Annotated in this window: 814 protein-coding genes, 4 tRNA genes, 5 pseudogenes and 1 riboswitch (2 of these 824 running past the window's edge); of the genes and pseudogenes, 426 read left to right on the top strand and 397 right to left on the bottom strand. The window is 64.1% G+C overall.

Features of this window, described 5'->3' with window-relative positions; genetic code table 11:
• Positions 1–1,436, top strand: the final stretch of a protein-coding gene (locus tag VPH40_RS05755; protein ID WP_328572946.1) for a YDG domain-containing protein. The gene continues 4,651 nt to the left of window position 1, outside the view; 1,436 of the gene's 6,087 nt are visible here — the last part of the coding sequence; the start codon falls outside the window, past its left edge; its stop codon occupies positions 1,434–1,436.
• Positions 1,437–1,460: 24 nt separating this feature from the next.
• Here VPH40_RS05755 and VPH40_RS05750 read toward each other — a convergent pair whose 3' ends face one another.
• Positions 1,461–2,402, bottom strand: coding sequence for a LysR family transcriptional regulator (locus VPH40_RS05750; RefSeq protein ID WP_328572945.1), 942 nt, complete (start codon positions 2,400–2,402; stop codon positions 1,461–1,463).
• Between the two features lie 120 nt (positions 2,403–2,522).
• Here VPH40_RS05750 and VPH40_RS05745 point away from each other — a divergent pair, with 120 nt between their 5' ends.
• Positions 2,523–3,737 (top strand): MFS transporter, encoded by a 1,215-nt coding sequence (locus VPH40_RS05745; RefSeq protein WP_251348267.1) that lies wholly within the window; start codon positions 2,523–2,525, stop codon positions 3,735–3,737.
• A 163-nt stretch (positions 3,738–3,900) separates the two neighbouring features.
• Here the strand turns inward: VPH40_RS05745 and VPH40_RS05740 are convergent, their stop codons facing one another.
• On the bottom strand, positions 3,901–4,584 hold the full coding sequence (locus VPH40_RS05740; RefSeq protein ID WP_257218975.1) for a pentapeptide repeat-containing protein: 684 nt from the start codon (positions 4,582–4,584) through the stop codon (positions 3,901–3,903).
• A 308-nt stretch (positions 4,585–4,892) separates the two neighbouring features.
• Between VPH40_RS05740 and alaC the strand changes: the two genes are divergently transcribed.
• Entirely contained in the window at positions 4,893–6,110 is a 1,218-nt protein-coding gene (alaC, locus tag VPH40_RS05735; RefSeq protein WP_289897497.1) for an alanine transaminase, read from the top strand.
• A 184-nt stretch (positions 6,111–6,294) separates the two neighbouring features.
• Here alaC and glpK read toward each other — a convergent pair whose 3' ends face one another.
• The 15 genes from glpK to araD form a co-directional block, all read right to left on the bottom strand.
• Positions 6,295–7,785, bottom strand: coding sequence for a glycerol kinase GlpK (gene glpK, locus VPH40_RS05730; RefSeq protein WP_328572944.1), 1,491 nt, complete (start codon positions 7,783–7,785; stop codon positions 6,295–6,297).
• Positions 7,782–9,341 carry a glycerol-3-phosphate dehydrogenase gene (glpD, locus tag VPH40_RS05725; RefSeq protein ID WP_328572943.1) on the bottom strand — a complete coding sequence of 520 codons (1,560 nt, stop codon included), beginning with the start codon at positions 9,339–9,341 and terminating at the stop codon, positions 7,782–7,784. The genes glpK and glpD overlap by 4 nt, the downstream gene beginning before the upstream one ends.
• Before the next feature lie 47 nt (positions 9,342–9,388).
• The gene (locus VPH40_RS05720) at positions 9,389–10,150 is read right to left on the bottom strand and encodes a TSUP family transporter (RefSeq protein WP_328572942.1); all 762 of its coding nucleotides are present in this window, start codon (positions 10,148–10,150) and stop codon (positions 9,389–9,391) included.
• 7 nt (positions 10,151–10,157) lie between these two features.
• The gene (locus VPH40_RS05715) at positions 10,158–12,179 is read right to left on the bottom strand and encodes an alpha-glucosidase (protein WP_328572941.1); all 2,022 of its coding nucleotides are present in this window, start codon (positions 12,177–12,179) and stop codon (positions 10,158–10,160) included.
• An 81-nt stretch (positions 12,180–12,260) separates the two neighbouring features.
• Positions 12,261–13,658, bottom strand: a complete 1,398-nt coding sequence (locus VPH40_RS05710) for a porin (RefSeq protein WP_305059094.1) — start codon at positions 13,656–13,658, stop codon at positions 12,261–12,263.
• Between the two features lie 65 nt (positions 13,659–13,723).
• Positions 13,724–15,178 carry an NAD-dependent succinate-semialdehyde dehydrogenase gene (locus VPH40_RS05705; protein WP_328572940.1) on the bottom strand — a complete coding sequence of 485 codons (1,455 nt, stop codon included), beginning with the start codon at positions 15,176–15,178 and terminating at the stop codon, positions 13,724–13,726.
• 151 nt (positions 15,179–15,329) lie between these two features.
• Positions 15,330–16,118: an SDR family NAD(P)-dependent oxidoreductase gene (locus VPH40_RS05700; RefSeq protein ID WP_289914293.1), complete on the bottom strand. Its 789-nt coding sequence runs from the start codon at positions 16,116–16,118 to the stop codon at positions 15,330–15,332.
• A gap of 27 nt (positions 16,119–16,145) precedes the next feature.
• Entirely contained in the window at positions 16,146–17,054 is a 909-nt protein-coding gene (locus tag VPH40_RS05695) for an SMP-30/gluconolactonase/LRE family protein (protein ID WP_328572939.1), read from the bottom strand.
• Positions 17,047–17,943 carry an aldose 1-epimerase gene (locus VPH40_RS05690; RefSeq protein ID WP_328572938.1) on the bottom strand — a complete coding sequence of 299 codons (897 nt, stop codon included), beginning with the start codon at positions 17,941–17,943 and terminating at the stop codon, positions 17,047–17,049. The genes VPH40_RS05695 and VPH40_RS05690 overlap by 8 nt, the downstream gene beginning before the upstream one ends.
• Positions 17,944–17,945: 2 nt before the next feature.
• Entirely contained in the window at positions 17,946–18,776 is an 831-nt protein-coding gene (locus tag VPH40_RS05685) for a carbohydrate ABC transporter permease (protein ID WP_034755232.1), read from the bottom strand.
• A complete protein-coding gene (locus VPH40_RS05680; RefSeq protein ID WP_289910511.1) occupies positions 18,773–19,687 on the bottom strand; it encodes a carbohydrate ABC transporter permease in 915 nt (304 codons plus the stop codon). Before VPH40_RS05680 ends, VPH40_RS05685 begins: the two co-directional genes overlap by 4 nt.
• Before the next feature lie 76 nt (positions 19,688–19,763).
• Positions 19,764–21,026 (bottom strand): ABC transporter substrate-binding protein, encoded by a 1,263-nt coding sequence (locus VPH40_RS05675; RefSeq protein WP_289910510.1) that lies wholly within the window; start codon positions 21,024–21,026, stop codon positions 19,764–19,766.
• A gap of 48 nt (positions 21,027–21,074) precedes the next feature.
• Entirely contained in the window at positions 21,075–22,178 is a 1,104-nt protein-coding gene (locus VPH40_RS05670; protein ID WP_099667489.1) for an ABC transporter ATP-binding protein, read from the bottom strand.
• A gap of 75 nt (positions 22,179–22,253) precedes the next feature.
• The gene (locus VPH40_RS05665; protein WP_328572937.1) at positions 22,254–23,066 is read right to left on the bottom strand and encodes an HpcH/HpaI aldolase family protein; all 813 of its coding nucleotides are present in this window, start codon (positions 23,064–23,066) and stop codon (positions 22,254–22,256) included.
• 37 nt (positions 23,067–23,103) lie between these two features.
• Positions 23,104–24,771, bottom strand: a complete 1,668-nt coding sequence (araD, locus tag VPH40_RS05660) for an L-arabinonate dehydratase (RefSeq protein WP_442906634.1) — start codon at positions 24,769–24,771, stop codon at positions 23,104–23,106.
• Between the two features lie 418 nt (positions 24,772–25,189).
• On the opposite strand from araD, the gene VPH40_RS05655 reads away from it, so the two are divergent.
• From VPH40_RS05655 to VPH40_RS05640, 4 genes are all read left to right on the top strand, one after another.
• Positions 25,190–26,224, top strand: coding sequence for a LacI family DNA-binding transcriptional regulator (locus VPH40_RS05655; RefSeq protein ID WP_328572935.1), 1,035 nt, complete (start codon positions 25,190–25,192; stop codon positions 26,222–26,224).
• 279 nt (positions 26,225–26,503) lie between these two features.
• Entirely contained in the window at positions 26,504–28,789 is a 2,286-nt protein-coding gene (gene metE, locus VPH40_RS05650; RefSeq protein WP_328572934.1) for a 5-methyltetrahydropteroyltriglutamate--homocysteine S-methyltransferase, read from the top strand.
• Between the two features lie 61 nt (positions 28,790–28,850).
• On the top strand, positions 28,851–29,528 hold the full coding sequence (locus VPH40_RS05645) for a hypothetical protein (protein WP_328572933.1): 678 nt from the start codon (positions 28,851–28,853) through the stop codon (positions 29,526–29,528).
• A 232-nt stretch (positions 29,529–29,760) separates the two neighbouring features.
• Positions 29,761–31,350 (top strand): aspartate:alanine exchanger family transporter, encoded by a 1,590-nt coding sequence (locus VPH40_RS05640; protein WP_328572932.1) that lies wholly within the window; start codon positions 29,761–29,763, stop codon positions 31,348–31,350.
• A gap of 12 nt (positions 31,351–31,362) precedes the next feature.
• Here the strand turns inward: VPH40_RS05640 and VPH40_RS05635 are convergent, their stop codons facing one another.
• A complete protein-coding gene (locus tag VPH40_RS05635) occupies positions 31,363–32,571 on the bottom strand; it encodes an MFS transporter (protein ID WP_328572931.1) in 1,209 nt (402 codons plus the stop codon).
• Between the two features lie 152 nt (positions 32,572–32,723).
• Here VPH40_RS05635 and VPH40_RS05630 point away from each other — a divergent pair, with 152 nt between their 5' ends.
• From VPH40_RS05630 to VPH40_RS05605, 6 genes are all read left to right on the top strand, one after another.
• The gene (locus tag VPH40_RS05630; RefSeq protein ID WP_289910504.1) at positions 32,724–33,311 is read left to right on the top strand and encodes a TetR/AcrR family transcriptional regulator; all 588 of its coding nucleotides are present in this window, start codon (positions 32,724–32,726) and stop codon (positions 33,309–33,311) included.
• A 97-nt stretch (positions 33,312–33,408) separates the two neighbouring features.
• Positions 33,409–33,759 (top strand): VOC family protein, encoded by a 351-nt coding sequence (locus VPH40_RS05625; RefSeq protein WP_099667498.1) that lies wholly within the window; start codon positions 33,409–33,411, stop codon positions 33,757–33,759.
• Between the two features lie 182 nt (positions 33,760–33,941).
• Positions 33,942–35,132, top strand: coding sequence for an acyl-CoA dehydrogenase family protein (locus VPH40_RS05620; protein WP_289904648.1), 1,191 nt, complete (start codon positions 33,942–33,944; stop codon positions 35,130–35,132).
• A gap of 16 nt (positions 35,133–35,148) precedes the next feature.
• Positions 35,149–36,294 carry an acyl-CoA dehydrogenase family protein gene (locus VPH40_RS05615; RefSeq protein WP_328572930.1) on the top strand — a complete coding sequence of 382 codons (1,146 nt, stop codon included), beginning with the start codon at positions 35,149–35,151 and terminating at the stop codon, positions 36,292–36,294.
• Complete coding sequence (locus VPH40_RS05610) at positions 36,291–36,788, top strand: MaoC family dehydratase (protein WP_099667501.1); 498 nt, start codon at positions 36,291–36,293, stop codon at positions 36,786–36,788. Before VPH40_RS05615 ends, VPH40_RS05610 begins: the two co-directional genes overlap by 4 nt.
• A complete protein-coding gene (locus VPH40_RS05605) occupies positions 36,781–37,236 on the top strand; it encodes a MaoC family dehydratase (RefSeq protein ID WP_099667502.1) in 456 nt (151 codons plus the stop codon). Before VPH40_RS05610 ends, VPH40_RS05605 begins: the two co-directional genes overlap by 8 nt.
• On the opposite strand, the gene VPH40_RS05600 is transcribed toward VPH40_RS05605, so the two are convergent.
• The 18 genes from VPH40_RS05600 to VPH40_RS05515 all read right to left on the bottom strand — a co-directional run bounded on the left by VPH40_RS05600 (position 37,227) and on the right by VPH40_RS05515 (position 58,421).
• Positions 37,227–37,511 (bottom strand): hypothetical protein, encoded by a 285-nt coding sequence (locus tag VPH40_RS05600; RefSeq protein ID WP_328572929.1) that lies wholly within the window; start codon positions 37,509–37,511, stop codon positions 37,227–37,229. The two genes, VPH40_RS05605 and VPH40_RS05600, sit on opposite strands and share 10 nt — an antisense overlap.
• Before the next feature lie 34 nt (positions 37,512–37,545).
• Complete coding sequence (locus VPH40_RS05595; RefSeq protein WP_099667505.1) at positions 37,546–38,469, bottom strand: diguanylate cyclase domain-containing protein; 924 nt, start codon at positions 38,467–38,469, stop codon at positions 37,546–37,548.
• On the bottom strand, positions 38,466–42,935 hold the full coding sequence (locus VPH40_RS05590; protein WP_328572928.1) for a PAS domain-containing protein: 4,470 nt from the start codon (positions 42,933–42,935) through the stop codon (positions 38,466–38,468). The genes VPH40_RS05595 and VPH40_RS05590 overlap by 4 nt, the downstream gene beginning before the upstream one ends.
• 234 nt (positions 42,936–43,169) lie before the next feature.
• Positions 43,170–43,532, bottom strand: coding sequence for a YgiW/YdeI family stress tolerance OB fold protein (locus VPH40_RS05585; RefSeq protein ID WP_099667507.1), 363 nt, complete (start codon positions 43,530–43,532; stop codon positions 43,170–43,172).
• Between the two features lie 27 nt (positions 43,533–43,559).
• The gene (locus VPH40_RS05580) at positions 43,560–44,132 is read right to left on the bottom strand and encodes a prepilin-type N-terminal cleavage/methylation domain-containing protein (protein ID WP_289897521.1); all 573 of its coding nucleotides are present in this window, start codon (positions 44,130–44,132) and stop codon (positions 43,560–43,562) included.
• Between the two features lie 77 nt (positions 44,133–44,209).
• The gene (locus VPH40_RS05575; protein WP_289910497.1) at positions 44,210–44,932 is read right to left on the bottom strand and encodes a hypothetical protein; all 723 of its coding nucleotides are present in this window, start codon (positions 44,930–44,932) and stop codon (positions 44,210–44,212) included.
• Positions 44,932–45,705 (bottom strand): ABC transporter permease subunit, encoded by a 774-nt coding sequence (locus tag VPH40_RS05570; RefSeq protein WP_328572927.1) that lies wholly within the window; start codon positions 45,703–45,705, stop codon positions 44,932–44,934. The genes VPH40_RS05575 and VPH40_RS05570 overlap by 1 nt, the downstream gene beginning before the upstream one ends.
• Entirely contained in the window at positions 45,705–46,421 is a 717-nt protein-coding gene (locus tag VPH40_RS05565; protein WP_289910495.1) for a type II secretion system protein, read from the bottom strand. The genes VPH40_RS05570 and VPH40_RS05565 overlap by 1 nt, the downstream gene beginning before the upstream one ends.
• On the bottom strand, positions 46,418–47,140 hold the full coding sequence (locus tag VPH40_RS05560; protein ID WP_328572926.1) for a hypothetical protein: 723 nt from the start codon (positions 47,138–47,140) through the stop codon (positions 46,418–46,420). Before VPH40_RS05560 ends, VPH40_RS05565 begins: the two co-directional genes overlap by 4 nt.
• Entirely contained in the window at positions 47,137–47,550 is a 414-nt protein-coding gene (locus VPH40_RS05555; RefSeq protein WP_328572925.1) for a hypothetical protein, read from the bottom strand. Before VPH40_RS05555 ends, VPH40_RS05560 begins: the two co-directional genes overlap by 4 nt.
• The gene (locus tag VPH40_RS05550; protein ID WP_305055799.1) at positions 47,547–48,218 is read right to left on the bottom strand and encodes a hypothetical protein; all 672 of its coding nucleotides are present in this window, start codon (positions 48,216–48,218) and stop codon (positions 47,547–47,549) included. The genes VPH40_RS05555 and VPH40_RS05550 overlap by 4 nt, the downstream gene beginning before the upstream one ends.
• The gene (locus tag VPH40_RS05545) at positions 48,215–49,771 is read right to left on the bottom strand and encodes a hypothetical protein (RefSeq protein WP_328572924.1); all 1,557 of its coding nucleotides are present in this window, start codon (positions 49,769–49,771) and stop codon (positions 48,215–48,217) included. Before VPH40_RS05545 ends, VPH40_RS05550 begins: the two co-directional genes overlap by 4 nt.
• A 7-nt stretch (positions 49,772–49,778) precedes the next feature.
• A complete protein-coding gene (locus VPH40_RS05540) occupies positions 49,779–50,984 on the bottom strand; it encodes a type II secretion system F family protein (RefSeq protein WP_099667515.1) in 1,206 nt (401 codons plus the stop codon).
• Positions 50,984–52,687, bottom strand: coding sequence for a GspE/PulE family protein (locus VPH40_RS05535; RefSeq protein WP_328572923.1), 1,704 nt, complete (start codon positions 52,685–52,687; stop codon positions 50,984–50,986). The genes VPH40_RS05540 and VPH40_RS05535 overlap by 1 nt, the downstream gene beginning before the upstream one ends.
• A gap of 7 nt (positions 52,688–52,694) precedes the next feature.
• The gene (locus VPH40_RS05530; RefSeq protein WP_328572922.1) at positions 52,695–54,110 is read right to left on the bottom strand and encodes a tetratricopeptide repeat protein; all 1,416 of its coding nucleotides are present in this window, start codon (positions 54,108–54,110) and stop codon (positions 52,695–52,697) included.
• A complete protein-coding gene (gene mshL, locus VPH40_RS05525) occupies positions 54,107–56,065 on the bottom strand; it encodes a pilus (MSHA type) biogenesis protein MshL (RefSeq protein WP_251348306.1) in 1,959 nt (652 codons plus the stop codon). Before mshL (VPH40_RS05525) ends, VPH40_RS05530 begins: the two co-directional genes overlap by 4 nt.
• A gap of 107 nt (positions 56,066–56,172) precedes the next feature.
• The gene (locus VPH40_RS05520; protein WP_251348307.1) at positions 56,173–57,696 is read right to left on the bottom strand and encodes an ExeA family protein; all 1,524 of its coding nucleotides are present in this window, start codon (positions 57,694–57,696) and stop codon (positions 56,173–56,175) included.
• Positions 57,693–58,421: an ABC transporter ATP-binding protein gene (locus VPH40_RS05515; protein WP_251348308.1), complete on the bottom strand. Its 729-nt coding sequence runs from the start codon at positions 58,419–58,421 to the stop codon at positions 57,693–57,695. The genes VPH40_RS05520 and VPH40_RS05515 overlap by 4 nt, the downstream gene beginning before the upstream one ends.
• 208 nt (positions 58,422–58,629) lie before the next feature.
• Here VPH40_RS05515 and VPH40_RS05510 point away from each other — a divergent pair, with 208 nt between their 5' ends.
• The 16 genes from VPH40_RS05510 to VPH40_RS05435 all read left to right on the top strand — a co-directional run bounded on the left by VPH40_RS05510 (position 58,630) and on the right by VPH40_RS05435 (position 72,793).
• Complete coding sequence (locus VPH40_RS05510; protein WP_034781098.1) at positions 58,630–60,333, top strand: GspE/PulE family protein; 1,704 nt, start codon at positions 58,630–58,632, stop codon at positions 60,331–60,333.
• A gap of 1 nt (position 60,334) precedes the next feature.
• A complete protein-coding gene (locus tag VPH40_RS05505) occupies positions 60,335–61,570 on the top strand; it encodes a type II secretion system F family protein (protein ID WP_099667520.1) in 1,236 nt (411 codons plus the stop codon).
• Complete coding sequence (locus VPH40_RS05500) at positions 61,570–62,076, top strand: type II secretion system protein (RefSeq protein WP_328572921.1); 507 nt, start codon at positions 61,570–61,572, stop codon at positions 62,074–62,076. The genes VPH40_RS05505 and VPH40_RS05500 overlap by 1 nt, the downstream gene beginning before the upstream one ends.
• On the top strand, positions 62,046–62,621 hold the full coding sequence (locus VPH40_RS05495) for a pilin (RefSeq protein WP_328572920.1): 576 nt from the start codon (positions 62,046–62,048) through the stop codon (positions 62,619–62,621). The genes VPH40_RS05500 and VPH40_RS05495 overlap by 31 nt, the downstream gene beginning before the upstream one ends.
• A gap of 159 nt (positions 62,622–62,780) precedes the next feature.
• Complete coding sequence (locus tag VPH40_RS05490; protein ID WP_370385300.1) at positions 62,781–63,320, top strand: Tfp pilus assembly protein FimT/FimU; 540 nt, start codon at positions 62,781–62,783, stop codon at positions 63,318–63,320.
• Positions 63,310–63,867 (top strand): type IV pilus modification PilV family protein, encoded by a 558-nt coding sequence (locus VPH40_RS05485; protein WP_305062177.1) that lies wholly within the window; start codon positions 63,310–63,312, stop codon positions 63,865–63,867. The genes VPH40_RS05490 and VPH40_RS05485 overlap by 11 nt, the downstream gene beginning before the upstream one ends.
• Before the next feature lie 7 nt (positions 63,868–63,874).
• Entirely contained in the window at positions 63,875–64,768 is an 894-nt protein-coding gene (locus VPH40_RS05480; RefSeq protein WP_328572919.1) for a prepilin-type N-terminal cleavage/methylation domain-containing protein, read from the top strand.
• Complete coding sequence (locus VPH40_RS05475) at positions 64,765–65,223, top strand: agglutinin biogenesis protein MshP (RefSeq protein ID WP_099667525.1); 459 nt, start codon at positions 64,765–64,767, stop codon at positions 65,221–65,223. Before VPH40_RS05480 ends, VPH40_RS05475 begins: the two co-directional genes overlap by 4 nt.
• 131 nt (positions 65,224–65,354) lie before the next feature.
• Positions 65,355–66,314, top strand: coding sequence for an agglutinin biogenesis protein MshI (locus tag VPH40_RS05470; RefSeq protein ID WP_328572918.1), 960 nt, complete (start codon positions 65,355–65,357; stop codon positions 66,312–66,314).
• Positions 66,311–66,991, top strand: a complete 681-nt coding sequence (locus tag VPH40_RS05465; RefSeq protein WP_328572917.1) for an MSHA biogenesis protein MshA — start codon at positions 66,311–66,313, stop codon at positions 66,989–66,991. The genes VPH40_RS05470 and VPH40_RS05465 overlap by 4 nt, the downstream gene beginning before the upstream one ends.
• The gene (gene gspM / locus VPH40_RS05460) at positions 66,991–67,668 is read left to right on the top strand and encodes a type II secretion system protein GspM (protein WP_099667527.1); all 678 of its coding nucleotides are present in this window, start codon (positions 66,991–66,993) and stop codon (positions 67,666–67,668) included. The genes VPH40_RS05465 and gspM overlap by 1 nt, the downstream gene beginning before the upstream one ends.
• Positions 67,653–68,054 carry an MSHA biogenesis protein MshK gene (locus tag VPH40_RS05455; protein ID WP_257218982.1) on the top strand — a complete coding sequence of 134 codons (402 nt, stop codon included), beginning with the start codon at positions 67,653–67,655 and terminating at the stop codon, positions 68,052–68,054. Before gspM ends, VPH40_RS05455 begins: the two co-directional genes overlap by 16 nt.
• A 38-nt stretch (positions 68,055–68,092) precedes the next feature.
• Positions 68,093–69,880 (top strand): pilus (MSHA type) biogenesis protein MshL, encoded by a 1,788-nt coding sequence (mshL, locus tag VPH40_RS05450; RefSeq protein WP_328572916.1) that lies wholly within the window; start codon positions 68,093–68,095, stop codon positions 69,878–69,880.
• Positions 69,881–70,786, top strand: a complete 906-nt coding sequence (locus VPH40_RS05445; RefSeq protein ID WP_328572915.1) for an ExeA family protein — start codon at positions 69,881–69,883, stop codon at positions 70,784–70,786.
• 17 nt (positions 70,787–70,803) lie between these two features.
• The gene (locus VPH40_RS05440; protein WP_328572914.1) at positions 70,804–71,865 is read left to right on the top strand and encodes a tetratricopeptide repeat protein; all 1,062 of its coding nucleotides are present in this window, start codon (positions 70,804–70,806) and stop codon (positions 71,863–71,865) included.
• 25 nt (positions 71,866–71,890) lie between these two features.
• A complete protein-coding gene (locus tag VPH40_RS05435; RefSeq protein WP_328572913.1) occupies positions 71,891–72,793 on the top strand; it encodes an alpha/beta hydrolase in 903 nt (300 codons plus the stop codon).
• A 7-nt stretch (positions 72,794–72,800) separates the two neighbouring features.
• Here the strand turns inward: VPH40_RS05435 and VPH40_RS05430 are convergent, their stop codons facing one another.
• Positions 72,801–73,835: a serine hydrolase domain-containing protein gene (locus tag VPH40_RS05430; RefSeq protein WP_328572912.1), complete on the bottom strand. Its 1,035-nt coding sequence runs from the start codon at positions 73,833–73,835 to the stop codon at positions 72,801–72,803.
• A gap of 29 nt (positions 73,836–73,864) precedes the next feature.
• Positions 73,865–74,716, bottom strand: a complete 852-nt coding sequence (locus tag VPH40_RS05425; protein ID WP_328572911.1) for a helix-turn-helix transcriptional regulator — start codon at positions 74,714–74,716, stop codon at positions 73,865–73,867.
• A gap of 319 nt (positions 74,717–75,035) precedes the next feature.
• On the opposite strand from VPH40_RS05425, the gene VPH40_RS05420 reads away from it, so the two are divergent.
• Together VPH40_RS05420 and VPH40_RS05415 are read left to right on the top strand one after the other, a co-directional pair.
• Positions 75,036–75,707, top strand: a complete 672-nt coding sequence (locus tag VPH40_RS05420; protein WP_328572910.1) for a DUF2625 family protein — start codon at positions 75,036–75,038, stop codon at positions 75,705–75,707.
• 229 nt (positions 75,708–75,936) lie between these two features.
• Positions 75,937–76,395 (top strand): nuclear transport factor 2 family protein, encoded by a 459-nt coding sequence (locus VPH40_RS05415; protein ID WP_328572909.1) that lies wholly within the window; start codon positions 75,937–75,939, stop codon positions 76,393–76,395.
• A gap of 28 nt (positions 76,396–76,423) precedes the next feature.
• Here VPH40_RS05415 and VPH40_RS05410 read toward each other — a convergent pair whose 3' ends face one another.
• The 3 genes from VPH40_RS05410 to VPH40_RS05400 all read right to left on the bottom strand — a co-directional run bounded on the left by VPH40_RS05410 (position 76,424) and on the right by VPH40_RS05400 (position 79,269).
• Positions 76,424–77,527 (bottom strand): HD-GYP domain-containing protein, encoded by a 1,104-nt coding sequence (locus VPH40_RS05410; protein WP_099667534.1) that lies wholly within the window; start codon positions 77,525–77,527, stop codon positions 76,424–76,426.
• 46 nt (positions 77,528–77,573) lie between these two features.
• Positions 77,574–78,752 (bottom strand): pyridoxal phosphate-dependent aminotransferase, encoded by a 1,179-nt coding sequence (locus VPH40_RS05405; protein ID WP_328572908.1) that lies wholly within the window; start codon positions 78,750–78,752, stop codon positions 77,574–77,576.
• A gap of 82 nt (positions 78,753–78,834) precedes the next feature.
• A complete protein-coding gene (locus tag VPH40_RS05400; protein WP_328572907.1) occupies positions 78,835–79,269 on the bottom strand; it encodes a putative toxin-antitoxin system toxin component, PIN family in 435 nt (144 codons plus the stop codon).
• Positions 79,270–79,299: 30 nt separating this feature from the next.
• Here VPH40_RS05400 and yaaA point away from each other — a divergent pair, with 30 nt between their 5' ends.
• Positions 79,300–80,070, top strand: coding sequence for a peroxide stress protein YaaA (gene yaaA / locus VPH40_RS05395; protein ID WP_328572906.1), 771 nt, complete (start codon positions 79,300–79,302; stop codon positions 80,068–80,070).
• A 35-nt stretch (positions 80,071–80,105) separates the two neighbouring features.
• Here yaaA and VPH40_RS05390 read toward each other — a convergent pair whose 3' ends face one another.
• Complete coding sequence (locus VPH40_RS05390; protein ID WP_077405789.1) at positions 80,106–80,909, bottom strand: outer membrane protein assembly factor BamD; 804 nt, start codon at positions 80,907–80,909, stop codon at positions 80,106–80,108.
• Positions 80,910–80,998: 89 nt separating this feature from the next.
• On the opposite strand from VPH40_RS05390, the gene VPH40_RS05385 reads away from it, so the two are divergent.
• Together VPH40_RS05385 and pgeF are read left to right on the top strand one after the other, a co-directional pair.
• Positions 80,999–82,024, top strand: coding sequence for an RluA family pseudouridine synthase (locus VPH40_RS05385; protein ID WP_099667537.1), 1,026 nt, complete (start codon positions 80,999–81,001; stop codon positions 82,022–82,024).
• Entirely contained in the window at positions 82,024–82,809 is a 786-nt protein-coding gene (gene pgeF, locus VPH40_RS05380; protein WP_328572905.1) for a peptidoglycan editing factor PgeF, read from the top strand. The genes VPH40_RS05385 and pgeF overlap by 1 nt, the downstream gene beginning before the upstream one ends.
• Before the next feature lie 16 nt (positions 82,810–82,825).
• Here pgeF and VPH40_RS05375 read toward each other — a convergent pair whose 3' ends face one another.
• Positions 82,826–83,050, bottom strand: coding sequence for a hypothetical protein (locus VPH40_RS05375; RefSeq protein ID WP_306508607.1), 225 nt, complete (start codon positions 83,048–83,050; stop codon positions 82,826–82,828).
• Positions 83,051–83,141: 91 nt separating this feature from the next.
• Between VPH40_RS05375 and phaC the strand changes: the two genes are divergently transcribed.
• On the top strand, positions 83,142–84,887 hold the full coding sequence (gene phaC, locus VPH40_RS05370; protein WP_305055777.1) for a class I poly(R)-hydroxyalkanoic acid synthase: 1,746 nt from the start codon (positions 83,142–83,144) through the stop codon (positions 84,885–84,887).
• A gap of 225 nt (positions 84,888–85,112) precedes the next feature.
• Positions 85,113–85,676 (top strand): polyhydroxyalkanoate synthesis repressor PhaR, encoded by a 564-nt coding sequence (gene phaR / locus VPH40_RS05365; RefSeq protein ID WP_010399000.1) that lies wholly within the window; start codon positions 85,113–85,115, stop codon positions 85,674–85,676.
• 91 nt (positions 85,677–85,767) lie between these two features.
• Here phaR and VPH40_RS05360 read toward each other — a convergent pair whose 3' ends face one another.
• Positions 85,768–87,363 (bottom strand): hypothetical protein, encoded by a 1,596-nt coding sequence (locus VPH40_RS05360; RefSeq protein ID WP_328572904.1) that lies wholly within the window; start codon positions 87,361–87,363, stop codon positions 85,768–85,770.
• Positions 87,364–87,671: 308 nt separating this feature from the next.
• Here VPH40_RS05360 and rimO point away from each other — a divergent pair, with 308 nt between their 5' ends.
• Together rimO and VPH40_RS05350 are read left to right on the top strand one after the other, a co-directional pair.
• Positions 87,672–89,027: a 30S ribosomal protein S12 methylthiotransferase RimO gene (rimO, locus tag VPH40_RS05355; RefSeq protein ID WP_176389289.1), complete on the top strand. Its 1,356-nt coding sequence runs from the start codon at positions 87,672–87,674 to the stop codon at positions 89,025–89,027.
• A gap of 209 nt (positions 89,028–89,236) precedes the next feature.
• The gene (locus VPH40_RS05350) at positions 89,237–90,403 is read left to right on the top strand and encodes a cystathionine beta-lyase (protein ID WP_305052308.1); all 1,167 of its coding nucleotides are present in this window, start codon (positions 89,237–89,239) and stop codon (positions 90,401–90,403) included.
• Positions 90,404–90,442: 39 nt separating this feature from the next.
• Here VPH40_RS05350 and VPH40_RS05345 read toward each other — a convergent pair whose 3' ends face one another.
• Positions 90,443–90,805 (bottom strand): DUF4870 family protein, encoded by a 363-nt coding sequence (locus VPH40_RS05345; protein ID WP_289897546.1) that lies wholly within the window; start codon positions 90,803–90,805, stop codon positions 90,443–90,445.
• Between the two features lie 86 nt (positions 90,806–90,891).
• Between VPH40_RS05345 and VPH40_RS05340 the strand changes: the two genes are divergently transcribed.
• Positions 90,892–92,805: a serine hydrolase domain-containing protein gene (locus tag VPH40_RS05340; protein ID WP_328572903.1), complete on the top strand. Its 1,914-nt coding sequence runs from the start codon at positions 90,892–90,894 to the stop codon at positions 92,803–92,805.
• A 7-nt stretch (positions 92,806–92,812) separates the two neighbouring features.
• Here VPH40_RS05340 and VPH40_RS05335 read toward each other — a convergent pair whose 3' ends face one another.
• The 7 genes from VPH40_RS05335 to VPH40_RS05305 all read right to left on the bottom strand — a co-directional run bounded on the left by VPH40_RS05335 (position 92,813) and on the right by VPH40_RS05305 (position 101,162).
• Entirely contained in the window at positions 92,813–93,079 is a 267-nt protein-coding gene (locus tag VPH40_RS05335; RefSeq protein ID WP_328572902.1) for a hypothetical protein, read from the bottom strand.
• Positions 93,076–93,930: a DUF692 domain-containing protein gene (locus VPH40_RS05330; protein WP_328572901.1), complete on the bottom strand. Its 855-nt coding sequence runs from the start codon at positions 93,928–93,930 to the stop codon at positions 93,076–93,078. The genes VPH40_RS05335 and VPH40_RS05330 overlap by 4 nt, the downstream gene beginning before the upstream one ends.
• The gene (locus VPH40_RS05325; protein WP_328572900.1) at positions 93,920–94,843 is read right to left on the bottom strand and encodes a TIGR04222 domain-containing membrane protein; all 924 of its coding nucleotides are present in this window, start codon (positions 94,841–94,843) and stop codon (positions 93,920–93,922) included. Before VPH40_RS05325 ends, VPH40_RS05330 begins: the two co-directional genes overlap by 11 nt.
• On the bottom strand, positions 94,840–95,568 hold the full coding sequence (locus tag VPH40_RS05320) for a nucleotidyltransferase domain-containing protein (protein ID WP_305062157.1): 729 nt from the start codon (positions 95,566–95,568) through the stop codon (positions 94,840–94,842). Before VPH40_RS05320 ends, VPH40_RS05325 begins: the two co-directional genes overlap by 4 nt.
• Before the next feature lie 98 nt (positions 95,569–95,666).
• The gene (gene serB / locus VPH40_RS05315) at positions 95,667–96,509 is read right to left on the bottom strand and encodes a phosphoserine phosphatase SerB (protein ID WP_099668478.1); all 843 of its coding nucleotides are present in this window, start codon (positions 96,507–96,509) and stop codon (positions 95,667–95,669) included.
• Positions 96,510–96,564: 55 nt separating this feature from the next.
• Positions 96,565–100,008 (bottom strand): transcription-repair coupling factor, encoded by a 3,444-nt coding sequence (gene mfd, locus VPH40_RS05310; protein ID WP_305052302.1) that lies wholly within the window; start codon positions 100,006–100,008, stop codon positions 96,565–96,567.
• Positions 100,009–100,226: 218 nt separating this feature from the next.
• Positions 100,227–101,162: a 5'-nucleotidase gene (locus VPH40_RS05305; RefSeq protein WP_328572899.1), complete on the bottom strand. Its 936-nt coding sequence runs from the start codon at positions 101,160–101,162 to the stop codon at positions 100,227–100,229.
• A 339-nt stretch (positions 101,163–101,501) separates the two neighbouring features.
• Between VPH40_RS05305 and VPH40_RS05300 the strand changes: the two genes are divergently transcribed.
• From VPH40_RS05300 to VPH40_RS05285, 4 genes are all read left to right on the top strand, one after another.
• On the top strand, positions 101,502–103,277 hold the full coding sequence (locus VPH40_RS05300; RefSeq protein WP_289897552.1) for a methyl-accepting chemotaxis protein: 1,776 nt from the start codon (positions 101,502–101,504) through the stop codon (positions 103,275–103,277).
• A gap of 356 nt (positions 103,278–103,633) precedes the next feature.
• Positions 103,634–105,232, top strand: a complete 1,599-nt coding sequence (locus VPH40_RS05295; protein ID WP_328572898.1) for a methyl-accepting chemotaxis protein — start codon at positions 103,634–103,636, stop codon at positions 105,230–105,232.
• Entirely contained in the window at positions 105,232–106,149 is a 918-nt protein-coding gene (locus tag VPH40_RS05290; RefSeq protein WP_328572897.1) for a putative bifunctional diguanylate cyclase/phosphodiesterase, read from the top strand. The genes VPH40_RS05295 and VPH40_RS05290 overlap by 1 nt, the downstream gene beginning before the upstream one ends.
• Before the next feature lie 99 nt (positions 106,150–106,248).
• Positions 106,249–108,978: an ATP-binding protein gene (locus VPH40_RS05285; RefSeq protein ID WP_328572896.1), complete on the top strand. Its 2,730-nt coding sequence runs from the start codon at positions 106,249–106,251 to the stop codon at positions 108,976–108,978.
• 3 nt (positions 108,979–108,981) lie between these two features.
• On the opposite strand, the gene VPH40_RS05280 is transcribed toward VPH40_RS05285, so the two are convergent.
• Together VPH40_RS05280 and VPH40_RS05275 are read right to left on the bottom strand one after the other, a co-directional pair.
• A complete protein-coding gene (locus VPH40_RS05280) occupies positions 108,982–109,893 on the bottom strand; it encodes a lipase secretion chaperone (protein ID WP_328572895.1) in 912 nt (303 codons plus the stop codon).
• Positions 109,894–109,903: 10 nt separating this feature from the next.
• Positions 109,904–110,818 carry a lipase family alpha/beta hydrolase gene (locus tag VPH40_RS05275; RefSeq protein WP_328572894.1) on the bottom strand — a complete coding sequence of 305 codons (915 nt, stop codon included), beginning with the start codon at positions 110,816–110,818 and terminating at the stop codon, positions 109,904–109,906.
• A gap of 375 nt (positions 110,819–111,193) precedes the next feature.
• On the opposite strand from VPH40_RS05275, the gene VPH40_RS05270 reads away from it, so the two are divergent.
• Entirely contained in the window at positions 111,194–111,850 is a 657-nt protein-coding gene (locus VPH40_RS05270) for a TetR/AcrR family transcriptional regulator (RefSeq protein ID WP_052140174.1), read from the top strand.
• A 44-nt stretch (positions 111,851–111,894) separates the two neighbouring features.
• Here VPH40_RS05270 and VPH40_RS05265 read toward each other — a convergent pair whose 3' ends face one another.
• Positions 111,895–114,219, bottom strand: coding sequence for a penicillin-binding protein 1A (locus VPH40_RS05265; RefSeq protein ID WP_328572893.1), 2,325 nt, complete (start codon positions 114,217–114,219; stop codon positions 111,895–111,897).
• Positions 114,220–114,430: 211 nt separating this feature from the next.
• Here VPH40_RS05265 and VPH40_RS05260 point away from each other — a divergent pair, with 211 nt between their 5' ends.
• Entirely contained in the window at positions 114,431–116,698 is a 2,268-nt protein-coding gene (locus VPH40_RS05260; protein ID WP_328572892.1) for an OPT family oligopeptide transporter, read from the top strand.
• Positions 116,699–116,754: 56 nt separating this feature from the next.
• On the opposite strand, the gene VPH40_RS05255 is transcribed toward VPH40_RS05260, so the two are convergent.
• Both VPH40_RS05255 and VPH40_RS05250 read right to left on the bottom strand, forming a co-directional pair.
• Positions 116,755–117,702, bottom strand: a complete 948-nt coding sequence (locus tag VPH40_RS05255) for an AAC(3) family N-acetyltransferase (RefSeq protein WP_328572891.1) — start codon at positions 117,700–117,702, stop codon at positions 116,755–116,757.
• A complete protein-coding gene (locus VPH40_RS05250) occupies positions 117,695–118,888 on the bottom strand; it encodes a hypothetical protein (protein ID WP_328572890.1) in 1,194 nt (397 codons plus the stop codon). Before VPH40_RS05250 ends, VPH40_RS05255 begins: the two co-directional genes overlap by 8 nt.
• A 173-nt stretch (positions 118,889–119,061) precedes the next feature.
• On the opposite strand from VPH40_RS05250, the gene VPH40_RS05245 reads away from it, so the two are divergent.
• The 4 genes from VPH40_RS05245 (at position 119,062) to VPH40_RS05230 (ending at position 123,610) form a co-directional block, all read left to right on the top strand.
• Complete coding sequence (locus tag VPH40_RS05245) at positions 119,062–119,289, top strand: hypothetical protein (RefSeq protein WP_077405728.1); 228 nt, start codon at positions 119,062–119,064, stop codon at positions 119,287–119,289.
• Positions 119,290–119,504: 215 nt separating this feature from the next.
• On the top strand, positions 119,505–120,026 hold the full coding sequence (locus VPH40_RS05240; RefSeq protein WP_328572889.1) for a sigma-70 family RNA polymerase sigma factor: 522 nt from the start codon (positions 119,505–119,507) through the stop codon (positions 120,024–120,026).
• Positions 120,016–121,020, top strand: a complete 1,005-nt coding sequence (locus VPH40_RS05235) for a FecR domain-containing protein (protein WP_328572888.1) — start codon at positions 120,016–120,018, stop codon at positions 121,018–121,020. The genes VPH40_RS05240 and VPH40_RS05235 overlap by 11 nt, the downstream gene beginning before the upstream one ends.
• Before the next feature lie 100 nt (positions 121,021–121,120).
• The gene (locus VPH40_RS05230) at positions 121,121–123,610 is read left to right on the top strand and encodes a TonB-dependent siderophore receptor (RefSeq protein ID WP_328572887.1); all 2,490 of its coding nucleotides are present in this window, start codon (positions 121,121–121,123) and stop codon (positions 123,608–123,610) included.
• 9 nt (positions 123,611–123,619) lie between these two features.
• On the opposite strand, the gene VPH40_RS05225 is transcribed toward VPH40_RS05230, so the two are convergent.
• The 4 genes from VPH40_RS05225 to VPH40_RS05210 form a co-directional block, all read right to left on the bottom strand.
• Entirely contained in the window at positions 123,620–124,000 is a 381-nt protein-coding gene (locus VPH40_RS05225) for a hypothetical protein (RefSeq protein ID WP_328572886.1), read from the bottom strand.
• 13 nt (positions 124,001–124,013) lie between these two features.
• Positions 124,014–125,708 carry a hypothetical protein gene (locus tag VPH40_RS05220; protein WP_328572885.1) on the bottom strand — a complete coding sequence of 565 codons (1,695 nt, stop codon included), beginning with the start codon at positions 125,706–125,708 and terminating at the stop codon, positions 124,014–124,016.
• A 12-nt stretch (positions 125,709–125,720) separates the two neighbouring features.
• Entirely contained in the window at positions 125,721–126,407 is a 687-nt protein-coding gene (locus VPH40_RS05215) for a UPF0149 family protein (RefSeq protein WP_328572884.1), read from the bottom strand.
• Between the two features lie 130 nt (positions 126,408–126,537).
• A complete protein-coding gene (locus tag VPH40_RS05210) occupies positions 126,538–127,986 on the bottom strand; it encodes a peptide MFS transporter (protein WP_442906633.1) in 1,449 nt (482 codons plus the stop codon).
• Positions 127,987–128,354: 368 nt separating this feature from the next.
• Between VPH40_RS05210 and ppnN the strand changes: the two genes are divergently transcribed.
• The 11 genes from ppnN to VPH40_RS05155 all read left to right on the top strand — a co-directional run bounded on the left by ppnN (position 128,355) and on the right by VPH40_RS05155 (position 138,929).
• The gene (gene ppnN / locus VPH40_RS05205) at positions 128,355–129,725 is read left to right on the top strand and encodes a nucleotide 5'-monophosphate nucleosidase PpnN (protein ID WP_070254173.1); all 1,371 of its coding nucleotides are present in this window, start codon (positions 128,355–128,357) and stop codon (positions 129,723–129,725) included.
• A 203-nt stretch (positions 129,726–129,928) separates the two neighbouring features.
• Positions 129,929–130,996 (top strand): LacI family DNA-binding transcriptional regulator, encoded by a 1,068-nt coding sequence (locus tag VPH40_RS05200; protein WP_328572883.1) that lies wholly within the window; start codon positions 129,929–129,931, stop codon positions 130,994–130,996.
• A 209-nt stretch (positions 130,997–131,205) separates the two neighbouring features.
• Positions 131,206–132,012: a transporter substrate-binding domain-containing protein gene (locus VPH40_RS05195; protein WP_289897570.1), complete on the top strand. Its 807-nt coding sequence runs from the start codon at positions 131,206–131,208 to the stop codon at positions 132,010–132,012.
• A gap of 91 nt (positions 132,013–132,103) precedes the next feature.
• The gene (locus VPH40_RS05190) at positions 132,104–132,796 is read left to right on the top strand and encodes an amino acid ABC transporter permease (RefSeq protein ID WP_099667567.1); all 693 of its coding nucleotides are present in this window, start codon (positions 132,104–132,106) and stop codon (positions 132,794–132,796) included.
• 1 nt (position 132,797) lies between these two features.
• Positions 132,798–133,448, top strand: a complete 651-nt coding sequence (locus tag VPH40_RS05185) for an amino acid ABC transporter permease (protein ID WP_099667568.1) — start codon at positions 132,798–132,800, stop codon at positions 133,446–133,448.
• Positions 133,435–134,169 carry an amino acid ABC transporter ATP-binding protein gene (locus VPH40_RS05180; protein WP_328572882.1) on the top strand — a complete coding sequence of 245 codons (735 nt, stop codon included), beginning with the start codon at positions 133,435–133,437 and terminating at the stop codon, positions 134,167–134,169. The genes VPH40_RS05185 and VPH40_RS05180 overlap by 14 nt, the downstream gene beginning before the upstream one ends.
• On the top strand, positions 134,166–134,912 hold the full coding sequence (locus tag VPH40_RS05175) for a sugar phosphate isomerase/epimerase family protein (protein WP_328572881.1): 747 nt from the start codon (positions 134,166–134,168) through the stop codon (positions 134,910–134,912). The genes VPH40_RS05180 and VPH40_RS05175 overlap by 4 nt, the downstream gene beginning before the upstream one ends.
• Positions 134,909–135,883, top strand: coding sequence for a sugar kinase (locus VPH40_RS05170; RefSeq protein ID WP_328572880.1), 975 nt, complete (start codon positions 134,909–134,911; stop codon positions 135,881–135,883). Before VPH40_RS05175 ends, VPH40_RS05170 begins: the two co-directional genes overlap by 4 nt.
• Before the next feature lie 20 nt (positions 135,884–135,903).
• The gene (locus tag VPH40_RS05165) at positions 135,904–136,902 is read left to right on the top strand and encodes a 2-hydroxyacid dehydrogenase (RefSeq protein ID WP_328572879.1); all 999 of its coding nucleotides are present in this window, start codon (positions 135,904–135,906) and stop codon (positions 136,900–136,902) included.
• Positions 136,899–137,915 carry a porin gene (locus VPH40_RS05160; RefSeq protein WP_328572878.1) on the top strand — a complete coding sequence of 339 codons (1,017 nt, stop codon included), beginning with the start codon at positions 136,899–136,901 and terminating at the stop codon, positions 137,913–137,915. Before VPH40_RS05165 ends, VPH40_RS05160 begins: the two co-directional genes overlap by 4 nt.
• A gap of 12 nt (positions 137,916–137,927) precedes the next feature.
• Positions 137,928–138,929: a Gfo/Idh/MocA family protein gene (locus VPH40_RS05155; protein ID WP_328572877.1), complete on the top strand. Its 1,002-nt coding sequence runs from the start codon at positions 137,928–137,930 to the stop codon at positions 138,927–138,929.
• Between the two features lie 190 nt (positions 138,930–139,119).
• Here VPH40_RS05155 and lysS read toward each other — a convergent pair whose 3' ends face one another.
• From lysS to VPH40_RS05135, 4 genes are all read right to left on the bottom strand, one after another.
• A complete protein-coding gene (lysS, locus tag VPH40_RS05150) occupies positions 139,120–140,649 on the bottom strand; it encodes a lysine--tRNA ligase (RefSeq protein ID WP_099667574.1) in 1,530 nt (509 codons plus the stop codon).
• An 18-nt stretch (positions 140,650–140,667) separates the two neighbouring features.
• Complete coding sequence (locus tag VPH40_RS05145) at positions 140,668–141,363, bottom strand: HAD family hydrolase (protein ID WP_099667575.1); 696 nt, start codon at positions 141,361–141,363, stop codon at positions 140,668–140,670.
• Between the two features lie 2 nt (positions 141,364–141,365).
• Positions 141,366–142,470 (bottom strand): peptide chain release factor 2 gene (gene prfB / locus VPH40_RS05140; RefSeq protein ID WP_139143151.1). Its coding sequence is split into 2 segments (ribosomal slippage): positions 141,366–142,388 and positions 142,390–142,470, totalling 1,104 coding nucleotides; the frame shifts between segments, so codons are not numbered across the junction.
• On the bottom strand, positions 142,387–142,674 hold the full coding sequence (locus VPH40_RS05135; protein ID WP_171984906.1) for a hypothetical protein: 288 nt from the start codon (positions 142,672–142,674) through the stop codon (positions 142,387–142,389). The genes prfB and VPH40_RS05135 overlap by 84 nt, the downstream gene beginning before the upstream one ends.
• Between VPH40_RS05135 and VPH40_RS05130 the strand changes: the two genes are divergently transcribed.
• Complete coding sequence (locus VPH40_RS05130; protein WP_328572876.1) at positions 142,673–144,706, top strand: bifunctional 2',3'-cyclic-nucleotide 2'-phosphodiesterase/3'-nucleotidase; 2,034 nt, start codon at positions 142,673–142,675, stop codon at positions 144,704–144,706. The two genes, VPH40_RS05135 and VPH40_RS05130, sit on opposite strands and share 2 nt — an antisense overlap.
• Positions 144,703–145,191: a tetratricopeptide repeat protein gene (locus VPH40_RS05125; RefSeq protein ID WP_328572875.1), complete on the top strand. Its 489-nt coding sequence runs from the start codon at positions 144,703–144,705 to the stop codon at positions 145,189–145,191. The genes VPH40_RS05130 and VPH40_RS05125 overlap by 4 nt, the downstream gene beginning before the upstream one ends.
• A gap of 12 nt (positions 145,192–145,203) precedes the next feature.
• Here VPH40_RS05125 and VPH40_RS05120 read toward each other — a convergent pair whose 3' ends face one another.
• Positions 145,204–145,602, bottom strand: a complete 399-nt coding sequence (locus VPH40_RS05120) for a hypothetical protein (protein ID WP_251348366.1) — start codon at positions 145,600–145,602, stop codon at positions 145,204–145,206.
• A 9-nt stretch (positions 145,603–145,611) separates the two neighbouring features.
• Positions 145,612–146,487: a hypothetical protein gene (locus VPH40_RS05115; RefSeq protein ID WP_305062134.1), complete on the bottom strand. Its 876-nt coding sequence runs from the start codon at positions 146,485–146,487 to the stop codon at positions 145,612–145,614.
• A 345-nt stretch (positions 146,488–146,832) separates the two neighbouring features.
• On the opposite strand from VPH40_RS05115, the gene VPH40_RS05110 reads away from it, so the two are divergent.
• From VPH40_RS05110 to VPH40_RS05090, 5 genes are all read left to right on the top strand, one after another.
• Positions 146,833–147,990: an ABC transporter substrate-binding protein gene (locus tag VPH40_RS05110; protein ID WP_046682990.1), complete on the top strand. Its 1,158-nt coding sequence runs from the start codon at positions 146,833–146,835 to the stop codon at positions 147,988–147,990.
• Between the two features lie 85 nt (positions 147,991–148,075).
• The gene (locus VPH40_RS05105; RefSeq protein ID WP_034782923.1) at positions 148,076–148,966 is read left to right on the top strand and encodes a branched-chain amino acid ABC transporter permease; all 891 of its coding nucleotides are present in this window, start codon (positions 148,076–148,078) and stop codon (positions 148,964–148,966) included.
• A 7-nt stretch (positions 148,967–148,973) separates the two neighbouring features.
• Entirely contained in the window at positions 148,974–150,917 is a 1,944-nt protein-coding gene (locus VPH40_RS05100; protein WP_328572874.1) for a branched-chain amino acid ABC transporter ATP-binding protein/permease, read from the top strand.
• Between the two features lie 10 nt (positions 150,918–150,927).
• Positions 150,928–151,650 (top strand): ABC transporter ATP-binding protein, encoded by a 723-nt coding sequence (locus VPH40_RS05095; protein ID WP_099667581.1) that lies wholly within the window; start codon positions 150,928–150,930, stop codon positions 151,648–151,650.
• Between the two features lie 148 nt (positions 151,651–151,798).
• Complete coding sequence (locus VPH40_RS05090; protein ID WP_328572873.1) at positions 151,799–153,886, top strand: TonB-dependent receptor plug domain-containing protein; 2,088 nt, start codon at positions 151,799–151,801, stop codon at positions 153,884–153,886.
• Positions 153,887–153,889: 3 nt separating this feature from the next.
• Here the strand turns inward: VPH40_RS05090 and VPH40_RS05085 are convergent, their stop codons facing one another.
• The 8 genes from VPH40_RS05085 to VPH40_RS05050 all read right to left on the bottom strand — a co-directional run bounded on the left by VPH40_RS05085 (position 153,890) and on the right by VPH40_RS05050 (position 162,470).
• Entirely contained in the window at positions 153,890–154,210 is a 321-nt protein-coding gene (locus VPH40_RS05085; protein ID WP_251348370.1) for a DUF2288 domain-containing protein, read from the bottom strand.
• Between the two features lie 44 nt (positions 154,211–154,254).
• Positions 154,255–154,962 carry an RES family NAD+ phosphorylase gene (locus tag VPH40_RS05080; protein ID WP_328572872.1) on the bottom strand — a complete coding sequence of 236 codons (708 nt, stop codon included), beginning with the start codon at positions 154,960–154,962 and terminating at the stop codon, positions 154,255–154,257.
• Positions 154,963–154,964: 2 nt separating this feature from the next.
• Positions 154,965–155,402: an MbcA/ParS/Xre antitoxin family protein gene (locus VPH40_RS05075; protein WP_071076812.1), complete on the bottom strand. Its 438-nt coding sequence runs from the start codon at positions 155,400–155,402 to the stop codon at positions 154,965–154,967.
• Between the two features lie 137 nt (positions 155,403–155,539).
• Positions 155,540–158,158: a S53 family peptidase gene (locus tag VPH40_RS05070; RefSeq protein ID WP_328572871.1), complete on the bottom strand. Its 2,619-nt coding sequence runs from the start codon at positions 158,156–158,158 to the stop codon at positions 155,540–155,542.
• 83 nt (positions 158,159–158,241) lie between these two features.
• Positions 158,242–158,328: riboswitch (cyclic di-GMP riboswitch) on the bottom strand.
• A gap of 275 nt (positions 158,329–158,603) precedes the next feature.
• The gene (fos, locus tag VPH40_RS05065; protein WP_328572870.1) at positions 158,604–159,017 is read right to left on the bottom strand and encodes a fosfomycin resistance glutathione transferase; all 414 of its coding nucleotides are present in this window, start codon (positions 159,015–159,017) and stop codon (positions 158,604–158,606) included.
• Positions 159,018–159,034: 17 nt separating this feature from the next.
• Positions 159,035–159,604: an RDD family protein gene (locus VPH40_RS05060; RefSeq protein ID WP_328572869.1), complete on the bottom strand. Its 570-nt coding sequence runs from the start codon at positions 159,602–159,604 to the stop codon at positions 159,035–159,037.
• A gap of 122 nt (positions 159,605–159,726) precedes the next feature.
• Positions 159,727–161,427: a single-stranded-DNA-specific exonuclease RecJ gene (gene recJ, locus VPH40_RS05055; protein ID WP_328572868.1), complete on the bottom strand. Its 1,701-nt coding sequence runs from the start codon at positions 161,425–161,427 to the stop codon at positions 159,727–159,729.
• The gene (locus VPH40_RS05050; RefSeq protein WP_328572867.1) at positions 161,424–162,470 is read right to left on the bottom strand and encodes a hypothetical protein; all 1,047 of its coding nucleotides are present in this window, start codon (positions 162,468–162,470) and stop codon (positions 161,424–161,426) included. The genes recJ and VPH40_RS05050 overlap by 4 nt, the downstream gene beginning before the upstream one ends.
• Positions 162,471–162,630: 160 nt before the next feature.
• On the opposite strand from VPH40_RS05050, the gene VPH40_RS05045 reads away from it, so the two are divergent.
• The 6 genes from VPH40_RS05045 to VPH40_RS05020 all read left to right on the top strand — a co-directional run bounded on the left by VPH40_RS05045 (position 162,631) and on the right by VPH40_RS05020 (position 168,665).
• Positions 162,631–163,908, top strand: a complete 1,278-nt coding sequence (locus VPH40_RS05045; RefSeq protein WP_251348375.1) for a lipoprotein-releasing ABC transporter permease subunit — start codon at positions 162,631–162,633, stop codon at positions 163,906–163,908.
• A gap of 130 nt (positions 163,909–164,038) precedes the next feature.
• On the top strand, positions 164,039–165,304 hold the full coding sequence (locus VPH40_RS05040) for a lipoprotein-releasing ABC transporter permease subunit (protein WP_289897586.1): 1,266 nt from the start codon (positions 164,039–164,041) through the stop codon (positions 165,302–165,304).
• 16 nt (positions 165,305–165,320) lie between these two features.
• Positions 165,321–166,046 carry a lipoprotein-releasing ABC transporter ATP-binding protein LolD gene (gene lolD, locus VPH40_RS05035; protein ID WP_034788536.1) on the top strand — a complete coding sequence of 242 codons (726 nt, stop codon included), beginning with the start codon at positions 165,321–165,323 and terminating at the stop codon, positions 166,044–166,046.
• 9 nt (positions 166,047–166,055) lie between these two features.
• Complete coding sequence (locus tag VPH40_RS05030) at positions 166,056–166,853, top strand: TatD family hydrolase (RefSeq protein ID WP_328572866.1); 798 nt, start codon at positions 166,056–166,058, stop codon at positions 166,851–166,853.
• A 43-nt stretch (positions 166,854–166,896) separates the two neighbouring features.
• Positions 166,897–168,096 carry a PQQ-dependent sugar dehydrogenase gene (locus tag VPH40_RS05025; RefSeq protein WP_328572865.1) on the top strand — a complete coding sequence of 400 codons (1,200 nt, stop codon included), beginning with the start codon at positions 166,897–166,899 and terminating at the stop codon, positions 168,094–168,096.
• 95 nt (positions 168,097–168,191) lie between these two features.
• Positions 168,192–168,665: a T6SS effector amidase Tae4 family protein gene (locus VPH40_RS05020; protein ID WP_180278765.1), complete on the top strand. Its 474-nt coding sequence runs from the start codon at positions 168,192–168,194 to the stop codon at positions 168,663–168,665.
• A gap of 6 nt (positions 168,666–168,671) precedes the next feature.
• Here the strand turns inward: VPH40_RS05020 and VPH40_RS05015 are convergent, their stop codons facing one another.
• Both VPH40_RS05015 and VPH40_RS05010 read right to left on the bottom strand, forming a co-directional pair.
• Positions 168,672–170,663: a helicase-related protein gene (locus VPH40_RS05015; protein WP_328572864.1), complete on the bottom strand. Its 1,992-nt coding sequence runs from the start codon at positions 170,661–170,663 to the stop codon at positions 168,672–168,674.
• A 350-nt stretch (positions 170,664–171,013) separates the two neighbouring features.
• Complete coding sequence (locus VPH40_RS05010; protein WP_328572863.1) at positions 171,014–171,295, bottom strand: hypothetical protein; 282 nt, start codon at positions 171,293–171,295, stop codon at positions 171,014–171,016.
• Between the two features lie 24 nt (positions 171,296–171,319).
• On the opposite strand from VPH40_RS05010, the gene VPH40_RS05005 reads away from it, so the two are divergent.
• A complete protein-coding gene (locus VPH40_RS05005; RefSeq protein WP_328572862.1) occupies positions 171,320–171,670 on the top strand; it encodes a glutaredoxin family protein in 351 nt (116 codons plus the stop codon).
• Positions 171,667–171,849, top strand: a complete 183-nt coding sequence (locus VPH40_RS05000) for a hypothetical protein (RefSeq protein WP_143451532.1) — start codon at positions 171,667–171,669, stop codon at positions 171,847–171,849. Before VPH40_RS05005 ends, VPH40_RS05000 begins: the two co-directional genes overlap by 4 nt.
• Before the next feature lie 69 nt (positions 171,850–171,918).
• On the opposite strand, the gene VPH40_RS04995 is transcribed toward VPH40_RS05000, so the two are convergent.
• Positions 171,919–172,752: a class I SAM-dependent methyltransferase gene (locus VPH40_RS04995; protein ID WP_328572861.1), complete on the bottom strand. Its 834-nt coding sequence runs from the start codon at positions 172,750–172,752 to the stop codon at positions 171,919–171,921.
• Positions 172,753–172,935: 183 nt separating this feature from the next.
• Between VPH40_RS04995 and VPH40_RS04990 the strand changes: the two genes are divergently transcribed.
• From VPH40_RS04990 to VPH40_RS04980, 3 genes are read left to right on the top strand one after another with little or no spacing between them, the layout of a single operon-like run.
• Positions 172,936–175,353 (top strand): DNA internalization-related competence protein ComEC/Rec2, encoded by a 2,418-nt coding sequence (locus VPH40_RS04990; RefSeq protein WP_328572860.1) that lies wholly within the window; start codon positions 172,936–172,938, stop codon positions 175,351–175,353.
• A 39-nt stretch (positions 175,354–175,392) separates the two neighbouring features.
• Positions 175,393–176,157, top strand: coding sequence for a hypothetical protein (locus VPH40_RS04985; RefSeq protein WP_328572859.1), 765 nt, complete (start codon positions 175,393–175,395; stop codon positions 176,155–176,157).
• Entirely contained in the window at positions 176,154–176,303 is a 150-nt protein-coding gene (locus VPH40_RS04980; RefSeq protein WP_328572858.1) for a hypothetical protein, read from the top strand. Before VPH40_RS04985 ends, VPH40_RS04980 begins: the two co-directional genes overlap by 4 nt.
• Positions 176,304–176,306: 3 nt before the next feature.
• Here VPH40_RS04980 and VPH40_RS04975 read toward each other — a convergent pair whose 3' ends face one another.
• A complete protein-coding gene (locus tag VPH40_RS04975; protein WP_328572857.1) occupies positions 176,307–177,230 on the bottom strand; it encodes a LysR family transcriptional regulator in 924 nt (307 codons plus the stop codon).
• Between the two features lie 151 nt (positions 177,231–177,381).
• Here VPH40_RS04975 and VPH40_RS04970 point away from each other — a divergent pair, with 151 nt between their 5' ends.
• The 5 genes from VPH40_RS04970 (at position 177,382) to VPH40_RS04950 (ending at position 180,885) form a co-directional block, all read left to right on the top strand.
• Positions 177,382–178,143 (top strand): sulfite exporter TauE/SafE family protein, encoded by a 762-nt coding sequence (locus VPH40_RS04970; RefSeq protein ID WP_034756294.1) that lies wholly within the window; start codon positions 177,382–177,384, stop codon positions 178,141–178,143.
• Between the two features lie 21 nt (positions 178,144–178,164).
• A complete protein-coding gene (locus VPH40_RS04965; protein WP_328572856.1) occupies positions 178,165–178,860 on the top strand; it encodes an HAD family hydrolase in 696 nt (231 codons plus the stop codon).
• A 58-nt stretch (positions 178,861–178,918) separates the two neighbouring features.
• Positions 178,919–179,719 (top strand): alpha/beta fold hydrolase, encoded by an 801-nt coding sequence (locus VPH40_RS04960; protein ID WP_305055727.1) that lies wholly within the window; start codon positions 178,919–178,921, stop codon positions 179,717–179,719.
• Positions 179,720–179,852: 133 nt separating this feature from the next.
• Positions 179,853–180,422, top strand: coding sequence for a dCTP deaminase (gene dcd, locus VPH40_RS04955; RefSeq protein ID WP_034755486.1), 570 nt, complete (start codon positions 179,853–179,855; stop codon positions 180,420–180,422).
• Positions 180,423–180,543: 121 nt separating this feature from the next.
• On the top strand, positions 180,544–180,885 hold the full coding sequence (locus VPH40_RS04950) for a FlxA-like family protein (RefSeq protein ID WP_289904749.1): 342 nt from the start codon (positions 180,544–180,546) through the stop codon (positions 180,883–180,885).
• A 41-nt stretch (positions 180,886–180,926) separates the two neighbouring features.
• On the opposite strand, the gene VPH40_RS04945 is transcribed toward VPH40_RS04950, so the two are convergent.
• Positions 180,927–182,420, bottom strand: coding sequence for a sensor histidine kinase (locus VPH40_RS04945; RefSeq protein ID WP_328572855.1), 1,494 nt, complete (start codon positions 182,418–182,420; stop codon positions 180,927–180,929).
• 2 nt (positions 182,421–182,422) lie between these two features.
• A complete protein-coding gene (locus VPH40_RS04940; RefSeq protein WP_251348393.1) occupies positions 182,423–183,112 on the bottom strand; it encodes a response regulator transcription factor in 690 nt (229 codons plus the stop codon).
• A gap of 193 nt (positions 183,113–183,305) precedes the next feature.
• Here VPH40_RS04940 and VPH40_RS04935 point away from each other — a divergent pair, with 193 nt between their 5' ends.
• From VPH40_RS04935 to VPH40_RS04920, 4 genes are read left to right on the top strand one after another with little or no spacing between them, the layout of a single operon-like run.
• Entirely contained in the window at positions 183,306–183,779 is a 474-nt protein-coding gene (locus VPH40_RS04935; RefSeq protein WP_328572854.1) for a Spy/CpxP family protein refolding chaperone, read from the top strand.
• Positions 183,780–183,794: 15 nt separating this feature from the next.
• Entirely contained in the window at positions 183,795–184,445 is a 651-nt protein-coding gene (locus VPH40_RS04930) for a hypothetical protein (protein WP_328572853.1), read from the top strand.
• A 3-nt stretch (positions 184,446–184,448) separates the two neighbouring features.
• Positions 184,449–184,613 (top strand): hypothetical protein, encoded by a 165-nt coding sequence (locus VPH40_RS04925; RefSeq protein ID WP_171985041.1) that lies wholly within the window; start codon positions 184,449–184,451, stop codon positions 184,611–184,613.
• Positions 184,571–185,434, top strand: a complete 864-nt coding sequence (locus VPH40_RS04920; RefSeq protein WP_328572852.1) for a dioxygenase family protein — start codon at positions 184,571–184,573, stop codon at positions 185,432–185,434. Before VPH40_RS04925 ends, VPH40_RS04920 begins: the two co-directional genes overlap by 43 nt.
• Here the strand turns inward: VPH40_RS04920 and VPH40_RS04915 are convergent.
• Together VPH40_RS04915 and VPH40_RS04910 are read right to left on the bottom strand one after the other, a co-directional pair.
• On the bottom strand, positions 185,431–186,876 hold the full coding sequence (locus VPH40_RS04915) for a DUF1501 domain-containing protein (RefSeq protein WP_328572851.1): 1,446 nt from the start codon (positions 186,874–186,876) through the stop codon (positions 185,431–185,433). The genes VPH40_RS04920 and VPH40_RS04915 overlap by 4 nt on opposite strands.
• Before the next feature lie 9 nt (positions 186,877–186,885).
• Positions 186,886–188,688: a DUF1800 domain-containing protein gene (locus VPH40_RS04910; protein ID WP_328572850.1), complete on the bottom strand. Its 1,803-nt coding sequence runs from the start codon at positions 188,686–188,688 to the stop codon at positions 186,886–186,888.
• Between the two features lie 412 nt (positions 188,689–189,100).
• Here VPH40_RS04910 and VPH40_RS04905 point away from each other — a divergent pair, with 412 nt between their 5' ends.
• The 8 genes from VPH40_RS04905 (at position 189,101) to VPH40_RS04870 (ending at position 197,327) form a co-directional block, all read left to right on the top strand.
• Positions 189,101–189,667, top strand: a complete 567-nt coding sequence (locus VPH40_RS04905) for a hypothetical protein (protein ID WP_328572849.1) — start codon at positions 189,101–189,103, stop codon at positions 189,665–189,667.
• A gap of 63 nt (positions 189,668–189,730) precedes the next feature.
• On the top strand, positions 189,731–190,453 hold the full coding sequence (locus VPH40_RS04900) for a hypothetical protein (protein WP_328572848.1): 723 nt from the start codon (positions 189,731–189,733) through the stop codon (positions 190,451–190,453).
• Positions 190,454–190,457: 4 nt separating this feature from the next.
• A complete protein-coding gene (locus VPH40_RS04895; protein WP_328572847.1) occupies positions 190,458–191,807 on the top strand; it encodes a hypothetical protein in 1,350 nt (449 codons plus the stop codon).
• Entirely contained in the window at positions 191,804–193,978 is a 2,175-nt protein-coding gene (locus VPH40_RS04890; protein WP_328572846.1) for a hypothetical protein, read from the top strand. Before VPH40_RS04895 ends, VPH40_RS04890 begins: the two co-directional genes overlap by 4 nt.
• 20 nt (positions 193,979–193,998) lie before the next feature.
• Positions 193,999–195,045, top strand: a complete 1,047-nt coding sequence (locus VPH40_RS04885) for an aminotransferase class I/II-fold pyridoxal phosphate-dependent enzyme (RefSeq protein WP_328572845.1) — start codon at positions 193,999–194,001, stop codon at positions 195,043–195,045.
• Positions 195,029–195,892, top strand: coding sequence for a hypothetical protein (locus VPH40_RS04880; RefSeq protein ID WP_328572844.1), 864 nt, complete (start codon positions 195,029–195,031; stop codon positions 195,890–195,892). Before VPH40_RS04885 ends, VPH40_RS04880 begins: the two co-directional genes overlap by 17 nt.
• A 34-nt stretch (positions 195,893–195,926) precedes the next feature.
• Positions 195,927–196,589, top strand: coding sequence for a hypothetical protein (locus VPH40_RS04875; RefSeq protein ID WP_328572843.1), 663 nt, complete (start codon positions 195,927–195,929; stop codon positions 196,587–196,589).
• A gap of 9 nt (positions 196,590–196,598) precedes the next feature.
• A complete protein-coding gene (locus VPH40_RS04870; RefSeq protein ID WP_328572842.1) occupies positions 196,599–197,327 on the top strand; it encodes an amidohydrolase family protein in 729 nt (242 codons plus the stop codon).
• A 6-nt stretch (positions 197,328–197,333) separates the two neighbouring features.
• Here the strand turns inward: VPH40_RS04870 and VPH40_RS04865 are convergent, their stop codons facing one another.
• The 4 genes from VPH40_RS04865 to VPH40_RS04850 form a co-directional block, all read right to left on the bottom strand.
• Entirely contained in the window at positions 197,334–198,671 is a 1,338-nt protein-coding gene (locus VPH40_RS04865) for a sigma-54-dependent transcriptional regulator (protein ID WP_328572841.1), read from the bottom strand.
• A 281-nt stretch (positions 198,672–198,952) separates the two neighbouring features.
• Positions 198,953–201,211, bottom strand: a complete 2,259-nt coding sequence (locus tag VPH40_RS04860) for an arginine/lysine/ornithine decarboxylase (protein ID WP_034784421.1) — start codon at positions 201,209–201,211, stop codon at positions 198,953–198,955.
• A gap of 239 nt (positions 201,212–201,450) precedes the next feature.
• On the bottom strand, positions 201,451–201,936 hold the full coding sequence (locus VPH40_RS04855; RefSeq protein ID WP_328572840.1) for a dihydrofolate reductase: 486 nt from the start codon (positions 201,934–201,936) through the stop codon (positions 201,451–201,453).
• Positions 201,933–202,697 (bottom strand): alpha/beta fold hydrolase, encoded by a 765-nt coding sequence (locus VPH40_RS04850; protein ID WP_328572839.1) that lies wholly within the window; start codon positions 202,695–202,697, stop codon positions 201,933–201,935. The genes VPH40_RS04855 and VPH40_RS04850 overlap by 4 nt, the downstream gene beginning before the upstream one ends.
• Before the next feature lie 213 nt (positions 202,698–202,910).
• Here VPH40_RS04850 and VPH40_RS04845 point away from each other — a divergent pair, with 213 nt between their 5' ends.
• The 4 genes from VPH40_RS04845 (at position 202,911) to VPH40_RS04830 (ending at position 208,624) form a co-directional block, all read left to right on the top strand.
• On the top strand, positions 202,911–203,486 hold the full coding sequence (locus tag VPH40_RS04845; RefSeq protein ID WP_099667617.1) for a TerD family protein: 576 nt from the start codon (positions 202,911–202,913) through the stop codon (positions 203,484–203,486).
• Between the two features lie 76 nt (positions 203,487–203,562).
• Positions 203,563–204,816, top strand: coding sequence for a TerD family protein (locus tag VPH40_RS04840; RefSeq protein WP_328572838.1), 1,254 nt, complete (start codon positions 203,563–203,565; stop codon positions 204,814–204,816).
• A 9-nt stretch (positions 204,817–204,825) separates the two neighbouring features.
• The gene (locus tag VPH40_RS04835; protein ID WP_251348409.1) at positions 204,826–206,160 is read left to right on the top strand and encodes a VWA domain-containing protein; all 1,335 of its coding nucleotides are present in this window, start codon (positions 204,826–204,828) and stop codon (positions 206,158–206,160) included.
• A 187-nt stretch (positions 206,161–206,347) separates the two neighbouring features.
• Positions 206,348–208,624, top strand: coding sequence for an outer membrane beta-barrel family protein (locus tag VPH40_RS04830; RefSeq protein WP_328572837.1), 2,277 nt, complete (start codon positions 206,348–206,350; stop codon positions 208,622–208,624).
• Here the strand turns inward: VPH40_RS04830 and VPH40_RS04825 are convergent.
• Both VPH40_RS04825 and VPH40_RS04820 read right to left on the bottom strand, forming a co-directional pair.
• The gene (locus tag VPH40_RS04825; protein ID WP_328572836.1) at positions 208,621–209,664 is read right to left on the bottom strand and encodes an SMI1/KNR4 family protein; all 1,044 of its coding nucleotides are present in this window, start codon (positions 209,662–209,664) and stop codon (positions 208,621–208,623) included. The genes VPH40_RS04830 and VPH40_RS04825 overlap by 4 nt on opposite strands.
• The gene (locus tag VPH40_RS04820; RefSeq protein ID WP_289904772.1) at positions 209,664–210,638 is read right to left on the bottom strand and encodes a thymidylate synthase; all 975 of its coding nucleotides are present in this window, start codon (positions 210,636–210,638) and stop codon (positions 209,664–209,666) included. Before VPH40_RS04820 ends, VPH40_RS04825 begins: the two co-directional genes overlap by 1 nt.
• A 205-nt stretch (positions 210,639–210,843) precedes the next feature.
• Here VPH40_RS04820 and VPH40_RS04815 point away from each other — a divergent pair, with 205 nt between their 5' ends.
• Together VPH40_RS04815 and VPH40_RS04810 are read left to right on the top strand one after the other, a co-directional pair.
• On the top strand, positions 210,844–213,546 hold the full coding sequence (locus tag VPH40_RS04815; protein ID WP_328572835.1) for a bifunctional diguanylate cyclase/phosphodiesterase: 2,703 nt from the start codon (positions 210,844–210,846) through the stop codon (positions 213,544–213,546).
• A 198-nt stretch (positions 213,547–213,744) separates the two neighbouring features.
• A complete protein-coding gene (locus tag VPH40_RS04810) occupies positions 213,745–215,187 on the top strand; it encodes an OmpP1/FadL family transporter (protein ID WP_251348414.1) in 1,443 nt (480 codons plus the stop codon).
• A gap of 99 nt (positions 215,188–215,286) precedes the next feature.
• Here the strand turns inward: VPH40_RS04810 and VPH40_RS04805 are convergent, their stop codons facing one another.
• From VPH40_RS04805 to wrbA, 9 genes are read right to left on the bottom strand one after another with little or no spacing between them, the layout of a single operon-like run.
• A complete protein-coding gene (locus VPH40_RS04805; RefSeq protein WP_328572834.1) occupies positions 215,287–216,378 on the bottom strand; it encodes a threonine aldolase family protein in 1,092 nt (363 codons plus the stop codon).
• A 10-nt stretch (positions 216,379–216,388) separates the two neighbouring features.
• Positions 216,389–217,063, bottom strand: a complete 675-nt coding sequence (gene leuE, locus VPH40_RS04800) for a leucine efflux protein LeuE (protein ID WP_328572833.1) — start codon at positions 217,061–217,063, stop codon at positions 216,389–216,391.
• Positions 217,064–217,075: 12 nt separating this feature from the next.
• Positions 217,076–218,929: an ABC transporter transmembrane domain-containing protein gene (locus VPH40_RS04795; RefSeq protein ID WP_251348417.1), complete on the bottom strand. Its 1,854-nt coding sequence runs from the start codon at positions 218,927–218,929 to the stop codon at positions 217,076–217,078.
• A gap of 34 nt (positions 218,930–218,963) precedes the next feature.
• Entirely contained in the window at positions 218,964–220,040 is a 1,077-nt protein-coding gene (locus VPH40_RS04790; RefSeq protein ID WP_289904777.1) for a lipocalin-like domain-containing protein, read from the bottom strand.
• A complete protein-coding gene (locus tag VPH40_RS04785) occupies positions 220,040–222,631 on the bottom strand; it encodes an FtsX-like permease family protein (RefSeq protein ID WP_328572832.1) in 2,592 nt (863 codons plus the stop codon). Before VPH40_RS04785 ends, VPH40_RS04790 begins: the two co-directional genes overlap by 1 nt.
• The gene (locus VPH40_RS04780) at positions 222,619–223,047 is read right to left on the bottom strand and encodes a DUF4124 domain-containing protein (RefSeq protein ID WP_328572831.1); all 429 of its coding nucleotides are present in this window, start codon (positions 223,045–223,047) and stop codon (positions 222,619–222,621) included. The genes VPH40_RS04785 and VPH40_RS04780 overlap by 13 nt, the downstream gene beginning before the upstream one ends.
• Entirely contained in the window at positions 223,044–224,459 is a 1,416-nt protein-coding gene (locus VPH40_RS04775) for an FAD-binding oxidoreductase (protein ID WP_328572830.1), read from the bottom strand. The genes VPH40_RS04780 and VPH40_RS04775 overlap by 4 nt, the downstream gene beginning before the upstream one ends.
• An 11-nt stretch (positions 224,460–224,470) precedes the next feature.
• Positions 224,471–224,881, bottom strand: coding sequence for a DUF2069 domain-containing protein (locus VPH40_RS04770; protein WP_099667632.1), 411 nt, complete (start codon positions 224,879–224,881; stop codon positions 224,471–224,473).
• A complete protein-coding gene (gene wrbA, locus VPH40_RS04765; protein ID WP_099410250.1) occupies positions 224,881–225,489 on the bottom strand; it encodes an NAD(P)H:quinone oxidoreductase in 609 nt (202 codons plus the stop codon). The genes VPH40_RS04770 and wrbA overlap by 1 nt, the downstream gene beginning before the upstream one ends.
• Positions 225,490–225,556: 67 nt before the next feature.
• Here wrbA and VPH40_RS04760 point away from each other — a divergent pair, with 67 nt between their 5' ends.
• Positions 225,557–226,933, top strand: a complete 1,377-nt coding sequence (locus tag VPH40_RS04760; protein ID WP_305052227.1) for a YihY family inner membrane protein — start codon at positions 225,557–225,559, stop codon at positions 226,931–226,933.
• A gap of 20 nt (positions 226,934–226,953) precedes the next feature.
• Here VPH40_RS04760 and VPH40_RS04755 read toward each other — a convergent pair whose 3' ends face one another.
• The 4 genes from VPH40_RS04755 to VPH40_RS04740 are packed head-to-tail and all read right to left on the bottom strand — an operon-like array spanning position 226,954 to position 232,542.
• A complete protein-coding gene (locus tag VPH40_RS04755) occupies positions 226,954–228,945 on the bottom strand; it encodes a DUF6630 family protein (RefSeq protein ID WP_328572829.1) in 1,992 nt (663 codons plus the stop codon).
• A 29-nt stretch (positions 228,946–228,974) separates the two neighbouring features.
• Positions 228,975–230,378 (bottom strand): PoNe immunity protein domain-containing protein, encoded by a 1,404-nt coding sequence (locus VPH40_RS04750; protein WP_328572828.1) that lies wholly within the window; start codon positions 230,376–230,378, stop codon positions 228,975–228,977.
• 39 nt (positions 230,379–230,417) lie between these two features.
• Positions 230,418–231,230 (bottom strand): alpha/beta fold hydrolase, encoded by an 813-nt coding sequence (locus VPH40_RS04745; RefSeq protein ID WP_328572827.1) that lies wholly within the window; start codon positions 231,228–231,230, stop codon positions 230,418–230,420.
• Between the two features lies 1 nt (position 231,231).
• The gene (locus tag VPH40_RS04740) at positions 231,232–232,542 is read right to left on the bottom strand and encodes an O-acetylhomoserine aminocarboxypropyltransferase (protein ID WP_328572826.1); all 1,311 of its coding nucleotides are present in this window, start codon (positions 232,540–232,542) and stop codon (positions 231,232–231,234) included.
• Between the two features lie 284 nt (positions 232,543–232,826).
• On the opposite strand from VPH40_RS04740, the gene VPH40_RS04735 reads away from it, so the two are divergent.
• The gene (locus VPH40_RS04735) at positions 232,827–233,450 is read left to right on the top strand and encodes a 2OG-Fe(II) oxygenase (RefSeq protein WP_328572825.1); all 624 of its coding nucleotides are present in this window, start codon (positions 232,827–232,829) and stop codon (positions 233,448–233,450) included.
• Between the two features lie 224 nt (positions 233,451–233,674).
• A complete protein-coding gene (locus tag VPH40_RS04730) occupies positions 233,675–234,121 on the top strand; it encodes a CBS domain-containing protein (protein WP_010398828.1) in 447 nt (148 codons plus the stop codon).
• A gap of 69 nt (positions 234,122–234,190) precedes the next feature.
• On the opposite strand, the gene VPH40_RS04725 is transcribed toward VPH40_RS04730, so the two are convergent.
• Positions 234,191–236,452: a putative bifunctional diguanylate cyclase/phosphodiesterase gene (locus VPH40_RS04725; RefSeq protein ID WP_251348430.1), complete on the bottom strand. Its 2,262-nt coding sequence runs from the start codon at positions 236,450–236,452 to the stop codon at positions 234,191–234,193.
• 423 nt (positions 236,453–236,875) lie between these two features.
• On the opposite strand from VPH40_RS04725, the gene aroC reads away from it, so the two are divergent.
• Positions 236,876–237,970, top strand: a complete 1,095-nt coding sequence (aroC, locus tag VPH40_RS04720) for a chorismate synthase (protein ID WP_070302728.1) — start codon at positions 236,876–236,878, stop codon at positions 237,968–237,970.
• A gap of 86 nt (positions 237,971–238,056) precedes the next feature.
• Here aroC and VPH40_RS04715 read toward each other — a convergent pair whose 3' ends face one another.
• Together VPH40_RS04715 and VPH40_RS04710 are read right to left on the bottom strand one after the other, a co-directional pair.
• On the bottom strand, positions 238,057–239,553 hold the full coding sequence (locus VPH40_RS04715) for an HDOD domain-containing protein (RefSeq protein ID WP_251348431.1): 1,497 nt from the start codon (positions 239,551–239,553) through the stop codon (positions 238,057–238,059).
• Entirely contained in the window at positions 239,550–241,229 is a 1,680-nt protein-coding gene (locus tag VPH40_RS04710; RefSeq protein WP_251348432.1) for a putative bifunctional diguanylate cyclase/phosphodiesterase, read from the bottom strand. The genes VPH40_RS04715 and VPH40_RS04710 overlap by 4 nt, the downstream gene beginning before the upstream one ends.
• Positions 241,230–241,684: 455 nt before the next feature.
• Here VPH40_RS04710 and VPH40_RS04705 point away from each other — a divergent pair, with 455 nt between their 5' ends.
• The 4 genes from VPH40_RS04705 (at position 241,685) to VPH40_RS04690 (ending at position 245,061) form a co-directional block, all read left to right on the top strand.
• A complete protein-coding gene (locus VPH40_RS04705; protein ID WP_328572824.1) occupies positions 241,685–243,367 on the top strand; it encodes an isovaleryl-CoA dehydrogenase in 1,683 nt (560 codons plus the stop codon).
• A gap of 155 nt (positions 243,368–243,522) precedes the next feature.
• On the top strand, positions 243,523–244,173 hold the full coding sequence (gene upp / locus VPH40_RS04700) for a uracil phosphoribosyltransferase (protein ID WP_010398816.1): 651 nt from the start codon (positions 243,523–243,525) through the stop codon (positions 244,171–244,173).
• 22 nt (positions 244,174–244,195) lie between these two features.
• Entirely contained in the window at positions 244,196–244,558 is a 363-nt protein-coding gene (locus VPH40_RS04695) for an Hpt domain-containing protein (protein ID WP_251348434.1), read from the top strand.
• A gap of 299 nt (positions 244,559–244,857) precedes the next feature.
• Complete coding sequence (locus VPH40_RS04690; RefSeq protein WP_010398811.1) at positions 244,858–245,061, top strand: cold-shock protein; 204 nt, start codon at positions 244,858–244,860, stop codon at positions 245,059–245,061.
• A gap of 257 nt (positions 245,062–245,318) precedes the next feature.
• On the opposite strand, the gene VPH40_RS04685 is transcribed toward VPH40_RS04690, so the two are convergent.
• Positions 245,319–246,230, bottom strand: coding sequence for a LysR family transcriptional regulator (locus VPH40_RS04685; RefSeq protein WP_035819455.1), 912 nt, complete (start codon positions 246,228–246,230; stop codon positions 245,319–245,321).
• Between the two features lie 216 nt (positions 246,231–246,446).
• Here VPH40_RS04685 and aceB point away from each other — a divergent pair, with 216 nt between their 5' ends.
• Positions 246,447–248,045, top strand: a complete 1,599-nt coding sequence (aceB, locus tag VPH40_RS04680; protein ID WP_328572823.1) for a malate synthase A — start codon at positions 246,447–246,449, stop codon at positions 248,043–248,045.
• Between the two features lie 81 nt (positions 248,046–248,126).
• Here the strand turns inward: aceB and gloB are convergent, their stop codons facing one another.
• Positions 248,127–248,936, bottom strand: coding sequence for a hydroxyacylglutathione hydrolase (gene gloB, locus VPH40_RS04675; protein WP_289904792.1), 810 nt, complete (start codon positions 248,934–248,936; stop codon positions 248,127–248,129).
• Between the two features lie 19 nt (positions 248,937–248,955).
• Here gloB and VPH40_RS04670 point away from each other — a divergent pair, with 19 nt between their 5' ends.
• The 4 genes from VPH40_RS04670 (at position 248,956) to VPH40_RS04655 (ending at position 251,139) form a co-directional block, all read left to right on the top strand.
• Positions 248,956–249,732, top strand: coding sequence for a class I SAM-dependent methyltransferase (locus VPH40_RS04670; protein WP_289897638.1), 777 nt, complete (start codon positions 248,956–248,958; stop codon positions 249,730–249,732).
• Entirely contained in the window at positions 249,725–250,162 is a 438-nt protein-coding gene (rnhA, locus tag VPH40_RS04665) for a ribonuclease HI (protein ID WP_034784447.1), read from the top strand. Before VPH40_RS04670 ends, rnhA begins: the two co-directional genes overlap by 8 nt.
• Before the next feature lie 103 nt (positions 250,163–250,265).
• Complete coding sequence (gene dnaQ / locus VPH40_RS04660) at positions 250,266–250,982, top strand: DNA polymerase III subunit epsilon (protein WP_099667648.1); 717 nt, start codon at positions 250,266–250,268, stop codon at positions 250,980–250,982.
• A gap of 82 nt (positions 250,983–251,064) precedes the next feature.
• Positions 251,065–251,139 (top strand) — tRNA-Val (locus VPH40_RS04655).
• A gap of 90 nt (positions 251,140–251,229) precedes the next feature.
• Here the strand turns inward: VPH40_RS04655 and VPH40_RS04650 are convergent.
• Positions 251,230–251,427, bottom strand: coding sequence for a tyrosine-type recombinase/integrase (locus VPH40_RS04650; protein WP_354004575.1), 198 nt, complete (start codon positions 251,425–251,427; stop codon positions 251,230–251,232).
• A 32-nt stretch (positions 251,428–251,459) separates the two neighbouring features.
• Between VPH40_RS04650 and VPH40_RS04645 the strand changes: the two genes are divergently transcribed.
• The 6 genes from VPH40_RS04645 (at position 251,460) to VPH40_RS27910 (ending at position 256,052) form a co-directional block, all read left to right on the top strand.
• Positions 251,460–251,687, top strand: a complete 228-nt coding sequence (locus VPH40_RS04645) for a hypothetical protein (protein WP_328572822.1) — start codon at positions 251,460–251,462, stop codon at positions 251,685–251,687.
• Positions 251,688–251,817: 130 nt separating this feature from the next.
• Positions 251,818–252,039, top strand: a complete 222-nt coding sequence (locus VPH40_RS04640) for a glycoside hydrolase family 19 protein (protein ID WP_328572821.1) — start codon at positions 251,818–251,820, stop codon at positions 252,037–252,039.
• Positions 252,040–252,283: 244 nt separating this feature from the next.
• The gene (locus VPH40_RS04635; protein ID WP_328572820.1) at positions 252,284–252,724 is read left to right on the top strand and encodes a hypothetical protein; all 441 of its coding nucleotides are present in this window, start codon (positions 252,284–252,286) and stop codon (positions 252,722–252,724) included.
• A 1,755-nt stretch (positions 252,725–254,479) separates the two neighbouring features.
• A complete protein-coding gene (locus VPH40_RS04630; RefSeq protein ID WP_328572819.1) occupies positions 254,480–254,818 on the top strand; it encodes a hypothetical protein in 339 nt (112 codons plus the stop codon).
• 497 nt (positions 254,819–255,315) lie between these two features.
• A complete protein-coding gene (locus tag VPH40_RS04625; RefSeq protein WP_328572818.1) occupies positions 255,316–255,708 on the top strand; it encodes an SOS response-associated peptidase family protein in 393 nt (130 codons plus the stop codon).
• 131 nt (positions 255,709–255,839) lie between these two features.
• Entirely contained in the window at positions 255,840–256,052 is a 213-nt protein-coding gene (locus VPH40_RS27910) for a DUF4113 domain-containing protein (protein WP_442906614.1), read from the top strand.
• A gap of 930 nt (positions 256,053–256,982) precedes the next feature.
• On the opposite strand, the pseudogene VPH40_RS04620 reads toward VPH40_RS27910, so the two are convergent.
• Positions 256,983–257,147 (bottom strand): annotated as a pseudogene (locus tag VPH40_RS04620) (transposase); the annotation flags it as partial.
• 31 nt (positions 257,148–257,178) lie between these two features.
• Positions 257,179–258,837, bottom strand: coding sequence for a glycoside hydrolase family 13 protein (locus VPH40_RS04615; RefSeq protein WP_328572817.1), 1,659 nt, complete (start codon positions 258,835–258,837; stop codon positions 257,179–257,181).
• 394 nt (positions 258,838–259,231) lie between these two features.
• Here VPH40_RS04615 and VPH40_RS04610 point away from each other — a divergent pair, with 394 nt between their 5' ends.
• The 6 genes and pseudogenes from VPH40_RS04610 to VPH40_RS04585 form a co-directional block, all read left to right on the top strand.
• Positions 259,232–259,993 carry a TonB C-terminal domain-containing protein gene (locus tag VPH40_RS04610; protein ID WP_328572816.1) on the top strand — a complete coding sequence of 254 codons (762 nt, stop codon included), beginning with the start codon at positions 259,232–259,234 and terminating at the stop codon, positions 259,991–259,993.
• Between the two features lie 2 nt (positions 259,994–259,995).
• A complete protein-coding gene (locus VPH40_RS04605; RefSeq protein ID WP_328572815.1) occupies positions 259,996–260,511 on the top strand; it encodes an RNA polymerase sigma factor in 516 nt (171 codons plus the stop codon).
• 123 nt (positions 260,512–260,634) lie between these two features.
• Positions 260,635–261,633: a FecR family protein gene (locus VPH40_RS04600; RefSeq protein ID WP_328572814.1), complete on the top strand. Its 999-nt coding sequence runs from the start codon at positions 260,635–260,637 to the stop codon at positions 261,631–261,633.
• Positions 261,634–261,909: 276 nt separating this feature from the next.
• A complete protein-coding gene (locus VPH40_RS04595) occupies positions 261,910–274,710 on the top strand; it encodes a filamentous haemagglutinin family protein (RefSeq protein ID WP_328572813.1) in 12,801 nt (4,266 codons plus the stop codon).
• An 85-nt stretch (positions 274,711–274,795) separates the two neighbouring features.
• Entirely contained in the window at positions 274,796–275,566 is a 771-nt protein-coding gene (locus tag VPH40_RS04590) for an RNA polymerase sigma factor (protein WP_328572812.1), read from the top strand.
• A gap of 291 nt (positions 275,567–275,857) precedes the next feature.
• Positions 275,858–276,135: pseudogene (locus tag VPH40_RS04585) on the top strand (IS21 family transposase); the annotation flags it as partial.
• A 131-nt stretch (positions 276,136–276,266) separates the two neighbouring features.
• On the opposite strand, the gene VPH40_RS04580 reads toward VPH40_RS04585, so the two are convergent.
• The 7 genes from VPH40_RS04580 to VPH40_RS04550 form a co-directional block, all read right to left on the bottom strand.
• Positions 276,267–277,475, bottom strand: a complete 1,209-nt coding sequence (locus VPH40_RS04580; protein ID WP_328572811.1) for a hypothetical protein — start codon at positions 277,473–277,475, stop codon at positions 276,267–276,269.
• Positions 277,476–277,806: 331 nt separating this feature from the next.
• The gene (locus VPH40_RS04575) at positions 277,807–278,970 is read right to left on the bottom strand and encodes an MFS transporter (protein ID WP_328572810.1); all 1,164 of its coding nucleotides are present in this window, start codon (positions 278,968–278,970) and stop codon (positions 277,807–277,809) included.
• A gap of 91 nt (positions 278,971–279,061) precedes the next feature.
• Positions 279,062–279,643, bottom strand: a complete 582-nt coding sequence (gene vioE, locus VPH40_RS04570) for a violacein biosynthesis enzyme VioE (protein ID WP_328572809.1) — start codon at positions 279,641–279,643, stop codon at positions 279,062–279,064.
• Between the two features lie 10 nt (positions 279,644–279,653).
• On the bottom strand, positions 279,654–280,772 hold the full coding sequence (locus tag VPH40_RS04565; RefSeq protein ID WP_328572808.1) for a tryptophan hydroxylase: 1,119 nt from the start codon (positions 280,770–280,772) through the stop codon (positions 279,654–279,656).
• On the bottom strand, positions 280,772–282,061 hold the full coding sequence (locus VPH40_RS04560; RefSeq protein WP_099667718.1) for an FAD-dependent oxidoreductase: 1,290 nt from the start codon (positions 282,059–282,061) through the stop codon (positions 280,772–280,774). Before VPH40_RS04560 ends, VPH40_RS04565 begins: the two co-directional genes overlap by 1 nt.
• 1 nt (position 282,062) lies before the next feature.
• Positions 282,063–285,074, bottom strand: a complete 3,012-nt coding sequence (gene vioB, locus VPH40_RS04555) for an iminophenyl-pyruvate dimer synthase VioB (protein WP_328572807.1) — start codon at positions 285,072–285,074, stop codon at positions 282,063–282,065.
• Positions 285,071–286,378 carry an FAD-dependent oxidoreductase gene (locus VPH40_RS04550; protein WP_099667720.1) on the bottom strand — a complete coding sequence of 436 codons (1,308 nt, stop codon included), beginning with the start codon at positions 286,376–286,378 and terminating at the stop codon, positions 285,071–285,073. Before VPH40_RS04550 ends, vioB begins: the two co-directional genes overlap by 4 nt.
• Here VPH40_RS04550 and VPH40_RS04545 point away from each other — a divergent pair.
• Positions 286,353–286,628 carry a hypothetical protein gene (locus VPH40_RS04545; protein ID WP_150130958.1) on the top strand — a complete coding sequence of 92 codons (276 nt, stop codon included), beginning with the start codon at positions 286,353–286,355 and terminating at the stop codon, positions 286,626–286,628. The two genes, VPH40_RS04550 and VPH40_RS04545, sit on opposite strands and share 26 nt — an antisense overlap.
• A gap of 312 nt (positions 286,629–286,940) precedes the next feature.
• Here VPH40_RS04545 and VPH40_RS04540 read toward each other — a convergent pair whose 3' ends face one another.
• Complete coding sequence (locus VPH40_RS04540) at positions 286,941–289,094, bottom strand: TonB-dependent receptor (RefSeq protein WP_328572806.1); 2,154 nt, start codon at positions 289,092–289,094, stop codon at positions 286,941–286,943.
• A gap of 75 nt (positions 289,095–289,169) precedes the next feature.
• Between VPH40_RS04540 and VPH40_RS04535 the strand changes: the two genes are divergently transcribed.
• Entirely contained in the window at positions 289,170–289,457 is a 288-nt protein-coding gene (locus VPH40_RS04535; protein WP_289914508.1) for a hypothetical protein, read from the top strand.
• Positions 289,458–289,459: 2 nt separating this feature from the next.
• Positions 289,460–291,691, top strand: coding sequence for an NADP-dependent isocitrate dehydrogenase (locus VPH40_RS04530; protein WP_251348460.1), 2,232 nt, complete (start codon positions 289,460–289,462; stop codon positions 291,689–291,691).
• 97 nt (positions 291,692–291,788) lie between these two features.
• Here the strand turns inward: VPH40_RS04530 and VPH40_RS04525 are convergent, their stop codons facing one another.
• The 3 genes from VPH40_RS04525 to VPH40_RS04515 are packed head-to-tail and all read right to left on the bottom strand — an operon-like array spanning position 291,789 to position 294,067.
• Complete coding sequence (locus VPH40_RS04525) at positions 291,789–292,232, bottom strand: DUF411 domain-containing protein (RefSeq protein ID WP_099667723.1); 444 nt, start codon at positions 292,230–292,232, stop codon at positions 291,789–291,791.
• Positions 292,233–292,290: 58 nt separating this feature from the next.
• Positions 292,291–292,674, bottom strand: a complete 384-nt coding sequence (locus VPH40_RS04520; protein ID WP_328572805.1) for a hypothetical protein — start codon at positions 292,672–292,674, stop codon at positions 292,291–292,293.
• Between the two features lie 49 nt (positions 292,675–292,723).
• Positions 292,724–294,067 carry a sensor domain-containing protein gene (locus tag VPH40_RS04515; RefSeq protein WP_305052196.1) on the bottom strand — a complete coding sequence of 448 codons (1,344 nt, stop codon included), beginning with the start codon at positions 294,065–294,067 and terminating at the stop codon, positions 292,724–292,726.
• Between the two features lie 257 nt (positions 294,068–294,324).
• Here VPH40_RS04515 and VPH40_RS04510 point away from each other — a divergent pair, with 257 nt between their 5' ends.
• Positions 294,325–295,938: a hypothetical protein gene (locus tag VPH40_RS04510; protein ID WP_328572804.1), complete on the top strand. Its 1,614-nt coding sequence runs from the start codon at positions 294,325–294,327 to the stop codon at positions 295,936–295,938.
• A 76-nt stretch (positions 295,939–296,014) separates the two neighbouring features.
• On the opposite strand, the gene VPH40_RS04505 is transcribed toward VPH40_RS04510, so the two are convergent.
• Both VPH40_RS04505 and VPH40_RS04500 read right to left on the bottom strand, forming a co-directional pair.
• Positions 296,015–297,379 (bottom strand): amino acid permease, encoded by a 1,365-nt coding sequence (locus VPH40_RS04505; protein WP_251348465.1) that lies wholly within the window; start codon positions 297,377–297,379, stop codon positions 296,015–296,017.
• Between the two features lie 153 nt (positions 297,380–297,532).
• Positions 297,533–297,973, bottom strand: a complete 441-nt coding sequence (locus VPH40_RS04500) for an acyl-CoA thioesterase (protein ID WP_328572803.1) — start codon at positions 297,971–297,973, stop codon at positions 297,533–297,535.
• A 136-nt stretch (positions 297,974–298,109) separates the two neighbouring features.
• Here VPH40_RS04500 and VPH40_RS04495 point away from each other — a divergent pair, with 136 nt between their 5' ends.
• The 3 genes from VPH40_RS04495 to VPH40_RS04485 are packed head-to-tail and all read left to right on the top strand — an operon-like array spanning position 298,110 to position 300,290.
• Entirely contained in the window at positions 298,110–298,826 is a 717-nt protein-coding gene (locus tag VPH40_RS04495) for a GntR family transcriptional regulator (RefSeq protein ID WP_328572802.1), read from the top strand.
• A complete protein-coding gene (locus tag VPH40_RS04490; RefSeq protein ID WP_305062075.1) occupies positions 298,813–299,580 on the top strand; it encodes an SDR family NAD(P)-dependent oxidoreductase in 768 nt (255 codons plus the stop codon). Before VPH40_RS04495 ends, VPH40_RS04490 begins: the two co-directional genes overlap by 14 nt.
• 17 nt (positions 299,581–299,597) lie before the next feature.
• A complete protein-coding gene (locus tag VPH40_RS04485; RefSeq protein WP_328572801.1) occupies positions 299,598–300,290 on the top strand; it encodes an aspartate/glutamate racemase family protein in 693 nt (230 codons plus the stop codon).
• On the opposite strand, the gene VPH40_RS04480 is transcribed toward VPH40_RS04485, so the two are convergent.
• The gene (locus VPH40_RS04480) at positions 300,287–300,757 is read right to left on the bottom strand and encodes a heme-degrading domain-containing protein (RefSeq protein ID WP_328572800.1); all 471 of its coding nucleotides are present in this window, start codon (positions 300,755–300,757) and stop codon (positions 300,287–300,289) included. The two genes, VPH40_RS04485 and VPH40_RS04480, sit on opposite strands and share 4 nt — an antisense overlap.
• 94 nt (positions 300,758–300,851) lie before the next feature.
• On the opposite strand from VPH40_RS04480, the gene alkB reads away from it, so the two are divergent.
• The 8 genes from alkB to VPH40_RS04440 all read left to right on the top strand — a co-directional run bounded on the left by alkB (position 300,852) and on the right by VPH40_RS04440 (position 307,361).
• Complete coding sequence (alkB, locus tag VPH40_RS04475) at positions 300,852–301,514, top strand: DNA oxidative demethylase AlkB (RefSeq protein WP_251348470.1); 663 nt, start codon at positions 300,852–300,854, stop codon at positions 301,512–301,514.
• Between the two features lie 91 nt (positions 301,515–301,605).
• Positions 301,606–302,535: a GTP cyclohydrolase FolE2 gene (gene folE2, locus VPH40_RS04470; RefSeq protein ID WP_328572799.1), complete on the top strand. Its 930-nt coding sequence runs from the start codon at positions 301,606–301,608 to the stop codon at positions 302,533–302,535.
• A gap of 24 nt (positions 302,536–302,559) precedes the next feature.
• Positions 302,560–302,727 carry a hypothetical protein gene (locus VPH40_RS04465; protein ID WP_180278775.1) on the top strand — a complete coding sequence of 56 codons (168 nt, stop codon included), beginning with the start codon at positions 302,560–302,562 and terminating at the stop codon, positions 302,725–302,727.
• A 100-nt stretch (positions 302,728–302,827) separates the two neighbouring features.
• On the top strand, positions 302,828–303,646 hold the full coding sequence (gene blaOXA / locus VPH40_RS04460) for a class D beta-lactamase (protein ID WP_328572798.1): 819 nt from the start codon (positions 302,828–302,830) through the stop codon (positions 303,644–303,646).
• On the top strand, positions 303,643–304,038 hold the full coding sequence (locus VPH40_RS04455; protein ID WP_328572797.1) for a hypothetical protein: 396 nt from the start codon (positions 303,643–303,645) through the stop codon (positions 304,036–304,038). Before blaOXA ends, VPH40_RS04455 begins: the two co-directional genes overlap by 4 nt.
• A gap of 74 nt (positions 304,039–304,112) precedes the next feature.
• A complete protein-coding gene (locus VPH40_RS04450) occupies positions 304,113–306,572 on the top strand; it encodes a penicillin-binding protein 1A (RefSeq protein WP_328572796.1) in 2,460 nt (819 codons plus the stop codon).
• A 53-nt stretch (positions 306,573–306,625) separates the two neighbouring features.
• A complete protein-coding gene (locus VPH40_RS04445) occupies positions 306,626–306,925 on the top strand; it encodes a hypothetical protein (protein WP_328572795.1) in 300 nt (99 codons plus the stop codon).
• Positions 306,926–306,995: 70 nt separating this feature from the next.
• Positions 306,996–307,361, top strand: a complete 366-nt coding sequence (locus VPH40_RS04440) for a hypothetical protein (protein WP_328572794.1) — start codon at positions 306,996–306,998, stop codon at positions 307,359–307,361.
• A gap of 56 nt (positions 307,362–307,417) precedes the next feature.
• Here the strand turns inward: VPH40_RS04440 and VPH40_RS04435 are convergent, their stop codons facing one another.
• The 4 genes from VPH40_RS04435 to VPH40_RS04420 all read right to left on the bottom strand — a co-directional run bounded on the left by VPH40_RS04435 (position 307,418) and on the right by VPH40_RS04420 (position 309,776).
• The gene (locus VPH40_RS04435) at positions 307,418–308,149 is read right to left on the bottom strand and encodes a hypothetical protein (protein ID WP_328572793.1); all 732 of its coding nucleotides are present in this window, start codon (positions 308,147–308,149) and stop codon (positions 307,418–307,420) included.
• Entirely contained in the window at positions 308,149–308,715 is a 567-nt protein-coding gene (locus VPH40_RS04430) for a hypothetical protein (protein WP_328572792.1), read from the bottom strand. The genes VPH40_RS04435 and VPH40_RS04430 overlap by 1 nt, the downstream gene beginning before the upstream one ends.
• Before the next feature lie 79 nt (positions 308,716–308,794).
• Positions 308,795–309,082 carry a putative quinol monooxygenase gene (locus VPH40_RS04425; RefSeq protein ID WP_328572791.1) on the bottom strand — a complete coding sequence of 96 codons (288 nt, stop codon included), beginning with the start codon at positions 309,080–309,082 and terminating at the stop codon, positions 308,795–308,797.
• Between the two features lie 121 nt (positions 309,083–309,203).
• A complete protein-coding gene (locus tag VPH40_RS04420) occupies positions 309,204–309,776 on the bottom strand; it encodes an FMN-dependent NADH-azoreductase (protein ID WP_328572790.1) in 573 nt (190 codons plus the stop codon).
• A 162-nt stretch (positions 309,777–309,938) separates the two neighbouring features.
• Between VPH40_RS04420 and VPH40_RS04415 the strand changes: the two genes are divergently transcribed.
• Entirely contained in the window at positions 309,939–310,361 is a 423-nt protein-coding gene (locus tag VPH40_RS04415; protein ID WP_328573336.1) for a winged helix-turn-helix transcriptional regulator, read from the top strand.
• Here VPH40_RS04415 and VPH40_RS04410 read toward each other — a convergent pair.
• Both VPH40_RS04410 and VPH40_RS04405 read right to left on the bottom strand, forming a co-directional pair.
• Complete coding sequence (locus tag VPH40_RS04410) at positions 310,358–310,855, bottom strand: hypothetical protein (RefSeq protein ID WP_328572789.1); 498 nt, start codon at positions 310,853–310,855, stop codon at positions 310,358–310,360. The genes VPH40_RS04415 and VPH40_RS04410 overlap by 4 nt on opposite strands.
• Before the next feature lie 392 nt (positions 310,856–311,247).
• Positions 311,248–312,279, bottom strand: a complete 1,032-nt coding sequence (locus tag VPH40_RS04405; RefSeq protein ID WP_099667740.1) for a helix-turn-helix transcriptional regulator — start codon at positions 312,277–312,279, stop codon at positions 311,248–311,250.
• A 222-nt stretch (positions 312,280–312,501) separates the two neighbouring features.
• On the opposite strand from VPH40_RS04405, the gene VPH40_RS04400 reads away from it, so the two are divergent.
• Entirely contained in the window at positions 312,502–314,496 is a 1,995-nt protein-coding gene (locus VPH40_RS04400) for a glycoside hydrolase family 3 protein (protein ID WP_328572788.1), read from the top strand.
• Between the two features lie 14 nt (positions 314,497–314,510).
• Here VPH40_RS04400 and VPH40_RS04395 read toward each other — a convergent pair whose 3' ends face one another.
• Both VPH40_RS04395 and VPH40_RS04390 read right to left on the bottom strand, forming a co-directional pair.
• Positions 314,511–315,629, bottom strand: a complete 1,119-nt coding sequence (locus VPH40_RS04395) for a Gfo/Idh/MocA family protein (protein ID WP_328572787.1) — start codon at positions 315,627–315,629, stop codon at positions 314,511–314,513.
• Between the two features lie 27 nt (positions 315,630–315,656).
• Positions 315,657–316,850 carry a phytanoyl-CoA dioxygenase family protein gene (locus tag VPH40_RS04390; protein WP_328572786.1) on the bottom strand — a complete coding sequence of 398 codons (1,194 nt, stop codon included), beginning with the start codon at positions 316,848–316,850 and terminating at the stop codon, positions 315,657–315,659.
• A 106-nt stretch (positions 316,851–316,956) separates the two neighbouring features.
• Between VPH40_RS04390 and VPH40_RS04385 the strand changes: the two genes are divergently transcribed.
• From VPH40_RS04385 to VPH40_RS04340, 10 genes are all read left to right on the top strand, one after another.
• Positions 316,957–318,000 (top strand): LacI family DNA-binding transcriptional regulator, encoded by a 1,044-nt coding sequence (locus tag VPH40_RS04385; RefSeq protein ID WP_328572785.1) that lies wholly within the window; start codon positions 316,957–316,959, stop codon positions 317,998–318,000.
• Positions 318,001–318,065: 65 nt separating this feature from the next.
• Positions 318,066–319,856: a DUF885 domain-containing protein gene (locus VPH40_RS04380; RefSeq protein WP_328572784.1), complete on the top strand. Its 1,791-nt coding sequence runs from the start codon at positions 318,066–318,068 to the stop codon at positions 319,854–319,856.
• 60 nt (positions 319,857–319,916) lie between these two features.
• Positions 319,917–320,876: a DMT family transporter gene (locus VPH40_RS04375; protein WP_328572783.1), complete on the top strand. Its 960-nt coding sequence runs from the start codon at positions 319,917–319,919 to the stop codon at positions 320,874–320,876.
• 86 nt (positions 320,877–320,962) lie between these two features.
• Complete coding sequence (gene hpaR, locus VPH40_RS04370; protein ID WP_251348489.1) at positions 320,963–321,418, top strand: homoprotocatechuate degradation operon regulator HpaR; 456 nt, start codon at positions 320,963–320,965, stop codon at positions 321,416–321,418.
• 366 nt (positions 321,419–321,784) lie between these two features.
• Positions 321,785–322,978 carry a porin gene (locus VPH40_RS04365; RefSeq protein ID WP_328572782.1) on the top strand — a complete coding sequence of 398 codons (1,194 nt, stop codon included), beginning with the start codon at positions 321,785–321,787 and terminating at the stop codon, positions 322,976–322,978.
• A gap of 28 nt (positions 322,979–323,006) precedes the next feature.
• Positions 323,007–323,531, top strand: coding sequence for a sorbitol dehydrogenase family protein (locus VPH40_RS04360; protein ID WP_251348491.1), 525 nt, complete (start codon positions 323,007–323,009; stop codon positions 323,529–323,531).
• A 9-nt stretch (positions 323,532–323,540) separates the two neighbouring features.
• Positions 323,541–325,151: a GMC family oxidoreductase gene (locus VPH40_RS04355; RefSeq protein ID WP_099667748.1), complete on the top strand. Its 1,611-nt coding sequence runs from the start codon at positions 323,541–323,543 to the stop codon at positions 325,149–325,151.
• A complete protein-coding gene (locus tag VPH40_RS04350; protein WP_251348493.1) occupies positions 325,148–326,548 on the top strand; it encodes a cytochrome c in 1,401 nt (466 codons plus the stop codon). The genes VPH40_RS04355 and VPH40_RS04350 overlap by 4 nt, the downstream gene beginning before the upstream one ends.
• Positions 326,549–326,687: 139 nt before the next feature.
• A complete protein-coding gene (locus VPH40_RS04345; protein WP_251348494.1) occupies positions 326,688–327,140 on the top strand; it encodes an RrF2 family transcriptional regulator in 453 nt (150 codons plus the stop codon).
• Complete coding sequence (locus tag VPH40_RS04340) at positions 327,127–328,089, top strand: NAD(P)/FAD-dependent oxidoreductase (protein WP_328572781.1); 963 nt, start codon at positions 327,127–327,129, stop codon at positions 328,087–328,089. The genes VPH40_RS04345 and VPH40_RS04340 overlap by 14 nt, the downstream gene beginning before the upstream one ends.
• Before the next feature lie 27 nt (positions 328,090–328,116).
• Here the strand turns inward: VPH40_RS04340 and VPH40_RS04335 are convergent, their stop codons facing one another.
• A complete protein-coding gene (locus VPH40_RS04335; protein ID WP_305052172.1) occupies positions 328,117–328,878 on the bottom strand; it encodes an SDR family oxidoreductase in 762 nt (253 codons plus the stop codon).
• 123 nt (positions 328,879–329,001) lie between these two features.
• On the opposite strand from VPH40_RS04335, the gene VPH40_RS04330 reads away from it, so the two are divergent.
• Together VPH40_RS04330 and VPH40_RS04325 are read left to right on the top strand one after the other, a co-directional pair.
• On the top strand, positions 329,002–329,925 hold the full coding sequence (locus tag VPH40_RS04330; protein ID WP_328572780.1) for a LysR family transcriptional regulator: 924 nt from the start codon (positions 329,002–329,004) through the stop codon (positions 329,923–329,925).
• A 16-nt stretch (positions 329,926–329,941) separates the two neighbouring features.
• Entirely contained in the window at positions 329,942–330,694 is a 753-nt protein-coding gene (locus tag VPH40_RS04325; RefSeq protein ID WP_328572779.1) for a DUF4303 domain-containing protein, read from the top strand.
• 3 nt (positions 330,695–330,697) lie between these two features.
• Here VPH40_RS04325 and VPH40_RS04320 read toward each other — a convergent pair whose 3' ends face one another.
• The 7 genes from VPH40_RS04320 to VPH40_RS04290 all read right to left on the bottom strand — a co-directional run bounded on the left by VPH40_RS04320 (position 330,698) and on the right by VPH40_RS04290 (position 338,005).
• Positions 330,698–331,819 (bottom strand): metallophosphoesterase, encoded by a 1,122-nt coding sequence (locus tag VPH40_RS04320; protein WP_328572778.1) that lies wholly within the window; start codon positions 331,817–331,819, stop codon positions 330,698–330,700.
• A 71-nt stretch (positions 331,820–331,890) separates the two neighbouring features.
• A complete protein-coding gene (locus tag VPH40_RS04315) occupies positions 331,891–333,405 on the bottom strand; it encodes an ATP-binding response regulator (protein WP_328572777.1) in 1,515 nt (504 codons plus the stop codon).
• Positions 333,392–335,215: an ATP-binding protein gene (locus VPH40_RS04310; protein WP_328572776.1), complete on the bottom strand. Its 1,824-nt coding sequence runs from the start codon at positions 335,213–335,215 to the stop codon at positions 333,392–333,394. The genes VPH40_RS04315 and VPH40_RS04310 overlap by 14 nt, the downstream gene beginning before the upstream one ends.
• Positions 335,212–336,297, bottom strand: coding sequence for an ATP-binding SpoIIE family protein phosphatase (locus VPH40_RS04305; protein ID WP_328572775.1), 1,086 nt, complete (start codon positions 336,295–336,297; stop codon positions 335,212–335,214). The genes VPH40_RS04310 and VPH40_RS04305 overlap by 4 nt, the downstream gene beginning before the upstream one ends.
• On the bottom strand, positions 336,294–336,731 hold the full coding sequence (locus VPH40_RS04300) for an ATP-binding protein (protein WP_328572774.1): 438 nt from the start codon (positions 336,729–336,731) through the stop codon (positions 336,294–336,296). Before VPH40_RS04300 ends, VPH40_RS04305 begins: the two co-directional genes overlap by 4 nt.
• A 10-nt stretch (positions 336,732–336,741) precedes the next feature.
• The gene (locus VPH40_RS04295) at positions 336,742–337,104 is read right to left on the bottom strand and encodes an STAS domain-containing protein (protein ID WP_099667758.1); all 363 of its coding nucleotides are present in this window, start codon (positions 337,102–337,104) and stop codon (positions 336,742–336,744) included.
• Between the two features lie 7 nt (positions 337,105–337,111).
• Positions 337,112–338,005 (bottom strand): STAS domain-containing protein, encoded by an 894-nt coding sequence (locus VPH40_RS04290; protein ID WP_328572773.1) that lies wholly within the window; start codon positions 338,003–338,005, stop codon positions 337,112–337,114.
• Positions 338,006–338,232: 227 nt separating this feature from the next.
• On the opposite strand from VPH40_RS04290, the gene VPH40_RS04285 reads away from it, so the two are divergent.
• The 4 genes from VPH40_RS04285 (at position 338,233) to VPH40_RS04270 (ending at position 342,008) form a co-directional block, all read left to right on the top strand.
• Positions 338,233–338,646 carry a hemerythrin domain-containing protein gene (locus VPH40_RS04285; RefSeq protein WP_289910226.1) on the top strand — a complete coding sequence of 138 codons (414 nt, stop codon included), beginning with the start codon at positions 338,233–338,235 and terminating at the stop codon, positions 338,644–338,646.
• Between the two features lie 45 nt (positions 338,647–338,691).
• Entirely contained in the window at positions 338,692–339,888 is a 1,197-nt protein-coding gene (gene hmpA / locus VPH40_RS04280) for an NO-inducible flavohemoprotein (RefSeq protein ID WP_328572772.1), read from the top strand.
• A 129-nt stretch (positions 339,889–340,017) separates the two neighbouring features.
• The gene (locus VPH40_RS04275; protein WP_099667762.1) at positions 340,018–340,326 is read left to right on the top strand and encodes a DUF485 domain-containing protein; all 309 of its coding nucleotides are present in this window, start codon (positions 340,018–340,020) and stop codon (positions 340,324–340,326) included.
• A complete protein-coding gene (locus tag VPH40_RS04270; RefSeq protein ID WP_289897696.1) occupies positions 340,323–342,008 on the top strand; it encodes a cation acetate symporter in 1,686 nt (561 codons plus the stop codon). The genes VPH40_RS04275 and VPH40_RS04270 overlap by 4 nt, the downstream gene beginning before the upstream one ends.
• Before the next feature lie 64 nt (positions 342,009–342,072).
• Here VPH40_RS04270 and VPH40_RS04265 read toward each other — a convergent pair whose 3' ends face one another.
• Positions 342,073–342,528: an RrF2 family transcriptional regulator gene (locus VPH40_RS04265; RefSeq protein ID WP_251348507.1), complete on the bottom strand. Its 456-nt coding sequence runs from the start codon at positions 342,526–342,528 to the stop codon at positions 342,073–342,075.
• 342 nt (positions 342,529–342,870) lie between these two features.
• Between VPH40_RS04265 and ppc the strand changes: the two genes are divergently transcribed.
• The 11 genes from ppc to VPH40_RS04210 all read left to right on the top strand — a co-directional run bounded on the left by ppc (position 342,871) and on the right by VPH40_RS04210 (position 359,001).
• Positions 342,871–345,624, top strand: coding sequence for a phosphoenolpyruvate carboxylase (gene ppc / locus VPH40_RS04260; RefSeq protein WP_328572771.1), 2,754 nt, complete (start codon positions 342,871–342,873; stop codon positions 345,622–345,624).
• Positions 345,625–345,656: 32 nt separating this feature from the next.
• Positions 345,657–346,667 carry a type I glyceraldehyde-3-phosphate dehydrogenase gene (gene gap / locus VPH40_RS04255; RefSeq protein WP_328572770.1) on the top strand — a complete coding sequence of 337 codons (1,011 nt, stop codon included), beginning with the start codon at positions 345,657–345,659 and terminating at the stop codon, positions 346,665–346,667.
• Between the two features lie 91 nt (positions 346,668–346,758).
• Positions 346,759–348,219, top strand: coding sequence for a pyruvate kinase (pyk, locus tag VPH40_RS04250; RefSeq protein WP_083292642.1), 1,461 nt, complete (start codon positions 346,759–346,761; stop codon positions 348,217–348,219).
• Positions 348,220–348,378: 159 nt separating this feature from the next.
• Positions 348,379–348,555 (top strand): hypothetical protein, encoded by a 177-nt coding sequence (locus VPH40_RS04245; RefSeq protein ID WP_328572769.1) that lies wholly within the window; start codon positions 348,379–348,381, stop codon positions 348,553–348,555.
• 198 nt (positions 348,556–348,753) lie between these two features.
• On the top strand, positions 348,754–349,260 hold the full coding sequence (locus tag VPH40_RS04240; RefSeq protein WP_305052159.1) for a sigma-70 family RNA polymerase sigma factor: 507 nt from the start codon (positions 348,754–348,756) through the stop codon (positions 349,258–349,260).
• A complete protein-coding gene (locus VPH40_RS04235; protein WP_328572768.1) occupies positions 349,257–350,237 on the top strand; it encodes a FecR family protein in 981 nt (326 codons plus the stop codon). Before VPH40_RS04240 ends, VPH40_RS04235 begins: the two co-directional genes overlap by 4 nt.
• A gap of 93 nt (positions 350,238–350,330) precedes the next feature.
• Complete coding sequence (locus VPH40_RS04230) at positions 350,331–352,829, top strand: TonB-dependent siderophore receptor (RefSeq protein ID WP_328572767.1); 2,499 nt, start codon at positions 350,331–350,333, stop codon at positions 352,827–352,829.
• A gap of 74 nt (positions 352,830–352,903) precedes the next feature.
• Entirely contained in the window at positions 352,904–353,272 is a 369-nt protein-coding gene (locus VPH40_RS04225) for a hypothetical protein (protein WP_099667770.1), read from the top strand.
• The gene (locus VPH40_RS04220) at positions 353,269–353,925 is read left to right on the top strand and encodes a hypothetical protein (RefSeq protein WP_328572766.1); all 657 of its coding nucleotides are present in this window, start codon (positions 353,269–353,271) and stop codon (positions 353,923–353,925) included. The genes VPH40_RS04225 and VPH40_RS04220 overlap by 4 nt, the downstream gene beginning before the upstream one ends.
• Before the next feature lie 359 nt (positions 353,926–354,284).
• On the top strand, positions 354,285–357,992 hold the full coding sequence (locus VPH40_RS04215; RefSeq protein WP_328572765.1) for a PAS domain S-box protein: 3,708 nt from the start codon (positions 354,285–354,287) through the stop codon (positions 357,990–357,992).
• A 13-nt stretch (positions 357,993–358,005) separates the two neighbouring features.
• Positions 358,006–359,001, top strand: a complete 996-nt coding sequence (locus tag VPH40_RS04210) for a response regulator (protein WP_251348514.1) — start codon at positions 358,006–358,008, stop codon at positions 358,999–359,001.
• Positions 359,002–359,013: 12 nt separating this feature from the next.
• Here the strand turns inward: VPH40_RS04210 and VPH40_RS04205 are convergent, their stop codons facing one another.
• From VPH40_RS04205 to VPH40_RS04190, 4 genes are all read right to left on the bottom strand, one after another.
• Positions 359,014–359,694: an RES family NAD+ phosphorylase gene (locus tag VPH40_RS04205; protein ID WP_328572764.1), complete on the bottom strand. Its 681-nt coding sequence runs from the start codon at positions 359,692–359,694 to the stop codon at positions 359,014–359,016.
• A gap of 6 nt (positions 359,695–359,700) precedes the next feature.
• Positions 359,701–360,474 carry a hypothetical protein gene (locus tag VPH40_RS04200; protein ID WP_328572763.1) on the bottom strand — a complete coding sequence of 258 codons (774 nt, stop codon included), beginning with the start codon at positions 360,472–360,474 and terminating at the stop codon, positions 359,701–359,703.
• Positions 360,475–360,592: 118 nt separating this feature from the next.
• Positions 360,593–362,467 (bottom strand): esterase/lipase family protein, encoded by a 1,875-nt coding sequence (locus tag VPH40_RS04195; RefSeq protein ID WP_328572762.1) that lies wholly within the window; start codon positions 362,465–362,467, stop codon positions 360,593–360,595.
• A gap of 13 nt (positions 362,468–362,480) precedes the next feature.
• Positions 362,481–363,251: a DUF481 domain-containing protein gene (locus VPH40_RS04190; protein WP_289897710.1), complete on the bottom strand. Its 771-nt coding sequence runs from the start codon at positions 363,249–363,251 to the stop codon at positions 362,481–362,483.
• A gap of 245 nt (positions 363,252–363,496) precedes the next feature.
• On the opposite strand from VPH40_RS04190, the gene VPH40_RS04185 reads away from it, so the two are divergent.
• The 18 genes from VPH40_RS04185 (at position 363,497) to VPH40_RS04100 (ending at position 385,180) form a co-directional block, all read left to right on the top strand.
• On the top strand, positions 363,497–363,886 hold the full coding sequence (locus VPH40_RS04185) for a hypothetical protein (RefSeq protein WP_328572761.1): 390 nt from the start codon (positions 363,497–363,499) through the stop codon (positions 363,884–363,886).
• A 107-nt stretch (positions 363,887–363,993) separates the two neighbouring features.
• Positions 363,994–364,680 (top strand): winged helix-turn-helix domain-containing protein, encoded by a 687-nt coding sequence (locus VPH40_RS04180; protein ID WP_034785794.1) that lies wholly within the window; start codon positions 363,994–363,996, stop codon positions 364,678–364,680.
• The gene (locus VPH40_RS04175) at positions 364,673–366,025 is read left to right on the top strand and encodes a sensor histidine kinase (protein ID WP_328572760.1); all 1,353 of its coding nucleotides are present in this window, start codon (positions 364,673–364,675) and stop codon (positions 366,023–366,025) included. The genes VPH40_RS04180 and VPH40_RS04175 overlap by 8 nt, the downstream gene beginning before the upstream one ends.
• 166 nt (positions 366,026–366,191) lie before the next feature.
• Positions 366,192–367,094, top strand: coding sequence for a VirK/YbjX family protein (locus tag VPH40_RS04170; protein WP_328572759.1), 903 nt, complete (start codon positions 366,192–366,194; stop codon positions 367,092–367,094).
• A 112-nt stretch (positions 367,095–367,206) separates the two neighbouring features.
• The gene (hemB, locus tag VPH40_RS04165) at positions 367,207–368,181 is read left to right on the top strand and encodes a porphobilinogen synthase (RefSeq protein WP_099667779.1); all 975 of its coding nucleotides are present in this window, start codon (positions 367,207–367,209) and stop codon (positions 368,179–368,181) included.
• Between the two features lie 66 nt (positions 368,182–368,247).
• Positions 368,248–369,591 carry an MBL fold metallo-hydrolase gene (locus VPH40_RS04160; RefSeq protein WP_328572758.1) on the top strand — a complete coding sequence of 448 codons (1,344 nt, stop codon included), beginning with the start codon at positions 368,248–368,250 and terminating at the stop codon, positions 369,589–369,591.
• A gap of 66 nt (positions 369,592–369,657) precedes the next feature.
• Positions 369,658–370,167 (top strand): peptide-methionine (S)-S-oxide reductase MsrA, encoded by a 510-nt coding sequence (gene msrA, locus VPH40_RS04155; protein WP_289897715.1) that lies wholly within the window; start codon positions 369,658–369,660, stop codon positions 370,165–370,167.
• 10 nt (positions 370,168–370,177) lie between these two features.
• Positions 370,178–370,993, top strand: a complete 816-nt coding sequence (locus VPH40_RS04150; RefSeq protein ID WP_328572757.1) for a helix-turn-helix domain-containing protein — start codon at positions 370,178–370,180, stop codon at positions 370,991–370,993.
• Between the two features lie 175 nt (positions 370,994–371,168).
• A complete protein-coding gene (locus VPH40_RS04145; RefSeq protein WP_328572756.1) occupies positions 371,169–372,506 on the top strand; it encodes an MFS transporter in 1,338 nt (445 codons plus the stop codon).
• Between the two features lie 16 nt (positions 372,507–372,522).
• Positions 372,523–374,202 carry an FAD-dependent oxidoreductase gene (locus VPH40_RS04140; protein ID WP_328572755.1) on the top strand — a complete coding sequence of 560 codons (1,680 nt, stop codon included), beginning with the start codon at positions 372,523–372,525 and terminating at the stop codon, positions 374,200–374,202.
• A gap of 12 nt (positions 374,203–374,214) precedes the next feature.
• Positions 374,215–374,400: a DUF2783 domain-containing protein gene (locus tag VPH40_RS04135; RefSeq protein ID WP_092708909.1), complete on the top strand. Its 186-nt coding sequence runs from the start codon at positions 374,215–374,217 to the stop codon at positions 374,398–374,400.
• A complete protein-coding gene (gene hmgA / locus VPH40_RS04130; protein WP_328572754.1) occupies positions 374,397–375,701 on the top strand; it encodes a homogentisate 1,2-dioxygenase in 1,305 nt (434 codons plus the stop codon). Before VPH40_RS04135 ends, hmgA begins: the two co-directional genes overlap by 4 nt.
• A 441-nt stretch (positions 375,702–376,142) precedes the next feature.
• Complete coding sequence (locus VPH40_RS04125) at positions 376,143–377,762, top strand: amidohydrolase family protein (RefSeq protein WP_328572753.1); 1,620 nt, start codon at positions 376,143–376,145, stop codon at positions 377,760–377,762.
• Positions 377,763–377,820: 58 nt separating this feature from the next.
• Entirely contained in the window at positions 377,821–378,684 is an 864-nt protein-coding gene (locus VPH40_RS04120; RefSeq protein ID WP_328572752.1) for an HET-C-related protein, read from the top strand.
• A gap of 183 nt (positions 378,685–378,867) precedes the next feature.
• Positions 378,868–380,073, top strand: a complete 1,206-nt coding sequence (locus VPH40_RS04115; RefSeq protein WP_442906608.1) for a sigma-54 interaction domain-containing protein — start codon at positions 378,868–378,870, stop codon at positions 380,071–380,073.
• A gap of 233 nt (positions 380,074–380,306) precedes the next feature.
• The gene (locus VPH40_RS04110; RefSeq protein WP_328572751.1) at positions 380,307–381,398 is read left to right on the top strand and encodes an LLM class flavin-dependent oxidoreductase; all 1,092 of its coding nucleotides are present in this window, start codon (positions 380,307–380,309) and stop codon (positions 381,396–381,398) included.
• A 34-nt stretch (positions 381,399–381,432) separates the two neighbouring features.
• Positions 381,433–382,587: an LLM class flavin-dependent oxidoreductase gene (locus tag VPH40_RS04105; protein ID WP_099667790.1), complete on the top strand. Its 1,155-nt coding sequence runs from the start codon at positions 381,433–381,435 to the stop codon at positions 382,585–382,587.
• A gap of 220 nt (positions 382,588–382,807) precedes the next feature.
• The gene (locus tag VPH40_RS04100; protein WP_328572750.1) at positions 382,808–385,180 is read left to right on the top strand and encodes a TonB-dependent receptor; all 2,373 of its coding nucleotides are present in this window, start codon (positions 382,808–382,810) and stop codon (positions 385,178–385,180) included.
• 62 nt (positions 385,181–385,242) lie between these two features.
• On the opposite strand, the gene VPH40_RS04095 is transcribed toward VPH40_RS04100, so the two are convergent.
• Positions 385,243–386,295 (bottom strand): ABC transporter substrate-binding protein, encoded by a 1,053-nt coding sequence (locus tag VPH40_RS04095; protein ID WP_328572749.1) that lies wholly within the window; start codon positions 386,293–386,295, stop codon positions 385,243–385,245.
• Positions 386,296–386,520: 225 nt separating this feature from the next.
• On the opposite strand from VPH40_RS04095, the gene VPH40_RS04090 reads away from it, so the two are divergent.
• The 8 genes from VPH40_RS04090 to VPH40_RS04055 are packed head-to-tail and all read left to right on the top strand — an operon-like array spanning position 386,521 to position 394,310.
• Positions 386,521–387,270 (top strand): class II aldolase/adducin family protein, encoded by a 750-nt coding sequence (locus VPH40_RS04090; protein ID WP_305052138.1) that lies wholly within the window; start codon positions 386,521–386,523, stop codon positions 387,268–387,270.
• 22 nt (positions 387,271–387,292) lie between these two features.
• On the top strand, positions 387,293–388,366 hold the full coding sequence (locus tag VPH40_RS04085; protein WP_328572748.1) for an ABC transporter substrate-binding protein: 1,074 nt from the start codon (positions 387,293–387,295) through the stop codon (positions 388,364–388,366).
• Entirely contained in the window at positions 388,363–389,217 is an 855-nt protein-coding gene (locus tag VPH40_RS04080; protein WP_328572747.1) for an ABC transporter permease, read from the top strand. The genes VPH40_RS04085 and VPH40_RS04080 overlap by 4 nt, the downstream gene beginning before the upstream one ends.
• Positions 389,214–389,978: an ABC transporter permease gene (locus VPH40_RS04075; RefSeq protein ID WP_328572746.1), complete on the top strand. Its 765-nt coding sequence runs from the start codon at positions 389,214–389,216 to the stop codon at positions 389,976–389,978. Before VPH40_RS04080 ends, VPH40_RS04075 begins: the two co-directional genes overlap by 4 nt.
• The gene (locus tag VPH40_RS04070; RefSeq protein WP_328572745.1) at positions 389,971–391,236 is read left to right on the top strand and encodes an MFS transporter; all 1,266 of its coding nucleotides are present in this window, start codon (positions 389,971–389,973) and stop codon (positions 391,234–391,236) included. Before VPH40_RS04075 ends, VPH40_RS04070 begins: the two co-directional genes overlap by 8 nt.
• Complete coding sequence (locus VPH40_RS04065) at positions 391,233–392,114, top strand: ABC transporter ATP-binding protein (protein WP_328572744.1); 882 nt, start codon at positions 391,233–391,235, stop codon at positions 392,112–392,114. The genes VPH40_RS04070 and VPH40_RS04065 overlap by 4 nt, the downstream gene beginning before the upstream one ends.
• A 33-nt stretch (positions 392,115–392,147) precedes the next feature.
• Positions 392,148–393,206 (top strand): ABC transporter substrate-binding protein, encoded by a 1,059-nt coding sequence (locus tag VPH40_RS04060; protein WP_328572743.1) that lies wholly within the window; start codon positions 392,148–392,150, stop codon positions 393,204–393,206.
• Positions 393,207–393,254: 48 nt separating this feature from the next.
• Positions 393,255–394,310: an ABC transporter substrate-binding protein gene (locus tag VPH40_RS04055; protein ID WP_289914576.1), complete on the top strand. Its 1,056-nt coding sequence runs from the start codon at positions 393,255–393,257 to the stop codon at positions 394,308–394,310.
• 19 nt (positions 394,311–394,329) lie between these two features.
• Here the strand turns inward: VPH40_RS04055 and VPH40_RS04050 are convergent, their stop codons facing one another.
• Positions 394,330–394,452, bottom strand: coding sequence for a hypothetical protein (locus VPH40_RS04050; RefSeq protein ID WP_255206395.1), 123 nt, complete (start codon positions 394,450–394,452; stop codon positions 394,330–394,332).
• 173 nt (positions 394,453–394,625) lie between these two features.
• Here VPH40_RS04050 and VPH40_RS04045 point away from each other — a divergent pair, with 173 nt between their 5' ends.
• Both VPH40_RS04045 and VPH40_RS04040 read left to right on the top strand, forming a co-directional pair.
• Positions 394,626–397,319 (top strand): polysaccharide deacetylase family protein, encoded by a 2,694-nt coding sequence (locus tag VPH40_RS04045; RefSeq protein WP_328572742.1) that lies wholly within the window; start codon positions 394,626–394,628, stop codon positions 397,317–397,319.
• 2 nt (positions 397,320–397,321) lie between these two features.
• Positions 397,322–397,699: an immunity 22 family protein gene (locus VPH40_RS04040; RefSeq protein WP_328572741.1), complete on the top strand. Its 378-nt coding sequence runs from the start codon at positions 397,322–397,324 to the stop codon at positions 397,697–397,699.
• On the opposite strand, the gene VPH40_RS04035 is transcribed toward VPH40_RS04040, so the two are convergent.
• Positions 397,681–398,904: a response regulator gene (locus VPH40_RS04035; protein ID WP_328572740.1), complete on the bottom strand. Its 1,224-nt coding sequence runs from the start codon at positions 398,902–398,904 to the stop codon at positions 397,681–397,683. The genes VPH40_RS04040 and VPH40_RS04035 overlap by 19 nt on opposite strands.
• A gap of 93 nt (positions 398,905–398,997) precedes the next feature.
• On the opposite strand from VPH40_RS04035, the gene VPH40_RS04030 reads away from it, so the two are divergent.
• Together VPH40_RS04030 and VPH40_RS04025 are read left to right on the top strand one after the other, a co-directional pair.
• The gene (locus tag VPH40_RS04030) at positions 398,998–401,076 is read left to right on the top strand and encodes a TonB-dependent receptor (protein WP_328572739.1); all 2,079 of its coding nucleotides are present in this window, start codon (positions 398,998–399,000) and stop codon (positions 401,074–401,076) included.
• 17 nt (positions 401,077–401,093) lie between these two features.
• Positions 401,094–401,639: an RNA 2'-phosphotransferase gene (locus VPH40_RS04025; RefSeq protein ID WP_328572738.1), complete on the top strand. Its 546-nt coding sequence runs from the start codon at positions 401,094–401,096 to the stop codon at positions 401,637–401,639.
• Here the strand turns inward: VPH40_RS04025 and VPH40_RS04020 are convergent.
• The 12 genes from VPH40_RS04020 to VPH40_RS03965 all read right to left on the bottom strand — a co-directional run bounded on the left by VPH40_RS04020 (position 401,626) and on the right by VPH40_RS03965 (position 414,689).
• The gene (locus tag VPH40_RS04020) at positions 401,626–402,768 is read right to left on the bottom strand and encodes an aldo/keto reductase (RefSeq protein ID WP_328572737.1); all 1,143 of its coding nucleotides are present in this window, start codon (positions 402,766–402,768) and stop codon (positions 401,626–401,628) included. The two genes, VPH40_RS04025 and VPH40_RS04020, sit on opposite strands and share 14 nt — an antisense overlap.
• A 12-nt stretch (positions 402,769–402,780) precedes the next feature.
• Positions 402,781–403,632, bottom strand: coding sequence for an aldo/keto reductase (locus VPH40_RS04015; protein WP_328572736.1), 852 nt, complete (start codon positions 403,630–403,632; stop codon positions 402,781–402,783).
• 92 nt (positions 403,633–403,724) lie between these two features.
• The gene (locus tag VPH40_RS04010) at positions 403,725–404,939 is read right to left on the bottom strand and encodes a PepSY-associated TM helix domain-containing protein (RefSeq protein ID WP_328572735.1); all 1,215 of its coding nucleotides are present in this window, start codon (positions 404,937–404,939) and stop codon (positions 403,725–403,727) included.
• Positions 404,939–407,416 carry a TonB-dependent siderophore receptor gene (locus VPH40_RS04005; protein ID WP_328572734.1) on the bottom strand — a complete coding sequence of 826 codons (2,478 nt, stop codon included), beginning with the start codon at positions 407,414–407,416 and terminating at the stop codon, positions 404,939–404,941. The genes VPH40_RS04010 and VPH40_RS04005 overlap by 1 nt, the downstream gene beginning before the upstream one ends.
• A 103-nt stretch (positions 407,417–407,519) precedes the next feature.
• A complete protein-coding gene (locus VPH40_RS04000; protein WP_328572733.1) occupies positions 407,520–408,506 on the bottom strand; it encodes a FecR domain-containing protein in 987 nt (328 codons plus the stop codon).
• The gene (locus tag VPH40_RS03995) at positions 408,503–409,012 is read right to left on the bottom strand and encodes a sigma-70 family RNA polymerase sigma factor (protein ID WP_289907194.1); all 510 of its coding nucleotides are present in this window, start codon (positions 409,010–409,012) and stop codon (positions 408,503–408,505) included. The genes VPH40_RS04000 and VPH40_RS03995 overlap by 4 nt, the downstream gene beginning before the upstream one ends.
• Before the next feature lie 129 nt (positions 409,013–409,141).
• Positions 409,142–410,257: a HupE/UreJ family protein gene (locus tag VPH40_RS03990; protein ID WP_328572732.1), complete on the bottom strand. Its 1,116-nt coding sequence runs from the start codon at positions 410,255–410,257 to the stop codon at positions 409,142–409,144.
• Between the two features lie 8 nt (positions 410,258–410,265).
• Entirely contained in the window at positions 410,266–411,477 is a 1,212-nt protein-coding gene (locus VPH40_RS03985; RefSeq protein ID WP_328572731.1) for a hypothetical protein, read from the bottom strand.
• 86 nt (positions 411,478–411,563) lie between these two features.
• Positions 411,564–411,812 (bottom strand): hypothetical protein, encoded by a 249-nt coding sequence (locus tag VPH40_RS03980; RefSeq protein WP_328572730.1) that lies wholly within the window; start codon positions 411,810–411,812, stop codon positions 411,564–411,566.
• Between the two features lie 18 nt (positions 411,813–411,830).
• Positions 411,831–413,342, bottom strand: coding sequence for a DUF4331 domain-containing protein (locus VPH40_RS03975; RefSeq protein ID WP_328572729.1), 1,512 nt, complete (start codon positions 413,340–413,342; stop codon positions 411,831–411,833).
• A gap of 118 nt (positions 413,343–413,460) precedes the next feature.
• Entirely contained in the window at positions 413,461–414,108 is a 648-nt protein-coding gene (locus VPH40_RS03970) for a DUF1109 domain-containing protein (RefSeq protein ID WP_328572728.1), read from the bottom strand.
• Positions 414,105–414,689: a sigma-70 family RNA polymerase sigma factor gene (locus VPH40_RS03965; RefSeq protein WP_251348553.1), complete on the bottom strand. Its 585-nt coding sequence runs from the start codon at positions 414,687–414,689 to the stop codon at positions 414,105–414,107. Before VPH40_RS03965 ends, VPH40_RS03970 begins: the two co-directional genes overlap by 4 nt.
• A gap of 130 nt (positions 414,690–414,819) precedes the next feature.
• Between VPH40_RS03965 and VPH40_RS03960 the strand changes: the two genes are divergently transcribed.
• The 10 genes from VPH40_RS03960 (at position 414,820) to VPH40_RS03915 (ending at position 422,056) form a co-directional block, all read left to right on the top strand.
• Entirely contained in the window at positions 414,820–415,626 is an 807-nt protein-coding gene (locus VPH40_RS03960; RefSeq protein ID WP_328572727.1) for a DUF1223 domain-containing protein, read from the top strand.
• A complete protein-coding gene (locus VPH40_RS03955) occupies positions 415,626–416,222 on the top strand; it encodes a cytochrome b/b6 domain-containing protein (RefSeq protein WP_251348555.1) in 597 nt (198 codons plus the stop codon). The genes VPH40_RS03960 and VPH40_RS03955 overlap by 1 nt, the downstream gene beginning before the upstream one ends.
• Positions 416,223–416,271: 49 nt before the next feature.
• Entirely contained in the window at positions 416,272–417,003 is a 732-nt protein-coding gene (locus VPH40_RS03950) for a molybdopterin-dependent oxidoreductase (RefSeq protein ID WP_442906632.1), read from the top strand.
• 166 nt (positions 417,004–417,169) lie between these two features.
• On the top strand, positions 417,170–417,466 hold the full coding sequence (locus VPH40_RS03945) for a pentapeptide MXKDX repeat protein (RefSeq protein WP_328572725.1): 297 nt from the start codon (positions 417,170–417,172) through the stop codon (positions 417,464–417,466).
• 142 nt (positions 417,467–417,608) lie between these two features.
• Positions 417,609–418,235 carry an energy transducer TonB gene (locus tag VPH40_RS03940; RefSeq protein WP_328572724.1) on the top strand — a complete coding sequence of 209 codons (627 nt, stop codon included), beginning with the start codon at positions 417,609–417,611 and terminating at the stop codon, positions 418,233–418,235.
• A 38-nt stretch (positions 418,236–418,273) separates the two neighbouring features.
• On the top strand, positions 418,274–419,488 hold the full coding sequence (locus VPH40_RS03935; RefSeq protein WP_328572723.1) for an MFS transporter: 1,215 nt from the start codon (positions 418,274–418,276) through the stop codon (positions 419,486–419,488).
• Between the two features lie 13 nt (positions 419,489–419,501).
• On the top strand, positions 419,502–419,915 hold the full coding sequence (locus tag VPH40_RS03930; RefSeq protein WP_328572722.1) for a DUF5071 domain-containing protein: 414 nt from the start codon (positions 419,502–419,504) through the stop codon (positions 419,913–419,915).
• A 164-nt stretch (positions 419,916–420,079) separates the two neighbouring features.
• The gene (locus tag VPH40_RS03925) at positions 420,080–420,910 is read left to right on the top strand and encodes a hypothetical protein (RefSeq protein WP_328572721.1); all 831 of its coding nucleotides are present in this window, start codon (positions 420,080–420,082) and stop codon (positions 420,908–420,910) included.
• Between the two features lie 79 nt (positions 420,911–420,989).
• Positions 420,990–421,316, top strand: coding sequence for a hypothetical protein (locus VPH40_RS03920; RefSeq protein ID WP_328572720.1), 327 nt, complete (start codon positions 420,990–420,992; stop codon positions 421,314–421,316).
• Positions 421,317–421,414: 98 nt separating this feature from the next.
• Positions 421,415–422,056: a CatA-like O-acetyltransferase gene (locus VPH40_RS03915; RefSeq protein ID WP_328572719.1), complete on the top strand. Its 642-nt coding sequence runs from the start codon at positions 421,415–421,417 to the stop codon at positions 422,054–422,056.
• Here the strand turns inward: VPH40_RS03915 and VPH40_RS03910 are convergent.
• Positions 422,053–422,811: an AraC family transcriptional regulator gene (locus VPH40_RS03910; RefSeq protein ID WP_328572718.1), complete on the bottom strand. Its 759-nt coding sequence runs from the start codon at positions 422,809–422,811 to the stop codon at positions 422,053–422,055. The genes VPH40_RS03915 and VPH40_RS03910 overlap by 4 nt on opposite strands.
• A gap of 85 nt (positions 422,812–422,896) precedes the next feature.
• Here VPH40_RS03910 and VPH40_RS03905 point away from each other — a divergent pair, with 85 nt between their 5' ends.
• Positions 422,897–423,664 (top strand): alpha/beta fold hydrolase, encoded by a 768-nt coding sequence (locus tag VPH40_RS03905; protein ID WP_328572717.1) that lies wholly within the window; start codon positions 422,897–422,899, stop codon positions 423,662–423,664.
• On the opposite strand, the gene VPH40_RS03900 is transcribed toward VPH40_RS03905, so the two are convergent.
• Both VPH40_RS03900 and VPH40_RS03895 read right to left on the bottom strand, forming a co-directional pair.
• Positions 423,665–424,306, bottom strand: a complete 642-nt coding sequence (locus tag VPH40_RS03900) for a LysE family translocator (RefSeq protein WP_328572716.1) — start codon at positions 424,304–424,306, stop codon at positions 423,665–423,667.
• 105 nt (positions 424,307–424,411) lie between these two features.
• Positions 424,412–425,494 (bottom strand): YeiH family protein, encoded by a 1,083-nt coding sequence (locus VPH40_RS03895; protein WP_289907213.1) that lies wholly within the window; start codon positions 425,492–425,494, stop codon positions 424,412–424,414.
• 105 nt (positions 425,495–425,599) lie between these two features.
• Here VPH40_RS03895 and VPH40_RS03890 point away from each other — a divergent pair, with 105 nt between their 5' ends.
• The 3 genes from VPH40_RS03890 to VPH40_RS03880 are packed head-to-tail and all read left to right on the top strand — an operon-like array spanning position 425,600 to position 427,657.
• Positions 425,600–426,502 (top strand): LysR family transcriptional regulator, encoded by a 903-nt coding sequence (locus tag VPH40_RS03890; protein WP_289910136.1) that lies wholly within the window; start codon positions 425,600–425,602, stop codon positions 426,500–426,502.
• A gap of 50 nt (positions 426,503–426,552) precedes the next feature.
• Positions 426,553–427,125 (top strand): helix-turn-helix domain-containing protein, encoded by a 573-nt coding sequence (locus tag VPH40_RS03885; protein WP_328572715.1) that lies wholly within the window; start codon positions 426,553–426,555, stop codon positions 427,123–427,125.
• Positions 427,126–427,132: 7 nt separating this feature from the next.
• Entirely contained in the window at positions 427,133–427,657 is a 525-nt protein-coding gene (locus VPH40_RS03880; RefSeq protein ID WP_328572714.1) for a GNAT family N-acetyltransferase, read from the top strand.
• A gap of 35 nt (positions 427,658–427,692) precedes the next feature.
• On the opposite strand, the gene VPH40_RS03875 is transcribed toward VPH40_RS03880, so the two are convergent.
• The gene (locus VPH40_RS03875; RefSeq protein ID WP_328572713.1) at positions 427,693–429,081 is read right to left on the bottom strand and encodes a methyl-accepting chemotaxis protein; all 1,389 of its coding nucleotides are present in this window, start codon (positions 429,079–429,081) and stop codon (positions 427,693–427,695) included.
• Positions 429,082–429,402: 321 nt separating this feature from the next.
• On the opposite strand from VPH40_RS03875, the gene VPH40_RS03870 reads away from it, so the two are divergent.
• Positions 429,403–429,666 carry a DUF378 domain-containing protein gene (locus VPH40_RS03870; RefSeq protein WP_218965320.1) on the top strand — a complete coding sequence of 88 codons (264 nt, stop codon included), beginning with the start codon at positions 429,403–429,405 and terminating at the stop codon, positions 429,664–429,666.
• 185 nt (positions 429,667–429,851) lie between these two features.
• On the opposite strand, the gene VPH40_RS03865 is transcribed toward VPH40_RS03870, so the two are convergent.
• Positions 429,852–430,259, bottom strand: coding sequence for a c-type cytochrome (locus VPH40_RS03865; RefSeq protein ID WP_180278783.1), 408 nt, complete (start codon positions 430,257–430,259; stop codon positions 429,852–429,854).
• 167 nt (positions 430,260–430,426) lie between these two features.
• Positions 430,427–431,305: an EamA family transporter gene (locus VPH40_RS03860; RefSeq protein WP_328572712.1), complete on the bottom strand. Its 879-nt coding sequence runs from the start codon at positions 431,303–431,305 to the stop codon at positions 430,427–430,429.
• Positions 431,306–431,525: 220 nt separating this feature from the next.
• On the opposite strand from VPH40_RS03860, the gene VPH40_RS03855 reads away from it, so the two are divergent.
• The 6 genes from VPH40_RS03855 (at position 431,526) to VPH40_RS03830 (ending at position 434,744) form a co-directional block, all read left to right on the top strand.
• Positions 431,526–431,693, top strand: a complete 168-nt coding sequence (locus tag VPH40_RS03855) for a hypothetical protein (RefSeq protein ID WP_328572711.1) — start codon at positions 431,526–431,528, stop codon at positions 431,691–431,693.
• Entirely contained in the window at positions 431,690–432,124 is a 435-nt protein-coding gene (locus VPH40_RS03850) for a hypothetical protein (protein WP_143451556.1), read from the top strand. The genes VPH40_RS03855 and VPH40_RS03850 overlap by 4 nt, the downstream gene beginning before the upstream one ends.
• Positions 432,125–432,217: 93 nt before the next feature.
• Positions 432,218–432,649 (top strand): hypothetical protein, encoded by a 432-nt coding sequence (locus VPH40_RS03845; protein ID WP_328572710.1) that lies wholly within the window; start codon positions 432,218–432,220, stop codon positions 432,647–432,649.
• An 85-nt stretch (positions 432,650–432,734) separates the two neighbouring features.
• Positions 432,735–433,037, top strand: coding sequence for a hypothetical protein (locus tag VPH40_RS03840; RefSeq protein ID WP_328572709.1), 303 nt, complete (start codon positions 432,735–432,737; stop codon positions 433,035–433,037).
• Positions 433,038–433,534: 497 nt separating this feature from the next.
• Positions 433,535–434,035: a hypothetical protein gene (locus VPH40_RS03835; RefSeq protein ID WP_143451558.1), complete on the top strand. Its 501-nt coding sequence runs from the start codon at positions 433,535–433,537 to the stop codon at positions 434,033–434,035.
• A 295-nt stretch (positions 434,036–434,330) separates the two neighbouring features.
• Entirely contained in the window at positions 434,331–434,744 is a 414-nt protein-coding gene (locus VPH40_RS03830; protein ID WP_328572708.1) for a hypothetical protein, read from the top strand.
• Between the two features lie 81 nt (positions 434,745–434,825).
• Here the strand turns inward: VPH40_RS03830 and VPH40_RS03825 are convergent, their stop codons facing one another.
• Together VPH40_RS03825 and VPH40_RS03820 are read right to left on the bottom strand one after the other, a co-directional pair.
• Positions 434,826–436,685, bottom strand: a complete 1,860-nt coding sequence (locus tag VPH40_RS03825) for a phytase (RefSeq protein WP_328572707.1) — start codon at positions 436,683–436,685, stop codon at positions 434,826–434,828.
• A 17-nt stretch (positions 436,686–436,702) separates the two neighbouring features.
• Positions 436,703–439,234: a TonB-dependent receptor gene (locus VPH40_RS03820; RefSeq protein WP_328572706.1), complete on the bottom strand. Its 2,532-nt coding sequence runs from the start codon at positions 439,232–439,234 to the stop codon at positions 436,703–436,705.
• Between the two features lie 305 nt (positions 439,235–439,539).
• Between VPH40_RS03820 and VPH40_RS03815 the strand changes: the two genes are divergently transcribed.
• The 6 genes from VPH40_RS03815 to VPH40_RS03790 all read left to right on the top strand — a co-directional run bounded on the left by VPH40_RS03815 (position 439,540) and on the right by VPH40_RS03790 (position 446,580).
• Entirely contained in the window at positions 439,540–440,448 is a 909-nt protein-coding gene (locus VPH40_RS03815; protein ID WP_077404925.1) for a GGDEF domain-containing protein, read from the top strand.
• Complete coding sequence (locus tag VPH40_RS03810; protein WP_328572705.1) at positions 440,448–441,473, top strand: AraC family transcriptional regulator; 1,026 nt, start codon at positions 440,448–440,450, stop codon at positions 441,471–441,473. The genes VPH40_RS03815 and VPH40_RS03810 overlap by 1 nt, the downstream gene beginning before the upstream one ends.
• 264 nt (positions 441,474–441,737) lie before the next feature.
• On the top strand, positions 441,738–443,132 hold the full coding sequence (locus tag VPH40_RS03805; RefSeq protein ID WP_099667840.1) for a class I SAM-dependent methyltransferase: 1,395 nt from the start codon (positions 441,738–441,740) through the stop codon (positions 443,130–443,132).
• Positions 443,132–444,475 (top strand): sensor histidine kinase, encoded by a 1,344-nt coding sequence (locus tag VPH40_RS03800; protein ID WP_289904845.1) that lies wholly within the window; start codon positions 443,132–443,134, stop codon positions 444,473–444,475. Before VPH40_RS03805 ends, VPH40_RS03800 begins: the two co-directional genes overlap by 1 nt.
• Position 444,476: 1 nt before the next feature.
• Entirely contained in the window at positions 444,477–445,574 is a 1,098-nt protein-coding gene (locus VPH40_RS03795; RefSeq protein WP_099667842.1) for a hybrid sensor histidine kinase/response regulator, read from the top strand.
• Entirely contained in the window at positions 445,567–446,580 is a 1,014-nt protein-coding gene (locus VPH40_RS03790; RefSeq protein ID WP_251348576.1) for a response regulator, read from the top strand. Before VPH40_RS03795 ends, VPH40_RS03790 begins: the two co-directional genes overlap by 8 nt.
• A gap of 76 nt (positions 446,581–446,656) precedes the next feature.
• Here VPH40_RS03790 and VPH40_RS03785 read toward each other — a convergent pair whose 3' ends face one another.
• Complete coding sequence (locus VPH40_RS03785; RefSeq protein WP_077404908.1) at positions 446,657–447,184, bottom strand: SRPBCC family protein; 528 nt, start codon at positions 447,182–447,184, stop codon at positions 446,657–446,659.
• Between the two features lie 227 nt (positions 447,185–447,411).
• Here VPH40_RS03785 and VPH40_RS03780 point away from each other — a divergent pair, with 227 nt between their 5' ends.
• Together VPH40_RS03780 and VPH40_RS03775 are read left to right on the top strand one after the other, a co-directional pair.
• Entirely contained in the window at positions 447,412–448,197 is a 786-nt protein-coding gene (locus tag VPH40_RS03780) for a DNA/RNA non-specific endonuclease (protein WP_099667845.1), read from the top strand.
• A 20-nt stretch (positions 448,198–448,217) separates the two neighbouring features.
• Positions 448,218–448,472: a hypothetical protein gene (locus VPH40_RS03775; RefSeq protein WP_328572704.1), complete on the top strand. Its 255-nt coding sequence runs from the start codon at positions 448,218–448,220 to the stop codon at positions 448,470–448,472.
• Positions 448,473–448,487: 15 nt separating this feature from the next.
• On the opposite strand, the gene VPH40_RS03770 is transcribed toward VPH40_RS03775, so the two are convergent.
• The 4 genes from VPH40_RS03770 to VPH40_RS03755 all read right to left on the bottom strand — a co-directional run bounded on the left by VPH40_RS03770 (position 448,488) and on the right by VPH40_RS03755 (position 456,129).
• Positions 448,488–450,845 (bottom strand): M28 family metallopeptidase, encoded by a 2,358-nt coding sequence (locus tag VPH40_RS03770; RefSeq protein ID WP_328572703.1) that lies wholly within the window; start codon positions 450,843–450,845, stop codon positions 448,488–448,490.
• 170 nt (positions 450,846–451,015) lie between these two features.
• Entirely contained in the window at positions 451,016–453,880 is a 2,865-nt protein-coding gene (locus VPH40_RS03765; protein ID WP_328572702.1) for a M16 family metallopeptidase, read from the bottom strand.
• Positions 453,881–454,141: 261 nt separating this feature from the next.
• Positions 454,142–455,128 carry a sensor domain-containing diguanylate cyclase gene (locus VPH40_RS03760; RefSeq protein ID WP_328572701.1) on the bottom strand — a complete coding sequence of 329 codons (987 nt, stop codon included), beginning with the start codon at positions 455,126–455,128 and terminating at the stop codon, positions 454,142–454,144.
• 101 nt (positions 455,129–455,229) lie between these two features.
• The gene (locus VPH40_RS03755; protein ID WP_328572700.1) at positions 455,230–456,129 is read right to left on the bottom strand and encodes a sensor histidine kinase; all 900 of its coding nucleotides are present in this window, start codon (positions 456,127–456,129) and stop codon (positions 455,230–455,232) included.
• Between the two features lie 288 nt (positions 456,130–456,417).
• Between VPH40_RS03755 and queE the strand changes: the two genes are divergently transcribed.
• From queE to VPH40_RS03715, 8 genes are all read left to right on the top strand, one after another.
• The gene (gene queE, locus VPH40_RS03750) at positions 456,418–457,053 is read left to right on the top strand and encodes a 7-carboxy-7-deazaguanine synthase (protein ID WP_328572699.1); all 636 of its coding nucleotides are present in this window, start codon (positions 456,418–456,420) and stop codon (positions 457,051–457,053) included.
• Between the two features lie 10 nt (positions 457,054–457,063).
• The gene (queD, locus tag VPH40_RS03745) at positions 457,064–457,510 is read left to right on the top strand and encodes a 6-carboxytetrahydropterin synthase QueD (protein ID WP_035819191.1); all 447 of its coding nucleotides are present in this window, start codon (positions 457,064–457,066) and stop codon (positions 457,508–457,510) included.
• A complete protein-coding gene (gene tadA, locus VPH40_RS03740) occupies positions 457,503–458,012 on the top strand; it encodes a tRNA adenosine(34) deaminase TadA (RefSeq protein WP_328572698.1) in 510 nt (169 codons plus the stop codon). Before queD ends, tadA begins: the two co-directional genes overlap by 8 nt.
• 245 nt (positions 458,013–458,257) lie before the next feature.
• A complete protein-coding gene (locus VPH40_RS03735; protein WP_328572697.1) occupies positions 458,258–460,621 on the top strand; it encodes a TonB-dependent hemoglobin/transferrin/lactoferrin family receptor in 2,364 nt (787 codons plus the stop codon).
• 61 nt (positions 460,622–460,682) lie between these two features.
• Positions 460,683–461,837, top strand: coding sequence for a hemin-degrading factor (locus VPH40_RS03730; protein WP_328572696.1), 1,155 nt, complete (start codon positions 460,683–460,685; stop codon positions 461,835–461,837).
• Positions 461,838–462,000: 163 nt separating this feature from the next.
• Entirely contained in the window at positions 462,001–462,918 is a 918-nt protein-coding gene (locus VPH40_RS03725) for an alpha/beta fold hydrolase (protein ID WP_099667853.1), read from the top strand.
• A 37-nt stretch (positions 462,919–462,955) separates the two neighbouring features.
• Positions 462,956–463,873, top strand: coding sequence for a muramoyltetrapeptide carboxypeptidase (gene ldcA / locus VPH40_RS03720; RefSeq protein WP_328572695.1), 918 nt, complete (start codon positions 462,956–462,958; stop codon positions 463,871–463,873).
• 14 nt (positions 463,874–463,887) lie between these two features.
• Positions 463,888–465,066, top strand: a complete 1,179-nt coding sequence (locus VPH40_RS03715; RefSeq protein ID WP_328572694.1) for a DUF418 domain-containing protein — start codon at positions 463,888–463,890, stop codon at positions 465,064–465,066.
• Here VPH40_RS03715 and VPH40_RS03710 read toward each other — a convergent pair.
• On the bottom strand, positions 465,063–465,779 hold the full coding sequence (locus VPH40_RS03710) for an SOS response-associated peptidase (protein WP_328572693.1): 717 nt from the start codon (positions 465,777–465,779) through the stop codon (positions 465,063–465,065). The genes VPH40_RS03715 and VPH40_RS03710 overlap by 4 nt on opposite strands.
• A gap of 144 nt (positions 465,780–465,923) precedes the next feature.
• On the opposite strand from VPH40_RS03710, the gene VPH40_RS03705 reads away from it, so the two are divergent.
• Positions 465,924–466,145, top strand: coding sequence for a hypothetical protein (locus VPH40_RS03705; protein WP_099667857.1), 222 nt, complete (start codon positions 465,924–465,926; stop codon positions 466,143–466,145).
• Between the two features lie 13 nt (positions 466,146–466,158).
• On the opposite strand, the gene VPH40_RS03700 is transcribed toward VPH40_RS03705, so the two are convergent.
• The 6 genes from VPH40_RS03700 to VPH40_RS03675 form a co-directional block, all read right to left on the bottom strand.
• The gene (locus tag VPH40_RS03700) at positions 466,159–466,404 is read right to left on the bottom strand and encodes a hypothetical protein (protein ID WP_328572692.1); all 246 of its coding nucleotides are present in this window, start codon (positions 466,402–466,404) and stop codon (positions 466,159–466,161) included.
• Positions 466,405–466,475: 71 nt separating this feature from the next.
• On the bottom strand, positions 466,476–466,805 hold the full coding sequence (locus tag VPH40_RS03695; RefSeq protein ID WP_289914654.1) for a hypothetical protein: 330 nt from the start codon (positions 466,803–466,805) through the stop codon (positions 466,476–466,478).
• A gap of 227 nt (positions 466,806–467,032) precedes the next feature.
• Entirely contained in the window at positions 467,033–467,239 is a 207-nt protein-coding gene (locus tag VPH40_RS03690) for a hypothetical protein (protein ID WP_289904861.1), read from the bottom strand.
• A 101-nt stretch (positions 467,240–467,340) separates the two neighbouring features.
• Complete coding sequence (mntP, locus tag VPH40_RS03685; RefSeq protein WP_070218395.1) at positions 467,341–467,910, bottom strand: manganese efflux pump MntP; 570 nt, start codon at positions 467,908–467,910, stop codon at positions 467,341–467,343.
• A 179-nt stretch (positions 467,911–468,089) separates the two neighbouring features.
• Entirely contained in the window at positions 468,090–468,944 is an 855-nt protein-coding gene (locus VPH40_RS03680) for an undecaprenyl-diphosphate phosphatase (RefSeq protein ID WP_099667861.1), read from the bottom strand.
• Positions 468,945–469,021: 77 nt separating this feature from the next.
• Complete coding sequence (locus VPH40_RS03675; protein ID WP_328572691.1) at positions 469,022–469,642, bottom strand: LysE family translocator; 621 nt, start codon at positions 469,640–469,642, stop codon at positions 469,022–469,024.
• Positions 469,643–469,814: 172 nt separating this feature from the next.
• Here VPH40_RS03675 and VPH40_RS03670 point away from each other — a divergent pair, with 172 nt between their 5' ends.
• A complete protein-coding gene (locus VPH40_RS03670) occupies positions 469,815–470,702 on the top strand; it encodes a LysR substrate-binding domain-containing protein (RefSeq protein ID WP_328572690.1) in 888 nt (295 codons plus the stop codon).
• Positions 470,703–470,723: 21 nt separating this feature from the next.
• Here the strand turns inward: VPH40_RS03670 and VPH40_RS03665 are convergent, their stop codons facing one another.
• On the bottom strand, positions 470,724–471,587 hold the full coding sequence (locus VPH40_RS03665; RefSeq protein WP_328572689.1) for an alpha/beta hydrolase: 864 nt from the start codon (positions 471,585–471,587) through the stop codon (positions 470,724–470,726).
• 97 nt (positions 471,588–471,684) lie between these two features.
• Positions 471,685–472,326 carry a hypothetical protein gene (locus VPH40_RS03660; RefSeq protein WP_289914667.1) on the bottom strand — a complete coding sequence of 214 codons (642 nt, stop codon included), beginning with the start codon at positions 472,324–472,326 and terminating at the stop codon, positions 471,685–471,687.
• A 162-nt stretch (positions 472,327–472,488) separates the two neighbouring features.
• Here VPH40_RS03660 and VPH40_RS03655 point away from each other — a divergent pair, with 162 nt between their 5' ends.
• The gene (locus tag VPH40_RS03655) at positions 472,489–472,917 is read left to right on the top strand and encodes an SMI1/KNR4 family protein (protein WP_289914669.1); all 429 of its coding nucleotides are present in this window, start codon (positions 472,489–472,491) and stop codon (positions 472,915–472,917) included.
• On the opposite strand, the gene VPH40_RS03650 is transcribed toward VPH40_RS03655, so the two are convergent.
• The 3 genes from VPH40_RS03650 to VPH40_RS03640 form a co-directional block, all read right to left on the bottom strand.
• A complete protein-coding gene (locus VPH40_RS03650; protein WP_328572688.1) occupies positions 472,914–473,246 on the bottom strand; it encodes a hypothetical protein in 333 nt (110 codons plus the stop codon). The genes VPH40_RS03655 and VPH40_RS03650 overlap by 4 nt on opposite strands.
• Before the next feature lie 26 nt (positions 473,247–473,272).
• A complete protein-coding gene (locus VPH40_RS03645) occupies positions 473,273–473,959 on the bottom strand; it encodes a hypothetical protein (RefSeq protein WP_328572687.1) in 687 nt (228 codons plus the stop codon).
• Positions 473,960–474,057: 98 nt separating this feature from the next.
• Complete coding sequence (locus tag VPH40_RS03640) at positions 474,058–475,728, bottom strand: DUF6138 family protein (protein WP_328572686.1); 1,671 nt, start codon at positions 475,726–475,728, stop codon at positions 474,058–474,060.
• A 397-nt stretch (positions 475,729–476,125) separates the two neighbouring features.
• On the opposite strand from VPH40_RS03640, the gene VPH40_RS03635 reads away from it, so the two are divergent.
• On the top strand, positions 476,126–476,818 hold the full coding sequence (locus VPH40_RS03635; protein ID WP_289897809.1) for a DUF3334 family protein: 693 nt from the start codon (positions 476,126–476,128) through the stop codon (positions 476,816–476,818).
• 59 nt (positions 476,819–476,877) lie between these two features.
• On the opposite strand, the gene VPH40_RS03630 is transcribed toward VPH40_RS03635, so the two are convergent.
• The 3 genes from VPH40_RS03630 to VPH40_RS03620 form a co-directional block, all read right to left on the bottom strand.
• On the bottom strand, positions 476,878–477,324 hold the full coding sequence (locus VPH40_RS03630) for a GNAT family N-acetyltransferase (RefSeq protein ID WP_442906598.1): 447 nt from the start codon (positions 477,322–477,324) through the stop codon (positions 476,878–476,880).
• Positions 477,325–477,387: 63 nt separating this feature from the next.
• A complete protein-coding gene (locus VPH40_RS03625; protein WP_328572684.1) occupies positions 477,388–478,050 on the bottom strand; it encodes a hypothetical protein in 663 nt (220 codons plus the stop codon).
• Positions 478,051–478,119: 69 nt separating this feature from the next.
• Positions 478,120–478,662: a DUF2939 domain-containing protein gene (locus VPH40_RS03620; protein WP_328572683.1), complete on the bottom strand. Its 543-nt coding sequence runs from the start codon at positions 478,660–478,662 to the stop codon at positions 478,120–478,122.
• 223 nt (positions 478,663–478,885) lie between these two features.
• Between VPH40_RS03620 and VPH40_RS03615 the strand changes: the two genes are divergently transcribed.
• The 5 genes from VPH40_RS03615 (at position 478,886) to VPH40_RS03595 (ending at position 484,574) form a co-directional block, all read left to right on the top strand.
• Positions 478,886–480,484, top strand: a complete 1,599-nt coding sequence (locus VPH40_RS03615) for an ABC-F family ATPase (RefSeq protein ID WP_034756044.1) — start codon at positions 478,886–478,888, stop codon at positions 480,482–480,484.
• Between the two features lie 137 nt (positions 480,485–480,621).
• Positions 480,622–481,755 (top strand): quinolinate synthase NadA, encoded by a 1,134-nt coding sequence (gene nadA, locus VPH40_RS03610; protein ID WP_328572682.1) that lies wholly within the window; start codon positions 480,622–480,624, stop codon positions 481,753–481,755.
• The gene (gene nadC, locus VPH40_RS03605) at positions 481,752–482,618 is read left to right on the top strand and encodes a carboxylating nicotinate-nucleotide diphosphorylase (RefSeq protein WP_289897813.1); all 867 of its coding nucleotides are present in this window, start codon (positions 481,752–481,754) and stop codon (positions 482,616–482,618) included. Before nadA ends, nadC begins: the two co-directional genes overlap by 4 nt.
• Positions 482,618–483,376, top strand: coding sequence for a substrate-binding periplasmic protein (locus VPH40_RS03600; protein ID WP_328572681.1), 759 nt, complete (start codon positions 482,618–482,620; stop codon positions 483,374–483,376). The genes nadC and VPH40_RS03600 overlap by 1 nt, the downstream gene beginning before the upstream one ends.
• 115 nt (positions 483,377–483,491) lie before the next feature.
• Positions 483,492–484,574 (top strand): TIGR03118 family protein, encoded by a 1,083-nt coding sequence (locus tag VPH40_RS03595; protein ID WP_328572680.1) that lies wholly within the window; start codon positions 483,492–483,494, stop codon positions 484,572–484,574.
• Positions 484,575–484,629: 55 nt separating this feature from the next.
• Here the strand turns inward: VPH40_RS03595 and ypfJ are convergent, their stop codons facing one another.
• Positions 484,630–485,523: a KPN_02809 family neutral zinc metallopeptidase gene (gene ypfJ, locus VPH40_RS03590; protein WP_328572679.1), complete on the bottom strand. Its 894-nt coding sequence runs from the start codon at positions 485,521–485,523 to the stop codon at positions 484,630–484,632.
• 165 nt (positions 485,524–485,688) lie between these two features.
• Here ypfJ and VPH40_RS03585 point away from each other — a divergent pair, with 165 nt between their 5' ends.
• Positions 485,689–486,582, top strand: coding sequence for a GNAT family N-acetyltransferase (locus VPH40_RS03585; RefSeq protein WP_328572678.1), 894 nt, complete (start codon positions 485,689–485,691; stop codon positions 486,580–486,582).
• Between the two features lie 4 nt (positions 486,583–486,586).
• Here the strand turns inward: VPH40_RS03585 and VPH40_RS03580 are convergent, their stop codons facing one another.
• On the bottom strand, positions 486,587–487,285 hold the full coding sequence (locus VPH40_RS03580; protein WP_180278785.1) for a DAPG hydrolase family protein: 699 nt from the start codon (positions 487,283–487,285) through the stop codon (positions 486,587–486,589).
• 107 nt (positions 487,286–487,392) lie between these two features.
• Between VPH40_RS03580 and VPH40_RS03575 the strand changes: the two genes are divergently transcribed.
• On the top strand, positions 487,393–488,067 hold the full coding sequence (locus tag VPH40_RS03575; protein WP_099667878.1) for a TetR/AcrR family transcriptional regulator: 675 nt from the start codon (positions 487,393–487,395) through the stop codon (positions 488,065–488,067).
• On the opposite strand, the gene VPH40_RS03570 is transcribed toward VPH40_RS03575, so the two are convergent.
• The 7 genes from VPH40_RS03570 to VPH40_RS03540 form a co-directional block, all read right to left on the bottom strand.
• Complete coding sequence (locus VPH40_RS03570; protein WP_328572677.1) at positions 488,030–488,710, bottom strand: DNA alkylation repair protein; 681 nt, start codon at positions 488,708–488,710, stop codon at positions 488,030–488,032. The two genes, VPH40_RS03575 and VPH40_RS03570, sit on opposite strands and share 38 nt — an antisense overlap.
• Positions 488,711–488,894: 184 nt before the next feature.
• Positions 488,895–489,671 (bottom strand): peptidylprolyl isomerase, encoded by a 777-nt coding sequence (locus VPH40_RS03565; protein ID WP_034756072.1) that lies wholly within the window; start codon positions 489,669–489,671, stop codon positions 488,895–488,897.
• Positions 489,672–489,787: 116 nt separating this feature from the next.
• Positions 489,788–490,567 carry a peptidylprolyl isomerase gene (locus VPH40_RS03560; protein WP_077404793.1) on the bottom strand — a complete coding sequence of 260 codons (780 nt, stop codon included), beginning with the start codon at positions 490,565–490,567 and terminating at the stop codon, positions 489,788–489,790.
• 112 nt (positions 490,568–490,679) lie between these two features.
• Entirely contained in the window at positions 490,680–490,982 is a 303-nt protein-coding gene (locus tag VPH40_RS03555) for a BolA family protein (protein WP_257219016.1), read from the bottom strand.
• The gene (locus VPH40_RS03550; protein WP_230503023.1) at positions 490,979–491,608 is read right to left on the bottom strand and encodes a septation protein A; all 630 of its coding nucleotides are present in this window, start codon (positions 491,606–491,608) and stop codon (positions 490,979–490,981) included. The genes VPH40_RS03555 and VPH40_RS03550 overlap by 4 nt, the downstream gene beginning before the upstream one ends.
• A 75-nt stretch (positions 491,609–491,683) precedes the next feature.
• A complete protein-coding gene (msrB, locus tag VPH40_RS03545) occupies positions 491,684–492,085 on the bottom strand; it encodes a peptide-methionine (R)-S-oxide reductase MsrB (RefSeq protein ID WP_034756083.1) in 402 nt (133 codons plus the stop codon).
• Positions 492,086–492,094: 9 nt separating this feature from the next.
• Entirely contained in the window at positions 492,095–493,573 is a 1,479-nt protein-coding gene (locus VPH40_RS03540; protein ID WP_442906631.1) for a protein adenylyltransferase SelO, read from the bottom strand.
• A gap of 226 nt (positions 493,574–493,799) precedes the next feature.
• On the opposite strand from VPH40_RS03540, the gene VPH40_RS03535 reads away from it, so the two are divergent.
• Entirely contained in the window at positions 493,800–495,452 is a 1,653-nt protein-coding gene (locus VPH40_RS03535; protein ID WP_328572676.1) for a 3-(methylthio)propionyl-CoA ligase, read from the top strand.
• A gap of 6 nt (positions 495,453–495,458) precedes the next feature.
• Here the strand turns inward: VPH40_RS03535 and VPH40_RS03530 are convergent, their stop codons facing one another.
• Genes VPH40_RS03530 through VPH40_RS03515 form a run of 4 tightly spaced genes read right to left on the bottom strand, consistent with a single transcriptional unit; the run spans position 495,459 to position 500,393 of the window.
• On the bottom strand, positions 495,459–496,985 hold the full coding sequence (locus VPH40_RS03530) for a chemotaxis protein CheW (protein WP_328572675.1): 1,527 nt from the start codon (positions 496,983–496,985) through the stop codon (positions 495,459–495,461).
• Complete coding sequence (locus VPH40_RS03525) at positions 496,972–497,505, bottom strand: chemotaxis protein CheD (protein ID WP_328572674.1); 534 nt, start codon at positions 497,503–497,505, stop codon at positions 496,972–496,974. Before VPH40_RS03525 ends, VPH40_RS03530 begins: the two co-directional genes overlap by 14 nt.
• A complete protein-coding gene (locus tag VPH40_RS03520; RefSeq protein WP_099667882.1) occupies positions 497,502–498,326 on the bottom strand; it encodes a CheR family methyltransferase in 825 nt (274 codons plus the stop codon). Before VPH40_RS03520 ends, VPH40_RS03525 begins: the two co-directional genes overlap by 4 nt.
• A gap of 3 nt (positions 498,327–498,329) precedes the next feature.
• Positions 498,330–500,393: a methyl-accepting chemotaxis protein gene (locus VPH40_RS03515; RefSeq protein ID WP_442906594.1), complete on the bottom strand. Its 2,064-nt coding sequence runs from the start codon at positions 500,391–500,393 to the stop codon at positions 498,330–498,332.
• Positions 500,394–500,957: 564 nt separating this feature from the next.
• Here VPH40_RS03515 and VPH40_RS03510 point away from each other — a divergent pair.
• Positions 500,958–503,045: a 3-hydroxyacyl-CoA dehydrogenase NAD-binding domain-containing protein gene (locus tag VPH40_RS03510; protein WP_328572672.1), complete on the top strand. Its 2,088-nt coding sequence runs from the start codon at positions 500,958–500,960 to the stop codon at positions 503,043–503,045.
• A 45-nt stretch (positions 503,046–503,090) separates the two neighbouring features.
• Here the strand turns inward: VPH40_RS03510 and VPH40_RS03505 are convergent, their stop codons facing one another.
• From VPH40_RS03505 to VPH40_RS03495, 3 genes are all read right to left on the bottom strand, one after another.
• Positions 503,091–503,939: an alpha/beta fold hydrolase gene (locus tag VPH40_RS03505; RefSeq protein WP_328572671.1), complete on the bottom strand. Its 849-nt coding sequence runs from the start codon at positions 503,937–503,939 to the stop codon at positions 503,091–503,093.
• A 107-nt stretch (positions 503,940–504,046) separates the two neighbouring features.
• Positions 504,047–504,445 (bottom strand): VOC family protein, encoded by a 399-nt coding sequence (locus VPH40_RS03500; protein ID WP_099667886.1) that lies wholly within the window; start codon positions 504,443–504,445, stop codon positions 504,047–504,049.
• Positions 504,446–504,546: 101 nt separating this feature from the next.
• Positions 504,547–504,840, bottom strand: coding sequence for a DUF2798 domain-containing protein (locus tag VPH40_RS03495; protein ID WP_328572670.1), 294 nt, complete (start codon positions 504,838–504,840; stop codon positions 504,547–504,549).
• A 96-nt stretch (positions 504,841–504,936) separates the two neighbouring features.
• Between VPH40_RS03495 and VPH40_RS03490 the strand changes: the two genes are divergently transcribed.
• Positions 504,937–505,842 (top strand): LysR family transcriptional regulator, encoded by a 906-nt coding sequence (locus VPH40_RS03490; protein ID WP_328572669.1) that lies wholly within the window; start codon positions 504,937–504,939, stop codon positions 505,840–505,842.
• On the opposite strand, the gene VPH40_RS03485 is transcribed toward VPH40_RS03490, so the two are convergent.
• Positions 505,839–506,588, bottom strand: a complete 750-nt coding sequence (locus tag VPH40_RS03485; protein WP_328572668.1) for a nucleotidyltransferase domain-containing protein — start codon at positions 506,586–506,588, stop codon at positions 505,839–505,841. The two genes, VPH40_RS03490 and VPH40_RS03485, sit on opposite strands and share 4 nt — an antisense overlap.
• A gap of 193 nt (positions 506,589–506,781) precedes the next feature.
• Between VPH40_RS03485 and VPH40_RS03480 the strand changes: the two genes are divergently transcribed.
• On the top strand, positions 506,782–506,982 hold the full coding sequence (locus VPH40_RS03480; RefSeq protein WP_077404762.1) for a hypothetical protein: 201 nt from the start codon (positions 506,782–506,784) through the stop codon (positions 506,980–506,982).
• A gap of 97 nt (positions 506,983–507,079) precedes the next feature.
• Here the strand turns inward: VPH40_RS03480 and VPH40_RS03475 are convergent, their stop codons facing one another.
• The gene (locus VPH40_RS03475; RefSeq protein ID WP_099667890.1) at positions 507,080–508,780 is read right to left on the bottom strand and encodes an MFS transporter; all 1,701 of its coding nucleotides are present in this window, start codon (positions 508,778–508,780) and stop codon (positions 507,080–507,082) included.
• 233 nt (positions 508,781–509,013) lie between these two features.
• On the opposite strand from VPH40_RS03475, the gene VPH40_RS03470 reads away from it, so the two are divergent.
• The 4 genes from VPH40_RS03470 to VPH40_RS03455 all read left to right on the top strand — a co-directional run bounded on the left by VPH40_RS03470 (position 509,014) and on the right by VPH40_RS03455 (position 512,175).
• Positions 509,014–510,192 (top strand): acetyl-CoA C-acyltransferase, encoded by a 1,179-nt coding sequence (locus VPH40_RS03470; RefSeq protein ID WP_289904892.1) that lies wholly within the window; start codon positions 509,014–509,016, stop codon positions 510,190–510,192.
• A 125-nt stretch (positions 510,193–510,317) separates the two neighbouring features.
• Positions 510,318–510,620: a Dabb family protein gene (locus tag VPH40_RS03465; protein ID WP_289897829.1), complete on the top strand. Its 303-nt coding sequence runs from the start codon at positions 510,318–510,320 to the stop codon at positions 510,618–510,620.
• A 64-nt stretch (positions 510,621–510,684) separates the two neighbouring features.
• Positions 510,685–511,686, top strand: coding sequence for an NADP-dependent oxidoreductase (locus VPH40_RS03460; protein WP_442906591.1), 1,002 nt, complete (start codon positions 510,685–510,687; stop codon positions 511,684–511,686).
• A gap of 60 nt (positions 511,687–511,746) precedes the next feature.
• Positions 511,747–512,175, top strand: coding sequence for a GNAT family N-acetyltransferase (locus VPH40_RS03455; protein WP_099667893.1), 429 nt, complete (start codon positions 511,747–511,749; stop codon positions 512,173–512,175).
• 59 nt (positions 512,176–512,234) lie between these two features.
• Here VPH40_RS03455 and VPH40_RS03450 read toward each other — a convergent pair whose 3' ends face one another.
• From VPH40_RS03450 to ygfZ, 9 genes are all read right to left on the bottom strand, one after another.
• A complete protein-coding gene (locus tag VPH40_RS03450; protein ID WP_328573332.1) occupies positions 512,235–513,245 on the bottom strand; it encodes an ABC transporter permease subunit in 1,011 nt (336 codons plus the stop codon).
• Positions 513,246–513,405: 160 nt separating this feature from the next.
• A complete protein-coding gene (locus tag VPH40_RS03445; protein WP_289904894.1) occupies positions 513,406–514,905 on the bottom strand; it encodes a sugar ABC transporter ATP-binding protein in 1,500 nt (499 codons plus the stop codon).
• A gap of 82 nt (positions 514,906–514,987) precedes the next feature.
• Positions 514,988–515,923, bottom strand: a complete 936-nt coding sequence (locus VPH40_RS03440) for an ABC transporter substrate-binding protein (RefSeq protein WP_077404737.1) — start codon at positions 515,921–515,923, stop codon at positions 514,988–514,990.
• 64 nt (positions 515,924–515,987) lie between these two features.
• Positions 515,988–516,938, bottom strand: a complete 951-nt coding sequence (gene tal, locus VPH40_RS03435; protein ID WP_328572667.1) for a transaldolase — start codon at positions 516,936–516,938, stop codon at positions 515,988–515,990.
• Positions 516,939–516,940: 2 nt separating this feature from the next.
• Positions 516,941–518,425 (bottom strand): xylulokinase, encoded by a 1,485-nt coding sequence (xylB, locus tag VPH40_RS03430; RefSeq protein WP_328573331.1) that lies wholly within the window; start codon positions 518,423–518,425, stop codon positions 516,941–516,943.
• Positions 518,426–518,457: 32 nt separating this feature from the next.
• Positions 518,458–519,465 (bottom strand): LacI family DNA-binding transcriptional regulator, encoded by a 1,008-nt coding sequence (locus VPH40_RS03425; RefSeq protein ID WP_328572666.1) that lies wholly within the window; start codon positions 519,463–519,465, stop codon positions 518,458–518,460.
• A gap of 209 nt (positions 519,466–519,674) precedes the next feature.
• Positions 519,675–520,412, bottom strand: coding sequence for an NRDE family protein (locus VPH40_RS03420; protein ID WP_070253757.1), 738 nt, complete (start codon positions 520,410–520,412; stop codon positions 519,675–519,677).
• Positions 520,403–520,693, bottom strand: coding sequence for a DUF4936 family protein (locus tag VPH40_RS03415; RefSeq protein ID WP_289897836.1), 291 nt, complete (start codon positions 520,691–520,693; stop codon positions 520,403–520,405). The genes VPH40_RS03420 and VPH40_RS03415 overlap by 10 nt, the downstream gene beginning before the upstream one ends.
• Positions 520,694–520,700: 7 nt before the next feature.
• A complete protein-coding gene (gene ygfZ, locus VPH40_RS03410) occupies positions 520,701–521,816 on the bottom strand; it encodes a CAF17-like 4Fe-4S cluster assembly/insertion protein YgfZ (RefSeq protein WP_328572665.1) in 1,116 nt (371 codons plus the stop codon).
• Positions 521,817–521,992: 176 nt separating this feature from the next.
• Here ygfZ and mltG point away from each other — a divergent pair, with 176 nt between their 5' ends.
• The 3 genes from mltG to VPH40_RS03395 are packed head-to-tail and all read left to right on the top strand — an operon-like array spanning position 521,993 to position 524,686.
• Complete coding sequence (gene mltG, locus VPH40_RS03405; RefSeq protein WP_289914717.1) at positions 521,993–522,979, top strand: endolytic transglycosylase MltG; 987 nt, start codon at positions 521,993–521,995, stop codon at positions 522,977–522,979.
• Positions 522,980–523,000: 21 nt separating this feature from the next.
• Positions 523,001–523,642: a dTMP kinase gene (tmk, locus tag VPH40_RS03400; RefSeq protein WP_251348633.1), complete on the top strand. Its 642-nt coding sequence runs from the start codon at positions 523,001–523,003 to the stop codon at positions 523,640–523,642.
• Positions 523,643–523,657: 15 nt separating this feature from the next.
• Positions 523,658–524,686, top strand: a complete 1,029-nt coding sequence (locus VPH40_RS03395; protein ID WP_289897840.1) for a DNA polymerase III subunit delta' — start codon at positions 523,658–523,660, stop codon at positions 524,684–524,686.
• 63 nt (positions 524,687–524,749) lie between these two features.
• On the opposite strand, the gene VPH40_RS03390 is transcribed toward VPH40_RS03395, so the two are convergent.
• Positions 524,750–525,103: a hypothetical protein gene (locus tag VPH40_RS03390; RefSeq protein ID WP_328572664.1), complete on the bottom strand. Its 354-nt coding sequence runs from the start codon at positions 525,101–525,103 to the stop codon at positions 524,750–524,752.
• A 199-nt stretch (positions 525,104–525,302) separates the two neighbouring features.
• Between VPH40_RS03390 and VPH40_RS03385 the strand changes: the two genes are divergently transcribed.
• The 6 genes from VPH40_RS03385 (at position 525,303) to VPH40_RS03360 (ending at position 529,101) form a co-directional block, all read left to right on the top strand.
• Positions 525,303–525,689, top strand: coding sequence for a VOC family protein (locus tag VPH40_RS03385; protein ID WP_251348635.1), 387 nt, complete (start codon positions 525,303–525,305; stop codon positions 525,687–525,689).
• Between the two features lie 86 nt (positions 525,690–525,775).
• On the top strand, positions 525,776–526,555 hold the full coding sequence (locus tag VPH40_RS03380; protein ID WP_328572663.1) for a TatD family hydrolase: 780 nt from the start codon (positions 525,776–525,778) through the stop codon (positions 526,553–526,555).
• Positions 526,556–526,571: 16 nt separating this feature from the next.
• The gene (locus VPH40_RS03375; RefSeq protein ID WP_289897843.1) at positions 526,572–527,222 is read left to right on the top strand and encodes an ankyrin repeat domain-containing protein; all 651 of its coding nucleotides are present in this window, start codon (positions 526,572–526,574) and stop codon (positions 527,220–527,222) included.
• A gap of 256 nt (positions 527,223–527,478) precedes the next feature.
• Positions 527,479–528,402, top strand: coding sequence for a methyltransferase domain-containing protein (locus VPH40_RS03370; protein ID WP_099667907.1), 924 nt, complete (start codon positions 527,479–527,481; stop codon positions 528,400–528,402).
• 100 nt (positions 528,403–528,502) lie between these two features.
• On the top strand, positions 528,503–528,751 hold the full coding sequence (locus VPH40_RS03365) for a hypothetical protein (protein WP_092708370.1): 249 nt from the start codon (positions 528,503–528,505) through the stop codon (positions 528,749–528,751).
• 152 nt (positions 528,752–528,903) lie between these two features.
• Complete coding sequence (locus VPH40_RS03360) at positions 528,904–529,101, top strand: hypothetical protein (RefSeq protein ID WP_034784591.1); 198 nt, start codon at positions 528,904–528,906, stop codon at positions 529,099–529,101.
• A 56-nt stretch (positions 529,102–529,157) separates the two neighbouring features.
• Here VPH40_RS03360 and VPH40_RS03355 read toward each other — a convergent pair whose 3' ends face one another.
• Entirely contained in the window at positions 529,158–530,276 is a 1,119-nt protein-coding gene (locus VPH40_RS03355; RefSeq protein ID WP_251348638.1) for a phospholipase A, read from the bottom strand.
• 284 nt (positions 530,277–530,560) lie between these two features.
• Here VPH40_RS03355 and fusA point away from each other — a divergent pair, with 284 nt between their 5' ends.
• Positions 530,561–532,669, top strand: coding sequence for an elongation factor G (fusA, locus tag VPH40_RS03350; protein WP_328572662.1), 2,109 nt, complete (start codon positions 530,561–530,563; stop codon positions 532,667–532,669).
• Positions 532,670–532,752: 83 nt separating this feature from the next.
• Here the strand turns inward: fusA and VPH40_RS03345 are convergent, their stop codons facing one another.
• Genes VPH40_RS03345 through VPH40_RS03330 form a run of 4 tightly spaced genes read right to left on the bottom strand, consistent with a single transcriptional unit; the run spans position 532,753 to position 537,412 of the window.
• Positions 532,753–533,922: an HlyD family secretion protein gene (locus VPH40_RS03345; RefSeq protein WP_328572661.1), complete on the bottom strand. Its 1,170-nt coding sequence runs from the start codon at positions 533,920–533,922 to the stop codon at positions 532,753–532,755.
• A gap of 21 nt (positions 533,923–533,943) precedes the next feature.
• A complete protein-coding gene (locus VPH40_RS03340) occupies positions 533,944–535,389 on the bottom strand; it encodes an efflux transporter outer membrane subunit (protein ID WP_328572660.1) in 1,446 nt (481 codons plus the stop codon).
• 17 nt (positions 535,390–535,406) lie between these two features.
• Positions 535,407–536,981, bottom strand: a complete 1,575-nt coding sequence (locus VPH40_RS03335) for a DHA2 family efflux MFS transporter permease subunit (protein WP_328572659.1) — start codon at positions 536,979–536,981, stop codon at positions 535,407–535,409.
• Entirely contained in the window at positions 536,978–537,412 is a 435-nt protein-coding gene (locus tag VPH40_RS03330) for a MarR family winged helix-turn-helix transcriptional regulator (RefSeq protein WP_152280889.1), read from the bottom strand. Before VPH40_RS03330 ends, VPH40_RS03335 begins: the two co-directional genes overlap by 4 nt.
• A 130-nt stretch (positions 537,413–537,542) precedes the next feature.
• Between VPH40_RS03330 and VPH40_RS03325 the strand changes: the two genes are divergently transcribed.
• The gene (locus tag VPH40_RS03325; protein ID WP_289914731.1) at positions 537,543–538,073 is read left to right on the top strand and encodes an SRPBCC family protein; all 531 of its coding nucleotides are present in this window, start codon (positions 537,543–537,545) and stop codon (positions 538,071–538,073) included.
• 259 nt (positions 538,074–538,332) lie between these two features.
• Here the strand turns inward: VPH40_RS03325 and VPH40_RS03320 are convergent, their stop codons facing one another.
• The 5 genes from VPH40_RS03320 to VPH40_RS03300 all read right to left on the bottom strand — a co-directional run bounded on the left by VPH40_RS03320 (position 538,333) and on the right by VPH40_RS03300 (position 541,623).
• Entirely contained in the window at positions 538,333–538,755 is a 423-nt protein-coding gene (locus VPH40_RS03320) for a hypothetical protein (RefSeq protein ID WP_099667459.1), read from the bottom strand.
• Positions 538,756–538,865: 110 nt separating this feature from the next.
• Positions 538,866–539,342: a hypothetical protein gene (locus VPH40_RS03315; protein ID WP_328572658.1), complete on the bottom strand. Its 477-nt coding sequence runs from the start codon at positions 539,340–539,342 to the stop codon at positions 538,866–538,868.
• Positions 539,343–539,440: 98 nt separating this feature from the next.
• Positions 539,441–540,133, bottom strand: coding sequence for a hypothetical protein (locus VPH40_RS03310; RefSeq protein ID WP_328572657.1), 693 nt, complete (start codon positions 540,131–540,133; stop codon positions 539,441–539,443).
• A gap of 138 nt (positions 540,134–540,271) precedes the next feature.
• Positions 540,272–540,694, bottom strand: coding sequence for a hypothetical protein (locus VPH40_RS03305; protein WP_328572656.1), 423 nt, complete (start codon positions 540,692–540,694; stop codon positions 540,272–540,274).
• Between the two features lie 26 nt (positions 540,695–540,720).
• A complete protein-coding gene (locus VPH40_RS03300) occupies positions 540,721–541,623 on the bottom strand; it encodes an alpha/beta hydrolase (RefSeq protein WP_328572655.1) in 903 nt (300 codons plus the stop codon).
• 140 nt (positions 541,624–541,763) lie between these two features.
• On the opposite strand from VPH40_RS03300, the gene VPH40_RS03295 reads away from it, so the two are divergent.
• Positions 541,764–544,964 (top strand): PAS domain-containing protein, encoded by a 3,201-nt coding sequence (locus VPH40_RS03295; protein WP_257219020.1) that lies wholly within the window; start codon positions 541,764–541,766, stop codon positions 544,962–544,964.
• On the opposite strand, the gene VPH40_RS03290 is transcribed toward VPH40_RS03295, so the two are convergent.
• From VPH40_RS03290 to VPH40_RS03275, 4 genes are read right to left on the bottom strand one after another with little or no spacing between them, the layout of a single operon-like run.
• Entirely contained in the window at positions 544,961–547,843 is a 2,883-nt protein-coding gene (locus tag VPH40_RS03290; protein WP_328572654.1) for a hybrid sensor histidine kinase/response regulator, read from the bottom strand. The genes VPH40_RS03295 and VPH40_RS03290 overlap by 4 nt on opposite strands.
• Positions 547,844–547,850: 7 nt before the next feature.
• Positions 547,851–549,041, bottom strand: a complete 1,191-nt coding sequence (locus tag VPH40_RS03285; protein WP_328572653.1) for a hybrid sensor histidine kinase/response regulator — start codon at positions 549,039–549,041, stop codon at positions 547,851–547,853.
• Positions 549,038–549,916, bottom strand: coding sequence for a CheR family methyltransferase (locus tag VPH40_RS03280; RefSeq protein WP_328572652.1), 879 nt, complete (start codon positions 549,914–549,916; stop codon positions 549,038–549,040). Before VPH40_RS03280 ends, VPH40_RS03285 begins: the two co-directional genes overlap by 4 nt.
• A gap of 28 nt (positions 549,917–549,944) precedes the next feature.
• The gene (locus VPH40_RS03275; protein ID WP_328572651.1) at positions 549,945–553,427 is read right to left on the bottom strand and encodes a response regulator; all 3,483 of its coding nucleotides are present in this window, start codon (positions 553,425–553,427) and stop codon (positions 549,945–549,947) included.
• A gap of 282 nt (positions 553,428–553,709) precedes the next feature.
• On the opposite strand from VPH40_RS03275, the gene VPH40_RS03270 reads away from it, so the two are divergent.
• Positions 553,710–554,162 carry an Hsp20/alpha crystallin family protein gene (locus VPH40_RS03270; RefSeq protein WP_289904919.1) on the top strand — a complete coding sequence of 151 codons (453 nt, stop codon included), beginning with the start codon at positions 553,710–553,712 and terminating at the stop codon, positions 554,160–554,162.
• 104 nt (positions 554,163–554,266) lie between these two features.
• Here the strand turns inward: VPH40_RS03270 and VPH40_RS03265 are convergent, their stop codons facing one another.
• Positions 554,267–555,613 (bottom strand): MFS transporter, encoded by a 1,347-nt coding sequence (locus tag VPH40_RS03265; protein ID WP_099667920.1) that lies wholly within the window; start codon positions 555,611–555,613, stop codon positions 554,267–554,269.
• 217 nt (positions 555,614–555,830) lie between these two features.
• Here VPH40_RS03265 and cyoA point away from each other — a divergent pair, with 217 nt between their 5' ends.
• From cyoA to VPH40_RS03230, 7 genes are all read left to right on the top strand, one after another.
• Complete coding sequence (cyoA, locus tag VPH40_RS03260; RefSeq protein ID WP_251348654.1) at positions 555,831–556,814, top strand: ubiquinol oxidase subunit II; 984 nt, start codon at positions 555,831–555,833, stop codon at positions 556,812–556,814.
• Positions 556,815–556,898: 84 nt separating this feature from the next.
• Positions 556,899–558,902 carry a cytochrome o ubiquinol oxidase subunit I gene (cyoB, locus tag VPH40_RS03255; protein ID WP_289897856.1) on the top strand — a complete coding sequence of 668 codons (2,004 nt, stop codon included), beginning with the start codon at positions 556,899–556,901 and terminating at the stop codon, positions 558,900–558,902.
• A complete protein-coding gene (gene cyoC / locus VPH40_RS03250; protein ID WP_086144570.1) occupies positions 558,895–559,533 on the top strand; it encodes a cytochrome o ubiquinol oxidase subunit III in 639 nt (212 codons plus the stop codon). The genes cyoB and cyoC overlap by 8 nt, the downstream gene beginning before the upstream one ends.
• Complete coding sequence (gene cyoD, locus VPH40_RS03245; protein ID WP_099667923.1) at positions 559,530–559,916, top strand: cytochrome o ubiquinol oxidase subunit IV; 387 nt, start codon at positions 559,530–559,532, stop codon at positions 559,914–559,916. The genes cyoC and cyoD overlap by 4 nt, the downstream gene beginning before the upstream one ends.
• The gene (locus VPH40_RS03240; protein ID WP_442906588.1) at positions 559,913–560,770 is read left to right on the top strand and encodes an SURF1 family protein; all 858 of its coding nucleotides are present in this window, start codon (positions 559,913–559,915) and stop codon (positions 560,768–560,770) included. Before cyoD ends, VPH40_RS03240 begins: the two co-directional genes overlap by 4 nt.
• Positions 560,754–562,103, top strand: coding sequence for an ATP-binding protein (locus VPH40_RS03235; protein WP_099667925.1), 1,350 nt, complete (start codon positions 560,754–560,756; stop codon positions 562,101–562,103). The genes VPH40_RS03240 and VPH40_RS03235 overlap by 17 nt, the downstream gene beginning before the upstream one ends.
• A complete protein-coding gene (locus tag VPH40_RS03230) occupies positions 562,093–562,629 on the top strand; it encodes a response regulator transcription factor (protein ID WP_034788474.1) in 537 nt (178 codons plus the stop codon). Before VPH40_RS03235 ends, VPH40_RS03230 begins: the two co-directional genes overlap by 11 nt.
• Positions 562,630–562,642: 13 nt before the next feature.
• Here VPH40_RS03230 and VPH40_RS03225 read toward each other — a convergent pair whose 3' ends face one another.
• The 14 genes from VPH40_RS03225 to VPH40_RS03160 form a co-directional block, all read right to left on the bottom strand.
• Positions 562,643–563,389 (bottom strand): hypothetical protein, encoded by a 747-nt coding sequence (locus VPH40_RS03225; RefSeq protein ID WP_328572650.1) that lies wholly within the window; start codon positions 563,387–563,389, stop codon positions 562,643–562,645.
• Positions 563,390–563,648: 259 nt separating this feature from the next.
• On the bottom strand, positions 563,649–563,876 hold the full coding sequence (locus tag VPH40_RS03220) for a hypothetical protein (protein WP_289904924.1): 228 nt from the start codon (positions 563,874–563,876) through the stop codon (positions 563,649–563,651).
• 51 nt (positions 563,877–563,927) lie between these two features.
• Complete coding sequence (locus tag VPH40_RS03215; RefSeq protein ID WP_305061941.1) at positions 563,928–564,422, bottom strand: GNAT family N-acetyltransferase; 495 nt, start codon at positions 564,420–564,422, stop codon at positions 563,928–563,930.
• Entirely contained in the window at positions 564,419–564,793 is a 375-nt protein-coding gene (locus VPH40_RS03210; protein ID WP_328572649.1) for a hypothetical protein, read from the bottom strand. Before VPH40_RS03210 ends, VPH40_RS03215 begins: the two co-directional genes overlap by 4 nt.
• A gap of 181 nt (positions 564,794–564,974) precedes the next feature.
• A complete protein-coding gene (locus VPH40_RS03205) occupies positions 564,975–565,487 on the bottom strand; it encodes a GNAT family N-acetyltransferase (RefSeq protein ID WP_328572648.1) in 513 nt (170 codons plus the stop codon).
• Positions 565,484–565,849, bottom strand: a complete 366-nt coding sequence (locus tag VPH40_RS03200; RefSeq protein ID WP_328572647.1) for a hypothetical protein — start codon at positions 565,847–565,849, stop codon at positions 565,484–565,486. The genes VPH40_RS03205 and VPH40_RS03200 overlap by 4 nt, the downstream gene beginning before the upstream one ends.
• Positions 565,850–565,874: 25 nt before the next feature.
• Positions 565,875–566,678 (bottom strand): phosphonate ABC transporter, permease protein PhnE, encoded by an 804-nt coding sequence (gene phnE / locus VPH40_RS03195; protein ID WP_328572646.1) that lies wholly within the window; start codon positions 566,676–566,678, stop codon positions 565,875–565,877.
• A complete protein-coding gene (locus tag VPH40_RS03190) occupies positions 566,675–567,487 on the bottom strand; it encodes a PhnE/PtxC family ABC transporter permease (protein ID WP_251349215.1) in 813 nt (270 codons plus the stop codon). Before VPH40_RS03190 ends, phnE begins: the two co-directional genes overlap by 4 nt.
• Positions 567,488–567,504: 17 nt before the next feature.
• Positions 567,505–568,317, bottom strand: coding sequence for a phosphonate ABC transporter ATP-binding protein (locus VPH40_RS03185; protein WP_099667935.1), 813 nt, complete (start codon positions 568,315–568,317; stop codon positions 567,505–567,507).
• Between the two features lie 67 nt (positions 568,318–568,384).
• Complete coding sequence (locus VPH40_RS03180) at positions 568,385–569,263, bottom strand: putative selenate ABC transporter substrate-binding protein (RefSeq protein WP_180278788.1); 879 nt, start codon at positions 569,261–569,263, stop codon at positions 568,385–568,387.
• A 26-nt stretch (positions 569,264–569,289) separates the two neighbouring features.
• Positions 569,290–570,354: a selenide, water dikinase SelD gene (selD, locus tag VPH40_RS03175; RefSeq protein WP_328572645.1), complete on the bottom strand. Its 1,065-nt coding sequence runs from the start codon at positions 570,352–570,354 to the stop codon at positions 569,290–569,292.
• Positions 570,355–570,399: 45 nt separating this feature from the next.
• Entirely contained in the window at positions 570,400–571,491 is a 1,092-nt protein-coding gene (gene mnmH / locus VPH40_RS03170; protein WP_099667936.1) for a tRNA 2-selenouridine(34) synthase MnmH, read from the bottom strand.
• Between the two features lie 191 nt (positions 571,492–571,682).
• Positions 571,683–572,372: an LrgB family protein gene (locus VPH40_RS03165; RefSeq protein ID WP_099667937.1), complete on the bottom strand. Its 690-nt coding sequence runs from the start codon at positions 572,370–572,372 to the stop codon at positions 571,683–571,685.
• Positions 572,369–572,827, bottom strand: coding sequence for a CidA/LrgA family protein (locus VPH40_RS03160; RefSeq protein WP_328572644.1), 459 nt, complete (start codon positions 572,825–572,827; stop codon positions 572,369–572,371). The genes VPH40_RS03165 and VPH40_RS03160 overlap by 4 nt, the downstream gene beginning before the upstream one ends.
• A gap of 103 nt (positions 572,828–572,930) precedes the next feature.
• Between VPH40_RS03160 and VPH40_RS03155 the strand changes: the two genes are divergently transcribed.
• The 7 genes from VPH40_RS03155 to VPH40_RS03125 all read left to right on the top strand — a co-directional run bounded on the left by VPH40_RS03155 (position 572,931) and on the right by VPH40_RS03125 (position 580,370).
• Positions 572,931–573,839 carry a LysR family transcriptional regulator gene (locus tag VPH40_RS03155; protein ID WP_289914778.1) on the top strand — a complete coding sequence of 303 codons (909 nt, stop codon included), beginning with the start codon at positions 572,931–572,933 and terminating at the stop codon, positions 573,837–573,839.
• 26 nt (positions 573,840–573,865) lie between these two features.
• Complete coding sequence (locus VPH40_RS03150) at positions 573,866–574,690, top strand: glutaminyl-peptide cyclotransferase (protein WP_328572643.1); 825 nt, start codon at positions 573,866–573,868, stop codon at positions 574,688–574,690.
• A 39-nt stretch (positions 574,691–574,729) separates the two neighbouring features.
• Positions 574,730–575,626 (top strand): hypothetical protein, encoded by an 897-nt coding sequence (locus VPH40_RS03145; protein ID WP_251348670.1) that lies wholly within the window; start codon positions 574,730–574,732, stop codon positions 575,624–575,626.
• Positions 575,623–576,270, top strand: a complete 648-nt coding sequence (locus VPH40_RS03140) for a hypothetical protein (protein WP_328572642.1) — start codon at positions 575,623–575,625, stop codon at positions 576,268–576,270. The genes VPH40_RS03145 and VPH40_RS03140 overlap by 4 nt, the downstream gene beginning before the upstream one ends.
• Positions 576,271–576,551: 281 nt before the next feature.
• Positions 576,552–578,576, top strand: a complete 2,025-nt coding sequence (locus VPH40_RS03135) for a ferritin-like protein (protein WP_251348672.1) — start codon at positions 576,552–576,554, stop codon at positions 578,574–578,576.
• Positions 578,576–579,502, top strand: coding sequence for an MNIO family bufferin maturase (bufB, locus tag VPH40_RS03130; RefSeq protein WP_328572641.1), 927 nt, complete (start codon positions 578,576–578,578; stop codon positions 579,500–579,502). The genes VPH40_RS03135 and bufB overlap by 1 nt, the downstream gene beginning before the upstream one ends.
• Positions 579,492–580,370, top strand: coding sequence for a DNA-binding domain-containing protein (locus VPH40_RS03125; RefSeq protein ID WP_328572640.1), 879 nt, complete (start codon positions 579,492–579,494; stop codon positions 580,368–580,370). The genes bufB and VPH40_RS03125 overlap by 11 nt, the downstream gene beginning before the upstream one ends.
• A 65-nt stretch (positions 580,371–580,435) precedes the next feature.
• Here VPH40_RS03125 and VPH40_RS03120 read toward each other — a convergent pair whose 3' ends face one another.
• The 9 genes from VPH40_RS03120 to VPH40_RS03080 form a co-directional block, all read right to left on the bottom strand.
• Positions 580,436–580,684 (bottom strand): DUF3297 family protein, encoded by a 249-nt coding sequence (locus VPH40_RS03120; RefSeq protein WP_010398340.1) that lies wholly within the window; start codon positions 580,682–580,684, stop codon positions 580,436–580,438.
• Between the two features lie 109 nt (positions 580,685–580,793).
• On the bottom strand, positions 580,794–581,195 hold the full coding sequence (locus VPH40_RS03115; RefSeq protein ID WP_328572639.1) for a GFA family protein: 402 nt from the start codon (positions 581,193–581,195) through the stop codon (positions 580,794–580,796).
• Between the two features lie 11 nt (positions 581,196–581,206).
• Positions 581,207–582,979 (bottom strand): ABC transporter ATP-binding protein, encoded by a 1,773-nt coding sequence (locus VPH40_RS03110; RefSeq protein WP_328572638.1) that lies wholly within the window; start codon positions 582,977–582,979, stop codon positions 581,207–581,209.
• Entirely contained in the window at positions 582,976–583,530 is a 555-nt protein-coding gene (locus VPH40_RS03105; protein WP_305055516.1) for a hypothetical protein, read from the bottom strand. Before VPH40_RS03105 ends, VPH40_RS03110 begins: the two co-directional genes overlap by 4 nt.
• Positions 583,530–584,051, bottom strand: a complete 522-nt coding sequence (locus VPH40_RS03100) for a MauE/DoxX family redox-associated membrane protein (protein ID WP_328572637.1) — start codon at positions 584,049–584,051, stop codon at positions 583,530–583,532. Before VPH40_RS03100 ends, VPH40_RS03105 begins: the two co-directional genes overlap by 1 nt.
• Entirely contained in the window at positions 584,045–584,911 is an 867-nt protein-coding gene (locus VPH40_RS03095; RefSeq protein WP_328572636.1) for an SDH family Clp fold serine proteinase, read from the bottom strand. The genes VPH40_RS03100 and VPH40_RS03095 overlap by 7 nt, the downstream gene beginning before the upstream one ends.
• On the bottom strand, positions 584,893–585,906 hold the full coding sequence (locus VPH40_RS03090; RefSeq protein ID WP_328572635.1) for an ATP-grasp domain-containing protein: 1,014 nt from the start codon (positions 585,904–585,906) through the stop codon (positions 584,893–584,895). Before VPH40_RS03090 ends, VPH40_RS03095 begins: the two co-directional genes overlap by 19 nt.
• A gap of 65 nt (positions 585,907–585,971) precedes the next feature.
• Positions 585,972–586,157 (bottom strand): hypothetical protein, encoded by a 186-nt coding sequence (locus VPH40_RS03085; protein ID WP_328572634.1) that lies wholly within the window; start codon positions 586,155–586,157, stop codon positions 585,972–585,974.
• A gap of 205 nt (positions 586,158–586,362) precedes the next feature.
• The gene (locus tag VPH40_RS03080) at positions 586,363–586,548 is read right to left on the bottom strand and encodes a hypothetical protein (RefSeq protein ID WP_099667950.1); all 186 of its coding nucleotides are present in this window, start codon (positions 586,546–586,548) and stop codon (positions 586,363–586,365) included.
• 307 nt (positions 586,549–586,855) lie between these two features.
• Between VPH40_RS03080 and VPH40_RS03075 the strand changes: the two genes are divergently transcribed.
• The 3 genes from VPH40_RS03075 (at position 586,856) to VPH40_RS03065 (ending at position 589,125) form a co-directional block, all read left to right on the top strand.
• Complete coding sequence (locus VPH40_RS03075) at positions 586,856–587,230, top strand: hypothetical protein (protein ID WP_289909988.1); 375 nt, start codon at positions 586,856–586,858, stop codon at positions 587,228–587,230.
• Positions 587,231–587,237: 7 nt separating this feature from the next.
• Positions 587,238–587,567, top strand: a complete 330-nt coding sequence (locus tag VPH40_RS03070) for an immunity protein Imm33 domain-containing protein (protein ID WP_328572633.1) — start codon at positions 587,238–587,240, stop codon at positions 587,565–587,567.
• An 85-nt stretch (positions 587,568–587,652) separates the two neighbouring features.
• The gene (locus VPH40_RS03065; RefSeq protein ID WP_328572632.1) at positions 587,653–589,125 is read left to right on the top strand and encodes a serine hydrolase; all 1,473 of its coding nucleotides are present in this window, start codon (positions 587,653–587,655) and stop codon (positions 589,123–589,125) included.
• Positions 589,126–589,130: 5 nt separating this feature from the next.
• Here VPH40_RS03065 and VPH40_RS03060 read toward each other — a convergent pair whose 3' ends face one another.
• Positions 589,131–590,477 carry a S41 family peptidase gene (locus tag VPH40_RS03060; RefSeq protein ID WP_328572631.1) on the bottom strand — a complete coding sequence of 449 codons (1,347 nt, stop codon included), beginning with the start codon at positions 590,475–590,477 and terminating at the stop codon, positions 589,131–589,133.
• 105 nt (positions 590,478–590,582) lie between these two features.
• Entirely contained in the window at positions 590,583–591,173 is a 591-nt protein-coding gene (locus VPH40_RS03055) for a type 1 glutamine amidotransferase family protein (RefSeq protein ID WP_328572630.1), read from the bottom strand.
• 217 nt (positions 591,174–591,390) lie between these two features.
• Between VPH40_RS03055 and VPH40_RS03050 the strand changes: the two genes are divergently transcribed.
• Positions 591,391–593,043, top strand: a complete 1,653-nt coding sequence (locus tag VPH40_RS03050; protein ID WP_328572629.1) for a phosphoethanolamine transferase — start codon at positions 591,391–591,393, stop codon at positions 593,041–593,043.
• 67 nt (positions 593,044–593,110) lie between these two features.
• On the opposite strand, the gene VPH40_RS03045 is transcribed toward VPH40_RS03050, so the two are convergent.
• Positions 593,111–593,884, bottom strand: a complete 774-nt coding sequence (locus tag VPH40_RS03045; protein WP_035818959.1) for a ferredoxin--NADP reductase — start codon at positions 593,882–593,884, stop codon at positions 593,111–593,113.
• A gap of 233 nt (positions 593,885–594,117) precedes the next feature.
• Entirely contained in the window at positions 594,118–595,257 is a 1,140-nt protein-coding gene (locus VPH40_RS03040; protein WP_328573330.1) for an acyltransferase family protein, read from the bottom strand.
• Positions 595,258–595,527: 270 nt separating this feature from the next.
• On the opposite strand from VPH40_RS03040, the gene VPH40_RS03035 reads away from it, so the two are divergent.
• Positions 595,528–597,033, top strand: coding sequence for an anion permease (locus tag VPH40_RS03035; protein ID WP_328572628.1), 1,506 nt, complete (start codon positions 595,528–595,530; stop codon positions 597,031–597,033).
• A gap of 18 nt (positions 597,034–597,051) precedes the next feature.
• Here VPH40_RS03035 and VPH40_RS03030 read toward each other — a convergent pair whose 3' ends face one another.
• The gene (locus VPH40_RS03030) at positions 597,052–597,699 is read right to left on the bottom strand and encodes a hypothetical protein (protein ID WP_328572627.1); all 648 of its coding nucleotides are present in this window, start codon (positions 597,697–597,699) and stop codon (positions 597,052–597,054) included.
• A 244-nt stretch (positions 597,700–597,943) separates the two neighbouring features.
• Complete coding sequence (locus VPH40_RS03025) at positions 597,944–598,348, bottom strand: ribonuclease domain-containing protein (RefSeq protein ID WP_077404535.1); 405 nt, start codon at positions 598,346–598,348, stop codon at positions 597,944–597,946.
• A 418-nt stretch (positions 598,349–598,766) separates the two neighbouring features.
• Between VPH40_RS03025 and VPH40_RS03020 the strand changes: the two genes are divergently transcribed.
• Complete coding sequence (locus tag VPH40_RS03020) at positions 598,767–600,629, top strand: amidohydrolase (RefSeq protein WP_328572626.1); 1,863 nt, start codon at positions 598,767–598,769, stop codon at positions 600,627–600,629.
• Between the two features lie 77 nt (positions 600,630–600,706).
• Here the strand turns inward: VPH40_RS03020 and VPH40_RS03015 are convergent, their stop codons facing one another.
• The 5 genes from VPH40_RS03015 to VPH40_RS02995 all read right to left on the bottom strand — a co-directional run bounded on the left by VPH40_RS03015 (position 600,707) and on the right by VPH40_RS02995 (position 607,132).
• Complete coding sequence (locus tag VPH40_RS03015) at positions 600,707–602,656, bottom strand: cytochrome c/FTR1 family iron permease (RefSeq protein ID WP_328572625.1); 1,950 nt, start codon at positions 602,654–602,656, stop codon at positions 600,707–600,709.
• A gap of 162 nt (positions 602,657–602,818) precedes the next feature.
• Positions 602,819–603,523 carry a hypothetical protein gene (locus VPH40_RS03010; protein WP_328572624.1) on the bottom strand — a complete coding sequence of 235 codons (705 nt, stop codon included), beginning with the start codon at positions 603,521–603,523 and terminating at the stop codon, positions 602,819–602,821.
• Between the two features lie 100 nt (positions 603,524–603,623).
• On the bottom strand, positions 603,624–604,658 hold the full coding sequence (locus tag VPH40_RS03005) for a zinc-dependent alcohol dehydrogenase (protein ID WP_251349216.1): 1,035 nt from the start codon (positions 604,656–604,658) through the stop codon (positions 603,624–603,626).
• 195 nt (positions 604,659–604,853) lie between these two features.
• Positions 604,854–605,864 (bottom strand): acetoacetate decarboxylase (ADC), encoded by a 1,011-nt coding sequence (locus tag VPH40_RS03000; RefSeq protein WP_328572623.1) that lies wholly within the window; start codon positions 605,862–605,864, stop codon positions 604,854–604,856.
• Between the two features lie 38 nt (positions 605,865–605,902).
• On the bottom strand, positions 605,903–607,132 hold the full coding sequence (locus tag VPH40_RS02995; protein ID WP_328572622.1) for an NADH:flavin oxidoreductase/NADH oxidase family protein: 1,230 nt from the start codon (positions 607,130–607,132) through the stop codon (positions 605,903–605,905).
• A 253-nt stretch (positions 607,133–607,385) separates the two neighbouring features.
• Here VPH40_RS02995 and VPH40_RS02990 point away from each other — a divergent pair, with 253 nt between their 5' ends.
• From VPH40_RS02990 to VPH40_RS02980, 3 genes are all read left to right on the top strand, one after another.
• The gene (locus tag VPH40_RS02990) at positions 607,386–608,195 is read left to right on the top strand and encodes a type 1 glutamine amidotransferase domain-containing protein (protein WP_328572621.1); all 810 of its coding nucleotides are present in this window, start codon (positions 607,386–607,388) and stop codon (positions 608,193–608,195) included.
• Positions 608,195–608,608 carry a MerR family transcriptional regulator gene (locus VPH40_RS02985; protein WP_289897896.1) on the top strand — a complete coding sequence of 138 codons (414 nt, stop codon included), beginning with the start codon at positions 608,195–608,197 and terminating at the stop codon, positions 608,606–608,608. The genes VPH40_RS02990 and VPH40_RS02985 overlap by 1 nt, the downstream gene beginning before the upstream one ends.
• A 404-nt stretch (positions 608,609–609,012) precedes the next feature.
• Entirely contained in the window at positions 609,013–609,309 is a 297-nt protein-coding gene (locus VPH40_RS02980) for a hypothetical protein (RefSeq protein ID WP_328572619.1), read from the top strand.
• A 257-nt stretch (positions 609,310–609,566) separates the two neighbouring features.
• Here VPH40_RS02980 and VPH40_RS02975 read toward each other — a convergent pair whose 3' ends face one another.
• A complete protein-coding gene (locus tag VPH40_RS02975) occupies positions 609,567–609,866 on the bottom strand; it encodes a hypothetical protein (protein ID WP_328572618.1) in 300 nt (99 codons plus the stop codon).
• A 99-nt stretch (positions 609,867–609,965) separates the two neighbouring features.
• Positions 609,966–610,235 carry an NAD(P)H-binding protein gene (locus VPH40_RS02970; RefSeq protein WP_328572617.1) on the bottom strand — a complete coding sequence of 90 codons (270 nt, stop codon included), beginning with the start codon at positions 610,233–610,235 and terminating at the stop codon, positions 609,966–609,968.
• 19 nt (positions 610,236–610,254) lie between these two features.
• Here VPH40_RS02970 and VPH40_RS02965 point away from each other — a divergent pair, with 19 nt between their 5' ends.
• Together VPH40_RS02965 and VPH40_RS02960 are read left to right on the top strand one after the other, a co-directional pair.
• Entirely contained in the window at positions 610,255–611,832 is a 1,578-nt protein-coding gene (locus VPH40_RS02965; protein ID WP_328572616.1) for a PA domain protein, read from the top strand.
• 263 nt (positions 611,833–612,095) lie between these two features.
• On the top strand, positions 612,096–613,478 hold the full coding sequence (locus VPH40_RS02960; RefSeq protein WP_328572615.1) for a chitinase: 1,383 nt from the start codon (positions 612,096–612,098) through the stop codon (positions 613,476–613,478).
• Between the two features lie 36 nt (positions 613,479–613,514).
• On the opposite strand, the gene VPH40_RS02955 is transcribed toward VPH40_RS02960, so the two are convergent.
• Positions 613,515–614,099, bottom strand: a complete 585-nt coding sequence (locus VPH40_RS02955) for a TetR family transcriptional regulator (RefSeq protein WP_328572614.1) — start codon at positions 614,097–614,099, stop codon at positions 613,515–613,517.
• A gap of 93 nt (positions 614,100–614,192) precedes the next feature.
• Between VPH40_RS02955 and VPH40_RS02950 the strand changes: the two genes are divergently transcribed.
• Positions 614,193–614,591 carry a nuclear transport factor 2 family protein gene (locus VPH40_RS02950; protein WP_328572613.1) on the top strand — a complete coding sequence of 133 codons (399 nt, stop codon included), beginning with the start codon at positions 614,193–614,195 and terminating at the stop codon, positions 614,589–614,591.
• 164 nt (positions 614,592–614,755) lie between these two features.
• Complete coding sequence (locus VPH40_RS02945) at positions 614,756–615,178, top strand: DUF2061 domain-containing protein (RefSeq protein ID WP_328572612.1); 423 nt, start codon at positions 614,756–614,758, stop codon at positions 615,176–615,178.
• 19 nt (positions 615,179–615,197) lie between these two features.
• On the opposite strand, the gene VPH40_RS02940 is transcribed toward VPH40_RS02945, so the two are convergent.
• A complete protein-coding gene (locus VPH40_RS02940; protein WP_328572611.1) occupies positions 615,198–616,643 on the bottom strand; it encodes an amidase in 1,446 nt (481 codons plus the stop codon).
• Between the two features lie 101 nt (positions 616,644–616,744).
• Here VPH40_RS02940 and VPH40_RS02935 point away from each other — a divergent pair, with 101 nt between their 5' ends.
• From VPH40_RS02935 to VPH40_RS02905, 7 genes are all read left to right on the top strand, one after another.
• On the top strand, positions 616,745–617,653 hold the full coding sequence (locus tag VPH40_RS02935) for a LysR family transcriptional regulator (RefSeq protein ID WP_328572610.1): 909 nt from the start codon (positions 616,745–616,747) through the stop codon (positions 617,651–617,653).
• 130 nt (positions 617,654–617,783) lie between these two features.
• Positions 617,784–619,133: an MFS transporter gene (locus VPH40_RS02930; RefSeq protein ID WP_328572609.1), complete on the top strand. Its 1,350-nt coding sequence runs from the start codon at positions 617,784–617,786 to the stop codon at positions 619,131–619,133.
• Positions 619,126–619,638 carry a MarR family winged helix-turn-helix transcriptional regulator gene (locus VPH40_RS02925; RefSeq protein WP_099667977.1) on the top strand — a complete coding sequence of 171 codons (513 nt, stop codon included), beginning with the start codon at positions 619,126–619,128 and terminating at the stop codon, positions 619,636–619,638. Before VPH40_RS02930 ends, VPH40_RS02925 begins: the two co-directional genes overlap by 8 nt.
• Entirely contained in the window at positions 619,635–620,834 is a 1,200-nt protein-coding gene (locus tag VPH40_RS02920) for an FAD-dependent monooxygenase (RefSeq protein WP_328572608.1), read from the top strand. Before VPH40_RS02925 ends, VPH40_RS02920 begins: the two co-directional genes overlap by 4 nt.
• 222 nt (positions 620,835–621,056) lie before the next feature.
• The gene (locus tag VPH40_RS02915; RefSeq protein ID WP_442906630.1) at positions 621,057–623,066 is read left to right on the top strand and encodes a c-type cytochrome; all 2,010 of its coding nucleotides are present in this window, start codon (positions 621,057–621,059) and stop codon (positions 623,064–623,066) included.
• Between the two features lie 59 nt (positions 623,067–623,125).
• Entirely contained in the window at positions 623,126–623,896 is a 771-nt protein-coding gene (locus VPH40_RS02910; RefSeq protein WP_328572607.1) for a class I SAM-dependent methyltransferase, read from the top strand.
• Positions 623,897–625,204, top strand: a complete 1,308-nt coding sequence (locus tag VPH40_RS02905; RefSeq protein WP_328572606.1) for an NRAMP family divalent metal transporter — start codon at positions 623,897–623,899, stop codon at positions 625,202–625,204. It abuts the gene before it with no gap.
• A gap of 3 nt (positions 625,205–625,207) precedes the next feature.
• Here VPH40_RS02905 and VPH40_RS02900 read toward each other — a convergent pair whose 3' ends face one another.
• Entirely contained in the window at positions 625,208–626,002 is a 795-nt protein-coding gene (locus VPH40_RS02900) for an SDR family NAD(P)-dependent oxidoreductase (RefSeq protein ID WP_328572605.1), read from the bottom strand.
• A 190-nt stretch (positions 626,003–626,192) separates the two neighbouring features.
• Here VPH40_RS02900 and VPH40_RS02895 point away from each other — a divergent pair, with 190 nt between their 5' ends.
• From VPH40_RS02895 to VPH40_RS02865, 7 genes are all read left to right on the top strand, one after another.
• Positions 626,193–626,600, top strand: a complete 408-nt coding sequence (locus VPH40_RS02895; protein WP_328572604.1) for a MerR family transcriptional regulator — start codon at positions 626,193–626,195, stop codon at positions 626,598–626,600.
• A complete protein-coding gene (locus tag VPH40_RS02890) occupies positions 626,597–627,250 on the top strand; it encodes an SMI1/KNR4 family protein (RefSeq protein ID WP_099667982.1) in 654 nt (217 codons plus the stop codon). The genes VPH40_RS02895 and VPH40_RS02890 overlap by 4 nt, the downstream gene beginning before the upstream one ends.
• A gap of 100 nt (positions 627,251–627,350) precedes the next feature.
• Positions 627,351–627,902 carry a DUF4142 domain-containing protein gene (locus VPH40_RS02885; RefSeq protein ID WP_328572603.1) on the top strand — a complete coding sequence of 184 codons (552 nt, stop codon included), beginning with the start codon at positions 627,351–627,353 and terminating at the stop codon, positions 627,900–627,902.
• A 103-nt stretch (positions 627,903–628,005) separates the two neighbouring features.
• The gene (locus VPH40_RS02880; protein ID WP_099667984.1) at positions 628,006–628,386 is read left to right on the top strand and encodes a hypothetical protein; all 381 of its coding nucleotides are present in this window, start codon (positions 628,006–628,008) and stop codon (positions 628,384–628,386) included.
• Positions 628,387–628,399: 13 nt separating this feature from the next.
• Entirely contained in the window at positions 628,400–628,837 is a 438-nt protein-coding gene (locus VPH40_RS02875) for a hypothetical protein (RefSeq protein ID WP_328572602.1), read from the top strand.
• Between the two features lie 240 nt (positions 628,838–629,077).
• Positions 629,078–629,545: a cache domain-containing protein gene (locus VPH40_RS02870; RefSeq protein WP_328572601.1), complete on the top strand. Its 468-nt coding sequence runs from the start codon at positions 629,078–629,080 to the stop codon at positions 629,543–629,545.
• A 79-nt stretch (positions 629,546–629,624) separates the two neighbouring features.
• Positions 629,625–631,157 (top strand): methyl-accepting chemotaxis protein, encoded by a 1,533-nt coding sequence (locus tag VPH40_RS02865; RefSeq protein ID WP_328573328.1) that lies wholly within the window; start codon positions 629,625–629,627, stop codon positions 631,155–631,157.
• Here the strand turns inward: VPH40_RS02865 and VPH40_RS02860 are convergent.
• Positions 631,154–632,236 (bottom strand): hypothetical protein, encoded by a 1,083-nt coding sequence (locus VPH40_RS02860; protein WP_328572600.1) that lies wholly within the window; start codon positions 632,234–632,236, stop codon positions 631,154–631,156. The genes VPH40_RS02865 and VPH40_RS02860 overlap by 4 nt on opposite strands.
• Before the next feature lie 10 nt (positions 632,237–632,246).
• Entirely contained in the window at positions 632,247–632,678 is a 432-nt protein-coding gene (cadR, locus tag VPH40_RS02855; protein WP_034787498.1) for a Cd(II)/Pb(II)-responsive transcriptional regulator, read from the bottom strand.
• Positions 632,679–632,777: 99 nt separating this feature from the next.
• Between cadR and VPH40_RS02850 the strand changes: the two genes are divergently transcribed.
• The 3 genes from VPH40_RS02850 to VPH40_RS02840 all read left to right on the top strand — a co-directional run bounded on the left by VPH40_RS02850 (position 632,778) and on the right by VPH40_RS02840 (position 637,671).
• Positions 632,778–635,063, top strand: coding sequence for a heavy metal translocating P-type ATPase (locus VPH40_RS02850; RefSeq protein WP_328572599.1), 2,286 nt, complete (start codon positions 632,778–632,780; stop codon positions 635,061–635,063).
• Between the two features lie 85 nt (positions 635,064–635,148).
• Entirely contained in the window at positions 635,149–636,612 is a 1,464-nt protein-coding gene (locus VPH40_RS02845; RefSeq protein ID WP_328572598.1) for an alpha/beta fold hydrolase, read from the top strand.
• A gap of 9 nt (positions 636,613–636,621) precedes the next feature.
• Positions 636,622–637,671, top strand: a complete 1,050-nt coding sequence (locus tag VPH40_RS02840; RefSeq protein ID WP_328572597.1) for an alpha/beta hydrolase — start codon at positions 636,622–636,624, stop codon at positions 637,669–637,671.
• A 19-nt stretch (positions 637,672–637,690) separates the two neighbouring features.
• On the opposite strand, the gene VPH40_RS02835 is transcribed toward VPH40_RS02840, so the two are convergent.
• Together VPH40_RS02835 and VPH40_RS02830 are read right to left on the bottom strand one after the other, a co-directional pair.
• Entirely contained in the window at positions 637,691–638,500 is an 810-nt protein-coding gene (locus tag VPH40_RS02835) for an anti-sigma factor family protein (RefSeq protein WP_328572596.1), read from the bottom strand.
• Positions 638,487–638,978, bottom strand: coding sequence for a sigma-70 family RNA polymerase sigma factor (locus VPH40_RS02830; RefSeq protein ID WP_305051955.1), 492 nt, complete (start codon positions 638,976–638,978; stop codon positions 638,487–638,489). The genes VPH40_RS02835 and VPH40_RS02830 overlap by 14 nt, the downstream gene beginning before the upstream one ends.
• 234 nt (positions 638,979–639,212) lie before the next feature.
• Here VPH40_RS02830 and VPH40_RS02825 point away from each other — a divergent pair, with 234 nt between their 5' ends.
• The 3 genes from VPH40_RS02825 to VPH40_RS02815 are packed head-to-tail and all read left to right on the top strand — an operon-like array spanning position 639,213 to position 640,950.
• Positions 639,213–639,611 carry a c-type cytochrome gene (locus VPH40_RS02825; protein ID WP_289909918.1) on the top strand — a complete coding sequence of 133 codons (399 nt, stop codon included), beginning with the start codon at positions 639,213–639,215 and terminating at the stop codon, positions 639,609–639,611.
• A 58-nt stretch (positions 639,612–639,669) separates the two neighbouring features.
• Positions 639,670–640,563 carry a metallophosphoesterase family protein gene (locus VPH40_RS02820; RefSeq protein WP_328573327.1) on the top strand — a complete coding sequence of 298 codons (894 nt, stop codon included), beginning with the start codon at positions 639,670–639,672 and terminating at the stop codon, positions 640,561–640,563.
• 3 nt (positions 640,564–640,566) lie between these two features.
• On the top strand, positions 640,567–640,950 hold the full coding sequence (locus VPH40_RS02815; RefSeq protein WP_328572595.1) for a cupredoxin domain-containing protein: 384 nt from the start codon (positions 640,567–640,569) through the stop codon (positions 640,948–640,950).
• Between the two features lie 764 nt (positions 640,951–641,714).
• On the opposite strand, the gene VPH40_RS02810 is transcribed toward VPH40_RS02815, so the two are convergent.
• The 4 genes from VPH40_RS02810 to VPH40_RS02795 all read right to left on the bottom strand — a co-directional run bounded on the left by VPH40_RS02810 (position 641,715) and on the right by VPH40_RS02795 (position 645,195).
• Positions 641,715–642,116: a hypothetical protein gene (locus VPH40_RS02810; protein WP_328572594.1), complete on the bottom strand. Its 402-nt coding sequence runs from the start codon at positions 642,114–642,116 to the stop codon at positions 641,715–641,717.
• Positions 642,117–642,352: 236 nt separating this feature from the next.
• On the bottom strand, positions 642,353–642,754 hold the full coding sequence (locus tag VPH40_RS02805; RefSeq protein WP_099667997.1) for a ribonuclease E inhibitor RraB: 402 nt from the start codon (positions 642,752–642,754) through the stop codon (positions 642,353–642,355).
• A gap of 249 nt (positions 642,755–643,003) precedes the next feature.
• A complete protein-coding gene (locus VPH40_RS02800; protein WP_289911438.1) occupies positions 643,004–644,482 on the bottom strand; it encodes an MFS transporter in 1,479 nt (492 codons plus the stop codon).
• Positions 644,483–644,610: 128 nt separating this feature from the next.
• On the bottom strand, positions 644,611–645,195 hold the full coding sequence (locus VPH40_RS02795) for a GNAT family N-acetyltransferase (protein WP_328572593.1): 585 nt from the start codon (positions 645,193–645,195) through the stop codon (positions 644,611–644,613).
• A gap of 97 nt (positions 645,196–645,292) precedes the next feature.
• On the opposite strand from VPH40_RS02795, the gene VPH40_RS02790 reads away from it, so the two are divergent.
• From VPH40_RS02790 to VPH40_RS02775, 4 genes are all read left to right on the top strand, one after another.
• Positions 645,293–646,174, top strand: a complete 882-nt coding sequence (locus tag VPH40_RS02790; protein ID WP_251348762.1) for a LysR family transcriptional regulator — start codon at positions 645,293–645,295, stop codon at positions 646,172–646,174.
• Between the two features lie 213 nt (positions 646,175–646,387).
• Positions 646,388–646,807: an NTF2 fold immunity protein gene (locus VPH40_RS02785; protein ID WP_328572592.1), complete on the top strand. Its 420-nt coding sequence runs from the start codon at positions 646,388–646,390 to the stop codon at positions 646,805–646,807.
• Positions 646,808–646,924: 117 nt separating this feature from the next.
• On the top strand, positions 646,925–647,542 hold the full coding sequence (locus VPH40_RS02780) for a hypothetical protein (protein ID WP_305055466.1): 618 nt from the start codon (positions 646,925–646,927) through the stop codon (positions 647,540–647,542).
• Positions 647,543–647,546: 4 nt separating this feature from the next.
• Positions 647,547–648,005 (top strand): hypothetical protein, encoded by a 459-nt coding sequence (locus VPH40_RS02775; RefSeq protein ID WP_328572591.1) that lies wholly within the window; start codon positions 647,547–647,549, stop codon positions 648,003–648,005.
• 31 nt (positions 648,006–648,036) lie between these two features.
• On the opposite strand, the gene VPH40_RS02770 is transcribed toward VPH40_RS02775, so the two are convergent.
• Together VPH40_RS02770 and VPH40_RS02765 are read right to left on the bottom strand one after the other, a co-directional pair.
• A complete protein-coding gene (locus tag VPH40_RS02770) occupies positions 648,037–649,089 on the bottom strand; it encodes an NAD(P)/FAD-dependent oxidoreductase (protein ID WP_328572590.1) in 1,053 nt (350 codons plus the stop codon).
• A 22-nt stretch (positions 649,090–649,111) separates the two neighbouring features.
• Positions 649,112–649,654, bottom strand: a complete 543-nt coding sequence (locus tag VPH40_RS02765) for a GNAT family N-acetyltransferase (RefSeq protein WP_328572589.1) — start codon at positions 649,652–649,654, stop codon at positions 649,112–649,114.
• Positions 649,655–649,730: 76 nt separating this feature from the next.
• Here VPH40_RS02765 and VPH40_RS02760 point away from each other — a divergent pair, with 76 nt between their 5' ends.
• From VPH40_RS02760 to VPH40_RS02740, 5 genes are all read left to right on the top strand, one after another.
• The gene (locus VPH40_RS02760) at positions 649,731–650,927 is read left to right on the top strand and encodes a citrate synthase (RefSeq protein WP_328572588.1); all 1,197 of its coding nucleotides are present in this window, start codon (positions 649,731–649,733) and stop codon (positions 650,925–650,927) included.
• Between the two features lie 45 nt (positions 650,928–650,972).
• Positions 650,973–651,464, top strand: coding sequence for a MarR family winged helix-turn-helix transcriptional regulator (locus VPH40_RS02755; RefSeq protein ID WP_305051942.1), 492 nt, complete (start codon positions 650,973–650,975; stop codon positions 651,462–651,464).
• Between the two features lie 44 nt (positions 651,465–651,508).
• Positions 651,509–651,961, top strand: a complete 453-nt coding sequence (locus VPH40_RS02750) for a PaaI family thioesterase (protein ID WP_152255738.1) — start codon at positions 651,509–651,511, stop codon at positions 651,959–651,961.
• A complete protein-coding gene (locus tag VPH40_RS02745; protein WP_328572587.1) occupies positions 651,958–652,383 on the top strand; it encodes a GNAT family N-acetyltransferase in 426 nt (141 codons plus the stop codon). The genes VPH40_RS02750 and VPH40_RS02745 overlap by 4 nt, the downstream gene beginning before the upstream one ends.
• Positions 652,384–652,730: 347 nt before the next feature.
• Positions 652,731–653,621, top strand: a complete 891-nt coding sequence (locus VPH40_RS02740) for a hypothetical protein (protein ID WP_328572586.1) — start codon at positions 652,731–652,733, stop codon at positions 653,619–653,621.
• A 379-nt stretch (positions 653,622–654,000) separates the two neighbouring features.
• On the opposite strand, the gene VPH40_RS02735 is transcribed toward VPH40_RS02740, so the two are convergent.
• On the bottom strand, positions 654,001–655,062 hold the full coding sequence (locus VPH40_RS02735) for a tyrosine-type recombinase/integrase (RefSeq protein WP_328572585.1): 1,062 nt from the start codon (positions 655,060–655,062) through the stop codon (positions 654,001–654,003).
• Positions 655,063–655,283: 221 nt separating this feature from the next.
• Here VPH40_RS02735 and VPH40_RS02730 point away from each other — a divergent pair, with 221 nt between their 5' ends.
• Positions 655,284–656,306: a DNA-binding protein gene (locus VPH40_RS02730; RefSeq protein ID WP_328572584.1), complete on the top strand. Its 1,023-nt coding sequence runs from the start codon at positions 655,284–655,286 to the stop codon at positions 656,304–656,306.
• Positions 656,307–656,466: 160 nt separating this feature from the next.
• On the opposite strand, the gene VPH40_RS02725 is transcribed toward VPH40_RS02730, so the two are convergent.
• The 5 genes from VPH40_RS02725 to VPH40_RS02705 all read right to left on the bottom strand — a co-directional run bounded on the left by VPH40_RS02725 (position 656,467) and on the right by VPH40_RS02705 (position 659,181).
• Complete coding sequence (locus tag VPH40_RS02725; protein WP_328572583.1) at positions 656,467–657,000, bottom strand: DUF3592 domain-containing protein; 534 nt, start codon at positions 656,998–657,000, stop codon at positions 656,467–656,469.
• The gene (locus VPH40_RS02720; protein WP_328572582.1) at positions 656,997–657,446 is read right to left on the bottom strand and encodes a GNAT family N-acetyltransferase; all 450 of its coding nucleotides are present in this window, start codon (positions 657,444–657,446) and stop codon (positions 656,997–656,999) included. Before VPH40_RS02720 ends, VPH40_RS02725 begins: the two co-directional genes overlap by 4 nt.
• 87 nt (positions 657,447–657,533) lie before the next feature.
• Positions 657,534–658,094 (bottom strand): hypothetical protein, encoded by a 561-nt coding sequence (locus tag VPH40_RS02715; RefSeq protein WP_328572581.1) that lies wholly within the window; start codon positions 658,092–658,094, stop codon positions 657,534–657,536.
• A complete protein-coding gene (locus VPH40_RS02710) occupies positions 658,091–658,525 on the bottom strand; it encodes a DUF1801 domain-containing protein (protein ID WP_328572580.1) in 435 nt (144 codons plus the stop codon). Before VPH40_RS02710 ends, VPH40_RS02715 begins: the two co-directional genes overlap by 4 nt.
• 47 nt (positions 658,526–658,572) lie before the next feature.
• Positions 658,573–659,181, bottom strand: coding sequence for a hypothetical protein (locus VPH40_RS02705; RefSeq protein ID WP_328572579.1), 609 nt, complete (start codon positions 659,179–659,181; stop codon positions 658,573–658,575).
• 188 nt (positions 659,182–659,369) lie between these two features.
• Here VPH40_RS02705 and VPH40_RS02700 point away from each other — a divergent pair, with 188 nt between their 5' ends.
• The gene (locus VPH40_RS02700; protein WP_289905011.1) at positions 659,370–660,278 is read left to right on the top strand and encodes a VirK/YbjX family protein; all 909 of its coding nucleotides are present in this window, start codon (positions 659,370–659,372) and stop codon (positions 660,276–660,278) included.
• Between the two features lie 137 nt (positions 660,279–660,415).
• On the top strand, positions 660,416–661,768 hold the full coding sequence (locus VPH40_RS02695; RefSeq protein ID WP_328572578.1) for a serine hydrolase: 1,353 nt from the start codon (positions 660,416–660,418) through the stop codon (positions 661,766–661,768).
• Between the two features lie 3 nt (positions 661,769–661,771).
• Here VPH40_RS02695 and VPH40_RS02690 read toward each other — a convergent pair whose 3' ends face one another.
• From VPH40_RS02690 to VPH40_RS02680, 3 genes and pseudogenes are all read right to left on the bottom strand, one after another.
• Positions 661,772–662,125, bottom strand: coding sequence for a hypothetical protein (locus VPH40_RS02690; protein WP_289914959.1), 354 nt, complete (start codon positions 662,123–662,125; stop codon positions 661,772–661,774).
• Positions 662,122–663,690 carry an EAL domain-containing protein gene (locus tag VPH40_RS02685; RefSeq protein ID WP_328572577.1) on the bottom strand — a complete coding sequence of 523 codons (1,569 nt, stop codon included), beginning with the start codon at positions 663,688–663,690 and terminating at the stop codon, positions 662,122–662,124. The genes VPH40_RS02690 and VPH40_RS02685 overlap by 4 nt, the downstream gene beginning before the upstream one ends.
• A 91-nt stretch (positions 663,691–663,781) precedes the next feature.
• Positions 663,782–665,281 (bottom strand): annotated as a pseudogene (locus VPH40_RS02680) (MFS transporter); the annotation flags it as partial.
• Between the two features lie 60 nt (positions 665,282–665,341).
• Here VPH40_RS02680 and VPH40_RS02675 point away from each other — a divergent pair.
• Complete coding sequence (locus VPH40_RS02675) at positions 665,342–666,238, top strand: LysR family transcriptional regulator (protein WP_328572576.1); 897 nt, start codon at positions 665,342–665,344, stop codon at positions 666,236–666,238.
• 2 nt (positions 666,239–666,240) lie between these two features.
• Here VPH40_RS02675 and VPH40_RS02670 read toward each other — a convergent pair whose 3' ends face one another.
• On the bottom strand, positions 666,241–666,810 hold the full coding sequence (locus VPH40_RS02670) for a helix-turn-helix domain-containing protein (protein ID WP_305061862.1): 570 nt from the start codon (positions 666,808–666,810) through the stop codon (positions 666,241–666,243).
• An 80-nt stretch (positions 666,811–666,890) separates the two neighbouring features.
• On the opposite strand from VPH40_RS02670, the gene VPH40_RS02665 reads away from it, so the two are divergent.
• Entirely contained in the window at positions 666,891–667,421 is a 531-nt protein-coding gene (locus VPH40_RS02665) for a GNAT family N-acetyltransferase (protein WP_099668026.1), read from the top strand.
• A 27-nt stretch (positions 667,422–667,448) separates the two neighbouring features.
• On the opposite strand, the gene VPH40_RS02660 is transcribed toward VPH40_RS02665, so the two are convergent.
• Positions 667,449–668,639, bottom strand: a complete 1,191-nt coding sequence (locus tag VPH40_RS02660) for a low temperature requirement protein A (RefSeq protein WP_099668027.1) — start codon at positions 668,637–668,639, stop codon at positions 667,449–667,451.
• 168 nt (positions 668,640–668,807) lie between these two features.
• On the opposite strand from VPH40_RS02660, the gene VPH40_RS02655 reads away from it, so the two are divergent.
• The 5 genes from VPH40_RS02655 to VPH40_RS02635 all read left to right on the top strand — a co-directional run bounded on the left by VPH40_RS02655 (position 668,808) and on the right by VPH40_RS02635 (position 686,046).
• Positions 668,808–669,266, top strand: coding sequence for a hypothetical protein (locus VPH40_RS02655; RefSeq protein ID WP_328572575.1), 459 nt, complete (start codon positions 668,808–668,810; stop codon positions 669,264–669,266).
• Between the two features lie 460 nt (positions 669,267–669,726).
• Positions 669,727–670,104, top strand: a complete 378-nt coding sequence (locus tag VPH40_RS02650) for a hypothetical protein (RefSeq protein ID WP_099668029.1) — start codon at positions 669,727–669,729, stop codon at positions 670,102–670,104.
• Positions 670,105–670,284: 180 nt separating this feature from the next.
• Complete coding sequence (locus VPH40_RS02645; protein ID WP_328572574.1) at positions 670,285–673,953, top strand: hypothetical protein; 3,669 nt, start codon at positions 670,285–670,287, stop codon at positions 673,951–673,953.
• On the top strand, positions 673,950–675,449 hold the full coding sequence (locus tag VPH40_RS02640) for an endonuclease/exonuclease/phosphatase family protein (protein WP_328572573.1): 1,500 nt from the start codon (positions 673,950–673,952) through the stop codon (positions 675,447–675,449). The genes VPH40_RS02645 and VPH40_RS02640 overlap by 4 nt, the downstream gene beginning before the upstream one ends.
• Positions 675,450–675,516: 67 nt before the next feature.
• On the top strand, positions 675,517–686,046 hold the full coding sequence (locus tag VPH40_RS02635) for a LysM peptidoglycan-binding domain-containing protein (protein ID WP_328572572.1): 10,530 nt from the start codon (positions 675,517–675,519) through the stop codon (positions 686,044–686,046).
• Between the two features lie 15 nt (positions 686,047–686,061).
• On the opposite strand, the gene VPH40_RS02630 is transcribed toward VPH40_RS02635, so the two are convergent.
• The gene (locus VPH40_RS02630; protein ID WP_328572571.1) at positions 686,062–687,012 is read right to left on the bottom strand and encodes a 2-hydroxyacid dehydrogenase; all 951 of its coding nucleotides are present in this window, start codon (positions 687,010–687,012) and stop codon (positions 686,062–686,064) included.
• 111 nt (positions 687,013–687,123) lie between these two features.
• Positions 687,124–687,813, bottom strand: coding sequence for a hypothetical protein (locus VPH40_RS02625; RefSeq protein ID WP_328572570.1), 690 nt, complete (start codon positions 687,811–687,813; stop codon positions 687,124–687,126).
• Between the two features lie 234 nt (positions 687,814–688,047).
• Here VPH40_RS02625 and VPH40_RS02620 point away from each other — a divergent pair, with 234 nt between their 5' ends.
• From VPH40_RS02620 to VPH40_RS02580, 9 genes are all read left to right on the top strand, one after another.
• Positions 688,048–690,255: a TonB-dependent receptor gene (locus VPH40_RS02620; protein ID WP_328572569.1), complete on the top strand. Its 2,208-nt coding sequence runs from the start codon at positions 688,048–688,050 to the stop codon at positions 690,253–690,255.
• 99 nt (positions 690,256–690,354) lie between these two features.
• Positions 690,355–691,230, top strand: a complete 876-nt coding sequence (locus VPH40_RS02615) for a hypothetical protein (protein ID WP_328572568.1) — start codon at positions 690,355–690,357, stop codon at positions 691,228–691,230.
• 68 nt (positions 691,231–691,298) lie between these two features.
• Complete coding sequence (locus tag VPH40_RS02610; RefSeq protein ID WP_328572567.1) at positions 691,299–692,456, top strand: sensor histidine kinase; 1,158 nt, start codon at positions 691,299–691,301, stop codon at positions 692,454–692,456.
• 128 nt (positions 692,457–692,584) lie between these two features.
• The gene (locus tag VPH40_RS02605; RefSeq protein ID WP_099668036.1) at positions 692,585–694,039 is read left to right on the top strand and encodes a circularly permuted type 2 ATP-grasp protein; all 1,455 of its coding nucleotides are present in this window, start codon (positions 692,585–692,587) and stop codon (positions 694,037–694,039) included.
• Entirely contained in the window at positions 694,033–694,977 is a 945-nt protein-coding gene (locus VPH40_RS02600; protein ID WP_034787425.1) for an alpha-E domain-containing protein, read from the top strand. Before VPH40_RS02605 ends, VPH40_RS02600 begins: the two co-directional genes overlap by 7 nt.
• Complete coding sequence (locus VPH40_RS02595; RefSeq protein WP_328572566.1) at positions 694,977–695,786, top strand: transglutaminase family protein; 810 nt, start codon at positions 694,977–694,979, stop codon at positions 695,784–695,786. Before VPH40_RS02600 ends, VPH40_RS02595 begins: the two co-directional genes overlap by 1 nt.
• A gap of 91 nt (positions 695,787–695,877) precedes the next feature.
• On the top strand, positions 695,878–696,756 hold the full coding sequence (locus VPH40_RS02590) for a peptidase (RefSeq protein ID WP_077404313.1): 879 nt from the start codon (positions 695,878–695,880) through the stop codon (positions 696,754–696,756).
• A 108-nt stretch (positions 696,757–696,864) separates the two neighbouring features.
• Positions 696,865–698,196 (top strand): alpha/beta hydrolase, encoded by a 1,332-nt coding sequence (locus VPH40_RS02585; protein ID WP_328572565.1) that lies wholly within the window; start codon positions 696,865–696,867, stop codon positions 698,194–698,196.
• A gap of 103 nt (positions 698,197–698,299) precedes the next feature.
• On the top strand, positions 698,300–698,725 hold the full coding sequence (locus VPH40_RS02580) for a Fur family transcriptional regulator (RefSeq protein ID WP_034787417.1): 426 nt from the start codon (positions 698,300–698,302) through the stop codon (positions 698,723–698,725).
• 12 nt (positions 698,726–698,737) lie between these two features.
• On the opposite strand, the gene VPH40_RS02575 is transcribed toward VPH40_RS02580, so the two are convergent.
• Genes VPH40_RS02575 through zigA form a run of 4 tightly spaced genes read right to left on the bottom strand, consistent with a single transcriptional unit; the run spans position 698,738 to position 702,336 of the window.
• Positions 698,738–699,256, bottom strand: a complete 519-nt coding sequence (locus VPH40_RS02575) for a GNAT family N-acetyltransferase (RefSeq protein WP_099668040.1) — start codon at positions 699,254–699,256, stop codon at positions 698,738–698,740.
• Between the two features lie 44 nt (positions 699,257–699,300).
• Positions 699,301–700,089, bottom strand: a complete 789-nt coding sequence (locus VPH40_RS02570; protein ID WP_099668041.1) for a HoxN/HupN/NixA family nickel/cobalt transporter — start codon at positions 700,087–700,089, stop codon at positions 699,301–699,303.
• Positions 700,086–701,090: a CobW family GTP-binding protein gene (locus tag VPH40_RS02565; RefSeq protein WP_099668042.1), complete on the bottom strand. Its 1,005-nt coding sequence runs from the start codon at positions 701,088–701,090 to the stop codon at positions 700,086–700,088. Before VPH40_RS02565 ends, VPH40_RS02570 begins: the two co-directional genes overlap by 4 nt.
• Positions 701,091–701,109: 19 nt before the next feature.
• A complete protein-coding gene (gene zigA, locus VPH40_RS02560) occupies positions 701,110–702,336 on the bottom strand; it encodes a zinc metallochaperone GTPase ZigA (RefSeq protein ID WP_328572564.1) in 1,227 nt (408 codons plus the stop codon).
• A 154-nt stretch (positions 702,337–702,490) separates the two neighbouring features.
• On the opposite strand from zigA, the gene VPH40_RS02555 reads away from it, so the two are divergent.
• The 8 genes from VPH40_RS02555 (at position 702,491) to VPH40_RS02520 (ending at position 710,311) form a co-directional block, all read left to right on the top strand.
• Positions 702,491–703,147, top strand: coding sequence for an ABC transporter ATP-binding protein (locus VPH40_RS02555; protein WP_328572563.1), 657 nt, complete (start codon positions 702,491–702,493; stop codon positions 703,145–703,147).
• Positions 703,144–704,340, top strand: a complete 1,197-nt coding sequence (locus VPH40_RS02550) for an ABC transporter permease (protein WP_328572562.1) — start codon at positions 703,144–703,146, stop codon at positions 704,338–704,340. Before VPH40_RS02555 ends, VPH40_RS02550 begins: the two co-directional genes overlap by 4 nt.
• Before the next feature lie 10 nt (positions 704,341–704,350).
• The gene (locus VPH40_RS02545) at positions 704,351–704,818 is read left to right on the top strand and encodes a DUF3299 domain-containing protein (protein ID WP_328572561.1); all 468 of its coding nucleotides are present in this window, start codon (positions 704,351–704,353) and stop codon (positions 704,816–704,818) included.
• Positions 704,815–705,270, top strand: a complete 456-nt coding sequence (locus VPH40_RS02540) for a TlpA family protein disulfide reductase (protein ID WP_328572560.1) — start codon at positions 704,815–704,817, stop codon at positions 705,268–705,270. The genes VPH40_RS02545 and VPH40_RS02540 overlap by 4 nt, the downstream gene beginning before the upstream one ends.
• 83 nt (positions 705,271–705,353) lie before the next feature.
• Positions 705,354–707,450 carry a bifunctional 2',3'-cyclic-nucleotide 2'-phosphodiesterase/3'-nucleotidase gene (locus VPH40_RS02535; RefSeq protein WP_328572559.1) on the top strand — a complete coding sequence of 699 codons (2,097 nt, stop codon included), beginning with the start codon at positions 705,354–705,356 and terminating at the stop codon, positions 707,448–707,450.
• A 56-nt stretch (positions 707,451–707,506) separates the two neighbouring features.
• On the top strand, positions 707,507–708,199 hold the full coding sequence (locus VPH40_RS02530) for a tetratricopeptide repeat protein (RefSeq protein ID WP_305051903.1): 693 nt from the start codon (positions 707,507–707,509) through the stop codon (positions 708,197–708,199).
• A 128-nt stretch (positions 708,200–708,327) separates the two neighbouring features.
• Complete coding sequence (locus VPH40_RS02525) at positions 708,328–708,591, top strand: hypothetical protein (RefSeq protein ID WP_328572558.1); 264 nt, start codon at positions 708,328–708,330, stop codon at positions 708,589–708,591.
• 280 nt (positions 708,592–708,871) lie between these two features.
• Positions 708,872–710,311, top strand: coding sequence for a catalase (locus VPH40_RS02520; protein ID WP_289897978.1), 1,440 nt, complete (start codon positions 708,872–708,874; stop codon positions 710,309–710,311).
• Between the two features lie 78 nt (positions 710,312–710,389).
• On the opposite strand, the gene VPH40_RS02515 is transcribed toward VPH40_RS02520, so the two are convergent.
• Positions 710,390–710,722, bottom strand: coding sequence for a hypothetical protein (locus VPH40_RS02515; RefSeq protein ID WP_305055429.1), 333 nt, complete (start codon positions 710,720–710,722; stop codon positions 710,390–710,392).
• A gap of 209 nt (positions 710,723–710,931) precedes the next feature.
• The gene (locus tag VPH40_RS02510; RefSeq protein ID WP_289905039.1) at positions 710,932–712,110 is read right to left on the bottom strand and encodes a hypothetical protein; all 1,179 of its coding nucleotides are present in this window, start codon (positions 712,108–712,110) and stop codon (positions 710,932–710,934) included.
• Between the two features lie 284 nt (positions 712,111–712,394).
• On the opposite strand from VPH40_RS02510, the gene VPH40_RS02505 reads away from it, so the two are divergent.
• From VPH40_RS02505 to VPH40_RS02495, 3 genes are read left to right on the top strand one after another with little or no spacing between them, the layout of a single operon-like run.
• Positions 712,395–714,410, top strand: coding sequence for a serine protein kinase (locus tag VPH40_RS02505; RefSeq protein WP_328572557.1), 2,016 nt, complete (start codon positions 712,395–712,397; stop codon positions 714,408–714,410).
• A 2-nt stretch (positions 714,411–714,412) separates the two neighbouring features.
• Positions 714,413–715,717: a DUF444 family protein gene (locus tag VPH40_RS02500; protein ID WP_328572556.1), complete on the top strand. Its 1,305-nt coding sequence runs from the start codon at positions 714,413–714,415 to the stop codon at positions 715,715–715,717.
• Positions 715,714–717,273, top strand: a complete 1,560-nt coding sequence (locus tag VPH40_RS02495) for a SpoVR family protein (RefSeq protein ID WP_328572555.1) — start codon at positions 715,714–715,716, stop codon at positions 717,271–717,273. Before VPH40_RS02500 ends, VPH40_RS02495 begins: the two co-directional genes overlap by 4 nt.
• A 259-nt stretch (positions 717,274–717,532) precedes the next feature.
• On the opposite strand, the gene VPH40_RS02490 is transcribed toward VPH40_RS02495, so the two are convergent.
• Both VPH40_RS02490 and VPH40_RS02485 read right to left on the bottom strand, forming a co-directional pair.
• Entirely contained in the window at positions 717,533–718,876 is a 1,344-nt protein-coding gene (locus VPH40_RS02490; RefSeq protein ID WP_328572554.1) for an SDR family oxidoreductase, read from the bottom strand.
• The gene (locus tag VPH40_RS02485) at positions 718,876–720,198 is read right to left on the bottom strand and encodes a nucleotide sugar dehydrogenase (RefSeq protein ID WP_289905044.1); all 1,323 of its coding nucleotides are present in this window, start codon (positions 720,196–720,198) and stop codon (positions 718,876–718,878) included. Before VPH40_RS02485 ends, VPH40_RS02490 begins: the two co-directional genes overlap by 1 nt.
• Positions 720,199–720,411: 213 nt before the next feature.
• On the opposite strand from VPH40_RS02485, the gene prsT reads away from it, so the two are divergent.
• The 3 genes from prsT to VPH40_RS02470 are packed head-to-tail and all read left to right on the top strand — an operon-like array spanning position 720,412 to position 726,440.
• Positions 720,412–723,195, top strand: a complete 2,784-nt coding sequence (prsT, locus tag VPH40_RS02480) for an XrtA/PEP-CTERM system TPR-repeat protein PrsT (RefSeq protein WP_305061836.1) — start codon at positions 720,412–720,414, stop codon at positions 723,193–723,195.
• Positions 723,196–723,198: 3 nt separating this feature from the next.
• Positions 723,199–725,679 (top strand): hypothetical protein, encoded by a 2,481-nt coding sequence (locus VPH40_RS02475; protein WP_328572553.1) that lies wholly within the window; start codon positions 723,199–723,201, stop codon positions 725,677–725,679.
• A complete protein-coding gene (locus VPH40_RS02470) occupies positions 725,676–726,440 on the top strand; it encodes a S1 family peptidase (protein WP_328572552.1) in 765 nt (254 codons plus the stop codon). Before VPH40_RS02475 ends, VPH40_RS02470 begins: the two co-directional genes overlap by 4 nt.
• A gap of 4 nt (positions 726,441–726,444) precedes the next feature.
• Here VPH40_RS02470 and VPH40_RS02465 read toward each other — a convergent pair whose 3' ends face one another.
• Both VPH40_RS02465 and VPH40_RS02460 read right to left on the bottom strand, forming a co-directional pair.
• On the bottom strand, positions 726,445–727,191 hold the full coding sequence (locus tag VPH40_RS02465) for an N-acyl amino acid synthase FeeM domain-containing protein (protein WP_328572551.1): 747 nt from the start codon (positions 727,189–727,191) through the stop codon (positions 726,445–726,447).
• Between the two features lie 200 nt (positions 727,192–727,391).
• Complete coding sequence (locus VPH40_RS02460) at positions 727,392–728,015, bottom strand: XrtA/PEP-CTERM system exopolysaccharide export protein (RefSeq protein WP_099668060.1); 624 nt, start codon at positions 728,013–728,015, stop codon at positions 727,392–727,394.
• 243 nt (positions 728,016–728,258) lie between these two features.
• On the opposite strand from VPH40_RS02460, the gene VPH40_RS02455 reads away from it, so the two are divergent.
• The 12 genes from VPH40_RS02455 to VPH40_RS02400 are packed head-to-tail and all read left to right on the top strand — an operon-like array spanning position 728,259 to position 744,987.
• Positions 728,259–729,788 carry an XrtA system polysaccharide chain length determinant gene (locus VPH40_RS02455; protein WP_328572550.1) on the top strand — a complete coding sequence of 510 codons (1,530 nt, stop codon included), beginning with the start codon at positions 728,259–728,261 and terminating at the stop codon, positions 729,786–729,788.
• Positions 729,789–729,804: 16 nt separating this feature from the next.
• Positions 729,805–730,647 (top strand): XrtA-associated tyrosine autokinase, encoded by an 843-nt coding sequence (locus tag VPH40_RS02450; protein WP_099668062.1) that lies wholly within the window; start codon positions 729,805–729,807, stop codon positions 730,645–730,647.
• Positions 730,631–732,160, top strand: coding sequence for a TIGR03016 family PEP-CTERM system-associated outer membrane protein (locus VPH40_RS02445; protein WP_328572549.1), 1,530 nt, complete (start codon positions 730,631–730,633; stop codon positions 732,158–732,160). Before VPH40_RS02450 ends, VPH40_RS02445 begins: the two co-directional genes overlap by 17 nt.
• Positions 732,161–732,172: 12 nt before the next feature.
• A complete protein-coding gene (gene wecB, locus VPH40_RS02440; RefSeq protein WP_328572548.1) occupies positions 732,173–733,333 on the top strand; it encodes a non-hydrolyzing UDP-N-acetylglucosamine 2-epimerase in 1,161 nt (386 codons plus the stop codon).
• Positions 733,330–734,181 carry an XrtA system polysaccharide deacetylase gene (locus VPH40_RS02435; RefSeq protein WP_328572547.1) on the top strand — a complete coding sequence of 284 codons (852 nt, stop codon included), beginning with the start codon at positions 733,330–733,332 and terminating at the stop codon, positions 734,179–734,181. Before wecB ends, VPH40_RS02435 begins: the two co-directional genes overlap by 4 nt.
• Entirely contained in the window at positions 734,181–735,260 is a 1,080-nt protein-coding gene (locus VPH40_RS02430; RefSeq protein ID WP_328573326.1) for a FemAB family XrtA/PEP-CTERM system-associated protein, read from the top strand. Before VPH40_RS02435 ends, VPH40_RS02430 begins: the two co-directional genes overlap by 1 nt.
• 15 nt (positions 735,261–735,275) lie before the next feature.
• Positions 735,276–736,571 carry a TIGR03087 family PEP-CTERM/XrtA system glycosyltransferase gene (locus VPH40_RS02425; protein ID WP_328572546.1) on the top strand — a complete coding sequence of 432 codons (1,296 nt, stop codon included), beginning with the start codon at positions 735,276–735,278 and terminating at the stop codon, positions 736,569–736,571.
• Complete coding sequence (gene xrtA, locus VPH40_RS02420; RefSeq protein ID WP_328572545.1) at positions 736,568–738,163, top strand: exosortase A; 1,596 nt, start codon at positions 736,568–736,570, stop codon at positions 738,161–738,163. Before VPH40_RS02425 ends, xrtA begins: the two co-directional genes overlap by 4 nt.
• Positions 738,153–739,355 carry a TIGR03088 family PEP-CTERM/XrtA system glycosyltransferase gene (locus tag VPH40_RS02415; protein WP_251348830.1) on the top strand — a complete coding sequence of 401 codons (1,203 nt, stop codon included), beginning with the start codon at positions 738,153–738,155 and terminating at the stop codon, positions 739,353–739,355. The genes xrtA and VPH40_RS02415 overlap by 11 nt, the downstream gene beginning before the upstream one ends.
• A 10-nt stretch (positions 739,356–739,365) precedes the next feature.
• A complete protein-coding gene (locus tag VPH40_RS02410; RefSeq protein ID WP_328572544.1) occupies positions 739,366–741,318 on the top strand; it encodes an XrtA/PEP-CTERM system amidotransferase in 1,953 nt (650 codons plus the stop codon).
• Between the two features lie 4 nt (positions 741,319–741,322).
• Positions 741,323–742,552 (top strand): TIGR04063 family PEP-CTERM/XrtA system glycosyltransferase, encoded by a 1,230-nt coding sequence (locus VPH40_RS02405; protein WP_328572543.1) that lies wholly within the window; start codon positions 741,323–741,325, stop codon positions 742,550–742,552.
• Positions 742,549–744,987 (top strand): glycosyltransferase, encoded by a 2,439-nt coding sequence (locus VPH40_RS02400; RefSeq protein WP_328572542.1) that lies wholly within the window; start codon positions 742,549–742,551, stop codon positions 744,985–744,987. The genes VPH40_RS02405 and VPH40_RS02400 overlap by 4 nt, the downstream gene beginning before the upstream one ends.
• A gap of 9 nt (positions 744,988–744,996) precedes the next feature.
• Here VPH40_RS02400 and VPH40_RS02395 read toward each other — a convergent pair whose 3' ends face one another.
• The 8 genes from VPH40_RS02395 to VPH40_RS02360 form a co-directional block, all read right to left on the bottom strand.
• Positions 744,997–745,341 carry a hypothetical protein gene (locus VPH40_RS02395; protein WP_099668072.1) on the bottom strand — a complete coding sequence of 115 codons (345 nt, stop codon included), beginning with the start codon at positions 745,339–745,341 and terminating at the stop codon, positions 744,997–744,999.
• Between the two features lie 158 nt (positions 745,342–745,499).
• Entirely contained in the window at positions 745,500–746,597 is a 1,098-nt protein-coding gene (locus VPH40_RS02390) for a serine hydrolase domain-containing protein (protein WP_328572541.1), read from the bottom strand.
• 57 nt (positions 746,598–746,654) lie between these two features.
• Positions 746,655–748,394, bottom strand: a complete 1,740-nt coding sequence (locus VPH40_RS02385; protein WP_328572540.1) for a serine hydrolase — start codon at positions 748,392–748,394, stop codon at positions 746,655–746,657.
• Positions 748,395–748,603: 209 nt separating this feature from the next.
• Entirely contained in the window at positions 748,604–749,248 is a 645-nt protein-coding gene (locus VPH40_RS02380; protein ID WP_328572539.1) for a hypothetical protein, read from the bottom strand.
• Positions 749,249–749,545 (bottom strand): hypothetical protein, encoded by a 297-nt coding sequence (locus tag VPH40_RS02375; RefSeq protein WP_328572538.1) that lies wholly within the window; start codon positions 749,543–749,545, stop codon positions 749,249–749,251.
• A gap of 89 nt (positions 749,546–749,634) precedes the next feature.
• Complete coding sequence (locus tag VPH40_RS02370) at positions 749,635–750,060, bottom strand: GNAT family N-acetyltransferase (protein ID WP_328572537.1); 426 nt, start codon at positions 750,058–750,060, stop codon at positions 749,635–749,637.
• A 243-nt stretch (positions 750,061–750,303) separates the two neighbouring features.
• Complete coding sequence (locus VPH40_RS02365) at positions 750,304–750,777, bottom strand: MepB family protein (RefSeq protein WP_328572536.1); 474 nt, start codon at positions 750,775–750,777, stop codon at positions 750,304–750,306.
• Positions 750,774–751,007, bottom strand: coding sequence for a hypothetical protein (locus tag VPH40_RS02360; protein WP_328572535.1), 234 nt, complete (start codon positions 751,005–751,007; stop codon positions 750,774–750,776). The genes VPH40_RS02365 and VPH40_RS02360 overlap by 4 nt, the downstream gene beginning before the upstream one ends.
• A gap of 98 nt (positions 751,008–751,105) precedes the next feature.
• On the opposite strand from VPH40_RS02360, the gene VPH40_RS02355 reads away from it, so the two are divergent.
• Positions 751,106–751,468, top strand: a complete 363-nt coding sequence (locus VPH40_RS02355; RefSeq protein WP_328572534.1) for a TfoX/Sxy family protein — start codon at positions 751,106–751,108, stop codon at positions 751,466–751,468.
• Here VPH40_RS02355 and VPH40_RS02350 read toward each other — a convergent pair.
• From VPH40_RS02350 to VPH40_RS02320, 7 genes are all read right to left on the bottom strand, one after another.
• Positions 751,457–752,461: a 2-hydroxyacid dehydrogenase gene (locus VPH40_RS02350; protein ID WP_289898010.1), complete on the bottom strand. Its 1,005-nt coding sequence runs from the start codon at positions 752,459–752,461 to the stop codon at positions 751,457–751,459. The two genes, VPH40_RS02355 and VPH40_RS02350, sit on opposite strands and share 12 nt — an antisense overlap.
• Before the next feature lie 87 nt (positions 752,462–752,548).
• The gene (locus tag VPH40_RS02345) at positions 752,549–753,742 is read right to left on the bottom strand and encodes a hypothetical protein (RefSeq protein ID WP_328572533.1); all 1,194 of its coding nucleotides are present in this window, start codon (positions 753,740–753,742) and stop codon (positions 752,549–752,551) included.
• A 41-nt stretch (positions 753,743–753,783) separates the two neighbouring features.
• Positions 753,784–754,974, bottom strand: a complete 1,191-nt coding sequence (locus VPH40_RS02340; RefSeq protein ID WP_328572532.1) for a hypothetical protein — start codon at positions 754,972–754,974, stop codon at positions 753,784–753,786.
• A 2-nt stretch (positions 754,975–754,976) separates the two neighbouring features.
• Entirely contained in the window at positions 754,977–756,560 is a 1,584-nt protein-coding gene (locus VPH40_RS02335) for an MBOAT family O-acyltransferase (protein WP_328572531.1), read from the bottom strand.
• A complete protein-coding gene (locus tag VPH40_RS02330; RefSeq protein WP_257219038.1) occupies positions 756,550–757,623 on the bottom strand; it encodes a glycosyltransferase family 4 protein in 1,074 nt (357 codons plus the stop codon). The genes VPH40_RS02335 and VPH40_RS02330 overlap by 11 nt, the downstream gene beginning before the upstream one ends.
• A 2-nt stretch (positions 757,624–757,625) precedes the next feature.
• Entirely contained in the window at positions 757,626–759,098 is a 1,473-nt protein-coding gene (locus tag VPH40_RS02325; RefSeq protein WP_328572530.1) for a lipopolysaccharide biosynthesis protein, read from the bottom strand.
• A 15-nt stretch (positions 759,099–759,113) separates the two neighbouring features.
• Entirely contained in the window at positions 759,114–761,198 is a 2,085-nt protein-coding gene (locus tag VPH40_RS02320; protein WP_328572529.1) for a glycosyltransferase, read from the bottom strand.
• Between the two features lie 153 nt (positions 761,199–761,351).
• Here VPH40_RS02320 and VPH40_RS02315 point away from each other — a divergent pair, with 153 nt between their 5' ends.
• Positions 761,352–762,638: a putative O-glycosylation ligase, exosortase A system-associated gene (locus tag VPH40_RS02315; protein WP_328572528.1), complete on the top strand. Its 1,287-nt coding sequence runs from the start codon at positions 761,352–761,354 to the stop codon at positions 762,636–762,638.
• Positions 762,635–763,570 (top strand): polysaccharide deacetylase family protein, encoded by a 936-nt coding sequence (locus tag VPH40_RS02310; protein ID WP_328572527.1) that lies wholly within the window; start codon positions 762,635–762,637, stop codon positions 763,568–763,570. The genes VPH40_RS02315 and VPH40_RS02310 overlap by 4 nt, the downstream gene beginning before the upstream one ends.
• On the opposite strand, the gene VPH40_RS02305 is transcribed toward VPH40_RS02310, so the two are convergent.
• From VPH40_RS02305 to VPH40_RS02295, 3 genes are read right to left on the bottom strand one after another with little or no spacing between them, the layout of a single operon-like run.
• Positions 763,479–765,455: an asparagine synthetase B family protein gene (locus VPH40_RS02305; RefSeq protein WP_328572526.1), complete on the bottom strand. Its 1,977-nt coding sequence runs from the start codon at positions 765,453–765,455 to the stop codon at positions 763,479–763,481. The genes VPH40_RS02310 and VPH40_RS02305 overlap by 92 nt on opposite strands.
• Entirely contained in the window at positions 765,452–766,708 is a 1,257-nt protein-coding gene (locus tag VPH40_RS02300) for a pyridoxal-dependent decarboxylase, exosortase A system-associated (RefSeq protein ID WP_328572525.1), read from the bottom strand. Before VPH40_RS02300 ends, VPH40_RS02305 begins: the two co-directional genes overlap by 4 nt.
• Positions 766,705–768,312, bottom strand: coding sequence for an acyl-CoA ligase (AMP-forming), exosortase A system-associated (locus VPH40_RS02295; RefSeq protein ID WP_328572524.1), 1,608 nt, complete (start codon positions 768,310–768,312; stop codon positions 766,705–766,707). The genes VPH40_RS02300 and VPH40_RS02295 overlap by 4 nt, the downstream gene beginning before the upstream one ends.
• A 186-nt stretch (positions 768,313–768,498) precedes the next feature.
• On the opposite strand from VPH40_RS02295, the gene VPH40_RS02290 reads away from it, so the two are divergent.
• Genes VPH40_RS02290 through VPH40_RS02265 form a run of 6 tightly spaced genes read left to right on the top strand, consistent with a single transcriptional unit; the run spans position 768,499 to position 773,191 of the window.
• Positions 768,499–769,254, top strand: a complete 756-nt coding sequence (locus VPH40_RS02290) for a GNAT family N-acetyltransferase (RefSeq protein WP_328572523.1) — start codon at positions 768,499–768,501, stop codon at positions 769,252–769,254.
• Positions 769,233–769,478: an acyl carrier protein gene (locus tag VPH40_RS02285; protein WP_328572522.1), complete on the top strand. Its 246-nt coding sequence runs from the start codon at positions 769,233–769,235 to the stop codon at positions 769,476–769,478. The genes VPH40_RS02290 and VPH40_RS02285 overlap by 22 nt, the downstream gene beginning before the upstream one ends.
• On the top strand, positions 769,475–770,335 hold the full coding sequence (locus VPH40_RS02280; RefSeq protein WP_289898024.1) for a hydrolase 2, exosortase A system-associated: 861 nt from the start codon (positions 769,475–769,477) through the stop codon (positions 770,333–770,335). The genes VPH40_RS02285 and VPH40_RS02280 overlap by 4 nt, the downstream gene beginning before the upstream one ends.
• Positions 770,332–771,225, top strand: a complete 894-nt coding sequence (locus tag VPH40_RS02275; RefSeq protein WP_328572521.1) for a hydrolase 1, exosortase A system-associated — start codon at positions 770,332–770,334, stop codon at positions 771,223–771,225. Before VPH40_RS02280 ends, VPH40_RS02275 begins: the two co-directional genes overlap by 4 nt.
• Positions 771,219–772,496 (top strand): glycosyltransferase, encoded by a 1,278-nt coding sequence (locus VPH40_RS02270; protein ID WP_328572520.1) that lies wholly within the window; start codon positions 771,219–771,221, stop codon positions 772,494–772,496. The genes VPH40_RS02275 and VPH40_RS02270 overlap by 7 nt, the downstream gene beginning before the upstream one ends.
• The gene (locus VPH40_RS02265) at positions 772,493–773,191 is read left to right on the top strand and encodes a tetratricopeptide repeat protein (RefSeq protein ID WP_328572519.1); all 699 of its coding nucleotides are present in this window, start codon (positions 772,493–772,495) and stop codon (positions 773,189–773,191) included. The genes VPH40_RS02270 and VPH40_RS02265 overlap by 4 nt, the downstream gene beginning before the upstream one ends.
• Here VPH40_RS02265 and VPH40_RS02260 read toward each other — a convergent pair.
• The 4 genes from VPH40_RS02260 to purT are packed head-to-tail and all read right to left on the bottom strand — an operon-like array spanning position 773,178 to position 776,364.
• Entirely contained in the window at positions 773,178–773,915 is a 738-nt protein-coding gene (locus VPH40_RS02260; protein WP_328572518.1) for a hypothetical protein, read from the bottom strand. The genes VPH40_RS02265 and VPH40_RS02260 overlap by 14 nt on opposite strands.
• A 16-nt stretch (positions 773,916–773,931) precedes the next feature.
• A complete protein-coding gene (locus VPH40_RS02255) occupies positions 773,932–774,378 on the bottom strand; it encodes a DUF6678 family protein (protein WP_099664086.1) in 447 nt (148 codons plus the stop codon).
• Positions 774,375–775,088: a DUF6058 family natural product biosynthesis protein gene (locus VPH40_RS02250; RefSeq protein WP_328572517.1), complete on the bottom strand. Its 714-nt coding sequence runs from the start codon at positions 775,086–775,088 to the stop codon at positions 774,375–774,377. Before VPH40_RS02250 ends, VPH40_RS02255 begins: the two co-directional genes overlap by 4 nt.
• Before the next feature lie 43 nt (positions 775,089–775,131).
• Positions 775,132–776,364, bottom strand: coding sequence for a formate-dependent phosphoribosylglycinamide formyltransferase (purT, locus tag VPH40_RS02245; protein WP_305051857.1), 1,233 nt, complete (start codon positions 776,362–776,364; stop codon positions 775,132–775,134).
• Positions 776,365–776,539: 175 nt separating this feature from the next.
• On the opposite strand from purT, the gene VPH40_RS02240 reads away from it, so the two are divergent.
• The 3 genes from VPH40_RS02240 (at position 776,540) to VPH40_RS02230 (ending at position 780,570) form a co-directional block, all read left to right on the top strand.
• Positions 776,540–777,046, top strand: a complete 507-nt coding sequence (locus tag VPH40_RS02240; protein WP_099664089.1) for a sigma-70 family RNA polymerase sigma factor — start codon at positions 776,540–776,542, stop codon at positions 777,044–777,046.
• Positions 777,043–777,996 (top strand): FecR domain-containing protein, encoded by a 954-nt coding sequence (locus VPH40_RS02235; protein ID WP_328572516.1) that lies wholly within the window; start codon positions 777,043–777,045, stop codon positions 777,994–777,996. The genes VPH40_RS02240 and VPH40_RS02235 overlap by 4 nt, the downstream gene beginning before the upstream one ends.
• Before the next feature lie 66 nt (positions 777,997–778,062).
• Entirely contained in the window at positions 778,063–780,570 is a 2,508-nt protein-coding gene (locus VPH40_RS02230) for a TonB-dependent siderophore receptor (RefSeq protein ID WP_328572515.1), read from the top strand.
• Here VPH40_RS02230 and VPH40_RS02225 read toward each other — a convergent pair.
• From VPH40_RS02225 to VPH40_RS02200, 6 genes are all read right to left on the bottom strand, one after another.
• Positions 780,567–781,064, bottom strand: coding sequence for a VOC family protein (locus VPH40_RS02225; RefSeq protein WP_369812256.1), 498 nt, complete (start codon positions 781,062–781,064; stop codon positions 780,567–780,569). The genes VPH40_RS02230 and VPH40_RS02225 overlap by 4 nt on opposite strands.
• Before the next feature lie 67 nt (positions 781,065–781,131).
• Complete coding sequence (locus VPH40_RS02220; RefSeq protein WP_328572514.1) at positions 781,132–782,571, bottom strand: TolC family protein; 1,440 nt, start codon at positions 782,569–782,571, stop codon at positions 781,132–781,134.
• Positions 782,561–783,904 (bottom strand): HlyD family type I secretion periplasmic adaptor subunit, encoded by a 1,344-nt coding sequence (locus tag VPH40_RS02215; protein ID WP_328572513.1) that lies wholly within the window; start codon positions 783,902–783,904, stop codon positions 782,561–782,563. Before VPH40_RS02215 ends, VPH40_RS02220 begins: the two co-directional genes overlap by 11 nt.
• The gene (locus tag VPH40_RS02210) at positions 783,901–786,090 is read right to left on the bottom strand and encodes a type I secretion system permease/ATPase (protein WP_328572512.1); all 2,190 of its coding nucleotides are present in this window, start codon (positions 786,088–786,090) and stop codon (positions 783,901–783,903) included. The genes VPH40_RS02215 and VPH40_RS02210 overlap by 4 nt, the downstream gene beginning before the upstream one ends.
• A gap of 90 nt (positions 786,091–786,180) precedes the next feature.
• Positions 786,181–789,219 carry a calcium-binding protein gene (locus VPH40_RS02205; RefSeq protein ID WP_328572511.1) on the bottom strand — a complete coding sequence of 1,013 codons (3,039 nt, stop codon included), beginning with the start codon at positions 789,217–789,219 and terminating at the stop codon, positions 786,181–786,183.
• 291 nt (positions 789,220–789,510) lie between these two features.
• Positions 789,511–790,431: a LysR family transcriptional regulator gene (locus VPH40_RS02200; RefSeq protein WP_328572510.1), complete on the bottom strand. Its 921-nt coding sequence runs from the start codon at positions 790,429–790,431 to the stop codon at positions 789,511–789,513.
• A 109-nt stretch (positions 790,432–790,540) separates the two neighbouring features.
• Here VPH40_RS02200 and VPH40_RS02195 point away from each other — a divergent pair, with 109 nt between their 5' ends.
• Entirely contained in the window at positions 790,541–792,034 is a 1,494-nt protein-coding gene (locus tag VPH40_RS02195) for an MFS transporter (protein ID WP_328572509.1), read from the top strand.
• A 111-nt stretch (positions 792,035–792,145) separates the two neighbouring features.
• On the opposite strand, the gene VPH40_RS02190 is transcribed toward VPH40_RS02195, so the two are convergent.
• From VPH40_RS02190 to VPH40_RS02180, 3 genes are all read right to left on the bottom strand, one after another.
• Positions 792,146–792,682 carry a hypothetical protein gene (locus tag VPH40_RS02190; RefSeq protein ID WP_305061790.1) on the bottom strand — a complete coding sequence of 179 codons (537 nt, stop codon included), beginning with the start codon at positions 792,680–792,682 and terminating at the stop codon, positions 792,146–792,148.
• A gap of 107 nt (positions 792,683–792,789) precedes the next feature.
• Entirely contained in the window at positions 792,790–794,370 is a 1,581-nt protein-coding gene (locus VPH40_RS02185; RefSeq protein WP_328572508.1) for a methyl-accepting chemotaxis protein, read from the bottom strand.
• Positions 794,371–794,636: 266 nt separating this feature from the next.
• A complete protein-coding gene (locus VPH40_RS02180) occupies positions 794,637–795,071 on the bottom strand; it encodes a hotdog fold thioesterase (protein ID WP_305051849.1) in 435 nt (144 codons plus the stop codon).
• A 143-nt stretch (positions 795,072–795,214) separates the two neighbouring features.
• On the opposite strand from VPH40_RS02180, the gene lpxO reads away from it, so the two are divergent.
• The 4 genes from lpxO to fdx all read left to right on the top strand — a co-directional run bounded on the left by lpxO (position 795,215) and on the right by fdx (position 797,708).
• A complete protein-coding gene (lpxO, locus tag VPH40_RS02175; protein WP_328572507.1) occupies positions 795,215–796,114 on the top strand; it encodes a lipid A hydroxylase LpxO in 900 nt (299 codons plus the stop codon).
• Between the two features lie 82 nt (positions 796,115–796,196).
• Positions 796,197–796,610 carry a DUF6331 family protein gene (locus VPH40_RS02170; protein WP_328572506.1) on the top strand — a complete coding sequence of 138 codons (414 nt, stop codon included), beginning with the start codon at positions 796,197–796,199 and terminating at the stop codon, positions 796,608–796,610.
• A gap of 43 nt (positions 796,611–796,653) precedes the next feature.
• Entirely contained in the window at positions 796,654–797,286 is a 633-nt protein-coding gene (locus tag VPH40_RS02165; protein ID WP_099664103.1) for a carbonic anhydrase, read from the top strand.
• A gap of 89 nt (positions 797,287–797,375) precedes the next feature.
• Positions 797,376–797,708: an ISC system 2Fe-2S type ferredoxin gene (gene fdx / locus VPH40_RS02160; RefSeq protein WP_328572505.1), complete on the top strand. Its 333-nt coding sequence runs from the start codon at positions 797,376–797,378 to the stop codon at positions 797,706–797,708.
• A 33-nt stretch (positions 797,709–797,741) separates the two neighbouring features.
• Here fdx and VPH40_RS02155 read toward each other — a convergent pair whose 3' ends face one another.
• The gene (locus tag VPH40_RS02155) at positions 797,742–799,790 is read right to left on the bottom strand and encodes a M13 family metallopeptidase (protein WP_328572504.1); all 2,049 of its coding nucleotides are present in this window, start codon (positions 799,788–799,790) and stop codon (positions 797,742–797,744) included.
• A 241-nt stretch (positions 799,791–800,031) separates the two neighbouring features.
• Between VPH40_RS02155 and VPH40_RS02150 the strand changes: the two genes are divergently transcribed.
• A complete protein-coding gene (locus VPH40_RS02150) occupies positions 800,032–800,268 on the top strand; it encodes a DUF7661 family protein (RefSeq protein WP_289905587.1) in 237 nt (78 codons plus the stop codon).
• Between the two features lie 4 nt (positions 800,269–800,272).
• On the opposite strand, the gene VPH40_RS02145 is transcribed toward VPH40_RS02150, so the two are convergent.
• The 6 genes from VPH40_RS02145 to VPH40_RS02120 all read right to left on the bottom strand — a co-directional run bounded on the left by VPH40_RS02145 (position 800,273) and on the right by VPH40_RS02120 (position 807,350).
• Entirely contained in the window at positions 800,273–800,842 is a 570-nt protein-coding gene (locus tag VPH40_RS02145; RefSeq protein ID WP_289915100.1) for a DUF1439 domain-containing protein, read from the bottom strand.
• 218 nt (positions 800,843–801,060) lie between these two features.
• Positions 801,061–801,972 carry a hypothetical protein gene (locus VPH40_RS02140; RefSeq protein ID WP_328572503.1) on the bottom strand — a complete coding sequence of 304 codons (912 nt, stop codon included), beginning with the start codon at positions 801,970–801,972 and terminating at the stop codon, positions 801,061–801,063.
• A gap of 35 nt (positions 801,973–802,007) precedes the next feature.
• The gene (locus VPH40_RS02135; protein ID WP_289898046.1) at positions 802,008–802,451 is read right to left on the bottom strand and encodes a hemerythrin domain-containing protein; all 444 of its coding nucleotides are present in this window, start codon (positions 802,449–802,451) and stop codon (positions 802,008–802,010) included.
• 94 nt (positions 802,452–802,545) lie between these two features.
• A complete protein-coding gene (gene prsR, locus VPH40_RS02130) occupies positions 802,546–803,901 on the bottom strand; it encodes a PEP-CTERM-box response regulator transcription factor (RefSeq protein ID WP_305061783.1) in 1,356 nt (451 codons plus the stop codon).
• A gap of 12 nt (positions 803,902–803,913) precedes the next feature.
• The gene (gene prsK, locus VPH40_RS02125) at positions 803,914–805,965 is read right to left on the bottom strand and encodes an XrtA/PEP-CTERM system histidine kinase PrsK (protein WP_328572502.1); all 2,052 of its coding nucleotides are present in this window, start codon (positions 805,963–805,965) and stop codon (positions 803,914–803,916) included.
• The gene (locus tag VPH40_RS02120) at positions 805,962–807,350 is read right to left on the bottom strand and encodes a TIGR03013 family XrtA/PEP-CTERM system glycosyltransferase (RefSeq protein ID WP_305051842.1); all 1,389 of its coding nucleotides are present in this window, start codon (positions 807,348–807,350) and stop codon (positions 805,962–805,964) included. Before VPH40_RS02120 ends, prsK begins: the two co-directional genes overlap by 4 nt.
• A gap of 203 nt (positions 807,351–807,553) precedes the next feature.
• On the opposite strand from VPH40_RS02120, the gene nadB reads away from it, so the two are divergent.
• Entirely contained in the window at positions 807,554–809,167 is a 1,614-nt protein-coding gene (nadB, locus tag VPH40_RS02115; protein WP_328572501.1) for an L-aspartate oxidase, read from the top strand.
• Between the two features lie 39 nt (positions 809,168–809,206).
• Here nadB and VPH40_RS02110 read toward each other — a convergent pair whose 3' ends face one another.
• From VPH40_RS02110 to VPH40_RS02085, 6 genes are all read right to left on the bottom strand, one after another.
• The gene (locus tag VPH40_RS02110) at positions 809,207–810,571 is read right to left on the bottom strand and encodes a toxin-antitoxin system YwqK family antitoxin (RefSeq protein ID WP_328572500.1); all 1,365 of its coding nucleotides are present in this window, start codon (positions 810,569–810,571) and stop codon (positions 809,207–809,209) included.
• Positions 810,572–810,582: 11 nt separating this feature from the next.
• Entirely contained in the window at positions 810,583–811,836 is a 1,254-nt protein-coding gene (locus VPH40_RS02105; RefSeq protein WP_328572499.1) for a toxin-antitoxin system YwqK family antitoxin, read from the bottom strand.
• Positions 811,821–813,167, bottom strand: a complete 1,347-nt coding sequence (locus VPH40_RS02100) for a toxin-antitoxin system YwqK family antitoxin (RefSeq protein ID WP_328572498.1) — start codon at positions 813,165–813,167, stop codon at positions 811,821–811,823. Before VPH40_RS02100 ends, VPH40_RS02105 begins: the two co-directional genes overlap by 16 nt.
• Positions 813,168–813,176: 9 nt before the next feature.
• A complete protein-coding gene (locus VPH40_RS02095) occupies positions 813,177–815,465 on the bottom strand; it encodes a hypothetical protein (RefSeq protein ID WP_328572497.1) in 2,289 nt (762 codons plus the stop codon).
• Between the two features lie 74 nt (positions 815,466–815,539).
• Complete coding sequence (locus tag VPH40_RS02090; protein WP_328572496.1) at positions 815,540–816,298, bottom strand: PP2C family serine/threonine-protein phosphatase; 759 nt, start codon at positions 816,296–816,298, stop codon at positions 815,540–815,542.
• A gap of 14 nt (positions 816,299–816,312) precedes the next feature.
• Complete coding sequence (locus VPH40_RS02085; protein ID WP_077404035.1) at positions 816,313–816,996, bottom strand: vWA domain-containing protein; 684 nt, start codon at positions 816,994–816,996, stop codon at positions 816,313–816,315.
• A 227-nt stretch (positions 816,997–817,223) separates the two neighbouring features.
• Between VPH40_RS02085 and VPH40_RS02080 the strand changes: the two genes are divergently transcribed.
• On the top strand, positions 817,224–817,706 hold the full coding sequence (locus VPH40_RS02080; RefSeq protein ID WP_328572495.1) for a hypothetical protein: 483 nt from the start codon (positions 817,224–817,226) through the stop codon (positions 817,704–817,706).
• Positions 817,707–817,711: 5 nt separating this feature from the next.
• On the opposite strand, the gene VPH40_RS02075 is transcribed toward VPH40_RS02080, so the two are convergent.
• The 3 genes from VPH40_RS02075 to VPH40_RS02065 all read right to left on the bottom strand — a co-directional run bounded on the left by VPH40_RS02075 (position 817,712) and on the right by VPH40_RS02065 (position 819,324).
• Positions 817,712–818,209 (bottom strand): DUF3304 domain-containing protein, encoded by a 498-nt coding sequence (locus VPH40_RS02075; protein WP_328572494.1) that lies wholly within the window; start codon positions 818,207–818,209, stop codon positions 817,712–817,714.
• Positions 818,210–818,277: 68 nt separating this feature from the next.
• On the bottom strand, positions 818,278–818,781 hold the full coding sequence (locus tag VPH40_RS02070; RefSeq protein ID WP_328572493.1) for a DUF3304 domain-containing protein: 504 nt from the start codon (positions 818,779–818,781) through the stop codon (positions 818,278–818,280).
• A 69-nt stretch (positions 818,782–818,850) separates the two neighbouring features.
• Positions 818,851–819,324 (bottom strand): hypothetical protein, encoded by a 474-nt coding sequence (locus VPH40_RS02065; RefSeq protein WP_328572492.1) that lies wholly within the window; start codon positions 819,322–819,324, stop codon positions 818,851–818,853.
• Positions 819,325–819,615: 291 nt separating this feature from the next.
• On the opposite strand from VPH40_RS02065, the gene VPH40_RS02060 reads away from it, so the two are divergent.
• The 4 genes from VPH40_RS02060 (at position 819,616) to VPH40_RS02045 (ending at position 822,004) form a co-directional block, all read left to right on the top strand.
• Positions 819,616–820,350 carry a helix-turn-helix transcriptional regulator gene (locus tag VPH40_RS02060; protein ID WP_171985020.1) on the top strand — a complete coding sequence of 245 codons (735 nt, stop codon included), beginning with the start codon at positions 819,616–819,618 and terminating at the stop codon, positions 820,348–820,350.
• Between the two features lie 187 nt (positions 820,351–820,537).
• Complete coding sequence (locus tag VPH40_RS02055) at positions 820,538–820,987, top strand: hypothetical protein (RefSeq protein ID WP_143451315.1); 450 nt, start codon at positions 820,538–820,540, stop codon at positions 820,985–820,987.
• 33 nt (positions 820,988–821,020) lie between these two features.
• Positions 821,021–821,413 carry a hypothetical protein gene (locus VPH40_RS02050; protein WP_328572491.1) on the top strand — a complete coding sequence of 131 codons (393 nt, stop codon included), beginning with the start codon at positions 821,021–821,023 and terminating at the stop codon, positions 821,411–821,413.
• Between the two features lie 63 nt (positions 821,414–821,476).
• Complete coding sequence (locus VPH40_RS02045) at positions 821,477–822,004, top strand: hypothetical protein (RefSeq protein WP_328572490.1); 528 nt, start codon at positions 821,477–821,479, stop codon at positions 822,002–822,004.
• Between the two features lie 13 nt (positions 822,005–822,017).
• Here the strand turns inward: VPH40_RS02045 and VPH40_RS02040 are convergent, their stop codons facing one another.
• Positions 822,018–822,473, bottom strand: a complete 456-nt coding sequence (locus VPH40_RS02040; RefSeq protein ID WP_328572489.1) for a tellurite resistance TerB family protein — start codon at positions 822,471–822,473, stop codon at positions 822,018–822,020.
• A gap of 269 nt (positions 822,474–822,742) precedes the next feature.
• Between VPH40_RS02040 and VPH40_RS02035 the strand changes: the two are divergent.
• Together VPH40_RS02035 and VPH40_RS02030 are read left to right on the top strand one after the other, a co-directional pair.
• Positions 822,743–823,033, top strand: a pseudogene (locus tag VPH40_RS02035) (lipid II flippase family protein); the annotation flags it as partial.
• A gap of 311 nt (positions 823,034–823,344) precedes the next feature.
• Positions 823,345–825,108: an NACHT domain-containing protein gene (locus VPH40_RS02030; RefSeq protein WP_328572487.1), complete on the top strand. Its 1,764-nt coding sequence runs from the start codon at positions 823,345–823,347 to the stop codon at positions 825,106–825,108.
• 174 nt (positions 825,109–825,282) lie between these two features.
• On the opposite strand, the gene purL is transcribed toward VPH40_RS02030, so the two are convergent.
• From purL to VPH40_RS02015, 3 genes are all read right to left on the bottom strand, one after another.
• The gene (gene purL / locus VPH40_RS02025) at positions 825,283–829,320 is read right to left on the bottom strand and encodes a phosphoribosylformylglycinamidine synthase (protein ID WP_328572486.1); all 4,038 of its coding nucleotides are present in this window, start codon (positions 829,318–829,320) and stop codon (positions 825,283–825,285) included.
• Between the two features lie 193 nt (positions 829,321–829,513).
• Positions 829,514–830,578 carry a GGDEF domain-containing protein gene (locus VPH40_RS02020; RefSeq protein ID WP_328572485.1) on the bottom strand — a complete coding sequence of 355 codons (1,065 nt, stop codon included), beginning with the start codon at positions 830,576–830,578 and terminating at the stop codon, positions 829,514–829,516.
• Positions 830,579–830,736: 158 nt separating this feature from the next.
• Positions 830,737–831,789: a GGDEF domain-containing protein gene (locus tag VPH40_RS02015; protein WP_328572484.1), complete on the bottom strand. Its 1,053-nt coding sequence runs from the start codon at positions 831,787–831,789 to the stop codon at positions 830,737–830,739.
• 234 nt (positions 831,790–832,023) lie between these two features.
• Here VPH40_RS02015 and VPH40_RS02010 point away from each other — a divergent pair, with 234 nt between their 5' ends.
• The gene (locus VPH40_RS02010; protein WP_328572483.1) at positions 832,024–833,649 is read left to right on the top strand and encodes a tetratricopeptide repeat protein; all 1,626 of its coding nucleotides are present in this window, start codon (positions 832,024–832,026) and stop codon (positions 833,647–833,649) included.
• Positions 833,650–833,856: 207 nt separating this feature from the next.
• On the opposite strand, the gene VPH40_RS02005 is transcribed toward VPH40_RS02010, so the two are convergent.
• The 7 genes from VPH40_RS02005 to VPH40_RS01975 form a co-directional block, all read right to left on the bottom strand.
• Complete coding sequence (locus tag VPH40_RS02005) at positions 833,857–834,951, bottom strand: S41 family peptidase (protein ID WP_328572482.1); 1,095 nt, start codon at positions 834,949–834,951, stop codon at positions 833,857–833,859.
• Positions 834,952–835,058: 107 nt separating this feature from the next.
• Positions 835,059–835,592: a MarR family winged helix-turn-helix transcriptional regulator gene (locus VPH40_RS02000; protein WP_328572481.1), complete on the bottom strand. Its 534-nt coding sequence runs from the start codon at positions 835,590–835,592 to the stop codon at positions 835,059–835,061.
• A 294-nt stretch (positions 835,593–835,886) separates the two neighbouring features.
• Positions 835,887–836,189 (bottom strand): HNH endonuclease, encoded by a 303-nt coding sequence (locus VPH40_RS01995; RefSeq protein ID WP_289909750.1) that lies wholly within the window; start codon positions 836,187–836,189, stop codon positions 835,887–835,889.
• Positions 836,190–836,361: 172 nt separating this feature from the next.
• Entirely contained in the window at positions 836,362–837,006 is a 645-nt protein-coding gene (locus VPH40_RS01990; protein WP_328572480.1) for a hypothetical protein, read from the bottom strand.
• Positions 837,007–837,336: 330 nt separating this feature from the next.
• Complete coding sequence (locus VPH40_RS01985; RefSeq protein WP_328572479.1) at positions 837,337–837,984, bottom strand: TetR/AcrR family transcriptional regulator; 648 nt, start codon at positions 837,982–837,984, stop codon at positions 837,337–837,339.
• Between the two features lie 11 nt (positions 837,985–837,995).
• On the bottom strand, positions 837,996–840,422 hold the full coding sequence (locus VPH40_RS01980; RefSeq protein WP_328572478.1) for a membrane-bound PQQ-dependent dehydrogenase, glucose/quinate/shikimate family: 2,427 nt from the start codon (positions 840,420–840,422) through the stop codon (positions 837,996–837,998).
• Between the two features lie 307 nt (positions 840,423–840,729).
• Positions 840,730–841,782: an NAD(P)-dependent alcohol dehydrogenase gene (locus tag VPH40_RS01975; RefSeq protein WP_152257736.1), complete on the bottom strand. Its 1,053-nt coding sequence runs from the start codon at positions 841,780–841,782 to the stop codon at positions 840,730–840,732.
• 179 nt (positions 841,783–841,961) lie between these two features.
• Here VPH40_RS01975 and VPH40_RS01970 point away from each other — a divergent pair, with 179 nt between their 5' ends.
• A complete protein-coding gene (locus tag VPH40_RS01970) occupies positions 841,962–842,924 on the top strand; it encodes an AraC family transcriptional regulator (RefSeq protein WP_289905131.1) in 963 nt (320 codons plus the stop codon).
• On the opposite strand, the gene VPH40_RS01965 is transcribed toward VPH40_RS01970, so the two are convergent.
• A complete protein-coding gene (locus VPH40_RS01965) occupies positions 842,906–846,478 on the bottom strand; it encodes a hydantoinase B/oxoprolinase family protein (RefSeq protein WP_328572477.1) in 3,573 nt (1,190 codons plus the stop codon). The genes VPH40_RS01970 and VPH40_RS01965 overlap by 19 nt on opposite strands.
• A gap of 133 nt (positions 846,479–846,611) precedes the next feature.
• Between VPH40_RS01965 and VPH40_RS01960 the strand changes: the two genes are divergently transcribed.
• A complete protein-coding gene (locus VPH40_RS01960) occupies positions 846,612–848,156 on the top strand; it encodes an NAD(P)H-hydrate dehydratase (protein ID WP_328572476.1) in 1,545 nt (514 codons plus the stop codon).
• Positions 848,157–848,274: 118 nt separating this feature from the next.
• Here the strand turns inward: VPH40_RS01960 and VPH40_RS01955 are convergent, their stop codons facing one another.
• On the bottom strand, positions 848,275–849,036 hold the full coding sequence (locus VPH40_RS01955; RefSeq protein ID WP_435526470.1) for an ABC transporter ATP-binding protein: 762 nt from the start codon (positions 849,034–849,036) through the stop codon (positions 848,275–848,277).
• Here VPH40_RS01955 and VPH40_RS01950 point away from each other — a divergent pair.
• Positions 849,035–849,724, top strand: a complete 690-nt coding sequence (locus VPH40_RS01950; RefSeq protein WP_285817016.1) for an arylesterase — start codon at positions 849,035–849,037, stop codon at positions 849,722–849,724. The two genes, VPH40_RS01955 and VPH40_RS01950, sit on opposite strands and share 2 nt — an antisense overlap.
• A 170-nt stretch (positions 849,725–849,894) precedes the next feature.
• Here VPH40_RS01950 and VPH40_RS01945 read toward each other — a convergent pair whose 3' ends face one another.
• The 11 genes from VPH40_RS01945 to VPH40_RS01895 all read right to left on the bottom strand — a co-directional run bounded on the left by VPH40_RS01945 (position 849,895) and on the right by VPH40_RS01895 (position 864,581).
• Entirely contained in the window at positions 849,895–851,820 is a 1,926-nt protein-coding gene (locus VPH40_RS01945) for a SurA N-terminal domain-containing protein (RefSeq protein ID WP_328572475.1), read from the bottom strand.
• A gap of 411 nt (positions 851,821–852,231) precedes the next feature.
• Positions 852,232–852,308: transfer RNA gene (locus tag VPH40_RS01940), tRNA-Asp, on the bottom strand.
• A 17-nt stretch (positions 852,309–852,325) separates the two neighbouring features.
• Positions 852,326–852,402: transfer RNA gene (locus tag VPH40_RS01935), tRNA-Asp, on the bottom strand.
• Positions 852,403–852,526: 124 nt separating this feature from the next.
• Positions 852,527–852,799: an HU family DNA-binding protein gene (locus tag VPH40_RS01930; protein WP_010398442.1), complete on the bottom strand. Its 273-nt coding sequence runs from the start codon at positions 852,797–852,799 to the stop codon at positions 852,527–852,529.
• A 204-nt stretch (positions 852,800–853,003) separates the two neighbouring features.
• Positions 853,004–855,415, bottom strand: a complete 2,412-nt coding sequence (gene lon / locus VPH40_RS01925; RefSeq protein WP_152253936.1) for an endopeptidase La — start codon at positions 855,413–855,415, stop codon at positions 853,004–853,006.
• A 276-nt stretch (positions 855,416–855,691) separates the two neighbouring features.
• Positions 855,692–856,960 carry an ATP-dependent Clp protease ATP-binding subunit ClpX gene (gene clpX, locus VPH40_RS01920; RefSeq protein ID WP_010398446.1) on the bottom strand — a complete coding sequence of 423 codons (1,269 nt, stop codon included), beginning with the start codon at positions 856,958–856,960 and terminating at the stop codon, positions 855,692–855,694.
• 200 nt (positions 856,961–857,160) lie between these two features.
• Positions 857,161–857,778, bottom strand: a complete 618-nt coding sequence (gene clpP / locus VPH40_RS01915) for an ATP-dependent Clp endopeptidase proteolytic subunit ClpP (protein WP_369811567.1) — start codon at positions 857,776–857,778, stop codon at positions 857,161–857,163.
• 207 nt (positions 857,779–857,985) lie between these two features.
• Positions 857,986–859,326: a trigger factor gene (gene tig / locus VPH40_RS01910; protein WP_251349226.1), complete on the bottom strand. Its 1,341-nt coding sequence runs from the start codon at positions 859,324–859,326 to the stop codon at positions 857,986–857,988.
• Positions 859,327–860,050: 724 nt separating this feature from the next.
• Positions 860,051–860,133 (bottom strand) — tRNA-Leu (locus tag VPH40_RS01905).
• Between the two features lie 189 nt (positions 860,134–860,322).
• Entirely contained in the window at positions 860,323–863,421 is a 3,099-nt protein-coding gene (locus tag VPH40_RS01900; RefSeq protein ID WP_328572474.1) for an efflux RND transporter permease subunit, read from the bottom strand.
• A complete protein-coding gene (locus VPH40_RS01895) occupies positions 863,418–864,581 on the bottom strand; it encodes an efflux RND transporter periplasmic adaptor subunit (RefSeq protein WP_099664144.1) in 1,164 nt (387 codons plus the stop codon). The genes VPH40_RS01900 and VPH40_RS01895 overlap by 4 nt, the downstream gene beginning before the upstream one ends.
• Positions 864,582–864,870: 289 nt before the next feature.
• Between VPH40_RS01895 and hpnC the strand changes: the two genes are divergently transcribed.
• The 6 genes from hpnC (at position 864,871) to VPH40_RS01865 (ending at position 869,903) form a co-directional block, all read left to right on the top strand.
• Positions 864,871–865,752, top strand: coding sequence for a squalene synthase HpnC (gene hpnC, locus VPH40_RS01890; RefSeq protein ID WP_328572473.1), 882 nt, complete (start codon positions 864,871–864,873; stop codon positions 865,750–865,752).
• Positions 865,753–865,798: 46 nt separating this feature from the next.
• Positions 865,799–866,632, top strand: coding sequence for a presqualene diphosphate synthase HpnD (gene hpnD / locus VPH40_RS01885; RefSeq protein ID WP_077403957.1), 834 nt, complete (start codon positions 865,799–865,801; stop codon positions 866,630–866,632).
• The gene (hpnE, locus tag VPH40_RS01880) at positions 866,625–867,992 is read left to right on the top strand and encodes a hydroxysqualene dehydroxylase HpnE (protein ID WP_328572472.1); all 1,368 of its coding nucleotides are present in this window, start codon (positions 866,625–866,627) and stop codon (positions 867,990–867,992) included. The genes hpnD and hpnE overlap by 8 nt, the downstream gene beginning before the upstream one ends.
• A 130-nt stretch (positions 867,993–868,122) precedes the next feature.
• Positions 868,123–868,278: a hypothetical protein gene (locus VPH40_RS01875; protein WP_180278542.1), complete on the top strand. Its 156-nt coding sequence runs from the start codon at positions 868,123–868,125 to the stop codon at positions 868,276–868,278.
• Between the two features lie 19 nt (positions 868,279–868,297).
• Complete coding sequence (locus tag VPH40_RS01870; protein WP_257218618.1) at positions 868,298–869,086, top strand: DUF1700 domain-containing protein; 789 nt, start codon at positions 868,298–868,300, stop codon at positions 869,084–869,086.
• 10 nt (positions 869,087–869,096) lie between these two features.
• Positions 869,097–869,903 carry a head GIN domain-containing protein gene (locus VPH40_RS01865; RefSeq protein WP_328572471.1) on the top strand — a complete coding sequence of 269 codons (807 nt, stop codon included), beginning with the start codon at positions 869,097–869,099 and terminating at the stop codon, positions 869,901–869,903.
• On the opposite strand, the gene VPH40_RS01860 is transcribed toward VPH40_RS01865, so the two are convergent.
• A complete protein-coding gene (locus VPH40_RS01860) occupies positions 869,890–871,140 on the bottom strand; it encodes a TIGR03862 family flavoprotein (RefSeq protein WP_328572470.1) in 1,251 nt (416 codons plus the stop codon). The two genes, VPH40_RS01865 and VPH40_RS01860, sit on opposite strands and share 14 nt — an antisense overlap.
• A 155-nt stretch (positions 871,141–871,295) precedes the next feature.
• Between VPH40_RS01860 and VPH40_RS01855 the strand changes: the two genes are divergently transcribed.
• Positions 871,296–871,538: a hypothetical protein gene (locus VPH40_RS01855; RefSeq protein WP_328572469.1), complete on the top strand. Its 243-nt coding sequence runs from the start codon at positions 871,296–871,298 to the stop codon at positions 871,536–871,538.
• A gap of 47 nt (positions 871,539–871,585) precedes the next feature.
• Here VPH40_RS01855 and moaD read toward each other — a convergent pair whose 3' ends face one another.
• From moaD to thrC, 3 genes are read right to left on the bottom strand one after another with little or no spacing between them, the layout of a single operon-like run.
• Positions 871,586–871,840 carry a molybdopterin converting factor subunit 1 gene (gene moaD, locus VPH40_RS01850; RefSeq protein ID WP_077403939.1) on the bottom strand — a complete coding sequence of 85 codons (255 nt, stop codon included), beginning with the start codon at positions 871,838–871,840 and terminating at the stop codon, positions 871,586–871,588.
• 10 nt (positions 871,841–871,850) lie between these two features.
• Positions 871,851–873,077 carry a molybdopterin molybdotransferase MoeA gene (locus VPH40_RS01845; RefSeq protein WP_328572468.1) on the bottom strand — a complete coding sequence of 409 codons (1,227 nt, stop codon included), beginning with the start codon at positions 873,075–873,077 and terminating at the stop codon, positions 871,851–871,853.
• On the bottom strand, positions 873,077–874,558 hold the full coding sequence (gene thrC, locus VPH40_RS01840) for a threonine synthase (RefSeq protein ID WP_328572467.1): 1,482 nt from the start codon (positions 874,556–874,558) through the stop codon (positions 873,077–873,079). The genes VPH40_RS01845 and thrC overlap by 1 nt, the downstream gene beginning before the upstream one ends.
• A gap of 268 nt (positions 874,559–874,826) precedes the next feature.
• Between thrC and VPH40_RS01835 the strand changes: the two genes are divergently transcribed.
• Positions 874,827–875,567 (top strand): AAA family ATPase, encoded by a 741-nt coding sequence (locus VPH40_RS01835; protein ID WP_305061748.1) that lies wholly within the window; start codon positions 874,827–874,829, stop codon positions 875,565–875,567.
• A gap of 112 nt (positions 875,568–875,679) precedes the next feature.
• On the opposite strand, the gene VPH40_RS01830 is transcribed toward VPH40_RS01835, so the two are convergent.
• From VPH40_RS01830 to kbl, 3 genes are read right to left on the bottom strand one after another with little or no spacing between them, the layout of a single operon-like run.
• The gene (locus VPH40_RS01830) at positions 875,680–877,080 is read right to left on the bottom strand and encodes an L-serine ammonia-lyase (protein WP_328572466.1); all 1,401 of its coding nucleotides are present in this window, start codon (positions 877,078–877,080) and stop codon (positions 875,680–875,682) included.
• Between the two features lie 48 nt (positions 877,081–877,128).
• Positions 877,129–878,094 carry an NAD-dependent epimerase/dehydratase family protein gene (locus tag VPH40_RS01825; RefSeq protein ID WP_099664155.1) on the bottom strand — a complete coding sequence of 322 codons (966 nt, stop codon included), beginning with the start codon at positions 878,092–878,094 and terminating at the stop codon, positions 877,129–877,131.
• A gap of 20 nt (positions 878,095–878,114) precedes the next feature.
• A complete protein-coding gene (kbl, locus tag VPH40_RS01820) occupies positions 878,115–879,341 on the bottom strand; it encodes a glycine C-acetyltransferase (protein WP_305051811.1) in 1,227 nt (408 codons plus the stop codon).
• Between the two features lie 221 nt (positions 879,342–879,562).
• Here kbl and VPH40_RS01815 point away from each other — a divergent pair, with 221 nt between their 5' ends.
• Positions 879,563–880,138: a helix-turn-helix domain-containing protein gene (locus tag VPH40_RS01815; protein ID WP_077403922.1), complete on the top strand. Its 576-nt coding sequence runs from the start codon at positions 879,563–879,565 to the stop codon at positions 880,136–880,138.
• 33 nt (positions 880,139–880,171) lie between these two features.
• On the opposite strand, the gene VPH40_RS01810 is transcribed toward VPH40_RS01815, so the two are convergent.
• Positions 880,172–881,278, bottom strand: a complete 1,107-nt coding sequence (locus VPH40_RS01810; RefSeq protein WP_328572465.1) for a PEP-CTERM sorting domain-containing protein — start codon at positions 881,276–881,278, stop codon at positions 880,172–880,174.
• Between the two features lie 190 nt (positions 881,279–881,468).
• Here VPH40_RS01810 and VPH40_RS01805 point away from each other — a divergent pair, with 190 nt between their 5' ends.
• The 5 genes from VPH40_RS01805 to VPH40_RS01785 are packed head-to-tail and all read left to right on the top strand — an operon-like array spanning position 881,469 to position 886,600.
• A complete protein-coding gene (locus VPH40_RS01805) occupies positions 881,469–882,395 on the top strand; it encodes an STM4015 family protein (protein ID WP_251348924.1) in 927 nt (308 codons plus the stop codon).
• Between the two features lie 15 nt (positions 882,396–882,410).
• Positions 882,411–883,508, top strand: a complete 1,098-nt coding sequence (locus VPH40_RS01800; protein WP_328572464.1) for an STM4014 family protein — start codon at positions 882,411–882,413, stop codon at positions 883,506–883,508.
• Positions 883,501–884,352, top strand: coding sequence for an STM4013/SEN3800 family hydrolase (locus VPH40_RS01795; protein WP_328572463.1), 852 nt, complete (start codon positions 883,501–883,503; stop codon positions 884,350–884,352). The genes VPH40_RS01800 and VPH40_RS01795 overlap by 8 nt, the downstream gene beginning before the upstream one ends.
• The gene (locus tag VPH40_RS01790; RefSeq protein WP_328572462.1) at positions 884,349–885,728 is read left to right on the top strand and encodes an STM4012 family radical SAM protein; all 1,380 of its coding nucleotides are present in this window, start codon (positions 884,349–884,351) and stop codon (positions 885,726–885,728) included. Before VPH40_RS01795 ends, VPH40_RS01790 begins: the two co-directional genes overlap by 4 nt.
• Positions 885,722–886,600 carry an STM4011 family radical SAM protein gene (locus VPH40_RS01785; protein ID WP_328572461.1) on the top strand — a complete coding sequence of 293 codons (879 nt, stop codon included), beginning with the start codon at positions 885,722–885,724 and terminating at the stop codon, positions 886,598–886,600. Before VPH40_RS01790 ends, VPH40_RS01785 begins: the two co-directional genes overlap by 7 nt.
• Before the next feature lie 49 nt (positions 886,601–886,649).
• Here VPH40_RS01785 and VPH40_RS01780 read toward each other — a convergent pair whose 3' ends face one another.
• Positions 886,650–888,845, bottom strand: a complete 2,196-nt coding sequence (locus VPH40_RS01780; RefSeq protein WP_328572460.1) for a prolyl oligopeptidase family serine peptidase — start codon at positions 888,843–888,845, stop codon at positions 886,650–886,652.
• 412 nt (positions 888,846–889,257) lie between these two features.
• On the opposite strand from VPH40_RS01780, the gene VPH40_RS01775 reads away from it, so the two are divergent.
• Positions 889,258–891,045, top strand: a complete 1,788-nt coding sequence (locus VPH40_RS01775) for a GGDEF domain-containing protein (RefSeq protein ID WP_328573325.1) — start codon at positions 889,258–889,260, stop codon at positions 891,043–891,045.
• A gap of 45 nt (positions 891,046–891,090) precedes the next feature.
• Here VPH40_RS01775 and VPH40_RS01770 read toward each other — a convergent pair whose 3' ends face one another.
• The 5 genes from VPH40_RS01770 to VPH40_RS01750 form a co-directional block, all read right to left on the bottom strand.
• Positions 891,091–891,519 (bottom strand): DUF6386 family protein, encoded by a 429-nt coding sequence (locus VPH40_RS01770; protein ID WP_099664163.1) that lies wholly within the window; start codon positions 891,517–891,519, stop codon positions 891,091–891,093.
• The gene (locus VPH40_RS01765; protein WP_328572459.1) at positions 891,516–891,992 is read right to left on the bottom strand and encodes a DUF4262 domain-containing protein; all 477 of its coding nucleotides are present in this window, start codon (positions 891,990–891,992) and stop codon (positions 891,516–891,518) included. Before VPH40_RS01765 ends, VPH40_RS01770 begins: the two co-directional genes overlap by 4 nt.
• A 90-nt stretch (positions 891,993–892,082) precedes the next feature.
• Positions 892,083–893,480 (bottom strand): tetratricopeptide repeat protein, encoded by a 1,398-nt coding sequence (locus tag VPH40_RS01760; RefSeq protein ID WP_328572458.1) that lies wholly within the window; start codon positions 893,478–893,480, stop codon positions 892,083–892,085.
• 175 nt (positions 893,481–893,655) lie between these two features.
• Positions 893,656–894,285 (bottom strand): 3'-5' exonuclease, encoded by a 630-nt coding sequence (locus tag VPH40_RS01755; RefSeq protein WP_328572457.1) that lies wholly within the window; start codon positions 894,283–894,285, stop codon positions 893,656–893,658.
• 119 nt (positions 894,286–894,404) lie between these two features.
• The gene (locus tag VPH40_RS01750) at positions 894,405–895,655 is read right to left on the bottom strand and encodes an Hsp70 family protein (protein ID WP_034781446.1); all 1,251 of its coding nucleotides are present in this window, start codon (positions 895,653–895,655) and stop codon (positions 894,405–894,407) included.
• A 179-nt stretch (positions 895,656–895,834) separates the two neighbouring features.
• Between VPH40_RS01750 and VPH40_RS01745 the strand changes: the two genes are divergently transcribed.
• Together VPH40_RS01745 and VPH40_RS01740 are read left to right on the top strand one after the other, a co-directional pair.
• Entirely contained in the window at positions 895,835–897,937 is a 2,103-nt protein-coding gene (locus VPH40_RS01745; RefSeq protein ID WP_328572456.1) for an Ig-like domain-containing protein, read from the top strand.
• A gap of 239 nt (positions 897,938–898,176) precedes the next feature.
• Positions 898,177–899,214, top strand: a complete 1,038-nt coding sequence (locus VPH40_RS01740) for a LacI family DNA-binding transcriptional regulator (RefSeq protein ID WP_257218619.1) — start codon at positions 898,177–898,179, stop codon at positions 899,212–899,214.
• A gap of 178 nt (positions 899,215–899,392) precedes the next feature.
• Here VPH40_RS01740 and VPH40_RS01735 read toward each other — a convergent pair whose 3' ends face one another.
• Positions 899,393–899,812 carry a YidB family protein gene (locus VPH40_RS01735; protein WP_034751100.1) on the bottom strand — a complete coding sequence of 140 codons (420 nt, stop codon included), beginning with the start codon at positions 899,810–899,812 and terminating at the stop codon, positions 899,393–899,395.
• Between the two features lie 260 nt (positions 899,813–900,072).
• Here VPH40_RS01735 and VPH40_RS01730 point away from each other — a divergent pair, with 260 nt between their 5' ends.
• The 4 genes and pseudogenes from VPH40_RS01730 (at position 900,073) to VPH40_RS01715 (ending at position 901,662) form a co-directional block, all read left to right on the top strand.
• A complete protein-coding gene (locus VPH40_RS01730; RefSeq protein WP_034751103.1) occupies positions 900,073–900,285 on the top strand; it encodes a hypothetical protein in 213 nt (70 codons plus the stop codon).
• A 109-nt stretch (positions 900,286–900,394) separates the two neighbouring features.
• Positions 900,395–901,102 (top strand): hypothetical protein, encoded by a 708-nt coding sequence (locus VPH40_RS01725; protein WP_328572455.1) that lies wholly within the window; start codon positions 900,395–900,397, stop codon positions 901,100–901,102.
• Between the two features lie 88 nt (positions 901,103–901,190).
• Positions 901,191–901,388, top strand: a pseudogene (locus tag VPH40_RS01720) (DUF6328 family protein); the annotation flags it as partial.
• A 100-nt stretch (positions 901,389–901,488) separates the two neighbouring features.
• The gene (locus tag VPH40_RS01715) at positions 901,489–901,662 is read left to right on the top strand and encodes a hypothetical protein (RefSeq protein ID WP_328572454.1); all 174 of its coding nucleotides are present in this window, start codon (positions 901,489–901,491) and stop codon (positions 901,660–901,662) included.
• Here VPH40_RS01715 and VPH40_RS01710 read toward each other — a convergent pair.
• Positions 901,659–902,561 carry a LysR family transcriptional regulator gene (locus VPH40_RS01710; RefSeq protein WP_328572453.1) on the bottom strand — a complete coding sequence of 301 codons (903 nt, stop codon included), beginning with the start codon at positions 902,559–902,561 and terminating at the stop codon, positions 901,659–901,661. The genes VPH40_RS01715 and VPH40_RS01710 overlap by 4 nt on opposite strands.
• Before the next feature lie 102 nt (positions 902,562–902,663).
• On the opposite strand from VPH40_RS01710, the gene VPH40_RS01705 reads away from it, so the two are divergent.
• The 3 genes from VPH40_RS01705 to VPH40_RS01695 all read left to right on the top strand — a co-directional run bounded on the left by VPH40_RS01705 (position 902,664) and on the right by VPH40_RS01695 (position 905,625).
• Positions 902,664–903,680 (top strand): aldo/keto reductase, encoded by a 1,017-nt coding sequence (locus tag VPH40_RS01705; RefSeq protein WP_289898103.1) that lies wholly within the window; start codon positions 902,664–902,666, stop codon positions 903,678–903,680.
• A 16-nt stretch (positions 903,681–903,696) separates the two neighbouring features.
• Positions 903,697–904,113 (top strand): SRPBCC family protein, encoded by a 417-nt coding sequence (locus VPH40_RS01700; protein WP_099664170.1) that lies wholly within the window; start codon positions 903,697–903,699, stop codon positions 904,111–904,113.
• 294 nt (positions 904,114–904,407) lie between these two features.
• Positions 904,408–905,625 carry an MFS transporter gene (locus tag VPH40_RS01695; protein ID WP_083299622.1) on the top strand — a complete coding sequence of 406 codons (1,218 nt, stop codon included), beginning with the start codon at positions 904,408–904,410 and terminating at the stop codon, positions 905,623–905,625.
• 49 nt (positions 905,626–905,674) lie between these two features.
• Here VPH40_RS01695 and VPH40_RS01690 read toward each other — a convergent pair whose 3' ends face one another.
• From VPH40_RS01690 to VPH40_RS01665, 6 genes are all read right to left on the bottom strand, one after another.
• Positions 905,675–906,373: an aspartate/glutamate racemase family protein gene (locus VPH40_RS01690; RefSeq protein ID WP_328572452.1), complete on the bottom strand. Its 699-nt coding sequence runs from the start codon at positions 906,371–906,373 to the stop codon at positions 905,675–905,677.
• A gap of 67 nt (positions 906,374–906,440) precedes the next feature.
• Positions 906,441–906,845 carry a hypothetical protein gene (locus tag VPH40_RS01685; protein ID WP_328572451.1) on the bottom strand — a complete coding sequence of 135 codons (405 nt, stop codon included), beginning with the start codon at positions 906,843–906,845 and terminating at the stop codon, positions 906,441–906,443.
• 20 nt (positions 906,846–906,865) lie between these two features.
• Positions 906,866–907,387, bottom strand: a complete 522-nt coding sequence (locus tag VPH40_RS01680) for a hypothetical protein (RefSeq protein WP_328572450.1) — start codon at positions 907,385–907,387, stop codon at positions 906,866–906,868.
• 361 nt (positions 907,388–907,748) lie between these two features.
• Positions 907,749–908,102, bottom strand: a complete 354-nt coding sequence (locus VPH40_RS01675; RefSeq protein WP_251348942.1) for a hypothetical protein — start codon at positions 908,100–908,102, stop codon at positions 907,749–907,751.
• 524 nt (positions 908,103–908,626) lie between these two features.
• Positions 908,627–910,162: an ATP-binding protein gene (locus VPH40_RS01670; RefSeq protein ID WP_328572449.1), complete on the bottom strand. Its 1,536-nt coding sequence runs from the start codon at positions 910,160–910,162 to the stop codon at positions 908,627–908,629.
• An 11-nt stretch (positions 910,163–910,173) separates the two neighbouring features.
• Entirely contained in the window at positions 910,174–911,004 is an 831-nt protein-coding gene (locus VPH40_RS01665; protein WP_251348944.1) for an alpha/beta fold hydrolase, read from the bottom strand.
• A gap of 238 nt (positions 911,005–911,242) precedes the next feature.
• Between VPH40_RS01665 and VPH40_RS01660 the strand changes: the two genes are divergently transcribed.
• Together VPH40_RS01660 and VPH40_RS01655 are read left to right on the top strand one after the other, a co-directional pair.
• Positions 911,243–912,502, top strand: a complete 1,260-nt coding sequence (locus tag VPH40_RS01660) for a PepSY-associated TM helix domain-containing protein (RefSeq protein WP_328572448.1) — start codon at positions 911,243–911,245, stop codon at positions 912,500–912,502.
• Positions 912,503–912,824: 322 nt separating this feature from the next.
• Complete coding sequence (locus tag VPH40_RS01655) at positions 912,825–915,128, top strand: TonB-dependent receptor (RefSeq protein ID WP_328572447.1); 2,304 nt, start codon at positions 912,825–912,827, stop codon at positions 915,126–915,128.
• Here VPH40_RS01655 and mdcH read toward each other — a convergent pair.
• Positions 915,125–915,687, bottom strand: the 3' portion of a protein-coding gene (mdcH, locus tag VPH40_RS01650) for a malonate decarboxylase subunit epsilon (RefSeq protein ID WP_328572446.1). It continues 376 nt past the right edge of the window; 563 of the gene's 939 nt are visible here — the last part of the coding sequence; its start codon lies off the right edge, out of view; it ends in the stop codon at positions 915,125–915,127. The genes VPH40_RS01655 and mdcH overlap by 4 nt on opposite strands.

Genomic DNA, 915,687 nt, shown 5'->3' with positions numbered 1-915,687 from the left:
GCCTGGACATCGCCGGGATGGCGGCCAGCTTCGGCGACCAGAACGCGGGCAAGGCCAAGGCGGTGACGGTGACGGGCACGACCCTGGCCGATACGGCCAGCGGTTTGGCCAGCAACTACACGGTGGCCAACCCGGACGGCTTGACGGCCAGCATCACGCCCAAGGCCCTGACGGTGACGGGCGCGGTGGCGCTCGACAAGGTCTACGATGGCACGCGCCAGGCCAGCATCAGCGGCGGCGTACTGTCCGGCCTGGTTGAAGGCGAGCACCTGGACATCGCCGGGATGACGGCCAGCTTCGGCGACAAGAACGCGGGCAAGGCCAAGGCGGTGACGGTGACGGGCACGGCCCTGGTCGACACGGCCAGCGGCTTGGCCGGCAATTACACGGTGACCGATCCGAACGGCTTGACGGCCAGCATCACGCCCAAAGCCTTGACGGTGACGGGGGCGGCGGCGCTCGACAAGGTCTACGACGGCACGCGCCAGGCCAGCGTCAGCGGCGGTGTGCTGTCCGGCCTGGTCGAAGGCGAACGCCTGGGCGTGACCGGGATGACGGCCAGCTTCGGTGACAAGAACGCGGGCAAGGCCAAGGCGGTGACGGTGACGGGCACGACCCTGGCCGACACGGCCAGCGGTTCAGCCAGCAACTACACGGTGGCGAACCCGGGCGGCTTGACGGCCAGCATCACGCCGGCGGCGCTGACGGTGGGTATCACGGGTATCAACAAGGTTTACGATGCGAGCGTCGCTGCCAGCGTGAACTGGCGCGACGACCGTCTTGCCGGCGACCAGCTGAGCATCAGCAGCAATGCTGCCCAGTTTGCCGACAAGAATGCGGGACAGGGCAAGACGGTACGCGTGGATGGCATACGCCTGAGTGGCCTGGACGCCGGCAATTATGTGGTCAACACGGCGGCGGCGGCGCGGGCCGATATTACGCAGGCGAAATTGACCGTGACGGTGAACAATGCCGAGAAAGACCAGGGGCGCCCTAATCCTGTCTTTGACGTCGGCTATGCGGGCTTGCTGGCAGGCGACAGCGTGGCATCGGAACTGCGCGGCGAACTGCTGTTCAGTACGGAGGCTGGCGCGGGTTCGCCGGCCGGCAACTATAAGGTTGCCGCCGCAGGGCAGACGTCGAACAACTATGCGATCGGCTATGTCGCCGGCAGCTTGAAGGTGAAGCCGGCGGAAGCCTTGCGCAATGCGCTGACGGCAGCGGCCGCTTCCGTCGCCGCCGTGCCGTTGGCGGGCAATATGGTGGTCGCGGAGCATGCCCATGGCGGCAAAGCGGCGGCTGGCCCTGCCGCGCCTGTCGTGGCCAGCGTGGCCGGCCAGGCATCCCGCCAGGTGCTGCCGGGCTTGCAATTGAGCGTGCTCGACGGCGGTATCCTGTTGCCGGCCGGCATGACCAGCGGCCCGGCCATGCCGTAACAGCCAGGGCCGTGCTTGTCCCGGCTAGCCGGCCCGTGCGGCAGCCGCCCTGCCAGGAGGCTGCAGATCCGTATTGGCTTCGAACAGGGCCGTGATCCAGCCCGCAAACGCCTGCAGCTTGGGCGTGGCCAGCCGGCCTTGCGGCGTCAGCAGGGACATGGGCATCGGCGTCGGCGGGTGAGCCGCCAGCACGGCCACCAGGGCGCCGCTGTCGAGGTGCGCGCGCACCTGGTACACGGCCGCCTGCGCCAGTCCCAGTCCTTGCAGCGCGCAAGCGACGCTGGCGTCGGCGTCGTTGACGGCGATGGGGCCGGCCATCGGCACGCGCACCACCTCCTTGCCTTGCAGGAAATCCCAGTCGAAGGCGCGTCCCGTGCGGCCCGAGTAATGCATGATGCCCCGGTGCGCGGCCAGGTCGGTCAGGGTGTGCGGCGTGCCGTGCCGCGCCAGGTAGGCGGGTGAGGCGCACGTGACGAAGCGCATCAGGCCGACCTGTTTGCCGATGAAGGCGGAATCCTGCAAGGTGCCCACGCGCAAGGCGCAATCGATGCCTTCCTGCGTCAGGTCGACCAGGCGGTCAGTCAGGCTCAGCTGCAGTTGCACGTCCGGCCAGGCGGCGTGGAATTGCGCGATATGGGGCATGACGAGGCGCCGGCCCACCGTGTTGGGCAGGTTGATGCGCAGCAAGCCACGGGGTTTTTTCGCGTCCGGACCGCGGAACGCCAGTTCCGCCGTGTCGACGGCTTTTAAAATATCGAGGCAATGGCGGAAGTACTCGGCCCCTTCCGGCGTCAGGGACAAACGGCGCGTAGTGCGCTGCAGCAGTTGCGTGCCCAGGTAGGCTTCCAGCTTTTGCAGGGTGGCCGTCAGCGCGGCGCGCGGCAAATTCAAGGTTTCGGCCGCCTTGGAAAAACTGTTGGCCTCGACGATGCGCACGAAGGTCTGCATGGCCTTGATCTTGTCCATGGGATAGCCTGTCCTTGTATTGTTCATCTTATGTGAAAAGTGTAGGGCGATTATGCCCTAATTATCTTTGCCCCGGTTTTGCCTAGAATGGCGACATCCCTATCGAACCGAGGAAACAACATGAACAAGGCCTCACCTTCTGCTCCCCACGACATTGCGCCCGCCATGGTGCTGCTGCTGGCCATCGCTTCCGGCCTGATCGTCGCTAACCTGTACTACGCGCAAACCCTGGTCGGGCCCATCAGCGCCTCCACGGGCCTGTCGGCCAAGGCGGCCGGGCTGATCGTTACCCTGACGCAAGTCGGCTATACCCTGGGCCTGCTGTTTGTCGTGCCCCTGGGCGACTTGCTGGAAAACCGCCGCCTGATCGTCACTGCCTTGCTGGTGACGGCCACGGCCCTGGTGGCGGCGGCCCTCTCCACGGGCGCCATCGTGTTCCTGGCAGCCGCGCTGGCCATCGGCCTCGGGTCCGTGGCGGCGCAAGTGATCGTGCCGTTTGCCGCCCACCTGTCGCAGGAAGCGACGCGGGGCCAGACGGTGGGCAAGGTGGTCAGCGGCCTGTTGCTGGGCATCATGCTGGCCCGTCCCGTCGCTTCGCTGGTGGCGGCCCATGCGAGCTGGCACGTGGTGTTTGGCGGCGCCGCCGTGCTGATGGTCTTGCTGGCGCTGGTGCTGCGCCGCGCCTTGCCCGTGCGCCAGCCCGTGTCGAGCATGCGCTATCCGGCCTTGATGGCTTCGCTGTGGCATTTGCTGCTGGGCACGCCCGTGCTGCGCCGCCGCGCCGCCTATCATGCGGGCCTGTTCGGCGCCTTCAGCCTGTTCTGGACCGTCACGCCGCTGGTGCTGTCCAGCCCCGCGTTCGGCCTGTCGCAAACGGGCATCGCCATCTTCGCCCTGGTGGGCATGGCGGGCGCCGTCGCTTCGCCCATCGCCGGCCGCCTGGCCGATGCGGGCCACACCTTGCCCGCCACGGCCGCCGCGCTGGCGCTGGGCGTCGTCGCCTTTGCCTTGCCGATGCTGGCGCCCGAGTCGAAACATGTGGCGCTGGGGCTGCTGGTGGTCGCTTCCATCGTGCTCGACATGGGCGTGGCGGCGAATCTGGTGCTGGGCCAGCGCGCCATCTTCAGCCTGGGCGCGGAAGTGCGCGGCCGCCTGAACGGCCTGTATTTCGCCCTGTTCTTCGCCGGCGGCGCGGCCGGCTCGGCCATCGGCGCCTGGGTGTATGCCAGCTATGGCTGGCAAGCAACTTTGCTGACCGGCATGGCGTTTCCGGGCCTGGCCCTGCTGGTATGGCTGGGAGAATTTCTGCCGCTGGCCGCGCGCCGCACGGCTTGAAACCCTGATGGCGGCTCGTTATCACTAGCGGCTATTTCTATCATCATGAAGATAAAGTGGCGTGATATGCCGCGATGCCGCAAGATGCACTTGTCTCCTCTATCTCCTCCAAGGAAATAGATTCAGCCCGCTTCCGTAGCGGGCTTTTTTTTGTCTTTGCAGATTAAATCACTACCAGATCGAGCGCGCGCATGAAGTTCGCCGCCTGCGCATGCGTGATGACGGCGCCTTTCAGCAAGGACGCTTCGCTCAATTTGAACCCGTCGATATCGGCGCCGCGCAAGTCCGCGCCCTGGAACTTCGCCAGTTTGATCGTGGCGTTGCGCAGGCTGCCACCCTCAAAGACGGCGTCGCGGAAGTCGCAGCCGGCCAGGTAGGCGTCGGAAAAGTCCAGCTGTTTTAATATTGCCTTGCGGAACGAGAAGCCGCGCAGGTCGGCGCCCACCAGCAGGCTGTCTTCGAAGGTGAGGCCCAGGTGGGCCACTTCCTCGAACGAGGCGCCCGTCAGCTTGCAGCCGCGGTAGGTGGCCGAGGCCAGCTTGGCGCGCCGCCATTTTGTGTTGTTCAGGTCGCAGCCTTCGAAGCTGGCGTCGACGGCGTCGACGGATTCGAAATCGGCGCTGCCCGCGCGGCAGCGGCGCCAGGTGCTGCGCGCCAGTTTGCTGGCGAACAGATTGGTGTCGGCAAAGGTGCAGCGCTCGAAGGTACAGCCCTGCAGATCGAGGCGCGACAAGTCTTCGCCGTCGAACGCACAATCGATGAAGTGGCGCACGGGCAGGGCCAGCTGCTGCTCGATGCCGGCGCGGTCCAGGGTCATGTTGCTTACTGCGGTGTCGTGTGTTGCCATCCGTTTTTATTCCTAATCAAAGCAGGGGAGGGATGGCGCGGCGGGAAAATGCACGAACCAGAACACCTCCCCGGCTGGTGTAACAGCCAAGGGTCAGCGCCGTGGGTCCGCGTGGGCGGGAGCATGCCGGACGGTGCCGGGCACTTACCGGGTTACCAACCGGTGCGCTCATTTTCGATCAGCGCGTATTGTAGCTTGTCCGAATCGGCCTTGCCAGTTCTTGCGAAGCCGGGTTAGTATCGTTGCAGGCGCAGCCACTGCGCCAACGTCGCTCGGACGGATCCGGGCGCTTACGTACAGAGATAACCATGACCGACAGCCAAGCTCCGCGCAGCTTTTCGCGCATCAATCGCCTTCCCCCCTACGTTTTCAATATCACCGCCGAACTCAAGATGGCCGCGCGCCGCCGTGGCGAGGATATCATCGACATGTCGATGGGCAATCCCGATGGCGCCACGCCGGCCCACATCGTGGACAAGCTGGTCGAGACGGTGAAACGCCCCGACACGCACGGCTATTCCGCCTCCAAGGGCATTCCGCGGCTGCGCCGCGCGATTGCCCACTGGTACAAGAAGCGCTACGAGGTCGACATCGACCCGGACAGCGAAGCCATCGTCACCATCGGCTCGAAAGAGGGCCTGGCGCACCTGATGCTGGCGACCTTGGACCGTGGCGACACGGTGCTGGTGCCCAATCCCAGCTACCCGATCCACATCTGGGGCGCCGTCATCGCGGGCGCCGATATCCGCTCCGTGCGCATGGGGCCTGGCGTGGATTTCTTTGCCGAGCTGGAACGGGCGATCCGCGAAAGCTACCCGAAGCCGAAGATGATGGTGCTGGGCTTCCCGTCCAACCCCACGGCGCAATGCGTGGAGCTGGAATTTTTCGAACGGGTCGTCGCGCTGGCGAAACAGCACAATATCCTGGTGGTGCATGACCTGGCGTATGCCGACATCACCTTCGATGGCTGGAAGGCGCCGTCCATCATGCAGGTGCCGGGCGCGCGCGACGTGGCCGTCGAATTCTTCACCATGTCGAAAAGCTACAACATGGCGGGCTGGCGCATCGGCTTCATGGTGGGCAATGCAGAACTGGTGGCCGCTTTGGCGCGCATCAAGAGCTACCACGACTACGGCAGTTTTACGCCCGTGCAAGTGGCGGCCATTGCCGCGCTGGAAGGCGATCAAAGTTGCGTCACGGAAATCTGCGCCCAGTACCAGCGCCGCCGCGACGTGCTGGTGAAAGGCTTGCATGAGGCGGGCTGGATGGTGGAAAAACCGAAGGCCTCGATGTATATCTGGGCGCATATCCCGCAAGCGTATCGCCACCTGGGGTCGCTGGAGTTTGCCAAGCTGCTGCTGCAAAAAGCGAAGGTGAGCGTGTCGCCCGGCATCGGTTTCGGCGAATACGGCGATGAATACGTGCGCTTCGCCCTGATCGAAAACGAGGCGCGCGTCCGGCAAGCCTTGCGCGGCATCAAGAATATGTTGCGTTCCGGCGACGCAAAAACGGAAACGGCAACGTAAAAGTTGCCGTATGGAATTGTCTGTTGCCCCTAATATCACTGCTGCGTATTTCTGACATCACGAATATAAAGTGGTTTTATATGCTGCAACGCGGCATCATTCATTTGTCTCCTCTATCTCCTCCAAGGAAATAGATTCAGCCCGCTCCCGCAGCGGGCTTTTTTTTGCCTGTCATTCCGCGCGGCTATGCGTCGCCGGCACCTGTAAACCGCCGTACCGCCACCTCCCACTGCTGCATCAGGCTGGCCGCCTGGTCGCGGCCGATGGCGGGCAGGAACGTCCTGTCGGCGCGCCAGTGCGATGCCAGCTCGTCCACGCCACGGTACTGGCCGATGGCCAGGCCCGCCAGGTAGGCCGCGCCAAGGGCCGTCGTTTCGATCACTTGCGGGCGCACGACGGGGATGCCCAGCAAGTCGGCCTGGAATTGCAGCAGCAGGTTGTTGGCGCAGGCGCCGCCGTCCACGCGCAGCTCCGTGATGGGCGCTTGCGCGTCGCGCGTCATGGCGCCCAGCAGGGCGGCGCTCTGGAAGGCGATCGCTTCGAGCGCGGCGCGGGCAATATGGCCCACCGTGCTGCCCCGGCTCAGGCCCAGGATGGCGCCTTTCGCCGAGGGCACCCAGTACGGCGCGCCCAGGCCTGTAAACGAGGGCACGAAGACCACGCCGCCGGAATCGGGCACGGAGGCGGCCAGGCCTTCCGCTTCGCCCGCGTGGCCGATGGCGCCCAGGCCATCGCGCAGCCACTGCACCACGGCGCCGCCGATGAAGACGCTGCCTTCGAGCGCATACGCGGGCTGCGCGCCCACCTGGCAGGCGGCCGTGCTGATCAGGCCATGCTGCGATTGCGCACATTGCTCGCCCGTGTTGAGCAGCAAGAAGCAGCCCGTGCCATAGGTATTCTTGGCCATGCCCGGCGTGAAACAGGTCTGGCCGAACAGCGCCGCCTGCTGGTCGCCGGCGATGCCGCCGATGATGACGGGGCTGCCCAGCACCGCCGCATCCGTTTCGCCATACACGTGGCTCGAAGGGTGGACGGTCGGCAGCAGGCTGGCGGGAATGCCCAGCCAGTCGAGCAGCTGGGCATCCCAGCAGCCTTCATGCAGGTTCCACAGCATGGTGCGCGAAGCGTTGGTGACGTCGCTCACGTGCAGCCGGCCGCCCGTCATCTGCCATGCCAGCCAGGTATCGATGGTGCCGAAGGCCAGTTCGCCGCGCATGGCCCGCGCGCGGACGCCGGGCACGGCGTCGAGTATCCAGCGCAGCTTGGTGCCGGAAAAATACGGGTCGAGCACCAGGCCCGTCTTCGCATGGATGGCGCCGGCCAGGCCCCGCGCGCGCAGGTCCTCGCACAGCGCTTCCGTGCGGCGGTCTTGCCAGACGATGGCGTTGTAGACGGGTTCGCCCGTGGCGCGATCCCATACCACCGTCGTTTCGCGCTGGTTGGTGATGCCCAGCGCACCGAGGGCGTCGGCCTGCAAGCCCGTCTTGGCCAGCACTTCGCGGCAGGTCGCCAGCTGGCTGTGCCAGATTTCCATCGGGTCGTGCTCGATCCAGCCCGGCTGCGGGAAGAGCTGGCGAAACTCGCGCTGCGCCATGGCGACGATGGCGCCGGCTTCGTCGAAGACCATGCTGCGCGAGCTGGAGGTGCCCTGGTCGAGGGCCAGCAAATACGTCATGCCGCCACCTCTTGCGCCAGATGGGCGGCCAGCCATTGCTGCAGGCGCGCCACGTCGGCCGGCGCGCAGCGCAAACCCAGTTTGCTGCGGCGCCACAGGATGTCGTCGCAACTCCTGGCCCATTCCACCTCGACCAGATAGCACGCTTCGGCTTCGTACAGGCCGGGCGCCAGTTGCGCGCCCAGGTCGGCCATCGACGTGGCGCCCGTCAGCAGGCGCGCGGCGCGGCTGCCATAGGCGCGCGCATAGCGGTGCGCCAGCGCAGGCGGCAGCCAGGCGTGATCGCGCTGGAAGCGCGCGAGGAAAGCGTCGAAATCATGGCTGTCCACGAGTTGATTCACCTGCTGCAGGTCGCCGCCGGGCAGGGGCGCGTGGGCCGTCCAGGCCGGAGAAGCATTGTCCAGCAGGGGCGCCAGCAGGCCCAGCGCCTCCTCGGCCAGCTTGCGGTAGGTGGTGATCTTGCCGCCCCAGATATTGAGCAGGGGCGCGCCCTTTGCTGCTGCGCCGCGCGCCACTTCCAGCAGGTAGTCGCGCGTGACGGCCGACGCGTTTTGCGCGCTGTCGTCGAGCAGGGGGCGCACGCCGGAATACGTCCACACGACGTCGGCGGGGCCGATTTCGCGCTTGAAATAGCGGTTCGCCGCCTGGCACAGGTAATCGATCTCCGCCTGGCTGATCTTCATCTGGCTCACGTCCCCCTTGTATTCCTCGTCGGTGGTGCCGATCAGGGTAAAGTCATCCTGGTAGGGGATGGCGAAGATGATGCGCTGGTCCGGGTTCTGGAAGATGTAGGCGTTCGGGTGCTCGAACAGGCGCGGCACGATGATGTGGCTGCCCTTGATCAGGCGCAACCCCTGCGTCTTGCCGCCGCCGGCCGCGCCGGCAAATTGCGCCGTCCACGGTCCCGCCGCGTTGACGATGGCGCGCGCGCGCAAGGTCTTGCGCTGGCCATTCTCGGCTTGCAGGGTGGCGTGCCAGGCGTCGCCGTCGCGGCGCGCGTCGACGCAGGCCGTGCGCGTGAGGATGTGCGCGCCGTGTTCCTGCGCGTCGAGCGCGTTGAGCACCACCAGGCGCGCATCGTCGACCCAGCCGTCGGAATACACGAAGCCCTTGCGGTAGCCGGCCTTCAGCGGCGCGCCCGCCGCATGGCGGTCCAGCGCGATGCCTTGCGAGGCGGGTAAAAAGGCCCGTTTGGCCAGGTGGTCGTACAGGAACAGGCCCGCGCGTATCATCCAGGCGGGGCGCTGGGCGGCGTCGTGCGGCATGACGAAGCGCATCGGCCACATGATGTGGGGCGCGGCGCGCAGCAGCACTTCGCGTTCCTGCAGCGCCTTGCGCACCAGCTTGAATTCATAGTATTCGAGGTAGCGCAGGCCGCCGTGTATCAGCTTGGTGGAGGTGGACGAGGTGTGCTGCGCCAGGTCGTGCTGTTCGCACAGCACCACGCGCAAGCCGCGGCCGGCCGCGTCGCGCGCGATGCCGGCGCCATTGATGCCGCCGCCGACGACCAGCAGGTCGCAGTCGGCGGGCAGGGAGGAAAAGCGGGAAGCGGACATGGAAGGTTCGTCTCGTAAAAAAGGGTAAACAGTGAAAAGGCGCCGCCTCAGGCGGACAGGGCCAGCACGGGCGGCAGCACCAGGGCCAGGCCGGCGATCAGCAGCAGCACGAAGACGGCGCGGCGCACGTGTTCGATGGGCAGGCGCGAAGGGTGGCGGCGCGCCAGCCACGTCAGCCCCGTCACCAGCGGCAAGGCTTCCAGGGTCAGCCACAGTGCCGTCAGGCTGAACTGGCCGTGCGCCAGCACGAGGGCCAGGCGCAGCACGGCATTCGCGGCAAACAGCACGATCAGCGAATGGCGGATCATGTCGGCCGGCCATGGCTGGCGGTACAGGTGGTACACCATGGGCGGGCCGGCGCTGGCGAACAGGCCGCCCATCACGCCGGACACGCTGCTGAAGAACAGGAAGGCGGGCAGGCCGGATTGCCGCGCACGCGCGCTGGCGCGCAGCACCAGCATGCACGCGCAGACGACGATGGCGCAACCGAGCAGGAAGCGCAGCAGGGTCACCTGTTGCGCGCTGAACCAGCCCAGCAGGGCCACGCCCGCGCCCACGCCGAGCAGGCTGACGGCCAGCGAAGGGCCGAACACGGGCCAGGCCAGCTGCGGGCGCGTGCGGCCAAAGGTGATGGCGGCATTCACCAGCACCAGCACGCTGACCACGTTGGCCACGTCGCCCAGGCTGGCCAGGTGCAGCACGGCCGTCAGGCCCAGCAGGATCAGGCCGAAAGCAAAGCCCGTCAGGTTCTGCGCGGCGCTGGCCAGCGCCACGCAGGCCAGGAACAGCAAGTGCGACGCCACGCTCATGCCATGCTCATTTCGCCAGCGACAGGAAGAAATCCTGCTGTGCGCAACCGCGCCGCACGAAGACGGGCGGCTGGCCCAGGGGAGCGTCGACTTCCATGCGCTGGCCGCCTTCGAAGACGGCGCCGCTCCACAGGTGGATCCAGGCGTCGCCCTGCGGCAGGTAGGCGCTCCAGCGCGCAGCGCCCGCCGCATGCACGGGCGCCACCAGCAGGTCGGGACCGAACAGGTACTGGTCCTGGATGGCGTAGGTGGCGCGGTCGTGTTCATAGTGCAGGAACAGGGGGCGCTGCAGCGGCAAGCCGCGCGCCACGGCATCTTCGGCCAGGGCGCGGATGGTGGGCGCCAGCGCCACGTGCAGCCGCGTCATGCGGGCGAAGTGCTGGAACACCTGCTCATCCTGGTAAAACTGGAAGTTTTCGTCCGGGCGATTGCCTTCGTGCGTGCGCATCATCGACGTGAAGACGGCCATCTCCGTCCAGCGCTGGAACAGTTCCGCCGTGCGCAGGTTGCCGAACAGGCTCGTATAGCCGCCGATGTCGCTGTGGTGGTAGGCGTTGCCCAGAAGGCCGGACGACAGGGCGCCGCAGATCACCGTCTGCAAGCCGTCGTGGCGGCTGAAGTCGACCGACTGGTCGCCCGCCCACAGCAGCGGGCAGTGCGTTTGCACGCCCGTGTAGCCGGCGCGCATGAAGAAGGTGGCCTCGCCCGTCTTGCCAGCTGCTTCGATGGCGCGCGCATTGACTTCGGCCCACAGGGTCGGCCAGGCGTTGTGCATCAGGCGCGCATCGACGCCATTGTGCAGGCGCAGGTCGATCGGCAGGTATTCGCCGAAATCGGCCATCCAGCCGGACAGGCCGAAATCGAGCATTTCCTGGCGCAGGATGCGTTCCTCGAACCATTGCGCGGCGGCCGGGTTGGTGAAGTCGACGACGCCGCAATCGAATTCGCCGAAGTCCACCAGGTAGGCGCCGCCATCGATGGCCGTGGCCAGGAAACCCTGCTGCAGCGCTTCCTGGTACAGGGTGCCGTCGTTGCACAAATACGGATTGACGTAGCCGAGGAAGCGGATGTCCTGCCTGGCCAGGTCGGCGATCCAGTTTTTCAGGTCGGGATAGCGCTGCGGCTGCCAGCGCCAGTCCCAGAACAAACGCTTGCCGAACGACGTCTGGCGCAAGCCCACCCAGTCTTCGCACCACAGGGCGCTGACGGGCAAGCCGTGTTCCTGCGCCTGCGCGAGGATGGCGCGGGCATGCTCTTCGCCGCCTTTCAGGCCCAGCATGGCGCCATTTTGCAGCCAGGCTGGCAGCTGCGGCTGGCGGCCGAAGCGTTGCGAGACCACGCCCACCAGGTCGACGAAGGAGTCGGCCAGCATGAATTCCAGGCGCTCGGGCATGGCCCAGAATTGCAGCTCGTGGAAGTCCGGCTGGCGGAAATCGAAGTCCGCATACGCCGTCGTCTCCGCATGCAGGCAGTAGCGCTGCGACGAGATGAAGCTCGGTTGCGGATAATTCGTGTGATAGTAGTCGCCGCCCGATTTGGACGTCACGTCGGCCTGCCACGTCAAATGGGTCGACTTGTCGCGGCCCACGCCCGGCTCCGACGTCCACAGGGGGAAGTGGCGGCCGCGCAGGTCGAAGTACGACATCTGCTCGCCGCAGCCCCATACATGCTCGTCCTGCTCCGCGGGCAGGCGCAGCCACAGCCGGTTCCAGCCCGGCGCCGCGTAGCGCACCACCAGGTGCACGCCATGCGGCGCCGCTTGCACGGCCAGCACCAGCTGCGGCGTGTCGCCCGCATGGCGCGCAAAGCTCAGGGTGGCGCCGTCGCCGTCCTGCGTGACGGCCAGCGCGCGCAGGGCGCTGCGCTCTTCGACGTAATCTTCGATGGCAAAGTTACCGCGGTACATTTCCATGCTTTCGCGGCCCTGGCCGACGAACACGCATGGCGCATCGGCGCCGTGGCGCAGCAGCAAGCGGCCGGCGCAGCGCAGGGCGACGCTGTCATTTTCCTGGTGTAGTGTGTACTGCATGACGATCAACTCCTGTGAAAACCGGCCGCCCGCATGGTGGCGTGGGGCGGGCCGGCGGTGCATCAACAAATAGGCACTGAATTAAAAGACGAGGAACATGCCGGCGGTCAGCTCGACGGGGCTGTAGCCGAAGTAGTTATTGTCCCCCCGGAACTGCAATACGCCCAGCTTGGCATGGCTGTTGTTGGCGATGCGCGTGGCGTAGGCGTAGAACGACAGGGTCGGCTGGAAGTTGTACAGGTAGCCCAGCGAGTAGGCCGTCGACGTGGGTTTGCCCACGCCATCGCCCGTGTTGGTGCCGAAAGCGCCTTTGGCGTTGGCGCCGTCATAGCTGATGTGCGCCAGGCTGCCCTCGATGCGGTGCTTGCCGAGGTCGTAGGCGCCCGAGACGCCGAAGGCATCGGCCGCATAGCCGCCCGCGTTCGACACGCGGTAGGAGGTGTAGGAGCCGCCCAAGGTGAAATCGTTCCACTTGTAGCGCGCGCCGACGATGTCCGTGACCTGGTTGCGCTTGAGGAAGTTCGGCGTGCCCCCCGTGCTGATGTCGTTGCTCTGCTGGTAATCCATGTGCGCATAGCCGAGGAACAGGTCGCCCTTCTTGTACAGCACGTTGGCGGCCCAGCTGCGGCCATCGTTTTCCAGGTCGGTGGCGGAAGACGCTTGCTGGCCGGCCGAATATGACACTTCCGCAGAAATGTTGTTCCAAGTGGGGCTGCGGTAGCGCAACGCATTGCCGTAGAACAAGGCCGTGCCCGAGTTGTTGCCGGCCAAACTCGTCGTCTTGCTGGCGTTGTTTGTCACGGGGTCCTTCAGGTAGCGGCCCAGGGATTCGGGGCGCGTGAGCGAGAACAGGGCGCTGAAGTCGTTGGCGCCGTAATTGTGCGCCGAGGCCAGGTCGGCGCCCAGCGAGACCCAGAACGGCGCCATGTACATGGTGCCGCCTTCGATCGAGCCCCAGGTGGTCGAGGCAAAGCCGACGGTGGAGCCCCGGTTGAACAGCACGGATGAGGTGGTGTTGTTTTGCGTGCCGCCGCCCGCATTGCCGTTGAACAAGTTCAAGCCCGTCTCGACGCCGAAGATGGCCTTGTACTCGTCGCTGAAGACCCAGGCGCCCGTGAGGCCCAGGCGGCTGGCCATCTCGCCCTGGTTCAGGCGGTGGTTGGTCAGCTGGCGCCCGCTGGCATCCTTGCCGCGCGACACCGTATAGCCGATGTCGCCACGGCCGTACAGTTTCCAGTTGAAGCCGGTGGCGGGCTGCATGGGGGCCGCCGCCGACGTTGCCGGTGCGGCCGCCATCGTCGCTGGTGCGGGCTGGGCCGCTTTCGCTTCCATCTGCGCCACCCTGTCCTGCAACTGCGCCAGCATGGCCTTCATGTCGCTGAGTTCATCAGCGCGTGCGTTAGCGCTAACAAATGGCGCCGCGAGAAGCACGCCGGTGATGGCCGCGGCCAGGGTGGTCTTGCGGAATGTCGTTTGCATGATCTTGTCTCCTGTGTTTTTTATGAGTATGGTTGCTGATCCCTGCCTTGCTTACATTGAAATAATCAAATTCCTCCCATGCACAAGTATTTGATATCGAGGAAGTCGTCCATGCCGTAATGCGAGCCTTCGCGGCCCATGCCCGAATGCTTGACGCCGCCGAACGGCGCCATTTCATTGGCGATCATGCCCGTGTTGATGCCGACCATGCCCACTTCCAGTTCTTCCGCCACGCGCCAGACTCTGCCCAGGTCGCGGCTGTAGAAATAGCCGGCCAGGCCGAACTGCGTGGCGTTGGCCATGGCGACGACTTCCTCTTCGCTGCCGAAGCGGAACAGCGGCGCCAGCGGGGCGAAGGTTTCCTCGGTGGCCACCAGCATGTCGCTGTTTGCCTCGAGTACCACGCTGGGCTCGAAAAAGCTGCCGCCCAGCGCGTGGCGCTTGCCGCCGATGGCCAGCTTGCCGCCCTTGGCCAGCGCGTCGGCGATGTGCTGCTCGATCTTGCGCACGGCGTTTTCATCGATCAGCGGGCCTTGCGTGACGCCCGCGTCCAGGCCATTGCCGAGTTTCAGCTCGGCTACCTTGGCCACCAGGCGGGCGGCGAAGTCGTCGTAGATGCTGTCCTGCACGTAGATGCGGTTGGCGCAGACGCAGGTCTGGCCGCTGTTGCGGTATTTCGACATCAGTACGCCTTCGACGGCCGCGTCGATGTCGGCATCCTCGAAGACGATGAAGGGCGCGTTGCCGCCCAGTTCCAGCGACAGCTTCTTGATCGTGCCGGCCGCCTCGCGCGACAGCCAGGCGCCCACTTCCGTCGACCCCGTAAACGTGATCTTGCGCACCAGGTCGTTGTGGCACAGTTCCGTGCCGATGGCCTGCGCCGCGCCCGTCACCACATTGAAGACGCCGGGCGGCACGCCGGCCCGCAGCGCCAGTTCGCCCAGGGCCAGGGCCGACAGCGGCGTTTGCGACGCCGGTTTCAGGACCATGCTGCAGCCGGCAGCCAGGGCCGGGCCGGCCTTGCGCGTGATCATGCCGTTCGGGAAATTCCACGGCGTGATGGCCGCACACACGCCGATCGGCTGCTTGATGACGACGATGCGCTTGTCGTTCGACGGCGGCGCGATCACGTCGCCATATGCGCGCTTGCCTTCCTCGGCAAACCATTCCAGGTAGGCCGCGTTCGAGACGATCTCGCCCTTGGCTTCGGCCAGCGACTTGCCCTGTTCCGTGGTGAGTATCAGCGCCAGGTCGTCCGCGTGCTGCAAAATCAAGGCATGCCAGGCGCGCAGCACCGTGGCGCGCGCCTTGACGGTCTGCTTGCGCCACAGCCGGAAGGCCGCATGCGAGGCGGCGATGGCGCGCCGCGTCTCGGCCGCGCCCATGCGCGGCACGGTGGCGATGACGGCGCCGGTAGCCGGGTTGGTGACGGCGATGGTGGCGCCGTCATCGGCGTCGCACCAGGCGCCGTCGATCAGGCATTGTTGTTTCAACAGGCTTGCGTCTTGCAGGTTCAACATGAGGGTTCTCCTTGAAGATGAATATGTTTTAGAACGCATAACAAAACCGTAGCGAGCGGCAGCGAGTTGTGGCCGAGAAGCGGAGCTGTGCGAATGCACAGTGAGCATCGGAAGCCGCAAATCGCGACGCGCAGTAGGTTTTTTCGCGTTCTTAACCAGCGACTGAGACTTGGGCGAGTCCCGCATCGACGATGATGTTCTGTCCCGTGATGCCGTCCGAATCATCGGCCGCCAGGAACAGGGCCGTGCGCGCCACGTGGCCCGCGTCGAGCCGGTATTTCAGGCATTGCAGTTCGATGAAGCGGCGGTCTTCTTCCGGGTCGCGCCACAGCGCGGCCTGGCGGTCCGTGGCGATGGCGCCCGGCGCGATGGCGTTGACGCGGATATTCTGTTCGCCCAGCTCGCGCGCCAGGGTGCGCGACAGGCCCGCGATGCCCGCCTTGGACGTGGTGTAGCCGACCAGGTTGGGGCGTCCGCGCATCCACGAGATCGAGCCCAGGTTGATGATGGAACCGCCGCCGGCGGCCGCCATGCCGGGCGCTACCTGCTGGATGGCGAACACGTGGTGCTTGAGGTTCAGTGCCAGGCAGTTGTCCCAGTATTCGGGCGTCAGTTCGGCCAGCGAATGGCGGTCGTCGCGGCCCGCGTTATTGAGCAGCACGCGGATGGCGCCGAAGCGCGCCTCGACGTCGGCCAGGCTGGCCTGGTAGGCGGCGATGTCGCGGATGTCGCTGTACACGAAACAGGGCGCATGGCGGCATAGGGGCGCCAGGCGTGCGGCCAGGGCGGCGCTGGCGTCGCGGTCGATGTCGCAAAAAGCCACTTGCGCGCCTTGCAGGGCGAAGTGCTCGACCAGGGCGGCGCCGATGCCGGAGCCGCCGCCGGAAACGAAGACCACGCGGTCCTGCAGGCTGGGGTAGAGAGTGATGTTGGCGTTCATGCTGTCCTCAGGGTGAAGATCCGGGTATCAATCCCGGTACAGGGGTTCGGGGCGGCCGGCCACGTCCAGGCGCACGGCAAAGAGGCCGCCGGCCTGCGGCTGGCGCGCCAGTTCGTCGTCGCTGGCGCCTTCGCGCGCGCTGGTGATGTACAGGGTGCGCAGGTCGGCGTCGCCAAAGGCGATCATGGTGGGGCGCGTGACGGGCACGCGCACGATGCCGATGATTTCGCCCTGCGGCGAAAAGCGCAGCACCCGGCCGCCTTCGTATTGCGCGCTCCAGTAGCAGCCTTCCGCATCGAGCGCCGCGCCATCGGGGCGGCCGCCGTACACGGCGTCCTCTCCCTTGGCGGGCAGGCGGGCAAACACCTTGCGTTCGCCCACCTGGCCGCTGGCCGCGTCAAAGGCGTAACGGTAGATCACGTGGTTCGGCGTGTCGGACTGGAACAGGGCTTGGCCATCCGCGGCGAACGCCAGGCCGTTGCTGACTTTGACGCCAAGGCCCTGCTGCGGCCCCCAGCCCAGGCGGGTGGCGCCCCGTTCCAGGCAAAACATGGCAGCCAGTTCCGCCGTGCGCGGCTCATACATGGCGCCGGCCCAGAAGCGCCCGGCGCTGTCGCAGCGGCCATCGTTGAAACGCATGTCGGCGCTGTCGTAGGGCGCATCGGCCAGCTTGTCGAGCAAGCCTTCCTGCGGGTAGAAACGGTAGAAACCGTCGCGCAGGGCCGCCACCAGGCCGCCTTTTTCAGCCAGGGCAATGCAGCCCGGTTCGCACGGCACCCACCAGACGCGGTCGAGGCCGGTCGCCGGATCGTAGCGGTGCAGGCGGCGTCCGGCGATATCGATCCAGTACAAACACTGTTCGGCCACGCTCCACAGCGGGCATTCGCCCAGCTGGGCGCGCGCGTCGAGGGCCAGTTCGGCTTGCCATTCACGCATGGGCCTCCTCCGCATTTTCCTGCATGGCCAGGCGCATGGCGATGTGCAGCGTCTCGCCGGGCGCCAGCAGGCGCATGCCCGTGTCGTGCGCGCCGCGCGCGGCCAGCGCAAACGCGTTATTGGCGTGCGTGACGGGTTCGATGGCGATAAAGCTGCGTTCGTCGTTGGGCGCGAAGCATACGAGGTGGCGGCAATTGTCGCTGGCCGACAGCTGCACGCTGTAGTCGCCGTAATCGAGGCTGGCGCGGCCCGTCCAGCCGCTGTAGCAATGGTCGCTGCGCCAGCCGGCCACCGGCTGCGGCGTGGCGAATGGCGACGCTTGCGCCACGGGCGCCAAGCCGGCCGGCAGGTGGTCGGCGCCCATGCTCCACACGCCATCCCATTGCGCCTGCAGGCGCAGGCCGGGCGCCAGCGGAAAGTAGGGGTGAAAACCCAGGCCGGCGGGCATGGCGCGCGTGTCGTCATTGCGCACCGATAAGGTCAGGCGCAGGCCGGCAGCGTCGAGCAGCACGGTTTGCCGCGCCTCGCAGGCGAACGGCCAGTCGGCGTCGCCGCCGTGCACCAGCAGCAGTTCGGCGCTGTCGTCCGCACGCGCCGCAACGTGCCAGGCGCGCTGCCAGCCGAAGCCGTGGATGCTGTGCGGCTCGGGCGGGAAGTTGGCGCGCAGCGCATGTGTCTGCTCCTGCGCCTGCAGCACGGCGTCGCCGATACGGTTCGAATACGGCACCAAAGGGTAGCAGGCCATCTGCCGCACGTTGGCAGCGGCTGGCGCGGCGCGCAGGATGTCGCGCCCGCGCCAGCGGAAAGCCGCCAGCGCGCCACCCGTGGCCGGGTGGACGTCGGCGCGGCAGTCGCCGTGCGCCAGGGTGAAGGGAGACTGGTGGTCCATTTTCAGCCCTTCAAGCCGCCCGAGGTCAGGCCGCTGACGACCTTTTCCTGGAAGATCACGATCAGCACGACGATGGGGACGATGGCCACCACCAGCGCCGCCGAAATGATCGGCCACGGGAAGGCGAACTCGCCCTGGTACAGCTGGATGCCGACGGGCAGGGTGCGGTAAGCCACGGCCGAATTCATCGACAGCGCCAGCAGGAACTCGTCCCAGGAATTCACAAACGCGAGGATGGCGGCCGTCGCCACGCCCGGCGCGGCCAGCGGCAGCACGATGCGCCACAGGGCGCTCAGGCGGGTGCAGCCGTCGAGCATGGCCGCGTTTTCGATGTCGCGCGGGATATCCTGGAAAAAGCTCACCATCATCAGGGTGCAGATGGGCAGGTTCAGCACCGTGTACGGCAGCACCAGCGCCCAGTAGGAGTTCAGCAAGCCCAGGCTGCGCATGATCTCGAACAGCGGCACCATCAGGGTCACCAGCGGGAACATCGACACGCCGATGATGGCCGTCAGGATCAGGCCGCGGAAGCGCAGGCGCAAGCGGGCGATCGCATACGCGGCCAGCGCGCTGATGAACAGGCTGAGCAGGGTCGACAGGCCGGCCACGATCAGGCTATTCGTCAGGAACGTCAGCAGCGGCTGGTCCTGGAAGGCGGAGATGAAATTGCCGATGGTCGGTTCGTGCGGCCAGTAGGTGATCGGCTTTTGCGTCAGCTCGCTCTCGGTCTTGAGCGAGGTAAACAGGATCCACAAGGCGGGAAAGACGCCGTTGAGGATAACGATCGCGGCGGCGAACCAGCGCAGGCGCTTCGATGAAAACAGGCCGCTCATTCTTTGTCTCCTCTTACATATTTCAGATACACAAACGTGGTGGCCATCGACAGCAGGAACATGAATACCGCCAGGGTCGAGCCGTAGCCCACGTCGAGGTAATCGACGGTATTGGACTGGATGTACATGGCCAGGGTCTTGGTTTCGTCGCCAGGGCCGGGCATGTTGTACGGAATATCGAAGGACTGGATGGCCGTCAGGGTGCGGAAGATCAGCGCCACCAGCATCGATGGCACCAGCAGCGGCAGGGTCACTTCCGTAAATTGCTTCCATTTGCTGGCGCCGTCCACTTCGGCCGCCTCATACAGCGAGGCGGGGATGGTTTGCAGGCCGGCGAGTAAAATGAGGGCCATGAACGACGAGGTTTTCCAGATGGTCGTGATGCAGATGGCGGCCATGGTCAGCGCGGGCGAATTGAACCAGATTTGCGGCTCCCAGCCCAGGCCGGGGATCAAGAGGTCGATGCGGCGGATGATGTCGTTCACCAGGCCGTATTCGCTGTGGAAGAACCAGGCGAAGATCAGGCCGACGAAGGCCAGCGGCAGTGCCCACGGCAGCAGCAGCGCCAGGCGCACGGGCCAGCGGTACTTGAACGGCATGTTGGCCAGCATGGCCAGGCCCAGGCCGGCTACCAGCGCGCCCGGCACGGTGACGACGGTGATGATGACGGTGTTTTTCAGCGACTTCCAGAACAGCGCGTCTTCCAGCGCCATCTTGTAGTTGTCCAGGCCCACGAAACTGGGCAGGCTGCCGCCGGACAGGCGGATGTCGAAAAAGCTGTTGTAGATCAATTTGCTGACCGGGTAGGCCACGATCAGCAGTAAAAAAAGAATCGCCGGCGTCAGCAGGACCCAGGCCAGCGTTGTTTCGCTGGGGTCCGTGATGCGGCTTTTCAGGGTGCGTTGCCTCATGATTTCCTCGTCTGTTGCGGTGTGCGTATGCGTGTGCCGCCCGCGCCGCCGTCGTGGCGGCACGGGCGTGATCCCCTTAGCGCAGGATGCGCTTGACGCGGTTTTCGATCTCGCCCACGGCCGCCGCCGGCGTCTTCACGCCCGCCATCACGGCATTCGTGTTGACGCGCACGGCTTCGGACACTTCGCTGTAGCGCGGCGTGACGGGGCGCGAGCGGGCGCTTTGCACCACCGGCAGGGCATCGGCGAACCAGCCATTGGCGGCCAGCACTTCCTTGTCCTGGTAGACGGATGGGTAGACGGGCAGGTTGGACGCCTTGAGGGCCAGCTGCTTCGACACTTCCGGGCTCGACAGCCAGCGCACCAGCTTGGCGGACGCCTCCTTGTTCTTCGAGAACGAGGACACGGCCCATTGCCAGCCGCCGATGCACGAGGCAGGTTTGCCGCCCGCCATGGCCGGCAGGCTGACGACGCCGACTTTATCTTTCACGCTGCTGTCGGCGCCATCCTGGAAGTGATTCCAGGCATAGCCCCAGTTGACGGCGAACAAGACATTGCCTGCCTGGAACTCCTTGCGCGTATCGTCGGTGGCCACTTCGGCGATGTTCTTTTTCGCCACGCCCTGGTCGACGAGCTTGCGCCACATGGCCAGGCCCGCTTCCGCCTTGGGCTTGTCCAGGGTCAGCTTGCCGTTTGTGACCAGTTCGCCGCCCTGGCTCCAGTACGGCAGCAAAAAGGTGCAGACGGCGCCTTCGATGGCCTTGCCCTGGAAGCTGATGCCTTGCAATTCCGGATTCTTTTCGCCGGCCTGGATGGTGCGCGCCACGGTGGCCAGCTCATCCCAGGTTTTCGGCGCCGCCAGCTTGTACTTGGCCAGCAAGTCCTTGCGGTAATAGAGGAACATGGCGTCGGCAAAGGCGGGCAGGGCCACGACCTTGTTGTCGACCATATTCGCTTGCTTGTAGGCGGGCAGGTACTGGCCCATGATCTTGTCGCGGTCGGCGCCCAGGTATTTGTCCAGGCTTTCGATCCAGCCGGCCGACGCGTACTGGGCCGGACGGATGATGTCGATCAGGAATACGTCCAGGGTGGTGTCGCCGGCCGACAGCACCGTGTTCAGGTATTTCTGCTGCAATTCCGACGTGGCGCCGCCCGTTTCCAGGTCGATCTTGACGCCGGGATTGGCTGCCATGAATTTGGCGAACAGTTCGCGCATGACTTCGGGGCGTTCCTGGCCGCCGACGAACACCTTGACCGTTTGCGCGTGGGCGCTGGTGGCCAAGCCGGTGGCAAGGACGAAAGTGGCGCCGAGCGCCAGGACGAGGGATTTGATACGCATGATGTTGTCTCCTGTTTTTTTGGAATGGGTATGCCGGTCGTTCGCGGCTTATCGGGAGGGCAGTACCGCGCCCCCTTGCGGATCGAACAGATGGAATTTCTCCATGTCCAGCTGTACCGTTACTTGCTGTCCCGGCGCCAGGGCGAAGGTGGGCGGCAGGCGCGCCGTCAATTCGCCGCCTTCGCACTGGAAGATGACCAGGGTTTCCGCGCCCAGCGGCTCGACCACCACGACTGTCGCGGCCAGGGCGGCGCTGGCGGGACTGGCCGCTTCCAGCGTGATGTCTTCCGGGCGGATGCCGAACTCCACTGCGCGGCCGTCGAGCTTGCCGCATGCGGCCTGGCGCTCCGGCGGCAGGGCCAGGCGCGCCGCGCCCAGCACGACCTCGGCCTGGCCGGCGCCGTTGCGCGCCACCTTGGCGCCGAGGAAGTTCATCGGCGGTGAGCCCGTGAAACCGGCGACGAATTTCGACACGGGTTCGTTGTAGATCTGGTCCGGCGTGCCGACCTGCATGATGTTGCCGCCGGACAGCACGACGATGCGCTCGGCCAGGGTCATCGCCTCGACCTGGTCATGCGTGACGTAAATGGTGGTGGCGCCTATGCGCTGGTGCAATTTCTTGATTTCCGTGCGCATTTCCGAGCGCAGCAGGGCGTCCAGGTTCGACAGCGGTTCATCGAACAGGAACAGCTTGGCCTGGCGCACGATGGCGCGGCCCATGGCCACGCGCTGGCGCTGGCCGCCGGACAGGGCGCGCGGCTTGCGGTCGAGTAAATGGTCGATTTTCAGGATGGTGGCGGCGGCGCGCACGCGCTGTTCGATTTCCGCCTTCGGGAACTTGCGCAGTTTCAAGCCAAAGCCCAGGTTGTCGAACACGGACTTGTGCGGATACAGCGCATAGTCCTGGAACACCATGGCGATATCGCGCTCGCGCGGCGGCAAGTCGTTGACGACCTGTCCCTCGATGGAGATGGTGCCGCCCGTGATCGATTCCAGGCCCGCGACCATGCGCATCAGTGTTGATTTTCCGCAACCCGAAGGGCCCACGAAGACGACGAATTCGCCTTGCTTGATTTCCAGGTCGATGCCATGAATGACTTCGACGCCGTTGTCGTACTTCTTGACAACCTTTTCCAGTTTTACACCTGACATGCTTGTCTCCAAAAGATGCGAATGACGCGTCTGAGCGCGTTACGTGCGTTGCAACAGTGTGTTGCAACAGAACAATTAGTAGGCGCCCGTGTCGAGGGCTTTCGCCAGCGACGGTTTCAGGGCCGTGATAAAGGCGTTGGCCTGGCGCATCATCATGCCCATGTCCGAGGCGATGGCCACGTAGTCATAGCCGTAATGGATGAAAGTGTGCACCATTTCCGGCGAGGGGCCGACAATGCCGATGGGTTTGCCGATGGCGCGGGCGCGGCGGGCCGCGTCGGCAATGGCCGCCTGCACGTCCGGGTGGCCGATATTGCCGATATGGCCCATCGCGGCCGACAGGTCGCCCGGTCCCACGAACAGGGCGTCGACGCCATCTACGGCGGCGATCTCTTCCAGCTGCGCCAGCGCTGCCGGGGTTTCCAGCTGGATAATCGAGAAGACGGCGCCGTTGGCGCGCGTGGCGTAGTCGGGCACGGTGCCGTAGCGGCTGGCGCGGTGCATGGCGGCAAAACCGCGCGTGCCGGGTACGGCCTGGCCCGGCTGCGGATAGCGGGTGGCGGCCACGGCGCTGCGCGCTTCGGCCGCGTTTTCAACGAACGGGAACATCAGGGTTTGCGCGCCGATGTCGAGCGCGCGCTTGATCTGCACCAGGTCGTTCCATGCCAGGCGCACGACGGGGCAGGCCGGCGTGCCGCCGACTGCCTGCAGGATCTGGTAGGCGTCCTGATAGTCGATGGGCACGTGTTCCATGTCCAGCACCAGCCAGTCGAAGCCGGCGCAGCCCATGGCTTCGGCCGTGACGGGCGTGCCGGCCATCAGCCAGCTGCCCAGCGGTACTGCGTTGTCCGCCAGCAAGGCGCGGAAAGGGTTGTCCAGGATATCCATAGTTGTGCTCTCTATATAGGTAGGGAAGGCGGCGGCGTCAGAAAATCGGCGGCTCCGGCGTGGCGGCGTTGCCCAGCAAGAAGTCCAGGTCGCAGCCCTGGTCCGCCTGCGTCACGTGCTCCATGTACAGCTTGGTGTAGCCGCGCGCATATTTCTGCGCCGGCGCCTGCCACTCGGCGCGGCGGCGCGCCAGTTCCTCGTCCGTCACATCCATGTTCAGGCTGCGCGCGGCGATGTCCAGTTCGATCATGTCGCCGTTGCGCACGAGGGCCAGCGGGCCGCCGACGGCCGCTTCCGGTGTGACGTGCAGCACGCAGGTGCCGTAATGGGTGCCGCTCATGCGCGCGTCGGAGATGCGCACCATGTCGCGTATGCCTTGCTGCAGCAGCTTTTTCGGCACGGGCAGATTGCCCCATTCCGGCATGCCGGGCGCGCCGATGGGGCCGCCATTGCGCAGGATCAAGACCGTGTTTTCATCGATATCCAGGTCGGGCGCGTGGATTTGCGCCAGCATTTCCGCGTTCGAGTCGAACACGAGGGCGCGTCCCCGGTGTTTGGCGAACTTCGGGTTGGCGGCCGACGGCTTGATGACGGCGCCGCCGGGACACAGGTTGCCGCGCAGCACGGCCAGCGCCGCGCCGTCGGCCACCGGCTGCGACACCTTGCGGATGACGCTGTCGTCGAGGCAGACGGCGTCGGCGATGTTCTCGCCCAAGGTACGGCCCGTCACCGTCAAGGCCGTCAAGTCCAGCTGCGGCATGATTTCCTTGAGCAGGGCCGGCATGCCGCCCGCATAGAAGAAATCTTCCATCAGCTTGTCGCCGGATGGGAACAGGTTGGCGATGACGGGCACTTTTTGCGCCATCGCATCCATTTCATCGAGCGACAGGTCCAGGCCGGCGCGCCCGGCAATGGCCACCAGGTGGATGGCCGCGTTGGTCGAGCCGCCGAGCGCCATGTAGGCCGCCACGCCATTCGACAGCGCGGCGCGGGTGAAGAAGCGCGACGGCTTCAAGTCTTCCCACACCATGCCGACGATGCGCTCGCCGCACTGCGAAGCCATGCGCACGTGATTGGCATCCATGGCGGGAATGCTGGTGGCGCCCGGCAAGGTAAAGCCCATGGCTTCGACGATGGACGTCATGGTGGACGCCGTGCCCATGGTGTTGCAGGTGCCGGGCGAGCGCGTCATCTTCGCTTCCAGCTTGATCCACTCGGGCTTGGCGATGTCGCCGGCCACGTAGTCGTCCCAGAATTTCTTGGTATGCGTGCCCGCGCCCACGCTCTGGCCACGATAGCGGTCGTTGAGCATGGGGCCGGCAGGACAGAAGATGGCGGGGATGTCCATGCTGATGGCGCCCATCAGCATGCCGGGCGTCGTTTTGTCGCAGCCGCCGAGCAGCACGGCGCCATCGATGGGCAGCGAGCGCAGCAGTTCTTCCGTTTCCATGGCGAGGAAGTTGCGGTAGATCATGGTGGTGGGCTTGACCATCACTTCGCCCAGCGACAGGGCCGGCAGTTCGACGGGGAAGCCGCCGGCCAGCAGGATGCCCCGTTTGACGGCTTCGGCCCGTTCGCGCAGGTGCGAGTGGCACGGCGACAGGTCGCTCCAGGTATTGATGATGGCGATGACGGGGCGGTCGAGGAATTCCTCGCGGCGCAGGCCCATCTGCTGCAGGCGCTGGCGGTGGGCGAACGAGCGCATGTCGTCTGGGGCCAGCCAGCGCTGGCTGCGCAGGGATTCCAGCGTGCGGCGGGAGGTAGCGGAGCTCAATGTGTGTCCTTTTTGGTTGCCTGGCGCGCTGCGTATGGCGTTCCAGTGCGGCTGTCTCGGGTCTTGCCTGCTGCCTTTGTTAGCGCTAACATTGCAAGTACAGCGAAATATAATTTGAATCGCAGGGGGCTGTCAACAGATTTAATGCAGGGAGATTGCGCGCCGGCTGGCATCTTGCCGCGCGCAGCCATTACACTATCGGCATGATTTCAATGGCACCAATTTCCACAGTGGAATTTCTGCGGCCCGGCCGGTACGCCGCGGCGCAGTGGCGCCACGCTGGCATCCCCTGTGCCGCCGGCCATGGCATGATGCAAGGTGATCACCGATTTTTGAGAAGGCAGTACCCATGAACGACCCAGTACGCAAGCGGCGTGGCCTTGGCCGCAGCACCGTGTTCGATGTGGCCAAATTGGCACAGACCTCGGCCATTTCCGTGTCGCGCTATTTCAAGGAGCCGGACCGCGTGTCGCAGGAAACACGCGAGCGCATCAAGAGCGCCATCGACCAGCTCGGCTATATCCGCAACGAGGCGGCCGGCGGCCTCGCGTCGACCCAGGGCCGCATCGTGGGCGCCATCGTGCCCAGCGTGTCGAACTCCATCTTTGCGGAAACCATCCAGGGCTTGTCGACCACCTTGTCGCAGCACAATTACCAGTTGCTGCTGGCCACCCACGATTACTCGATTGAGACGGAAGAGAAGGTGGTGCGCGCCTTTCTCGGCTGGTCGCCACGCGCGCTGGTGCTGACGGGCGCCGACCACAGTGCCGCCACGGAAACCTTGCTGGCGGGCTTGCAGATTCCCGTCATCGAAACGTGGGATATCCGCCCCGAGCGGCCGTATCCGCAAATCGGTTTTTCGCACATCGCCACTGGGCGCGACATGACCTTGTATTTGCACGCGCAAGGCTACCGGCGCATCGTCTACGTCGACAGCGGCATCGGCAGCGATTTCCGCGCGCGCAAGCGGGTCCAGGGCTATGAGGAAACCATGCAGCAGCTGGGTTTGCGTGCGGAAATCGTGCAAGCGTCGGTGACGGCGCCGCTCGATGCGGGCGGACAAGTATTCAGCGAGCAAATGGCGCGCGCCGAGCGTCCCGACGCCCTGTTTTTTGCCAACGACAACATGGCTGCCGGGGCCATCTATGAAGCGGCGCGCCTGGGCATCCGCATTCCCGAGCAATGCGCGGTGGCGGGCTTTGGCGACTTCCCGTTCTCGGAAAAACTCATGCCGGCGCTGACGACGATCCGCGTGCCCCGCTATGACATCGGCCGGTTGGCCGCGCAAGCCATCCTGCAGCGCCTGGGCGAAGTGGACGAGGGCGCCGCGCCGCCAGCCCTGGCGCCGCTGGCCTACCAGCTGATCGCGCGGGCCAGCGCCTGAGATGCCCTGGCTGCGACAGATATTGATGAATCATATTTCCATCATCACAACATGCAATTGGCTTGATATGCTGCGATGCGGCATCATTCATCTGTCTCCTCTACTTCCTCACAGGAATTAGATTCAGCCCGCTCCCGCAGCGGGCTTTTTTTTGCCCCGCCGGTGTTCGAGCATGTATTCGCATGAGTGGAAATAATGGATGTATGAAGTTTTACCATTATTTTTCATGGATGAAAGCCACTATGATGCATTCATACTTCACTAGGAGGCACTACCGCCATGACCGTCACGACACACAATCTGGGCTACCCGCGCATCGGCGCCAAACGCGAACTGAAATTCGCCCTGGAAGATTACTGGAAGGGCGGCAGCACCTTGGCTGCGCTGGAAGGGCAGGGGGCCGAATTGCGCCAGCGCCACTGGCAAGACCAGGACGCGCTGGACCTGGCGCCTGTCGGCGACTTTTCCTTCTACGACCAGGTGCTGGACTTGAGCTTTACCCTCGGCAACCTGCCGCAGCGCGTGCGCCACCTGACTGGCGCGGCGCTCGATAACTATTTCCGCGTGGCCCGCGGCCGCTCGGCCAGCGACAGCGATTGCAGCTGCGTCCACGCCGGCGAAATGACGAAATGGTTCGACACCAATTATCACTACATCGTGCCGGAATTTTCGGCCGGCACACAATTCAAGCTCGACAGCAGCCGCCTGTTGCAGCAACTGGCGCAGGCGCGCCAGCTGAATGTAAGGGCCAAGCCCGTGCTGATCGGGCCCGTCACCTATTTGTGGCTGGGCAAGGCCAAGGACGATTCCGACAAGCTGGCGCTGCTGCAAGGCTTGCTGCCCGTCTACGTGCAACTGCTGCAGGAACTGGCCGCGCAGGGCGTGGAGTGGGTGCAGATCGACGAGCCGATCCTCGTCACGGAACTGGGCGGCGCCTGGCAGCAGGCGCTCGTCACGGCCTACGACGCCTTGAGCAAGGTCAATCATGTCAAACTGCTGCTGGCCACGTACTTCGGCAAGCTGCAAGACAACCTGGCGCTGGCGTGCACGCTGCCCGTGCAGGGCTTGCACCTGGACGCCGTCAATGCCCGCGAGGAAGTCGAACAAGTGATCGCGCAATTGCCAAGTTCCAGCGTCCTGTCGCTGGGCGTGGTAAATGGCCGCAATATCTGGAAGACGGATTTGAACGAGGTGCTGGCGTGGCTGGAACCCGTGCACGCCAGGCTGCAGTCGCGCCTGTGGATCGCGCCGTCGTGCTCCCTGCTGCACGTGCCCGTCGACCTGGACAGCGAACAAAAGCTCGATGCGGAGATCAAATCCTGGCTGGCCTTTGCCCGTCAAAAGCTCGATGAAGTACACACCATCGCAGGCGCCCTGAACCAGGGCCGCGCCTCCGTGCAAGCGGCGCTGGACGCGAATTTCGCCGCCGTGCAAGCGCGCCGCCAGTCGCCGCGCGTGCATAATCCTCAAGTCAAGGCGGCCGTGGCCCGCATCGATGCCAGCCTGGGCCAGCGCGCCAGCGGCTATGCCGAGCGCGCCGCCAAGCAAGCCGCGCTGCTGCAACTGCCGCTGTACCCGACGACGACCATCGGCTCGTTTCCGCAGACGGCGCCAATCCGCCAGGCCCGCAGCCAGTTCCGCAGCGGGCAGCTGGATGAAGCCGGCTATAAAAAGCTGATGCAGGCGGAAATCGCCCATTGCGTGCAGGAACAGGAAAGCCTGGGCCTGGACGTCTTCGTGCATGGTGAAGCGGAACGCAACGACATGGTGGAATACTTCGGCGAACAGCTTGACGGCTACACCTTCAGCCAGTTCGGCTGGGTGCAATCCTACGGTTCGCGCTGCGTGAAACCGCCCATTTTGTTTGGCGACATCAGCCGCCCGCGCGCCATGACGGTGGAGTGGAGCACCTATGCCCAGTCGCTGACGGACAAGCCGATGAAAGGCATGCTGACGGGCCCCGTCACCATCCTGAACTGGTCCTTCGTGCGCGACGACCAGCCCCGTTCCGTGTCGTGCCACCAGTTGGCGCTGGCCATGCGCGCCGAAGTGCAGGACCTGGAACAGGCCGGCATCCGCGTGATACAGATCGACGAAGCGGCGCTGCGCGAAGGCTTGCCGCTGCGCAAATCGCAATGGGCCGAGTACCTGCGCTGGGCCGTCGAATCGTTCCGCATCACGGCCAATGGCGTGGCCGATGAAACGCAGATCCACACGCACATGTGCTATTCGGAATTCAACGACATCATCGCGCAGATCGCCGACATGGATGCGGACGTCATCACGATCGAAACGTCGCGTTCCGACATGGAATTGCTGGACGCCTTCGATGATTTTAATTACCCGAACGAAATCGGCCCCGGCGTCTACGATATCCACTCGCCCAATATTCCGAGCCAGGAACAGATGGTCAAGCTGATGCGCAAGGCGGCCGAACGCATCCCCGCGCACCGCCTGTGGGTCAACCCCGATTGCGGCCTCAAGACGCGCGGCTGGAAAGAAGTCATTCCCGCGCTGGCCAATATGGTGGCGGCGGCGAAAACCTTGCGCGGCGACAAGGTCTGAGGATGGCGGGGCAGGGGAGGCCTGTAGAGATATAGCGGGATCGTATTTCTATCATCACAACATGCAATTGGATAATGATGCTGCGATGCGGCATCATTCACCTGTCTCCTCTATCTCCTCCAAGGAAATAGATTCAGCCCGCTTCCGTAGCGGGCTTTTTTTTGCCCGTTTCCATCGGCTTATCGCTTACCATACCTTCACGTCATCCTGCCTTCCAGAAGGAAACCATCCGATGATGCCTCTGTTACGCGCCGCCGGCATGCTCGCGCTGATGGCGCTCGGCGCCTGCTCGGCGGAAAAGCACCCGCTCGACCGCCATCTGGCCCAGTTGCGTCCGGTCTCTGTCGCAGCGTTGCCCGACATGGGGTGGCCGGCCGGCACGGCGCTGTGCCCGCTGGGTCTTTATCAGAGCGAGCTGAGCGAATCGGCGCCCCATGCAGGTCGCGTCAACGCCTTCCTGAAGCAAAAGCAATTTCTGGGGGATGAAGGCCATTGGTCGCTCATCGTCGTCAAGCCGTTGCCGGCGGGAGACGCCGGTATCGAGCAACTGTTTTTCAAGCGTGCAGACTATGACGTGCTCAATGATCCGCAAGTCATCGCGCGAGATGCGCAGACCGTGCCAGCGGGGTTTGCGCCGCAGACTTGCGTAAGCGTGGAGCAAGCCCGCGTGCTGGTGACGCGCGAACAACGATCGCATCGAAAACTCCTCATTTTTGGAACGTCCCAGGTCAGATATTGATGAAGCATATTTCCATCATCACAACATGCAATTGGATTTATATGTTGCGATGCGGCATCATTGCACCTGTCTCCTCTACTTCCTCACAGGAATTAGATTCAGCCCGCTCCCGCAGCGGGCTTTTTTTTGCCCGTTTTACATGCACAAAGCTGCGCACGCTTGCTTGCCATCATCGCCATCGTGTTGCTTTTGTGCATGCTAAACTGGGCCTTCCCCAGACCAAGGTTGCCTGATGCTTCAATTATTTCGCCACACGCTGGAGTCCACGCCCATCCTCGCCCTGTTTCTCGTCATCGGCGCCGGTTATGCGCTGGGGCGCATCAGCGTGTTCGGCTTTTCGCTGGGCGTGGGCGGCGTGCTGTTCGCGGGGCTGGCGCTGGGCGCGTTTGCTCCCGGTGCCGTGCCGCCGCCGATGGTCGGCTCCATCGGCTTGCTGCTGTTTCTGTATGGCATAGGCGTGCAGTATGGCGTGCAGTTTTTCGCCGGCTTGCGCGGTGCGGGGCAGAAACATAACCTGATCGCCTTTGCCGCCGTCATGGGCGGCCTGGCCGTGTCCGTCTGGGGCGGGCAGTGGATCGATATCTCGCTGCGCATGGCCAGCGGCGTGTTTGCCGGCGCCATGACCAGCACGGCCGCCCTGCAGGCGGCGCTGGAAGCGTCGCACGGCAATGGCGACGCGGCCGTCGGCTATGCCGTCGCGTACCCGTTCGGCGTCGTCGGCCCCATGCTGGGCCTGTACCTGGCGGGGCGCATATTAAAACCCGTGCTGACGCCGCCGCCGGCGCCCATCGTCGTGTCGGAAATTACCATCGATGAAGCGAAATTGGCGGGTGCCGCCCTGTCCGAACTGGCCGATGGCCCCCTGGCGGGCGTGCAGGTGATCGGCGTGCGCCAGGGGCACCAGAACCGCTTGCCCGATCCAGGCCTCGTGCTCGGCGTGGGCGATGCGCTGATGGTGTCGGGCACGGTGGCGGGCGTGGAAGCGGCGCGCACGGCGCTGGGCCACCTGGACCCGGGCCGCCTGATGAAGGACCGCAGCGCGTTCGATGGCACGGAAGTGTTCGTGTCGGATGCGGAAATCGTCGGCGTGCCGCTGGGCGAGCTGAATCTTGGGAAAGATTTTCCCCTGCAGATCGCCTTCATACGCCGCGGCGATGCGATGATCCTGCCGCACCCGTTCCTGACCCTGGAATTCGGCGACAGGGTGATGGCCATTGCACCGGCGAAACATGCAGCCGACGTGCGCAAGCTGTTCGGCAATTCCATCACGGCCACGGCCGAGTTCAGCTATGTGTCGCTGGGCATGGGCATGGTATTGGGTGTATTGCTGGGCCTGGTGCCCATCCCCTTGCCGTGGATAGGTTCGTTCAGCCTGGGCCTGGCGGGCGGTCCGCTGGTGATGGCGCTGATCCTGGGGCGCCTGGGCAGGGTCGGCAAGATCAGCTGGCGCTTGCCGCTGTCGGCCAACCTGGTGGTGCGCAACTATGGCTTGACGATTTTCCTCGCCTCCGTCGGCATGGCGTCCGGTTTGCCCTTCGTGCAGCAGGTGGGCGCCGATGGCTTGCCCATGCTGGCGCTGGGGGCCGTGACGGTGCTGGTGGTGGTGGCCCTCGTCGTGATCCTGGGCAAGGTCTTCCTGCGCCTGCCGTTTCCCGAGCTGCTGGGCATCGCGGCCGGCGCCACGGGCAACCCGGCCGTGCTGGTGTTCGCCAACCGCCTGGCCAAGTCCGACCGCCCGAACCTGGGCTATGCCATGATTTTCCCCAGCATGACCATCGTCAAGATCGTGGCCGTGCAGGTGTTGCTGCATCTGTACGGGTGATGGCGGCCAGCGTCAATCGCTTGCAGGGCGAAGTTGCTTGTTGGCTTCAATAAAACGGATGCCAAAAGACAACAGCAAGGCGGCCGCGGCGCATCCTGCGGCAAGCCACAGGTTGGCTGAGAGGCCCAGCCTGTCCACGGCCTGGCCACCGGTCCACGCCCCGAGCGCAATGCCGATATTGAAGACGCCCACATACAGCGCGGCGACGATCTCCACGGCCCGGGGCGCCGCCTTCAGCATCAAGGTCATCAGGCCGACCGATACGCCGCCGTAGGCCAGTCCCCAGGCCAGCAATACCATGCCGCCGCCGATGCCGGAATCGCCGATAGCCAGGAACAGCAGTGGCGTGAGCAGCAGTCCGCCCGAGATGGCGATGATGGTAGTCGCCGTGCGCCGCACGGCAACCACGCCCACCAGGAAGTTTCCAATGATGCCCGCGCAGCCATAGGCAAACAGCAGCGCACCCAGCCATTGCGCACCAAACCCCGAAATCGACAGCAGTAGCGGGCGCACGAAGGTAAAGGCCATGAAATGGCTACTCACCAGCAACAGAGTCAGAAGCAGCCCCGCCTGCAACTGCCTGCTGCGCAGCTGTTTGCCGAATTGGCGCCAGGTCGCCGCACCGGCAGCGGGCAGTGCGGGAATGACCGCCAGATGCAGCGCCAGTACCAGGCTGCTGAACAGCGCCATGACGCCGAAGGCCCAGCGCCATCCCGCAACGTCGCCGATTTGTGCGCCTAGCGGCACGCCCAGCACGGAAGCTGCCGCCACGCCACCGAAGATGATCGACGTTGCCAGGCCGGTCGAGCGGGCAGGAACCAGGCGGGAAGCGAGGCCGCCGGCGATGGCCCAGATGCCGCCCATGCAAAAACCGACGAGCACACGGGCAGCCAGCATCCACGCCATGTTTTGCGCCAGGGCCGAGGCAATGTTCGCGATCACCAATAGTGTCAGCAAACCACAGAGAATCTTGCGCCGGTCCAGGCTGCCCGATGCGACCACGACCAGCGGCGCGAACATGGCCGCCAGCAATGCTGGCAGCGAGATCATCAGGCCGGCGGTTCCCGTGGAGGTGTGCAGCGTGTCTGCAATCGGCGTCAACAGGCCGACCGGGAGCATTTCCGTCGTCACGACCGAAAAGGTGGCCATGCCGACCGCGCCGACCGCCAGCCATGGGTGGCGGACAGTGGTTTCTGTGGCAACGTGGGGAGACGTACTCATGGTTCATATCCTTCATGTGATCATGCGATATACGGCGCCCTGCTTGCAACGGAGGGGCATCAAAGTGATAATACATACAGCGCGTATGAATAGTATATATACATACGTAATGAATGTAAATAATCATACGCTGCGTATGTAAGGAGAGAGCAATGGTTCGCCGCACCCGTGTGGAAATGGAAGAAACCCGTGCATCGTTGCTGGCCACGGCCCGCAAAGTGTTCAGCGAGCGCGGCTATGCCGACACATCGATGGACGACCTGACCGCGCAGGCAGGCCTGACGCGTGGCGCCCTGTATCATCACTTCGGCGACAAGAAGGGCTTGCTGCTGGCCGTGGTGGAGCAGATCGATGCGGAAATGGATGGCCGCCTGCAAGCCATCTCCGATAGCGCCGCAGACTCGTGGGAAGGCTTTCGCCAGCGCTGCCGTGCCTATCTGGAGATGGCCCTGGAGCCGGAAATTCAGCGCATCGTCTTGCGCGATGCCAGGGCGGTTTTAGGCGGCGCCTCACCGGATTCGCAGCGCCATTGCCTCGAATCGATGCAAGGGCTGATCCAGCAGCTGATTCAGCAAGGCATCGTGGTCGACGCTTGCCCACAGGCATTGGCTTCGTTGATCTACGGCAGCCTGGCAGAAGCGGCGTTCTGGATCGCAGACGGTGACGAAGGCAATGCGCGCCTGATAAAAGCAATCGCGGCTTTGGAATTGCTGCTGCGGGGGATGTTGCTTCAAAGGTAATTGTGTACAGTGGCAATCTCGCCAGAAGCGGACACGTCTGGAGACGTGGATGACGATATTGAGCAGGGTTGGACTTATATAGACATGGAGGAAAAATATGCAAGTCAAGCGTATCGTTGCAAATTTCCCGGCGTCGGATCCGGGCCTGGCGCGGACTTTTTACGAGGACGTGCTGGGTTTGAGCCTGTTGATGGACCATGGCTGGATCATGACGTATGGTTCGCAAAGCGAGATGAGCGTGCAAGTGAGCTTCGCGACGCAAGGCGGCTCGAACACCGCTGTGCCCGACCTTTCCATAGAAGTCGATGACGTGGATGCCGCATTGGCACGCATGCGTGTGGCGGGGTTTCCCATTGAATATGGTCCTGTCGATGAACCTTGGGGTGTCAGGCGGTTTTTCGTGCGCGACCCTTTCGGCAAGCTCATTAATATCCTGTCGCACATATAGGCGAAGTGCCTGCGGCAGCAGGCAATCAATTCCGCCCGCTTCCCTTGCGCGCCAGCCTTTGTAAAACCCCTGGCGCCGCTCCCAATCTGTTGTACAATCCTTGAGAACGGTCGTGCTTTTTTGTGCGCTGAGCTTCCTTGCGTGCAGTCATCACGGCAACCGATAAGAACAAGGACACAGACATGGACCTGCATTACACGGCCGGGGAGACGGCGTTCCGCGACACGGTGCGCGCCTTCCTCGACACCCATTTGCCGGCGGACTTGCAGCGCAAGGTGCGCCAGCATCTGCGCCTGAACCGCGACGATTATGTGCGCTGGCACAAGATTGTTGCAAAGCAAGGCTGGGCCGCGCCGGCCTGGCCTGTCGAACATGGCGGCACGGGCTGGACGGCCGTGCAGCGCCACATCTGGGAAGACGAGTGCGCGCGCGCCGCCACGCCGCCCATCCTGCCATTCGGCGTCAACATGGTGGCGCCCGTCATCATGGCCTTCGCCAACGCCGAACAGAAAGCCTATTATCTGCCGCGCATCCTCAACTGCGACGACTGGTGGTGCCAGGGTTATTCCGAGCCGGGCGCCGGTTCCGACCTCGCTTCCCTGAAAACCACGGCCCAGCGCGACGGCGACCATTACATCGTCAACGGCCAGAAAACCTGGACGACGCTGGGCCAGCACGCGGACATGATCTTTTGCCTGGTGCGCACGGATAGCACGGTGCGCAAGCAGGAAGGCATCAGTTTCCTGTTGATCGACATGAAAACGCCGGGCATCACCGTGCGTCCCATCATCATGCTCGATGAAGAACATGAAGTGAACGAAGTCTTTTTCGACAACGTGCGCGTGCCCGTCAGCAACCTGGTCGGCCAGGAAAACAAGGGCTGGACATACGCCAAGTATCTGCTGGGACACGAGCGCACGGGCATCGCCGCCGTGGGCCGCTCCAAGCGCGAATTGACTTTCCTCAAGCAGCTTGCCATGCAGCAAACCAAGCGCGGCGCGCCGCTGCTGCACGATCCCGCCTTCGCGGCCAAGGTCGCTACCCTGGAAATCGAATTGATGGCGCTGGAAATGACGGTCTTGCGCGTCATCAGCGACGAAGGCAAGGGGCCGGGACCGCAGGCGTCGATGCTGAAGGTGCGCGGTTCGGAATTGCAGCAGCAGTTGACGGAATTGATGGTGGAAGCCATCGGCCCGCAAGCCTTGCCGTTCGATCCCGCTTTCCTCGATGGCGGCGCGCCGCACAGTGCCGCCGGCGACGACCTGGCCGCGCCCTTGGCCGCGTATTACTTTAATTACCGCAAGACATCGATCTATGGCGGCTCGAATGAAATCCAGAAAAACATCATCACGCAGATGATCCTGGGCCTGTAAGCCAGAAGGAGACGACATGGACTTCCATTTTAATCAGGAACAGCAGCAATTCGCCGATGCGCTCCGGCGCTGGGTCGACAAGGATTACTCGTTTGAAACACGCAAGCAGATCGTCCACTCGGCCACGGGCGTCTCAAGCGCTGCCTGGGCCACCCTGGCCGAGCTGGGCATGACGGCCTTGCCGCTGCCGGCCGCGGCGGGCGGCTTCGACGGCACGGCCGTGGACATGCTGCTGGTGATGCAGGAACTGGGGCGCGGCCTCGTGGTCGAACCGTATTTCGCCACCGTGCTGGGGGCGCGCTTCCTGACCCTGGCGGGCGGCCACGACGCCGTGCTGGAGCAGGTTGCCGGCGGCAGCCTGAAGCTCGCCTGCGCGCTGGGCGAACGCCAGTCGCGCCACGATTTACATGACATCGCCACCACCGCCACGGCCAGCGGCGACGGTTTCGTGCTGGACGGCGAAAAAACCGTCGTCATCCACGGCGCGCAGGCGGATTCCCTGATCGTTTCCGCGCGCAGCGGCGGCGGCCAGGACGGCACGGATGGCATTTCGCTATTCCTCGTGCCTGTGGATGCGCCGGGCGTGACCGTGCGCGACTGCCGCACCATCGACGGCCAGCGTGCCGCCACCGTCACCCTCGTGCAAGTGGTGCTGGGGCATGACGCGCTGATCGGTCAGGCGGGGCAGGGCTGGGCCGTGCTGGACGCGGCCGTCGATTACGGCGTGGCCCTGCTGTGCGCGGAAGCCGTGGGCGCCATGGACGCCATCTTCGCCGCCACGCTCGAGTATCTGAAAACGCGCCAGCAGTTCGGCGCGCCGATCGGCAAGTTCCAGGCCTTGCAGCACCGCATGGCCGACATGTTCATCCACCTGGAGCAGGCGCGCTCGATGGCCATGCTGGCCGCCGCCAAGGTCGATAGTGCCGACGCGGCCGAGCGGCGCCGCACGGTGTCCGCCGCCAAGGCGAGGGTGGGCCTGGCCGCCACCTTTGTCGGCCAGCAAGCCGTGCAGTTGCATGGCGGCATGGGCGTGACGGACGAATTGCCTGCCGCCCACCATTTCAAGCGCCTCTCCATGATCGCCCTGACCCTGGGCGACGTGGAGCACCATATCGAGCGCTTTATCGCCCAGCCGGGCTTTTTGCCGACGGAGACCGCATGACCGCATTGACCGGAATCAAACCCAAGCACTGGTATTTTGAAGATTTTACGCAAGGCCTGGAAATCGACCTGGGCCAGCGCCACGTGACGGAACGGGAAATCATCGCCTTCGCCACGGATTTCGATCCGCAGCCGTTCCACGTCGACCATGCGGCCGCCGAAAAAACCATCTTCAAGGGCGTCATCGCCAGCGGCTGGCACACGTGCGGCATGATGATGCGCCTGGTGGTGGATAACCTGCTCAAGCATTCGTCCAGCATGGGTTCGCCCGGCCTGGACAGCATCCGCTGGCTCAAGCCCGTGCGCGCGGGCGACACCTTGCAGCTGACCTACCAGGTCAAGGAAGTGCGCCCATCCACGTCGAAACCGGACCGCGGCATCGTCATTTCCGTGTGGAGCGTGCGCAACCAGCATGGCGAAGTGGTGACGACGGTGGAGGGCATGGGCATGTTCGGCCGCCGCCCGGCGGAGCCAGCGGAGCAACACCATGCGTGATATCGCCGGCATCGCCGGTTTCCAGGCCCTGGCGGGACAGCACGTGGCCGTTTCCGACTGGCTCACCATCACCCAGCAGCGCATCGATACCTTTGCCGACGCGACGGACGACCATCAGTGGATCCACGTCGACGCGGAGCGCTGCGCGCGCGAGTCGCCGTATGGCTGCACCGTGGCGCACGGCTTCTTGACGCTATCGTTGCTGCCCGCCATGCTGCAGGGGGCCTTGCACATGGCCGGCATCCGCATGGCCATCAACTATGGCTTGAACAAGGTGCGCTTCCCCGCACCCGTGCCCGTGAACAGCCGCCTGCGCGCGCGCCTCGACATCGTCTCCGTCGACGACTTGCCGGAAGGAGCACAAGTCAACTGGGCCGTCACCATGGAGCGGGAAGGCGACACGAAACCCGTGTGCGTGGCGGAGTTTTTGATGCGGTGTTATCCCTGAGCGGCAAGTTGAACCCGCTTCGCCGGCCGGCAGGCAGTCGTGCGCTCCTGCGCGTGCGCCAGGTGTACGCTGGTGGCGCGCCGGCGTTTTCCGGCGAAGGAGGCGATGATGTCCAACAAGGCAAACAGTGGAAATAGCGGCGCTGGCAAGGGCGCCACGGGCAGCGGCAAGGCGGCCGCCGGGGGCAGCGGCGCTACGGGCAGAGGTCCTGGCCCGGGCAATGCGGGCGGCTGGCCCAGCACGACGGGACGGCCATCGGGGACCAATCGTTCCAATGCCGCGCCGGCAAGGAGCCGCTAGCCTGCCCGCTCACTCCTCTTCCGACGCGCAATACCTGTCCCGCCCCGTATGCTTGGCGCGGTACAGCAGGGCGTCGGCGGCGCGGATCAGGGTGCTGGGGTCCATGCCTTCCGTGGGCATGACGCTGGCCATGCCCAGGCTGACGGTGACGTGCGGGCCGACGCTCGATTTGGCGTGCGGAATGTCCAGCGCGCGCACTTCGTCGAGGATGCGCTGGGCCACCACTTCGGCGCCGTCGCGCGTTTCCTGCGGCAGCAGGATGATGAATTCCTCGCCGCCATAGCGCGCCAGCAGGTCGGGCGGGCGCACGGCGCAGCGGCGCAGGGCGGCGCTCACTTGCTGCAGGCACAGGTCGCCCGCCTGATGGCCATACGTATCGTTGTAATCCTTGAAATGGTCGATATCGGCCATGATGATGGCCATCGGCACGCCGTCGCGCGCGCAGCGCCGCCATTCGCTGTCCATCGTGTCGTTGAAGCTGCGCCGGTTGGCCACGCCCGTGAGCGAATCCGTCAGCGACAGTTCGCGCATGGCGTCGGCCTGCCGCTTGATGGTCAGCTGGCTGCGCACGCGGGCGCGCACGACGGCCGCGTTGAACGGTTTCGTGATGAAATCGACGGCGCCCGCTTCCAGCGCCCGCGTCTCGTCCTCGGGCTGGTTCAGGGCCGTGACGAAGATGACGGGGATGGCGCTCAGCAGGGCCGATTCGCGCAGCGCGCTGCACACGGCGTAGCCATCCATGCCGGGCATGACGGCGTCGAGCAGGATCAGGTCCGGCAGTTGATTATGCGCAATTTCCAGCGCCTTCACACCGCTGAGGGCGAACAGCACGTCGTGCTCTTCGCGCAGCAGCTGGTGCAGGATCTGGATGTTTTCCATGGCGTCATCGACGATGAGGATGCGCCCGTTCATGGCAAGGTTGGTCCAGCTCACTTGTTTTCCTCTCGTTTCAGCTGATCGAGCACGAGTTTTTCCGCCTCGGCAAAATTCAGCGTTTCAATCGCATGTGCCATCGCCAGCGCCGCTTCCCGGTCTGACTGTTGCAGGGCGGGGTGCAGCGCGTGAAATTGCGCCAGCGCTTTCAGGTTGTTGTTGCGGATCAAGACCAGCAATTCGGCCAGGCCGGCGTGCAGGTCGACGGGCCCGCTGCCGGGCGCGGCTGCCGCCGGCTGGCTGCGCCGCAGGGGCGAAGGCAGGGTGCGCGTCGCTTCGATGACTTCGGCCATCGCCTGTTCCAGGCGGCCCAGCATGGCGGACGTGGCGTGCGATTGCCCCGTTTTCAGCGTTTTCTCCGTCTCGGCGGCCAGGCTGGCGATGTGCGTGGCGCCCAGGTTGGCCGCCACGCCGCACACGCGGTGCAGCAGCTGCGCCGCCTGCTGCGCCTGGCCGGCGGCCAGCAGGCGGCGCGTTTCCTCGACGGCGTCGCCTTGCGAATTCTCAAAGCGCTTGAGCAGGGCCAGGAAGGCGCCATAGTCGCCGCCGAAGCGGTGCAGGGCCGCCGCCAGGTCGATGCCGGGCACCGTGGCGGGCAAGTCCAGCGTCCGCGCGACGGCATCGGCTGCCTGCACGGCGCTGTCGCCACCCAAGGGCGCCGGCACCAGCCGGGTCAGCGTCTGTATCATCTCGTCGACGTCGATGGGCTTGGCCACATGCGCATTCATGCCGCTGGCGATGGCGCGCAGGCGGTCTTCGTCCATGGCATTGGCCGTCATGGCGATGATGGGCAAGTCCGGCAAGCCCAGGGCGCGGATGGCCAGGGTGGCGTCGTAGCCGTTCATGACGGGCATCTGCAAATCCATCAGCAGCACGTCCCAGGCGTCCGGCGTGCTGGTGAGCAAGTCGACGGCCAGCCGGCCGTTGGCGGCCACGGTCACGCGCGCGCCCGAGTGCAGCAGGATGTATTGCGCCACTTCCTGGTTGATTTCATTGTCTTCCACCAGCAGCACGCGCATGCCGGTGAGCAAACCCGACAAGGGCGTGGACGCGGGCAGCGCCGAAGGGGTGCTGCGGCCTTCGCGCACGGCCGTCACGGCCGCCAGCAGGCGCGCCGGGGTGGCCGGCTTTGAAACGATGCCTGCCAGCATCAGGCTGTCGGCCAGGCGTTCGAGGTTTTCGCTATCCTGGTCGGCCACCAGCATGATCACGGGCGGCAGTACCAGGCGTTCGTCGGCGCGCGCCTCGGTGAGCATGGAAATGCCATCCATGCCGGGCATGGCTGCGTCGAGCAGCACCAGGTCCGCCGGCGGCCCGCCGCTGCTGTGGGCGCGCAGCAGGGCCAGGCCGGCCGCGCCGCTGTCGGCGCTGCGGCTGTGCCAGCCCTGCGCCGCGCACCAGTCTTCCAGCATGGCGCGCACGCTGGCATTGTCGTCGATGATCAGCAGCGACTGGACCCTGGGCGCGCTCTTGCCGGGCGGCTCGGGCGGCGGCGCCACCTTGTCGAAGCGGCAGCCGAAGCGGAAGTCGGAGCCCTTGCCCAGCGTGCTTTTGACGCTGAGGGTGCCGCCCATCAATTCCACCATGCGCCGGCAGATGGCCAGCCCCAGTCCCGTGCCCCCATATTTGCGGCTGGTGCCGCTGTCGCCCTGGGAAAACGCGTCGAAGATGCGTTCCTGCTCGGCCGCACCGATGCCGATGCCCGTGTCGCGCACGGAAAATTCGAGGGTGGCGCTGTCCGCATCCTCGGCCACCTTGTCGATCGACAACACCACTTCGCCATGCGAGGTGAACTTGACGGCGTTGCCCATCAGGTTGATGAGGATTTGCTCCACGCGCAGGGCGTCGCCGATCAGTTCGTCCGGCACGCCGGGGGCGAGCACGAACACGGGTTCCACGCCGCGCGCCCAGGCGCTGCTGGCCAGCAACACGCCCACGCTGCCCAACATGCGTTCGAGCTGGAAGCGGCGCTGTTCCAGCACCATCTGTCCCGCCTCGATCTTGGAAAAATCGAGCACGTCATTGACGATATTGAGCAGCGACTGCGTCGCCATCTGGATCTTGCCGACATAGCTGCGCTCGCGCCGTTCCAGCGGCGACTCTTCCAGCAGGCGCGCCAGGCCGATGATGGCGTTCATCGGCGTGCGGATTTCATGGCTCATGTTGGCGACGAATTCGCTTTTCGCGACGCTGGCGGCCTCGGCCTTGTCGCGCGCGCGCACCATCTGCTCGTTGAGTTCATGCAGGCGCAATTCCGTGCGCTTGAGTTCGGAAACGTCCGAGGCCAGCACGAAGAAGCCGCGCACGCCGCCGCCGTCGTCGAAATCGGGGATGTAATTGGTCCACGTGTGGCACACCTGGCCGCCGGGATCGAGCAGGTCGCGCTCGAAGCTTTGCGGCCGGCCCGCCAGCACGCCCTCGACGTGGGGCGCATACACGTCGAACAGTTCCTGCCCCAGCAATTCGCTCATGTGGATGCCGGCCAGTTCGGCGCTGCTGCGGCCAAACCATTCGTTATAGAATTTATTTGCAAATCGGCAACGCAAATCGGCGCCCCAGTACGACACCATGCCGGGCAGGTTGTCGGTGACGGTGCGGATGAAGCGTTCGTTCTGTTCCAGGCGCCACGTGGTGGCGTGCAGCACCTCGGTGGCGCGCTTGCGTTCCGTGATGTCGATCGATACCCCCAGCACATGGCTGGCGCGCCCCGCATCGTCGCGCAAGACCACCTTGCGCGTGGTGAAGTGGCGCGTGGTGCCGTCGGCCGTATTGATCGCTTCCTGTTCGATTTCCACCATCTGCCCCGTGGCCAGCAGCTTGCGGTCGGCGCTGACGAAGGCGGACGCCTGCTGCGGCGGGAAGAAATCGTGGTCCGTCTTGCCCAGCAACTGTTCGCGCGAGCGTCCCAGGGTCAGTTCCGCGTGGCGGTTGACCATTTCAAAGCTCAGCTTATCGGCGCGCTTGACGAAGACCATGGCCGGGATGTTTTCGATGATGGTGCCAAACAAGTGTTTCGAGCGGCGAAATTCCGCTTCGCTGCGCTTGCGCTCGCTAATATCCAGCCACAGGCCCGATACGCCCAGCAATTGCTGTTCCGGGCCGAAGATCGGGTGGTACGAGACGATCCAGTGGCTCAGCTGCTCGCGCTGCTGGCCGCTATGGCCCTTCAATTCGATGTCGACGATGGGCTGTCCCGTCCCGAGCACCTGGCGCACGCAGCGTTCCACCTCCGCCCGCACGGCGTCGTCGAACAGCATGGCGCCCACGGGACGGCCCAGGTGCTGCGCCACGCTGGCCCCATTGATGGCGGCCAGGTAGTGGTTGATCATGACAATGCGCAAGTCCAGGTCCACGAACAGCATGCCGATCGGCGCCGTCGCGTACACGGTTTCCAGCAGGCGCGTGGATTTCCCCAGGGCCAGCGTGCGCTCGGCCACCAGGCTTTCGAGCTGCGTGCGGTGACGCCGCAGGTCGCGTTCCAGCGCGCCCAGGGCGCTGGCCATGTCGGCCGATTCGCGGTCCGCATGCCGGTTCGAGAGCAGGGGTTTGCCTTGCGCCAGCGCATGGATCTGCTGCGTCAGTTCCTGCAGGGTGCTGGCCAGGCGGCCGCCCACGCGCCAGGCCAGGGCGAAGCCGGCGCCCAGCAGCAGCGCCAGGATGAGGGAACCCGTGACTACCGAGCGCAGCAGGGCTTGCGCCACCGTGCTGGTGCGCATGGTGACGGCCACCGTCCAGGCGGCGTCCGGGGCGCGGCGAAAGCCCGTATACACGTCGATGCCTTCCAGCGTGGCATGGCGCAGCACGCCTTCGCGCGCCTGGCGTATCTGTTCCAGCAGGGGCGCCGCGCTGCGCTGGCCCACATAGCGCTGCGGCGCCAGCGTGCGCGCCACGTTGATGCCGTCGGCATTGATGATGGCCGCGCCCAGGTAGGCTGGCAGGTGCAGCTCGCGCAGCAGCACGGCCAGGTAGTCGGGCGGGTACAGGGCCGTCAGCACGTAGGCGCTACCCTGGTTGCGCGGCAAGGGCAGGTTCAGGGCCAGCTGCGGCAGGCTGTCGGGCGCCTTGGTCAGGCTGGTCAGCCGCGGCTTGCCGGAGTCGCGCGTGCGCTCCATGCTGGCGGCCCATTTTTGCGGCAGGGGAGGCGGCGCCTGGCTGGCGGGCAGGGTCGTATTGATCAGCTGGCGGCCCTTGGCGTCGGAGACGATGAAGGCGCTGACGGCCAGGCCAGGCTGCAGCAGGCCGGCGGCCAGGGCCCGCAGGGCGCCGATGTCGTCCGCTTGCAGGGCGGGCGAGCCGGCCAGGATGCGCGCGGCCATCTGGGCGCCGTTCAAGTCGCGTTCGACGGCGGCTGCCACCGCGCGCGCCGCCTGCGCCGTTTCGCTGACGACATGGTCGCGTTCGCGCGTGTAACTTTGCGCCACGAGCAGGAGAAACACGAGCGCCGTCGGAATGACCCAGGCAAGCACCAGCCATGAAATTCTTGAGCGTATCGAAGGCAAATCTTGCACCCGGAAAGCTCCCAGAATGGATGAGTCGACAGGCAGGCTCACGCTGGCGCTGGCTGACCTTGAATGAAAAGATGCTAGACGAAATTGATTCTTCTGACAAGCCTAGTTTCTGGAATGGAAAAAAGGTTGCGCAAGGCATACAGAGGAGGGGGAACGCCCATCCCGCCGTGGCGGCGGGATGGCAAGGCGGGTTTACGGCACCACGGTCAGTACGTCGACATCGATTTCCGGGCTTTCCATGAAATCCTTCTCCACTTCGCCGCGGATTTCCACTTGGGTCTTGGCGTCGATCTTGCGGTTCATGAAGACCTTGTCGTCGATGTCCACGCGGATTTCCGCCGTGCCGTCGGAGAACGTGTATTTCTCCTTGCCCACTTTGCGCAGCAAATGGCCGCGCAGCACGACGGCCTGGTCATCGACGGGATTTTTCAGGATGGCGGCCACGCTGCTGGGTGCGGCCGGGCCGGCCGTCGGGCCCACGTATTGGGCGTGCGCGCTGCCGGCCAGCAAGGCGCAGGCGGCCAGGGAGACGATGAGTTTGCGGTGCAGTGGCATGGTATTCCTTTGATAGTGACTGACGGCTCAGAAGAAGACGGCGGTGCGGGGGATGATAGCACCGGCATTGCCATAGGGCATGTTCGCCCGGACGCTGCCCGTGCTGGCCACGCCATCGTCGAGTTTGCTGTCGATCTGTTCCGCGTAGCTCTCGGGCAAGTTGTCGAAACGGATGCCGTTGCCGGCGCGGCCGCCCACTTCGTCGTTGTACAGGTAGACGGCGCCGCCCTGGGCGCTGGTCATGAATTGCGAGGTGCCGTTGAACGAGCCGGTGATGAAGCCGCCCAGGGCCAGGTGCTGCGGCGCCAGGGTGAATTCGCGCGGCTGGCCGTCGCCGATCTGGCCGTCGCCATTGCCGTTGCCGGCCGAATTGGGCACGTGCAGGGTGCCCTGCAGGTCGTCGCCGGGCAGGGCGCGGAATTTGTCCTGGTAGGCGTTGACGGCGGCCGTCAGCGCATTCGATTGCTGGATGATGTTTTTCACCTTGGCGCTGTCGATCAAGCCTTGTCCCTTGAGCACGCCACCGAGCAGCAAGCCGATGATGACCAGGACGATGGCGATTTCTACGAGCGTAAAGCCGTGCTGGCGGCGTGGGAGCATGGGATTTCCTTGGAAAAAAAGTGCGACAGCTTGGGTTGGCAGTTTACTGCATTTGATGCCGGGCGCGCATGGCAGGGTCATGGCGTGGCCTTTGCTTTCTTCTTGGCAAGTTCGTCGAGCCGGCGCGCGAGGAAGGCCAGTTCGTGCGGATCGCTGATCTGGCCGCTGGCGAGCAGGCCGCCGATCACCAGGCGGGCGCTGTCGAGCTGGTCCATGTCTTCCAGGATGAACGCTTCCATCTCGCGCACCCAGGATGGCACTTGCGGCCCCGTCGCCAGCCGCCGCAGTTCACGCGCATACGACAGGGCCAGCGGCAGGTCGTGCAGCTGGTGCTTCGCCACCAGCGCCGCCTGCGCCATGGCGGGCCAGCGGCGCTGCGGGTCGGCCGCGAAGCTGGCGGCGACAAAGGCCAGCATGCGCCGCACGCGCTGCGGGTCGGCCACGCCCGCGTACACTTCGCTGGCGGCCACCAGCGCATACTGGCTGCGCGGATCGAGCGTTTGCGCCGTTTCCAGCCAGCCGGCCAGGCGGTCATAGTCGAGTTCGCGCCACGGCAGGCTGACGCCGGCCTGGTCTTCGAACGACTGCAGGTACAGCAGCATGGCTTTCGACATGGCCAGCGGCTCGCCCAGGCTGGCCAGGCGCGCCACGCCCGCCGGCGGCGCGGCGGGCAGGGGCCGCGCCTGCGCCGGCGCTTGCTGCTGCGCCAGGCGCCAGCCCAGCTGCAGCAGCAGGCATGCCGCCAGCAGCCAGCACAGGGGGCGCGGCACGCTGCTCCAGGGGCGCTGGGCGGCGGCCATCAGATGTTCCTGCGGTAAAAGTCGCACAGCGCGCAGCTGGCCAGCAAGGCCACGTAGATGCCGGTTTGCGCCGCCACATTGGCCAGGGCTGGCCAGTTCCCGGTGGCGTACAGCAGCCATTCCGTGCGCGCAAAGGCGTCCAGGCGGGGCAGCAACAGGGCCAGCACGTCGATGGCGCCGGCCGTGGCCCGCTGCGCCAGCGAGTCGCCCGCCTGCGGGCCGTGCGCCAGCAGTTGCAGGCTGCCCAGCATGCGCGCCAGCACATAGAAACCGCCAGTCGCGGCCAGCGCCGGCAGGGCCTGCTGCAGGCTGGCCGCGCACAGCAGGCTGAAGGCGGCGACGATCCACAATTCGCCCAGCAGCGACAGCGCCCACAGCGCGCTTTGCGCGGGCGCGGCGAACAGGGCCATCAGCAGGCCGAACAGCACGGCGGGCACGGCCGCCAGCGCCCCGTAGCCCAGCAGTTTTCCCAGCAGGTAGGCGGCGCGCGGCATGGGCAGCGCCAGCAGCAGTTCCAGGCCCCGGTCGGCCGCTTCGCGCGCCATGCTGGTGATGATGAAGGTGGCCAGCAGGAAGACGCCGGCCAGGCGCAAGGCGGCCGCCAGTAGCGCCGCCTGCACGGCGCCGCTTTCCGTCAGCGCCAGTTGCTGCAGGAAGCCGGCCAGGGCGGCGGCGCCGCAGGCGGCCAGCAGGAACAGCCACGGCAGGCGGCTGCGCAGCGCTTCGAGCAAGGTGTAGCGGGCGATGGCGGCGGCGGGCGAGAGCATGGGCATCAGCGGGGCAGCCTTTGCGCGGCCACCATGCGGTTGAACAGGATGTTCGGCGACAGCCAGGCGACGATATCGTCGAACTCGCCGCCGGGCTGCTGCGGGCCGCTGGCGGCGCGGCTGATGACGGTGGTGGCGTTCGTAGCATTGTTGCGCTCGTCGACATTGTTGCCGAAAGGCACAGCCTGGCGCTGGCCCTGCACGCCCGTGGCGCCGAAACCGTTCTTGCCGTGCGACATGATCATGGCGGGGATGTCGTTCAAGGCCGTCGCCTGCAGCAGCGCGCCGCCATTGCGCGTGACGATGCTGATGTCGCGCGGCGTCGACAGGCTGAAAAGCTGGCCGCTGTCGCTGAAGGCCGGCGTCACGCTGTAGCGGAACAGATTGTTCCAGCTGTCGCCCTGACGCAACCCCAGGGTGGCCCACGGCAGGAAACCGGCGCGCTTTTCGCCCGTGCAGCGGGTGCCGCGCCGGTCTTCCAGGCCGCTCATGGCGGAGATGGCGGGACAGGGCAGGTAGCCGTAGCGCAGCGCGTAGCCCGTCAGCGCTTCCTTCGCTTCATTCAGCGCCTGTTGCGTCTCGGCCACCTTGCGCTGTTCCAGCTGCACCGTCAAGGGCGTGACCAGGCCGCCTATCATCAAGCCCACGATGACGAGCACGATGGCGATCTCGATCAGGGAAAAGCCGCCCTGGCGGCGAGATGGATGCGGGCGGGGGCTCATGGCAGGTTGCGCGCGGCGCGCATGCGTTGGTACAGGGTGGGCAAGGTAATCCAGGTGAGCATGTCGTCGAAGGCGCCGCCGGGCAGCGCGGCATTGTCGGTGGCGGGGCGGGCGATGAAACTGCGGCTGGCGCGGTCGTTGGCGGCTTCGTCGAGATTGCCGCGTGCCGTATTGATCTGCGTCACGCCGCTGGCGGCCGTGCCGTAGTGATTCTTGCCTTGCGAGAACAGCACGACGGGCAGGCATTCGACGCTGACGTCGCACAGTGCCTGGCCCGCGACGAAGGCGAAATCGCCGCGCGCGTCGCGCTCGAGCACGACCCGGTTGGCGACGGCGGAAAACGAGACGATGGGCGCGCGCGCCATTTCCGGCGTGACGCTGTAGCGCAGCAGCTTGCCCCAGGCGTCGCTGCCCGCCACGCCCAGCGCCACCCATGGCAGGAAGCCGCTGCAGGCGGCATCGTCGGCGCAGTCGGCGGCCCGTTCGCGCCCGTCGAGGGCGGAGGCGGCCGGACGGGGCAGGCGGCCATTGACCGCCGCAAAGCCCAGCAAGGCTTCGCGCGCCTGCGCCAGGGTGTCCAGCGTGCGCTGCTGGCGTTCGGCCTCGCCCGTCTTGCGGCCAAAGGCGCTGATCAGCAGGCTGGCCGCGCCCAGGCTCAGCACGGCCACCAGCAGCAACAGGGCCGCGCCGCGCTGGCGACGAGCTTGCCGTAGCGTCATGGCGGTGTCTCCTGCACTTCGGTGACCGTGCCGCTGGCCGGGTCGTAGCGCTGGCCAGGTTTCAGCAGCACCGCCTGGCCATTCGACAGGCGCAGGGTCAGGGTGCCGGGCTTGTCGCGGGCAAGGCGGTTGTGCGGCTCGTTCTGCGCTTCCTGGTTCAGCCAGACGGTGGAGCGGCCGCTGCTGCGCTGCACCACGCCATTCAATTCCACGGGCGGCGCGGGCGGCGGCGGTGGCGGTGGCGTGGGGGCAGCCAGGGCGGGATCGGGTGGCGGCGGCCCGTAGCGCTGCGCGTCGAGCTGGGCGCGCTGCTGGGGCGACAGGAACAAACGTCCCAGCGGCTGCGCCTGCCCCTGCGCCGTGAGTGCGGCGCCGGCCAGCAGCGCGCACAGGATGCGGGCGGACTTCATGGCCGCCCCGGCACGGGCACGCTGTTGACGGTCAGCCACAGCAGTTCGCATTCGGCGCCCAGGGTCGGCACCGCCTCGCCGCCGGCCGCGCCATGGCGCTTGAGCGTGCAATCCTGCACGGCGAAATAGCCGGCCTGGCGCAAATCGTCAAACAGATTCAGCAAGTCCATTTCGTGCAGCAAATCCATCTGCAGGCGCATGCGGCTGCCGCGCAGGTGATATTGCCCCATCACCATGGGCAACGGCACGGGCAGCGCTTGCTGCGGGCTGATGTCATAGCTGATCGGCAGCAATTTGCGCTGTTCCTGGCTGCGGCGGATGGCGTCGATCCAGGCCAGGCGGTTTTCCTCGCCGATCAGGCCGCGCTGGCGCAGGGCCAAAAATTGCGGTTCGTAGGCGCGGATTTCCTGCTTTTCCGCTTCCGCGTGGTTGAACAGGGTGGCCGCCGCCGCGCGCGTGTGCTGGGCCAGGTACAGCTGTTGCGCTTCGCGCATGCGATAGGCGGCGGTCAGGCTCAGCAGCAGCAGGCTGGCCAGCAAGGTCAGCGCAAAGCACAGCAGGGCGGCGCGTACCAGGTGCAGTTCGCCCAGCCAGGCGGGCAGGGTGCGCGTGGGCGTGCCTGCCCGCTGCATGCCGGGCAGGGGCGGCTGCTTCACGGGGCCGCTCATGGCTGCCACTCCAGCAAGAGGGTAAAGCGGGCCTGGCTGTCCTGCGCCGGCGCGGCGCTCTTGCCGGACAGGGCCGCGCTGGGACGCAGGTCGAGCGGCGTTTCCTCGATCGTCACCTGCATGCGCGGCTGGCGCGCCAGGGTTTGCGCGAAGGCCGTGATGGCGGCCAGCGCGGCGCGGTAGTCATTATTTGGCATGGCCACATCCGCTTCCAGGCGCAGCGCCTGCGGCGGCGCGACAGGGATGCCGGCCAGGGCGCTGTGGGGCGGCGCAGTCTGCTGCTGCGGCGGCTGGCCCGCGCCCGTGCGCGCGGGCGCCTGGCCCGCATGCCAGTGCAGCTGGCCCAGCGCGACCTGCGGCGCCTGGTCCAGCGCGGCGCTCAGCATGCCCAGCAGGCGGCCCGGCTCCGGCGCCTGGCTGGCGATCATCTGGCCCAGGGTGACGGCCACTTTCATGTTCTGCGTCTTGGCCGGCGCCGGCGGCTGGGTCGACATGACGCTGCGGTAACGCTCCTGGTAGGACGCCGTTTCCTGCGCCAGCCGCTGCGTGCTGGCCCCGTCGGCGATGCCGCCAAGCAAATTGATCACGCACCACAGGGCGGCCGACGCGCCGATCAGGGCGCTGGCGCCGTACAGCGTCTTGCGCGCGCGCTGGAAGTGGTAATAGCGGGCCAGCGCGCCGGGCGGATAGTGGCTGGACGGCGGATGCTTGCCCAGCAAGGTCAGCAGCAATTCGTCGGCCAGCGCCGGCGTCTGGCGCAAGCCCACCCGTTCGCCGGCCAGCTGCAGGTCGATGAAGTGGTAAGCCACTTCGACGCCGTTATCGCACAGCAGCTCGAGCTTGGCGATCTGCACGGCCGGCGCCAGGATGACGGTATTCAAGACGTCGCCGCGCGCCAGCATGCGCGTACTGGTGAGAAATTGTCGTGTCTTTTCCGTTTCCAGCGCGATATTCACGGCCACGCCGTCGAGCGCGATGGTCGCCGTCTGGCGCGAAAAGCGCAGCTGGCCCTTTTCATAGTAACTTTGCCGCAAGCCGCCTGATTGCTGCGTCACCAGCAGCAAGTGTTCATGCGCGATCGACAACTTTTTGACCAGCGCGATACTGAGCAGGCTGGTCGAATAGATGCCAGCCACGGGCACGCGCAAGTGTTCGAGCGCCTCCGTCCACGGCTGCAGCAAGGTGGGATTGGTGAGGGCGAAAAACAGTACCTGGTCGTCATGGCGTCCCGTGCTTTCGCGCCCCAGCAGGGTGCTGCCCCGGTAGGGCGTGTCGCGGTGTAACTGCTGCTTGCGCCGCTCCAGCAGGGCGCGGCCCGCCTTGCCGCGCACGTGGGGTACGAGCTGATGCTGGAAATCTTCCTCGATCAAGTCCGTCAGCAGGTAGGCGGGCACGTCGAGCCTGCGCTCCTGCGGGTCTTCCAGCCACGCGGCGAAGCCGTCCAGCCCGGCCGCGCTGGCGGGGAAGGCCTGGCCGGGGCCCAGCACGCCGTGGTTCCAGTCGTAAGCGCACAGGGCGTCGCTGGTGAGGTAGAGTAATTGTTTGCGGAACACGGCGGCCTCAGGTTTTGATGGTGCTGATGGTGTCGTAGATCGGCCCCAGCACCGACAGCATGATCCAGCCCAGCAGCAGGCCCAGGATGACCGTCATGGCCGGCTCGATCATGGCTTGCACTTTCTCAATCAATTCCTTCACTTCGCGGTTGTAAAAGTAACTGACATTGCGCAAGGCCGTGTCCAGCGAACCCGTGGACTCGCCCACTTTCAGCATGCGGATCACCAGCGGCGGGAAGATGCCCGTGTGCTGGAAAGCGGCGGTGACGCCGTAACCTTCGCTGATCAGCTGGGCGGCGCGGCGCAGGCCGGCCGCCACCACCTGGTTGCCGGCGATGCCCTCGGACAGGCGGATGCATTCGAGGATGGTGATGCCGGAGGCATACATCAGGGCAAAAAACGTGGCGAAGCGGGCCAGGATGATCTTGTGCAGCACAGGACCGACCAGCCACAGCCGCAGTTTCAAGCCATCCCAGGCGTAGCGGGCCGCCTCGCTGCGGCGGATGAGCGCGCGCAAGCCGAAAAACAGCAGCACGGGCAAGGCCAGCAGCAGATACCAGTAATCGATGAAGACATTCGACACGGCAATGAGCACGCGCGTGTGCAGCGGCAGTTCGCCGCCCATGTTGCGGATGAACGCCGTCAGCTGCGGTACCAGGTAGATCATCAGGAAAAACGTCACGGCCGCCACGACGATGGCGACGACGACGGGGTACATGACGATCTTGCGCGTCTGCGAGGCCAGCTCATCCTGCCATTTCAGGCTTTCCGACAGGTTCTTGAAGACGTCGGCGATCCGGCCGCTCTGTTCTCCCGCCAGTATCAGGCTGGTGAACGTGGCGTCGAAGATGTCGCCATGCTGGGCCAGCGCGCCCGAGAGGGGCAGGCCGCCCTCGATGCTTTCGATCAGGTCCGTGACGACTTCGCGCAGGCGCGGATGGTCCGTGCTTTCGCGCAAGTCGTTCAAGCCTTCCAGGATGGGCACGCCCGCGCCCGTCAATTGCTCCATGTGGAAGCAGAAATTGATGAGGTCGCGGCGGTGGATGATGCGCTTGCCCAGCAGCACCAGGTACTGGCCCGTGATCTTGCAGTCGATCAAGTCGAGCTGCATGCGGTGCAGGCGCGCTTCCAGGTCCGGCACGTTGGCCGCCTCCATGCTGCCGGGAATCAGGGCGCCGGCCGCATCCATTGCGCGATAGACATATTGCGCCATCAGGCCAGCCTTTCCGTCAGGTCGACCACGCGGCCCACTTCTTCCAAGGTGGTGACGCCTTCCAGCACGCGGCGCATGCCGTCGTCGACGATGCCCTTGAAACCGGCCGCGCGCGCCGCGGCCTTGAGCTCGCGCAAACTGGCGCGGCGCGCCGTCAATTCATCGAGTTCGGCCGTCATCTTGAGGATTTCCATGATGGCCAGGCGGCCCTTGTAGCCCTGGTGCGCGCAGCGTTCGCAGCCTGCGGCGCGGCAGATGCTGACGGCGGGCGCCTCGGACGCAAGGCCCAGCAGGCGGCGCTCGATGGTATCGGCGATGACGGTTTCCTTGCAATGCGGACACAAACGCCGCACCAGGCGCTGCGCCACGATGCCGATGATGTTGCCGGCCATGATGTCGGGCAAGATGCCGATGTCGAGCAGGCGCGCCACGGAACCGATGGCCGAGCTCGTATGCAGGGTGGAATACACCTGGTGGCCCGTCATGGCGGCGGCAAACGCCATTTCCGCCGTTTCGCGGTCGCGGATCTCGCCCACGAGGATGATGTCGGGGTCTTGCCGCATCATCGAGCGGATGCCGTCGGCAAAGCCCAGCTTGACGGATTCGTTGACGGAGGTCTGGCGTATCATGTTCATCGGATACTCGACCGGGTCCTCCAGGGTCATGATGTTGACGCTTTCCGTATTGATATGGTTGAGTATCGAATACAGGGTGGTGGTCTTGCCGCTGCCCGTCGGGCCCGTCACGAGGATCACGCCGTCGGGGCGCGCGATCATGAGTTTCAACAAGTTCAATTCCGCCTCGGCCAGGCCCAGGGCGTCCAGCGGCACGATGCCCTTTTGCCGGTCCAGCACGCGCAGCACGACGTTTTCGCCATGCGTGGTGGGCTGCGCCGACGCGCGGAAGTCGATTTGCCGCCCGGAAAACTTGATGCTGATGCGCCCATCCTGCGGCGCGCGCGCCTCGGCGATATTCATGTTCGACATCACCTTCAGGCGCACGGCCATGGCCGGCCAGTACGATTTGTGCAGGCTGCGGATTTGCCGCAGGATGCCGTCGATGCGGTAGCGGATGCGCAGGAACGACTGTTCCGGCTCGAAATGGATGTCCGAGGCGCCGTTCTGCACGGCGTCGGCCAGCAGCGCATCGATCAGGCGCACCATGGGCTGGCTGTATTCGTCCGACGGCGAGGCCATGCTTTGATAGCTGACTTCGCCCGTTTCGATTTCGTGCAGGATGCCGTCGATCGACAGCTCGAAGCCATAGTACTGGTCGATGGCGCGCGAAATGTCCGATTCGTTGACGAGCACGGTGGAAATCGTGATGCCCTTGACCAGCATGGCGCTGATTTGATCGAGCGCAACGATGTTGCTCGTGTCGGCCATGGCCAGGATCAGGTTATCCGCCTGCCGCTCGTAGACGATGGGAAAGACGCGGTAGCGCTTGGCCACGTCCTTCGGGATCAGTTTCAGGGCGATGGCGTCGACCACCAGGCTGGACAGGTCCGCGCTGACCTGTTTCAGGTTTTCGCTGAGCGCCTCGCGCACGGTCGCTTCCGTGACAAAACCCAGGGTGATCAGCAGCTTGCCCAGCGGTTCGCTGCTGCGCCGCTGTTCGATCAGGGCGATGCGCAGCTGGTCTTCGCTGATCACGCCTTTCTGGATCAGCAGCTTGCCGAGGGGAAGTTTTGCCTGTTCTGCCATGTGATGCTTATTCCTGACGGGGTGTGATGACGGCCGGCTCGGCCGGGGCTGCAGGGGCCGCCAGTTCGCGCAAGCGCGTTTGCACGACGGCCTGGTCGAAGGCGGCGGGCGTCGTTTGCGCCAGGGTCAAGGCGCGCTGGTAATACGTGGCGGCCAGCCGGGGCTGGTTCAGCCGGTCCAGGCCCACGGCCAGGTTGAAGGCATAGTCGGGGTTGCCCGGCGCGGCGCCGTAGGCGCGGAAGAATTGCTGCTGCGCTTCGTTCCAGCGGCGCTGCTTGGCGTACACATTTCCCAGTGCAAACAGCACGGGGGCACTGTCGGGGTTGCGCGCCAGGATGGCTTTCAATTTTGCCTCGCTCTGCGCCACGTCGCCCTGGCGCAGCCCGATCAGGCCGGCCAGCGCCTCGCCATCGTCGGGATTGATTTCCAGCAAACGCACGTACAGGGCCGCCGCCTGCGCGCCCTGGTTTTCGCGCAGGGCCACGGCCGCCAGGCCCAGCAGCGCGTCGCGGTTGGTCGCATCCTGCCGCAGCACCGTTTCATATTGCTGACGAGCAAGACCCAACTGGCCCCCGTTGAAGGCTTGATAGGCTTGCTGCACGTCGGGGTTGATTTGCGGCGCTGCCACGCTGCGCTGCACCTGGATCTGGCTGTTGTCGGGCGCGGCCACCGGTGGCAGGCTGGGCGGTGCGGCCGGCGCCATGTGCGCCAGCTGCGCCGCTACGGCGGCCTGGGCCGCCGCCTGTATCATCGCCTGCTGGTCCTGTGCTGACTCTGGCTGGCGCGCGTCGCGCGGGTTGTCGGGCGGCAGCGCCGCGGGCGTCATGGCGTCCGGCGGCGCGGCACCCGTCGCCGGCACCACCACGACGGGGCCGGCGACGCCGGCCGTGCCCGGGGCATCCGTCAGCGGCATGGGCACGCCGGGCAGGTTGGCGCCCGCACCGGGGCTGGTGCTGGCGCGCCAGTACCAGTACGCCATGGAGCCGACCACCAGCAGCAGGATCGCCAGCAGCACGGCCAGGCGCACGGTGACCGGGTCGACGCTGATGGGGCCAGTAGGACCTTTCGGCGGCGGATTGCTGCGGCTGGCGCGTGGCCGGGTGGGCGGCGCTTCCGGACGGGCGCGCGGCGGCTCGGGCGGCGGGCCTGATTGCGCGCCTTGCTGCGACCCAGGCTGTGGCTCCGGCTGGGCGCCACTGGACGCGGGCTGCGGCGCGGGCGCGTCCGCCAGCGGTTCCAGGCGCAAGGTGCTTGCCGACTGCACGGGCGCTGGCGCTGGTGCGGGACGGGGCGGCAGGGCGTCGGCCGGCGCCAGTTCCAGCACCTGGTCGTAGGCTTCGGACGGCTTTTCCAGTTCTTCGTCGGAAAGGCTGTTCTGCTTGGCGCGCTCGGCTTTCTTGAGCGCCTGCATCAGCAAGCTCATGGGAAGTCTCCCTGCAAGCGCGCCTGCGGCCGGACGGGCGCCGCTGGCGGGCCATCCGTGTAGGGCTGGGTGTTGAGCGGCGCCTGGCCGGGCAGCAGGTAGCGGTAATCGCGGTAATCGCCCTCGACGCTGGCATCCTTGACGACGACGGGGCGCATGAAGATCACCAGCTCCGTCTTGCTGCTTGCCTCATTGCGGTAGGTAAACAGATTGCCCACCAAGGGCAGGCTGGACAGGCCCGGCACGCCATCCTTGGCATTGTCGATGGAGTCTTGCATCAGGCCGCCCATCACGGCGATCTGGCCATTGCCCACTTTCATGATCGATTCCAGCTCGCGCGCCTGGATCACGGGCACGCGGCTTTGCACGTTGGCCGTGGCCAGGGCCGGATTCGGGTCTTGCACGTAGCCGACGATGCGCGTGATGGTGGGGCGCACGTTGAGGGTCACTTCATCGCTGTCGGAAATCTGCGGCGTGACGCTCATGACGAAGCCGACGGGCACCGTTTCCAGCTTCGATTCATAGGTGGCCGGCGTGGTGATGGTGCCCGTCGAGCTGATCACGGCGGGCGTCACCTTGATGGTAAAGAAGACATTGTTGTCGACCACCTTCAGCATGGCCGTCTGGTTGTTCAGCACGCTGATCTTCGGACTGGACAGCACTTTCACCTTGCCGAACGATTCGAGCAGCTGGATGGTGGTGGAAAAGCTGTCTTTCAGATAATTGAGCAGGAAGATGCCGGGCGTGGCGTTCGGCGTGACGCCGCTGGACAGGCCCGCCGTGCCCACTTGTCCCTGGCGCAATTGCAGGCTGCCCGTCAGGCGCGACCAGTTGATGCCTTGCTGGTATTCATTGCTCAGGCGCACTTCGATGATGGTCGCCTCGATCAGCACTTGCCGCTTGGCGCTGTGCAATACCGCGTCGAGGAATTCGGCGATCTTTTCATGCTGGCGCCCTGTGGCGCGCACGGCGATCAGGCCGCCCTCGACGTTGACGACGACGGACGAGGGGCTGCCCTTGTTGGCCAGTTTGAGCAGCGGCATGCCGTTCGCGTCCAGCGGCTGGCCGGGAGCCGCGTTCTGGCCGGGCGCCTGCTGTCCCGGCGCATTCTGGCTCCCGTTCGGGTTGCCATACTGCATCGGCGGCTGGGCGCCGTACTGGCCCGCCGCACCGGCGGCAGGGTAGGCGCCGGCCTGGTTCTGCTGCTGGCCTTGCTGTCCCTGCTGGCCGGGCATGCTCGTCAATTGCTGGTTCAGCTGCGCCAGCGGGTCCACCTGCACGTCGTTGAGCGTGGTCTCGCGCAGCAGGTCGCGGATATTCTTTTCCAGGCTGTACCAGAAATTATTTTCCGAACGATTCACGACGAGGGTGGTCGAATTGTTATTGCCGTTGCCGCCGCTGCCTTGCGTGCTGCCCACGGGGTTGCTGGCGTTGTTCGACCCGCCGCCCGCCGTGGAGATTTGCGTGGCGATATTCACGCTGCTGTTGGTGCTGCGCGCCATGTTGACGTAATCGACCTTGTAAGTGCGCCAGACGGGCGCGTCGGGCAGCACCGTCAGGTTCTTGCCATCGATTTCGTAGCGCATATCGACTTGCTTGCCGATACGCGCCAGCAATTGCGGCAGGGTCTGGTTCAGCGCATTCAGGGTGACGCTGCCTTCGATCTGCGGGTGGATGTCGATATTCATGCCCGCGTCGCGCGCCAGCGCAAACAGCAGCGATTGCACGGGCACCTTGTGCACGGTGACGCTGTAGGTTTCCACCTTGGGCGCGGGCAGGGGCGCGGCTAGCGCGCTGCTTTGCTGCACCGGTTCGGGAATGACGCCGGCGGCGACGGGCGCGGCATTGAGGTGGGCCGGCGACAGCGGCGTTTGATGCGTGGCGCAGCCGGCCAGCATGGTGCTGCAGGCGAGGGCGACCCAAGAGGTCAGCACAGGAATAGGGTGTTGAGTCATGAAAAGTTCGCCCTTGAAGTCGTGTTGTGCTTTTGTAATTTTACCCAGCATGATCGCTTAAAAGCAATCGGCTGTGCAGGCTTGGGAGGCAATATGCTGAAATAAAGTCAGGGGGCGCCACGCCCCGGTTTTTCCGGTGCCAGGGCTTTTATTTCTGTGCGGATACTGTCTATGTCGCTCAGCAATATTTTCTGCGGCGACGCCGGGGCCAGCCTGGCCCACACGGCTTCGGCGCTGGCCTGGTCGGCAAAGCTGCCATAGACGATGAGCAGGCGCGCGGTGGAGGTCGCGGGCGGCGTATTTGCGGGCGCGGACGCGGTTGCGGGCATGGTGCCAGGCAGGCGAAACACGTGGAGGTCGTGCAGGCCGGTGGCTTGCTGTGCCTGCCGCAGGAAAGTTTCCGCCGCAACTGTCTCGGTGGCGGGCAAGCTGGCGATGTGCAGCACCAGTTGCTTCGGCCCTTGTCGCGCCAGCCAGTCGCGCGATTCGGCCAGTTTGCTGTCGAGCAGCGTCGACGGGGCGGGCTGCGGTGCGCGCACAAGCGCTTCCTTGAGTGTGCCTGGGGCCGCGTCGGCGGGCGCGGCGGAGCGTGCCTGGGATGCGTGGGATGCCTGGCTTGCCGGCGTCGCCATGCTGGCTGTCGCCGCTGTCCGATCCTCGCTGCCTGCCTGCCATTGCCACAGCAGAGCAAAGGCCAGCAACAGCATCAGCGCGCTCAAGGCGCCTGCCAGCAGCTTGCCCGCATGCCAGGGCGGGCGGTAAAAGGGGCTGTCGGCGATGGCCAGGCGCACGTGGCGCGCGCTAATTTCCTGCGCATCGTCCGCAAACGCGGCCAGCAAGGCTTTGTCGGCCAGGATATTGATCCTGCGCACGATACCCTGCGCCGCGCGCGCCAGCCGGCGCTGTGCGGCCGGCGTGAAAACGAGCGGGGCCGTGCGGCCGGCGGCGGCCAGGCGGCATGCCAGATAGTCGTCCAGCAAGGCTGGCGGCAGGCGCGGCACGCTGAAACTGTGGGTGATGCGTTCCTTCAACTGGCGGAACTGGGGCAAGTCCAGGGTGTTCTGCAATTCCGGCTGGCCAAACAGGACGATCTGCAGCAGCTTGTGGCTGGCCGTCTCCAGGTTCGTCAGCAGGCGCAGCGCTTCCAGGGTGGCGCCCGGCATGGCTTGCGCTTCTTCGGCCAGCAACACCACCTGGCGTCCCGCCGCATGCCTGGCGATCAGCTCGCCGTGCAGGGCGCGCAGGACGGCGTCGGCGCGGCAGCCGTCCAGTTCCAGACCCAGTTCGGCGGCGATGGCGTGCAGGACGTCGTCCGGTTCCAGGCGGGGATTGAGCAGGTACAGCACGTCGACTTGGGGCGGCAGGCGGTCGGCCAGCATGCGGCACAGCATGGTCTTGCCGCTGCCCACTTCGCCCGTCAGCTTGATGATGCCTTCGCCTTGCGTGACGGCATACAGCAGCGCAGCGAGCAGCTCGCCCCGCGTATTGCCCGTATAAAAGAAGGCCGGGTCCGGCGTGATGCCGAACGGCGCCGTGCGCAAGCCGAAATGGCGCAGATACATGCCGTGCGGCGAGGGCGCATACGGCCGTCCGGGCGGCGTGGAGGGCGGGGCGTGCGTGTCGGCGTTCATGCTGCGATGCAATTGAGGAAAGCCTGCTCCAGGCTGGCGTCTTGCGCGCCGCCGTGACGCGCGCGGCATTCGCCGGGCGTGCCCGTAAACACGATGCGGCCCCCATGCAGGATGGCCATGCGGTCGCACAATTCTTCCACGTCGGCCAGCGCATGCGAAGTGAGCAGGGCGCCGCGGCCTTGCGTGCGCGCTTGCCGCAAGACTTGCTTGAATTGCGCGCGCGCCTTCGGGTCGAGTCCGCTCATCGGTTCATCGAGCACCAGGTGCGGCTTGCCCGATAGCAAGCATGCGGCCAGCCCCAGTTTTTGCATCATGCCTTTCGAATACTCGCGCGCGGGGCGCAGCAGGGCGTCCGGCGCCAGGTCCAGCGCGTCCAGGGTTTGCTGCAGCGCTTGCGCATCGGGGCGCACCTTGTGCAGGCGCGCCAGGTAGCGCAGGAAGTCGCCGCCCGTCAGGTAATACGGCGCCTGGAAGCGTTCCGGCAGAAACGACAGGGGCTGGCGCGCCGCGCCATGCCGGTGCGGCTGGCCGAAGATGGCGATCTCGCCCCGTTCGGGCGTACAGAAGTCCAGCAGGCATTTCAGCAGGGAAGTCTTGCCTGCGCCATTCACGCCAACCAGGCCGAACAGTTCTCCCGCGCGCACCTGCAGGTCGACGCCGCGCAGCACGGCGCTGCCCGCCAGCTGCAGATGCACGTTGTGGAACTCGATGGCGCAGGCGTTCATAGTGGCAATGGTCGGCAGGCAAGACGGGGGACGAGCGCCATTATTGTCATGGGTGCCGGCGGGCGGCAAGTGTTTCCTTGCCGAGTGTTGAAATGCGCAAAAATCAAATGATGGAATGTATTTTCTTTAAGAAACAACAGGTTCTGGAATAAAATACCCCCGCGCGCCGCTGGCGTGCATCGTCTGATGAATCTGTCGAGGAGCAAGCATGGCAAGGCCAGAGAAAGTCCGGCTCGGTGAAATTTTGGTGCAGCAGAAATTGCTGACGGAAGAACAGTTGGGCCAGGCCTTGACGGAACAGAAACGTTCGGGACGCAAGCTGGGCCGCGTTTTTGTCGAGCACGGCTTCGTCACGGAAGAGCAGATTTCGGGCGCCCTGGCGCGCCAGCTCGACATTCCCTACATCAACCTGAAGTTTTTCAACATCAACCCCGAACTGGTGCGGCTGCTGCCGGAAACCCAGGCGCGGCGCTTCCGCGCGCTGGTGCTGGAAGACCGCCGCGAGGGTTTGCTGGTCGGCATGTCCGATCCCACGGACCTGTTCGCGTACGATGAAATCTCGCGCCTGGTCAAGCGCCATATCGAGCTGGCCGTCGTCAATGAGACGGAAGTGCTGGCCGCCATCGACCGCATCTACCGCCGCACGGAAGACATTTCCACCCTGACGCGCGAGCTGGAGCAAGACCTGGGCGACGTTTCCGTCGACTTCGGCGCGCTGGCCGCCAATCCTGGCCTGGAAGAGGCGCCCATCGTCAAGCTGCTGCAATCCGTGTTCGAGGATGCCACGCAGGTGCGCGCCTCGGACATCCACATCGAGCCGCAGGAAGGCCGGCTGCAGATCCGCTTCCGCATCGACGGCGTGCTGCACCTGCAGACGGAAGCGGACAGCAAGATCGCCAGTTCGCTGGCGCTGCGCCTGAAACTGATGTCGGACCTCGATATTTCCGAGAAACGCCTGCCGCAGGATGGCCGCTTCGCCATCCGCGTGAAAAACCAGCGCATCGACGTGCGTATTTCCACCATGCCGACGCAATACGGCGAATCGGTGGTGATGCGGCTCCTGAACCAGGGCGGCACGACCTTGCGCCTGGACGCCATCGGCATGCCGCCTGCGCTGGTGGCGCAATTCCGCGCCATCGTCAGCCGCCCGAACGGCCTCGTGCTGGTGACGGGGCCGACCGGCAGCGGCAAGACGACGACCTTGTACTGCGCCTTGTCCGAACTCAATTCCGTGGAAAAAAAGCTCATCACGGTGGAAGACCCCGTCGAGTACCGCTTGCCGGGCATTAACCAGGTGCAAGTCAACGACAAGATCGAGTTGAATTTCGCCAGGGTGCTGCGCTCGGCCCTGCGGCAAGATCCCGACATCGTGCTGGTGGGCGAGATGCGCGACCAGGAAACGGCGCAAATCGGCTTGCGCGCCGCCATGACGGGGCACTTGGTGCTGTCGACCCTGCATACGAACGACGCCATCAGCACGCCGCTGCGCCTGATGGACATGGGCGTGCCCCGCTACATGGTGGGCAGCTCGCTGCAAGCCGTGTTGGCGCAGCGCCTGGTGCGCGTGATCTGCGAAAGCTGCAGCACGCCGTATGCGCCCACGCCGAACGAATACGAATGGCTGCGCCTGGAACTGGGCGAACTGGTCGAGCGCAACCAGTATTTCCACGGCAAGGGCTGTTCGCATTGCAACGGCATGGGTTACCGGGGCCGCACGGGCGTGTACGAATTGCTGGAAATCACGCGCGCCGTGGCCGATGCCGCCAACCATGCCGATCCTTCCCACTTCATGAAGGTGGCGACGGCGCAGATGGCGGGCGAAACGCTGCGCCGCCACGCCGTGCAGCTGGTGGTCCAGGGCCGCACGACGGTGATGGAAGCGATGCGCATCAGCAACCAGAGCGAGGATTGAGGTGCCGTTTTTCTCCTACAAGGCGCGCAGCGCCAGCGGCGAACTGTTGACCGGCGTCATGGAAGGCGCCGATAGCGGCGCCGTGGCCGACCAATTGATGGCGGGCGGCAGCACGCCCGTCGATATCAGCGCCACGAAACAGACGGTGACGAAGGCGGGCGCCAACCAACTGGGCTGGTGGGACAAGCTGACCGAGAAAAAGGTCACGCCCATGGACGTGCAACTGTTCAGCCGCCAGCTGTACACGCTGCTCAAGGCGGGCGTGCCCATCATGCGCGGCCTGGCCGGCTTGCAGGAGTCGGCCATCAGCCCCGCATTCGGGCGCATCATCAAGGATGTGCGCGAATCGCTCGACGCGGGCCGCGAACTGTCGGCCGCCATGGCGCGCCATCCCGCCATCTTCACGCCGTTCTACCTGTCGATGGTGCGCGTGGGCGAAATGACGGGGCGCCTCGATGAAGTGTTTTTGCGCCTGTTCAACCACCTGGAATTCGACCGCGACATGCGCGCGCGCGTGAAAACGGCGACGCGCTACCCGACCTTCGTCGTCTTCGCCATGCTGGCCGCCATGATCGTGGTCAATATCTTCGTCATTCCCCAGTTCGAGAAGGTGTTTGCCAGTTTCCATGCGGAACTGCCCTTGATGACGCGCATCCTGATCGGCACCTCGCGCTTTACGGTGGCGTACTGGCCCATCCTGCTGATGCTGGGCGTGGGCGGCTTTTTCGGCTGGCGCGCCTGGCTGCGCACGAAAGAGGGCTTGTATAAGTGGGACCGCGCCAAGCTGCGCCTGCCGATCGCCGGCAAGATCATCCTGAAGGGCACGATGGCCCGCTTCGCGCGCAGCTTCGCCCTGTCCAGCACGAGCGGCGTGCCCATCGTGCAGGCCCTGACGGTGGTGTCGCAAACGGTCGACAACACGTATCTGAGCGCGCGCGTGGAGCAGATGCGCGACGGCGTCGAGCGGGGCGAGAGCATCTTGCGCACTTCGGTCGCGGCCAACGTGTTTACGCCTGTGGTGCTGCAGATGATCGCCGTGGGCGAGGAATCCGGTTCGCTCGACGACCTGATGGACGAGATCGCGGACATGTACGAGCGCGAAGTCGATTACGAGCTGAAAACCCTGTCGGCGCAGATCGAGCCGATTTTGATCGTCTTCCTCGGCGCCATGGTGTTGGTGCTGGCGCTGGGCATCTTCCTGCCGATCTGGGACCTGGGCCGGGCGGCCCTGCACTGATGGCAAAACCGTTCCGCCAGCGCGGTTTCACCCTGTTCGAGCTGGCGGTGGTGGCGGGCGTGTTCGCCATCCTGACGGCCGTGTTCCTGAACCGCGTCGGCTATTACCAGCGACAGGCGCAGCAGGCGGCCGTGGCGCAGATGCTGGGCGTGCTGCGCACCAGCTTGCGGGTGCAGGTGCTGCATTTATATCTGGCGGACCGGCGCGACCGGTTGCCGGCGCTGGCGCGGCAAAACCCGTTCGACTGGCTGATGGATAAGCCGGCCAACTATCTGGGCGAGTTCGCGCAGCCGGAGCTTGAAAAATTGCCAGCGGGGAATTGGCTGTACGATAAAAAAGAACAAAAAATCATCTATTTGTTTAGTAATGGCAATATTTTTCCCAGTAAAAGGGTTGATTTAGTGAAATTTAAGGTAACCTTGCCACGTGCGGATGCCGATCTTGACAAGCTCGCCCAGGAACCCGATATCGTGGTGTGGAAATCGCCGGACCCGGCGGCAAACTGACGCGCTTCCTGGTCCGGTGCAGCGACAGTTTCATGGCGTTGGTTTTGAAGTTTTTTTATTTGATTTTGGAGAAAGCAAGAATGAACAAGTCTTTACGTAGTATGAAAAGCGGCGCCCAGGCAGGTTTTACCCTGATCGAATTGATCGTCGTCATCGTGATCCTCGGCATCCTGGCCGCCACGGCGATTCCTAAATTCATCGACATGTCGACCGATGCGCGCGTGGCCAAGATGCACGCGGCCGCTGGCGCCGTCAAGGCGGGCGCTGCCCTGTACCATGCGCAGTGGCTGGTCAATGCTGACGCGACCAAGACCGTAACAATGGAAGGCCAGCCGATTACGGGGGCCAATGGTTACCCTACGGCCGATGCCGCCGGGATTGGACTTGCCGCAGGCATCGCCACACCTGACTATGTGATCTCCGCTACCGGTTTCTCCGTGTCCCCTGATGCATCGCGCTCGGGCTGCTCGGTGACGTATACCGCTGCCACCGCTACCGCCGGCCCAGGCATCAAGGATCTGGCAGACCCGACTTCGTGTAAGTAATCTTTGAGCACACTGCAAGGAAAGTCAGGCAACATCCGGCCTTCCTTGCGCACCACCAGCCCAACCTCAGGCGCCAGCCCGTTGGGCTTTTTTACGGGCCATCCATTGCAGCAGTCACCGACAGTCTTTTCGCATCGCCAAGCAGGGCCGCCAGGCCGCCTGCGGCGTACGGCTGCACGCGGCTTCACCTTGATCGAGCTGGTGGCCGTGCTGGTGCTGGCGGGTTTGCTGGCGACCTTTGCCGTCAACCGGTTTTTCCAGCGCGACACTTTTGACGCGCGCGGTTTTGCCGACCAGGTGACGAATATCGTGCGCTACGGGCAAAAACTTGCGGTGGCGCAAAACCGTGCCGTGTTTGTACGCATCGATGCCGACAGGGTGGCCCTGTGCTTCGATGCCGTTTGCAGCGCTGACCAGAAAGTGGTGCCGCCCGCGGGCAAGAACAGCGGCAGCAAGGAGACGCTGCAGTATTGCCTGGGAAGCAATTGGCTGTGCGAAGGCCGGCCGTCCGGCGTTACCCTGTCCACCGATGTGAAAGGCGAGCCCAGCTTTTATTTCGACGCGCTGGGCCAGCCGTATGCGCAGAACGATGTGTTCCCGGCGCTATCGGGTTTCCCTGCGCGGCTGAACATCAGCATCCTGGGTGACGGCACGGAGCGCGTCGTCACGGTCGAGGGGGAGACGGGTTATGTCCATTAGCCAGCGGCGCCGGCGTGAACGCGGCGTGACCCTGATCGAACTGGTGCTGTTCATCGTCATCGTCGGCCTGGCCTCGGCCGCCATCCTGGGCGTGATGAGCCTGACGACAAAGCGCAGCGCCGATCCGCAGCTGCGCAAGCAGGCGCTGGCGATTGCCGAAAGCATGCTGGAAGAAATCCAGCTGGCGCGGTTTACCTATTGCGATCCGCAAGACCCGGCCGCGGAAACGGCGACCAGCCCGGCCGGCTGCGCCATCCCGGAAGGGCCGGGGGAAGAGGCGAACGGCGCGGGGAGGCCGTTCGACAACGTCAACGATTACGTGAGTGCGTATGGCACAGCCACGGAGTACAAGACGGATGCCCAGGGTAATGCCTGGGCTGCCAGCCCCACCCAGAATTACACTGCCTTGGTGACGATCACCGAGCAAGCCCTGAACGGCTTGCCTGCGACGGAAAGCCTGCATATCCAGGTGGTCGTGCCGTATGCCGACCAGCAGATCGTGCTCGACGGCTATCGCGTGCGCTATGCGCCGAATAGTATCCCATGAGTATCCCATGAGAAATTTCTATAACGCCAGGCGCCGCCCGCGCGGCTTTACCCTCGTCGAGATGGTCATCGTGATCGTCATCACGGGCATCATCGGCGCCATGGTCGCCGTCTTCATCCGCGTGCCCGTGCAAGGCTATATCGACACCACCGCGCGCGCCGCGCTGGCCGACACGGCCGACACGGCAGCGCGCCGCCTGACGCGCGACGTGCGCCTGGCCCTGCCCAACAGCGTGCGCGTGTCGAACGACGGCCTGTTCCTGGAATTGCTGCTGACCAAGACGGGCGGACGCTACCTGAGCGACAGCGATCCGTCGGGACCGGGCAGTGTGCTGAGCTTTGAGACCACCCCCGCCTCACCAGCTTTTAGCGTCGTCGGCGCCATGCCCGCAGATGCGCTGGGCGCGCGCCAGGCGATCAGCGTGGGCGACCAGATCGTCGTCTACAACCTGGGCGGGGCGGGCGCGCCGAACAATGCGTATGCCTGCAGCGCTGCCACCGGCTGCAATCGCGCGCCAGTCACGGGCGTAGCCGGCACTGTCGTCACCTTGGGCAGCTATCCTTTCACGACGGCGCCCGCGCCGCTGCCGTCGCCGTCGAACCGTTTCCAGGTGGTATCGACGCCCGTCACCTATGCGTGCGATCTGAAGAGCGGCACCTTGACCCGTTACGCGGGCTATGTCATCCAGGCTACCCAGCCGGTTGTGGAAAACACGGTCCCGCTGGAGGCGAAGAAGGGAGCACTGCTGGCGCGCCAGGTGGCGGCTTGCCGTTTCAGCTATGGCATTTTGGCCAACGTGCAGCGTGGTCTGGTGAATATCGACCTGAGTCTGGGGGCAGCGAACAGCAATACGGGCGTGCTGCGTCTGGTGCAACAGGTACAGGCGAGGAATACGCCATGAGGCGCTTGCTGCGCCATCGCGCCGGCCGCATGCGCGGTTTCAGCCTTGTCACGGCCATTTTCCTGCTGGTGGTGCTGGCCGCGCTGGCGGCCGTGATGGTGAATATCTCCACTTTCCAGCAGACGGAGTCGGCCATGGACGTGCAGGGCGTGCGCGCCGAACAGGCCGCGCGCGCCGGTCTCGAATGGGGGCTGCAGCGGCAGATCAGCGCCGGCCTGACCGCTGGTGCGGCGTGCATCGGTCCGGCCAGTTTCAGCTTGCCAGCGGGCACGACGCTGTCGTCGTTCAGCGTCAGCGTGCAATGCAGCACGGCCACGGGGCCCGGCACCTTGACCAGCTGGACCATCACGGCCACGGCGTGCAACCAGCCGGGCACTGTCGAGCCGTTCTGTCCGAACGCGGGCAACAACGCGGACTATGTTCAGCGCCGCCTGCAAGCCGTGCTGTCGCAGTAAGATCAACTGCGTGCAAAAAAGATCGCTAATTTATTGTTTTTACACAATAAAGTTGGCTTCATGAATTAAAATTGGCTGGATGCATTAACTGCGCGACAAGATCGGGCAGGCACTTACACTGGATAGGTCGCATGGGTTTATTCGCAAGAGCAAGGAAGTATGAGGGTTGGCTGGCCACGGCGTTTGGCCGGGAAGGCGTCAGCGCTGTCGTTGTCGAACGTCCCGCCGACGGCATGCCGCGCGTGCTGGGCGCCAGTTACCAGGCGGCCGCGCGGCCGGCGCCGGCCGAGGTGCTGGAAAAACTGGGCAAGGACGTGCAGGCGGCAGCGCGCCACTGCACCACCGTGCTGGCCGGCGGCGAGTACCAGTTGCTGTCGCTGGAAGCGCCGTCCGTGCCGCGCGAGGAACTGAAGACGGCCGTGGGCTGGCGCCTGAAGGACATGCTGGACTTTCCCTTGGCCGAAGCCACCATCGACGTGTTCGACATCCCCGGCGACCCGAACGGCACCCAGCGCGGCAGCAGCGTGTTTGCCGTCGCCGCGCGCAACAGCGCCGTATCGCGGCGCCAGGCGCTGTACGCCGAATGCAAGATCGGCCTGTCCGTGATCGATATCCCCGAGATGGCGCAGCGCAATATCGCTACCTTGCTGGAAACGCCGGGACGCGGCATCGCCGTGCTGTATTTCGATGGCGACGGCGGCTTGCTGACCATGAGTTTCAGTGGCGAGCTGTACCAGGCGCGCCGCATCGACGTGACCCTGACGCAATTGCAGTCGCCCGACGCCAGCCAGTATTACGACCGCGTCACGCTGGAACTGCAGCGCTCGTTCGACCACTTCGACCGCCAGTTTCATTTCATTTCGCTGGCCCGCTTGATGCTGATGACGGGCGCGGCCGACGGCTTGCACGCCTATCTGGCCGACAATCTCTACATGCCGGTCGAGCAGCTGGACCTGGCCACGGTGCTGGACTTGTCGCAGGCCGCCGAATTGCGCGACCCCGCCATGCAGGCGCGCTACTTCCTGGCCATCGGCGCCGGCTTGCGCGAGGTTGGCTTGCATCCGGGCAAGCATGAAGGGAAGGGCGCATGAGCCAGCAGATCAATCTGTTCAATCCCCAGTTTGAACTGCAAAAACACCATATGTCGGCGCGCACGGCCGGCCTGGCCTTGGGCGGCCTGGCGCTGGCCCTGCTGGCCGTGGGCGTGTTGGCCCAGCAAGCCTTGACCGGCCTAGAACGGCGCGAAGCGGGCGTCAAGGCGGCGCTGGCGCAAGGCGAGGCGAAGCGCGACCAGGCTTTGCGCGATTTTCCTCCACGCAAGAAAGATCCGGCCCTGGCGCAGGAACTGGCGGCCGTCGAGGCGCAGCGCCAGTTGCTGCAGGATGCGTCGAACGTGCTGGACAGCGGCAAGCTGGGCAATACCCTCGGCTATGCCGGCTATTTCCGCGCGCTGGCGCAGGCCAGGGTCGAGGGTGTATGGCTGACGGGCGTGGATATCGCTGGCGCCGGCAATGACTTCGGTTTGCAGGGCCGCGCCTTGCACGCGTCGCTGTTGCCCGCGTACATCACGCGCCTGGGCCAGCAGGAGGTACTGCGAGGCAAGACCTTCGCCAGCCTCGACATTAACCAGTCCGGGCAGCCGGCCGTGGCCGAGGGCAAGGCGCCTGGCCTGCCGTATGTCGCGTTCAGCCTGCAGTCGGCCGACCGCGCCGCCGGCCCGGCCGGGCCTGCCACGCCGCCGAAACCTGTTACGGAAGGAACACGCTGATGCTGCCCTTGCTGAAGAAATGGGCCGCCGCCTTCGACGCCCTCAGCCTGCGCGAGCGGCTGATGGTGTTCGGCGCCGGTGCGGCCGCCGTCCTGTTCGTGTTCTATTTCATGAGCTTCAATCCCCTGCTGGCGAAACGCGCGGCGCTGGAGGCGAGCATTGCGCAAAAACAAAGCCTCCTGAGCGCCACCGACAAGGAAGTCGAGCTGACCATGCTGGCCCATGCCACCGATCCCGACCAGGAAGCGCGCACGCGCCTGGCGGCCTTGCAGGCGGAAACGGCGTCCCTGGCGCAGGCGCTGCGCGAGAAGCAGCATGGCCTGGTGGCGCCGGAGCGCATGGTCACCTTGCTCGAACACTTGCTGCGCCGGCACGCGGGACTGCGCGTGGTGTCGCTGAAAACCTTGCCGGCCAGCGCCGTGGGCGCGCGCCAGGCCGACAGCGCGAACGGCGATGCGGCGGCCAGGGCGCCGGCTCCCCTGCTGCACCAGCATGGCGTGGAAGTGGTGCTGCAAGGCAGTTATGCCGACATGGTGCAATACATGCAGGCGCTGCAAGCGATGCCGACGCGCGTCTTCTGGGGCGCCGCCCACCTCGACGCCGCCAGTTACCCGGGCGCCACCCTGACCCTGACCTTACATACCCTCAGCATGGACGATACATGGATCGCACTCTGACCCTGGGTTCCGCGCTGCTGGCGCCCTTCCTGATCCTGAGCCTGGCATCGCCGGGCGCGCAGGCACAGGCGCTCGACGATCCGACGCGCCCGCCCGCGGCCCTGTGGGCGCCCGCCGACGCCGCGCCCGTCGTCGCGGCCCGGCCGCAGCTGCAATCGGTGCTCGTTTCCACCCAGCCGGGCGGACGCCGCCTGGCCGTCATCGATGGCCAGACGGTCAAGGTGGGCGGCAAGGTGGGCGACGCCGTGGTGGTGGAAATCCGCGACACGGCCGTATTGTTGCGGCGTGGCAAATCACTGGAAACCTTCAAGCTGTATCCCAGCAGCAAGACCAATAACAAGGCCGATCGTAAGACCGATAGCAAGACCGACCGCAAGCAGGAGTAGAAGAAGTGGCCAAGCAACTCAATCAACACAAGGCGAGCATGTTCAAGATCAGTACGATGGCGGCTGTCATCAGCGTCAGCCTGGGCCTGGGCGGCTGCAACGTCGCGCCCGTCAAGCGCGACACCTATAATGCGATCACCGATGCCGTCAAGGGTGCGGCAGCCACCACGGCGCCAGCGGCCCAGCCGGACGCCGTGGAAGCGGCGCTGCTGCCGCCCGTGGCGGCCCTGGCCCAGCAATTGCCGAAGGCCCGCGCCGCGCTCGACGAGCGCTTCAACGTGGCGTTCAACAATGTGCCGGCACGCCAGTTCTTCACTTCCATCGTGGCCGGCACGCGCTACAACATGCTGGTCCATCCCGACATCGGCGGCACGATTTCCGCCAATTTGAAGGACGTGACCCTGTTCCAGGCGCTCGACGCCGTGCGCGAACTGTATGGCTACGATTACAAGGTCGAGGGCACGCAGATCTACATCAAACCCCTGACCATGCAGACGCGTTTGTTCCATGTCAATTACCTGACGGGCGCGCGCCGCGGCAGTTCCAACCTGCGCGTGTCGTCGACGTCGGTGGGGTCGGTCGGTTCGACCAATTCCGGCGGCTCGGGCAACAGCGGGAATGGCGGCAATAACAATCAGGGCAACAACAACGAGCAGAGCCAGCAAACGAATGGCGGCCAGGGCGGCCGTACCCTGGACAGCAGCAACCTGACCACCTCGTCGACGGCCGATTTCTGGCCGGAACTGAAGGCGGCGCTGGAAGCCATCGTCGGCAGCAGCGACGGCGGCCGGCAAGTGGTGCTGAGCCCGCAATCGGGCGTGATCGTCATCCGCGCCATGCCGGAAGAGTTGCGCAATGTCGACATGTATTTGAAGGCCACGCAATTGTCCGTCGACCGCCAGGTGATCCTGGAAGCGAAAATCCTCGAAGTCGAACTCAACGACAACACGCAGACGGGCATCAACTGGGCCTCGTTCGCCTCGATCAAGAGCGGCCACACGAACCGCATCTCGACGGGCTTCATCCAGCCGGGCGGCACCCTGGCGCCGCTGCCCTTCAATGGCGGCCAGCCGCCCAACATGACGAATGGCAGCGGCTTGACGGCCAGCAGCGGCTTCGGCCTCAGCTCGGCGGCGAACTCGGCCGGTTCCATGTTCGGCCTGGCCTTCCAGACGGCCAATTTCGCGGCCATGATTTCCTTCCTGGAATCGCAAGGCTCCGTGCACGTGCTGTCGAGCCCGCGCATCGCCACCATGAACAACCAGAAGGCCGTGCTGAAGATCGGCACGGACGAGTTTTACGTGACGGGCGTGTCGACCACGACGAATACGACGGCCAGCGGCGCGACGACCAGCCCCAACGTGACCTTGCAGCCGTTCTTTTCCGGCGTGGTGCTGGACGTGACGCCGCAGATCGATGCGGATGGCAACATCATCCTGCACGTGCACCCGTCCGTCAGCCAGGTGTCGACCATCAGCAAGGAAATCGACCTGGGCAGCGCCGGGTCCCTGAAACTGCCGCTGGCCGCCTCCAGCACGTCGGAGATGGACAGCATGGTGCGCAGCCAGGATGGCCGTATCGTCGCCATCGGCGGCCTGATGCGCCAGGCCACGACGTCGGACCGCTCGCAGGTGCCGGGCGCGGGCGATATCCCCGTGCTGGGCGCGCTGTTCCGTAACACGGGGCAGGTGATCCAGAAGCGCGAACTGGTGGTGCTGATCAAGCCGACCATCGTCGACGGCGCCAATAGCTGGAACGAGGACTTGCTCGATTCGGGCAAGCGCATCGAGGCGCTCGACCCGCGCCGTCCGTCGGAGCGGCGCTAAATGTACCAGGCCCATTTCGGCTTGCGCGAGGCGCCGTTCGGCCTCACGCCCGATACCAGTTTCTTCTTCAACGGCCCGCAGTCGCAAAAGGCGCTCAACACCTTGCTGGTGGCGGCGCGCAATGGCGAGGGCTTCATCAAGATCACTGGCGAAGTGGGCACCGGCAAGACTTTTCTTTGCCGCAAGTTCATGCAGTCCTTGGGGCCGGACTTCGTCACGGCCTACATCCCGAATCCGAACTTGTCGCCCCGTTCGCTGATCCTGGCGCTGGCCGAAGACCTCGATGTCTTGCTGGAAAAGGATATTGAGCAGCATCAGTTGCTGCGCGTACTCAACTTGCGCCTGCTCAACCTGGCGGCGCAAGGCAAGCGCGTGCTGCTGTGCCTGGACGAAGCGCAGGCGATTCCCGTCGACAGCCTGGAAGCGCTGCGCCTGCTGACGAATCTGGAAACGGAAAAGCGCAAGCTGCTGCAGATCGTGCTGTTCGGCCAGCCGGAACTGGACGTCAAGCTGGCCTTGCCGGAAATCCGCCAGCTGGCGCAGCGCATCACCTTTCACTATCACCTGGGGCCCTTGTCGCGCGACGACGTGGATTTTTACGTGGCGCACCGCCTGCGCGTGGCCGGTTTCGATGGCGCGCGTCTGTTCAGCCGTGGCGGCGTGGCCAAGCTGTACCAGGCGTCCGGCGGCATCCCGCGCCTGATCAATATCATGGCGCACAAGGCGCTGATGGTGGCGTATGGCGAAGGGCGGCAGCAGGTGAGCGGGCGCCACGTGGCGCTGGCCGCCAGCGACACCCTGGCCAGCAAGCCGCACCGCTTTTGGCGCAGGCCGTGGCCATGGCTGGCAGGCGCCGGCGTGCTGGCCGCCGCCTGCGGCGCGAGCTGGACTTTATTGAACCGATGACGAAGATGAGCCTGTAGATGAGCCTGATTAACAAGATGTTGCAAGACCTCGATGCCCGCGGCACCCCCGATGGACGCGGCGACGCGGCCGGTATCCGCTCCGTGCCCGAACGCGAGCGGGGCGTCTCGCGCGCGCTGGTCTTCGGCGGCGCCGCGGGCTTGACGGCCGCCGCCATCGCCCTGGGCTGGGTCTACCTGAAGCGCCCGGCCGTGCCGCCCGTGCTGGTCAGCGTGGCCGGTACGCCGGTTCCAGTATCGGCACCGGCGCCTGCCGTCGTTGTATCCGCACCCGCACCCGCGCCCGTACCTGCTGTGGCGGCGGAACCCGAACCCGTATTTCAGGCCGAGGAAGCCACACCCGCGCCGGCCAAGCTGCGTGCCGCCGACATGCGCCGCATCACGCAACAAGCCGCCAAGCCTGCCGCTGCGCCCGTGGTGAAGACGGCTGCGTCCGCTGTGAGTGAACGTATCATTGACGGAAAACAAGTCACGCCGCAGCAGCGCGTGGAGAATGAATACCGGCGCGCGCTGGCCCAGTTGCAGGATGGCCGCGTCTCCGACGCCATGCTGGCCTTGCAGCAGACCCTGCAGCTGGATCCGCGCCACCAGGGCGCGCGCGAAACGCTGGTGCGGCTGCTGCTGGAAGCGCAGCGTCCCGACGAGGCGGCGCGCCAGTTACAGCTGAGTTTGGCGCTGGACCCGAAACAGCCGGCGCAGGCGATGATGCTGGCCCGTTTGCAGCTGGACAAGGCCAATGGCGGCGCGGCGGCCCTCGATACCCTCATGCGCAGCTTGCCGTACGCCGCCGACAACGGCGAATACCACGCCTTCCTGGCCGGCGTGCTGCAGCGCGAGCAGCGCTACCGCGAAGCGGCCGAACACTATCAGCTGGCCCTGCAGGCGGCGCCCGACAACAGCGTCTGGTGGATGGGCCTCGGCATCGCCTTGCAAGCCGACAACCACCCGGCCCAGGCGCGCCAGGCGTTCGAGCGCGCCAAGGGCTTGCAAACCCTGTCGCCCCAGCTGCAGGCGTTTGTCGAGCGCAAGCTGGTGCAGCTGACGGCGGCTGCGGCGAAGTAACTATTACCTCAATGAAAGAAACAGCTTGAAGCCTCTGCATCTGCTCATCGTTCTTTGCTGCCTGGCCGGCAGCGCCCAAGCCGCCCCCGCCAGCGCGCCCGCCAGCTACGTTCTTGAGAATACGGAAGTGCGCGATATCCGTGCGCAAGCTCTGAAGCGCGATTACCAGCTGTATGTCGCCTTGCCCGATTCCTATCGGCAGGGCAATAAGCGCTATCCGGTGCTGTTCGTCGTCGACGCCAATTATGCGTTTCCCGTCGTGCGCAATATCGCGCAGCGCCTGAACAAGCATGCGGGGATGGAAGAAGTCATCGTGGTCGGCTTGTCGTACGCCAACGGCGATGGCGGGGTGTACAGCCGGCGCCGCGACTACACGCCCACCACGCCGCGCAAGCACGATTACCGCTCGGACATGCCGGGACGGCAACCCGCGTTCGGCGAAGCGAAGGCGTATGGCCAGTTCATCTCGGGCGAGGTGTTTCCCTTTATTGCGCAGCACTATCGCGCGAACATGCAGCGCAAGGTGTTTATCGGCCATTCCTACGGCAGCTTGCTGGGCCTGCAATTCCTGCTGACGGAACCGCGCACCTTCGAGCACTACATCCTCGGCAGCCCGTCGCTGTGGTACGACGCCGGCGTCATGTTCGACCGCGAACAGGCGTATGCCGCCAGCCACAAGGATTTGCCGGCGTCCGTGTTCTTCGGCATCGGCGGCCTGGAAAAGTTGGCAGCGGGCAAGAAGCGTTCGCGTTCGGAAGAGGACGCCGACATGGTGGCCGACTTGCGCGAATTCGATGGGAAGTTGACATCGCGCAAGTTCCCCGGCCTGAAGACGCGCTTGCGCGTCTTCGCGGATGAAGATCACGCGAGCGTGTTTCCTTTTGTGCTCACGCATGGCTTGCGGGCGTACTTGACGTCCGCAAAATGAAGGGCGCTTACGGGCGCATCAATGTCGGCAGGATCAGCTTGGTCAGCAATTTTTCGCTGATGCCATGGGCGTCGCGCACCTGGAAGTTGGTCGTGGTGATGACGACCACGGCATCGAGTTCCGGCAGGACGAGCACTTTATTGCCGCCGGAACCCGCCATGCCATAGCTTTGCACCGTACGGCCATTGGCCGTGAACGGTTGCAGCCACCACAGATAACCGTAGTCCATGCCTTCGCGCGCGTTGGCGTGGGGCGCGATCGAGCGCTTGACCCATTCGGCCGGCATCACCTGCTTGCCATGCCAGCGCCCGCCGTCGAGGTAGAGCTGGCCAAGCTTCATCAGATCCACGCTGCGCAGCTGCAAGCCGCCGCCCGTCATGGCGCTGCCCTTGGGCTGGAATTGCCATTTCACCTTGTCGATGCCAAGCGGCTTGAACAGATTGGCAGCGGCGAAGTCCGGCACGCCCTGGCCACTCACCTTTTCAAGCAGCGGTCCCAGCAGGGTTACGCCGGCCGTGCAATAGCTCCAGGCGCGGCCATACGGCGATTGCTCGGGGCGGGGCTGCCATTCGGGAAAGCCGCGGATCGGCAGGTCCGCCACGAAGCGGCTCCAGTCTTCCACCAGATACATGCGTTCTTCATTGCCGCGCGAATGCTGGTTGTCGTCGTCGCACTCGAGCAGTGAGCTCATGGTCAGGAAATCCTCGACCGTGATCTTGTCCTTGCGCGGGTCGGCATGGGCCAGCGGGCGCAGTTCCGGAAAGTAGGGCAGGACGGGGGTGTCGGTGCGCAAGAGCTTGCGCTCGATGGCCAGGCCGACCAGCATGCCGGCCACCGTCTTGCCCACCGAGCGCGTGTTGCGCAGGCTTTCGGCGCCATCCTTGTCGAAGTAGTGTTCGTAAAGCAGCTTGCCATGCTGCGCCACCACGACGCTGGTGATCTGCTTGAAGTCGCCCGCTTCGATGGCGGTGGTGACGCCGTCCAGTTCGCCTGCGTGGACGCTGCTGCCGAAGGCGAGAAGAAGGGGTAGGTATCGCAACATGGTGTACTCCTGAGTTGGAAAATTGCAGTCTAGTCTTGTAAATTGGGCATTGTCTTGGACGTTTGAAACATTTGGCGGCGATAGTTGCTGGGCGTCATGCCGTAGCGGGCCTGGAAGGCGCGCGTCATGTGGCTCTGGTCGGCAAAGCCCACGCTCAGCGCCACGTCGGCCATGCTCAGTTCCGGGCGGCGCAGCAAGCCGCTGGCCTGGTCGACGCGGCGCCAGCGCAGCAGGTCGCCCGGCGAGCAGCCCCAGGCCTGGCGGAACACGCGGGCCAGGTGCACGGGATGCACATCCAGGGCGGCGGCCACGTCGGCGATGCGCAGATGCGTGTCATTGGCCAGGTCCATCACGGCTTCATACGCCTGGTGGGCCCAGCCGGGCAGGGCGGGGCGCGCCTGCCGGGGCGCCTTGTGCAGGCTGGCCAGCATTTCCCACGCGCCCGCTTCGAGCAAGGCGCCGTCGCCGCCGCGGCCCACTTCGCGCGCGAGCCGGAACGCGGCCGCCGCGCTGGCCGTATCGCGCAACACGGTGGCGCACTCCTGGGCCGCATGCAATTCCTCGGCGTCCGACAGCAGGGCAGGGTCGAGCGATACCGTCATGAAACTGCCCTTGCCATCGACGAAGCGGTCGCGGTGCGTCGTGCCGGCAGGATTGAAAACGAGGGTGGGCGAAGGCGCGCGCGGCGGGGCGTGCAGGGCGCTGGAAATATACGTGCCGGACAGAACGAAGACGAAGTGGGCATCGTCATGCCGGTGCGTTTCGACTTCATCTTCGCCACGCGTGGCCTTCAGGCGGCGGATGTCGAAAATGCTGCCGCGCGCGCCGTGATGCACGTCGCCATAGAATTGTCCGGACTTGAACTGGAGTGGAGTGGTCATATCGACATGGTATGTGCGGCCGCCCTGACGGGCGAGCGCGGGACGACGAATGGCGCCAGGCGCAGGATGAACGGTCGATTCGGGGGAATGCACGGGATGTGGGACGGCGGCTCCGGCCGGTTTTGCGTGGCCGCTGGCAGGCGTGCAGGGGTGCCGGGGCGGGTATGTGTAAAATTTGCGCAGCGTCCAGATGTCGCCATCGATACTGGATCGCGCCAGGGGCGAGCCGCTGGAATGCCGGGCGCCGCCCGCCTGGCAGTGCCAGCGTCGTCATGAACTCTCCGGCCGCCGGAAGCGGTCATCGATAAGGTCAGGTGCAATGCGTACATTGAATGAATTACTGGATAGTGAAGACCCGGCGTTTCCGCTGATCCGGCAATGGGCCAGCGAGGCTGACATCCCGGTGGAATTGCTGCCGCCCTCGGCCGGCAGGGAAGATGTGCTGCTGAGCTTGCAGGTCACCACGCGCTCTCCCCTTGGCGCGATCGCCTATGAAACGGGCGGCATCCTGGTGGATGACGGCTGGCTGCGGATATTGGGCTCGGGACATGGCAAACTGGAGCGGAACATTGCTACGTGGAACGAAGGAAAGGCCGAGGGCTTTCTGTTGGTGGCCGACGACGTGCTCGGCGGCTTTTTTGCCATCAACGGCGGCGCACTCGGGGCCGACCAGGGCAAGATGTATTACCTGGCGCCCGAGACGCTGGCATGGGAAGCGCTGGAGATCGGCTACACGGCGTTCGTCGAGTGGGCTTTTACTCGCCAGTTGCGGCAGTTTTATGGCCGGCAGCCCGGCGATGCGCAGGAGTTTGACGAATTGCCCGAATTGCCCTTGTCCGGCGACCTCTGCCTGAATTTTTATCCATTCCTGTGGACGCAAGAAGGTTCCCTCAAGACCAGTTCGCGGCGCGCCATTCCCGTGGAAGAGCAGTGGGCGCTCAACCTTGATCTGCAACAAAAGTTGCTCGATGCTCCTGCGGGCGCGAACTGAGGCATGGCTTGCGGGCGTCTTTGACGGCATCGCCCTGCGCATCCCGGGCCGGCGAAATGTCATTTCAACCCCCGATTCAAGCGCTTTGTCGCAATGGCAGGCGCGAGAAAAGGGGGAGGGGATAGCATACGATGGGCTTTCTCGCGATGCGCCGCCCGCCAGCGAGTGTCCGATACTGCCGCGGCAGGCATCGGACGCTTCTCAATGACCTCGATCAGGATGAATACGCATGAAATTGACCCTTCCACATGTCCTTGCCACTTGTCTGCTGGGCGCCTTGGGCGTTATCGGCAGCGCGCACGCGGCTCCCGCCGATGTCGAACTGGTCGCCTTGGTGCAGCGCCATGCGCAGGCGCAGAGCAACTTTGATCAAGTGGCCTTGAACGCCATCACGGCGGAGAATTATGTGGAAATATCGCCGGTCGGCGAGGTGGACGGGCGTGCAAAAATGCTCGCCTTCTATGCGCCGGAGCAGAAGCGGCCGAGTCCCCAGCTGCAGGTCGATGAACCGGTGGTGCGCCTGTTTGGCGATACGGCGCTCATCTCGGCGCGGCTGTCCTACCGTCTCAACCAGGATGGGGTCGCCCGCAATTTCGCCCTGCGCGCCGGCTATGTCGCTCGGCTTGTCGACAAGCAATGGCTGCTGGTCAGCGCACAGTACACGGGCATCCGCCCGCCGAAACCGTGAAGTGAGCCGTGCCTGGTGCCCGGCCAGCCTACAGCCGCGCCTCGTCGCCCCACACGTGCCGCATGCTGAAATGCATGCCGGCATCGTCTTCGTGCAGCGACGAGACGATGGCGAACTGGCTGTCGCCCGTGTCGCGCGGCGTCATCTGCGATAGCTCGGCGGCGGCCAGCGGCGCGCCCAACGGGTCGCTGAGCGGATGCACGTGGCCGGCGCCCCGTTGCGTCACCACTCCCAGTTCGCCGCTGCGCAGGCGTACCAGGGTGCCGGGCGGATACTTGCCCAGCAGATTGACGAACTGCTCGCCCAGCAGCGGGTCGATGGGCACGCCCTGGTCGAGGAAGATGTGCTGCAGCGCCTGGTCGGGGACGATGGAGCGGCGGTAGTTGCGCGCCGAGACGCGGGCGCAATAGCGGTCGGCCAGGCCGATCAGCTTGGCATTTTGCAGGATTTCATCGGCCGTGCGCCCCTGCGGGTAGCCGCTGCCGTCGTCGTTTTCATGGTGCAGCAGCACGCAGCTCAGCCATTCCTCGTCATCGACGCCGGCGCAGCGCAGCAATTCCGTGCTTTCCTGCGGATGCTGGCGCACGATGCGCATTTCATCGTCGTTCAGGGGGCCGCGCCGGTCCTGGAAGCTGTCGTGGTGGCGCAGCATGCCCACGTTCATCGTCAGCGCGGCCGCGCCGATCAGCAGCAGTTCATCGTGCGACTTGTGCATGCCGCGGCCCACCAGCATGGCCAGCAAGGCTGTTTCGATGCAGTGGCGCACGGCGTAGCTGCCGGCGATCTGGTTGAGCAGGATGCTGGCCAGGGCGATATCGGCATCGTGTTCGAGCGCGCGCAGCAATTCGCGGGCGATGTCGCGCACGTCGCGCTCGGCATTGCTTTCGCTGCGCAAGTCCAGCAGCAGCCGTTCCAGGCGCTGCGCCGCCTCATTGAGCAAGCGCAAGACGGATGGCTGGTCCGGCGCGCCCACGTACAGGCCCAGCTGCAGCAAACGGCCCAGCTGCGTGCCATCCGTGATGATTTGCCCCTTGCGCAGTTGCGGGCCGGCACTATGGTCAGCCAAAAACAGATCCCAGGGCAGGGGTTCGCCGGGAACCAGGTCGGCCGGGCCGATGCGACGCTGTACCATCTGTCATCCTTTGCCCCGCCGCAGCGAAGCCATGTTCAGTGCTCGGTTATATGCTGCGCAGGCGCTCCAGCGCCAGGCGCAAGGTCTCGTCTTTCTTGGCAAAGCAGAAGCGCACGATGCCCGACTCCTTGCCCTGCACGTAAAACGCGGAGACGGGAATGGCCGCCACCTTGATTTCCGTCGTCAGCCATTCGGCGAACTGCGCTTCGGTCTCTTGCGAAATGGCATCGTAGCGCACGCACTGGAAATACGTGCCGTCGGCCGGCAGCAGGGTAAAGCGGCTGCCCGCCAGGCCGTCGCGGAACAGGTCGCGCTTGCGCTGGTAAAACGCGGGCAAGTCCAGGTAGGGCTGCGGGTCTGCCATGTAGCCGGCGATGCCGTGCTGCATCGGCGTGTTGACGGTAAACACGTTGTACTGGTGCACCTTGCGAAATTCCGCCGTCAGGGCTGCTGGCGCCGCCACGTAGCCGACTTTCCAGCCCGTCACGTGATACGTCTTGCCGAAGCTGGAGACGATGAAGCTGCGCGCCGCCAGTTCCGGGTTGCGCGAAAGCGACGCGTGCGGCACGCCGTCGTACACCATGTGCTCGTACACTTCGTCGGACAGGATCAATATTTGCGTGCCGCGCACGATGTCGGCCAGCGCGGCGATATCGGCCGGGCGCAAGATCGTGCCCGTCGGGTTGTGCGGCGTGTTGATGATGATCAAACGCGTCTTGCTGCTGACGGCGGCGGCCAGCTGGTCCCACGGCACGCTGTAGCCTTGTTCACCTACTTGCATGGACACCAGCACGGGCACGCCGCCGGCCAGCGCGATGGCGGGTAAATAACTGTCGTAGGCCGGTTCGATGACGATGACTTCGTCGCCCGGGTGCACGCAGCACAGGATGGCCGTGGTGAGCGCCTGCGTGGCGCCGGCCGTGACGGTGATTTCCGTGCCGGCATCATAGCCGTGGCCGTACAAGCTGGCGATTTTCGCGGCGATGGCCTCGCGCAGGGGCGCGGCGCCCGTCATCATCGGATACTGGTTGTGGCCGGCGCGCATGGCATCGCTGACCAGGTCGACCAGGGCCGGGTCGCAATCGAAGTCGGGAAAGCCCTGTCCCAGGTTGACGGCGCCATGCTGGGCCGCCAGGCTGGACATGCGGGTAAACACGGTGGTGCCCACGAGAGGCAAGCGGGTGGTCAGGGTGGGAGTCGTGCAGGGCAGGGACGGGCTGTTCATGAGCGGTAGGGGCGCGGTGCGGAAAGTGGAATCGTTTCCCATTCTAGCGCAGCGCGTGGCGTTCCGTGCAGCCCTCGATGGCTCAGCCTGGCAAGGCCCAGCCTTCCGGCACCATGATCTTGAACATGCCGGCCTTGGCCGTCTTGCGGGCCAGTTTCAGCAGGGCCTTGTCCTTGGTGATGAGGATGTCGGCGTTGGCGTCGCGCGCCAGTTCGAGGAATTTCTGGTCATCCTTGTCCGTGCAGACGGGCAGGCGCACGCCGGAGACGGGCGGCGCCACCACGCTGATATGCGCGTCGAAGCGGACGGCGGCGACGGCGCGGCTGGCTTCGTCGAGCGGCAAATGTTTGTAATGCAACACGACCAGATATTCCGCACGGCAATCTTCGCGCGTGATGGCGTGCACGGCGCCGCTTTCCATGGCCGCCAGCAGGGGCGCCCAGCGCGGGTCGTTGAAGACGAACAGGTCGAGGCAAACGTTGGTGTCGAGGACGAGTTTTTGTGGAGCAGGTATCATGTCGGCAATTCTATTCTGTAGTGATAATTTATGTTGATCGTGCTTTCGCCCGCCAAGAGTCTCGACCTGGAGACGCCGCCAACAACCTCGTTGCACAGCACCCCCGATTTTCTCGACCATTCCGCCCAGCTGATCGACCGCATGCGCCAGTTTTCGCCCGCCGAAGTGGGCAGCCTGATGGGCATTTCCGATGCCTTGTCGGCCCTCAACGTGGCCCGCTACGCTTCCTGGACGCCCAAGCTGGCGGAAGCGCGCCAGGCCATCATGGCCTTCAATGGCGACGTGTATGCCGGTTTCGAGGCGCGCAGCCTGCAGCCGGCCCAACTCGACTATGCCCAGTCGCGCGTGCGCATCCTGTCGGGCCTGTACGGCTTGCTGCGCCCGCTGGACCTGATCCACCCGCACCGCCTAGAAATGGGCACGCGGCTGTCGACCACGCGCGGCAAGGATTTGTACGCATTCTGGGGCGACACCATCACCAACGGCTTGAACCGCACGGCAAAAGAGCAGGGCGCCAAGGTGCTGGTCAATCTTGCTTCCGAGGAATATTTTAAATCCGTCAAGCCGCGCCAGCTGGACGTGCCCGTCATCGCGCCCGTGTTCGAGGACTGGAAGAACGGCAAATATAAAATCATCTCGTTCTACGCCAAGCGCGCGCGCGGCATGCTGGCCCGCTATGCGGCTGTCAATGCCATCCGCGACCCGCAGCAGCTGAAAGAGTTCGACGTCGACGGCTACGGTTTCGTGCCGGAAGCCTCGAACGATACCAGCTGGGTGTTTCGTCGCAAAGTGGGTGTATAAGTAAAAAAACCGGGCTAGCCCGGTTTTTTCTTATCTTACTGCCAGAATTTCCACCACTTGCGTTCCTTGTTCACCCCTTCCGGGCTGAGGAATGCCGTGTTCGGGTAGTTCTTGGTCAGCACGCGCAAGGCGTCGTCGCGCAAGTCGGTCAAGCCCAGCTTGTCATACGAGCGGTACATGATGAACAGCGCTTCTTCGATGGCCGGCGAAGCGGCAAAGTCGCTGACCGTCGTTTGCGCGCGGTTGGCGGCGGCCAGGTAGGCGCCGCGGCGGTAGTAATAGCGCGCCACGTGCACTTCGTATTTCGCCATGGCATCGACCAAATAGTTCATGCGGGCCAGCGAATCGGGCGCGTATTTGCTATTTGGAAACTTGTCGACCAGTTGCTTGAAGGCGGCAAACGCTTCGCGCGTGGCTTTCGGATCGCGCTCGGTCGGATCTTGCTCGTACAGGAAGTTCAGGAAGCTGATCTGGTCGTTAAAGCTGATCAGGCCCCGCAAGTAGTACATATAGTCCACATTGGCGTGGTTCGGATGCAACTTGATGAAGCGTTCGACGGCAGCCAGTGCCTGAGCCTGGTCTCCCGACTTATAATACGCGTAAGCGATCTCCATCTGCGCTTGCAGAGCATAGTTGCCGAAAGGATAGTTAGCCTCCAGCTTCTGGAACAGGCCGATTGCAGCTTCATAGTGCTGCCCGGCCATTTCTTCACGCGCCTCCGAGTATAATTTCGTAACGGACCAGTTTTTGGTCTCATCCACTTTTTCAGGCAACAAGCTGCAAGCGGACATGCCGAGCAGAACGACTGAAGCGACTACCAACGATAATTTTTTTTGCATGACGTTTTGCAAGAAGGTTTTAACCAAGATTTTACAATAGGCTGATTATAGCCGATGGGAATGCTGTGATATTAACTCCGAAGCCTAATTTGGCTGACCCCGCGTTTGACTCCCTTTCTGACCATGTTGCCGAAGAGGCGTTTGACGGCGATTTTGCCGCCGACGACGTCTTCGAGGAAATGGCCCCGATTACATTGGAACTGACGCCGGACGCCTGCGGCCACCGCCTCGATAAAGTCATCGCCCAGCTGGTGCCGCAATACTCGCGCAGCCGCTTGCAATTGTGGCTGGAAGCCGGTTTCGTGACCGTCGATGGAAAAGTTGCCAAACGCAACATGACCGCCTATGGCGACGAGAAGATCGTCATTCTGCCGCAAAGCGCGCCGGAAGACGAGGCTTTTAAGCCGGAAGCGATGGAATTGAACATCGTGCACGAAGATGAGCATATCATCGTCATCAACAAACCGGCCGGACTGGTCGTGCATCCGGGCCCCGGCAACTGGTCGGGTACCCTGCTCAACGGCCTGCTGCACCACTGCCCGCAACTGGCGGGCGTGCCGCGCGCCGGCATCGTGCACCGCCTGGACAAGGATACGAGCGGTTTGATGGTGGTCGGCAAGACCCTCGCTTCGCAAACGGACCTGGTGCGCCAATTGCAGGCGCGCACCGTCAAGCGCGAATACTTCGCACTCGTGTGGGGCACGCCGAAGGCGGCGGGCACCATCGATGCGTCCATCGCGCGCCACCCGCGCGACCGCGTCAAGATGGCCGTCTCGGAAAACTTTACGGCCAAGCCCGCCATCACGCACTATGAATTGATCGGCAGCGGCGAACTCGACCGCCGTCCCGTGAGCCTGATGCAATGCCGCCTGGAAACAGGCCGCACGCACCAGATCCGCGTGCACATGCAGCATCTGGGCTTTGCGCTGGTCGGTGATTATGTGTACGGCAAGCAGCACCTGGTGTCCGTCTTCTCGCGCCAGGCACTGCAGGCGCGCCGCCTGGGCCTCGTGCATCCGGGCACCCTGGAAGCGTGCGAGTGGATCGTGCCGCTGGCCGACGATTTCGCCCAACTGATCGCCACGGCCGGCATTCCCGAGCCGGAACAGGTCTGATGACGGCTGCCTTGCCTTATATCACTCCCCATTGGCCCGGCCTGCCCGCGAACGTGGGCGCGCTGGCGACCGTGCGCGCGGGCGGCGTCAGCCAGGGCCCGTATGGTGACGGGCAGGGCGGCGGTGGCTTGAACCTGGGCACGCACGTGGGCGACGAGGCCGCGCACGTGGCGGCCAACCGCGCGCGGCTGGCTGGCGCCTTGCCATCCGAGCCGGCCTGGCTGTCGCAGGTGCACGGCGTGGCCGTCGCCGATGCTGCCAGCCTGGACGGTTGCGTGCCCGATGCCGACGCCAGCATCGCCACGCAGGCGGGCGCCGTGTGCGTGGTGATGACGGCCGATTGCCTGCCGGTATTGTTTTGTTCGACGGATGGCCTCGTCGTCGGCGCGGCCCACGCGGGCTGGCGCGGCCTGGCCAACGGCGTCTTGCAGCGCACGGTGGACAGCATGCGCGCGCAGGGCGCGACGGATATCCTCGCCTGGCTGGGGCCGGCCATCGGTCCACAGCAATTCGAAGTGGGACACGATGTATTGCAAGCGTTCCGCGACGGCGCGCGCGATGATGCTGAACGGCAAGTATTGAGCGCTTCCTTCGTCGCCATCGCTGGCAAGCCGGGCAAGTACCTGGCGGACATCTATGCGCTGGCGCGCACCATGCTGCTGCGCGATGGCGTGGCGCAAGTGGCGGGCGGGGAGTATTGCACCGTCAGCGATGCGGCGCAGTTTTACTCGTACCGGCGCGATGGCGTCACGGGAAGACAGGCCAGCTTGATCTGGCGCAAATAATCTGCACGGCAGACACTTATGTGTCTGCCGTTTTTGTTTTATCGTCTGCTGAGGCAAGCGCGCGGGCCTGCAGTTCCGCGATGCGCGCCGCCTTGCGTTTGCGTCTCCTTGAGCCCGTCAGATAGAATAGGATGGACAGCGGGATGACGCAGTACAGCACGAAGGTCATCACCCCGGCGACGATGGACGGTTCCGTCAGCGCCATGAGGCCGACGACATAGATCCAGGCAACAGCGGTCATGAGCATCATTGGTATTGGCAGTCAGTAAGAGTTTGCATGCAGGTGGCCCGGAAGTAATTATTTATCAATTCTTGAATGGATTTATATAGCTATGAACATGCCCGATCCTCAAATGATGACCAAGGAATGGATGGCGCAGATCAGCAATCCTGAACAGTGGAAGACGTGGTTCAACATGGTACCGCAGCCCGCCGGCAATCCGATTGCCGGCATTTTGCAGGACGCGGGCGCCAGCATCAAGCCGGAAGCGATCGAGCAACTGAAAAATGCCTACGTGGCCAAGCTGACGGGCTTGTGGGCAGACTTTATGGCCGGCAAGGCGCCGGAATTGAAAGACCGCCGTTTCTCCGCGCCCGCCTGGCACGCCAGCCCCCTGTCGGCCTTCAATGCGGCGGCCTACCTGCTGAACGCCGAGTTTCTCAGCGCCATGGCCGACGCCGTGGAAGCGACGCCGCACCAGAAGCAAAAGATTGCGTTTGCCGTGCAGCAAATCGTCGACGCCATGTCGCCCGCCAATTTTCTTGCCACCAATCCCGACGCGCAGCAAACCCTGATCGAGACCAAGGGTGAAAGCCTGGCCAAGGGCTTGAGCAACATGCTGGCCGACATGGGCAAGGGGCGCATTTCGCAGTCCGACGAATCGGCCTTCGAAGTGGGGCGCAACGTGGCCACCACGCCGGGCACGGTGGTGTTCGAGAACGCGCTGTTCCAGCTGATCCAGTACACGCCGACGACGGCCACGGTACACCAGCGGCCGCTGCTGATGGTGCCGCCGTGCATCAATAAATTCTATATCCTTGACTTGCAGCCAGAAAACTCGCTCGTGCGCTATGCGGTGGAGCAGGGCAATACCGTGTTCCTGATGTCCTGGCGCAATCCGGACCTGAGCATGCAGCACCTGACGTGGGATGATTACGTGGAGCAAGGCGTGATCGAAGCCATTCGGGTCACGCAGGATATTTCCGGCCAGGACAAGCTCAATATGTTCGGCTTTTGCGTGGGCGGCACCATCGTCTCGACGGCGCTGGCCGTGCTCAAGGCGCGGGGCGAGAATCCGGCCGCCAGCCTGACCTTGCTGACCACCTTCCTCGATTTCTGCGACACGGGCGCGCTCGACGTCTTTATCGACGAGCCGCAAGTGGCGCTGCGCGAGCAGACGCTGGCCAAGGGCGGTCTGATGTCGGGCCGCGACCTGGGCAGCACTTTTTCGAGCCTGCGACCGAACGACCTCGTGTGGAACTACGTGCAGTCGAATTACCTGAAGGGCAAGGAACCGCCCGCGTTCGACTTGCTGTACTGGAATGGCGACGGCACGGGCTTGCCGGGCCCCATGTTCTGCTGGTATCTGCGCAACACCTACCTGGAAAACAGCCTGAAAGTGCCGGGCAAGCTGACGGTGGCCGGTGAAAAGGTCGACTTGAGCAGCATCGACGCGCCCGCCTTCATCTACGGTTCGCGCGAAGACCATATCGTGCCCTGGGGCGCGGCGTACGCCAGCACGGCCGTGCTGAATCCGAAAAAGCCGAAAGCCAACCGCTTCATCCTCGGCGCCTCGGGCCATATCGCCGGCGTGATCAATCCTGCCTCGAAGAAAAAGCGCAGCTACTGGAGCAATGACGCGGGCAAAGGCGCACGCACGGCGAAAGCCAAGCCCTTGACGGCCGAACAGTGGATGGAGGGCGCGACCGAGCACGTGGGCAGCTGGTGGCCCGAATGGGCGGCTTTCCTGGCCGAACACGGCGGCGCGCAGGTGAAGGCGCCGGGCAAGCCGGGCAACAAACGCCACGCGGCAATCGAGCCGGCGCCGGGGCGGTATGTTAAAGTCAGGGCGGACTAGTTTACAAAAGCTTCTGGCCCGGCAAGACCGGCGTAATCTCCGGTCTTGTCAGGAATCTACTTTTAGTTGCGTTGCAATAAATGCGGGAATCTACTACCCTGATGTGCAATGGAGCCGTTTTCCACTCTATAATGGAAAACGTAGGCAGGTGCGAAAGCGGACCCACGTTCGCTTTTTTTTCGGATTAACTCAGTATGCGCTGCGGCGCAATAAGTGGAACTTGTGATGAGTAGTGCAAAAAAAAGTATAGACCGCCTGATTAAAAAATATCCCAACCGCCGTCTGTATGACACGCAAACCAGTTCCTACATCACCTTGACGGACGTCAAGCAGCTGGTGTTGGACAATGAGGTGTTTACCGTCGTCGATGCCAAATCCAATGAAGATTTGACGCGCAGCATCTTGCTGCAAATCATTTTGGAAGAGGAAGCGAATGGCGCGCCCATGTTCTCGAGCAGCGTGTTGTCGCAGATCATCCGCTACTATGGCCACGCCATGCAGGGCATGATGGGATCCTACCTGGAAAAGAACGTGCAAGCGTTCACCGATATCCAGCACAAATTCACGGGCACGTCGGCCGGCAGTTTCGAAGGCAAGCCCTTCAGCCCAGAAATGTGGACCCAGTTCATGAACGTCCAGGGCCCGATGATGCAAGGCATGATGAACAACTACATCGACCAGAGCAAGAGCCTGTTCGTGCAGATGCAGGAACAGATGCAGAGCCAGAGCAAGAATCTGTTCGGCACGTTCCCGTTCGTGCCGCCGGTGCCGCCGACGGACAAAAAGTAAGCCGCATCCGATGCGCGCCACACAACGGCACAGGAACTCCTGTGCCGTTGTGCTTTGCGGATGTCATGCCGGCGGCTGCCGATGCTGAATGCTATTGCTTCAGTTGTTGCAGCGTGGAGAGCAGGTCCTGGTTTGAATGCTCGAGCTTCCATGTTTTGGCATTGTCCATGGAACTGTAAATGCTGACGCGACCCTTGAAGTCTTCCTGGATATTGAGCGCAAGGCCGGAAGGGAAAATCATTGGCGTCTGACGCAATGTATATGGTGCATACGGCCCCCAGGTTTGACCATCGTCGCTGCTGACCAGCAGTGCGCCCTCGTTATACATGCCCGCTTCCATCAGCAATCTGCCGTCATTGAGCGGCGCCACGGGCGACATCAGGACTTTGAACGGCGAAACGATCGTTTTCCAGTTCTGGCCGCGATCCCGTGAAATATAGGCGTCGGGAAATCTTCCTGCCAAGCCAGCCGCTACCAGGACGCTTTCCGTCCCATCGGGTTGATGGGTAAATTGCGTCAGGTTTTTCTTGTGCGGACTAAAGCGTTCGGTCAACTTGCCCGTGCTGTAATCGAGTTCGCCGATCAAGCCGCTTTCCAGCGCATAGCCGATGCGGCCCGCGTCTTGCCACGTCCAGAGTAAGCCCGGGCCATGTAGCCAGGATCCGGGCAAGGTGGCGTGGTACACGGATCGCCAGTCACCAGCGTCCAGCTGGTGCGCATGGAAAATGTTCAACTCGTCACCCTTGCGATGCATCAGGTACCAGCCAACCGTGGGGTTGCCCCCGATGCGCAGCAGATTGCCGGGCGGCAGGTTGCCTGTATCGACAGGCGACAGCTGCTCACTGTCACGCGCCTTGCGGAGCAGAGAACCGGATTCGCCTACCGCAATCAACTCGGCATTGGGCAGGTCGACAGGAAACACGCAGGACAGCGACTCCACCGATGGCGCATTGAGGATGCTCCATAGCCCTTGCGTCGAGCGCATCAGGACGGCACCCATGCGGCTGGCGGCAGCCACCCGGCCATCGGGCATTTCGGTGGTGCACTCGGCCCCAGCCGGGTGGGCGCGGGCAAATTGCTCGACATCGTCCTGGGCGTGGCGTGGCGTGCTCCAGCCAGGAGCGGCAGCAGCGCCGAACATGGCGTTGTAGTCAGGGGCAAAGCGCTGGATCAATTCCGCATTCGATGTCACCTGGGCGCTACGGCCGTATTGCACGCCGAAATTGCCGCGTGTCACAATCAGCCGGCCCAGATCCGTCGATTTACCCGCTTCGATCTTGACGCTTCCCACGATGGTCGAGTACACATGCAATAGCTTGTTGGCACGGGTATCGATCAATTCGACAAACTCATACTCTCCAGGCGGCAGGGCGCCAATGAACAGGGACGTATCGCCTGCCATCGCGCTCTCGACCTTTTTCATCACCAGGTTTTCGGAGACCAGCTTGAAATCACTGCGCTGCTCCCCCGACACGACACGGCGTAACTTGATCATATTGAAACCGTAAATATCTTTGGTATTCGATGTGATGCTGACCGCCACCGGGGTTTCTCCCGATTGTGCATGCATTTTCAGTGGATCAACCACCGAGGTGTTGACGGCGCAGCCGCTCAGCAGCAATGCGCTCAAACCGCAAGCCGCGACAGCCAGGCGCCGCGCTTTCAGATTGGAAATGGAAAAAGACATGGGACTCATTTAGTTTTTTAAAAAACAATTATATGTCAGTCATTAGTTTCTTTGTGGCATTATTTTTTAATTTCTTGATACCGGTGATGCGTGGCGGAACCTGCTTCAAGCACTGACCCGATGGCAGTGGCCGGAACAAAGTTGCGATTGAAGCGTTGCAGATACGGCGGCAAAAGGACTCAGCGCTGACAGCAAGGGGCGGCTCGGGGTACAATAGCCGATTCGCCTCACCATTTTACTAGCTGCCAACTATGTCTGAAATTCACCGTATTCCCGTTCCTTCCGCCCAGCCCGAGGCCATGCTGGCCATGCCAGGTGCGGCGCCGAAAGTGGGCTTTGTCTCGCTCGGCTGCCCGAAAGCGCTGGTCGACTCCGAACAAATCCTGACCCAACTGCGCGCCGAAGGCTACGAAACGGCGAAATCCTACGCTGGCGCCGATCTGGTGATCGTCAATACCTGCGGTTTTATCGATGCTGCCGTGCAAGAGTCGCTCGACGCCATCGGCGAAGCGCTGGCTGAAAACGGTAAAGTCATCGTGACCGGCTGCCTGGGCGCCAAGAAAGATGCTGCCGGCGACGACATCATCATGAAGGTGCACCCGAAAGTGCTGTCCGTCACGGGCCCGCACGCGCTGGCCGAAGTGATGGATTCCGTCCACTTCCACCTGCCGAAACCGCATGCGCCTTTCCTCGACCTGGTGCCGCCGCAAGGCGTCAAGCTGACGCCGAAGCATTACGCCTACCTGAAAATTTCCGAAGGCTGCAACCACCGCTGCAGCTTCTGCATCATCCCGTCCATGCGCGGCGACCTCGTCTCGCGCCCGATCGGCGAATTGATGATCGAGGCGGAAAACCTGTTCAAGGCCGGCGTCAAGGAATTGCTGGTCATTTCGCAAGACACCTCGGCGTATGGCGTGGACGTGAAATTCCGCTCCGGCTTCTGGAATGGCCGTCCCGTGAAGACCCACATGACGCAGCTGACGGAAGCGCTGGGCGAACTGGCCAAGTCCTACGGCGCCTGGGTGCGCTTGCACTACGTGTATCCATACCCGCACGTGGACCAGATCATCCCGATGATGAGCGGCGGCCACATCCTGCCGTATCTCGACATTCCGATGCAGCATGCGCACCCTGACGTGCTCAAACGCATGAAGCGTCCGGCCAGCGGCGAGAAAAACCTGGACCGCATCCAGGCCTGGCGCGCCATCAACCCGGACCTGACCATCCGCTCGACCTTCATCGCCGGTTTCCCTGGCGAAACGGAAGCGGAATTCGAGTACTTGCTGGACTTCCTCAAGGAAGCACAGATCGACCGCCTCGGTTGCTTCGCGTATTCGCCTGTCGAAGGCGCGACCGCCAACGAAATCGCCAATCCCGTGCCGGAAGAGCTGCGCGAAGAGCGCCGCGGCCGCGTCATGCTGCTGCAGGAAGAAATTTCCAAGAAACGCCTGCAAGCCAAGGTCGGCAAGACCGTGCGCGTGCTGATCGATGAAGTCACCCGCTCCGGCGGCGTGGGCCGCTCGTCCGCCGACGCGCCGGAAATCGACGGCGTCGTGTATGTGAAGCCGCCATTCGAACCGCACCGCAAGCTGGCCGTCGGCCAATTCGTCGATGTGACCATCACCTCGGCCGACGCGCACGACCTGTGGGGCGCCGCCGAGTAAAAAACGTCCATGCCGGCGTTGCGCTGCCTTGCCGTACAGCAAGGTATTGCCTGCGGCAGCGCGCCTTGGCCTGAACGTTTTTACGCGGTGAAGATGATATTTGACAAGGTGTAACACTCTGTCATACGTACGGCGTACAGGGCGTAAAGCCCTTACAATCAAGGCGGACCAGTAATTGCTGGCCCGCCTTTTTATTTGCCGACGACGCCATGACCACACCCAAATCCCCCCAGACGGCGCTGATCCACAGCGATTACCAGGCGCCGCAAGGCTTTGCCGCGTTTCCCAACGCCATCCATCATGCTTCGACCGTGCTGTTCAAGGACGTGGCGGCCATGCGCTCGGGCGACTGGAAAGAAAAGAACGCCTACACTTACGGCTTGCACGGCACGCCCACCACCTTCACCCTGGAAGCGCGCCTGGCCGAGATCGAAGGGGGCAAATACTGCCTGCTGGCGCCGTCGGGCCTGGCGGCCATCGCCATGGCGGACTTTGCCCTGCTGAAAACGGGCGATGACGTTTTATTGCCGGAAAACATCTACAACCCGAACCGCGAACTGGGACGCTGGCTGGCGCAGGATTTCGGCATCACGGCCCGCTATTACGATCCGCTCATCGGCGCCGGCATCGCGGGCTTGATCCAGCACAATACCAAGCTGATCTGGACGGAAGCGCCAGGCTCCGTGACGATGGAAGTGCCGGACTTGCCTGCCATTTGCGCGGCCGCCCATGCGCGCGGCGTGCTCGTCGCCCTGGACAACACCTGGTCGGCGGGCCTGGCCTTGCGCGGCTTTGACCTGGGCGTGGACATCATCATGCAGGCGCTGACGAAATACCAGTCGGGCGGCTCGGACGTGCTGATGGGCGCCCTGATCACGCGCGAGCGGGCCCTGCACGACCGCCTGGCGCAGGCGCACATGCGTCTGGGCATGGGCGTGGGGGCGGACGACGCCTACCTGGTGCTGCGCGGCTTGCCCACGATGAAATTGCGCTTCGACGCCCACGACCAGGGCGCGCGCACGGTGGCCGCCTGGCTCAAGGGGCGCAGCGAGATCTCCACTGTGCTGCATCCGGCCTTTGAAGATTGTCCGGGCCACGCCATCTGGCAGCGCGATTTCATAGGTGCGGGCGGCCTGTTTTCCGTGCTGTTCGATGCCCGCTACACGGAGGCGCAGACGGACCGCTTCGTCGATGCCTTGCAGTTGTTCAAGATTGGCTACAGCTGGGGTGGCGCGAACAGCCTGGTGATGCCGTACCGCATCGCCGCCATGCGCAAGGGCTGGCAATTGCCGGGCCAGCTGGTGCGTCTGAACGTGGGACTGGAAGATCCGCAGGATCTGATCGCCGATATCGAACGGGCGTTCGCGGCGATGTAGCTGCAAGCGGGCAAGCACGATGGCTTGCCCAGAAGTAATTTACAGGGGCACGGGCTTGTTGTTGTTCAAGTCGAGGAAGCCGCGCAGCAAGCGGTAGGCTTTCCACAGCCAGGCCACGCCCCACACGAGGAAGGCCAGCGGGATGCCGATCAGCGTGATCCACAGGATGGCGCCGACGACGATCCAGGCCACGTACCACCAGAAGGAACGGATCATCCAGCTGTGATGGCTGTACACGAAGGTCCCGGCCGCCTCGTCCCGCTTCACATAATTGATGATGAGCGGAATGAAGGAAAACGCGCCCAGCGAAAACACGAAGCTGGCGCCATGTATCAGGTACAACCACCAGGCCAGGTTCTTGGTCTGCTGGAGTTGGGTATCCAAAATAATATCTTGTGACATGAAGGCTCCCGTCGTTGCTCAATTTTTAATTGTAACAAGCAAAGCGGCGCAGGAGCGCAGTCCATGGAAAAAGGCAGAATACATTGTTGAAACGAAATCGCTATCCCACCCTGGCCGCGCGCGCCAGGTCATGGCTGCGCCAGGCTTTGCCGGCCTTGCTGCTGTACGCCTCGGCGGCCCATGCCGCCGGCGCCCCGCTGGAGGCGGAGTTTGCCGCCGGCTTGAAGGACGAGGGCCTGGCGGGCGCCGTCTGGAGCGCAGTCTTGCCTGACGGAACAGTCAAAGTCGGCGCGTCCGGCCTGCGCGATACCGCCAGGCGCCTGCCCATGCAGGCGGACACGCGCATGCAGGTGGGTTCCGTGGGCAAGGTGGCGCTGGCGCTGGGCGTCTTGCGCCTGGTCAGCGAAGACCGGCTCACGCTCGACACGCCCCTGCAGCAGGTGCTGCCGGAACTGGCGCTGAAAAACCCTTGGCAAGCAAGCGACCCCGTGCGCATCCGCCACTTGCTGGCGCATACGTCCGGCCTCGACAATGTGCGCTTCTGGCAGGCGTTCAGCCTGAACCCGGCGGCGCCGACGCCGCTGGCCGACGCTTTTGACGGCGACCGCAACCTGCTGCGCGTGCGCGCCCGGCCCGGCAGCCGCTATGCATATTCGAACATGGGCTATGGCTTGCTGGGCATGGTGATCGAGAAAATCACGGGCCAGCCGTATGAGCGCTATCTCGACGCGCAGCTGCTGCAGCCGCTGGGCATGGCGGACAGCACGTTCGCCTTTGTTACGCAAGTGAGCACGCAAATGAGTACGCAAATGAGTACGCAAATGAGTACGCAGGCGGGTGCGCAGGCTGATCCGCGCCTGGCCATGGGCTACTTCGAGCATGGCGTGGCGCAGCCGGCCGTGCCCCAGTATTTGCGTCCGGCCGCGCAATTTACCACCACGGCGGCCGACATGGGCAAGCTGGCGCAATTCCTGATGGGCGACGGCAAGCTGCAGGGCAAGCGCTTCATCGACCTGGCGCTGATGGGCGCCTTGTCCGAGCCGGCCGGCACGGATGCGGCGCAGGCGGGCCTGGCGACGGGCCACGGCCTGGCGCTGGCCGTGCGCGACCGCCACAACGTGGTGGGCGCTTGCCACCCTGGCACGGCCGTGGGTTTCCGCGCCATGCTGTGCCTGTATCCGGAGCAGGACAGCGCCTTTTTTGTTGCCTTCAATACGGATGCGGAGCAGGCCGACTATGAACGCTTCAACCGCCTGCTGCTGCGCGACCTGGAACTGCCGTTGCGCGCCCCGGCACCGCGCGGCACGCCCGCGCCCACGGTGGAAAACTGGCAGGGCGTCTATTTGCCGTCGCCCAGCCCCATGGCCAGCATGGCCTGGGTCGACGCCGTCTTCGGCTTTACGCGTGTGAAATGGGATGGCGAATCGCTGTTCCTGATCCCGTTCCAGGGCGAGCCGAAGGAGCTGGAACCGGTGGGCGGCTTGCTGTTCCGCGCGAGCGACCGCAGCACGCCGTCGCACGTGCTGATGCAGGAGGATGGCAAGCATGTGCTCAGCGACGGCTTGCGCAGCTATGAGCGCGCGTCGATGCTGCGCATGCTGGTGCTGTGGGGCAGCCTGGCCCTAGGCGCGGCGGGCATGCTGTACGTGCTGGTGGTGGGCGTCTGGCGCGCCGCGCTGCGCAGCCTGGGGCGGGGCGACCACCTGTTCGCGCCCTTGCTGTCGCTGCTGGCGCTGCTCCTGCCGCTGCCGTTTTTCTATTTCCAGTCCTACCTGCGCCTGGGCGACGTCACCATCGCCAGCGTGCTGCTGGCGCTGACGACGGGCGCGCTGCCGCTGGCGACGGCGTTCGGCCTGGCGCGCTGCTGGCGCAGCCGCGGCACGGCGGCCGAGGCGGGTTCGTGGGCAAAATGGGATTGGGTGGCCTTGCTGGCGGCCTTGCAACTGCTGCTAGTGCTGGCCTGGTGGGGATTGCTGCCGCTGCGCCTGTGGCACCTGTAGCCGGCGCTCAGCGCCAGGCGTGCAGCAGCCGGCGCCACCAGCGTTGCGCTGGCCTGGGCTGGCTGCCATGGCCGGCGCGCCCGGCCCGCTTGGCGCGATAGCTGGCCGCCGCCATGTGCAGGCCGATGCGGTCCATCGCCGCCATCGCGTCCGCCTCCTGCGGCGACAAGCCATGCCGCAACGCGTGTGCACGGGGTTCCAGCAGGAAGGCGGCACGCAGTGCGTCGTCCGTGTACAGCCTCGCCAGATAGGTTTCCAGTGCGGGGGAACTCATGCGTTTCGCCCCGCGCGCAAGGCCGCGCGCGCCAGCTCCAGCTGGTCCAGCACATGCTCGAACGACGGGTAATTGCCGTCGCGTTCGACGATCACCGTCAAGGGCTGCGGCGCCTGGCGCGCCAGCACGGTCAACAGGGCGAAGACGGCGGGAGGCACGTCGTGCAGATGGTCGTCCAGCAGGCGCTGGCCGCCGCCAGGCGCGTCGATCCAGTGGCCGCCGCTCAGGTGCACGGCGCCGACCCTGTTCAGGGGCAGGCGCAGCAGCAGTTGCTCCGGGTCATGCCCGAAATTGACGGCGTTCGCATACAGATTATGCAGGTCCAGCAGCAGCGGCACTTGCGCGCCGTCAAGGATGTGCGTCAGCCACCCGGCTTCGTCCAGCGTGCTGGCGGGCGGCTGGACCAGGGTGGCGATGTTTTCCATCAGCGGCGCGCTGCCGACGATGCGCGTGGCCAGCGCGATATTGGCGATGGCGCCGGCGGCGCTGTGCGGCGTGCGCGGCGGCGCCGCCAGGTGGCCGATTTCCACGCCGCCGGCGCGCACGAAACTCAGGTGCTCGGACCACGATTCCGCTTGCACTTCCTTCATCAGGCGCGCCATCGCATGCAGGCGGCGCGGGTCGGCGGGAATCGTCGACGCCAAGCCCATGCCCACACCGTGCAGGCTGACGGGCACTTGGCGCGCCAGGCTGCGCAAGGCGGCGATGCCGGCGCGCGCGGCGTGGTAATAGTCGTCGGCGATTACTTCCAGCACGTCGATGTGCGCCAGGTTGGACAGGATGCCGGCTGCCAGTTCGCCGCGCCAGCCCAGGCCGACGCGGTCGCGCGCGGTCCCCTGGCTAGCTGCCACAGCCGCCGCCACCGCCGCAACCGCCACAGCCGCTGCCGCAGGAAGAACCGTCGCCGCCGCCCGACGAGCCGCCGCCGGAGTCGCCCGAGCTGCCGGACGAGGAATCGCCGCCGCCGTTTTGCCGCGGCACCGGGTACAGCTGGGTGACATACGCGTACACCGACGGCGGCAGGGCGCCGAGGCCGAAGATGGCCGCCAGCAGGGCCATGTCGGCGCTGCTGCTGCCCGCCTGCAGGCGCGATGAACGCATGTTCAGCCGGCCAAACAGCATGCGCAGGTCGGTCAGCAGCCGCTGCGCGCTCCAGCTGGTCGCCTGGGTGCGCAAGCCGCGCAGCATGAGCAGGAATATCGCCAGCAGCAGTGCCAGGAACAGCAGGTTGTAGTGCTGGCGGCTGATGGCGATGACGGCCTTGACGGCGGCCACCGTCAGCAGCAGCCAGTGCGCCGTCCAGGTGATGCGCTCGCGCCGGCGCAGCAGCGGCGGGCCGACCAGCAATTGCTGCTGCGTCAAGGTTTCCAGGTAGGCGCGGCACGACGGCAGCATCTCGGCTTGCACGGCCAGTTCCTTGCTGTGGCCCTGGCGGCCCAGGTACAGTCGCAGCACGTCGCGTTCGATATCATGGCTGGCGAAACGCAGGCTGTCGGCGCTGGCCGTTTCCAGCAGCGGGCCGTCGGCGCGCAGCAAGCCGCGGTCGACCAGCACGATGGCGGCGACTTTCACGGCTTCGAGGGCGCCGCCGCGCAGGAAGGCGATGCGGTAGGGGTCATCGGCCAGCGACAGCTGGGCATGCGGATTGCGCAATTCCATGCGTATCAGCAGCTCGCGCGCCAGGTAGTACACGAGCATGCCAAAGACCAGGTAGGCGAGCAGGAACCAGGGCCCGCTCCAGTCGAACGGATTGGCGCCGTTCACCGCATCTGCTCCGCGTGTTCGCGCAAGTGTCCGGTAATCGTCATCAAGCCCGCAAAGGCGGGCAAGGCCTGCCCCGGCGCCAGGCGCGCCGTTTCGCGCGCCGCCGACATGGCTTGCAGGGCCGCGTGCAGGGCAGGCTCGCCCAGCTGGTCGACAAACGCTTCGAGCGCCTGCTTGCCGGACAGCCCGGACTTGCCCTCCAGCTGCGCCAGCGACGCCGCGGACGAGCGCAGGGGGCCGGCTGCGTCGGCGATGGCGCCGGCCAGCTGTTCTTCATTCAGGCTCAATAGCAGATACCGTTCGCGCATGCGCACCTGCTGGTTCAGCAGCACTTGCCGCAAGCGCCGCAGCACGGCGTCGCGGTTCGTGCGCAGGCTGGCGAAAGGGTCGGCGCCATGCAGCACCTGGTGGCGCGCGATGATGTCGGCGAACTTGACGGCGAAGGCGTCGGCGGCCTGCGTCAATTCGCCCTCGAGCAGGAACATCACCTGCAAATCGATGGCGGCGTGCGCCAGGCGCAAGGGCCCGCGCAGCGCATCGGCCGCCTGCGGCGCAAAGCGCTTGAGCAGCAACAGCAGGTTGACGTCGGAGGTGGCGCGCACCTGGCCATCGGCGGCCGAGCCAAACAGCACGGCGGCGGCAAGGTCGTCACCAAAGGTGTTTTGCGCGGCGGCGACAAACACGTCCAGGTGGCGTTGTATCTCTTCTGGCAACGGTGGCGGCATGCGGTGTTCTTTCACGATGGGTTGGCAGGATGCGCATAAGTTTGCAATATAGCAAACTTATGCCATCGTGCGCGCACCGTCCGCCAGATGGCGCCGACTCAGGTCAATACGTTGAGCAAGCCATCGAGTCCCACGAAGTTCAGCGCCACGTCGGCCTGCGAGCGCACCACGGGCTTGGCGCGGAAGGCCACGGACAGGCCGGCGATGCCCATCATTTTCAAGTCGTTGGCGCCGTCGCCCATGACGATGGCTTCGGACGGGGAAATGCCCAGCTCCGCGCAGACTCTTTCCACCGTGCGCTGTTTTTCCTCGGCGTCGACGATGCCGCCTAACACCTTGCCCGTCAGCTTGCCGTCGACGATTTCCAGTTCGTTCGCATGCGTGTAATCGAGGCCCAGGCGCTCCTTCAGGCGTTCCGTGAAGAAGGTGAAGCCGCCCGACACCAGCAGGGTTTTCAGGCCCGCCTTCTGCACGGCCGCCAGCATGGCTTCCGCGCCCGGCGACAGTTTTAAGCGTTCATCGTAGACGCGCTGCAGGGCCGACGCATCGAGACCTTCCAGCAGGGCCACCCGCTGTTTCAGGCTGGAGCCAAAATCGAGTTCGCCCCGCATGGCCGCTTCCGTGATGGCCGCCACCTGCGGTTTCAAGCCCTGCATGTCGGCGATTTCATCGATGCACTCGATGGTGATCAGGGTCGAATCCATGTCCATCGCCACCAGCTTGAATTCGCCGAGCTCGCGCTGGCCCATCATGTAGGTGGCGTCCAGCTGCGCCGCCTGGGCCGCCACTTCGATGGTGGGACGCAGCGCGGGCGAATAGGCGATCTGTTCGCAGCGCACGGCGTTCGGGCCCAGGCGCGTGATGGAGGTCGGTGCGGCCAGCGCGGCAATGCGCTCGAGGCGGGCGCTATCGCCGTCCAGGCCCTGCAGGATCAGATTCATGGTGATGGTCTTGGTATTGGTCATGGGTCAGCCCTGCATAAATGATAGGAATAGTCTAAACCGTCAATTGCTTGATGGTGGTCTTGATCTGCGTCACGCGCGCGGCCAGGTCCGGCATGGCGGCCGTGATTTTCAGCTTGTCCTGGCCATGCAGCTTGATATGGCGGTTCTTCTGGATCAAGTCGATGATGCGCATCGGGTCGATGGGCGGCTTGGCCATGAATTGCAGGGTGGCCGCCTCGCCATGCACGTCGATCTTGACGATGCCCACGGTTTTCGCGGCGATGCGCAGGCGGTGCGTCTCGACCAGGGCCTTGACGGCGTCGGGCAGCTTGCCGAAGCGGTCGATCAGCTCTTCCTGGATATCGTCGATCTTGTCCTGCGTGGCGCAGTTGGCCAGGCGTTTATAAATCGACAGGCGCTCGTGCACGTCGCCGCAGAAATCGGCCGGCAGCAGGGCCGGCACGTGCAGGTTGATCTCCGTCGTCGACGCCAGCGGCGCGGCCAGGTCCGGCTCCTTGCCCGCTTTCAGCGAGCGCACGGCTTCGTTGAGCATGTCCGAATACAGCTGGAAGCCGATTTCCGTCATCTCGCCGGACTGGCTCTCGCCCAGCACCTCGCCGGCGCCGCGGATTTCCAGGTCGTGCATGGCCAGGTAAAAGCCGCTGCCCAGTTCTTCCATCTGCTGGATGGCGTCCAGGCGGCGCTGCGCCAGCTTGGTGAGACCCTGCACGTCGTGCACCAGCAGGTAGGCGTAGGCCTGGTGGTGCGAGCGTCCGACCCGGCCGCGCAGCTGGTGCAGCTGCGCCAGGCCGAACTTGTCGGCGCGGTGCATGATGATGGTGTTCGCCGTCGGCACGTCGATGCCCGTTTCGATGATCGTCGTGCACAGCAGGATGTTGAAACGTTGGGCGACGAAGTCGCGCATGACCTTTTCCAGGTCGCGCTCGTGCATCTGGCCATGCGCCACGGCGATGCGCGCCTCGGGCAGCAATTCCGTCAGCATGGCCAGGCGGTTCTGGATGGTTTCCACCTCGTTGTGCAGGAAGTAGATCTGGCCGCCCCGTTTGAGTTCGCGCAAACACGCTTCGCGGATGATGGCTTCGCCTTCGCTGCGCACGAACGTCTTGATGGCCAGGCGCTTTTGCGGCGCCGTGGCGATGATGGAAAAGTCGCGCAAGCCTTCCAGCGCCATGCCCAAGGTGCGCGGGATCGGCGTGGCCGTCAGGGTCAGCACGTCCACTTCCGCGCGCAGGGCTTTCAAGGCTTCCTTCTGGCGCACGCCGAACCTGTGTTCTTCGTCAATGATGACCAGGCCCAAACGGGTAAACTTCACGTCGTCGGACAACAGCTTGTGCGTGCCGATGACGATGTCGATGGTGCCGTCGGCCATGCCCTTGAACGCTTGCGTGATCTCCTTGCCGCTGCGGAAGCGCGACAATTCCGCGATGCGCACGGGCCAGTCGGCGAAGCGGTCGGCGAAGGTTTGCGCATGCTGCTCGGCCAGCAGGGTGGTGGGCGCCAGGATGGCCACCTGCTTGCCGCCCATGACGGCGATGAAGGCGGCGCGCAGCGCCACTTCCGTCTTGCCGAAGCCGACGTCGCCGCACACGAGGCGGTCCATCGGTTTGCCGGAAGTCATGTCCTTGATGACGTTGTGGATGGCTTCGGCCTGGTCCGGCGTTTCGTCGAAGCCGAAGCTGTCGGCGAAGCGCTGGTAGTCGTGCGACGAGAATTCGAACGAGTGGCCCTGGCGCAGCGCGCGCCGGGCGTACAGGTTGAGCAGCTCGGCGGCCGTGTCGCGCACCTGTTCGGCCGCGCGTTTTTTCGCTTTTTCCCACTGGCCCGAACCGAGCGAGTGCAAGGGCGCGTCTTCCGGCGAGGCGCCCGAATAGCGGGAAATGACGTGCAGCTGCGATACGGGCACGTACAGCTTGGTGTCCTTCGCGTATTCGAGGTGCAGGAATTCCGTCTCGCCTTCGCCCAGGTCCATGCTGGTCAGGCCCATGTAGCGCCCGATGCCGTGGTTGATGTGCACGACGGGGTCGCCGATCTTCAGCTCCGACAGGTCGCGCACCATCGATTCGACCTGCGTCACGCCTTCCTGCTTCTTGGTGCCGACGCGGCGGCCGGAACCGGCATACAGTTCCGTCTCCGTGATGAAGGATAAATGACCTTCCGGCGTAAACAGTTCGAAGCCCGCGTGCAGCGGCGCCACGCCCAGCATCAGCTTGGCGTCGGACTGCAGGAAGCCGTCGCTGCCTTCCACGGGCGTCAGGTGCAGGTCGTATTCGGTGAAGTACTGCTGCAGGGTTTCGCGGCGGCCGTTCGATTCGGCGCAGATCATCACGCGGCGGCCCGCTTGCAGCAGATAGCTGCGCAGGTTCGCCAGCGGGTCGTCGGCGCGGCGGTTGACGGCGATGTTCGGCACGGGGGCCGACAGTTCGGACGCCAGCGCATCGTTCGATTTGGCGATCGCCAGGCGCGGATACGGCTTGGCCAGGCCGAAGAACTGTTCGTCCGACAGGAACAGCGATTCGGGCGGCAAAATCGGCCGTTCGCGGTCGGCTTTTAAGAAGCGGTAGCGCGACTGCGTATCGGTCCAGAAGCGGCCGATGGCAGAGTCGATTTCGCCCACCAGGGCCAGCGAGGCGTCGGGCGGCAGGTAATCGAACAGGGTGGCCGTCTGTTCGAAGAACAGGGGCAGGTAGTATTCGATACCGGCCGAGGCGATGCCGCTGCTGATGTCCTTGTAGACGACCGAGCGCGATGGGTCGCCCTCGAACTGTTCGCGCCAGCGGTTGCGGAAGGTGGTGCGCGCCGCTTCATCCATGGGAAATTCGCGCCCCGGCAGCAGCCGCACTTCGTGCACGGGGTACAGCGAGCGCTGGGTGTCGGCGTCAAACGTGCGGATGGTTTCGATGGTGTCGCCGAACAGGTCCAGTCGGTAGGGCAGGGCGGAACCCATGGGGAACAGGTCGAGCAGGCCGCCGCGCACCGAGTATTCGCCGGGCGACATCACTTGCGACACATGGCTGTAGCCGGCCAGGGTCAGCTGCGACTTCAATCGCGCTTCGTCGAGCTTTTCGCCCTTCTTGAAGAAGAAGGTGTAGGCGGCCAGGAAGGACGGCGGCGCCAGGCGCACCAGCGCCGTGGTGGCAGGCACGATCAGCACGTCGCACTGGCGCGTCTGGATTTCGTGCAGGGTGGCCAGGCGCTCGGAGACCAGGTCCTGGTGCGGCGAAAAGGCGTCGTAGGGCAGGGTTTCCCAGTCCGGCAGCAGGTGGCAGCGCAGTTCCTTGCCGCCAAACCACGGGATTTCATCGAGCAGGCGCTGGCCGTCGCTGGCCTGCGCCACCACCACGGCCAGCATCTGGCCCCGCGCTTTTAATTCCAGCGCGGCCAGCGCCAGGGCATAGGCGTCGGATGAACCATACAGGGCGGGCAGCGCGTAGCGGTTGCCGGGCTTGGGGAGGGCTTTTGTTAAGTCTAAGGACATGCAGGCGATGACACTAGTGGCAGAGGCAGTTGAGTGGGACAGCTGTGGTGCGCGCAGCGCCGCCAGTGACGGCGCTGACAGGCGAGATTATAGACCATCACTTATATCTCCGCGCTTGAGAAAACCGTCGCGAGCGGCAGTGATTTGTGGCTAAGAAGCGCAACCGTACTTTAGTACGGTGAGCATCGCAGGCCGCAAAGCACGACGCGCAGCAGGTTTTATCCTGCGCGGACATTCGCGATGCCGAACGGGACATGCACCATCGGGATGGTGCCGCCCGCCGATTTGAGGTGGCTCAATTGATCGTCGAAGAAGATATGCGGCTTGAACACGGCCAGCACGCGCGATTTGTCCATGCCGCCGAGGAAAAATGTCTCGTCGGCTGCCACACCCCAGCTTTTCAGGGTCGTCACGACGCGCTCGTGCGAGGGCGCGTTGCGCGCCGTGATGATGGCGATGCGCAGGATCTTTTTATAGCCGGGGTCGCGCCGCTGGGCCCTTTCTTCCAGGCGCTGCATGGTGGCCAGCTTCTGGAACAGGCCGGCCAGCGGGCCGGGACGGTGCGGCGTGCCCACGTTCAGGGTTTCATGGGCGTGGAATTCATCGACGTCATTGTTGCGCTTGAAGACGGTTTCCGCCTCGTCGTCGGCGATCACGCCGTCGAAATCGAAGGCCACGCGCAATTCTTCGTCGTTTTCGTCGTCTTCCTTGCGCGACGGCAGCACCAGGCCGGCCGGATAGTCGCAGGCCAGGGCGCTGCGCACGTCGCCTTCGTTCGCGCTGAGGAACAGCGAGGCATTGAAGGCGGGCAGGTAGGGATACGGCGACTTGCCCGTCATGAAGGCGGCGCGCGAGATGTCCAGGCCGTAGTGGGCGATCGAATGCATCACGCGCAAGCCTGTTTCCGGCGAATTGCGCGAAAACAGCACCACTTCCACGGGCGACTGGCGCGGGTAATGCTTGTTGATGTTCAGGAAGCGGCGGATGAAGGGGAAGGCCACGCCGCGCGGCAGAACCGTGTCGATGTGCGTCTCCTGGTACTTGCGGTATTCCTCGGGGCCGTTGTCGAGGTAGATCTGGTGCGATTCGGCCAGGTCGAACAGGGCGCTGGAAGCGACCCCGATCACCAGTTTGTGTTCGATAGGATAAGCCATGCTGTGCCTGTGGTGTGCGTGTTGACCATCTTATACGACTATTAACTGCGTAGCCAATAGCGGCGCGTGGGGATTTTTTGCACCAAAGCAGGGCATCGGATGGCTTTTCGATGCCACTGTGCAAGGCGCGCCACAGTCAGGAAATAAATATTGATTTGTATTAAGTATGTAGCAGTCAGCGTCCCCGTTTTCCACTATGCTCCTATTATCAAATCTCGCCAATTGTAACGAAGCGTACGCCCCATCCCCGCCACCTTTATACAAGTGTCAGCTGTTTTACTCGAACATGCCAGCCTCAACCTCGCCAGCAAAAATCGTGATTATATAAAGGGCCTAGCCATGTTTAAGAATTTACTGATCAAATGGAAGTTGGCGACGCTCGTCGCCGTGATGATGGCGGCCTTGCTGGTGGTGGGCATCAGCGGTTACACGGGCATCGCCACCGTCGGCCGCGCCGTCAATGAAATCGGCGTCGTGCGCCTGCCGTCGATCCAGGGTTTGATGATGATCAGCGAAGGCCAGACGGCCGTCGCCGCCGCCACCCTGACGGCCGCCATCTATGAAAACAATTATCAGGCACAGGACAAGTTCGCGGAAGCGCTGCAGCTGCGCACGCGCGCCTGGAACAATATCGAGGCGGGCCGCAAGCTGTACGAACCGCTGCCGCAAACGCCCGAGGAAGCCGTGCTGTGGCAGCGCTTCCAGGGCGAGTGGACGGCCTGGAAGGCGGACGACGACAAGGTGCGCGCCATCCTGCGCCAGCTGGCCGACAACCGCGACGAAGCGCGCCAGAAAGAGCTGTTCGTGGGCTTTTACAAGCAGTACCAGGATTCGCGCGCGCTGTTCGGCAAGGCCGAAGGCACGCTCAACGACATCATCAAGCTCAATAACGGCGTGGCCGATGCCAGCGTCAAGGACGGCAGCGCGGCCGTGATCCGCTCGGAAAGCCTGATGGTCATCCTCGGCTTGCTGGCCTCCGCACTGGGCATCGGCTGCGCCGCCTACATCACGCGCGCCATCACGCAGCCGATCAATTCGGCCGTGAAAGTGGCGCAGACGGTGGCCTCGGGCGACCTGACGAGTCAGATCGAAGTGCACACGACGGAAGAAACGGGCCAGCTGCTGCAGGCGCTGAAGGACATGAATTCCAGCCTGGTCAGCATCGTCGGCCAGGTGCGCAGCGGCACGGAGACCATCGCCACGGCGTCGTCGCAGATTGCCAGCGGCAACCTGGACCTGTCCTCGCGCACGGAAGAGCAAGCCAGTTCGCTGGAAGAGACGGCGTCGTCGATGGAAGAGCTGACGTCGACCGTGCGGCAGAACGCCGACAATGCCCAGCAAGCCAACCAGCTGGCGCTGAGCGCCTCGGGCGTGGCCGTGAAGGGCGGCGCCGTGGTGGGCAAGGTGGTCGAGACCATGGACGCCATCAACGATTCGTCGCGCAAGATCGTCGACATCATTTCCGTCATCGACGGCATCGCCTTCCAGACGAATATCCTGGCGCTGAACGCGGCCGTGGAGGCGGCGCGCGCGGGCGAGCAGGGACGCGGTTTCGCCGTGGTGGCGACGGAAGTGCGTAATCTGGCCCAACGATCGGCTGGCGCGGCGAAAGAAATCAAGACCCTGATCGGCGACTCCGTGGTGGCCGTCGACGCGGGCAGCAAGCTGGTGGCCGAGGCGGGCAGCACGATGGCCGAAATCGTCTCCAGCGTGCAGCGCGTGACGGACATCATGGCGGAAATCAGCCTGGCCACGCAGGAGCAAAGCTCGGGCATCGACCAGATCAACCAGGCCATCGGCCAGATGGACCAGGTGACGCAGCAAAACGCGGCCCTGGTGGAAGAGGCGGCCGCCGCGGCCGAATCGCTGCAGGAGCAATCGGGCCAGCTGGCCGAGGTGGTCAGCGTCTTCAAGCTCGATGGCGTCCAGGCGCCTGCCGCGCGCGCAAACGCGAACGCAAAGCCAGCCGCGCCGCGCGCCGCGGTGGCCAGCGCGGCGCTGAAGCGTCCCGCATCGCGTCCGGCTTCCCGTCCCGCCGCAGGCCGCCCGGCCTTGCACGCCGTGCCATCCCAGCGCCAGAGCGCGCCGCGCGACGACGAGTGGGAAGTGTTCTGACGGCTTGACGGCGCCAGCATGCGCTAACGGACGGCCGCCTTGTGCGGCCGTTTTTACAGGCGCGCACCGGCGCACGCTGCAATTCGAACTGCGGTTACTACTTACTAAAAAAACAGCGTTATAAAAATAGCTGTTTTGCCATCTAAGCAAATCTTTTCAAAACTTAACGCGACATTGCTTGTGAGATAACTCACACTGCCTGCCGTACCACCCTTGTTCCCGCCTCGGCCACATCCCGGCTGACCCCTCCGCCTGCTGCGTCCAGCCATTCGTGGCAGGCGGCAGCCATTGCCGTCAGCCTTGCATGCGAGCCCGGCGCAATGACCGATGCACCACACTGAAGGATGCGAATGAAGATGGCAAATATGAAAATCGGCACGCGCCTGCGCTGCTCCTTTGCGTTGTTGACCTTGCTGCTGCTGGCGACCGCCATGCTGGGCATGCTGCGCCTGTCCAGCCTGGAACTGCGCATGCGCGACGTGATCGACGACAAATATCCGAAAACCGTGCTGGCCAACGACATCATCAAGAATGTCAACATCATCGCGCGCTCCTCGCGCAACCTGCTGCTGATGACGGAGCCGCAGCAGCTGGCGCAGGAACGGGCCACCATCGCCAGGGCGGGCGGCGAAACGGAAAAGGGCCTGGCGCAGCTGGACAAGGTGGTGCTGTCGCCGCAGGGGCGCCAGCAGATGGCGGCCGTGACGCAGGCGCGCGCCACCTTCAACGGCGGGCGCGACAAGGTGCTGGCCCTGCTGGAACAGGGGGCGCGCGAGGAAGCGACGAGTTTGCTGCTCGGCACGGTGCGCGGCGACCAGCTGCGCTACATGGCGGCGCTGGAAAGCCTGATCGCGCTCCAGCATGACCTGATGGAGGAGGCGGGCGCCCAGGTCAGCCACGAATACGCGACGGCGCGCAACATGATGCTGGCGCTGAGCGCGCTGGCCGTGCTGTTTTCGCTCGTCACCGCCTGGCTGGTCACGCGCAGCATCGTCAACCCGCTGCGCCATGCCTTGACGGTGGCGCAGACCGTGGCCGCCGGCGACCTGACGTCGACCTTCGGCCGCCATGCGGGCGATGAAACGGGCAAGCTGCTCGATGCGCTGTGCATCATGAACGGCAACCTGCTCGACATCGTGCAGCGGGTGCGCAGCGGCACCGACACCATCGCCACGGCGTCGTCGCAGATCGCGGCCGGCAATATCGACCTGTCGTCGCGCACCGAGGAGCAGGCCAGCTCGCTCGAACAGACTGCATCGGCCATGGAGGAACTCAGTTCGACGGTGCAGCAGAACGCGGACAATGCCCGCCATGCCAGCGTGCTGGCCGTCGAGGCGGCGAACATCGCCGGCGCCGGCGGGCAAGCCGTGGGACAGGTGATCCATACGATGGATGCCATCAGCGCGTCGTCGGCGCAGATCGCCGACATCATCGGCGTGATCGACATGCTGGCATTCCAGACGAATATCCTGGCCCTGAACGCGGCCGTGGAAGCGGCGCGCGCGGGCGAGCAGGGGCGCGGCTTTGCCGTCGTGGCGACGGAAGTGCGCAATCTGGCGCAGCGCAGCGCGGCGGCGGCGCGCGATATCCGCGCCCTGATCGCCAATTCCACGCAGCAGGTGGACGCGGGCGCGGCCCTCGTCGCGCAGGCCGGCGCCACGATGCGGGACGTGGTGGCGGCCGTGGGACGCGTGAGCCAGATGGTGGCCGACATCACGGCCGCCAGCGCCGAGCAAAGCACGGGCATCGGCCAGGTCAGCCAGGCCGTCGTGCAGATGGATGAAGTGACGCAGCAGAACGCCGCCCTGGTGGAAGAGGCGGCGGCCGCCTCGCAATCGCTGGAAGGCGAGGCGGCGAAGCTGCTGCAGGTGGTCAGCGTGTTCCGCCTGCAGCAGGGGCCGGCGCACACCTTGCCGCGCCGCAGCGCGCCGGCCGTGCCGCGCCTGCTGGCCTAGTGGCGCGCCTGGCAAGGTTCTGGCGCGGCTGCGTCGTGCTGTGGCGGGCGCGGCGCCAGGCGCGGGAGGGGCAGGGCGGCAGGCCGACGGCGTCGGCGCGCAGCCGGGAGTTGCAGGCGCGCCTGGACGGCGCCATCGTCGACGGCGAATTCCGCTTTCACTACCAGGGCAAGTTCGACACGGCGCAGCTGCGCCTGGTCGGCCTGGAAGCGTTGCTGCGCTGGGACCATCCGCGCCACGGACTGGTCTACCCGAACGAATTCATCGGCCTGGCCGAGCAGACGCAGGCCATCGCCGCGCTGGGCAACTGGGGCATCGATGCGGCTTGCCGCCAGCTGGCGCAGTGGCGCGCGGCGGGCCTGCCTCTGGTGCCGGTCGCGGTGAATGTCTCGGCGCGCCAGCTGTGCCAGCCGCAGTTGCCCGACTTCGTGCTGGACTGCCTGCGGCGCCACGCCATTCCTGCCCGCCTGCTGGAGCTGGAAGTGACGGAAAGCTGCCGCATCGACGACATGGCGCAGGCGGCGCAGGGCTTGCGCCGCCTGCGCGCGCTGGGGCTGGCCCTTTCGCTCGACGATTACGGCACCGGTTATTCAGGCTTGAGCCATGTCCGGATGCTGCCGATTCACACCATCAAGATCGACCGTTCCTTCATCCGCGACGTGGATAGCTGCGGTAGCGACGCCGTCATCGTCGCCTCGACCCTTGCGCTGGCGCGCGGCCTGGGCTTGCAGGCGCTGGCCGAGGGCGTGGAAAACGGTGCACAGCTGGCGCAGTTGCGGCGGCTGGGCTGCCCGCAGGTACAGGGCTTCTATCTGCACCGCCCGGCGCCCGCGGCCGAGGTGGCCGCGCTGCTGTCCGCCGGCCTTGTAACGGTGCCGCAACATGGCACCATGCGGCATGGCGCGGATGCTCAGTAGAATATGGCCACTGCAAGCCGCGTGCTTTAACACCTACACCCCCACGCAAGAATGATAAACAGTCCCGTCCCGGCCTATGTCTTCGGCCCGTTTCGCCTTTTGCCGCTAGAACGCCTGCTGTTCGAGGGCGACCGCGCGCTGCGCCTGGGCAGCAGGGCCATGGACTTGCTGCTGGCACTGCTGGAGCGCGCCGGCGACATCGTCGACAAGCATGAACTGGTGGCCATCGTCTGGCCCAATGCGGTGGTCGACGACGCGACCTTGCGCGTCCACCTGGCGGCGTTGCGCAAGGCGCTCGGCGACGGCCGCGATGGCCAGCGCTACATCACCACCATTCCCGGGCGCGGCTACGGCTTCCTGGCGCCGCTGGCGCACACGGGCCGGCCGGCGTCCGGTGCGGCGGGCGCCGAGCCGCGGCATAACCTGCCCGTCATGCTGACGCGCATGCTGGGCCGCGCCGAGGTGCTGCAAACGATGGCCAACCAGCTGCTGCAATTGCGCCTGCTGTGCATTGCCGGCCCGGGCGGCATCGGCAAGACCACCCTGGCCGTCGGCCTGGCCACGCGCGTGCTGCGCCGCTATGCCGACGGCGTGTGTTTCGTCGACCTGTCGCCGCTGGACGAGGGCCGCCTAGTGCCGCTGGCGCTGGCCACGGCGCTGGGGGTGGCGGTGCCGGCCGGCGACGCCATGCCGGTCCTGCTGGCCTACCTGCGCCCGCGCCACATGCTGCTCGTGCTCGATAACTGCGAGCACGTGATCGGCGCGGCCGCCACGCTGGCCGACGCCTTGCTCAAGGGCGCGCCACTGCTGCACGTGCTGGCCACCAGCCGCGAGCCGCTGCGCCTCACCAGCGAACAGCTGCAGCGCCTGCCCGCGCTGGAATTGCCGCCTGCCGATGCCGTGCCCGATGCGGCGGCGGCCCGGCATTTCTCCGCGGTGCAGCTGTTTTGCGAACGCTGCGCGGCCGTCGACGATGCCTTCGTGCTGGCCGACGCCGACGTGCCCGTGGTGGTGGACATCTGCCGGCGCCTCGACGGCATCCCGCTGGCGCTGGAGCTGGCGGCCGGACGCATCGGCCATTTCGGTCTGCACGAATTGCGCCGCCAGCTCGACGACCGCTTTCGCCTGCTCACGCGCGGCGCGCGCAACATGCCCTTGCGCCACCAGACCCTGCGCGCCACGCTGGACTGGAGCTACGGCTTGCTCGACGCGCGCGAGCGCCAGGCGCTGCAGGCGCTGAGCGTGTTCAGGAGCCGCTTCCGCCTGGAGTCGGCCAGCGCCGTGGCGGGATGCGACGTGTTCGACACGCTGGCCGACCTGGCGGCCAAGTCCCTCGTCAGCATCGAGTTTTGCCGCCAGCACGTGTATTACCGGCTGCTCGACACCACGCGCGCCTATGCTGGCGCGCAGCTGTCGGCGGGCGGTGGCGCGGGCGCCGTGCTGCTGCGCCATGCGCGCCATTGCCTGGGACTGGCCGCACGCATCGCCGCCGACTGGGGCAGCATGCCGCCGGCCCACTGGAGCGCGCGCTACGGCCGCCATGTCGACGACTTGCGGGCCGCCATCGACTGGGCTTTCGGCGAGGAGGGCGACGTGGCGCTGGGCGTGGCGCTGACCCTGGCCGCGCAAACCCTGTTCTATCAGCTGTCGCTGATGGATGAATACCGCGTGCGCGTCGAGCGGGCGCTCGAGCGCATGGCTACGCATGCGGTGGACGACCCCGACAGCGAAATGCAGCTGCATGCTTCGCAGGCGCACCTGCTGCTGCATACGCAGGGCATCACCGGCACCATGCTGCGTTCCTTCCAGCGCGGCTATGCGCTGGCCATGCGCACGGACGATGGCAGCCGCCGGGCCGAGGCGATTTGCGGCATGTGGATCTGCTGCCTGAAGCTGGCCGATTTCCAGCGCGCCGACAGTTACGTCATAGAGCTTGCCGTCCTGTGCGCAACGCGCGACGACACGGCGATGCACCTGGTGCTGGCGCGCATGCGTTCCGTGGGCGAGTATGTGCAGGGACGCTACGCGCAGTCGGCGGCGCTGGCGCGCATGGTGCTCGCGCACCCCGGGGGCGCGGCGCAGCTGGGCTTCAACAATGCCTTGCTGGCCGATCACCAGGTGTGCCTGCGCGGCACGCTGGCGCGCTGCCTGTGGATGCAGGGCCGCCCCGACGACGCCCTGGCGCTGGCGCGCGAGGCGGTGACGGTGGGCTTCGAGCACAATGGCGTCACGCTGTGCGTGGCGCTGGCCATCCATGCCATTCCCGTCGCCCTGTGGTGCGGGCGGCGGGAACTGGCGCAGGCGTGGACTTGCCTGCTGTGCGAGCACGCGGCCCGCTATGGCTTGCTGTACTGGAGCGCCTGGGGCGCCGCCTACCAGCGCCTGCTCGACGGGGGCGAAGCGATGACGCCATTCCCCTGGCCTTCGGTGCGCAGCTGGCCGATACAGGTCGATTTGATGGCCACCCTGCACGACGCGGCCGCCGATAGCCAGGCGCTGCGGCGCGCGCGCACGGGCCTGGCGCCGTGGAGCGCGCCGGAAGTGCTGCGCCGCGACGCGCACCACCGCTGGCGGGCGCTGGCGCAAGACGATGCGGCCGGCCTGGACGCGGTGCGGGCGCAGCTGGAAGAAGCGCTGCAGCTGGCCAGGGGCCAGCAGGCGCCGGGCTGGGAACTGCGCTGCGCCACCAGCCTGGCGGCCGTGCTGCTGGTGCAAGGCCGCGGCGCCGCCGCGCACGCCGTGCTGGCCCCTGTGCATGCGCTCTATAGCCAGGGGCGCGACACGACGGACGTGATGGCGGCGGCAGCGTTGCTGGCGCAGCTGGCTTGAGCGCTATTCGTAGGCGCCCAGCCGGCGCTGTTCCTCCGGCGTGAAACTGGCGTCGCGCAGCTGCTGCAGGGCCGCCGCATCCTGCGCGCCGCCGGGCAGACTGTTTTTTTGCGCCTGGTAGGCGATGATGCGTTGCTGCCATTGCGATTCCTCGCGGTCCAGTTCCGCCAGGCGGGCCGCCGCCGCCGGCGTGAAGGTGCTGGCGCGCAGGCGGTAGACTTCATTCTCGCCGCCGCCCTGTGCCCGCAGGGCCTTGACCGATTCATCCAGCCTGGCCACCTGCAGCGGCGCATCGCGTGCGGCGCGCTGGGCCGGTGACATCTTCTGGTCCAGCGCCGTCAGCTGCGCCTGGCGCTGGGCTTCATCGAGCGTCGTGTTGCCGAGGATCTCCATGCGCGCCACGGCGTCGTCGTCATACGCGTCGCTGGCGCCGAACAGGCCCGCGCTTTCCTCCGGCGTAAAATAATTGCCGCGCAGGGCACGCATGGCTTGCAGGCGCGCGCGCGCCGCCACGGCGGGATCGGCTTGCGCCGGCAAGGCCTGTTCCGCGCCGGCCAGCGCCTGCTTGTAGGCCAGATACGCGCCCAGCAGGCGCTTCGCTTCGCGGGCGGGCACGGGCGCCAGGCGCTTGTCCAGCTCCGCCTCGATCTGGCTGCGGATGGCGGCCAGCGGCTTTTCGCCGAGGCCCGCCAGGTAGTAGTCGAACAGGTGGCCCAGTTCCGCGTCGACCACCAGCTTGTCGCCGGCGGCCACCGTCACGTCGCCGTCGGGCCGCGTGCCTTGCATTGAGCGCACGAACGCGAACAGGTCCGGTTCCGCCTTTTCCTGCGGCGGGGCGGGCGGCTCGCCTGGGCGCAGCACCAGGTACAGGGCCAGGGCTGCCAGGCTGCCGCCGATGATCCATTTCGCGTGCATGCGCTTCTCCTTACAGTCCCAGGCCTTGCAGGCGGTTGGCTTGCTGGCGGAAGACGGTGACGGGGTTCGTCTCGAACAGGTTGACGATGCCGACGAACTGGTTGACTTCATCGAGGTGGTTCATGGCGTAATCGTCGCGGATCACCTTGCCCAGGTGGCTGGAGCAGCTGCTCACCAGTCCATCGTTCTTGACGCCGCCGAAGGCCAGGCTGATGGCCGCCAGGGCAGGGTCGCCCACGTCGAGCACGTTCGTGTACGGTTGCGCGCCGCTCCACGAAAAGTAGTACACGCCTTGCACCTGGTAGGCGCCTTCGCCGCAGGCGGAGGTGGGCACGCCCTGTGGGTGGCGGCTGTTGAAGGCCAGCGACCCGGCCGTGGACAGAGAGGTGAGCGACGCACCCGCGTTTTGCGGCAAGCCCTTGTTGCCCGACAAAATGCCGATCAGGGAGGCGAGCGCGTTGCCCAGCGCGCCGCTGGTGTTGGGAATGGCGCCGCTGAGGATATCGGCCACTTTTGAGCCCTTGTTGACGCCGGCCACGCTGGTGACGGATGCCACCAGGTCGGGCCGCACGGAAGCGACATAGCGGGCCGTGGGGCCGCCATGGCTATGGCCGATCAAATTGACCTTGGCGGCCCCCGTGGCGGCGAGGATTTGCCGCACCTGCGACAGCAGCTGCTCGCCGCGCACTTCCGTGCTGTTGGCGGCCGACACGGTGGTCACATACACTTGCGCGCCGCCGCTGCGCAGGGCGGCGGGGACGCCATAAAAATATTCGACGGGACCGAGCTTGTCGAAGCCGAACAGGCCGTGCACGAGCACGATCGGGTACTTGGTTTGCGTGTAGCCGGCGGCGCTGGCGCTGCCGGGCAGGATGGCGAGGGAAAACAGCAGGGTGGAAAGCAGTTGCCAGAAGCGAGTCTTCATTTTGTCTCCGTTATGTATTATTAATAGTGGAAATGAGTGGAAATGTCGATGCTGTAGCGATGAACCGTGCACTCCTGTACATTTTCGATGCATTAAAAATAGCGAGCGCTCGGTTTTTTGAATGTAGCACCGCTGGATTTAAATTGCATTTGAATTGCATGATGCAGCGCAATAACTGTGGGAATTTGGCGTTGCTTATGTGCCCATTGCATAGTTGAAAAGTCAAATAGTTGTTTTCCTGAGCTATAATCGGCCCGGCATCAGCCGTCCCGCCATCTTGCAATGCCGCGTACCGGCATGGCATGGATATCGCTCCTACACCGTTACTTGGGAATGCACTTGTCGACCCATTTTAATTTTGAACAGTTTCAGCAGATGACGCCTTTAAATGGCGAAAACATCTGGGAATATATTCTTGACCGCCACGCGGAGCGCATCGGCGTCAAGCGCCGCAAGCCGGCGCTGGAAAATCTTGAACGCATCTTCGTCGCCACCTTCCGCCTGGCCAATGACGTGGGTTTCCGCGCCATGAGCTTGCGCGATTTATGCCGCGAGACCGGCTTGTCGATGGGCGGCCTGTATGGCTACATCACCAGCAAGGATCAACTGGCCGAAATGATCGAGGACGTGGTGCGCCACGCCACGCAAGCCTTGCCCTTGCTGTTTGCCGACGTGAAGTCGCCGCTGGACCGCCTGGAAGCGATGATACGTTCGTCGATCTACCTGTCCGAAGTGCTGCAGCCGTGGTTTTATTTTGTCTTCATGGATTCGCGCGTGCTGCAGGTGGAGCAGCGCAGCATGGCGAAGAATTCGGAACTGTACGTGCAGACCCTGATCGCCGCCACCATCGGGGAAATCGAACCGAAGCCGCAGGGCGATCCCACCTTGCTGGCCGCGCACTGCCTGGCCCTGTTTCAGGACTGGTACGTGAAACGCTGGAAGTACCGCGCAGCGAAGGTCAACGTCGACGATTTCGCCGATAGCGTCGTCAGTACGGTGCGCGGCTACCTGAGCATGGTCAAGGCGCCGTAAGAAGGCCGCCGAAAAAAAAGCCAGGATCGCTCCTGGCTTTTTCACTAGTTCGTTTCCACCGGCACCGTCTCCGGCACTGCCGCCGGATCCGTCGGCGTCTCCGCCTCCATATCCAGCGTCTTGATCCCGTTCATGTCGATGAATTCGTCGTACAGCCACTCGCCGTCGACCTGGCTCAGGCCCGCCGGCACGGCGCGCGTGACTTGCGGGCGCGTCGACAGGGCCGTGCGCATGTAGTCGATCCAGATCGGCATGGCCAGCGAGGAACCGAATTCGCGTCCGCCCAGGGACTTGGGTTCGTCATAGCCCATCCACGCCACCGCCACGATGCCGCCGCCATAACCGGCGAACCAGCCGTCGACGGCGTCGCTGGTAGTGCCCGTCTTGCCGGCGATGTCGCTGCGGCCCAGTTTTTTCGTCGCCGCCGCGCCCGTGCCGGTGCGCGTGACTTCGCGCAGCATGCTGTCCATCACGAAGGCGTTGCGCGGGTCCAGCGCCAGGGTCTTCTCGTCGTTCGGCGCGGGCGGCTTGGTCTGCATCAGCACCGCGCCCTTGGCGTCGACGATGCGGTCGATCAAATACGGTGCCACCTGGTGGCCGCCATTGGCGAACAGGGCGTAGGCGCCCGCCATCTGCACGGGCGTGACGGAACCCGTGCCCAGCGCCATCGTCAGGTTGCTGGGCTGGCGGGCCGGGTCGAAGCCGAATTTTTCCATGAAGTCGTGCGTGTACGACACGCCCAGCGCGCGCAGGATGCGCACCGAGGCCACGTTCTTCGATTGCGCCAGCGCGTAGCGCATGGTGATCGGGCCGTCGAACTTGAAGTCGTCATTCTGCGGCGCCCATACCTTGCCGCCCGCCTGCATTTCCAGGGGCACGTCGTTGATCAGGGTGGCCGGCGAAAAGCCTTTTTCCAGCGCCGCCGAATACACGAAGGGCTTCATGGCCGAACCGGGCTGGCGCCAGGCTTGCGTCACGTGGTTGAACTTTTGCAGGTTGTAGTCGAAGCCGCCCACCATGGCGTGGTAGGCGCCCGTTTCCGCGTCCAGCGAGACGAAGGCGGCGGCCACCAGCGGCACTTGCGTGATGGCCCAGTTGCCCTTGGCGTCCTGGGTGATGCGGATCACGGCGCCCGGGCGCAGCTTGATGCCGGCGCCTGCCTTGGCGGACAAGGCGGGGGCGGCAAAGCGCAAGCCTTCGCCCGTGATGGCCTTGGCGTCGCCGTCGCCGATGTCGGCCACCACCTTGCCGCTAGAGACCTCCGTGACGACGGCGGCGATCAGGCCGTCGCTGTCCGGGCGTTTTTGCAGTGCAGCATCGATGGCGTCGTCGCGCTGCTCGGGGTCGACCGGCATGTCGATGAAGGTTTCCGGGCCGCGGTAGCCGTGGCGCTGGTCGTAGGCGATGACGTTGCGGCGCGTCGAGGCGTAGGCCGCATCCTGGTCCGCCTTCAAGATCGTCGTGTAGACGCTGATGCCCCTGGTATAGCTGTCTTCCTTGTACTGCGCATACACGGCCTGGCGCGCCAGTTCGGCCACGTATTCGGCGTGCGTGTCGAAACCCTGCTTGCCGCGGCTGTTGATATGCAGCGGCTGCGTCAGCGCCTGCTGGTACTGGCCTTCGCTGATGTAATCGAGGTCGCGCATGCGCTTCAACACCAGTTGCTGGCGCGCGTGCGCCTTTTTCGGATTGCTGATCGGGTTGTGGCGCGAGGGGTTTTGCGGCAGGCCCGCCAGCATGGCCATTTCCGCGATCGACAGTTCGGACAAGGGCTTGCCGAAATACGTCTGCGCCGCGCTGCCGAAGCCGAACGAGCGCTGGCCCAGGTACATCTGGTTCATGTACAGCTCGAGAATCTGGTCTTTCGACAGGGCCGACTCGATTTTCAGGGCCAGCATGATCTCATTGAGCTTGCGCGAAGCGACTTTTTCGCGCGTCAGGAAGAAATTGCGCGCCACCTGCATGGTGATGGTGGAGCCGCCGCCGTGGCCGAAGCCGTGGCGCAGATTCGACAGCACGGCGCCGCCGGCGCGCACGAAGTCGATGCCGTGGTGTTCGTAGAAGCGGCCATCCTCGATGGCCAGCAGGGCCTTTTTCATCATTTCCGGCACTTGCGCAATCGGTACGAAGTCGCGGTGTTCTTCGCCGAATTCGCCGATCAGCACATTGTCGGCCGTGTACACGCGCAGCGGGATCTTCGGCTGGTAGTCCGTAATGACGTCCAGCTCGGGCAGGCGCGGGCGCACATACAGGAACAGGTAGGCGGCCAGCAGCAGGGCGGCGGTCAGCGCGGCGCAGCCGGCGATGATGAAGCCGCGCACGGTGGCGCGGCGGGAAGGCCAGGGGAATCCGGTTCGTTTGGCAGTCAAGGCAGTCTCACGTGAGCGTGCAAGGCACGGTGGCAGCGATTATAGACCAATGCGCCGGCGCTTCCCGCGCGGGCAGGGCGGCGGGCGGGCCTCGGGGACCGGGAGCAAAAAACCTTTTCATCGAAACGCGGCTGTGCGATAGTCTCGGCTTCAAGAAAATAGCCCGGGCGTCAATCCGGGCTGTTTATTTTTAAAAATTAAGGAAATATCCATGGCAAAAGATGCAACACCGAGCGTCGTGAGGCCCTACATCCCGGCCGATGCGAAGCTGCCCGAGATGACCTTCCGCGCCCTGTTCATGGGCGTCATCCTGGGGATGGTCTTCGGCGCTTCCTCGCTCTACCTGGTGCTGAAAGTGGGCCTGACCGTCAGCGCCTCGATTCCCGTCGCCGTGATCGCCATCACCCTGTTCGGCCTGGCCAAGAAGGTGGGCGGCAAGGATTCGTCGATCCTGGAAAACAGCATCACGCAAACGGCCGGTTCGGCCGGCGAATCGCTGGCCTTCGGCCTGGGCGTCACCATGCCCGCCATCCTGATTCTCGGCTTCGACCTGGAAATCTCTAGAGTCATGCTGGTCGGCGTCCTCGGCGGCCTGCTGGGCATACTGATGATGATCCCCATGCGCCGCACCATGATCGTCGACCAGCACAAGGAACTCAAATTCCCCGAAGGCACGGCGTGCGCCGAAGTGCTCAAGGCGGCCGCCACGGAAGAATCGCGCATCGCTGCGGGCGAAAGCATCGAGAAGGATTCGGCTGCCGCGCTGGACGCCAAGCGCCGCGCGAAGATCATCTTCGGCGGTTTCGCCGTCGGCTTGCTGTATAAAGTGTTCAATATCTCGTTCAAGGGCTGGAAGGATACGCCGGGCGTGGAATTTGCCGCGCCGCTCAAGGGCGGCTCCATCGGCGCCGAGATTTCGCCTGAATTGCTGGGCGTGGGCTACATCATCGGCCCGCGCATCGCCGCCACCATGGCGGCCGGCGGCGTGCTGTCGTACCTGCTCCTGATCCCGATGATCAAGTTCTTCGGCGACAGCCTGACCACCGTGCTTTCGCCTGGCACCAAGTTGATCAGCGAAATGGGCGCCGACGACGTGCGCAGCGCCTACGTGCTGTACATCGGCGCGGGCGCCGTGGCCGCCGGCGGCCTGATTTCCCTGGTGCGCGCCATGCCCATGATCTGGCGCAGCCTGTCGGCCGGCCTGAAAGGCATCGGCAAGGGCGTCAAGAGCGACTCCACCCTGCGCACGGACCAAGACATCCCCCTGAAATGGGTCGTCATCGGCTGCCTGTCCATCATCGCCGTGATCACCTTTGCCACGCCGCTGCACATGAATTTCCTCGGCGCGCTGCTGATCCTCGTCTTCGGCTTCCTGTTCGCCACCGTGTCGTCGCGCCTGACGGGCGAAATCGGCTCGTCGTCGAACCCGATCTCCGGCATGGCCGTGGCCACCTTGCTGTTCACTTGCCTGATCTTCCTCATCATGGGCTGGACGGGTGGACGTTACTATGTGACGGCCCTGTCGGTGGGCGCCATCGTCTGCATCGCCGCCAGCAATGCGGGCACCACGTCGCAAGACTTGAAAACCGGCTACCTGGTGGGCGCCACGCCGCGCCTGCAGCAGTATGCGATCCTGGCGGGCGCCTTGTCGTCCGCCCTGATCCTCGGTCCGATTCTGCTGAAACTGAACGAGGCGAGCACCGTCTATGTGCCGGCCGCGCAAGTGGCGCCTGGCCTGACGGTCGATGCGTCGAAGCTGACGGTGACGGGCGAGCTGCATGGCCCGCAAGCCGAGACGGACCACAATACGTATAAAGTCTGGCAAAAGACGGATACCGTGGGCGGCCCGGCCGGCAAGTATTTTGTGAAGGACGATGGCCAGCTGGCTTACCTGGTCGATCCGGGCATCAATGGCCATTACAGCAAGCGTCCCGACGGTTCGGAAGTCAAAAAATACGATGCGCCGAAGGCCGTGCTGATGTCCTACATCATCAAGGGCATCCTCGACCAGCAGCTGCCGTGGACCCTGGTGCTGTTCGGCGTGATGATCGCCGTGGTGCTGGAAATGGCCGGCATTCCATCGCTGGCGTTCTCCGTGGGCGTGTATTTGCCCCTGTCGTCCACCTTGCCGATCTTCGTCGGCGGCCTGGTGCGCTGGCTGGCGGACCGCCGCAACAACAAGCTGGAACACAACGCCAAGCTCAATGAAGAAGAGCGCCAACTGGCGGGCGACCGCAGCTCGGGCGTACTGCTGGCGTCCGGCTACATCGCCGGCGGTGCGCTGGCCGGCATCATCATCGCGATCACGGCCGGCGTGCTGACGCACTTCGACCAGATGATGGCCGACTGGGCTGAGCATGGCAACCCGTTCTACGCGGGCCTGCACTCGGATGCGTTGTCGCTGCTGCCGTATGCGCTCATCATCGTGCTGCTGTATATCGTGGCGCGCGAGAAGAAAGCGGGCAGTTCGCAGGTTTGATGTCATAGCCAACCCCATGAAAACCGCCCGGTGTCGTAACGATCCGGGCGGTTTTTTTATGCGCGCGCATGAGGCGATGGCTGCGATACGGGCCGCGCCGCCAGTTGCGCCGCGCTCGCGTAGATCGTTACGTGCTCGGACGCCAGTTGGCGCAGGTGGTCATAAAAGGCCTGCGCGGGTATGCACCACGACGCCGCATCGCCCACTTGCCCGTTGACGCGCAGGCCGGCGGCATCGAATTCCCGGTGAAAGTACGCGCGCAGATCCTCCCGGCCGGGATGGTCGATGCGGCGCCGTGCGATGGCCGGATCGAAAGGGCGCACGGGCACGTCCCAGCGCCGGCCGGCGTGGTCCAGGCAAGCGAGCAGCCTTGTCTCTTCCTCCCACACGGGTACGGGAAAGGTCTCGCCCATGGCGTCTTCCAGCGCGTGATAGAACGTCACCGGCCCCATGGAAATACCCAGACCCAGCACCTTCGCCTGCTCGCAACCGATGAAGCGCTGCCAGGGCGAGCCCATGCCGAAGATCGAGGGCGCGCGGTGATGCGCTTCGGTGAGGTCGGCGGCATGGCGGCCCCACGCGGAAACGGAATGGGTGGGATGGAGGCTGCGCCGGACATCGGCGCTGGCGAGGAGCGCTTCCGGCAGGCGGCCCATGTGCGTGCCGTGGCGGCGCGGGTCGAACACATAGTCCGGCATGGCGCAGGCGGCGCGCACGGTGCCGCCGGGCAGGTAGTAGGCGGGCAGCAGCAGGGTGCCTTGCGGGCCGACGGCATCCTGCAGGGCATGGACCACGGCCAGCGCGCCGCCTTCCACGTAGCCCAGGCTTTTCAGTGAAGAATGCACGAATAGCGTATCTCCCGGCGCGATGCCCAGCCGCGCAAGATCGGCGGCCAATCCGGCGCGCGTCACGTGGGGCGCGTTGTGACGCACGTGACGCGCGCCGGCGGCGCGGCGCCACGCTTCCAGCGCGGCCCTGGCGGCGCGTCTGGCCCCGTCAAGCATGACCTAACTCCAATTCCAGCAGATTGGCATCGATGCAGAACTTGGCGGCCCAGTTCAGGTAAGCCCAGGTACCGTAGTCGCCATCGACGGGAAACGAGCCCTTGACGCCGCCGCGCGCGTGCGCGGGACCGTCGATGCTGACCGCGCGCCGCACGTAGCGGTTCAGGCGGCGCCCCGCGTCGAGGTAGGGCCGCTCACCCGTGAGCCGATACAGCAGGAACAGACAATGCGCGTTTTGCGCGGAACCCGTGAGGCAGGCGTAGTTCGCTCCCGGCTGGAAGTCCGGACCGAGGCGGCCGGCCAGGTAGCCGTCGGCCGCCACGGCCCTGGCGACGCTCGTTCCCGTGCGCGCGGCGGCGTCGAGCAGGTCGGCGCGGGCCGAAAAGCGGTGCGCTTCGAGCAGGCCGCGCAAGGCGTAGCCGATGGTATGGGTCAGGGGCAGGAGCGGGTTGTCCAGGCAGTTCGACGCGAACCAGCCATTGGAGCGCTGTTTGGTCAGCGCCCAGTCGACCTGGCGCAAGCCGGCCGCGCCATAGCCGTGGCCCGGTGCGACGCGGTCCGCTTCGAACAGGCCCCACGCGACATGCGTTTCGTAAGCCTTGTCGCCGGCGCTGGCGAACGGCGTCGGATGGCGGCGCCAGCAGCCGTCCGCATCCTGGCTGTCGCGCAGCCAGCTTGCCGCGCGATGCATGGCGTCTGCGTAGGCTGCGCCGTACGCCGCTACGCCGGCGGCCAGGCCGAGCAGGATCTGGCCCGTATTGAAGGTGACGGGCACGCGCGGCGTCGAATCGATCTTCCCGCCCTGGAATCCGCCTTGCGCGAACTGGATGGCCAGGCACCAGTCGAGCATGCGCCGCGCGCGTCCGTGCAGCGCCTCATCCCCACCCTCATCGCCCGTGCGCTGCGCCAGGGCGATGAGGGTGGGGATGATGTAGCCGGTGGTCTCCGGGTAGGAGCTCGACCACCCTGTGACCAGGCTGTAGTCGCGCGCGACGCCGCCGTCGTTTGAGCTGGAATGGTCCTGCGCCGCGCATAGCCAGGCCGTGCAGGCCTTGACGACGGCTTGCGGGCCGGGGTCGAAGGCGGGCAGGCCGCGGCGGTCCGACAGCCGCTCCATGCGCGCCGCCGCCGGCAGGCTCGCCTGCGGCGACAGCGTGTTCCTGATCTTCCTGAGCAAGGTGCGCATGGCAGTAATGGCAGTAATGGTCGTAATGGCAGCGATGGCGTGCTGGTTGGCACAGGCTACTGTAGCGCCGGCAGGCGGCAGGGTTATTGACTTGCCGCAAGGATTGGCCGTCGCATCGCTGCCGCCGGAATTGACGCATAATGGACACTTCACCGTTGTCGACGAGGCCCGCCATGAACAGCGTCACGCTTGAATACACAGTCGTCACCAATCCCGACGCGTTCGTCGGCTTCAAGTATTACGTGAAGGCGGGGCAGGCATTCGATGCCGATGATTTCGCCTATTCCTACAAGCTGAAACGCTCCGACCTGGACCCGGACAGCGTGCTGGCCACGCGCGAGGCGGCGGCGAATTTGCAGCCGGGCGAGTGGCTGAGCGTGTCGCATTCGATTGCGGCGTAGCGCGCAGGTTGCGGGCTTCCTCCCGTCGTACTTTGGCGGCCCGGCAAGCGAGAGATATCGGCGCTGCGGACCGCAAGACCGGAACCGGCTGTTACGTCGGAAGCCAGTGCCAGGGCCGGGTATCGTCGGCACGGATCTTGTCGAGATGCCCACTTCTGCCTATAATTGAGAATAATTCTCATTAAGTTTGCGCTGCCCGCCAGACCCGCCGCTCCATGTCCGCCGACCACGTCTCCCTGCATGATTTCGATGACATCGCCATTCTGTATCGCCAGCACCATGGCTGGCTGCGCGGCTGGCTGCAGCGCAAGGTGGGCAACGCCTTCGACGCGGCCGACCTGGCGCAGGCCACCTTCCTGCGCGTGCTCGCGCCGCAGGGCATGCAGGGCGTGCAGGAGCCGCGCGCCTACCTGACGACGATCGCCCGCAACCTGCTGATCAACCATGTGCGCCGGCGCGCCATCGAGCAAGCCTACCTCGACGCCCTTGCCCTGATGCCGGAGCCGGTGGCGCCGTCGCCCGAAGTGCGCCTGATGTTCCTCGAACGGCTGGTGGAGCTGGACCGGCGCCTGGCCGGGCTGCCGGCGCAGGCGCGGCAAGCCTTTTTGCTGGTGCAGCTCGACGGCATGGGGCAGCAGGAGGTCGCCGCCGAATTGGGCATTTCCCTGTCCACCGTCAAGCGCCATCTGGCCAGGGCGGCCCTGCGCTGCTTTTTCCCGGAGCAGCATGATGGATGAAGAGGCAAGCCTCGCCCTGGACGGAACGGGTGTCGCCGCAAGCGTGGCGCCCGCCGTGGCGCGGCGGGCCGTGCAGTGGTGGCTGGCGCTGCAGGGCGGTGACGCCACTGCCGCACAGCTGCAGGCGTGGCAGCGCTGGCGCGCCGAGGAAGCCGAACATGAGCGGGCCTGGCAGCGCATCGAAGCGGTCAGCGGCCAGCTGGCCGGCATTCCGCCGCCGCTGGCCAGCGCCGCCCTGGCCGCGCCCGCAGGCGCGCAGCGGCGCCGCGCGGTGCGCCTGCTCACGGCGCTGGTGGTGGCGGGCGGCAGCGCCGCCATGCTGCGCCAGACACCGGCGTGGCAGTCGTGGAACGCCGATGCCAGCACGGCCACGGGCGAGCGGCGCACGGTGCGCCTGCCGGACGGCGGCACGCTGGTGCTCAATACCGACAGCGCCATCCAGCTGCGCTATGACGCCAGCGAGCGCGCGGTGCAGCTGCTGCGCGGCGAGGTGCTGCTGCAGACGGCGCCCGATGCGCAGCAGCGGCCCTTCCGCGTGCACACGGCCGACGGCACGGCGCGCGCGCTGGGCACGCGATTCATCGTGCGCCAGCACGCGGGCTTCGTGCAGGTGGGCGTGCTGGAGGGGGCCGTCGAGTTGCGGCCTGCGGCGGCCGACGGCCAGCCATGCGTGCTGCGGGCGGGCGAGGAGGGCAGTTTTACGCGCGACGGCGTGGGCGCGGCGCATGCGCTCGATGCCGGCGCCGGTGCCTGGGCCGACGGCATGCTGGTCGCCGCGCACATGCGCCTGGACGATTTCCTGCTGGAGTTGTCGCGCCACCGGCGCGGCCACCTGGGATGCGATCCGGCGCTCGCGCACCTGCTGGTGTCGGGCGCCTATCCGCTGGCCGATACCGACAGGGTGCTATTGGCGCTGGTGGAAGCCTTGCCCGTCGAGCTGCATTACCTGACGCGCTACTGGGTCACCTTGCGGCCGCGCGCGGCGAAAAAATAAACTGAAAATACATGGACTGTTTTTGCACGCTGCCTTGTCAAGGGAAGTGAGGGCGCAGGTATTGGCCCGTTCCACCCATCCCATGATACGAAGGCATGCCATGAACAACCGCAGTACATTCCCCCCATCCACGCGCTTGCTGGCCATGACACCGCTGGCCCGCCTGGTGCACGCCCTGTGCCTGGGCGCACTGGCCGGCCTGGCCGGCGCGCCGGCGCAGGCGCAAACGGCCGGACAGCCCGCGTCCTTGCGCCATTACGCCATCCCGGCCGGGCCGCTGGAAGCGACATTGAACCGCCTGGGACGTGAAGCGGGCTTGCTGATCGCCTTTGGCTCGGCCGCGACGGAAGGGCTGCGCAGCGGCGGCGTCACTGGCAGCTACACGGTGGACGACGCGCTGGCGCGGGCGCTGGCCGGCACCGGGCTCGCTGCCATGCGCACGGCAGGCGGCGGCTATGCGCTGCGTGCCGCCGCCGCATCCGCTGCCGGCGCGGCGGCGGATGGCGTGCAGATGATGGCGCCCGTGACCATCAGCGCGCAGGCGGAAGGAGAAAACCCGTGGGGCAAGGCCAGCGGCTATGTGGCGCGGCGGGCCAGCACGGCCACCAAGACCGACGCTTCCCTGCTGGAAGTGCCGCAATCGGTCTCCGTCATCACGCGCGACCGCATGGATGACCAGGGCGTGCGCACCCTGAACGACGCCATCCAGTACACGGCCGGCTTGCGCAGCAACACGGCAGGCGCCAATCCTGCCGACGATAGCCTGTCGGTACGGGGCTTCAGCCAGTTTTCGGGCGCGTTCTACCTGGACGGCATGCGCCTGATGCCGATGGGGACGCTGGGCTTTTTCGGCGTGGAGCCGTACGGCGCCGAGCGCGTGGAAGTGCTGAAGGGGCCTTCGTCCGTGTTGTACGGCCAGAATGCGCCGGGCGGCATCGTCAATTTCGTCGCCAAGCGCCCCGCGGCGGACCAGGTAAACCAGGTCGAACTGTCGCTCGGCAGCTATGCGCGCAAGCAGCTGGCCCTCGACGTGGGCGGCAAGCTGGCCGACGACGGCAGCCTGCAGTACCGGCTGGTGGGGCTGGCGCGCCAGGCGGACCAGCAGATCGACTACATGCAGGACGACCGCTACTATCTGGCGCCCAGCCTGACGTGGGCGCCGAGCGCCCGCACCAGCATCACCTTATTGGGCTTTTTCCAGCAGAATCGCGCCATGCAATCGTCGAACGTGCAGTGGGAAGCCTTGAACGGCAGCAATCCCAACGGCCGCCTGCCGCTGACGCGATTCCTGGGCGAGCCCGGCTTCGACCACGAGGAAACGCGCGTCGCGTCGGCGGGCTACGCGGCGCGCCACACGTTCGACAGCGGGTGGACGCTCCGGCAGAACTTCCGCTTCCTGCACGCGAATAACCATGAACAGTACATGTTTCGTTACGGCAACTTAATCGACCATGCAGTCACCAACCGCGAGATCGATACGCGCGACGGCAAGGGCAGCGTGTACTCGCTCGATACCAGCGTGACGGGTCAGGTGGCGACGGGCGCGCTGCGCCATGAGGTGGTTGCCGGCATCGATTACAGCCGCAGCAGTACTTCGTTCAGCTCGTATATCGCCGACGGTCCGCAGATCGATATCTACCGCCCCGTCTACGGCGGCGCGCTGGACCTGGCGGCGCTGGCGCCCGATGCCCTGCGCCGCGAGCACAACCGGCAGCTGGGCGCCTACCTGCAAGACCGCATGCAGTACCGTCAATGGGTCTTCACCGTGGGCGGGCGCCAGGACTGGACGCGCCAGGAACAGCGCAATCTGCTGGTATCGCCGTCGACCACGACGGTGCGCAAACGCACGGCATTCACGGGCCGCGCCGGCATCACCTACCTGGCGGCGAACGGCCTGGCGCCTTACGCCAGCTACAGCGAATCGTTTTCGCCCGTTTCCGGCGCCGACCGCCTTGAGCGGCCGTTCGAGCCGGAAACGGCGCGGCAAGTGGAGGTCGGCGTGAAGTACGCGCCCGGCGCGCACCTGTCCGTGACGGCCGCCGCATTCGAACTGCGCCGCCAGAACGTGCTGACGACGGACCCGGACGACCCGAATTTCTCCATCCAGCAGGGGGAGGTGCGCTCGCGCGGCATCGAACTGGAAGTGGCGGCGCAGCCGGGCAGCCAGCTGAAACTGCTGGCGTCCCTCACTTACAACCCCCTGAAGGTGACGAGGGCGAATCCGGACATGTGGGGCACGAACGTGCAAGGCAAGTCGCCGTATGAAGTGCCCCGGCAGATGGCTTCCGCGTGGGCCGATTACGCCTTCGTTGGCGGCTTGCGCGGCCTGTCGGCCGGCGCCGGCGTGCGCCACGTGGGCGCCAGTTGGGGCGACGCGGAAAACACCTTCCAGGTGCCGGCGTTCACCCTGGCCGACCTGTCGCTGCGCTATGACCTGGGGCAGGCGCGCAGCGACTGGCGCGGCCTGAGCGTGAGCATGACGGTCAAGAACCTGTTCGACAAATACCATGTCGCCTCGTGTTTCTCGGCGCGGGCCTGCAATTACGGCGAACAGCGCAATGTCGGCGTGCGCGTGGCCTACCTCTGGTAGCGCGCAGCCTTACGCAGGCGCGAACCAGGCGCGCAATTCCGCTTCGGCCCTCTGCGCCGTTGCCTGCGTCAGGGTCAGCACGATGATTTTTTCCCGTGCCGGGCGGTGCCCGTCGTCGCCGGCCAGCTTGATGGCCTGTTCGAAGCTTGTGTAGCCGTGGCCGCATTCATGCGGGCATTGCTGCACGATGCGTGCCGCCTTGCCGGCGTGCCGGTCCGCCATGTTGACGATGGGATTGCCGTCATAAAACGGCTGGCCATTGGCGAACGCGGTGCGCAGATACGGCGTGCATTGGCCGTCGAGGAAGGCCAGGCGCGCCTGCCACCAGGCCTCTGCCGCCGCATACGCTGCATGGTCCTCGAGGAAATCGGCAAACAGGAAATCGTCCATCGTATTTTCGCGGCTAGATGCCGAACACTTTCAATATGGCATCGGTGAAACCCTCGAACCAGCTGCCCACCTTGCCCGGCTGCTTGCCGTGGCGCGGAGTTTCTTCGTACAGGTAGACGCCGTGCTCGCCGTCGAAGCGGTCGTTGAGCAAGGCTTGCTGGCCGCGCAGATACGGGACGAAGGTTTCGCTGCGCAGGGTCGAGTACAGCACGTCGGTGGTGAAACCCAGGGTGGCGGACTGGCTGATGGAGCGCCCCTGGCCGGCCCGCTCCAGGCGCACGCCGCGGCAGCCGCGCACGAGCAGGGTGACGGGGCCGCGAAGGACGATGAAGCGCAGCTGCAGGGTGAGCCAGGCATGCAGGCTGCCCAGGCGCCAGTGGCTCGATATCGCCAGCGGCTGATTCGAGTCGCAGACCAGGCCCACGAGTCCCCGCGGCTGGAAGACCAATGCGCTGCCGGCCGGCAGGTGGACGACGGCCACTTCCAGCAGCGGGTCGTCGCTGGCGGATATCGTCACGCACGCTTCCTCGTCGCTGTGCAAGCGGGTCAGCGCCACCATGCCGGCGGCCAGGCTGGTGAACGGGAAGCGCCAGTCCAGCAGCCATTGCGTGCGCTTGGTGCTGCTGACGGGCGACGATTGCAGGTATTCGGGATGGATCAGCATCTGCTGGCCGGGCTGCAGCAGCAAACCTTGCGAGACGGCGGAAATGCGCGATTCGCCCTGTGGCGGCGGTGGCAGGGAGCTGCCCGCGACCTGCAGTTCGCGCGCGATCGACAGCGGCGGCAAACGGGAAGCGACGGGCGCCAGCACGAAGTAAAAGAAGGCCTTGATGGCGGCGGGCAGCAGGATGGCCGACAGCACCAGCAGGGCGGCCGTGGGCGCCACGTCCATGACGGGCGCGCGCCAGCGCCCGATCCAGTTGCGCGCCAGTTGTCCTTCGCCCGCCGCGATGGCCTTTTGCACGGGCGCCAGGGCGGCGCTCAAGGCTTGCTCGTCGATGGCAAATGGGGCGGGGCGGGCGGCGTTGCCGGTGCGGGCGCGCTGCGCCGCCCAGGCCTGGTACGCTTGCAGGTTGATCTCGCGCAAACGCTGGCCTTGCGCTTCCAGCTGCGACAGCTGCGCGTAGGCGTCGCTGCCGGGCAGGCGCGCCGCCAGCGGGTGCTGTGCTTCCAGTTGCCGGCGCTGGCGCAGATTATTTTGCAGCGCAGCATACGCGCCCACATGTTCCGCGTGCAGGCGCGCCAGCGTATGCCGCGCATCTTCGCCGCTGACCGCCGCTTGCAGGGCCGTCAGATAGCGGGCTTCCTGCGCCAGCACTTCGATCTCCACGCGGCGCGCCGCTTCCTCCTGCGCATGCCGGGCCAGGGTGTTCGCGTCGGGCAGGGGAAGGGTGAACAGCGACGCTTGCTGCCGCGCACGCAAGGCCGCCAATTGCGCCTGCACTTGCGCCAGGCGCGCGGCGATGGCCGTGTGCGAGGCCGTTTGCAGGGCGTTGACCCGCGCCGTGGCGGCAGCGGCCAGGCCGGCGCCATGGCTGTCGGCGCCGTCGGCGGCCAGCTTGAGCGCGGCCACGGCTTCGCTGCCGGCGCTGTAGGCGCGCCATTCGGCCAGCAGCAGGCGTCCGGCCAGCAGGATGGCGATGAACAGCGCGAACTGCAGCGCGTGGCGCAGCAGGAAGCGCAGGATGGCCGTCAGCAGCTGGCGCAAGGAGGAGTCGCCTTAGGTGGCCGCGCTATCGGCGTCGGCGCAGCATTTTTTGTATTTCTTGCCGCTGCCGCAGTGGCACGGGTCGTTGCGGCCCGTCTTCGGCACTTCGCGCAGGACGGTGGCGCCGGGCTGGCTTTGGGCCTGGCTTTTCAGGTGGCGCTGGCGCGCCCAGGCCGCGTTGATGGCGATCACGGACGGAATCACGCCATCCATGGCCGTTTCGGCCGCATCGTCGTCGAGTTCGCTGGCCGTGGCCAGGTACTGGAACGGCGCCAGGTACTCCGGGTGGCTGACGGCCAGGGCCGCCCACTGGGGCTTGTCCAGGCTCGTGCCAAGGACAAAACCGGCGCACCAGGCGGGCACGCTCCATTCGGGGCCGCAGACGTAGATGGGCTCGAAGCTGTCCGGGTCCTTCGCCAGCCATTCGACCATGTAGGCGTGGTGGCGCTGCGCCAGGCTGGCCGCCCGTTCGCTGGCCTCGTCCTGTGCTGGCGAGGCGCTGCCGGCCGCCTTGTCCCAGACCCAGGGCAGCCATTGTTCCGGCGCGATCTGTTTCGGACTCAGGGCGACGGCCGTGAGAAAACCTTCCAGCATCGACACGTCCATGGCACGGCTGGCCAGGACGGGCGCGGCCAGCAGGGTGTCGAGTTCGGCGTATTCGTCGTCGGAGAGGGGCGTGGTGGTGGAGATGCTGGACATGGGATTTTTCAGTAATGTGGGTGGATGGCCGCTGGCCCTGGCGGTATTGTACCGTCCGGCACGGGGAAAACGGCTGCTGGAATGAAAAACGGCGGCCCGCAGGCCGCCGTTTTGATCTACAACAAGACGCTTACTTCACGCCGTGCATCAGTTTGTTGATCAGCGGTGCGATCAGGAACAGGATCACGCCGGCGCCCAGCAGGGACCAGAAGCCGAAGGTGTAGCCGGACAGGGCCGACTGTACCGACATGCCGCTTTCGCCGCTGACGTGGCTGGCGAAGATGCCGGACAGGTTGTTGCCGATACCGGTCGACAGGAACCAGCCGCCCATGCCCAGGCCGACCAGGCGTACTGGCGCCAGCTTGGTGACCATCGACAGGCCGATAGGCGACAGGCACAGCTCGCCGATCGATTGCAGCATGTACACGGTCGCCAGGGTCCAGAACGGGATCTTGTTGTCGGCGCCAACCAGGCTCGACAGTGCGAAGATCAGCAGGCCGAAGGCCAGCGCATTGCCCAGCAAGCCCAGGCCGAATTTGCGCGGGATCGATGGATTGACGTTGTGGCGCGCCAGGAAGACCCAGACGGCGGCGATGATCGGCGCGAAGACGATGATGGCGACCGAATTGACGGTCTGGAAGTAGGCGGTCGGGAAGATGGCGAAGCCCAGGTCGCGGTTGACGATCTTGTCGGCCAGGAAGGTAAACGAGCTGCCTGCCTGTTCGAAGAACATCCAGAACAGGATGTTGAAGACGAAGATCAGCAGCATGGCGATGACGCGGTCGCGCGCCACTTTACCGTTGCGTATGCCTTCGATCATCAGCATCACGGCCAGGCCGACGAACAGCACGGTCAGGACGATTTGCAGCTTTTCAGCGCCGACGGTCAGCAGGAAGTACATCAGCGGGATCACGCACAGGGAGCCGACGGCCACCCAGACGACGCGCATCGGGCTGCCGGCACCGGCTTCCGGTGCGCCGATGCCCTTCAGGGCGCGGCGGCCGATGGCGAACCATACCAGGCTGATCAGCATGCCGAAACCGGACGCCATGAAGACCATCTTGTACGCAGGCATGTCGCTGGTGCCGAAGATCGACCCGGCCAGCCATTGCGTAAAGACAGGGGCGACCATGGCGCCCATGTTGATACCCATGTAGAAGATCGTGAAACCGCTGTCGCGGCGCGGATCGGCCGTCGTGTACAGCTTGCCGACCATGGTCGAGATGTTCGGCTTGAACATGCCGTTACCGACGATCATGGTGGCCAGGCCCAGGTTGAAGATGTCCTGGTTCGGTACCGAGATGCAGAACAGGCCGGCAGCCATGAAGACGGCGCCCAGCAGGATGGAGCGCTGGTAACCGATGACCCGGTCGGCGATGTAACCGCCGAACAGGGCGCCGGCGTACACCAGCGCGAGGAAGGAACCGTAGGTAAGGTTGGCCGCTGCCTGTCCCGAACCGTCGCCGCCGTGGAACTGGGCCACGATGTACAGTACCAGCGCCCAGCGAACTCCGTAGAACGCGAAGCGTTCCCAGAATTCAGTCATGAACAACATCCACAATGGGCTTGGATGGCCCATAATCTGCTTGAACTCGGGAATAACGGCTTCCTTGTTGGGCGTAGTCGCACCGCTCATGCGGTTCCTCCTGAAAAATTATTATAGTCAATCGATACAACGAACTTATGGAAGCCTGCGGGCGGCGGGGACTCTCATGAAGAACCTCACGCACGGGAATTCCAATAGGCTGGCATTCTAATCTACAAATTGCGCTGAGCGAAGATTTCGATTCGCATTAGCAAGAATGACTGTTTCATATTGGTCAAACCGGTTTGCAGGCAAGGGCGGCCCCGGCGATTTTGCGGCGGCACAGCACAACTTGCCTGACTTGTCGTATATTGAGGCTGCAAGACCTTCGAGCATCGATTTTTAAAGGGATTTTTCGCATTATGGAACACGACGTTATCGATACTCTGGTTTCACCGGAAGGCCGCCTGGACGTGCTCTCCAAGACTGAAGTCAACAAACTGCTCGACACCAGCCAGGGCGGCCTGTACAACACTTTCCGCCGCTGCGCGCTGGCGGTCCTGAATTGCGGCAGCACCATCGACGATGGCCGCGCCCTGCTGGAGCGCTACCAGTCGTTTGAAATCTCCATCATCCAGCGCGAGCGCGGCATCAAGCTCGACATCAAGGGCGCGCCGGCCATCGCCTTTGTCGACGGCAAGATGATCAAGGGCATCCACGAGCACCTGTTTGCCGTGCTGCGCGACATCATCTTCGTCAGCGACGAAGTCACGGGCAACCCGAAATTCGACTTGCAGAGCACGGAAGGCGTGACGGACGCCGTCTTCCACATCCTGCGCAACGCCAACGTGCTGCAAACCCAGCTCAACCCGAACCTGGTCGTGTGCTGGGGCGGCCACTCGATCAACCGCGCCGAATACAATTATTCGAAGGAAGTGGGCTACCAGCTGGGCTTGCGTGGCCTCGACATCTGCACCGGTTGCGGCCCTGGCGCCATGAAGGGCCCCATGAAGGGCGCCACCATCGGCCACGCCAAGCAGCGCCTGCACAATGGACGGTATCTCGGCATCACCGAGCCGGGCATCATCGCGGCCGAGTCGCCGAACCCCATCGTCAACGACCTCGTCATCATGCCGGACATCGAAAAGCGCCTGGAAGCGTTCGTGCGCGCGGGCCACGGCATCGTCGTCTTCCCCGGCGGCGCCGGCACGGCCGAGGAAATCCTGTACATCCTCGGTATTTTGTTGCACCCGGACAATGCCGAGATTCCATTCCCGCTGATCTTCACGGGTCCGGAAACGTCGCGCGAGTACTTCGTGCAGATCAACCAGTTCATCAGCGATACCCTGGGCCCGGAAGCGCAGCAGCGCTATAAAATCATCATCGACGACCCGGAACTGGTGGCGCGCGAAATGCTCGAAGGCATACGCCAGGTGCGCGAATTCCGCAAGGCGCACAGCGACGCGTATTACTTCAATTGGCTGCTGAAGATCGATCACGAGTTCCAGAAGCCGTTCCAGCCCACGCATGAAAACATGCGCAACCTGAGCCTGCACAAGAACCAGCCCACGCACTTGCTGGCGGCCCAGCTGCGCCGCGCGTTCTCGGGCGTGGTGGCGGGCAACGTCAAGGATGACGGCATCCGCTCGATCGAAAAGCACGGCAATTTCGAGATCCACGGCGACAAATCCATCGCCGGCCCGATGGATGCGCTGCTCGCTTCCTTCGTGGCGCAGCACCGCATGAAATTGGCGGGCACGGCGTACGTGCCTTGCTATACCGTGGTCCAGTAAGTCGTTTTTCGAGCAGCGCCGCCCGCCCCTGCGTTTGCCGGGGGAGGGCGGCGCCTTTTCATCCGCGTTCCCAGCCATGCCCCCATCGTGTTCCTTCGCCGCCACAGGCAATCAAATCGCTTGCGTCATCGATTCGTGGGTGCTATCTTTGGAACCGGTTCCAAAATAAAAATATGCATATCAACAGGTAGTGGAGAGCAACCTTGGATTCAGTACGCGGCAATAAAAAGACAGTCTCCGGCGAGCCGGCACGACCGGTGACCATCGCCCAGGTGGCGCGCGAGGCGGGCGTGTCGAAGACGAGCGTGTCGCGCTTTCTCGGCGGCGAACTGGACGCCCTGTCCGAAAACATCCGCCAGCAGATCACCAGCACCATCGCGCGCCTCGGCTACCAGCCGAACCAGATGGCGCGCGGCCTCAAGCGCGGCCGCACGCGCCTGATCGGCATGGTCGTGGCGGACATGCTGAACCCCTACACGGTGGCTGTGCTGCAAGGCGTGGAAGCGGCTTGCCAGCAACATGGCTATACCTTGATCTTGTGTAATACCGGCAATGACGAACAGCGGGAACGCCAGTCGCTTGCCGCGCTGCGCTCGTACAGCGTGGAAGGGCTGATCGTCAACACGCAGGGGCGCAACATCGAGTCGTCCGACTTGCAGCAGGCGGGCATGCCCATCGTGCTGGTCGACCGCCGCATCGAGGGCGTCGATTTCGACCTGGTGGGCCTGGACAATGTGCAGGCGGGCCGGCTGGCCACCGCGCATCTGATCGAACAGGGTTTCGACGCCATCGCCTTCGTCGCGCCGCCCTTGACGGGCGTCAGTTCGCGCCTGATGCGCGCCGAGGGTTTCCAGGCCGTGATGGCCGAGCATCCGGAATGCGTGGGCGAAGTGCTGGCGGTGGACCTGGACGACCGGCCCTCCATCGACGCGCAGGTGCGTCTATGCCTGGCGCAGTGGCGCGGCCGCCGCGTGGCGCTGCTGGCGTCGAACGGCATGGTGGCGCTGGAACTGGCGCTGATGCTGCAGCGCCTGGCCTTGCGCATGCCGCAGGACGTGGGCTTGCTGGGCTTTGACGAATTGCCGTGGTCGCCGCTGGCGGGCCTGAGCACGATCGAGCAGCAGACGTACGAGATCGGCTTTTCGGCGATGACGTGCATGCTGTCGCGCCTGCAGGGCGATCAGTGCCCGCCGCGCGAGGTGCTGTTGCCAGGCAAGTTGATTGTGCGCAATTCCACCCGGAGCGGGGAGGTGCGCAAGGACGGCGATTGACGGAAAGAGGGCGTACGCCCTTTTTTTTGGGAAGGTAATGGAACCGGTTTCATGAATTGTATTCACACTGGAAAGGGGCGTGGATAGTCAGGCAGGGCAATGGCAGGAGGTTGGTACGACACGGCAAGAGACGATCTGAATCGTCCATTTGACAATATTCCCGGAAGCGCCTCGACGAGGCCGGTACCGGGATCACAGGAGACGGAAACATGAAGATGACCACACTGTTCTATTCGAAAATACTGGCTTGCGCACTGGCAGCCACGTGCGCCCTGGGCGCGGCGGCCGACGCCGGCGCCCAGACGCTTGGCGACTTGATCAAGAAAGGCAAGCTGACCATCGGCGTGGTCAGCGGCACGCCGCCGTTTGGCAGCATCGACGCCAAGGGCGCGCCCGTCGGCTATGACGTCGACGTCGCCAACCTGATCGGCAAATACCTGAACCTGCCCGTGGAAGTGGTGCCCTTGACGGCGCCGTCGCGCGTGCCGTCGCTGGAATCGGGCAAGGTCGACTTCCTCGTGGCAACTTTGGCACCCACGCCGGAACGGGCCAAGACCCTGATGTTCACCATGCCCTACAGCGCGTTCGAACTGGCCATCGTCGCGCCGGTCGGCGGCAAGCTCAAGGCCCTGGCCGACTTGAAGGGCAAGAAGGTGGGCGTGACGCGCGGCACCACGAATGACACGGCGCTGAGCCGCATGGCTCCGGCCGGCACCAGCATCGTGCGTTTCGAAGATGACGCCACCGTCACCCAGGCCTTGCTCAGCAAGCAGGTCGACGCCGTTTCGATCCCCAGCACGATGGCGCTCGACATCATCAAGACGCGCGGCGCGGGCAAGATCGAGGTCCGCTTCGCCTACTCGCTGCAGCCCAACTCGATGGCCGTGCGCCGCGGCGACTTCGAGCTGCACCAGTGGCTCAACAACTTCATCTACTACGTCAAGCTGAATGGCGAACTCGATGCCATCGCGCGCAAGTGGAGCGGCGCGCCGCTGCCGGCGCTGCCGACCTTCTGATACCGCGACCCGCACAGGGAGAGTGTTCGTCCGCACGGCGCGCCGCCATGGTGGCGCGGCCGGGGATGTGCACGTAGACAAGGAGTTGAGTATGCCGTATGAATTTCATTTCGAACTCGTCATGCAATCGCTGGACCGCCTGCTGTGGGGCGCGGCGCTGACGATACGCCTGAGCGCTCTGTCCATGGTGCTGGGGCTGGCGGTGGGCGTGTGCGCCGCCGTCATCCTGAAGAACGGTCCCGCCTATGCCCGCGCGGCCGTGCGCGCGTATGTCGAGGTGATCCGCAGCACGCCGTTCCTGGTGCAGCTGTTCATCATCTACTTCGGCTTGCCGTCGCTGGGCCTGCAGCTCGACGCGAACGGCGCCGCCCTGGTCGCCATGACGGTCAACCTGGGCGCCTACGCGGCGGAAATCGTGCGCGCCGGCATCGGCGCCGTGCATCCGTCGCAGCTGGAAGCGGCCCAGGCGCTGGGCATGACGCGCTGGCAGGTGATGCGCCACGTGGTACTGCTGCCGGCGTTGGAAAAGGTGTATCCGGCGCTGGCCAGCCAGTTCACGCTGATGATGCTCGCCTCGAGCGTCGTGTCGGCCATTTCCGCCGAAGAGCTGACCGCCGCCGCCCACCTGCTCGACGCGGAAACCTTCCGCAGCTTCGAGATCTACATCGTCGTGATGGTGCTGTACATCCTGCTGGCCCTGCTGTTCCGCTTCGGCTTCTGGGTGCTGGGCCAGATCGTCTTCAAACGCCGCCGCCGTCTGGGCGCGGTGCGCATGGGAGCATGACATGATCAGTGACTTTTCCTGGGATAACCTGCAATTCCTGCTCGAGGCCACGCGCTGGACCATCGGCCTGTCGCTGATCGTCTTCATCACGGGCGGCATCGCCGGCTTCGCGGTGGCGCTGCTGCGCACGGCGCGCAGCCGATTCCTGCGCTGCATCAGCGCCCTGTATATCCAGCTGGTCCAGGGCACGCCCGTGCTGATCGTGCTGTTTTTGACCTATTACGGGCTGGCCCTGTTCGGCTACAAGCTGTCGCCGGTCATCGCGGCGGGCGCGGCGATGACGATCTTTGCCAGCGCCTACCTGGGCGAGATCTGGCGCGGCTGCATCGAAGGCGTGCAGCGGCAGCAGTGGGAAGCGTCCGCCGCGCTGGCGCTGAACCGCTACCAGCAGCTGCGCTACGTCATCCTGCCGCAGGCGCTGCGCCATTCGCTGCCGCCCACGGTGGGCTTCATGGTGCAGATCATCAAGAACACCTCGATCACCTCGATCATCGGCGTGGTGGAACTGACGCGGGCAGGGCAACTGGTCAGCAATGCGACCTTCCTGCCTTTCATCGTCTTCCCCATCGTCGCCCTGATCTACTTCGCGCTGTGCTATCCGCTGTCGCGCTACAGCCATTCACTGGAAAGGAAATTCCATGCCCATCGTTGAAATCGACCATATCAGCAAGAGCTTCGGCGCCAACCACGTGCTCAAGGGCGTGTCGTTCGCCGTCGAGCGGGGCCAGGTGATCGCCGTGATCGGCCGCAGCGGCTCCGGCAAGAGCACCATGTTGCGCTGTATCAATGGCCTGGAAACCATCGACAGCGGCAGCATCGTCGTGGCCGGCCACACGCTGACGGCGCGCCAGGAACATCTGCTCGACTTGCGCAAGGATGTCGGCATGGTCTTCCAGAGCTACAACCTGTTCCCCCACCTGACCGTGGAAGAAAACGTCATGCTGGCGCCGCGCATCGTCAAGAAGGTGTCCGACGCCCAGGGCCGCGCCACGGCGCTGCGCGTGCTCAAGCAGGTGGGCCTGGACCACAAGCGCGAAGCCTATCCCGAGCAGCTGTCGGGCGGCCAGCAGCAGCGCGTGGCGATCGCCCGTTCGCTGGCGATGGAGCCGCAGGTGATGCTGTTCGACGAAGTGACGTCGGCGCTCGATCCGGAACTGACACAGGAAGTGCTGAAGGTGATGGAAGAGCTGGCGCAGGCGGGCATGACGATGCTGCTGGTGACGCACGAGATGGAGTTCGCGCGGCGCATGGCCGACGTGACCGTCTTCATGCACCAGGGATTGGTGTGGGAGAGCGGGCCGTCGGAAGCCTTTTTCAGCAACCCGCAAACGCCCGAAGCGCGCCAGTTCGTCGGCGCGGGAGCGATCAAGTGAGCCCCGTCCTGGTGGCCGCGTCGGCCTACGGCGCAAGCAGGGTAAGGCAGCTGGGGCAAAGCCAGTTCATCGACGTGGTGGCCGATGCGGGCGGCGCCGGCATCGAGATCCGCCGCGAATTGTTTACTTCCGACTTGCCGGACCTGGCGCGCATGGGCGCGGCGGTGGCCGCGCGCGGCCTGTACTGCGTGTATTCCACGCCCATCGAATTGTGGGGTGCGGACGGCTTGCCGCAGCACGCGCTGCTGCAGCAGATGCTGGACGAGGCGGCGCGGCTGGGCGCGCGCTACCTGAAGGTGTCGCTCGGCCATTACCCGGCCGCGCCGGAGCTGGCGGCCTTGCACGCCCAACTGGCGGCGGCGCCCGTGGCGCTGCTGGTGGAAAACGACCAGACGGCCCATGGCGGCAAGCTGGCGCCGATGGCGCGCTTCCTGGCGGCGGCGGACGAAGCGGGGCTGCCGGTGGGGCTGACCTTCGACATCGGCAACTGGCGCTGGGTGGGCGAGGATGCGCAGCAGGCGGCGCGCCTGCTGGCGCCGTACGTGCGCTATGTGCATTGCAAGGCTGTCCTTGACGACGGCGGAAGGCTGTCCGCCTGCGCCGTTTCCGACGCCGATCCGGCCTGGCGCGCCGTCTTCGCGCATTTCGCGCCGGGCGTGCAGCGGGCCATCGAATTCCCGCTCGAGGGCGCCGACCTGGTGGCCGAAACGGGCCGCTACATTCAGATGCTGGAGGCCGCATGATGGTGCAGGAAGCGAATCGAGGGGCGCGTGCGCTCGATGTCGTCACGTATGGCGAGGCGATGGCGATGTTCGTTGCCGAGCAAACGGGCGACCTGGCGGCCGTGGCGCACTTCACGCGCCGCCTGGCCGGCGCCGAGACGAATGTCGCCATCGGCCTGGCGCGCCTGGGCTTGAAGGTCGGCTGGCTGAGCCGGGTGGGTGACGATTCCTTCGGCCGCTTCATCCGCGCCAGCGTGCAGGCCGAGGGCGTCGATTGCAGCCGGGTCGTCACCGTCGCCGGCCAGTCCAGCGCCTTCCTGCTCAAGGAAAAGGCCGAGAATGGCGCCGATCCGCTGGTCGAATACTTCCGCAAGGGGTCCGCCGCCAGCCGGCTGGCGCCCGAGCACTTCGATCCCGCCTATTTCCTGTCCGCGCGCCACCTGCACGCCACGGGCGTGGCCGCGGCGCTGTCCGAGACCAGCCTGGCGTTCGCCGGCCAGGCGCTCGACTTCATGCGCGCCAACGGCCGGAGCGTGTCGTTCGACCCGAACCTGCGGCCCTCGCTGTGGCCGTCGCAAGCCGTCATGGTCGAACAGATCAACCGCCTCGCCGCCAAGGCTGACTGGGTGCTGCCGGGCCTGGGGGAGGGAAAAATCCTCACCGGCCACGACCTGCCGCACGACGTCGCCGGCTTTTACCTGCGGCGCGGCGCGCGGCTGGTGGTCGTCAAGCTGGGCGCCGACGGCGCCTATTACCGCACGGCCGAGGGCGACAGCGGCATGGTGCCGGGCGAGCGCGTGGCCAACGTGGTCGACACGGTGGGCGCCGGCGACGGCTTCGCGGCCGGCCTGGTCAGCGCCTTGCTGGAAGGCTTGCCGCTGGCGCAGGCGGTGGGGCGCGGCAACCGGGTCGGCGCCTTCGCCATCCAGGTGGCCGGCGACATGGAAGGCTTGCCGACCCGCGCCCAGCTCGACGCGCCGGTCCCATCTTGAACCGAACAGGGGAAATAATCGTGAAAAAACATGTGGTTGTGTATAAAAAGCTGGCCGAACCGCTGCTGGCGCGCCTGCGCGCCGAATGCGAGGTGACGTATTTCGAAGCGATCGATGCGGGCAACCGCGCCGCCTTCGCCGCCGCCATCCGCGGCGCGCACGGCTTGCTGGGCGCCAGCGTGCGCCTGGATCGCGAATTGCTGGACCCGGCCGCCGGACTGCGCATCATTTCCACCATTTCGGTGGGTGTCGACCAGTTCGACGTCGATTATTTGCGGGAACGGGGCATCCTGCTGGCCAATACGCCGGACGTGCTGACGGAAACGACGGCCGACACGATCTTCGCGCTGATCCTCGCCAGCGCGCGGCGCGTCGTCGAACTGGCCGAATTCGTCAAGGCGGGACGCTGGACGCGTAGCGTGGGCGAAAGCCAGTACGGCATCAACGTGCACGGCAAGACCATCGGCATGCTGGGCATGGGCCGCATCGGCCGCGCCGTCGCCCGCCGCGCCGCGCTGGGCTTCGGCATGCAGGTGCTGTACGTGAACGGCGAAGCCGTGCCCGAGGTGGAGGCGGCGCTGGGCGCGCGCCAGGTGGCGCTCGACGACTTGCTGGCAGGGTCCGATTTCGTCTGCGTGGTGCTGCCGCTGACGGCGCAGACGGAACGCATGATGGGCCGGCGCGAGTTCGCGCTGATGCGCCCCGGCGCCATCTTCATCAATGGTTCGCGCGGGCGCATCGTCGACGAGGCGGCGCTGATCGAGGCGCTGCAGCAGGGCACCATCCACGGCGCCGGTCTCGACGTGTTCGAGCGCGAACCGCTGGCGCCGGACAATCCGCTGCCGCGCATGGCGAACGTGGTGGCGCTGCCGCACATCGGTTCGGCCACGCACGAAACGCGCTACGCCATGGCGCAGCAGGCCGTGGACAACCTGCTGGCAGGCCTGCGCGGCGAGCGTCCGCGCCACCTGGTGAGCCAGGGACAGTTTTCACAAGAAGATAGACAGGGCAAGACATGAAGAAGAAGGTAGTAGGGGCAATGATCATCGGCGCCGGCAGCGGCTTGTGCTGCGCGCAGTCGAACGTGGCCGTGTACGGCATCATGGACATGGGCGTGGTGTCCGAGAGCGGCGGCGCCGGCGGCAGGGTGCTCAAGGTGACGAGCGGCATCGCCAACGGCTCGCGGCTCGGTTTCAAGGGCAGCGAAGACCTGGGCGGCGGCATGACGGCGCTGTTTACGATGGATGCGGGCATCCTGGCCGACACGGGCGCTTCGGCCCAGGGCGGCCTGCTGTTCGGGCGGCAGGCCTTCGTCGGCCTGGGCGGCGCGGCGGGCACGCTGCGCCTGGGCCGCCAGTACACGTTCATCGACAGCAGCCTGGGGGCGCTGGACCCGTTCTACCTGGGTTTTGCGGGCAGGATGAGCAACGTCTTCACGGCCGGCTACATCAGCCGCGTCGACAACAGCATCACCTACAGCTCGCCCGTGCGCGGCGGCCTTTCCGGCGAACTGGCGTACGGTTTCGGCGAAGTGCCCGGTGATGCTTCGGCCAGGCGCTACACGGGCGCGGCGGCCACTTATGCCAGCGGGCCGCTGTATGTGCGCCTGGCGCACCAGGACGCCAACACCCTGTCAAGCGCGCTGGTGGCGGGCAGGGCGCGCAACACGGTGCTGGGCGCCACCTGGGACTTCGGCGTGGTCAAGGCGCATGGCGCCGTCGCCGTCAGCAAGAGCACGGCGGGTGCGGCCACCACGGTCGACAGCGCGGACCTGATGCTGGGCGCCACCGTGCCTTTTGGCCCGCACCGCGTCCTGTTCTCGTACGTGCGGCGCGACGACCGGCGCGCCGCCAACGGCGACGCTTCCCAGGTCGGCATCGGCTACACCTACGCGCTGTCGAAGCGCAGCACCTTGTACGCGGCTTACGCGCATATCGACAACCGCAACGGCGCCGCCTACGTGGTGGGCAACGCCACCGACAACGGCACCGGCAACCAGGCCTGGAACCTCGGCCTGCGCCACACTTTTTAACGGGAGAATCGAATGAAGAAAATCGGATGGATACTGGTCGGCGCCAGCACCGTGGCGCGCGAATGGATGGTCGACGCGATCCGCCAGCAGGGCGACGCGGAAGTGCTGGCCGTGGTCAGCAAGGACGCCGCGCGCGGCGCCGCTTTTGCCGCGCAGTTCGGCATCGCCGCCAGCTATACGGACCTTGAAGCGGCGCTGGCGCATCCGGGCGCGGACGCCGTGTACATCAGCACCACCAACGAATGGCACATGGCGCAGACCTTGCAGGCGGCGCGCGCCGGCAAGCACGTGCTGTGCGAAAAACCGCTGGCGCTGAACCTGGACGACGCCCGCCGCATGGTCGACGGTTGCGCCGAAGCGGGCGTGGTGCTGGGAATTAACCACCACCTGCGCAATGCCGCCAGCCACGGCAAGGTGCGCGAGCTGATACGCGCCGGCGAGATCGGCCAGCCCCTGTATTGCCGTGTGCTGCACGCGAATAACCTGCCGCAGCACCTGCGCGGCTGGCGCCTGGACGCGCCGGAATCGGGCGGCGTCACGCTCGACATGTTCGTGCACGACGTCGACACCCTGCGCTTCCTGCTGGATGCGGAGCCGCGCCACGTCACTGCCTGCGCCACCAGCGGCGGCATGACGGTGGCCGGGCTGGAAGAGGGCCTGATGGCCGTCATCGAGTTCGACAACGGCACCCTGGTGCAGGTGCACGATGCGTTCAATGCGCCGCATTCGCTGTCCGGCGTGGAAATCATCGGCACCAAGGGCACCATCTTCGCCACCGGCGTGATGACGCAGCGCCCCGTCGGCAGCATTACCCTGACGCGCGACGGCGGCAGCATCGACATCCCCGTCGGGCATGAAAACCTGTACGTGCGCTCGGTGCGCGCCTTCCAGCACGCCATGCGCGGCGAAGGGCAGCCTGCCGCCACCGGCGACGACGGCATGCGCGCGCTGGCCACCGCATTGGCGGCGCAGCAGGCCAGCCGCAGCCACCAGCGCGTGACCCTGGACGCCTGACGGCTGGCCGTAGAAGTAAAAAAGCCGCCTGATCGCAAGACCAGGCGGCTTTTTTTGCCTTGAAGCATCGAACGCCTGAAAAATCGTAGCGAGCGGATGGGAGTTGCGGCTAAGAAGCGCAACTGTGCTATAGCACAGTGAGCATCGCAGGCCGCAAATCGCGACGCGCAGTAGATTTTTCAGGTGTTCATCACTCTTCGCGGCGCAGGTGAGGGAACAGCAGCACGTCGCGGATGTTCGGCGAATCCGTGATGATCATCATCAGGCGGTCGATGCCGATGCCGCAGCCGCCGGCTGGCGGCATGCCGTATTCCAGCGCGCGGATGTAGTCGGCGTCGTAGAACATCGCCTCTTCATCGCCGGCGTCCTTGGCGGCCACTTGCGCCAGGAAGCGGGCCGACTGGTCTTCCGCATCGTTCAACTCGGAGAAGCCGTTGGCGATTTCGCGGCCCACCATGAACAGCTCGAAGCGTTCCGTGATGCCAGCCACCGTGTCGGAAGCGCGCGCCAGTGGCGACACTTCGACCGGGTAGTCGATGATATAGGTCGGTTCCCACAGTTGCGCTTCAGCCGTTTCTTCGAACAGCGCCAGTTGCAGCGCGCCCAGGCCGGCCGTGGCGAACGGCTTGACGCCGAATTTTTTCAGCTCTTCCTTGATGAATTCGGCATCGTTCAACTGCTCGGCGGTGTAGCCTGGAGCATATTTGTTGATCGCTTCGACGATGGTCAGGCGGTGGAACGGTTTTGCCAGATCCAGTTCGCGGCCGCCGTAGGTCAGGGTGGCGGTACCGTGCGCGTCGATGGCGGCCTGGCGGATGACGGCTTCCGTGAAGTCCATCAGCCATTTGTAGTCGGTGTAGGCCGCGTAGAATTCCATCATCGTGAATTCAGGGTTGTGACGGATCGACACGCCTTCGTTGCGGAAGTTGCGGTTGATCTCGAACACGCGGTCGAAGCCGCCCACGACCAGGCGTTTCAGGTACAACTCGGGCGCGATGCGCAGGAACATCTGCATGTCCAGCGCATTGTGGTGCGTGATGAACGGTTTTGCCGCGGCGCCGCCCGGGATCGTGTGCAGCATCGGCGTTTCCACTTCCATGAACTCGTTCTTTTCCATGAAGCGGCGGATCGACGAGATGGCGGCGGTACGCGCCTTGAAGGTGCGGCGCGTCTCTTCGTTCATGATCAGGTCGACGTAGCGCTGGCGGTACTTCGTTTCCTGGTCGGCCAGGCCGTGGAATTTGTCCGGCAGCGGGCGCAGCGACTTGGTGATCAGGCGCAGTTCCGTGACCTTGATGGTCAGTTCGTCCGTCTTGGTCTTGAACAGGGTGCCCGTCACGCCCAGGATATCGCCCAGGTCATAGTGGTGCAGGGCGGCCATGGCCGCTTCGCCGGTCAGGTCCAGGGTGGCGTAGATCTGGATGCGGCCGTCGGCCTTCGGGCCGGAGGCGTCTTGCAGGGTGGCGAAAGCGGCTTTCTTGCCGGCTTCGCGCTTGAGCATCATGCGGCCGGCCAGCACCACGGTGACAGGTTCGGCTTCCAGCTCTTCGCGCGTCTTGCCGCCGTATTGCGCGTGCAGGTCGGCCGCCTTGTGCTCGGGGCGGAAATCGTTCGGGAAGGCGACGCCTTGTTCGCGCAGTGCTGCCAGCTTGACGCGGCGCTCGGCGATGATCTTGTTTTCATCGGGGGCGGCGGCTTGTTCTTGGATATCCGTAGTCATGGTGTTCTTCGTTGGTGATTATTGATGATGTGGCGCCAGCGCTGGCGCCACGCTGGCAAACAGTGCGTCGACGTCGAGTGCGGAGAAATCCGGTACGATGGCAATGACGTTGTCGAAGGCGGCAAACGCCTCGGCCGGCAGGGTGGTGGTGAGCACCACGACGCGCATGCCGGCGCGGCGCGCCGCTTCCACGCCCAGGGGCGCGTCTTCGAAGACGATGCAGTCTTGCGGCAGCGCGTCGGCCAGCAGCGCGCCTTTCAGGAAAACGTCCGGGTGCGGCTTGCCCCGTTCCACGTCGGCAGCGCCGACGATGGCGTCGAAGCGGTGGCGCAGGTCCAGGCCATCGAGCGTGAACGCGATGTTCTCGTCCGGCGCGGCCGTGCCCACCACCAGCCCGACGCCAGCCTGGCGCGCGCTGGCGATCAGCCGGTCGAAGCCAGGCACCGTGGCCAGGTGCGGGCCATACAGTTCGCGGTAGACGACTTCCTTTTCCGCCAGCAGGGTGACATGGTCGGCATCCGCGCCCAGGTACTTGGCAATGATTTCGTGTCCCTGCCGTCCCGCCGTGTCGCGGAAGAAGGCATCCGCGTCCAGCGCATGGCCGTGGCGTTCAAAGAACGCCAGCCACGACGTCGTGTGGAAGGCCATGTTATCGACGATCGTGCCATCCATGTCGAACAGGAAGGCGCGCTGCGCCGGAGCGGATGCGTTCATCCTTATACGCCTTGCTTGAGCGAGGCGGAGATGAAGTCGTCGATGTCGCCATCGAGCACGCCCTTGGTATTGCCCGTCTCGAAACCGGTGCGCAAGTCCTTGATGCGGGACTGGTCCAGCACGTAGGAGCGGATCTGGTGACCCCAGCCCACGTCCGTCTTCGAGTCTTCCAGCTTCTGCTGCTCGCTCATGCGCTTGCGCAGTTCATGCTCGTACAGCTTCGCTTTCAGCATTTCCATCGCTTCGGCGCGGTTGCGGTGCTGCGAACGGTCGTTCTGGCACTGCACCACGATGCCGGTCGGCGCGTGGGTCATGCGGACGGCGGAGTCGGTCTTGTTGATGTGCTGACCGCCGGCGCCCGACGCGCGGTAGGTATCGACGCGGATATCGGCCGGGTTGACGTCGATCTCGATCGAATCGTCGACTTCCGGATACACGAACAGCGACGTAAACGAGGTGTGGCGGCCGTTGGCCGAGTCGAATGGCGACTTGCGCACCAGGCGGTGCACGCCCGTTTCCGTGCGCAGGAAGCCGTAGGCGTGATCGCCCTCGACCTTCAGAGTGGCCGTCTTGATGCCGGCGACCTCGCCGTCCGACTGCTCCAGGATTTCGACCTTGAAGCCCTTGCGTTCGCAATAGCGCAGGTACTGGCGCAGCAGCATCGAGGCCCAGTCCTGGGCTTCCGTACCGCCGGCGCCGGCCTGGATGTCGATGAAGCAGTTGTTCGGGTCCATCGGATTGTTGAACATCCGGCGGAATTCCATGCTTTCGATGACCTTGCGGATTTCCTGCACGTCCTGCTCGATCGCTTCGAGCGTCTCGTCGTCGCCTTCTTCGCGGGCCATGTCGAACAGGTCGCGGGTGTCGCGCAGGTCGGCATCGGCCTTGGCGAGCGTGAAGACGATGGCTTCCAGCGCCTTCTTCTCTTTACCGAGGTCCTGGGCGCGCTTGGGATCGTTCCAGACGGTCGGATCTTCCAGCTCTTCGTTGACTTGCTCTAGTTTCTCCGACTTGACAGTGAAGTCAAAGATACCTCCGAAGTTCGGCTTCGCGGACCGTCAGGTCGTTGAGCAGGGCGGAGATGATATTGATGCGTTCGGCTTCCATAATGTTCTGGTCTTCTATGGTGAAATCAAACCCTGAATTATACGCGAGCGCGGCGCGTTTCCGCTGCCGCCGCGGCGCAATTGCTGCCGCACGGGGCAATAAAATGACGATTTTGCTGTATTTACGACAATATTTTTGCCTTGATAGGGGCTGCCGTGCTGCGTATGATGCTGGCGATATTGTCTTTCCACAGGAATACATCATGCTTCAACTTCCCCGTCTCGCCCTGTTACCGCTGCTGCTGGCCGGCTGCGGCGCCTTGCCGCCCGCCGCCACGGGACCCGCCCGGTCGCCATCGGCCGCGCCGGCCGGCAGCAGCGCCACCCTGGCCCTGCTGGAGACGACGGACTTGCACGCGAATGTGCTTAGTTATGATTACTACAAGCTGCAGGCGGAACCGTCGATCGGCCTGGAACGCACGGCGGCCTTGATCGCCCAGGCGCGCGCGCAGTTCCCGAACAATCTCTTGCTCGACAACGGCGACACCATCCAGGGCACGGCCCTGGCCGACTACCAGGCATTGGTCAAACCGCTGGCTTGCGACCAGACCCTGGCCATCTACAAGGCCATGAATCTGCTGAAGGTCGATGGCGGCGGCATCGGCAACCACGAATTCAACTACGGCCTGGCGTTTTTGAGCCAGGTGACGGGCAACCGCTTCGACGTCGACAGCGTCAACGCCAGCAAACCGCGCTGCGCCGGTCCCGCATTCCCGCAAGTGCTGGCCAATGTCTACAGCGTCAAGACGGGCCAGCCCCTGTTTGCGCCATATCACATCATCGACAAGCAGATCACGGCCACCGGCCCCGATGGCAAGGCCATTACCGCCACCGTGAAGGTGGGCATCATCAGCTTTGCGCCGCCCACCATCATGGCCTGGGACAAGCGCTGGCTGGAAGGCCGCGTCTACACGCAGGGCGTGCGCGAGACGGCGGAAAAATTCATCCCCGAGATGCGCGCCAGGGGCGCCGAGCTGGTGGTGGCCATTTCGCATGGCGGCCTCGATGACAGCCCGTACTCGCCGACCATGGAAAACGGTAATTACTACCTGTCGCAAGTGCCGGGCGTGGACGCCATGCTGATCGGCCATTCGCACCAGCTGTTCCCGAACGCGGCCAGCACGGTGCCGCAGTTTAATTTGCCCGGCGTCGACAAGGTCAAAGGGCTGGTCAATGGCGTGCCCACGGTGATGGCCAATTTGTGGGGCAAGCACCTGGGCGTGATCGGTTTGCGCCTGCGCCACGACGGCAAGCAGTGGGTGGTCGACAAGAGCGCCACGACGGTGGAAGCGCGCGGCATCCAGAATGCGGACAAGAGTTACGTCCAGCCCGACGCAGCCATCGCCGCACTGGTGGCCGAGGAGCACGCGGCGACGATCGCCTACGTGCAGACGCCGGTCGGCGCCACGGATTTCCGCATGTCGACGTATTTTGCCGACGTGGGCGACGTCAGCGCCATCGAAGTGGTGAACCAGGCGCAAGCGGGCTACCTGGCCGCCTACGTGAAGGCGAACCTGCCGCAATATGCCAGTCTGCCCGTACTGTCGATGTCGTCGCCGTTCAAGAGCGGCTCGGCGGGCGTGTCCGACTACACGGACGTCAAGGCGGGCAATGTGGCGCTGAACAACGCGGCCGATTTGTATCTGTATCCGAACGCGCTGTACGGCGTGAAGATGAACGGCGTCGAATTGAAGGCGTGGCTGGAACAGTCGGCGCGGCGCTTCAATACCATCGATCCGCACAAGGCGGAGCCGCAGGAACTGGTCAACACGGCCCATCCGAGCTACAACTTCGATACGCTCACCAGCGCCGACGTGCGCTACCAGATCGACGTCACGCAGCCGCCGGGCCGCCGCATCCAGGGCCTGACGTTCAAGGGCAAGCCGGTGGACGCGGGCCAGGAATTTCTCATCGCGACAAATAACTACCGCGCCAGCGGCGGCGGCAATTTCCCTGGCCTGGACGGCAGCAAGACGGTGGTGGCCTCGCCCGACAACAACCGCGAACTGCTGATCGCCTACGTCACGCAAGAGAAAAACCTGACGCGCGCGAAAAACGGCTCGGCGCGCAGCTGGCGCTTCGCCAGGGTTGCCACCAAAGGCCCCGTGGTCTTCCATTCCGCGCCGAACGTGATCGAGCTGGCGAAAGCGGCCGGCATCGATAACGTCACGCAGTTGAAGCTTGATGACGGTGCCGGCAAGGGCTTTGCGCTGTATCAGCTCGACCTGTCGAAATGAAGGCATGGGTGTTTGTCGTCGCCCTGGCCGTATCGCCGCTGGCATCGGCAGGGTCGGACCTCACGGCCCAGGCCAAGGTCTTGATGCGCGCGGGCGAGGCGAGCCAGCCGCAGGCGCGCGCTCTGTTCGAGCACGCGGCGGGGCAGGGCGGCGGTCCTGCCGCGTACTACCTGGGCTTGATGCACAAGAACGGCATGGGTGGGCCGCAGGACAGCGCCGCCGCGTTGCGCTGGCTGGAACTGGCCGCGCAACGCGGCGTGGCGCCAGCCATGTTCATCGTGGCAAACATGCTGCAGGAGACTGATCAGGAACAGGCACGTCACTGGCTGGATGCCGCCTGCGACCTGGATTACCCGGAAGCGCTGCAGCAGAAATCCGTCGCCCTGGCCGAAGGGCGCATGGGCTATGCGCACAGCGAGGAACAGGCAAACCTGTACCTGAAAATGGCCACGCATGCGATGGGGCACAGGGCCGAAGAGCCGTGATTGTCCGCCAGGTCAGGTTCGCAGGCTATTTGCAGCCTCGGCAATGGCCAGCGGGTTGCGCGACAGCAGGGCGGCGGCCAGGTCCAGCAGGCCGGCCGCTGCCTTGATGGCCGCGTGCGTGTGCCCGATGTCGGCCACGGTTTTCCTGCCTTGGTCGATGGCCGTGTTCACATTGGCCAATGCCTGCTGCGCACTCTGGTTGATCAGGTAGATGCCGTGGGCGCGGAAAAAGGACACCATCTGATCCAGGTGGCTTTCATATTGCTTGAGATCATGCAGCACGGCTGACGGCGTCGGCGGCGTGCGGTCGGTCAGCGCGATGCGCAGCTCCAGTACCTGGTTCGAGGCCTGTGCCAGCTTGTCGGCGATTTCCGTGGTTTGTTTTTCATCGAGTGCGATAACGTTGCCCATGTCCGACTCCTACCAGGGGGATGGTGAATAATTGGCGGCCTGTTTTTGCAGGGTATCGACTTGCTTGGCAAAAGTGTCCAGTTGACGCTCTAATGCCGGGTCTTGCATGGACTTGGCGCGCAAGGTGCTGAGACTGTTTTGCAATTCCGTCATGGCGGCAAGATAGGCGTCGATGACCTTGCCACGCTCCTGCAGTTGCCGCCCGTCAAGGTAGAGCTTGGCCTTCAGATAGTTGCTGGTCACGGGTTCCCTGGCGGCAGCGTTGTCGAGCGAGCGATTCAGGGATGCCAGCGTCAGGCTCTCGTCGTGCAGATTGGCCTGGTAGTTTTGCTGCGCATATTTTTTCAGTGCATTGCTGATGATATAAATATCGTCTTCGCGCGCCAGCAATTCGTTGATTCCCGACTGCTGTCTTTGCTGCGTGACAATCTGGCTGATCAGCGCGCTCAGGCGCGTGACTTTGTCCAGCTGGTCGGCGTCGAGCACCGGCGCCATGCCGCCGGACTGCTGCAAGGCGCCCAGCGAACCGCCAAGGGCGCCGATCTCCTCCTTGTAGTTCGCCAGCTTGTCGTTGGCCAGCGCGGCAAGTACTTCCGCGTAGCGTTTCAATACATCGTTCAGTTCGGCTGTGCCCGCCAATTGCGCCGCATAGTCCTTGCAGCGCCGGAGCAGGTCCTGTTCCGTTTCCTGCGCAACGTAGGGGCGGTCGGTGATGATGCTGTTGCGCCGTACATTATTGGTGCAACTGCTCATGGAGTGGGTCAGCATGGGTTTGAATACTTCCGTTATCGCCACCGTCTGTCCCGCGAACTTGTCGACCGGCGTGAAGTTCTTGCAGGCGCTACTCATGCCGGCGATCAGCAGGCAGGCGCAGATGCTTGTCATGGGCTGGCGCATAGGGTCTCCATGGTAGGGAAGGGATTGCCGCCATGGCCGGTTGACCCTGGTTCAATGACCATATCACCATTGCATCGCCATACTTTTGACGCAGATCAGACATATGCATCGTGTGTCATGGTGTAGCACCTGTGTCAATTTGCGCCATATTTTCCTTACAAAAGACTGACAACAGGGCTGCAATTGCGGCTTTTCCGCATGTTGCGACGCGTCATATGTAGTTGTTGCTGGTGCATGTTTACTCACCTACAATGATTTATCGATGGGGCGGTTATCCAGCGTACGACTATAAAAATAAGTGGCATTAAAAACGTTGTATCAGAGGAGATGACAATGAATTTGAAACAGAAATTGCTCGTGGCAAGTTTGGTTTTGGGTTTCTCGCAGGCGGCAGTCGCAGCCGACCCCATCAAGATTGGCGTGTCCGGACCGTTTACGGGCGGTTCCGCGCCGATGGGCGTGTCGATGCGCGACGGCGTCAAGCTGGCCGTCGCTGAAATCAATGCCAAAGGCGGCGTACTGGGCCGTTCCCTGCTGCTCATCGAGCGCGATGACGAAGCGAAGAACGAACGCGGCGTGCAGATCGCCCAGGAGCTGATCAACAAGGAAAAGGTCGCCGCCACCGTCGGCTACATCAACACGGGCGTGGCCCTCGCTTCGCAGCGCTTCTACCAGGAAGCGAAGATTCCCGTCATGAACAATGTGGCGACGGGTTCCATCGTCACCAAGCAATTCGCCGACCAGCCGGAAAACTACATCTTCCGCAATGCTGCCAATGACACCATCCAGTCCGGCATGATCGTGCATGAGGCGATCGAAAACCGCAAGTTCAAGAAAGTGGCGATCCTGGCCGACTCCACCAACTATGGCCAGCTGGGCCGTGAAGACCTGGAAAAGGCGCTCGACAAGAAGGGCATCAAGCCCGTTGTCGTGGAAAAATACAACATCAAGGACGTCGACATGACGGCCCAGCTGCTGAAAGCCAAGCAGGCGGGGGCGGAAGTCGTGCTGACCTACGGCATCGGCCCGGAACTGGCGCAGATCGCCAACGGCATGGAAAAACTGGGCTGGAAAGTGCCGCTGATCGGCAGCTGGACCCTGGCCATGGGTAACTTCATCGACAACGCGGGCAAGAACGGCAACGGCACGCGCATGCCGCAAACCTTCATCCAGGACGCCAGCACGCCGAAGCGCAAGGCCTTCATCGACGCCTACGTGGCCGCCTACAAGCCATCGGGCGGACGCATGCCGTCGGCCGTCTCGGCCGCGCAAGGCTACGATTCCATCTACCTGCTGGCCGCGGCCATCACGCAGGCGGGCGGCACGGACGGCCCGAAAGTGCGCGCCGCGCTGGAAAACCTGAACGAGAAGGTGGAAGGCGCCGTCACCACCTACAACAAACCGTTCAGCAAGACCAACCATGAAGCGATCACGGCCGACCTGACCGTGTTTGGCGAAGTCAAGGACGGCAAGGTCGTCCTCGCGAAATAAGCCTGGCGGACAGTCGCCGCGCAGTGGCCAGCCTTGAGGAATCAGGACTGGCCATTTTTTCATCTTTCGTCTTCCGGGGAATACCATGGAAATCTTCCTGCAGCTCGTCTTCAGCGGCATCGCGCTGGGCATGATCTATGCCGTCATCGCTTTCGGCTACCAGCTGACCTTTGCCACTTCCGGCACCCTCAATTTCGGCCAGGGCGAATCCCTGATGCTGGGCGCGCTCGTGGGCCTCTCCCTGGTGGGCACCATCCATGGCGGGCCGTACATGAGCTATCTGCTGATGATCCCCATCGTCATCGTCTTCGGCGCCTTGCAGGGCGTGTTCGTCGAATGGATAGGCGTGCGGCCCGCCATCAAGATCAAGTCCGAATTCGGCTGGATCATGTCGACCATCGCGCTGGCCATCATCTTCAAGAATGTGGCGGAAAATATCTGGGGCAAGGATGACCTGATGTTCCCGTCGCCGCTGTCGGCCGCGCCGTTCCAGGTATTCGGCGCCAACGTGCAGCAGATGCAGGTGGCCGTCATCGTCGGCGCACTGGCCATCATGCTGGCCGTGGAAGTATTCAACCGCAAATCGATCTATGGCAAGGCCGTCGTGGCGACGGCCAACGACCGCGACGCGGCCGGTTTGATGGGTATCAATACGGGTATGGTCATCACCTTTTCCTACGCGCTGTCATCGGCCACGGCCGCCTTTGCGGGCGTGCTGGTGGCGCCGCTGACCCTGACGGGAGCGACCATGGGTGCTTCGCTGGGCTTGAAGGCGTTTGCCGTGGCCATCATCGGCGGCCTGACCTCGGGCGTGGGCGCCATCGTCGGCGGGCTGATCCTGGGCATCGCCGAGACGACCACCGGCTACTACATCTCCACCGGCTACAAGGAAGTGCCTGGCCTGCTGCTCCTGCTGCTGGTGCTGGCCATCAAGCCGTCCGGCCTGTTCGGCAAAGCCGCGATCAAGAAAGTCTGAGGACGACATGAACAAGAAAATCACCATGCTGGCGTTGAGCGCGGCGGGACTGGCCGTGCTCGCGCTGTTCCCCATCGTCATCCCGAACCCATATTACATCCACCTGGCCGAGACCATATTGATCTATGCCATCCTGCTGTTCGGTCTGGATATCGTCGTCGGCTACACGGGGCAGGTGTCGCTGGGCCACGCGGGCCTGTTCGGCATCGGCTCGTACGCCACGGGCGTGCTGGTGTTCAAGCTGGGCGCGCCGTTCTGGCTGGCCATCCCCGCCAGCATCCTGGGCGCGGCCGTCTTCGGTGCCATCCTGGCCTTGCCGGCCCTGCGCGTGACGGGACCCTACCTGGCGATGGTGACCCTGGCCTTCGGCACCATCGTGCAAATCCTGATCAATGAAATGAGCTTCCTGACGGAAGGGCCGATGGGCATCAAGATCCACAAGCCCGTCCTGTTCGGCCACAAGCTTTCCGAGGTCGAGTACTACTACATGGTCGCCGCGCTGCTGGTGATCTCGCTGGTGGTGGTGCACCGCATTCTGAAATCGAACCTGGGCCGGGCGTTCGAAGCCTTGCGCGACAGCCCCATCGCCTCGGATTGCATGGGCGTGTCCGTGTACCGCTACAAGGTCTACGCCTTCGTCATCAGCGCCGGCTTCGCGGGACTGGCCGGCAGCCTGTATGCGTATTCGGAAGAATACATCTCGCCCAATACCTACAACTTCGAACTGACGATATTGTTCCTGCTGGCCGTCATCATGGGCGGACGCAAGACGCGTTCCGGCGCCCTGATCGGCGCCCTGATCGTCGTCATGCTACCCAGCCTGCTGTCGGACATCGAATTGTTCCGCAAGATCGCCGTCGGCGCCGCCGTGCTGGGCGTGATCGGTTCCATCATCATGCTGGCGAAGAAGCGCTCCACCGTGCGCGGCGTGCTCGTGCCCCTGGTGGCCACCATCGGCCTGGCCGCGTATTCGTACAAGCTGGAAAACATGGTCGACTGGCGCCTGACCATCTTCGGCCTGATGACCTTATTTGTCGTGTACTACCTGCAGGACGGCATCGTCGGCTTCCTGATGAGCTTTATCGGCAAGGGCCGGCGCCATGTGGAAGCCGTCGCTTCGCACGGCGTGGCGCCGTTTGACCACGCCCAAGGCGGGCAGCAGGGCGCGACCTTGCTACGCGTGGAGCAGGCCCTGATGCAGTTCGGCGGCCTGAAAGCGCTGAACCAGGTGGACTTGAACGTCACGCAAGGTTCCGTGCACGGCTTGATCGGGCCGAACGGCTCGGGCAAGAGCACGATGATGAACGTGCTGACTGGGATCTACAAGCCGACAGCGGGCAAGGTGGAATTTGCCGGCGTGGTGATCTCCGGCCGCACGCCGTCCGAAATCGCCCTGGGCGGCGTGGCGCGCACCTTCCAGAACGTGCAACTGTTCGGCGAGATGACGGCGACGGAAAACGTGCTGGTGGGCTTGCACAACACGTTCAAATCGAACGTGCTGGACGTGATGCTGCATACGCCCCGCTACAAGCGCGAAGAGAAGGCGGCGCGCGAGCGGGCCGCCAGCATCCTCGAATTCGTCGGCCTGGCCGACCTGGCCAACGAAGAGGCGCGCAATTTGCCGTACGGCAAGCAGCGGCTGCTGGAAATCGGCCGCGCGCTGGGCCTGAACCCGCGCCTGCTGCTGCTCGACGAGCCGGCGGCGGGCCTGACGGCGCCCGACATCAAGGAATTGATGGCCATCATCCGCAAGATCCGCGAGCACGGCATCACCATCATCCTGATCGAGCACCACATGGACGTGGTGATGGCCCTGTCGGACGTGGTGACGGTGCTGGACTTCGGCCAGAAGATCGCCGAAGGCGTGCCCGCGCTTGTCCAGAGCGACCCGAAAGTGATCGAGGCCTACCTGGGCGGCAGCGCCGAAACCCTGGCGCCAGCGGCGCATTGAGAGGAAGACCATGCTGACCATTAACAATCTGCACGCCGCCTACGGCAAAGTCGAAGTCTTGCACGGCATTTCGCTCGACGTCCCGAAGGGCAAACTGGTGACTCTGATCGGCTCGAACGGGGCCGGCAAGACCACCACCATGCGCGCCATTTCCGGCATGCTGAAACCGAAATCCGGCACTGTCACCCTGGGCGGCAAGGATGTCACGGGGCTCGATTCGCACCGTATCGCCCGCGCGGGACTGGCCCATTCGCCGGAAGGCAGGAGGGTGTTCGCCTCGATGTCGGTGACGGACAACCTGCTGCTGGGCGCCTTCCCCCGTTTTACGCGGGCGCGCCCGAAAGGCGACATCAAGGGCGACCTGGACAAGGCGTTGGAACTGTTCCCCCGCCTGAAGGAGCGGCGCGACCAGCTGGCCGGCACCTTGTCGGGCGGCGAGCAGCAAATGCTGGCCATGGCCCGCGCCGTGATGCTGAACCCGGAAGTGATCCTGCTGGACGAGCCGTCGATGGGCCTGGCGCCGATTTTGGTGGAAGAAGTCTTCCGCATCATCACGCGCTTGAAGGCGGAAGGCGTGACCATGCTGCTGGTCGAGCAATTCGCCGCCGCCGCCCTGAACGTGGCCGATTACGGCTACGTGCTGGAAAACGGCAGCATTTCCGTGCACGGGCCGGCGGAAAGCCTGAAAAATGATCCGAAGGTGATCGCGGCCTACCTGGGCGGCGGGCATTGAACATGGCTGGACAATGCGCTTGTTGCGCATTGTCAAATCCTCTACACTGCGCTTCCCAATCCGCAGTGTAGAAAAAGGCATCATGCGCAGCGCCAGCCCGTTTCCCCCGCTTTTCCCTCCACTTTTATCCCCGCTTTTTTGCCTGCTCTTGCCCGCCGCGGCCTGCGCCGACGATGCGCCGCTGCAAAAGGTTGAAATTACCGCCGCCAGCGGCGTGCAGCAGCGGCGCGACGACACGGCTGCGAAGATCATCGTCAGCCGCGACGACCTGGCCCAATATGGCGACAGCAGCCTGGCCGCGACGTTGAAACGCCAGCCCGGCGTCTCCATCGTCGGCGGCGAGGTGCGCATGCGGGGCCTGGGGGCCGGCTACACGCAGATGCTGATCAACGGCGACCCCGCGCCACCGGGTTTTTCCATCGAATCGATCGCACCCGAGATGATCGAGCGCATCGAGATTTTGCGCAGCGCGACGGCCGAATACAGCATGCAAGCCGTCGCCGGCAGCATCAACGTGGTCTTGCGCAAGGGCGCCAGCGGCGCCGAGCGCGAAGGGAAGTTGGGCACGGGCCGGCAGGATGGCCGCTGGCAGCCTGCCGCGTCGCTGCGCGTGGCGGACAAGCTGTCCGGTTTCGCCTATGCGCTGACGGGCGCTCTGGAGCGCACGGCCGACGATGTGGCGGGAAGGATGACTGAAACAAGCGCAGATGCCACCGGCACGCTGCTGGCGCAGCGTACAACGCGCACGCGCAATGCTTCGTCCGTCAACAAGGCCAGCCTGACGCCGCGCCTGCACTGGACCCTGGACAAGGGCGACACCATCACCTGGCAAAGCCTGCTGGACTGGTACCGCACGGGGTTTGACGGCGTGGCGCGCGAAACGACCTTGCTGGGGGCGGCCTCCAGTTATCCGCGCAATGGCGCCACCTCGCAAGCCAGCGTGTTTTCAGCGCGCAGCGATGTGAGCTGGGCGCATGCGCTGGGGGCGGTGGGCAAGCTGACGGCCAGGCTGGGCGTCAACCACAACCGGCGCGACACGGATTATGTTTTCCATGGCGAGGCGGCCGCTGGCGCGCCCCTGCTGCTGCGCGGCGTGGTTTCCGACGCCATCGACGACAGCGTCAACAGCAGCGGCAAGTACCTGGGCCGGCTCGGTGGCGGCCACGCCCTGAGCCTGGGCTGGGATGGCAGCCTGATACGCCGCAGCGAGTCGCGCCGCCAGCGCGACACGTACCTTGCCGGCGGCGCGCCGTATGCGCTCGATGAAGACTACACGGCCGACGTGCGGCGCCTGGCCCTGTATGCGCAGGATGAATGGGAGGTGACGCCGCGCCTGCAAATGTATGCGGGCGTGCGCTGGGAAGGCTTGCAGACGGCGACCGAGGGCCGTACCTTGAGCGAAGTGCGCACGCGGGCCAGCGTCTGGAGCCCCGTGGCGCAGCTGCTGTGGAAGCTGCCGCAGCAGGAGCGTGACCAGCTGCGGCTGGCGCTGGCGCGCACCTACAAGGCGCCCACCGCGCGCAACCTGGTGCCGCGCCGCTATACCGTCAACAATGGCAACAGCGCCAACAATCCCGATTTCCAGGGCAATCCCGACCTGCGCCCGGAACTGGCGTGGGGGCTGGACGCGGCGTATGAAAGCTATTTTGGCAAGAGCGGCGTGGCCAGCCTGTCGGCATTCACGCGGCGCATCAGCGACGTCACCGTGCAGCGCCTGATCCTGTACGACGGCGTCTGGACGGCCAGCCCGTTCAACAATGGCGCGGCCACGGTGCGCGGCATCGAGCTGGATGTGAAATTTCCCGTGCGGACCTGGTGGGCGCAGGCGCCCGACGTCGACGTGCGCGCCAATGCGGGGCGCAACTGGTCCAAGGTCGCCGCCGTGCCGGGTCCCGGCAACCGCCTGGCCAGCCAGGTGCCGGCCACGCTCAACCTGGGACTCGATTACCGGCGCTCGCCGGGGATGAGCATGGGCGGCAATCTGAACGTGCAGACGGGCGGCCTGGCGCGGCTCGATGCGCACGCCGGCAGCCATGCGGGCGTGCGGCGCACCCTCGACGCGTATGCGTTGTGGCAGCCGGACGCGAAAACGCGCGTGCGCCTGTCGGCCGCCAACCTGCTGCACCAGCAGCAGGTGCAGGGGCAATCCTGGGTCGATGATGCAGGCCGCAGCGAAAGCGTGACGACCCTCGATGGCAGCGTTGCGCTGCGCCTGATGCTCGAGCGCAGCCTGTAGGCATCAGTGTTTGGTGGGCTTTTCCTGCTGCACCAGAATGAACGGGCTGACGACGACGGCCCACAGCGCGGCGTCGGCCGCCTGCCAGTCCAGCGCCTGCTGGTCCGACACCTTGGCGACCTTGCCATCGACCATCCATTGCGTGATGGTGGCCTTGTCGTCGTGCGAGATGCGCACGGCCACTTCGACCAGGTCCAGTTCATTGGCGACCCAGACGACGTTGCCTTGGGCGAAGTGCTTTTCCAGCTCGCTCCAGGCCAGGCGGGCCGTTTCGCTGTTCACTTTGAGGCGCAGTTCGGTGTCTTTTTCAGGATTGGTTTGCATGCGAAATATCAGGTTGCGGTGAGTCGGGTGCCGGTGCGCGCGGTTTATTTGCCTGGCAAGGCTTCCACCTGCGGCGTCGGCGTACCCCGCCATGTTAACCGATAGGCGGCGCCTTTGCGAACATTGCCCACCAGGGCAGGACGGAAGCAGGCCAGGTTGGTGCCGCTGGCGTGACGCACGCTGGGGAAGATGACGCCCATGGACCCCGCTTCGAGCAGGATGGCGGCCAGGTCTTGCGAGGCGATGTAGCTGGCCGGGTCCAGGCAAGCCTGGTAGCGCTGCTGGCCGCGCAAGTCGTGGAAACTGGCGGAAAAATCGGCCAGCAGCGACTGGTAGTTGACGCTGTCGTCGAAATAGTCGATTTCCTGGTATTCCACGGTCTTGTGGAAAATGATCTCGGCCAGCGCCGTTTGCATGTCGAAGGCGCAATACCAGGCACCCCGTTCGCCATCGTTGAAACGCGCCCCTTCCGGGCGGGCATACGTGTAGGCGGCGTTGATGATGCGAAAGTGCGGCACGCCAAAAACCAGCTCGTCCACGCCAATTCCTGGCGCGCCGCCGTACTCGGCCACCAGGCGCGCGTTGGTCGCGTTATCGAGCTCGAACAGCTCGCGCAGGTGATCGTCGTTCTCGGCCAGGGGCGCCAGCACGGAGTCTTCCATGTCGGCGAAGCGCGAGGGAATCAGGCGGCAAGTGTCGATCTGGCGCAAGGCGGCCAGCGGCGGCAGGTGCTCATTCGGGGCGGCAGGCACGATCACAGCCCTCCGCGGCGCGCGTCGAGCAGCTTGCGCACCGTCTGCATGGCCAGCAAGCCGCCGGCCAGCATCTGCGACAGGGGCGTGCGGCCGCCGAAGATGGGATTCTTGTTGGGCAAACTCACCCATTCGTCGGCCAATTTGTCGCCATACAGGATGTGCAAGGCCTTGTAGATGCCCAGCAAATAGGAAATACGCGTGATGCGGTCCACCTCCAGCACGCGGTCCGGGTGCTTCTTCCACTCGTACCAGGCGCTGCTGGACAGGCCGCCCAGCAATTCGCGCGCATCGTCGTCGCGCAGCTTCCAGGCGGCGGCCAGCTTGAAAAACCCTTTCAAGGCCGCTTGCGACAATCGCTCGCGCTCGGCTTTGGCATTCAGGTCGACGAGCACGGCCGGCTCGAAGCGGCTCTTGGGGTAGGCGTAGGCGAGGTTCATGGCATGTCCTTCGTTAAAACTCTGTATATGGACTATTTATACTCCTTTTCTGGATTCGTTGCAATGGCCGCGCGCATGCAAAACGGGGCGCGCCAGGACGGGAGTCCCGGAGCGCCCCGTTGGCGGGCCCCGTTCGTTTATCTTGCCGTGACGGTGACGGGCACGGTGAGCTGCGCCGTCAAGCCGTTACTGTCCAGCGCCACGATCTTCAGCGCATAGCTGCCGGCCACCGGTTGCGGCCAGCTGGCCGTGATGGTCATGCCGCTCATGGAAAACTGCATGCCCAGCGGCGCGCCGAGGATGGAGATCCACAGGGCGTTCGCGCCGGGCGCCGTCAGCACGATGCTGCCGCTCATGGCCTTGCCGGCCACGCCCGTCATGGCGGCGGCGCTGATTGTGGGACCGGCGGCGGCGATTTTCACCGTGGCCACGGCCTGGCCCGTCAAGCCCGTCTTGCTGTCCCTGGCGATGACGGTCACGCTGTAGCTGCCCAGCACGGGGTTGGCCCAGCTGACGACGCCGGCGGCGCTGACGGCCATGCCGGACGGCGCGCCCGACAGGCTGTAGGTGACGGGGTTGGGCGCCACCGTCGTGGCGGCGAACGACAGGGCCACGCCCGGCTTGCCGCTCACGCTGGCCACCGTGACGACGGGGGGCAGCGGGGCGGCGATGGCCACCGTATAGATACCTTTGCCGCTCAGGCCAGTCTTGCTGTCCGTGGCCGTCACGGTGACGGCGTAGGTGCCGGCCACGGGCGCGGCCCAGCTCACCAGTCCGGCGCTGCTGATGGTCATGCCGGCCGGTGCGCCGGCGAGCGTGTAGCTGACGGGATTGGGGGCGGAGACGCTGACATTGAACGCCAGGGCCGTGCCAACCTTGCCCGTGATGGCGCCGGCGCCGACGACGGGTGGCGCGACGGGGGTAATGACGATGGCGTACACGCCCTGGCCACTGAGGCCGCTGACGGTATCCTTGGCCACCATGGTCACGGCATACGTGCCCGCGACGGGGGCTGCCCAGCTGACCACGCCCGTGGCGGCGATGCTCATGCCGGCCGGCGCGCCCAGCATGCTGTAGCTGAGGGGATTGGCAGCGGTGGCCGAGACGGTGAACGACAGCGGCTTGCCGGCCGCGCCGCTGATGCTGGCCGGCGCCACCACGGGCGCGGCGGGGGCGATCTGCGTGCCCGACAGGCCGGCCAGCAGGCTTTTCACGTTCGGCGTGCCCAGGCCGCCCAGCGGGTCATAGCCGACCCTGGCCGTGCACACGCCGCACGTGCCGTTGCTGCCGCGCGTGATGTCGGCAAAGCTGCTGGCAAAGGTGCCGGGCACGCTGGCGATCTGGCCGTACAAGATGTTGTGCGGCAGGCCGAGCGCCGCCTTCGCTTGCAGCGCGCGGCTGGCGTTGGCGATGGCGACCAGGCCGGCCCATTGCGGCGTGGACAGGCTGGTGCCGCCGATGCTGAGCCAGCTGGCGGTGCTGCTGCCTGGCGTCATCACTGCCGTGTACTGGCCCGTGGCGGGGTCGGCATTGAAGGCCACGTCGGCCACGTTGCGGCGCAGCAAGTTGGTCAGGCCGGGCACGCTGGCCGTCTGGTAGGCGGGCAGTGCCGTATAGGCGCTGATGCCGCCGCCCGTGCCGGACCAGGCCGTTTCGCTGCGCACGCCGCTGCCGCTGTAGCTGAGCGTGGTGCCGCCCACGGCCAGCACGTTGGACGACACGGACGGCCAGGACACGCCGCTGCCCGAATCGCCCGTGGCGGCCAGGTAGCTCATGTTCTTGCCCGTGAAGGCGCTGTCGACGGATGCTGTCCAGTTGCCTTCGGCGGCGCCAAAGCTCATCGACACGACGCCAGGCCCCATCTGGTTGGCCAGGCGCACGGCGCCCAGCAGGCTGTTGATGGAAGCGTCGGGCGCCTCGATCAGCACGATGCGCGCCAGCGGCGCCGTGGCATGCGCCCACTGCACGTCGAGCGCGATTTCCATGGCCCAGCCCGAGTTATAGGCGGGCGCCGTGGCCGTCATGGTGCTCGATGGCGTGTTGTAGACAACAGAAAATTCACAGCCGCTGGCCGGGGCGGGCGGCAGGGGCAGGGTGGCATTCGTGGCGATAGCCTTGGTGGTGCAGCCGGGCAAGCCGAATTTCTGGTTGAAGATGGCCAGTTCGGCCGCCGCGTTCGGGTTGTGCATGGCGTCGACGATGTAGATCGTCTGTCCCGCGCCCAGCTGGGCCGCCTGGGCTGGCGTCAGCGCCGTGCCGGCCGCCGGCAGGGCGGGCAAGTCGTAGGCGGCGCGGATTTGCGCGGGAGAATAGGTCGCCACCACGCTGCTGCCGGCCATGGGTGCGGCGATGTCGCCCGCGCCGCCGTCCAGCAAGGGGGCGATATCCTGTGCCGCCTGTTCCGAGGCGGCGATTTTTTGTGCCGTCAGGCGGCGCGTGGTCATTTCCCGCATGGCGCCGGGCACGTTTTGCAAATGCGGCCGCCAGTGGGCCGAGCCGCTGCTGTTGGTGCTGTCGCGCCCGTCGGGCGCATCGAGCAGGGCCGGGGCTGCATGGAACATCGGTTGCACCACCAGCGCGCCGACGGCGGCGGGGACGACGGGCACCTCGACGGCGAACTGTGTCGCGGCCGTGGCGATGGCGGCGGGCGGCGTCGATGTCTCCTGGCCGGGGCCGCAAGCGGCCAGCAGGAGGACGGTTGTGGCGCCCAGCAGCAGGCGCCCGTGACGGTGATGCGGGGGAATGATTTTTTTCATGGCGAAAACCTCCGAGTTGGGCGAGGGCCACATCTCGACAATGCTTCCAGGCTGGCGCCGCGCGCTGGCGGTCCCGGCCCTGCATTGGCAGCCCCGCTGCCGTGGCGCTTGCGCGCGGTAGGCCGGTGGCTTTGCGTCCCCGCCTTTCGACGGGTTTGCCCTCAAAACTGATCATGCATCATTGGGAATTTCCTGATGCGTCATCGATTTTAGTGAATTTGCCAAATAAGTGTTAACTATTTTCAATCAATATTTTTATTTATGCAATAAAATGTGGCAAATTTGCCTATTGATGGATGGAATCTTGTCAGCCTGATTAAGTCTTAAAAGCAAGGTTATCAAGGGTATACCGAGGCGTGACAGTGTTTTTTCCCGGCAACGGCGCTTGCACTTTTTGTTTTCTAATGAATTTAACGAATTTACTGAATATGCGATCTTGCCGGACTCAATCCTCGAACACCATGCCCGGATACGGCGCTGCGCGGCAGGCCGCCAGCCGCTGCGCCAAGCTGCCAGCATGGGCTTCCAACCGGTGGCCGTCCGGGTCGAGAAAATACAGGGAATCGCCGGCGCTGCGGTTTTGCTGCCATTCGGGCACGCCGGCGGCGCGCAGGCGGGCGGCAAAGGCGGCGAAGTCTTCCGGGGCAATGGAAAACGCATAGTGCGTATAGGCGGGGCTGGCCAGCGCGGCCGTGCCCTGTCCATCCAGCGACAGGCACAGCCACAAATCCCCGGCCGACAGATACGCGCCCCTGTCCCAGCGCGCATGCAGGCGCAGACCCAAGGTGTCGCGGTAAAAGGCCACGCTGCGCGCCAAGTCGCGCACGGACAGGGTGAGGTGGTTCAGGCCGGTCAACACGACGGTTTGGCTTTCTTTCAGGTGGAGGGGGAGGGCAGCGGCTGCGCGGCGCGGGCAGGCAGCTTGACGACGACCGTGCCGGCCATGAAATCCTGCAGGGCGCGGCGTTTCTTGTTAAATAATAGCACCACGAATTCGCTGTAGATCCATAGTTGCGTCAGCGTATCGAGCGTCACAGACCAGCCGGGTTTAAGACGGGCTATGTGGGCGGATATTTGCGTGAAGGTCATGGCAGCGTAGGCGCCTTCATCGATGCGCAAGGTAATAATAATGCCAGCGATGGCAGCCAGTGTTGTCAGCGTGAGCATTACGGAATAGCGCAGCAGCGCCGCCTGACGCGTCACTGGCGCACCGTCGAGCATGCGCACCCGCAATTTGCACAGCAACTGTCCGGGTGTACCGCCAAAACGGCTGACGAGGTAAACATTGTAGGCAAGGTTGAGCGCCAGACCGGGCAAAAACCAGTACAGCAGGAATGACTGGCTCCAGGGCAGCCCCAGATAAATGATCGGCAGGACCAGCGGTAGCATGATGGCCGTATCGATAAAAAACGCGCCCACGCGGCGCCAGAATCCCCCGTATTCCATGCGATTTCCTCCCAGTCATGGCAACCGGCGGCTGCCTGTATGACTAGATACGCTATTACTTAGGGGGAATGTTGACTATCTGGCGCATGTTTGAGGCAGGGCAACAGCTGCATGCCGCGTGCTCAGGCAGGTTCAGCATGCTCCACCATCAACTGCACTTTCGTCGTGCCATTGTATTCATTCGCATCGAGCCGGAAGGCGACCCGCGTGCGTTCGCCCAGGGCGTCCGTGTGGCCGAACCAGATGGCGTCGAAGCGCACGCCGTTCTTTTCCAGCAACAGTTTCAAATGGCGCTCTTTTAATATGCGCTGGCTGACGACGCGGAATTCGTCGCAAAAGACGGGCGGGGCGAAGCCCTGGCCCCACACCTGCTCATCCATCAGCTCGATGAAGGCCGTCGTGTAATACGCGTCTTCCAGCGGGCCGTCCGTTTCCACCACCCGTTCCAGCTGTTGCTGGCTGAGCCAGGCCTGGCCCACGGCTTCGAAGGCCTGGGAAAAGGCGTCGAAGGCGTCGGCGCGGATGGTCAAGCCGGCCGCCATGGCGTGGCCGCCGAACTTGTCGATCAGGCTGGGCGCCCGTTTCGACACGAGGTCGAGCGCGTCGCGCAAGTGAAAACCGGGGATCGAGCGGCCGGAACCTTTGATCCAGCCGTCGGCGCCCGGTGCGAACGTGATGGTCGGACGATAAAACTTTTCCTTCAGGCGCGAGGCCACGATGCCGATCACGCCCTGGTGCCAGGATTCATCGAAGACACTGATGGTGCTGCTGTTGGCCGGCTCGAAAGCATCGAGGTGCAGCAAGGCCGTATCCTGCATTTCCGCTTCGATTTCGCGGCGCTTCAGGTTGATGTCGTTGAGTTGCTGGGCCAGCGCCCAGGCGCGGCCTTCGTCGTCCGTGACCAGGCATTCGATGCCCAGGGACATGTCCTGCAGGCGGCCGGCCGCATTCAGGCGCGGTCCCAGGGCAAAACCGAGGTCGAACGGCGTGGCGCTGCGCGCTTCGCGGCCGGCCACGCGAAAGAGCGCCGCCACGCCCGCGTGCATATTGCCCTTGCGCATGCGCTTGAGGCCTTGCGCGACGAGGATGCGGTTGTTCGTATCGAGGCGCACCACGTCGGCCACCGTGCCCAGGGCCACCAGGTCGAGCAGGTTGTCGAGCTTGGGCTGCGTTTGCGCATCGAAGATGCCGCGCCGGCGCATTTCGGCGCGCAGGGCCAGCAAGACGTAGAACACGACGCCCACGCCCGCCAGGTGTTTACTAGGGAAACCGCAGGCGGGCTGGTTCGGGTTGACGATGACGGCTGCGTCGGGCAGGGTGTCGGCAGGCAAATGGTGATCGGTGACAACCACCTGGATGCCGCGCCGGTTCGCCTCGGCCACGCCGTCGATGCTGGCGATGCCGTTGTCGACGGTGATGATGATGTCGGGCGACTTTTCGCGCGCGGTCAGTTCGACGATTTCCGGCGTCAGGCCGTAGCCGTATTCAAAACGGTTGGGCACGATGAAGTCGACGTCGGCGCCCATGGCGCGCAAGCCGCGGATGGCGACGGCGCAGGCGGTGGCGCCGTCGCAGTCGTAGTCGGCCACGATGACCATGCGTTTCTTGGCGGCAATTGCGTCGGCCAGGAAGACGCCGGCCGCGCCGATGTGCAGCAAGCCGGACGGCGGTATCAAGTCCTTCGGCTCGATCGAGAGCTCTTTCGCGTCGGATAGGCCGCGCGACGCGTACAAGCGGGCCAGCACGGGGTGGATGCCGCCCTGGCGCAGCAATTCGGATTCGCGGTAAGGGCAGGGACGGGTGGCGATGCGGGTACGGGTCATGATGCTTTCAACTTGTTCAGGGTAATCGCGCGCCAGAATTTGCGCTGCGCATGCTTGCTGGTGGTGCAGTCCAGCCAGGCGTCGCGGTGGCTCAGCACCAGGCGCAACTGGCCCAGGCGGCCATCCTTGACGGCCGCCAGCAGGGGCGCGAACCAGTCCGCCTCCAGCGCTTGCAACTGTTGCAGCCACATGCCCCATTCCTGCGCCTGCGCCGCTTCGGTCAATCCGCCCAGCACGACGATGGCGTCGCTCTGGTCCGCCAGCACACTGCTTGGACTGGCATCGCGCCGCGCCGGTTCCGCCAGCGCGGCCAGCCAGCCGGGCGCGTCCTTCGTATGCAGGCTGGCCGCGCAGCGCGCAGATGCAGCCAGGCTGCCGCCCCAGATCCAGAAGGAATTGATGGCTTTCAAGCCCCGCTCTTCGCGTGCCGCGTTGACGGGATGTTCATGCCACAGCATCTGCACTTCATTCTGCAGGCGGCGCGCGGCGCGCGCATGCTCGCCTTCCGGCATCCACACGGACAGGTCTTGCGTGGTGGCGGCGTCCGGCGTGGCGCACTGCAAGTCGCTCCAGCCATCGGCGCGCATGAACCAGGTGCCCGCGTCGCCATACGCCAGGGGCTGGCCGATCTCGTCGAAATACGGACGCGCCGTCTCGAACAGCGTGCGGCCATCGGCCTCGCTCAGCTTGAGCTGGCGCAAGTCTTCCAGGCTGATATGGCTGCGGGCGATGGCCAGGTGGGCCGGATGCAGCAGGAAGTAGCGCGCGCCCGCTTCCGGCGCCAGGCCGTAGCCGCGCATGGCCTGGGCCGCAAAGGCCGCCTGCGCCGCCTCGCCGTTGGGCGCGGGCGACAGGGTCAAGGCATGCGCCAGCCACGCTTCGTGCGGCAGCAGGCGGTTGGCGTTGTCAAAAGTTTCCAAATTGCAATCGGAGGTGCGCGACAGCAGGGCCGCCAGGGCGGGTGCCTGCAAGACCTTGAGCAGGTCGGCAGCCAGTTCGGCATTGGGCAAGGCGAAGGGCAGGACGAGGGTAAGTTGATTCATCCCGAGATTGTAGGCGATTGTGGCGGTGGGGGAGTAGTTCCCGCGCTTTTTCCCTTGACGGCGGGCGCGGGAAAAGTCGCGCCACGGTGATGTGTTTCACGCATGAGTGTCATTTGTGTGGCACACTGCGCGCTCGCATATTACGTTGTCGCGGGAGCGCATGAGCATCATCAAACAATTTCCTTTTGAGTGGCAGGTTGGCGTGCGCTATACGCGTGCCGGGAAGCGCAGCGGTCGCAACAGCTTCATTTCCTTCATCTCCCTCATTTCCGTGGCCGGCATCGGCCTGGGCGTGGCCGCCCTGATCGTCGTCCTCTCCGTCATGAACGGCTTCCAGAAGGAAGTCACCGACCGGCTGATGTCGGTGCTGGCCCATGTCGAGGTGTTCGATACCAGCGGCTCGATGCCGAATTGGCAGGCGCAGGAGCGCGCCGCCTACGCCAACCCGCAAGTGAAAGCCGTGTCGCCGTTCGTGGAAACCCAGGGCATGCTGCTCAATGACGAAACCATGCGCCCGTCCGTCGTGCGCGGCGTGCTGCCGCAGCAGGAAGCCACCGTCTCCAGCGTGGCTTCCCAGATGAAGCAGGGCAGTTTCAAGGATCTCACGCCAGGTTCGTACAACATCGTGCTGGGCATCGACCTGGCCAAGGCGCTGGGCGTGCAGGTGGGGCAGAACGTCACCCTGATGCTGGAACGCGAGCCGAAGGCGGGCGACCCGGCCACAGGCATCGTCATGCCGCGCATGCGCGCGCTGAAAGTCGCCGGCATCTTCGAGGCCGGCCACAATGAACTCGATGGCAGCCTGGCGTTTGTGAACATGCAGGATGCGGAGCAGTTGCTGCAGCTCGACGGCCCGTCCGGCCTGCGTTTGCGCCTGCACGACATGAACCAGGCGCCGCAGGTGGCGCGCGAATTGAAAGCGTCGATGCCGGGCCAGCTGTGGATGCGCGACTGGTCGCGCGCCAGTGCCAGCTGGTATGCGCTGGTGCAAAGCCAGAAGAACATGATGTTCATCATCCTCAGCATGATCATCGCCGTGGCCGCGTTCAACCTCGTCTCGACCCTGGTCATGTCGGTCACCGACAAGCAGGCCGACATCGCCATTTTGCGCACCCTGGGCGCCTCGCCGTTCTCGATCATGAAGATCTTCATGATCCAGGGCGCGCTGGTCGGCTTGCTGGGGAGTGCTTTGGGCGTGATCGGCGGCGTCGTGCTGGCGCTGAACGTGGGCGTCATCGTGCCCTTCATCGAAGGCATCTTCGGCCTGCACTTCATCTCGAAGGAAATCTACCAGATCAGCGCCGTGCCGTCGGACGTGCACTGGCTGGACGTGGCGCAGATCGGCCTGATCGCCTTCGGCCTGGCGCTGGTGGCGACCATCTACCCGAGCTGGCGCGCCGCGCGCGTCAAGCCGGCCGAGGCGCTGCGCTACGAATAATTGGCTTGTGTACCGGGGTCGGACCCGTCGGGTCTGACCCCAGCCTTTTGCTGCGGTATGAGTCATTGGCTGATCAACAAACTGCTGGGGTCAGACCCATCGGGTCTGACCCCAGAGAATTAATGAATTAATGAGCATGTTAAAAAATATTCCCTTCGAATGGCTGGTTGGCCTGCGCTACACGCGGGCCGGCAAGCGCAGTGGCCGTAACAGTTTTATCTCCTTCATCTCGCTCATTTCCATGGCCGGCATCGGCCTGGGCGTGGCGGCGCTGATCGTCGTGCTGTCCGTGATGAACGGCTTCCAGAAGGAAGTGACGGACCGCATGCTGTCCGTGCTGGCCCACGTGGAAGTGTTCGACAACAGCGGCAGCATGCCCGACTGGCGCGCCGAAGCGGCGCAGGCGTTCAAGAATCCCGCCGTGAAAGGCGCCGCGCCGTTTGTGGAAACGCAAGGCATGCTGCTGCGCGACGATGCGCTGCGCCCGGCCATCGTGCGCGGCGTGCTGCCCGAGGAAGAGCCGAACGTCTCCGACGTGGCCGGCCAGACGCGCATGGGCAGCTTCAAGGCCCTGCAGCCGGGCACCTTCAATATCGTGCTGGGCATCGAGCTGGCGCGCGCCTTGCGCGTCAACCTGGGCGAAAAAGTCACGCTGATGCTGGCGCAGGGCCAGGTCACGCCGGCCGGCGTGCTGCCGCGCATGCGCAGCTTTACCGTCAGCGGCATCTTCCAGGCGGGCCACAATGAATTCGACGCGGGTTTGGCCTTCATCAATATCGAAGACGGCCAGCGTTTGCTGCGCCTGGACGGCCCATCTGGCCTGCGTTTGCGCCTGGCCGACATGAACCAGGCGCCGCAAGTGGCGGCGGAGCTGAAAAAATCCATGCCGGGCGACCTGTGGCTGCGCGACTGGTCCAAGCTGAACGCCAACTGGTTCGCCGCCGTGCAGACGGAAAAGCGCATGATGTTCATCATCCTGACCCTGATCATCGCGGTGGCCGCCTTCAACCTCGTCTCGACCCTGGTGATGACGGTGACGGACAAGCAGGCCGATATCGCGATTTTGCGCACCCTGGGCGCGTCCCCCCGTTCCATCATGAAGATTTTCATGATTCAGGGCGCGCTGGTGGGCATCCTGGGCACCATCCTGGGCGTGGGCGGCGGCGTGCTGGTCGCCATGAACATCGACGTCATCGTGCCCTTCATCGAGCACCTGCTGGGCGTGCAGTTCCTCTCCAAGGACATTTACTTCATCAGCACCGTGCCGTCCGACCTGCGCTGGCCCGACGTCACCAAGATCGGCGTGCTGGCCGTGATCCTCGCCTTCCTGGCGACCCTGTACCCAAGCTGGTGGGCCGCCCGCGTGAAACCTGCGGAAGCCCTGCGCTATGAATAAACCACTGACTATGACCATGACCGATCTGAACAAACCTGCCTCCAACGGCGCTTCCGCCGATTCCGCCGTCCTCAGCTGCCGCGGCCTGGGCAAGACTTTTACGCAGGGCAGCTACAAGGTGCAGGTGCTGGCCGGCATCGACATCGACGTCCATCGCGGCGAGCGGGTCGCCATCGTCGGCGCCTCGGGTTCCGGCAAATCGACCCTGCTGCACCTGCTGGGCGGCCTCGATACGCCCACCAGCGGCAAGGTGACCCTGCTGGGCAAGGACTTCGCTAACCTCAGCGAAAAGGCACGCGGCGACTTGCGCAACGCCTCGCTGGGTTTCGTCTACCAGTTCCACCACCTGCTGCCCGAGTTTTCCGCGCTGGACAACGTCGCCATGCCTTTGATGATACGGCGCATGAAGCGCGCGCCGGCCACCGAGCTGGCGCAGCAGATCCTCACGCGCGTGAACCTGGCCAAGCGCGTCACGCACACGCCGGGCGAGTTGTCGGGCGGCGAGCGCCAGCGCGTGGCCCTGGCCCGCGCCCTCGTCACGCAGCCGGCCTGCGTGCTGGCAGATGAACCGACGGGCAACCTCGATCACGCCACGGCCGAACAGATTTTCGACCTGATGCTGGAATTGTCGCGCACCCTGGGCACGGCCTTCGTCATCGTCACGCACGATATCGAGCTGGCCAAGCGCTGCGACCGCGTGCTGCGCCTGACGGACGAAGGGCTGCAGCCGTACCAATACTAGGAATTCGCCATGTGGATCGACACGCACTGCCACCTCGACGCGCATGAATTCGGCAGCGAATCGCTGCAGGTGGCGGCGCGCGCGCAGCAGCAGGGCGTGGGCATGATCGTCATTCCCGCCGTCGAACGGGCCAATTTCAGCATCGTGCGCGATCTGGCGGCAACGGCGCCCAACGCCTGCTATGCCCTTGGTATACACCCGATCTACGTGCCGCACGCCACGGACGACGATTTGATCGCCCTGCGCGAAGCCGTGCAAGCCGCCATGGCCGACCCGAATTTCGTCGCCATCGGCGAAATCGGCCTCGATTTCTTCATTCCCATGCTGTGCGAACCGGCCATGAGAGTCAAACAGGAGCATTTCCTGTGCGAGCAGCTGAAGATTGCCCGCGACTTCGACCTGCCCGTGCTGACCCACGTGCGCCGCTCGCAGGATATCGTCCTCAAGCACGCGCGCCAGATCCGCCCGAACGGCGGCATCGCGCATGCCTTCAACGGCAGCTTCCAGCAGGCGCAGGGCTATATCGACCTGGGTTTCAAGTTGGGGTTTGGCGGCGCCATGACGTTTACGCGCGCGCTGCAGATACGCCGCATGGCCGCCGACCTGCCTTTGGAAGCCATCGTGCTGGAGACGGACGCGCCCGACATTTCCCCCAGCTGGATCCACCCTGGCCGCAACAGCCCCGAAGAATTGCCGCGCATCGGCGCCGTGCTGGCCGAGCTGCGCGGCCTTAATATCGCGCAAGTGGCGCTTGCCACCAGCGCCAACGCGCGCGCCGTGATGCCCCGATTACCCCTGATGGAGTGAGACCATGAACAAGAAAATGCTTGCGGGCGCTCTGGCAGCCTGTATGTCCACCGTGTTGGCGCCCGTCCAGGCGGCGACCGGCGCCCAGTGCGACGGCATGCCGCGCCTCGACGTCACCACGCCGGCCGGCTTTTGCGTGGCCGTGCTGGCCGACGGCCTGAAATTCCCGCGCGGCGTGCTGCCGCTGACGAATGGCGACATCGTCGTCACGGACATGGCGGGATGGGCGCCGAAGCAGGGTAAATTGTGGCTGTTGCAGCCCAAGGCGGCCGGTGGCGGCTACGAGCGCAAGCTGCTGCTCGACAAGCTCGATCGCCCGAACGGCATCGTGCAGGGGCCGGACGGCATGGTCTACGTGGGCGAGGTGGGGCGCATCTTCCGCTTCGACTTGCGCGATCCGGCCCGCGCCATCACCGACGTGATCGGCGGCACGGCCAAGACGCCGCGCCTGCCGGGCCTCGGTTTGCACCTGCTGACGAACATGCGTTTCAGCCCCAAGGGCGACCTGTATGTGAACGTGGGGTCGAGCACCGACCATTGCGAGAACGACGGCAAGGCGCCAGATCCGGCCAAGGCTTGCCCCTCGGCGGAAGGCCTTGACGCGCTGGGCGCCATCCGCGAATACACGATGGCCTGGCCGGCCGGCACGGTGACGAGCTGGCGCACGCATGCGCGCGGCTTGCGCAATTCGATGGCGCTGGCCTTCCATCCGGCCACGGGCGAGCTGTGGCAGGCGGAAAACTCGCGCGATGCCATCCAGGCCGCCATGCCGCAGCTGAAAAGCGACGAAAACCTGCCGCATGAAGAACTCAACTTGATCAAGGCCGACCGGCACTATGGCTGGCCGTACTGCTACGACGACAATGTGGCCAGTCCCGAGTATCCGAAGACGGCTTGCGACGCCCAGTATGCGGCGCCGCAGCGCCTGCTGCCCGGCCACGCCGCGCCGCTGGGCATGACCTTTTACACGGCCAGCCGCTACCCGGCACTGTACAAGAATAGCCTGATCATCGGCTACCACGGCTACCGCAGCAATGGCCACCGCCTGGTGGCCCTGCTGCCCGACAAGGCCGGCGCGCCGCTGGGCAAGTCCGTCGAGTTGATCGGCAACTGGGAGCGCAAGGGCAAGCAGGGCAGGGGCGCACCCGTCGACGTGAAGCAGGGGCAGGATGGCGATATCTATATGGCCGATGACCATAATGGGCTGGTGTTGAAACTGCATTACGAGGCGGGCAAACCGTAATGCATATCGCTTGACCTCGCTCAGTGCGGGGGCTGCCGCATCCTCCTACAATCGGCCTGAGGTTCCCTATCGTCCAGGGACAACGGGAGGCCGGCGTGAAACCCGCATTCATCAATCTGCGTGAAAATTACTCGAGCGTGGCGGCCGTCGACCAGGCGGCCTTGTTCGGCGAAATCGGCTGGGAAGACTTGATCGGCAAGGACAGCTTTGCCAATACCTGCGCCATCCGCGTCAGCCTGGCCCTGATCAAGGCCGGCGTCCAGGTCAGGGGCCGCATGGCCATCCGCAAGGGGCCGTTCAAGGGCGCGCTGATCGAACCGGGACAGGCCAAGCTGGCGCACATGCTGGCCAGCCCGTCGATGTTCGGCGCGCCCGAAAAATTCGCCAGGAATGCCGCCATCGCCGGCATCGGCCAGCGCCAGGGCCTCGTCGCCTTCTTCCGCATCCCCGGCTACCTGGGCGGCGCGGGCGGGCATATCGATATCCTGCTGCCATCCATCGGCGTCAAGGAGTGCGGCACCGAATGCTACTGGGAGTGTGGCGAGGTCTGGTTCTGGCCACTCCATTGACGCTTTTTACGCTTGTTTGAACTTCTTCGAGCGTCCGCGCGAAGCCGCATTGTGCGCGCGCAGGATGGAATCGACCCGCTCGGACGCATCGCGCGACAGGTTTTGCGCCACGGCGATATCGGGGAAGAATTCGGGCAGGCGGTAGCTGAGCCACGCATACGCGGAATAGTAGCGGCACGTGTCTTCCACCTGCTGCAGATTCTGCGTGCCGCCGCCGTAGGCGTGCTGGCGCAAGGTAGACGTCTTGCCCTGCGACAGATTCTTCGCCCAGTGTTCCCACGCCGTTTGCAGGGATGGCACCTTGCTCGATATCGGCACCAGCGACAGGGTGAACTTGTCGGCCACGGACAGGGGCAGGGTGTCGAGCCAGATGGCGCGCTCTTTCTGGTCTTCCGTGATGCGGGGGAAGAAAAAGCCATCCGGCACGTCGATATTGTGGATGAAGCGGCGCAGCAGTTTCGACAGCGACAGCTCGCCCGTCACCGACGAAATGCGGTGCAGGTGTTCCAGCGACGGCGCCACGGCAAAGCCGCTCGTGTTCAGCGGATGCAGTTTTTCCTTCAGCAGGGCGCGCATCACTTCATGCGTCTCGTTGTCGTAGCCGGCCACCAGTCCCTCTTCATGCACGCCGTAGCGGCCTGCGCGTCCGGCGATCTGGCGCGCCAGCGCGGCCGAAATCTCTTCCTCCTCGCGGCCATTGTATTTGACGCAGGTGGTCATGACGATGCGCGCGATCGGCATGTTCAGGCCCATCGCCAGCGCGTCCGTGCCGACGACGATATCGGCCGTGCCGTCGCGGAAGCGCTGCGCCTGCGCGCGCCGCACTTCCGGCGACAGGTTGCCGTACACAGTCGCCACCGACAACCCCGTTTCCGTGATCATGTCGCGCCACATCAGCACTTCGCGGCGCGAAAAGGCGATGACGGCGTCGCCGCGGCGCAGGTTGCGCACCTTGCGCACGGCCGTCGGCTCCATCGACAGGGGCGCCATGCGTTTCAAAACATGTACTTCCAGCGGGCAGTCCAGGCGCTCGGCCAGCGCTTCGATGGCGTGCCGCGCTTCCGGCGCCCCTACCAGGTAGACGGTGTGGGCGGGCGCGCCGCAGACGGCCGCCGTCCATGCGGCGCCCCGGTCCGGGTCGGCCAGCATCTGGATTTCATCGATGACGGCCACTTCGACGACGGTTTTCGTGTCCAGCATTTCCACCGTGCTGGCCACGTGCGTGGCGCCGTCGACGACCCGGCGCTCCTCGCCAGTGATCAGGCTCACGGCCAGCGGCTTGCCATGCGGCGCGGCTTCCTGCAGGCGTTCGTAGTTTTCCAGGGCCAGCAGGCGCAAGGGCGCCAGGTAGATGCCGCTCTTGGCCTTGACCAGCGCTTCCATGGCGCGGTGCGTCTTGCCGGAATTCGTGGGCCCGAGCAGGGCGACGAAGCGGCGCGGCAGGCGGCGCGCCATCTCGAACGAAGCGGGATACTCGGCCAGGTTGATGCTCTGGCGCGTGCGCGCCGCGTGCTGTTCTTCCTGCTGGCGCTCGATGGCGTGATTGAAACGCTGGCGGATGCGGTCGAACACCATGCCGGCCGGCTCCGACGTCTGCATGTCGGCCAGCGTGTGCAGGAAGACCATCGGGTCCGTGTCCACGTCCTCGCTCAAGCCCGCGATATCGGCGACGAAATCGATCACGTGCTGGCGCAGCTCCTCGAAGACGGCCGCGCTGGCCCGTTCGCGCACCAGGGCCAGCTTGGTCTCGCGGTCCATCTTGCGCCACTTGGCCGGCCGCGCCAGCACGCCCTGGCTTGGTACCAGCGCATACGGCACCACCAGGTGACCCGCCTTGACGACGCCGGAAAAGCGCACGAAGACGCGGCCTTCCATCTTGACGAGGCGGATATGCTCGGCCAGTTCCCCTAGTTCCGCGACCAGGGTGGCGTCGTTATTGTCTTCAGTGCTGTCGGAAATGTCGGTGGAAGTGTCGGGAGGAAGTGCGGAGGAAGTCATGTCGTGCCTGGGTGTTGAAGTAAGCGAGGCCGATTATACCGTGCGCAGGGTAAAGATTTTGTCCGGCGCGCGGTGCGGCCGCTGCAGCAGCGCTGATCTTGAAAGCGGTGATACCTGGGCTGGATAAGCTTCCGGCAAGCGTGGAAAACAGCGCTTCCACGGTATCGCGAATCAGGTTGCCTGGATGCGAAATGGGCAGGCGATATCTGACGGTTTGCGCTTGCCGGTTTTTGCCTGTTGCGCTTATATCTGGCTGAAAAATTATCAAATATATTTTTATTAATAATGTTTAATTTAATTGTGGAATCTAAATTATCTTAACATTGATGGTGACAGAGAGTCTGTTTCTATCAGCGCATGGCGACGATATTTACATGGTGTGCAGATTGTTTTTTGCGGGGCAGGCTTGCACATATTCGCTTGCGTGCATCGGTAATAAATAAATGCCGCGTTGTTCCAATGGCGCCAGCGGCAGCCGGCGCGCCGATGGCGGCCACCGAGACTGCAGATTTGAAATTCAACCTGGCGCACAGTGAGCGAATCGCGCCTGCAATGGTGATTGCATGAGCAATTGTGCAGCGGGGTGGAATGAATTGAATTATCTTGACAATTAATAATGGTGAGCTGATCATGGCCTCAGATTTTTCGAGGAAGTTTTGGCATGTTTTCAAAAACATCTGAAATCGACGGCGATATGCGGCATTATTTTCGCTGGCGGTCTTGCTATCGGCTGGGGCGTGCCGAATTTATGTGAACGGCTGCAGCGTGCGTATGGCGAAAGGAATCGCAGCGCGTATTTTGCCGGCACCGCCACCAAGGTTGTTGTGTATGGCACGCAGACCTGTCCTTACTGCGCGAAAGGGCGCGCCTATCTCCAGGATTTCCACTTCGCGCTGACGCACAGCCAGCTAGCGATGAACCAGGACATACCTGTGTATGTGGCCCTGCGCCGGAGGATGGCGCGCGCAGGGATTCATCAGCCATCCGACTTGAGGAAAACACCATGAATAAAAAGCTCGCTGCGTTTCTTTTTGCGACCGGTCTCGGTTTAGCCGTGACTGCGACGCCAGCCTTTGCCAGCTGCTATAGCGCCTGCGCCGCCGAATGGCGGGCTTGCATTGCCAGCGGTACGTCTCAAGCCGAGTGCGGCGCCGAGCGGTCCGCCTGCCAGCAAGGCTGCAATTGACAGGAGAGCGCAGCCCGCTAGCGTAGCCTGTTGCCATCGACGCCAGCAAGCCATGGCGCCGATGCCAGTTCAGGCGGCACGCGCGCATACCAGGCGCAGGCCCCAGCCGGTGGAGATCTTGCCATCGCCGTCTTGCAGCGGCGCCATGGCCTCCATGAGCGCGCTGCGCAGGCGCCGCCTGGCGCCGTCGTCCAGGCGGTCGATATCGTAGGTGTCCAGCAGGGCGGTCCACAATTCGCCCGGCGTGGGCGTCCATGGCACGTCGATATCGTCAAACGCGACGTCTGCGAAACCGGCATCGAGCAGTTCGCGCCAGCCCGCTTCCGATCCAGCGCGCCGGTCGCCGAAGCGCATGCTTGGCAGCGCGTCACTGGCGATCGGCTTGAACACGCGCATGAAAACGTCGTTGACTTCGCCCAGCAAGAATGTCCGGCCGACGATGGCCGCAAACTGGCCAGCGGGACGCAGCACGCGGCGCATTTCGCGCACGACTTGTTCTATGTCGTCCATCAGCATCAGCGCCATGTGCGAGACGAGATAATCGACGCTGGCCGATGGCAGGTCCAGCGCCTGGGCGCGTCCCAGCAGCAGCCGCACGGAAGCGGGCAGGGCTGCGCGCGCGGCAGCCAGTTCCGTTTCGCTCATGTCGGCGCCGAGCAATTGTAGCCGGGGCTGCCGCCTGGCTGCCAGCAAACCCAGCAGATGGCCATCGCCGCAGGCCAGGTCGAGCACGCTCAATGGCATGTCCGCGGTTGGTATCAGGCTGGTCAGCACGTCGTAGGACGAGGCCCAGCCGCCGGTGCGGGAACTGGCCGGCAGATGGGCAAACGCGGCGCTGGTGACGCCCACTTGCCTTTGATGAAAGTCCTGCAAATAGGTTTCGGCCGCAGTCAGTGGTGTCATGCAAGGTTCGCAAGTCATGGCGCCTGAACGCCGGATGGTCATCTTAGCATGCGGAAAGTGTCGCCAGCGGTGGCGGCGGATGGCGTGCAGGGCCGCGTTTATCCGCGCCACCATTGCGCCAGATCAGAGGGGAAATAGTGGGAAAGGGGCACAGTAGCTGAATCCCTTTCGCGTCGAGTTCCCATGCGCACCCTGATACTCGGCTTTGCCGCTGGCGCCGCCTGGTTGCAGACGCAGGCAAGCTTGCCGCCGCATGCGGGCGTGCTGCTGTGGGGGATCGCGGGCGCAGGGTGGGCGGCGAGTGTGACGCTGCGCCGTCACGTGCGTTGGCGTTCTGCTGTTGCGCTCGCCGCTGGCGTAGGACTGGGCTTTTATTGGGCGGCCTGGCTGGCCCAGGCCGCCATGGCGCCGCAACTGGCGCTGGCCGATGAAGGGCAGGATATTGTTGTCACGGGCACCGTCGCCAGCTTGCCGTACCGCTTCGAGCAGGGCGTACGTTTCAATTTTGCCGTGGAAAAGGTGGTTGGCGCGAAGGTTCCTCCCTTGATCGCCTTGTCCTGGTACGCGGGTTTTCGCGATGAAGTGACGAACGAGGTGGGCGACGTGCAGCCGGGCGAACGCTGGCGCCTCACCATGCGGCTGCAGCGTCCGCACGGCAATGCGAACCCCATGGGCTTCGACTATGAGGCGTGGCTGCTGGAGCAGGGCGTGCGCGCCACGGGCTATGTGCGTCCGCAGCCGCGCGCCGATACGCCGAACGTCCGCCTGGCTGCCTTCGTGCCCGGCTTTGGCAACGTGGTGGAAGCGAGCCGCGCGGCCTTGCGCGCACGCATACTGCGCAGCCTGGAAGATAGGCAGTATGCGGGCGTGATCGTGGCGCTGGTGGTGGGCGACCAGCGCGCCATCCCCCAGTCGGACTGGCAAGTATTCAACCGCACGGGTGTGAGCCACTTGATCTCCATCTCGGGTTTACACATCACGATGATCGCGGGACTGTTCGCCCTGGGCGCGGGCACGCTGTGGCGGCGCTCGTTTTTTACCGACTGGCAACTGCCCTTGCGGCTGCCGGCGCAAAAGGTGGCGGCGCTGGCCGGCGCGCTGGCAGCGTTCCTGTATGTGCTGCTCGCTGGCTTCGGCGTGCCTGCGCAGCGCACCTTGTATATGTTGCTGGTGGTGGCGCTGGCCTTGTGGCTGGGGCGCATCACCAGCATAGGCCATGTGCTGTGCCTGGCGCTGGGCGTCGTCGTGCTGCTCGACCCGTGGGCCGTGCTGTGGCCTGGTTTCTGGCTGTCGTTCGGCGCCGTCGCCACCATGTTGTACGCGACGGCAGGCCGCACCACGGTGCCCTTGCAGGCGGGACGCTGGCGCCGCCTGCGCGCGGCCGTGGCGCTGGGCGCCCACACGCAGTATGTGGTGACGGTGGGGCTGGTACCGTTGACGATGCTGCTGTTCTCGCAGGTGTCGCTGGTGTCTCCCGTCGCCAATGCGCTGGCCATTCCCGTCATCAGCCTGGTCGTCACGCCCCTGTCTCTGCTTGGCAGCCTGCTGCCGGCGCCCCTGTCCGATGGACTGTTGCTGCTGGCGCACGCCATCGTGCAGATGCTGGCACAGGTGCTGGACTGGCTGGGTGCGCGCCGCTTTGCCGTGTGGACGGCGCCCGCACCGCCGTGGTGGAGTTTTTGCTGGGCATTGTTCGGCACGGCATGGCTGCTGGCGCCACGGGGATGGCCCCATCGCTGGGCAGGCATGCTGAGCTGGCTGCCGCTGCTGACAGCTTTGCCGTCCAGCCCGCCGCCGGGCCAGCTATGGGTGACTGCCTTTGACGTGGGACAAGGCATGGCCGTGCTGGTGGAAACGCACGGCCACCGCCTGCTGTATGACACGGGGCCCGCCTACAGTCTCGATTCCGATGGCGCCAGCCGGGTCATCGTGCCTTACCTGCGCGCGCGCGGCATCGCCAGGCTGGACGGCGTGATCATTTCCCACAGCGACCTCGATCACGCGGGCGGCGCCGTATCCTTGCTGGAAAACGTGCAAGTGGGATGGCTGGCCTCGTCCCTGTTCGACGGCCACCCGGCCGTCGAGGCCCGGCGCCAAGCCCGGCTTCCATATCTGCATTGCGTGGCGGGCCAAAGCTGGACCTGGGAAGGCGTGCATTTCGCCATGCTGCACCCCTTGCCCGCCAGCCATACGGACATCAGCCTGACGCCGAACGCCCGCAGCTGCACCGTGAAAATCACGGCAGGCAAGCACTCGATCTTGCTGGCCGGCGACATCGAAGCGGCGCAGGAAGCGCAATTGCTGGCGCGCTCGATGGAGGGCGACTTGGCGGCCGACGTGCTGCTGGCGCCGCACCACGGCAGCGGCACGTCTTCCACGCCGGCGTTTTTGAGCGCCGTGCATCCGACCCTGGCCATTTTCCAGGTGGGGCACCGCAACCGCTATAAACATCCGAAGGCGCAGGTGTATGCGCGCTATGGCGACATGGGCATTACCCGCTTGCGCACGGATGTGGAGGGGGCGGTGGTGCTGGCGTTTGGGGGCAATATCGAGGTGACGCGGTATCGGGCCAGCCGGCCGCGCTACTGGCATGGCCGATAAAGTAATACACCTCATCGGATACGGGACAGGAGGCCGATCATGTGCGATGAATGCAATCGTTTCGAGCGTTTGCTGACGAAAGTCGACGACCTTTACCGGCGCTTGCGTTCGATTCAGTCGAATCAATGGTTATGTCAAGTGGAGATGATTTCACCAGCGTTGGCGCAGGCGATACAGCATACGGGTATTGGTATTGCGAGTGGCTTGTTTACTGGTTTGGTCTTATTTGGATTGCAATTCACGAGCGATCAGCTTGTCAGTGACATGGCCAAATCGTTACAAGGGGAATTTATTGCGCATTACATGGCCATTCCCTCGCCGCTGTCCAGTCTTGTCCTATTCCTGGTGTCATGCACCATGTTGTTGGCTGCAGAGTGGGGGCATTTTTTAAGGCAGAAAGTACTAGTGCCTGTCATACATGGCATCTCGCATACAGTGTCAATGACCACCGGGATGTTATTGTCGCTCGTCTTTTCGGAAGTGCTGACCAAGAGTCTTCTATCGAATGTTAGGCAATGGTTGGGCAGCCTCCTTGTTATTTTGATAGTGTGGCTACTCGCAGTGACGATGAACGCAGTTATTTATTTGTGTCGCTACGGCGTGGCGGGGCTATGGCGAAATAAGCGTTGCGCTGGCGAAGACTGTCCTGTTTTGCAAAAAAAGTATGAGGTCCTGCACTTTATTTTTCCGCTGGTGGGCATTTTTCTAATATTGTATTTGTGGGGAGATGTCAGGCGGAGTGCCTTACAGGTGGCGGATGCTGCCAGGGCCAATAAGATGGCGAGTTGTGCAGTTGTGCATTGACGTTCAGCGCGGCGACCGTGACCGCGCAGGCGTCCGTGGTGCAGGCATTGCTGGCGCTGCTGCACGCTGCCATGCGCGAGGTGGCCGTCTTTGCCTTCGACGGCGCGCAGTTCGCCGTGTATGGCGATGCCATCGTGGCGCAATAGACCCTAACTTTCTCTTTCATCCGGTATCTCCATCCCCCTTTTGCGCACATACTCCAGAAACAGCCTTGCCCCCTTGGCCATCCTCGACGTGCCGTACACGGCATGAATGCTGGGGTCCAGCTCCTTCGATGACGTCAGCCGGTACGCCGGGCAGACCCTGCGCAGGGTGCCGTTGGCCACGGCCGGTTCCGCCAGCCAGCTGGCCAGGCGCACGATGCCGGCGCCTTCCAGGGCCGCCTGGAAGGTGGCGATGCCGGAAGTGAAGCGGAAGCGGGGCTGCACCTGGTAGCGCACGTTGCGTTCGCCGGAAACGAAATGCCAGTCGCGCAGGATACGGGGGGCCGAGTGCATGATGATGTCGTGGCCGGCCAGCTCTTCCGGTTCCCCGGGCGCGCCCATGCGTTCTATATAGTCGGGCGAGGCGTACATGTAGCGCCGGTAATTCCACAGGGGATAGCCGATCAGCTCGCTGGACTGGGGAAAGGCGCCACGGATGGCGAAATCCAGCTTTTCCTGGATGGGGTCGATGGATTTATCGGAGAAATGGATGTCCACCGAGACGTTCGGGTAGTCGCGCGAGAATTGCGCCACCACTTTCGGCAGAAAGCCCAGCGAGAGGATTTCCGGCGCCGACAGTCGTACCCAGCCTTGCGGCGAATTGCTCAATTCCGCCAATTGGTCTTCCGCCTCGGCCTGCGTTTCCAGCAAGTGCTTGGCCGACGCGTAATACGTTTCGCCAGCCGTCGTCAGGGTGAACTGCTTTTGCGTGCGTAGGATCAGCTCGGCGCCGATGGCGTCTTCGAGGAACTGGATGGCGCGCGTGACGGCCGACGGCGAGCGCCCCAGCATGCGCGCCGCGTGGATGAAGCTGCGCTTTTCCACCACGGTGCAAAAGGCGCGGATCTCCCACATCAGTTTCATCGACATCGCGTGACTCCCGGCAAAAGAGGCCAGTAGACCGTACGGGGCGCATTCCGTCAAGCGTTACGCCTGATTGCGTTTTCCGCAATATGAAGTTGCATCCGGAAAAATCCACGGCGCCTATACTGCCGCTGTCGCCCATTCCTTACTGCCTATCATGCTGACCATCTCGCTGCTGTGTTTATTTGCCTTCTTTGCCGGCCTGATCGATGCCGCCGTGGGCGGGGGCGGGCTGATACAGCTGCCGGCCCTGTTCAACCTGATGCCGAACATGGCCTCGACCTCCTTGCTGGGCACGAACAAGCTGGCGTCCGCCTGCGGTACCACGTTTGCCGCCCGCTCGTTTGTCGGCAAGGTACATATTCCGTGGCTGCTGGTGCTGCCGGCCGTGGCCAGCGCCTTTGTCATGTCCTTCATCGGCGCGGCCGCCGTGTCGTATGTGCCGCAGCAGGTGGTGCGCCCCATGGTGCTCGTGTTGATCATCATCATGGCCATCTACACCTTCATCAAGAAGGATTTCGGCACGACGCGCGAGGCGCGCCCCATCGGTCCGCGCGAACGCATCCTCGCCATCGTCATCGGCGGCGCTATCGGCTTTTATGACGGCCTGTTCGGGCCGGGCACGGGCAGTTTCCTGATTTTCCTGTTCATCCGCGTTTTCGGCTTCGATTTCATCCTCGCTTCGGCCTGCTCGAAACTGGTGAATATCGCCACCAACGTGGCTGCGCTGGCCTTTTTCATTCCCGCCGGTCACGTGGTGTATGCCGTGGCTGCACCGATGGCTGTGTGCAATATCCTGGGCGCCCTGACGGGCACCTGGATCGCCGTGCGCCGCGGCGCCGCCTTCGTGCGCATTCTGTTCCTCGTGCTGCTGGTGTTGCTGATCGTCAAGTTGTCCTACGACATTTTCTTCAAGTAAGTTTCCGAACGACAACAAGCCATGAAAACCATCCAGGGCGTGCTGTGGGACAACGATGGCGTGCTGGTCAACACCGAGCAGCTGTTTTATGAAAGCAACCGCGACTTGCTCTTGCCCTACGGCATAGACCTGACGCCGAAGCAATTCTTTGACTGGTTCCTGGACAATAACTACGGCGCCTGGCATGTGCTGCTGGGGCAGGGCCATGAGATCGAACTGGTCGAGCGCTTGCGGGCCGAGCGCACCGCGCTGTTCGCGCAACGCTTGCGCCAGGCGCGCCAGCTGGCCATGCCCGGCATCGGGCAAGTGCTGGCGGCGCTGCGCCCGCACGTGGCCATGGGCGTGGTTACCAGTGCCTACGAACAGCATTTCCGGATCAGCCATGCGGCCACGGGCTTGTTGTGCCACTTCGATTTCGTGCTGACGCGTGAAATGTATGGGGAAAGCAAGCCGGCGCCCGACGGCTACCAGCTGGGCTTGCAGCGCCTGGGCCTGGCCGCCGCCGACTGCGTGGCCGTGGAAGACTCGCCGCGCGGCTTGCGCGCCGCCAATGCGGCCGGGCTGGAATGCATTATCGTGCGCAATCCCATGAACCGTCATCACGCGTTCGACGACGCTTTTTGCGTCGTGGATTCCAACGCCGAGCTGGGCGAAGTGCTGGCGGCGTTCGTGCCCGGCATGGCCCATGCGCCCCGGCAATTAGAGTCCTTCCTCTGATACGTCTTACCTGCATGCCATTACAATTGTTTATCGCATTCACCGGCACCGACCCACGATGACCCTCCCGCAACTGCACTTTGCCCATGCCAACAGTTATCCAGCCGGCACTTACCGCAAGCTGTTCGGCTTGCTGGGACAGCATTACACCGTGCAGGCGCTCGACATGCATGCGCACGATCCCGAATACCCCGTCAGCACGGGCTGGCCCGAGCTGGTGCGCGAGTATATCGACGACCTGGAGCGCCGCTACAGCGCGCCCGTGATCCTCGTCGGCCATTCGCTGGGCGGCATGCTCAGCGTTATGGTGGCCAAGCAGCGGCCCGACCTGGTGCGTTGCGTGGTCTTGCTCGATTCGCCCGTGGTGGCGGGCTGGCGCGCCTTGCTGGTGCGGCTGGCGCGCAACACGGCACTGGGCGAGCGTTACTCTCCCGCCCGTTTTTCCGCCCGGCGGCGCAAGCTGTGGCCCGATGCGCAAGCTGCGTATGCGCATTTTGCCGCCAAGGACATGTTCGCCATCTGGGCGCCGCAAGTCTTGCGCGATTACATCGACAGCGGCCTGGCGCCACATCCGGACGGGGTGCAGTTGCGCTTTACGCGCGAAGTGGAAACGCAGGTCTACCGCAGCTTGCCGCACCACATCGGCGGCCTCGTCAAGGATGGTTTTCCAGTGCCCATCGGTTTTATCGGCGGCACGGAGTCGGTGGAATGCCGCCAGGCGGGCTTGACGGCCACGCGCAAGCTGGTCGGCAAATTTTTCCGCCAGGTGCCGGGCGGGCATCTGTTTCCCATGGAAAACCCGGAACTGACGGCGCAAGTGGTGCGCGAGATGATCACCTCGTTGTTGGCTAAACACTAGCCGACTGGCAAGGATTTTCAGCGGGCAAGGGCCAAAAGTGGCGGTTTTTCGCGTAAAATCCTGCCATCCGGGCCACGCCTGCAGCAGGCGTGCGGCCCCAGCCATTCCGATATTCTAGAAAGATACCCCTGCGATGACGATTAAAAGCGATAAATGGATACGCCGCATGGCGGAAACAACGGGCATGATCGAGCCGTTCGAACCGGGCCAGGTCAAGGAACGCGACGGCAACCGCATCGTTTCCTACGGCACCTCCAGCTATGGCTATGACATCCGTTGCGCCGACGAGTTCAAGTTGTTCACCAACATCAACACCACCATCGTCGACCCGAAGGATTTCGACGCGAACAACTTCGTCGACGTGTCGGGCAAGGGTTATTGCATCATCCCGCCAAATTCGTTCGCGCTGGCCCGTACCGTCGAGTATTTCCGCATTCCCCGCAACGTGCTGACGATTTGCCTGGGCAAGAGCACGTATGCGCGCTGCGGCATCATCGTCAACGTCACCCCGTTCGAACCGGAATGGGAAGGCTATGTGACCCTGGAGTTTTCCAACACGACACCGCTGCCGGCGAAAATCTACGCCAACGAAGGCGTGGCGCAAGTGCTGTTCTTCGAGTCCGATGAAGTGTGCGAAACGTCGTACAAGGACCGCGGCGGCAAATACCAGGGCCAGGTCGGCGTAACGTTACCCAAGACCTGATCGCGGTGAAGGGAGGGGCGCCAGCCGTCTTTCTCTGTCTTTACCTGCCTTTACACCTGCGGCACTACATCCGCGCCCATGCTTGCCGTTAACCTTGGTATCGAAACACTGAGGAGGCATCATGGTAGCGGCAATCGGTTCAGGCGGCGCGGTCAGCGCGGCCAGTAGCGCCAGTTCGGGCAGCAGTTCGCAGATCGCGGCGCTGCAAAAGCAGATCACGGCGGCGCAAAAGCAGTTGACGGAGTCGCAGAAGGGCGAGCAGACGGAGGCGTCGCAAAAGCTGCAGCAGCAGCTGGCGCAGCAAATCCAGGCCTTGCAGGCGCAAATTGCCCAGTTGCAAGCTGCCGCCGCGCAGAAGGCGGCGCAGCAAGATGCTCAGCCGGCCAGCAGCGCCGATACGGCGACGAGCCCGGCCAAATCGACTTCGTCCACCCTGGGCAGCATCATCGATACGCAAGCGTAACAGCAACTCCGCGCATAAAAGACGCCAGGCTCGCCGACAGGTCAGCCTGGCGTTTTGACGGGCAACAACATTTCCACGCACAGTCCGCCACCGCTGCGCAAGCTGGCCCCGATGCGGCCGCCATGGGCGTTGATGACGTGCTGGGCGATGGCCAGGCCCAGGCCATGGCCGTCCGTGCTGTGCTGGGTATTGCTGGCGCGGAAGAAAGGTTCAAAAATGCGGGCCAGGTCGGCGCTGGCCACGCCGGGTCCCCGGTCCAGCACGGCGATGCGCAAGCAATCATGCTGGCGCGACAGTTCGACATCCACCGTGCCGCCGTCGGGGCTGTGCTTGATAGCATTGCGCACCACGTTTTCCACGGCGCGCGCCAGCAGTTCGGGCTGGCCCGTGACGCTGGCGTCGGCCATGGCCGCGTCGACCGCCAGGTCGATGCCCATCAGGCGCGCCCTGGCTTCATAGCGGGCGTCGTCCACGATGTCGTGCACAAGGTCGGCGATGCCGACGTCTTCGCTGTGCGCGTGCCCCGCGCCCGCTTGCACGGCGCCCGCTTCCAGCCGCGACAGGGTCAGCAGTTCACCGATCAGCTTATCCATGCGCTCGCTTTCGCGTTCGATGCGCTGCATCGAGGCGGCCATCTTTTCCGGCTGCTGGTGCGCCAGGCCGATGGCGGCCTGCAAGCGCGCCAGCGGCGAGCGCAGCTCATGCGAGACATCATGCAGCAAGCGCCTCTGGCTGTCCATGAGGCTGCGCAAACGGCCCGTCATGCGGTCGAAATCGCGTCCCAGGTCCGTCAATTCATCGCCGCGCTTGCCGCTGGCGTGGAAGCGCGGCGCCAGGTTGCCGTGCGAGGCGGCCTCGAACGCCTGCCGCAGGTCGCGGATGGGGCGCGCAAAATACCAGGCCAGCAAAAAGGCGAACAGCAGGCTGGCGGCGATGGCGGCGGCCAGGGGAATGAAGGTGCGATAGGGACTGTCCATGCGCGGGCCGGGCGGCATGCCGCGGCCGAATTCGCCGCGTGGCGGCGGGGCGCCCGCGTCGCTGGGGCGTGGACCGGGTCCCATGGCGCGCGGGCCGCTCAGGGTGACGGCGTTGAGCGTGTCGCGCGCGGCGCCCGCCTCGGCATTGCGGAAGCGTTCGGACGAGGGCAGGAACAGCAGGTAGCGCTTGCCGTCGCTGCCGGCCACGTCGCGCACGACGGGATGGGCCTGGCTTTGTTGCAGCATGGCGCGTGCCTTGGCCAGCATGGCGGGATGCACCATGCGGCCCATCAATTCTTGCCCTTTGGCATCGACAGCAAACACGCGCATGCGTTCGAGCTTGCCCAGGAATTGCCGCAAGGCCTGGCTGCCGCCCGCTTCCACGGTGGCGCTGGCGGCCTCGATGATCATTTGCGCGGGCGGACTGGTGTCGATGTCGAGGGCCCGTTCCTGCTGCGCGGCCCGGTTTTTCAGCCAGAAGGTGCCGCCGATGCCGATGGTGGCCGTCACTTGCGCCAGCATGATGCACAGAAAAAACTTCCAGAACAGACGGCCCACGCTTACTCCTTGATCAGCTGGTAGCCGAGACGGTACACGGTTTGCAAACAGGAACGGCCATCGGCCAGGCTGCCCAGCTTGCGGCGCAGACTGCTCAAGTGTACGTCGATATTGCGGTCGAAGCGGGCCATGGGCCGGCCCAGGCCCAGTTCGGACAGCTGATTCTTGCTCACGGGCTTGCCCGCATGGCGCACCAGCACTTCCAGCAGGTTGAATTCCGTGCTCGTCAGCTCCAGGTGCGCGCCGGCCCAGGCAACGCGGCGCTGTTCCGGCCACATCGTCAACTGGCCCACGGTCAGCGGCGCCAGGCCCGACGTGTCCTGCGGCGCCGCTTGCGCACGGCGCAGGATGGCGCGGATGCGCGCCGTCAACTCGCGCGGCGTGCACGGTTTTGTCACGTAATCGTCGGCGCCCAGCTCCAGTCCCACGATGCGGTCCGTATCGTCGCCGCGCGCCGTCAGCATCAGGATGGGCAGGTTGCTGCCGGCGCGGATGCGGCGCAGGGTTTCCAGTCCATTCATGCGCGGCATCATGACGTCGAGGATGGCGATGGCGTACAGGCCCGTCAGCGCCTCGGCCGCGCCGCTTTCGCCGTCATGCACGGCGCGCGCGTCAAAACCTTCCTGCGTCAGGTATTCCTGGAACATGCCGACCAGTTCCACGTCGTCATCGATTAACAAAACCTTGCTCATGCCTGTGCTTTTTTCGGGTGAATATCGCCCGATGATAGCAGTCAAAGGGGGCCGTTCAGGGCGGTTTTACCCGCTTTTACATACGTCCGCTTACATTTGCGCACCTTCCTTTACACGCTTTTACGCCGCCCTAACGTTGCTTTACATGCCAGACGCCCACAATCAGGGCTGATCGCCACGAAAGGAAAGCCCGATGAAATACCTGAGTATTGCCATATCCCTGTTGCTGCTGTCCGCCTGCAGCATGCCGCTGCTGGCGCTGGCCCAGCAAGAAGCTGCACCCATGGAAGGGCCGCCGCCCGGCCTGCTTCACGGACCCGGCGGACCCGGTGCGCCAGGCTTGCCGCCATTCCTGCGCGGCATCGACTTGAGCGAAGCGCAGCAGGACAAGATTTTCGCCGCCACCTATGCCCAGGCGCCCTTGCTGCGGGAACAGGAAAAGATCGCCTTCAAGGCCCATGCGCAACTGCGCGCGCTGGCCGCCTCCAGCGCCTACGACGAGGCGAAGGCCAGTGCGCTGGCCAGCACGGCGGCGCAAGCCATGGCGCAGATCAGCTTGCAGCAGGCGCGGCTGGAACAGCAATTGCTGGCCGTGCTGACGCCGGAACAGCGCAAGCAGGCGCAGCAGCGGGGCGACAGCCGCCCCGGCCCGCGCCGTCCCCAATAAGCACAGGAGAGTGAGATGAGCATCAGTGCCTTGAGTTCGACCAGCGCCGCCAGCCAGCTGAGCGCGTTCAGCCGCCTGGGCGGCGGCAGCAATACCGGCAGTACCAGCGGCGCGGGCGGCACGCGGCCGTCAAAACCCGACGATGGCGCATTTCTCGACGCTATTTCCAGCGCCTTGTCATCGATCGGCGTGACGGTCGATGCCAGCGATGGCGATAGCGCGACGGACGGCGCCAGCGCCGCCGGCAGCGGCGACGCGGGCCAGGCGCTGGGCGCCTTCCTGCACCAGCTGATGGGCAGCCTGCATGCGCAGAGCGGTGGCGGTGCCGGCGGGCAAGAAGAGGGGGGCGAGCCGCCTTCGGGGCCGCCACCCGGCGGTGGCGCGCGCGGCGGTCCCGGCAATATCGAGTCGGATTTGCAAAGCCTGCTGCAAAAACTCTCGTCGTCCGGCAGCGATGGCAGCGACAGCGCGCAGAGCGCGGACAGCAGCGTGACGGACTTGCAGTCCAGCTTTGCCAGCCTGCTCAGCGCGCTGGGCGGCGATGAGGGCGGCGCGAGCAGCAGCAAACTGAGCAGTTTCCTGCAGGCACTGTCGGGCAGCCTGGGCGCGGCGAGTGCGGGCGGCAGCCTGTCCGCCAGCGGCAACCTGGTCGATACAACGGCTTGAGCCATGGAACGCAAGCTCGCCATTGCCGCCAGGAAGGCGCTCGCGCAACGGGCCACGCAGGCGCTGTTCCTGTGCGCCAGCCTGAGTCCTGCCCTGGCGAGCTTGCCCTATTTGATGGAATACATATGGACTTACATGATCACGGTCTGGCATCCGACCTCGAAATGATGCGGCAACAGGCGGCCGAACGGCGCCAAGTCCTGCGCTGGCTGCTGGCGGGCGCCGCCACCTTGCCGTTGATGAGCTGCGGCGGCGGGTCGGACGCCAGCGGCACGGCCGCGAGCGGCGGCGTCACAGGCACGTCCGGCGGCGCCGGCAGCGTCACGATACCGACCGCGGGCGCCTGCACGGTGATTCCCGAGGAAACGGGCGGGCCGTATCCGGCCGATGGCACGAACACGAATGGCGGCAGCATCATCAACGTGCTGAACCAGTCGGGCGTCGTGCGCAGCGATATCCGCGCCAGTTTCAACGGCGCCACGGGCGTGGCGGCAGGCGTGCCCCTGACCATCAATTTGCAGTTGCTCAACGCCAGCGGCGGCTGCGCCAGCCTGGCCGGCTACGCCGTGTATTTATGGCATTGCGACCGCGACGGCCTGTATTCGCTGTATTCGAGTGGCGTCACGGCGCAAAATTATTTGCGCGGTGTGCAGGAAACGGACAGCGCGGGCAAGCTGGCGTTCACGACCATCTTTCCCGGCTGCTACGCGGGACGCATGCCGCACGTGCATTTCGAGGTGTATCCCAGCCTGGCCAAGGCGGCCAGCGCCGTGAACCGCATCAAGACGTCGCAGTTCACGTTCCCGATGGCAACGCTGAACGAGGCTTACACGGCCAGCGGCTACACGGCCAGCGTGCGCAACCTGGCGCAGATCAGCTATGCCACCGACAATGTCTTTGCCGACGGCACCAGCTTGCAGATGGCGACGGTGACGGGCAATGCCACCGATGGTTATGTCGTCACCCTGACGGTGGCCGTGAACGGTTAAGTTGCCGTCATGAAACCGAGGTCGCGCCGGCTGAAGTTGCCGATGTTCGGGAACACGTCGGCCAGCTGGCCGTCTGCCACGCCGAACCACTTGGCCAGGGTGGCGCCATACTGGTCGACGGAGGTGGTCGGCAGCAGGGAGCCGGAACCCACGTCCAGCTCATGGCCCAGGCCCGTGGCGGGGAAGGCGCCGTAGATGTCGCGGCCCTTCACGGCGCCGCCCACGACAAAGTGGTGCGCGCCCCAGCCGTGATCCGTGCCGTCGCCGTTGCTGCTGAAGGTGCGGCCGAAGTCCGACGCCGTAAACGTCGTCACCTGGCGCCGCACGTCGGCGCCCTGCAGGGTGGTCAGGGTCGCGTCGAAATACGCGAGCGCGTGCGCCAGGCGCGCCATCAGGTCGCCGTGCAATTCCTTTTGGCGGTCATGCGTGTCGAAACTGCCCAGTGTCACATAGAACACTTGCCGTTTCGCCCCCAGGGGACCGCGCCCGCCGATGATGCGCGCCACCGTCTGCAATTGCACGGCCAGCTGGTTGACGCTGGACGCGCCCGTGTTCGGGTTGATGTAGGGCGGCGGATTGGGCACGCCGCCCGAGCCGGCCGCCAGCATGGCGCCGCTCAGCACGCTCTGGCTGGAAATGGCGCGCTGCACCGTCGCCACGTGTTCCTGCTCCATCATGTCGTCGCCCGCCGTGCTGATGATGTCGCGCAAGGCCGTCTCGCCCTCGGTGGTGCCGAACAGGTAGCCGCCGCCGATATTGCGGATCGGCACGGCGCCCGCCTGGCCCACCTGGAACTGGCGCACCTGGCGCCCGCTGAGGAACAGCGCGTTTGATGCGGCCGAGATGGCCGTAAACGTCGCATTCGCGTTGCCCGTGCCGAGCAGGTCGCCCAGGCGTCCGCCCCAGCCGATGCTGGCGCCTTCCGGCAAGCCCGATTGCCAGGTCGATTGCTGGTCGTTATGCGAAAACAGTTTCGGCGGCAGCGCCACATTGCCCGCTTTGTATTGCGCCAGGGTCAGGGGTTGGATCAGGGTGCCCACGTTGGCAACGATGGCGGCGCGGCCGCCGTCGAACAGGTCTTTCACGGGAGCGAGGGCGGGGTGCAGGGCAAAGCTGCGGCCCGTTTGCGCCGTGGCGGGCGTGATCGGCAGCACGCCGCCCGTTTCGCCGACGCCGGGCAGGTGGATCGAATCGTTGCTGCCCGTGTTGCGCAGGCGCAGGTATTCGCTCCACGATGGCGTGTCCGTGGCCAGCACCGTGTTGAAGGAATCGTTGCCGCCGGTCATGAACAGGCAGACGAGGGCCTTGTAGTCGTCGGCGGACTGGGCTGCGGCCTGGCCCATGGCGGCCAGGTTGAGGGCGAATGGCGTGGCCGCGCTGCCGGCCAGGCCCAGCATGGAGCCGAGGAAGCGGCGACGCGAGAAATGAGAGGTGATGGTCATGCTGCTTCCTTATTTTTGAACCAGGTATTCAGGCGAGGCCATGGCCAGGAAAATGGCCAGGTGCACGCGGTAGGTTTTTGCCGTCGTCACTTGCGCGGCATTGCTGCCGCTGGCAGGGGGAATCGCGATGCTCGTGACAGCCGCCAGGATCTTGCCGCGCAGCCGGGACGACATATTGCCGGACATTAACAGCAAGTTGACCCGGTCCAGCAAGGCGGCGGGCTGGTCGGCCAGGGCCACTTCGGCCGAGTAGTCGGCTTGCACGGCGCTGTTTTCCGCCACGCCGCCGCGGATGGCGTCCTGCATGAAGTTCAGGTAACCGGTGACGGATGGCTCCGATGTGATCTGCATTTCCGGCGCCACCAGGCCCGCCGTCGCCAGCGCCGAATTGGGCGGCACGTACGAGGGACGGAAGTAGTTGAAGACGGATGGCGCGTTCATGGGATTCTGCCCCAGTCCCGACAGTGGATCGCTCAGGTAATAGATGCGGTACTGCAAGGCCGCATCTTTGGCGTGAAAGGCGCGCATCCAGTTGCCCAGGCGCACAAGCGGTTCGCGCAATTTGCCCGTGCGCAGGCTGCTGCCGGCTGGCGCCAGCGCGTCGGGGTCGAGCAGCACGGCGCGGATCACGGCCTGCATGTCGCCGCGCACGCCCGAACCATTGTTGGCGAAGGCGGCCGCAACCCTGCCCACATAGGCCGGGCTGGGGTTGCTGGTCACCAGGCGCTGGATCAGCTGGCGGCCGAAGAAGGGCCCGGCATTCGGATGGTTGAACAGGGTGTCGAGGGCCAGCGCCATGTCCGCTTCGCCGCCGGCGGCGCCCGCCGCGCTCACGCCCAGAAAGCGCTTTTCGCTGGTGGAGTGGTACGCCGCATAGTTCTGCATCGGTTTCCAGTCGCGATCCGGATCGGCCACGCTGCCAAAGAAACGGTTCGCACCCTGGTCCGGGCCGGCCCAGCTCCAGCCCGTAAACACTTTCGCCAGGCCGCCCACATCGTCGCGCGTGTAGGTGTCGATGGGCTTGCCGCCGGACATTTTCAATGAACCATCCGCATTCAGCTGGTACAGGCCGATGGTAAACAGCTGCATCACTTCGCGCGCGAAATTCTCATCGGGCGTACGCGTGGCCGATTCCTTCTGGTTGCGCAGGTGCGACAGGTACAGCCCCATCATCGGATGGGTGGCCACGCCCTGCAGCAGGGTGCGGAAGTTGCCGAACGCATGTTGCCCCAGCATGTCGTAATAGCTGGCGACGCCCCGCGTTTGCGTCCATACGCTCTCGTTTTGCGTGGACACGACGAAGATTTCCGACAGGGCAAAGGCCACGCGCTGGCGCAACTGGTCGTCGCCGCGCACGGCTTGCTGCCAGAACGACTCGTAAAAGTCGTTCGGCACGGCCTTGGTGGCCGCTGCGCCCGCAACGGGATACTTGGCGTCGATATATTTGCGGTGCAAGGTTTGCGGCTTGGAAAACTGCGCGCGGAACCAGGCGTCGCTGTCGCTGGCGGCGAGGGCGTCGATGGCCGCCATGTCCGGCCCGAACGTGGCGCGGCCCAGGAAGCGCGACGCTTCCGCGCGCGTGAAGGTGGCTGTCTGGTTGGCCGGCGGCGTGGTCAGGGGCGGCGGCGGGATCGTGTCGCCCGGCTTGGTACCGGGGGTGGCCGGATCGCCGGGGGCGGTGGTCGCGGGCGGCACGACCGATATGTCCGGGTTCTGGGTGGCGCCGGTCTTGCTGTCGCCGCCACCGCCGCAGGCGGCAAGCAGGCTGAGTAATGTGATGGCCAATAAACGGCGCAAGGTAGGGTCTATCATTTAGTTTCTTTCAGGCAATCAAATTCTGGCCCATTAATTGTAGGGCTTGCCTACCAAAATCCTGTTTCCAATTAACTATTTACGTGTTGGCCACGTTTACTTTTATCGTCCGTTGATGTGGTGTTGATGGTCTTTTTGGCGGTGTAGCGCGAAGTTTGCTTTTTAAAAATGAAAAATATTTTTTGCCGATAGCGAGCACTGTGGCGGATAGGCGACGTAATCATTCCTGTCAATTAAGCTTGTTTGAAAGCTCATCTTGACAACGAAACCCGCTTCGCCGGAAACCATGGTTTTTACGCTATCGGCGAAACGCCGTTCGCCATCCTGTCCCATTCTTCCCCTGCGCCGGACTGGCATGCCCCTTGCGTCAGTGAGGCATGGGCCACCCGCCCGCCTTCCACCGGAGCCTGTCATGACCAGCCGCCTGCTCGCCTATCGTCCCGAAATGGAATTGCCTGACGCGTCGGGCATGCTGCCGCTGCAGCAGGAAGATGCGCTGGCGCTGGCGGCGCAGTTGCTGGAATTGCAGGGGCCGGCCCAATTCGATGCTTTCCTGGCGCGCCAGCTGGGTGCCACTGCGGCGGGCCAGCAAGTGCGCGGCACGCCGCTGGAAGGGCCGCTGCGCCAGTTGCTGGGCAAGGTGGTGGCGCCCTTGCTGCCCCTGCATGGTGGCTCGCCGCAGGCGCTCAAGCGGCGCGCTGCGGCCATCTTCGGCATGGAACTGGAAGGATTGAGCCCGGAAGACAAGGAATTCGAACTGGCGCGCCAGGTCGTGCAGCTGATCGATGCCGTCAACACGGCGCTGGTGCAGGACGGCGTCCTGGGCGCACGCGACCCCAGGACGCGGGTGGACACTGCCCTGCTGCAAGTGGCACGCCGCGTGGCGCCAGGCTTGCTCAGGCAGGCGGCGCAAGCGCCGGGACGGGACGGTGGCCATTGGCGCCGCGAGGGCGGGCACATCGTCGTGCTCGATTGTTAGCCGGACGGCTGCTGCGTCCGGCACTGTTATGTCAACCGAGGTGCTAACTTTGAGGAGTTCATCATGCATGACTTGGATCGTACGACCCTGGAATACGGACAGGAAATGTCCGGCTTTGAAGCGGAACAGTTCGAGTTTGGCCAGGGCGAGTGGAGCGGCGAGGGCGGCGCGAGCGCCATGTTTTCCGAGGCCGAGGAGATGGAACTGGCGAATGAATTGTTGTCGGTCAGCAATGAAGCCGAACTGGAACAGTTTCTCGGCAATTTCCTGCGCAAGGCCGCCTCCGTGGCGGGCGGCATCATCAAGTCGCCCGTGGGACAAGCGATCGGCGGCGTGCTCAAGGGCGTGGCGAAGAAGGCCATTCCCCTGGCGGGCGGCGCCATCGGCGGCTATTTCGGCGGCCCGCTGGGCGCCAAGATCGGCAGCGGCCTGGCCTCGGCCGCCGGCAGCGCCCTGGGGCTGGAAGCGGAAGCGTCGTCGAACGAGGACCGCGAATTCGAGGGCGCCAAGCAGTTCGTGCGCCTGGCGGCCGATACCGTCAACCGCGCCGCGCAAGCGCGCGGCAATGGCGACCCGCGCGCCATCGCCCAGGCGGCGGCCAGCGCGGCGGCGCGCCAGTTCGCGCCAGGCCTGCTGGGCCGCCCGGGCGGCCAGATCGCCACGCAGAACGGCGGCGCGGGTGCGGGGAGCGTGGCGCCAGCCGGGGTGCGCAGCGGCGCCGGCATGCGCCCATCCAGCGGCCGCTGGGCGCGCCAGGGCCACAAGATCGTCCTGTACGGCGTCTGACATCATGGCCATCGGCGCTTATGCAGCCTGGATGCTGGAGCAGGAGGCGCGCTCGCTGCTGACGCGGCTGGCGCGGCTGGAACCGTTTGCGCTGATCGAGCCGACGGTGCTGGCGGCGTCCCTGATGCCCAGCGCCCAGTCGGCCATCGAAAGCCAGCTGGTGCAGGGCCGGCGCGCCTTGCGGCGCATGGTGGCCCAGTTCCAGTGGTGGCTGCGGCGCGAGCACGCCGACGGCGCCAGCATGGCCACGGCCGCCGAGGCCCAGCGCCGCTTCACTTTCCTGCGCCTGAAGTTCAATGCCGCGCTGACCCAGTTCGACCTGTTCAACGAAGTCATCACCCAGCGCAGCGAGCACAAGACGGGCGTGTGGCTGGCCGGCCTCGACATCGTTGCCGCCGATGCGCTGGCGCTGCCCGGCGATGTCTACCAGGCGCCGCCCGTGATCTGCTACCTGGACCGGGGGCCGGGCGCGGCCATCCGCCGCGCGCGCACGCGCCTGCCTGGCGGCGGCGACAATCCCGTCGCCATCATCCGCCTGCCGCGCGAGCGCATGATCGGCAGCGGCATCGCCTCGTCGCTGGTGCACGAAATCGGCCACCAGGGCGCGGCGCTGCTGGACCTGGTGGCGTCCTTGCGGCCCGTGCTGCAAGCCATGCAGCACGGCGGCAGCGGCCTGGTGCACGTGTGGCAGTTGTGGGAGCGGTGGATTTCCGAGATCGTGGCCGACTTCTGGTCGCTGGCGCGGGTCGGCGTGGCCGCCACCCTGGGCCTGATCGGCGTGGTGAGCCTGCCGCGCGTGTTTGTCTTCCGCCTCAATATCGACGATCCCCACCCGGTGCCATGGCTGCGGGTGCGCCTGAGCTGTGCCATGGGACGGGCCTTGTATCCGCATCCGCAGTGGGACCGCCTGGAGCAGCTGTGGCTGTCGTACTACCCGCTGGCCGGCCTGCCGCCCGTCCGGCAGCGGCTGCTGGAACAGTTGCAGGCCAGCATGGACGCCCTGGTGGGCTTGCTGGTGCAGCACCGGCCGCCGGCCTTGCGCGGCGGCTCGCTGGTCGAAGCCATGGCCGTGCACACGCGCCAGCCGGCCATGCTGGCGCAGCTGTTTCGCAGCTGGACCCTGGCGCCGGCGCAGATGTACCAGGCGACGCCGACCCTGGTGTTCGCCGTGCTGGGCCAGGCGCGCGCCAGCGGCACCTTGAGCCCGGAAGACGAAAGCGAGCTGCTGGGGCGTTTGCTGACCCACTGGGCCCTGCGCAGCACCCTGGACACGTCGGAGCTGTGCGCGGATGTCGTGCGGCATGGCCGCCGGTCCGGCAAGCCGTTTGATTATCCATTGAGGAGAATGACATGAGCAGCAAGATGAGCAGCAATATGGGTGGCAAGATGGGCAGCAGGAGCGGGGCGGCGGGCCAGGCGGGCCCGAAACAGCAGGGCGGCAGCATCGTCGTCACCGTGCACGAGCAGGACAGCGGGGCCATGGTCGTCAATGCCGCGATCAGCCTGTACCGGGGCGCCGACGCCGACTGCCATGATTTCAATGCCGCCGCCTGGCAAGCCGACCCCGCCATGCTGGTCGGCGTGCGCTGGACGGATGGCCGTGGCGGCACCGTGTTTGCCGACCTGGCGACGGGCAGCTACGTGGGCGTGTATGGCAATTTCCCCGCCACGGCGCCCCAGTGCGTGACGGTGCAGGCCGGCTGCAGTGCCGTGCTGTGCTTCAAGCCGCAGCTCAACCCGCAGGTGGGGCTGGCCTTCGAAACGCCGGACTGCCATCCCAGCGACTGCAATTTTGGCAGGGTGGGCGACCGCGCCGTGGCCACCGTGTCGTTTGACGGCGATCAAAGCGCCGACGGGCGCGACCAGGTGCAGGTGCTGGCCGCCGCGCCATGGGTGCCCCTGCGCGGCACGCCGAACGCCTTTTCCACGCCCGTGCGGCGCGCCGGCATGCACCGTTTCATGGCGCAGATGATGCTGTCGCAGCGGCCCGACCTGCGCAGCGCCTTGCCCGTGCCGGAAGGACTGAGTCCGAACGCCATGCTGGCCGTGGATGCGGAATACGAGACGGAAGAGCGCCAGCCGCAGCCCATCTCGGGCAATGTGGGCGTGTCGCTGACGCGCACGGAAACGGAGCCGACGGAAGACTTGCCCCTGTGGACCTTGATACGCAACAGCACCGAGGCGATGTCGTTTACAAATTACCTGCATTTCATGGACAGCCTGTTTTGCGGCGACCTGGCCGCCGTGCGCGGCTTCGAGCAGGAGCGCTTCGTCAAGAAGGCCGACATGTTCCAGCAGCTCAAGCAGCGCCGCGCGCTGCCGTTCTCCGATTCGGACTCCTACCGCGTGCTGAAAGTGGCGACGGAAGCGTTCGTGATGGTCAATTGCGGCGTGCTGAACCAGCCGCTGGCCTTCAATCCGGCCGAAGACAACGCCTATCTGGACCGGCGCGACATCCCCCAGGGGCGCGACCTGGAAACCGTGCTGCGCAACGATTACCTGGAAAACATCGACGGCTTCCAGACCTTGCCCTACCTGGCCGTGATCCGGCGCAAATTGCCCGACATCCCCATCAGCATCCCGCGCGGCCAGGAGGGGGAAGTGGACCTGTGCTTTGGCATCATCCAGGAAAAGCTGGCCAATCCCTGCCTGCTGGAACTGATCTGGTCGTACTGGCACGAAGAGGGTATGCTGGTGCAGACCATGAACGCCATCGCGCAACGCTTCCAGAACCTGCGCGCCCCCGGCGGCGGCCTCGACCCCTTGTCGAACACGGAAATCGACATGCTGCGTCCCCTGAATAACTTGCTCTGGGGCTACACCCAGGATGAGCAGCACCGGCTCACCGTGGTGCGCCGCAACTATGAGTATGACCATCACTACGGCGTGCGCCTGGACGGCAAGGCAGTGCAGCACTTCCGGCCAGCCGACAGCCGCTCCAAATTCCTGGAAGCATTCCACCACCTGCTGCGCCTGCTCACTTCCTTCTACAAGCAGGATGACGACACTACCGTGAAGGCGGACGCCTTCCCCGTGCTGAATGCCTTGAAGGAAATCCATTTGATCCTGTCGCAGGGCGCGCACAACCAGTTCGGCGACTTGCCGTCGACGGCGCGCATCGAGATGCTGATGCAGCAATGGATGCTGGCGCGGCCCGAATTCCGCGAATTCTTGCCGACGCGCGTGATGGTGGCGTATCCGGAGCCGTGGATGGACCGGGTCGATGCCATGAAGAAACTGCAGGGTTGGACGGATACGAGCGTGATGCATTTCCGTAACCTGGCCATCTTTGGCGAGCAATTGCTGCTTTCCGTGCGCTATGGCAACTGGAGCGACATCTACGAACCCACGCAGGCGTTCAACTGGGCGCGCTTCTGGCGTCCGCAAGTGCAGGGCTATATCCACGGCTACCGCGCCGCCACCGGGGTCGACCTGTCCGTCGACAGCAGCGACCCGGCGATCGAAGCGACGATGCCCTCGGTATTGCTGCGCCAGCGCCTGAGCCAGCAGCTGCGCAGCGTCTAGGACGGGAGCGGGGCGCGTGCATGCTCGACTTTACCAGTGCGCTGTACCTGGGCATGCGCCATCCCGCGGCTTCGCTGGCGCCATGGAGCAGCCTGACCCTGGGCCAGCCGGCCGCGCTGCAGGAGCCGCCCGGCGCGCAAACCCTGGCAGCAAGCCTGGCTGCGCTGCAAGGTTGCGAGGCCGCTTGCGTGCTGCCGTCGACCCTGCACCTGTTCTGGGACCTGTTCGGCATGCTCGCTGCCGAGCGGCTGGTGATCCTCGTTGATGGCGGCAGCTACGCCATCGCGCGCTGGGGCGCCGAGCGGGCCCAGGCGCTGGGCTTGCCCCTGCGCATGTTTCCCAGCGGCGAGATGGCGGTGCTGCGGCGCCTGGCGGCGGACTGGGGCCGGCAGGGGCGGCGCCCGCTGATCCTGGCCGATGGCTATGTGCCGGGCAGCGAACAGGTCTTGCCTCTGGCCAGCTACGCGGCCCTGGCGCGCCAGGGGGGCGGCTATCTGCTGCTGGACGACACGCAGGTGCTGGGCGTGGCGGGCACGGCTGGTGGCGGCTCGGCGCGGCTGCATGGCTTGCCGGGCGGCTACGACAAGGGGGGCGGCCACCTGATCGTCGGCGCCTCGCTGGCCAAGGGCTTTGGCGTGCCGCTGGCCGTGCTGGCCGGCAGCGGCAACTTGCTGCGGCGCTTCGCGGCGCGCAGCCAGACGCGCGTGCATGCCAGTCCGCCTTCGGCAGCCGTGCTGGCGGCGGCGCGGCGCGCGCTGGCGCTCAATGCGCGCCATGGCGACGCCCTGCGCGCCAGGCTGGCGGAGCGGGTGGCGCAATGGAGGGCGGGGATGGCGGCGGCCGGCATCGCCTGCCAGGGTGGCAGCTTTCCCGTGCAGCGCCTGCCCGGCCGCGCCCATTTGCAACAGGTCTTGCGCGCAGCGGGCGTGCTGTCGCTGGCGCAAGCGGGGGACGGTCCCGGCGCGCTGACTTTTCTGCTGCGGGCCGACCAGACGCCACGGCAACTGGAGCAGGCGATGGGCTTGCTAGAACATCACATCAGGAGGCGATATGAACGAAGCGTTTGAAATGCTGCCCTTTGCGGGGCAGCCGGGAGCGGCCGGCGAGCAGGAATGGCAGGGGGAGTGGTCGCCAGAGTGGTCGCAGGAGTGGCAGGGGGAGGAAGAGGGCGAGGCCGAATGGGAGGGCGAGCGCTGGCCCCCCGGTGGCGCGCGCGGGGGCATGCGCGGCGGCGGGCTGCGCGCGCGGCCGCCCCTGCGCGGACAGCGCCGTCCCGTGCCGCCGCGCTACCAGGCGAATCCGGCGCGCAGGCCGCCGCGTCCCGCATCGCCGCCTTTGCCCTATCTGCCGCCGCGCTACCGGGGCTGGGGCGGCTACGTGCCCATCTACCCGACCCTCTATCCGCAGGCCTATCCCGTGGCGGAACCGGCGTTTGGCGACCAGCTGGAGCCGGCCATGGATGCGGGCCAGGGACAGGATCAAGGGCAGGGCCAGGACGATGACGGGCAACAAGGTGAAATCCCGCCCACCCTGGCCGGCACCATGGGCCGGGTGCCGGAAGCGGCCGCCTTGACCTACCAGGCGCTGGGGCCGCTGGCCAATGCCTTGCGCGACCCGAATGGCCGCGGCCCGGGCCTGTATGTGGTCGAATTCGATGCGGGCGGACGGCGCCGCGCCTACAGCGGCCAGACGGACGATCTGCACCGCCGTTTGCTGCAGCACCGGCTGTGCGGCCAGATGATGGGCGTCGACTTGAGCGGTCACCAGGTGTACGTGGCGGCCCTGTCCTCGGCGGCGCAGCGGCGCCGCATCGAGCAGCGCATCCACGACGATATGTTCGCCAACCAGCGCGGCGTGCTGACCAACCAGCGGCGCGAACTGGAACTGGCCGTGCTGGGCGAAATGTGGAATTGACGACAGCGCTTTGACGACTGCGAAGGAGTACATCATGCATCAATTCGAATGTGAATGCGCGCAATGCCGCCAGCGGGCTGGCGCCGCGTTTGAAGTGCTGGAGTTTGGCGAAACCTGGTCCGGCAAGGGGAGCGCCCCGGCCCTGTTCAGCGAAGAGGAAGAGTTGCAGCTGGCCATGGAATTGCTGGAAGTGTCCAGCGAGGAGGAACTGGAACAGTTTCTCGGCAACGTGTTCAAGAGCGTGTGGAAGGGCGTCAAGAAGGCGGGTGCTACCATCGCCAAGGTGGCCAAGCCCCTGGGCGGCGCCTTGAAGGCCGTGGCCAAGACGGCCTTGCCCTTTGTCGGCGGCGCCCTCGGTTCGATGATCCCGATACCGGGCGTGGGCACGGCGCTCGGTTCGGCCCTGGGGCGCGCCGCCAGCAATGCGCTGGAACTGGAGCTGGAGGGCGAAGCGGAGGGCGAGGCGCCGGCCGACCGCGAACTGGAGCTGGCGCGCCGCTTCGTGCGCATCGCCGGGCAGGCGGCGCGCCTGGCGGCCGACGGCGACGGCAGCGCGCGCGCCGTGGAAAGCGCGCTGACGCGGGCCCTGCACCAGCAACTGCCGCACTTCCGTTCGGCCGCGCCGCAGGGCGAGGAGGAGAGCGGGCGCTGGCGCCGGCGCGGCAACCGCATCGTCGTCATGGGCGACTGGCAATAGCGCGGCAAGATGATCATCGACTGCCATTGCCATGCGGGACCGGGCGACGGCTTGAGCGGGCCGTGGGACAGCGATGCGCCGCTGCAAGCCTATCTGCGCCGCGCGCAGGCGGCCGGCATCGCCCGCAGCGTGCTGTTCGCCACCTTCCACTCCGATTACGCCATCGCCAACCATGGCGTGGCGCGCCTGGTCGCCTCCGATCCGCAGCGTTTCTACGGCTTTGCCTTCGTGCATGCGCGGCGCGACCGGGGCCGCATCCAGGATCTGGTGCGCACGGCCGTCGAGCGCTATGGCTTTGTCGGCATCAAGGCGCACCGCCTGGATGCGCGCATCAGCGGCGAAGTGTGCGACGCGGCCCGCTTCTTCGGCTTGCCCGTGCTGTACGACCCGGCCGGCGAGGTGGCCGTGGCCGAGCTGCTGGCGCAGCAGTATCCGGACGTCGATTTCATCCTGCCCCATCTGGGCAGCTTCGGCGACGACTGGGCGGTGCAGCTGGCACTGGTCGACCATCTGGCGCGCCACCGCAACATCCATGCGGACAGCTCGGGAGTGCGCCGCTTTGACCTGTTGCAACAGGCGGTGCAGCGCGCGGGGCCGCACAAGATTCTGTTCGGCTCGGATGGCCCCTGGCTGCATCCGGGGCTGGAATTGCACAAGATTCAGCTGCTGGGCTTGCCGCCGGCCGATGCGGCTTTGATTACGGGTGGCAATTTCTTGCGGCTGGCGCGGCTGGCTTGAGGCAGATCAAGGCGCGGCCGCCTTGCGGCGTATCTGCAGGGCGCGGTCCGTCACGCCCAGGCGGGCGGCGGCGCGCTGGTTGTTGCCGTGTTCCTCGGCCAGCACGAGGCGGATGGCCATGTCGGTGGCGCAGCGCGCGATGTGCGACAGCTTGCAGCCCTGAGCCAGGGCCCGCCGCACGGCCGCTTCGAAGTGCTGGTCGGGCCAGGGCGGCGCCAGCAGCCGTTCTTCGGGGGGCAGGGCGCCGATGGTGATGGGACCGGGGCCGCAATGGCGGTGCCAGATGCGCGTGACGGTCTGGCGCAGCTCGCGCACATTGCCAGGATAGTCGCGCAGCAGCAGGTATTCGCGCACGGCGGCGTCCAGCGGGGGCGGCTGCTGCTGGGCCAGTTCGGCGAGGAAATGCCGGGCCAGCGGCAAGATGTCGTCCTGGCGTTCGCGCAACGGCGGCGTCTGGCAACGCCAGCCGGCGATGCGGTAATACAGGTCGGCGCGGAAGGCGCCGCGCGCCACCTCGTCTTCCAGTGCACGGTTGGTGGCGCAGACGAGGCGAAATTGCGTCGGTTGCCAGGTATTGCCGCCCACGCGCTTGTATTTGCGTTCCTGGATGGCGCGCAGCAGCTGCGCCTGCAGGGGCAGTTGCAGTTCGCCCACTTCGTCGAGGAAGAGCACGCCGCCGTCTGCCAGGGCGAAAGCGCCGTCGCGCGGCGCCGCCGCCCCCGTAAACGCGCCCCGTTCATGGCCGAACAGTTCGCTGCCAGCCAGTTCCGGCGACAGGGTGGTGCAGTCGAGGATGGTGAAGTCGCCACGGCAGTTGCCGAGGCGGTGGACCAGTTGCGCCAGTAAATCCTTGCCCGTGCCCGTCTCGCCCGTGATCAGCATCGGGGCCTGGCTGAAGGCGGCCATTTCCACCACCTGGTGCAGCAAGGCGGTCCAGGCAGCGCTGCCGCCCACCAGTTGCTGGCGCACGGCGCTGGACGCCAGCAGCTGCGCCACGGCTTGCCAGCGCTGCAGGCGCGCCAGCACCTGGCCCGCATCGACGGCGCCGCCAGGCCACAGCAGCACATCGAGCGCGCCGGCCGCCAGCAGGGCCCGCTGTTGCGCGCAGCTGAGGGCCTGGCCGCAGGCGGCGATGGCCAGCACGCGGGCATGGCTGCACAGCGCCGGCAGCGCTTGCAGCAGCGCCGTATTGGCTTCGGCGAACAGCACGATGCCCGTTCCATCTGCTTCGCCATCGTGCCGCCGGGCTATAGTTACCTGAGCCTGCTTCAAGGCCGCCGCCAGCAAGGCGCCACTGCCAGCCGCCGCCTGCTGCATGATTTCCAGCCACACCTTGAGCGTCATAGGCCTGCCGTCACGAGGGCACGAGTCGCCCATCTTAGAAGCCCGATACCCCAGCCGTTTGATCTGGCGCAAGCGTGCGCGCTGGCCCACAATGAAAAACGCCGCCTGATTTGCATCAGGCGGCGCCATGTAAGCAGCAGCGCTCTTTAACGAACGTCACGACGGTTCATCCAATCGTAGCGAGCGGCAGTGATTTGTGGCCGAGAAGCGCAACCGTACTCAAGTACGGTGAGCATCGCCGGCCGCAAAGCGCGCCGCGCAGTAGATTGGATGAGCCGTCACTAATCGTCCAGTTTGACGCAGTCGACGAAGTAGCCGCGCTTGCCATCGACTTCGCGTTTCACGAGGCCATGCACATCCGTCTCGAAGCCGGGGAAGCGCTCGTTGAAGTCGCGTGCGAAGCGCAGGTAGTCGACGATGGTCTTGTTGAAGCGCTCGCCCGGGATCAAGAGCGGGATGCCTGGTGGGTACGGCGTCAGCAGGATGGACGTGATGCGGCCTTCCAGTTCGTCGATGGCCACGCGTTCGATTTCGCGGTGCGCCATCTTGGCGAACGCGTCCGACGGCTTCATGGCCGGGATCATGTCCGACAGATACATTTCCGTCGTCAGACGGGCCACGTCGTAAGCCTTGTAGAAATCGTGGATTTGCTGGCACAGGTCGCGCAAGCCCATTTTTTCGTAGCGTGGGTTGGCCGCCGCAAATTCCGGCAGGATGCGCCACATCGGCTGGTTCTTGTCGTAGTCGTCCTTGAATTGTTGCAAGGCCGTCAACAGGGTATTCCAGCGGCCCTTGGTGATGCCGATGGTAAACATGATGAAGAACGAGTACAGGCCGCATTTTTCAATGATGACGCCGTGCTCGGCCAGGTATTTGGTGACGATGGACGCGGGGATGCCCGTGTCGCCGAACTGGCCATCCAGCGACAGGCCCGGGTTGACGATGGTTGCCTTGATCGGGTCGAGCATGTTGAAGCCGGGAGCGAGGTCGCCGAAACCGTGCCAGTCATCTTCGGCGCGTATCATCCAGTCTTCCTGCTGGCCCATGCCTTCGTCGTTGAAGCTGGCCGGACCCCACACCTGGAACCACCAGTCCTGGCCCCATTCCTGGTCGATCTTTTTCATGGCGCGGCGGAAATCGAGCGCTTCCATGATCGATTCTTCCACCAGGGCCGTGCCGCCCGGCGCTTCCATCATGGCCGCGGCCACGTCGCACGAGGCGATGATGGAATACTGCGGCGAGGTCGAGGTGTGCATCAGGTAAGCCTCGTTGAAGGCGTCCTGGTCCAGCTTGACCGTGTCCGATTCGCGCACGAGGATTTGCGAGGCCTGCGACAGGCCGGCCAGCAATTTGTGCGTGGACTGGGTCGAGAAGATCATCGATTCCTTGGCGCGCGGACGGTCCTTGCCGATGGCGTGCATATTCTTGTAGAAATCGTGGAAGGTGGCGTGCGGCAGCCACGCTTCATCGAAGTGCAGGGTGTCGATCTTGCCGTCCAGCATTTCGCGCAGGGTTTCCACGTTGTAGATCACGCCATCGTAGGTCGATTGCGTGATGGTCAGGATGCGCGGCTTCTTGTTTTTCGCTTCGCGCGCGAACGGATTCGCCTCGATCTTGCGGGCAATGCTTTCCGGCGTGAATTCATGCAGCGGGATAGGGCCGATGATGCCCAGGTGATTGCGCGTTGGCATCAGGAACACGGGAATGGCGCCGCACATGATGATCGAATGCAAGATTGACTTGTGGCAATTGCGGTCGACGACGACGATGTCGCCTGGCGCCACGGTCGAATGCCACACCATCTTGTTCGAGGTCGAGGTGCCGTTCGTGACGAAATAGCAATGGTCGGCATTGAAGATGCGCGCCGCATTGCGTTCGGACGCGGCGACGGGGCCCGTATGGTCGAGCAGCTGGCCCAGTTCCTCGACGGCGTTGCAGACGTCGGCGCGCAGCATGTTTTCACCGAAGAACTGGTGGAACATCTGGCCGATCGGCGACTTCAGGAAGGCCACGCCGCCCGAGTGGCCAGGGCAGTGCCACGAGTAGGAACCGTCGTTGGCGTAGTGCACCAGCGCGCGGAAGAACGGCGGCGACAGGCCGTCCAGGTAGGATTTCGCTTCGCGGATGATGTGGCGCGCGACGAATTCCGGCGTATCTTCGAACATGTGGATGAAACCATGCAGTTCGCGCAGGATATCGTTGGGAATATGGCGCGAAGTGCGCGTTTCGCCGTACAGGTAAATAGGGATGTCGGCGTTCTTGTAGCGGATTTCCTCGACGAAGGCGCGCAGCGACTTCAAGGCGTGATCGGTTTCCTCGATGGAACCGGCGCCGAATTCTTCATCGTCGATCGACAGCACGAAGGCTGACGCGCGCGATTGCTGCTGGGCAAATTGCGACAAATCGCCGTAGCTGGTCACGCCCAGCACTTCCATGCCTTCTTTTTCCATTGCGGCGGCAAGGGCGCGAATGCCCAGGCCGGACGTATTTTCAGAACGGAAATCCTCGTCAATGATGACGATGGGGAAACGAAATTTCATGCATGTCTCCAAAAAAGCAAGCCGCCCCTGACAGATGTGAAGGGGCGGACTAGGGCGCGACGGTCAGGCGGTAGTGCAACCCGGCAGCCGCATAAAAAAAATAAGAACGGGATTCTCGCAGAAATGCGGCCTCTGCGGGAAAAAAATATCGCCCCAAAGCGCCACAAGCTTGCGCTAGCGTGACGCAACGGTGTGACAGGGGTATTACAGCAACATTCTGTTAATCAACATCAACCTTATCAGGCTTTGCGTTGCAGCGTGACAAAGGCGTAAGGCAGGCCGGATTTCTCCGAAACATGCGCTTCGCGCGCGGTTTCTTGCCACACGGCATGATCCACGGCGGGGAAAAACGCGTCGCAATCGAACGTCTGGCCGATTTCCGTGACGATCAGGCGCTGCGCCAGGGCCAGCGACTGTCTATAGATGTCGGCGCCGCCGATGATATAGCCTTCGGCGCCGTCCAGCAGGGCGATGGCCGCTTCCAGCGACGGCGCCGTTTCCACGCCTTCGTGGCGCCAGTCCGGATTGCGCGTGATGACGATGTTGCGGCGGTTCGGCAGCGGGCGGCCGATGGAATCGAAGGTCTTGCGGCCCATGAGGATGGGGTGGCCCGTCGTCAAGCGCTTGAAATGCGCCAGGTCTTCCGGCAATTTCCACGGCAGGGTGTTGTCGATGCCGATGCCGCCTTGCTGGTCGGTGGCAACGATGATGGTCAGTAAGCTCATTGGTTCTGTGAAAAAGGTGGGGGCGAGGCCCGATGCCCGTCATTATCGTTGAAATTGCCGGCAGCCTCCAGATGCGCACGCATGGCTTGCGCCAGCGCGCCTGGCGCTTCCAGCGGAATCATGTGGCCGGTGTCGTCTTTGAGTATGTGCAAGGTGGCTTGCGGCAAGCGGGCGGCCATGGCGCGCAGGTCGTCGGGATCGACGAGCTTGTCGTCTTCGGCACCCACGATCAGCACGGGGAAATCGAGCTCCGGCAAGCGCGCCATCAGGTCGGGGCGGTCTATCGTGGTGAGAAATTGCGCCAGCAGCACCTCCTTGCCCAGGTCCAGCCCCATCTGCTGGATCAGGCCCGTGATGCCGTCGTCCTGCAAGTGCGACGGGTGCAGCAATTCGCGCAGGCGCTGACGCGTGATGCCCGTATAGGCATTGCGCTCGAGCATGGCGACGATGCGCTGGCGCGCTTCGATTTCCGCCGGCAGCAAACCTTTGGCCGAATTGGCGATCAAAGTGAGGGATTTCACACGCTGCGGGTGCGCCAGCGCGTGTTCGAGCGCCAAGTAGGCGCCCAGCGAAAAGCCCACCAGATGGGCTTGCGGAGCGCTGTGGCTGGCGATCATCTGCTGCATCTGCGGGCGCGTGCGCGCCTGGTGCAGGGGGATGTGCTGCAGCTCAAAGGCGTCGCCCAGGGCAGGCGCCAGGCGCGACCACAGGCGTGCGTCGCACAGGGTGCCAGGAATGCAGTCGAGTCGTATATTGATCAAGGACAAACCTAGTGTGAAAAATTTTTGTCGAGCGGCATTATCCGTCATTTTGCGCATCGGGACAGCGGCACGATTTTTCCGTATGGCATTATTTTCAATAGTGCGCGGCTGGCAAGCCGGAACTTTATGGTAGGCTCATGGCTCATCAAGCCGGTGTGCCGGCGACGTGACCTGAAACACCGAATGCAACCCCCACATTAAAGAGGAATTACCATGGCGATCAGTTTGCAAAAAGGCGGCAATGTCAACCTGAGCAAGGAAGCTCCCGGCTTGAAGAAAATCGTGATTGGCTTGGGCTGGGACCCGCGCGCCACCGATGGCGCCGCTTTTGACCTGGACGGCAGCGCCTTCCTGCTGAAAACGGATGGCAAGGCCCGTTCCGATGCCGATTTCATTTTTTATAACAACCTGAAGTCGGCTGACGGCTCCATCGTCCACGCGGGCGACAACACCACGGGCGGCGGCGACGGCGACGACGAGAAAGTGGCCGTCGACCTGGCCAGCGTGCCCGCCGACATCGACAAGATCGCCATTGCCGTCACGATCCACGACGCGGAAAACCGCAAGCAGAACTTCGGCATGGTGGGCAAGGCCTACATCCGCTGCCTGAACGGCGACAACGGCGCGGAAATCGCCCGCTACGACCTGTCGGAAGACGGCTCGACGGAAGCGGCCATGATCTTCGGCGAAATCTACCGTGCCGGCAGCGAATGGAAATTCAAGGCCATCGGCCAAGGTTTCAAAGGCGGCCTGGGACCACTGGCACGCTCGTTCGGCATTAATGCGTAAAAAGCAATTGTTTGCGTAACTGTACCGGGTGGCACCGCTGCCCGGTTCTGTCTCTCTCTTCTTTCTCCCCGACTCCATGGAAAACCTGATCAAGGGGCAGCGCCTGGCGCTGTCCGGCCTCGTCACGGGCAACGTCGTGCAACTGGGACTCGCCAGCGCTGGCGTGTCGCTGGACTTTGCCTGTTTCGGCCTCGATGCCAACGGCAAGCTGTCCGACGACCGCTACATGACTTTCTTTAACCAGCCGCGCACGCCGTGCGGCGGCGTGGAAGCGGCGGCGCCGTCCGGCGATGCGGCCGGTTTCAGCTACCAGCTGGACCGCTTGCCTGCCACCATCGAGCGCCTGGTCGTCACGGCCGCCATCGATGGCGCAGCTACCATGGCGCAGCTGGGCAGCGGCTACCTGCGCTTGCAGGACGGCGGGCGCGAGCTGGCCCGCTACACGTATGCGGGATCTGATTTTGCGCAAGAAAAAGCCGTCATGCTGGGCGAGTTCTACCGCAAGGACGGCGGCTGGCGCTTCATGGCCGTGGGCCAGGGTTTCAATGGCGGCCTGGACTCTCTGGTCGCCCATTTCGGCGGCGAAGTGGCGCAGGCGGCAGCGGAGCCGGCGCCGCCGCCCAAAATTTCCCTGTCGAAAATCTCGCTGACCAAGGCGGGCCAGACGCACAAGGTGTCGCTGCAAAAGGGCGCGGGCGCGCCGGGCAAGCTCACCGTCAAGGCCACCTGGGTCGACAACGGCGATGGCGACGACGATAACGACGACCTCGATTTAAGAGTCGGCATCCTCTTGCCGAACGGCCAGATGCGCTTCATCCAGGCGCCCGATACGCCGGGCAGCTTCGACGTCATGCCGTATGTGCGCCACCTGGGCGACGTGGCGGGCGCATCGGGCAAGGAACCGGCCACGGAAACGGTGGAAGTCAATCCCGCGCTGGCGCAACAGTACGGCGGCACGGTGGGCCTCGTCTTCAGCGTGTATTCGGCGCTGGCCAATGGCGCCGTGTCGGTCGCTTCCATGCGGCCGAAGATGGTCATGCAATATGGCGAGCAGATCGTCGAGTGCGCGTTCGACTTCCGCCTGTCCAAGGCGGCCGAGGACGATTCCGTCTACACCTATGTGATCGGCATGGCGCGCATCACGCCCGACAGCATCATCCTCGAACCGTCCGGCAAGACGTCGGAACCGGGCAGCGAAGCGACGCCGTGGCTGAGCTGGCAGGGCGAGAATCTGCAACTGGCCTTCAACGGTCCCGTCGTCTTCAAGGGCGAGGACAAGGAAGACGAAGATGATTTCAACGCGGACAATCCGCGCCGCTATATCGCCTAGGAGGCACTGATGGAAACCTTGTCCAAGGGACAGCGCTTGCCGCTGGCCAATCTCGTTCCCGACGGCGTGCTGCAGGTGGGCGTCGCCGCGCAGGGGCTGGCGCTCGACGTGGCCTGTTTCGGCCTCGACGCCAGCGGCAAACTGGCCGACGAGCGCTACATGACCTTTTTCAACCAGCCGCGCACGCCGTGCGGCGGCGTGGAAGCGCGGGCCGGCAGCGGCGGCGACATGGCCGAGTTTGCCTTGCAACTGGCGCGCTTGCCGGCCGGCATAGACCGCCTCGTCGTGACGGCGTCCATCGATGGCGGGGGCGTGATGTCGCAGTTGCAAGCCGGCCACGTGCGCCTGCAGGCGGGCGGACGCGAGCTGGCCCGCTTCGCCTTCGCGGGTAGTGATTTCGCACAAGAAAAAGCCGTCATGCTGGCAGAAATCTACCGCAAGGATGGCGGCTGGCGCTGCATGGCCGTGGGACAGGGCTTCAATGGCGGACTGGACGCGCTGGTGCGCCACTTCGGCGGCGAAGTCGACCAGGCCGCCTCTGCTGCCCCTGCGGCGGTTTCGGCCGTCATGCAGGCAAAGATCAACCTGGAAAAACGGGTCGAACGGGAAGCGCCGCAACTGGTCAGCCTCGTCAAGCAGGCGGGCGTGTCGCTGCAGAAAGTGGGTTTGCTTGACCACCGCGCCAAGGTGTGTTTGTGCCTGGATATTTCCGGCTCCATGGGCCGACTATATAAAGAAGGGCTGGTGCAGCGCTTTGCCGAACGCATCCTGGCCCTGGGCTGCAAGTTCGACGACGATGGCGAGATCGATGTTTTCCTGTTCGGCAAGAATGTCCACCATCCGGCGCCCATGGCCTTGAGCAATTGCAATACCTACGTGGGCCAGGCCATACAGCGCCATCCGCTGGAAGGCGACACGCGCTATGGCGCCGCCATGCAGGCGATACGCGCATTTTATTTCCCCGATGGCGCCGGCGGCGAGCGCACGCGGCCCGTCGCCGCGGAATTGCCCGTGTACGTGATGTTCGTCACCGATGGCGGCACGAGCGACCAGGCGACGACGGAGAAACAATTGCGCTGGGCTAGCCATGAGCCGATCTTTTGGCAATTCATGGGCATCGGCAAGGGGCGCAAATCGAAAAGCAAGTTCCTCGCCGCCTTTGCCGATTCCGACTTCCCCTTCCTGGAAAAGCTCGACGAATTGCAGGGTCGCCTGGTCGACAATGCCAATTACTTTTCCGTCAGCTCGCCCGACGAGCACAGCGATGCGGAACTGTATGACTTATTGATGACGGAATATCCGGGCTGGCTGAAACTGGCGCGCGGCAAGGGCTTGCTGAGGTAGCGCAAAGGTAGCGCAAAGGTCATCGGATGAGGCTATGCGACCACAAGTGCGAGAGATTTGTAAATTGAAGTAAATAACAATGGTTCGCATTTGCTTTGCTCCTTGCAATCGTGGCATGCTTTGAGAATGTGCTCTCACGCTGCGGCGTAGTGCCTCATCCGTAGCGTCTCGATTATTTTTTAAGCAAATGCATAAAATCCTCTTTCACTGTCTGGCGGGCGGCAGTCTGCTCGTGTCCGGCGCCGCTGTCCAGGCGCAAACCGTCACCGGCGATACCGTCGTCAAGCCCGCACCGGCCAAGGCGCCCGCCGCCGATGCTCCCGCTACCGTCAGCGTGACGGCCGAACGCCCCACGGGCCGCATCGACCGGCAAGTCTACGACGTCAAGTCCGACGTGGGCAGCACCAACGGCACGGCGGCCGATGCCTTGAACAATGTGCCTTCGGTGGCCGTCGACCCCGACGGTTCCGTATCCTTGCGCGGCAGCAGCAATGTGCAGATATTGATCGATGGCAAACCGTCGGCCATGCTGCAGGGCGACTCGCGCGGCGCCACGTTGAACGCCATGGCGGCCGACGATATCGAATCCGTGGAAGTGATCAACAATCCCGGCGCCCAGTTCGGCAACGAAGCCGGTGGCGGCCCGATTTTGAACCTGGTGATGCGGCGCAACCGCAAGCCGGGCGGCTTTGCCACCGTCAACGCGAATGCGGGCATCGCCGGGCGCTACAACAGCTCCGTCTCCGGCACCTACAATGAAGGTCCGTGGGGCTACCAGGGCGGCATCAATGTGCGCCATGACGGCCGCAATTCCGTGGGCGAAGTCAGCCGCGAGCGCCTGGACCGCGGCACGGGCGCCTTCGCCCCCAGCAGCCAGAGCTCCACGAACAATGGCTTGAACGATTCGCTGGGCTTGCACGGCACCGTCAATTACAACCTGAACGCGAACGATACCCTGGCCGCCAGCGTGTCGTACAACGGGCGCAGCAACGACCAGCGCTCGCTGGACCGGTACATCAACGGCGACAGCACGGGCAACACCATCGGCGACTATGTGCGCAGCACCGTGCGCAACGGCGACAGCCGCAACTACAGCTGGGGCGGGCGCTACGACCACAAGGGCGAGTTGCCTGGGGAAACCCTGAAAATCGACTTGCGCGTGTCGTCGTCGACCAACGAGAGCGACAGCGATTACGCGAATGCCTATGCGATCGCGCCCGTCAACGCATTTGACAGCCGCGCACGCCAGCACAGCGAGACGGGCAACCGCATCGTCGACTTCAGCGGCGACTACGAGCGTCCGCTGGCGGGCGGCACGGCCAAGCTGGGCTACAAGGTGGCCGACAACAAGAGCAGTTTCGACACTTTATATACGGACATCAATCCGGCCAGCCTGGCCGAGACCGTCAATCCCATGCGCAGCAACCGTTTCGAGCTCGACGAGCGCACCATCGCGCTGTACGGCTCTTACCAGATGCGCCTGAGCGAACGCTGGGGCGCGCTGGCCGGCTTGCGCGCCGAATACACGGACTTGAACGTGCGCCAGATCACCAGTGGCGTTGAGGCTGGCAACAATTACGTCAACTATATTCCCAGCCTGTTCGCCACCTATAAAGTCAGCGACGAGAGCAATTTGCGCTTCAGCTACGCGCACCGCATCCGCCGCCCGAATGCGGGCGATTTGAACCCCTACGTGGTCTACCGCGACGAGTTCAATGTGTCGGCCGGCAACCCCAAGCTGAAACCGACGCAGACGGACTCGTTCGAAATCGGCTATGAAACGAAGATCGCGGGCCTGGAAAGCAGCTTGCGCGCCTACCACCGGCGCGACACGGACGCCATCGTCGATTACCGCTATTTTATTAGCGACAATGTGCTGCTGACCACGCGGGAAAACGGCGAAGGCAGCCATTCGAGCGGCCTGGAATTCAGCGTCAGCGGCAAGCTGACGCCGTCCCTGACCCTGAACACGAGCGGCAATCTGGCGCGCAGCCAGCAGACGAGTTCCGACGACCTGGGCAACCGCAGCACGCGCACGGCCAACGCACTGAGCGGCCGCGCGCGCCTCAATTACCAGATCAATGCGGATAACCAGCTGCAACTTGCCCTGCAAATGCAGGGCAAGATGCTGTCGGGACAGGGCTACCGCTCGCCGAACAACACGCTGAACCTCAGTTTACGCCACACGGTGACACCGCAATTGAGCTTGGTCATGAATGTGACCGATGTGTTCAGCAGCAACAAGATGGAAACCGTCATCAACAGCGCCTCGCTGCGCGAAACGAGCACGCGCCGTTTTGACGGCCGCATGATTTATGTGGGCTTGTCGTACCGCCTGGGCGGCGCCACGTCGGCGGCCAAGGAGGGCGAACGGGAGCCGCGCTTCGGTCCGCCGGGCGGACGGGGGCCAGGCGGACCCGGACCCGGTCCCGGTCCCGGCGGACCGGGCGGCGAAGCAGGCTAGGCCGCCCCCGCGATTTCGTGCAGGAAGTCGATGAAATCGTCCATATGGAGCTCGAAGCGCCATTCGCCTGCGCCATGTCTGGCGCGGTACACGGGCAAGTCGCCGTCGATGCTTCTTTCTTCCAGGTGTACGCAGTACGGGTCGCCGCCCGCATCGGCGATCACCACGAGCTTCGACTGCCAGCTCGCGATGTTGTGATTTTGCACGGCATGGACGGCGTAGCCGTGCTGGGCCTTCACCAGCTCCGCCGCGCCGTACAGATGCAGGCCCTGCGGGAAGCGCTTGCCGTCGACATGCACGCGCAGCGGCGAATAGAATTGCAGGAAATGGCGGTAGATTTCCGGCAAGACCCATTGCGCGTCGATCTCGGCCATGTCCTTGGCGCTGGCCATGGTCAGCCAGTTCGACGGTTGCGCCAGGTCTTGCTCGCGCTGGCGCCGCAGCGCCAGTTTCCGCTCCAGGAAGGCGGCTGCTACTTGCAGGCGCGACCGCGGCTTGGCCAGCGTCTCATGCTTGGCGGGCGCCTTGTAGCCTGCACCGTCAGGGTAGCCGTCCGCTTGCCAGTCCAGCACGGCGTTTAGTCGCAGCTGCTCTGCCTTCCAGTGGCCGGGATCGGACGGCAAGTCCTGGTCAAACGGCTGGCGGCTGAACACGGCCAGGCTCTTGATCGCCTTGGCGCGCACTTCCAGTCTGGTGGCGCCGGACGCTGCCAGCGCCACCAGGGGCGCATACGCGTCCACGCCTATACTTTTCAGCAGGCCATCGACGCCCCAGTACGCCAGTGCGGGCTGCTCCAGTGCCCAGGCGAAAAAGGCCGCATGTTGACTGCCTTCCACCAGATGTACGATATCCGTCATCAAAAAGGTGCGCCAGTGCAGCAGTTGCCCATCGCGCGCATACGCCGTCAGGATGTCGAGCACGGCCAGCCTGTCGTCCGCGGCATGCTTTTTCAGCAGCCGCTCTTTCAGCCTGGCGAACTTGCTGCCATCCGTTTCGTCAAACAGCTTGCGGTGCAGGGCGGCGAGTGCTGTGACCGCCATCAGACGGCCATCGCCGCCTTGATGGGCGCGTGGTGTTCATAGCCTTCCAGCGAGAAATCCGACGGCTCGATCTTTTCCAGCCATTCCGGCTCGTACTTGCCCGTCTTCGCGTAGTCGGGCACGCGCTCGGAAATGACGAAACGGGGCGCCGGGAACGGCGTGCGCTTCAATTGTTCTTCCACCATGTCGAGGTGGTTTTCATAGATGTGCGCGTCGCCGATGAAGTAGGTGAACCAGCGCGGCGTGTAGCCCGTCAGGCGCGCCACCAGGTGCAGCAGGGCGGCGCCTTCGGCGATGTTGAACGGCGTGCCCAGGCCGATATCGTTGCTGCGTACATATAAACACAGCGAGATTTCGCGCGTGCTGGCGTTCGGGATGAACTGGTACAGCAAATGGCAGGCGGGCAGGGCAACGGCGTCCAGCACGGCCGGGTTCCAGCCGTGGAACAGGATACGCCGGCTGCCCGGGTTGCTCATGATGGTGTCCAGGCATTCGCGCAACTGGTCGACGGCCTTGTACAGCAGCACTTTTTGCACGCCGCCCTCGACGATGGGGGCGACCAAGGTAAAGCCGTTCGCTTGCGCATCGGCGATCTGTGCGGGCTGGTCGGCGTCGAGCAGCTTATATGCGGGCCATTGGCGCCATTGCACGCCGTACACGGGGCCCAGGTCATCCTCGCCTTCGCGGTAGGGGTTGGCCAGCCATTGCGCGTTTTCATTGGCGTTCTGGTCCCAGACCTTGCAGCCCAGGGCGCGGAACTCGGCCGCGTTGCGCGAGGCGCGCAGGAAGGCGCACAATTCGCCGATCACGGATTTGAAAGCCAGTTTCTTGGTTGTCACGGCAGGGAAGTTGCCGTTGGCCAAGTCGAAACGCATCATGGCGCCCGGCACGCTCAGGGTGCGGATGCCCGTGCGGTTGTCTTGCCAGCTGCCCGTTTCGAGCACGGTCTTGATCAAATCTTGATATTGCTGCATGTATTTCTCCAACGGTAAGGATGGTGATTGTAACGCAGGCGCGACAGGCGGGCCGCGGCCCACGCACATAATTACGCTGCCGTCTTACCTGCAAACATGACTCTGTGGTAATTTGTGTGTCCTTGAAGAAATACATAGAAACGGCAGATGCTGCACCATGTTCTTGCGACAATTTGTAAATAATAATAACGCCGCCGTGGTGGAGATGAGCAGGGCCGATTTTCTCAAGGCTAACCTGCGCCTGATCCTCGCCTGGCCCTTGCTGGGCCTGATCCTGTGCGCCGTGCTGTGGACGGCCACCTTGCTGCAGTTGGAAGCGGAAAAGAAGGTGGCGCAGCAGCAGGCGCTCGACAGCGTGTCTTCCTTGTCGAAAGCATATGGCCAGTATCTGCTGCGCACGCTGGAGCAGATGGACCAGCTGACCTTGCAGCTCAAGTATGAATGGGAAAACTCGCGCGGCCAGCTGCGTCTCGATCAATTGAAGACGCAGGGCATGTATGCCTTGCCGCAATTTGCCATCGTCGCCATCCTCGACCGCAAGGGCCATCCCGTGACGGCCACGGCGCCGCTGCAGCGCCTGCGCGTCAACGAGCGCAGCGATTTCCTGTTGCGCCACTGGCGCAGCAATTCCAGCGCGCTGCGCATCGCGCTGGGGAGGGCCAGCGAGGCGGCCCCGTCAGCGCCGGGCGCCGGCGAAAGCCTCGTGCATTTCACGCGCCGGCTGGAAGACGAGGATGGCAACTTCGACGGCGTGCTGCTCATTTCCATCCATTCCAGCTATTTTTCCGAATTCTATAACAGTGTCAATTTTGGCAAGTTCGGCATGTCGGCCATGGTGGGCGAAGAGGGCGAGCTGTTCAGCACGCGCCTCGGTTCGCGCGTGCTGCCGACGCAGAGCGGCCAGGGCACGCCGTTTCTCGACACCAGCTTCCTGGAAACGGAAAGCGGCGCCCTGCATTCGGGCGGCAGGATAGCTTTTTCCGACAAGCAAAATCGCTATGTGGGCTGGCAGGCGCTGAAAGCCTATCCGTTTACGGCCGTGGTCGGACTGTCGGACGGCGAAATGCTGCACCCCTACGAGGAAACGCGCACCATTTATATCGGCATCGCCCTGGCCGTCACCGTGCTGCTGCTGGCCTTTGCCGCCGTCGCCACAGTGCTGTCGCTGCGCCTGGCGTGGCGCCACCACCAGTCCGAAGGCGTGCGCAACGCCTACCGCATGGCCACCGAGGGCACGAGCGACGGCTTTTATATCATCGCCGCCCTGCGCGGCGCGGATGGCAGCATCCTCGACTTCGAGATCGTCGACTGCAACGAGCCGGGCGCCGGCTATTTCGGCGTGCGCCGCGAACAGTTGCTGGGCATGCGCCTGCAGTCGCGCGCCCACGAGCCGTATTTCCGCGACTTGATCCATAATTACCGGGCCGCCATGGTCTCCGGCTTTTCCGAGGAAGAGATCGAGTTGCCGGAAGGCAACCCCTTCAAGCTGCGCTGGATACGCCGGCGCCTGGTGCGCAGCGGCGACCGCCTGGCCGTCACCCTGCAAGACATCAGCACGGCCAAGGAGCACGAGCGCGACTTGCGCCGCCTGGCCAATGAAGACGGTTTGACGGGCTTGCCCAACCGCTACTGGCTGCAGCAATTCCTGCCCGGCGCCCTGGGCCGCGCCGCCATCGCGCGGCACATGCTGGCGCTGCTGTTCATCGACCTGGACGGCTTCAAGGATATCAACGACACGCAGGGCCACGCGGAGGGCGACAAGGTGCTGCGCGCCGCCTCCTTGCGCCTGAAGGCCGTGCTGCGGCCGGGCGACCACGTGGTGCGCCTGGGCGGCGACGAATTCGTCGTCGTGCTCGACCCGGTGGAGGACGACAGCCGCGCCGAGCAGGTGGCGCAGCGCATCGCCATCGCCTTCGACGAACCGTTTTACCTGGGCAGCGAACGCCACAAGATGGGCGCCTCGATCGGCATCAGCCTGTATCCGCGCGATGGGGCCGAGACGGAAGTGCTGCTGAAGAACGCCGACATCGCCATGTATGCCGTGAAAGTGGCAGGCAAGGGCCATCACCGTTTCTTCCAGCCGGAATTGTTCGAAACCATCCGCAACCGCCGCGAACTGGAGCAAAGCCTGGTGGCGGCGCTGGAGCAGGATCAGTTCCTCGTCGTCTACCAGCCGAGGGTCGACGCCATGAGCGGGCAGCTGTGCAGCATGGAGGCGCTGGTGCGCTGGCACCATCCGCAGCACGGCATGGTGCCGCCGCTGGAATTTATCCCCGTGGCCGAGAGCAGCGGCCTGATTTCCCAGCTGGGCGAAGTCGTCATCGAAAAGGTGTGCCTGCAGATGGCGCGCTGGCAAGCCAGCGGACTGGAACTGGTGCCCGTGTCCATCAACGTCTCGGCGCGCCAGTTCGGCCGCGGCGACGTGCACCAGGTGCTGGCGTCCGCGCTGACGCGCCACCGCATCGATGCGCGCCTGATCGAGGTGGAAATCACGGAATCGGCCATGATGGATGAACAGAACCGCGCCGTGGAGCAGCTGTCCGCCATCCGCGCGCTGGGCGTGCGCCTGCTGGTCGACGATTTCGGCACCGGCTATTCCTCGCTGTCGCAGCTGCAGAAGTTCGCCATGGATGGCTTGAAGATCGACCGCGCCTTCACCATGGAGCTGGGCCGCTCGGAGCAGGGTGAAGTGTTCGTGCGCGCCATCCTGTCGATGGCGCATGCGCTGGGCATGAGCGTGGTGGCCGAAGGGGTGGAGACGCGCGAGCAGCTCGACATCCTGCGCACCCTGCAATGCAATGAGGTGCAGGGCTATTTCATCTCGCGCCCCGTGCCGGCGGAACAGATGCTGTCGCTGATGCATCAGCGCTTTCTGATACCGCTTCCAGCCCCTGCATTGGTACTGTAGAAGGTCGTATGCGCAGGAAAAACAACGCCGTTTCATAAAAAGAGCGAACGTTCGCTTTTTTCTAAAAAATATTATATGCTTCGCTCATGCCGTCAGTGAATTGGAGTTCACGGCGGCAAGAAAAGTGCAAGACGGGGCAGCTGGATATGCCCGCGATAGTGTGCCGAAGACAATTTCATATAATAAAGAGAGACCAACTTGAAACATAAATATCTGCCCCTCCTGATCGTTGCCGCATTCGCCGGCATTTCCTCCACCGCACAAGCATCGGGCTACCGTTTCGGCTCGCAAAGCGTTTCCGCCCAGGGCACGGCCGATGCCAGCGGCGCCGAAGCGGCCGACGCATCGACCATTTTCTACAACCCGGCCGGCCTGTCGCGCCTGGAAGGCACGCAGTTCGTTGGCGGCGGTACCTTGGTGGTACCGCATTCGACCTACACGGATGCGGGTTCGAAGCCTTTCTTCCCTGGTAATCGCACGCCGTACGCGGCCACCAAGGACTATGCGCCGGACGCCGTATTCGCGCCTGCGCTGTACGCCAGCAAGAAAATCAATGACCAGTGGACCGTCGGTGCCGGCCTGTTCGTGCCGTATGGCGCCAAGCTCGACTACGGCAATGACTGGTATGGCCGCTACGCGATCACCAATATCAAGCTCGAAGCCATCGCCCTGAATCCTTCCGTGTCGTTCAAGCTGGACCAGCACCACTCGTTCGGTTTCGGCATCACGGCTGAATACATGAAGGCGGAACTGGGCCAGGGCGTGGACGTGCCGGGTTCGGTTGCCTTCCTGGGCAAGTTCGCGCCTAGCGCATCGCAGGCATTCCTGGCCAATATCGCCAAGACCCAGGGCCTGGCCGCCGCGCAAGCTGCGGGCGCGGCGTTGCAGGGCCAGATCAAGGATGGCCATGCGTCGATGGATGGTCATGACTGGGGCTTTGGCTTCAATCTCGGCTATCTGTACCAGCTGAACGAAGGCACGCGCTTCGGTATCGCCTACCGCTCGTCGATTTCGCACAAGCTCAAAGGCAGCACCATCTGGGACTTCTCGCAAGTGACGAGCAATCCTGCCGTGAACGGCTTCATCGCCAAGGCCTCGAACAAGGTCAATTCCGAGGCGCTGGTGGAACTGCGCACGCCGGAAACCCTGTCGATCAATGCCTTCCACCAGATGGATGATCGTTGGGCTTTGATGGGCGACGTCACCTGGACCCGCACTTCGCGCCTGCAGAACCTGGACATCCAGTTCCCGCCGACGGCCGAAGGCGCCGAGCGCATCCGCCAGAACTGGAAAGATACCTATCGCGTCTCGCTGGGCACCAACTATAAATATAGCGAAAGCCTGATGTTGCGCGCCGGTATCGCGCACGACCAGGCGCCAGTGCGCAGTGCCGAACTGCGCCACCCGGCCTTGCCGGACAGCGACCGCATGCAGTACTCGATCGGCGCGAACTGGAAGCTGAACGCCAATTCCTCGATCGACCTGGCGTACAGCTATATCGACTTCAAGGACGCCAGTGTCAACTACACGAATGACTGCTCGCCTGTCAAAACTGGCTGCACCGGCAACGGTGAAACCACCAAGGGCCTGTTCAAGACCCGCATGCAGTTGATCGGTCTCGCTTATAACTACAAGTTCTAAGCAGGTAGTGGCGGCCAACCCGGCCGCCATGAAATGAAAAAAGCGCCTCCGGGCGCTTTTTTTTGGTGTCGCGACGGTGGCGCTGCCGGCTTGCGCCGATCATGCCGTGCCGCGCATCGCCTGATCCAGCAGGGTCAATGCCTGCCGCACGCTGTCGTCGGGCAGTTCCAGCAACTGGTCTCCCACATACCATTCCACCACGCTGTGCCCGGGGAGGGCTGCGTGGCTGGCGCGGCTGAACAGCCAGATGCCGTGGTCGGCGGCCACCTGGTTGCGGATGGCGATGGCCCGTTCGCGACTTACGGGCAAGTGCAGGTGCAGCATGTTCGCTTGCGGACTGGCAGGATTGACGGCAATGGCCGGGAAGTCGCGCAGCAGCGCGTACAGCCACTGCGTGCGCGCAAAATACCGCGGCATGGCGGCGAGGCGCGCGTCGAACTGCATGGCGGCGGCCACCACGTAGGGCGTGCGGTGCACGATATTGCCGCCCTGGCGGCGGAACCATTCGCGCGCCCGTTCGACGAACGGCCGGCTGCCGGCCAGCATGGCGCCGCCGAGGCCGCCGATGCCTTTGTACAGCGACACATACACGGAATCGAATCCGTCGCAGATGGCGGGCAGGGACTGGCCGAAACCCGCTTGCGCCTCCCACAGGCGCGCGCCATCCATGTGCAGGTGAATATTGTGCTCGCGGCAGTGCTGCTTGATCTGGCTCAAGTCTTCCCAGGAAGGGCACTGGCCGCCGATCTCTCGCATCGGCAGTTCCAGCTGCGCGGCGCCCAGATGATCGGGCACGGCGCGCAACTCGTCCACCGTCCACGGGCGGTGCGGGTCGCCGATCATCAAACCCTTGAAGTGATCGAGCAATTCATGGTTGCCCCGCTCGTGGCGCAGGATGTGCGAGGTGGGATGCAGCGCCACCAGGCGCGAGCCCCGGTCCTGGCACGCCAGGCGCAGGGCCGTGACCTGCGTCATGGTGCCCGTGATGCAGAACACGGCGGCTTCGAAACCGAGCAGGCCGGCGACCTTGTTCTCGAACTGTTCGATCAGCGCGCCTTCGCCATAGGTATCGTGCGCCACATCGTTGGCGTCGCACCAGGCGGCCATGGCGGCGAAGGTGGCGCTTGGGGCGGGCTGGCGGTGGCCCGGCAGGACGGTGTGGCAGCGCTGGCGCAGTTCGAGTTCGGTCACGGTGGTTTCCTTACAGGGTGGCCGTGGCCAGTTTCGCGCCGAAGCCGATGAACATGGCGCCCACGCCGCCGCCCATGCCGGCCGACAGGCGGCGACGGCGGCGGAAGGTCTCGGCCAGGCGCGCGCCGACAAAAATGATGGCCGTCAGGTAGGTAAAGCTGATCACCTGGCAGATCAGGCCCAGGCCGATGAAGGACAGTACGGGATTCGGGAAGGCCGGGTCGACGAACTGGATGAAGAAGGAAATGAAGAACAAAATGGCCTTCGGGTTCATCAGGCTGATGATCAGGGCCTTGCGGAATGGGTCGCTTTCCTTGACGGGGGCAGGGACGGCCGCCGCTTCGCCTTCGGCAGCGCCTGGCGCGCGCAGCTTGCGCCAGCAGCCGATCAGCATCTGCAGGCCGATCCAGCCCAGGTAGGCCGCGCCGATGTATTTCACCACGTAGAACAGGGCCGGGCTGGCTTTCAGCAGGGAGGCCACGCCGCAGGCCGACAGCACCATCAGTATCAGGTCGCCCGCAAAGATGCCGAAGGCGCCCTGGTAGGCGGGTCGCACGCCGCGCTGGGCGGCCACCGACAGCACATACATGGAATTGGGACCGGGCAGGATGACGATGAAGATGGTCCCCAATAAAAAGGTCCAGAAATCGGTGATGCCCAGGTTGGCGTGGAAAAGTGCGTTCATGGCTGTTTTTGCTTAGTTGATCTGTACGTTGTGAAATTGCAGTGCGGCAAGGTTCGCATAGATGCCTTTCATTGCGACCAGCGACGCATGCGTGCCCGTCTCGACGATCTTGCCGTCTTCCATGACGATGATGCGGTCGGCGCGCTGCACGGTGGCCAGGCGGTGGGCGATGATGACCGTGGTGCGGCCTACCATGGCCGCTTCCAGCGCCTTTTGCACCAGGCGTTCCGATTCCGCGTCCAGCGCGCTGGTGGCTTCATCGAGCAGCAGCAGCGGCGGGTTTTTCAGCAGGGCGCGGGCGATGGCGATGCGCTGGCGCTGGCCGCCGGACAGGCGCACGCCCCGTTCGCCGAGGAAGGATTTGTAGCCGTTCGGCAGGCGCTCGATGAATTCGTGGGCGGCCGCCATTTTCGCGGCGGCGATCACTTCCTCGTCGCTGGCGCCGGCGCGGCCGTAGCGGATGTTTTCCATGGCGTCGGCCGAGAAAATCACGGTATCCTGCGGCACGATGCCGATGGCGTCGCGCAGGGTGTGCAAGTCCAGCTGCTTGATATCGACGCCATCGAGGCGGATGCTGCCGCTTTGCGGGTCATAGAAGCGCAGGAACAGCTGGAACAGGGTGGTCTTGCCGGCGCCGGAAGGGCCGACGACGGCCACCGTTTCGCCGGCGCGGATGTCGAGGCTGACGTGGTCCAGCGCATGGGTGTCCGGGCGCGACGGGTAGGAGAACATGACATTGTCCAATGTCAAGGCGGCGCCGGTCGCGGCGCGCGCGGGCAGCGGCAGCGGCGTGGCCGGCGAGGCGATTTCCGATTTGACGGCCATCAATTCCAGCAGGCGTTCGGTGGCGCCGGCGGCGCGCTGCGCTTCGCCCATGACTTCGGACAGGGCGCCGATGGCGCCGGCCACGATGGAGGCGTACAGGATGAACTGGCCCAGGTCGCCGCCCGTCATCGAGCCTTCCAGCACGGCGCGCGCGCCCAGCCACAGCACGAAGACGATGGTGCCGAACACCAGCAGGATGGCGATCATGGTCAAGAGGGCGCGGGCGCGGATGCGGCGCATGGCCGTCATGAAGGCGCCTTCGACGGAGTCGCCAAAGCGTTTCGATTCGATTTTCTCGTGCGTGAACGCTTGCACGGTAGGCATGGCGTTGAGGATTTCGCCGGCCATGGCCGATGCGTCGGCGATGCGGTCCTGCGAGTCGCGCGACAGCTTGCGCACCTTGCGGCCAAACACGATGATGGGCACGACGACGAGTATCAGGAGGCCGATGATGATGCCCGCCAGCTTGGCGCTGGTGACGAACAGCATCACCAGGCCGCCCAGGAACAGTAGCACATTGCGCAGCGCCATGGAGATGCTGGTGCCGACGACGGCCTGGATCAGGGTCGTGTCGGTGGTGATGCGCGACAGGACTTCGCCCGTCTGCGTGGTTTCAAAGAATTCGGGGCTTTGCGTGACGACGTGGCGGTACACGGCGCTGCGGATATCGGCCGTGACGCGCTCGCCCAGCCACGACACCGTGTAAAACCGCGCGGCCGTGGCCAGCGCCAGGATGGACGCCACGCCGAACAGGGCGAGGAAGACCAGGTCGACGTGCTGGATGCTCTTCGAGCCGGCCGCGCCGCCGAAGCCGAGGTCGATCATCTGCTTGAACGCGGCGGGAATGGCCAGGGTGGAGGCGGCGGCCACCACCAGCGCGATACCGGCCAGGAAGAACTGCTTGCGGTACGGCGTCAAAAAGGGCATCAAGCCCTTGAAGGCGGCCAGGCTGCCTTTTTTCAGTTCGCGGCTGGTGCCGGTGTCGGGAGTCGATGCGGTGCTTGCTGTACTGGTACTGCCTGTTTCTGTGCTGGTTGTCATTGTTTTTCGCTTTGATTTACATATTCGGTAGTGCTTACAACTTCATCGGCTGGACATAGCCCGTCATTTCCAGGTAGGCGCGGCCCACCGGCTGGCCGTCGCGCTCCACCGTCACGGCGCCTTCCCAGTACACGGCGCCCGTCGAGCGGCGCGAATCGAGTTCCTGGTCCGCTTGCAGCGGCTTGATCTGCCAGCGCGTCGCGCCCGTGCGGATCTCGGTGGCGACCGGGTATTCGGCCTGCGTGCGGGGCGAACGCCACAGCTGCGTGGGTGTGAAATCGACGTCGCCGGGCGCGAACTGCGTCATCTTACCGGACGCGTCGCGCCATGTCGCGTGCGCCCATAGTTTAGCACCTGTCTTGCTGCGGATCTGGAAGGCCATCAGGGCGCCGCCGTCGTCGAGGTTGGCGCCTATCCAGTTCCAGCCGCTGGCGTCCGCATCGAGCACCTGGCTGGACCACTCGTGATCGAGCCAGGTGGCGCCCGTCACGGCTTCCGGCTTGCCGCCCGCGCGCGCGATGGTGCCCGTCGTGCGCAGCTGCGGCTTGCTGTAGTAGTAACTCGATTGCGCGGGCCGGGCGCCCTTGCGCGAGTAGCCGCCAACGCCTTGCAGCAGCACGGGCTGGGTGGGCGCGAGGGTCAGCTGCAGGTTGAATTCGCGCGCGGCCAGGCTGACCCGGTAGCTGCCATCCGCCTGCCGCTGCATGCGCCAGTCGTCGAGTTTGACGTCCGTGTCGCCCACCTTGGCGTAGGCCAGGCCGAAACCCTCGCGCGCGCTTTTCTCGTCGTGCAGCAGCTTGCCGACCTTGGGATCGGACAGGGCCGCATGGCCGATGATCAGCTGTTTCGGCGCAAACGCGCTGGGATTGTCCGTATCGGTGGCCGTGGCGCTGCGAAAGAAGGTCACCTGGTAGCCCAGCTGCTCGCCGCCGGCCGTTTTGACCCAGCCCGTGGCGTACCACCATTCCGTTTTATACGCGGGATGGGCGCCGAAGTCGTGCGGCAGGCGCAGGGTCTGGCCGGCCGGCAGCGGCGTGACGGGGGCAAAGGCGGGCGGCGCGGCCAGCGCAGGTAGCGCCAGCGCCAATGACAAGATGAAAACACGGCGCATTACCAGTCCTCCCTGACGGCGCGGATGGGGCCAGCGGACAAGGCTTGTCTGCCCGCGATCAGCGCCGTGGCGGCGGCCGCCGTCAGCAGGGCGCCGGCCACGGTGGCGATCAAGGGCCACGGCAGGTGCAGTTGCATGGTCCAGTGGAACGATTGCGGATTGACGATGAAGACCAGCACAAAGCTGATCAGCAGGCCCAGGATGAAACCGGTGGCGATGCCCAGCGCCGTCAGCGCGCCTCCTTCGAGCGCCAGGATGGACAAAATCTGCCCGCGCGTCACGCCCACGTGGCGCAGCATGCCGAATTCGCGGGCGCGCGCCAGCGTTTGCGCGGAAAACGTGGCGGCCACGCCGAACAGGCCGATGACGATGGCGATGGCTTCCAGCAGATAGGTGACGGCGAAGCTGCGGTCGAAAATCTGCAGGCTCAGGGCGCGGATGGCCGACGGATTCGACACTTCCAGGCTGGCGCCGAACGGCAGCGCTTTCAGGCGCTGTTGCAGCGCGTCGCCCGTGGCGTCCTTGGCCAGCCACAGGGCGGCGTCGCTGACATCGAGGTCGCCCGTCAGCGCGCGGTAGTCGTCCAGCGGCATCTGGATGGCGCCGGAAGAGCGCGCATAGTCGCGCCAGATGCCGGCGATGAAGAACTTGTGCAAGCCGCCTGCCAGCGGCAGGGCTATCTGCTGGCCCGGTTTGACGTTGTACAGGTCGGCCGCCGCCTCCGACAGCCAGACGGGTTTCTCCCCTGCCGGCACGGGCAGGGTGTCACCCACCAGCACCATGCTCTTGCCCGGATCGGACAGCAGGATCGGGCGCGCCAGCAGCACCACATTCGGACGGTCGGGCGCCAGTGACAGCGAGCGCAGGCGCTGGAAATCCACCCTGGCCACCTCGGGCAGGGCGGTGATGCTGGCCTGTTCGCGTGGATTCAAGCCTGCCGTGCCGCCGCTGGCGGCCGTGCGCGCGTACACGTCGGCCGGCAAGATCTGCAGCAGCCAGTCGTCGACGGAAACGCGGAAACTCGACACCATGATGGCCATCGCCACCATCAGGCTGAAACTCGACAGCACGCCGCCGAGGGCGATGCCGGCCTGGCCCGAGGCGTTCGCCAGGCGGGCCAGGGTCAGGCTGCGCACGGGCGCATGCTGGCTGGTGTCCGTGCGCAGCCAGGCGCGCTGCAGGAAGCGGAAGACGACGGCGGCCAGCTGCGGCATCAGGGCGATGGCGCCGATCAGCAGCAGCGCGATGGACAGATAGCCGAACAGGGGCAGCTCGAACACGGGCGGCAGGAAGGTCAGGGCGCCGGCCAGCAGCAGGCAGACCAGCGCGGGCCAGGTTTTCGCCAGGCGCGTCGTCACGACTTCCTCGCTGCCCGATTTCAGGGCGATGGCGGGTGCCGCGCGCGCCGCTTCCAGCGCGGGCGCGGCGCAGCCCAGCAAGGCGACGCCGAGGCCGAGGATAAAGTAGACGAAGGCGGCGACGGGTGTGAACTGCACCTGCGGCTGCACGCCCGCGAAATAGCCGGCGCCCAGGTCGCCGCCGAAGAAGCGCAGGGCCACGGCCGCCATGGCGTAGCCGCCCGCGATGCCCAGGCCGGCGCCGACGATGCCGAGGCTGGCGCCTTCCAGCAGCACCTGGCGCAGCAACCGGCCCCGTTCCATGCCCAGCACGCGCAGCAGCGCGAACTGGCCGCGGCGGCGGATGACGGACAGCGCCTGCGTGGAAAACACGAGGAAGGCCCCCGTGAACAGGGCGACGAGGGCCAGCACCGTCAGGTTGACCCGGTAGGCGCGGCTGAGGTTATTGTTGCGGCTATTCTGGTTCTCGTCATTCGGCTGGCCCACCTGGAAACGCCCCGGGTACTGCGCTTCCAGCGCCCGCGCCAACTCGGCCTGGAAGGCGTCGCGGTTGACGCCCTGGCGCAGTTTCAAGTCGATGCGCGACAGCTTGCCCAGCTTGTTGAAGCGCCATTGCGCCGCGCCGATATCCATTACGGCGATGCGCTGGCCGGCGCGCGCGCGCTGCAGCGAACCGGCCACGCGCAGCGGCACCGTGCCCGTGCCCGATTGCAGGGCGACCTGGCCGCCTTGGGCTACATTGAGCCATCGCAAGGCGGCCGGCGATAAAAAGACGGCGTCGTCGGCCAGGGTGTCGAAAGGCTGGCCTTCGGCCGGTGCGCCGATCAGGTCGGGCGAGATGAAGCCGGCGCGGAAGACGTCGAGCGCCAGGATGTGCAGCGGGCCGCCGTCCTTCTTGCCCGCCACCGTGGCCTGCAGTTCCAGCACGGGCGAAGCGACAGCCACGCCGTCGTGCTGCGCCAGCCATGGGTAGATGGCTTCGTCGAACAGCGCTTCGCGCCCGGCCACCTGCACGTCGGCCTGGCCGGACAGGCTTTTGACGGCCGTGGAAAATTCATTGAAGGCGGCCGCGTTGATCAGGTGGATGGCAAAGCCCAGCGATACGCCGATGGCGATGGCCAGGATGGCGACGAGGGCGCGCACGGGATGCGCGCGCCATTCGCCCAGCAGCAGCCAGCGCGACAGCAGGCGCGTGCCCGCAGGATCGGCTGCCGGCGCACTCAATGCAGGCATTCGACGGCCAGGCGTTCGCCGGCGCGCCGTGCTTTCAATTGCGCCGCATCGCGGTTCTTGTCGCCCGCGCCGACGGCGTCCTGCGCCGCCCATTTCTGCTCCAGGCGCAGCTGCGCGCAGTGCTTCTCGTGGACTTCCTGCTGCCTGGCGCCCCGTTCACGCGCCTGGTCTTCCAGTTGCTCCTGCTTCTTGCGCGCCGCTTCCATCTGGCTGGCCACCCGTTCCTGGCGCGTGGCCGCGCCCTTGTCGACGGCGGGCGGCGGCGCGGGGATTTCCAGGATTTGCAATTGGCCGGCCGTGCATGGCGTGGCGCTATAGCTGCTCTGGCCATCCTTCACGCATTTGTAGACGTCCTGCGCACTGGCGGAACCGGCCAGCAAGGCCATGGCGCAGAGCAGGAGGGACGGCGTTTTCACAGGATTTTCCCCGGATTCATGATGTTCTGCGGGTCCAGCGCCTGCTTCACGGCGCGCATCAGCTGCAATTCCAGCGGCGACTTGTAGCGGGCGAGATCGGCCTTTTTCAGCGCGCCGATGCCGTGTTCGGCCGAAATCGAACCCCCAAAAGCGAGGACCTGGTCGTGCACGATGCGGTTGATCGCATCCTGGTTGGCGAGGAAATCCCGGTCCGTCATGCCGGCTGGCGGCGCCACGTTGTAATGCAGGTTGCCGTCGCCCAGGTGGCCAAAGCACACGAGCTGGCAGCCGGGGAAGGCTGACTCGAGGGCCGCATCCGTGATGGCGATGAAATCGGCGATGCGGGAAATCGGCAGCGAGATGTCGTGCTTGATGTTCTTGCCCGCCTGCGCCTGCGCCAGCGGGATGTGCTCGCGCAGCTGCCACAGTCCCTCGGACTGCGCCACGGAACTGGCGACGACGGCGTCTTCGATCAATTCGTCTTCCAGCGCCGCACCGATGCTCGCTTCCAGCAATTCCACGGCGTGCGCCTCGGACTGGCTGCTGGATAATTCGAGCAGCACATATTGGCCGTGCGCGTCGGCGAATGGGCGCGGCAGCTGCGGGAACTGCTCCGCCACCAGTTGCAAACAGTACTGCGACATCAGTTCAAAACCCGTCAGGCTGGCGCCGCAATGGTCCTGCATCAGCGACAGCAAACGCAGCGCGTGGGCGGGCGAGGGCATGGCGGCCAGCGCCGTGATGCAGGCTTTCGGCTGCGGGTACAGCTTCATCACGGCGCCCGTGATCACACCCAGGGTGCCTTCGGCGCCGATGTACAGGTCGCGCAAATCGTAGCCCGTGTTGTCCTTGCGCAAGCCGCGCAAGCCGCTCCAGATCTCGCCCTGCGGCGTGACCACTTCCAGGCCCAGGCACAGCTCGCGCGTGTTGCCGTAGCGCAGCACGGCCGTGCCGCCCGCGTTGGTCGCCAGGTTGCCGCCGATGGTGCAACTGCCTTCGGCCGCCAGCGACAGGGGGAACAGGCAACCGGCGGCGCTGGCCGCTTCCTGGATGGTTTGCAGGATGCAGCCCGCGTCCACCGTGATGGTGCGGTTGACGGGATCGAGCGCGCGGATGCCGTTCAGGCGTGCCAGCGACAGCACGATGGCCGTGCCGGCGGCGTCCGGGATGCTGCCCAGGACCAGGCCCGTGTTGCCGCCTTGCGGCACGACGGGGACGTGCCATTGCGCGCAGGCGCGCAGCACGCCGGCGACTTGCTCCACGGTGGCGGGGCGCAGCACGGCCAGGGCCTTGCCCGTGAAACGGTCGCGCCAGTCGGTGAGGAAGGGCGCCGTGTCGGCGTCCAGGGTGAGGACGTAGGCGTCGCCCAGCAGGTCGCGACAGGCGGCGAGGAAGTCGGCTTGGTCAGTCATGGGCTTGTCGTTCATTTCTTGATGCTCACTTTAGTCACTTTTTCCAGCAATTCCCTGGCCATGCGCTTGGCCGCCTTTTTATATGGGCGCAGATACAGCACGGCGCAGGCAAAATAGATGCAGACGATGGCCGCCTCGCCCCAGGCCATCCGGGCCGAGACGGGGTTCGTGTCGCTGTAGCCGCGCACCACGCCTTCCGTGAAGTACAGCAGGATCACCATCGACGACCATTGCAGGGTGTACACGTCGCGCTTGATGACGCCATACAGGGGAATGAGCAGGGGCGCCGCCTTCAGGACGACCCAGGAGCCACCCGGCTGCAGCGGCGCGACGACGGTTTCCCACAGCACGCACCAGACGATCAGGGTGACGAGGCTGGCGATGGCGCCCCAGTGAAAATACTTGTGCAGTGCGCCGTGCATCACGCGCCCGCCAGTTTCGCGGCGTTTTCCGCCAGGCGCCGGCCCAGGGCGATGGCCAGGCGCTTTTCATCGTCGCTCAGGGCCTTGTCGCCGTCTATGCCCGACCAGTGCGTGGCGCCATACGGCGAGCCGCCCGTGGACGTCGTCATCAGTTCCGGATGCGTGTAGGGCAAGCCCATGACCAGCATGCCGTGGTGGAAGAGGGGGATCATCATCGACAGCAGGGTCGATTCCTGGCCGCCGTGCAGGCTGCCCGTGGACGTGAACACGCAGGCGGGCTTGCCGGACAGGCTGCCGGCCAGCCAGTCGCTGGCCGTGCCGTCCCAGAAGTACTTCATGGCGGCGGCCATGTTGCCGAAGCGCGTGGGCGAACCCAGGGCCAGGCCCGCGCACTCCTGCAGGTCGTCCAGTTCCACGTAGGGCGCGCCGTCAAGGGGCACTTCGGGCGCCGTCGCTTCCGTCACCGTCGAGACGGCGGGCACGGTGCGCAGGCGGGCGTCGCAACCGGGCACGCTTTCCACTCCCTGGGCTATCAACTCGGCCAACTGGCGCGTGGCGCCATGGCGTGAATAAAACAATACGAGAATAATCAGATTGGTTGGCTTCATCATTGGTATTATAGGGCGCTTTACAGCCTGATACGACTGCTGTCATGGCGCCGTTCTGATTTTGCACATGTTTTCAAAATATATATTCCCGTTCTTTCAATACCTGTGGCGCGCCCTGAGCATCGGGCTGGCCGTCGTGCGCGGCCTGACCTGGTCCGAAACGCGCGACTTGCTGCAATTCGCGCGCCGCCGCGTGCGCGAGGAAAGCCTGCCGCAGGTGGCCGGCAGCCTGACGTTCGCCACCGTGTTTGCGCTGGTGCCGCTGCTGACCCTGGCCCTGGCGATCTTCACCACTTTCCCGCTATTCAATACCTTCCGCCATGCGCTGGAAGATTATTTCGTGCAAAGCGTGATGCCCAAGGGCATATCGAACACCATCCTCGATTATCTGACCACGTTCGCCTCGAAGGCCACGCGATTGTCGGCCATCGGCGCGGGCGCCCTGATCGTCACGTCGGTGGGCATGATGGGTTTGATCGAGCGCGTCTTCAACCGCATCTGGCGCGTGCGCCAGGAACGCCGCTGGACCAAACGCTTGCTTGTCTACTGGGCCATCGTCACCCTGGGGCCGCTGCTGGTGGGCGTGTCGCTGACGGTGACGTCGCGCCTCTTCATGGCCACCAGCGGGGTGGTGGGCGCCGTGCCTTTCCTGGGCGCCGTGTTTTATACGCTGGTGTCGATCGGCCTGACCATGCTGGCGTTTACATTGCTGTACATTGCCGTGCCGAACCGCGACGTGGATTGGCGCGACGCGGCCTGGGGCGGCTTGCTGGCGGCGCTGGCGTTCGAAGTGGCCAAGCGGGGCTTCGGTGAATTCATCCAGGAATTTCCCACCTATTCGCGCATCTACGGCGCACTGGCCGCCTTGCCGCTGTTCCTCGTGTGGATTTACCTGAGCTGGATGATCACCCTCGTGGGCGCCTTGCTGGTGGCCGCCTTGCCCGTCGTGAAATACGAACGCTGGTGGTACGAGGCGGCGCCGGGCAGCGAATTCGTTGACGCCGTCGCCATCTTGAAAGTGCTGCACCAGGCTTGCCACTGCGGCGATTCGGCCCTGGTGGGCGCCGCCGAGATCCGCCGCAGCACGCGCCTGGGCTTCGAAGAGATGGAAACCCTGCTCGACAAGATGGTGCAGCAGGGCTGGGTGGGAAGAGTCAACGTGGAGGGCGCCGTGCGGGTGCAGTGGGGCAAGCGCGTGGCCGACAGTTCCGACCACTGGGTCTTGCTGGGCAATGTCAACCGCATCAGCCTGGCCGACGTCTACCGCTTGTTCGTCTTCGGCGGCATGCGCGTGAACTCCGGCTATCCGGCCGGCTCCACCAATGAACGCGATATCCAGGCGGCCGAAGAAGCGGCAGCCCTGGCGGCGCAGGTGGAAAACGCCGTGGAGCAGGGACTGGGCCTGACTTTGGCGCAGCATTTCGGCACCGTCAAATGCAACTGAGCGGTCTTAACTGAGCGGTCTTAGTACACCACGGGCCGCAAGGCCGCCAGCAGCGCCGCTGCCTTGAACGCGGCCGCATCCTGCGCCCGCACCACCCCCAGATAATACGTGTCTTCGCCGCCGTGCATGTTGATCAGGCGGAGCTGATGCGGCGCCAGGTGGGCGGCGATGGCGGCCAGGCCCTCGGCCATCGCGTCGCCATCCTCGCGCTCTGACCACGAAAAATCGCGCAGCGCGGGCAGGCCGATATGCTGGATCAGGCGCGGTACTTCATCGACGGCTTTCCAGTCCAGGGTGGTGCCGTAGCCCAGCGTGTGGGCGGCCGTGGACCACAGCAGGAAGAAACAGGCCGCTGCGGGCGTGTCGCCTTCATATTCTTCTTCCGGGTCGTCCTCCGCCAGCTCGTCGAGCGTGATGTCCACGCAGCGCGCGGCCAGGTCCGCATCGCCCTGCAAGAACAGGGCGGCCATGGTGCGCAACTGCGCGCGGTCGGCCTTTGCCAGGATTTGCGCGGGCATAAAGCTGCGGCGCCGGACGGGCTTTTTCTTGCTCAGGCCCATGGCCTCGCTCAACTGGGCCGTGATGGCCGCCTTGAAGTTTTCCACGGTGTCGAACTGTTCCAGCAGCTGGCCCGTGAAATCCATGCTCCAGGCCATGCCATCCTTGACGACATATAAAAAGTCGCTTTGCACGGCCACGCCGCGCAGATGGTGGGCGGGCGGATATAAAGGCACAAACGCCTGCTTGCCGTCCAGGGTCAGCATGCAGGCCAGCCCTTGCGCATCGATGGCGAAGATCAGGTTCTTGCGCAGCCTGGGCGGCGACGACGTCGTGGCGCAATCGATGGCTTCGTACCGGCAGGGCGCCAGCAGCTCGCCCTGGCTATTAATCATGCCAAACAGGAAGCGGCCGGCTATGCGCTGGCTGACGATGGCGATCTTTTTCTTGGTGCCGAAATCCTGCACGGAGCTGTAGGCGGGCGGCACCACCATCGCGCCCGTGGCGTCCAGCACGCCGTGGACATTGCGCTCGTCCTGTTCGCCCGTCAGGCGCATGAAGTCGATATACCCATCGTCGCGCTGGCACAGGCTGTCCACGCCTTCGAGGAGCCGTGCGCCGTCCGGCAAGCGGCGGAGGCAGGTGGCGCCGTCCGGCGCGACTTGGTGGAGCAGGTGGGGACTGATTACGTACAGGTCGCCGGGCGCGGGCGCCAGCACCACCGTGCCATTCAGGTCCATGACGCCGTGCGCGTCGGGCTTGTCCGCCCTGGCAAAGGTGATCCAGCCATCGTCCGCGTCGCTGGCGTCCAGGTGAACGAGGCCCCGCGACAGCGGCGCGATCCAGCGGCCGTACGGCGTGACGAGGCCCCGAATGTCCGGCTGCCCCGCCGCTGCCACCGCGTAGCACAGCGCGTCTTCCACCCATTCCCGCACTTCCAGGCCTTGCAGGAACGGCAGCGCATTCGCATCCAGTTCCTCGACATCGGCCAGCTGCGCGTCGGCCGTGGCCGACCAGTAGCCAATGGCGGGCGATGCGGCGCCGGCGTCCAGCAGGGGCGTCAGCGCTTCCTTGTCGCCGCGCTGCAGGGCAGAGTGCAGGGCTTGCGCCTCGGCGCGCAGGGCTTCGAGCCCGGCCGCGTATTGCGGCGTGTCGATATCGTGCGGGATCAGCTGCACGCAGTCAAACACCAGCCACGCCTGGCCCCCCGCCAGCAGGGCGCTGATGCCGGCGCGCGCGACGATGGCGGCCGCGTCGCGCGGCCTGTCCATCAGGGCGGACAAGGCTTGCCAGCTGGCCTGCGCCTGCGCCATCGGCGCGGCCAGCACGCAGGGGCAGTCCTCGCCATCGCCGTAGATGGGCCAGGCGACGGCTTGCGTGCCGGCGCCGATGAGCAGCTTGAACAGCATGGGGGTAGCGAGCCGCCATTCGGCCAGGCCCGTGATCGTATCGGTGTCGAAGCCGGCCTGGCCGGGCAGGAAGGCGGTGCTGAACAGGGCTGCGGTATTGATCATTGATATTTATCTAAAAGTGTACGGGGTATTCAGGGCGCTGGCGGCATGACCCAGTGCGCCAGGGCGCCGCGCTCCAGCCCCAGGCGTTGCGCCACGGCGGCCGCTTCGAAGGCCCACAGGCCGTAGTAGCCGCCCAGTCCCTGCGCGCGCAAATGGCCGTTGAACCAGTCTTCGCGCACCAGCGCGCCGTGCCAGCCGGCCAGGTAGTGTTGCAGGTGCTCGAGCTGCTGCGCGCGGTCGTCCGCGTCGAGGCAGTCGTACAGGGCCGTATAGGGTTCGGCGAAATACCATTCGTCGACGGCGGGACGCTGCGGATCGATGGCGGACAGCAGCGCCTCGTACACGCCATCTTCGCCATCGAAAGCCGTCTGCAGGGCGGCGAGGCGCCTGGCCAGGTCGTGGCGGCCGAACAGCAGGCTTGCGCCCAGCAGCTGCAAGGTGCGCGCGTAATCCGTCAATTGTTCGAAATCAAAGGCGGGCAAGCCATCGTCAGCGTAGGCGGCGGCCAGGGCCGCGCGCGCCGTTTCGCAGGCGGCGATGGCCGCTTCCAGCGCCGTTTCCACGTCAGGCAAGGGCAAGCCTGCCGTGTAGCGCAGCGAGAAGACCTGGTAAGCCGTGCTGGCGGCCGCGCAAGCCCAGTAGGCGTCGTCGCCGCCATCGTTTTGTGCCTGTGCCTGCGCGCGGACATAGGCAGCCAGCAGGGCGTCGAGGTAGGCGAGGTTGCGGGCGAAATCGAACGCAGTGTCGTACGTCTCGGGCGGCGCCTGGCGCGGTGCATGGTGCCAGGGTGCGGATGCCGGCGGACAGGCATCGGCGCAATCGCGCTGGATGGCCCAGTCGGCGAAGACTTGCTGCAGATATTCCGCCGTCTCGTCGTCGTGCGCGATGGCGCCCGCGCCCACCAGGGTCGTGCCCAGCAGGGTGTAGCCGGGAAAGCGGCTGCTCTCGTAGGCGATGGTGGTCACGCTCTGGATGGCCTTGCCGTCGCTCAGGTCGCGCACGCGGAAGTACACGTCGTCCCAGCCGGCCAGCGGCGGCGCCGGCTGGCCCGCCGCCACGGTGCTCCAGCTGCCGTCGGCCTGTTCTTCATAGGCGTCGAGCAGTTCGTCGATGCCGCCGGGGCGGTCGATGCGGTTGTTGGCGTCGTATTGCAGGCCCAGTTCGGCCGCGAAAGCCGCCGCGTGGCGGCCCGCGAACACCAGATACTGGGCGTTCAGGGTGCCGACCAGCAGGTCGGATTCTTGTCCGGCCACGCCGAGCGCCTGCGGCAGCCGGTACCAGTGGTGGCCCGGGATGCCGGCCATGGGGCCGCCTCCGGCCGCTTGCGGGTTGGTGCAGCGCAGCTGTTCCAGCCATTCATAGCGTTCGCGCCGCGCCGCTTCCGTGCCGCTGCCGCGGCCTGTCAATTCGTCAAACAGGGTATTCAACAACATGGTGCATCTATCCTAAAAAAACACGTGCGTGGCGTGGCGTCATGCCGGCGTGCTTTGCGCAAACGCAAACAGCGCGTCAAGCACGGCGTCCGGTTGTTCGGCCATCAATTCGTGCCCGCTGTCGACCTGCACCACGGTGCCATGCGCGATGCTTGAAGTCAGCAAGCGGGTCGATTTGGGCGGCGTCATCATGTCGCGCGCGCCGAAAATGAATAAAGTGGGGCAGTGTACCGAAGCGGCGGCGATTTCGCCGTTCGCGTAGGCATTGCAGGCGAAAAAATCCGTGTGAAACACGTGATCGGGGTTGAGGGCGGCGATGCGCTGCTTCAGGCGCCGTGCGCCGCCCATGGCGTAAAAGCCCGGGCCGGGAAACGACGGCTTTTGCGCGATCGACGAGTGCGACCAGATATTGACCATGTCGATGGCCGCCTGTTCATCGCTCAGCGACGTTTCCAGCAGCGCGGGCGAAACCTTCATCGGGTAGGTGGACCCCAGCATGGCCAGGTGGCTGATCCGCCCGGGCGCCAGGAATGCCGCTTCCAGCGCGATCAATGAACCCATGCTGTGGCCGACCAGCATGGCCCTGGGCGCGCCGGCCGCGTCCAGTACGGCCAGGATCCAGCGGGCCAGGTCGGCCACATTGTCCCTGGCCTTGCCCCCGCTGCGGCCGTGTCCCGGCAAGTCGACGGCCAGCACGTTCCAGCCGTGGTGGGCAAAGTAGCGCGTTTGCAGGGCCCACACGGAATGGTCGTTCTGCGCGCCGTGGATGAAGACGGCCGTGGGTTGATTCGGGTCAAAAGCTTTGCCACCCGTGTAGCAGTAGGCGGTGGTATTGTCGATGGTGAACAGCATCTCAGGCGCCTTTCTGCGACAGTTTCAGGCCACGGGCCAGGTCTTCGATCAAATCGTCCGCGTCTTCCAGGCCCACCGATAAACGCATGGTGCCTTGCGTGATGCCCGCCTGCGCCAGCTGATCGTCGGGCACGCGGAAATGCGTGGTGGAAGCGGGGTGGATGACGAGCGACTTGGCGTCGCCCACGTTGGCCAGGTGCGAAAAGATCTTCAGGCTGTCGACAAAGCGCTGGCCGGCCGCGCGGTCGCCGCGCAGACGGAAGGTGAACACGCCGCCCGCGCCTTTCGGCAGCAGGGTTTTCGCCAGTGCGTAATCGGGATGCGACGGCAGTTCGGGGTAGGACACGGATTCCACGGCCGGATTGGCCAGCAGGAAGTCGATGATCTTGCGCGTATTGGCCACGTGGCGGTCCATGCGTAAACCCAGGGTTTCGACGCCTTGCAGGATGGCGAAGGCATTGTGCGGGCTCATGACGGCGCCGAAATCGCGCAAGCCTTCGCGCCGCGCGCGCAGGGCGAACGGCGCCACCGTCGATTCCTCGGCGAAGACCATGCCGTGGAAACCGTCATACGGTTCGCACAGTTCGGCGAAACGCCCCGTCTTGTCGTACGCCGCCTGCCAGTCGAAGGTGCCGCCATCGACGAGCAAGCCGCCGATGGCCGTGCCATGGCCGCACAGGAACTTGGTGGCCGAGTGGAACACCAGGTCGGCGCCATGCTCGAAGGGCCGCAGCAGATACGGCGTGGTGAAGGTCGAATCGAGCATCAGCGGCAGGTGGTGCTCGTGCGCCAGGGCGGCAATCCGGGGGATGTCGAGCACGTCGAGGCCGGGATTGCCCAGGGTTTCGGCGAACAGCACCTTGGTATTCGGGCGGATGGCGGCGCGCCAGGCGTCCACGTCGCGCGGGTCGACGAACGTCGTGGCTATGCCGAAGCGTTTCAATGTGTAGGCCAGCAGGTTCTGCGAGCCGCCGTACAGGGCGCGCGACGCGACGATGTGCGAGCCGGCGCCCGCGATGGTGCATAAACCCAGGTGCATGGCGGCCTGGCCGCTGGCCGTGGCGATGCCGGCCACGCCCCCTTCAAGGGCGGCGATGCGCTCTTCCAGCACGGCGTTGGTGGGATTCGAGATGCGCGAGTACACGTGGCCGGCCCGCTCCATATTGAACAGCGAAGCCGCATGTTCCGAACTCTTGAAGGCAAACGAGGACGTGAAATGGATGGGCGTGGCGCGCGCGCCCGTGGCCGGGTCGGGCGCTGCGCCCGCATGCAGGGATAAAGTGTCGAAACCGGGGTATTTCGGGCCGCTCATGGTGTCTCCGCCAAGTTTTATAGTGGCAAGATCGTAACCTGATTTGCATCTGAGCAAAAGGGCTCCTGTGCAGGGCGCATGGCGCCGTGCTGGCGGGTGTTGTGTGTAACCTGCAGTGTAAAAAAAGTGACCGCTGCGGTGCGGCGGTGGTAGGATACCGGATCAGCGATATTCGGGCTGTTTGACTTGTGCGCGTGCGCCGCGCCGCAGGGAAGGCTGCTACGTGCCAGCGAAATCCTGGGCTTCAGGCGAACTCTCATCGCATGTCCACCAGGAAAGATTTTATGCCCGCAATATCGTTCGACGGCGCCCTTGCCGTACCCGGACCTTCTATCGTCGACGGCCTGTGCCACGCAGGCTGGCTCATGCAAGAGCATTTTATCTCCCCTGAACTGAGCCGCCAGCTGGCCGCCGAATGCGTGCAATCCATGCTCAGCGGCAAGATGAAGGGCGCCGGCGTGGGCAGCGGCCATGCGCCGCTGTTGCAGCCGGACATCCGCGGCGACCATATCGAATGGCTGGAAACGGGCAGGTCAAGCGCTTGCGACCGCTACCTGGAACACATGGAAGCGCTGCGCTGCATGCTCAACCGCGAGCTCTTCCTGGGACTGGACGAGTACGAAAGCCACTTCGCCCTGTACGCGCCGGGCGCCTTTTACCGGGCCCATCTGGACCGTTTCCGCGACGACGACAAGCGCACGGTGTCCGTCGTGCTGTACCTCAACGATGACTGGCTGCCGGAGCACGGCGGCGCGCTGCGCCTGCACCCGCAGGGCGGCGAGCACATCGATATCGCGCCGCAGGCGGGCCGCATGGCCATGTTCATGTCGGGCGAGATGCTGCACGAAGTGTTGCCGACGGCGCGGGAGCGCCTGTCGATCGCCGGCTGGTTCCGCCGCAGGGCGTGAGAAAAACTACTGCGCGTCGCGTGGCACGGCCGGCGATGCTCACGGTACTCGCGTACCGCTGCGCTTCTCGGCCGCGCCGCGCATCCGCTCGCTACGTTTTTCTTGCCCGGCAATCCCCCTCGATTTGATTGCGCGCAAGGCTGGATTTTTCCGCAGGCATAGGCTACAGTCGCAGTAAGGGCTAGAATAACTAAAATACCAATCACGCGGACAGGACGGCCAATATGAAAGTATCTGAAATTCTCCAAGTCAAGGGCAATATCCTCTACACGGTCACGCCTGACCAGCCCCTGCTTGACGCGGCCAATACCATGGCTGAAAAGGACATCGGTTCGCTGGTGGTCATGGAATTTGGCGACCTGGTCGGCATGCTGACCTTCCGCGAAGTGTTGAACGCGCTGCATGAAAACGCGGGCCAGATCGGCGGCGGCACCGTGCGCAAGCACATGGACGACCACCCGATCACCGTCACGCCTGACACGGAAGTCAATGAAGTGCGCCGCATCATGCTGGAAAAGCATGCGCGCTACCTGCCCGTCATGAATGCCAAGACCTTGCTGGGCGTCATTTCCTTCTACGACGTGGCGCGCGCCGTGCTCGAAGCGCAAAGCTTTGAAAACCAGATGCTCAAGGCCTACATCCGCGACTGGCCGGCCGAAACCACCGACTAAGCTTCACTCATGCAGTAAAAACAACGCCGGCAACTGCCGGCGTTTTGCATTGTCTATCCAGGGTGGCGCCTATGCGGCGCCCTGCAGCGCTTCATTGTTGAGCCAGCTGCCCAGCGCCGTGGCCGTCATGGGGCGGGCGAACAGGAAACCTTGCGCCATGGGGCAGCCCAGCGCCTGCAGGATCTGCGCCTGGCGCTCGTCTTCCACGCCTTCCGCGATCACGGCCAGGCCCAGGTTGCGGCCCAGCTGGATGACCATTTCGGCGATGCTGCTGCCGCGCGCGGAACCCGTGATTTCCGTCACGAAGGCGCGGTCGATCTTCAGGCGATCCACTTGCAGGCGCTGCAAATAGGATAGGGAGGAAAAACCCGTGCCGAAGTCGTCGATGGCGATGCTCACGCCCGTTTGCTTGATCTGCCACAACATCTTGATCAATAAATCAGGCTCTTCCATTGCCATCGATTCCGTGATTTCCAGTTCGATGAACTCAGGCGGCGCCTGCGTCTCTTCCAGCGCGGCGCGCAGCATTTCCAAAAACAGGGGGTGGCGGAATTGCACTTGCGACACGTTGACGGACATGACGAAGTTGCGGTGGCCCTGCTCGCGCAGCAGCACCAGTTCGCGGCATGCCGTGCGCAGCACCCATTCGCCCAGGTCGATGATGATGCCGGAATACTCGGCAATGGGAATAAATCGGTCGGGCGAGATGAACTTGCCGTCCGGCGTCTGCCAGCGCAGCAGCGCTTCGGCGCCCACGGGGCGGCGCGTGGTCAGGTCGATCTGCGGCTGGTAGACGACAAACAGCTGGCCCTGGCTGAAAGCCGTGCGCAGCGCATGCATCATGCGCACCCGTTCGCGGATTTCGATGCCCATGCTGCGCGAGAAATAGAAATGCCCGGCGCGCTGCTGGCTTTTCGCCCGTTTCAGGGCGATATCGGCATCTTTCAGCGCATCGGCGCCCGTGCCCGCATGTTCGCCCAGCCGCACCAGGCCCAGGGTGGCGGACAATTGCACGTCCTGGCCATCGATGCTGAACGGCGCCTGGAACAGGGCCAGGATCTTGGTCGGATTGACTTGCGACGAGTCGCCCAGCACGCAAAAGATGTCGCCGCCCAGGCGCGCCACGGTCAGCTGCGGGCCCAGCTGGGTTTGCAGGCGTCCCGCCACGGCCACGAGCAGCATGTCGCCGAACTGGTGGCCCAGCGCGTCGTTGGTCTCGGCAAAATGGTCGAGGTCCACCAGCGACAGGGTGGCGTCGTCGCGCGCGGGACCGGCCAGGGTGGCGTCGAGGATTTCCACCAGGCGCGTGCGGTTGGGCAGCTTCGACAATTGGTCGTAGAAGGCGGCATTGTGCAGGTGCGACACCAGTTCGACGTTGTCGAGACCCACGGCGACGTTGCTGCAGAATACTTCCAGCAGGCTTTCATCGATGGCCGAAAGGGGGCGCGGCAGCACCAGGTAGGCGGCCGCGTCGCGGCTGGCCTTGCCCGCGAAGTACAGGGTGGCGTAGTCGTGCGCATACACATTGCGCCGCTGCGCCAGCGTGTGCTCGACGGCGGCCATCACGCGGGGGTTTTGCAGGCCGCACAGGGCGCTGTGCGGCAAGCTGGAAAAGCTGCCCGTGCAGGCCGAGACGAGCAGCTCCCGCGAACCATTGTCCTGCAAGTCTTGCACGCACAGCACGCCGTCGGCGCGGATGCCCAGCAGGTCGGCGATCTGCGCCAGCACGCCGGCCGAGAAGTTTTGCACGCCGTGCAGCGCCATCAGCTGCGTGCTGGCGTGGACGATGCGGTCCAGGCCGCGCCGGCTGCTGCTGATCGAACGGATCTGCTCGTACGAGCGGATGGCTGCCGTCACCGTGGTAAACAGCTTGATGCGCGTCAATTCGGACTTGGTCTTGTAGTCGTTGATGTCGAAATCGCGGATGGCGTCGATTTCCGGCGCATAGCCGGGCTGGCCCGTGCGCAGGATGATGCGCACATCCGTCATCTTGAGGGTTTCGCGGATATAGCGCACCAGGTGCAGGCCCGCGTCATCCTGTTCCATCACCACGTCGAGCAGGATGACGGCGATGTCGTCTTCATGCTTGAGCAGTTCGCGCGCCTGGCCGGCCGAATACGCATGCACGAATTCCAGCGGGCGGTGCTGCATTTCCAGGTTGCCCAGGGCGAAAGTGGTGGTGGAGTGGACGTCTTCATCGTCATCGATGATCATCACCCGCCAGACGCTGCGCGGTGCGACGGCCAGCGGCGCCGCTGGTTGCTCATCGAGGAATACCAGGTCGTCGTGATCGTCCTTGTTGGCGTCAAGGGGGATGATCGGTGCGGGCATGTATAGCTTCTCCAGGATGACTCGATATTTTTACGAGCGCGTCACAAAAAGCCCATGGCGTTGTTGCGTTGCCTCGCCGTACTTGCGTACTGTCTTCGGCAACGACGCCTAGCCCTGGGCATTTTGTGACGTGCTCTCGGCGCAGCCCAAATCCGGTTTGGCTACCAGTATTGTGTAGCGCGCTTTGATCCAAGTATATAGCTATTTAATAAGCAAAATGTTTTTTTAAGTCTATTCTGTGGGGCAATATTTCTTGAATTGCATGATTGCAACTCATATTTGGTGTTTTTTATATGAAAAAAAAACACGGTATTTGAAAATGGCGATTTTGGCGGGGCAATATCGGCCTTGCTGCGGCATTAGCGGCATGGCATGCCCCGCAGGCTGGTAGAATTGAGTTTTCCAGTCCTCACACTTCCTACTATGTCCGGCAATTCTTTTGGCAAGCTGTTTACTGTTACCACTTTCGGCGAATCGCATGGCCCGGCCATCGGCTGCGTGATCGATGGCTGTCCTCCGGGATTGATCCTGTCGGAAGCCGATATTCAGCCCGAGCTGGACCGCCGCAAGCCTGGCACGTCGCGCCATGTGACGCAGCGCCAGGAATCGGATACGGTGGAAATCCTCTCCGGCGTGTACCAGGGCGTCACGACGGGCACGCCGATTGCCCTGCTGATCCGCAACGAAGACCAGCGCAGCAAGGATTATGGCAATATCGCGGAAAGTTTCCGCCCCGGCCACGCCGACTACACCTACTGGCACAAGTATGGCGTGCGCGATCCGCGCGGCGGCGGACGCTCGTCGGCGCGCCTGACGGCGCCCGTCGTGGGCGCGGCGGCGATCGCCAAGAAATGGCTGCTGCAGCAGTACGGCACCACGTTCAAGGGTTGCATGAGCCAGCTGGGCGACATTCCCGTGCCGTTCCAGTCGTGGGAGCACGTGCATGCGAACCCGTTCTTTGCCGCCAGCGGCGACGCGGATCTGATCGCGCGCATGGAAGAGGCCATGGACCAGTTGCGCCGCGACGGCGATTCCATCGGCGCGCGCATCGACGTGATTGCGCAAAACGTGCCGGTGGGACTGGGCCAGCCCATCTACGACAAGCTTGACGCCGACATCGCCTACGCCATGATGGGCATCAATGCCGTCAAGGGTGTGGAAATCGGCGCCGGTTTCGATTCGGTGGCGCAAAAGGGTTCCGAGCACGGCGACGAACTGACGCCGGAAGGTTTTATCGGCAATAACGCCGGCGGCGTCCTGGGCGGCATCTCGACGGGGCAGGATGTCAAAGTCTCGATCGCCATCAAGCCGACCTCGTCGATCCGCACGCCGCGCCGCTCGATCGACAAGGAGGGCAATCCCGTGATGGTGGAAACGTTCGGCCGCCACGACCCCTGCGTGGGCATCCGCGCCACGCCGATCGCCGAAGCCATGCTGGCGCTGGTGCTGATCGACCACGCCCTGATGCACCGCGCGCAATGCGGCGATGTGTCGGTATCGACGCCGAAGTTGAAGTAAGTTTTAGCAGCTCGCGGCGGAAGAGCAGGGGTCAGACCCGCCGGGTCCGACCCCAGATTTTGCATTTGTGGCGAGAGCTGACAGTATTAAGCCACCTTATTCGCCACCAATTCCAATTGGTGGCGCATCTCCACCGACTGCACCAACAACGCCCGGATATCGTTGATCAGGTTGAACTCCGTCTGATTCAACTGGATCGGCGGGAAGCTGTCGTCCCAGTCGCCGTATAAAAATCCCGTGGGGTGGCCGTTGGCCGACAGGGGCAGCACGACGAAGCTGCGCGCTTCCGACAGCGTCGCTTTCCACCATTGCGGCAGCTTGGCGGCAAATTTCGGGTCGCGCGCGTTGTCGATGAAGATCACGCGGTCGCTGTTGAGGGCCGCGTGGAAGACGTTCGGTTCATACGCGTCGCCAAACACCATCAGGTCCTGCAGGTCGGCCATGCCTTCGCCCATGCTGATGCGCGCCGAATACAGATGGTCCCTGTGGTTGCGCACGAACGCCACCGAGCGCGAAAAATCGAAGCCCTGGTGCAGCGTTTCGAGCGCCATCGAGACCATCTGGCCCGGGCTGGCGCTGCCGATGGCGCCGCGCAGGTCGGCCAGGCCGCCGATCAGCACGCGGTTGCCTTCGGCGCGCATGCGCGTCGACGCCAGCTGGCGCGCGCGCCGCTCGGCCGGTTTCGACAGGGGCGCGATCGACAGGTCGGCCGCCGCCATCGCCTTGGCCTTGTCCACCGCCACCACCAGGTCCGTCGCGGTGATGCCCAGGGTGCCCGCATAATCGTCGATCAGCGCGTGCACCTGCGCCGCGCCGGCCGCGTCGTCATGCCACAGCGAGTCGGCGCAGCGCGCCGCCATCGTCGACAGGCCCGCCATCCAGTCGGCGCCGCTGACGGGCGCATTGTCCGGCGACGGATCCATCGGACGCATGCCGTTGATCAGGTGTTGCGGCAAGCCCCAGTGGGCGGCCGTGGCATAGCCCACTTCCGGCAGCGACAGACCGAGGATTTCGCGCGCGGCGGCCGCCTCGTTGCCGGGACCCGCATGCGCCTGCATGCGTGCCCAGAAGTCCGTCATGTAGAACGTCACCATCATGCGGCCCAGGGTGTGCAGCATCGAGCAGACGACGGCTTGCTCCGCCTGCAGGCTGCCGGCGCTGGTGGCTACTTGCTGCGCCACCATCCCGGCCAGCACGGCCTTTTCCATTTCCACGTGGGCGCTGACGGAATCGGGCGACGCCTGCGACAGTTCCTCGATCAGTTTCAGTCCCAGCGCCAGGTGGCCGATGGCGTCGATGCCCAGCACCAGCACGGCCTTCGAGACCGTGTTGACGCGCTGGCCGAAGGCGGAATACATGCCGCTGTTGGCCAGACGCAGCACCTTGTGCGTGAGGACAGGGTCGGACAGCACCGTTTGCGTGATGTCGAATTCGTGGTCATCCTCGCCGCGCATGGCGCCGAGGATGGCGCTGATGGCCTTCGCGAAGCCGGGCATGTCTCCTTGCTGGCGCGTGCGCGCCCACAGCAGGTCCAGGGTGTTTTTGCCGAGCTGTGTCGGCGCCGTGAAATGACCTGGATTCATTGCACCCCTCCGCGCGGTTCATTGGCAGACGGCGCAGGCACCAGCGCCGCATAGGTTTTGTCGCTCAAGGCCGATAGCGCGGCGTGGGCCGGCATCGGTTTGCCCGTCAGGTAGCCTTGCACATACTGGCAGCCGCGCGATTCCATGAAGTGCATCTGCTCTTCGGTTTCCACGCCCTCGGCCACCACGGACAGGTTCAAATGCTTGGCCAGGTCGAGAATGGTGTTGCAGATGGCCGCATCCTTGCTCGATTCGGGCAAATCCTTGATGAAGGTGCGGTCGATCTTCAGCACGGAAATGGGGAAGCGCTTCAGATACGCGAGCGAGGAATAGCCGGTGCCGAAATCGTCGATGGCGATGCGCGCGCGGCGCTCCGTCATCTTGACGAGGATGGTTTCCGCATGCACGGGGTCGATCATCAGGGTGCCTTCCGTAATTTCCAGCACCAGGTGTTCGCCGGACAGCCCCGAAAACGCGATGGCGTCGTCGAGGATATCGAGGAATTTGTCGTTGCGGAACTGGCGCGGGCTGATGTTGACGGAGATGTACAGCGGCCTTTTGGCCACTTCCTGGAACTGCTTGAGCTGCACGCAGGCCGCCTTCAGCGCCCAGGCGCCCAGCAGGTTGATCAGCCCATTGGCTTCGGCAATCGGAATGAAGCGCACGGGCGGCACCAGGCCCAGGGTCGGGTGCTTCCAGCGCATCAGGGTTTCGAATCCCTGGATCTGCCGCGTGTGCGCATCGACGATGGGCTGGTAGAAGAGTAAAAACTCGCCTTCGCGCACGGCGTGGAACATGGCCGCTTCCAGCGAAATATCGTGTTCCGACGGGCCGTTCAGGCGCGGGCTGTAGACCAGGCAGCGGGCCTTGCCCGTTTCCTTGGCGCGCGACATGGCCGCATCGGCCAGCGCCACCAGGCGCACTTCATCTTCCGCATGCAGCGGATAGATCGATACGCCGACCGAGGCGCCCACGTAGATCGTGTGGCCATCGACTTCGAACGGCGCCTGCAGGGTCGCCAGCAGGCGGCCCGTCACCAGCTTGATCTGCGCGTCCGTGGCGCTGCCGGGCAGTACGGCGACGAATTCATCGCCGCCCACGCGCGCCAGGGTGTCGCTGTCGCGCAGCGTCTTGCGCAGGCGCGCCGCGGCCAGGCGCAGCACGGCGTCGCCGACGGGGTGGCCCAGGCCATCGTTGACCTTTTTAAAGCCATCGAGGCCGATCGTGGCGACGGAAAAGCCCTGGCCCGAACGGGCGGCCTGGGCGATCACCATGCGGATGCGGTCCGACAGCAGCAAGCGGTTCGGCAAGCCCGTGAGCGCATCGTGCGTGGCCATGTGGCGCAGCCGTTCTTCCGTATTGTGCTGGGCCGACGTGTCGCGCCCGACCACCAGCAATTCGGCCACGCCGGCCGCGTTCATATATGACGACAGGCGCAGCTCGAACCAGATTTCCTGGTCCGGCGTTTGCAGCCGCACTTCCAGGCGGCCCGGTTCTTCCAGGGCGTCTTCCAGCGCCGCTTGCAGCGCCGCGCGCGACGCTTCGGCGGCCAGCGGCAGCAGCAAATGACCGGACAGGCCCGCGGGTGCGCCAAACAGGGTGGCCGCGCGCTTGCTGGCGAACAGGATCAGGCCGTCCGTATCGAGCCGGAACACGACGTCGCCTGCCTCTTCCATGAGGTTGTCCAACTCGTGGCGAGCCTCGCGGTGGGCGGCGGATGGGGTACTGGAAAACATCGTGCTGGCTTTTACCTTTTTGTTATCAGTGCCGGCGCTCGCTGCAGGGCAGGGCGCCAACGGAAAGAATGCATCGTGCGTGACGCGTGCCATAGTGGCCGGAAGGCGGCTATCGGAACGCGATCCACACGAAATGTATCATTGAAAAGCACCCGATTACATGAAATAGAGCAACATTGCTTCAGGTTTTGTAAATATTCCTGCCTTCCATGAAAAAAATCATGCTGCGCGACACACGCAGGCATTTTCGTTCCACATGGAAACATTTATCTGCGCTTGCTTCCACTGGCGCGCTTGCCCCGCCATGCGCTTTGCGCTAGTCTGGCTGGCAGACGGTGTTGACGGTGCGCCAGCGACGGCAAGGGCGCCATGATAACAAATCGCGGGAGACCTCCATGAATGCCTTTGACACGCATGAAGTTTTCAACCAGGCTACGCCCTTTGAAAATGTCAATCTGTTCGCCTGCGACCCGGCGCTGATAGAAGCGCTGCTGCGCGAGGGCGGCGGCGCGGCGTTGCAGGAGCTCGACGCGCTGGGCGACAGGCTGGGGCGTGCCGAGACCTATGCGCTGGCGCGCCTGGCCAATATCCACACGCCCGAGCTGCAGCAGTTCGACCGGGCCGGGCGCCGCATCGACGAGGTGCTGTTCCATCCGGCCTGGCATGAACTGATGGCCATCCTCGTGGGCGCCGGCGCGCACGCTTCGCCGTGGGCGTCGCCCGGTCCCGGCGCCCAGGTGGCGCGCGCGGCGGCCTATCTATTAGTGGGGCAGGTGGAAAACGGCACGCAATGCCCCGTGACGATGACGTATGCCTCGGTGCCGGCCTTGCGCCAGGCGCTTGATCTGCCGCAAATCGCGCAGCGCTGGCTGCCGAAAATCCTGTCGCGCGACTACGATCCCCGCTCCCTGCCCGTGGAGCAGAAGCGCGGCGCCCTGGTCGGCATGGGCATGACGGAAAAGCAGGGCGGCTCCGACGTGCGCAGCAACACCACGCGCGCTACGCAGGTGCCGCCGGCCGAGGCGCAAGCGCTGTTCGGCGACGAGGCCGCCGGCGCCTGGCGCATCGTCGGCCACAAGTGGTTTTTCTCGGCGCCCCAGTGCGACGCGCATCTGATCCTGGCGCAGGCGGACGAGGGCGGATTGTCGTGCTTTTTCCTGCCCCGCTACCTGCCCGACGGCAGCCGCAACGCCATCCGCGTGCAGCGCCTGAAGGATAAGCTGGGCAACCGCTCGAATGCCTCGTCGGAAGTGGAGTTCACGAATGCCTACGGCTGGCTCGTGGGGCAGCCGGGGCGGGGCATCCCCACCATCCTGGAAATGGCCAGCCACACGCGCCTCGACTGCGTGCTGGGCAGCGCAGGCATCATGCGCGCCGCCCTGACGCAGGCGCTGCACTATGCGCGCCAGCGGGCCGTGTTCGGCAAGCCGCTGGCCGAACAGCCGCTGATGCAAAACGTGCTGGCCGACCTGGCGCTGGAATCGGAAGCCGCCATGGCGTTTGCGCTGCGCCTGGCCCGCTGTTTCGATGAAAAGGATGATGCAGGGCAAGCCATGCTGGCGCGCGTGCTCACGCCGGCCGGCAAGTACTGGATTTGCAAGCGGGGTCCCGGTTTCGGCTTCGAAGCGATGGAAGTGCTGGGCGGCACCGGTTATGTGGAAGAGGCGCCGCTGGCGCGCCTGTATCGCGAACTGCCCGTCAATTCGATCTGGGAAGGCTCGGGCAACGTCATGTGCCTCGACGTCTTGCGCGCCTTCGGCAAGTCGCCGGCCGCGCGCGACGCGCTGGCGGCCGAGCTGGCGCTGGCCGGCGATGACGATGCTATTTTCACCGGCTACCGCGCGCGGCTGCTGGCCGACCTGGACGGGCCGCAAACGGACGAATTTGGCGCCCGGCAACTATCCGAGCGCATCGTGCTGGCCGTGCAGGCGGGATTGCTGCTGCGCCATGCGCCGCTGTTCGTCGCGCAAGCGTTCCTGCAGTCGCGGCTGGCGCAGGCGCCGGGCGGGGCGTATGGCCGCTTGCCGGCAGGCACCGATTGCGCAGCCATCCTGGCGCGCGCGCTGCGCGAGTACTGAGTTTGCCTCCGCTTGGGTACGCAATTATTTCGAAAATTCCGGCCACAGGCGGGCTGGGGGCTGGGATAATGCTGCAATCCATCATTTTATCGATACACAGCGCGCTTGCGGCCCAGGCTTGCCGCCGCGCCAGCTAGCATAGAAAGAAAAACAATATGAAACAAGATCCACGCTTCCCGAATTTGTTCATTACCGATCACCCTTTGATCCAGCACAAACTGAGTCACATGCGCGAGCACGACACGTCGACGCGCACCTTCCGCGAATTGCTCAAGGAAATCACCTTGCTGATGGGCTATGAAATCACGCGCGACCTGCCGCTGACCACGCGCGAAATCAAGACGCCGCTGGTGACCATCGACGCGCCTGTCATCGCCGGCAAGAAACTGGCCATCGTGCCCATCCTGCGCGCCGGCATCGGCATGAGCGATGGCTTGCTGAACCTGGTGCCATCGGCGCGCGTGGGCCACATCGGCGTGTACCGCGACCCGGCCACGCACATGCCGGTGGAGTACCTGGTACGTCTGCCGGACTTGAACGAGCGCACCTTCATCTTGTGCGACCCGATGGTGGCGACCGGCAATTCTGCCGTGTATGCCGTCGACGTGCTGAAAAAGCGGGGCGTGACGGACGAACAGATCATCTTCCTGGCCCTGGTTGCCGCGCCGGAAGGCGTGACCGTGTTCCAGAATGCGCATCCGAACGTCAAGATGTTCTGCGCCTCGCTCGATTCGCACCTCGACGACCACGCCTACATCGTGCCGGGCCTGGGCGACGCCGGCGACCGCATCTTCGGCACCAAGTAAACCGGTTCAGGCGAGTATTGCGATGGCAACCTTGATCGACCCGGATTTTCGCGCGCGTTTGCGCGCCCTGAATGAAAAATATGCGGCTGGCGTGCCGGCCCTGATGCAGGCGATCACGCAGGCAAGCGGCCGCTGCGACAGCGAAGGCCCCCGTCTGGAGCCGTTGACGGAGCTGCACCGCGCGCTGCACGCGGTGGCCGGCTCGGCCGCCACCTTCGGTTTTGCCGCGCTGGGGCAGGAGTGCCGGCGCCTGGAACAGCTGGTGCGCGCCATGCTCAATGCCCCTGCGCAAGCGGTGGCGGATTGGCCTGGCGTGCGGGCGCAGGTGGTGGCGCTACTGGACTGGGCGGGACGCGACGCGGCGGCCACCCATTTCACCGCCTAGGTGACCTCGCGCATAGTCATGTGGTTGCAATGATTCATTTGATACAACGCAAAGCACCCGCGTCGCAGATTAGGATATAGTGTGTCCATGCCGCTGGTACAGGGCGCCGCAAGACGGGGATTTGGCTATTAAAGTAGTGTTCGCAAGTTTATTTTGCGAAAGAATGGTTTTTCTCAGTTTTGTTGGTATAATTGGGCATCGTTGGATTCGAGGTAGTAGTGCAGTTTGTCTGTCATTTCTTTCTTGCTTCAAACGATATAACGGGCGCAAGCCCAACTTAACTGAAATAGGAAATTGTAATGGCAACTGGCATCGTAAAATGGTTCAATGATTCGAAGGGTTTCGGCTTTATTACCCCTGACGAAGGCGGCGAAGATCTGTTCGCTCACTTCTCGGCTATCCAGTCGAACGGCTTCAAGTCCCTGCAAGAGAACCAACGCGTTTCTTTTGAAGTGACCGCTGGCCCTAAAGGCAAGCAAGCTTCGAACATTCAGCCAATCTAATACGCTGGATCAAACGAAATAAAGAAATCCTCGGTCTCCGAGGATTTTTTTTCGCCTGAATTTCCGTGAGGCATGGGTTTTGCGTGCGTTTGATGGGCTACGCGGCCTCTGCGCGGCTGTCTTTCGGCTACTTTGCCTCATTGTCGGCGGGAAGGCCTGCCTGGTCAGCGCAAGTCTCTAAGCCGAGCTCTGCGGTGTTCCCATTGATGTCACGAAGCGGGACAAAACCGACGCGTAGCAGGTTTGGTCCCGCGTCCTCAGATAGCCCGTTCGCGCCAGTAGTCTGGCTGTGAGTAGGAGTGCCTTAAAAAATCCACGAACGCCCGTATGCGCAGCGGCAAGTGGCGGCGCTGGGCGAATACGGCGTAGATATCGTTGCCCGGGGCGGCGAACTGGTCCAGCACCGTCACCAGCTGGCCCGAGGCGATTTCGGCACCCACTTCCCACATCGAGCGCCACGCCAGGCCCTTGCCGGCCAGCGCCCAGTCGTGCAGCACTTCGCCATCGTTACAGACCATATTTCCTGCCACCTTTAAAATCACATTCTTGCCGTTTTCGCGGAAAGTCCAGCCCCGCTGGCTGCCTTCGCTGCTGATCGCCAGGCAATTGTGCTTCGCCAGGTCGGCCGGGATGCGCGGCGTGCCCGCCCGTTTCAAATAGGCGGGCGAGCCGACGAGCACGCGCTGGTTGTCCGCCAGTTTGGTGCTCACAAGCGAGGAATCGGACAGGCTGGCGATGCGGATGGCCACGTCGATGCCTTCGCCGATCAGGTCGACGAGGCGGTCGTTCAGGTTCAGCGACACCGTCACGTCGCGGTGCTCGGCGACAAACGAGGGGATCAGGGGCGCCACATGCTGGCGCCCGAAGCCGGCCGGCGCGGAAATGAGCAGGTGGCCGCTGGCCTTCACGCTGCGCTCGGCCACGGCCGCTTCCGCCTCTTCCAGTTCGCCCAGGATGCGCTGGCAATCTTCCAGGAAGGCGGCGCCTTCATTCGTCAAGGCCAGCTTGCGTGTCGTGCGCTGGAGCAATTTGACGCCCAGGCGCTGCTCCAGCGCATCGAGGCGCCGGCCTATCATGGCTGGCGCGATGCCTTCCGCGCGCGCGGCGGCCGATAGGCTGCCCTTGGCCACTACTTCCACGAAGGTTGATATTTGTCTGAACTGGCCCATGTTGTGCTCCCGTCATGCCATCACTTGTGATAAAAACGCATAGATGAAGTGATTTTTAATCTCGTTTCCATGCCTTATAGTGCAATACTATAGAACAAACGCGCCGCCCGGCAGAGTGTTTTTGCGCCTCTGTCCAGCTTGCCCGCGCAGTCGTTCGGCTTATACTTGGATCACCAGATTACCTTTGCTTATATTTACTAAAAACCGGAGAACTTCATGACGCAGAACACGATCGCACTTCCCGAAGGCATGCAAATCACGGGTGCCATTGCACCCGGCTACGAACAGATCCTGACTCCCGCGGCATTTGCGCTGGTGGCCAAGCTGACGCGCGCCTTCGAGCCGCGCCGTCAGGAATTGCTGGCCGTGCGCGTGGAGCGGGCCAAGCGCCTCGACGCGGGCGAGCGTCCTGATTTCTTGCCAGAAACCGCACACATCCGCGACGGCGATTGGAAGATCGCGCCGATTCCGAAGGCGCTGGAATGCCGCCGCGTGGAAATCACCGGACCCGTCGAGCGCAAGATGGTCATCAATGCCTTCAATTCCGGCGCGGACAGCTACATGACGGACTTCGAAGATTCGAACACGCCGAACTGGGATAACCAGCTGACGGGCCAGATCAATATGTTCGACGCCGTGCGCAAGACGATTTCGCTGGAGCAAAATGGCAAGTCCTACAAGCTGAACGACAAGATCGCGACGCTCGTTGTGCGTCCGCGCGGCTGGCACCTCGATGAAAAGCACGTGCTGGTCGACGGCAAGCGCATTTCCGGCGGCATTTTCGATTTCGCGCTGTTCATGTTCCATAACGCCAAGGAACAACTGGCGCGCGGCGCCGGCCCGTACTTCTACCTGCCGAAGATGGAATCGCACCTGGAAGCGCGCCTGTGGAACGATATCTTCGTCATGACGCAAAACGAATTGGGCTTGCCACAAGGAACGATCAAGGCGACAGTGCTGATCGAAACCATTTTGGCCGCCTTCGAGATGGATGAAATCCTGTACGAGCTGAAAGAGCACAGCTCGGGCTTGAACGCGGGCCGCTGGGATTACATCTTCTCGTGCATCAAGAAATTCAAGCTGGACAAGGATTTCTGCCTGGCCGACCGCGCGAAAGTCACGATGACGGCGCCGTTCATGCGCGCCTACGCCTTGCTGCTGCTGAAAACCTGTCATAAACGTGGCGCACCGGCCATCGGCGGTATGGCAGCCTTGATCCCGATCAAGAACGATCCGGAAAAGAACGACATCGCCATGGGTGGCGTGCGCAACGACAAGGCGCGCGACGCCACCGACGGCTACGACGGCGGCTGGGTTGCCCATCCGGGCCTGGTGGAACTGGCCATGGGCGAGTTCACGAAAGTGCTGGGCGACAAGCCGAACCAGATCGAGAAACAGCGTCCCGACATCGACGTGAAAGCGTCGGACTTGCTGAACTTCCAGCCGGAAGCGCCGATCACGGAAGCGGGCTTGCGCTACAACATCAACGTGGGCATCCATTACCTGGGCAGCTGGCTGGCCGGAAACGGTTGCGTGCCTATCCACAACCTGATGGAAGATGCGGCCACGGCCGAGATCAGCCGTTCGCAAGTGTGGCAATGGATTCGTTCGAGCAAGGGCGTGCTGGAAGATGGCCGCAAGGTGACGGCCGAGATGGTGCGCGCCATGATTCCGGAAGAGCTGGCCAAGGTGCAGCGCGATGCGCCGGGCGGCAACGGCCCGACCTATGTGCGCGCCGGCCAGATTTTCGAGGAAATGTCGACGTCGGAATCGTTCGCCGAATTCCTGACCTTGCCGCTGTACGAAGAAATCTGATCCTGATCAACTAGATCGATAAAAAAATCCCGGCGATGCCACAAAGCATCTGCCGGGATTTTTTATGGCGGAAGGGTGGACTTAAAAGCTGTTTTTCCACATCCGCAAGGCGGCAAATGCTTCCACGGGCGAGGCATCGGTGGCCAGCTTGCCTTCCACCTTCAGGCTGGTCAGGATCGCCGGTTCGCGGTAGCGCAGGAAGGGATTCGTGGCCTTCTCCAGGGCAATGGTCGACGGCACGGTGGACAAGCCTTGCTGGCGCTTTTCCGTGTCGATGGCGATGCGTTCCTGCAAGGCCACATTGCCCGGCTCGACGGCGTTGGCGAAGCGCAGATTGGACAAGGTGTACTCATGCGCGCAAAATACCTCGGTATCGTCGGGCAGGGCTGCCAGCTTGCCCAGCGAGTCGGCCATCTGGCCCGGCGTGCCTTCGAACAGGCGGCCGCAGCCGCCCGCAAACAGGGTGTCGCCGGAAAACAGCCAGGGTGCGCCGCTGCGCTCGTCGCGCTGGCGCACGTAGGCGATATGGCCCTTCGTATGGCCGGGCACGTCGATGACGGTCAGTTGCAGGCCCAGTTCGGGCACGTGGGCGACATCGCCTTCGGCAAGCGGTTCCGTGATGGCTGTGATAGCCTCATTGCGCGGGCCGAAGACGGGGACGGCGAAATGCTGCAACAATTCAGGTACGCCGCCCGTGTGGTCGGCGTGGTGATGCGTGAGTAAAATGGCGGACAAGGTCAACTGATGGGCTTGCAGCGCATCGAGGATGGCCGTTGCATCGCCGGGGTCGACCACGGCGGCATGGCTGCCGTCATGGATCAGCCACAGGTAATTGTCGGCAAAGGCGGGCACGGCAAGTACCGATAAAGCGTGTTCAGGGGAGTGTGTCATGAGCAAAAGAGAAAACTGAATGGACAGTGTGGCATCCGAAAAATCCATTATAGCGCTTGACGGCTGGCTGCAGACACCGGCCGGTCTGTACGTGCGTGCCTGGGAGCAGCAATGCCTCGACAGCCTGACTGTCGATATCTTCGGTTTTAATGCCGTGCAGATCGGCTTGCCCCAGCTTGATGCGCTGGCGGCCAACCGCATGCCGAACAAATGGCTGCTCGATGCGCGCCTGCCGTCGCGTCCGCCGCAGGAAAGCCGTTTGACCCTCGTGTCGGCCTTCGACGAGCTGCCGTTCGACTCGCAAAGCCTGGACCTAGTGGTCTTGCCGCACGTCCTCGAATTTGCCGCCGAGCCGCACCAGGTCTTGCGCGAAGTGGAGCGCGTGCTGATCCCGGAAGGGCGCGTGATCGTGTGCGGCTTCAATCCGGCCAGCCTGTGGGGCATGCGCCAGGGACTGGGGCGGGTCACGGGCCGGCATTACTTGCCGCAGGCGGGCGAGCTGATCTCTATGCCGCGCATGAAAGACTGGTTAAAATTGCTGAACATGGGCGTGAGCCAAAGCCACTTCGGCTGCTACGCGCCTGCCTGCAGGACAGAAAAATGGCTGCGCCGCAACGCCTTCATGGACAAGGCCGGTGCGCGCTGGTGGCCATATCTGGGCGCAGTGTATATAGTGCAGGCGATCAAGCGCGTCAAAGGGATGCGTTTGATCGGTCCGGCGTGGACCAAAAAACCGGCGACGGCGCCCGCAGGCGCACCGGTCACGAATAAAAGGCGGGAACAGCAAGATGGATAAGGTTGAGATTTACGCCGATGGCGCATGCAAGGGCAATCCCGGCACGGGCGGCTGGGGCGCGCTGATGGTGGCCGATGGCGCCAAGAAAGAAATTTACGGCGGAGAACTGAATACGACGAATAACCGCATGGAATTGAAGGCCGTGATCGAAGCCTTGACGGCGCTCAAACGTCCCTGCCAGGTAGTGTTGTATACCGATAGCCAGTACGTGCAAAAGGGCATCAGCGAATGGATCCACGGCTGGAAAGCGCGCGGCTGGAAAACGGCCGCCAAGGCACCCGTGAAAAACGTGGACTTGTGGCAGGCGCTCGATACGGCCCAGGCCGTGCACGAGGTGGAATGGCGCTGGGTGCGCGGCCATAACGGCCATCCGGGCAATGAGCGGGCCGATCAGCTGGCCAACCTGGGTGTGGAAACCGTGCGCGCCTGAGAACTGAAATTTCCTGCCATGCAGCTGCGGGCAGGGCGTAACCGGAGGGCACAGGTTTGCTATACTGTGCCCTTCGCTTTTTGCTTTTAAGACTGAATCTGCCATGCGTCAAATTGTCCTCGATACTGAAACCACCGGCCTGAACCCGCGCACGGGCGACCGCATCCTGGAGATCGGGGCGGTCGAACTGAACAACCGCATGTTGACGGGGAATAATTTCCACCATTACATCAATCCCGAGCGCGACTCGGAAGAGGGCGCGCTGGCCGTCCACGGATTGACGACGGAATTCCTTAGCGACAAGCCGAAATTCGCGGAAATTGCCGACGAATTTCGCGCCTACATCGCCGACGCTGAACTGATCATCCACAACGCCCCGTTCGATATCGGCTTCCTGAACGCGGAATTCAAGCGCTTGAACTTGCCGCCAGTCCACGAGCAAGTGCATGGCGTGATCGACACCCTGGTGCAGGCGAAGGAAATGCATCCGGGCAAGCGCAACTCGCTCGACGCCTTGTGCGACCGTTACGGCGTCTCGAACGCCCACCGCAAGCTGCACGGCGCGCTGCTTGACTCCGAATTGCTGGCTGACGTCTACCTGGCCATGACGCGCGGGCAAAACAGCCTCAGCATGGAAGAAGAGGTGGAAGTGGCCGCCGACGGCGCCGCCCTGGAAATCGTGCCCTTGGCCGAAGTCATCTTCCAGAGCGCCAGCGCCGACGAACTGGCCGCCCACGAAGCCACCATCGCCGGCCTCGACAAGGCCGCCAAAGGCCAGTGCATCTGGACCGCCGTCACGTCGCCGCCAGCGGCCGCCTGAGGAAAAAACGGGGGCGTGGCAAATTTCCTCTCGCCAGCCCTTGCAGATGCCGCAACACCTATGCGATAATTCGCCTCGCTTCGGGAGGTTAGCTCAGGGGTAGAGCACTGCATTCACACTGCAGGGGTCGCAAGTTCGAAACTTGCACTTCCCACCAAGAATTCGCTGTAAAATCAAGTACTTACATTAAAGCCGACACGTTACGTGATCGGCTTTTTTTGTGCCTGTGTAATTAGCCTGTGTAATTTTATTTTTTGTTTTGTACTAGCACCGATAGCTTATCCAACGCAGCACGCTGCGCATCGACCTGGAGGTGCGCATAGCGCTGGGTCGTCTGCACATTGCTGTGACCGAGAATCTTGCTAATAGTATAAAGATCGCCCCCCAAGCCAAGCATGATGCTGGCACAAGAATGCCGTAGGTCATGAAAGTTCACATGCTCCATACGCGCCTTCACGCGCGCTCGGCGCCAAGCGGATGCCAGGCCTGTTCGACAGCGCGCGCGCCGTCGCCGTGCTTTACGGCAGCGACCCGGCCCTGGGCTTCCTGTTCATCGCCGCGCCGCTGATGGTGGCCGCCGGCTTGCCTGCTTGGTGGGTACTGGGCGCCACGGTGCGCTGGCTCGACAAGCGCCGCGACAAGGACATTGGCGAGCTGGCGCGCGATGCGGCCGCCACCGTCAAGGATGTGCGGGGTGGCCTGTGAGCGCCGTTACGCTGGTCCAGCTGCTGGCGATCATGCCGCGGCGCGTACGCGCGCGGTTGCCTTCCTGGCGCCGCTGAACGCGGCCATGCTGGAGTTTGGTATTACGACCCCGGTGCGCCAAGCATCGTTCTTGTCCCAGGTCGGGCACGAGTCCGGCCAGCTGCGCTATGTGCGTGAGCTGGCCAGCGGCCAAGCCTACGAAGGGCGCGCCGGCCTGGGCAACACGCAACGCGGCGACGGCGTGCGCTTTCGTGGGCGCGGCCTGCTGCAGGTGACCGGCCGCGTCAACTACGCCGCCTGCGGCAAGGCGCTGGGCCTTGATCTGCTGGGCCAGCCCGAGCTGATCGAGTAGGCCGTCAACGCATGCCGCTCGGCCGGCTGGTTCTGGCAGGCGAGGGGTCTGAACGCCCTGGCTGATGCCGGCGACCAGGAACGGGTGACGCGGCGCATCAACGGTGGCGTGAACGGCCTGGCTGAGCGCCTGGCCTTGTACCAGGCAGCGCGCAAGGTGTTGGTGTGAGCGCGCTGGTTAAGCTGGCGGGCAGGCTGGCTGGCTGTACGGCGCCGTGCTGGCATGCGTGCTGGTCGGCGCCGGTATGCTGTACCAGCGAGCGCAGGGCGTCGCCCAAGGCCGCGCAGCCGTGCAGGCGCTGTGGAATACCGACAAGAAGACCCGCGCGGCAGCGGAAACGAAGGCGGTGGCGCAGCGCGCCGCCGAGAACCTGGCGCAAGCCAGGCAACAGGCCGTCAAAGCGGCGGCCATCAATAAAGTCTACGATGACGAAATCAACGATGTGCGCGCTCGGCTTGCTGTTGTTGAGCGCATGCGCAAGCCCGCCTTCTGTGCAAGTACTGGACCTGCCGCCCCGGCCGGTGCCGGTGGCGCCGAAGGAGGCGCTGCAGCCGATCCCGCCGGTGGGCTACTTCCTGACGCGGTGGCGCGAGATATTCAAGCTTTGATCCTGCAGACGGAGGAAGTGGCCGCGACGGGACGCGCGTGCCAGGCGTTTGTGCGGGGTAGTAGCATAGGGCTGTAGCGCTGATTCGGAGTGTTTGCGCAGGTAGACAGTAGGGGAGTGAGCTAGTCGATTGAGTCTTGAGACCTTCAGATCAACGCAAGTTTAGTGCCGCAGGTGTCTTTGTGCAGTCGCGCGTCCATCTCTCCAGCACGGCGGGGCCGGATAGAGTAAATGCTGTCTAAGTTGATAACTTCCGCTCTTGGTATACACTCAATAGAAGGAAATTGGACGTTAGAAGAGGAGTCTTACCATGAGGCATATCTCTACACTGGCCGTGATCGGTACTGTTCTGTTTATCACGGGAACAGTTGCATCTGCAGGGAATGGCGGCGTTAAGGCCGGTCCGCATTTAGGAGCCCCGATCGCAACAACAATGCACACGACGACAACGCACACAACGACAACTGCACCAGCTTCACCTACCCCATCGCATTCGGGGCAACCAAATCAAAGCTGCGGCAGTGCCACTGCTCCCAATACTCCTGGTAATTCAGCTTCTGCACCTGGGTCAGCTTTCAATCCAGATGGCCAGGCTGGAACAGTATATGCTGGACAGCAGCCACAAAATTCGCGCAATCCTATGAGTGTGTCACAGTATGATGTTGCTTGCGCGAAACAGCCATCTAAGTAAGGTGCAAGCGTAAAGCCGATGCCGCACCGGCCAACCTACGAGTTCGACCAGCCGGCGCCAGCGGCAACGGACGGCGAGATCGTCTTGGCGCTGGCGCGAGACTGGCCGCGTGGGCGTGCCTATGAGGCGCAGCTGGAGGCAGTTATTGTGGGGTGTCGTTAAGGCTAAATGAGCGTGTCTTGAGTTGCGTAGAGGTTGCTTACGCAAATTCCACATACTTCGCGACCAAGAGATGCGCACTTGTCGCGCGCAACCTGCTCATTTTCACACTCGAACACCACTTCCATAGCGAGATCCCGAATGGCATTTGTATGCATTTTTTCGCAAATCGAATGCTTTCCCCGGGTACATCTTTCTGTCACGGGGTCCCATTTGCCCGTGAACAAATGACATTCGTCACTAGTAGGACTCCTCAATAAGAAGTATCGCTCCTCTGACCGAAGGCGTTCGAAAGCTTTGTTAAACAGGGTAACTCTTGTCATGACTCACTCCGAGTGTGTATGTGGTTGATTGCCATCGTGGCATTAACTTTGCACTGAGGTACTATTTATGGCTTGTGAAGCTTTAGATGCCTGCGCTCTATTTCAGCATAATGCCAGCACGTCAGGAATTGGTGTCACCTTTGCCGCTGCCGACACTGTGGCGCCGAAGTTCGCCCATAATATCTGCATTAGAAATATCCGCTTCTCCAGCAAGTCTCCACGCGGATAGGCAGCTTCGACCTTGCCCGGCAAGCTGTGCGCCAGTGCATGCTCGCAAACCTCTTGCGGAAGGAACCGGCCACCAACTCGGCTCATTAGTCGCCTAACGCTGACCGGAACCTGTGCACAGTGATATCAGACCGGTTCCGGTGGCGCCGGAGGAGGCGCTGCAACCGATCCCGCCGGCGAGCTACTTCATAACGAAGTGGCGCGAGATATTCAAGCTCTGATTCTAAGGATGGAAGAGGTGGCCGCGTCTGGGCGAGCGTGCCAGGTATTCATTCCAGCCAATAATATGGAGCTATAGTGTTGACTTGGAGTGATCTAGAGCCTGACGATATGAATTGATATTTTGGAGGATGCAATCGGCGACTATAAATTTCGCTGGCAAGAAGATGGGCGCGCTATACTATATTGACTTTATAGTTTAGGGGGTGTGATATGAGATTGACGATAAAAGGTTGCAATTTTAACCGAAATGGTACTGGCATTTCAGTGCCTCATGACACTGTATTAGATTTGGAAAATATATCATTTGATGACAACGGAACCGCGCTGATACAGCGAGAGGCACCCACGTTACTGCAGCAGCTCGGACTTCCATCGAATACAGATCCTGAGATTGTAATCGAGGCTTTAGCAATACTTCAGAGAGTAAAAACATTGGATCAGCCCATGCAAATAGAGGCATTGCGAGAGTCCAAAATGGTTAAGATGCTAGGAGTGGGGGCTGATATTGTGACTATTGCGGGAATCCTTCTTCCATTCTTACCTAAATAGTATTTGGCTGGTGGGAGATTTATCAAAAATGATGATTGGAAATAAAAATGCTTCCGTAAAGCGGAAGCATTTTGAAAATGGTGCGGGTTGGGGCAATTAAACCCCCGGCGGTACTATTGGGCGACAGTGAATTTGGGAGAAGCTTTCGAGTATTTTTGGCTAAGACAAACCCGCAGGACCGCTCCGCACCATAATACAAATAGAAACTGTGGCATATTTGCTCCTAGCACCTGTTGATAAATCCACAAAAGAACCGTGACCAGGCCTGAAATAACCGACAATACACTACTAAACTTCGACCAACTAGACACTGCCATTGGTGCCAATTTGGTTAGATAAATAATTCAACTTATGCATGAATTATTTCACGAAAAGCAACTTTTGTCAAGTGATCTGCGGATCGCCAATGTTAGATTCGGCGGAATTTGTAAGGCACCTTTGGCCGAGGTGGGGACGGTTATTTCGCGAAGATATCGGAAATGAATTAAAGTAAGTGCATGTGCGCTGACTACACCCCAAGCCGTAAGGAAGAGATCGAAGAAAGCTTTTGGGCTGGATACCCTCTGCTCGACCTACCTTCGGAGGCATGGCCTGGCTACATGGCGCCCATCCTGCGGGGCTCTCATGATGCACTTGGCCAACTGGAAGTCGCCCCGGCCATGTTCGGCATGGTGCCCCACTGGGCAGACCACAAGCTGGCCCGCCAGACCTACAACGCGCGCACGGAGACGGCGGCCAGTAAGCCATCCTTCCGCAGCACCTGGAAGCGCAAGCAGTTTTGCATCATCCCAGCTGCCAACTTCTTCGAACCCAACTACGAAACTGGCAAGCCTGTGCGCTGGCGCATCGAGCGCGCGGACGGCGGCCCGGTGGCCATTGCCGGGATATAGGAGCACCGACCAGCTGATCATTTGCTGTCGTTCTCGATGCTGACGATCAACGCTGACGGGCACACGCTGATGCAGCGCTTCCACAACCCCGATGACGAAAAGCGCATGGCGATGAGCCTTGATCCTGATCAGTGCCTAAGTTGGTTGGACGGTTCTCTGGTGGCGGAGACGAGTGGGGAAGAGTGCGCTCCGGTTTGGCAATTGCCGCGCTGGATATCACAAGCAAACGTAATTGCCGTAATACGGTGCGTCTGGGTTCGGCAGACCTGACGCGGCGGTGGGCTATGCTTTCAGAAAATAGAGCGCCTCGCTACGCAGCGAGCTGGAGTTGCCGAGAGTTATAACCAAGTAGCTGCACTAGATTTTGATGTCTCGGTGCAACTTTTAACGAGCATGGTACTGTCGACGTCCGTGCCCTCTTAGATCGTGCCCTGTCTACCGCCTGTCTTGCCTGGAATGACAACATCCTCCAAATCATTGTTCAGGTGCTCGAACAAGGCTTTGGAGGTTTGGGTGATGGCCTTTTGACGTTGGCATCCCGGTACTGTGCAATACTTACCGTCGGCCAATTCAATATAAGCGGGACAATTCTTGTATTCATGATCAATGCAAGGCATATATCCTCCCAGATTGTGGATGTTTGCATACTGCCTATATGTACAGATTACACCGCAGCCAGCGGTTTGTTGGAAATATTACATTTATCTCGCGGCATATCGGGGATGGAGGGGCATGCTTGGGGGAGGCTGTTCATTTGGTTTTTTCGGCAATTAAGGCAGGATCTCCCGCACCCCCATCCTCGTGTCGGTATAGTCGTGGTGCCAGCCAGTGCTGGCATACCCTTCCTTGTTTCGCCCAATAGTCATATCTGGAATTGCAGGTCGATGTAACTCCCTTGCTTTTGAGCATTTCAGCCCTGTGTAATTTCCTGTGTAATTTGGTGCAATTTAGCGACTTCTCTTGATAGTCATGACGAAACACTCCCTGTGAGAACCCTGCAAAATGGCGCTTTCAATGGCATTCACACTGCAGGGGTCGCAAGTTCGAAACTTGCACTTCCCACCAAAATTTTCGTTTGTATTCAATGATTTAGGATGTTACATCTTGTCTGAATACGAGCTTGGGGCAAACTTGGGGCAATGGGATTTCTAATCCACTGCCCAGCCTCAACGTTACGGCCGCTTCCTGCGGCCGTTTTCACATCAAGCTGGCTTAGAACGCCTGACAATCCTCTTCCTTGCTTTCAAAGCAACAAGTTCGTACACTAAGGACGCCTAACAAAACCGCTGAATGTATCTCCAGCAGATGAGTATGCAGGCAAGCGAGAGAAGCGCCTGGCGGATATCGGCACGGCGTTCGTAGCGGACGCGTAATCGGCGGAAGCGGTGCAATCAGCCCAGTGTACGCTCAACCACCCAGCGCCATTTACCCAGGCGTTCGGGCGACTCGACGTGATTGCACAACAACGCTTTACTCGCGCCCCGCCTCACACACGTAAGCGATAGCAAACGATTCGTATGGCTGCAGGCTGAGGTGGTCGGTCCAGCTGTCACGCTGGGCATAGTTGCTGATCAAGCCTTGCCCGGCAATGCCGTGCAGCGTTGCCGGCAGATCCAGTTCGACGTGTTCGCCGGAGAAATTGTTGACGACAACCAGATGTTGGCTTCCCAAGCTGCGCCGGTAGGCGAATACCTGCGGGTGCTGCTCCAGTAACGGCAGGTATTTTCCGTAAACCATGACGTCCCAGTGCTTGCGCAGTTCGATCAGCTTCTGGTAGTGGAAGAAGACCGAATCGGGTTGTTCCAGTGCGGCCGCGACGTTGATCTCTGGGTAGTTGGGATTCAGCTTGAGCCATGGCGTGCCAGTACTGAAGCCGGCGTTGTGTGTGCTGTTCCACTGCATTGGGGTGCGTGCATTGTCCCGCCCGTTGGCGTGGATACCGGCCATCATCGTCTCCGGTGGCACACCGGCGGCCGTGCGTTCGTGGTAGAGGTTGAGCGATTCGATGTCGCGATAGTCGTCGATGGAATCGAAACGTACATTCGTCATGCCTATTTCCTCGCCTTGATAGACGTAGGGGGTACCCTTGAGAAAATGTAGCGCGGTGGCCAGCATCTTGGCCGACTCGACCCGGTAACGGCCGGGGTCGCCGTATTTGGATACGGCGCGCGGCAGGTCGTGGTTATTCCAGAACAGCGAATTCCAGCCGGCATCGGCCAGCTCGGTCTGCCACTTACCGATGATCTGCTTGAATTCGATCAGATCGAACGGCCGCGGCTTCCATTTCCCCTCCTTGGTATCGTGGGTCATGGTGATGTGCTCAAACTGGAAGACCATCGACAGCTCCTGACGCGCCGGGTCGGAATACAGCTTGGCGGTCTCCGGGGTGGTGCTCCACGTCTCGCCCACCGACAATACATCGCGTGCCGCCAAGGTCGCTTGGTGCATTTGCAGCAGCAGCGGGTGCAGTTGTGCGCCGTTGGCGATGATCTGCTGGTCGACCTGTTTGCCGATGAGATCGATCACATCCATGCGGAAGCCGCCGATGCCCTTGTCCAACCACCAGTTCATCATGCGATGCACCGCTTCCTGCACCTGGGGATTTTCCCAGTTCAGGTCCGGCTGTCGTTTCGAGAACAGATGGAAGTAATATTCACCGCTGGCGGCGTCGTATTCCCATGCACTCCCGCCAAAATACGAACGTTGCTGGTCGGGCGGGGAGCCATCGGCGCCTGCATTGCGCCAGATGTAGTAGTCACGGTAGGGGCTATCCTTGGATTTCTTCGCCTCGACGAACCAAGCATGCTCGTCAGAGGTGTGGTTGACCACAAGATCCATCAAAATACGGATGTCGCGCCTGGCCGCCTCTGCGATCAACTGCTCCATCTCGGCCAATGTGCCGAATTCGGCGGCGATATCCTGATAGTCGGAGATGTCATAGCCGTTATCGTCCATCGGCGACCGGTACACTGGCGACAGCCAGATCAGGTTGATTCCCAGATGTTGCAGGTAGTCCAGTCTGCCAATGATGCCGGCCAGATCACCGACCCCATCGTGATTGCTGTCTTGAAAACTACGTGGGTAGATCTGATACACGACGGCGTTATGCCACCATTTCTTATCCAACATGATTATCTTTCTCGCTTATTGATTGACGGCACTGTCTTGCAACGTGCCAAGGGATCGCCAGGGGTAGGGCAGATCCGATCTCGTCTTTGAACCAGGCAGCTATGAGATCGTACACCTGGCGTCTGTCAGGACACTCAGGCTACCAACACGATCCACCGGTTTTTCCTCTTTCAAGACCTGTGGATCAGAATAGTCTAAGCTACCGATAGCAACTCATGGCGATTCAGTGTTGATGTAACAACACCGTCACATTTGAATGCCACTATGCACCATTTCAGAATGGTGCAGCTACCTTGCCGACTCGATCCGTCATCCTGCCATGCCCCATGCAGCACTGCTGCTGGCTTGACGACGCTCGCGGCAATGCGCGGTGGCGGGATCGACAGGGGTGCGTATGTACGTCGGCGGCTTGAGCTGCAACGGGCTGGCGCTCTTTTGGGTACTGAGTGGGTTTATCGGATTAACAGGGAACGCCCATGGTGCGCCTCCCGATTTGCCGCCTACAGGTGCTGCACGTGTCAATCCCGTTTCGGATGCGGCTATTTCTCTCCTTGCTTTCAGTATCCCGGCGCAGCCGCTCAATGCGGCGCTGAACCAATATGCGGACATCACCGGACAGCCTGCATTGTTTTCCAGTGATATCGTGCATGCCCGTATCTCCACGGCAGTATATGGCCATTATTCGGCCGAAGCGGCATTGCGCATCCTGCTCGAAGGTACCGGACTGGTTGCTGACAGGCGCAGTTCTGGCCTGGGCCAGACCTTCATTCTGAAAGAGGCCGCCGTGGCATCCGCAGCACCGGCATCCACCTTGCCGCGCAATGGCATGGCGGAGTTTTTCAGCGAGGATGGCTATGCCGGACTGGTGCAGATGCGTATCTGGCACGCGCTGTGCTCGGATGCGCGTACCCGGCCGGGCAACTACACGTCCTTGCTGCGGTTTTACCTGGAAACGGATGGCCGCATCGGCGGCGCACGCCTGCTCGGCAGCAGTGGCGATCCCCGTCGCGATGCCGCGTTGCTGCACGCGGTGCGTGGCGTGCGCGTCGGCCGCCTGCCACCTGCGGCAATCGCGCGCCAGCCTCTGACCATGATGGTTGCGCCCAGCGCCCCTGGAGTGGGGCCGCAGTGCGGCCAGCAGCAGGGGGAGGGCTAGCCATGTCCGAAGGCACGCAGCTTTTCCTGCTGAACTACCTGGGCAAGCACTACGCCACCATCAAGCAGCGCCTGACGCGCAAGCTGGGCAATGCTGAAGATGCCGGCGATGCGCTGCACGACACCTGGCTGCGCCTCAAGGGCGGCGAAGACCTTGGGCCCGTCCAGAACCCCGGTGCCTACCTGTCCCGGATGGCGGTCAATATCGCGGTGGACGTGCAGCGCCGGCATAGCCGCCTGCTGTCCGGAGATAATATCGATGCATTGCTGGAGGAACTGGTGGACCCGGCCCCCGGACCGGCGCGCACGGCCGAGATACGCTCGGACCTGGATGCCCTGTTGCAGCTGCTCGACCGCATGCCCGAGCGCCGCCGGGCCGTCGCGCTGCTCGTGCATGCGGAAGGCGTGACGCAAAAAGAGGCGGCCCAGCGGCTGGGCGTGTCGTTGCGGACGGTCGAATACGAATTGAAGCGCGTCCATGAGCGCCTGGACACTTATCTGGTGGCGGAGCATAAATAATGCGGGTTTTCCGGGGCACCATTCGTCATCAAGTATGAGAGAGCAAAAAACATATGCATGCAGCACGCAGCAGCCCGCAGGTTTCCTGCTTTGCGGCCCGGCCTGGCCGCTGGACCTGACACGATGAAGATGCCGTCGCCCAAGGACAGCCGCGCCGCTTCGTCCGCCGACCTGGAAGCCCAGGCGTGGAACTGGTTGCGCCTGCTCACCTCGGGAGACGCGCGCGAAGTGGATGCGCAACGGTTCCGGCGCTGGGTCAAGTCCAGTCCCTCGCACCAGGCCGCGTACAACGACGTGAAGCGGCGCTGGGATGCGCTAGAGACTCCGGCCCGCGAGTTGCTGCGCGCCAGGCCGGAGGCCGTGCCGGCACGCGCGCGCCGTCCCCTGCTTGCGCCCGGCGGCCGGCGGGCTTTTCTCGGCGCTGCCATCGGCGCGGCGGCCGTGGCCTGCGTGGCCGTGGTCCATCCGCCCCTGGGCTTGTGGCCGGGGCCGGACGAGTGGGCTGCAGACGAGCGCACCGCCCCCGGCGAACAGCGCACGCTGGCGCTGTCCCAGAGTGTCGACGTCATCCTCAATACGCGCACCAGCATACGCCGCCAGACCGATGGCGGCAGGCTGGTTGGCCTGGACTTGCTCACGGGCGAGGCGTCCATCGATTTGAGGGAGGCGGGGCCGGCCTTTGCCGTCGTGGCCGGCGTTGGCCGCAGCCTGCTCGAATCCGGACGGGTCGAAGTGCGCCACCTCGATGGCAAGGTTTGCGTCACCTGTATCGAGGGCGCCGTCCGCGTGGAGCATCCGGCCGGCGCGCGTCAGCTGCATGCGCGCCAGCAATTGGTTTATGGCGCCAGTTCGCTGGGCGACATCGCCGGCATCGACCCGAAAACAGTGTCTGCCTGGCGCCAGGGGATGCTGGTGTTTAACCAGGCCCCTCTGGCCGACGTGCTCGACGAAATCAATCGTTACCGCGCCGGCCGCGTGGTGCTGATGAACGATGCCGTGCGCAACAAGCCCGTCAGCGGGCGTTTCTTCACGGCCTCGCTGGACCTGGCGCTGTGGCAGTTGCAGGAATCGTTTCAGCTGCAGGCACGGTCGCTGCCGGCGGGATTGCTGCTCTTGAGCTGAACGGCGCGCTCCATCGTGTTGCACGGCAAGTCCCGGCACGTTGGCGCGCGTGTCGCCCGGCGTTGTGCGCCGTATTTTGCTCTTTATGCAGAGGTTTCAAAAAAGTTTCAAAAAAGTTTGCGGTATTTGCGTGGTGCGGTTCGTCACCCTTGCATAGGGGCTCTTCCTGTCGCCGGCGCTACTCGGCTGCGATGGGGAAGGCCTTCATGAATGTGGCTGGCCGGGGCGAGACGGGCAGCCGGACGGCATCGACTCAATGACCAGGCGGATACTTACATGAACACACGCGGGCGCAGTGGCAGGGAAAATCAAACGATACGCAAACAGGATCGGGTATTCAGGCTGGCGCCGCTGGCGCGGGCCATCGCGCTGACGCTGGCCGCCGGCGCGGTGACGGTGCCGGCCCATGCGCAGCGCGCGTTCAGTCCGGCATGGTTTGCCGACAAGGGCGCGGTCCGGGACACGGCGTCGCAAACGGGCCGGCTACCCAACGGCTTGCCCGCATCCAACCTGACGAGCCCGCTTGGACAGCAGCAGAAGGCCAACGAGCAACTGCAGCGCTCCATCAGCAACCTGAATCTGGCCGCGCGCGGCATCGCGGCGCAGCAGTCGGCCCAGGCCGCCGCCCGCCTGGCGGCAGCGAACGGGGCATCCATTCCCGACGGCATGACCGTGGGTGGCTTGAAAATCGATACCGATTCGCTGAGCGCAGGCTGGCACAACGCCAATGCCCCGACGCTTACCCAGGTCGACGGCCGCAGCAACGTCGCCATCGAACAGACGGCCGACAAGGCTATCCTGAACTGGGAGACGTTCAATGTCGGTCGCAATACGACGGTCGAATTCAGGCAGCAAAAGGAGTGGGCCGTCCTCAACCGCGTCAACGATCCGAATGCGCGCCCCTCGCAAATCCAGGGCCAGATCAAGGCCGATGGCACGGTGCTCATTGTCAACCGCAACGGCATCGTCTTCCATGGCAGCAGCCAGGTCAATACGCGCAACCTCGTCGTCGCCGCCGCCCAGATCGACGACGGCCAGTTCAAGACCAGCGGCATCTACACGGCCAATGCCAGCCAGCCCAGCTTTAGCAATGCCCAGGGCAAGGTAGAGATCCAGGCCGGCGCCCGGATCGCCACGCTGGCCCCGAAGACTTCCACCGAAGGGGGCGGCTATGTCTTGCTGCTCGGCAAGGAGGTGTACAACGGGGGAGACATCGTCACGCAAAAAGGCCAGACCGCGCTTGCGGCCGGCGACAACTTCATCATCAAGAAGGGTGTCGGCACCGATGGCAACCAGGCGTCGACCACGCGCGGCAACGAGATCACGCCGCAGTTCAACACCGACAGCCTGTCGGGCAAGGTGAGCAACACCGGCCTGATCCAGGCCCGCGAGGGCGACGTGACCATGGTTGGGCGTGACGTCCAGCAAAACGGTGTCGTACTCGCCACCACCAGCGTCAACACCCGCGGCACCGTGCACCTCAACGCTATCGGCGCGGATGGCAAGGTCGCCCTCGGCCAGGGTGCCGCCACTGCCGTGGTGATCGAGGACGACGGCAAGACGGCCCTGGACAGCCAGCGCGACAGCCTGCGAGGACCTGCAATCAGCACTCCCGAGAACATCGTGGCCATCACTGATCGCCGCGACCAGTCCCGCATCGAGATCAGCAGCAGCGGCACGGCCGACTTCCAGAGCGACTCCCTGACCTTGGCCACCGGCGGTCAGATCGTCATCGATGCAGCCCAGCGCAGCCTGGTGCGTGAGCGCGCGCGGATCGACGTTTCCGGCGCCGTGGGCGTGAACCTGGCCATGGAATCGAACAACGTCAAGGTCAACGTCCAGGGCAATGAACAGCGCGATGCGCCGGTCAACCGGGATGGCAAGACCCTCAACAGCAACGACATGTGGATCGACCGCCGCAGCCTGGTGTTCGTACCCAAGGGCACGAACGGCTACGCCACCGAGCGCTGGTACACGGCGGGCGGCCTGCTGGAGGTCGGCGGCTATCTTGGCACCGCGGGCCACACCGTGGGCGAATGGATGGCGCAGGGCGGCACGGTGAGCTTCGGCGGCAACGATGTGGTCACGCAGGCCGGCTCCAGCATCAACCTCTCGGGCGGCACGGTCAATGTGCAGAGCGGTTTCATCAATCAGACCTGGCTCAAAGGGGCCGATGGGCGGCTGTACGAAGTGAACAAGGCCCCGGGCGACCAGCGCTACACGGGCGTCTACAAGGGCTACGAAGACAAGCACGAACGCTGGGGCGAGAAGGCGACCGGCTATTACTACAACCCGCTGATCGGACAGCAGCGCAGGCTGGAAAGCGGCTACACGGTGGGCCGCGATGCGGGCGTGCTGGTGGTCGGGACGAAGAACGCGGTGCTCGAGGGCGACATCGCGGGGGACACCTTCCGGGGAAGCGGCCAGACGCAGGCGGCGCAGGCCGGACTTGACGGGTATGGCCAGTCGCAGATGGCGGTGGCGCGCGGCGGGCAGCTGGTGGTCGGCACCTACGGCACCCTCTACGACAAGAATACCGGCCTGATGCACCGCCGGCTCGACACCGCTGGCGTGAAGAACGTGGTGCTGAGCGACACGGCCGAACGCATCGCAGCCGGGCTCGACCTCACGGCGGCGTTGCCAGCCGCGCGCCAGGACACGTTGACCCTCGACACCACGTTGCTCAACGGCTTCTCGCTGGGTGCAGTGCGCATTGCGGCCGAGAACTCGATCACGGTGGACTCGGCGCTGACGCTGGGCAATGGCGGCGACATCGCGCTCTACGGCCCGAAAGTCGGTGTGAACGCGGACCTCACGACGCACGGCGGCAGCATCCGCCTGGGCGACACGCTCGCGCAAGCCAGCACCAACCGCCTCGATGACACCACGCAGACCACCACGCCCGAAGGCGTGCGCGCGGGCGTGGCGGTGGCCCGGGGCGTGGCACTGGACACGCGCGGCCTGTGGAGCAATCTGTGGCTCGATCCTGCCGATACCGGCAGCATGGCGTGGCGCAACGGCGGCAGCGTATCGATCCGCAGCAGCGGAGACGTGCTGCTGGCCCAGGGCAGCGTCATCGACGTGTCCTCGGGTGCGGCCTTGCTGGCCAACGGCACCTCGCAGCGAGGCGGCAAGGGCGGCGACGTCCGGCTGCAGGCGAATGCGCAGACCGGCGGTGGCGAGGGCGTGCTGGCGACCGATGGCGCGCTGCGCGGCTGGGGCACCTCGGGTGGCGGCACGCTGAGCTTGCAGACCGGGCGCATGCTCGTCACGGACGGTCGAGGGGGGGCAGACACTTCGGCCGAGCCAGGCACATTGCTCCTCTCAGGCAACTTCTTCGACAAGGGCTTCAGCCGCTATGCACTCATCGGCGACCGCGGCGTCACGGTGACCGACGGCACGCAGGTTGAGGTGACGATGCCGGTGCTGCGCGTAACGCCCGAAGCCAGGAATGTCGCGAGCACCGCCGTTTTGGGCAAAGCACTGCAAGCCTGGACGCCGCTGCTCTACACCGAGGATGCCGCCAAGGGCGTGCTCACGCAGCGTGCCGGTGCGAGCCTGAGCCTGCAGGCGGGCACGGTGCAGACCCTGGCAGCCGACCTGCCGACGGTGGCTGCGGTCATCGGTCGGGATGCGCAGATCACGGTCGATCCCGGCCAGGCCATCGACGTGCGCAGCGTCGGCCAGCTCACGCTGCAAGGCCGGCTGCAGGCGCACGGCGGCAGCATTTCGTTGAAGAACCTCGACCTCACGCGCATGGAGCAGGAGCATGCCGTGGATGGGGCGCACAGCCGCTCGATCTGGCTCGGCGAGCAGGCGGTGATCGACGTGTCCGCCACGCCCGCGACCGCGCTCGATGCGCACGGCCGGCGCTACGGCATCGTGCGCGACGGTGGCAGCATCGTGATCGGCGGCGAGATCAAGGAAAGCGACGGTTCGGCCACGGCCGCCAACGGTTTCATCGTCGTGCGCGAGGGGGCCGTGCTCGATGCCTCGGGTACCGCCGCCGTGCTCGACATGGGCGCTGCCGGCCCGGTCGCGGTGGCGAGCCGCGGCGGGCATATCGCGCTGGCCTCGAACAACGGCTTCTACCTGGACGGCGAACTGCGGGCCCGCTCGGGCGGCGCGGGCGCCGCCGGCGGCACGCTGCAAGTCGCGCTGGAATCGCCCGAAGTGCGCACGAGTTCCGGCCCGGCGCAGTACACGCTGGCCGAGAACGCGGTGCGCAACTACCGCGACCTGGTGATCGGCGGGCTGCAGGGGCCGTCGGACCTGCCGGCCGGACTGGCCCCCGGTGCGGCCGATGCGGCGCTGGTCTATGGCCACGGCCGGCTGGGCGTCGACACCGTCACACGGGGCGGCTTCGATAAGCTCGCGCTGCTCAGCGCGGGCGGCATCAGCCTGGAAGACAACGCCAGCCTGCGGCTCGGCGAGAGCCTGTCGACCTACGGCGCGCTGATGCTGGCCGACAACGCGCGCAACGACGCGCACATTACGCTGGAAGCACCCTACGTGCGGCTGGCCGGCATCACGCAGAGCTTGGGGGTGGACGTGACCCGAGGTCGCTTCGGCGTCATCGGCACAGGCGACTGGCTACCCTCCGAGGCGCATCTGGCGGTGCATGCCGGCCTCATCGACGTGCGCTCGTCGGTTCGAATGTCTGGTGTCAACGGCGATATACCGATATCGTCCGACAGCGACACGCCAGAGAACCCGGGCAGCATCAGGGTGGAGCGGCGCGGCTTCGGCCAGACCACGCTGCAAAGCGACGGCGACTTGCGCTTTCTGTCCGACGTGCCGGCCTTGACCAACGGCGTGCCGACGACCAGCCTGGCCACCCCAGGCGACCTCACACTGCGGGCTGCGCAAATCTACCCGGCCATCGGCGTCTCGGCCTCGATCCAGGCGGGTGTGTTGCCCGACGGCACTTATGCACCGGATCGCGTGCTGCGCATCGAAGGCAAGGGGCAAGCCGCGCCGGCGGTGCCCTATGCGGCCTTTGGCGGCCTGACGCTCGGCGCCGCGACCATCGAGCAGGGCGGCGTGCTGCGCGTGCCGCTGGGCAGCCTGCGCATCGGCGACGCAAACACCACGCGGGTCGACTTCCTGCCTGGGAGCCTGACCTCGGTCAGTGGCAACGGCCTGCTGATGCCTTATGGCGGCACGGTTGACGGCATCAACTACCTCTACGACGGCACGAAGGTGGAGTTGATCGGCGTGGGCGGCGCCGACTCGCGCGGACAGGCGCTGACGGTCGGCCTCACGCTGGGCGGGGTGAGCGTCAATGTGCAGCCCGGCGCGGTACTGGATCTCTCGGGCGGCGGCGAACTCAAGGGCTTTGGCTTTATCGGTGGCCGCGGCGGCTCGACCGATGCGCGCTACCACCCGCTGGTGCGCACTGCGGTCGATGGCAGCTTCAGCCTGCCCGGTCTCGCGGGCAACCCGGTGTATGCCGTCGTGCCCGGCGTGCAAGCCCCGGTCGCCCCGGCGGGCGGCGAACGTGGCGCGGTCGACCCGCTGATCGGCCAGCAGATCACGCTGGGTGCCGGCGTGCCGGGCTTGCCTGCGGGCACTTACACGCTGATGCCTTCCACTTATGCCCTGATGCCTGGTGCCTTTCGCGTCGAGCTCAACGACAGCACCGGCCAGGGCGCGGCGCAGCCCGGCAGCGCGATGCGCAACGGCTCGTGGTCGGCCGCCGCGCGGCTCGGCATCGCCAATACCGCCATCGGCGATACGCTGTTCCGCCAGGCGATCCTTACACCGGCCGAGGTGCTGCGTACCTACTCGCAGTACAACGAGACCTCGTTCAACCAGTTCATCGTCAGCGACGCCGCGCGCATCGGCGTGCCGCGCGCGATGGCACCCGCGGACGCGCGCACGCTGCTGCTGGCCCTCATGCCGAACACCGGCGCCGACGCCGACGCTTTCCATTTCGAGGGTATCGGCCGCTTCGACGCGGCCAAGGGCGGCTACGGCGGCGCGGTGGCTGTTTTTGCGGGATATGGGGGGCCTGAAAGCCAGATCGAGGTCGTGCGCGGCGGTGCGAAGGCTACCGCCGGCTTCGAGGGCGTGACGCTGAACGCTGATGCGCTCAATGCGATGGGCGCATCGCGGCTCATGCTCGGCGGTCTGCAGTATGTGGAATACGGCTCGGGCGGCAATATTGTGAGGTTCAACCCAGGGACGAACGGACTCACCTTGCGCCAGGGCGCGGTGCTGTCGGCTCCCGAGGTGTTCCTGCTGGCCGATGCCACCAACACCGATAACGCGAGCCACCTCGTGATCGAGCAGGGCGCGGGAGTCAACACACTGGGCAAGGGCCGCGCGGCCTATGACTCGGCCGATGGATTTTTCTACGCGGGTACGGCCGGCAATCTGGTGGCCGTGTCCAACGGCGTGCTCAGCATGCTGCCGGGTCTGCCGAGCGTGGACTTGCTGGGGAACCGCAGCCTGCAGATCGGCACATGCACCGTCTCGCCCTGCGCGGGCCAGACCGAGCTGTATTCCCAGGGCACCATTGCGCTGTCCACGCCCGACCGTTTCGTACTCGACGACACGGTGCGCTACGGCACGCGCAACCTCACGCTGGCGGTGCAGGGCATCAACGTCGGCGACAGCGTGGCGCTGGCCGACGCGGCCGCGCGCAACACGTTACCGTCCGGCCTGGTGTTGAACCAGAGCTTGCTCGACCGCCTGCTGCGCGGCGACACGCGGTACGGCGCCCCGGCGCTCGAGACGTTGCAACTCAACGCCAGCGGCGGCCTGCGATTCTTCGGCAGCGCCTCGCTCGACACCATCGACCCGGCCACCGGCAAATCCACGCTCGCGCGCCTGGTGCTGGGCACGCCCGCCATCTACGGCGCGGGTGCGGCCGGCGATGTGGCGACCATCCGCACCGGCCACCTGATCTGGACCGGATCGACCGTGGCGCCCGGCGCCGTAGTCACGGGCGGCGCCGGCACCGGCAGCGGCACGCTGGCCATCGAGGCCGGGACCATCGAATTTGGCTATGGCCCAGGCACGCAAGCCGCGGGCACCAGCGATGACGCGCGTCTGGCGCTGGGCTTCGCTGACGTGCGGCTCAAGGCCGGCGAGCGGATCACCGCCAACAACAAGGGCAGCCTCTCGGTCTACCAGTCGCAAGGCGCGTATGAAGCCGGCAAGGGTTATGCCTACAGCGGCGGCAACCTCAGCATCGACGCGCCGCTGGTGACAGGCGCGGCGGGCTCGGTCAACCGCATCACAGCGGGCGGCGACCTGCGCGTGAGCGCTTCCGTGCCTCTGACCACACCGGTCGCCGATGCCGCACTCGGCGCGGAACTGCGCCTTGCGGGCGGCGACGTGATCATCGACACCATGCTGGCACTACCCACTGGCAAGCTGGTGATCACCGCCGACAAGGACCTCACGCTGACCGGGCGCGCGCAGCTCGACCTGGCCGGCCGCAAGATCGAGTTCAACGACGTGTCCAAGTACAGCTGGGGTGGCGACGTCACGTTCGAAAGCCTGGCCGGCAATGTGCGCCAGGCCGCTGGCTCGGTGATCGACGTGTCGGCGCGGAACAACCGCGCCGGCACGCTCAAGGCGCTGGCGCTGGGCGACCAGGCCGGCGTGGTCGACCTGCAGGGCGCGATCCGCGGCGGCAGCACGGGGCGCTACGACGCGGGTGGCACGCTCGTGCCCTACCTGGCTGGCGGCGTGGAAGTGCGCGCACAGCATCTCGGTGATGGCGCAGCGCCCGACAGCCAGTTCGCAGCCCTCAACCAGCGGCTCAACGAAGGCGGCGTGTCCGGCACGCGCACCTTCCAGCTCAAGCAGGGCGACCTCGCCATCGGCGACGGCTTGAAGGCCGGCGAGGTCAACGTGTCGGTCGACAACGGCAGCCTGACGGTCAACGGCACCGTCGACGCCAGCGGCGAGCGCGCGGGCCGCATCTACCTCGCGGCGAAGAACGCCCTGACGGTGGCGGGCTCGGCCGTGCTCGATGCGCACGGCACGCTGCTGCGCGTGGATAGCTACGGCAAGATCATCGATTCGCCCAACCGCGCTATCGTCGACCTGAGTACGCAGGCTGGCGTGCTGACGCTGGCCGACGGCGCACGCGTCGACCTGCGCCACGGCACAGCCGCGACCCTGGGCACGCAGCCGGGGCAGAACGACGGCCGCGCACGCGGCACGCTCGAACTCTCGGCGCCGCGCATCGGCGCCAACGGCTTGCCGGGCATCAACGGGGCGGCCGGTGCGGCGGTCCACGGCGACATCGCCATCGACGCGCGCGGTGCGCTCGACATCCGCGGCGCTCGCTCCATCGCGGTCAACGCCATGCAACGCTACGACGACGCCCCGCTGGTCAGCACGCCGGCTGCCAGCGGACGACCTTACCAGGAGATCACCCAGACCTGGCTGAAGGACAAGCACGACGACAACAACGATTTCATCAATGCCGCACTGGCGCGCGCCAGCCTCATGACCGGCAAGCTTGCCGGCCTGCGCAACCCGGCCTATGCCGACGCCTTCCATCTGCGTCCCGGCATCGAGATCGCAAGCAATGCGCTGATCAACCCGGGTGGCGACATCGTCGTGTCGGGCGACCTGGACCTGTCAGGCTACCGCTACGCCAGCGTCAACCCGCACACGCCAAAGACCGGCGTCTATGGCTCGGGCGAAGTCGGCACCTTGCGCATTCGCGCGGCCGGCAACCTCGATATCTATGGCAGCATCAACGACGGCTTCGCGCCTCCGCCCGCCACGCAGGACGACAAAGGCTGGTTATTGCTTTCGGGAAATAATTTCTTCGGCGCCGACACGGTGATCCCGCGTGCCGGCGTCGTGCTGGCCGATGGCACGGCGTTCGAAGGCGGCAACGCGCTCAATTTTGACTTGCCGATCCAGTCGAGTGACTTTGCCGCCGGCACGCTGATCCCCGTGTCCAGCGAATTGACGGCTGAGATGCTGCTGCCCGCCGGGACCGTGCTCGCTGCCAACGTGCGCGATGCCTCGGGCCAGATTATTCACGCGGCCGGCAGCATCGCCGGCGAAACCGTAACGCTGCCACAAGGCACGCGCCTGGACGCGGGCACGCGCCTGCCGGGCGCCACCATGCTGGACGCGCTGGTCTGGCCCAAGGGCGTCGCGCTGCCGGCCGTGGGCGTGAAGTACCTGATGCATGGCGACACGACCTTGCCCGTGGGGGCGCTGCTGCCTTCTTCGACCGACATCAGGTTGCCGGGCGACGCCAAGTCGGTCGAGCTTCGTCCTGGCGGCGCGGGCCGGCTGTGGGGCGTGGCCGCGATGCTGCCGGAAGGCTCGCAGTCGTGGTCGCTGCAACTGGCGGGCGGCGCCGACCTCGGTGCGGCCGACCCGCGCACGCTGCAGCAGAACCCCGCAGCGGGCGGCCTGCGCATGGCCGACACCCACTACGGCCTGTTCGCCAAGGCGCTGCCGTTCAAAGGCGCGTTTGCATGGACATCGCTCGCGGCTGCCGATCTGGGTTTGAAGGCAGGCGTAGAAATCACCGACGAGGTCGCCCGCCAACTCATGGGCGGCAGATACCAGACCGCTGCGGCGCTGTGCGGGGCGAACGGGTCCTATTGCACGCCCGTCTACGCGTTCAATTGGTCGGCGTCCGCAGCTCGGAGATTCAAGGATCCTGCGCTTGCGGATACGCCGATACTCGATGCCGATGTCGCGCGGTTGACCGGAGGCTCGTTCAAGACGGCTGAGGCGCTATGTAAGGGAAGTTCCAGTTATTGCGTCTCGCTGCCCGTGAACATCTACTACGAATACCTGCCCGGCAGCACCCGCTTCAGCGTGCTGCGCACCGGCGCCGCCGACCTTGACCTGCGCGCGGCCGGCAACCTGGGCATGAACTCGCTCTACGGCGTCTATACGGCCGGCGCCTCGTCGCAGGCCACGCAGGCCGGCGACCCGTATAACCTGCCGCGCGTGGTGGGCAGCAGCGGCACGGTGCTGAGCGACAAGAACAAGGGCTACGAGAAGTTCGTCGATGGCGGGGCCGAGAGCCTGGCGCGCGCCTGGTACCCGGCCGGCGGCGGCAACCTCACGCTGCAGGCCGGCGGCAACCTGACCGGCGAGGCGGGGCAGGCCATCGCCTCGACCGGCATCGGCCGCCCCAACCCGGCAGATAAGGGCGTGACGACCAACGACACCGCCAACTGGCTGTGGCGCCAGGGCAGCGGCAGCACGCTCGGGGGAGGCAATGATCAGGCTGCGGCCTGGTGGATCAACTTTGGCAGCTACGCCACGCGCGGCACGATCGACACGCTGCTGGGTTTCACCGGTTACGGCACGCTGGGCGGCGGCGACCTGCGCGTGGACGTGGGCGGCGACGCAGGCCTTGTGTCCCAGCGGGGTGCGGCCGTGCGCACCGGCACGGACAACCTGCGCAGCGACGGCCTTGTGCTGGCCGTGGGCGGCACCGGCCGCGTGCTGGCCGATGGCAGCCTGGCGCTCACCGGCGGGGGCGATCTGAGCCTGCGCGTCGGCGGCGCACTCAATCCCTTGGCGCTCGATCCCTTGAACGACATCCAGACCAACGCCGTGCTGAATGGCGCCGTCGTCAACCTGCGCGGCGACGTGCAGATGCAAGCCGGCGCGATGGGCACCCAGTCGCTGCGCTACGCGCAGTACACCGGCCAGCTGTCCGAACGCGACCCGCAGGCCATTGATCCGTTCTCGGCCGGGCGCGCGGTGGCGCAGGGCGGCATGCTGCTGGTGCCGGGCGATGCGAGCTATCAGCTGAACACGCGCGGCGACCTGGTCGTGACGGACGCCAACGACGCGGGCCGTGCCGTGCTGCCGAAGGCCACGCCCTTCAACGTCGGCGCGGCCAAGGGCAGCGGCGACAGCTGGTTCACGCTGTGGACGCCGAACACCGCCATCCGCCTGTTCTCGGCCGGCGGCGACCTGACGCCGCAGATGGCCAACCTTGGCGCACTCCCGACCGACATGGCGAACGTCTACCCGTCGATCCTGAGCGCGGTTGCGGCCAGCGGCAGCCTCTACTATGGCAGCATGGCCACGGACAGGACGACAGAGGCGACCGGCGCGCTGGTGCTGGCGCCATCGGCCAACAGCCTGCTGGAGTTTCTTGCCAGCGATTCGATCCATGGCGGCGGCTACACCGTGAGCCCCTCGGGCGCAGCCGAGAGTGCCATGGCCACGCCCTTCCATCCGGCTTTCCGGGGCACGCTGGCGAACGGCACAGTTGTGAGCAATCTCGCCGAGGCCGGCAACCTCATCGAAAATGGCAGGCCATTGTTCGCACTGGGCGCCAACACTGTTTCGGCAGGCGGCAAACATGGCAGCGAACCGGCGCGCTTCTATGCCCTGCACGGCGACCTCGTGGGTGTGGCCACGGGCCGCATCAACGTCTTTTCGTCCAACGACCCGACACGCGCTGGCCAGACTTATTACGAGGCCGGGCAGCCGGTGTGGATGATGGCCGGGCGCGACATCGTCGGCAGCGGCACGCCTATCGGTCAGGCCCTGCCCACTGACGCAGGCCTGGGTGCGCGCTATGAAAGCTCGGGCAACCTGTTCGCGCACAGCGCCCCGACCGACGTGTCGGTAGTCTCGGCCGGTCGCGACATCGTCTACAGCAGTTTTAACGTGGCGGGTCCCGGCACGCTGGAGATCACCGCAGGGCGCCACATCCAGATGGAAGACCGCGCGGGCGTGACCAGCCTGGGGCCTGTGGTGCCGGGCGACAGCCGGCCCGGCGCGAGCATCTCGATGCTGGCCGGCGTAGGCGTGAACGGCCCCGACTACAAGGGCTTCCTGGCGCGTTACCTCGGCGAAGGCAAGCGCGCCCAGGCTGGCATGCCGCTGGCTGAGCAGCCGGGCAAGGTCGTCAAGACCTACGAAGCCGAGCTGGCCACCTGGCTGGCCGAACCGGCCCACGGCCTGGGCTTCACCGGCACGGCCGGCGAGGCGCAGGCTTTCTTCGACGCGCTGCCGGCGACGCAGCAACGCATCTTTGCGCGCCAGGTGTATTTCGCCGAACTCAAGGCAGGCGGGCGCGAGTACAACGACGCGGACGGCGCGCGCTTCGGCAGCTACCTGCGCGGGCGCAATGCCATCGCGGCGCTGTTTCCAAAGGGGAGGGCGGACGGAACGCCGATCAACTACAGCGGCGACATCACGATGTTCCGCGGGAGGGCCGGCGCCACGCCGCGCAGCGGCTTCGTACGTACCTTGTTCGGTGGCAATATCGAGCTCATGACGCCGGGCGGCCGCCAGGTCTACGGCATCGAGGGCGAGGCGCCGCCGTCCGAGTCGGGCGTATTGACCCAGGGCGCGGGCGACATCGCGATCTACTCGCTCGGCAGCATCCTGCTGGGCCAGAGCCGCATCATGACCACGTTCGGCGGCGGCATCATGAGCTGGTCGGCCGAGGGCGACATCAATGCCGGCCGGGGTTCGAAGACCACCGTGGTCTACACGCCTCCCAAGCGTGTGTATGACCAGTGGGGCAACGTCACGCTGTCATCGGACGTGCCGAGCACCGGTGCGGGGATTGCGACGCTGGCGCCGATTCCCGAAGTGCCGGCCGGCGATATCGACCTGATCGCGCCCCTGGGCACCATCGACGCGGGCGAAGCGGGCATCCGGGTGTCGGGCAATGTGAACCTGGCGGCCCTGCAAGTGGTCAACGCGGCCAATATCGCCGTCAAGGGCGAGTCGACGGGCATGCCGGCCCTTGCGGCGGTAAATGTCGGCGCATTGAGCAATGCCAGTGCGGCAGCGTCGCAAGCGACGGCCGCCGCGCAGGACGTGCTGCAGCGCGAACGCGCGACGACGCGCCAGAACCTGCCGTCGATTTTCACGGTGCGCCTGCTCGGCTTTGGCAACGAGCCGATGGAGGGGGAGGCGGAAGCACCGCCGCCGCCACCGCGGGCCGGCTTGCAGTCCGCTCGCGGCGTTCCCTACGATCCTGCCAATCCCGTGCAGTTCCTTGGCGTGGGGCGGGATTTTGACGCCAAGCAGCTTGCGCGCCTGAGCCCGGAGCAACTGCGCCAGCTGCAGCAGGAGCGCCAGTCCAGCGGCATGTAGCGCGTGCCCGCCTGTTTCCTGCCCTGTGCAGGGAACAGGCGGGGCCGCTCCCCCATTCTTGCAGCCGAACACCGAGGTAGATGTCATGAACCCGAGTACCCTGGATGGCCTGGAGGCCTCCAATATTGCCGATGCGCTCGCAGCAGAGTCCTTCGGCGAGCATGCCCCAGGCATCGTGCTGCGCGATTTCCTGGCGGCGAACTATGCCCGCCTGCACCGCCGGTTGCTGCGCAATCTCGGTTGTCCCGATTTGGCCAGCGATTGCCTGCATGACGCCTGGCTGCGGCTGGCGGAAGCCAGCGCCCCTGTCTTCGTGCAAAACCCGAACGCCTATGTCTACCGGGTGGCGTGCAATGTCGCGATGGACGAGCTGCGTGGCAGGCGGTCCGCGCAATACGACGATGCCGCGGCAATCGAGCATCTGACGGATCCAGCGCCCGGCCCGGACCTGATTGCGCTGGCCCGCTCCGACCTGGCCGAGGTCGAGCGCGCGATGCAGCGCATGCCGTACCGGCACCGTTCCGTGCTGGTCGCCCTGAGGATCGAAGAAAAAACACGCCAGGAGGTTGCGGACGAGTATCAGGTTTCCCTGACCAATATCGATACGATGCTGCGCCAGGCCCTGGATCATTGCGCCCGGGAAACCGGGCAGAATGTGCTCGGCGGCATTAACCAGTCCCGGCGAGGTTTCTCGCGCCGCTGGCAGGCCAAGGTGCTCGCCGCCGAGTCCACTGCGCTGGCGCGGCAACGCCCAGCTGCCGACCTGTTCCGTTTTGTCCAACAAACCCAGTCCCTTGGCGAAATCCCTTGCATGACACGGATTGATCACCGTCACAGGAGCAGCAGTAGCCAGTAACGCAGCGGCTTCAAAGGTGTCATCACGATGGTTCTGTCACGTTGTTGATCGGTGGGTGATATTTTCCCGGCATGGCATTTCAGCTTTTAAACTGGATGGACCTGTCCTGCCAGCGCATAAAATTGGTCGGCGAACGGCATCATCACCGTGCGATCCGTTGCGAATTGGTATTTGCTGGTCATCCCCCTAAGTTCGATGCGGAGGAGATCTCGGGCGGCGAGCGAAGTGATTTAATGTTGAACATCGGCCTGCTCAGTTGCTTGATGGCTAGGGAACGACGCTCAGATCGGAGTGATTGACGTGGCATTACTAGGAATTATTAGGCGCTGGCATCTTCGCGACCAGGTCTCATTGAGGGAAATGGCGAAGCGCCTCGGCATTTCGCGCAATACCGTCCGGCGCTATCTGCGCCCGGAGATAACCGGGCCCGCCTATGCGGAGCGCTAATCGGCCAGCGCCATCGACCCGTATGCTTTTCACCTCGCAGCCTGGTTCAAGACCGAGGCGGTCAAATCACGCGAGCAACGGCGCAGCCTAAACAGCTTCACGAGGATCCAATGGAATTGGGCATGCCTATCCCTGTTGTCTTTCCCATTGGCGCGAGTGACCTGGATCGCCTTTGGTGGGGTCGTCTTGGTTCAGACCGAACCATGATGATGAAAGATCGGCAGCGCTTGCCCGATGACCGATGGCGACATTATCACAGGTCCGACGTTGCGCTCCCATCGGGAATGACCAGTACAAAATCGTAGCCCTGAATCATGCCTTGGACACTGCTGTTTCCATTCGCTAGGGTTTTCGCCGATCCCAGCAAGGGGCGCACATCGAACAATGACCATTCCTTATGCTCGTTCGCTGCGGCGAAGAAGGGCAATACGCCCGCCATGGCGGACTTGATATCGGTTTTTTCGATTTCTGTCGAGACCGATGCGCGTCCAATTCCAGCAAATTGCGCCTGCTGGCCTTTGGACGCCAGCACCAAGACGTGCAGCGATTTTTGCCCGCGGCCTTCCGCATATTCAGCCAAATAATTGCCGATCTCCCGGCTGCCGGCACTCAGCGGGTTATAACCTCGGAATACATGAACTGCACCGGCTTTCAACAACATTCGCTGTGCAGGCGCAAGCGTCAAATGGCTGGCCACATTCCGCTTCATTAGTTTGGCACGCTGTGTATTGGATGCATATCCCTGTCCCGGAGTGATGTTTTTGCTATAAATGCTGCGGCTTTCGATCAACGAATTTAACATCGCCAAGGCGGGCATGTCCTTGGGGGCCGTGAGCAGCTTCTGTAAGGCGAATAATTCCTCTTCTTTGACTTTCAACATGAAAAGATCACGCGGGTCTCCGCTCGCCGACGCCCGGCTATAGTCATCGTTTTCAAGCTTGCGGAAGGCCTCGATTTTTGATTTCGCCAAAGGACCAAGCGGTTGCCCGGCCATTTGGTCGAGCAAATATTTCGAAGCGCCCATGAGTTCCTGATCCATTCCCACTAATTGGAACGATGGTCCTGCAGCTTTAGCGAAACGGGCCAGGAATTGCGCCTCAGCTTGCCAATTGTAGAAAGCAGTAGCGACCGGATAGGCCTTATTAAATGCTGCTATGCCAGCAACGCCAGTATTGGCCTTCAACGTCTTTGCCAAAGCATCAGCAACAGCCGGCCCATTTTCGACAATCAGTGTCGTAAATCCTTGACTTGCCAATTCTTCAAAATACGCCGCCGAAAAATTCGCAATTTCTGCAATGCCATGGTCCTCGCCGATGAGTACGAATTGGCTCTCCCGACCTGCATCTATCAATGTTGCCGCGCCGGAACCAACCATCTTTCCATGATCGATTGCGATCGTCGTGCGAAGGGCGGCCAAGCGGTCTGGCAGGGATAGTGGCTGATCCGCCGACAATGCAGGCATGGCCAAGCCGGCCAAAATGATAGAAAGAATTATGGAATGAGTTTTTCGCATTATTTTTCGCAAGAATTGTGTTCTGGTCGGCGATTTCAGTCGCGGGGTATCAGCATGCTACGCGTAATCAGGGTCGGCTGACCTTGAAGGACATTTTCCTTTTATGGATTTTCCATATTGGCTGGAAGGAAGAATTTGCCAATGCTACGGTAAATCAGGTGACGCGACAACTATCCTGACGCAGGAGGAAGTTAATAATTTTTTGTAAATGGTCATTGGACAGGACCCTGCCGCCATTAAGGTAGCGGGCGGTTGGCAATGCCAACCGCGCCGCCAGCCGCTAATGCGACAGCACCGAATCGCGCGACCTGTGCCCGAGGTAAGGCAGCAAGCTGAGGAGGCCAAGCACGGCCAGCGCGACGCCGACCCACAGCGGGGAGCGCAGGCCGTAGCCGGCGGCGATGCCGAGGCCGCCGAGCCAGGAACCGGCGCCCAGGCCAATGTTGATGACGGAAGTGTGCACCGTGTTGACCAGCGGCCCAGGGTGGGCGGTCTTCATCACGCGGGCGATGATGGCGGGATTCATCGACATGCCGACCAGGCCTGTGACGACCAGCAAGGCGACGCTGATGGTCTTGTCGTGCGCAAAGACGGCGAACAGCGCCAGGCTGATGCCCAGGATGACCATGCCCCAGACCATGATGACGGTGGTGTAGCGGTCCGCATAGCGGCCGACCACGGCATTGCCCACCACGTTGGCGACGCCGTAGACGCCCAGCAGCCAGGGGATAGCGGAGGCTGGAAAGCCGGTAATTTCCGTCAGGATGGCCGCGAAGTAGCTGAACGCCGCGAAAATCGCTCCGATGATGAGGCCGCTGCTGGCATACGCTGCCCACAGGTGGCGGTTGCGAAATTCCCCCAGTTCATTGCCGAGGCTGACGACCTCGGACGGCTTGGCGCGCGGCACCAGCACGGTGATGAGCGCCAGGCACAAGAGCGCCAGCACCACCACCAGCCAGAAGCTGGCGCGCCATCCCAGGTGCTGGTCGATGAGCGTGGCGACGGGCACGCCCACCACGGAAGCGAGCATGAGGCCGCCGATCACGACGGCGGCGGCTCGTCCGCGCGCGTTGGGCGCGACGATGTCGGCACAGATCGCCAGGGACAGGCCAAAGCAGGTGGCGGCGGCCACGCCCGTGACTACCCGCGCGATGGCCAGGATGTCATAGCTGGTGGCGGACGCGGCGACGGATTGGGCAAGGACATAAAAGCACAGCAGCCACAGCAGTCCCTTCTTGTTCGGCACGCGCAGCTTGAGCAGGACGATGGTGCTCAGCGGTCCGCCGATGACCATGCCCATGGCATAGAGCGAGATCAGATAGCCGATCCGCGTCACCGGTTCGTCCATGGCCAGGGCCAGCGACGGCATCATGCCCGCCACCATGAATTCGGATGTCGTCAACGAAAAGATCGTCAACCCCAGAATGTAAACAACCAGCGGCATAGCAATATCCTTCGAAAGTAATAACTAAAACACTCGCCAGGCGTGGCGCGCCTCCCGACCGCATGCGGCCCTTGCGCGCGCCACGCCGTGGTCAGGTGTTGCAAGACGTAAAGACGCTGTCCGGAATATCGCCGACAAACAGGTTTGGGAAGTCGCGTACCGAAAGGTGCTGCGGGTCGTTGCCCGTGACCATGCGCAGCAGGCGGTTGCCGCCGGCCTCCAGGTAAAAGACCGATGACGGCTTGCCTGTTCGCTCCACTACCCAGGCGTCCGCCTCCCGGCCCAGCACGGTGTGGCGGCCGTCGTGACGGGCGCCGCCGTCCAGCAGCACCGCCTGCGGCAGGAACAGCTCATGGAACGGGGTCACCTCATCGGCCAGCGCCGTGCCCTGCAGCTGTTCGCCAGCCGCCTCCGCCTGCCTTGCGTAGGCCACTTTCTGCTTGCGGCTTTGTTCGCGCCTGGCGTCGCCGATTTCCGACATCCACAGCAGGTGTCCATGTTCCTTTTCCGACCAGGGGTTGAACAGGCCGTCGATGCGGCAGATATTGCGCGCATAGTCGAACCAGCAATAGCCGGACGTGACCTGGTCATCCGCCTGCATCGGCGTCCAGTAGGAAACATAGGCGCTGCTCCATTGCATCGGCAGCAGCGGCGGGGAGACGTGTGTCGGCATGGTATCTCCCTTAGCGGCCCAGCGCGTAGCCAAGGCTGGCCATCAGCGCCTCTTGTAGCGACGGCAAGTCCTTGCGGCGGGCGTCGAAGCTGGCGGTCAGCTCTGCATTGCTCAGTTCGATACGCTCGCCCACGCTTTCAAACCACAGGCGGCTGCTGTTGGCGTGCTCCTTGAACAATTGCATCAGGGGCACGGCGCGGGCATTGAAACTGTCCAGGGCGGCAGCCGTGCTGGCTTCGGTATCGAGGATTTTCACCAGCAGCAGGGCTGCCACCACCGCCATGGTGGTGCCGTGGCCGATGGAAAAATGCCCCGATTGCAGCGCATCGCCCAGCAGCACGAACTTGCCGTCGCAGGCCCGGTCACGGCTGAGAGTCATGAAGTTGCGCCAGCCCTGGCCCGGCTGGCTCTGCAGTCCGTGCTCGCCGAGTTCGGCTTTGAACGTCCTAGCGATATATGCGGCGGCATCGCGCTCGGACAGCGCTTCCAGCCCGGCCTTGGCATACGTTTCTTCGCTGCATTCGACGATGAAGGTGCTCATCGTGTCCGAATATTTGTAGGCATGGCCGATGAAAATTCCTTGTTCATTGCTGCGGAATACCAGGTTCATCTGGTCGAACAGCTGGGTGGTGCCGTACCAGATGTATTTGTTGTGGCCGAAATCGATGTGCGGCGCCAGTGCTGGCGGCAAGTCCAGCGATTTGTAATTGACGCCATTCGAGACCACCACCAGGTCGTACTCGGCTTCCAGCTGCGCCTTGTCGGCCGGCGGCGTTTCGTAGCGGATGGCGATGCCGGCCGCCACGCACTTGGCGCGCAGGGCTTGCACCAGGGCCTGGCGTCCGACGCCGCACAGGGTAACACCCGTGCTCATCAGGTTGGGCTGGTCGTGATGCACGAGCTTGAATTCTTCCAGGAACTGCGGATTGAGCCGTTCCGGCTGCTCCAGGTAAGAGAGCGGATTGGCGGGATGGCGCGGCGGCCGTCCCGGCAGCACCACGCCCCAGCCCAGCACTTCCTCTGGGGTATTTTTTTCCGTAATGCTGATATTCCAGCCGGGCTGGGCCTGTTTCATCTGGCTGGCGAAGAGCAGGCCTGCGGGACCTGCGCCGATGACGAGAATGTTCATTAATTTACCCTTCCAAGTTTGTACCAAACGTTTTGTTTCTTCTGGATTTGCTGCAATTCATCGTAGGGAACCGATGTGAAGTACAGTTTCTCCGCCATGTCCGGCGGATAAACACGGGGGAATTTCTTGTGCATGTAGCGCGTGTAGCGCGTCTGCAGGAAGAAAATCAGATTCGGATTGCTCAGCGCTTCATAGTTGGCGATCGCCATGTCCTGCATGGCGTCCGCCTGTACCTTGCGCTGCAGCGTGAACTCGGACAGGGCAGGGCCCAGGGCATTGCCGTGCTTTTCCAGCAGGGAAACGAAGACGTGGACGTCTTCCAGCGCCATGTTCATGCCTTGTCCGAGGAACGGGGCGGTGGCATGCGCCGCATCGCCGATCAGCAGGATATTGGCCTTGTAGTGAAAGGTGCTGGAGCGGACATTGATGAGGTCGTTGCTGGGCAGCGCCATGAACTGGTCGAGCATCTCCTTGCGGCGCTCCGGCGGCAGGCTGCCGAAGTAGCGGTTGAAGAAGTCGGCCATGGCTTCGCGGTTGAGCGTGCCCAGGCTGGGCGTGCCGGTGTAGGGCAGGCACAGGGCAAAGCTGATGCTGCCGTCCGGGATGGTGGCGGCGCGGCCGGCAAACAGGCCCTTGGAATCCATGCCGAAAAAATACAGCAAATCCTTGCGGAAACCGAGATCTGCCGCGTGCGGCAACACGAGAGTCTTGTAGCCGTGGCGGAAGTAGCTCTGCCTGAACTCGAAACGGCGCATGCCGCTTTGCATGGCGCGCCGCACGGCCGAGTGGGCGCCGTCGGCACCAATGACCAGGTCGCCATACAGCTGCTGCACGGCGCCGTCCGGGCCCTGAACCAGCACGATCTTTCTTTCCAGATCGACATCCAGGCATTTATGCTCAAAGTAATACTTCACCTCGTGCTTGACGGCATGCCGGTTCAGCAGGCGCTGGAAGGCCGTGCGGTCCAGTGACAGGGGAAACAGGCCTTCGAGCGGCGTCAGTTCGCGTATCCGGTGCCGGCCGCCCACACTGAATGCCATGCCGACGATGGGTTCGCCGCACTGGTCGAGCTCCTGTTTGCTGATGCCAGCTCCCAGGACGGCCTTGATGCCGCGCACCGTCATGCTCACGCCGATGGCGCGCGAGTTGACCGGGTCGGCGTTGGCGGCATTCTCCAGCAGCGGATCGCCGCGTTTTTCGATGACGTGGACATCGTGCCCCCGTTGCGCCAGATAAATGGCGCTGAGGCTACCTGCCAGGCCTCCGCCGACGATAATGATTTTATGCATTTCAGGCCTCTCTTGACATCTTTCCCCGAGATAAATCGGTAAGTTGCTGATTAAAAAACTCCAACATTTCTATCGGCGCCATGCCGATGACATCGCTCTCCAGGCTGCGCGCGTACTGCGCCAGCGCCAGGCACTTCTGCGCCAGCATGTCGCAGCCCAGGCTGTAGTCGCTGCTGATCTGGCTGCTGACCGATTCGGGCACGGGTGGTCCCGCATGGCGGCCGGGCACGCCCGATGGCATGTTCATCAGGGCTGCCGACAGGGGGCGCAACAGGCCGGTCATGATGTCGATGGAGGCGTTCATCAGGCGCGAGCGGCGCAGGCTGCCCAGCGGCCGCTGCGCGAAATGGTGCGCCATCAGCAGGAAGGTCAGTTCGTAGCAGCCTTGATACAGCTGCATCAGCGCCCGCGCCGTTTGATCCGTCACCACGCTGCAGTCCGCCCGCGCTTCCAGCACCGGATTTTTCAGCGCCGGCAGCGCCGGTTCGAACGGCTTGCCGCAGGCGGAGAACTTGCCGGCGACGGTGCGCAGCCGCTGGAAGTGCGACGAGGCGAAATGCGGCGAATCGACGGCCACGCCTTCGCCCTGCTCGGTGACGAAGTCGATGGCGAACAGCGCGCTGTCGCGGTCGGACACTTCCAGCTGGTAGCCGGGATAGGCGCGGTTGGTCAGTTCTTTCAGGAACAAATGGTGTTCTCCGCCGCGCTTGCCGCCGCCGCTCTCGAACAGGCCGGGCAGCTCAGCCAGAGCTCGGCGGATCGCGATATAGAAGGTGGCAATCGATTTGCCGGGCGTGGGAATGTAGTCGGGCCATTCGAAACGCACGAAACGGGCCAGTACGTGTTCGGAAAATGGCTCGAATGCAAATTCCGTGTCCAGGCCGAAACGCTGGCGCGCCTGCTGGCCCAGCACCGGGGCGCCTCTATGGAACGGTTCGCCGAGCGCCATCAGCACATTGTTGACTAATAAATAGTGAATCATTTCTTCGTGGGCGATTTCCAGCAACATGCCGCGTGTGCCGCTGTTGCGGCGCCGGTCTTCGGCACCGCAGGCCAGCTCCAGCTCGGCCGGCAGCCAGCGGCCCGCCTGCACCAGCGCCGCCCCTTGCGCATAATTGGGAATGGAATACGCGGCATACAGGTATTGCAGCATGAGCGACAGTTCCAGGTCGATGGCCTTTTTCAGCTCGTCGATCAATTCCGCCTTGCTGCCGATGGCGTGCGGCGTGGCCGGTGCCGGCAGCGCCGCCCTGGCCTTTGCCTCGACCTGCGTCAGGTATTTCAGGAACAGGCGCGATTTTGGCAGCGACAGTTCGCGCGTGCTGGGCATGTAGTAGCTCTTGTCGCGGTTTTGCGGATCGCACATCTGCCACATCAGGCGTGCATACGTTTCGCACTTGCACTGGTCCGCCAGACTGAAGACCTTGTCCGACATGAAGGGATACACGAGCTCGTAGTAACTCATCACATGCCGGTAGAGGAAGGCGTAGTCGACCTGTTCCGCCGGTACGTCGTCCAGATGCCAGTCGTCGGGCAGTACCCGCACGCCAAGGTATTGTTTGTGCTTGCCTGTCCCCAGCACGATGCTGGTCGCGCCCGGCTGGCGCCCCGTCAGGGTCAGCGCCGTGTAGCCGTGGCCGAGCGGCGACGGCTGCTGCTCCACGGCCAGCAGCGCGCCGTCTTCCGCCTGCGCCAGGGACGGGGGCGTCGCCAGCTCGCCGCGGAAGCGGCTTTGCACGGTGATGGCCTGCGGAAATTGCTTGTGCTTGTTGCGGTTCGGCGCTTCCAGGTACAGCTGGTTGCTGTCCGATTGCGATACCCAGTCGGCCTCGTCCCACTGCGCTTGCGCGCTGCCCAGGCTGAGCGAACCTGCGGCGGGGGCATGTTGCAGCGGCACGTCGAAGACGCCGTGATGGCGCCAGTGGTCGCGGTACAACTGCTCGGGAATCCGCGCCAGCAAGGTGCCGGAGTCATCCTGCAGCAGCAGGTCGCCGAGCGCCTGCTTGCCGCCCAGGGCATGCGTGGGATGCTGTTCCGAGACGGCGTCCGCGTCGCGCGTGGTGAAGGGGATGGCGGTCGGCATGTTGAACGAGACGCGGTCCGCATGCAGTTTCACCAGCACCGGTCCCAGGCTGGCCTGGCGCGGCTGCAGCAGGCGGCCGGCCGGATAGGTGGCCAGCTCGTCGCGCCGCCACAGGCCGATGCTGCCGGCCAGGTCGTAGAACACGGGCGAGTCCGGTTTTGGCGGCGTCGACATATTGAACAGGCAATATTGCACCGTCAGGCCCAGCACCTCGTCGTCGGCCAGGGCTTGCTGCAAGGCATGCATACTGGCCGGCAACGGCAGCTCCGCATTGAACAGGAAATGCGGGTCTTGCTTGGACACGGAGAACTGGAACAGCCTGGAGCGGCCGATTTCCTCATCGAGGAAATGCCCGCTGCGTTCCGTGATATGGCCGCTGCCGAGCCAGCGCACCGAGTGCGCCTGCGCGATGTCGGCGGTAAACAGCGTGGGCGTGCTGGGTGTGGCCAGCTTGTCGCTCAAGGTGAACTGGCCCGCGTAGATCAGCGTGGTGTCCGGCTGGGCCGGGTTGTTGTCGATCCACCTGGCGCGGTTGAAGGTCGTGCGCAGGTACTCGTTGTAGTGGCCCCACAGGCCCAGCTTGGCGCCCACCAGCGGGTCTTGCGTATCGATCTCGCCATCGCGCAGCTGGACGCCCGTGATCCTCGCGTTTTCCCACGAAAAATGATTATTCCCGCAAAAATTGTGGCCTGCCGCCAGGCTGAAGATGCCGTCCGGATCGGGCTTGCCCTTGGCGTCGAAGCGGGGGGCAAGCTGTTTCAGGTGCGCATGGAATTCAGCCGGCGGCCGGCACAGGTCGACAGGCTCGCCCGCCATCGATACCGTATTCGTGGCGATATCGATGTTGCCGTGCGTATTGCGATTCCCCGTCGGCACATTGGCGCGGGCAAAACCCCGAAAATGCAGACGGGGGAAGTCAAGTAGGCTCATGCGCGCTCGGTCGAGGAAGTGATGAAGGTATCGTTGGCGGCGGCGACGTCTTCCCGTTGATCTAGCCGCTGCAGCAACAGGCCGCTGGCGTGCTGGGCACTGATCAGGCTGCCTTCCATCCAGCCGCAATGCGCGGTATAGGCATCCGAGCAAGAGATGATTCCGTCCCGGTGCAGCAGGACGGCCGGGTGCTCGGCTTCCGGTTCCACGCAAAACTCGACGCCATGCGGCCAGAACTTGTGGAAGTGCGCCTTGATGGGCGGCAGCGGCTGGCCATCGAGCGGCAGGACGTCTTCCAGGTGGCGGCGGACGCGCTCCAGGTACACGTCTTCACCGAGTTCCAGGCTGTCCCGCCAGTAGGTGGCGCTTTTGCTGTCGGTGTAGAACAGCACATACTTGTCGCTCTTGAAGTAGACCTTGCGCAGGGGATTGGCCGCCATCAGCACCTTGTCGGTCAGCCCCAGCGCTTCCCACCAGGCCGTGTCGAACGTGAGGAAGCCCTTGAACAGGGGCAGCGAGTCGTACTGGAACGGGCTCCAGGCGTTCGGGAAATCCAGGTTCAGGCGCGGCATGGCGGATGGCGGGATGGCCATCACCAGGTGGCGCGTGCGGTGCATCTGCGTGTCGCCCTGGTGGCTGAAGGCGAGCACATGGTCGGCGCCGGATTTTTCGACGGACAGCAAGCGGTGTTCCAGGCGGAATTCCACCCCGGCGGCCTGGGCCTGGTACTGCAGTTGGCACAGCAACGCGTGGTAGCCGTCGGTGGCATAGCGCCACTGGTTGGCGGCGTTTTCCGTAAAGTGCTGCGTTTCCGGGTGTTTCTTGATGATGTCGTAGGCCATGGCCGCCGACACCATCGGCAGCAGCAGGGCGTCATAGCCGGTCGCCTTGATGATGTGGGTGGCCTTGGCGGCGCCCAGGTAATGGCTGAAGAATTCGAGGAAGGAGTCGTTCGGATGCTCCTTGAGCATCGGGCTCAGGCCATGCAGCGTTGCCTTCAGCTCTTCCAGCACGCTGTCGTGGGAAATGACCTCGGTGAACGGGTAGACGGCATGCGGCAGTCCGCTGCCCTGCATCAGCTGCTGGAAATGCGGATGCAGCTGCGGCGAGTAGCGGGCGGCGCCGAGTTCGGCGATTTCCTCGCCATCTATTTTCCGCGACTGGATGCGGCCGCCGACGGTGGCATTCAGGTCGAAGACCCGGATGCGCAGTTTCCTGCTTGCGGCGGTGTCGATCAGGCGGTTGGCGCAAGTCAAGCCGCCTATGCCGGCGCCTACGATGCAAATGTCAGAATACGTGCTCATACGAAATTCCTTTTTAACGTTCATTAATCAAAAAGCTGCAAAATCGCTAGCAAAAGTTTCCCCTGCACGTGTAGGCAAGGGAGGTGGGACGCTGGGTGTTACCGCACTTGGCGAGCGTTATCGGCTGGGGAATGAAGAGCCTGGCGAGAACTGGCGTTGTTTCTGGAATGGTCGATTCTTGGCTGCAGAGTTTCTGTTTCAAATCAAAGATGGCACCGACAGTAGCCCAGGCATCGGGCAGTCAATTTGATAAATATCAATGTAGTTGTCGTTCGGTGTTGCGTCCTTGTCGACGCAGCGAGGCAGGCGGGATGGCGGCGGCAGTGCGCCGGGCAGTGGCAGGGAGGTATGGAATGCGGTGCGGGGCGGCGTATCGAGCCGCTGCGGGAGTGTCGCCGTTTGCCGATGGCGGCGGGACCAGCGGTGGGTCCTGGCGCCATCGGCGGTGGCTTGGTCTGCTTCTTGCTATTTTTACTGTGTTTCTACTGTTTCGGCTGTTTCTTGCTTTGCGGCTGGCGCGCAGTGCATGCGCCAGCCGGGCGATGCCCGATGCCGGGGCCCGTCAAAAATCCACGGCGGCCGACAGTTGCACGCTGCGGGGCGCCGATTGCGAGACGGTGCCATACGAAGCCACGCCGGCCCAGTAATGGCGGTCGAACGCGTTCATCAGGCCGCCGCGCAAGGTCGTCGCCTTGCCGGCGATGGCCGTGCGGTAGCGCAAGCCCAGGTCCACCTTGGTCCATGACGGCACCGACTGCAGATTCGTCTGGTCGACAAACTGCTTGCCTGTGTAGCTGACGGCGCCCGTGGCCGTCAGGCCGGGCCAGTACGGCACATCCCATTCGCCACCCAGGTTGGCCATGGACGTAGGCACGCCCACGGGGCGCTTGCCCATGGTGGCGGCGTTGTTGGTCTTCACCAAGCGCCCGTCGAGCAAGGTGATGCCGGCCAGCAGGCGTACGGCCTTGCTGGCGGCGCCCGACAGGTTCAGTTCCAGGCCCCGGTTGCGCTGCTCGCTGTCCATGCTGTAGACCTTGCCATACAGCTGGCCGCTGGGTTTCGTCACCTGGAACACGGCCAGGGTCGCCAGCACCACGCCGAAATCGGCCTTGGTGCCCACCTCATACTGCTTGCTCTTGTAGGGCGCGAAGACCTGGCCCGCGTTGTCGGCGATGTTCGGCGCAATATCGCCCTTGCTCAAGCCCTCGATATAGTTCGCGTACAGCGACACGTGGCGCAATGGCTTGACGACGATGCCGGCCAGCGGCGTCAGGGCGCCCTGCTTGTAGTGCGTGGTCAGCGCGCCCGTCGTCGCATGGTAGTTTTTCGCTTCGACCAGCTGGCGGCGCACGCCCAGGGTCAGTTGCACGCGCTGGTCCAGCATGTCCAGGGTGTCGGCCACGGCCAGGCTGGACAGCGTGGAGGCGGACAGCTTCGGCGCGCGGGCCGGTGCGGCAATGCCGGGGTCGGCCACGGCGACAGGGTGGTAGATATTCGAGGTGATGAGCTTGCCGGAATTGCTCACGCTGCCAAATTCGTCCTGATAGACATTGCCCATCACGACCAGCGCATGCTCGACGCCGCCCGTGCGAAAGCGCGCGCGCACGCCCGTGTCCGCACTGGCGCGCCGCACGCGGAATTTCCAGTTCATGGGCGTGACCGTCATGTCGCCGGCCGCGCTGGTGATCGTCGGCGTCTGGTCCGAATAGCGCGACACATCGGAGCGCGTGCCGCCCACGTCGGCAAACACGGTGATGTTGTCGTTCAAGTCGTATTCGACCTTGCCCAGGGTGGCCAGGTCGTTGGACTTCCACCAGCCCCAGGATTGGGCAATGTTGCGGCGGCCATCGGGCGCTGCCGGCACGGGCAGGCGCGCGGCCACGAGGAAGGGGCGCGTGGGGGCGTCGATCCACTGGTATTGCTCGATCACGTCGAGCGAGGCGCGCAGGCGCTGGCCCTGGTAATCGAGGGCGACGGCCGCCACTTCCGCGCGCGACGTCTGGTGGTCGAGCGGCGTGTGGCCCTGGCGGTGCAAGCCATTGAAGCGGATGCCGAAGCGTCGTTCCTCGCCGAAGCGGCGGCTGACGTCGATGGCCGCGCCAGCCTGCGAGCCCGCGCCGTAATCGACGGTCAGGCGCGTCAGGTCGCGCGGCAAGGAACGTTTCGGCACGGCGTTGACGACGCCGCCCACGCCGCCGTTCGGCGACATGCCGTACAGCAAGGCGGCCGGCCCCTTGAGCACTTCCACGCTCTGCAGATACTCCGTAAATAAATGGTAGTTGGGCGAGACGCCATACACGCCGTCGAACGCCACTTCGCTCAGATTGCCCTCGTTGAGGGGAAAGCCGCGGATGAAAAAGGAATCCGTGACGCCGCCGATCTGGCCCGTGAAGCGGGTGGACGGGTCGCCGCCCAGCACTTCGGCCAGGGTCAGCGCCTGCTGGTCCAGCATGCGCTGGCTGGTGTAGCTGTTGACGCTAAAGGGCGTATCGAGCAAGTCTTTTTCGCCAAGCATGCCGGCGCGCGCGCTCTTGGCGATCTGTCCGCCGGCGTCCGCTTCGGCTTGTCCGTTGACCAGCACGGTGGCGAGCGGGGCGGATGCATCGGCCGTCGCCTGGGCGATCGCCTGCGGCGTCACGCTGGCGACGAGCAGGCCGGCGAGGATCAATCGGGTGGTGAGGTGGGGGGGGGCGAGTCGGGAATGTGGAATGGGCATCAGGGGCAAGCGTATAAAGTTGATAGGGAGGAATTGCACATAGGATATTATAAATGAGAATCATTACGATTTATAATGATTAATATATTCATTGCCGCCACGGCCGCATACATGCCGCGCGCATGCCTGGAGGGCATTTCAGCGCGGAAAATGGCCATCCTGGGCCTTCAGATCCGGATATTTGCTGTCTTATATAAGATTCGTCGCCATCTGATACACAAACAGCGGCAGGACAGTCTAAAATACGTGGTGGGCAAGCACGGCGTCACCGCCGGCACACTAGCCGTCCAAAGCAAGGCTAACCGTCCTGTGTTTGGAATGAAGAAAGTTAACCACCAGGCATCACCGCATACAAGGGAATGAACATGGCAACACAAAAATCCAAAATCATCTACACGCTGACTGACGAGGCGCCGCTGCTCGCGACGTATTCCCTGCTGCCAATTATCAAAAAATTCACCGCGCCGGCTGGCGTGGACGTGGTCGCCAGCGATATTTCGGTGGCGGCCCGTGTACTGGCTGAATTTCCCGAATTCCTGACGGACGCGCAAAAAGTCCCGAACACCCTGGCTGAACTGGGCAAATTGACCCAGAATCCGGACACCAACATCATCAAATTGCCGAACATCAGCGCTTCGCAAGGCCAGCTGATCGCCTGCGTGCGCGAATTGCAAGGCCGTGGCTACAAGCTGCCGGATTACCCGGAAGATGCGAAGACGGACGAAGAAAAAGCACTGAAAGCCCGCTACGGCAAGTGCATCGGCAGCTCGGTCAATCCGGTCTTGCGCGAAGGCAATTCCGACCGCCGCGCACCGAAGGCCGTCAAAGAGTACGCACGCAAGCACCCGCATTCGATGGGCGAGTGGAGCCAGTCGTCGCAAACGCACGTGTCGCACATGCACCATGGCGACTTCTACCACGGCGAAAAATCGCTGACCCTGGAAAAGGCGCGCGACGTCAAGATGGAACTGGTCACGGCCTCGGGCAAGACCATCGTGCTGAAACCGAAGGTTTCCCTGCAAGCGGGCGAAATCATCGACAGCATGTTCATGAGCAAGAAAGCGCTGCTGGAGTTCTACGAGAAGGAAATCGACGACGCCTTCAAGACGGGCGTGATGTTCTCGCTGCACGTCAAGGCCACCATGATGAAGGTTTCGCACCCTATCGTTTTCGGCCATTGCGTGCGCATCTTCTACAAGGACGCGTTCGCCAAGCACGCCGCGCTGTTCGACAAGCTGGGCGTGAATGTCAACAATGGCATGAGCAACCTGTACGACAAGATCGAAACCCTGCCAGCGTCGCAAAAAGATGAAGTGCTGAAAGATTTGCACGCTTGCCACGCCAACCGTCCGGAACTGGCCATGGTCGATTCGGCCAAGGGCATCACCAACTTCCATTCGCCGAACGACATCATCGTCGACGCGTCGATGCCAGCCATGATCCGTATCGGCGGCAAGATGTGGGGTGCCGATGGCCGTCCGAAGGACGTCAAGGCCGTCATGCCGGAATCGACTTTCGCGCGTATCTACCAGGAAATGATCGGCTTCTGCAAATGGCATGGCAACTTCGATCCGAAGACCATGGGCACCGTGCCGAACGTGGGCCTGATGGCGCAGCAAGCGGAAGAATACGGTTCGCACGACAAGACGTTTGAAGTGCCGGAAGGCGGCATCGCCAACATCACCGACCTGGAAACGGGCGAAGTGCTGCTGACGCAAACGGTGGAAGAGGGCGATATCTGGCGCATGTGCCAGGTCAAGGACGCGCCGATCCGCGACTGGGTCAAGCTGGCCGTCACGCGCGCGCGCAATTCGGGCATGCCTGCCGTGTTCTGGCTCGATTCCTACCGTCCGCACGAGAACGAAGTCATCAAGAAGGTACAGGTTTACCTGAAGGAGCACGACACCAAGGGCCTGGACATCCAGATCATGTCGCAAACGCGCGCCATGCGTTACACCCTGGAACGCGCCTTCCGCGGCCTGGACACCATCTCGGTGACCGGCAACATCCTGCGCGATTACCTGACCGACCTGTTCCCGATCCTGGAACTGGGCACGTCCGCCAAGATGTTGTCGATCGTACCATTGATGGCCGGTGGCGGCATGTATGAAACGGGCGCCGGCGGTTCGGCACCGAAACACGTCAAGCAACTGGTGGAAGAAAACCATTTGCGCTGGGATTCGCTGGGCGAGTTCCTGGCCCTGGCCGTGTCGCTGGAAGACATGGGCATCAAGACGGGCAATGCGAAGGCCAAAATCCTCGCAAAAACCCTGGATGAAGCCACCGGCAAGCTGCTGGACAACAACAAGTCGCCATCGCCACGTACCGGCGAGCTGGACAACCGCGGCAGCCATTTCTACCTGGCCATGTACTGGGCGCAAGCCCTGGCTGCGCAGAAGGACGATGCGGAACTGGCAGCGCATTTTGCGCCGGTGGCCAAGGCCCTGGCCGACAACGAAGAAAAGATTGTTGCCGAGCTGAAAGCAGTACAAGGCAAGGAAACGGATATCGGCGGCTACTACCTGCCAGATCCGGCGAAGACGGAAGCCGTCATGCGTCCTAGCGCCAGCCTGAATGCGGTGCTGGACAGCATCTGATGCAGTCTTGACAGGCACTAAGTTCTTGCTTGCTGCCTGATAAAAAAACGCCGCCGGAAGCGATTCCGGCGGCGTTTTTTATTTCCGTGCAGGTTTTTTACTTGTAATGCTTGTAGACCTCGGTGCTGCCATTGTTCTTGACCAGCAAGACGTCATACGCATCCTTGCGCGGTCCTTCCATGCCTGGCGAGCCCATCGGCATTGCCGGCACGGCCAGGCCTTTCGCCTTGGGTTTGTCGCGCAGCAACTGCTTGATCTCGCTGGCCGGCACATGACCTTCGATGGCGTAGCCGTTGACGAGGCCAGTGTGGCAGGAGCCGAGCGCGTCGGGAATGCCGGCCAGCTTGCGGTATTGCGCCGGCATCTCGACATTTTTCGCGCGGACCGTAAAGCCGTTCGCTTCCAGGTGCTTGATCCAGTCGGCACAGCAGCCGCACGAGGCGCTCTTGTAGACTTCGATGACGGGCAGGGCCGCCATGGCGAACGTGGGCAGGCCCAGCATGGCGGCGAAGGCGCCGCGCAATAAGAAATGTTTGATCATGGTGTTGCTTTCAGACGAAATAGGGCTATCGTGGCCACCTTGGTGGCTTGCTTGGAATCTAGGCGGAAAGCGGCCGCGGCGGCCGGCGCGGGCCGTCGGGAATGAATCCCGTCAGCAAGGTGGCCGTAGCGATGGTGTGTTGCGCGCCGCTGCAGGCGGCGGCAGGCAGGGCGAGGCCAGGCGGCATCAGCGCGCCCAGACAAAAGCTGGCGCAGGCGCCGCACGCGGGGTGCTTGGCTGTGGTCTTGTCGTCTTCCGGCGTGCCGGCGCTGTCCGCGACAGCGGATGAGCGCGCAGCGTGATGCTGGCAAGCCGCTGTCATCGCGACGGCAGGCTCGTCAGCGAGCGGCGCGCATAGCCGCGTGGCGCCCGCAACGGCCGCTTGCAGCGGCACCGCCGCGATCAGCAGCAGGATCAGCCATGTTTTGAAGAGTCTTAGCATCGCCGGAAAGTATAGCATAGGGGCAACTGCCGCCAGGCGCGGGCGTCCGCTAGCGCGAGGCGGCGGCCAGCATTTTCGACGCGTACATGGCCCGGTCCGCATGGCGCAGCAGCAGTTGCATGGTATCGCCGTCTTCCGGATAGTGGGCCACGCCGATGCTGACGGCGATCTGCAAATGCTGTCCGTTGCCCAGGTGCAGAGGCGCAGCCAGGGCCGCGTGGATCTTTTGCTCGATCAGGCTGACGTCGGCCGGCGCGGCATTGCTTTCCAAAAGCACGACGAATTCATCGCCGCCCATCCTGGCCAGGGTGTCGGTTTCGCGCATGCAATCGCGCAGGCGGCTCGCCACCGTCTGCAGCAGCAGGTCGCCACAGGCATGGCCGTGGTCGTCGTTGACCCGCTTGAAGTTGTCGAGGTCGAGGAACAGCAGCGACAGCCGGCCTTCCTGGCGGTGCGCGCGCGCGAAGGCCGTGTGCAGGCGGTCGTGGAACAGGCGGCGGTTCGGCAGGCGGGTCAGTTCGTCGTGCATGGCCATGAATTGCATCTGCGTCTGCAACTGCCGGCGCTCGATGGCGGTGGCAAGTTGCTTGGCGACAAATTGCAGCAAATCCTGGTCCTGCTCCGTGCCGATGACGGCATCCTGGCCGCCTTGCAAGGCCAGCGCGCCGATGCTGCCCAGGGAAGAATACAGCGGCACGGCCAGCCAGCACGAGGACAGGGCGCAGGCCGCCGTTTGCAGCGCCGCCGGCAGGCCGGCCAGTTGTCCCGCCTGCAGCAGCAGGGGGCGGCCGCTGCGCAGGACTTCGTCGCACAGCAGGCTGGCCAGCGATGACGTGGGCTGCGGTGCGCTGTCGTCGGCATGCGAGGTCATGGGAGGCTGGGCGCCGTGTTCGTCATGCAGCAGCAAGGTCAGGCTGCGCGTGGGCAAGTGTTCGCCGATGATGTGCTGGATGCGGTGCAGCAAGGAGGACAAGTCTTGCGTCGCCTGCATGGCTTCGGAAATGGCGTACAGGGCGGCCTGCTTTGCCTGCGCCTGTTTCAGCAGGGTGACGTCGCGCGCCACGGCCACGCGCAGCTGGTCGGCGGCGGACCAGCGGGCCGACCACATGATGTGCGCCAGGCTGCCATCCTTGCGCAGGTAGCGGTTCTCGAAGTGTGTCTGCGCATGGCCATCCATGATGGCGCGCGCGGCGGCCAGGGTGCGCGCGCGGTCGGCCGGGGCAACCATGTCGAGCATGAGCTTGCCGATCATTTCCTGCTGCGTATAGCCGAAGATGCGTTCGCAGGCGGCGCTGACGAAGACGAAGCGCCCCTCCACGTCGACCATGCACACGGCATCGAGCAACAAGTCGGTAAAGCTGGCCAGCGGCGCGCGCAGAATCTTGTGTTCCATGGTGGCATTTTAATGGACATTCCCGGCGGTGATTCAACTTGTTGGGGGTAGGCGAGGTCGGCGGCATGAAAATGTTTCATTTCCCCGACGCTCATGCTTTTCCGTTTCTTGCCGTTAATGCAGTATTGCCATGCAGTACTTGCCATCACGCCAGATAACGTGACGCAAGGTTTGCCTGGCGCCAGGTAATTGCAAAATACTTAACCATATCGAACTTTTATGATGCATCTTCTCTCTATTTGCAAGGTGACAGCGCCATGACCTCCATTTCTCCACTGTCAAGCTGGAACAGCGCCCCGTCGCGGGCTGCCGCCGCCACGTCGAACCGCGCGGAGGCGCCAGCGCCGTCGCCCGTATCGACGCCATCGTCCATCGTTGCTCTCAGCCCGGAAAGCGTGAACGACGGCAAGCCGGCGGCGTTCGTCAAACCGCCGATGGTGTGGGAAAGCGCGACGCGCGACAAGGTGAGCGAGGCGATGACGAAGAGTTTTTCTTCGTACGCGTTTGGCGGCCGCTTCAGCGGCCTGGGCGCGGCCATGCTGGGACAGGCCAAGCTGGGAAACTACAATTTCTCGCAGGCGATGCGGCAGCCGCCGCCGAGCACCACGCCGAACATCTATGCGGCGTCCGGCATCGCGCCCGGCAGCCTGCATGGCAATGGCGAAGACCGGGTTTCCCTCAGCATCACGACGAAGAGCGGCGTGGAAGTCAAGCTGTCGCTCGACAGCCAGGGCGACGGCCTGGCCGTGAACATGACGACCAGCGGCGACCTCAGTGACGCTGAAGCGAGCGCCCTGGGCGAGCTGGCAAAAGGTTTTCAGGAAGCCATCGACGGCATGGGACAAAGCACGCCGAAAATCAAGCTGGAAGGCTTGATGCAGTTCGATCAGCAAGTGCTCGAGTCGGTGAAGCTGCATGCGGAAGTCAAGGTGCGCGGCGAAACGGAAAGTACCCAAACCCTGGATTTCCAGGCCGATGGCGCGCAGCGCAAGGTCAGCTTCAGCGGCGAGGCCGGCAGCCTGGACCTGAAGGTCGATACCAGCGCGCTCAATACCCTGGGCAGCCCCGAGCGGCAAGCCAAGGCGCTGGGCAGTTATATGAAGCAATTCGACCAGGCGGCGTCGCGCGGCCATGGCGACGCGGGCCTGGTGGCCATGCTCAAGGATAGCTTCACTGCCTTGCACAGCAATACCGCCGCGCCGCAGGTGGCCACGGACAATCCCGCGACGGGCAAGTGGCGCCTGGCGGCCGAGGACAAGTCCATCCTGACGGGGCTGGCCGATTTCAGCGCCTCCGTGTCGCAGACCGTGAAATTCAGCAATCCCATGCGCAGCGCGGAAAAGGATGGCTTCAACTATGAAGTGTCGCAGAAGACGGAGCAGGCCGGCGCCAGCCAGGACGAGCGGTCGATCAGGCAGCAGCAGCAATCGAAGCTGAGCGCCAGCTACCACCAGACGCTGGTCCCCGGCGTGCCGCTGCGCCTGCTGGACAATACGGAGTCGCAGAACTATACCTACCACCAGATCGAGGATGCGGCCAGCAGCGAGGCGCAAGTGGCTTATAAGGATGGCAAGATGGTGAAGGCGAGCTTGCGGCAGGAGGGCAGCCAGTCCGAACACGTCATGAAGTATTTCCTGGGCAAGCTGCAATCGGACAAGACCACGCCGGGCAATTTCTCCGTGCTGCGCGACTTGCTGCCCGTGCTGGGGCCGTACAAGTCGGGCGAGAAGGAGATGACGCCCGAAGCGCGCCTGGAACAGCGCAAGCAGGCGTTGCTGACCTTGAGCGACGACGTGCTGCTGCAGTCGTATGCGGGCCAGACCATCAGCCTGTGGCAAGCCGATGTGCCGCCCGAGGAGGCGGTCCGTTAATTGCCCCTTGCCTCATATTAAAAAAAGCCCGTCTTCCTGCGAAGACGGGCTTTTTGTTTGATGCGGCGCAAACAGCTTACGCTTTGGCCTTGCTTTGCTTGATCCAGTAACCGACGCCCAGCGCGGCGAGCCACACGGGGATCAGGTAGACGGAGATGCGCAGGCCCGGCGTCAGGTACATGATCACCAGGATGCCGGCCAGGAAGGCCAGGCACAGGTAGTTGGTGAACGGGTAGCCCAGGCTCTGGAACAGGGTCGTCTTGCCTTCGATTTTTTTCTGCGCGCGGAAGCGCAGGTGGATCCAGCTGATCATGGCCCAGTTGATGATCAGCGCCGACACCACGAGTCCCATCAGCACTTCAAACGCTTCGCCCGGCATGAAGTAATTGACCACCACGCAGGCGCCTGTCGCCAGGGCCGACACGCCCAGGGCGACCAGCGGCACGCCGCGGCGGTTCAGGTGCAGTAGCGCGCGCGGCGCATTGCCTTGCTTGGCCAGGCCGAACAGCATGCGCGTGTTGCAGTACACGCCGCTGTTGTAGACGGACAGGGCGGCCGTCAGCACCACCACGTTCAGGGCCGTGGCCACCAGATTGCTGTCGAGCGCATGGAAGATCAGCACGAAGGGGCTGCCGCCGGTGACGACGTTTTGCCACGGGTACAGCGACAGCAGGATGCCGAGTGCGCCGATATAAAAGATCAGGATGCGGTAGATGGCCTGGTTGGTGGCGCGCGGGATCGTCGTGCTCGGGTCATCCGCCTCGGCCGCCGTGATGCCGACCAGTTCCAGGCCGCCGAACGAGAACATGATGACGGCCATGGCCATCACCAGTCCCTGCCAGCCATTCGGGAAGAAGCCGCCGTGCTGCCACAGGTTGGCCACCGACGCCTGCGGGCCCGCGTCGCCGGAAGCCAGCAGGTACGCGCCGAAGACGATCATGCCGATGATGGCGACAACCTTGATGAGGGCAAACCAGAACTCCATCTCGCCGAATGCTTTGACATTCAACAAGCTGATGGCGTTAATCACGCAAAAGAAGACGAGCGCCGACACCCAGGTGGGCACGCCCGGCCACCAGTACTGCACGTAGATGCCGACGGCCGTCAGTTCGGCCATGCTGACGAGCACATACAGCACCCAGTAATTCCAGCCCGACAGGAAGCCGGGCAGGTGGCCGCAATATTTGTCGGCAAAGTAGCTGAAGGAGCCGGCGACGGGTTCGTCGACCACCATCTCGCCCAGCTGGCGCATGATCAGGAAGGCGATGACGCCGGCGATGCCATAACCCAGCAGCACTGAAGGGCCGGCCATCTTGATGGTTTGCGCGATGCCCAGAAACAGGCCGGTGCCGATGGCGCCGCCCAGGGCGATGAGCTGGATGTGGCGGCTTTTCAGGCCGCGCTTGAGCTCTTGTGGTTCGGTAATCCCGACTGCCGTCATATGTTTTATCCTGTTTTTACGGGGCTGAGGTCGCTGATTCTAAAGCATGAATGGGCAAATCAGGAGCGAAATGCATGTTGCACTGCGGAGGCGCAAGAAAAGCCCCGCATCTTCGCCGAACGGCGCGCAAAACGGCGGCCCAGGCGTCCGCCTTTACGCGCCGGCCGCGACGATGGCCGGTTCGTACGCGGCCAGGAACTCGGGCGGCAGGCGGCGCGCACGGCCGCTGCTCAATTCGATGCAGATCAAGTTCCAGCGTCCGCGCACGACGGTGGCGCCGTCGCTGTCGCGGACCAGCTGGAAGCGCCGCTCCATGCTGGAACGGCCATCGCTGGCGCACAGCCAGGTGGCCAGGGTCAGCGCTTCGCCGGCCCGCGTCGGCAGCAAATAGTCGTATTCTCCGCGGCGTATCGCCATGGCCCGGTCCAGGCGCCGGTAGTCGTCCAGGTCCAGCCCCAGAGTGGCCGAATGGTGCCAGGCGATATGCTCGCACCAGCGCACGTAGACGGCGTTATTCGTGTGCTGCAAGCCGTCGATGTCGCCCGGTTCTGGCGTGACGGGCAGGGTATGGGCGTGCGGATAATCCCAGTTCAAGAGCATTCCTTTCGATACGGTGGCCGCTGATTGTACGGTCTCGCGGCGCTTCCTGTCTGCGGCGCACGCGTGGAAAAACACTGTTTTTCGCATTGATGTATGATGCATCATAATTTATCAGCGATCAAAAACACGCATGAACCATCCATTGGACAGTCTGCTGCACGTCAATCTGGGCAAGTCCGTGTACGCCATGCTGCGCGAAGCGCTGGCGGCCGGGCGCTTCCAGCCGAATGACCGGCTGCGCATCCGCGAACTGGCGCAGCAGCTGGGCACCAGCGTCACGCCCGTGCGCGACGCCATGCTGCAGCTGGTGCAGGAAGAGGCGCTGGTGCTGCGCTCGCCGCGCGACTTCCGCGTGCCCGTGCTGAGCGTGGCGCGCTACCTGGAAATCCGCGCGCTGCGCCTGGAACTGGAAGGACTGGGCGCGGCGGAGGCGGCGCAGCGCATCGACGCCGCGACCCTGGCCGACCTGGAACGCCTGCTGCAGGCGAATGAAGAGGCCATCGCACGGCACGACCTGGCCGCGGCGCTGCAATGCAACCAGGCGTTTCACCTGGGCCTGGCGCAGGCGGCCGGCATGCCGACCTTGAAACGCTTCGTCGACCATCTGTGGATGCAGACGGCGCCCCTGATCGCCGCCGGCTATGCCCGCTTTTCGCCCGACATGCGGGTGGGCCACCACCACGCCATCATCAGCGCGCTGCGCCAGCGCGACAGCGGGGCCGCGCGGCGCGCCATCGAGCAGGACATCCTCGACGGCGGCACGCAAATGCTGGCCTACGTGATGCGCCAGGAGCGCATCCACGCCGGCACAACCGAAGAGGACAAGGAAGAACATGACGCACATTAAGCACAAGATTGAACAGAACATGGAACAGAAAACCGCCATCGTCACGGGCGCCAGCCGCGGCATCGGCCATGCCGTGGCCGAGCGCTTCCGCAGCCTGGGCTGGAGGGTCATCACCGTCTCGCGCAGCCCGATTCCCGGCGGCTGCCCGCGCAGCCAGGAGCACAACACGCATGTGTGCATGGATTTGTCGGACCTGAGCCAGATCGGGCAGATGGTCGAGACGCTGCGCCCCATGCTGGGCGACGCCAAACTGCATGCGCTGGTCAACAATGCGGGTGTGTCGCCGAAGGGGCCGGGCGGTTCGCGCGTCAATTCGCTGACGACGGACATGCAGACCTGGCAGGAAATGTACAACACAAACTTTTTTGCGCCGCTGGCGCTGACGCGCGGCTTCGCGCAGGAATTGTCGAACGCGCGCGGCGCCGTGGTGAACCTGTGCTCGATCGCCGGCTACCGCGTGCATCCGTTTGCCGGTTCGGCCTACGCCAGTTCGAAGGCGGCGCTGGCGTCGCTGACGCGCGAAATGGCCAACGACATGGCGCCGCTGAACGTGCGCGTGAACGCCATCGCGCCGGGCGAGATCGACACGGCCATCCTGTCGCCGGGCACCTCGCACATCGTCGACACGCAAATCCCCCTGCGCCGCCTGGGCACGACGGCCGAAGTGGCGGACCTGGTGGAGTTCCTGTGCAGCGAGCGTGCCTCGTACATCACGGGCGCGGAAATCCCCATCGACGGCGGCCAGCGTATTTAATTGAAAAGGAAGATCGCATGACACAACATATCGGCATCGTCGGCTGCTCGGCCGAAGGCGCGGCCCTGTGCTACCGCACGATCTGCGAAGAGGGCGCGCATGCGCTGGGGCCATATGAACACCCGGAAGTATCGATGCACACGCCGTCGCTGGCCCGTTACGTGGATTGCCTGAACAGGGGCGACCTGGCAGGCGTGGCCGAACTGATGCTGGCGTCGGCGCGCAAGCTGGCCGCCGCCGGCGCCGATTTCCTGATCTGCCCCGACAATACCATCCACCAGGCATTCGAGCTGATGGCGCCCCGTTCGCCGCTGCCATGGCTGCATATCGCCGACGTCGTGGCCAGCGAAGCGGCGGCGCGCGGTGTCCAACGGGTGGGCTTGACGGGAACGCGCTGGCTGGTCGACAGTGCCGTCTATCCGGACAGGCTGGCCGCGCGCGGCATCGCTTGCGTGCGGCCCGGCGAGGACGAACGCAGCGAGATCAATCGCATCATCATGGAAGAGCTGGTTCCGGGCGTGGTCAAGGGGGACAGCGTGGCGCGCTTCCAGGCCATCATCGCCGGCTTGCGGGAGCAGGGCTGCGATGCCGTCATCCTCGGCTGCACGGAGATCCCGCTGATCATCAGCGACGCCAATTCGCCGCTGCCGACGCTCGATTCCACGCGCTTGCTGGCGCGCGCCGCCTTGCGCCAGGCGCTGGAAACCTAGCGTTCCAGCTGCGCCTGCAGCGCGGCCACCACCAGCGCGTGGTCGTCCGCCTGCGCCAGGCCGGAAACGGTCACTGTGCCGACCAGTCCCACGCCGCGTATCAGCAGGGGGAACGCGCCGCCATGGCCCGCGTACTCGATGTCATCGAGGTATTTCACGTCTTCGAAGGTGCTGCCGCGGCTCTTGTACGAAATGCCCATGTAATAGGAGCTGCGGCAAAAGCGCTGCACCGTGTTGTTCTTGCGGCGTATCCAGTCCGCCTGGTCCGCCGTGGCGCCCGTCATGGCGTGGTGGAACAGGATATGACCGTTGCGCGTGATGTCGACGGTGACGGCCTTGCCCCGCTTGCGCACTTCCTCGACGATCCACAGGCCTACGGCCAGCGCGGCGTCGTTGTCGAAGCGTTCGAATTGCAGGGATTCTTCCTGTTGCGCCAGGGTTTGCAGCAAATCGGCGTAATGATCCATCGTGGAGGAGGGCGGTAGTGGCTGGAAGCGCTACTGTAGCGCACCATGGGCCGGCCGCGCGCGCTTTTTCCGTGGCGCGGCTAAAATAAGCGGCATGAACCTGTCCCTGTTTGCCGATGAAGACCAGATCCCGGCCGGCCCGGCACCGCTCGTGCCAGGCTCGCGCGCGTCGGTCCTGCTGCGCGGTTTTGCGTTGCCGTATCTGCACGAGATGCTGCCGGCGCTGGACGCCGTCGTGCTGGCGGCGCCCCTGCGCCACATGGCCACGCCGGGCGGCTTGCGCATGTCGGTTGCCATGAGCAATTGCGGCCCCCTGGGCTGGGTCACGGATGGGCGCGGCTACCGCTACGCGCGGCACGATCCGGCCAGCGGCCTTCCCTGGCCGCCCATGCCGCCCGTGTTCCTGCGCTTGGCGCGGCAGGCGGCGCTGGCGGCCGGCTATCCGGACTTCACGCCCGACGCCTGCCTCGTCAACCGTTATGCCCCCGGCGCGCGCATGGCCCTGCACCAGGACCGCGACGAATGCGATTTCACCGCGCCCATCGTTTCCGTCTCGCTGGGGCTGCCCGCTACTTTCCTGTTCGGCGGCGCGGAGCGGGCCGACAAGGCGGCGCGCATCGGCTTGCTGCATGGCGACGTGGTGGTGTGGGGCGGCGCCGACCGCCTGCGCTTCCACGGCGTGGCGCCGCTGAAGGAAGGCGAACACGCGCTGCTGGGCGCGCAGCGCATCAATTTGACCTTTCGCAAGGCCAGTTGATTGGTCAATACGCTCCATTAATGCAAGGCACTTGCAAATGCGGCCGTTTTTCTCCATGATATGCAACTTGTTTGCATATGGAGTGTCCAGCATGAAGCGCGATCCGATTTCCTCGCCCCTGCCCGACGTGGCGGCCGGCCCCCATCTGGGCAATCCCTTGCCGCTCGAGTGGGTCGGCATGCAGGGCATCGCCTTGCCCCTGTGGCTGGAGGAAGGCGGGCAGGCGCAGCAAGTGCATGCCTGGGCCGACGTGCAGGTCGACTTGCCCGACCCGCACGTGAAGGGCATCCACATGTCGCGCCTGTATCTGCTGCTCGACGCGTTCGCCGCCGCGCAGCCGCTCGATGCGGGCGCGCTGGCCGCCGTGCTGCGGCGCATGGTGGACAGTCACGCCGATTGCGGCAGCACGCAGGCGCGCCTGGCGCTGGCGTTTCCCCTGCTGCGGCGCCAGCCGGCGCTGCTGACGGCAGGGCTGTCCGGCTGGAAATCGTATCCCGTGCGCCTGCAGGCCACTGTTTCGCCGCAGGGCTTTGCCTTGTCCTTGACGGTGGAGGTCGGCTACTCGTCGACCTGCCCGTGCTCGGCGGCGCTGGCGCGGCAATTGCTCGCCGACGCCTTCGCGGCGCGGTTCGGCGCGGGCCCCATCGATGGCGCGGCTGCGCGTGAATGGCTGCGGGAACACGCGAGCCTGGCCACGCCGCACAGCCAGCGCAGCACGGCGACGGTCACCGTGCCATTGACGGAACAGGCAGAACTGGACCTGTTTCCCCTGATCGACGTGGTGGAAGCGGCGCTGGCGACACCGCTGCAGACGGCCGTGAAACGGCCCGACGAGCAGGCGTTCGCGCGCCTCAATGGTGCTAACCTGATGTATGTGGAAGATGCGGCCCGCCGCGTGCAGGCGGCGCTGGCGCCATTGGTGTCACCGTATGCGCAGGCGCGTGTTACCGTACGGCATATGGAAAGCCTGCATCCGCACGATGCCGTGGCGCAGGCGGGCAAGCTTGCCGGAGATTGGTAGTCAACCACCGTGGAGGAGGGCAACATGCCGGAGAACATCGAGCGGGACGTCAACGATGACAGCCTGGAAGAGGAACTGGAGCGCGAACGGCGCGAGCATGCGCTGATCGACGAGGAAAAGCTGGGCATGGACGAGCTGGAAGAGGAGCACCTGAAGCGGGAACGCCAGCCCGGCGGGCCGGCGGGGCGCTAGCGTCAGGCGCGGGAGTCAAGGCGGCGCGATCATCGCTGGCATCGCGCGGCGCTGCCCGGTACAATTTCGCTTTGTCCTGCTCCCCCAACCCCGGAGGCCCATGAAATATCGCGCATTTTTCTCGTTCATCCTCGGCCTGACAGGCGCCGTCCTGGCCGCCTCGCAAGCCCAGGCCGCCACCATCTGCACCGCCATGGCGGACGCCAAAACGGGCGCCGTCTTGCTGCAAGAGGGTAATTGCCTCGACCGCGTCACCCCCGCATCCACGTTCAAGATCGCGCTCAGCCTGATGGGCTATGACGCCGGCTTCCTCAAGGACGAGCACAAGCCGACCCTGCCGTTCCGCCAGGGCTATGTGGACTGGGGCGGCGAAGCATGGCGCCAGGAAACGGACCCGTCGCGCTGGATGCAGTATTCCGTCGTCTGGTATTCGCAGCAGGTCACGCAGGCGCTGGGCGCCGAGCGCTTCCAGAAATATGCGAAGGCTTTGCGCTACGGCAATGCGGACGTGTCGGGCGATCCGGGCAAGGACAATAGCCTGGAGCGCTCGTGGATCAGTTCTTCGCTGAAGATCTCTCCGCTGGAACAGCTGGGCTTTTTGCGCAAGCTGGTCAACGATCAGTTGCCCGTCACCAAGCAGGCGATGGAGCAGACGCGCCGCCTGACCCGCCTGGCGGACGTGGGCGGCTGGCAAGTGCATGGCAAGACGGGCGCGGCCTTCCCGCGCAAGGCCGACGGCAGCTTTGACGAAGCGCATGGCTACGGCTGGTTCGTGGGCTGGGCCAGCAAGGGCGAGCGCAGCATCGTGTTTGCGCGCCTGGTGCAGGACGAACAGAAGGGACAGCAATCCGCCGGCTTGCGCACGCGCGACGCCATGCTGAAGGAATTGCCGGCCCTGCTGGAGCAGGCGCAGAAGTGACGGCCAGCATCGTCGCCGCCACCTTCATCGCTTCCGACGGCGAGTACCTGGAAGCCGTCATCGAGGTGGAGGGCCAGCGCCTGCACGTGATGGACGAGTTCGGCGGTGGGCAACTGGCCGCCGGTACGCAAGTCCGGCTCGAATTGTGGCCCATGGCCAGCGAGCTGGACGACTGGGACGCCATCTTCGGCGCCAACCCCGGCTGTGTAAAGGGCGTGCGCAGGCTCGATGGCTGGCGCTACCTGGCGCTGGGCGTCGTGACCCAGGTCGACCCCGTCATCTGCGATTGCGGCTTGCTGCAGCTGGAAAACCCGTTTACGACGCATGATGCGCGCTGCGTGGGCGCGTATGTCGGCGTTACGCTGGCGCGCCTGGATGCTTGCCTGGCGTAAAATCCGGCCCGCTTTGTTGCCCGCCCTATATACTTGCTGAAACGGATCATCCGGCATCAGACAAGGTTACAAGCATGGCATCAGGCATGGAGCAGTTTCAGGAAAAAGCACGGCAGGCATGGACATGGACGCGCGCGCAAGCCGTGCGCGTGGCGGGAGTGGCGTGGACAAAGGCGGAGGCGCTGTACCGGCGCGGCCACGCGCACCTGATGACCTTGCCGCCCGTGCGGCGCGCGCTGGTGCTGGGGCTATGGTCGTTCCTGGCCGTGCTGGCGCTGGTGATCCTGTACATGCTGCTGCTGATCCCCCTGACGCCGAGCATCCACGATTTGCGCCAGGCGCGCGCGGCCGCGCCGAGCACCATGGTCAGCGCGGACGGCGAGGAACTGGCCCGCTTCGACCAGGGCTTGCAGGAGCGGGTCACCTTAAAACAGATTTCGCCGAACGTGATCAGCGCGCTGATTTCGACGGAAGACCACCGTTTCTATGAACACCACGGCATCGATTTCACGCGCACGGCGGGCGCCGTCCTGCATACGGCGGGAGGCAACCCCCAGGGCGGCTCCACCATCACGCAGCAGTTGGCGCGCAATATGTTCCCTGAGGAAATCGGCCGCTCGCGCAACCTGAACCGCAAGCTGAAGGAACTCATCACGGCCCTCAAAATCGAGGCCACCTACAGCAAGACGGAAATCCTGGAAGCCTACCTGAACACGGTCCCCTTCCTGTACAACACCTACGGCATCGAAATGGCGGCGCGCACCTATTTCGACAAGCCCGCCTCGCGCCTCGACATCCTGGAAAGCGCCACCCTGGTCGGCATGCTCAAGGGCACGAATTACTACAATCCCGTCGGTAATCCCGAACGATCCTTGCAGCGGCGCAATGTGGTGCTGGGGCAAATGCGCAAACATGACGTCATCGACGAGGCGCGTTACAGGCAGTTGATCAAGCGTCCCTTGCGCCTGCATTTCGAGCGCCAGAGCGAGCGGGCGCAATCGGACAGCCATTTCACGGCGTATGTGCGCAAGTGGCTGATCGACTGGGCCGACGAGAACGACTACAACCTGGAGCGCGACGGCTTGATCGTGCACACCACGCTGGACCAGGATTTGCAGCAGGCGGCCGAGCGCGCCGTCGAGCGCCAGGCGAATGCCTTGCAGGCGATCGCCGACGTGGAATGGAGCCGCGCCGGCGTGCCGTCGTCCACGTCGACAGGCATGTATGCGGGCATGCAGGGCGGCAGCGTGCCATTCGATTATTTCTGGAAATCGCATCCGGCCCTGCTCGACGCCTTCGTGCGCGAGTCGGGCGACTACCGCAAGCTGACGGCGGCCGGCGCCACGCCGGACGACGCGCTGGCGCAACTGAAGGGCGACCGCGCCTTCATGGCGGCCCTGCGCAAGTCGAAGACGCGCCTGGAAGCGGGCTTCGCGGCCATGGACCCGGCCACGGGTGCCGTGCGCGCCTGGGTGGGCAGCCGCGACTTTGCGCGCGAACAATTCGACCACGTGTCGCAGGCGGCGCGCCAGCCCGGTTCCACCTTCAAGCCCATCGTGTATGGCGCGGCGCTGGAAAAGGGCCTGAGCCCCGAGCACGTCTACCGCGACGCCGTGATGGATATCAAGGCGTCCGACGGCACGATATGGCGCCCGACGGACATGAGCGGCACGACGGGGCGCGACATGACCATGCGCGACGGCCTCGTGTACTCGAAAAACACCATCACGGCGCAAGTGATGCAGGACGTCGGCTTGTCGCCGATCATCAAGCTGGCGCGCGCGCTGGGCATCCGCGACAGCAAGCTGGAAAAAGTGCCGTCGCTGGCGCTGGGCACCAGTCCCGTGACCCTGCTGGAAATGGTCAACGCCTACGCCAGCATCGCGGCCCAGGGCGAGGCGCGCCTGCCGTTCGTCGTCACGCACATCACGGACCGCGAAGGCAAGGTCATCGCCCGCTTCGGCGAAGACAAGCCGCAGCGCGCGATGAAAGCGGAATCGGCGGCCACCCTGACGGACATGATGCGCGGCGTCATCGACCGCGGTACGGGCACGGCCATCCGCAGCCGCTTCGGCATCCGCTCCGACGTGGCCGGCAAGAGCGGCACCACGCAAAACAATGCGGATGGCTGGTTCATCCTGATGCATCCGGAACTGGTGGGCGGCGCCTGGGTCGGTTTCAATGACGCCAGGGTCACCATGCGCAGCAATTACTGGGGCCAGGGCGGTCACAATGCCGTGCTGGTGGTGGGCGACTTCTTCAAGACGGCGCTCGACACGGGAAAACTGTCGCGCGACGTCATCTTCCCTGGCGGCAAGCCGCCGCCACCGCTGCGCCACGTGGAACCGGTCGACGAGCCCGCGGACGAACCCGTGGAAGAGCCGGGCGATTTGCTGCAGGAAGGCGCGCCGGCCGCGCCGCTGGCCATGCCGGCCGAAGGCGAGGGCGGACAGGAATCGCATGGGAAGGCCGTGCCGGAACCTATGCCGCAGCCAGCACCGGCACCGCAGCCGGCGCTTGCACCGCAAGGTTAATCCGCTGTGTCGATGGGGTTGGAAACGCAATACTTCTGGAAAGCCGCTAACGCGTGAAACCATATATTCAACTTACCATACGCACGAAGGCGTCCACGGCATCATGGGCGCTTGGCGAACAGTTCATCGACACGCTGGAGGAGCACGCCGGATTGCTCTTGCCTGAGCAGATATCGCATAATCCGGATAAATTTACCGAGTCTTACGCCGGAAAAATGGCGCTGGAACAGCGCTGGGCAGCGCCTTGTACTTTGCGTTATGGCGGCGGCATGTTTGAAGTGGCGGAAGAATTCGCATGGCGACGAAAAAAAAACCATCAAATCCAGCGGCTATGTGAGCCACACAAAGCGTAATATTCGTGGCCAGATCGTGCCCGGTGGCTTGAGTTTCACGTCAGCGTATAGCCGGAACATCGATTTTCATATGCTTTTCAAGCAGTGGTGCCATATCTTTCCGCCTCAGATCGCGATGCTGCATCCCTTTCTTCCCCTTGAATTGGCCAACCTTGAACGCTACGATAGTTTTCGCCTGGGATCGTTCAATGCGTCCCTCAGGCCGGATATTCCGGATGTAGCGTGGGCCATGTTCTATGGGCCGGATTTTTGCCAGCGCATCGATGTGGAGCGGCTGCTGGCCGCTGGATTTTTCGTGGAAAAGATGGGTGAGGGTATCCTGGTCAGGGTAACGGAACATATTGACGATGTTGAAAATGATTTCCCAATGTTTTTACGACGGCGCGCGGAACTCAAGGGCCTGTTTCCTGTCGGATTTTTCCTGGATAAGGAGTGAGCTGCAAGAGCCTGGAGCGATAGCTGCGATGCCTATGGCTTTGATGCCCGCCGCCTTCACACCGTATTGCGCCTCAATCCCGCCTGCCGCACAAACACTTGCAGCGCGGCCATGGTTTGCTCGTGCAGCGCTTCCAGTTCCGCTTCCAGTGCTGGCGTGACGGCCAGGCTGCCATCCGCCTGCCGGCGCACGGGCAGGCCCAGCGCCTGCGCCATTTCTACTGGGTAATTCGTAAAATTGCCGTAAGGCCGCTTGCCGTCGACGGACGGGGTGGGCCAATAGCCTTCGGCCAGGTAGTCTTCCGCTCCCATGCCCAGCATTTCCAGCGACATCCACGACTGCTGGCGCAGCAGCGTCAGGTGCCGCGCAGTCAGGGTGAACAGCGTTTTGCCGTTGGCATAGCTGCCCGGCTTCAGGTCGGCCATCTGCACGAAGTGGGGCAGCAGCAGCGCCGCTTCCATCAGGCGCTGCGCGGCCAGGGGCGCATCCTTGCCGGCGATCGCTTGCATGGCCAGTTGCAGGGTATCGCCATTGCCCAGCGGGTGCTCCGGATTGAGCATGGGCGCGCCGCTTTCCACGGGCGACCAGCCGATGTTGAAACGCCGTATCAGCGCCAGATGGGGCACATTGAGCACCTTGGGCAGCGGAGCGTCGAGGGTGGCCAGGATGCGCTGGCGCACGTCGCGCGCCAGGCCGCCGTCGGCCGCGCGCGCGAGCATGGGCGAGCACAGCAGGGCGCCGGCGAGGCGCAGCAGCTGGCGCCGCAGGGGCTGGACCAGGTCCGGCATCACGGCGCCGTCAAGTCCTGGCGCTGGAATTCGATGCGGTTTTCTTGATAAGCCCACTTGGTGTAGGGCCCGAACACGCGCCGGTTTTCCTTGCTGTCGGCATTCGACAGTTCGCGCTTCATGCGCCGCACGAGGGCGGGGTCCGTGAGCGGCGCCGTCGTGGCGGCGAACACGTCGTGCCGCACGCTCTGTTTCGCATCGGCGCCGCGCGAGATAATGGTGAGCTTGCGCGAGGCGGGATCGAAGTACAGGCGCATGGCGAAGGTATTCATGTCCTGCAGATACAGGCCGTCGTCGCGCTGCTGGGCATAGAAATAGTCGCCGCAGACGGCTTTCGGCTCGCGTTTCCACTCGCAGGACAGGACGATCATCAGGTGCTGGTCATCGAGTTGCTTGACCGAAATGCGTCCCTTGGAATAGCCCCATGTACTGGCCGGCACGGTCGCCGACGAGGCCAGGTTGTATTCACCCACGAGCTTGGTCAGGGGCGCTTGCGCCGAGGCGCAAGCGCAGAAAGTAAAGGCGGCGGCCGCAAGGGCGCCTTGTATCTTGGAAAAGGATGTCATGATGGCCATAAAGAAAAGTTGCCATATTATAGATGGCAACTTGCCAAGATGGCCGCGCGCTTGAACGCGCTGCTGGCCGTTACTTCAGCTTGCTTAATTCCGCCACGTCGATCTTGACGGTCTTGCCGTCAGTGGCGGCCACCAGGGTCAGGAAATGGGGCGTCGCGTAGTGCGCCGTCAGGGCCGCCTTGTCGGTCCATTCTTCCAGCATGATGAAGCGCGTGGGAATCTTGTTGTCGAGGTGCAATTCGTAGCGCAGGCAGCCGCTTTCGGCGCGGCTGGGCGTCACGACGGCTTCCAGGGCGGCGCGCACGGCGTCGGTATGGTCGGCTTGGGCATCGATGGTGGCGACGACGGTCAGGGTCATGGTGGTCCTTGTGTAGTGGTGGGGCGGATGCAGCTTAGCGCATCCGGGACTTTCATGCCTGCCATGTCCAGTCTGGCTGCGCCGAAACAGTTTCCGTCGCAGCCAGAAAATCCGCCGCCGCTTACGCTGCCTGCAGTGCGCCGATCTGTTCAAACGCGGCCGTCAACGCCTGCGCCCTGGCGTCGTCGCTGACCTTGACGCCTTCGGCGCGCACGATGTCGATCTGCGTGACGCCGAGGAAGCCGAAGAAGGCGCGCAGGTGGCTTTCCTGGTGTTCCAGGGCGGCCATCGGCGTGTCGGCGCCGTAATAGCCGCCGCGCGTCGAGGCGATGATCACGCGCTTGCTGCCGAGCAAGCCTTCCGGGCCGTTGGCGCCATACTGGAACGTTTTGCCGGGCACGGCCAGCGCATCGAGCCACGATTTGAGCTGGCTGGGGATGGCGAAGTTGTACATGGGCGCGCCGATGACGATGACGTCGGCCGCCAGTACTTGCTCCAGCGCGCCAGACAAGGCGGCAGCGTCGGCGGCGCCGGGCGCGGCCGTAAATTGCGGCAACGGTTGCGCGGCCAGGTCGCGGTACTGGGCGACGGCGCCCGGCGCGGCCGCTTGCAGGCGGGCGACGATGGCGGCGGACAATTGGCGGCTGAGGGATTGCTCGCCGAGGATGCTCGAATCGATGTGCAGGATGTTCATGTGGGCCTTCTTGGGTGGTATGATCGGGTGGTATGTTTTTGTAACCGAGTTAAATATAGTGACTATCAAATGAACGCACAAGAAGGCACTTTTTCCACACTGGGGCACACGGATGTGACTATTGGCGACGCCGCCGCGCAAGGAGCGGAGCTGGAACGGCGCATGCGCGACGAGGGCGGCCATGCGGGCGTGGCCGCTTCCTGCCGCCCGATCACGGATATCCTGACCCGCGTGGGCGACAAATGGAGCGTGATGGTGGTGATATTGCTGGGCAATGGCACCAAGCGCTTCAACGAGATGCGCCGCCTGATCGGCGGCATCTCGCAGCGCATGCTGACCCTGACCCTGCGCGGGCTGGAACGCGACGGCCTAGTGACGCGCACCGTGTTTCCCACCGTGCCGCCGCGCGTCGACTACGCCCTGACGGACCTGGGCCGCTCGCTGTTGATCCCCATCAGCGCGCTGGGCGCCTGGGCCCATGGCCACCGCGACGCCATCGATGCGGCGCGGCTGGCGTTTGATGCCCAGTTGCCGCCGGTCGATGATGCAGGGAAACTGTCCTCACCGCAGGAATTGAGGCGTTAAGGCAGTTCGATATCGACGGCTTGCTGGCTTTTTTTCAGGCTATCCTGCCACCAGCCATTGGCATAGGGGTTAGTCTGGCCGTTGGCATTGGCTTGGGCATAGATGTAGCGTATCCATTTGCTTTGCAACACATCTTTTTCTTCGCGCTGCTTGCGGTCCTCCGCCAGCCTGGCGCCTATCATGGGCGCCTTGCTCGCTTCCAGGGCAGCGTAGACGGCCGAGGAAACTTGCTTCATGGCTTGTTCGCGCTGTTCGCTGATGTCCTTGCCGGCCTGTGCCTTGGCCAGCTCCAGATCCCGCGTGCCCGCGACCAGTTCCCGTTTCGTCTTTTCCAGCTCTGTCATGGCATTGAACAGGAAGGTTGCCAACACAATGCCGAGCGCGGCCAGTACGGCGGCGACCGTGAGGGTGATGTACCACTTGTTTTGCAGTGCATGTACGGCTGTGTGCAGCGCGCTGTGTTGCTGTTGCAAGGCGACGATGTCTGGATCCAATTGTCCTCTCTGCGTGGATGGCCTTGGCAAGCGGAGGCAGGGCTGTGCGTGCCTGCCTGACGCCACCAAACCATTGGATCCGTGTCGAAGCCTGTGGTTCCTGCAAAGGACGGCTCGCTGGCGGCAATATGGCGCAGTATTGGCCCGCATCAACGGTGCTCCCTGTCGCCGTTGACGCGGATCAGGTTATCGCTTGCCTGATCGCCGCCAGCATGTCGGGCCGGTCGCCAGGCTGGTCGCCCAAAACGCACCAGCGACGCCACCTTGCTCGACGTGCGCCTGACGTGTCACCTGTCCAAGGGCGCGGCCGCTGTGGCGCAGGGTGCCGGCGGCGCGGTGGCCGCAGTCCAAATGGCGTGATGGCGTATCCGCGCCAGCCCTTTCCCGTTCTTTTAACTGCTTTGCATGTCTTGCCGGTAGCGCGCCGGCGGCAGTTCGAACTGGGTCTTGAAGAAGCGGGTGAACGCGCTTTGCGAGGAAAAGCCCAGGCGCTCGCTGATTTCCACCACGCTCAGGCTCGTTTCGCGCAGCAAACGGCGCGATTCGCGGCTCTTGGCGCGCAGTTCCAGCGCGCGGAACGACGTTTTCTCCTGCTGCAGCTGGCGCTGCAGGGTCCAGCGGTTCATCGCCAGGCCGTCGCACAGGGCCGGCAGCAGCGCGGCGCCATCGGCGTCGGCTTGCTGGCCCAGCAAATCGATGATGGCTTGCTCCACGCGGGCCGAAAACAGCTGCGCGCCCTGCAACTGCTGCAATTGTCCCTGCGCGTGCCGCAGCGCGTGCGGCGCCAGCATGGCGTTGAACTGGGCGAAAGGCCGGTCCAGCGCCGGCGCGTCAAACGTCAGCGTGTTGCGCGCCTGGCCGAAGGTGGCGGCGGCGCCGAAGCACTCGCCAATGGCTGGCGCGAACCACGGCGCCTTGCCCTGGAAGCCGGCATGGAAGGCCGTGGCTGCGCCATCGTCGTAGGCGCGCGCCACCAGCGACAGCATGCGGAAATTGGCCAGCGCCTGCATGGCGCCCCCCAGCGGGCAAAACTCGGACAGGTATTCGATCTCGATGCGCGTCCCATTCTCACTCATCAGCATGAAGTCGAATTCGCCGATCAGGCCCCGCAAGTGCAGCAGCTCGTGCAGGGCGCTGCGCAGGGTGGGGCGGTTGAAGCAGACGTGGGCGATGCCCGAGTAATGCGCGAACCAGTGCGTCACGTCGAGGTCGAGCAAGCCGCGGTGCTGCGGCAGTTGCTGGGCGTAGGCCGTCATGCGGCGGTGCCGCTCGGCGTTGATGCGTCCGCCCGGCTCCTCGAGCTGCGCCGGCGTGATGCCCGTCTGCCGGAAAAAGTCGGCGGGGTCGTGGCCATCGGCTTGCATGGCGCGCGCGCATTGCTGCGCGATCCGGTTCGAAACCGTGCGCGTATCGGGTTTGTGCAAGGGTGTCTCCTGCTTGTTGTAGTAATTTTTCACAAATATTAGCACTTTGTAGGAGATTGTTGGTTGTCGTGCCGTCTAACCAAAAATTGTTCTCGCGGGTATAAAACGCGTGCTGTGCGGTCAAGAAACTCACGCATTCTCACGCTATATTGATTTCGGGCTGGCCCTGATGCCACCCGGATACCTACAAAAACAGTCTTGGAGATAATGATGAATTGCACTATGAAACCGATGGCCCGCATGGTCGCCGGCTGCGTCGCCACGCTTGCCCTGGCCGCCTGCGGCAACGACACCGTCAGCGAGGAATACACGCAGCCCGTGTTCGGCGCCACCACCTATAGCCAGCTCAAGGTCGACGGCTATACCTTCAAGGACATGAACCGCAACGGCAAGATCGACCCGTACGAAGACTGGCGCCTGTCCGCCGAGGCGCGCGCCGACGACCTGCTGTCGCGCATGAGCCTCGACGAAAAGGCCGGCCTGATGATGCACGGCACGGCGCCCACCGTGTCCGACCCTTCCGGCATCGGCCTCGGTGGCGCGTATGACTTGACGGCCCTGCAAGACCTGATCGTCAAGCAGTACGTCAACACCTTCATCACGCGCATGGCGGGCGATACGGCCAACATGGCGTCCCAGTACAACAAGGTGCAGGAAATCAGCGAAACGTCGCGCCACGGCATTCCCGTATCGATCAGCACGGACCCGCGCCACCATTTCCAGTACACGGTGGGCGCCAGCGCCGGCACCAAGGGATTTTCCCAGTGGCCGGAAACCCTGGGCCTGGCCGCCATCGGCGACGATGCGCTGGTGCGCCGCTTCGGCGATATCGCGCGCCAGGAATACCTGGCCGTCGGCATCACGCAAGCGCTGTCGCCGCAGGCGGACCTGGCCACCGAGCCGCGCTGGTCGCGCATCAACGGCACCTTCGGCGAAGATGCGGATCTGGCCAAGCGCATGGTGCAGCACTATATCGAAGGCTTCCAGGATGGAAACACGGGCTTGCACGACGGCAGCGTGGTGGCCGTCGTCAAGCACTGGGTCGGCTATGGCGCCACGAAAGAGGGTTTTGACGGCCACAATTACTATGGCCGCTACATGACTTATCCGGGCAACAACTTCGCCTACCACGTGAAGTCGTTCGAGGGCGCCTTCACGGCCAAGGCGGCTTCCGTCATGCCCACCTACGCGCTGCCGGATGGCAACATCACCATCGACGGCATCACCCTGGAGCAGGTGGCGGCCGGTTTCAGCAAGACCATGCTGACGGACTTGCTGCGCGGTAAATACGGCTTCGAAGGCGTGATCCTGTCCGACTGGGGCATCACTTCCGACTGCGACGCCAACTGCCGCAACGGCACGCCGGCCGGCGTGGCGCCTTCCTTCATCGGCTTCGGCACGCCGTGGGGCATGGAAAACGCCACCAAGGCCGAGCGTTACGTGAAAGCCGTCACGGCCGGAATGGACCAGTTTGGCGGCGTGACGGAAGCGCCGTACCTGACGCAAGCCGTGCAGCGGGGCCAGTTGACGGAAGCGCGCATCAATGCGTCGGCGCGGCGCATCCTGATCCAGAAATTCAAGCAAGGCCTGTTCGAACACCCGTTCGTCGATGCGGCCAAGGCGGCGACCACGGTGGGCAAGGCGGACTTCATCGAGGCGGGCCTGGAAGCCCAGCGCCGCTCGCTGGTCTTGCTGGAAAACAAGGACAAGGTCTTGCCGCTGGCAACCACCGTCAAGAAGGTTTACCTGTACGGCATCGATGCGGCCGTGGCGAAGCAGTATGGCTACACGGTGGTCGCCACGCCGCAGGAAGCGGACGTGGCCCTGCTGCGCGTGGCCGCGCCGTATGAAATCCTGCACCCGAACTACATCTTCGGCAGCATGCAGCACGAAGGGCGTTTGAACTATGTCGATGGCGACGCCGACTACGAAGCCATCAAGAACGCGGCGAAATACGCGCCGAAGACGGTGGTCACCGTCTACCTGGACCGCCCGGCCATCCTCGGCAACGTGCAGGACAAGGCCAGCGCCATCCTCGCCAACTTCGGCGTCAGCGACGGCGCGCTGTTCGATGTCTTGACGGGCAAGGCCAAGCCGCAAGGCAAGCTGCCGTTCGAACTGCCATCGTCGATGGCCGAAGTGCAGGTGCAGAAATCGGACGTGCCGTATGACACGGCCCATCCGCTGTACAAGTTCGGTTACGGGCTGGGGTACTGATAACGTCCCTGTCGTCAGCGCAGCGTGATCCAGCTGCGCTCCTGCACGGAGCGCAGCGCGGCGGCTATCAGCCGGTCCACTTCGTAGCCGTCGCGGAAGGTGGGCCAGACCGGCTCGCCGCCGGCGATCGCCTGCAGAAAATCGCGCGCCTCGATGACGATTTGCTCGTTGTAGCCCGTGCCGTGTCCGGCTCCCTGGCTGAACGCCAGGTAGTCGGGGTGGGCGGGGCCCATCAGCAGGCGCTGGAAACCCTGGCGCTGCGCCGGACGGCTGGCGTCGTACAGCCACAGCGCATTCTGGTTTTCCTGATCAAACGCAATGGCGCCTTTCGTCCCCGTGATACGGTAGGTGTAGCCCATCTTGCGCCCGGCCGCCACGCGGCTGAAGGTCAGCGCGCCCAGCGCGCCGCTGGCAAAGCGCAGCATCAGATTCCCCTGGTCGTCGTTGTCCACCGCTTCCATGCCATGCGGGCCGTCGCGCCGTGCATGCACGGTATTCATGTCGGCCACCAGCGAGTCGACGGGGCCGCCCAGGCGCAGGGCCAGGTTGAGCAGGTGCGAACCCACGTCGGCCAGCGCGCCGGCGCGCGTTGCCGTGGCTTCCCGCGTGCGCCAGGACGCGGGCGCGCGCGGGTCGTGCAGGTAGTCTTCCACGTGCTCGGCGGCGACGTGGATGATGTCGCCGATTTCCCCCGATTCGATGATGTGCCGCGCCAGCTGGCTGGCGGGCGTGCGGATGTAGTTGTAGCCGACCATGTTGGCCACGCCCGCGCTTTCCGCCGCCTGCGCCAGCAGCAAGGATTCGGCGGCCGTCATGCCCAGCGGCTTTTCGCAAAACACGGGTTTGCCCAGGGCCAGCGCCGCCAGCACGATGTCCTTGTGCGTGGCGGGCGGCGTGGCGACGACGATGGCGTCGATGGCGGGGTCATTGACCAGTGCGCGCCAGTCGCCGGTGGACCTGTTCCAGCCCAGTTCCCGCGCGCTGCGCGCCGCGCCTTCTTCGCTGCTGGTGGCGATGCAGGCGCAGACGGGGTTGCGGGCCGTGGGAAAGATGCTGCGCACGGTCTTGTAGGCGATGGTGTGGGCCTTGCCCATGTAGCCGGCGCCGATCAGGCCGATGTGGATGTCTTGCATAGGGAGTCTCCGAGACGCGTAGGGGATTCAGGCTTGCTGGCGCCAGGCGTGGCTGTCCAGGGCGTAGAGGAAGCGGGCCGCGGGCCAGTCCTGCGCCAGCGCTTCGCGCATGAGCTGCTGCTGCGTGGGCGGCGCCATGCCATCGATGGGCTGGTCGCGGTCCAGGTTGCTGGGGAAGGCATAGCCTTCGGCGCAGGCGGCGATCGCGTGGCCGACGCCAGCGTCATCCAGGGCACCCTGCGCGCGCAGCGCCTGCAAGGCGGGATATAGCGCGGCGCTCATGGCGCGGCGGTCCAGCGTTTCCATGGCACGCCCGAATGGCGACGACACTTGCAGCAGGTTGGCCATGCGGCGGATGTCGGGCGAACGGTTATGCCCGGCCGCGTGGAACAGGGCGGGATTGAAGAACACGGCGTCGCCCTTCGACAGCGGCAGCTGCACGCAATGCCGGGCAAAATAGTCGCGGAACGGCCGCTGCTGCCAGGCGAGAAAACCGGCCCGGTAGCGCTGGGAATAAGGCAGGTACAGGGTGGGACCGGATTCCAGCGGCATGTCGCAATGGGCGACGGCGCCCTGCAAGGTCAAGAGGGCAGACATCTGGTGCACGGGCGCGGGATAGGCGGCGCAGGCGGCGGCGCTCTGGAAGCCCAGGTGATAGTCGCGGTGCGGCGCCTGGGCGGCCCCGCCGGGATTGACGACGTTCACTTGCGCCGTCATCTGGTAGGCGGGACCCAGCCAGGCCTCGGATATCCAGGCGAAGACGGGATTGGCGTAGTAGCGCGCGAACGTTACGGGCGCGCGCAGGCAAAGCTTTTGCTGGGCGTTCCAGATGCGGTCATTCGCGCCCGGCCTGGCGAAATGGTCGCCTGCCGTCTGGCCGCTGGCATGCTGCCCGGCGATCAGGTCGCGGAACACGCGATTCGCCTGTTCCAGCGTCTCCATGTCGGTGACGGCCCGTTTGAGCACGATGACGCCGGGGCCGACCATCAGCGCCTTGCCCCATTCGGCCTGCAGCGCGCGCAGCGAGGCCGGATTGGCAGCCAGTTCGCGCACGGCGTCGCAGTCGTAGACGAGGATATTTTCCTGCACCGCGGCGGCGTGGGGATAGTCGGCCAGCGTCGTGCGGCAACTGACGGTGCCGATGAAGTCTTGCAGGTCGCAGCTTTCCGGCGTCAGCCAATACGGGACGGGCGGCTGGGCGCCGGCGTTGGTGATGTGCATGCGGTGTCTCCTGATTATTTAAGTTGTAGAATCAGTATAGGGATGAAAATCCGCATTTTTCATCAGAAAATCCATCAAAAAACCATCAATCCGAAATGGAGAGCACGTGACGCATCCTTTCCCCGTCAAGGTCGTGGCGCTGCAGGCCGGCGTCAGCGTGGCCACGGTCGACCGCGTGATCAAGCAGCGCGGCGGCGTGCACGCCAATACGGTGCGCCGCGTGATGCAGGCGCTCGACGAGCTGGCGCGGCAAAGCACGCAGGTGGGCCTGTCCGGCAGAAAATTCATGCTCGACGTGCTGATGGTGGCGCCGCGCCGCTTTACGGATGCCGTGCGCGCCGCGCTGGAGGCGGAGCTGCCGTCGCTGCATCCGGCCGTGCTGCGTTCGCGCTTTCACCTGCATGAAACCCTGGAAGTGGACGGCATCGTCGACCTGCTGGAGCGCATCCGCAGGAACGGCAGCCACGGCGTGCTGCTCAAGGCGCCCGACTTGCCGCCAGTGGCCGAGGCGGTGAACCGGCTGGCGGCGGCCGGCATCCCCGTGGTGACCCTGGTGACGGACTTGCCGGCTTCCGCGCGCCGCAGCTATGTGGGCATGGATAACCGGGCGGCGGGCGAGACGGCCGCTTACCTGGTCGGCCAGTGGCTGGGCAGCGTGAAAAAGAAACGGCAGGTGCTGGTGACCCTGAGCAGCAACCGTTTTCACGGGGAGGAAGAGCGCGAGATCGGTTTCCGCCGCGCGCTGCGCGAACGGCACCGGCATTTATCCATCGTCGAAGTGAGCGAAGGCCACGGCATTGACGGCGCCACGGGTGCGCTGGTGCGGCAAGCGCTGGCCGGGCATCCCGATATCGCCGCCGTGTATTCCATCGGCGGCGGGAATGCCGCCATCGTGCAGGCGTTCGCAAAAGCGGGCCGGCCTTGCCAGGTCTTCATCGGCCATGACCTCGATGCGGACAACCTGGCGCTGCTCAAGTCGGGCGCCATCCACGCCGTGCTGCACCACGACCTTGGCCAGGACATGCGCCGCGCCTGCCAGGAAATCCTGCGGGCGCAGGGCGCGCTGCCGGCATTGGCGCAGCCGGCCTGCCTGTCCGCCATTCAGATCGTCACGCCGTGGAACCTGCCCGCCCTGAATGGCCTGAATTGACAGGCATGCGAGGCTGGCCGATACTCGCCGCTTCGCTCATCGCTCACCTTCGAAGGAATCCCCCGATGTCCGTCATCCCGAAATTGCATCAGACCGTGCTTGCCGCCTTGCTCTCCACCGCGTTTGCCATGCCGGCCATGGCTGCCGCCCCATCGGCCTGGGTCGAGGCCAGCAACCGCAACGCGGCCATCGTGCTGGCTGCGCAGGCGCAGTTCTCGCCTGAAAACGCTTCCGACACGGGCCTGGTGCAGTACGACGGCCTGGCTGCCGACCTGGGACCCAATATTGTCGAACGCCAGGTGGCGGCCATGCAGCAGGCGCGCGCGCAATTGCAGCACAAGCTGGCGGCGGAAAAGGATGAGCGCATCCGCCAGGATCTGCAAATCCTGACGCAGGCCGTCGACCAGGAAATCGCCGGCGCCCTGCTGGAAGCCAAGTACGCCTTGCCGTGGGTTGATGTGCCGCAAATGGTTTTTGGCAGCATGCAAAGCCTGCTGCAGGAACAGCGCCCGGCCGCGCGCCGCGCCAAGGCGCTGGAACGTCTGCAGCGCTATGTGGGGCAATACCCGGGCAGCACGCCGATCACGCAGCAGGCCAAGGCCCGCTTCACGGAAAAAATCGGCAAGCCCGGCCTGGCGGGACCCGTGCGCCTGCAGGTGGAGCAGTCGCTGGAAAACGTGCCGACGTATGTCGCCGGCATCCGCAAGCTGTTCGCCGACATGCAGATCGCGGGCGCGGAGAGTGCGCTGGCGGCCATGGAACAGCAGCTGACCGAGTATGCGGCGTGGGAAAAGCAGGTGGTGTTGCCCCTGTCGCGCACGGATTTCCGCATGGCGCCCGAGCTGTACGCATTCCGCCTGAAGCAGGTGGGCATCGATATCGAGCCGCGCGTGCTGGTTGAACGGGCGCAGGTGGCTTACCTGGAAACGCGCGCCGCCATGCAGGCGCTGGCGCCCGTGGTGGCGGAGAGAATGTCGCTCAAAGATGTCGACGGCAGCGATTACCGCCAGGTGCTGCGCAAGCTGAAAAGCGATTCCATCCCGAACGCGCAGCTCGAAGCGCACTACCAGGGCGTCAATACGCAGCTCGAGGAGCGCATCGCCCGGCAGCGCGTGGTCGATATTCCAGCGCGCGCCATGACCATGCGCCTGGCGTCCGCCGCCGAATCGGCGGCCCAGCCGGCGCCGCATATGCGTCCGCCTCCGCTGATCGGCAATACGGGAGAACACGGCCAGTTCGTCCTCCCCGTCAGCAATCCGGCCGCCAGCGGCAAGGGCGAGGCGTATGACGATTTCAATTTCGCCGGCGCCGCCTGGACCCTGAGCGCGCACGAGGGCCGTCCTGGCCACGAGCTGCAGTTCAGCGCCATGGTGGAGCGGGGCGTGTCGCAGGCGCGCAGCCTGTACGCGTTCAACAGCGTCAACGTGGAAGGCTGGGCGCTGTACGCGGAAGCGGAGATGATTCCCTACGAGCCGGCCGAAGGCCAGTTCATCGCGCTGCAGTTCCGCATGCTGCGCGCGGCGCGCGCCATGCTCGACCCGATGCTGAACCTGGGGCAGGTCACGCGCGAAGAGGCGGGCCGCATCCTGACGGACGAAGTGATGCTGTCGAAACCGATGGCGCGCCAGGAACTGGACCGCTACACCTTCAATATGCCGGGCCAGGCGGGCAGCTATTTCTATGGCTACACGCGCATCCTGCAGCTGCGCGCGGAAACGGAGCTGGCGCTGGGAGACAGATTCGACCGCCTGGCCTTCAATAACTTCCTGCTGGGCCAGGGATTGCTGCCGCCGGACTTGCTGGCCAGGGCCGTGCGCGAACATTTCATCCCCGCACAGAGAAAAGCCGGGGGCTGACGGCGGTCTCCTGCGCATGCCATACTGGCGCCCTTGAATGAAAACGTGAGAGTGGCAGGCATGTGGCGTGGGATCGTATGTGGTGTGCTGGCCGGCGCCTTTTGGGGCGCCGTTTTCATTGTGCCCGTCTTGCTGCCGGATTTTTCCCCGGTCGAGCTGATGGTGGGTCGCTACATCTGCTATGGCGCGCTGGCGGCCGGCCTGATGCTGCCGCGTCTCTTGCCCCTGCTGCGGCGCTTGCGGCGCAGCGACTGGCTGGCCATGCTGCGCCAGGCGCTGGCCGGCAATGTCGTGTATTACCTGCTGCTGGCCTACGGCGTCAAGCTGGCCGGCGTGGCACCCACTTCCCTGATCATCGGCTTGCTGCCCCTGAGCGTCACCATCCTGGGCCGCAAGGACCACGGCGCGCTGCCGCTGCGCCAGCTGGCCTGGCCGCTGCTGGTGGTAGCGTTGGGCATCGCCTGTATCAATGTCGATATCTTCAGCCATGCAGGCGGCGCGGGCGGCGCCGGTCTGGCGCACAAGCTGGCCGGCGTGCTGTGCGCCGTTGGCGCGCTCGCCTGCTGGACCTGGTATGCGCTCGACAATGCCCGTTTCCTCAAGCGCCACGCGCATTTCAGTTCCGTGGAATGGGCCATGCTGTATGGCCTGGCCAGCGGCGTCATCGCCCTGGCCGTCGGCGCCGCGATGCTGGCGCTGCAGCAGGCAGGCGGCGCCGACGACGCGCCGGCGCGCGACTGGCACCGCTACTGGCTCGTGTGTTTGCTGCTGGCGCTGGGCGCTTCCGTGATCGGCAATTACCTGTGGAACCTGGCGTCGCGCCTGGTGCCGGTCACCTTGTCGGGCCAGCTGATCCTGTCGGAGACCCTGTTCGCGCTGCTGTACGGCTTCGTCTACGCGCAGCGCATGCCGCGCCCCCTGGAATGGGCCGCCATGGTCTTGCTGACGGCGGGCGTGCTGTGGTCCGTGCGGCGGCATGCGCAGGAGGAGGGAGCAGGGCAGGAGGCAGGGCGGACGTAGCGAAAAATACATCGTTGCCGGCCTGCCGTTTGCACTGAGCGGGCCGTATAATTACGCTAATTTTCCGCCCACCCAGGGAGTTCCGCTTGCAGCTACCGATCCGTTATCCGAACATGCCGCAACTGCTGCTGAAGGCCCGCGACAGCCTGCTGCAGCATTTCCGCCCCATCCTCAATCACTTCGGCGTGACGGAGCAGCAGTGGCGCATCATGCGCGCGCTGAACGAAAGCCCGACCCTGGAACCGCGCGAACTGTGCGAGATCTGCCAGATTTCCAGCCCCAGCATGAGCGGCATCCTGGCGCGCATGGAAGAAATCGGCTTGATCGGGCGCAGCAAGTTCGAAGGCGACCAGCGCCGCCGCAAGGTGCACCTGTCGGAAGCGGGCGCCAGCCTGCTGCTGCAGATGGGCAAGCTGATCGACCTGCAATATGAACACCTGGAAGCGGCCTACGGCAAGCAAGTGTTCGAAGACATGCGCCGCACCCTGGAAGCCTTCATTGCCCTCGAGACCCTGCCGGTGGCGCCCGCCATCCTGCGCTGACCGTCCCGCTTTCCCCGTTTTCCCGCCTGCCTGATTAGCCACCGGGCGCGTGTTTTTCGACACGCGCCGCCGCCGCTTTTCCCATGCCTGTTCCGCGTATTTCCCCATCCTGCCGGGCGTGCGCCCGCATACCTGCCGGTTTTGCTATAAGACACAAGAAAGTTTTGCTATAAGACTACGCCTTACAGTCAATCACTTACATGTGAGTAAATAAGCGTATAATTTGCTCCACTTGATCCAAATCAAGAAGAAAAGCGGACGCCCCACGCGCTGTATGGGGCCGCAACGCGGCGCCACAGCCGGTATGTCGCCATCACGGCGGTAATGCCGGCCGGGCGTACTATAAAACAGGAAAGTCAGGAAAAAATGAACACTACATGCATGCGCGCTGCGGCGCTGGCCGTCTCCACGCTCATCGGCGCAAACGTTTGCGCCCAAAGCAATATCAGCATTTATGGCGTGGTCGATGCGGCCATGGCGTACACCAGCAACCAGGGCGGCAATTCGAACACCTACATGCGCAGCGGCAACTTGTCCGCCAGCAAGATCGGTTTCCAGGGCGTGGAAGACCTGGGCGGCGACCTGAAGGCGCTGTTCCTGCTGGAGAACGGCTTTGAAAGCGACACGGGCGCGCAAAGTTCGGCCAGCTCCCTGTTCAACCGCCAGGCTTACGTGGGCTTGCAATCGGCAGCCTACGGCACCGTCACGGCCGGCCGCCAGTACACGCCGTACTACCTGCTGGTGGGTTCGCTGGCGTCGAGCAACGTGTTGACGGGCGCCACCGGCGCCCATCCTGGCGATATCGACGGCCTCGATACGACCGTGCGCATCAGCAATTCCGTCACCTACAGCATGCCGGCCTGGCGCGGCCTGCAGGCCAGCGCGCAGTACGGCTTTGGCGAAGCGGCAGACGGCAACGCCGTGGGCAGCAGCTTCAGTGCCGCCGTCAAGTACAGTACCTCGCCAGCCGAATTCGCGCTCGGCTACCTGAAACTGAAAAACGGCCAGAACAATGCCAGCGCCATGGCCATGAGCACCCAGGGCGGCTGGAACGGCAATGCTTCGGGCAGCTTCGGCATTTCCGCCATCAACCAGGGCTACGCCTCGGCTGAAAGCGTGCAATTCATCGCCGCCAGCGCGCGTTACACCATGGGCAAGTGGATGGTGGGCGCCAACGCCAGCAACGTGCAATACGAGGCGGGCAGCCGCTCGGCCTTCCGCGACACGGCCATCTTCAACACGGCCGGCCTGATCTCCAGCTACCAGTTGACGCCGCAGTGGTTCCTGGCCGCCGGCTACAGCGACACCTTCGCCAGCCACGCCAACGGCATCGCCGACCGCGCGCGCTACCGCCAGCTGTCGTTCGAACAGACGTATGCGCTGTCGAAGCGCACCGCGATCTACCTGATCGAGGCGCGCCAGCTGGCGCGCGGCCAGACCCTGGGCCAGGACGGCGCCATCGTCAACGCCGTCGCCTCGGTCGGCGATTCGCAAAACGGCACGCCATCGTCGACCGGCGGCCAGTCGGTGGTCATGGTCGGTCTCAAACATTCTTTCTGAACGGTTGCTGAACTCACGGGAGCTTCAAGTGGACGCTACACATCACAAGGAGGGCCGCGGCCCTCTCAATCCCGGCCGCCGCATGGTGCTGGCCGGCTTGCTGTCGGCTTCGGCCGCGGCGCTGATTCCCTGGGCGCTGGCCGAACCGGTCGCCAATGCGGAGCAGGGCGCCTTCCTGGGCGTGTCGGCCATGCTGGTGGGGCGGCAAGTGCTCGACCCCGTGCTGGCCAGGCGCCTGTATGACGCGCTGGTGGCGCAGGATACGGCCTTCCCGGCGAAGGTGCGCGCGCTGCTGGCGCTGATCAATGCGCAGGGCTTGCAGGCGGCCGGCCTGCAGGAAGCGCTCGACGGGCTGGACCCGGCCCAGTCGCCGCTGGCCGCCTTGCCGCGCCAGATCGCCAGCGCCTGGTACCTGGGCATCGTCGGCACGGGCGAGGCGGCCGTCTGCGTCGCCTACGAGCAGGCGTTGAACGCGGCCGTCGTGGCCGACGTGCTGAAACCTCCCACGTATTCCTACGGCGCCTACGGCAGCTGGGCCAGAAAACCAATTTAAGGAGCCATCATGGCTGAAGAACTCTCTGCCGATTACCTCGTGATCGGTTCCGGCATCATCGGCTCCCTGGCTGCGCGCAAGCTTGCGCTGGCCGGCGCCTCGGTGCTGATCCTGGAAGCGGGACCGCGCGTGTCGCGCGGCGAAATCGTCGCCCGTTTCCGCAACACGACGCGCCGCAGCGACTGGATGTCGCCGTATCCGTCCGTCGCCACGGCGCCGCACCCGATCTACCAGCCGACCGATAACGGCTACCTGGTGCAGGCCGGCCCGTATCCATACCCGGCCGAATACATTCGCCAGTTCGGCGGCACGTCGTGGCACTGGGCCGCGCAGGCGTGGCGCAATGTGCCGAACGATTTCCGCATCCATACCCTGTATGGCGTGGGCGTCGACTGGCCGATCAGCTACGAAGACCTGGAGCCGTTTTACCAGGAAGCGGAAGAGATCATGGGCGTCTCGGGCGCCGAGAACACGGGTTCGCCGCGCAAGCAGGCGTTCCCGATGGACCCCGTGACGGAGCCGTACGCCATGCGCCGCATCCGCGAGCGCCTCGACCCCACGTTCAAGGTCGTCGGCAACACGGTGGCGCGCAACAGCGTCAGCTACGATGGCCGCCCGGCCTGCTGCGGCAATAACAGCTGCCAGCCGATCTGCCCCATCGATGCGCAATACCACGGCGGCATCGCCGCGCAGCAGGCGGAGGACGCGGGCGTGAAGATCGTCTGCAATGCCAACGTCTACAAGCTGGAACACGACGCGCAGGGCCGCATCACGGCCGCGCTGTACTACGACGTCGACAAGAAAAGCCACCGGGTCACGGCCAAGACTTTCATCCTCGCCGCCAACGGCATCGAAAGCCCGCGTCTGCTGCTCGTTTCCGCCTCGGACAAATACCCGAACGGCCTGGCCAACAGCAGCGACATGGTGGGCCGCAACCTGATGGACCATCCGAGCACCTCGATCACCTTCGACGCCGATGAAGACTTGTGGCTGGGCCGGGGCCCGCAAAGCCCCAATTCCATCAACACCATGCGCGATGGCGACTTCCGCAGCGAGCACTCGCCGTACCGCCTGGATTTCACGAACATTTCTCGCGTCGACGGCGCAACCAGGGAATTGATCGGCAAGGGCGTGTTTGGCGAGGCATTCGAGCAGCAGCTGCGTTTCCGCTCGGCCCGCGAAATGAGCCTGAAAAACGTGCTGGAAGTGCTGCCGAACCCGGAAAACCGCATTGCCTTGAGCAGCGAAAAGGATGCCATGGGCATCCCCAAGCCGCAGGCGCACTATTCGATCGACGAGTACACGAAGCGGGGCCACGAGCGTTCGAAGCAGGATTTCGAACAGATCGCCAAGCTGATGGGCGGCACCAATCTGCGCCACAGCAAGGAAGGCGTGTTTGCCAACAACCAGCACATCTGCGGCACCCTGTCGATGGGTTCCGACCCCGCCAAGGCCGTGTGCGACCAGTGGGGCCGCACCTTCGACCACGCCAACCTGTTCCTGTGCAGTACCGGCGTGCTGCCCACGTCCGGCACCTGCAACTCGACGGAAAACGGCCTGGCCGTGGCGCTGCGCACCGTCAAGCACATCCTCGACGAACAACAGGGAGGCACAGCATGATGGCGGCCTTCAGACTGACGGCGGGCGCCGTCTTGCTGTCTCTCGCGGCCATGCCCGTGCTGGCGGCCGACAAGGGCGTGCCCGATGCGGCGGCGATCGAACGCGGCCGCTACCTGGCGACGGCCGGCGACTGCATCGCCTGCCATAGCGTGCCTGGCGGCAAACCGATGGCGGGCGGGCTGTCCCTGGCGACGCCATTGGGCGCCATTGTCGCCACCAATATCACGCCGTCGAAAACGCACGGCATCGGCAATTACACGCTCAAGCAGTTTTCCGACGCCGTGCGCCATGGCGTGCGGGCCGACGGCGCCAACCTGTACCCGGCCATGCCCTACACGGCCTACGCCAAGGTGACGGACGAGGATACGGCGGCCCTGTATGACTACTTCATGCACGGCGTGGCGGCCGTGGATGCGGCGCCGGCACAGACGACGGACTTGCCGTTCCCGTTCAACATCCGCCTGTCGATGGCGGGCTGGAACATGCTTTTCCTCGACAAGAAGCCCTTCGTCGCCGATACGGCGAAAAGCATGGAGTGGAACCGGGGCGCTTACCTGGCGCAAGGCCTGGCCCACTGCACCACCTGCCACACGCCGCGCAATGCGCTGATGGCCGAGCAGCTGTCGAAGGAGCTGGGCGGCGCCGACCTGGGTACGTGGCATGCGCCGAACATCACGTCGGACATCAACAGCGGCGTGGGCGGCTGGAGCCAGCAGGAACTGGTCGATTACCTGCGCACGGGCCGCACCGCCAACAAGGCGCAGGCCGCGGGACCGATGGCCGAAGCCATCGACCATAGCCTGAAGCACCTGAGCGACGCGGACTTGCACGCCATCGCGCACTACGTCAAGAGCGTGCCGGCCATTCGCGACAAGGCCGACACGCAGTCGGTGACGCAATGGGGCAAGGCGGGCGACGAGCTGGCCAGCATCCGCGGCGTGCCGCTGCCGCAAAACCTGAACAAAATGTCGGGTGCGCAGTTGTACGATGCGCAGTGCGCCAGCTGCCACCAGGCCAGGGGCGAGGGCAGTTTCGACGGCAGCCTGCCGCCGCTGTTCCACAACTCGGTGACGGGCCGCAGCAACAGCAACAACCTAGTGATGGCGATACTCGACGGCGTGGAGCGGCAGGATGGCAGGGGTGCCCATGCAGGTCACCTGATGCCCGCCTTCCGCCAGACCCTGTCGGACGAGCAGATCGTCACCCTCGGCAATTACGTGCAGAAGATGTACGGCAATCCCGCCATCAAGGTGACGGCGGAGCAGGTGACGACCCTGCGCAACGGCGGTGCGCCGTCCAACCTGATCGGCCTGGCCCGCGCGGGCATCATCGTCGGCGTGCTGGTGCTGCTGGCATTGCTGCTGTGGTGGCGGGGACGCCGGCGCAAGCAGGCATAGAAGCAGCCGCGAACAACAGGCGCTGAAGTACAGACGCTGAAGTACAGGCAGGGGCCGGGCTGAATACTCCGGCCCTTTTTTACGTCCTGATATTGCAACTGGTTTGCATCTGTGGAAATTATGTACTATTATTAGTTACATGAGACGCGACAGCAAACTATCATCGATCCTCCATGTGCTGCTGCACATGGCCCACGCGGGACGCCCGATGACGTCCGAGGAACTCTCCGCTTACCTGGATACCAATCCCGTGCTGGTGCGGCGCGTGATGGCCGGCTTGCGCGAGCGCGGTTACGTGGCTTCGGTCAAGGGGCACGGCGGCGGCTGGCGCATCGTCTGCGACCTGCACCGCGTCACGCTGCACGACATTTACGTGGCCGTGGGTTCGCCCACCGTCTTCGCCATGGGCAACCGCGTCGATCAGCCGGGCTGCCTGGTCGAGCAGGTGGTCAACCAGTCGCTGGCCGGCGCCTTCGACGAAGCCGAGGCGCTGCTGATCCGGCGCTTTGGCGCCGTCACCCTGGCCGACCTGGCCGAACGTTTCAGCCAACAATACGCCACACACCAAGGAGCACCGCATGACCATTCCTGAATCCCAGGGCGGAGGCGATGCCACGCCTGCCGCCGCATTCGATGTCCCGTTCGACGCCATCATCGTCGGCGGCAGCTACGCGGGCCTGTCGGCCGCCACGCAGCTGGCGCGCGCCCGCCGCCGCGTACTGGTGGTCGACGGCGGCCAGCGCCGCAACCGCTACGCCAGCCATTCCCACGGCTTCCTGACCCAGGACGGCAGCGGGACGGCTGCCATCGCGGCCGAGGGCAAGGCGCAGCTGCTGGCGTATGCCACCGTCACCTGGCTGGACGGGATGGCCGTGCAGGCAGCGGTCAGCAGCGCCGGCGAAGGCTACGACGTGACCCTGGCGGATGGCATGCGCGTGCGGGGCCGCCGGCTGGTGCTGGCCACCGGGGTGATCGACGAATTGCCGCCCGTCGATGGCCTGGCCGAGCGCTGGGGCCGCAGCGTCTTTCACTGCCCGTATTGCCACGGCTATGAGCTGGAGCAAGGCGCCATCGGCGTGCTGGCCACCGGCCCCCTCTCCATGCACCATGCGCTGATGCTGCCCGACTGGGGCACGGTCACTTTCTTTCTCAACGGCGCGTTCGAGCCCGATGGCGCGCAGCTGGAGCAGCTGGCCGCGCGCGGCGTCACGGTAGTGCGCGCGCCCGTGGCGCGGATCGCCGGCGTGGCCGACGTGGTCATGCAGGATGGCAGCCGCCATGCGATGGCCGGCCTGTTCGTGGCGACCCGCACCCGCCTGGCCAGTTCCCTGGCTGCTGAGCTGGGCTGCGCGCAGGAAGAGGGCGCCATGGGCCCGTTCGTGCGCACCGACGAGCAAAAGGCCAGCAGCGTGCCTGGCGTCTTTTGCTGCGGCGACGCGGGCCGCATGGCCGGCAGCGTGGCGTTCGCGGTGGCCGATGGCGCCATGGCTGGCGTGGCAGCGCACCGCTCGCTGATGTTCGGACTGGCCCCGGCGGCGTGATGCCGGGGCCGTGGCGCGTGCCGGCGCTCAGGCGGCAAAACCGCCATCGATCTTCAGTCCTGCGCCCGTGACGAACGCCGCTTCCGGGCTGGCCAGGTAGGCCACCATGCCGGCGATTTCATCGGCCGTGCCGTGGCGGGGCAGGGCCATCAGGCCGTGCATCAGGTCGGCGAAGTCGCCCGTCGGCGGGTTCATGTCCGTGGCGACGGGGCCCGGTTCCACGTTGTTGATGGTGATGCCGCGCGGACCCAGGTCGCGCGACAGGCCTTGCGTCAGGCCGCTCAGCGCCGATTTGCTCATGGCGTAGGCGGCCGCGCCGCCGAACGGCATGCGGTGCGCATTCGTGCTGCCGATGTTGATGATGCGCCCGCCCGTCTGCATGTGCGCCACGGCTGCCTTGATGGCGACGAACACGGCGCGCACGTTGACGGCCACGGTTTTGTCGAAGTCTGCCAGCGAAAAGTCGTCGATGGCGCCGGGCAGGAATACGCCGGCGTTGTTGACGAGGATATCGATGCGGCCAAATTGCGCCGCCACCTTGTCGATGGCCGCCGTCAGGGCGGTGGCGTCAGCCGCATCGGCTTGCACGCCCAGGGCCTTGCCACCGCTTGCCTCCACCGTGGCGGCCAGCGCCTGCGCTTCGGCGGCCGAGCTTTGATACGTGAAGACGACGTTGGCGCCCTGGCTGGCCAGGCGGCGCACGATGGCGGCGCCGATGCCGCGCGAGCCGCCCGTCACAAACGCGATCTTGTCTTGCAGTGGCAGGGAGGTGGTGGTTTGGGTTTGCATGATGTGCTTTCTAAGTGAGGAATCGAGGAGTTCAGTATCTGCCTTTCATTCCTGCCGCGCTAGCCATGAATCGCTACAATCACTTTCAACCATTGGTATCAGCTGAGCGGGTAGAATAGGCGCATGGACGCCCTCAATCACTTGCAATCCTTCGTGCTGTCTGCTGAGCTGGGCAGCTTTTCCGCCGCCGCGCGTCGCCTGGGACTGACGCCGGCAGCCGTCAGCAAGAACGTGGCGCGCCTGGAAGCGAGCCTGGGATTGCGGCTGTTCCAGCGCAGCACGCGCCGCCTGACCCTGACGGAAGGGGGCGAGCGTTTCCTGCAGCAGATAGGCGGCGCCCTGACCACCCTGCGCGAAGCGATCGCCGGCGTGGCGGAAGAGGGCGGCCAGCCGGCCGGCATTCTGAAAATCAGCATGGCGCCGTCGTTCGGGCGCAGTTACGTGGTGCCACTGCTGGGCGACTTCATCGCGCGCCACCCGGGCGTGGTGCCCGACTGCCATTTCGACAACCGGCAAGTCGACTTGATCGGCGAAGGCTTCGATGTCGCCATCGGCGGCGGCATCGAGCTGACGCCGGGCGTGGTGGCGCGCGAGCTGGGGCACGCGCATATCGTCGCCACGGCGTCGCCCGCCTTCATGCAGGGCAAGGCCATGCCCAGGCATCCGTCGGACCTGGCGCAATTCGATGGCGTGGCGCGCCGTTCTGCGGGCAGCGGCAGGCTGCGCAGCTGGATATTGCGCGACGGCGCGGGCGGCGAAGGCGTGGCCGAATGCCGGCCGCGCGCCATCTTCGACGACCCGGAAGCGATGGCGCAGGCAGCCATCCTGGGCGTCGGCGTGGCGCTGCTGCCCATGCCGCATGCGCTGGCCCACTTGCGCAGCGGCGCGCTGGTACGCCTGCTGCCAGGCTGGCACGCCGATTCCGGCCCCCTGTCCGTGTACTATCCCAGCAAGAAACTCTTGCCCGCGAAGACGCGCGTGTTCGTCGATTTCCTGCTGGAGCAGTTCCGCCAGCGCGATTTCGCTGCGCAGATGCGGCCCGATTAACCGATAAAGAATTCCGATGCATAGCAATTACAGCCTGTTTTACACCTTCGACGGCGACCGGCCGGCCCGTTTCCGGGAAGCGCGCGTCTTCGGCACGACCGTCTGGACGGCCAGCGGCGCAGCCATGACCTGGGGCGAGGAGACGCGCAACGACTACGCCAGCGAAGCCGAAGCGCACGCCGTCTACCTGGCGCATGGCCGGGCCGCGCTGGCCGATGGCTACGTGCTGGCGCGCGAAAGCGTCATCGATCCGGCCGTCTTCGATTTCGCGCTGCTGCAAACCCTGGTGGCAGACGCCGCGCGCCTGGCTGTCGAAGCCGCGCGCCGCGCGCATCCCGACCAGCACATCGACGCTTTCGCGCTGGTGAGCGACGACAGCGCCATGACCATCGGCCCCATGGCGAACAGCCGCGAAGCGCTGGCCGCCTCGGAGTACGGCGAGGAAATGCTGTGGAATCCCGCCGAATGGGCGTTCGAGGACGGCGGCGAATATTTTGACAGCGCCTACCGTTTGCTGCTGCAGGCGCACCGCGACTTGCCGTTCGACGTGGACTTCGCCACCTTGCGCAGCGGCGTGTTCGACGCCTGCATCGGGGCGCTGGCGCAGCTTGACGCCGAGGGGGTATTCGGTACGGGCGCCGGGCGCGACGAGAGCGTGCTGCTGTTCGAGGTCAGCGACAGCGAAGCGGTGGAAGGCGCGATGGCGCGTTTGAATCCGCCGGCGGTGGTGGCGCGGTTCGAGGCGTGGATGGCCAGCTGGGCCGATTAGGTTCTACGCCGCCACCAGCCTGAGCCTCGTAATCTCCGCCGGCGCGCCGATGCGTTTCGGCGGCCCCCAGTACCCCGTGCCGCGGCTCACGTAGATCCACAGGCGGCCTTGCCGGTGCAGTCCGGCCACGTAGGGCTGCTGCAGCGGCACGAACAGATTCCACGGCCAGAATTGGCCGCCGTGCGTGTGGCCGGACAATTGCAGGTCGTAGCCGGCCGCTTCCGCCTCGGGCGCGCTGCGCGGCTGGTGCGCCAGCAGGATGCGGGGGATATCGGCCGGCGCGCCGGCGATGGCCGTTTGCGGGTCGCTTTTCTGCGCCGGATCGAAGGCGGCCGCGTTGAAGTCGGTGACGCCGGCCAGCGCCAGGCGCGCGCCGTCGCGGTCGAGGACGACATGTTCATTCATCAGCACGCGCAAGCCCAGGCGGCGAAATTCCGCCACCCACGGTGCGGCGCCCGAATAGTATTCGTGGTTGCCCGTGACGAGGAAGACGCCGTGGCGCGCGCGCAGCTCGCCCAGCGGCGCCGTGTGGCTGCCCAGTTGCGCCACCGTGCCGTCGACCACGTCGCCCGTGATGGCGACGAGGTCCGCCTGCAGGCCATTGGCGCGCGCGACGATGGCTTCCACGTAGGCGCGCTTGATGGTGGCGCCCACGTGGATGTCGCTCAGTTGCACGATGGTGTAGCCCTGCAAGGCGGCCGGCAGGCCGGCGATGGGCACGTCGACCTCGCGCACGCGCGCCACCCGGCGGGCGTTGATGAAGCCGACGACGGTGGCCAGCAGCGCCAGGAGCAGCACAAGCACGGCGGATGCCTGCGCGTGCGGGCGGGTGGCAGGAATCAGCATCAGCAGTGCGCGCAGCGCGGTCAGCACGAACAGCGAGGAAAAAAAGCCCATGCACAGCGAACCGGCCCAGCTCAGACGGTCGGCCAGGCGCGCATCGTTGGTGACGGCGCGGGCGAAAATCGTCATCGGCATGAGCATGGTCGACGCCAGCAGGACCAGGCCGCCTAGCAGCCAGCCGGCCAGGCCGACGGGGAGCGACGGCAGCAGCAGCCAGCCCAGGAGGGCGTGCAGGGCGCCCAGTATCATGGTGATGCGCAGCAGCGGCGTGCGGGTTGTCATGTCATGCTTCCAGAGGTGAGGCGGCCGCCGATTATAGCCGACGCCTTGGCCGCAGGCAGCCGCCACCCCGCTCAGGGGGCGATATGCAATCCCAGCATGGCCAGCTTGCCGAAATCGACGGGTTTGGCGAAGTGTTCGTTGAAACCGGCCTGCAGGGCCGCCTGGCGGTCGTGTTCCTGGCCGTAGCCGGTCAGCGCGACGAGCAGGAATTGCTGCGGTATCGGCAACTGGCGCATTTTGACGGCCACGTCGTAGCCGCTCATGTCGGGCAGGCCGATGTCGAGAAAGACGATGTCGGGCTTGAATTCCAGCGTGCGCTCGGTGGCTTGCGCGCCCGTGTAGGCCGTGCGCACCGTGTGGCCGTACATTTCCAGCAGTTCGGCCAGGGTATCGGCCGCATCGCGGTTATCGTCGACGACGAGGATGCGCTGGCTGCCGCCGGTGGCGGCCTGCGGCGCTGGCGCGGCCGGCACCGGCACGTTGGCGTCGAGCGGCAGCAGGACTTCGAAGGTGCTGCCCAGCCCTACGCCGGGGCTGCGCACGCTGACCTGGCCGCCGTGCAGGGTCACCAGGTTGCGCACCAGCGACAGGCCGATGCCCAGGCCATCCTGCACCCGGTCGGGCGAGTGGCCGCTTTGCTCGAACAGGCCGAAGATGCTGTCGATGCTGGCGGCGGCGATGCCGATGCCGTTGTCCCTGAGGCGGATGCGCACATTGTCGCCTTCGCGTTCGGCGGTAATGGCGATGCGCCCGCCCGGCGCCGTGAACTTGGCCGCGTTGAGCAGCAGGTTGGCGACGATCTGCGACAGGCGCACGGCGTCGCCGCTGACCCACAGTTCTTCCCGGGGCAGGTTCACGTCCAGCGCATGGCCGCGCGCCTCGATGCTGTGCGAACTCGTTTCCAATGCGCTGCGGATGACGCTGGCCAGGCTTACGCTTTCCCATTGCAGCGAGATTTTGCCCTGCGAAATGCGCGACACGTCGAGCAGGTCGTCCACCAGGCGCACCAGGTGATCGGTATGGCGGGCGATGGTGCGGCGCGCATTGTCCTGCACGGCCGGCACGACGGGGTCGAGCTTGCACAGCAGGGCCAGCGCCGTGCGGATGGGGCCCAGCGGGTTGCGCAATTCGTGCGCCAGGGTGGCCAGGAATTCATCCTTGCGGCGGTCCACGTCGCGCAGCGCGCGCTCGACGCGGCCCAGGCGCAGCAGCGCCTTGACGTTGGCGATCAGTTCATCGGCCTCGATCGGCTCGACCAGGTAATTGTCGGCGCCGCCGTCCAGGGCGCGGATCTTGTCGGCCGTGCCGATGCAGGAAGCCGACGTTTGCAGCACCAGGATGGTGTTCGTCTCGGCGCCGCCCTTCAACTGGCGGCACACTTCCAGGCCGTTGATGTCGGGCAGCTTGACGTCGAGCAGGATCAGGTTGGGGCGGTCGTGGCGGGCGCGCAGCAGCGCGTCGCCACCGTTCGACGCTTCGATGACCTTGAAACCGGCGCGTTGGAGGATGCGCGACTTGGCGTAGCGTGCGCCATCGCTGTCATCGACGTTCAGGATCAGAGCATCGCTGTTGTTATCCGGTAGCATGCGCATTGTCCCAGGTGGTTGTGCCTTGCGGCGGGACCGGCTCTTGCCGGTGGTGTGGATTGCCGATCAGCGCGCGCAGGGTCGCCAGCAATTGCTGGCGCGGCAGCGGCTTGACGTAGTAGGCGTCGGCGCCCAGGGCCAGGCCCTTGCGCACGTCGTCGATCTCGGTGGCGACGATGACGGGCACCTGGCGCCGCAGCGGGTCGTTTTTCAGCTCGGCCAGCCAGTGCCAGGCCGTTTCGCCGTGCAGCAGGATATCGAGGATGACGGCGGCGGGGCGCTGCTGTTCCCAGCGCTCCTGCGCCTCGCGCACGCTGCGCGCGGGGACGACGCGAAATTCGCTGCCGGCCAGGAATTTTTCATACAGCAGGCGCACGGGCGGATTGTCTTCCACCACCAGCACGGCGATGCGCTGGTCGTTGCCATTGTCGTTCGCCGGCGCGCACGGGGGCAGGCTGCCTTCGGGCGCGTGGTAGCTGGCGGGCAGGACGACGGAAAACAGCGAACCGTGGCCCGGCGTGCTTTCCACGCTCACCGTGCCATTGAGCAGGGTGGCCAGGTTGCGGCACAGGGGCAAGCCCAGACCCGTGCCCTTGACCTTGCGCTGCATGTGGTTTTCCACCTGGCTGAATTCCTCGAAGATCATCTGCACGTCTTCGGCGGCGATGCCCAGGCCCGTGTCGGAGACGGAAAAGCGGATCGCGTCCTGCTCCGGCAAGGGCGTGGCGCTGACGATGATGGCCCCGGCCTCGGTGAACTTCAGGGCGTTGGAGATGAAATTGCGCAGGATTTGCGACAGCTTGCCTTCATCCGTGTGGATGTGCAGCGCCGGATCGGGGTCGATGAAGGTCAAGGTGAGCGTATCGGACACCAGCAGCGGGCGCAGCATGCCGCGCAGGGCGCTGAACAGGTCCGCCACCTGGAAACTGTTGGCGTGCACGTCGACCTTGCCCGCCTCGATCTTGGCCAGGTCCAGCAGGTCGTTCACCAGGTCGCTCAGGCTGACGGCGCTTTGCAGGATGAACAGCACCTGTTTTTCCTGTTCCTCCGACAGATCTCCGTCGATGCGGTCGAGCAGCAGCTTGGACAGGGCGCGGATGGAGCTGAGCGGCGTGCGGAATTCATGGCTCATGTTCGACAGGAAGCGCGATTTCATCTGGTCGGCGCGGCGCAGGTGGTCCGCCTTTTCGTCCAGTTCCGCGAACAGCGCCACCACGCCGCGGTTGGTGTCTTCCAGTTCGCGCGTCAGCTGCAGCAGGTCGTCCTGCCGTGTCTTCAGTTCGGCCAGGGTGCTCAGCAGCTCGCGGTTCTGCTGCTGCACTTCGGAGAGCGTGATGTCCGGCGGCAGCGCCTGCAGGCTGCCGGACAGCGTGCCGATCTTGCCGCCGTCGAGCAGGGGCGCGTCGCGCGGGAACAGCTTGTGCAGGGTGATCTGCGTGCCGTCGCCCGGCGCGCTGCGGATATGGCAGCGGTCCATCAGGCGCTGGGCGCCCAGGATGCCCAGGCCCATGCCCGTCGGCGAGCGGTAGGTGCCGGCCAGTATGTGGTCGAGCTGCGCGATGCCGGGGCCCTGGTCCTCGATGCGGATGCTGAGCACCTGCGGCGCCGTCTGGCCATCGATGGCGAAATGCACCTTGCCGCTGCCGGCGTAGTTGTAGACGTTGCGCGCCAGTTCCGATACGGCCGTGGCGATGCGCACCTGGTCCTGCACGCCGAAGCCGCACAGGGCGGCGATCTGCCGCGCGCGCTGGCGCGCGCCCACCACATCGAGTTCGCTGCCGATATGGGCCGTCAATATGCGTCGTGTCATGTCGTTTCGCTCCTTTCCCCCGTCACGGCCTGCTGTTCCTCGTGTTCGCGCAGCACCACCACCGTGACGTCGTCGCGCCCGCGCGCAAAGTCGCGGTACAGCACGGCGGCGACGAGGCTGGGGTGGCAGTGCGCCAGGCCCGGATACTGTTCCAGGTCCCAGCGCGTGTGCAGGCCGTCGCTATGCATGATCAGTGTTGCGCCAGGCTGCCACGGATAGCAGAATTCCTGCACCTTGCGCAGGTTGCTTCCGACGATGCCGTTGTGTGACAGCAAATGCCGGCGCTGCCGCGCATCGAAGGCGCAGGCGGCGATATTGCCCACGCCCGCGTAGCGCAACTGGCGGCGCGCGCTGTCGATATGCGCCAGGGCCAGGGCCGCGCCGCGCGTGGCGCGCAGGGCGCCGTTGGCCAGCTCGATGAAGGGGGCGGGCAGCGGCGGCAGTCCCGGCGTGTCGTGTTCCAGCAGGGCGCTGGCGCGTTCCGAGGCGTGCGCCGCCAGCGGGCCGTGGCCCAGGCCATCGGCCACCATCAGGCTCAGTTCATGGCCTTCGCAGACCACGTTCCAGGCGTCGCCGCATACCTGTTCCGAAGCCAGCGGCAGGCACACTGCGCCGATCTGCCAGTTCGGGCTGGCCGGGATGGCGCTGCTGGCGTTCGGCCCCCAGACCACCATCATCAGCACCGTGCCCTTGCCGGGCGCCGTGTACAGGTCGAATTCCTGGCTCAGCCGGCGTATCGCGCCCAGTCCCACGCCGTAGGTTCCCGTGGTGGAATGGCCATCCTGCATGTGCTGGCGTACATTCGCCATGCCGGGGCCGTTGTCGATGGCCAGCACTTCGATGCCGCTGGTGCCGCCGCGCAGCACCTTGCGCAGCAGGATTTCGCCGCGCTGCGCGTGCTTGACGATGTTGGTCGCCGCTTCGCTGATGATGATGGCCAACTGGCCCGTGCGCACGTCGTCGAAGCCGATGTGGCGCGCCAGTTCGTTGCCGGCGCGGCGGGCCGTGGCGATTTCGCTCGGTTCGCCGACGGAAAAACGGCGTTGCCTGGCAATGTCAGGGGCTTGCTCGAGGTGGTTCAAAACAGCTTCCATTTCGCGATGGTGACAGTGGTGCCCGCGCCGGGCGCCGTGTCGATGTGAAAGGCGTCGGCCAGGCGCTTGGCGCCACCCAGCCCCAGTCCCAGCCCGCCGCCGCTGGTATAGCCATCGGTCAGCGCCAGGGGAATATCGTCGATGCCCGGTCCCGCATCGACAAAGCGCAGTTCCAGTCCCTGGCGCGCGCCATCGCAGACGCGCGCGATGCGCGCTTCGCCGCCACCGCCGTAGCGCAGGGTGTTGCGCGCCAGTTCGCTGGCCGCCGTGATGATCTTGGTCTGCTCGATCAGGCCAAAACCCATGGCGACCATGCTGTCGCGTACCTGCTTGCGCAGCCGCACGACGTCTTCGTCGCTGTGCAGGGGCAGAATCTGCTGCGCCCCGGCCTGCACCCGCTCCTGTGCCTGCGCGCCTAGCACGGCGCCCCCGTCATGCGCATGCGCCGCCCCGTTCCAGCAGCTTGATCCCCCGTTCCACGTTCAGGGCCGTGCTGACGCCTTCCAGGGTCAGGCCCAGTTCCACCAGGGTGATGGCGACGGCCGGCTGCATGCCGACGACGACGGTGCGCGCGTCGAGGATTTTCGCCATCGCCGCCGTGTTGCTGATCATGCGGCCGATGAAGGAATCGACGATGTCGAGCGCGGAAATGTCGATCAGCACGCCCGTGGCGCGGTCTGTCACGATGCGGGTGGTCAGGTCGTCCTGCAAGGTCATCGCCAGGCGGTCGTGCATGTCCACCTGGATCGTCACCAGCAGCAGCCGGCCCATGCGTAAAATGGGGATTCTTTCCATAGGCGCCTCAGTGTGTTTGCTGCTGGTAGGTGATGCTGGAGCCCGTGCGCTTCAGGGCCACGACGAAGGCGTCGGCCAGGGTAGCCTTGGTCATCACGTCTTCCAGGTTCACGCCCAGGTGCACGATGGTTTGCGCGATCTGCGGGCGGATGCCGCTGATGATGCAGTCGGCACCCATCAGGCGCGCGGCGGCGATGGTTTTCAGCAGATGCTGCGCCACCAGGGTGTCGACCGTGGGCACGCCCGTGATGTCGATGATGGCGATCAGCGCGCCCGTGTCGACGATCTTTTGCAGCAGGCTTTCCATCACCACCTGCGTGCGCGCGCTGTCGAGGGTGCCGATCAGGGGCAGGGCCAGCACGTTTTGCCACAGCTGCACCACGGGTGTGGACAGTTCCAGCAATTCCTGCTGCTGGCGCAATATCACCTGTTCGCGCGCCTTCTGGTAGATGGCGATGGTGAGCAAACCCAGCTCGTCGAACAATTTGCTGGCGCTGACGATGGCGTCGCCCAGTTCCTGCGGCTGCGCCGTGATTTCCTGGCGCAGGTAGGCGAACAGCGGTTCCTTGAGCGAGAACATGAAGCTGGCCGTGTCGATCGGCGAATAGCCCTGGCGCACGCGCGACTGCGATATTTCCGCGAGCAGCTGGCGCGTGTCGTCCCAGGCGCCGCCTTCGATGTCGAACGAGTCGCCGTTTTCCAGCGCGCCCGCCAGCAGCGGCAGGAATTGCGATGCCTGCTGGCGCAGCTCGTTTTCGGCGATCTTGTCGCGCCGCACCAGGCGGGCGATCAGGCCGGCCATCCAGCCGTCCAGCAATGCCGTGTGGTGCGCGTTGATGATGCAGGCCAGTTGCTGCGCCTGGCCCGTGCCCGTCTTGACCGTGTCCGTCTTCATACTCATGCTCATCCTTGGCTGGAGTGGAGGGTGCGGCGCGGCCGCAAGCGGGCACGCGCTGTGATGAATAAATTATAGGCAGGCGTGGCCATAGCTTGTGTTCTGTGCCGCACATAGTGGCGCATGTCGCTATACATTCTTGTGGGAAACATTGGCGCATTTAAAGATGCATGTAGTTTGCATGTTTAGGAGAATTCCGCTACACTGGGAACACTCAACAAGAGAAAAACATCATGAATATCGACAAATTCAAACAGCAGCACCTGGCCATCCTGGCCGCCATCGATGACTTGCGCCAGCTGGCGCGCGGCGGTGTCGGCGCGCAGGCGCAGGCCATTGCCGACCAGATCATCGCCATGAGCGGCTTGATCAAGCTGCACCTGGCCGTCGAGCAGCGCTACCTGTATCCGGCCGCGCAAGCGTGCGGCGTGGCCGAGGTGGCCCGGCTGGGACGCCAGTACGAAAACGAGATGCACGGCATCGCCGGCGCCTACCTGGATTTCGCCGGCCGCTGGAATACGCCCGTGCGCCTGGAAGCCGAACCGGACGCCTTCCGCAGCGAAGCCAACACCGTGCTGCACGCGCTGTTCCAGCGCATGCGGCGCGAAGACCACGATCTGTATCCGGCCATTGAATCGCTGGCCTGAAACCGCTTATTAATAGATACACTAATAGATACACAGGAGTTTTACATGCTGACCCAAGAACAACACGCCATCATCACGGCCACCGTCCCCATCCTCGAGCAGGGCGGCGAAGCGCTGACCCGCCATTTCTACAAGAATCTGTTCCGCGACCATCCCGAAGTGCTGCCGTACTTTAACCAGGCGCACCAGCACAGCGGCGACCAGCAGCGCGCGCTGGCCAATGGCGTATTGATGTATGCCAAGAATATCGACAAGCTTGCCGCGCTGGGCGACCTGGTGGCCACCATCGTCAACAAGCACGTGGCTCTGCAGATTCGCGCCGAGCACTATCCGCTGGTGGGCGCCAGCCTGCTGCAAGCCATCCGCGAAGTGCTGGGCGAAGAAGTGGCCAGCGACGCCGTCATCGATGCCTGGGGCGCGGCCTACGGCCAGCTGGCCGACATCCTGGCCGGCGAGGAAGGGCGCATCTACAAGGCGCAAGCGGCCGCGCCAGGCGGCTGGAGCGGCGCGCGCGATTTTTTAGTGCGCAGCAAGAGCGTGGAAAGCGCCGAGATCACGTCATTCCTGCTGGCGCCGGCCGATGGTCAGTCCGTGCTCGACTTTGCGCCAGGTCAATACATTGGCGTGCTGGCCACCGTCGATGGCGTGCCCATGCGCCGGCAGTACTCCCTGTCCGCCGCCAGCAATGGCCAGACTTACCGCATCAGCGTCAAGCGCGAAGAGGGCGGCAAGGTATCGAATTTCTTCCACGACCACGTGCAGGCGGGCGACACCGTGCAGCTGACGCCGCCATCGGGCGACTTCGTGCTGACGGAGAGCGACAAGCCGCTGGTGCTGATCAGCGGCGGCGTCGGCATTACGCCCACCCTGGCCATGCTGACGGCGGCCCTGCGCGGCAAGCGTCCCGTGCATTTCATCCACGCGGCGCGCAACCACGGCGTGCATGCATTCCGTGCGCAGATCGATGCACTGGCCGCGCAGCACCCGCAGCTGCAGCGCTATTACTGCTATGCGGAACATGGCGGAGAACACGATGCGCCGGGCGCCGCCGCGCCGGACGCCGTCGGCTTGCTGAATAAAGAGCAGTTGAACAGCTGGCTGCCGGTCTCGCGCGACGTCGACGCCTACTTCCTGGGGCCGCAGCCATTCATGCGGGCCGTCAAGCAATACTTGCGCGAACTGGGCGTGCCGGAACAGCAGACGCACCACGAGTTCTTCGGACCGGCTGCCGCCTTGAATTGATTTTTTGCCTGCCTTGTGTTGTCCCGGCGAGAAAAAACGCTGCCGTAAGGGGCGGGTAAGCCTCGCACTGTACTGTGAATCCAAGCTCGAAAACAACAGAGCAGCTTTTACATAACAGGAGGCAACACAATGCATGACGATCTCGTTCAAAAAATCAAGAGCGACCCCAACTATCACCAACTGGTCAAGGTGCGTTCCCGCTTCGGCTGGGCGCTGACGGGCCTGATGATGCTGGTGTACTACGGCTACATCCTGCTCATTGCCTTCAACAAGGAATTTCTTGCCACTAAGACGGGCACCGGCGTGATGACCTGGGGCATGCCGATCGGCCTGTTCGTCATCGTGTTTACCGTGCTGGTCACGGGCATCTATGTGCGCCGCGCCAACAAGCAATTCGACGACCTGAGCAACGCCATCCAGGCACGGGTGCAAGCATGAGCGGCACCACATTGACGCAACGCAAACTCTCCTGCCTGGCAAGCCTGGCCTTGCTGGCGGGCGCCAGCAGCAGCGTGCTGGCGGCCGGCGCCGACCTGGGCCAGGCGGTCAAGCAGCCGACCAACTGGACGGCGATCATCATGTTCGCCGCCTTCGTCATCTTCACGCTGTTCGTCACCAAGTGGGCGGCCGCGAAGACCAAGTCGGCTTCCGATTTCTACACGGCCGGCGGCGGCATCACGGGCTTCCAGAACGGCCTGGCCATCGCGGGCGACTATATGTCGGCCGCTTCCTTCCTCGGCATTTCCGCCGCCGTCTTTTTGAACGGCTACGATGGCCTGATCTACGCCATCGGCTTTCTCGTCGGCTGGCCCGTCATCACCTTCCTGATGGCCGAGCGCCTGCGCAACCTGGGCCGCTTCACCTTTGCCGACGTGGCCGCCTACCGCTTCAAGCAGGCGCCGATCCGCATTTTCTCCGCGTCCGGTACCCTGGTCGTCGTGGCCTTTTATCTGATTGCGCAGATGGTGGGCGCGGGCCAGCTGATCAAGCTGCTGTTCGGCCTCGAATACTGGATCGCCGTCGTCCTGGTCGGCACCCTGATGATGATTTACGTGCTGTTTGGCGGCATGACGGCCACCACCTGGGTACAGATCATCAAGGCTGTGATGCTGCTGGGTGGCGCCACCTTCATGGCCGTGGCCGTGCTGGCGCAGTTCAACTTCAGCCCGGAAGCGCTGTTCGCCAAGTCGGTGGACGTGCACGCCACCAAGGAAGCCATCATGGGCCCCGGTTCCTTCATCAAGGATCCTATTTCCGCCATTTCGTTCGGCATGGCGCTGATGTTCGGCACGGCCGGCTTGCCGCACATCCTGATGCGTTTCTTCACGGTGCCCAGCGCCAAGGAAGCGCGCAAATCCGTGTTCTGGGCCACCACCTGGATCGCCTACTTCTACATTCTGACCTTTATCATCGGCTTTGGCGCCATCGTGCTGGTGAGCACCAATCCCGAGTTCAAGGATGCTGCAGGTAAATTGCTGGGTGGTAACAACATGGCGGCCGTGCACCTAGCCAAGGCCGTGGGCGGCAACGTCTTCCTCGGCTTCATGTCGGCGGTCGCGTTTGCCACCATCCTGGCCGTCGTGGCGGGCTTGACCCTGTCGGGCGCGTCGGCCGTGTCGCACGATCTGTATGCCACCGTCATCAAGAAGGGCAAGGCCACGGGCGCCAATGAATTGAAAGTGTCGCGCGTGACGACGATCGTGCTGGGCATTATCGCCGTGGTGCTGGGCATCGCCTTTGAAAAGCAGAACATCGCCTTCATGGTTTCGCTGGCTTTTGCGATTGCCGCTTCGGCCAACTTCCCCGTGCTGTTCATGTCGGTGCTGTGGAAGGATTGCACCACGCGGGGCGCCACCATCGGCGGCTTCCTGGGCTTGATCACGGCCGTCGCGCTGACGGTGGTGTCGAAGTCCGTGTGGGTCGACGTGCTGGGCCATGGCGAAGCGCTGTTCCCGTATGCCTCGCCGGCGCTGTTCTCGATGACGGCTGGCTTCGTCGGCATCTGGCTGTTCTCGGTGCTCGACAAGAGCCCCCGCGCGCGCATCGACCGCGCCGGTTACGAAGCGCAACAAATGCGTTCGGAAACGGGCATCGGCGCGGCGGGCGCCAGCGCGCATTGATGTAAACAGGAGTTGCTGAAGGAAACAATGCCCGGTTCGCCGGGCATTGTTGTTTCTGGCGCGCTTACTTTGCCACGCGCAGGGGGATGACGCCCGCCGCCAGCGCCGGCGCGCCCGGCGTTGCGTCGAGTATCGATGCCAGCGTCACCGTGTCGAGCACGGCCAGGAAAGCGGCCGTGGCCTGGCCCAGCTTGGCCTTCAGCAGGCAATCGGGCGTGAGCGGGCAGGTATTGTTTTCCTTGTTAAAACATTCGGCCATGAAAAAATCGTTTTCCGTTTCGCGCACGACGGTGCCGATATTGATCTCGGCCGGGTCGCGCGCCAGGCGCAGGCCGCCATTTCTCCCACGCACCGTTTCCACGATGCCCGACAGGCCCAGCTGGTGCACCACCTTCATCAAATGATTTTTCGAGATGGAGTGCAGGTCGGCAATGTCCTGGATGGTCACAAGGCGGTCGCGGTGCACGCCCAGGTACATCAGGGTGCGCAGGGTGTAATCAGTGTAGGCAGTCAGTCGCATGGGATATCGTTCATAAGATGTGGATTACATCCTTGTTTCAGCCGCCAGCATACAGGAGAGCGCCGGCCATGTGTGTTGCGCCGTCACTTTTCAGCCTTGAAAGACAAAAGTTGATTGCCTTTCGCTTAAATGCGTAGTAAATTTTCATATTGTTGCCCTGGCAAACAGCTCGTAAGCCCTTGTCGGCCCTTTGGATATGATTTTTATTGATGGAAATCAAGAGGATGGTGAAGCAATAAGGTAAATTTACTACAAATTCGACGATGGGCGTTTCCCGGGCCGGGAAGCGCGTACTACGCAATCTGTGCGGTGCCGCCGTGGCCGCCCCAGGAAATGAATACCATGCAAATGAATGAAGTGAAAGACGAGCTGCTGAGCAGCGATATCCGCCAGCTGGGCCGTCTGCTGGGCGACGCCATCCGCAACCACCTGGGCGACCCCGCCTTCGAACGCATCGAACATGTGCGCCAGCTGGCCATCCGTTTCCGCCGCGACAATGATGAAGCGGCGCGCGCGCAGCTGTCGGACGCGCTGCAAGCGCTGTCGCAGGAAGAAACCACGCAATTGACGCGCGCTTTCAGCTATTTCTCGCTGCTGGCCAATATTGCGGAAGATCAACATCACATCCGCCGCACGCGCGCCCATCTGATCGCCGGCTCGCCGCCGCGCCAGGGTAGCCTCAGCCATGCCGTCGGCAATGTGTTTGACGCTGGCAAGGCCGATGCGCTGGAAACCTTCTTCGACGATGCGTTCGTCAGCCCCGTCTTCACGGCGCACCCGACGGAAGTGCAGCGCAAGAGCATCCAGAATTGCCAGATGGCCATCGCGCGCCTGTTGAGCGAGCGCGACCGCGTGCAAATGACGCCGGAAGAGGCGGAACAGAACGAAGAGGCGCTGGGCCGCGGCATCGTCACTTTGTGGCAGACGCGTCTGTTGCGCACGAGCAAGCTGTCTGTCATGGATGAAGTGGCCAATGGCCTGTCGTTCTACGACCACACGATCTTGCGCGAATTGCCTAAATTGTATTCTTCGCTGGAAACCATGCTGGCCCAGCGCGATGCTCGCTGGGAAGATGCGGAGTTGCCCAATTTTATGAAGGTCGGCAGCTGGATCGGCGGCGACCGCGACGGCAATCCTTTCGTTACGGCCGACATCCTGCGCAGCACCCTGCAGACGCAGGCAGACAAGGTACTCGATTTTTATCTGGGCGAATTGCGCAAGCTCGCTTCGCAACTGTCGCTGGCGCAAATACTCAATGCCTGCAGCGAGCCGCTGCGCGCGCTGGCGGAACGCTCGGCCGACGCCTCGCCGCACCGGGTCGACGAGCCGTACCGCCGCGCCTTGCACGGCATCCATGCGCGCCTGGACGCCACGCGCGTCGTGCTGTCCGGCAAGGGCAAGCAGGCAGACGGCGTGCAGCCTTACGCCGCGGCATCTGACCTGCTGGCCGACCTGGACGTGGTCCAGCATTCGCTCGTCAGCAATGGCTTGCGCGCGCTGGCCCGTGGCCGGCTGCGCCAGCTGCGCCGCGCCGTGAAGGTGTTCGGTTTTTCGCTTGCACCGCTCGATTTGCGCCAGAATTCCGACGTGCACGAGCGTGTCGTGGGCGAACTGTTCGCGGGCGCCCAGCCGGGCCTCGTCTATCTGGACCTCGATGAAGAGCAGCGCATCGGCTTGCTGTTGGCCGAACTGGAGTCGCCACGCCTGCTGACCTCGCCGTATGCGCAGTACTCGGAGGAAACGACGTCCGAACTCGACATCTTCCGCGCCGTGCGCGCAGCCCACGTCAAATATGGCAAGGAATCGGTGCCGAACTGCATCATTTCCAAGGCGGCCAGCGTCTCGGACTTGCTGGAAGTGGCCTTGCTGCTGAAGGAAGTGGGCTTGCTGCGCCAGGACAGCCGCGAAGTGGACGTCAACATCATCCCCCTGTTCGAAACCATAGCCGACTTGCGCGCCGGTCCCGCCATCATGGCGCGCGCGTTCGGCTTGCCGTTCTACCGTGGCTTGCTGGCATCGCGCGCGGACCAGCAGGAAGTCATGCTCGGCTACTCGGACAGCAACAAGGACGGCGGTTTCCTCACGTCCGGCTGGGAACTCTACAAGGCCGAGATCGAGCTGGTAACGGTCTTCAAGCAAGAACAGATCAAGCTGCGGTTGTTCCACGGCCGCGGCGGTTCCGTGGGACGTGGCGGCGGACCCAGCTACGAAGCGATCCTGGCCCAGCCGGCCGGCGCCGTGCAGGGACAGATCCGATTGACGGAGCAGGGCGAAGTCATCACGGCCAAGTATGCGAACCCGGAAGTAGGGCGCCGCAACCTGGAAGTGCTGGTGGCCGCCACCATCCAGTCGACCCTGCTGCCGCAGGCGCAATTGCAGCCGAAAGCCTCGGCCGGCGCGGGCCATTTGGCTGCCATGGAAGAGCTGTCCGGCACGGCCCTGAACGCCTATCGCGACCTCGTCTACGGCACGGATGGCTTCGAGCAGTATTTCTGGGAATCGACGGTGATCGCGGAGATTGCCGCGCTGAATATCGGCAGCCGCCCCGCCTCGCGCAAGAAATCCACGTCCATCGAGGATTTGCGCGCCATTCCCTGGGTCTTGAGCTGGGCGCAATGCCGTTTGATGCTGCCGGGCTGGTTCGGTTTCGGTTCCGCCGTGCAAGCCTACCTGGCCGCCCATCCGGCCGACGGGGCGGACGTGCTGCGCGGCATGTACACGGATTGGCCATTCTTCACGTCCCTGCTGTCGAACATGGATATGGTGCTGGCCAAGAGCGATATCGCCATCGCCGGCAAGTATGCGGAACTGGTCAAGGACAAGGCCTTGCGCGACGCCATCTTTACGCGCATCCGCGCCGAATACGCGGCCACCCTGGACGCCTTGAAACTGATCACGGGCCAGGAAGAGTTGCAGCAAGCCAATCCGCTGATGCAGCGCTCGATACGCAACCGTTTCCCGTATATCGATCCGCTCAACCACGTGCAGGTGGAATTGCTGAAACGCTTCCGCGAGGGCAAGCAGGACGCAGCGGCGCGCACGGGCATTCATTTGTCGATCAACGGCATCGCGGCGGGACTGAGAAATAGTGGTTAAGTAAGTCATTCAAACAATATCAAGGAGACAGCATGACCATCAAAGTTGCCATCAATGGCTATGGCCGCATCGGCCGCAATGTCTTGCGCGCGTTTTATGAAGGCGGCAAGCAGCAGGATATCGAAATCGTTGCCATCAACGACCTGGGCGACGCCAAGTCGAATGCGCATTTGACGCGCTACGACACGGTGCACGGCAAGTTTCCCGGCGTCGTCACCATCGACGGCGACAATATGCTCGTCAATGGCGACAGCATCCGCGTCTTCGCGCAGCGCGACCCGGCCCTGATCCCCTGGGGCGAACTCGGTGTCGACGTGGTGCTCGAATGCACGGGTTTCTTCACCACCAAGGAAAAAGCGTCGGCCCACTTGAAGGGTGGCGCAAAGAAAGTCATCATTTCCGCGCCGGGCGGCAAGGATGTGGACGCCACCATCGTGTTCGGCGTCAACCAGCACGTTTTGAAAGCCTCGGATACGGTCATTTCGAATGCTTCGTGCACGACGAACTGCCTCGCGCCCTTGGTGAAACCACTGAACGACGCCATCGGCATCGAATCGGGCCTGATGACCACCGTGCACGCCTACACGAATGACCAGGTATTGAGCGACGTGATGCATGAAGACTTGCGCCGCGCCCGTTCGGCCACGCATTCGATGATCCCCACCAAGACGGGCGCGGCGGCCGCTGTCGGCCTCGTCTTGCCGGAACTGAATGGCAAGCTGGACGGCTTTGCCGTGCGCGTGCCGACGATCAACGTGTCGCTGGTCGACCTGTCCTTCATCGCCAAACGCGATACGACGGTCGAGGAAGTCAACGCCTTGCTGAAAACGGCGTCGGAAGGCGCCTTGAAGGGCATTCTCACGTACCAGACGGAACCGCTTGTTTCCATCGATTTCAACCATAACCCGGCCTCGTCGAACTTCGATTCGACCCTGACCAAGGTCTCGGGCCGCCTCGTGAAGGTGTCGTCGTGGTACGACAACGAGTGGGGCTTCTCGAACCGCATGTTGGACACCACGGTCGCCCTGATGGCGGCCAAGTAAGAACGTAGTACCGCTGATCCAGCGCACCAGGACGGCCGGCCCACAAGGCCGGCCCTTGTAGCAGCACGAACTTTATAGAAAGCAGCACACCATGACCATGCAAGTACAGCAACGCGCCACCAAGATCGTTTCCACCATCGGCCCCGCTTCGAACGATATCGATACCCTGGTCCGCATGTTCAAGGCCGGCGTCGACGTCGTGCGCCTGAACTTTTCGCATGGCAAGGCGCAAGACCATATCGACCGCGCCCGCATGGTGCGCGAAGCGGCAGCCCTGTGCGGCCGCGAAGTGGCCATCATGGCCGACTTGCAAGGCCCGAAGATTCGCGTCGGCAAGTTTGAAGAAGGCAAGATTTTCCTGGAAAACGGCGCCAAGTTCATCCTCGACGCGAAATGGGGCGAAAACGGCGAACTGGGCAACATCGAGCGCTGCGGCCTCGATTACAAGGAATTGCCGCGCGACTTGCGCGCCGCTGACGTATTGTTGCTCAACGATGGCCTCATCGTCTTGACGGTGGACAAGGTCGTCGGCAGCGAAATCCACACGACGGTGAAAATCGGCGGCGAATTGTCGAACAACAAGGGCATCAACCGCCAGGGCGGCGGCTTGTCTGCCCCGGCCCTGACGGCGAAAGACATGGAAGACGTCAAGACGGCGATGAGCTTCCAGGCCGATTACGTGGCCGTGTCCTTCCCGAAAAACGCCACCGACATGGTCATGGCGCGCCAGCTGGCCAATATCGCCGGCGAAGCGTGGGACCACAAGCCGATGATGATCGCCAAGATCGAGCGCGCGGAAGCTATTCCTGCGCTGCAAGAAATTCTCGACGCGTCCGACGGCATCATGGTGGCCCGCGGCGACCTGGCGGTCGAGGTGGGCAATGCGGCCGTGCCGGCCCTGCAAAAGCGCATGATCAAGATGGCGCGCGCGTCGAACAAGCTGGCGATCACGGCCACGCAGATGATGGAATCGATGATCGTCAACGCCGTGCCGACCCGCGCGGAAGTGTCCGACGTGGCCAATGCCGTGCTGGACGGCACGGATGCCGTCATGACGTCGGCGGAAACGGCCTCGGGCCGCTATCCGATCGAAACGGTGGAAGCGATGGCCGCCATCTGCCTGGACGCGGAGAAATGGGATACCTGCAAGCTGGATGCCGATTTCCTCAACGCCACGTTCTCGCGCATCGACCAGTCGATCGCCTACGGCGCCCTGTTTACGGCCCATCATCTGCGCGTAAAAGCCATCGCCACCTTGACGGAATCGGGTTCCACGGCGCTGTGGATGAGCCGTTGCAACATCGACATCCCTATCGTCGCGCTGACCCCGAGCGTGGGCACGCGCCGCAAGCTGGCCCTGTACCGCAACGTCAGCACCCTGGAATTGACGTCCGGCACGGACCGCGACAAGGTCTTGCAACAGGCGGAAGATTTGCTGGTGGAACATAAAGTCGTGGCCAAGGGCGATACTGTCGTGCTGACCTGGGGCGAGCCGATGGGCAAGGTCGGCGGCACGAATGCGCTGAAAATCATGAAGATCGGCCAGCACTGAGCGCATCGCCGGCCGGACGCCGCCTGCAGTCTTAAGAATGACTGAAAGCGGGGTGCCTGGCCGCCCATCGCAATGGCAGATGCCTGATTTGCCATTGCGATGGCCACATTTCCGTGTCAGCATGGTTTCCTGCCTTCCAAGGCGCTTCCGGAGTTCATGATGACTACCTACCTGCCGGCACTGATCTGGTCCCTGTCGGCCTTCGCTTGTCTCTTCATCGCCAAACGCCGTTCCTTGAAAACAACTGCTCTCAGGGCCATCCTGGTGGTATTTCTGGGGCCGTTTGCCATTCCCTTCGTGCTGGCGGCCAAGTCCGGGAAACCCCGTCTGGCGTAATCGCCCGCCACGGCAAGCGATACGCGCTGAACGGCCAGCCGCCGCGCTGAAACAACAGTTTGCCGGACGGGACGGGCGCCGGCATTGACGCCGCGGGCAATGATTTGTGATAATGAGAATTATTATCAATTGAGTCGCTTGCCTTGCGGCCGGCCATGGTCCTGGCCGCGCCTTGCCTTGAGCGCATCGGAGTCCCTAGTGAACATTGCGCAATCCGGCGAATCGATCGCAGTCATTTACAGCAATCACCACGGCTGGCTGATGCGCTGGCTGCGCGCCAAGCTGCAGTGCGCCGACCATGCGGCCGACCTGGCGCAGGATACCTTCGTGCGCCTGCTGACGGCGCCGCCGGAAGGCCGGCAGACCATGCGCGAGCCGCGCGCCTATTTGACCACCGTGGCGCAGCGCCTGCTGATCGACCATTACCGGCGTCTGTCGCTGGAGCAGGCGTGGCTGGAAACCCTGGCGCAGCAGCCCGATCTGCTGATGCAGTCGCCCGAGGAGCGTTTGCTGGTGCGCGAAGCCCTGCAGCGCATCGATGCCATGCTCGACGGCTTGCCGCCGCTGGTGCGCAATGCCTTCCTGCTGGCGCATGTCGACGGCCTCGGCTACGGGGAAATCGCCCGGCGCCTGGCCGTGAGCGAGCGCAGCATCAAGCGCTACATGGTGCAGGCGTTCGAGCGCTGCATCCTGCTGATCCTGTGAGCACCACCGGCACGGCGGCCATCGATCCCCGCGCCGCGCGGGCTGCGGCGCAATGGCTGGTGCGCCTGCACGCGGGCCCCTTGACTGCAGGCGAGCAGCAGGCGTTCCAGTCCTGGCGCGCCAGCGATCCTGGGCACGAAGCGGCCTGGCAGCGGGCCGAACTGGTGTGCAGCACCCTGGCCGGCGTGCCGCCCGCGCTGCGCCAGGCGGCGGACGCGGCGCCGCAATCGCCGCGGCGGCGTGCCGTCCTCTACGGCCTGGCCGGGCTGATCGCGGCCGCCCCCGCGCTGTGGCTGGCCAGCCAGTCGGCGCCCTGGCAAGCGTGGCGCGCCGCGATCCGCACGGCGCGCGGTGAAATCCGGCATATGGCATTACCGGACGGCACGCAACTGGTGCTCAATACGGATACGGCCATCGACGTGCGTTTTGACGACGCGGCCCGGCTGGTGGCCTTGCATGCGGGCGAAATCCACGTTGCCACGGCACACGATGCGGCCGTGCCGGCGCGACCGTTCCTCGTGCGCAGCAGCAATGGCACCGTGCGCGCGCTGGGCACGCACTTCAGCGTGCGCCACCTTGGCAGCGTGCTGGCGCCGCGCACCGAGGTGGGCGTCAGCGAGGGCGCCGTCGAGATCGAACCATCGCAGGCGCCCGACGGCTTGCGCACGATCGATGCGGGCCGGCAGGGCAGTTTCGACGATGTGGCCGTTTCCGCCCTGACGCCGTCGTCACCCCATGCGGACGCCTGGCTGCGGGGCGTGCTGATCGCAGAACGCATGCCACTGGGGGAGGTGCTGGAACAGGTGGCGCGCTATCGCTATGGCGTGCTGCGCTGCGATCCGGCGCTGGCGGCCTTGCCCGTGGACGGTATTTTCCAGTTGAACGACCCGGACAACATCCTGCTCTTGCTGCAACGTTCCCTGCCGATCCGGCTGGCGCGCCGCACGCGCTACTGGATCAGTGTCGAGGCAGCCTGAAGAAATTATTTGCCGCTTGCCTGTCCCTTTTTTGAGATTGCTTCGTCATACAAGGTAGAGAACGAACAATCCGAACCATCGAAAGGGTTTTACATGGCTGTGCAGCACCGCTTCTTTTCCCCGTGGACGCCACTCGCGCTCCATCCCACCACGGGCGCCGTGCGCGCCGCGCTGGTCTTGCTGCTGGCCGTGGGCGCGGCTGGCGCCGGCTTGCCGCAGACTGCGCTGGCCGCTGAAGCCGGCCCGTCCGCAAGCGTGCGCGATTACAGCATTCCCGCCGGCAGCCTGCGCAGCGCATTGGCATCGTTCGCCATCGCCGCCGGCGTGAACCTGTCCACCCAGGGCGTGGCGCTCGACGGCCTGGCGACGCCGGGCTTGCAGGGGCGCCATGGCGTTGCCGCCGGCCTGCAACAATTGCTGCAAGGCAGCGGCCTCGAAGTGACGGACGGTGGCAACGGCAATTATCTGTTGCGCAAGATCAATACCAATACGGCCGATGGCGGCCTGGCCAGCATGCCCGCCGTGGTCGTCAGCGCCGAGGCGGACCGCGCCACGGAAGGCACGGGCTTGTATACCTCGCGCAATCTGTCGACGGCCACGGGCTTGAACCTGTCGCAGCGCCACACGCCGCAAACGGTCAGCGTCATTTCGCGCCAGCAAATGGAAGATTTCGATCTGACCACCCTGCAGGACGTGGCGCGCGCCACGCCCGGCCTGTATGGCAAGACGCAGGGCGTGTCCGACCAGGAAACCACGTATTTCGCGCGCGGCTTCGCCTTGAGCCACATCAATGTCGATGGCTTGCCGCTGGACGTCACGGGTTTCAATGAGCGCAACGTCTCCGCCGACATGCTGATGTACGACCGCGTGGAAGTGGTGCGCGGCGCCACCGGCCTGATGGAAGGGGCGGGCGCGCCGTCGGGCAGCATCAACATGATACGCAAGCGCCCCACGGCCACGCCCTTGCTGGACGCATCCATTCACCTGGGCAGCTGGAAGGACCGGCAATTGACGGTGGACGCCAGCAATGCCCTGAACGCGTCGGGCAGCGTGCGCGGGCGCGTGGCGGCCAGTCTGCGTGACAGCGACAGCTTTGTCGACGTGGTCAACAACAAGAACAGCACCGTGTATGCGATCGTCGAGGCGGACCTGACGCCGTCGACCACGGCCGGCATCGGCTTTTCGCGCCAGCACAGCCGCACCGACGGCGTGTTCGTCGGCTTGCCGACCTTGCCCGACGGCCGCCACATGGACTTGCCCCGCTCGACTTTCCTGAATAATGCCGATTCCTTCCAGAAGCGCGACAACAACGTCGTCTTTGCCGACCTGGAAACGAAGCTGGCGCAGGGCTGGCGCAGCCACTTCGCCATCACGCATATCGACGCCTCGTCGAGCACGCGCAATACCACCAACGGCCGCGTCGCTGGCGAAACGTTTTTGCTGGAACAGTCGGAAACGGGCTGGAAGTACAACACGCAGCAAGTGGTGGCGGACTGGCGCCTGAGCGGCCCTGTCACCTGGCTCGGCCGCCAGCATGACGTCATCGTCGGCGCCAGCTACCGCCATGACGATTCGGACGCGGCCCAGAGCTGGGAAGGCGCGCAAACGCGTGAGTTCGATATCCGCAGCTGGAATCCCCGCGCCTACCGCATGAACGGCGCGCCGTTCGAGCCCTACAACTGGGGCCGCAAGACGGACGAGAAGGGGCTGTATGCGGCCGGCAACTTCAGCCTGGCCGATCCGCTGCGCCTGGTGCTGGGCGGGCGCTTCGGCTGGTATGCGCAGGATGTCACGGGCTGGTATGCCGCCAATCCGACGTGGCGCCGCGACCTGACGGAAAACGCGAAATTCACCCCGTACGCGGGCCTCGTCTACGACCTGGACCCGCATCACTCCGTGTATGCGAGCGGCACGCAGATCTTCCAGCCGCAAAGCGTGCTCGATATCAAAGGCAATGGCTTGCCGCCGTTGAGCGGCACCAACCTGGAAGTGGGCGTCAAGGGCGAATATTTTGGCGGCAGGCTCAACGCCAGCGGCGCCTTGTTCCGCATCAAGCAAAACAACCGCGCCATGACCGATGAAGTCAATTGCCCCACGGGCGGTCCCATCTATTGCGCCCGCGCGGCGGGGCAGGTGCAGAGCGAAGGCGTCGACTTGCAATTGTCGGGCTCGCCATTGCCTGGCTGGCAGATTTCGGGTGGCTATACCCATGTGCTGGCCAAGTACACGAAGGACAGCGTGGCCGCCAACGTCGGCCAGCGCATTGCCACGGACGAGCCGAAGCAATTGTTCAAGCTGTACACGAACGTGCAGCTGAGCGGCAGCCTGGCGCGCTGGAACCTGGGCGCCTCCGTGTATGCGCAGGACAAGATCGACCGCCGCGACAAGGCTTACCTGACGCAGCAGGGCGGTTACGCCATCGTCGGGCTGACGGCCGGCTATCGCATCAGCGAGCAGCTGCAGCTGCGCGTGAACATCGACAACGTGCTCGACCGCCGCTACTACCAGGCGCTCGGCTATTCCTGGTCCGGCGGGCTGGCGCGCTACGGCGCGCCGCGCAGCGTACTTGTCTCGCTGGACTACAAGATGTAGCCGTTGCGCCAGCGGAGCGCGCCCGTCCGGGCGCCTCTGCTACACTGCCGCCGTCTTTATCTTTCCACTTTGCCATGACCGCCATTCCTCTCCTCACGCCCCTGAAAAGCGCTTTCCAGCAATCGCGCGCCGAGAATAACATCGAGCTGATCCTGCCCGAACTGCTGGCCGCGCAATTGCACGTCGTCATCGGCGGGCAAAGCGAGCAGATCGACCTGTTCCTCGTGCCGTCGCCGAATCCCGAGCGCCGCTGCGTGACGGTGGCGGAAGATCCCGCCTTCCTGGCCGGCATCAATTTTCCCAAGATTCCCGTTACGGGCGCGCAACTGCTCGCCTCGATTCCCCCCGAGATCGAGATCGTCCTGCTGCATGGCGATGGCGCCAATTACCTGACGCGCGAGCAACTGGCATGGTTCCGCGGCATGCTGGCGCAGAACGCTTGAGCGGCAGTCCCGCCCGGCCTTGCAAGCCGGCGCGCGCCGAATGGATACGCTTTGCGCCGGCCGACGATGCCAGCTGCCATGCGGCGATGATGGCCAATATGCGCCCCGTGCTGTGGCGCAGCGTGCTGCTGGGGGGCTGCGTCCTGATCCTTGCCTTCATCGTGCAAGCCGTCTGGCGCGACGTGCCGTATGCGGGCGAGGCGGTGCTGCTGGGCCTGCCGGCGCTGACCGCCTGGATCGTCGGCGTGCTTTTTCTGCCGGGCCCCGATCTGAATTTTCATGTCGAGATCAATGATGCGGGCGTGTTGCTGCGCCGGCTGGCGCGGGGCTTGCCCGGCCATGACAAGGTACTGCAGCTGACGCCGCAGCAGATACGCGCGCTGGAGGTGGTCACTTACGCGGGCGCGGTGGATGTCTACCGCGGCGGACCGCCGATGGCGCGCGTGGAGCTGCTGCTGCACACGACCCTCGACGATTGCCCGCTGATCCGCGTGGTGGGCATGGATCTGCCCGTGCCGCAGCGCTGGTCGTTGCGGCAGATCAAGGACGAGCTGGGCCGCCGCTGTACACTGGCCGGTATCCCTGTGACCGAGCGCGCCGGTGCGACCTATCAGGCCTCTTCCGCCATACGCGCGCTGTGGCCGCCAGCCTGAACGGGCGAGCGCTGTCGCATCGCGACCTCAGAATATTGCCTTTCTTGCTATAGTATTGCTGAAGTCCTATGAATATGTTCGCAAAGCAACTATACTCATGGCTCTTTAAAAAATCATCGTCACGCTGGCGGCCAGCCATCCGCGCCAGAGTTCGTACGCATTCCGCTTTTTCACTCTGTAAAAAGCACCTTTCCCCCGCGCGGCAGGCGCGGGCGTGATGACCGAGCCTTGCCCTGGTCGACTGCTACCGTTGTCATTTCCGCTGTGTTGCCGCTTTAGCAAAAAGCGTGGCGCCGGCGCGCGCGGTGCGCCGTCATGTTTTGCGACGTCACGTTTCACTCACCTTATGCCACGACAGTATGTTTAGTTCCATCTTTGCCGTATCGACCGATACCATGCAGTACATCTACGGCACGCACAACGCCTGGCTGGTGCTGTTTTCCATCGGCATCGCCATCTTTGCCTCGTTCATGGCCTTGCAGATCGCCGGCATGGCGCGCAGCAGCGAGCGCGGCTTCCAGCGCCAGACGGCCATCATCACGGGCGCCATCGCGCTCGGCGGCGGCATCTGGTCGATGCACTTCATCGGCATGCTGGCTTTCGACATCTGCACGCGCGTCTCCTTCGACCCCAGCCTGACCCTGCTCTCCATGCTGCCCGGCGTGGCCGCTTCGTGGGTGGCGCTGCACATGCTGGCGCGCCCGAGCATCAACTGGCGCCAGCTGGTGGTGGGCGGCGTGCTCGTCGGCGTGGGCATCGGTTCCATGCATTACAGCGGCATGGCCGCCATGCAGACGTCGCTGACCCTGCATTACCAGCCCTGGCTGTTTGCCCTGTCGCTGGTGGTGGCCGTCGTCATGGCCATGCTGGCGCTGTGGATACGCTTCGGCCTGAGCGCCATGCGTTTGCGCATGAGTCCCCTGGCCTCCTTGCTGGTCAGCAGTGCCGTCATGGGCTTGGCCATTTCCGGCATGCATTACACGGGCATGCTGGCGGCGCGCTTTTCCGGCACCCCCACGGCAGGCGACAACACGATCACGGTGCAAGCTTCGTTCGTGGCCCTGGCCGTGGCGCTGATCACCGTCACCCTGACGGTGTTTGTCGCCGCCGCGAACGGCTTGCTGCGCTACCGCCAGCTGCTGCGCCATGCCAGCGCCAGCGAATCGCGCCTGCGCGCCATCGTCGATACGGCGGCCGACGGCTTGATCACCATCGATGGCCAGGGCAAGGTGCGCTCCTTCAATCCCGCCGCGGAAAGCCTGTTCGGCTGGCGCGAAGCGGAGATCGTGGGGCGCGACGCCAGCGTGCTGCTGCAGCCGTCCGACGCGGCCGAGTACGAGGGCTATCTGCGCGACTACCTGGAAACGGGCGCCTCGCGCATCCTCGACAGCGGACGCGAACTCGATGGCTGCCACAAGGATGGCGCCGTGCTGCCCATGCGCGTGGCGATCGGCAAGATCGACACGCCGGGCCAGCCCCTGTTCGTGGCGTTTGTCACGGACATGCGCTCGTCGCGCAGCATGGAGCAGGCGCTCAAGGACAGCGAGCGCCAGTACCGCACCCTGATCCGCAACATTCCCGGCGTCTCGTTCCACTGCAGCTTCGCGCCCGAATGGAAGATGATCTTCATCAGCGACGCCGTCTTCAACCTGACGGGCTGGATGCCGCAGGACTTCGTCGAGGGCCGCGTCAGGCTGTTCGACCTCGTACACCCGGACGACCGCCAGCGCGTCAACGACACCTGCGTGCAGGCGGCCGGCGAAAAGCGCGACTTCGAGAACGTCTACCGCCTGATCCACCGCGACGGGCGCGAGCGCTGGGTGCGCGAAAGCAGCGGCCCCGTGCTCGACAACGACGGCGTGGTGCGCTGGATCGACGGTGTCATCCTCGACATCACGGAAAGCGAATTGCGCAACGCCGAGTACGAAGGCAAGGTGACGGCCATCTCGCGCGCGACGGCCGTCGCGGAATTCGACCTGCAGGGGCGCATCCTGGCGGCCAACGAGAACTTCCTCGACCTGATCGGCTACCGGTCCGACGACGTGCTGGGCTTGCACCACAGCATCTTCTGCGAGCCGGGCTATGTGACCTCGCCCGACTACATCGCGTTCTGGCAGCACCTGGCGCAGGGTGAATTCAACACGGGCGAGTACAAGCGCATCGGCAAGGATGGCCGGGAAGTGTGGATACAGGCTTCCTACAACCCGATCTTCAATACGGACGGCAAGCCGTTCAAGGTGGTCAAACTGGCCACCGACGTGAGCGAACGGCGCGCCATGCAGGAAAACCTGCGCGCGGCCAAAGACCGCGCCGAGCTGGCCGCCGAATCGAAGACCAGCTTCCTGGCCAACATGAGCCATGAAATCCGCACGCCGATGAACGCCATCATCGGCTTCACGGAAGTGCTGCTGGGGACCGCCCTGGACAGCCTGCAGCGCCGCCACCTGGGTACGGTGCGCCAGTCGGCCCGTTCCCTGCTCGAACTGCTCAACGACATCCTCGACACGGCCAAGCTGGAAAAAGGCGCCACCGAGCTGGAACTGGTGGACTTTTCGCTGCCCGACCTGGTCGACCACGTGGCCGCGTCCCTGCGCATCACGGCCCATGCGCGCGACCTGGTGCTGCATGTCGACATCGACCCGGGCATGGGCCAGTTCTTCCTGGGCGACGCGCGCCGGGTGCAGCAGGTGCTGACGAATTTGATCGGCAACGCCGTCAAGTTCACGGAAGTGGGCCATGTGCGGGTGGCTGTCGGCATGCAGGGCGAGCAAGTGCATATCGCCGTGCACGACACGGGCATCGGCATTCCCGCCGACCGCCTGGACAAGATCTTCGCGCCGTTCACGCAGGCCGATTCCTCGATGAGCCGGCGTTTTGGCGGCACGGGCCTGGGCACGACGATTTCGCTGCAATTGGTTGAACTGATGGGGGGCACCATCACGGTGGAAAGCACCCTGGGCGTGGGCAGCGTGTTCCACGTGCTGTTGCCGCTGGCGCCGGGCAAGGCCGTGGCGCGCCGCAGCGAGCAGCCCGTGGTGGCCTTGCCGCCGCTGCGCATCCTGGCGGCCGACGACGTGCCGCAGAACGTGGAGCTGCTCCTGATCAGCCTGGGCGCGGCCGGCCACCAGGTGATCGCCGCCAGCGACGGCGAGAGCGCCGTGCGCGAATTCGGCAAGGGCAGCTTCGACATCGTCCTGATGGACGTGCAGATGCCGCGCATGGATGGCCTGGAAGCGACGCGCCTGATCCGCGTGCACGAGCGCGAGCAGGGCTTGAAGGCGACGCCCATCATCGCCCTGACGGCCAGCGTGCTGGAACAGGACCGGCGCGCCGCGCAGACGGCCGGCATGAATGGTTTCGCTTCGAAGCCGCTGGAAATGCACAAGCTGACGGCGGAGATCGCCCGCCTGCTCGATATCGCCGTGGCCATGCCGCCGCCGGCGGCCGGTGCGGCGGCACGCGCCGCCGCCGGCCAGGTGGACTGGCAGCGCGGCATCGCCCTGTGGGGCGGCCGCGAAGCCCTGCAGCGCGCCATCGCGCGCTTCGTGCAGGCCAATGGCGACTGCGCCGCCATGCTGGCGGCGGAACTGGAACGCGGCGGCAGCAGTGTGGCCGGCCACCTGCTGCACCGTATCAAGGGCGCGGCGGGCAACCTGTGCCTGGTGCAGGTCGAAAGCCTGCTGGGGCGCATCGAGCAAGCGATTGCGCGCCAGTTGCCGGTGACCGAATTGCTGGTGCAGCTGGCGGCCGCCTTCATGGCGCTGGCCGGCGAGCTGGAAGAGGCGGGCATGCCGGCCGTGGCCATGCAGGCGCCGGCCGCCAGCGCGCCCCTCGATGCAGCCGCCGCTGGCGCCTTGCTGCGGCAAGCTATCGCCAGCCTGGAAGGCGGGCAGCTGGACGACGCCTTGATGGCGCAGATCTCCGCCATGCTGGCGCCGCACGGCCAGCAGCCGCGCCTGCAGGCGCTGGCCAGCGCCATCGACGACTTTGAATTTGCGCGCGCCGCGGGCGTGCTGCGCCAGCTGCTGGCGTGGCTGGAAGCGCCAACGCCTGCCGACCTTTCCTGATATTGGGCTAACGATGACCTTACACGAAGACAAACCGATCCTGTTGCTGGTCGACGATGAAGCGACGAATCTGCAGGTGCTGCGCCAGATTTTGCAGGACGATTACCGCCTGCTGTATGCGAAGGATGGCGAGAAGGCGCTGGAACTGGCGCAGAACAACCCCGTCGAACTGATCCTGCTCGACATCATGATGCCCGCCATGACGGGCTATGAAGTGTGCCGCCAGCTGAAGGCCATGCCGGTCACCGCATCCATCCCCGTCATTTTTGTGACGGCCCTGTGCGACGTGAAGGACGAGGCGGACGGTTTTGACGCGGGCGCCGTCGACTACATCACGAAACCCGTCAGCCCGCCCATCGTGCGCGCCCGCGTGCGCACGCATCTGTCGCTGGTCGACGCCGAGGAATTGCGCCGCTCGCGCCTGCAGGTGATCCAGACCCTGGGCCAGGCGGCCGAGTACAAGGACAACGAGACGGGCATGCACGTCATCCGCATGAGCTATTACGCGCGCCAGCTGGCGCTGGCGGCCGGCTACAGCGCGGGCAGGGCGGAAGACTTGCTCAACGCGGCGCCCATGCACGACGTGGGCAAGATCGGCATCCCCGACGCCATCCTGCAAAAACCGGGCAAGCTCGATGCGGACGAATGGAAAGTCATGCGCAGCCACGCGGAAATCGGCGCGGCCATCATCGGCGAGCACGCGGGCGGCCTCTTGAAAATGGCGCGCACCATCGCCCTGACGCACCATGAAAAATGGGACGGCAGCGGCTATCCGCAAGGCTTGAAGGGCGAGGAAATCCCCCACGAAGGCCGCATCGTCGCCATCGCCGACGTCTTCGACGCCCTCACCAGCGAACGCCCGTACAAGCGCGCCTGGACGGTCGACGAAGCCATCGCCACCATGCAGCGCGACAGCGGCACGCACTTCGACCCGCAACTGCTGGCGCTGTTCATCGAGCAGCTGCCGGCCATGCTGGAAATCAAGGACAAGTGGCGCGAGCCTGCGTAAGGGAGTCGCAGGTCAGGGCGGGTCCACGCGCAGGCGGTCGGCAAGCAGGCGTGCGCAGGCAGCGGCGTCGCCGAATCGCACGTGTTGGCACGCCATGTCGCTGCCCAGCTTGCTCATGTGGCGCGATGAAATGGCATAGGCCAGTTTGCCGGGCTGGCGGCGCGATGGATACATGAAACCGTGAATCGCGCCGGCTTCCTGCGCAATGATCCGATCCAGCTGCCAGCCCAGCCATTGGCACCAGCCGTGATCGGGGCTGCGCAATTGCTCATAGATGCCCAGCCGGCTGGCGGCCAGACCCGTCAGGTCGAGCAGCCGCAGTGGCACGCTGAATGACAGCGTCGCGATCAGCGCTTGTTGCGCGTTGTGCGCGATGTAAAAGGTGCCTGGGCGCGTGAAGTCATTACGGCACAGCTGGGCTTCCCAGGCTGCCGTGTAGGCATCGTCCGCAATATATACCCAGTGATAGGGGAAACCGTCCTGGTCGGCCAGCTCGGCGGGCGGACCGAAGCGGTAGGTACGTTCAATCTTCGCCGGCCAGATGGACGCCTCGTTCCACGCCGCGCGCACGAGGGCCTGGCCGGCCTGAAGGATGATGATATTGCTCAATAATTCAGTGCGCAGCGATGCCAATGCCGGCAGGCGTGCGGCCATGTCTGGCGGAATTGGTGTTTCTTGCAGTTCAGGCGTCATGCGGGACTAGCCTATGATGTCAGCCATGCCCCTATGCTGCCACTTTGCCGATGCCATGACCTTGCGTAATCTCTCGCTGGCCGGCAGATCCAGCAGCGCCTGCTGGCTGGGATGCACTGCGGGCCGCGTTTCAAACGATTTGCCTGCGAGCATCTCTGCTGGCGAAAGTTCGTTGAGTTCGTCTGCACTGCTGATCCAGAAGGCATGGATTTCACTGCTCGGCTGGCCGGCCAGGATGGCCAGCACGGGCGCGATCAGTTCCGGCACGGGCTGTACAAATTGCCATGCCGGAAACTCCTTGCCGATACTGCGTCCCTTGGGCGTCACACAGTAAAACCGCAGGCTTTCCACGGCGCGATACAGCGACGCTTGCGACAGTTTCACCCATCCCTGGTCAATGACTTCTGAAACCTTGAGTTTTGATGCAGGAAGTTGCAGCAGGATCGATGGCGGCGTGGCGACCAGCGAGGCGCGCGCCGCATTGAGCGCGCGCGTGGCCAGGTCGATCAGGCGCTCGCGCTCGGGACCGTGCGCCAGTATGTCGAGTTGCGCACCCACCAACTGCGAGAATTGTTCCACTGCCCGCAAGTCCCTATCTGTCCATTCCTGTAGGTCGGGCGCCAGGGTGCTGTGAGTCAGATGTGCTGTCATGTTCACTCCTCGGATAAATGCGGCTGACATCTCACTCACAAGATTATCATGTTTCGCAACTTTATCAAGCGAGCAGCGCACTTTTCCCGCATCAGGCAGCTGGATATGCGGCCGCGCGGTCATGGTCATTGCTTTCTTGCCTCTTGATCGGCGCCGTGGCGATGCTGATGAGCAAGGGCCAGAGGCAGGCAGGCCGGGCAGGTGGGATTGCGCAGGGCGTTGCTCCGCGCATCCGACCTGCGATGCCTTATGGCAAGCTGTCCGGCAGCCGCAAAATCCGCCGTATCTCCAGAATCGCCTGCGGGCTTTCCTGCACGCTGTGCCAGGACGGGATGACTTTTTCCGATTGCGCGCCGTCGAGGTGGGCGCTGGCATAGGGCACCACGCCGTCGCTCGATTCGGCCAGCGGCAGGTCCGGCGTGTCGTTGCCCATGATGGAGTAGTAGCGCACTTTCGGGCTGATGGGCAGGTCGGCCACCAGGCGCACGAACGGGTCCTTGTCGCTGAGGTTATCGATGCTGTTGGGGATGCGCAGCGGTTCGCTGCTGCCCGTGTCGAGCTGCGCCAGGCTGCCGGCCGCGTCCGACAACTGGTCGAGCATGGTGATCGGCAAGGTGACGAGGTTGGCGATCCAGCGCGCCACCTTGTGGTTGGCGAACGAGGTGCCGCGGTGCGGCGCGGCGATGAAGATGGCGCGGTTCACCTGCGGCATGGCCGTGAAATTCAGGTAGGGCGCCAGGCCCGCGCGCACTTTTTCCGCCTTCTTGCCCTTCAAATTGTATTCTTCCGTGATGGCGTCGAGCAGGGTGTTGCTGGCGTCGGACACCATCAGGCGCGCCAGCACGCCGCCCATGCTGTGGCCGATCAAGACCATGTCGTTCGCGGCATCCGCCTTGCCAGCCGGGTCGAACTGCGCCAAGGTGGCGGCAAGCGCCTGGCGGATGGCGGCGTTGTTGGCCGCCAGCGGTGCATTGCTCGGGTAGTACACTTGCCAGATCTGGTAGCGGCGGCGCAGCTGTTCGTCGCCCATCAGTTCATTCGCCACGTTGATCCACGCTTCCGGGCTGCTGGCCAGGCCGTGCAGCATGACGATGGTGCGCTTGTTCGGGTCGTAGGGCTGCATCAGGTGCACCTGCGGGCGCGAAATGCCGTCGGCGCGGCCGAACAGGGTGCGCAGCGCCTGCACGCCGAAGCCGGAACGGGCCAGCCACAAGCCATAGCCGGCCGTGAAATTGGCGGCCACCGGCAATTCCTGGCCCGCCATGCGCGTCGATTCGCTGCGCGTCGGGTCGACCAGCATCACCAGCAGCTGCTGCGTCGCCAGCACTTCCTGCAGGCTGTTGCCGTCGAAGCGGATCAGCGCCGTGACGACGGGGAAGCGGGTTTCCTGGTACGGCACATACTCGCCTTTTTGCGCGCCGGGCTTGGGCATGACGGCCACCAGGTCGGCGCCGAAGCCGTCGCGCCGGTACACATTGCGCAGGCCGGAAAACGACAGCGAGGTGGCCGGCAGCAGCTCTTCGGGCAGGGTGCCGTCCTCGGGCAGGCGCAGGGCCGACAATTCGCTGTCGATCTGCCAGCCGGCGACGCGGATCACATGGCCGTCGGGACGGTATTCGCCGCGGTGGCGGAACAGGTTGCCGACAGCCTTTTGCACGGCATAGTTATAGTAGTCGCGGATCTGCGTCTGGCGTTCCTCGAAGGCGCGCTGGCCCGGCGTGCGCGTAGTGTAGAACAGGTAGGCATACGCGTAGCGGGCCGATTCCAGCCAGGCGGCCAGCAGTTCGGCGCTGGCGTGGCCGCCCTGTTTTTCTTCCGCCAGCGCGCTTTCCAGCCACAATTCGGACAGGGTGGCCAGGCGCTGCTCGTCGCTGAGCAGCTCGGAGCGGGCCAGGTCGGCGCGGCAGCTGCCCGTATTGGCTTCGCAGGCGGCGATGTCGCTGCCGATGATGCGCAGCACCTCGCTGGCCGCAGCGCTCAATTTCCCCGTGGTGAGGATGTCGCCGCGCCGCTGCTGCAGGTAGTCGGCCGGCGAGATCGCGCTGACGGTGACGGCGGCGCAGCCGCTCAGGAGCGCCGCGGCGCACAGGAGGGCGCATACGCGCAGACGCCGCATCAGCATGGCCGGTCCGCGCCTAGAACGAGTAGACCAGGGTCAGCGACGTTTGCGTATCCGTGTTCTTCTTGTCGTCCGGTACGCGCGTGTCGTTGCGGGCGCTGAAGGCGGCCTTCATCTGCATGGTGCCGTTGATTTTCGTGCTGAGCGCCGTCTCGGCGATCGAGTGGGTGTTCGAGGTGCCCCGTTCCACGCTGATCGTTTGCGTAAACATGGCCGACTGGCTGATCTTCCACTTCATGGCGGCCGCGCCGCGCACCGTCAGGCCGTGCTCCGATTCGCCCGCGTCGTTGGTGCCGCTGAAATAGCCGGGACCGATTTCCACGTCGACGCTTTTGTCGCTCGACTGGTACCAGCGCGAGCCATGACCGACGGCCAGGGTCGAGTACTTGGTGTAGGCGCCGAACTTGTCGTTCACGTGCGAGGCCAGCACGAACAGTTTTTCATGGTCGGCCATCAGCTTGTAGGCGGCCTTGGCGGAGGCGGAAAAGCGTTCCGCCGAGCGTTCGCGCACTTTCTCGCCGTCGTCGTTCGTCGTTTCGTCTTCCTTGAAATAGCCGCTGAAGATGTACTGGTTGCTCCAGTCATCGAGCTCCTGGCGCGCGTCGATCTTGCCCGTGACGGAGGTGCCGACCGTGTTGCCCGAGGTGGTGATGGCGCCCAGTTCGGCGGAAGTGCTCCAGCTGCCGATGGGGATTTCATCGAACAGCATGCTTTGCTTGGTGTCGGCGGCGGCGGCGCTGCCGCAGGTGATGGCCAGCGCCAGTGCGAGAGAGTGGGTCGGTTTCATGGCTGTATTTGTCTGTGGCGCGCGCCGGGCGTGCCTGCTGTTCGTTAATGGCAGTGGTGGCTATGCAGGCCGCGGCAAGCCGGGAGGCGCCGATAAACCTGCGCACATGCGCGCGCGGGCGCGGCCAAAAAATGTCGAGGCTGTATTGTACCCGACCCTGCCATCGTTCGCCGCACGCGGCGGCGCGCATGAATGCTGCTATATGATGAGAAATATTGCAAACCTGGCATGCATGGATGATGACGATGAAAATGGCACGCAAGCTTGTTACCCTGATATGGCTGTGCGGTGCGGCGCCAGCGGGCGCGCAGGCGCCCGAAGCGGCGCCGGTACAGGGTCCTGGGCCGGCACCGCAACTGACGCAAACGATGATACGCGATGCCGTGCGCGCCGTGCTGGAGGAAGAGGCGCAGGTGCGCGACTCTCTGCCGCAGCCGGCCATGCAGCAGGTGACGATACGCGCCGACCGAAAATATGAGCAGTTTGCCGCCGCCTTTGCCGAAGCGAAGGTGCCCGACTGCCTGCACGCCGATGGCTTGAAGCGCCAGCCCACCGGCATCGGCCCGCTCGCCATCGGCGGCGTGTATGCCTTGCCCTTCATGGCGATCGCCAAGCTGCGCGGAAAATGTAACTAGCCGGGGAACGCCGCCCGGCGGCGCGGCCGCGCGGCGGGGCTGGCAAGTGGCGCGCGCCTGGCGTATGCTGCGCATGTTTGCTGTCCCGCTCTTTACAAGGAATTCCCGTGCGCTGCCTGGTCATCGAAGACGAAGCTGAAACTTCCCGCTATATCTGTGCCGGCCTGCGCGAGGCTGGCCACGACGTCACCGCCTGCGACAATGGCATCGACGGCATGCGCCTGGCCTGCGGCGAAGACTGGGATGCGCTGGTGCTCGACCGCCTGCTGCCCGGCGAGATCGACGGCCTGGCCATCGTCGCGCGCCTGCGCGGCATGGGCCGCAACACGCCCGTGCTGGTGCTGTCGGCCCTGTCCAGCGTCGACGAGCGCGTGCGCGGCTTGCGCAGCGGCGGCGACGATTATTTGTCGAAACCGTTCGCCATCGCCGAACTGCTGGCGCGCATCGAGGCGCTGCTGCGGCGCGCCGCGCCCGTGCCCGAATCGACGCAGCTGCAGGTGGCCGACCTGGTGCTCGACATGCGCACCATGCGCGTGACGCGCGCCAACCGGCAAATCGCCCTGCAGCCGCGCGAATTCCGTTTGCTGGAATACCTGATGCGCCACCAGGGCCAGTCCGTCACGCGCGCCATGCTGCTCGAAGCCGTGTGGGACTACCATTTCGACCCGCAGACCAACGTCATCGACGTGCAGGTGAGCCGCTTGCGCACCAAGGTGGACAAGGAATTTTCGCCGCCGCTGATCCACACGGTGCGCGGCGTCGGCTACACCCTGGGCGTGATCGACAGTGCGTAACTGGCACCGCTCGATCGCGGCCCGCCTGGCGCTCGGCTATGGCGTGCTGGTGGTCGTCTCGATCAGCATCGTCTGCGCCGTCTTCTATTTCGGCACCATCGGCGTGCTCGATCGCAGCGTGGACCGCAAGCTGACCCTGCTCTCGGAGCGCCTCGCCGCCCTGTACCGGCAGGACGACGCCAGCCGCACGACGGCGGAAATCGCCCATTTGCTGACCGACCGCACCGACAGCGATACGGAAATCTTCCTGCTGGTGGGCGCCGACGGCCGCCGCGTGGCGGGCAATCTGTCGTCCTGGCCCGACGTCGGCAGCCCCGTGGGCCGCTTGCTGCACCGCGACGTCACGCGCGAAGGACGCCGGGTGCCCGCGCGCATGCTGATCCGCGACCTGGAGGGCGGCGCGCGCCTGTTCGTCGGGCGCGACATGGAAGAGGGCAAGTCGATCCGCACCCTGGTGCTGCGCTCGCTGGCCTATGGCGGCGGGGTGGCCATCCTGCTGGTGGTGGCGGGCGCGTGGCTGTTCCGCCGCCAGCTCGAGGCGCGCATTGGGCAGATCCGCCGCACGGCGGGGGAAATCGAGGCGGGCGACCTGAGCCGGCGCATTCCCGTCTCCAGCGAGGATGAATTCGGCTTGCTGAGCCGCGACATCAACCGCATGCTCGACCGCATCGAACACTTGATGGAAGGCGTGCGCCACGTGTCGAACGCCATCGCGCACGACTTGCGCACGCCGCTGGCGCGCATCCGCAACAAGCTCGATGGCGCCTTGCGCCAGCAGCAGGACGTGGCCGGCTACGAGAGCGCGGCGCAGGCGGCCATCGACGACATCGACGACCTGACGCGCGTGTTCGACAAGCTGCTGCAGATCGCGGCGGCCGAATCGGGCATGCGCCCGGAGAATTTCGACGACATCGACTTGCAGCAGATCGGCGCCGACATCGTGGAAATGTACGAAGCGACGGCCGACGAGCAGGGCGTGCTGCTGGTGCAGATGTATGGCGAAGGCGTGCCGGCGCGCGGCGACCGCAATCTGCTGGGCAGCGCCCTGGCCAGCCTGGTCGACAACGCCATCAAGTACGCGGGCCCGGGCGCCACGGTGGAAGTGTCGGCCGGCAGCGATGAACGGGGCAGCTGGCTGGCCGTGCGCGACAACGGCCCCGGCGTGCCGACGGAAGAATTGCCGAAGCTGACGCAGCGCTTCTACCGGCTCGACAAGAGCCGCCACTTGCCCGGCAATGGCCTGGGCCTGTCCATCGTGGCGGCCATCGCGGCCCTGCACGGCGGCAGCCTGGATATCGAGGATGCGGCGCCGGGCCTGCGCCTGCGCTTGCGGCTGCTGCGCTAGCTTGCCAGTGTCCGTGGCATATCCGCACATTACCAACTTGTAACCCCCTTCATTTTCGCCTCCCCCTATCATCCGCTTTACCCCGCGTAGAGCGGCTGCGTGCGCGCAGCGGCCCGTGCCGGGCTGCCTGCGGCCGTCGCCGCGTCCCGTTCAGTAGAGCCGTTTCATGCATACATTTACCGCCACCGGCGACAACGCCGCGCCGCAACCGGCGCCACTGCGCCAGCATGGCCACCGGATCAAGGCGGCGCTGGGCGCGCTCGTCTTCCCCCTGCAGCGCGCGCGCTGGCAAGCGGTCATCGCCGCGACGCCGGGCCTGGCGGCGCTGGCGCAAGCCCATCCCAGCCTGCGCTACAAGATCTATCGCCCCTACGCCAGCCGCCAGCTGGGCTGCGCGGCGAGGGTGGACCTGCTGTGCGGGCATTACCGTTTCCTGTGGCAGGCGGGCGCGCGGCCGCTGGTGGAATACGCGGCGCGGCGCGCGCTGGTGCTGGCCACCATCGAAGGCAAGGACGGCGCCAGCTACCGCTTGCAGCTGACGGCCGTCCACGACAGCCACCGCGAAGGGGAGCTGTGCCTGCGCCTGACGCGCGACGGCGTGCCGCTGTACCTGGCCAGTTTCCTGTTCCGGCCCCAGCCTGGCGGCGCCGTCATCCAGCTGGGCGCCTTGCAGGGCTTGCGCTCGCCCGCCGGCGCGCAGGCGGTGAAGGAGGCCACGCGGGCGCTGCACGGCTGCCGGCCGAAAAACCTGATGGTGGCCGCCTTGCGCGACCTGGGCGACTTTTTCGGCTGCGGCCACCTGGACCTGGTCAGCAACGCCAACCGCATCGCGCTGAACTGGCGCCGGCGCCGCCATATCTCCTGCGATTACGACCTGGCGTGGCGGGAATTGCATGCGCTGCCCACCAGCGACGGCAATTACCGCCTGCCTTGCGGCCCTTGCCGGATGCCGGAGCTGGAGCTGGTGCCGTCGAAAAAGCGCGCCGATGCGCGCCGCCGCGGCGCCATGCTGGTGCAGCTGGCGGCCGACATGCGCTGGCAAGTGGCGGCCCTGCTGCACGCGCAATGACGGCGCAGGGCGGGATTTCTTGACCTGCGCGGCTTTTTTGCCGGGCAGCCCGGCGCAATCGGCGCGATCGGCGTATACTTGCTGGCGTTGTTAACCTGAAGCCAGTCATCCCATGCCAGCACAATTTCCCACTTCGCGCATGCGCCGCCTGCGCGCGACCCCGCAACTGCGCGAGTTGTTCCGCGAAACCGAGATCAATCCGCGCGACCTGGTCCTGCCGATCTTCGTCGACGAAGGCAGCAGCGAATTCATCGACATCAAGTCCATGCCCGGCGTGCGCCGCATTCCCGAAGCGAAGCTGGCGCAGGAAGTCGAGCGCTATGCGCGCGCCGGCCTGCGCTCCGTCATGACCTTCGGCATTTCGCACCACAAGGACAGCCACGGCACGGACACCCTGAACCCGGACGGCCTGGTGGCGCGCATGTCGCGCATCATCAAGGACGCCGTGCCGGAAATGGTGGTCATGTCCGACACCTGCTTCTGCGAATACACGGACCACGGCCATTGCGGCATCCTGCATGGCGACACGGTCGACAATGACAGTACAGTGCTCAACCTGGGCAAGCAGGCCGTCATCGCCGCCCAGGCGGGCGCCGACATCATCGCCCCGTCGGCCGCCATGGATGGCCAGGTGGCGGCGATCCGCGGCGCGCTCGATGCGGCCGGTTTCCACGACACGCCCGTGATGGCGTATTCCACCAAGTTCGCCTCCGGCCTGTACGGCCCGTTCCGCGACGCGGCCGGCAGCACCCTGAAGGGTGACCGCAAGACCTACCAGATGGACCCGATGAACCGCCGCGAAGCGGTGCGCGAGTCCTTGATCGACGAAGCCGAAGGCGCCGACGCGCTGATGGTGAAACCGGCCGGCGCCTACCTGGACATCATCCGCGACCTGCGCGAAGTGACGCGTTTGCCGATCGGCGCCTACCAGGTCAGCGGCGAGTACGCGATGATCAAGTTCGCCGCGCAGGCGGGCGCCATCGACGAGCGCCGCGTGGTGCAGGAAACCCTGGGCGCCATCAAGCGCGCGGGCGCGGACATGATCTTTACGTACTTCGCGATGGATGTGCTGAATAATCCGTACTAAGTAAACACGGGGCAGGGCGGCCGTCTTTTCAGCTATCATGGCGCGCTGCCCAACCTGAATTTGCTTATGCCCCTGAAAATCTCCCGCATCCTGCACGCCGGCTATGTCTTTGAATGCGAAGGCACGGCCATCGCCTTCGATCCCATTGTCGAAAACCCGTTCAGCCGCAACTGCCACGCGTTTCCGCCCGTGCGCTTCGACCTGGACGCCGTGCGCCGGCTGCGCTGGGATGCCGTCTTCATCTCGCACTTCCACGACGACCACTGCTCGCTCGACAGCCTCGATGCGCTCGACCGCGCCACGCCCATCTACCTGTACTGCGTCTTCGACGAACTGTTCGCGATGCTGCGCGCGCTCGGTTTCACGCGGGTGGAGAAGCTGCACGTGGACGTGCCCGTGCAAGTGGGCAGCATCGAGGTGATCCCGCGCCGCGCGCTGGACGACGACGTCGACTCGCTGTTCCAGGTGCGCGCAGCGGGCTTGAATGTGCTCAACGTCGTCGATTCCTGGATCGGCCCCGAGACACTGGCGCAGCTGGCCGCCTTTGCGCCCTGGGACATGGTGCTGTGGCCATTCCAGACCATGCGCGAGATCGCCGTCATCGCGCCGTCGCAAGCGGCGCGGGGCCCGGTGGAACTTCCCGACGACTGGGTGCCGCAGCTGCGCGCGCTGGCGCCCCGTTACCTCGTGCCCAGCTCTTGCCAGTTCGTGCAGGAAGACTGGTCCTGGTACAACCATGCGATGTTCCCGATTACCTACCGCCGCTTTGCCGATGAAATGGGCGCCGCGCTGCCCGAGACGCACATCTTCCGCCTCGATCCATCGACGGCCGTGCTGCTCGATGCGCACGGCATGGCGCCGGCCGCGCCGCTGCCCTGGGTGATTCCCGTGGGGCCGCAGGACGTGGATTTCGACTACCGCCCCGAGGCGCTTGCGCCCGCCACGGCGGACATCGCCCGGCGTTTCGCGCCCTTGAACGATGCCGACACGGCGCTGGTGCTGGACTTCTGCCATCGCGGCTTGCTCGAACGCTACCGCGACATGGAGCTGCCCGAGGACAGTTATTTCCAGGCCCCGCGCGTGTGGCGCCTGGCGCTGTACGGCCATGACGGCGCGGCCACCATCCTGCATTACCGCACGCATGGCGACTTGATCGACCTCGTGCCGGACACGGGCGAGGCGCCGGGCTGGACGACGCAAGTGCCGCTGGTGAAATGCCACGCGGCGCTGGTGCTCGGTGAATCGCTGACGTCGATGTACATGCGCATCAACGATGGTCCTTTCGACGAAGCTACGCGCGCCGAACTGGTGGAAGCCGACATCGTCGACGATCCCTTGATCCGTTGCCTGTTCAACGACGCCATCGGCGCCTATCAGGCGGCGCAGCTCAAGCGCTTGCTGGCCCGCTGAAGAAAATCGCGCGACAGGGTAAGATAAACGATTAATCCCAGTATCTCAGATCAAGGAATGATCAACATGACACAAAACAAGGAAACCGCGATCCTGGCCGGCGGCTGCTTCTGGGGCGTGCAGGACTTGCTGCGCCGCTATCCGGGCGTGATCGCCACGCGCGTGGGCTACAGCGGCGGCGACGTGGCCAACGCCACCTACCGCAACCATGGCACGCATGCGGAAGCGATCGAGATCATCTTCGACCCGCACACCATCAGCTACCGCAAGATCCTGGAATTTTTCTTCCAGATCCACGACCCCAGCACGGAAAACCGCCAGGGCAATGACCGCGGCACCAGCTACCGCTCGGCCATCTTTTATACGAGCGATGAGCAAAAACGGGTGGCCGAGGACACGATCCGCGACGTCGACGCCTCCGGCCTGTGGCCCGGCAAGGTGGTGACGGAAGTGGCGCCGGCCGGCCCGTTCTGGGAAGCGGAACCGGAGCACCAGGATTATCTGCAGCGCTTGCCGCACGGCTACACTTGCCATTACATCCGGCCGGACTGGGTCTTGCCGCAACGCGGGCAGTAAGGAGCCGGGCATGCGTTACTGGCGCGTCGAGCGGCCGCCGGCGGAAGGGCAGCTGGACTTCGGGCGTACCCTGGAGCTGATGGCGGCCATCGGCCATGCCGACGTGAACGCCGTCGCCGGGGCCATCCTGAAGACGGTCAGCACGGTCGCGCCCATTGCCCAGTGCACGATCTTTGCCTATGAATTCGGCAACCGCCCCCGCACCGTTGCCGTGGCCGACCGGCGCGGCGGGCGCTTTTTGCAGGATATCGCCGACAGCTACGCCCGCCATTACTATGCGCTCGATGGCAACCAGCGCGTGATCGCCCCGGCGCTGGGGCGGAAGATCGATCCCGCCATCGTGCTGCACCAGCAGGCCAGCGACGAAATCGACCATCCCGGCTACCGCGCTGTCTGCTACCAGAAACCGAATGTGTCGGACCGCCTGTCCCTGCTGATGCAGCCGGCCAGCGATATCTGGCTGTCCGTCAATTTCTACCGCGACAGCAGCCAGGGCCAGTTCCAGCCCGGCGAAGTGGCGGGCATCGAAACCCTGTCACCACTGTTTGCCCATGCCGTCAAGCATCACTACAGCTTGAAGGGCCAGGCCACGCAAGGCGTCGCGCCGCTGATGCTGGCAAGGCTGCGCCAGCATTGCCCCGCCCTGAGCAAGCGCGAACTGGACGTGCTGCGCTGCGTGCTCGAAGGCCTCACGGCCGTGGAAATCGCTGAAACCATGGGCGTGCAGCCATCGAGCGTCATCACCTACCAGAAGCGCGCCTATAAACGCCTGGGCATTTCCAGCCAGCGGCAACTGTTTGCGCTGTGCATGGCGCCAGCCCCTTAGTCCTTTTGGCGTAGGGCTGGCTTCGCCTTTTTGACTGTTTTAGCCGCGAAACGTCCCCAAAATGGGGACAAGGTTTGCGGCGCGCGTCTGCATACTGTGTTGCAAGCCGGGATCACCCGGCCGCTCTCACCCAATAACAATAGCAAGGGGAGGGCGACACCTTATGGAGACCAGCATGACCATCGCCCCCGCGGCCACCCCCGCCACGCCCGTCCTCGACGCGGCCACCAATCAACTGGAACAGCAAGTGATGCGCAAGGTGTCGCGCCATTTGCTGGGCTTTCTGTTCCTGCTGTTCGTGTTTTCCTTTCTTGACCGCATCAACATCGGCTTCGCCGGCTTGACCATGATGCAAGACCTGGGCCTGTCCGGCACCCAGTTCGGTTTTGCCACCACCCTGTTCTACATCGCCTACATCGCTTGCAGCATTCCCAGCAACATCGTGCTGGCCCGCATCGGCGCCCGTCAATGGATAGGTTCCATGATGATCGCCTGGGGCCTGGCCTCGACGGCGACCCTGTTCGCCAGCGGCCCGGCCAGCCTGTATGCGCTGCGCTTTTTGGTGGGCGTGACGGAGGCGGGCTTCCTGCCCGGCATGCTGCTGTACCTGACCTACTGGTTTCCCAGCGCCTACCGGGCGCGGGCGAACGCCCTGTTCATGATCGCCATGCCCGTCACGGCCGCCATCGGCTCGGCCCTGTCGGGCCTGATCCTGGGGCTCGATGGCCACTGGGGCTTGACGGGTTGGCAATGGCTGTTCTTGCTCGAAGGCATGCCGTCCGTGCTGCTGGGCCTGGCCGTGTACGGCTACCTGGACGACTCGCCCGCCAAGGCGAACTGGCTGGGCAAGCTGGAGCAGCAAGTGCTGGCGCGCATGCTGGCGGCCGAGCAGAAGCCTGTTGCGTCGCAGCAAAAAACCTCGGTGCTGGCGGAAATGCTGTCGCCGACCGTGCTGAAATTCGGCATCGCCTATTTCTGCCTGGTCAATACCCTGGCGATGGTGGCCGTGTGGACCCCGCTGATCGTGAAAAGTTTCAATAGCAATGCCAGCAACACGCAAATCGGCTTGCTGGCAGCCATTCCGCAAGTGTGCACCGTGATCGGCATGATCGCCTGGGGCCGCCGCTCGGACCGCTTGCAGGAACGCCGCTGGCACATCGTCTGGCCCATGCTGCTGTCGGCCGCCGGCTGGCTGTGCACGGCGTACTCGGCCAACCCCGTGCTGCAACTGCTGGGCGTGTGCATGGCCTCGACGGGCGCATATACGGCCATGTCCGTCTTCTGGACGACGCCGGACCGGGCCCTGAGTCTGGGCGCGCGCGCCATCGGCATCGCCGTCATCAATGCCACAGGCAATATCGGCTCGGCCCTGAATCCCGTCGTCGTGGGCTGGCTGAAGGATATCACGCACAGCTTTGCCACCGGCTTGCTGTACGCCAGCGTCCTGCTGGTGGCGGGCGCGGCCATCGTGCTGACCCTGCCCATCGCGCGCGGCGGCAAAGACCATACTTGATCGAAGAGGACCCATCATGAGCGACACGTTTCACCCTTACCCCCATGTGCCGAAGGTGTATCCGCCCGGTAAACCGGCCGGTGCCGCCACGCAGCATGTCCCGGTCCTGATCGTCGGCGGCGGCCCCGTGGGCCTGGCCACGGCCCTGGGCCTGGCCCGCCACGGCGTGCGCTCGGTGCTGATCGAGGCGGACGACGGCGTGTGCACGGGCAGCCGCGCCATCTGCATCTCGCGGCGCAGCCTGGAAATCATCGAACGCCTGGGCGCGCTCGACGGTTTTATCAGCAAGGGCTTGCCGTGGGCGGGCGGACGCAGCTTTTACCGCGAGGAAGAGGTGCTGCACTTCACGATGCCGCAAGACGCGAACCAGAAGTTGCCGCCGATGGTCAACCTGGCGCAATACCATATCGAGCAATTCCTGCTCGATGCGGCCGAGCGCCAGCCGGAATTGATCGATATCCGCTGGCAAACGCGGGTGACTGGCGTGGACAAGCGCGCCGACGGCGCCAGCGTCACCGTGGCGACGCCCGACGAATCCTACAAAATCGAGGCGGACTGGCTGGTGGCGGCCGACGGCGGGCGCAGCGTGGTGCGCGAGGCGCTGGGGCTCAAATTGCAGGGCACCAGCTATGAAGGGCGCTATGTGATCGTCGATATCCACCTGAAGAGCGAGCGCCCGACGGAGCGCCTCGCGTATTTCGACCCGCCGTCGAATCCCGGTTCGACCGTGCTGGTGCACAAGCAGCCCGACGATATCTGGCGCATCGACTACCAGTTGCGCGACGACGAGGATGCGCAGGCGGCCGTGCTGCTGGAAAACGTGGCGCCCCGCGTGGACAGCCTGCTGGCCATGATGGGCGAAACGGCGCCGTGGCATCCCGTGTGGATCACCATCTACAAGGCCAATGCGCTGACCCTGGAAAAATACCGGCATGGCCCCGTGCTGTTCGCGGGCGATGCGGCCCACCTCGTGCCCATCTTCGGCGTGCGGGGGGCCAATTCCGGCATCGACGATGCGGACAACCTGGCCTGGAAGCTGGCCTACGTGGTCAAGGGCCAGGCGTCGCATGCCTTGCTGGACAGCTATTCGGACGAGCGCGTGTTCGCCGCCCATGAAAACTTGCGCCACGGCACCAAAAGCACGGAATTCATGGCGCCGCCCACCTTTGCCTTCGAGCTGATGCGCACGGCCGTGCTGGGCCTGGCGGGCAGGCATGCGCATGTGCGCTCGCTGATCAACCCGCGCCAGACGAGCGCCATCGCGTATGCGCAGTCGGCCCTGAATGCGCCGGACCGCGACACGTTTGCCGCCGGCCCCGCTCCGGGCACGGTCTTGCCGGAATGCCCGCTGGCGCTGCCGTACGACGGCGGGCAAAAAGCGGGGTATATTACCGATTTGCTCAAGCGCGCAGATGGCCATTTCACGGGGCTGTACTTCAGCGAGGACGGGGCCATTCCCGCTGAATTGCTGGCGCTGGGCGACACCTTGCCGCTGACGGGCGTGGCGATTTCCCGCAGCGGAGCGCAAGAGTGCGCCTGGGACCACACGGCGCAGGTATTCTCGCTGTTCGACGCGCAGCCTGGCACGTTTTACCTCGTGCGCCCCGATGGGCACGTGCTGGGACGCTGGCGGCAAGTGCAGGCGGGGCAGGTGGCGGCAGCGCTGGCGGCGGCCGGCATCGCCCGATCACAGTAACAAGGAGACAATATGACCGACATCGAACTGGATAATTTGTACACGGAGCTGTGCCACACCATGGGCGGCCTGGGCGAACAGCGTTCGCCCCTGTTCCTGGCCCGTTTCGCCTTGCTGGCGATGGGCGCCATCGGCAAGGCCGACGTGGTGCAGGGCTTGCTGCGCGACGCGGCCGACGGCTTGGCGGAGCCGGCATGATAGGCGCCGGCTACCAAAGCGGCTTCGGCAACGAATTTGCCACGGAAGCCGTGCCCGGCGCCTTGCCGCAGGGGCAGAATTCGCCGCAGCAGGCGCCCCTGGGCCTGTACGCGGAACAATTGTCGGGCACGGCCTTCACGGCGCCGCGCGCGCAGAACCGGCGCTCGTGGCTGTACCGCATCCGCCCCGCCAGCCAGCATCCGCCGTTTACCTTGCTGGAAAACACCCGCATCGTCAGCGACTTCCACGCCATGCCGCCGACGCCGCCGAACCAGTTGCGCTGGGACCCGTTGCCGCTGCCCGACAGCGCCACGGCGGTGGATTTCATCGACGGCTGGCAGACCATGGCTGGCAACGGCAGCGCCGAAACCATGAGCGGTTGCGCCATCCACGTGTATGCGGCCAACCGCTCCATGCAGCGCTTCTTCTACTCTGCCGATGGCGAATTGCTGGTCGTGCCGCAGCAAGGCCGGCTGGCCATTGCCACGGAACTGGGCTTGATCGAGCTGGAACCGCAGGAAATCGCCGTCATCCCCCGTGGCGTGCGTTTCCGCGTGACCTTGCCCGATGGCGCGGCGCGCGGTTATGTGTGCGAAAACTTCGGCACGGCCTTCCGCCTGCCCGACATGGGCCCCATCGGTTCGAACGGCCTGGCCAACAGCCGCGATTTCTTCACGCCGCACGCGGCGTACGAAGACATCGACGCCGCATGCGAACTGCTGGCCAAGTTCGGCGGCCATTTGTGGCGCACGACCCTGGACCATTCGCCGCTGGACGTGGTGGCCTGGCATGGCAATTACGCGCCGTACAAATATGACCTGCGCCGCTTCAACACCATCGGCTCGATCAGCTACGACCACCCGGACCCGTCGATTTTCCTCGTGCTGCAGGCGCCCAGCGAAAATCCCCTGTTCGGCGCCATCGACTTCGCCATCTTCCCGCCGCGCTGGCTGGCGGCCGAGCATACCTTCCGCCCGCCGTGGTTCCACCGCAACGTGGCCAGCGAATTCATGGGACTGATCCACGGCGTGTACGACGCCAAGGCGGCCGGTTTCGTGCCGGGCGGCGCCAGCCTGCACAACTGCATGTCCGGCCACGGCCCCGATGCGCAGACCTTCGAGAAGGCGTCGCACAGCGACACGTCCGCGCCCGTGAAGGTGGGCGACACGATGGCCTTCATGTTCGAGACGCGCACCATCCTCAAGCCCACGCCATTCGCGCTGGACGGCGGCCTGCTGCAAAACGACTATTTCGCGTGCTGGCAAGGCTTGCGCAAGCATTTCGATCCGGAGCAGGCGTAGACAGCCTATCAAAACCTGCTGCGCATCGTAATTTTTACTGCCTCGGCGGCCCCGTACTCCGTACAGTTGCGCTTCTCGAGCCGACACGGGCGCCGAGTCTTTCTTTCGCTCATTACGGTTGTGTCAGGCGTTGTTAGTCAAACATTAGTCGCACAGTCCGCGCCCGCGCCTGTGCGATAAATCTTGCCAAGTTGAAATTATCAATATACCATCCACCTTGCATCGAGCACGCGATTTTTTCTGTACCCGCTAGTCGAAGAAATGAACTGCTGAAAGGGCTGTATGGACCACTTTCCGGAGAACTTCGCCCGTCGTCGTGCCCTTCGAGGCATCGGTGCTCTCGCGGTTGGCACAACCGTCGGCTTGTCAGGCTGTTGCTTGCTCAAACCATGTCCCATAGATTGCGTAAACAGTCCTGACATTAACTTGCCGACGGGACCTTTGACCATCGATGCCCACTGCCACATTTTCAATGGCACGGATATCCCTGTCATGGACTTTGTGGGAAAGGTGCTGGTTGGGGAGGCCAGCCCGCTGGGACCTGCGGCAATGGCTGTCGGTGCGCTGCTACAAGGCCTTGCGTGGTCATTGGCGCCTTCGGGTAATGTGGAACTGCAGACGCTCCGGGAGTTGTCCCCCCAACTGGCTGCTTGTACAACCGAGCAGGCCAAGATTGAGGTCATTTCACAGCTGCGACGAAACGCATATGCAGCCGGTACGGCTTCCTTGAAGACCGCTGCCGCTACCTCCCCCCTGTACCTGCCATTCATTGTGGAAAAACAAAGCAAGTTCCTTGTTCCCGATATGCAGACCCGTTTGCAAGTCGAGGCCCTGGAAATTATTGACAAGCTTCCTGCCACGATTCCCGATTTGGACAAGGACGCTCCAGAGCCATTGGACATGCTGAGTGGAGACAGGTCGGTGATGGGTGTAATTAAATTCATCCTTCAAAATTTCCAATACCGGTATGTAAATATTCAGCAATATCTGCGCACATTTAATGTTCCCGGGGTTCGAACGGTGGACCTCCTTATGCCCAGCATGGTCGATTATTCGTGGTGGATATCAAAGGGGAAAACAACAGGGACGACGCTCGAAACGCAGGTCAAGGTCATGGAGCAGTTGTCCATTATGACGGGAGGGAGAATGCACGGATTCGTGCCATTCTGTCCGTTGCGAGAAGTGGCGTTCGGCAAGGGGGAATCAGCTACCAGTTCTTTTGCTCTTGTCCAGGGCGCGCTTGATGAACATGGATTTATCGGCGTCAAGTTATACCCACCAATGGGCTTTGCCGCGCTGGGAAATCAGCATATTCAAGATGCGGAGCCCGATTTCTGGAAGCGTTGTTGGTTGCCGGAGTGGGTACAAAATACCCCTGATTTGGGAAGGTTGCTTGATGACGCCTTGCGCCGGCTTTATGGCTACTGTGAAGAGCATGGTGTACCTGTCATGGCGCACACGGGTCTTTCTAACGGGCCCAGCATGGCCTTCAAGAATCTGGCCGGCTCCAGATACTGGGCGTGCGTCTTGAAGGAGTTTCCACGCCTGCGTATCAACTTCGGACATTTTGGCGACACGTCAATCGTGAAAGACCAGCGTGCAGGATTCTCCCTTGCCGAAGCATTTGCAAAGGAAATGAATCCAAGCGGACCTGGGGAATTCGCGTACGCCGATGCTGGATTCTTTACCGAGGTGATATCGGACCAGCCTGAACTCAAGGCCGATCTGCAAAAGCTCTATAACCTTACCGCCCAAAAGGGTTCTGCATCGTTGGCGAATCGCTTTTTATATGGCACAGACTGGGAAATGAGCCTGACAGCCAGCTCAATTGGAAGCTATTTGAGCGATTTTATGAAACTTTTCAAAGAGCTTGAAGAACTGCCATCTCTCAGAGACGAAACCGCGACGACGCTCTCGAATAAATTCTTTGGCGATAACGCCGTACGTTACGCAGGCTTGTCCCGAGGCGGGAAAACGCGTTTGAGGTTGCAGACATTCTATGACAAACATGGCGTAAAGCCGCCTGCCTGGTTGTTGAAAGTTGATGATCGATTCGGTTAGCGGAAAAGAGCATGGTGCGGGTGTCCGAAATTTCACTTTCAAAATTTGGAGATTATCGATGTCTAACAGCCTCCGGCAGTCGGTTGCTATCATTTTCTCGCTCATGGCTATGGGAGCCTCGGCAGCGGATATCGATATGGAAAAAATCCAGCAAGAAATTCCTGCGGCAAAAGATGAATCCATATCCGTTATTTGTGAGAGATGCAATTCTGATTTCAAGATAAGCGAGCATAAAATACTGCTGGATGGCCTGAGCAGCCGGAGGTATGTGCGCCAAATGCAAATTGCACTTTACATGCAAGATATCGTTCATCAGACTGCATCAAAAGCCCACTTCGACAACTGTGATTTTTCCGGAGCTATCGCTTATATTGCACAACTTAAAGCCGAACTGGACGAGCACGCTGAAGCGGCCACGGTTCTTCTCATGGCAAAAAAACCATTGTTGGTGAATCTGGAACTGAATCTGGCCTTCCTGTCCCTGGGACAGGCACTGCATGGAATTCAGGACTTCTATGCTCACACGAATTATGTCGAAATCAATATCGATCATGCCAGCGCTTTATCGGACTTCAAGGTTGTCAAAACCTGGGGAGACCAGGCAGAAGAGAATATTCAAAAATGGCAAGAGGTGGGTCTAAAATCTGGATACGTGAGTTGGGGGGCACCAAAGAAATGTGCTGTTCCATATGAAACGCATGGAGAGATGGCTAAAGACTCAAAGGAAACTGATCGAGGGAAAAAAACTATTTCAAAGTTTGGTAATGTTACCCATTTTGAAGTGGCTCAGGGACTTGCCAAAGATGCTTCAAAGAAATTTATTCTTGACGTATTCGCAGAGTGGCCGATTTTAAACGCAGTAAGTCAGGGAACGATTACACTCGATGTGTTGGTGGACAGCCGGGCGACCGTTTTGAAGTAGCGACGAATCAAATCCCGCAAGGTCAGTGTTGAAGTCGGGGAGGGATGACGCCATCGCCAGCCAAAGTGCGCCGTTTGCGACAAAACAGCGTTCACTCCCGGCTCTTCGCATATGCAAATTCCGGATAAGCTAGCGCGGCACCATTCGTTCACGCCTGGAGATGGAGCGCGGTATAGTCGGCCCATGGAACTCTTAGCCCACAACTTCAGCAGCGATTTCGCGCGCAGCGCCCACCTGGCCCGCGGCGCGGGCGATGACGGCGACAGCGAGGCGCTGGTCGCCTTCCGCGACCCGCAGCAAATGAGCTTGCTGGTACGCGCCACGGCCTTTGTCTTTGCCGACCCCCGTTCGCGCCAGTTGCACGAGCTGATCGAACGCATTGCCCCCAGCGAGGCGACGGTGCTGATCACGGGCGAAACGGGGACGGGAAAAGAACTGATTGCGCGCCACGTGCATGGCTTGAGCGGCCGCGCCGAACAGACCTTCGTGGCGATCAACTGCGGCGCGTTTTCCGAAACCCTCGTCGAGAGCGAACTGTTTGGCTATGAAAAAGGCGCGTTTACGGGCGCGCAGCAGGGCAAGCCTGGCTGGTTCGAGACGGCCAGCGGCGGCACCCTGTTCCTCGATGAGATCGGCGACTTGCCGCTGGCGATGCAGGTCAAGCTGCTGCGCGTGCTGCAGGAGCGCGAAGTGGTGCGCCTGGGCGCGCGGCGCGCCATCCCCATCGACGTGCGCCTGATCGCCGCCACCAATGTGGACCTGGCCGAAGCCGTGCGGGCAGGGCGCTTCCGCGAAGACCTGTATTACCGGCTGCAGGTGATCGGCCTGCCGCTGCGTCCCCTGCGCGAGCGCCCGGGCGACATCATGCCGCTGACGCGCCACTTCATGGCCATCTATGCGCAGCGCCTGCACCTGGGCGAGGTGGAACTGGGCCTCGATGCGCAAGAGGCCTTGCTGGCCTACCCATGGCCGGGCAACATCCGCGAACTGGAAAACGTCATCCACCGCGCGCTGCTCGTGTGCCGCAGCGGCGTCGTGCGGGCCGAGGATTTGAGTTTGTCGGGCTGGCACAGGGCGCCCGCTGCCGCACCTGTCCCCGCATCTGTTTCCGTGGCTGTCCCAGACGCCTGGGCGGGCGGCGCCGATATCGCCTATGCGGCCCACGGCGCGTCCGGCCAGGACGATCTGTTGGCGGCCGAGCGCTTTGCCCGCGCCTGGCAAGCCTTGCTCGACTCGGGCGAAGCCGTGGAATTCGAGGCGATGCAGCAGGAACTGGTGCGCGCCGCGTGGGAGCGCAATGAGCGCAACCAGGTGCGCACGGCCAGGCACTTGAATTTGAGCCGCAACATCCTGCGTACTTTCCTGAAAAAGGCGGGCGCCATCGACTAGGCGCATGCGCGACCTCCCGGAGCCGGACCCGCAGCGATGCGGCTCCGGCTTTTTTCATGGCTGCTGCGCGCGCAGCACATTGCTGCCATGGGGGCAGCGGATTGCTGCCAAATCAACAGCGGCGGGCCGCGGCGGGCATCCTGGGCATGGCATGTTTTCTGCGAGGAGGGTAGGGCAGGCCGCTGCGCGATGCGCGTACGGTCTTTTCTTCGACCCACGACAGGAGTCCACGCATGACCATAGAATTCATCTGGCAATTGCCCACCAGCGGCGATGGCCGTTACGCGGCGCCCGGCATCACGCGCCGCGGCGAACGGGCCGCCGGCGCGCCCAGCCCCCTGCAGGCGGGCGTGAGCGACCCGCGCGGCGCGCGTCCGCCATTCAATTATTTCGATTATTTGCACCAGATCGCCCGCGCGGCCGATCTTTCCGGCTTCGACGGTATCCAGGTGCGCCACGATACGCAGGGCGATGAAAGCTGGATCGTCGCCGGCTACCTGGCCCGCAGCACGCGCCACCTGAAACTGATCGCGGAATTCGACGCGGCCTGGGGTTCGGCCGTGTATGCGGCAAAGAACGCCGTCAGCTTCCAGCGCTTCACGGGGGGACGCTTCGCCTGGCAGATCGGCCCTGGCGGCGACGCGGCAGCGCGCCGGCGCCAGGGCGATGCGGCGCCGGAGGCCGACATCCTGCCCCGCATCGATGAATTCATCACGGTGGCGCGCGGCGTGCAGAATACGTCGCCGTTCAGCTTCAAGGGCAAGTTCTTCGAAGTGCAGGACGGGGGCTTCAAAGGGCCGCTGGCGAACCATCCCGTGAACGGCATCTATCTGACGGGCGAGTCGCCTGAAGCGCTGGCCCTGTCGGCGCGCCAGGCCGACGTGCACGTCTTTGACGCGGCGCCCGTGAAGGATTTGCAGCCCGCCATCGCCAGCCTGCATGCGCAGGCGCGCCAGCTGGGCCGCGCCGTGGCGGCGGGCTTGCGCATCGACGTGCTGGCCCGCGAAACGTTCGACGAAGCCTTGCGCGACGCGCGCCGCTACCGCAGCGGGGCGGGCCTGCCTGACGATGCTCCGTCGGCTGATGGCACGGCGGGCGGTGCAGCCTTGTTCTGGCCCGGCTTTGCGCAAGCGCAAACGGGCGCCCGCGGGGCCCTGGTCGGCAGCCATGCACAGGTCGCCGCAGCGCTCGAAGCCTACGCGCAAGCCGGTGTGTCCAGCTTCGTGCTGGCGGCCATTCCCCATTTCGAGGAAGCCTACCGCATCGGCGAGCACGTGCTGCCCCGCGTGCGGGCAGCGTTGCGCGCCCAGCTGCAAGCGGCTTGAGTCCCCGTATCCAACCTATTCAAGGAGTACCCATATGGCTATCGATTTTTTCTGGCGCATCCCCACGCATGGCGAACCGAGTTCGCACCGCGCCCGCACGCCGTTTCGCGGCGACTGGTTTCCCGGCAATGACAACCTGCGCCAGGCCGGCCTCGGTGGCGGCGGCGCCGACGGTTTCACTTATATCGACTACCTGGCGGAAATCGCCCGCGCGGCGGAATTGTCCGGCTTCCAGGGCGGTCTGATTCCATCTTTCCCCATGACGGACGAACCGTGGGCCATTTCCGCGCTGCTGGCGCGTGAAACGAGCACTTTCCGCTTCATGATCCCGTTCCAGCCCGGCTTCCTGAACCCCGTGGTGGCCGCGCGCATGACGGCCAGCCTGCAGCGGGCCACGGGCGGGCGCGCGCTGTACAACGTGATCACGGGCGGCGGCGGTCCGGCGCAGCTGTGGTGGGGCGATTCGGCCGGCCACGACGACCGCTACACGCGCACGACGGAATTTCTCGACGTGGTGCGCGGCGTGTGGCGCGGCGGGCCGTTTTCCTACCAGGGCAAGTTCTACCAGGTGGAGGATGCGGGCCTGGCCACGCCGCTGTCGGAGCAGGATTTCCCCGAGATTTACTTTTCCGGCTCGTCCGACGCGGCCCTCGGTTCTGCGTCCAAGCATGCCGATTACTACCTGACGTGGCTGGAGCCGTTCGAGCAGCTGCGCGAGAAATTCGCCCGCGTGCATGAAAAGACGGCGCTGCTGGGCCGCAAGATCAAGTGCGCCGTGCGCGTCGACATCGTCGCCCGCGCCACGGAAGAGGAGGCGTGGGACGAAGTGCGCAAGGGTTTCGAGGCCGTCGATGCGGCCACCCTGCGCCAGTTCCTGGGCGCGGATGGCGGCGATTCCGTGGGCGCGGCGCGCCAGCGGGGCAACCGCCCGACGACCCTGAACAGCTACAAGGACTTGATCACGGCGCCGAATATCTGGTCCGGCTTCAACCTGCTGCGCGGCGGCCAGACGCAGGGCATCGTCGGCAGCTACCAGCAAGTGGCCGAACGCCTCGACGAACTGGTGCAGCTGGGCGCCGACGCCTTCATCCTGGCCAGCACGCCGCACCTGGAAGAAGCGTACCGCGTGGGCGAGGAAGTGCTGCCCCTCGTGCGTGGCCACACGGCGGCACTGCTGCGCGCTGCCTGAGTATCCCCTGTTGCCGCGACAGCAGCGCCACCGCCTGCTGTCGCGCAGGCAGCACGCGGCGGCGCCGCTGCTGCCAAATCAACAGCACTATCATGACGATAGTCTTCCTTTGAAATCAATCACTTAACGACGATTTTGCTGCGCTGCGGCAGCGGGCATGCCCCTTGCAATACAGGTCATCACCATCTCGCGTTTTGACTTTACTCAAGGATAATCACCCATGCGCCGTTCGACTGCCCCCGCCGCCTTTTCCTCTTTCCCCTTTCATTTGACGCCAGTGCGCCGCGCGCTGCGCTCGGCCTTCGCCATCGGCGGCCTGATGCTCGTCCATGGCATGGCCCATGCCGAAGCGCCCGGTGCAGAGGTCATCGCCGCAGCCGACGCGAACGGCGCCGGCGAGGGCGCCGCGCTGCAATCGGTGACGGTGACGGCGCAAAAACGCGAAGAATCCGCGCAGAAGGTGCCGAGCGCGATCACGGTCCTGGGCGGCAAGGAGCTGCTCGACACGGGCATCGGCCGCTCGGCCAGCGAAATCCTCAATTACGTGCCGAACGCCTCGGCCGGCACGCAGCAGCATGGCCGCCCGCGCTGGTGGATACGCGGCGTGGGTGCGGGCCAACAGCAGATCGACTTCCCGAATCCCGTCGGCTTTTACCTCGACGACGTCTACATCAGCAATTCCAGCGCCACGGGTTTTCCCTTGTTCGACCTGGACCGGGTGGAAGTGCTGCGCGGCCCGCAAGGCACCCTGTGGGGCAAGAACACGACGGGCGGCGCCATCAACGTGATTTCGCGCAAACCGTCGTTCAAGTCCAGCGGCTACGCCAAGGTCGATTACAGCAGCTACGACACCAAGCTGGCCGAAGGGGCCATCGGCGGCGCGCTGGTCGACGAGGTGCTGGCGGGGCGCTTGTCCTTCCACACGGAGCAGCAGGACAAGGGCCGCTTCCACAACCAGTTTACAGGCGAACGCGATGGAAAGCTCAAGGACAGCGCCATCCGCGGCCAGCTCAAGGCCCTGATCGGACGTGATTTGACGGCCAATCTGAACCTGCATTATCGCGACTACACGACCAAGGGCGCCACCACCACCGTGGCCAGCTATGGCGCGAATGGCGTGTACCGCAATGGCTACATCCCCAGCACGAATCCCGATGACGTGAGCACGAATGCGCCGGCCGACAGCGACGTGAAACAGGGCGGCGCGCAGCTGAACCTGGAATATGCACTGGGCGAGCTGACCCTGACGTCGATCACCGGCTATGAAAACTTCCGCAACGAGGCGACGGGCGACAGCGACAACACGCCGCTGGAAGTGGGCCGCAGCCGCTCGAAGGCCAGCAGCCGCCAGGTATCGCAGGAGCTGCGCCTGACGTCGCCGCAAAACGGCGCCGTGAGCTGGGTGGCGGGCCTGTTCTACTTCAATGAAAAGATCGATTCCGATTCGGCTGGCGCGCGCCTGCCCAACGGCACCGTGCCGGCGCTGGCGGGCAGCACACAGCCCGTCGGCTACAACCGCACCGTCTACCAGCACAAGGCGCGCAGCGCGGCCATCTTCGGCAGCACGACCGTCAACTTCAGCGAGCAGTTCCTGTCCACCTTCGGCTTGCGCTGGACGACGGAAACCAAGGACCTCGATTTGCGCCGCGTGCAGGCCGCATCGAACACGGTGACGTTTGGCGATGCGTCGAACTGGTGGAACACGGTCAAGGGCGGCAATTACGCGGCCGCTTCCGTGGCCAACAACAATTTCACGTCGAACCCGTCGACCACGTGGAACGCGCTGACGTATGACGTGACGCCCGAATACCGCTTCAGCCGCACCCTGCGCGGCTACCTGAAATACGCGCACGGCATCAAGTCGGGCGGCTACAACACGAGCGCCACGGACGTGCGCGCCCTGAACACGGTCAAGCCGGAAACCCTGAATTCCTTCGAGGCGGGCATCAAGTCGGAATGGCTGGACGGGCGCCTGAATTTCAACGCCAACGTCTTCCACTATGACTACAAGAACGTGCAGGTGAATATCACGGGCGTGTACAACGGCGACCCCACGCAAAGCGTCAATTACCTGCAAAACGTGCGCAAGGCCCACGTGAACGGTGCGGAATTCGAGCTCGAGGCGCAGCCGACGGACAACCTGCACCTCAACGCCAATATCGGCCTGCTGCGCACGGAATTCGACGATTTCGCCATCCAGAACAATGGCGGCGACCGCTCCGGCAATGAATTCGTGCGCTCGCCCCACGTGACGGCCTTGCTGGCGGCCGACTACCGCTACCCGCTGGGCAATGGCGCGCAGCTGGTGTTCAGCGGCGACGTGCGCTACACGTCGAAGCAGTACTACTATGTCGACCCGCAAAATGCCGCGCGCGACTTGCTGAACCAGGGCGGCTTCGCGCTGGCCAATGCACGCCTGTCGTACGTGCTCCCTGGCGGCAAGCAGCGCATCACGGCATATGCGAACAACCTGGCCGACAAGGTCTACCGCAACCACACGCTCACCAGCTTCGTGCCGGGCGCCGTGAATGGCGACACCGTCATCATCGGCCAGGGCCGCACGGTGGGGGCATCGTACACGCTGCAGTTCTGAGCCTGACCGCCTGATGTAGAAAGGCCGGCGATTGCGCCGGCCTTGTCGTTTATGGCGCCAGCTTAGGCCGCCACGTGCAGCAACGCGTCGAGGCGCCGCTGCGCCTCTTCCAAAGGCCGGCGGTCGATCCACGCCCCGATATCCACGTCGCGGTCGAGGAAACCGTGCTGCAGCTGGAAATCCTTCTGCTGGCGGAACAGCGCCACTTTTTCCTCTGACAGGTCGGGCGCCAGGGTCAGGTGAAAACCGTCACGGTAGGCTTCGGCCACGGCGTCGGCGCCGGCCCGCGTCTCGCCCTGCAGGATGGCCAGCACGTCTTCCTTGTGGCTGCGGGCCCAGTGCGCGGCGCGCAGGGTTTGCGTCAGGAAGCGCACGACCAGCTCGAAATGCTGCTCCAGCATGGTCTCATGCACGGTGATCGGCCGCGGCGTGCCGTTATTCACGCGGAAGCGCCGGTCGGGCAGGGCGTCGATGTCTATGCCCACTTCCAGCCCCGCCGCGCGGGCCGCCTCGGCCGCCGCCGCGCCTTTTACGTAGACGGCATCGACTTCGCCGCGCAGCAGCGGCGCGATGCCTTGCCACAGTCCCGCGCCGAGATTGGCTTGCGCCGGCGCCTCGCCGCCCACTTCCACCAGCTGCACGTCGTCGAGCGTGAGGCCGGCCGACGCCAGCACGCCCTTGTAGCCGGCCAGGCTCATGCCGCGCGCGATGCTGCGTCCGCGCCGGTTGTCGCGCAAGTCCTCGGCGCGGAAGACGGGCAGCGCCAGACGCTTGCCCTGCAGCTGCGCGGGCGTCGCGATGCCGGAGCCGGGGCGCACGAGGATGGCTTGCCACTCGTCGATCCAGGTCAGACCGATCAAGCGCGTGGGCGCCCCTTGCGCGCGCGCGGGCAGGGCCAGCAGGTTGCCGCCTTCGCGCACGAGCGTGGACAAGCCATGGTCGTAGTGGTGGCGCGCCAGCTCGCCGCCCACTTCCTGCAGGGTCTTTAACGCGATGCCGTCGCGGGCGAATTCCTCGTCCAGCCAGCCCAGTTTGTAGGCCAGGCCCGTGGCTGTGGGCACGGGGCAGCGGGTGAACCAGACGGTATCGACGGCGGGGACAGTTACGGTAGTCATGGAATTCCTTCGTGGTGGTGGAAGCCTGTAACCGTGCAGGAAACGTGCCCGCGCCGCTTGCTGGCTGGCCGACAGCGTGTGTGGACGGTGCTGCTGCCATGCCAGCAGCCGCTGTTGCGCAGGCAGCAGCCATGCACCAATTTCCTGGCGCTGGCGCTGGCACGCGTCTTGCGAAAGTAGAGGCAGGACTGACCCGTATTCCAACCCCAACGAATGGAGCATGACATGACGGACGTGGCACAAGCGGAAGCACAACAAGTACAGGTGCAGGAGTTGACGGCGGCCGAACTGGCCTTCGTGGAACAGGTGCGCCGCGATGCGCAGACCGCCTTCGACGGCTTGCGCGAGACGGGCAGCCTGACGGCCAACGGCACGGTGGGCTTCGTCGAGCGCACGCCGGGCGGCGACAAGGTGGTGGTGGTCAACGATCCGGGCCCGTTCCGCCGCGGCCAGGCCCTGAAGGCGGCCGTGCTGGCGCTCGACGGCACGGTGCTCGCGGGCGACGCGAACAACGGCGGCGCGCGCTACTTAAAACTGTTCCGCGAGCGGCCGGAGGTCACGTCGATCTCGCACGTGCACTCGCCGTCGCTGGGCGCATGGGCGCAGACGCACCGCACCCTGCCGATCCGCTACGTGCCCGTGCAGCGCTACCAGCTGGTGCGCGAAATTCCCATCTATATCGACCGCCGCCAGCCGGAAGTCGATTTCATCCTCGGTGAAATCGCCCGCAACACGCATGCGACGGCCATCCTGGAAGCGAATGGCGGCGCCACCGTGTGGGGCAAACAGGGCTTGCTGAAGCTGGCCGAATTCATCCTGCTGCTGGAAGAGGGCGCGAAGATCCAGATCGCGGCCGAAGCCATCGGCGGTTCGCGCGATTTCGGTCCCGGCGTGCTGCTGCAGCAATGGAAGATGAGCAAGCTGATCGACACGGCGCGCGCCTTGTCGCTGCTGCCCGCCACCGACCTGGTGTAACCCTTTCACGAACAGGCCCGCAATGTCATTGAAATTCTTACGTTTGATCTGGCGCAAGGCAGTCGCCGCCGCCGTGGCGGTCAGCCTGCTGGCGCCAGCCATCGCTGTGGCGGCCGAGCCGCTGCCGGCCGCCGTGCGCATCGCCGTCGTGGCCCGCACGGCGCCGTCCGGCAAGACCGTGTTTGCCGGTTCCGCCGCCCAGGTGGCATCGACGGGCTGGCTGTCGGCCGAACTGGGCAAGCTGGGCGTGAAGCTGGAATGGGTGCCCGTCACCACCAATTCCGTGGCGACGCAGGTCAACGAAGCGTTTGCCAACCATTCGATCGACCTGGCCCAGTATGGCGACTTGCCGTCGATTATCGCCAATGCCTCGGGCTTGCAGACGCGGCTGATCTTGCCCGGCGGCAGCGCCAACAACACCTATCTGGTGGTGCCGAACGGTTCCACGGCCAAATCCATCCAGGACTTGAAGGGCAAGAAGATCGCCCTGCACCGGGGGCGGCCGTGGGAGTACCCGTTTGCCCGCCTGCTGGAAGCGAACGGCATGACCTTGCGCGACGTCAAGATACTCAACCTGAATCCGCAGGCGGGCGCGGCGGCCGTGGCGACGGGCGGCGCGGATGCCTTCTTTACCCTCAGCGACGCCTTCTTGCTGGAAGATAAAAAGGTCGGCAAGATCATCTGGTCGAGCAAGGCGCCGCCGCAGGATTGGAAGATGCGCGCCGAGCTGTGGGCCGACAGCGGCTTCCTGCAACGCTGGCCGCAGCTGGCCCAGCTGGTGGTGACGGCCTATGTGCGCGAACACCACCGGGCCGCCGGCGCGGGCGGCGAAGACGAATACGTACGCACGGAGGCGGCTGCGGGCCAGGTGGAAAGCGTGGTGCGGCGCGAACTGGCGGGCGACCACACGCCGTGGCAGGCGCGCTGGTCGCCCTTGTTTACGGCCAGCCTGCGCCAGCATTATGTGGGCGAGGCCGCATATGCGAAGAGCGCGGGCTTGATCGGGCGGCCCCTGCAAGTCGACAGCCTGTTTGCGCCCCAGTTCGTCAACACGGCGCTGGCGCAGCTGAAACTGCAAACGTACTGGGCGCCATGACTTCCATCGCCCGCGCCATCGCCTTGCCGCGCACCCCCGCGCCAGCGCGTGCAGCCTCAGTCTCCTTGCTGCAGCGCTTTATCCGTTCACCCTGGTCCGTGTGGGCGTCGCCGCTGGCCTTGCTGCTGCTGTGGACGGCCGCCACCACCTTCGAGTGGATGCCTGCGCATATTTTGATGTCGCCATGGCAAGTACTGCTGACGGCGCGCGACCTGGCCGAAAGCGGCGAACTGGGCCAGCACCTGGGCATCAGCCTGTTCCGCCTGCTGGCCGGCTTCGGCCTGGGCGCCAGCTGCGGCCTGGCCTTTGGCGTCGTGCTGGGGCTGTCTCCTGGCTTGCGCGCCTATGTCGACCCCACCTTCAATGTCTTGCGCCAGTTGCCGACCGTCGCCTTGATCCCCTTGTTCATCTTGCTGTTCGGCATAGGCGAGAGTTTTAAAGCGTTTATTGTTGCCAAGGCCAGTTTCTTCATCGTTGCGTTGGCCGTGCATGACGCCATCCGCAACCTGTCGCTGCGCTACTTTGAGGTAGCGCAAGTGTATTGCTTCTCGCGCTGGCAGCGCATCCGCCTGATCGTCCTGCCGGCCATCGTGCCGGCCGCGCTGACGGGCATGCGCATCGCCCTGTCGCGCTCGTGGATGGTGCTGGTGGGCGCGGAATTGCTGGCCGCGGACAGCGGCTTGGGCCAGATGATGGAAATGGGCCGGCAAATGTTCCGCCTCGACGTGGTGATGGTGGGCGTGGTGCTGACGGGCGTGATCGGCTTCGGCCTGGACCGGGCTTGCCACGCGCTGGAAGCACGGCTGATGCGCTGGAAGCGTAGTGGCGATGGTAAGGGAGGCGCCGCATGAAACAACGTTTGATCCAGATCATCAAAGGCGCGCTGTTGCCGCTGGCCTTGCTGGGCGCCTGGCAATGGGCGTCCGGCCAGGGCGCGGCGGCCGCGTATATCTTTGTCTCCCTGGGCGACCTGGCGCACAGCTTGCGCGACCTGGTGATCACGGGCGAGCTGTGGGTGCACCTGCGCGCCAGCCTGGGCCGTAGCCTGTCCGGCTTGTTGCTGGGCGGCAGCGCCGGCATCGTCACGGGCGCGCTGATGGCGCAGTCGCCGCTGGCGGACCGATTGATCGGCCCCCTGTTCCACAGCATCCGGCAAGTACCGTTGCTGGGCCTGATTCCCTTGCTGGGCTTGTGGGTGGGCAATGGCGACGGCGCCAAGCTGCTGGTGATCGCCATCGCCGCCTTCTATCCTACCGTGCTCAACACCTATGCGGGCATGCGCCAGGTGGAAGGGCGCTTGCGCGAAGTGGGGCAGGTGCTGACCCTGACGCGCTGGCAGACCTTGCGCCAGATCTTGTTGCCGGGCGCCATGCCGGCCATCGTCACGGGTGTCACGCATGCACTGGCGTTCGCCTGGCTCGCTTGCCTGGGCGGCGAGCTGCTGTTTTCAGCCGGTCCCGGCATGGGTTCATTGCTGCTCAATGGCGAAGTGTCGGGCCGCATGGATGTCGTCTTGCTGGCCGTGCTCGTGATCGCCTTGCTGGCGCAGGCGATGAACGTGGCGTTTGCGCGCCTCGCGCGCCTGCTGGTGAAGGGGCGCAGCAGTGAGTGAATCCCTGCCATTCCAACCGGACGCGGCCGTCAGCGCCCGCGAAGGGGAGTTACGCGCCTTCTTGCTGCGCTTTATCGGCCTGACCCTGCTGTCGGGCGTGACCATCGGCATGAACAAGGTGCTGGCCACCTTGCTGGGACTGCATTTGCACGTGAGCAACTTTCAGCTGGCCGCGATCAGCAGCGCGGAAACCCTGGCCATGGCGCTGGGCACCATTCCTGCCGGCTACATCTTGTCGCGCGGCAATCCGAAGCATTTGTACGCGGGCGTCAGCCTGAGCCTGGCGCTGGCCTTTTGCGTGCTGCCGTGGCTGCCCGGCTGGCAATGGGTGGCCTTGCTGATGTTTTTGGTGGGCTTGTGCATTTCCCTGCGCATCGTGGCCATGAGTACCGTGTTTCTCGTGCGCTTGCCGGAACTGGGGCAGGGCAAGGCGGGCTGGTACAAGGGGACGTTGATACTCGGCATGCAGTTCCTCGGGCCCCTGTGCGGCAATTACCTGATCGCGCAACTGGGGCTGAAGGCGGGATTTTTGATTTCGGCCCTGATGTTCGCCATCCTGGCCGTGCTGGGCTGGCAAGTGTTGCCTGACAATACGGCGCCGCGCAAGCAGGCCGGTCACCCCACGCTGCCGGGCGCGGCCAGCCTGCGCGAACTGCTGCGCCTGCCCATCGTGCGCGTGACTTATCTGTTTGAAATCCTCGCCAGCTTCACGGCGTCCAGCGTGGGCGTGTTTTCCATCTTGCTGGCCATCCGCGTGCTGCACTGGCCTGCCCACCACTCCGTCTGGCTGATGGCCGTGCAGGGACTCAGTTGCGTGCTGGTGCTGCTGTTACTGGGCCGTTTCGTGCTGGCCAGCCGCTATCGCGAGCAACTGTATGGCGGCGCCCACCTGGCCATCATGGCGGCCTTGCTGATCCTCGGCCTGTGGCCTTCCAGCATCGCCTACCTGGGTGCCTCCGTGCTGCTGGGGCTTGGCCTGGGCGTAAATAACCTCGTCAATACGGACAATATCGCCCGCGCCCCCGTCGACAAGGCCCGCGTTTCCGCCCATCTGACCCTGTTCGGCATGGTGGGCGGCACGGCCGGCGCGCTGGCGGCGGGCCGCCTAGCCGACTTGACGGGCTTGCGCAATGTGTTCCTGATCTGGCTATTTCCCTGGCTGGCCGCCTGGCTGGTTTTCCACGGCAGCCGCTGGCTGCGCCGCTCGCCGCCCGCCGCCATTCCTTCCCTCGCCCCCACCGCAGAGAGTGCGCCATGAATGATTTTGTTTCCCCATCGGCCTTGTCGCCGCAACAGCAGCACCTGAGCGGCGGCTTGCAAGTGCAGCACGTGAGCAAGTCGTTTTCCCTGAAAGGCGCGCCGCTGCCCGTGCTCGACGATATTTCGCTGACCATCGCGCCGGGCGAATTCGTCGCCATCGTGGGCGCCTCAGGTTGCGGTAAATCAACCCTGCTGCGCCTGCTGGCAGGCCTGGACACGGATTACACGGGCTTGCTGCTGCACGATGGCGTGCCCATCCGTGGCACGGATCTGCGTCGGGGCCTCGTGTTCCAGGATCACCGCCTGTTCCCCTGGCTGACGGTGCAGCAAAACGTGGCCGTGGCTTTCAGCAATACCAAGGTGCGGCTGGCCGAGCGCGACGCGCGCGTGGCGGCGGAAATCACGCGCGTGGGCCTCGATGGCTATGCGGATGCCTATCCGCATCAGTTGTCTGGAGGCATGTCACAGCGGGCGGCCATTGCCCGCGCCCTCGTGGGACGGCCCGACGTGCTGCTGCTGGACGAACCGTTGGGCGCGCTCGACGCGCTGACCCGCTTGCGCTTGCAGCAGGAGCTGCGCCGCCTGTGGCAGGACGAGGGCATCACCATGGTGATGGTCACGCATGACATCGATGAAGCCGTCTACCTGGCCGACCGCATCGTCGTGCTCGACGCGCGTCCCGGCAAGGTGCGCCGCGTGCAGGACGTGCCGCTGGCCCATCCGCGCCAGCGGGGTTCGGCCGGCTTTGTCGCCATCCGCGACGGCTTGCATGCGGATTTCAGCGACCTCGACGAATCGCACGCGCCCGTGGCGCGGGAAGAACACCCCAGCAGCTTGTGGGATGGCAATGAATGGGCGCGCAGGATGGCGCTGTAGTTTTTTTGATATCTATCAACCTGGAGATACAAGATGAGCAATAGCAACGCACTCGACACCCTGTGGTACACGCGCTGCCCCGTCCCCACGGGCCTGGGGATAGCTTTGCAGCAAGGCTGGCTGGAAGAAGCCTTGCGCGCCGACGGCACCGGCTTGCGCTCGCTGCGCGAATCGGACCAGGAAGCCGTGCGCGAATCGCATTTCGACCATACCCTGCAAAATTCCGTGCGTCACGGCGGCAATATCCCCGCCCTGTGGGCGCGCGCGGCGGGACGCGACACGCGCGTGATCGGCCTGTCGTGGTCGGACGAGACGCAGCTGATATTGACCTTGCCCGGCAGCGGCATCCAGACGGTGCGCGACTTGAAGGGCCGGCGTTTCGGCTTGCCCCTGTGGGCCAGGGCGCAGATTGACTTTGCGCGCGCGCAAGCCTTGCGGGGGCTGGAAAATGCGCTGAGCCTGGAAGGGCTGGCCGTGGCGGACGTGGAACTGGTCGATTATGTGGTCAACACAGGCCAGAGCGAGGCGCCGCCGGAAAAGGGCGCGGCGACGAATCTGTTCAGCGGCGCGCGGCGCGGCGGGCAAAGCCCTGAATTGCTGGGCCTCTTGCGGGGCGAGGTGGACGCCATCTTCCTGAAAGGCGCGTCGGCCGCCCAGCTGGCGCAGCAGTTCGGCTTGCATACGGTGATCGACACGGGCAGCCACCCGGAACCCTTGATCCGCGCCAACAACGGCACGCCGCGCACCCTGAGCGTGGATGCGCACTTGCTGGACAACCATTTTGCTTCCGCCGTCACCCTGGTCGACCAGGTGCTGCGGGCAGAAGCGTGGGCGCGCGGCCATGCGGACGAGACGCGCCGTTTCCTCGCGCGCGAATCGAATGCCAGCGAGCACTGGGTGCAGGTGGCCTACGGCAAGGATGCGCATCTGCGCCTGGACACGGACCTGGCGGAAACGTCGATCGCGGGCTTGCAGGATTTCAGCGATTTCCTGTTCCGTTGGAACTTTCTGCCCAGCAAGGTCGACGTGCGCGCGTGGATCGACCCCCGTCCTTTCGAAGCGGCGCTGGCGCACGCGCGCCGGGCGGCTTGAGCGGGAAGTACGTCAACAGTGGTCATGCTTGATGATGAGGAGAATGCGATGCGGCGACGCACGGTGATGGGCGGGCTGGCGCTGCTGCCCCTGGCGGGACAGGCAGTGTCGGCAGCGAAAGGGGCGGGGGCGCCGCCGGCGGCCCTGCGCATCGCCTCGACGGGCTTTGCGGAAAACGGCAAGGCGGAACTGGGCGGCATCGCTTACCGGGTGCAGCAGGAAGGCTGGCTGGCGCGCGAACTGAAGCAGCGGGGCGTGCGGCTGGAATGGCTGCCCGTCACGGGCGACACGGGCGCCACGATGAATGAAGCGTTCGCCAGCGGACGCATCGACATGGCCGCGTATGGCGACTTGCCGTCCGTCATACTCAACGCGGGCGGCGTGCGCACGCAGGTGATCGTGCCGGCGGGGAGGGGTACGGACCAGTTCCTGCTGGTGCCCACCGGTTCGCGCGCCACGTCGCTGGCCGAGCTGAAAGGCAAGCGCATCAGCGTGCACCGGGGCCGGCCGTGGGAACTGGGCTTGCGCCAGCTGATCGCCGACCAGCGCATGTCGCCCACGGATTTTCGGCTGATTAATATGGACCTCAAACCGGGCACGGCCGCGCTGGCCACGGGCGCCGTCGACGCCTTGTTCATGATCAATGGCTATCCGCTGGAAGACAAGGGCATCGGCCGCATCATCTGGTCCAGCAAGGGCTTACCCGAGCGTAAAATGCGCGCGGAACTGTGGGCGCGGCGCGACTTTACGCAAGCCCATCCCGACATCGCGGAACTGGTAGCCACGGCCTGGCTGCGGGCCCAGCATTGGGCGGCGCTCGACGGCAACCGCGAAGCCGTCATCAAGGATGGCACGCGCAACGGCACGCCCGACAGCGTGGTGCGCCGCAGTTACGACGATCCGGGCTTGCAGTGGAAGGAGCGCTGGTCGCCCCTGTACGACGACGCCGTGTACCGCCATTACCGCCGGGTGCTGGCGTTTGCGCAGGAACAAAAGCTGATCCGGCAACCGTTGACGGCGGAAGAATTGCTGGAACCGCGTTTCGTCGCGGCCGGCTTGAAAAAGCTGGGACTGGCCAATTACTGGGAGCCGGCCAAGGTGTAGCGTCAGCGCGGGACGCGGCTCAATGGGGCAGGCATACGCGTCCCGCCACGTTGATCACGTCGTCGCCCGCATGCGCGCGCAGTTGCAGCAACATCAGGGCCACGCCCAGCATCAGCGCGGCTGCGCAGAGTTTCTTGTGCATCGTCTTTTCCGTTTTTATGCTCGATGGAGCTTGGTTGCCATATTTACAGCCATATTATTGCCGAAATTCACCGTGCGGGCTGAGCTTGTGCCAGGCGTGCTTTACAATTATGCATCTTGCGCATCCGCGCCATCTGAATGCTATGCATAGTATGTGAAGGGAATGACAAGCCTGTGACTTCCAAGCCGATCAAGATCGCCGCCACCGTTGTCGTGGCACTCGCCGCTGGGGCCGGCATTTATACGTACACCCGTCCCGCCGCCACCGCCGCGCCGGGCGCTCCCGCCGCGGGCAATCCGGCCGTCGCTCCCCAATCGACCGTCGAAACGGCCGCCGTGGCCGCCCAATTCCGCGACTTGCTGGGCAATTTCCGCAAGATTATCGTGCTGCTGGCCGACGAGCAAAGTCTGCCCGAAGGCGCGCGCGACGAAGCCCGCAAAGTGGGGCAGGCGCTGTTCCATGAAAACCAGGAGCGCATCGCCAGGCTCGATGCGGCGCTCGACCAACTGACGGCGCCCACCAATCCGGGCCGCTTCGAGGCGCTCGACAGTTTATTGACCTATATCGAATCCGATCCCGGCCTGTACGACGCGGACCGCCTGGCGTTCCGCGAACTGCTGCAAAGCATGCTGGCCGACGTGGCCAAGGATTCGTCCTTGCCGGCGATCAAGCTGCACAAGCGCATTTCCGAAGACCTCGACGCGCTGGGCGAGATCGAGCGCAACTACGAGAAGGAAATCCGGCAAATCTTCGGCAACCTGGGCCAGCGCGCCATCGAACTCAAGCGTGAACGGTGGGACGATTACGTGGCGCAGCTGAAGAAACTCTACAGCCGCGAACAGATTCTCAAGGAAAACGGCATCGTCGTGCCCTATGCAACACCGCCGGCTGGCTCCGTACCCGAAGCCAAGCCCGCATCCAAGAAGGACGAAGCGGAAATCTTCGGCCTCGGCTTGCCGAAGAAAACCATCGTGCTGACCTTTGACGACGGCCCGCACCGCCGCTACACGGAAGAAATCAGCGCCATCCTGAAACAGTATGGCGTGCCGGCCGTGTTCTTCAACGTGGGCCGCAACCTGGGCAGTCTGGACGCGGAAGGCCATGCCAAGCTGGGCGCGGGCGCGGAAGTGAGCCGCAAGCTGATGAAAGAAGGCTATGCCGTGGGCAACCACAGTTTCAGCCACGCACAATTGTCGAAACAGACGGGCGACAAGCTGAAAGGCGAAATCCTCGGCACCGATACGCTGTTGAAGGCCATCAGCCCCGAGCGGGCCGCGCTGTTCCGCTTTCCGTATGGCGCGCGCAACAGCGAAGGCATGGCCGCGCTGGCCGATGCGCACTTGAAATCCGTGATGTGGAATATCGATTCGCTGGACTGGGCCGACCCCGTGCCCAGCTCGATCACCAATCGCGTGCTGGCGTCCGTCGACAAGGCGGGACGGGGTATCGTCCTGTTCCACGACATCCATGAACGTACGGTGAAAGCCTTGCCGGCCGTGCTCGACAAGCTGATCGCCGAAGGCTATCAATTCGCGGGTTGGGATGGCACGAGCTTCCAGGTCGCGAAAAGCACGGCCCCGGCGCCGGAAAAGGTGCCCGTCACCACCGGTTACGCCAATTCCTGGGCCGTGGTGATCGGCATCGACGATTATGCGAAATGGCCGAAATTGCAATATGCGGTGCGCGACGCGCAAGGCATCCGCGAGACGCTGATCGAGAAATTCGCGTTCGCGCCCGAGCGCGTCGTGACCCTGAAAAATGGCGAAGCGACGCGCAACAATATCCTGGCCGCCTTCCACGACAAGCTGGCGCATGGCGGCGTGCAAAAGAATGACCGCATCTTCGTCTTCTTCGCCGGCCACGGCGCCACGCGCAAGCTCAGTTCCGGACGCGACCTCGGCTACATCGTGCCCGTCGATTCCGACCCGGCGCAGTTCGCCACGGATGCGATTCCGATGACGGAAATCCAGAATATCGCGGAATCGCTGACGGCCAAGCACGCGTTCTTCGTCATGGATGCCTGCTACAGCGGCCTGGGCCTGACGCGCGGCGCCGGTTCCAGTTCCTTCCTGCGCGACAACGCCAAGCGCATCGGCCGGCAAATGCTGACGGCGGGCGGCGGCGACCAGCTGGTGGCCGACGGCGGACCGAACGGCCACTCCGTGTTCACGTGGACCCTGCTGCAAGGCTTGGCGGGCAAGGGCGACCTGAATGGCGACGGCCTCATCACGGCGACGGAACTGGCGGCCTATGTGGCGCCGGCCGTGTCCAGCGTCTCGAACCAGACGCCCGCATTCGGCAGCCTGCCTGGCTCGGAAGGGGGCGATTTCGTCTTTGAATTGCCGGGCGAGACGGAATTCCTCAGCCCGAACACGACACAGCTGTCGACGGAAGCCATCGCCCTGAATAGCAAGCTCGACGCCAAACCGGCAGCGGCCAGCGTGACGGTGAAGGATTTGCAGGGCGGCGAACAGAAGATCGTCACGCCGGGCGCCGTGCCGTCGTCCACGCGCCAGCTGGCGCAACGGGCCAACGACCGGGGCTTGCAGCTGTACAAGGAGAAACAGTATGCGGCGGCGGAAGCGCAATTTACGGAAGCGCTGAAATTGCGCCCCGACTTTGCGCTGGCGGCGAACAACCTGGGCTTTGTCTTCTACAAGCAGGAAAAATACCGCGAAGCGGCCCGCTGGTTTGAAAACACGGTCAAGATGGACCCGTCGCGCGCCATTGCCTACCTGAACCTGGGCGACGCGTATGCCAAGGCCGGCGATGCGGCCAAGGCGAAAGCGGCCTATAAAACCTATCTGGAACTGGCGCCGACGGCTTCGACGGCGCCGGCCGTGCGGCAAAAGATGGAGAAGCTGTAAGCGTGTCCGACAGCGTGCCCATCGTCCACGTATTTGCCTGCAACGGGCGCTTTCCCAGCTGGGAAGCGCTGCAGGCTTATCTGGCGCCCACGTACACGGAAGACGGCGATGCCGTGCCGTCGCCATTCTTTCTGGAAACGGGCCTCACGTCCTATGAGCCGGCCTGTTTCGAGAGCGCCATGCTGGCGTCGGCCGCGCCGCTGGCGCAGCTGCTCGATGGCGCGTCGTATGGCGACAGCTGGCTGGCGCAGGCATGCGCGGACGCGCAGTGCGTGCTGGCCGATGCCAGCGTGTGCGTGTTTGCGCCGAATCAACTGGCGCACCCGCAGCGCAGTTCGCTGCATTACGTGGGCAGTTACCGTTACTGCGTGGAAGATTGAGCGCCATCCCCCCGTTCCTCATGCAATAGCTTGTTGACGCTGGCCAGCAGGCTGGTGCCCGAGGTGGTGATGAAGCGTGCGCCGGCCGCCTCCGCTTCCGTGCCGTAGCTGGCGATCGTATTTTTGCTGCAATACACGATGATGGGCAGTCCGGGCTGGGCTTGCTGCACTTCGCGCACCGTGCGTATGCCCGCATCCTTGATGCGCCGGCGGTTTTCCACCCGCGCCATGTCCGTGATGAGCAGCGCATAGGGCTTTTGTTGCAGCATGGCCAGCGCCTGCCGCGTCGAAACCGCCTGGTCCACCTTGATGTTTTCCCGTTCCAGCTGTTCCACCAGCAAGGTATTGTTGCGCGGATGGTCGTCCAGCCACAGCACCAGGCTGGCGGGTTTTTTCTCCGCCGGCATGCCGGCCAGGGCCGTGACGGCCGCGCCCTCGCACGGCGGATGGGCCAGCAACAGCTGCGTCACGGCTTCCTGCATGTCCTCCAGCGATTTTTGCTGCAAACGGCTCAGTTCCGCCACTTCGATTTCCTTGCCGCTTTGCAGGCGCACGGATTCGTTCTTGACCATGCTGTCGGCGCGCTTGATCATGATCGACAGGTAAATACGCGTGAGCAGGTAGCCGATCAGAAAACCATGCACGGAAAAGAACAGCATGATGCCACCCACGACGGCCATGGCTGTGGGCGTGTCCGTGTCCAGGCTTGGTGCGATGAAGGCGGCCATGTTGCGCGCGCTGCCGGGCAGGCTTTTGAGCTCGATCAAGCCCACGCCGACGATGATTTTCGTCAGCCAGTCCGACACTTCCACCAGATTCGAATTGATTTCCATGGGCGTGGGCGTGCCCAGGAACAGGGTATTGCTGGCGTTGCCCGTCGCCGCATCGGCCCCGGCGGCCGGCGGCTCGTCCGTGGCGCGGTCCTTGCCATTGCTGCGCTCGTCGTGCGGCGCCATGTTGACGGTGCCCGAGGGCAGGGTGCGCGGTATGCCGAACAGGAATCCCAGCAGCATGCCGCTGACGCAAAAGCCCAGGCTCCACAGCAGGGCAGGCACGGCATGGTAGTAGGGCGGCAACAGGGCGCCCGCCAGCACGGCCAGCAGCCCCGCCAGCAGGATGAACAGCAGGATATACGGCAGCACGTCGCGTTTGCGCACGTCGGAAGGGGGACTGCCTGCCTTGCCGGTGCTGTCGTTCAGGTTCACGCTCGCTCCTTGAAAAGGCTGAATCCAGGCGCCCATCCGCCGCGTATATAGCCAGCAGGAGCCCGTACTGACATCATAAAAAGGGGAGACGCGATGCTATTGAGAAAACGCAAACTGGTGGCAGCTTGTGCACTGGCATTGTTGGGCATGGGGCGCCAAGTGGCGGCGCAAGTTCCGGCCGACGGGGCCACAGGGGCCGAAGAGTCGCGCACCGTGCGCGTGACGGGCCACTATGACAACGCCGTCGGCACGTCGGACGCGGCCAGCCAGGGCGTCATCACGAATGAACTGATCGTCAACCGGCCCGCCTTGCGCACGGGCGAGTTGCTGGAATTCGTGCCGGGACTGATCGTCACCCAGCACAGCGGCGACGGCAAGGCCAACCAATATTTCCTGCGCGGCTTTAACCTCGACCATGGCACGGATTTTGCCACCTACGTCGACGGCATGCCTGTCAACATGCGCACGCATGCGCATGGGCAAGGCTATTCCGACCTCAATTTCCTCATTCCCGAACTGGTGCAGCGCATCGATTACAAGAAGGGGCCGTATTTCGCCGGCGAAGGCGATTTTTCCTCGGCAGGCAGCGCCCGCATCCGCCTGGCCGACAAATTGCCGCAAGGCCAGGCCAGCGTATCCGTCGGCCAGCACGGCTATGTGCGCGGCGTCGTCGCCGATTCGGCCGCTGCCGGGCCTGGCACCTTGCTGTACGGCCTGGAAGTGAACCGCAACAACGGTCCCTGGGACGTGCCGGAAAACGTGCGTAAATATAGCGGCGTGCTGCGCTACAGCCAGGGTACGCCGGATGACGGCTTCAGCGTGACGGGCATGGCGTACAAGAACAGCTGGAACGCCACGGACCAGGTGCCGCTGCGCGCCGTGGCGTCGGGCCAGATCGGCCGTTTCGGCTCGCTGGCGCCCAGCGACGGCGGCGACACGTCGCGCTACAGCCTGTCGTACGCCATGCGCAAGCGCACGGAGAAGCGGTTGTTCGAACTGGATGCCTACCTGATCCGCTCGCAATTGGAGCTGAACAGCGATTTCACCTATTTCCTCGCCAATCCGGCCGCCGGCGACCAGTTCCAGCAAAGCGAGCGGCGCACGGTGGCGGGCGTGAACGCGGCCGAAAGCTGGAGTACGGAGCTGGCGGGACTGCCCATGCGCAACAAGGTTGGCGTGCAGGCCCGCTACGACCGCTTGTCGCCCGTGGGCCTGTACAACACGGTGGATCGGGTACGGCAGAGTACGGTGCGCGAAGACAGCGTGCGCGAAGCCAGCATCGGCCTGTACGGCGAAAACACCGTGCAATGGCTGCCGTGGCTGCGTTCTGTGGCGGGCTTGCGCTACGACGCCTACCGTTTCAATGTGGCCAGCAGCATAGCTGGCAACAGCGGCGCGGCGAACGACCACGTGGTGTCGCCCAAGCTGTCCCTGATTCTTGGTCCGTGGAGCAAGACGGAATTCTTCGTGAACTACGGCAAGGGTTTCCATAGCAACGATGCACGGGGCACGACGCAGACGCGCCTGCCTGACGGGCAAGCTGCCACGCCCGTGACGCCCCTGGTGCCGACGAAAGGCGTGGAACTGGGGGCGCGCACGGAATGGCTGCCGGGACTGCAAAGTTCGCTGGCCCTGTGGCGCCTCGACATCGCGTCGGAATTGCTGTTCGTCGGCGACGCGGGCGAGACGGAAGCGAGCCGCGCCAGCCATCGCCACGGCATCGAATGGAACAACCATTACATCGCCGCGCCCTGGCTGCTGTTCGACCTGGACCTGGCCGCTTCGCGCTCGCGCTATACGCAAGACGATCCGGCGGGCAACCACATCCCCGGCGCCATCGACAAGGTGGCTTCGTTCGGCGTGACGGTGACGGACCAGGGCCCGTGGTCGGGCGCTTTTCAATTGCGCTATTTTGGCCCCCGTCCCTTGATCGAGGACAATAGCGTGCGCTCCGCGTCGACTACACTGGCGTATGCGCGCCTGGCGTATCAGCTCAACCGTAAGACGCGGTTGTCGCTCGACGTGTTCAACCTGTTTGACAAGCGCGCCAGCGATATCGATTATTACTATGCGTCGCGCCTGCCTGGCGAGGCGGCGGACGGGGTGAACGACCGGCATTTTCATCCGGTCGAACCCCGTTCCGTACGCCTGACCTTGTCATATGCGTTCTGATAACGGTAGACTGGGGCATGACAGATCATTTAGTAAATACCAGTAAATTTCTTTCCCTCATATTGCGCCACGCCCCCGAAAAAATCGGCCTCGCGCTCGATACCAACGGCTGGGCCGACATCGGCCAGTTGCTGGCGCAATCGGCCCGGCATGGCCGCCGCCTTTCCCGTGAACAATTGGATGACGTGGTGGCGCGCGACAGCAAGACGCGCTACGCCATCAGCGCCGACGGCTTGCGCATCCGCGCCAACCAGGGCCACTCCCTGGCCGCCGTCGATATCGGTCTGCCGCCCGCCACGCCGCCCGCCATGCTGTACCACGGCACGGCCAGCCGCTTTGTCGAGGCGATTCGTGCCGGCGGTCTGCTGCCGGGATCGCGCAACCACGTGCACCTGTCGTCCAGCCGCGAAACGGCCGTGGCCGTGGGCGCGCGCCACGGCAAGCCCGTCGTGCTGACGGTGGACGCAGCCGCCATGCAGGCGCAGGGCCACGTGTTTTATGTGTCCGACAACGGCGTGTGGCTGACTGACGCCGTGCCGGTAGCCTTTATCACTTTTCCCTGAGGGGCGGCCGGACTGCGGCTTCCACGCCCGAGTAGGCCAGCACAGCATCGGGCAGCCTTGCCCCTCGCACCCGGATGGCGGCCACGGCCTGGTTCAGCTCGGCCACCTCCGCCGCCGTCAAGCGCACACCCGCCGCGCCGATATTGTCCAGCAGGTGCGCCATCTGCGTGGTGCCGGGAATCGGCACGATCCACGACCGCTGCGCCATCAGCCAGGCCAGGGCGATCTGCGCCGGTGTCACCTGCTTGCGCGTGGCCCAGCTATTCACCAGGGCCACCAGCGCCAGGTTGTGCGGCAGGTTTTCCGGTGAAAAACGCGATTCGAGCTGGCGGATGTCGCCGTCGGCAAAGCGGGTCTTCGCGTCGATGGCACCCGCCAGGAAGCCGACGCCCAGCGGGCTCCACGGCACAAAGCCGATGCCCAGTTCCTCGCACAGGACCAGCACGCCATCTTCCGGCCCGCGCCACAGCATCGAGTATTCGCTTTGCACGGCGGAAACGGGCAGGGCGGCATGAGCGCGCCGCAGCGTTGATAATCCCATCTCGGACAAGCCCCAATGCAGCACTTTTCCTTCCCGCATCAGCTCCTGCACGGCGCCGGCCACGTCCTCGATCGGCACTTGCGGGTCGACCCGGTGCTGGTACAGCAAGTCGATGCGGTCCGTGCGCAGGCGTTTGAGCATGCCTTCGACCACGAGCTTGATGTGCGCGGGGCGGCTGTTCAGGCCCGGACGGCGCTGGCCCGTCTGCTGGTCGATATTCCAGCCGAACTTGGTGGCGATGACGATGTCGTTGCGAAACGGCGCCACGCCTACGCCCAGTATCCTCTCCACCTCGTGCGGTCCGTACGCCTCGGCCGCGTCAAACAAGGTGACGCCCCGCTCGAACGCCGTGCGGATGATCCTGTGCATCTCCGGGCGGCTGGGGATCGTCGTCTGGTAGGTGCGGCTCATGTTTTGCACGCCCATGCCCAGGCTCGATACTTCCAGCTGGCCCAGCTTGCGGCGGTTCGCCACCGTTGCCTGCACCGTCCGGCCCTGCGCCTGGCCGATCAACGGCGCGGCGGCCAGGCCGCCCGCCGCCAGCAGGAAGTCGCGACGGTCCGTGGGCGTGTCGTGTTTGCTTGTCATGAAGCTATCCCTTCAGATATCGAGCTTGCGTGCCGCCATCCACTGGACGATGGCCGGGTCGCGGTGCGAAAAGAAGCTGCTGCTGCCCGTTTCCAGGGTGGCGATGGCGGCCATGTCCGCTTCGTCCAGGTCGAAATCGTCAATTCCCAGGTTTTCCGCCATGCGCTCGCGGCGCACGGTCTTGGCCAGCACGGCGATGCCCCGGTGCGTCAGCCAGCGCAGCACCACCTGGCCGACGGACTTGCCGTGCTTGCCAGCGATGCCCAGCAGCAATTCATTGTGGAACAGGTTGTTGCGGCCCTCGGCGAATGGCGCCCACGCCTGCGGCTGCACGCCGTGCTCGAGCATGAAGGCCACGCTGTCCGCCTGCTGGTGGAAAGGGTTGATCTCGATCTGGTTGACGGCGGGCGCGATATCGTTGAAGGCGATCAGGTCCATCAAGCGGTCCGCATGAAAATTGCTCACGCCGATGGCGCGCAACTTGCCGCTGCGATACGCATGCTGCATGGCGCGCCAGGAACCGTGCACGTCGCCGAACGGCTGGTGGATCAGGAACAAGTCCAGGTAATCGAGCCGCAGGCGCTGCAGCGACTCGTCGATGGCGTCGCGCGTGCGCTCGTAGCCCGTGTCCTGCACCCACAGCTTGCTGGTGACGAACAGTTCCTCGCGCGCGACGCCGCTGCGGGCGATGCCCTGGCCGACGGCCGCTTCGTTCAGGTAGGACGCGGCCGTGTCGATCAGGCGGTAGCCGGCGGCGATGGCGTCGATGACGCTGCGCTCGCATTCGGCGGGGTCGGGAATCTGGAAGACGCCGTAGCCGGCGACGGGCATGGTGATGCCGTTATTCAGGGTGACGCGGTTCATGGCAAGCTCCTTCAGTCATTAACAGGAGCTACTGTACGGCGTCTGCCACCTATTGATAAGCCGTTGGAATCGACATACTCTTATTAGCTGAACTAATGAATGAGGGCTTTGGCCCTGGCTTGCCCCTGGCGCTTGCGGCGCCAGATCAGCACGCCCGATACGCTCAAGCCTGCCACCAACACGCCCATGGCGCAAATGAACATCTTAAAGGGCCAGCCCCACATCGAGGCCATGTGCAGGGCGCTGATCCAGCTGCGGATGGTGTCGCCGCTGGCCGCGCCCGTGGGCAGCCACGCGGCCAGTTGCCGGCCGCTGGCCGCGTCGAAGAAGACGGTGGTGAGGCCCTTGTGGGCGCGCACGTCGCGGCTGCTGCGCACGTTGTAGCTGTACACGCCCAGCGCGCGTTCGTAGGACAGCGCGTTTTCCTCGACGATGGCGAACGCGTGCCGCTGCGCCAGCGTGTGCATCAACAGGCGCCCCTGCGCGCGCGCGGCTGGCCAGTCCAGCTGCGGGCCCGGCGACGGCGTGTGCCGCGCCACCGCTTCCTCGGCCCCCTGGTGCGGGAACAGCGGTAGCATCACGGCCGCATACACGCCGTACAGGTTGAAGGCGACGCCGCTCCAGGCAAACACCAGCAGCATGGCCCACAGCCACAGGCCGCCCGCGCGGTGCAGGTCGAATATCAGTTTATAGCTGCCGCCGTGGCGGCGCAGCAGCCAGGACGGGCGCCAGCGCAGCAGCCACGGTTTGCTGCCCGGCGAGCGTTTTTTCAGGCGCGCGGGGAAGGTCAGGGCGGCGCCGATGAAGCAATCGACCGTCCACACGATGGCGACCAGGCCGAAGATGAACAAGCCCGTGTCGCCCAGCGCCAGCGCGTAATGCAGGCGCTCGATGAAGGGCAGCAGGTTGATGGCGCCCTGGCTTATCTCGCCCCAGCGACGCTGGCCCAGCACGGCGCCCGTATAGGGATCGACGAACACTTCGTCGCTGGCCAGCGGCGCGTCGCCGGGCGGGCGCAGGTAGAACACCATGCTGTGGCCGGGCGGCGCGTACAGCGGCGCGTACGTGACGCTCGCCTGGGGAAAGCGCGCGGCGACGGACTCGCGCAGCAGCAGGGCGTCGAGCGGCGCCGCGCCCGGCGTTGGCGGCGCTGCGCGGAAGACGGCGGGCAGCATGGCCGCTTCCAGTTCATCTTTCCATGCGAGCGCGCTGCCCGTGACGCCGGCCACGATGAGGAAGCCGGCCATCAGCAGGCCGGCGTAGCGGTGCAGCGCCGCCAGTGCGGGGCGCATGTGCAGCGATGGCATCAGAACCTGTACATCGCGCTGACGTTGGCCGTGCGTTCCGCATTGCGGTAGCACAGGCCCGGCAGGTAGCCGCAGTCATACAGGGTCTGCTTATCGAGCACATTGTTGACGTTGAGGGAAAACTGCCACGGCCCGCGCGACACGCCCAGCGCCGCATCCCACTGCGTCAGGCCGCCATTGCGGATGTTCAGGTTGTCGCCGTCCGAATTGGAGCGCATGGCGCCGAGAAAGCGCATGCCCAGCGCCGCATACGCGGGCAAGGCCGTGCCCAGGTCGAACGCCTGGCGCGCCCAGGCCGAGGCGCTGTGACGCGGCGCGCCCGACTGCTGCAAGCCCAGGTCGCCGTTATTGCTTTTCCTGACCTCCGTATCGAGGTAGGTGTATTGCGCGATCAGGCTCAGACGGCTGGCGAACTCCGTGCGCGCTTCCAGTTCCAGGCCGCGCGAGCCCACTTGCCCCGTCTGCAGCAGGCTGCCCGGGTTGCCGATGTCGGAGGTGGTGACGTTGTCGCGCACCAGGTCGAAGACGGCGGCCGTGTAGCTGGCGCGCTGGCCCACGGGTTCATAGCGCACGCCAGCCTCGAACTGCTTGCCGCGCGACGGCTTCAAGGCGTCGCCGTTGGCCGTGACGCCCAGTTCGGGCGAGAATGAGGTGGCGTAGCTGACATATGGCGCCCAGCCGCCATCGAACAGGTAGACGGCGCCCACGCGGCCCGTGGTGGCCGACGGCGACTGGTGGTAGTCCGCTTTCACGCTGCCGGCATGGAGGTCGGTGACGTCGCGCGATTGCGTCGCCTTGTCGCGGCGCAGGCCCGCCGTCACGACCCAGCGGTCCCATTTGATTTGATCCTGCGCATACAGGCCCAGTTGGCGCGACGGTGCGTCCGCGCGGGTCGGCGACTTGGCCGGGACCAGGGGCTGCTTGCCATACACGGGCTGGTACAGGTCGATCGGCTCGATAAAGCCCTGCTGGTGGCGGTATTCGTCCGTGTTGCGGATGTTCGCGTAATCGACGCCCAGCAGCACCTGGTGCGCCAGGCTGCCCGTGGCGAAGCGCGCCTGCAGCTGGGTATCGGCGAACAGGCTTTTCGACGCCGTATCGACGGGCATGAAATAGCGCTTCACCGTGCCATCGTCATTCAAGCCCAGGGGGAACATGTCCGTGCGGTCGTTCTTCAGGTGCGTGTAGCGCAGGTTCTGGCGCAGCGACCACGTATCGTTGAACGCATGCTCGAACTCGTAGCCCAGCATGGTATTGCGGCGCTTGAAGCGGTTGTCGTCGCCCATCAGGTTGACACCGGGGTCGACCTGGCCGCGCGGGCCCGGCGCCAGCAGCTGGTTGGGAAACGCGTATTGCTGGTTGTCCTGCTCGTAGCGGGCCAGCAGGGTCAAACGCGTGGCCGGTCCCGCCTGCCAAGTGAGCGACGGCGCGAAGTACAGGCGGTTGTCGCGGTCGCGATCCAACCGCGTGTCCGCTTCGCGGCCCAGCATGACGACGCGCCAAGTCCAGGCGCCCGGCGCGTCGAGCGTGCCGCCCACGTCGGCTTTCAGCTGGCGGCGCTGGTAGCTGCCGTACTCGATGCCCACTTCGCGCACGGCGTCCGCGCTGGGACGCTTGCTGACGGCGTTGACCATGCCGCCTGGCGGAATCTGCCCGTACAGCACGGAGGCGGGGCCGCGCAGCACTTCCAGGCGTTCCAGGCCATACGGCTCGATCGAGGCGCCAAAGGTGCGGCCCGAATTGCGCAAGCCATCTTGCAGGATGCCGTTCGTTTCGATGGTGAAGCCGCGCAGCAGCGAGGAATCGTCGCTGCCCAGCGGGCGCTGGTTCGGCGTCACGCCCGCCGTGTAGCGCAGGGTCTCGTCGAGCGATTCGGCGTTGCGGTCGCTGATTTCATCGGCCGTGACGACGGACACGGATTGCGGGTTTTCATTCAAGGCCGTATCCGTCTTGGTGGCCGAGGCGGCGCGCCGCGCCACGTAGCCGCGCACGGGGCCCGTCGCCGTTTCGCGTTCGGCCGTGGCATTGATGGTGATGGCGGGCAGGGTGGCGCTGGCCTGCGCCGCCTGTGCGCTTGCCGGTGCCGGCAATGGCGTTGCCGAGGCGTCCGCCCGCAGCGCATAGGCGCCGTTGGCGCCCGCCACGACGCGCACGCCCTGGCCGCGCAGCAGTTCGTCGAAGCCCTGGCGCACGGTATAGCTGCCCGCCAGGCCGCCGCTGCGCTTGCCCTGCAAGAGGGCCGCGTCGGCCGACAGTTCCACGCCGGCCGCGCTGGCAAACGCGGTCAAGGTCCGCTCCAGCGGTCCGGCGGGGATCGCGTAGGGGCGCTTGGCTTGCGCATTCTCAAGCGTTTGCGCGTGGGCGGCAGGGGCCGTGACGGCCACGGCGCCCATGGCGGCGCCAGCCAGGAACAGGGCCTGGATGGCGACGGCGAGGGGGAATGGACGCAGCTTGGGTGCGGTCGGGCGAGGGGACATGGTGCAGATCCTTGGAAAGTGGAAGGAAAAAATCGGTTCTTCCCGTATTCCGAACGAAAAGCCAAAACCCTCAACGTTTTTTCATTTATTTTGCCTATATTTTTCAGGATGCCTGGCGCGGCCCCACGCTGACCCAGTAGCGCGTGCGGTAGCGCAGCTGCACGGGCAGGCTCAGGGCCAGGTTGGCCAGCGAGCGGTCCGTGTCGCGCAGCGAATACACGCCCGTCACGCGCAGGCCGGCGATGGATGCGTCGCAGCGCAGCACGCCGTGACGGTAGCGTCCCAGCTCGGCCAGCAGTTCGCCCAGCGGCATGCGTTCGGCCACCAGGCGGCCATCGGCCCAGGCGGCGGCGCTGTCTTCCACCTTGCCGATGTCTTCCACGGCCAGGCGCGTGCAAGCGGCTTGCTGGCCCGCCTGCAGGTGCACCGGCGCGGCGCCGTCCTGCCGCGGCTGCAGGGCGACGGCGCCTTGGAACACGGCCACCTTGCTGGCGTCGGCATCGAGGCGCACGCCAAAGCGCGTGCCCAGCGCCGTGGCCGTGCCTTGCGGCGTCGCCACCAGCAGCGGACGGTAGACAGGCGCCGTTTCGTGCGCGCTGGTGACGAGGATGGCGCCCGCGCGCAGCACGATGCGCCGTTCGCCGGCGCTGTATGCCACGTCGATGGCGCTGGCCGTGTCCAGCACCACCTGCGTGCCGTCGGCCAGCACGATGGCGCGCGTCTCGCCGACAGCCGTGCGGTAATCGCTGGCGGCGCGCTGCCACAGGCCCGATTCGTGCGCCAGCAGGGCCGTGCCGCCGCCCGTCGCGATCAGGCCCAGCAGCTGCAAGGCGCGCCGGCGGCCGGCGGCATGGCGCTGGGCCGGCGCCAGCGCGCCGCGCGCCACCTCGCGGGGCAGGGCCTCGAATTGCCGGGCGAAGCGTTGCAGCCGGGCCCAGGCCCGTTCGTGCTCGGGATGGGCGGCGCGCCAGGCGGCGCAGGCGTCGGCATCGGCCGCGCTGGCGTCTTCCGCCCACAGCCGCGCCATCCACTCGGCGGCGCGCTGCAGCACGGCGGGGGCGACGGGAGCATTGTCCAGATGGGGGGTCATGCGCCTTGCGCCATGCAGCAGGCCAGCAGCGCGCGGGCGATGTATTTTTCCACGGACGAGACGGAAACGTCGAGGCGCGCGGCGATGTCGGCGTAGGCCATGCCTTCGAGCTTGCACAGCAAAAAGGCGTCGCGCACCTTGTTCGGCAAGCTGGCCAGGATGGCGTCGATTTCCATCAGCGCTTCGACGATCAGCGCGCGCATTTCCGGCGTCGGCACGAGCGCTTCCGGCTGCGCGGCGATGGCGTCCGCATAGGCTGACTCGATATGCCGGCGGCGGAACAGGTCGACCACCAGGCCGTTGGCGATCTGCGCCAGGTGCTGGCGCGATTCCACGGGAGCGGGCGCGCGGCCCCGCGCGAGGATGCGCAGATACGTGTCGTGCGCCAGGTCGGCCGCGTCGAAGGCGTTGCCCAGCTTGCGGCGCAGCCAGCCCTGCAGCCAGCCATGGTGGTCGCTGTAGAGGACTTCGATTTGCCGATGCAGTTCCAGTTCGGGGCGTAGCATGCAACCTTTCCATGCCACGGTCCACAGGACAGACAGGCCTTGATGCGATTGAGAATTGTTCGTATTGTAGCCCGATTGCCGGGATTTGTGGCCCGGCAGTGGCTGTCCAACAACGCTATCGGGCGGCCGTCACGTTGAAATCAGCTTGATATCGGCCACCCGCTCCACCAGCCACACGCAAGCGACCAGGGCGATGGCCAGCGAGCCGACGGTCAGCACTTGCCGGTACAGCCACGTCTTGCGCAGCAGCCAGGCGAGCGGCAGGAAGGCGGCGACGATGGCCAGTTGGCCGATTTCCACGCCCACGTTGAAGCCGAACAGGCTGGCTAGCAGGGAGCCTTGCGGCAAGCCCAGGTCGCGCAGCACGCTGGCGAAGCCGAAACCGTGGATCAGCCCGAATATGAAGGCGGCCACGGGGCGCTTGCCGCGGAACAGGGGCAGCAGGTTGTTCAGCGCGGCCAGGATCACGGAAGCGGCAATCGCCGATTCCACCCAGCGCGACGGCAGCGAAACGAGCGACAGGCTGGCCAGGGTCAATGTGATGGAATGGGCCAGCGTGAACGCCGTGACGACTTTCAGCACGTCATAAAAAGCCGTTTTCAAGCCTTGCCGCTGTTCGCGCAAGCCCGGCAGCAGCACGGCCGGCAGCAGCAGGGACAGCAGGAACAGGATATGGTCGTAGCCGATCCAGATATGCCAGATGCCGTGTTTGACATACGCGCCGAACTGCGCCAGGCGGTCGGGGGCGGCCAGGGACAGCGTCTGGCGGGGGCTGTCCGGGTCGAAGATGGCCGTTTGCGTGGCGCCGCCGCTGTCGATCTTGAGCAAGCCCTTGTGCTGCGGGTCGAGGTCGGCGAACAGGGTGTAGCCGATGCTTAAGGTGGCTGGCGCGGCGTTGCCGGGGCAGGTGGCCGCAAAGCGCAGCACGCTGTAGGCGCCGTCCGTATGCTGGTCGATCAGCTGCTCGACGGCCTTCAAGGGGCACACGCCCCGGTCGCTGGCCAGCTGCAGGCGCTGCAGCGCGTAGGCGGCGATGGCGTCGTGGCGCGCGCGGATTTCATTCCAGGTCAGCGCGCCGTCGCCATTGCCGTCCAGGCCGATGGCGAAATCGAGGTCGCGCAGGGCGATATCCCATTGCCCGTCGATCTGCTGGCCGTGCACGGCCAGGCTCAGGTAACTGTCGCTGGGCTTGTGCGCCTGCGCGGGGGCCAGCCAGGCGCACAGGGTGAGCAGCAACGCGAGCATGCGGGCGTTCACAGCGCACCTGCTTTCTTTGCGGCACTAAGTTTTTGCCCATCCTGCGGCCCCAGCTGCCTGACGAGCCGCTGCAGGGCCACGTCTTCCACGCCATGCGCGGCGATCCAGGCCAGCACCGGTTGCGCCGCCGCGTAGTTGCGCGCGGCCACGGATGCTTCCAGCAAGATGCGCATGTCGGGCACTTCCTTCTGGATGGCCCAGTTTTTCTGCGCCAGTTGCAGGGCGGCCGGCACATCCTGTTGCAAAAACAGGGCGAAACGGGCCTGTTCCCGCTGGTGCACGGTGTCGCCGCGTTGCATGGCGGCATTGAAGCGGGCCGCCAGTTCCGCTTTCGCCGCCTGGAAGGCCGTCTGCTGGCCGGGCAGCGCCTGCAGCGCCAGCGCGTAGCGCAGCAGCAGGGCGTCGATGCGCTGCTGCTCTTTCAGCAATTTGACGACTTCTTGCGGGCGCTGCCGGTCGAGCAGGAAATCCGCGTAGGCGCCCAGCAGGTAGCTGTCGCGCGGCTGCCGCGCCAGCGCCGTCGTGTAGCGCGCCTCGGCCAGCGCCGCCTCTCCGCGCCGCGTGGCCATTTCCGCCAGCAGGGTTGCGGCCCAGCTGTCGAGCTCCGGCGCCGCGCCGGCGCTGCGTTGCAGGGTCAGGTCCAGCAAACGCTCGCTGCTGGCGGCCCGGCCCGTGACGCTGGCGATACTGGCAAGGCAGGTGACGGTGACGAGCTGCGTCGTCAAGGCCGACAGGCGCGCGCAGCTGGCTGTCGCCTGGGCGTAGTCGCCCTGCACGGTGAGGACGGTGGCGCGCGTCAGCCAGGCCTGGCCGTTTTGCGGCTGCTGGGCGATGACGGCGTCGAGGTCTTGCAGGGCGGGACCGAAATGGTGGGTGCTTTGCAGGATGGTGGCGCGCAGCAGGCGCACGGGGACGGGCGGCGCCGCTTGCCGCCACCAGGGCGCCAGCGCCGCTTGCGCGTAGCCCAGGTAGCGCGGGTCCGTTTCGCTGCGCGCCAGGGCAATGTAGCGCTGGGCCAGGCTGGTGGCCAGGGCAAGGTCTTGCGGCGTGTCATTCAGTTGCTGGCGCAGGCCGCGCAAGGCCAGCTGCGTGGCGTCGGCGCGGCGCGGCAATTGCTCGATGACGGCGCTGCCGTCTTTCGGCGTGTAGGGCGCGGCCGGCGCCAGTACGGGCAGGCAGGCGCACAGCAGGGAAATCGGTGTTTTCATCGTGGACGCCATCGACGGTGGAGTAGGGCGGCAAGGGCGGGCGCCGGAGAACGCTGTCTCCGGCGCCCGCACTCGGTGACCGCGCGTTACAGCGGTACCGGCTCCGTATTTTCCGGAGAGGTCGCCATGATGGCGTCGATGGCGACGCCGTCCTTGTCATCGCTGGTGGTCAGGATGACGTTGCTGACGGCCACATAGAAGGCGTCGAGCAAGACCACGGGCGGAGGGGTGACGCCGCCGTCGCCGTTATCGCCGCCGTGGCTGTTGCCGCCGCCACCGCAGCCGGCCAGCAGGGTGGTGAGCGCCAGGGCGCCGCATGCATGGAGCTTTTTCATCGTATTCTCCTCGTAGGCTTACAGTTGCGGCGAACCGGCGATGGGGTTTTTCAGGTAGGGAAAACCTGCCGTGAAGTAGGTTTCATCGAGGAAGGCGCCATCCGTGAAGTGCAGGCCGCCGGCCGGGGCATCGGCCGGGGCGCAGCCGATGTTCAGGGTGCACAGCTTGCCCATGGCCACGCGCAGCACCACGTCGACCACGTCGTCGCCGGGGCGGCGGCCGTTCGGGAAGCCCGCGTTATCGCCATCGATGACGCCCAGGCGCTTTTGCGCGCCGACGGCGGTGGGGGCGATCGAGGTGTTCAGGCGCAACATTTCAGAGGCGACGACCGTCGCTGGCTGGTTCACGCCCTTGATACCCGTCAGGAAAGTGGCCACCAGGTCGTTGCGGGGGAAGTTGGTGGGCGCCTTGGCGCCTGCCGAGCCAAACAGCACTTCCACCAGGGCCGGCGCCGTGGGGTTGGTGACGTAGTCGGCAAATTGCGCATCGCCCGACGGTTTGCTGGCGTTGAAGCGGTCCTTGTCCTTCAGGCCGATGACCAGTTCATTCACCAGCGGCATGCCCAGGCGCGACACTTGCACCCATGCGCCGCCTTCCTTCGAGGCCGTGGTGGCCGTGCCCGGCGCCGGGTTCAGCAGGCGGCCCTGGCGCAGGCTGGCCGTGGTCCAGCCGCCGATGACGGGGTCGCTGCCAGCCGTCAGGCAGGCGGTCGGCACTTCCATCTCGATGGCCGTGACGTTTTTCCGGGCCAGGTCATCCTTGGCGGCCGACTCCGCATTCGCGGCGAATTCCGTGGCGGGCGCCTTGATGTTGATCAAGTCGAATGTTTCGCCCAGATTCACGACGAACGGGTCCTTGCGCTGGCCGACGAACATGCGCGCCGGCGTGGCGCAGCCGGGAATATTGACGGCATACACATGTTGCGCAGCATACGCGGCGTAGTTGGGGATGGCCTTGTTGCCGATGTTGTCGACGGGCTTGTCGAAGGTCGTGCCGCCGCCGCTGGCGTTGGTGACGGCGCTCCTGGTGCCCGTGCGCCGGTCGCCCCGTACCACGGTCACGCTGTACGTTTCGCGCACGTTCAGGCCGGCCGGATTGACGGAATCGATGGCGCCGCCGTTGATGACGAGCGGAATCGAGACTTTCTTGCCGCCCACGGTGAACTGGCCATCCTTGATGGTGTTGGTGAAGCGGAACTGGAAGGTGAGGTCTTCCTTGCCGTCGCCATTGTTGTCGATATGGATTTCGTACAGGGCGTTGGGGTCCATGGCGAAGTAATTCGGGCCGCCGTAGGCATCCTGCAGGGGAATGTAGTCGGCCACCAGGGTGGTGTAGGCGCCGCGGCCCGCTTCATAGCTGCGGAACATATAGAAGTCGGTGGCGTCGACTTTGGGGTTTTGCGTGATGAATGGCGCTTCGCGGTGGCTGGAAGCGTGGGCCGCTGGCGCGATGGCCAACGTGACGGATACGGCGAGCAGGTTGCCCATGAGGGCGGCGCCCAGCGCGGTTTTCGAGTGTGACAAGGACATTTCGATTCTCCCGATTTTTGTTAGCGTTGACAGACAAGTCCAAGAAACTGCAGGCTGCCTGACTTATACGCACGGGGAACGAAAACGGATTCACTGCGTCGAAAAGGAGGTCATTGGCTCACCAGGCCAGCACCTTGGGGCCAAGGGCCGCGCCGATGGCGGTCGGCACCAGCATGCCCAGCACGTACCAGAAACCGACGAAGCTGGCCGCCAGCTCGGGGCAATGCAGGCAGTAGACGAGCGCCGCCATGGCGCCGGCGGCGAAACCGGCAGCCGCGCCCGCCAGGCGCAGGCGCGTGGGGGCCAGCTGGCGCATCAGGCGCAGCACGGCGGCCAGGATGGGCAGGGAAAGGGTGGCGATCAGCAAAGGGCAGCTGCGCCAGGTGGCGCCCCAGAACAGCTCGGCGCGTTGCCCGGCCGGGGCTTCCTGCAGGATGAGGGCGCCCAGCGCCCACATCAGCAGCAGGGGCAGGGCGAGCAGCAGGGGCAGGGCGCGCGTCGGCGCACCGGGCATGCACAGGCGGCGGCTGGCTTGCCAGGCCGCCAGGCAGAGGCAGGCGACGAAACCCACCTTGATCCAGAAGTCGGGCAACCGGGCCAGCTGTTCCAGGTTGGGCCGCACGCCCAGCAACATGGCCATCAGCGCCACGCTGCCCAGTACGCCGGCGGTCAAAGTGCCTGCGGCGCGCCAGCGTGCGCCCGGGGGCGGCGCGGCGGCCACGTCGGGGCCGCTGGCCAGCATGGCGATCAAGTCATCGGTTTTCATGGTGTCGTTATCCTCAAGTTGGCTGCCAGTGCCTTCAAGCCGCGATGCACGGCCACTTTGACGCTGGCTTCCGAAATCTGCATGGCCGCCGCCGTGTCGCGCACGGACCAGCCGTCGAGCTTGGTATGCACGATGGCGTCGCGCTGCTGCGCCGGCAAGCTGGCCAGCAATTTGCCCAGGTCGCGGCTGGCTTCGGCCGCCTCGGCATCGGCGCTGGAAAACAGTTCCTGCGCGCTATCTTCTTCGTCGTACGGCAAGTGCTGCGCCTCGCGCCGTCCATGCCGGCGCAGCCAGTCGATCAATTTATAGCGGGCGATCGCATGGATCCACGACGTCAGCGGCACGCCCGTGTCATACGTCAGCCGCTGGTTGTGGATGGCCAGCAGGCACTCCTGCACCAGGTCTTCCACCTCGTCCGGCCAGCGCTGCAGGCGCCGCCGCAGGAATGCGCGCAAATGGCTGCTGCTGGCCTGCAAGAAACTGCGATACGCCGCCGCATCGCCATCGAGCCCGCGCAGCATCAAGCCATGCAGCCGCAATTCCGTGCCATGCAGGTGCTCGCTTACAGGTATTCGTTGCATGCAGGCCTTTGGTGACAGGCGTTGAAAAAAATAAATATCACTAATTTTGCCGGCGTCTGTAACCAATCCGGCCATTGCGGCGAATTGACAGGCAAGCACGCTTCTTCATTCACTATAACGGGTAGTCATCATGCATATCAAGCACCGCCTTGCCGCCAGCCTCGTTCCGCTCTGCCTGTGGGCCGCGACGGCACCCGCGTACGCGCAGCTGGCGGCCGGCCAGCGCTGCGCCGTGCAAAGCGGGCCGCAGACGGCGGCGCTGGTGGAACTGTACAGCAGCGAAGGCTGCTCCAGCTGCCCGCCCGCCGACCAGCGCCTGAACGCCTTGCGCAAGGAAGCGGGGGCGGCCAGCCTGGTCGTGCCGCTGGCCCTGCACGTCACGTACTGGGACCAGATCGGCTGGACGGACCCGCTGGCACAAGCGCAATTCGATGCGCGCCAGGCCGAATTGCTGCGCCACCAGCCCCGCCACGTGGCCTACACGCCCCAATTCTTTGTGGGCGGCACGGAATTGCGCGGCTGGGATACGCAACTGCCGGCCGCCATCCGCCGCATCAACGCGACCGCCGCGCCCGTCAATATCAGCCTGTCCGCCACGCCTGGGCCGGGTGGTAAATTATTGCTGGAAGGCAATGCCAGCGCGCCGGATGGGCAGACGGGCGGCCAGCTGTATGTGGCCATCAGCGAAAGCGCCATCGTCTCGAAAGTGCTGCGCGGCGAAAACCGCGGCGCCACCCTGCATCACGATGCGGCCGTGCGCCTGTGGCTGGGACCCGTTGCGCTGGCGCAAGGCCGCGCCCGGCTGCGCCGCGAAGTCAACTTGCCCGCCAGCTGGCGCCCGGAGCAGCTGCAAGTGGTTGCCTTCGTGCAGCGGCCCGACAGCAGCGCCATCCTGCAAGCCGTCAGCACGGCATCCTGCGCGAAGGGAGTGATGTGATGAACGGACAAGCGAACGTGATCCACCCCGCCTGGCTGCGCCTGACGCACTGGCTCAATGCCGTGGCCGTCGTGGTGCTGGCCACCAGCGGCTGGCGCATCTATAACGCGGCGCCATTTTTCCCCTTCGAGCTGCCGCGCGCGCTGACCCTGGGCGGCTGGCTGGGCGGCGCCCTGCAATGGCATTTCGCCGCCATGTGGCTGCTGGCGGGCAATGGCTTGCTGTACCTGATCATCAATATCGTCTCGGGACGGTTGCGGCGCCAGTTCTTTCCCCTGACGCCGCGCCTGTTGCTGGCCGATTTCATGGCGGCCCTGAAAGGCAAGCTGGCCCACGCGGACCCGCGCCGCTACAACATGGTGCAGCGCGCCGCCTACCTGTTCGTGATGCTCGACTGCATCGTGCTGGTGCTGTCCGGCCTGGTGCTGTGGAAGTCCGTGCAATTTCCCCTGCTGCGCGAGCTCATCGGCGGCTACGAGAGTGCGCGCAGGGTCCACTTCATCGCCATGGCGCTGCTGACGGGCTTTGTCGGCGTGCACTTGCTGATGGTGGCGCTGGTGCCGCGCACCCTGGTCGCCATGCTGCGCGGCCGCTAAGGAGACGATCATGAAAAAAACCATCCTCGTGCCAAGGCAGGGCCAGGCCATGCTGGACGACGCCTTGCGCCAGATCAAGCAACCGTCGCGCCGTTTGTTCCTGCAGCGCAGCCTGACCCTGGGCGGCCTGTCCTTGTTGACCGGCTGCAACGTCAGCGACCCGTCCGGCATCGAGACGGCGCTGGCGGCCGTGTCGCGCTTCAACGACAGGGTACAGGGCTGGCTGTTCGACCCGACCAAGCTGGCGCCGACTTACCCGGACTCCATGATCACGCGGCCGTTCCCCTTCAACGCGTATTACGGCGAAGATGAAGTGGAAGAAGTCGATGGCGACGCCTGGCGCCTGGAACTGAGCGGCTTGATCGCCGACAGGAAGCCGTGGACCCTGCCGCAACTGCGCGCCCTGCCGCAGGAAACCCAGATCACGCGCCACATCTGCGTGGAAGGCTGGAGCGCCATCGGCAAGTGGGGCGGCGTGCCGTTTTCCCACTTCCTGAAGCGGGTCGGCGCCGACACGACGGCGAAATACATCGGCTTCAAGTGCGCCGACGATTATTTCACCAGCATCGACATGGCCACGGCCCTGCACCCGCAAACCATCATGGCCCTGACCTACGACGGCCAGGAATTGCCGCCCAAGTACGGCTACCCGATGAAATTGCGCATGCCGACCAAGCTGGGCTACAAGAATCCCAAGCACATCCAGGCCATTTTCGTGACGAATACGTATCCGGGAGGGTATTGGGAGAATCAGGGCTACAACTGGTTCGGCGGTTCCTAGGATAGCCGGAGAGGCGGCCAGTGCGTAATCGTATTGCCTGCGGCAATGCGCCTGGCCCTGACCACCTCCCGGCCTTCCTATTATTTATCAGCAAGCAGCACCCGTAGCACCGCAGTCGCTTTCACACCGGGCATTTGCCCAACTAACCCAGAGACAAGGACTTATCATGAAAACCACGATCACCACCTTCGCCGCCTTCCTCGCTTCCGCCATCCTCATGTCGGGCGCCGCGTTTGCCCAGGATGCCATGAAGAAAGACGCCATGGCCAAGGACGCCTCGGCCGACGCCATGCACAAGGACGCCATGGGCAAGGATGGCATGCACAAGCCGATGGCGAAGAAACACATGAAGAAGGACCACATGGCCAAGGATGGCATGGCGAAAGATGCCATGGCAAAAGACGGCATGAAGAAGGATGAGATGAAAAAGGATGGCATGGCCAAGGATGCAATGGCCAAGTAAGCGGGCAAGCAAGGTTTTGCATGGGCAGGCGCACCATCCTCGCCGGGTGGCGCGCCTGCCGTCGTTTCGCCAGCGGCTTGCTGGTGTTCATGGCAATTTGCTAAAATTGAAAACTTATTTAATAGCAATTGCTGGAGTAACGATGCCGATGCATGAAGCAAGCTTCCCCTTACGCTGTGCGGCAGCGGTGCTGGCCATCCTGCCCGTGCTTGGCCGGGCGATGCCGGGCGCGACCTGTCCGCCGCAAGTGTATCCGCACGAGGCGCGCCTGTATGAACTGGAAGGTAAAACGAGCATGCGCTTTTCCGTGGGGCAGGATGGCAAGGTGGCAACGGCATCCGTGGCACGCAGTTCGGGGTGGAAAGTGTTGGACGATGCGGCGCTGAGCAATGTGCGGCAGTGCGTGTTCCCTGCTGATAGAGCGGCCAAGGAAAATTTTAGTGTTCAATATGTATGGGACCTGGATGATGCCGAGCTCTTGCGTCCCTTGCTGGTACCGGGCAGCTGCCAGCCTTCCCAGCGCGTCCAGGGCTATAACAACCTCGACAAATCGGCCAGCAATGACAGCGGCGTAGTGCTGCGCATGTTTATCGGCAGCGAAGGTGCCCCTGCACGCATCGTGGCCGAAGCGCCAGGCCTGCCAGCGGAACTGGTCGAAGCGGCGGTTACCTATGTGCAGGGTTGCCGTTTTGCCATCGATCCTGAAGTTGGCGGCACGCGTAGCTGGAGCACGTATGGCAAGGTGCTGCTGCGCCGCCAGCCCCTGTAGTAAGCTTGCACTGTCCACATCGTTTTCCTGCCGAAGTCATGACTGAACCATCCGCCGCTGCCACCGTATCGTCCCCCTCCGACAAATCGATCCGCCGCCGCTCGCTGTTCGCCGCCTGCAGCGCGCATGCCGTGCATGACGGCTTGACGGATGTCATCTATGTACTCCTGCCCATCTGGCAGGCGCAGTTTGCCATCAGTTACGCCATGGTGGGCCTGTTGCGCGGTTCCTACTCGGGCATGATGGCCGGCTTCCAGTTGCTGGCCAGCCGCCTGGCGAAACGCTGGGGGCGCGAGCGCATGCTCGTGGGCGGCACGGCGCTGGCCGGCGTCGCCTACCTGATCGCGGGGCAGGCGGGCGGCCTGGCCGTCTTGCTGATCGCGCTGCTGCTGGGCGGCCTGGGCGCCAGCACGCAGCACCCGCTGGCCTCGTCCATCGTCACCGACACGCACGAGGCGGGCGGCGGCGTGAAGGAGGCGCTGTCGCACTACAACTTTGCCGGCGATATCGGCAAGACCCTGATTCCCGCGCTGGTGGGCTTGCTGTTATTGGTGTGCAGCTGGCAAGCCAGCGTCTCCTTGCTGGGCTTGCTGGGCCTGGCGGCGGCCGGCTTGCTGTGGTGGCTGCTGCCGAAACCGGGCGAGCTGCAGGCGGGCGCGAAGAAGGCGGGCAAGACCATCGCCGGCAGCGGCTCGAAGGCGAGCTTTCGCGCCTTGCTGGCCACGGGCACCCTGGACAGCGCCGTGCGCATGGGTTTTCTCACCTTTTTGCCATTCTTGCTGAAAAGCAAAGGAGCGGGCACGGCCGGCATCGGCGTGGCCTTGTCCCTGCTGTTCGTGGGCGGCGCCTTCGGCAAGTTGCTGTGCGGCTACCTGGGCGCGCGCATCGGCATGATGAAGACGGTGTGGCTGACGGAATCGATGACCTCGCTGCTGATCGTGCTGGCCCTGTGGCTGCCGCTGGCCGGCGTCATGGCCATGCTGCCCTTGCTGGGACTGGCGCTCAATGGCACTTCATCCGTGCTGTATGGCGTGGTGCCGGAATTGGCCGAACCCGGCAAGCGCGAGCATGCGTTTGCTCTGTTCTACACGGGCAGCATCGGCGGCGGGGCGCTGTCCCCCGTGCTGTTCGGCGCGCTGGGCGACCAGACGAGCGTGCACACGGCCTTGCTGGCGCTGGCGGCCGTATTGCTGCTGACCTTGCCGCTGGCGTGGAAGGTGCAGCGGGGCCTGGCGCACGGCGGCACCGCATGAGGGGACGCTTCGCATGAGCCTGCCATTGCCGCGCGATAAACACGATACGCGCAACGCGCGAGCCCTGATCGCCTTGAGCTGGGAGGAAGTCCATCCGGCCATGCCGCAGATCCTGGAATGGGTGCAAGATGTAAATTGGCCGGTGGCCGGCGTGCTCCTGCCTTACCTCGCTGGCATCGGGCCGCGCCTCGCGCCCTATATAAAAACGGTGCTGGCCGGTAATGACGAACAATGGAAGTATTTTGTATTGCAGGGCATCGTGCGTTATTCACGGGAGCTGGCATTCGAATTGGACGGGGAATTGCAACGCTTCGCCCATGCACCGACAATGGGAGAACGGGAAGAAGGCGTGGCCGAGGTGGCCCGGGAAATTCTGCAATGCCAGATAATAACTGTGGCCGGCCAGCAGTCAGGGGCATTATTGTAGGAAATCAGCATTGAATGTGCGTGCGTGTGGCCATTCCTGTAATAGATAGGAGACAATCCGGGCCGAATATATTTCGACCTCCGGGTTGTAAAACCCTCCCTATCATTTAACAGGAAGATTACATGGGCAATTTTAGTATCCCGCAAACCAATAAAGCACTCGCCGTGTATTTTCATGGCAAGACGGTGCCTAGGCTGTTTGCGGTATTTGCGGCGATCCTGGCGGCAGTGGCAGGTTTTGTCTTGTACCTGAGCACGACCATCCCTCAGAAAACACTGACTGATACGCAGGCCATGACCTTGCGTAACGGCGCCAAGCTGGGCACGCACAGCAATTTGACTATTCTGTACGGCACGGCGGCTTTTCTATTGCTGCTCGCCGTGCTGGTACTGGTCATGCGCGCGGTAATGCTCAAGCGGCGGAAAAGCCGTTTTGAATTGCATGAAGACGGTGTGGTGCATGAATTGAACGGCATTCGCAGCTACGCCGCCTTTGCCGATATCGAGGACCTGTATCTGTTTGCCGGTGGTTCCACCGCCATGACCGGCATGATCAATAACCTTGCCTACCGCACGGGCGCCGACCAGCCCTGGATATGGGCTACCGGGGAACTCAAGCGCTTTGACGAGTTCATGGACGAATTTCGCTCCCGTTACCTGGATTACCGCATGCCCGTCTTGAAGCAAAAGCTGGCGGACGGCGAGCGCGTGACTTTCCGCTACATCAGCAGCGGCGAGGTATACAAGAAACGCTTCTTCGGCAATTTCCTGAATGTCAAGACACAGGAACTGGCCTTCTCGGCGCAGGGCTTGCATGTGGACGGCGTCACCTGGCCTGGCGCCAGCCTCAAGTGCATGAATCAGAATGACTGGACCGAGAGATTGACGATCAAGGATGCGGCGGGTACGACAGTCTTTTCATGCATCGGCACGGGTATCCTGAGTTTCGACCTGTTCGCCAATATGATAGACGACGAGATTAATCAAGCGTCGTAATTCCGGCGGAAATAAGCCTCCCGATACGGGGAGGCTTGCGACCGGCTTATCCCGGTCGGCGGCCAAATGCAGATAAAAAATGAAAACACAGTTACTGTCGAATGACGAATATCAAAAAACCTTCCATGCGCCTATGCAGAAGGTGACCGAGACCGCCAGGGAAGTCGTCGATCTTTGGGCATATGCCGATCTGGTCATCGGGAGTGACTTTGGCGACGCCGCGGACTGGAATTGGCAGGTCGCGCATATTTATGAGTCGTCAGATGGAAAGTTTCAGCACATCGGCATTCCCGTTCCCCGCGATGATACTTATCTGACTGTGATCGTCGATATACACGGCAGAAAAATCCTGGGGCATGTTTTTCTTGATTTGCGCGCCAGGCAGTCAAGCCGCAGTGAGGAATAACAGGGAGCGATTGGTGCTCCATGTCGCATTGATAAGTTATTGGCAAGCCGATACGGCATGACTTGCCCGCCAGTCCCCCCATCGTCTACACTCGCCGCATGAAAAATTTTGAAAAGCGGCGTGACCGCTACGATTTGTTCAGGGCATTCGACAATCCCCTCGTCAACATCAACTTCCAGCTCGACGTGCCGGACTTCCGGCCCTGGTGCAAGGAACGAAAAATCCCCGTGTTTCACTTTTTCCTGTTTTGCCTGCTCAATACGGTCAGGGATATCGATCAGTTCATGTACCGCATCTACCAGGGCGAAGTGATCAGGATCGACGATTTTCCCGCTTCCTATACCGTCATCAACGGCGACGATAACCTCAATTACACGCGTTTCGCGATGACGGACCAGCTCGACCTGTTCATCGAACGCAGCCTGGCAGCCAAGCGCTTCGCGGAAGCCAGTTCTGCGCTGATCAATACGGGCGAGGGGGAAACCGAGCGCGAGCAGCGCAACAATATCTTCATCACCTGCCTGCCGTGGCTGGAGCTGGCGGCCATCGAACACCCGATACACCGCCACCGCGACGCCGACATCCCGACCTTTACCTGGGGCAAGTTTGGCCCCGCGCAAGAGGATGGCCGCATGCGGGTGCCGTTTTCCGCCCAAGCCCACCATGGCTTTGTCGATGGCTACCATGTGCAGAAACTGGCGCAGGCATTGTCGCAGCGCATCGCCGCCACCATTGCCTAGGCCAGATAGTCGCTGGGCGCCTGGCCCAGCACGCGGCGGAAGGCGGCCGTGAAGGCGCTGGGGCTGGCATAGCCGAGGTCGAGCGCGACACGGGTGACGGCTTGCCCATCCGCCAGCCGCGTGATGGCCGCCAGCAGGCACGCTTGCTGGCGCCATTGGGCAAAGGCCAGCCCCGTCTGGGCGCGGAATTGCCGCGTAAAGGTGCGCCGGCTCATGCCGGCCTGCGCCGCCATCGCATCCAGGCTGCTGTCCAGGCTCGGCTGCCGCAGCAAGTCCAGGCACAGGCGTGCCAGCCGGGGTTCCTGCGGCAGCGGGGCGCTCAGGGGCAGGGGCTTGGCGGCGGCAATTTCGTCGAGCAGCAAGGCCATCAGTCGTCCGCCGCGCGATGCTTCCGCATACAAGGCATCCACGGTCACGGCCTCGGCCAGCAACTGGCGCAGCAGCGGCGAGGCGTCCAGCACCTGGCAATGGGGCGGCAAGCCCATCCCGGCGATGGCGGGTGCGTCGATAAACACATTGTGCATGGTCACGGCGCCATGCATGCGCATGCCGTGGGAGAGCCGGGCCGGCACCCAGCAAGCCCGCTGCGGCGGCACCAGCCAGTTGCCTTGCGGCGTGTGCACGCTGATGACTCCGCGCGCCGCATAGGCGAATTGCCCGCGCGCATGGCTATGGCTGGGAAAGACGGCATCGGTGGCATGGTCGCGCGCCGTGGCGATCAAAGGGCGGGGCACTTCCGTATAAAAATCATCCATGGCCCATACTCTACAGCATTTGACCTGCCATCGAAGGCGGGCCGCTTGCCTCCCGCTTACCATCACACTCTTTTCAGGAGTGAACATGCACAATACCTATCATCGCGTGGGCCATGGCCCGCACGCCGTCATCGTCCTGCACGGCTGGTTTGGCGACGCCCACGCTTTTTCTCCGATGGAAGCAGGTCTCGACGGCGGCGCGTTCAGCTATGTCTTCATGGACAATCGCGGCTATGGCGGCATGCGTGACGCGGCGGGTGAATATTCGATGGAAGAGGTCGCCCGCGATGCGCTGGCCTTGGCCGATGCGCTCGGTTTTGCCACCTTCAGCGTCGTGGGCCACTCGATGGGCGGCATGGCGCTGGAACGGCTGGCCATGATGGCGCCCTTGCGCTTGCGCAAACTGGTGGCCGTGGCGCCCGTGCCCAGTTGCGGCGTGGCGTTCGACGGGGCGGCGCGGCAATTGTTTCTCGACGCCAGTGGCAATGTGCAGGCGCGGCGCGCCATCATCGACCGCAGCACGGGAGGACGCTTGCCTGCCGCCTGGCTGGACTGGAAGGCGCAATATTCGTGGGAGAGTGCGGATCAGGCCGCGTTTGCACGCTACTTCCTCGCGTGGAGCGGGACGGATTTCAGTGAAGAAATCAAGGCGGCGCGCGTGGCACTGCCGTTGCTGGCGCTGGTGGGGGAGCATGACCCCCGTTTTGACGCGGCCCTGATGCGCCGCACGTATCTGGCGTGGTACCCGCAAGCCCGGCTCGAGGTGCTGGGCAATGCGGGACACTATCCGATGAATGAAACGCCGCTGGCCCTGGCGGCCAGCATTGAGGCGTTCTTGGCGGAAAAAGACTAGTTACGCGGCCTTGCTGCGCAGGCGCAGCAGGCTCAGGCCCAGCAAGACGAAGGCGCCGCCGCAGATGCGGTTGAACAGCTTGGCGCGGCCCGGCGTGGCCAGCTGGGTTTTCAGCAGGCGGGCCAGGTTGGCGTAGAACAAGTGGGCCAGCATGGCGCAGGCGACAAACGAGGTCGTCAGCACGGTGAACTGGATAGCCACCGGTTCGCCCGGCGTGATGAATTGCGGAAACAATGCCGAGAAGAACAGGATGGCTTTCGGATTCGTCAGCGCCACCGTCAAGCCCTGGCGGAACAGTTTCCAGAACGTGTTGGGATTCGTCGCGCCGGGTGCCACGGGCGCATCGGCCACGACGCTGGTCTTGCTGCGCCATTGCTTGATGCCCAGGAACACCAGGTACAGGGCGCCAGCCAGTTTCAGCAGCATGAAGGCTGTGGCCGAGGTGGCCAGCACGACGCCCATGCCGGCCATGGCCACGCCGGAAATGATGAACAAGCCGAAACCGTTGCCCATGCTGCTGATCATGGCGCGGCGCGGTCCGACGGCAATGGCGTTCGAGATGGCCAGCAAGACGGCCGGACCGGGAGAAAACGTGACGAGCAGGGCGACGCTGCAGAAAAGCAGCCAGTTCGAGAGATGCATGGGTGTTCCTGGGTGGGGCCGGAGCCGGATTGAGAGTCAAAACACGCTTATTGTACGAAGTTTTCGACTCCCGTGTCGGCTACCCCGGCCCGACACGGGCGAGTGTCATGCAAACAGGCTGGCGACCACATGGTTGATGGCGGCGCCACCGGCGATCAGCCAGCAGAACAGCAGGCCGGCCAGCAGCAGGGGCTTGATGCCGGCGCGGCGGATGGCCGACATGTGCGTCGTCAAGCCCAGGGCCGCCATGGCCATGGCGAGCAAGGCCGTATCGATGTCGGTGATGGTGGCTACCATGCTTGCTGGCAGCAGGCCCAGCGAATTGAAGGCGACCACGCCGATGAAGATGAAGGCGAACCAAGGGATGGCCAGCTTGGCCGCCTTGTCGTGGCCGCCGTTGCCACTCCTGGCCTTGCTGCGCGCCAAGACCGCCGACAGGATGACGAGGAATGGCGCCAGCATCATCACGCGCACCATCTTGGCGATCACGGCCGCATTCGCCGCCTCTTGCCCGATCGACTTGCCGGCCGCCACCACTTGCGCCACCTCATGCACGGTCGAACCGATGTACACGCCGAACGCGGTGGGCGTGGCGCCCAGCACCTGCCAGCCCAGGTTCCACCGGTACAGCAAGGGATACAGGAAGATGGCGATGGTGCCGAACACGACAACGGTGGAGACAGCCACGGTGACATCCTCGCTGCGCCCCTTGACGACGGGCTCGGTTGCCATCACGGCCGCCGCGCCGCAGATGGAGCTGCCCGCGCCGATCAAGATGGCGCTGTTGCGTTCCAGTTTGAACACCTTGGTGCCGAGGAACATGGCCAGGCCAAACGTGGACGCCAGCACCAGCGCGTCGATGGCGATGCCGGCCAGGCCCACCTGGCCGATATCCTGGAAGGTCAGGCGGAAGCCGTAGAGGATGATGCCGAGTCGCAATAATGTCTGCTTGGAAAAGGCCACGCCCGCGCCGCAGGTGGGCGCCAGGCGGCCATACACGCTGTTGCCCAGCACGATGCCGAGCATGATGGCCAGGGTGAGCGCGCTCATGCCGTGGCTTTGCATCCATTCCAGCTTGCCCAGCGCAATGGCGCCATAGGCGATCACGCCGCTGAGCAGCAGGCCCGGCAGCAGGCGGCCGTAGCGGTCGCTGAAACTTGTTGTATTGGTGCTTGAGAGGGAAGACATGCCGTACTCCATGTTTTTATGCGTATGGCATGACTGTACAGTTCGTCGATTAAATGGTAAAACGGATTGTTTTTGTATGTTTAACCGATAAAGTAGGTAGATGAGATGGCGTTGACCTTGCGGCAACTACAGATTTTCCTGGCCGTGGCGGACACGGGCAGCACCAGCGCGGCGGCTGAACACATTGCGCTGTCGCAATCGGCCACCAGCGCGGCCCTGAATGAACTGGAAGCGCTGCTGGGCGCGCAACTGTTCGACCGGGTGGGCAAGCGTTTGCTGCTCAACGACAATGGCCGCCTGCTGTTGCCGCAGGCGCGGCAGATGCGCGACGGGGCCGCCGGCATCGAGCGCCAGTTCGCGGGCGCCGACCCGTCCGTGCCCGTCAGCCTGCAAATCGGCGCCAGCACGACCATCGGCATTTATCTGCTGCCGCAGATCCTGGCGCAGGCGGCGCAGCAGTACGGCCGCAGCATTCCCCAGGTGACCATTGCCAACACGGCCGACATCGCGGCGGCCGTGGCGGAATTCCGTGTCGATATCGGCCTGATCGAAGGGCCGTGCCACGAAGCGGGCTTGCTGGTAGAGCCGTGGCTGACGGACCAGATGCTGATCGTGGCCGCGCCCACGCATCCGCTGGCGCAACTGCGCCATCTGCTCAGTTTTACGGAGCTGAACCAGGCGGGCTGGCTGCTGCGCGAAGCGGGTTCGGGCACGCGCGAAGCCGTGGAGCAGGCGCTGGTGCCGTATCTGCACTATCTGCGCGCCGCAGGCGAGTTCAGCAACTCGGAAGCGATCAAGTATGGCGCAGCGGCCGGGCTGGGCATCGCCTGCCTGTCGCGGGTGGTGGTGGCCGATTTGCTGGCCAGCGGGCAATTGGTGGAACTGGAAACCATGCTGCCGCCATTGGAGCGCAACTTTTACCTGATTCGTCAGTCCAAAAAGATCCTTTCGCCCCGTTTGACGGGTTTCCTGGAATTGTGCCGCCACGCGTCGCGCATGGCGGGCTAGCGCGCTCAAACAGCTTGACTGTTTTTCATATGAGGGATAAATTCCCATATATGGAAAATTCAGCACTCACAGAGAACGATACGGAACAGCGGCTGGCGGCCCGTTTAAAACAGTTGCGCGTGGAGCGGGGCTGGTCGCTGGACCAGCTGGCCAGTGCCAGCCAGGTCAGCCGCGCAACTTTATCGCGCCTGGAAAATGGCGAAGTCAGCCCGACCACGAACGTGCTGGGCAAGCTGTGCGCCGCGTATGGCTTGGCCATGTCGCGCCTGCTGCGCATGGTGGAAGACGATTTTCCGCCCCTGTTGCGGCGGGCCCAGCAAAGCGTGTGGACGGACCCGGACACCGGTTTTATCCGCCGCTCCGTCTCGCCCCCGGCGCGGGCGCTGGCCGGCGAAGCGCTCGAATGCGAGCTGGGCGCTGGCGTGACGATCACCTATGCCGCCTCGCCCCGGCCCGGCATGGAACATCATCTGTTGCTGCAGGAAGGTAAGCTGAACGTGACCGTCGACGGCCGCTCGCACGACTTGCTGGCCGGCGACTGCCTGCGCTACCAGCTGCACGGCGCCAGCGCCTTCATGACGCCGCCGGACAGCGGCGCCCGCTATTTTCTCTTTCTTGTCTGAGGTCGCCATGCCCGCATCGCTGCGCCATTTTTCATCCGCCGACATTCTCGAACGCTTGCCGGAGCTGGGTACGCTGCTGCAGGCATGCGTGCACGACGGTGCCAGCATCGGTTTCATCTTGCCGTTCGACACGGCGGCCAGCCAGGCGTTCTGGATGGATAACGTCTTGCCGGCCGTCACGCGCGGCGTGCGCCTGCTGCTGGTGGCCGAAGTCGATGGCCGTGTGGCCGGTGCCGTGCAGCTGGACTGGGATACCAATCCCAACCAGGCGCACCGGGCCGAAGTGCGCAAGCTGCTGGTCGCGCCCGCTTTTCGCCGGCGCGGCCTCGCGCGCCAGCTGATGCAGGCACTGGAAGAGCAGGCGCGCCTCTTGCCGCGCAGCCTGCTGACCCTGGACACGCGCAGCAGCGACCATGCCGAACCGCTGTATTTGTCGCTCGGCTACATGGTGGCGGGCAGCATCCCCGGCTATGCGCTGGCGCCGGCCGGCGACCGGCTGGACGCCACCACGATCATGTACAAGCAGCTATAGCGATTTTGTCGCGGCGCGGCGATGAGCTGGGGAACTCAGGCTTTCAGCCGCGCTCTAAGGCTTGCGGCAGTGCGGTTTGCCGGCGCGGTGACGGCGTGCGTGGTCTGCGCGGCTACCAGGCTGATGCCGTGCCCGACTTGGGCTGACACTTGATCACGGCTCAGTTTGAAGATGCCAACCGTGCCTGACAGCAGCGTGGCGCGCTGCTGCATGCTGGCTGCCGCGGACGATGCCTGTTCCACCAGGGCCGCGTTTTGTTGCGTTACCTGTTCCATTTGCACGATGGCGGCATTGACTTGTTCGATGCCGGACAATTGCTCGCCGCTGGCCATGCTGATTTCGCCCATGATGTCCGTTACGCGGTGCACGCTGGCCACGATTTCGCGCATGGTGGCGCCGGCCGTGTCGACCAGGCGCGCGCCTGCGTCGACCCGCTCGACGGAGTCGCCGATCAGCTGTTTGATTTCCCTGGCCGCGCCGGCCGAGCGTTGCGCCAGGGTACGTACTTCAGCGGCCACGACGGCAAAACCGCGCCCTTGCTCTCCGGCCCGCGCCGCTTCCACGGCCGCGTTCAAGGCCAGGATATTCGTCTGGAAGGCGATGGCGTCGATGACGCCGATGATGTCAACGATCTTTTTCGATGAAGCGTTGATCGAGCTCATGGTATCGACCACTTGTGCCACCACCGCGCCTCCTTTGCCTGCCACTGCGGCGGCCGATTGCGCCAGCTGATTGGCTTGCCGTGCGTTATCGGCATTTTGCTTGACGGTGCCCGTCAGCTCGTCCATCGAGGCGGCCGTGCGTTCCAGCGAACTGGCTTGCGCCTGCGTGCGCTGCGACAAGTCCAGGTTGCCGGCGGCGATTTCGCCCGAGGCGCCCGCGATGTCGTGCGTGCCGCCGCGCACCTCGCCCACAATCGTGATCAAGCTGGCATTCATGTCTTTCAGGGCTTGCAGCAGTTGCCCCACTTCATCGCGGGAATCGACGCGGATATGTTCGCTCAAGTCGCCGCCAGCCACCTTGCGCGCCACTTTGACGGCATGCCGCAAGGGCCGCACGATGCCGCTGCTGATGATCCAGGCCGTCGCCAGGCTCAACACGCCGCCGACCAGGCCCAGCGCAATGATCAGCACGCTGGTATCGTGCGCGCGGGCCATGGCCGCCTCGGCCGCCGTGCGCATCTGCGCCGATTGCGTGGCGATCTGCTGGTCGAGTTCGCGCAGGGCGGGCTGTTCCTGCGTACTGTTGCGCGTGGCCTGCAATTGCGCGATGCGCGCATAGCGCTGGTTCACGCTGCTATCGATTTCCCCGCTCACGGTCGACAACTGCCACGTGCTGATGACCACCACCACGGCCAGTAAAAGCGAAGTGAGCAAAAAGCCTGTGGTCAGGCGCACACCGATACGTATGTTTGAAATATTCATGTCCCCTCAGCTGTTGTCCCATGGTGGCCGTCTCCCATGCCTGCGGCATGGCGTGGCGCTTGTCCCCTGAAGTTGCTGGGGTGAAATGAGTGTAGCAGTGCGGTACTAAGTAATCTATAAATATTTCCATATTGGAATTAGTCACTGCCTGTTTAGCAACAGCGGCATGATTTGTTGCCAGATAAAATCACTCGCCGTATTACAGACGCGTCCTACCTCGATACCAGGTATCGTCCGACTGGCGCATGCCGGTGCAGCGCCTACACTGTTCTTTGCACAGACCCGACGGCGGGTCTTTCTTCTTATTCACAGGAGGCTGACATGGCGAATATCCAGGCAGGATCGGACGGTGCGGCAAATGAGGAAATGTCGGCCAAGCGCCTGAACGTGGTCGACTGGATCTCGATGATCCTGCTGATCGTGGGCGGTTTGAACTGGGCGCTGGTGGGCTTGTTCGATATCGATATCGTGGCCCGCATCCTGGGCGCCATGTCGACGGCGTCGCGCGGCGTGTACGTGCTGGTAGGGCTGGCGGCGCTGTATTCCATCTATCTGTGCGTGCGCAAGCTGCCGGCCAAGCCCTAGAGTCGTCTGCGCGACCATGAGGCGGCGCACAAGAAGCGTAAGGGCGTGCTGCAAGCGCCGGGAATTGGATCTGGCGTCACGGGCCTGATGCCGCCTTGTGCGCGTGCATGTGCCTGCATGCGTGCAGGCTGGCACTCGGCCAGTTTGGACACTGACGTCGTTGCATATACGTTTATTGCATGCGCTTACTGCGTGCGCAGATAGGCCAGCAGATCGGCCACTTGCTGGGCGTTGCCGATGCCCCAGAAGCGCATGTTGTTGCCAGGAATGAAGTCGCTCGGTGCTTTCAGGAAGCCGGCCAGGTTTTGCTCGGTCCAGACGATATTCACGTTTTTCATGGCCGCCGAGTATTTATAGTCGGTAGTGGCACCGGCCTTGCGGCCGATCACGCCCGTCAGCTTGGGGCCGAAGCCGCCGCGCGCCGATGGCCCCACCTGATGGCAAGAGGCGCACTTGCGAAAGGCCGCCTTGCCCGCTTCGGCATTGCCCGTGAGGGCGGCAGGAGCGGCCGCCTGTGCGGCGGCGACTGGCGCCAGCAGCAAGGCTGCGGCGGCGAGAGGGGAAAACCAGTGAAAAAGAAATGGGTATGTCATCGGTGAGGCGGAAGTGCACGATATGGCAAGCAATGACGTATTTTACAGGCGGGCATCAAAACCTGTCCGTCAGCGGCGCAGCGATGCCCGGCGGCGCAGGAATGGCTGCGGGAATGGCGGCAGGAAGGGAAGCGCGCAGGAATCGATACGGGATGGCCTGAAGGCCGCTAGCGCTTGCCGCCCTGTGCGCCCAGCGCCGCCATGGCCGACGCGAACACGATGCAGGCGATGGCCAGCCATTGGGTCAGGCTCAGCAGTTCTCCCAGCACGGCCATGGCGGCCAGTGCGCTGACGGCGGGCGCCGCGCTGCTGAACATGCCGAACACGCCTTGCGGCAAGCGGCGCAAGGCAAAGATTTCCAGAGAGTACGGCAGGGCGCTGGACAGCATGGCAATGGCCAGGCCCATCAAGGCAATCGACGGCGCCAGCAGGGCCTTGCCCGAGTAGGTGATGCCGATGGGCACCGTTACCATGGCCGCCACCGTCATGCCCCAGGCCACGGCTTGGCCACCCTGCAAGGTCGAGGCGCGCTTGCCGAAGATGATATACAGCGCCCAGCACAGGGCTGCCCCCAGCGCATACGCCACGCCGACAGGGTCCAGGCTGCCTGGGCTGCCTTGCAGCGGTAACAGTAAATACAAGCCGAACACGGCACACGCGACGGCCAGCAAATCGCGCGGCCGGCGCGACGACAGCATGGCCACGGCCAGCGGCCCCGTCACCTCGATGGCGACCGCGATGCCGATCGGTATCAGCGCAAACGCCCGGTAAATGAGCAAGTTCATCAACCCCAGTACGGAACCATAGACCAGCAAGTTCAGCACATCCTTGCGCGTCAGCCGGTAGCGCCAGGGCCGAAAGATGGCCAGCAGTATCAGCGCCGAAAACCCCACCCGGTACGCCGTGATCCCTTCCACGCCAATGACGGGAAACAGATTCTTCGCAATCGCCGCCCCCAGATTGACGGAAATCTGCCCTCCCAGGACGGCTAGGGACGGGAGCAAGATGCTGTCTGGGAGGGAGGAGGTCGAGGCGGGGGAGGTCATGGGACGGTATTTTAATATGCCTGAGGCTGGCAGTCGCTGGCAGATTGGTAAGCCGAGGAGATTTAACGAGGTAGTTGCTGACATGACTGGTGCATCGCGGCTTCTTTTTCGATATCATGTTGCAAAATACGCTACAGTTGCGGAATTGTTTACGAATGGTCAGAAGTCGCCGCTCCTAATCGAACAGCCTTTACCATTAGCACGTTAAAGATTGATACTAATGCTAATCGGCATTTTGACTAAAAGAGTCGGTAATCAGCCAGAAGCAGCCATTCGCGTTGACGTGACAATGCGTGACTTTTCTCGCGGGGTGATTCGTTATGCTCATTTGCCGATGGCAGCGAGAAGCCCTGATCGTTTAGGGCATTTTCTGAAAATTGAAAAATGAGATTAAATCTACTTTCGGACATTAATTGGGAATCTAAGATAGACCATGCTTTTAAGGTGGTGGACACAACATCTTTGGCTGATGTGTATTATGGAAAAGGATTGTCTGCGCTAGTGGTAGTGCTGAATTGCCGGGATCCGGAACTTGGCCATAGGCAGCGAATACGACTCACCAAGGCAACTAATACCTTATACATTGATGTTATGTTGGATCTGCAGTTTTTTGTTCAAGCAACGCATGTCGAGCGTCGGAAAGCACTTTACGAGGATGTCACTGGCCAAGTTCGAAAAGTGCTAGAAAAAAGGCGACTGAAGGACTTTGAACTTGAGCGTTTTCTTGCGGACATGGATGCCTTGTTAAATAGCCAGTTAAACGGCGAAACCTCCACCCGATTCGACGCCCTTTGCCTGGAACGTGCATCTGGATTTTAACTGAGTACTATTACGGTTGACGAGTGCAGTGTACTTCTGCATACGGCCACAAGCAGACAGCCAGTACCTTACTTCAACCTCATCAGATTTGTAATGACCTCAACGTTCATATTCTCACCGGATTCATTTTGGCTACGTATTCCGGCACAAGTAGAAACTATTTCGATAAAGCCGTTTGTCACGACCTTCGGAGAGACTGACGAATTGCTTTGCTATGTGGGCGAGACTTTGCTTGGCAAGATTGTGAAGCCTGGCGACGGTGAGGGAAAAATGATTGCTCTACTGCCTACACTTGACCGTAAGCGTGCATATCTTTGGCCAAGCCCAGATATGTTTTTGCAAGCGTTGTTGCATGTTCTGCGCTGCGAATCCAACGCTGTCTTGTCTTGTGAGCGTGATACCGACCAGGACAAGGTGTTGCCGCTGAGCGAGTATCATGACGTCGCCGCTGTCCTGACTCAGGTGGTTAAATTTAGCAAAGATGGGGCGGGAACGTGTCCAACATTTCTGTATCAGAAACGGTGATGCCGATTCCGGCCAAATCCAGACGTTCACAAGCGACTCGAACTTGCAAAAACTTTAAAATAAAATATGATTGCAATATCTTAATATGCAAATTATCTCTCTGATCATCTGGCTTGGCTTATTATTCACTTCTGCAAAAATAGTGAATTATTTTGCTAAACGTCCCATGTTAAATCCTTGGGTTTGGCTTGCCGCGAGTTATGCCTTGTTTTATATCCTAGGCTTATTCTTTGGGTTGGCGCGACACGCGCCAAATCTTGCGTATACTTCTGGCTACTTTCTTCCGATTACTTTTTTAGCAGTCGTTATTGGAATTTGGCGTGCGCCCAAGTGGCGTGCTGCGCAATTGGCGCTTCCAAGGAATGAGGCGGTGGAGAAAGATGAATGACGGAAAAGAAAATTCATGATTTCGTGAAATTCTGTCCTGAAGATTTATGCTGAGTTCGGCCAAAAGCAGAAAAACAAGGAATTTGTTTCACCTGCCAACAGCGGCAATCGGCCATTTGCAGGCGAAGATAAAGCGCGAATTTACATCATATGAACGAGCATATAAAATCTGAAGTTCACATAACACTAAATGCTGACGAAGCCCTTGTGTTATTTGAGTTTTTGAGGCGCTACTCTGATTCAGGTCAATTGAACATAATAGACCAAGCAGAACAAAGGGCACTTTGGAATTTGTGCTGCATTTTTGAGAAGAAATCAGTAGCTCCATTTAATATGGAATATGGTCAAGCTCTGTTAGAAGCTCGGGCGCAATTGCGTGACGAGGAATAATTTCGAACTTCCTCTTTGGGGCGGAACCTGCCAACGACAGCAGCCAGCCATAAGCCGCCGTTTAATCCGGTCCCGTACACTTAGCAACTACTTGAATTCGCCCTCACCATGCCTTTTTTTCGTGCCTTCGCCATCTGCCTGCTCGCCATTTTGCTCCATCCAATGAATACCTCTGCGAGCGAAGAAAGCTATCGCATTCAAACTCAGTTGGGTGCTATCGAGGGCTGGCGAGTAGCTCCTGAAGCCATACTGCGTTACTGTAACCGTATAGACCCAGCTAACGACGGCACACGGCGCGTCCGATATGAGGTTTGGATAGACGACAACCGCGAACTGATCGCTGGCATTGATCGCCGGTTCTATGAACTCGTCCCGCTGTTTCCGTTGCCACACTCCGGTGCCGATCCTATCGCTTTTGTAAAGGCGCGGTTGATTATGGATATTCTTCGATCGACGTTTCTGGAGAAAACTCCGGATGAGCAATCTGCGTATTGCCAGAGCTACACTGATTCTCACTTCCCCTGGTTTGATAACAGTAGATTGGAACGCGTCCATGCAGCGATCGCGATCTTAGACGAATGGAGCAAGGAACACGACCGAACGCACTGAACTGCAACCCCAAATCGCTTACTTTGATACCAATTATGATTGCTACGTTCACAGAGCGATAAGGCTATTTAGCGGGGGGCGCTTCGGGGCGGAAGCGGATATTACAAGTTTTACCTGTTTTACAGAGTAAACGCCCCTTTCTTGCATTCATTGGCATTATTAAAGGTGGTAAAGTTTAATGTCATTGCTGTGCGTATTGATAATAGTTAAATTAATATGGTGAAGACACGGCAATCCTGCATTTCTTGCTGTTTATCGCACCGTCTATTTGCTTGTAACTCAGGAGAAGTATTGAATGACTGTTTTTAGTATCGGCAGCACCAATTTTGAAGTGGATGTAGCGAAATCAAGCATTAGTCTGGAAACGCATGGCAGCGGCATGCTGGAGCTGAATATCGATATCCATGGCGACGATGAGGTGTTTATGCGCTTGACCGAGCCGGAGGATGCGGAATGGTCGTGGGCGCTGTATCCGCCGGTTTTTTTCCTGCATGGCTTGTGCATACCGGAAGGGCAGGGAGGAGCGTTTGCGATCGGGATGCTGGATATGCATCCCGAGGCGGAGGAATCGGGTATCTATATGATGGAATATGGTGACGTGTCGGCCGTCAACATCATTGAATTGTCGGCGGATCGACTAGCCGTGTCGGGTAGGGTGGACTTGTGCGGCAAGCGCCTGCCATTTCATATCGATATGCCGCGCAGATAGTATCGGGGCCGGGCTCCTCGGGATTGGAATGCGCCCCATTGGTGCGCATTCCCCCGGCGGACCGGCCCCGCTCCAGTCTGATTAGTCCAGCTTCAACGCCTTCGCCACATCCCCCCACGCCACATACTTGAAGTTCTGCGGTCCATCGGGCAGGCGCTTGTAGCCGTCCTGGATTACCAGCATGCCTTGCGCGTACGCGCCGCCCAGGTTGGCGGAGGTGACGTCGAGGCCGTCCGTTTCCGAGGTGCCGTCGATGCCGGCGGGCAGGTTGAAGCCCACCTTGAAGCGGCCGCGCACTTTATATGGCGCTTGCGCGTCGAGCACCACGTAGCTGCTGTCGCCCTGGCTGGAAACGATCAGGTAGCCGGTGTTGGTCTTGGCGCCTGGCTGGCGGTAGATGGCCATGCCTTCCACGTCGGCCGTCAGGTGCGCGCCCACGGGCAAGACCATGGTGAGGGCGTCCGGTTTGGCGGCGTCGGCCGAGGTGGTCCAGATGCCGCGCGTTTCCTCGCCCAAGAAGAGGCGGGCGTTGACATCGTCGGCCACGCAGCCTTCCGGTTGGGTGGCGACCTTGAAGCTGCGCAAGAGGGTGGCGGTGAACTTGTTGCCGTTCAAGCCAATGCTGTATTGCTGGAAAGTGCCATCCTTGTCGTTGATGAACGCTTCCACGCCGCCGCTGGCTGGTTGGTACAGACACATGCCGTAGATGCTTTTCAATCCCGTAGGGAAGCGGCCCGCTTCCGCCACGTCGCCGCTGGCATTGATGGTGAACAACATCATGCTGTTATCGTCGCGCTGGGTGGCGACGGCCAGGTCGACCTTGCTGCTGCCCAACTGGATATTCTGCCGCACGTCGACGTTGTTCAGGCGGCCCACTTCCAGCAGCTGGGTCTGTTTGCCTTGCAGGTCGTAGACCAGTAAGCCTTGCTTCTTGTTGGTGCCGAGGATGCGTGCGTCGGCCGGATTGCTGGACAGCCAGATGGCCGGATCGTCGGCCGCGTCGCCCTGGCGCGCCATCGGCTCCGTCTGGGCTTGCGGGGCGATGATGGCCACGGCAGGCTGCGTTTCCGCTTTGCCAGCCCATTTCAAGGGCCGCGTTTGCCAACCATTCTTGCCGCGCAGCAGCAAGGAGTCCTTGTCCAGCGCCAGCTGGCTTTCACCCTTGCGCACGTTCAAGGCCACGGCTTGGGCTGGCTGCGCCGTCCATTGACTTCCCTGGCGGGAGAACAGATGCAGCTTGTCTGCCTTGCCGTCGAGCACGGCCACGCCGCCCGGCAGCACGGCCAGTGCACCGGCGCCACCGTCCAGCTGGCCATACGGCTTGCGCAGGGCGACTACTTCGCGCTTGCTCATGCCTTCGGACTCGGCGTCATACGCCCACACGCCCATGTTGGACTCGCTCACCAGCAGGCGCTGGGCGCCATCGTCGACCCGGCAATGCTTGGCGTGCGGCGGCAAGGCCAGTTTGCGCACCAGGCTGCGCTGTTCGCCCTGCATCACCCACTGTTCCGCTTGCCCATCCTTGCCGATCAAGAACAGATGGGCCAGCTGCTGGGCGTCGCGGTACAGGCACGACGCTTCCACGGAAAACGTCGGCACGGGAAACGGCGCCAGTTTGACCAGCTTGCCGGCCTGCACGTCGACGGAGACGGGCAGCGGGCGCTGCGTGTCCGCCTCAAGGAACACGGCCAGCACCTTGCCGCCATCGCTGCGCGTGTCGAGCTGCTTGGCGCGCACGGCGATGCGGTCCTGTTCCAGACCGGCTGCGTTGAACAGGCGCAAGCCGTGCTTGTCGAGTAGCAGCCAGCCGCCGCCGGGCAGGCGCGCCAGTTCCTCCGCTTCCTGCGTGAAGGAAGGCACAGCGTTGGCAGGCGCGGCTTGCGCCGTGCCCGCGAGGCAAAAGGCAGCCAGCAGGGCGCTGCAGAGTACGGTTTTTTTCATATTATTGGGAGTCATCATCAGAAGGCGCTGGCTTTCAGGCTCACCTTGAAAGTGCGGCCGTATTGTTCGTTTTGCACGTTGTATTGCTTCGTGCCCTGGTAAACATAGTATTTCTCGTTGTTCAAGTTGGCCGCCTCGAACATCAGCTGGAATTGCTTGTTGATCTGGTACGACAGCGAGAAATCGAGCTGCTTCTGGCCGGCGACGATATGGTCCTGGCTTTGGTCGAGGATGTCGTTGCCCATTTCCAGCAGGTAAGGCGACTTGTAGTTGAGGGCCAGGCGGGCGCTGACCGGGCCCGTTTCATAGCCCAGCATCAAGTTCATCACCTGGTTCGACTGGCCCGGCAGGCGGATGTCGCGGTTCAGCTGCTTGTTGCTGGCCTTGTCGAAGCGGCCGATTTGCGCGCTCGAGGTGCTCAGGGTGCCGTTCACGCCGACGAGAAACTTGTTGAATGGCGCCGGCAGCATGCGCAACGGCTGCATGTAGGCCAGTTCGATGCCTTTCACTTTGGCTGCGTCACCATTCGCATACGAGGTCGCCGTCGTGTAGCCGGCCCACTGTCCCGTGCCGGCCAGGTTCGTTGTGTACGTAAAATTCTTGATGTCCTTGTAGAAACCATACGCCGACATCACGCCGTCATTGCCCAGCACGCGCTCAATGCCGAGGTCCAGGTTGTTGGCCTTCAGCGGCTTCAAGTCCGGGTTGCCGATCACGGCTTCCGTGTTGCTGGCCAGGCTGATGCCGGGCGCCAGCTGGCTGAAGTTGGCGCGCACCACGGCTTGCGTCCAGGCGGCCCGCACGCTGGTATGTTGATCCAGGTCATAACGGGTTTGCAGGTTTGGCAGCCAATTGGTGTACGAGCGTTCGCGCGTCAAGGCCGTGGCGATGCCGGCGCTGTCCACTTGCGAGCCGGCCGCTTCGAAACTGGTGCGCTCGGCGCGCACGCCGCCCAGGATGTGCCAAGCGTCGAAGTCGTAGCTGTTCTGCACATACATGGCGTTGATGTCTTCATGCATGCGGTAGTCGTTGATGATGGACTCCGTGGCCAGGCGCGCCTTGGCGCGGTCCAGTCCCGCCACGCGGGCGCGGATGAGGGCCGGGTCCAGGGCCACGCCGATGTTGCCCAGGTCGTAGTCGAGCGTGTGGCCTTGCACGAAGTTGCTCATCGACGTGGAACCGGCGCCCCAGTAATTGCCGCTGGAAGCCTTGCTGCTGTTATAGGCCCATTGATCCGTGTCATTGGTTTTTTCGCGGCGGCTGACTTTCGCGCCGAATTTCAGGGTGGCGATGTCGAACTTGCGCGCCAGGTCGATGCGCGCGTGGTGTTCATTGTCCTTCGAGTAGCGTTTTTGCAGGGTGATGGCGTTGAGCGCATAGCTGGCCGGGTCGTACAGCGAGGCGGGGCCGCTCAATTTCGGTTCCTGCGTATCCGTGAAACTGATGCCGGCGAAATTGCTGGTGCCGCGGAAACGGCCGTCGTTCAGCGACTCCGGCGTGTCTTCCGTGGCGCGGCTCATGCCGCCTTTCACGTCCAGGGTCCAGTCGCCCGATTTCTGCTGCGTGCCCAGGACTAAGGAGCGCACTTGCTGCGTGTACTTGCGCTGGCGGATGCGGCGCTCGGCGCGTGCGCTGGCCGTGGCTCCTTCGGCCAGGCTGCCGCCCGCGATATTGCTGATGGTCAGGCGGTCGCGCACTTCATCGTCGGAAAATTCGCTGGCGAAGGAGCGCAGGAACCAGCTGTTGCCCGCTTCGGGACGGTAATCGAGGTTGACGGCCAGCGCGCCGCGCTTGCGCACGGGCAGGTAGTCGCGCAATTCCAGGCCCGACAACTTACCCTTGCTCCAGGCGCCGCCCGTTTCCACGTCGTCGGAGCCGAACGAGCGCTTTTCCGCGCTCAGGCCGGCGGCTACGCCCAGCTTGCCGTCGAGGAAGCGCTGGGCCCACAGGGCGCCGCCGCTGGGGCTGGTCTTGCCCGTCTTTTCGTCAATGCTGGCGCCCACGTTGGCCGACAGCAGCTTGCCCGGCAAGTCGAAGGCGGACAGCGATTTGACTTCGACGGTGGCGCCCAGCGAGTTGGCGTCCATTTCAGGCAGCAAGGTCTTCGAGACTTCCAGCGTGCGGATCAGGCCGGCAGGCAGGATGTCCAGCGCCACGGCGCGGCGGCCCGCTTCCGGCGACGGCACCAGCGCGCCGTTGATGGTGACGGCGTTCAAGTCCGGGCCCAGGCCGCGCACGGTGATGTAGCGGCCTTCGCCCTGGTCGCGCTGCACGGACACGCCCGGCAAGCGGGCCAGCGCCTCGGCCGCGTTTTTGTCCGGCAAGCCGCCGATATCGTCGCTGCTGATGACGCTGATGATGTTGTCCGCTTTCTCTTGTGCGGCGATGGCGTTGCGCAGGCTGGCGCGCTGGCCGCTGACGACCACGGTGGCGGCCGGCTGGCCATCCGCATCTTGCGCATGGCTTTGGCCGCTGAAGACGGCCATGATGCCGAGGGCCACGGCCGTCAGGCGCAGCGGGGAGGGGAACGATGTGTGCATGGTTTTCATGAAGAGCTCGGTTAGGGGAAGGAACCGGGCGGATTCTAGGCAGCAAATATGACGATTGCGTGACAGGCAAGGGCTTGCCACCTTGAAAACAACGGCCTGTGAGCGCTTTCCAGCTGGAAATGAATCATGGTGAGCTGAAATGACCTGCCAGCGCAGGGCGCACGGGATGCTGCTTGCCGGATTTGCATCGGCTGCGCTGTTAATGATGAGCCGTTTGCACCTGCCGCACGGGCGTGGGGCATGTCATCGTGCCGTCATGGGCGGGCGCTATCGTGGCGACAGCACCACTTTTAAAGGTTTCCCACATGCTGCCGTTGCACCGTAACAGCCTGATTGCCGCCGCGCTCGCGTTGCCCTTGTTCTTGTTCCTGTACGCCACACTGGGGCACCTTAAACCGTTTGCCATCTGGAAGTGGATGGATATCGTCTGCGAAGGCGGCACGGCCGTCATGGCGGGCATCTGGTTCCTGTTCACTCTCAGCAGTCGTCCCCGCGGGCTGGTGACGCGCCTGATTGCCGGCGGCCTGTGCGCCATCATGCTGGGCTCCTGGGCCGATTGCCTGGACGAATTCTTTGCCGTCGACAAGAGCGCCGTGTGGGATAACTGGCTGGAAGCCTTGATTCCGTTCGGCATGCTGGTGCTGACGATCGGCATGTATTACTGGCGCCAGGAACAGTTCCGCCTGAACGAGCACCTGCAAAAGCGCGAGCGCCTGTTCCGCGACCACCGCGCCTTCGACCGCATCACGCAGCTGGCCGACGCCAGCTACCTGCGCACGCAGATGCGCCTGGAACAGGAGCGCCGGCCCGGCCTCGATTGCGCGCTGGTCTTGCTCGACATCGACAGCTTTCACTTGATTAACCGCGAATACGGCCACCGCGAAGGCGACCGCGTGCTGCAAGCCGTGGGCCACATGCTGCTGTTGAACTTGCGCAATGACGACTTGCTGTGCCGCTATGCGGGCGACCGCTTCGCCGTGCTGATGCCGGGCGTGTCGCGCGAGGATGCGGCCGCGAAGGCGCGCCACCTGTGCGCGATGGTGGGGCAGATGCGCCACCACGCCAACGACAACCGCGAAATCCGCCTGAGCCTGCGGCATGCGTGCGCGCTCACCGATGGCGTGCCGGAAGTGGTGTTGGCCGAGCTGAGCCGGGCCGTGGAAACGCCCGGCCGCAGCGCCGGCCCCAGGGCCAGTTCCGCTGCGCCCGCCTGATGCCGCTGAACCAGCAAGGCGACCCCAGCATCGCGGCCCATCACCAGCCGGCGCTGGTGCTCGATTATGCGCGCAGCCGCGAACTGGCCGTGGCGCCGCTGCTCAAGGGCACGGGCCTCGATGGCGGCGCGCTGCCGTCCGCGGAAAGCCAGGTCAGCGCCGCGCAATACCTGCAATTGCTGGCCAACGTGGCGCGCGGCCTGGACAGTGCCGATACCAGCTTCATGCTGGGCCAGCAAATGCTGCCCGGCCATTACGGCGCGGCCAGCCACGCCTTGCTGCAGGCGCAGAATCTGCGCCAGGCGCTTGGCATCCTGTGCGAATTCCATACCTTGCTGTGTCCGCTGTTGCAGCCGCGCTTGCGCGAGGCGGGCGACATGCATGTGCTGTACTGGGTCGATGCATTCGGCGCGCCCAGCCAGCTGCCTTTTCTGGTGGAAATGCACATGACGGCGCTGGCGGCCATGTGCCGCTGGCTGGCGGGCGAAGCGCTGCCGTGGCGCTTTTGCTTCAACCGGGCGCGGCCCCGCCACGTCGAGCAGCACGAAGTGCACCTGGGCCAGGCGCTGCGCTTCGATTGCCAGGTCGACGCCATGCTCATCGATTCCAGCTGGCTGGATAAGCCCTGGCCGCGCGGCAATGCCACGGCGGCGGCGCTGGCCTTGCGTGCGGCGGCCGTGGCGCCCGTGCCGGCGGCGAGCCTGCTCGGTGCGCTGTACGACTATCTGCTGGCCAATATCCGCTGCGCGCCGACCCTGGAACGCACGGCGCAGGAGTTCGGCGTCAGTCCCGCCACCCTGAAACGCCACCTGGCGCGCCATGGCACGCATTTCCAGGCCGAGCTGGACCAGGTGCGCGCGCACAAGGCGATCTATCTGTTCCAGGCGCATGGCTACGACAACGATGCCGTGGCCGCCTATCTTGGCTTTCATGATGCCACCAACTTCCGCCGCTCGTTCAAGCGCTGGACGGGGCAAACGCCGCAGTTGCTGCGCCATGCTTTGACCCTTTTTGTGGCAGGTTGACCGCCGGCGTTGCGCGCCAGCGCCACGGACAGTCGTTCCTGAGGGAACAATTGCCCGTTCTGCTACATCCATAGTACACTCGATCAGAGAGCGAACAGACGCGCTTTGAGGCGCTCCGGCACGGCGTCAAACGACGCCGCAATTCCGTCATCTTGATGGCGGTGCCGGCGGCAGACGACCGGTGTGCCGTGCCTTAACCCAGCCTGGAAACTGGCGTCACCCGTGGGGTGCGCCGGAAACCGGGCAACTTGATAATGCTCAATCGTGTATTCACAATCGCAGATCGATCCAGTCGTCAGTTTCCGCAACACCCAGGGTGAGGCGGTGCGCGGCACGATTTTCAACTTGCAGCGCAATTCGCTGGTCATGGAAATCTATAATCCATACTCGATTGTGCAGGTCAGCGAGGTGCTCAATGACGTGACGGTGCGCATGGGGGCGAAAAACGCCTACGTGGGCAAGGCCGTCGTCATCAGCAGCGTCAACACGGGCCTGACCGCCATCGTTTCCGTGACCCTGATCGACGAGTGGCGCGAGCTGAGCGACGTGGTGGTGGTCAAGGGCGCCGTGCAGAAAGAGTCCAGCGCCTTTGTCGCCGGCTGGGGCGAGCGCTTCCGCATCCGCCGCGATTACCAGATCGTCGTCAACGAAATGCGCGCCTTCCTGTCGGAAGTGTCGCGCTGGGTCGAGCAAGTCGACTTGTCCGACTCGCTGCCCAAGGAAAACGGCCGGCTGCGCCCCGATATCTTCGACGAACTGGCCTTGCCGCTGATGGAGCAAACCCAGCTGTACCTGCGCCAGCTCGAAGTGGAAGCGTCGCTCGTCGAGGAAGAGCGGGCGCCCGCGCACCGCGCCTTCGCCCAGGCGGCGCTGCATCCATTGATCCTGCGCGCGCCGTTCGTCTTCCGCACGTTTACCAAGCCGCTCGGTTACGCGGGCGATTACCAGATGGTCAACCAGCTGCTGGACGACCCGCGCCAGGGGCCGAGCACGTACTTTCAGATCGTCAATGCGGCCTTCCTGCAGGCGGCTGTCGCCACGGCGCACCGCAACCGCATCGATATCCTGACGGAATTCCTGTCGCAGAAGGCGGCCGCGGCGCGCGCTGCCGGGCGCGTGTATAAAGTGCTCAACGTGGGCTGCGGCCCGGCCATCGAGGTGCAGCGCTTCCTGGAAACGTGCCCGGACGCGCAGTGGCTGGCCTTCGAACTGGTCGACTTCAGCAGCGAGACCCTGGACTGGACGCGCGCGCGGCTGACCACCATCATGCAGCGCACGGGACGCGTGGTCGAGATCGATTATGTGCACGATTCCGTGCACAACCTGCTCAAGCGCCGCCATGGCGCCGGTATCACGGGCTTGCCCGGCAGTTTCGACGCCGTGTATTGCGCCGGCCTGTTCGACTATCTGTCCGACAAGGTGTGCGCGCGCCTGCTGATGCATTTCGCCTCGCGCGTGGGGCCGGGCGGACGTTTGCTCGTCACCAATGTGCACGCGAACAACCCCGGCAAGTTCGGCATGGAGCACTTGCTGGAATGGCATTTGATCTATCGCAATGAAGAGGGCCTGTCGGCCTTGCTGCCCGAGCATGCGACGGACCCGCTGATCTATGTCGATGCCACGGGCGTGAATGTGTTTGCGGAAGTGAGCATCCCTTGATGGATACGCCAGGCCTGCACGCCGGCTACACGGCCGTTTTGCGCGACTTCCGCCTGGAATTCAGCCGCGGCGGGGCGTACACGGGCATCGTGCTGATCCTGCTGGGCATGGGCCTCGATTCGGCCCTGTATCCGGACAAGCAGTCGGCGTTCACCACTGCGCGCATCCTCGTGTCCGTGCTGATCTTTTGCGTCGTGCTGGCCATGCGCACGCGCTGGGCGCAGGACCGCATCCAGGGCTTGACCTTTGTCTGGCTGATCCTGCCGCAAATCATGATCGCCTGGATGATCGCCGTCACGGAGGGCGCCACCTCGATCTATTACGTGGGCATGACCCTGGCCATCTATTCGTCGGGCATCGTGCTGGCCTTCGGCTTGTGGCAGAATATGGTTTTCGGCGCCATCTCCTGCCTGCTGTATGTGGGCGCCTGTGCCTGGCATGCGGGCGGCTTCGACCTGGCGGGTACGTTTGTCGTCAACTGTTTGTTCCTTATCATGTCGGCCAGCATCAGTGCCGTGTTTACCTATTTCAATGAGCGCGCCCGCTTCATGCTGTTCCAGCTGAAGGCGGAAGTGGCGCAAAAGAACACGCAGCTGGAAGAAACCAACAAAAGTCTGGCCGATATCAAGGGGCAGATGCTGCAGCAGGAGAAAATGGCTGCCATCGGCACCCTGGCCGCCGGCATGCTGCATGAAGTCAATAACCCCGTGAATTTCTGCATGATGGCCATCGAGGTGGCCATCGAAGACCCGGCCGCCAAGCAAAGCGCGCTCGTCAGCGAATGCCTGGCCGACGCCAAGCAGGGCATGCTGCGCGTGCAGCACATCGTGTCCGACTTGAAGACCTTTGCCTACCGCAAGAGCGGCAACCAGCTGGAAACGGGGCACTTCCAGTTCCGCAGCGCGCTCGACGCGGCCATCCGCCTGGTGGGCCATGAAACGAAGAATGTCAGCATCAGCCACGACTTGCCGGTCGACACCCTGGTGCGCGGCGACGAGGCGGCCATCGTGGGTGTGCTGATCAACTTGCTGGGCAATGCCGTGCTGTCCATGCGCAAGGGCAATGCGCCGCCGTTCGAGATCCGCATCACGGCCCACTGGGACGAGAACCGCCTGCGCATCAGCGTGCGCGACAACGGCCCCGGCATCGCCCCGGAAAACCTGGCGCGCGTGTTCGAGCCGTTCTTTACCACGCGCGAAGTGGGGCAGGGCCTGGGCCTCGGTCTGAGCATCAGCTATGGCGTGATCGAGCGCCACGGCGGCACCCTCACGGCCGAAAGCGAGCTGGGCGCGTGGGCCAGCATGAATTTCGACTTGCAGCGCTCCGATTGGGAGGGCCGTTAGCATGGATAACGATAGCCGCGCCAGCGTGCTGTACGTGGACGACGAAGCGCTCGCCTGCAAGTATTTCGAGCGCGCCGCCGGGGCCCGCTACCGCGTGCTGACGGCGCTCAGCGTCGATGCGGCGCTGGCCTTGCTGGCAGACGAGGCCGGCCAGATCGACGTGCTCGTCACCGATTACCGCATGCCGGACCGCCTGGGCAGCGAATTGCTGCAGGAAGTGGCGCAGCGCTATCCGCACATCGTCTGCATGCTCGTCACCGCGTATGCGGACAAGGATGTGCTGCTCGAACTGATCAACGGCGGCGCGGTGTTCCGCCTGCTGGAAAAACCGCTCGACCTGGCCGCCATGCAAACGGCGCTGCAACTGGCCGTGCAGACGGGACGCGAGCGCGCCGCGCGCCGCCAGGGCCTGGTGGCGATGGAAGAATCGCTGGCGTTTCTTGCGCATGAATTGAACACGCCGCTGGCGGCCATCGCCAATTTTGCGCGCGGCATCGCCCGGCGCGCGCAGGCGGAATCCGCGCCGCAGGCCGAGATCGGCGAAGCGGCCGCCTTGATGCACGACAATGCGCGTTATTGCCTGTCGGTGCTGGCCAGCTTTGTCGACACGGTGCGCCTGGCAAGCGCCGGGCCCGGCATGCAGGGCGGACGCCGCGCCGGCAGCGCGCGCCAGCTGCTGGCCGCCTTGCTCGACAGCTATCCCTTGAGCACGGCCCAGCGCGCCGCCATCACGGTGGACGTGGGCGACGATTTTTCCATCGCCGAGTCCCCCAATTGCGTCGCGCTGATTTTATCGTCCGTGCTGGCGAATGCCTTGCGCTCGGCCGGTGAGCAGGCTCATCCGGCGATCGGCATCCGCATCGACGCCGGCCGCATCAAGGTGCGCGACAATGGCGCCGGCATCGCCCCCGAGATTGTCGAACAGCTGTTGATCGACCCCGTCAGTGCCAACGGCGACGAAGGCAAAGGCTGGGGCATGGTGTTTTGCCACCGCATGATGCAGTCGTTCGGCGGCAACCTCGACATCGCCACCGAGTTTGGCACTTCCACCACGGTAACCCTGAATTTTCCAGTACATATAAGGAACGAGCATGATTGACGCCAATCTGCGTTTACCGGCTCAGCGTGAGCCGGCGCAAGGCTTGCCGACGATACTCTATGTCGATGACGAGGCCAACGCCCTCAAATACTTCCAGCGCGCCATCGCGCCGCTGGCCGACGTGCTGACGGCGACCTCGGTCGAGGAGGGCAAGCGCATCCTGGACGAGCAGGCCGACCGCATCGCCGTGCTGGTGTCGGACCAGCGCATGCCAGGCGCCTATGGCAACGAGCTGCTGTCGTACGCCTGGGACCGCCATCCGCACATCGTGCGCATCCTGACCACCGCGTATTCCGAGCTCGAGCACACGGTGGAAGCCGTCAACCAGGGGCAGATCCACCGCTACATCCAGAAGCCGTGGGATATCGCGGCCCTGCGCATGGAGCTCAAGCAGGCGCTGGAACTGGCGCGCTTGCGCAACGAGCACGCCCAATTGCTGCGCGAAAAGCTGATGGTGCGCCAGCGGCAAGCCGTCGCCAACCGTATCGGCAGCCTGTACGCGTTGTGCGCCAGCCTGGCCGGTCCGGAACAGCAGCTGCCCGTGGAAGCGTATTTGTCGGCGGCCCTGACGGCCGGCGTCACGCCGCCGGAGCCGGACTGGCTGTTGATGGATTATGCCGACCTGGTCAGTTCAGAAGCCTTCCGCGGCACGGCCTTTGCCGCCGCCGTGCGCCAGCAGCTCGACACGCTCGAGCGCGAGCATCCGGGGCGCGGCGTGGAACAGGCGATCGACATGCTGCTGCCCGTGTTCGGCGCGGCGCTGCAAAACCAGGGCGGCACGGCACTGTTCCTCGATGGCCGCCTGCTGACGGAATTCCTGGAAACGCCCACCACCACGCCCGTCTCGGCGATTCACTCGTTCTGGCTGGCCAGCTTGCTGTGGCTGGCGCGGCGCGGCTGGTCCTTGCAGCTGAGTAAAACGGAAATGGGCTTGCAGGGCAAGGTGGTGCAGGCTGAACCGGCGCTCACGCCGGATCACCTGGCGGCCTGGATCGAGCAGTTCTGAGCCGGCTGCCCCGCAAGGGGCGGCGCCAATGACAACAGGGCCGCGCGGCCCTGTTTTTCATCGCGACGGGGAAGGCTTAGCGCTCCGCCGCCGCCTTCAGGTTGTTCAAGCCCTTCTCGAAATCCTTGCCGATCATGGTATCCATGCTGACGAAGACCGTCATGACCTTGCTCACGTAAGGGCTGGGACCTGTCATGGTCCAGTTCACCTTGGTGCTGTCGCCCTCTTGTGTCATGGCAAACGTGGTGGTGTTGTGGCTTTCGAACGGCTTGAGGAAGTCCAGCTTGATGACGGTGCGTTCGGGTTGGGCCGCTTCCGTGATTTCCATGCGGCCGGCGCCCACCTTGTCATTGCCCGTCCACGCATATTGCGCGCCCAGGCCATTGGCGGGACCGGTAAACGTGCGGCGCATGGCCGGATCGAGCTTTTCCCACGGCGACCAGGCGGCCCAGTAGTGGAAGTCCGTGATCAGGGCGGCGATTTTCTCGGGCGGGGCCTTGATGGTGATTTCGCGCTGGACACTGAAAGTGTCGGGTTTGGTGGTGGCATAGCCGAGGATGGCGGCGACGACGACAACGATCAGCAGCAGGGTTTTTTTGATCATATGCTCTCCAAATCTTGAATGGTCGATGCGAACGAATCAAGGCAATCTTAGCAGATATGAATGGCTGTGCGCGGCCTGTTGGCCTTTATTTGCGCCAGCTCTGCACAGGGCCGCCCGCACGCCCGCCTGCACGCCCGTTCGCCGCCGCGCACGCCAGGTTTGTGCGGGTTTGTGGCGAGGGCCGCCGTCCGCTAGAATGCTGGCCTGCAAAGATTTCAGAGGGAAATATGTTTCAACGATCGATCGCCAGGCTGACCCTGGCGTGCGGCTTGCTGGCTTCCGCCTTTGCCGCGAACCTGGCGCATGCCGATGCCTGTCCCGCCCACTACGTCGATGGCCGCAAGCCGGAAATCACCAACCCCAAGCTGGACGTGGCGACCAGGGAGCTGTGCTACAACGTGTTTGGCGTGATGCATTCGGGGATTACGCGCACGCCCCTGTGGTCGGCTGAACACTTGACGGCGAACAACCTCGAAGCGGCGCAGGACTTGTCGCGCGAAAATTCCTTCCACGCCGAACGCAAGCTGCCCGCCGCCCAGCGCGCCGAGCTGGCCGATTATGCGCGCAGCGGCTTCGACCGTGGCCACATGGCGCCCAACGGCGACATGCCGGACCGCCAGAGCCAGCGCGACAGCTTTACCCTGGCCAACATGGTGCCGCAGGATGCGCGCAACAACCGCTATGTGTGGGCCGGCATCGAGGGCGCCGTGCGCAAGATGGCGAAGAAAGAGGGCGACCTGTACGTGATCACGGGCCCGGCTTTCATTGGCGGCAACCTGCGCAAGGTGGGAAGAGTCATTGTGCCCAGCCATCTGTACAAGGCCGTGTACAGCCCGCGCCAGCGCGCCGGCGCCGCCTACTTCATTGAAAACGTCGATACCAAGGCGTATGAAGTGCTGAGCATTGCGCAACTGGAAGACAGGATAGGCATCGATCTGTTACCGTCGCTGACGCGCCAGCAAAAGTTGCGCATGCTGAGTTTGCCCAAGATCAATAGCAAGTCGAAAAAATAATCCCTTTGAAAGGAAATCCCATGTGCGCAAAGAAATTCGTCCCGTACGCCAATGAAAGCGATGTGCTGGAGATCGGCGGCCTGAGCATCGAAAACCGCATCGACCGCATCAGCATCAGCGGCGACATCGACCTGACCCTGGACAAGCCGGGCCTGGCGCTGGCGAAACAGTTGCAAAAACTGCTGGGCGACGTGGTGGCGCAACTGGAGAAGCAGGAATTGCCCGACCAGCTGCCGCCGCCCGAAGTGACGTCGGTGGCCAATCCCTTCGAGTGACGCTGACGGGGAGGTCTACGGCGCCGCCTTGGCGGCGCGATAGTAGCCTTTCCTGTTGATCTCTTCCGGCGCGTTCGCCACTTCATACGCGGTCAAGGCGATGGCGATGGCCGAGTATTGCTGCGCCGCGCTGAAAGGCTGCACGTTGTCGTAGGTGTCGAGCACCGTGTGATGCACGCGCGCATAGTCGAAGTCGCCGAGCACGGTAAATTTCGGCGTCGGCACGCCATGCAGGCTGAAGACGGCGTCATCGCTGCCGGCCCGCGCGCTCATCGCCTTGCTGGCGTCGCGCGGCACGTCATTGATGCTGGCGGCGAAGCCGAACACGGGGTGGATGTCTTGCAGGGCCAGCTCGACCCGGCCAAACACGCTCTTCCAGGCCGAGGGAATGGCGATGCCGTCGATGGCGCCGGGCCGCCCGTCTCGGTTGAGCATCATGACGATATGCTCCAATTGCCCCGCATGCCGCTCGGCGAACGCGAACGATCCCTTGCGGCCGATTTCCTCCGCGCCGAAGGCCACCAGCATGATGGTGCGGCGCGGCTTCGCCCCGGAGAGCGCCAAGAGGCGCATCGCTTCCAGCATCGTGGCCACGCCGCCGCCATTGTCGGCCGCGCCCGTGCCGCCGTCATAGCTGTCGAGGTGGGCGCCGATCAGCACGATTTCCTCCGGCTTTTCCGTGCCCGGAATGCGGGCGACGACGTTGTGATACGTCACCGGGCCCGGATAGAACCAGTTGCGGACGTCAAACTCCAGGGTGACGGCTTCGCCGCGCGCCAGGCGCTGGCGGATGTCGGCGTACTGAGGCGCGGCCAGCTTGATGTCGGGCAAGGTCGGCAGGGCCGCCCACGCGGCGGGCGCGGCGCTGGCGGCATACAGCGGTTCTTCGCCGGACTGGATGGTGCCGAGGGCGCCCGCCTGCATCAGCACGCGGGTGATGGCCCTGGGCTGGTGGATGGTGCTGCCATCGCGCCCGCCGCCCCCGTTTTCACCGCCGATCAGCACCCATTTGCCCTTGAATTGCGCGGCGCGCGCCTGCGCCTCTTCCAGGGTGGCCGGTCCCATCATGGCCAGGCCCTGCTGTACGCCACGCGTGCCGGCCGAGTAGGCGGGCGTCGCCAGGCGCAGCGGCTGTTCCTCGGGCGCCAGCATCTTGCCCGACCACGGGCCGCGGTTGAAGCCGACAGGCACCTGGCCCGCTTCTTCCAGCTCCGCTTGCACACCCCATTGCCGCAGTTGCATGCGCGCCCATTGCGCCGCATGCGTGTAGGCGTCGCTGCCGGCCATGCGGCCGCCGAAGCGGTTGCTCAGGATGTCGAGCCAGTCCATCGCGCGCGGCTCGCCGGTACCCAGCGCCACGATCCGGCGCGCAGTGGCGTCGCTGGATGGCGACGTGGCGGCTTCGATGCCGGCATTTCTGCCGGACAGCGTGGCGAGGAAGGCGGGCAGCCTGTCTTGCCGGCGCGCCGCCAGCGCCGCATCCAGCTTCGCGGAACGGTTCAGCTTATCCTGGCGCAACAGGGTTTCGTAGGCGCGCAGCACGCCCTGCATGCCCGCCAGGTCGCTGGCGCTCTGCTGCCCAGCCTGCTCCGGGTGTTCGATCTGGAAGGCCATCGCGCTGGCCAGGTATTGAAAGACCGTTGCCTCGCGGATGGCCGGCCGGCTGGCGATGGAGAGCCAGCTTTCCAGCGCGCTGGCCGGTAAGGTGAAGTCGGGAATCGCTTCTATCCATGCGCCCAGCCAGGCGCCGTCGCGCTGTTGCACGGCCAGGGGATCGCGCTGCGCCTCGTTCGCCATCTGCACCACGCGCGCGCGCTCGGCCGGCGTGGAAGGGCCGCGCGCGGCGCCGCTTGCCGCCGTCGCCAGCGCTGCGGCCGGCAGCGCGGGCGGCACATAGCGTTCCTTGAGCCGCGTACCGGTCACGGGCTTGGGTTCGTTCTCATCGGTTTCGACCAGGCGCTCGCCGCTCAGCACGTTGCCCTTGGCTTGCAGGGTCCAGCGTATCGTCACGTCGGTGCTGATTTCCTTGCCGTTGCGCCCCATGCTGACGCGCTTGCCGCCATGCCGGAAGACGGCGCCGGCGGGGCCGGCCGTGCCGTCGACCGTGCGGGGCGGCGTGAGCTGGCCCCCTTCGTCGAGCCACGCGATCGTCGCGCGCAAGCCGCCTTGCTCTTCGCTGATGTCGAGGATGCCCGTGTCGATCAGGTCGACCTCGACGCCATTCGTCGTGGTCGTGCCCGTCGCCGTCTGGAATTGCCACTGTCCGGCGAGGGCCGGCGCTTGCGCGTACAGGGTACCCGGCAGCGCGGCAGCGGCGAGGAAGCAGGTGGCGTAAAGGTGGGGATGGAACAGGTGCATGGTTGTCCTTGTCATGGTTTTCACTCGGGAAGAGTCGAAAAACAGTATGGGGAAAACCAGATTGCCAAGATGCTACTTTCCGACCAAGGCCGGGATTTGCGGAATGAAGGCGGGTTTGGCCGCGCCGAATGCCAGACCAACCCCATCCGGCAAGCTGCACCGGACGAGGTTGATCTGGCACAAACTTACCTGGCGAAGGCCTGTGCCGCCGGCGTGACGGTGACGGCCGCCGGCTTGATGTCCAGCTTCATCGCGCCGATGACCTTGTCTTCATCGAGCAGCGCCTGCGGCTTGTTGCCGTCGTACTTGATGGGAGAGAACGCGTCGCTGACGAGCTTATCCTTCAAGCCGGCCGCATCCTTGGCGACGATCACCACGGATAGGTTCTTCGCCGACAGGTGCTGCTGGATGGCGCGGTTGACGTCGGCCAGCGTCAGTTTCGACAAGCCATCACGCATCAGCTTGGTAAATTCCGGCGTGCCATACCATTGCGAATCGAGCGCATAACCGAGTTGCTGGTCCTGCGTCGACGTCATGACGAAGACGTTCTTCATCAGGTAGTCGCGCGTGGTGGCGAAATCGTCCTGCGTCAAGCCGTTGTCGACCAGCTTGCCCAGTTCCGTCAGTGCCACGCGCAGGGCGAAATGGGCGTTGTCCGGCGCCACGGGGCGGATCCAGATTTCGAACAGCTGCGCCTTGCGGCCCAGGTTCGGGTTCGGGAAGAACTGGTACATGCCGCGCGGGAAGGCTTCGATGTACGCGTAATCGCCATAGTTCATGCCGCGGATTTCACGGATGCGCTGGTACAGGTAGGAATTCGAGGCGCGGTGCTCGCCCAGCCACGTCTTCGCCAGCCACAGGGCGGGGAAGTCCGGGTGCGTGCGCGTCACGTCCAGCGGCAAGCCGAAGGAAATGGCCGTGGCGCGCGTGTTTTTCTCGATGATTTCCACTTCCAGGCCCTGCGCCTTGCGGCCCGCGGGTTTCACGGTGGCGGGCAAGCCCGGGCCGGCCGGCAAGCTTGCCAGCGCCTGCGTCAGCGAGGACGTCATGGCATCCGACACGTCGCCGGAAATGCCGACCTTGACGGCGCCTTGCGCATACGCGCTCTTCCAGAACTGTTTCACGTCGTCGAGGGTGATGGCGTCGATGCCGGCGACCGTGCCCAGCACGGGGTGGCCATACGGCGTGCCCGCATACACATTGGTTTGCAGGCGTTCCTTGGCGAATTCCTCTTCGTTGTTGTCCTTCAGGTCCAGCAGCAGCGCGTTCTTTTGCGCATCCTTCAGGCGGCGGAAGTCGTCTTCGCGGAAACCGGGCGAGAGCAGCAGCGGCAGGGCGATGGCGTTGAACTGGGTCCAGTTATCCCGGTGGATGGAACCCGTAAACGTCGTCATTTCCTTGTCCGTCTGCTGGCTGAAACTGCCGGCCAGCGGGAACAGGGCCTGGTTGACTTCGTCGATCTTGCGCTCGGACGAGCCGCCGGACGCCACCATGGACGCCGTCAGCGCGGCCAGGCCTTCCTTGCCTTGCGGGTCTTGCGCGGAACCTGCCGTAAACAGCAGTTTGTAGCGGATTTGCGGCAGCGCCGACTTTTGCACCAGCACGTCGAACTTCGCCGTCGGGGCGGCCGGCAGCAGGCTGGCCAGCGTCGGCGTGGCGGCGATGGCGGCGGCCATCGGCTGGTGCGACAGGGTCGTCACCACCAGGCCCTCGTCCGTCAGGTATTTGCGCGCGGCCGCCTGCAGGTCGGCCGGCGTGAGCGTATCGATCAGGCGGTAGTACTGGTTGATGGTGGCATACGAGCGGTCGAAATGCACGAAGGACGCCAGGGTGCCGGCGATCTGTTCCGTGTTGTCGAGCGAGCGGATCAAGCCGTATTTTTCCGCCGACTTGGCGTCCGCCAGGTCTTTGTCGCTGACTGGCGTGTCGCGCAGCCGCGCCACGGTGGCCAGGATGGCGTCGCGCACGTAGACGGCGTCGTCGATGTTTTTCACGCGCGCGCCCAGCACGGCCAGGGTCGGGTCGACCCGGTCCGGCGTCATGTCGAACAACTGGTCGACCTTTTGCTCGTTCTGCACCAGGCGCTTGTACAGGGGCGAGGTGCGGCCGAACGACAGCGACAGCAGGGTCGCCAGCGCGGCCTGGTCCTTGTCCTTCACGGAAAACGCGGGCGCGTGGAAGCCCACGGCCACCCACGGCAGGGTCGGCGTGGGCCAGGCCACATGCTTGTAGACGGGGCCGCGCGGCTTTGGTTCCACGGGCACGGCCGCCTGCTGCTTGCCGCGCTGCCAGCTGCTCCAGTACTTTTCCACCAGCGCGATCGCTTGCTGCGGTTCCACGTCGCCGGCGATGATGATGGTGGTGCGCTCGGGACGGTACCAGCGGTCGAAGAAGAGCTTCGAATACGCGTACTGGTTCGGCATGTCTTCGATGTCCTGAATGAAACCCATCGTCGTGTGCTTGTAGGTATGCGTCGTGTAGGCGCTGTCGCGCATCACTTCGAACAGTTTCGACACGGGATTGGCGCTGTTCTTGTTGTATTCGCCCAGCACGGCACGCGATTCCGTCTTGAACGCGTCTTCCGCATAGTCGAGGTGCTGGAAGCGGTCCGCTTCCACCTTCAGCACGGTTTCCAGGTCTTGCTTGGCAAACGTCGTGTGGTAATTGGTCAGGTCGTCGCTCGTATACGCATTCTGGCGCGCGCCGGCGCGGGTGATGACTTCCTGGTATTTCTCTGGCGGATACGCCTTGGTGCCGCGGAACATCATGTGTTCGAAGAAGTGGGCGAAACCGGACTTGCCCGGCTCGACTTCGTTGCGCGAACCCGTCTGCACGGGAATCTGCAGCGAGACGAGGTTCGGGAAGCCGGTCGGCACGATGATGATTTTCAAGCCGTTGGGCAAGGTCTTTTCCGTCGCCTTGAATGGCAGCAGATCGGCCTTGCTGGCCGCGGCGCCATGGGCGGCGGCCGGTTTGACGGGCGCGGCGCCCAGGTTCGACGAGGCCATGGCCGACAAGGCCAGGGCGAAAGCGGGTAATAAAGCGGGCATGATTCTTGACACGAAGGCTCCTTCTTTTTTGGATGTTATGAAAGTGCAACGCCGCAGCATAGAATATTCGTGCCGCCCTGCATAGGGGCTAACAGTCGGGCCGCAGGATGCGCGCCGTCAAGTGGGCGAGGAAGTCGCGTTTGGTGGGCAGGAACATGCGGATGTGCACGACGTCGTGCACGGCGTCATGTCAATCCTGGTCGAGGCGGGACAGGGAGTCTTCTTCGGATACCACGTCGCCGCGTGCGATGTCCTGGCTGCCTACGTGAGCGTCGTTTCCGGCAGGCTGATGCGGTTGCGGCCCAGGTGCTTGGCGCGGTACAGGGCGCAGTCGGCCGTGTGGATCAGCTGCCCCAGTTCCGTGCCGGGGCCGGGCAGGGCCGTGGCGGCGCCGATGCTGACGGTGACGCAGGCGCCGTCGGGACGCTTGCGCGGTAGTCGCAGCCGTTCCACGCGCTGGCGGATGCGTTCGGCCACGATGGCCGCGCCCTTGAGCGACTGGTTCGGCAGGATGACGGCAAATTCTTCGCCGCCATAGCGGGCCACCAGGTCGTTCGTGCGCATTTCGCTGGCCACGGCGCCGGCCACCTTGCGCAGGCACAGGTCGCCGCCTTGGTGGCCGTGGCTGTCGTTGTATTCCTTGAAATTGTCGACGTCGACCATCAGCAGCGACAGGGCCTGGCCCTGCCGCTGGGCGCGCTGCCACTCGGCCAGGATGGTGTCGTCGAAGCAGCGCCGGTTTGCCAGGCCCGTCAGGCCGTCGCGCGTGGCCAGGCGTTCCAGCTCCACGTGCGCGCGTTTTTCATCCGTCATGTCGCGCAGGGTTTCGACGACGGCGATCAGCTCGTCGTGATTGCCATAGATGGGGCTGGCATCGACGGCCAGGTAGCGCCGCCGCCCCGTGCGCGGCATGTCGCACCAGTTTTCCGCGCACAGATTGCCGCCCGTGCTGCTGCGGTATTGCTGCTGGGCGTGCAGCGCGCGCACGTCGCCGCCGCGCCCGGCCAGCAGCAGGTCGGCCAGGGTGGGGCGCTCGTCGTTGTAGAAGCAGCGGCCCGGCTCGCGCGTGCGCAGCACTTCGGCCGCCGGCACGCCCGTCAGCTGCTCGCAGGCGCGGTTCCAGATCATGACCTGGCCATGCACGTCGAGGACAAAGGTGGGCACCACCAGCAATTCCATCATCTTGACGGCAAAACCCTGGGCTGCATCGCAGGGCGATGCGCTGGCATGAGCATGGCTATCCGGCATGTAAGCATCCTTCTTGGGGTGAATGGGGCTGGCTCGTTGGCCATGATGCAGCGCAGCGGGGCGGAAGGTGTTGATATTGAGCAATATTTATGGCGCCACGATCAGTCGTGCAGCAGCGGCGCCTCCTCGCAGGCGGCCAGCGGCAGGGACAGGCGCAAGGTTGTGCCGGCGCCGCTGCGGCTTTCGATGTGCAGGCTGCCGCCGGCGGCGGCCACGCGCTCATGCATGCCGGACAGGCCGCAACCGAGGCGCGGTGGCGAGCCCGACAGCCCGACGCCGTCATCGCTGATGCGGCATGCCAGGGTGGCCCCCGCTTGCTGCAGGCTCAGCTGGACATGCGTGGCGCGCGCATGGCGGGCGATGTTCGCCAGCGCTTCCTGCAGCACGTGATACAGCAGCGGGCCGTGCGCGCTGCCGGCGGCGGCGTCGAGCCGGTAGTCGCAGCTGCAATCGATGCCCGTGGTGCGCTTGAAATCGGCCAGCAAGCCGTCGCACGCCGCTTGCAGGCCCGCGTCGAGGGCGGGCGGGCGCAGGTCGTGGATGACGCAGCGCAGCGCCGCGATGCTGAGGTCGATATTGCGCGCCATCATGTCCAGTTGGCGCGCCAGCAAGGGGGCGGCGTCGTGCGTGCTTGTCTGCAGCATGGCCAGGTCGATTTTCAGGGTCAGCAGATGCTGGCCCAGGTCGTCGTGGATGTCGCGCCCGATGCGCAGGCGTTCCTGCGCGCGGGCCTTGTGCTGTTCGCCGGCCAGGCGCGCCTGTTCCGCCTCCGCGCGCAGCTGTTCCAGTGCCTGCAGGCGCAGCGCCAGGCGGCGCTGGCGCCACAGCAGCAGCGCCAGCGCACCGAGCAGCACGGCACAGGCCAGCATCAAGGGGGAGGGCGTGCCGGCCGGCTGCATCGGCCCGGCGGCATGGCTGGCGTGCAGGGCCGCGAGTGCGGCCGCCGCCAGGCAAGCCAGAATACTCAGGCGGTACGGCGGGCGTAGCCAGCGTTGCGGCATGTCCATGCTCCCTTAATGTTTTCCATCAGGCAATGTTCTTACAGAAAATATATTAACTTGGGATCATTTACATTGTCTAAACGCAAAAGCCGCGCAGTTATGCCTGCCCATGTCGATTTCCGGCCCCGGACGCCGCAGCGGCAGGCGGCGGGCACGGCATTTGCACGGGAAGTGTCGTGGCGGCATATAATAGAGGGTTGTCAATCGGCTTTTGCGGTAACGGCGCCACGCGCCAGCCCCGATGCGTTCGCCCTGCGCGATGACGCCAGCCAGCTCTTAGGAAATACAGTGACTTATAGCATCAAAGAGATTTTTTATACCCTGCAGGGCGAAGGTGCGCACGCGGGCCGTCCGGCCGTGTTTTGCCGCTTTTCCGGCTGCAACCTGTGGACGGGCCGCGAAAGCGACCGCGCCACGGCCGTGTGCCAGTTCTGCGACACGGATTTCGTCGGCACGGACGGCGAACTGGGCGGCAAGTTCAAGACGCCGCAGGAATTGGCCGCGCTGATCGACAGCCTGTGGCCCGCCAGCTACGCGCCCAGCAAATACGTGGTGTTTACGGGCGGCGAACCGCTGCTGCAACTGGACACGGCCCTGATCGACGCCATGCACGCGGTCGGCTTTACCATCGCCATCGAAACCAATGGCACCTTGCCCGTGCCGTCCGGCGTGGACTGGATCTGCGTCAGCCCGAAGATGGGTTCCACCCTGGTGGTGCACAAAGGCAATGAAATCAAGGTGGTCATCCCCCAGTTCCAGCAAGACCTGGCCGCCTACGAACAACTGGACTTCGAGAACTTCTTCGTGCAGGCGATGGACGGCCCCCTGGCCGCGCACAACATGAAGCTGGCCATCGAAACATGCAAAAGCAACCCGAAGTGGAAGCTGAGCCTGCAAACCCATAAACTCCTGCAAATCCCTTAAAACAAATAATATGCTGACTATCACACGCAAGCTCGAATTCGACGCGGGCCACCGCATTCCCGACCACAAAAGCCAGTGCCGCAACCTGCACGGCCACCGCTACACGGTGGAAATCACCCTGGTCGGCAAGGTCATCGAAGCGGAAGGCAATTCCGACAATGGCATGATCATGGACTTTTCCGACGTGAAAACCCTGGCCAAGCAGCACCTGGTCGATGTGTGGGACCACGCCTTCCTCGTCTACGAAAAAGATACGGCCGTGCGCGACTTCCTGGCCAGCCTGCCCGACCATAAAACCGTCGTCATCGACCGCATTCCGACCGTGGAAAACCTGGCGCGCATCGCCTTCGAGATCCTGAAAGCCGCATTTACCGACCATTTCGGCACGGGCTTGCACCTGCATAAGCTGGTGTTGCATGAAACGCCGAATTGCTGGGCAGAAGTGACCGATGACTGAAACGCACGCTAGCGCGCAGGACGCGCGCTACATGCAACTGGCCCTGGAACAGGCCCAGCACGCATGGGACCTGGGCGAAGTGCCCGTCGGCGCCGTCGTCGTCAAGGATGGGGTAGTCATCGCCGTCGGCTACAACCAGCCCATCGGCCGCCACGACCCCACGGCGCATGCGGAAGTCATGGCCTTGCGCGCGGCCGCCGAAAAGCTGGGCAACTACCGCTTGCCCGGCTGCGAGCTGTACGTGACGCTGGAGCCGTGCGTGATGTGCTCGGGCGCCATGCTGCATGCGCGCCTGGCGCGCGTCGTGTACGGCGCGGGCGACCCGAAGACGGGCGCCTGCGGTTCCGTGCTGAACCTGTTCGAGCAGCCGGCGCTGAACCACCAGACGGCCATCGCTGGCGGCGTGCTGGCCGAGGAGTGCGGCGCTTTCCTCAAGCGCTTCTTTGCCGAGCGCCGCCGCGCGCAGGCGGAAGCGCGCAAGCTGGCCCATCCTCCGGCCTGATTTCGTCCCAGACAGGGCAGGGCCGCCATGGCCTTGTCCCGCGCGTCAGCCATGCCAGCCACCCCGGCTGGCATTTTTTATAACTGTTGCGAAATAACATCTGTCTAGACCACTTTGCCATTCTCAAATGAGAATGATTCGTGTTACAGTATTGTTTTCGCCAGCAAACTTTCCTTATGCATCGTTAACACTTTCGTTATCGATCCGGGTTCAAGAGCCAGCCTTTACTCTTCCACCGGATCATCATGACTACTGTGCCTACGCAGCGCCTCGCTGCACCCGTCGTATCCCCAGCTCACCTGCCTGTCCGCCGCCATAACCTGGTGCTGCGCGCAGCCTTGCTGGGCCTGTTCGCCGCGCCGCTGCTGCCCGTGGCCGCGCAAAACGCCGCCGTCAATGCAGGCACGGCCGCGCAGGAACCGGCCAAGCTGCCTGTCTTCCCGGAAATCGTCGTGAACGCCAAACAGGATTACGAGCGCCGCGCAGGCACCAAGACGGTGATCCGCAGCGACGACCTGGAGCGCCGCAACGTGACGGACATGGCCGGCGTCGTGCGCTATCAGCCGCTGATCAGCACGTCAATGGCGGCCTCGGGCGGCGGCGGCATGTGGGATGGCGCGGGCAATACCGGTTACAACATTCGCGGCCTGGAAGGCAACCGGGTCAGCCTGGAACTCGACGGCATTTCCCTGCCCGACGCGGCACCCAAGCCGGACAGCAGTAACATGAACGCCTTCGGCATGGGCCGCGATTATTTTGATCCAGAAACTTTCCGCGAAGTGCGCATCGATTCGGGCACGACGGCCGTCAGCGGCGCCAATCCCGGCCTGGGCGGCGGCGTGGCCTTCATCACCAAGTCGCCCGAAGATTACCTGGGCGACGGGGTGGACCATTACGTGGCGTATAAATACGGCCGCGCCACGGTGGACCGCAGCAATGCGCACACCCTGACGGGCGCCGCCAAGATCGGCGCCAGTCTGCAAGGCCTGGCCGTGTACGTGCACCGCGATGGCGAGCAGCTGGACAGCCGCGGCAGCGCCACCGTCAACCCGGATGACTGGCATTCGAACGCCTTGCTGTCGAAGCTCGTGTGGGCCTTGCCGGGCGAACAAAAGCTGGACTTGACGGTCGACATGTTCGAACGCAAGAACAAGCGCGACCTCAACAATAAAGTCAGCGCCATGTACCCGGACGGCGTGCAGCAGGATTCCACCACCAAGCGCACCCGCGTCAGCCTGGGCCACGAGGTGGTGCTGAAGGATTTCGCCCTGTTCGACCGCCTGACCTCGAAAGTCTACCTGCAGAATGCGAAGATCGAGGACAAGAGCAAGGGCCGCTATGTCTACCGCGGCAACTCTCAGCGCGCCATCGACACCAGCTTCAAGAATGACAGCATCGGCCTGACCTCGGAAGCGTTCAAGCAGCTCAACGCGGACAACGCGCTGCTGTACGGCGTGCAGCTGGAACAGGCCAAATCGCGCCGGCCCTGGATGGAAGACCGCACCCTCATCGCCACGGGCGAGCACCAGATCACGCGCAAGAACCGCATGGCCGACATGGATGCCACCAAGCTGGCCCTGTACGTGCGCGACGACCTCAGTTTCGACCTGGGCGGCAAGAAAGCCGTGCTGACGCCGGGCCTGCGTGCCGACTACCGCAAGCTGGAGCCGAAAAACCTGCAGAACTACCTGATCGGCGTGCCGAATGCGGCCAAGGAAGTGCGCAAGGAGAGCGATTCCTACTTCACGCCGAGCCTGAGCCTGTCCGTGGAAGTGCTGCCGCAAATGCAAGCCTACGCCACGTTCACGCGCGGCACGCGCCTGCCGACGGCGATCGAACGCACGGGTACCTATGATTCCATCAGCTATACGGGCACGGGCAATGGCTATGCCGTGCTGGGCAATCCGAATCTGGGCAAGGAAACCAGCAAGGCATATGAACTGGGGCTGAAAGGCGACGTGACCAGGGGCTTGAGCATGCAGGCGTCCGTCTACCAGACGGAGTACAAGAACATGATCGAGTACGTGGCGCAAGAGCTGGATCCGGTGAATTACCCGACCCTCACCCTGGGCCTGTTCCGTCCGGAAAACATCGGCAATGCGCGCACCTGGGGCGCCGAGCTGAGCCTGCGCGCGGAGCTGGGCGCCTGGTTGCCGGCCATGCAGGGCTACCGCGTCGACCTGGCCACGGGCGTGGCCAAGGGCCGCTCCTTCAATACCCTGACGGGCGAGAGCGGCGGCCTGGCCTCGGTGGCGCCGGCCAAGACGGCGCTGACCTTCGGCTATGACCATACGAACAAGTTGTTCGGCCTGGAATTGACGGCGCTGCATGCCGGCGAGAAACAGGCGCCGAACGATTTGCTGATGGGCGGGACCGCGCCGCTCTTCAAGGTGCCGTCGTACACCATCTTCGACCTGTCGACCTACTGGAACGTGCACAAGAACGCCAAGATCATCGTTGGCGTGTACAACTTGACGGATCGCAAGTACTGGGATTATGCCGCCGCGCGCAGCCTGGCCGCCGGCACCACGGCTGCCAGCCGCCTGGAGATCGAGCGCTACGCCAAGCCGGGCCGCAACGTCGCCGCCAGCCTCAGCGTCAACTATTGATTTTTACCGGGGAGGGGTGCTTGCCCCTCTTTTTTTCCATGTTTGATTGAATGGTCTCTCTATGAAGTTATCCAAACTCGTTCTATCCCTGCTAGGCAGCCTGCTGATCGCAAACGCATACGCGGCCCCAGCCACTTTGGCGGAACGCTGGTCCACCTTGCGCACGGAGCAGCCGAAGCTGCAGATCCGCGACGCGGCGCGCGCGCTGGGTGTATCAGAAGCGCAATTGCTGGCAACCAACATCGGCAAGGGCGTCACGCGCCTGCAGGCCGACGGCAACCAGCCGCGCGAAATCATGCGCGCCGCGCTGGACCTGGGCATCGTGCAAGCGATCACGCGCAATGAAAACGGCGTCATCGAAACGACGGGCGTCGCCAGCAAATTCAAGCAGGCGGGCGACAAGTCCGAGCAGGCCGACGCCAAGGACCCGGAAACGGAAGCGCGCCAGCGCAATATCGCGGGCGGCTACCTGGGCGGCCAGATCGACCTGCGTTTCCACTTTGAAAACTGGAAATACGCATTTGCGGTAGAACAAGCCGGCCGCGATGGCAAGCCGACGCGCAGCCTGCAATTCTTCGACGCCAACGGCACGGCCGTGCACAAGATCTACCTGCGCAACGAGCCGGGCGTGGCCGTCTACGATAAATTGGTGGCCACCTTCCGCATGCCCCAGCAAAGCGCGGAGCTGAACGTGCTGGCCGTGGCGCCGAAAGCGGCGGAAAAGCCGGATGCCGAGATCGACGTCAAGGAATTCCAGCTGGCCTGGAAAGACATGACGGACGTGCACCAGTTTGCGCAAATCATGCGCGAATTCCACCTGTCGCGCGAACAGGCCCTGCGCCTGGCGCCGGTCGGCGTGGTCGAACGCGTGACGCCAGCGGCGCTGCGCACCCTGCTGGAAAACGCGGCCAAGGACAAGGTCGCCATCATGGTGTTCCTGGGCAATGAAGGCTTGACGCAGATCTATAGCGGCAAGATCGGGAAAACCATGGCCGCCGGCGGCTTCTTCAACGTGCTGGACCCGGACTTCAACCTGCACATCCGCGACACGGCCCTGCGGAGCGGCTGGATCGTCAAGCGCGGCGGCGTCACTTCCGTCGAGTTCTTCGACAACGACGGCACGCAAGTGGTCTCCTTCTTCGGCGTGCGCGAGCGCGGCAAACCGCAGCCGCAAAGCTGGGTGGACCTGGCCGATTCCTTGCCGAAGGCCAAGTAAGCAGTAGCGATGATTCTGCACGGTTGCCGCGCGCCGTACCGGCGCGGCAACACTTCAGCTTGTGTACCGCGTGCCGGTCTCATGTCTGAAGCACAATAGTGGTATGCTGATTGCAAGGCCGCAGCGATCGTGCCTGCGTGCTGGTTCCTGAAGAGAGGCAATCATGGCAACCATCATGGCGAACGGCCTCAACATAGCTTATGAGAGCCACGGCAACCCCGATGACCCGTGCGTGCTGCTGGTCATGGGCCTGGGCATGCAACTGATTGCCTGGCCGGCGGACTTCGTCGAAGGCATCGTCGAGCAAGGCTTCCGGGTGGTGCGTTTCGACAACCGCGACAGCGGCCTGTCGAGCAAGATGGCGCTGGCGGGCAAGCCGTATCTGCCGCTGGCCTACGTGAAAAACCTGCTGGGCTGGCCCCTCAAGACTTCCTACACCCTCGATGACATGGCGGACGACGCGCTGGGCTTGCTGGCGTCCCTGCGGATTGCCCAGGCGCACGTGATCGGCGTGTCGATGGGCGGCATGATCGCGCAAGTGATGGCGGCGCGCGCGCCGCTGCAGGTGCTCAGCCTGACGTCCATCATGTCGAGCAGCGGCCGGCGCGGCTTGCCCGGCCCCACGCGGGCCGCGCGCAATGCGCTGTTGCAACGACCGAAACGCAACGCCAGCCGCGCCGAACTGATGGCGCACATGGCCGCCACCGTGCGCGTGATCGGCAGTCCCGCCTATCCCGTGTCGGAAAAACTGCTGTACCAGCGCATCGAAGCGGCGCTGCAGCGGGGTAGTTGCCCCGAAGGCGTGGCGCGGCAAATGGTGGCGATCGCCGCCTCGGGCGAGCGTACGGCCTTGCTGCCGAGCATCAGTTGTCCGGCGCTGGTGATCCATGGCGCGGCCGACCCCTTGATCCCCGTCGCCTGCGGCATCGATACGGCGGCGCTGATCCCCGGCGCCCGGCTGGAAGTGATCGAAGGCATGGGGCACGACATGCCGCCCCAGCTGATCGAGCGCCTGCTCGCCTTGATCGATGTGCATCTGCAAGGTAAGATGGCGCCCCAGATGCGCTCCCAGCCAGCTTGAGCCAGGCGCGCCCACCACTTGACTAGCCAGGCATATTTTGAAGACACCTGAGATTGGCATCGCCATCGTCGCGCCGGGCGGTTGTGCGCCCGACGAGGCGGCTTTGGCGCGCGGCATCGCCCGCTTGCAGGCGCAAGGCGCCACCGTCCACAATTACTACGACCCCGAGCACACATTCCAGCGCTTCGGCGGCACGGATGCGGGCCGCCTGGCGCAGCTGAACGCGGCCGCCGCCGACCCGGCCGTGCAGGTGGTGATCGCCTTGCGCGGCAGCTATGGCATCAGCCGCATCCTGCCCGACATCGATTTCGACCGCATGGCCGACAGCGGCAAGCTGTTTGTCGGCTACAGCGACTTCACGGCCTTCCACATGGGCTTGCTGGCAAAAACGGGCCGCGCCAGCTTTGCCGGCCCCATGATCTGTGACGATTTCATCCGCGACGAGCCCGAGCAATTTACGCTGGATCAACTGTGGTCGTGCCTGGCCGGTCCCACGCACACGGTTACGGGCGCGGCGGCGGGCAATCCGCAGGTCGAGCTGAGCGGGCAACTGTGGGGCGGCAACCTGGCCATGCTGGTTCACTTGCTGGGCACGCCGTATTTCCCCCAGATCGATGGCGGCATCCTGTTCCTGGAAGACGTCAACGAACACCCGTACCGGGTCGAGCGCATGCTGCTGCAACTGCTGCACGCGGGCGTGATCCAGCGCCAGCAAGCGGTCGTGCTCGGCGACTTTTCCGGCTATAAACTGAGCCCGATGGACAAGGGCTACGATGTCGACGCCATGCTGGCCTACGTGCGCGAGCGCCTGCCCGTGCCCGTGCTGACGGGACTGGAATTCGGCCACATCCGCCGCCGCGTCACCTTGCCGTTCGGCGGCCAGGCGCGGCTGCAATCGGATGCGTCCGGTTTCAGCCTGCAGGTGGGCGATTACCCGACCCTGGCGCGCCCCTGAACGTCCTGCACTCCGTGGGCGCCAAGCCCGGACGCCTGCTGCAGCTCGATGTGCTGCGCGGCATCGCCGTGTTTGGCATCTTGCTGGTGAATATCTGGTCGTTCGCCTGGGGCAGCCTGTCCTTGCGCTACGGCACTTTGCCGGCGCAGCCGCCCGTGCTCGACCAGCTCGTCATTTTTGGCGTGGCGGCGTTGGCGCAATTCAAGTTTTACCCCATCTTCGCCTTTCTGTTCGGCGCCGGTTTTGCCCTGCAGACACGTTCCCTGCGGCGCCAGCTGGGTAGCTGGGAGGCGGCGCAAGCGGCTTACCGGCGCCGTTTGCGCTGGCTGCTCGTGTTCGGCCTGCTGCACGGCTTCTGCATCTGGAGCGGTGACGTGCTGACCTCGTATGCCGTCGCCGGCATGCTGATCCTGCCCCTGCTGTCCGCCAGGCTCAGCCGCGTGCGCAACCGCGCCTGGCTGGTGGCGGCCGGATTTCTATTATTCATGTGCCTGTTGATTCCTGTGGGCCAGCAGGGCGGCGCGCCGGACATCGCGCGCGACCTGCAAGCCTTTGCGGAGCGCTACGCGGTCTATACGCAGGGCGGTGCATGGGCCGTCGCCAGGCTGCGCGCCAACGATTTCCTCGTGTCCTTGCTGTACTCGGCCGTCATGCTGCCGCATATCATCGTGCTGTTCTTGCTGGGCATCTTGTCCGTGCGTTTCGGCTGGCTGACGCAGCCGCAGCGCCACCAGCGCCTGTGGCGCCGGGTGCGTGCCGTGGGACTGGGCGCGGGCTTGCCGTTCAACCTGTTGGCGGCAGGGGCCGTCGCGTGGCAGGTGGCCGATCCGTATCAAACCGTGTTTGACACGGCCCTGTTCGAAGTGGGCCTGTTCGCCGGCGGCCCCGTGCTGGCGGCCGGCTATGTGGCCGCGCTGATGCTGGCCGGTCCCTTCATGCTGCGCTGGCTCGGTGCATGGCTGGCGCCCGTGGGACGCATGGCGCTGAGCAATTACCTGCTGCAATCGCTGATCGGCACCTGGCTGCTGCAGGGGCCGGGCCTGGGCTGGGGCGCAACACTGCGTCCCGCCGAGATGCTGGGCCTGGCGGTCGTGATGATGGCGGGGCAGGTGCTGCTGAGCCGCTACTGGCTGCGCCATTTCAGGCAAGGTCCCATGGAAGCGCTTTGGCGCCGCCTGGCGCGCCTGCCTTAATCCGTACCCCAGTCGAATGTACTTTGCGCCGCGGCCGGCGGCGGCGCCTTGGCCTTGGCGGACGGCACCAGCGGATTGTCGACGGCATGCCATTCGAACAAGTCCACGTCGAGCATGCAGGTGCGCGCCAGGTGCAGCGCCTGCTCGGGTGTCAGGGCGGGGTCCAGCCAGCGGTGCGCGTCTTCCCGGCTGACGGCCACGGGGCGCCGGTCGTGGATATCGACCATGCCGCCCAGACTGTCGGCCGTCACCAGCACGAAGCCCGCTTCTTCCCGATTGACCTTGTAGGGACCGAACTGGGCCAGCGCCAGCAGGAACAGGGGCGCGCGGTCCTTGCGGTGGATGTGCCACGGCTGCTTGCCGCCTTTCTCGCCCGTCCATTCATACCAGCCGGAAACGCAGACGATGCCGCGCCCCGCGCGCAGCAAGGGTTTCCAGTAGGCGCCGGCGAGCTTTTCCAGGCGTGCATTGATGGCGATGGGGATTTTTTTCTTGCCGGGAGCGGGCACGGCCGCGGCGGCCCAGGCGGGCCGGTAGCCCCAGAAGACATCGTCGACCCGGTGCACGCCATCCTGGATGTGCAGGATGGGGCGGTAGGTGCCGGGCGAGACGTTCAGGTGCGGTTCCGCCTCGCTGTCGAACACCGCGTCGGTCCAGCCGAAGGATGACGCCAGCACGCGCGCCGTGTCATTTTGATCGAATCGTCCACACATGTGGAAATCATACCCGATCGCCTGCCGGCGCGAGCGCGGCGCGCGCCCTTTTCGTGAGTGTGGTCAAACGTACAGACGTGGGCGGCCGCAAGGCGCACAGTGGAAGCCAGTCAGGTCCCTGACGCTTCTTGCATCGGAGGAATTATGCCTTTTGAAAATCCCACCATCCACAAAGGTTTTACCATCAGCGCCACGGCCAGCCAGCGCCGCGATGGCCGCTGGGTCGGCTCGTATGTCAGCCAGAACCAGGCGTGCGGCGCATATGCGGACACCTGCGATTACGACGATTGCAGCAATGAAAAAGAGGCGCAGCAACTGGCGCTGTCCGTCGGCTGGCGTCTGGCCGATGGCGTGCCTGCACGCTGAGACCGCTTTTGGGTCAGTGTTTTCGCCGCAGGGCCAGCAGCAAGCCGGCCACGGGGAACAGCAGGGCGGTGCCCAGCCGGACGGAGGTCAGCGAAGCGGCCTCTACGCCCACCACATGGGGCAAGGCCAGCAGCAACAGGGGAGCGGGCACGGCGATGGCGAAGAAAAACAGGTACCACGAATAGCCATTCTTCTTGGCCAGCAAGGCAATCAGGGCGCAGCCGACGAGGAAGACCAGCGGCAAGTTCACATATTCCATGGTTTTGCGTTTTCATCCGGGAAAGCGCGTCATTATACGCGCGCCCGGGGCGCTGGTTTGGCTTGCCGGCGTCAGTTGCCGACGAAATCCGGCGGCTGCGGCGCCTGCGTACCAGCCTGTGTACCGGCCTGCGTGTCCGCGAGCGGCGCCTCGGCCGGCAGCAGCGCCTTGATGGCGCCGTTATAGATGAGTTCCTGGGCGTACGCCGAGGCCTCGATCAAGGCCGCATGCACGGATTTGAAACTGCTCGGCGTTTCAATCAGCACGGGCTTGGCATACGCCTGCAAGGTATCGCCGCGCTTGCTGATCAAGATCATGCCCCGGTAGCGCCCATCCTTCTCCAGCGCCCCCGTCACATGAAATTCATAACCCCTGATCTGGTGTTTTTGTTCCTGATCCATGTCTCCCGCCTCCAATTCCATTGTCACGGCATTGGGCCATCAATTCGATAGGAACAGCAGAGTGTTTGATCTGAATCAAGACCGCCATTTCAAGCCACGATTCACCGCAGGTCTCGGCGCTTGTCGCAAGCGGAGCGGATGTGTGGCTGAGAAGCGCATCCGCACTGACGTGCGGTGAGCATCGCCAGCCGCAAAGCCGCCCGCGCAGTAGCTTGCGGCCGCCGTCATCACCCAGCGCGGATGGCACGGATCTGCTGGGCTGTCTCCTCGATTTCCCGATACGCTTCCTGGATGTAGCCATCGATTGGATGCCCATCCATCCACTCGAAATAGGCGCGCTCGTCGTGCTTGATGGCAAAAGGTACGTGGTGGTCGCGTATCGATTCGGCCGTTTCGCGCACCAGCGAGGCAAAAAGCAGCTCAAGAGTTTCCATGATGGTCACCTTGCGGGACAGGAATGCAGAGCCTTGAATGTAGCACAAAGTGGCGCGTCGCCTGCGCCGCCGGCCATGGCGTGCGCAGGCCTTGCCCGGCGTCAGGCCGGATGGCCGATATGCTCGTACAGGATCACGCAGCCGATGACGATCAGCACCAGGCCGCCCACCAGCTCGGCGCGCCGGCCCGCCACCGTGCCCAGCACGCGGCCCAGCATCACGCCTAGGGTGACCATGACGAAGGTGGAAAAGCCGATGGCGGCGGCCGTCACGACGATGTTGGCGCCCAGCAAAGCCAGGCCCGCACCCACCACCATGGCGTCGATGCTGGTGGCCAGGCCCGTCACGGCCAGCACCCAGAACGAGTGCGACTGGGCCGGCGCCTCTTCCTCGTCGGCATCGGAAAGGGCATTGCGTATCATCAGCAAGCCGATGATGCCCAGCAGGCTGAAGGCGATCCAGTGGTCCCACGCTTCCACGTAGGGCGCGGCCACGCTGCCCAGGGCCCAGCCGATGATGGGCGTGATGGCTTCGATGACGCCAAAGATCAGCCCCGTGCGCAGCGCTTCGCGCCATTGCGGCTTGTGCAGGGCTGCGCCCTTGCCCACGGCGGCCGCGAAGGCATCGGTGGACATGGCAAGCGAGAGGGCGGCGGTGGCGGCGAAATTCATCGTTGGCTTTCAGTAAAACCTGGCTGGGATAATAAAGCAACAACGCCGAAGAAAACCGTAGCGAGCGGAAGGGAGTTGCGGTCGAGAAGCGCAACTGTACGCAGGTACAGTGAGCATCGCAGGCCGTAAATCACGACGCGCAGTAGGTTTTATAGGCGTTTAACGCAAACCCGGCGATTTTACCCTACGTACAGCACCACCAAGGAGGCCAGCAGGCAATAGGCGCCAAAGAAATGCCAGCGCCCCTGTTCCAGCCAGCGCGACAGCCAGCGCAGGGCCAGCAAGCCGGCCAGGAACGACAGCAGCATGCCCAGCAGGCTGGGGCCGAGCAGGTGCAGCAGGCTGTTGCCGTGTTCCAGATGATCGAGGCTGCCGTTTGCCACGGCCTGGTAGAAGCGCCAGCCTTCCTTGACCAGCACGGCCGGCGTCAGCACGACGGCCAGGGCGAAGCTGAATTCCTCGGCGCGGCGCTGCGGCACGCCCATGGCGATGCCGGCGGAAATGGTGGCGCCCGAGCGGGAAAAGCCCCGGAAGGGCAGGCACAGTCCCTGCACGGCGCCGATCACCATCGCCTTGCCGATGGACAAGGTGCCATGCTGGCGCGCCTGCAGGCGCGAGGACACAATGATCAGCACGCCTGCGGCGGCCAGGGCGGCGGCCATCAGTTTTGCGTTGCCGAACAGGTGCTCGATTTCAAAGCCCGGCGCATCCTTGCTCATGACGTGCGTAATGCCTTTCAGCAAGCCGAAGCCGACGATGCCCGTCAGGGCCGTGGCGGCCACGAGCAGCAAGGCATTGCTGCGGAAGGCAGTGGCCGAGCTGAAATACGTGGCGCGCCAGGATTTCCAGAAATACACGATGACGGCGAACATGGTGCCCGTGTGCAGCATCACCAGCAGCATGGTCAGCTCCGGCGACGTCGGGTCCAGGCCCATCAGTTTTTCCGCCATGATGACGTGGGCGGAGCTGGACACGGGCAGCAGTTCGGCGAAGCCCTGGACGATGGAAAGAATAAATAGTTGTAAAAAACTCATGGGTATCTGTACTCGGCGGGGGGAATAAGGGTCGCCGATTTTACCCGCCGGATGTGGCGGGCACGTCCCGCGCCAGATTACAGTTTGTCCATGTTGGCGCAGGCGAGCGCGACGCCCAGCGCCATCAGGACCGAGCCGATCAGCCGGTCGATGGTCCGCTGGTGGCTGACCATGCGCAAGCGGAAGCGCGCTTGCGAGAAAAAGACGGCCACCAGGGCGAACCAGGCCAGGTGGATGGCGGACATGCACAGCCCGTAGCCGAACTGGACTGCCAACGGCGTGCCGGGCTGCACCACCTGGGTGTAGGTGCTGATGACAAACAGGGTCGTTTTCGGGTTCAGGGCATTGGTCAGAAAGCCGTTGAGCAAGATCTTATGCCGGGGCACGCTGGCGCCGCCGTGCAGGTCGATGACGAGTCCGGCGCGGTTGGTCCAGGTTTTCCAGCCGATCACGGCCAGGTAGAGGGCGCCGGCCAGCTTGATCGCCGTAAATAGTCCAGGCGAACCGGCGATGAGCAGCGCTACGCCAAACATCGTATAGAACACGTGCACTTGCACGCCCAGCGCGATGCCGAGCGCGGCCAGCAGGCCGGCACGGCGGCCATGCAGATAGCTGTTGCGCGTGACCATCGCGAAATCGGGGCCCGGAACGATGGAGGCCAGCAGGGTAATCAGGGCAACGGCAAGCAATGCAATCATGTGTCTTCCTTGGGCAGTGGTGGCGCCCGCACGGCCATCGGTGACAATTTCTCGCCTGTTTGGCAAGGGCGCGGCGCGCATGCGGGCTGCCGGAAGACAAATTATCCCTATAATAGCCTTCTATGAAAAACGATGATATCTTGCGGATATGTGTGAGAAAAAGTGACAGATCATGACTAGACAGACGGCGCTGGGCTCCTTGCGGTTCTTCGAGGCTGCGGCCAGGCTGGGCAGTTTCGTCCAGGCGGCCGCGGAGTTGCACGTCACGCATGGTGCGGTCAGCCGGCAAATCCGCCTGCTGGAAACGTCGCTGGGCACGCCCCTGTTCGAACGCCGCAACCGCGGCGTGTTCCTCCTGCCGGCGGGCGCGCAGCTGCGCGATGCCGTCCAGCAAGCATTCGAGCGGCTCGACGCCGCCCTCGAAGCCGTGCGCCAGCCGGTGCGCCAGGGGCCGCTGGTGGTGTCGTGCGAGCCGACGATCGCGATGAAATGGCTGATACCGCGCCTCGGCGACTTTTACCAGCGCCATCCCGAGGTGCCGCTGCACCTGTTCGCCTCGGGCGGGCCGGTGGCGTTCCAGCGCGACGCGGTGGACGTGGCGCTGCGCCGCAACGATTTTCTGTGGGATGCGGGCTTGCATGCGGAAAAGGTGTGCGATGAATGGATCGCGCCCGTGTGCGCGCCGGCCCTGCTGCGGCAAGGCAGGCTGGACCTGTCCGCGCAGCGCCTGCTGCACACGGCGTCGCGCCCGGCCGCCTGGACCCACTGGCGCGCCGCCGGCAAGGATGCCGACGGCGGCGGCCAGGGCGGCAGCCAGACCTACGAGCACTTCTATCTGAGCCTGCAAGCGGCTTGCGCCGGCCTCGGCGTGGCCATCGGCTCAGTCTTCATGGCGCGCGAAGACCTCGACAGCGGGCGCCTGGTCGCGCCCTTCGGTTTCCGGCGCGACGGCAGCGCCTATTTCCTGCTGTCGCCGCTGCCATTCGATGGCGACGCGCGCCGCACCACCTTGCTGCACTGGCTGCGCGAGCAGATGGGGCAGGCGCTGCCGGCGCCGTAGCCGTCCCCGTCCCCGTCCCGCTTATTGCGGCGGCGTGGCCGGCTTGAAGACGCTGCGAAACGCTTTCAGGGCGGCCGGGTGATAGATCGTGCCGTGGGTTTCTTCCGGCATCTTTTCCACATGCCATTGCAAGCCGCGCGGCGCCTGTTTTTCCAGCACGTCGGCCAGGCGCTGCACTTCCACGGCGATGCCTGCCTCGCTGCTGGACGCCAGGTACAGGCTGTGCTTGCCCGGCGTGCCTTTCGCCAGCAGGGCTGCCGCCTGGCGCGGCAGGGCGCCATGATTCCACCACAGGCTGGGGTCGAACGCCACGTAATGGTCGAACAGCTGCGGTTCCAGCAGATAGGTTTCCACCACGAACAGGCCACCCAGCGATTCGCCGACGATGGCCGTCTCGCCCGTCGTGCGGTAGCGGCGCTTGATTTCCGGCATCAGCTCATCGCGGATGAAGGTCCGGTAGGCGGCCGCACCGCCCACGACGGGGGCGATCTTGCGGTCTTCCGCATTTCCGGTCGGCCCCGTCAGGTCGCGCCGGCGCTGCGTGTTTTGCATGCCGACCAGCATGAAGGGGCGCATCGTGCCATTCGCCACCGACACTTGCAGCAAGCCGGCCACGTGCAAAAAGTCTTCGGCCACGCCGCCGTCCGGCATGTACAGCACGGGCAGCGGGGCGTCGGGCGGCGTATCCCAGGCGCGCGCCATGTACACATTGATGTGGCGTTTTTCTTTCAGCGCCTGTGAATCGATGCTGAAACTTTCGCCGATGACGAGCGGCGTGGCTGCGCTGGAGGAAGCGGCAGCGGCGGGCGCGGCAGTGGCGAGGTGGAAGGGGCTGGACAGCAGCAGGGCGGCGGTGAGGTGCAGTGCAAGGCAAGAGCGGCGCATGGTTTCCTGTGATAAGTAAGTTTGGATCGATGGCATGTACTCGTATAGACATGCCACCAAGCAATTCTATCTCATCTTTCTTGTCTTTGATGCAGCCTTACTTGATCGTCAATAGTTTTCGCTCGCGCACGATACCGGCCTTGTCGATCGTGTAGGCGACCAGCAGGGCGCCATCGTCGGCACAGGCGTGGCAGGTGATCAGGGGCGTGGAAAACAGCACGCTCTGGCCGCCATCGCCGGTGGCCGTGCTGCCGACGAACTCGGCGGGCGCGAACGGCATGGCGTCCGGGTGGGCGGCGGTAAACGCTTGCCAGGCAGGCGTGGCCCGGTCTTCCTCGCGCACGGAGTGCTCGTCGACATCGATGGCCGCGCCATCGCTGCCGATCAGCAAGGTGCTTTCATTCGTGTTGGCGCGAAACGGATAGGTGACGGTGGCCAGCGCCACCTTGCCCAGCGGGCGCCAGGCAGAGATGTAGCCTGGCATGTTTGCCCCGACCAGCATCCTGGCGGCGGCGATGGCTTGCGGGGGCGCACCGGTACGCTTCATGGTGCGCAGCAGGCAGACGTCGGGCGCGGAGTGCGATTGCCCGGTGCGGCAGGCCGACAGCGAGCGTTCCTGCCAGACGGCACGCGCATCGATGGGGCCCGTCTCTTCGGCATGGGCGGCCTGCATGGCGGCCAAACCGGAAAAGGCCAATACGGCGCAACCTATTACATGGCGGGGAAATTGTATGGACATGGGGAACTTTCTGTAGCGGAAACAATAGAGCCTCAGATTATAGGAGGGGGCCGACGAGCTTGCGCGCACGGCTGGATGGTCGCTTGACGCCCGGCGTCCGCTCGCCGATGATGGCGCGCCGAGGCAGCCCGCCGCGCGCCCATTCAAAGGAAGCCCATCTCTATGCGTCTTGCCCCAGTCATCGCCGCCGTCGCGCCGTACTGGCGTGCCAGTCCTGGCGCCACGCCGGCATCCCTGGCTGCCATCGAACAGGCCATGGGCCTGCCGTTGCCGCCGGATTTACACGACTTCCTGTGCTGGTCCGATGGCGGCGCAGGGGATGTCGATGGGCAATCGCTGTCGCTGTGGCCCGCGCGCGAGCTGGTGGCGCTGAATGGCGCGTATCAACTGCAGCGCTACCTGGGCGGCCAGTGCCTGGGGATCGGTTCCGATGGCGGGCCGCTATGCCTGCTGCTCGATTATCGCGCGGGCGCGGCGCCGGCCCTGGCGTACGTCAACTTCGGCGACCTCGATCCGGCCGAGGTACGCGTCATCGCCCCCGCGTTCGGCGAGGGCATGGCCTTGCTGGCGGCCGGCTTGCGCCTCGATTAACGCTTTTTGGCCGCCGCCTGGCGCAAGGCCTTCGCTTCCTGCTTGTTGGGGATGTGCGGGCGCGTGGCCAGCACCGCCTTGACGGCATCGATGGCGGCGCCGAACTGCTGCTCGGCCTGCTCTGGGGTGGCGCCTGCATAATCCTGCTGGTTGGATTGCGCGGCACGCAGCCGGCGCAGCAGCGCCAGCAATTGCTTGCCGTGCAGGCTGGCCAAGTCTTGCGCCAATACCTGCTTGCTCAGCGCACCGTCCACGTGGTCGGGATCGAGCAGGCGCAGCAGGGCGAGGCCTGCCGGCTGGGCGACGGGTGTCAGTTTGGGTTTATCCACCGGCAGCCTTAGGGAGGAGTGAAGGATTACAGGTATTCCCAGATTTCATCGAAGGTTTCGCGCGCGAAATCGTTGCGCCAGGCTTCCGAGTTCTTTTCGCGGCTGACGGCAAACACGGCGCGCCACGCCTGTTTCGGCGAGCTCGTGTAGGTCGCGGCGATCTTTTGCAGGCCGGCCTTGCATTGCTCGACCTTGCAACCGCTCTTCGCCAGTTGCTGGGCGGCAGGCGCCCATGCCAGCGGTACCTTGACGATCTGGCATTCGAAGCTGACGGCGGCCGTCTGGATGCCGTTTTCCACCGTCACCGGGTCCGCCTTGGTGGCCTGGCAGGCGGCGCCCTTCTTGGCGGCGATGACGTTTGCCGCCAGCAATTCAGCGGCCGGCGTCACGGCCGCGCGCATGGTTGCGGGGAACAGGTCGGCGATCAGCTTGCCCGTTTCCGTTGGAAACTTGGCGTCCGCTTCCTTCATGTCGCTGTACGACGCGTATTCGGCGCTCTGGTGGCCGGCCAGGCGGGTGGGACGCAGGTAGGCGTTGAGCTTGGCGACGCTGGCTTCATCCAGGTTGATGATGGTCTTGATGTACAGGTCGGCCGCATCGAGCGGGGCCAGTTCCGCGGCGTCGGCGGCAATGGCGGGCTGGGCCAGCGCCACGGCGGCGGCAAAGCTTGCTGCCAGCAGGAAGGTGCGCGATGTTTGTTGTGTTTGATGCATGTATTTTCTCCACGATTCAATGTCAGACGCCAAAAGATGCCTTAAGGCAACTCTGGCGCCGCGCATTATATATGGTGAAAGTCATAACGTTGCGCACATTAGGCGCCTGTCTTGCTGGCTGCTTCGAGCAAGGCCTGCAGCAGCTCCCTGCGCCGGCCTTGCGCCTTGCGCGCCAGGGCCGCCAGTTTTTCCAGCTTGCCCCAGATGGGATACAGCATGTGCTCGACCAGATAGCCTTCCAGCCCTTGCAGTTGCTGGCAGAACAGCTCCAGTTTCTCCACCTCTTCCAGTTCCGCCTGGATTTTGACTTTGGCGTTATCCGTGCACGCGCGCAGGCAGGCCGCCAGCACGGGGATGGACTCCGTCGTCACGCCATGCCGTTCGGCGAAGGCGGCCGTGAACTGATCCTGCACGGACTGGTGCTCCTCGTCGACGTTGGCCATGTAGTGCTGCACCAGGGGGAAATGGCGTGCGTCGAGCAAGCCCAGGCCAAACGTGGCGTAACTGCCGGGCATGCAATTCTTTTCGCCTTCCGTGTCGGCATAGAACTCGTATTGCCCGATGGCGGCGCGCGCATACGCTTCCAGTTGCGGCTGCAGCGATGCATGGGCGAGGGCGTTGGCAAAGAAGCGGTGCGTGTCGGAGCGGGCCAGGCCTTTCAAGGGCAGATAGTCCTTGACCTTCGATTTGAGCTTGATCTGGTAGCTTTTCGGGAAACCGTTGTTCAGCAGGTGCGTGATGAACGCGAGCGCCTGCGCATACGCGTCCTCTTCTTCCTGGGCAATCGTGATGCTGATCGTGGCAAACACGTCGTTGGCGCGGCATTCCAGCAGCGCATTTTTCACGTGGATGTCGCCGTCGGGGAAGGTGCCGCTGCCTTCCTTGAGCATGCGCACGGCCCGTTCGCTGCCCAGTTCACGCGCGATTTCCAGGAATTTCAGGCCCGTCGATTTGGCGTAGCTCGGTTCGTGGCGCAAGATCATCACGGCCCCGTACAGCAGCAGGTCGATCGGCGCCAGCGCCTGGGCATCGGGCGCCGCGCCCGCTTTCAAGGTGTATTCCGTGCCGCTGTAGCTTGAGGTTTGCACGTCATAGAACTGCGGCAAGAACTGTTTTTCCGCCCAGGCCGACACGGCCTGGATGATGTCACTGCGATGTTCGGCCAGCGCTTGCGGCCGCGACTTGTTCAGTTGCTCGATGCGCTCGAATTGTGCGATGGTCCAGGCGATGTCGGGCTGCGGAAACAGCTGGGGATCGAGCAGGTGGCGCGCCAGGAAGAAGGTTTCCAGCTTTTTCGTCGGCCGGTTGCCGCGCTCGAGTTTTTGCTCGACGTAAGTGTGGATGCGCGCGAGCAGGGCGCTGCGCTTGCCTTCGTTGACATGATCGAGCAGATTCAGGTGCAGCGTGCCCTGTGCCGTCTGGAATTTGCCGCGAAAGCTGAAGCGGTAGTCGATCAGGGGCGTGTCGGCCAGCGTTGCCAGTTTCGCTTGCACCATGGCAACCAGCTGGGGCGCGATGCTGTCGCGCACGACGGCTTCATCGAGGCGCGATGGCGTCCTCTGCGTGAAATCCCCGGCATCGGCCAGATGGTAATCGTCGGCCGTGGTGCGGCCGGGTTTGTAGTCGAGCAAGAGATCGTTAAAGATACCCATTTGCAAGGTGGTCCGATTCACGGCGCTTTCCAGATCGGTGCGCTTCAGGCGCTCGACAAACCACGCCTCCACGGCCGCCATCATTTCTGCCGTTGCCTGTTCCTGCAGTGTACTCATCCTCTCATGCCTTTCGGTAGTTGCGTCCCGCGGGGCAGTATACGTGATGCTGCCTTTTCGCCATGGTTTCAACCGTGCCAGCCTGATTCTTCCTGCATGCTTATCTTCCGCATAATGTTGCATTGCAGTGTATTGGTATTTCCGCACAGATCGTCAAGTAAATGCAGGTATGGCTGGACGGAAATGTTACATCTGGGTATTCTGCGCATGATACTTATTTCTATACAGAAAAAGGTAAGAGGGCGGTTCGGGGCGGCGGCAACGCGGCGCGCGCCGCCACGCAAGGTCAGGCATGCAAAGGTGAAGTCGTCCGCCAGCTGAGCGAAACTGTCAGGTTTCGGCTCGCGGCGGGCAGGGAACAGTGCTGTCATCTTTAAAATAGTAGGAGAGGTTGCTCATGGATGCAGAAAAGGATGTTGTGTACGGTACAGAAGATTTGTTGATGAGTTTGTGCAACTCGGTGGTTCGGGTGCTCAACGTTGCAACGCAAAGCAAGGTCAATTATTCAGGCATGGTGCAGCGCATCACCAAGACGGGCCTGAAGCCGGATATCGGCTGTTTCGTGATGTTCGATGGCGGTTTCACGGGCCTGGTGGTACTTAATTTTGCCGCCGATACGGCGATGGAAATCTACGAGCGCTACATGTTGCACATGGGCATGCCGAAGTCGGAGCTGGCCAGCTTCTATACGTCGGACGAAGTGTCGAACATCATGGGCGAGCTGATGAACCAGATCGTGGGCGACTTCACGGGCAAGGTGCGGCGCGAGCTGCAAACGAATATCACCCAGAGCCAGCCGAAGATGCTGGTGCTGAACAAGCAGGTGATGCTCAGCGTCGACACGCCGCTGGACCGCCCGGAAATGCGCCGCGTCACTTTCTACACGGAAAAGAACAATATTTTCTATCTGGAACTGGCGATCGACCGTACCGAGTTCATCAAGTTGCATGATTTCGATTCCCGCGAAGTCGACGCCGACTCGCTGATGGATGGCGAATTCGCGAACCGCGAACGGGACGCCGCCCCGGCGCCTGCCGTGGAACCGGAAGACGACGACAACGCCGACCTGCTCAAGTCCCTGGGCATGTAAGCAGCGGTCGCTGACCAGGGCTGGCGGCAGGTTTGTCGCCAGCCCTGGTCGCATGCCGTCTACAGGATCTTGCTCATGAATACCCGGCTCGTCCCCTCGGGACTGCAGGCAATCTCGCCGAAGCGGCGCCAGCCGCGCCGCTCGTAAAACTCGGGCGCCTGGAAAGTGATGGTGTACAGCACCGCCGAGGCGCAGCCGCGCCGGCGTCCTTCCTCTTCGAACTGCGCCAGTATCTGGCTGCCCAGTCCCAGTCCCCGCAAGGTGGCGGGCAAATAAAACAAATCGAGAAACAGCAGGCCCAGCGAAGTCCGGCCCATGGCGCCGCCCAGCACGCGCTGGCTGTCGCGGTCGCGCACGACGACGCTCAATACCTGTCTGTCGCTATAGCCGGTGATGGCGTCGTTGTAGGCATTCAAGCCCTCGAGGATGGTTTGCTCGATCTCCGCGTCGATCGTGGCGCTCACGCAGATGGTGTACGGTAATTGGATGGGCGGGTGTGCAGGCATGCTCGAAAAGGGGATAATAGATAACTGTATGAATATACAGTATTCCGCCTGTTCGCGTCTATTTTATTGCGGCAACGTCAATGTTTCCATCCTTCGAATGCCGACCATGCCGCGTTGCTGGCTGTCATCGAGCGACCAGTACTCGAGCGCATACGCATAACTGCCGTCGATGATGGTCAGCGACTCCTTCTGGCGGCCGTTGGGCGCCTTGTAGTACAGGCGCCGCGCGGGCCTGCCATCGACCTGCTGCTTGAACGATTGCGGCGAAATATGGGCGCGCTTACCCGTCTTGCCGGCCATCGACATGGCCGTGATCGTCACATAGGCCCGATCCGGGCACCGCGCCAGCAGGTGCGCGCCGCTCAGGACGGTCGCTGGCGCTTGTTCCAGCGGGAAACCGAACGGCTGCATGCCGACGATATCGCCGCAGCCCATCTGCTGCGCCAGGGTGCTCAGCACGGCCGGATCGAGCGCGCTGCTAAGGTGTTTTTCAGCGGCCTGCGCCTGTCCCAGCGCCAGGCGGCGCTCCAGTTCGGCCAGCGAAATGTCGCTGGGCACGGGCAGCAGTGCCGGGGCGTCCGGATCGGCGGCGCTGGACGTTTCCGCCTGCATGCGCGCGGCAACGGAGTGGCTGCGCTCGGCGGCGGCGATCCCATCGTGGGCATGGGCGGATGGTGCGGCGCCGGCAAAGGCCATGGCCAGCGCCAGGGTCGTGTGTTTCAGCATGAAAACTCCTGCAATCGGATACAAGTGGCCCGCATTGTGTATCAGATTGCCTGCGCATGCGCGCTTCTTCTAGCGTGCGGCCATCGCCGATGCAATCTCGATCGAACTCAGCTTCCAGCCCCACACGCCATGACGCAGCAGGACCAGCGCGCCTTCCTGCGCATTGCCATCCTTTGCGCGCACGATGAAGGTGTTCAGGCCGGCATAGCCGGCTGAATAGTCGGCCTTCTTGCGCGCGCCGTCGGCGGGCGCATCCGGATTTGGCTCTGCTTGCGGGCTGACGGCGCTCTTGTTGACCAGCGCCACCACGCCGGCCGGCGAGACCATGGTATCGACCATCTTGCCCAGCATGGCGCTGGCGATCGACTGGCCCAGCGCGGCCAGCGGGTTGCCGCTGCCGGCGGTCGCCTCGATGCTGCGCGCCATGCTCGCTTCCAGCTGCGTCTTGACGCTGGCGCGCAGGGCGGGGAAGTCCACGTGTGCGGCCAGGGCGTCGGCGTTGCGCTCGGCCAGCGCGGTTTTGATCTGGTGCAAGGTGTAGTAGGGCGAAGCGTAGGCGGTGGCGGCGACGGCAATGACGGCCACGGCGGCGGCGATGGTGATTTTTTTCAAGTGATGCCTGTGAGGTAAAGGGTAGAAAACAATGCCACGCAGCGTAGCTGCTAAATGGGAATACGGCAATCATATTTTCTTGCCATTATTTCTGCGCCGTATGCCTGCGCATAGGCTCCGGCTGCGCTTGCCGGGCCACTATAGAGTGGAAGAGGGTGGGTGCTGTATAATGGGGGAAAAGTACTTAACTAGCTGTTTTAACTGAATAAAGACCTAATATCACATGCTTTCAACCGCAAATATTACGATGCAGTTTGGCGCCAAGCCATTGTTTGAGAATATCTCCGTCAAGTTCGGCGACGGCAACCGCTATGGTTTGATCGGCGCGAACGGCTGCGGCAAGTCGACGTTCATGAAGATCCTGGGCGGCGACCTGGACCCGTCGGGCGGCAACGTCATGCTCGATACCAACGAGCGCCTGGGCAAGCTGCGCCAGGACCAGTTTGCGTTTGAAGACATGCGCGTCCTCGACGTCGTCATGATGGGCCATACGGAAATGTGGGCCGCCATCCAGCAACGCGACGCGATCTACGCGAACCCGGAAGCGACGGACGACGACTACATGCAGGCCGCCGAGCTGGAAGGCAAAGTTTCCGAATACGACGGCTACACGGCCGAATCGCGCGCCGGCGAACTGCTGCTGGGCGCCGGTGTCGCCATTGATTTGCATCAAGGCCCGATGAGCAATGTCTCGCCAGGCTGGAAGCTGCGCGTGCTGCTGGCGCAGGCGCTGTTCTCGAACCCGGACATCCTGCTGCTCGACGAGCCGACGAATAACCTGGACATCAACACGATTCGCTGGCTGGAAGACGTGCTCAACGAGCGCAATTCCACCATGATCATCATTTCCCATGATCGCCACTTCCTGAACCAGGTGTGCACCCACGTGGCCGACATGGATTACGGCACGCTGAAGATTTATCCAGGCAACTACGACGAATACATGTTCGCCTCGACCCAGGCGCGCAACCAGCAGCTGGCCAACAACGCGAAAGCGAAAGACAAGGTTGCCGAGCTGCAGGAATTCGTGCGCCGCTTCGCCGCGAACAAATCGAAGGCCCGCCAGGCCACGTCGCGCGCCAAGCAGATCGAAAAGATCAAGGTCGACGATATCAAGCCATCGTCGCGCGCCTATCCGTTCGTGCGTTTCGACGGCGAAAAGAAATTGCACCGCCTGGCCGTGGAAGTCGAGAATATCTCGAAAGGCTTCGACCGCCAGCTGTTCAAGAATTTCAGCATCATGGTCGAGGCGGGTGAACGCATCGCCATCATCGGCGCCAACGGCGCTGGCAAGACCACCATGCTGCGCTGCATCGCGGGCGACATCGCCGGCTTGCAGCCGGACCAGGGCCGCGTGAAGTGGGCGGAAAACGCCAACGTGGGCTACATGCCGCAAGATCCGACGGAAGATTTCGCCAAGGACACGAACCTGACCGACTGGATCGGCCAGTGGACGAAAGAGGGCGACGACGACCAGGCCGTGCGCTCCATCCTGGGCCGTTTGCTGTTCGGCGGCGACGACGTGAAGAAGGCCGTCAAGGTACTGTCCGGCGGTGAAAAGGGCCGCATGATGTACGGCAAGCTGATGCTGGGCCGCCACAACGTGCTGATGCTCGATGAGCCGACCAACCACATGGACATGGAATCGATCGAATCCCTGAACATCGCGCTGGAAAAATACGCTGGCACCCTGATCTTCGTGTCGCATGACCGCGAATTCGTCTCTTCGCTGGCCAACCGCATCATCGAGATCAAGGAAGATGAAGTGGTCGATTACCGCGGCAACTACGAAGACTATCTGAAGAGCCAGGGTATTGACTAAACTCTGAGGCAAGATGCCGGATGGCGCGCCAGTCGCCCATCCGGCAGCACCACACCGACGCGCCGCGGTCCTTTCGTTCCGGCGCACCTGCTTTATTGCAATCGTGCCGGTCTATCCCGTTTTTGTTTGACACAGCCATGCAAACTTTAGCCATCAAATCCGTCGAGTACGAACATCCACAAGACGGAGCCAGCTGCACTGCCCACGCCTGGGCACGCACGCCAGCGACGCCTTCCCCGGCCGAAAAAGCCGAACTGATCACGCGCATTAAGCGCTTGCTGATCGAGCGCGAAGCCGTGCTCGTTGCCCACTACTACGTTGATGCTGACCTGCAAGACCTGGCGGAAGCCACGGGCGGCTGCGTCTCCGATTCCCTGGAAATGGCCCGCTTCGGGCGCGACCATCCGGCCAAGACCCTCGTCGTGGCCGGCGTGCGCTTCATGGGCGAAACGGCCAAGATCCTCAGTCCCGAAAAAACGGTCTTGATGCCCGACCTTGACGCGACCTGTTCGCTCGACCTGGGCTGCCCGGTGGACGAATTCACGGCCTTTTGCGACGCCCATCCGGACCGCACGGTCGTCGTCTACGCCAACACCAGCGCCGCAGTCAAGGCGCGCGCGGACTGGATGGTGACGTCGTCCATCGGCCTCGACATCGTTGCCCATTTGCATGCGCAGGGCAAGAAAATCCTGTGGGCGCCAGACAAGCACCTGGGCTCGTATATCCAGAAGGAAACGGGCGCCGACATGCTGCTGTGGCAGGGCAGTTGCCTTGTGCACGACGAATTCAAGGGCATCGAACTCGATTTGCTCAAGGAAGAGTATCCGCAAGCCAAGGTGCTCGTGCATCCGGAGTCGCCCGCCAACGTGGTGGCGCTGGCCGACATGGTCGGTTCCACGTCGCAAATGATTGCGGCAGCGCAAACCATGGATACGGACACGTTCATTGTCGCCACCGACAACGGCATCCTGCACAAGATGCGCGCGGCCGCGCCGGGCAAGCGTTTCATCGAAGCGCCCACGGCCGGCAACAGCGCCACCTGCAAGAGCTGTGCGCACTGCCCGTGGATGGCCATGAACGGCTTGCTGAACCTGGCTGAAACACTGGAAAACATGCATAACGAAATCCACGTCGATCCCGCCGTCAGCCAGCTGGCCGTGCGTTCGATCAACCGCATGCTCGACTTCGCCGCCGCCAAGAAGGCGGGCCTAAAGCCGGGCGCGGACCTGGCAAAAGAAACTAAATTGTTCCAAGGAATCGGTCCAGCATGAGTACCCTCGTTAATTCTTTCGCTCCCTTCGATCCCGCCCTGGCGCGCGCATTCGAAGGCAATTTGCTGGCCGCCTTGCTGGAAGACGTGGGCCAGTGCGACCTGACGGGCGAACTGGTGCCGCCAGACCACATCGTCACGGCCCGTGTCATCGTGCGCGAAGCAGCCGTGCTGTGCGGCGCGCCGTGGTTCGAAGGCATCATGAAAAGCCTGGACCGCAGCATCGACATCGTTTGGCATTACGCGGAAGGCGACATGATGACGGCCGACAGCGTCGTCTGCACGATCGAAGCGCCGGCGCGCGCCTTGCTCACGGCCGAGCGCAGCGCCCTCAATTTCCTGCAACTGCTGTCGGCGGTCGCCACGGCCACGCGCCAGTATGTCGATGTGGTCGCCGGCACGAAAGCGTCCATCCTGGACACGCGCAAGACCCTACCGGGCCTGCGCCTGGCGCAAAAGTATGCGGTGCGCGTGGGCGGCGGCAAGAACCAGCGCCTGGCCCTGTATGACGGCATCCTGATCAAGGAAAACCATATCGCGGCCGCGGGCGGCGTCAGCCAGGCCCTGGAAAACGCGCGCAACCTCGACGCGGGCGTGCCGGTGCAAATCGAGGTGGAAACCCTGGCGCAATTGCAGGAAGCGCTGGATGCGGGCGCCGTTTCCGTGCTGCTCGATAACTTCAGCAACGACATGATGCGCGACGCCGTGGCCTTGACGCATGGCCGCGCCTTGCTGGAAGCGTCCGGCGGCATCAATTTCGACACCGTGCGCGCGATTGCCGAAACGGGCGTGGACCGCATCTCGATCGGCAGCCTGACCAAGGACGTGCGGGCCACCGATTACTCCTTGCGCATCGTCGGCTGATGAGCGGAGCAGGGCGGCGCCTGCTGGCCTTGGCGCTGCTGTGGCCGGCACTCGCCGCGCCGCTGCAGGCGCGCGAGCTGCTGGCCGTGGGCGCGCAGTTCGAGCGCGTCTTCGAGTACCAGGACAGCGGCGAGTATGGCGGCCTGGGCGCGGAACTGCTGCGCCTGATGGCGGCACGCACGGGCAATACCGTGCGTTTTCGCATGGTGCCGTGGGCGCGCGCGCAAGCCATGCTGGTACAGGGCCAGGCCGATATCTTGATCGGGCCCTACAAGACGCCCGAGCGTATCGCCAGCATGGCGTTTTCCGACAAGCCGTTCTACCAGGACCAGATGGTTTTCTATACGCGCCAAGATGCCAGCTTCGGCTGGGATGGCGATTACGCGGTGCTGAAGAGCCGCCGGGTGGTGCTGCTCAACGGCTGGGCCTATGGCGCGGACTGGGAGCGCGTGCGGCCCGGCTTGCAGGTCAGCGTGGCGAATAACGTGGAAAACGGCTTGAAGATGCTGGTGCACAATCACGTCGACGTGTTCGTCAGCAACCGCCGCAATACCGACCCCGTGATCGCCCGCCTCGGCTATGGGCGCCAGGTGAAACCCTTGCCCAAAGTCATAGAAGTGCAGAACGGCTATTTTGCCTTTCCCCGCTCGCCCGCCTTCGACAAGCTGCGCCTGCAGTTCGACCAGGAATTGAATAGCCTGATCGAGACAGGCGAACTGAAAAAGCTGGGCAAGCGCTACGACGTCGGCATACCCTGACGGGGCGCAAGCCCTGTCTGCGCTGCGCTTGACGCGGCTCAAGCGCCCGGCACGGTCCGCTTATACCCTGATGGCAGGCAGCGCAACTCTGCCGATCACGCAGAAGGGGAACGCCATGAAAACGCATACCACCAGGCAGATTGTTTGCGCCTGTCTCGCCGCCGCGCTGGCTACCGTGCTGTTTGCCTGCGGCGGCGGCCACCACCATCACAAGCCGCCAGCCCTGAACGCATATGCGGCGACCAGCCTCGTGTCCGATACGGCCGCGCTGCCGGCCGCGCACACGGACCCCAACCTCGTCAATGCCTGGGGCGTGGCGTTCAATCCGCGCGGCTTCGTCTGGGTGGCGGCGAATGGCACGGCGAAGTCGACCTTGTACGATGGCAACGGCGTGCCGCAAGCGCTGGTGGTCAGCACGCCGGCAGGGCCGACGGGCATCGTCTTCAACGGCACGCAGGATTTCAAGCTGAGCCAGAATGGCGTGACGGCGCCCAGCCCCTTCATCTTCGCCAGCGAAAGCGGCAGCATCTCGGCCTGGTCGCCCACGGTCAGTCCCGTCACGGCCCTGGTCGTGTATGACGGCAGCGCCGGCGGCAGCGTCTACAAGGGCCTGGCGATTGCCGCCCGTGCGGGCGCCAACTACCTGTATGCGGCCGATTTCCATAACGGGCGCGTCGATGTCTTCGATGCCAGTTTCGCCAGGGCCAGCTGGCCTGGCGCGTTCAGCGATCCCGGCTTGCCGGCTGGCTATGCGCCGTTCGGCATCCAGGCCATCGGCGAGCGCATCTATGTCGCCTATGCCATGCGCGAAGCCAGCGGCGACGATGAACAGGCGGGCGCGGGCCTGGGCATCGTCAATGTGTACGACACCGGCGGCACGCTGATCAAGCGGCTGGTGAGCGGCGGGGCCTTGAATGCACCGTGGGGCATGGCGCTGGCGCCGGCGGACTTCGGCTATGCCGGCAATATGCTGTTGATCGGGAATTTTGGCGATGGCAGGATCAACGCCTATGACAGCGTCACGGGCAAGGCTGGCGGGCCGCTGCTCAAGCCTGACGGCACGCCGCTGGTGATCGATGGCTTGTGGGGCATCGCCTTCGGCAATGGCCTCAACAGCCAGCCCGTCAATACCCTGTTCTATGCGGCAGGGCCGGCTGACGAAGCGCACGGACAATATGGGCGCATCGACGTGAAGTAGCGTGGCACGGGCAGGCGCGCTGTGCCCAGTGCGCCTGCAACCGGCCGGCAAGGGCCTACAGCTGGCGTGCCTCGAAGGTGTTGCACTGGGAAATCTGGCCGCTCTCGATGCCCTTGCTGAACCAGCGCACGCGCTGCTCCGAGGTGCCGTGCGTAAACGAGTCCGGCACGACATGGCCTTGCGACTGGCGCTGCAGCGCATCGTCGCCGATGGCCGTGGCCGCTTTCAGGGCCGCTTCCACGTCGCCCTGTTCCAGGATATTGCGGTCGGCGTTCGCGTGATACGCCCACACGCCGGCAAAGCAGTCGGCCTGCAATTCCAGGCGCACGGACATGGCGTTGGCCTGGCGCTCCGATTGCGTGCGGCGGGCATTGTCGACCTTCTCGGACAAGCCCATCAGGTTTTGCACGTGGTGGCCCACCTCATGCGCGATCACGTAGGCCTCGGCAAATTCGCCCGAGACCTTGAAGCGTTGCTGCATCAGGTTGAAGAAATCGAGGTCCAGGTAGACTTTCTGGTCGCCAGGGCAATAGAAGGGGCCGCTGGCGCTCTGGCCCGTGCCGCAAGCCGTCGGCGTGCTGCCGGAAAACAGCACCAGCTTGGGTTTCACATAGCTGCCGCCTTCCGCCTTGAACAGGGCGCCCCACGTGTCTTCCGTATCGGCCAGCACGGTTTTCACGAAGCGTGCCATCTCGTCCGATTCGGGTGGCTGGCGCGCGGGCGACTGGCTTTGCTGGGTGCTGATCTGGCCGCCACCGCCGCTGAGCAGGTTGAGCAAGGTCAAGGGATTGACGCCCAGCACATATGAGCCGACGAGGGCGATGACGATGGTGCCGATGCCGATCGAGCGCCCGCCAAAACCAAAGCCGCCCCCGCCGCCGCCCCCACCGCCGTCTTCGCCACGGCGATCTTCCACATTGTCGCTTTCGCGATTGCCTTCCCATTTCATGATATCTACTCCTGCTGCGATTTGCGATTGATTGGTGACGCCGCAAGATGCGTCTGGCGACGAATCTTATGACGAGTCTTACAATTATCGCAGCAAACCGCGCCGCGACAGGAGCGACAGTGTTACGCTTTGCAACTTTCCACCCACATCACAACAGGTACACGCATGGCGCTTGCCAACGATACACGCATTTCTCCCGTCGCGGTGGTCCAGGCCCAACTGGACGCCTACAACGCGCACGATGTGCCGGCCTTGCTGGCCATCTATGCTGATGACGCACAGCAATTCCAGCATCCCGATACCTTGCTGGCCAAGGGCAGCGGGCAAATCGGCCCCCGTTTCACGGCCCGCTTCGCCGCCAGCAAACCGCACGCGCAGTTACTCAACCGCATCGCCTGCGGCAAGCTGGTGATCGACCATGAAATCGTCCATGGCGACACGGACGATGGCGTGTCGGCGCAGGAACTGGTGGCGACGTATGAAGTGGAGCAGGGACGCATCAGCCGCGCCTGGTTCAGCTTTGGCGCTTTGAGCAGCTTGCGCGTGGCGCTGCCGGCCGATGTGCCTGCCATGAACGCGCTGATTGCCCGTTCCGGCGTGGCGCTGAGCGCGGGGTTTTATACGCCGGAACAGGCCGAGTCCGTGACGCGCCACGTGTTCGGCGTCGATACGCAGCTCGTGGCCGACCAGACGTATTTCGTCATCGAACGGGAGGGCGCCATGCTGGCTTGCGGCGGCTGGAGCCGGCGCGCCACCCTGTATGGCGCCGACCGCGCCAAGAGCGGCCCGGACCCGCTGCTCGATCCGGTCAGCCAGCCGGGCCGCATCCGCGCCTTCTTTGTGGAGCCTGGCGCCGCGCGCCAGGGCCTGGGCAGCATGCTGATGCGCCATTGCGAACGCCAGGCGCTGGCCGCCGGTTTTACTGCCCTGGAACTGGCCGCCACCTTGCCTGGCGTGCCGCTGTACCTGGCCAGCGGCTTTGCCGTGACGGAAGAGTTTTACCTGGACTTGCCCGATGGCGTCAAACTGCCGCTGGCGCGCATGCACAAGCGGCTGTAATGTTTTACCAGGGCAACGGTGCTTGCTCTCCATTCGCGTGCTCGCCGTAATACAGCGAGGGCAAAAAGCGCGACAGGTAGGTAAATTCGCTGTAGCAATGGCGCAGCAAGTTCAGACCCAGCACGTCGGGCACGTCGCGCACGGGGTTCAGGCTATTGCGGCCTAGCAAGAAGCGGCTGCGCAGCACGCAGCCCGTGGGGGTGTCGCGCGTTAGGTGCAGCATTTCGCCATCGAGCGGGTCGCCCTGCGGGTCGAGCACCACGTGGTCGCCGAAGCCGATGCGCGCGCAGATGGCGGCCGACAGGGCGCCGCTGTCCCTGGCCTGTTGCAGTTGCGCCGTATCAAATACATCCTTCGGATCATGGAACTTCAGCTTGGCTTTCACGGGTGGAATGTCGCCCAGCGATTCCACTGCCTCGATCGAGGCGCCGTAGTAACTTTCTCCCTTTTTCCACGCGCTGTTCCAGCCATGATGGGCCACGTGATCGTGCGGGTGCCACCATTTGATGTGCTGCGTCGTCTCGAAAAACGTAAACCACCAGTCCAGCATGCGCCCGCTGCAGCCGTGCAGTTCCGTGCGCGCCGCCACCAGCAGGCAACCGTTTTCCAGGCGCGTGACGCCCGTTTCCAGGTGCAGGGGGAATGGGTCGAGCAAGTCGCCCGTGCTGGTAATGCTCCATGGGAATTCAATATGCTGCGTCATGTCGTTCTCCTTTGTTGGGGTGAGCCAATTATATATTAAAGAAACGTTTAGCGTTTCCTAAATATGTTTCAGTGTAAAATTGCTCATCGATCAAGCTTGGAGCTGGCATGCAGGAAGAAGAGAGCAAGGCCTTGCGCGGACGGGGCCGTCCGGCGCGGCCTCCCGAGGAAGCGCGCGAGGCGGCCGTGCAGGCGGCTACCTGGCTGCTGCTGAACGAAGGCTATGCGGCAACGACCATGGAAGCGGTGGCGCGCCATGCGGGCATGGCAAAGAAATCGCTGTATCAATACGCGGCCAACCGCGAGGAACTGGTCGCCCTGGTGGTGCGCGGCTGGACGGATGCTTTCCTGCCGGCCATGGCGCACGATGCGGCCAGGCCTGGTGAGGTGTTGCCGCTGTTAAAAGAGATCTTGCAGGCGATGGCGGGGCGCGTGCTGACGGCGGACGCCGTCGGACTGTTCCGCCTGCTGTGCACGGAGTTTCCCGCCCGCGCGGATCTACTTGCCGTGTATCAGCGCAACGGCATCGAGCGGGGCACGGCCCTGCTGGCCGACTGGCTGCAGCGCCAGGCCGCGCGCGGCCATCTGGCGTTGCAGGATGGGCGGGAGGTGGCCGGCTTGCTGCTGGCCATGGTGATTGCCGAGCCCCTGCGGCAGATGGCGCTGGGCTTGCTGGCGCCCGCGCCGGCCTGGGATGCCGCGCCGCGCATCGATGCCGCGCTGCGCCTGCTGGGCGGCTCGGCCTTCAGCGTGGCTGGTGCTTCAGCGCTTCGCGGTAGCTGAGCGCCGACAGTTGCTGGCGGTGCGCGTCGGCAAATGCCGTCACGGCCTCTGGCGCGTGGCGCGCGTAGTCGCGCAAGGCCCAGCCGATGGCCTTGCGGATGAAAAACTCGTCTTCGTGGGCCAGCGCCAGCGCCGCGCCGAACAGCCAGGCGGCATCCGTGTCGGCCCGCCAGCCCAGCTGGTGCAGCATGGCGATGCGGCGCAGCCAGAAGTCCTCATGGCGCAAGGCGCCCTCCATGTGCGCATGGCCGTCGCCGCCGCGCTGCCGTTCCGCCTGCAGCACCTCGCCGACGATGCCCGCCATGCCGTCGACGCTGTCCCACCACGCGCGCTGGCGCGCCAGTGCCAGCAGGGCGGGGAGGTGTTCGATGCCCAGCTGGCGCCGGTGCAGGGCCAGCATGTCGAGCGCCACGTGCTGGTATTCGCGCTCCGGCTGTTGCCACAGCAGTTGCGCATGTTCCAGCAGGGCATCGGCACCGATGCCCTGCAAGCCCGCCAGCAAGCCCCTGGCGGCCAGCCGCCGCTGCGGCGCTGCCACGCCCAGGAAAACGAACTGGTCGCGCATATAGGCTTGCATGGGCCCCGCGCGGCCCGGTTCGGCAACCGCTTCCAGCGCCGCCTTCAGTTCTGCATGTAAATCCATCGCATCTCGCTTTTTTCAGGCGTAAAAAAAGCGCCCCGAAGAGCGCTCTTGTCCAGCCATCCAAACGGCTGATAGAAGCGTAGCGAGCGGCAGCAATTTGTGGCCGAGACGCGCAACCGTACGAAGGTACGGTGAGCATCGCAGGCCGCAAAGCGCGACGCGCAGTAGCTTATATCAGGCGTTTTTATTGGATTTTTGCCTTCTTCATCAGTTCGTCGCGGTAGGCGGCGAGTTTCTTCTGTTGCAGCGACTCGGCCACCTGGCCCTTGACTTCTTCCAGTGCCGGCAACTTCGTCGGACGGGTTTCTTCCAGCTTGATCACGTGGAAACCGAATTGCGATTGCACTGGCGTTTGCGTGACCTGGCCTGGTTTCAGGGCGACCATGGCGTCGGAGAATGGCTTCACGTACGAAGCTGGGCTAGCCCAGTCCAGGTCGCCGCCATTGGCTGCGGAACCGTCTTTCGATACTTTCGCCAGTTCTTCGAACTTGGCGCCGCCTTTCAGCTTGGCGATGATGTCTTTCGCTTCCGCTTCGGTGGCTACCAGGATGTGGCGTGCATGGTATTCCTTGTCGCCCGCTTGTGCCTTGAACTTGTCGTATTCGGCCTTGATTTCAGCGTCCTTGACAGGGTTTTTCTTCACGTAGTCGGCCAGCAGGGCGTTGATGATGATGCTTTGACGGGCATTGTCGATCTGCGACTTAACTTCCGGACGGGTGCCGTAGCCTTGCTTGTCGGCTTCCTGGATCAGCACTTCACGGCCGATCAGGTCTTTCTTGATGGCTTCGCGCAATTGCGGCGAATCGGCTTGTTTGCCTTGGGCGACGACTTGCTTGACGACCTGGTCGACGCGCGACGAAGGGATGGCCTTGCCGTTCACGGTGGCCACGTTTTGCGCGAACGCAGGGATCGCTACAACGGCGACCAGGGCTAAGATCAGGCGGGCTGGCTTCAAAATCATGTTCATTCCTAATAAGTATACAAAAACCGATACAAAAGATCGCGACTGCCGTGCAGTACGCATTCAGGCGCAGAATACACGACCGGCGCCGAAAAGGGCGCCGGGGAGGTCAGTTCTTACTGAACTTTCGCTTTTTTGATCATTTCTTCCTGATACGCTTGCAGTTTCTTTTGCTGCAGCGCTTCGGCGATCTGTGGCTTGACTTCTTCCAGGGTCGGCAGTTTTGCCGCGCGGGTGTCGTCCAGCTTGATCACGTGGAAACCGTTAGGCGTTTGCACCGGGGTGTCGGTGACCTGGCCTTTTTGCAGTTTCACGAAGGCGTCGGAGAAGACTTTCGGGAAGGACGATGGTGCTGCCCAGTCCAGGTCGCCGCCGTTGTCGGCCGAACCGGCATCTTTCGATTGCTTGGCCAGGTCTTCGAACTTGGCGCCGCCTTTCAGCTTGGCGATGATGTCTTTCGCTTCCGCTTCGGTGGCTACCAGGATGTGGCGTACGTGGTATTCCTTGTCGCCGGTCTGGGCCACGAAACGGTCGTATTCCGCCTTGATTTCAGCGTCGTTGACGGGGTTCTTTTTCAGGTAATCGCCGACCAGGGCGTTGATGACGATGGCCTGGCGCGCGTTCTCGATTTGCTGCTTGACTGCTGCATCTTTACCGAAACCTTTGTTTTCCGCTTCTTGCATCAGCACTTCACGGCCGATCAAGTCCTTCTTGATCATTTCGCGCAATTGCGGCGAATCCGGTTGCTGGCCTTGGGCGACGACTTGCTTGACGACTGCATCAACGCGCGACGATGGGATAGGCTTGCCATTAACAACGGCAACATTTTGCGCAAAAACAGGTACCGCGACAACGGCGAGTAGTGCGATCAGCAAGCGGGCTGGCTTAAAAGTCATTATTAAATCCTGTTAGGGAAAGTTTCGTAAAAAACGCATGGAAAGAAATCCAGGCATGGCGCCAGAAGCAAGGGCATACCCAAGTGATCCGGGTACGCCAAAAACGCCATCCTTATGCTACCTCGGACGGCGCCAATGCCACAATCGCCAATGCATGTATCTCATTATGCATCATATCGTGCACGGAATCATACACCAGTCGATGGCGCATGACGAGCCTGAGCCCCTCAAATTGACTAGAAATAATGCGTAGATTGTAATGGCCGCCGCCCGAGGCGGCGCCCGCATGGCCCCGGTGGCGCGCCGAGTCGTCTTCCAGCACGCATTCCAGAGGGGAAAGTGCCGTTTCCAGGCGGGTACGAATGCGCTGCATGCGCGTTTCCGGTGCGGTATTCTCGGTGGTGGTGTGCATCATGCATCTTCCTTGATATGTTTGGCCAGGAACAGGGTTTGCGCCACGATGAAGGCAAAGAAAATGCCCGTCGCGCCAAACGCCTTGAAGCTGACCCAGGCAGCCATGTCGCCCTTGTACAGCACGAAGGCGACGAACAGGTTCAGTGCGCCGATGGCGCCAAAGAAAATGATCCATGCGGCCAGCAGCTGGTTCCAGACGGCATCCGGCAATTGCACTTGCGCTTCCATGGTCTTGCGGATCAGGTTTTTCTTGAAACCCACGTAGGCGATCAAGAGGGCCAGGCCGGACAGCCAGTAGATCAGGGTCGGCTTCCATTTCAGGAAGAAGTCGTCATGCAGGTAAATGCTGGCGCCGCCGAACACGACAAAGATGAACAGCGACAGCCACAGCATGCCGTCCACCTTGCGCCCGCGCAGCAGCAGATAGCTGACCTGGCAAGCCGTGGCAACGATGCCGACGAGGGTGGCAAGTATCCACGGCGCCTGGTCGGCCTTGATCAGGCCGCCGGACACGAAGCCGGACAAATATTGCTGCACGAAATCGTGCGTGGCCGCTTCATACATGCCGCCCAGTTTGAAGGCGGTGAAGAAGGCGATCAGGGGGAAGAGGTCGAATAGAAATTTCATGGCGAGACTTTACACTGGTCTTATTGGAATCATCTTAGGAATGGCTTAGGAGCAAGGCCCAAGCCATTGCCAGCATCACGGCTGCGGATCGAAGCGCAGGGAAGCCGAATTGATGCAATAGCGCAAGCCGGTCGGCGGCGGGCCGTCCGGGAACACGTGGCCCAGGTGGGCGTCGCAGACGGCGCAGACGATTTCCGTGCGCACCATGCCGTGGCTGCGGTCGACGATTTCCGTGACATTCGCCGGGTCGAGCGCCTGGAAATAGCTGGGCCAGCCGCAGCCGGAGTCGAATTTCGTGTCGGAGGCAAATAGTGGCGTGTTGCAGCAGACGCAGGTGTAGACGCCGTGTTCATGGTGGTCCCAGAACTTGCCCGTGAAGGCCCGTTCCGTGGCCGCGTGGCGCGTGACTTCGTATTGCATCGAGTCGAGCATGGCGCGCCATTCGGCGTCGGTTTTCTTGACTTTATTCGTGGTCATAAGGACTCCTTAGGATGAGCAACTGACTTCAAGGTGGCTGGCCCAGTCGGGCGGCAGGGCCGCATAGTGCTGGTGTTCGGGCTGTTCGTCAAATGGCTTTTGCAAAACTTCCAGCAATTTCGCCACTTCCGTGTAATCGTGCTGCTGGGCTTTCTCGATGGCCACTTGCGCCAGGTAGTTGCGCAGCACGTATTTCGGGTTGACCTGGTTCATGGCGGCTTGCCGTTCGGCATCGACGCTGTGCTCCTGCAGCAGGCGCGCGCGGTATTGTGCCGCCCACGCATCGAAGGCGGGGCGGTCGATGAACAGGTCGCGCAGCATCGTGTCGTGTTCGGGAGCGGCCACTTGCAAGGTCGCCAGCGCGCGGAAGAAGTTGGTGAAATCCACGTGGTTGGCTTGCATCAGCGCAAACATGCTGTCGAACAGGGCCGTGTCGTCGTCCTGTGCCGCGCGCAAACCCAGCTTGGCGCGCAGCAAGGCATTCATCTTGTCCGCAAACGCGGGTTGGTAGCCGTCCAGCGCCGCCTGCGCCAGTTCCACTTCGCCGATCAGCGGCAGCAGGGCCTGGCCCAGCGCATAGCAGTTCCAGTGGCCCACCTGCGGCTGGTTGGCGTAGGAATAGCGGCCCTGCTGGTCCGTATGGTTGCAGATGTGCTCGGCGTCAAACGCTTCCATGAAGCCGAAGGGGCCGTAATCGAGCGTCAAGCCCAGGATGGACATATTGTCCGTGTTCATCACGCCATGCATGAAGCCCACGGCTTGCCAGTGAGCAATCATGTGCGCCGTGCGCACGCACACTTCGGCCAGCAAGGCTTGATATGGATTTGATGCGGCGCGCAAATGGGGATAAAAACCGTCGATGACGTAATCGGCAAGGATTTTCAGCTCGTCCGGCTTCTTGCGGTAAAACCAGTGTTCGAACGAGCCGAAGCGCACGAAAGTGGGCGCCATGCGCGTCACGACGGCGGCCGTTTCCACCGTTTCGCGCATGATGCCTTGCTGCGAACCCATGATGGACAGCGCGCGCGAGGTAGGAATGCCCAGCGCCGCCATGGCTTCCGAGCACAGGAATTCGCGGATGGACGAGCGCAGCACGGCGCGCCCGTCGCCCATGCGCGAATACGGCGTGGCGCCAGCGCCTTTCAGCTGCAGCTCCATCGGGCCGTGTTCGGTGGCGATATCGCCCAGCAAGATGGCGCGGCCGTCGCCCAGCTGGCCGGCCCAGACGCCGAACTGGTGGCCCGAATACACGGCCGACAGGGGAATCGAGCGCTCGGCAACCGTGTTGCCGCTCAGCAGCTCCACGTAATCGGGCCCGGCCAGGCGCGTGGCATCGAGGCCGACCAGGCTGGCGGCCGGCGCGCTGGCGGCCACAAAATACGGGGCGGGCAGGGGCGTGGGCATCAAGCGCGTATAGAACGCGGGCGGCAAGGCCGCAAAGGCGTTATCCAGTGGTAAGGTATGAGCGGTGATGGCAATTCCAGTCAGATAAGAGGGACCGGCAAGGTGCGCCAGCCTGGAAGGCGATTTTACCGCACGGCGCCAAGCTGCGTGGCGGGCGCGGAAATGGGGGCCAATGCGGCAAAAAACGGAATCGAAAATTCCATGCTGCAATGCAATATCGAAATGCGTTGACGATTTCCGCACGACCGTACGAAACTAAGGAAAATCTTTAAATTCCAACAATAACCGAGTATCCAACCCAGGAGACACGATGTCGGCATTTCCCTTGAGTCCAGTGATGGGCCAGATGATGAATCAGCCCCTGCTGATTTCCAGCATTATCGAGTTTGCAGCGCGTCATTATGGAGGCAGCGAAATCATTTCGCGGCGGGTGGAGGGCGATATGCACCGCTACACCTACCGCGATTGCCACCAACGCGCGCGCCGCCTGGCGAACGCCTTGCATGGCCTCGGCGTCGGCATGGGCGACCGGGTCGCCACCCTGGCCTGGAATGGCTACCGCCACCTGGAAGCCTATTATGCCGTGTCGGGATCGGGCGCCGTGTTGCACACCATCAATCCGCGCCTGTTCCCCGACCAGATCGCCTACATCTCGAACCATGCCGAAGACCAGGTCTTGCTGTTCGATTTGACCTTCTTGCCCGTGGTGGAGAAAATCGCCGCCGACTGCACGTTTGTCCGTCACTTCGTGCTGATGTGCGACCGCGACCGCATGCCCGCCAGCAGCACGATTCCCGACCTGCTGTGCTATGAAGATTTGATCGCCACGCATTCCGACGATTACGCCTGGCCCCTGTTCGACGAAAATGCAGCGGCCACCCTGTGCTACACGTCGGGCACGACGGGCAACCCCAAGGGCGCCCTGTATTCGCACCGCTCGACCGTGCTGCACGCGTACGCGTCGGCCATGCCCAGCGCCCTGAATGTGCGCGCCTCGGACACCGTGCTGCCCGTCGTGCCCATGTTCCATGTGAATGCGTGGGGCTTGCCGTATTCCGTGCCCCTGTCCGGCGCGCGCATGGTGTTTCCCGGCGCGGCGCTCGATGGCAAGTCGCTGTATGAACTGTTCGAGGCGGAAAAGGTGACGTTCTCGGCCGGCGTGCCCACCGTCTGGCTGGGCTTGCTCAATCACGCCTTGCAGAATAACTTGCAGTTTTCCACCTTCCGCCGCACGGTGATCGGGGGCGCCGCGTGCCCGCCCGCCATGATGGATACCCTGATCGACAAGTTCGACATCGAGGTCATCCACGCCTGGGGCATGACGGAAATGTCGCCGCTGGGCACGGCCGGCGGCTTGCAGACTAAGCACATGGACTTGCCGAAGGAGGAACAGCGCAAGATCCTGCAAAAGCAGGGCCATGCGATTTATGGCGTGGACATGAAGATCGTCGACGACGATGGCAAGGAATTGCCGTGGGATGGCGTGGCCTACGGGCATTTGCTGGTGAAAGGGCCGTGGATCATTTCCTCGTACTACAAGAACGAGGGCGGCGAGGTGCTGCAGGATGGCTGGTTCCCCACGGGCGACGTGGCCACCATCGACGGGGACGGCTACATGCAGATCACGGACCGCAGCAAGGACGTGATCAAGTCGGGCGGCGAGTGGATCGGCACCATCGACCTGGAAAACCTGGCCATGGCGCACCCGGCCGTGCTGCAGGCGGCCTGCATCGGCGTGTTCCACCCGAAATGGGATGAACGGCCCGTGCTCGTGGTGGTGCTGCGTCCCGGCATGACGGTCACGCGCGATGCGTTACTGCAATTTTTCGAAGGCAAGATCGCCAAGTGGTGGACGCCCGATGACGTGCTGTTCATCGACGCCTTGCCCATGGGCGCCACGGGCAAGATCCAGAAAAACAAGCTGCGCGAGCAGTTCAAGGGGCACAAGTTGCCGGGCATGTAAAGCAGCCTAGGCCGCCTGCGGCAGCGCCGACCCCAGCTTTTCCAGCAAATGATCGCACTGGAAGACGGACAGGGTCTGGCGCTGCGCATCCGTGCCGATATCGATCATTTCATCCATTTCGCTGCGCAAGTCGTCATGCTCTCCCGTGCGGATGATTTGCGGTGCCGCAAAGCGCTGGCTGTCGGATATCGTCATGATGTTATCGACATGGTCGACGAGAAAACCGTAGCGCTCGTCACCCCGTTCCACGATCAGGATCTTGCCCGCGCTGGCGTCCGGCAAGGCCGGCATCGCGTACAGCTGGCGCAAGTCGATGATGCTGATCATTTGCTGGCGTAAATTCAGCATGCCGCGCATGCAGGCCGGCATGCCCGGCGGGGTGGTGATGGCGCCGCTGAAATCGATGATTTCGCGCACTTGCCCGATTTCCACGGCGAAGCGGGTTTCCACCGTAAACGTGATGTAGACGCGGCGTTGCGCCTTGCGCGTGGCGGCGGTGGCCGTTTCCGGGTCGCTGGGGTACAGGCGCGCGTGGCCGTCGCGCATTTCGACGATCTCCGCCTGCGACAGGATTTCCTTGTGGTCCAGGAAAATGATGTCGCCCAGGCCTTCTTTCGTGATGCAGCCGGCAAACATGGCGGCGCGCGCCTTGCTCAGCAGGGGAATCGGCAGCACTTCGTCGCCAAAGAAATGCACGATGCTGTCGACGGAGTCGACGAGGAAGCCCACGGTCGTGTCCTCCAGGCGCACGACGATGATGCGCTGGTCGCCGGTGGCTACCTTGCCGGGCTCGCCCGCCTGCAACAGGGCGCCGAAATCGACGACGGCCACCTGGCTGCCGCGAAAATGCATGCGTCCCAGGCACAGTTCGCTGTTCAGCAGGGAACTGTGCAGTTCCGGCACCCGGATGATTTCCTGGATGGCCAGCATTTCGAAGGCAAACGTGGCGCCCGCCGCATGGAAGCTGACGCACTGCCGGCGTTCGCTTTGCGCATGGTAGCGGGACGTGCTGAGCCTGGCGCCCGTCGCCTGCAGGGCCAGCACATGGGGCACGTTTTCGATGCGCAGCAGGGAGTGCGGGTCGAGTACCTGCAGCAGGCGCGCGCCGCCGTCCTGCAGGATCGTGCCGGCGATGACGGCGTGGCTGTCGCCGGCCGCATAGTGCAGGGCGCTGCGGGCGCTGGCGGGCACGCGCAGGATTTCGCCCGTATCCTGGAAGACGATGCCGATCAGCACCTGCTGGAAGTCGAGGATGGCGATCTTGTCCGTGGCCACGGCGCGCGGCGCGTCGGCGCGGAACAAGCGGCCCAGGTTGACCACCGGAATGACGCTGCCGCGCAAGGTGAACATGCCTTCCAGGTAGGCGGGCGACAGGGGCAGGGCGGTGACTTTGGCGGGGTAATTGACGACCTCGCGGATGCAGCTGGCAGGCAGGGCGAATTCATCGTCGCCCAGGTGGAAGGAACCGAACAGTTCGGTGGCCGTGTCGCTGGCCCCCTGCGCTTGCAAGCCCGTTGCTTCATGCATATCCATATGCGCCTTCCTTGCGTGGAATCAATTCGGGTTGCGCCACCACATCGGTGACGGCATAGCTGTGCCGGGCGCAATCGATCAGCAACTGACGCCCGTGGCGGCCGCCCAGCGCGCAAAAACTGACGTGCAAGCCGCACTGGTCCAGGTATTTTTGCGCCGCTTCCGCGTTTTGCCTGCCCACTTGCAAGCGCCCGTTGCGCGGGCCAAACATGCTGGCGCCGCCCGCCAGCACTACTTCGATATCGGCGTAATCGGCCTGGCGCACGCCCATCAGGCGCAGCAGCGAGGGCACGGCCTGGCTCACATAGCGTGCATTCTGGGCGCCAGGGGCGCCGCCGGTACCGGGCGCTTCCGGCAGCAGGCAGTGGGCCAGGCCGCAGCACGGGCCATTTTTCCAGATGAAGCCGATGCCGATGCAGGAACCGAGCAAGGCTTGCAGCTGCTCGCCCTGTGTGCCCACGCTGAGTTGCCCCATGCCAACATGTTGCAGCGGCAAGTTATGCTCGATGATGATGCTCATGCGGTACCCGCCTTATAAATCATGGGAAACTCGAATTGATAGCCGGTGCCGAGGCGGGCGATGGTTTCCGACTCGCCCAGGATCAGCCGGCCCTCGTCCTTCAGGCTCAGGCGCGCCTGGCGCAGCACGGTCTCCTGGTGCTCGGCGTCGAAATAAATGAGCACATTGCGCAGGAAGACCAGGTCGAAGCGCTGGGCCGGGCGCAGCGCTTCCAGCAGATTATGCTGGGCAAAGCTGACGTGCTGCCGCAATTCCTCGTTGACCTTGACGCCGTACGGCGCGGGCGTGAAATATTTGCGCAGCAAGTCAGGATGCGACAGGCGGATGCGCTCGACGGAGCGGCCGCTGTACTGGCCGGCCCGCGCCGCGCCCAGGATCTGCTGCGAAATGTCGCTGGCCAGGATCTGGTAGCGGAAGGCCGGCGCCTGCAGCTTGAATTGCTCGCACAGCATGGCGATCGAATACAGTTCCTCGCCGCTGGCGGCGGCCGCCGACCAGATGGCGAGGCAGCCGCCCGGATGCGCGCGGGCCCAGGCGGGCAGGTAGCGGTCGCGGAAGTAATCCCAGATGGACGGCGTGCGGAAGAACAAGGTGTCGTTGGTGGTCACCAGGTCGATGAAATGGGCCACCTCGTCGCGGTCGCTGGCCACGCGGTCCAGGTAAGCCTGGTAGCTGTGCAGGGACAGCGCCTGCAGCCGTGGCTGCAAGCGCCGTTCCAGCAAGACGCTCTTGCGCGCCGTCATGGCGATGCCCGTATGCTGGCGCACCAGCGCGATCAGGGTCGTCAGCACCTCGGGCGTCAAGGTGGCCGCGTGGCTCATGGCCTACACCACGAAGCCGGAGACAGTCTGGTTCAGGCTGCCCGCGCGCTCGTTCAAGCCATCCGTCGAGCGGGCGATGCTGTCGCAGTTGGCGGCCGACTTTTCCGTTTCCTCGGCAATGTACTGGATCGCCGTGGACACTTCGCGCGCCGTCAGCAGCTGCTCGTTGGCCGCCTTCGAGATGTCCGAGATGGCCAGGGTGGTCTTCGCCACGCCCGAGACGATCTTGTCGAAGGCGTCGCTGGCCTGGCGGGAGATTTCGCTGCCCGTCGAGACGCGCTTGACGGATTCGTTGATCAGCTTGGAAATTTCCTTGGTCGCCTGCGAAGAGCGCTCGGCCAGCTTGCGCACCTCGTCGGCGACGACGGAAAAGCCCAGCCCGTGCTCGCCCGCGCGGGCCGCCTCGATGGCCGCGTTGAAGGCCAGCATGTTCGTCTGGTTGGCGATTTCGCTGATCACCTTGACGATTTCGCCGATGTCTTCCGACGAGCGGTTGATCAAGTCCATCGCCTCGATCGACTTGGCGACGGCGCGCGCGCCCGCTTCCGCTTCCTGCTGCGTGGCTTTCGCCAGGTAATCGGCGTTCGAAGTATTTTCCGCGATGGAATTGATGGAAAAGGTCAGGCCGTCGATGGAGGCGTTCATTTCTTCCACCGTGGCGCCCAGCGCCTGCGTGCCCACGGCCACGCCCGTGGCCCGTTCGGCGATCGCGTGCGAGGCGTCGGCAAAGCCGTTCGCCGCCGACACCACGTTGCCGATCACGCCGCGCAAGTCGACGATCATCTTGCTGATGCCGCCGGCCAGCAGGTCGATGGGCTCGTCGCCCTCGGGCACGATATTGCAGGTCAGGTCGCCTTGCGCCGCGCGCGCCACCGACTCGAGCAAGGCATTGACCTTGCGGCTGTCGTTGGCGGCCTTGGACTGGATGCTGTTTTCCAGGTTCACCTGTTCGCTGATGTCGATGGCGAACTTGACCACTTTATACGGCTTGCCGTTCAGGTCCAGGATGGGGTTGTAGGTGGCCTGTATCCACACCACCTTGCCATGGTTGCCCAGGCGTTTGTAGCGGCCCGCGTCGAATTCGCCGCGGTTGAGCTTTTGCCAGAATTTCTTGTACTCGGCGCTGCTGGCATACTCGGGTTCGCAGAACATGCGGTGGTGCTCGCCCTTGATATCGCTCAAGTCATAGTCCATGACGGCGAGGAAATTGTCGTTGGCGTCCAGCACATTGCCCTGCATGTCGAATTCGATCACGGCCTGCGCCTTGCCGATGGCGCTGACCTTGCCTTCGTATTCGGCGTTGCGCTTTTTCAGGGCCGTGACGTCGCTGGCGAACTTGACCACCTTGAAGGGCCGGCCTTCCGTATCGAAAATGGGGTTGTACGAGGCATTGAGCCAGATTTCGCGGCCGTCCTTGGTGAGGCGCTTGTATTCGCCCGCGTCGAACTGGCCTTGCCCCAGCTTGTGCCAGAACTGCGCATAGTCGTCGCTGTTGGCGTAGTCGGGCAGGCAAAACATGCGGTGATGCTTGCCCTTGATCTCGTCGAGCGTGTAGCCGACGGACTTGAGGAAATTGTCGTTGGCGTCGAGGACGGTGCCGTCGAGCCGGAATTCGATCACGGCCTGGGCCTTGCTGATGGCGTCGATCTTGCCTTCGTAATCGGCGTTGCGGCGCTTGGTGGCCGTGATGTCGGTGGCAAACTTGATGACTTTATACGGTTTGCCGTCCGCGTCGAGGATGGGGTTGTAGGATGCGTTGATCCACACTTCGCGCCCATCCTTGGCGCGGCGCTTGTATTCGCCATGGTCGAACTCGCCGCGTCCCAGTTTGGCCCAGAAGTTGCTGTATTCATCCGTCTTGACATACTCGGGGTCGCAGAAGATGGCATGGTGCTTGCCTTGCACTTCCGCAAGGGTATAGCCGACGACGCGCAGGAAATTGTCGTTCGCATGCAGGATGGTGCCGTCGAGTTCGAATTCGATCACGGCCTGGACACGGTTCAATGCAGTATTTATCGCTTGTAAGTCCAGATCCTGGGAGTGGCTGACATGGCTGGCTGCGTCCATAGTATTTCCTTCGGGGTGAGAAGAGGAATGGGAACGATAATGCCGCGGCTATTACTTTTACTGCTATCCATAAAAGGCAGCAATGTTATTGCCGCGGTCGACATCTGGTGATAATCGGTGAGAATGTGCGCGCAGAACGGCCGCCAGTGTTTTTCCTGCGGTATGCCTTATTGTAGATAAATTGTAGAGTATTGATTTGTATCAACAATTTTATTATTCCCCAGCATCTGGCGAAAAACAAGGGGCGGGAATAAATAATGTAAAAACTGTCGTAATTGGCCCATGCCGGCATATAACAAACGCATTTTCTTACATAATAAAACGGCGTTATTATTATTGTGCTTTTATTATTTAAATGAATATTCAAGTGATAGCTTCTACTGGACCTTGCTGCATGCAGCAGAATCTTTCCGCAAATGATGTTGTACCATGGCGTACCATGCTGGCGCCGGCGCGCGCACGACAAAAATAATACGAGCGTTCTTTTATGCGGTATAGTGCAGCTTCATCCCTTGCAACCACCTCATCGCCAAGCAAAAACCTATAGACCAACAAGGAAGAGACATGAGTGCTGAATATCAAGTGAACGGCGCCGTTGCCGTCATTACCCTGGCCAACCCGCCCGTCAACGGCCTGGGCCTGGCGACGCGCACGGCCGCCGTGGCCGGCATCCGCCAGGCGCTGGCGGACGACACCGTCAAAGCCATCGTCATCACGGGCGCCGGCAAGGCCTTTTCGGGCGGCGCCGATATCAAGGAATTCAATTCGCCCAAGGCGCTCACGGAACCAACGCTGCACACCTTGATCAATGTCGTCGAGCAATCGACCAAGCCCGTGGTGGCAGCCATCCACAGCGTCTGCATGGGTGGCGGCCTGGAGCTGGCGCTGGGCTGCAACTACCGCGTGGCCGCGCCTGGCGCGCAGATGGCCTTGCCGGAAGTCAAACTCGGCATCTTGCCGGGCGCGGGCGGCACGCAGCGCCTGCCGCGCGTGCTGGGCCTGGAAATGGCCTTGAACATGATCGTCTCGGGCACGCCCGTGGCGTCCGAAAAACTGGCCGGCACGGCCCTGTTCGATGAAGTCATCGCGCCCGGCGCGGACTTGCTGGCCGCCGCCGTGGCCTTCGCCACGAAAGTGGGCGACGTGCGTCCGCTGCCGAAAGTGCGCGAGCGCAAGGTTGACTACCCGAACCACGAAGCGTTCCTGCAATTTTCGCGCAATACCGTGAAAGCCATGTCCGGCCCGTTCCCCGCACCGCTGAAATGCGTCGATGCCGTGGCGGCCGCCGTGACGATGAAATTCGACGAGGGCTTGAAGTACGAGCGCGAACTGTTCATGCAGCTGGTGCAGTCGCCGGAATCGAAAGCCCTGCGCCACGCCTTCTTTGCCGAGAGGATCGCCAGCAAGGTGCCCGACGTGCCGACCGACACGCCCGTGCGCGCCATCGCCAGCGCGGCGATTGTCGGCGCCGGCACCATGGGCGGCGGCATCGCCATGAATTTCGCCAACGCGGGCATCCCCGTGACCTTGCTGGAAACGAAGCAGGAAGCGCTGGACAAGGGCCTGGCCACCATCCGCAAGAATTATGAAAACACGGTCAAGAAGGGCAAATTGACGCAGGAGAAGGCCGAGCAGCGCATCGCGCTCGTTTCCGGCACGTTGGCGTATGCCGATATCGCGCAGGCGGACATCGTCATCGAAGCCGTCTTCGAAGAACTGGGCGTGAAGGAAACCGTGTTCAGGCAGCTCGACGCCGTCATGAAGCCGGGCGCCATCCTCGCCTCGAACACCTCGACCCTGGACCTGGACAAGATCGCCGCGTTCACCCAGCGCCCGCAAGACGTGATCGGCACGCATTTCTTCAGCCCGGCGAACGTCATGAAGCTGCTGGAAATCGTCCGCGGCAAGGAAACGGGCAAGGATGTGCTGGCCACGGCGCTGGCGCTGTCGAAAAAGCTGAAAAAAACGGGCGTCGTTTCCGGCGTGTGCGACGGTTTCATCGGCAACCGCATGATCGAGCAATACAGCCGGCAAGCCGGTTTCCTGCTGGAAGAAGGCTGCCTGCCCGAGCAGGTCGACAAAGCCGTCGAGAAATTCGGTTTTGCCATGGGCCCGTTCCGCATGGGCGACCTGGCCGGCAACGACATCGGCTGGGCCATCCGCAAGCGCCGCTACGTGGAAAAACCGGAAGTGACGTATTCGAAGACGGCCGACCTGCTGTGCGAACTGGGGCGCTATGGCCAGAAGACGGGCGCCGGCTGGTACGACTACAAGCCGGGCGACCGCAAGGCGTACGCGTCGGAACAGGTCAACGCCATGATAGTCCAGCACTCCGCCGACATCGGCGTGGCGCGGCGCAAGATCAGCGACCAGGAAATCGTCGAGCGGCTCGTGTATGCGCTCGTCAACGAAGGCGCGCGCATTCTGGAAGAGGGCATCGCCCTGCGCGCCTCGGACATCGACATGGTGTATCTGACGGGCTACGGCTTCCCGCTGTTCCGCGGCGGCCCGATGTTCTACGCGGACACGGTCGGCTTGCCGAACGTGCTCGATACGATCGCCGGCTACGCGAAAGGCCGCCATGGCGAAGCGTGGACGCCGGCGCCCCTGCTGGTGAAGCTGGCGGGCGAAGGCAAGGGTTTCAATAGTTGATGTTGGGCTGTTGAATGACAAAGGGCAGATTTCTCTGCCCTTTTTTTATTTCTTCTTCGCCACCATCTTGACCGCTTCGTTGACGATGACGGGGTTGTCCTTCTGGATGTAGTAGCCGGCGCCCGTGATGCGCTCGATGGCCGGCGCGCCGGACAGGCGCTGCCAATCCTTTTCCTGGGTCCGCACCACGTTTTCAAACGAGCCCATTTCCTCGATGCCGAACTTGTCGCGCACCAGCAGCATGGCGGGCACGCGCAGCGGGCTGCCCATGTCGACGTGCTGCAGACATTGCGTCTGGGCATCAAATTCGGCCGATTCCGTACTGTTGAACATCAGCTTGCGCCGCGTCTTGACGAGCATGGCGTAGGTGGATGCGTCCGTCTGCAGGCGGTTCCATTGCTGCGGGTGCGTGGGATCGAGCAAGACCAGGCCGGCCACGTCCTGCGGGTACAGCCTCGCATACACATACTGGTACAGCCCGCCCAAGCCATGGCCGACCAGCACATACGGCGGTTTCAGGCCCGCTTGCGCCAGCAGGGCGCGCTGCTGGGCGGCGATGGTGCACGGGTCGCGCGGCGTGGTGGTTTTCTTGCTGTCGCCGTAGCCGGGACGGTCATACACGAGCACGCGGTGCTGCTTGGCCACTTCGGGCGCCACCTTGGCCCACACATCCTTGCCGTCGCCCATGCCAGACTGGAACACCACGGGCACGCCGCCCTGGCCGCTCACGGTGTAGGCGATGCTGGCGTCGGGCAGGGCGGCGGTAGCCGGCACGCCGGGCATGACCGGGGTCGATGGCAACAGGGAGCAGCCGGAAAAACAGCCTGCCAGCAGCAAGCCGGCGCTGGAGAGGAGCATGGTGCGCGCGGGGCGGCCGACGAATAGATGATGCATGAATCTCCTTCTTGGTGCAGGGACCGGGGACCGGTATGGCGTGCCAGCCATTATAGGCAAATCGTCACGAAGTGGAAATGCCGAACAGAGGTGGATTTCCCGTCCTGTCAGCCGGCGTCGGCGCGGTGGCAGACGGCTTCGATGCGGTTGCCGTCCGGATCGAACAAAAAGGCCGCGTAATAGCTGGCGTGATAGTGGCGCAAGCCGGGCGCGCCCAGGTCGATGCCGCCCTGCGCCAGTCCCGCGTGCCAGAACGCTTCCACGGCCGCGCGCGAGGGGGCCTTGAAGCAGCAATGGCGGCGCGGCGCGTCGCCGGGCGCGGGGCCCAGGCGCACGGAAAAATAGCTGCGTTCGGGGTGTTCGGCATCGCTGCGCTCGCCATAGCCTATCCACGCATTGGCATGGTCGCTGCCCACCTTGGGCACGCCGAGCGCGGCGAAGATGGCGTCGTAGAAGCGCTCGGCGCGTTCCAGGTCGCTGACGGTGAGGGAAACGTGGTCGAGCATGGTCACTCCGCAGTAAAAACAAGGACGGCCATAGCATAGCCCGGATCAGGGCGGCCGTGGGCGGGAGTGACCGAGTGATACTGCCGGTGGCCGACTGCTGGTTAAGGACGGCGGGCGCACGCGCATGGCGCATTGGCCGCGCAGGCGGGGCAGCGTGGCGCCGGGCGCGCCAGCCGGGTGACGATATTGCGGCTGATGACTTGCACGCGGGGCGCGAACAGCATCACGGCGCAGAAGGCCACGGGCCAGGCGGCAAAGAACGCGTGGCGCCAGCGGGGCAGGAAGTCCGCCTGCAGGCCGATATTGAGCCAGGTGACCCAGGCGCTCATCAGCAGGGTCATGACCAGCGACATCAGGAAGGCAAATACGCAACGCAAACGCAGGGCTTCGGACATGGGACACTTTCAAATGGTAAGGAAAGGGCAGCGTAACAACTTGCAGCAATCTATACTAGAGCCATATTTTTAATTTCAAATTCCGAAAATGCAATCATGCTCGATGATTTAGCCCTGTTTGTTTCCATTGTCGAGGCGGGCAGCCTGCATGCGGCGGCCGTCAAGGAAGACTTGCCCGCCGCGACCGTCACGCGCCGGCTGCAAAAGCTGGAAAGCCAGCTCGGTTACCGCTTGCTCAACCGCAGTGCGCGCCGCTTGCAGCCGACGGCGGAAGGCTGGCAATACTACGAGCAGTGCCGTCCCCTGGTCCATGCCCTGCGGCAAGCGACGCAGCAGCTCGACGCCAGCCTGTCGGCCGTCTCGGGCAGCATCCGCGTGCTGGCGCCCGTCAACTTCGCCAGCGGCTTGCTGACGCCGGCCTGGGTCAGCTTCATGCAAAAGTATCCGGACATCCGCCTGGAGCTGGAACTGTCGAACCTGCTGCAAGACCTGGTGGGCAGCGGCGCCGACCTGGCCATCCGCGTGGGCGCGCTCGACGATTCCTCGCTGATGCAGCGCCGCCTGGGCAGCGCCGCGCTGGTGATGGTGGCCGCGCCCGGCTACCTGGCGCGCGCCGGCGTGCCGCGCGATTTGCAGGAACTGGAAAAGCACGAGCTGATCGTGGCCGAACCGCTGCGTACCTGGCGCTTGCGGCGGCCCGGCGACGGCGCCGAAATGGTGATCGAACCGCAGGCGCGCCTGCGCGTGAACGAGATGCGCCTGGCCGTGGAGATGGCCGACGCGGGCATCGGCATCCTGCTGTGTCCGCTTCTGCAATGCCGTGACGAAGTGGCCAGTGGCAGCCTGGTGCGCGTGCTGCCCGACTGGATGCCGCAGCCGCGCCACGTGTACGCCGTGTGGACGCAGCGGCGCTACCTGCCGGCCCGCGTGCGCGTGCTGCTCGAACACCTGGCGGCGTTTGCGGCCGGCAATCCGCTGTTGAACGACGAGGCCGGCGTCTAGTCCGCCTGTTGCTGCACCAGCCACTGCGTGAATCGGCGCAGCGCCGGCGCAAAGCCGCCGGCCGGCGCGGCGCCGGGCCTGGCCTGGGCAAGAAAATAGGCTGCCTGCGCCTGCATGGCGGGATAGCGGCGCAGCAACAGCGCGGCATGCTCGTCCAGGCTGGCGGGCCAGCCGGGATCGCCATCCTGGCGCAGCAGGTTGCAGGAACGGATCAGCTTGCGCGACGCTTCGCGCTGCAGGCGGGCGATGGCGGCAGGGTCGCGCTCGTCATCGAGGCGCAGCGCATAATCGTCCAGCACGCGGGCAAAGTCGCCATTCACGGCCAGGGCGATGGCGCGCGAGGGAGAGAACGGCGCAAAGTGCGGCGCCAGGTCCTCGCCCCACAGGCAGCGGCACTGGTGCTTGAGCCAGTAGCCCCAGCTGTACAGGTGCTCCGGCGCCAGCACCTGGGCTCGGTGGCCGATATCGAAATCGATTTTCAGTACTTCCCGGTGGCGTGCCTGCAGGGCCAGGCGCAGCGCTTCCAGCGTTTCCAGTTGCGGCGGCGTGGGCGGCTGGCGCAGCACCAGGGTCAGGTCGAGGTCGGACACGCCCGGCGTAGCATCGCCGCGGGCGATACTGCCGTACAGGTAGATGCCGTCCAGCAAGTGACCGGCGTGCGCAGCCAGGCTGGCGCAGACATCTTGCAGCAAGGCGTCGAATTGGTGCTGCAGCGGGCCGCAGGGGGCGGGGGCGATGGTCGGCATGCCTGGGGATGTGTCCGGTGGGAGAAACTTCCACCATAGCATGCAGTGGGGCGCGCGCAGGTAATCCTTTCTAATAAGTAATACCGAGCGCTTGTACTTTTCGTCAAGATCGCGTTAAGATAAAGCTGCCCGCTTATCCAGTGGGCAATCTGGTGTTTTTCGCGCAATCCCGTCCCTATCCATGAGAGTAGCAATGAAATATCTGATCATTCCCTTCTTGCTGGCCATTACTGGCTGTGAAGTACTGTATGACGCAAATCGGGACAAGATCGGCGAGTATTGCAACAGCCTCAATAATTTTGACGACCGCAACGCCTGCCGCAAGCGCAACCAGACCAGCTACCAGGAATACGTGCAGCAGCGCGACCAGCTGAAAAAGAAAAACGACAAGTAAGCCTGCCGCCATAGACGCCACATAAAAAAACGCCGCTGACCAGTCAGCGGCGTTTTGCTTTGCGGACCCCGGTCTTGCGGCCGGGGCTGGCATCCATTTAATCGTCGGCGTAGATATTGTTGTCCTTGGTTTCCTTGACGAACAGGGTGCCGATCACGACAGTCGCCAGGGCGACGACGATCGGATACCACAGGCCATAATAAATGTCGCCCTTGAAGGCCACCAGCGCGAAGGCCGTGGTCGGCAGCAAGCCGCCGAACCAGCCGTTACCGATATGGTAGGGCAGGGACATCGAGGTGTAGCGTATACGCGTCGGGAACATTTCCACCAGCATGGCGGCGATCGGGCCATACACCATGGTCACGTACAGCACCAGGATGAAGAGCAGCAAGACGACCATCGGCTTGTTGATCTGGTCCGGATCGGCTTTCGCAGGGTAGCCCGCTTCCTTGATGCCGGCGCCCAGTTCTTTCTTCAGCGCCGCTTCGTGGGCCTTGCTGTCCGCATCGAAGTTCAGGCCGTCCGGCGTCATGACGGCGTTGAACGAGCTAAATTCCTTCGTACCGATGCGCACCTTGGCGATTGAGCCGGCCGGCGCGTCTTCCTTCGTGTAGTTCACCGAGCTGTTCGACAGGAAGCCCGTGGCGATGTCGCACGACGAGGGGAACTTCTTGGTACCCGTCATGTTGAACTGGAAGTGGCAGGAAGCCGGATCGGCCACGACGACCACTGGCGAGTTCTTCAGTGCCGCTTCCAGCTGCGGGTTGGCGAAGTGGGTCAGGCCGTTGAAGATCGGGAAGTAGGTAGCCGCGGCGATCAGGCAGCCGCCGAGGATGATGTACTTGCGGCCGATGCGGTCGGACAGGCTGCCGAAGAACAGGAAGAACGGCGTGGCCAGCAGCAGGGCGACGGCGACGAGCACGTTGGCCGTTGCCAGGTCCACCTTCAGGGTCTGGATCATGAAGAACAGGGCGTAGAACTGGCCCGTGTACCACACGACTGCCTGGCCGGCGGTCAGGCCGATCAGGGCCAGGATGACGATCTTCAAGTTTTTCCACTTGCCGAACGCTTCCGTCAGCGGGGCTTTCGAGGTCTTGCCCTCGGCCTTCATCTTGGCAAACGCCGGCGATTCATTCATGGCCAGGCGGATCCACACGGAAATACCCAGCAGGATGACGGAGACGAGGAAGGGAATGCGCCAGCCCCACGCTTCGAAATCCTTCTCGCCGGTCGCCAGGCGGGTGCCCAGGATGACCATCAGCGACAGGAAGAAGCCCAGGGTTGCCGTCGTCTGTATCCACGCCGTGAACGCGCCGCGCTTGCCTTCAGGCGCATGCTCGGCCACGTAGGTGGCTGCGCCGCCGTATTCGCCGCCCAGCGCCAGGCCTTGCAGGATGCGCAGGATGACGAGGATGATCGGTGCGGCGATGCCGATGGACGCATGGCCCGGCAGCAAGCCGACGATGAAGGTGGAGCCGCCCATGATCAGAATGGTGATCAGGAAAGTGTACTTGCGGCCGATCATGTCGCCCAGGCGGCCGAAGACCAGCGCGCCGAACGGACGCACGATGAAGCCGGCGGCAAAGGCCAGCAGCGCGAAGATGAAGGTGGTGGTGGGGTCGCCGATGAAGAATTGCTTGGCGATGATCGATGCCAGCGAACCGTACAGGTAAAAATCGTACCATTCAAAGACGGTGCCCAAGGAGGATGCAAAGATGACCTTGCGTTCCTCTGGCGTAATCGGCGTTCCTTTGGTGGAAATTTTCCGTACGTCGGCAGAGCCGGATGGTGATGCCATGGTTTGTCTCCCTATGTTTTATAGTGAACCATTGCCGCGGTCTTTTTGACCATTCTTGCAACAGCTGGAGGCGAGTGTGTTCTCCGAACCTTACGTCATGCTTGCTTGAAACTTACAGCAAGCTTACAAATTGCCATTCCTTTCAACTTTGCGAACGACCGTACTTAAATGTGCTATTCTGATTCCGCAGATCTATCATCCGACCATATAACATTCCCACAAGGAGACACAGCATGAATGAAGCCGTCATCGTATCGACCGCCCGCACGGGCCTGGCCAAGTCCTGGAAGGGCGCGTTCAACATGACGCATGGCGCCACCCTGGGCGGCCATGTGCTGGCGGCCGCCGTCGAGCGCGCGCGCATCGAGGCGGAGGAAGTGGAAGACGTGCTGGTCGGCTGCGCCTTTCCCGAAGGCGCCACGGGCGGCAACATCGCGCGCCAGGTGGCCTTGCGCGGCGGCTGCCCCGTCACGACGGCCGGCATGACCGTCAACCGGTTTTGTTCATCGGGCTTGCAAGCCATCGCCCTGGCGGCGCAGCGCATCATCGCCGGCGAAGGCGATATCTATGCGGCGGGCGGCGTGGAATCGATTTCCTGTGTGCAAAACGAGATGAATACGCATATGTACCGCGACGTCTGGCTGCAGCAGCACAAGCCGGAAGTGTATTGGCCCATGCTGCAAACGGCCGAGACCGTGGCCAAGCGCTACCAGATTTCGCGCGAACGCCAGGATGCCTACGGCGCGCAAAGCCAGCAGCGCGCCGCCGCGGCCCTGGCTGCCGGCCTGTTCGATGCGGAAATCGTGCCGATGACCACCGTCATGGGCGTGGCCGACAAGTCCAGCGGCATGCTGGTGTCGCGCGAAGTGACGATCTCGGCAGACGAAGGCATCCGCGCGGACACGACGTATGACGGCGTGGCGAAGATCCGCCCGGCCATTCCGGGCGGCGTCATCAGTGCCGGCAATGCCAGCCAGTTTTCCGATGGCGCTTCGATGGCCATCGTCATGAATGCGAAAGTGGCCGAAGCGAAAGGCTTGCAGCCGCTGGGCATCTTCCGCGGCTTCGCCGTGGCCGGCTGCGAACCCGATGAAATGGGCATCGGCCCCGTGTTTGCCATCCCGAAACTGCTGAAAAAGGCGGGCTTGACTGTAGCCGACATCGGCTTGTGGGAACTCAATGAAGCGTTCGCCGTGCAAGTGCTGTACTGCGCCGACACCCTGGGCATCCCCATGGACCGCCTGAACGTGAACGGCGGCGCGATCGCCGTCGGCCACCCGTACGGCGTGTCCGGCGCCCGCCTGACGGGCCACGCCTTGATCGAAGGCAAGCGCCGTGGCGTCAAATACGTGGTGGTGACCATGTGCATCGGCGGCGGGCAGGGCGCGGCCGGGCTGTTCGAAGTGCTGTGATATAGGTAAACCTGGTCTGCGGGCGGCTTCCAGGGCCGCCCGTTTGCATTCCGCGCCCTGTTCCTGCAAGACGCGCCGATAGCGGTTACAGTAATGCTTCATTAATAAACAAGCAGCCTGCCGCCATGATCAAGCACATCGTTTTCTGGAAACTCAAAGACCACGCCGAAGGCGCCGACCGCGCCACCAATGCATTGAAACTGAAAGCCCTGCTCGATTCCTGCTCGGACTTGGTGCCGGGCATCTTGAAATTCGAGGCGGCCGTGGCCCAGCCTGGCCTGGAAGCGACCTACGACATCGTGCTGTACAGCGAGTTCGCCAGCCGCGAGGCGCTCGACGCTTACCAGAACCACCCCGAGCACGTGAAAATCAAGCCATTCTTTGGCGCCGTGCGGGAAGCGCGCCAATGTATGGATTATGAGATTTAGTCGCTACGCAGCAGACACCTTGTTCATCAGCATGTAACTCTCTCACTTTATTGACAGGAGCATCATGACCACCTACCAACGCATCGTCCTCGCCTCGCGCCCCGCCTCCAATGAGGAAGTGCAGCCGGCACATTTCCGCCTGGAAACCAAAGAGATTCCCGCCATCCAGGATGGCGAATTGCTGGTGCGCAACCAGTACCTGTCGCTCGACCCTTATATGCGCGGACGCATGAGCGCCAATAAAAGCTATGCGGCGCCGCAGGCGCTCGATGAAACCATGATCGGCGGCACGGTGGGCATGGTGCTGGAATCGAAGCATCCGAAGTTTGCCGTGGGCGACACCGTCGTGGGCACTTTGGGCTGGACGGAAGTGGCCGTATCGGACGGCACCATGCTGCGCAAGGTCGACACGACGCACATTCCCGCCTCCGCCTACCTGGGTTCCGTCGGCATGCCGGGCATGACGGCCTGGTATGGCTTGAACCAGATCATGGCGCCGAAAGCGGGTGAAACGGTGGTCGTGTCGGCAGCCAGCGGCGCCGTGGGCAGCGTCGTGGGGCAGTTGGCGAAATTGAAAGGCTGCCGCGTGGTCGGCATTGCCGGCGGCGCGGACAAGTGCGCGTATGTGGTCAAGGAGCTGGGTTTCGACGCCTGCGTCGATTACAAGGCGGGCAACTTGGCGTCCGACCTGGCGGCGGCCACGCCGGACGGCATCGACGCCATCTTTGAAAACGTGGGCGGCGCCATCTTCGATGCGGCCCTGGCGCGCACCAACGCGTTTGGCCGGATCGCCGTGTGCGGCTGGATCGCCGGCTACAATGGCGAACCGACGCCGCTCGACAATGCGCGCCTGATCCTCACCAACCGCCTCACCGTGCGCGGCTTCATCGTTTCCGAGCAGCCGGAATTCTGGCCGCAAGGCTTGAGTGAACTGGGCACGCTGGTGGCGACGGGCAAGCTGAAATTCCGCGAATCCGTGGCCAACGGCCTGGCCAGCGCGCCGGAAGCGTTTATTGGCCTCTTAAAAGGACGCAATTTCGGCAAGCAGTTGGTCAAGCTCAGCTGATCTCTCTGTGAAAAGGCAGGTCGTGCGACAATTGCGGCCTGTCTCTTTCTACATTACACCATGACCAAGCACACCATCCGCCTCGGCGACTGGGCCACCCTGGGCCCTGACGCCACCGCCATCCGTTTTGAAGTTTTCGTCGATGAACAAAAAGTGCCGGCCGAGATCGAACTCGACGACATGGACGCCGTCTGCCTGCACGCCGTGGCCTACGACGATGCCGGCAATGCCATCGGCACGGGCCGGCTATTGCCTGACGGCCACATCGGCCGCATGGCCGTGCGCCAGCCGGGCCGCGGCACGGGCGTGGGCGGCGCCATTTTGACCTTGCTGATGGACAAAGCCCGCGAACGGGGCGACAAGGCGGTGGTGCTGAACGCGCAAACCGTGGCCGCGCCATTCTATGCGCGCCACGGTTTCGTGCAGCAGGGGGAACAATTTGAAGAGGCGGGGATTGCGCATGTGGAAATGCGCCTGCAGTTTGCCTGATTAATCAAGCAGGCGTGGTTCGCACGGCGTCCGAGAATACGGACGCCGCGCGGCTACGCTTAATTTTGCGCGTGGCTCTGGCGCCATTTGTCCAGAATCACGGCCAGCACGATCACGATGCCCTTGGCTACATACTGCCAGAACGACGACAGTCCCAAAATCGTCAAGCCATTGTTCATCACGCCGATGATCAGCGCGCCGATGACGGTGCCCCAGACGGACCCCACGCCGCCCATCAGGCTGGTGCCGCCCAGCACGACGGCCGCAATCGCATCGAGCTCATAACCGGTACCCCAGTTGCCGTTGGCCGCATACAGGCGGCTGGCCGACATGGCGCCGCCCAGGCCCGCGAACAGGCCGCTGATCGTGTAGACAAACATCAAGACGAGACCGACCTTGATCCCCGTCAAACGGGCCGCCTGGATATTGCCGCCGACGGCGTAGATATGCAGGCCCAGGGTGGTCTTGCGCAAGATGAACCACGTCAGCACGACGACGGCGGCCGCCAGCCAGATCAGCCAGGGCACGGCCAGGAAGCTGCCGTTGCCCATCCATTCGAAGCTGGGGATTTCCGTGTTCAGCACGCTGGTGCCGTCCGCCAGCAGGTAGGCGGCGCCGCGCAGGGCCGTCATGGTGCCGAGGGTCACGACGAAGGGGTTCAGGCCGACGAGGGCGACCAGCACGCCGTTCAGCGCGCCCAGCAGCAGGCCGACGATGAGGAAGGCGGGAATCGAAAAGCCGGCGAACTGGGCCGACAGCGACATCAGCATGCCTGCCACGGCCGAGACGGCCAGCACGGAGCCGACGGACAGGTCGATGCCGCTGGTCAAAATGACGAAAGTCATGCCGGACGCCAGCACGATGTTGATCGACACCTGGCGGAAGATGTTCATGGTGTTGTTGCTGGTCATGAACGTGGACGTGCCGTCGGCCGAGAAATACACGGTCAAGCCATACATGGCCAGGTAGAGCACCACCAGCACGGGCAGCATGCCCAGGCGGCGCATCAGGTTCGAGGCATTGAAGGGTTCGCCGGCGCGCGCGGCGCCGCGGGTGGTGCTAGTTGTCATCATGAGTCTCCTGAATGATTATTTAAGACGTATTCTTAAAACGCCTGACAAAACCGTAGCGAGCGGATGTGGGTTGTGGTTGAGACGCGGAACTGTGCGAATGCACAGTGAGCATCGGAAACCGCAACCCGCGACGCGCAGTAGGTTTTGACAGGTGTTTTTATGCCGCTTCCAGCTGGGTGGCATAGGCGAGGATGTTTTCCTGCGTGATGTCGTCGCCCGTCACTTCGCCCGTCAGGCGTCCTTCGCACATCACCATCACGCGGTCGCAGATGCCGACCAGCTCGGCCAGTTCGCTGGAAATGCACAGCACGGCCGTGCCCGCATCGGCCAGCTGGTGGATGATCTTGTAGATTTCGCTCTTCGCGCCCACGTCCACGCCCCGCGTCGGTTCGTCGAGGATCAGCACTTTCGGCGCGATGGCCAACCAGCGCGCCAGCAATACTTTCTGCTGGTTGCCGCCAGACAATCCGCCGACGATGCCGTCCGGCCCCGACACCTTGACGTTCAGGTTGCTGATCGCCTCGCGCGTGAGCTGCGTCAGGGCGCCACGGTTGACCACGCCCGCCGTCGCATGCTTGGACAGGATATTCATCGACATGTTTTCCATGGCCGACAATTGCATGAACAGTCCCAGGCTCTTGCGGTCCTCGGGCAGGTAGCCGATGCCGTGGCGGATGGCCGCCAACGGGCGCTGGATGTGCACTTCCTGGCCATCGAGCCACACTTGTCCCGTTTGTTTCTTGTCCGCGCCAAAGATCAGGCGCGCCAATTCCGTGCGGCCCGCGCCGACGAGGCCGGCCAGGCCCGTGACTTCGCCCGCATGCAGGGAGAACGAGGCGGGCTTGACCTTGCCGCCGCCCACGTTTTCCACGCGCAAGCGCTCGGCGCCCCGCGTGGTGCGCCGCTGGTGCGAATAAAAGTCGTCGGCGGGGCGGCCCACCATCATTTGCACGACTTTCTTTTGATCCAGCTCATCCTTGCCCAGCTCGCCCACATAGGCGCCATCGCGCAGTACCGTGATGCGGCGCGCCAGGCGCTCCACCTCGGCCATGCGGTGGCTGATGTACAGCACGGCGAGGCCCTTGTCGCGCTGTTCTTCGATGATGCGGAACAATTGTTCTGTTTCCCGGTCGGACAGGGCGGCAGTGGGCTCGTCCATGATCAGGATGCGGCTTTCGTGCACGAGGGCGCGGGCAATTTCCACCTGCTGCTGCTCGGCGATCGACAGGGTGGACACCATGGTGTCGGCGTCGAAGCGGGAACCGAGGTCGGCCAGGATGGCGTTCGTGCGCGCGCGCATTTCGCCGCCCTTGACGGTCCAGAACGGTCCTTGCGGTTCGCTGCCCATGAAGACGTTCTGCGCCACCGTCATGTTCTTGGCCACACTCAATTCCTGGTAGATCAGGTTGATGCCCAGCGCGCGCGCCTCGCCCGGGTTGCGGATGCGGATCGGCTTGCCGTCGAGGATGATTTCGCCCGCGTCCGGTGTGTACACGCCCGACAGAATCTTCATCAGGGTACTCTTGCCGGCGCCGTTTTCGCCCATCACGGCATGGATTTCGCCGCTGCGCACCGTCAGGTGCACGCCGCGCAGCGCGCGCGTGGCGCCAAAGCGCTTCTCGATGCCGCGCATTTCAAAAATAATATCGTCGCTCATGACTGTCCTTCCTTGCTTTTGAAACTGTCGCCCGCCACCGGCCGGGGCCGGGACGGGCAACACGTGGTTCAGGTCAGGCAGATCAGTTCTTTACCCAGCCCGTGTAGGTGGCGACGTTTTCCTTGGTGATGGCCGGGGTCGGCAACAGCACCATGGTCTGTTTCGGCGTGCGGCCGTTCATGATGTCGTAGCCCATCTGCACGGCGTCCGTGGCCATGCGGTACGGGTTTTGCGCCGAAGTGGCGGCAAACAGGCCGGCCTTGTTTTTCAGGGCGTTCTGGCCATCGGGCGCACCGTCGACGGCCGTGATCAGTTTCACGTCCGTGCGCTTCGATTGCTTGATCGCCAGTTCGGCGCCGATGCCCGTCGGATCGTTGATGGCGAACACGCCGTCGATCTTCGGATGGGCCGTCAGCAGGTTCGACATCACGGTCATGCCGCCGTCGCGGCTGCCTCCCGCATTCTGGTTGTCGGACAGGATCTTGATATCCTTGAACGCGGCCAGGGTTTTCTTGCAGCCATTCACGCGGTCGATCACGGACGTCACCGGCGGACCGTTCAGGATCACCACATTGCCCTTGCCGCCGATCTGCTTGGCCAGGTAGGCGCATGACACGTCGCCCGCCATGGTGTTGTCGGACATCACGGTGGCCGAAGCGCCCACGGCGCCCACGTCGACGGCGATCACGACCACGCCCGCATTGCGCGCTTTCTTGATGGCTGGCGCGATGCCCTTGGAATCGACGGCGTTCAGGATGATGATGTCGGTCTTGTTGGCAATGAAGTTCTCGATCTGGTCCACCTGGGTGTTCAGGTCATACTTGCTGGAAACAGTCGTGACTTTCACGCCAGGGCCGCCCAGTTTTTTCGCGCTTTCTTCCGCGCCGCGGCCGATGGCGACAAAAAACGGGTTGGCCAGGTCGCCCACGCTCACGCCGATGGATTTCAGCGGTTTGTCGGCGGCGAAGGCGCCGCAGGCGGCGGACAGCAGCAGGGAGGCGGTAATGACTTTTTTCATGAGGATCTCCAAGGGTTTTTATTGTAAAAAACAAACGGTGCTACGGTAAAAACTGGGTGAAAACTTAGCGAGTGCGCAATTTCTCGATCATGGCGTCCAACTTGCCCGCATCGACGGCGAAGCCGCGGATGCCTTCGGCCAGCTTTTCGGTCGCCATCGCGTCGTCGTTCAAGGCATAGCGGAAAGCGGCTTCGTCGTAGGTGACGGCCGGCTGCGCCGCGCCCAGGTCGCCGCCCAAGGCGCGCTCGAATGGCGCATCCGCCGCTTCCAGCTTGGCCAGCAAGTCCGGGCTGATGGTCAGCAAGTCGCAACCGGACAGGGCCGTGATCTGGCCCACGTTGCGGAAGCTGGCGCCCATCACCTGGGTGGCGATGCCGTGTTGTTTGTAGTAATTGAAGATGCGCGTGACCGATTGCACGCCCGGATCGTTGGACAGGCTGCGCGCCGCTTCGTCCCATGCCGCACCCTGCGACTTCTTGTGCCAGTCGTAGATGCGGCCCACGAACGGCGAAATCAGGCGCACGTTCGCATCGGCGCAGGCGACGGCCTGGCAAAACGCGAACAGCAGGGTCAGGTTGCAAAAGATGCCATCTTTTTCCAGCTCGCGCGCGGCCTGGATGCCTTCCCAGGTGGCGGCGACCTTGATCAGTACGCGCTCGCGCTGGACACCTGCCGCTTCGTACAGGGCGATCAGACGGCGTCCGCGGGCGACGGTGGCGTCGCGGTCAAAGCTCAAACGGGCATCGACTTCCGTCGACACGCGGCCCGGCACGACTTTCAAAATTTCCAGGCCGAAGCGCACCAGCACCTGATCGACGATATCGTCCAGGCTGGCGGATTGATGCGCGGCGACCGTGCTTTCCAGCAAGGGCGCGTACTCGGGCTGCAGCACGGCCTTCAAGATCAGCGACGGGTTGGTGGTCGCGTCTTGCGGCGCGAAGCGCGCCAGTTGCAGGAAGTCGCCCGTGTCGGCGACGACGGTGCTGTGTTGCTTCAATTGTTGCAGCTGATTCATTACTATTCCTTATCACTGAGTTGGTGCAAGGCTTGCACGGCGGGAAACAGGCTACGGTAGCGGCCGTAGCGGATGCTCAAGGCTGCGCTGTGCGCGGCATCGGGCAGGAAAGTGTTTTTGATGGGCAAGCCGGTGGACAGCAGCTGGCGCTGGCCGATGGCGGCAAAGCCCAGCTTGGCCGCGCCCAGGCTGGCCGACAGTTCGCTGTTGTGCAGGGTGCGCATTTCGCGTCCCAGCACATTGGCCAGCAATTGCGCCCAGTACTGGCTGCGCGCGCCGCCGCCCACCAGCATGCAGTGGGGAACGACGGCGCCCGTCGACGTGACGGCCGCCGTGGCGTCGCGCAAGGCGAAGGCCACGCCTTCGAGCACGGCGTAACCGAGCTGCGCCGGCGTGCTGTCGTGGCCCAGTTGCAAAAAGGCGCCGCGCACTTGCGGGTCGTTATGCGGCGTGCGCTCGCCCGACAGATAGGGCAGGAACAGGGGCGCGGACGGGGCGATGGGGGCGTCGAGCGGCAAACCCGCTTCCACCAGCGCCAGCAGGGCCGCTTCGTCGGGCTGGCCCAGTACACCCGTCGCCCAGCGCAAACAGCTGGCGCCGGACAAGATCGCGCCCATCGCATACCAGCGGCCGGGCAGGGCGTGGCAAAAGCTGTGCACGCCGCCGGCCGGATTGCCCAGGGGCGCTTCGGTGACGGACACGATGGCGGCGCTGGTGCCCAGCGAGATAAAACTGTCGCCGCCATTGACGGCGCCGATGCCCACGGCCGAGACAGGGTTGTCGCCGCCGCCACCGGCCACCACCACATCCGCCGGCAAGCCCAGCTGGTCGGCGATGGACGCCAGCACGGTGCCCGTGGCGGCGTCGCCTTCGGCCAGGGCCGGCATTTGATCCAGGCGCAAACCGCAGGCGGCCAGCATGGGGGCGAACCAGGCGCGTTGGGCCTCGTCCAGCCACAGGGTGCCGGCCGCGTCCGACATGTCCGTCAGCTTGATGCCCGTCAATTGCAGGCGCAGATAATCTTTCGGCGACAGCAGGCAGGCGATGGCGGCGAAGGCGTCAGGCTCGTGCGTTTGCAGCCACAGCAGTTTCGGCGCTGTCAAGCCCGCCATGGGCAGGCTGCCCGTCACGTCCGCGTACGCGGGATAGTCGCGCGCCAGGGTCGCGGCCTCGGCTTCGGCGCGCGCATCGTTCCACAGGATGGCGGGACGGATGACGTTGTCATCAAGGTCGAGCAGCACGGCGCCGTGCATCTGGCCCGACAGGCCGATGCAGGCGATGTGCGCATAGTCCTGCGGCCAGCCGGCGCGCAGCTGAGCCAGCGCCTGGACGCAGGCGGCCCACCAGTCTTGCGGCGCCTGTTCGGACCAGCCTGCTTGCGGGCGGCTGGTGTCGATGCGCACGGACGCCTGGCCGCGCACGGCGCCCGCGCTGTCCATCAGCACGGTTTTCAGTTCGGAGGTACCGAGGTCGATACCGAGGGAAATCGCTGGATGCATGGTGTGTCTATGTGTAAAGGTCAGGGGCAGCCGCAGGAGTTGCGTACGCGCAAGGTTGGCGACAGGCGCTGCACGTGCTGGGCGCGGCCCGGATTGGCGATGCGGTCGATCAACAGGTCGACGGCCATGGCGCCCAGCTCTTCGAGCGGCTGCGCCATCACGGTCAGGCGGGGGCTGAAATAATCGGCCCAGTCGAAATCATCGAAGCCGGCCAGCGCGACGTCTTGAGGTACCGCAATGTGCGCGTCGCGCAAGGCATGCATGGTGCCGATGGTCATCAGGTTATTGCCGGCGACGATGGCCGTGGGACGCTGCGCGGCGGGCAGGGCCAGCAATTCGCGCGTGGCCGCGCCGCTGCGCTCCAGGTTGGAGTCGCCCGAGCGCAGCAGCTCGGGATCAAAGGCGATATCGGCGCGCTGCAAGGCCAGCCGGTAGCCCGCGATGCGCTCGTCCGTCGTGGACAGGCCCGGCGCACCCGCGATGAAGCCGATGCGGCGGTGGCCGTGGACCGTGATCAGGTGGCTGACCAGCTCGGCCGTGGCGTGCGTGTTTTCCACGCCCACCTGGTCGAATGGCTGGGGCGACATGCGGTCGACCAGCACGGAAGCGATCTTGTTGCTGGTCAAATAGTTAAGGGCGCGGTTGTGCGGATCGCCGGACGGCGCCAGCACGATGCCGTCGACGCGGCGCTGGTGCAAGTTCTGCACCACTTTCAACTCCTGTTCGGGGTCGTCATGCGTATCGGAAAACAGCATCATCAAGCCGTGGCGCGTGCAAGCCGCCTCGATGGCGCGCACGGTTTCGCTGAAATAATGATTGGTGAAGGCGGAAATGGCCACGCCGATGGTGCCCGACGAGGAGCCGGCCAGTGCGCGCGCCAGCATGTTCGGCACATAGCCGATCTGCTGCATGGCCGCGTTGACGGCGGCGACGGTTTTCGGGCTGACCTTGCGGGTGCCGTTGACTACGTGAGAGACGGTCGACAGCGATACGTCCGCCGCCCGCGCTACATCTTCCATGGTGGCCATGGTGTCTCCTGAGGTTTTTTTTATTATTGTGTACTGCGATTGGGTACGGCTGTGTCGCCGCGATTGAAGCTATCGTAAACAAAAGAAAGCGCTTGCGCAAGCGCTTTCTTTTTTTGCGTGAACGATATTTTGCCAAGGCAAGCAAGCCGCGCGGGAGGGAATGGATGAGGGAAACGGGGCGGAGCCGGACGGTGCCGGCCCCGCTGCAATTACTGAATCACCAGCTCGTGCAATTCGCCGGGAGAGTCCGGGAACAGTTTCACGACGGTGGACGTGCGCGTGCCGTAGCCCGGCGTTTCGATGCAGACGGCGGACAGCACGCGCTCGAGGTCGAGCGGCACGCCCGTGTCCGGCAAGCGGAAGTCGGGCGCGCGCGTGGTGTCGGCGAGCATGTCGAAGTACGCTTCGTCGGGCGCGCCCTGGCACAGCAGACTGGCGAACTGGGCCTTGGTTTTCAGCACCTTCGGCCACGGCGCGTCGAGCAGGGCGTTCGACAGGCCGTAGATGCCCGGTTCCAAGGGCTGGCCATTGCGCGCATCGCCGTCGCCCCGGTTGGAAAACCAGATCAGGGTATCCGCGTCGCCCAGCACCAGGTTGAAACCGTTGTAGGCTGTGCAGCCGGGGCGGATCTGCGCGATGTAATCCTGTGGCGACATGTCGCCGGCCAGATAGTCTGCCACCAGGGCGCCGCGCGAGGGGGCGTCCGGGTTGCGGTCTTGCGGGCTGCGGATATTCGTGATGGCGGCAAAGCGCGAGCTGCCGCTGCCGGCCTGGGTGATGCCCATCCAGCTGCCGCCCGCCTGCAGGTCGCGGCCCGCATACACTTGCGGGTGCTCGGGCCAGGCGCCGGCGGGGGCGCTGGCGCGTTCATAGAATTCGTCGCGGTTAGCTGCGGCAATCAGCGGGATGTGCGGATTGACTTTCCAGGCAAAAACGATCAGGCACATGGGGGCAAATCCATGAACACTTCCGTATGCCGCGCGCCAGCCGTCAGGGACAGCAAGCCCGCTTCCTCGGCCACGCTGGCCAGCAGTTCCGTAAAGCCTTCGCCGACGACGGGGTAGATTTCCATCCACGTCTGCAAGCCGTCCTTGGCTTCCGGACGGCGCTTCAGTTGCGGCGCCACGCCCGAAGCGGCCGCCAGCTTGCCTTGCAGGGCGCGGACCCGCGCTTCCAGCGCCTGGGCGTGCTCTTCTTTTACCTGATAGTAAACGTACAGATCTTTCATGGCATTCTCACAAGTCGAGTGCGTCGAGCACGTAAGGCATGGACAGGAACTGCACGGCGGCGCCCTGGGCCGAGCCGTAGCGTACGGCGCCGGCGGCGCTTGAACCTTCTTCGATCGCCCCCAGCTTCATTTCGACGAGGGCGTCGATGCCGCCGTCGCCGTTGGGCGCCGCGTTGACGACCATGCCGCAAGGCTGCTCGGGGTCGCTGACGGCAAACAGTTCGCCACCGGCGGCGACGCTTGCGTCAGCGATGCTGACGAGGGTGGTGCGGCGCTTGAGCTTGCCCAGATACTGGCTGCGCGCGACGATTTCCTGGCCCGGGTAGCAGCCTTTCTTGAAATTGACGCCGCCCAACAGCTCGAAATTGACCATTTGCGGCACGAATTGCTCTTGCGTGGCGGCCGTGATCTGCGGGATGCCCGCGTGGATGTCCGACAATTGCCAGGCGTCATTGCCGCCCTTGGCCAGCTGTGCCGTCAATGGCGTCCACGCGTCGCGCGCCGTGGCGGCCGACGTCAGCCATTCATAGCGGGGGCTGCCGAAAGCGTCGGCCACGCGCAGCAGGGTGCCGGACGCGTGTTCGACCTTGCTGAACGGCGTGGCGGGCAGGATGGGGAACCAGGCGGACAGGGCCGCGTTGGCGTGCTTGCCGCCCAGGCCCAGGACGACCTGGTTCGCTTCGTCGCCGGAGGCATCGTGCAGCTTGGCCTTGGTGCGCAGCACGAACATCTGCAGCCGCTTCTGGATGGCTGGCTGTATGGCGCGCGGCAATTGCAGATAAATGGTGGTGGCGTTGCGCCACATCAGGAAACTGGCCAGCATCCGGCCTTTCGGCGTGCAGTAGCCGGCCAGGCGCACTTGCTCCGGGCTCAGGTGTTCCACGTCGTTGGTCAGCTGGCCGTGCAGGAAACTGGCTGCCTCGTCGCCGTTCAAGCCGATCAAGCCCTGGTCCGTGATGGCCGCGACAAAACCTTCTTGCAGTTGGGACACTGTCAGGGACTGGCCGAAGTCGGCGATCGGGGGGGCGGCGATGGGGGCGGTGCTGTCAGGCGCGCCATCGGTGGCAACGGGGCGGGCGCCTTGTGCGGTTAAAAATTGATTCCAGTTATTCATAATTTCCATTAGATCAGCGATTAAGCATTATCATTACGGGTTCATTATAGTGATGTCGGGCAGATTGCGTCGGCAGCGGCAAGATTGCCAGTGTTGGCGCCGCTTTGCGCGCACTTGCTTCACAAATGAACGATCATAACAAGCGGACGTTGGCCATCAGCGCCCGCATCACAAGAATCGGAACAATGGCTTTCTTTAAAAAACTTGTAGTCAGCTCGGTCATCGCCGCCATCGGCGTCGGTGGTACTTTTGTGTACTGGGCGCAGCAGCCCATCACCACGGACGGCGAAGCGATTCCGTTTACGATCAGTCCGGGCAGCGGCGCGCATGCGGCCGGCCAGCAGATCGCGGACGCGGGCGTGCCCATCGTGCCCATCCTGTTCAACATGCTGGCGCGCATCGAAGGCAAGACCTCGAAGATCAAGGCCGGTTCCTACGAGTTGAAACCGGGCACCACGCCGCAGCGTTTGATCACGCAACTGGCGCGCGGCGAGTTCGCGCAAGAGTCGCTGACCATCATCGAAGGCTGGACTTTCAAGCAGATGCGTATGGCCATGGCCAGCCATGCCGGTCTCAAGCACGATACTGTGGGCCTGTCCGACAAGGAACTGATGGCGAAGATCAGCCCGGAATATGTGTTGCCGGAAGGCTTGTTCTTCCCGGATACGTATCTGTTCGCCAAGGGCGCCAGCGAAATGCAGATTTTCAGGCAGGCGCACGCGGCCATGATCGGCCGCCTGTCCGAAGCGTGGGACAAGCGCGATCCGGCCTTGCCGTATAAAAACCCGTACGAGGCGCTGATCATGGCCTCCATCGTGGAAAAGGAAACGGGACAAAAGTCCGAACGCGCCATGATCGCCGGCGTGTTCGTCAATCGCCTGAAGACAGGCATGCTGCTGCAGACGGACCCGACCGTGATCTATGGCATGGGCGACAACTACCAGGGCAAGATCCGCAAACGCGACCTGGAAGCGGACACCCCGTACAATACCTATACGCGCGGCGGCTTGCCGCCCACGCCGATCGCCCTGGCTGGCGCGCAATCGCTGACTGCGGCGCTGGCGCCGGCCCGCACGCAGGCGCTGTATTTCGTCGCGCGCGGCGACGGCACCAGCCAGTTCTCGGCCAACTTGCCCGACCATAACCGCGCCGTGAATCAATACCAGCGTTAATTATTTCAAACTAGAAGCTTCATGACACCACACTATCAACCCCGCTTCATCACCTTCGAAGGCATCGATGGCGCGGGCAAGTCGACGCATATCGGCTTTGTCACCGACTACCTGCAGCAGCGGGGCGTGACCCTCGTCTCGTCGCGCGAACCGGGCGGTACCAGCCTGGGCGAAAAGCTGCGAGAACTGCTGCTGCATGAAAAGATGCACCTGGAAACGGAAGCCTTGCTGATGTTCGCCAGCCGCCGCGAACACATCGCGCAAGTCATCGCGCCCGCGCTGGAGCGCGGCGAATGGGTCATTTCCGACCGCTTCAGCGATGCCAGCTTCGCCTACCAGGGCGGCGGGCGCGGCATGGATTTGCGCAAGATGGAGCAACTGGAAGCGTGGGTGCACCCGCATCTGCAGCCGGACCTGACGTTCCTGTTCGACGTGCCGCTGGCCGTGGCCCGTGCCCGCCTGGACGCCACGCGTGCGCTCGACAAGTTCGAGCAGGAGCAGGCCGACTTCTTCGCCGCCACGCGCAACGAATATCTGCGCCGCGCGGCCCAGTTCCCGCAGCGTTTCCGCATCATCGATTCCACGCAAAGCATTGCCGATATTCAAGTACAACTGGCACAGCTGCTTGACGTTTTACTTGAGAAAAGCATCGCAACGTGTTGATTTGTAAAGAATAAAATGACGACTTCTCTCTATCCGTGGCAACAGGACGCCTGGCAGCAATTGCAAGCCTTGCGCCCGCGCATGCCGCACGCCATCCTGTTCCATGGCGCCCAGGGCATCGGCAAGGCCGACTTCATCGAGCATTTCGCGCAAGCATTGCTGTGCGAAGACGTGCGCGCCGACGGCCATGCCTGCGGCGCCTGCGCCTCGTGCGGCTGGTTTAGCCAGGGCAACCATCCCGATTACCGCCGGGTCCGTCCGGAAGCGCTGGAAGACGACGTGGCGGACGATGGCGAAGAGGGCGAAGGCGCGAAGAAAAGCGCCAAGACCAAGACGCCGTCGAAAGACATCAAGATCGAGCAGATCCGCAACCTGGCCGACTTCATGAACATTTCCACGCACCGCCAAGGCTTGCGCGTGGTGGTGCTGTACCCGGCCGAGGCGCTGAACACGCCCGCCTCGAATGCCTTGCTGAAGACGCTGGAAGAGCCGCCGCCGGGCACCCTGTTCCTGTTGGCATCGAACAGCCTGGACCGCCTGCTGCCGACGATATTGTCGCGCTGCAGGAAATTTGCCTTGCCGATGCCCAGCCACGAGCAAGCCTTGACGTGGCTCAAGCAACAAGGCTTGAACGATGCGGACAGTTGGCTGCGCGAGCAGGGCGGCGCGCCGCTGGCCGCGCTGGCCCAGTCCGAATCGGGTGGCCGCGAAGAGACGGAACAATTGTTGCAAGTCTTGGCCAATCCTGGCGTGGAAGCGGCCCTGAAAGCGGCCGATAAATTGCAGAAAGCGCCGCTGGCGCCGCTGGTCGCTTCCTTGCAGCGCTGGCTGTACGACGTGTTTTCAGTCAAGCTGTCCGGCACCATTCGCTACTACCCGCGCCACCGGCGCGAACTGGAAGCGTTGGCGGGACGCATCAACGTGAGCCGTTTGATGGCCGCCATCAAGGCCGCCAACGAACGCCGGGCGATTGCCGAGCATCCGCTGTCGCCCAAGTTGTTCCTGGAAGATATGCTGCTCGACTACGCATCCAGTTGCCAATAAAATCAAACACTTGCGCTGCCAAGTTAATCCGGATTGCGCGCTTTTTTGCCGGTTTGGAATGACTTAGCCGCAGGTGCGCGTGCAACTGCGGTACTGCACTTCGCACGCTTGCTGGCGCTCGGCGCGCCGCGCGCGGAAGGCTTCGGCCTCCGTCGGGCGCAACTGCTGCGACTGGGCGCCGGCTTCTTTGCCAGCGGCAACGTAGGGATTGCTGCTCGGCTTCATCAGCAGCATGGGGCTGGTATCGTTTTCCGTGGCGCCTTGCGCTTGTGCGCGGCAATCCTGGCGCGCCGAGGCGCAGACGGGCTGGCACAGTCCGGCATCGGGGATGGCCTTCGGCGTATCGCGCTTGTCTTGCGCATGCGCTGTCAGGGCCAGGCTGGCCAACAGTATCAAAGGGCCGGCAACTTTCAGCATGAACACTCTCCACGGTTCCGCGCACAACCCCATGGTTGCGCATCGGCAAGCTACTATACATCTTGATAATATTTTTGCCTAGCCATGCCAGTCAAGGCCGGCCACTTCACCGGCCAGGTCCGTTTGCCATGCCAAGAACGCGGTGTTACAGTCAGTCATTCTTGCAAACCACGCGGCAGCGCCGCACCGGAGGCGTCAAATGAAGCGAGTCACTGGCATCGGCGGCATCTTTTTCCACGCGCAAGACCCGGCCGCGCTGCGCGCCTGGTACCAGCGCCACCTGGGCCTGGACGTGCAGCCGTGGGGCGGCGCCGCCTTCACCTGGACGGATGCCGACGGCAAACCCAGTGCCGGCACCACCATCTGGTCTGTCGCGGCCAAGGACAGCGAGCAATTCGCGCCCGGCAAGGCCTCCTTCATGATCAACTACCGCGTCGACGACCTCGACGCGCTGCTGCAAGCCCTGCGCGACGAGGGCTGCAACGTGCTGGAAAAGGCGCCCGATTCCGAATATGGCCAGTTCGGCTGGGTCATCGATCCCGAAGGCAACAAGGTGGAGCTGTGGCAGCCGCCGCAGGGGCAGTAGGCGAACCACGCGGGAGCAGTCGGCGGCAGTAGGAATTTGCACCTTCCCCCTGCCAGTTTTCCCGTGCTCCGGTACAATCCCGCCTTATGTATATCGATTCCCATTGCCATATCAATTTCCCCGAGCTGGCTGCTCGCATGCCCGAGATCCTGGCCAAGATGGCCGAGAACAAGGTGACGCACGCGCTGTGCGTGTCCGTCGACTTGCCGGACTTTCCACAGGTGCTGGCCCTGGCCGAGCAGTATCCGCATATCTTTGCTTCCGTCGGCGTGCATCCCGATTACGAGGACACGCCTGAACCGTCCGTGGAAGACCTGGTCCGCTTGGCCGACCATCCGAAGATCATCGCCATCGGCGAGACGGGCCTCGACTATTTCCGTTTGACGGGCGACCTGGAGTGGCAGCGCGAGCGTTTTCGCACTCACATCAAAGCTTCAAGAGTCACGCGCAAGCCCTTGATTATTCACACAAGGGCGGCCAGTGAAGACACCATACGCATCATGCGCGAAGAGGGCGCCGGCGTGTCCGACGGCGGCGTGGCCGGCGTCATGCATTGCTTTACGGAATCCCTGGAAGTGGCGCGCGCCGCCATCGACATGGGCTTCTATATTTCCTTTTCCGGCATCGTCACGTTCAAGAGTGCGAAAGACTTGCAGGCCGTGGCCCTGGAAGTGCCGCTCGAGCGCATCCTGATCGAGACGGATTCGCCGTATCTGGCGCCCGTGCCGTTCCGCGGCCGCATGAACGAACCCGGCTATGTGGCCCACGTGGCGGAATACCTGTCGACCTTGAAAGGCATCCCCCTGGACCAGGTGGCACGTCAGACGACGGATAATTTCTTCAAGTTATTCAATCAGTTGCCATAACTTCTTAAGGTCAGACATGATGAAAAAACTCGCGTTGGCGATGCTGCTGTGCTGCGCGGCGGCCAGCCACGCGGCGCCGGAACCGGATGCTTTCTTCCGCGCCGTCTCCGTCAACAATGTCAGCGGCGTGCGCAGCATGCTGCTTGACGGCATGAATCCGAACCAGCCTGACGCGCAGCGGGGCGACGTTCCCCTCGTGCTGGCCCTGCGCGACGATGCGGACCGGGTGTTCCAGGTGCTGCTCGACGCGCCCGGCATCGACATCGAAGCCCGTTCGGCCAACGGCAACACGGCCCTGATGATGGCCGCCTACAAGCACAAGCAGGACGCCGTGAACGCCTTGCTGGCCAAGGGCGCGAAGGTCAACCAGAGCGGCTGGACGGCGCTGCACTATGCGGCCTCGGCTGGCGACTTGCCCATCATGAAGATATTGCTCGACCGCGACGCCATGGTCGATGCGCGCGCCCCCGCAAATATCACGCCGCTGATGTTTGCCGCCCGCGAAGGGCAGGAGGGCGCCGTCAAGCTGCTGCTGTCCTGGGGCGCGGACGCCAGCCTGAAAAGCGATCATGGCTGGACGGCCGTGCAGTTCGCCCAGGCGGGCGACAAGCCCGGCGTGGTCGCCATCATCGAAGCGGCACAGAAGGCGCGCGCAGCCCGCAAGTAATGTTTTAATTTCAATACTTTCCATGCCAGCGCTGAAACTGGCATGGAATTGCCTCTTACCTCAGCCCTTTGTTCTCCCTGCCGATTAACGATAATGATTGTGTCGCATTAATCAGGAGATACCTCGCATGGGTCATCACATCACCGTCAGGCGCCGGCTGTATTGTCGCCGCCCCTCGCGCAGCCCGTGCGATATCACTGCTTTCTGGAATGACAAAACCGATCGGCCATCGGAGCCAGACTCCAAGAGGACAGACATGCTGAATGAACGAGAAATCGAGAGTTGTTACCTGGGGCAATTTATCCCCGTCCATTACCACCACAATATGTTGATGGACCAGAACCGCATGCACGGGTTCAAGTCGGCGATCGATTACGCGGTAAAACCCGGCATGAAGGTGCTGGAACTGGGCGGCGGCACGGGCGTGCTGTCGTGGTTTGCGGCCGCGCGCGCCGACAAGGTGTGGTGCGTGGAATTCAATCCGGACATGGTCAAGGAAGCGCGCAAGATGCTGGCGCTCAACCCCAACGGTGAAAAAGTCGAAGTCGTCCACGCGGACGCCTTCGAATACCTGCCGCCGGAGCCCGTCGATGTGGTCATTTGCGAAATGATCCATGTCGGCATGCTGCGCGAAAAACAGGTGGAAGTGATCGAATCGTTCAAGCGCCGCTACCTGGCCCGTTTCGGCGGCCCGCTGCCCATCTTCCTGCCCGAGGCCGTCATCATGGCCGTGCAGCCGATGCAGCAGGAATACGACTTCGAAGGGTTTTATGCGCCCATCGTGCAATTCCAGGAAACCACGGCCATCCATCCTGGCGTGCAGGAACTGGCGCCGCCTTCCGTCTACAGCATCATCGACTTCAGCCAGCCGACGGACAGCGTGTTCGGCTTCGACGGCAAGTTTGTCGTCGAGCGCAGCGGCACCCTGAACGCCTTGCGTTTCGTCACCAAGAACATCCTGGCCGTCGTGCCCGAGCGTTCGACCACCATCGACTGGCTGAACCACTACATGTGCTTGCCGCTGGCCACGCCGGTCGCCGTGAAGGCGGGCGACGTGCTACAAGTGACTTTCCAGTACCGCGCGGGCGGTTCGATTCCCTCGCTGGAAGCGTCGATTCGCGCGCAGGTGATCTATGACGTCAACTTGCAGCCGGTGACGCAGAGTGCCGTGTATGCGTAAGCATCATTAATGTAAAGGCAACGCCGCAGCGATTTCATCCTGCGGCGTTTGTCCATTCAGGGTATATTTCGTCTTTTACCCACTGGACAGCTTTACTATCATGGAACAGATCGATCAGCGTTACCTCGTGCAACAGAACAAAATCAGCGATGGCGAGACCAGGCCGCCCGTGTTTGCCAAGGTAATGCGCAGCAAGGAAGGCGTGTTTGAAGGCGTGTCCTTCATCAAGTCGAAGGACAAGGCCACCGTCATGACCATCGAAGATGCCAACCAGGCCATCAAATGGGCCACCAGCAAGAAGCCGAATGCGCATGAATACGTCACGAAAGTGATTTGCGTCGGTCAATAAGCCCCGTTCATTCCCGTTTTCGTACCGTTCATCCCCGCAGCACGCAGTTCATCGCATGGCCGTTGCCGCCGTGGCGGCGCTTTACTATAGTGCTGTCACGGTAGCGGGGCAAGCACGGCTTGCTCCGCACATTTCATTCTAGGGGGAACGCAATGCTGGGATTCGTGCTGTGGCTGCTGCTCTTGCTGGTGTGCTGGCCCCTGGCCTTGCTGGCCCTCGTGCTGTATCCGCTGGCCTGGCTGCTGTTGCTGCCATTCCGCTTGATCGGCATCGGCGTGGAAGGCGTGTTCGAATTGCTGCGCGCCATCGTCATGCTGCCGGCCCGCGTGCTGGGCGGCGGGCGGCGCTAAACTGGTTTTCCCATAAAAAATGGCGCCCTCGGCGCCATTTGTCATTGAGGTGCCGCTTACAGGTCAACCATGAAGCCGGCACCGATCGATTTCTGCGAATAGTTGTAGTCGATCAAGCTCTGGCCATAGCCGGAGAACAGTTGCAGATAGCCTTTCAGGTTGGCCTTCAAAGGGAACGCCCAGCTTGCCTGCATGGAGCCATGCTTCTTGCTGAAATTGCGGCGCGCCGTCACGGCGTACTCGTGCCCCTTGTTGCGGTAGCTCACGCGCAAGTCGCCATGCCCCAGGTAATCGGTGATGTCGATATTGTCATTGTCGACCGCGCTATTGTCGAGGCGGTGCCAGACGCGCGCCGCGACGGCCAGGTTATCCTTCTCCATGCCCAGCTCGGCATACACGCGGTTCCAGCTGCGCGACAGGGTCGACGTCTGGCCGTTGGACTGGTGCACGAGGCCGAAGTTCAGGTAATTGAATTCGATGCCCGCGAAATTCTTGTTGATCGGCATGACCAGCATCAGTTCCGGCTGGTAATTGGTCTCGCGGAAGGGGCTCGACGCCTTGCGGTTATATGCCTGCCAGAAACTTTGCTGCGTGTAGCCGAACCACATGTCGATGGGCGTGCCGGCGATGTCTTCCAGCAGCTTCATCTTGAAGCTCAGCTGGAACGTCAATTCCACGTGCTGGCTCTTGATGCCGGCCGGCGTGAAATCCTGGAACGGTTCGTCATTGGACGCGTCGCTGTAATTGGCCAGCAACAGATAGGTGTCGCGGTGCGGGCGGAAGTTGAACAGTCCCCGCTTCGAGGCGTCGTTCAGTTCCCATGATTGCTGGGTGCGCGAAATCGGTGCTTCCGGCGGCGCCGCGCCAGCCTGCGCGATGGCGGGAATGGCAGCGTTGACGGCGTCCGGCGTGGCCACGCCAGGCGGACTGACAAACGTGAGGGGGGCGACTTCGGCGGCTGCCGCCAGGGTGACCGCCGCCGTGGCGGGATCGCCGCCGGCGGCGATGGTGGCCTTTTCCGCCGCTTTGGCCAGGGTGTCGAAGCAACCGAGGCGGGCGCTGGCGTCACCGAGCACGGCGCAACGCTGCATTTGCTGTTCCAGTTCGCCGGCCATGGCCAGCGCCGGCGACGCCAGCAGGGAAGAGAGAATTATTTTTCTTAGTCGGATAGTCATAGGCTGAGTGGGGCATGTCGTTCGGTGCGCACCTGGGCTGCATGCCGGCGGCGTCGCCTTACACGATAAATTACCGTGCGTCTTGATCCTGATTAATCTTTATTAGATTAATACTTATGAAAGTATAGCGGATTACCTTGTTTACCCCGTGCGGCTACCGTGCGCGTGGCCGACAGTGTTGTGCGCTTGGTAAACGGTTTGCCGCCGTGCCGCCCAAATCGATGTCTGCTACACTGGAAAACCGGTGCTGACACTGGCGCGCCGGGCTAGCCATGGAGATTGTGATGACCCGCAAAACACCTATCGAGCGCTACCGCAACATCGGCATCAGCGCCCATATCGACGCCGGCAAGACCACCACCACCGAGCGCATCCTGTTTTATACGGGGGTGAATCACAAGATCGGCGAAGTGCACAACGGCGCCGCCACCATGGACTGGATGGAGCAGGAGCAGGAACGGGGCATCACCATCACCTCGGCCGCCACCACGGCCTTCTGGAAAGGCATGGCCGGCAACTTCCCCGAACACCGGATCAACATCATCGATACGCCGGGCCACGTGGATTTCACGATCGAGGTCGAACGCTCGATGCGCGTGCTCGACGGCGCCGTGATGGTCTACGACGCCGTCGGCGGCGTGCAGCCGCAATCGGAAACTGTCTGGCGGCAAGCCAACAAATACCATGTGCCGCGCATCGCCTTCATCAACAAGATGGACCGGGTGGGGGCGGATTTCTTGCGCGTGCGCAAGCAGATCGCCGAGCGCCTGAAGGGCGTGGCCGTGCCCATCCAGCTACCCATCGGCGCGGAAGACCATTTCACGGGCGTCATCGATCTGCTGAAAATGCGCGCCATCACCTGGGACGACGCCAGCCAGGGCGTGCAGTTCAGCTATGGCGAGATTCCCGCCGAGCTGCTGGCGCAGGCGCAGGAGTGGCACGAGCACCTGGTCGAGCAGGCGGCCGAAGCCACGCTGGAGATGACGGAACGCTACCTGAACGGCGATACGTTCACGGAAGCGGAGCTGAAGCAGGCCTTGCGCGCGCGCACCATCCGCAATGAAATCGTGCCCATGCTGTGCGGCAGCGCCTTCAAGAACAAGGGCGTGCAGGCGATGCTCGACGCCGTCATCGAATACCTGCCGTCGCCGATGGAAGTGCCGCCCATCATGGGCCACGACGAGCACGACCACGAGGTGGAGCGCCACCCGACGGACGACGAGCATTTTTCGGCCCTGGCCTTCAAGATCATGACGGACCCGTTCGTGGGGCAGCTGACCTTCTTCCGCGTGTATTCGGGCGTGGTGAATTCGGGCGACATGGTCTACAACCCCACCAAGAGCGCGCGTGAGCGTCTGGGGCGCATCCTGCAGATGCATGCGAACGAGCGCAAGGAAATCAAGGAAGTGTATGCGGGCGACATCGCCGCCGCCGTGGGCCTGAAAGCCGTGACCACGGGCGACACCCTGTGCGCCATCGACCACATCATCGTGCTGGAAAAGATGATCTTTCCGGAACCCGTGATTTCCCAGGCGGTCGAACCCAAGACCAAGCCTGACCAGGAAAAGATGGGCATCGCCCTGAACCGCCTGGCGCAGGAAGACCCGTCGTTCCGGGTGCATACGGACGAGGAATCGGGCCAGACCATCATGTCGGGCATGGGCGAGTTGCACCTGGAAATTCTGGTCGACCGCATGCGGCGCGAATTCGGCGTGGAAGCCAATGTCGGCAAGCCGCAAGTGGCGTACCGGGAAACCATCACGCGCGCGGTGGACGATATCGAGGGCAAGTTCGTCAAGCAATCGGGCGGACGGGGCCAGTACGGCCACGTGGTGCTCAAGCTGGAACCCTTGCCGCCAGGTACCGGTTATCAATTCGTCGATGCCATCAAGGGCGGCGTGGTGCCGCGCGAATTCATCCCGGCCGTCGACAAGGGCATCGTCGAAACCTTGAAGTCGGGCGTGCTGGCCGGCTATCCGGTCGTCGACGTCAAGGCGACGCTGACCTTCGGTTCCTACCACGACGTCGATTCGAACGAAAACGCGTTTCGCATGGCCGGCTCCATCGCCTTCAAGGATGGCATGCGCAAGGCCCATCCTGTGCTGCTGGAACCGATGATGCAGGTGGAGGCGGAAACACCGGAAGAGTTCATGGGCAACGTGATGGGCGACCTGACGGCGCGGCGCGGCATGGTGCAGGGCGTCGACGACATTCCCGGCGGCGCGGGCCGCATCGTCAAGGCCCTGGTGCCGCTGGCCGAAATGTTCGGTTACTCGACAACCTTGCGTTCGCTGACCCAGGGCCGCGCCACCTACACGATGGAATTCAAGCACTATGCGGCCGTGCCCAAGCATATACTGGACCAGGTGGCGGCGGCGGGGAAGGCGAAGTAACGTCAAGCAAACCCAAAGGCCAAATGCTGGGGTCGTACCCTGCAGGGTACGACCCCGGATGTTGCTTGGGGTTAGGGTTTGTCTTAACGTAGCAAATTCTGCGCAATGATCGCATCGGCCATCTTCTCCGCCTCATCCACCGGCTGTTCCAGCGCCTTGGTCGTGTAGACCGTGCTGGCCACCATCGGCTGGTCCAGGGTGGCTCCTTCGCCATGGCTGGTATCGACCGTCACCGTGGTCGACAGACCGATGCGCAGCGGGTGGGCGGCCAGTTCCTTCGGATCGAGCGTGATGCGCACGGGCACGCGCTGCACCACCTTGATCCAGTTGCCCGTGGCGTTTTGCGCCGGCAGCAGGGAAAACGCGCTGCCCGTGCCGGCCGACATGCCCAGCACCTTGCCGTGGTAGACCACCTTGCTGCCATACAAGTCCGTTTCGATGGTGGCCGCCTGACCCACGCGGATATTGCGCAATTCGGACTCCTTGAAGTTCGCATCGACCCATAATTGATCCAGCGGCACGATGGACATCAAGGGCGTGCCCGGCGTCACGTACGTGCCCAGCTGCACGCTGCGCTTGGCCACATAGCCCGAAACGGGCGCGACCACGGCGTTGCGGCGCACGGCCAGCCACGCCTGCAGCACGTCGCCCCTGGCCGACAAGACGGCCGGATGGCTGGCCAGGCTGACGCCGGCCACGCCCGATTTGGCCGACTCGGCCTGGCGCTGCGCCACCGTCAAGGCCGCTTTCGCATCGTCGACGGCCTGTCTCGCATGGGCCAAGTCTTCGCCCGAGATCGTCTGGTCCGCCGCCAGCGGCGCGCGGCGCGCCAGGTTGCCCTGCGCCGTGGCCAGGGCCAGGCGGCGCTGTTCGATGACGGCGTCGTACTGCGCCACGTTCGCATAGCGTTCGCGCTCCTGGCGCACGACGTTGCCCAATCGTGCCTCGGCCTGGCTCAGGGCCAGCTCCGCATCGATGGCATTGAGGGTGATCAGGGGGGCGCCCGCTTTCACCATTTGCGTCTCGTCGGCGCGGATGGCGTCGACATTGCCCGTCACTTGCGCGGACAGGGTGACCAGGTTGCCGCCCACGTAGGCATTGTCCGTGACTTCTTCCCTGGACAGTACCAGTTGATAGTAGGCGGCCCAGGCTGCGCCAGCCACGAGGAAGGCGGCCGTGATGGCGATGAGGACGGTCTTGCGCTTGCCCGGGTTGTCGGTGGGCGCGGAAGTGGAGGTGGTATCGCTGCTCATGATGTGTTCCGTAATCGTTGGTTATTGTTTGGTGGTGACGGTGTCGGCGCCGGCGGCGAAATCGCTGCTGCCACGGTAGCCGCCGCCCAGGGCCACGGTCAGGTTGATTTCCGCGTCCTGGCGCTGGTTTTGCAGCTGCATGCCCAGGTCCACCTGGCCGCGCACGGTCATTTCCGCATTCAGTTGCGTGGCGCGGTCGGCCAGACCTTGCTTGAGTCGCGCATTCGCATTGCGCAACTGCGCTTCGCTGGCGCGCAGGTTCTCCTGCTGCAGGCGCAGCTGGTTTTCCACGCCCTGCACCCGGGCGCCCGCCTGCGCCACGTCGCGCACGACATTGAAGACGTTCTGGTTGTAGTCGGCGATCAATTCATTGCGTTCGCTGCGCGCGCCAGCCAGCTGCGCCTGCAGGCGGCCGCTGTCGAACAGGGGCAGCGACAGGGCCGGCCCAATGAACAGGGTGCGGCTGCCCGACTGCAGCAGCTTGCCCAGTTTTATCGCGTCGAGGCCGAACGAGGCACCCAGGTTGATATCGGGGTAGAACGAGGCTTGTGCCGCCTCGATCGTGCTCATGGCTGCCTGGACTCGCCAGCGGGCCGCCTGCAAGTCGGGCCGGCGCGCCAGCAATTCCATGCCCAGCTTGCCGGGCAGGGTATGCGGCAGCGCCTGCGCCTGCCTCGGCTGCAGGCTGGCCAGGGCCGAGGCATCCGCACCCAACAGGGCGCGCAAGGCTTCCCGTTCCGTGACGACTTGCGTTTCCAGCAAGGCGATCTGCTGTTGCAGCAAGCTCAAGCGCGTTTGCGCGGACAGGTGGTCGTCGCTGACGCCCAGGCCGTTGGCGATGCGCTTTTCCTTGTCGACCACTAACTGTTGTTGCAGCTTGACGAGCGCATGCAGGTTATCCATGCGTGCCCAGCCATTCTGCATGCTGAAGTAGTGGCGGGCGATCTCGGCAGCCAGCATCTGTTCCGCTATCGCGTATTCGGCGCGGCGCGCGTTGACTTCGCCCAGGCTGGCTGCGATCTGCGCCTTGTGCTTGCCCCACCAGTCGAGGTCGTAATGGGCTTGCACGCCCACGGTGGTTTCATTGTAGTAATTGCCGCCGATGGGGGCGGGCATCAAGCCATTGCCCGAATAGCGCTGGCGGCTGGCATTCGCGCCCAGATCGATCCTGGGACCGCGCTGCGCATGCTGGGCATCGAACGCGGACAGGGCCGAGCCGATGCGGGCATTCGCCACGTCCAGGTTCGGGCTGCTGGACAGGGCGCTTTCAATCAGCTGGTCCAGCTGGGCGTCCTGGAACTGGCGCCACCACAGCGCGGCGGGCCAGCCTTCGCTGGCCAGGTGGATGTCGGCCGCCAGTTGCATCGTGGCCAGGTCTTGCTGCGGCAACTGTTGCGTGTCGGGCGGGATGCTGGCGCAGCCGGCCAGGGCCAAACTTAGCGCCAGGACGCTCAGGGAGAGTTTCATAGGTGTATGCATGAGGGTTATTCCATCGCCGCGTGGTCGACCACGACGGGCGCATTCTTCTTCGGTGGTTTGATCAGGAGCAAGAGCGGCAGCACGAGGATGGTCAGCCACATCATCAGCCAGAAGTCGTCGAGGTAGGCGATCATCGATGCCTGCCGCGTGATTTCGCCATTCAGGGCCGCCATGCCGGAAGCCGTCCCCAAGTTGTAGACGCCGGCAATGGCGGGGTCATGCAGGGCCGGGTTGGCGATAGTGATGTGTTCCGTCAGGGACGCATGGGCGATCTGCGTATTGCGCACCAACAAGGTTTGCACGAGGGCGATGCCGATGCTGCTGCCGATATTGCGCACCAGGCTGTAGATGGCCGTGCCTTCCGCCCGCATCTGCGGCGACAGGGTGGCAAACGTGGCTGCGCTCAGGGGCACGAAGACGAGGCCCAGGCCGATGCCCTGGATGATGCCGTTCCACACGACCGTCTTCGGCACCAGGTCCAGGGTGAAATTGGCCATCTGCCACAGCGAGAACGCGGTGATCGAAAAGCCCACGCCCAGCAGGATGCGCGTATCGATTTTGCCCGTCAGCTTGCCGACGATCAGCATGGCCAGCATCGTGCCCAGGCCGCTGGGCGCCGTCACGAGGCCGGCGATGGCCGCCGGATAGTTCATCAAGCCTTGCAGCATCGACGGCGTCAGCGCGCGGGTAGCGAACAGCACCATGCCGACGATGAAGATGAACAGCAAGCCGCTCACATAGTTCGAGTTTTTCAGCAATCGATAGTCGAGGAAGGACTTGCCGGCCGGGCGCAGGGCCGTATGGGCGATGAAGTAGCACAAGCTCATGGCCAGCACGATGGCTTCGATCCACGTTTCCGTCGAGGAAAACCAATCGTTCTGCTCGCCCCGGTCCAGCAGCATCTGCAGCGCGCCGATGGACAGGCTCAGGGTGGCAAAGCCGAACATGTCAAAGTTCATGCGGCGGTTCGGCGGGTCCTTGCGGATGTAACGCCAGATGCCATAGAAAGCCATGGCGCCGATGGGGATGTTGATGAAGAAGACCCAGCGCCAGCTGTAGCTGTCCGTCAGCCAGCCGCCCAGGGTCGGTCCCAGGATGGGGCCGATCATCACGCCCATGCCCCAGATGGCCATGGCCGAGCCGTGTTTCTCGCGCGGATTGATGTCGAGCAAGACCGCCTGCGACAGGGGCACGAGGGCCGCGCCGAACACGCCCTGCAGCAGACGGGCGGCGACGATCTCGGAAAGGGTGCCGGACAGGCCGCACAGCACGGAAGCGAGCGTAAAACCGGCCACGGAAACGAGAAAGGTGTTTTTCTGGCCGAAGCGGTCGCACAGCCAGCCCGTCAGGGGCGTGGCGATGGCGGCGGCAACGATGAAGGAGGTGAGTACCCAGGTGATCTGGTCTTGCGAGGCGGACAGGCTGCCTTGCATGTGGGGCAGGGCGACGTTGGCGATGGTGCCGTCGAGCGCCTGGATGATGGTGGCGAGCATGATCGAAATCGTGATCATGCGCCGGTTCAGGCTGGGGTCCTGTGAAGCGGGCAGCGCCGGTGTGGCGCCGGCTGTGGCCGAACTCATGCGGATTTCTCCGTGGCCGCCTGCAAGGCTTCCAGCAGTTCGGTGGCGGCCCGCAATTGATCAGGATCAATGCCCTGCAGCAGTTCCTTGCGGAAACCGTCCGCTTCCTTGCGCACGGTGTCATAGACCTGCATGCCCGCCTCGGTCAGCACCACCAGCTTGACGCGGCGGTCCGTTTCCGATGGCTGGCGCTGCACGAAGCCCGATTTCACGAGCCGGTCCAGCATCGACACCATGGTGGGGTTTTCCACGCCCAATTGATGGGCCAGTTCGCTTTGCGAAGGCGGCTGCGGGGACTTGGCGATCATGGCGATGCACATCCAGCTTGCTTGCCCCAGGTCCAGGTCTTTCAAGCGCCGGTCGATGGCATGGCGCCAGCCGCGCGCCGTCTTGTGGAGGGCGGCGGAAAAGCGCTCTTCGATAGAAGTCATAAGGTGAGTCGTCTAATGGTTAGGTATCGAACTAATATTTTAGCATGCTGGTTTGACAGGCGTACAGGCCTTCCCGTTTATCTGCGCCGCTGGTACATTAGTGCCAGACCATCACCCTGAGGAGACCGCCATGACCACCGCAGAACAGAAGCAGGACGGACAGCACCGCGACAGCAGCGACTTTGTCATCACGCAAACTTTCGACGCGCCGCGCGAACTGGTATTCCAGTCGTGGGTGGAGCCGGAGCGCCTGGCCCAATGGTGGGGCCCAGTCGGCTTCGAATTGAGCGTGCTGGCGCTGGATTTGCAGCCGGGCGGCATTTTCCATTACGGCATGCGCGCCGACAATGGCTATGAGATGTGGGGCAAATTCACCTACCAGGCGATCGAAGCGCCGGAAAAGATCGTGTCGATTTTGTCATTCGCCGACAAGCAGGGCAATGCGGTGCAGCATCCGGTCAGCGCCACCTGGCCTTTGGAATCGTTCAATGTGATGACCCTCACGGAGGAAAACGGCAAGACGACGATGACCTTGCGGTCGACGCCGCACAAGGCGACGGATGAGCAGCATGAGACTTTCAAGCAGGGGTTTGAGTCGATGAAGGAGGGGTTCAAGGCGACGTTCGGCCAGCTGGCGCAGTACCTGGCGCGGGTTCAGTAATATTTAAGAACGGCGGGCCAGAGCCGCGGGCCTGAGAAAATGGCCATGGCTGCGTTGCTTGGGCTCGCCGTACATGCGTACTGTCTTCGCCCGCGCGCCTTGCCCTGGCCATTTTTCAGGCCCGCTGGGCCCGGGGGAGTCTTTGTTTGGGGCGCGGGCGGGTTCTTGCTGTCGTTGGCAGTTTGCGGTTGAGGAAGGTCTGCTTTCGCCCCGAAGCAGACATAGATCTGACGCATTCGACATATACCACCGCAGCCGATTAAGCGTCGTGATAAACAACGCCGTATGTGTCGAACATAGCTCCAGCTAGCTCGACCATGCTTAAGCCGCTGCGCTCCCAAAAAAACAGAAAGTATTCCAACTTGTCGTAAGGTGCTTCAGCGTCCATGCCGTGCAGCGCACAAATCGTGGTTCTGATACGCAACACCTCAGGGTCATCCGACATATCGCGTCCTCGGATGGTCTCCCAAAGCCTCACCCGGACAGCTATGGCCTCGCTATCCGTTGCCGCGCCCTCAAGATATCGTTTAGCAGCCAAAACAGAAGATTGCGCGGTAACGGGTAGACATTCGATCACCCGAGCCAGGGCGTTAACCATAAAGCGTTGAGCATCACCGTGCTCTACCGGATCATCCAGATCAACGGTAGATGAAATAACATCAAAAGGATCACGGTGAGACATGCTGACTTTCTGTGTAAAGCTTGACTGGTCAATTGCCGACTGTCCGCTTCTGGCCGGTTGCCGTCGTTGGCAGGTTCCACCCCATTGCTGGCCATCAGGTATCATCGTGCCTACGCCCATCCGACGAACTCTGCCTCACGTAGATCATGGGGTGGTGTTCGCCTCGCAATTTCATCGAGCGCGTAATTGACCGCGTTAGGCGCTTTTAAAATCAGTCCGTACTGCGGATCTTCAAGCTCACCGTCGACGGCTTCTGCAAGCGCTGCCGGGACAAGAATCTGTAGCGTGCGGCTAAGCTTTGAGCTGCCAGTCGTAGTGCGAAATGTCAGGTTTCGCAATCTTGGCTTGTCAGGGCAAGGCATGTTGGAAAGCCCAATGCAAACTATGAAATGCCTATCGGGGTGCACACGCGGCTTGGTCGTCGCGTAGTCAATCACCTTGATTAGCAAGCCCTCATTCTCTGTGTCGAGTAAATCCGTATTAGGTGCGAATTCGCAAACATAGCCATGATGCGCGAGAATGTGATTGACGCGCTCTTCAATAGCATCCACTACTCGGTGGTACGTGACTAAGTATTCAAGGCTCATAGTTCCTCTAGTTGAATTGCCAGCAATGTCTCCACCGTCTGCTTCTGGCCGATTGCAGACCAATATAAACGACTGGTAGTGAAAATCTATCCTCGTCGTCATGAATATAGCAATGTTGCCAATGTCCAATAACTAATCAACAGAATGCCCGGGACATGAAGCCATGAAAATTTATATCTAAAGCGGAAACGGCGTTTTGGCATTTTCTGCGTTAACGATTTTGGTGGAACGATTTGCTGTGGCCATACAAACGAACTTACCCCATCGACAGGCGGCCAAGATTCAAAACGATACGCGTAAGCGTCAAAGTATATTCTATTAAATCGAGACTGTTCTTGAACAGACTGATTGAGGGCGATCTCGCCCGGGGATGCGACTTCCTTTCCGTCCGCATAGAAATAGCCATCGCTTTCTTTCGCCAGTATTGCCATCGAGAGTATTTGTATGGCAGCAGTGGAGTCGTTTCTTCCTGCTGCCGTTCTGGAGCTGATCGTATAGGTATACGCACCGACGCCTCTTGGCGGCCATAGCATGCTGCGAGCTTCTTTCTTTCCTCTTTTTTGCACTCCAAAGTCAAATGCAATCAGCAAAGGAGCTGTTGGTTCCATGCGCAGGAATTCAGGTGGAGTCTTAGTAAGACGTAGATAAAGGACTCCCTCCACCGAAGACTTTGTCAACGTGAGGTCCGGATGCAGTTGCACATCAAAGCCAAGATTCGAGAATGTCTTAATGAACCGCGCGTCCAGCTCATCGGTTTTTTTGCCAAGGAAAGCTGAAATATTAATACTCATCGTCGGGATTGAATGTAGACATAAATAATGATTTACTGTTAGCGATGGAGTGGGTGTTGTTAAAGTGCCAACTCATTTATCCGGCCAGTGACAGACCTTGGCTGCTTCCGCCCCAAGTCCTGGCGTGTGGAAGGATCGCTAGTAGTCCAAGCCACAGTCGTCGATTGCTATCGGCATGCCAAATAAGGCCGCCAGTTTATCGGTATTGCTCTGTAGCCAGCGTAATGCATCCTCATTGAAATGGTCCGTCGCGAAAAGGACCACCGTACCTCGATTTTCCGACATCTTTACCTCAAATGAAACAAATCCGGGACCCTTCGCCTTACGCATGAAGCAGACCGATAAGGCCTCTATGTGTTCAACGTTAATCGAGATTGCCTGGTTATTTCTGGCTATTCCGATGGAATTCGAACTGCCGTCGCGCCACCCGGTTAAATGCCAGGACTTGGCATTTGCGCTGAGTTCGGCCAAGCGCGGTGGAGTTCCATCGTGATTGCTGCGGCCGGGAGGAATCGTGAATGGCCATGACACGCTTTCGTCGAGGACTTCTACTCGAATCATGCATGGCCCCAAACCGGAATGATGCGTCAAGGCAGCATCCCCAACATCCCCCGAACCACCGGCAAAATCATCCCCCAAGCATTCGACGTCGCCGCAATCTCGTCATAATGACTGGCACCGGGCAAGATCAGCACTTCCGCATGGTCGCCGGCTTTGATTGCCTTGGCTGCATAGTCGTGCGCGACTCTGGGTGGGGAGATGGTGTCGAGTTCGCCTGTGATCAGGACGGTGCGGCTGCCGTTGGGCATCAGGTCGGCGGCGTTGGTGTCGCTGTAGATGTCGGGGCGCTCGGTGCTGGCGCTGCCTGCCAGCTGGGCGATGTCGCGCTCGCAGCTGGTCTTGATCAATTCCTTTTCATGGCGCAGGTCGGCCAGGCCGCCCAGGCTGACGATATTTTTCACTGGCAAGAACTGGTCGCGATACAGGGGGCTGGTCTTCGGCAGTTTTTCCCGTCCTGCGATCCACTGCACCAGCTGGCCGCCGGCCGAGTGGCCCATGGCGAGGATGCGCTTCACGTCCAGCTGGTACTGGGGCGCGTGCTGTTGCAGGCTGTCCAGCGCTGCGTGCATATCTTCGTAGGTGCCCGGATAGCCGCCGCCCGGCTCGTCCACGCGCCGGTACTCGACATTCCACACGGCGATGCCTTGCGCGACGAGGGCGCCGGCCACGTTGCGCATCTGCTGGATGCCGCCGAAGGCCACCGTCCAGCAGCCGCCGTGCACGAGCACGACGACGGGAAACGGTCCGCTGCCGTCGGGCCGGAACAGCTGCGCGTATTGCGACGGCGCGGGGCCGTACGCGATCTGCGCCGTGGGCGGAGGGCCGTTCAGGGCCAGGTAGTCGTCCAGGCTCATGGGGGCGGCGACGGCGCCGTGGGCGGAGGCAAGCAGGGCGGTGGCGATCAGGGAGGAGGGCAAGGAGGTAGGCATGCTGGAATTCGCTTGAGAAGAGAGCAACACTTTAGCATAGGCCCGCGTGGGCGCAGAGATCAAGCGCTGTGCTGTTTTCCTCCTGCAAGAGGGGTGCCCCATGGTATATTTCGGGCATCAGTTTTCCCCTTATCGACACGGTGCACGCAAACAACATTCTTTCCTTGCTGGACGCCGAGCATACTGCGCTGGGCAGCATCGCGGCCGGCGCCGACCTGGCTCATGCATTGGAGCATTTGTTGCTGGCGCTGCAAGACCTGGCCGAGGGCGGCGCGCATGCCTGCCTCGTGCTCATCGACGAAGCCGACCGCTTTTGCGGCCTGTCCGCGCCCAGCCTGCCGCAAGACCTGTGCCTGGCCCTGCGCCACGGCGGCGACCAGCCATCCCCGTTCGGCACGGCGGCCTTTTCCGGCGCGCCCGTGTATTGCGGCGACATCACGCGTGACGTGAACTGGAGTGCCGGACGCAAGGAAGCCATGCTGCACGGCTACCGCGCCTGCTGGGTCGCCCCCGTCTTTGGCGCCAAGGGACATATCCTGGGCGTGCTGGGCCTGTTTTTCCAGGCGCCATGCCATCCCACGCAACCCGAGACCGAATTGCTGGCGCTGGCCGCGCGCGTGGCCGCGCATGTCATTGAGCGGGGCCAGCTGGAACAATCGCTGCACGACAGCCGCGAACATTTTCATTACGCCATAGAATTGAACACGCAAGTGCTGTGGACGGCCGACGTCGACGGCAAGCTCGATTATGTGGCGCAGCGCTGGCGCGAATGGACGGGTGGCAGCGGCCTGGGTACCAGCTGGCTGGACGCCATCCACCCCGAGGACGTGCCCCATTCCCTGGCGGCCTGGAGCGAAGCCGTGGGCAGCGGCCAGCCTTTCGACCAGGAAATGCGCGTGCGCCGGCAAGACGGCCGCTACCGCTGGATGCACTCGCGCGCCTACTGCCGCCAAGACGAGCGCGGCCAGCCCGCGAAATGGTATGGCTCGTGCGAGGATATCGACGAACACTGGCAGGCGCGCAACGCCTTGCTCGACAGCGAAGCGCAGTTCCGTTCGCTCGCTTCCACCATGCCCAACCAGGCCTGGCTGGCGCATGGCAGCGGCGCCACCTACTGGGTCAACGAGCAGGTCTGCGAATACACGGGACAGTCGCTGAAGTCGCTCGTCACCAGCGGTTTTCGCCACTGCGTGCATCCGGACGACGTGCAGGCCACGCAAAAGAGCTGGGAACGGGCCGTCGCCACCGCCAGCGCCTACGAACACGAGTTTCGCATGCGCCGCGCCAGCGACGGCGCCTACCGCTGGTTCCTGGCGCGCGCCTTGCCCCTGTTCGACGAGGCGGGCACGGTGCTGCGCTGGGTGGGCACGAATACGGACGTGCAGGAACAGAAGAACGTGCTGGAAAAGATGGCCTACCTGAATTCCTCGCTGGAAGTGGAAATGGCCAACCGCACGGCCGACCGCGACCGCATGTGGCGGCTGTCGACCGATATCATGCTGGTGGCGGACCTGGCCGGCATGATCATCGCCGTCAATCCCGCCTGGAGCAAGATCCTCGACCGGCCGGAAATCGAGTCGCTGGGCATGGATTTCATCAGCCTCGTGCATCCCGACGACCGCATGGCGGCCTTGAAGGACTTGTCGCGCCTGGCCCATGGCGCGCCCACCTTGCGCATGGAAAACCGCTACCGGCGCCGCGATGGCGGCTACCGCTGGATTTCCTGGACGGCCGTGCCGGCGCAAAAGCTGATCCATGCCATCGGCCGCGACGTCACGGACGAGAAGGAGGCGCGGCTGGCACTGGTGCGCAGCGAGCAAGCTTTATTGCAGGCACAGAAGCTGGAATCGATCGGCAAGCTGACGGGCGGCGTGGCCCACGATTTTAATAACGTGCTGCAAATTATCTCGGGCAATTTGCAGTTGCTGAAACTGACGGTGGCCGACAATCCGCAGGCGGCCAGGCGCCTCGCTTCGGCAGCCTCGGCCGTGGAGCGGGGCGCCAAGCTGTCGTCGCAACTGCTGGCCTTTGCGCGGCGTCAACCTTTGCGGCCGCTGGTGACGGACCTGGGGCGCTTGCTGCGCCGCATGCATGAGCTGATCCGGCGCGCCCTGGGCGAAGCGATTGCCGAGGAAACCTTCATCAGCGAAGGCTTGTGGCATACCCTGGTCGACCCGAACCAGATGGAAAACGTGCTGCTGAACATGGCCATCAATGCGCGCGACGCGATGGACAAGGGCGGGCGCCTCACTTTTACCTTGAGCAATGTCACGCTCGATGCGGACTACGCCAGCCGGCATGCCGACGTGCTGGAAGGGCAATACGTGCTGCTGACCATCACCGACACGGGCCACGGCATGACGCGCGACGTGATCGACCAGATTTTCGAGCCCTTCTTCACCACCAAGCGCGAAGGCGAGGGCACGGGCCTGGGCCTGTCCATGGCCTACGGCTTCATCCGCCAGAGCGCGGGCCACATCAAGGTGCACAGCGCGCCGGGCGCCGGCACGACGTTCAAGATTTATCTGCCCCGTTCGCTGGAAACGCTGGCCGAGCCGCCGCCGGGCCTGACGGGCCCCGTGCTGGGCGGCAGCGAGACCATCCTCGTGGTGGAAGACGATGCTCCGGTGCAACATACGGTGGTCGACATGCTGCGCGGCCTCGGTTACGACGTGCTGCATGCGGATGACGGCGCCTCGGCCCTGGCCTTGCTGGGCACGGGCGTGGCCATCGACCTGCTGTTTACGGACGTCGTCATGCCGGGGCCCGTCAGCAGCAAGGAACTGGCGCAGCAGGCGAGGCTGCTGCTGCCGGAACTGGCCGTCTTGTTTACGTCGGGCTATACGCACAATGCCATCATGCAGGGCGGGCGGCTGGATCCGGGTGTTGAATTGTTGAGCAAACCGTATCAGCGCGAAGACCTGGCGCGGCGCATCCGCCACGTGCTGGCCGACCGCCGCCTGGTGGGCGCACCGGACCCGTCCGGGCGGCGCATCCTGCTGGTGGAAGACAATGACGATGCGCGCGAAATGACGACGGAAATGCTCAATATGCTGGGCCACACCGTGCACGGCGTGTCCAGCGCCGAGGAAGCCTTGCCCCTGCTGGCCTTGCCGGGCCTGGACGTGCTGGTGACGGACATCAGCCTGCCCACCATGTCCGGCCTGGAACTGGCGCGCCACGCGCGCGCGCACTGGCCGCAGCTGGACGTGGTATTTGCTTCCGGGCACGATTGGGGCGCCAGCCTGATGCAGGACGCCAGCGCGCGCTTCCTGCGCAAGCCGTTTGGCCTGGAAGAGCTGGCCGGCGCACTGAAGGCGCGCCGGCTCGACGTTTACTAGCCTGTCGGCAGCAAGGCTTGCTGCAATTGCTCGACGGTAAATGGTTTCACCAGGAAGCGCGCTTGCGGGTCCAGCACGCCGGAATTGGCCGGCGCGTGGCCCGTGGAAAACACCACTTCCAGCCGCGGATGGTCGCGCGCCACCAGTTCGGCCAGCTCGGCGCCCGACATGCGCGGCAAACTGATATCGGTCAGCAGCAGGTCCAGCCCCGGCGTGTCCAGCAGGGGCAAGGCTTCCTCAGCCGTGCCCACGGCCAGCACCGTGTGTCCCAGCATGGACAGTAGGTCGCCCGTCATGGCGCGCGCGTCCGCATTGTCTTCCACCAGAAGGATATGGCGGCCTGCCGGCGGCGCTGTTGCCGGCTGCGGCGGCAGCTGTGCGCGGTACTGGTGCAGGGCCGTCACGTGGCGGCCATTCGCCAGCAAGTGGCGGATGCGCCGCGCCAGGTCTTCGCGCCGGTATGGCTTGCTCAACAATTCGACGCCCGGTTCCAGCCGCCCGCCCTGCATGATGGCGTCCTGCGTATAGCCCGAGGTAAACAGCACGGCCAGCTGCGGCAGCAGCACGCGGGCCTGGCGCGCCAGCGCCGTGCTGGCCACCTTGCCTGGCATCACCACATCCGTAAACAGCAGGTCGATGGGCACGCCGCTGCCGATGATGGCCAGCGCGCTTTCGCCATCGCTGGCGCGCAGCACGGCATAGCCGAGGCCGCGCAACATGTCCACCACCGTCGTCTGCACCTGCACGTCGTCTTCCACCACGAGAATGGTTTCCTTGCCGCCCAGCACGGGGCCGCCCAGCTGCAGCGGCAGTTCCGTTTCCGCTTCGAGCGAGCGCGGCAGATAGATGCGGAAGGTGCTGCCATGGCCCGGCAGACTGTCCACCGTCAGGTGGCCGCCGCTCTGGCGCAGGAAGCCGTACGCCATGCTCAAACCCAGTCCCGTGCCTTCGCCTTCTTTCTTGGTCGTGAAGAACGGCTCGAAAATCTTGTCCAGCAGTTCCGCGGGAATGCCTGTGCCCGTGTCCGACACGGCCAGCTGCACGTAGTCGCCGGGCGCCACGTCTGCATGGCGCGCCGCGTAGTCACTGCCCAGCACGCTGTTGCTGAGTTCGATGGTCAGCTGGCCCTGGCCTTCCATGGCGTCGCGCGCGTTGATGGCCAGGTTGAGGATGACGTTTTCCAGCTGGTGCGGATCGACCAGGGCGCGCCAGCAGTCGTCGGCCAGCAGCAGGCGCGTTTCGATGGTTTCGCCGGTGGCGCGCCGCAGCAGCTCTTCCGTCGCGCGCAGCAGCTGCGCCAGGTCCGTCACCAGCGGTTTTAGCGGTTGACGCCGCGCAAAGGCCAGCAACTGGGCCGACAGCTTGGCGCCCCGTTCCACGGCGGCCGAGGCGCTGGCGATGCGCTTGGCGGCCAGCGGGTCGTTATCCAGGCCCAGCTGCAGCAATTGCAAATTGCCCGAGATAATTTGCAGCACGTTATTGAAGTCGTGGGCCACGCCGCCCGTCAGCTTGCCCAGCGCTTCGAGCTTCTGCGATTGCAGCAGGGCCATTTCGCTGTGGCGCAACGATTCCTGCATGCGGCGCAAGGTGTTTTGCGCTTCCTTTTCCAGGGTGACGTGGCGTCCGGTGGCAAACACCAGGTCGCCTTCGATTGCGGCCACCCACGATAGCCAGCGGTGGCCGCCGTCGCGGTGCCGGTAGCGGTTTTCAAAGCTGGGCATGGATTCCTTGCCCACTTGCAGCAAGGCCTGGCGCGTGGCGGCGGCATCTTCGGGCAGCACGAAGTCGAAGATGCTGCGGCCCAGCATTTCCTCGGGCAGCCAGCCCAGGATGGCGCCGGCGGCCGGGTTGACGGCGGCAAAGCAGCCTTCGGCATCGATGGCCACCATCAAGTCTTGCGCGCTGCGCCATAGCCGCTCGCGCTCGCTGTTGCGCGCCGCCAGATCCGCTTCCAGTTTCTTTTCCACGGTGATGTCGCGCGCGCTGCAATACACCTTGTCGCCTTCGGGCACGGCCACCCAAGACAGCCAGTGCCAGCCGCCCAGCTTGTGGCGGTAGCGGTTTTCGAAGCGCAAGGCGGGCTGGCCCTGGTTGGCCGCATCCCAGGCCGCATGGGTGCGCGGCAAGTCGTCCGGATGGATCAGTTCGAGGAATTTCGTCGTGCGGATTTCCTCCGCCGACCAGCCCAGGGTGGCTTGCCAGGCGGGGTTCGAATGTTCGAAATAGCCGTCGAGGTTGAGCACGCCCAGCAAATCGGGGCTCACGTTCCAGGTGCGGCCGAACTCGCGCGTGCGCTCGGCCACCTGCGTTTCCATGCTGGCACTGAGGGCGCGCAGGCGCGCTTCCGCCTGGGCTCGCAAAATGGTCGACCAGACCCGCTCCGACACTTGCACGGCCAGTTCGATCTCGTCCGCATGCCACAGGCGGGCCGCGCGGCTGTGCACGACGAACAGGGCCGCCAGCTGGCCATCCTTGGCAATGGGAATGTTCAGGAAGGCGCGGATGCCCAGGCGCGCAAACGTGGCTTGCGCGGCGGGCTGGGCCGTGCGCGGGTCATTCATCACGTCGCTGACGGCCAGCGCCTGGCCCGCGGCAAGCGCCTCGGCCAGGCCTGCCGCGCAATCGCCGAGGAAATATTCGCCGGCGGCGCCCGGCGCCAGGCCGTCGCTCCACGCATGCTGCAGGGTGGGGCACTGCAGGACCTGGTCAATATCGAAACACGCCACTTGCTGGGCGCCCAGGCGCTGGCCCAGCAGCTGGGCCGACAGGGCGAGGATCTCGCCCGTGTCTTGCAGCAGGCGCAGCCGGCGTTCCAGTTGCAGCAGGAAGGCCACGCCGCTGGCGCCGGCCTGGCTGCTGGTGGCAGGAGTGCTGCTCATGCGGGCCTCAGCTGCCGGCCAGCGGCAGGGTGACGCTGAACAGGGCGCCATTGCCGGGCTGGCTTTGCAGGGTGATGGCGCCGCCGTGGGCGTCCACCAGCTGCTTGGTGATGAACAGGCCCAGGCCCAGGCCGCCCGTGCGGTCCTGGTGGATGACGCGCTCGAAAGCATCGAAGATGCGTTCCTGGTCGCGCGCGTTGATGCCGATGCCATGGTCGCGCACTTCGATGACGGCGCTGTTCTGCGTGTGCGCCAGGCTGATTTCCACGGGCTGGCCCTGGCCGTAGCGCACGGCATTGCTGATCAGGTTGACAACGATCTGCTCGACGCGGAAGGCATCCCAGTAACCCTGGATGGGTTCGAAGGCCAGCACTTCCAGCACGCTGCCGGCGGCCGCCGCATACGGCGCCAGGTCGTCCGCCACGCGGCGCACGAGGCTGGTCAGGTCGACGGCTTCGCGGCGGATCGACAGCTTGCCGCTGGTGATGCGCGACACGTCGAGCATGTCGTCGATCAGGCGCACCATGCTGCGGATTTGCCGCCCGTCGCGCGCCACCATCTTGCCCAGCTTTTCCGGTTCGAAGGCGGCCAGGTTGCCCCGTTCCAGGTTGACGGTGCGCATCTGCGTTTCCAGGAACAGCGTGTTCAGCGGCGTGCGCAGCTCGTGCGCCACCATGGACATGAATTCGTCGCGCAGCCGTAGCGAGCGCTGCAGTTCCGCCTGGGTGGCGCGCAATTCCTTCAGCAGCGCTTCCTGCTGCTGGCGGCTGTGTTCGAGCGCCTGCACCTGGCGCCGCGTTTCGCTGCGCTGCTGGTGCAGGGCAACGAAGACATTGACCTTGCTTTGCACGGCATTGATGTCGAGCGGCTTGTGCAGGAAATCGACGGCGCCGCTTTCATAGCCCTGGAAGGCGAAATTCATTTCCTTGCCGGCCGCCGTGACGAAGACGATGGGGATGTGGCGCGTCTTTTCCGTGCCGCGCATCAATTGCGCCAGCTCAAAGCCATCCATTTCCGGCATTTGCACGTCGAGGATGGCCAGCGCGAAATCGTGTTCCAGCAGCAGGGCCAGCGCTTCTTCGCCCGAGGATGCCTGGTAGACGCTGCGGTCGCTCTCGCGTATCAACGCATTGAGCGCGCGCAAGTTTTCCGGCAAGTCGTCGACGATCAGCAGTTTGGTGCTTGTTTCATTCATCATGTTTCATTCCTGGCATGGCTTTGCCGTCCAGCGTAGTGGGAAGCGGCGTGCGATGGCGCACGCTTGCGGTAGAGCTTTTCGGGACCCGGCAATGGCTCGAATTCGGCGGCAAAGCGGGTGAAATGCGTGCTTTCCTTGCTGCCCAGGCCCAGGAAACCCCGGTGGCACAGCGAGTCGTGGAACAGGCCCAGGGCCCGCTCCTGCAAGGTTTTGTTGAAGTAAATCAGTACGTTACGGCAGCAAATCAATTGCGTTTCAATAAAAACACTGTCCGTGGACAGGCTGTGGTCGGCAAAGTTGATCCTGTCGAGCAGGCGCTGCTGGAAACGCACCGTCGCATGTTCGGCCGTGTAATAGTCGGCCAGCTGGCCCAGGCCGCCCGCGGCCAGGTAGTTGGCGCCGTACTCATCGAGCCGGTGCAGCGGATACACGCCGCGCGCGGCCGTGGCCAGCGCTTGCGGATTGATGTCCGTGGCGTAAATCGTGCTGCGTTCGAGCAAGCCTTCCTCGTGCAGCAGGATGGCCAGCGACAGCGCTTCTTCGCCGGTGCAGCAGCCGGCCACCCAGATGGTCGGCGACGGGTAGGTTTTCAGCACGGGCACCACCTGTTCGCGCAAGGCGCGGAAAAACGCCGGGTCGCGGAACATTTGCGTGACGGGCACGGTCAAAATCTGCAGCAGCTTGCCAAAGGCGGCGGCATCGTCCAGCACCAGCTGCTGCAAGGCGGGCAGGTCGGCGCAATGCAGGCGTTCTAGCGCCTGATGCAGGCGCCGCCGCTGCGAGGGTAAAGAGTAGTCGCGGAAGTCATAGCTGTAGCGCTGATAGATTGCCTCCATCAGCGCCTGCAGTTGTGCGTCCGTGGTGCGCTGGGACATCAGCGCCGCTCCCGGGCATGGCGTGTCATCACATGCGTTCCATCTTCGGCATCCACACGCGCAGCAGCGAATACAAACGGTCCAGGTCGATCGGCTTGGCCAGGTAATCGGATGCGCCCGCCTGCAGGCATTCTTCCTGGTCATTCTTCATGGCCTTGGCCGTGATGGCGATGATGGGCAGCTTGTTGTAGCGACCATCGGCGCGGATCAGCCGCGTCGCTTCCAGGCCATCCATGCCCGGCATCATGACATCCATCAACACGAGGTCGATATCGTCCACACTGTTGAGCTTGCTGATGGCTTCGAAGCCGTTGCGGCCGATTTCCACCACCACGCCTTTCTGTTCCAGCGCATTCGTCAGGGCAAAGATATTGCGCACGTCGTCGTCCACCAGCAAAATCTTGCGCCCTTCGAATACGCGCTCGCGGCTGCGCACCTGTTGCAGCATGCCCTGGCGCTCGCTCGACAGTTCCGACTCCACCTTGTGCAGGAAGAGGGTGACTTCGTCGAGCAGGCGTTCGGGCGAGCGGGCGCCCTTGATGATGATGGAGCGCGAATACTTCATCAGGTCCGCTTCTTCCTCGCGGCTCAGGTTGCGGCCCGTGTAGACGATGACGGGCGGGAACGAGCACAGCTCTTCATGTTCCATGCGTTCGAGCAATTCGTTGCCCTGGATATCGGGCAGCTTGAGGTCGATGATCATGCAGTCGAAAATCTGTGTTTTCAGCAATTCCAGCGCCTGCTCGCCCAGCGCCACGGCCGTGATTTCCACGTCGTCGTCGCTGATCAGGTGCACCACGCTTTCGCGCTGGCGTTCGTCGTCCTCGACCAGCAGGATGCGCTTCATCTGTTGCGTGAATTTCGATTCGAGCTTGCGGAACACTTCCTTCAGCTGCTCGCGCGTGCGCGGCTTGGTGGCGTAGCCGATGGCGCCCAATTGCATGGCTTCCTGCATCTGGTCGTTGCCGGAGACGATGTGCACGGGAATGTGGCGCGTCAGCGGGTTTTCCTTGAGCTGTTGCAAGACCAGCAAGCCGGGGCGGTCTGGCAAGCCCATGTCGAGCAGGATGGCGTCGGGCAGGAATTCTTGCGCCAGGCGCAAGCCTTCGTCGGCGCCGTGCGCCACCAGGCAGCGGTATTGCATTTCATGCGCGAGGTCGAACAGGATGCCGGCAAACGACGGCTCATCCTCGATCACCAGCACGGAACGCTGGCCCGTCTTGGCTGCGGGCACGCTATTTCTGTCATCCTCGAAGGTGGGCAGCGGCACGGGCTTGGCGGCAGGCGCCGCCTTGGGCGCGGCGGCCGCGATTCTGGCGGGGGCCTGCGGCGCGGCGGCGGGCACGGTGACCGCTTCCGCCGCGCGTTCCGGCATGACGGCCGGCAGTACCAGGGAGAACGTGCTGCCTTGGCCTGGCGTGCTGGCCAGCTCGATGCTGCCACCGAGCAAGGCTGCCAGGTCGCGCGAAATCGACAGGCCCAGGCCCGTGCCGCCGTAGCGGCGGCTGGTGGTGCCGTCGGCCTGGTGGAAGGCGTCGAAAATCTTGTGCTGCTGGTCGCCGGCGATGCCGATGCCCGTATCCTGCACCTGGAAGCGCACCTGGCCGGCCGCAGCGGTGCTCACGTGCAGGGATACGCTGCCCGTATCGGTAAACTTGATGGCGTTCGACAGCAGGTTTTTCAGGATTTGCTCGAGGCGCTGGCGGTCGCTGACAAACGATGGCGGGGCGTCCGGCGCCACCTTGACGTCTAAGACAAGTTTCTTTTGCTGCGCCTGGGCGCCGAACAGCATCTTCATGCTGCTGAGCAGCTCGTCGAAGGGCACGGCTTCCGGCGTCAATTCCAGCTTGCCCGCCTCGACCTTGGAAATGTCGAGGATATCGTTGATGAGAGTCAATAAATCGTTGCCGGCCGAATAAATGGTTTGCGCAAACGTCACTTGCTCCGGCGTCAGGTTGCCGCTGGTATTGTCCGACAGCAGCTTCGACAGGATGAGCGAACTGTTCAGTGGCGTGCGCAGTTCGTGCGACATGTTCGCCAGGAATTCGGATTTATAGCGGCTGGCCCGCTGCAGCTCTTCGGCGCGCGCTTCCAGCTGTGCATGGGCTTCGCCGATGGCCATGTTTTTCTGGTCCAGCGACAGCGCCTGCACGGCCAGCTGCTCGTTCGACTGTTCCAGTGCCGCCTTTTGCTCTTCCAGGTGGGCTTGCGACTGTTCCAGCACGCGCGACTGCTCGCCCAGCTCCTCATTGGCCGTGCGCAATTCTTCCTGCTGCACTTCCAGTTCTTCATTCAATTGCTGGGTTTCTTCCAGCACATTTTGCAGGCGCTGGCGGTACAGGGCCGCTTCCAGCGACGTGCCGACATTCGCGGCAATCAGGTTCAACCATTCCTTGGCGCGGGCACTGACGGGGTGTGTAAAGCCCAGTTCGATGACGCCGTTGACGACGCCTTCGTTGTTGACGGGCGTCAAGACCAGTTCCAGCGGCGTGCCGTGGCCCAGGCTCGATGTCACGGTCAGGTAATTCTCGGGCACCTGCTGCACATGCTTGAGGCGCTTTTCGCGCGCCGTCTCGCCCACCAGGCCTTCGCCCAGCTTGAAGACGGGCTTGTCCTTGACGCCCTGGTCGCTGAAGCCGTACACGGCCGTGCGGCGCAGGCTGCCATCGTCGTCGACGACGTACAGGGTGGCAACGGCCACGTCGAGGCGGTGAGCGAGGAAGTCCAGCACGTGCCGTCCCAGCTGCGGCAAGCCCAGCTGGCCGCTCGTGTGGGCCGCCAGTTCCGTCTGCCCCGTGCGCAGCCACGCCTGCTCCTGCAGCACGTCGTTGTCCTTGCCGCGCTGCTCGAGCGCATCGTTGTAGATGTCGGACAGGCGCAGCAGTTCGCGCCGTCCCAGGTAGGCGAGCAAGCCCGACAATCCCAGGCTGAGGATGAGGAAGACCACCACGGCCAGCATGGTGCGGCTCTCGGCCGTGTCGGCCCGTTCCTGGCGCAGTCGCTGCTCCATGGACAGGAAGTCGAGGAATTCGCGGCGGATTTCGTCAAATTCCAGCTTGCCTTCGCCCTGGCGCACGCGCGCGAGGAATTCCTGGTTGCTGCGGCGCTGGGCGATCACGCCTTCGGCATAATCGAGCCACTGGCCTTGCAGCGCGCGGATGCGGCGCAGCCGGTCGACCTGGATGGGGCTGTCGGACACCAGTTCCAGCAGCGTGTTCATTTCGACGGCGATCTTTGCCTTGCCTGATTTATATGGCGCCAAAAACGTTTCGTCGCCCGTCAGCAAGTAGCCGCGCATGCCCGTTTCCAGGTCGACGGACAATTTCATGACTTCGTTCGCATTGCCGATCACCCGTTCGGAATGCTCGACCGAGCGCAGGGCCGACAGCAGGTAGGCGATCAGGGCGACGAACACGAGGGCCGTGATGACCCCGATAACCAGCGGCAAGGTGACGTTGCGGGCGAGGATGCGGCGAAAGCTGAAGGAATCGATCGGGGTCTTGGTATTCATCATGTCCGTGTAAGGCTGTCGCGAAAGAATCAATTTTAATTGAAATGCAAGTTTTCTGGTGGTCAAGCATGGCGTGCGCTAGCATAACAGTCTTGTGCCCAATTGCCGACTCGCACGCCTGTGCAAGGCGAGGCAACGCACAGATCAAAGTGGCGGGAAAATCAAGCTGGCCACGATTGAGGCAGATCAAAGAGATTGGCTGTTGTCATCCTAAGATGCAGGAGGTGGCGGCGTCCTTGCAGGCGGCCGCCGTGTGCAAGCCAGCCCATGCAGGAGGACATCATGGCCAATCATTTGATTCACCGCGATCCGCAGCACCCGCTGGGACGTTTCGACCCCTTCAGCGACATGGAAGAATTCATGCGCGACTTTTTCGCGCCCGCCTTGCATGTGCGCGATGTGGGCAATGGGCGCATGCGCGTCGATATTGCCGAAACCGAACAAGCCTATCTGTTGCAGGCGGACATTCCAGGCGTGAATAAAGACGATATCCAGGTGTCCATCGACGGCAACCGCGTTTCCATCAGCGCCGAACTCAAGAATGAAAGGGTGACGCGCGACGGCGGCGGCAAGGTCGTGCGCAGCGAACGCGAGTATGGCCAGCAATACCGCAGCTTCGTGCTGCAGCATGAGGTGGACGAGGCCGGTGCGCAGGCCCGCTATGAAAATGGCGTGTTGCTGCTGGACTTGCCGAAGAAGGAAGGCACGGGCGGGCGGCAGCTGGCGATACAGTGAGCGTGACCAGGAAGCGTGGCGTCAAGCTGGCGCGGGGATGAAAAAAACGCCGGACGGAGCCGGCGTTTTTCAGTGCTGTGCGTACTGCACACTATATATATATGTCAGTCGCGGATTTCCAGTGCCCGGTTCAGGCTCAGGGCGGCCAGCGAGGCGACGGCGCCCGACAGCAGGTAGAAGCTGACGTAGGCAAGGCCGAAGTTGGCTGACAGGCCCAGCGCCACCAGCGGAGCGAAGCCGGCGCCGACCAGCCAGGCCAGGTCGGACGTCAGGGCCGCGCCCGTATAGCGGAAGCGGGCAGGGAAGTTGGCCGTCACGGCGCCGGCTGCCTGGCCGTAGGACAAGCCCAGCAGGCTGAAGCCCACGAGGATGAACACGTCCTGGCCCGTATTGCCGCCACCCATCAGGGTCGGCACGAAGGCGCTGAAGATGGCGATCAGCACGGCCAGCACGCCCAGGGTGGTGCGGCGGCCCACTTTATCGGCCAGCAAGCCGGAAATCACCACGCCGACGGCGGCCAGCACGGCGCCCAGCATCTGGATTTGCAGGAAGTCCGGCGCGGAACGCGTCTGGTAGACGGAAATCCACGACAGCGGGAACACGGTCACCAGGTGGAACAGCGCGTAGCTGGCCAGCGCGGCGAGGGCGCCGATCAGCACGTTGCGGCCCTGGCCGCGGCTCATTTCAAACACGCTCACGGGCTGCAGTTCGCGTTCGTCGAGCAGGCGCGCATATTCATTCGTCGACACCAGGCGCAGACGGGCAAACAGGGCGACCACGTTGATGGCGAAGGCCACATAGAACGGATAGCGCCAGCCCCAATCGAGGAAGTCTTCATCCGTCAGGGTGGTGAGCATGAACCAGAACAGGCCGGCGGCGATCAGGAAGCCGGCGGGCGCGCCCAGCTGGCCCAGCATGGCGTACCATCCCCGCTTGTTTTCCGGCGCGTTCAGGGCCAGCAGCGAGGGCAAGCCATCCCACGAACCGCCCAAGGCCACGCCCTGGCCGATGCGCAGCACGGACAGCCAGATGATGGCGGCAAAGCCCAGGTGGGAATACGTCGGCAGGAAGGCGATGCCGGCCGTCGACACGCCCAGCAGGAAGAGGGCGAAGGTCAGCTTGGCGCTGCGCCCCATGCGGCGCTGGATCTCCATGAAGATCACGGTGCCGAACGGACGGGCGATGAAGGCGAACGAGAAAATCAGGAAGGCATATAAAGTCCCTTCCAGGCGCTCTTCAAACGGGAAGAAGACGCGCGGAAACACCAGCACCGAGGCGATGGCGTAGACAAAGAAGTCGAAGTATTCGGAAGCGCGGCCGATGATCACGCCGACGGCGATCTCACCGGGGTCGATATGCGATTCGACCGTGCCGGCCCCGCTTGCGTCGCGCAGGGAGTGAGGGGAAAAGTCGGCGGGTACATCCCCGCTGTGTATGCGCGTGCTGGACATGATGATCGTCTCCAATATAGTTTCGAGTTCGGCCAACGCGTAACATACCCCGGGTGTCTCACGCCCGGAGTAGGACTATTCAATAGATAGCTGTAGGAAAACTCCGCAACTACCGAGTGAAAATCCGAGCAAGGGGTAGGACAAAACGTCCAATTGCCAACGCGCTCCAGTGAGAATACAGTACCATATCTTCATCCCCTGTACTGGACTTTCCTGTATGTTTTCATTAAAAGTTCGTCGCGGACTGCTTCTTTTACCTCTCGCATTGTTGGCTGGTTGCAATACGGTGGTACTGAATCCGTCCGGAGACATCGCAGTTCAGCAAGGCAATCTGATTGTCATCTCGACATTGCTGATGCTGTTGATTATCGTTCCGGTAATCGCCCTGACCCTGCTTTTCGCATGGCGCTATAGAAAAAACAACACCGCGGCCAAATACGAGCCGGACTGGGACCACTCGACTCGCCTCGAGCTGATCATCTGGGGCGCGCCCCTGCTGATCATCATCGTGCTGGGCCTGCTGACCTGGATCAGCACCCACACCCTCGATCCTTATCGTCCGCTGAGCCGTATCGACGCCAACCGTCCGATTCCTGCCAGCCACAAGCCGATGATCGTCGAAGTCGTGGCGCTGGACTGGAAATGGCTGTTCATCTACCCGGAACAAGGCATCGCTTCCGTGAATGAACTGTACGCGCCAGTCGATCGTCCGATCCGCTTCAAGATCACCGCGTCGTCCGTCATGAACTCGTTCTTCATCCCCGCACTGGCAGGTCAGATCTACGCCATGCCTGGCATGGAAACGCAGCTGAATGCCGTCATCAACAAGCCTGGCGTCTACAAGGGCTTTTCCGCCAACTACAGCGGTGCCGGTTTCTCGGGCATGCGCTTCAAGTTCCACGGCGTGAATGATGCGGACTTCGACAAATGGGTGGAATCGGCACGTGCCGGTGGCGGCGCGCTGAATCGCGACGACTACCTGTCGCTGGCCCAGCCTAGCGAACGCGACCCGGTCCGCCGCTACAGCGCCGTACCTAGCGATCTGTACAAGGCAATTCTGAACCGCACCATCGTTTCCGACGCTCTGTGCGTGACGCCGGTCGAGCCATACAAATTGACGATGGCAAATAGCCCGGTAGCGGCCGTAACGGCAGTAGTCGCTAGCGATGCAGTAGTTGAAAAGGGCGTTCAAGCCAAGTAACGACTGCATGAATCCCGCAGCGCATTGCGCTGCAGATACTGGCGCCGCTTGCCTGGCGCCTCCCTTTTTTCTCTGAGAGTAACAATGCTAGACCATATTGATCTGACGAAGCTTATATTCGGCCGTCTGACTTGGGATGCAATTCCATTTCACGAACCTATCCTGCTGGCGACCTTTGCAATGGTCGCCCTGGGCGGTATCGCACTCGTTGCGGCACTGACGTATTTCCGCGTCTGGGGTACCCTGTGGCGCGACTGGATCACCAGTATCGACCATAAAAAAATCGGTATCATGTACATGATCCTGGGCCTGGTCATGCTGCTGCGCGGCTTCGCCGACGCGCTCATGATGCGCACCCAGCAGGCAATCGCCTTTGGCGACAATGCCGGCTTCCTGCCACCGCATCACTACGACCAGATCTTCACCGCCCACGGCGTGATCATGATCTTCTTCGTCGCGATGCCTTTCGTGACGGGTCTGATGAACTACGTGGTGCCGCTGCAAATCGGCGCGCGCGACGTGGCTTTCCCTTTCCTTAACAACTTCAGCTTCTGGATGACCACCATGGGCGCCGCCCTGGTCATGGCTTCGCTGTTCGTCGGCGAATTCGCCCGCACGGGCTGGCTGGCGTATCCACCGCTGTCGGGCATCGTCGGCAGTCCGGACGTGGGGGTAGACTATTACATATGGTCCTTGCAGATTGCCGGGGTCGGGACGCTATTGTCCGGCGTCAACCTGATCGCCACCATCGTCAAGATGCGCGCACCAGGCATGACCTGGATGAAAATGCCGGTCTTCACCTGGACCGCACTGTGCACCAACATCCTGATCGTCGCCGCCTTCCCGGTGCTGACGGCTGTATTGGCCATGCTGTCGCTGGACCGCGTTGCAGGCTTTAACTTCTTCACGACGGAACTGGGCGGCAACGCCATGATGTACGTCAACCTGATCTGGATCTGGGGTCACCCAGAGGTCTACATCCTGATCCTGCCGCTGTTCGGCGTGTTCTCGGAAGTCGTTGCCACCTTCAGCAGCAAGCGCCTGTTCGGCTACGCTTCGATGGTGTACGCCACCTGCGTCATCATGATCCTGTCGTACCTGGTATGGCTGCATCACTTCTTCACCATGGGTTCGGGCGCCAGCGTCAACTCCTTCTTCGGCATCACGACGATGATCATTTCGATCCCGACGGGCGCGAAGATCTTCAACTGGCTGTTTACCATGTACCGCGGCCGTATCCGCTTCGAACTGCCCATGCTGTGGACGATCGGCTTCATGGTCACCTTCACCATCGGCGGCATGACCGGCGTATTGCTGGCCGTACCACCAGCGGACTTCGTGCTGCACAACAGCCTGTTCCTGATCGCCCACTTCCATAACGTGATTATCGGCGGCGTGGTCTTCGGTGTATTCGCTGCGATTAACTACTGGTATCCGAAAGCCTTCGGTTACAAGCTCGACGCGTTCTGGGGCAAGTGCTCGTTCTGGTTCTGGTTCGTCGGCTTCTACCTGGCCTTCATGCCGCTGTACGTGCTGGGCCTGATGGGCGTGACCCGTCGTGTCAACCACTTTGAAGATCCATCGCTGCAAATCTGGACCATCATCGCCTGGTTTGGCGCCGTCTCGATCGCACTGGGCATCGCGTCCATGCTGATCCAGTTCTTCGTCAGCTACCGCAACCGTCACGCCCTGCGCGACGTGACCGGCGACCCATGGGGCGGCCGTACGCTGGAATGGTCGACGTCGTCGCCACCGCCAGACTATAATTTCGCCTTCACGCCGCAAGTTCATGAACTCGATGCATGGACTGACATGAAGAAACACGGTTACCAGCGTCCGACGTCCGGTTTCACGAAGATCCACATGCCGAAGAACACCTGGGCTGGTTTCGTGATCGCCGCACTGTCCGCACTGGTCGGTTTTGGCCTGATCTGGCAAATGTGGCTCGTCGCCAGCGTTGGCTTCGTGATCATGATGGTCACCATCATCGTCCATACCTTTAACTACAAGCGCGATTACTACATTCCTGCGGAAGAAGTGGTCCGTACCGAAGACGCTTATACTAAATTGCTGAGCAGCCATGTCTGATACCATCGCCCATAACACCGGCGCCGCTGGCGCCGCACCAAGCACGCGCAGCTACTTTGTGCGCGAGCACCACCCGGAAAACGGCAGCTTGCTGGGTTTCTGGCTCTACCTGATGAGCGATTGCCTGATCTTCGCCTGTCTGTTCGCCACGTATGCCGTGGTCGGCCGCAGCTACGCGGACGGCCCGACGGGCGCCGCGCTGTTCGACCTGCCGCTGGTGGCCGTCAACACGGCCATGCTGCTGTTGTCGTCGATCACCTACGGCTTCGCCATGCTGACCATGCAGCGCAAGCAATTGCGCAGCACCCTGGTCTGGCTGGGCATCACGGGCCTGTTCGGCCTGGCCTTCCTGTCGCTGGAAATGTATGAATTCATTCATCTGATCCACGAAGGCGCCGGTCCGCAGCGCAGCGCGTTCCTGTCGTCGTTCTTCGCCCTGGTCGGTACCCACGGCTTGCACGTGACGTTCGGCGTGATCTGGCTCGTGACTTTGATGTTCCAGTTGAACAAGCATGGTCTGACCCCGGAAAACGGCCGTCGCATGATGTGCCTGTCGCTGTTCTGGCATTTCCTGGACGTCATCTGGATCGGCGTCTTCACCTTTGTCTACCTGATGGGAGTGCTGCCATGAGCGACCACCACACACACGGCGATAGCCACCACCATGACGATCACGATCATGGCAGCCTGAAAAGCTATACCATCGGCTTCATCCTGTCGGTGATCCTGACGGCCATTCCTTTCTGGCTGGTGATGACGAAAGCCATCACCAACTCGGGCACCATGGGCCTGGTCCTGCTGGCGTTCGCGGCCGTTCAAGTGGTGGTACACATGGTGTACTTCCTGCACATGAACACCAAGTCCGAAGGCGGCTGGAACATGATGGCGCTGATCTTCACCATCATGATCGTGGGTATTGCCATGGCCGGTTCCCTGTGGGTCATGTACCACATGAACCACAACATGATGCCGGATCTGATGCCTGAGTACATGCATACGAAAACGGCTCCATGATGAGTAATACGCGCCCAAGCAACACCGGGCGCGCCCCTGGCGCCGCATCGCAAGATGCCGCGCCAGGCCCACGCGGCATGGCTGTGCATTATTCAAAAATTGCACTGGCCTTGCTGGCGGGGATCTTATTTGCCGGTTTCTGTGCCCTGGGCACCTGGCAAGTCAAGCGCCTGTTCTGGAAGCTTGACCTGATCGAGCGCGTCGAACAACGCGTACATGCGCCCGCAACGGACGCGCCTGGACCCGCAGCCTGGGCCAGTGTCACGCAGCAAACGGATGAATACCGCCATGTGCGACTCTCCGGTACGTATCTCCCCATTTTCAATACCCTGGTGCAAGCAACGACGGCACTGGGCAGCGGTTACTGGCTGGTGACGCCCTTGCGCCTGGCCGATGGCAGCACCGTGCTGATCAACCGCGGCTTCGTGCCGAAACGCGAAGGCATCGCCGCCGGCACGCCGGCCGGCATCGTCCACGTGGACGGTTTGCTGCGCGTCAGCGAGACGGGCGGCGGTTTCCTGCGCGAAAATAGTCCTGCCACGCAGCACTGGTATTCGCGCGACGTGGCCGCCATCGGCGCCTCGCACATGCTGACCAACGTGGCGCCATACTTCGTTGATGCGAAGGCAAAGTCGGAAACGGCTGCCGACGCTCCCGTCGGCGGGCTGACCGTGATTTCCTTCCACAACAGCCACCTCGTGTACGCCTTGACATGGTTCACCCTGGCCTTGATGGTAGCCGGTATCAGCTGGTGGATCGTGCGCGAAGACAAACGTCGCCGCGCGCGCAAGGCCAGCTTGTCCCAACAGCACCTTGATCTATCGCAAGAAAGCGACCATGCCGGGCAGGATTGAGATCCTGCCCAACCGCGAGGTATTAGAACGCGGTGCGGTGGCGGCCGAGATGGAACATCCGGCCGGCCACCAGAACATGAAGCTGCTGATCCAGCTGCGCTGGCTGGCCGTGATCGGCCAGATCAGCACGATCTTTGGCGTGGGCGTGGGACTGGGCATCGCCTTGCCCGTGCCCTACATGCTCGAAGTGCTGTCCTGCCTCATCGCTTTTAATTTAGCCAGCCTGCTGCGCTGGCACGAACGCCAGCCCGTGTCCAACACGGCCCTGTTCCTCGCTCTGCTGGTCGACGTCACCGTGCTGACGGCCCAGCTCTACCTGAGCGGCGGCATCAGCAACCCGTTTGCCTTCCTGTACTTATTGCAAGTCATCCTCAGCGCCGTCCTGCTGGAAGTGTGGTCGACGTGGATCATGGTGGCCATCACCAGTCTGTGCCTGGCGGGCCTGGCCTTGTTGCCCGGCCCCTTGATCCTGCCGATCGACCCGGAACGGGGCTTTTCCAGCCTGTACGTGCAAGGCTTGCTGATCTGTTTTATTTTGAACGCCGCCTTGCTGGTGGTGTTTATTACGCGCATCAACCGCAACCAGCGCGCCGGCGACGCCAAGGTGGCCGACTTGCGACAGCGCGCGGCGGAAGAAGAGCACATCATCCGCATGGGCTTGCTGGCTTCGGGCGCCGCGCACGAGCTGGGCACGCCGCTGGCAACCCTGTCTGTCATCCTCGGCGACTGGCGCCGCATGCCGGAATTGAGCAAGAACAGCGAATTGCTGGAAGAAATCACGGAAATGCAGGCGCAATTGCAGCGCTGCAAGAGCATCGTCAGCGGCATCTTGCTGTCGGCGGGTGAAGCGCGCGGCGAATCGTCCGTGAAAACGACGATCAACACCTTCCTCAACGACCTGGTCGACGAGTGGCGCACGAGCCGCCCGATCCAGGATTTCGAGTACGATAACCGCATCGAGCACGACGTGCCCGTCGTCTTCGATTCGACCCTGAAACAAACCATCTGCAATGTGCTCGACAATGCGCTGGAAGCGTCGCCCGACTGGCTGCGCTTCGAAGCGACGCGCGAAGCGGATGCCTTGCACCTGGTCATTACCGATGCGGGTCCCGGCTTCGAGCCGTCGATGCTGACGCACCTGGGCAAACCGTATCAAAGCAGCAAGGGCAAGCCCGGCGGCGGCCTCGGCCTGTTCCTCGTGGTGAATGTTGCGCGTACCTTGGGCGGTACGGTGACGGCGCGCAACAGGGTGCAGGGCGGGGCGGTGGTGCACCTGGCCTTGCCGCTGGCGGCCATCAAACTGGAAAGAGAAAGCGACCACCATGCAGGATGACCGTCTGTTACTGATCGTGGAAGACGACGCCGCGTTTGCCCGCACCCTGGGCCGCTCGTTCGAACGGCGCGGCTACCAGGTCATCCTGGCCACCAATTTCGATGAGGCGAGCGCCTTGCTGGAACAGCATTGCCCCGACTACGCCGTCGTCGATTTGAAGCTCAATGGCAATACGTCAGGCCTGGCTTGCGTGCAGATGCTGCACCAGCACGACCCGGAGATGCTGATCGTCGTGCTCACCGGTTACGCCAGCATCGGCACGGCCGTCGAAGCCATCAAGCTGGGCGCCTGCCAGTACCTGGCGAAACCGTCGAACACGGACGACATCGAAGCGGCCTTCGGCCACGTGGCCGGCAACGCGGACATCGAACTGACGAACCGCGCCACCAACATCAAGACCCTGGAATGGGAACGCATCCACGAAATGCTGGCCGAGACGGATTTCAATATCTCGGAAACGGCGAGAAGGTTGGGCATGCACCGGCGCACCCTGGCGCGCAAGCTGGAAAAGCAGCGGGTGAAGTAGGGCGCCGCGCCAGCTAGTCGTCGGCGAACGTCAGTTCGAGCACGCTGTCGTCGCTCCAGTCCTGTTCCCGCAGCGGCGGCGTGAACGACGAACCGCTGAAGGGCACGGGCGCGCTCTTGCCATTAAAACTGATCGTCGCAGCCGTAATGCGCCGCGGCTCGGAAAAGCTGTAGGTTCCCTTTTGCGACACGAAATTGCACGGGCCGCCCAATGCGCTCATCGCCGTGCGCATGGCGAAAGGCAAGGTTTCCTTGTCGATGGCCCAATGCACTTCGCACGCCAGCCGCAGGTCGCCCAGGCGGCGCAGCGTGTCGCTGGTGGCCGCGCTCCTGACGTAGGGTATCCACCTGACCGACCCCGCCTTGCGGTTGACGGTCAGCTCGGCCTTCTCATACAGAGGACCCTGTTCGACGGGCAGGCTGAAGATATTGCGCTCCCCCAGCGGTATCGCCATACCCGCCTCGTCGCTTTCCAGCCGCAGCGCGATGGCATGCATGTCGACATCGGCACGGCGCGGCTCCAGGATGAAGCGCAATTCGGCGCCGGGCGCCAAGCCGTGTTTTTCCTCGAAGCGTTTCACCCCCTTGAGCATGGCACTGTAGGGTTTCCAATCCGGATCCCGGATGCCTTTGACATTGACGGACGCCGCCGTATCGGGTTCAGCCTGTTCCACGGCCGGCGCCACGGCTTGTTCTACATCAGCCTGGGCGTGGACGGCGGTGCCGCATGCACACAGCAGAAGTCCGGCGATTGCACGCATATTCATCCTGTTCATTTGCCTCTCACGTCATTGTTTATCAAGTCAGAGCAGTCTGTTTTTCCTGCCCATTCAAGGAAACATGAGTGTAGAAAAGAATGGCGATGAATGGGGATTTTTAGGACAGAGTGTCAATCTGGAGCAATGGAATGCTTGAATCAGCTGTTTTCTTAGAGGCATTGGGGAAAGAAAGCAACGTTGTGCCGATGCCGCGTCGATGCGCGTATCTGCCATGAATGATTTACTCGCTAAAACACTGTATTTACGTCAATGCCATCAACAGGCCGGAAGCGATGACTACCGCAGCAAACAGGGCGACGGCAAAGCGATTATGCGGCAACGCTCTCGCCGGCGGGTAGTGGCCCAGCGTGAGTAGCCGTAGTATTGCCCAGCCCGGCCAATAGAACAGCTTTTCAATGACCGTTCCTAACAGGTTATAGATCAGCAGACGAACGATCCAGACGATGCCGTCAAAAATCCAGTCAAACACGATTCATCCTCGTGGGGACGCAAGAATGGCAGCTACGCGCAGTGATCGAACTCATGCCACCGCCAGCCATTCCATTTTCTGCACGCGGATATGGGGATGGCTTTCCAGCGCTTCCCATTCCGGTAAAAAGACAAAGCCCTGTTTCCGGTAAAACGCGGCCGCGCGCGCATTTTCCGGCGCGACGTCGAGTACCAGCCGCGCGTGGCCATTGCCGACGGCGCATCGTTTCACGGCCTCGACCAGGTCTTGCGCCACGGTCAGGCCGCGATATTCGGAATGTACCCACATGGCGATCAGATGGCATTCGCCATTGCCGGCCACCACTTGCGCGGCCAGGCCGACGGGTTGTTCTGCGTCAAAGGCAAGGAAAAACGTGCGCTGCGGCGTGCTGACGGCGCGCTGTTGCCAGTCGGCGTCCGAAAAAGCGGCGGCGCTGGCGTGGCTGGCGCCAAAGGCCGTGGGGGCGTCGAGCAGGGCGGCCAGGCGCGTGGACTTCAGCGCCGGCCAATCGGCGGCGCTGGTGGGGCGGATGACGATGTGGTTCAAATCTGTGACATTTCTTCACTGGTGGGCACGGCCGTGGACGAGGAAATCTTCTTGTACGCTTCCGCCAGCATCGTGACGGTAGCCACGTCGTTCACGCTGCGCGCCTGGATGACTGTCTCGCCCGCAGCGATGGTGATGTCGCCGTTCGCATAGCTGGCGGGAAAGCGCCGTTCGACGATCTTGTTGGTGAGGACATTGCGCGCATAGCGCAGCGCCACGAGCCGCTCGCCTTCCTGCTTGATGACGACATAGTTCGGGACGGTGGTGCGTTCCAGTTTCCAAGTGCCGATAAAGTCTTCGACAGGCGCGGCGCTGGCGTTGGTGAACAGCGCGCAGCAGGCGGTGGTAATACCAAAAAACAATTTTTTCATGGTGCCGGTAATTCCATGCAAGGGTGGCCCGCATAGGCGGGAAAGACGTCCGTCATGCTTGAATGGCGTGGCGCGCATCCATGGGTGGCGCCAGTCATTTAAGTATTTGGCAATATTAACAGCATCAATGCCTTGCTGGTGCCCGTGCATGCTGCAGTGTTGTATGCGCGTAAGACTTTGCCTAGCTGTTGGCCTCAAACGCGCGGTGGTAGGTCACGTTGCCTGTTGGTAAGGACCCCGCCAGATGCAGTGTCTGGAAATACTCGGCCGGCACGCCCGGCAGGGTCAAGGCAGCGTCCGAGCGGAAGCCGAAACGCCCGTAATACCGTGGATCGCCCAGCACCACGCAGCCGGCCGCGCCCAGCCGGTGCAAGTCGTTCAGCAATTGCCTGATGAGCTGGCTGCCCACGCCCTGTTGCTGATGGCCAGGGGCAACGGAAACGGGACCCAGCCCATACCAGCGCGGCGTGCCATCGCTGATACTGACGGGGGAGGCGGCCACGTGGCCGATGATGGCGCCTTCCAGTTCGGCCACCAGCGACACGCTCAGGGCGCCCGCGTCGCGCAAGGCCTTGACGATGAACTGTTCTGTGTGGTCCGTGTGTTCCGCATGCAGAAAGGCGTCGCGCGTGAGGTGGTCGATGGCGTCGACGTCGGCCGCGGTTTCCTTGCGAATGATCAACGCTTGTGTCATGACTGGTCCCACACTTCGATGCTCAGCAGTTGGCCGGCCTGGCAGGCGGCGATGCGCTCCGGATGCACGGTGATGGTGCCGGGCCAGCCCGTCAGCGTATCTTGCGGAAATTCCCCATGCTGCGCCTCGGCAATGCCCGCCTGCAGCAGGGGCGCGATGACGTCCGCCGAAGCCGTGTAGCGGTTGGGAAAGCCGTTCGACGACAGCTGGGTCGCCTTGCCGTCGTGGCACAGCTGCGCGATCCAGTCGGCGCCGAACAGGCCCGCTTCCCAGGTGGCGAGAAATGCGTCCTTGTTGATTTTCGTCATGTCGGCCAGCTGTTCCGGCGTTTCTGTCGAGATAATGGTCCACCAGCCTGACATGGGCGATCCTTGCGAAAAGTGACAATTAACGGGTCATGGCGCGGCGCAGCAGGTAGCTGAGACCATCGACGGCGGCCACCATCAGCAGCATGGCGACGATGACGGTGGCGGCGTTCTGCATCTGGAACAGCGACAGATGGTATTTCAGCATCTGCCCCAGGCCGCCCGCACCGACGACGCCGAGGATGGCGGCGGCGCGGATATTGTTTTCCCAGCGGTACAGGGTGTAGGACATCATTTGCGGGCTGCATTGCGGCAAGGTCGCGTACAGGAAGGCCACGGCGGGGCGCGCGCCGTTGATGCGCAAGGTCGCCGCCGGCAAGGGCGGGCAATTCTCGAAGGCGTCGGCAAACAAGCGGCCCAGCACGCCCACCGTGTGCAGCGCCAGCGCCAGGGTGCCCGCGAACGGACCCAGGCCGGCGGCGATCAGTAAAATTGACGCCCAGACCAGTTCCGGGATCGAGCGCAGCACGTTCAACACGCCGCGCGTCGCGTTGCGCGCCACGGTGCCAAAACGCCCGCTGGCGGGCAGGGCCAGCAGCGCGCCGAATACGGCCGCGATGACCGTGCCGATGGCCGACATGGCCAGGGTCTCGAACGTGGCCACACCGACTTTCATCAGGAAGGGGCTGGCCAGTTCGGGCGGGGCGAAGCCGTGCAGGAAGTCGGCGCTCGTGCGCACGGCGTCCGCGCTGAAAAACTCTCCCCATTTCAGGGGCAGGGTGGCGAAGCTGGCGATGACCAGCAGCAACAAACCGGCCAGCAAGGCCCAGGTGGACCAGCGCACGGGAGCAGGCGCGGGCATCGCTGTGAAATGCTGATGCTTCATGCCAGCCTCCGGCGCAACATGGCGGACACGGCGTCGGCGCCCGCCACCAGCAGCACGAAGACCATCAGCATGGTGGCCAGTTCGCTGCCCGCCATCATCTTCATCGATTCATCCATGCGCTGGCCCAGGCCGCCCGCGCCGACAAATCCCATGACGACGGAGCCGCGGATCGCGCATTCCCAGCGGTAGATCGTGTACGACACCAGTTCGGCGGCCGATTCGGGCAGGGCGCCGTACAGCAAGGCTTTCAGGCGGCCGCTGCCGTTGTGCAATAGCGCGTTGCAGGCGGACGCATCCGACGATTCGAGGATTTCCGCGTAGACCTTGCCCAGCATGCCGCAATAGGTGAGGGCGATGGCGATCACGCCCGCCGTCGGCCCCAGTCCCACGATACGCACCAATAACAAGGCCCAGACCAGTTCCGGCACGCTGCGCAGCAGCACCAGCAAGGCGCGGACCGCGTGGCGCAGGGCGGCGGCCAGGGGCGCCACCCGGCCGGAGCCGAGGCGCGAAATCGACAATCGTTCCGTCACCAGCAAGGTCAGGGGGATGGCGCCCAGCATGGCCAGCGCCATCCCGGCCGTGGCCATGGCGATGGTTTCCCAGCTGGAAATGGCCACCAGTTGCAGGAATTCCAGCGAGTGGGCGGGCGGCACGAAGCTGGCAAGGAATTGCCAGGTGGCCGCCAGGCTTTGCGCATCCCATAAAATCCACGGCTTGAATTCCGCCTGCACCAGCATCGGCCACAGCACGAGCAGCACGATGGCGGCGCCGGTCAGGCGGCCGCGCCAGGCGGGGTCGCGCGGCATCGCGGCGTTGGCGGATTTCAGCAAAGGGGCCTCGCGGCGTCCAGCTGCGTTTCCACGGCCTCGAACTGCGGCGCCGTATCCGCCTTGTTGCGGTACAGCTCGGCGATCATGGCGTCGCTGACCTGGGCGCCGGGCAAGTCGAAGACGATCTTGCCGTCGCGCAAGGCGACGATGCGCGTAAAGCAGGCGCGGGCAATTTCCACCTGGTGCAGGCTGCAGATCAGGGTGGCGTTGCGCGCCGTCGCTTCCGCTTGCAGCACGTGGATCGTTTGCAAGGCGAGCGTAGGGTCGAGCGCGGACAGCGGTTCGTCGACGAGGAAGACTTGCGCATCCGACACGAGCGCGCGCGCCATGCCGCAGCGCTGGCGTTCGCCGCCGGACAGGCGGTCGACCCGTGCATACAGCTTATCCTGCAGGTTGAATTTACCTAAAGCTTCCCACGCGGCGCGCGGGTCGACGGGCGCCAGCAGCGAACGGATGGCCGTCCACAAGCTCCATTGGGGCAAGCGGCCCGCCAGCACGGCGTTGACGACGCGCTGGCGCGGCGGCAAGGGTGGCGTTTGCGGCGCCAGGAACAGGCGCGCGCGCAAGGCGTGGCGCTCGGCGCTGCCGATTTGCCAGGGAGAAATACCCAGGATGTCCAAGGTGCCGGATTCGGGACGCAGCGCGCACGCCAAGGTGTGCAGCAGGCTGGTCTTGCCGGCGCCGGACGGGCCGATCAGGGCGATCTGCTCACCCTGGGCCACGTCCAGGTCCAGGTCCCGCAGGGCCAGCGCATTGCCGGCGGCGCCCGCGTGGTGGACGCTGACCTTGTGAAGTTGGAATGTCATGCGAGATTTCGGTGTGGGGGAGTGTGCCGGATGCGTCCGCAGGACGCCATCCGGCAAGTTTCAGCAGTTACTTCAACAACTTGGCATCGCGCGCAGCCGCTTCGATATCCTTGTAGTTCTCGGCCTTGGTCGGGATGAACTTGGTGGCGCGCTGCAGTTCGAGGATTTCCTTGCCTTCGGCCGTCGATGGGTCCAGCGCCAGGAAGGCGTCCGTCAGCTTCTTGCGCACGACGGGGTTCATGTCGGCGCGCACGCTCCAGTTGTAATCGTAGTAGCCTGGCGTCGTGTAGAACACGCGCACCTTGCTTGGATCGACCTTTTTCGCTTCGACGAGCTTTTCCCACACGGAAATGTTCAAGGTGCCCGCATCGACCTTGCCGCCGGCCACAGCCGCCACGGTGGCGTCATGCGCGCCGGAAAACGCGATGCGCTTCATGTCCGTGTCCGGGTTGATCTTTGCGGCCAGCAAGTAGTAGCGCGGCATCAAGTGACCCGAGGTCGACGATTCCGAGCCGAACGTGAAATTCTTGCCCTTCAGGTCGGACAATTGATTGATGTCCTTGCTGGTGGTCACAAACACGGAGCGGAACTTCGTGTCTTCCTCGCGCTGCACCAGGGGCACGATCTTGCCGCCGCTGCGCACGTTCGCTTGCACGAAGGTAAAACCGCCGAACCAGACCATGTCGAGCTTGTTATTGATCAAGCCTTCGACGGACGCCGCGTAATCGGTGACGGGCGTAAATTCCACCTTCATGCCCAGCTTTTTCTCCAGGTAGCTGCCCAGCGGCTTGAACTTGCGCTGCAATTCCGTCGGCGCTTCGTCGGGGATGGCGGAGACGCGCAGCACTTGCTGCGCTTGCGCCAGGCCGCTGTGGATGGCCAGGGTGGCGGCGACGGTGGCCAGGATGGCGGGGAACTTGGAAAATGAGTTGGAGAATGTGGTCATGGGACTGCCTTTGCAAAAAATATTCATTAGATTACGGAAACCCCGGTACTGCCTTCCTGCATCTCGCCGATGACGACGGCGTCGCCAAAGCCTTCGGCGCGGAAAATCGCCAGCACTTGCTCGACGGCTTCCGGCGCGCAGGCCACCAGCAGGGGGCCGGCCGTTTGCGGGTCCGTCAAAATGGCCTTGTCGATGGCGCTCAGGCTGTCGTCCAGCGCCACTTGCGCGCCATAGCCCTGCCAGTTGCGGCCCGAGGCGCCCGTGATGTTGCCGTTCTGCGCCAGTTGCTGCACTTGCGGCAGCAGCGGCACGTCATGCATGGCGATGCGCGCCTGCAACTTGGCGCCGCGCGCCAGTTCCAGGGTGTGGCCCAGCAAGCCGAAGCCCGTCACATCCGTCAGCGCATGCACGCCGTCCAGCAGTGCCAGTTTCTTGCCCGGGGTATTCAATTTGGTGGTGTTGGCTATCAGGGAAGCGTAACCCTCCGCGTCCAGCGCGTTCTTTTTCAGCGCGGCCGACAGGATGCCCACGCCGATCGGTTTGCCCAATACCAGCTTGTCGCCGGCGCGCGCGCCCGCGTTGCGCTTCACCTGCGACGGGTGGACCAGGCCCAGCACGACCAGGCCATAGATCGGTTCGACGGAATCGATGGTGTGGCCGCCCGCGATGGGGATGCCGGCCTGGGCGCAGATGGTTTCGCCGCCTTTCAAGATGAGGCCGATGGTTTCCACGGGCAGCTTGTTGATCGGCATGCCGACCAGGGCCAGCGCCATGATGGGCGTGCCGCCCATGGCGTACACGTCGGAAATGGCGTTGGTGGCGGCGATGCGGCCGAAATCGAACGGGTCGTCGACGATGGGCATGAAGAAATCCGTCGTGGCGATCAGCGCCTGCTCGACGTTGAGCTGGTAGACGGCCGCGTCATCCGAGGTTTCTATGCCGACCAGCAATTCCTTCGGCAGGGGAAAGCCGCCGCTGCCCTTTAAAATATCGGCCAGCACGCCCGGCGCGATTTTGCAGCCGCAGCCGCCGCCATGGGCAAATTCGGTCAATCGGATGGGGGTATTGGGTGTTGCTGCGCTATCGGACATGGTCGTCATCCTGCTCAAAAAGGTCATCAAAAGCTGCGCCGGCGCTTACGCGGCGCTGGCGGCACGGGGTTCGCCGACGATAGCACATAATGCGCGCGCGGCTTGCTCAAAGGCATGTTCTGAAATGTCGGGCAAGACCAGCGGCGTCGCCTGGGCGTAGCGGCTGAAGTTGCGGGCGATCGATTGCCGGTAGACGGGGTCGTAATGCTGCACCAGCAGTTCTTCCACCAGTTCGGCCATGCGGCCGGAAGTGGCCAGCTGCTGCCAGTGGGCAATTTTCTCCTTGCCATGCAGCTGCGTCAACAGGGCCAGCTGCACGTTCAGGCGCGCCGCATCGCCGACGAAATGCTCATAGTCCTGCATCAGCAATTGCACGCGCTGCTCCGTGGCCAGGCGCACGTCCGTGCAGGCGGCCGCGCGCATCTTGTCCATCAGCGCATCGGGCACGCGCAAACGGCCCACTTTCTTGCTTTCCGATTCGATGAAGACGGGGAGTTGCGGGTCGAAATGGCGCAGTTGCTGCCACAGCGCGCTTTCAAACGCTTTTTGCGCCGGCTGGTCCGCCTCGGGCAAGCCGCCCAGCACGGAGCCGCGGTGGGCCGCCAGGTCTTCCAGGTCGATCACTTGCGCGCCTTGCCTGTCGAGCACTTGCAGCAAACGGCTCTTGCCGCTGCCCGTGGGGCCGCACAGCACGTTGATGAAGTCGAAGCGTTCGGGCAGGGTGGCCAGTTCCGCATTCACGTGGCGGCGGTAATCCTTGTAGCCGCCTTCGAGCTGCGTGACGGGCCAGCCGATGCGCGCCAGGATATGCGCCATGGCGCCGCTGCGGTTGCCGCCGCGCCAGCAGTACACGAGGGGTTTCCAGTGCTGCGGGTGGCCGAGGAAACCGTCTTCGATATGTTGCGCGATGTTCCTGGCGATCAGCGCCGCGCCCAGCTTCTTCGCCTCGAAGGCGCTGGTCTGTTTATATAGGGTACCGACGCGCACGCGCTGTTCGTCGTCCAGCACGGGCAGGTTGATGGCGCCCGGCAAGTGGTCTTCCGCGAACTCGGACGGGCTGCGCACGTCGATGATGGCATCGAATTCATTCAGGCGCGGCAGGATGTCGCTGAAGGGAAGCACTGCAGGGTATTTCATCGTGGCGCGGCTGCTTGGAATGGGGAAAGACGTATTATCCCCGATAAACGCCCGTGCGGTGGTGGCTTAATACGCCTAACAAAACCGTAGCGAGCGGAAGGAAGTTGTGGCCGAGAAGCGCAACTGTACGAATGTACAGTGAGCATCGCAGACCGCAAATTACGACGCGCAGTAGGTTTTGATAGGTGTTTTTAGCCCAACAATCTGCCCAGCAACGGCGCCAGCAATACCGTGACGACGCCCGAGAAAATCATCGTCAGGCTGGCCACGGCGCCTTCTTCCGTGCCGACCCGGCGCGCCACGGATAATCCAAAACCGTGCGCGGCCGCGCCATACGGGGCGCCACGGGCGATGCGCATGCGCAAGGGCAGCAGTTTCAAGAGCGGTTTGCCCAGCATCAAGCCGAACAAGCCCGTCATCACGACGAAGATGCCCGTCAGCTGGGCCGAGCCGCCCATGTGGCGCGACGCTTCCAGCGCGAACGGCGTCGACACGGAGCGGGCCAGCAGGCTGCGCGCCATGTCGCCATGCACGCCCAGCAGACGGTCCAGCAGCAGGGTGGCGGCCACCGAGGCAACGATGCCGGCGCAGCTGCCCAGCGACAGGGCCAGCCAGTGTTTGCGGATCAGCTTGCGTTCCTGGAAGATGGGCAGCGCAAACGCAATGGTGGCCGGGCCCAGCAGCCACGGCAGCCAGCGCGTTTCGCCGAAATACGTGGCGAACGGCGTCGACGTCGCCTGCACGATGACGATCAATATCGCCGAGGTGCAGATGGCGGGCGTGAGCAGGAAATGCGGATGGCGGCGGTGCAGCGCCTGGTTGGCATAGAACAGCACCAGGGTCAGCAGCAAAAACAACAGGGACAACAGCAGGGTATTCATGCCGCTGTCCTCGCGGCGCGCTGGCGCAGCAGTTTCTGCAGGCGCAACTTGCGCTCATAGCGGCACACCCATTCCACCGTCAACGCCGTGGCCAGCATCACGCTGGCAAAGCCCAGGCCGATATTCACGAACAGCATCAGACCTTGCGACTTCAGCAGCTGTGTAAATTGCACCACGGACACGACCAGCGGAATGAAGAACAGCAGCATATTGGCCAGCAGCCAGTTCGCGCCCAGTTCGATGGCGGCTGGCCGCACCCAGCCCGCCAGCAGCAGGGCCACCAGCACGAACAGACCCACGACCCCGCCGGAAAACGGCAGGTGCAGGGCGGAGGCGGCCTCATCAGCCAGCCACCAGGCGGCGATCAGCACGCCCACTTGCCACACGGTGTGCACGGGCTGGCGCCAGGCAGGGATGGCGGGCAGGGCGGCGGTGGAACAGTGCAAGGCTTTCACGGCAGGCTTTCAAACGGCAGGGGGAAGTTTTCATTGTAGAGACCCCACATCAAAAGATAAAATGACTTAAACTCATGAAAATCATTCGATATTGGAATGCATCATGGATATCCGCTCCTTGCGCTACTTCGTCGAAGTGGTGGAACAGAACAGTTTTACGCGCGCGGCCGCCAGGCTGCACGTGACGCAACCGACAGTGAGCAAGATGATTGCCCAGCTGGAACAGTCGCTGGACCTGGCCTTGCTGGATCGCGCGGGCAAGCGTTTTACCCTGACGGACGCGGGCAAGGTGGTGCTGTCGCGCGCGCATACATTGCTGGCCCTGCACGCGGAACTGAAGGTGGAGTTGCGCGACCTGCAACATCTGGAACGGGGAGAATTACGGGTCGGCGTGTCGCCGCAAACCCATTCCACCCTGGCGCCGTGGCTGGCCGAGTACCACCAGCGCTATCCGGGCATCGAGCTGAAAATGTACGAAAGCGGCACGCAAGCGATCGAGCGCGACTTGCGCACGGGCACGGTGGAGCTGGGCACCATGCTCGACTATCCGGGCAATGCGGCCACCTGGCAGGATTTTGAAGCCTTGCCCCTCGTGCGCTCGCCGCTGTGCCTGCTGGCCGCGCCCGGCTCGCCGTGGCAGGGACGTGCTTCCGTCGCCCTGGCCGAACTGGCCGACAGCCCCTTCATTTTCTATGGCGCCGCGTTTGCCCTGAACGATATCGTGCTGGACGCCTGCCAGCGCGCCGGCTTCGCCCCGCGCATCACGGGCCGCAGCGGCCAGTGGGACTTTATTGCCTCGCTGGTCCGCCTGGGCGTGGGCATCTGCCTGTTGCCGAAGATGTATTGCGACACCCTGGAACCGTCGCAGTTTGCCGTCATTCCCCTGGCCGGCCCGCCCGTGGAATGGAATCTGATGCTGGCCTGGCGCCGCGGCGGGCGGCTGTCGTTTGCCGCCCGCGCCTGGCTGGAGCTCGTCAGGGCGCGCATGACGGACGCGGCACGTTTACAATAGGCGCTCGCCAACTTCCGTCCGACCAGATGAACATCAACGCCAAGGTTACAGCCAAAATCAAACGGACGGCAGGCTCGCTGCTGCTGGGATTGTTATGCACCGTGGGCCTGATGAGCGAAATGGGCTACGCCCAGGCCGCCATTCCCGTATATGGCTATTTCGTCAAGAATACCTATCCGCACGACCCCCAGGCGTTTACCCAGGGCTTGCTGTTCAAGGATGGCCATCTGTATGAAAGCACGGGCCAGAACGGCCAGTCGTCCTTGCGCAAGGTGGAATTGACAACGGGTAAGGTGCTGCAGAAAAGCATGCTGGACAAAACGGTGTTTGGCGAAGGAATCACGGATGTGGGCGATGAAATCCTGGGACTGACGTGGATTTCGCAAACGGGCTATGTGTTCGACCAGAAAACGTTCAAGCTGAAGCGCAAATTCAGCTACCAGGGCGAAGGCTGGGGCTTGGCCAGCGATGCTCATTTCGTCTACATGAGCGACGGCACGGCCGCCATCCGCGTGCTCAATCCGAAAACCCTGGCCGAGGTGCGCCGCTTCGAAGTGAAGGCCGAGGGCCGCCCCATCGAACGCCTGAATGAACTGGAAATGGTCGACGGGGAACTGTTTGCCAATGTGTGGGGCGCGGACGTGATCGCCCGCATCGACCCGGCCAGCGGCAAAGTTGTCGGCTGGATCGACCTGACGGGCTTGCTGCCGCCCGAGCAGCGGGGCACGGCCAATCCCGACGCCGTGCTCAACGGAATCGCCTGGGATGCGCGCGGCAAGCGTTTGTTTGTCACGGGGAAACTGTGGCCCAAGCTGTTCGAGATCGAGCTGATCGAAATCCAGCGCCACTGATGTTTCCTATCGGACAGTGTTGCTAGCGAAGAATCGTCTATGATGCTGTTCCTTCGCCCCGTGCGACCCTTGCAGGATGCCATGCTGTCCCTTCCTTTATGCCGCCTGGCGGCCGCCGCCAGCTTGCTGGCCACCGTCTTGCCCGCCGCGCAGGCGCAAACGCCATACGTGCCGGTGATGCAGCAATACGGCGACTTTGTCGTCACGCGCGACCGCCACGACCCGCTCGTCAACTTGTCTTTCCGTAAGCACGGCTATTGGCCCGGCGGCGCGCGCGAAGTGGTGGAAGTGCGGCCCCTGAAGGCCAGGCGCGAAGGCCAGCCCATGCTGCTGGCGTTTACCAAGGGCTATACGGGCCAGGGCACGATATTGATCGGCGTGCAGAACGGCGAACCGCTGATGCGCCCCGTCAGTCCTTTGCGGCGCGACGACATGGTGCGCACGGAGCGCGACCCCGAATGGGGCGTGCCGCAGCCGGGCCGCAGCGAAATACTGCTGTTTGCCCGCGACGGCCGCGCGCTCGATACGGATACGGGCGAACTGCTGTGGTTTGACATGCCGGGCATCGTCACCGGCGATTACGCGCCCGCCATGCTGGTCTCCGTCTCGCCCGACAGCCGGCGCGGCGCCTATCTGGCCCGCAGGGCGACCAGCGTGGAGGTCGTCGTCGCCACGCGCGACGACGGCGTGGCCGGCGTGCTGGCCTTGCCGCCCGACACCTATCAACGGTGGCTGAAGCCCTTGTCGCAGGCCGCTGCCGAACAGGCGGGCGCCGCCATCAAGGCGCGCCAGGGCCGCACGGATTCGAACCGCATCCAGCGCGAGCTGGAACTGGCCTGGTTCGGCCAGCAATTTCAATGGAAACAGGGCAAGAACGGCTTGCAGGTGACGGGGCTGGGCCTCATTTCCGCGCCGCCCGAGGGGGAACAGCCATGAGCATACCTGGACTGATCGCCGGCTGCTTCGCCGCCATCTTGCTGGCCGGCTGCGTGCACGGGGAAATATTCGCCCAGGATTATCTGGCGCAAGACATCGACAAGCAACAAGCCTTGCTGGAACTGGACGTGGTCTTCGGGCAAGCACCCGATGACAAGCTGACGTCGCGCGTAACGGCCCGCAATACCGTGGAATACACGGGCGCGCCGCATATCGTCGTACCGTTTTACCAGAAGGGCCTCGGCTTCGACCAGGGTTTTGCCGGCACCTACATGTTTGCCGTGCCCTATCCGATCGCCAAGGTCGAAACGGCCACGGCCAGCAGCCGCGTCTTCGGCCAGAAACTCGCCGGCCAGCAGCAGGGCAGCCCGCGCTACCGCTTCCGCGTGCCGGGCAAGGCGCAGTGGAACAGCAATGAAACCTTCATGCTGGGCTTTGAGCGCAAGGGCCGCCGCGAAGAAATCACTTTCCGTTTCAGCAACGAGCAAAGCTGCCCGTCCGCCTTCCTGGCCACCACGCCAAAATACGGTTTCCACATCAAGGTGGTGGCCACGTTCAAGGATGACAAAGGCTGCCTGAAAGTGTGCGACAGCCGCGACCAGTGGCCCGGCTTTTGCGCCTTCCAGCCGCCGCCCGGCGCCTGACTATCACCATGCAAGCCACGCGCCGGCGTTTGCCGGCGCGCCGCTTATACACGCGCGCGTTTTGCCGATTCTATTCAATTGTCATCGAATGACCGCCTGAAACGCCTATTTTCACGGCGTAAGGGCGGCGATATTGACGCAGGTCAATGTCTGGATCGGCGCATAAATCTTGCCGCAAAAGTATCTTTCTCAGGCGTATGATTTCTGTGCCGTGATCGGCGCACGCAGATGGCGCGGCGCGGCCCGATATCCGAAACGCATCCTTCCTGTGGAGATACAGAATGAAAATGCCCGTTTTAGGAAGCACCCAGCCCGCCATCACCGGGCGTCCGCTCGACATGCTGGACACCGACAAGGCCGCCGTGCGCGCCATCGCCCAGGCGGCCGTCAGCGTCGAACTGTTCACCATTCCCCTGTACATGGCCACCATGTATTCGATCCAGGGCACGCACCAGATCAACTCGAAAGGCATCACGTATTACGAAGGCCGCCAGTGGCCGGGCATGGGCACCACGGCCCGGCCCGAGCTGGCGGAGCAAAAGGCCTTCAATATCATCTTCAGCGTCTTCATCCAGGAAATGCTGCACCTGCAGATGGCGGCCAACCTGGCCACGGCCATCGGCACGGCGCCATGCTTCACGGGTTCGGAGCTGCAATCGCAGGACCACGGCTGGACCTGCTATGGCAAGAGCTGCACGGTAATCCCGCACATCGTCGACTTGCAGGACACGTCCGGCTACCGCCACGTGCGCGTCAACCTGGAAGAGCTGAACGCCAACCAGTGCGACCTGTTCCTCGCCATCGAGCAGCCGGAGGAGCAGGCCCGCGCCCAGCTGGCCGAGTTCGACAAGCACAACCACACCAAATATTTCCCCGAGGTGCCGTTCGTGGGCTGGACGCCGGGCAAGCACGTGCATGATCTGCCCCTGTTCGGCACCATCGGCTACATGTACGAATGCTATGCGCGCTACATCGGCATCGAATATGCGGATGGCCAGACCCTGTGGCAAAAGCTGTTCGTCAACGGTTCGGTGCAGCAAGACATGTTCAACAGCCAGGTGCAGGGCCATGCGCGGGCGGAATTTCCCAAGTTCGACACCTGTTTCGGCCCGCAAGACCAGGATGGCGGCCAGACGGGCTCGTTCAACAAGGCCATCGACATGATGGCGGCCATCACGGACCAGGGCGAAGGCAGCGCAACGGCCATCCAGCGCTACCGCCGCGACGCGGCGCAGCGCCTGATGGCCGTGCAACCCGACTACCGCGAAGACCTGGCCGCCCTGAAGTGCGATTATCCGTCCTACGCGAACAATGGCAAGGATGCGGAATCGCGCGACGCGCAGGCGCGCCACGACAGCGCACCGTTCGACCACTACGAGCGTTTCGGCCAGGTGAAGGCCATGCTGCCCGTAAAAACCTGGGCCGGCTGGCACCAGGACGGGGGGCGCTGGAGCGAGGCCATGCTGACCAACGAGCGCTACAACCCGGCCACCGCGCCCAGGAATATACCGGCGCCGGCGGCCGTGGCGGGCGCCCTGAACCGCCTGAAGGATAGCAGCGGCACCTTGGGGATGCTGAGCACTGTCGCCACGGGCGCCATCTATGGCATCACTTCCGTGCTGGACAAGTACTGGCTGAACCAGGACCTGGACTTCCCGTATCCGTCGATGGTGGGCGCGGGCGACCGCATGGCCATCTGCTGGGCCGTGCTGGGCCAGGCGCCGAACCTGGCAACGGGCGTGCCGCTGGCCGAGAAAAGCGTGCTGTACCACGCCTGCCAGGGCATGCACCTGGAGGGCGAAGCGTCGTCCACCTGCGCCGCACTGGCCGTCTACCATACCTGCCGCGGTTCCAACGGCTGCCACGCCCAGGGCGGCTGCGGCTTTGCCCAGGCCGACACGGGCGGCTCGTCCTGCGGCCACTCGGTCAAGCTGGCCGCGTCGCCGGGCACGCCGTGCTATGTGCCGCCGCCTCCGCCGCAGCCCGACAAGGTCTACAGCGCGCCCAGCGACAACAAATGCGGGGGCTTCGGCGGCTGCGCCGTGCCGATTTCGGCCTCGCAACTGTATCCGAACACCTCGGGCAAGGAACCGCCCGAGCCCGCCACCATGACCCTGTACGATTTCGGTCCCGCACCCGACCACCGCAGCATTCCGCTGGGCCAGACCATGAGTTTCGCGCTGGGCGACAATGTCTACGACAAGGCCTGGGAAGCCTACGGCAAGGTGATGGCGGCGCGCGGCACGCCGGTGGGGGCGCCGCCGCCGCCCACCGACCTGCGCCTGGCCTTGCCGCCGTCGACCTGATGCGGGCCACGCACGGGGTGCCGCCACGCCTGGGCTTGCCGAACCTGGGCCTGGGCGTGGGGCTGCGCCCGCCGCATTATGAACACATCCTGCGCCACGGGCCGCAGGTGGACTGGTTCGAGATCATCAGCGAGAACTTCATCGACAACCACGGCTATGCGCGCCACGTGCTCGAGCAGGTGGCGGCGCAGGTGCCCATCGTCATGCATGGCGTGTCGCTGTCGATCGGCAGCAGCGATCCGCTCAATCTCGGCTACCTGCGCAAGCTGCGCCGGCTGGCCGGCGAGCTCCGGCCCGCGTGGATTTCCGACCACCTGTGCTGGACGGGCGCCGCCTCGCTCAACAGCCACGACTTGCTGCCGCTGCCGCTGGACGAGGCCAGCCTGCGCCACGTGGCGGGACGCGTGCGGCAAGTGCAGGAATTCCTGGGCCGTCCCCTGGTCCTGGAAAACCCCAGCACCTACGTGGAGTTTGCCCAGTCCAGCATGCCGGAATGGGAATTCCTGGGCCGCCTGGCCGAGGACACGGGTTGCGGACTCTTGCTTGACGTCAACAATGTCCACGTCAGCGCGCATAACCACGGCTATGACGCGGCCGCCTACATCCGCCAGTTGCCGCACGCGCACATCGTGCAGATCCACCTGGCCGGGCCTACCGTCTGCGGCGCCGTGCTGATCGACACCCACGACGCGCCCGTGCCGGCCGCCGTCTGGCGCCTGCATGCGCTGGCGCAGCGGCTGACGGGCGGCGTGTCGGCCCTGCTGGAATGGGATGCCGGCATTCCCCCGTATCCTCAGCTGCTGGCCGAACTCGACAAGGCGCGCGCGGCCGAACGGGGAGAATTCGCGGATGCGGCGCCCGCCACGGCTGCCGCCGCCGTGTCCGCGCCGCTGGGCTTTCACCTGGAGGCGGCCCATGCCCCGTAGCACCGCCGCAGGCGAATCTGGCGACGCCCGCGCACCGCTGGCGCAATTGCAGGCGTGGTTCCTGACGGCGATGACGGCGCCGGGCGGCGCGGCGCGCGGCGTCCAGCTGGCCAGCGAGCGCCATGGCTTGACGCAGGAGCAAGTATTGAAACGGGCCAGAGGCGGGCCGGCGCCGCTGCATATCCATGCGGATGGCTATGTGCTGCGCCTGCTCGAATGTCTGCAAGCCGACTATCCCGTCTTGCGCAAGGTCATGGGCGACGAGCTGTTCGCCTTCTTTGCGCGCGCCTATGTCTGGCGCCACCCGTCCGCTTCCGCGACCTTGTATGACCTGGGCGGCGGCTTTGCGGATTTTCTCGCCGCCAGCCAGCGTGCCGCCGGCACGCAAGGGGCAGCCTTGCGCTTTCCCGTGGAACTGGCGCAGCTGGAGCGGGCGCGCAGCGAGGCGGGCAGGGCGCCGGGCCTGGAAAAGCTGGCGCCGCCCATGCTGCCTTCCGGATTGGACTTGCTATTAGGAAATACACCTGCCTGGCGCCTGGCGCCGTGCACGCGGCTGCTGGCCCTGTCGTTCCCCCTGTGCGACTACTGGCAGCGGGCGCAGGCCGCGCCCGGCGACGCCGTGCCGGCCCAGCCGGAGGCAAGTCCCGCCTTTGTCGCCATTACGCGCATGCATTACCGGCTCGTCATGCAAGAGTTGCAGCCCTGGCAATTTTACTGGCTGCAGGCGCTGGCCGGCGGCGCGCCGCTGGCGCAGTGCGCGCGGCAGGCGGCGCAGTCCAGCGGCAGGGCGGCGGACGAGGTGCTGGCCGACGCCATGCTGTGGCTGCCCATGGCGGCCGCGGCCGGGCTGGTCGCCTGCGATGCCTGAGAGGAAAGCAGCGGACGCAAAAAAGGCCGATGAAAATCGGCCTCGATGACAGCTGAATGCGTTGCTTAGCGGTAAAACGCTTCGACTTTGCCCTTCAGCTTGATCTGCAGCGGACGGCCGCGGCGATCCAGCGACTTGGTAGAAGCGACCTTGATCCAGCGTTCGCTGATGCAATATTCTTCTACGTCAAGACGTTCCTTGTCGTTGAAGCGGATGCCGACGTCGTTCTCGAACACGGCTGCAACGTGGTAAGGGCTGCTGGGGTCGATCGACAGGCGATCGGGCAATGGGGGTAAGGTGGTGGTATCGTTCATGGGCGTAATTATCGCCCAGAATGCCGATCCAGACAACGGGGTGCGCGTGCTTATCTGGCCGGCCGCGGCGCGGCGTTCCCGCATTTCCCTTCCCAGCGATGCCTACGCCCTACAGATGCCGTGTTTCCTTTGGCGGCACATTCCACTCGTCATGCAAGCCATCGACAAAGGTGACGGGCACCCGGGCCAGTTCGGCCGCCGAGGCATCGTCGAGGCAGTTGACGCCGATGCCGACAAACGCACCGCTGCGGGCGGAATCGCCACGGCCGAACAGGCGCACGCCGCAGTGGCGGCAAAAGTAATGGCGTTCGCGGCCGGCGCCGAAGCGGTATTCGCTCAAGTCCGCCTCGCCGGCCAGCAGGCGGAAGGCCGTGGGCGGCACTAGGCTGGCCCAGCAGCGGATTTTCAGGCAATAGGAACAGTTGCAGCGCAGGCTGGGCGCCGCCAGGTCGATCTCGGCCGCGAAGCGCACGGCGCCGCAGTGGCAACTGCCATGACAGGTTTTTTTCATCGTGACTTACTTTACAGTGTTGCCGTGCTGTCATGCAACTGCTGGAATTGCGACAGCTGCTGCTGCATCAGCCGCGCATACTGGCCGCCCGCGCGCAGCAGCTCGGCATGCGTGCCTTGCTGGCATATCCGGCCCTTGTCCATGACGATGATGCGGTCTGCTTTGACGATGGTGGAAAAGCGGTGGGCGATGATGATGGTGGTGCGCCCTTGCATCAGGGTATCGAGGGCGAGCTGCACCTGCTGTTCGCTGGCGGCGTCGAGCGCGCTGGTGGCTTCGTCGAGGATGAGGATTTTCGGCGCGCGCAGGATGGCGCGGGCGATCGCGATGCGCTGCTTCTGTCCGCCGGACAATTGCACGCCCCGTTCGCCCACCAGGGTTTCGTAGCCGTCCGGAAAGGCCGTGATGAAATCGTGGGCGTGCGCCAGGCGCGCCGCCGCCAGCATCTCGTCGCGCGTCACCTGGCGGTCCGGCACGGCAAAGCCGATATTGTCGGCGATGCTGCCGGAAAACAGGGCCGGTTCCTGCTCCACCACGGCCATCTGGCGGCGCAGCTGCGTCACGCCCAGCACATGCGCATCGATGCCGTCGAATTGCAGGCTGCCCCCGTCAAGCCGGTAATGGCCGAGCACCAGGCTGGCGATGGTGGACTTGCCCGCGCCCGAGGCCCCCACCAGGGCGATCTTTTCGCCCGCTTGGATGGAGAGGGTGACGCCGTCGAGCGCCGTGACCTGCGCGCGCTCGGGATACGAAAAACGCACGTCGCGCAGCGCGATATGGCCCGCCAGCGGCGGCTGCGGGGGCGCTTCGGGCACGGCGCGGTGGCTGCGCAGGATGTCGAAGATGCGGTCGGTCGAGCCCATGGTGCGCATCCACGTGTTCCAGAATTCGCTGATGGAGCCGGCCGTGTCCGTCACCATGCTGGCATAGATGACGAAGGCCGTCAGTTCGCCCACGCTCAAGCGGCCCTGGCCGATCAGGTGGGCGCCGAAGCACAGGGTAGTCAGCAGGGCCACGAAGGCCAGCAAGCCCTGCGCGCCCTGGAACACGGCCAGCAGCCGCGTGCCGGCCAGGGACACCTCCAGCAATTGCCGCATGGCTTGCGCGTAGCGGGCCATGGCGCCGCCTTGCTGGTTGAAGGCCTGCACCAGGCGCGCATGGGCAAAGTATTCCTGCGCCACCTTGCCGCTGGCGGCCAGGCTGGCGGAAATGGCCCGCGCGCGCAGCCGGTAGTTGCTGCCAGACAACTTGCCCAGATACAGGCTGACGGGAATGAACAGGGCCAGCGGCAGGCTCAGCATGGGTGACAGATGCAGCAGCATGGCGATGCCGCCCACGAAGACGCACAGCGAGCGCAGGGCGTTGGCCGCGCCGATGGTCAGGCTTTCATGCAGGGCCGACACGTCGGACGTGAGCCGGCTGTTCAATTCGCCGCCATGGTGCTTGTCGAAGAAGGCGATGGGCTGGTTGATCACCACGTCGAACAGGCGCCGGCGCACGCCCATGACGATCATGTGGCCGCCCGACTGCAGCAGATAGAAGCGCGCGGTCGTGATCAGCGCATACAGCAGGCTGAAGGCCAGCATTGCGGCCACCATGCCCGGCGTGACGCCGCGCCGGGTCAGTTCCGCCACGTTGTCGATGAAATACGCGATGGCTTGCGGAAAGGCCAGCTGCGCGCCCACGGTGAGGGCCATGCACAGCAAGCCGGCGGCGATGCGCCAGCGCACGGGATACAGCAGGCGCAGCCGTTCGAGATGGGGGCTGACATTCAGATGGCTCATGCGGCGCGCTCCTGCGACGGTTCGGCGTGCAATTGCCCGACGAGGGCCAGCCAGTCTTCGTCGCCGATCAGGCCGGCCGCTTCCACTTGTCCCTGGTAATTAACAAAGACATAAGATGGCGAGCTCATCAGGGGATTCACGCGCCGGTAGTCGCGCAGGGCAAGCCGCGCCGTGGCCGAGCGCAGGCTGTCGCCGGGCAAGAAGGCGCGCAGCCGGCGGGCCGGCTCTTCGCTGAGCAGCCACAGGGCCAGGCCCGCTTCCTGCGCCAGCGGCAGCAGCCGCTCGATGCCGGCCAGCTTTTCCCCGCATTTCGGGCAGCGGCTGGCCAGGAACAGCAGCACGGCCGCCTGGCCGGCCGCGCCCGGCTGGAAGCGCGGGCCGCCAGCCAGCGGACGGGCTTGCACGGCGGGCAGGGGCTGACCCGGCTCCAGCGCCAAGGGCGCGAGGCGTTCGCGGCGGCCGGCGCGCAGCACGGCCAGGCTCAGCCAGATATTGCCCGCAACGGCAAACGCCAGGGCCGCCAGCACCCATTGCAAGGTGGTGGCATCCATCAGTCGGCCTTTGCCAGGGTGGCGATGTCGTGCAGGGAAATCGTGGCTACGCAGACGATGGCCGCCAGTCCGGCTGCCAATGCCGTGGTGGCGACGGGCAAGGCAGTTTCTTGCGCCAGCGCAAAGTAGGCGCCGTTGATGCCCACCGCCAGCACGTTGCGCAGCAAGTCGTACCGCGACACGGGCCGCGCCGCTTCGCCGAAGCAGCTGCAGCGCACCACGCTGTGCGTGAAGTAGCGCCAGGCCAGGACGGCCGTGAGGGTAGTCAACAGCAAGAGCGACAGCAGCATCGGTATGTGGGTACCGCCCGCCAGCAGCCATCCGGCGAGCGACAATTCCGCCATCACGAGGGCCGGCGCGGCCAGGCTGGCGGCGGCGGGCGGCACGCCGAACGAGGTGGCCAGATTGCCGCGAAAGTCGCCGTAGCTGCGCAGCTTGCCCACGCTGGCCGCCAGCAGCAGCAAGGCGATGCAGTAGCGCGTCGTATCGGCCAGTAACGTGGCCAGCACGGACGTCAGCATTGTGTGCTCCACACGGGCGCAAAGCCGCCCGGACGCTGGCGCCGCAGCTGCACGCCGTCGCGCGTGGCCAGCAGGGCATCGGTCCACGGCTCGTCCGGCGCGCTGCGCAGGGCGCCGCCTATGCTGGCCTGTAATTGCGTCGAAATGGCCCAGCCCAGCCGTTCGGCATGCGCATCACGCGCCATGCGCAAGCCCAGCTGCGCCAGCTCTTCGCGCGTCAATGCATAGTTGTGCGAGTGATAACCCGTCACCAGTTGCGCGACGATGGCGCGCCGCGCCTCGGGTGTGGCCTCGGGCAATTGCCAGGCGATCAATTCCTCGCCGATCTGCGTCAGTTCCAAGGTGGTGCGGTAAAAGGCCGTCAGGGAAGGGGGGAAGATGCTGCCGCACAGCAGGGACAGCGATTGCTGGCGCGCTTCGGCCGCATCCACGCCGAACCATTGCTGCGCCATGTCGCCGAAGACCTTGATGTCCAGGCTGGAAAAGGCGCCGCCATCCGCGCCTTCGAGCTGCGGGTCGATGGGCGAGAACAGGGCCAAGTCGCCCGCGATGATGTCATCCGCGCCCAGGGCCAGCAGGGTGGCGGCCGATTCGCAGTGGAAGGGCACGATAAAGCTCAGGTGGCGCGCATGCTGGCGCAGCAAAAGGGCGATGCGGCGCGCCGCGTTGACGATGCCGCCGCGTCCGTGCAGCACCACGTCGAGGCGCGCCACGGGGCCGAGGCCCTGGCACAGCTCGTACAAGGCGGGCAGCAGTTCCATGTCCAGGTGCGAGGCGGCCAGGACGATGGCCCGGCTGTCGCGCCATTGTTCCAGCTCGCGCAGCTGGACGGGGATCCGGTTCAGGTCGGGCTGCGGCATACGGCTCCTTCGATCAGGGTATCGGCCACGCTTTCCAGCAGGGGCAGGGCGGGCACCAGTTGTTGTACGTACAAGAATTGACCCACAGGATTGTTTTCCAGGAAAACATACTCGCCCTCGGGCGTGACGATCAGGTCCAGGGCGCCATATTCGAGGCCGTAGCTGTGCACGAAAGCGAGACAGCGCTGCTGTATTTCCGCCGGCAAGGTGCACGCCTCATAGCGGATGGGGGCCGACATGTCGCGCGAATCGATGGCCGTGCGGGCATCGTCCTGGGAATACAGGCGCGCGGCAAACAATTGCTTGCCGATCACGGTGATCCGCAGTTCGTATTGCTTGGCGATATATTCCTGGAACTGGCAGCTCAGTTCGCCGACGGCGTCCAGGCTGTCGAGCATGGCGTCGTCGACGATGGTGGTGCCGATGCCGGCGCTGACCCTGTCAACCTCTTCGACCGTCTCGGCGGCCAGGCTGGGCGTGGACATGGACTTGAAAATGATGGGTCCCTTGACGGCTGCGCGGAAGGCGCGCACGTCGTCGGGCACGTTGGTGATGACGGTGGCGGGCACGCGAAAGCCCATGCGCGCGGCGCGCGCAAGCTGTTCGCCTTTCCATTGGGCGCCGCGCAAGGCCAGCGGATGGCTGAGCCAGTAGCAATCGAGACCGTACAGCACGCTGAAGACGGCTTGCTCCGTTTCCAGCTGCGCATAGGCGCGCTCCTGCGGCGTCAGGTCGGCGCTGGCATAGGCATAGTCGGCCGCCTTGCGCAGCCAGACGGCGCCCACGTCCTGCAAGTCGAGCCAGTCGCCGTCGGGCAGGCGGCGCAGGCGCGCGCTGGCGCGGCCGTCCTGCACGCGCTGGCACAGCTGGTAATCGCGGGGAAAGGCGTCGAGGTCGATACGGAAAGGGGTATGGCCGCGGGCGGCGAGGAGCGATCCGACCAGGTCGGCGTGCAGATCGCCGCTATGGCTGATGATCAAGACCTTTTTGTGCATGGAGGGGGCCTGCGTAAGGGATGGTGAAAAAGCCTTGCCGTGGCAAGGCTTTCAGCTGGAACGTATCAGCAGAACTCGCCGCCATCGCTGGAACCGATGCGCGAATAGCGGTATTGCTCTTCGCTGTCGACCGCCGTGCAGCCGGCCACGGCGACGCCGTCGCGCACCTTCCAGGGCGCGGGAAGGGCCGGTTTTTCCTGCTCCTTCTTTTCCGCCAGTTTGAATGCGAACAGTTTGGTTTCTCTATGCATGGGAATATCCTCTATGAATGGTTATGTTCCGATGTTTACCGATAAATACATATTTTAAAAAATGGAATCGCCAATTGAAAGGCGATCATATGGCTTTATGCATTGCGCGCAGAAAAGCCGCGCCGGAATTGGCGCCGGCGCCAGTTTGAATATGGAAGATTGAATAAAACCCCCACGCCTGGCGGGGGTTATGGCGTGCCGGGGATCAGCAATACTGGCCGCGGTCGTTCGGCTGGAAGCGCGAAGAATCGCGGTATTGCTCAGCTTGCACCGCGGTGCAGCCGGCCACGGCGACGCCGTCGCGCACTTTCCAGGCGGTGGCGGGCGCCGCCGGTTTTTGTTCCTGTTTCTCTGCCAGTTTGAATGCGAACAATTTGGTTTGATTTTGCATTGTACTATCCTCTTGTGATGGTTAAGTACTGCTTGCGTTGTATGCCATGGTATATGGCCATTCGATCTTAGCGCTGGAATAAATAAGCGTCAACTTGAATTGAATCGCATTCGCGATTATCTTTTTGAAATACTCACCAAATATCACACAGGCACTTTATATTATTGCAGTGCGATAAATAATATCGGCCCATTTTAAATGGGCGGCAATATGCCTGATTATCGATGGAAAACGGATCGACCAAGCGCGCGGGCACGCACTATAATGGCGCCTGTTGAATGGATAAGGCAGGAATCGCTCTATGGACATGGCCATCACAGACAGCTTGCGGCAGCTGGCATATGCGCAGGCCGCCGCGTTCGTGCAGACGCTCGACCGGCGCGATCCTGTTGCGCTGCAACGCGACTGGGGCCTGTCGCCCGGCGTGGCCGACGAGATCATCGAGATGCTCGACAGTTATTTTGCGGCAAACCAGGCGCTGTCCCTGGCGCCGCTGGCGCAAGCCTTCGTGCCGGGCAAGGGTGGTCGCGTGGCCGTCGATGTGTATGCCACCGATGCCGGGCCGCTGGGCCTGGAATGCCTGTTGCTGGCCGATGGCCAGCCGGGCGAGGCGACCTTGCACCTGGAAATGTCCGGCCACGACGGCGCGCTGCGCCTCCATTACCACTACATCGGATCCTGAGAACACCATGACCGCACCGATCAGCGACACACAGCAGCGCATCTGCGACAAATTCGGCATGCCCGCGCAAGCGCCCGAGCCCATGGTGGCCCTCGCCATCGGCAGCCTGAACCAGTCGCCCATCTACGGCACGCGCATCGTGCTGCCGGAAAACGGCACCATCAGCTGGTTCATCCACTGCGGCGAGCACGACGATGCCAGCGGCTTTTACCAGCCCCTGCATGCGGACCACCTGCACGAGATGCTGCCGCAGGTGGTCGATTACCTGGCCTTGCCCAGCGGCGCCAAGTTCATCCTCGACCGGGAAGGGTATGAGGATGTGTGGCTGGAAGAGTAACTTTCCGACCGGCAAGATTGTCGTTGACGTTGATAAATAGGTATGGGATGCTGCTGTTCCGTTTTCAACTGTCGAAAGCCTTATCTTGAAGCCACGCCTCCCGTCTTTCCTGCTCGTCATGGCGCTCGCTGCCGTGGCTGCTCCCGTCACCGCGGCTGCCGCTGCCACCAGCCAGCCGCAAGCCTTGCGCGCGGAACAGGATATCGCCGCCTTTGTGCGCAGCGAAATGCAGGAGCGTCAGATTCCTGGCTTGCAACTGGCAGTGATTCAGCATGGCAAGGTCGTGCTGTCGCGCAATTTCGGCCTGGCCAGCCTGCAATACCAGGTGCCGGTGACGGATGCCAGCCTGTTTTCCATCAATTCCGCAACGAAAGCGTTTGCGGGCGTGGCCGTGATGCAACTGGTGCAAGAGGGCAAGATCGACCTGGCGGCATCCATCGGCCAGTACCTGACAGGCTTGCCTGCCGCCTGGCAAGCCGTGACGGTGACCCAATTGCTCAACCATACCTCGGGCTTGCCCGATGTGCTGGACCAGCGCAGCGGCAAGCTGGTGGGGCCGCAGCCGGACGACGCCGCTGCGGCGTGGACTGCCGTGCAGGCGCTGCCCGTGGAAGCCCAGCCAGGCGAGCGCTATCGCTATAACCAGACCAATTACGTGTTGCTGGCGCAATTGATCGAGCTGCAAGGCGGCCAGCCGTTTACCGCTTTCATCCAGCGCCGGCAATTCGACGTGGCCGGCATGCCGCACAGCGGCTTTGGCGACGCGAAGGATGTGGTCGCCAACAAGGCCAGTTCCTACGTGCTGGACCGGGGAGGCAAGGGCTACCGCAACGTGATCGAGGATTTCCCCGTGTTCATGCGGGCCGGGGCCGGCATCAACAGCAATGCGGGCGAACTGGCCAACTGGCTCATCGCGCTGCAGTCGGGCCGCTTGCTGGCACCCGCCAGCGTGGAACGGCTGTGGCAACCGACCAGCCTGAAGGATGGCAAGCCGGGGGCGTGGGCGCTGGGCTGGCCCGCCATCGGCCGCGATGCGCACCGCGCCGTGGCCGGCATCGGCGGCGCCCGCTCGGCTTTCTATGTGTATCCGGACGATGGCCTGGCCGTCGTTATCCTGAGCAACCTGGCCGGCGGCCAGCCGGAACAGCTGATCGATACCGTCGCCGGCTTCTACCTTCCCGCCCTGCGCCAGCAGCGGGGCGGCGCGTATGCCGCGCACCTGCTGCGCCAGCAGGCGGCCAGCAGCGGTTTCGACGGGCTGGAGCAGAAGCTGGTGGCCATCCGGCGCCAGCACGGCTTGTCCGCGCCCACGGAAGGCGACTTGAATGCCTGGGGCTACCGCCTGCTGGCGCAGCAGCGGACGAAACAGGCTCTCGCCGTGCTGCAGCTGGCCGTGCAGCTGGCGCCGGGCAGCGCGAATGCCCACGACAGCCTGGCCGAGGCGCATGAGGCGGACGGCGGCACGGCACTGGCCGTCGCGCACTACCGCCGTACGCTGGAGCTGGACCCGGGCAATACGCACGCGGCGGCGCGCCTGCGCAGCCTGGCCGCCCGTTAAGCTCGTCAAGTGCCCAGCTTCAGCACGGCATCGATCAGCGCGCGCGGATCGTAGAGGTTGTCCGGCATCACGATGTCCGGCTGCAGCAGCACGGGCGTGGCCGCGCCCGACGGGCGCTGGAACAGCAAGCGGGGCACGCCCAGCTCCAGGCCGCTGTTGGGCAGCACGAAATTCTGCGTGCCGCCGCTCTGGCGCGTGCGCGCCTGGCCCGCCGCGCCCACCACCTTGCCAAAGCCGAAATCCTGCATGACATTGCTCAACAGGATGGAGGAGGAATACGTGCGCCCGCCCACCAGCAGATAGGTGTTGCCCGAAAAATGCAGGGGATCGTCCAGCCGCGGCTGCTGCCAGGAGGTGATCTCGCCATCGATGACGTCGCCCAGCTTTTCGCGCGCGCTGTCGCGTCCCCGTATTACCTTCTTGCGGTAGGTCGAGGCCCAGCGGTAGGGCTTGTCCGCGATATAGCGCAGCACGCCATCGATCCACATGTCATCATTGCCGCCGCCATTCGCCCGCACGTCGATGAGCAGGGTGCGCACGTCCGCCGCGCGCATCTGGCGGAAGGCATCGGCCGTGAACGCCGTGAATTGCGCTTTGTCAGGCCAGGCAAAGGTGTTCAGGGTCAGCAGGGCGGCCTTGCCGGGCAGCAGTTCGAAGCGGAATTGCTGCGCGAAACTGCCATCGCTATCCAGATAGGCGGGCAGGGCGGCGGTGCCGGGCACCGTCAATTCCCGGCCGTCGTCCAGCTGCAAGGCATGGCTGGCCGGCGCGCCCAGCACCTTCCAGTACAGGAAGGGCCAGCGCAGCGACAGCAGGCTGGCACGAAATGCGGCCGTGTCGCCGTGGCAGCGGGCCAGCAAGTCGGCGACGATGCGGCTGGCCGGCACGCCATTGATGCGCGTGATGCGTGCGCCTTGCAGCGGCGTCGGCGCGCCGCCCAGCAGGGCCCGGATGTACAGGCCGCCAGCGCCATCGAGCGTGACTTCATAGGGGAAGAAGCGCCCTCCCTCGTCGAGGAAGGCCTGGCTTTGCGCCCGCGGCGCGGCCGGCGTGATGGCCAGGTGGCCATCGGCATACAGGGGATTGAGCGTGGACAGCAAGCGCCAGGCCTGGTCGGGCGACATCGGCGCCCGCATCCGTTCCTCGATGGCGGCGTAGGCGTGGCCCACAGCGGCGGGATCGGCGGAAAAGCCCGGCTCCGGGTGCGTCGCGGCGATCGCGTCCTGGACGAAGCGCAGGTCGGCGCGCAGCTGTTCCGGCGTCAGCGGGGGAACGGTGGCGCCCCGGGCCAACGCCAGCGGCGCACAGCACGACAGGATCAGGCAGGCTGACAGGTACTTCAGGCGGTTCATGGCATCCTTCCCCGGTGTCGATGAAGGATGCACTTTAATCAAGTCTGGCGCAGAACGCCAGTCATTCCGTGACGTGCTGCAGAAATTGCCGGGCAGGGAGCGGCATCAGGCGGCCAGGTGCGCACGATCCGCCTGGCCATGTTCGGCCCCGTGCATTGCCAGGTAGGCGACCAGGTTGTCATCGGCGATGTCCAGGGCGCGCAAGACTTCCCGCGTGAAGGTGACGGGCGCCGTGCCGGGCGCCGTGATGATGCGCTGGTCGGCCACGGCCCACGGCACGTCCTGGTACAGGGCGGCGCCCGCATAGCCGGTACTGGCCAGGTTGTCGGCGGAATTGGAGGTGTGGCGCACGGTGTCGAGCACGCCGGCTTGCGCCAGCACGCGCGTGCCGTCGCAAATGCCTGCCAGCACGACATTCTTGTCGCGGGCGGCGCGCAGCAACGGGCCCAGGTCGGGCGCCTTGCCGCTTTGCCAGTGGCTGCCGCCACACACCATCAGCAAATCGAGTTCCTCGAGATGGATTTCTTCCAGCGCCAGTTGCGGCGTGACCAGCATGCCGCCGGACGAAGTGACGGGCAAGCCGCCCGGCGTGGCGAACTGCGTGTAGAAGCCGTAGTACAGGCGCGCCGTGGAATTGATCAGGGCGGTTTCCCAATCGGCAAAGTTCTCGGTCAGAATGGTAATGGCACGTGTCATGAAAAGTCCTGTCGCAGGTGGAGATATCAATATGAATACAGGCTGGCTGGCCTGCTGGTGCCGAAAGCATAATAAAAAGCACTGACAATTTCTGTCAGGAGCCCACGCAAAATGATGGCGCGAGTTGCAACAGCCTGCGCTACAATCGCAGGCCCGTTACCGCGGGCATGACTCTGTTCCATGTACGCCTGTTGATTACCTCCTACTTGCCGCCGCCATGCTGATTCTGTTTTGCCGTGTCCTGTTCAGCATTGCTGGCCTGCTGCTGTTCTTCCTCTTCGATCAGTTAAGCGCGAACGAATGCCTGAAATTGAGCGTCTTGCTGGCGGCCTTCCTGCTGGGCGTAGGCGGCGTGCTGTATGCGTGGCGCGGCAATGCCAGCGCCAGCGCGATTACCGTGCTGGTGCGCGTCGTCGTGCCCGTGTTTTACCTCGATGTCGCCATCAAGGGCTTCTTGCGTGGCTATTTTGGCATGCGGCCGAATCCCAATGCGGTTTTACAGGCGATGTTTGCGACAGATCAAGCCGAGACAGGAGAGTTTTTCCTGCACAACAGCGTCGCCCTGGCGCAAGCGGCCGGCTGGTTCGTGCTCGTGACGGCGGCGGTGCTGCTGGCTGACCGCCAGTTGCAGCGCTGGCAGGCCGGGCGCGACAGTACGCCGCCGGGCTTGCCGCAAAAGGGCTTTGCCGTCTTCATGGCCGCATTGCTCGTGTCCTTGCACGTCAATACCACCATGCGGCGCGAAAATCCTGCCCTGTTCTGGCCGCTGCGCTACCAGCAATACAGCGCGCAACTGGAGGTGATGAAGTCCATGCAGCACGCGCTGACGGCGGCCATGGCCGCGCCGCGCGACTGGAACGTGCGCTATGCGGGCGAGGATGCCCGCACCGTCATCCTGGTGATCGGCGAGAGCACCAACCGCGCTTCGATGTCGCTGTATGGCTATCCGCGCGCCACCACGCCCCAGCTCGACGCTCTGCGGTCGAAGCTGCTGGTATTTAACGATGTGATTTCGCCGGCCGCCAGCACGGTGGAATCGATGATGACGATGCTCACGCCGGCCGATATCGGCAACCCCGATGCGTGGATGGCCAAGCCGAACTTGCTGATGCTGGCCGAGGCGGCCGGCTACAAGACGTTCTGGGTGTCGAACCAGACGCGCAACGATGGCTGGATCGGGCTGCTGGCGGGCGAGGCCGATGAAAGCGACTTCATCAACTACGGCACCGGTCGTGGCGAAAACAATTTTGATGGCAACCTGTTCCAGCCATTCGCCCATGCGCTGCGCGACGAGGCGCCGAAAAAGCTCATCGTCGTGCATTTGCTGGGCGCGCATCCCAGTTATGACATGCGCTACCCCAGCCGCTTTGCGCACTTCGACCGGGCGCACGACGCCGTCAGCGCGCAGATGGAACACCAGGGCAGGTCAAGCTGGATACGCAGCCAGCGCGACGAGTACGACAACGCCATCCGCTATGGCGATTATGTGCTCGGTACGCTGATCGGCATGACGGAAAAGGCCAAGACGGACCGCGCCGCGTCGCTGCTGTTCGTTTCCGACCACGGGCAGGAAGTGGGCTACAGCCGCAATCACGCGGGCCATTCGGCCTCGGACAAGAGCGGCTATGAAATTCCCATGTTGATCTGGAATAACCGGCAGGCGCCGCAATCGGCGGCCGCGCGCGCCGCGCTGGAAAACCGGCCCTACCAGACGGACAAGCTCGATGCGACCGTGCTGGGCTTGCTGAAGATCGAGACGCGCTATTACGCGGCGCAGGACGATATCCTCAGCAGCGCCTTCTTGCCCGTACAGCGCTTCATGAATGGCTTGCGCTACCAGCGCGCCGCTGGCCCGCTGACGCGGCAATGAAAAAGGCCCGGCGCCGCCGCAGTGTGCGGCGGGACCGGGCCCTCGGGTCTTGCGGATACCTTGCGGATTACTTCTCGGCGAACGCGCGCTCGACAACGAAGTCGCCAGGCGTCGAGGTATTGCCTTCCTTGAAGCCACGCGCTTCCAGCATTTCTTTCAGGTCGCGCAGCATGTCCGAGCTGCCGCAGATCATGACGCGGTCTTCGGCAGGATTGAGTGCCGGCACGCCCAGATCTTCGGCCAGCTTGCCGTTTTCGATCAGTTCGGTAATGCGGCCCATGTTGCGGAAGTCTTCGCGCGTCACGGTCGGGTAGTAGCGCAGCTTGTCGCTGACCATTTCACCCAGGAACTCATGCTTCGGCAGGTGCTCTTCCAGCAAGTCGTGGTAAGCCAGTTCATCGACCTGGCGCACGCCGTGCACGAGGATCAATTCGTCGAAGCGCTCATAGATGTCCGGATCGCGCACGATGCTGAGGAAAGGCGCCAGGCCGGTGCCCGTCGACAACATGTACAGGCGCTTGCCTGGCAGCAGGTAGTCGGACACCAGGGTGCCCGTCGGCTTGCGGCCGACGATCACGGTGTCGCCCACTTGCAAGTGTTGCAGGCGCGACGTCAATGGACCGCCCGGTACCTTGATGCTGAAAAATTCCAGGTGGTCTTCGTAATTGGCGCTGGCGATACTGTAGGCGCGCAGCAATGGCTTGCCGTCGACGCGCAGGCCGATCATGGTGAAGTGGCCATTCGAGAAACGCAGCGACGGGTCGCGCGTGGTGGTAAAGGAGAACAGGGTATCCGTCCAGTGGTGCACGCTTAAAACGCGCTCTTCATTCATCGAACTCATAGTATTTGTTGGCTGGTCAAAAAAATGGTTAGTTGCTGGCAACTGCTGGCAAAAGTGAAACCCTGTGTAGGCCCAGACGCTATTGTACCGGCCTCCACACGAAATTGTTACCGTCTATCGCCGCCAATGCTGCCGCACACGGTGCCAACATTATAGTGCGGCTGGCAAGATCGGGCTGGAATTCGCCCGTAAACGGGCTGCGGGCATGCGGACTCTTGACCTGGCTCAGTTTTTCAGGGCGCCGCGCCAGGGCTGCCGCCAGCGCACGCCGGCGCGGCCGTGGCGGCGCCCCGGAAGCGCCGGCGCAGGGCGGCATTGGCCGGGTCGGACACGTAGCGGGCCACGAGGGCGGCCGCCAGCGCCGTCGCTGCCAGGAACAGCGCCAGCCAAGGCAGCCGTTCCGCGTAGCCCAGACCCGCCTTGTCGACCACATTGCGCATGCCGGCCAGCACGATGATATGGAACAAATACAGCTCATAGCTGTGCCGTCCCAGCCATTGCAGCGGGCCGGGGCGGGCCCGGCCGGCCGCCTGGCCCGCCGTGGCGCCCGCGATGAAGGCGGCGCCGGCCACGGCGACCCACGTAAAACCGAACACCTCATGGCCGCCGATGCCGCGCACATACAGGGCCGCCAGGGCCAGGCCCGCCGTCCAGCGCAAGAATCGCCCCGCCCGCGCGCCCGGTTGCCAGTGTTGCGTCAGCAGGGCCGTCAGGCAACCGATGGCGATGGCGTCGAAACAGGCAAGGTAGCCGTACATGAAGTAAATCTCGTTGCCCACATGCAGGCTGCGGTACACGGGGCCGGCGGCGATGGCGGCGCCGCACAGCAGCATGATCCAGTGCCGCTGGCGCAGCAAGCGGCACGACAGGGGCAGCAGCAGATAGAACGTTTCTTCAACGGATAGCGACCAGTATACGTTCAGGCAGTAATTGAAATAGCCGGCGCTTTGCATCAGCACGTTGTGCCAGAAGGTCAGGACGGAAGCGATGGCGATGACGAAGTAACTGGCGGGCAAGTCCTTGCCGCCATCGGAATTGGCAAAGAAGGGCACGTCGAGCACGCCCAGCAGTACGATAGTGGACAGGGCCAGCAGCAGCGCGGGCAGCAGGCGCGCGATGCGGTAGGCATAAAACGCCGCCAGGTCGATGCGCGCCAGGTCGCCCCAGCGACGCAGCGAGGTCGAGGTGATCAGGTAGCCGGAAATGACGAAAAACACGGTCACGCCGTAATTGCCCTGGTAGGCGGCGCGCAGTAGCCAGGATGGCAGGACTTCGAGCGGGCTGTTCTTCAAACCGTAGGCGAGCGCAAAGTGCAGCACCAGCACGCACAGGATGGCGGCGCCGCGCAGCGCGTCGATATGGCTGTTCCGGATATTCAATATGAGTCCTTCGCAAGATGGTTGGCGACGCAAGGGGCAATTATGTGACAAGTGTCGCTTGCCGGTCAATGATTTTGAAGATAAGGACGCGCGCTGCCGTATCGGAGCAGGGGGCGGGGAAGTCTTGCGTGTATGATATTGCCGAACAGAATTGTTGGGCATCTGTCATCTCGCGGGGGCGTTTTGTGGCCTTCCAGCCCCATGAATCTGCGTGCACGATTGCGTGTTGCCACGATGCCCGGCCCACAGCGAAAGGTAATAAAGATGTATAAAACAGTGCGCGACATGTTCCTGCATTTCAAGGAAGCCGTCCCATTCCGCCTCGTCCCCGCCCTGATTTGCACGGTCTTGCTGGTGAGCATGCTATTGCTGCCGGCGCCGGATGGCTTGACGCCCAAGGCCTGGGGCCTGGTGGCGATCTTCCTCACCACGATTTTGGCGATCATCCTGAAAGTCATGCCGATCGGCGTGATGGCGATGATGGCCATCGTCATCGTGTCACTGTCGCAAGTGACGTCGACCTCGTCCAAGGGCGCCATCACGGATGCGCTCAGCAGTTTTTCGAATCCCCTGATCTGGCTGATCGTCGTGGCGATCCTGATTTCGCGCGGCTTGAAAAAGACGGGATTGGGCAGCCGCATCGGCTTGCTGTTCATCTCGCTGCTGGGCAAGCGCACCATGGGCATCGGCTATGGCTTGGCGATTTGCGAACTGGTGCTGGCACCGTTTACGCCAAGTAACACGGCGCGCGGCGGCGGCATCGTCCACCCCGTCATGAAGTCGATCGCCAACGCCTTCGACTCGGACCCGGCCAAGGGCACGGAAAAGAAAGTCGGCACCTATCTGGCCCTCGTCAACTACCACGCCAACCCGATCACGTCGGCCATGTTCCTGACGGCCACGGCGCCGAACCCGCTGGTGGTCGACTTCGTGGCCAAGGCCAGCGGCCAGGCTTTCCACCTGACGTGGACCACCTGGGCGCTGTGCATGCTGCTGCCGGGCCTGGTCTGCCTGCTGGCGATGCCGTTGATCATCTACTGGCTGTCGCCGCCGGAACTGAAAGCCACGCCCGACGCCGTCACCTATGCCAAGGCGGAACTGAAAAGCATGGGCCCGCTGTCACCGTCGGAAAAAGTCATGCTGGGCACCTTCGCCTTGCTGCTCTTGCTGTGGGCCAACGTCCCAGCCATGCTGTTCGGTCCCGCATTTTCGCTCGATGCGACCGTCGTCGCCTTTGTCGGCTTGTTCGTGCTGATCATTACCGGCACCATCGACTGGGATGACGTGCTGTCGGAAAAGAGCGCCTGGGATACCCTCGTATGGTTCGGCGCGCTCGTCATGATGGCCGAGCAATTGAACAAGACGGGCGTGATCGCCTGGTTCTCGGCCGGCATGAAGGCGGCGATTATCGCCAGCGGCATGGACTGGCTGCCGATCGCCGGCGTCCTCGTGCTGGTGTTCGTCTTCTCGCACTACTTCTTCGCCAGCACGACGGCCCACATCAGCGCCATGCTGCTGGCTTTCCTGACGGTGGGCCTGCACCTGATCCCGGCCGAATACCATGTGCCGTTCATGCTGATGATGACGGCCGGCTCGGCCATCATGATGACACTGACCCACTATGCCACGGGTACGTCGCCCATCATCTTCGGCAGCGGCTTCGTGACGATGGGTAACTGGTGGCGCGTCGGCTTCATCATGTGCGTGGTGGAACTGCTGATTTTTGCCGTCGTGGGCAGCACCTGGTGGAAAGTGCTCGGCTACTGGTAACGCAGGCTGTCACCGCCGCTACAGCTGGCGCGCCAGGCTCTGCACCGTCGCCAGGCAGTGCTTGAGCTCGCCGCCCGCGGCGCGCTTCCACAGGGCGGCCGCCTGCGACCACGCCTTTTGCGCCAGCAAGTCCTTGATTTCGCTCTGCAATTCGCCTGGCAAGCCGCCGAACTGGCGCAGTTCCAGTGTACGGGGCTGGCCGTGGCGGCCCGCCGGGTCGTTTTCTTCCAGCGCATCATGCAGGCTGCCGTAACGGTGCGTGATGCCGGCGTCGTCCACGGCCGCCAGCGCCAGATCGGGCGCTTCCTCCAGATCGTAGCCGAGGTCGCGGCAAGGTTCGTCGATCAGCTGGGCGATGTTATAGATCGTCAATACCTGCGCGGAACGCACGACGTCCGTCAGGTCGTGCACGTCGACGCCCGCGTCCAGCAAGCGCTGCAGGGCAGGGGAGTTGATGAAGGGAAAGCCTGATTCTCCCAGTTCGCGCCAGCGTTCCAGCCATTGCGGCTGCGGCATGGACTCGTCGATGACGTCGGACCACAGGCCGCGCAGCAGCAACTGCTGCAGCAAGGGACCATATTTCTTGTGTTGAATATCTTGCGCGAGGGCGTCTGCCTGCGCCGCATCGATGCCGCATTCCTGCAATCGCCCGGTGATCGTTGTCATTCTCCGCCGCCAGCCTTTCCATTTCATCTTGTCCAGGCGGCATCATATACGCAAGCGGGCGGTTCCCCCATGCACGCTTGATGTGTTGTTGTAGATCAAAGCCTGTTTTGCGGACCTGCGCTAATATCTATTAAATAAGCGCAGTCGGCGAAGTTGAATATCGAGACTGATATGCGGGTATTTCAAGCGGCACCAGGCATTTACCGGAGCCGCTTGAATAATGCAGGAAATTAATAAAGAACGATTAGTTCTTCAGGCTGCAAAAGGAAGCATAGTGGTCTTGCGTGTAATAGCGTTCCACCAGCTTGCGTTTGCCCGCCGGAGTCTGCACGAGCAATACCGCGCGATGCGAACCTGCTCCGCCATCGCCGCCGATACCCAGATAATATTCATAATAAATCTCGTCCTTGCCGGCGGCAGGGAGACGCTTTTCATTATTATTGAAGACGGTATTGCCTGGGCCGCCCGCCACGGCGCTCGTTTTCGCGTTGCGGTATGCGTCGTATTCGCTATTTTGCGGCGTGGGCAGGGTTTTGCTCGGTTCCCTTTTGCCGCAATCGGGGATTTTTGCCGCATAGGCATGGGAAGAGAACAGGGCGCCTGCCACGATAAGACCAAGCGACCAGGTTGTTGCGCGTTGAATTTTCATCGGTAAGCTTTCGTTGGTGCTGCGTTCAATGGATGGGCTATTGCGGATGCGGCCGGAATCCGGGCGGCCGGTGTCATCACTGCAATGCTGAATATAGTAGTATTTTTAAAAAAATTACTATTCAATTGTCACGCACCGATAAATAACCATATATTTACTTCAGGGAAACTATGTGGGATGCATTGCGAAAAATAAATGCAAGGCAAGGAATGGAAAGCAGTCGCGCTGCCATTTGCATTAACGTGACAATGTTTGAGTTTTTTTGATCGGTAATTCGTTATGCTTCGAAGAAGTTACTGGCAAGAAGCAAGCCAGTCCAGGCGTCGTATTTTCCCGATATTCTGTTGTTGGGTATATTCGAGCCGGAATAAAGGATGACTTCATTGATTTAAATCATTAACCTCTGATAGGAATCTGCATGAGCCATGACCACCTCGGTTGCGCCTGCTGCAACCTGCCACACCTGCCTACGCTGACAAGCGGCCTGTTGACGGGAACCGCACTCAGCGGTGAACTGGACACGGCGTTCCAGCAGGCATATCCCCAGCACGCCCAGAAACTGACGCCGCAAGCGACGATTTTCCATAACGGTAACATTCATACCATGGCTGCGGATGGCAGCGACCAGGTGGCGGCGCTGGGTATCGCCAGCGGCACCATCATTGCCACCGGCACGCTGGACGAGGTGCGCCAGGCCATGCAGCCGCATCAGGCAAGCGAGGTGGACCTGGACGGCCGCACCTTGCTGCCGGGCTTCGTCGAACCCCATATGCACATCCTGCCCAGCGCGCTGTACAAGAGCTGGCTGTCGCTCACGCCGTTCCTGAGCGCACCCCGGCAGCAGGAACTGGATCCGGAATACAGTTTCAAGAGCATCAGTTGGCGGATTGGCGCGGCGCTGGGGCAGCCGGATCAGCTGCCGAAAGACAAGAAAGGCAACCCTTGGGTGCTGGGCTTCGGCGTCGATCCCTCGCTGATGCAGTCGTGGGAAGACATCACCGCCAGCGAGCTCGATAAGCTGAGCAGCACGGTGCCCATCCTGCTGATGAACTCGTCCGGCCACCTGGCCTATCTCAATACCGCGGCACTGAAGGCGGCGAACATCGAGGACAGCCCTTCCGGCGTGCTGACCGAAATCAGGATCGCCAAGGCGCTGCTGGTTGCGCCGCTGCCCAAGCTGCCGGAGTTTATCGCGTGCCTGAAGCAGGTGCTGGACAACGCCTCGGCCATGGGCTTTACCAGCGTCTTCGACGCGGGCCTGGGCGCCACCGATGCGCCGCTGGTGGAAATCGGCTTGCTCAAGCTGGCGGCCCATCTCGGTCCCGTGCGCATTGGCGCCGCGCTGTTCACCAAACCCGACGAAAAGGCACTGGACAATTGGCTCGATCATTACAAGCCGGACCTGGACAATCACGGCGACCAGCGTTTCAGCATCAAGGCGATCAAGCTGATCGCGGACGGCTCCAACCAGGGCTTGACCGGTTACCAGAGCCAGCCCTATGCCTGCTCGGATGAACATTCGATACCTGAGGTGCCGCCCACCGGCTTGAGCAATTACCCCGACACGTCCGTGTTTTCCCGCATGCTGGACAAGGCAGTGGGGCGCGGCTGGCCCGTGCTGGTGCACGCCAACGGCGACAAGGCGGTGGAATATGTGCTGCACAGCTACGACAAGGTATTGACGCCACGGCCAGGCGGCATCAGCGAAGAGGAAGCGAAAAAGCGGCGCCAGCTGCGCCTGCGCGTCGAGCACGCCTCACTGCTGAATGATGAGGCCATCACGAAAATGGCGACACTGCAGCTGAACCCCAGTTTCCTCATCGGCCACGTCGGCTATTGGGGACACACGTTCCAGCAGACCATTTTTGGCCAGGAGCGGGCCCAGTTGCTGGACCGTTGCCACTCGGCATTGAATGCGGGCATGCACATCAGCTTGCACTCGGACCATTTCGTCTCGCCGCTGGGGCCCTTGCGCATGATGGAGCAGGCGGTGTTCCGCACCATGGAAGGTGCGCCAGGGAAAGAGGTGCTGAATCCGGACGAGCGCATCAGCCGCATGGCGGGATTGCGCGCCGTCACGCTCGATGCCGCCTGGCATTGCCACATGGATCATCTGGTGGGCTCGCTGGAAGCCGGCAAGCGGGCCGACCTGGTGATCCTGGCGCAAGACCCGCTGGACGACAACGTGCGCAAGCTGCGCGACATCGTGGTGGAGGAAACCTGGCTGGCAGGGGTGAAAGTGCACAGCGCCGCCACATCCGCAGGGGCAGTGACGCGCTAGGCGGCTATAAACGTAACAGCCCCCGATAGCTGCAGGCAGCTATCGGGGGCTTTCAGTTACTGCGGGGCGTCACAGGGTCAGGCCAGCTTGTGCTTGCCTGCCGAGAAACGGTTCCAGCCATAACCGGCGACGATGATGGCCAGGATGGCGGCCTGCGCCAGCAAGGTTTCCAGGGTCGGCAGGATGCCCAGCAAGTCGATACGCATGAAATCGACGGGGGTGACGCCGACCCAGCCCGCTTCCTGCAGCGCGGCCACGCCTTTGCCCATCAAAATCACGGCCAGCACGGCCACGAAGGCGGACGTCCACGAGAAGAATTTGCCGATCGGCATGCGGGCGCTCGTGCGCAGCAAAGCCCAGGCGATCACCACCAGCAGCACGATGGCCACGAGGAAGCCGCCCAGCAGGGCGCCGCCATTGCCGTCCGCCGCCAGGGCGGAATAGAACAGCACGGTTTCAAAGACTTCGCGGTAGACGGCGATGAAGGCCAGGGCGAACAGGCCCCAGGCGGAGCGCCGCGACATCGCCGCCGTGAGTTTTTCGTGCAGGTATTCCTGCCAGCGCCCGGCGCTGCTCTTCTGGTGCATCCACAAGCCCACGCTGAGCAAGACCAGGGCTGCAAACACGGAACCGAGTCCTTCGCTCACTTCACGGCTGGCGCCGCTGATGGTCACCAGATACGTTGCCGCCACCCACGTCAGGCCGCCTGCCACCAGTGCGCTGGCCCAGCCCGCATGCACGTAGGGCAGCACATCGTTGCGCTTGGCCTTGCGCAGGAAGGCGATGATGCCGATCACGATCAGCAGCGCTTCCACGCCTTCGCGCAGCAGGATCGTCAGGGCGCCGACAAAGGTCGTCATCGGCTCGGCCTTGGCGTCGCCCAGCTCCGCTTCCACATGGGTAAACAATTGCTGCAGCTTTTCTCCCGCCGCCTCGGCCTCGGCCACCGTGCCCTTGGCCACGGCGGAACGGTACGCCAGCATGGCGTTTTCCACGGCCAGCAGCAAGGACTTGTTGCGCGCGCCGACCATCGGCTCGATCGGCTCGAAGCCGTCCAAGTAGGCCGACAGGCCCAGGCGCGTGGCGCCCGCGCGGTCGCCCGCATGCATGGCGGCCAGGCTTTCCGCCAGACGCAGGCGGGACAGGGCCAGGCCGGCCGGCTTGTGCGCCTCGGCCTTGTCCGGGTGGCTGCGCAGGTAGGCCGTCAGCGCCTGCGCTTCGTCCGCGCCCAGCTTGGCGGCCACGGCTTCCTGTGTCAGCGTCGTCACGGCAGCCAGGTCGGCGTACAGTTTTTTGCTGCGCGGATCGTCCTGCCACAGCTTTTCGCCGCGCAAGCTTGCCGCCGCGTCGTGCGACATGCCGCCGATATAGAACGCCAGGTCCCAGCGCTCGTTCTCGGACAACTGGCCGAAACTGGCCATCGAGGTGCCGGACACGCCTTGCGAAATGACCTGGTACAGCGCCATCAGGCTGCGCGACTGCGCCCGATCGCCATCCGTGAAGGCGATCGGCTTCGGTTCCAGGCTGGCCGCCAGGGGGCCGTCGCCGCCGCCGGCCACGCCGTGGCAAGACGCGCACTGGGCCGCATACAGGGCCGCGCCGCGCGCCAGGTTGGGCAGCGTTTTCGGCGCCACGGGGATCGGGTAGGCGGCGATCAGCAAGCCGTTCGCATGGTGCGCTAGGCGCTTGACTTCCACGCCGTCCGCCTTGGCGACGACGGCCGCGCGCAGGTCGGCGATGGCGGCGGCAATGGCCGCCTTGGAAGCGTGGGCGGGCAGGGCGGCGATCTGCGTCGTCGCGTTGTCCGTGAAATCGAGCATTTCCGCGTATTCCGCCTCGCTGACCACTTTGCCGTGCTCGACGGCGCCGCTGTAATCGACGGCAACATAATCGATCAATTGCCACAACTGCTTGGCGCCGGCGCCCTGGTCGGCCACTTGCGCTTGCGCGCCGCCTGCCAGTAAGAGGCTGAGGCTGGCGGCCACGAGCGGATAGCACACGAGCCATTTCTTGATAGAACTGAACATGATTCTCATTCTCATTCTCATTTGTCGTTAACCCGGCGACTATAGGACAGACAGTGCGGGGTGTCAACGGCGCACGGGCGTGCGCGGGCGCAAACAGCGTCGTCCTGGTCAATATGCTTGACCAGGACGGCGTGCCTGGAGAATGAAACGAGGGGGGGACGGTTATTGCTTCGATGCCGCTTTCGCGTACAGGCCCCTGGCCAGTCCGTTGTCCGCATCGTCGACCTTCAGGCCGCCCTTGACGACGCGCAAGGCCAGCTTCTGGAACGCCTGGCCCCGCAACCACTGGGGATCGGTGACGGCGAACGCGGCGATGCGTTCCTGCGCGCGCTCGGCCGGCACGGCCAGCCATTGATAGTCGGCCTTCGATCCCTGGCGGCGCAAGCCGGCGCGCACCCAGCGTTCCGACGCCGGCATGCGGACGATGGCGTCGCCGTTCGCCACGCTGACGGCCGTGGCCGTCTTGCCGCTTTGCGCCTCGAACTTCACTTCCACGCCGGGCATCGGCCCTACTTGGGGGTAGCCAACGATGGCCACCCACACGCCCGCTTCGGCGGGTTTCTGGATGCGCATTTCCGCTTCCTCGAACACGCGAAACTGCGGCTCCTTGCCGCCGTTGCCCGTCTCCAGGGTCACCAGGTCGCCGGCAACGCGCCACTCGCCGCTGGCTTGCTCGTCGGTATTGCCATAACTGAGCATCCATTCGAAGGTGCCGTCCTTTTTCAGCAGCAGTTCGGAACCCGTTTCCATGACGCCTTGCAGGTAATAGTGTCCGGGCAGCGTGGCCGGGGCCGGCTCGGCCGCGCTGGCCGAAAACGACCAGGCGAGGGCGGCGCAGGCCAGCAGGCCGGAGAGGGATTTCTTCATCGGTGTATCCTCGGTGTGTCTTTCATGAAATGCCATCATAGCAACATCAATCGCATTGCCGTCGCACGACACACCGCGCAGCCTGCCGGCGGCGTGCCGCTCAGCTGCCGCTGAAATCGAGCACCACGCGCGAGGCAACCTGGCCATGTTCCAGCCGGCTGAAGATCTCGTTGATGGCCGACAGCGGCTGCAATTCCACGCCGGCCTTGACCTTGCCCGTGGCGGCGAAGGCGAGCGCTTCGGCCATGTCCTGGCGCGTGCCCACAAAGGAGCCGCGTATCGTCACGCAATTGGCCACCACGTCGAACAACGGCGTCGGGAAGTCGCCCGGCGGCAAGCCGACCAATACGCAGGTGCCACGCTTGCGCGTCATCGCCACGCCTTGCTGGAAGGCATCGATCGACGGCGCCGTGATCAGCACGCCATGGGCGCCGCCCCCGGTCGCTTCGCGCAAGGCCGCGACCGGATCGCCCTGGCGCGCATTGATGGTCACTTCGGCGCCCAGGGCGCGCGCGTGCTCCAGTTTGCCTTCATCGATGTCGACGGCCGCCACGCGCAAGCCCATGGCCACGGCATATTCGATGGCCAGGTGGCCCAGTCCGCCGATACCGGACACGGCCAGCCACTGGCCCGGCCGCGCGCCCGTTTCCTTGATGCCCTTGTAACTGGTCACGCCGGCGCAGATGATGGGCGCCGCCTGCACGGCGGACAAGCCGGCCGGAATGTGCGCGACGTAGCGCGGGTCGGCCAGGATGTATTCGGCGAAGCCGCCATTCTTGGTGTAGCCGCCGAACTGCGCCTCGGCGCACACGGTTTCCCAGGCTGCCAGGCAATGTTCGCAATGGCCGCAGGCCGAGTACAGCCAGGGCACGCCGACCCGGTCGCCCAGCTGCACTTCCGTCACGCCCGTGCCCACGGCCACCACGAGGCCGATGCCTTCGTGGCCGGGAATGAACGGCGGCGTCGGCTTGACGGGCCAGTCGCCGCGCGCCGCATGCAAGTCCGTGTGGCAGACGCCGCACGCTTCCGTCTTGACGAGGATCTGGCCGGGGCCGGGCACCGGCACGGCGACGTCGCGCAGCACCAGCGGTTGACCCAGCTGTTCGACAACGGCGGCTTTCATGGTGGTGGGGATCATGTTATTCCTTATGTAGTGGCAAATGCAGGACGCAGGCGCTCTGCCATGGTCTGTTCAACAGAGGCTTGCGAATGATCATATTCTGCTGCACACAATAGGAAAATTGATTGATCTACATCAACATATACCGGGAGGGGAGGCGATAAAAAAGCACCTGGAACGGTGCTTTTTCGCTGGCTGCTATTTAGCCAATCACTTGCCGGCACCGAGGGTTGCCAGCGGCTGCGGGGCATACAGCGCATTCTGGAAGGCTGGCACGTATTCATAGCTCATCATCTTCCCCAGCTTCAATGATTTGATATACGTGGAAAAACTGCCGTCGCCCAGTTTCAGGTCGACCGATTCCGCGCGCGTGCTCGATGCATGGCTCAGCAGGCGGGAAACGGCATAGCCATGCGTCAGCTTGCCGGCGCCATCCTTGTTGGTGAAGCTGTTGCTCACCACCTCGGCCTCGTGCGACAGGTCGCCCAGCTTTTTGCCTTCGAAAACAAAATCCAGCTTGCCCGTCGCGCTGTCCGTGACGGCAAAGGAAACGCTTGCTTCAGTTTCCTGTATGTCGATACCGGTCAGCCACTTGGGCAAGTTGTAGCCGACCACGCCACGCACCCTGGCCAGTTCCGTGTTGACGGGAAGCTTGAGCACATAGCCCCAGAAATCATGGGACAGCGATTGGCCCAGCAAGGTCAAGGGGCCAAAACTGGTGGAGCCGGGCTTGTTGGTCACAATCGCCAATGAAATTTCATTGTAGCTGTCGTTGTCGCAGTATTCGTAGGCGTAGGCCGTCAACGCCACGGCTCCACGGCCTGGCCACACTTGCAGCGGCTGGACTGCCTTCAATATGTCTTCCGGCATCAATTCCTTCAAGCGGGCGAGGTCGGCCGTAAATACGGCCGTGATCTTGCGGTTCTTGTAATAGAAATTCGGCGAATACGAGGCAAAGCCGATGTCGACCTTTTCTTTCCGCATGCCCTTGAACCAGCTCAGATCAAGGTCCGGCGCTTCCGACGCAATGACCGATAAGGGCGGATTCGAGCGGAAGCGCTCGTACAGGCCGCCAGCCGCCACGGGGACGGCATGGCCGGCGATATCGATGATGACGGGCGTGTTTTCGGCAGGAGTTTCGGCCCGCGCCGGGCCTGCGGCTAGACTCAGCATCAATGTCGATACTGAGGCGGCTGCTGCCGCGGCAATTTTCATGTTCATGGCTTGCACCTTCAATGTTGGATGTGGAAAAATTCAGTTCAAATCCCGCTATTCATCCTGCGGCGATACTGGCGGTTCCTGATGGCGGTTTCCCATTGCTGCATCAGCAGCGCCAGGGCGGGCGCCACCTGGGGCCTGGTATGCTTGCCCTGGCTCAGGCGCCGCAGCTGGTACTTGACCATCGCCATATACGCGGTGGACGACAGCACCTTGTTTTTCCAGGTGATGGCCCTGAGCAGGGGGCTCGCCGATGGATCGGCACGCCATGCCTTGGGCAATTGCGGATCGATCGCCAGCGCCGTTCCCATGCCGGCCATGGCGATGCCGCTGTCGAGCACTTGCTCGACCACCTGGTAGCGGCGTATGCCGCCCGTCACCATCAGGGGCATGCTGGCCACCGTGGCGATCTCCTTGGCGAACTCCAGGAAATAGGCTTCGCGGGCCAGCGTGCGGCCATCGCGGGTCTGGCCATGCATGGCAGGCGCTTCATAACTGCCGCCGGACAACTCAATCAAGTCCACGCCCAGGGTGTTGAGCATGGAAACGACTTCCTTGGCATCTTCCGAACTGAAGCCGCCTTTCTGGAAATCCGCCGAATTGAGCTTCACCGCGACGGCAAAGCCCTTGCCGACGGCTTGCCGCACCCCGTTGACGACGTCGACCAGCAAGCGCGCCCGGTTTTCCAGCGATCCGCCCCAGCGGTCCGTGCGTTGATTGGTCAGCGGGGAGAGGAACTGACTGATCAGGTAACCGTGCGCCGCATGGATTTGCACGCCCGTAAAGCCGAACCGCTCGGCCAGCCGGGCGCTGTTGACAAAGCGCTGCTTCACGTCGGCAATATCGGCCTCCGTCATCTCGCGCGGCGCCGAAAATTGCCTGGAAAAGTTGCCCATATCCATGGGCACAGGAGACGGCGCGATGGTTTCCTGCCCCAGGGCGGCAGGCATCTGGCGCCCTGGATGGTTGATCTGCATCCAGATCTGCGCCCCGCGTGACCGTGCGGTGCGCGACCACTGCTCGAAGCGGGCGCCAAATTGCTCTGACTCAAGCACCACGCCTCCGGGCCCCGTCATGGCGCGGCGGTCGATCATCACGTTTCCGGTGATCATCAGGCCAACGCCACCGTCCGCCCACGACTGGTACAGGCGGATCAGCTCTTTTGACGGCGCGTGGTCCTTGTCGGCCATGTTTTCTTCCATGGCGGCTTTGGCAAGGCGGTTCGGAATGACTGTCCCATTGGGCAATGTCAGTGCGGTAAAGGGTTTCATGCTGATCTCCAAGGTTGCGATAGCCTCACGATAAGCTTTAAGCTAACTTGAAGGTCAAGCCCAGAAACGAAAAAAAAATCGCACTGTCGCGTTCGGGACACTGGTTTGAAGAACGGACGCTCCCCTTGAGGCACAAAAATCCCGTGGCTGCCGATCGGCCGCTTGACATTCAAGTTGGCTTTAAGCTTATAGTTGATCACGCTGTGTTCGGCGGACATGGCCCAGACTACTCAACTATTCGGAGGACGATCCTATGTCTGTTTTCAAGAAACTGCTCCTGGCTGTCATGCCCTTGCTGTTCCTGCAGATAGTTGCTGCTGAACCGGTGTCCCCCATGCGCGATCCGGCCATGGAAAAAGTGCTGATAGTCATGACCAATCATTCCCGATATCCGAGCAGAAACGACCATACGGGGCTGTGGCTCACGGAATTGACGCATGTGTATGATGTGCTGCAGGAAGCCGGGTATGGCATCGACTTCGTCAGTCCCAGCGGCGGTGTGGTGCCGCTGGATGAACGCAGCCAGGGATGGCTGTACATGGATGAGGCAGCAAAAAGTCACCTGAGTGATCCTGCTTTCATGGCATTGCTGCAATCGACAAAAGCTGCGGCCGACATCGATCCCGCTGCCTATGGGGCTGTTTTCTACACGGGCGGCCATGGAACGATGTGGGATTTCAAGGGCAACAAGGACCTCAAACGCATTGCCGAGGCCATCTACCGCAACGGCGGCGTCGTTTCCTCCGTGTGCCATGGCGCCGCTGGCTTGCTGGATCTGGAGGACGAGAAGGGCGAGCCACTGATAAAAGGGCGCAGCGTGACAGGATTTTCCAACTTGGAAGAATCGCTTGCCGGCATTAAGGACCAGGTTCCCTACCTTTTGCAAAGCGAGATCGAGAGCAAAGGGGCGCTGTATGCCAAAGGCTTTTTCCCGTTTGGCAGCTTCGTGCTGACGGACGGCCGCCTCGTCACCGGCCAGAACCCTGGTTCCAGCAAGGAAGTGGCGCAAGCTCTGCTCAAGGCTTTACAGAATAACAAACTACAACTTCAGCGGGAAAAATAATGAAAATTGGCGAATTGGCCAAGCGCAGCGGCTTGGCGGCGTCCACGATCAGGTTCTACGAATCCAAGGGCTTGTTGAAAGCCGTGAGCCGCCAATCGAACGGCTACCGCGACTATCCGCTGGAAGCGGTGGCGGTACTGTCGATTATCAGCGACGCGCAGCAGGCGGGCTTTTCTCTCGATGAAATCAAGCAAGTCTTGCCGGAAGATAGTTCATCATGGAAGCATGATGAATTGATGGCCGCGCTCAAAAAGAAGATAGCCGATATCGAATCGCTGGAAGTGCGCCTGGCGCAGAACAAGGCCCATCTTTTGTCGTTGATTCAATTGATCGATGCAAAACCGGAGGATGTGGACTGCAAGGACAATGCCGCCAGGGTCATGGAAAGCTTGGGTATTGCCAGTAAAAATTAATACAAGGCGGCTGCGGGTGGCGGGTATTCGAATGCAGATCAGGGGAGGGTGGCCGCTCGTCCGGGTGCTTTCTGGACAATATTCGGTCAGAATTTTGAATCGCTGCAGTCTGGATTGGTGTGTAATGATAAATTAGTGCTTCATTAAATTGCCTCATATTTACCGAACGAAAATAAGATTGCAAATTATTTAGCATTCTCACTTGAAAGTGATACCTCGACAACCCATATACTTGGCTGTAAGAAAGTGGGAAATTCCACCTCATGCATCACCGAGTCTAGTGGTAATAGCAGTGCCCCGGAACCTGTCGGCTTCCTGGGCGTGGAAAAATAGCGCTGTATCGCGCACCGTGCCGGCCGGTTGTCGGTATTTTTGAAAGGCCGCCTTGTAGCGGAATATCCAATATGTACAAACAAATTTCACCAGCCGATGGCTGGCATTTCGTGTCCAATGAAGAGGTCACCGGCAAGCCCATCGTATTCACGTTAGCTGCCTGGGCGTTGGTCGAAGACGGGTCAGCTGTCATAGGTCTTATTGGTGACGTCGCGGGCGGCGGCCCAGATCGCGAGAGTTCTAGTCATAAGATGATGGCTCGATTGGTCTCCGTACCGCCAATCAAAGGGGAATACAAACACATCACAGGCATGACTGTAGCCGAGCTAGCCGCTGCAAAGCCGAGCTCTGAACGTAATTTGACTTAGTAGGCATTTTCAACGTCGCTATAGAAATACAAAGCTCGCGACCAGCGTTGGCACGTGTATGAAAACGAGCTCATCGAATTTAAACGAGTCGCAGCCGTTCTGGAAGCAGAGTAGCAGCACGTGGAACGCAAAAAGATTGCTAGCCAGTACGCCGACAGCATATAGGTACTCAAAATGCTGTCGGCGTACTAATGATAATCACTAAAAAGTATAGCCCACCTCCGTCTATAATTTGACATAATATAAATTATGCGAAGTTATGGATGGATTTGAGAAAACCTCCATTTTGCCAGTTCCCCAATCGCAAATGCGATTTTCCCCCTCTGCGCGCCGCTGTCGCTGATGCTGCGCCGCCGCGCTTGAACGAGCTGCATGAAATACGGCTTGTCCCCGTCCATGTGCGGTTTGTTCACGTCCAGATTCGCGTGCAGGTGCAAGTCTGGCGCTGCGATGATGTTGGCGATCAGGTCTGGCAGGCTCCTGCGCGACACCACGGTGCCGTTGAGTGGCGCGCGACACGTCGTTCGTTCGTCGCCGACTTCGTCTTCGTTCGTCATCCAGACTGGGTGCACGATGGCTTATGCGAGGCCCGGTGCTTCGATGGCGTCGGCGGCGCGGCGGAATGGTTTCAGGTGTTACGCCAGCCTGGCGTTATCTTATTTGCAGAATGTGCCGGGACCTTCATCGTAGATGCCCATCGACAGGATGAAAACCAGGCGTTCAACACCGGAGGCCCGCATGGCGGAAATGATGCTGTTGGCCTGGTCTTCCATGTCGTCGCCCAGCAGATTGGCGTTAACCAGGACATGGAGTCCGGTGAGGCGTGCCGGCCTGGCGCCTTGTCTCGTGGTAAATTGCCGTCCGTGAGAAGTATCTCCAATACCTACAATATCAATGAAATCAGGCGTTTGCCGACTATTTTGCATGAGAAGTCTCAAGATCCGCATGACCCGGCAGCCTGCACGCACGGCGTTGCTTTTACCGCCTTGCCAGCGCTTCCTGTCCCTTGCCGGCGCGCTGGCCATCGCGGCCGCCTTGTGCGGCTGTGCCAGCAAGCCTGGGCCCTGGCCTGCGCGCGCCCTGCCGGCGTCGGCTGCCGTGACGGTCGATGCCACGCAATTCCTGTCTAGAAAACAACTGGTGGACTGGCAAGTCGACCTGGACGAACGCCGCCTGCGCGCCACGGGTTCGCCCCGGCATGAAGCGTATATCGACGTCCTGCATGAACGCCTGGCGCGCGCCGGTGTCAAACAACTGCGCTTCGAGCCTGTCAGCTTCCGGCAATGGTCGGTGCAGCCGGAAGACTGGGGCCTGGAAGTGGTCCACGACGACAGGTCTGGCGTGCTGCCCACGGCTGGCTACATTCCGTATTCGGGCGTGACGCCGCCGTCCGGCATTACGGGGCGCATCGCCTATCTGGCGCCGGGGGCCAGTCCCGATGCCAGCCTGGCCGGCAAGCTGGTGCTCGTCGACATGCCCGCCGTGGCGTGGACGGGCAAGGTTTTCCATCGGTCCGCCGTGCATGTCCACGATCCGGACCACGCCATGGGGCCGGACACGCCGTATGCGCGCCAGTTCCAGATGCTGGGGCCGTTCATCACCCTGCTGGACAGCCTGCAGGCGGCCGGTGCGGCGGGCGTGATCGTCATTCTCGATACGCCGCCCATGTCGATGAACGGCTTGTATGCGCCTTACGACGGCAAAGTGCGCCAACTGCCCGGCATGTTTATCGACCGTGACCGGGGTCGGCGCCTGCGCGAGAGCGTGCTGGCGGGCACGGCGCCTGTCTTGCGGCTGACCATGGCTGCCACTGTGCAGCAGGTGCAGACGCGCAACCTGGTCGGCATCATCCCCGGCAAGTCCACGGAATTGATGGTGCTGGGCAGCCACACGGATGGCACGAACGCGCTGGAAGACAATGGACCGAACGCCATCGTCGACATGGCCCAGTACCTGGCGCGCCTGCCGCAGGACAGCTTGCCGCGCAGCGTCATGCTGCTGTTGACGAGCGGCCATTTCGCGGGCGGCGTGGGCATGAAGCAGTTTATGGATCGCCACCAGGACGATGGCTTGATGCAAGGTATCGCCACGATGCTCACCATCGGGAACCTGGGCGCGCTGGAAGTGCTGCCTGACAGCAATGGTTACTTGCGCCTTACGGGCAGGTTCGAGCCGGCCGCCGTGTTTTCACCGCGCACGCCTGCCCTGATGGACGCTTCCTACGCCATGCTGAAGCAGGCCGATGCGGCGCCCGCGTTCGTGCTGCCAGCCTCCAGTCCAGCGGGCGATGGCGGTCCGAAGAATGCCGCCTGGCCTGGCGCTGGCCGGTATTTATGGGGTGCGCAGCACATTCCCACGGTGTATTACGTCACGCAACCGACCTATTTGCTCTACTATGGCATCGAAAGCGTGACCCGGGTGGATTACCGGCTGATGCAGCGCCAGACCGTGGCCTTGACGCAAATGTTGCTGGACCTGTCGCGCGTGCCGTATGCCGATTTGCGCAAGGAAACGGTGCCATAGACCTTGCCTGGCGTCCACCTCCCTTCCCCGCCCTGCTTCCGGCGCCATTCCGGACACCATACCAGCGCACTGGAAAACAGGCGCTGGTATGGCCCGCATCGCCCATCTCCTGGGGTAATGCCGTAACTGGTATTGTGATCTTGCGCAAAGAATAAAACCAGTTGACTACCACCTGCAATGCTTGCACTCTGAAAAATCGGACGGTGTCCAGCCGCCCGGCCATGCTAAAAAATACACAAGGAGATGCAATGAACCGGACAGTCATGAATACCCTCATCCTTACCCTCTTCGGCGGCACCCTGGCGGCCTGCGGCGGCGGCAGCGGCGACGGATCCAGCGGGGGCGCGAGCCAGCTGCTGGCCGGCGCGACCGCAGCAGTGGCCTGCTATACGCCGTGGAATAGCGGCACTGCCTACAACGGCGGCGGTCAGGCCAGTTACAACAACGTCAATTACACGGCCAACTGGTGGACACAAGGCAATAACCCATCGACCAGCAGCGGCGCCGCCGGCAGCGGCCAGCCCTGGACGGCGGTGGGAGACTGCGGCACGCCGACGCCGACGCCGACTCCTACCCCGACACCTACGCCCACCCCAACTCCGACACCTACGCCGACTCCCACCCCAACACCAACGCCAACGCCAACGCCTACCCCGACTCCGACGCCTACCCCGACTCCAACACCGACGCCGACGCCCACCGGCCTGGCCAAGCACGCGCTGATCGGCTACTGGCACAACTTCACCAACCCCAGCGGCGCTACGTATCCGATCAGCCAGGTCAGCGATGACTGGGACGTGATCGTCGTCTCGTTCGGCGACAACGCGGGCGGCGGCAATGTCAGCCTGACCATCGATCCGGGTGCGGGCACGGAAGCGCAATTCATCGCCGACGTGGCGGCCAAGCGGGCCAAGGGCAAGAAAGTCATCCTGTCGCTGGGCGGGCAAAACGGTTCCGTTTCCGTCGGCAACACGGCCGAAGCGACGAATTTCACCAACAGCCTGTACGCCATCATCACGAAATATGGTTTCGACGGCATCGACCTGGACCTGGAAAACGGCGTGGCGCAAGGCGCGGCCATCCAGACCTATCTGCCGATCGCCGTGAAAAACCTGAAAACCAAGGTCGGCAGCAGCTTTTACCTGTCGATGGCGCCCGAGTGGGTGTATGTGGAAGGGGGATACACGAGCTATGGCAGCATCTGGGGCGCCTACATTCCCATCATCAACGCCTTGCGCAGCGAGCTGACGGTGCTGCACCCGCAGTACTACAACAATGGCGACATTTACACGCCGTACGCGACGGGCGCCATCAAGGCCGGTTCGGCCGACCAGCTGGTGGCCACGGCGCGCATGCTGATCGAGGGATTCAATTACGGCGGCAATACCTTCGCCGGCCTGCGTCCGGACCAGGTGGGCTTCGGCGTGCCGTCGGGCCGCAGCTCGGCCGGTTCGGGCTTTACGACGAATGCCGACGTCAGCAATGCCCTGAATTGCCTGACGCGCCTGCTCAATTGCGGCACCATCAAGCCGCTGCAGGCGTATCCGGACTTCCGCGGCGTGATGACGTGGTCGATCAACTGGGACCGCCACGACAACTATAATTTCTCCGTGCCGACAAAGAATGTGCTGAAGACCCTGCCGTAAGGGCTTAGGCCCGACTGCGCATGCGAGCTTGGCCGCTCACATGCGCAGCAGCGCCGCACCCAGCAAGCGCATGTGCAGCGCCACGCCCTGGCGCAACGCCTCCCCTCCCCCTTGCGCATGCTTGATGCCATCCATGGTGGCCACCAGCAAGCCGGCCACCTGCGCGGCGGTCGCGTCGACCCGGCGCAGCGCGATATCGCCCGCCGCCTCGGCCTGTTCCAGCGCGCCGGCCAGCGACGCCACCAGCGTTGCCCGCGCCGTCAAGGTGATGTCGGCGGCCAGGGTCATATTGGCGTCGAACAATTCCTGCCCATGGGCGCTGGCGGAAATTTCCGCCATCAAGCCTTGCTGGAATGCCAGCAGCGCCGTTTCGATGCGCGTGAAGACGGGGCTGGGTTCGGCCAGCGCCGCTGCCACTTGCGCCATGACGGTGGCATGGGCCCGTTCGGAACCGGCGCGGAACACGTCTTCCTTGTTCTTGAAGTGCAGGTACAGCGCGGCGCGCGACATATCGGCCGCCTGCGCGATGTCGAGCATGGACGTTTTGCGGTAGCCATAGCGGCAAAACACGGCCAGGGCCGCGTCGAGTATGCGCTGGGTCTTGAGGGTGTGGGGTGACATGCTGGCATATTGACATTTTATATATATAGTGTCAACATGGATTTTGGACAAATTACGTCAAAGTGTCAATCCCCCACAGCGAAGGATGGAATCATGCAAGAACAGCACCCTGGCTCCGAAGCGGCCATGCAGGAACAATTGCGCGACATCGAACGCGGCCGCCTGCGCGCGCTCGTCGACGGCGACGTGGCGCTGGCGCGCACCCTGCACGCCGACGATTTTCAGCTGGTCACGCCCATCGGCAGCCTGCTGTCGCGGGAGGAATACCTGGGCGCCATCGCGGCTGGCCACATGCGCTATCTGAGCTGGGAACCGGGCGAGATCGCCGTGCGCGTGTATGGCGATGCTGCCGTGCTGCGCTACCAGGCCCAGCTTGAAATCCATTTCGCCGGCCAGGCCGTGCCCCGCGCGCGCTACTGGCATATCGATAGCTATGAGCGGCGCGCTGGGCGCTGGCAAGCCGTGTGGTCGCAGGCGACGGCGATACGCTGACGGCCATGGCGGCTGAGGGAGGTGTGCGCAGCAGGGGCAATTGATATTTCTCAAACCATAGCCTCAATCTATGGGTTCGGTTGAAATATTTTACTTCCTTTTGTAAATGAGAATCGTTACTATCTAAATCAAGGATAAGCGAATTCAACAGAAAGGAGCATCCCTTGTTCACAGCCATCAAAACATTCAGCCAGGTCTGCACGCACATGTCGATCGCCTTCGGCCTCGCCTACTTGCTGACGGGGTCCCTGGCGCTCGGTGGCTTGGCCGCGATCATCGAACCGATCATCAACGTTGCCCTGCTGCCGTGGCATGAAAAAGCCTGGCACGCGATTCGCCGCCGCTACGCCGCCAGCGGCCTGGGCTTTGTCGCCCTGGCCGGCGAAAAACTCAGCCAGACCACCCTGCACATGGGCGTGGCCTTCGGCGTCATGTACTGGGCCACGGGGTCCATGGCCTTCGGCGGCTTGCTGGCCGTGGTCGAGCCGATCTGCAACGTGATCGTCCTGCCCTTCCACGACCGGCTGTGGGAAAAAGCCCGCTTTCGCCTGGAAAGCCGCGGCGCGGCCCGCCTCGCCGCCCTGTAGTATTCCCCTTCTCCCCTTCCTAATTCCCTGCCCACACGGGCGGCCGCCGCTGCACCCACGGCGCCGCCCGCTCCAGCTGGCCCGCCAGGCGCAGCAGCACGCCATCCTTGGCGTAGCCGGCCATGAACTGCATGCCGATCGGCACGCCCTCATTTGACATGCCCAGCGGCACGGACATGGCCGGCAAGCCCGCCACGTTCGCCAGCGGCGTGTACGGCGAATGCTCGAACAGGCGCGCCGTCCAGCCAATACCGTCAAGCTGTTCCTCCTTTTCGCCATAGCGGCCCAGTTGCCACGGCATATCCGGCAAGGTGGGCATCAGCAGCACGTCGTACTGGCCGAACAAGGCGCCCGCGTGGCGCGTGACCGTGTTGCGCACGTCGAGGGCCGCCACGAAATCGACCGCAGAGACCGTCTTGCCGTGGCGGTAACAGGCCAGGGTCGCCGCTTCCAGGGTCTCCAGCGACACGCCGCGCCCGCTCTCCTGCGCCAGGCCATCGATCCACGGCACCAGGTTGGCGCACCAGATGCCGGCATTCGCGTGCACGAACGCTTCCCACGACACGCCCAGCGCGGGCGCCACTTCTTCCACGTGGTGGCCCAGGCTTTCCAGCAGGCGCACGGTGGCGTCCAGCGCGGCTTCGATGGCGGGCACGGGCCGGGCGCCATTGCAGGCGGCGCGCTGCACGCCGATGCGCAGCTTGCCGGGCGCCACACCCACCTGCGACAGCCAGCTGTGGCCGGGCGGATTCGTCACATACGGTTCGCCTGCCATCACGCCCTGCACGCAATCGAGCAAGGCGGCGCTGTCGCGCACGGTGCGGCTCACGCCCAGCTGCACGCCCAGGCCGCTGAAGATCTCGTCCATGGCGGGGCCGTTCGAGACCCGGCCACGGCTCGGTTTCAGGCCGAACAAGCCCGTCGATGCGGCCGGCACGCGGATGGAGCCGGCCGCATCCGTCGCATGGGCCAGCGGTACGATGCCGGCCGCCACGGCCGCCGCCGCGCCGCCGCTGGAGCCGCCCGCGCTCAAGGCCAGGTTCCAGGGATTGCGCGTGGCGCCGTAGAGCACGGGTTCCGTGGTGGTGGCAAACGCCATTTCCGGCGTGCTCGTGCGGCCGAACGTCGCCAGGCCGGCTGCGCGGAACTGCGTCATCAGGTGGGAGTCGAACGCGGCGATATGGCCGGCGCCCAGGCGGCTGCCCGCTTCGCTGCGCCGGCCCGCCATCGTGACGGCCACGTCCTTGATCAGGAAGGGCACGCCGGCGAACGGCGCAGTGCTGACTGTGCTGTCGATGGCAGTCAAATCCGCCGGCCACAGCTCGACCACGGCATGGATCAGCGGGTTGACGGCGGCGCAGGCGCGCGCGGCCGCGTCGTGCAATTCGGCGGCCGAGACGCTGCCGTCGCGCAGCAGCTGGGCCAGTCCCAGACCATCAAAGCTAGTATATTCATGGAGTTGCATCAGTTTATTCCTGTAATGGATGAAGAGTGGATATCACAGGAACTACTCTAGGGCTTGCGCTATCATAGTGGAAATGAATAGTTGATATACGAGGTATAGTCATGAGCAATTTGCACAAGCTGGACTTGAACCTGCTGCTGACCCTGAACGCCCTGTTGATTGAACGCAACGTCACGCGGGCGGCGGCGCGGCTGCATCTGAGCCAGCCGTCCGTCAGTGTGCAGCTGGGCAAGCTGCGCGCCGCCTTCGACGATCCGCTGCTGTTGCCCGGCCCGCGCGGCATGCTGCCCACGGCGCGCGCGCTGGCCCTGTTCGCGCCGCTGCAAGCCGTGCTGGCCCAGCTGGAGCAAGTCTTGCAGCCGGAACAGGCGTTCGACCCGGCCACGGCCGAGGTGCGCTGGAATCTGGCGGCGGCCGACGCCACCGAGTATGCGATTTTGTTGCCCATGCTGCCGTCCCTGCGCGCGCAGGCGCCCCTGTCGCGCATGGCCGTCTTCGAAGCCGTGCCGGCGCGCATGGCGCATGCGCTGGAAAACGGCCAGGTCGACCTGGGCTTTTTGGCGCAGGAAGAAGCGCCGCCCGGCTTGCGCCACCGCACCCTGTTCACCGAACACTATGTGCTGGCGGGCCGCCGCGACCACCCGCTGCTGCAGGCGCCGCCCGACCTCGAGCGGTTCTGCGCGCTGGAATTCATCGTCGTCTCGCCCAACGGCGGCGGTTTCCGCAGCAACGTCGATACGGCGCTCGAAACGCTGGGCCGGACGCGCAAGGTGGTGCTGTCCGTGCCGCATTTCCTCATCGTCCCTCCCCTGCTGGCCGCGTCCGACATGGTGGCCCTGCTGCCGTCGCGCCTGCTGAAAAACGCCCTGGGCGACCTGCGCACGTGGGAGCCGCCCGTCACCCTGCCCGATTACGAGATGGCGATGGTGTGGCACGAGCGCATGCACCTGGACCCGGCGCACCGCTGGCTGCGCGAGCGCATCATGGCGTGGAACGAAAAGCCCGCTTGAGCCATTGACAAAGAGCATCAGGCCGTATACTGTCTCGTTTTATTACTAACTAAGTTAGCTATTAATTCGCATGAAGACTGCTGCACTGCCTCGCTGGCCCATTTTACTGGTCATGATCGTTTCCGAGATCATGGACCTTGCCGCATCCACCATCGTCAACGTCGGCGGACCTGCCCTGATCGAGTCGCTGGGCGCCAGTTCCGCCCAGATGCAATGGGTCATCGGCGGCTATGCGCTGGCCCTGGGCGCCGGCCTGGTGCTCGGTGGCAGGCTGGGCGACCGCTACGGGCGGCGCGCCATGTTTCTATGCGGCTTGGCGGCCTTTACCATCGCTTCGCTGTTGTGCGCCGTGGCGCCGACCATCGCATTGTTGATCGTCTTTCGCCTGCTGCAAGGGCTGGCCGGCGCGATGCTGTTGCCGCAAGGCTTGGGCTTGTTGCGTGAAAACTACCAGGGAGCGGCCCTGGCCAGGGTGTTTGGCATCTTCGGCCCCATCCTGGGCCTGGCGGGCATACTCGGTCCCGTGCTGGGCGGGATGCTGCTCGAAGCGAACGTGTTCGGCCTGGGCTGGAGAGCCATGTTCCTGATCAATATTCCGATCGGCATCGCCTGCTTCCTGGTGGCGCGCCGTTACCTGCCCCACCGTCCGGGAGACCGCTCCGTCCACATCGATGTCCCCGGCGCCAGCCTGCTGGTGCTGTCATCCGTATTCCTCGTCTTGCCGCTGGGCGAGGCGGGAGCGTGGCCGGCGTGGGGATGGCCGATGCTGGCGATGGCCGTGCTGGGTTTCGGCCTGTTCGGCCTGCGCCAGTCCGCGATGGTGCGCGCCGGGCAGACGCCGCTCATCATGACGTCGATCTTCCAGCGCTCCGCCTACACGGCCGGGCTGGCCGGCATTGCCCTGTTCTTTTGCTCGCTCGTCGGCATGCAGCTGGTGCTGACGCTTTTCTTGCAAATTGGACATGGATTGACGGCGGGCGAAGCAAGTATTGCCAATCTGCCATTCGCTGTGGGCACGGCATTCGGCGCCACCCTGAGCGGCGCCGTCCTGGCGGCCCGTTTCGGGCGCAAGGTGCTGCAACTGGGCGCCGGTGTCCAGCTTGCCGGCGTGGCGCTGCTGCAATTTGAACTGGGCAATACGGCGGTATTTTCTGCGTGGCATGTCGTGCCCGGCATGCTGGTCTGCGGCATCGGGGCCGGCCTCGTGATCGCAGCCTTGTTCAGCATCATTCTGGCGTCGCTGGACAACAAGCAGATCGGCTCCGGTTCCGGCGTGCTGTCTGCCGTGCAATCGATCGCCGCATCGATCGGCGTGGCCCTGTTCAGCGGCGCATTTTTTGCCGCGCATCCCGCCCTGACGCCGGACCGGGCGCTCAGCGCCGCATTGACGATCCAAACCGGCATACTCATCGCTTTCATGGGCGTGACGTTCTTCTTTCCCACTGCTGCAAAATCTGAACTTGAGGTAAATCATGCATGACCAGCCAACACACAATCAAGCATTCGCGGCCGACGATCCCCGTGGCATGCACATCGCCGGCGATGTCATCGGCCGCCAGTTGCAGGATATCGCGATCCTGACGCGCGAAACGGCGTTGCACCTGAGCAACGCGATGGGCATCAACCAGACCGATTTGGCCCTGATGGAGCAATTGATCACGCACGGCCCCCTGTCTCCGAATGAGCTGGCTGCGCGCCTTGCCGTCACGACGGCGGGCGTGACGCTCGTCATCGACCGCCTGGAACGGGCCGGCCACGTGACGCGCGTGCGCCAGCAAGACGACAAGCGCCGCGTGCTCGTCCATCCCGTGCCAGCCTCGGTGGCGCAAACCTACACGCATATCGCGCCGATGCTCAACGGACTGGACGCGGTGCTGAGCGGCTTGTCCGCCGGCGAGCGGACGACGATAGAACACTTTCTCCAGCAAGTGATCACGGTTTACCAGACCACTTTGCCAACCACAGCAGAAAAGAAAATCAAATGACGATCAAACGAAAAATCCTGATCACGGGGGCCAGCGTTGCCGGCCCGACCCTGGCTTACTGGCTGTCGCGCCTGGGCATGGACGTCACCGTTGTCGAGCGGGCACCCGAGTTTCGCGATGGTGGACAAACGATCGACGTGCGCGGCGCAGGCAAGCTGGTGGCGCAGCGCATGGGGCTCGAGAGCGCCATCCGCGCCAAAACCACGCATGAGGATGGACTCCGGTTTGTCGACGCGCAAGACCGCACGCAGGCGGAATTCGGCATCGGGGCCTTTGGCGGCAACGGTCCCGTGGCCGAGCTGGAAATTTTGCGGGGGGAACTGGCCAAGCTGCTGATCGGGCATGGCCGCGACGCGGTCGACTACCGCTTTGGCGACAGCATCGCCGCGCTGGAAGAATTGCCGCATGGCGTCAAGGTGCGCTTCGAACAGGGCGGCGAAGCAGTGTTCGATCTCGTCATCGGCGCCGAAGGCGTCGGTTCGCATACGCGCAAACTCGTGTTCGGGGATGAAGTCCAACGCCGCTCGTTCAAGCTCTATACGGCCTATTTCACCATCCCGCGCGCGCCGGGCGACGAACGCCAGATGCGCTGGTTCAACGCCCCGGGCGGCTTGAGCGTGTGCCTGCGTCCCGATAACCTGGGCACCACGCGCGCCCTGCTGTCGTTCCAGGAAGCGCCCAGCGCCTATGAAAAACTGCCGATTGCCGAACAAAAAGCCCTGCTGAAGGAGAAATTCGGCGCCCTGAAATGGGAGACGCCGCGCATCCTGGCGGCCCTGGATGACGCCACCGACCTGTATTTCGACCAGATTTCCCAGGTCAAAATGCCGCGCTGGTCGAAGGGACGGATTGCCCTCGTTGGCGACGCCGCCTATTGCGCCTCGCCCATCAGCGGCATGGGCACGAGCCTGGGCATGTGCGGCGCCTACGTGCTGGCGGGGGAACTGGGACGCCATGACGATCACGCGCAAGCCTTTGCCGCGTATGAAGCGATCATGCGCCCGTATGTTGACCAGGCGCAAAGCGTGCCCACCTTCGCACCGCGCCTGGCCTCGCCGCACTCGCGCGTGGGGATCGCCATCGGCCATGCGATGTTGCGCATGTCAAACATGCCAATTATCAAGACGATACTGGCCAGGTTCCTGACGCCCAAGGCGGATGCCATCGCGCTGCCCGAGTATGCATACATGGCCTGAGGCAGGCGGGCGGCGGGCGTTGGCATACACGAATTGTTGCCGCAATGCACTAGGCAAAATTACCTAGTCGACCGAAAGAAACTCCCAATTTTCGCCTTGGGCAGGAATGCGTAAGCTTGGCCCGAATAATAAAGGGTCACCATGAACGCCATTTCCATCCTGCATCGCGGCTCGCGCCGCCCTCCTGCTTCCTCCCCCTCGCTGTGTGGCCGGCTTGCCATCATGCTCCTGGGCATGCTGGCCTGCTGCGCCAGCGCCGTGGCTGCACCTGCGCCCACGGCGTCGGCCGAGCTGATCAAGCGCGGCGAGTATGTCGCCCGCCTGGGCGACTGCGTGGCCTGCCACACCAGCCCGAACGGCGCCGCCATGGCTGGCGGCCTGGAATTGAAAACGCCGTTCGGCACCATCTACAGCACGAATATCACGCCGGATGCGAAGACGGGCCTGGGCAGGTACACCTTCGCGCAATTCGACCGCGCCATGCGCAAGGGCGTGGCGGCGGACGGGCACAATCTGTATCCGGCCATGCCCTACCCTTCCTACGCGAAGATCACGCCCGACGACATGCAGGCCCTGTACGCGTATTTGCAGCGGGGCGTGGCGCCCGTGGCGCAGCAAAACCGCGAAACGGACATGAAATGGCCGTTCAGCATGCGCTGGGGTCTGTCGCTGTGGAACGCCGTCTTCCTCGACGATGCGCCATTCAAGCCCGACAGCGCCAAGTCGGCCATGTGGAACCGGGGCAGTTATCTGGCCCAGGGGCTCGGTCATTGCGGCTCGTGCCACACGCCGCGCGGCGTGGCCTTCCAGGAAAAAACCATGGGCCAGGATGGCGGCAGCGGCAAGCATTATCTGTCCGGCTTCACCTTCGACGGCTGGCATGCCGTCAATTTGCGCAATCTGTGGACGCCGGCCGACATCGTGCAATTGCTGAAAACGGGCCGCAACAGCTTCGGCACGGCGGCCGGCAGCATGACGGAAGTCATCACGCACAGCACGCAATACTTCACGGACGGCGACCTCGATGCGCTGGCGCACTACCTGCACGGCTTGCCGGCCAAGCCGGGCGCGCCAGTGCAGCAGAGTAAACCGGCGCCGGCTGTCGCGGCCAGCAACGACGCGCTGTACAACACGCGCGGCGGCCTCGGCTACCTGCAGTTTTGCGCCACCTGCCACCGCCGCGACGGCCGCGGCGTGGAAAACATCTTCCCGCCGCTGGCGCAGAATGATTCGGTGCAGTCGAAGGACGCCACCTCCGTCATCCATATCGCATTGACCGGCTGGCAGTCGGCCGTCACGCAGCAGTCGCCCCGTTCCTTCGGCATGCCCGCATATGACCGCCTGTCCGACACGGAACTGGCGGAAATCCTCACCTTCGTGCGCGGCAAGTGGGGGAATCACGGCGCGCCCGTCACGCCCTCCCACATCGCCAAGGTGCGCAAGGAGCTCAAGCTCAAGGCGCCGGATGCGGGCGGCTTTGTCACGCCCCGCTTTGCCGCCCTGACGGCCGATCCGAATGCCAATCAATTGATTCACGGCATGCAGCTGATGACGGAAACGCGCGCCCGCCTGCCGCAAAACGTGGGCAACGACCTCAATTGCAGCAGTTGCCACCTGAATGGCGGCACCGTGGCCAACGGTTCGCCCTTCCTCGGCATTTCCGCCTTCTTCCCGGCGGAAGCGCCGCGCGCCGGCAAGGTCATCAGCCTGGGCGAGCGCATCAACGGCTGCTTCCGCCGTTCCATGCACGGCAAGCCCCTGCCCGTGGATGGCCCCGACCTGCAGGCCATGGTCGCCTACATCGACTGGATGAAGGGCGCCACGCAGGCGAACGACAAGGTGCCTGGACGGGGCGTGGCGAAGATCGACCGCAATCTGCTGCCTGACCCAGTGCATGGTAAAAAAGTGTACGCCGAGCAATGCGCCGTCTGCCATGGCGCGAATGGCGAAGGCATCCGCGGCGCCAACGGCGTGGTGGCCTTCCCGCCGCTGTGGGGCGAGCGCTCGTTCAATATCGGCGCCGGCATGGCCCGCACCTACACGGCGGCCGGCTTCGTCAAGGCGAACATGGTGATGGGCCACGGCCAGAAATTTCCGCTGGGGCAAGGCAACCTGTCCGACCAGGACGCCGTCGACGTGGCCGAATATTTTACGCACATGCCGCGCCCGGACTTCCCCGACAAGGTCAAGGATTGGCCGAAGGGCGGCAAGCCCAAGGATGCGCGCTACTGACACCCCATCGCGTTCGTAATCTGCTACGCTCATGCCACGACCACGCCAAGGAGTCTTGCATGAGCAGCAATATCCACCACGCGGCAGCCGGCGGTTATGCCACGGCGGCCGCCAGCTACGTCAAGGGCCGGCCCGATTACCCACCTGGAGTGTCGGCCTGGCTGCAGGATAGCCTGGGCCTGGGGCCGGGCGCCACCGTGCTGGACCTGGGCGCCGGCACGGGCAAGTTCACGCCGCGCCTGCTGGACACGGGCGCCACGGTGATTGCCGTGGAACCCGTGCCTGCCATGCTGGCAAGACTGGCGGCGGCCTTGCCGCAAGTCCAGGCGCTGGCGGGCACGGCAACGGCCATTCCCCTGCCCGACAGCTCGGTCGACGCCGTGGTCTGCGCGCAAGCGTTTCACTGGTTCGCCACCCCGGAGGCGCTCGATGAAATCTGGCGCGTGCTCAAGCCGGGCGGCAGGCTGAGCCTGGTGTGGAATCTGCGCGACGCCAGCGTGCCCTGGGTGGCAAGACTGGACGCCATCGTCAACCAGGCGGAAGGCGACACGCCCCGCTACTACACGGGCGCCTGGCGCCGGGCCTTCCCTCATGCGGGGTTTACTCCCTTGCAGGAAACACATTTTTCCCAGGAACACACGGGATCGCCCGAAGACGTGCTGTTCAACCGCGTGCGCTCCACCAGTTTTATCGCCGCCTTGCCGCCGCAGGCGCGCCAGCGCATCGATGACGAGATTGGCCAGCTGGTCGCGTCGGAGCCGGCCTTGCGCGGGCGGGACAGCATCAGCGTGCCCTACCGGACGGCCGCCTTCGTGGCGCAGGCCGTATAGATGTCTACTGAACAAGGCATAGAACCGCAGCAGGCCGCCAACCAGGAGGCGGCCCCTTCCGACACCTGGCTGGGCAAGCTGGGCCCCGGTCTGATCACGGGCGCGGCCGACGACGACCCCAGCGGCATCGCCACGTATTCGCAGGCGGGCGCCCAGTTCGGCTTCGGCATGCTGTGGACCGTCTGCCTGACCTTTCCTTTGATGCTGGGCATCCAGGTGATCAGCGCCAAGATCGGCCGGGTCAGCGGGCACGGGCTGGCGACGAATATCCGCCGCCATTATCCGAAATCCTTGCTGTACGCCATCGTCGGCTTGCTGCTGCTGGCCAATGTCATCAATATTGCCGCCGACGTGGCCGCCATGGGCGATGCCTTGACCCTGATCATCGGCGGTCCCACCCACCTGTACGCCATGGGCTTCGGGCTGCTGTCCCTGCTGTTGCAAGTGTTTATTCCCTACCAACAATATGTACGCATCCTGAAATGGCTGACCCTGGGATTGCTGGCCTATGTGGCCACCGTGCTGACCGTGCACATTCCCTGGGGCGAAGTGGCGCTGCGCACCGTCTGGCCCCGGTTCGCCTGGTCGGCCGCCTCGGTGACCATGATCGTGGCCGTGTTCGGCACGACGATCAGCCCCTACTTGTTCTTTTGGCAGGCGTCGCAGGAAGTGGAAGACTTGCAGGCGGATGCCGGCGCGCAAGCCCTGCGCCGGGCGCCGGAACAGGCGCCGCGGCAATTCCAGCGCATCAAGATGGACACGGCCATCGGCATGGGCTTTTCCAACCTGGTGGCCTTCTTCATCATGCTGACGACGGCCGTGACCCTGGGCGCGCAAGGCATCACGCATATCGACACGTCGGCGCAAGCGGCGTCCGCCCTGCGCCCCATCGCCGGCGAGTTCGCGTTTGCCCTGTTCAGCCTGGGCATCATCGGCACGGGCTTGCTGGCCATTCCCGTGCTGGCCGGCTCGGCCGCCTACGCCATGGCGGGCGCCTTCCACTGGAAAAACAGCTTGGAACTGGCGCCCCGGGCCGCGAAAAAGTTCTACGGCATCATCGTCACGGCCACCGTGATCGGCGCCGCCCTGTGCTTCACGCCGCTCGACCCCATCAAGGCCCTGTACTGGAGCGCCGTCATCAATGGCGTCATTTCCGTGCCCATCATGGCCCTGATGATGGTGATGGCCTCGCGCCCCGCCATCATGGGCACGCTCACCATTTCAAGACGCCTGCGGGCGCTGGGCTGGCTGTCGACCATCGTCATGGCAACGGCCGTGCTGGCCATGTTTGCCACCATGGCGTTTTGAAGCCTAGGCCGTCTTCGGCTTGAGCATGCCTTCCACGATGCCCAGCACGGTCTGGCGGGGCAGCAAACGCGGCAGCCAGGCCAGCAGCCTGTTCGGCCGGCCCGCCACATGGCTGCTGCGGCCCCGGTCCAGCGCGCGCAGCGCTTCATCGACGACGGCTTGCGGCGCCATGCGCTTGCCCACGGCCGCTTCGGGCGCGGCCACCACGTCGAAGAAGGCCGTGTCCGTGGCGCCAGGGCATAGGGCCAGCACGCGCACGCCGCGCTGGCGGTTTTCCGCCCACAGCGCTTCCGAAAACGACAGCACGAACGCCTTGCTGGCGCCGTAGATCGCCATGTAGGGATCGGGTTGCAGGGCCGCCGTGGACGCCACGTTGATGATGGCGCCCCGCCCCTGGGCCAGCATGTGCGGCAAGGCGCAGTGCGTCAATTCCATGAGGGCCGTGCAATTGACGGTGACTTCGGCCGCCTGGCGCGCCAGGTCGATGCTCTCGAACCTGCCATGCGTGGCGAATCCCGCGTTATTGATCAGTACATCGGGCGGCATGCCCAAGGCGCACGCCTGTGCATGGGCGTCTTGCGCGGCGCCGGGCAAGCCCAGGTCGGCCACCAGCGCGTGCGCGCGGATGCCGTGGCGTTGGGAAAGTTCCCTGGCCAGGCTGTCGAGCACGGCGCCGGAACGGGCCAGCAGCAGCAAGTGCGCGCCGCGCGCGGCCAGGGTTTGCGCAAAGACGCGGCCGATGCCGGACGAGGCGCCCGTGATCAGCACGGTTTGGTTGGTGTAGTCGTATGGGAGCATGGCAAACGTGTCGTAGTTGAGAGTATTTCTAATGTAAACTGTAGACTTTAGTCCACGGTCAAGCGTGGAACGCAAAAAAGTGCGCATGGCCGCGTTGCATAGTCTTGCCGTACTAGCGTACTGTCTGCGCCTATACGCCTTGCCCTGCACATTTTTCACGTTCCACAAATGAGTAGAAAGTCAAAAAACTATGCGCATCGGTGAAATCACCCGCCTGACGGGCGTCAGCAAGGATACGGTGCGCTTTTACGAGCGCCAGGGCTTGCTGGAGGAAGCGCCGCAGCCGGGCATGACGAATAACTACAAGGAATACTCGGCGCAAGCGTTGCGGCGCATCGAGCTGATCGGCCACGCCAAGGCGCTGGGCTTTACCTTGAAGGAAATCGCTGAAGTCATTGCCGTCTGGCAGGAAAACGCGCTCGATGCGCAGACCAAACGGACCATGCTGGAAACAAAAATTGCCCAGATCGATGACAAGGCCCGTTCGATGGCCGTGCTGCGCGCCGGCCTCGTCGATGCACTGGCCAAGGTGGAGACGGGTTGCGACGATGCGGCGCCAGTGCATATGAACAAGAATAACGACAAGGAGACTCAATGAGCAACCATTACACGCAGTACCGCCACCTGGCGCTCGAGGGCGCCAAGCCTGCCCCCACGGCGCAGCAGATCGCCGCCATCGAAACCTTGCTGGAAGCGCCCTTGCCGCCCGCCTTCCTGGCGTTCTTGCGGGTTGCCAACGGCGCCTGGTTCGATTACACGTGCGATGTGCCGGACGGCAATGGCGGCGTGGAAAAAATGGGCTTCAATACCTTTTTCAGCGCCGACGAAGGCGATTTCTGCGATGAAACCCTGGTCGGCGAAATCCGCGCCGCGCGCCAGCATGCGGACATGCCGGTGCGCATCCTGCCGTTCGCCCGCGATGGCGGCAATTCCATGCTCTACCTGGACTTGACGGAAGAAGGCGGCGGCCGGGTGCTGGCCTATGTGCAGGAATTGCCGGAGTGGACGGGCAAGCGCGCCCACGGCCTGATGGAACTGGCGCCCTCGTTCGACGCCTGGCTGGACAGCCTGTATATCGACCGCGACACGGTGCTGGAGGAACTCGAACACAGCGTTTCGGAACCCTCGCACCTGGAAGCGATGGCGCAGTGGCTCGATATCGGTATGCCCGCCTGGCGCCGCGATGCGGGCATCGCCGCTTTATTTGCTATTAAACAAGTCGAACTGTGCGCTAACGAACAGGACTAGTCCTACGGGCATGGCCGCGCCTGTCCTATGGGTGTGCGCAGGCTGATGACTTAACATTGTCATCAGCTTGCATAAAACGCCATATTTGAAAGGATTTCCCATGCCTATCTCCACCACCAGTTCCCGTACCCCCTCCCTGAAAAGCGTGGCCATCGGTGCGGCCGTCGCGCTGTTGAGCGGCATCGCCATCAACAGCATCGCCGCCGCCGCGCCGGGCGCGTACGACAAGCGATTCCTCAGCAAGGCCGCCGATGCGGGCAGTACGGAAATCGCCGCCAGCAAGGTAGCGCAAAGCAAGAGCAGCAATGGGGAAGTGAAGCAATTCGCCGACGCCATGGTCACCGCCCACACGACAGTGGCCGACGCGCTGAAACAGTTGGCCAGCAGCAAGCAGATCGAGGTCAGCGACCAGCCCGCCGCGAAACACAAGGCGCAGCTCGACCGGCTGGGCCGCCTGGAAGGCCAGGCCTTCGACAGGGAATATGCGGCCACCATCGGCGTGGCGGCGCACAAGGAGGCCGTGAAACTGTTCACGGATGCCAGCCAAAAGGCGAGCGATCCCGACATCAAGGCCTTTGCCACGAAAACCTTGCCGGCGTTGCAACATCACCTGGAAATGGCGCATGCGCTGCAGGCGGCATTGGCGAAATAGACGGCCATACGCGGGGAAATACTTGCAGTACGTGCTGTACAGCAAGTATTTCTGCTCTTGACATACAATGCGGCAACTTCGTTTTCGGCCATGCCATGACCTCATGCAGCTACTCAAGAAAACCGGCTTGATCGCCGCCGCCTTCCTGTTCCTCATCCTGCTGGCAGGCTGGCTCTTCATCAAGGTGAGCGCGGCGCGCAATGCCACCGTGTATGCCCAGCAGTGGAACGACCAGGGCACATGCGTGATCAAGACCTATGTGCCGCACTACGGCAACGGCGTGCCGAACAACATCGTGCGTGCGTTCAGCACGTCCACCTTCTTCCGCGTGTACCACAAGGATGGCACCATGCTGGAAAGCACGGAATGGGTGCTGGACATGCATGAAGACGGCATCCTCGACCATGCCCACTGGGGCCAGAACCGCGCCATCTACCCGACCGACCTCGGGTATGAAGGCTGGACCTTGCCCGAGTGCGCGTGAACGGAAAATCATCATGCAAGAACTGAAACAAAAGGGATTGCGCGGCCCCTGGAGCGACGCCCCCTACCTTCCCACCTTGCACCATTTCCTCGGTCCCTTCGACGTGTATGACCGCGAAGAAACCCTGGGCGTGGAACTGGATGCCTGGGACATGAACGATCCTGCCCAGCGCGCGGCGTTGATACGGCGCGACATCACGTCGCAATACAAGGAACTCAGCTACCGCCACCGCCATGCGCTGGCGGCCGTGCTGGCGCAGGCCTTGCAAGACCCTGATTACGATTTCCAGGCCATCCTCGAACATGACCCGGAAAGCACGCATGCGCTGCCGGCCCTGTGGGACGAAATGCACGACCCGCGCGCGTTCTTTGCCGATATCTACCGCCTGGTGCGGCAAGACTGGCGCGACGACCTGGCGCGCGCGGCGGTGGAAGACCCGGCCAGCTGGTAGCGCGGCGCACGCGCCACACTATCGACACGATAGGCTGCGCCCTCCTTTCCCCTATGAAATATCCATTGCGGCAATGTGCACGCGCCGTTGCAAAAACGCCCGTCTGAAAAAATATCTGTTGCACCAGCGCATGCCCACTGGCATCGCGCTACCATGAGCCGTCGGCACTTCGATAGGCGCCGCCTTACCGCGCCGGTTCCCCCGCCGGCTTCCCCCAGCTGCAATGTGAAGGAGATTCTCATGCCCAAGTTCGCCCCTGCCATGTGTTTGTCGCTCATGCTTGCCGCCGCCACCTTGCCCGGTGTCGCCAGCGCTGCCGAGGGCGGCGCCACGCGCGCCGACGCCGAAGCCATGGTCAAGAAAGGCGTGGCCTACATCAAGAGCGCCGGCGACGCCAAGGCGTATGGCGAGATCACGGCCAAGTCCCCGCAATTTATCCTGCACGACCTGTACCTGGTCGTGTATAAGCTCGACGGCACGGTCGCCGCGCATGGCGCCAACCCGAAAATGGTGGGCAAGAACTTGATCGACTTGAAAGATATCGACGGCAAGGCCTTCGTCAAGGAGCGCGTCGACCTGGCCAAGAGCAAGGGCACGTTCTGGCAGGAATACAAATTCACGAATCCGGAAACCAAGAAGATCGAGCCGAAGGTGATGTACTGCGAAAAGCTGGCCGAGACCGTCGTCTGCGGCGGTATCTACCTGTAGCCAGCCGCCGCGCCGCCGGCGCCGGGATGGTTGTCCACTCTCTTGACGATAGGGGCTGCATGTGAAAATCGCACAGAAGATGTTGATCGTCCCGGTGGTCGCGCTGGCTTGCCTGCTGGCCATGGGGGCCTTGTCCTACTTCGCCATGCAGCAGAACGAGCAGCGCATGCGCGAACTGAAAGACGTCACCCTGACGGCCGAGCGGCTTGCGAACCAGCAAGCCATTGCCCTGGGCCAGGTGCACGCCGACGTGTATGCGAAGATTGCCATCGCGGCCAGCCTGTCGGATGAACAATTCAAGCAATTCGGCGCGCAAACGGATGGCCAGCTGAACGCCATCGCGCAAGGCTTGCAGCAATTGCAGACATTCTCGGGCGCCGCCACGGAAGCGGGCCAGGCGCTGCCGGGTGTCGAACGCTACCGTGCCAGCGTGGCGCAGGCGCTGGACCTGGCGTCCATGGACCCGAATACGGGCGTGGCGGCGATGCAAAATGCCGCCACGCATTACCAGCAAGTGCGTGGGCAGTTGCGCCAGGTGCTACTCAATCTCGACCACCGCACTGTCGATGCCTTGCAGGATACCAAGAATGCGGGCCAGCGCGCCGGCTGGCTGTCGCTGGGCGCCATGGCCATCGGCTTTGCCCTGCTGGCCCTGATCGCCACCTGGGTGGCGCGCTCCGTGGTGGGCCCGATCGACGAAGCTTGCCGCGCCGCCGAATCGCTGGCCGCCGGCGACTTGACCACGCGCATCGACGCCCGGGGCGACGACGAGGTGGGCAAGCTGGCGCGGGCCCTGGCCACGGTGCTGAAAAACTGGAACACTTTATTGGGCGACATACGCCAGGCAGGCTCCACCATCACGGTGGAAGCGAGTGAAATCGCGCTGGGCAATGCGGACTTGTCGGCCCGCACGGAATCGCAAGCCCATTCCTTGCAGGAAACGGCGTCATCGATGCATGCCTTGACGGATACCGTGCGCGAAAACGCCAGCCATGCGCACCAGGCCAACCAGATGGTCCTGTCGACATCGAACGTGGCGCTCGAGGGCGGCCGCGTGGTGGGCCAGGTGGTCGAGACGATGGGCTCGATCAAGGCCAGTTCCGGGCGCATCGTCGACATCATCGCCGTCATCGACGGCATTGCCTTCCAGACCAATATCCTTGCCTTGAACGCGGCCGTGGAAGCGGCGCGCGCGGGCGAACAGGGACGCGGCTTTGCCGTCGTCGCCACGGAAGTGCGTGGCCTGGCGCAGCGCTCGGCCACGGCGGCGCGCGAAATCAAGCAATTGATCGAGGATTCCGTGGCCAGGATAGAAACGGGCAGCGAGCTGGCCGACAGCGCCGGGCGCACCATGGGCGATATCGTCGCCTCTGTCCAGCAAGTGACGGAAATCATGAACGACATCACGGCGGCCAGCCAGCGCCAGAGCAAGGGCATCGAGGAAGTCAACAACGCCATTACGGAAATGGACGAATTGACCCAGCGCAATGCCGCCCTCGTCGAACAGTCGGCCGCCGCCGCGCAAAGCATGCAGGATCAGGCGCATGATTTATTGCGCGTGGTCGACGCCTTCCGCCTGGGCGAAGGCGGCGCACCGTTGCTGGCGCCTTAGCGCCGGTGCGGCATGGCGGCCCGGGCGCAGGCTTGCATGGCCTTGCCTGCCTCGACCAGCGCGGGGTCCGCGTCCCGCAGCAAGACATTGCCCATGCGGTATTGTTGATGGTAATCACCCAGCAGGGCTGAATACAGGAAAACCTGGTCTTGCCTGCGCCAGGCGGCATGGTAATTGCTGCCTGGCGTAGCCGGGATGGCGGCGCTGAAGTAGCTGTACAGGCCGCCCACCTTCTTCTTGTGCAGCCATTCCATCAATTGCACGATGCGGTACTGTTCCAGCAAGCTCAATTCGCTGACATTGACGCTCGACAAGGCGTAATACAGTTCCAGGCGGGCCATCCAGTTGCCCTTCCCGCCTGCCGCCGCCAGCGCATCCCAGGCTGGGCCGGCACGCACCTTGCGCGCGTCATCCGGCAATGCCATCCACGCTTCCACAACGGCCTGGTCCGGCACGGGGCCGTAGTCGGCGGGCGCGCGGCAGACGAACTGGCGCGCATCGGGCCCGTCCTGCGGGACTTCGTCGGCGATGTATCTGGCGATCTTGTCGCCGACGCCCAGCAGGCGCTTGCCATACGCTTCCAGGGTCCAGCTCGCAGGCAGACGCCCCAGCCAGGCCAGCGCATCGTCGTTGGCACGGGCCTCCACCGCGTAGGCGGCGATCCTGGCCTGCATCCTGGCTTCCTTCTGCTGCTCCGCCAGCTTGAGCGCCTCTTGCTCTTCGTCATAGCGGCTCGTGGTCTTGGCCAGTTGCACGCAGTCCAGGAAAGCCTCCGGCGCGCCCTGCCAGCACTTGGCCGGCACCTTCAGCTGCCAGCGCATGCTGACGGTTTTCAGCACATAATTTTCTTCGCCCTCCTCGCCCCTGAGATAGGCGCGGCCATCCGCCTTCGTCACGCCTTTCGTCAGCTGCTTGCCGCCAACCGTGCTCCAGGTGTAGGGGTCATCGTCTTGCGGCACGCCTGGCGCGGCGTACATGGTCAGGTAGTGTCCGGCTGCGGGCGGCGCATCGGCGGCATGGCTCAGCGGCGACAGCAGGGATAAGGTCAATAAAGTTTTTTTAGGTAACAGTTTCAGCATGCAGCAATCGTCAATGAAGTTCAGTATGGCAGGCGCAGTCGTGGCCGCTGGCCGCCTCGGACAGGTTTTGCAGGATGGCGCAGTCTTGCGACGGCTGCGGCTGGTCGCACTGGTGGCGCAGGGTCACCAGTTGCTGCTGCAAGGTTTGCAGGTTCGCCATTTGTTCGGCAATGCGCAGAATATGGTGGTCGAGCAATTCATTGACGCTCTGACAACCTTCGGCCGGGTTGTTCTTAAATTCCAGCAAGGCGCGGATATCCGTCAAGCCGATCTGCAGCGAGCGGCAATGGCGGATGAATTGCAGCCGTTCCTGGTGTTCTTCCCGGTACTCGCGGTAGCCGGCGCTGTTGCGCCCCGGTTCCTGCAGCAAGCCCGCCTTTTCATAGTAACGTACGGTTTCCACGTCACAATCTGTCCGTTTGGCCAATTCTCCGATACGCATGGCATCCCCTTTTTCATTCCAACATGCAAATTCCGCTTGACCCTGTAGCCGCTACAGGGTTTCTAATGGAAGCATACACGAAACCGGAAGGACGATGCGATGCCGCACGATAGCCATAACCATACCCATGCGCACGACCACAAGCATGCGCACGAACCCAGCCCTGCGCCCAAGGCGTCCAGCTGCTGTTCCAGCCAGCATGCGTGCTCGTCCACGCCTGCCGCCGCGTCCGCTCCAGCGCGGCCCAGCGCCGCCATCGCCGGCGCCAACACGGCCAAATACCGCATCGCCAATATGGATTGCCCCACGGAAGAGCGCTTGATCCGCAACAAGCTGGCCACCATGGCCGGTGTCGTGGGCCTCGATTTCAACCTGATGAACCGCGTGCTCGACGTGCACCACACCCTGCCTACACTGGCCACGGTGGAAGCGGCCCTGCACGGCATCGGCATGCAGGCCATTCCCATGGAGGCGGACGCTATCGTAGTACGCGATGCGGACGAAGGCAGCCTGAGCGGCATGCAAAAGGGCTTGCTGGTCGTCTCCGGCCTGGCGGCGGCGGGCGCCGAAGCGCTGGCGTGGACCACGCATGCGGACAGTTCGCCCCTCGTCATCGCCCTGGCCCTGCTGTCGATCGCCACGGGCGGCTGGCCGACCCTGAAAAAGGGTTGGATCGCCCTGAAAACGTTCACCCTGAACATCAATTTCCTGATGAGCCTAGCGGTTTTCGGCGCCATCGCCATCGGCCAATGGCCGGAAGCGGCCATGGTCATCTTCCTGTTCGCCATTGCCGAGCTGATCGAAGGCTTGTCCTTGAACCGCGCGCGCAACGCCGTGCAAAGCCTGATGCAGCTGGCGCCCGATACGGCGACCGTGGCCGACGCCAGCGGCGCCTGGAGCCAGGTGAACGTTGCCACGGTGGCCATCGGCACGCTGATGCGCGTCAAGCCGGGCGAGCGCATCGCGCTCGACGGCATCGTGCAAAGCGGCGAATCGTCCGTCAACCAGGCGCCGATCACGGGTGAAAGCATGCCGGTGGACAAGGCCGTGGGCGACGTCGTGTATGCGGGCACCATCAATGAACGGGGCTTGCTCGACGTCACCGTCACCGCCAACAGCGGCAACAGCACCCTGGCGAAAATCGTCAAGGTGATCGAGGAAACCCAGGGGAAACAGGCGCCCACGCAGCGCTTTGTCGACAATTTCGCCCGCTATTACACGCCGGCTGTCGTCGTCTTCGCCATCCTCGTGGCCGTGCTGCCGCCGCTGCTCTTCGGCGCACCCTTCATGGCCTGGATCTACAAGGCGCTGGTGATGCTGGTGATCGCCTGCCCGTGCGCGCTCGTCATTTCTACGCCGGTCACCGTCGTCAGCGGCCTGACGGCGGCCGCGCGGCGTGGCATACTGGTGAAAGGCGGCCAATTCCTGGAAACGGGTTACCGCATCAAGGCCATCGCCGTCGACAAGACGGGCACCTTGACCATGGGCAAACCGGCCGTCACGGACGTGGTGGCCCTGGAAGGCAGCGACCGCGATACTATCCTGCTGCTGGCCGCCAGCCTGGACGCCAATTCCGCCCACCCGCTGGCCGCCGCCATCGTCAAGGCGGGTCCGCCCGCGAGCAGCCACTTGCCCGTCACCCAGTTTGCCGCCCTGCATGGACGCGGCGTGCGCGGCAGCATCGATGGACAAACGTATTACCTGGGCAATGCGCGTCTGATGACGGAATTGAACGTCTTGACGCCGGAGTTGCAAGCCATCCTGGCGCGGCTGGAACAGCAAGCCTATACGGCCATGGTGCTGGCCACCTCGGCCGGTGCGCTGGGCGTGATCGCCGTGGCCGACGTGCTGCGCCCGACGGCGGCGTCCGCCATCGCCAGGTTGAATGCGCTGGGCGTGACCACCGTGATGCTGACGGGAGACAACTTGCTGACGGCCCAGCGCATCGGCAATGAAGTGGGGGTCAGCCTGGTCAAGGCGGAATTGCTGCCAGAGAATAAACTGGATGAAATCAAGGCCTTGCAGCAGCAGTTCGGCGTGGTCGCCATGCTGGGCGACGGCGTGAACGACGCCCCCGCCCTGGCGCAGGCCGACATCGGCTTTGCCATGGGCGCGGCCGGCAGCGACACGGCCATCGAAACGGCGGACGTGGCCCTGATGGACGATGAACTGGGTAAATTGCCCGAATTCATCAGCCTGAGCCAGCGCACGCGCGGCATCCTCGTGCAAAACATCAGCTTTGCCATCGGCATCAAGGCCGTGTTCTTCGGCCTGGCGCTGGCCGGCATGGCGACCCTGTGGATGGCCGTGTTCGCCGACGTGGGCGCCAGCCTGCTGGTGGTGGCCAACGGTTTGAGATTGTTGCGCAATAGCAAGCAAACATAGTCCCACGCAGAAATATTTCCATCTGGACAATTGCTGTAAAAAACGCTACTTTGGCGCTTGATCTCCACCTTCGCCAAAGTAGCCGATGACCGTTCTGCCCCGCCTCCCCCTGCTGGCCACCTTGCTGGCTGCCGCCTCCCTGCATGCCGAACCGATGTACTTCACCCCCTGCTCCGATACGGCCGTGCCCGGCAGTCTGTGCTCGGGTTTGAACGTGCCCGGCAGCTACGACGCCCAGGGCCGTGGCATCGGTGATCCGGACGCCATGCACGTCTTCGTGCGCAAGATTGCCGCCGACGTGCCTGCCGGCAAGCCCGCCAAGGGCACCCTGTGGCTGGTGGCGGGCGGCCCCGGCGAATCGGGCGCCTCGTTCTACAGCTTGCTGCCCACCTTGCGCCGCAGCTTTCCCGGCTTTGAATTCCTCATCCCCGACCACCGCGGCACGGGTCATTCTTCGCGCCTGTGCAAGGTGGAAGAGTCGGAACGGAGTCCCGGCGGCCGCGCCCTGGCGGGTGCGGAATGGGGCAGCTGCTTTGCCGGCATCAACTTGATGCCGGAATACGCGGGCCAGTTTTCCATCACCATGGCGGCGGGCGACTTGCAAGCCTTGATCGCAGGCGAACGCCAGGCCAAAGGCAAACAGCCGCCCGTATATGTATACAGTGTGTCGTATGGCACGCAACTGGTCTTGCGCACCTTGCAACTGGGACCGCTGCCCGTCAAGGGCGTCATCCTCGACTCGCTGGTACCGCCGCAGACGGATGCGCGCTGGGACTTGAGCCAGCGCTCGCACGTGGTCAACACGGCCGGCATGCAGGTGCTCGCCTGGTGCGATGCGGATGCCGCTTGCCACGCGGCATTGGGAGAGCCGGCCGCCACCCTGTACCGCCGCGTGCTGGACAAGGCGCAAGCCGATTCCGCGCTGCTGGCGAAGATCCCTGGCAAGAACCTGAAGCACTTCCTGGGCAGCATGCTCGACGTCCCTGCCGCCCGCGCCCGCATTCCCTACCTGCTGCGCGAGCTGGACCAGGGCAAGGATGGGGAGCTGGCGTCCGTGCGCGCCACGTTGACGCAGGCGGCGGCCGGCCTGGGCAGCTATCCCCAGTCGCCGCTGTCGATTCCGCTGGTTAATATCATCAGCAATTCGGAAAACAATCTGCAAGCGTCGCTGCGCCCGAACTGGGCCGCCGCCGACATCGACCGCGACGAGGCGGAGCTGCTGTTTACCAGTCCCCTGCCCCGCATCCTGCTGGGCGGCGGTTTGCCCACCTACCCGCGCGACGCCTATTTCGGCGCATTGCCGGCGAAAGTGCCGCCCACTTTGGTACTGCAGGGTACCCTGGACCCGAAGACGCCCTACGCGGGCGCGCAGGCGCAAGTGCAGGCCTTGACGCAGAACAAGGCCGGCACGGTGGCCATGTCCACCGTGCACAACGCCCCGCATTTCATCCTGTGGACGGCGCCCGCCTGTTTTGAACAGGCCAGCACCCGCTTTATCGCCGGCAAGCCGGCGCAGGATTGCACGCTGCAGTTCCCCCCAACTAACTAAGAGGACGATATGCGCATCGCAGGCCTGGCATTGCTGCTGTTATCTTGTTTCGGCGTGGCACAAGCGGCGCCGCCCGCTTCGCCGTCCATCTGCGCTTCGCCCGCACAGTCCGTCCGCGAGCAAGGCTTTGTGCCCATCAATGGCATCGAGCAATGGATCACGGTCAAGGGCGCCGCCTGCGGCAATCCCGTGATCCTGTTCATCCACGGCGGCCCCGGCAATGCGCTGAGTCCCTACGCGGATGCCATCTATGCGGGCTGGGAACGCCACTACACCCTGGTGCAGTGGGACCAGCGCGGCGCGGGCATGACGTATGGCAAACAGCGCCCATCGGAAGAGCTGCCCTTGACGCTGGAACAGATGCGCGACGACGGCATCGCCGTGGCACGCTATATCGGGCAGCATCTGGGCCAACGGAAAGTCATTTTGATGGGCAGTTCCTGGGGCTCGATCCTCGGTGTGCACATGGCCAAGGCGCAGCCAGAGCTGTTCCACGCGTATATCGGCACGGCGCAGGTGGTCAATGCGCGGGCCAACGAGGCCGGCATGTACCGGGAAGTGCTTGCGCTGGCGCAAGCGGCCGGCGATACCGCCACGGTGGACAAGCTGACGGCGCTCGGCTCGCCGCCATGGCGCGATCCGCGCAACTTCGGCATCCTGCGCCGCTTCGACCGCAAATATGAGGGATTGGCAACGGATGCGCCGCCCAAGCACTGGTGGCAGCCGGCGCCGTTCTATGCCACGCCGCAAGCGCTGGCCGATGCCGAGGCGGCCGATGACTACTCGTACATCCAGTTCATCGGCCTGCGCGGCGACGGCATGTTTGCCAAGGTCGACCTGCCCGCGCTGGGCACGCGCTTCGACTTGCCCGTATTTTTCATCATGGGCGAAGCGGACTTGCTGACCTCGCCCGTCATCGCGCGCAGCTACTTCGACAGCATCACGGCGCCGGCCAAGGATTTTACCGTGGTGAAACGGGCCGGACACGACCCCAACCAGGCCGTGCACGACGCCCAATGGACGGTCTTGCGCGACAAGGTGGCGCCCTTGCTGAAGTAAAGCGCGCGGCGCGGCGCATTCACGGCACACTTTCCTTGTCGATTTGCACCGTGAGCTGGCGCTCGAAGTCCATCAGTTCCGCCACATTCAGGTCCGAGATAAGCTGATAATGCATGCCGGAGCGGCTCCAGCGTATCAAATGGTAGCCTTGCCTGACGGTCAGGCGCGGCGGCGCATCGCGCTGTGCCCCGTCGGGCCAGACATACAGGTTCAGCACATGCTGGTGCCGGCGGTACGCGAGAGCGGCGACGGGACGCGCGTTGATATAGTCGAGGCGCCCGCCGATCAAGGGGAAACCTTCTTGCGCCAGATCAACCACGGGTGGAGAAAAGTCGAGCTTGCCGCTGAACCATGGCTTGACCGTGTGCTGGTCGGAGGACGCCACGTCGGCCAGATGATCGGGCATCAGCGAACGGAAATGGCTGGCGATGATCTCCTGGTCGAGCCGTTCCGCGTCCGAGGGTACGGACAGATACAGCGCCACGGTGACGGCCAGGGCCGCCGTGCTGGCGCTGGCCACGCCAAAATTGATCCAGGCCCACGGCAATTGCGCCCATTTCCTGCCGCGCGGGGCTTTCCTTGCCTGCTTGCCCTCTTCCTGCAGCGCCTGGCGCAGGCGCTGCTGCAGGAAAGCGGGCGCGGCATGGCCGGCGGCATGCTGTTTCACCGCCGCGCGCAGGGCAAACAGCTGTTCGCAGGCTTTGGCGCAGTCCGGGCACTGGGCCAGATGCTGCGCCAGTTGCGCCATGGCCGAGGCATCGAGCTCGCCATCGGCATAGGCGGACAGCCTGTCTTGTGATTCCTTGCACTCCATGTCAGCTCTCACCATCAGATTGTTTCAGGCGCGCCAGCAGCAGCTTGCGTCCGCGCGCCAGGCGCGACATCACCGTGCCGATCGGGATGCCGACGATGTCCGCAATCTCCTTGTAGGATAAATCGTCGATCTCCTTCAGCACCAGCACTTCCCTGAATGGCTGCGGCAGCGTATCCAGGGCATGGTTGACCGCCTCCTTCGCATCGGCGCGGGCCAGGATGTCTTCCGGGTTGCCGCATCCATCTTCATCGTGGCCATGGAGTTCCTCGTCAAAGCCGATGTCAGCGTGTTCTGCGCGACCATCGCGCAGCGACGTGTAATACGTATTGCGCACGATCGTCAGCAGCCAGGCGCGCGCGCCGTCGCCATGGTAGCCGTCCATGTAGCGGTAGGCGCGCAGGAAAGCCGTCTGCACCAGGTCCTGGGCATTCTGGTCATTGCGCGTGAGCCAGCGTGCCAGCTTGTAGGCGGCGTCCAGGTGAGGCAAGGCCATTTTCTCAAAGAACCGGGTTTTATCGATGTCGTTCAAATCAACACCCATCCGCCTGTCTGGCGTCTCAACTCCCAAGACTCGCTTTGCCTGCCGTTTATTCCCGATATGGCGGTTTTTTTACGGCAGAAAATAAACCGGCACAGGCGGGAATATTTGCCGCGCCTTCGCAGTTATAGCATGTGCAGGCCCCGATTGCATCGGGGCCTGGCAACCGCAAAGCGAAAGGAGTTCAACATGCAACATCCCCGCTTCCTCCCTGGCCTGGCCGCGGCCACGCTGATGGCGTTCAGCGGCGCCGCCACCGCCGGCGACGCCATGCACGGCCAGGTACTGTACAAGAGCATGTGCATATCCTGCCACTCGATCGACTACAACGGCGTGGGACCCGCGCACAAGGGCGTGTTCGGCAGGAAAGCCGGCAGTGTCGCCGACTACAACTATTCGCCCGCCGTGAAGGCGTCCGCCATCGTGTGGGGCGAGAAAACGCTGGACCAATGGCTGTCGGGTCCGGAAAAACTGATTCCCGGCCAAAAAATGGGCTACCTGGTGCCGTCCGCGCAGGACCGCGCCGACCTGATCGCTTATCTAAAGCAGGAATCCGCACGGGCCAGCCCGGCCCAGGCCACCAAATAGAGACAGTTGTGCCACCGCCTGCCAGCCATTGCCAGGCATTTCAAGGAGAAACATCATGATGGACCGCAGAAGCTTCATGAAACTGGCCGCCGTCGGCGGCGGCGCCGTGTTCATGTCCGGACTCTACGGGCATGCGCCGGCGGCGGCCGGAAAGACGGCAGCCGCTCCCTACGAGGATTTCTATTTCGTCCAGTTGTCCGACGTGCACTGGGGTTTCACGGGCGCCGCCAACCCCGACGCTCTCCACACCTTCAGGAAGGCCGTCGCCACCGTGAATGCGCTGGAAGTGCAGCCCGATTTCATCATCTTTACGGGCGACCTCACGCATACGACGGACGACCCGAAGGAGCGCCGCCAGCGCATGGCCGAATTCAAGGACATCGCGGCGGGCTTGACGGTAAAAAACGTGCGCTTCATCCCCGGCGAGCATGACGCGTCGCTCGACAACGGCGCCGCCTACAAGGAAAACTTCGGCCCGTCCAACTACGCGTTCGAACACAAGGGCGTGCATTTCATTGCCCTCGATAACGTTTCCGATCCCGGCGCGCGCATCGGCGACACGCAGCTGGCATGGCTGAAGGACGACCTGGACAAGCAGGCCAAGGATGCGCGCATCGTCGTCTTCACCCACCGGCCCCTGTTCGATCTCGTGCCCAAATGGGACTGGGCCACGCGCGACGGCGACAAGGCGATGGCGCTATTGATGCCGTACAGCAATGTGACCGTGTTCTATGGCCATATCCACCAGGAACATCACCACATGACGGAGCACATCGCGCACCACGCCGCCAAATCCCTGATTTTTCCCTTGCCGGCGCCAGGATCGCAGGAAAAGCGCACACCCCTGCCCTGGGACCCGGCCGCGCCGAACAAGGGCCTGGGCTTGCGCGAAGTGGAAGCGCTGGCGGGCAATGACTACAAGCTCACGGAATTTCCCGTCACAAGGAGCTGAACCATGGACCGTGCAAGAAGACAGTTCGGTATCCGTTGCGCCTGCGGTATCGGCGCGCTGCTGACGGTAGCCGCCATCGATGCCCAGGGCGTGAAGAAAGTTGCCGGAAAAGAAAGAATCATCGCCATCCAGGCGAAGAAATTCGTCTACACGCCGAACGAAATCACCTTGAAGAAGGATGAACCGGTCGTGCTGGCGTTCACGGCCATCGATTTCATCCATGGTTTTTTCATCCCGGACATGAGCATCCGCGCCGACCTGCTGCCGGGCCAGGTCACCGAAGTGAGGCTGACGCCCGGCAAGGCCGGCGAATACGCCTTTTTATGCGACAACTTTTGCGGCAGCGGCCACGAGGAGATGAATGGGAAGATCATTGTCACGGAGTAAGGTGGACGAACCATAAAGTTCGACGCAAGCCCCCATGAGGCAAGCGACTTCGACGCGCCGCGCGTGCAAATACAGTTGACACCACCGCGCGTCGAAGCTTGCCGAGGCCATGGCTGCAACATTTTTGAGCTTATATGAGCGGCTGCTGTCGGCCCATAGCGGACGTTTCGACCTCGGCTTTATATAGGTTTTAGATGAAATGGCTCTACGAGCACTTCCAAGCGACCCACCTGTTGCTTACATTTTCAGCCGGTTGAGGCCCAAGCAGGGTTTGAGCCCATTTGTCGAATTCCTGTACGGTGCCGTCAGCCGCCTTGTATGCAATAGCGTAAGACCTTGATTGCCCAGCAATGAATGCAATAACGTAGGTGGCAAACGAATTTACGATGCCACTATCCGACGCCAACCATTCCTCCATCGCACGAAAATCTGCGAAACCATCCAGTCGCACCAGCGGATAGTGAGCAGAATAGACAAGTGCGAGGAACTCCCCGTGGACAGGCTCGTCACCTCTTAGTACTTCGGATCGAAATCGCGATCTGTCGACTGCAGGGTCTGCGAGATGTGCATTGTTTGAGTCGTGCGTATTGAGGCGGCTCATTACCTCAGCTACGGTGAGGCAAGAGCCTTCAGGGTCATCATTTGACGCGGTCACAGCCATTTCGGCCATCTCAAGTACATTCATAATTGGTGTTTTTTGACGGAGGTCTCCCCTCCTGATAGCATGGGCCCAACGACCGCGTGTAGCCGATTGCTGTCGTTCCTCAATACTTCTCGCCCTCATCGCCCAGAACTTCGGCATCGAGCTTTACCGCTAATTCCTTCATTTTCTTGATCGCATTTTCACTCGGATTTTTTACCGAAATCTCACCACGATGATAGTAGAAATAGTGCTTGTCGTTCGTCTTTGGATCAATCCATGCCGCCATCAATGGATTGCTAACCTGAACTATTTCACGTGTTTGAGGGTTCGCAGCCGTAGCAGTTGTATCCATTTTCAGCAATCCGTCGGCGGCGACAGCACTCTTCCATTCCAACTCGGAAATTGGCGTTTGCGAGCTCTGCGACCACTCCCCAGCTTTTGTAATGTGTAGATCGTAACCCATAGCTATAGTTGGAAAAACAAAGAAAAGGAGAGCCCCATATTGACTAGAGCGTATCTTCATAGTTTTTGTAAGGTGATATTTAAAGGTTCTTGCCGCTTCTCGCCGATAGCGGCACAAGAGCATAGCGGATTGCTAAACAGAAAAACTCACACATTGTCACGCTGCCGCGAATGACCGCTTGTTGGCCGTAAGCGGCTCTTCGTTGAATGTCCGCTCTTGGCCGGTTGCCGCTTCTGCCAGGTTCCGCCCCGTAGCGGTCGGTGAACACAATGAAGCAGTCCATCAGGCAATATCCGCTATTTGACTCCAACGGCACCCCAGCCGTCGTAATACCCATTGCGAACTTCCGCCAGGGATTGTAGCGCGCGTGTCGTCGCCTGCATTGCTTGCAACTCTGGCACCATCTTACGTTTGGCGTGAATTTCCCATTGCTTCGCGGTGGGTGGCTGGCCAATGCCTACAATCTCGTATCCCAAGGCTCGGATTTTCTCTGCCGTGGCAACCGCGTCGGCCTTTCGAATAAAGACAAGAAAGAAATCGATGTTATGTACTTTGGTAACATCCGCGCCGTTCTGACGCAGATTTTCTATGACCCGTGCATCCTGTTGTTCGGCAATTGACGTCTGAGCAATGACTGTCGATGCTGCAAACCATGCAATTACCAACGTTGCGCAGCTTAACAAGCGAAGTGGCTTCATGGGAGATGTGCTCTTTCTTGATCTAATATAAAAATGTGCTGGCCACACCAACTGGCGAGGGCCGACTGTCTGCCCCTGGCCGATAGCGACCGTTCCCGAAGCATAGCCGCCAGGCTCACTTGTATCAAATTTATTAATTTTTGTCTAAAACTATTGTTTTGTGTCCGACTGTTCGTCCAAAGCCGAATCGTGCTGGCGCCGCCACTCATGGCGGCGCCAGCATTTCCCCTGGCCCCAAGGGGCGGTCGATCAGGCGGCGCGGCGCGCCCGCAGATGCAGGTGGCGGATGGTGGCTGCGGCCGCCATCAGGATGGCGGAAGCCGTGGCCAGCACGACAATGAACGCCTTGTCGAAGGCCGAGCGGGCCAGTTCCGACACTTGCAAGCCCAGTTCGGCCGGCAATTGCTCGGCGGCCAGCAGCGCCGCGTCGAGCGTGTCATGGGCATTCGGCAGCAGGCCCGCGCTTTCCGGGATCACCAGCGTGGCGCTGTAGACGGCCGACAAGATGGTGCCCAGCACCGTCACGCCGATCACGGCGCCCAGTTCGTACGACACTTCCTCGATCGAGGCGGCCATGCCGGCCTGTTGCGGCGCCACGTTCAGCATCACGGCGCTGGACGCGGCCGTCATGACGGCGCCCAGGCCCAGGCCCAGGATCACCAAGCTGGCTACTTGGGCCGAGACGGCGGCGTCATGCAGCAGCAGATACGATGCCATGCCGATGCCGGACAGCAACAACGAACCCCACAAGACCTTGGCCTTGTCGGCGCGCGGCAACATGAAACCCGTCAACGGGCCGGCAAACACGGATGCCAGCGGCAACGGCAACAGCAGCAAGCCCGCTTCCAGCGGCGACAGTTCCCGCACCAGCTGCATGTGCTGGCTCAGTGCCAGTTCCATGCCGATCAGGGCGGCGGAAGCCACCATGGCGGCGGCCACGGCGCTGGAAAACGGCAGTTCGCGGAACAGGGCGAAGTCGATCAGCGGCCTGGCTTGCCGCTTCTGGCGGCGCACGAACTTCAGCATGAAGAAGGCGCCCACGGCGAACGAGGCGGCGGCCAGCGCATACGACGGCTGCGACTTGCCCAGCTCCTTGATCGCATACACGCCACCAAGCAGGCCCATCATGACTTGCAGCGAACCCTTCAAGTCCCACGGCTTGTCGCGGTTACCGGCCCGCTTCGGCAGGACGACGGCGGCCAGCACCAGGGTCAGCAGGACGATGGGCACGTTGATCAGGAAGACGGAACCCCACCAGTAATGTTCCATCAGGAAACCACCCAGCACGGGGCCGAACGCGGCGCCGCCCGAGGCGATGGCCGCCCACACGCCGATGGCGAACGAGCGCTCGCGGTTATCCGTAAAGGTCAGGCGGATGATGGACAAGGTGGCCGGCATCATCAGCGCGGCGCCGATGGCCAGCAGCACGCGGGCAAAGATCAGCCACTCCGGCGCGGGCGAAAACGCGGCGCACAGCGAGGCGATGCCGAACACGGCCAGGCCAGCGAGGAAGACGGGTTTGTGGCTCAAGCGGTCACCGAGGGTGCCGAGGCCGGGCAACAAGCCTGAGACGACCAGCGCGTACACGTTGATGATCCACAGTTTTTGCGAGGAAGTGGCCTGCAAGTCGCGCGTCAGCGCGGGCAAGGCGGTGTAGAGCACGGTCATGTCGACCACGATGAGGAACAAGGCGCTGGAGACGATGGCCAGCGTCAGCCATTTTTTCATTGGATGCATAAACAACTCATGGATTTTAGTGTAACTTTTAACAACTATCGGTATGGATGAATTTGGTGCTGCGCAAATATTTACGTTCCAGGCTGCCACGGGCCTGGGCTGGTCGGGGGCGGCGGGCGTCAGCCACGGTCGCCATCCTTGTCATCCACGGCGGCCGTCACTTCCGGCACGTCGAGTTCGCGCAGCATGACGACGGAGACTTGCTTGAAGCCGCGTCCCTGGAAGAAGGTCTGCGCCGTCAGGTTGTGCGCGCCGCATTCGAGGAACAGGCGGGCGATGCCGTGGCTGCGCAATTCGCTCGCTACCCACTCCACCAGCTGGCTGCCGATGCCGCTGCCACGCACGGAAGGCAGCAAGACCAGGTCGTCCAGCGCGGCGAACGATTTCGAGGCGCGCTGGCGCGTGTCGATGGAAACGAGGGCCATGCCGACGATGGCCTCGCCCGACGTGGCGACGGCCAGCAGGGTTGAATCGCCATGCGCCCAGTCGTGCGACAGGGCGGCGCGGATTTCGCCGCGTATGACCTCAGGCAAGTCCGCGCGCCAGTTGCCGGGCGCATCGGCGCGCTCGCCCTGCAGCTCCGAATGGGAGATGTAGTCGGCGCTGACGTTGTCGAGGTAGAGCTGGCACAGCGCATCTTCGGCGGTGGCGTCGTGACACCAGCTGAAGATGATGGCGGGATTATGGGCTTGAGCGTTTTTCATGGCGGATCTCGTGTTGTTGAAAATGTAAATGCATTTTATGTCGCCCCTGAATGGCATTCAAGTTAAAATCCATCTGTAAAACAGATAGGTGGATGCCATGCAATGGACTTTGGAACAAATGCGCTACTTCGAAGCGGCTGTCGCAGCCGGCTCTTTCTCGGGCGCGGCGCGCCGGCTGGGCCGCGCGCAATCGGTGGTCAGCACCTCGATCGGTCTGCTGGAAGCGGAGTTCGGCGTGGAACTGTTCGACCGTTCGCGCCGCAGCGCCGTGCTGACGGAAGCGGGCAAGGTGATGCACCTGGAAGCGTGCGAACTGCTGCGCCAGGCCGAGCGCCTGCAGCTGCGCGCCCAGTTGCTGAGCGAGGCGCCGGAAGCGCAGCTGACCCTGGCGCTGGACGAAGCTCTGCCCTACCTGGCCATCAGCACCCTGGTGAAGGAATTGGCGGCGCGCTACCCGGCGCTGGAACTGGTAATGCTCAACGCCACGGCGTCGGAAGTGGCGCAATACGTGGAGCAGCAGCAAGCGGACGTGGCCTTCCACTTCGACCGCGGCCCCATTTCCCCCGTGCTGGAACAGCAGCACATCGGCAGCGTGGCGCAAGGCGTGTTCGTGGCCAAAGGCCACGCGATGGCCCACGGCCAGGAAGTGAGCCGTAACGAGCTGACCCGCTACCGCCAGCTGATCATGGATTCAGAACTGAACCGCGAACACGCGTTCAGCCCCGCCGTCTGGTTTTCCGACAGTTTTTACAGCATCGCGGAAATGGTCGCGGACGAGCTGGGCTGGGCGATTCTGCCCCTGAACATCGCCAATTACGACAACTACAAGGGATATCTGCAGGAAGTGCCCTGCCCTGCGCTGGCCCTGTCGCGCTTGCCCGTGCGGCGCTTATCGATCCACGGCAAGAAGCTCAGCGAGACGAGTTTGTGGCTGACGACCAGGTTGGCGGAGTTGCTATTGGATGGGCCGAGGGGGTGAGTGCATGCAAGTCAGTGCAGGAATGTTGAGGCTTTTATGATAAATAGAAGCCAGTTCCTGAGTGCTGATCCGGCACGGCAAGGAGGCGGAGCTTCAAGGTCGAGGTGTGGCACAATCCTGAATGGTCTGAACTTGAATGATCAAAGATGGCAGCATGAAATGACGGGCGCTGGCATCTTTATTGACACTAGCGACATTTGCTAGCCAAGGGAAATGATGAGTATTGAAATAGTTGATGTGGAAAATGTATTGAAGGATTTTATTCTGGCCATGAATGGTTGGGAACTTCATTACTACCCCGAGGTGCGAGAGAAAGGGCTGATTACTCTCAAAGAAAAAATGAAGCAGGATCTTGATGCTATTTTTGATTGCTTTTGCACCAAAAAAGAAAGAAAACAAGGTCGCCAGATGTCATTGCTCTGCAGCGATCCTCCTGAATACTCACCCACCGAAATATTTTTAAATTCATGCATCTCAGGAAGTAAAGCTGTCATTTCCACGCAGCAGACTTCGGGATTCAAGAATAGATACAGATATACATTTTGTCTTAAAAACCAGCAATGGTTTATTGATAAAAAAGAATGGCTTGATGAAGAGGAAGGCATGGAGCGTTGGCGACCGGCGTATCTTTAGTCGCGTTCGCTCAAGCTTGCGCCAATGCGGGCCACGCGACGACGATCAACGCAGTCCCCGCTTCCGAGAGACGCCAGCAATCACAACGAGCGCGGTATCGTCCGCACCAGGAAAAGAATGAGTATTAACACCAAACTGAAAAAACTCGAAGATAAGGCCATGGCCAAAGGCGAGTATGCGGTCGCCGCAGCCGCAGCCCATCTGTTGCACGATATTGGCTGCGTGGACAAGCAGATTAACCTGGTCGGCGCGCTGCACGAAGTCGGCTATCTGCAGAATTCGTTTGCTCCATACTGGAAAGAATTCAGAACTGATGAATTGGCATGGATAGAACGCTGTTTGGCCAGGCTTGTCACTGCTGACCATGACTATTGGGCGCTTGCCGCGCTTCTGGGCTGCAATGGTCCAACGACCATCAGCATCGCCATTGGCCAGGGTTTTAAATCCGCTGCAACAAGGCTTTACGAACGTTTTGACAAACCCAAGGTCCATGTCGATACTTTATATTTGACAGCTAATGGAGAAGTGCTGCATCCCGTATTGGAAGTCGGCTATGACATCAAAGACATGAAAACTGTCGACATGGGAAGAGCACGGGCACTTAATCTGAAGAATAAACAATGGAAGCCAGGCGATCGTATGGGCGACGGCGGACTGTCACTGTCCATGCAGGCCAAACTTCCGCATGGCGCATGGCGCTCGGTATGGACGGCTTTTAAAACATGGGATGCATGACGACATGATGAATTGCAGGACAGTCAATGCATGGCTGGAAATGGCGCAAGACGATGAAGTGTTCATTGATGCCGACGACATCAACCGCGAAGCGATGGAGAACATGTGGAGCTTTTCGCCCACGGACGAGGAAACGCCGCACATAGAAGCCACGGATATCGTTGCATTCATCGAGGAATTGATCGCGGCACGCCGCAACGCGCTCGCTGGCGAGGAAATGTTGTTCTATTGCTGGCACGATGCGCAATGCCGCCAGTTGCGCTTCAGCCTGGTGTCGCGCTCGCATGGCCGGCTGCCGTTTCGCCGCGAGGTGCGCGAAACGCAGGATCTGGCGCTGATCGCCGACCGCGTGGTGAACGGGGACTGGCGCAACGAGGATGTTATGCAGGCGCCGTCGGAGGAAGGCGATGCGCAAGAGCAAGTGCCGTTCATCCTGCCCGTATTTGTCGTGCCCGTGCCGTAGGAATCGGCGCGGCACGGGGTCTTCACGTTATTTACGCCAGGAAACGCGCGGGCCGGCAAGCTTCCAGGGCTGACGCCGGTTGGCCATCGACGATTTCCCCGCTGGCAAGCTGACCCACGATGCCTGCCAGCACGACGCCCGGATGCATGGCGCACACGTACGCGCCTTCGACCTGCGGCAAGTAGCCGATGATGGGCACGCCATCGACGGGCATGGGGCGCAGGCCGATGCAGGCGAATGCCGGCGTGATGGCCTCGGCGCCCTCAAGTTCACTGCGGATCGCGCTGGCCGTGCGCTGCGCCATGGCGGCCGGCTGGTTTTCAGGCGCGTCGTCCACATAATCTTCCGCCGCCAGCACGGTGCCGTTTTCGTCTTGCCGCACTTCCATGGCATGGCTGGAAATAATGCCGCGCACCAAGCCGGGCGGCGCCTGGTAGCGCAGGAAGACGGCGGGCGAGGCGTGGATGGGCAGGCTGGCGCCCAGCTGCTCCGCCAGCGCGGCAGTGGCGGTGCCTGCCGCCAGCACGATCACATCCGCATCGATGACGCCAGCGGCCGTTTCCACGCCCCTCACCTTCCCATCCTGGACGGCAAAGCCCAGCACGGATGTGTGCGTGCGGACCGTCGCACCGAGCGCCCGGGCCGCTGCCAGCAAGGCGTGCGTCGCGGCGACCGCGTCGAGGGCGCCCTGCTCCGGTTCGTACAGCGCCTTTTGCGGCGGTTGCCGCAGCTGCGGTTCCAAGTGGGCGATGCGGGTGCGGTCGATCACCATGCACGAGGGAGAAACGCGCCCATCCTGCGTGCCATACGACAAGGCGCCATGCCAGCGCACCGTCAAGCCTGGCACCTGCGTTTCCAGCCGGCGCCAGGCGGCGATGGCGCCGCCGCGCAGGGCCGCGATGGGATCAACCCCCGCGCAGGACGCGTTAAGCCAGGCAAACGAAGTGCCCGTCACGCCGGAAGCGATGCCGCCCGCCTCGACGACGGTAACTTTCGCTCCCTTGCTGGCCAGGTGGTAGGCGAGCGATGCGCCGACGATGCCGGCGCCGATGACGACGATGCGTTTTGAGGTTTCTTGATTCATATTTAGCAACTTTGCATATTTATCATAGGGCAGAGTCTACCCCAGCCGCCCGCAATTCCAGCGCAAACCGGTGGCCATCGACGACGTTGCCTTCCACGATGGCAATATCGGGCACAGCCATTCCCTGCGCGAAACCGCAGCGTTCCAGCACGCGGATCGACGCCGCATTGCCGTCGATGGCGTAAGCGCACAGGCTGGCCAGCCGCCATTCGTCTTGCGCCAGGGCAATCAGGTACTGCAGCGCAGCCGTGGCCAGCCCCTTGCCCGCCTGCTGTTCCCCGATGCGGTAGCCGACTTCGGCTACGCCTTGCTCCCGGTCAATGTCCTTGAGGTTGGCACGCCCGATCAATTGTCCGTGTTCGTCCACGATGACGCAGGGGTGCATGCGCCCCTGCGCATGCTCGTCCAGGAATTGCGCGACATGCGCGTGGATGCCGTCGATGCTGTAAAAAGCGTCCGGACGCCGTTCGATATGGCGCTCGAACCATGCCCGGTTGGCTTGCTCGAAGGCCAGCAAGGGCGCGGCATCGTCCGGGCGCAGGGTGCGTATGGCAAAGGTGCTCATGGAAACTCCTGGAAAGGCATGAGTCTAGTGACGCGTGGCCCGGCCCGTCAATCTTGATTCCATGAATCAATATAAAGTGACAAACGCTACAATGGCCGCCATGAACAACGATCTGTCCGCTCCTGACGCGGCGCGCCTGCTGGGCGTCAGCCTGCCCACCCTGTATTCCTATGTGAGCCGGGGCTTGCTCGCTTCCGTCAGCAACGGTGCGTCGCGCCGCAAGCGCTATCCGCAGGAAGATGTGCTGCGCCTGGCGGCCCGTAAAAACGACGCCAAGCGCGGTGGCCAGACGGCCGTGGCCGCCATGCACTGGGGCTTGCCCGTGCTGGAGACGCGCATTTCCCACATCCTCGATGGCCGCTTGCTGTATCGCGGCTGCGATGCGGCGGCGCTGGCGCGACACGCGACGCTGGAAATGACCGCCAGCCTGCTGTGGGACGATGGTGCGAGTGACTATTTTCAGCAAGACGCGCCTGCCCAGCCGACAGGATTGACCCGCGCGCCGGACGCGCCGCCGCTGGCACGCGCCATGCTTGCCATGGCCATGCTGACGACAGCGGACATGCCGCACTCGCTGCAATCCGGCCCCGCCGTGATGCGCATCCTGGCCGCCGCCCTGCTGCAAACGGCGCCGTCCGCCTTGCCGCTGCACCAGCAACTGGCCCAGGCGTGGCAAGCGGACGCGCAGCAGTCTGCATTGCTGCGCGCCGCCCTCGTGCTGCTGGCCGACCATGAATTGAATGCGTCGACGTTTGCCGTGCGCTGCGTCGCGTCGACGGGCGCCAGCCTGCCGGCCGCGCTGGGCGCGGGCTTGGCGGCCTTGTCCGGAGACAAGCACGGTGGCGGCAGCGCGGCGGCCAGATGCATGTTGACGGCGGCGCTGGCCGCGCCTGACGCCGGTGCTGCCATCGCTACCTTTTACACAGCCATCGCGCCGGAATTCGCCGGTTTCGGCCACCCGCTGTACCCGCACGGCGACCCGCGCGCCGCATATTTGCTGGGAAGCCTGTCCGCGATGTCGCGCGAATACCCGCAGCTGCACGCCATCCTGGCCGCGTGCGCCACGGCGGCCGAGTTACTCGAAGTAAAACCGAACGCCGACCTGGCGCTGGCGGCCATGGAACTGGCCTTCGGCTGGCCCGAGGGCGCGGGCATGACCATGTTTGCGCTGGCCCGCTCGGCCGGCTGGATCGCGCACGCGGCGGAACAAGCGGCCAGCGCGGCCCTGATACGGCCTCGCGCCCGCTACATCGGGCGCCCACAGCGCGACTGAAAATTCACGCTTGATTTATTACGCATACGTAGTAGTATACTTCGCATGCGTACCAATACCTCCCCCACCCCAGACGTACCCGATGCCGCCGCCTGCCCGCTGGGCGAGCGTTCGCCGCGCCTGTTCAATCTGCTCAACCTGGCGCGCCAGAACCTGTTTCGCTCGGCCGATGCGGTCTTCACCAGCGAACTGGGGTTTTCCGGCACGCAAGTTGTCGCCCTGTTTGCCCTGAAGGGCGAGGAAGGCTGCCAATTGAAGGATCTGGGGCGGGCGCTGCAGCTGAAAAACTCGGCCGTCACGGGCCTCGTGGCGCGCATGGAAGAAAACGGCCTCATCGTGCGCGGCCAGTCGGCGCTCGACGCGCGCGCCGGCACGCTGCACATGTCGCCCAAAGGCGGCGAGGTGCTGGCCGCCGCCCTGCCCCTGCTCGACAGCCTGAATGAACAACTGAAGCAAGGTTTCAGCGAGGAAGAACTGGCCGTCGTCGCCCGCTTCCTGCTGCATGCCTCGCGCCTGCGTTTCCAGCAAGACGTTTAATCGGCAAGACGTTTAACCCAACCTTCACCCCCACAGGAGTTACCATGCACCCCAACGACATGACCGGCTTGCAACTGATGCAAGCTTTCGCGCAAGGCCTGTTTCCCCGGCCCGGCATTTCCAAGACCATGCCGATGGACGCCCACACGATCGAGCACGGCAGGGTCATCTTCACGGCGACGGCGAATGAAAACCACACCAATCCCATGGGCGGCGTGCACGGCGGTTTTGCGGCCACCGTGCTCGACACGGTCACGGGTTGCGCCACGCACACGGTCTTGCCGGCCGGCGAAAGCTACGGCACGACAGACCTGAACATCAAGATGTGCCGCCCCCTGCCCTTCAACGTGACGGTCTACGCGGAAGGCAAAGTCATCAATGCGGGACGCAACCTGGTCATTTCCGAAGGCACGATCCGCGACGAAGCCGGTAAGGTGTATGCGCACGCGACGGCCACCTGCATGATCATCCGTCCCCGGGAACAAGCCGCCGCATGATACGGCCCGGCACCATCGCGGAAGCCTGGCAGGTGCTGGAGGCGATACCCGAATTCGACCAGCGGCGCAGCCTGGCGCAATTGCAGGAGCGCCTGCCCGCCGGCGCGCCGGTGCTGATCGCAGAAGCGGACGGCCAGCCCGTCGGCTGCAAGCTGGGCTATGCCGCCGAGGATGGCTCCTTGTATAGCTGGCTCGGCGGCGTGCTGCCCGCGCACCGCAAGACGGGCCTGGCGCAGCGCCTGCTGGAAGCCCAGGAAGCCTGGGCCAGCGAGCACGGCTTTGCGGCCATCACCGTAAAATCGATGAACCGCTATCCCGCCATGCTGCGCGTGCTGATCCGCAATGGCTATCAGGTCCGACTGGTGGAGCACTTTGGCGACCCCGTCAGCGAGCGCATTCATTTCATCAAAGCATTGTCTTAGAACGCCTCACGCAGCCACTGGTTTGGCTCTGGCTTGTCATGGAAGTAACAACGCCATATACTGAGTAACTCTGGCCATTTGCTATTGGCCTATTGTGTTGAAAAAATCAAGCGACAATAATTGAGGTAGGTCTAATCCTCTTAGCAATCTTTGATCGCTCAATAACGGCCATCCTGGCGGGTCTAGGCTGGCAGGATTTCTCTTTAAGTGCCAATTTCCCCGAATTTTTCAACACAATAGGCCAAAAGAAAACATCGTATTGGCATTATGCGCCATAAAGAATAGACGCTCACATCATGTTGGCTTTTTTATGCTGAAGCACTTAAATATAAGAAACGGATGAATATATGAATTCCATTGTTACGGCCAAAGCACTGGCAGAAAAAAGGAAATTTGCTGAGCGAGAATGGTTTTACGATTTTAGGGAACTTACCCACAAAATTAAAGATACAGAGGCTAAGAAGGTAGCCGATAGTCTTTCGGCTCGCTATTCAAAAATTACCAAGTCATGGAGTAAAGAAAGTAATTCTGAATGGTTGTGCAGGATTTATTTATCGGCAAAAATGGTGATGACCGCAACGCTGCAAATCAATTCCATCGAGTATGCGGAAGAGCGGAACATTCGAATAACCTCCCCATATCTAACGTATTACTCTCTTCTTGCCTTACTTCGAGGAATTGTATATACATTACCAGAAGTAATGTGGGACGATGGCAAGCTAGTCGAAATATCTCATCACAAAGCGATAAACTTGGCCTTCGACCATATTGCGGCATTCAATAAGATACTAGCTCAAGATTTGAAAACCACTACGCTTACATCCAAGGCATATCGCGAATTAATATCCTACCGTTCACCAACATCGGGGGATTCAATTATTGAATCGATAGGAAACCTTAAATCAATTGCAACATTACTGGCTGAAGTGGCACAATTTAACTCTGAAATTCTTGAATCATCAATTATCAAGAATGCAGAAAATTCATCATTTGAATTTCTTCACAAATATATAGATGATTTATCAAGTGTCACAGTAGAAGGCATCGAGTTTTTCGACCGAGAAGATGCATATAGATTAGATTACTTAAGGCGAAAATATCCCCTCGCCCCCAATCTACTTCACATTATGACTGAAGGCCATACTGAGGACTTTTTTGGGGCTTGGCTTTCCAAAGGTAGAATTGAAGACACATTTAATCCGGATAAGAATTGGAATGTTATATTTGACATTCCATAAGCCGCACAAATATTCCGAATTTCAGCCCCAATATCCATGATGGGGCAATTTCATTAAAACGCAAACAGCAACAAGCTTGCAAGACCTCAGACATTATAACTGTTGGCATTCACTCAATATCGGCACTTCTAATCAGTCTAGGTCGGAATAATTCCATCTAAATATTAATGCGCCTGAATTTCTAAAATTGATAGGTCGGAGGCAGTTCGATTCAGGCAGGAATCAAGTGAAAGTATCGCATTATATTAATGAATGGGATGGGTCACAATATTGTATTTTCCTCTGAGGTGTATCTCCGCCAGATCTGGGATAGAATTATTTAGCTGGTCGCTATATGCTCAGCCTCATTGCTGGCTTAGTCCCCGTACTGATGTCTGGGTCAGCATCTGAAAGTGTCCTGAGGTTTTTTTGCTGTGCACGATCCCCCCGCCGGCTTCCTCTTCGCCTTCAATAAACTGCCCGCCGCATTTTCCTCGAAGCGGCCCGCCTCTTCTATATAGCCATGCACGGTGCCGTCGTGGCGCCAGCCGCCCTGGCGCTTGATGGCCTGGAAATCGGCGCCGGCCCGGTGGGCGCTGGTAGCCATGCCGCGGCGCAGGCTGTGGCTCGACAGTTCCGGCACGTAATCGAGTTCGGACAGCCTGGCGCAGCTTTCCAGTATGGTATTGATGCTGCTCGCGTGCAGTGCTTTCGCGCTGACATGGCCCCATTGATTGACGGGGCGCAACAGCGGCCCCGTGCGGATGTGCGCTGCGGCCAGCCAGGCGCGCAAGGCCGTGGCCGGGCAGCAGACGCCGTCGCCGAACGGGATCGCCTTGACGATGCCCTCCCCCAGTTGATCCGTTTTCGAGCGGGGCAAGGTGATCACCATGCCCTGCGGCTCCCAGCTCACGTCTTCGACAGTCAACCCCGCCAGTTCGCTGCGCCGGAAACCGCCAAAAAATCCCAGCTGCAGCAAGGCGCTGTCGCGCAAGGCCTTGACGCTGCCCAGCGCGGCCAGTCTGGCGACGATCAGCTCCAGGTCTTCCAGCGGCAGGGCCTTGGCCTTTTTCTTTGGCTTGCCATGCAGGCGCGCGATGCCGGCCAGGGTCTTGCGCACGGTGGGCGTGGATGCCGGGTCGGTAAAGCCCTGGTACACATGCCATTGCGACAGGGCCGTCAGGCGCAGGGCCAGGGTGCGGGCGTTCAGGCTGTCCGCATACGCCAGCAGGTAGCGGATGACGGTGGACTCGTCGGCGGGCAGCGCCCCGCCCCAGACCTGGAAGTGGCGGATGGCGGAACGGTAGGTGCGGCGCGTGTTGTCGGACGTGGCGGCGGCAAGAAACGCCTGGTGGCGCGCGGCCAGCTCGGCATCGATCAGGGCGCCGTGTAACGGCGCCACGGCGATGGCGGCGCTTTTGGGCGCGGCGGCGCGGCGTTTGGAAAGGGGCAAATCGGGCATGGAATTGCTGAAATCGGGCTGGTGTACTGGGAAATACGCAGAATACCATGCAAACCACCCCCATAACCCGCGATAAGCAACCTTATCGCGATATATATTTTTCAAAAACGATCAAAATTTATATCGTAATATTATGTCATATTACGTATCATGTAATACGTTACTAAATTTCGTTCATAGGTGATTTCATGGCCCGCACCGGCATTCTGTACTCTGATGTTATGAAAGCAGCCCAAATCGTCTCTGCCGATGGGCGCAATCCCACGGTCGACAGCGTGCGCGAAGCGCTGGGCAGCACTGGCAGCAAGAGCACCATCGCTCCCCTGCTGAAACGCTGGAAGGAAGAGTTCCAGGGCGTGGGCGCCGTGAAAACGGAATCAGGCTTGCCGGCCGAATTGATGGAAGCGATGCGCGGCGTGTACGACAAGCAGCAGCGCGACGTGGCGCAGCAGCTGGAAACGGGCATGCGGGAAAATCGCGCCGAACTCGATGCGGCTTTGGCGCAGCTGAAGAAGACGGAAACGGAACGCTTGAAACTGACGGAGGCGCGCGCCGCCCTCACCCAGGAATTGCGCGCCACCCAGCACGCGCTGGCGCAATTGAAGGAAGAACACCATTTCCGCGCCGTCACCCTGGCCACCTTGCACAGCGATAACGCGGGCTTGACGCAGCGCCTGGCCGACCGGGGCGAGGAAATCGCCGCCCTGAACCGCCAGCTGGCGCAGGTGCGTTCGCAGTTCGACCATTACCAGGAAGCGGCGGCCGCCCAGCGCAGCGAGGAACGGGCCCAGGCGCAGCAACGGATCAGTCGCCTGGAACAGGACAACGCCCAGCTGCAGCAGCGCCTGCAAGGCCAGCAAGCGACGCTGGTGCAGCAGGACATGCGCCTGGCGCAGCTGCAGGCGGAGCAAACGACGCTGGCGGCCCAGGCCGCGGCAGACCGCGAAGCCCTGGCGACCGTGCGTCCCGAGCGCGACCAGTTCGAATTTCAGTATCTGCAGGCGGCCGCCTCCGCCGACGCGCTGCTGGCCAAGCTCGACACGGCCCTGCTGGCGCTGAACGACGCCAAGGTGGCGCTGGCCGCGCAAGACCGGCAACTCGACATGCTGGCGGAAAACGGGCAACTATCGCAACAGAAAATGGAAGCATTGGCGCAGGAGCGCGACGGTTTGCTGCGCGACAATGCCGGCATGGCGGCCAGGCTGACCCTGCTAACCGAGAGCAAGGAGCAACGCCGGGTTTGACCCCCTCCACGTGTGGCCTGGGATAGCTACGACTGTCCCAGGACGGGCATCGCCAGCCATCAGGGCTAGCCCCATTATTTCGCCTGTCCCATGACGGCCGACGGGGCAAATATGTGCCGCATTTCACGTTGACGCCGAAAGGCGCGCCGCTCGAGCAAAATTATGACCGCGCGGCCATGGATGTCACGTTTGGCAAAGTGGATCCGGCTGGCGGCGCTTGCTTGCGGGCTTCCGACACGCCCAGCACGAACAGGACGACCCACAGCGCGACGCCAAAATAATCGAGGAAATCGAGGCTGGCGAGGAACACGGCGGTATCGTTCGGGTCGCGCGGCCGGTAATGCACGCGGATGTGCGCACCGGGCGCCATGCTGGCCAGGCGCCAGGCCGTGACGGCCTGATCTCGGTGGCAGCCGGCGTTGCCTATCCGCGAGACGCCGATGCGCGAGCTGCGGTAGGCCTTGCCATCCACGCTGTAGCGGTAGCTGAGCTTGACGCACCAGTCCTGCGACTTGCCCGTGCGTTGATACATGCTGCTGCGCACGATTTCGGCGTTGGTCACGGGCCAGGCTGGCGAGGCGAGCTTGTCATACGCGCGCCAGAAGGAAAAATACGCCGTGGGAAGGGCGAGCAGGATCAGGAACCAGCCCATCATTCTTGCCAGGGCGGGGTCGATGGCGCCAGGGTCTTTCATCGCCCGGGCGGTGCGGCGCGGTAGCGCACCCGTATCCACGCGCCGAGGATGTCCACGCCGCCGTCGCCGGCGTCTTCGACCCAGCCCGCGCGCGCATACAAGCGCCGCGCGCCCGTATTGGCCAGCTGCGTCTTGAGGCTCAGCCGGGGACCGAAGCGCGCCGCCACGGCGGCCAGCAGTTGTGTGCCGATGCTCAGTCCGCTATGCGCCGGGTGCACATATAAATGGTGCAGGAAATGTTCGGGCGCGTCGCCCGTGTGCACGGCCGCAAAGCCGGCGACGATGCCGTCACGCTCGGCAACGAGGATTTCTTCGCCCTGCGTCGCTGCCGTGAAAGCGGCGGCGCTGGCGACAGGGCCGAAGGTGTCGCGCCCCGCCAGCGCCAGGATGGCGGCGCAGGAAGGCGTGTCCGCCAGCGCGAATGGCCGAAGCGTGGCTGGCGTCATGCGGCGGCGCGCAAGCGAGGCGATGCCGTGGCGAAATGAGGACGAAGCATGGGCGCGCGTATCAGTTATCGGAATGCCATTATACGGTCACAAACGGCGGTTCAGCACGCTGTCGATATCGTGGGTTTTCAATTCCACTTCGAGCGTGCCGTCTTGCAGCCAGTAACCGTCGTCCCCCTGGCGTAGCGCATCCAGATCGAGCGTGCCCAGCGCTGGAGGGATGGCGCCAGCGAGAACAGCAGCTGCATCATCCCAGGCCGCATACAACAGTTTCAGGTACCAGCCGTCGTCGTGGGCAAAGGCGAGGAAGCGGTTTTGCAAGGCGGCCAGCCCCGTGCGCCGCGACGCGGCGGCGTGATAGGCCAGCGCCGCGGCCACGTCCGCATCCTGGGGCGGCGGCGCCGCGCCCCGCCAGTCGGCCCAGGCATGGCTGCCGCAGGCGTGCAGGTCTTCCCGGGCCAGGGCCGGCAACTGCTGCCGCGCCAGGGTCTGGTAGCCGGCGGGCTTCCTGGCCGTCCCGGCGCGGCCCTTGCGCAGCACGATGCCGCCGGACTCGCCGAGGGCGGGGAGAAAATCCTTGAATTCGATGCCGGAAGCGACCAGCATGCGCTCGGCCGGGTCGTGCCACAGATACAGATAATGTCTCAAGTCGGAGTCCGTTTGGGTTTCGGTGTCGTATTCAGTGCCACGGCGGCGCGTATCAGCGCCTTGAACGCCGCCGTATCGAGGTGCGCGCCTTCGTGCAGGTCGATGGCCCGGCGCGTGTTGCCGTCCAGGCTGGCATTGAACAGGCCGGCCGGATCGGGCAAGGCGGCGCCCTTGGCGAAGGTGAGTTTCACGGCCAGTTTATAGGTTTCGCCCGTGCAAATCATGCCCGCGTGCGACCAGACGGGCACGCCGCGCCATTTGACTTCCTCGACCACGTCCGGGTCGGCCTGGCGTATCAGTGCGCGCACCGTGGCCAGCGTCTTGCCGCGCCAGTCGGCCAGCGCGGCGATTTTCGCGTCGATCAGGCGTGTAGCGGACTCGGCGCTCACCGCCCCATCCTGGGACTGCGTGTCTGGTTCTGTTTTTTTCATGGCGGTGATCTCCTTTCCTGGCTTGCCTGTGCCTGTGTGCGCCTGCCTTACGGCGCGGGATCGGCCATGCAAGCGGCCAGCGAGCTGATGAACTGGTCGCGCAAGGCCTGGTACTGCGCATCCGTCGCGAATTCCCGTTTGTCCGCCGGCTGGTTGAGCAGATAGGCGGTGGCGACCGTCCCGCTGGCGGCATGCAGCAAGGTATATAAACTGATGATGCCCGCCGATTGCGTGACATTGGGATTGTTTAATCCTAGCACTTCCACGCCCTGGCGCGTGTCCGTTTCCAGCGACACCAATTGGGGCGCCTTGCTGTTGGCGGCCATCTGCTGCATCTGCGCCACGATGGTGTCGCGGTCGGCGGCAAACCTGCCTGCGGCGCTGCGTTCGATTTTCAGGTTCACCAGGGGCAAGCTGCCCTTGCGGAACAGCATCAGCCGATAGCCATCGGCCACCGATACCCGCCCCTCTCCCGTCGCCAGCTTGACGCTGCGCGTCGTCACGTGCGCGGGCAGGCGGTCCTGCTGCCGGAACTGGAACTCGCTGCGGTTGATGCATTGCGCCAACGGCCCCAGGGGATCGGCCGTGCGGTCTTGCGCCTGGGCGGCCAGGGCGGCAACGAGCATGGGAATGGCAAGCAATGGGCGGTGATTCATGAGCGGCATCAGTCCAGGAGTGAAGGTGCCGCGAGCATAACCGTCCATATTGCCAGAAGGCAAATGTTTAGTTGCCATCCTCTAAAGCCCGCGTGCATGGCTTCTTAATAGGAAATTCACCTGGCCCGCGTAGCATTCAGATTGGCAAGGCTCTCATTGTGCAGCGCCTGCCCTTTTCCGGCTGAATCATGAATGACATCGCTTTACCCCTGCACCACGGCGCCGCCGTGCCGCACCCGGCCAGCGGCCACCGCCTGAAAGCGGCGCTGGGCGCCCTCTTCTTTCCCCGCCAGCGCACGCGCTGGCAAGCTTTCCTGGGCAGCATGCCAGGCCTGAATTCGCTGGCGCAGCTGCATCCTTGCTTGCGCTTCAAGATTTACCGCCCTTACGCCTCGCGCCGGCTCGGCTGCGCGGACAGGCTGGCCTTGCTGGAAGGCCATTACCGTTTCCTGTGGCAAGCCGGGGCGCGCGCCCTGGTCGAGCGGGCCGCACGCCAGCCCGTGGTGCTGGCCGCGTTCGAAGGCAAGGATGGGGCGCTGTACCGCTTGCAGCTGACGGCCATCCACGACAGCTACCGCGAAGGCGAACTGTGCCTGCGCCTGACGCGCGACGGCCAGCCGTTCTACCTGGCCAGCTTCCTGTTCCTGCCGCGCGCCGATGGCGTGTCCCTGCAACTGGGTGCGCTGCAAGGCTTGCGCTCGGAAGCGGGCGCGCAAGCCGTGAAGGCGGCCACGCGGGCGCTGCACGGTTGCCGCCCGAAAAACCTGATGGTGACGGCCCTGCGCGATTTCGGCGATTTTTTTGCCTGCAATAACCTGTTTTTGATCAGCAATGACAACCGCATCGCCCTGAATGCGCGGCGCCGGCGCCATATCGCCGCCGATTACGACCTGGCGTGGCAGGAATTACATGCCTTGCGCATGCGCGACGGTAATTATCACCTGCCCTGCGCGCCCTACCGGGCGCCCGACCTGGCCGACGTGCCATCGAAGAAACGGGCCGATGCGCGCCGACGCGGTGAATTGCTGCAATGCATGTCTGCCGACATGCGCGCGCAGTTGGCGTGCCTGCTGGAAGCGCCGATGGCTGAACATTGAGCAAACGCAAGCCTTGCCATACCGGCAAGCATAAAACTCAGGCAACCTTCATGTTGGGCCCGTATCCTTCACCAGGCATGCCAGCCACCTTCCCCATGCGCCGGCGTGCCTTCGATCCACTCTGGACAAGGTTACCCATGACACCCACTTTCGCCCTCCTCCCCCTTTGCCTCGCCGGCAGCGCTGCACTGGCCGCCCCCGCGCTGGACGACGCCGTGCGCCAGCGCGCGGAAGAACTCACGCGCACGGGCTTGCACGCCAGCATCGTCATCGCCGTGATCGAAGGCAAGGACAGCGCCGTGTATGGCTTTGGCAGCAGCCAGACAGGCAAGAGCGCCAAGCCTGGCGCCGACACCGTTTACCAGATCGGCTCCGTCACCAAGACCATGACGGCCTTGCTGCTGGCCAATGCCGTCGTCGATGGCAAGGTCAAGCTCGACGAGCCCGTGGCGGCCTTGTTGCCGGGCTATACCGTGCCTGCCTTCGATGGAAAAACGATCAGCCTGCTCGACCTGGCCACGCATTATTCCTCGCTGCCGCGCCTGCCCGACAACTTCGCGCCCAAGGACCCGGCCAACCCGTATGCCGATTACACGGAAGCGAAGCAGCGGCAGTTTCTTGCCGCCTACCACCTGCCGCGCGCGCCAGGCACGGCCTTTGACTACTCGAACATCGGCTACGCCGTGCTGGGCACGGCCCTGGCGGCCCAGGCCGGCACCAGCTATGAAGCGCTGCTGCAAAAGCGTATCGCCGTGCCGCTCGGCATGCGTTCCACCTCGAACAAGCCCACGCACGGCATGCTGGCGCGCCTGGCGCCCGGCCATCTGCTGTCGGGCGAAGCCACGCCCGCCTGGGATTTGAATGTGGTGGCGCCGGCCGGCGGCGTGTATTCCAGCGCGCGCGACATGGTCGCCTACCTGCAGGCATATATGTTCAAGCCGCTGCGCCCGTATGCGCTGGCGATCCAGCCGCAGCGTCCGGTGGCGTCCGGCGACGACACGAAAATCGGCCTGTCCTGGCTGCTGGAACAGCGGCAGGGCCAGGCCTACGCGTGGCACAGCGGCCAGACGGGCGGCTACAGCAGCTATGCGGCGTTCACGACGGACGGCAAGCGGGGCGTGGTGGTGCTGACGAATACGGCGCGCGACGTCGATGCGCTGGGCTTGTCCACCTTGCTGCCCGGCACGCCCCTGCCGCCGCTGAAAAGGCCGCAAGCGGCCATCGACGTGCCGCGCGCCGCGCTCGCCGAGTACGTTGGCGAATATCCACTGGACAAGGATTTCACCTTGACGGTGAGCCTGGGCAAGCAAGGTCTGGAAGCGGCCGGCACCGGCATGGGATCCGCCCCCTTGTTTGCCAGCGCGAAAGACCAATTCTTCTTCCGCGCCATCGACGCGGAACTGGCGTTTACGCGCGATGCGGCGGGCAAGATCGCCAGCGCCGTGCTCAAGCAAAGCGGGCAGGACACCGTCTTGCCGCGCAAACCGTAGCGATCAAGCTGCCGGGTCTTGCATGAATTGCTCGACCCGGGCGACAAACGCCGCCTTGCTGCGCGTGCGAAACTCGCCCAGGAAGGCGTCGCTGCCCTGCACGATCTTGCCGTCGCGGTCGTATGCCACCTTGCCCATTTCCAGCACGAATTCGCCCTGCGGGTCGTCTTCCGGCTCGAAGTGCGAATTGAAGCAGTAACCGCTGTCGCGGCAGCTGCCCCACAGCAGCAATGCGCTGCTGAACCATTCCATGGTGTCCGGGCCCGGCTCCACTTCGAACAGGGTGTTGACGGTGATGTGCCAGCCGCCCGGTACGCGCAGCGGCTGCAATGGGTAGGGAAAACGTGGCGGTTTCATGGGGACGGCGGCGCGCGGCGCGTTTGATAAAAGGCAAGGAATTGCGCTGCCGGCAGCGCTTTGGCGAACAGCCAGCCCTGGCCGAATTCGACTTTGCGTTCCAGCAAATAATCGGCTTGCTGCTGCGTTTCGATGCCTTCGGCCACGATCAGCATGTTCAGGGTGCGGGCCATGGCGATGATGTGCGGCGTGACGCTGCTGGTGGCGGCGTCCGTGCCGATGGTGTCGACGAACGATTTGTCGATCTTCAAGGCGTCGAGCGGCAGGTTTTGCAGGCTCGACAGGCTGGAATAGCCGGTGCCGAAGTCGTCGATGGCCACGGCGTGGCCGCGCGCCCTGGCCTTTTCGATGGTGGCGCGCGCCGCGTCCACGTTGATGAAGCCCCGCTCCGTCGCTTCCAGCCAGATCTGCTGCGCCTCGATGCCCGTGCCGGCCAATGCCCGCTCCAGCACGTCGAGCACGCGGCCCGTTTCGATATCGCTGGCGCACAGGTTGATGGCGATGTGCAATTCGCGGTCGGCCAGCAGCGCGGCGCGCATGTCGGCGATGACGCAATCGATCACCTGGTCGGTGATGGGTAGAATCAGATCGCCTTCCTCGGCCACGGGGATGAACAGGTCGGGCCGTATCATGCTGCCATCGGGACGGCGCCAGCGTATCAGCGCTTCGGCGCCCACGCACACGCCCGTGTCGAGGGCGATGATGGGTTGATAATGGACAAAGAATTCGCGCCGGTCGATGGCGATGCGCAACTCTCCCATCAGCGACAAACGGCGGCGCGACAGCCACACGACGATGCCGACGAGGAAGGCGGCCATCAGCAGGCCCAGCGGCAAGAGCAGCAGCTGTTCGCGCCGCAGCCTGTCGTTCAGCTTGCTGCGCGGTTCGATCATGACGGCCGTCAAGCCGTCGCGGTACAGCATGGCATGGATGCTGCCGTCCGGCACGGCGCCGGCCGCCGCCGGCTGGCCGGCCAGCAAGGCTTGCACCAGCGCCGGGTCCGGATGGTGCAAGGTGTCGAGCACGCCCCGCTTGCCGATGGCCACGGCCATCTGGATGTCGCTGTCGACGATGACGTCGGAAAAGCGCACAGGATCGATCAGCACCTTGTAGGCGCGATACGACAGCCCCACCATGCGCTTGCCGCCGCTGACGACGGGGCGCAGGTCGAAATCGAGGCCCATGCCATTGTCCAGGGTAAAGTCGGCGGGCGTGACGGCGATGCGCTCTTCCTCGATGCCCGTGGACGTGCATTTGAGCAAGCCGTTTTCCACATAGCCGATATCGTCGATGCTGCGCGTGGTGATGGTGATGCGGCGCAATTGCTGGACATGGGCTTCCGAACACGGCGCCAGCTCCAGCGCATCGGCGCTGCGCAGGGCCATGCTGGCCGAGGCGATCGAACGGTGGGCGCGCTCGAGCGCGTAACCGGCCAGCAGGCGCAGGCGTTCCTGCTCGCCCTGCTCGGCCCGCACGGACGACAGGTAAAAGGCCAGGCTCAGGGGAGCGGCCACGCCGATGACGGCCACCAGCACGCTCGTGACGATAATGCGTTTTCTGCGCATGCAATTCCCGCGGTAGTTATATGATTGCCATGTATTGCTCGATGGCATCATATTACAAGCAGAGGCCGCGCACGCAGAACTTGCTGAACAGTTACACTTTTTCCAGCGGCCTTGCCAGCACGAACACCAGCGCCGCCACCACGGCCGCCAGTCCGCCAGCCAGGTACAGCACGCTGGCAAAGCCGTCGATGAAGGCGTGCCGCGCCGCTTCCTGCGCCACGGATTGCAGGGCGGGCGGCAGCTGGCCGAAGGCGTCGGACGCGTTGCCGGCGACGATGCGCCCGATCATTTCCGGCGAAGCCTTCAAGCCGTGCAGCCACGCCAGTTGCTCGAACGAGGCGGCCGTGCGCATGGCCAGCACGGCGCCCAGCGCGCCCACGGCCAGCACGATGCCGACGAAGCGCGTGGTGGTGCTGATGCCGGAGCCCATGCCCGTGCGTTCCCTGGGGATGCAGGCGAGGATGGCCTTTTGCGTGGTGCCGTTGAGCAATCCGGCCCCCGCCCCCGTGACAACCATGCCGGCCGCCACCCAGCCGTACTGCAGGCTGGCGGCGGCCAGGGCCGTGGCCACGTTGCCCGCGGCGACGATCAGCAGCCCCGTCACGAGGATGCCGCGGTCGTCCAGGTAATGCATGGCGCGCGGCGCCAGGCGCGACAGCACGACCATGGCGACGGCAAACGGCAGCATGGCGCAGCCGGCCAGCACGGCGGAAAAGCCGAAGGCGTTCTGCAGATACAGCGGTAAAAAGGTCATCATCACTTGCGCGGCGATGGCGTAGCCGAACATGCCCAGCACGGCGCCGACGAACACGCGCCGGCCAAACAGGGATAAATCGACCATGGGCGCGCGCTGACGCCGCTCCACCAGCACGAACACCAGCAGCAGCGCCGCGCCGGCGGCAAAGCGCAGCAGTGTGGCGCGGCTGGACCAACCCGCCACGCTGGCGTCGATCAAGCCCCAGATGATGCAGAACAGGCCGGCGGAAAACAGCAGCGCGCCCGCCGGGTCGAAGCTGGCGTTGGACGCATCCTTCGATTCGTCCACATGGCGCTGCACCAGCCACATCAGGATGGCCACGACGGGCAGGTTCAGGTAGAAAATCCAGCGCCAGTTGATGGCGCTCGTGATCAGGCCGCCCAGCAGCGGCGCCACCGTCATGGCCACGCCCATGGCCGCGCCCCACACGGACCAGGCGCGCGCCCGCTCCTTTTCCGCATGAAACGTGTGGCCGATGACGGCCAGCGCGGATGTCAGCAGCAGCGCGGCGCCGAGTCCCTTGACGGCACGCGCCACGTTGAGCACGAACGGCGTCCACGCCAGGCCGCACAGCAGGGACGCCAGCGCGAACACGGCCAGGCCAAACAGCATCACCCTGCGCCGTCCCAGGCGGTCGGCGATGCTGCCGGCTGGCAACAGGAACGAGGCGAACGCCAGCATGTAGGCGCTGACCACCCATTCCACGTCGACGAAGCTGGCGTTTAGCGAGCGGGCGATCGACGGCAGCGAGACGGCCACCACGTTGGTGTCGAGCATGATCAGCGCGCACACGCCCGAGCACGTATATAAGGTCCAGTTGGTATTCTTCATGCCCCGATTGTAAGCACGCTTGTATTATTTCCTGTTATAAGATGATCGCCTTATAATTCACTGATGGTGAATACAGACAAAGACATGGAATTGCGGCATTTCCGCTGCATACTGGCCGTCGCGCACAGCCTGCACTTCGCGCGGGCCGCTGCCGAGCTGGGAATTTCGCCGCCCGCGCTGACCAAGCAGGTGCAGGAAACGGAAAGCCTGCTCGGCACGCGCCTGTTCCAGCGCAGCAAGCGCGCCGTGGCCCTGACGGCGGCCGGCGAATTGTTCGTCATCGAAGCCACCCGCGCGCTGGGGCAGCTGGCGCAGGCGCAGGAAGTGGCGCGGCGCGCGGGACGGGGCGAGCTGGGACGGCTGGAAATCGGCTATGTGGCCTCGGCCGCCTACTCAGGCGTGCTGCAGGACCAGTTCGTCCGCTTTCGCGCCAGCCACCCCGGCATCCACATCGGTGCGCGCGAATACGCGATGGATGCCCTGCCCGGCTTGCTGGACCAGGGCCGGGTGGACCTGGCGTTCGTGCGTCCGCCCCTGCACTTGCCGGACGGACTCGACAGCGTGGTCTTGCTGCGCGACCGCTTCGTGCTGGCCGTGCAAGCGGACAGCCCGCTGGCCCGCCTCGGCGTGGCGGGGCCGGCCGCACTGGCGCAGCAGGCGTTCATCGTGCCGGAACAGGAATTGGGGACACTGGAAGCGAGCCGGCGCGGCGGCTTTGCGGCCCAGGTGGTGTCGCGCCCGGGCAGCCTGGTGGCCGTGCTGACGGAAGTGTCGCTGGGCGTGGGCTGCGCCATCGTGCCCCACTCGGTGATGGCCAGCGTGCAATTGCCCGGTGTGGTATTCCGCGAGCTGGAAGGGCCGCAGATCAGCTCGGAAATCGCCGTGGCCTTCCGCCGCCACGAACAGGCGCCCGCCGCGCGCGCCTTCATCGCCCAGCTGCGCGCGGCGGCGCTGACTTAAGGTCAAACGCCTTTCAATACGGCCACGGCGTAGGTGCAGGCCGTGGCCGTTTCATTCCTGAACACGCAGTCGGCCGGCGGGCCCAGTTCCAGGCAGTCGCCCTCGTCCAGCACGTGGCGGCTCTCCCCTTCGATGAAGACGAGGCTGCCGCTGAGCGACCAGATGAGTTGCCGCCGCGACGCGTAGGCGGCGGCCGGCATGGCCACCACGGCGCCGGGCGGCAAGGTAATATGCACGAGGTCGAGCGGCATGTCGGACGCGGGCGACACGTGGCGCCGCACATAGCCGCTCTGCGGGTCGATCCACACGGGCTGCTCAGCCTGGCGCAGCAAGCGCCCTGCGCGCATTTCGGCGCGGGCGATCAATTCGGACATGCTCAGGTCGAAGGCGCCCGACAGGCGCGCCAGCAAGGTGGCCGTGGGGCTGCAATCGCCTCGCTCCACCTTGTGCACCATCGCGCGCGACACGCCGGAGCGGGCCGCCAGCTGCGTCAGCGACCAGCCCAGGCTTTCCCGCTCGAGGCGTACCCTGGCGCCGATGCGCTGGTTCAATTCGTCTGGTTTAGTGGACATAATCAGGATTTATTGGACAAAAGCGTTGGCGGCAATCTATGATTTGTCCATTATAGTAGACGCCTAGCAAGGAGAGCAACATGCAGATACGCGATGCCCACGCGGGCGACATCGAGGCCATCACGGCCATCTACAACGATGCCGTCAGCAATACCCTGGCCATCTGGAATGAACGGACGGTCGATGCGGCCAACCGCGCCGCCTGGCTGGCCGACCGCGAAAAGGCCGGTTATCCCGTGCTCGTCGCCATCGATGCGGAAGGAACTGTCGCTGGCTACGCCTCGTTCGGCGACTGGCGCCCGTTCGAAGGTTTTCGGCATACGGTCGAGCATTCCGTGTACGTGCGCGCCGATCGGCGCGGCGCCGGGGTCGGCAAGGCCTTGATGGGGGAATTGATCGCGCGGGCGCGCGGCCTGGGCAAGCACGTGATGGTGGCGGGCATCGAAGCGGGCAATGCCGGCTCGATCGCCCTGCACAAGCAGCTGGGTTTCGAAGAGGTGGGATTGATGCGCCAGGTGGGCACCAAGTTCGGCGCCTGGCTGGACCTGGCGTTCCTGCAGTTGCAGCTCGACACGCGCAGCGATCCGGACGGCGTCGCGCCGCCCGGTTGAGGTCAAACAAATATCAAGGAGCGCGCATCAGAGATCGATCTCCGGTGGCGGACGGCGCAGCGCCATATGTTCCCACACGGCCACCAATACCAGCACGCAGCTGGTGATGCAGGCCAGGGTCAGGGGCGAATACAGCCGGCCATACGCCATCGGTATCAGCGCCAGGATGATCAAGATGCCCAGCAGGTGCGACAGCGGCGGCGTGGCGCGGTCGTTGCTGACCCATTTAAACAAGGCATTGCCCAGCAGATACAGGATCGGGCCGCCCAGCAAGGCGCTGATGCCGGCGAAGCTCGCCTCGTCCGGATGCACGAGGGCCAGTTCGTCGGCCACGGCGGAAACGATCACACCGCCCACGATCAGCACGTGGATATACGTGTAAGCCTTGCGGGCGATGCGGCCCGGGTCCTTCGAGTGGGCGATGCGGTGGTGGCCCGCCTCGGCGCCCGTGTCGAAATAGATCCACCACATGGCGATGCTGCCGACCAGGGCCGACAAAAAGCCCAGCCAGTTGGCGGCCGTCCATTCCAGGCCGGCGAAGGTGGCGCCCGTCACCAGCAGGGATTCGCCCAAGGCGATGATGACGAACAGCGCGCAGCGCTCGGCCATGTGGCCGCCGTCGACATCCCAGTCGGCCGTCGAGGAACGGCCCAGGCCCGGCATGCCGAACTGCATCCAGGGACCGGCCAGGTCGATCAGCAGGGCCGCGCCCCACCAGAAGATGCGCTGCTCGGGCGACGCGATGCCGCCGGCGATCCAGAAGATGCCGGATAGCACGGCCCACAGGGCGATGCGCTGGAAATTGCGGCGGCGCGACAGTTCCTCATGGCGCACGGCCCACCAGGCGAACAGGGGGCGGCCCACCTGCATGGCGACGTAGGCGCCCGCAAAACCCAGGCCCCGCGTGCCGAACGCTTCGGGAATCGAGGCCGACATGAGCAAGCCGCCCAGCATCATGGCGAACAGGCTGATGCGCACGGGAATGCGTTCGGGATCGAGCCAGTTGGTGATCCACGAGGTAAAGATCCACACCCACCAGACGGCCATCAACAGCAGGCCCGTCTGCAGCCAGCCCATGGCGCTCAAGTGCGCCAGCAAGCCGTGCGACAGTTGCGTGACGGCAAATACGAACACGAGGTCGAAGAACAGCTCGATCATGCCCACCTTGCCGCTGTCCTGCACGCCGCGCTGGCGCAGCAGGGAAATGCGATTATTCATTTTTTTCCTTGCATAAATACCGGACCGGCGCCCGCGGCGCTGGCCAAAACGGCACGATGATAGCAGATGGGGATGGCGGCCATGGCGACGCGCTGCGGTCGGCATGCGTTTGCTCTTCCGGCCGAATTTCGTTACGATGGGCCGCATGCGCGGGACACCACCTCCACCATGTATCAGCTGAACTGGCGCGGCCCCTGGCTCGCTGCCGTGCTGCTGCTATCGCTCGGCGGCGACGCCCCGGCGCTGGCGCGCCAGCTGGCCGAACCGGCCCCCGCGTGCCGGGCGCCGCAAACCATGGCGCTGACGGTCAACAGCGACGCCATCGCCACGGCCAGCAACGATATCAATGACAACACCCAGGTGGCGCTGCGCGCCAACGGCACCGCCTACTGGACGGTTTTATTGTCGACAGCGAATATCCTGCTGCAGCTGGGCGCCGACCGCGGCGATACCATCGTGACGTTTCAGAAAGGACTGACCCTGCGTTTCCAGGCGCTCGGTCCGCAGCAATATCAAATCCTCATCGATGGCCCCATCCTCGATGACGGCACGCAATACACACTGACTGGCAAGGTGGTAGCCGTTTTTGAACGCTGTCCGGCCCTGCCCGCGCCGGCCGCGCAATAAAGCCGCGCAGGCCATCTATTTAAATCAATAAACCGTTTATATTCAATTGCATTTCCTATCCCGCTTGCCTGCCGCCGCGCAAAATGGCCGGCGGCACATTCCCGCGCCGCGTCCGGAAGCCGCATTATTCTTGCCTTCGCGACAATTCGAGAGAATCGCGCAAAAAAATAGGCATAGAATCGCTACTCGTCATGCGCAAGAGCCGGCATGGTTATATTACGAATAGCCGGAAACTACTTTTTTGAATAAGCAAATAAGAAAAATATTAATCAATTCCGGATTGATTAATATCAAATGTCTTGTCTTTATTTGAAATTGCGTATTGTCCCGCCATATTTTTATGGCATGGTCGCAAAGCCGTCGCAATACCGTTTCCACCGACTTACCCAACTGCCCCGAACCTGTCGGCCACGGGGCGCCCACCGCAAGTGCAGGCCGATATCACCTCATGGAGAATGTCATGTCTAACTTACCTCGCGTCGAAGTCACCAACCATACGCTGGCCTCCGGCCAAAGCGTCACCACCAACACCACGCCGAACAGCATCGCGCTGTCCATCGCCAGCAGCGACAGCAACAACCAGACCGGCATCGCCTTCCAGTTCCAGGGCCGCACCACGTACTGGAATCCCAGCGTCAGCACGGGTTTCACCACGGCCAAGCTGGCCAGCGACACGGGCAACGGCGTCGTCACCTGGAAAGCCGGCCTGACGGTCACCTACTCGCCGCAAAGCACGGGCCTGTATAACGTGCTGCTCTCCGGCGACATCGTCGACAGCGGCACCTTGTATAGCTACACGGGCTTCGTGCTGGCCACCTTTACCTCCAACTCGCAGTAAGCGGCGGTTCCGCGCCCGCCTGCGGGCGGGCGCTCCGGATGGCCGCCCGCCACCGCATCCAGGCAAGCCGCCTGGTCATCCGACGCCCTTCCGGGCCCACCCGTTGTAAACGATTGCGTTGCCGCGCGGCAGCCATGCCGCCGCATCGCAGCCCGAGTCGCGTCTTGAGTGGAGGTTGTCATGGGTTTCAGTTTCGTCGCCACCGATCCCGCCAGCAAGGTCAGCCTGTATGAATCGCCGCCGCAGGCGGAGCATGCCTGGGCCGGCTACCTGCTGCCGCCCGTCGCGCCGCCGGCCACGCCCCCGGACAGCATCAGCTATGCCGACAGCCTGTCGCCGCAGCGCATGGGCAGCTACGTGTTTGCCAGCGCCCGTCCGGCGGCGCTGGACACGGCGCCCGGCCCCTTCATCGCCGCCCTCGTCGCGTATATCGACCGGCAGTCATCGGCGCCGGGACTGAACCTGAACGCGCTGCTGTGGCTGCGCGACACCGATGCAGCGCCGACTGATTCCTTCAAGAACTACGGCTGCAGCTACACCTATAACCAGCTGACCAAAGGCTTTGCCACCAGTAGCAACGTCAATTTCCGGCTGGGACAGGACCTGCTGTTCAACGTGCTGTCCGGCGTCGGCCTGTCCATCGACGCCGCCAGCGGCAGTCTGCGGCTGGCCGCGCCGCTGGCTACGCCGCCGGCGCTGGCCTTCCAGCGCAATGCCAGCGATATCGGCATACGCGTCTCGGGCAGCGACGGCACGATCCGCACGTTCGTGCCTTTGGCGGGCGCGAATGCGGGCTGCCTGACGTTTACAGCCACCGTCAACCCTCCCGTCACCTTCGGCCCAAGCGGCCTGGCCGTCGGCTTCCCCATGACCGCGCGCGACACGGCCAGCGGCCAGCTGCAGCAGCTGTTCTACCCGGCGCTGAGCGCGCCCACCGGGCTGTCGGACAGACTGGCCTGGGTCGGCACCGTCGACCCGCTCGATCCCTACAATCAGAAGCTGTCCGCCAAGGCGAGGCTGGAAGGCGTATTGCGCTGCGGCTTGCTGCCGGCCGGCCGGCCCGCCTTGCCGTCCACCTACCGCACGGCGCTGGGCCATGCGACGATCTTGCGGCCGCTGGGCGCCGCCAGCGGGCAGCCGCCCGTGATCGGCCTGCAGTCGGGCGCCCTGGCCTTCGGCTGCGCCGCGCAGTCGCCTTCCCAGCCCGCCACCAGCAAGGCCCTGCTGACGCCGGCCGGGCGCTTCGGCCTGAGCGCCATCGGCCAGGCTGACGGGGCGCAGACAAACTTGTTATGCGGCATCTTCGGCTCGGAACAGCTGAGCATGACCACCTATGATGGCGCCGCGCCGGAGAATGACAGCCTGCTGTTCGTGCCCGCCTCGCCCGCCTACGCGTCCGTCTTTCCGTTCCAGGCAGCGACCCTGGACTTGCCCGATTCCGGTAACGTGGCCACGCCGCTGACGGCCGATTACCTCAGTTGCTGGGCCAGCGTGCTCAAGGGCGGTGCGGCCACGCCGCATTACCATGCGGAGCCGGCGGGCAGTCCCATGTACGGCCTGCCGCCGGCCGCCCGGGCCGCCGCCTTGCTGCGCGCCGTGGCCGCCGATACCGTGCTCGCCTCGACCCCGCCCTCGCTGCCCGTGCCGCAGGGCGCCGCGCACGCCTTCCCCCTGTTGCCGTATGGCGGCGCCGTCAGCGGCGGCCCGCTGGATGTCAGCGCCGCCCTGCTGTCGAGCTTTGAAAGCAGCATCGTGGCCGCCACCCGCAAGGCCGTCATTTCCAGCGGCGCCAGCGCCACCTGGCATGCGCGTGCGGCCGCCAGCCGCCGCGTGCGCGGACTGGCCGCCGGCGACGCGGTGGCGGAAGCGCCGCACTACCGCACCACGCCGCAGGGAGCGGTCGCCACCGTGTCCAGCCAGGCGCAGGACCAGGACGCCTTCCTGTCAGTGACCCTGGGTCAGACCCTGGGCGGCGGCGGCCAGGTCTTGCCGTTCGGCTTCCGCTTCCCGGACGCGACCTTGCAGGATGCCTTGCAGACCAACCAGCTGTTCCTCGTGGCCGTCAACGCGGCCCACCTGTCGGACGGCGCCGCGCACTTCGACAATACCGTGGGCATCGCGGGCTGGACCATGCAAGCGCAGGTGGGCGTCGGCGTGACGCCCACGTCCTACCGCAACGTGATGCTGCTCAAGTATTGCAGCGGCAGCGTCAGGGAACGCGTCGCCAATCCGAACGCCTGGTCGGGCGCGCCCGATTTTTCGCTGGCCGCCGACGCCGGCCCCGACGTCCAGGGCATCGCCTACACGGGGCTGTCGCAGTGGCTGCAGGATGTCATCGAAGCGGCCGAGGTGCTGGCGGCGGACAAGCCCGAATCGCCGTACCGGCATTTCCTGGAACTGGTCAGCGATCCCACCTGGACGGGCGTGCTGGTGCTGCAGGCGGACCTGGATCCGTCCAGTCTGCCGCCCGGCCTGCAGGGCATCGCGGCTGGCCTCGACCTGACGCGCTTCGTCGCCCACCATTTCGGCTTCACGGCCAGCCGCGTGACGGTGCATGGCGACGGCAGCATCACCCTCAACGGCAATTCCAGCACCTTCGGCCTGGTCGACTACCAGGATCCTGCCTTCGCCGCCGGCCAGCGCAACGGCTTGCCGCCCGATACCCCCATCGCCCTGCCCGACACCGACAACTATGCGTTCCGCGTGCTGCAATTGCAGGTGCTGTTCGACAATGCCGTCATCAAGACCTTCAAGAGCTACGTGCAGCTGGCCGTCAACGGCCTGCTCGGCTCGCGCGTGACGGCCACCACCTTCGGCGGCAATGCGATGCCGAACAACGGCGTGGTACTCGACGGCAGCTATATCGACCAGAATGGCACCGGCATCTACATCTTCGAGCAAGCGACGCCGTCGATATTCAGCCTCGACAGCAACCTGCTGCGCCACGTGGCGTTCCAGCGCATCCAGTTCAACTGCCTGGGCACCACCGACGCGGGCGCGACCGTGCTGAACCGTTTTTCCGTCTGGGGCACGCTGGACTTCGCCAGCCTGGACGACCGCACGGGCGCCGTGCTGGACCTGCTGTCGTTCGGCGCGCTGGCGCCGGACCTGCCGCCGGACGGCGCAGGCCTGGCCTTTTCCAACCTGGTGATCGACATGCGCTATCCGCAGACGACGCCGTCGGCCGTGCGCTTCGACGAGGTGACGGCCAACCTGGCCTACGACCTCGACGCCAGCCAGGCCAGGCTGGGCAGCCTGTTCAAGGGCTTCGGCCTGGAACTGTCGGGCTTTATCGCCGCCGCCGACGGGCAAAAGCCGGCCGATTTCGGCTTCCTGCCCGTCAGCACGGCGCTGAATCTGGGCACGCTCGACGGGCCATGGCACGGCATCGTGTACGACGTCACCATGGGCGGGCCGGGCGCGCTCGTCTCGGCCGCCAGCTTCCATTCGACCCTGCTGCTGGCCTGGTCGCCCGCCAGCACGGCCGACGACGACGAACAAGCCGTCTTCGTCGGCCTGTCACTGCCCGGCGCGGCGCCGGGCGCCAGGCTGATCAGCCTGCAAGGCATCTTCAAGCTGGCCATCGACAATATCGGGCTGATGCGGCAAAAAGTGCCCGACGGCGACTCCTACTATTACTGCCTGCGGCTCGACAATATCGCCATCAAGTTCCTCGGCATTGCCAAGCTGCCGCCCGACGCGAACATCCAGTTCTTCCTGTTTGGCGACCCGAAGAATACGGGCAGCCTGGGCTGGTATGCCGCGTATATCGCCGATGCGGCCGCCCGCCAGGAGCAGGCACTGGCCGCGCTGCCATTGCCTGCCATTTCACTGGGGAGCGCAGCATGACCAACGTCGTGTACTGGAATATCGAGAACTTCGGCATCAACAAGGTCAACAACCCCAGCCGCAAGCGGCCCCGCTATGGCGAAGGCGGCCGCTGCGGCGGCAACCTGCCGGCCGTGGCAGCGCTGCAGCGCCGCAACCACATCCTGACCATCCTGCGCGCCACGCAGCCCGATATCTTCGTCCTGATAGAGGTGTCGGCCAGCGCGGCCGGCGCCGGCGACCTGGCGCCCGACACGGGCGGCCTGCAGGGCGCGATCTTCCTGCTGCAACAGCTGCGGACCGATCCCGCCGACCCCAACCGCGCTGCCTGGCGCATGGTGCCGCCGCTGAAAGTGGGCACGGGCGGGCGCACGGAATCGGTCGCCGTGCTGTACCGCGGCATATCGGGCACGGTTGGCACGCCCACGGAAGTGCGGCGCTATTTCACGGGGCCGAACGTGTGGACGGGCGGCGGCGTGTCGGCCGTGGCGGCCGGCGCCGTGCCCGCCGCCTACCCGGCCGGGGGCGCCGGCGCGCCCGACATCCTGGATTTGCTCAATCCGCAAGGCCAGCCGGCGCGCACCATCCCCGCCGGCGCGCAATACAACGGCGGCCTGGCCGAGGGCATGGCGGCAGCGCGCATCGCCTTCGCCCCCGCGCCGGCGCCGGCCGTGCCGCCCGTCGTTGGCGGCCTGGTCAATTTCAACGGCTTGCGCCAGCCCTTCATGGTCACTTTCGTGGAAACCAACCGGGTCGACGTCATCACGCGCAACCTGACCCTGTTTGCCGTGCATGCGCCGCCCAACCACGGCGGCGCCACCAATTTCATCAATATCCTGCTGCGCGGCGTGCTCGACGTGGCGGCGCCGCCCGCCGGCGCGCCGCACAATGAAGTCAAGCTGATCTGCGGCGACTTCAACCTGAACGCCATCTACGCGCAGCCGCCCGGCGCGGGCGGGCGGACGACGGCCTACGACCAGTTGCGCGCGATCAACTACATACCGCTGCTGGACCCGCCGACCGCCATGCCGGTGGCGCCGAACCTGACGCTGGATGCGTACCAGGGTTACCTGGCCACGCATATCCGCCCCAAGCGCACCAAGCAGCAGCTGACGCAGCAATCGCGCTTCCTGTGGTCCGACAATACGGCCGGCGGCGCGTTGGTGGCGGCGCCGTATCCCGGCTACAACTATATCGGCAGCGATATGGTGAGCAACTTTTTCTCGATCGACAATATGCTCGTCAACCCGCTGGTGCCGGCGAATAACTACCAGTTCACGGTGATGAACCCCGTGTCGGGCACGCCGTTCACGGTGGCGGGCGGCATGCCTGCGGGCGTACCCATCGGCACGCGCCCGCTGCCCGCACAATTTCCGAACCTGCCTGCCGGCATGGCCTGGCCGCAATCGCCGGCGGCCGTGTATGCCGTAGGCCAGGCGCGCACCCTGAACGGCTGGGCCAATTACGGCTACCTGCGCAGCACCAGCGACCACCTGGCGCTGTTTGCCGTGCTGTAGACAGAGCGTCCGGGCGGGTGCGAGCGTCCGCCCCGGACATCATGACTGATTCAAGGAGCAAGTTCGTATGGCCACCACCGACACCGCGCTGGAAAACCTGCAGCAAGCCATCGTCAACGCCGCCAGTAGTGGCCCGTTCGCCCTCGATGCCGCCTTCCTGGAAGCGGGCCTGGCCGACCCGGACGTCGCGCCGCCCGAAAAATTCGACGCCATCATCGGCCAGGCATTCCAGATCGACGCGGCGCAGTTCCTGATCAGCTGCGCGGCAGCCGACGTGGGCGCCGTGAGCGACGGCGTGTTTACGGTCAGCAAGGCCAGCCTGCCCTTCATCGGCGGCCTGCTGCAAACCCCGGCCACGCTGGTGTTTTCCACGCAGCCTGCCGCCGCACGCACGCCGGGCGAGGACGGGGATGACGGCGGGGATGACGCGGCCGTGCTGGTGGTGCAGGTGGCCGCCAGTCCCGCGGACTGGAACTGGGACAGCAGCTTTCCCTTCATGGGCGGCTGGCCGTTCGGCGAATTGCCGCTGTCGGGCGCGCTGCTGGTGTTTTCCAGCGCCGACGGCGTCTATCCATGGGGCGGCGACAGCGCGCTGTCCGTCACGGGCGGCGCCAAGCAGAACCTCAGCGCCAGTGTGGCCCTGCCCGCCTTCGTGACGCCGTTTCTGGAACTGTTTTCCGACCTGGCGGCGCCGCCGGGCAAGCTGCAGATCGGCGGCTACCTGGACATGGCGCTGTACGACGGCAAGACGTTCGAACTGGGCGGCCTGATGCCCAGCGGCGTGCTGTCGGCCACGCTCAGCGAGCTCGACTGCACGTTCGCCGGCTACCTGCGCGTGGCGGCGCCCAGCCTGACCGTGACGATCCCGCCGCCCGTCGATGCGCCGCCGCCCGACGCCCTGTTGCTCGACGGCGGCATGCAGCTGCTGCTGCGCGGCGCCGGCGAAGCGGACGACGAGGAAGCGGCCGACGGCGACCAGGCCGCCACGCTGGCCCTGACGGCCACGCTCAGCGTGGAAGGCGCCGGCGCCGCCGATTACACGCTGTCGCTGCTGCTGCAGCCATCGAACGCCGACGGCGACGGCAACTACGCGGTCAGCCTGGAAGCGGGCAGCGACGGACCACCCCTCAGTCCCGCCGCCGCCATCGGCCTGATCGGCGGGGGCGCCAGCTATTTCCGCGCCACCCCGGCCGTGCTGCAGGAGTTCCTGACGTCGTTCGGCCTCGGCGGCATGACCATCAGCGGCAGCATCCCGCCCAAGGCGGCCCCCACGGTGGACCAGGTCACGCTGCAGCTGCGCAGCGTGCGCGATCTCAGCTGGCAGCCCATCCCGGCGCCCACGCCCGCGCTGAGCTTTACCATCACCTCGTTCTTCCTCGACTGGACGGCTTACCAGCCGCTGGCGAGCAAGGCCAGCGGAAAGTCGCGCTATGAATACCTGTTCGGCACCACCTTCACCCTGTTGCCCACGGTATTTCGCAACCTCGACGGCACGCCGGGCGGCGAATTCGACGTGCAGTTCAACTCGGCGCAACTGTTCCAGGCCAGCTTTCCCGGCAAGGCCACGCTGTCGGACTTCCTGTCCGTCGTCTCGAACGGCCTCGTCAGCCTGCCCGACACCATCCAGGCCGAGGTGTCGAATATCGCGCTGAGCATAGACGGCGCGGCCCAGTCCTTCGCGTTTTCCAGCGACTACGCCATCAGCCTGTCCTTCCTGACGGTGGGCGGCGCGCCCATCCTGAGCATTTCGGATGGCCAGATCAGCCTGTCGGGCATCAGCGCCACGGTGGCCGCGGACAAGCAGGAAGGCGCGCTGGCCCTTGTCGAGGCCGGCAAGGCGGGCGCCGGCACGGCCTGGGCCGGTTCCATTTCCGGCTTGCTGGGCGTGGGCGCCAGCCTGCAGGCGGCCGTCAGCGTGGCCTACACCAGCCAGGAAACGCCGCCCCGCTGGACCCTCTCCGCCTCGCTCGCGCAGGAACTCGACGTGGGCGAGATGATCAAGCAATTCTTTGCCGCCGGCGGTATCTATGATTTCCCGGTCTTCTTGCCAGGCAACCTGAAGATTTCCGCGTTCGCCATCGACGCGGTCATTCCCAGCGGCAAGCCCAGCACGGACCTGGCCACCAGCTACACGGTCGACACCACCTTTACCTGGCTGTTCTTGCTTGGCCAGCAACAGATCGGCTTGCAGAAAGCCACGCTCTCGGTGCAGTATGACGGCGCCAAGCCGGCCGCGCAGCAATTCTCGGGCAAGGCAGACGCCGTATGGATCTATACCGCCATCAATCTGAAGCTGGGCTTCGGCTATGCATTCCAGCCGACGGACAAGGGGCCGAACCACACGCTGTACGTGAGCTGGGAAGGCTTCACGGCAACCTATGCCAGCGGCAACGAGATGCTCAGCTTCACCCTGGCGGGCTGGTCCCTGGGCAGCCTGATCCAGGCGCTCGTGCGCACGCTGGGCGATCCGTATTTCGTGCTGCCGTCGCCGTGGGACTTGCTGAACCAGGTCACGCTGGACGGCCTGTCCGTCAACGTGTCGCTGAAAACCGGCGAAAAGAACCGCCTCAGCGCCACCTACACGCTCAGTTCCCCCCTCAACCTGGGCTTCATCGTCATCCGCAGCATCGTCTTCAAGCGCAATACGGACGGCAAGGTGACCCTGGCGCTGGACGCCACCGTGCCGCCATTGCTCAAAGGCAGCATGGGCGACTTGCTGGACCCGGACAAGGGACAGGACGTGGAAGAGATGCCCAGCGTGCCGGGCGCCGGTTCCAGCTATTTCAAGGTCTTCCTGCTGATGCTGGGCCAGCGCGTGGCCATCAACGGCGCGTCCGACTTCAGCTCGACCAAGGCCGTCATCGACGCGCTGGCGGGCGTGCCGCCCACCACGGGCAAGAACAATCCCGTCAACCCAGGCAGCGGCGTGCACGGCCAGCCGTATTACCAGCCGGACAGCAACTGGCTGATCGCCGCGCATTTCGGCGTGCTGCAGACGGCCGGCGTGTGGGCCGTCGACGTCCAGATCGTCTTCAACGATCCCAACCTGTACGGCTTGCGCCTGACCCTGGGCAGCCCCAAGATGGGCGGCCTGGCTGGCCTGGTGGTCGACATCCTGTACAAGAAAATCAGCGACGACGTGGGCCTGTTCCAGATCGACTTCACCTTCCCCGACAGCATCCGCAACCTGAACTTCGGCGCCGTCAGCGTGGTGCTGCCGATGATAGGCATCAATATCTACACGAATGGCGACTTCCTGATCGACATCGGCTTTCCCTACAATATGGACTTTACGCGCTCGTTCAGCTTCAGCGCCATCGTCTACGGCGTGCCGGTGCTGGGCTCGGGCGGCGTGTATTTCGGCAAGCTGTCGGGCGCGACGGCGACGCAGGTGCCGAAAACGGATCTCGGGTATTTCAATCCCGTCATCGTCTTCGGCCTGGGCCTGCAGCTGGGCCTGGGCTACAACTTCGTCAAGGGGCCGCTGAAAGCCGGCTTCGCGCTGACCGTGTTCGGCATCATCGAAGGCGTGATCGCCACCTACCATCCGTACGACCGCAGCAACGCCGTCGCCCTGGCCAACGCGGGCGCGTCCGGCAGCGTCCAGGAAAGCAGCTATTTCAAGCTGACGGGCACGTTCGGCGTGATCGGCATGCTGTACGGCGAAGTGGACTTGAAGATCATCAGCGCTTCGCTGCTCGTCAATATCACCGTGTCGGTGCAGATCGGCTACGAATCCTACCGCGCCATCCCCCTGTCCGTGACGGCCTCGGTGCGCATCAGCCTGCGCGTCAAGATCGACCTGGGCATCTTCAGCTTCACCATTTCCGTAGGATTTTCCGCCACTGTCAGCGCGCAATTCCGCATCGGCGACGACAGCCGCGCGCCGTGGGACGGCGGCGGCGCGCTGCGCCTAGACAGCCTGGCGCGCGGCCGCGCGCGCACCCTGCCGATGGAATTGCAGGCCGCCATGCTGCGTGCCGGACCGCGCCGCCAGCCGCGACGCGTGCTGCGCACCGACGCCAAGCCGGTGCTGCAACTGGTGACGGCACCGCAATTCACGGTGCTGGCGCCGCAGGGCGCCACGGCCAGCAGCGCGCAGCAAGGCGCGTTCGTCTGCCTGTTCGCCATGGATGCGCCGGACCCGGCCGCCGGCGGCGCGGGAACGGGCACGACCTCGTTCGACCTGCTGTGCAAGGCGTATTTCCCGTGGCTGCTCGACGCCCTGCAGCCGGCGGTGCGGGCCGACGCCGAGGCGCTGGACCTGGCTGCCGCCGCGACCGCCAGCGTCACGCTGGCGCAGCTGGTGGCGGGCATCCAGGTGCTGGCCGACCCCGCCATGCAGCCATTCGGCATGGGCGACCTGCTGCACTTCCTCGCCGACAGCTTCATCGTGAACATCAGCGCGCCGGGAGCCAATATGGACGGCGCCACGCTCTTCCCGCTGTTCGACGGGCTGCGGCTGGACGTCCCCGACCCGCAGGGCGGCGCCGGTACGCAAGCGATCGACCTCGAGACCTACGCGACGGCGACGGAACAGTACCGCAGCACGGTGGCCGGCGTGCTGCGCCAGGTGGCCGCCAAGGTGGGCAAGGCGCCCGCCAAGCCCGCGCTGCTGGCGCAGGACGACGCCGAGCCCGAATCGATGGCGGCCTTCATCTTCGTCGACGTCTTCAGCCTGATCGGCCGCGCGCTGCTGCAATCGGCTATCGATGCCTTCGACAATTACAGCTATGCGCTGCAGCCGGGCGACAGCATCGCCGGCATCGTCGCCGCCTTCAACCGGGCCGGCAACGCCATCGACGCGGACGACGTGTCGCTGCCGAATGCAGCGTATCCGCTGAACGGCGCGCTGCCGCTGCAAGTTGGCGGCCTGTCCGCCGTGATCCAGGCCGGCGATACGCTGGCGGCCATCGCCGTCCGCTACACGGATCCGGCCGGCGCCGGCGGGCGCTGGCACACCACCGCGGCCCAGCTCATCGGCGCGAATGCCGAGCCGCGCGCGCTGCGCACGGGCGTGACGCTGGTCTTCGACTTCGGCGCCGGCGCCGTCAGCCACGTCACCGCGCCCGGCGACAGCTTCGGCGCCATTGCCGCCGCGCTGGGCGTGCCGCTGGCCACCCTGGCGCAGCAGGCATCGCTGTATGCGCGCGCCGACCTGCTGCTGCCGACGGCCATCCTCGCCGTGCCGCCGCTGGCCTATACTTCCGTCGCCGGCGATACCCTGGCCGGCATCGCCAGCCGCTTTGCCGCCACGACGGCCGCGCTGGGGCGCGACAATGCCGGCGTCGCCAATCTGTTCGCCGCGGCCCCGGGCCGGCTGGCCATCGCCCACCTCGACGCCTTGCCGCTGGAGCAGCTGTGGAGCGGCGTGCAGGCGAGCGGCGCCGTGGCCCAGGCCGCCGGCCAGGTCGCGCGCTTCATCACCTATGGCTTGCGCCTGCCGGTGGCGGCGGGCCTGAGCCTGTCGCCATCCTTCCTGTATAGCAAGACGCAGACCGACTACGCGCTGTACCAGCTGACGGGCCAGCAATTCCCCACGCCCGCCAGCGCCGCCGGCGGCTACCGCATCGGCCTGGGACGCAATGCCGTTTCGCATGGCGTCGCCCTCGATTTCATCACCTTCGCCGGCGCGCCCGGCACCAGCCTGCCCATCGACCTGGGCGCCGCGTACGGCTTGCTGTCGGGCGTGCTGGCGTACGCGCAGGCGGGCCACTTCGTGCCGTCGCCTGCGCTGCACATCCTGCCGCTGGCGTCCTTGCAGCCGCGGCAGTTCCCTGCGGCAGGCTATGCCGCCTGGATCACCGCCGACCTGGCGCGCCTGACGGCCGTGACGTCCGGCGCCGCGCCAGGGGCGCGCGCCGCCGCCAGCCAGGCCGCGCCCGCGCCGTATCTGTGGCAATTGCCCGACGCCATGCTGGCCAGCATCACCCAGCGCCAGGATACGCTGCAGACGCTGTACCCCCAGGCGCCATACGCGGACATACTGGCCCTGATGCCCGCCTATCGTCCCCGCATCGGCAACACGCCGCCCAACAGCAGCAGCACGGTGTTCCAGGACTTGAGCGGCTATGCCTATGCCACGCGCGTGGACTTCCAGATCACGCGCATGCCGGCCGCCACCGTGGCCACCAACGACGCCAGCGGCACCGCGCTGGCCAGCGCCGCCACCCTGGCCCACGTATACGAGCTGGTGGGACCGTCGGCCGCCGATGCCCAGCGCCTGGAATACTTGCTGAGCGGCATGGCCGCCGTGGGCGAAACCCTGGTGGCCGGCCTGTTCCTGCTGTATAGCGAAGGCGGAAGCGACCAGGTGGCGCTGACGGGCCAGGCCGATGCCGACTACCTGTGCTTCCTGACGCAAACCAATCTGTCCACGGAAAGCCATCCGCCGGCCAGCCGCATGCTGCTGGACGCGGCGGGGACGGTCTTGCCGCGCGGCATAGCCAACAGCCCCTCGCAATTCATCAAGCTGCTGTGGGAGCAATCGGTGGTGCGCGGCGGCGGCTACTATCTGTATTTCGAGGACATGGTGTCGGGCGCCGGCCTGCCCCCATCCGTCTTCGACGCCACGGGCACGGCCACGCTGACCCTGGTGGTGCCGCTGGCGCGCCAGGCGGCGGGCGCCGCCGACACCGTGCCGAACTTCGTCAACGCCCTGCTGACGACGCAAGCGATCGACCCGCAGCAGGACGTGCTGGTGTTCGAATCGCTGAGCAAGCCGGCCAAGAGCCAGCCTTTGGCCCTGGCGGCCACAACCACCTTGAGCGCCGTGGCCGCCACGTACGGCATGGGAGTGGGACAGCTGGCGCGGCAAAACGCCGTGCGGCCGCTGCGCGCCGGCGCCAGCGTGCCCGTGGCCGGCATCCTGCACCAGCTGAACCAGCAAGACATGGCCGCGCCCGCGCAAGCGCTGGAGCAGCTGGCCGCGTACTACTCGGCCGGCGCCACCCCGCTGAGCGCGGCGCAGATTGCCGCCTACAATCCCGGCGTGACGGTGGCGCTGGGCGCGACCATGCGCATTCCGCCGCTCGTCTACCGCGTGCCCGCCGCCTCTGGCGGTCCCGGCAATACCTTCGCCGCCCTGGCCGCCTACTACGGCTTGTCGGTGGACGCCCTGGCCCTGGGCGCAGCCGACACCGAAGGCCTGTACGACGATGGCGCCGTGCTCGACGTCGACAGCCTGGCCCTCGATGCGCAAGCGACCTTGGCGCCGGGCAACCTGTCGTTCCAGCTCAAGCGCACCAACGACGGCGTGCCCGTGCTGCCGCCCAATCCCACGCCGCAGCAACAGCAGCAATATGCGCAGGCGACCCTGTCCGCGCTGTACAACACGCTGTCGGCCGGCCTGGGCCGCAACCCGTTTTTCCTGCCCAGTCCCTACAGCCTGCCCTTCGGACCGCAGGACCATGCGAACGACGGCGACGATGGCGACGATGGCGAAACTCACCGCCAGCGCTATGCGGCCGCGGCGCTGGCCGATTACGACTACCGCCAGGCGCTGGGCTACCTGGGCAACAACAGTCAGGGACGGCCGTTCGCCACGCTCAATGCGGCGCCGGCCAATCCGCCGGCCGGCCTGCCGCCCGCCGCCGACAATCCCTACCTGGGCGTGGGCGGCCATGCGGCGCTGGCCCTGCGCTGGCAAGACCTGTTCGGCAACACCACCGTCACGCCGTTCGAGGCGCCGCCGGCCGGCTACACGGGAGCGCTGGACCAGGCCCCCGCCCCGCTGCGCTACACGGATCGCCTGCTGGGCCTGTCCGCCTGGCCGAAAGTCCAGGCCAGCTACCTGTATGGCACGGATGCGGGCGGCGCGCCCGCGCTGCTGCTGACCTTGCGCATGGATGGCCTGGCCTACGCCACGCCAGCCGACGCGGCGCAAGACTTGCCTTTCTATCAACACCTGTACTTCCAGCTGCACCAGGACTATACGGGCCTGGGCGTGCCCGGACTGAGCGGCAATGCGGTGAGCATCTCCCTCAGCAACTCGCTCTTGGCCACGCCGCTGCAGCCGCTGGACGAGGCCCGGTCGCGCCAGGTGCGCGACTTCGCCGCCGCCTGCGCCATCTACCTGCAAGCCCTGGCCAACGGCGGCAGCGCCACGGCGCCCGCCGCCACGCTGTCGGTGCCGGTACCGCTGGCGCAACTGGCCAGCGCCAACCGCATCGCGCTCGACGTGGCGCTGGTGCTGACGCGCCAGGCCATCCTGCTCGATCCCGCGCTGGCGGCCCTGCCGGACGGCGCCAGCGTGGTCAGCGCCGTGCTGCCGCAGGCCGACACGAATGGCGGTGCGTCCAGCTTCACCACGTTTGCCAAGGCGCTCGAAGCGTGCCTGAAGACGCCGCAATGGTCGATGCGCGCGGGCGCGGGGCTGACGCGCGTGGGCAGCGCCGGACAGCAGACGCAGCAGTTGTTCGCCGTGCGTTTCAGCGACACGCCGGGCCAGGGCATCCATTTCCGCCTGGGCCAGCAAGCCAGCTACTACGCGCCGTTGCCCGTCGCCAATTCGCTGGAAAGCCGCACGGTCAGCATCGACGCCTATCCGACCAATACGCCGCATGCGCTGACGCTCAATAGCGTCGACCTGAACCTGTGGCTGCAAAGCTGTCTCGACGCCATCGACAAGTTCCTCTCGGCCACCTATGCGCCGCCCGCCTACATCCTCGATCGCCTCAACGGCGTCGCCGATCCGCTGCAGAGCGGCCAACTGGGCCTCGTACTCAAGGCGAAACAGACGCTGGCCGACGTCATCAGCGCCACGGTCAGCCCTGTGCTCAGCAGCAGCGCCGCGGACGAAGCCACGCGCGTCAGCGCGGCCGCCACCATGCGGCAGCAGCTGCTGACCACCCTGGGGCCGGCCTTTGCCGCCGGCGCCGTGGTGGTGTACGGCGTGGACCAGGTCACGGGGGCGGACGACGAAGACGAGGGCGCGCCGCCAGCGCTGTACGGCCAGCCCGCCGCTGCAGGCACAGCCGACGGCGCGGCCGGCGACGGCAACCAGAACTACACCTTGTTCCCGACCCGGCTGCCTTTGCTAGGCACGGCCGCGCAGGACCAGAGCCGGCTGTCATTCAACTTCATCTCGAAGAACGTCGAAGGCCAGGCCTATGTGCCACTGGACTTGCGCTACCAGATCACGCACATGGAATTCGACCAGCGCCCCGTGCCCGGCATCGAAAACTACCTGCAAAGCCAGTGGCTGCTGTTCATCACGGGTCCGTTCGAGGTACCGCTGGGCAATGGCACGCAATATATCCCCGTGCTGAACCGCGCCCTGCCCGTGCCGCCCACGGTCAACCGGCAGACCGCCACCGCGTCCGCCGCGCCGCAGGGCGGCCGCATGCGCCTGGCCGCCGGTGGCTTGCAGCCGGCCCAGCTGGCCCAGTGGGATTACGGCTTCAGCTACACCTATCGCCAGGCGGCGCAGGATGCCGTGCACGTCAGCGTCGTGCTCAACGTGCCGTCGCAGGTTGCCAGGCTGTCCGCGGCGACCGGTCCCGACCTGTTCACGGCGCTGGCTGCCTTCGTCAGCAACTATCCGCTCATCTCGGCTGACCTCGACGCCTTCCTCGCCCCCCTCGATGGCAAGCAGGACACGGCCGATAGTATCGCCAAGGCAACACTGGCCACCACCGCCTTCCAGCAGCTGGTGACCCAGGTGGCAACCAGCTATGGCCAGCATTTCGGCACGGCGCGGCTGGCGGCGGCGCAAGGCGAGACCAGCGTGGCCGTGGAATTCGACGCGCGCCTGGAAGACCATGGCGGCGACGCCTGGTATGCGCTGCTCAATGTCACCGTCGGCGGCGTGCCCGCCACCTACGACCCGCTGTCCGGCACCCTGAGCAACGGTATCGTCAGCGTGCCCGTGCCCGTGCTCGACATCGATGCGCAGCAGTACCGGGCCACGCCGGCCACGCCCACGCCGCCCGATGCGCTGCTGGCCTACCGCTACGCGGCCATCGCCGCCGACGCGCCCGACCTGTCGTTTGCCGCCGCGCTGGCCAATACCGGCCGCGAGGTGCGCATGCCGGGGCTGAACGTGATGGTGTACAAGAACGCCCAGGCTTCGCTGTACGTGCAGCGCAACCGCTACCTGTGCCCGCCCAGCCAGACGCAGGTGTCGACCATGCACGCCTTCCTGTACCAGACGCCGGTCGTCAAGTTCAGCGACCCCATCCTGCCGCGCCTGAGCTGGCAAGGCTATGATTTGCGGCAAGTCGCACCGGTGGGCGGCAGCGATGTGGCGGCCTATATGCGAGGCTTCTTCAACGCCCTCTTCACGGGCGCCTCCGGCAGCGTGCGCATCGCCATGGATGGCAGCTATTCCTACAGCGTGATGCCGGCCGTGGCGGGCTTTCCCCGCACTTCGCTGCCGGTCAGCCTGCTGCCGGCCGTGCTCGCGCCCATCGATGCGGCCCAGCCTCCCGCCGCGCCCATGGCCCTGGTGGCCCAGGTGCAGCAATGGTATGACACGCAGCAGCCGACGACGGATGGCGGCGCCGCCATGGATTTCCGCCTGAACTTCTTTACGGACGGCGCGCCCGAGCAACTGCTGCTGTCGCTCGAAGACGTGCGCTGGGTGGTGCGGCCCTGACGCGGCGGCGCAGCGTCAAGGCACGGGCGTGAGCAGCGGCAAGCCGGCAAAGTGGGCTTGCAGATTATCCAGCACCAGCTGGCCCATGGCGTGCCGCGTTTCCACGGTCAGGCTGCCCACGTGCGGCGTGAGCACCACGTTCGGCAAGGCGCGCAAGGCGGCTGGTACGCGCGGTTCGTCCGCGAACACGTCGAGGCCGGCCGCGCCCAGGCGGCCATCCTGCAAGGCGGCGATCAGCGCGTCTTCGTCGATCAGGGCGCCGCGGGCGATATTGATCAGGGTGCCTTGCGGGCCGAGCGCGTCGAGCACGCTGCGCTCGACGATCTTGCGCGTGGCCGGCGTGCCCGGCGCGCAGACGATCAGATAGTCGCTTTCCTGCGCCAGGGCCAGCAAGGATGCGGCGCGCGGCACGCTCGCGCCGGGAATGGCGCGGGGCTGGAAGTAGCGCACCTTGACGCCAAAGGCGGCCAGGCGCAGCGCGATGGCTTGCCCGATCTGGCCGAAACCGAAGATGCCGGCCGTCTTGCCGCGCAGGCTGGATGCGGGGGTGATCGCTTCGCGGCGTTCCCAGCCGCCGTCGCGCACGAAACGGTCGAGTGCCACGATATGCCGCGCGCTGGCCAGCAGCAAGGCCAGCGCCACGTCGGCCACGTCATCGGTCAGCACGTTCGGCGTGGTGGTGACGGCGATGCCCCGTTCGCGCGCCACGTCCAGCGCCACGCCGTCGAGGCCCACGCCATTGACGGCGACGATTTCCAGCTTCGGCAGCAAGGCCATGTCGGCGGCGTTCAAGCCCAGCGCACCCGTCGTGACGACCCCGCGGATGGCCGAAGCGCGCTGGGCCAGCCACGCATGGCGCTCGTCCGCCGGCACTTGCCAGGCGTGGTGGCAGGTGTAGTGCTGGTCCAGCTGCGCGTTGACGGCAGCCGAAGGGCTGGGAGCGAGGATGAGGAGTTCGGGGAGCATGGGCGTCCAGGTTGGTGTCGACAGGATTAGCAGACGCAACTTAGCATATTTGGGAACCAGCCGGGGCTGAGCGCCCCGTATGCCGTGAAAACCGTGTACTGCGCGGAAACGTTAGCCCGGGCAAGGCACGCGTTTGACCTTGCCGCCCGTCCTGGCCGGGTCGGCGCCCGAGCCTGGATTCTCGGCCATGCCAAAGCACGTGGCGCCGCCGGCGCTGACGACGCGCGTGGCGGGCCGGCCGTCGGCCGTCAGGTAGTCCTCCACGCGGATGACGGGGCCGCCGCGCCAGGCGGAGGCGACCAGTTTCTGGAAGGTGCTTTCGCTTTTGAGGTCGGCAGCGGCCAGCCACGGCTGGTCTTGCCTGCGTTCGCCGCGCAGGGCCTTGTCGGCGGCGCCCGCCGCCAGCCGGGCGCGCGTGAGCAAGTCGGCCGTGGAAGGCGCCGTGGCTGGCGCGGCGGGAAATTCCTCGGCCGGTACGGTGATCGCTTCGGCCGCCACGGGCGGCGGCGCGAAGAAGACGGGCGGCGCGGCGGGCGGCGCAACGGCCCGCGTGCGCGGCGCAGGAGCCGGCATGGGCATCGGCAAGGCCATCGGCGGCGTCGGCGGCAGCGCACGGGGCGGCAGCAAGGTCATGAATGCCACTTCCGTGTATTGCTTGAGTTGCCGCGCCGGCAGGAGCAGGAAATACAGGCCCAGCACGTGCATGGCCAGGATCAGCGCGACGGCCGCGCCTTTCAGGCTCAAGCCGTCCCGTATGCGCATGCGCATGGAAGCGGACGGTAAATGGCGAAGCAATGGCATGCGGTGTCCTGTGGGCGCGGGGCGCGATGGCATATTCTAGCGAAACTTGGATTTGCGCATTAATAAATCCATAAGGTATCGCCTGGCGCGCCTTTTTCCCCCAGATTCCAGTACCCTGGCTTGCCCGGTGTTGTACGAATGGCGACTTTCTTGACCGCTTTCTCACACTTTCCCACGCGCTGCGCCACGCTGGAATATAATGATAATCATTCTCATTAATATCCAGATAACTCCATGCGCACCTTCCACCTCGTCCCTACCCCGTTCGCCCTGGCCGCCTTCCTGCTGGCCAGCGCCGCCGCCCACGCCCAAGCCACCACCACCGCGCCGGCCGGCGACGCGCAAACCATGCCCACGGTAGTCGTCAATGCCTCGGCCGATGCGTCGGCGGAAGGGTTGTCGAAGGCGTATGCGGGTGGCCAGGTGGCGCGCGGCGGGCGCATGGGCATCCTCGGTGCCGTGGACATGATGGATTCGCCATTCGGCAGCACCAGTTACACGCAGCAATTCATTGCCGATCAGCAAGCGCGCAGCGTGGGCGACTTGCTGCAGAGCGATCCGGCCGTGCGCATGTCGCGCGGCTATGGCAATTTCCAGGAAGTGTATGTGATCCGCGGCTTCGCCCTCGATTCCGACGACGTGGCGTATAACGGCCTGTACGGCGTGCTGCCCCGTCAATATGTATCGCCGGAATTGCTCGAGCGCGTGGAAGTGTTCCGTGGCGCCAGCGCCTTCCTGAATGGCGCGGCACCGGGCGGCAGCGGCATCGGCGGCGCCATCAACCTGATGCCCAAGCGCGCCGGCAATGCGCCGCTGACGGAATTGACGGTGGGCGTGGAATCGGGCGGCCACGCCTATGCAGCCATCGACGTGGCGCGCCGCTTTGGCGAGCGCCAGGAATTCGGCGTGCGCGTCAACGCCGCCAAGCGCCAGGGCGAGACCGGCATCAAGCGCGAAGACCACGACGTGGGCATGTTCTCGGTCGGCCTCGACTACCGCGGCAATGGCTTCCGCCTGTCGGCCGACGCCGGTTACCAGAATTTCGACCTGACATCGCCGCGCCCGTCCGTCGGCATTGGCAGCGTGGCCGTGCTGCCATCCTCACCCGATGCGTCGAAGAACTTTGCCCAGCCGTGGAGCTATTCCAAGGAACACGATGTGTTCGGCACGGCGCGCGCCGAAGTGGATCTGGCCAAGGATGTCGTGGCTTGGGCCGCATTTGGCTCCCGCTCGACCAAGGAAGCCAACAGCCTGGCCGAACCGACGTTGACTTCGATCAATGGTGACGCCACGGTGTCGCGCTTCGACAATGCGCGCAAGCAAGAAATCCGCACGGGCGAACTGGGCATTCGCGGCAAGCTCGTTACGGGCGCCGTCAAGCACACCCTGGTGGCCAGCTGGTCCGGGCACTGGAATGAAGCGAAGAACGCGTTTGCGATCGGCGACAAGTTTGCCACCAACATTTACGCCCCGGTCGACGTGACGGCGCCGTCGGCGCCCTACACGGGCGGCATCATGAGCGACCCGCGCATCACCCAGAAAACCATCCTCAACAGCTACGCCCTGGCCGACACCATGGCCTTCCTCGACGACAAGCTGCTGCTGACCGTGGGTGTGCGCCGCCAGCAGATCAAGGATGCCGCTTACGACTACAACACCTCGGCGCCGCAAGGCAAGGCCTATGACGAGAGCGCCACGACGCCCGTGGCGGGCATCGTCTTCAAGGCCAGCAAGGACGTGTCGCTGTACGCCAACTACATCGAGGCGCTGGTCAAGGGACCGGCGGCCACGGGAACGTATCTGGAAAACGGCCAGCAGGTCAATGTCGACAACATGGGTGAGGTGTTTGCGCCGTATAAATCGAAGCAGAAGGAAATCGGCGTCAAGTATGACGGCGGCAAGCTGGGCATGAGCGCAGCCCTGTTCACGACAAGCAAGCCTTTGCTGGCCGTGCTCGGCAAGCGGGCCGAACTTGATGGCGAGCAACGCAACCGCGGCCTGGAATTGTCGATTTTCGGCACGCCGATGCATGGCGTGCGCCTGCTGGGCGGCTTGACCTGGCTCGATGCAAAGCTCAGCAATACCGGCGTGGCCGCCAACAATGGCAAGAAACCCATCGGCGCACCGGAAACGCAGATGAGCGTGGGCGGCGAATGGGACGTGCCCGGCGCGCCAGGCCTGACCCTGAACGCCCGCACCATCTACACCTCGACGCAATACGCTGACCTGGCCAACACCCGGCAACTGCCATCGTGGACCCGCCTCGACATCGGCGCGCGCTACCTGACGCAAGTGGCGGGCCGTGACGTGACCTTGCGCGCCCGCGTGGACAATGTGACGGACCGCAATTACTGGTCGTCAGCCGTGTCGTCCTTCAATATCGGCTCGCTGGTGCTGGCCGCGCCGCGCACCGTGGTCGTGTCGGCCAGCGTGGCGTTTTAAAGGCCGCGCGCCTGTCGCACGATGAAAAGCTGCCTTCGGGCAGCTTTTTTTTCATGTGTGCGCCTGTGCCGCAAGGCGCGCTTCGGCGACAATGCCGACATGAAACGACTCCCTGCCCTGCTGCTGTTGCTTTGCCTGTCCCTGCCGGCCGCTGCCCAAAAACAAGCCGCCTGCCCGTATGCCGCCTGGAAAAGCGGCTTCAAGGGCGATGCGCTGGCGCAAGCCACGTGCTTGCTGCGTCCCGTCAAGCTGTATGCGCGCCTGGGCGACAGCGCACCGCTGCCGGACTTCCTGGCCGCCCGCATCGGCCAGCGCGCGGGTATCGCCCCGGCCCGCCTGCGCGCCTGGCTGGCGGAACAGGGTATCGCCGAGGCGGACGTGGGCGGCGCCGTCGACGCGCCCCTGTCGCGCGCCGTGGGCCGGCTGGCCGCGCCCATGGCCCGCTATTTCGTCATCCACGACACCAGCTACCCGAATTTCCTGCTTGACGCCATTCCCGGCCACATCAACGACGCCAGCTGGGATTTCAACGACTTCAGCTTGCGCAATCCGGCGCTGGGCGGCGGTCCGAAGGGCCATGTCTACGTGAACCGCCTGGGCGGTTCCTTGCAGGTGCGCGATTTCGGCACGGCCAGCTTTGCCAGCAAGCTGGAAAAGGACAAGCCGTCGCTGACGGGCCTGTTCCTGCACGTGGAACTGGTGCAACCGCGCAACTCCGTGCCCGGCGGCGGCAAGGGCAACGATGGCCTGGCGCCCGATCCCGGCTTTACGCCGGCCCAATACGACCGCCTGGCCCTGCTGTACATCGCCGCCAGCGTGCGCAAGGGAACGTGGCTGATTCCCGCCTTCCACGCCGTGCTCGATACAGGGTTTGCGAATGGTCATGATGACCCACAGAACTTTTCGCTAAGCGAGTGGTCAGCCTCGCTTTCCCGCCTGTATGCGGCCGTGAGCCAGGCCGAGACTGGACAATAAAGCGTTTCCCCGCCGGCTGATTAGGCGCATACTATTGCAAGCATAGTCACTGCGGTCAGGGAGGCCAGGTGAGCATTAGCACGGATCAGCACGCGGGTCGCCAGGCCGGCGCGCACCAGCCATTGCAGCGCGCGCAGCGCATCTTCGCCATGCGCGATGCCGTCCTCGAGGCCTGGGAACAGCGCGTGCGCGCCAGCGTGCGCGGCGCGGATCAGCTGCTCACGCCCATACTCATCAATACCTTGCCGGCCTTTTTCGACAACCTGGCCGAAGCCCTCACCCCCGGCCACCCGCGCGACAACGCCGCCAGCAACAGCAACGTGCCCGCCGTGCATGGCAACGAACGGGCGCGCATGACCAGTTACGGCCCGGAACAGGTGATCCAGGAATACCAGATCTTCCGCGACTGCTTCGCCGCCACTGCGCATGAGTCCGGCATCACCCTGCGCAGCAAGGATTGGCAAGTAATCAACAAGTCGATCGACGTGGGCATCCGCGAATCGATACGCGAATTTACCAGCATGCATGAAAGCTTCCGGCGCCGCGTCGCGGCCGGCCTGTCGCACGACATGCGCAATCCCCTGGCCGTCATCAGCACCAGCGCCCAGCTGTTGTTCAGGCCAGCCGACCCGGAGCGGGTGGTATTGCTGGCGCACAAGATTGTCGAGCACAGCAAGCGGCTCGACAGCATGATCGAGGAATTGCTCGATGGCCTCAGCTACCACCAGGGCCAGCAACTGCCGCTGGTGCTGAGCCAATTCGACGTGCTGCCGCTGGTACATGCCGTGGCCGGCCAGGTCAACTTGCAGCGGCCGGACAAATGCCGGGTCAGCGGGCAAGCCGTCACCGGCTGGTGGTGCGAGAACTCGCTGCGGCGCGCGCTGGAAAACCTGCTCGGCAATGCCCTCAAGTATGGCGACGACACGCCCATCAGCGTGCACGTGGAAGCGGTCCACGAACGGCTGATCGTCACCGTCCACAATGGCGGCCAGGCCATCGCGCCGGAACAGGCCGCACGCATCTTCGACTACTTGCGCCGCGAAAACGACAACCCCGCGCCAGGCTGGGGCATCGGCCTGCCCTTCGTGCAAAGCGTGGCGGAAAGCCACGGCGGCAGCATCGCCGTCGACAGCGCATCCGAAACGGGCACCAGCTTCATCTTCGACGTGCCCGTCGATTGCCGCCCCTTCGTCCCGTCCGCCGACGTCCCCAAGAGTGGCGCCTAGCGCACCGAATTGGTGCAAGGAATGGCGCGACGCCACAAAAGTGGTCATATTTACACCTGTTCACGCCCGCCCTGTTGGCACGCTTCCTGCTGAGCTATACCCAGACACGGCTCAAGGGAAATCACAACATGGCAAATTTTTTCAATGAAATGACTGCAAATGAAGTGGGTACGGACAGCAAGGTACGTGAACACTATCGTGAATTCAGCAATTGGCTGGAACAGCAATCGCCCGAGACCATCGCCCGCAAGCGGGCCGAAGCCGACCTCACGTTCCGCCGGGTCGGCATCACGTTCGCCGTGTACGGCGACGATGCCGGCACGGAACGCCTGATTCCGTTCGACACCATCCCCCGCATCATCCCCGCCGCCGAATGGGCGCAGATGCAGACGGGCCTGGTGCAGCGCGTGCAAGCCTTGAACATGTTCATCCATGATATTTATCATGAGCAAAACATCATCAAGGCGGGCATCATTCCCGCCGAGCAAATCTACAAGAATGCCCAATACCGCCCGGAAATGCAGGGCATATCCGTCGCTTCCGACATCTACGCCCACATCGCGGGCGTCGACATCGTGCGCGCCGGCCAGGGCGAATTTTATGTACTGGAAGACAATTTGCGCGTGCCCTCCGGCGTGTCCTACATGCTGGAAGACCGCAAGATGATGATGCGGCTGTTCCCGGAACTGTTCGCCCGCAACCGCATCGCCCCCGTCGACCATTATCCGGACATGCTGCTCGACAACCTGCGTTCCGTGGCGCCCATGGGCGTGGACGACCCGACCGTCGTCGTCATGACGCCCGGCATGTACAACTCCGCCTACTTCGAGCACGCGTTCCTGGCCCAGCAAATGGGCGTGGAACTGGTCGAAGGCAAGGATTTGTTTGTCAACGACAATTCCGTGTACATGCGCACGACGCGGGGACCGAAGAGGGTCGACGTCATCTACCGCCGCGTGGACGACGATTTCCTCGACCCGCTGGCTTTCCGTTCCGACTCGTCGCTGGGCGTGCCGGGCCTGCTGTCCGTGTACCGCGCGGGCCGCGTGACCCTGGCGAACGCCATCGGCACGGGCGTGGCCGACGACAAGTCGATCTATCCTTTTGTGCCCGACATGATCAAGTTTTACTTGTCGCAGGAACCGATCCTCAACAACGTACCCACCTACCAATGCCGCAAACCGGCCGATTTGTCCTACGTGCTGGCGAACTTGCCGACACTGGTGGTCAAGGAAGTGCATGGCGCGGGCGGCTACGGCATGCTGGTGGGGCCGGCGTCCAGCCTGGCGCAGATCGAGGATTTCCGCCAGCGCCTGCTGGCCAATCCGGGCGGCTACATTGCCCAGCCGACACTCGCCCTGTCCGCCTGCCCCACGTATGTCGAGGCCGGCATTGCGCCGCGCCACATCGATTTGCGGCCGTTCGTGCTGTCCGGCAAGACAATTTCCATGGTGCCGGGCGGCCTGACCCGCGTGGCCCTCGGCGAAGGCTCGCTGGTGGTCAATTCCTCGCAAGGGGGCGGCACCAAGGATACCTGGGTATTGGAAGCCACATCCGCTTTTGCAGGAGAGAAAACATGCTGAGCCGCACCGCCGATCATTTATTCTGGATGGCCCGCTACACGGAGCGGGCGGAAAACACGGCGCGCATGCTGGACGTCAACATGCAGACGTCGATGCTGCCGCAATCGGAGCAGGACGCGGAGCAAGGCTGGCGCGCCACCCTGGGTATTTCCGAGCTGCAAAGCGCGTACGACCACAAATATGGCCGCTTCCACACGCGCGACGTGCTCGATTTCATGGTGCGCGACCCGAACAACCCGTCTTCCATCCTCGCCTGCCTGACGGGCGCGCGCGAAAACGCCCGCGCCGTACGGGGCACCCTGACGACGGAAGTGTGGGAAATCCAGAACGCCACCTGGCTCGACATGCAAAAGCGCCTGAAGAGCAATCTGCTGGAAACGGACCCCAGCCAGTTCTTCGAATGGGTGAAATACCGCTCGCATTTGTCGCGCGGCGTGACCCTGGGCACCATGCTCAAGGATGAAGCCATCCACTTCATCCGCCTGGGCACCTTCCTGGAGCGGGCCGACAACACGGCGCGCATCCTCGACGTGAAGTTCCACGGCGCGCGCGACACGTCGAAAGACATCACCCAGCGCGATTTCTACTACTGGGCGGCCCTGCTGCGCTCCGTGTCCGGCTTCGAAATCTACCGCAAGGTCTACCGCGACGTGATCACGCCGGCACGGGTGGCGGAATTGCTGATGCTGCGCGGCGACATGCCCAGGTCGCTCTTGGCCTGCATGGATGACGTGGTGGAAAACCTGAAACATATCCGCAACGACGTGTCGGCCGATACGGAGCGTTTCGCCGGCAAATTGCATGCGGAACTGAAATTCGGCCATATCGACGACATCATGAAGGCGGGCTTGCACCATACATTGACGGAATTCCTGGAAAACATCTATGACCTGGGCAACCGGGTCAGCCGCGACTTCCTCGTTCCCTTGGCGGCCTGATGCAGCTCACCATCCGCCACGAAACCCATTACGCCTATAGTGCGCCGCTGGCCTACACCATCCAGCAGCTGCACCTGACGCCGCGTATCGAGCCGCAGCAGCGCGCCCTGTCCTGGCATATTTCCACGCCGGGCCAGTGCCACGCCTACACGGATGCCTACGGCAATCTGTCGCACATGCTGACGATTAACGGCAGCCATCAGTCGCTGAGCCTGGTGGCGCACGGCGTGGTGGAAACCATCTACCCGCACAAGGGACGGCTGAACCTGGTCGATACCCTGTCGCCGCTGTTGTTTACCATGCCGACGCCGCTGACCCAGGCCAATCCGGCCATCCTCGAGCTGACGGCCGCCAGCCTGCCGGACCGGCGCGTGACGGCCGGCACGGGCCAACTGCTGCGCCTGGCCGAGCACATCGTCGGCAAGGTGGCGTATGAAAGCGGCGCCACCATGGTCACCACCACGGCCGGCGACGCCCTGGCCCTGGGGCGCGGCGTGTGCCAGGACCACGCCCATTTGTTCCTCGCGTGCTGCCACGCCTGGGGCATCCCGGCCCGTTATGTGTCCGGCTATATCGATCCGGGCACGACGGGCCACGCGGCCAGCCATGCCTGGGTCGACGCGTGGGCGGAAGACGCGGATTTCGCGGGCTGGGTCAGCATCGACGTCACGCATGCGCGGCTGATGACGGATGCGTATTGCCGCCTGGCCATCGGACGCGACTACGATTCGGCCGCGCCCGTGCGGGGCGTGCGCCAGGGTGGCGGCACGGAAACATTACGAGTCGATGTGCAGATCGTGCCCGTGTAAACGGGCAGGAATGAGGCTGGCCGGGGCTTGCAGGCGGTAGGCCGGGCCCGGCTGGTGTAAAATGCTTCCCCTTTTGATTTGATTTACGACGATGACTTATTGCATAGGCATGCGCCTGAACGAAGGCCTGGTCTTCCTGTCCGACTCCCGCACCAACGCCGGCGTGGACCAGGTGGGCACCTTCCGCAAGATGAGCGTGTTCGAAAACCCGGGCGACCGCATGCTGGTCTTGATGACGGCCGGCAATTTGTCGATCTCGCAGGCGATCCGCCAGATCGTGTCCGAGCACGTGGATGCGGACGGACGCAGCATCTGGAACGTGGCCAGCATGTACGACGCGGCCCGCATCGTGGGCGAAGCCGTGCGCACCGTGCACCTGCGCGAAGCGAAGGCGCTGGCCGACTGCGGCATCGATTTCAATGTCAGCATCATTCTCGGGGGTCAGATAGGCGCCGAGCGCTGCCGCTTGTTCCAGGTGTATTCGGCCGGCAATTTCATCGAATCGCACGATGAAAACACGTATTTCCAGATCGGCGAAGCGAAATACGGCAAGCCCATCATCGACCGGGTCATCAATCCGTTCACGCGCCTGGACGAGGCTGCCAAGTGCGCGCTCATTTCCATGGATTCGACCCTGCGCTCGAACATTTCCGTCGGCTTGCCGCTGGACCTGCTCGTCTACGAGACGGGCAGCCTGGCCGTCACGCGCTTCGTCACCATCGATGAAAAGAACCAGTATTTCCGCATGATCCGCGATACGTGGGGCGAACAATTGAAGCATGTGTTCGAAGGCATCGTCGATCCCGTGTGGAATGCGGCGCCGGAAACGACGACCAACGTATTATCGTCGTCCAACATGCAAAGCAAGCCCGTGCGCGTGGCCATCCCCGAGCACGTGAGCCGCGGCGGCCTGACCGTGGCGCCCCTGCAATCCCTGGCGCAGCAGTTCAGCGACGACAAGCAGCATTGACCGTTGACAGGCCCGCTGCGCGGGACGCTGGACAAGTCGCTTTTCGCGTGCTTTTATGGCAATATGGGTTGACATTCAATCCAGATTGACCTGAAAGGCAGGTGGCGCATGGACTTGATCACTTCCGCCGTCGTGGCAGCCATCGGGCATGGCGCGCCCGGCCATGCTCCCGAAGCCATCGCCAGCCACTATGAACGCCTCAAGCAAGCCATCGCCAAGTTCGACGGCGCCGCCGCCATCCTGACCGCCATCGCCGCGCTGGAAACGGCGCCAGCCGATCCCCGGTTGCAACTGGCCCTGTCGGCCGCCCTGTCGGCCGCGAAAGTGCCGGACGACATGGAAACCCTGTTTGCCGCGCAAGGCTTGCTCGATGCGGTGCAGCCCCCGCTGCGTCCATTTCCCCCGTCGCCCGCCCCTGCCGACCAGGGCGCCGTCGTGTCGAACTATGCGGTGGTGAAAGTGTATTTCGCCACGGACCGCCAGCGCGACGTGGGCAAGCCGCCGGCCCAGCGCTTCAGCGGCGAACGCAACATCATGGGCGGCAATGGCCCCCTCAGCTATGGCAGCTGCGACGTCAGCATTCCCCGCGACCATCGCATGGGGCAGCTGGAATCGCCGTCGCTGTGGCGCCTGGAATTTCGCGACGACCCGGCCAAGCACGTGGTGGTGCTGTCGGCCGACGTGCAAGACCGCGGCAACTTCTTTGCCGCCTTGAAGACCCAGATCCGCGCCTCGGCCGGCAGGAGCGCCTTTGTCTTCGTGCATGGCTATAACATGAGTTTCGAGGATGCGGCCCGGCGCACGGGACAGATGGCCTACGACCTGGGCTTTGACGGCGCGCCCGTGTTCTACAGCTGGCCGTCGCGCGGCGAGGTGGCCGGCTACACCATCGATGAAAACAATATCGAGTGGAGCACGCCCCACCTCGCCAGCTTCCTGGCCGACTTTCTCGCCAGCACGGAGGCAGCGCAAGTGTATCTGGTCGGACACAGCATGGGCAGCCGCGGCCTGGCGCGCGCCGTGGCCGACTTGCTGGCCGCGCAGCCGCAGCTGGCGCAAAAGATTACGGAAATCATCCTGTCTGCGCCCGATATCGACGCCGCCATCTTCAAGCACGATATCGCGCCGAAACTGGCTGGCGCGCGCAATCCCGTCACCCTGTATGCCTCGTCGCAAGACCTGGCCCTGGCCGCCTCGAAAGCCGTGCACGGCTACCCGCGCGCGGGCGACAGCGGCGCCGGCATGCTGATCGTGGCGGGCGTGGAAACCATCGACGCCACCGGGGTCGACACCAGCTTCATGAAGCACTCTTACTTTGCGGAAAAGCGCTCGGCCCTGTCCGACATGTTTTATCTGATACGCAACCAGGCGCGCGCCGACCAGCGCTTTCTCGACCCCGTCGATACGGTGGTCGGGCGCTATTGGACGTTCAAACCGTGACGCCGTTCCATCGAGTGCGGCACGCATGCTAAGATACGGCCCAGAGGGTGGCAACGGGCACGGCGATGACGCCGCCAGCCGATCCCCCGCAAGCAGGCCTATCATGTTGACATCATCTTCTACACCGCAAGCCGAATCGCTGATCCGCAACACCAACGCCCGCGTCACCAAGACGCGCGTGAAGGTGCTCGACTTTTTAATGGCGCAAAGCCGTTCGCTGACCCACCATGAAATCCAGCAAGCGCTGTCGCAGGACAGCGACATCGATTCCGTCACCCTGTATCGGGTGCTGGAATGGCTGACGGAAAATGAACTGGTGCACCGCATCGCGGGTGCCGACCAGGTGTGGCGCTTCAGCGCGGGCGCCGGCCACCAGGCGCACGAACACGCGCACTTCCAGTGCACGAAATGCGCGAACGTCACCTGCTTCAATGAAGTCAAGCTGCCCCCGCCCGTGCTCTTGCCGGAAGGTTTCAGCGGCGGCGAAGTCGATTACCTGATCAAGGGCTTGTGCCCGCGCTGCAAGTAATCGGCGGCAGCATTACCTGATCAATAAAGCCAGGTGATGCTCGTCATAGAATAGCTCGCCCACGCGCATCGAGCGCGGTTCCGTGCCATACGCGATAAATCCCAGCGATTCATACAGCCCCAGGGCGGCATTGTTTTCCGCATTCACGCTCAAATGCACTTGCATGACGGCGGGGTCCGCTTCGGCCTGGGCGATGCAGGCGTTCACGAGGCGCCGCGCCACGCCCTTGCCCCGCTGCGCCACATCGACAAACACGCCCCACAGCAAGGCCTTGTGCGACAGTTGCCGCATGGATTCACGCCGCAAGCCGGCAAAGCCGACCAGGCGTTCGCCATCGAAGGCGCCGAACGCCCGGTGCAGCGGGCCGTCGGCGATGCGCTGCACGTGTTCTTCGGGCGTGCGCGCCAGCTCATCCTCACGCGACGAGGAAAACGAGCTGGGCGAATCGAGGATGGCGCGCAGGCGCAGCGCGCAAAAGGCGGCGGTGTCGGCCGGCGTCAGCAGGCGAATGACGATTTCAGGTGCGGGCATGGTGGAATCCGGCAGTTTTTTTCCATTATACCCACGCCCCCGCCTCAGGCACGCACGCGGCGCAAACCCAGCAAGGTCCAGCCGTACAGGGCCGCCATCAGCAACACCATGGCCGCACCGAGGGCCGCCGTCCAGCTTTCCGGCAGCGACCAGGCCGGATCGAGCTTGCCGGCCGCCATGCAAGCGGCCATGGCCACACAGATGGCGACGATGGGCCAGCCCAGGCGGCGCCGGAAGGCGCGCACGAGATCAATCTGGCCGGTGCGCATGACTTTTGCCGTAACCCAGCCATCGAAGGTATCCGTCACGCCCATGCCGACGGCGAATACCAGGCCCGTGAGCAAGGCCGGCTGCATGCCGCCCAGCGCGACGGCCGCGTAGCCCCAGGCGGCGGCCTGCAAGGCCGTGTCGAAGACCAGCGCGAACAGCATGCCGACGAGAATGGCGGCGAGCGGCCCGGATGCGCCCCGCAGCCAGCGCGGCAGCAGCCGGCCGCGCACCTCGGCCAGCTGGGCGCCGGCCAGCAAGCTGCGCGCATTCAGGGCCGCAATCAGCAGCAGCAAGGCGATGGGCAGCCATTCCAGCCAGCCGAACACGGTTTCCGACGGTGAAAATTGCTGTGACGCCACGGCGGCCACGGCCACGATGGCCAGCACGGTGACGCCATGGCCCAGCGCAAACAGCGCGCCCATCCACGGCGTCCAGCGCGGCGCCGCGGCCTGGCTGCGCAGGGTCAGGCCGTCGACGGCGGCCAGGTGGTCCGGTTCCAGCCCATGCCGCATGCCCAGCAAAAAGATCAGCGCCAGGGCGGGCAAGCCCGCTTCCACGCTCACGCCGCCACCTCGGCCGGGCTGTCCGCCTTGGCCACGCAGCGGTCCAGGCCACGGGTCAGCATATCCTGCGGCAAGTCGCGGCCGATGAAGATCATCTTGCTGGCGCGCGTTTCCCCGTCGTTCCACGGTGCGCCCAGTTCCGAGCCCATCAGCATGTGCACGCCCTGGAAGACGGCGCGGCACGGCACGTCGGCCACGTACAGGATGCCCTTGTAGCGCATCAGCTGGCTGCCGAACAGCTGCACCACGGCATCGAGAAAATTCTCCACCTGCAGCAAATCGAGAGGCCGGGACTGGTGATAGACGAACGATTGCACGCCGTCGCCATGGCGGTGGCCCAATTCTCCCAGGAAATCCGGCTCCAGCTCGACGATGGCGTTCAAATTGAAACCGCGGATGTTCAGGATGTCGCGCAAGGGCACATTGCCAAAGCGCACTTTCTGGATGCTGGCGCGGCCATTGATGGCGACCAGGCGCTGGCGCAGCGCGGCCAGCTCGTCTTTGCCGACCAGATCCGTCTTCGACAGCAGGATGCGGTCGGCGAAGCCCACCTGCTCCTGCGCTTCCTTGTGCGCCGTCAATTGCTGCTGCGCATGACGCGCATCGACCACCGTCAGGATGGCGTCGAGCATGTAGTACTCGCTGACGGATGGCTCCGCAAAGAAGGTTTGCGCCACGGGGCCGGGCGCGGCCAGGCCCGTCGTTTCGATGATCACGTGGTCGAAAGCGATGGTGCCGGCTTCGCGTTTGGCATGCAACTCGCCCAGGATGCGGATCAGGTCGCCGCGCACGCTGCAGCAGATGCAGCCATTGTTCATTTCCACGATCTGCTCGTCGCTGTCCTGCACCAGCAAGCCATGGTCGATGCTTTCGGCGGCGAATTCGTTTTCGATCACGGCAATGCGTACGCCGTGATCGCCCTGCAATATGCGCTTGAGCAAGGTGGTTTTCCCGCTGCCGAGAAAACCCGTGATGATGGTGACGGGGATCAATTCTGTCATATTTGTTTCCTATCGATGGTTAATCTTCCAGTTCTTCCATGCGTTGCCATTGCGGAAACGGGTCGGGCAGCTTGCGCCAGGCGGCCATGCCCTGGCGCGTTTCCGTGTAGTTCAATTGACATTTCTTCAAGTCCGCCTCGATGGCGGCCTGGTCCATGTCCTGGCCGATGAAGACGAGCTCCTGGTAGCGGTCGCCATACGTTTCGCTCCAGCCCGCCTTGACTTCCGCCAGCGAGGCCGCATCCGTGGGCCAGCGCTCCTTCGGCACGGACGCCCACCACAAGCCCACGGGTTCGATATTCATCAGCTTGCCCGCGCCGGACAGGCTGGCCACCCATTCGGGCCGGCTGGCCAGCCAGAAATATCCCTTGCTGCGCACCACGCCCTTGATCGGCTGGGCAATGTAATCGTGCAGGCGCTGCGCGTGGAACGGCTCCTTCGCGCGATAGACGAAGCTGCTGATGCCATACGTTTCCGTCTCCGGCGTGTGCACGCCGGCCAGCTCCTGGGCCCAGCCGGGCATACCGGCCGCCTGTTCCAGGTCGAACAAGTTCGTGCCCAGGATGGCGTCCAGCGGCACGATGGACTGGTTCGTTTCGATGATGCGCGCGCCGGGATTGAGGGCTTTTAAAATGGCCAGCACGCGCAGACGCTCGTCCGCCGCCACCATGTCGACCTTGTTGAGGACGATGACATTGGCAAATTCGATCTGTTCCGTGAGCAAATTGGCCAGCTGGCGGTCGTCGCCCTCGCCCGCGATTTCGCCCCGCTGCTCCAGGCTGTCTTCGCTGTGGAAATCGTTGAGCAGGTTGGCACAGTCGACGACGGTGACCATGCAGTCGATGCGCGCCACGTCGTTCAAGCTGTCGCCGTGCTCATCCTCGAAGTCGAAGGTGGCGGCCACGGGCATCGGTTCGCCCACGCCCGTCGATTCGATCAGCAGGTAATCGAAGCGGTCTTCCGCGGCCAGGCGCCGCACTTCCAGCAACAGATCGTCGCGCAGGGTGCAGCAGATGCAGCCGTTGGACATTTCCACGAGTTTTTCTTCCGTGCGCGACAGGGCCGCGCCGGCCGCCGCCGCGCTGTCTTTCACCAGCGAAGCGTCGATATTGACTTCGCTCATGTCGTTGACGATGACGGCCACGCGCTTGCCTTCGCGGTTGCGCAGTATGTGGTTGAGCAAGGTGGTCTTGCCGGCGCCGAGAAAGCCGGACAGGACGGTGACGGGGAGTTTGCGCTGGGTCATGGATATCTTTCGGATGGGGTGATCGGGTTGTCAAGCAAGGGGGAAATGGACGGCCGCATTTTAAATGCAAGTCGATTGCGTTTGAATTATAATGCAGCTCAGTTGCATTTGTGCGGCAATCTTTGCCTGCCGGCCAGTTACCCGAAAGAACTTCATGCTCCACCTCGATTCACTCACCTACGGCTATGACCCCGCCCGCCCCGTGCTGGACATCGCCGCCTTTCACTTGCCCGCCGGGCGCCACGCCCTGTTGCTGGGACCATCCGGTTCCGGCAAATCGACCTTGCTGCATTTGCTGGCCGGCATCCTGGCACCCCAGGCGGGCCGCCTCGACGTGGCGGGCACGTCCCTGCCCGGCCTGACGCCGCGCCAGCGCGACAGCTGGCGCGGCCGCGCCGTCGGCTTGCTGCCCCAGCAACTGGCGCTGGTGCCCAGCTTGAACGTGCTCGACAATGTCTTGCTGCCCGCCTACGCCAGCGGCCAGCGGCCCGATCCGGCCCGCGCGGCCAGCCTGCTGGGCCAGTTGGGCTTGGCCGACAAGCTCGATGCCTACCCGCATGCCCTGAGCGGCGGCGAACGGCAGCGGGCCGCCATCGCGCGCGCCGTCGTCATGCGCCCGCAACTGATCCTGGCCGACGAGCCGACGGATAACCTCGACGACGAGGCTTGCTCCGCCGTCGTCGCGCTGATGGCCAGCCAGGCCGCGCAAGTGGGCGCCTCGCTGGTGATCGCCAGCCACGACGCCAGGGTGTTGGCCGCCTTGCCGCACGCTGTCGTGCTGCGCCTGCCGCGCGCCAGGGTGGCGGCATGAACGCGGCCACCCTCGCCTGGCGCGCTCTGCGCCACAAGCCGCTGGCGTCCAGCCTGAACCTGCTGCTGGTGGCCATCGGCATCGCCATGATGACCTTCATACTCGGCATATCAAACCAGCTGGAAGAGCATGCGGAGCGCGATGCGCAAGGCATCGACCTCGTGGTGGGAGCGAAAGGTTCTCCACTGCAGCTGATCCTGTCGTCCGTGTATCACGCCGATATTCCGACCGGCAACATCCCCGACACGGCGCTGGCGGCGCTGGCCGCGCAGCCGCTGGTGAAAGCGGCGATCCCGCTCGCGCTGGGCGACAATTTCCACGGTTTCCGCATCGTCGGCAGCACCACGGCGCTGCTCGACCATTACGGCGCGCGCCTGGCGCAGGGAACGCCGTTCGCGCAGCCGATGCAAGCCGTGTTCGGCGCCAGGGCGGCGCGCGAGACGGGCGCCATCCTGGGCGCCCGCTTTGCCGGGTCGCACGGGCTGGCGGCGGGCGGCGAATTGCACCAGCACGCGCCCTACACGGTGACGGGCATCCTGGCGCCCACGGGCACGGTGCTGGACCGCCTGATCCTCACGCCCGTCGCTTCCGTGTGGCGAGTGCATGAAACGGACCCCGATGAACAGCCGGCCGTGCCAGCCGCAGCGCCCGAACGCGAATTGACGGCCGTGCTGGTGCAATACGCGTCGCCCCTGGCCGCCCTCAGCCTGCCCCGCTGGGTGAATGGCCAGCCGCGCCTGCAGGCGGCGCAGCCCGCTTTCGAGGCGGCGCGGCTGTTCAACCTGCTGGGCGTGGGCATCGCCGTGCTGCGGGCGATCGCCGCCGGCGTGCTGCTGGTGGCGGCCCTGTCGCTGTTCGTCGCCCTGTACGGCGCGCTGGAAGAGCGCAAGACCGACCTGGCCATCCTGCGCACCCTGGGCGCCTCGCCCGCCAAACTGCTGCGCTTGCTGTTGGCGCAAGGCTTGCTGCTGTCATTGACGGGCGCGGCGCTGGGCTGGCTGCTGGGCCATGCGGCCGTCGGCGTGCTGGGCTGGCTGGCATCGATGCAGGAGCTGAACCTGCAAGCCTGGCGCATCGCGCCCGGCGAAGCGTGGCTGCCCGTGATTGCCGTGGCCGTGGGCTTGCTGGCCGCAGGCCTTCCCGCCGCGCGCGCCTACCGCACCGATATCGCCGCCACCCTGGCGCGCACCTGAAAGGAAAAACATGTTGAAAATCATTGTCTTGACTGCTTGCCTGCTGCTGGCCGGCAGCGCGGCGGCGGCCCCTACCGACGAACCGCCCTCGTTTTTTGCCCCGTTGACGGACTTGCCCGGTGTCGTTTCGTGGAAACTGCTGGGCCAGGCCACCACGGTGAAGGCGAAAAAGGGCCGCATGGTGCCGAAATACACGCCGGAAATCAGCGCGCTCGACAATACTGACGTGAAAGTGCAAGGTTTCATGATGCCTTTGGAACCAGGACAAAAGCAGAAACACTTCCTGCTGACCATCACTTCGGCCAGCTGTCCCTTTTGCCTGCCGGCCGGCCCGGAAGGCGTGGTGGAGATCAAGAGCCGCAGCCCCGTGAAATTCAGCTACGCACCCTTCATCGTGCAAGGCAAGCTGAAAGTGCTGGCCAGCGACCCCATGGGCCTGTATTACCGCATGACGGACGCGGCCGTGGTGCCGCAATGATGCGCTGGCCCGCGCTGCTGCTGGCGTTCGCCTGCCAGGCGCACGCCGCGCCGCTATCCTTCGACCTGCCCCGCCTGGATGCCGGCGGCAAGCTGCGCCTTGAGCAATTCCACGGCCGGGCCGTGCTGCTGAATTTCTGGGCCAGCAATTGCCTGCCTTGCATCCAGGAGTTGCCGATATTTAACGCCCACGCCGCCAGCCAGCCGACACTCCCCGTCATCGGCATCGCCATCGATACGCGGGCGGCCGCGCAAGCGTTCCTGCGGCGCCACCCGGCCAGCTATCCCCAGGCCCTGGCTGCGCCCGGCTTGCTGCCCACCTTTGGCAATCAAATCAAGGGCTTGCCATACACAGTGATTGTAAATTCTCAACATCGGCTCTGCATCCGGCGCCTGGGACCGGTCGATGCGGCCTGGCTAGTCACGGCCGCAGCCGCCTGCGCGCACCCCTGAATCCATGCGCCTTGCACGGCTGTCATCGCCGCGTCATATGGCGGCGTTACAGTCGCGTCCTTTGAATCTTTCCGAGGGCGGTAATGAAAACAAATTGGGTCATGCTGGCAGCGCTGGCAAGTGCAGGTCTCGTCGGTTGCAACGGCAGTTCGAACACGGCGCCGGCCATTCCGGAAGGCACGACGGTCACCGTCGCCTTGCTGGAAACCACGGATATCCACTCGAATGTCCTCAGCTATAACTATTACGCGCTGGCCGAAGACACGAGCCTGGGCCTGGAACGCACGTCGACCCTGATCCAGGCGGCGCGCGCGGAAAATCCGAACAACGTCTTGCTCGACGATGGCGACGTCATCCAGGGCACCTTGCTGGCCGACCTGCAGGCCGTGGCCGCGCCCGTGCCGTGCAGCGGCACCTTGGCCGTGCACAAGGCCATGAACGCGCTGAAATACGATGCGGGCGGCATGGGCAACCACGAATTCAACTACGGCTTGCCTTACCTGAGCCAGATCACCAACACGGATTTCGGCATTCCCGGCGTGGCCAAGCCGACGGGCACGTGCGGCGCGCCGGCCTTCCCTTCCGTGCTGAGCAATGTCGTCGGCGTGTCCAGCGGCAAGCCGATTTTCCAGCCCTACACCCTGCTGCCCCGCGATTTCGCCGCCACGGCGCCCGATGGCAGCAAGCTGACCGTGAAAATCAATGTGGGCGTGCTGAGCTTTGTGCCGCCGCAAATCCTCGAATGGGACCAGAAAGTACTCGCTGGCAAAGTCAGCGTGACGGGCGTGCAGGAAGCGGCGAAACAGTACGTGCCGGAATTGCGCAGCAAGGGCGCCGACCTCGTCGTGGCCCTGTCGCACGGCGGTCTGGACACGAGCGCCTACAGCCCGAAGATGGAAAACGGCAGCTATCACCTGACCAGCACGGGCATCGATGCCTTGATGATCGGCCACTCGCACTTGATCTTCCCGAAAGGCAAGGAAACGGGCGCGGCCGCCCTGGACGCCTCGTTTAGCGCCTTCCCCGCCAGCGCCAAGATCGATGCCGAGAAAGGCTTCGTCAATGGCGTGCCCACCGTCATGGCGCAAAGCTGGGGCCGCCGCCTGGGCATCATCAAGCTGACCATGGCCTACCAGGGCGGCAAGTGGGTGGTGCAGCCGGCCAAGACGACGGTGGAATCGCGCGGCTTCAAATACACCGATGGCAAGACGCTCGTGAACGCGGACCCGGCGATCGCCCCGCTGGTCGCCACGGAGCACGCGGCCACCATCGCCTACGCCAAGCAACCGCTGGGCATCAGCACGGATTTCGAGATGTCCGCCTACTTCGCGCTGGTGGGCGACGTGAGCGCCATCCAGCTGGTGAACCAGGCGCAGCTCGATTACGTGAAAAATTTCATCGCCACCAGCACGGATGCCACCTTGTCCAGCTACAAGAACATCCCCGTCATTTCCTGCAGCGCGCCATTCAAGGCGGGCCGCAACGGGCCATCGGACTTCACGGACGTGGCCGCTGGCGCTTCCCCTGCCGCGCCGGTCGGCTTGCAAGTGCGCAATCCGGGCGACCTGTATTTATATAGCAACAACAACCTGCAAGCCGTGAAGATCAAGGGCGCGGACTTGAAAGCCTGGCTGGAAGCGTCGGCCAAACAATTCAACCAGATCGACCCGGCCAGCAGCGCCGAGCAAGACCTGGTGCCGTCGTATGGCACGATCTATAACTATGACGTGTTCTACGCGGAAAACAATGCGCTGACGTACCAGATCGACGTGACGAAAAAGCCGGGCAGCCGCATCGTCAACCTCACGTACAAGGGTGCGGCCGTCGCCGATGGCGATGACTTCATCGTCGCCACCAACGATTACCGCGCCGGTGGCGGCGGCGCCGTGCCTGGCATCGATGGCAGCAAGACCATCATCAAGTCGCCCGATGCGAACCAGGCCGTGGTCAGCAATTACCTGGCGTCGCTCAGCACCAAGGGCGGCAAGGTGACTCTGGCCAACAATGGCAGCGCGCGCAGCTGGAGCTTCGTCAAGACGGCCACGGCCGGTCCCGTGATCCTGCGCTCGGCGCCCGGCCATCTGGCGCTGGCGCAAGGCAGCGGCATCACCAACGTGGCGGCCGAAGGCGGACTCGACGCCAGCGGCTTTGCCAAGTACCGCATCGACCTGAGCAAATAAGGTCCGAGGGCCGGAACAAGCGCAGTTCCGGCCCGTTTTGATGAAAGTTGATCACAATGAAACACGCACTCTCCCTGCCCGCCGTCGTGCTGGCCTCCGTCCTGGCCGCTTGCCAGGCGTCGCCACCGCCCACGGCGGCGGAAATCGAAGCCGTCGCCATGCATGCGCGCCAGGCGGGCGACCACCAGGCCGAGCGCAAGGTGCGCAGCTGGGCCGGCAAGGACATGCCCGTCGCCGAGCGCGAACTGGCGCTGATTTACCAGCCCCGCGCCGAACGCCGTGCCGAGGCCTTGAACCTGTTCGAACAGGCGGCCCGCGCCGGCGACACGGAAGCGGCCTTCGAGCTGGGCCAGATGCTGCGCGCGGCCACGCCGGCCCAGGCCTGGCTGTGGTACCGCCAGGCGGCGCAGCAAGGCCACGCGAAGGCGGCCCTGATGCTGGGTTTGCTTGCGGCGAATGGCGAAGGCGTACCGAAAGACGCCGTGACCGCCGCGCACTGGCTGGACAAGTCCAGCGAGCTGGGCAATCCACACGCCATGTTCCTGCTGTACAACGCCTACCGCGAAGGCCGCGGCGTGCCGCGCGACCTGGCGAAAGGCCGCGAATTGCTGGAAGAAGCGGCCCACCACGAATACCCGCCCGCCATCCAGGAACTGGCCATGACGGTGCAAGCGGACGACGCTCTGCGCGCCGGCCACCTGATGAAGGAAGCGACGGAGCACCGGCACAATAACTGGAACAAGTTTTAAGCCAGGCCAAGGCCGGCCCATATTGCCAAATGGAATGCTTGCCGGTGGCATAAGCTTGCCTGGCACGGACAGCTGTTCGCGCACAATTTTATCGCGAGGCAGGCATGGCAGATCACCGGTTGGGCCCCATGACAAAGAGCGACTTGCAGTTCAGCTATCCGGATGGCCCGGCGGCGGGCGACGACCCGGCGCAGCGCGGCATCCCCGACAGCACCTTGCTGAACCGCCACGAATGGTATGAAGTGCTGTACAGCTGCAACAGCTGGTCCGGCGGCAGCCTGGCGACGGCGCTCAAATGCGAACGGCTGATCCAGCGCCACTTGCCCGCCGACATACGCGGCCATGCCGCCGTGCTGACGTGGCTGCGGGCGAACTGGGCCAGCTATCGCTGATACCGCCAATACATATCGCCAATACGTCGGAAATCACGCTGCGCTTTGCGCCAGGTCAATCGTGTTGGGCTGGACAAGGCCGAGAGGCTATGATGGGCAAGCCGCTTCCCCGGACGCGGCGGGGCTGTTGCCGGCTCCGAAATGGATTACACTGAATTTGCTTTTTAGAAATTTGTTACTCTGGACCAGCCTCGGTGAGCACGTCGTACACGCTCAGCCCAGCCAGTGTTTGGGTAGGCCCTGGCTCGTCCGTTGACCTCCCCTATAAAGAAAGAGTCCAATGAAAAAGCTGACCACCGCCTTTGGCGCGCCCGTAGTCGACAACCAGAACATCCAGACGGCCGGCCCGCGCGGCCCCGCCCTGCTGCAAGATGTGTGGTTCCTGGAAAAGCTGGCCCACTTCGACCGCGAAGTCATTCCCGAGCGCCGCATGCATGCCAAGGGTTCCGGCGCGCACGGCACGTTTACCGTCACGCACGACATCACGCGCTACACGCGGGCGAAAATCTTTGGCGAAGTGGGCAAGCAAACGCCGATGTTCGCGCGCTTTTCCACGGTGGCGGGCGAGCGGGGGGCGGCGGACGCGGAACGCGATATCCGCGGCTTCGCCCTGAAGTTTTATACGGAAGAAGGCAACTGGGACCTGGTCGGCAACAACACGCCCGTGTTTTTCATGCGCGATCCCTTGAAATTTCCCGATTTGAATCACGCCATCAAGCGCGACCCGCGCACGGGCTTGCGCAGCGCCAACAGCAACTGGGATTTCTGGACCTCGCTGCCGGAAGCCCTGCACCAGGTAACGGTGGTGATGAGCGACCGGGGCTTGCCGCGCAGCTTCCGTCACATGCACGGCTTCGGCAGCCATACCTTCAGCTTCCTGAATGCGCAAAACGAGCGTTTCTGGGTCAAATTCACCTTTAAAACCCAGCAAGGGATACAAAACCTGACGGATGCCGAAGCGGAGGCGCTGGTGGGCAAGGACCGCGAAAGCTCGCACCGTGACCTGTATGAAAGCATCGAAAACAAGGATTTCCCCCGCTGGACCTTGTACGTGCAGATCATGCCGGAAAAAGAGGCAGGCACGTATCACCTCAACCCGTTCGACCTGTCGAAAGTGTGGCCGCACGGCGACTATCCGCTGATCGAGGTGGGCGTGCTGGAATTGAACCGCAATGCCGACAACCATTTCGCGGAAGTGGAACAGGCGGCCTTCAATCCGGCCAACGTGGTGCCCGGCATCAGTTTTTCGCCGGACAAGATGCTGCAAGGCCGCCTGTTCTCGTATGGCGACGCGCAGCGCTACCGCCTCGGCGTCAACCACAGCCATATTCCCGTCAACGCGCCGAAATGCCCGTTCCACAGCTATCACCGCGATGGCCAGATGCGGGTCGACGGCAACCAGGGCGGGACCCTGGGCTATGAACCGAACAGCGAGCAGGAATGGGCCGAGCAGCCCGATTTCCGCGAGCCGCCGCTCAGCATCGAAGGCGCGGCCGACCACTGGAACCACCGCGTCGACGAAGATTACTATTCGCAGCCGCGCGCCCTGTTCCGCTTGATGACCGCGGCGCAGCAGCAAGCCTTGTTCGACAACACGGCGCGCGCCATCTCGGGCGCCTCGGAACAAGTCAAGCAACGCCACATCGGCAACTGCACGCTGTGCGACCCTGCCTATGGCGCGGGCGTGGCCGCAGCGATCGGCCGCCTGAGTCCAGGCTGACAGTAAACACGGAAGGCCTGGCGACAGGCCTTCCGCCGCCATCCGCGGCCTGGTGCCCCCGCCGCCAGGCCGGCTGGCCTAGCGCTGCTGGATATCGATCTGGCCCGTGATGCTCGTTTCCACCGGATAACCCTCGACCTGCAACGGCACGCGCCGCTTGACGGACGAGTCGCGCAGATACACGACGAGCGCTTCCTTGCCCACGGCCGTCTGCCCCAGGCTGACGCCTTCCACGCCGTCGATGGCCATCAGCGCCCGCTCGTTGCGTCGCCGGGCCGCTTCCAGGCGGCCCTGAGGTGCGGCCTGGGCATGCTGCCCCGGGCCCTGTCCAGGGGGGGCATCCGGCAAATACGGCATGGCCGCGTCCTCGAAGACGGCATATGGCGATTGTGCGAACTTACTGTTTGACATGACACATCCTCCTGATATGACAAACCCTCCCGATGCCTTGCATGATACACCCGGCCAACCGGCGCTGCAGCACGCTTCGCCAGCCAAGACCCTGCGCGACAGCCGGCCTTGCGCAAGACTTGAGCAAGACTTGAGCTAGATCGTCATCGTGCAAAAAACAGCGCCGGGCAAGGCGGCGCGGGGCCGCCCGACCGGCTCCTAAGGCGTGCTCAAGTGTACAAATTGATGTCGAGCGCCACCACCACGCGCCGCATCTGGTTGGCAAACGTGATGTTGCCGCCGCCGGCAAACAGCAGGCCGACGGGATTGCGCTGCTGGTTCCAGGTCCAGATGGACGAGCCGGAATCGCCGCCCGCGCTGAAGGCCCCGCTGACGCCCGTGATGGCGATCTGGTCTTGGAACAGCGCGATCCTGCCGCCGCCGTAATTGACGTTGATGGTGGCGCCCAGGCCCGTGATGCGGCCCTGCGTCAATTGCGTCGTGCGGCCGGACTTGCCGACCATCATGCCGAGTGCGGGTGCCACGAGCGCATTGCTGATGCGGAAGTACGCGGGCACGCCGCCGCTCAGGTAGACCAGTTCGGGACGCACCCTGTCTGGCCAGGCCCAGCCAGTGGCGCAATCGACGAAGTTGACGCCGCCGCTGAAATTGATGGGCACGAAACGCTCGAGCACGGCCACCTGGTCTTGCGGACAGCGGCCGCCGTCGATGGGGCCAGGCTGCACGATGCAATCGTTGAACACGCCGCCGTTGGAATTGGCCAGCACGTGATTATTGCTAAGAATCATCAGGCGGCTGTTGCGCGGCGCGCTGCGCCCCACGGCCAGGCAGCCGATGGTGCCGGCCGTGATGCGGAAATGCCCGACCGACACGCCACCCGGCGCGGGGCGCAGGCGGAAACGGTGGGGCTGCGCATCGATCACGCCCGTGACGACGATGTTGACGGGCACCTTGTCGCTGGCCACGGCGCGCACGCCCATGGCCCCCACGATGGCGGCCTTGGCCCGGTCGACGGAAGTGGGTTCGGCCACGTACAGGGTCAGGGCCGGCAAGCCCGGTTCGCCGGACGAGCTGTCGCTGGCGCCCTCGCCCAGGCCGATGGACACGCCCTGGATATTGCCGCTGTCGCTGAAGGCGTCGGCCGCGCGCGCGCCGCCCGCTTGCGCGATGCTTTGCCGCATGCCGTCCTCGATGCTGCGCTTGATTTCCAGCAATTCCATGCTGACGCCGCTCAGGGCGTCGGGCACGTCCGCGACGGATGCGCTCTCGATCGTATTGTCGTCTTCGCCGGGGACGGAAAACTGGCCGACGGCCTCTTCATCGTCCGCGCTCTGTCCCCTGCCGCTGCTGCCGGGCGGGGCGCTGAAACCATTCTCGTTGCCTATCATCGTGTTCTCCTCGTGGGTCGCCGCAAGCTTCCAGTGTGGACGGGCTGCGCGGGCCGGTATTGATCTGGATTGAACCGCGTGGATGCCTGGCCGCCCTGCCCCATTGAGGGCCAGCGATTGCAAAAATAGTTCCCTCGCCAAGGTTGAGCGGGATCAGGCGTGCGGGCAGAGGCGCCGCCGTATACTTGGCCGACAGGCTGGAACCGGGCCTGCTCCACGGCAGCAACGCCAGCAACAGCAAGGATGGGGAAACAATGACGAGCCCTGCAATAACGAACCCTGGTATGACACGCCAATCCGACGACGCCCCTGCGGCAGCGGCCTCAGCCGGCGCCAATACAGCCGCCGACAATACGACGGACGCCGGTGGCGCGGCCCAGCATGCGGGTTTCGTGCACGGCATGGCGGCCTGGGCGGAAAAACACCGCATCACTCCCTGGCGCGGCAGTTTTGCCGACTTCCTCGAGCAAATCCTGCCCGGCCGCGCGCCCCTGCTGACGCGCAGCGCGCACCAGTACCTGTGGGACATGATGCGCTGGAATGGCCAGACCGACGGCAACGGGCGCTTCCGCTGCCGCCTGTTCGACGACGAGCTGTTCGGCATCGACGAGGCGATCGACCGGGTCGCCGCCTACTTCAAGGCGGCCGCCGCCGGTTCCGAAGTGGGCCGGCGCATGTTGCTGTTGCTGGGCCCGCCATCGGGCGGCAAATCGACCATGGTGATCCTGCTCAAGCGGGGCCTGGAAGAATACAGCCACAGCAGCGAAGGCGCGCTGTACGGCATCGCCGGCTGTCCCGTGCACGAATCGCCGCTGCACCTGGTGCCGCACAGCATGCGCGCCGACTTTCGCGCCAGCTATGATGCCGAACTGCAGGGCGAACTGTGTCCACATTGCCGCGCCCGCCTGGAAGAGCAGTATGCGGGCGACTTCCTGCGCATGCCCGTCGAGCGCATCCATTTGTCCGAGGCGGGCCGCTGCGGCATCGGCACGTATGCGCCGCACGATCCCACGACGGCCGACCTGGCCGACCTGGTCGGTTCCGTCGACCTGTCGAAAGTGGCGCAATACGGCGACGAAGGCGATCCGCGCGCCTGGTCGTGGTCCGGCGCCGTGTACGCGGCCAGCCGCGGCATGCTGGAAATGATCGAAATCCTCAAGGTCAAGCGGGAATTCCTCTACTTGCTGCTGACCTTGACGCAGGAAAAGAATGTCAAGGTGTCGCGCTTCCCCCTGATCTACCTCGACGAAACCATTCTCGCACACACGAATCTGGCCGAATTCCGCAAATTCCTGCAAGAGAGCGAAAACGAGGCGCTGCTCGACCGCATGGTCATCGTGCAAGTGCCCTATACGCTCAATTACCGCGAAGAAGCGCGCATCTACCGCAAGCTGATCCTCGCGGCCGCGCCCGCCTTCCGCGACGTGCACCTCGATCCGCACGTGCTGCATGCGGCGGCCGTGTTTGCCATCCTCAGCCGCATGCCCGAGGGCGAGGACAAGGAGGCCGAGCTGGTCAAGAAACTGCGCATCTACGCGAACGAAGATGTGGACGACTTGCAGCCGGCCGACCTGCGCCGCATGCGCGAGCGCGACAAGTCGCCCGACGAGGGCCTGTCGGGCGTGTCGCCCCGCTTCGTCATCAATGCCTTGTCGCACGCCATCATTTCCGCCCAGCGCAACAGCCTGTCCACCATGGACGTGCTGCTGGCCCTGAAAGACGGCATCGAAAACGATGCGCGCATCGAACCGCGGCGCAAGCGCAAATGGGTCGATTACCTGGTGCTCACGCGCAAGGATTTCTATAACCGCTGGGTCAAGGCCGACGTGCACAAGGCCTTGTTCGTGTCATTCGAGCAAGAAGCGCAAGACTTGCTGAACAAATATCTCGATGAAGTCGAAGCCATGCTCGACAACCGCCAGATCCGCGATCCCATCACCAGCGAAGAGCGCCGTCCCGACGAGCGCTTCCTGCGCGCCGTGGAAGAGAAAATCCACATCAGCGACTCGGGCAAGCAATCTTTCCGGCAAGAAGTGGTGCGCAAGGCCATGAGCGCCTTCAAGCGGGGCGAAGCGTTTGGTCTGGCCAGCCATGCGCCATTGCACGACGCCATCCAGCAATACCTGTTCGAGCAGCGGCGCGACGTGCTGCGCCTCGTCGGCTCGGCCAAGCGGCCCGACGACGACGTGCGGGCCAGGATATCCGCCGTCGAGCAGCGCCTGGTCGACGAATACGGCTATGACGCCCATAGCGCGCGCGAAGCGCTCAACTACGTGACCACCTTGCTGGCGCAGGAATAGCCATGGCCGCCACCACGACGCCAGGCAGCGGCACACAGGATGCCCATCCGGCCTGGGGGGATTCCACGGAACCCGCAGGCACCGCGGACCCCGCCGCCACGGCCGGCTCCGCCGGTTCCTCCGGCGCGGCGGCGGCGGCGGGTGGCGCGCCAGCCCTGGCCCGGCCCTGGTACGCGCTGTTCTCGCGCGGCGCGCGCGACTGGCTGCGCCACAACCAGAAAGTGCGCGAAGCCGTGCAGGCGCACTTGCCCGAGCTGGTCGCCACGCCCGACCTGATCGACGGACCGCAGCAGCGCACGGTGCAAGTGCCCATGCGCCTGCTCGAACATGCGCGTTTCCGCCTGGCGCCCGCGCGCAGCAGCTTGGGCGCGGGCCAGGGTGACGGCCAGCCCGGCGATATCCTGCGCCCGGCCCGGCCCGCCGCCACTGGCGGGGCCGGCACGCAAGGTGACGGCGGCGATGGCGAGGGGGCCGTGCGCCTGCTGCTGGAGTTTCCCATCGACGACATACTCGACTGGCTGTGGGACGCCTTCGAATTGCCGCACCTGACGCCACGCCACCTGGGCGCCATCGACGACGTGCGGCTCGTGCGTAGCGGCCTGGACCGGCATGGCGCCCGTTCGCGGCTGGACCGGCGGCGCACCGTCAAGGAAGCCATCAAGCGGCGCGCCCTGCAAGCGCAGCCAGTGCCCTTCACCAATGAGGACTTGCGCTACCGCCAGGTGCTGCCGCAACCCCGGCCCAGCACGAACGCCGTCGTGTTTTTCGTGCTGGACGTGTCGGCCAGCATGGCGCAGCCCGAGCGCAAGCTGGCCAAATCGTTCTTTTTCTTTGCCTTGCAAGGCTTGCGCCGCAGGTATGCGCGCGTGGAAACGCGCTTTATCGCCCATACGACGCGGGCCTGGGAATTTTCCGAAGCCGAGTTCTTCCAGGTCAATGGCATGGGGGGCACCATGGCGTCCACCGCCTTTCGCCTGAGCCGCGAATTGCTGCAGGAACACTACGCGCCGGGCCGTTACAACGCCTATCTGTTCTATGCCTCCGATGGCGAAAATTTCAGCGAAGACCGGGGGCCGGCCAGCGCGGCCCTGGGCGAACTGGCCGGTTTGCTCAACTATATGGGCTATGTGGAAACCGTGCCCGGCGTGCCGCGCAGCCTGGAAACTGAAATGCACAGCTTGTTCGCGGAGCAGGAACGGCGCGGCTTGCCCTTGCACAGCAGCATCCTCGGCAAGAGCGACGACGTGTGGGAAGCCATCCGCACCTTTTTCCGGCACGAGGCGGCCGATACGGAGGATGCGGCATGATGCGGCATGACGCCCCGCGCCACGCCAACACGGCCGATATGGCCGATACAGCGGACACGGCGAACACAATTGGCCTGGACGGCTACGCGGCGCGCATCGAAGCGCTGGCGCGGCAACTGGGGCTGGCGTTCGCCCCCGTCGAGTTCGAGCTGGTGCCGGACAGTTTCATGGCCGAGATCGCCATCTATGGCTTGCCCGTGCGCATGCGCCACTGGTCGTTCGGCGTGCGCTACATCCACCAGCTCGTGCATCAAAAGATGGGCAACTCGCATATGTTCGAAGTCATGTTTCCCGGCGACCCTTGCCATGCCTACATGGCCGAACACAATTCCGTGGCGGAAAACACCCTCGTCACGGCCCACGTGCTGGGCCACGCCGATTTCGCCAGCCGCAATGCCCTGTTCCTGCGTTTCGGCGCCATGGCGGGCCAGCACATCCTGGAACAGAGCGCGGCGCGGGCGCAACGTCTGGAAATGGCGCTGCAACGCCACGGTCAGGAACAGGTGGAAGCCGTGCTCGACGCGGCACTGGCGCTGGAGCAGCACGTGGACATCCACGCCGAGCTGCACCGCCCGCCCTATGCCGCGCCGTCCGGACCGGCCGGTGTCGCCGGCAGGCGTGGCGGCGCCGGGGGAGACGATCCGTTTGCACAACGCTACCGGCGCCTGCCCGGCGAAGCGGCCGCGCTGGCGGCGCGCGAGGCGGCACGGGCGCGCGTGACGCAGCGTCCGCTGCTGCCGCCGCAGCCCGAGTACGATTTACTATGGTTCATCGCGCAACATGGGCCGGACCTGGCCGACTGGGAGCGCGACATTTTCCTGGCCGTGCGCGAAGAGTCGTTTTACTTCTATCCCGTGTACGCCTGCCAGATCATGAACGAAGGCTGGGCCTCGTACTGGCATGCGCGGCTGCTGCGCGAAGCGGATTTCCTGCCGCCGGCCCTGTACCTGGCGGCCCTCAAGTCGCATTCGGACGTGGTGCGCCCATACGCGGGCGAGCACCAGCAGGCGCTGGCCGTCAATCCCTATCACCTGGGCTTTTGCATGTGGGAACACATCATCGAACGCGAAGGACTGGCGCGGGCGCGCCAGATTTGCCGCGACGACGATGACTGCAGTTTTATTCGCAACTATCTGGACGCCGAACTGGCTGACCGCCTGGGCCTGTTTGTGCATGAAAGCCGCCGCGACGGCGAAACGCGGCTGGCCAGCCGCGATTTGCGGGTCATCCGCGAAGCCATCCTGGCGCCCAAATACAACTATGGCGCACCGTGCATCGCCGTCACCCTGCTCAACGACGACGGCAGCCTGGTGCTGCGCCACGACCACCTGCGCGATGGGCGCGGCCTCGACCTGGAGCGGGCGGAACAGGTGCTGGCGTATATCGCCCGCGTCTGGCGCCGTCCCGTCACCCTGCATACGGCCGACTTCCGGGGCTCGCCCCGGGTGCTGCGCAGCAAGAGCGACGGCGTACCCGAGCCGCCCGCACCGACAGCGTCAGCAACAACGTCAACAGTAACGTCAGCAACGCCGACAGCGCCGCCCACGCAATGCTGAACGCTAGGCCACCAATCGGTCTGGCGGTCTCGCGGCCGGGCGGCAGGCGGACGGATGGCGAGCCAGCGCATCTGGCATGGGTATCCGGCATGTGCATCTGGTATGGGTATGTGTGTGTATATGTATCTGATATGCATGTCAGCATGCATATCTGGCAATGAAAACATGCGAATGGCCAGTGCCGGACGCGCACGCCGCCGGCCGCCTGCGCGCGCACCGCAAGCGCGGCCGGCTCGTGCCTGCCTGGCCGGCGTGTTTTTCAAGCGCCGTCCGCCTGCGCCACATACCAGGCAATGGTGTGCCGCAGACCTTGCGCCAGGTCGTGCGTGGGCGCATAGCCGAGCAAGCGGGCCGCCTTGGCGATGTCCGCCTGCGAATGGCGCACGTCGCCGGCGCGAAACTCGCCGTACTGCGGCGCCTGCGGCACGTGCTGCGGGCGGGCGGCAAGCAGCATCTGCTGCATGGTGGCGTGCAGCTGCGTCAGGCTGGTGCGGGCGTTGACGGCCACGTTGTAGACCTGGTTGACGGCCGCCGGGTCGGTACCGGTGGCGGCGAGGATATTCGCTTGCACGGCATTGTGCACGAAGCAAAAGTCGCGGCTGGTGGCGCCGTCACCATGGATGTGCACGGCCTCGTTGTCCAGCATGGCGGCGATCCAGCGGGGAATGACGGCCGCGTAGGCGCCCAGCGGGTCCTGGCGCGGACCGAAGACATTGAAGTAGCGCAGCCCCACCGTCTGCATGGCGTAGCAGCGCGCGTACACTTGCGCATACAGTTCATTGACATATTTGCTCAGGGCGTACGGCGACAGGGGTGCGCCGATGTGTTGTTCCACTTTCGGCAAGTCCGGATGGTCGCCGTACGTGGCGCTGGAAGCGGCATACACGAAGCGCCGCACGCCCGCCTCGCGCGCGGCGGCCAGCATGTTCAGGAAGCCGCTGACATTGACGGCGTGGCAAAGCAGCGGGTCTTCCAGCGAACGGGAGACGGAACCGAGCGCCGCCTGGTGCAGCACATAGTCGACGGCAACGCCGGCGCCGGCGCCGGGACCGTCCGGATCGTCCGGATCTGCACGGCCATCCGGAGGTTCGCCGCCGTCGCTTGCACCGGCGGCATGACCCGCATGGCGCCCGGCATGAGCGGCATGCGCGGCGCCGATGCTGGCGATGTCGGCACCGGCACCGGCGACGCCGCCTGCGCCTGCCATGCCGGCCATGCTGGCAAAACCGGCCATGCCGTCGCCTGCTCCGCACGCGCGCGCGCACGCTTGCGGATCGCGGATGTCGCCTTCGATGAAGGTGAAGCGCCGCCACGCCTGCTCGCCCACGCTGGCGCGCACCTGCTCCAGGTTGTGGCGGTGGCCCGTCATGAAATTGTCGAGGCCGCGCACTTCCTGTCCCAGGTTCAGCAGGGTTTCCAGCAAGTGCGAACCGATGAAGCCGGCCACGCCCGTCACCAGCCAGCGGCGCGGCGCCTGCGCCAGCCGTTCGCAGGCCAGCGCGTACGCGCCGGCAGCCGGGCCGCCAGCGATAAGGCCAGTGGGAGCGCCAGCGGGGGCGCCTTGCACCGCGCCCGCCGCCCGATCGAAGGCTCCGGCCGCCATCACAGCCGCCACACGTGCAAGCCGCCGTCTTCCAGCGGACGGGGGTCGAAATGCGATTTGATGTCGATGAAGCAACCGTTTTCCAGCACCTTGGCCTGGAAGTCCGCCAGCGGGCGGGCCAGCAGGGCCTGGTGCGAGACGGCGCTGATGATGGCCTCGGCACGCGGCAGCTGTTCCCAGCTTTCCAGGGTCAGGCCGTATTCTTCCAGCGCTTCGCGGCCATCGGCCACCGGGTCGTGCACGTGCACCTGCACGCCGTACGATTGCAGTTCGTGGATCATGTCGACCACTTTCGAGTTGCGCAAGTCCGGGCAATTTTCCTTGAAGGTCAGGCCCAGCACGTTCACGTGCGCTCCCTTCAGCTTGAAACCTGCCCGCACCATTTCCTTGATGGTCTTTTCCGCCACGAACTTGGCCATGCCGTCGTTGATGCGGCGCCCGGCCAGAATCACGTGCGGGTGGTAGCCCAGCATTTCCGCCTTGTGCGTCAGATAATAGGGGTCGACGCCGATGCAGTGGCCGCCCACCAGGCCGGGACGGAACGGCAGGAAATTCCATTTCGTGCCCGCCGCCTGCAGCACTTCCAGGGTGTCGATGCCGATGCGGTCGAAGATGATGGCCAGCTCGTTCATCAGCGCGATATTCAGGTCGCGCTGCGTGTTTTCGATCACCTTGGCCGCCTCGGCCACGCGGATGCTGGAAGCCCGGTGCACGCCCGCCTCGACCACGCCTTCGTACAGGGCGGCCACCTTGTCGAGCGTGGCGGCGTCGTCGCCCGAGACCACCTTGCGGATGCTGTGCAGGGTATGGTCGCGGTCGCCGGGGTTGATGCGCTCGGGCGAAAAGCCCACATGAAAGTCTTCCTTCCAGCGCAGGCCCGAGTGCTGTTCCAGGAGGGGGATGCAGATTTCCTCGGTGGCGCCCGGATACACGGTGGACTCGTAGATGACGATGGCACCGCGCCGCATGTGCCGCCCGACGGCCGCGCTGGCGCCTGCCAGGGCAGAGAAATCGGGATTGTGCGCGCTGTCGACGGGCGTGGGTACGGCCACGACGATGAAATCGGCCAGTTGCAGCTCGGCCGGATCGCAGCCGACGCTCAGCCCTTGCGCCGCCAGCAACTGTTCATGGCTGACTTCGCCCGTCGGGTCGATGTGGCGCCGGTAGCTTTCCACCTTGCGTGCCGACAAGTCGAAGCCTATCGTGCGCTGGCGCATGCCGAACGCCACGGCCAGCTGCAAGCCCACATAACCGAGCCCCACCACCGCCACCACGCCCGCCTTGCCATCCACCTTGCTATCCGCCTTGCTGTCCATATGCATGTGCTCCGAAGGGTTGCGGCCTGAGCATCGCCGTCCGGGAAATTCTACGGTCGCCGGTCCGGCCATTCTTGAGCGGGAACAAGGAACGCGGGGCGGCGGCCGGCAGGCGCGCGGAGAATCGGCGGCTTGTTGAGCGCAATCAAGGAGAGCGGCGGCCATCTTTTTAAGCTAGGCCATGCCGATCACTCATGCACGCCGCTACCGGAGACTTCCATGGCCCGTTCCCTGCCCCGCCCTTTCCCCGGCCTGCCGGCCGCCGCGCTGTGCTGCACCCTGCTGCTGCCCCTGCTGACGGCTTGCCACGGCACGCAGAGCAGCGAGACCCTGCTGGCCGACGCGCAGCAGTACCGCCAGAAAGGCGAGGCGCGCGCCGCCATCATCCAGTTGAAGAACTTGCTGCAAAAAGAGCCGGACAACAAGGCCGCGCGCTTGCTGCTGGGCAGCATCTACATCGACACGGGCGAAGCGCTGTCGGCCGAGAAAGAATTGCGCAAGGCAAAGTCGCTGGGCCTGGCGACGCAGCAAGTGATGCCCTTGCTGGGCAAGGCCTGGCTGATGCTGGGCCAGTTCGACAAGGTGCTGGCCGAGATCCCCGACGATGCGGCTCAGCCCGCCAGCGTGCTGGCCCTGCGCGGCGACGCCTTGCTGGCCCTGGGCCGCCAGGACGAGGCGCGCGCCGTGTACGCGCGCCTGCTGGAAGCCCATCCGGACCAGCTCGAAGCCTTGCTGGGCCTGGCGCGCCTGGCCGCGCTGCAACAGCAGGTGCCGGCGGCCGAGCTGCTGCTGGCGCAAGCGTTGAAAGGCGCGCCCGCCAACCTCGACGCCTTGCGCCTGCAGGGCGACCTGCTGCGCCTGCAAGGCAAGAATGGTGCGGCGCGACTCGCCTACATGCAGATCCTCAAGATAAAACCGGACAATACCCAGGCGCACATCGACCTGGCCAACCTCGACATCCTGGAAAACCGCTACCTGGAAGCGGCGGCCCAGCTGGCCACGGCGCGCAAGACGGCGCCCAACAGCCTGGGCTTGCTGCAAACCCAGGCGCTGCTCGATTTCCGCGAAGGCAAGCACAAGGCGGCCTTGCAAGGCTTGCAACTGGTGCTCAAGGCGGCGCCCGACCACATGCCGTCCATCCTGCTGGCCGGCGCCGTGCAACTGGCGCTCGGCTCGCCGCCCCAGGCGGAAAGCTACCTGCGGCGCTTCCTGGCCGTGTATCCGCGGCACCTGTATGCCGTCAAGATGATGGCGTCGATCGAATTGATGCGCAACAAGACCGACGCGGCGATCGACTTGCTGCAGCCGATGCTGGCCGCCTTCCCCGAAGACGTGGAATTGCTGTCGCTGGCCGGCGAAGCCCACTTGCGCGCGCGCCAGTACGACAAGGCGACAGCGTATTTCGAACAGGCCAGCATCCTGGCGCCGGACACGGCCAGGCTGCACGCGGCGCTGGGCATCAGCCGCCTGGGCCAGGGCGAGAACGGCCGCGCCATCAGTGAACTGGAACGGGCCAGCATGCTCGACAAGAGCACGCCGCAAGCGGGCACCATGCTGGTGATGACCTTGCTGCGCAACAAGCAGAACGACAAGGCCCTGGCCAGCGTCAAGATGATGGAGCAACAGCAGAAAGGCACGAATCCCTTGCTGCTGAACCTGAAAGGCGGCGTCTACCTGGCCTTGCACGACTTGCCGGCCGCGCGCGCCAGCTTCGAGCAAGCGCTGGGCATGGACCCGGTCTACCTGCCGGCGCTGAACAACCTGGCGCAAATCGACCTGGTCGAGAAAAAGCCGGAGCAAGCCAGGCAGCGCTTCGAACGGGCGCTGGCGAAGGCGCCGAAAAATGCCGACCTGTGCGCGGCGCTGGCCAAACTGGCCGCGTCGCAGGGCAAGACGGACGAGGCGCGGCGCTGGCTCGAACGGGCCCACCGCGACAATCCCGACGCCGTCGCGCCGGCCCTGCTGCTAAGTAACTTTTACCTGAAGACGGGCGCGCCCGACAAGGCGCTGGAACTGGCGCGCACCCTGCAGACGGGCCATCCAGGCGACGCCGATGCGCTGGCCCTGCGCGCCCAGGTGGAATACAGCGCCGGCCTGGCGCCGGCCGCGCTCGACAGCTACATCAAGCTGGCCAGCATACAGAGCACGTCGGCCCCCTTGCAGATGCGCATCGCCAGCCTGCACATGGCGCTGGGCGACCATCACAATGCGCTGCAAGCCGTCAAGCGGGCCCAGGCGCTCGACCCGGCCCTGCTGGAAGCGCGCGTGGTGGAAGTGGCCATGCTGCTGACCCTGAACCGCCAGCGCGAGGCGCTGGCCGTGGCGCGGCAAGTGCAGGAACAGCAGCCGAAGCTGGCGGCCGGCTACAAGCTCGAAGGCGACGTCCTGATGGAACAGAAGCTGCCGCAGCAAGCCGTCAAGCTGTACCAGCACGCCTTCGGCATCAGTCCCATCGGCCCCTTACAAGTGCAGCTGTACCGCGCCTTGCAGGCGTCGGGACAGGAGCGCGAAGCCGATGCGCGCATGGCCGCGTGGCTGAAAGAGCATCCGGAAGACTTGCCGACGCGCACTTACCTGGCGGGCACCCGGCTGGCCGCCAAGCAATACCGCGCCGCCATCGAACAGTTCCAGTATGTCGTCGCCAAGGATGCGGGCAACGTGGTGGCCTTGAACGACCTGGCCTGGGCGTATCAGCAGGAAAAGGATCCGCGCGCGCTGGCCACGGCCGAGCAGGCGCTGAAGCTGGCGCCCGAGAATGCCGCCGTGCTCGACACCCTGGGCTGGATCGCGCTGGAGCAAGGCGACGTCAAGCGCGCCACGACGCTGCTGCGCAAGGCGGCGGGCCTGGCGCCCGCATCGCCCGAAGTGCAATACCACCTGGGCGCGGCCCTGGCGAAATCGGGCGACAAGGGCGGCGCGCGCAAGCAACTGGAACAACTGCTGGCCGCCAACAAGGACTTTCCGCAGCGGGCCGCGGCGCAGGCCTTGCTGACCCAGTTGTAGGCCATGGCTGTGCAAGCGGCCATGGCCGGCGTGGCGGCGCGGCCGTTGGCCCTGCTGGCGGGCGCGGCCTGCGTGCTGGCCCTGCGCCATTATCCGCTGGGCCACGGCTGGCCCGGCCTGCTGTTTGCCATCCTGCTGCCCGCGTATTTCCTACTGCTGTGCTGGCGTCCCGCCTGCTGGCTGTTCTGCGTGCCCGCCCTGCTGCCCGTGCTGGACCTGGCGCCGTGGACGGGCTGGTTCTTCCTCGAAGAAATCGACGTGCTGCTGTTGCTGACGGTGGCCTGCGGCTATTGGCGCCTGGGCGGATCCGGCCAGCCGGCAGCGGCGCGGCTGTCGCCCGCCGCCCGCCTATGTTTGCTGCTGTGCAGCCTGGCCTGGCTGGCGGCGCTGCTGCGCGGCGTCCTGCCGCTGGCGCCGCTCGACCTGAATGCCTGGGACAATTATCTGAGTCCCTACAACAGTTTGCGGTTGGGCAAGGCCTGGGCCTGGAGCATGCTGCTGCTGCCGCTGCTACTGCGCGACGCTCATCCGCACGCCCTGCGCCGCTACGCGCTGCCGGGCATGCTGGCCGGGCTGGCCATGGTGTCCCTGTTCGCCCTGTGGGAGCGGGCCGTGTTTCCCGGCCTGCTGAACCTGTCGAGCGACTACCGCATCACGGCGCCGTTTTCCGCCATGCACACGGGCGGCGCCGCGCTGGACGGCTACCTGGCCCTGGGCTTGCCCTTTGCCGGCCTGTGGCTGGCGCGCGCGCGCAGCCGCTGGCAAGCGGCGCTGGCCTTGCTGCTGCTGGCCCTGGCCCTGCACGCGGCGTTCACCACCTTTTCACGGGGCTTGTACGCGGCCCTGGCGGCGGCCATGCTGCTGGCCTTGTGGCAAGCCCTGCGGACGGCGCCCGGCGCGGGGCGGCAAGCGCGCGGCCGGCCGCCCGTGCGGGGCATCTTGCTCAAGCTGCTGCTGGCAGGCCTGGGCACCGTGCTGCTGCTGTACATGTTCAGCCTGGCCGGCTACCGGGGCTTGCTGGCCGCCGCCGTCCTGCTCGCCGCCAGCTTCGTGCTGGCCGCGCGGCCCCTGCCGTGGCGCCTGGCGCCGGCCAGCCTGCTGTGCGCGCTGTGCCTGCAGGGTCTGCTGGCCGCCTGGTGGCCGGAACCGGCCTTGCAGCCAACGGCCGGCTGGCTGAAAGGCCCGTATTTCCTGTTCCTGCTGGCCGCCATGCTGCTAACGGGCACCTTGTGGCCGGGCGGCGCCGGCGGCAAGGGTCCAGCCAGACTGGGCCTGGCGATGATGGCGTGGACCATGCTGGCATGCAATCTCGCCTGGATAGGCTGGCACTGGGCCGGCCCGCCCGCCCTGCTGCCGGCCGGCCTGGTGGTGCTGCTGGCCATGCTGATGCTGTGCAACGGACGCTTGCACCCGCCGCTGTGGCGGCTGGACCGGGCCAGCCTGAGCATCGCGGGCGCGGCCGGCATCCTGCTGTTGCTGGCCATCCCCGTGTCGGCCAGCTATTACGCCACCGAACGTTTCGCCACCACGGCCTTCGACATGCAGGGCCGCTTGCGCCATTGGCGGCAAGTGCTGGCCATGCAGCCGCCCGACTGGGGCAACCGCCTGTTCGGCATGGGCAGCGGCAGCTTTCCCGCCACCTATTATTGGCACAATCCGGGGCGCGAGGTGCCGGCCAGCATCGCGTATGCCGAGGACAGCGGCGCGCCCGGCAATTATTATGTGCGCCTGGCCAGTCCCGGCTACAGCGCCGGCTATGGCGAACTGCTGCGGCTGCTGCAACGCCTGCGCGTGCAGCCTGCCACGCGCTACACCCTGGCGCTCGACGTGCGCAGAAGCGGCCCCATGCCCGTGCTGCAGGTGCGGCTGTGCCAGCGGCAATTGCTGTATGCACAAAATTGCGTGGAAATCCCCCTGCGCCTGCGCCCGCCTCCGCCCGGCAATCCGTCGGCGGCCTGGCAACACTATGACGTGCCGTTCGACAGCGCCTGGCTGGGCGGGGGCGCCTGGCTGCTGCGCCCGCCCGTGCAGCTGGAACTGGCGGTCAGCGGCACGGCCGCCTCGTCCGTGCTCGACGTCGACAACCTGAGCTTGCGCGCGCCAGGCGGCGAGGAACTGATCGCCAACGGCCGCTTTACGCAGACCAACAATTACTGGTTTTTCAGCAGCGATCACCATCACTTGCCGTGGCATATCAAGAGCATGGCGCTGCATCTGCTGGTGGAAACGGGCTGGTGCGGCGCACTGACCATGCTGGCCCTGCTGGCCGTGGCCGGCCTGCGCCTGCTGCGCCGCGCCGCGCGGGGCGAGCCGGGCGCGCTGGCCTGCGCCGCCGCCCTGCTGGGTTTTCTCGTCGTCGGCCTGTTCGACAGCCTGCTCGACGTGCCCCGCCTCGCCCTGCTGTGCCATCTGATGCTGCTGTGCGCGCTGCTGCAAGCCGCGCCCTCCCCGCCACCTCCCCACCTTGAAAGCGCGCCGCCATGACACCCCTGTTTTCCGCCCTCCTATTCTGCCTGGCCCTGGCCAGCACGCCGTGCCGCGCCGATGCGCCGCTGGCGCAAACCATCGCGCGCATCAAACCATCCATCGTCGGCGTGGGCAGCCTGCAAAAGACGCGCACGCCGCCGATGAATTTCATCGGCACGGGTTTCGTGACGGGCGACGGCTTGAGCGTGCTGACCTGCGCCCACGTGATCCAGAAACTGCTCGACGCCAATCCGAACGAAGTCATCGGCATCCTCACGGGCCAGGGCGAGGCGGCGCAATTTCGCCCCGCCAGGGTCCAGGCGCTGGACACGGAACATGACCTGGCCTTGCTGCGCCTGGCGGGCGCGCCCCTGCCCGCCCTGGCGCTGGGCGACGCGGCCACGGTGCGCGAAGGCCAGGCCATGGCGTTTACGGGGTTTCCGCTGGGCACCTTGCTCGGGCTGCACCACGTGACGCACCGGGCCACCGTGTCATCGCTGACGCCGGTGGTCATGCCCAGCGAAAACGCGCAGCGCCTCGACATCCGGCGCCTGGCGCAGCTGCAAAAAGCGCCGTACACCGTGTTCCAGCTGGACGCGACGGCGTATCCGGGCAGCAGCGGCAGCCCCCTGTTCGATCCCGAGACCGGTCTCGTCTACGGCATCGTCAACATGGTGTACGTCAAGGGCCTCAAGGAAGCGGCCATCAGCGCCCCGAGCGGCATCACCTACGCGATTCCGGGCAGCTACATGCAGACGCTCTTGCTGAAAAACAAATGAGTGATCAGTTGCGCCCCTGCCTCAGCCGGTCCGTAATGCCAGGCTCATCCCATGTCGGAAAAAAAAAGGGGTAAAACGACCGTTCACCCCCATGCTGTTCCATCAGGCCACCGTATTTACGGATCTGGGCCCCCATGTAATCGAGGTCCAGCCGTAGCAGCACGGCCGGCGCCCCCACGCGCGTGCACTCGCGCTCGCCGCCGAAGTCCTGGAAACCCAGCATGCGCTTGTAGAACACCACGTGGCGCGGGTTGACTTCGATCACGTAATCCGTAAAGCCATGAATATTGTGGGCATATATATAAGAGATATGAATCAGCGCCGCGAACACGCGCTTGCTCACCCCCTTGTCGATGGCCAGGCGCGACGGCTCGCACAGGCGCCGGCCTTCCACGCGCAGGACGTCGAGCTTGTCGCGGAAGTTTTCATCGGCGGGCAAGCCGGTCTCGTCATTGTCGAGGCACAGGGTCATGGTGCCGACCGTGGTGCCGGCCGTTTCCGCAAACAGCGTGATTTTATTCAGGGCATGCGCGATGCCGGGATCGACGGCATAGCCGCGCCAGCCGTACATCTTGCGGATCAGCAAACTGGCCGCCTCGCGCCGGCCGCGCGAATTGGCCATGCGGATATGAAAGCGCTGCAGGTCGAGCTCATGCTCCATGGCAGGGTCGATCTGCCCCTCGCCCACCACCAGGTCATTGAAAGTACCGGGCGTGTCGAAGGAAATAATGGGTTCATCTTCAAAGCTCATCTTGTCCTCACGTTCATCGGCCGCCGTCGAGACGGACTGAAGCCAATGCCTTGTGACAAGAGAAAAACTGGAGAAGTTCCCGCGCCAGGCAAAAAAAACAGAAGAAATATGCTATTTAATAGCAAAATTTCATGCTGAAATTTGCCTGCGAGTACAAAATGACAAATATAAGTGCTGTTTTGATATTGCCGAGTCCGCTATTAAAAGAAGCTCTCCGGTATCAGCAGCACGTCGCCCGGGCGCATCATGACGTTGGCGGAAATATCGCCACGCTTCAAGAGGTCGTCGAGCCGCACGCCCAGCTGCTGCTGGTTGCCTTCCCGCATGCGGATGATGCTGGCCTTGTTGCCGGCCGCAAAATCGGTGATGCCGCCCACGGCGATGAGCACGTCCATCAGCGACATGCCCAGCCGGTACGGCAGCGCCTGCGGCTTGGCCGCCTCGCCGATGACGCGGATCTGCTCGCCATACGGGCCCGAGAAATTGGTGACGATGACCGTCACGACGGGCTGCTGGATGAACTTGCCCAACGCTTGCTCGATGTCGCGCGCCAGCTGGGTCGAGGTCTTGCCGCTGGCGGGCAAATCCTCGACCAGCGGCGTGGTGATCTTGCCGTCCGGCCGCACGGCCACCGTCAGCGACACTTCCGGATTGCGCCAGACGATGATGTTGACGGAGTCTCCCGGTCCGATCAGGTAGTCGTGCATGGGCGCGCTGTCGTCGGAGGGCGCCAGCGGATGGGACGTGCGGCAGGCGCCCAGCAGGCCGGCGGCCAAGCCCAGGCCCAGCGTGTTGCAGACAAATGCACGGCGAAACGGATTCATGCGGAGCCTCTTCGAGTCGATGGCGCGTCCATGGCCGGCCGCGCAGAACCAGCCTGGGCCGCGAACTTCCTATGATTATTAAAACCCGGCAAGTCAACCTTGAGGCGTATCAAGAAGCAATCATCTTGGGAAATTTTGCCTCCCAGCCGCCCTATACTTTGCTTACTCAACAGGCAAGCATTTCTTGCAAGACGCCGTCGCCAGCCCATCGACCGTGCAGCACCGTCACCTGAAGGAAGCGACATGGAAGAATTGATACAGCAATTGCTTTCCAGCCTGAAAGGCATCTGGAAATACCGCTGGCATGCGGTGCTGGTGGCGTGGCTGGTGGCCGTCGTCGGCTTCATCAAGGTGATCACCCTGCCCGACGACTTCCAGACGTCGGCGCGCGTGTTTGTCGATACGCAAACCATCCTCAAGCCGCTGATGGCCGGCATGACCAGCGTGCCGAACACGGAACAGCAGGTGGCCATCATGAGCCGCACCCTGCTCAGCCGTCCGAACGTGGAGCGCGTCATGCGCATGGTCGACCTCGACCTCGACTCGAAGACCGTGCGCGAACACGAGGCCCAGCTCGACGACCTGATGAGCCGCATCAAGATCACGGGCACCAACGCGTATGACATCTACACGATCAGCTACAGCGGGCGCGACCCGAAGCTGGTGCGCGACGTGGTGCAAAGCCTGCTCACCATCTTTGTCGAAGGCAGTTTCCAGGGAAAAAAAGGCGATTCGCAAAAGGCGGTGCAATTCATCGACGAGCAGATCAAGAATTACGAGGACAAGCTGAGCGCGGCGGAAAACCTGGTGAAGGAATTCAAGATCCGCAACAACCTGCTGCTGCCGCGCCAGGGCATCGACTATGGCAGCCAGCTGCTGATGTCGTCCGATAGCCTGAACAATGCCAAGCTGGAACTGGTCGAGGCGGAACAGGCGCGCAAGGCGATCCAGAGCCAGATCGAAGGCGACGAGCCCGTGCTCGACCTGGAGCCGAACGCATCGGCCATCGCGAATCCCGAACTCGACGAGCGCATCGCCACGCTCAACAAGAACCTCGACAGCCTGCGCATGCAATTTACGGAACTGCACCCCGACATCATTTCCTCGAAGCGCCTCATTGCCCAGCTGGAAGAACGCAAGATCGAGGAAAGCAAGCTGAAGACGGCGGCCGGCGACCCGGGCAAGAACTACAGCCCCATGCTGCAGCAGCTGAAGGTGGCGCTGACGGATGCGGACGCCAAGGTGGCCGCCATCCGCGCCCGCGTGCAGGAATACAACGCGCGCAATGAACGCCTGCTGGCGCAGAGCAATGCCGTGCCCGAGGTGGAATCGCAGCTGGCGCAGCTGAACCGCGATTACATCATCAACAAGGAAAACTATGAAAAGCTGATCGGCCGGCGCGAAGCGGCCAAGCTGTCGGGTGAGCTCAGTTCCACCACGGAAATGATGGCCTTCAAGATCATCGACCCGCCCACGGTGCAATATGCGCCCGTCGGCCCGAACCGCCCGCTGCTGTTCAGCGCGGCGCTGGGCGCGGCCCTGGTGGCCGGCGTCGCCACGGCCTTGCTCATCAGCCAGGTGCGTCCCACCTTCCTCAGCCCCGCCGAACTGCGCGACGCCACGGGCTTGAACGTGCTGGGCACGGTATCGATGAACTGGACGGCGCTGCAGCAAGTGCGCCGCCGTCGCGCCCGCTACGGCTTTGGCGCCTGCCTGGGCAGCCTGTTCGTGCTGTACGGCGGGGTCATGACGGCCGCGCTTATGAAATTCTAGATCCCGGGGAGCGACGATGAGCAGCAAGGACAGCGGCAAGCAGGAACCCACCATCCTGGGCGTGGCCGAGGCCGGCGTGCCGTATGGCGTGGAGGGCGCGGCGGGTGCGGATGGCGCGGACGCGGCCAGGTCGCCCCAGTACCGCCCCCTGAACCTGGCCCGGCTGGCGGAGCAAGGCATGCTCACGCAGGAAGGCGGACGCAGCTCGGTGGCCGAGGATTTCCGCATCATCAAGCGCCCGCTGCTGCGTCAGGCGCGCGCCAGCGGCGCCGAGGCCATCCGCCACGGCAACCTGATCGTCGTCACCAGCGCCATGCCCGGCGAAGGCAAGACCTATTGCGCCGTCAACCTGGCCATGAGCATCGCCATGGAAATGGATATCACGGTGCTGCTGGTCGATGCCGATGTGGCGCGCCCGTCCGTGCTGAAAGTGCTGGGCCTGCCACCGGAGCCGGGCTTGATGGACGTGCTGCTCGACCCGCAACTGGCGATGGGCGACGTGATCCTGAAAACCAATGTGGCCAACCTGAGCATCCTGCCCGCCGGGCGCAGCAACAAGCATGCGACGGAATTGCTGGCCAGCCGGGCCATGAGCCGCCTGCTGGCGGAAATTGCCAGCCGCTACAGCGACCGCGTCGTCATCTTCGATTCGCCGCCCCTCTTGATCACCAGCGAGGCGCACGCGCTGGTCGGGCAGATGGGACAAGTGGTGATGGTCGTCGAGGCGGAAACGACGACGCAGCACGCCGTCAAGGAAGCGCTGCGGCAGATCGAGTCGTGCGAACACATTCATTTGATCTACAACAAGACCAAATCGTTCCCCGGCAACGACTACTACGGCTATGGCTATTACGACTAGCGGCCGGGTTCCGCTGCCGCTGCTGCCCTTGCTGTCCCTGCTGCTGCCCCTGCCGGCCGGCGCCGTCGACTGGCTGGTGAAACCGTCGCTGCGCCTGCGCGAAAGCTATACGGACAATGCCTTGCGCGCGCCGTCCGGCCAGGCGCAATCGGACTTCATCACGGAAATCGCGCCCGCCATCGCCCTCATCGGCACGGGCCCGCGCCTGCGCGTGCACCTCGATTACAGCTGGCGCAAATATCTGTCGGGGCAGCGCGCCGATACGGATACCCACGAACTGCGCGCCTCGGCCGACGCCGAGCTGGTGCAGGACTGGTTCTTCATCGATGCGGACGCCAGCGTGAGCCGGCGCAACATCTCGCCATTCGGCCCGCAACTGATCGACGGCCTGCCCGACACGGACAATGCCAGCACCGTGCGCACGACGGGCATCAGCCCCTACCTGCGCCACCGTTTCCGCGGCCTGGCCTCGGCCGAGCTGCGCTACACGCGCAACACGGTCGACAGCGGCGGCGACCTGCTCTCCGTGCACAGCGATGAACTGGAGTTGCTGCTCAATGGCGAGCCGCGCGGCAACGGCTGGACCTGGAACGCCAGCCACGACGTGCGCCGCACGCAGGACAGCAAGCTGGCGCCCGTGCGCATGCAGCGCAGCAGCGCGGGCTTGCGCTATCCCATCAACAGCAAGTGGGCGGCCACGGCCAGCGGCGGCATGGAAAAGGAAGGCTATCTGTCGACCAGCGGCAAGGCGCCGGCGGGCCGCTTCTGGTCGCTGGGCGGCGTGTGGACGCCGTCGCCGCGCACCAGCGTGGCCTTCAGCACGGGCAAGCGCTTCTTCGGCACCACCTACAGCCTGGACGCCACCTTCCTGCAGCGCCATACCAACTGGCAGCTGAGCTACGGCGAAAACATCACCACCATGCCGACGCAGTTTTCGCGACTGGGCGACCGCGATGCGGGCCGGCTGCTCGATCAATTGTGGCGCGGCATCTTTCCCAATGCGCGCGACCGGCGCTTGCGCATCGACGCCTTCCTGCGCTACGCCAACAGCCTGGGGCCGGAACGGGGCGCCATCAATTACTTCAGCCATCGCTATTTCCTGCAAAAGCAGCTGAAGCTGACGATGGCGCGCGCCACGGCGAAAAGCACGATGATCGTCGGCGTCACGGCCGTCGACCGCACGGCGCAAACGGCCAGCGGCATCGACAGCGGCTTGCTGCCCGGCGTGGAGTTCGGCAGCGAAGACCGCACACGCCAGATCGGCGCCAACCTGGGCTGGGGCTGGCAAGCCAATTCGCGCACCACCGTCAATGTCAATGCCGGCTACGCCGGCGTGCGTTCGCTGAGCGCGCCCCGGCGCGACAACAACATCACCTTGACGGCCGGCTACACGCGCATCCTGCAGCCGGACATGACGGCCAGCATCGACGTGCGGCATACGCGGCACGCCAGCAACCGCGGCGGCGATTACCGCGAAAACGGCGTCAGCGCCACGCTCACCATGCAATTCTAAGGAGGCTGCAGCATGTCCGACCCTTCGCTGTCATCCGCCGCGCCGGCGCACCTGCTGTGCGTGGTGGCCGCGCGCCCCAACCTGATGAAGATGGCGCCCATCCTGGCCGCCCTGGCGCGTCATGCGCCCGCCGTGCGCGTGACCTTGCTGCACACGGGCCAGCACTACGACACGGCCATGAACGAACAGCTGTTCATCGACCTGGACATGCGTGCGCCCGACATCGCCCTCGACGTCGGCTCCGGCAACCACGCGCAGCAGACGGCCGAGATCATGCGCCGCTTCGACGCCGTGCTCGACGCCCATCCGCCGCTGGCGCCCGATGCCGTGCTGGTGGTGGGCGACGTCAATTCCACGCTAGCGTGCGCGCTGGTGGCGGCCAAGCGCGGCACGCCCGTGATCCACGTCGAGGCGGGCTTGCGCAGCGGCGACCGGCGCATGCCCGAGGAAATCAACCGCGTGCTGACGGACCAGTTATCCAGCCTGCTGCTGACCAGCGAGGAAGGCGCGCGCGCCAACCTGCTGCGCGAAGGCATCGCCGCCGAACGCATCCACTTCACGGGCAACGTCATGATCGACAGCCTGCGGCAGCAGTTGCCGCGCGCCGTAGCGCCCGCCGCCACCCTGCGCGCCCACGGCCACGCCTGCCCGCCCGCGTATGGCCTGTTGACCCTGCACCGGCCGTCGAACGTGGATGACCCGGCGCAACTCGAAGCGCTGCTGCAGGCGCTGGGACAGCTGTCCCGCCAGCTGCCGCTGCTGTTTCCCATCCACCCGCGCACCCTGGCCGGCCTGCGCCTGGCGGGCCTGGAAGCGCAGCTGGCGCGGCATGCCATCGTCAGCCTGCCGCCGCTGGGCTACCTGGAAATGCTGGGCCTGATGCAAGAGGCGCGCCTGGTGCTGACGGATTCGGGCGGCGTGCAGGAAGAAAGCACGGCCCTGGGCGTGCCCTGCTTGACCCTGCGCGACACGACGGAGCGCCCCGTCACCGTCAGCGACGGCACGAATACCCTGGCCGGCACGCAGCCGGCCGCCATGTTGTCGCTGGCGCGGGGCATCCTGGACACGGGCGGCAAGCGCGGACGCCTTCCGCCCCTGTGGGATGGCCATGCTGCCGAGCGCATCGCCGCCGTCATCGCGCCCTGGCTGGCGGCGCGCCGGGGGCCGCCATGACGCCGCCGGCCATGCTGCGCAATGCGCTGACCATCGACGTGGAAGACTATTTCCAGGTGTCCGCCTTCGCGCCGCACATCGCGCGCGCCGACTGGCCCCGCCTGGAATGCCGGGTCGAGGCGAATATCGAGCGCATCCTGCTGCTGCTGGAAGGCCGGCGCATCCACGCCACCTTTTTTACCCTGGGCTGGATCGCCGAGCGCTATCCGGCCATGCTGCGCCGCGTGGCGGACGCCGGGCACGAAGTGGCCAGCCATGGCTATGCGCACCAGCGCGCCTGCGACCAGTCGACCGCGCAGTTCGCCGACGACGTGCGCCACAGCAAGACCATCCTGGAGCAGATAACGGGGCTGGCCGTGCACGGCTACCGGGCGCCCAGCTTTTCCATCGGCGCGGCCAACCTGTGGGCCTTCGACGTGCTGCAGGAAGCGGGCTACCGCTACAGCTCCAGCATCTACCCGATCCGCCACGACCACTACGGCATGCCGGACGCCCCCCGCTTCGCCTGGCGCCCGCGGGGACCGCTGGGCGTGCTGGAGTTGCCCGTCAGCACCGTGCGTCTGCGCGGGCGCAACGTGCCGGCCGGCGGCGGCGGTTATTTCAGGCTGATGCCGTATGCACTGTCGCGCTGGCTTTTGCGACGCATCAATTCGCGCGACGGGCAAGCTGGCATATTCTATTTTCATCCTTGGGAACTCGATCCCGGCCAGCCGCGCCCGACGGGCCTCGACGCCAGGACGCGCTTTCGCCACTACCTGAACCTGGGGCGCATGGAAGCGCGGCTGGCGCGCCTGACGGGCGATTTCTCCTGGGACCGCATGGACCGTATTTTTCTGGAAAGCACATGATGCACGAGGCCAGCCTTCCTCCCGACCCGCTGCATGGCAGCGCCGCCATCGCCGTGCGCTCGCTGCAGGGGCACGAACATGCGCGCTGGGACGCCTTCGTCGACACGTGTCCGGACGCGACCTTCTTTCACCGCGCCGGCTGGCACACCGTCATGCAGCAGGGTTTCCGGCACGACAGCCATTTCCTGTACGCGGAACAGCACGGGCGCATCGCCGGCGTGCTGCCGCTGGCCCATGTGCGCAGCCGCCTGTTCGGTTCGTCCCTCGTTTCGCTGCCCTTTTGCGTGTACGGCGGCATCGCCGGCGGCGGCGCGGCCGTGCGCCAGGCCCTCGACAGCGCGGCGCTGGCGCTGGCCCGGCGCCTCGGCGTGGGCCACCTGGAATACCGCTGGCGCGAGGTGGAACAACAGCCGGACGCGGCCTGGCTGCACAAGCCCCTGTACGCCACCTTCCGCCGCGCCTTGTTCCCCGAGGCGGAACAGAATCTGCTGGCGATCCCCCGCAAGCAGCGCGCCGTCGTGCGCAAGGCCATGGCGGGCGGCCTGCACAGCGCCATCGACTATGACCTCGAGCGTTTCTACCCGCTCTACGCATCCAGCGTGCACCGGCTGGGCACGCCCGTCTTCGCGCGCCGCCACTTTGCCCTGCTGCGCACGGTGTTTGGCGGCGATTGCGAGATCCTCACCGTGTATCACGGCCAGCAGGCGCAAGCGAGCGTGCTGCTGTTCTATTTCCGCGACGAAGTGCTGCCGTACTATGGCGGCGGCAGCGTGCTGGCGCGCCGCACGGGCGCCAACGATTTCATGTACTGGGAAGCGATGCGCCGCGCCAGCGCACGCGGCTGCCGCCTGTTCGATTTCGGCCGCAGCAAGCTCGGCACCGGGGCATACGATTTCAAGAAGAACTGGGGTTTTGCGCCGCAGCCGCTGCCGTATGCCTGCCGGCTCGTGCGCGCCAAGGCGTTGCCGGAAGTCAATCCCCTGAATCCGAAATACGCGCTGTTCATCCGCGCCTGGCGCCGCCTGCCGCTGCCGCTGGCCAACCTGCTGGGGCCGCACATCGTGCGGCAACTGGGCTAAGCAAGGGAACATACCATGCGCGAACTGCTCTTCCTCGCCCACCGCCTGCCGTATCCACCCAACAAGGGCGACAAGATACGTTCGTGGCACATGCTGCAATACCTGAGCCGGCATTTCCGCGTGCACCTGGGCTGCTTCATCGACGATGACGACGACTGGCGGCACGCCAAAAGCGTGGCCGCCCTGTGCGCCAGCACGCGCTTCATCGGCTTGCAGCGCGGCACGGCCCGCTGGCGCGCCATGCAGGCGCTGCTGTCGCGGCAAGCCATGAGCGTGCACTATTACCGCGATGCGCGGCTGCTGCAATGGGTCGACGGCTTGCTGTCCGGCGGCAAGGTGCGCCATGCGCTGGCCTTTTCCGGGCCCATGGCGCAATACATCGACGGCAGCGCGGGCCGCGCCCTGCACCGCGTCATCGATTTCGTCGACGTCGATTCCGACAAGTGGCGCCAGTACGGCGACAGCAAACCCTGGCCCATGTCGCTGCTGTACCGGCGCGAAGCGCAGCTGCTGCTGCAGTACGAACGCCATATCGCCCAGCAATTCACGGCCGCCAGCTTCGTTTCGCCGGCCGAGGCGGCCCTGTTCCGCCAGTGCGCGCCGATGGCGCGGCGCAAGACGGGATACTTCAACAACGGCGTCGACACGGCGTATTTCACGCCCCAGCCGGGCCGGGCCAGCGTGTATCCGGCCGGCGTGCAGGCGCTGGTATTTACGGGCGCCATGGATTACTGGCCGAATATCGACGCCGTGCAATGGTTCGTGCGCCACGTCTGGCCCGCCCTGCGGCGCGAGTTTCCCCGGTTGCAGTTCTATATCGTCGGCAGCGCGCCCGTGCCCGCCGTGACGGCGCTGGCCAGGATTCCTGGCGTGGTGGTGACGGGCAAGGTGCCCGACATCCGCCCCTACCTGGCGGGCGCGGCCCTGGCCGTGGCGCCCCTGCGCATCGCCCGCGGCGTGCAGAACAAGGTGCTGGAAGCGATGGCGATGGGCAAGATCGTGCTGGCCACGCCGCAGGCGCTGGAAGGCATCGCCGCCCAGCCAGGCCTGGAACTGCTGCTGGCGCGCGACGAGGCCGAATTCATCCACCATGCCGCGCGCGTGCTGCGCCATGCCCAGGACGGTGCGGCCGAAGCGAGCGGCGCGGCCATGGGCGCGGCGGCGCGCCAGCTGGTCTTGCAGGATTACGACTGGGAGCGCAACCTGCGCGGCCTGGGCGCCATGCTGGGCATATCGGCCGAGGCCGGGTCGAATACGCCGGCCGGCGGCGCCGCCGCGCCCGTGCTGCCCGTGCGGGAACCCTCCACATGAGCGTGCAACTCGACCCGGTGGCCTGCTTGCCCGATGCGGCCGTCCGGCCGGACGGGCATGGCCAGCGGCATGCCCTGCCGCTCCTGCTGCTGGCCCTGGCCGCCGTCGTGCTGCTGTACCACGCCACCTTCTGGTCGATGCTGGAACTGTGGTCGCGCTCGCAAACCTTCGCGCACGGCTTCTTGATCGTGCCCATCAGTTGCTGGCTGGCCTGGCGCCTGCGCGCGCGCCTGGCGGCGCTGGCGCCCCAGCCGTCGCGGCCGGGCTTGCTGCTGCTGGGCGCGCTGGGCCTGGCCTGGCTGCTGGCCGACGCCGCCAACGTGCCCGTGGTGGAACAATATGCGGCCACGGCCATGCTGCCCGCCTGCGTGCTGGCCATCCTCGGCTGGCCGGCCGTGCGCCTGCTGGCCTTTCCCCTCGCGTATCTGTTTCTCGCCGTGCCGTTTGGCGAAGTCTTCCTCGAACCGCTGATCGACTTCACGGCCGCCTTCACCGTCACCGCGCTGCAATGGACGGGCGTACCCGTGTTTCGCGATGGCAGCAATTTTTCTTTGCCCACCGGGAACTGGTCAGTGGTGGAAGCGTGCAGCGGCTTGCGCTACCTGATCGCCGCGCTGGCCCTGGGCGCCCTGTTCGCGCATGTCAACTTCCGCAGCACGCGGCGGCGCCTGGCCGTCATGGCCGCCGCGCTGCTCGTGCCCATCCTCGCCAATGGCGTGCGCGCCTATATGATCGTGATGCTGGGCCACCTGAGCAACATGCGCCTGGCCGTGGGCGTCGACCACCTGATCTACGGCTGGCTGTTCTTCGGCCTGGTGGCGCTGCTGCTGTTCTGGCTGGCCGCGCGCTGGCGCGAACTGCCGCTGGCGCCGACTTTGCCGCCCGCCTTGCCAACCCCGTCCGTCCGCCCCGGCGCCGGCGCGGCCAGCCCGCGCGCCGTCGTGCGCGCCAGCGCCGCCTGCCTGCTGCTGGCGGCCCTGTGGCCCGCCCTGGCGCTGGCCAGCCACCGCGACGACGGCGCCGCGCTGCCCGCCATCGTGCTGGCCTTGCCCGATCCGCCCGCCTGGCGCCGCCTGCACGATGCGGCAGCGGGGAGTATCGACTGGCAAGCGCCGTATGCGGGCAAGCCCGCGCTGTTTGCCGCCACGTATGCGCGCCAGGACGGCGACGGCGCACCGGTGGGACTGCAACTGCGCTGGTATGCGCGCCAGGTGCGCGATGCCGAATTGCTGACACATCTATCGTCGCCCTACGGCGCGCGCTGGACGGCCCTGGCGCAGCGCGTGCGGCAGGTCGGCTTGCCCGGCGGCACCCTGGACGTGCGCGAAAGCGTGCTGGCCCACGGCGGCGAGCGCCTGCTGGTGTGGCGCGTCTACCGCCAGGGTGGCGTCGTTACGGCCCGGCCCGTGCTGGTGAAACTGCTGCTGGCGCAAGCCAAGCTGCTGGGCAGGCGCCAGGATGGCGCCGACCTCATCGTCTTTGCCGCCTACGACGAGCTGGCGCCGCCGCCGCGCGCGCACCTGCAAGCCTTCCTGCGGGCGGCGCTGCCCGTCATCGAACAACGCTTGCAGGAGTTGCCGCATGGCCCTTGACACCGACACGGGCCGCGCGCCGGCGGCCAGCACGGCCCCGCTGATCGTGCACGTGATCCACCAGCTCGACGTGGGCGGGCTGGAAAACGGCCTGGTGAACCTGATCAACCATTTGCCGCCGGAACGCTACCGGCACGCCATCGTCTGCCTGAAGAACGCCACCGCGTTTCGCCAGCGCCTGACCACGCCCGGTGTCGACATCATCAGCCTGGACAAGCGCGAGGGCAAGGACTGGCGCCACTACCTGCACCTGTACCGCGTGCTGAAACAGCTGCGCCCGACGCTGGTGCACACGCGCAACCTGGGTTGCCTCGAAGCACAATTGCTGGCCTGCCTGGCCGGCGTGCGCCTGCGCGTGCATGGCGAACACGGGCGCGACATGAGCGACTTGCACGGCACCCGCCGCAAATACCGGCTGTTGCGCAAATGCATGCTGCCGCTGGTGCAGCACTTCATCGCCGTCAGCGCCGACCTGGGGCAATGGCTGGTGGACGCCATCGGCGCGGCGCCCGCGCAAGTGTCGCACATCGGCAATGGCGTCGACAGCGTGCAATTCCATCCGCGCCTGGGCCCGCCGGCCGCCGTGGGTCCGCCCGGCTTCCTGTGCAACGGCGCCTTCGTCATCGGCAGCGTGGGCCGCATGGCGGCCGTCAAGGACCACGCCTCGCTGGTGCACGCCTTTTTGCTGTTGCTGGCGCAGCCGGGCGCCCGCGCGCGCCTGCGCCTGATCATCGTCGGCGACGGGCCGTGCCGCCAGGCGTGCCTGGACTTGCTGCGCCAGTCCGGCGTGGCGCACCTGGCCTGGCTGCCCGGCGCGCGCGACGACGTGGCGCAGCTGCTGCGCGCCATGGACCTGTTCGTGCTGCCGTCGCTGGCCGAAGGCAGCTCGAACACCATCCTCGAAGCGATGGCGACGGGACTGCCCATCGTCGCCACGCAGGTGGGCGGCAATGCGGAACTGGTGCAGTCGGGCTGGAGCGGCACCCTGGTGCCGCCCGGATCGCCCGAGATGCTGGCCGACGCCATGCTCGACTATTACAGCATGCCCGAACTGGGTCCGCGCCACGGCGCGCGCGGGCGGCGCCAGGTGCTGGCCGAGCACAGCCTGCCCGCCATGGCCGGCGCCTACCTGGCCGTGTACGACCGCCTGACGGGCGCGCGCCAGCCCTCCCCCCTGTCCACCACTCCCTGAAAGGCCTCCCATGTGCGGCATCAGCGGCATCTTTGATTTGCAGGGCCAGCGCGACATCGACGTGCTGCTGCTGGCGCGCATGAACCACAGCCTGCGCCATCGTGGGCCGGACGAAGGGGGATTGCACCGCGAGCCGGGACTGGGCCTGGCGCACCGGCGCCTGTCCGTGATCGACCTGGCCAGCGGCCAGCAGCCGCTGTTCAACGCCGACCGCAGCATCGCCATCGTCTTCAATGGCGAAATCTATAACTATCGCAGCCTGATGGCGGAACTGCGCCAGTTCGGCCACCCGTTCCGCACCAGCAGCGACACGGAAGTCATCGTCCACGCGTGGGAACAATGGGGAGAGCAATGCGTGCAGCGCCTGCGCGGCATGTTCGCCTTCGCCCTGTGGGACCGCCGGCGCCACCTGCTGTTCCTGGCGCGCGACCGCCTGGGCGTGAAACCCCTGTACTACGGCGAGGCGGACGACGGCACCCTGCTGTTCGGCTCCGAACTCAAGGCCTTGCTCGCGCATCCGGCCATGCCGCGCGCGCTCGACCCGCTGGCCGTGGAAGAGTATTTCGCCTACGGTTACGTGCCCGAGCCGCGCAGCATCTTCCAGCACGCGCGCAAGCTGCCGCCCGGGCACACGCTGTCCATCCGCGCCGGCCAACCGCTGCCCGCGCCGCAGCCGTACTGGGACGTTCCGTTCACGCCGAACCCGCCCGCCAGCGAAGCGCAGGCGGCCGACGAGCTGCTGGCGCGCCTGCGCGAAGCCGTGCGCATCCGCATGGTGGCCGAAGTGCCGCTGGGCGCCTTCCTGTCGGGCGGCGTCGATTCGAGCGCCGTCGTAGCGCTGATGGCGGGGGCCAGCAGCACGCCCGTCAACACCTGCTCCATCTCGTTCGGCGACCCGGCCTACAACGAAGCGCGCTACGCCGATCTGGTGGCGCGCCGCTACGCCACGGCGCACCATGCGCGCCAGGTCGAGCAGGACGACTTCGAACTGATCGACCTGCTGGCCAACCTGTACGACGAACCGTTCGCCGACAGTTCCGCCATGCCGACCTACCGCGTCTGCCAGTTGGCGCGCCAGCGGGTCACGGTGGCCCTGTCGGGCGACGGCGGCGATGAAAGCCTGGCCGGCTACCGGCGCTACCGCCTGCACACGCGCGAGGAAAAGGTGCGCAAGGCCATGGACCCGCTGCTGCCGGCCGGTTTGCGCCAGTCGCTGTTCGGCACCCTGGGGCGGTGGTACCCGAAGGCCGACTGGGCACCCCGCTTCCTGCGCGCCAAGACCACGTTCGAAGGCCTGGCGCGCGACACGACGGACGCGTATTTTCACGGCGTCAGCCTGCTGGGCGACGCCATGCGCGCGCGCCTGTTCAGTCCCGAGCTGCGGCGCAGCCTGCACGGCTACCGCGCCGTGGAAGTGCTGCGCCGCCACGCGCTGGCCAGTCCCGCGCAAGACCCGCTGTCGCAGGTGCAGTACCTGGACTTGAAGACCTACCTGCCCGGCGACATCCTCACCAAAGTCGACCGGGCCAGCATGGCGCATGCGCTGGAAGTGCGCTCGCCCCTGCTCGACCATGAACTGGTGGCGTGGATGTCCGGCCTGCCGCCGCAGTTCAAGCTGCGGCGCGGCGTAGGCAAGTACCTGCTGAAAAAAGCCCTGCGCCCGCTGCTGCCCGACGCCCTGCTGTACCGCCAGAAGATGGGCTTTTCCGTGCCGCTGGCCGACTGGCTGCGCGGCCCGTTGCGCCAGCGCCTGCAACAGCGGCTGCTGGGCCCCACTCTGGCGCAGTGCGGCCTGTTCGACATGGATTACGTGCACCTGCTGCTGGAACAGCATGCGAGCGGCCGGCGCGACTACAGCGCACCCCTGTGGGCGCTGCTGATGTTCGAGGCCTTCCTGCGCCAGGTATTGCCCGTCGATGGACGCCAGGCGCCGGCACCCGCGCCGGCCATGGCAATGGAGTAGATCCATGCGCATCCTGCACATCCTCGACCACTCGCTGCCCCTGCACAGCGGCTACACCTTCCGCACCCTGGCCATCCTGCGGCAGCAGCGCGCGCTGGGCTGGCACACGATGCAGCTCACCAGTGCCAAGCAGGGGCCGACGGATGGCGCGCAACAGCTGGTCGACGGCTGGCATTTTTACCGCACGGCGCCCGATGCGCGCTGGTGGGCGCGCCTGCCCGTGCTGCGGCAGGTGGCCGTCATCACCGGCCTGGCCGTGCGCCTGCGCCGGCTGGCGCGGCGGCTCAAGCCCGACATCCTGCACGCGCATTCGCCCGCCCTGAACGCCATCGCCGCCCTCAACGCGGGCCGCGCGTTGGGCATCCCCGTCGTATATGAAGTGCGCGCCTTCTGGGAAGACGCGGCCGCCGACCATGGCAGCAGCCGGCCCGGCGGCCTGCGCTACCGCCTCACGCGGGCACTGGAAACCTACGCGCTGCGCCGCGCCGACGCCGTCACCACCATCTGCGACGGCTTGCGGCGCGAGCTGTGCGCGCGCGGCGTGCCCGCGCATAAAATCACGGTCATCCCGAACGCCGTCGATGCGGCCGCCTTCAGCGCCACCGCCGCCGAAGACCATTGGCTGGCGCACAAGCTGGGCCTGCATGGCCACCTGACGATCGGCTTCATCGGTTCGTTTTACGCCTACGAGGGACTGGACCTGCTGCTGCGCGCCATGCCGCGCCTGCTGGCGGCGCAGCCGGCGTTGCGGCTGCTGCTGGCCGGCGGCGGCCCGCAGGAAGCGGCGCTGCACGCGCTGGCGGCCCAATTGGGCATCGCCCACGCCGTGGTCTTCGCCGGCAGGGTGCCGCATGCGCAGGTGGCCACGTATTATCAGTTGATCGACATCTGCGTGTACCCGCGCCTGCCGATGCGCCTGACGGAGCTGGTGACGCCCTTGAAACCGCTCGAGGCGATGGCCCAGGGCCGCCTCGTGGTGGCGTCCGACGTGGGCGGCCACCGCGAACTGATCGAGCATGGCAAGACGGGCATGCTGTTTCGCGCCGGCGACGCCGACGCGCTGGCACACGCCATACTGGCCCTGCTGCTGGCGCCTGCCAGCTGGCCGGCGCTGCGGCGCCAGGCGCGCGCCTTCGTCGAGACGGAGCGCAGCTGGGACGCCAGCGTGGGCCGCTACGCGCCCGTGTATGCGCGCGCGGCCGCGGCGCGCGTGGCGGCGGGAGCGATGCCATGATCTTCACGGGCCTGCGCATCGCGCTGGTCGGCCCGCTGCCGCCGCCGGCCGGCGGCATGGCGAATCAGACGGCGCAACTGGCGCGCAAGCTGCGCGACGATGGCGCGCAAGTGCAGCTGCTGGCCGTCAACGGCCCCCTGCTGCCGCCCTGGCTGGCGCGCATCCGCTACCTGCGCGCCGCGCTGCGCCTGCCCGTGCACCTGTGGCGGTTGTGGCGCGCCGCCAATACGGTCGACCTGTTCCACATCATGGCCAATTCCGGCTGGTCCTGGCATTTGCAGGCCGCGCCCGCGCTGTGGATCGCCAGCCTGAAAGGCAAGCCGGCCCTGCTCAATTACCGGGGTGGCGAAGCGGCCGCTTTTTTCGCCCGCTCGCCGCGCCTGGTGGCCTTCAGCCTGCGCCGCGCCAGCGCCATCGTCGTGCCCTCGGCCTACCTGGCCGGCGTCTTCGAGCGCCATGGCCATACGGCCCACATCGTGCCGAACGTGGTGGACTTGCAGCGTTTTACCCACGCCGCACGTGCCGCGCCGGCATCGGCCGATGGCCCGTGCATCCTCGTGGCGCGCCACCTGGAAAGCCTGTACGACAACGCCAGCGCCGTGCGCGCCTTCGCCATCGTGCGTCAACGCTACCCCACGGCGCGCCTGGTGCTGGCCGGCGGCGGGCCGCAGCGCGCGGCGCTGGCGCGCCTGGCCAGGTCGCTCGGCGTTCTCGATGCCGTACGCTTCGCCGGCCCCGTCGACAACGCCGCCATGCCGGCCCTGTACCAGGCCAGCGACATCGTCCTCAATCCCAGCCTGGCCGACAACATGCCCAATTCCGTGCTTGAAGCGCTGGCTTGCGGCGTGCCGGTCGTCAGCACCAACGTGGGCGGCATCCCCGCCCTGCTGCACGATGGCGTGACGGCGCTGCTGGTGCCGCCCGGCGAGCCGGCCGCCATGGCGCAAGCCATCGTGACGCTGCTGCGCGACCCGCCCCGCGCGCGGGCCATGGCAGACGCGGGCCTGGCGCACGCCGCCACCTTCGGCTGGCCCGGCGTCGCGCCCAGGCTGGCCGCCCATTACCGCCGCATCCGCGCCGCGCCGCGCCCCGGCGCCTACACGCGCTGCGTCGCCCGCTGGCTGTTTCCCCTGCACGAATGGTTGAAGGGCCACCACAGCGCGCGCCTGCTGCGCCGCCTGGAACGCTCGCAGTGGTGGAGCGCGCAGCAGCTGGAAGCGTGGCAGCTGGCGCGCCTGCGCGCGCTGCTGCGCCACGCGGGCGCGCACGTGCCGCATTACCGCGCCCTGTTCGCCCGCAGCGGATTCGACCCGGAACAGGTGCGGCAGCTGGCCGATCTGGCGCGCCTGCCGCTGCTGCGCAAGCGCGACATCGCGGCTGCGCGCGACAGTTTCAAGTCCGCCCGCGCCGTGGGCTTGCGCCCGTTCGCCACGGGCGGATCCAGCGGCGAGCCGCTGCAGTTTTTCCTGGGACGGCGCAGGGTCAGCCACGACATCGCCGCCAAGTGGCGCGCCACGCGCTGGTGGGGCGTCGACATCGGCGACCGCGAAGCCGTGTTGTGGGGTTCGCCCATCGAACTGCATGCGCAAGACCGCGTGCGCCGCCTGCGCGACGCGCTGCTGCGCACCACCCTGCTGCCCGCGTTTGCCATGTCGCCCGACCGCCTCGACGGCTACGTGCGGCAGTTGCGCCGCTGGCGTCCGCGCATGCTGTTCGGCTATCCATCGGCCCTGTGCCGCATCGCCAGCCACGCCGGCGCGCGCGACCTGCCGCTCGACGGCCTGGGCGTGAAAGTGGCCTTTGTCACGGCCGAACGCCTGTACGACGAGCAGCGCGCGCAGATCGCCGCCGCCTTCGGCTGCCCCGTGGCCAACGGCTACGGCGGGCGCGACGCGGGCTTCATCGCCCACGAATGCCCGGACGGCGGCATGCACATCACGGCCGAAGACGTGATCGTGGAAATCCTTGATGGCCAGGGCCAGCCGCTGCCGCCGGGAGTGACGGGCGAAATCGTCGTCACCCACCTGGCCACGCAAGACTACCCGTTCATCCGCTACGCCACGGGCGACATGGGCGCGCTGGGCACGCAGCCGTGCGCCTGCGGCCGCGGCCTGCCCCTGCTGCAGAAAATCGAAGGGCGCAGCACGGATTTCCTCACCGCCGTGGACGGCACCGTCATGCACGGCCTGGCCCTCGTCTACATCGTGCGCGAACTGCCGCAGGTGCGCAGCTTCAAGATCATCCAGGAAACCCTGCTGCGCACGCGCGTGCTGCTGGTCTGCCAGCCGCGCCTGGACGACGCCACCCGCGCCGCCATCGTCACCGGCTTCCAGGCCAGGCTGGGCGCGCAAGTGGATGTCGTTATCGAGGAAGTCGACGAAATCGCGGCGGAGGCGTCGGGCAAGTACCGCTATGTGCTCAGCAAAGTCGCCTAGCCAGGCGGCCTACGACGACATCAGATAATTCTTCCCCACCACGCGACCATGCCGGTCCAGTTCTAAGGACCATACCTCCAGTTCCGTGTTCAAGCGGTTCTCGAACCACAGCCGCTCGACGCAAGGCGCCGCGCATGGCGTGGTGGAATACTGTTTGAAAGAGACTCCCGCACGCTCGACATGCGTCGGCGCGCCGAAGCGGTCAAGCACCGCTTGCCGCGTATCGCCCGTCTGGATTTGATAGAACGCCGCCTTGCGGCTGTTGGAAAACACGCAGCATGCGGCGACATACCAGGCCGGGCTGAGGATGAGCAGGCACAGCAGAATTTTTTTAGGCGATATCTTGATTGGCATGCCATATTGTCGATGACTTCATCCGGCGCGACAAGCGGGCCATGCTAGCGAAAGCGAGGCCACAGCAGGCGCAAACAGTGACGCTGGAGGAACCACATAAACCGCAAATCGCGCAGATGCGGTGTTCTTCCATATATTCCTGAAGCAAATCGGGCCTTCTATCTTAAAAGATTGCTATTCATCACTATTTCCCTTATTTTTACTTCAAAATAGTAATGAAGGCCGCTATCCTCGCTATATTGATTTTCCAACACGACCACATCGACGTCTTTTTCAGGAAAATACACTTTAATCGATGCAAAGCCCAGGCCTTTTCCCGAGTGGCCTATATATTTGATGGGCGTTGTATCGCTCACATAAACGCCGTAACCATAACCGTTCTTTCCATCGCCAAAAGCGACATGCTGGCTGGATATGTCGTAACTCGTCATCCGCTGATAGGTTTCCGGTTTTAACATTCTGCCCCGATGCAGATTTTCATCCCAGATCGTCAAATCTTTTGCATTTGAAACAATGCCGCCGGCCGGGATGAAGCCGATCCAGTCTTTTCCCTGCACGGGATGCGCCTTCAGCGCGAATACATTTTCCGTGTTCACATAGCCATTGATGACCTTATTATTCTTATCTTCCTCATAGCAAAAACTGTTCTTCATTCCCAGTTCCTTGAACAAGTCATTTGCTGCCTCGATATACGTTTTCCCGCTGACTTTTTCAAAAATTTGACCCAGCATGGCATACGTTGTCACGCCATACAGAAAATCCGTCCCGGGCTTGAAGCTCAGTGGCTGGTCGATTTCAGTGATTCCCGCCGAAAAGTTGAGCAATTGATGCACGGTCACTTGATCGGCCCAGGTTTGCGGCAAGTCGGGCAAGTATCGTCTCACGGGACTGTGCAAGTCTATCTTGCCTTTTTCAACTTCCCTTAAAATCAGCACGGCCGTCATTTGCTTGCTGTTCGACATGATCCTGAAATTATCGTCCGGCCTTAACGGTATCTTGTTTTCAAAATCCGCATAGCCATAGGCTTTGGAGTATTTTGTTTTTCCATTTTTCGTGATGAGAATGACGCCATTAAAACTTCTTGGACTGGTCGCCTGTACCAGCTTGTCAATTTTGGCGGAGTAATCATCGGCCTTTTCCGCATGGGCATGATCGCCGGCCTGGGCATGCACTAAGGCGGATGCCATCAGCAAGAAAGAAAACGCCACTGCTTTTAATGGCAGCAGCGTCTTGTTGTCCGTATCGGAATTTTTCATGGGAAATTGTCGGTTAGTTGTTTATTTCCAGGGAAACGCCGTGCTCGACCGCAGCGTTCAGTCGTCCACCAGATCGAAGTCGGAAAACAAGCCGTCCGCCGTCAGGTAAACCAGCAGCGTGCGCTCCGGCTGGATGCCGCTGACGCGGTAGGCAAGGACGCTGTCCACCTTGCTGCCATGCCGTTCGATCGCGCGGCCTGCAACAGCTTGCTCGTGCAAAAAAGTGAGCGACTTAACATTGACGAGTTCGCCAATCGCCTGCGTGCCAAAGTTGTTCTTGATGCCAGATGTCGCAAAATCCGAATTGGCCAGGGCGCTGCCGCCACGCGCAATGTCGGCCAGCAAGGCCTGCACACTCCGGGTACGCGCAGGCTTGGGGTCGGTGCGCGCTTTCAAAGTGTGCATCAGCGGGCCGATGCGCGGCGCCGTGCTGGCTTTGTCCTTGGTCGTCACGACGACGCCTGTCACCTCGCCCTGTGCATCGACGGCGAACGCCAGTTCGCAATTGCGCGACGTCGAATGGAAACGGTGCGCGCCGACAGGCACGAAAGTTTCGTCCGGCAAGCCATCGTAAATGCTGCGCAGCTGGCCACCCTGCACATCGAAGGTACCTATCGTGTTGTTCGCCAACTCGTAGCGGCCCGTGTAGCGGCTGAGCGCCCTGGCATCGATCCTGATGACTGGGTGCTTGCGCAACACGGCGTAATCGGCATCCGGCCAGCGATAGACGCGGCCGATGGCGTCGGTCAGGCGGTCCATCATGCGGGAATTGTCATTCGCGTTAATCATGATCACGGCGCCCTGGCCCGTGCGGGAAAATGCCGTCAACAAGGTGTCGAAGCCTTCGTCACGCCCGCCGTGCGAGAAGCGTTGCGCGCTGCCGCTGCCGTGCAGGAAGACGCCCAGGCCCGCGTTCTCTATTTGCGCGGTCAGCATCTGTTGCGTCAAGGCTGCCGAGATGACCGGATTCGACGTGCCGGCCAGCGATTGCTGCACGCCGATGGCGAAGCGCGCCAGGTCCGACGCGTTGGTCCATAAGCCGGCCGCCGCCATTTCCGGATACACATGCCAGCGTCCCGCCACCAGGCTGCGGTCGGCAAGGTGACCGCTGGCATTCAGGCGCGCGCGCTCGGCCGGCGGCGGCTGCACATAGGAGCTCTCGTGCATGCCCAAGGGCGTGAGGACCGCGTCGCGCATGTAGTCGGGATACGCCTGGCCGCTCACGTCGGCCACCATTTGTTGCATGACGGTATAGCCGCCACCGGAGTAACGCACCTTGCTGCCTGGAACCATGTCAACGCGGATGGGTGCGGTATTTGCCGGTTGCTCGCCGTTCAGCACCTGGACCACGGTGGGCAGCGGCGCATTGCTGGCGTAGCCGGGGAAGCCGTGCACGGTCAGCCCCGCGTTATGGCTGAGCAGCCTGCGCAAGGTCACCTTCTGTTCGGCCGTCAGGGCGCTGTCCGGCAACTTCCACGTGAGCAGCCGGGGATTGACGTCTTCGTCAAGGCCAAGCTTGCCCTGCTCTACCAGGTGCAGCGCCCCCAGCGCGGCTACCGGCTTGCTGACCGACCCGGCCTGGAACAGCGTGTGCGGGCCGACCGGCGTCTTGCCGCCTTTTTCCGTGACACCGTACCCTTGCGCCCTGACAATTTTGCCGTTCTCGATGATGGCCAGCGACAGTCCGGGGATTTGCCGCATCGTCATTTCGGCCTTGACGATGTCGTCCAATGCATCCGCCCGGGCGCCACTTGCAAACAACAGGGGAAGGAGCAGTGCCAGGGGATGAACTCGCATGAACGATTCTTTCAACGGTGATGGACGGATGCCAGGAAGGAAACGTTGACGATACGTCAGCGCACCCTGCCGCCATGCGGGATTGCGACAGGCCGTCAAATATCAGTCATGGACGGTCATTTTCCCGGATGAATTGCGGCCCGCGTTTGCTGGCGCGACGAATTCCGGCTGCTTGCCGCCGTTGGCAGGTTCTGCGCCGTTGCGGGCCTTCACGCATCGCCGGTACTTGAAATATTCTGCACCATACTTAGCTCCCAGTGCTTTTGCCATTTTTCTGAATCGTCCTGATCGAACCAGCCAGCTACGTAAGAGGATATTTCATCCGCATCCTGCAAGTTCGATTCTGCCAAATATGAAACTGTCGCTTGAAATCCCGCCCCAATAAAAAATTCCACGCCCATTGATGTTCCGACATCCATATTTATATGCTTTGCTACCCAAAGGCTATGGATATCGCTTGTGCTGCCGAGGCGATAAAGCAAGAAGGCACAACGATAAATTCCTTCGTAAGAATCACCATCATCCTTAATTGTCCCATCCCAAAGCGCAATTCTATACTGCACTTCCTTCTCGAAGACTTGTCGAATTAGCGTGGAGTATGGCGCGAGTGGCCGCTCCAGCAGAATTTTGTAGAGTTGTTGGCGTACCCGCGGCGAGTCGAGTTCACTCTCGCTGTCAGGTGTCAGAAGTCCCTGGGAATGTTCAAAACACGCAAGAATTTTTTCAGCGCACAAGAAGGATATTTTATTTTTTTCTGCAGACCTATTTTGACTTATCTCACCTTCAACCTGCGCCACAATCTGAGGCGGGATAGGCAATTCTGGCGTATTTTTACGCTTAAAAAAATTCCACATTCAACTTGGCCTTTTCCGTGTGAAAGCCGCCCACGCAAGCAGCACAATGCCGGCAACGACACATCCGGCCAGACTCACGGCGGCACCAAACATGTACCACGCCACATCGAATCCGTGACTGTAGAATGTTCCGACAAATGGGCCGCTCACCAGCCAGATCAACGCCGCCAATTTCAGCAGAAAGTACGTCGCTTTACGGAGCGGGCGAGCAAGGCGCATCTGTTGAATAGCAGCCATGCCCATGACTGAACAAGCCAAGCCAGCCGCAATGATCAAGCGTGAATACGAATACTCCATGTCGCAACCTGACTTGTAGCTGAGCCGGCGGGCCCAGCAATTAAAAGACCGCGTAAAAGACCGTGGGGCTGCCGGTCATCGATCCTTGTCTACTTCTCGTAGATGGCCGGTCGGTTAATCTGCAAGAATAATTTGGGATTTTCCGGCGTTGAGAAGCCAAGCTTCTCATACAACCAATCGGCAGTCGTAGTCGCTAGAAGCAGTCGCCGGTAGCGGTCGACGCCAGGATAGCTCAGCATGCACTCGACAAGCCAGCGGCCAAGTCCCTTGCCACGATATTCTTCAATCACGAAAACGTCCGCCATGTAGGCAAAAGTAGCGTAATCGGTAATTAACCGGGCATATCCGATCTGCCGGCCTCTATGGTAAAGACCAAAATTGAGACTATTCTTGACCGCGTTAGCCACAGTCTCCTCGTCAATTCCACGAGCCCAAGTGCTGCGGCTGAGATTCTCATATATCACGTCGGGCTGTAACAATCCGTCGTCAGTAGAAACTTGGTAGTCCTCTTTCATCCAATTCATAAGCATCGTGATCCAGCATATCTAGTAAGTTGTAATGTGGGCATGTAGGAGCAATAATGGCAAAGGTCTCTTTATAGGAGGGAACAAACGCACACAACTGCCCGCTCCTGGCCGCCAGCGGACGATTACCATACCTCAGCAAAGATTTAATTACCATCCTGATAAAAAGAGATTTCTCAATCCCTTATATCACAGCGGCAAGGCGCAGATAAATTCTAAGGTGAATGGAAACAATCACGGCCCGAGCAGCTGTTCCAGCCTTTGCTGCTCCCCCGCCGTCACAAACCACGCCGCCTGCCAGCGCTGCGTGCGCTGCGCCTGGATGGACTCCGGCGCGCACCACGGCGGATACACGCGCAGCGCACGCTTGCCGCCCTGGGCGGCGCGCGACATCACGCCGCGCTCGATCAGCACGCTGCGCGGGAAGATGAAAAAGCCGTGCCGCGCACCGTCGCCAACGTCGTCAGCCACGGCGATGATGACGATGTCGACGGGGTCCGCTTCATCCAGCGGGGCGATGTCGGCGTCGGGATGGGGGCGCTTCCAGACGGTGACGAACTGGCCGATTTTCGTCGGCGTGGTTTTCGCCACGCGCAAGACCAGGCGCTTGCCGTGCAGCTCGGCGCGGCAGGCGCCGTAGTCCGCGCTTTCCGCTTCCGGTACGGGCGCTTGCGGCAAGCCCAGGAAAGCCCAGGGACTGGCCTTCATTGCGCGCTGAACTCGGCTGCGGCCTTGGCCGCCCACAGCGCTTCGGCATGGCTGGCGAACGGGCTGTCATAGCCGTCGACCTTGCCATCCTCGTCGACAAAGTACAGCCACCAGCCGTCGCCCTGCTCGCGGATGACCGTCTGGCCCGGTGCGCAATGGGATTCGATGGTATCGCCGGCGGCCAGGGTGGCGATGCGGATGCCGCGGTGAACAAGATGCTGGGGTGTCATGGCAAAATAGCTAATGCAAAATAAATAATGGCGACAGTGTAGCCGCCGCGGCCCATCCTGGCCAGTGCGCTACACTGTTCTTTCACACGGAGGACGACATGGCATCACAGCAAGGCACGGTGGATTTTTTGCTCGACCAGATGGCGGGCGCGGGCGGCATCAGCGCGAAAAAAATGTTTGGCGAGTATGGCTTGTATTGCGACGGCAAGATGTTCGCCATCGTCGCCGACGACCAGCTGTTCATCAAGCCGACGGACGCGGGCCGCGCCTGGATCAGCGCACAAGGCACGCTGCTGGAAGCGCCGCCCTATCCGCAAGCCAAGCCGTATTTCCTCATCGATGGCGGGCTGTGGGACGAACGCGACTGGCTGAGCCAGCTGGCGCGGCGCACGGCGGACGCCTTGCCGCTGCCGAAACCCAAGCCGCCGCCCAAGCCCAGGAAGCAAGTATCAGCTAGTTAAGACGCTGTTTTCGCACGCCTTGCCCTGGCGGAAGCACGCGAGGTTGTGATACGTGATGGCGGCGATCTCGCGCAGCGCTTCCATGGTGAAGAAGCCCTGGTGGCCCGTCACCAGCACGTTCGGGAAGGTCATCAATCGCTGGAAGATGTCGTCGTCGATGATGTCGGACGAGCGGTCCTGGAAGAACAGATTGCTTTCCTGCTCGTACACGTCGATGGCGAGCGAACCGAGCTGGCGCGATTTGAGCGCCTCGATGACGGCGCCCGTATCGATCAGGCCGCCGCGCGACGTATTCACCAGCATGGCGCCCTTCTTCATCTGCGGCAAGGTTGCTTCGCTGATCATGTGGCGCGTGCTCTCCATCAGCGGGCAATGCAGCGAGACGATGTCGGACTCGGCCAGCAGCCGCGGCAGCTCCACCATCGTGCCCAGGTCCGCGAACGCGGGCGCCGGATACGGGTCGTGGCCCAGCACCGTGCAGCCGAAACCCTTGAAAATGCGCGCCGTCGCAAGGCCGATCTTGCCCGTGCCGACGATGCCGACCGTTTTACCGTGCAGGGTGGCGCCCAGCAAGCCGTCCAGCGAGAAATTGCCTTCGCGCACGCGGGCGTAGGCGCGGTGCGTGTGGCGGTTCAGGGTTTGCACGAGGGCCAGGGTGTATTCGGCCACGGCTTCCGGCGAATACGCGGGCACGCGCGCGACGAACAGGCCCAGGCGCCTGGCCGCTTCCAGGTCGAGATTGTTGTAGCCGGCGCAGCGCAGCAGGATGGCGCGCACGCCGTAGCCGTGCAAGGCTTCCAGCACGGGCGCGTCGAGCACGTCGTTGACGAAGACGCACACGGCGTCGGCCCCTTGCGCCAGGACCACGGTTTCCTGGCTCAGCAAGGCGCTGTGGTAGACCAGTTCGATGCCGGCGGAATCGGGCTGGGCCGGCAAGGCTTCGTCGAAGAAACGGCGGTCGTAGGGCTGGCTGGCAAAGAAGGCGATTTTCATGGGGAGTCCTGGAACTTGCTGGATGGCAAAACATTATCATAGCGCAAGCGCCCTGCCCCACGCCGTACGGCTGGCGCCGTCGGTCGCCTATTTGGGTTCGCGGGGCAAGGTCAGCGCGTGGCGCAGGTAGGCCGTTTCCTCGGCGTGCTGCGCGTGGTAGCGCTCGCGCGCGGCGCGCATGGCCGCCTGGTGGGCGTCGATGCTGGCCTGCGTCAGTTCCACGCCGAAGTCCGCCGGCGGCGGCTCCGGGCCGCCGAACAGGCGCGCCAGGATGAAGCGGCCCACATTGTCGCGGTAGTGCGACGCTTCCCAGTAATAGCGCATCTCGCGCGCGCCCGTCACTTGGGGGATCGGCTCGCTGGTGATGCTGTTAAAGCCGGAAAAATCAAGCAGGCGCACGTCGCAACCCTGGCGCCGGTAGCGTCCAGCCATGTTCGTCAGGTCGCGCTGCCACGTTTCCATGGCAGCCCACTTGCCGCGCCAGTACAGGGCGTCGAGCGTGAGCGCATGCGTGGGATTGATGTACAGGCGCAAGCGTGTGCCGCCACGGCACAGTTTCCCCACGCTCGCATCGAAGGCGTGCAGCGCGGACGCCGTGGGGCCCAGGCCGTCGCTGAATTCCTGCAGGCGCGGCGTGAACGCGCGCGCCGTGCCGGTCCAGGTACGGTTGCGGCTGGTGAGGCAGGATTCGTCGCGCTGGCCGTGCAGTGCCAGGCTGGACAGGCACACGCCGTCATAGCTGCCGCTGAGGATGCGCCAGGTGTCGCGCGTCATGTCGACCGTCAGGCCGCGCTTGATGTTGAGCAAGGCGCGCCGCGCGAAAAACGCGGGGCCGGGGTCCGTCAGGCCCGGTTCCACGCCGGCCGAGCCCAGTTCCAGCGAGAACGAAGGTGCGTCGATGCCCCACACCATGGTGTCGACATGGCTGACCCTGGCCGCATGCTCGGCCAGGCGCATGGCTTCGCCGATGGAGGCGCCCGACACGGCGCTGTTGAAGACGCTCTTGCCTTCGAACAAGGTGCGCACGCGATGCGTCGGCAAGCCCATTTCCGTGCGCGAATTGCCGATGTAGACGACGGCCGGCCGGTAGCGCGCCACGGCATACGTCTTGCCCCACACGCTGAGTTTTTCGGTCGTCGGCCGCAATCGCTGCAGCAGCGGGCTGTCCCACTGGTGCAGCAGATACGGATCGACGTGGTAATTGACGGCGGACACGAGGGCCAGCGCGGCCAGCACGCAGGCGAAGAAGATGGCGAGGTAGCGGCGGGCGGTGGTATCCATGGTCGGCACGGGAAGTAGCAACATGAGTAGAGAAATGGCGTTCAGCGCCGGATCAGCGGCCCGTCCAGCACCTGCCGCGCATAGGCCGCCTCGCGCGCGTGTTCCATGCCATAGCGGTCGCGCGCCGCGCGCATGGCCTCCTGGTGGTCGTCGACGTTGGCCTGCGTCAGCTCCACGCCGAAATCGGCCGGCGGCGGCGTATCGCCGCCGAACAGGCGCGCCAGGATCAAACGACCCACATTGTCCCGGTAATGCGACACTTCCCAGTAATAATGCATGTCGGGCTTGCCGCTGACGAGCGGGGTCGCTTCCGTCGTGATGCTGTTGAAGCCGGAAAAATCATGCAGGCGCACGTCGCAGCCGTGCAGGCGGTGGCGCTCGACGAGCTGCACCAGTCCCCGCTGCCAGGCTTGCATGGCATCCCACTTGCCGCGCCAGTGCAGCGCGTACAAGGTCAGCGCGTGCGTGGGGTTGATGTACAGGCGCAGGCGCAGGCTGCTGCGGCACAGCTTGCCGATGCTGGCATCGAGCGCCAGTGTCGAGGGCGGCGTCGGCCCCAGTCCGTCGCCGAATTCCTGCAGCCGCACGGGAATGGCGTCCTTCGTTCCCAGCCAGTGCCGCATGCCCTTGCGGGTGCACGTCTCGTCGCGCTGCCCGTACAAGGCTAGGTTGGAGCGGCAGACGTCGCCGGCCTTGCCCGTGAGGATGCGCACGCTGTCTTCCGTCATGTCCAGGGTCAGGCCCCGCTTCAGGTTGACCAGGGCGCGCCGGGCGAAAAAGCCGTGTTCGGCGCCCGTCAGGCTGTCTTCCACCCGCGCCGCGCCCATGTCCAGGGAAAAAGTGGGCGCGTCGACGCCCCACACCATGGTCTCGACGCGGCTGACCCTGGCCGCATGCTCGGCCAGGCGGATGGCGTCGCCGATCGAGGCGCCCGACACGGCGCTGTTGAAGACGCTCTTGCCGTCGAACATGGCGCGCACGCCCGTCGGCAAGCCCAGTTCCGTGCGCGAATTGCCGATGTAGATGACGGCCGGACGGTAGCGCGCCACGGCGTAGGTCTTGGCCCAGGCGCCGAGCTTTTCATTGAGCTGGCGCGGGCGCTGCAGCAAGGGACTGTCCCACTGGTGCAGCAGATAGGGATCGACCTGGTAATTGAGCAAGGAGACGGCGCCCAGCACCAGGCCGACGCAGGCGAAAAAGCCGGTGAGGTAATGGCGGGCGGCGGTATCCATGCTCAGAACTGGAAGTAGAGAAATTCGGTGACCCGGTTCATGCCGAAGATGCAGGCGATGAACAGCGCGGCAAAGCCCACGCTCCAGCGGCGCGTGGGGCGCCAGCTGAAGGCCCAGCGCCCTGCCGGCTGAAAGATTCTTTCAATGGCAGGCTCGTAGAGAAAGAATATTTCTTGCGTATTCGGCGCCTTGAAGGCCAGCAGCATCGCCGCCAGCAGCACGGGCAAGCCCGGTCCCGCCAGTTCGATCCAGCGGATGCCGTCGAACGCGGGATGCATGCCCCACTGCGCCAGGCTGGCCCCATGGCTGGCCAGGCCGCGCGGCAGGCTCACGCCGTTCGCGCCCACCAGCGCGCCCGCGATATCCCAGGCCGTGGCCACGTCGGGCGCGCGGAAAAAGATCCAGGCCAGCATGACGGCAAGAAAGGTCAACAGACTTGACCACCACATCGGCCACCAGCGCAGCCAGCGGTACGCCCGCGCTGCGCCGAAGACCCGCTGCCACGCCTGCTGCAGCACCAGGTACAGGCCGTGCAAGCCGCCCCAGATGACGAAAGTCCAACCGGCGCCGTGCCACAGGCCGCCCAGCAGCATGGTCAGCATCAGGTTGCGGTAGCGCATGGCCTCGCCGCGCCGGCTGCCGCCCAGGGGAATATACAGATAGTCGCGCAGGAAACGCGACAAGGTCATGTGCCAGCGGCGCCAGAAGTCGGCGATATTGGCCGCCTTGTACGGCGAATTGAAGTTCAGCGGCAATTTCACGCCGAACAGGCGCGACAGGCCGATGGCCATGTCGGAATAGCCGGAAAAGTCGAAGTACAGCTGGAAAGTGTAGGCCAGCACGCCGATCCACGCTTCGATCAGGGTGGGCGTGGCGCCGGCCGCGAAGACGGGAATGGCCAGCGGCGACAGGTTGTCGGCGATCAGCACTTTTTTTGCCAGGCCGATGGTAAAAATCGACAGGCCGATGGCGAAATTGGCTGCGCGCGGGTGGGCGTTGGCCGGGTCGGCGAACTGCGGCATCATGTCGCGGTGGTGCAGCACGGGCCCGGCGATCAGGTGCGGAAAGTAGCTGACGAACAGCACGTAATGGATGAAACGGTATTCGCGCACCTCGCCCCGGTAGCAATCGACGAGGAAGGCGATCTGCGTGAAGGTAAAGAACGAGATGCCGATCGGCAGGATGATGTCGAGGCCGGACCACGGCAGGCTGCCAGCGCCAGCACCAGCAAGCCCGGCGACGGCATTCACGCTGTCGATGAAGAAATTCGCATATTTATAGTAGGCGAGCAAACCCAGGTTCAGCGCCAGCGCCGCCAGCAGCACGCGCTTGCGGGCCGCGCCTGCGCGCGCGCCGATCAGGCGCCCGGCGCCATAATTGACGCAGATGGACGCCAGCAGCAGCGGCAGGTAGCGCACATCCCACCAGGCATAGAAGAACAGCGATGCGCCGGCCAGCCAAGCGGCCGGCGCCAGGCGGCGCCAGCTGGCGGGTGCGCCGGCGGTGGCCCAGCGGTCCAGCAGGAAATAGCCGGCCAGCACGATGGGCAGATAGCCGAACAGGAAGGCGAAGGAATTAAACAGCATGTTGCCTCCTGGCAGGCAGCGACTGCGCCTGGTAATAACACTCGGCGATCTGCGCCGCCACCCGTTCCCACGTAAAACGTTCCACCAGCGCTTGCACGCGGGCGCGTCCGGGGGGCAGCGCCAGCAATGCGAGGATGGCCTGGCGCTGCGCGGCGCCATCGTCCCAGCGCACCTTGCGCAGCGCAAACGCGGAATCGGGCAAGTCCAGCGCGCTTTGCGCCGTCATGACGACGGGCGTGCCGGCCGCCAGCGCTTCGAGCACGCTCAAGGGAAACACTTCGCCCTGGCTGGGCAAGGCCGCCACGGCCGCCGCATGGTAGGCGCTGGCCAGCAGCGGGTCGGCGTGGTCGAGCGCGCCCAGCCAGCTGACGTGCGGCAAGTCCAGCAATTGCTGCAGATACGCTTGCTGTTCGCGCGGCGCGGCGCCGATCAGCACCAGCGGCAAGCCGGCGCCCGCCAGCGCCTGGGCCAGCCCCAGCTGGTTTTTATACGGCGAAATGCTGCCCACCATCAGCACGAACGGCCCCGCGATGCCCGTCTCGCGCAGGAACAAGTCGCCATTGGCCGTGAAGAAATGCGGGTTGATCCCGTTCGGCAAGACGCGGATGGCTTGCGCCAGCATGCCGAAACCGTGCACGATGGCGTCGCGCTCCGCCTCGCCCAGGGCGATCACCACGTCGGCCAGCTGCAGGGCGCGCCGCGTCTGCGCATAGCTCGTCTGTACCATCCATTCCGTCAGGCGCCCCGCCAGCCGGTCGGCCAGCCGCGCGCGCCAGGCGCTGGCCCGGCCCCAGCCCGGCGACAGCAGCGGCGACAGCACCACGGGCACGCCTTGCTCGCTGGCCATTTCCATGATGCGGTAGGTGCCATTGCTCGCCGAAAACACGTGCAGCACGTCGAAATCGGCCAGCCGCTGATGGTTGGCGTCGACCAGCTGCACGGCCAGGGGACGCGCCGGCAGCTGGGGCAGCCGGTTCAGCGCGGCAATGGTTTCGCGTACCTGGATCTGCAAGCCGCCGTCGCGCTGGAACAGCATCGGGTAGGACAAGATACCGACACGCATGGTCATCCTTTCGTCCATTTGACTGCCAGCCAGCGTCCCGCCAGCTTGCGTTGCAATAACAAAAATTCTCCGGCCAGCTCATGCTGCAACAGGAAAATCCCCGCCAGCCAGCACAGCAAGGTGACGAGCGCCGTGCCCGCCAGCGCCAGCAGTGCCGGCGTGTCCGCGGGCAGCCACAGCAGCGCAGCGACGGGCGCGACACTACTGACGCCGCACAGCAGCAGGCTCTTGCGCAAGGCCCGCGCCAGGATGCGCCAGTCCAGGGCGCTCAAGCGCCGCAGACAACCGTAGTTCAGCCAGCTGCGAAGCACGTTGCTCAGCACCACGGCCCAAGCCACGGCCAGCAGGCCGAACGGCGCCGCCGCCAGCAGCAGCGCCACCTTGATGCCGCCGGCGCAGGCATCGAGCCGCACTTGCGCCTGCAGCTGGCCCGTCGCCACGAACAGGTAGCGGGCCATGCTGAACATGCTATACACGGCCGAGGACAGGCACATGATGCGGATCAAGGGCACACAGCCTAGCCATTGCGTGCCATACAACACCTTGACCAAGGGCAAAGCCATGCAGGCGAGAAAGAGAAAAAACGGCCAGGCCAGCGCCGTCATGTAACTGATCGTGCGCAGATACACGAGTTCCGCCCCGCCCTGCCCCCCTTCCCCGCGGGCACGCGCCGCGAACAGGGGAAACACGACGGGAGAAATGGCGCTGGTAATGGCCTGGTTAAAGATATTGAGCACGCTTTGCGCCTTGCCGAACAGGGCCAGGCTTTCAATGCCGATCAGCTTGCCGATGATGAGGTCCGGCGCCGCCACGCCCGCCTCGTCGACGAGGCCGCCTCCCGTCGCATACGCGCCAAAACGGCCGATGGCGCCCATGCCCCGCCGTCCCGGCAGCCACGGCAGCTCCTTGGGACGCACCAGCAGGCTCACCAGCAGCGACGCGCAGGAACCGGCCAGCGCCGCCCACACTATGCTCATGTAACTGCAGCCCTGCAGCGCCAGCAGCACGGCCACCAGCAGGTTGACGGCGCTATTGGCCGCATTGATGGCGTAGATGGCGCGAAAGCGCAGTTGCCGGCGCAGCATCGGCAAGGTCAGCGCGCTGAACGGGATCAAGACAAAATTGATGGCCAGCAGGCGCAGCACGAGTGTCAGCCGGGGTTCGCCATAGAATTGCGCGAGCGGCGCGCTGGCCAGCAGCACCACCCCCGCCAGCAGCCAGGCGACGAGCAGGCTGGTCGCCAGCGCGGCCCGCAATTTCACGGCATCGAGCTGCTTTTCCTGGATCAGGTATTGCCCCACGCCAAAGTCACGCACCACTTGCGCCAGGGCAACCAGCACGGCGCCCAGCGAATACACGCCCACCTCGGCCGGCGTCAGCAGGCGCGACAGCACCATGGTGGCGACGATGCCCAGCAGCAGCACCGTGTATTTTTCGGCGAAGGAAAAGAAAAACGAATGGCGGGTGGCATTCATCCCCGTGACCGGCGCCTACACGAGGCCGGCATAGAATTGGCGCAGCTGGCGCTCCAGGCGCGGCATCGAATAGCGCTGCACGGTTTCTTCGCGGGCCAGCCGTCCCATGCGGGCGCGCCGTGGCGCATCCATCAGCAGCTGCGCCACGGCCGCGCAGGCGGCGTGCTCGTCGTCCAGCGGCAGCAGCAAGCCGCCGGCGCTGTCGTGCAGGATATCGTGGGTGCCCGGCACATCCGTCCCCACGGCCGGCACGCCGCACGCCATCGCTTCGATGGTGGCGATGCCGAAACCCTCATTTTTACTCAGCAACACATGCAGGTCGAAGGCGGGCATCAGCCATTCGACGCGCTGCTGGAAACCGGCAAACACGACCCTGTCCTGCAAGCCCGTCTGTTGCGCCTGCAGCCGCAGCATGGCATCCAGCGGCCCCGTGCCCACGAGTACCAGATACAAATGGGGAAACCGGGGCGCCAGGCAGGCGAACAGGGCCAGCAGCGCTTGCGGGCGCTTCTGTGCGGAAAGCCGCGCCACGCAGCCGAGCACGAGCGCGTCCGGCGGCAGCCCCAACTGCTGGCGCGCCAGTACTCTCCGTTCCGGCGAGACGATGAACGTTTCCGTATCGACGCCGTTGGGAATCACGGCCAGCCGCGTGTCCGGCGCCAGCATGTCGCGGTACAGGTCGAGGAAATGCCGCATGGACGAGGCCGACACGGCATACACACCCTTGACGGTGCGAAACGCTTCCTGCAGCCGGGGCCGCTGCCAGTCGCTGAACGGCTCCAAGGGAAACGCATTGTGCACGCTGATCACGGCCGGCAAGCGGCATTGCCGGGCCAGCCACAGGATGGAAGCGCCATAGCTGGTCCAGCAAAACGCCACGTGGACGATATCGGGCCGCAGCCGCCGCAGCCGCCACGCGCCCGTGACCCTGGCGCGCAGCCAGTTCCAGCGCCGCCAGGCCCAGTGTTCGAGAAACAAGGGCGGCTCGTACACTTGCACCTGCAGCTGCTGCGCGCGCAAGCCTTGCGCCCACTGGCTGAAACCGGGAAAGCGCCGTAGGGCCAGCACGCTGTCGTAGCCGTTCGCGCCCAGCATCTTCGCCTCTTGCGCCATGCGCAGCTCCATGCCGCCCAGCTCGCCCGAATAACTGCTGATGACGATGCGCGGCAAGCGTTTGCGCCGTCCCCGCCACGCTTCATGGAAGAAACCGCGCAGCCAGGCCCGTTCCCACTGGCGCAGGAACAGGTCGGCGTGGTCGCGCCGCAGCCAGGCCCGCACGGCGCCCAGGGTATCGCGCACGTATCTGCCCAGCATCCAGCGCGGCACGCCGAGGAGTTCCACGCTGGGGGCGAAGGTCGCCAGCCGGCATTGGCCCCGGCCGAACAGCATGGCGCGGCGCAGTATCCAGGCGCGCCGCACTTGCGGGGCACGGATGATGTGCGCCACTTGCGCCCGCGGACAGAACCAGGAAGGGTTGCCGGCCGCATGCATCTCAAGGTTGAGCCGGGTTTCGCTGCCCATGGCGTAATTGGCGCCCTGCGGGCCGATGCTTTCGTCATAGCGTGCGCCCGCCTCGAAGATGCGGCGGCGTATCGCCATGTTGGCGCCCCAGACGAGGCCAGGATAGATGGGGGCGTCGCGCAAGTCGGCGCTGGTGATGCCCCACGTCAAGCCGACCGGCGTCAGGCGCAGCAGCCATGCCTCCGGTTGCTCGCGCCAGGCGGGCACGATGGCGCCGCCGAACAGCGCGTAGCCGGGGTGGGCGCGCGCGCTGTCCTGCAGGCGGCACAGCCAGTCGGATGCGGGCATGGCGTCGTCGTCGCCAAACACGAACAACTCGCCGCCATCGCCCCCTTGGCGCAAGGCGTGTTCGACGGCGCCGTTCAGGGCGGGACTGCGGCCGCGCCGCGCCACGTAGAGATAGCTCAAGGGCAAGCGGCCGCGAAAGGCGGCGATCACCCGGGCCGTGGCGTCGGTGCTGCCATTGTCGGCGATGACCAGGCGCCAGCCGCCCCTGGGCGACTGCAAGCCCATGTAGGCGCGCAATACCTGGGGCAAGGTGCCGGCGCCATTGTAGGTCGCCATGAGAACGGTCAACAAGGACATGCCTCCTTGGTCTTACCATGACAAAACTGATTGGCAGTATTCAACAACGCCGGGCGGTATTGAACCAGTGTACTGAGCCTGCCTGCCAGCCCGTTGACAGGCATCAAGACCTTGGCAAGCCGGGCAACACCAGGAGCGTCCCCCTTCATGCGCGACATATTGATCACCGTCATCATCCTGGGTTCGCTGCCCTTCATCCTGAAGGCGCCGGCCATCGGCGGCCTGATGTGGGTCTGGGTCAGCGTCATGAACCCGCACACGCAGGGCTGGGGTTTCGCCACCCACATGCCGTTCGCCTTCATCATCGCCATCGCCACCCTGCTGGGCCTGCTCATGACGCGCGAACCGAAGAACCTGCCGCTGACCCCCGTCAGCGTGCTGCTGCTGCTGTTCGTCGCGTGGATGAACGTGACGGCGCCGTTCGCCCTGCTGCCCCAGTCGTCGTGGGTGCAGTGGAACAAGGTCATGAAGATCATGCTGATGAGCTTTGTCGTGATGATGGTGATACGCTCGCGGCGCGACATCGTGCGCCTGGTCTGGGTGCTGGTGGGCTCGATCGGCTATTACGGCGTGAAAGGCGGCATCTTCACCATCCGCAGCGGCGGCACGGAACGGGTGTGGGGGCCGGAAGATACGTTTATCGGCGATAACAACGCGCTGGCCCTGGCCCTGATCATCACCATCCCCCTCATGTATTACTTGCAGCAAAACACGGACCGACGCTGGCTGCGCCACGGCTTGTCCGGGGCCATGCTGCTGTCGGCCCTCGCCGCGCTGGGCTCGTATTCGCGCGGCGGCTTGCTGGCCATCGCCGCCATGGGCCTGTTCATGTGGCTGAAAAGCGACCGCAAGCTGGTGCTGGGCGCGCTGCTCGCCGCGGTCACGCCGCTGCTGCTGGCCTTCATGCCCGAGCGCTGGGCCGAACGCATGGACACCATCAATACCTACCAGGACGACGAATCCGCCATGGGCCGCCTGAATGCGTGGCGCATGGCCTGGAACCTGGCGCGCGACCGCTTTTCCGGCGGCGGCTTCGACGTCTCCGACGCCGCCGTCTTCGCCCGCTATGCGCCGAACCCCATGGATGTGCACGCGGCGCACAGCATCTACTTCCAGGCGCTGGGCGAACACGGCTTTATCGGCTTGCTGATTTACTTGGCGCTGGGCATCGCCACCTGGCGCACGGCGGCCGCCATCATCCGCCGCACGCGGAGCAAGCCGGAATTGCGCTGGGCGCACGGCCTGGCCACCATGAGCCAGGCCAGCCTGATCGGCTTTGCCGTGGGCGGCGCCTTCCTCAGCCTGCTGTATTTCGACATGCCCTACTACCTGATGGCCGCCCTGATCGCCACGCGCATCGTCGTCGAACAGCAGGCGCCGGCCCCGACATTGCGCCAGGCCAAGCCCCGCACCGCCATCGCGGAGCAGCCATGACGGCCGCCTTGTCCATCCTGATCTACCACCGCGTGCTGGCGCGGCCCGACCCGCTGTTTCCCGGCGAAGTCGATGCGGCCCTGTTCCAGCGCCAGTTGCGCCTGTTAAAGCGTTTCTATACGCCGCTGCCGCTGGACGATGCCGTGCGGCGCCTGCAGGATGGCAGTCTGCCGCCGCGCGCCGCCTGCATCACCTTCGACGACGGCTATGCGGACAATGCGCAAGTCGCCCTGCCGCTGCTGCAGCGCCACGGCTTGCATGCCACGTTCTTTATCGCCACGGGCTACCTGGACGGGGGACAGATGTGGAACGACACGGTGATCGACGCCGTGCGCCAGGCGCCAGGCGCGGTGCTGGACTTGCGCGCACAGGAATTGGGGGCTTTCCCCGTCGCCACCCTGGCGCAGCGGCAGGCGGCCATCGCCACCTTGCTGGGCCGGCTCAAATACCTGCCCTTTGCACAGCGCCAGCGCCTGGCCATGCAGATCCGCCGCCAGGCGGGCGCCCGGGCAAGCGCGCCAGCCATGCTGAGCACGGCGCAACTGCGCCAGCTGCACGGGGCCGGCATGACGCTGGGCGGGCACACGGCCAGCCATCCGATTCTATCGACCCTGGCGGAGCGGGCCGCGCAGCTGGACATCGCGAATGGCAAGCAGCAGCTGGAAAGCCTGGTCCAGGCGCCCGTCACCCTGTTTGCCTATCCGAACGGCAAGGCCGGGCGCGATTATGGCGCGCCGCACGTGGCGATGGTCAAGCGCCTCGGTTTCCAGGCGGCCGTCGCGACGGACTGGGGCGTGGCGCGCCCCGGCGCGGATCTGGACTTGCTGCAGCTGCCCCGCTTTACGCCGTGGGATCGAGGACGGCTGGCGTTTCTGTGGCGCATGCAGCAAAACCGCCGGCAAGCGCACCCAGCGCGCCCGGATGCTGGCTGAGCCACTGTTCCAGCATCAGCAGCAGCCACACCATGGTGCCGTGATAGGCCGGGTGTTCCGCCAGCAAGCGCCCTTGCAGATCGTCGATGAAGGCGGGCCGCACGATGCCGCGCCCGCGCAGCTGGGTCAGGTTGTCGAAGGCAAACTCGCGCAGCGGCACGTGGCTGTGCAGCCACTGGCCGAACGGCAGGCCAAAGCCGTGCTTTTTCTTGCGCACGATGGCCGGCGGCAAGATCTCGGCCAGCGCCCGCTTGAAGAACGGCCGCAAATTTTGTCCGTCGAGCTTGTCCCGCGGCGCCAGGCACGCGGCAAACGCCACCATCGCATCGTGCAGGAAGGGAAACGCCGCTTCCACGCCGGCCAGCTCGCACGCCTTGCGCACCTTGAACAAGTCGTTGTCGGCCAGGGTGAAGCGCATGTCCAGGGCCAGCAGCTCATTGATCTGGCTCAAGCCCTGGCCTTGCCGCTCCCAATACGCGCCATTCACGCAGCCAGGCGCCATGCCGGGGTCGATGGTGTCGATGAAGCCCGCTTCCAGCACCGTGCGGTAACCATGGCGCAGCAGCAAGTTATAGCCGTCGAGGCGGGCCGGCAACGGCAAGCTGGCTTGCTCGATGTAGCGGCGCGCCTTGTCGCCCAGCCGCCACGGTTTGCCTGTCTGTTCACGGAACAGCAGCGGCTCGATGATGGCCTGGCGCAAGATGACGGGCAAGCGCTCGTACTGCGACAGCAAGGCCTGGTGCGCATAGCGCGCATTGCCGCCAAACAGTTCATCGCCGCCGTCGCCGCCCAGCAAGCGCGTCACGCCATCCTCGCGCGCCATCTGCGCGCAATAGTAAGCGGGAATGGCCGAGGCATTGCCGAAAGGCTGGTCGAAAATGGCCGCCATGGCGGGGATGGCGGCCAGCACGTCGCCTGGCGTCACATAGCGTTCATGGTGCAGGCTGCCCGCATGGCTGGCCGCCAGGCGCGCATACGCCATTTCGTCATAGCCGGGAAAGTCGAAACCGATGGAATACGTGCGCGCGGGCCGGCCCGTCACTTGCCCCATGATGGCGGCCAGGGTGGAACTGTCCGTGCCCCCGCTGAGAAACGCTCCCGTGTCCGCCCCATCCGCGCCCAGGCTGCTTTCCACGGCCAGTCGCAGCAGGCGCAGGAATTCCTGCTTGTTGCTGGCGAAGGTGGCCCGCGTGCGCGCCGCCGGCTCCTGGAAGGCCAGCTGCCAATAGCTGCCCTTGCATTGCTTGCCGCCCCGCATGTGCAGGTATTCGCCGGGCAGCAGGCGCTGCTGGCCCAGGTAAGCCGTGGCGGGGCCCGGCACCATGTGGAAGTACAGGTAGTGATACAGGGCCTGCGGATCGAGCGCGCCCCGCACGGACGGATGGGCCAGCAAGGCGTCCGCCGAGGAGGCAAAGAACAAGCCTTGCGCATTGCTCGCATAGCTGAGCGGATGCATGCCGGCGCGGTCCACGGCCAGCAGGGCCGAGCCGGAAAAGGCGTCGAGGATGGCCAGCGCGAAGGGCCCGGACAGGCTGGCGCAAGCCGCCACGCCCCGGCTCAGCCACAGGGAAGCGAGGCGGCACGCCACGTCGTCGGCCGAACCGTCGAGCTCGGGCCGGCCCCACAGGGCCACTTGCAAGCCATCTTGCTGATACACATGGCGACTGCCGTCGATGGCGGCCACGGCCACGCCGCCCACTTCGCTCAAGCTGCTGGCCAGCGGCGCGCCATCGAAACGCGACAGGGGCGCCGCCATGCTTGCCAGCGCGGTCGCCGCGTTGGGCGCGGCGCCATCGGACGCCATGCCGCCCTGCGCAGCGGCAAGGCTGGCAGCGCCGTGCGCCACCGCGCCAGGCGCGGCCAGCCAACCGCACAGGCCGCTCATACGAGCACCTCGGCCGGCAGCGGATGGCCGAGAAACGCCGTCGGGCTGGCCGTCAAGCCGTAGGCGCCCGACTGGAACACCACCACCAGATCGCCCTCCTCGGCGCGCGCCATCTCCATTTGATCGGCCAGCAAGTCCAGCGGCGTGCACAGCGGCCCTACGACGGACGCCACTTCGCGCGGCCCGCCCAGCAGCCGGTTGCCGATGGCGACCGGGTAATTCTTGCGTATCAGCTGGCCAAAGTTGCCGGACGCGGCCAGGTGATGGTGCAAGCCGCCATCCGTCACGAGAAATACCTGTCCATGCGACACCTTGCGTTCAAGCACCTTGCACACATACACGCCCGCCTCGGCCACCAGATAGCGTCCCAGTTCCAGGTTCAGGCGCGCACCTGGGGCTTCCTGGGCCAGGATGGCGAGCTGCCGCTGCAAACCATCGGCCACGGGCGCCAGGTCCAGCGCCTGGTCGCCGGGAAAATACGGCACGCCGAAGCCGCCGCCGATATTCAGGGTGCGCAAGGGCGACGGCGCGCTGTCGGCCAGTTGCAGGGCCAGTTGCACGCTGAGCGCCTGCGCCTCGGCCAAGGCTGGCGCCGACAGGCTTTGCGAACCCGCGTACAGGTGGAAGCCGTGAAAATCCAGTCCCAACTGGCCGATGCGGCCCAGCAGCGCCGGCACCAGGGCCGCATCGACGCCGAACGGCTGCGCCCCGCCGCCCATGCGCATGCCCGTGCGGCGCAAGGCGAAATCGGGATTCACGCGCACGGCCACCCTGGCAGTCAGGCCCAGCCGTTCGCTGGCCAGCGCCAGGCGTTCCAGCTGGGCGCCCGACTCCACGTTGACCAGCACGCCCGCGGCCACGGCCCGCGCCAGTTCCCCATCGCTCTTGCCCGGTCCCGCAAAACTGATGCGTTCAGCCGGCATGGGCGTATCGAGCGCGGTGGCCAGTTCGCCGCCGGACGCCACGTCGATGCCATCGACCAGGCCCGCCAGCGACTGCACCACGGCCGGCATGGGGTTGGCCTTCATGGCGTAATGCACGTGCACGCCGGCGGGCAAGGCGGCGCGCAAATCCGCCACGCGCCGCGCGATGTGCGCCCGTTCATAGGCATAGAACGGCGTACTGCCCACCCGCTGGGCCAGCCGGCGCAGGGAAACACCGCCCAGCTGCAGCATGTCGTTTTCCACCGCGAACTGGCGCAGCGGTTGGTGCGATGGCAATTCCGTATTGTTCGAGCGTATCAAGTCCTTCATGCCGCATCTCCTGATTGGACCGCATACGCATGCGCCAGTTCCCTGGCCAGCAAGGGGCGGTCGATCTTGCCGTTCGGGTTGCGCGGCAACACGCCGTCGCGGATCTCCACCCACAGCGGCACCATATAGCTGGGCAGGCGCGCGCGGCAGGCGGCCAGCACGCTGTCGCGCAGCAAGACGACGCCCGGCGCGGGCGTGACGAGCAAGGCGATGGCCTGGCCCAGCACGGCATGGGGCAAGCCCAGCGCGGCCGCCTCGCCCACCAGCCCGCTCGCATACACGACTTCCTCGATCTCGGCCGGGCTGACCCGGTAGCCGGACGTCTTGATCATGTCATCGCTGCGGCCCACGAAATACAGGTAGCCGTCCGCATCGCGGCGCACCGTGTCGCCCGACCAGACGGCCAGTTCCGGCAGCACCAGGCCGCTCGCCTGGGGCGGCAGCGGCTTGAAGCGCTCGGCCGTGCGCGCCGCATCGTTCCAGTAGCCGAGCGCCACCAGCGCGCCGCGGTGCACGAGTTCGCCCGGCTCGTCCGTGTCGCACGCGCTGCCGTCCGGGCGCAGCACCAGCACTTCCGCGTTGGGGATCGCTTGCCCGATGGAATCGGGGCGCCGCTCCAGCTGTTCCGGCGCCAGGTAGGTGGAGCGGAACGCTTCCGTCAAGCCATACATCAGATACACCTGCACGCGCGGCAGCGACTGGCGCAGCCGGTCGAGCGTGGAGCGCTGCATCACGCCGCCCGAATTGGTGATGTAGCGCAAGGGCGTGGACAAGGGCCAGCTCAGCTGCGACAGCTGCACCCACAGGGGCGGCACGGCGGCCAGTCCCGTGATGGCTTCCTGCTCGACGGCTTCGACGATATCGCGCAGCAGCAGGTAATTCATCAGCACGGCGCAGGCGCCGCTGGCAAACGCCGTCGTCAGCTGGCTCAGGCCGTAATCAAAACTGAGCGGCAGGACGCACAGGATGCGGTCTTGCGGCGTATTGCGCAAATAGCCCGACACACTGAGGGCGCCCGCCAGCATGTTGCGGTGCGACAGCACCACGCCTTTCGGCCGCCCCGTGCTGCCCGAGGTATATAGAATGGCGGCCATGTCCGCGTCGATCGCCGCATGCGGCCGGAGCGCGGGCGCGCCGGCGGGCACGTTGGCGGGCATGGCGCTCCACGCCAGCACGCGCACCTTGCCCAGGCGCGATTCCGGCAGCGCTTCGCCCGTCAGCAGCACCGTGCGCAAGTCCGGACACGCGGCCAGCGCGGGGCCCAGCTGCGCCAGGCGTTCGCGCGAGGTGACGAGGATGTCCACGTTGCAATCGGCCAGGATGTACGCCACCTGCTCCGGCCTGAGCAGCGGGTTGACAGGCACGAACACGCCGCCGGCCGCCGCCGCGCCAAACATGGCGCTGACGTTTTCCGGGCGTTTTTCCAGGTACACGGCCACGCGCGCGCCGCGCTGCAAGCCCAGGGCCAGCAGGGTGCCAGCCGTCTCGCGCACGGATTGCGCCAGCGCGGCATAGTGCATTTCCTCACCCTGCCACGACAGGGCCGGCGCCTGCGGCGCGCGCTGCGCCGTTTCAAAGATCAGATCGTGTATCAGTGTCGCCATCGTGTCATCCCCGGGTTGCCATGATTGCCATGCATTCCCCTATGATTCAGACAAACGGCCACAGCGGTCTTGATTTTGATCAATTAACAGTTTCAGCAACACAGCTTGAGCCGGCGCAAGACCGCCGCTGGCCGCTGCGCTCTAATGGACAGCGTTGGCTGCAAAGCCGCCCCATCCGTTACCGCCATGGCCCTGTCCCCGCAATTTCCCCTGCTGCAACGGCTGGCCGCCAGCCTCGATCAACTGGGCTGGCGCGACAGCGCCTGGCTGGCCGTGGCGCGGCTGCTGGCGATGGTGACGGGCGGACGCTGCGCGCTATATCGCTACCAGTTCGTCGCGCAGGCCGTGGCGCCCGGCTCGCTGTGCCGCGGGCGCGGCCAGTCGATCAAGGTGACGCCCTGCCTGGCGGAAGCGGACTTGCCGCCCGGTCCCGAGCGCCGGCCCGGCGCCCTGCGCGAACGCTACCGGCAAGGCGCGCAATGCCTGGTGGCGCGCGACGCGTCGGGCATGCTGGGCTGGATCTGGCTGCTGCGCCACGGCTGCCAGGAAGACGAGGTGCGCGCCCGCTATGCGCTGGCGTCGCAGCAGTCGTCGTGGGACCTGGACGTATGGGTGCATCCCGGACGGCGCGGCGGCCTCGTCTTCGCGCGCCTGTGGGAAGAAGCCAACGCCGTGCTGCACGCGCAGGGCGTGCGCTGGACGTGCAGCCGCATCTCGCGCTTCAACCGCGCCTCGCTGGGCGCCCATGCGCGCCTGGGCACGCACGCGCTGGGCACGGCCACCTTCATTCGCTGCGGGCGCTGGCAAGCGATGGCCGCCAGCCTGCCGCCGTATCTGCACCTGTCGCGCCGCGCCGACGATATGCCCTGCCTGGTCTTCGATACGTCTTCCCTGCCGCACTACCCTTCCCTGGAGCTGACATGCCGCATCTTGAAGCAGTAAAGCACATCCTCGACACGACGCTGGGCTTGAACGGGCGCGTGCTGGAAGCCCACACGCCGCTGCTGGGCAGCGTGCCGGAACTCGACTCGATGGCCGTGATCGGCGTGATCGCCGCGCTGGAAGACCATTTCGGCATCGTGGTCGCCGACGACGACATCCATGCGCGCCACTTCGCCACCGTGGGCACCCTGCACGATTTCGTGTTTGCAAAGCTGCGGGCATGAACCGCGCCGCCCTCGACGCCCTGCCGCTGCTGCCCTTCTTCCTGCCCGCCAGCGGCGGCCAGCGCTACTGCCTGCTGCACCTGCCGCCGCCGGGCCAGGCCGCGCGCGGCGGCATCCTCTACGTGCATCCGTTCGCGGAAGAGCTGAACAAGAGCCGCCACGTGGCCGCCGCGCAGGCGCGCGCCTTTGCCGCGGCCGGCTACAGCGTGCTGCAGATCGACCTGTTCGGCTGCGGCGACAGCAGCGGCGACTTTGGCGAAGCGCGCTGGGACATCTGGCACAACGACCTGCACCTGGCTTGCGCGTGGCTGGCGCAGCGCGTCGACGGCCCGTTGAGCGTGTGGGGCTTGCGCCTGGGCGCCCTGCTGGCCCTCGATTTCGCCAGCCGCGCGCCGCTGCCCCTGGCGCGCTTGCTGCTATGGCAACCGGAACTCGACGGACGGCGCAGCATCGACCGCTTCCTGCGGCTGCGCCTGGCGTCCCACATGCTGGCCGGGGCCTCGCAGGAAGCGCCCGGCCAGGCGCGCGCCGCGCTGGCGGAAGGTGAACCTGTGGAAGTGGCCGGCTACCTGCTGGCGCCCGAACTGGCGCAGGCCATCGACGGTGTCAACGCGTCGACGCTGCTGCCTTGCGTGCCCGTCTACTGGCTCGATTACCGCGCGGCGGAGCAAAAGGACGCCTGGTCGCCGCCGCTGCTGGCGCGGCAATGGCGCAAACGCGGCGCCGCCGTGCACGTGGCCAGCTTCGATGACGGCCCGTTCTGGCACAGCGGCGAGCTGCTCGCGTGTCCGCAACTGCTGTACGCCACGCGGGAACTGTGCCGCGACTGGCTCGACGAGGAAAGGTCCCGGTCATGAAGCGCGACGACAGCCGGCAGCACCCCGCGGCGCACGCCGTGCGCGAGCTGGCCCTGCGCTTTCGCAGCGCAGCCGAAGACAGCGAGGCGCAGGCGCGCCTGGCCGGCATCCTCAGCCTGCCCGACGCGCCTGGCCCGCGCGGCGTCCTGATCGTCACGGGCGGGCCGCAGTACCGGATCGGCAGCCACCGCCAGTTCGTCTTGCTGGCGCGCGCGCTGGCCGCGCAAGGCTGGCCCGTGCTGCGCTTCGACTTGCGCGGCATGGGCGACAGCGAGGGCGGCGCGCGCGATTACCGCGCCGCCGGTCCCGACATCGCCGGGGCGCTGGCGCAATTCTTCGACGCCGTGCCGGCCTTGCGCGAAGTGGCGCTGTGGGGCTTGTGCGACGGCGCCACGGCCGCCGCCTGCCATGCGCCGCGCGACGCGCGCGTCAAGGCGCTGGTCCTGCTCAACCCGTGGGTGCGCAGCAGCGCCGGCCTGGCGCGCGCCACCTTGCGCCATTATTACTTGGGGCGCCTGCTGCAAGGCGATTTCTGGCGCAAGCTGGCCAAAGGCGGACTGCGGCTGGGCGCCAGCCTGGCGTCGCTGCGCCAGGTGGCGGACGCCACGCGGGGGCAGGCGCAGGCAACGGGGGAAGACGACGCGCCCGCGCCGGCCCTGCTGCGGGCGCTGGCGCAATTCCAGGGCAAGGTCTTGCTGATCCTCAGCGGCGACGACCTGGGCGCGCGCGAGTGGCAAGCGCTGCTCGATGGCGACGCTACGTGGCGCGCCGTGGCCGCCCGCGCGCAATGGACGCAGGCGCGGGTCGACGGCGCCAACCACACGTTTGCCAGCGCCGCCTGGCGCGGCGCGGTCGAACAGCTGTGCGCGCGGTGGCTGCAGTCATGGTAGCGGCCCGACCAAAACGGGTGCTGATGGTCGCCTACCATTTTCCGCCCCTGGCAGGCGGCAGCGGCATCTTGCGCACCCTGGGCTTTGCGCGCCATTTGCCCGACTGCGGCTGGCAGCCGCTCGTGCTCAGCCCCAGCGCCAGCGCGTATGCGCAGCGGGGCGATACGCAGCTGGCGCAAGCCGCCACGCAAGCCACCGTGCGGCGCACCCTGGCGCTGGACGCGGCGCGCCATTTCGCCATCGGCGGGCGCTATCCGCGCTGCCTGGCGCTGCCCGACCGCTGGAGTTCCTGGTGGCTGAGCGCCGTGCCGGCCGGCCTGCGCATGATCCGCGCCTACCGTCCCGACGCCATCTGGTCGACATACCCGATCGCCACGGCGCATTTGATCGCGCTGACCCTGCAAAAACTCAGCGGCCTGCCGTGGATCGCCGACCAGCGCGACCCGATGCTCGACGACAGCGACCCGCAGGCGCCGTATCCGCCCGAGCCGCGCCTGCACCGCATGCATGCGTGGATCGAACAGCGCATCGCGGCGCGCAGCGCGGCCATCGTCTGCACCACGCCGGGCGCCATCGCGGCGCACCAGCGGCGCCTGGCGCAGGTGGCGCGCGAGCGTTTCCACCTGATCGAGAACGGTTACGATGATGACGGTTATGAGCATGACGGAGGCCATGAACGCGCGGGCCGGCGCGGCCGCTTCCTGCTGCTGCACAGCGGCGTGATCTACCCGTCCGAGCGCGATCCGCAAGCGCTGTTCGAGGCGCTGGCCCGGCTGCGCCGCGAGGGCGTGCTCCACGCGCGCAATTTCCAGCTGGTGCTGCGCGCCACGGGCCACGATGCGTGGCTGGCGGGCCTGCTGGTGAAATACGCCATCCTCGACCTGGTGCGCCTGGAACCCTTGCAGCCGCACGGCGCGGCGCTGCAGGAAATGCAGGCCGCGGACGGCTTGCTGCTGCTGCAGGCGGCCAATTGCAACGGGCAGATTCCCGCCAAGCTGTATGAATACCTGCGCTGCCGCCGACCCATCCTCGCGCTGACCGACGCGGCGGGCGACAGCGCGGCCAAGCTGCGCCACTGCGGCATCGACACCATCGGCCAGCTGGCCTCCAGCGGCGATTGCGCGCGCGCCCTGCTGCGCTTCCTGGAACTGGCGCACCAGGGCCAGGCGCCGCTGGCCAGCCCCGCCGCCATCGCCCTGCAATCGCGGCAAGCCCGCAGCAACGCCCTGGCCGCCTTGCTGGACCAGGTCAGTCACAGGAGCCCGACATGAAGCATCGCCTGCTTGCCTGCACCCTCGCCGCCTGCTGCGCCCATGCCGGCGCGGCCGAATGCCCGCCCTACGTCAAGCACACGCCGGGCGGCGACTACACGAACGAGGAAGACCGTTCCGGCCTGTCCGTGGTCGAGAAATTCCATTTTTCGCGCGCCGTGGAAACGCTCACGCAAGGCATGACGGCCAGCCTGGGCGGCGACATCAGCTACACGCTCGAGCACTTCCCGAATCACCACCGGGCGCTGGCGTCGATGGCAAAACTCGGCTTGCGGCTGAAAAGCGCGCAGCCCGTCGGCGCCCGCTACACGGTCAACTGCTACTTCGAACGGGCGATCGCCTTCGCGCCGCACGACGTGACGGCGCGCATGGTGTACGGCAACTACCTGCTGGCCACGGGCCAGGACGCGGCGGCGCTGGAACAGCTGGACTCTGCCAGCCGCCTGGCGCCCGACCAGGCCACCATCCAGTACAACCTGGGCTTGATGTATGTGAAAAAGAAGGAATACGACAAGGCCAGCGCGCACGCGCAAAAAGCCTACGCGCTGGGCTTTCCCTTGCCTGGCCTGAAGAACAAGCTGAAGGCGGCGGGCAAGTGGAAAGAACCGCCGCCGGCCGCCGTGGAAGCCAAGGAAGCACCGAAGGCAGCGACAGAACCGGCCGTGCCGCCGGTCGAACAGCCTAGCGGGGAATGACGGCCGGCCGCCCGGCCACGCTCGCATGCCCGGTCGGCGACGCGGCCAGCGCGGCCGCCAGGTCGCGCCGCGACTGCGCCTTGTCGGCGGCATTGCCGATGTGCGCCAGTTCCGCCGGCTGCAGCACGGTGGCGGTGAGCAGCATCACTTCGCCGTACGGCGTGGCGAAGGACGGGGGAATGGTGGCCACGCCCTGGGCCAGCAGCACGCCCACCTGTTCGTTTTCGTCTTCCAGTCCCTTGGGCGCATCCTGCACGTCCAGCACCATCGACACGCTGCCGTGGCGCTGCACCAGCAAATCGATGGAACCGTGGTCGGCCACGTTCTGGCTGACCTGGTAAATCACGTCGAACAGCCAGGATTGCGCCACTTCCTGGTCGTCGAAGGCGGACAGCGGCGCTTCGATGCACACTTCCAGCAGGTGGCCGCGCGGGACGAACACGTCGTCGTCATCCTCGAAGGGATCGCTCAAGCCATCGCTGGCGAGAATGATCGACCCGGCGCGGCGGATCACGCGCCACGCCTGGCGCAACGACGGCCAGCGCGGGCCTCCCATGAAGGCGGGGTTGACGAGGGGCGCCAGCACGTCGGCATCTACAGTGCCCAGGGTGGCATAGAATGCGTCGCGCCCGGCGCAGGCCGCAGCCAGCATCCGCGCGCCCGCTTCCTTGCCGACGACGGCGTCGTCCGGTTGCGCTACTTGCGGGATAGCGTTTTCAGGCATGAGATTCCTCTTTGAATTAATCGGCGGGTGGAAAATCGTGGTACGAGCGTGGCAAGTAGCCCCAGATGCGCGCCACCCGGTCGCGCACCTCGAAATCGAAGCCGATGCGTGCCAGTTCCGGCACGATCCACACGCCATGGTCGATGATTTTCTTGGGCAGCAGCATGGCCACGTGTTCTTCCGAGTACAGGCTGATGTCGAACCATTCCACGCCCAGGAAGGGAAACGGCGGGTGGTAATCCCATTCCGTATCCCAGCGCGAGACATAGCCGGTGACGGAGCCGTAACGGTAGGACGGCGCCCAGTCAGGCTGCCCGCGCATGAAGGCCAGCAACGCGTTCCACTTGCAGTCGTTGGCGGCGCCGGCCAGGTTGCGCCGCGCGATGTGGCCGCGCAGCTTGCGCTTGACGTCGTCGCCGCCCGCATCGGCCTGCGGCAGGCCGTGCGTCGCTGATGCCGTCATGCGGGCGTCTCCTGCGCGTCGCTCACGCGGAGGTTCGCCCGCAAATCCTCGACCAGGCGCTTGCGGCTGCTCAAGGCGTATTCGATGGGCGAAAAAGGCATGGCGGCCGCCGCATAGGCATCGATCAGCGCATGCATCTGCTGCGCCTGCGCTTGCGGCAACAGCGTCTTGCTGCCATTCCCGCTTTGCTGCGCGAGCTTTTCCTGCAGCACTTCCTTCCAGGCGATGTGCGCCTCGGACATGGGATTGGCCACGCACAGGGAAAACGTGCCGTTCAAGAAATACATCCAGGCGCTGTCGGTACGGGCGCGCAAGCCCTCCGCGATCGGCGCGCCCCTGTCGTCGAAACTGTCGCGCAGGCGCCAGGTCGTCAGGTTCAAGGTCGCCAGCGCGGCCCCGTAACGCGACGCAAATTGCGCCTGCAGGCGCGCTTGCGCCATTTCCGGCCCTTCGGCGAGTGCGTGCAGCGCCACGGCGATCCAGGCCAGCTGGGACGGTGGAAAATAACGGCCGGCCCTGGCCCCCGGCGCCGCCATGGCGCCAAAGACGAACGAGCACAGATTGCCACTGGCATCGACCACGTATGCCGGCGCGGGAACCAGACGAGCCTGGATCAGGGCGTCGATTTCTTCCATGGTCATGGCGGCGGCGGCCGCCAGCTGCGTCTCGTCCAGATAGTGCTGCGCGAGATAATGATCGAGTTCCGTCATGCGCCGGCTTCCATGTTGATGACTGTGGTATCGGCCAACACGCTTACGGCGCCACCGGCTTGACCTTGGACGCGGCCAGCACGGCGCGCGCGCGGGCTGTGTCGATATCGTCGGCCGTGGCCAGCGCCACGCCCATGCGGCGGCGGGCGAACGATTCCGGCTTGCCGAACAGGCGCAAGTCCGCGCCCGGCACGCTCAAGGCGTCGGCCACGCCTTCGAAGGCGATGCCTTTCGCTTCCAGCTGGCCATAGATGACGGCCGAGGCGCCGGGCGAACGCAGCGCCACGTTGACGGGCAAGCCGAGGATGGCTTTCGCGTGCAGCTCGAATTCGCTCTGCACCTGGCTGGCCATGGTGACCATGCCCGTGTCGTGCGGACGGGGGCTCACTTCCGAGAACCACACCATGTCGTCCTTGACGAACAGCTCCACGCCGAACAGGCCCAGGCCGCCCAGGTTGTCCGTCACCTTGCGCGCGATCTCGCGCGCGCGTTCGAGGGCCAGCGGCGCCATGCGGGCCGGCTGCCACGATTCCACGTAGTCGCCGTGCACCTGCAAGTGGCCGATCGGCTCGCAAAACTGCGTCTCGACCTGTCCCGCAGCACCCACGGCGCGCACCGTCAGCAGGGTGATTTCATAATCGAAGTCGATGAACCCCTCGACGATGACCCGGCCCGTATCGACCCGGCTGCCGCTGGCCGCATACGCCCACGCCGCGTCCACCTCGGCGGCGCCATCCAGCTTGGACTGGCCCTTGCCCGACGACGACATCACGGGTTTCACGACGCACGGGAAGCCGATTTCCCGGCAAGCGTCCTGCAACTCCTGCAGGCTGCTGGCGAAGCGGTACGGCGACGTCGCCACGCCCAGGGTTTCGGCGGCCAGGGTGCGGATGCCTTCGCGGTTCATCGTCAGCACGGCCGCGCGCGCGTTCGGAATGCACGTGATTTGCCCGGCCGCTTCCAGCGCCGCCAGGGTATCGGTGGCGATGGCTTCGATTTCCGGCACGATCAGATCCGGCTTTTCCAGGGCTATCAAGGCAGCCAGCGCCACGCCGTCGCTCATGTCGATCACGTGCGAGCGGTGCGCCACCGGATGGCCCGGCGCGTTCGGATAGCGGTCGACGGCGATCACTTCCACGCCCAGGCGCTGCAGCGAAATGATCACTTCCTTGCCCAGCTCACCGGAACCGAGCAGCATGACTTTGATGGCGGTGGGCGACAGCGGTGTGCCGAAGGTGCGGGGCGCGATGGTGCTGCTGGTGGTGCGAGTGGTCATGGCAGGGTCTGTAGGCAGATGGAAAGATGGCTGGGACTATAACAAATGCCGGCCCGCTTGGACAGGGTGCGCCAACCGTGCAGGCGCTGGCGGCGGCACTTGCCAGCGCCCGCAGTCAATGCAATAATTGAGAATGATTCTCAATTAACCATCGCCGACCATCGTCCCAGCCGCCATGAACCCTGCCGCACCGCCCGACCTTGCCACCCTGTACCGCGCCCACCACGGCTGGCTGCAGGGCTGGCTGCGGCATAAGCTGGGCTGCGGCGCCGATGCGGCCGACGTGGCGCACGACACCTTCCTGCGCCTGCTGCAGCGGCGCGAACGGCCGCAGCCGGCCCTGCGCGAACCGCGCGCCTACCTGACGCGCATCGCGCAAGGCCTGGTGATCGACCATTACCGGCGCCGCGACGTGGAATACGCCTACCTGCAGGCGCTGGCCGCCCTGCCCGAGCAGACGGCGCCGTCGCCCGAAACGCGGCTGCTGATCATCGACACCCTGGTGCGCCTCGATACGGCGCTCGACGCCCTCAAGCCGCGCGCCAGGCTGGCCTTTTTGCTGGCCCAGCTGGACGGCTTGACGGGTCCCGCCATCGCCGCCAGGCTCGAAGTCTCGCTGGCCACTGTCGAGCGCGACCTGGCCAGTGCCTGGCGCGCCTGCTACCGCGTGTATTTCCAGTGACGGCCGCCTTGCAGGATGACCCCGTCGAGCAAGCGATCGCCTGGGCCGTGCGCCTGCAGATGCACGGCGCCACGCCGGACGCCCTGCTCTCGCTGCAGCACTGGCGCGATGCCGATCCCGGCCACGAACAGGCGTGGCAGCGCCTGGCCGCCATCGGCAATCAATTCTCGGGCTTGCCGCCGGAAGCGAGCCGCGCCACCCTCGACGCCAGCCTGGCGCGCCGCCGCCAGCGCCGCCAGGCATTGAAAGTGCTGGCCGGCATCGGCTTTGCCGGCACGGCCGCCTGGTTCGCCATCGACACGCAGGCCGACTACCGCACGGGCACGGGGCAACGCCTGGCCGCGCGCCTGCCGGACGGCAGCTTGCTGCACCTGAATGCGGGAACGGCCGTCAGGCTGCGCTTTGACGGCAAGCAACGGCTGCTGACCTTGCTGCATGGCGAGCTGGCCGTCACCACGCAAGCCGACCCGCAGCGCCGGCCGTTTCTCGTCGACACGGGCGAAGCGCGCATGCTGGCGCTGGGCACGCGCTTCACGGTGCGCCGTCTCGCCGGCGCCGACGGCATGCTGACGCGCCTGGCCGTGCAGGAACACGCGGTGCAGCTGCAGGCCGGCGCAAGCACAGGCGTGGCCAGTCCCGTGCTGGTACGGGCCGGCGACAGCGTCGTGACGGATGGCGCGCGCACCTGGCGCGAACCGGCGCATGACGATCCGGCCGCCTGGCTCGACGGCGTGATTGCCGCGCGCGACATGCCCCTGGGCCAGCTGGTGGCAGAACTGGCGCGCCACCGGCACGGCTTGCTGCTGTGCGACGCCGATATCGCCAGCTTGCCCGTTTCCGGCGTCTTCCAGCTGGACGACCCCGAGCGGGTCCTGCGCGTGCTGCTGCAGACGCAGCCCATCGTGGCCGTGTACCGCACGCGCTTCTGGGTCACGCTGAAAAAAGCGTAAAAAAGATGAGGGGATCGGGCTGGCCGCACGGCATACAGCTTGATACCCCCCAACTTGATAGCGATTATGAACCACTCTTTCCTGCCCTGCCCCCAGCCATTTCCCCCACTTCCCGCCCGCTTTCCTGCCCGGTCTCCCGCCCGCTCCCGCCTGGCCGGCGCCGTCGCCGGCGCCCTGCTGCTGCTCGGCGCGGCGCCCGTCCTGGCCCAGCACAAGCCGCCGCAGGCCAGCAGCGCCAGCGCCACGTATGCCCTGCAGATCGCCGCCGGCCCGCTCGATGCGGCGCTGGAACAGCTGGCGCGCAAGGCGGGCCTGACGCTTACCTACCAGGCGGCCGAGGTGCGCGGCTTGCGCACGGCCGGCCTGGCCGGCAATTACAGCGCGGCGGCCGGCCTCGATGCGCTGCTGGCCGGCAGCGGCCTGGCGGCGCTGCGGCTGGCGCCCAACGATTTCGTCCTGCGCCCCCTGCCCAGGTCCGCGAACGCGGCGGCCGACGGCGCGCAGCAACTGGCCGAAATCACGGTCACGGCCGGCGGCGAGCCGGCGCTGGAAACGGAAGGCAGCGGCGCCTATGCGGCGGCGCTGGCCGGCACGGCCACGCGTTTTACCCTGTCGCCGCGCGAAACGCCGCAATCGCTGACCGTCATCACGCGCCAGCAGATGGATGACCAGGGCGTGCTGAGCCTGGCCGACGTGCTGCAGCAAACGCCGGGCGTGACCGTCTCGCACGACGATACGGAGCGCTACAACTACTATGCGCGCGGCTTCAGCCTGAACAGCTTCCAGTATGACGGCGTGCCCACCTTCGATTTCAGCACCAATTCGAACGGCCTGGGCATCCGCGACATGGCCATCTACGACCGGGTGGAAGTGGTGCGCGGCGCGAATGGCCTGATGAGCGGCGCCGGCAGCCCGGCCGGCGCCGTCAACCTGGTGCGCAAGAAACCCACGCGCCAGTTCCAGGCGTATGCGCAGGCGGGCATCGGCAGCTGGGACCGCTACCGCGCGGAAGCCGATGTCTCCGGCCCCTTGAATGCGGACGCTTCCGTGCGCGCGCGCCTGGTGGCCGCGCACCAGCAGCACGGCTCCTACATCGACTATTACCAGCAGGACAAGAGCGTGATGTACGGCGTCATCGAGGCCGATGTGACGCCGCGCACGCGCGTGCTGGCCGGCATCGATTACCAGAAAATCGATTCGAAGGGGTCGTCGTTCGGCCAGAATCCCCTGTTTTACGCCGATGGCAGCCGCACGCGGTTCGCGCGCGCCTTCAACCCCGCCGCGCGCTGGACGGACGCGGGCAGCACCAGCACGCGCGTGTTCGCCGCCGCCGAGCACCTGTTCGACAACGGCTGGCAAGTGAAGGCGGAAGCGAGCCACTGGAAAGGCGATACGGACCAGTTGCAGGCGAACATCATCAGCTGGGGACCGTATCCAAACCCGGCCACGGGTCTGGCCACCGTGCAGCGCGGCGCGAAAACCTATGTCATCGACAGCAATTCCCTCGATACGTATGCGACGGGACCATTCCAGTGGCTGGGCCGCCAGCATGAGCTGGTGCTGGGCGTCAACGCCAGTCACCGCACGTCCGACTACCTGGCGTATGGCGGCGGCAATGTGGAAATCGATTACCGCCACTGGAACAACAACGTGCCGCTGCCGGCGAGCATGGCCGTCAGCCTGACGCAAAAATACAGCTTCAAGGAGTACGCGGCGTACGGCGCGGCCCGCTTCAAGCCGGCCGATGGCCTGTCGCTGATCGTCGGCAGCCGCCTGAACAGCTACGAGCGCACGGGCGACCTGATCTACGGCTGGGGCGGCACGGGCCGCGACGACGCGAAGGAAAAACACCGGCTGGTGCCGTATGCGGGCGCCGTCTACGACTTGAACGGCACGTATTCCGCGTATCTCAGCTATGCCAGCATCTTCGAGCCGCAATCGGTCAGCGACGCGAATGCCAGGGCGCTGCCGCCCACCACGGGCAAATCCTGGGAAAGCGGCATCAAGGGCGAGTTTTTCGAGCGCAAGCTGAACGCCAGCGTGGCCATCTTTCACATCCAGCAAGACAACCTGGCCGATTACGTGGGCACGGACGCCAACGAACGGGAAGTCTACCGGCCCATCGACGGCACCACCACGCGCGGCGTGGAGCTGGAAGTGGCGGGCCAGTTGTTGCCTGGCTGGCAAGTGCAGGCGGGCGCGACGTTCAGCCGCCCGCGCGACAAGGATGGCCAGCGCATCGATACGACGCGCCCCGAACGCAGCGTCAAGCTGGCGACCAGCTACCGCCTGGGCGGCGACTGGCGCCGCTTGAGCGTGGGCGGCAATATCAACTGGCAAGGCCGGACCTATTACCACACCGTCCTGACGGGCGACGTGCCGGCGCGCGCCGACGAAGGCAGCTTTGGCGTGGCGGGACTGATGGCGCGCTACGAGTTCGGCAAGCGGCTCAGTGCCGTGCTGAATATCAACAATGTCTTCGACAAGCGTTACTACAGTGGCTACGGCCTGTACGGCAGCGGCTACTATGGCGATCCGCGCAACGCGCAGCTGACCTTGCGGGCCAGCTTCTAACCGGCGTACGCCCGCTTGATCTCGTCAATGTCGATCTTTTTCATGCCCATCATGGCCTTCATCACCCGTCCGGCCTTGACGGGATCGGGATCGGTCAGCAGCTTGATCATGAGGGTGGGCACGATTTGCCACGACACGCCGAACTGGTCCTTGAGCCAGCTGCATTGCTGCGCTTCCGGCGGCCCCCCTTCGGACAGCAGGCGCCAGTAATGGTCGACCTCGTCCTGGGTTTCGCAATTGACCTGGAACGAGATCGCCTCGGAAAACTGGAACAGGGGGCCGCCGTTCAAGCCCGTGAACGTCTGGCCGTCCAGCTCGAAGGCCACCGTCAGCACGCTGCCCGGCTCCTGGCCGTGGATTTCCCTGCCCTCTTCGCCGTAGCGCAGGATCTGGCCGATCTTTGAATTGGGGAAGATGCCCGTATAAAACCGGGCCGCCGCCTCGGCGTTGCCGTTGAACCATAAACATGGGGTAATCTTTTGTACGCTGTGCATGATGTCTCCCTTGGCCGAAGTAGAAACACCTTCCCTGTGCGGGAAGGCCAGTGCTCCATCATAGTCACTATCGCGCCGTCGAGGCGCGCAATTTGCCGCCGCCTGTGCCGCCGCTTGTACCCCCCTCTTGCGCGATATCGGCGCGTCCCAGCATGCCGGCGCTGGCCAGCAACCGCAGCCGGGCCGAGCGCCATTCCGCCTGGCAACGAATGCGTTCCTGCTGCGCTTCCAGCAGCGCCGACTGCGTATTGAGCATTTCCAGGATGTCCGCCGCGCCCAGGCCGAACTTGCGCTGCACGCTGGCCAGCGCGTCCTGCGCCGCGTCCAGCCACGTTTGCGCCGCGGCCAGGTTGGCCAGGGCCGTGCTCGCCTCCGCATGCGTCCTGACCAGGTCCATCAGGGTCTGCTGCCGCACTTCCTGCGCCTCCGCCTCCCTTTGCTCGGCCTGCGCCTGCGCGCCGCGCACCTTGTAGTGGCGCGCAAAACCGTCGAACAGGGGGATGTTGAGCGAGATGCCCACCAGCGTTTCGCGCGTGGAAGCGGGCGACAAGCCCTGGTTCGGGCGGCCGTTCTGGTACAGATTCGCCGTCAGGTCAATGCTGGGCCGGCCTTCCGAACGGGCCACGGCCACCCGCTCGCGCGCGGCCGCCAGCTGCGCCTGCGCCGCCACGATGGCCGGATGCCGTTCCCTGGCCTGCGCCAGCCAGGCGCTCAAGTCGTCGCGCAAGCCCGCGTTCAAGCCCGCCCCGGCGCCATCCCCGTCGTCGTCCACGAGCACCGCCGTGTCGGCCGGCAAGCCCAGGGTGTACACGAGCACGGCGCGGGCCTTGCGCTCGTCGCCATCGGCGCGGCTGGCGCCCAGGGCCGCCTTGGCCAGCGCGCTCGTCGCTTGCAGGGTGTCGCTGTGCGAGCCCAGGCCCCGCTGCGCGCGCCGCTGCGTCGCCTGCACCGTTTCCCGGGCCAGCGCCTCGTACGCCTGCCGCATCTGCACGCTGGCGCGCGCCGTCTGCGCGTCGAAATACGCGCTGACCGTCGCCGCCAGGGTCTTTTGCAGCACGGCGTCGCGGTTGGCCAGGGCCGCATCGAGCAAGGCCTGTGCCGAACGCTGGCCCGCCGCCCGGCCGCCAAAGTCGAACAGACGCCAGGACAGGCTGAGCGAACCCGTATTGCTGTCCAGGCTGCTGGAAGCCGTTCTGGCGCCGGGATAGGCCGTGCGGTCATGCACGCGGCTCAGGCTGCCATTCAGGGTGGGCAGATAGGCGGCCCTCGCTTCGCCCACGCCGGCCGCCTGCAGCCGGATGCCGGCCCAGGCGCCGTGCACCTGCGCATTGCGGCACAGGGCCAGGTCGACGGCCGCCGGCAAGCTCAGCGGCACGCTCAATGGTACTTCGGCCTCCCAGCTGGACGGACATGGCGCGGCGGCGGGCTCCACCGGCTGTTGCGCCCGCACGGGCAAGGCCCCCAGCAAGACGGCAGCCAGCAAGGCGGTGCGGCATCTAGCGTTCATGCAGCGCCTCCTTCTGGTGCTGCACCAGCGGCGAGAGCACGTATTCGATCACCCGTCGCGTGCCCGTGCGGATTTCCGCGCGCACGGCCATGCCGGCCGACAGGGGCACCAATCTGCCGTCGACGGCGATGGCCGGCTGGCGCAGCGTGATCCTGACGGCATAGACGAGGCCCTTTTTCTCATCCTCGATGGCGTCGCGCGACACGCTGCTGACGACGGCGGGCACGGTGCCATACTTTGTGTAGTCGAAGGCGTCGACCTTGATGGCGACCGCCTGCCCTGCCTGCACGAAGCCGGCGTCGCGGTTTTCCAGCATGGCGTCGATTTCCAGCCTGCCCTGGCGCGGCACGATCTGCATCAGCGCCTGCGCGGCCGGCACCACGCCGCCCACCGTGTGCAGCTTGAGCTGCTGCACCGTGCCGTCGACGGGGGCCGTCAAGCGCAGCAGGCTGCCGCGGGCGCTGGCGCGGCGCGCATCCTGGTCGCTGGCGGCCGCCCCCCTGGCGCCTTCCGCCAGCGCGTCGTACGCATCCTTGCGCGTCTGCGCGACCAGCGCCGCCCGTTCGCTGCGGGCCGACGCCAGCTGGCCGGCCAGGTCGATGCGCGCCTGCTCCTTTTCCAGCCACGCGTGTTCGGCCACGTCGCGCGTGGCCGCCAGCGCCTGGTAGTCGCCGGCGCGCTGCACCGCCAGCGGCAGCGCCTGCGCATAGCGGGCGATTTCGCCATCGAGATGGGCCAGCCTGGCGCGGAAATTCGCGTACTGGCCATCCACATGCGCCTGCGCGGCGGCGACGTCGGCGGCGGAAGCCTCCGCGGGCGGCGCCAGCTTCGGCGCACGCACGGCGTCGACGGCGGCGATCAGCGCGCGCGAGCGGGCCATTTGCAGCGCGGCCGCCACGGCGTCGCCGGCAGCCTTGTCGCGCTCGGCGTCGGGGCCGCGGCTGTCGAGCTCCACCAGCAGCTCGCCCGCCTTGACGGCTTGCCCTTCCCGCACGTGCAGGGCGCGCACGGCGGCCACGTCGACGGAAGCGATGGTCTTGGTATTGCCGGAGGGAATGATCTTGCCCGCCGCATTGACGATGATGTCGACCTGGCCGAAGACGGCCCACAGCACCACGCAGCCGACGAGCAGCATCAGCACGCGCGCCGTGAAGCGCAGCGACGGCGACACGGGCCGCTCCTGCAGCGCCAGCGCGGCCGGCAGGAAGGCCGCCTCGTCCTCGCTCAGCACGGGGCCGCCCAGGGTGGCGCGGCTGCGCCAGCTGTGCCGCAGCACCTGGCCATAGCGGGCCAGCAGTTCGCCATACGCGGCCAAGCGGTGGCCGGCGCTCATGCGGCGCTCCCGGTCGTTCCCTGCTGCAAACCGTACAAATGGGCATAGATGCCGTTCGGCCTGGCCAGCAGCGCGTTGTGCGTGCCCAGTTCTGCCACCTGGCCCCGCTCCATGACGACGATGCGGTGCGCCTCGCGCACGGCCGACAGGCGGTGGGCGATGATCAGCACGGTGCGCCCCGCGCAGATGCCGCGCATATTGTCCTGGATGATTTTTTCCGACTCGTAGTCGAGCGCGCTCGTCGCCTCGTCGAAAATCAGGATGCGGGGATTGCCGACGAGGGCGCGGGCGATGGCGATGCGCTGGCGCTGGCCGCCCGACAGGCCCGTGCCATGCTCGCCCACCATGGTGTCATAGCCTTCTGGCAACTCACAGATAAAGTCGTGGGCGCCTGCCAGTTTCGCCACGGCAATGACGGCGTCGATGGGCAGCGCCGGGTCGCTCAGCGCGATATTGTCGCGCACGGAACGGTTGAACAGGATGTTTTCCTGCAGCACCACGCCGATCTGGCGCCGCAGCGAGGCCGTGTCGATGACGGCGATATCCTGCCCGTCGATCAGCACCCTGCCCCGTTCGGGGATGTACAGGCGCTGCGCCAGCCGCGTCAGGGTGCTCTTGCCGGAGCCGGAACGCCCGACGATGCCGATCACTTCGCCGGGCGCGATGGCGATCGACACGTCGCGCAGTACCTCGGCCGCGTCGGGCCGGTAGCGGAAACCCACCTGCTGGAATTCGATGGCGCCCGCGATGCGCGGCATGCGCGCCTTCTGGCTGCCCCCGTTCAAGCCGCCAGATTCCGTGCGGGCATTCAGGATATCGCCCAGCCGGCTCATGGAAATGCCCACTTGCTGGAAATCGTTCCACAGCTGCGCTAGGCGCAGGATGGGCGAAGCCACCTGCCCGGCCAGCATATTGAAGGCCACCAGCTCGCCCACCGTCATTTTCCCGTCGATGACGAGGGTGGCGCCCCACCACATGATGGCGGCCGTCACCAGCTTGCTGACGAGGGTGACGCCGCCGCTGGCCAGCATGCCGATGTTGTTCGCCGACAAGCCCGCCGACACGTAGCCGGCCAGCTGCTTTTCCCACTGTAGCTGCCAGCGGGGCTCGACGGCCATGGCCTTGACCGTGTCGACGCCGCTGATCGTTTCGACCAGGAAAGACTGGTTTTCCGCGCTGCGGTTGAATTTGTCGTTCAAGCGCCCCCGCAGCACGGGCGTGAGCAGCATCGACAGGGCCGCATACACGGGAATCGAGGCCAGCACGATCACGCTCAGCGCGGCGCTGTACCACAGCATGGCGGCGATGAAGATGAAGGAAAACAGCACGTCCAGCACCAGGGTCATGGCGTTGCCGGTGAGAAACGAGCGGATGCTTTCCAATTCATGGATGCGGGCCACGGAATCGCCCACGCGGCGGGCCTGGAAATACGCGATCGGCAAGGCCAGCAGGTGGCGGAACAGGCGCGCGCCCAGTTCCACGTCGATCTTGCTGCTCGTGCGCGCAAAGACATAGGTGCGTATCTGGCCCAGCACGGCCTCGAAGACGATGGCGCACACGAGGCCGATGGCCACCACGTTCAGGGTCTGCATGGCGTGGTTGACCAGCACCTTGTCCATCACCACCTGGAAAAACAGGGGCGTGGCCAGGCCGATCAGCTGCAGCACGAAGGAAATCAGCAGTACTTCGCCCAGCAGCCGGCGGTATTTGACGATGGCGGGAATGAACCAGCTGAAATCGAAGCGGGCCGTCTCGCCCGCGTAGCTGGCCTTGCTGGTGAAAAAGATCAGTTCGCCCGACCAGATGGCGAGGAAATCGTCGCGGCCCAGGATTTGCGGCGGCTGGCCCGGATGCTGGACGAGCACCTTGCTCACGCCGCCGTCGCCCGTGTCGACCTTGCCGAGGACAAAGAAACGGCCGTCGTGGCCGATGGCGATGGCCGGCAGCGGCGCCTGCGCCAGCCGTTCAGGCGCTTGCTGTACCAGCTTGGCCGTCAAGCCCAGCTGTTTTGCGGCCAGCAAGACGGTTTGCCGCGTGAACACGGACTGGCCGAATGCGTGCTTGAGCTGGGCGCCGTCGGCAGCGATGCCATGCAGGCTGGCCATCAGCAGCAGCGACAGCAAGCCCGTGTCGGGCGCGGCAGGTTCCAGGGGGGACGTATCGTGGCGATATGAAAATGCGGTCATCGGATCATGTCAAAAATTCAATGGCGCAGCCTGGCCGAGGCTGCTCACCCCGGCCAGGCTGCGTGCTGGTGAAACTAGCCTATTAAACGATCAATGCGCCGCCGCCAGCTGGATCTGCGACGCCGGGCCGCCTTGTACCGACCACGGCGCCGATGCGGCCGCCGGCACGGCAAAGCCGGCCATCGCTTGCACCAGCTGCGCCGCATCCGCTTGCCAGCCGCCGAAGCCACCCGCACTGGCGGCCTGGGTTTGTTGCGCGGCGCGCCAGTTCTGCGCCAGTACGGGCGCCAGGGTCGCGGCCGTGCCGGCAGGCAAGGTGAGCTGACCAGCCGGCGGCGGCGTCAGGCCCGCCATCGCCTGCACGAGTTTTTGCACGTCGCTGCCCAGCAAGACGCGGCCATCGGCCATGCGGAATTCCTCGATGCGCCGCTCCGCGCTCTCGTACCAGCCGGTGACGGTGATCTTGTCGCTGGTGCCGATGGTGCTCACTTCCAGAGCCGTGCCCACCTGGCGGAACCACAGCTGCTCGGCGCTGACGCCGGCCAGGAAGGACACCACGTCGCGGCTGCCCGCCTCGTTGGCCTCGTTGATCATGTCGGCGCCGTCGCCGCGGGCGAAGATATAGGTATCGTTGCCCAGCACACCGGCCAGGACGTCGTCGCCCTTGCCGCCCTGCAAGATATCGTTGCCCAGGACGCCCAGCAGGGTGTTCTTCAGTTCATTGCCGATCAGCACATCATCGAACTTGCTGCCGACGACCGCGTTGAAATTGGCCACCACATCGACGCCCGGACGCGCGGCCAGTGCCGTGCCTACGGCTGCGAAGGCAACCGTCGCGCCAGCGCTTGCGTTGACGTAATTGAGCGCGTTGCCCGCACCGCCGCCGTCGAGCACGTTGCCGCCGGGGGTAGTGACGAAAAAGATGTTGTTGGTGAAGGAGCTGCCCGTCACGGTCAGGCCAGAGCCCCCGAGGCGCACATTCTCGACGTTGTCGGCCACCGTGTAGTTGACCGTGGTAAACACGGAATCGTTGCCGCCGTTGTCCCGTTCGTCGATGAAGTCGCCGCCGTGGTTGACGTAATACGTGTCGTCGCCGCCCAGGCCCTGCAGCAGGTCGGCGCCGGCCGTGCCATACATGACGTCGGCATTTGCCGTGCCCGTGAAGGTTTGCCCCGTCGGCTGCGTGGGGCCGTTGAAGTGCCAGGCCTGGGCCAGCGCGGGCGCCAGGGCGGCGGCCGTGGCGGCAGGCAAGGTCAGCTGGCCCAGCGCAGGCGGCGCCAGGTACGCCATGGCCTGCACCAGCGATTGCACGTCGGCGCCGCGCAGGACGTGGCCGGTGGCCGTGCGGAATTCCTCGATGTTCGGCGCGGCCGCGTTCCAGGCGCGGATGGTGATCTTGTCCGTCGTGCCGATGGTGCTCACTTCCAGGTCCGCACCCACCTGGCGGAACCACAGCTGGTCGATGTTCACGCTGGCCAGGAAGGCGATGGCGTCGTAGCCGGCGTCGGCGGAAAGCTCGGTGACGACGTCGGCGCCGTCGCCGCGGGCAAAGACGTAGGTATCGTCGCCCAGGCCGCCGGCCAGCGTGTCGGCACCCTGGCCGCCTTGCAAGGTGTCGTTGCCGAGGCCGCCGGACAGGCTGTTGGCCAGTTCGTTGCCGATCAGCACGTCGTCATAGGCGCTGCCTGTCACGCTGGAAATATTGACCAGCACATCGCTGCCAGGCAGGAACGCGGTACTGCCGCCGACGGGAGCGATGGTCGCCGTGGCGCCCGCCCTGGAACCGGCATAGGTGGCGGAATTATTGCTGCCGATGCCATACAACAAGTTGCCGCCGGCTACGTCGACGTGAAAGACGTTACCGCTGCCGTTGCCTGTCACACCCAGGCCCGCTGCGGCCAGGTGCAGTTCTTCGATGTTGGCGGCCATGGTGTAGCTGACGGTCGTGTAGACAGTATCGCGGCCGCCACCAGGCTGTTCAGTTACCACGTCGTTGCCATGGTTGACGTAATAAATGTCGTCGCCGCCCAGGCCCGCCATCACGTCGGCGCCCGCCGTGCCCTTGATGATGTCGGGATTCGCCGTGCCGGTAAAAACGCCATTGCCGGGCTGGTTTGGTCCCTCGATGCGCCAGTTCTGCGCCAGCACGGGCGCCAGGACGGTGGCTTCGTAGACAGGCAAAGTCAGCTGGCCAGCCGGCGGCGGCGTCAGGCCCGCCATCGCCTGCACCAGGTTTTGCACGTCGCCGCCCAGCAGCACGCGGCCGTCGGCCGTGCGAAATTCCTGGATGCGGGGCACGATGCCGCCGCTGAACCAGCCATTGACGGTAACCTTGTCCGTCGTGCCGATGGTGCTCACTTCCAGGTTCACGCCCACCTGGCGGAACCACAGCTGGTCGGCGCTGACGCCGGCCAGGAAGGAGACGACGTTGTGGCTGCCCCCTTCCACCATCTCGGTGATGCCGTCGGCGCCGTCGCCGCGGGCAAAGATATAGGTGTCGTCCCCCTGCATGCCGACGAGCAGATCGTCGCCCTTGCCACCGCGTAAGGTATCGTTGCCCAAGCCGCCAATCAGGCCGTTCTTGAGCTCGTTACCGGTGAGGACATCGTCGAACTTGCTGCCGGAGATGCTCATCAGGTTGACCAGCACGTCGCTGCCCGCAGGCGCCGTCAGAGGGTCATTCGCGCCCAGCAGCGTTGCCGTCACGCCCGTGCGGGAACCGACATACACGACCGAGTTGCCCGTGCCGCCGCCATCGATCCTGTTGCCACCGGCCGTATCGACGTAAAAGATATTATTGGTATTGGCGGTGCCCGTGACGGTCAGCCCGGCGGCGGTCAGGTAGACTTTCTCCACGTTCTCGGCCACCGTGTAATTGACGCTGGTGTACACGCTGTCGTTGCCGCCGTTGGCCAGTTCGACGATCACGTCGCCGCTGTCGTTGACGTAATACGTGTCGTCGCCGGCCAGGCCTTCGAGCACGTCCGCGCCCGTGGTGCCGGTCAGCACATCCGCGTTCGCCGTGCCGATGAAGCGCTGCGGGGCGGCCGCGACACTGTTCAGGTATGCCTCGATGGCGGACATGCCGTCGGCGGCGGTGGAAGTTTGCGATGCAAATTTTTCAGTCATGTTGCAGTTTCCTGTCATTAAACGTCAAAACCAAGAGTGAATATGTCGGCGCAAGCTGACATGCAAGGCAAAAGTTCCGGCCGCCTCCACTTGCAGTTCAGCGTGCACCTTCAACGGTCCGGCACTTTCGGCGCAGGGACGGCGCGCGATTGAACGCCGCCTCGCATGCACGCCGTATTGACGTTCAAGCGGGTGTAGCACTGTTATTTGTCATGCAAATGTCACACTGCATGGTGGAAGGGAGGCGGGGAAGGAAGCGCGCGGGCGCGCCCGCTGCGATGGCGTCTGTTTTCAGGCGGCTGGGAAGGAGCTCTCGCTTGACGGCCGGGCGCCGAACGTCTGGTCCTGCAGCTGCGCCACCAGGAAATCGATAAACACGCGCAAGCGCGGCGGCAAATGGCTGCTGGCCGGCCACAGCAGCCAGAATGCCGTGCGCGCCTGCGTATGCGCGTCCAGCAGCGAAACCAGTTGCCCCGCCGCCAGCTCGCGCTGCACGGCGAACGCGGGCAGGTAAGCGATGCCCTGCCCTTGCAAGGCCAGGAAGACGCGCATTTCCACGCTGTTGCACACCATGCCGGACGCCGGCTGGGCCAGCGCATCCATCAGCGGCCACGGCTCCAGGCGGCCCGTGGCGGGAAAACGGTAGTCCAGGCGGGCGTGCCGCAGCAGCGCGGCGCCATCGGCGGGCCAGCCATGGCGCGCCAGGTAGGCGGGCGACGCCACCAGCAAGCGGCGGAACGTGCATAGCTTGCGCCGCATCAAGCTTGAATCGGCCAGCTCGCCCGTGCGCACGGCCGCGTCAAAGCCGTCGCTGACGAGGTTGACCATGGCGTCGGAAAAATCGAGATCGAGTTCGATGGCGGGATAGGCTTGCATGAAAGCGCCGATGGCCGGCTCGAACAAGCCGCTGTAGCGTGGCAGGCTGATGCGCAGGCGTCCGCTGGGGCCGCTGCTGGACTCGCTCAATTCCCGCTCGGCCGCGTCCACCTCGGCCAGGATGCGCTTGCAGCGCTGCAGGAATTTTTCCCCTTCCGCCGTCAGCGCCAGGTGCCGCGTGCTGCGCTGGAACAGGCGCGCGCCCAGCCGCGCTTCCATGCGCGCCACGCTCTTGCCCACGGCCGACGAAGACAGGCCCAGCAGCCGGCCCGTGGCCGAGAAACTGCCGCTGTCGGCCACCTGTACGAACATGGCGATGCCGCCGAGACTATCCATGCGCTCCCCATTAAAGACAAATGTGTCCGATATGTTGATCAGTTTAGCCCATTTTTCTTCAATGACGGGCGCGCCATACTTGCCGCTCCTTCTCTCCGAACCCACTGCCATGCCCTCTTCCCCACGTTTGACGCTTGCCCTGCAAGTGCTGGCCGCCTGCCTGACAGGCTTGCTGATTCCATTGTGCTTCACGGGCCCGGCCGTGGCGCTGCCCGCCCTCGGCGCCGAATTGCGGGGCAGCGCCGCCGCCCTGAACTGGGTCATCAATGCATACATCCTCAGCTATGGCAGCGCCATGATGGTGGCCGGCAGCCTGACGGACGTGCTGGGCCGGCGCCGCGTCTGGCTGGCGGGCCTGGCCCTGTTTTGCGCGGCCACCCTGGCCATCGCCATGGCCCCGTCCGTCGCGCTGGTCGCCGCGCTGCGCTTCGTGCAGGGCCTGGGCGGCGCGGCCGCGTTCGCCGCCGCCATGTCGTCGCTGGCGCCCCTGTTCCACGGCGCGGCGCGCAGCCGGATGATGAGCGTGCTGGGCACGACGTTCGGCCTGGGCTTGGCCTTCGGCCCGCTGGCGGCCGGCGCCATGCTGGAACTGGCCCGCTGGCCCGCCATCTTTTACGCCACGGCCGCGCTGGGCGCCATCGGCGCGCTGCTGGTGCTGGCCAGCGTGCCGGCCGATGCGCCCCGTACCCAGGGCCGGCTGGACTGGCCCGGCGCCCTCAGCTTCAGCGGCGCGCTGTCCCTGTTGACCCTAGGCATGCTGCTGGCGCCCGAACATGGCTGGCGCAACGGGGCCGTGCAACTGTCCATCGCCTCGTCCGCGCTGCTGTTTTGCGTGTTTGTCGCGGTCGAACGCAGGACGGCGCGGCCCATGCTGGACTTGACCCTGTTCCGCCAGCGCCGCTTCGTCGCCGTGCAAGTGCTGGCCGCCTCGCCCGCCTTTTTGTTCATCGTCCTGATCGTCATGCTGCCGGGGCGCTTCATCGGCATCGACGGCGTGTCGCCGCTGGCGGCGGGCCGCCTGATGATCGCCCTGGCCGCGCCCCTGCTGGTCGTGCCCATGCTGGCGGCGCTGCTATTGCGCTGGTTCAAGGCCGGCACCGTGTGCGCGGCGGGATTGCTGCTGGCGGCCGCCGGACTGGCCTGGCTGGCGCAAGTGCTGGGCAACGGCGGCACCGCCGTGCTGGCGGGACCGCTGCTGCTGGTGGGCGCCGGCATCGGCTTGCCGTGGGGCTTGATGGACGGCATGGCCCTGAACGTGGTGGACACGCCGCGAGCCGGCATGGCGACGGGCATCTTCAATACCGTGCGCATCAGCGCCGATGGCGTGGCGCTGGCCCTGGCGGGCGCCCTGCTGGCCAGCCTGATCGGCGCCGCGCTGCAGCACCAGCTGCCCGCCGGCCTGCCCGTGCTGGCCGCCGCCAGCCGCGCCGCGCTCGGCGATATCCAACAGGCAACACAACTGCTGGGCGGCCAGGAAGCGCTGCTGCGCGCCAGCTATGACGCGGCCTTCCGCCAGTTGCTCAATGGCCTGGCCGTGCTGGCCGTGGCGCTGGCTGCGCTGGTGCCGTATTTACTCAAGAAAAGAGAACTTCACGACGCTTGACAAAACCGGCGCGAGCGGAAGGTAGAGGTGGTCGAGAAGCGCAACCGTACTCAGGTACGGTGAGCATCGCAGGCCATCTATACCGACGCGCAGCAGGTTTGGGCAGGCGTCCTAGGCGTCCAGGCCATAGAACACGGCAACGAGGATGGCGATGTTATTGCAGGCGCGCGAGAATGTCGTTGTGGCGTAGGCCACGGCCACACTGGGGCCGCGGTAGCGCAGGTAGACAAAGCTGAACATGGCGCCCGACCCCAGCGCGACGATGGCGTGCAGCAAGCCGCCGCTGATGAAATGCACGATGGCCCACAGGACGGCGCCGATAAAAATGCTCAGCTGGCGGCTGGCGCCCAGGCGCCGGAGGATTTCCAGCGGCAGCAGCTGGCCGAGGAAGGTTTCCAGGATGGGGGAATAGATGACGACCCAGAACACCAGCAGGGGCAGCGACATTTCGCGCTTGAATTTGGACAAACCCGTGTGCGCGCCCCAGTATTCAGGCGGCAACAGCCATTTGGTGAGGAACAGGATGGCAAAGCACAGCATGCAGGTGAGTAACCCCCAGCCGAGGCCGGCAAGGGCCAGCTGCAGCACGGGAGGCGCCGGGCCGTCGTCGTCCGGGCTGGAGAGATCATGGCTGCTGCGCACTTGCATGAGTAGTCCTGGCGGTGATCCAGCGCTCATTGTAGCGCGGAATAGGACTGTTCGCGCATGGCTGTGGAGCGCGGCGCATGGCGCGCCGCGCTGCCGCGCTATCGGCGTCAGGCCGCCAGGCGCAGCGGACCGTTGGCCGGCTTGGCCAGTTTGAAGATGCCCACTTCCTGTTCCAGCTGCGCCGCCTGCTGCTGCAATTCATGCGCGGCGGCCGCCGCCTGCTCGACCAGGGCCGCGTTTTGCTGGGTCACGCGGTCCATGTCGACGATGGCACGGTTGACTTGCTCGATGCCGGCGCCTTGCTCCTGCGTCGCGTGGCTGATCTCGGCCATGATGCCCGTCACCCGGCCGATGCCGGCCACCACGTCATGCATGGTGACGCCGGCCTGCTCGACGAGCAAGGTTCCCGTGCCCACCTTGCTGACGGAATCGTCGATCAGCAGCTTGATTTCGCGCGCGGCGGCGCTTGACCTCTGCGCCAGGTTGCGCACTTCCGTGGCGACGACGGCAAAGCCGCGTCCCTGCTCGCCCGCGCGCGCCGCTTCCACGGCCGCGTTCAAGGCCAGGATATTCGTCTGGAAGGCGATGCTGTCGATCACGCCGATGATGTCGACGATCTTGTTCGACGAGGCATTGATCAGGCTCATGGTGTGCACCACTTCGGCCACCGCCTTGCCGCCCTGCTCCGACACCTTCGACGCTTCGCGCGCCAGGTGGTTGGCCTGCTGCGCGTTATCCGCATTCTGGCGCACGGTGGAAATCAGTTCTTCCATCGATGAGGCGACCTCTTCCAGCGAGCCGGCCTGCTGCTCCGTGCGCTGCGACAGGTCGCGGTTGCCCGAGGCGATCTCGGTCGAGGCCGTGGCGATGCTTTCCGTGCCGTGGCGCACCTTGCCGACGATGGCGGCCAGGTTGTCGCGCATGGTCTTGATTGCAAACAGCAGGCTGCTGTCGTCGCCGTGGCGCGTGTGCACGTCGATGGCCAGTTCGCCGAGCGCGATGCGCCCCGCGATCGAGGCTGCATACCCCGGTTCGCCGCCCAGCTGGCGCAGCAATCCCCGCGTGATGACGGTGGCAACAAAGATGCAAATGAGCACGCTGAGGGCGGCCAGCACGCCGATCCAGCGCAGCGACTGGCCATAGATGGCGCGCGCGGCCACGCTGGCCTGCTCCGACTCGCGCTGCACGTTTTTCAGCACGGTATCGATGTCGGCGACGATCTGCCGCCGCAGGGGGCTGCACTCCTCGACGAGGAAGGTGCCGTACTGTTCCATCTGCCCCGTGGCGCGGAACTGGCGCGGACGCTGCAATTGCTGCGCCATGGTGTTCAAGCCCGCGCTGACTTTCTCGAATTGCGGATCGCCGGCGAACTGCGGCGCCAGGCGCGCCAGCGCTTCCAGGTACAGCGCCTTCTGGCTGTCGAGAATGGCCAGCTCTTTTTCGGCGGCGGCCTGGTCATGGAAGATATATGCGTTGCGGGCGGCCAGGCCCGTCTGGTCGAGCGCTTCGCGCGCCACGTACAGCGGTTCGAGTTTTTCCAGTTGGACTTTTTCTTGCGCGTCCATGGCGCCGGAGATGGCGCCGATGCGCAGCAGCGCGAAAGCCGCCAGCACCAGCATCAGTACCACCAGCAGCCCGAAGCCTGCGCTCAGGCGCGCGCCTATCGTCAAACGATTGAATGACATCATTGTTGTTATTGCCCTGTAAATAAAGTTGATTGTTGCTGGTTATTTAAAAACCAGCGATCTGCTCGCCGTCGTGTTGCCTTTCCTGCATGGCGCAGGATGGGTCTCTAACTGGCGTTTTTTGGGCAGTCAGCTTCTAATTTCGGGCAATGCAGGCGCGCGGGACATACCCTGCGCCATACAACAGCACACTGAATTATAAGCGAACAGCGTTATGGATGATTCCACGCGCTCACTTTTAATGCCTTGACGCATATCAAAAAAGACAATTAACGCTGGCCTGGCGTATCGATGACGGCCATGGTGATGCGCGAGATGCAGCACAGCTTGCCGTCGTCGTCGGTGATGCGGATTTCCCAGACCTGGCTGGTGCGGCCCCGGTGGATCGGCGTGGCGCGCCCCGTCACCTGGCCGCCACGCACGCCGCGCACGTGGTTGGCATTGATTTCCTGGCCCACGCTCACTTGCCGGCTGGAATCGAGGCAGGCATTCGCGGCCATGCTGCCCAGAGTTTCGGCCAGCAGCACGGAAGCGCCGCCATGCAGCAGTTTAAAAGGCTGCATGGTGCGGTGGTCGACGGGCATGGTCGCTTCGATCCAGTCGGGGCCGAAGGCGCTAAATTCGATGCCCAGGTGGCGCATGGCCGTGCCTGCACTGGCGGCGTTGAGGGTGGCCAGGTCGAGCGGTGCGTGCCAGATTTCCATCGTTACCTCATATCAGTGGGGAGAACAGCCATTGTAGGACAGAGCGCTGCCGCGCGCCGCTTCATCTTTCCTTCACCGTGGCACGGGGTGGCGCCGGCATTAACTGGTTATAATTGCCCCATTCTTAAAAAACGAGGTTGTGTATGAAGTGGGCCTTGCTGGGCATTTTTGTGTTTTCTGTTTTACATATTCATTTTCGTGGCAAGGTGCGCCTGCCGTTCCGCCGCCAGATCTTCGATCACTCCTCGTTCATGGCGCCGCTGAACCTGTTCATGCACACCTTTTCCAAGGTGCCGGCCACGCCGTATCTTTCCGTCGAGCAATTCCCGGAACTGGCGCCGCTGCAGCAGAACTGGCAGATCATCCGCGATGAAGCGCTGCGCATGCAGGAAATGAAAAAGATCAAGGCGGCCGAAAAGAACAATGACGTGGGTTTCAATTCCTTCTTCAAGTATGGCTGGAAGCGTTTCTACCTGAAATGGTATGACGCGAACCACCCGTCGGCCCAGCAGATGTGCCCGCAAACCTATGCGCTGCTGCAATCGATTCCGTCGATCAAGGCAGCCATGTTCGCGGAACTGCCGCAGGGCGGCAAGCTCAACCCGCACCGCGACCCGTTCGCCGGCTCCCTGCGCTACCACCTGGGCTTGCAGACGCCGAACGACGACCGCTGCTTCATCGATGTCGATGGCGAACGCCACAGCTGGCGCGACGGCCAGGCCGTGATGTTCGATGAAACGTATATCCACTGGGCCCGCAACGACGCCGACAGCGACCGCATCATCCTGTTCTGCGACATCGAGCGCCCGATGCGCTACCGCTGGGCGCAAGCGCTGAACCGCTGGCTGGGCCGCACCCTGATGACGGCCGCCGCCTCGCCGAACGAGCTGGGCGACCAGGTGGGCGGCGTGAGCAAGCTGTTCCAGATTTCCTGGACCATGGGCCAGTACCGCCGCCGCTTCAAGGCGTGGAACAAGACGGCGTACCAGGTCACCCGCGTGGCCCTCGTCGTGGGCGTGATCGCGCTGATCTATTTTATCTAGACGCCGGCATCGCCACTTTGACAAAAACCGCCTTCGGGCGGTTTTTTTATAATGCGATGCCACTCACCAGGAGAATCTGCAAATGACCGAACGCGACCGCCAGTACGATATCCAGATCGGCGACGATGCATGGATCGAGTTCATCCACCTTGACGGCCGCTATGACCAGGCCATCGACATCGATGCCCTGCTGGACGAACTGTGGCCGCTGATCTGCCGCCTGGAAACCTATTGCGTGGCCGGCTGTTGCGGCATGGATGCCTTCGATTTCACGCCCGAAGGCATCGCTGCGGCGCTGGTAGACCTTGACCGCGCGCAACTGCACGCCGCCTGCGCGCAAGCCCGCAACGCCGTGGCAGCAGCCGCCAGCGACGTCTTCACGAGCAACACGCTGAACCACATGGCCGACAAACGCGTGTTCCTGCAATTGCTCGAGCATGTCGAGCGCTGCACGGCGGCCCCTGAAACGAGGCAGCCGGCAAGCCAGCCGCGCTGACATCGGCGATAATACGGGTTCACACCACTCTCTTCTCTTATTTATGCGCGACATCATTGCCGGATTTCTACGTTTCCAGAAGGAAGTCTTTCCTGAACGCCGAGAGCTGTTCAAGACATTGGCCACGGGACAGACGCCCAAGGCCTTGTTCATTTCCTGCTCCGACAGCCGGATGGTGCCGGAACTGGTGACGCAGCGCGAACCTGGCGAACTGTTTGTGATCCGCAACGCGGGCAATATCGTGCCTTCGTTCGGCCCGGAACCGGGCGGCGTGAGCGCGTCCGTCGAATTTGCCGTGGCGGCCCTGAATGTGACGGACATCGTCATTTGCGGCCATTCCGATTGCGGCGCGATGAAAGCCATCGCCACCTGCACCTGCCTCGATCACATGCCGGCGGTCAAGAACTGGCTGCGGCACTCTGACGCGGCGCGCATGATCAATGAATCGATCGAGCATGCCACGGAACAGGACCGCATCGACGGCATGGTGCGGGCCAATGTCGTGGCGCAACTCAACAACATCCGCACCCACCCCTCGGTGGCGCTGGGCATCACGCAAAAACGCCTGACCCTGCATGGCTGGGTGTATGACATCGAAAATGGCTCGCTCGATGCGCTCGACGAGTCCACCGGCCAGTTTGTCCCGCTCGCTGAACATCCGGCCTCGAAGCTGTAAGGGCAAGCCATCCCCGTCAGGCGCAACATTGCGCTTGACCTTGTCCAGAGGGGAAGGTGCAAGGTAGCGGTATTCAAGGAGATTATCGTATGCCAACCATCACCGTATTACCCCATCCCGAGCTGACCCCCGAAGGCGCCGTGTTTGACGCGCCGCAAAACATGAGCATTTGCGACGCCTTGCTGCTCAACAAGATCGACATGGAACACGCGTGCGGCCAGGTGGGCGCCTGTTCCACCTGCCACGTGGTCGTGGTGCAGGGTTTCGACTCGCTCAACGAACTTGGCGACAATGAGGAAGACATGCTCGACCAGGCCTGGGGCTTGCAGCCCCACTCGCGCCTGTCTTGCCAGGCGCGCATGGCGCAGGAAGACGTGACGCTTGAACTGCCCAGGTACACGCTCAACCACGCCAAGGAATAATCCCCGGCGCGCTTGCCCGGCTACCCTAGCTGATTACCACATGATCACGCGCTGCTCGGGCGGCAGATACATCGGGTCGCCCGGCTTGATGCCGAACGCTTCGTAAAAGCCGGGCTGATTCTTGACCGTGCCCTTGGCGCGGAATTCGCCCGGCGAATGGGGGTCGCTCTTGATCTGGGCGATGGCCGCTTCCGGACGCAATTTCGCGCGCCATTTCTGCGCAAAGCCGATGTACAGGCGCTGTTCGCCCGTCAAGCCATCGATGACGGGCGACGGCTTGCCGCCGAGCGAACGCTGGTACGCCTTGTAGGTGATCGACAGGCCGGAATTGTCGCCGATGTTTTCGCCCAGGGTGAGCTCGCCATTGATGTGGTAGCCAGGCACGGGGCTGTAGGCGCCGTACTGCTTGACGAGCCCGGCCGCCAGCGCCTTGAAGGCCGCGCGGTCCTCCGCCGTCCACCAGTTGCGCAAGCGGCCCTTGGCGTCGTACTGGCTGCCCGAATCGTCGAAGGCATGGCTGATTTCATGGCCGAAAGTGATGCCGAGCAAGCCGTAATTGACGGCATCTTCCGCTTTCACGTTGAAGAACGGCGGCTGCAAAATGGCGGCCGGGATCGTGATGGCGTTGAGGGCCGGGCTGTAGCTGGCGTTGACGGTTTGCGGCGTCATCGACCATTCGTCGCGGTCCACCGGCTTGCCCAGCTTGGCCAGGTTTTGCTGGCGGCTCCACGTGCGCGCGGCGCGCACGTTGGCGATCAGGTCGTTCGGCTGCGTCTTCATGCTGCCGTAGTCGCGCCAGGTAGCGGGATAGGCGATCTTCGGCTTCAGGGCAGCCAGCTTGAGCTGGGCTTCCTTCTTGGTTTCCGGGCCCATCCAGTCCAGCTGTTCGATGCCATCCTTGAACGAGGCGACGAAATTGTCGAACATGGCCATCACGCGGGGCCGGGTTTCCGGCGGCAAATACATTTCCACGTAGCGCTTGCCGATGGCGTCGCTGATGGCGTTGTCCGTGAAGCGCAGCGCCAGCTGCCACTGCGGTTCGCTTTGCGGCACGCCGCGCAGCACCGTGCCGTCGAAAGCGAAGCGTTCCTTGACGGCGGCGCTGTCCAGGTAGGAGGCATAGCTTTCGATGATGCGCCAGTTCAGGTAGCTCTTCCACGCTTCCAGCGGCACGGCGGCCACGATCTCGGCAAAACCTGTCATGAAGCTGGGCTGGCGCACCACGGCCGAGGCGGCTTTCGGCGCCAGGCCAGCAGCCGTAAAGTAGGCGTTCCAGTCGAAGGCCGGCGCCAGCGCCGCGAATTTGTCGAAATCGACGCGGTTGTACGATTTGACGGGGTCGCGCATCTGCACGCGCGTCCACTGCACGGCCGCCAGGCGCGTTTCGAGGTCGAGGATTTGCGCCGCGTGCGCGCCGGCGGCCTTGTCGCCGCTCATGGCCAGCATGGTTTCGACGTGCTTGAGGTATTTGGCGCGCACGGCTTGCAGCTTGGCGTCGTCATCCTTCAGGTAGTAATCGCGGTCAGGCAAGCCCAGGCCGGACTGGCTGATGTTGACCGTGTAGTGCTCGGGGTCTTGCGCATCGGGCGCCACGTAGGCGGAAAACGGCGTGGCAACGCCATTGCCTTGCAGGTAAGCCAGCAGTGCCGGCAAGTCCTTCTTGTCTTTCACGCCAGCCACGCGGGCCAGCTCGGCGCGCAGCGGCTTGAAGCCGGCCGCATTGCGCGCCTTGTCGTTCATGAAACTCGTGTACAGGTCGGCGATCTTGTGCGCCTCGCTGCCGGGCTTGCCGGGGTTCTTGACGGTGGCATCGATCAGGCCGCGCAACTGGCCCTGCGCGATTTCGCGCAATTCAATGTACGTGCCCCAGACGGATTTGTCGGCCGGGATATCCGTATTGCGGGTCCACACGCCGTTGACGTAGCCGTAGAAGTCGTCCCGCGGGCTGACTGCCGGGTCCAGGGTTTTCAGGTCGATGCCGGAGACGGGTGCGGCGGCGGTAGCGCCTTGCTGGGCGTGCAGCGACGGCGAAGACAAGGCGAACAAGGCGCAGCAGGCGGCGCTGATAAGCGAACGTTTCACGAAGATTCCTTTAATTGTTTTGACTTCATGTTGGGGAACATGCTGTATCCAGGCATGAGAGGTCGGATTATAGTCGGCATGCTTGCGGGGAAACAATGTCGGTTGAACAATTCCGGTGAGCCGATGTTCGCTGCAGCACGCCTCAAGCCCGCGCCGATGATCGGCAAATGTTACCATCTGGCAATAGCCATATCTGTCGCTCACCACCTTTTTTGCCTGGCTCTTGGACTGGAGAAGTTTGATGCAGGAATGCAGATTCAATATTTTCGGCACGCTGATTGCCGTCCGGGGGCAACAAGGAGCATGGCGCGCCTTCTATCTCGGCGCGGAAGGCAAGCGCAGGCCCGCCGATTTCATCATTCCCGACGATATTCAAGGCGATGCGTTATGCGAATACCTGGCGGACCTGTTCCATGAAGAGGCGACGCCGCGCAACAACACGGCCACGCAAATCACCACGCCCGCGTTCCAGGCCTAGCCTTTTATTTCACCGGTTCGAACGTCACCGTCAACCCGTTGCCCGTGGTCCGGATCTGCGTGGGCACGAATTGCACGCCCGCATAGCGCAATTCGTCGGGTTTGAACGTATAAATGGGCGTTTCGTGCATGAGCTGGTCGGCCACCAGGCTGGCCACCTTGGCGAACTGGCGCTGCTGCGACTCGTCCATGCCGTCGATGGTCACCTTGTCCACGCTCGCTTCGCTCAGGTAAACGGCGTTGCGCTGGGCGTCAAGCACGAGGCGGCCCGACATGGCCAGGCTGCCGCGCCAGCTTTGGCGTATGAATGGCGGCAAGACGCTGGCATCCACGCTGAGGGCGACTCTTTCGCGCTCGGGCTGCAGCGACAATTGCGGATGCGTCAGCTTGACGTCCAGCACGGACAGCACCCGTTTATCGATGGGAAAGCGGCGCTCCAGGCCTTGCTGCATCTTGCTCAGCGACACATTCACGTCGCGCGGGCCGATCAGGGTGGAGCACGCGGCCAGCACGCTGCAGGCCAAGGCGGCGATGGCGGCGGTTTTCAGCAAGGGACGAAAGGCGGTCACGTTCATGGATAGTCTCGGTGGAAAGATGGCGCCATATTACACATGCGCCCGCTTTCACGCAAAAACCGGCGCCCACCTTGCAGCGGACGCCGGTTTGCATGTGGGCCTTGTCAGCGTACGAACAGGGCGATCAGGATTACGATGGGCAATGGAATGCCCAGCAACAGCAAGAGGATGGAACGCATGGCAGTCTCCTGGATTGAATTGGTGGATTAATCGGTGAATTAAATGGTCACATGGCGCAGCACGCGCTCATGGTCGCGCTGGCGGCCGCCAAATGTGGCAGCCAGGCTGGCAACGAAAGCGCCCAGCAGCAGGGCGACGAACATCCACAGCGCCGTATGGGCGCTGGCCTTGCGGGCCGCCTCGGCCGCTTGCTGTGCCTGCGCCTTGGCATCGGCGGCAGCCTTGGCGGCGCGGGCGTAGACGGCGTCGACGCGCGCTTCCGCTTCCGCCTGCGTCAAGCCCGTGCGGCTGGCCACGACCTGGCCCAGGTAGGCGCGGTCATCGGCGGCCAGGCTGCCCGTGGACAGGCCGGTGGCGAAGATCTTGCCGATTTCGCCGCGCTGTCCGGTAGCCACGCTGCCCGCTTCGCCCGCCCCGGCCGCCGGAGTGGCGCGCAGCAGCATGTCCGAGTAGTAATCAAGCGGATTGGCACTGCTGCCCTCGCCCGCCTTGGCGCCTGCCGCTGCTGCGCCCGCCCCTACGGCCGGGCCAACTGCCGCCGCCACGCCGCTGCCCGCATCGATGGCGCCGCTCAGCACGGCGCGCGTGCCGCCGGCCAGCACTGCCACGGTGATCAGGGTGGCCACGGCCCAGGCCAGCAAACCGTGCGCCGTATCGCGGAAATGCACTTCATCCGTGTGGATGGAGCTCCATTTCACACGCAGGCGGCCCGCCATGTAGCCGCCGATGCCGGACGCGGCCAGTTGCATGAAGGCCAGCCAGGCGATGGTCGACACGCCGATGGCCGTCGCATTGAACGACCACGGCGACACGGACGACAGGCCCAGGCCCACGCCGAGGATCAGCAGGATGAAGGACAAGGCGGCCGCAGCGGCAGCGCCCGCCAGCACGGCGCCCCAGGAGACGCCCGGATTGTTCAAGTCCGAGACGGACAGTTGTGTAGCTTGCATGAAATTCTCCCTTGGTTGTTGATTGTTTAAGCCGTTCAGGCGGCGACGCCCGTCAGCTGTTCCTTGCGCGCGGCCATTTCCTTGCCCAGCGCGTCCAGGTCGACGGCCGTGTGGCGCACCTTGGGAAACATGTCGCCCTCTTCTTCCTTGACGTGGTGCTCGATCTGTTCGGAAAGCACCTTGACCTTGGCGTCGTACAGGTCGTCGGCAGGGTCCATCGCTTCGATCTGCGCGATGAGTTCCTTGGCGCTCGCGTGCTCGACGACGGCTTCATCCATCAGATCGCCATCGTGGATGGGGCGGCGCACGGCCGGGTAAAAGATTTCTTCTTCCAGCTGCGTGTGCACGGTCAATTCCTGACAGATCTGATCGGCCAGCTTTTTCTTGGTGGCAAATGAGCGGTCGCTCAAGCCTTCATATTGTGCAAACAAAGCCTTCACAGCCTTATGGTCCTGCATCAATAAACTGATCGCGTTCATGGCGCCTCCTCGTTGTGGATGAGGCAAGGATGCGCCACGGCGGCGCCAGCGTATGTGCGACGCCTTACACAATCTTGATTTTTAATACATTCGCCTACTTGATGCCGTGGTGACCCATCAGGTCGTACAGGGTGGGCCGGCTCACGCCCAGCAGCTCGGCCGCCTTGGCGATATTGCCGTCGGCCCGCGCCAGCGCGCGCACCATCACCCTGTATTCGGCCCCTTCGCGGGCCTGGCGCAGGTTCAGCGGCTCGTCCGGGGGCGCCGCCCAGGCGCTGGCGGGCAAGCCCAGGTCGTCGGCGGCGATCTGCGGCCCGTCGCACATGATGACGGCCCGCTTGATGCAGTTTTCCACTTCGCGCACATTGCCGGGCCAGCCATAGCTTTCGATCAGCTGCAGCGCGCCCGCGCTGAAATGCAGGTTGCTGCGGCCCTCGCTGGCGCAGAACTTGTTCTTGAAATGCTGCGCCAGCAAGGTGCAATCGCCGGCCCGCTCGCGCAACGGTGGAATGCGCAAGACGATTTCGCTGAGGCGGTAAAACAAGTCTTCGCGGAAGCGTCCCTGTTCCGCCAGCACTTTCAGGTCCTGGTGCGTGGCGCAGACGATACGCACGTCGACGGCGATCTCGGCGCGCCCGCCCACCCTTTCGATGACCCTCTCTTGCAGGAAGCGCAGCAATTTCGCCTGCAGCGGCATCGGCATGTCGCCGATTTCATCGAGAAAGAAGGTGCCGCCGTGGGCCAGTTCGATCTTGCCCAGGGTTTGCCGCGCCGCGCCCGTGAACGCGCCCCGCTCATAGCCGAACAGCTCGCTTTCCAGCAGGTTTTCCGGGATGGCCGCGCAATTGATGGCAACGAAACGCTGCGCATGGCGGCTCGACAGCGCATGCAGTCCCCGCGCGATCAGCTCCTTGCCGCTGCCCGAATCGCCCAGCAGCATCACGCTGGCCGACGAGGGCGCCACTTTTTCCACGTTGCGGCACAGTTTCAGCATACCGGGATCGCGGCTGACGATGCCGGCCAGGGGAGAATCGGCCTGCGTCTGCAGCATGCGGCGGTTTTCCTGCTGCATCGCGTGCAGGTAAAACGCGCGCGCGATGACCAGGCCCAGCATGTCGGCCTCGAACGGTTTCTGGTGGAAATCGTAGGCGCCCAGCGCGATGGCCTTCAAGGCATGCGCGCGCTCCTGATTGCCCGAGAGGATGATGACTTTCGTGTCCGGCGCCAGCGCGAGGATTTGCTGCAGGGTAGCCAAGCCTTCCGTGGCGCCGTCCGGGTCGGGCGGCAAGCCCAGGTCCATCGTCACCACGGCCGGCTGGTGGCGCCGCACGAGCGCCAGCGCCGCCTCGCGCTCGCCCGCCAGCAAGACGTCGTAACCGTCAAAGCTCCAGTGCAACTGCTTTTGCAGACCGGGATCGTCTTCGATGACCAGCAGTTTCTGTTTGCCCATGGCACTCCTTTGCTATGCCGCATGCAGCGGCAGGATCACGCGAAACGTCGTGCCCACTTGCGGCTCGCTGCGCACTTCCAGGCTGCCGCCCACTTCGCGCAGGTATTCGCGGCTTTCGAACACGCCGATGCCCATGCCCGCCGTCTTGGTCGTGTCGAACGGTGTAAATAGACGTTCGCGGATGAATTGTTCGCTCATGCCCTGCCCCGTATCGTCGAGCTCGACGACGGCCGTATGCTGCACGCGCCGCAAGCGCACGGCCACCTTGCCATCGCTGGCCGTGGCCTCGATGGCGTTCTGGATCAAATGGCCCAGCACCCGCTCCAGCCGTGCGCGGTTGGCCAGCACCGTCAGTTCGCCGTCGACGATTTCCAGGCACGGGGCCGGCGCCAGGCTGGCCTTGGCCGCCACAGCCTGGCGCAGCAAGCCGTCCAGCAGCAGCGGCGCCGGTGCTTCCGGCGCTTCGCCGCGCGCCAGTTTCTGCAGCAGGGTCTTCATTTTCTGCACGGAATGGTCCAAAGTGCCCAGCATGTCTTCCTGGAAGGCGGGATTGGCGCGGTGCTTTTCCGCATTGCTCAGTAGCAGCGACAGCTGGAACACCAAATTCTTGAGATCGTGCACGATGAAGGTGGACATGCGGTTGAACGAATCGAACTGGCGCGCCACCGTCAGGGTGGCGAGCGATTCGCGGTGCGCCAGGTAGCTGGCGGCCTGGCTGCCGGCAATTTTCAGCACGTCGCGGATTTCCCAGTTCAGGCCGATGCGCGTGCGGGGCCGCGCCAGCGCGACAAAGGCGAACAGCTGGCCGTGCAGCATCAAGGGCACCAGCAGCCACACGTCGGGCAGCGCCAGCAGCGCGGGCGGCAACGGCAAGCCGCCGTACTGGTCCGGATTCTGCACCCAGTCGGGCACGTCGATCACCCATTGTCTTGCTTCCAGGAACTGACACAGGGGGCCGGACGCCGGCTCGCTCCACGTGCCCGGCGGCCAGTTCCAGCTGGCGGCCGGCGCGAACCGGTCCTGCTCGCGCAAGATCCACAGCGCGCCGGCGCGGCTTTCCACCAGCTGCGCCATGGCCTGTATCGTGCGTTCGCCCAGGTCCGGCCCGTCTTCGGACAGCGCGCGCGTAAATCGCAGCCACTCCTCGCGGTAATCGAAGATGGCATTGTAAAAATGCTTGTTGATCGTCACCTTCAGCTTGGCGCGCAAGCTGCCGGAAAACAGCACGCCCGCCAGCAGCAAGGCCGCGCCGCCCAGGTAGGCCATTTGCATCAAGGAACCCCAGGTGCCGCCGAAGTAGCGCAAATAGTAGGCGCTGGCCGCCATGGCCAGCAAATAGATGGCCGAGCCCAGCAAGGCGGCCGAGCGATACAGCATCTGGCGCGACACGGACAAGCCCAGCGCCCAGCCCGGATTGCGCGCGGCCGAGATGGCCAGCAGGGGCGCGCACAGGGCGTCGACGATGCCGCGCGCGGCCCAGATGTCGTCGTTGACCGCGCGAAACAGCAAGGCGTCGCTGTACAGATAGAAATCGTAGGCGAACAGGCCACCCACGCCCAGGCACGCAAACTTGATGCCCCAGCGTTTCAAGGGCGGCGTATTGCGGTACCACTGTTCCACCAGCAACATGCCCAGCACGGCCAGCAGCAAACGGCAGACACTGGCGATGAGTCGCGCAGGCAAAGGCAGCGCCAGCCAGGACGAGGCCATGGACAGCAGCCAGGGCGCCAGCGCCGTGAGGGCGATGCCGGACAGCACCAGGCGCAAACGGGGCCGCGCCGGTTCGATCAGCAGCAGCAAGAACACCAGCCAGGCCAGGGTGCGCAGCAGTTCCAGCGCATCGCCGGCCAGCGCCGCGCGCTGCCCCAGCAGCACCAGCACGACCGTACCCGTCGCCCAGCCGCCCGTCGCCAGGCAGGCGACCAGCAAGGCGCGCACGTTTTGCCGCGCGCGCCAGTTGCTGATGAGCAGCAGCGCCAGCACGAAGAAGGCCAGCGACGCCAGGCCGTGGCTGAGGGCCGCCGCATCGGCCGCCGCCAGCCAGTCCGACTGCGCCCGCATCATCGGCTGCCCTTGCCAAACAGCACCACCTGCACCGTGTCGAGCAAGATCAGCAAGTCGAGGAACAGGCTATTGTTTTTCACATAATACAGATCGTATTGCAGTTTTTTGACGGCGTCGTCGACGGAGGCGCCATATTGATAGCGCACCTGCGCCAGGCCCGTGATGCCCGGTTTGATGCTGTGACGAATGTTGTAGTACGGTACCTGCTGCTTCAATTGCTCGACAAAGTAGGCGCGCTCGGGGCGCGGTCCCACGAAACTCATCTCGCCGCGAAACACATTGAGCATCTGCGGCAGCTCGTCGATGCGCAGCTTGCGGATCAGCTTGCCCACGCGCGTGATGCGCGCATCGTTGTCCAGCGCCCAGATGGGCTTGCCATCGCGCTCCGCATCGCAGCGCATGCTGCGAAATTTCAGCACATTGAAGGGCAAGCCGTCGCGTCCCACCCGCTCTTGCTGGTAAAACACGGGGCCGCCGTCTTCCAGGCGGATGCACAAGGCCGTCGCCAGCATCACGGGCAACGCCGCCAGGCAAATGACGCCGCTGGCGGCCAGGTCGAACAGCCGCTTCGAGGCGGCGCGGAAAAAACTCTGGTCGAAGCCGCCGCCATAGATCAGATAGCTCGGTTGCAAGGAATCGATGCGGATCTGGCACGCTTCGCGCTCGAAAAACGTGGCCGCGTCGATCACTTTCACGCCGCCCAGCGCGCATTCCAGTAGTTGCTTGGCAGGAAACGCACCATTGCGCCGGTCGCTGACGGAAACGACGATTTCATGCGCCGCATGACGCTGGGCCATGGCCAGCAGCGACGGTTCCGCCGGCAGCAAGGCCGAGGCCGGCACGCAGCATTGCTCGCCAGCCACATCGATGCAGCCGACGACGGTAAACTGGTGGAAACCGATCTTGCTCGCCGCCAAGTCCATGCATTCGCGCGCCAGCGCCCCGCCGCCCACCAGGATCAGCCGTCCCTCCATCAGCGCCGATTGCGAGGATTTGAACACCACCAGGCGCGCCAGCAGCACGCCGATGGCGCCCAGGCCGAAGATCAGCACGCTGCCGCGCCCGAAATGCAAGGAAGGAATAAAGCGGATCAAGACGCTGAGCACGGCAAAACCCAGCGCGAACGACGGCAGGATGCGCAGCAAGGTGTTGCGGATGTCTTCGCGCGAGCGGTGCTGGTACATGCCCAGCGCGCTCATGCTGAAAACGATGACCAGGGCAAAGATCGAAGACGACAAATACACCTCGCTCGCTCGCACGAGGCGGCTGCCATCCGCCAGCCACAGCAGGGACGTCAAGGTGGCCGACAGCAGCAGGATCAGGATTTCCAGCAACAGCAAGATAAACGCTGTTTTCGAGACGTAATGGCTGAAGATGCGGATCATGGGGCCTCCTGCGGCAAAGGCAACACGCCGCGCTCATGGCGGCCTGCTGCTCTCCTGCCATCATGGCGAACTGTTCCACGAAGACATTGATACGCCACAAGCTACGGCCCCAGCTATCTTTCACTGGCAGAATTTATCTCAACACATTACCGATTGATGTGAAATGGACTATAGTATGCTTCCCCTGAAAAAAGATAAATGTCATGAAATTTGATGTAGCGATTGTCGGCAGTGGCCTGGCGGGTTTATCGGTTGCACTGCATTTAGCTGAGACGCGCACCGTCGCGATCATTTCCAAACGCGCGCTGCTCGATGGCGCCAGCAACTGGGCGCAAGGCGGGATCGCGGCCGTGCTGGACTCGGGCGACAGCCACCAGCAGCACATCGAAGACACCCTGATCGCGGGCGGCGGCCTGTGCGACGAGAGCGCCACGCGCTACATCGTCGAGCACGGCCGCGAAGCCATCGAATGGCTGATCGAGCAAGGCGTGCCGTTTACGCGCGACGCCACGGCCGAACTGGGTTTCCACCTGACCCGCGAAGGCGGCCACAGCCAGCGCCGCATCATCCACGCGGCCGATGCCACCGGGCACGCCGTGCAAGTGACCCTGGAAGAAAAGGTGCGCGCCCACCCGAACATCAGCCTGTTCGAACACCATTGCGCCATCGACCTGATCACCTCAGACAAGCTGGGCATGAAGCCGGCCCAACGCAACGCGCAACCGCATTGCCACGGCCTGTACGTGCAGGATGAGCAAACGGGGAAAGTCCTGACCTTTGCCGCCGAGCACACCGTGCTGGCGACGGGCGGCGCCGGCAAGGTGTATTTATATACCACCAACCCGGACACGGCCAGCGGCGACGGCATCGCCATGGCCTGGCGCGCCGGCTGCCGCGTGTCGAACATGGAATTCATCCAGTTCCACCCCACGTGCCTGTACCACCCGTACGCAAAATCCTTCCTGATCACCGAAGCCATCCGTGGCGAAGGCGGCTTGCTGAAACTGCCGCCCGAAGCGGGCGCGGCGGCTGGCACGCGCTTCATGCTGGCCCACGATGAGCGGGCCGAACTGGCGCCACGCGACGTGGTGGCGCGCGCCATCGACTTCGAGATCAAGAAACGGGGCCTCGATTACGTGCACCTGGACATCAGCCACAAGCCGGCCGACTTCCTCATCGAACACTTCCCCACCATCTATGCGCGCTGCCTGGAACTGGGCATCGACATCACCAAGCAGCCTATCCCCATCGTGCCCGCCGCCCACTACACGTGCGGCGGCGTCGTGACGGATCTGTCCGGCCGCGCCGACTTGCCGGGCCTGTACGCCGTGGGCGAGACGGCGTGCACGGGCTTGCATGGCGCGAACCGCCTCGCGTCGAATTCCTTGCTGGAATGCATCGTCATCGGCCGCGCCTGCGCGCAGGATATCGAAAGCAAGGAAAAGCTGGGCACGCCGTATTTGCCCGACTGGGATGAAAGCCGCGTCACGGATGCGGATGAGGAGGTGGTGATTTCGCACAACTGGGACGAGCTGCGCCGCTTCATGTGGAATTACGTGGGCATCGTGCGCACGACCAAGCGCCTGGAACGGGCCCAGCACCGCATCGCCCTGCTGAAGGAAGAAATCGACGAGTACTACCGCAACTTCCGCATCACCCACGATTTGCTGGAACTGCGCAACCTCGTCGACGTGGCCTCGATGATCGTCAACAGCGCCCTGTCCCGCCGCGAAAGCCGCGGCCTGCACTTCAGCCGCGATTATCCAGAAACGTTACCGAAGGCGATAGCGAGTGTGCTGACGCCGCCGCACCGCTAACCGCGGCTGGAATGCGCGCCGGACAGGTACCGGCGCGCATTATTCTTCCGGCATCTCAAACTCGATCCCATCCTCCGTGTACGACATCTTGGCCGACTCGCCCGTGCATACGCCCTGCGGCTCGTCCGCCACATAGCGGCATTCGCTTTCCACGCTGCCATCTTCCCGCCAGTGCCGGGTCCAACCCTGGCGCTCGCCATCCACGTATTCGATCAGCTGCCTCGGCTTGCCATCGGCATACCAGGAACGCAAGGCGCCCTCCTCGCGGCCGCCCGCGTTCCATAGTTTGTGCACGATCAATACGCCGGTCCGGCTGAAGCGTTGTTCGCTGCGCAACACAAAGTGATCGATGTGCGTGCGCTTGCTGGCGACTTTGCCGTCCGGGTAATATTCGACGCTCTCGCCGACAGGCTTGCCGTCCACGTAGTTGGCAGTGCGCTGCACCTTGCCATCCGGAAAATATCCGGTGCTCGGTCCCGTCATGACGCCGTTGTCATGCTGGCTGCGGCTTTCCACGGCGCCGTCCGGATAGAACCGCAGCAATTCGCCATCCGTCCGGCCCTTGACCTGGGTCGTGCGCATTTTCAGCTTGCCGTCCTCGTCGAACGTTTCCATCACACCATCGGCGCGTGCGCCGTTGCGGTAGGTGCGCGACGCGATCTGCTTGCCATTCTGGTGAAAAGTCTGTTCCTCCCCGTCCTGCACGCCATTGCGCCACGTAATACGCATGGAAACCTTGCCGTCCGGGTAATACAGAGTCTGCACACCCTCCTGCACGCCGCGCCCATCCCGCTCCATCTGCATCTCGACTTGTCCGTGCGGGTAATACATGCTGTAGTTGCCCACCAGCTTGCCGCGCAGGTAATCGGGAGCGTTGACGTGGCCAATCAGCCGCTTCGGTTCGCCTTCGCGCACATGATAGATCGCGACTTGCCAGGTGCCGGGCGTCTTGCCGGGCGGCAGCGGCAGGACCAGCGCATAGCGCGCCTCTTCCATCACCTCGCCGCGCGACAGGCTGTGGTTCAGGTAGAGCCGCGCCTTGCCGTCCGCACAGTGCGCATCGCAGCCACGCAGCATGTGGATGACGGGAATGGCCTCGGCCTTGGTCCGCTCGGGCGCCGGGCAGGCGCGCAGGCGCACGAGCAAGGGATTCCTGTCGCGTATCATGTTGGCCAGCTCGGCCTTCATGACGCCATACTGTTCCTCGTTCAGTCCGACTGACGCTGCATCCATGCGCAGCTGCCTGCCGCCGCAGCCCGTGTCCTCGTCCACGGTCAGCATATCGCCGCCGCCGGGCGCGGCCGTGATCGCCGTGACCACTTGCCGCTGCACGATTTCCGCATGGGCCAGCGCCGGCAACAGCAGCATGGCGCCAAGCAGGCGTTTCAATTCAGTGCGCGCCATGCTTGCTCCTTTCACAATGTTTCCGGAGATGGCTGCGCCACTCCGCATTCGCCCTGGGCCTTGCCAGCCACATACAGACATTCGCTTTTCACGCTGCCATCGTCATGCCATGCGCGGATCGTCCCCTGCAGGCGCTCCTGTGGATCCCACGCTTCTTCAAGGATCAGCACGCCCTGCTCATTGAAACTATGGGCGCTGCGCCGCTTGCCGTCATCGCCGTATGTGAGCTTGCTGGCCAGTTTTCCATTCGGGTGATATTCGAGAGCATCGCCGGTGGCCTTATCATTGACTCGCGTGACCGTGCTGCGTACGCTGCCATCGGGATAGTATTCGGTGCACAGGCCGTTGAGCATGCCATCACCGGCTTGCGCGCGGCTGGCAACCTTGCCATCAGGGAAAAAGGTAATGATTTCACCTTCCAGCTTGCCGTTCCGCAAGGTTTGGCGCGCAACCAGATTGCCTTCCTCGTCGAACGCCTCGAACGGCCCGTCGACCTGCATGCCGTCGCGGTAGGTGAACGCTTCCAAAAGCTTCCCCGTAGCATGAAACGTTTCATGCACGCCCTCTTGCAAGCCGTGACGCCATGCACCGCGTGTTTCCGGGAGACCATCGGGATAGAAGCTGCTGCTCAAGCCATCCTTGCGGCCCTGCGCATCCAGTCCCACCTGCTTTTCGATCTTGCCATCGTCGTAATAGGCGGTATAGCCGCCCACCGGCTTGCCCGACACAAAATCGGCGGCATCGAACTGGGCCGACATGCGCGGTTTCTTCTCATCCACTGCGTGAACAATCTCCACCTGCCACGCACCGGGTAATTTTCCTGGCGGCAAGGGCAACACCAGCATATAAGGTGCCAGCCGTTTTTCTTGCGGGACCAGATGTTCATCCAGGTACAGGCGCGCCTTGCCGTCGGCGCAAGCACCGGGCTGGCAAGCCGACAGCTTGCGCACCAGCGGAAGGGCCGCATCGCCCGTCGCGCCCACCACCGGGCACCGGGCCAATGTGACGAGCATCGGCGTCTTGTCGCGGATACGCCTGGCCAGCGTGGCCCTCAACGCTGCATACGCGTCCCCCTTCGCCAGCTCCCCTTCCTCCATGCGCAGCTGCCTGCCGCCGCAGCCCGTGTCCTCGTCCACGGTCAGGATATCGCCGCCGCCGGGCGCGGCCGTGATCGCCGTGACCACTTGCCGCTGCACGATCTCGGCATGGGCCAGCGCCGGCAACAGCAGCATGGCGCCAAACAAATGTTTCAAAGTGCGCGCCATGCCTGCTCCTTGCGCTGCAGTTCCGGCGCCGGCGGCGCTCCGCCGCAGTCACCCTGGGCCTTGCCGGCCACATACTGGCACTCGCCCTTCAAGCTGCCATCCTCGCGCCAGCTGCGGCTCCAGCCGTCGCGCCGGTCGTTTACGTACTCGATGGCTTGCTCGGGCTTGCCATTTTCATACCACGAGCGCGACGTGCCCTGCTCGCGCAATTGCGCATCCCACCGTCTTTCCAGCACCAGCACGCCCTGGGGACTGTAGCGCCGGACGCTCAGCAGTCCGCCTTCGTCGCCATATTGCTGGCGGGATTGCACCTTGCCGTCGGGATAGAACTCCAGCGCTTCCCCGACCGGCAAATCGTTGACCTGCGTCATGGTGGCGCGCACGGCGCCATCGGGATAGTATTCCGCGCTGCGGCCATTGAACTTGCCCTTGCTCACTTGCGTGCGGCCGGCTACTTTTCCATCCGGGAAATACGAGAGCAGTTCGCCTTCCATGCGGCCATCGCGCAGCACGTAACTGGTGCTCAGCTTGCCATTCGCGTCAAACGTCTGCACGGGGCCGTCCACGCGCTGTCCCTTGCGGTACACGCTGGCCTCGCGCAGCTGGCCCGTGGCGTGATATTGCTGGTGCGTGCCTTCCGGCAAGCCATGGCGCCAGTTGCCACGCGATTCCAGGCTGCCATCTGTGCGATACAGGCTGGTGACGCCATCCTGCCGTCCCTGCCCATCCTGCGCCACCTGTTTCTCGATTTTTCCATCAGGGTAATACGTGACATAGCCGCCCACCAGCTCGCCCTGCGCATAGTCGGCGCGGTTGACCTGGCCCGACAGGCGCAGCTTGCCGCCCGCCACGCTGACAATCTCCACCTTCCACGTGCCCGGCAGCTTGCCTTTCGGCAAGGGCAACAGCAGCACGTTGGGCGCGTTTTCCTGCTCGACGGGGTAGAAACGCTCATGCAGGTACAGTCGCGCCCGGCCATCGGCGCAGGCGGCTGGCGTGCAGGCGGCGATCTGGCGCACGATGGGCACGCTCGCATCCTCCGGGCATTTTTTCACCGTGACGAGCATGGGCGTCCTGGCACGCATGCGTTCAGCAAGCTGGACTTTCAGCGCCTCGTACGGCGCCTCGTCGAGGTTCACCGAGCGCGCATCCATGCGTATCTGCTTGCCGCCGCAGGCCGTCGTGCCGGCAATCGTGAACACATCGCCGCCTTCGCTATCCGGCTCGCTGGCCATCGCCGTCACCACCAGGCGCTGCACGATTTCCGCCTGAGCCGTGGCTGAATACAGCAAGGAAGCGCCCAGCACGGCGCATATCGTCTTGATTTTCATGGTATTCCTCTAATTTTCCGCCGTGACGGCGACACCGCCCGGCACGAAGCTGACCCGGCCATCGCGGTAACGCACCAGCACCACCACCTTGGCATCCATCAATTGACCGTGCTGCACGGCCGGCAGATAGGTCCAGCGCTGCACGCTATCGAGCAGCGCCTTGTTGAGCATGGGTTCCATCGGCAATTCCGCTGCCGCAAGCGTCAGGCTGCCGTCGGCGGCAATCGACAGGATCAAGCGGTTTTCGCCCGTCGCGTGCTTTGCATCGAGCACGCCGTAGTCGACCGTCGTCATCGTCTCGCGCTGCACGCCGCCGACCTGGTCCCGCAGCGGTGGCATGGCCTGGAGTTTTTGCGCCAGCAGCGCGCCATCGGCCAGCGTCTTGTCCCAGCGTTTCTGGTAGGCGCCCGGTTGCGCCAGGCGCAACACCCGGGCGGTCAGATCCATGCGCTGCATCGTGCGCGCGACGCCATTGTCGGCCGGCTCGCCCGGGTCCGCCGGCAAGGCGTTCTGCACGGCATAACGGTAAGCCGTCAACCGCGCCAGCGCCACCAGATTGACGGCATCGCGCTCGTCGCCGCCGCGCAGCTGTGCAGCAGCCGCGATGCCCAGCCAGGCCGTGCCATCGGTCGGACGCGCCCACACGGCTTGCTCGAAGTACTGGCGCGCCGCCTGCGGTTCGTTCACGCTCAGGTGCATGCGGCCCATGGCCGCCGCCACCAGATGGTCGCGCGGGTTGGCTTGCAGCAGATCAAGATAACTGGCGACCAGCGCCGGCTGATAGCCGGGCACCCAGCCCAGGCCTTCCAGCAACGAGGCGCGCAGCTGCGCCTGCGTGCGGTCGCCGCCGTAGCCGGACTGCTTTTCTTCGCCGGCCCGGTACAGCAGTTGCAAGCCGCGCGTGACGGCGTCATCGTCGCCCTTGCTGACGGCTTGCGACAGGCTGCGCACGGCCTTGCGCGCATCGGACGGCTGGAAACCTGTCGCCTTGCGCGGGCGCCAGCGAAATACTTCCAGGCCAGCCGCCTGGTCGGCCTGCGCCTGCAAGTTGGCCTTGTCCTTGACTTCATCGGACGACGAGGTCCAGGCCGTAAAGCCGATCAGGAACAGCACGATCAAGAGCACCACCACGGCCCAGCCCTTGCCCGTGATGCCGCCGCCCGCGTTGCCCGCCACATTGCCGGCCACATTGCCGGCCCAATTCGCAGCGGGAATGGCGACGGGCGCCTGCCCCGGCGCCGTGCGGCGCGCGCTGCGCTGCTGCGGCGGCTGTTGCAGTTGCATCTGCTGCGCCTGCACAGACGCTTGCGCGGCCGCACCGATGACCTTGTCGCGCGCGCACGCGGCGCAGCCCAGGCCCGCAAAATGCTGGTGTTCGGGATGCGCGGTACACACGACGAGCTTGCCCCCGCTGCGCTGCGCATAGCCGCGCAGCAACTGCGCCCAGTCGGCCGCCGCAGGCCGCTGGGGTTTCGGCGACTGGGAAAACGCGCGATCGAACATGGCGCGCAATTCGGGCGGCATCAGCGCATGGCCGCTGGTGGCGTTCGGCGCCAGCTGCTTGTGGCGCTTCACGCCGTACGCATAGCAGCCGTCGCGGATGCGGCCGGGAATGTCGGTCGCCACTTGCGCATTGCCGGGCCGCCCGCTGTACGGGTGGATGCCGAAGTTGAGCAACTGGAAGATGATGACGGCCAGGGCGAAGCGGTCTTGCGCCATTTCCGTGCCCGCCGGCATGCCCTTGCGCTGGAATTCCGGCGCCAGGTAGTCGGCCGTGAATTGCTCGGCAGGAAATCGCTCCGCATGGCCCTGGATGCTGAAACCGTCGCAATCGAGCATGGCGATGTACAGCGAATCGCGGTAAAAGCGCAAATTCACGGGTTTCAGATCGACCACGTAATGCTGCTGCTGGTGCAGCGCATCGATGACGGCGGCCAGGTTGGCGGCCAGGGTCAGCTTGGGACCGAGTCCCGTAGGCAATCCTGCCGCGCGCGCTTGCCGCTCCTGCATGATCTGTTCCAGCTCGGCCGTCTGCGCCATGTCCAGCAAGGGCATGACGAAACCGGCAAAGCCGCCCTGGCCATCGAACACGGCCGCTTGCGGCCAGGCGATCTGGACGTAGCGCTTGCCGTTTTCCACTTGATCGGGCAGCTCGGGCGACAGTTCCAGCATTGCTTCGAGCTTGCGCCGGTTGGCGGCCCGGTCCAGGTGCGGGTGGTACAGCTTGGCAACCTGCGCGGGTGCGCCGGGCAACAGGTACACGCTGCCCGCGCCGCCGCTCTTGACGAGTTTGCCCAAGATCAAACTACGGACTTTATCCAGCCAAATTTTTCCACCCGGACTCAGGCCGGGTGTCACGCCTTGCTTCCGGCTCATGCGCGCAAGGCCAGCAGCAGGGTCTTGTCGTCGCCCGTGATCTGGTGCGTGCGCGGGTCGGCCAGGGTGGACGCCAGCGCCGTATTGCCCAGCTCGATACTTTCGACCGTGCGCAGATAGCCTTGCACGGCATCCATGAACGGCGCGTACAGGCCCCCATTGTTCTTGCTCATGGCGAAGGGCATGCAGCCGTCCGACATCAGCACCACGCCGCGCGCGGACTGGGGAATCGGCAACAGGCGCAACTGTTCGCGCCAGCGCTCGCCCGACAGAAAATAGGTTTCGTTGGCGTATTCGCCGTTGGCGGGCAGCGAGATCAGTTCTCCGCCATCGCCCAGTTGCGCCACGCCCAGGCCGTCGCCCAGGTGGAAGAAGAAACCGTTGTCGGCGCCCATGACCACGCCGACGACGGTGGCAGCGTAGTCGTCGAGGGTGGCGTTGGCGGCGCGGGCGATGTCGTCCAGCGCGGCGCGGATCTGCGCCAGGGTGGCCGCCAGCGCGCCGTCATGCAAATCCTGCACGGTGGCGCCCTGCTCCAGCCGTCCGGCCAGCGCCTGCACGGTTTGCGTTGCAACAAACTGCGCGCCCTGCTCGCTGAGCCTGGCCGAACCGGCGCCATCGCAAACGATGGCGACCAGCACGTCGTTCACGACGGCGTGCCCGTGCGCATCCTGGCAAGCGATGTCTTTATCCAGGTGCGCCTTGCCCGTGACGGAGGCGCCGAACACGCGCCAGATATTCTGTACTGCAGTCATGGATCAGCGGGCTTTCACGTATTCACGACCGACCAGCCGTCCGTCGAGGCCAGCTGGGCCTGCGCACCGGGACGCGATTGCGACACCACTTGCATGCTGGCGCTCAGCCACAGGAACAGTTCGCGGAACTGCAAGCCTTTCAGCTGCTTCACGCCCCGTTCGCCACGGCTGGAGAATTCGCCCAGGGAATCGATATTCGCATGGTCGCCCACGGCGATGGGGAAGATCGCGACTTTATTCGCCTGCTCGGCCGCGCGCGCCTGTTCGGCGCCATGCTGCCAGCGATCCGTCGGTTCGCCGTCCGACATCAAAAACAGCCACGGCCGCGTGTACGCCACGCCCGCCTGGCGGAAACGCTGCTTTTCCTGCTCGATTTCCGCCAGCGCCAGTTCCACGGCCGCGCCGGTCGGCGTGGTGCCGTTCGCTTCAAGACGAGGCGCCGTGAAATCCATGGCGTCGCACCAGTTGCTGGCGACGACCGCCTCATCGTGCGCGCCATATTGAATCACCAGGATGCGCACGCGCTTGGCGGCGATCACGTCGGATTTCAATTCCTGTTCCAGCAAGGCCAGGCCTTCGTTCAGCAGCGAGACGGGTTCGCCATCCATGCTGCCGGAGCAGTCCAGCACGAGTACCAGCGGCGTGCGTTGTTCGGTATTGTCGACCAGGGCGACGTCGGGGATCATTATGGAAGTCATGTAATTTTGATAGAGTTGCGAAATAGCCTAGCCCCGAAGCTTACCCTATGGATATGTTTTCCATGCGTCCGATTGCTTGGGATTGCGCCATGCGCTATCAAAGTACTAATTTTCAGGGTTTTTTTCATCCCTCCCCCATCGCGCGCCCGGCGAACTTGCTCTGAAAGCAACAACCTCGTACACTGCGCCATTCAGGTCGCCCGGCAACGGCCATATAAGCAAACTTGATGATGATACCGATCGCCAGCCTGGAAGAGCTGGAAGAATTCCTGGAAGAAAAACTGGACCCGTTCGATGCCGGGCCGCCAATCGCCCATCCGGGGCTGCGTCTGTCGCAGGTGTGCAGGCAGGTGGCGCTGGACATCCGCAACGGCAACGCCTCTGCCGTGCGCGTCGCCGTCCAGATACTGACAAAAGATCCTGGCATGCCCTTTGGCAAGCTCATCAAGAGCGGTTTCGCCAGGGCGTTAAGGCAACGTGCCGACCTGCTGTCCGAGATGCAACGACGTGGTTTGATCGCGAAAACCTGCGAGTTGCTCAGTCTCGCATTCTGTCCGCGCGAAACAGAAGATTATTGCAAATTAATCAAAAAATTTGATCCGGGCGAGTTGCTCGCGGGGATAGAGCATGTCCGCGTCACGGACGCGAAATCGCGGATGCTGCTGCAAAGCCTGATAGCCGACGGTGCGCGACGTACAGCCGCAAGTTAGCAGCACTATTCCCAGATGATTTCCAAGGGCACGCCCGGCTCCAGCTCCGCCTCCTTGCCGGAAAGCGGATATTTTCGATGCCCCAGCGAGTATTTGGTCACGAAGACTTTATAGCTGCCATCGTGAAGAAAATGCACGACGAACCGGCCCGCATCGCCAGCCGCATACTTCGGCACCGGCACGGTTTGCTCCACGCGGATATCCTTGCCGTTTTTTACCGTATACATGACGACGGCCGCCTGCATCCCCGGCTTCCATGCCGCCGGTATCGAAAGGCAGCAAGTGTCTCCTCCGCCACCCTCGCCAGGAGCAAGATAACCGGCCTCCGCCGACGAACCATCGGCCAGTGTCACCATATAACTGCCGACGCCATGCTCGCCATGGTTGTAGGCCGTCAGGCTCACGGCGATTTGTCGTTCACTCCTCGCACAGCCGGCATTCAAAAGCGACAAGACCATGCACACGAAGCAGGCGGCATATTTACTTTTCGAGAAAAATATCATTTAGCCCTCAATCCAGCCAGTTATGACAGGGAATTTCATGTGCATGCAACCTCTGCCACGCAGCGTCTTCACTCCCAGATAATTTCAATGGGAACGCCGCGCTCCAATTGTGCCTCTGTTCCGGAAAGCGGGTATTTACGATGGCCGAGCAGGTATCGGGTGACAAACACCTTGTATTTGCCGTTGCGCAGAAAATGCACGACGAACCGGCCAGCATCGGCGGGAGCATACTTCGGCACCGCCACGGTTTGCTCCACGCGGATATCCTTGCCATTCTTGATGGTATGCATGACGATATTTGCCGTCATTCCCGCTTGCCACACGCGGGGAATGGACAGGCAGCACGTCAATCCACCGCCACCCTGGCCAGCGTCCAGATAGCCCGCCCCCGCAGTGGCGCCGTTCTGCAAGGTCACCTCATAGCTTCCCACCCCGTGATCGGTATGGTTGTAGCCGCTCAAATTCACCGTCAGTTCCCCGCTTTCCTTGCCCTGCGCGGTATGCGGCAAGGCCGTAAACAGCCACAGGAAGCCGATCAGCAGCGCTTTCATCGAAAGAAAATTCTTGACCATGGGATACCCTCGGCAATCGCGTATGAATGACACGTCAATTCTGCATTGTTATCACGCCTCGACGATTGCCTATTTTGCCGCCTGCGCATCCCACAACGGCGTTCCCGCCTCCCAGACGGTATTCGGCAAGGCGTGCAGAGCGTCGTAAAAGGCGTCCAGCGAAGCGGGCGGATTTTTCATCAGGGTCACGAACTGCGGCTGTTCCATCGCCTTACCCGACGTGTAGAGCGCCAGCAGCACATATTGTGTCTGCCGGTCGAGGTCATCGATTCCCGCATCGAGCGCGCGCTGCTGGTATTTGGCAACAAAAGCATTGAGCACGCACGGCGGCGTGTCATTCGTTTCATCCGTGATCACGCGCCGCAGATGGCTGACCAGGTTGGCGGTATCGGCAGGCTTGACCTTGACCTGCCGCGCACCGCTGGAGGCTTGCGGCGCCGCCTTGTCGGCAGCCTGCGCCATGGAGTTGCCACCGATAAACGCCAGCGCCGCGCACAGGGCCAGCGCCGGGAACGTCGTCGGGTAAGGCTGGCTTGGCTGCATAAGAACTTTCGCTAAGTGAATGGCATGCGACTCCCGCCCCATACCTGGAATTTATATTTTTGACAATTTTTTATTGTATCGGGGAATTTTTTATCCAGGAGCACGATTGCATCGGCGGCGGCGCATTGCGGTGGCGCCACGTATGTACTATCTTGATAGTTGCCCAGGACAGAAGGCAGCGACCCGCCCCTCCTCACAAAGGTGGGGCGGATCGCTGCGCAACACCGCCCTTACCCAGTTCCGCACCTGCACGCCTGCGGCACACTGATGTAATCAGGATTGGGGGCAAGCATGCACACAGGGACAGTCACCGCGGATGTGGGCAAACTGATCGGCGCCATGTACGACTCGGCCTGCGGCACGGGCGACTGGCCGCAGCTCGACAACGCCGGCCTGAACGGCCAGCAATGGCAGGAACTCCTGCCGCATCTGCAACGCGCGCTGTGCCTGCAGCAACGCCTGCGCGAGGCGCAACTGGCCAGCCACTGCGCGCTGGCGGCGCTCGACGCCATGGGCGCGGCTGTGCTGGTGCTCGATGGCAACCTCGCCTTGCGTTTCGCCACCCCCGCCGGACACGCCCTGCATGCGGCGCAACTGGAACACGCGGCCCCGCCCGCCCTGGTGCGCGCCGTGCGCCTGGTGATCGCCAGCGCCGGCGGCGCAGCCCAATGCCAGTCGCTGCGCCTGCCGCGCAAGCAGCAAGCGCCGCTGGCCCTGACCGTCACCCCGCTTGCCGATTGCCAGCCCACCTGCGCCCTGCTGATCGCGCGCGACCCCACGAAAACGTGCACGTCCGTCCCTGCCTTGCGCCAACTGTTTGACTTGACGCAAGCCGAGGCGCAAGTGGGCAAGGCGCTGGCGCAGGGGGCAACCATCGAAGAAATCGCCGCGCAGGGCGGCATCAGCGTCAACACCGTCAAGACGCATCTGCATCACACCTATTTAAAGACGGATACCCGGCGCCAGGGCGAGCTGATCGCCCTGATCCACGGCGCCACGGCGCACCTGGCCGTACTCGATGCATGAGGCCGTGTCATCCGATCGGATGATGCGCGGCGCATGTTGCCTGCCTACACTGGCAAGACCGGCAGCCCGCGCCTTGCCAGTGTGACAGCAGCGCTTGCGGACCAGCCGGTGCGGTTTCCCTGTCACCCACATCAACATCGCCGCGCCGGCAGCGGGACGGCACCACAGTTCAAGGATGGGTAAAAAAATGAAAACATGGATCTTGGCCGGCACCCTGGGCGTCTGCGCCCTGCTGGCAAATGCGCAAACGCTTCCCGACAGCCAGACCGTCGTCGTTCCCGGCGGACGCCTGCACACGATCGAATTGCCGGCACACAAACATTTCATGAGTGCGGAAAGTTTTGCCCCGTTCCGCGGCGGCTATGAATTGTCGAACGGACAAGTGCTCTACCTGCGCAATGCGGGTAGCATCGGCGCCATGATGTATGCGCGCATCGATAACCAGGAAGAACACCGCATCATCGCCACCGGCAGCGACAGCTTCGTGGCGCTCGACCAGCAGCTGGCCATGCGCATCGACTTGCGCGACGACGGCAGCGTGGGCGGCGAAGTGCTGATGCGGGTACCGGCCGAAAAACTGGCCAGCGGCGAGATCGTGCCCGCCCATGTGCAAAGCATGAGCCTGGCATCGCGTTAGGGCGGCAAGCCGCATGCCGCATGGGTGACAGCCATGAGCAAACAGTATTCTGTGCAACAGCAAAACGCGCTGATCCAGGCCGCCATCAAGCAGACGGCGGCCTGGTGGCGCGCCCGCCCCCTGCCCGACGCCTTGCGCCAATGCGCGGCCAGCCATGGCGTGGCGCTGGGCACGGCCCTCATGCTCGACCTGAAACTGGCCTGCCCCGGCATGCCCGCCGTGTACGGCAAGCTGCTGAGCGCCGATGGCCACTTCATTCATTTCGAGATGGACCTCGACGACGACTTGCGCCCCTTGCCCGGCAGCGTGGCGTGGGACGACATCAGCGCCGGCTACGACCTGGCCGCCCACAAACGGGGCACGGGCGTCGGCTATGGGATGCTGTGCAAGAAGGTGTTGCAGGAATTGAATCGCGGCGCGTGCTAGCGGAACCGCCCTTGGCGCATGCTATGATCGGCGCCCCGTTCATGAGACAAATGGCAACGCCACATGCAGCATCCATCCGGCAACAACCCGATCCCGGCGCTGCTGCGCCGCGTCCTGCGCCTGCTGGCCTGGCCCTTGCTGGCCCTCGTCAGCGCCGCCTGCACCACCACCACGCGCCATCCTGCCAGCGAGCCCACGCAAGTCATCCTGCGCTTTACCTTTGACGATGGCAAGCCGATGCGGCATGAAGATCACATGGTCATGGCGCGCCAAGAAACGTATATCAAGTACTGCAGCAAGATAGGCAGCACCAGTGTCTGCGATGTCGGCATCGATATACTGTATGCAAGCGCCGACGCGCCGCTCGATGCCACTGGCGAAGTGCGCGTCACCCTGCGTTCGACCGGCCCCATCGGCGACCTGCCGACCGAACGCTGCATCAATGGCAAGTCCTACCTCTTTAATTCCGGCGACTGGATACGCGGTCCGTTTCACCAAGGGCAGGTGATCGAGATCCGCTACAAGATAAGTCCATTGAAGATGGCATGCCCGAGGTCGGAGAGCGCGCCGCCGTGGTGGGACAAGGATTAAGCTAGCCTGGTGCTTACTGCAACTCGAACTCCGCCGGAGTCAAGCCCAGCTCGCGCGCGATCTTGCTGGCCACGCGCTGCTCGTTGGCATCGAAATTGCCGTCCGATGAAGCGACGGCGATGATCATGCGCACCAGCAGGCGCGACGCCTCCACATTCGACTTCATCTTGCCCAGCGCCTGATACGCCTTGGCTTCGCCGATATCCTTGTCGAACTCCAGCTGGCCGACATATTCCTGGAAAGCCTTGATCACGTCCGTGGTGCTAAACACGGACAGCGCATCATTGCTTTCAATAAACTTCACCATCTTCTGCTTCTCTTCCGCACTGACGCTGCCGTCCGCCATGGCGATCAAGGCCGAGCCTGCCATCGCGGCATTCAGGAAATCCTTGTTCTTGTACTTCAGGGCTTCGGTCTTCAGTTCGCTGGCTTTGGTCTTCAGTTTGGACAGAAAGGAATCGAAACTCATGGTGTACCTCCGGGTTGGTTGGTGCATATCGAGCGGCAAGACATGCCGCCACCAGGGATAGTTGAGGGTGCAAGCTTGAAATACAAGCAAGGGACGAGCAACAAGCACGCCACTGAGCGCGCCGCGTTCGCCGATCGCCATGCCTTGCCCTGAAAAACAACTGCAATCCAACACCAATTGAGCCACACGCAACGTTAAATAATTTGCAGTTGAAAAATAAGTAACTTCATGGCAGCATGGAATTACATTTTCTTTACTGCAAGGTTGTGATGGACAAGCAATTGCTGTTGATTTGTGCACTGACGTTCATCATCCACATCATCGGCACCCCCGCCTATTCCGTGCGCATCGCCGGCATCCGTACGCGGCGCATCGCCGTATCCCTGGCCCTGTTCAGCATTTTGATGCTGCTGTCGCGCACTTCGAATTCCTTCCTGGGACCATTTCTCGCCAAGCGCGTGGAAACAGGCATCGACCAGCATGTTGCCGCCAGCACGCTATTGGGCGACTTCCGCTGGCTGCTGTTCTCCGCCAGCTTGGCGACGATTGTCGGAGCGATAAATGACTGCTTCAAGGATAGCGTCTCTTACATTCAGGAGTCAGTGAATAGCCTTACTTCAGTGTACGTCAGAAATCAACTAAATAGGTTTCCCAGAATGAAGCCACCTTAAGCACATTGCGCTCCAACGTCATCGGTAGTGCTTCATTATTGACTACAGTTCTTATCGCTTCGCGCATGACACGCACTATTGATGAAAATTGCGACTAGAATTTTTCAAGAAAACAGATTCATAACTATAAAATCTACGACCACTGAATTAAAAAACAAAACCACTCATTCATATCATTAAAAATATATCTGAAAGTAAATATGCCAGATTTTTCCGCAGCCATCGCACTTCTTAGAAAACCTATAGAAGACTTATATTCATCAAGTTCTGGATTAGTAAAGGAAAAAATTTCCATCTTGAGGACAGCCTCAAAAATGAACGGGCTACATAAAAAATTATGGGAAAGTCAGAGAGTTAAAACAATTTGGCATACCGACAGGCCATTAAGTTTAAGTACATTTTTTTATCCTGTATCTGTATCCAACGAAGATAACGAAGGAAGTATTAAGCTCACTTCGCTAGAAAACCTAGAAAACAATCACAACATTATTTTTGGAACAGTGGGCCAAGGCAAGTCAATTCTAATGCGCTACCTACTTGGGAGAGAAATTCGCAGTGGCGTTAGAGTTCCAGTTTTCTGCGAATTACGCAATGTAGAAGAAAAATCACTTTTTTCTTATTTAACCGAAAGATTTTCATTATTGCTTGGAATTAAAACCGACATTGAATTAATGACACATTTCGCCGAGAAAGGAAAAATATCATTTCTATTAGATGGGTTTGATGAAATTGATGCAATTAATGTACAAAAGACTCTAGTGGAAATAGACGATTTATCATACAAATTCCCAATGTGTAGAATTGTTTTAAGTTCGCGACCAGATACAGAATGTAAAAATCTATCAAATTTCTATGCCAACAGAATTTCCCCATTAGAAAATGAAGATCTTTTTGGGTTTTATAAAAAAATAACTAAAGACGAAGAGTTCACAAACAGACTTGTAAATGCGATTACCGCATCACCCGTTAAAATTAAAGAACTTGTAAAAACACCTCTCCTTGCAACACTATTGGCAATTTCTTATCAAACGGCGCATAAAATACCTCTTGATTTCGCAGAATTCTATGATGAACTTTTTCAAATATTATTAGTCCGCCATGATGGTTCAAAACTAGGCTGGAGGCGACAACGAAAAACAAAGTTAAATGATCGTGAAATTCAGCAAATATTTGAAGCTTTTTGCTTTGCTACAAGACGTCGTCAAACCATCACATTAGATCGAGAGAACGCATATCAATTTGCAATTGAAAGCATCAGGGAATGTGATGTAACAAGTGATCCACAGGGGTTTATTGAGGATGTTAAAAACATAACATGCTTATTAGTAGACGAGGCAAAAAAAATAAATTTTGTTCACGCTAGTGTTCAAGAATTTTTTGCTGCACGGTACATTAAAACAAGAACAGAACCTGTTGCAGAAAAATTCTATAGCCAACTTTTAGCCGGAAAGTGGGCAAATTGGATGGAGGAAATTCAGTTTTTAAGACAAATTGATACGCATCGCTCGACAAAATATTTCATACTACCAGATATAGAAAAAACGATTAAAGACATTCTTTTTACAAGCGACAAAATAACCAAAGATACAATAGACAACTATTTAAAGACATTACTAGTAAAGAAAAGAATAACCTTGCGGGATGGAGTATCTGCGGAAAACTACTACATTGACAAAAAGCAACGAGTTAACACATACCACTATCAAATAATTAACACTAAAATATATTCGATACTATTTAGACAAAATTTTCCTGGTGAAAATAATTGGAGAAGTGGCTTTCAACAACAACCTGAAAAAACAACCCGATCATATTTTGAAATATGCATTGATAAAGGACCAGCAAGTTACGCAAAAGTTTCAGAGGTTGCGGCGATTTGGATAACGCAGCAAATGAGAGAAAAATTACACATGCTAAATTCAATAAGGAAAAATGAAAGCCCAAGTCAATTTATCGATTTATAGTTCGATAGATGAATTTTACTAACGAAAATCGAGAAAAATAAAATTTCCGCAACAACCAACAACATCATAAGTTAATTAAATATCAAAAAAGCCGCTGTCTCCCGACAGCGGCTTTCTCATTCCTACCCCAGCAGCAGCGCCTTGAACTCCAGCGCTGCTCTGCAAGCAAACTGATTACCCCACAAACTTCCGCGCATTCCTGAACATGCGCATCCATGGCGAATCTTCGCCCCATGCTTCAGGATGGTAAGACTGCTGCACCGAACGGAACACGCGCTCAGCGTGCGGCATCAGCACGGTGAAGCGGCCGTCTGGCGTGGTGACGGAGGTGATACCTTCCGGCGAGCCGTTCGGGTTGTACGGGTAGGCTTCGGTGGCGGCGCCCTTGTTGTCGACGAAGCGCATGGCTTTGCTGACCTGGGTGATGTCGCCCGTTTGCGAGAAGTCAGCGTAGCCTTCGCCGTGGGCGATGGCGATGCCGGCTTGGGTGCCGGCCATGCCGTTGAAGAAGATCGATGGGGAATCCATCACTTCGACCATGGCAAAGCGGCCTTCGAATTTCTCCGACTTGTTACGCGTGAATTTAGGCCAGGCGTGGGCGCCGGGGATGATGGATTTCAAATTGCTCATCATCTGGCAGCCGTTGCAGATACCGAGGCCGAAGCTGTCCGTGCGGTTGAAGAAGCGCGCGAACTGTTCCGCCAGGCTGGCGTTGAACAGAATCGTTTTCGCCCAGCCTTCGCCCGCGCCCAGCACGTCGCCGTACGAGAAACCGCCCACGGCGATGACGCCCTGGAAGTCGTCCAGCTTGACGCGGCCCGCAATCAGGTCGCTCATGTGCACGTCGACAGCCGTGAAGCCTGCCTGGTGCATCACGTACGCCGTCTCGATGTGCGAGTTGACGCCCTGCTCGCGCAGGATGGCGACGCGCGGACGCACGCCCGTGGCGATGAATGGCGCGGCGATGTTGTCGTTCTGGTCGAAGGTGACGATAGGCGACATGCCCGGATCTTGCACGTCCAGCAGGCGGTCGTATTCGGCGTCCGCGCAGGCCGGATTGTCGCGCAGGCGGGCGATGCGCCAGCTCGTTTCGCTCCACAGGCGGTGCAGGTCGGCGCGCGGCTGGGTGTAGATCAGCTTGGCGTCGCGCGTGAATTCGATCACGTCGCGGTCGTTCAATTTGCCGATGATATGGCTGCAGGCGCCCAGGTTGAAGGTGCGCAGCACGTCCATGACGAGCGATTTTTCTTCCGCGCGCACCTGGATCACAGCACCCAGCTCTTCGCTGAACAGGGCGCGCAGGGTCAGTTCGTTGCGGCGTTCCGCTACCTGGCCCGTCCAGTTCTTGGCGTCGCCCCAGTCGCTCGAGTGCTCGCCTTCCATGGTCAGCATGTCCAGGTTGACGGACATGCCCGTGTGGCCGGCGAAGGCCATTTCCGTCAGGGTGGCGTACAGGCCGCCGTCCGAACGGTCATGGTAGGCCAGCAGCTTGTCGTCGCTGTTGAGCTTTTGAATGGCGGCGAAGAAGCCTTTCAAGTCTTCCGCGCTGTCCACGTCCGGCGTTTCATTGCCCAGCTGGCCCATGACTTGCGCCAGCGCCGAGGCGCCCAGGCGGTTCTTGCCGCGGCCCAGGTCGATCAAGATCAAGGACGTGTCGCCCTTGTCCGTCTTCAGCTGCGGCGTGAGCGACTTGCGCACGTCCGTCACCGGCGCGAACGAGGAGACGATCAGGGACACGGGCGACGTGACGGATTTCGCCGCGCCCGTGCTCTCGTCTTTCCACGTCGTGCGCATCGACAGCGAATCCTTGCCGACGGGGATGCTGATGCCCAGCGCCGGGCACAGGTCCATGCCGACCGCTTTGACCGTGTCGTACAGGGCCGCGTCCTGGCCAGGCTGGCCGCAGGCGGCCATCCAGTTGGCGGACAGTTTGATGTCGGAGATGTCGCCGATGGCTGCTGCGGCGATGTTGGTGACGGCTTCGCCCACGGCCATGCGGCCCGAGGCGGCGGCGTCGATGACGGCCAGCGGCGTGCGTTCGCCCATGGCCATCGCTTCGCCCAGATAACCTTCAAAGCTCATGGTGGTGACGGCGCAATCGGCCACCGGCACTTGCCATGGTCCCACCATCTGGTCGCGCACGGTCATGCCGCCCACGCTGCGGTCGCCGATGGTGATCAGGAAGGATTTGTCGGCCACGGTCGGCAGCAGCAGCACTTTTTGCGCTACATCAACCAGGTCCATGCCCGTCAAGGCGATGGCAGGGAAATCGTTGGCCACGTGGACCACGTCGCGCTGCATCTTCGGCGGCTTGCCCAGCAAGACGTCCATCGGCATGTCGACCGGCTCGTTACCGAGTTCCGGGTCGATCAGCTTCAATTGACGCTCTTCGGTGGCCACGCCCACGGCGGCGAACAGGCAGCGTTCGCGTTCGCACATGGCCTTGAACAGCGGCAGGCTTTCCGGCGCGATGGCCAGAACGTAGCGTTCCTGCGACTCATTGCTCCAGATTTCCTTCGGCGCCATGCCCGATTCTTCCAGCGGCACTTTGCGCAGGTCGAAAATCGCGCCGCGCTTGGCGTCGTTGGTGATTTCCGGGAAGGCGTTCGACAAACCGCCCGCACCCACGTCGTGGATGGAGATGATCGGGTTGTCCGCGCCCATTTGCCAGCAGGCGTTGATGACTTCCTGGGCGCGGCGTTCCATTTCCGGATTGCCGCGCTGGACGGAGTCGAAGTCCAGGTCGGCCGTGTTGCTGCCGGTGGTCATCGACGAGGCGGCGCTGCCGCCCATGCCGATGCGCATGCCCGGACCACCCAGCTGCACCAGCAGGCTGCCGACGGGGATGTCGTTCTTGTGCGTGTGCTGCGCCGAGATATTGCCGATGCCGCCAGCGATCATGATCGGCTTGTGGTAGCCGAAGACGGCGTCTTTGTCGGTGCCGACGTTCTGCTCATACGTGCGGAAGTAGCCGCCCAGGACTGGACGGCCGAATTCGTTCGAGAACGCGGCGCCGCCCAATGGGCCTTCGATCATGATTTGCAGGGGCGAAGCGATGCGTTCCGGTTTGCCGTATTGATCTGCATCAGTACGCGCGGCCAATGGCGCCGTCACGGAAGCGGCCGTTTCCCAGCTGCGCACGGCATCCGGCAGCGACAAGTTCGATACGGTGAAACCCGTCAAACCGGCTTTCGGCTTGGCGCCGCGGCCCGTCGCGCCTTCGTCGCGGATCTCGCCGCCCGCGCCCGTGGAGGCGCCGGGGAAGGGAGAAATGGCCGTCGGGTGGTTATGCGTTTCCACCTTCATCAGGGTGTGCGTCAATTCCGTCGATGCCGCGTATTCATGCTTGTCGCCGCGCGGGTAGAAGCGCGACACGGTCGCGCCTTCCATGATGGACGAGTTGTCGCTGTAGGCGACGACGGTGCCTTTCGGCTGCAGTTCATGCGTGTTCTTGATCATGCCGAACAGGGACTTGGGCTGCGCCACGCCGTCGATGGTCCAGTCGGCGTTGAAGATCTTGTGGCGGCAATGCTCGCTGTTCGCCTGCGCGAACATCATCAGTTCCACGTCCGTCGGGTTGCGGCCGGCCTTGGTGAAGGCGGCGTCCAGGTAGTCGATTTCGTCTTCCGACATCGCCAGGCCCAGTTCCGTGTTCGCCGTTTCCAAAGCAAGCTTGCCCTGCCCCAGCAAGTCGATCGATTCCAATGGACGTGCTTCCAGGGTGCGGAACAAGTCCTTGGCGTCGTCGGCGCTGCGCAGCACGGATTCCGTCATGCGGTCGTGCAGCAGGTCGGCCACAGCTTGCACTTGCTCGTCCGTCAGTTTGCCGGCGCCAATGGCGCTGCCCAGGATGCCCGATTTCAGGTTGATGCGGAAAGCGATGCCGCGTTCGACGCGCTTGATGTGCGCCATGCCGCAGTTATGCGCGATGTCGGTGGCTTTCGAAGCCCACGGCGAAATCGTGCCGAAACGGGGGATGACGAAGAATTCTTCGGCAGCGCCTTCCGTATTGTCAGCGTGGGCCGGCTCGCCGTACGTCAGCAAGGCGCCAAGGCGCGTGCTGTCGTCGTTGGTGAGAGGCGCGCTGGCATCGATGAAATGGACATAGCGTGCTTGCACGGCAACAATCGCAGGCGAAACGGCTTGCAGTTGGCTTAACAGACGGTGGCTACGGAAATGGGACAGGGCATTGGAACCCGGCAGTATCAACATGATTGGAAGGTGGTTGATGCAGCGTGGCTGCGGGTTAAAGGTAGGTATGACAATATCTTTCGTACGGCAAATTTCCTTTGCGCGCATTATACCCGTTTTACCCCTGCCTTATGACCGGAACTTGGGCCTTTGCCACCCTTTTGCCCCGCACAGCGGCCATTTATGACGCGACAACAACACCGTCAGCCGACGATCAGGCGATCACGTAGCGGTTCTTGCCCTGCCGCTTGGCCAGGTACAGCGCCTCGTCGGCCAGCCGGTAGCTGTGGCCCAGCTCCTTGCCCCGGTCCAGCTCGGCCACGCCCACGCTGATCGACACAAACTGTGCCGCATGGAAAGCCTGGCTGACGGCCTCGACCAAGGCGCCGGCAAAGGCGCGTGCAGCGTCGCGGTCGCCCGCGTAGACGATGCCGAACTCCTCGCCGCCCAGGCGCCCGCACAGATGGCCTTGCGCCTTGTCGGCGATGATGGCGGCCGTGCGCACCAGCACCTCGTCGCCCGCATCGTGGCCCTGCTGGTCGTTGATGATCTTGAAATCGTCGATATCGATCATCAGGAAGTACAGCATGCCGCCGTGCGGCGCGCCATGCATCTGCTGGGCGCGCTGCGTGAACATGCGGCGGTTGTTGAGGCCCGTCAAGCCGTCCTGGAAAGCCAGCCGCGTCAATTCCACCTTGGAGTGATAGTTGCGCAAGCGCAATAAACTGAAGCTGACATTCAGCGCCAGCCCGAACAGCACGCTGACGGCGATCATCAGCGGCGCCCAGGATTCGTCGGGCAAGCCCGCGTTCACCGGATACAGGCCGTGGCCCACGTTCCACCACACGCCGGCCACGACGGCAAGGTAACTGAGGCCGCCATTGAAGATGGAGGCGATGGCCAGGGTCATGAAGACGCCCACGGGCAAGACCCAGAAGCTGGCGTGCTGGACGGCGTCGGCCATGGTGCGCAAGCCGAAGGTCAGGGTCAGCACGGCGCAGGCGCCCGTAATGGTCAGCACGGGCAAGGTGGTGCAGCGGTAGCGCACGATCAGGCTCGTCAACATGCCCAGCAGCGCCAGCACGGCGTGCGAAAAGTTCGGATGATAGGGATCGGGCATCAGCAGCCAGGTCAGGCTGTAGGCGATGATGCCCAGCAGCTGCGTCACCATGCCGACCCGGTGCAATTCCGCGAAATACGTGTGCTGCTGCTCGCTGTTGCCGCCAAAAGCGAGGGGGACGGCAATGCGCCGCAGGGTACTCATGGAAGGAAGGCGCATCACGAAGGCTGGATTTTCTCTGGTAAAGGTAAAACGCCAGCGGTCACGTCACGGTGAAACTCTGCGTCTGCGCCACATCGCGCCTGCCTGCGGCTGATATATTAATACAAACAGAATACCCGCTCCCTGGCGCCTCCGCAAGACTCATGTGCATGCCGTCAGGCAATGACATAGCGGTTCTTGCCCTGGTGCTTGGCCTGGTACAGCGAGGCATCGGCCAGGCGGTAGCTGTGCGCCAGCTCCGTGTCGCAGGCCAGCTCGGCAATGCCCACGCTGATCGACACGGCCTGCCCCGGATTGAAGGCCAGGTAGACGGCATCGACGAGGCTGGCGGCAAACTGGCAGACGGCACGCCGGTCCCCCGCGTAGACGATGCCGAACTCCTCGCCGCCCAGGCGTCCGCACAGGTGGCCGCCGCAGGCATCGGCGATGATGCCCGCCGTCTTGACCAGCACCACGTCACCCGCGTCATGGCCCAGGGTATCGTTGATTTTCTTGAAATTGTCGATATCGATCATCAGGAAGTACATCGGTTGCGGCCGCTGCTGCAATTGCTGCGTCAATTCCGTAAAGCGGCGGCGGTTGTTCAAGCCCGTCAAGCCATCCTGGTAGGCCAGGCGGGTCAGCGCCTCCCTGGCGCGGAAGTCGCGCAGGCGCAACAGATTAAAGCTGATGCTGAGGACCAGGCCGAACAGCATGCTGTAGACGATCAGCAAGTTTGCCCAGGCCGCATGCGCCATGGCTGGATCGATCGGGAAATGGCCGTAACCCAGTATCAGCCAGACTGCCGCGGCAACGATGAGATACACGACGCAGCCATTGAAGATGGGCGCCGCCAGCAGCACCATGAACACGCCCACGGGCTGCATCCAGAATTCCGCCTGCCCCGCCGCCTCCGCCAGCAGGCGGAAGCAAAAGGCAATGGCGCACATGCCCACGGCGCCCCCCAGTTTCAGCACCCAGATGGCGCGCGCGGCCACATTGATGCCGATCGCCAGCGCGATGCCGGCCAGCGCATACAGCAGCGCGCCCCTGTCGAGCGTATTGACATGCGGAATAAAAGCCCACACGAACAAGATACTGGCCAGGCCAAAGGACTCGCTGACGACGGCCATGCGGCGCAATTCGGGAAAATACTTCTCGGCATGCGCCCGTCCTCCGCCGAAAAGCAGGTGGTGCAGGGTTTGTTTGCGAGTCTCGGTCAAGTACATGGCGGCTTTCCAGGCGTGGTGTCAGGCATGAGCGAACGCAAAAGGTTGCTTTTAGGATACCCCGCGCCTGCCCTGCCCGCAAGCGTCCGCGCCTGCCGTGTCGCGCCGCGCGCACTCGCCTGCATTTTGTTAGCGATTTGCACTGGCTTTGCAGTATGCTGACAAATAGTAATATTATTAGACCGTCGTACCATCGAGCCGCAGAGCCATACACAGATGAACGAGAGCTGAACAATGCCAGAAACTAGCGACTTATCTGTCCTGATCGTCGACCCGAACCCCAGCATGCGGGGCAATCTGCACAATATGCTGAACCAGGCGGCCATCACCAAGGTGGAATATGCCGTCAATTCCGGCACGGCCATCCGCTTGCTGACGAAGAAACCGTTCGACATCATCCTGTGCGAATACGATCTTGGTAGTGGCACGGATGGCCAGGATGGCCAGCAATTGCTGGAAGACTTGCGCCACCACAAGCTGATCGGCCTGTGGACGATCTTCATCATGCTGACTTCCGAAGCCATCCACAGCAAGGTGATCAGCGCGGCCGAACTGACCCCGTCCGACTACATATTAAAACCGTTCACCGTCGACGTGCTGAGCGGACGCATCGCGCGCGCCATCGAGCGGCGCGCCATGTTCCTGCCCACCTACCAGCTGATCGACAAGGGCGACTTGCGCGAAGCCGTGAAAAGCTGCCGCGCGGCCGAGCTGCAGCATCCACGCCTGGCGGCCGATTTCACCCGCCTGCGCGCCGAGCTGCACCTCACCCTGGGCGAATGGAAGGAAGCGGAGCAGCTGTACGCCGACATGCTGGCCACGCGGCCCATGGCCTGGGCCCACCTGGGACTGGCGCGCACCCTGTTCGAGCAGCAGCGCCACGAAGAGGCGCAGGATGCGCTGCTGGAACTGGTGGAAATCTATCCCCGCTTCATGGCCGCCTACGACTTGCTGGCGAAAAACCACGAAGCCATGGGCCAGCAGCTGCAGGCCAAGAAAATCCTCGAAGACGCGGTGGCCATCTCGCCGCACATGGTGCGCCGCCTGCGCCACCTGGGCGGCATCGCGTATGACACGGGCGACATCGGCGCGGCCGAACGGGCGTATAAACAGGTCGTGACGAAAGCGAAGTACTCCGAATTCCGCGATCCGGAAGACCACGTCAACCTGGTGAAAACACTGGTAAAAAAGGGCGATGCGCCGCAGGCGAGCGGCGTGCTGCGCGACATGGAGCGCTCGCTGCGCGGCGGCGCCAACGTGGAAGCGTGCCGCGCCATCTCGGCCGCCATGCTGCATGAATTGTCGGGCAACGACATCGCCGCCGCCAGCGAACTGCAGCTGGCCGCCGCCGCCCTGGATACGGCGCGGGGCCTGTCGACGCAGCTGAAGGTGGGCCTCGTGCAAAGCTGCCTGAAGAACAACCTGGAACAGGCAGCGTCCGACGTCATGATGAAGCTCGTCAACGAAGCGGACAGCGATGTGACGATGGAAGCGGCCGTCGATGTCTTTGAAAAGGCGGGCCGGCATGATCTGGCGCAAGGCATGGGCCAGCAGATCACGAACCAGGTGCAGGAACTGATGCAGGATGCGGCCAGCAAGTCGGAAAGCGGCGAGCTCAAGGGCGCCGTCTTCGTGCTGCGCCAGGCCCTGCGCAAGACGCCGGGCAACCTGCCGGTGCTGTTCGCCTCCGTCGACGCCATCTTGCGCCAGCTCAATATGCTGGGCTGGGAAGCCCCGCTGGCCGAACAGGCGCAGCACCAGATGCAGGTGATCCGCAAGATCGACCCCAAGCATCCGAAGCTGGAGTCGCTCAAGCAGCAGTATGCGGCCACGCAGCACAAATATGGTATTGCGACCTGATCTGAGGGACGCGCTGCAAACCTGCTGTGCAGCCCACTCTCGGGTTGGCGTTGCTCGCCGTACTAAAGTACGGCTGCGCTGCTCAACCCGACATTGGGCTTGCTCGCTACGGTTTTCAGAGGCGTCGTGACGTGCGTTGGCGTCAAAAACGCGCAGGTCGGATTAGCGAGCCGCGCGCTTCTTCGCGGCCATGTCCGGCGGCTTGTATCAAGGCTCCCCCCTGAGCGTGTAGACCGGTTTCTCGGATTCGCCTTTTTCCGCCATCGCAAGCACGCGCTGCAGTTCCTTGCGCTCGCTGCCCTCCTTGGCCGATGACACCAGGTTGCGCAGGATGGCGACATGCGCCGCCTGCAGCGCCTGCGCCGCGGGCACGGCGATGTCCGGTTTCACGCCGACGTGCTCCCAGTTGGTTTTGGTGACGACATTGGTCGTGCGCGCGGTCGGGATGGAGACGATGATGTCCTGCCCCAGGTTGTACCAGCTCACGGGATTGGAGCCGCCGCCGGTGGTTTCCCCGACCACCGTGCCGCGCTTTTGCGCCTGGATGCCATACGAGAAATCCTCCCCGGCGGAAAACGTGCGGGCCGAGGTCAGCACGTACACGGGCTTGTCGTAACGCTGTGCGACCGTCTTCACGGTCCAGAACTGCCGCGTCAGACCGGTCGGGCGATCGTACATGTCGATCAGGTGGCGCTCGTCGCCGAGCGGGAAGAAATGACTCATCAGGTAAGCCACGCTGGCCGGGCTGCCGCCGCCGTTGCGGCGCAGGTCGAGGATCAGCGCATCCGTCCCCGCCATGAGCGACATCGCCGCCGTGTACGCCGCGCCGACGTATTCCGGGCCGCCGAAGCCGCGCAGCTCGATATAGCCGACGTTGCCGGGAAGGCGTTCGATCTTCTCGATGTCATAGCCACGCCGCGCGGTCTGGTCGCGCCATTCGTCCGTCTTGGCGCGGCTAGGCAGCTCGGGGTTGGCGCTGCGCTCGCGAAGGCCTTCGTACACTGCGGTGCCAAAATGCAAGTCGCCGCTCAATTCCCGCAAGTCCTTTGCCAGCGCCGTACTGAACGCCTGGGTGGTGGCGGCGCTCGCATAGCCTCCTTCGGCATTTTTCCTGGCGATCGCAGTGCCGACCCGTTCGGCCACGGCCGGTTCGATGTAATTCGCGTTCATTTTCGTGACCAGTGTCTGCACGATCGCCGCGCGGCCGGATGCGTTCAACGCGGTGTCCGCCGCCGCAAAAGCCTGAAACGACACCAGCGTACCCAATACGACAGCTGCGACAAATTTCTTGCTACCTGACATACATTCCTCCAAGTTGGACTGCGAAGCGATTGATCGTTGCATGAAAAAAATACGCGTGATGCCCCCGGGCGCGTCATCGAAGCGGCGCCTGGGCAGGCATGCCTGCATCATTCGGCTTGATCGTTCAGGTGTGGCCGTGCCTGCGCCGGAGCGGTATCGGGCTGCGGCCCGCCGTCGCGCAGGCGCTGCAAGTTGGCGTCGCGGATGCGCGCGCCGAAGGAGCGTGTCTCGAGTACGGCGATCGCCTGTCCGAGGCAGGCGGACAAGGGAAACGCCAGTTCCGCATCGAGGCTGTCGGCCGCCGATTTGGTCGCCTGCCAGCACACGCGCAGGCGCGGCAGCAACGTTTCGCCAGTGGCGCTGAGCCGCACCACGCGCTGCCTGCCGTCTGCGCCGCCGGCGGCCACCGTCAACAGGCCCTTTTTCACCATCAAGGCCACTGTCTGCGTCGCGGCGGGCTGCGTGAGGCCGGCCAGGGCCGCCAGCTCGCCGACGGTCGCGCTAGCCTGCTCGGCCAGCACCCGCATCACCGGTGTGTAGCGCGGCCGGTAATCCAGCCCCGCGTCCACGTAGGCTTGCTCGACCGCGCCGTCCAGCAGTTCGATGAGATGTCGTAATTGTGTGCCGAGTCCAGGTTTCATGGAACCATGGTAGCACCATTTACATAAGAGCTTATATAAATATTTTACATATTTGAAAACGCTTGCGGCGAGCCGCCGAAGGCTGCCGCGTGGAACCCAGGAAGGTGAGAGACGAGATAAAGTGGAAAACGGATGAATGGCGTCTGGGGCCAACGGGGGCTTCCCCCGCCATGGCGGATGGCTTAGGATGCCCTGCCCGACCGGGCTGGCATCAGCAGCGCGCCAGCTACTGCGCGCCACAGGTCATCGCCTGCACTTACGCCAGGTTGTAAGCTGTTTTCAAGAGCGCGATTGTCAGCGCGGCAATTTGTACCGTATCAGCAGCGTAGGTCCCTTGCCGCCGGATGGCGTCAGCAGTATCTCGTCACCGGGCAGCATCTCTTCATACATCACCGTGCAACAGGTCGGCATCGAGTGGCCGCGCGCCGGATACACGCCGACATCGGTGTGCAGGGTTGCAGCGCGCACGTCCACGCTGGTCTTGCCGGCCTTTCCCTCTTCTTGCAGCAGTTTGCGCAATGCGGTGACGAAATCCCCTTTGCTGAGCCTGGCAGGCGTCTGGCTGGCTTGCGGGCGCGCGGTTGCGTCGTTTTTCATGGCAGTTTCTTTCAGTGTATACATTCCCGCCACTATATCATCCGCCCCCTGGCGGCATCACGCCAAAATAGACGCCAGCCCTGGCCGCTTAAGCTCTGCTGATGGTGCGCTCCGGCGGAACTTGCAGGCAGGTGACTCTTATTTCTTTCCGAGGCAGGTGCAACAGGCCGGCTTAGCTAAAGTCCAACATGATTAAAATAGTACTCGATGGAGTGTCGTAGAACATCAAAAGTTTATCTGCTCCATGGTCCCGATAGCGATACCCAACCAATATCCCAATTAATCGATATCGCTGCCCCTGTTCGTTTAGCGGATGAGTGAAGTTGACGCCATTAACCGTCTCGTCCTCGCGCATCATCCGAGATGGCCTGAATCCCCATTTAGCCACCTCATCAGGCAAGGAGAGATCGTTGGTCCAGTTGCCGGCCAGGGCATTTCCTCCAAAAGCGCTGCCCCAACCAAAGCTGTCAGATTGCCGATTCATGAGACCCTGCTCATGCCATGCGCGCCTACGCTCGGCATAGCTTTTGTTGGCCTCCCCGTACCAAAAATCAGCCTCCACATCATGCTCCCGATTAGTCGCAAAATAGCGCCAATCCCCGGCGAATCGATACTTTGATCCTATCCGAACGAACTTAATCCATGCTTCGCCACAGTGAGGACCGTAGTAATCCGTGCTGCCTTCGCCCAAAGCACCATCATACGGCTCTATGGGCAAGACGAAGTGGAACTGCCCGGTCCACGTAGGGTCGACCTGTGCTGCGGGTATGGTTAGAATAGGATGGAACACTTTCAGATGGAGCCCGACGTCTTCCATAAAGACGTCGTCTGGATCAGGATAGGGCACGAATCCGGGAGGGACTACTAAATTTTGAGCCATTGATGATGCAACCTTATGTAAATAGTGACTTACATAAGCCAGACGTTTCTCGGAGATGGAAACCGCATTTATTTTGCATCATTATGCAAAAATATTTTTTTGGATTACAACGGGTTCACACGACACCGCAGAACTGCTCATCAACATCGCCGAAAGGCGGCCAACCGCATCCCGGTCGCGCAGATCGGATTAACAGGGCCGCCGAAGCACGCAAGCGCGTCATCCGAATACCACCGGCCAACAGACTATTCTCGGATTACGGCCCTATCAGGCCGAATCCGCCTTGCGCGCCACCCTTGCCACCACCAGTTCGATCAGCTCCGCGATCAGGGGCCGGAACGTGGCCGCATTGCCGCCCTGCCCCAGCATCACGGTGCGCGTGGTCAGGTGCGAAAAGACGGCGTCGAACAGGATTTGCGGCAGGTTGGAAAACGAGGTGTCGGGCGCGATGCGGCCCTGGGCGCGCTGCTGCTCCAGCAGGCGCAAGATCAGTGCGTGCCACACTTGCGGGCCGTGTTCGTACCACGTCAGGCCGACGGCCGGCACGGCAGCCGCGCCCGTGACGACGAGGCGGTAGAAATCCACGTGGCGGGGGCTGGTGACGACGGCCACCAGTTCATCGAGGATCAGCTGCAAGCCCTGTTCCAGGCCCGCTTGCGAGGTATCGAGGCGGCGCAGGTCGATGATGAAATCGGCGCACAGGTATTCGACCACCGCCACCAGCAATTCCTGCTTGCTGCCGAAATAGCGGTAGGCCGTGGCCTTCGAGCCGCCCGCCTCGGCCACGATGGCGTCCATGCTGACGCCGTCGTAGCCGGAGGCGAGGAAGAGGTCCGCCGCCGCCACCAGCAGCTTGCGCCGCCGCTCCTCGCTTCGGGTACTCGGGGAAGCTGGAACGGTGCGCAACTGGGGCATGAAGCAAACTCTTACTGTGTCTTGGGAAGCGCGTATGCTATCACGTAATCTCCCCGGTCCGGGCTCTGGCGGGCGCCGCCCGCCACCACCACGACGTACTGGCGCCCCGACCTGGGCGACACATACGTCATCGGCGTGCCTTGCGACCCCACGGGCATGCGCGCCTTCCACACTTCACGTCCCGTGGCGATGTCCATGGCGCGCAGATAATAATCCTGCGTGCCCGCATAAAACACGAGGCCCGACGCCGTGCTCACGCCGCCGCCCAGGGTGGGCATGCCCAGCGGGATGGGCAGCCGCGCGCGCACGCCGTTGATGACGGCGTCCTGCACCGTGCCGGCCGGACGCTCCCACACTTTCGTGCGCGTCTTCAAATCGATGGCGGCAAACACGCCCCACGGCGGACTTTGGCAAGGTATGCCAAGCGGTGAATTGAAGGCCTTGTGGTCGATGACGAAGGGCGTGCCATCCATCGGATAGGTGCTGCCCACGCCGTGGCCCGACGTCAGCTTGGCCACGTCCACCGTTTCGCGCGGCACCAGCTTGACCACTTGCGGCATGCGGATATCGTTGACGAACATATAGCCATTGCTTTCATCGACGGCCGCGCCGCCCCAGTTGAAGCCGCCGTAGTAGCCCGGATAGATCAAGGTCTCTTGCGTGCTTGGCGCCGTGAACTCCCCTTTGTAATTGAGCTTGCGGAAGCTGATGCGGCACGCCAGCTGGTCGAAGAAGGTGGCGCCCCACATGTCGCGCTCCGTGAGGGTTTCCGCGCCGAGGGCCGGCATGCCGGTGGAATATGGCTGCGTCTTTGCCACCCAGTCGCCGGCCGCATGCTCCTGCGGCACTGGCTTTTCCACCACGTCGGCAATCGGCTTGCCCGTGCGGCGGTCCAGCATGAAGATCTGGCCACGCTTGGTCAGCTGCACCAGCGCGGGAACCTTGCCGCCTTTGCCGTCCGGGACGTCGTACAGGGCCGGCTGCGCGGCCACGTCGTAGTCCCAGATATCATGGTGGACGGTTTGATACGTCCACCGTTCGCGGCCCGTGGCCATGTCGAGGGCGACGATGGCCGACGCGTATTTTTCCGTCAGCGGCGGGCGCTTGCCGCCCCAGAAGTCCGGCTGCTCGTTCCCCGTCGGCAGGTAGACGAGGCCCAGTTCGTCGTCGAAGGCCGGGGTCGACCACATGTTCGGCGTGCTGCGCGTGTAGGTCTGCCCTTCCGGCGGCAGCTTGGTGATGGCCGGATTGCCCAGGTCCCAGGCCCACACCAGTTCCCCCGTGTCGGCGCTGTACGCGCGCACGACGCCCGACGGTTCATCGGTGGAGCGGCCGTCGAAGACCCAGCCGCCGAGGATGATCAGGTTGCGCGCCACCGTGGGCGCGGACGTGTAGGCGTAGTACGGCACGTTCATTTTCACCTTGCCCAGGCCGACGGTGAGGTCGACGGAACCCTTGTCGCCGAAGCCCTCGCACTGCTTGCCCGTCTGCGCGTCGATCTCGATCAGGCGCGCATCCATGGTCACTTGCACGATGCGCTTGGCGCACGCGCTCGCCGCCGGCGCGCCGGCCGCCTGCATGCCCTCGACACGGAACGGCTTTGTCACTTTGGCCGGCTCGTAGTAGCCGACACCGCGGCAGCGGTTCCACGTCTTCGTGTTGGCCGGCTTCGGATCGAAAGTCCAGCGCTCCTTGCCCGTGTCCGCGTCCAGCGCGATGACCTTGCTGGTCGGCGTACACGTATAGAGGGTGTCGCCGATCTGCAGCGGCGTATTCTGCGATTCGGACGCGCCCTCGGCCAGCTCGCCCGTGCGGTAACTCCACGCCACTTGCAGCTGGCCGACATTCTGCTGGTCGATCTGCGTGTACGGCGCGAAGCGCGTGCCTTTCGGCCCATGGCCATAATGCGCCCAGTTGGCGCTGCCGTCATTGACGGGCGTCACGGCATCCTGCTGCGGCTGCGCGGTGGCTTCCAGCACGCCGTGCGGCTGGAACATGGAGGCAAAGCCGGCCACTAGCACGACGGCAAACAGGGCCGCGAAGCCGCGCGACTGGCCGCCGTGGCCACGGCCTGCCAGCCACGGATGCAGCAAGGCGGCCACCAGACCGATGACGAGGAATGGCGCCAAACGCGGCACCATGGGCCAGAAGGCGAAGCCGATTTCCCACACGGCCCACAGCAAGGTCGCCAGCACCAGCGCAGCGACGATGCCACTAGCCAGCGGCTTGCGGCGCCAATACAGCACGCCCGCCAATATTAAACCGAGACCGGCCAGCAGGTAATACCAGGAACCGCCGAGAGTAATCAGTTCGATGCCGCCCGCCGCCAGGGCCAGGCCGGAACATCCGAGAAAAACGCCAAAAACCGCCAGGGCAATGCGCTTGCCCCTGGAGACCGCCGGGATCGCCGTCGCTCCATTCTTTGTTGAAGTGTCCATTTTTTATCCATGACGCCTCCCCTGCCCAGGCCAACACGCCGGGGATGGCTGATTTTTTAAATCTACGTAGTGAAACTGTACTGTACGGTTTCATTTTATGCCGATTTTTGACGCAAGGAAAGAAAAATTGATGTCGGAGCTTGATTTTTGGCGGGGATGGGATGATTTGGTGGGGATCTCGGATTAAGGGGTCAGACCCGATGGGTCTGCCCCCAGCCTTGTGCGTCGCTCGGAGTATCCAATGATGCTCAGGGCTCAGCACCGGAAAAGCTGGGGTCGGACCCGACGGGTCCGACCCCTTGTCAAATTACTCAGCCAGCGATGCCATATCAATTACAAAACGATATCTGACATCGCTTTTCACCACGCGCTCGAACGCCTCATTGATATCCTGGATGCGGATGATCTCGATGTCCGACACGATGTTGTGCTTGCCGCAGAAATCCAGCATTTCCTGGGTTTCCTTGATCGAGCCGATCATGGAGCCGGACAGGCTGCGGCGCGCGCCCACCAGGCCGAAGGCGCTGATCGGCGGCACGGCGCCGTCGGGAATGCCGACGATGACCATGCTGCCATCGACCTTCAGCAGGTTAATGTACTGGTTCCAGTCGATCGAAGCGCCCACGGTGCAGATGATCAGGTCGAAGGTGCCGGCCAGTTTGCTGAACGTTTCCGCGTCGTTGGTGGCGTAGTAGTGATCGGCGCCCAGGCGCAGGCCGTCTTCGCGCTTCGACAGGGTCTGGCTCAGCACCGTCACTTCGGCGCCCATGGCGTGGGCGATCTTCACGCCCATGTGGCCCAGGCCACCCATGCCCAGGATGGCGACCTGCTTGCCGGGGCCGGCCTTCCAGTGGTTCAGCGGCGAGTACAGGGTGATGCCGGCGCACAGCAGCGGCGCGGCCGCGTCCAGCGGCAGGTTGTCGGGAATCGACAGCACATAGCCTTCCTTGACGACGATGCTGTCCGAATAGCCGCCCTGCGTGGCCGTCTTGCCATCGGCTTCCAGGCCATTGTAGGTCTGGATCAGGCCGGGCATATACTGTTCCAGGTCCACGTTACGGGTCTTGCAAGTGGTGCAGGAATCGACGAAGCAGCCCACGCCCACGTGGTCGCCCACCTTGAACTTGCTGACGTTGGCGCCGACGGCCGTGACGACGCCGGCGATTTCATGGCCGGGCACCATCGGGAAGGCGGCGCCGCCCCATTCGTCGCGCGCCTGGTGGATGTCGGAATGGCACACGCCGCAGTATTTGATCGAGATGGCCACGTCGTCTTCGCGCGGGGCGCGGCGCTCGAACGTGAACGGTTGCAGTGCGGAGGTCGGGCCCAGTGCGGCGTAGCCTTTGGCGATGGTGGTCATGAAAACTCCTGTATCTATATGTGTGTAACGAGGGGGAACGCGTGCCATGCATGCGATTGCACAAGTGTGCCCGAGAAGCCGCCCCGCCGTTACCGCGATCCTGCAAGACCTTTGCACGATCCTCCAAATCTGCGTAAGATCAACCCCTGCCCTCCCTCGCCTGACGCATACTGCCACCCATGCCTACCTTACTCCTGCCCCAAGACGAAATCGCCGCCCTGATCAGCCGCCACGCGCCGCGCACGGGCGATTACGCGACGGCCATCGGCAACCTCACCTTCCACCGCCAGTCGTCCGTCACGGAGTCGCTGTTCCATGCGGCGCGCCCCAGCGTGGCCATCATCGCGCAAGGAGCGAAGGACGTCACCCTGGGCACGGAAACCTTCCATTACAGCCGCATGCAGTATCTGCTGACGTCCGTCGACCTGCCGGTGCAGGTGCGCGTGGTGGAAGCGAGCGTGGACAAGCCGCACCTGTGCGTGGTGCTGGGCATCGACATCGCCGACGTGGCCGCGCTGCTCGATAGCGAAAGCGGCGGCGACAGCGCCGCGCAGCAGAAAATCCTGCCCGCCACGCGCGGCATTTCCGTCAGCGACGTGTCGCCCGAGCTGCTCGACGCCATGCTGCGCCTCGTGCGCCTGCTCGACAAACCGGGGGAGATCGCCGCGCTGGCCCCCTTGATCCGCCGCGAGCTGACCTACCGCCTGCTCAATGGCCCCGTGGGTGCGCGCCTGCGCCACATGGCGCTGGCCAGCAGCCAGTCGCACCAGGTGGGGCAAGCCATCGACTGGATCAAGCACCATTACGCGCAGCCGCTGCGCATCGAGCACCTGGCCGGCATGGCGAACATGAGCATGTCGTCGCTGCACCACCACTTCAAGGCGATCACCGCCATGACGCCGATGCAGTACCAGAAGCTGCTGCGGCTGCAGGAAGCGCGGCGATTGATGCTGGTCGAGCAGATCGACGCGGGCACGGCCGGCTACCGGGTCGGCTACGCCAGCGAATCGCAGTTCAGCCGCGAATACAGCCGCCAGTTCGGCCGCGCGCCCATGCGCGACGTGGGCCAGGTGCGCGCGCAGCTGAGCGGCGCCGGGGCCGCCAGCGCCAGTGCCGACCTGGCCTATTCCGTCTTGCCGTAGCCGCCGCCGCCCGGCGTTTCGATGACGAACACGTCGCCCGCCCGCATGTCCGTCTTGCCGATATGCGCCAGGTGCTCGATGCTGCCGTCAGCCCGTTCCACGTAGTTGCGCCCCAGCGCGCCCGCCTCGCCGCCTGCCATGCCGAACGGCGGAATCATCCGGTTGTTCGACAGGATCGCCGCCGTCATCGGCTCCAGGAAGCGCACCCGGCGCACGCCGCCATTGCCGCCATGCCAGCACCCCGCCCCACCCGAACCTGGGCGGATGCTGTAGCTGTCCAGGCGCACGGGAAAGCGCCACTCGAGGATTTCCGGGTCCGTCAGGCGCGAATTGGTCATGTTCGTCTGCACCACGTCCGTGCCGTCGAAGCCGGGGCCGGCGCCCGAGCCGCCCGATATCGTCTCGTAATACTGGTATTTGGCGCTGCCGAACGTGAAATTGTTCATCGTCCCCTGCGAGGCGGCCATGGCCCCCAGCGCGCCATACAGGGCGTTGGTGATGCAGGTCGAGGTTTCCACGTTGCCCGAAACGACGGAAGCCGGATACCGCGGGTTGAGCATGGAGCCAGGCGGGATGATCACGGTCAAAGGCTTCAGACAGCCGGCATTCAGGGGAATCTCGTCGTCGACAAGGGTGCGGAACACATACAGCACGGCCGCCATGCAGACGGCGGACGGCGCATTGAAGTTGTTCGGCAGCTGGCTTGAGGTACCCGTGAAATCGATGATGGCGCTGCGCCGCGCCACGTCGACCTTGATCGCCACCTGGATGCGCGCGCCGTTGTCCAGGTCCAGCGCGTAGCTGCCATCCTTCAGCGTCGTGATGACCCGGCGCACGGCTTCCTCGGCATTGTCCTGCACGTGGCCCATGTAGGCTTGCACCACGGCCAAGCCGAAATGCGCGACCATGTTATGCAGTTCGTCGGCCCCCTTCTGGTTGGCCGCCACCTGGGCGCGCAGGTCGGCCAGGTTTTGCCGCGGATTGCGGGCCGGCCAGCTGGCGCCCGCCAGCAGGGACAGTGTTTCCGCCTCGCGCATCACGCCCGTGGCGCCGTCGACCAGCTTGAAATTGTCGATCAATACGCCCTCTTCCTCGATGCGCGTGGAGTCCGGCGGCATGGATCCGGGCGTCGTGCCGCCGATGTCCGCATGGTGGCCGCGCGAGCCCACGTAGAACAGGATGGATTCTCCCTTTTCATCGAAGACGGGAGAAATCACCGTCACATCGGGCAGATGCGTGCCGCCGTGATACGGGTCGTTCAGCATGAAGACGTCGCCCGGCCGCATGGCGCCCGCATTGCGCGTCATGACGGTGCGGATGCTCTCGCCCATGGAACCGAGGTGCACGGGCATGTGCGGCGCATTGGCGATCAAGTGGCCTTGCGCATCGAAGATGGCGCAGCTGAAATCGAGCCGCTCCTTGATGTTGACGGAATGGGCCGTATTTTGCAGGCGCAGGCCCATCTGCTCGGCGATCGACATGAACAGGTTGTTGAAAATTTCCAGCATCACGGGGTCGGCATCAGTCCCGATGGCGCGCCGCTCCGGCAAGGCGGCGACTCTGCGCAAGATCAAATGGCCGTGCGCCGTCACTTGCGCGCGCCAGCCCGGCTCGATCACGGTGGTGGCGTTGGCGTCGCTGACGATGGCCGGGCCGTCGATGGCATCACCCGGGCGCAGACTGTCCGCCGCATACAGGCCGCTATCGCGCCATGCACCGGCGCAGTAGATCTGCACCGTTTGCACGGGCGCCAGCGCGCCAGCGCGCGTCGCATACGCCGGCGCGGCCGGCTGCGGCGCATCGGATGCGCCGAGGGCTTCCACGGAAATGGCTTCGACGATCAAGGCGCGCGCCGGCATCAGGAAGGAAAAGCGTTTTTTGTACGCCGCTTCGAACTGCGCCTGCATGCTGGCCACCGTATCGAACAGCACGACGAGGGCCGAATCCGTGCCTTCGTAGCGCAGGTGCACGCGGTGCACGAGCGCGATGCGCTCGCCAGCCACGCCCTGGCGCAGCAAGTCGCCCCGCGCCTGCTCTCCCAGTGCGGCGAAATCGCGCGCCAGGTCGGCCCCCAGTGTCGCTTCGATGGCCCGTTCGCGCATGGCGCTCTGGTCGGCCAGGCCCATGCCGTAGGCCGACATCACGCCCGCCAGGCTGTGGATGAACACCGTGCGCATGCCCAGCGCGTCGGCCACCAGGCAGGCATGCTGGCCACCCGCGCCGCCAAAGCTGGTGAGCGTATATTCCGTGACGTCGTGGCCTCGCTGCACGGAAATCTGCTTGATGGCGTTGGCCATATTGCCCACGGCGATGGCGACATAGCCTTCGGCCACTTCTTCCGGCGTGGCATTGACCGTGCGCGCCAGCGCCTCGAACTGGGCGCGCACCGTGGCCGCGTCCAGCGCTTCATCGGCATCGGGGCCGAAGACGCGGGGGAAGAACGCGGGCTGCAGCTTGCCCAGCATGACGTTGCAGTCGGTGACGGCCAGCGGGCCGCCGCGCCGGTAGCTGGCGGGGCCCGGATTGGCGCCCGCGCTGTCCGGCCCCACCTTGTAGCGGGCGCCGTCGAAATGCAGCAGGGAGCCGCCGCCCGCGGCCACGGTGTGGATGCTCATCATCGGCGCGCGCATGCGCACGCCGGCGATCTGCGTCTCGAACACGCGTTCGAACTCGCCCGCGTAATGCGACACGTCCGTCGAAGTGCCGCCCATGTCGAAGCCGATGACCTTGTCGAAACCGGCCAGCGCGCTGGCGCGCACCATGCCGACGATGCCGCCGGCAGGACCGGACAAGATGCTGTCCTTGCCCTGGAAGGCGCGCGCATCCGTCAAGCCGCCGTTCGACTGCATGAATTGCAGGTGCACGCCGGGCAGCTCCATCGCCAGCTGGTCGACATAGCGGCGCAGGATCGGCGACAGATAGGCGTCGACCACGGTGGTGTCGCCGCGCGCCACCAGTTTCATCATGGGGCTGACCTCATACGACACGGACACCTGCGTAAAACCGGCTTCGCGCGCCAGCTGCGCCACCCGCGCCTCGTGCGCGTGATGGCGGTAGCCGTGCATCAGCACGATGGCGATGGCGCGCACGCCGCGCGCATGGGCTTGCGCCAGCGCGGCCTGCGCGGCCGCCTCGTCGAGCGGCGTGACGACGTCGCCGTGGGCGCCCACCCTTTCATCGATCTCGATCACGTCACCATACAGCAGTTCGGGCAGGATGATCTTGCGCGCGAACAATTGCGGACGGTTCTGGTAGGCGATGCGCAAGGCGTCGCGAAAACCCCGCGTGATGGCCAGCACGGTGGGCTCGCCCTTGCGTTCGAGCAGCGCATTCGTGGCGACCGTCGTGCCCATCTTGATGGCGCCCACCTGCTCCACGGGCAGCGGCGCACCGGGCGCAAGGCCCATCAGCCGGCGCATGCCGGCCAGCGCCGCGTCGCGGTACTGGCCCGGATTTTCCGACAGCAGCTTGCAGGTGGCCAGGCTGCCATCGGGACGGCGCGCCACGATGTCCGTAAAGGTGCCGCCACGGTCGATCCAGAATTGCCAGTCCATCGCCTTGCCCCCCGCGCTTATGTGAGATGGCTATTGTAGCCGCCAAACGGGGGCGCATTTCAGGCGTGCGCGCCTTGCCTTTCGCCCGCATCGGCCTTATGTTGAAGACATGCTGACTAACGGAACACGCTCCATGCCCCTGATCGACTCTGCAACACCGCTGTACTCCATCGCCGAACTGCGCGCCATCGAACAGGCGGCCATGCAAGACCTGCCGCAAGGGCTGCTGATGCAGCGCGCGGGCCAGGCCGCCGCCAGTGCCGCCCTGAAGCTGCTGCACGCCCAGGAAGAAGGCGGCGATGCGGGCCACCGGCGCGTACTGGTGCTGGCCGGCCCCGGCGACAACGGCGGCGACGCGCTGGAAGCGGCCGCGCACCTGGCCGGCAGCGGCACCGAGGTGCTCGTCTGGCTGGCGCCCGCGGCGCAAGCCACGTCGCCCGAGCGCGAACAGGCGCTGAGCCGCGCGCGCAACAGCGCCGCGCGCTGCATGGATGCGGCAACCAGCACGGCGTCGGCCGCCGTGGGCGCCGCGCCCTGGCACCTCGTCATCGATGGCCTGTTCGGCATCGGCGCATCGCGTCCCCTGGACGGCGAATGCCGCGACGTGGTCCATCTGGTGAACCAGCTCGATTGCCCCGTGCTGGCGCTCGACGTGCCCAGCGGCCTGCACGCGGACACGGGCGCCATCGACGGCGTCGCCATCCGCGCCACGCATACGCTCACCTTCATCGGCGACAAGCCTGGCCTGCACACGGCAAATGGCCGCGACCATGCGGGCGTAGTGGAAGTGGCCGCGCTGGCCATCGATCCCGCCCTGCTGCTGCCGGCGAAGGCGCAGCTGGGCGGCCTGCACCTGTTCGCCCGCCAGCTGCAGCCGCGCCGGCAAAACACGCACAAGGGCAGCTACGGCAGCGTGGCCATCATCGGCGGTGCGCAAGGCATGGCCGGCGCGCCCATCCTGGCCGCCCGCACGGCCCTGCACGCGGGCGCGGGACGGGTGTATCTCGCCTTTCCCGACGCGCCGCCCGCGTTCGACAGCGGCCAGCCGGAACTCATGTGCTGGCACGCCCGGGACGTGGATTTCTCCGGCCTGCACTTCGCCGCGCTGGTGGCGGGCCCCGGCCTCGGCGACAAGGCCGGCACGGTGGAGCTGCTGCTGCGGGCGTTCGACAGCGACAGCCCCCTGCTGCTGGACGCCGATGCGCTGAACCTGATGGCGGCTGAGCCGGAACTGCAATCGGCGCTGGCCGTGCGCACGGGTGCGGGGGCGACGATATTGACCCCGCATCCGCTGGAAGCGGCGCGCCTGCTCGACATGACGGTGACCGAAGTGCAAGCCGACCGCCTGGGCGCGGCGCGCCAGCTGGCCACGCAGCTGGGCGTCATCGTCGTCTTGAAAGGGTCGGGCACGGTGATCGCCGCGCAGGATGGCAGCGTCGTCATCAACAACACGGGCGGCCCTGCGCTGGCGACGGCCGGCACGGGCGACGTCCTGGCGGGCCTGTGCGGCAGCCTGCTGGCGCAGGGCTGGCCGGAATGGGAAGCGGCGCTGGGCGCCGTCTGGCTGCACGGCGCGGCGGCCGATGCGCTGGTGGCCGCAGGCAGCGGCCCCATCGGGCTGACGGCGGGGGAATTGATCCCGGCCATCCGCAAGTTGATCAATGCCTTGTCGGCATAAGCGTATGGCGTGGGAGTGTTGGATTACGCTGCGCTAATCCAAGCTACGGCTGCGATGATGGCAGGCAAGTAAGTCGGATTAGCGCGTCAGCGCGTAATCCGACAATCAGCAGCACCAATCACACCAGCCTGCCCGCCGCAATCGTAATCGTGCGCCCGCAGCGCGCCGCAATCGAGCTGTCGTGCGTGACGAGCACGAGGGTCGAGCCCCGCTCGCGGTTCAGCTCGAACATCAGCTGGATCACGGCTTCGCCCGTGGCGGCATCCAGGCTGCCCGTCGGCTCGTCGGCGAACAGCAGGGGCGGCTCCGTGACGAAGGCGCGGGCCAGCGCCACGCGCTGCTGCTCGCCGCCGGACAGGTATTTCGGATAGTGTTTCAGGCGGCTGCCCAGGTTGACTCTTCCCAGCATGGCTTGCGCCTTTTCCTTCGCGTCCGGGTCGCCGCGCAATTCCAGCGGCAGCATGACGTTTTCCAGCGCCGTCAGATGGGCCAGCAGCTGGAAGGACTGGAACACGAAGCCGAGCTTTTCCTTGCGGAAACCGGCGCGGCCATCTTCGTCGAGGGCGAAGATATCGGTGCCGTCGAGCATGACCTTGCCCTCGCTGGGCGTGTCCAGGCCGGCCAGCAAGCCCAATAAAGTGGACTTGCCGGAACCGGAAGCGCCGACGATGGCCAGCGTCTCGGCCGTTTGCACGGTAAAATCGACGCGATGCAGGATGGTCAGCTCACCATCGGCATCGGGTACGCGCTTGGCCAGCTGGACCACTTCGATGGCCGGCCGGGCATTTTGGCTGTTTTGACTGTTAGGTGCGGCAGGCCGCTGGGCGGCCGCGTCGGACGGGAGAAAACTGGTGGAAGTCGCTTTAGGGAATTCGGGCATGCTGATCTATCTTAAGAAATTTCGTGAACAAATAAGTGTCGAGGGCGGCAACCGCCTGCGGCGGCGCACCCTGTCCTTGCTTCCTGCGGCAGCCCTGCTCCTGGTGTCAGGCATGACGAACGCCTATTCTGCACCAAAAACGCTGCTGGTGCTCGGCGATAGCCTGTCGGCCGAGTACGGGTTGGCGCGGGGCACGGGCTGGGTGGCGCTGCTGGAACAGCGGCTGCAAGCGCAAAAGAACGACACGCGCATCGTCAACGCCAGCATCAGCGGCGAGACCACCAGCGGCGGCCGCGCGCGCCTGCCCGCCCTGCTGGCCAAGCACCAGCCCGACGTCGTGCTGATCGAACTGGGCGCCAACGACGGCTTGCGCGGCTTGCCCGTGGCGGCCGCCGAAGCAAATCTGCGCGCCATGGGAGAGGCGGCCAGGAAATCGGGCGCGCAGGTGGTGCTGGTGGGCATGCGCATGCCGCCCAACTATGGCCGCGCCTACGGCGAGCAGTTCTATGGCGTGTACGGCAAGCTGGCAAAGGAATGGAAGGCGCCTTTGGTCCCCTTCATGTTCGAAGGCATCGCCGACCAGCCGCAGCTGTTCCAGGCCGACCGCATGCATCCGAATGCCAAGGCGCATCCGACGATTTTGAAAAACATCTGGCCGCAACTGGCGCCGTTGCTGAAAGCCAAGTAAGCCAGTTGTTGACGTTACCTCTAGCCCGAGGCAAAAATCCGGGGTCAGACCCGGCGGGTCTGACCCCAGCTCTACGCTGATGGTCATGCTCAGTTCATTGGCACGCACATTCCGCAGACAAAAAAAATAGCCGCTCGAAAGCGGCTATTTTTATGCGTGGAAACTAAATCTTACGGTGCTTCCGGCGCTGCGACGGCTGGGGCGGTGAGCGGTTTGACGATCTTCACCTTGGCCTTGGCTTTCAGGTACTCGACGTAATCGAACATTTCCTGTTGCGCCAGGATGCCGCCGATCTGGTCTTTCTCTTGCTGGCGGCGCGCCGCGTCCACTTGCGCCGGCTGCTGCACCTTGCCGATGCGGTAGATGCCGTAGCCCAGGGCTGGCAGGTCCACGCCCACATAGGCTGGCAGCTTGCTCGTGTCCGCTTTCATGACTTGCGCGATGGCGGCACGGTTGATACCGTCCAGCTTGCTGCGCGATACCCATTGCGCCGCGCCGAAGCCCGTCGCATCGCCCGACGCCTTCAAGGCAGCCAGCTTGGTCTCGCCCGCCTTCTTGGCCAGCTTTTCCGCTTCTTCCAGGGTCACGCGCTGACGGATCATCGCTTCGACTTCGGCCAGCGGACGCTTCGTTGCCGGCTTGAATTCCACCACGCGGCCAGCGATCAGCACGTTAGGTGCGACGGTCACGGCTTCCGTGTTGCGCTTGTCTTTCAGCGAATCGTTCGAGAAGATGGCGGCCAGGAACTTGGCGTTGTTGAACGGCGCCTTGCCCAGTGCCGGCGACGGCGTGCGCGACAGGTTGGCAACGCTTTCCACTTTCAGTTTCAGCTTGTCGGCCACCGGCTTCAGGCTGTCCGATTGCTCGTAGACCGTGTTGGTAAACGTTTCCGCCATTTCCGAGTATTTCTTGGCAGCAAATTGCTTGCGCAGGTCGGCCGTGATTTCGCCGCGCACTTCATCGAGCGCACGCACGTGCTGCGGCTTGAGCGAGGTGACGGTCAGGATGTGGAAGCCGAAATCGGAAGCGACGACATCGCTGATTTCGCCTTGCTTGAGTTTCGAAACAGCGCTCAGCAGCGGTGCCGGCAAGCCATCCTTGCCGATCACGCCCAGGTCGCCGCCCTGTTCCGCGGAGGCCGGATCTTCCGACTTGGCTTTCGCCACGGCGGCAAAGCTGGCAGGCGCCTTGCGCACGTCAGCCAGGATGGCTTCAGCCTTGGCCTTGGCGGCTGCCTTGTCGGCGGCCGAGGCGTCTTTCTTGACGGCTACGAGGATGTGGCTGGCCTGGCGCGCTTCTTCCGTCGTGTAGGCTTTCTGGTTCTTCGCGTAGTAGCCGGTCACGTCGGCGTCTGTCACGTCGACTTGCTCGCCGGCGGCGCTGTCGTCCAGCACGACGTATTCGATCTTGGCTTGTTCCGGGATTTCGAAGAACTTGCTGTTCTTGTCATAGAACGCCTTGATCATGGCGTCCGTCACTTTGACTTCCGACACGTACTGGGCGATCGGCAACAGCAGTTCCTGCACTTCACGCTCTTCCGAGGTGATGTCGGACAGGCGCTTGGACACGGTGTTCGGCGCGAAGGCGGTGCCTTGCACGGCGCCGGCCAGTTGCTGCAGGGCCAGGTCGCTGCGGCGACGCGCATCGTACATCTGCGGCGTCATGCCCTGGGCAGCCAGCATGGCCTTGTAGCGTTCCAGGTCGAATTTACCGTCCGGCAAGGTCAAGCCTGGGATTTCCAGCACTTCCTTTTGCAGCACGGCATCGCTGATGACGAGGTGGCTACGGCCCACTTCGGCGGCCACGGCGCGCTCGGCGATCAGGTTGTCGAGGATGCTCTGGCGCGCTTCCGGCGTGTCAAACATTTTTTGGTCGAACTGCTCGCCCATCATCTGGCGGTAGCGGTCGATCTGCTGGCGTTGCGCTTCTTCATATTGCTGCTGCGTAACGACCTGGTCGCCGACCTTGGCGATGGTGTTCGCGCCATCGCCGAAGCTTTGGTAGCCGCTGATACCGACCAGTGCAAAAGACGGGACGATGACCAGCATCAGGAGAAACTGCATCAAGCGTCGATGGGTACGAATAAATTCAAACATGGTCAGCCAATTCGGGATGAGTGGATCACTATAAAAAAAGGCGAACATGCGTTCGCCTTGATTTCTTCGGCGGAATGGACGGGACAGATGTCCACTTCCCCTTTAGATTCAACAACTTGGCGCTGGAACTAAAGCAGGATTCTGACGCCCAAGCCATTATCTCCTGATTCTACAATGCCCATAGCGCTATAGCAAGAGTAAATCAGGGCGCGCGCCCTGCCCTGGCGCCGCCTGGATGGCAAGGCGCCGGACTCGGGCATTTAACCCGACGCAGCTTAAAGGGGATTTAAACGCCGGCGTTTTTATTCAACACGGCAGGCGGGAATTTTAAAAAGCAGGCGCGCCGAGATAATCTGGCGCTGGAAAAGAAAAACCCGCGCTACTTATTCAGCAGCGCGGGCTTCTATATTCTGGCGGAGCGGACGGGACTCGAACCCGCGACCCCCGACGTGACAGGCCGGTATTCTAACCAACTGAACTACCACTCCTTAAGAGCGTATTTTTTTGGCGGAGCGGACGGGACTCGAACCCGCGACCTCCGACGTGACAGGCCGGCATTCTAACCAACTGAACTACCACTCCGAAAAATACACAGTACTACTTGCATTTGTATCCAGGATCGCCATTCAAGAACGTCGATCCTGAAATCGCGGCACCAGGAGGCGCCGCCAAATGTTTCCGGTGATTGTCACCTCACCGAAGTCCGTTAGTTTACAGCATCCTTCAAAGCTTTACCAGCTTTAAATTTTGGAACTTTTGCTGCTTCGATCGTGATCGCTTCTTTGGTACGCGGATTGCGGCCGGTACGCTCAGCGCGTTCGCTGACCGAGAAAGTGCCAAAACCAACCAGCGTCACGCTGTCGTTGTTTTTCAAAGTTTCCGTCACGCCGCCGATAACAGCGTCGAGTGCGCGCGCAGCGGCGGCCTTGGAAATGTCAGCTTTTTCAGCAATGTGGTCGATCAATTCAGTCTTGTTCACTAGCATCCCCAATTACAAAGGTATAAAACGTTTACCGTATCGTTGCGGCACTTTTGGCACCACAGCTGTCCGGCGAAAAAAATGTGCAGGCGTATTAAACAAGCCACACTGTATATGTGTCAAGCGCTTTGGGGGCGCAATTCACGTTTCAATATAAAACAAGCGCTCTAAAAGCGCTTGTTTGGGGAAAACAGGGGTAAAACGTTAGTGTTTTACTACCTCGCCGGCCGTGTCAGGCTTGGCCGCGGCGGCCGTGACAGCCTCCACCGCAGCGACGTCCGCCAACGCTTCAGGCATGCGTTCGAGGGCGATTTCCAGCACTTTGTCGATCCAGCGCACCGGCACGATCTCCAGTTTGTTCTTGACGTTGTCCGGAATATCGGCCAGGTCTTTCACGTTTTGCTCTGGAATCAGGACCGTCTTGATGCCGCCGCGATGGGCCGCCAGCAACTTTTCCTTCAAGCCGCCGATCGGCAATACTTCGCCGCGCAAGGTGATCTCGCCCGTCATCGCCACGTCGGCGCGCACGGGAATGCCCGTGAAGACCGACACCATCGCCACCGTCATGGCCGCGCCAGCCGAAGGACCGTCCTTCGGTGTCGCGCCTTCCGGCACGTGGATGTGGATGTCGCTCTTCTCGAACACGTCCGCCTTGATGCCCAGGCGCTGTGCCCGGCTGCGCACCACCGTGCGGGCTGCCTCGATCGACTCTTTCATGACGTCGCCCAGGGTACCCGTGCGGATGATGCCGCCCTTGCCCGGCATCGACACGGCTTCGATGGTCAGCAGATCGCCGCCCACTTCCGTCCATGCCAGACCGACCACCTGGCCTACCTGGTTTTCTTTCTCTGCGACACCGAAATCATAGCGGCGCACGCCAAGGAATTTATCCAGGTTCTTCGAGTTGACGATGACTTTCTTGTCGGATTTCTTCAGCAGCAGCATCTTGACCACCTTGCGGCAGATCTTCGACACTTCCCGCTCGAGCGAACGCACACCGGCTTCCCGCGTGTAGTAGCGGATGATGTCGCGCAGCGCCGACTCGGCCACCGAGATCTCCTCTTCCTTCAAACCATTGTTCTTGATCTGCTTCGGCAGCAGGTAACGCTGCGCGATGCTGGTCTTTTCATCTTCCGTGTAACCGGACAGACGGATCACTTCCATGCGGTCGAGCAAGGCTGGCGGAATGTTGTACGAGTTCGACGTGGCCACGAACATCACGTCGGACAAGTCGAAATCGACTTCGATGTAATGGTCGGAGAACGTGTGGTTCTGTTCCGGGTCGAGCACTTCCAGCAGGGCCGACGACGGGTCGCCACGGAAATCGGCGCCCATCTTGTCGACTTCATCGAGCAGGAACAAGGGATTGCGCACGCCGACTTTCGACAGCGATTGCAATATCTTGCCCGGCATCGAGCCGATGTAGGTGCGGCGGTGGCCGCGGATTTCCGCTTCGTCGCGCACGCCGCCCAGGGCCATGCGCACGAACTTGCGGTTCGTCGCGCGGGCGATGGACTGGCCCAGCGAGGTCTTGCCCACGCCCGGAGGACCGACGAAGCACAGGATAGGCGCCTTGAGCTTGTCGACGCGCTGTTGCACCGCGAGGTATTCCAGGATGCGTTCCTTGACCTTGTCGAGGCCGTAGTGGTCGCCCTCGAGCACTTTTTCAGCGTTCGCCAGGTCGTTATTGACCTTGGATTTCTTTTTCCAAGGCAAGTTGACCAGAGTGTCGATGTAGTTGCGCACGACGGTGGCTTCGGCCGACATCGGCGACATCAGCTTGAGTTTTTTCAACTCGTTGGTAGCCTTGTCGAGCGCTTCCTTCGGCATTTTGGCCGAAGCGACTTTTTTCTCCAGCTCGTCGAGGTCGGCGCCATCTTCGCCCTCGCCCAGTTCTTTCTGGATCGCCTTGACTTGCTCGTTCAGGTAGTACTCGCGCTGCGATTTTTCCATCTGGCGCTTCACGCGGCCGCGGATGCGCTTTTCCACCTGCAGGATGTCGAGTTCGCCTTCGAGCTGGCCCAGCAGGTGCTCGAGGCGCTTGGCCACGCTGAAAATTTCCAGGATGACTTGTTTTTGCTCAAGTTTCAGCGGCAAGTGCGCGGCCACCGTGTCGGCCAGGCGGCCGGCATCGTCGATGCCCGACAGGGAAGCGAGGATTTCCGGCGGGATTTTTTTGTTGAGTTTGACGTACTGGTCGAACTGCTGCACGATCGCCCGGCGCATGGCTTCGACTTCCGACTCGTCGCCCGGCTCGGACTCGAGCGGCGTCAGGTCGGCGATGAAGTGCGTCGGGGCATCGCTGATGTGGTTGATACGGGCACGCTGCGCGCCTTCGACCAGCACCTTGACGGTGCCATCGGGCAGCTTCAGCATTTGCAGAATATTGGCAACGCAGCCAATTTCATAGATATCCGAAGGAGACGGCTCGTCCTTCGCGGCTGCTTTTTGAGCGGCAAGCATGATGCTCTTGCCCTGCTCCATCGCAGCTTCCAGCGCCTTGATCGACTTTGGACGGCCAACGAACAGCGGTATCACCATATGCGGGAAAACGACGACATCCCGCAACGGCAATAACGGCAGTTGAGTTTGCTCAGTTAATTTGGAAGTTGTCATGGCGTACCTTATAGAAAGCGTGTTTACGATGTTGGCGCTCGCTGCCAAAACACAAGACCGGCGAGAATAAATAATTCTGTGAAACAAACATTTTTCTGTTTATTTCGCAAAACACACCCGCATGACGGTAATAAATGCAGTTTTCACAGTAAAAAAGCCACGCGCAGCTAAGCGCCGCGAGTGGCTTTCCGATTGAAGCCTGCACTCATTGATTTAAATTGTACTGCCATGCATTAAGGAATCAAAACCCTTTTTATGCATTTGTCTCGGCAGTTTTCAATTTTCTCCGGAGGCTTTGGCAGTCTCTTGATAAATCAACAAAGGTTTGGCGCCGCTGGTGATGGTATTTTCGTCGATGACGACCTTCACCACATTTTGTTCGCTCGGCAGTTCGTACATGACGTCCAGCAAAGCATGTTCCAGGATGGAACGCAGGCCACGGGCACCGGTCTTGCGCGCCAGCGCTTTCTTGGCGATCGCATGCAGGGCGGCCGGACGAATCTCCAGTTCCGCGCCTTCCATCTCGAGCAGCTTCGAATACTGCTTGATCAGCGCATTCTTCGGCTCGACGAGGATCTGGATCAGCGCCTCTTCCGTCAATTCCGCCAGGGTGGCGATGACGGGCAGACGACCCACCAGTTCCGGGATCAGGCCGAATTTCACCAGGTCTTCCGGCTCCGCTTGCAGCATCAGTTCGCTGGCCGAGCTTTGCGACTTGCTGCGCACCGTGGCCGAGAAGCCGATGCCGCTCTTTTCGGAACGGTTGGCGATCACTTTCGACAGGCCGTCGAAGGCGCCGCCGCAGATGAACATGATGTTGGTCGTGTCGATCTGCACGAAATCCTGGTTCGGATGCTTGCGGCCGCCTTGTGGCGGCACGGAAGCCATCGTGCCTTCGATGAGTTTCAGCAAGGCTTGCTGCACGCCCTCGCCCGACACGTCGCGCGTGATGGACGGATTGTCGGACTTGCGCGAAATCTTGTCGATTTCATCGATGTAGACGATGCCGCGCTGGGCTTTCTCGACGTCATAGTTGCAGCTTTGCAGCAGCTTCTGGATGATGTTTTCCACGTCTTCACCCACGTAACCGGCTTCGGTCAGGGTGGTGGCGTCGGCGATCACGAACGGCACGTTGAGCATGCGCGCCAGAGTCTGTGCCAGCAGGGTCTTGCCCGAGCCGGTAGGACCGACCAGCAAGATGTTGCTCTTGGCCAGTTCGATGTCGTCTTTCTTGCCCAGATGCTTGAGGCGTTTGTAATGGTTGTACACCGCCACCGACAGGATGCGCTTGGCAGTCTGCTGGCCGATCACGTACTGATCGAGCAAGGCGGCAATTTCTTGCGGCGTCGGCAGGTCGGATTTGGTACCGGTCACCGTCTCGATGCTCGACGTTTCATCACGGATGATGTCGTTGCACAGGTCGATGCACTCGTCGCAAATGAACACGGACGGGCCGGCGATGAGTTTCTTCACCTCGTGCTGGCTTTTGCCGCAGAACGAGCAATACAGTAATTTTTCGCCGCTAGAGGATTTTTTGTCTGACATAAGGCATTTTGGTTGGAACTGCATTAACAATATTGCAAAATCGCAAGCCGGATGATGGTTGCCGCCCGTTAAGGCAACTCCCCATGGCGCAAGTCAACAACGTGCACAAGCTCCATGCTACCCGAAATAAAAGCGAAACGCCCGAACGTTTGAGCGCCCGGGCGTTTACTTACGTACTTAGCAATACCGGTAGGGGCTCATCAAGCGCGGCTGGTCAACACTTTGTCGATCAAACCATACTCAACGGCCTCGTCGGCGGACATGAAACGGTCACGGTCGGTGTCCTTGGCGATCTGTTCGATCGTCTGGCCCGTGCGCTCGGCCATGATGCCGTTCAAGCGGGTGCGCAGGTAAAGGATTTCCTTCGCCTGGATCTCGATGTCGGACGCCATGCCTTGCGAACCACCGGACGGCTGGTGAATCATGATGCGCGAGTTCGGCAGCGAGAAACGCTTGCCCTTGGCGCCAGCGGCCAGCAGGAAAGCGCCCATCGAAGCAGCCATGCCCGTGCACAGGGTCGAGACGTCCGGCTTGATGAACTGCATGGTGTCGTAGATGGCCATGCCGGCCGAGACCGAACCACCTGGCGAGTTGATGTAGAGCGAGATTTCCTTTTCCGGATTTTCGCTTTCCAGGAACAGCAGCTGGGCGACAACCAGGTTGGCCATCTGGTCATTGACCGGGCCGACCATGAAAATCAAGCGTTCCTTCAGCAAGCGCGAGTAAATATCATACGAGCGCTCGCCGCGACCGCTTTGTTCCACCACCATCGGCACCAGGCCGAGCATCTCTGTGTCCAGCGCTGGGTTACGGTTCATACCTGTCATTTCATTTCCTTGTGAAGCAGTTAGGGGATGCTACCACCACCTTGGAACACCTGACAAAACCTACTGCGCGTCGCGATTTGCGGCCTCCGATGCTCACTGTGCATTCGCACAGCTCCGCTTCTCAGCCACAACTCCCATCCGCTCGCTACGGTTTTATCAGGTGTTAAAAGCGATCATGGCATCCCAATACCAACTGGTTTACGCTTGTGCGTTGCTTCCCATCAGTTCGTCGAAAGCAACTGCTTTCGTCGTGACTTTCGACAGGCCCAACACGTAAGTGACGACGTTTTCTTCCAATACAAGGGCTTCGATCTCACCCAGACGACGACGATCGCTGTAGTAGTACTTCAGCACTTCGCGTGGATCTTCGTAGCTTTGAGCGAAATCTTCGATTTGCGCCTTGACTTGCTCAGGCGTAGCTTGCAGCTTGTTGTCACCCACCAGTTGCGACAGGATCAGGCCCAGGCGTACGCGACGCTCGGCTTTGTCTGCGAACAGTTCTGCTGGGAAAGGCACGTCCTTGACGTTCATGCCGCGCTGCGCCATGTCCTGGCGGGTCATTTCAGCCAGGCGCTCGGAATCCTGAGCGATCAGCGTTTTTGGCACTTCCAGCTCAGCAACTTTGATCAGCGCGTCCATGACGGCTTCCTTGTTGCGTGCTTTCACGCGGCCAGCGACTTCGCGCTGCAGGTTGACTTTGATGTCTTCGCGCATTTTGGCCAGGTCGCCATCGGCAACGCCCAGCGATTTGGCGAATTCAGCATCGACTTCCGGCAGGTGCGCCCATTCCAGCTTTTGCAGGGTAATGGTGAACGAAGCGGTTTTGCCGGCTACGTCCTTGCCGTGGTAGTCATCAGGGAACGACAATGGGAAAGTCTTCGACTCGCCCACTTTCAGGCCCAGGGTTGCTGCTTCGAATTCTGGCAGCATGCGGCCTTCGCCCAGCACGAAAGCGTAGCCTTCAGCTTTGCCGCCCGGGAATTCAACGCCGTCGATCGAGCCGACGAAGTCGACGGTCACGCGGTCGCCGTTGGCAGCGATCGGCTCACCGCCGTCGCCGTGTTCGCCAGCTTCGCCCTTGGTGTGGAAGTGCACGCGCTGCTTGCGCAGGATGTCGATGGTCTTGTCGATCTCGGCTTCCGACACGTCGGCTTGCACGGTTTCGATTTCAACGGCCGTCAGGTCGCCGATGGCGACTTCCGGATACACTTCGAACGTTGCGTCGAAAGCCAGCTGGCCTTCGGCTGCTTCTTCTTTCGGCACGATGTTCGGGAAACCGGCCACGCGCAGATTGTTTTCGTTGGCGGCGTCGTTGAACGCGCGGCCGACTTTGTCATTCAGCACTTCGGATTCAATTTGGTAGCCGTATTGTGCTGCGACCATTTTCAACGGCACTTTGCCCGGACGGAAGCCCGGTGCCTTAGCCGTACGGGCTTGCACTTTCAGGCGCTTCTCAACTTCCGTGCGGACGTCCGTCAGCGGGAAGGAGATCGTGATACGACGTTCGAGTTTGCCCAAGGTTTCGACTGCAGTTGCCATGTAAAAAATCGTCCAAAAAATAAACACTGTTGGTGCGAGAAAAGAAGACCCGACCCCTTGCGCCATCACTGGCGGCAAGACATGGGTCCAGCTTCACTCGCTCGCATATATCATCTGTAAAAGTACTGCAAACAGGACAATGGACCTGGTCTACCCGGCTGAGGGAAAACCCGCACCAGGCACCAAACAATCCGCCGCTTCCAGTACTGCGACAGGGCTCCGAGCGTCCAGCCTTGCTTCTAAGTAAATGCAGGGCCGGCCATCATTCGGTAAAGCGTGGCATTATAACAAAGGACTTCGGGAAAGTGGCTGGCTTTGCAGCCCGGCCACAGAGGATACCAGCGGCGGCGAACGAGTCGCCACAGCCTGGGGGTGCCCTGTCTTTACTCTTGCCCCGGCATTCTTTGTTTCGCCAGAGACAGGCTTTCCAGCCTGCTTCGTTCATTAGTATATGCGAACTGGCGCCCCGTCCGAAACAAAGAAATGCGCTCATAGCGAAGATTTCGGGCAAAAAACCTTTGATTTATCTCAATTTGGCCATTTTTCAGGTAAATCGCCGCCCATACCCCGCCCTATCCTGCCGTGCCGGACGAAAAATAGCGCGATGGAAGACGCATCCCATGACGAAAACACGGGAAGAACGGGAAGAAAAACAGGAAGATGCCTGCACGAGGCTGAAGAACAACTTGATGGTGCTGCACGTCCGGGCTGGAACAACCCGGATTGGTGCGGATGGGGAGACTCGAACTCCCAAGCCGAAGCACTGGCTTCTAAGACCAGCGTGTCTACCAATTCCACCACATCCGCATTTTTTCACTACCAGCAACAGACTGCCGCCGCGCAGACTGTCGTCTGCGCCTCCCTGATTTTAACAACTCGGGAGCGATCTGGCTACCGCAGACTCAACGAGCAAGCCCTCGGTAAAGCAAAGGCGGCATTCTACTGGATTTCCCAGAGGAATGCCGCCTTTTTTTGCCTATGCCCTGGCGCTGGCGGCTAGCCTTCTTTTGCGGTCGCCGGCGCCGGCTTCTTGACCCGGAACCAGGCCGCATACAGGGCCGGCAGGAACAGCAGAGTCAAGGCCGTCGCCAGGATCAGGCCGCCCATGATGGCGACCGCCATCGGCCCCCAGAACACGGAGCGCGACAACGGAATCATGGCCAGCGCGGCGGCGGCGGCCGTCAGCACGATGGGACGGCAGCGGCGCACGGCCGAGTCGATGATGGCGTCCCATGGGGCCGAGCCATCGCGGATGTCTTGCTCGATCTGGTCGACAAGGATCACCGAGTTGCGGATGATCATGCCGAACAGCGCGATGACGCCCAGGTTGGCCACGAAGCCCAGCGGACGGTGCAGCAGCAGCAAGGCAAACGCGGCGCCCGCCACGCCCAGCGGCCCCGTCAGGAACACCAGCAGGGAACGCGAGAAACTGTGCAACTGCAGCATCAGCAAGGTGAAGATGATGAAGATGGCCAGCGGCAAGTTCGCCGAAATCGACGCTTCCGCCTCGCCGCTGTCGGCCGCCACACCCTTCACATTGATGCGGTAGCCGGCCGGCAACTTGGCCCGCAAGGCGTCCAGCTGCGGCGCCAGCTGCGTCGACACGGTGGCGCCCTGGATGCCGTCGATCACGTCCGACTGTACGGTAATGGCCCATTCACGCTTGTCGCGCCAGACGACACCCGGTTCCCACACGAAATGCGCGCGGGCCAGCTGCGAAATGGGCACGGACTTGCCCGTCGCCGTCGGAATATTCGTGTCATTCAACACGGAAATCGTCGCCCGCTCTTCCAGTGGCTGGCGCACCTGGATATCGATCAGCTTATTGTCTTCGCGGAACTGGCCGATGACCGTGCCCGACAGGATCGTATTGGCCGCCTGCATCACCGTTTTCGACGTGACGCCCAGCGCGCGCATCTTGTCCTGATCCAGGTCCAGGCGCAATACTTTCACCGATTCATTCCAGTTGTCGTTCACGCCCAAGGTGTTCGGATTGGCGCGCATGATGTCCTTGACCTGGTCGGCAATGGCCCGCACACCGGCCACTTCCGGTCCCGTTACGCGAAACTGCACGGGATACGGTACCGGCGGCCCATTCGGCAGCAGTTTTACACGGCCCCGCACTTCCGGGAAATCTTTCTTGAAGACATCGACGATTTGCTGGCGCAGGCGTTCGCGGTCGGCCAGGCTCTTCGGCAAGACCACCACTTGCGACACGTTGGTCTGCGGGAAGATCTGGTCCAGCGGCAAGTAGAAACGGGGGCTGCCCGTGCCGACATAGCTGGTGACGCTTTCCACGCCGTCGAGCTTGCCCACGAAGGCTTCGAATTTCTTCACCTGCTTTTCATTCGCGGCAAAGGTCGTGCCTTCGGGCGACCACAGTTCCACCATCAGTTCGGGACGGCTGGAATCGGGGAAGAATTGCTTTTCAATAAAGTTAAAGCCGTAGATGCCCAGCGCAAAGATGGCCAGGGTGGCGGCGATCGTCATCTTGCGCCATTCCACGCACCAGGTGACGGCGCGGCGGAAGCGGCGGAAGTTCGGCGTATCGAACAATTCATGGTCGTTGTGCGCGTGCGGTTTGACTTTCAGCAAGACATAGCCGATGTAGGGCGTGAAGACGACGGCCACCACCCACGAGATGATCAGGGCCAGCGCATTGACGGAGAACAAGGAGAACGTGTATTCGCCGGCGGCGGACTTGGCCAGGCCGATGGGCAAGAAGCCCGCCACCGTGATCAGGGTGCCCGTCAGCATGGGCATGGCCGTCGACGTGTAGGCGAAGGTGGCCGCGTCGAAGCGCGACATGCCCTCTTCCATCTTGCGCACCATCATCTCGACGGCGATGATGGCGTCATCGACCAGCAAGCCCAGCGCGATGATCAGGGCACCCAGCGAAATCTTGTGCAAGTCGATGTCGAGCAGGCGCATGAACAGGAAGGTGACGGCCAGCACCAGGGGGATGGTCAGCGCCACCACCAGGCCGGGACGCACGTCGATGCGCAGCGGTTTCGTGTGCAAGCCCAGCGCGACAAAGCTGACGGCCAGCACGATCAGAATGGCCTCGACCAGGGTGTGCACGAACTCGCCCACGGAGGCGGACACGGCTTCCGGCTGGTTCGACACGCGCTGCAGTTCTATGCCGACCGGCAACTCGCTCTTCATGCGCGTGACCGTTGCCTGCAAGGCCTTGCCCATGTCGATGATATTGCCGCCCTTTTCCATCGACACGCCCAGGCCGATCACTTCCTTGCCGTTGAAACGCATCTTGTCCTTCGGCGGATCGATGAGTTCACGTTTCACGGTAGCAAAATCACCGAGGCGGAAGGTGGTGCCGTTGGCGCGCAGTTCCAGGTTTTCCAGGTCCTTGACGGTCAGCATGGCGCCCGTCACGCGCACTTGCAGATTGTCCGTCGGCGTCACCAGCACGCCCGTGGCGTTGATGCTGTTTTGCGCGGACAGTTGCTGCACGATGGCGTCGAAAGGAATGCCCAGCTGGGCAAATTTCTTGTGCGAAAAGACGATATTGATCTTTTCATCCTGCACGCCGAACAGTTCCACCTTCGATACCTGTCCCACGGCCAGCAGTTCCTGGCGCACCTTGTCCGCGTAATCCTTCATTTCCGCGTACGTAAAACCGTCGCCGGACAGGGCGAAGATGGAGCCATACGTATCGCCGAACTCGTCATTGAAGAACGGGCCCACGACGCCGGCCGGCAAGGTGCCCTGGATGTCGCCGATCTTCTTGCGCACCTGGTACCAGGCGGCGGCCGTTTCCTTGGGCGGCGCCGATTCGCGCAGTTCCAGCAGGATCAGGGTTTCGCCCGGCTTCGAATAACTGGTGATTTCGTCGATGTACGGCGTTTCCTGCAGTTTCTTTTCCAGCTTGTCCGTCACCTGCTCGGCCATCTGCAAGGCCGTGGCGCCGGGCCAGTACGCTTGCAGCACCATGGCGCGGAAAGTAAACGGGGGATCTTCATCCTGGCCCAGGCTGGCGTAGCTGAGCATGCCGCCGATCAGCAGCACGGCCATCAAGTAACGCGTCAGCGGGATGTGTTCGAGCGCCCAGCGCGACAGATTGAAGCCGCCCTTCATTTGACCGCACCCACGCTGACGGCGGCGGCACCGGCGGCTGGCTTGCTGGCCAGTTCGGCGCCGAGGATGGTCACTTTCTGGCCCGGCTTGAGCAGGTTGACGCCGGCCGTGACCACGGTCTGGCCCGCTTTCACGCCCGAAGTCAGCAGCAGCTCATTGCCCGCCACGCCGCCCACCGTCACCGGCACCAGCTTCACGGCGCCGTTTTCCACCACCCACACGGAACTTTGCGATTTCTCATTGAACAGGGCCGTCAGCGGTACCTTGATCTGCGGCGTGGCCGTTTGCGAGGCGAACTGCACCACGGCCGTCATGCCCAGGCGCGCCTGCGGCGCGTCCGGGATGCTGACCTTGGCGATATAGGTGCGCGTGGCGGCATCGGCCACGGGCGACACTTCGCGTATCTTGCCCGGCAAGCCCTGCTTCGGGTCGGCCCACAGGCGCACCACGACATCCTTGACGCCGCGCAAGGTCTCGACCTTGTCTTCAGGAATGCCGATCACGACTTCCTTCTCGCCGCTCTTCGCCACTTGCACGACGGGCGCGCCGGGCGCCACCACCTGCCCCACTTCGGCCTCGATGCGCGTGACGACGCCATCGACGTCGGCCAGCAAGCTGGCATAGCCGGACTGGTTCGCCTGGCCACGGTACAGGGCCTGGGCCGCTTCCACGTTCGCCTGCGCCGCCTTGTAGGTGGCGTCCTTGCCGTCAAGCACGGCCTGGCTGACGAAATTTTTCTCGCGCAAATCCTGGTAGCGCTTCAATTCCGCGCGCGCCAGGTCGCGGCTCGTTTCCGCGCTGACGAGCGAGGCCTTGGCCTGCGCCTGCGACAGCTGCAGGTCGGCAGGGTCGAGCTGCATCAGCACTTGCCCCTTCCTGACGCTGGCGCCCACGTCCACCTTGCGCGCGACGATCTTGCCGCCCACCCGGAAGCCCAGCTGCGATACGACACGGGGCACGACCTCGCCCGACAGCTCGGCACTCACGTCAACATTACTGCTAGACAATACGATCGCGCGCACGGGGCGCACGTCTTCCACTTTGACGGCAGGCTTGGAACAAGCCGCCAGGGTCAGCGCCAGGGCGGCGGCGGCAATCAGCCGCAGGGCGGGAAGTGCGGGAGCGCCGGTCTCGCGGCGCAGGGTTTTCAGGGCAAACAAGGTATTTTCCTTTACTATGCGGGCTGCAATATTTTTATGCGGAGAAACTTTTTGCTTGTCCTTTGGGCCAAGCCAAACTTTTTCGCACGCGATATCCTTAAATTTGTGACAATATCAGCTTGGTCATCGCGGGGAGCGATTTTCCCCTAATGACTTTCTGGTTATTAATTATAATCGTGCGTAAAAGTTTTTAGTGACTTTTGCGTCATTAATCTTGAGACGTACAACGTCCGGCCCCATTCCAGCGTGTGAAGGTGCCGGACAAACGCAAGACTAGAGAAGTGTGTTCATGCCTGTAGACCATTACGAAAATTTTCCTGTTGCATCATTTTTACTGCCGCGCCGCCTGGTGCCCGCCGTCGAAGCCATCTATGCCTTCGCCCGCAGCGCCGACGACCTGGCCGATGAGGGCGACGCCACGCCGGCCGAGCGCCTGGCAGCCCTGCACGCCTATGAAGAAGCACTGGGCCGCATGGACCGCCACGAAGGCCATGCCGGCGAGAACGCCGCCATGTTCGAGCGCCTGGCCGCCGTCATCGCCAAACACCAGCTGCCGCTGAAGCCGTTTTACGATCTGCTGTCGGCATTTAAACAGGATGTGGAAACGACGCGCTACGCCAGCTATGACGATGTGCTCGATTACTGCGCCCGCTCGGCCAACCCCGTGGGGCTGCTGATGCTGCACCTGTATGGCGCGGCCGATGAACAGAATGTACGCGATTCCGATGCGATATGTTCAGCTTTGCAACTAATTAATTTCTTGCAAGACGTTGCCATCGACCAGCAAAAAGAGCGCATCTACCTGCCGATGGAAGACTTGAGCCGCTTTGCCGTCTCCGCCGCCGCCTTCGAGCGGCCCGAGGCACACGGCAAGTGGAGCGCCCTGATGCGCTTCGAAGTGGCCCGCACGCGCGCCCTGATGCTGTCCGGTGCGCCGCTGGCCCTGCGCTTGCGCGGGCGCATCGGCTGGGAATTGCGCCTGGTGGTGCAAGGCGGCTTGCGCATCCTCGAATGCATCGAAGCCGTCAATTACGACGTGTTCCGGCGCCGTCCCAAGCTGGAGAAACGCGACTGGCTGATCATTTTCTGGCGCGCCCTGCGCATGTCGCGCAAAAGCTTGCATCAAGAGACACAAGTAAAAACGGCTTTTCCCCCGCCGCCCACTCTGTAAGACGATAGAATAGCGGCTTCGATCTGCAACCCTTGCTCTTTTGACTATGTCTCCCGACGAATACTGCCAACAAAAGGCCGCCCAGAGCGGCTCCAGCTTCTACTACAGCTTCCTGTTCCTGCCCGCCGAGCGCCGCAAGGCCATCACGGCCCTGTACGCCTTCTGCCGCGAAGTCGATGACACGGTCGATGAATGCACGGACGAAGCCGTGGCACGCACCAAGCTGGTCTGGTGGCGCAAGGAAGTCAAGGCCATGTACGAGGGCATCCCCACGCATCCCGTGATGCGCGCGCTGGAACCGCATCTGGCCGTGTATCAACTGGAGGAAAAGCATTTGCAGGCCATTATCGACGGCATGGAAATGGACTTGAACCAGACCCGCTACCTCGATTACCAGGCCATGAGCCGCTATTGCTGGCATGTGGCCAGCGTGGTGGGCATCTTGTCGGCCAGCATCTTTGGCGCGACCCGCCCGGAAACCCTGCTGTACGCGGAAAAACTGGGCCATGCCTTTCAGCTGACCAACATCATCCGCGACGTGGGCGAAGATGCGCGCAAGGGGCGCATCTATTTGCCGATCAGCGAATTGCAGCAATTTAATGTGACGGCGGCCGACTTGCTGAACGCGCGCCACAGCGAAAACTTTGAAAACCTCATGCGTTTCCAGGTGGCACGCGCGCAAAAGGCGTATGACGAAGCTTTCGCGCTGTTGCCGGCCGAGGATCGCCGCGCCCAGCGTCCGGGCCTGATCATGGCCGCCATCTACCGCACCCTGCTCAACGAAGTCGAGCGCGACGGCTACCACGTGCTGAAACAGCGCATCTCGCTCACGCCGATCCGCAAACTGTGGCTGGCCTGGAAGACCTGGGTTCGTGGCTAAGCCTATCGTGAAGCAACGCTACGCCGTCATCGGCGCCGGCTGGGCCGGCTGCGCGGCGGCCATGGAACTGGCGCGCGCCGGCCATGCCGTCACCGTCTTCGAGGCGGCGCGCACCCTGGGCGGGCGGGCGCGCAGGGTCGAGAGAGAAAACACGGTGCTCGACAACGGCCAGCATATCTTGCTGGGCGCCTACACGGAAACCTTGCGCCTGATCAAGCTGGCGGGGCAAGACCCGGACGAACTGATCCTCACGCTGCCCCTGCAGATGCGCTATCCGGCCGGCTCCGGGGGCATGGATTTCATCGCGCCCCGCCTGCCCGCGCCGCTGCACCTGGTCTGGGCCCTGCTGCGCGCCACGGGATTATTGCGCGCCGACAAACTGGCCCTGATGCGCTTTTCCACCGCCATGCGGACGATGGGTTGGCAGTTGTACAACAATTGCACGGTCAGCGAATTGCTGCAGCGCTTCGACCAGACGGACACTTTGTGCCGGCTGATGTGGCACCCGCTGTGCCTGGCCGCATTGAATACCCCGCCCGAGCGCGCCTCGGCCCGCGTCTTCCTCAACGTGCTGCGCGACAGCCTGGGCGCCAGCCGCCGCCGCGCCTCGGACATGCTGGTCCCGAAGGCCGACCTGAGCAGCGTGCTGCCCGACGCGGCCGCCCGCTATGTGGAACAACATGGCGGCGCAGTGCGCACGGGCGCCAAGGTGGCCGCCCTGCAGGCGCTGCCCGACGGTCGCTGGCAAGTCGACAATGGAGATATCTTTGACGGCGTCATCGTCGCCACCTCGTCCGTGCAAGCGGCCGGCCTGCTGCAAGGCTTGCAGGACGCGCGCCTTGATGACGTTATTGCAAAAATGCAAGCCTTCACGCCGGAAGCGATCAGTACCTGCTACCTGCAATACGACGCCTCGGTGCGCCTGGACTTGCCGTTCTACGCCCTCGTCGATACGCCGGCGAACCGGCACTGGGGCCAGTTCGTCTTCGACCGGGGCCAGCTCGACAGCAAACAGGCCGGCTTGCTGGCCGTCGTCATCAGCGCTTCCGGCCCTGCCGCCGAGCAAGGCCACGGGCCGCTGGCACAAGCCATCGCGGCGCAGCTGACGCAAGTGTTGCAGCGCCCTGCCCTGGCCCAGCCCCTGTGGACCCAGCTGATCACGGAAAAGCGCGCCACGTTCGCCTGCACGCCGGACCTGGCGCGCCCCGGCAACGCCAGCGGCGTGCCTGGCTTGCTGCTGGCCGGCGACTACACGGCGAATGACGACCGCACGCTTGACTATCCGGCCACCATCGAGGCGGCCGTGCGCAGCGGCGTGGCGGCGGCCAAGGTCGTCACCACGGGCAAGGCGGCAAAGTAGACTTGACGGTGCATCCTCCCCTGGCGTCGCTCGCCCCCGCGAAATTGCATTCTGTCGCACCGCGCTGGTGCGCTCGCGTGCGCTTGGGTACAGTCTGATCATCGACAACGGCCATGCCACGGGGAATACCATGCACACCACCTTGCACTTGAAAAACAGCTTGAAAGCCCTGGCGCTGCTGGCGGGTGTGGTGCTGGCCACCTTGATCGTCATGCAGGTACAGCAGGCGCCACAGGCACCGTTGCTGCTGAGCCAGGCAAGCATGTTGCTGCCGGCAGTGGGCTGAAGCGGCGGACAGGAAGAATATGATGAACAAGCAAGATTATCTCGACGCGCTGCGGCGCGCACTGGCAGGCTTGCCACCGGACCTGGTGGCCAAGACGCTCGATTATTACGAACAGACCTTCATCGAAGGCGCTGCGGCCGGCCGCAGCGAGCACGAAATCGCCGACGACCTGGGCGACCCGAAAAAAATCGCCCTCACCTTGCGCAGCAGCACCCATCGCCAGGCTTTCGAGCAAAAGAAAACGCCCGTCAACCTGCTGCGCCTGCTTGTCTCGCTGGTGGGCCTGACCATCTTCAACCTGTTCATGGTCGTGCCTGCCGCCGTCTACGCGGCCCTGCTGGCCACCCTGTACGCCGTCGGCCTGAGCTTTTACCTGGCCGGCATCGCCATCACGGCCAGCGGCTTGTCCGGCGCCAACGAACTGGTGCTCGACGGCCCCCTGCGCCACGTCTTCATCCATGACGATGACGGCGGCGAAGGCGGCGAACGGCGCGAAACGCGCATCACCATCGGCGACACGGGCATCGAAGTCGACCACGTGCCCGGCCCCGTCAAAGCCGAGTCCGCACCCGAGGCACCGGGCGCCTCGTCGCGCATGATGGAGCGGGCCGAAGCGCTGGCCGGCGGCGGCATCCGCATCTCCACCGACATGGACCGCGATGCGCGCACCACGCAAACCGTCTTTGGCGTGGGCATGCTGCTCGGCGGCATCGCCATCTTCCTGCTCAGTCTGGTCGTAACGCGCTATACCTTGATCGGCATCAAGCGCTACGTTGCCATGAATGTTTCCCTGCTCAAAGGTCACTAGAAAGGCTGCCATGAAACGCTTGCTCAAAGTTGGCCTGTCCATGCTCTTGCTGGCACTGGTCCTGATCGCCATGTCGTATGCGGCGCTGCGCGCCAAGGGAATCAGCAATCCCAGCAGCGCTGCCGGCCGCGCCGTGCGCAGCGAAACGCGCCCGATTTCCGCCGATATCACCAGCATCGACCTGGCCGGCCCCATCGACCTGGTGCTGCGCCGCGGCGCCACGCCATCGCTGAAGGTCAGCGGCGAACAGCGTTTGCTGTCGAACGTCGACACCACGCAGGATGGCACGACCGTGCATATCGGCCCGAAAGGCATGCTGTTCCACCATCGCCAGCCGCTGCAGGTGGAACTGGTGCTGCCAGCCCTCGTGCGCGTCGAAGTGCACGGCAATGGCGACAGCAAGATCACGGGCTTTTCCGGCGACAGTTTCATCCTGGAATTAACAGGTTCCGGCGACGTCAGTTTCACGGGACGCTACAAGCAGGTACAAGCCACCGTCAACGGCAGCGGCGACCTCGACATCAATGCGGGCAACAGCGACAGCATGGTGCTGGAAATGGTGGGCTCCGGGCGCATCGCCGCCAGCGGCAACACGAAATTCCTGCGCGCCGACCTCAGCGGTTCAGGCGACATCGATGCCGAGCACCTGGCCGCCGACAAGGCCAGCGTCAGCCTGCAAGGCTCGGGCACGAGCACCGTCTTCGTGCGCGACGCCGCCAACCTGACCCTGCGCGGCAGCGGCGACATCCACGTCCACGGCAACCCGCGCCAGCGCGAGACGCAGAAAAGCGGCTCGGGCGAAATTACCTGGCACTAACGTTCTCTTCCAGCCAGCTGACCGCCTGCTCGCCGGCCGCCTTGCCTTGCGCCAGGCAGGCCGTCAGCAGGTAGCCCCCCGTCGGCGCTTCCCAGTCCAGCATTTCCCCCGCCAGGAACACGCCCGGCATGGCGCGCAGCATGCTGCCATCGATACCTTCGAAGTCCACGCCGCCGGCGCTGCTGATGGCTTCATCGATGGGGCGCGGACGCTGCAAGGTGACGGGCAGCAGCTTGATGGCGGCGGCCAGCTTGGCTTCGTCGGCAAAGTCGGCGGCACTCAGGCATTCGCGCAGCAAGCCCGATTTCACGCCCTTGATGCCCAGGCGGCTGTTCAGGTGGCTGGACATGGAGCGGGCGCCGCGCGGGCGCGTCACTTCCTCGAACACGCGTTCATGACTGTGATCGGGCGCCAGGTCGAGCCAGATGGTGGTGCTGCCCTCGGCGGCGATCTGCTCGCGCAGCGCGGCCGACAGCGCGTAGATCAGGCTGCCCTCGACGCCGCCCGCCGTGATGACGAACTGGCCCTGGCGCTTGATCGTCAAGCCATCGATATCGCGCGCCGTGATGGCCACGGTGGTCAGCGGCTCGCCCGCATGACGGCTGCGGAAATACTCGCTCCAGTCCACATCGAAGCCGCAATTGGCCGGCGCCAGGGGCGTCACGGCCACGCCGCGCTCTTGCAGCAGCGGCACCCAGGCGCCGTCCGATCCCAGCCGCGCCCAGCTGCCGCCGCCCAGCGCCAGGATCACGGCGTCGAAAGCGAATAGCCGTTCGCCGTCCGGCGTGGCGAAGGCCAGCTGGCCGTCTTGCCAGCCCGTCCAGCGGTGGCGCATGTGAAATTGCACGCCCGCTTCGCGCAGGCGGTGCAGCCACGCGCGCAGCAAGGGCGCCGCCTTCATGTCCGTCGGGAAGACGCGGTTCGAGGAGCCGACAAAGGTTTCCACGCCCAGGCCATGCACCCAGTCGCGCACCTTTTGCGGGCCGAACTGGTCCAGCGCCGGTTTCACCCGGTGCGCTTGCCTGGCGTAGCGCGAGACAAAGGCCTGGTAGCCCTCCGCATGCGTGATATTCATGCCGCCCCGCCCCGCCAGCAGGAATTTGCGGCCGACGGACGGCATGGCGTCGAACAGCTCCACCCTGGCTCCCTGGTCGGTGGCCGCCTGGGCGGCCATCAGGCCGGCGGGGCCGCCGCCGATGACGGCGATGTGAAACGGAGGGGAACTGGTTTGGGTCATGGCGAGCTGGAAAGACGGTGAAAACCCCGGCATTTTAGTCGAGATAAGGCCGGCGGATGGCAAGAAGGCCGAAAAATGATGCATACTGCGCGGACATGCTGCAGCGATCGGCACTTCGACTTCACGAGACAACGCGACGACAAGAGGAGAAACACATGGGCGCAGGATTCTGGATTTCCCGTTATTTGCTGGCCAGTTCGATTTTATTCATCATCCTGACGGTGGTCGAGTACAGCAAGGGCACCACCAGCCGCGCCGACATCCTCAGCGCGCTGGCCTGGTCGCTGGTGGCGTCAGCCATCTTCATCGGCTCGAAATACTGGCGCTACAAGAAAGCCATCGCCTGCGCCACCTGCGGCGATACCACGGCCAGCAAGCCGAAAACCAAGGTACCATGAAAAAACGGCCACTTCGATGAAGTGGCCGTTTCATTTGGCGCGCGGGATCAGCCGCCCGTCACGGGCGGGAAGAACGCCACTTCGTCGCCGTCGCCTGTCACGGTATCGGCATCGCACATCACCTGATTATGCGCCATGCGCAGCGCGCGGCCCTGCGCCAGCGCATATTCCCAGTTGCCGCCACGGGCGATCAGCAGGGCCCGCACCTCGCCCACCGTCAGCGGCCCGGCCACTTCCAGTGCTTCCTGGCCCGTGCCCACCAGCTCGCGCACGCTGGCAAAAAATCGCAGATTGATCTTCATCAAGACTTCCTTAGTACAGCAATTCGTTAAACGGGATAAACCGCAGCATGTCGCCGCGCGCGATCGACAGCCCCGGCGGGCAATCGATCAAGCCGTCGCCCCACACGGTGGACGTCAGCACGCCCGAACTCTGGTTGGCGAACAGTTCCAGCTCGCCTTCGTCATTGACCTTGGCGCGCAGGAATTCGTTGCGCTTGTCCGCCTTCAGGCGTTCAAACGCGGCCGGCAGCTTGTAGCTGCGCGGCGCCAGGCTCCCCGCCACGCCCTGCAGGCGCAGGATGAACGGGCGCACGAACAGCAAAAAGGTGACGAAGCTGGAGACGGGATTGCCGGGCAAGCCGACAAAGAACGCGTCCTGCACTTCGCCAAACGCCAGCGGCTTGCCCGGCTTGACGGCGATCTGCCACATGTTCAGCCGCCCTTCCGCTTCCACGGCCGGCTTGATATGGTCTTCCTCGCCCACGGACACGCCGCCCGAGGTGATGATCAAATCATTGCCCTGGGCCGCCTGGCGCAGCACGGCGCGCGTCGCTTCCAGGCTGTCGGGCACGATGCCCAGGTCCGTGATCTCGCAGCCCAGATTTTCCAGCAGGCCGCGCAAGGTAAAACGGTTCGAGTTGTAGACGGCTCCCGGCGCCAAAGGCTCGCCCGGCATGGCCAGCTCGTCGCCCGTGAAGAACACGGCCACGCGCAGCTTGCGCAGCACCGGCACTTGCGCCAGGCCCACCGAGGCGGCCAGGCCCATTTCCTGGCTGCGCAGGCGCCGGCCGGCGCCGAGGACTTCGCCGCCGGCGCGGATATCCTCGCCCTGGCGCCGCACCCATTCGCCGGCGTGCGGCACGTGATTGACCGTCACCACGCCATCAAGCAAGGTGCACTGCTCCTGCATCACGACGCAATCGGCGCCGTCCGGGATCAGGGCGCCCGTGAAGATGCGCGCCGCCGTCCCCGCTTGCAAAGGCTGGCCCACGTGGCCGGCCGCGATGCGCTGCGACACGGGCAGGCTGGCCGCGCCGCTGGCGCAATCCTGCGCGCGCACGGCGTAGCCATCCATCTGGGTGTTGTCGCGCTCGGGCACGTTCAGGGTCGAGGTCTGCGCGGCCGCCAGCACGCGGCCGTTGGCGCGCATGGTGTCGACCAGCTCCACGTCAGCCACCGGGCGCGCCGCGCCCAGCATGAAGGCTTGCGCCTCGGCCACCGACAGCATGGGTTTGCGTACAGTGCTCGCGTCTGTCATCACAGTCCCGTGTTCGAGGCGATGTATGCCTTCATTTTTTCCACGTCCGCATCCATCACGACGAACTTTTGCGGCAAGTCTTCGATGTTTTCGAAGCCGGCCGGGCGCTCCGCATCCACGCCCAGCGCTTCGAGGATGGTTTCGTTGAACTTGGCCGCCAGCGCCGTTTCCAGCACGATCATCGGCACGTTCGGCTCCAGGTGCTCGCGCGCCACCTTGATGCCGTCGGCCGTGTGCGTGTCGATGGTGATGCCATAGTCGTCGGCCACGTCGCGGATGGTGTCGAGGCGGTCCTGGTGCGTGGACTTGCCCGACTTGAAGCCATATTTGGCCACCAGCTTGAACTCGTCGCCATCGCTGCCCGGCTTGCCGGACAAATCGAAGCCGCCGTGCGTTTCCACTTTCGTGAACAGCGCGCGCACGCGCTCGCTGTCGCGGCCCACCAGGTCGTAGACGAAGCGCTCGAAGTTCGACGCTTTCGAGATATCCATCGACGGGCTGCTCGTATGGTACGTTTCGGCGGACTTGCGCACGCGGTAGACGCCCGTGCGGAAGAATTCGTCGAGCACGTCGTTTTCATTCGTCGCCGCCACCAGTTTCGAGATCGGCAGCCCCATCATGCGGGCGATGTGGCCGGCGCAGATATTGCCAAAGTTGCCAGACGGCACCGTGAACGACACTTTCTGCTCGTTGCTGGTGGTGGCCGCCAGGTAGCCGCGGAAGTAATACACGACCTGCGCCACGACGCGCGCCCAGTTGATGGAGTTGACGGTGCCGATCTTCTGTTTTGCCTTGAACGGCAAGTCGTTCGACACTGCCTTGACCATGTCCTGGCAATCGTCGAACACGCCTTCGACGGCGATGTTGTAGATGTTCGGGTCTTGCAGGCTGAACATCTGCGCCGTCTGGAACGCGCTCATTTTCTTGTGCGGCGACAACATGAAGACGCGGATGCCCTTCTTGCCGCGCATCGCGTACTCGGCCGCGCTGCCCGTGTCGCCCGAGGTGGCGCCGAAGATATTGAGTTCGGCGTCGTGCTTGGCCAGCGTGTATTCGAACAGGTTGCCAAGCAGCTGCATGGCCATGTCCTTGAAGGCCAGGGTCGGGCCGTTCGACAACGCCTGCAGGATCAGGGTGGTCGATCCGCCCTTGACGACGTTTTCTTCGAGCACGCGCAGCGGCGTGATGTCGGCCGCGTTTTCGCCGGCGCGGGCGTTCTTGTAGACTGCCTTGGTATAGGTTTTCGCCGTCAGTGCCTTCAGGTCCGCGGCCGGGATATCGGTGGCGAACTTCTTCAGGATTTCGTAGGCCAGGTCGGCATACGACAATGTGCGCCAGGCGTTGAGCTCGGCACCAGTGACTTGCGGGTAGTGTTCAGGGAGATACAGTCCGCCATCGGGGGCCAGGCCGCCCAGGAGGATGTCGGAGAATTGCTGCGGATTCATTGGCGCTTTATCAGCGCGGGTAGACACGTAGTGCATAGATTTGAAGAGTCCAGTTGAGCTGAGTGCGGTTGATCATGAATGGCAGCGGATATTATAGTGCCAGCCGCCGTCCAAGGCGAATCGCGTGGCGCACGCCGGTTGCCGGCGTGACAATTGGAGAGCCATGCTGTTGTCAAACCACACATAATGCTTGAGATCAAGGCAGGTGGACATGGCCTGTGTGCGCACTGGCGCGCGCCGCCAATTTGCGCCACACTGCAGCTGTTACCCCGGAGCGGGGCCACTATGGAGTCGAAAACCGGCCATGTCGCTGAGTAAAAAACCGTATTTGCAAAGCGCCGCGCTGCGCCCTGACGCCGTCGTCGACCTGGACCACTATCCGTTCACCATTCCCGCCATCCGCGATTTCGTGCACATGGACTTCCACCGCGACGTGACGTTTTTCGTGGGCGAGAATGGCAGCGGCAAGTCGACCATGCTCGAAGCGCTGGCCGTGGCCCTCGGTTTCGGCAAGGATGGCGGCACGCGCAACGTGCGCATCGCCCTGCCGTCGGACGCGGAATCGGGCTTGCATGCGCACTTGCGCCTGAGCAAGAGCTATAAAAAACCCGAGGACAGTTATTTCCTGCGCGCCGAAAGCTTTTTCAACGTCGCCACCTACATGGACGACATGCCGGAATACCTGGCCAGCTACGGCGGCAAGTCGCTGCACGCGCAATCGCACGGCGAAGCGTTCATGGCCACCCTGATCAACAAACTGCGGGGAAAAGGCTTGTACCTGCTGGACGAACCCGAGGCGGCCCTGTCGCCCAGCCGCCAGATGGCGGCATTGTCCGTGATCCACCAGCTGGTGCAGGACGACTCGCAATTGATCATCGCCACCCATTCGCCCATTCTGCTGGCCTATCCGAATGCGAAAATCCTCAGTTTTACGGGCGGCGGCATCCACGAAGTGGCGTATGAAGACACGGAACACTACGCCGTGACGCGCGATTTTTTGAATAACTACCCCAGGAGGCTGGAGCAGTTGTTTGAGGAGGAGTGAGGGTGATGGCTTGCTGCCATGGTGATGTCGGCTTACGCCTGTTTGAGGAGGAGTGATGCCATAAGCTGCAGCGGAAATCTGGGGTCAGACCCGGCGGGTCTGACCCCGGCACTTAGCAGGCTGCATGGTTGACGGTGATTACATGCACGGCCAGCCCGCCCAAGGACGTTTCCTTGTACTTGTCCTGCATGTCCGCGCCCGTCTGGCGCATGGTTTCGATGACTTCGTCGAGGCTGACGAAGTGCGTGCCGTCGCCCTTCAGCGCCAGCGAGGCAGCCGTGATGGCTTTCACGGCGCCCATGCCGTTGCGCTCGATGCAGGGAATCTGCACCAGGCCGCCGATAGGGTCGCACGTCATGCCCAGGTGGTGCTCGATGCCGATTTCGGCCGCGTTTTCGATTTGCTCGTTGGTGCCGCCCAAGGCCGCCACCAGGCCGGCCGCCGCCATGGCGCAGGCCACGCCCACTTCGCCCTGGCAACCCACTTCGGCGCCCGAGATCGAAGCATTGCGTTTGCACAACATGCCGATGGCGGCCGCCGTCAGCATGAAGCGGCGCACGCCGCCGACCGGGTCGCTGGGGCGGCAATCCTGCGCGTAGTAGCGCAGCACGGCCGGGATGATTCCGGCGGCGCCGTTGGTCGGCGCCGTCACCACGCGGCCGCCCGCCGCGTTTTCCTCGTTGACGGCCATTGCGTACAGGCTGACCAGGTGCACGGCGTCGTGCGGCAAGTCGTTGGCGCGGTTATCGGATGCTTTCGCTTCCTGCGCCAATCGCCACAATTTTGCGGCGCGGCGCTTCACGTTCAAGCCGCCCGGCAGGTTGCCCGTCGTTTCCAGGCCGTGCGCGATGCAGTCGCGCATGACGTGCCAGATACGGTCCAGGCCCTCGTTCAATTCATCGTCGCTGCGCTTGACGCATTCGTTCGCGCGCAGCATTTCCGGGATCGACAGGCCGCTTTCCACGCCGTGCGCCAGCAACTGCTCCATGGTGTCGAAAGGGAAGACGACCCGCGCGCTGGCGGCCGACTCCACGGCCGCTTCGGCTTGCGCCTCGCCCGCTTCGCGGATAAAACCGCCGCCGATCGAGTAATACACCTTGTCGACCCGGCTGCCGTCCGCCAGTTTCAAGGTAAAGCGCATGCCGTTCGGATGTTCGGGCAGGGATTCGCTCTTGTGCCAGATCAAGCCCGTGGCGGCCGTGAACGGCACCACGTGCGTGCCCAGCAAGGCAATCTCGCCGGCCGCCTCGATGGCGGCCAGCTTGGTGTCGACGGCATCGGGCGCCACGTCTTGCGGCGTCTCGCCCATCAGGCCCAGAATGACGGCTTTGTCAGTCGCATGGCCCACGCCCGTCAGCGCCAGCGAGCCATACAGGGCCGCCTCGACGCCCACTACCTGGTCCAGCGGACCGTATTCGACCAGAAAACGCCGCGCCGCCACCATCGGCCCCACAGTGTGGGAACTCGACGGCCCGATGCCGATCTTAAACAGGTCAAATACGCTCATGTCCATGTAGTGTCTCTTTATATTAGTATGTTTTTATGCAAGCGGGTTCGTACTTCAGGCAGCCTTGGCCGCATGGCCCACATCGACATTGGCCAGCATGTCCGTGACCATCTGCTCGACGCCGATCTGCGCCTTCCAGCCCCAGTCGGCGCTGGCCTTGCTGTCGTCCAGGCTTTGCGGCCAGCTGTCGGCGATGGCCTGGCGGCTGTCCGGCTTGTAGCTGATCTTGAAGTCCGGGACCATGCGCACGATGGCCTTGGCCAGCTGCTCGGGGTTGAACGACACGCCGGCCACGTTGTACGAGGAGCGGATCTTGATTTGGGCCACAGGCGCATCCATCAGTTCGATGGTGGCGCGGATGGCGTCGGGCATGTAAATCATCGGCAAGGTGGTGTTCGCATCGAGGAAGCAGTCATAGCGCTCGCCGCGCAAGGCCGCATGGAAGATGGCAATGGCGTAATCGGTGGTGCCGCCGCCCGGAGGCGATTTGTAGCTGATGATGCCCGGGTAGCGGATGCTGCGCACGTCCACGCCGTACTTGTTGAAGTAGTACTCGCACAGGCGCTCGCCGGCCAGCTTGCTGATGCCGTACATCGAGGTCGGGTCCATCACCGTCATTTGCGGCGTGTTCACTTGCGGCGTGTTCGGGCCGAAGGCGGCGATCGACGACGGCCAGAAGATGCGCAGCGGCTTGCCCGCTTCGCCCCGCTCGCGCGCCAGCTCCAGGATATTGAGCAAGCCGTCCATGTTCAGGCTCCACGCCTTCAACGGCGCCGCTTCGCCCGTGGCCGACAGCATGGCCGCCAGCTGGTACACCTGGGTGATGCCTTCGTCGGCGATGATTTTCGCCAGGCCGTCCTTGTCCAGCACATTCAATTGCGCATAGCGCTTGGCCTGGTACAGATTATTCGTGCCGATGTCGCTGGCGATGACGTTGTCCGCGCCGTGCTGCTGCGCCAGTGCGCCCACCAGTTCACTACCGATTTGGCCGTTTGCGCCAATGACTAAGATGCGTTCCATGCTATTTTCCTGAATTCCTGTTAGTTGGTAGTGGTCGTGGCGGTCAGCAAACCGAGTTCCTTGCCAGCCTGCTCGAATGCGGCCAGCACTTGCACCAGCTGTTCGCGGGTGTGGGCGGCCGACAGCTGCACGCGCACCCGGGCCTGGCCCATCGGCACGACCGGGTAGAAGAAGCCCGTCACCAGCACGCCCAGTTCATACAGGCGGGCAGCGAATTTCTGTGCCACGGGAGCGTCGAACAGCATCACGGGAACGACAGGATGGGTGCCAGGCTTGATGGTGAAGCCGATGCGTTCGATCTCGCTGCGGAAGAAGGCCGTGTTTTCATGCAGGCGGTCGCGCAGTTCCGTCGACTTGGCCAGGCGCTCCAGTACCGACAGCGAGGCGCCGGCGATCGATGGCGCCAGGGTGTTCGAGAACAGATAAGGGCGCGATTTCTGGCGCAGGGTGTCGATGACTTCCTTGCGCGCCGACGTGAAACCGCCCATGGCGCCGCCCAGGGCCTTGCCCAGGGTGCCCGTGATGATGTCGATGCGGCCCATCACATTGTGGTGTTCGTGCGTGCCGCGGCCCGTCGCGCCCATGAAACCGGAAGCGTGGCATTCGTCGATCATCACCAGCGCGCCGTACTGGTCGGCCAGGTCGCAGATCTTGTCGAGTTGCGCGATCGTGCCATCCATCGAGAATACGCCGTCCGTGACGATGACTTTATGGCGCTTGCCGGCGGCGACGGCCGCTTTCAGCTGCACTTCCAGGTCGGCCATGTCGTTGTGGGCGTAGCGGTAGCGGCCAGCCTTGCACAGGCGGATGCCGTCGATGATGGAAGCGTGGTTCAGCGCATCCGAGATGATGGCGTCGTTTTCATCGAACAGGGGCTCGAACACGCCGCCGTTGGCGTCGAATGCCGCCGCGTACAAAATCGTGTCTTCCGTGCCCAGAAAAGCGGAAATCGCCTGTTCCAGTTCTTTATGCACGGTTTGCGTGCCGCAAATAAAACGCACGGACGACAGGCCGTAGCCATACTTTTGCGTGGCGGCAATAGACGCTTCCTGCGTCTGCAGGTCGCCGGACAGGCCCAGGTAGTTGTTCGCACACATATTGATCAGGGTACGGCCATCGTCGCACACCACTTCGGCGCCCTGGCGCGAGGCGATCACGCGCTCGGGCTTATACAAGCCCTGTTGGCGCAGTTGATCGAGATTCTGTTGCAGACCGCTGAAAAAGGTGTTCTTCGCTTGCTCGCTCATGATGATCCTTGTGTGTCCCTGTTGTATGTGTGCTATCCGGGTGAGCTCAGTTGCCATATGGAAAAGCGTCCGCTTGACCGGTGCGCGCACAATGCTGTACCGTGAAGCGCTGTTTGAAGTCTACACGTTTCCGTGTTTTTCCTCAAAATCCACTATTTCGAACTGAAATTCAATATAGTGGATATTACCCAAGCCTTTTGAACTTTGCAAGCCACCTGCCGATGAAAACCAGCGTTTCGACCAATTCTCCGCCCGAAGTGGGTGCCACCCTGCAACGGTTGCGCCTTGCGCGCGGCCTGACACTGGAGGATTTGTCGCGCATCGCGGGCGTCTCGAAGTCCATGCTGTCGCAGATCGAGCGCGAAAAAGCCAATCCCACCATCGCCATCACGTGGCGCCTGGCCAACGCCCTGGGCGTGCAGATTGGCGAATTGCTGTCCAGCGCGGAAAAAGCCGTGGAAACCATCCGCATCACGGACGCCCACGAAACCCCCACCCTGCCCGGCGACCACGCGGGCTACGTGCTGCGCATCCTGGGACCGATGGAACTGGCCGGCAAATATGAATGGTATGAGGTGACCCTGGCGCCGGGCGGCGAGCTGGCGTCGCAGCCGCACGATCCGGGCACCACCGAACATTTGACGGTGATCCACGGCAACCTGGAACTGGAAGTGGGGACGGCGAAGAAAAAGGTCAAGAATGGCGGCACGGCCAGGTATCCGGCGGACTTGCCGCATACGATACGCAACCTGGGCAAGACGGAAGGAAAAGCGCTGCTGGTGGTGATCCACCGCTAGTGGCCACCAGAAACGCGGCGTACGGCTCCGGCGTCAGGCCTGGCGCTGACGTCTTCTGCTGACAAAGCCGAGCAATGCCAGGCCGCCCAGTAACATGCCATAGGTTTCAGGCTCCGGCACGGCGCTGAGCGGGTCGAGGCGGATCACTTCACAAAAGCGGTCGTTGCAGCGGCTGGCGGCGATCTGGCCAGCCTCGTTGATGCCATTGACTTGCAGATTGCGCCAGCCTTCCATGCCATCGACCAGGTCGGCCAGCATATAGGTGTTGCCATTCATATTGATAATGGATTCCGCACCTGAAAGGCTGATGCCCACCACGTTCCCTTTGCCATCGATCCCGAGCGCTTCCGACATGGAGTTGATCCCGCTCCAGCTGCCGTCCACCATCTTGAAGGCGCGGTAGGGAACCGGCCAGGGGGCATTGGGGAAGTACTGGTTGAACACGATTTCCCCTGCATTGTTAATCCCTCGCATCTTCACCTCGGCGTCTCTGATCGTGGGCGTGATGTCTCTCATAACACCATTTTCATAGATATAACCGTGCTGCATGCCGCTGGCCGTCGAGGAGTTGCCGACGATGACCCCATGATCATTGATTGCTGAAACACTACTCCAGGCGCCGCCCAGCGTACCGAGGGGAGTAATGCCCGATGCGGAATCGTACAGATAGGCGTTGGTGCTGCTGACCTTGGTCTGGCTGTCGACCACGGTGGCGCCAAACGCAACTTTCCCCGACGCATTAACTTGACCGGTCCACGACACCTGGCCGGGAATATCCAGCGACGTCAGGGTGTTGCCCGACTGCAGTTGCATGTGCAAGGTGCCATCGGCGGCGGTGGAGCGCAGCAGCAAGTCTCCTGCAATATTGCCGCCACGCAGCATATTCGTTGCCTGAGCCGCAGGCACGGCCGTCACTGCCGAGCCTGAGGTGCCGTACCACATGTCCACGCCATTCAGCTGAACATAGCCATACAGTTCGCCCAGCGCCGTGATGCCGCCCCACTGCAAACGGCCAGTCGAGGGGAGCGCAAACGTTGTCGAAGAGAAAATCGGTGCAGGTGCAGGCAGGATTTGTGCAAACGCCGTCGTTGTCGCAGCGCTCAACAGCAAGAAACACAGGGTTTTATGTATCGGTTTCATTGTCAATTTTCCAATAAAATTAACAAGATAATCGATAATATAAAAAAGGTAAACCTTTTTGACAACTTTGATGCAAGATAAGCATTGATGGCTCCCCTTGCAGCGGCCAGCAGTGTGCAATAAGCCCTTATGCCCATGCTAAGATTTCGGACTAGACAAGATTTCCACTGCCCTTCATGGAGCCTTACCGATGACGATTTCCGACAGCACCACCACCTTCCACAACAAGAAAGTCGTCCAGTACGACCCTGACCTGCCCTTCGACGCCTCGCCCGACATCGTCTACCGCCTGTCGCTCGAATACGACGACAAGCGCAAGATGGACGAGCTGATCGCCGGCTTCCTCGCCAAGGCGGACCAGAACGCGCTCGCAGCGCTGATCATCGGCATGTGGGGCGATCCGTACGAATCGGGCGCCGACGAAGTGATCGCCGCGCTGATCGCCCACGCGCCGCAACTGCCCAATGTGCGCGCCCTGTTCATCGGCGACATGACGTACGAGGAATGCGAAATCTCGTGGATCGTGCAAGGCAGCTACAAGCCCCTGCTGGACGCCTTCCCGCAGCTGGAAGAATTGCGCATCCGCGGCGGCAATGAGCTCGTCATCGAACCGTTCGCGCACCAGCACCTGCGCCGCTTCACCATCGAAACGGGCGGCCTCGATCAAAAGATCGCCGAAGCGCTGGCGCAATCGAGCATGCCGCAGCTGGAACACCTGGAACTGTGGCTGGGCACCGAGGAATACGGCTTCTCGGGCGACGTCGACCTGTACCGCAAGGTGCTGGCGCAGCTGACCGTGCCGACCCTGCGCTACCTTGGCTTGCGCGACGCGGAAATCGCCGACGACCTGGCCGTCTGGCTGGCGGAAGAGCCGCTGGTGGCGCAGCTCGACACGCTCGACCTGTCGCTGGGCACCATCGGCGACCTGGGCGCCGTGGCCGTGCTCAATCACACGCAGCTGGGCAAGCTGAAACGCCTGGACCTGTCGCACCACTACATTTCCGAGGAAAACCAGGCCAAGCTGAAGGCGCTGCCCTTCGAAGTGGTGCTGGACGACCCGCAGGAAGCGGACGAAGACGACGGCGAAAGCTACCGCTACGTGGCCGTGGGCGAATAAGCGGAGTCTTTTCCTTTGGCTACACCCCTCACCCTGCTGGCCAGCGCCGGCAGCAAGCGCGTGCGCCTGATGCAGGCGGCGCGCGCGCAACTGCGCCTGCCGCCCGCGCAGGTGCTGGAATGGCGCGACTGGCTGGCGCGGCCGGCGCTGCTGGCAGACGCCTTGCGCCAGCCCGGCCTGCTGAAGATCGAGCCGCCCGGCGACGATCCCGCCGCCCATTTTCTCTTGCTGCAGGCGGGCTGCCGTTTGCTGGACCGCGCGCCCGCGCGTGCGCCCGAACATGGCGAACTGCTGGCCATGGATGCGTGGTTTGCGGGCTTTGCCAGCGCCATGCAAGACCTGGCGGGGCAACTGGCGGCTTTGCCGGCAATACGCGTCTTCAATGCGCCGGCCGAGATTGTCCGCATGACGGACAAGCTGGCCTGCCAGCACCACCTGGCCGCGCACGGCGTCGCCATTCCCGCCCTGCTCGGCCCCGTGCATGGCTACGAGCACCTGCAAGCGCTGCTGCACCAGCATGACCTCGACCGCGTGTATCTGAAGCCGCGCTACGGCTCGTCCGCGTCCGGCGTCGTCGCCTACCGCCGGAACAAGGCGGGACGCCAGCAAGCCACCACCTCGGCCGCCCTGCAGCATGGGGATGGCGCGGCGCGCCTGTTCAATGTCAAGCGCATGGCGCGCTATGACACGCAGCACGACATCGCCGCCCTCGTCGACGCGCTGGCCGCGCAGGAACTGTATGCGGAAACGTGGCTGAACAAGCCGCGCTGCGGCGACAGCCACTACGACCTGCGCGTCGTGACCCTGGCGGGCCAGCCCGCGCACCGGGTGGCGCGCATCGGACAGCACATGATGACGAATCTGCACCTCGACAACCGGCGCGGCGAGGCATCCGGCCTCTTGAACGCAGCCGACCTGGAGGCGCTGGAAGCGGCTGCCGCCCAGGCCGCGTGCGCCTTCCCCGCCAGCCACGTGACGGGCTACGACCTCGTCGTGCGCCAGGGCCAGGCCCACGTGCTGGAAGCGAACGCCTTCGGCGACCTGCTGCCAGGCCTGCTGTGGCAAGGCGCGGACACCTATGCGGCGCAATTGACGCAACTGACACATGCTTAAAGATACACCGGACACACCGGCCATCCCCGACATGCACGCCATCGTCGGCAGCCACGATATCGTCTTCCTCACGCTCGACACCCTGCGCTTTGACGTGGCCCAAGCCCTGTACGAGGCGGGTGAATTGCCCGTGCTGGGACGTTTTTTACCGCCGGGCGGCTGGGAACGGCGCCACTCGCCCGCCACGTTCACCTATGCCGCGCACCAGGCCTTCTTCGCGGGCTTTTTGCCCACGCCAGCCGCGCCGGGCCGCCATCCGCGCCTGTTCGCCAGCGCTTTTGCGGGCAGCGAAACGACGTCAAAGCACACGTTCGCCTTCGAGGAAGCGGACCTTCCCGCCGCGCTGGCCGCGCGCGGCTACCGCACCATCTGCATCGGCGGCGTGGGTTTCTTCAACAAGCAAACGGCGCTGGGCACGGTGCTGCCGTCGCTGTTCCAGGAAAGCCACTGGAGCGCGGGCATGGGCGTGGCCAGCCGCCATTCGACGCAAAAGCAGGTGGCGCTGGCCATAGCCCGCCTGGCGGATGGCGATCAGCGCACTTTTTTGTTCATCAACGTGGCCGCCCTGCACACACCGAACCGCGCCTACCTGCCCGGCTGCCGCGCCGATTGCCTGGACAGCCACGCGGCAGCGCTGCGCTATGTGGATGGCGCGCTGGCGCCCCTGTTTGCCGCCTGCGCCGCGCGCGCGCCCACGTTCGCCATCGTCTGCTCGGATCACGGCAGCGCCTATGGCGAAGATGGCTACCGCGGCCACCGCATCGCCCACGACAGCGTGTGGAACGTGCCATATGCGCACTTCTTCATCGCCCCCGATACACCTCCCAAGGAGTCCCCACCGTGAACCCAGCCGAACAACCTGGCACCCTGGCGCAACGCATGCGCCACACGCCCTATCAGGCGTATTCGTATTCGTATCCGCACAAGGCGGCCTACCGCGCCTTGCCGCAGGCGGCGCCGCTGGCGCCCCTGTGGGCGCGGCAAGACCGCTCCGCCCTGTTCGCGTACATCCATATTCCGTTTTGCGAGATGCGCTGCGGCTTTTGCAACCTGTTCGCCATGGCCCGCCCCAGCGCCGACATGGTCGAACGCTACGTGCGGCAAGTGCTGGTGCAGATGCGCGCCCTGGCCGGCGCGCTGGGCGAGCGGCGCTTCGCCCGCTTCGCGCTGGGCGGCGGCACGCCCACCTACCTGTCGCCGGCGCAGCTGGACACCTTGCTGTGCGGCGCGCGCGACATCCTCGGCATCGACCTGCAAACCACGCCGGCCGGCATCGAAGCGTCGCCCGAAACCATCACGGCCGAACGCCTGGCCGTCTGCCGCGCGCACGGCATCGACCGCGTCAGCCTGGGCATCCAGAGCTTTGCCGCCGGCGAGATGCGCGCGCTGGCGCGTCCCCAGCAAAACGCCACCGTCCATCACGCCATCGGCCTGATACGCGCGGCCGGCTTTCCCACCCTGAACCTGGACCTGATCTACGGCATCGCGGGCCAGACGGTGGCCAGCCTGCTGGCGTCCATCGACAGCGCGCTGGCCTTCCGGCCCGAGGAAATCTATCTGTATCCGCTGTACGTGCGCGAGCAGACGGGCCTTGGCAAGATCGCGCGGCGCAAAGGCGCCGATACGCTGAACCCCATCATGCTGGCGCAGGACGGCGACAGCCGGCTGGCTCTGTACGCGGCCGCGCGCGACCATTTGCGCGCGCAAGGCTATGAGCAGGTATCGATGCGCATGTTCCGCGCTCCCCATGCGCCGGAACAAAACGGTCCCTCGTACTGCTGCCAGAATGACGGCATGCTAGGCCTGGGCGCGGGCGCGCGCTCCTACACGGCCAGCCTGCACTATTCGAGCGAGTACGCGGTGGCGAGAACTGAAACCATCGGCATCATCGACAACTACCTGGCGCTGGACGAAGTAAGCTTCGCGCAGGCGGAACACGGCTACGTGCTGGGCGAGGAAGAACAGCGCCGGCGCTACGTGATCCAGTCGCTGCTGACGGAACCGGGCCTGGACCGCGACGCCTACACGGCGCGCTTCGGCACGCGCTGCGAGATGGATCTGCCGCAGCTGGCCGAATTGCACGCGCTGGAACTGGTGCAGGAGGATGGTCCGCTGCTGCGCCTCAATGACCGCGGCTACAGCTATGCCGACACCATCGGCCCGTGGCTGGCCTCCGAAACGGTGCGCGCGCTGATGGCGCAAGAGGGCCAGGCGTGCTGACAACGCAGCCTGACACTCTGTCCCTGCTGTACCGGGGCACGCTGGCGAGCTGCAATTACGCCTGCGGCTACTGCCCGTTTGCCAAGAAGCGCGACAGCCGCGCCGCGCTGGCCCGCGATGCGCACGAAGTGGCGCGTTTTACGGATTGGATTGCGCGGCAAACGCGCCCCATCGGCGTGCTGTTCACCCCCTGGGGCGAAGCGCTGGTGCGGCGCCACTACCGCGCGGCCATGCAAACCCTGGCCGCACTGCCGCACGTGCGCCAGGTGGCGCTGCAAACGAATCTGTCCGGCCCCCTGAACTGGCTGCAGGGGATGGATGGACTGGAAAAGATCGGCCTGTGGTGCACCTACCACCCGGACCAGACGACGCTGGCCCGCTTTCTCGAACGCTGCGCGCGCCTCGACGCCATGGGCGTGCGCTATTCCGTCGGCGTCGTGGCGATGAACGAGCACCTGGACGCCATCCGCGCCCTGCGCGCGGCCCTGCCCGCGCACGTCTACCTGTGGCTGAACGCGTATGACCGGCGTGGTCCCGGCTACTACGCGGTGGAAGACCTGGCCTGGCTGGACGCCGTCGACCCGTGGTTCGCGCAAAACCGGCGCCCTTCGCCCTCGCGCGGCAAGCCCTGTCTGGCGGGCGAGGCGTCGCTGTCCGTCGATGGCGCCGGCGAGCTGGCGCGCTGCCATTTCGTGCCCGAGCGCCTAGGCAACCTGTACACGGACGACCTGGCGGACATGCTGCAAGAAAAATCCTGCCCCCGCTTCAAGTGCGATTGCTATATCGGCTATGCGCAGCGCAAGGATTTGCCGTTCCAGTCCACGTTTGGCAACGGCGTGCTGGCGCGCATCGCGCCTTTGCACCGGACGTAAAAAAGCGCGGGCCAACGGCACCCGCGCTTTTTACCTGAGCACTACCCGATTACTGCGCCGCCACTTTCGCCGGCTCCGCCACTACTGGCGTCATCTTCAGCGAACGGCTGAGGAAGCCCCAGCGGTCGGCCACTTCTTCGATCTGCTTGGTCGTCGGCTTGCCGGCGCCATGGCCGGCCTTGCTGTCGATGCGGATCAGCACGGGGGCCGCACCGCCTTGCGCTGCCTGGGCAGCGGCGGCGAACTTGAAGCTGTGGGCAGGCACGACGCGGTCGTCATGGTCGGCCGTCGTGATCATGGTGGCTGGATAGCAGCCGCCCGCCTTCAGGTTGTGCAGCGGCGAGTATTTCACCAGCGCCTTGAATTGCTCGGCATCGTCCGATGAACCGTAGTCAGGCACCCAGCCCCAGCCCACGGTGAACTTGTGGAAGCGCAACATGTCGAGCACGCCCACCTGCGGGATCGCCGCGGCGAACAGGTCGGGACGCTGCGTCATGGCCGCGCCCACCAGCAGGCCGCCATTGCTGCCGCCGCCGATGGCCAGCTTCGATGGCGAAGTGACCTTGTTGTCCACCAGCCATTGCGCCGCGCCAATAAAGTCGTCGAACACGTTTTGCTTGTTCAGCTTGGTACCAGCCTGGTGCCAGGCTTCGCCGTATTCGCCGCCGCCGCGCAGGTTGGCCATCACGTAAACGCCGCCCATTTCCACCCAGGCAAGATTTGCCACGGAGAAGCTCGGTGTCAGCGAAATATTGAAGCCGCCATAGCCGTACAGATAGGTCGGGTTGGAACCGTCGAGCTTCATGCCTTTTTTCGAGACGATGAACATCGGCACCTTGGTGCCGTCGCGGCTGGTGAAGAATTGCTGGCGCGTTTCAAAGGCGTTCGGGTCGAAATCGACCTTCGGCTGGCGGTACACGCTGCTCTTGCCCGATTTCATGTCGTAGCGGTAGATGGTCGCTGGCGTCGTGAAACTGGTAAACGAGTAGAACGTTTCCGTGTCGCCACGCTTGCCGGCAAAGCCGCCAGCCGAACCGATGCCCGGCAAGGCCACTTCGCGCACCAGTTTGCCGTTCAGGTCGACGATCTTGATTTGCGTTTGCGCATCTTTCAAGTAATCGAGCACCAGCTGGTTGTTGATCAGGTTGACGGCAACGAGGGTTTCCGCGCTTTGCGGCACGATTTCCTTCCAGTCGGAGGGCGCAGGCTTGCGCGTGTCGATGGCGATCACGCGCGATTTCGGCGCCTTGTTATCCGTCTTGAAGAAGAACACGGGGCCGTCATTGTCGATGAACGAGTACGACGCATCGAATGCTTCCAGCAAGCCCACCACCTTGGCGTTCTTCTGGCGCAAGTCCTTGTAGAAAATGCGGTTCTTGCGTTCCGTGCCTTGCGTGGCCGTGATGATCAGATAATTGCCGTCGTCGCTGACGGTGCTGCCGCCAAACGCCCATTCCTTCTGGTCGGGACGGTCGAAGACGAGCACGTCGTCGCTTTGCGGCGTGCCGATCTTATGGAAATACAATTTCTGGAAGTAATTGATATCGGCCAGCTTGGTGGCTTCGTTCGGCGCGTCATAGCGGCTGTAGAAGAAACCGGTGTTGTCCTTGGTCCACGAAGCGCCGGAGAACTTGGCCCACTTGATGTGGTCCGTCAAATCCTTGCCCGATTCGATGTCGCGCACCTTCCACTCGTTCCAGTCGGAACCGGAAGCGGACGTGGCATACGCCAGGTACTTGCCGTTCGGGCTGATCGAAGTGCCGGCCAGCGCCACCGTGCCATCCGTGGACAGGGTGTTCGGGTCCAGCAGCAGGCGCGGCTCGTCCGTCAGTTTTTTCACCGTGTACAGCACGGCCTGGTTCTGCAAGCCGTCATTGCGGCTGTAGAAGTAACGGCCGCCCTGCTTCGTTGGCGTAGAGAAACGCTCATAGTTCCACAGCTTGGTCAGGCGCTGCTTGATCGCGGCGCGCTCCGGGATGGTGCCCAGGTACGATTGCGTCAGCTTGTTTTGCGCCGCAACCCATTCGCCTGTCTCGGCGCTGTTGGCGTCTTCCAGCCAGCGGTACGGATCGGCGATGGTGGTGCCGAAATAGCTGTCTTGCTGGTCGACTTTTTTGCTGACCGGATACGTCACGGGTGCGCCATCGCCGGCCGGGCACGATGGCATCGCGGCGCTTTGCGCCAGGGCATTGCCACCGAAGGCGGCCATCAAGCTGAATATGAGGGTTGCACTACGTAATTGCATGGGTTGTTGTCTCATTGTTGGATGTCGAGGAAAGCAGGCCGCCTGCATGCGCGGCGGCTGCCCATGTTGACTTTCGCCAAGAGAAATCATAGCGCGGATTGCCACTTTTAAAGCACAGTTATCCAGTGGATTTACCGTCTTTTGTTTGGGGAATTTACGTGAATGACCATGATAAATCTCGCCTTCGCCGGAATCGGCAAACTGACATTCATGCAAGAAACATTATCAAAAACAAAGTCGTTTCATCAAGCCGTCATAAATCTTCTTTACTATCGGCAACATGTTCATGGCCCGTCCAGAGGCCGTGCCGCCACATCCGCCTATGCACACTCTCGCCCTCCCCACCGCCACCGCCGCGCCGCCCGGCGCGGTGCCATCGAATGTGGCTTACCTGAAGCCACCATCGATATCCATGAGCATCGAAGGGACGGATGCCTTGCATGAGATCATTGCGGGCCGCAAGCTCAGCGCGCTGTTCCAGCCCATCATCCACATGCACAGCGGCGACATCATCGGCTACGAAGGCTTGATACGGGGGCCGTCCGACAGCCCATTGCACGCGCCGATGAATCTGTTCAAGGTGGCGCGCGCGCATGACCTGACCCTGGAAGTGGAGCACCTGTGCCGGCAAGTGGTGCTCGAACGCTTCGCCGAACTGCAACTGCCGGGCAAGCTGTTTCTCAATGTCAGCCCCGAATGCCTGTTGCTGCGCAATGCCCGCCATGGCGAAACCCTGGAATACATCGAGCACATCGGCATCAATCCGGACCGCGTCATCATCGAGCTGACGGAAAACCAGCCCACGTACGACTACGAGCTGATGCGCGAAGCGGTGCTGCACTACCGCAACATGGGTTTCCAGATCGCCATCGACGACCTGGGCGAGGGCTTTTCCAGCCTGCGCCTGTGGTCGGAACTGCGCCCGGAATACGTGAAAATCGACATGCATTTCATCCAGGGCATCAATAATGACCCCGTGAAACTGCAGTTCGTGCGCTCGATCCAGGAAATCGCGGAGAAATCGGGCACCCTGGTGATTGCCGAAGGCATCGAAGCGCAGACGGAATTGCTCGTCTTGCGCGACCTGGGCGTGGCGTTCGGACAAGGCTATCACCTGGGCCGGCCCAACGCGGTGCCGGCGCGCGCCCTGCCGGCCGAAGTGGTGCAGGCGCTGGGACGCAACGGCGTGGCCGTGTATCCGCAGCGCAGCAGCCTGGAAAAGAACGGCGCCAGCATCCGCAAGCTGCTGCACCGCGTGGCGGCCGTTTCGCCCGAGAAAAACAATAACGAGGTGTACGATATTTTCCTGAAAGACCCGAAGCTGATGATCATTCCCGTCGTCGACGATGGCGTGCCGCTGGGCCTGATCAGCCGCTTCGAGATGATCGACCACTTCGCCCGTCCCTACCAGCGCGAACTGTATGGCAAGAAATCATGCAGCCTGTTCATGGATGCCACGCCCCTGATCGCCGACCACGAGACGAGCTTGCAGGAACTCAGCTACACCATGGTGCAATCGAGCGCCCACCATCTGTTCAACGGTTTCATCATTACCGAACACGGCCGCTACCTGGGCATGGGCACGGGACACGACCTGATGCGCGAAATCACGCAGATGCAGATCAACGCGGCCCGCTATGCCAACCCGCTGACGCAACTGCCCGGCAACGTGCCCATCAACGAGCATATCGACCGCCTGCTGCACAGTGGCAGCCGCTTCTGGGTCTGCTATTGCGACCTCGACCACTTCAAGCCCTTCAACGACGTGTACGGCTACCGCAAGGGCGACGACGTGATCCAGCTGACGGGAGAAATCCTCAGCAGCCATTGCGACCCGAACCGCGACTTCATCGGCCACATCGGCGGCGACGATTTCATGATCCTGTTCCAGAGCGAAGACTGGGAAGCGCGCTGCCAGGCCATGCTGGACGACTTCGCGGCCGCCATCCTCGCCTATTACAGCACCAGCGATTGCGAACGGGGCGGCTACATCAGCGAAGACCGGCAAGGCAAGAAAGTGTTTTATTCCCTGATCAGCCTATCCCTGGGCGTCATCAAGGTCGAGGCGCACCAGTATTACACGCACCACCAGATTGCCACGCAGGCGGCGGAAGCGAAGAAGCAGGCAAAGAAAATCCACGGCAACAGCCTGTTCCTGGACCGGCGGCAAGGCGTGGGCGTGGCGCGCATGGATGCGTAGCCAGGGGCAATAGTCAAAAGCTGGACAGGGACAGGCCAGGCACGCTCAAATACGCACGAGGTCGCCAAACGCATTGCTGCTGCGGGCATCGGGCACGAATGCCAGGCTGATGCGTGCCTCATCGCGGCGCGCCAGTAGACGGTAACTGCCCGCGGGCACGTCGACGAACAGGCCGCCATATGCCGTGTCCGGTTCCAGGCCGCCGCCGGTGACGTCTTCCCCTGCGCCGATGAAGACGCGGCCGGAAACCACGGCCAGATGCACGATAGCCTGCGGCTCGGCAAGTTCGGCGTGCAAGGCGATGTCATACGCGCCGTCGCCGCCCACGTTGAAAAACGCCACCTGGCCGCCATTCACGGCCGCCAGTTCCGCGCCGGGAATACTCCACCAGTCGCAGTCATCTTCCAGCTTGTGGCGCAAGAGGGCCGGGTCGAACACGCACAGGGTGGCCGTGCCGGTCACGATTCTCGTCATGCCGCCAGCGGCGCCGGTCCCAGCAGAGGCTGACTTTCCACGTACTGCGCACTGGCTTGCGCCTGCCATGGAAAATGGCCATCGCGCGACGGCCAGACGATCTGGTACACGGTAAAGTCGTCACCCTGGTAATACCAGCGCGCATAGCCGACATAGTTGCGGTATTGCTCGACGGGCACGCGCACGAAGGCGCACTGATGGCCCTCCAGCAAGACGTCCGTGGTGGCCGTGAAATCCGTGATGGCGCCGCTGCGCGCGGCGTCCAGCGCCACGTCGAGTATCTGGTGGGCCATGGCCCGCGGCAAGCCCATGATGAGAAATTCAGGCTGGCCAAAGCTGTGGCAAGCACCTATCGTGAAGGCGTAGCCGGGCCCCTCTTCATCGGCACTGATATGCACGCCATGCCAGCCATGCGTGGCGATGTCGTCGATGACTTTTTGCTCGGATGCATCCTCGCCTGCCTGCCTTACCATGTTCCGCCTTTCGCTGTGCCAAAAAACACGCCGCTTTCGCGACATTCCTGCCGGCAATTATCGCACGCAGCCCGCGTCCGCGCCCACGCTTCAGTCGCGCTGTGGGCGTGGCGGCCGTGGCGGGGAACGCACCTGGTGCCATTGCCGCATGCGTTGCTGCGCCTCTTGCAGCTGTGCCGGCTCCAGCCTGGCGGCAGCCGCTTCCCGCGCCCTGGCCGCTCCGCTATCGCCGCCCTCGGCCGCCAGCACCAGCCACATATAGCCGCAAACGGGATCCTTCTCCACGCCGCGCCCGCTGTTGTACATGCCGCCCAGGTTGTACTGCGCCAGCGCATGGCCCTGGCCGGCCGCGCGCGCATACCATTGCACGGCCAGGCCATCGTCTTGCGGCACGCCGTGGCCGCTCGCATACATGACGCCCAGGTTGTTTTGCGCGCTGGCATCGCCCTGCTCGGCCGCCGTGCGGTACCAGCGCACGGCGCACACCTCGTCGCGCTCCACGCCCTGGCCATTGGCATACATCACGCCCAGGTTGAACTGCGCATTCGACGCGCCCTGGGCCGCCGCCCTGGCATACCAGTCCAGCGCCTGGCGCAGGTCGCGGGCGACGCCCCGCCCGCCTGCAAACATGCCGCCCAGATTGTATTGCGCCATGCAATGACCTTGCAGGGCGGCACGCCGGTACCAGACGACGGCGCGCGCCTCGTCCTTTTCCACGCCCAGCCCCCGCGCCAGCATCAGGCCCAGGTTGAACTGGGCGTCGGCGTCATCCTGCTCGGCCGCCCGCTGCAGCCAGGCGTAGGCGCGCAGCTGATCGGGCGCCACGCCCAGGCCTTCCGCATACGCCACGCCAAGTTGCCGCTGCGCCACGGCCAGACCCTGGGCGGCGGCCTGGCGGAACCAGGCCAGCGCCTGCGTATCGCTTTGCGCCACGCCCTGGCCCCGCTTGTAGACGAGCCCCAGGTTCAGCTGTGCCTGCGCATCGCCCTGCAAGGCGGCCTTGCGGAACCAGGCCAGGGCCAGCGCATCGTTCTTTTTCGCGCCCAGGCCTTGCGCATAGGCTTCGCCCAGCAAGGATTGCGCACTGGCCACGCCCTGTTCGGAGGCGCGGTAAAACCACGCCAGGGCCAGTTCGTCGCTCTGCAGCACGCCCCGTCCCTTGCGGTACATCTGTCCCAGGTTTTGCTGGGCCGACGCATCGCCCTGCGCAGCCGCGCGGCGAAACCACAGCACGGCGTCCTCGTCGCTCTGCGCCACGCCGCGGCCGTGGTAATACAGGGCGCCCAGGTGGTTTTGCGCGAACGCCAGCCCTTGCAGCGCGGCCAGCCGTAGCCAGACAAAGGCGCGCGCATCGTCCTGCGCCACGCCTTCGCCCTTCTTGTACATCAAGCCCAGGTTGAACTGGGCGTAGGCATTGCCCTGCTCGGCAGCCGTGCGGAACCAGATATACGCCTCGTGGCTATCTCTGGCAGTATGGTGCTTGTCCATGTGCGCCCCCATCCACATTGCGCTTGCTGGCAGCACGCGCAAAACGGCGGCCCAGGGCGGCGAAATCATGTGTTGCTTAAATTTTAAATTCGATGCGGGGGAAGGACTTGAGCAGGCTCAAACGAAATAACAAAATTATATCGTTTTGATGAGCCCGCTTAGGCAGGCATGGCGCTCAGCGGCGTGATGGATGTTTTTGCAGGAATTGCGGCACCTTGGCGGCGGCCAGCTTGTTCAGCGACACGAGCAAGTCCGCGTCGACGTCGGCGATGCCATAGCTGCTGCGCAAATGGCGGCCGATATGGATCAGCACCTGGGCCGCCACTTCCGCATCGGATTCGGCCCTGTGGGCAGCGCTCTTGAAGGCGATGCCCAGCTGGCTGGACAGCAAGCCCAGCTTGTAGCTGGCCATGCCGGGAAACACGCGGCGCGACAGTTTCAATGAACACACGAGCGACTGGTGCGCCGGTGTCAGGTTCAGCCTGGCGCTTTCCGCGCGCAGGAATTTTTCATCGAAGCTGGCATTGTGCGCCGACAAGGCATCGCTGCCGATGAAGTCGAGCAACTGCGGCACCACCTCGGCCACGGGCGGCGCCTTGTCCACCATCGATTGCGTGATGCCCGTCAAACCCGTGATGAACGAGGGAATGCGCGCATTGCAGTTGATCAGGGTCACATAGCGGTCCGTGATCTGCCCGCCCTCGATGCGCAGCGCCGCCACTTCCGTGATGCGGTCGCCCATGTCGGGAGATAAACCGGTCGTCTCGAAGTCGATCATGACGATCGGTTTGTCAAACACATTCATGGGGCGTTCTTTCGTGGGTGCAACAGTGGGGGTATCGATAAAATGCGCAGGGCAAGGCGCCGCGTCGCAGACAGTACACCAGTACGGCAAGACGCGGCAACGCCGCCATGCACATTTTATCAACCAAATTTACGCACGGCGTCCAGCGCCAAACCCGCACCGATACTGCCGAACAGATCACCCTCGACCTTGCGCGCGGCCGGCACCAGGGCTGCGATCTTTTCGCGCAGCAAGCGCACGCCGCTCGAACCGCCCGTGAAGAACACGGTGTCGACGGCTTCCGGCGCCACGCCCGCGTCGCGCAGCAGACGCAGCACGGTTTCTTCCACGGAACCGCACAGGTGGCCGATGGCCTCGTCGAACTGCGTGCGTTTGAGCAACAGACTTTGCGCGGGCGACAGGCGGTCCAGTTCCAGCTGCACTTCGGCCGCGTCGGACAGGGCAATCTTGCCCTCTTCGACTTTCATGGCCAGCCAGTGGCCGGCGCGCTCGTCGATCAGCTTTTGCAAACGGCCCATCTTGTCTTGCTCACGCGCATCGCGGCACACGTCGGCCAGCTGCACCCAGATCTTCTTCGTGTACGCCAGGTTGATCGTGTGCCAGGTCGCCAGGTTGAAATAATAGCTGGACGGCACTTCGCTATTGTTATGCAGGCGGCTGCCGTAGCCCAGCAAGGGCATGACGGAAGACAGGCTCAGGTATTTATCGAAATCCGTGCCGCCGATGTGCACGCCGCCGGTGGCGAGGATGTCGTCGCGCCGCTCGGTTTTCTTCGCCCGTTCCGGCGACAGGCGCACCAGCGAAAAGTCGGACGTACCGCCGCCGATGTCGGCGATCAGCACCAGTTCTTCCTTGTCGATTTGCGACTCGTAGTCGAACGCGGCGGCGATCGGCTCGAACTGGAACGCGACGTCCTTGAAACCGACGGAGCGGGCCACTTCGGCCAGCGTGTCTTGCGCCAGCTGGTCGGCTTGCGCATTGTCGTCGATAAAGAAGACGGGACGGCCGAACACGGCGGACGAGAATTCGCGGCCGGCGGACTGCTCGGCGCGGCGTTTCACTTCGCCAATAAATTGCGCCAGCAACATGCGAAATGGCAAGGCGCGGCCACCCACTTCCGTCTGGCCATCGATGAGGCTAGTGCCCAGCAAGCTTTTCAGCGAGCGCATCAAGCGCCCCTCGTAACCGGCCAGATAGCCGGCCAGCGCCGCGCGGCCAAAACTGACTTCCTCGTCTTCCGCATTGAAGAAGACGACGGACGGTAGGGTCGTCTTGCCATCTTCCAGGCCGAGCATGGTGCTCTGCCCGGGACGTGCCCAGCCTACCGTGGAATTTGACGTGCCGAAATCGACGCCGCAAGCATTGGCCATGTCGACCCTTCCCTGAATAAAGGGGCGTTATGTTATCAGAAGGCAGGCTATTGCACCAGCAAAACCCATTCGACGGGGTCAACAGCATAAACTTGCTTTGCATCAAGTAGCGGCCGCGCGCAAAAGCTACTCTTGGGAAATGAATGCCGAGCAACTCGGCCAGCTCCAGGAGACCCATCGTGCCCCTCGCCCGCCTGCGCCACCCACGCCGCCTGCCCGCTGCTTTGCTGCCTGCTACCTTGCTGGCAGCCTTCCTCGTTTCCCTGGCCGGCTGCGGCGGCGGTTCCGCCGATACCCAGGCCGGCGCCGGCTGCTCGCTGCACAGCACGACAGGCTGCGGCGGCAGCCCGCCGCCCACCGTGCCGCCCGTGAAGCCGCCGGTCACCCCGCCCGTGACGCCCCCCGTGATTCCTCCCGTCACGCCGCCCGAGCCGGCCAGCCTGGCCAGCGCCGTCAACCTGGTCTTTTCCAGCACGGAACTGGCCTCGGCGGGATTGGCCGGCAGCGAAGTGGCCGTCACCGCCCTCGTCAAGGATGGCGCCAACCTCGCCTTGCCAAACGCAAAGATTTCCTTCGCCGCCGATTCCGGCATCCTCGGCAGCGTCGACGCCGTGACGGACAAGAACGGCCAGGCGCGCGCCCTGCTGGGGACCGGCGGCGCCAACAGCAACCGCAGCATCACCGTGACGGCGACTGTCGGCGCGCGCAGCGGCAAGGGCACGGTGGCCGTGACGGGCAGCAGCGTGGAAGTGCTGGGGCCGGCCGCCCTGATGCTGGGCCAGGGCGCCGACCTCACCGTCACCGTGCGCGACTCGGCGCGCAAACCCGTGGCCGGCGCCGCCATCGCCTACAGCACGGGCGCCGGCAACGGCGTGCGCGTCAAGGATGGGAGCGCGGCGCTCAGCAATGCGCAAGGCCAGCTGGTGCTGCGCCTGACCGCAGGCAGCCTGGGCAAGGATGCCGTGTCCGTCAGCGCGCTGGGCGCCGCCGCCACGCAAGCGTATGCCGTGGCCGGCAGCGACCTGCGCCTGAGTCCGGCCGTGGGCCAGGACGCCAGCGGCGCGGACGTGCTGCCGGAAGTGGCGACCCTGGCGTGCCAGCCCATCGACGCGCGCTATGACAAGGCGGGCGTGCCGCAAGCGGGCAGCGCCAGCCTGTCGACCTCGCGCGGCAGCCTGTTCAGCGACAGCGCGTGCAGCCAGGCCTTGCCTGCCAGCTTGATTTTTAGCAATGGCAACTTGCCGCGCAGCTATGTGCAATCGGCCAACGCGGGCGTGGCCACCCTCACGGCCGCCGTGGCGGGCGGACCCTCGGCCCAGACGCGGCTGGAATTCGTCGCGCCCCTGAGCGGCGCCAGCAAGCTGGCCGTGCAAGCGGACCCGGCAGTGCTGCGCGCGAATACGACCACTTCGGCGGCATCGGCCGACAACGTCAGCACAAGTATCAGCACAATCAGCGCCGTGGTGCGCGATGGCGCGGCCAACAACCTGGTCAAGAACGCGCCCGTGCTGTTTTCCATCTTGAGCGACCCCAGCGGCGGCTACCTGCGGCAGGCGGGCCGGGTGCTGACGGGCAGCGATGGCCTGGCGCGCGCCGTGTTTGTGGCGGGGCCAGCCGACAGCGGCCGCGACGGCGTGCTGATCCAGGCCCGCATCGAAGGCGCGCCGCAAGCGGCGGCCACGGCCCTCGTGCGCCTGACGGTGGCGCGGCAAGCGCTGTCGATCAAGCTGGGCACGGGCAGCCTGCTGCGCGAATATTCACCCAGCGTGCTGCAGAAGGACTTTGCCGTGTTCGTGTCCGACAGCGCCGGCAATGCCGTGCCGGGCGTCGCCATCACGGCCGCCGCCTGGCCCAGCCGCTATGCCAAGGGATCTTACGTGTGGCAGGCGGACAAGCCCGAGTTCCCCGACACAGGCGTCTGGCGCCCGGCCCTGCCCCTCTACAGCTGCGCCAATGAAGACGTCTTGCGCAACGGCATCTTTGACGCCGCCTACGACCGCAACGGCAATGGCGTGCTCGATCCGGGCATCCCCCTGACCGTCAGCGCCAGCGGCCTGAGCGACGCGCTGGGCATGGCCACCGTCACCGTCAGCTATCCGCGCAATTTTGGTTCCTGGGTGCACGTGGCGCTGACCGTACGCGGCACCGTCAGCGGCACGGAAGCGAGCGCCACGGCGGAATGGCCATTACCCACGCTGGCCAGCGATTTCAGCGCGCGCCGCGTGGACCCGCCGGGACGCCTCAGCCCCTATGGCAGCGGGCCCTGCGACAGCGCCGATTGAGGAGCAAGCATACCACTTGCCATTCAGTCATATTTTTTGCAACATGAACAAGAAAACAGTCTTGCCATGCGGCAATCTTTTACGCTATGCTCATTCTGCCCGCCCAGGCCGCCACAAGCGGCCGGGCCTGCAGGAATACTTTGAGACAGGTTGCTTGCCAGACCAATATGCGAAAAAAGAATACTGTAGCCCGGACACCCAGCACCGCCAGCCGCGCCATACCCGGCGCCGGACGGCGCGTGACCTCGTATGACGTGGCCTTGCTGGCCGGCGTGTCGCAATCGGCCGTGTCGCGCTGCTTCAAGCCGGGCGCCAGCATCTCGCAAGCCACCCACGCCAAGGTCATGCAGGCAGCCATCAGCCTCGACTACATCCCCAACGCGGCCGCGCGCAGCCTGATCACGCGCCGCTCGAACCTGGTGGCCGTCATCATTTCCAACCTGGCCAATCTGTACTATCCGCAAGTATTGTCCGACCTGAGCCAGCACATCGCCCGCCAGGGCAAGCGCCTGTTATTGTTTACCCTGGAGCGCGAAGCGGACATCGGCAAGGCCCTCAGCGATGTCTGGCAATACCAGGTCGACGGCGCCGTCGTGGCCGCCTGCCTGTCGGACGAGCAGATGGCCGAATTCGGCCGGCGCGACGTGCCCCTGGTGCTGTTCAACCGCAGCCCGCGCGAACACGCCGTGCATGCCGTGCTGTGCGACCAGGGCGAAGCGGCGCGCCTGCTCGTCTCGCGCCTGGCCGAAGCGGGCCACCGCCAGTTCGCCATCATCGACGGCCCCGGCGATTCGGCCGTCGCGCAAGAACGCAAGGCCGGCATGCTGGATCGCTTGCTGACCCTGGGCTTGCCCGCGCCCATCGTCGTCAGCGGCAACTACGACTACGCCAGCGGCGGACGGGGCTTGCGCAAGGTCATCGACCGCCTGGGCCGCGTGCCGGACGCCGTCATTTGCGGCAACGACATCATGGCCATCGGCTGCCTGGACACGGCGCGCCACCAGATGGGCATCCAGGTGCCGCTGCAAATGTCGGTGGCCGGCTTCGACGCGCTGGAAGCGTCCGGCTGGCTCAGCTACGACATCACCACCCTGCGCCAGCCCGTGCAAAAGATGGCCGCCGATGCCGTCGCCATGCTGGGCGAGCTGATGGAACGGCGCGGCGGCAGCGCCGAGCGGAGACGGTATTGCTCGTATCTGGTGGAAGGGAGTACGGCCAGACTGACCAGCGAACCGGCGTATATGGCGCAGCGCCTGGGAATAATGGCCGCCGCCTGAAAAACGCCCGTGGCGTTGTTGCCGGGGTTACTCTTGTCCTTCGCCGTACTCGCGTACTGTCTTCGGGGCGGCGCCTAGCCACAGGCGTTTTTCCGACGTTAACTCTGATCCCCCAGAAACCTTGCACATAAAAAAACCTCGCATCGCTGCGAGGTTTTTCACTTGCAAGACCAGGGAATCAACCGAAGATCTTGCCCTTGAGCATATTCAAGCCCTGGCTGACGAGGTCGTTGCCTTCCGGCACCTGACCGTCCGGGGTCAGCTTGTCGATCAGCTGGGGCAGCAGGGCTGCCAGGCCGCCCGAAGCCGCGTCCGGGGCGACGCCCGCTTTTTCAGCGATCTGGGTGATCGTGTCGCTGCCCAGCGCATCCTTGATCTGTTCGCCGGAGACGGGCGCATTGGCGCCCGTGCCGATCCAGCTGGCCACCTGGTCGCCCAGGCCGCTTTCCTGGAATTTCTGCAGCAGGCCGGGCAAGCCGCCGTGCTGGTTGACCAGGTCCATCACGCTGGCCATCAATCCCGATGGGGCTTCCCCGTCAGCACTTTTATTGCCCAAAGCGCTCATCGCCTGTCCTGCAAGTTGATCTAGCAAACTCATCGTATTCTCCTGAACGCTATCGATTGGTGCCGCGTGACCGCGGTGTCCGACATGGCGCAGACCATTCTCCGCCATGGAAATCATTATACTATGAATAATAACAGTGACATAATTACAATCTCAAGGCGAACGCACAGACGGCCTCACTGTCGAGGCGCCCACCTCCATCATATTTAGTTCAGCACAACTTGCAAGCGTAAATTGACGGTTCTCAAAAACGTGTAGAATTAATTTTCCCACTTACTGAGGAGTATCAACACATGAACATCAATAAAGCGGTAGACAAGGCTTACGAAAAAAAGACGTTCAAGGAAATCGCTGATGCACCCGTCGATGCGCTGCAAGGCGTGAGCGAGAAGGATGCGGAGCTGCTCAAGCAGGCATTCAATATCAAGACCGTGCGCGACCTGGCAAACCTGAAATACTCGAAGTGGGCGCGCGCCATCGTCACCCTGGCCGATACGGAAGAATAGACCGGGCCATGCCTCAGGCATCCCCGTCAGCACAGCCCGCCCCAACCGGCGGGTTTTTTGCTTCCGGCCAGCGGGCGGCTGGCAAGCCGATAGCCGCGCGGAGGCGCCATTGGCCACGCCGCTGACCCTGCCCGGCATCTGCTGGCCCCTGCACGCGAGCACGGGCCGTCTTGCCGTCACCACGTCCCACATCACGGGCCATTTTCGCGCCGGCGCGGGACTGGACGCCATCATCGTGTGCGATCTGCTGCCCGCTGGAAAATTTCGCAATGGCGCGGCGCGCCAATGGTGCCGCACGCACCAGTGCTACTGGGGCACGCAAGCCGATCTGGCCGCCTGCCCATCCACGCAGCCCATGCAGTGCCGCCAGCACGCCCGCCCCATGGGCTATGTGCTGTATCCGGAATTGTTCGACCCCACGCAATTCCACGCCAGCACCCTGCGCCTGGACAATGATGGCCTGCTGCAACTGCGCGCCCGGGCCAATGACGGCGGCGCCCTGTTCAGCCGCGACCTGCCAGCCCTGACCATCGACTGCCGCGCCCTGCCCGGCCTGTTTCCTCCCGACATAGTGCAACTGAATATCACGCCGCCCGCCGCGCAGGCGTTCGCCGCCGCCTTGCAGGCTGGCGCACCGCTGGGCTGCAGCGACTGCGCCCGCTGCGGCCACCCGCACCTGGACCTGGGCGACTTCGCGCTGGCGCCGCACCGGCGCCACAGTTGCGGCCATTGCGGCCACGACGCCTCGCACAGCGCCACGGCCATCGTCTCGACGCCCTTGTGGCGGCTGCGCCAACGCTACCCGCACTGGTTCTGACGCAATGCGTCCGAAGGTGCGCCCGCCCACAGTCGGCCCGGCCGCCTGTGCGTAGACTGGCCCCATCGCCACCAACAGGAATAGCGCCATGCCGCACACCCCGCCACATGACGACAATAATCAGCCAGGCGAGGAAGGCGACTTGTCCGACCTGCTCAGCGAATTGCGCATCCTCTTGCCGGGCGCGCAGATGCTGACGGCCTTCCTCATCATCCTGCCCTTCAACGGCGGCTTCGCGAAGATCGTGCAGGCGGAAAAAATCGTCTTCCTGCTGACGTTTTTCCTGTCCATGACCAGCCTGGTGCTGCTCAGCGCGCCAGCCATCCAGCACCGCGTGATGCGCCCCCTGCAAGACCGCGAGCGTTTCAAGCGCGGCCGACCGCATCATGATGTGCGGCGCCTTTTCCCTGGCGCTGGCGTTCATCCTCGGCACCAATCTGGTGATGTCGGAAGTGTTCGGCCACGTCGCAGGCATCGTCGCCTGCGTGCTGATGGGCACGCTCATCATTTGCATGTGGTGGTGGCTGCCCTTGCACTTGAAGCACGGCAAAAAGATTTAAGCGGCCACGCCCGCCTGCTGCAGCAAGGTTTCCCGAAAAATCCCCACCAGCGGACGCAGATTGACCTTGTGCCATGCCAGCCACAGGGGCGTGCGGTAGCTGAACCACGGCAATTCCCTCACGACGACGCCGGCCGGCGCGTGCTGGCGCAGGCTGTGCTGGATCATGGCCATGCCCAGTCCGGCCGCCACCAGGCCCAGCGCCGTCAGCGGCTCTGTTGCTTCCATGCGGATGTCGGGCGTAAAACCGGCGCGCGCGCAGGCGGCGATGAAGTTATCGTGTTTCAGCACGCTTTCCTTGTGCAGCACGGCGATCCACTCCTGGCCCGCCAGATCGTCCGGGGTCAGCTGGGCCTTGTCCGCCAGCGGATGCGTCGCGGGCAAGGCCAGCAGCATGGGGTCGCTCAGCACTTGCGCGCAATCGAGGTCCGCGTCGTTCGGCAGCGGCGGCTCGCACAGCAGCGCGATATCAAGGCTGCGCTGGCGCAAGCCCTCGATCTGCTCGGCCGAATGCAGGTTGTACAGGGCCACGTGCACTTGCGGCCGCGTGGCGCGCAAGGCGCGCAGCCCCTCCGGCAAGACGCCCGCATGCATGGCGTTTTCGATGTAGCCTATGCACAGGCCGCCCTCGTCGCCGCGCCCCAGGCGTTTCGCCAGCGCTTCCAGGCGGTTCCCGTGGGTAATGAACGCGCGCGCTTCGGCCAGGAAGGTGTGGCCGTCGCGCGTCAGGCGGATGCGCTGGGCGCTGCGCTCGAACAGGGTCAGGCCCAGCCGGTCTTCGAGCTGGGCGATCTGCCGGCTCAGCGGCGACTGGGAAATATGCAGGCGCTCGGCGGCCCGCCCCACGTGTTCTTCCTCGGCGACGGCGATGAAGTATTGCAATTGGCGTATGTCCAGCATGTCAGACCTTTCAGGACTCAAGTTGCGCCAATTATGTCTTGGACAGGCTTAACTTGTCCAGCTATTCTGTCTGCACTGACTCACTCATTGAAGGAAAACACCATGACGATCAAACACTTACTGACAGGCAAACTGGGTTTCGGCACGGCGCCGCTGGGCAATATGTTCCGTAACATTCCGGAACAGGAAGCGCTGGCGACCGTCGACGCGGCCTGGGAATCGGGCATCCGCTACTTCGACACGGCCCCGTTCTACGGCGCCGGCCTGGCCGAGCTGCGCCTGGGCGCCGCCCTGAAGCAGCGCCGCCGCGACGATTACGTGCTGAGCACCAAGGTCGGCCGGCTGATCCTCGACGAACTGGAAGACCCCGCCGCCCGCGAACTGGGCGAAAAAGGGGGCTTGTTCGAATTTGGCCGCAAGAACAAGATCGTCGATGACTACTCGGCCGACGCCACCCTGCGCTCGATCGAAGACAGTCTGAAACGCCTGGATACGGACCGCCTCGATATCGTCTGGGTACACGACATCGCCCAGGATTTCCACGGCGACAACTGGCTGGCGCAATTCGAGATTGCCCGCACGGGCGCCTTCCGCGTGCTGACCCGCTTGCGCGAAGAAGGCGTCATCAAGGCCTGGGGCGTGGGCGTAAACAAGGTGGAACCGCTGGAACTGACCCTGGACCTGGCCGAAGCCCAGCCGGACGCCTTCTTGCTGGCCGGCCGCTACACCCTGCTCGACCATGAACGTGCGCTGCAGCGCCTGATGCCGGCCGCGGCAAAACAGAACGTCGACATCGTCGTGGGCGGCCCCTACAGTTCAGGCATCCTGGCCGGCGGCGCGCACTTCGAATACCAGAAGGCTTCGCCCGAAATCATTGCCAAAGTAGAACGTATCAAGGCGATTGCCGCGCGCCACGGCGTCAGCGTCAAGGCTGCCGCCCTGCAATTTTCCTTGGCCAATCCGGCCGTGGCTGCCGTGATCCCCGGCGCCAGCCGTCCGGAACGCCTGGCCGAAGACCAGCAAGCGTTACACGCCGTCATCCCCGCCGCCTTCTGGCACGACATGCGCGCCGAGCAACTCGTGTCGCCATTCGCCCCGCTGCCAACCGGCGCCAACTAATAGATAAGGAATGCAGATGGCACACACCACCACCTCGATCGACATCGCCGCCACGCCGGCGCAAGTATGGCAACTGATCGGCGGCTTCAATGCCCTGCCCGACTGGCTGCCCTATATTCCCAGCAGCACCTTGAGCGCAGGGGGCCGCATCCGCCACCTGGCCAACCCGGCCGGCGACGTCATCGTCGAGCAACTGGAAGCGTACGACAACACGGCGCGCAGCTACAGCTATTCCATCCTGCAGGCGCCGTTTCCCGCCGCCGATTACCTGTCGACCCTGAAAGTGGAACCACTTGCCGGCAGCGATGGCGCGCGGGTCACCTGGTCGGGCCGTTTCACGCCCGTGGGCGTGAGCGAGCAGGAAGTGACGGACCTGTTCCACGGCATTTATGTGGCGGGACTGGAAGCGCTGCAGCAATCGTTAGCGAAGTAATACGCAAGGAAGACCATTTCCGCCACAGCCAGGCTTTCTTCGCTCACCCTGTGGCGGAATCGCGCTGATTCCGTGTTATCGTTAACAATAAGAGCAAACGCTGTTGTGTGCAGTGCAGCAGATTTTAGCCGGCGCCCTGCAGAGCTTGCCCGAATCTCTTACAATGTTGTCTTTGGGCAGCTCTTCTAGCCCGAAAATACCGGCCATCCGTCGACTCTGGTGGCGCATTGCCACCTCCGGCTGGGCCACTGCGCGCCCCTCCGCCCTGTCATTCTTTACCCAACTAACAAGAACATGCACGCCTCCGTAGATCCCCTGATTCCGCGCGTCACCGCGCCTTTTGGCGCTGGATACGCCGACCTGGCCCTGGCCATCGGCGGCCTCGCCATCGGCACGGGCGAGTTCGCCTCCATGAGCATCCTGCCCGTGGTGGCCGACGACCTGGGCACGACCTTGCCGCAGATGAGCCACATGATCAGCGCCTACGCGCTGGGCGTGGTCATCGGCGCGCCCCTGATCACCATCTTCCTGGCGCGCATGCCGCGCCGCCTGATGCTGATCTGTCTGATGCTGATGTTCGCTGGCGGCAACTTGCTCAGCGCCATCGCCCCAAATTATGGCTTGCTGGTGGTGGCCCGCTTCGTGGCCGGCATCCCGCACGGCGCCTACTTTGGCGTGGCGGCGCTGGTGGCGGCCGCGCTGGCCGAACCGGACCGGCGCGGCCAGGCCGTGGCCCGCGTCCTGATGGGCTTGACCGTGGCGAATATCTTCGGCGTGCCGCTGGCAACCTACATCGGCCAGACCCTGGGCTGGCGCTCGGCCTTCTTGCTGGTCGCCGCGCTGGGCCTGCTGACCATGCTGATGGTGCGCATCTTCGTGCCCATGGTGGCCGCTGGCGATTCCAGCCCGCGCCGCGAACTGGGCGTGTTCCGCCGCCTGCAAGTGTGGCTGACCCTGCTGATGGTGGCGATCGGCTTCGGCGGCATGTTCGCCGTCTACACGTTTATTACGCCAACCCTGCTGGAAGTGACGAAAGTGTCGCCGCTCGTCATTTCCATCTTGCTGGCCATCATCGGTATCGGCATGACGGTGGGTAATCTGATCGGCGGCTGGCTGGCCGACCGCTCGCGCCTGTGGACCATCTTCGGCGTGCTGCTGTGGAACGTGGCCGCGCTGGCCGCGTTTACTTACACCAGCAGCAATGTCTGGTTGACGGCGATCAACCTGTTCGCCATCGGCGCCGGCATCGCCGTCGCCCCGGCAGTGCAGACGCGCTTGATGGACGTGGCCGGCGACGCGCAAACCGTGGCCGCCGCCCTCAACCATTCCGCCTTCAACATCGCCAACGCCCTGGGCGCCTGGGCCGGCGGCATCGCCATCGCCATGGGCATGGGTTTGCGCTCGACGGGCTGGGTGGGCGCCATGCTGGCCTGCGGCGGCATCGTCGTGCTCGGTATTTCCGTGCTGGTGGAAAACCGCAGCCGGAATGTGAGCGGCGCGCAGCCGGCTTGATGCTGACGAGAGCGGCAGCCTGCCCAGGCAGCCGCTCTGTTGCCAGCGCTTAATCTTCGATGGCAAACGCCACCGCCGCCTCGCAATGAATGGCCGTGGTATTAAATAGCGGCAAGTCCACATCGCCCTGCTGGATCAGCAGCGGTATCTCCGTACATCCCAAAATCACGCCCTGCACGCCTTGCCGCCGCAGTTTCTCGATGATGGCGAGGAAAATCTTCCGGCTGGCGTCGGTAAAGATATTCTGCACCAGTTCCGTATAGATGATGTCGTGCAGGATGTCCTGGTCGGCCAGATCAGGCGTCACCGTGGTGATACCGCGCTGCTCCAGCGCATCGTGATAAAAGCGGCCCGCCATCGTCTGCTTGACGCCCAGCAAACCCACCTTGCGTATGCCCGACTGCTGCACCCGCTTTGCCGTTTCCTCGACGATACTGATAAAAGGCAAGCCGATGCGCGGCACGACGGCCGGCGCGAAACGGTGCGCGCCATTCGCGCACAGCAGGAAGAAGTCCGCGCCCATGCCTTGCAGGCGCTGCCCTTCCCCGACAAGGAATTGCTCAATGGCATGGGAATCGGGCTGCGCTGCGTGCGCGACGAAATCGGCCTGGTCCATGCTGACCAGCATGATGCGCGCGCTGTGCGCTGGCCCGATGCGCGCCACCAGCATTTCATTCAGAAGCCGGTAGTACTCGAGGGTCGAAGCCCAGCCGATGCCGCCAAGTAAACCGATAGTCTTGTTTTGCACATTATTCCCAGCGAAAAGAATTGCGCAAATTATACGATAGCGGCCGCCCGCCACGCGCATGCCGACCTTAGGCGTCGATCCACGCAAACAGCGCCTTGTCCGGCGTGGCGGATTGATGCCAGGTCGATTGCAACTCCATCAGAAATCCGGCCAGATCGAAGGGATTGACATCCAGCCCGGCCCATGGCGCCGTCTGCGCCCATGCCACCGCGATATCGGCCAAGTCGTCGGCCGTCAGCCGCTCGAGAGCCTGCCCCATGGCATGCGCAAACACGTAAAGCTCACGCCCCGGGATAGACACGGGCCTGATGGCAGGCGCTGCCGAGTGGGTCAGCAATTGCCCCAGCGACGCAAAATCCAGTTCGCCGGGCAAGGCAATACCCGTGACGGGAAAGGAGTCGAAGGCATCCTGCCAACTGGCACATGCGCGCATCTCGGCGTCGGAACAGACAAAAATATCGATTTTTTTCATATTGCAGCCATTTGGCACAATCAAACGCCTGCCGCATCATGTTGGCTGGATGTCTCACGGCGGTATTCGCGCTCGAACGCGGCCAGGCTATCCGCCTGCGCCCACAGGCTGGCGATATAGCGGAATTCATCCTCGAATGGCTGCTCGAAATCGGCTACATCCGTCGCATACTCGCAATTGCGGCTCAGCATGACCAGCCAGTCGGGATAATCGAGCGCCGGGTACAGGCGGGTAAAGATGGCGTCGAGCGACGCCGCGCTTCCCCGGCCCGCCAGGTAGGCGGCGCGCAGTTCGACGATGTATTTTCCGGCCAGGAATTGTTCACCGAGGCGCTGCGCTCCCCGGTAGCGCGCGATGATGGCCTCGGCCAGCGGCAGCACCTCGTCGCGGCCCCGGGCGCTGGCCAGCAGCACGACTTCCAGGTCGTCGCCTTCCTGGTCGAGGCGCAAACGCTCCACGGCCCAGTCCACGCAGCGGTCCGTCGGGCCATCGCCATGGCGCAGCTGAAAGCATTCCAGCTCAAGTTCCGTCAATTGTTCCATTGTTATTTTTCCCGTGCGCATAAATGGACGTCAATGCACATAATGATTCGACTCCGGCCCGGCCAATTGCCATAAACGGCGAGCGGTGCCCGGCACGCGGAACGAAGAGTATGGCGGGCATATTATACGACGGACAGTGGAAAGCCCGTACCGGATAATAAGCGGGAGGAATGGGAACGCTTCGATAGAAAAGAGAGGGAGGAGCGATTAAGTACACTGCCGCATAGCGGGGAATTTATTCTGGACAGGAAAAAAAACGATTCACTAAAATGAAAAATCCAGGTTTATCTGGAAAGTATTTATTTAAAGAAACATCAAAACAGGCCATGCGCGCGGCATGCCGAACATGGCCCTTGCCCGATTATTGCGGATTCGACGCCACGATGAATGGATCGAAGGTCAGCAGAGTATTGCCCGCCAACAACAAGGTTATCGTATATTGCACATTGCTGCCTTTGGCATTGACGCGGCCACCCCATACGGTGCTGTCATATTGCGGGTAAGGCGCCGGATTGATCATGCCGCTGGTGATGGCGGTGCCATCGAAGTTGTGGATGGAAACTTGTTCGGCCGGGTCCAGCGAGCTCACGTTCCAGACGATGGTGTCGCCGTTCTTGCACGTTGTCACCAGTTCATTGCCGCCTTCGTTGCCATTGCCCGAGTAGCCGGTCGTATCGACCATGAAGACGTACTTGCTCAGATTTTTTTGTGCCACTGCCTGACCAACATTGACCGCTACCAGTACATTAATTGTTGCCATGATTTTACCCCTATTTGGAATGGAATTAAACATTACAACTATCCTTTGTGCGATGAAATAATGAAGACCCATTCAGGTTTCCGGCAGCGCTCGCGGCGTAATCGGATTCCATCACTGGTGCATAAAAATACGCGAAATGTATCAATTAAAAATACACAAAATATATCAATAAATCACCAAATCTATCGATAAGATAATACGCCTGATGACCAATGATGTTTTTTGACCCTCATTACCGCAACCACGAAGTGAGGATATTTCGTTTATTTTCGCAAGTCAAATTATTTTTAATAATATTTAGAATCTATCCATTAATAACATTTAATTTTTAAATGAAATTTCTTTTATTTATAACATTGAAATTCCGTGTTTGATTTACCGCAAACAATAGAGGTATATCAACGGAAACAGATAATGAAAAGAAAGAAAACCGGGGATGTGATGGGCGCCGCAGGCGGGCAGGATGGCGCTACGGCAACTCAGCTCGTTTGCAGCATCTTCTGCAGCACCGCATCGAGCTCATAAAAATCCACGGGCTTGGTCAGATGTAAATCAAAGCCCGCGTCGGACGCCATCTGGCGGTCCTTGTCCTGGCCCCAGCCCGTGACGGCCACGAGGATGGCGTCCTTGCCGCAGGGCTGGCTGCGCAACAGTCTCGCCACGTCGTAGCCATTCATGTGCGGCAAGCCGATGTCAAGCAGGATCACTTGCGGCATGAAAACTTGTGCGGCTGCCATGCCCGCCGCGCCATCGTAGGCCGTGCGCACGTCATAGCCGAGGATGTCGAGCGCCAGCGCCAGGCTTTCGGCCGCGTCGGCGCTGTCATCGATCACCAGGACCTTGCCTTCGCGCGTGCCGGCCAGCAAGCGGCGGTTGGGTTCGGGCGGCGCCTGCAAGGGCACGGCGGGCAGCGGCAGGCGCAAGGCGAAGGTGCTGCCCTGCCCCACGCCATCGCTGTGCGCGCTGATGCTGCCGCCATGCAACTCGGCCAAGCCGCGCACGAGAGACAGGCCGATGCCCAGGCCGCCCTGGGCCCGCGACAGGGCCGGTTCCAGCTGCGAAAACAGGTCGAATACCGTGTCCAGGTGCTCGGGCGCGATGCCGATGCCCGAATCGCGCACGCTGATGTGCACGTCGTTGTCCGTACATGCCACTTCCAGCCCGATGACGCCGTTGGCGGGCGTGTACTTGATGGCGTTCGTCAGCAGGTTGGCGATCATCTGTCCCAGGCGCGTGGCATCGGCGTCGAGCCAGATGGCTTGCGGCCATTGCTCCACGAGCACCTTGTGGCCGGATTGCACCGCCAGCTCCGCCACGCTGTGCAGGGCCGCCTCCACCACGGGCGCCAGTTCCACGCTGGCGCGGCGCAGTTCCAAACGCCCCTGCGTGATGCGCGACACTTCCATCAAATCGTCGACCAGGTGCGTCATGTGCCCCACTTGCCGGCCCAGCACGTCGCGGGCCCAGCGCAGCTGCGGGTCGTCCAGTTGCGCCAGGCGCAACACTTCCAGCACATTGCGCATGGGCGCCAGCGGATTGCGCAACTCGTGCGCCAGGGTCGCCAGGAATTCGTCTTTGCGCCGGTCGGCGGCGGCCAGCTGTTCATTGAGCTCGCCAGCCTCCTTGCGCGCCAGTTGCAACTGCTGTTCATACTTGCGCCGGTCGCTGGCGACAAAGACGGCGATCTCGTCATAACGCACGCCATCATGTTCGCGGCGCACGGCATTGAACAGCATGGGGATGGACTGCCCCTGGCGCTGGCGCATGTCGAGCAGGATTTCCGACACGCTGCCCTGCACCTGCATCAGCGGCAGCCAGTACGTCTGGTGGAATACGCGCCCGCCGATGGTCAGCAAGTCTTGCAGTTTCTTTTTCCCGAGCAACTCCCCGGCGCCATAGCCGAGCCAGCCGCAAAAGGTGGCGTTCGCCTGCACGATGGTGCCGTCGGCCGTGCACAGCAGCAAGCCGCAAGCTGCGTGCTGAAATAAGGTGCTGGCGTCAGGCAAGGAAGGCATCGTGTCGCGCATTACAGGTGTTGGCCGTCGAGAAAGTGGCGGATGGCGCGGTAGCTGGCGTCGGGCACGCTCATGTGCGGACAATGGCCAACATTTTCGAGCACATGCAGGCTGCTGTGCGGCAACATTTCACGCAAGTACACACCCACGCAAGGTGGCGCGATGAAGTCGTCGCTGCATTGCACGATCAGGGCCGGCGTGCTGTTCTGCGGCAAGACGGCGCGATGGTCGGACAAGAACGTGGCTTGCGCGAAATGCCGGGCGATGACGGGGTCGGTGCGGCAAAAGCTGTTCGCCAGGTCTTGCCCCAGCGCCGGCTGTCCTGGCGCGCCCATGATGGCAGGCGCCATGCCGGCGGACCAGCCCAGGTAATTGCTATCCATGGCATCGAGCAAGTCGTCGATATCGGCACGGCTGAAGCCGCCCCGGTAGCCGGCCGCCGCATCGTCGACATAGCACGGCGACGGCGCCAGCATGACTTGCGCGGCGAACAGCTCCGGCTCGGCGATGCTGGCCAGCAAGGCGCTCATGGCGCTGACGGAATGGCCGATGCAAATGACGGGGCCGCCGCCGACGGCATGGATGACCTGGCGCAAATCGGCGCCATGCGCGTCGAGCCGCGCGTAGCTATCGAAATCATAGGCACTGAGGTCGGAAGCGCCGCTGCCGACCAGGTCGAACAGCACGGTGCGGTAGCGCGCACGAAACAGCGGCTCCAGGTAACGCCACATGGTTTGGTCGCAGCCAAAGCCATGCATGAACACCATGGTGGCAGCGGCGCCCGCCTGTGGCGCACCGTTGCATTCGCGAATGCGGACATTGTTCCGGTCTTCTATGCGCATGCCACCTCAGCCTTGAATATTTCCATGTGGAATGTAAATTAACTTCTTGCTAGCATCTTAGCATGCGCCATTTGACCCTGGGCAACACCATTGGCGCTGGACAAACGCCACGCCACGGCGGATAATGAGAACGATTCCCATTATCAAAATAGCAGGCGTGTGCCTGGCTTTTCCCTGTGCGCCCCCGTGGCGCCTGCTGGCGGCAACAAGCCGGTTTTATGTTAAAGGTTTGTACCGCATGCGCGCTTTCTGGACTGTCATACACCGCTGGGCCGGCCTGACCATCGCCCTCTTTCTCATCGTCGCGGGCCTCACGGGCGCCGTCACGTCGTGGGACCACGAACTGGACGAATGGCTCAACGCCGACATCATGGACACGCCGGGCCGCGGCCCCCTGCAGCCGCCGTTTGTGCTGGCGCAAAAAGTCGCCGCCGCCGACCCGCGCGTGGAAGTCAATTACATGACCCTGGGCCTGGAAGAAGGCCATGCGGCCGCCTTCATGGTGCGTCCGTTGACGGACCCGGCCACGAACAAGCCGTTCGTGCTCGACTACAACACCGTCTACATCGATCCCGTCACGGCGCAGATCACGGGCACGCGCGATTCGACGGCCATTTCCCTGTCGCGCCGCAGCCTGATGCCGTTCCTGCGCCACCTGCACTACAGCCTGCACGTGCCCGCCTTCTGGGGCACGGACCGCTGGGGTTACTGGCTGATGGGGACGGTGGCCCTGGTGTGGCTGCTCGACAGCATGGTGGCGTTTTATCTGACCACGCCGCGCCGCCTGCGCCCGCGCGCGCAAGACGAGGCGCCGCGCCACCGCGACGCCGCCAGCTGGTGGCAGCGCTGGAAACCGTCGTGGGTGCTGCGCTGGGCGGCCGGCGGCTACAAGCTCAATTTCGATCTGCACCGCGCGGGCGGACTGTGGGTATGGCCCGTCATCATCGTCGTCGCGTTTACCTCGTTTTCGCTGAACCTGTACCGCGAAGTGTTTTATCCCGTCATGTCGCTCGTGTCCACCACCACGCCGGGACCGTACGAAACGCAGGTGCCGGCGCCCTACGGCACGTATATCACGCCCGCGATCGGTTTCGAGCAGGCCGTGGAGATTGCCAAAAAGCAAGCCGCGCAGCGCGGCATCACGGCGCCCATCGGCGGCATTTATTATGGCGGCAATTATTCGTTCTACAACGTCTCCTTCTTCGACCCGGCCGACGAATTCGGCGCGGCCGGCATGGGCCTGTCGAACCTGTATGTCGACAGCATGGACGGTAGCATCATCGGCCAGCACAAGCCGTGGGAAGGTACGGCCGCCGACGTCTTCGTGCAACTGCAATTCCCGCTGCACTCGGGCCGCATCCTCGGCTTGCCGGGGCGCATACTGATGTCCTGCATGGGCCTGATGGTGGCCATGCTGTCCGTGACGGGCATCGTCATCTGGGAAAGAAAACGGCGCGCGCGCCGGCTGCAGGCGAAAAAGCCAGCGAACTTCACCTGAAGCAGCGACTCCATCACGGCGCAGGCGGACCAATGCAGTCTGCGCCGCACACCTTGCCAGCGGCCTGATCACGCGCAACGCGCAAGGCCAGCACACCTCCCCACTTTCCTACCCAGTAGCCGGCACATGCCGGCTGCCTGCGCTGCGCGGGTTCCGTGCGCCAGTCCGCCGATGCCATCAAATGCAGTTTACTTGCAATAGCATCAGGCGCAAGCTATTATTGCAACTCAATTGCATTTATACCTTCACGCCGGGCCTGCGCCCAGCACCACCTTCCGCCTTTTTAGAAAGTCCTATGCGCCATCACGTATTCGCAGCTGCCATGCTGTCCACTGCCCCGCTCGCTTACGCGGCGGACGACGTCACCCTGCAAACCATCAAGGTCCGGGCTGACCGGCCTTCCAGCATCGACAGCGTCGTCCTCGTCGAGAATACGCAAACCCAGAACCGGACCCTGGGCGGCATGCTCGAACATGTCTCGGGCGTACAAAGCAGCGCCTTCGGGCCGAATGCGGGCGCGCCGGTGATCCGCAGCCTGAGCGGCAGCCGCGTGCAGATCCTCGAAGATGGCCAGTCCATCCTCGGCATGAATGCGCTCAGCGGCGACATCAACATCCCCTTCGATCCGCTGTTCGCGCGCAGCGTGACGGTGAACAAATCGTCCGATAGCGTGCGTTTCGGCGGCAATGCCATCGGAGGCAGCGTCGACGTCGATTCCGGCATCGTTTCCAGGAAGATGGAAACCAAAGAAAAGGACGTGGAACTGGTCCTGCGCAAGGGCTTTAACGATGCCGACGCGCAAGGCTTGCGCGCAAACTTCAACGATGGCAAGCGCTTCTCGACGAATCTGCAACTGTCCTTCCAGAAGATCGGGCATTACGATATTCCCGGCAACAGCAAGGCCGGCGTGTGCAACAGCCAGCTCTTCCCTGCAACCGGCGGTGTCAACACCTTCCTGGCCGACAGCTGCCAGAAGGAAGCGAGGATCCAGCAAATCTACAACAAGGCGTCGCAACCGTTTATCGACCAGTTCATGAAGGAAAATCCGGACTGGGCGGACGGTGACTTTTCCTTCTACACCAATAATCCCACCTCCGTCTGGCAGCGCAAGACCTACGTCAACCCGGCCAATCCCGCCTACGTGCCGGGTACGCCGTCGATGACGCAGAACAAGATCAACAAGGACGTCACCCCCGATTACCACGCCACCCTGGGCAACAGCAATGCCAGCAATGCCCACTTTGCCGTCGGCACGACCTACTTTTTCGATCGTGGCTACGTGGCCGTCAGTCTCGACTCCAAGGAAAGCGAGTATGGCGTGCCGGGCTTTTCCATGGAAAACAAGTCGTTCGGGGCGAATTATGACGAGGGGTTGCCCGTCGGCGTCGTGATCAAGCAGGATAAATATGCGCTGGAAGCCCGGCTGTCCAGCCCCGTTGCTTATCTTGAAAGCGTGCAATTGCGCATGTCACGCCTGAACAATGCATCGGGAGAGCGCCTGGGTTCCACCAAGGCGAACGATTACCAGTTCGACACGAATCAAGCCGAGCTTCTGCTGGTGCACCGGCGCGCAGGCCCCTTGAGCGGCATGCTGGGCTTGAGCCACAAATCCCGGGATATCGCCGGCAGCGGGCCGCAGCTGTACCTGCCCGACGCGAGCACGGTCAGCCGCGCGCTGTTCCTCAAGGAAAGCCTCGACGTCGACTGGGCCACCTTCGACGCGGGCTTGCGCCATGAAAAAGTCGAGCACGATATCCGCAAGAGCGGCTTCAAGACGTCGAGGAATGCGAGCAACTCGACACTCGAGGACAAGTCGTTCAGCCTGAACAGCTATAGCCTGGGCGCCTCGGCCAAGCTGGGCCAGCTGTTCGGCGCGAAGCTGCGCTATTCATCGTCGGAAAGAGCGCCCGACGTCAATGAGTTGTATGCGAGCAACCGCCACTATTCGATCATGACCCAGGAAGAAGGCAACCAGAACCTGAAGGCCGAGCGCGCGAAGAATACCGAGCTCACCGGCCTGTTCGCCAACCGCGGCTTCCATCTGTCGGCCACCGGTTACGTCATGAAGTACGAGAATTACCTCTACCTTGGCCACTCGGGCGCCCAGATGGCCAATCGCCTGCCCTTGAAGTACTGGAAGCAGACCGATACGACGGTCCGTGGCTTCGAGGTCGACGCCTCCCAGGTCGTGCAGCTTGGCGGCTACGGCAAGCTGAACCTCTCCGCATTCGCCGACCTCGTCAAGAACAAGGCGGACAATCCGGACAAGCTGCGTGCGCACAACGACGGCGCCTACCTGCCCAATATGCCCACCAACCGCTATGGCGCGAATGTGCAGTGGGAAAACAAGGGGTGGAAGGCCCGGCTGTCCGGTACCCGCTATGACAAGCAAAAGTACCTGGGCAAGAGTGTCAGCGAGGAAGTGCCGCTCGACGGCTACACCATGGTGAACTTCCAGGTCAGCCGCGCCCTGCAGGTGGCCAATTCGCCGTTTGCAGGCATCGACGTGTTTATCAGCGGCAGCAACCTGCTCGATGCGGATGCCAGGCCGCACAATTCCCCGCTGAAATACATTGCGCCCTTGCCGGGCCGTGGCTTTCAAGTTGGCTTGAGCGCCGGGCTTTAAGGCACGCTGCAGTTTCGCTCCCGCCGCACCAGCGCCAGCAGGCTGTCGCCCCGGTTGCCGTCGCAGCAGGCGGCCACGCCGTCCGTGAAATCGGGCGCCGTCAGCCGCGTCAGGACGCTGCCGGGCGGCATTTCCAGCGCCAGCCGCGCGCCCCGCTCCCACGCCAGGCGCACGGTACTGGTCCACTGCACGCGCCGCGCCATGTTGGCGGCCAGGCTGTCGCGGATGCGGGCCGGGTCGAACAGCGCGCGCGCCGCGCTGCTGCTCAGGTAGACGAGCGAGGGACGGCGCACGGTCACGCCCTCGAAGGCGGCGGCCATGTCGAGCGCCGCGCCTTCCAGCAGCGGGCAATGCGACGGCACGCTGACGGCCAGGCGCTTGGCCTTGCTGGCGCCCTGCGCCAGGGCCAGCGCCATCACGGCTTGCAAGGCGGGCTCGCTGCCGGCAATGGCGATCTGGCGCGGTGCATTCAGGTTGGCGACATACACGGGGTTCGCGGCGCCATGCACTTGCGCCAGCAACGATTCGAGTTGCGCCAGATCAAGTCCGATGATGGCCG

This window comes from Janthinobacterium sp. P210005, from assembly GCF_036231865.1.
Classification (GTDB): Bacteria; Pseudomonadota; Gammaproteobacteria; order Burkholderiales; family Burkholderiaceae_D; genus Janthinobacterium; species Janthinobacterium kumbetense.
Note: the sequence above shows the minus strand (reverse complement) of the source record. Positions and strands in the feature narration are given on the sequence as shown.

Excerpts from the sequence above, each read along its gene's own strand:
- selD (WP_328572645.1), bottom strand. The coding sequence starts at position 570,354 with ATGTCCGATAGCGCAGCAACACCCAATACCCCCATCCGATTGACCGAA.
- VPH40_RS02305 (WP_328572526.1), bottom strand. The coding sequence starts at position 765,455 with ATGAGCGGCCTGTGCGGTTGGCTGGCCGCGCCTGGCGCGGTGGCGCAC.
- VPH40_RS04330 (WP_328572780.1), top strand. The coding sequence starts at position 329,002 with ATGGACGCCCTCAATCACTTGCAATCCTTCGTGCTGTCTGCTGAGCTG.
- VPH40_RS02960 (WP_328572615.1), top strand. The coding sequence starts at position 612,096 with ATGAATACCCTCATCCTTACCCTCTTCGGCGGCACCCTGGCGGCCTGC.
- VPH40_RS02015 (WP_328572484.1), bottom strand. The coding sequence starts at position 831,789 with ATGTACTTGACCGAGACTCGCAAACAAACCCTGCACCACCTGCTTTTC.
- folE2 (WP_328572799.1), top strand. The coding sequence starts at position 301,606 with ATGAAGCGCGATCCGATTTCCTCGCCCCTGCCCGACGTGGCGGCCGGC.
- VPH40_RS03305 (WP_328572656.1), bottom strand. The coding sequence starts at position 540,694 with ATGATTCGAGTAGAAGTCCTCGACGAAAGCGTGTCATGGCCATTCACG.
- VPH40_RS05230 (WP_328572887.1), top strand. The coding sequence starts at position 121,121 with ATGAACAACCGCAGTACATTCCCCCCATCCACGCGCTTGCTGGCCATG.
- VPH40_RS03555 (WP_257219016.1), bottom strand. The coding sequence starts at position 490,982 with ATGATGCACACCACCACCGAGAATACCGCACCGGAAACGCGCATGCAG.
- VPH40_RS04975 (WP_328572857.1), bottom strand. The coding sequence starts at position 177,230 with ATGTCGATGAAACTGATGTGGGAGATCCGCGCCTTTTGCACCGTGGTG.
- VPH40_RS03815 (WP_077404925.1), top strand. The coding sequence starts at position 439,540 with ATGCTGCCGTTGCACCGTAACAGCCTGATTGCCGCCGCGCTCGCGTTG.
- VPH40_RS03090 (WP_328572635.1), bottom strand. The coding sequence starts at position 585,906 with ATGCACAAAAAGGTCTTGATCATCAGCCATAGCGGCGATCTGCACGCC.
- moaD (WP_077403939.1), bottom strand. The coding sequence starts at position 871,840 with ATGAAGATCAATCTGCGATTTTTTGCCAGCGTGCGCGAGCTGGTGGGC.
- VPH40_RS05540 (WP_099667515.1), bottom strand. The coding sequence starts at position 50,984 with ATGGCGCAATATGTCTATCGCGCAATGGATGCGGCCGGCGCCCTGATT.
- VPH40_RS04190 (WP_289897710.1), bottom strand. The coding sequence starts at position 363,251 with ATGAAACCGACCCACTCTCTCGCACTGGCGCTGGCCATCACCTGCGGC.
- VPH40_RS04505 (WP_251348465.1), bottom strand. The coding sequence starts at position 297,379 with ATGACGGCAGTCGGGATTACCGAACCACAAGAGCTCAAGCGCGGCCTG.
- VPH40_RS05070 (WP_328572871.1), bottom strand. The coding sequence starts at position 158,158 with ATGAAAAAAATCATTCCCCCGCATCACCGTCACGGGCGCCTGCTGCTG.
- lpxO (WP_328572507.1), top strand. The coding sequence starts at position 795,215 with ATGAAGTGGGCCTTGCTGGGCATTTTTGTGTTTTCTGTTTTACATATT.
- VPH40_RS04485 (WP_328572801.1), top strand. The coding sequence starts at position 299,598 with ATGACACAACATATCGGCATCGTCGGCTGCTCGGCCGAAGGCGCGGCC.
- VPH40_RS05390 (WP_077405789.1), bottom strand. The coding sequence starts at position 80,909 with ATGCAAAAAAAATTATCGTTGGTAGTCGCTTCAGTCGTTCTGCTCGGC.
- VPH40_RS04705 (WP_328572824.1), top strand. The coding sequence starts at position 241,685 with ATGAATGCCTTTGACACGCATGAAGTTTTCAACCAGGCTACGCCCTTT.
- VPH40_RS04520 (WP_328572805.1), bottom strand. The coding sequence starts at position 292,674 with ATGCTAAGACTCTTCAAAACATGGCTGATCCTGCTGCTGATCGCGGCG.
- VPH40_RS04400 (WP_328572788.1), top strand. The coding sequence starts at position 312,502 with ATGAAACCGATGGCCCGCATGGTCGCCGGCTGCGTCGCCACGCTTGCC.
- VPH40_RS03565 (WP_034756072.1), bottom strand. The coding sequence starts at position 489,671 with ATGATTTTGAAGCCAGCCCGCCTGATCTTAGCCCTGGTCGCCGTTGTA.
- VPH40_RS05350 (WP_305052308.1), top strand. The coding sequence starts at position 89,237 with ATGACCACACCCAAATCCCCCCAGACGGCGCTGATCCACAGCGATTAC.
- VPH40_RS04415 (WP_328573336.1), top strand. The coding sequence starts at position 309,939 with ATGCGCGACGAGGGCGGCCATGCGGGCGTGGCCGCTTCCTGCCGCCCG.
- VPH40_RS03695 (WP_289914654.1), bottom strand. The coding sequence starts at position 466,805 with ATGGATCAGGAACAAAAACACCAGATCAGGGGTTATGAATTTCATGTG.
- VPH40_RS02545 (WP_328572561.1), top strand. The coding sequence starts at position 704,351 with ATGTTGAAAATCATTGTCTTGACTGCTTGCCTGCTGCTGGCCGGCAGC.
- VPH40_RS02190 (WP_305061790.1), bottom strand. The coding sequence starts at position 792,682 with ATGCAAGTGCGCAGCAGCCATGATCTCTCCAGCCCGGACGACGACGGC.
- VPH40_RS04880 (WP_328572844.1), top strand. The coding sequence starts at position 195,029 with ATGAACGAAGCGTTTGAAATGCTGCCCTTTGCGGGGCAGCCGGGAGCG.
- VPH40_RS05110 (WP_046682990.1), top strand. The coding sequence starts at position 146,833 with ATGAATTTGAAACAGAAATTGCTCGTGGCAAGTTTGGTTTTGGGTTTC.
- VPH40_RS04185 (WP_328572761.1), top strand. The coding sequence starts at position 363,497 with ATGAAAATGGCACGCAAGCTTGTTACCCTGATATGGCTGTGCGGTGCG.
- VPH40_RS02060 (WP_171985020.1), top strand. The coding sequence starts at position 819,616 with ATGCACACAGGGACAGTCACCGCGGATGTGGGCAAACTGATCGGCGCC.
- VPH40_RS02375 (WP_328572538.1), bottom strand. The coding sequence starts at position 749,545 with ATGGAGTATTCGTATTCACGCTTGATCATTGCGGCTGGCTTGGCTTGT.
- VPH40_RS02520 (WP_289897978.1), top strand. The coding sequence starts at position 708,872 with ATGAAAAAGCTGACCACCGCCTTTGGCGCGCCCGTAGTCGACAACCAG.
- VPH40_RS03665 (WP_328572689.1), bottom strand. The coding sequence starts at position 471,587 with ATGCGCCGCTCTTGCCTTGCACTGCACCTCACCGCCGCCCTGCTGCTG.
- tig (WP_251349226.1), bottom strand. The coding sequence starts at position 859,326 with ATGGCAACTGCAGTCGAAACCTTGGGCAAACTCGAACGTCGTATCACG.
- VPH40_RS02805 (WP_099667997.1), bottom strand. The coding sequence starts at position 642,754 with ATGAAGCCACTTCGCTTGTTAAGCTGCGCAACGTTGGTAATTGCATGG.
- VPH40_RS02460 (WP_099668060.1), bottom strand. The coding sequence starts at position 728,015 with ATGAATCCGTTTCGCCGTGCATTTGTCTGCAACACGCTGGGCCTGGGC.
- VPH40_RS05400 (WP_328572907.1), bottom strand. The coding sequence starts at position 79,269 with ATGATACCTGCTCCACAAAAACTCGTCCTCGACACCAACGTTTGCCTC.
- VPH40_RS02665 (WP_099668026.1), top strand. The coding sequence starts at position 666,891 with ATGCAGATACGCGATGCCCACGCGGGCGACATCGAGGCCATCACGGCC.
- VPH40_RS02005 (WP_328572482.1), bottom strand. The coding sequence starts at position 834,951 with ATGTCAGGTAGCAAGAAATTTGTCGCAGCTGTCGTATTGGGTACGCTG.
- VPH40_RS01965 (WP_328572477.1), bottom strand. The coding sequence starts at position 846,478 with ATGGACTGGCAATTCTGGATCGACCGTGGCGGCACCTTTACGGACATC.
- VPH40_RS04595 (WP_328572813.1), top strand. The coding sequence starts at position 261,910 with ATGAACACACGCGGGCGCAGTGGCAGGGAAAATCAAACGATACGCAAA.
- VPH40_RS03915 (WP_328572719.1), top strand. The coding sequence starts at position 421,415 with ATGAAAAATTTTGAAAAGCGGCGTGACCGCTACGATTTGTTCAGGGCA.
- VPH40_RS04225 (WP_099667770.1), top strand. The coding sequence starts at position 352,904 with ATGACCGCCATTCCTCTCCTCACGCCCCTGAAAAGCGCTTTCCAGCAA.
- VPH40_RS02930 (WP_328572609.1), top strand. The coding sequence starts at position 617,784 with ATGGACCTTGCCGCATCCACCATCGTCAACGTCGGCGGACCTGCCCTG.
- VPH40_RS02975 (WP_328572618.1), bottom strand. The coding sequence starts at position 609,866 with ATGACGAACGAAGACGAAGTCGGCGACGAACGAACGACGTGTCGCGCG.
- VPH40_RS04140 (WP_328572755.1), top strand. The coding sequence starts at position 372,523 with ATGAGCGACACGTTTCACCCTTACCCCCATGTGCCGAAGGTGTATCCG.
- VPH40_RS03480 (WP_077404762.1), top strand. The coding sequence starts at position 506,782 with ATGAAATATCTGATCATTCCCTTCTTGCTGGCCATTACTGGCTGTGAA.
- VPH40_RS03700 (WP_328572692.1), bottom strand. The coding sequence starts at position 466,404 with ATGGAATATGTGAACTTGCCGCTGGTCTTCCTCGTCGGCTGCGCCCTG.
- blaOXA (WP_328572798.1), top strand. The coding sequence starts at position 302,828 with ATGAAATATCGCGCATTTTTCTCGTTCATCCTCGGCCTGACAGGCGCC.
- VPH40_RS04860 (WP_034784421.1), bottom strand. The coding sequence starts at position 201,211 with ATGAAATTTCGTTTCCCCATCGTCATCATTGACGAGGATTTCCGTTCT.
- VPH40_RS03625 (WP_328572684.1), bottom strand. The coding sequence starts at position 478,050 with ATGCTGAAACACACGACCCTGGCGCTGGCCATGGCCTTTGCCGGCGCC.
- VPH40_RS01980 (WP_328572478.1), bottom strand. The coding sequence starts at position 840,422 with ATGGACACTTCAACAAAGAATGGAGCGACGGCGATCCCGGCGGTCTCC.
- VPH40_RS05530 (WP_328572922.1), bottom strand. The coding sequence starts at position 54,110 with ATGAGCTTGCTGATGCAGGCGCTCAAGAAAGCCGAGCGCGCCAAGCAG.
- VPH40_RS01680 (WP_328572450.1), bottom strand. The coding sequence starts at position 907,387 with ATGGAACAATTGACGGAACTTGAGCTGGAATGCTTTCAGCTGCGCCAT.
- alaC (WP_289897497.1), top strand. The coding sequence starts at position 4,893 with ATGACCGACAGCCAAGCTCCGCGCAGCTTTTCGCGCATCAATCGCCTT.
- VPH40_RS03990 (WP_328572732.1), bottom strand. The coding sequence starts at position 410,257 with ATGCTCGCGTTGCTGCTCACCCTGTGCGCCTGGCTGGCCCCCGCGCAG.
- VPH40_RS04120 (WP_328572752.1), top strand. The coding sequence starts at position 377,821 with ATGTCTAACAGCCTCCGGCAGTCGGTTGCTATCATTTTCTCGCTCATG.
- VPH40_RS02690 (WP_289914959.1), bottom strand. The coding sequence starts at position 662,125 with ATGAAACCGCCACGTTTTCCCTACCCATTGCAGCCGCTGCGCGTACCG.
- VPH40_RS03375 (WP_289897843.1), top strand. The coding sequence starts at position 526,572 with ATGATGAAAAAACTCGCGTTGGCGATGCTGCTGTGCTGCGCGGCGGCC.
- VPH40_RS03595 (WP_328572680.1), top strand. The coding sequence starts at position 483,492 with ATGAAAACGCATACCACCAGGCAGATTGTTTGCGCCTGTCTCGCCGCC.
- VPH40_RS03035 (WP_328572628.1), top strand. The coding sequence starts at position 595,528 with ATGTATAAAACAGTGCGCGACATGTTCCTGCATTTCAAGGAAGCCGTC.
- VPH40_RS04100 (WP_328572750.1), top strand. The coding sequence starts at position 382,808 with ATGCGCCGTTCGACTGCCCCCGCCGCCTTTTCCTCTTTCCCCTTTCAT.
- VPH40_RS02685 (WP_328572577.1), bottom strand. The coding sequence starts at position 663,690 with ATGCGCAGAAAACGCATTATCGTCACGAGCGTGCTGGTGGCCGTCATC.
- VPH40_RS02940 (WP_328572611.1), bottom strand. The coding sequence starts at position 616,643 with ATGCAACTCCATGAATATACTAGCTTTGATGGTCTGGGACTGGCCCAG.
- VPH40_RS03960 (WP_328572727.1), top strand. The coding sequence starts at position 414,820 with ATGCATATCAAGCACCGCCTTGCCGCCAGCCTCGTTCCGCTCTGCCTG.
- VPH40_RS05040 (WP_289897586.1), top strand. The coding sequence starts at position 164,039 with ATGAGCATGTTAAAAAATATTCCCTTCGAATGGCTGGTTGGCCTGCGC.
- VPH40_RS05305 (WP_328572899.1), bottom strand. The coding sequence starts at position 101,162 with ATGGCTTATCCTATCGAACACAAACTGGTGATCGGGGTCGCTTCCAGC.
- VPH40_RS02455 (WP_328572550.1), top strand. The coding sequence starts at position 728,259 with ATGGAAGAATTGATACAGCAATTGCTTTCCAGCCTGAAAGGCATCTGG.
- VPH40_RS02595 (WP_328572566.1), top strand. The coding sequence starts at position 694,977 with ATGCAGCTCACCATCCGCCACGAAACCCATTACGCCTATAGTGCGCCG.
- VPH40_RS02820 (WP_328573327.1), top strand. The coding sequence starts at position 639,670 with ATGGACCGCAGAAGCTTCATGAAACTGGCCGCCGTCGGCGGCGGCGCC.
- VPH40_RS02295 (WP_328572524.1), bottom strand. The coding sequence starts at position 768,312 with ATGGCGACACTGATACACGATCTGATCTTTGAAACGGCGCAGCGCGCG.
- VPH40_RS04875 (WP_328572843.1), top strand. The coding sequence starts at position 195,927 with ATGCATCAATTCGAATGTGAATGCGCGCAATGCCGCCAGCGGGCTGGC.
- VPH40_RS05160 (WP_328572878.1), top strand. The coding sequence starts at position 136,899 with ATGAAGAAGAAGGTAGTAGGGGCAATGATCATCGGCGCCGGCAGCGGC.
- VPH40_RS02485 (WP_289905044.1), bottom strand. The coding sequence starts at position 720,198 with ATGCATATGGACAGCAAGGCGGATAGCAAGGTGGATGGCAAGGCGGGC.
- ygfZ (WP_328572665.1), bottom strand. The coding sequence starts at position 521,816 with ATGGAAATTATGAATAACTGGAATCAATTTTTAACCGCACAAGGCGCC.
- VPH40_RS05190 (WP_099667567.1), top strand. The coding sequence starts at position 132,104 with ATGCCGTATGAATTTCATTTCGAACTCGTCATGCAATCGCTGGACCGC.
- VPH40_RS04750 (WP_328572828.1), bottom strand. The coding sequence starts at position 230,378 with ATGTTGTTGAATACCCTGTTTGACGAATTGACAGGCCGCGGCAGCGGC.
- VPH40_RS05685 (WP_034755232.1), bottom strand. The coding sequence starts at position 18,776 with ATGAGCGGCCTGTTTTCATCGAAGCGCCTGCGCTGGTTCGCCGCCGCG.
- VPH40_RS01780 (WP_328572460.1), bottom strand. The coding sequence starts at position 888,845 with ATGCAATTACGTAGTGCAACCCTCATATTCAGCTTGATGGCCGCCTTC.
- VPH40_RS04335 (WP_305052172.1), bottom strand. The coding sequence starts at position 328,878 with ATGCAAACCCAAACCACCACCTCCCTGCCACTGCAAGACAAGATCGCG.
- VPH40_RS03870 (WP_218965320.1), top strand. The coding sequence starts at position 429,403 with ATGGCGAATATCCAGGCAGGATCGGACGGTGCGGCAAATGAGGAAATG.
- VPH40_RS01865 (WP_328572471.1), top strand. The coding sequence starts at position 869,097 with ATGAAACGCTTGCTCAAAGTTGGCCTGTCCATGCTCTTGCTGGCACTG.
- VPH40_RS03775 (WP_328572704.1), top strand. The coding sequence starts at position 448,218 with ATGTGCGCAAAGAAATTCGTCCCGTACGCCAATGAAAGCGATGTGCTG.
- VPH40_RS04480 (WP_328572800.1), bottom strand. The coding sequence starts at position 300,757 with ATGGATCATTACGCCGATTTGCTGCAAACCCTGGCGCAACAGGAAGAA.
- VPH40_RS01685 (WP_328572451.1), bottom strand. The coding sequence starts at position 906,845 with ATGAAAAAAATCGATATTTTTGTCTGTTCCGACGCCGAGATGCGCGCA.
- VPH40_RS04715 (WP_251348431.1), bottom strand. The coding sequence starts at position 239,553 with ATGAATCCAGGTCATTTCACGGCGCCGACACAGCTCGGCAAAAACACC.
- VPH40_RS04105 (WP_099667790.1), top strand. The coding sequence starts at position 381,433 with ATGGCTATCGATTTTTTCTGGCGCATCCCCACGCATGGCGAACCGAGT.
- VPH40_RS03755 (WP_328572700.1), bottom strand. The coding sequence starts at position 456,129 with ATGCCGCAACGCTGGCTACGCCCGCCGTACCGCCTGAGTATTCTGGCT.
- nadA (WP_328572682.1), top strand. The coding sequence starts at position 480,622 with ATGCAAACTTTAGCCATCAAATCCGTCGAGTACGAACATCCACAAGAC.
- VPH40_RS03935 (WP_328572723.1), top strand. The coding sequence starts at position 418,274 with ATGACTGAACCATCCGCCGCTGCCACCGTATCGTCCCCCTCCGACAAA.
- VPH40_RS02555 (WP_328572563.1), top strand. The coding sequence starts at position 702,491 with ATGCTCCACCTCGATTCACTCACCTACGGCTATGACCCCGCCCGCCCC.
- VPH40_RS03825 (WP_328572707.1), bottom strand. The coding sequence starts at position 436,685 with ATGAAAAAAACCGTACTCTGCAGCGCCCTGCTGGCTGCCTTTTGCCTC.
- VPH40_RS04375 (WP_328572783.1), top strand. The coding sequence starts at position 319,917 with ATGTGGCGTGGGATCGTATGTGGTGTGCTGGCCGGCGCCTTTTGGGGC.
- VPH40_RS02430 (WP_328573326.1), top strand. The coding sequence starts at position 734,181 with ATGCACGAGGCCAGCCTTCCTCCCGACCCGCTGCATGGCAGCGCCGCC.
- VPH40_RS02510 (WP_289905039.1), bottom strand. The coding sequence starts at position 712,110 with ATGATAGGCAACGAGAATGGTTTCAGCGCCCCGCCCGGCAGCAGCGGC.
- VPH40_RS05100 (WP_328572874.1), top strand. The coding sequence starts at position 148,974 with ATGAACAAGAAAATCACCATGCTGGCGTTGAGCGCGGCGGGACTGGCC.
- VPH40_RS02745 (WP_328572587.1), top strand. The coding sequence starts at position 651,958 with ATGATACGGCCCGGCACCATCGCGGAAGCCTGGCAGGTGCTGGAGGCG.
- VPH40_RS04145 (WP_328572756.1), top strand. The coding sequence starts at position 371,169 with ATGACCATCGCCCCCGCGGCCACCCCCGCCACGCCCGTCCTCGACGCG.
- VPH40_RS04635 (WP_328572820.1), top strand. The coding sequence starts at position 252,284 with ATGCTGTACCAGCGAGCGCAGGGCGTCGCCCAAGGCCGCGCAGCCGTG.
- wecB (WP_328572548.1), top strand. The coding sequence starts at position 732,173 with ATGTCCGACCCTTCGCTGTCATCCGCCGCGCCGGCGCACCTGCTGTGC.
- VPH40_RS05695 (WP_328572939.1), bottom strand. The coding sequence starts at position 17,054 with ATGCGTGAATGGCAAGCCGAACTGGCCCTCGACGCGCGCGCCCAGCTG.
- VPH40_RS02740 (WP_328572586.1), top strand. The coding sequence starts at position 652,731 with ATGAATTCCATTGTTACGGCCAAAGCACTGGCAGAAAAAAGGAAATTT.
- VPH40_RS05085 (WP_251348370.1), bottom strand. The coding sequence starts at position 154,210 with ATGCAAACCAATCCTGAAAAAGACACCGAACTGCGCCTCAAAGTGAAC.
- VPH40_RS05605 (WP_099667502.1), top strand. The coding sequence starts at position 36,781 with ATGCGTGATATCGCCGGCATCGCCGGTTTCCAGGCCCTGGCGGGACAG.
- yaaA (WP_328572906.1), top strand. The coding sequence starts at position 79,300 with ATGTTGATCGTGCTTTCGCCCGCCAAGAGTCTCGACCTGGAGACGCCG.
- VPH40_RS02465 (WP_328572551.1), bottom strand. The coding sequence starts at position 727,191 with ATGAGCTTTGAAGATGAACCCATTATTTCCTTCGACACGCCCGGTACT.
- VPH40_RS02240 (WP_099664089.1), top strand. The coding sequence starts at position 776,540 with ATGAACCCTGCCGCACCGCCCGACCTTGCCACCCTGTACCGCGCCCAC.
- VPH40_RS04900 (WP_328572848.1), top strand. The coding sequence starts at position 189,731 with ATGCATGACTTGGATCGTACGACCCTGGAATACGGACAGGAAATGTCC.
- VPH40_RS03185 (WP_099667935.1), bottom strand. The coding sequence starts at position 568,317 with ATGACATTCCAACTTCACAAGGTCAGCGTCCACCACGCGGGCGCCGCC.
- VPH40_RS01700 (WP_099664170.1), top strand. The coding sequence starts at position 903,697 with ATGGCACACACCACCACCTCGATCGACATCGCCGCCACGCCGGCGCAA.
- VPH40_RS04515 (WP_305052196.1), bottom strand. The coding sequence starts at position 294,067 with ATGGAACACAAGATTCTGCGCGCGCCGCTGGCCAGCTTTACCGACTTG.
- VPH40_RS03330 (WP_152280889.1), bottom strand. The coding sequence starts at position 537,412 with ATGACTTCTATCGAAGAGCGCTTTTCCGCCGCCCTCCACAAGACGGCG.
- VPH40_RS05700 (WP_289914293.1), bottom strand. The coding sequence starts at position 16,118 with ATGAACGCCAACATCACTCTCTACCCCAGCCTGCAGGACCGCGTGGTC.
- VPH40_RS03635 (WP_289897809.1), top strand. The coding sequence starts at position 476,126 with ATGGATGCAGAAAAGGATGTTGTGTACGGTACAGAAGATTTGTTGATG.
- VPH40_RS02200 (WP_328572510.1), bottom strand. The coding sequence starts at position 790,431 with ATGGATAGTCTCGGCGGCATCGCCATGTTCGTACAGGTGGCCGACAGC.
- VPH40_RS02890 (WP_099667982.1), top strand. The coding sequence starts at position 626,597 with ATGAGCAACCATTACACGCAGTACCGCCACCTGGCGCTCGAGGGCGCC.
- VPH40_RS03230 (WP_034788474.1), top strand. The coding sequence starts at position 562,093 with ATGCAGGATGACCGTCTGTTACTGATCGTGGAAGACGACGCCGCGTTT.
- VPH40_RS03475 (WP_099667890.1), bottom strand. The coding sequence starts at position 508,780 with ATGGCATCACCATCCGGCTCTGCCGACGTACGGAAAATTTCCACCAAA.
- VPH40_RS02655 (WP_328572575.1), top strand. The coding sequence starts at position 668,808 with ATGTATCAGCTGAACTGGCGCGGCCCCTGGCTCGCTGCCGTGCTGCTG.
- VPH40_RS05535 (WP_328572923.1), bottom strand. The coding sequence starts at position 52,687 with ATGGCAGAACAGGCAAAACTTCCCCTCGGCAAGCTGCTGATCCAGAAA.
- VPH40_RS02275 (WP_328572521.1), top strand. The coding sequence starts at position 770,332 with ATGAAGCGCGACGACAGCCGGCAGCACCCCGCGGCGCACGCCGTGCGC.
- VPH40_RS03060 (WP_328572631.1), bottom strand. The coding sequence starts at position 590,477 with ATGAACCGCCTGAAGTACCTGTCAGCCTGCCTGATCCTGTCGTGCTGT.
- VPH40_RS04020 (WP_328572737.1), bottom strand. The coding sequence starts at position 402,768 with ATGACAAGCAAACACGACACGCCCACGGACCGTCGCGACTTCCTGCTG.
- tmk (WP_251348633.1), top strand. The coding sequence starts at position 523,001 with ATGACACCACACTATCAACCCCGCTTCATCACCTTCGAAGGCATCGAT.
- VPH40_RS04275 (WP_099667762.1), top strand. The coding sequence starts at position 340,018 with ATGCATGACGATCTCGTTCAAAAAATCAAGAGCGACCCCAACTATCAC.
- VPH40_RS05120 (WP_251348366.1), bottom strand. The coding sequence starts at position 145,602 with ATGGGCAACGTTATCGCACTCGATGAAAAACAAACCACGGAAATCGCC.
- VPH40_RS05445 (WP_328572915.1), top strand. The coding sequence starts at position 69,881 with ATGTACCAGGCCCATTTCGGCTTGCGCGAGGCGCCGTTCGGCCTCACG.
- VPH40_RS02300 (WP_328572525.1), bottom strand. The coding sequence starts at position 766,708 with ATGAAGGACTTGATACGCTCGAACAATACGGAATTGCCATCGCACCAA.
- VPH40_RS02535 (WP_328572559.1), top strand. The coding sequence starts at position 705,354 with ATGAAAACAAATTGGGTCATGCTGGCAGCGCTGGCAAGTGCAGGTCTC.
- VPH40_RS04910 (WP_328572850.1), bottom strand. The coding sequence starts at position 188,688 with ATGATAGACCCTACCTTGCGCCGTTTATTGGCCATCACATTACTCAGC.
- VPH40_RS05665 (WP_328572937.1), bottom strand. The coding sequence starts at position 23,066 with ATGGATATCCTGGACAACCCTTTCCGCGCCTTGCTGGCGGACAACGCA.
- VPH40_RS02395 (WP_099668072.1), bottom strand. The coding sequence starts at position 745,341 with ATGCCAATCAAGATATCGCCTAAAAAAATTCTGCTGTGCCTGCTCATC.
- VPH40_RS04610 (WP_328572816.1), top strand. The coding sequence starts at position 259,232 with ATGTACGTCGGCGGCTTGAGCTGCAACGGGCTGGCGCTCTTTTGGGTA.
- VPH40_RS02800 (WP_289911438.1), bottom strand. The coding sequence starts at position 644,482 with ATGAAAAAATGGCTGACGCTGGCCATCGTCTCCAGCGCCTTGTTCCTC.
- VPH40_RS03125 (WP_328572640.1), top strand. The coding sequence starts at position 579,492 with ATGCCCCGTAGCACCGCCGCAGGCGAATCTGGCGACGCCCGCGCACCG.
- VPH40_RS03135 (WP_251348672.1), top strand. The coding sequence starts at position 576,552 with ATGAAAATGCCCGTTTTAGGAAGCACCCAGCCCGCCATCACCGGGCGT.
- VPH40_RS02880 (WP_099667984.1), top strand. The coding sequence starts at position 628,006 with ATGCAGCTACTCAAGAAAACCGGCTTGATCGCCGCCGCCTTCCTGTTC.
- VPH40_RS03640 (WP_328572686.1), bottom strand. The coding sequence starts at position 475,728 with ATGAGTACACTGCAGGAACAGGCAACGGCAGAAATGATGGCGGCCGTG.
- VPH40_RS03450 (WP_328573332.1), bottom strand. The coding sequence starts at position 513,245 with ATGACAACTAGCACCACCCGCGGCGCCGCGCGCGCCGGCGAACCCTTC.
- VPH40_RS04590 (WP_328572812.1), top strand. The coding sequence starts at position 274,796 with ATGAACCCGAGTACCCTGGATGGCCTGGAGGCCTCCAATATTGCCGAT.
- VPH40_RS03795 (WP_099667842.1), top strand. The coding sequence starts at position 444,477 with ATGGATAACGATAGCCGCGCCAGCGTGCTGTACGTGGACGACGAAGCG.
- VPH40_RS02365 (WP_328572536.1), bottom strand. The coding sequence starts at position 750,777 with ATGAAGGCCAGTCCCTGGGCTTTCCTGGGCTTGCCGCAAGCGCCCGTA.
- VPH40_RS03395 (WP_289897840.1), top strand. The coding sequence starts at position 523,658 with ATGACGACTTCTCTCTATCCGTGGCAACAGGACGCCTGGCAGCAATTG.
- VPH40_RS04840 (WP_328572838.1), top strand. The coding sequence starts at position 203,563 with ATGGAAAACCTGATCAAGGGGCAGCGCCTGGCGCTGTCCGGCCTCGTC.
- VPH40_RS04110 (WP_328572751.1), top strand. The coding sequence starts at position 380,307 with ATGACCATAGAATTCATCTGGCAATTGCCCACCAGCGGCGATGGCCGT.
- VPH40_RS04970 (WP_034756294.1), top strand. The coding sequence starts at position 177,382 with ATGCTGACCATCTCGCTGCTGTGTTTATTTGCCTTCTTTGCCGGCCTG.
- VPH40_RS03280 (WP_328572652.1), bottom strand. The coding sequence starts at position 549,916 with ATGTCCCAGCGCACCACGGACGCACAACTGCAGGCGCTGATGGAGGCA.
- VPH40_RS04540 (WP_328572806.1), bottom strand. The coding sequence starts at position 289,094 with ATGCCCATTCCACATTCCCGACTCGCCCCCCCCCACCTCACCACCCGA.
- VPH40_RS03105 (WP_305055516.1), bottom strand. The coding sequence starts at position 583,530 with ATGGATGCCACCACCTTGCAATGGGTGCTGGCGGCCCTGGCGTTTGCC.
- VPH40_RS04065 (WP_328572744.1), top strand. The coding sequence starts at position 391,233 with ATGAATGATTTTGTTTCCCCATCGGCCTTGTCGCCGCAACAGCAGCAC.
- VPH40_RS02795 (WP_328572593.1), bottom strand. The coding sequence starts at position 645,195 with ATGAAAAACGCTCAAGCCCATAATCCCGCCATCATCTTCAGCTGGTGT.
- VPH40_RS02090 (WP_328572496.1), bottom strand. The coding sequence starts at position 816,298 with ATGACTGCAGTACAGAATATCTGGCGCGTGTTCGGCGCCTCCGTCACG.
- VPH40_RS05680 (WP_289910511.1), bottom strand. The coding sequence starts at position 19,687 with ATGAGGCAACGCACCCTGAAAAGCCGCATCACGGACCCCAGCGAAACA.
- VPH40_RS05645 (WP_328572933.1), top strand. The coding sequence starts at position 28,851 with ATGCAATTGGATAATGATGCTGCGATGCGGCATCATTCACCTGTCTCC.
- VPH40_RS01845 (WP_328572468.1), bottom strand. The coding sequence starts at position 873,077 with ATGACAGACGCGAGCACTGTACGCAAACCCATGCTGTCGGTGGCCGAG.
- VPH40_RS04350 (WP_251348493.1), top strand. The coding sequence starts at position 325,148 with ATGATGGCGGCCTTCAGACTGACGGCGGGCGCCGTCTTGCTGTCTCTC.
- VPH40_RS04775 (WP_328572830.1), bottom strand. The coding sequence starts at position 224,459 with ATGACTGACCAAGCCGACTTCCTCGCCGCCTGTCGCGACCTGCTGGGC.
- VPH40_RS02425 (WP_328572546.1), top strand. The coding sequence starts at position 735,276 with ATGCGCGAACTGCTCTTCCTCGCCCACCGCCTGCCGTATCCACCCAAC.
- VPH40_RS02705 (WP_328572579.1), bottom strand. The coding sequence starts at position 659,181 with ATGAATCACCGCCCATTGCTTGCCATTCCCATGCTCGTTGCCGCCCTG.
- VPH40_RS03940 (WP_328572724.1), top strand. The coding sequence starts at position 417,609 with ATGCCGATGCATGAAGCAAGCTTCCCCTTACGCTGTGCGGCAGCGGTG.
- VPH40_RS04960 (WP_305055727.1), top strand. The coding sequence starts at position 178,919 with ATGACCCTCCCGCAACTGCACTTTGCCCATGCCAACAGTTATCCAGCC.
- VPH40_RS04815 (WP_328572835.1), top strand. The coding sequence starts at position 210,844 with ATGAGCAGGGCCGATTTTCTCAAGGCTAACCTGCGCCTGATCCTCGCC.
- cyoA (WP_251348654.1), top strand. The coding sequence starts at position 555,831 with ATGTTTTCATTAAAAGTTCGTCGCGGACTGCTTCTTTTACCTCTCGCA.
- VPH40_RS05625 (WP_099667498.1), top strand. The coding sequence starts at position 33,409 with ATGCAAGTCAAGCGTATCGTTGCAAATTTCCCGGCGTCGGATCCGGGC.
- VPH40_RS05405 (WP_328572908.1), bottom strand. The coding sequence starts at position 78,752 with ATGAACAGCCCGTCCCTGCCCTGCACGACTCCCACCCTGACCACCCGC.
- VPH40_RS04095 (WP_328572749.1), bottom strand. The coding sequence starts at position 386,295 with ATGACTACCGTAACTGTCCCCGCCGTCGATACCGTCTGGTTCACCCGC.
- VPH40_RS04685 (WP_035819455.1), bottom strand. The coding sequence starts at position 246,230 with ATGGGCCAGTTCAGACAAATATCAACCTTCGTGGAAGTAGTGGCCAAG.
- VPH40_RS03705 (WP_099667857.1), top strand. The coding sequence starts at position 465,924 with ATGCCTTTTGAAAATCCCACCATCCACAAAGGTTTTACCATCAGCGCC.
- VPH40_RS03140 (WP_328572642.1), top strand. The coding sequence starts at position 575,623 with ATGAGCATACCTGGACTGATCGCCGGCTGCTTCGCCGCCATCTTGCTG.
- VPH40_RS03725 (WP_099667853.1), top strand. The coding sequence starts at position 462,001 with ATGGCAACCATCATGGCGAACGGCCTCAACATAGCTTATGAGAGCCAC.
- VPH40_RS02770 (WP_328572590.1), bottom strand. The coding sequence starts at position 649,089 with ATGAATCAAGAAACCTCAAAACGCATCGTCGTCATCGGCGCCGGCATC.
- VPH40_RS05440 (WP_328572914.1), top strand. The coding sequence starts at position 70,804 with ATGAGCCTGATTAACAAGATGTTGCAAGACCTCGATGCCCGCGGCACC.
- fusA (WP_328572662.1), top strand. The coding sequence starts at position 530,561 with ATGACCCGCAAAACACCTATCGAGCGCTACCGCAACATCGGCATCAGC.
- hemB (WP_099667779.1), top strand. The coding sequence starts at position 367,207 with ATGCCAGCACAATTTCCCACTTCGCGCATGCGCCGCCTGCGCGCGACC.
- VPH40_RS02390 (WP_328572541.1), bottom strand. The coding sequence starts at position 746,597 with ATGAAAAATTCCGATACGGACAACAAGACGCTGCTGCCATTAAAAGCA.
- VPH40_RS05745 (WP_251348267.1), top strand. The coding sequence starts at position 2,523 with ATGAACAAGGCCTCACCTTCTGCTCCCCACGACATTGCGCCCGCCATG.
- VPH40_RS01970 (WP_289905131.1), top strand. The coding sequence starts at position 841,962 with ATGCCTACCTTACTCCTGCCCCAAGACGAAATCGCCGCCCTGATCAGC.
- VPH40_RS01955 (WP_435526470.1), bottom strand. The coding sequence starts at position 849,036 with ATGCCCGAATTCCCTAAAGCGACTTCCACCAGTTTTCTCCCGTCCGAC.
- VPH40_RS05515 (WP_251348308.1), bottom strand. The coding sequence starts at position 58,421 with ATGAACGCCTGCGCCATCGAGTTCCACAACGTGCATCTGCAGCTGGCG.
- VPH40_RS01815 (WP_077403922.1), top strand. The coding sequence starts at position 879,563 with ATGAAAACCAGCGTTTCGACCAATTCTCCGCCCGAAGTGGGTGCCACC.
- VPH40_RS05470 (WP_328572918.1), top strand. The coding sequence starts at position 65,355 with ATGGGTTTATTCGCAAGAGCAAGGAAGTATGAGGGTTGGCTGGCCACG.
- VPH40_RS05185 (WP_099667568.1), top strand. The coding sequence starts at position 132,798 with ATGATCAGTGACTTTTCCTGGGATAACCTGCAATTCCTGCTCGAGGCC.
- msrA (WP_289897715.1), top strand. The coding sequence starts at position 369,658 with ATGACACAAAACAAGGAAACCGCGATCCTGGCCGGCGGCTGCTTCTGG.
- VPH40_RS02180 (WP_305051849.1), bottom strand. The coding sequence starts at position 795,071 with ATGGAAATCTGGCACGCACCGCTCGACCTGGCCACCCTCAACGCCGCC.
- VPH40_RS05030 (WP_328572866.1), top strand. The coding sequence starts at position 166,056 with ATGTGGATCGACACGCACTGCCACCTCGACGCGCATGAATTCGGCAGC.
- VPH40_RS05105 (WP_034782923.1), top strand. The coding sequence starts at position 148,076 with ATGGAAATCTTCCTGCAGCTCGTCTTCAGCGGCATCGCGCTGGGCATG.
- VPH40_RS03535 (WP_328572676.1), top strand. The coding sequence starts at position 493,800 with ATGTCGGCATTTCCCTTGAGTCCAGTGATGGGCCAGATGATGAATCAG.
- VPH40_RS05620 (WP_289904648.1), top strand. The coding sequence starts at position 33,942 with ATGGACCTGCATTACACGGCCGGGGAGACGGCGTTCCGCGACACGGTG.
- VPH40_RS02815 (WP_328572595.1), top strand. The coding sequence starts at position 640,567 with ATGGACCGTGCAAGAAGACAGTTCGGTATCCGTTGCGCCTGCGGTATC.
- VPH40_RS02450 (WP_099668062.1), top strand. The coding sequence starts at position 729,805 with ATGAGCAGCAAGGACAGCGGCAAGCAGGAACCCACCATCCTGGGCGTG.
- kbl (WP_305051811.1), bottom strand. The coding sequence starts at position 879,341 with ATGAGCGAGCAAGCGAAGAACACCTTTTTCAGCGGTCTGCAACAGAAT.
- VPH40_RS01795 (WP_328572463.1), top strand. The coding sequence starts at position 883,501 with ATGCTTAAAGATACACCGGACACACCGGCCATCCCCGACATGCACGCC.
- VPH40_RS04565 (WP_328572808.1), bottom strand. The coding sequence starts at position 280,772 with ATGAACATTCTCGTCATCGGCGCAGGTCCCGCAGGCCTGCTCTTCGCC.
- VPH40_RS02785 (WP_328572592.1), top strand. The coding sequence starts at position 646,388 with ATGATGAGTATTGAAATAGTTGATGTGGAAAATGTATTGAAGGATTTT.
- clpP (WP_369811567.1), bottom strand. The coding sequence starts at position 857,778 with ATGAACCGTAACCCAGCGCTGGACACAGAGATGCTCGGCCTGGTGCCG.
- VPH40_RS03855 (WP_328572711.1), top strand. The coding sequence starts at position 431,526 with ATGCTAATCGGCATTTTGACTAAAAGAGTCGGTAATCAGCCAGAAGCA.
- VPH40_RS04450 (WP_328572796.1), top strand. The coding sequence starts at position 304,113 with ATGGCATCAGGCATGGAGCAGTTTCAGGAAAAAGCACGGCAGGCATGG.
- VPH40_RS01770 (WP_099664163.1), bottom strand. The coding sequence starts at position 891,519 with ATGACGAGAATCGTGACCGGCACGGCCACCCTGTGCGTGTTCGACCCG.
- VPH40_RS05565 (WP_289910495.1), bottom strand. The coding sequence starts at position 46,421 with ATGAGCCCCCGCCCGCATCCATCTCGCCGCCAGGGCGGCTTTTCCCTG.
- cadR (WP_034787498.1), bottom strand. The coding sequence starts at position 632,678 with ATGCGTATCGGAGAATTGGCCAAACGGACAGATTGTGACGTGGAAACC.
- VPH40_RS05015 (WP_328572864.1), bottom strand. The coding sequence starts at position 170,663 with ATGACTTCCTCCGCACTTCCTCCCGACACTTCCACCGACATTTCCGAC.
- recJ (WP_328572868.1), bottom strand. The coding sequence starts at position 161,427 with ATGACCCGTACCCGCATCGCCACCCGTCCCTGCCCTTACCGCGAATCC.
- VPH40_RS04710 (WP_251348432.1), bottom strand. The coding sequence starts at position 241,229 with ATGGAAGAGGCAGGCGACGTCGTGTTCCGGCTCGATACGGACGGCCTG.
- VPH40_RS05520 (WP_251348307.1), bottom strand. The coding sequence starts at position 57,696 with ATGAACGCCGACACGCACGCCCCGCCCTCCACGCCGCCCGGACGGCCG.
- VPH40_RS01715 (WP_328572454.1), top strand. The coding sequence starts at position 901,489 with ATGATGTGCGGCGCCTTTTCCCTGGCGCTGGCGTTCATCCTCGGCACC.
- VPH40_RS04210 (WP_251348514.1), top strand. The coding sequence starts at position 358,006 with ATGACCTTACACGAAGACAAACCGATCCTGTTGCTGGTCGACGATGAA.
- VPH40_RS04670 (WP_289897638.1), top strand. The coding sequence starts at position 248,956 with ATGGACAGTGTGGCATCCGAAAAATCCATTATAGCGCTTGACGGCTGG.
- VPH40_RS04150 (WP_328572757.1), top strand. The coding sequence starts at position 370,178 with ATGCGTTACTGGCGCGTCGAGCGGCCGCCGGCGGAAGGGCAGCTGGAC.
- VPH40_RS03550 (WP_230503023.1), bottom strand. The coding sequence starts at position 491,608 with ATGAAATTTCTATTCGACCTCTTCCCCCTGATCGCCTTCTTCACCGCC.
- VPH40_RS03585 (WP_328572678.1), top strand. The coding sequence starts at position 485,689 with ATGGCGCTTGCCAACGATACACGCATTTCTCCCGTCGCGGTGGTCCAG.
- VPH40_RS05750 (WP_328572945.1), bottom strand. The coding sequence starts at position 2,402 with ATGGACAAGATCAAGGCCATGCAGACCTTCGTGCGCATCGTCGAGGCC.
- VPH40_RS04295 (WP_099667758.1), bottom strand. The coding sequence starts at position 337,104 with ATGGAAAGAATCCCCATTTTACGCATGGGCCGGCTGCTGCTGGTGACG.
- VPH40_RS02600 (WP_034787425.1), top strand. The coding sequence starts at position 694,033 with ATGCTGAGCCGCACCGCCGATCATTTATTCTGGATGGCCCGCTACACG.
- VPH40_RS01860 (WP_328572470.1), bottom strand. The coding sequence starts at position 871,140 with ATGACCCAAACCAGTTCCCCTCCGTTTCACATCGCCGTCATCGGCGGC.
- VPH40_RS02075 (WP_328572494.1), bottom strand. The coding sequence starts at position 818,209 with ATGATATTTTTCTCGAAAAGTAAATATGCCGCCTGCTTCGTGTGCATG.
- VPH40_RS04915 (WP_328572851.1), bottom strand. The coding sequence starts at position 186,876 with ATGACCATCACCTCTCATTTCTCGCGTCGCCGCTTCCTCGGCTCCATG.
- VPH40_RS03045 (WP_035818959.1), bottom strand. The coding sequence starts at position 593,884 with ATGAGTTCGATGAATGAAGAGCGCGTTTTAAGCGTGCACCACTGGACG.
- VPH40_RS04115 (WP_442906608.1), top strand. The coding sequence starts at position 378,868 with ATGGAACTCTTAGCCCACAACTTCAGCAGCGATTTCGCGCGCAGCGCC.
- VPH40_RS01855 (WP_328572469.1), top strand. The coding sequence starts at position 871,296 with ATGGGCGCAGGATTCTGGATTTCCCGTTATTTGCTGGCCAGTTCGATT.
- VPH40_RS03235 (WP_099667925.1), top strand. The coding sequence starts at position 560,754 with ATGCCGGGCAGGATTGAGATCCTGCCCAACCGCGAGGTATTAGAACGC.
- VPH40_RS01975 (WP_152257736.1), bottom strand. The coding sequence starts at position 841,782 with ATGACCACCATCGCCAAAGGCTACGCCGCACTGGGCCCGACCTCCGCA.
- VPH40_RS03100 (WP_328572637.1), bottom strand. The coding sequence starts at position 584,051 with ATGCTGACGTCCGTGCTGGCCACGTTACTGGCCGATACGACGCGCTAC.
- VPH40_RS02620 (WP_328572569.1), top strand. The coding sequence starts at position 688,048 with ATGCGCACCTTCCACCTCGTCCCTACCCCGTTCGCCCTGGCCGCCTTC.
- VPH40_RS03290 (WP_328572654.1), bottom strand. The coding sequence starts at position 547,843 with ATGAGCAGCACTCCTGCCACCAGCAGCCAGGCCGGCGCCAGCGGCGTG.
- VPH40_RS03840 (WP_328572709.1), top strand. The coding sequence starts at position 432,735 with ATGCAAATTATCTCTCTGATCATCTGGCTTGGCTTATTATTCACTTCT.
- VPH40_RS02955 (WP_328572614.1), bottom strand. The coding sequence starts at position 614,099 with ATGTCACCCCACACCCTCAAGACCCAGCGCATACTCGACGCGGCCCTG.
- VPH40_RS05715 (WP_328572941.1), bottom strand. The coding sequence starts at position 12,179 with ATGCAGTACACACTACACCAGGAAAATGACAGCGTCGCCCTGCGCTGC.
- VPH40_RS05045 (WP_251348375.1), top strand. The coding sequence starts at position 162,631 with ATGAGCATCATCAAACAATTTCCTTTTGAGTGGCAGGTTGGCGTGCGC.
- phnE (WP_328572646.1), bottom strand. The coding sequence starts at position 566,678 with ATGAAGCATCAGCATTTCACAGCGATGCCCGCGCCTGCTCCCGTGCGC.
- VPH40_RS03980 (WP_328572730.1), bottom strand. The coding sequence starts at position 411,812 with ATGAAAAAGCTCCATGCATGCGGCGCCCTGGCGCTCACCACCCTGCTG.
- VPH40_RS05510 (WP_034781098.1), top strand. The coding sequence starts at position 58,630 with ATGGCAAGGCCAGAGAAAGTCCGGCTCGGTGAAATTTTGGTGCAGCAG.
- rnhA (WP_034784447.1), top strand. The coding sequence starts at position 249,725 with ATGGATAAGGTTGAGATTTACGCCGATGGCGCATGCAAGGGCAATCCC.
- VPH40_RS02550 (WP_328572562.1), top strand. The coding sequence starts at position 703,144 with ATGAACGCGGCCACCCTCGCCTGGCGCGCTCTGCGCCACAAGCCGCTG.
- VPH40_RS05235 (WP_328572888.1), top strand. The coding sequence starts at position 120,016 with ATGATGGATGAAGAGGCAAGCCTCGCCCTGGACGGAACGGGTGTCGCC.
- VPH40_RS03190 (WP_251349215.1), bottom strand. The coding sequence starts at position 567,487 with ATGCCGCGCGACCCCGCCTGGCGCGGCCGCCTGACCGGCGCCGCCATC.
- VPH40_RS02775 (WP_328572591.1), top strand. The coding sequence starts at position 647,547 with ATGATGAATTGCAGGACAGTCAATGCATGGCTGGAAATGGCGCAAGAC.
- VPH40_RS03390 (WP_328572664.1), bottom strand. The coding sequence starts at position 525,103 with ATGCTGAAAGTTGCCGGCCCTTTGATACTGTTGGCCAGCCTGGCCCTG.
- VPH40_RS03315 (WP_328572658.1), bottom strand. The coding sequence starts at position 539,342 with ATGAGCCTTGAATACTTAGTCACGTACCACCGAGTAGTGGATGCTATT.
- VPH40_RS03055 (WP_328572630.1), bottom strand. The coding sequence starts at position 591,173 with ATGACACGTGCCATTACCATTCTGACCGAGAACTTTGCCGATTGGGAA.
- VPH40_RS02410 (WP_328572544.1), top strand. The coding sequence starts at position 739,366 with ATGTGCGGCATCAGCGGCATCTTTGATTTGCAGGGCCAGCGCGACATC.
- vioB (WP_328572807.1), bottom strand. The coding sequence starts at position 285,074 with ATGAGCCTACTTGACTTCCCCCGTCTGCATTTTCGGGGTTTTGCCCGC.
- hmpA (WP_328572772.1), top strand. The coding sequence starts at position 338,692 with ATGCTGACCCAAGAACAACACGCCATCATCACGGCCACCGTCCCCATC.
- VPH40_RS05025 (WP_328572865.1), top strand. The coding sequence starts at position 166,897 with ATGTCCACCGTGTTGGCGCCCGTCCAGGCGGCGACCGGCGCCCAGTGC.
- VPH40_RS04340 (WP_328572781.1), top strand. The coding sequence starts at position 327,127 with ATGACCATTCCTGAATCCCAGGGCGGAGGCGATGCCACGCCTGCCGCC.
- VPH40_RS02315 (WP_328572528.1), top strand. The coding sequence starts at position 761,352 with ATGCGCGACATATTGATCACCGTCATCATCCTGGGTTCGCTGCCCTTC.
- VPH40_RS02565 (WP_099668042.1), bottom strand. The coding sequence starts at position 701,090 with ATGACAGAATTGATCCCCGTCACCATCATCACGGGTTTTCTCGGCAGC.
- VPH40_RS03355 (WP_251348638.1), bottom strand. The coding sequence starts at position 530,276 with ATGACTATCCGACTAAGAAAAATAATTCTCTCTTCCCTGCTGGCGTCG.
- VPH40_RS03630 (WP_442906598.1), bottom strand. The coding sequence starts at position 477,324 with ATGCCTGCACACCCGCCCATCCAATTACCGTACACCATCTGCGTGAGC.
- VPH40_RS02290 (WP_328572523.1), top strand. The coding sequence starts at position 768,499 with ATGGCCCTGTCCCCGCAATTTCCCCTGCTGCAACGGCTGGCCGCCAGC.
- VPH40_RS02730 (WP_328572584.1), top strand. The coding sequence starts at position 655,284 with ATGAAAGCAGCCCAAATCGTCTCTGCCGATGGGCGCAATCCCACGGTC.
- VPH40_RS04425 (WP_328572791.1), bottom strand. The coding sequence starts at position 309,082 with ATGACCCTGACCGTCGTCGCCACCATCGATGCCCAAGCCGACCATACC.
- VPH40_RS03900 (WP_328572716.1), bottom strand. The coding sequence starts at position 424,306 with ATGCATCTCTCGAACTGGCTGCTTTTCTGCAGCGTCGCCCTGCTCGTC.
- VPH40_RS02195 (WP_328572509.1), top strand. The coding sequence starts at position 790,541 with ATGCCCTCTTCCCCACGTTTGACGCTTGCCCTGCAAGTGCTGGCCGCC.
- VPH40_RS03790 (WP_251348576.1), top strand. The coding sequence starts at position 445,567 with ATGATTGACGCCAATCTGCGTTTACCGGCTCAGCGTGAGCCGGCGCAA.
- VPH40_RS01900 (WP_328572474.1), bottom strand. The coding sequence starts at position 863,421 with ATGAAGGGCGGCTTCAATCTGTCGCGCTGGGCGCTCGAACACATCCCG.
- VPH40_RS04085 (WP_328572748.1), top strand. The coding sequence starts at position 387,293 with ATGTCATTGAAATTCTTACGTTTGATCTGGCGCAAGGCAGTCGCCGCC.
- VPH40_RS03675 (WP_328572691.1), bottom strand. The coding sequence starts at position 469,642 with ATGATTGCATTGCTTGCCGTTGCCCTGATTACCCTGCTGGCCTCCATC.
- xrtA (WP_328572545.1), top strand. The coding sequence starts at position 736,568 with ATGAGCGTGCAACTCGACCCGGTGGCCTGCTTGCCCGATGCGGCCGTC.
- VPH40_RS04770 (WP_099667632.1), bottom strand. The coding sequence starts at position 224,881 with ATGCACGGCGCACTGCACAAGTATTTTCACTGGGGCGCCATCGCCAGC.
- VPH40_RS05145 (WP_099667575.1), bottom strand. The coding sequence starts at position 141,363 with ATGAACGCATCCGCTCCGGCGCAGCGCGCCTTCCTGTTCGACATGGAT.
- VPH40_RS01805 (WP_251348924.1), top strand. The coding sequence starts at position 881,469 with ATGACGATTTCCGACAGCACCACCACCTTCCACAACAAGAAAGTCGTC.
- VPH40_RS04390 (WP_328572786.1), bottom strand. The coding sequence starts at position 316,850 with ATGCACATCACCAACGCCGGCGCCCAGCCGCCCGTCCCGTATTGGCTG.
- queD (WP_035819191.1), top strand. The coding sequence starts at position 457,064 with ATGCTGACTATCACACGCAAGCTCGAATTCGACGCGGGCCACCGCATT.
- VPH40_RS05555 (WP_328572925.1), bottom strand. The coding sequence starts at position 47,550 with ATGAAGTCCGCCCGCATCCTGTGCGCGCTGCTGGCCGGCGCCGCACTC.
- VPH40_RS03835 (WP_143451558.1), top strand. The coding sequence starts at position 433,535 with ATGCCTTTTTTTCGTGCCTTCGCCATCTGCCTGCTCGCCATTTTGCTC.
- VPH40_RS05295 (WP_328572898.1), top strand. The coding sequence starts at position 103,634 with ATGGCAAATATGAAAATCGGCACGCGCCTGCGCTGCTCCTTTGCGTTG.
- VPH40_RS05130 (WP_328572876.1), top strand. The coding sequence starts at position 142,673 with ATGCTTCAACTTCCCCGTCTCGCCCTGTTACCGCTGCTGCTGGCCGGC.
- VPH40_RS02100 (WP_328572498.1), bottom strand. The coding sequence starts at position 813,167 with ATGAAAATCAAGACGATATGCGCCGTGCTGGGCGCTTCCTTGCTGTAT.
- VPH40_RS04730 (WP_010398828.1), top strand. The coding sequence starts at position 233,675 with ATGAAAGTATCTGAAATTCTCCAAGTCAAGGGCAATATCCTCTACACG.
- VPH40_RS03385 (WP_251348635.1), top strand. The coding sequence starts at position 525,303 with ATGAAGCGAGTCACTGGCATCGGCGGCATCTTTTTCCACGCGCAAGAC.
- VPH40_RS02990 (WP_328572621.1), top strand. The coding sequence starts at position 607,386 with ATGTCTGTTTTCAAGAAACTGCTCCTGGCTGTCATGCCCTTGCTGTTC.
- VPH40_RS05125 (WP_328572875.1), top strand. The coding sequence starts at position 144,703 with ATGAAGGCATGGGTGTTTGTCGTCGCCCTGGCCGTATCGCCGCTGGCA.
- VPH40_RS03310 (WP_328572657.1), bottom strand. The coding sequence starts at position 540,133 with ATGAGTATTAATATTTCAGCTTTCCTTGGCAAAAAAACCGATGAGCTG.
- VPH40_RS02470 (WP_328572552.1), top strand. The coding sequence starts at position 725,676 with ATGACACCCCTGTTTTCCGCCCTCCTATTCTGCCTGGCCCTGGCCAGC.
- VPH40_RS04245 (WP_328572769.1), top strand. The coding sequence starts at position 348,379 with ATGACTACCTACCTGCCGGCACTGATCTGGTCCCTGTCGGCCTTCGCT.
- VPH40_RS04080 (WP_328572747.1), top strand. The coding sequence starts at position 388,363 with ATGACTTCCATCGCCCGCGCCATCGCCTTGCCGCGCACCCCCGCGCCA.
- VPH40_RS01995 (WP_289909750.1), bottom strand. The coding sequence starts at position 836,189 with ATGAAAAACGACGCAACCGCGCGCCCGCAAGCCAGCCAGACGCCTGCC.
- VPH40_RS02920 (WP_328572608.1), top strand. The coding sequence starts at position 619,635 with ATGACGATCAAACGAAAAATCCTGATCACGGGGGCCAGCGTTGCCGGC.
- VPH40_RS02500 (WP_328572556.1), top strand. The coding sequence starts at position 714,413 with ATGGCCGCCACCACGACGCCAGGCAGCGGCACACAGGATGCCCATCCG.
- VPH40_RS04525 (WP_099667723.1), bottom strand. The coding sequence starts at position 292,232 with ATGATCAAACATTTCTTATTGCGCGGCGCCTTCGCCGCCATGCTGGGC.
- VPH40_RS03895 (WP_289907213.1), bottom strand. The coding sequence starts at position 425,494 with ATGTCTTCCCTCTCAAGCACCAATACAACAAGTTTCAGCGACCGCTAC.
- VPH40_RS05640 (WP_328572932.1), top strand. The coding sequence starts at position 29,761 with ATGCTTCAATTATTTCGCCACACGCTGGAGTCCACGCCCATCCTCGCC.
- VPH40_RS04195 (WP_328572762.1), bottom strand. The coding sequence starts at position 362,467 with ATGCTGATGCGGCGTCTGCGCGTATGCGCCCTCCTGTGCGCCGCGGCG.
- VPH40_RS05000 (WP_143451532.1), top strand. The coding sequence starts at position 171,667 with ATGAATAAAAAGCTCGCTGCGTTTCTTTTTGCGACCGGTCTCGGTTTA.
- VPH40_RS05475 (WP_099667525.1), top strand. The coding sequence starts at position 64,765 with ATGAGGCGCTTGCTGCGCCATCGCGCCGGCCGCATGCGCGGTTTCAGC.
- VPH40_RS04205 (WP_328572764.1), bottom strand. The coding sequence starts at position 359,694 with ATGACGCCTGAACTGCAAGAAACACCAATTCCGCCAGACATGGCCGCA.
- VPH40_RS04395 (WP_328572787.1), bottom strand. The coding sequence starts at position 315,629 with ATGCAAGACATCCACATCGGCCTGATCGGCGCCGGCTACATGGGCAAG.
- VPH40_RS02355 (WP_328572534.1), top strand. The coding sequence starts at position 751,106 with ATGGCATCACAGCAAGGCACGGTGGATTTTTTGCTCGACCAGATGGCG.
- VPH40_RS02640 (WP_328572573.1), top strand. The coding sequence starts at position 673,950 with ATGACCAACGTCGTGTACTGGAATATCGAGAACTTCGGCATCAACAAG.
- lysS (WP_099667574.1), bottom strand. The coding sequence starts at position 140,649 with ATGACTACGGATATCCAAGAACAAGCCGCCGCCCCCGATGAAAACAAG.
- VPH40_RS03710 (WP_328572693.1), bottom strand. The coding sequence starts at position 465,779 with ATGTGTGGACGATTCGATCAAAATGACACGGCGCGCGTGCTGGCGTCA.
- VPH40_RS05575 (WP_289910497.1), bottom strand. The coding sequence starts at position 44,932 with ATGGCCGCCGCCCAGCGCCCCTGGAGCAGCGTGCCGCGCCCCCTGTGC.
- thrC (WP_328572467.1), bottom strand. The coding sequence starts at position 874,558 with ATGCACTACGTGTCTACCCGCGCTGATAAAGCGCCAATGAATCCGCAG.
- ppnN (WP_070254173.1), top strand. The coding sequence starts at position 128,355 with ATGGAACACGACGTTATCGATACTCTGGTTTCACCGGAAGGCCGCCTG.
- VPH40_RS03770 (WP_328572703.1), bottom strand. The coding sequence starts at position 450,845 with ATGACAAGGACAACCATGCACCTGTTCCATCCCCACCTTTACGCCACC.
- VPH40_RS03880 (WP_328572714.1), top strand. The coding sequence starts at position 427,133 with ATGCCCGCATCGCTGCGCCATTTTTCATCCGCCGACATTCTCGAACGC.
- VPH40_RS04920 (WP_328572852.1), top strand. The coding sequence starts at position 184,571 with ATGGACTTACATGATCACGGTCTGGCATCCGACCTCGAAATGATGCGG.
- tadA (WP_328572698.1), top strand. The coding sequence starts at position 457,503 with ATGACTGAAACGCACGCTAGCGCGCAGGACGCGCGCTACATGCAACTG.
- mntP (WP_070218395.1), bottom strand. The coding sequence starts at position 467,910 with ATGAATTTCGCCGCCACCGCCGCCCTCTCGCTTGCCATGTCCACCGAT.
- VPH40_RS05720 (WP_328572942.1), bottom strand. The coding sequence starts at position 10,150 with ATGAGCGTGGCGTCGCACTTGCTGTTCCTGGCCTGCGTGGCGCTGGCC.
- VPH40_RS03440 (WP_077404737.1), bottom strand. The coding sequence starts at position 515,923 with ATGAAAAAAGTCATTACCGCCTCCCTGCTGCTGTCCGCCGCCTGCGGC.
- VPH40_RS04605 (WP_328572815.1), top strand. The coding sequence starts at position 259,996 with ATGTCCGAAGGCACGCAGCTTTTCCTGCTGAACTACCTGGGCAAGCAC.
- VPH40_RS04695 (WP_251348434.1), top strand. The coding sequence starts at position 244,196 with ATGGCAACCTTGATCGACCCGGATTTTCGCGCGCGTTTGCGCGCCCTG.
- VPH40_RS02645 (WP_328572574.1), top strand. The coding sequence starts at position 670,285 with ATGGGTTTCAGTTTCGTCGCCACCGATCCCGCCAGCAAGGTCAGCCTG.
- VPH40_RS02625 (WP_328572570.1), bottom strand. The coding sequence starts at position 687,813 with ATGCCATTGCTTCGCCATTTACCGTCCGCTTCCATGCGCATGCGCATA.
- dcd (WP_034755486.1), top strand. The coding sequence starts at position 179,853 with ATGACGATTAAAAGCGATAAATGGATACGCCGCATGGCGGAAACAACG.
- VPH40_RS04440 (WP_328572794.1), top strand. The coding sequence starts at position 306,996 with ATGCTTTTCAAGCAGTGGTGCCATATCTTTCCGCCTCAGATCGCGATG.
- zigA (WP_328572564.1), bottom strand. The coding sequence starts at position 702,336 with ATGACCCAGCGCAAACTCCCCGTCACCGTCCTGTCCGGCTTTCTCGGC.
- VPH40_RS02055 (WP_143451315.1), top strand. The coding sequence starts at position 820,538 with ATGAAAACATGGATCTTGGCCGGCACCCTGGGCGTCTGCGCCCTGCTG.
- VPH40_RS03445 (WP_289904894.1), bottom strand. The coding sequence starts at position 514,905 with ATGAGCGACGATATTATTTTTGAAATGCGCGGCATCGAGAAGCGCTTT.
- VPH40_RS04055 (WP_289914576.1), top strand. The coding sequence starts at position 393,255 with ATGCGGCGACGCACGGTGATGGGCGGGCTGGCGCTGCTGCCCCTGGCG.
- VPH40_RS05115 (WP_305062134.1), bottom strand. The coding sequence starts at position 146,487 with ATGACAAGCATCTGCGCCTGCCTGCTGATCGCCGGCATGAGTAGCGCC.
- VPH40_RS04925 (WP_171985041.1), top strand. The coding sequence starts at position 184,449 with ATGGAACGCAAGCTCGCCATTGCCGCCAGGAAGGCGCTCGCGCAACGG.
- hpnC (WP_328572473.1), top strand. The coding sequence starts at position 864,871 with ATGCCTGTAGACCATTACGAAAATTTTCCTGTTGCATCATTTTTACTG.
- VPH40_RS03950 (WP_442906632.1), top strand. The coding sequence starts at position 416,272 with ATGCTGGACGACGCCTTGCGCCAGATCAAGCAACCGTCGCGCCGTTTG.
- VPH40_RS02675 (WP_328572576.1), top strand. The coding sequence starts at position 665,342 with ATGGTGAATACAGACAAAGACATGGAATTGCGGCATTTCCGCTGCATA.
- VPH40_RS03420 (WP_070253757.1), bottom strand. The coding sequence starts at position 520,412 with ATGTGCCTGATCGTTTTTGCCTGGAAAGTCAATCCGCACATCCCGCTG.
- VPH40_RS03285 (WP_328572653.1), bottom strand. The coding sequence starts at position 549,041 with ATGATGAATGAAACAAGCACCAAACTGCTGATCGTCGACGACTTGCCG.
- VPH40_RS03560 (WP_077404793.1), bottom strand. The coding sequence starts at position 490,567 with ATGACTTTTAAGCCAGCCCGCTTGCTGATCGCACTACTCGCCGTTGTC.
- VPH40_RS03970 (WP_328572728.1), bottom strand. The coding sequence starts at position 414,108 with ATGAAAACCGATGACTTGATCGCCATGCTGGCCAGCGGCCCCGACGTG.
- VPH40_RS03920 (WP_328572720.1), top strand. The coding sequence starts at position 420,990 with ATGAAAACACAGTTACTGTCGAATGACGAATATCAAAAAACCTTCCAT.
- VPH40_RS04895 (WP_328572847.1), top strand. The coding sequence starts at position 190,458 with ATGGCCATCGGCGCTTATGCAGCCTGGATGCTGGAGCAGGAGGCGCGC.
- VPH40_RS01870 (WP_257218618.1), top strand. The coding sequence starts at position 868,298 with ATGATGAACAAGCAAGATTATCTCGACGCGCTGCGGCGCGCACTGGCA.
- VPH40_RS02085 (WP_077404035.1), bottom strand. The coding sequence starts at position 816,996 with ATGACTTCCATAATGATCCCCGACGTCGCCCTGGTCGACAATACCGAA.
- VPH40_RS04755 (WP_328572829.1), bottom strand. The coding sequence starts at position 228,945 with ATGATCAATACCGCAGCCCTGTTCAGCACCGCCTTCCTGCCCGGCCAG.
- nadC (WP_289897813.1), top strand. The coding sequence starts at position 481,752 with ATGAGTACCCTCGTTAATTCTTTCGCTCCCTTCGATCCCGCCCTGGCG.
- VPH40_RS02660 (WP_099668027.1), bottom strand. The coding sequence starts at position 668,639 with ATGAATAATCGCATTTCCCTGCTGCGCCAGCGCGGCGTGCAGGACAGC.
- VPH40_RS03910 (WP_328572718.1), bottom strand. The coding sequence starts at position 422,811 with ATGGATGATTTTTATACGGAAGTGCCCCGCCCTTTGATCGCCACGGCG.
- prsT (WP_305061836.1), top strand. The coding sequence starts at position 720,412 with ATGGCCCGTTCCCTGCCCCGCCCTTTCCCCGGCCTGCCGGCCGCCGCG.
- cyoC (WP_086144570.1), top strand. The coding sequence starts at position 558,895 with ATGTCTGATACCATCGCCCATAACACCGGCGCCGCTGGCGCCGCACCA.
- VPH40_RS05570 (WP_328572927.1), bottom strand. The coding sequence starts at position 45,705 with ATGCCCATGCTCTCGCCCGCCGCCGCCATCGCCCGCTACACCTTGCTC.
- VPH40_RS05180 (WP_328572882.1), top strand. The coding sequence starts at position 133,435 with ATGCCCATCGTTGAAATCGACCATATCAGCAAGAGCTTCGGCGCCAAC.
- VPH40_RS02135 (WP_289898046.1), bottom strand. The coding sequence starts at position 802,451 with ATGAACGCGATCAGTTTATTGATGCAGGACCATAAGGCTGTGAAGGCT.
- VPH40_RS02050 (WP_328572491.1), top strand. The coding sequence starts at position 821,021 with ATGAGCAAACAGTATTCTGTGCAACAGCAAAACGCGCTGATCCAGGCC.
- VPH40_RS02765 (WP_328572589.1), bottom strand. The coding sequence starts at position 649,654 with ATGAGCACCTTTGCCATACGCACCCTGCGCCCGGACGATGCCGCGCCC.
- lolD (WP_034788536.1), top strand. The coding sequence starts at position 165,321 with ATGACCGATCTGAACAAACCTGCCTCCAACGGCGCTTCCGCCGATTCC.
- VPH40_RS04160 (WP_328572758.1), top strand. The coding sequence starts at position 368,248 with ATGCCCCTGAAAATCTCCCGCATCCTGCACGCCGGCTATGTCTTTGAA.
- pyk (WP_083292642.1), top strand. The coding sequence starts at position 346,759 with ATGACCATGCAAGTACAGCAACGCGCCACCAAGATCGTTTCCACCATC.
- VPH40_RS02040 (WP_328572489.1), bottom strand. The coding sequence starts at position 822,473 with ATGAGTTTCGATTCCTTTCTGTCCAAACTGAAGACCAAAGCCAGCGAA.
- VPH40_RS03765 (WP_328572702.1), bottom strand. The coding sequence starts at position 453,880 with ATGCCCGCTTTATTACCCGCTTTCGCCCTGGCCTTGTCGGCCATGGCC.
- VPH40_RS03300 (WP_328572655.1), bottom strand. The coding sequence starts at position 541,623 with ATGCCTACCTCCTTGCCCTCCTCCCTGATCGCCACCGCCCTGCTTGCC.
- VPH40_RS03015 (WP_328572625.1), bottom strand. The coding sequence starts at position 602,656 with ATGTTCAGTTCTATCAAGAAATGGCTCGTGTGCTATCCGCTCGTGGCC.
- VPH40_RS03885 (WP_328572715.1), top strand. The coding sequence starts at position 426,553 with ATGGAAAATTCAGCACTCACAGAGAACGATACGGAACAGCGGCTGGCG.
- araD (WP_442906634.1), bottom strand. The coding sequence starts at position 24,771 with ATGCGCTCGTTCGCCCACCGCCAGCGCCTGCAGCAGATGGGCCTGCGC.
- VPH40_RS04690 (WP_010398811.1), top strand. The coding sequence starts at position 244,858 with ATGGCAACTGGCATCGTAAAATGGTTCAATGATTCGAAGGGTTTCGGC.
- VPH40_RS03985 (WP_328572731.1), bottom strand. The coding sequence starts at position 411,477 with ATGAAAACACCGATTTCCCTGCTGTGCGCCTGCCTGCCCGTACTGGCG.
- VPH40_RS02335 (WP_328572531.1), bottom strand. The coding sequence starts at position 756,560 with ATGCTGTTTAATTCCTTCGCCTTCCTGTTCGGCTATCTGCCCATCGTG.
- VPH40_RS04580 (WP_328572811.1), bottom strand. The coding sequence starts at position 277,475 with ATGCCTGCATTGTCGGCGGATCAGCCACTATCCCTGCCAGACCGCTTG.
- VPH40_RS03615 (WP_034756044.1), top strand. The coding sequence starts at position 478,886 with ATGCTTTCAACCGCAAATATTACGATGCAGTTTGGCGCCAAGCCATTG.
- VPH40_RS04790 (WP_289904777.1), bottom strand. The coding sequence starts at position 220,040 with ATGCGCCGTGTTTTCATCTTGTCATTGGCGCTGGCGCTACCTGCGCTG.
- VPH40_RS03505 (WP_328572671.1), bottom strand. The coding sequence starts at position 503,939 with ATGCATCATCTATTCGTCGGCCGCCCCGCGCGCACCATGCTCCTCTCC.
- VPH40_RS04600 (WP_328572814.1), top strand. The coding sequence starts at position 260,635 with ATGAAGATGCCGTCGCCCAAGGACAGCCGCGCCGCTTCGTCCGCCGAC.
- cyoB (WP_289897856.1), top strand. The coding sequence starts at position 556,899 with ATGCTAGACCATATTGATCTGACGAAGCTTATATTCGGCCGTCTGACT.
- VPH40_RS02380 (WP_328572539.1), bottom strand. The coding sequence starts at position 749,248 with ATGTGGAATTTTTTTAAGCGTAAAAATACGCCAGAATTGCCTATCCCG.
- VPH40_RS02310 (WP_328572527.1), top strand. The coding sequence starts at position 762,635 with ATGACGGCCGCCTTGTCCATCCTGATCTACCACCGCGTGCTGGCGCGG.
- VPH40_RS02590 (WP_077404313.1), top strand. The coding sequence starts at position 695,878 with ATGACTTATTGCATAGGCATGCGCCTGAACGAAGGCCTGGTCTTCCTG.
- VPH40_RS04630 (WP_328572819.1), top strand. The coding sequence starts at position 254,480 with ATGAGATTGACGATAAAAGGTTGCAATTTTAACCGAAATGGTACTGGC.
- VPH40_RS05375 (WP_306508607.1), bottom strand. The coding sequence starts at position 83,050 with ATGACCGCTGTTGCCTGGATCTATGTCGTCGGCCTCATGGCGCTGACG.
- VPH40_RS05215 (WP_328572884.1), bottom strand. The coding sequence starts at position 126,407 with ATGTCCAGCATCTCCACCACCACGCCCCTCTCCGACGACGAATACGCC.
- VPH40_RS05415 (WP_328572909.1), top strand. The coding sequence starts at position 75,937 with ATGAAATTGACCCTTCCACATGTCCTTGCCACTTGTCTGCTGGGCGCC.
- VPH40_RS03995 (WP_289907194.1), bottom strand. The coding sequence starts at position 409,012 with ATGCTACGCCCCGAACTGGAACTGCATCGGCAAATCGAAGTCCTCTAC.
- VPH40_RS03645 (WP_328572687.1), bottom strand. The coding sequence starts at position 473,959 with ATGCATCAAACACAACAAACATCGCGCACCTTCCTGCTGGCAGCAAGC.
- VPH40_RS03945 (WP_328572725.1), top strand. The coding sequence starts at position 417,170 with ATGAAAACCACGATCACCACCTTCGCCGCCTTCCTCGCTTCCGCCATC.
- VPH40_RS04015 (WP_328572736.1), bottom strand. The coding sequence starts at position 403,632 with ATGAACCGCGTCACCCTGAATAACGGCATCACCATGCCCGTCGCCGGC.
- VPH40_RS03275 (WP_328572651.1), bottom strand. The coding sequence starts at position 553,427 with ATGAATACCAAGACCCCGATCGATTCCTTCAGCTTTCGCCGCATCCTC.
- VPH40_RS04320 (WP_328572778.1), bottom strand. The coding sequence starts at position 331,819 with ATGACAACCCGCACGCCGCTGCTGCGCATCACCATGATACTGGGCGCC.
- VPH40_RS02010 (WP_328572483.1), top strand. The coding sequence starts at position 832,024 with ATGCCAGAAACTAGCGACTTATCTGTCCTGATCGTCGACCCGAACCCC.
- VPH40_RS03965 (WP_251348553.1), bottom strand. The coding sequence starts at position 414,689 with ATGCAACGAATACCTGTAAGCGAGCACCTGCATGGCACGGAATTGCGG.
- VPH40_RS03115 (WP_328572639.1), bottom strand. The coding sequence starts at position 581,195 with ATGAAAAAAACCTGTCATGGCAGTTGCCACTGCGGCGCCGTGCGCTTC.
- VPH40_RS02350 (WP_289898010.1), bottom strand. The coding sequence starts at position 752,461 with ATGAAAATCGCCTTCTTTGCCAGCCAGCCCTACGACCGCCGTTTCTTC.
- VPH40_RS03145 (WP_251348670.1), top strand. The coding sequence starts at position 574,730 with ATGATGCTGTTCCTTCGCCCCGTGCGACCCTTGCAGGATGCCATGCTG.
- VPH40_RS02080 (WP_328572495.1), top strand. The coding sequence starts at position 817,224 with ATGATGATACCGATCGCCAGCCTGGAAGAGCTGGAAGAATTCCTGGAA.
- VPH40_RS05705 (WP_328572940.1), bottom strand. The coding sequence starts at position 15,178 with ATGTTGAACCTGCAAGACGCAAGCCTGTTGAAACAACAATGCCTGATC.
- VPH40_RS01750 (WP_034781446.1), bottom strand. The coding sequence starts at position 895,655 with ATGGCCAATGCTTGCGGCGTCGATTTCGGCACGTCAAATTCCACGGTA.
- VPH40_RS03360 (WP_034784591.1), top strand. The coding sequence starts at position 528,904 with ATGCTGGGATTCGTGCTGTGGCTGCTGCTCTTGCTGGTGTGCTGGCCC.
- VPH40_RS02330 (WP_257219038.1), bottom strand. The coding sequence starts at position 757,623 with ATGCGTGTCGGTATCTTGTCCTACCCGATGCTGTTCCAGCGCGACGGC.
- VPH40_RS03670 (WP_328572690.1), top strand. The coding sequence starts at position 469,815 with ATGACTAGACAGACGGCGCTGGGCTCCTTGCGGTTCTTCGAGGCTGCG.
- tal (WP_328572667.1), bottom strand. The coding sequence starts at position 516,938 with ATGAATCAGCTGCAACAATTGAAGCAACACAGCACCGTCGTCGCCGAC.
- VPH40_RS05655 (WP_328572935.1), top strand. The coding sequence starts at position 25,190 with ATGAACGACCCAGTACGCAAGCGGCGTGGCCTTGGCCGCAGCACCGTG.
- VPH40_RS03095 (WP_328572636.1), bottom strand. The coding sequence starts at position 584,911 with ATGCCGCAGCCCGACCTGAACCGGATCCCCGTCCAGCTGCGCGAGCTG.
- VPH40_RS04345 (WP_251348494.1), top strand. The coding sequence starts at position 326,688 with ATGAGACGCGACAGCAAACTATCATCGATCCTCCATGTGCTGCTGCAC.
- VPH40_RS02370 (WP_328572537.1), bottom strand. The coding sequence starts at position 750,060 with ATGAAAGAGGACTACCAAGTTTCTACTGACGACGGATTGTTACAGCCC.
- VPH40_RS04290 (WP_328572773.1), bottom strand. The coding sequence starts at position 338,005 with ATGAGTATGAAGACGGACACGGTCAAGACGGGCACGGGCCAGGCGCAG.
- VPH40_RS02280 (WP_289898024.1), top strand. The coding sequence starts at position 769,475 with ATGAACCGCGCCGCCCTCGACGCCCTGCCGCTGCTGCCCTTCTTCCTG.
- VPH40_RS04005 (WP_328572734.1), bottom strand. The coding sequence starts at position 407,416 with ATGTCCCCTCGCCCGACCGCACCCAAGCTGCGTCCATTCCCCCTCGCC.
- VPH40_RS03820 (WP_328572706.1), bottom strand. The coding sequence starts at position 439,234 with ATGAAAACCATGCACACATCGTTCCCCTCCCCGCTGCGCCTGACGGCC.
- VPH40_RS02170 (WP_328572506.1), top strand. The coding sequence starts at position 796,197 with ATGACCGAACGCGACCGCCAGTACGATATCCAGATCGGCGACGATGCA.
- VPH40_RS03345 (WP_328572661.1), bottom strand. The coding sequence starts at position 533,922 with ATGAGCAGCGATACCACCTCCACTTCCGCGCCCACCGACAACCCGGGC.
- VPH40_RS03240 (WP_442906588.1), top strand. The coding sequence starts at position 559,913 with ATGATGAGTAATACGCGCCCAAGCAACACCGGGCGCGCCCCTGGCGCC.
- VPH40_RS02445 (WP_328572549.1), top strand. The coding sequence starts at position 730,631 with ATGGCTATTACGACTAGCGGCCGGGTTCCGCTGCCGCTGCTGCCCTTG.
- VPH40_RS01660 (WP_328572448.1), top strand. The coding sequence starts at position 911,243 with ATGCGCGCTTTCTGGACTGTCATACACCGCTGGGCCGGCCTGACCATC.
- VPH40_RS05465 (WP_328572917.1), top strand. The coding sequence starts at position 66,311 with ATGAGCCAGCAGATCAATCTGTTCAATCCCCAGTTTGAACTGCAAAAA.
- VPH40_RS04465 (WP_180278775.1), top strand. The coding sequence starts at position 302,560 with ATGCCGGAGAACATCGAGCGGGACGTCAACGATGACAGCCTGGAAGAG.
- VPH40_RS03025 (WP_077404535.1), bottom strand. The coding sequence starts at position 598,348 with ATGAAAATTCAACGCGCAACAACCTGGTCGCTTGGTCTTATCGTGGCA.
- VPH40_RS03845 (WP_328572710.1), top strand. The coding sequence starts at position 432,218 with ATGACCTCAACGTTCATATTCTCACCGGATTCATTTTGGCTACGTATT.
- VPH40_RS04820 (WP_289904772.1), bottom strand. The coding sequence starts at position 210,638 with ATGCAGCAATATCAAGATTTGATCAAGACCGTGCTCGAAACGGGCAGC.
- VPH40_RS02225 (WP_369812256.1), bottom strand. The coding sequence starts at position 781,064 with ATGCACAGCGTACAAAAGATTACCCCATGTTTATGGTTCAACGGCAAC.
- VPH40_RS01765 (WP_328572459.1), bottom strand. The coding sequence starts at position 891,992 with ATGGTAAGGCAGGCAGGCGAGGATGCATCCGAGCAAAAAGTCATCGAC.
- VPH40_RS03510 (WP_328572672.1), top strand. The coding sequence starts at position 500,958 with ATGAGTGCTGAATATCAAGTGAACGGCGCCGTTGCCGTCATTACCCTG.
- VPH40_RS02490 (WP_328572554.1), bottom strand. The coding sequence starts at position 718,876 with ATGGCGGCCGGAGCCTTCGATCGGGCGGCGGGCGCGGTGCAAGGCGCC.
- VPH40_RS03730 (WP_328572696.1), top strand. The coding sequence starts at position 460,683 with ATGAAGTTATCCAAACTCGTTCTATCCCTGCTAGGCAGCCTGCTGATC.
- VPH40_RS05485 (WP_305062177.1), top strand. The coding sequence starts at position 63,310 with ATGTCCATTAGCCAGCGGCGCCGGCGTGAACGCGGCGTGACCCTGATC.
- phaC (WP_305055777.1), top strand. The coding sequence starts at position 83,142 with ATGAACATGCCCGATCCTCAAATGATGACCAAGGAATGGATGGCGCAG.
- VPH40_RS02915 (WP_442906630.1), top strand. The coding sequence starts at position 621,057 with ATGCTCCTGGGCATGCTGGCCTGCTGCGCCAGCGCCGTGGCTGCACCT.
- VPH40_RS03000 (WP_328572623.1), bottom strand. The coding sequence starts at position 605,864 with ATGAACATGAAAATTGCCGCGGCAGCAGCCGCCTCAGTATCGACATTG.
- VPH40_RS01835 (WP_305061748.1), top strand. The coding sequence starts at position 874,827 with ATGTCGCTGAGTAAAAAACCGTATTTGCAAAGCGCCGCGCTGCGCCCT.
- VPH40_RS03200 (WP_328572647.1), bottom strand. The coding sequence starts at position 565,849 with ATGTCAGGCTGGTGGACCATTATCTCGACAGAAACGCCGGAACAGCTG.
- VPH40_RS02220 (WP_328572514.1), bottom strand. The coding sequence starts at position 782,571 with ATGAACGCTAGATGCCGCACCGCCTTGCTGGCTGCCGTCTTGCTGGGG.
- VPH40_RS02790 (WP_251348762.1), top strand. The coding sequence starts at position 645,293 with ATGCAATGGACTTTGGAACAAATGCGCTACTTCGAAGCGGCTGTCGCA.
- VPH40_RS01990 (WP_328572480.1), bottom strand. The coding sequence starts at position 837,006 with ATGGAAGACGTCGGGCTCCATCTGAAAGTGTTCCATCCTATTCTAACC.
- VPH40_RS02325 (WP_328572530.1), bottom strand. The coding sequence starts at position 759,098 with ATGAATGCCACCCGCCATTCGTTTTTCTTTTCCTTCGCCGAAAAATAC.
- VPH40_RS01950 (WP_285817016.1), top strand. The coding sequence starts at position 849,035 with ATGCTGATCTATCTTAAGAAATTTCGTGAACAAATAAGTGTCGAGGGC.
- VPH40_RS05480 (WP_328572919.1), top strand. The coding sequence starts at position 63,875 with ATGAGAAATTTCTATAACGCCAGGCGCCGCCCGCGCGGCTTTACCCTC.
- VPH40_RS01755 (WP_328572457.1), bottom strand. The coding sequence starts at position 894,285 with ATGAATGTGTTTGACAAACCGATCGTCATGATCGACTTCGAGACGACC.
- VPH40_RS04625 (WP_328572818.1), top strand. The coding sequence starts at position 255,316 with ATGTGCGCTGACTACACCCCAAGCCGTAAGGAAGAGATCGAAGAAAGC.
- VPH40_RS03655 (WP_289914669.1), top strand. The coding sequence starts at position 472,489 with ATGCGTCTTGCCCCAGTCATCGCCGCCGTCGCGCCGTACTGGCGTGCC.
- VPH40_RS04135 (WP_092708909.1), top strand. The coding sequence starts at position 374,215 with ATGACCGACATCGAACTGGATAATTTGTACACGGAGCTGTGCCACACC.
- phaR (WP_010399000.1), top strand. The coding sequence starts at position 85,113 with ATGAGTAGTGCAAAAAAAAGTATAGACCGCCTGATTAAAAAATATCCC.
- VPH40_RS04650 (WP_354004575.1), bottom strand. The coding sequence starts at position 251,427 with ATGGAGCATGTGAACTTTCATGACCTACGGCATTCTTGTGCCAGCATC.
- VPH40_RS02755 (WP_305051942.1), top strand. The coding sequence starts at position 650,973 with ATGCGTACCAATACCTCCCCCACCCCAGACGTACCCGATGCCGCCGCC.
- VPH40_RS02885 (WP_328572603.1), top strand. The coding sequence starts at position 627,351 with ATGCCTATCTCCACCACCAGTTCCCGTACCCCCTCCCTGAAAAGCGTG.
- VPH40_RS01775 (WP_328573325.1), top strand. The coding sequence starts at position 889,258 with ATGAGCATCGAAGGGACGGATGCCTTGCATGAGATCATTGCGGGCCGC.
- VPH40_RS02495 (WP_328572555.1), top strand. The coding sequence starts at position 715,714 with ATGATGCGGCATGACGCCCCGCGCCACGCCAACACGGCCGATATGGCC.
- VPH40_RS02255 (WP_099664086.1), bottom strand. The coding sequence starts at position 774,378 with ATGACGGCATCAGCGACGCACGGCCTGCCGCAGGCCGATGCGGGCGGC.
- VPH40_RS02810 (WP_328572594.1), bottom strand. The coding sequence starts at position 642,116 with ATGAAGATACGCTCTAGTCAATATGGGGCTCTCCTTTTCTTTGTTTTT.
- VPH40_RS05300 (WP_289897552.1), top strand. The coding sequence starts at position 101,502 with ATGTTTAAGAATTTACTGATCAAATGGAAGTTGGCGACGCTCGTCGCC.
- VPH40_RS05260 (WP_328572892.1), top strand. The coding sequence starts at position 114,431 with ATGGCAAAAGATGCAACACCGAGCGTCGTGAGGCCCTACATCCCGGCC.
- purT (WP_305051857.1), bottom strand. The coding sequence starts at position 776,364 with ATGACCACTCGCACCACCAGCAGCACCATCGCGCCCCGCACCTTCGGC.
- VPH40_RS04060 (WP_328572743.1), top strand. The coding sequence starts at position 392,148 with ATGAGCAATAGCAACGCACTCGACACCCTGTGGTACACGCGCTGCCCC.
- VPH40_RS01670 (WP_328572449.1), bottom strand. The coding sequence starts at position 910,162 with ATGCCTTCCTTGCCTGACGCCAGCACCTTATTTCAGCACGCAGCTTGC.
- VPH40_RS03760 (WP_328572701.1), bottom strand. The coding sequence starts at position 455,128 with ATGCCGGATAGCCATGCTCATGCCAGCGCATCGCCCTGCGATGCAGCC.
- VPH40_RS02950 (WP_328572613.1), top strand. The coding sequence starts at position 614,193 with ATGCAAGAACAGCACCCTGGCTCCGAAGCGGCCATGCAGGAACAATTG.
- VPH40_RS03150 (WP_328572643.1), top strand. The coding sequence starts at position 573,866 with ATGAACATCAACGCCAAGGTTACAGCCAAAATCAAACGGACGGCAGGC.
- VPH40_RS03465 (WP_289897829.1), top strand. The coding sequence starts at position 510,318 with ATGATCAAGCACATCGTTTTCTGGAAACTCAAAGACCACGCCGAAGGC.
- VPH40_RS05630 (WP_289910504.1), top strand. The coding sequence starts at position 32,724 with ATGGTTCGCCGCACCCGTGTGGAAATGGAAGAAACCCGTGCATCGTTG.
- VPH40_RS01655 (WP_328572447.1), top strand. The coding sequence starts at position 912,825 with ATGCTGTCCACTGCCCCGCTCGCTTACGCGGCGGACGACGTCACCCTG.
- VPH40_RS04835 (WP_251348409.1), top strand. The coding sequence starts at position 204,826 with ATGGAAACCTTGTCCAAGGGACAGCGCTTGCCGCTGGCCAATCTCGTT.
- VPH40_RS04365 (WP_328572782.1), top strand. The coding sequence starts at position 321,785 with ATGAACACTACATGCATGCGCGCTGCGGCGCTGGCCGTCTCCACGCTC.
- VPH40_RS05550 (WP_305055799.1), bottom strand. The coding sequence starts at position 48,218 with ATGAGCGGCCCCGTGAAGCAGCCGCCCCTGCCCGGCATGCAGCGGGCA.
- VPH40_RS03320 (WP_099667459.1), bottom strand. The coding sequence starts at position 538,755 with ATGTCTCACCGTGATCCTTTTGATGTTATTTCATCTACCGTTGATCTG.
- VPH40_RS03455 (WP_099667893.1), top strand. The coding sequence starts at position 511,747 with ATGACCAAGCACACCATCCGCCTCGGCGACTGGGCCACCCTGGGCCCT.
- VPH40_RS03210 (WP_328572649.1), bottom strand. The coding sequence starts at position 564,793 with ATGAAAAAATTGTTTTTTGGTATTACCACCGCCTGCTGCGCGCTGTTC.
- VPH40_RS03905 (WP_328572717.1), top strand. The coding sequence starts at position 422,897 with ATGCACAATACCTATCATCGCGTGGGCCATGGCCCGCACGCCGTCATC.
- VPH40_RS03205 (WP_328572648.1), bottom strand. The coding sequence starts at position 565,487 with ATGACACAAGCGTTGATCATTCGCAAGGAAACCGCGGCCGACGTCGAC.
- VPH40_RS02120 (WP_305051842.1), bottom strand. The coding sequence starts at position 807,350 with ATGATCCGCATCTTCAGCCATTACGTCTCGAAAACAGCGTTTATCTTG.
- VPH40_RS01705 (WP_289898103.1), top strand. The coding sequence starts at position 902,664 with ATGACGATCAAACACTTACTGACAGGCAAACTGGGTTTCGGCACGGCG.
- VPH40_RS03485 (WP_328572668.1), bottom strand. The coding sequence starts at position 506,588 with ATGCCGACCATCGCCCCCGCCCCCTGCGGCCCGCTGCAGCACCAATTC.
- VPH40_RS03735 (WP_328572697.1), top strand. The coding sequence starts at position 458,258 with ATGACTACTGTGCCTACGCAGCGCCTCGCTGCACCCGTCGTATCCCCA.
- serB (WP_099668478.1), bottom strand. The coding sequence starts at position 96,509 with ATGAATCTGATCCTGCAGGGCCTGGACGGCGATAGCGCCCGCCTCGAG.
- VPH40_RS02925 (WP_099667977.1), top strand. The coding sequence starts at position 619,126 with ATGCATGACCAGCCAACACACAATCAAGCATTCGCGGCCGACGATCCC.
- VPH40_RS02735 (WP_328572585.1), bottom strand. The coding sequence starts at position 655,062 with ATGCCCGATTTGCCCCTTTCCAAACGCCGCGCCGCCGCGCCCAAAAGC.
- VPH40_RS02210 (WP_328572512.1), bottom strand. The coding sequence starts at position 786,090 with ATGACCGCATTTTCATATCGCCACGATACGTCCCCCCTGGAACCTGCC.
- VPH40_RS04950 (WP_289904749.1), top strand. The coding sequence starts at position 180,544 with ATGGTAGCGGCAATCGGTTCAGGCGGCGCGGTCAGCGCGGCCAGTAGC.
- VPH40_RS03850 (WP_143451556.1), top strand. The coding sequence starts at position 431,690 with ATGAGATTAAATCTACTTTCGGACATTAATTGGGAATCTAAGATAGAC.
- VPH40_RS03415 (WP_289897836.1), bottom strand. The coding sequence starts at position 520,693 with ATGAAAGATCTGTACGTTTACTATCAGGTAAAAGAAGAGCACGCCCAG.
- VPH40_RS02345 (WP_328572533.1), bottom strand. The coding sequence starts at position 753,742 with ATGGATACCACCGCCCGCCGCTACCTCGCCATCTTCTTCGCCTGCGTG.
- VPH40_RS01985 (WP_328572479.1), bottom strand. The coding sequence starts at position 837,984 with ATGCCCCAGTTGCGCACCGTTCCAGCTTCCCCGAGTACCCGAAGCGAG.
- dnaQ (WP_099667648.1), top strand. The coding sequence starts at position 250,266 with ATGCGTCAAATTGTCCTCGATACTGAAACCACCGGCCTGAACCCGCGC.
- ppc (WP_328572771.1), top strand. The coding sequence starts at position 342,871 with ATGCAAATGAATGAAGTGAAAGACGAGCTGCTGAGCAGCGATATCCGC.
- VPH40_RS03460 (WP_442906591.1), top strand. The coding sequence starts at position 510,685 with ATGACCACCTACCAACGCATCGTCCTCGCCTCGCGCCCCGCCTCCAAT.
- VPH40_RS04965 (WP_328572856.1), top strand. The coding sequence starts at position 178,165 with ATGAAAACCATCCAGGGCGTGCTGTGGGACAACGATGGCGTGCTGGTC.
- VPH40_RS05500 (WP_328572921.1), top strand. The coding sequence starts at position 61,570 with ATGGCAAAACCGTTCCGCCAGCGCGGTTTCACCCTGTTCGAGCTGGCG.
- VPH40_RS04560 (WP_099667718.1), bottom strand. The coding sequence starts at position 282,061 with ATGCATAAAATCATTATCGTCGGCGGAGGCCTGGCAGGTAGCCTCAGC.
- VPH40_RS03875 (WP_328572713.1), bottom strand. The coding sequence starts at position 429,081 with ATGAATATTTCAAACATACGTATCGGTGTGCGCCTGACCACAGGCTTT.
- glpD (WP_328572943.1), bottom strand. The coding sequence starts at position 9,341 with ATGTCCGCTTCCCGCTTTTCCTCCCTGCCCGCCGACTGCGACCTGCTG.
- VPH40_RS01875 (WP_180278542.1), top strand. The coding sequence starts at position 868,123 with ATGCACACCACCTTGCACTTGAAAAACAGCTTGAAAGCCCTGGCGCTG.
- mshL (WP_328572916.1), top strand. The coding sequence starts at position 68,093 with ATGTTCAAGATCAGTACGATGGCGGCTGTCATCAGCGTCAGCCTGGGC.
- VPH40_RS01760 (WP_328572458.1), bottom strand. The coding sequence starts at position 893,480 with ATGGACAAGCACCATACTGCCAGAGATAGCCACGAGGCGTATATCTGG.
- VPH40_RS03680 (WP_099667861.1), bottom strand. The coding sequence starts at position 468,944 with ATGAGTTTTTTACAACTATTTATTCTTTCCATCGTCCAGGGCTTCGCC.
- VPH40_RS04010 (WP_328572735.1), bottom strand. The coding sequence starts at position 404,939 with ATGCCATCGCTGCACATGCGCCCCGCACTGGCGGCGCTGCACCGCTAC.
- VPH40_RS02530 (WP_305051903.1), top strand. The coding sequence starts at position 707,507 with ATGAAACACGCACTCTCCCTGCCCGCCGTCGTGCTGGCCTCCGTCCTG.
- VPH40_RS05410 (WP_099667534.1), bottom strand. The coding sequence starts at position 77,527 with ATGGTACAGCGTCGCATCGGCCCGGCCGACCTGGTTCCCGGCGAACCC.
- VPH40_RS03955 (WP_251348555.1), top strand. The coding sequence starts at position 415,626 with ATGAACGGACAAGCGAACGTGATCCACCCCGCCTGGCTGCGCCTGACG.
- pgeF (WP_328572905.1), top strand. The coding sequence starts at position 82,024 with ATGACGGCTGCCTTGCCTTATATCACTCCCCATTGGCCCGGCCTGCCC.
- VPH40_RS04495 (WP_328572802.1), top strand. The coding sequence starts at position 298,110 with ATGAACCATCCATTGGACAGTCTGCTGCACGTCAATCTGGGCAAGTCC.
- VPH40_RS03180 (WP_180278788.1), bottom strand. The coding sequence starts at position 569,263 with ATGACCACATTCTCCAACTCATTTTCCAAGTTCCCCGCCATCCTGGCC.
- VPH40_RS02850 (WP_328572599.1), top strand. The coding sequence starts at position 632,778 with ATGCCGCACGATAGCCATAACCATACCCATGCGCACGACCACAAGCAT.
- VPH40_RS04510 (WP_328572804.1), top strand. The coding sequence starts at position 294,325 with ATGACCTCCATTTCTCCACTGTCAAGCTGGAACAGCGCCCCGTCGCGG.
- vioE (WP_328572809.1), bottom strand. The coding sequence starts at position 279,643 with ATGCCGACACACGTCTCCCCGCCGCTGCTGCCGATGCAATGGAGCAGC.
- VPH40_RS04735 (WP_328572825.1), top strand. The coding sequence starts at position 232,827 with ATGCCCGCAATATCGTTCGACGGCGCCCTTGCCGTACCCGGACCTTCT.
- VPH40_RS05455 (WP_257218982.1), top strand. The coding sequence starts at position 67,653 with ATGGATCGCACTCTGACCCTGGGTTCCGCGCTGCTGGCGCCCTTCCTG.
- VPH40_RS03365 (WP_092708370.1), top strand. The coding sequence starts at position 528,503 with ATGGAACAGATCGATCAGCGTTACCTCGTGCAACAGAACAAAATCAGC.
- VPH40_RS05420 (WP_328572910.1), top strand. The coding sequence starts at position 75,036 with ATGCGTACATTGAATGAATTACTGGATAGTGAAGACCCGGCGTTTCCG.
- VPH40_RS05225 (WP_328572886.1), bottom strand. The coding sequence starts at position 124,000 with ATGGACGATTTCCTGTTTGCCGATTTCCTCGAGGACCATGCAGCGTAT.
- VPH40_RS05740 (WP_257218975.1), bottom strand. The coding sequence starts at position 4,584 with ATGGCAACACACGACACCGCAGTAAGCAACATGACCCTGGACCGCGCC.
- VPH40_RS05360 (WP_328572904.1), bottom strand. The coding sequence starts at position 87,363 with ATGTCTTTTTCCATTTCCAATCTGAAAGCGCGGCGCCTGGCTGTCGCG.
- VPH40_RS02650 (WP_099668029.1), top strand. The coding sequence starts at position 669,727 with ATGTCTAACTTACCTCGCGTCGAAGTCACCAACCATACGCTGGCCTCC.
- VPH40_RS03020 (WP_328572626.1), top strand. The coding sequence starts at position 598,767 with ATGAGCCATGACCACCTCGGTTGCGCCTGCTGCAACCTGCCACACCTG.
- VPH40_RS05345 (WP_289897546.1), bottom strand. The coding sequence starts at position 90,805 with ATGTCACAAGATATTATTTTGGATACCCAACTCCAGCAGACCAAGAAC.
- VPH40_RS03325 (WP_289914731.1), top strand. The coding sequence starts at position 537,543 with ATGACCACCGCAGAACAGAAGCAGGACGGACAGCACCGCGACAGCAGC.
- VPH40_RS02000 (WP_328572481.1), bottom strand. The coding sequence starts at position 835,592 with ATGAAACCTGGACTCGGCACACAATTACGACATCTCATCGAACTGCTG.
- VPH40_RS02875 (WP_328572602.1), top strand. The coding sequence starts at position 628,400 with ATGCAAGAACTGAAACAAAAGGGATTGCGCGGCCCCTGGAGCGACGCC.
- VPH40_RS05275 (WP_328572894.1), bottom strand. The coding sequence starts at position 110,818 with ATGAAGACTCGCTTCTGGCAACTGCTTTCCACCCTGCTGTTTTCCCTC.
- VPH40_RS03075 (WP_289909988.1), top strand. The coding sequence starts at position 586,856 with ATGGCCATCACAGACAGCTTGCGGCAGCTGGCATATGCGCAGGCCGCC.
- VPH40_RS04940 (WP_251348393.1), bottom strand. The coding sequence starts at position 183,112 with ATGAGCAAGGTTTTGTTAATCGATGACGACGTGGAACTGGTCGGCATG.
- VPH40_RS02030 (WP_328572487.1), top strand. The coding sequence starts at position 823,345 with ATGCCAGATTTTTCCGCAGCCATCGCACTTCTTAGAAAACCTATAGAA.
- VPH40_RS02635 (WP_328572572.1), top strand. The coding sequence starts at position 675,517 with ATGGCCACCACCGACACCGCGCTGGAAAACCTGCAGCAAGCCATCGTC.
- VPH40_RS02340 (WP_328572532.1), bottom strand. The coding sequence starts at position 754,974 with ATGGATACCGCCGCCCGCCATTACCTCACCGGCTTTTTCGCCTGCGTC.
- VPH40_RS05270 (WP_052140174.1), top strand. The coding sequence starts at position 111,194 with ATGACGCCTTTAAATGGCGAAAACATCTGGGAATATATTCTTGACCGC.
- VPH40_RS03085 (WP_328572634.1), bottom strand. The coding sequence starts at position 586,157 with ATGCATAGAGAAACCAAACTGTTCGCATTCAAACTGGCGGAAAAGAAG.
- VPH40_RS04930 (WP_328572853.1), top strand. The coding sequence starts at position 183,795 with ATGAGCATCAGTGCCTTGAGTTCGACCAGCGCCGCCAGCCAGCTGAGC.
- VPH40_RS03050 (WP_328572629.1), top strand. The coding sequence starts at position 591,391 with ATGCTGATTCTGTTTTGCCGTGTCCTGTTCAGCATTGCTGGCCTGCTG.
- VPH40_RS02580 (WP_034787417.1), top strand. The coding sequence starts at position 698,300 with ATGTTGACATCATCTTCTACACCGCAAGCCGAATCGCTGATCCGCAAC.
- VPH40_RS02605 (WP_099668036.1), top strand. The coding sequence starts at position 692,585 with ATGGCAAATTTTTTCAATGAAATGACTGCAAATGAAGTGGGTACGGAC.
- leuE (WP_328572833.1), bottom strand. The coding sequence starts at position 217,063 with ATGAACGCACTTTTCCACGCCAACCTGGGCATCACCGATTTCTGGACC.
- VPH40_RS02165 (WP_099664103.1), top strand. The coding sequence starts at position 796,654 with ATGCGCGACATCATTGCCGGATTTCTACGTTTCCAGAAGGAAGTCTTT.
- VPH40_RS02265 (WP_328572519.1), top strand. The coding sequence starts at position 772,493 with ATGAAGCATCGCCTGCTTGCCTGCACCCTCGCCGCCTGCTGCGCCCAT.
- VPH40_RS01665 (WP_251348944.1), bottom strand. The coding sequence starts at position 911,004 with ATGCGCATAGAAGACCGGAACAATGTCCGCATTCGCGAATGCAACGGT.
- VPH40_RS05425 (WP_328572911.1), bottom strand. The coding sequence starts at position 74,716 with ATGACCACTCCACTCCAGTTCAAGTCCGGACAATTCTATGGCGACGTG.
- fdx (WP_328572505.1), top strand. The coding sequence starts at position 797,376 with ATGCCAACCATCACCGTATTACCCCATCCCGAGCTGACCCCCGAAGGC.
- VPH40_RS03070 (WP_328572633.1), top strand. The coding sequence starts at position 587,238 with ATGACCGCACCGATCAGCGACACACAGCAGCGCATCTGCGACAAATTC.
- VPH40_RS04870 (WP_328572842.1), top strand. The coding sequence starts at position 196,599 with ATGATCATCGACTGCCATTGCCATGCGGGACCGGGCGACGGCTTGAGC.
- VPH40_RS04025 (WP_328572738.1), top strand. The coding sequence starts at position 401,094 with ATGACAGATCATTTAGTAAATACCAGTAAATTTCTTTCCCTCATATTG.
- VPH40_RS02895 (WP_328572604.1), top strand. The coding sequence starts at position 626,193 with ATGCGCATCGGTGAAATCACCCGCCTGACGGGCGTCAGCAAGGATACG.
- VPH40_RS02045 (WP_328572490.1), top strand. The coding sequence starts at position 821,477 with ATGCAGCATCCATCCGGCAACAACCCGATCCCGGCGCTGCTGCGCCGC.
- VPH40_RS03335 (WP_328572659.1), bottom strand. The coding sequence starts at position 536,981 with ATGAGTTCGGCCACAGCCGGCGCCACACCGGCGCTGCCCGCTTCACAG.
- VPH40_RS04380 (WP_328572784.1), top strand. The coding sequence starts at position 318,066 with ATGTCCGTCATCCCGAAATTGCATCAGACCGTGCTTGCCGCCTTGCTC.
- VPH40_RS05710 (WP_305059094.1), bottom strand. The coding sequence starts at position 13,658 with ATGCAAACGACATTCCGCAAGACCACCCTGGCCGCGGCCATCACCGGC.
- mltG (WP_289914717.1), top strand. The coding sequence starts at position 521,993 with ATGGCTTTCTTTAAAAAACTTGTAGTCAGCTCGGTCATCGCCGCCATC.
- VPH40_RS05335 (WP_328572902.1), bottom strand. The coding sequence starts at position 93,079 with ATGAGTTCCCCCGCACTGGAAACCTATCTGGCGAGGCTGTACACGGAC.
- VPH40_RS02835 (WP_328572596.1), bottom strand. The coding sequence starts at position 638,500 with ATGGTGAGAGCTGACATGGAGTGCAAGGAATCACAAGACAGGCTGTCC.
- VPH40_RS03495 (WP_328572670.1), bottom strand. The coding sequence starts at position 504,840 with ATGTCCGAAGCCCTGCGTTTGCGTTGCGTATTTGCCTTCCTGATGTCG.
- VPH40_RS03525 (WP_328572674.1), bottom strand. The coding sequence starts at position 497,505 with ATGAGCATCATCATCGAGCATAACTTGCCGCTGCAACATGTTGGCATG.
- upp (WP_010398816.1), top strand. The coding sequence starts at position 243,523 with ATGAAACAAGATCCACGCTTCCCGAATTTGTTCATTACCGATCACCCT.
- VPH40_RS02825 (WP_289909918.1), top strand. The coding sequence starts at position 639,213 with ATGCAACATCCCCGCTTCCTCCCTGGCCTGGCCGCGGCCACGCTGATG.
- VPH40_RS03080 (WP_099667950.1), bottom strand. The coding sequence starts at position 586,548 with ATGCAAAATCAAACCAAATTGTTCGCATTCAAACTGGCAGAGAAACAG.
- VPH40_RS02985 (WP_289897896.1), top strand. The coding sequence starts at position 608,195 with ATGAAAATTGGCGAATTGGCCAAGCGCAGCGGCTTGGCGGCGTCCACG.
- VPH40_RS03975 (WP_328572729.1), bottom strand. The coding sequence starts at position 413,342 with ATGTCCTTGTCACACTCGAAAACCGCGCTGGGCGCCGCCCTCATGGGC.
- bufB (WP_328572641.1), top strand. The coding sequence starts at position 578,576 with ATGCGGGCCACGCACGGGGTGCCGCCACGCCTGGGCTTGCCGAACCTG.
- VPH40_RS02780 (WP_305055466.1), top strand. The coding sequence starts at position 646,925 with ATGAGTATTAACACCAAACTGAAAAAACTCGAAGATAAGGCCATGGCC.
- VPH40_RS04725 (WP_251348430.1), bottom strand. The coding sequence starts at position 236,452 with ATGCCCGCACCGATCATCCCCCTTGACGCCAACAAGGACGATCACGAC.
- VPH40_RS02475 (WP_328572553.1), top strand. The coding sequence starts at position 723,199 with ATGGCTGTGCAAGCGGCCATGGCCGGCGTGGCGGCGCGGCCGTTGGCC.
- VPH40_RS02140 (WP_328572503.1), bottom strand. The coding sequence starts at position 801,972 with ATGCAAGCTACACAACTGTCCGTCTCGGACTTGAACAATCCGGGCGTC.
- VPH40_RS03155 (WP_289914778.1), top strand. The coding sequence starts at position 572,931 with ATGGATATCCGCTCCTTGCGCTACTTCGTCGAAGTGGTGGAACAGAAC.
- VPH40_RS04420 (WP_328572790.1), bottom strand. The coding sequence starts at position 309,776 with ATGAACATCCTGCACATCGATTCGAGCATCCTCGGCGAGCAATCCCTC.
- VPH40_RS04200 (WP_328572763.1), bottom strand. The coding sequence starts at position 360,474 with ATGACCATGACCGCGCGGCCGCATATCCAGCTGCCTGATGCGGGAAAA.
- VPH40_RS05095 (WP_099667581.1), top strand. The coding sequence starts at position 150,928 with ATGCTGACCATTAACAATCTGCACGCCGCCTACGGCAAAGTCGAAGTC.
- VPH40_RS03500 (WP_099667886.1), bottom strand. The coding sequence starts at position 504,445 with ATGCTCGACCACGTTTCCCTCACCGTCAGCGACCTGGAACGCGCCGAG.
- VPH40_RS03890 (WP_289910136.1), top strand. The coding sequence starts at position 425,600 with ATGGCGTTGACCTTGCGGCAACTACAGATTTTCCTGGCCGTGGCGGAC.
- VPH40_RS02710 (WP_328572580.1), bottom strand. The coding sequence starts at position 658,525 with ATGAAAAAAACAGAACCAGACACGCAGTCCCAGGATGGGGCGGTGAGC.
- VPH40_RS02525 (WP_328572558.1), top strand. The coding sequence starts at position 708,328 with ATGACAAAGAGCGACTTGCAGTTCAGCTATCCGGATGGCCCGGCGGCG.
- VPH40_RS01945 (WP_328572475.1), bottom strand. The coding sequence starts at position 851,820 with ATGTTTGAATTTATTCGTACCCATCGACGCTTGATGCAGTTTCTCCTG.
- VPH40_RS03780 (WP_099667845.1), top strand. The coding sequence starts at position 447,412 with ATGTTTCAACGATCGATCGCCAGGCTGACCCTGGCGTGCGGCTTGCTG.
- VPH40_RS05690 (WP_328572938.1), bottom strand. The coding sequence starts at position 17,943 with ATGGACCACCAGTCTCCCTTCACCCTGGCGCACGGCGACTGCCGCGCC.
- VPH40_RS05560 (WP_328572926.1), bottom strand. The coding sequence starts at position 47,140 with ATGACGCTACGGCAAGCTCGTCGCCAGCGCGGCGCGGCCCTGTTGCTG.
- VPH40_RS03865 (WP_180278783.1), bottom strand. The coding sequence starts at position 430,259 with ATGACATACCCATTTCTTTTTCACTGGTTTTCCCCTCTCGCCGCCGCA.
- aceB (WP_328572823.1), top strand. The coding sequence starts at position 246,447 with ATGACGCAGAACACGATCGCACTTCCCGAAGGCATGCAAATCACGGGT.
- VPH40_RS02725 (WP_328572583.1), bottom strand. The coding sequence starts at position 657,000 with ATGAAAGACCCTGGCGCCATCGACCCCGCCCTGGCAAGAATGATGGGC.
- VPH40_RS02965 (WP_328572616.1), top strand. The coding sequence starts at position 610,255 with ATGACCCGGCAGCCTGCACGCACGGCGTTGCTTTTACCGCCTTGCCAG.
- VPH40_RS04075 (WP_328572746.1), top strand. The coding sequence starts at position 389,214 with ATGAAACAACGTTTGATCCAGATCATCAAAGGCGCGCTGTTGCCGCTG.
- VPH40_RS04310 (WP_328572776.1), bottom strand. The coding sequence starts at position 335,215 with ATGACACGACGCATATTGACGGCCCATATCGGCAGCGAACTCGATGTG.
- VPH40_RS03010 (WP_328572624.1), bottom strand. The coding sequence starts at position 603,523 with ATGAAGAAATCCCTCTCCGGCCTGCTGGCCTGCGCCGCCCTCGCCTGG.
- VPH40_RS02270 (WP_328572520.1), top strand. The coding sequence starts at position 771,219 with ATGGTAGCGGCCCGACCAAAACGGGTGCTGATGGTCGCCTACCATTTT.
- VPH40_RS02250 (WP_328572517.1), bottom strand. The coding sequence starts at position 775,088 with ATGACGGAACTCGATCATTATCTCGCGCAGCACTATCTGGACGAGACG.
- VPH40_RS02515 (WP_305055429.1), bottom strand. The coding sequence starts at position 710,722 with ATGTCAAACAGTAAGTTCGCACAATCGCCATATGCCGTCTTCGAGGAC.
- VPH40_RS04215 (WP_328572765.1), top strand. The coding sequence starts at position 354,285 with ATGTTTAGTTCCATCTTTGCCGTATCGACCGATACCATGCAGTACATC.
- VPH40_RS01735 (WP_034751100.1), bottom strand. The coding sequence starts at position 899,812 with ATGAGTTTGCTAGATCAACTTGCAGGACAGGCGATGAGCGCTTTGGGC.
- alkB (WP_251348470.1), top strand. The coding sequence starts at position 300,852 with ATGAACCTGTCCCTGTTTGCCGATGAAGACCAGATCCCGGCCGGCCCG.
- VPH40_RS05210 (WP_442906633.1), bottom strand. The coding sequence starts at position 127,986 with ATGGGCCATCCAAGCCCATTGTGGATGTTGTTCATGACTGAATTCTGG.
- gspM (WP_099667527.1), top strand. The coding sequence starts at position 66,991 with ATGCTGCCCTTGCTGAAGAAATGGGCCGCCGCCTTCGACGCCCTCAGC.
- glpK (WP_328572944.1), bottom strand. The coding sequence starts at position 7,785 with ATGACGTATTTGCTGGCCCTCGACCAGGGCACCTCCAGCTCGCGCAGC.
- VPH40_RS04000 (WP_328572733.1), bottom strand. The coding sequence starts at position 408,506 with ATGACCCCCCATCTGGACAATGCTCCCGTCGCCCCCGCCGTGCTGCAG.
- VPH40_RS03600 (WP_328572681.1), top strand. The coding sequence starts at position 482,618 with ATGAGCGGAGCAGGGCGGCGCCTGCTGGCCTTGGCGCTGCTGTGGCCG.
- lon (WP_152253936.1), bottom strand. The coding sequence starts at position 855,415 with ATGACAACTTCCAAATTAACTGAGCAAACTCAACTGCCGTTATTGCCG.
- mshL (WP_251348306.1), bottom strand. The coding sequence starts at position 56,065 with ATGACTCAACACCCTATTCCTGTGCTGACCTCTTGGGTCGCCCTCGCC.
- VPH40_RS02385 (WP_328572540.1), bottom strand. The coding sequence starts at position 748,394 with ATGCGAGTTCATCCCCTGGCACTGCTCCTTCCCCTGTTGTTTGCAAGT.
- VPH40_RS03265 (WP_099667920.1), bottom strand. The coding sequence starts at position 555,613 with ATGTCCAGCACGCGCATACACAGCGGGGATGTACCCGCCGACTTTTCC.
- VPH40_RS02020 (WP_328572485.1), bottom strand. The coding sequence starts at position 830,578 with ATGCGCCTTCCTTCCATGAGTACCCTGCGGCGCATTGCCGTCCCCCTC.
- VPH40_RS04995 (WP_328572861.1), bottom strand. The coding sequence starts at position 172,752 with ATGACACCACTGACTGCGGCCGAAACCTATTTGCAGGACTTTCATCAA.
- VPH40_RS05255 (WP_328572891.1), bottom strand. The coding sequence starts at position 117,702 with ATGCTTGACGGGGCCAGACGCGCCGCCAGGGCCGCGCTGGAAGCGTGG.
- VPH40_RS02185 (WP_328572508.1), bottom strand. The coding sequence starts at position 794,370 with ATGATGTCATTCAATCGTTTGACGATAGGCGCGCGCCTGAGCGCAGGC.
- VPH40_RS04990 (WP_328572860.1), top strand. The coding sequence starts at position 172,936 with ATGCGCACCCTGATACTCGGCTTTGCCGCTGGCGCCGCCTGGTTGCAG.
- VPH40_RS04050 (WP_255206395.1), bottom strand. The coding sequence starts at position 394,452 with ATGCACAAGAAACTCTGCGCAGCCGCGCTGATGCTGGGCGTGGCCCTG.
- VPH40_RS04575 (WP_328572810.1), bottom strand. The coding sequence starts at position 278,970 with ATGCCGCTGGTTGTTTACATTCTGGGGTTGACGATCTTTTCGTTGACG.
- VPH40_RS02070 (WP_328572493.1), bottom strand. The coding sequence starts at position 818,781 with ATGGTCAAGAATTTTCTTTCGATGAAAGCGCTGCTGATCGGCTTCCTG.
- VPH40_RS03030 (WP_328572627.1), bottom strand. The coding sequence starts at position 597,699 with ATGACAACGATCACCGGGCGATTGCAGGAATGCGGCATCGATGCGGCG.
- VPH40_RS02860 (WP_328572600.1), bottom strand. The coding sequence starts at position 632,236 with ATGCTGAAACTGTTACCTAAAAAAACTTTATTGACCTTATCCCTGCTG.
- VPH40_RS05675 (WP_289910510.1), bottom strand. The coding sequence starts at position 21,026 with ATGCGTATCAAATCCCTCGTCCTGGCGCTCGGCGCCACTTTCGTCCTT.
- VPH40_RS02145 (WP_289915100.1), bottom strand. The coding sequence starts at position 800,842 with ATGAACGTGACCGCCTTTCGTCCCTTGCTGAAAACCGCCGCCATCGCC.
- VPH40_RS02110 (WP_328572500.1), bottom strand. The coding sequence starts at position 810,571 with ATGGCGCGCACTGAATTGAAACGCCTGCTTGGCGCCATGCTGCTGTTG.
- VPH40_RS04760 (WP_305052227.1), top strand. The coding sequence starts at position 225,557 with ATGTTTTCAAAATATATATTCCCGTTCTTTCAATACCTGTGGCGCGCC.
- VPH40_RS04285 (WP_289910226.1), top strand. The coding sequence starts at position 338,233 with ATGAATATCGACAAATTCAAACAGCAGCACCTGGCCATCCTGGCCGCC.
- VPH40_RS03575 (WP_099667878.1), top strand. The coding sequence starts at position 487,393 with ATGCAGGAAGAAGAGAGCAAGGCCTTGCGCGGACGGGGCCGTCCGGCG.
- gloB (WP_289904792.1), bottom strand. The coding sequence starts at position 248,936 with ATGACACACTCCCCTGAACACGCTTTATCGGTACTTGCCGTGCCCGCC.
- VPH40_RS04825 (WP_328572836.1), bottom strand. The coding sequence starts at position 209,664 with ATGGCGGTCACAGCACTCGCCGCCCTGCACCGCAAGCTGTTTGACGAA.
- VPH40_RS03830 (WP_328572708.1), top strand. The coding sequence starts at position 434,331 with ATGACTGTTTTTAGTATCGGCAGCACCAATTTTGAAGTGGATGTAGCG.
- VPH40_RS02670 (WP_305061862.1), bottom strand. The coding sequence starts at position 666,810 with ATGTCCACTAAACCAGACGAATTGAACCAGCGCATCGGCGCCAGGGTA.
- VPH40_RS02260 (WP_328572518.1), bottom strand. The coding sequence starts at position 773,915 with ATGCCTGAAAACGCTATCCCGCAAGTAGCGCAACCGGACGACGCCGTC.
- wrbA (WP_099410250.1), bottom strand. The coding sequence starts at position 225,489 with ATGAAGCCAACCAATCTGATTATTCTCGTATTGTTTTATTCACGCCAT.
- VPH40_RS02205 (WP_328572511.1), bottom strand. The coding sequence starts at position 789,219 with ATGACTGAAAAATTTGCATCGCAAACTTCCACCGCCGCCGACGGCATG.
- VPH40_RS01825 (WP_099664155.1), bottom strand. The coding sequence starts at position 878,094 with ATGGAACGCATCTTAGTCATTGGCGCAAACGGCCAAATCGGTAGTGAA.
- VPH40_RS04315 (WP_328572777.1), bottom strand. The coding sequence starts at position 333,405 with ATGCTACCGGATAACAACAGCGATGCTCTGATCCTGAACGTCGATGAC.
- hmgA (WP_328572754.1), top strand. The coding sequence starts at position 374,397 with ATGATAGGCGCCGGCTACCAAAGCGGCTTCGGCAACGAATTTGCCACG.
- VPH40_RS03470 (WP_289904892.1), top strand. The coding sequence starts at position 509,014 with ATGAATGAAGCCGTCATCGTATCGACCGCCCGCACGGGCCTGGCCAAG.
- VPH40_RS05320 (WP_305062157.1), bottom strand. The coding sequence starts at position 95,568 with ATGCCGCCACCGTTGCCAGAAGAGATACAACGCCACCTGGACGTGTTT.
- VPH40_RS05170 (WP_328572880.1), top strand. The coding sequence starts at position 134,909 with ATGATGGTGCAGGAAGCGAATCGAGGGGCGCGTGCGCTCGATGTCGTC.
- VPH40_RS02360 (WP_328572535.1), bottom strand. The coding sequence starts at position 751,007 with ATGACACCCCAGCATCTTGTTCACCGCGGCATCCGCATCGCCACCCTG.
- aroC (WP_070302728.1), top strand. The coding sequence starts at position 236,876 with ATGTCCGGCAATTCTTTTGGCAAGCTGTTTACTGTTACCACTTTCGGC.
- VPH40_RS02405 (WP_328572543.1), top strand. The coding sequence starts at position 741,323 with ATGCGCATCCTGCACATCCTCGACCACTCGCTGCCCCTGCACAGCGGC.
- VPH40_RS03660 (WP_289914667.1), bottom strand. The coding sequence starts at position 472,326 with ATGTCCATACAATTTCCCCGCCATGTAATAGGTTGCGCCGTATTGGCC.
- VPH40_RS03530 (WP_328572675.1), bottom strand. The coding sequence starts at position 496,985 with ATGGATATGCATGAAGCAACGGGCTTGCAAGCGCAGGGGGCCAGCGAC.
- VPH40_RS01960 (WP_328572476.1), top strand. The coding sequence starts at position 846,612 with ATGCCCCTGATCGACTCTGCAACACCGCTGTACTCCATCGCCGAACTG.
- VPH40_RS04905 (WP_328572849.1), top strand. The coding sequence starts at position 189,101 with ATGACCAGCCGCCTGCTCGCCTATCGTCCCGAAATGGAATTGCCTGAC.
- VPH40_RS02105 (WP_328572499.1), bottom strand. The coding sequence starts at position 811,836 with ATGGCGCGCACTTTGAAACATTTGTTTGGCGCCATGCTGCTGTTGCCG.
- VPH40_RS04795 (WP_251348417.1), bottom strand. The coding sequence starts at position 218,929 with ATGACAACCAGCACAGAAACAGGCAGTACCAGTACAGCAAGCACCGCA.
- ypfJ (WP_328572679.1), bottom strand. The coding sequence starts at position 485,523 with ATGAAATGGGAAGGCAATCGCGAAAGCGACAATGTGGAAGATCGCCGT.
- VPH40_RS02980 (WP_328572619.1), top strand. The coding sequence starts at position 609,013 with ATGTACAAACAAATTTCACCAGCCGATGGCTGGCATTTCGTGTCCAAT.
- VPH40_RS04435 (WP_328572793.1), bottom strand. The coding sequence starts at position 308,149 with ATGCCGGACCTGGTCCAGCCCCTGCGGCGCCAGCTGCTGCGCCTCGCC.
- VPH40_RS03810 (WP_328572705.1), top strand. The coding sequence starts at position 440,448 with ATGCCGCTGAACCAGCAAGGCGACCCCAGCATCGCGGCCCATCACCAG.
- VPH40_RS01710 (WP_328572453.1), bottom strand. The coding sequence starts at position 902,561 with ATGCTGGACATACGCCAATTGCAATACTTCATCGCCGTCGCCGAGGAA.
- VPH40_RS05615 (WP_328572930.1), top strand. The coding sequence starts at position 35,149 with ATGGACTTCCATTTTAATCAGGAACAGCAGCAATTCGCCGATGCGCTC.
- VPH40_RS02285 (WP_328572522.1), top strand. The coding sequence starts at position 769,233 with ATGCCGCATCTTGAAGCAGTAAAGCACATCCTCGACACGACGCTGGGC.
- VPH40_RS03570 (WP_328572677.1), bottom strand. The coding sequence starts at position 488,710 with ATGGATTTACATGCAGAACTGAAGGCGGCGCTGGAAGCGGTTGCCGAA.
- VPH40_RS05060 (WP_328572869.1), bottom strand. The coding sequence starts at position 159,604 with ATGGAATACGGGGGATTCTGGCGCCGCGTGGGCGCGTTTTTTATCGAT.
- VPH40_RS02630 (WP_328572571.1), bottom strand. The coding sequence starts at position 687,012 with ATGCTCCCCGAACTCCTCATCCTCGCTCCCAGCCCTTCGGCTGCCGTC.
- VPH40_RS03370 (WP_099667907.1), top strand. The coding sequence starts at position 527,479 with ATGCTGAATGAACGAGAAATCGAGAGTTGTTACCTGGGGCAATTTATC.
- VPH40_RS04830 (WP_328572837.1), top strand. The coding sequence starts at position 206,348 with ATGCATAAAATCCTCTTTCACTGTCTGGCGGGCGGCAGTCTGCTCGTG.
- VPH40_RS04865 (WP_328572841.1), bottom strand. The coding sequence starts at position 198,671 with ATGACGCTCAAGGTGTGGCTGGAAATCATGCAGCAGGCGGCGGCTGGC.
- VPH40_RS02215 (WP_328572513.1), bottom strand. The coding sequence starts at position 783,904 with ATGAGCGCCGGCCACCGCTTGGCCGCGTATGGCGAACTGCTGGCCCGC.
- nadB (WP_328572501.1), top strand. The coding sequence starts at position 807,554 with ATGAAATTTGATGTAGCGATTGTCGGCAGTGGCCTGGCGGGTTTATCG.
- VPH40_RS03120 (WP_010398340.1), bottom strand. The coding sequence starts at position 580,684 with ATGAACGATACCACCACCTTACCCCCATTGCCCGATCGCCTGTCGATC.
- VPH40_RS02505 (WP_328572557.1), top strand. The coding sequence starts at position 712,395 with ATGACACGCCAATCCGACGACGCCCCTGCGGCAGCGGCCTCAGCCGGC.
- VPH40_RS03225 (WP_328572650.1), bottom strand. The coding sequence starts at position 563,389 with ATGCGTGCAATCGCCGGACTTCTGCTGTGTGCATGCGGCACCGCCGTC.
- VPH40_RS04265 (WP_251348507.1), bottom strand. The coding sequence starts at position 342,528 with ATGCGACTGACTGCCTACACTGATTACACCCTGCGCACCCTGATGTAC.
- VPH40_RS04890 (WP_328572846.1), top strand. The coding sequence starts at position 191,804 with ATGAGCAGCAAGATGAGCAGCAATATGGGTGGCAAGATGGGCAGCAGG.
- VPH40_RS01695 (WP_083299622.1), top strand. The coding sequence starts at position 904,408 with ATGCACGCCTCCGTAGATCCCCTGATTCCGCGCGTCACCGCGCCTTTT.
- VPH40_RS02435 (WP_328572547.1), top strand. The coding sequence starts at position 733,330 with ATGACGCCGCCGGCCATGCTGCGCAATGCGCTGACCATCGACGTGGAA.
- VPH40_RS01730 (WP_034751103.1), top strand. The coding sequence starts at position 900,073 with ATGAACATCAATAAAGCGGTAGACAAGGCTTACGAAAAAAAGACGTTC.
- VPH40_RS05075 (WP_071076812.1), bottom strand. The coding sequence starts at position 155,402 with ATGAACCTCGCCTACGCCTACCCCAAGAGCCGCTTCGAGCCGGCCGTG.
- VPH40_RS04855 (WP_328572840.1), bottom strand. The coding sequence starts at position 201,936 with ATGAGCTTACTGACCATCATCGTTGCCACCGACCAGCAAGGCGGCATC.
- VPH40_RS05635 (WP_328572931.1), bottom strand. The coding sequence starts at position 32,571 with ATGAGTACGTCTCCCCACGTTGCCACAGAAACCACTGTCCGCCACCCA.
- hpnD (WP_077403957.1), top strand. The coding sequence starts at position 865,799 with ATGTCTCCCGACGAATACTGCCAACAAAAGGCCGCCCAGAGCGGCTCC.
- rimO (WP_176389289.1), top strand. The coding sequence starts at position 87,672 with ATGCCAGGTGCGGCGCCGAAAGTGGGCTTTGTCTCGCTCGGCTGCCCG.
- VPH40_RS04615 (WP_328572817.1), bottom strand. The coding sequence starts at position 258,837 with ATGTTGGATAAGAAATGGTGGCATAACGCCGTCGTGTATCAGATCTAC.
- clpX (WP_010398446.1), bottom strand. The coding sequence starts at position 856,960 with ATGTCAGACAAAAAATCCTCTAGCGGCGAAAAATTACTGTATTGCTCG.
- VPH40_RS04430 (WP_328572792.1), bottom strand. The coding sequence starts at position 308,715 with ATGACATCCTTTTCCAAGATACAAGGCGCCCTTGCGGCCGCCGCCTTT.
- VPH40_RS03165 (WP_099667937.1), bottom strand. The coding sequence starts at position 572,372 with ATGAATACCCTGCTGTTGTCCCTGTTGTTTTTGCTGCTGACCCTGGTG.
- mfd (WP_305052302.1), bottom strand. The coding sequence starts at position 100,008 with ATGTCCTTAGACTTAACAAAAGCCCTCCCCAAGCCCGGCAACCGCTAC.
- prsK (WP_328572502.1), bottom strand. The coding sequence starts at position 805,965 with ATGATGCGGGCGCAGTCGGACTGGCTGGCGGCGGCCGATGCGGCGGCC.
- VPH40_RS04645 (WP_328572822.1), top strand. The coding sequence starts at position 251,460 with ATGCCAGGCCTGTTCGACAGCGCGCGCGCCGTCGCCGTGCTTTACGGC.
- VPH40_RS03785 (WP_077404908.1), bottom strand. The coding sequence starts at position 447,184 with ATGATCAAAAAAACCCTGCTGCTGATCGTTGTCGTCGTCGCCGCCATC.
- VPH40_RS05610 (WP_099667501.1), top strand. The coding sequence starts at position 36,291 with ATGACCGCATTGACCGGAATCAAACCCAAGCACTGGTATTTTGAAGAT.
- VPH40_RS02900 (WP_328572605.1), bottom strand. The coding sequence starts at position 626,002 with ATGCTCCCATACGACTACACCAACCAAACCGTGCTGATCACGGGCGCC.
- mnmH (WP_099667936.1), bottom strand. The coding sequence starts at position 571,491 with ATGAAATACCCTGCAGTGCTTCCCTTCAGCGACATCCTGCCGCGCCTG.
- VPH40_RS04550 (WP_099667720.1), bottom strand. The coding sequence starts at position 286,378 with ATGAGCACGTATTCTGACATTTGCATCGTAGGCGCCGGCATAGGCGGC.
- VPH40_RS04030 (WP_328572739.1), top strand. The coding sequence starts at position 398,998 with ATGCTATTGAGAAAACGCAAACTGGTGGCAGCTTGTGCACTGGCATTG.
- VPH40_RS04785 (WP_328572832.1), bottom strand. The coding sequence starts at position 222,631 with ATGCCTGCATTGAGTGCGCCGGCAGCCGATCCTGCGGGCACGCGCCTG.
- VPH40_RS05430 (WP_328572912.1), bottom strand. The coding sequence starts at position 73,835 with ATGTTGCGATACCTACCCCTTCTTCTCGCCTTCGGCAGCAGCGTCCAC.
- VPH40_RS04935 (WP_328572854.1), top strand. The coding sequence starts at position 183,306 with ATGAAATACCTGAGTATTGCCATATCCCTGTTGCTGCTGTCCGCCTGC.
- VPH40_RS02150 (WP_289905587.1), top strand. The coding sequence starts at position 800,032 with ATGCAGGAATGCAGATTCAATATTTTCGGCACGCTGATTGCCGTCCGG.
- VPH40_RS02865 (WP_328573328.1), top strand. The coding sequence starts at position 629,625 with ATGTTGATCGTCCCGGTGGTCGCGCTGGCTTGCCTGCTGGCCATGGGG.
- VPH40_RS04745 (WP_328572827.1), bottom strand. The coding sequence starts at position 231,230 with ATGCTGTTCACCATCGACAATACCACCGCCTACTGCTACACGGGTGGC.
- VPH40_RS04230 (WP_328572767.1), top strand. The coding sequence starts at position 350,331 with ATGGCTGTGCAGCACCGCTTCTTTTCCCCGTGGACGCCACTCGCGCTC.
- VPH40_RS03520 (WP_099667882.1), bottom strand. The coding sequence starts at position 498,326 with ATGAGCCACGCGGCCACCTTGACGCCCGAGGTGCTGACGACCCTGATC.
- VPH40_RS05670 (WP_099667489.1), bottom strand. The coding sequence starts at position 22,178 with ATGTCAGGTGTAAAACTGGAAAAGGTTGTCAAGAAGTACGACAACGGC.
- VPH40_RS04270 (WP_289897696.1), top strand. The coding sequence starts at position 340,323 with ATGAGCGGCACCACATTGACGCAACGCAAACTCTCCTGCCTGGCAAGC.
- VPH40_RS02870 (WP_328572601.1), top strand. The coding sequence starts at position 629,078 with ATGCCCAAGTTCGCCCCTGCCATGTGTTTGTCGCTCATGCTTGCCGCC.
- VPH40_RS02830 (WP_305051955.1), bottom strand. The coding sequence starts at position 638,978 with ATGGCCTTGCCTCACCTGGACGCCGCCTACAAGCTGGCACGCTGGCTC.
- VPH40_RS03580 (WP_180278785.1), bottom strand. The coding sequence starts at position 487,285 with ATGACGCAGCATATTGAATTCCCATGGAGCATTACCAGCACGGGCGAC.
- VPH40_RS05280 (WP_328572895.1), bottom strand. The coding sequence starts at position 109,893 with ATGCACGCGAAATGGATCATCGGCGGCAGCCTGGCAGCCCTGGCCCTG.
- VPH40_RS04545 (WP_150130958.1), top strand. The coding sequence starts at position 286,353 with ATGCAAATGTCAGAATACGTGCTCATACGAAATTCCTTTTTAACGTTC.
- VPH40_RS01810 (WP_328572465.1), bottom strand. The coding sequence starts at position 881,278 with ATGAAACCGATACATAAAACCCTGTGTTTCTTGCTGTTGAGCGCTGCG.
- VPH40_RS03930 (WP_328572722.1), top strand. The coding sequence starts at position 419,502 with ATGAGCCTGCCATTGCCGCGCGATAAACACGATACGCGCAACGCGCGA.
- VPH40_RS04530 (WP_251348460.1), top strand. The coding sequence starts at position 289,460 with ATGGCAACACAAAAATCCAAAATCATCTACACGCTGACTGACGAGGCG.
- VPH40_RS02615 (WP_328572568.1), top strand. The coding sequence starts at position 690,355 with ATGAAACGACTCCCTGCCCTGCTGCTGTTGCTTTGCCTGTCCCTGCCG.
- VPH40_RS05250 (WP_328572890.1), bottom strand. The coding sequence starts at position 118,888 with ATGCGCACCTTGCTCAGGAAGATCAGGAACACGCTGTCGCCGCAGGCG.
- VPH40_RS05135 (WP_171984906.1), bottom strand. The coding sequence starts at position 142,674 with ATGATGTATTCCTGTGGAAAGACAATATCGCCAGCATCATACGCAGCA.
- VPH40_RS02585 (WP_328572565.1), top strand. The coding sequence starts at position 696,865 with ATGGACTTGATCACTTCCGCCGTCGTGGCAGCCATCGGGCATGGCGCG.
- cyoD (WP_099667923.1), top strand. The coding sequence starts at position 559,530 with ATGAGCGACCACCACACACACGGCGATAGCCACCACCATGACGATCAC.
- VPH40_RS02540 (WP_328572560.1), top strand. The coding sequence starts at position 704,815 with ATGATGCGCTGGCCCGCGCTGCTGCTGGCGTTCGCCTGCCAGGCGCAC.
- VPH40_RS02720 (WP_328572582.1), bottom strand. The coding sequence starts at position 657,446 with ATGACGCCAGCCACGCTTCGGCCATTCGCGCTGGCGGACACGCCTTCC.
- VPH40_RS02065 (WP_328572492.1), bottom strand. The coding sequence starts at position 819,324 with ATGCAGCCAAGCCAGCCTTACCCGACGACGTTCCCGGCGCTGGCCCTG.
- VPH40_RS02995 (WP_328572622.1), bottom strand. The coding sequence starts at position 607,132 with ATGAAACCCTTTACCGCACTGACATTGCCCAATGGGACAGTCATTCCG.
- msrB (WP_034756083.1), bottom strand. The coding sequence starts at position 492,085 with ATGACCACGAATAAAGTCAAGAAAACCGACGCCGAATGGCGCGCCATG.
- VPH40_RS03515 (WP_442906594.1), bottom strand. The coding sequence starts at position 500,393 with ATGGACGCAGCCAGCCATGTCAGCCACTCCCAGGATCTGGACTTACAA.
- VPH40_RS04355 (WP_099667748.1), top strand. The coding sequence starts at position 323,541 with ATGGCTGAAGAACTCTCTGCCGATTACCTCGTGATCGGTTCCGGCATC.
- VPH40_RS02935 (WP_328572610.1), top strand. The coding sequence starts at position 616,745 with ATGAGCAATTTGCACAAGCTGGACTTGAACCTGCTGCTGACCCTGAAC.
- VPH40_RS05580 (WP_289897521.1), bottom strand. The coding sequence starts at position 44,132 with ATGCTCCCACGCCGCCAGCACGGCTTTACGCTCGTAGAAATCGCCATC.
- VPH40_RS02750 (WP_152255738.1), top strand. The coding sequence starts at position 651,509 with ATGCACCCCAACGACATGACCGGCTTGCAACTGATGCAAGCTTTCGCG.
- VPH40_RS02575 (WP_099668040.1), bottom strand. The coding sequence starts at position 699,256 with ATGCCCGCACCTGAAATCGTCATTCGCCTGCTGACGCCGGCCGACACC.
- VPH40_RS05155 (WP_328572877.1), top strand. The coding sequence starts at position 137,928 with ATGAAGAAAATCGGATGGATACTGGTCGGCGCCAGCACCGTGGCGCGC.
- VPH40_RS04845 (WP_099667617.1), top strand. The coding sequence starts at position 202,911 with ATGGCGATCAGTTTGCAAAAAGGCGGCAATGTCAACCTGAGCAAGGAA.
- VPH40_RS04490 (WP_305062075.1), top strand. The coding sequence starts at position 298,813 with ATGACGCACATTAAGCACAAGATTGAACAGAACATGGAACAGAAAACC.
- VPH40_RS03490 (WP_328572669.1), top strand. The coding sequence starts at position 504,937 with ATGCTCGATGATTTAGCCCTGTTTGTTTCCATTGTCGAGGCGGGCAGC.
- VPH40_RS03340 (WP_328572660.1), bottom strand. The coding sequence starts at position 535,389 with ATGAAACTCTCCCTGAGCGTCCTGGCGCTAAGTTTGGCCCTGGCCGGC.
- VPH40_RS04325 (WP_328572779.1), top strand. The coding sequence starts at position 329,942 with ATGCATAGCAATTACAGCCTGTTTTACACCTTCGACGGCGACCGGCCG.
- VPH40_RS03860 (WP_328572712.1), bottom strand. The coding sequence starts at position 431,305 with ATGACCTCCCCCGCCTCGACCTCCTCCCTCCCAGACAGCATCTTGCTC.
- VPH40_RS04090 (WP_305052138.1), top strand. The coding sequence starts at position 386,521 with ATGACGGACGTGGCACAAGCGGAAGCACAACAAGTACAGGTGCAGGAG.
- VPH40_RS05195 (WP_289897570.1), top strand. The coding sequence starts at position 131,206 with ATGAAGATGACCACACTGTTCTATTCGAAAATACTGGCTTGCGCACTG.
- VPH40_RS02230 (WP_328572515.1), top strand. The coding sequence starts at position 778,063 with ATGAACCACTCTTTCCTGCCCTGCCCCCAGCCATTTCCCCCACTTCCC.
- VPH40_RS04740 (WP_328572826.1), bottom strand. The coding sequence starts at position 232,542 with ATGAGCGGCCCGAAATACCCCGGTTTCGACACTTTATCCCTGCATGCG.
- VPH40_RS02415 (WP_251348830.1), top strand. The coding sequence starts at position 738,153 with ATGGCCCTTGACACCGACACGGGCCGCGCGCCGGCGGCCAGCACGGCC.
- VPH40_RS03425 (WP_328572666.1), bottom strand. The coding sequence starts at position 519,465 with ATGGCCACCATGGAAGATGTAGCGCGGGCGGCGGACGTATCGCTGTCG.
- VPH40_RS03110 (WP_328572638.1), bottom strand. The coding sequence starts at position 582,979 with ATGAGCCATCTGAATGTCAGCCCCCATCTCGAACGGCTGCGCCTGCTG.
- VPH40_RS04535 (WP_289914508.1), top strand. The coding sequence starts at position 289,170 with ATGATTAATATATTCATTGCCGCCACGGCCGCATACATGCCGCGCGCA.
- VPH40_RS05245 (WP_077405728.1), top strand. The coding sequence starts at position 119,062 with ATGAACAGCGTCACGCTTGAATACACAGTCGTCACCAATCCCGACGCG.
- prsR (WP_305061783.1), bottom strand. The coding sequence starts at position 803,901 with ATGGGCAAACAGAAACTGCTGGTCATCGAAGACGATCCCGGTCTGCAA.
- VPH40_RS04985 (WP_328572859.1), top strand. The coding sequence starts at position 175,393 with ATGTGCGATGAATGCAATCGTTTCGAGCGTTTGCTGACGAAAGTCGAC.
- VPH40_RS02840 (WP_328572597.1), top strand. The coding sequence starts at position 636,622 with ATGCGCATCGCAGGCCTGGCATTGCTGCTGTTATCTTGTTTCGGCGTG.
- VPH40_RS02910 (WP_328572607.1), top strand. The coding sequence starts at position 623,126 with ATGAGCAGCAATATCCACCACGCGGCAGCCGGCGGTTATGCCACGGCG.
- VPH40_RS03270 (WP_289904919.1), top strand. The coding sequence starts at position 553,710 with ATGGCCAATCATTTGATTCACCGCGATCCGCAGCACCCGCTGGGACGT.
- VPH40_RS02700 (WP_289905011.1), top strand. The coding sequence starts at position 659,370 with ATGAATGACATCGCTTTACCCCTGCACCACGGCGCCGCCGTGCCGCAC.
- VPH40_RS05050 (WP_328572867.1), bottom strand. The coding sequence starts at position 162,470 with ATGAATCAACTTACCCTCGTCCTGCCCTTCGCCTTGCCCAATGCCGAA.
- VPH40_RS03690 (WP_289904861.1), bottom strand. The coding sequence starts at position 467,239 with ATGGAAACTCTTGAGCTGCTTTTTGCCTCGCTGGTGCGCGAAACGGCC.
- VPH40_RS02695 (WP_328572578.1), top strand. The coding sequence starts at position 660,416 with ATGACACCCACTTTCGCCCTCCTCCCCCTTTGCCTCGCCGGCAGCGCT.
- VPH40_RS02970 (WP_328572617.1), bottom strand. The coding sequence starts at position 610,235 with ATGCAAAATAGTCGGCAAACGCCTGATTTCATTGATATTGTAGGTATT.
- purL (WP_328572486.1), bottom strand. The coding sequence starts at position 829,320 with ATGTTGATACTGCCGGGTTCCAATGCCCTGTCCCATTTCCGTAGCCAC.
- VPH40_RS02400 (WP_328572542.1), top strand. The coding sequence starts at position 742,549 with ATGATCTTCACGGGCCTGCGCATCGCGCTGGTCGGCCCGCTGCCGCCG.
- VPH40_RS04885 (WP_328572845.1), top strand. The coding sequence starts at position 193,999 with ATGCTCGACTTTACCAGTGCGCTGTACCTGGGCATGCGCCATCCCGCG.
- VPH40_RS03800 (WP_289904845.1), top strand. The coding sequence starts at position 443,132 with ATGGATACGCCAGGCCTGCACGCCGGCTACACGGCCGTTTTGCGCGAC.
- VPH40_RS04170 (WP_328572759.1), top strand. The coding sequence starts at position 366,192 with ATGCATACATTTACCGCCACCGGCGACAACGCCGCGCCGCAACCGGCG.
- metE (WP_328572934.1), top strand. The coding sequence starts at position 26,504 with ATGACCGTCACGACACACAATCTGGGCTACCCGCGCATCGGCGCCAAA.
- VPH40_RS05010 (WP_328572863.1), bottom strand. The coding sequence starts at position 171,295 with ATGATCAGCTCACCATTATTAATTGTCAAGATAATTCAATTCATTCCA.
- VPH40_RS05585 (WP_099667507.1), bottom strand. The coding sequence starts at position 43,532 with ATGCCACTGCACCGCAAACTCATCGTCTCCCTGGCCGCCTGCGCCTTG.
- VPH40_RS02845 (WP_328572598.1), top strand. The coding sequence starts at position 635,149 with ATGACCGTTCTGCCCCGCCTCCCCCTGCTGGCCACCTTGCTGGCTGCC.
- VPH40_RS01830 (WP_328572466.1), bottom strand. The coding sequence starts at position 877,080 with ATGGACATGAGCGTATTTGACCTGTTTAAGATCGGCATCGGGCCGTCG.
- VPH40_RS05240 (WP_328572889.1), top strand. The coding sequence starts at position 119,505 with ATGTCCGCCGACCACGTCTCCCTGCATGATTTCGATGACATCGCCATT.
- VPH40_RS03380 (WP_328572663.1), top strand. The coding sequence starts at position 525,776 with ATGTATATCGATTCCCATTGCCATATCAATTTCCCCGAGCTGGCTGCT.
- VPH40_RS02905 (WP_328572606.1), top strand. The coding sequence starts at position 623,897 with ATGTCTACTGAACAAGGCATAGAACCGCAGCAGGCCGCCAACCAGGAG.
- gap (WP_328572770.1), top strand. The coding sequence starts at position 345,657 with ATGACCATCAAAGTTGCCATCAATGGCTATGGCCGCATCGGCCGCAAT.